We start from the raw sequence: 754,471 nt of genomic DNA, 5'->3' as shown, positions 1-754,471 counted from the left end.
CAGCGCGGCGGCGGCCAGCGATTCGGCCTGCACCCAGAAGTATTTGTCGTCGTCGCAGATGCTGCCGTCTGGCGCGAAGCCGTAGCCGATGCCGCCGTATTCGTTGTCCCACGCGCGTGCCAGCGCGGTGTCGAACAGGTGTTGCGCGGTGGGCAGCAGCCAGTCGCGGGCGAGGCCGCGTTCGCCCAGCATCGGCTCCATGATCAGCAGCAGCTTGGCCCATTCGGTCTGGTGGCCGGGCTGGAAGCCCCAGGGGCGAAACAGGTGTTTCGGGTCGTCGCGATGGTATTCGCGGTCGATGTTCCAGTCGCGGTCGTAGTGCTCCCACACCAGACCGCCGGCCTGGGCGGCCTGGCGGCGCGTCATGTGGTCGGCGAGCGTGTAGGCGCGTTCCAGGTAGCGCGGGTCGTCGCTGGCCTGGTAGGCGGCCAGCATCGCCTCGCACATGTGCATGTTCGCGTTCTGGCCGCGGTAGTCGCTGAAGTGCCAGTCGGCGTCGGCCTCGTCGCGGTACAGGCCGGCGTCGGCATCCCAGAAGTGCTGCTCCAGCAGGGCCCAGGTTTCGTCCATCCACGCGGCGGCCTCGGCGATGCCGGCCTTGCGCGCGCTGGCGTAGGCGAGCAGCACGAAGGCGACGCCGTAGGCGTGGTTGGTGCGGTCCTCGGGTTGCTCGTCGCGGATCGTCCAGGCGTAGCCGCCGGTGTACGGATCGCGATGCACTTCGCGCAGGTAGCGCAGGCCGTGGCGCGCGGCGTCGAGGTATTCGCCGTGGAGAGCAGCCTGGTGGCCGAACTCGATCGCGGCCAGCGCATAGTTGACGACAAAACGCGTGCTGCTGACCAGGTGCCGGTGGCTTCGATCGTAGATCGTGCCGTCGTCCTTGAAGTAGTGGAAGAAGCCGCCGTCCGGATCGATCGCATGCGGGTGGTAGAACGCCATCGTCTGCGCGATGTGCGCGCGCAGGAAATCGGCGCAATGGAAATCCGGCATGGTGCTCATGGCTGGTTCTCCATGAAGGCCAGCACTTCGTCGCCGTGCGGCATCGCGCTGAACGAGCCCTGGCGGGTCACGGTGAGTGCGCCACTGGCGGCGGCGAAGCGCAGCATCGCGTGCAGGCGCGGCAGCTCGGTCACCAGCTGGTCGAGCCGTTCCGGGCCGGGCGCGAGTTCGGCCAGGCAACACAGCAGGCCGCCGACGAAGGCGTCGCCGGCGGCGGTGGAATCGACCACCTGCACCCGATAGCACGGCAGCTCGCCCTCGGCGTCGGGGTGGAACCAGCGCAGCGGTTTCGCGCCGTCGGTCACCACCACCAGCCGGGTGCGTCCCCGCCACAGCCGGTCGAGCGCGGCCTGTTCGCCGTCGACCGCGAGCCAGGCGCATTCTTCCGCCGACAGTTTCACCACGTCGGCCAGATGCAGCGCAGGCCACAGCAGCGGGAGCGGATCGGTGTCGGTCGGCCACAGCGCCGGGCGCAGGTTGAGATCGAAGCTGACCAGCGCGCCGACGCCATGCGCACGCTGCATGCCTTCGCGGGTGGTGTCGGCCAGGGCCGGGTCGGTCATGCTGTTCGAGCAGACGTGGAACACGGCGACATCGCGGAACGTATCGGGGCGAAAGTCGGCCGGTCGGAACTTGAGGTCGGCCGAGCCGTCGCGATAGAAGCTGAAGCTGCGTTCGCCGTGGGCGTCCAGCGTGACGAAGGCCAGCGCGCTGTTCGCCGCATCGGTGCGCACGACATCGTCGGTGCCGACGCCGGCCTGCTGCAGGCTGTCGAGCAGGAAATCGCCGAAGCGGTCGCGCGAAAGCATGCCGGCGAAGCGCGCGCTGCCGCCGAGCCGCGCCGCGGCCACCGCGACATTCGCCGGCGCGCCGCCGGCGAACGGCACGAAGCCGGTGGCGAAGCCGCGGTCGTCGATGCCGTCGGCATGCAGGTCGATCAGGGCTTCGCCGAAACACAGGATGGGCCGTGCGGTCATGCGCGTTCGCTCGCGCTGTCGCCTGTCGACGGGGTGCTGCGGATCTTCGAGCCGCTGAGGCCGTAGAACACGATGTACAGGTAGCACAGCAGCGGCAGGAAGAATGCGTGCTGCAGGCCGATGTTGTCGGCCAGCATGCCTTGCAGCCGCGGGATCACGGCACCGCCCACGATGGCCATGATCAGCAGGCTGGATGCCTTGCTGGTCATCGGCCCGAGCCGCTCGATGCCGAGCGCGAAGATGGTCGGAAACATGATCGAGTTGAACAGGCCGATCGCGATGATGCTGTACATCGCCACGCTGCCATGGCTGAGCATGGTGGTCAGCACCAGCAGCGCGTTGACGGTGGCGAAGCTGGCCAGCAGCCGGCGCGGCGAGAACTTCGCCATCAGTGCCGAGCCGACGAAGCGGCCGACCATCGCGCCGCCCCAGTACCAGGACACGTACTTTGCCGCCTCCTGCTCGCTCATGTGGCCGATGTCCGGCATCGACAGGTAATTGACCATGAAGCTGCCGATCGACACCTCGGCACCGACGTAGAAGAAAATGCCGAGCACGCCGAACAGCACGTGCGGATGGCGCAACACCTCGATGAAACCGTGCTTCCCGTGGTCGTCCTTGTCGGTCGCGTCGTTCAGTGCCGGCAGGCGGAACAGCCACACGAAGATCGCCAGCAGGAACAACACCACCGCCAGCCCGATGTACGGAAACTGCACTGCCTGTGCCTGCTGGGTGTCGTAGATGAGGCGTTGCGCCGGCGCCAGGACGGCCAGCTCGGTCGGACTCTTCACCACGTTGGACAGGATCAGCATGCCGCCGAACAGCGGTGCCAGCGTGGTGCCCAGCGAGTTCAGCGCCTGCGCCAGGGTCAGTCGGCTCGAGCTGGTGCGCTCCGGGCCGAGCAGGGCGACATAGGGATTGGCCGCGACCTGCAGCACGGTGATGCCGGTGGCCAGCACGAACAGTGCGGCGAGAAAGGCCGGGTAGGAGTGCAGCCCGGCGGCGGGCCAGAAGCCGAGCGAACCGATGCCGGCGATCGCCAGTCCCAGCACGATGCCCCTCTTGTAGCCCAGCGCGGCGACCAGCCGGCCGGCCGGCATGCCCATCAGGAAGTACGCACCGAAGAAAGTGAACTGCACCAGCATCGCTTGCGCGTAGTTGAGCTGGAAGATCGACTTCAGGTGCGGGATCAGGATGTCGTTGAGGCAGGTCAGGAAGCCCCACATGAAAAAGATGGTGGTGAGCACGCCCATCGCCATCGGATAGTCGGTGTAGCGCTCGCCGCGTACCGGCGTGCCTGGCGTGGGTGACGGAGTGTGGGCAAAGGCCATGTGGATTCCCCGAGTGGATCAGATGTGTGGCGGATCAGGCGACGATGGGTGGGCAACTGCTTTCGCGCACCACCAGTTGTACCGGTGCGATGGTCTTGCGGCTGTCGGCTTGCGGCTGTTGCAGGCGCTGCAGGATCAATTTCGCTGCCTGCTGGCCGCGCTCACGCGGTGCGGTGGACAGTGTTGTCAACGGTGGCATGCACAGTTCGGCTTCGGCAATGTCGTCGAAACCTGTTAGAGCGAAGTCCTGGCCCGGACGCAATCCGCGCTGTTGCAGGCCAAGAATCAGTCCAAGCGCCACCGCATCGTTGTAGCAGACGGCTGCGGTAGGTGCGGCAGGAGAAGTGGTGAACAGTGCGCTGGTACGATGGGCAGCATCGAGACGTGTCGGGGCGCATTCGACGCGCCAAAGCGGCTCGACCGGCAATCCGGCCGCCTGCATCGCTTGTATATATCCGGCATGGCGCTGCCGGCACGAGCTGGAATCATGATGGCCGCCGAAGAACGCGATGCGTTGATGACCACGAACAATCAGGTGTTCTGTGGCCAGAAATGCACCGCGCTGATTGTCCAGCATCAGTTGGTCCCAATGCGCGAACTCCGGCAAGCTGCCGCCGAGTTCACGGTTGAACAGCAGCAGCGGCGTGCGCGGTCCGATCGTGGCCAGCACGTCATGCGCATTGCTGTGCTCCGCTGGCGACAGGATGATGCCGCCAGGCCCGTGCTCCAGCAGCGAGCCGAGCACGGCTTGCTCGCGTGCAGCTGATTCACTGGTACAACCGAGCAAGGTGACGAAGCCAGCTGAACCCAGCGCTTCATCTACCCCGGCGGCGAACTCGGCGAAAAAGGGATTGGTCAACTCGTTCAATACCAAAGCGACGCTGGACGAGGTGCGGCGACGCAGATTGGCAGCGGCGCGATTGTAGACGTATCCTTGCCGACGCAACTCTTGCTCGACCCGGATACGGGTGAGCTTGTTCACCAGCGGACTGTCTCGAAGTACCAGTGATACGGTGGCACGCGATACTCCGCAGCCACTGGCTATGTCGTTCAAGGTCACCTTGCGGCCAATGGGGGGGGTGTTCGACATGCAATTTCGCCTTTTTGGAACGATCTAAAGATAACCTATTGGCTCTCTTGCGTACGCCGCAGCGCAGCATTTCGTTACCACTGGACTGTGGTTCAGGTGGCAAAGATCGATCTAATTTTTGGGTTGAGTGCGATCGCCCATTCCGTCGACGTGGATGGCTCGGCCAAGCGTCAACGGCTGGTAAGCGGGCCGATACATCAATGATATCGGTCCGCAACACGTCTTTCCGGGTGCTCGATCTGCACGGCGACAACACGCTGCCTAGCGCGGTCTGGAACACTGGTGAAAAGGGCCTCGGCCATTTCTCGCTGATCGGCGAGGGAAACCTGCTCAGCCCTCTCTCGGTTCAACCGAATGCCGCGCCGGCGTATGACAAGGCGAGCTATACGCCATGAACCCGACATCGAAAGACTTCCTCGCGACGAATGATGCGCTCTCCCTTGTCAGTGCGAAGACCGGCGATCTGCCGACCCGGGCGCAACGAATCCGCGTCCTGCCGCGTGCGCTGCTCTTGGGAGCATGGCTGATCGGCAGCACGTCAGCTTCGGCCATGGAATCACGCACGCTCGACCAAGGCTGGCAGGTACGGCTCGCGGCGAATGCCACGGAGGCTGTGAAAAAACATCCGGAAGCCTCACGATGGATCGATGCTGGCGTGCCGGGCAGCGTACAGATGGACCTGCTGCATGCCGGTTTGATCCCCGACCCGTATCGGCACGACAACGAAGCGGCCCTGCAATGGATCGGCCTGGCAGACTGGGACTACCGGCTCGACTTCGACATTGATGCGGCCACGCTGGCGCACGACCACGTCGACGTGGTTTTCGACGGACTGGATACCTTCGCCGATGTCCGTCTCAACGGCCAAAAGCTGCTCGCCGCGGACAACATGTTCCGTCGCTGGCGGATTCCGTTGAAGAACGCGTTGCATGTCGGCAGAAATACGCTCGCCGTCTCGCTGCACTCGCCGATCACCACCGTGCAGCCGTGGCTGCTGAAACAGTCGGAGGCCCTGCCCGGCGAATTCGACTCGGCCTTCGGCGATGAGCCACCGGGCAAGCAGACATCCAATTACGTGCGCAAGGCGAATTACCAGTATGGCTGGGACTGGGGCCCCCGCTTCATCACCGAGGGCATCTGGCAGCCAGTGAAGCTGGAGAGCTGGGATACCTTGCGGCTGACTGACCTGCATATCGCCCAGCAACACATCGACGCCGACAACGCGAAGCTGCAGGCACGGTTTGCCATCGAGGCCGACCATGCCGGCAAGGCCACGCTGCGGCTGCGCTGGCGTGCGCCGGACGGGCACGCCGGGCAGGCCACGTCGGACGTCCAGCTGGCGCCGGGCGGCAACACGCTGTCCGTACCGCTGACGATCAGCCAGCCGCAACGCTGGTGGCCGGTCGGTTACGGCAAACCGAACCTCTATGCCTTCCATGCCGAGGTAGTGATGGATGGCAAGGTGCTGGCCGAGGCCGATCGAACGACCGGCCTGCGCAGCGTCGAGTTGCGGCGCGACAAGGACCGCTGGGGTCGCAGCTTCGCCTTCGTGGTCAACGGCGTGCCGATCTTCGCCAAGGGCGCCAACCTGATCCCGTTCGACAGCTTCCCTTCGCGCGTCACCGACGCGCAGATGCGCCAGGTGCTCGGCTCGGCGCGCGACGCCCACATGAACATGCTGCGCGTATGGGGTGGCGGCTATTACCTGGACGACGCCTTCTACGCCATGGCCGACCGCATGGGCCTGATGCTGTGGCAAGACTTCATGTTCGGGGGCGCCATTCCGCCGTATGACAAGGCCTTTCGCGACAACGTGAAGCAGGAGGCAATCGAGCAAGTCACGCGCCTGCGCGACCATCCGTCGATCGTGCTCTGGTGCGGCAACAACGAAGTACAGACCGGCTGGGAGTCCTGGCCGGATCGCGCCGCGTTCCGCAAGCAGGCCGGTCCGGCCGAGACGGCACGCGTCGAGAAGGGCATGCGCGAGCTGTTCGATCACACCCTGCGTGAGGTGGTGAAGCGCGAACAGCCGGACCTTCCGTACTGGGCCACCTCGCCCGGCACCGACATGCAGGGCCCGGCGAACATCCCCGATGACGGCGACATGCACTACTGGGACGTCTGGTCGGGCGAGGCCAGGCCCGCCTCGGCCTACCTCGACGTCACGCCGCGCTTCCAGTCCGAATACGGTCTGCAGTCGATGCCGGTGATGAAGACCATCCGCGCGTTTGCGGATCCGAGCGATCTTTCTGCGGATTCGAAGGTGATGCGCGCGCACCAGAAGTATGACAAGGGCAATGGCAACGATCGCCTGCTCAAGTACATCCGTCGTGGCTACGGTGAGCCGAAGGACTTCGCCCGTTTCGTCTACCTGAGCCAGCTGATGCAGGCCGACGGCATCGAACTGGCCGTGGACCACCTGCGCAGCCAGCGTCCGCGCACGATGGGCTCGCTTTACTGGCAACTCAACGACGTATGGCCTGGCGCCTCGTGGTCGAGCGTCGATTGGTACGGACGCTGGAAGGCGCTGCAGTTCCATGCGCGGCGCTTCTACGCAGCGGTCCGGGTAGCACCGATCCGCCAACACGGGCGCACGAAGGTATATCTGATCTCCGACCGCATCCAGCCGATCGGTGCACAGCTGCGCGTGCGGGTGATGTCGATGGACGGCACCGTTCGCTACGACCACACCACCGCAGCGACGTTGGCTCCGCTGGCCAGCACCCGCGTGATGGATCTGGCTGATGCCGCGCTGCTGCACGGCGGCAGCACCGCTGACACCATCGCCGTATTCGAACTGCTGCAGGACGGCCAACTGCTGTCGCGGCACCTGCTGTACTTCGCGTCCGCGCGCGACCTGCAGTTGCCCGATCCCGCGCTCAGCGGGAGTCTGGTCGCCCACGGCGATGGCTACCAGCTCACCGTGAGGGCGGCACGATTTGCGCGGGGCGTCTGGGTCGACTTCGGCGACCTGGATGCCACGCTCTCGGACAACGCCTTCGACCTGCTGCCGGGCCAGTCGATGACGCTGGAGGTGGGCAGCGATGCTTCCATCGATGCGCTGCGCACGTCCCTGCACCTCCACTCGCTGGCGGACGCGACGTTGAGCCCCGGCGGCAAGACACGGACAGCCGACCATCCGCACTAGGCGGCTTCGTCACGGATCGCGGCCCGGCTGGAGAATGATCAGTGGTGCAGCGCACGAAGCAGCCGGATTGCGCTAGATTTAGATCGATTCAAATTTGTCGCCCGAAAATGCCGCAGCGCAACGACACGCGCCACGGAAATGCTTTAGGTTCAACGCATTGTCTCGAAGGACAGAGGGTGAATAGGAACCCGCATCGATTGAAATACCGCGCTGCACCGGGCCTGCATCGGTCGATGCGAGCTCCGGCGTTTTCCAGGACCTGTCGCCAACCCGCCTTTTTGCCACGACCGTACAAATACCTCTCCGAACCTACACGAGCGCCGCAGATGCCCACCAATCCCAGTCGACGCGACCTGTTGAAGATGTTTGCCCTCGCTTCGGGCAGCGCGATGATCGGTGCATTGCCCGCGATGGCTGGCGCCTCGTCTGCCTCGCCCGGGCGATTCGTGAGCCGGCGGCCGCCACCCGCCCAGCGCAAGTTCACCAGCGCCGCGGTGGAAGCTCAGATCACCCGTACCAAGGCGGCCATCGGTGATCCCGAGCTCGCCTGGTTGTTCGAGAACTGCTACCCGAACACGCTCGACACCACAGTGAACACCGGCACGCTCGACGGCAAGCCGGATACCTTCATCGTCACCGGCGACATCGACGCGATGTGGATGCGTGATTCGTCCGCGCAGGTGTGGCCGTATCTGCCGCTGGTGCCGAAGGACACCGCCTTGCAGAAGCTCTTCGTCGGGTTGATCCATCGTCACGCGCGTTGCATCGCGATCGATCCCTACGCCAACGCCTTCATGCCCGACCCGACCGCACACACGACTCTGGACTGGGCGCAAAGTGACCTCACCGACATGCGCCCCGGCGTGGCGGAGCGCAAATGGGAGATCGACTCGCTGTGCTATCCGATCCGCCTGGCGCACGGCTACTGGAAGACCACCGGCGACACGACGCCGTTCGACGACGACTGGCGCGCAGCCATGCACACGGTACTGAAGACCTTCCGTGTGCAACAGCGCAAGGACGGCCCCGGCCCGTACCATTTTCAGCGCAACTCACCCAGGGCCAGCGAGAATCCGCCACTGGACGGCTACGGGAATCCCGCCAAGCCGGTGGGGCTGATCTTCTCGATGTTCCGTCCATCGGACGATGCCTGCCTGTATCCGCTGTTTGTGCCGGCGAACTGGTTCGCAGTGACCTCACTGCGCCAGCTGGCCGAGATGTCGCAGGCGGTCCACCACGACAACGCCTTCGCCGGCGAGTGCCGTGCGCTGGCCAATGAGGTGGAAGCGGCGCTGAAGCAGTACGCCCTGATGCACGACGAACGCGGCGGCGAGATCTGGGCGTATGAGGTCGATGGTTTCGGCAACCAGCTTTTCATGGACGACGCCAATGCGCCCAGCCTGTCGAGCATGGCTTATCTCGGTGCGATGCCGATGGACAACCCCACCTACTGCCGCACCCGCGCGCTGGCATGGAGCCATCGAAATCCTTATTTCTTCAGCGGAAGCGCCGCCGAAGGCATCGGCGGCCCGCACGAGGGGCTGCGCATGATCTGGCCGATGTCGATCACCATGCGCGCACTCACTACGCACGACGCCGGCGAGATCCGCCAGTGCCTGCAATGGCTCAAGACCACCCACGCCGGCACCGGGTTCATGCACGAGGCGTTCGATCAGGACGATCCGAAACACTTCACCCGCGCCTGGTTCGCCTGGGCCAACACCCTGTTCGGCGAACTGATCGTCGAGCTGGCCCAACGTCATCCCGAGCTGCTGCGCGCCTGAGCGCCGACGGCTTCACCGCTTTCACGCACTGACAGGAACATTCCCGCATGGTCACCCGCCGACGTTTTCTCCAGGGCTCCGCCGCCGCACTGACCCTGCTGGGCGCACGCTTCGCCACCCCCTCGGCATTCGCTGCCGGTCGCGCCGGCAGCAGCCAGTCCGGCGCCCTCGGCATGCCGGGCAGCGCCGGACTCACCCACCACGTCGATGTGTTCATCGGTACCGGTGGCCACGGCCACACCTTTCCCGGCGCCACGCTGCCGTTCGGCATGGTCCAGCTCAGCCCGGATACCAACGACAGTGGTTGGGATGCGTGTTCCGGCTACCACATCGGCGACGGCTCGATCATGGGCTTCTCGCACACTCACCTCAGCGGCACCGGCGCCGCGGACCTGCTCGACGTGCTGGTAATGCCGGTCCAGGGCGCCGTGCAGTTGCAGCCCGGCACCCGCGGCCGGCCCGACATCAACTATCACTCGCGGTACGACATGAAGCCCGCTGCGGGCGTTGCGCAACAGCTACCAGTGGATGCCGTGATCACGCCCGGCCCGGGCTACCGCTCGCGTTTCGACCGCAGCAGCGAAAGCGCGCGGCCCGGCTATTACCGCGTTACGCTGAAAGACCACGACATCCTCGCCGAGCTCACCTGCACCGAGCGTACCGGCCTGCATCGCTATACGTTCAACCAATCCGGCGACGGCCACCTGCTGGTCGACTTCGCCCACGGCTATCACGATTCTCCGGGAACGCCTTGCCGCGTCTCCGATGCCACCTTGAAGCTCATCGGCAACGACACCCTGGTCGGCTCGCGGCGCGTTCACCAGTGGGCGAACGGCCGGCACATTTACTTTGCGATGAAGCTGTCACGACCGATCACCCAAGGCGTGCTGTACAACGACGACAAGGCGCTGCCCGGCGGCTCGCTGGAGGCCAGGGGCAGCCATCTCAAGGCCGCACTGCATCTCGGCGATGCATCCAGCGAGCCACTGCTGGTCAAGGTCGGCATCTCCGGCGTCGACATCGAGGGTGCATTGCGCAATCTCGAACAAGAGTTGCCGGACTGGGATTTCGACCGCGTCAGCGCGGCTGCCGACAGCGCCTGGGAGCGGGAGCTGGGCCGGATCGCGATCGACGCGGCGAGCGACGACATGCGACGCATCTTCTACACCTCGCTCTACCACACCATGATGGCGCCGACCCTGTTCAGCGACGTCGACGGCCGGTATCGCGGCATGGATTTGGCCGTCCATCAGCTGCCGCAGGGCGCGCACAACTACAGCACCTATTCACTCTGGGATACCTACCGCGCGCTGCATCCGCTGTTCACCCTGTACCAACCTGAGCGCGTACCTGACCTGGTCAATGGCCTGATCCGCATGGCCGCCGAAAGCCCTGAAGGGCCACCCGTGTGGCCACTGCAGGGCGTGGAAACCGGCTGCATGATCGGGTGCCACTCCGCGTCGGTGATTGCCGAAGCGCAGGCCAAGGGTTTCCAGGGAATCGACATCGACAAGGCCTGGCCGCTGTATCGCAAGCGCGCCATGGACGACGATTACCGTGGCCTGTCCTACTACCGCAAGCTCGGTTACATCCCAAGCGACAAGGAAGGCGAAGCGGTCAGCAAGACGCTGGAATACTGCTACGACGATTGGGCCGTGGCGCACATGGCCGACGCGGCCGGCGCCACGGCCGACGCGAAGGCCTTGCGCGCACGCTCGCGCAACTACCGCCACGTGTTCGACAAGAACGTCTCGTTCGTGCGCCCGCGCGACAGCCTGGGTGGGTGGCTGGAAGACCCGTTCGACCCTACCGCCATCGGGTACTCCGACAAATGGCGCGATTTCACCGAGTCCAATGCGTGGCAGGCGACGTTTCTCAACCAGCACGACCTCTACGCCTACATGCAGTTGTTCGGCGGCGAGGCAGCGTTCGAGCAGAAACTCGACGGCCTGTTCAACGCGCCGCCAAGCCTTCCGGACAACGCCCCGCCGGACATTGCCGGTCTGGTCGGCCAGTACGCTCACGGTAACGAGCCCAGCCACCACATCGCCTATCTGTATGCCTACACCGGCGCACATTACAAGACCCAGGCCCGCGTCCGTTCACTACTCGACACCATGTACCGCGCATCGCCCGATGGGTTGGCCGGCAACGAAGACTGCGGCCAGATGAGTGCCTGGTATGTCATGGGCGCACTGGGTCTGTACGCGGTCGATCCGGTCAGTGCAACCTATGTATTCGGAAGTCCATTGCTGAACCGTGCAGAGATAACCCTCGCGAACCAGCGCAAGCTTGTGGTGGAGACAATGGGCAACGGTCCGGACAAACCCTACATTCAGTCCGTCAGTTGGAACGGCAAGCCATGGACGCGTAGCTGGATCAGTCATGCCGAGCTGACCGCTGGTGGCGTACTGACATTCCACATGGGCATCATTCCCAACAAGAAATTCGGCAACCTCGCCAAGGACAGACCGCCATCATTCGGGAGTCGGGCATCGTAAGCATCGAGCCTGCTCGGCGATCGCTGAGTGGGTAGTTCGGCTCGACGGACGCCTCGCGAAGGTACTTGCGCACCGTGTTGCGGGACAGACCGGCCTGTCATGTCGACAAACCATCGCGCAGATGCCGCTGCCGGATCTCGCCTGGAACATTCACCATGATCGCTCCAGCTCACTTCGTCGTGGCAGCCAACGGAGCAGCGTAAAGGGCGGGTCAAAATTGGATGCACTCACCCCTCCAGATGGTCATTTTTGGGTGCACGTTTACAAGCGTTGCCTTTTTTGCGCCGCAGCGTGACATATCACGTCTTCAGGGTTACTAATTGGGGCAGGGGATTTAGATCGATCTAAATAAGTGGCTCGTGTCATGGCTTCCGGAAGACCGGATGGCTCGATGCCAAGGCTCGTTGGATACGAAAATTTAGATCGATTCAATTCAAAAACGCACGGCATATGGGGAGTAAGAAAATATGATTTACCTACCACACGTCTTTGCCCGCAAGCCGCTGTATGCCGCACTTGCCATGGCGACCATGTCGTTTGGAGCTTGTCTCGGAATACCCGGGGTTGCCCTTGCCGCGCAGGCATCCCCACAGACTGCATCCGCGACCACCGCATCACCACCAGAACAAGCATCTGACAGCACACAGGCAAAGAAGGCGGACAAGGAGAAAAAGCCAGGCCCAGCCAAGGCAACCAACCTGCAAGCGGTCGTCGTCACGTTTCGTCAGTCGATCGACCAGAACGTGCAAGAAAAGCGCTATGCCAATTCCATCGTCGAGGTGATCAACGCGCAGAATATCGCGCAGTTCCCCGCCAAGAACATCGCCGACGCGCTTGCGCACGTGCCTGGCGTGGTCATCAGCCGCGAATCCGGCGAAGGCAAGACGGTCAGCATCCGTGGTCTTTCCCCCGAGCTGACGCTGACCGAATTGAACGGCAATTATGTCGCCTCGGCCGATACGTCGGCCGGACTGACGCGCTCGTTCAACTACACGCTGATGCCGGCCAACATGTTCTCCGAGATCAAGCTCTACAAGAGCCTGGAAGCACGCCTGGACGAAGGTGGTATCGGCGGCAACGTGGACCTGCACACGCGCCGCCCCTTGGGGATGAAGGCGAATGACGGCTTCGTGTCCATCAATGGGGCGGGCTCCGACACCAGCAGCAAGATCACGCCCCAGGTGTCGGCCCTGTGGTCCTGGAAGAACAAGGACGAGACCCTGGGCTTCCTGGTCGCTGGCTCGTACCAGAAGCGCCGCGATGTCGATTACACAGCCAATGCCAACAGCTGGCACTGGTGGAGCAACAACTGTACCGACTCGGCAACATGCACCGCGCCGCCGACGGATGTGCATGGCAACCCGTACGGTGCCGACGTGGCGCCCAACATTGCCCTGTGGGGCGGTGGCGGCGTGGTCGACCAGGCCGGCAACCAATATTCGGGATACTGGATGCCACAGCAGTTTTCGACCAGCCGGAACCAGCTGGACCTGAAGACCAAGGGCGTCCAGGCAACCATGCAGTTCAAGCCCAGCGACCATATGCTGCTGACGGGCAACTACTTCCGCTTCCAGCGTCAGCAAACCCAGATCACCAATACCCTGGAGGTCCCGGAGTGGGGCCTGCCCGGCAACCACAATTATGCGGACCAGCAGGGCCGACTGCTCGCGCCCAATGGCCTGACCTTCGACCCCTCGGGAACGGTTGTCACCGGTGCGAACTACGTGCTTCCGGCCGCTGGCCAGGGCTGCAACTCGACGATCAACCCCAGCACGGGCGCGCAACGCCAGGCAGTAGACGTCTGCTCCACGGAGATTCCGTGGCTGAACGGCAACTACTCCGTCGAAAAGGCCACCTCGCAGACCCTCAACATTGAGGGCGAATGGGACAACGGCGGCAACCTCGACGGATCGTTCAACGTCGGTCGCACCTGGGCAACGGGCGGTCCCTCGGTGGAGCTGGGCATGGCTGCCAAGCCGCGGAACTTCGTCAACGGCCAGTGGGTGGACGGCAGCAACGGTGCGGCATGGTCGTACAGCGGCAAGCCGGGCATCACCGCCTCGCCGGATGTGCTGCAGAACATGCTGGCTGGCGCGGGGCAGGTGGACCTTGGCTCCACCGGCTCCAACATGGTCAATACCAGCGACTCGCAGAATTTCGCCCAGGCGGATTTCACCTGGGCCTTTGATTCGGGCTGGGTGCAATCGCTGCAGTTCGGCGTGAAATATCGCGATAGCCACGCCGAACAGCAGAACAACGAGGTTCGCTGGTACTGCAAGGGCACCACCTCGAAGTTCCAGACCTGCGACCCGAACGCCGGCCAGCTGCCCGCGGGTTTCCTCCAGCCCAACGTGCTCGATGGCAGCAACGAAGCCTATAACGACAACACCTTCCCGGCGATCAATTTTCCGGCCTATTACAACTACCTCAACGCGACCTACGACCGCGTGCTGTACGCCCACCCGGAGGACAAATCCTCGATCCAGGAGAAGATCGCCGCGGCCTATGTTCAGGCAAATTTCGACACGGGCACGCTGCGCGGCAACGTGGGTCTGCGCTTCGTCAGCACCAAGCAGGACCTCACTGTGGCCGATCAGATCACGACCAACAACGCGGTGTATTACCACGATGCGGGCGGCAACATCCTGATCTGTCCAGCTTCGGGCGTGAATGCCGCCGGCGGTGCCTGCGCACCGGGTGACTTCCAGTACCGTCCGAACGAAGAGGCGGTCGTCCAGAACTACTCCAACGCATCCACGTCCAAGCGATACAACAAGGTGTTGCCGAGCTTCAATATCGCGTGGAACCTGACGGACGACTTCCTGATACGCGCCGCGGGTTCGCAGGCGCTGGCCCGTGCGAACTACACCGACCTGGCGCAGCTGGGCAGCCTGACCTACTACACCCAGGACTACTACAACGACCGCAAGCAGTTCGGCTCCCCCGTGCCTGGCTGGTACGGCAGCGGTGCCAATGCTGACCTGAAGCCGTTCACGGCGACTCAGTTCGACTTGGCCGGCGAGTGGTACTACGAGCCCCATTCGGTCGTGGGCATCGATCTGTTCCAGAAGAAAGTGAAGAACTTTGTCGTGCCGGTCACCGTCAACAACATCATGGTGAACGTCGGGGGCACGCAAGAGAACTTCATGCAGTACAGCACCAACGCCAACGGTCGCTCGGGCACGTCCAAGGGTATCGAGCTGTACGCGCAGCACACCTGGGACATGGGCTTTGGCTACATCGCCAACTACACGCTCAACAAGACCAACGAAACCCCCGTCTCCCTGGGCGATACGCAGGTGGGCAAATCGGAGCTGATCGGCAGTGCCAAGTACGCGGCCAACGTGTCGCTGTTCTATGAAAAGCATGGACTGCTGCTTCGCGTCAGCGACAACTGGACCGGCCGGACCATGCAAGGCCTGGCGTCGGGGCTTTCGGTCTATTCGGAGCCCTATCGCGAGATCGACTTGAACGGTGACTATGAGTTCAACAAGCACTTCATGGTGACCGCATCGATCATCAACCTGACCAAGTCCACGCCGCGCTCCTATCTCGGCTCGGACACCCGGGCCCGGTTGAACTCCTACGAGTACGCCGGCCGCCAGTACTACGTGGGCATCACGTACAAGTTCGGAGATGGCGGCTGAGAAAGCGCAGACGGGGTCGGGCCGATCGCCTGACCCCGCCACCGCCCCCGCGGATACACCCCACTCCGCAGCAGGAAGACATCATGAAGTTCGCACCCGCACGCTCGCCCCGGCGTATATTTCCGATACACGACCGGCACCGCGTCCTCATCGTGGCCCTGGCGATCCTCGCACTTGGAACCATCGACGCGGGGCATGCGAAAGACGTCAGGCCCGCTTCCGCCGCCACCTCGGCCGTCGATGAAGCCAACCCGCTGGTCGGCACCGCGCCGCTGGACCGGCAGGAGCTGATCGGCAATGCGCCGCCGCCGGGCGAGCCGCTGTATTCGGGCATGACTTCGCCGGGCGCGAGCTTGCCGCAAAGCTCGACGGATGCGGCGCCGGTCAACATCAATGCTGATCTCAGCTTTGCCACGGGCGTCCCGGTGTCCTATGCCTATGGGCGGCCGGCCATGATCGGTTTCACCGGCGGTGGTTCGACGTACGGTGCGCGCGCTGCGCCGATGATCATGCCGGTGGTCGGCGACTGGACCGTGCCGCCGGACTACGCCTCGTCGTATTACGACAAGGCGACCGAGAAGGCGTCACCGGGTTACTACGCCGTCGACCTCGCCACGTTCCACACCCGTGCCGAACTGACGGTGACGCAGTGGACCAGCCTGATGCGCTTCACCTTTCCGGCGAGTCACCGCTCGAATGTGGTGGTCAACCTTCGTCGCTCGGGCGGCGATATAGAGGTCGTAGGCGACCGCATGATCCGCGGCGTCGCTACGGGCGAGCGCCGGAACCTCGACGCGGACGGTCCCTATTTCGTGGCGGAATTTTCGCGTCCGTTCGCGGCCTTCGGCACCTTCCACGCCGACGTCAACGACAAGGGCGAAGGCCTCGGCAACGAAGACGTGCAGACCGGCCAGCGCACGGTATCGGGCAGCTATGCGGGTGCCTATGTCACCTTCGACACGAAGGCCGGCGATCAGGTGCTGGTGAGGATCGCCCACGGCCACAGCGCCGACGAAGCCGCACAGCGGCTGCACGCGGCGGATGGCGCTTTCGACAGTGCGCACGCCAAGGCGCGTGCGGCATGGGCGCAACTGTTCGATCGCGTCGAAGTTTCCGGCGGCACGCCGAAACAGCGCGCGTTGTTTTACTCGACGCTTTATCACTCCTTTGCCAGCCCGCGCGTTGTCGCGCGCAAGGGTGAGCACTACATCGACGCCAAAGGTCAGCTTCAGGTCGCCGCGTACGATCTCTACAGCCCCGTGCCGTACTGGGACACCGGCCGCAATCAGATCACGTTGCTCATGCTGCTCGAGCCGAAGGTCGTGCAGGACATCATGCGGTCCGAGCTGGAACGGGCACACGAGCGCGGCTACATGAACACCTCGTTCCACGGTGATCACGCCGTGTTCCTCTACGACGGCGCAATGCAGCGCGGGATCCCGTTCGACTACGCCAGCGCCTACGAGGTGCTGCGAAAGAACGCGACCGATCCGAAGGGTCCACGCGGTTACCTGGCCGAATACGTCAAGAACGGCTGGATCTCCGACATTGTTCCGTCGGGCAATCCGAGTCCGCCGTATGCCGGAGGCAAGGCCGGTGTGGCGACGACGATGGAGTACGCCTGGGACGATCATGCGCTCGCCGATCTCGCCCGACGGGTCGGCAAGAAGGACGACGCAGCGATGTTCCTGCGTCGCGCCGGCAACTACCGCAACGTGTTCGATCCGTCGGTGGGCTTCATGCGCGGCCGCACCGCGGACGGCAAGTGGATTTCGCCGTTCGACCCGGCCGAGCCGTACTACAACTTCATGTCGAAGGAAGGCTCGGGCTGGTCCACGCTGTGGCTGGTGCCGCATGACGTGCAGGGTTTGATGAACCTGCTCGGCGGACGCGATGCGTTCAATGCCAAGCTCGACACTTTCTTCTCCACGCCTTACGCGCCCAGGGGCATCTGTCGCGACTGCACCGGTGTGATCGGGCAGTACGTGCAGGGCAACCAGCCGGACCAGCAAGCGGCGTATCTCTACGCATGGAGCGGCCAGCCCTGGAAGACGCAGGCGCTGACGCGCCGCATCCTCGCCGAACTGTATGGCAGCGATGCCACCGGCTACGGCTACCCCGGCATGGACGACCAGGGTTCGACGTCGTCCTGGTATGTGCTCAGCGCGATGGGTTTCTACCCGGTCGATCCCTCTACCCCCGATTACATCATCGGCAGTCCGATCTTCGATCGTATCCGCCTGCGTCTGGGCAACGGCAAGGTCTTCGAGATCGTCGCGCGCAACAACTCCGAGCGGAACAAGTACATCCAGTCCGCCACGCTGAACGGAAAACCGTGGACCAAACCCTGGTTCAGCCACGCGGACATCGAGAACGGCGCGACGCTGGTGCTCACGATGGGTTCGCAGCCGAACAAGGCCTGGGGTGCCGATCCGGGCGATGCGCCGCCGTCGATGTCGGCGCGAGAACCCTGATTGGCGGGATCACGATTTCGTTTTTCTTCTTGAGAGGACGGCCCGATCATGAATCCGAAGACGCATGCCACGCTCATCCTGTTTCGGTCGGGCAACGTCCCGAAAAAGGTCGGTTCAGGCGCTGTCGCTATACGGATACGCCTTCCGATAACGCTGGTTGCGACCGGTCTGATGGCGCTGGTTGTCGCGCTCGCCCCGGTCGCCTCCGCTCGGGCCGATCAATCAAGGCCGCGAACCGACGGGTCGACAGCCGTCGCCCGGAGCCGGGTGGCGGCAGACGTGCTGATGAGTTCTTACGATTCGGACAAAGCCTGGTTCCCCTCCAGTTGGTGGAATTCGGCGGTCGCCCTGCAAACCATTGGCGACTACATGCAACGTACCGGCGATCGCCGCTATCTTGTTCAACTGGACAACACCTTCGAGAAGGACAAAGGGGCGTTTCCGGGTGGGGTGCTGTCCGGCGATCCCTTGCTCGGCAATTTCACCAGCCGTGCCATCGACGACTCCGAGTGGTGGGGCCTGACCTGGCTGCAGGCCTATGACCTCACCGGCAACCGGAAGTATCTGGACATGGCGGTCACGATTGCCAACTACGTGCACGGCTACTGGGACACCAGCACTTGCGGCGGTGGCGTATGGTGGAACGCCGAACGCACCTACAAGAATGCCGTCACCAACGGACTGTGGATCCGGCTCACCGCCGAACTGCACAACCGAATCGATGGCGATCGGGTGTGGCTCGAGCGGTCACGCGAGGCTTGGAGCTGGTTCGCGGGCAGCGGCATGATCAACGCCAGCGGCCTGGTCAACGACGGCCTCACCGACACCTGCAGCAACAACGGGCAGAACGTGTGGAGCTACAACGAGGGCCTGGCGATCGGTGCCGGACTGGAACTCTGGCGCGCGACCCGCGACCCGCACATCCTGGCCACCGTTCGTCAATTGGCGGATGCCGCGATCGGTGCGGATGGCCTGGTTGTCGACGGCGTCCTGACCGAAAGATGTGATGCCCTCGACCAGACCTGCGACGACAACGCCAAGCAGTTCAAGGGCATCTTCATGCGCTACTGGACCGACCTCGCCGACACCACCCACGATCCACGCTACGCCGCCTTCCTCGACCAGCAAGCCGAGGCCATCTGGGCCAAAGACCGAGATGCCGCCGGCCGACTGGGCACGCGCTGGTCCGGCGCCAGCAGCGACGATCATCCCAACGTGTTCGATTGGCGCACCCAGGCCAGCGCGCTCAGCGCCCTGATCGGCGACGTACCTGCCTGGATGCCGCGGGAGTCGCTGGCCGCGACCATGTCGCCGGCACAGCCAGTAATCATGCCGGCCGCATCGGGCGCGTCATCCATCGCGATCGACCTCGGCGTCTCGGCCACCGGGTTCTTCCCACTGCATGCGCTCGCTTCGATCGATGTACCCGCGGGTTGGGATGTCACGCCGCGCGCAACCCAACTGCGCCTGCAGCCACACGGCAACGCGTTCCCGGTCAGCGGCACGATCCCGTTGAAAGTCACGGTGCCGAGCCTGGCAACGGACGGGCATCACAGGGTGACGGCCAGCGTGATGGCGGCGGGCCTGCACTTCAGCACGCAGGCCGATGTGCTGGTCGCGCACACGATCGACTTCGACACCGGTACCGTCGACGAGAGCCCGTGGCTGTGGGATGCCGACCATTCGCAGAGCAACGGCGTGCAGAACCGCTTCGCCGACGGCAGTGCCCACTTCACCTATCGCTTTCCTTTCCCGTCGGATACCACGTCGGCACACCTCACCCTGACCATTGACGCCGAATACCTGGTGCAGGCCAGTTCAGACGGGCAGCACTGGACGACCGTGTTGCAGGAATGTCAGCCGGTTACCGATGGCTCGAACAAGGCGGACCAGACCATCGACCTGACGCCTTACCTCGGCACGGGCGCCGACGGATCGAAGCCGGTCTATCTCAAGGTGTCCGATGCATTTCCCGATGATGGTTGGGGCGGGCGCGTATACCACGTGAGGGCGAACATCATCGAGTAGCCGGACCGACCAAGGGCTTCGGCCTCCCCCTTTTTACCTCTCTCAACGAGTTGCCCCATGCGCCTGCTGCCATGCTTTCTTTTGATTTCCGGATGCTTGATTTCCGGATTGGCGCTCGCCAACGGCATGGGCAACGCCGCCTCGCTGCCCGGCGCCAACACGCACGACCTTCGCGTCATGACTTTCAATGTGCGTTACAGCGAGGCAGACGACGGCATCAATGCGTGGCTCAGGCGCCGCGATCTGATGGTGCAGGTCATCCGCAATGAACACCCCGATATCCTCGGTACGCAGGAATTGCTCTTGCCACAGGCTGACTACTTGCAACAGCACCTGCCCGATTACACCTGGCTCGGCATGGGCCGCAACGGCAACGAGATCAACCGGAACGACAACGAACACATGGGTGTCTTCTACGACAAGGAGCGCCTGAAAGTACTCAAGTCCGGCAACTTCTGGTTCTCCGATACGCCGGACAAGCCAGGCAGCAAGAGCTTCGGCCAACCTCTGCCGCGCATGGTTACCTGGGCGCAATTCCAGGATCTGCGCGGTGGAAAGCAGTTCTACTACTACGACACCCACTTTCCCTACCAGGATGGCAAAAAAGCCGAGGCGATCCGTGAGCGGTGTGCCGAGGAAATTCTGCGACGTCTGGCCCAGTTGCCCGCGTCGGTGCCGTTCATCCTGACCGGTGACTTCAACACTGCCCCCGAAAGCGTGACCCATGCCGCCCTGACCAAAGTCCTGCACGATGCACGCACGTCGGCTCCGCGGCATGAGGGCCCGGTCTCTACCTTTCACGACTTCACCGGCCATGCGACCAAGCGCATCGACTGGATTCTTTATCGCGGCTTGACGGCCGACAGCGTGCGCACGATCACGACGCACGAGGGCAAAGTCTATCCGTCCGACCACTTTCCCGTAGCCGCCGATTTGAGCTGGTAGACGAAGCGCTCCGACCGCGCGGTAGCGAATCGAAGTGCAGCGTTTCGGCAAGGAAGGTCGGTACGACGCGACAGGTTCACAGGCACCCGGCCGCGCATCGACCGCCCTGCATCGAGTCGCTCCCGGGTGGATGGACTTGACCCCTTTTTGCATTGAGGAATACCAAATGACATGCAGCACGAAGACAAGGCGCTCGATCGCCTGGATGGGCATGACCGTGGCGATGGGACTGATCCCGATGGCGATGGCGGCACCGGCACGAAGCGCCGTCTGGAACGGCAAGGTGGCGCCATTGGCCACGCCGTGGACGGCCGAGGTATCGCCAAATAACGCTTTGCCCGAATATCCGCGACCGCAGCTGGCGAGGCCGTCGCTGGAGCATCCTCAGTGGATGAGCCTCAACGGGCTGTGGCAGTACGCGGCAAGCGACGTGCATGGCGCGCTGCCGTTCGGCCAGACGCTGAAGGACCGGGTGCTGGTGCCTTACCCAATCGAATCGGTGCTCTCGGGCGTGCAGAAGCATTCGGACTTCATGTTCTACCGCCGGCTGGTGGACGTCCCTGCGTCATTCACCGCGCATGGCCAACACGTGCGGCTGAACTTCGGCGCGGTGGCCCAGGACGCCATCGTTTACGTCAACGGCAAGCAGGTGGCGCGCCATGTGGGCGGCTATACGTCCTTCGGCGCGGACATCACGCAGGTACTGCGCCAGGGCCCGCAGGAAATCGTGGTGGCCGTGCATGCGCCCGTGGACGGCGCCAACGTGATGGTGGGCAAGCAGCGGCTGAAACCCGAAGGCATCTTCTACACCGCGGCCTCGGGTATCTGGCAGTCGGTGTGGCTGGAGCCGGTGCCGGCCACCAACCTGGCGCAACTGACCTTCACCCCGGCGCGAAGCCTGGACGCCTTCACGGTGACGTCGAAGCTCCACGGCAACAACGAAAATGCCACGCTGCATGTCACTGCCTATGCGGGTGGCAAGCCGGTCGGCGAGGCGAGCGGGGCGGCCGGCAAACCGCTGCAATTGGCTATCGCACATCCGCGCCTGTGGAGCCCGCAGAATCCGTTCCTGTACACCTTCAAAGCCACCCTCGTGCAGGGCGACCAGCGCGACAACGTGACCAGCTATGCCGGCCTGCGCACCATCGGCGTCAAGAAAGTGGACGGACTCAACCGCATCGTGCTGAACGGCAAGACGACCTTCCTGCTGGCCACGCTGGACCAGGGCTACTGGCCCGACGGCATCTACACCGCGCCCACCGACGCGGCGCTGAAGTTCGACATTCAGAAGACGAAGGACCTCGGCTTCAACACCATCCGCAAGCACATCAAGGTGGAACCGGCGCGCTGGTACTACTGGGCCGACCGCATCGGCCTGATGGTGTGGCAGGACATGCCGGCGCTGCCGACCGGGAGCAACGACAAACTCAGCGACGCCGACAAGGCTCGATTCCGCGCGGACGTCACGGCCATCGTCGAGCAACTGAAGGGCGAAACCTCGATCATCGGCTGGATCCCGTTCAACGAGGGCTGGGGCCAGTGGAGCATTCCGGCCGCCGCCGAACTGGCGACGCAGATCAAGCAACTCGATCCCTCGCGCCTGGTCGATGCGCGCAGCGGCGCCAACTGCTGCGACACCAAGGGTGATCCGCACGCCGGCGACGTCTACGACATCCATGATTACCAGGGCCCCGGCCTGCCGAGCCCGGACGCCACGCGCGCCTCCATGGACGGTGAGCACGGCGGTCTGACCCTTGGCATTCCCGGCCATATGTGGCCCAACACACCGATCAACCCGTACGGCGACGTGAAAGACAACGCCGCGCTCAACAAGGGCTACGTCGCCAACACCGCCGTGCTGCGCGACAAGGGCCCCGCCATTGGTGTGTCCGGCAGCGTCTATACCCAGATCACCGATGTCGAGGGCGAGCATAACGGGCTGTTCACCTACGACCGCAAGATCGAAAAGGTTGACGAAGCCAAGGTACGCGCGATCAACGAGGCGACGATACGCGCAGGCGGGCAGCGCTGAGGCCTCCGCGAAAGGGGACAGATTCGAATGGCACATGCTTAAGGCAGCGCTGAATAAGCCATCGCAATCAACCAACCTTCGTGTCTAGTCATCCCGTGCGTGCCTAGCGCGAAAAAGCGACCAGGGCTGTTCGTCAGGAAGCCGAAGAACCAGGCGGGACTAAACGTCCAGGATAGTTGGGTGATTCAGTAAGCGCAGCAGCTCGTGGCAGGCACCCATGGTGTGGTAGTCGCACTTGCCGGCGGGGCTTTTCTCGTCGCTGTACTTGCGGTTGTCGCGGGTGAGGATGCGGTACCAGGCGCCGTGGCGGTGATCGACGAAATGCTGCCACGCATACGCCCACAGCTTCCCGTACCAATCGTCATACACGGCCAGCCCGGTGCGCGCGTGGAGCAGCGCGGCGGCGGCCAGCGATTCGGCCTGCACCCAGAAGTATTTGTCGTCGTCGCAGATGCTGCCGTCTGGCGCGAAGCCGTAGCCGATGCCGCCGTATTCGTTGTCCCACGCGCGTGCCAGCGCGGTGTCGAACAGGTGTTGCGCGGTGGGCAGCAGCCAGTCGCGGGCGAGGCCGCGTTCGCCCAGCATCGGCTCCATGATCAGCAGCAGCTTGGCCCATTCGGTCTGGTGGCCGGGCTGGAAGCCCCAGGGGCGAAACAGGTGTTTCGGGTCGTCGCGATGGTATTCGCGATCGATGTTCCAGTCGCGGTCGTAGTGCTCCCACACCAGACCGCCGGCCTGGGCGGCCTGGCGGCGCGTCATGTGGTCGGCGAGCGTGTAGGCGCGTTCCAGGTAGCGCGGGTCGTCGCTGGCCTGGTAGGCGGCCAGCATCGCCTCGCACATGTGCATGTTCGCGTTCTGGCCGCGGTAGTCGCTGAAGTGCCAGTCGGCATCGGCCTCGTCGCGGTACAGGCCGGCGTCGGCATCCCAGAAGTGCTGCTCCAGCAGGGCCCAGGTTTCGTCCATCCACGCGGCGGCCTCGGCGATGCCGGCCTTGCGCGCGCTGGCGTAGGCGAGCAGCACGAAGGCGACGCCGTAGGCGTGGTTGGTGCGGTCCTCGGGTTGCTCGTCGCGGATCGTCCAGGCGTAGCCGCCGGTGTACGGATCGCGATGCACTTCGCGCAGGTAGCGCAGGCCGTGGCGCGCGGCGTCGAGGTATTCGCCGTGGAGAGCAGCCTGGTGGCCGAACTCGATCGCGGCCAGCGCATAGTTGACGACAAAACGCGTGCTGCTGACCAGGTGCCGGTGGCTTCGATCGTAGATCGTGCCGTCGTCCTTGAAGTAGTGGAAGAAGCCGCCGTCCGGATCGATCGCATGCGGGTGGTAGAACGCCATCGTCTGCGCGATGTGCGCGCGCAGGAAATCGGCGCAATGGAAATCCGGCATGGTGCTCATGGCTGGTTCTCCATGAAGGCCAGCACTTCGTCGCCGTGCGGCATCGCGCTGAACGAGCCCTGGCGGGTCACGGTGAGTGCGCCACTGGCGGCGGCGAAGCGCAGCATCGCGTGCAGGCGCGGCAGCTCGGTCACCAGCTGGTCGAGCCGTTCCGGGCCGGGCGCGAGTTCGGCCAGGCAACACAGCAGGCCGCCGACGAAGGCGTCGCCGGCGGCGGTGGAATCGACCACCTGCACCCGATAGCACGGCAGCTCGCCCTCGGCGTCGGGGTGGAACCAGCGCAGCGGTTTCGCGCCGTCGGTCACCACCACCAGCCGGGTGCGTCCCCGCCACAGCCGGTCGAGCGCGGCCTGTTCGCCGTCGACCGCGAGCCAGGCGAATTCTTCCGCCGACAGTTTCACCACGTCGGCCAGATGCAGCGCAGGCCACAGCAGCGGGAGCGGATCGGTGTCGGTCGGCCACAGCGCCGGGCGCAGGTTGAGATCGAAGCTGACCAGCGCGCCGACGCCATGCGCACGCTGCATGCCTTCGCGGGTGGTGTCGGCCAGGGCCGGGTCGGTCATGCTGTTCGAGCAGACGTGGAACACGGCGACATCGCGGAACGTATCGGGGCGAAAGTCGGCCGGTCGGAACTTGAGGTCGGCCGAGCCGTCGCGATAGAAGCTGAAGCTGCGTTCGCCGTGGGCGTCCAGCGTGACGAAGGCCAGCGCGCTGTTCGCCGCATCGGTGCGCACGACATCGTCGGTGCCGACGCCGGCCTGCTGCAGGCTGTCGAGCAGGAAATCGCCGAAGCGGTCGCGCGAAAGCATGCCGGCGAAGCGCGCGCTGCCGCCGAGCCGCGCCGCGGCCACCGCGACATTCGCCGGCGCGCCGCCGGCGAACGGCACGAAGCCGGTGGCGAAGCCGCGGTCGTCGACGCCGTCGGCATGCAGGTCGATCAGGGCCTCGCCGAAACACAGGATGGGCCGTGCGGTCATGCGCGTTCGCTCGCGCTGTCGCCTGTCGACGGGGTGCTGCGGATCTTCGAGCCGCTGAGGCCGTAGAACACGATGTACAGGTAGCACAGCAGCGGCAGGAAGAACGCGTGCTGCAGGCCGATGTTGTCGGCCAGCATGCCTTGCAGCCGCGGGATCACGGCACCGCCCGCGATCAGCATGAAGAAGATGGTGGTGAGCACGCCCATCGCCATCGGGTAGTCGGTGTGGCGCTCGCCGCGTGCCGGCGTGCCTGGCGTGGGTGATGGAGTGTGGGCGAAGGCCATGTGGATTCCCCGAGCGGATCAGATGTGTGGCGGATCAGGCGGCGATGGGCGGGCAACTGTTTTCGCGCACCATCAGTTGCACTGATGCGATGGTCTTGCGGCTGTCGGCCTGCGGCTGTTGCAGGCGCTGCAATAACAGTTGTGCGGCCTGTTGGCCGCGTTCGCGAGGGGCCGTGGTCAAGGTGGTCAGCGATGGCATGCCCGGCGCGGCCTCGGCGATGTCGTCGAAGCCGGTCAGGGCGAATTCGGCGAAGAACGGGTTGGCCACGTCGTTCAGGATCAGCGCGATGCTGGAAGACGTGGGTTGGCGCAGGTTGGCGGCGGCACGGTTGTACACATAACCTTGACGACGCAGTTCCTCCTCGACCCGTGCGCGGGTGTTCTTGTTCACCATCGGGCTGCCGCGCAGCACGAGTGAGACCGTGGCGCGCGACACGCGCAGCCGGCGGCAACGTCGTTCAAGGTTACTTTGCGGCCGGTCGGTGTATGGCTGGGCATGCGATTTTTGCCGGATTGGAACGATCCAAATGTAACTTATCGACGCTGTTTCACACGTCGCAGCGCAACATGCGTTGCCTCGCCGCGAATGTTAGCGTGCCACCTGGATCGTTCCAAATGCGAGATTGCGATGATTGTACGGTTACCTTTCGTCCTCCCCTGCGTACTTGCCGCCGCTCTCGGCCTGGCCGGTTCGACGCCGGCTGTGCATGCCACGGGTCTTGCCGCTGGCCACGCGGCGAGTGTCGATCCGCGCATCGGCAGCGGCGGCGACGGCCACACCTTCCCCGGTGCCACGGTGCCGTTCGGCATGATCCAGTTGTCGCCGGATACGGCGATGCCGGATTTCAAGCATGCCTACAAGTGGGCGGCCGGCTACCAGTACGGCGACAGCAGCATCATGGGTTTCTCGCACACGCATTTTTCCGGTTCCGGCCATTCGGACCTGGGCGACGTGCTGGTGATGCCGATTGCCGGTGACGTGAAGCTCGATCCGGGCGACCCGGCCAAACCGGGCAGCGGCTACCGCTCGCGCTTTTCGCACGACAGCGAAGTGGTGCAGGCTGGCTATTACGCGGTGACCCTCAGCGATTACCGCGTGCGCGCCGAACTCACCGCGGGTCGCCGGATCGGCTGGCATCGCTACACCTTCCCGGCCAATCGGCCGGCCCATGTGCTGCTGGATCTGCGCCCGAGCATCTACGACTACCCCGGCAAGGTGCTGTGGGCCAGCCTGCGCGTGCATCCCGACGGAACCGTCACCGGCTGCCGCACCACCCGCGGCTGGGCCCCGGGCCGCGAATTGTGTTTCGCCATGCGCTTCTCGCAGCCGATGACGTCGCGCGAGCTGTACGACCGCGAGGCAGACATCCTCTACAAGGGCTTCAAGGGCCCGGGCAACCAGCCCGAGGATGACGATGCCGAAAACGGCCGCGCGCTGGTCGGCGTGTTCGACTTCGGCAAGCTGAAACAGCCGCTGGAAGTGAAGGTGGCGATCTCGCCGGTGAGCGAGGCGAACGCCATCGCGAATCTCGACCACGACGGCGCGGGCTGGGATTTCGATGCCCGCCGCGCCGAGGCGAAAGCCGCCTGGGACAAGGCGCTTGCAGTGATCGATGTCGAGGCGCCGAAGACTGCCACGACGCTGTTCTACACCGCGCTGTATCACGCGATGTTGTCGCCCACGCTGAGCATGGATGTCAACGGCGATTACCGCGGGCCGGATCATGCCGTGCATCGCGCGGACGGTTTCGAGTTCTATTCGACCTGGTCGCTATGGGACGTCTACCGCGCTCAGCAGCCGTTGATGGTGTTGCTCAATCCGCAACGCAGCACCGACTTCATCCGGTCGCTGATTGCCGCACGCGAGGCCAGTCCGTTCGGCATCCTGCCCGTTTGGGCGTACCAGGGGCTGGAGACCTGGTGCATGATCGGTTACCACGCGGTGCCGGTGATCGCCGACGCATACATCAAGGGCGTGCGCGGCTTCGATGCGGGCAAGGCGCTCGCGGCGATGGTGGCCAGCGCCACCTATGCGCCATACGGCGATCTGGCCGACTACATGAAGCTCGGCTACGTGCCGATCGACAAGGAACCCGAAGGCGCCTCGAAGACGCTGGAGTACGCCTACGACGACTGGTCGCTGGCGCAGATGGCGAAGGCGATGGGCAAGACCGGGGTGGCCGGCACGTTCACGAAGCGTGCCGCCAACTGGCGCCAGGCATGGGACCCGAAAACCGGCTTCATGCGCGCGCGGCTGAGCGACGGCAAGTTCCGTGAACCGTTCGACCCGACGGCCGCCGGCTACGGCAGCGATTTCACCGAGGGCAACGCCTGGCAGTACTCGTGGTACGTGCCGCAGGACGTGGCCGGGCTGATCGGCGCGATGGGCGGGGATACGAAATTCGTGGACAAGCTCGACGCCTTGTTCGATGCGAAAGTCGATCCGTCCCACTTCAAGCACGTCGAGGACATCACCGGCCTTATCGGCTGGTACGCGCATGGCAACGAGCCGAGTCACCACATCGCTTACCTCTACGACTACGCCGGCGCGCCGTGGAAGACGCAAGGCCGCCTGAAGCAGATCATGGACAGCCAGTACGCGGCGCGCCCCGACGGTCTGGCCGGCAACGACGACCTCGGCCAGATGTCGGCCTGGTACGTGTTTACCGCGCTGGGCTTCTACCCGGTGACGCCGGCCAGCGACGAGTACGCGATCGGGCGGCCATTCGTGGCGAAGGCGACGATCCACGTGGGCAACGGTCGCACGTTCACCATCAGCGCCTCGCCGCTGGACGACGCGCATCCCTACGTTGGAGCGGTGACCCTCGATGGCAAGCCGCTGGATCGCACGTACCTGCGCCATGGCGAGATCGTTGCCGGTGGCGAGCTGCATTTCACGATGCAGGCCGAGCCGAACCGGCATTGGGGAAATGCCGTTGGCGCGCGACCGGCGTCGATGAGTCGTTACGGCCCGTGAACGGAGTGCGCAAGCCTCTCGACGCCCCGCCGAAACATGCCAGAATGCCAAGGACGCTTGTCGTGGCGGGTTTGTCGATGATCCGGGTCGCATGAAAACCAGAGGAGTCCTGCGCTGGCATACCGCCGGCCTGCTGCTGGCAGTGCTGGTCATCGTGGCCTTGCCGTATGCCGTCACGCGTTTCAGTTCCCAAAGCATGCGTGAGGCGGCCGCACTGTTGACCCACTCGAACGTCGTCAAGGCGACGACTTACCGGCTCGCCTACCTGACCCGCGACAGCGAAAGCGCCATCTATCGTCTGCTGGCCGGCGACAGCAACGACCTGACCCAGCAGCGCAAGGAGCTCGCCGGACGCGAGGTGCCGGCCCTGCTCCGGCAGCTGCGGGCAATGACGCGAGACAACCCGGACCAGCAAGTCCGCATCGGTGCGCTGGAAAACGCCATCACCGGACGGATTACCTTGATGAACCAGGCTTCCGCGCGATTGCAGCAAGGCGATCCGGCAGGCGCCCGGCAATCGTTGCGCGATGCCGGCGACCTGTTCGTCATCAACGATGACATCGCCGGTATCGTGCAAGCGGAAGACAACCTGCTGGAGAGTCGCCAGGTCGCAGCGCACAGGCAGGCATTCAACAACAGCGTCGTACTCGGCGTCACGGCGCTCGCGCAGCTGCTGCTGCTGGGGATCATCGTCGTCATGTCCGAACGGCAGATCGGCCAACGCCAGCTGGCGGAGACCCGCGAGGGGCGCGCAGTGAGGCGTTCGCGGCTGATCTTCCAGGCCGTGCGCGAGCCGATCGCGCTGTTCGACGAAAAGCTGAACAGCCTGTTGGTGAACAATGCCTTTGCCGAGCTGTACGGGATGGATTCACAGCATGGCTCGGTGCAACTGGAGCAGATCGGCGACGGTGCGTGGAGCGACACCGTATTGCTGCAACGCCTGAACGACGTGCTGCTGCTCGATCGCGAATTGTGGGACCACGACATGATCCAGCGCACTGCCGACGGCACCGACCGGCATGTGGTGATCAATGCACGGCGCCTGCAGCCGCACGACACCGAGACGCCTGCATTGCTGTTGACGGTGAGCGATATCACCACGCGCGCGCTGGCCGAGCAGAAAGTGAACGAACTCAACCGCCAGCTGGAGGGCAAGATCACCCAGCTTTCCGATGTCAATCGCGAGCTGGAGGCGTTCAGCTACTCGGTGTCGCACGACCTGCGCGCGCCGCTGCGCCACATTTCCGGATTCGCGCGCAAGCTGGAGCAACACCTGGGCGATCGCACGGACGACAAGACCACCCACTACATCGATGTGATCAGCAGCTCGGCGCAGCGGATGGCCTTGCTGATCGATGACCTGCTGGTCTTTTCGCGACTCGGCCGCGGCGCGCTGCGACTGCAGGCGGTGGACATGCAATCGCTGGTCGAGGAGGCGCGCGCTCTATCCGAATCGGCGGTGCCGGAGCGGCGCATCGCATGGTCCATCGAGCCATTGCCGATGGTGATCGCCGATGAGAACATGCTGCGCACGGTTTGGCAGAACCTGCTTGGCAATGCGGTCAAGTACACCGGCCATTGCGATGTGGCCCGGATCGAGGTGAGCGTGAAGCAGGATCGTCGCGGCGACTACGAATTCACCGTGGCAGACAACGGCGCCGGCTTCGACATGCAGTTCGCCGACAAGCTGTTCGGCGTATTCCAGCGCCTTCACCGCAATTCGGAATTTCCCGGCAACGGGATCGGGCTTGCCAACGTGCGGCGGATCATCGCGCGTCACGGTGGCCGCGTCTGGGCCGAGGCGGAACCGGGGCAGGGAGCCCGTTTTCATTTTTCGCTGCCGGCCACCGACACGGCCGGAGCACATACCTGAGATCGATAGATGAACAAGAAAGACCTGCGCACCATCCTGCTCGTGGAAGACAGCCTGGCCGACGCCGAGATGGCGATGGACGCCCTGGCGGAAGCGCATCTGGCCAACCCGGTGGTACACGTGGAAGATGGTGTGGAGTGCATGGATTACCTGTATGCACGCGGTGCCTGGGAATCGCGTGAAGCGGGTGATCCGGCGGTGATCCTGCTGGACATCAAGATGCCGCGCATGAGCGGTCTGGACGTGCTCACCAGGATGCGCGAAGACGAACGCATGCGCCGGATTCCGGTAGTGATCCTGTCGTCCTCTCGCGAGGAAAGCGACCTGGCCCGGAGTTGGGACCTGGGTGCCAACGCCTATGTGATCAAGCCGGTCGACGTAGACCAGTTTTTCGACGCGGTGCGCACCCTGGGACAGTTCTGGGCGGTACTCAATCAGGCGCCAGAACAGGACTAGCCGGACAACGGCAGAGGGGTCGCGGCTGCGTGCTGCAGTTTGCGAGAGGCGCGCAAGCGCAGAGGAGCCAGGGAATCGTCGCAGGAGCCACCATGACAAACCGACCGCATCGGACATTGCCGACCATTCGCGTGCTGCAGGTCGAGGACAGCCAGCTCGATGCCGAGCTGGTGCTGTCGGAACTCGATGCCGACGGCATCGAGTACGAGGTTCGACTGGTCGACGACGAAGCCCGCTTCATCGAGGCCCTGGCCGAGTTCAAGCCGCAGATCGTGCTGTCGGATCTGAGCATGCCCGGATTTTCCGGCCAGCATGCGCTGGAGCTGCTGCGCCAGCGCGACGAGCATATTCCCTTTATCTTCGTCTCCGCCACGCTCGGCGAAGAGGCGGCGATCGAGGCGCTGCGCAACGGCGCCACCGATTACATTCTCAAGCAGAACCCGGCCCGGCTGGCCAGCGCAGTGCGCCGCGCGCTGGGTGATGCCGAGGCGCGCCGGGCCAGCCGGCGCGCCGAGGCGGAACTGATCCGCGCGCAGCGTTTCGAGAGCCTGGCGATGCTCGCCGGTGGCCTCAGCCATGATTTGCGCAACCTGTTGCAGCCGCTGCTGCTGGCCGGCGACAGCCTGCAGGACTACCAGGACGATCCGCGTCTGGCACGGCTGGGCAAGTTGGTGCGCGATTGCGGCAAGCGTGGGCTGGACATGGTGCATTCGATGCTGTCCTTCGCCAGTGGGGCACGTCGTGCGGAACAAGTGCAACTGGGCGGGTTGTTCAGCGCGTTCGACCTGCTGATGCAGGGCAGCGTGCCGCGCACGGTGGCGATGGAGCTGGTGATCGACGATCCGGACTTGTCGTTCGAAGGCAACCACACCGAACTGCAGCAGTGCCTGCTCAACCTTTGCCTCAACGCGATCCAGGCGATGCCCGATGGCGGCAATCTGCGCATCGAGACCTCCCAAGCCAAGCTCTGCGAGGACTTCTTCCTGCCCGAAGAGCAGCCGCGGCTTGGCCGCTATCTGTGCATCAGCGTGATCGACAGCGGCCCGGGGATGCCCCCGGCGGTGCTCGAACACCTGTTCGAGCCGTTTTTCACTACCAAGGAAGCCGGCACCGGGCTTGGCCTGCTGTCATGCAAACGGATCGTCGGCAGCCATGGCGGCGTGATGCGGGTGGACAGCGAGCCTGGTCGCGGCACCCGCTTCGACCTGTATATCCCGCTGGAGGAACTGGCTCTCGAACATGACCAGGCGGACGACCAGGGCAATCTGGAAGGCGCCGCCGAGCGTGTACTGGTGGTGGTGGAGGAGGCCGGCCAACTGTCCCTGCTCGCCGACACGCTGGATGCTTACGGCTACCAGGCCCACGCCAGCCAGAGCGGTACCGCCGCACTGCAATGGATCGAGGCCGGCGGCCTGCCCGACCTGGTGGTGCTCGATGCGGACATGAACCTGTTCACCGGCGTGCGCACGCTGGCAGCGCTGGTCGATCAGGGCTACAGCGCCGGCGTGATCCTGCTGGCTCGCCCCGGCGCCACACCCGATCTGCACGAATTGCCGCCGCTGGAACATCTGTACGTGGTCGACAAGCCGGTCACCACCCATGTGCTGCTGCGCACGCTGCGCAAAGCGCTCGGGGCTGTTGGTGGCGGCGGGTAGATCGGTCACCACCGACCTCAAGGCATGTACGGTTACTACCTCGACCTGGCCCTGCGCAGTTGCCGGCGCAGCAAGGCGCTGACGGCGCTCGTGGTGCTGCTGATGGGCTGTGGCGTCGCCACTTGCATGGTTTCCTGGGCGGTATTTCGCGCAACCTCCGCGGATCCGATCCCGTGGAAATCGGACCGGCTGTTCGTGCCGCAGATCGACAATTTCGGTCCGGCGCACCACTGGAAGGGCGAGCCGCCGATCCTGCTCAGCTACACGGATGCCGAGGCGCTCCTGCACGCGCGGCAAGCGCGACGGCAGACGCTGATCTACGGGAGCAAGTGGGCCGTGCTGCCGGACGACGCGCAGCGGCAGCCGTTCTCGCAGGAAGGCGACGCGGTCAGCAGTGATTTCTTCGCGATGTTCGATGTGCCGTTCCGTTACGGCGGTGGTTGGTCGGTCAGCGATGATGATCGACGCGCGGCCGTGGCGGTGATCAGCAGCGCGCTCAATCAAAAGCTATTTGGCGGTGCCAACAGCGTGGGCCACGATATCAACCTGGACGCGCATGCCTACCGCATCGTCGGCGTGTTGGACGACTGGAACCCCAGTCCGCGCTTCTTCGATGTGAGCAGCACGCAGTTTCCTTTCAATCACCCCCGGGAACTCTATATCCCGTTCAGTCGCGCCATCGACATGAAGAAAGGCACCACCGGCAACTTCTATTGCAGCGCGGACGCCGCCAATCCCGACCTGCCGAACTGGGACAGCGTGTTGCACAGCGAATGCGCGTGGATCGCAGGATGGGTGGAACTGTCCAGCCCCGCCGACGTGGAGCATTACCGCGAATACCTGCGCAACTATGCGGCCGAGCAGCAACGCCTCGGTCGTTTTGCGTGGGCGCCCAACATACGCTTGTCCAATGTCAGGCAGTGGCTGAGCCTGCCCCTCAACCATGTAGTGCCGAAGGCATCGGCGCTGTCGATGATCGTCGCGGTCAGCTTCCTGCTGATCTGCCTCGTCAATGTGGTGGGTCTCATGCTTGCGCGTTTCATGTGGCGTGCGCCGGAGATTGGCGTGCGTCGGGCGCTGGGCGCGTCGCGTGGTGCAATCTATCGCCAGTTTCTCACCGAGGCGGCCGCGATCGGTTTAGCTGGGGGCGTGCTGGGACTGCTGCTGACGGCGCTGGGCATGGGGGGCATCGATCGGATGTTTGAGCCAGCGATTGCCCGGCTGGCGCGGCTGGATGCGTCGTTGGTGTTACTGACCGTGCTTGTCGCGGTTGCTACCACATTGATTGCCGCGCTCTATCCCACCTGGCGCGCCGCCCAAGTGCAGCCGGCCTGGCAGCTGAAATCGAACGGATGAACACGACGATGCAGATGCGCCCGATCCTCGCTGCGCTGAGACGGCACAAGATGGCCACGCTGCTCATCGTGCTGCAGATCGCGCTGACCCTGGCGGTGGTCAGCAATGCGTTGTTCATCGTCAAGACGCGGATCGTGCATCTGTCGCGTCCGACCGGCACGGACGAGGCGCACCTGTTCCTGATCAGGAACGAGTGGATCGGACAACCGGATACACCGCATATCGATGCGCAGATGCGCGCCGACCTGACGACGTTACGCAACCTTTCGGGAGTGCGCGACGCGTTTGCCAGTCAGGCCTACCCATTCGGTGGCTGGGGTGGATTGGCCCTTATCAAGCGTCAGCTCGAGCAGACGGCGAAGCCGCAACTGGCCATTTCCTACTTTGCCGATCAGCACGCACTCGATACGTTCGGCATTTCACTGGTGGCGGGTCGCAACTTCCGAGCCGACGAGATCGTCAGCCTCGGCCTGTACGACACGTCGAGGCCGTCGGTAATCATCATCACGCGCGATTTGGCCCACAAGCTTTTTCCGGACGGCACGGCCGTGGGCAGGCACGTTTATCTGACTGACGACGGCCCGAGCACGATCGTCGGCGTCGTCGATCGGCTGGAGGGCGCCTACGTTGGCAGCACCACGCGTTCGATCGACGAAGACACGATCCTGGTGCCTGCGCGCTACGCGAGCCCCGATGGTGTGGTCTATCTGGTGCGGGCGCAACCGGGCCAGTTGGCTGCGTTACTGCGTGCGGCGCCGGCCGCACTGGTCGCGCAAAATCGCATGCGATTGATCAGCCCGGAGGACGGAGTGATCACGCTGGCGCAGGCGCGCGCACGGGGTTACGCCACCGATCGCGGCGTAGCGATCATGATGGCGGCGGTCTGCGTGTTGCTGCTGTTGGCGACGGCCGGCGGAATCGTTGGGTTGAGCAGCTTCTGGGTTGGCCAGCGGCGTCGATCGATTGGCGTGCGGCGCGCGCTGGGCGCGACGCGTGGCGACATCCTGTGTTATTTCCAGACCGAGAACGCGTTGATTGTCGGCATTGGTGTGGTATTGGGCGTGCTACTCAGTGTAGCCGCGAACCTGTCATTGATGACGCGCTACGAATTACCGCGGATGCCGCTGTGGGTGCTTGCCGTCGGAGCGGTGTTGCTGTGGCTGCTTGGTCAGCTGGCCGTGCTCGGTCCGGCGCGACGCGCCGCCGCCGTGCCGCCGGTGGAGGCAACGCGCTCGGGGTGAGCGGTTGATGTGACCGGTGAGAAGTGCCGTTCGTGCTGAGCGCAGCTTGCGTAAGCAAGCGGAATCGAAGCGCCAACCACCGATTCCCTTCGACTTCGGTGCTGCGCGTCTACGCTCAGAGCTTGCCCCGGACTTGATCCGGGGGTGAACGGCTCGAAAAACAGTCGAGGTTCGACACTCGCCAGCTCAGTCGATGCCGAGCTTCTTCAGCTTGTAGCGCAGCGCGCGGAAGGTGATGCCGAGTTTGCGGGCCGCGGCGGTCTTGTTGTAGCGCGATTCCTCCAGCGCCTTGACGATGGCGGTGCGCTCGAGGTTGCTGATGTAGTCGTCGAGGCCGCCATCGACGCCGGTTGCCGCCGGCATGGCCGGCTCATGGCCCGGCAGTGGCGGCATGTCCTGGCTGGGGCGGTTGCCGCGCTGGGGCAGCATCAGATCGGTCGCGTCGATGCTGGTGCCGTCACACATGGCCATCGCACGCTCGAGGATGTTTTCCAGTTCACGCACGTTGCCGGGGAAGTCGTAGGCTTCCAGCGCCTGCAGGGCTGTTGCCGAAAGATGTCCCACGCCGTCGCCGCTCTTGCCGGCCAGGGCCTGCAGGATGAACGCGGCCAGTTGCGCCACGTCGCCGCGGCGTTCGCGCAGCGGTGGCACGCGCAGTTCGATCACGTTGATGCGGTAGAACAGGTCCTGGCGGAACTGCCCCTGCTCGACCAGTTGGCCGAGGTTCTTGTGGGTGGCGGACAGGATGCGCACGTCGACCGGGATCTCGTCGCGACCGCCGATCGGTCGCACGGCCTTTTCCTGGATCGCGCGCAGCAGCTTCACCTGCATGTGCAGCGGCAACTCGGCCACTTCGTCGAGAAACAGGGTGCCGCCCTGGGCGACCTGGAACAGGCCTTCCTTGTCGGCGCCGGCGCCGGTGAAGCTGCCTTTGCGGTGACCGAAGAACTCGCTTTCCATCAGCTCGGACGGAATCGCGCCGCAGTTGACCGGCACGAACGGTCCGCTGGCGCGCGGGCCCTGCTCGTGGATCAATCGCGCGACCAGCTCCTTGCCCACGCCCGATTCGCCGGCGATGTACACCGGCGCCTGGTTGCGCGCCAGCTTGCCGATGGTGGCGCGCACTTGCTGCATCGCTGCCGAGTCGCCGATCAGGCGTTCGCTGGAGTCGCCGCTTTTCGCCGCGGCGCCGCCATTGCGTCGCTCTTCGGCCAGGCGCAGGGCGGTACGTACCAGTCCGCGCAGCATCTGGATGTCGACCGGTTTGGAGACGAAGTCGAACGCACCGGCCTTCAGCGCGTTCACCGCGGCGTCGACGTTGCCGTAGGCGGTGATCATCGCGACCGGCGTATCCGGCGAGTTCTCGGCGATCAGCTCGATGATTTCCTGGCCGTTGCCGTCGGGCAGGCGCATGTCGGTGAAGCACAGGTCGTAACTGCGTTCGCCCAACGCCCGGCGCGCTTCGGCCACGGTACCCACGGCATCGACTTGGAGGTCCATCCGCCCCAGGGTGATGGTTAGCAGTTCGCGGATGTCGCGTTCGTCGTCAATGACCAGGACGGTCTGTGGGTTCATGGTTCGGCGCGTGGCTATCGATACGACAGAGAATACCCGGCCCCGCGTTGCGGGGCAAAGACCGCCAGCACTTGCTAGCGCGCCAGGTGGCGGTCGAAGAAGCCCACCATCACCGCATAGGCCTCGCGGGATTCGGGCATGTCCGGGTCGGAGAAGAACGAATGCCACATGCCGTCCCAGACGTGAAGCTCGGCGTCCACCCCGGCAGTGGTCAGCAGGGACTGGCTGTGCAGCACCGAACTCATGGTGAAGTCGCGCGTGCCGGTGATCAGCAGGGTCGGCGGGAATTTCGCCAGCAGCGCCGGTGAGTTGGCCGGGAACACCAGCGGATCGCGGGCGCTGGCGCCCTTGAAGTACGGCAGGTCGGCCAGCTTGAGCGGACCGGTTGGCGACGGCTCGCCGTTGAGTATGGGCGCGGTGTAGCTGGAGTCGCCGCCCAGTTGGCTGATCGAGCCGCAGAAGGTGCCGATCGCGCCAGGCACCGGCAGTTTTTTCGAGATGATCCGCGCCACCGCCTCGCCGGTAAGCACGCCGCCGGCGGAACAGCCGTAGATGCCGATGTTCTTCGCCGGGTACTGCTTGAGCAGGGCACGGTAGACCGCCTCGACGTCCTCGCTGGCGGCCGGAAACACGTGTTCCGGTCCCTGCCGGTAGTCCACGCTGACGACCTTGATGCGGCCGAGGCTGGCGATCGGTATCGATTCGACCAGGGCGCCGCTGTGCGCGCCCCACAGGAAGGCGCCGCCGTGCAGGTTGATCAGCACGCGGTGGCGGTTTTTTGCGGCGATGCCCTGCGCCGGCAACACCACGTCGGTGCCGACGCCGGCGATCGTTTCGCGATGGATGGTCACCGGGTAGAGCTTTTCCATGCGCGCGGCGCGTGCGCTGTTGAGGCGGTCGTAGAAGTCGCGGCTTTGCGCGACCGGCGCGCTCAGCGGTGGTGCCTTGCTCCCCGCGGCGATCATCCGCGGGAAGAAGGCGCGCGCCTGCGGCGAGGCATACGACGAGAACGGGATGGTCGCCACGGAGGTGGTCACGCTGCCGTCCGCCTTCACGTTGGGTGGTGCGTGCTGCGCAAATGCGCTGGTGGAAAGCACGGCCATGCCGAGCAGCACGATGGGGAAGCGGAGCATTCCGGCGGGCAGGGCGTGCCGTGCTGCGTGCATGGTTTTCTCCTCAGCGGGCGGCTCGATCAAGGCGCCGCGGGAGTGGCCCTGTAGGAGCGACTTCAGTCGCGATGCTTTCGAGTTCTGCAGGCGCTCTGGTGGCTTGCGCAAAAGCATCGCGACTGAAGTCGCTCCTACAGGGCGCGGGGCCATCGCGACGCGTGACGCGTGAGTGCGAAATCAACCAGGTTTCACCTTGCCTCCGCGGCGGCAGGCGCGACCTTGGTTTTCGCGTGGTGCAGGATTTCCTGCAGCTTCAGGTACACGCCATTGGTCCAGCCGAAGCCGATCACGTTCTGGCTGTAGCCGGCGCTGACCTTCACGTCTGCATTGCCGAGCGCCATGTTGTATTTCTCGCGGATGGTACCGTCGTCGGCGAAGCCGCGGTCGACCGTGGCGGTGAACTTGCCGGCGATGCGCCGCGCGTCGTCGTGGAAGCCGTAGGCATCCAGTCCGGACACGGCCAGCCAGTTGGTCGGTGCCCAGCCGAACGGGTCGCCCCATTGCACGCCGGCGGGACGGTTGTCCATGCTCAGGCCGCCCTTGCGCTCGAAGACGGCCAGCTTGCCGCGCACCGCGGCGGCCTGCTGCGCGGAGGCGGCGCCGGCCCACAGCGGATAGAACGTGGTGATGTACGGCCAGGGCGAGGACTTGCCGGCGACGAAGTCGTAGTCGCGGTACATGCCGTCCTGCGCACGCCACAGGTATTTGTCCATCGCCGCCTTGCGGGCATCGGCCGCCTTGGCCCAGCGTTCGGCTTCGCCGGCCTTGCCCAGTTGCAGGGCGAAGTCGTGCAGGTCGCGTTCGTAGCGGTAGAGCAGGCTGTTCAGGCCTACGCCGGCGTAGTGGTGGGTCGAACCGCCGAAAGGCCCGAAATGCGCGTTGGTGTCGAAGCCCGATTCACGCATGGCGCGGTCGCCGTGGTAGTAGTCGGCGGTGAGGCGGTAGCCGTCGTACCACGCACCGGCGCAGACCTTCGATGCGCGCACGTCGCAGCTTTCCTGCTTCAGGCGTGCGGCTTCGGCATCGTCCGGGTGTTGCGTTGCCTTGAGGAGATAACCGGGATCGTCGGCAGGATGCGCGCGCAGCCACTTGATGACGCCGCGGTAGTAATCGCTGTCATGCGCCTCCAGCACGGGGCCGCTGCCCAGGTCGTCGTAGCGCGCCAGTCCGGTGTCGCCGGCGCGGTGCTCGGGCATGGTCCAGATGTCGTGGTTGCGCACGGCCAGTGGATACGCGCGAGCCAGCCAGGCGCGCCTCGCCTCGGCGTCGGCAAAGCTCGCCGGATCGTCGAGCACAGAGACCATCATGGCGCTGAGAAATGGTGGCTGCGAGCGGCTGAGGTAATAGGTGCGGTTGGCGTTGAGCACGCCGCCGTAGTGCTCCACCTCGAACAGCGCGTTGTCGACCATGTCCTTCGCCAGCTCGGTGCGCTGGTCGGCAACCAGGCCGAGCACGATGAAGTAGCTGTCCCAGCCGTACATCTCGTTGAAGAAGCCACCGGGCACGACGTACGGGTGCGGCAGGTAAAGCAGGCCCTGCGCCGGCAACTTCCTGGCGTCGATGTCGCCAAGCCGCTCGATCGCGCGTGGCAGTTTCTCCACGTCGACGCCGCAGCGCTTGCCGATGTCGGCCAGCCGCGTCGGCACCGGCAGGTTCGCCGGGAAATAGAGCACCGGATGGCCGGCCACCTTGGTGTCGGCCAGCGCGGCGCAGTCGTCCATCGAGCGCGTCAGGGTGTTCCACGCCTTGTCGATATACGCGCGCGTCTTCGCCGGATTCGGCGTGGCCGCCATGGTCGTCGCTGCGGTTGCGGAAAACAGCAGAAAGCCGGCCAGCGTCTTCATCAAGCGCGGATGCCGCGGGGCGGTGGCGGGGGCTTTTTTGCGAGCGGGGCTGGATGTGTCGATCATGTCTGCTACTCCCGGTTCATGGGGTGGTGCGCAAGGTGCGGGTCAAGCCAACCTTGCCGTTGGCATCGCGGGTGATCGCGACGTCGTAGAACTTGCCGCGGAACGCGATGTGTCTGAGCGTCAGCGATTTCCATTGCGGCGGCAGCATCGGCGGATACGCCTCGACCAGTCCGTCCTGTTCGATGCGCAATCCGGAAAAACCGTAGACGATGTTCTGCAACAGCCCGGCCGCGGCGGTGAGGAAGTAGCCGGTGTTGTTGCCCGCGGTCTCGGTGCGTACGTTGAACGGCGGCTTCAGCACGTTCGCCGTGATGTTGCGCTGGAACCATTCGCTGGCCGCGGTGGTGTCGCCGAGCGTGGCGGCGGCGATCGAGGTTGGCGCCAGCCCCATGCTGTTCGGGTCGCGGTGCGACTGCGTGATCGGCGCCAGCGCGTAATCGAAATCGCGCCGGCGCACGGCGGCATCCATCGGCAGGTCGAGCGAGGGATACGCCAGCATCGGCAGGGCACTGCCGCCCCAGGAGTCGATGTCGTGCGGCACGCTGGCGTCGAAGTCCAAGTGATGGCCTTGCTGCGCGGAAAACGGCACGAGCATGCGCGCGGCGATGTCCGCCCAGCGTGAATCGGGTATAGCGCCCACTACCTTCGCCGCTGCCGTGGCGATGCGCAGCGCCTTGGCCGCGGAAACGTTGGTGAAGGTGTCGTTCGGCACGTCGTTGTAATCCTCGTCGACCGAGGTGACGTGCAGGATTTCGTAGCGCTGTTGCTGTGCGTTGTACGTCACCCGGCTGGCCCAGAACTGCGCGACCGCGCGGATCACTGGCCAGCCATGCTGCTCCAGCCATGCCTTGTCGCCGCTGGCCAGGTAGTACTGCCATTGCGCGATCGCGATGTCGGCGTTGACGTGGATCTCGCGTTCGCCCAGCACGTAGGCGAAGTGCGGGGTCTGTTCGCTGCCGTTCTGCGGATCGGCCTCCCACGGATACATCGCGCCGCGCAGGCCGCGTTCGCGCGCGCGTTGTTCGGCAGCCGGCAGGGTGCGGCTGCGGAACATCACCAGCGACTTCGCGCGTTGAGGATGCAGCAGCAACAGCGCCGGGAATACCCACGAGTCGCTGTCCCAGAACGCGTGCCCGGCGTAGCCGGTGGTCAGGCCGCAGGCACCGATCGGCCATGCCGTGTCGTGGGTCGAGTTGGAGAGGAGGTAGTACAGGTCCGAATGCACGATCCGCTGCGCCTGCGGATCGCCGTCGATGCGGATGTCGGTCTGCCACAGCTGGTGCCATGCCGCCTGGTGCGCAGCCAGCAACGCGACGAAGCCTTCGCGGCGTGCCGCCTTCGCCAGCGCGAGATCGGCATCGGCATCGCCGCCCCAGCCTGCGCGCGACGCGGCGACGTACTTGGTGAAGGTGTAGGTGGTGCCTTTGCGCACCGGCACGCGCAGGTTCAGGGCCAGGCGGTAGTCGCTGCGGTAGAAACGCGCTTCGCTGGGCTTCACCCCGTCCGGCAACCGGATCGCCGCGGCCTCGGCCATGGCCAGGCCCTGTTCGGCACGGCCGTCCAAACGAAGCGTGAGGTCGTGCGCATCGCCGCTGCTGTCGAGCACATGCGTATCGCCGTGATACCACAGCGCCGCGCGGTCCGGTGTGGCGGGCGCAATCGCCTGCAGCTTCAGGTTGCGCGAGGCGACCTGCTCCTGCATCTGCTCGCCGCTCAACTTGCCCAGTGCAAAGCGCGGCTGGTGCGGCGCCCAGGTATTGAGTGCGAACGAAAGCTCGACCTCGCCGTCGAAATCCGGCGTGAGCGAGAGTCGCGTGGCGGCCAGGTGCGGCGAGGCCTGGCTGACGAAGGTCGTCACTTCGACTGCCGTGGACTTGCCGTGATCGAGGTAGCGGTAGCGTGTGGTCAGGGTGGCGTCGTGGAGATTCAGCGTCTGCCGGTAATCCTGGAATACGGCGGGCGAAAGCTCGACCTGGTTCATCCAGAAATGGCCGGCGGCGGACTGGCCGGTGCTGTAGTCGATCTCGGTCCAGCCGGGGATGGCCGCGGGTCGCGCGATGTCGTCCTTCGCGTAATCCATGAAGGCGACCATGTAGGCGAGGTTGCCTTCGGTGCCGCGCGGTGCGGTGAAGGTGGACAGGTAGCCGTTGGCGAGCTGGCCCGGGAAATAGCTGGCGAAATCCTTCGCGGTGGCGGTCAGCAGGAAGCCGGGGTCGGTGACGGCGAAGGCCGGGGCGGTGGCCAGTGCCAGCCACGCCAGCATGAGCGCGGACGATTTCATGCGTGTTCCCTGCGCGTGTCGGGCAGCACGTCGAACGCGACCGTGAGGCGCGCCTGCTCACTGGTGAACGGCACGGTGCCGTGCCAGAAATACGACGGAAACAGCACCAGCATGCCCGGCTCGGGGTGGACCACATGCCGGGCAGGCAAAGCAGGCAGCGTCGCGATGCCGGGCTCGCCGAACGCCAGGCAGCCGTCGTGGTTCGACGCGGCCAGGTTGTCGGGCAGGTCGACATAGAAGGCCGAGGAAATCCAGCCGCGCGGATGCACGTGGTTGTCGTGATAGCCCCTCGTGCGCAGCCGGACCGACCAACTGCCGTTGAAGCGATAGCTGCCCTCGTTGCGGCGGCGCAGAGGATCGCTGCCGTGACCGATGTGCGCGAGGTAGCTGCGGATCGGCGTGTCGAAGGCCAGGAACAGCGCCTGGATCACCGGGTCGGCGTTGCGGGTCAGGTCTTCGGTCGTCTCGGTGCCATGGCGCAGCGACTGGAACAGCAGCGGGTGGCCGTGCGGGTCGTGCAGGCGCTCGAGGCTGCGTTTCAGGTCGGCCAGGAAGCTGGCCAGGTCGGGCCATGGCGCGGGTGCCTGCAACTGCTGTGGCAGCACCAGCTGGGGGTAGTCGCAAAATGCCAGATGGCGGTCATCGCCCAGCAGCTGCCAGGCGGTGGTCTGCAGGGCGATCAGGTATTGATCGTCGGGCGCGCCGGCCAGCAGGGTTTCGCACTCGTCCAGCGCGCCGCGTGCATCGCCGATGCCGAGCAGGGCGGCAGCCAGCAGACTGCGTGCGGCGCTGGACGGTGACGCGCGCAGTGCGCGTTCGGCCAGTGCTCGTGCGGTCGCTGGATCGAAGTCCAGTGCGGCCAGGCCCGCGCGCACCAGCAATGCCGGCGGGGCCTGCGCCTGCGCGGCCTGCGTCGCCAGGCATGCATAGGCGCTTTTTGCGTCGCCGGCACCTTGCAGGATCGCGGCCTTGGCGGCCCACAACGCGTCGTCCCGGGGAAAGGCCTGCAAGGCCTGATCGAGCGTGGCCGTGGTTTGCGCGCTGTCGCCGCTGCGCATCCATACCAGCCGGGCGAGATGGCTGTGCGCGTCGGCCAGGCGCGGCTCCAGCCGCAGGCAATCGCGCAAGGCGGCTTCGGCGCGATCGAACTCGCCGAGCGCGATCAGGCTGCGTGCGTGGGTGAAGTGGATGGCTGCGGTCCGGTGCCCGCGCGCCAGCACGTGGCTGGCGGCGCGCCTGGCCTCGGCGGGGCGACCTGCCGCGTCGAGGGCGATCGCCATCGCATGCGTTGCGGCCAGATTGTCAGGCGACGCTTCCGCGAGGCGGCGATAAAACGCTACGGCTTCGTCCTGGCGGCCCAGCGCAGCGAGGGCAGCGACATGCTGGGTCACCCATTCGGCATCGGCTTGTCCGCTGGCGCACAGTGGTGCAACCAGCGCGAGCGCTTCGGCCGGCCGCTGCTGGTCGTTGCAGTGGCGTGCAAGCACCAGGGCGGCACGCGGCAGGCGCTGTGCCGCGCGCCGCAGCATCGGTTCGGCTTCGCTGCTGCGGCCGCTGCCGAGCAGCAGTTCGCCGAGCGTGGCGAGGGTGGGCGTCCAGTTCGGGTCGAGCGCCAGCGCCTTGCGCAGGAGAGCCTCCGCACCCTCGATGTCGCCACGGGCCTGCCGGGTACCGGCGAGCAGGCGCAGCGCCTCGACACACTCGGGGTTCTCCTCGACGATCGTGGCGAGCTGTTCGTGCGCAAGGCGCAGGTCGCCGGCCTGCAGCAGCGCGTTGACGTCGCGCATGGCATCGAGCAGGGTGGGCGGAAACGTGGACATCGGCTCGGCGACCCTTCGTTCAACGCGCGGTGCGCGTCAGCTTCGCCTTTCCATCGGCTCCGCGATCGATGCGGATGTCGTAATGTCGGCCGCGGAAGCTGATGTTCTGCAGCGTCAGCGATTTCCAGCCCGGTGGCAGCACCGGCGCATAGGCCTCGGCCAGGCCGTCGTCCTCGATGCGCAGGCCGCTGAGGCCGTAGACGAAGCTCTGCACGAAACCGGCCGAGGTCGCGAGGATGTAGCCCGCGTTGTTGGCGACGGTTTCCGTGCGCACGTTGAACGGCGGCTTCAGGAAGCCGACCAGGTTGCGCTGGATCCATTCGCCGGCGGCCTTGTCGTCGCCCAGCTCGGCGGCGCCGACGGCGAGCATCACCATCATCATCTCGTTCGGATCATCGCCGTGCACCTTGAGCTCGTGCAGCTGGAACGCGAAGTCGTTGCGGCGCACCTGCGGCGACATCGGCAGGTCGAGGTTCGGGTACATCAGCCAGGCCAGCGACGAGCCCATCCAGGTGATCTTGTCGTGCGGCACCGAGGCGTCGAAGTCGAGATGGTGCTGGTTCTTCTGGTCGAACGGGATGTACATCTTCGCGGCAATCGTGGCCCATTGCGGATCGGGCGCGGCGCCGACGAGCTTCGCCGCCTTGATCGCGATCTGCAGCGACTTGCGCGCGGCGGCGTTGGTGAACGAGTCGTTCGGCACGTCGTCGTAGGCTTCGTCGGGCGAGGTGACGTGGTGGATCTCGTAGCGGTCCTGCGCCTTGTCGTAGGTGACCCGGCTGACCCAGAACTGCGCGATCTCGCGGATCACCGGCCAGCCGTGCTGCTTCAGCCAGGCGTCGTCGCCCGTGGCGAGGTAGTACTGCCACTGCGCGATCGCGATGTCGGCGTTGACGTGGATCTCGCGGAACACGCCGTAGGCGAAGTGCGGCGTGTAGTCGACGCCGGTCTCGGGATCGGCTTCCCACGGATACATCGTGCCTTTCACGCCGTACTGTTTCGCGCGATCGCGTGCCGGCTGCATCGTGCGGTCGCGGAACATCACGATCGGCTTGGCGCGTTCCGGATGCAGCAGGAGCAGGGCGGGGAATACCCACGAATCGCTGTCCCAGAACGCGTGGCCGGCGTAGCCCGGGGTCAGCGCGCAGGCACCCATCGGCCAGGCCGTGCCCACGGTGGAGTTGGACAGCAGGTAGTACAGGTCCGAATGCACGGCGCGCTGCACGTCCGGATCACCGTCGACCACGATGTCGGACTTCCACAACTCGTGCCAAGCGGCCTGGTGTTCGGCGAGCAGCGCGGCGAAGCCCTTCTGGCGCGCGGCCTTGGCCAGCGCCACATCGTCGCGGGCGTCGCCGCCCCAGTCCTGCCGCGACGCGGCGATGTACTTGGTGAAGGCGTAGGTCTTGCCCTTCTGCACTTTGGCGGTGAGGTTGAGCGACAGCTTGTACGGGCCTTTTTCCAGCTTCACGCTTTCGATCGCGAGGCCCGGTGGCAGGCCGATCGCCGCGGCTTCGGCCATCGTCAGGCCGTGTTCGGCGCGGCCATCCAGCCATAGCGTCAGTTCCTTCGTGTCGCCGTCGCTGGCCAGCACGCGGGTGTAGCCGGGGTACCACACGGCGGCGCGGTCGGGCGTCGGCACCGGCTTGTTGTCCAGCGTCTGGCCGCTGGCGATCACCGCGGCGATCATCTCGTCGCCGGTCATCGTCGCGATCGGGAAACGGGGCTCGTGCTCCGACCACAGCCGGATCGGAAAGGTCAGCTGCACGCTGCCGTCGAACTGCGGCGTGATGGAAAGCTGCGTCGCCGCCAGGTGGTTCGAGGCCTGGCTGACGAACGTGGTGACCTTGATGTCGGTCGACTTGTTCGCGTACGCGAAACGGTAGCTGGTCGACAGCGTGCCGTCGTGCATGTCCAGCGTCTGCGCATAGTCGACGAAGATCTTCTTGTCGACCCGGGTCGAATTGAGCCAGCCGCCGCCGGGGTTGTAGTCGATCTCGCTCCAGCCGGGGATCGCGGCGGGGCGCGCGATGTCGCCCGGCTTGTAATCCATGAACGCGACCATGTACGCACGGTTGCCCTCGGTGCCGCGCACCGAGGTCATCGTGGAGAAATAGCCGTTGGCCAGGTAGCTGGGGAAATACGTGCCGAAATTGTCCGCCGTGCCGGTGAGCAGGAAGCTGGGGTCGGTGGCGGCACGGGAGCCGGTGCTGGCCAGCAGCAGGCCGAGCGCGATGACGGGAAGCAGCTGGTGGCGTAGCGAAATCATCTCTGCATGGCTCCTCGGGTCAGGGCGCAGGGCGGTAGTGGGCATGCAGGTCGACCAACGCTCGCGGCGAACCTTGCGGCAAGCAACTCCTGGCGGCCGGGACTCATGGCAGCGCTTCCCCCGGCGAGACGACAACGACGGCAGCGCGGTCGGTTTCGCGCTTGAAGAAGAACAGCGTGATCAGGATCAGCGTCATCGGCAGCAGCGAGAAATAGAACGCGTGGATGCCGTCGAAGCTGGCGAACACGCGCGCCGTGATGTACGAGCCCATGGTGCCGCCCAAGGCGGAGAACACCACGATCAGGCCGGTCATCGCTGCATGCATCGGCTTGGGCAACGAACTGAGCGCGACCGAATTGATCACCGGGTAGATCGGTGCCATCAGCAGGCCGATCAGCGGGATCAGGTAAGCCGCCATCGGCGCGTTCAACCAGCTCACATGCGGTTGCGCCACGACACCGCGCGCCAGCGGCAGCACGAGCACCACCAGCACGCCCATCCCCACCACGCAAATATTGAGCAGCGTGTGCCAGCGCACGCGCTTGAGCACGATGCCGGCGCCGAGGCGGCCCAGTGCGGTCATGCCGGCGAGGATGCTGGCGAACTGGATGCTCATCGCGTTCGGCAGCTTCAGGATCTCGTTGTTGAAGGTGGGCAGCCAGGTGCCGAAACTCTGTTCGATCAGGACGTACAGGAAGGCCGAGGCGAGGAAGACATAAACCAGCGGTCGCACGAACAGCCGCAGCATTTCCATCAGCGAATCGGCGAACGAATTGTTGTGTCCGTGCGCGTGTGCCTGGCTTTCGTCGAGCCGGCTGCCGGCCAGCAGCACGATCACCAGCGCACACGCGCCGGCCAGCAGCCAGTACACGTGGATCCAGTCCGGGTTGCCCGGGTTGGCCGAATCGACGAAGGCACTGAACAACCAGTTGCCGCCGAGCACGCCGACCATGAACAGGCCTTCGATGGTGTTCGTCAGCCGCGAGTGGGCGACGCGGTTCGTGGTGAGCAGGCCGATCGACGAATACACGCAGACCTTGGCCATCGCAAAACCGAGGCCGACGCAGGCGAACAGCAGCCGCGTGGTCACGAAACTGGGGTAGAGCGGCATCAGCACGCAGGCCCCGCCGACGATGGCCAGCGCCAGCATCATCGAGCGCCGGTAGCCGAACATCGGCAGGAACGAGGCGACCAGGAACGAGGCGAACGCGATCGTCAAGTCCTTGTAGCGCTCCAGCGCGCTGGCCTCGGGCTTGTCGATGCCGAAGGTGGCGATCGACTGCAGGATCACCGTACCGACGCTGTTGAGCAGGGTTGCGAAGATCATGTAGATCAGCGCCAGCGCGATGATCATGCGGATTCGATTCACGGCCACCTCGACGAAGCACCACTGATTTCGAATGACGTGATCCGGGCCGTCTGAGGGGGAGCGGCCCGGATCACGTCCCTTGCCACAACCTTACGAGCCGAACAGGTACTTCACCTGGAAGTTGACCTCGCGGCCCTCCAGCGGCCGGGCCAGGATCACGCCACCGCTGACTGCCGTGCCGAAGATGCGCGAGTTGCTCTCGGTCAGGCCCAGTTCGTTGGTGATGTTGGTGCCCTGCAGGCGCAGCTGCCAGCTCTGCTGGATGTTCGCGATCACGCCGAAATCATAGGTGTGATACGTACCCAATTGCTGCAGGCCGGACTGGTCCTGGGTATGCGCACCGACGTGCGTGTAGGTCACGAAGGCCGTCACGTCACCCCACGCGAACGGGATGCGGTAGCTCGGCGTGAACATGTAGCGGACCTTCGGCTGGCGCTGCAACTGTTCGCCGTTGATGAACTGGCAGCCGCTGACGCCGGTCACCACGTTGGTGAACTTGAAGCAGGAGTTGTTGTGCGAGTAGTGGCCGTCGAGATAATTGGCCACCAGCATGAACTTCAGGTTCTCGACCGGGGTGATCGCGCCGGCCAGGTTGATGCCCTTGGAATCGGAGCCGTAGAGCGCCGGCGCCCCCACCGGCGTGCCGGCGCCATCCGTGGGTTGGAACGACAGGCCATTGAACTGCTTGTGGTAGACGCTGATGTCGGCGTAGATCAGATCCGACTGGTATTTGAAGCCGCCCTCGAAGTTCTGGATCTTCTGCAGCGGTGCGGTGTTGCCGGTGGTGGCGCCGCGGATGCCGTTGTCGAAGTCGGCGAAATGCACGCCCTTGTTGGCACGCACGTACACGCTCATGTTGTCGGCCAGCTCATAGTTGGCGCCGACCGTCCATGAGGTGTGGGTCTTGTCGTAGTTGGTGCGTGCAAAGCTGCCGTTACATACCGGTACCGAGTTGTTGTAGAGCGTGTTCGGATCATTGTCCAGCGGGACATTGGTCAGGTTGCACACGTTGTTGGTGGCATCCTGGTTTTCCAGCCGGGCCGACGCGTCGAACAGCCATTTGCCGACGCGCCACGAGTCGGACAGGTAGAACGCCTTGTTCGTGGCCGTGCCGTGCTGGGCGATGTTGAAGCCGCCGTAGTCGAGGAAACCCTGGTTGTCGGTCAGCTGCTTGATGGTGCCGGCGTCGTTGTAGCTCACCATGATGGGACGCGCGTTGGGCGTGTTCGTCATCAGCATCTGATTGCCGAGCGCCCACTTGTCGTCCATGGTGTAGTGCGCCAGGTAGACGCCCGCGGTCAGCGTGTTGCCTTCGAAGATCTCCTTGCTGAGGCGGAAGTCGTTGTTGACGTTTTTCAGGTGCTTGTGGATGTACCACCAGCCCTGGTGGATCACGCTCTGGTTCGGGTCGACCGCGCCGCCGCCACCCGGGCCGGTGTAGGTCGCCGTGGCCGAACCGGCGGGCAATTCAAAGCCGCCCTGGCCGGTCGGGGTGTTGTAGAGCTCGTCGTTCAGCGAGGCCGGGTTGGAGCCGGAGAACAGCGCGTTGGTGTCGACGTCGCCGGCGTCGAAGAGGAACTTGTCGCTGAGCGTAAAGCCGTCGCCGAGGTCGTAGTCGAAGTTGCCGCCGAAGAAGTTCATCTTCGCGCCGCGGCCGTTGGCGAGGTCGGCGTTGGTGCCGCCGCCCGGATAGCCGGCCAGGAACACGTGCTGGATGTACTTGCTGTTGTAGGTGTCCTTGAGCGGATCGAAGCCCGGGTAGGCGCTGAAATTGTCGGTGCCGTTCTGGATCAGCGGGATCGGCGTGATGAACTGGTTCTTGTCGTTCAGCGCTCGCGCGTAGAACATCATCGTGCCGCGATCCGAATCGTGGGTCAGCGTGGCGGTGAGCTGGCCACCCTTGTCGGCGGGGAACTGCGGATCGCGCACGCCGTCGGAGTCGCGATAGAAACCGCCGATGCTGCCGTACCAATTGGGTGCGATCTGGAAACCGTAGAAGCCGTCGACGCGCTTCAGGTTCTCCGAGCCGTAGGTGACGCCGATGCTGCCCGTGGGCGTCTCGGTGCCCTGCTTGAGGATGAAGTTCTCGGTGGCGCCGATCTGGCCGTCCGCGAACACCACCGACGGGCCGCCCTGCAGGATCTCGACGCGCTCGATGGTGTCGTCGAGGCGGAAGATCGAGGTCTGCTCGAAGAACGACAGGCTCGGCATGCCGTACAGCGGCGAGCCCATCATCTGTACCGTGTTGAACGGCGCATCGCCGCCGCCCGGGAAGCCGGCGATCTCGATGTTGGCACCGGTCTGCCCGCCGGTCGATTCGGGCCACAGGCCGGGCGCGATCTTCAGCAGGTCGGCCGTGCTCTTGGGATTGGCCAGCTTGATCTGCTCGGCGCTGGCGGTGGTCAGCATGTAGCTGGCATCGATCTTCTTCACGCCGGTGGCCGAACCGGTCACCACGACCTGTTGCAGGTTCGTGGTGGCCTTGGCATTGGCTTGCCGCGCCGGATTTTTCCCGGCGGTCGTCGGGGTCGCGGTCGCCGAGGTGTCCTGCGTGCTGTCCTGCGCCATGGCCGTCGCTGACATCAGGATGCCTGCGATGGCCGCCGACAAGATCAATCGGGTCATTTGCTTGTTGTTGCTCATTTCACGTCCTCCCCACCAGTTTGATTTTGGGACGCGGCTCGTCTGTCGCGAGGCCCACGCCAGTTCGTCGTTGTTGTGAAAGTGTCGATGTCGAATGCCGCCATGCTCGGTAACACCAGGTCTGCCTCGGCCAGTGCCTGGGCATGACCGATCCCCACCGCCGCCATCCCCGCGGCGTGAATGCTGGCGATGCCAGCCGCGGCGTCTTCGACGCCCATGCACTCATGCGGCGTCATGCCCAAGGCGCTTGCCGCTGCGAGAAAGATCTCCGGGTCGGGCTTGGATCGACTGATCCGGTTGGCGTCGACCACGACATCGAACAAATCGGCGATGCCCAGGCGCTCCAGCAGCAGGCCGGCATTGCGGCTGGCCGAGGCCAGAGCCACCTTGAGTCCGGCCTGGCGCACCTGTTCGATGGCCGTACGCGCGCCGGGCAGCAGGTCCCGCGGTCCGAAATGCTCGATCTGTTCGCGGTAATAGTCGTTCTTGCGTGTAGCCAGCGTGTGCTTTTCGGCCTCCGTGTACGCGCGTGTGGCGGCTTCCAGCAGGATGTCCAGCGAGCCGCGCCGGTCGACGCCCTTCATGCGCTCGCCGGTGGCGTCGTCGAACGGTATGCCGAGCTCGCCGGCCAGCCGTTTCCAGGCCGCGTGATGCACCACGGCGGTATCGGCGATCACGCCATCGAGGTCGAAGATCACGGCCTTCAGCGGCGATGATCGTCCGGCGTCGACGAGGCCCGCACGCGGCAGGCGCAGCGGTCGACCTGCGTGCAGGCGTTGCGGCAGGCCTTCGTGCAGGAAGGTGAGCGCGTCGCCTTCGGTAAGGGTGTACTGCACGCCGTCGCGATCGACCTCCACGCGCAGATGGGCATCGCGCCAGCGCAGGCCGAAGCGGTAGCCGTTCCAGGCTGCCGGCAATTGCGGCGTCAACGCGGGCAGGCCATCGTGCACGCGCAGGCCGCCAAAGCCCCAACTCAGGGCGAGCCAGCTGCCGGCCATCGCAGCCATGTGCAGGCCATGCGCCGCGTTGCCGTGCAAGTCGTCCAGGTCGACCCGCAAGGTATCCAGGAAATAGCGGTAAGCCTTGTCGGCATGACCCACCTCGGCCGCCACCACCGCGAAGGTCGATGCCGACAAGGTGGAGTCGTGGACCGTGATGTTCTCGTAGTAGTCGAAATTGCGGCGCTTGGCCGCGATGTCGACCTGTTCGCCGGCCAGCATCAGGGCGAGCAGGGTGTCGGCCTGCTTGCACACCTGGTGGCGGTAGATGCTCAGCGGATGCATGCGCAAGAGCAGCGGTTGCTTGCCCGGCGCGCCGACCAGCCCGGGCGGCAGTCGCGGCTTGTCGAGGAAGCCGTCGTCCTGCGGGAAGATGTCGAGCGCGGCGTCGATCGGCAGGTACATCGCCTGCGCCGCGCGCCGCCACCGCGCGGGCTCGTCGTCATGCAGGCCGATGCGGGCGGCCAGCTCGGCGTGATCCTGCGGGTGGCTCAACGCCATCCAGTCGGCGACCGCTGCCGCGTCGCGCAGGTGCCGCTGCGCCATCCGGTTGGTGTAGTGGTTGTTGTCGACCAGGGCAGAGTATTCGTCCGGGCCGGTCACTTCGTGGATGCAGAACGCGCCGTCGTGGCGCGCGCTGAAATGGCCGACATCGAGCCAGACGCGCGCGGTCTCGAACAGCATCTCGGCGCCATGCGCCAGCATGAACGCGTCGTCGCCGCTGGCATCGACGTACAGCCTTATCGCCCACGCCACCGCCGCATTGATGTGGTATTGCGCGGAGCCGCTGGGGAAATACGACGAGCATTCGTCGCCGCTGATCGTGCGCCACGCGTACAGCGCGCCGTGTCTGTGGTTGAGCTCGCGCGCATGCAGGCGCGCGTTGTCCAGCGTGCGGTAGCGCCAGGTCAGCATCGCGCGCACGATGTCCGGTGCGACGGTGACCAGCACGGGCGCCATGAACACTTCGGCATCCCAGAAGTAGTGGCCCTCGTAACCCTCGCCGGTGAGGCCCTTGGCCGCGGTGGTGCCGTGGCTGTCGCGGCTGCTCGACTGGAACACGTGGAACAGGTTGAAGCGCAGTGCCTGCTCGGTCGCCGGATCGCCATCGATGGCAAGGTCCGCCTGCGCCCAGAGCGTGGCCAGCGTGCGGGTCTGCTGCGCCAGCAGCATCGGATAGCCCTGTTCGATTGCCGTTGCCAGCGAGGCGGCCGCCTGCGCGGGCAGATGGTCCACGTGGCTGGCGTCGAACGGTGCGGAGAAGGCGTAGGCGACGTATTTGTGCAGGGTCACCGCCCGACCCGGCGCAAGCAGGCCCTCGTAGACCTGGGTGACGCCGTGCGGCGCCAGGTTCGCGTAGCGCAGCGTCAGTTCATCGGCGTGCTGGTGGCGCTGCGCGCAGACCAGCCGGATGCCGCTGTGGGTGGTGCGCTGGCCGACCCAGGCGACGGTTTCCTCCGCCTCGGCGGCATAGGTGCCAAGGCCGCCGTCGATGCGGCTGCCAATGCGCGGATCGAAGCCCTGTGCCGCCGCCTCGCGGGCCGTGCTGATCGAGGATTCCAGCGTGATTGGGCCATCGTAGTCGATCGACCGTACGCGGTAACGGATCGCCAGCAGCCCGGCGTCGGCGAAGCTGACGATGCGCTCTGCCTCGATCTGCAGCGTCGCGCCCTCGGGCGAGCGCCAGCGCAGGCTCCGCCGGTAACAGCCGCTGCGCAGGTCGAGCGAGCGCTCGAACTGCAGCCATTCGCCCTGGTCGAGCCGGACAGGGGTGTCGCCCAGGCGCAGGTGGATGCGCGCGGCATCGGCCACCGGGATGCGCGTATCGGTGTGGCTGGCAAAGCCGGGGAAGCGTTCGTGGTAATCGATCGGGGTGCGTTCCCACACCGCCGAGAGCAAGGTGGCCTGGCTGGCGCTGTCGCTTTCCTCCAGGTTGCCGCGCACGCCGAGCGTGCCGTTGGCGAGGGCGAACAGGCTTTCGTCCTGCGCGAAGCCCGCCGGGTCGATGCCATGGCGCGTCAGCAGCCATGGATCGACGGCTGCCCGCACGGCGACTGCCGGTGTGTCTGGATTGACCGCGACCGCTGAATCCACGATATGCCCTCGATTTCCCCCTGCGCCGGTCCATCCGTTCGGACCCCCGAGATCGCAGCTGGCGGCGAGCTTGGCATTAAATGTTATCGGTATCAAGATACCGATAACATTTTGTTGCACGTCCATTCCCGGGCGGCTCTGCCGGGTTGGAAAGACGGCCATGTCCTGGTGCGCGGGGGGTTCGGCATGAGTTCGAACGGGCCTGCAACTGCGCCATTTGGCGCGGTTGCGTCGGGAGGGCGAAAGCCGACACACTGCAGGCGCCGATCCTGGCCAGTGCGGTTATCCGGCGGCGTCGCGACAATGAATCGACAGGACCAACTTAGGATCAGATCTTGAGCAAGACAGGTCCGCGCCCGAACGCGTCAGGCAACCTGACCATGGCCGACCTGGCGCGGGTGGCCGGAGTATCCAAGATCACGGTGTCGCGGGCGCTGGGCGACAGTCCGCTGGTCAATCCGCAGACCCGCGAGCGGATCCAGGCGCTGGCGCGCGAGCACGGCTACAAGCTCAACATCAGCGCGCGCAACCTGCGCCTGCGCCGCAGCCACACGGTGGCGGTGATCGTGGAAATGAAGCCGTCCACCGATCGCACGATGTTCGACCCGTATCCGCTGGTGCTGCTGGGTGGCATCTCGCAGGAATTGACCGCGGCCGGCTACAGCGTGCTGTTGACCACCCGCCACGGCGCCAGCGCGGCGGCGGTGCAGGCCGCCGACGGCCTGATCCTGCTCGGCCAGGGCGTGCACCAGGATGCGGTGCGCCGGTTCGACAAGCTGTGCCTGCCGATGGTGGTGTGGGGCGCCCGTTCGGAAACCGATGCGCACGTGGTGGTGGGCAGTGACAATCGGCTCGGTGGTACCGCGGTGGCGCGTCATTTCATGGCGCTGGGCCGCCGCCGGCCCGTGTTCATCGGCAACCCCAGCCACCCGGAAATCTTCGAGCGTTTGAGCGGCTTCGTCGACGCGCTGGCGGTGCACGGGATCAAGCCGCTGTTGCTGCGGCGCGACGAATTCACGCTGGACTCGGGCATGGATGCGGTGCATTCCCTGCACAAGCGCAAGGTCGGTTTCGACGCGATCTTCGCCTGCAACGACCTGCTCGCGATGGGCGCGATCCGCGCCACGCTGGACCTGGGCCGCTCGGTGCCGGCCGATGTTTCGGTGGTCGGCTACGACGACATGCCGCTCGGCGCCAGCTTCCTGCCGCCGCTGAGCTCGGTACGGCAGGATTGGCAGGAAGGCGGCATGCTGCTGGCGCGCAAGGTGCTGGCGTTGATCGAGGGCGAGCCGGCCAAGTCGGAAAGCCTGCCGGTCAGCCTGATCGTGCGCTCGACCTGAGCGCGCACGGCGTTCAGCGCGTGGCGGTGCTCTGGGTGGTTTCGGCGGGTTCGGCCGGGCTGCGCGCCGGCGGCGTCAGCACCAGACGGAAGCAGCTGCCGCCGCCGGCGACACGCACGTATTCGAGTGCGGCCTGGTTGGCGTCGCTCATTTGCCGGGCCAGATAGAGGCCGAGCCCGGTGCCGTATTCGTGGGTGGTGTAGAACGGCTCGAAAATCTGCGCGGCGACTTTCGGCGCGATGCCGGGGCCGCGGTCGATCACTTCCAGGATCGGCACGCCGTGCTCGCCCTGGCGGGTCACCACCATCACCCGTGCCGGCTCGCCGGGCAGACGGCCGTAGCGCAAGGCGTTCTGCACCAGGTTCCAGACCACTTGCTGCAGTTGTTGCGGGTCGGCTACCGCCGCCACCGGCGCGCCGCTGCTGGCGATCGCCCGCAGCGAGTCGGCGCCGAGGTCGTTGCCCTGGCTGTATTCCTCGACGAAAGCCTGTGCCCAGTGGCCCAGGTCCAGGGTTTCCGGGCGCGAGCGTTCGCGCCGCGACAGCTGCAGGATGTTCTCGATGATCTCGTTGAGCCGGATGCAGTGGTTGTTGATGATCTCGACCATGCGCTGGTCGGTGCTGTCCATGCTTTTCGATTCGGCCAGCAATTGCGCCGAGTAGCGGATCGCCGCCAGCGGGTTGCGGATCTCGTGCGCGATCGAGGCGGACAGCCGGCCCAGCGAGGTGAGCGTGAGTTCCTCTGCGCGACGCGACAGCAGCGAGGTGTCGTCGAGGAAGATCAGCACGTGCGAGTCGTCGTTCGGTGCCAGCCGGGTGAAGCGCGGCACCACTTCGGGCACGCCGTCGGCGAGCTGGGTGGCGGTTTCGTCGAGCTTGCCGGAGGTCATCCAGTGGTACAGCCGGCGCGACAGTTCCGGCGCCAGCTGGCCGAGGTCGCGCTGGTCGGCGCCAGGGTTGCCCATCAGCATCCATGCCGATTCGTTGATCTGGTGGATGCGGTTGGCGTCGTCGACCAGCAGCACGCCGGTCTTCATGCGGCGGATGATCAGCTCGTTGACCTGCGACAGGTTGGCCAGGTCGCTGCTGCGTTGTTCGGCCAGCGCCTCGGTGGCGCGCAGTTGCCGGCCCAGTACGTGGCACAGCGTGGTGCTGGCGAAATAGGCCAGGCCGAACAATGCCGCTTCCAGCAGGTCGCGCTCGCCCGTCGTGCCGTTGTCCGCGGTGAGCAAGGTGCGCCCGAGAATGCCCAGCGTCGCCAGCGCGGCAAAGAAACTGGACAATCGCAGCGGCAGGATCAGCGCGCCGACGCTCAAGTTCACGGCCAGCATCATCGCGATGCCGATGCGCGCGTCGTGCATCGCGGCGATCGCCAGCACCGCGGCGACGATGTCGACCACCAGCGCGGCCGCCACCGCCATCCGGGCGTACGGCATGCTGCGTCGGTTCAGCAGCATCGACACCAGCGCGAACAACAGGTACAGCGACGCCACGCTGCGGGCGAAATCCGGCACGCCCGGCTGGAGCCCGCCCAACCCGCCATTGCTGAAAGCCAGGCCCACGTAGACCAGCGCCTGCACCAGTCGGAACGCGTTGAGAAACGACAGTTCGTGGCGAATGGTCGCTATGCCTTCGCGCGGCGCAGGTGGAAAGGGCGTGCTGGACATGTTGCGTGGCACTCCGTGGCGATACCGCTCAAGTATAAGCGGCTGTTCGATGGTGACATGCCGGCTTGGCGGCGATCTGTTTCCCATGGATTCGATCCCGCCACGGGGCGGGGCTCGCCGCATCCTGCCGCCCTGACTGGCCTCGAATTTCAGGGTGCGCGGGGCCGGCCCGATGCCCCCTGAGGCCGGCTGCTGCGCGTGGCCCTTTCCATCGGAGCCCCCTTCCGCGAAAATAGCGGGCCGAATCGTGCGGATTTCGCCAGTTTGCCTGGCAAGTCGTCAGTCCCGCCTTCCGACCCTCATGACCCACGCAGCGTGCTCGCGTGCGGCCGCCATGTTTCTCCGTTCGCTCGAGGTATCGAATGAATTTCCACGAATACCAGGCCAAAGAACTGTTCGCCCAGTACGGCATCGCCGTGCCGCCGGGCAAGGTCGCCAACTCCCCCGACGCTGCTGTCGACGCCGCCAAGGCGCTCGGTGGTTCCCAATGGATGGTCAAGGCACAGATCCACGCCGGTGGCCGCGGCAAGTCCGGCGGCGTCAAGTTCTGCCGCAGCTTCGACGACGTGCGCGCCGCCGCCAAGGGCATGCTCGGCACCAACATGGAAACCTACCAGTCGGCCGGCCGCGCGCTGCCGGTCAACCTGGTGCTGGTCACCGACGCCACCGACATCGCTCGCGAGCTGTACCTGTCGATCCTGGTGGATCGTGATTCCAAGGCCATCTCGTTCATCGCCTCCAAGCATGGCGGCGTGGACATCGAGCAGGTCGCCAAGGAAACGCCGGAAGACATCCACACCATCGTGATCGACTTCGTCGAAGGGCTGCAGCCTTACCAGTGCCGCCAACTCGGCTTCGCGATGGATCTGAATGCGAAGCAGGTTAACCAGCTGACCAAGATCATGCTGGGCCTGTACAAGCTGTTCAACGAGCAGGATCTGGCGCTGGTCGAGCTCAATCCGCTCGCGGTGCTGGAAGACGGCAACCTCGCCGCGCTCGACGGCAAGGTCAACTCCGACGACAACGCCGAGTTCCGTCATCCGAACCTGGCCGCGATGCGCGACCTGACCCAGGAAGACGCCGCCGAAGCGGCCGCCGTGCAGTACAACCTCAACTACGTGACCATGGACGGCTCGATCGGCTGCATGGTCAACGGCGCCGGCCTGGCGATGGCCACCATGGACGTGATCAAGCTGGCGGGTGGCGAGCCGGCCAACTTCCTCGACGTCGGCGGCGGCGCCACCAAGGAGCGCGTGACCGAGGCGTTCAAGCTGATCACCTCGTCCGACAAGGTGAAGACCATCCTGGTCAACATCTTCGGCGGCATCGTGCGTTGCGACATGATTGCCGAAGGCATCATCGCCGCGGTCAAGGAAGTGGGCCTGACCATCCCCGTGGTGGTGCGCCTGCAAGGCACCAATGTCGATCAGGGCCGCGAACTGCTGGCCAATTCCGGCCTGGCGATCACGCCGGCGGACGATCTCAACGACGCGGCGCAGAAAGCCGTGGCTGCGGCCAAGGCCTGAGGAGCAATCGAAACATGAGCGTACTCGTCAACAAGAACACCAAGGTGCTGGTGCAGGGCTTCACCGGCCAGCAGGGCACCTTCCACGCGCAGCAGTGCATCGATTACGGCACCAAGATCGTCGGCGGCGTCACCCCGGGCAAGGGCGGCTCCGAGCATATCGGCCTGCCCGTGTTCAACTCGGTCGATGAAGCCGTCCTCGAAACCGGTGCCGACGCATCGGTCATCTTCGTGCCGCCGCCGTTCGCGGCCGACTCGATCCTCGAAGCGATCGATGCCGGCATCAAGGTCATCGTGGCGATCACCGAAGGCATCCCGGTACTCGACATGCTGCGCGTCAAGAACGTGCTTCAGCAGCATCCGGAAATCGTGCTGATCGGGCCGAACTGCCCCGGTATCATCACGCCCGGCGAATGCAAGATCGGCATCATGCCTGGGCACATCCACAGCAAGGGCAGGGTCGGCGTGGTCTCGCGCTCCGGCACGCTCACGTATGAGGCCGTGTTCCAGACCACCAACGAAGGTCTCGGCCAGAGCACGGTGATCGGCATCGGCGGCGACCCGATCAACGGCCTCAACTTCATCGACTGCCTCAAGCTCTTTCAGGACGACCCGCAGACCGAAGGCATCATCATGGTCGGCGAAATCGGCGGCAGCGCCGAAGAAGATGCCGCCGAGTTCATCGGCGAATACGTCAAGAAGCCGGTGGTCTCCTTCATCGCCGGTGCGTCTGCTCCCCCGGGCAAGCGCATGGGCCACGCCGGTGCGATCATCTCCGGCGGCAAGGGCACCGCCGCGGCGAAGTTCGCCGCGCTGGAAAAGGCCGGCGTCACCACGGTGAAATCGCCGGCCGATCTGGGCAAGGCGCTGGCGAAGTTGATGAAGTAAGCGTCATTTGTCTGCTGAAAAAGGCCGCGCATTGCGCGGCCTTTTTTTGTTCTGAGGGACGCCCCACTTCTTGAATTACCATTGTCCGGATAACCCCAAGGAATGCACGCCGTCATGGCAAAGCTGCGTCTGGCTCTGGCCCAACACGATTTTTCCGTCGGCGCGGTGGCGGCGAATGCCGCCAGGGTCGGTGACTTGATCGCGCAGGCGCGCACCGGCGGTGCCGCGCTGGTGGCCTTTCCCGAGCTCACCTTGAGCGGCTACCCGCCCGAAGACCTGCTGCTGCGGCCGAGTTTCCTAGCCGCCTGCGACAGCCAGCTTGCCGCGCTGGCCGCGGCGACCCATGGCATCGCCGCGCTGGTCGGCCATCCGCACAGCGAGGGCGAGGTGTTCAACGCTGCCAGCCTGTTGCGTGACGGCCGGGTGGAGTGCACGGCCCACAAGCAGGCCCTGCCCAACTACGGCGTGTTCGACGACAAGCGCTATTTCCGCCCCGGCCACGAGTCGGTCACCACGGTGATCGACGGCGTCACCGTGGGCCTGCTGATCTGCGAGGACGTGTGGCAGCCGGAGCCGATGGCACAGGCTGCCGCCGCCGGTGCGGAGCTGGTAGTGGTGGTCAACGCCTCGCCGTGGGACGAGGCGAAGCAGGCCGAGCGCGCGGCAGTGCTGCAGGCGCGTGCGCGCGAGACCGGTTGTGCGATCGCCTATCTCAACCTGGTCGGTGGTCAGGACGAGGTGGTCTATGACGGCGCCTCGATGCTGGTGAACGGCGACGGCTCGATCGCGGCGCGCGCGCCGGCCTTCGTCGATGCGCTGCTGTGGGCCGAATTCGATCCGGCCACGCGTACGCTGTCGGCCGAAAACTGGCCGCTTGCCGCCGACAGCTCGATCGAGGCAACGCTGTACGCGGCGCTGGTGCGCGGTACTCGCGACTACATCGACAAGAACGGTTTCGACGGCGTGTTGCTGGGTCTGTCCGGCGGCATCGATTCCGCCTTGACGCTGGCGCTGGCGGTCGACGCGCTGGGCGCGCAACGCGTCACCGCGGTCATGATGCCTACGCGCTACACCTCGCAGTTATCTCTGGACGGTGCGCGCGCGCAGGCCGAGCAACTGGGCGTGGACTATCACGTGATCTCGATCGAGGCGACCTATGAGTCGTTCGTGGATGCGCTGACGCCCGCGTTCGCCGGCAAGGGTGCCGACACAACCGAGGAAAACCTGCAGTCGCGCATCCGCGGTGTGATGCTGATGGCGCTGTCCAACAAGCATCGCCGGCTGCTGCTGGCGACCGGCAACAAGAGCGAGATGGCGGTTGGCTACGCCACGCTGTACGGTGACATGTGCGGTGCTTACGCGCCGCTGAAGGATGTCTACAAGACGGTGGTGTATCGGCTGGCGCGTTGGCGCAATACGGCCGGGATGACCAGCCCTTCGGCTGTCGAAAGCCGGGAAGAGCCGCAATTTCGCGACACCGCGCTTCTGCGAATCCCGAAATCCCGTTCCCCCATCCCGGAAGAAGTCATCGACCGTCCGCCCTCGGCCGAATTGCGCGACAACCAGACCGACCAGGATTCGCTGCCGCCGTACGACGAGCTCGATGCGATCCTGGCGCGTTTCATCGAAGGCGAACAGTCGCAGGCGGATATCGTCGCTCAGGGTTTCGATGCGGACACGGTGCGCCGTGTGGTTCGGCTGGTACTGCTGAACGAGTTCAAGCGTCGGCAGTCGGCGCCAGGGCCGCGGGTGACCACGCGCGCATTCGGCCGTGAACGTCGCTACCCGATCACTTCAGGCTGGAGGTGACGGCTTTGTGGGAGCGACTTCAGTCGCGATTCCCTTGCCGAGGACAACCAAAGGGCATCGCGACTGAAGTCGCTCCCACCGTCATGCGCGGCAAATGAAAGCACAAAAAAAGCCGGCGTTGCTCGCCGGCTTTTTCTTTCGTCCCCTCGGGAGTGCTCAGTGGTGACCCGAGAACGGCACCATCTTGCGCAGCGTGGATGGCGGATGCGGCCATTTGGCGTCGCTCAGGTAAGGATGGTTCGGGTAGTTCAGTGCCAATACCTGGCGGACCTGGTCGGCCTGCGGCTTTTGCTGCAGGGCCAGATAGCTGCGGCTGAGGATCGCCAGCGCGTCACCGGTTTGCGGCGCCTGCTGATAGTGCTCGATCACATATTGCGCGCGATCGGCCGCGGCCACGTAGGCCTTGTTGCGCAGGTAGAACTCGGCCACGTTGATTTCGTACTGCGCCAGCACGTTGCGCAGGTAGATCATGCGCTGGCGCGCGTCGGCGGTATAGGCGCTGTCGGGAAAGCGCCGCGACAATTCGGAGAAGTCGTCGAACGACTGCAGGTTGTAACCTTGGTCGCGACGGCTCTGCGCACCGGTGCGATTGATGTAGCGTTCGACCACGCCGCTGGTGCGGTCGAAATTGATCAGGCCGCGCAGGTAATAGGCATAATCGACGTGCGGGTTGGCCGGATATGTCTTGATGAAGCGGTTGATGGTGGAAAGCGCGTCGTCCGGCTGGTTGTCCTTGTATTGCGAATAGGCCAAGTCGAGCTGGGCCTGCTCGTTGTACACGCCAGAAGGAAAGCGCGCGATCAGGCGCTGGTAGGCCCTCGTCGCGGCGGCGTAACTGGAGTTTTCCAGCCAGCCGTGGGCCTTGTTGTACAGCGCATCCACCGGCATCGTGTCGATGGTTTCGCGCTTGTGGCCGAACATGGAGCAGGCGCTCATCGTGATGGCGAGCGCCACGACGGCGAGCATTTTCAGCGCAGGCGATTTGAACATCGGCAACTTGATTACACGCATGGGAAAGAATTCAGATGTTTGAGCGAAAAGGCATGATAGCCGAAACCGGCCGCCGCCCGTGGAGGGCGGCATGACTACCATCCGGCACGAAGGGGAGGTGCCGCTGAGCGCCGCGGGTCGGAGGTTCGACCAGGCTTTGGCCGAGATGTTCCCGGATTATTCACGTTCGCGGCTCAGTGGCTGGATCAAATCCGGCGCCGTGACGCTGGACGGCGTATCGGCGCCGCCACGCCAGCTGCTGCGCGGTGGCGAACAGGTGCGGCTGCGGGTGGAGCTGGAAAACGAGGTTGCCAGCGCGCCAGAGGACATCGCGCTGACGATCGTGCACGAGGATGACCACCTGCTGGTGCTGAACAAGCCTGCCGGACTGGTGGTCCACCCCGGCGCCGGCAATCCGGCCGGTACTTTGTTGAACGCATTGCTGCACCACGACCCGAAGCTGGCCGAACTGCCGCGTGCCGGCATCGTGCATCGGCTGGACAAGGACACCTCCGGCCTGATGGTGGTGGCCAGGACATTGCCGACGTACACCGCGCTGGTCGATCTGCTGTCGCGTCACGAGGTGGAGCGCCAGTACGAGGCGGTGGTGCTGGGTACGCTGGTGGCCGGCGGCACGGTGGATGCGCCGATCGGTCGCAGCATGGGCGATCGGTTGCGCCAGGCCGTGCGCGACGAGGAGGACGGCAAGCGCGCGGTGACCCATTACCGGCTGCGCGAGCGCTTCCGCGCGCACAGCCTGCTGCAATGTCAGCTGGAAACCGGCCGCACCCACCAGATCCGCGTGCACCTGGCGCATGCCGGCCATTCGCTGGTCGGCGATCCGCTGTACGGCGGCGGCCTGAAACTGCCCAAGGGCGCCTCGCCGGAACTGATCGCCACGCTGCGGGGTTTCCGTCGGCAGGCGCTGCATGCCGAAAAACTGTCGTTCATCCATCCGGCCACCGGCGAAGCGCTGTCGTTCGAGGCCGAGCGGCCGGCCGATCAACGAGCACTGATCGAGGCGCTGCGGACGGATCTGGCCGAGCACGGCACGGATCATTATTGAGCGAACGCGCGCTGGGGAATGGCCACGCCGGGTGTGCGATGCTTTGCATTCTCCGCGCCCCATTCCCCGGAAACCATGACCGATACCTGGATCTTCCCCGATTGGCCCGCTCCGCCGCAGGTGCACGCGGCAATCACCACCCGCCACGGACCGGGCGTCTCGACATCACCCTACGAGCGCTTCAACCTCGGCCTGCGCAGCGGCGATTCGGTCGACGCGGTGCAGGCCAATCGCAGCGCGCTGCAGCAGGCGCTGGGGTTGCCCGCCGTACCGCGCTGGCTGCACCAGGTCCACGGCGTCAGCGTGGCCGAACTGGGGCCGTTGCCCAGTGCGGACGAGCCGCAGGCGGACGCGGCGGTGTCGCACATCCCCGGTACGGTGCTGTCGATCCTCACCGCCGATTGCCTGCCGGTGTTGTTCTGTGCCGATGACGGCAGCGAGATCGGCGCGGCGCATGCGGGCTGGCGCGGGCTGGCCAATGGCGTGCTGGAAGCGACGCTGACCCAGCTGCAGGCGCCATGCGCGCGATTGCTGGCGTGGCTGGGACCGTGCATCGGGGCGGCCTCCTACGAAGTGGGGGCGGACGTGCGTGCCGCGTTCATTGCACACGACCCGGCAGCGGCCGGCTGCTTCGTGCCGACGCGGCCCGATCACTGGCTTTGCGATTTGGCGGCCCTGGCCCGGCAACGGCTCGCGGCGGCGGGCGTGACGCGGATCTACGGTGGTGGCTTCGATACGCTGGCCGACCAGCGTTTTTATTCCTACCGCCGGGATGGTGCCGCGAGTGGCCGCTTCGCCAGTCTGGTCTGGCTCCAGCCTTAGCGGGAGATCAAAACAGCAGGTAGGTCGAGATGATGTACTTGTCGCTTGAGCGTGGCGGCAAGCCGGCATGCTGGTACATCCAGTAAGGCGGGAACATCAGCAGGCGTCCGGCGCGTGCGTCGACACGCAGGTCCAGATCGCAGAACTCGGTTTGGCCGCCTTCGGCCACGTCGTTGAGATACCAGAGAAACACCATGTAGCGGTTGCAGGTGTAGTCGAGCGCGTCGAAATGTGGCTGGAACTGGTCGTCCCGATCCGCCAGATAACGCTTGATTCTCAGGTTCTCCAGCCGGTTGCGCGGTGGTATCGGCAAGGTCAGTCGAACCCGCTCGTTGTAGCGATCCAGGTACTGCAGCGTCTGCTGCCGAAACAGCGCCTCGAAAGACGCATCGGCAAGTTTGCTCACATTGAGTTCGGTCCATGCGCTCGATGGCAGTGCGTTGATGGCGCCGCGGTCGTTGCGCATCTGGAAGCGCTCGAGTTCGTCGAACGACTCGATCAGGCGGCGGCAGAAATCGGCGTCCAGCGCGTGGTCGAACCACTGCACATAACGTGCAAGGTCGCGGGTGGCGGAAACCTGCGCAGTCGCGGTGTTCATCTCAGGCCAGTTCCTGCAGGCGTATATCGAAATCGACGATGGCGGCGATCAGCGCACCCAGCGCCTGTTGCTCAACGGGAGCCAGACCCGGGTGCCAGATGTCGAAGACCAGCACGCGTGCTTCCGACTCGCCGTCATTGCCATACCCGATGCCGTAACTGGCATCGAACACCATGCCGGCACCCGCCGGCAGGCGATGCGTCTCGCCGCCGGCGATGACATCGACACCACTGCTGTCAGGCAGGTTGACGACGACGCTGCAGCGCGAATTGCTGCAGCCGTGCCGGGTCGGCGTGCGCACGCCTGCCGGCAGCACGACGATCGCTGCATCGGGGGCATGCCGCGGAATGCGCAGCAGCGGGGTATCGGCGATGGCTGCAATCAGCTGTGGCGCGAGGCGGCGAATTGACTCGCGCAAGGTGCCGCAGCGATATATGTCGATCTGGCGTTCGCGCGGCGGCGCGATGCCGTCGTGTGCGATCGGTCCGCCGGCATCGGAACTTCGGTCGGGTGTCATGTCGCCGACCCGGTCGGACGGCGAGGGCAGGGCGACGCAGCTTTCGACCTCCGTCGTCGCCGTGTCCACGCGCGCGAGCAGGTCAGGCAGCCATGCAAGATCGCGACAATCGACCCGGGGGGACGCACCGAGGCCTGGAACATAAAGCAGGCCTGCTCGCTGGCGCGGATCGGCGGGTGTCTCGCTGCAATCGCGAAGGTAGCAGGCAAGCGCCCGATCGATGCGGGTCAGCGGTGTATCGGCGTTTTGCCGCCAGGGTTGCAGCACACCTTCGAACAGCGCCCGCCGGCCTTCGGCCACCTGGTGCATCGCGTGCCGGACCAGGGGGCGCAGCCCGGGCTCGGTGGTCTCGTCGCTTAACCAGCTGGCTGCATGCTGCGCATCCAGGATCGCCCGGAAATAGTGCGGCAGGGCCAGTTCCGGGCGTTGGTCCAACTCAAGCACGTTGGCCAGCAGCAGTCGCACGGTAGTGTTTCGACCCTCGCTCAGTTCCAGTGCCCGTTCGAGTACGTAGCGCGAGGCGTCCATGCGCTCGGCAACCCGATAAGCCATGCCAAGTTCCATCAGGGTGCCGATGTCGGTGCGATCGACATTGGCGGCGCGATTGAGCAGGTCGACGGCGTCACCGGCGGCACCACGCCTCAACGCTGCGCCTGCCAGGAAACGCAGCGCTTCGACGTGTTCCGGCTGGCTCGCGAGCACATGGTGGAAAGCTTGTTCCGCTTCAGCCGAACGGCCGGCGCGCTGGAGTTGCCTCGCGGTTTCGAGATCGAGGTTCGGAGACGCGAGGGTCGAGCCAGGATCGGGCGACATGGGTGCCGGTCGAAAGCCGTCAGGCGATGCCGGACGTTATCATGTCGATAACCCGAAATTAACTGCTTAGGATACGGTCTGCAGCGTTTCAGCCAACAGTGCCGAAAGTCAGTGCGGGACACCTTCCGGGCCACCCCCGGCGCGAACGTTTCGCGCGTCGGTCAGAGCCTGCAGGAAGGCGTTGCGCCAGACGGTGATGTCATTTTGCAGCAGCACGCCCATCATCGCCCTCCAGCGATCGCGGCGCTCGGTCAGCGGCATCTTGAGTGCGCGTTGCAGGGCATCGGCGACCTCCTCGGTGTCGGCGGGATTCACCAGCAAGGCGTCGGTCAGTTCCTGCGCGGCGCCGGCGAAGCGCGACAGGATCAGCACGCCGGGGTCGGCCGGGTTCTGGCAGGCCACGTATTCCTTGGCCACCAGGTTCATGCCGTCGCGCAGTGGCGTCACCAGGCCCACCCGCGCGGTGCGGTAGTAGCCGCTCAGCAGGCGGTGCGGAAACGATTTGTTGATGTAGCGGATCGGTGCCCAGTCGGGTGCGGCATACTTGCCGTTGATGTGGCCGGCACTGCGCTCGAGCTCGCGCCGGATCTGCCGGTATTCCAGTACCGAACCGCGCGATGGCGGCGCGATCTGCAGGAAGGTGACATGCCGGTGCAGTTCGGGAGCGCCTTCGAGCAGGCGCGCGTAAGCCTGGAAGCGTTCCGGAAGTCCCTTGGAATAATCCAGCCGATCGACTCCGATGATCAGTGAGCGACCGATCAGGCTGTCGCGCAATTGGCCTATCTCCTTGTTCGATTCGGCTTTGCCGGCGGCTTCGGCGATTCCCCTGGTATCGATGCTGATAGGGAAGACGGCGGCACGGAACAGGCGACCGCTGGCCGAGCGCATGCGGCCACCGAGCCGCATGGTGGCGCCGGCTTCGTGCAGGAAATAGTCCTCCAGCGCGCGCAGGTCGCGCGCCGTATGCACGCCGATGAGGTCGTAGCTGGCCAGTGTTTCCAGCAACTCGAGGTGGTTGGGCAGCGCGATCAGCAGGCCGGCCGCCGGCAATGGCGTGTGCAGGAAAAAGCCGATGCGGTTGCGTACGCCGCGCTTGCGCAGCATCGCCGCCAGCGGGATCAGGTGATAGTCGTGTACCCAGATGACGTCGTCGGGCCGGATCAGCTGGCGCAGCTTGTCGGCGAAAATCTCGTTCACCCGCAGATAGCCGTCCAGATGGCTATGCTGGTAGTCGACCAGGTCCGGCCGGTAGTGCAGCATCGGCCACAGCGTGCCGTTGGCAAAGCCGGTATAGAAGTCGTCGTGGTCGGCGCGCGAGAGGTCGACGGTGGCGTAGTCGACCTTTGCGTCATGCAGCCGATGTACTTCGGCCGCGGTCTCCGCGGCGAGCTTTCCGCTCCATCCGAACCACAGACCGCCGCTTTCGCGCAGCGCCGCCTGCAACGCCGAGGCGAGTCCGCCCGGCGCGCTCTGGCGTGGCAGGGCAACCCGGTTGGAGACAACCACCAGGCGGCCGCCCGCACCTTTCGCGGCCGCCATCACAGCGCGTCCTCCCAGCGCCGCGACAGCCGCATCGCGGCCTGGATCAGGCCGACCAGCGAATAGGTCTGCGGGTAGTTGCCCCAGTGCTCGCCGCTGCCCGGCGCGATGTCCTCGGACAGCAGGCCCAGCGCGTTGCGCTGCTTCAGCATGTGCTCGAACATCGCCCGCGCCCGTTCCTTGCGGCCGGTGGCGGCGAGCGCCTCGATGTACCAGAACGTGCAGATGTTGAAGCTGGTTTCCGGCGCGCCGAAGTCGTCCGGAGCGATGTAGCGGAACAGGTAGTCACCTCGGCCCAGCGCCGTGCCGATCGCGTCGACAGTGGCGACGAAGCGCGGGTCGGTGGCTTCGAGAAAGCCGATGTCGGCAAGCAGCAGCAGGCTGGCGTCCAGGTGTTCGCCGTCGTAGGCATCGACGAAATGGCCGAGCTGCTCGTTCCATGCGCGGGCCTCGATCCGGGCATGCAGCTGCACGGCTTCCTCGTGCCAGTAGCGCGCGCGCTCGTCCAGCCCCAGTTCGGTGGCGATATGCGCCAGGCGGTCGCAGGCGGCCCAGCACATCGCGGCGGAATAGGTATGCACGGCGACGCGGCCGCGATATTCCCACAACCCCGCGTCGGTCTGCTCGGCCATGCGAAGTGCCATCGTGCCCATCCGTTCGAGCCGGCGAAAGGTCACCTCGTCGCCGCGATGTTCGAGCCGGCAGTCGAAGAACAGTTGGGCCGAGGCGAGCACTACCGAGCCGTAGACGTCGTTCTGGCGCTGCCGCCAGGCGTCGTTGCCGACCCGCACCGGACCCATCCCGCGATAGCCTTTGAGCGTGCCCACCTGGCGCTCGGGAAGTTCGTCCTCGAAGGTGATGCCGAACACCGGGCCGAGTTCGGTGGTGTCCTTGTTGGCGACCAGGTTGAAGGTGTAGCGGATGTATTCCTCCATCGTGCGTGTGGCGCCGAGCCGATTGAGTGCGCGCACGGTGAAGGCGGCATCGCGCAGCCAGCAATAGCGATAATCCCAGTTGCGCGCAGTGCCGGCCGATTCCGGGATCGAGGTGGTCAGCGCGGCAACGATCGCGCCGGTGGCCTCGTACTGGCACAACTTCAGCGTGATCGCCGCACGGATCACCGCGGCCTGCCACTCGTAGGGAATCGACAGGTAGCGCACCCATTCGCGCCAGTAGTCCAGCGTGCGCTCCAGCGCCAGATGGACGAAATCGCCCACGTTGACGTTGAGGGTCTCATCCGGGCCGAACACGAAATGCGCGGGCCGGTCGAGTCCGAAGGCCAACCCGCGTTCGATCAGCGGCGTGGCCACGTCACAGGTCAAGCGCTGCACCACGTCGCTGAGCAGGTAGCGGATGTGGTTGCTGCCCGAGGTGGTCTTCGCAGTGTGCGCGCCGTAGTCGCACAGAGGGCGCATCCGAATGCGGATGCGTGGCGATCCGCTGATCGGGGCAACCCGGCGCGTCAGCATCTCGGGGTGATACAGACGTCCATTCGATCGGTGCCGTGGTGCGAAATCGGTGATCTCGACGGCGCCGCCCTGACGGTCGAACAGGCGCGTCACCAGCACCGCCGTGTTGGCCAGGTAGAATTGTTCGGCACGCTCGACATCCTCCAGTTCGATTGCCCAGTCGCCGCCTTCGATGGTCGGCGAAAGCAGGGCGCAGAAGCTGGCGTCGGCATCGAATCGCGGCAGGCAGCACCAGACGATGCGCGCCTGCTTGTCGATCAGGGCGGCGACACTGCCGTTGCCGATCACGCCAAGTTCAAGGCTGGCCGGTGGGGTCTCCTTGAGGGAGTCGGGCATGGGTGGGAGCTCCGTGCGTCAGCGCGTCCAGGACGCGGATCAGCCAAGCCTCCGCCGCGGCGGGGCCAGGCAACGTGAATTCGGCCAGGCTGGGCTCGCGCATGCCTACGCGTACGCTGAGTCCGCGCCGGCTATTGACGCTGGCGAACGCGTGTTCATCGGTGAGGTCGTCGCCGAGATAGACCGGTCGGCGGTCAGCAAAAGGCGCGTGCTGCAGCAGCTCCATGACGGCCCGGCCCTTGTCCATACCGGTCGGTTTGAACTCCAGCACCAGGTTGCCCGGTTGCAGCTCGTAGCCGGGCAACTGCGCCATCACGGCGGTTGCGGCCTGTTGCAGGGCCGGCAGCTGCGCCGGGGCGCGACGGCAATGCAGGGCCACCGCGGCATGCTTGTCTTCCACCTGCACGCCATCGAAGCGGGCGGCCAGCGTGCGCGCCACGGCGTGCAGGTGCGCATGCTGCGCGGGAGCGACCGCGAAGTCGCGACAGCTGCCATCGGCGTGCCGCAATTGCAGTCCGTGCAGTCCCGCGGCGGCCCAGTGCGAGGCGGCGAACAGGCGATCGAGGTCGGCAAGTTCGCGGCCGCTGACCAGGGCCAGCGCGCCGTCGAGTACCCGATACAGCGCATGCAGCAGTGTCAGCAGCGACGCGCCGGGCTGTACGTCCAGGGGGTCGTCGGCGAAATCGAGCAGGGTGCCGTCGACGTCGAGAAAGATCGCCCAGCGCGCGCTGACGTCGGGCAGCGGGGGGGGCGGCAGCGTAGCGGAGGTCGCGGAAGCGTTGGCGGGGATAGCCGTTGACATCGCCGTCACCCTAACAAATCGAATGTGAAAATCACCTTGAGCTTCATGCAGGCCGTCAATGCGGCGAGCTTGATTCGCCAGGCAGCGCCCGCATTCTTGCAGCCAGTGACGGGGCTGCCGTCAAATTCTCGGACGCAATCACCAGGCGGGAACATCGACATGCGGATGGACAAACTCACCTCGCGTTTCCAGCAGGCGCTGGCCGACGCGCAGTCGCTGGCCGTGGGTCGCGACAACAACATGCTGGAGCCGGTGCACGTGATGGCGGCGCTGCTCAACCAGCAGGGCGGCTCGACCGCGCCGATGCTGACCCAGGCCCAGGTCAACGTGCCGGCGCTGCAGCAGCGCGTCAACGACATGCTGGAACGGTTGCCGAAGGTAAGCGGGCAGGAGGGCAACATCAACCTGGGCAACGACCTCAACCGCCTGCTCAACCTCACCGACAAGCTGGCGCAGCAGCGCGGCGACCAGTTCATCGCCAGCGAACTGTTCGTGCTGGCGGCGCTGGACGACAAGGGCGAGCTGGGCGCCGCGCTGAAAGCGGCAGGTGCGACCAAGCCGAATCTCGAAGCGGCGATCGAGAAACTGCGCGGCGGCGAGAAGGTACAGAGCGAAAACGCCGAGGAGCAGCGCCAGGCGCTGGAAAAATACTGCATCGACCTGACCGAGCGCGCCGAGCACAACAAGCTCGATCCGGTGATCGGCCGCGACGAGGAAATCCGTCGCACCATCCAGGTGCTGCAGCGGCGCACCAAGAACAACCCCGTTCTCATCGGCGAGCCCGGCGTGGGCAAGACCGCCATCGTCGAGGGTCTGGCCCAGCGCATCATCAAGGGCGAAGTGCCCGAAGGCCTGCGCGATCGCCGCGTGCTGGCGCTGGACATGGGCGCGCTGATCGCCGGTGCGAAATTCCGCGGCGAGTTCGAAGAACGGCTCAAGGCCGTGCTCAGCGACCTGTCCAAGCAGGAGGGCCGGGTGATCCTGTTCATCGACGAGCTGCACACCATGGTCGGCGCCGGCAAGGGCGAGGGCTCGATGGACGCCGGCAACATGCTCAAGCCCGCGCTGGCGCGCGGCGAGCTGCACTGCATCGGTGCCACAACGCTGGACGAATACCGCAAGTACATCGAGAAGGACGCCGCGCTGGAGCGGCGCTTCCAGAAAGTCTTCGTGGGCGAGCCGAGTGTCGAGGACACCATCGCGATCCTGCGCGGGTTGAAGGAACGCTACGCGGTGCACCACGGCGTCGAGATCACCGACCCGGCGATCGTCGCCGCGGCCACGCTGTCGCACCGCTACATCGCCGACCGCCAGCTGCCGGACAAGGCGATCGACCTGATGGACGAGGCCGCCTCGCGCATCCGCATGGAAATCGACTCCAAGCCGGAGGAACTCGATCGGCTGGAGCGCCGGCTGATCCAGCTGAAGATCCAGCGCGAGATGCTGAAGAAGGAGAAGGACAGCGAATCGAAGCAGCGCCTGGCCGATCTGGAAACCGACATCGGCAAGCTGGAGCGCGAGTTCTCCGACTTGAACGAGATATGGAAGTCCGAGAAGGCCGCGCTGCAGGGCACGACCCGGGTGAAGGAGCAGATCGAGCAGGCGCGGCAGGATCTGGACACCGCGCAGCGCGCGCAGGACTACGCGAAGATGAGCGAGATCCAGTACGGCAAGCTGCCGGAACTGGAGAAGCAGCTCGCCGCGGCGCAGGCCGCCGAGACGCAGGATTTCAAGCTGGTGCAGACCCGCGTCACCGCCGAGGAGATCGCCGAGGTGGTCAGCCGCTGGACCGGCATCCCGGTCAGCAAGATGCTCGAGGGCGAGCGCGAAAAGCTGCTGCACATGGAGGATGAGCTGCACAAGCGCGTGGTCGGCCAGGACGAGGCGGTGCATGCGGTGTCCGATGCGATCCGCCGCTCGCGCGCCGGCCTGTCCGATCCGAACCGGCCGAATGGCTCGTTCCTGTTCCTCGGCCCCACCGGCGTGGGCAAGACCGAGCTGTGCAAGGCGCTGGCCGAGTTCATGTTCGACACCACCGATGCGATGGTGCGCATCGACATGAGCGAGTTCATGGAGAAGCACGCGGTGAGCCGGCTGGTCGGCGCGCCTCCGGGCTATGTGGGCTACGAGGAGGGCGGCTATCTCACCGAGGCGGTGCGGCGCCGGCCGTACAGCGTGATCCTGCTGGACGAGGTGGAGAAGGCGCACCCGGACGTGTTCAACATCCTGCTGCAGGTGCTCGACGACGGTCGCCTCACCGACGGCCAGGGCCGTACCGTGGACTTCCGCAACACCGTCATCGTGATGACCTCGAACCTCGGCTCGCAGATGATCCAGGATGCGGCCGAGAACAGCGAAGGCGGCGACGCGGAGGAGCAGTACACCCAGATGAAGGCGTCGGTGATGGGCGTGGTGCAGGCGCACTTCCGCCCCGAGTTCATCAACCGGCTGGACGAGCTGGTGGTGTTCCGCCCGCTGGACAAGACGCAGATCCGTGCGATCGCCCGGATCCAGCTGGCTTATCTGGAGAAGCGCCTGGCCGAGCGCCAGCTGAAGATGGAGGTCGGCGACGATGCGCTGGCCCTGCTCGGGAATGCGGGGTTCGACCCGGTGTACGGTGCCAGGCCGCTGAAGCGCGCAATCCAGCAGCAATTGGAGAATCCGCTGGCGCGGCAGATCCTGGAAGGGCACTTCCAGCCCGGTGATACGGTCAATGTCGCCGCCGAGGCTGGACAGCTGGTGTTCCACAAAAATTGAGCAGGCTCGTGCTGCCCTCGATGGCAAGGCCCCTCGTCAACGTGTGTTGACGAGGGGCTGGTGTCGTACCTACCCGCGATGCCGGCGCGAGCTCAGCCGTCGAGGTCGAGCACCTGCTTGTCGCTGTTGCGCCGACGCTGTTCCTTCTGCTGGTAGCGTGCCTCGCAACCGTCGCGCTTGACCATCGCGCAGTCGAGGTAGTCGGTGGCCTCGATCAGCGCGGCGCGCACCGCCTTGCTGGCCGGCGTTTTCTTCGAATGCACGAAGTCGCCGCCGACGCCGTGGGTGTAACCGCTCAGATTGATGCCGCCACCGGAACTGCGGCCCTCGACGGTGCGCGAGTACACCACCTCGGACGTCTCCGCATCGATCACCCGCAGGTCGATCGCCACGTAGGCCTGCGACTTGCCGCCGCCGACCCGGAAGCCGGCGATATTGAGGCCGCCGCCGGTGTTGGAGGTGTCCTCGCTATACGCACTGACGCTGCCGGTGACCAAATACTGGGCGCCGGTGATGTTGCCGGTGTGCGGGCTGCTGCCCGGGCGCATTCGGTAGGAGGCGGCCAGATCCTGCTCGGCCAGCACCGCGTCGATCTTCTGCCGCTCGATCACCTTGAAATCACCGGTCGCGCTCAACTCGTTGCCGAGCACGTCGGCGAGCTGGTTGCCGACGTCGCTGTTCCACCAGCCGGCGGAACTGGCCTGGTTGGTGAAGTCGATCACCGCGACGGTCATGGTCGGGGCCTCGCGGGCCACCAATGCACCGCTTGCGCCAAGCGCCAAGGCCAGTGCTGTGCTGATGATGGTTGCACGGTACGCAGGTTTCATGAGTTCCCCTCCCGGTTGATGATGCGACGCTGTCCCCAATCCCCCATCGTGGCCGCGCGCCGCGACGCAAAGGCGTTCGCGGGGGCCGGGGCAGATTCTGGACGCGTCAATCGGGGTTTGTCACGTCACCAATCATGAGGAAGCGTTACGCGTCCGTACGACGCGGGATGACCCACGGAGGCCGCCTGTAGGCGGGGACGCAGGAACCGGTCGGCGAATGCCGCGGGGTGCGACCGTGCCGGCCAGGCGGCACGGTCGCGGGCTGGCTTACCAGTGATAGCCGACCTTGCCGTACACGTAGGCGCCATTGAAGCCGAACGGCGAGAACACCGAGTACGGGAAAGTACCGTTGTTGTCGTTGTTGAGCGCGGCTGAAGCCTTGTCGGGGTAGGTGTTGAACACGTTGTCCGCGCCGAGGCTGAAGCTCCAGCGGTCGAGGTTGTAGTTCAGCGCCAGATCGAGCAACCACTTGCTGCCGTAGGTCTGGTCGAAGGTGGGGTTGGATGAGTTGTACGCGGTGAACTTGTCATACCGGGTCAACGTGCCGTTGAGGCTCCAGTTGCCGACGCTGTACAACCCGTTGAGGATCAGCTTGCTGCGTGGCGTGGTGTCGGCCAGCAGGCCGTACTGGTCGCGGCGGTCGATGCGCTTGAGGTTCAGTCCCAGCGAATCCAGGATCGCGGGATTCGGCTTGACCCGGGTGACCTTGTTCTTGTTGTAGTTGTAGCTCAGCGTGGTCTGCAACGTGCCGGCGTTGCCGAAATCGAACAGGTAGCTGCCGACGAAATCGATGCCGCGCGTGCGCGTGTCCACCGCGTTGGTGAAGTAGGCGATGCTGCTGTAGTTGGTGTTGGTGATGCCGTTCGCTGCCAGGTAGGCCTGCACCGCGGGTTCGGTGATCGCGAGGTTGCTGGACAGCGTGACGCGGTCGCTGATCGTGATCTGGTAGAGGTCGACGCTGAGGTTCAATGCATCGAGCGGGTTCCACACCAGGCCAGCCGTATAGTTGTGCGACTTCTCCGGCTTCAGCGGCTGCCCGCCAAGCAACAGCGCGATCGGGCTGGTGGCGCCGACCAGGCCGGTGTTGTAGATGCCGGGAGCCAGGCCGGGCGGCGCATTGCCCGGACCGTAGTACAACGATTGCGTGTACGCGTAGAACTGCTGCGCCAGTGAGGGTGCGCGGAAACCGGTGGAGGCGCTGGCGCGCAGGGCGAAGCGGTCGGTGAAGTCGAAGCGGCCGGCCAGCGAACCGGAGGTGGTGGTGCCGAAGTCCGAGTAGTCCTCGTGCCGTACCGCCAGCGAGGTACCCAGGCGATCGGTGAGATTCGTTTCCAGGCTCAGGTATTCGGCCACGTTGTGGCGCGCGTGCGAGCCGGCGTTGGCAGGCTGGTAACCGCCGAAGCCCTGCGCGCCGCCCGAGATACCGGAAGTGCCGACGTAGTAGGAGGCCGGATCGCCGGCGGCGATGCGGTAGCCCTGGCGCAGGTATTCGGTGCCGAACGCCAGTGTGACCGCGTTGGGCAGCCAGCCTACCGACAGTTCCTTGGCGATGTCGATGTCGAACGATTGCTGGGTGGCCTTCAGGATGCCATCGTGGAAGCGGGTGGGGCTGAAGCCGAAGTCATTCAGGAAAGCACGATTCACGCTGTTTTTCGTGGCGTACGAAACCCGGTTGGCACCGTAGTTGCCGCTGATGTCCCAACGCCATCCGCCCGCCGTCTTGCCGCGGATGCCGACCACGAGGGACTGGTCGGTCGAGTCGGCGTTTTCCAGCGGCAGGTAGCCGTCGGGATAAATGGTCGGCGCCGCATTGGAATTGGTCGCGCTGCGGAAGAATGCGGTCGATGTGCTGGCGCGATTGCCGTAGTGGCCGAACGCGTACAGCTGGACGCCGGGCGCCAGGTCGTACTGGCTGTTGAGGAACAGGTTGTGGTCGCGCACGGCCGGGTCGCCGAAGCGTTGGCGCACGCCGTCCTGCGGGCGCCGGCGGTCCACCCCGGCGCGGTTGGTGATGTCCTGGTGGCCGTCCTGCAGGCTGAAGCGCAGCCAGCCCTTGTCGGCATTCAGCGGTATGCCGAAATTCGCCGATCCCTGCCAGATGCGGCCGTCGCCGGCCGAGTACTGGCCGCCGGTGAGTTCCACGTCGCCGCCGGCGGCGCCCTTCTTGAGGATCACGTTGATCACGCCGGCGATGGCGTCGGAACCGTATTGGGCCGAGGCGCCGTCGCGCAACACTTCTATATGGTCGATCGCGCTCATCGGGATGGTGTTGAGATCCACCGCTTGCGAGCCGCGTCCGAGCACGCCGTTGGTCAGGATGATCGCCCCCGGGTGCCAGCGTTTGCCGTCGACTAGCACCAATACCTGATCCGGCGACAAGCCACGCAATTGCGCCGGCCGCTGCGAGTCGGCGGTGTCCGCGGCCGAGGGGCGCGGGAAGGTCAATGACGGGATGATGCGCGCCAGTGCCGTGGAAAGCTCATTGGTGCCGGTCTGCCGCAGCACCTTGGCCGAAACCACGTCGATCGGAGTCAGCGAGCTGCTTTCGGTGCGGCTGTCGGAGCGCGTGCCGGTGACGATCACCGCACCAAGCTCTTTGGCCTTGGCCGGAGTCGGCGTGCCGACATCCTGTGCGGCGGCATTGCCGGCCAGGGCCAGCAACACGGCGGCAGGCAGCCATGCCCGAGCGATCAGGTTGGAACGTATGCGCATGAGGAACTCTCCGGATTCATGGTTGTTGCGACGCAGCAACTGCAGACTAGTCAGCTGTCGAGCCTCCGTCAATGGACGTCTATACGTCCATCAGTCCAAATCCATGGTGCGAAAGCCTGCTGGAGCGGTCATGCAGGCCCCTGGTCAGCAGGCTACTGCCTCGGTGCGGTTGGGAGCCATGGCCCCGGTGGTACGTTGAAATCCGACCGAAGACGCCGATAATGGCCAGTTGCCCACCCAACCCTGGTTGGACTGTCTGGAGTTTCCATGCCCATCTATGAATTCGAATGCAGCGGCTGCGGCCACCGGTTCGACCGCCTGCAGAAGTTGTCCGATCCCGACCCCAGCATCTGCCCCGCCTGCGCTGCGCCGCAATTGCAGCGAAAAGTGAGCGCGCCGTCGTTCCGGCTGGCTGGCAGCGGCTGGTACGAAACCGATTTCAAGAAGGATGGCGACAAGAAGCGCAACCTGGTCGATGGCGGCACTGGCGCCCAGGCCAAACCTGCCGCCGGCACCGAAACGACGCCCGCGTCGACTGCTGCCGCGCCGGCGCCCGCGGCGCCGGCCAAGGCCGCCGGCAACGACTGAACGCCGGCTGGCTGGAGAGGCCGACAGACGAGCGCGGCAGAGGCGGCTTCGGGTACGGTTTGAGCCGGCCGCGATGGCATGGCGGCAACTCCAGGGAGAGACGCTCATGCGTATGTATTCGGACAAGATTCTGCCTGGCGCGCTGACAGGCCTGTTGGGCGCATTTCTGCTGACTGCCGCGCCGGCCGCCCAGGCGCAAGCCGGGCGGTCGATTCGTTGCGAGAGCAAGGGCGGCCAATTCAATCGTTGCGCGGTGCCATGGCGCGATGCCGAGCTGGTTCGGCAGGAATCGAAAGGTGCATGCACCCGCGGCCTGAGCTGGGGCATGGATCGCGAGGGCTTGTGGGTGGATCACGGTTGTCGCGGGCAGTTCGCCGAGGTCCGTGGCCGTTATGGCCCGCATGACCGCAATGATTACCTTGACCGCCATGGCGACGACGATCGCGGTGACCGCGATGATCGCTGGCGACCGGGTGCGGGCTGGAATCGCGAGATACGGATGGGCTGCGACAGCAACGGCAAGCGCTATACCTTTTGCCAGGTCGATGTCGGTGCGAATGGCCGCGTACGGCTCTTGCAGCAGCAATCCGACAGCCGCTGCACGCTGGATTACAGCTGGGGCTGGAACCGTGCCGGGATCTGGACGGACCACGGCTGTCGTGGCGAATTTTCGGTGGATCGGCGCTGGTAACGACCTCCCGTGCGGGCGCGCCAGCAGGCCGGCATGAAGCCCGCCAGGCGTCGCGGTGGTAACATTCCGGGCCTTTTCCACCTGTTTCAGCCGCCACGCGGCCCGGAGTTTCAAGCGCATGCGCACGCATTACTGCGGCCTCATCGATGAGTCGCTGATCGACCAGACCGTCACCCTGTGCGGCTGGGTCAATACCCTGCGCCTGCAGAGCCATGTGGCCTTCGTCGACTTGCGCGATCACGAGGGCCTGGCCCAGGTGGTGATCGAGCGCGACAACGCCGCGGCATTTGCCGTCGCCAGCGACATCGGCAACGAGTACTGCCTGCGTGTCACCGGCACCATCCGCCGGCGCGTGTCGGTCAACGACAAGCTGAAGACGGGCACGGTCGAATTGCTGGCCGATACGGTGGAGATCCTCAACGCCGCGAAGGACCTGCCGTTCGCGCTGCACGAGAATCCGAACGAGGACATGCGGATGACCTACCGCTACCTCGACCTGCGTCGTCCGGAGATGCAGGCGATGATGCGCAAGCGCATCCGTCTGGTGCAGGAGCTGCGCCGTTACCTGGACGAGCGCGGCTTCCAGGATGTGGAGACGCCGATCCTGACCAAGGCCACCCCCGAAGGCGCACGCGATTACCTGGTGCCCAGTCGCGTGCATCCGGGTCAGTTCTACGCATTGCCGCAATCGCCGCAGCTGTTCAAGCAGATCCTGATGGTGGCCGGCTTCGACCGCTACTACCAGATCGCGCGCTGCTTCCGCGACGAGGACCTGCGCGCCGACCGCCAGCCGGAGTTCACCCAGCTCGACCTGGAGTTCGCCTTCGTCGAGGAAAAGGACGTGCAGGACTTCGTGGAGGAATTGATCCGCCACGTGTTCAAGGAAGTGCAGGGCGTCGAGCTTGATGCCACGTTCCCGCGCATGACCTGGGCCGAGGCGATGCGTCGCTTCGGTTCGGACAAGCCGGACCTGCGCATCGCGCTGGAGCTGGTCGACATCGCCGCCGCGGTGAAGCACGTCGAGTTCAAGGTCTTTGCCGAGCCGGCCAATGACGTGGATGGCCGTGTCGCTGCACTGCGCGTGCCGGGCGGCAGCGCGCTGTCGCGCAAGGACATCGACGGCTTGACCGAATACGCATCGCGCTACGGCGCGAAGGGTCTGGCCTGGCTGAAGGTCGAGGATCTGGCCAGGGGCCGCGAGGGCATCAATTCGCCGGTGGCGAAGTTCCTCGACGACGCGGCGCTGGAGGGCGTGCTCAAGGCCACCGCCGCGCAGAGCGGCGACATCGTGTTCTTCGGTGCCGGCGCGTGGAAGACCGTCACCGACTTCATGGGCGCGCTGCGGCTCAAGCTCGGCAAGGATCGCGGCCTGGTCGAGAACAGCTGGAAGCCGCTGTGGGTCACCGACTTCCCGATGTTCGAATACGACGACGAGGCACAGCGCTTCGTCGCCCTGCATCACCCGTTCACCGCGCCGAAGGTGGATGACGCGGCGCAGCTGCGCGCCGATCCGCACAATGCGGTGAGCCGCGGTTACGACATGGTGCTGAACGGCAACGAGATCGGCGGCGGTTCGATCCGTATCCATCGGCCGGAGATGCAGAGCACGGTGTTCGAATTGCTCGGCATCGGCGCGGAAGAGGCCGAGATGAAGTTCGGTTTCCTGCTGAAGGCGCTCAAGTTCGGCGCACCCCCGCACGGTGGCCTGGCGTTCGGCATCGACCGCATCGCCGCACTGATGGCCGGCACCGAGTCGATCCGCGACGTGATCGCCTTCCCCAAGACCACCAGCGCGCAGGACCTGATGACCGACGCGCCGTCGATGGTGAGCGACGCCCAGCTGAAAGAGCTGCATGTGCGCGTGGCGGCTGACAAGGAGGCTGTCGGCTGATCCGCCGGCAGTTCCCCGTGCAACCTTTCGGCGACGCGCCATGAGCGAGCACGTGATCCTGCTGCATGGCCTGTGGATGCGCGGCTTTGCGCTGTCCATGCTGCACCGTCGGCTGATCGAGGCGGGCTTTCGCGTGCATCGCTTCGACTACCTCAGCGTGGCGGCCACCCAGCAACGCATCCTGGATCAGTTGCACGCCCGCATCGCCGGGCTGGCGACCGAGGCCGATGCGGTGCATCTGGTCGGGCACAGTCTGGGCGGCCTGCTGGCCTTGCGCGCCTGTCTCCACGACGACCTGCCGCCGGGCCGCATCGTCTGCCTGGGCTCGCCGCTGAAGGGCAGCGCCGCAGCGCGTGGTTTTGCCGCCTGGGGTCGCGGCGGCGAAGTCTTGCTGGGGCACAACCGCGCACTCCTGGAACAGGGCTTCGAACACTGGGACGGGCCGCGCGAAGTCGGCATGATCGCGGGCTGCATGCCGCTGGGCCTGGGCGCCATGCTTGGCCATTTCGCCGGCGAGCACGATGGCACCGTTGCGGTCGAGGAAACCCGGCTGGCGGGGCTGACCGACCATTGCGTGGTCGAGGCGAACCACACCGGCCTGCTGTTTTCCGCCGACGTGGCCCAGCGCGTGGCGCGGTTCCTGCGCCAGGGCCACTTCGAGGCCGGTTGAGCGGTTACTCCGCGGTCGGCCGGCACAGGGGCGGAAATCAGGTAAAATTCCCGGTTCGTTCATTTGATCCGAGTGCAGGCATTGTCATGGGTAGAGGCCCGTCCATCGAAGGTCGCAAGAATGCCGAGGACGCCAAGCGCGCCAAGGTATTCACCAAGCTGATCCGCGAAATCACCGTGGCCACGCGTGCCGGAGTCGCCGACCCGGCGGGCAACCCGCGCCTGCGTGCGGCGATCGACAAGGCGCTGTCGGCGAACATGACCAAGGACACCATCGAGCGCGCGATCAAGCGCGGCTCCGGTACCGACGGCGGCGCCGACATGCAGGAGTTGCGCTACGAGGGCTACGGCCCGGCCGGCATCGCGCTGATCATCGAGAGCTTCACCGACAACCCGACGCGCACCGTGGCCGATGTGCGCCATGCGCTGACCAAGCACGGCGGCAACCTCGGCACCAGCGGTTCGGTGGCGTTCCAGTTCAGCCGTTGCGGCGAGCTGGTGTTCGCCACCGCGGGCGACGAGGCAGCGGAGGAGAAGGTACTGGAAGCGGCACTGGAGGCCGGTGCCGACGATGTCGTCAACGAGCACGGCGAAAGCACCGTGCTGTGCGCGCCGGAGCAATTCGAGGCGGTGCAGCAGGCACTTGTCGATGCCGGGCTGAACGCGGTGCATGCCGGCGTGGTGATGCGCCCGAACAATCGCGTCGAGGTGCCCGAGGAGGCGCTGGAGGCGCTACAGGATTTGCTCGAAAAGCTGGACGCGCTGGACGACGTGAGCGAGGTGTCGCACAACGCCCTGCTGCCGACCGAGGCTGCCGAATAAGCCGGAGGCCTGCGGCCTTCGCTTCGCATCCGCCATGACCCGCATCATCGGCATCGACCCGGGCAGTCAGCGCACCGGCGTGGGCATTATCGACGTCGACGATGCGGGCAAGCTCACGCACGTCTTTCATGGCGCGCTGATGGTGGCTGGCGAGGCCACGTTCCCGCTGCGCCTGAAACGCATCTTTGACGAACTGTGTGACATCATCGCCGCGCATCAGCCCGCCGAGTGCGGGATCGAACGCGTTTTCATGGCGCGCAACCCGGATTCGGCACTGAAACTGGGACAGGCGCGCGGCGCCGCGATTTGCGCGGTGGTCAGTCGGGGGATCGTGGTGCACGAATACGCAGCAACCGAAGTGAAGCAGTCGGTGGTCGGCAGCGGCCGCAGCGACAAGACCCAGGTGCAACACATGATCGGCGTATTGCTCGGCCTCAAGGGGGCGCTGCAGGCAGACGCCGCCGACGCACTGGCCATCGCGGTCACCCACGCGCATACCCGTGCCAGCCTGATGCGCGTCGGCATTCCGCGCACGGCCTGGAGGCGGCGCCGATGAAAAACGACATACGGGCGACGTCGATGAAGGCGCCGCTGACGAATACGGATGGGAGGCGCCGCCGATGATCGGACGTCTGCGCGGCATCCTGGTCTCCAGGCAACCGCCTTCGCTGCTGGTCGAGATCGGCGGCGTCGGTTACGAAGTCGAAGCACCGATGTCGACGATCTACGACCTGCCGGGCATCGGCAAGGAAGTGATCCTGCTGATCCATCATGCGGTGAAGGAAGACAGCGACACGCTGTACGGCTTCCTGCACGAGAGCGAGCGCGCGCTGTTCCGCAACCTGCTGAAGGTCAGCGGAATCGGCGCGAAGATCGCGCTGGCGGTGTTGTCCGGCGTGTCCACCGACCACTTCGCGCGGCTGGTGCAAAGCGGCGACGTGGTGGCGCTGACCAAGATTCCCGGCATCGGCAAAAAGACCGCCGAGCGCATCGTGGTGGAGTTGCGCGACCGGCTGGACGGCCTTTCCGGCGTGCCGGGTGCGTCGACGCATCTGGCGGGTGCACCGATGGATGCGGCCGGCGAAGCCACCGTGGCGCTGCAGCAACTCGGCTACAAGCCGGTCGAGGTCACCCGGCTGGTGCAGAAGGTCGCCGCCGAAGGCGACAGCGCCGAAGCCATCATCCGCAAGGCGCTGCGCGCTGCGCTCGGAGGTTGATCGTGAGCCATGAAATCAACCAGGGCGAACTGTCGCCCGAGACCCGTCGCCGATTGACCGCGCTGGCACTGGGCGCGATCGGCGTGGTGTTCGGCGACATCGGCACCAGCCCGCTGTACACCATGAAGGAAACCCTCGGCACGCACGGCATGACGCCGACGCCATCTGCGGTGCTGGGCGTGCTGTCGCTGGTGTTCTGGTCGCTGATCATGGTGGTGTCGTTGAAATACGTCACCTTCGTGATGCGCGCGGACAACAAGGGCGAGGGCGGCATCATGGCATTGATGGCGCTGGCGCAGCGCTCGATGAGCGGTTCGGCACGTGCGCGCTGGGTACTGGCGGGCATCGGCATCTTCGGTGCATCGCTGTTCTATGGCGACGGCGTGATCACGCCGGCCATCTCGGTACTCGGTGCGGTGGAGGGTCTCGAGGTCGCCGCGCCCGGACTGGGCAAGTACGTGGTGTGGATCGCGCTGGCGATCCTGCTGGGCATGTTCGCCGTGCAGCGACACGGCACGCACAAGGTCGGCAAGGCGTTTGCGCCGGTGATGACGCTCTGGTTCGTGGTGCTGGCGGTACTGGGCGTGCGCCAGATCATCGCCAATCCGCAGGTGCTCTATGCAGTCAATCCGCTGCATGCCGTGCGCTTTTTCCTCAACCACGGCGACACTTCGTTCATTGCGCTCGGCGGCGTGGTGCTGGCGCTGACCGGTGCCGAGGCGTTGTACGCGGACATGGGCCACTTCGGCAAGAAGCCCATCCGGATGGCCTGGTTCGGTTTCGTGCTGCCGTCGCTGCTGCTCAATTACTTCGGCCAGGGCGCGTTGCTGCTGGGCAATCCGCGTGCGATCGAAAGCCCGTTCTACCTGATGGTGCCTCCGGCGCTGCTGTATCCGATGATCGTGCTGTCGGCCTGTGCTGCGGTGATCGCGTCGCAGGCGGTGATTTCCGGCGCGTTCTCGATGACCCGCGAGGCGATGTCGCTGGGCTATTCGCCGCGGCTGGCGGTGGTGCATACCTCGCGCGAGATGTCCGGGCAGATTTTCGTGCCGTGGGTCAACCGCATGCTGATGGTGCTGGTGATCCTGGCCGTATTGCTGTTCCGCAGTTCGGACAATCTGGGTGCCGCCTACGGCATCGCGGTGACCGGCACCATGACCATGACCACCTTGCTGGCACTGGTGGTGGCGCGCAAACGCTGGCACTGGAGCTGGCCGACCGTGGTGCTGGTCGGCGTGCTGTTCCTCATCATCGACCTCTCGTTCTTCGGTGCCAATCTGCTCAAGGTTGCCCACGGTGGCTGGTTCCCGCTGGTGCTGGGCGTGGTGATCTTCAGCGTGATGACGACCTGGCGCCGCGGCCGCGAGCTGGTGGTGCGCGAGATCAAGCAGGGCGGTCTGGCGCTGGCGCCATTCATCGAGAACATCGCCGAACATCCGCCGCTGCGCGTGCCGGGCACAGCGGTGTTCCTCACTGCCAACCAGCACGCCGTGCCGCATGCGTTGCTGCACAACCTCAAGCACAACAAGGTGCTGCACGAGCGCAACGTGCTGCTGACCGTCGAGACGCTGGAAACCCCGGTGGCCGACGCCGACGAGCGCATCGAGATCACGGCGCTGGAGGGCGACTTCTTCGGGCTGGAGCTGCGCTTCGGGTTTGCCGAAGATCCGAACATTCCTCTGGCGTTGTCGCAATGCACGCGCGAGGGCCTCGGCTTCGACATGATGGACACCACCTTCTTCCTGTCGCGCGAGAACATCGTTGCCGACGCGCGTCGCCCCGGCATGGCGCTGTGGCGCGACAAGCTGTTCGCGTTCCTGTCGCGCAACGCGATGCCCGCCACGGCGTTCTTCCAGATTCCGGGCAACCGGCTGATCGAGCTGGGCGCGCAGGTGGAGATCTAGGAGTGAGTGGAGAGGAGTGAGAAACGAGTAAAGCCGTTTCCCACTCACTTCTCACTCCTCCCCACTCGTTTCTGCCTTCATAATGCCGGCATGACCGAAGCCCGCATCATCACCGCCACCGCCCAGCTCGACGACGAGGCGCTGGAAGCCACCATCCGGCCGAAGCGGCTTGCCGAATACCTCGGCCAGCAGGCGGTGCGCGAGCAGCTGTCGATCTATATCGAGGCCGCCAGGAAACGGGGTGGGGCGCTCGACCACGTGCTGATCTTCGGACCACCCGGCCTGGGCAAGACCACGTTGAGCCACGTCATCGCGAACGAGCTGGGGGTCAACCTGCGTTCCACTTCCGGCCCGGTGCTGGAGCGTGCGGGCGACCTCGCCGCGCTGCTGACCAACCTGGAAGCGAACGACGTGCTGTTCGTCGACGAGATCCATCGCCTGTCGCCGGTGGTCGAGGAAGTGCTGTACCCGGCGATGGAAGATTTTCAGATCGACATCATGATCGGCGAAGGCCCGGCCGCGCGCTCGATCAAGCTGGATCTGCCGCCGTTCACCCTGATCGGTGCGACCACCCGCGCCGGCATGCTTACCGCGCCGTTGCGCGACCGTTTCGGCATCGTGCAGCGGCTGGAGTTCTATACCGCCGACGAGCTCACCGCGATTGTGCGCCGCGCGGCGAAGATCCTCGGCATTTCCTGCGCCCTGGAAGGCGCGCAGGAAATCGCCCGCCGTTCGCGTGGCACGCCGCGCATCGCCAACCGCCTGCTGCGCCGGGTGCGCGATTACGCCGAGGTGCGCGCTGGCGGCGAGATCACCCTGCCGGTGGCGCAGGCGGCGCTGGACATGCTGAAGATCGACCCGGAAGGTTTCGACGAACTCGATCGGCGGCTGCTCAGCCTGATCGTCGAGAACTTCGACGGTGGCCCGGTCGGGGTGGAATCGCTCGCCGCCGCGCTGAGCGAGGACCGCGGCACCCTGGAGGACGTGGTCGAGCCGTACCTTATCCAGCAGGGTTACCTGGTCCGCACCGCGCGCGGGCGGATGATCAGCGCCCGGGGCTGGCGACACCTCGGGCTGGTCCCGCCGCCACGTGCGGCGGGACCAGCCGACCTGTTCGGTGCCGGTGCCAGCGATGTCTGAGTCTCTGCCGTCGCCTTTCAGCTGGCCGGTGCGGGTGTACTGGGAAGACACCGATGCCGGCGGCGTGGTCTACCACGCCGGCTACCTGCGTTTCATGGAACGAGCCCGCAGCGAGTGGATGCGTTCGCTCGGCGTCGACCAGATGGCGTTCAAACAGGCCACCGGACTGGCCTTCATGGTGCGCGACATGCAGATCGATTTCCTCAAGCCAGCCCTGCTGGATGATGAACTGTCGGTAACGGTCGAAGTCAAAGAACGGCGCGCAGCCAGTATCCTGTTCATCCAGACGATCACGAAGACCGACGGAAGCTGCCTGATCGGCGCGCAAGTGCGGGTAGCTTGCGTCGATATTCAGCGCATGCGTGCCGCACCGATTCCGGCTGATCTGATTCCCGAATCTGCATTTTGAAGACAACCCAAGCCGACTGGCGGAGAACCTGCAAGCAATGAACGGTGGATTGAACATTTTCACGCTGATCGGGGATTCGAGCCTGCCGGTACAGCTGGTACTGCTGGTACTGCTGGTTTTCTCGTTCCTGTCCTGGGTGATCATCATCCGCAAATACACCCAGACCAAGGCGGCGATGGAAGACGCCGAGGCGTTCGAGGAGCGCTTCTGGTCCGGCGGCGACCTGGCCCAGTTGTTCCGCGAGGTCAGCAACGGCGGTGCCAATAACGGTGGCATCGAAAACATCTTCGAGTCGGGTTTTCGTGAATTCGCCCGCCAGCGCCAGCGCAAGACACACGACACGCGCAGCGTGATCGAAGGCTCCGAGCGCGCCATGCAGGTGGCCGGCACCCGTGAGATCGGCTTGCTCGAGCGCAACCTGGAGTTCCTCGCCAACGTCGGTTCGATCAGCCCGTACGTGGGCCTGTTCGGCACGGTGTGGGGCATCATGGGTGCGTTCCAGGGCCTGGGCGAGATGAAGGACGTCACCATCGCGGTGGTTGCGCCACACATCTCCGAGGCATTGATCGCCACCGCGATGGGCCTGTTTGCGGCGATCCCGGCGCAGTGGGCGTACAACCGCTACGCCACCAAGGTCGAACGCATCGCGTCGCGCTACGACGTGTTCCAGGAGGAGTTCTCCTCCGTGTTGCAGCGGCAGATCCAGACCGACGACGTCGCCTGAGCGGAGCAGCAGCCATGCGAAAGACCGGCCGCCAGCGGCGCTACAAGCTCAAATCCGAAATCAACGTGGTGCCGTACATCGACGTGATGCTGGTGCTGTTGATCATCTTCATGGTCACCACGCCGATGATGAACTCCAGCGTCGACGTGCAGTTGCCGCAGGCCAACGCCAAATCGCTGCAGCAAAAGAAGGATCCGGTGCTGGTCTCGGTGCTGCAGGACGGCCAGCTCTACCTGACCCTGAGCGGGGCGAAGAAGGAGCTGGTCGACGAAGACACGCTCAAGCTCAAGGTCGGCGCGTTCGTGCGCGAGAATCCCGAAGTCAGCGTGCTGGTCGGCGGCGACGAGCGCGGCAGCTACGGCGGCGTGTTCAAGGTGCTGGCCGACTTGCAGCAGGCCGGCGTCGCCAAGGTGGGCCTGATGGGCCAGCCTGAGCAGGGCAAGAGCGCGTCCAATGGACGAAAGTAAGGCGACGCCGAAGGCGGTCGTACTTTCCGCCATCCTGCATATCGGCATCGTGGGGTTCCTGTTCCTCGCGATCCTGCCGTGCTCGAGCTACGAGAACGTGGTCAATGCACTGGGCCTGCCGGCCTGGATGAATCCGATCACCTGTTCGAAGCCGCTGGAGCTGCAGGGTCCGATCATCGAAGCGACCCTGATCGGCCCCACCGGCAGCCCGCCACCGAAGGCGGTGAAGGTCAAGCCGGTACCCGACTCCACCCCGCCGCCGCCGACCGTGCCGCCGCCGAAACCCGCGGTGGAAGCGCCCAAGGTGAAGACGCTGCCGCCGCCGCCGGAGCACGTCGACGTGGTGGATCAGGAGCGCGTGGTTGCGGATGCGGCGCTGAAGGCCGAGGAAGCAAAGAAACTGCAGGAAGAAAAGCAGCGCCAGCGCCAGTCCGAACTGGACGCCCAGGCCGCCAAGCAGAAAGAGGAAAAACAGAAGCAGCTGGACGCCCTGTTTGCCAAAATGGACGCCGCCTCGGCGCAGACCAAGCGGCTGGACAACAAGGCGAAGCAGGCCAGGCAGCAGATGGAAGACCTGAAAAACGCCCAGGACGACGGCCAGCCCGACCTGCCAGCGGCCACTCAGCGGCAGACCGGCAACAACAGCCCGAACAGCAATCTGGCGGACGAATACGCAGCAGCCATTCAGAATGCGGTCACGCCCAACTGGCTGCGGCCAGATAACATACCGGCGGTGCCGTGTAAGGTGGATATCGTGCAGTCACCTGGCGGTGACGTGTTGAGCGCCACTGTCGATTCCAGTTGTCCATACGATGATGCCGGCCGCCGTTCGGTAGAAAATGCAGTGCTGCGGACCAAAACCTTGCCCTACAAGGGCTTCGAAAGCGTGTTCCAGCGCAAACTCACCTTCACCTTCAGGCCGCAATGATCAAGCCCATGCGCAAATTCAGCTCAAGCTTCGCCGTCGTCCTGCTGGCCGTGGCGGCGCTGTTCGTTGGCCCGGTGGCCGCGCAGTCGTTGAACGTCGACATCGTCGGCGGCGTCAAGACTGCCACTCCGATCGTGGTGGTGCCGTTCGCGCAGGATGGCGGCGCGCCGTTGTCGACCGACGTCGCCGACGTGATCCGCAACGATTTCAACCGTTCCGGCAAGTTCCGCTCGCTGGCCAAGAGCGACATCGTGGAATTCCCGGCCCGCGGCGCGGACATCAAGTTTCCGACCTGGCGCCTGCTCAAGCAGGATTACATCACCGTGGGCCGCATCAGCGACGCCGGCGGCGGTTCGCTGCGGATCGAGTACGAGCTGTGGGACGTCAACAAGCAGCAGAGCCTGCTGGCCCAGGCCTTCACCGTGCCGGCCGGCGACCTGCGCGGCGTGGCGCACCAGATCGCCGACCAGATCTACCAGAAGATCACCGGCGTGCGCGGTGCGTTCTGGACACGCATCGCCTATATCACCTCTGTCGGCCTCGGCAACAACACCACCTATTCGCTGATCGTGGCCGATTCGGACGGCTACAACCCGCAGGTGGTGGCTCGTTCCAAGGAGTCGCTGCTGTCGCCTTCATGGTCGCCGGACGGCAAGAAGATCGCCTACGTTTCGTTCGAGAGCGGCAATTCGCACATCTACGTGCAGGACATCACCACGGGCTCGCGCCAGCTGGTGGAGGCGCACGCCCGGGGCATCAACGGCGCGCCGGCCTGGTCGCCGGACGGCACCAAGCTGGCGGTGGCGCTGTCGTATGTCGGCAACCTCGAGCTGTTCGTGCTCGACCTGGCCACCCACCAGGAGACCCGGCTGACCCACAGCCTGTCGATCGACACCGAACCGGTCTGGGCGCCGGACGGCCAGAGCATCTACTTCACCTCCGACCGCTCCGGCCGACCGCAGATCTATCAGATCCCGGCCAGCGGCGGCTCGCCCCAGCGGATCAGCTTCCAGGGCCAGAACAACGCGGACGCGTCGGTAAGCTACGACGGCAAGCAAATCGCGATGGTGCAGGGCAATGGGAACGTGTATCGTATTGTCATCATGGATCGCAGCCTGGGTGACCAGGTGCGGCCCCTCTCGCCGGGTCCGATTGACGAGTCCCCGAGTTTTGCTCCGAATGCCAGCATGCTGCTGTACGCCGCAACCGAAGGACGTCGCGGCGTGTTGTATGCCGTATCGGCTGATGGTCTGGTTCGCCAGCGCCTTGTGCTCTCTGATGGCGATGTGCGCGAACCGTCCTGGGGTCCATACCGGCAACGTTGATTTTTTGATGCTGCTGCACGCAAGTGCGGCAGCATGATGCCCAAGGATCGGGCCCGAACGTGCTCGTGCCCGTCTCGGTTTCCGGCGGTGACGCTTTGACGCGTCATTGCCAGTCAGGTCGATCGTGCAGTCTCACGCACCTTCGATCTTTCAAATGTGAAAATAACAGCCGGTCTACCGGCGTCAGCTTCAGCTGTCCCGTAATTCCAATCTTCATCGTTTGTCGGAACTCAACTCGTAAGGAACGTCACCATGAATAAGACCGTTCGCGTCGCCCTGGTTGCCCTGCTCTGCGTAGGCGCGGCCGCTTGCTCCAAGAAGCAGGAAGTGAAGCCGCAGGCTCCCGCTCCCGAGCAGACCACCCAGACCCAGGCTCCTGTGTCTGATGGCAAGTACACCCCCGCCGATCTCGATACCGATGCCTGCCTGCGTCAGCGCGTCGTGTATTTCGATTTCGACAAGACCGAGATCAAGCCGGAGTTCCAGCAGATCATGGCGTGCCACGCCAAGTACCTGCAGGATCGTCCGACCTCGCATATCCGTCTCGAAGGCAACACCGACGAGCGCGGCACCCGCGAGTACAACCTCGGCCTCGGCGAGCGTCGTGGCAATGCTGTTTCCAGCGCGCTGCAGGCAGCCGGCGGTTCGGCCAGCCAGCTCGAAGTGATCAGCTACGGCAAAGAGAAGCCGGTGTGCCGTGAGCACAACGAGGACTGCTGGGGCAAGAATCGTCGTGTCGAGATCGTCTACACGGCGCAGTAATGATGAAGCGACTGGCTAACAGCTTTGCAGCCAGGCTCGGCATGGCGGGCGCGATCGCGTCCGCCATGCTGTTCGCGTTTCCGGCATCCGCGCAGGACTCGCGACTGAGTCTCGCCGACCGTGTCACGCGCCTGGAACAGCAGGCACAGAACAAGGACCAATCCGGTATCGGCATGGTCAATCAGGTGCAGCAACTGCAGGCGCAGGTGCAGCAGCTACAAGGTCAGATCGAGGAGTTGCAGCACCAGCTGCAGATGCTCGATGACAAGAACAAAGCCCAATACGCCGACCTCGACGCCCGTCTCGGACGCCTTGAGGGTGGCAATGCGGGAGCGGCACCCGCGTCGTCGGCGACGGCTGCGAACGTCCCCCCGGCAGCGACGGCAAGCGCTGCAGGCACTGGCGCCGCTGGCGCGCCGACAGCTGCCGGTGCCGCAGGTGCGACCGATGCCGCCGCTGGCCAGGCCGCGTATGACGTGGCATTCAAGGAGCTTCGCGCTGGCGACTATGCGCAGGCTTCGCGCGACTTCCGCAGTTTCACCCAGAAGTATCCGGATCATCCGCTCGCGCCGAATGCGTGGTATTGGCTGGGCGAATCGTATTACGTCACCACCAATTACCCGGTGGCGCTGGAGTCGTTCCAGAAACTGCTCCACCTGTTCCCGCAGAGCGACAAGGCGCCGGACGCCCTGCTCAAGGTCGGTTACAGCCAGCTCGAGCTCAAGCAGACTGACGCGGCCAAGTCCACGTTGATGGAAGTAACCACCAAATACCCGGGTTCCAAGGCGGCCAGCCTGGCCCAGGAGCGCCTGCAACGCCTGCAACAGCAGTCGGGCAACTGAGGTCACCGTGGTGAGCGGCAAAGACGCAGGCGTGGCGTCCACCACGCCCGTTGCGGCCGACGCCGAGCGGTTGCGCATCACCGAGATCTTCCACTCGATACAGGGCGAGGCCGACGCGATCGGTTGGCGCACCGTGTTCGTGCGCCTCACAGGCTGCCCGCTGCGCTGCGTCTGGTGCGATACCGAATATTCGTTCTACGGCGGCAACTGGCACGCGATCGACGACATCCTCGCCGAGGTTGCCTCGCATGGCGCCAGGCATGTCTGCGTGACTGGTGGCGAGCCGCTGGCGCAAAAGCGCTGCCTGATCCTGCTGCGGAAGCTGTGCGATGCCGGATACGAGGTGTCGCTGGAAACCTCCGGCGCGTTGGACGTTTCCGCGGTCGATCCGCGCGTGCGCAAGGTGATGGACCTGAAGGCGCCCGACTCGGGTGAAAGCAGGCGCAACCTGTGGTCGAACCTCGACCACCTGCTGCCGCACGACCAGGTCAAGATCGTCATCGCCAGTCGCGCCGACTACGAGTGGGCCCGCGCGATGCTGGCCGAACATGCGCTGGCGGCGCGCTGCATGGTGCTGTTCTCGCCGGTGCACGGCGCGGTCGAGCCGCGTGAGCTGGCCGAATGGATCATTGCCGACAAGCTCGATGTGCGATTCCAGATGCAATTGCACAAGCTGCTCTGGAACGACGCGGCGGGGCATTGAGCGAGAAACGAGTGAGGAGGAGTGAAAAACGACTAGGTGCGGAGAAGCCGACGCGTTTCTCACTCCTCCTCACTCACTCCTGTTTCATGCGCGCCGGCCTGTGTTGCCGGTGGCGCCTTCCGGCCGGTGACCGGTCGTACCTGAGTGGATGTTGCACATGTCTGACAATTCCCCCCGCAAGGCCGTCGTACTCGTTTCCGGCGGCATGGATTCGGCCGTCACCATCGCGCTTGCGCGCGAACAGGGCTATCAGGTGCATGCGCTGAGCGTGGCCTACGGCCAGCGTCACAATTCGGAGCTGGCCGCCTCCGATCGCGTTTCGCGGATGCTCGGCGCGGTCGAACACAAGACTGTCGGCATCGACCTGCGCAGCATCGGCGGTTCGGCGCTGACCGCCGACATCGACGTGCCGCTCGACACGGTCGACAGCGGCGATATCCCGGTGACCTACGTGCCGGCGCGCAACACCATCATGCTGTCGATCGCGCTGGGCTGGGCCGAGGTGCTCGGTTCCAGCGACATCTGGTGCGGCGTCAACGCCGTCGACTACTCCGGCTACCCGGATTGCCGGCCGGCCTTCATCGAGGCGTTCGAGAAACTGGCGAACGTGGCGACCAAGGCCGGCGTCGAAGGCGCCGGCATCCGCATCCACGCGCCGCTGATGCGCATGAGCAAGGCCGACATCGCGCGCGAAGGCCAGCGCCTCGACGTGGATTTTTCCGCGACGGTCAGCTGCTACCAGGCCGATGACGACGGCCGCGCCTGCGGCCATTGCGACGCCTGCCGGCTGCGCGCGCAGGGCTTCCGCGAAGCCGGGCTGGCCGATCCCACGCGATACGCCTGATCGCGTGCTTGCTTGTGCCACTGCCGCCCAGCCCGTAAAATGGCCGGCTTGAGTTTGCAACAAGTTTCAGTGATGGGTCGTTAGCTCAGTTGGTAGAGCACTGGACTTTTAATCCATTGGTCCCGGGTTCGAATCCCGGACGACCCACCAGTTTTCAGAGCGCCCGCCGGGCGCTTTTTTTTGTGGCGGCCGATTGCTCAGTCGATCCGTCCGGGGGCCTGGCGCCGCCGCCGGGTAAGGCGTTCGACCAGCAGCGGCACCAGCGCGAGCAGGGCGATCGCGCCCAGTGGCAGCAGCACTTCGCGATGCATGAACAGGCCGATGCCGAAGCTGTCGGTCTGGCTCATCGCGTCGCCGAGGCCGGCACCGATCGAGGTCTCGAAGATCAGCGAGACAGTGCCGCCGAGCCAGCTGGCGCCGAGGAACAGCCACATCGGGCAACGCAGCCAGGCCAGTGCCACCGTCACCGCGCCGAACGGCACCACCGGCACGAAGCGCAGGAACAGGGTGTAGCTCACCGGGTGTCGTTCAAAGCCGTGGTGCAGTCGCGCCACGATCGCCGGTGGTCGGCGACTGCCGGGACCGAACGCATAACGGCTGGCCAGGAACAGGATCAGCGATCCCAGGATCAGCGCCAGTGACGAGCACAGCGTGGCATCGACCACCCCGAACGCGAAGCCGCCGGCCAGGATCACCACGATGGTGCCGGGCAGGCCGGTAGCCACGGTCAGGGTCAGCAGTCCGATATAGGCCAGGTGGCTCAGCCATGGGTGCGCGGCGATTTGTGCGTGAAGTTCGTTCTGGTGCGCCACCAGTTGCTGCGGAGTCAGCTGGTCGAGCGAGCCTGAGGCAAACAGCACGATGCCTGCCAGCACGAGCAGGACCAGCGGCAGCGCGGCGCGCCAGCGACTCAATACGGTGTGCCGCAGGTGCCGTAGCTGGCCAGCACGCCACGCGCCTGTTCACGCAGGATGTCGCGGCGTACGCGGATGCCGCGGCGTTCCAGCTCGCCGATCCAGTCGGCGGGCAGCGGACCCTCGTCGAATTCGGTCAGGTCCTCGACGTCTTCGGAGCGCGCGCCGATCAGCAGTTCGTCGATGCCGGCCCACACCGTGGCGCCATAGCACTGGCAGCACGGCTGCGAACTGGTGGCGAGCACGTAATGCCCGCCGTCCTCGTTCAACCGATGCCGGCTCGTGCGCTGCTGCGCGATCATGATCACCATCATTTCCGCATGGGCTACCGAGCAGCTCTGCGGCAGCACCCGGTTCACGCCGACCGCGACTAGCCGGCCGCTGTGGCTGTTGAAAACGGCGGCGCCGAACGGCCCGCCGCCACCGCGCTCCACATTCTGCCGCGACAGTTCGATGGCCAGGCCCACGCGATCTTCGTCGCTTTCGTAACGCCGGTTGACATCGGCGACGTCACCTATCCACGGCGGCAGGGTCAGATGGATTTGCAGCGGCAGCATGCTCTCTCCTCGTGCTGGCCGGAAAGCCTACTTGGCCCAGCCGTCGCGCAGCGTGACGGTGCGGTTGAACACCGGGGCCTGCGCACGATGATCGGCCCGATCGGCGACAAAATAGCCCAGTCGCTCGAACTGGAAACGCTGCTCCGGATCGACCGCTGCCGCGGCCGGTTCCAGCCACCCCTGCACCACCCGCTTGGCTTGCGGGTTGACGTGCTCGAGCCAGCTCTTGCCGTCCTCCTCGCTGTCCGGCGCGGGCACGCTGAACAGCCGATCGTAGATACGCACCTCGGCGGCGACCGCATGCGGCGCGCTGACCCAGTGGATGGTGCCCTTCACCTTGCGGTCCGCGCCGGGCATGCCGTGGCGGGTTTCCGGATCGAGCGTGCAGTGCAGCTCGACGAGGTTGCCGGCGGCGTCCTTGATCAACTGCTCGCACTTGATGATGCCGACGCCGCGCAGGCGCACCTCGCCGTCAGGCTTCAGCCGATGGAAGCCCTTCGGCGGCACCTCGGCGAAATCGTCGCGTTCGATCCACAGCTCTCGCGCGAACGGCACTTCACGCGTGCCGAAGCTTTCATCCTTCGGGTGGTTGGCGAAGCTCAGCGTCTCCTCATGACCCTCGGGCAGGTTGGTCAGCACCAGCTTCAGCGGATCAAGCACGGCCATTCGGCGTGCCGCGGTGGCGTCCAGATCCTCGCGGATGCAGCCTTCCAGCACCGCATAGTCGATCACGCTGTTCTGCTTGCTCACGCCGACACGGTCGATCAGCAGGCGCAGCCCGGCCGGCGTGAAGCCGCGTCGGCGCAGTCCGCGCAGCGTGTTCATGCGCGGGTCGTCCCAGCCGTCGACAACGTGTTCGCTGACCAGTTGCGCCAGCTTGCGCTTGCTGGTGATGCAGTAGCTGAGGTTGAGCCGCGAGAACTCGATCTGGCGTGGCTTGGCCGGCACCGTCGGCAGGCCGGCGTCAAGCAGCGGCTGCCACAGCTCTGGATGGTGCGGCAGGTCGACCTTGTCGACGAACCAGTCGTACAGCGGCCGGTGATCCTCGAACTCCAGCGTGCACAGCGAATGGGTGATGCCTTCCAGCGCATCGGACAGGCAGTGCGCGTAGTCGTACATCGGGTAAATCGGCCAGGCGTCGCCGGTGTTCTGGTGGGTGACCTTGCGGATGCGGTAGATCGCAGGGTCGCGCAGGTTGATGTTGCCCGAGGCCATGTCGATCTTCGCGCGAAGCGTCTTGCTGCCGTCGGCGAATTCGCCGGCGCGCATGCGGCGGAACAGGTCGAGGTTCTCCTCCACGCTGCGCCCGCGGTGCGGCGAGTTGCGCCCGGCCTGGGTCAGCGTGCCGCGGTACTCGCGCATTTCCTCGGCGTTGAGATCGTCGACATAAGCCGCGCCGTCTTCGATCAGCTTGATCGCGGAGCGGTAGAACACCTCGAAGTAATCCGAGGCGTGGCGCAGTTCATGCCATTCGAAGCCGAGCCAGCGCACGTCGTCCTTGATGCCTTCGACGAATTCGGGGTCTTCCTTGCCCGGGTTGGTGTCGTCCAGGCGCAGGTTGCACCAGCCGCTGAATTCCTTCGCGATGCCGAAGCTCAGGCAGATCGCCTTGGCGTGGCCGATGTGCAGGTAGCCGTTCGGCTCCGGAGGAAAACGCGTGTGGATCGCCGCGTGCTTGCCCGACGCCAGGTCGTCGCGCACGATCTGCCGCACGAAATCCTGATGGAGAGCGGCCTGGTGTGGAGTGGCCTGATCTGACGCCACGTGCTCCACGCTGGCCGACGGATTGGCGGGTGCGGCGGCGGGGTGGTCGGTCGACATCGGGCAACGGCTCGCAAGATGGTGGAAACGTCCAAGTTTACCCTGTCGCCGCCATCCGGGCGCGCCGGAACCCGCCTTGCTCCGCGGCTCCGCGCGGGTTAGCGTGCAGCCATGCACATCGTCTATCGCGCTGAAAACCTGTTCGACGCGCACCTGGTCAAGGATGCGCTGGAAGCCGAGGGTATCCCGGCGTTCATCGCCGGCGAATACCTGACCGGCGCGGTCGGCCAGCTGCCGGCGATGGATTACATCGCGGTGATGGTGCCCGAATCGAGCCTGGCCACGGCGCAGGGCATCGTGCATGGCGTCGAGATGCAGCTGGCCGAGGCGCGGATGGCGATCGAAGAGGATGACGGCCTGCCGGACGGTTCGCTGCCCGCGCCTTGCTGAGCCGCCCGCATCATCCAGGGAAACCCCCCATGCACGACCTGGCCAGACTGATTCGCGCCATCCCGGATTTCCCCAGCCCCGGCGTGCTGTTCCGCGACGTCACGCCCTTGCTCGCCGATGCCGATGGCTTTGCCCGCTGCATCGACGCGCTGGCCGAGCCGTGGCAGGGCAGTAGAGTGCAGGCGGTCTGCGGCATCGAGGCGCGCGGCTTCATCTTCGGTGCCGCGTTGGCGCAGAAACTGGGCGCCGGTTTCGTCCCCCTGCGCAAGCCGAACAAGCTGCCGCCACCGGTGCTGACGGTGGACTATCAACTGGAGTACGGCAGCGATCGGCTGCAGGCGCAAAGCGATGCGCTCAAGCCCGGCGAGCGCGTGCTGATCGTCGACGATGTGCTCGCCACCGGCGGCACCTTGGCGGCCGCGTCCGCCCTGGTCGGGCTGTTCGGGGCCGAGCTGGTCGGTGCGAGCATCGTCATCGAATTGTTGGCGCTGCAGGGGCGTGGTCGCTGGTCGGGCGACGGGCCACTGCACAGCTTGCTGCAGTTCTGAGATCGCGCGGGCCGCCGCCGGTCAACGCGAGTTACGGAGCGGCCACGTTCACCTGCTCCACATAGATCAGCTCGCACGCTCCCGCACCGGTATCGTCGCGCGTCATCGAGGTTTTCCAGTGCCAGCCATCCGCACGGCTGGCGTCGACCAGGAAGCCTTCGATGTGGACGACCTGGCCCTCGCGCACCTGTTCGAGCTGGCGCTTCACGCCGGCGTCGGCCGGGATCATGTGCATGTTCGCGCTGGAACGTTCGATTTCGCGACGCGGGATCGGAAATTCCCTGACGTGCCAATAGTAGAAACGGCCGGACTGGCTGATGTCGATTTTCGCCAGCACGTCGCTGTCGGACATGCGGCCCCAGCCGAGCGCAAGGTCCAGCGGTATCAGCTCGGCGTCGGCGCCCCACGAATAGTCCTTGCGCGACAGCACGCGGGCTGTGATGTCGAAGTGCGCGTGGGTGGCCAGGGTGACGTCGCCGTGCTGCAGTCTCGCGCCGTCGTCGAGGTTCACCTGTACCGGTGCATCCGGTGCAAGCACGCCGGGTGCCGGATGCACGTTGCGATGGTTCCAGTGCGAGAACGCACCCAGCAGCACCAGCAACGCGATGCCGGCAACGAGAAGCTTGCGCATGTTCATGGGCTACCGGCGCGCCTTGCGCTTCGCTGGCGCAGGCGCGACCGGCGTGACCGCGGTGTGCGGATCGAGCAGCCCGGCGGGAAGCTGCCGGAGCACATCCGCCAGGCGCTTGAGGAATCCGTCCATTGCCGAACTCTTGCGCCATACCATGGCGATGCGCCGGCTTGGCGGATGCCCCTTGAACTCGATCAGGTGCAGGTTGTCCAGCGGCGCCACCGGCGGCTTCACTGCAATGACCGGCAGCAGGGTGATGCCGACGTTCGCGGCGACCATCTGCCGCAGCGTTTCCAGGCTGGTGGCGCGAAAACCGCTGTGCTCGCCGGCACCGGCCATGTGGCATACCTCCAGCGCCTGGTCGCGCAGGCAGTGGCCGTCCTCCAGCAGCAACAGGTTCTGCTTCGAAAGATCGGCCAGCTTCAGCTGGCCGTGCATGTGCGCCAGCGGATGCTCTCCGGAGACGGCGAGCAGAAATGGTTCTTCGAACAGAAACTCGCCATGCAGGCTGTCCTCATGCAGAGGCAGCGCGAGGATGCCCGCATCCAGCCGGCCCTCGCGCAACAGGCGCAGCACCGTCTCGGTTTTTTCCTCGACCAGCAGCAATTCCAGCCGAGGGAACGCTGAGCGCACCAGCGGCAGCACATGTGGCAGCAGGTAAGGACCCAGCGTGGGGAAAATGCCCAGCCGCACCGTGCCCGATTCCGGGTCGAGCGTGCGCCGCGCCACGCCACGGATCTGTTCGACCCCGTTGAGTACCTCGCGTGCGCGCGTGGCGATGTCGCGTCCGACCTCGGTCAGCAGCACCTTGCGCGGTGTGCGCTCGACCAGCGACACGCCCAGCTCGTCCTCCAGTTTCCTGATCTGGGTGGAGAGGGTGGGCTGGCTGACGAAACAGGCCTCGGCGGCGCGGCCGAAGTGCCGATGTTCGGCGAGGGATACCAGGTACTGGAGATCGCGAAGGTTCATGGTGACCTGCTCGGCAATAGGCATTCGCTATGGTATGGATGGTAACAATCAATTGGAGCAATACAAGCGCGACCGTTATCCTCTTGGCTTGAAACACCCCACGCGTCGGAGTCCCTCCCTCTCCCCCGCAGGCGCGTGGGCTTTCCCGCCGATGGCGAAGTGACCCTCGCCATCGGTTTTTTTTGTCGGCACAACGTGCCTTATGGCACTGGGTCGGTAGTCATGGCCAACCTAGCGTGGGCGTTCTCCCCCACCCAGGAAAACCGCATGCGCCGTCTCGTTCGCCCCCTTCTGCTCACCGCGCTTGCCACCTGTTACGCCGCCGCGTTTGCCGCCACTGCGCAGCAGGCCCCGAAGGGCCGGCTGCCTGGTTGGGCCGTGCCGCAGTCGTACCAGCTGGCGTTCAAGGTCGATCCGGCGCTGCAGGATTTTTCCGGCCACGCCACGATCAAGGTCAAGCTGACCCGGGCCTCCGACCACCTGTGGCTGGACGGTGCCGAACTGAAGGTGTCGAAGGTGACGATCACCGATGCCGCCGGCAAGCGGCACACGGGCAAGTACGTCAGCGTGGAGCCGAAGGCCGGCGTGGCGCGGGTGGACTTCGGCAGCACGCTCGAGCCGCAGCTGATCACCCTGGCATTCGAGTACACCGCGCCGCTCAACGAGCAATTGCAGGGCCTGTACAAGGTCACTGCGAAAGGCCAGCCGTACGCGATGACGCAGATGGAGCCGATCAGCGCACGCTTCGCGTTTCCCGGTTTCGACGAACCCGGCTTCAAGACCCCGTTCGACATCAGCATCACCGTGCCGGACAGCGAGAACGTGGTCGCGAACACGAAGCAGGTGAAGGAGGTGCCGGCCGGCAACGGCTGGAAGACGGTGACGTTCGCGCAGACCCTGCCGCTGCCGACCTACCTGGTCGCGTTCGCGGTCGGTCCCTGGGACATCGTGGACGGGCCGGCGATTTCGCCCGACGCGTATCGCGCAAAGCCACTGCAACTGCGTGGCGTCGCTGCCCATGGCGAGGGCCATCGCTTGCAGCACGTGCTGGGCGAGACGCCGAGCATCATCCATGCGCTGGAGAACTACTACGGCTTCGGCTACCCGTTCGACAAGCTGGACCTGCTCGCCGCGCCTGACTTTTCCGCCGGCGCGATGGAGAACCCGGGCCTGGTCACCTTCCGCGACTGGCTGCTGCTGATCGACAAGGACTCACCGGCGCGCAACGTGCGCGGTTCGTTCAACGTCACCGCCCACGAGCTGGCGCACATGTGGACCGGCGACACGGTGACCACCGCGTGGTGGAACGACATCTGGCTCAACGAGGCGTTCGCCACCTGGATGCAGCAGAAGGTCACCATGCAGGTGCACCCCGAATACCGCGCCGATCTCGATCGCGTGCGTGGCGCGCAGGGCGCGATGAGCAACGACAGCCTGGTCAGCGCGCGCCGGATCCGCCAGCCGATCACCGGCAATGGCGATATCGAAACCGCGTTCGACAGCATCACCTATCGAAAGGGTGCCAGCGTGCTGGGCATGTTCGAGAACTACGTGGGCGAGAAGACCTTCCAGAAGGGCATGCGCTCGTACATCCAGCAGCACAAGTACGGCAATGCCAGCGCCGACGACCTGGTCGCCTCGATCGCCGCGGCGGCCGACAAGGGCGCGGCGTTCAAGCATGCCTTCAAGAGCTTCCTCGACCAGTCCGGCGTGCCGTACGTGGCAACCCGGCTGGAACAGAAGGACGGCAAGACCACCCTGCAGCTGAGCCAGAGCCGCTACCTGCCGGTCGGCAGCAGCGGTGATGCGCAGCGCATCTGGGGCGTGCCGGTATGCGTGCGCTACGGCACCTCCGCCAACGGCAAAGATAAAGCGCAATCCAGCAAGGTCAGCTGCGAGATGCTCGATCAGGCCAGCGGTTCGATGTCGTTGCCCGGCGCCAGCACGCCGACCTGGGTGATGCCGAACGCGAACGCCAACGGCTACTACCGCTTCAGCCTCGACAAGGACGAGTTGGGCCGTCTGGTCAAACAGGTCGGCCAGTTGAGCGACGCCGAACAGTTAGCCTATGCCGATGCGATCGACGCCAACTTCCGCCACGGCGACCTCGATGCCGGCGACGTGCTGACCGCGCTGCAGCCGCTGACCGTCTCGAAGATCCGCGAAGTGGCCACCGCGCCGCTGGACCAGCTCGACTGGATCAATCGCCACGTTGCCACCACCGACGCCCAGCATGCACGGCTGGCGGCATGGGTGAAGGCAGCCTACCTGCCGCGCCTGCAGCAGCTCGGTTATCAGCGCAAGGCGGGTGAGTCCGAAAACGACGCGCTGCTGCGCAGCACACTGGCCAGCGCGCTGGCGTTCGACTTCAAGCTGCCCGAAGTGCGTGCGGCGCTGCTCAAGCAGGGCGAGGCCGCACTCAAGCCGAACGCCGATGGCCGTCTGAACCTGGCCGCCGCCGATCCCGACCTGCTCGGCGACGCGCTGGGCGTGGCGGTGCAGCAGCACGGCAGGAGTGCGGTCGATGCCTTGATCGCGGAATTGCCGAAAACCAGCGACCCGGCCCTGCGCAATGGCATCCTCGGCGGGCTGGCCAGCGTGGAAGATCCGGCATTGACCGAACAGGTGCGCAACTTCGCGCTGACCAAACCGGTCAAGGTCGGCGAGATGGCGATGCTGCTGAGTGCGGGCCGAGACACGCTGGCGCAGCGTGATGCGATGTGGACGTGGTTCACCGCGCACTACCGGCAGATCCTGGATCGCACCGGCAGCTTCGCCGGCGGGCGCTTGCCTTCACTGGCTGCCGGTGGCGGCTGCTCGGCCGCTGAAGATGCGCGTCTGCAGGCATTCTTCAAGCCGCGTCTGCAGGATGCCGCCGGCATCGACCGCGGCCTGGCGCAGACCGGCGAATCGATCCAGCTGTGCAGCGCGCTGAAGGCGAAGCAGGATCCGGCCGCGATCCTGCGCTGAAGAGACAGGCGGGCTGAAACAGCCGGCGCGCACAGCGTGCCGGCTGTTTCGTTTGCATGGGTCGAAGAGCCCTTCGGCCAGCCATTGTCAGGTCGCGGCGACGACGTCCTTCGGCACGTTGGCCTCGATCCAGCCGGTGACGAACGCCTCCAGCGTCACCCGTGGCGGCACCTCGATCCCGGCCTCCCGCACGAACGCGGCGGCCGCCTCGATGAATGATTGCCTCGACTGATTCGATGACTGTCGCGCGGCAGCCTGCTGCTGCCGCAGCCGGACGATGTGCGGCGATGGCTGGCCCGGCCGCGCGAACTTCTGGTACCGCCGCAATTCATCGGCAACCACTTCGGTGTCGAACGATGCCTGCAGCACGGCCTTGCGCGCCTTCAGCAACTGGATCAGATGGGTAGCGGCTGGCGTCGGTTGGCCGGAGTTCTCCGTGACAAGCGGGACGCGGGCGAGTGATGGCGGCGGCGTGGTCGCGGGCGCGGATGCGTTGATGTGCTCCAGCTGGCTCAGGAAGCCGGCGTGGGGGAAGGGCTTCGGGGTTGCCATGGGGAGCCTGATGCTGGAGAGGTTGGACGATACGTCCTTCATCGGCGGGATGCCACGGCGGCGGTCGAAAGCTGCCAGGTAACGTCAAAGCGACCGTGCAGCACGGCGGCGTCTGGCATTCCTTCTTGTTGGCCCTAGAATCTCCACGTATCGCGGACGTCTTCCGCTGCAGTGCATGGCCTGCGCACGGCGACGTCGTTCCACGCAACGTGTCCACCGGTATCGCCTGCAGGGGGCTTGATGATCGAGCTGGAAATCCAGGGCCTTTCGGAACACCGCGAGAGCCTGCTGATCGAAGTCGGCCGGCTCGTCATCGCCAGCGGATTCACCTTGCAGCGGCAGCGTCTGGTCCAGGATCACCATGGCATCCTGCTGACGATGGTCGTGCGTGGACCCTTCCTCAAGAAGTGGGCGCTGGCAGCGGCGCTGGATGGCTGTGAACGCTTCATCAGCGTCAAGGTCGCGCGGTTCGTTGAAGGCGAGCCCAAGCCGCATTTCGCGGCGTCGCCCAAGCGGGTGGCGCCAGCCATTCCTCCACCTACGCCTGTCGCGGCAGTTGTATCGCCGGCGCGGGATGACCACGGCACGCTCGCCGAACCCGTTGCGACATCCGCGATGACGGCTGCGCCGGAGTCGCCACGAGAGCCGCCGGCGGAACCGGAGTTCGAGTTCATCCAGCCCACACCGCGGGCCTCCGCACCTGCAGCTTCTATACCCGTGAGCGCACCGTTCGTCGAGCCGGCCCCTCTGAAAGCGGACGAGGTCGTCGTCGACAAGATGGTGCGCGAGCTGGAATACGACTACCCGCAGATCGTGCCGAAGTTGCTGGCGCTGCAGCATTCGGTGGCCGAGGCCGCCCGCGAGTCCTCGCTCGCGCTGGCGGGACGACGCACGGGCGCCTGGGTTTTCGGTCGCGAGTACGCACTGGATGCCGGGCTGGATTTGCGCGAGGCGATTGAGCGCATCGGCGTGCCGGCGCTGCGCGCACTGGTCGAGGTCGATCAGCAGGGCACCCAGTTGCATATCCACGAGAGCCTGCTGTGCACGGAAGATGGCCATTCCGGTTGCCACTTCTTCAGCGGTTTTCTCGAGGGATTGCTCGAGCCTGCCATCGCGCCGGGCAGCCTGTCGATCTTTGCAGTCTGCTGTCGTAGTTACGGGGCGGACGAGTGTGTGTTGGCGATTTCGGATTGAGGTTGGTGCAGTGGAGCTTGCGGGCTTCCCGTAGGAGCCCGCTTGCGGGCGATGCCGTTGCGGCTTGTGCGTTCAGAACGTAGAGATCCAGGGCAAGAGCTTCAGAGCAAGAGCAAGCAAGAGCTTCAGGGCAAGAGCTTTCGCCCTCCGTAGGAGGACGAAAGCTCTTGCTTCAGCGGCACTCGCAGATAAGCCAGAACGATATCTGGGAACGGCTGCTTTCGGCGCCAGAAGCGGACGTTTCGCTGTGGCTATGGACCGCCCCTATCCTCTTTGAGGAATGTGCCAGTACGCGAGAAGTAGAAAAAATGATCGTAGTCTGGAGCGCAGCAGTGATAGCTCCCATCGTCACCCCGCAATTTAGGAGAGGCGATGACAATCCATTCACCTTTCACGAGCACTGCGCTCAGTTCGCAGCCGCCTTTAGATAGATCTTCTGGGTGACAGAACGTCCATGACTGTCGCGTTGCCAAGCCAAGTATTTCCCTTTTGGTAGGCGAATTCTGCGTCGCGCCGGCTCCGAATGGATTGAGCAGTGCAAACGTCCCAGCAGCTAGAAGCCAGCGAACAAACATATTCGAACTCCCAGATCAAATGTCCGCTTTGGGTCGAAGCGGACATTACGAAATAACCGCACCTCACGCCTGCGCATTCACCCGCAAAACCAACTTCCCCCGATGACTTCCATCGAACAATCGATTGAGCACCTCCGGCGCGTTCTCCAACCCCTCCGCTACCGTCTCCTCCGCCTTCAACTTCCCCTCGCGAATCCACCCGCCAAGCGCCTGCACCGCCTCACGCGTCTTCGTGTAATCGAGCACCAGAAACCCGCGCATGCTCAACCGCTTCATCACGAACGGGCTGAAGTCGTCGCTGGGCCGTTCGCCGCTGTTGTAGCTGGAGATCAGGCCGCATAGTGCGACGCGGCCGCCGATGACCATGCGCGAAAGCACCGCGCGCATGACTTCGCCGCCCACGTTTTCGAAGTTGACGTGCACGCCGTCGGGAGTGACCGCCTTGAGTTGCTGCTTGAAGTCGCCGGCCTTGTAGTCGACGGCGGCGTCGAAGGCGAGTTGGTCGGTGAGGTAGCGGCATTTGTCGGCGCCGCCGGCGATGCCGACGACGCGGGCACCCATGATCTTGCCGATCTGTCCGGCGACGGAACCGACCGAGCCGGCGGCGGCGGAGACCACCAGGGTTTCGCCGGGTTGCACCGGCGTGATGTCGGTAAGTCCGTAGTAGGCGGTGACGCCGCTCATGCCACAGGCGCCGAGCAGGGTCGGCAGCGGGATGCCGGGATCGGCGGGCAGGCGTACATAGCCCTTGGCGTCTTCGTGCAAAACGAAGTAGTCCTGCCAGCCGGTGACGCCCTGCACCAGGTCGCCTTCGTGGTATTGCGCCGAGCGCGATTGCACCACGCGGCCCAGGCCGAGCGCGCGCATCACCTCGCCGATCGCCACCGGCGGCAGGTATTGCGGGATGTCGCGCATCCACACGCGGTTGGTCGGGTCCATCGAGATGTACAGCACGCGCACCAGCACCTCGCCGTCTTTCAGCTCAGGCACGGGTTGTTCGACCAGGTCGAAATCCTCGCGCCGGACCAGGCCTTCGGGGCGGGTCTTGAGGCGCAGTTGGCGATTGAGCTTGGGCATGGGTTAACCGTGGCGGGGAGATGCAGCCACTATACGGCGCCGCTGTGAAGGCATCGATTCGTGGTGGGCGCTTCGAGTGGAACGGGTCCACTTCCCCTGTTTTGTGTTCTCGCCGTTTGGCTGGGGAACAAGCCATGCCTGCGACAGGACGGCGAGCCATTTCAAAATTCGGCGGCCCGCGCGTCTTACAGGTCAACTCGGCATGACGAGGTGGACCGATGCGCGTCGCACGAACGAATATGGCAGGCATGTTGTGGATGGATGCCTTGCACCGCCGCTGGTTGCTGCGGCGGACTGCCGGCGAGAGCCGATGGCAGTTGGTCAAGCACATGGCAAGCTGGGTGCGGCTGTTCATTCGGCAGACGCGATGGCTGCGCGCACTCAATGCACGGGAAACCCTGCGACGGGCGGCGCACGCCGACCCCCGGCTCTATGAGCGCTGGCACCGACCTTATATCTCGACGCATTTCGACCTCGATACCCGACGCCGTATCGTCAGTTCGCACTACGCGTTCGTGATGCGGCGTTTTCCTGCGTGGCTGTGCGAGCGCATCGTGTCTGGTGGCAGCGCGCTTCTGGCCACGCTTCGGCTGGATGGCGTACCCGGGGCGTACCTGAGTCTGCGCAAACCTTCGCGTGGCGAGGCGGGTGAGTTGAGCTTGTTGCTGCTCACCCTGGAAAAGGAAGTGCTGGCTTCGTGCATCCTGACATTCGATCGCTGCGACAGCGTCATCATCGGTGCCGTGCGAGGTGCCGGCCCCCACACCCCGTTCGAGGCAACCCGCGAATTCATCCAGGGCAGCCATGGCCTGCATCCGACCGACCTGCTCGTATCGCTGGTGCGCGAACTGGCCGCACTGCATGGCCTGAAGCGTATCCGTGCGGTCGCTTCATCGGCGCGCGTTGCCGGCTCGTCGCACGGGGTTGGCGCGGACGGCGATGATGCTTTCTGGCGAGAGCAGGGTGGTGTTCCGGCGGAGTCGGGTTGTCACGAATTGCCGCTGTCGCTGGTGCAGGCGCCGTGTGACGTTGGCCCTCGCAGCCGCCGCGAAAAGCGGCAACTGCGAGAGGCGTTTCGCGAGAAGGCCTGCGAGGCGTTTGCCGCTGCATTTCGCACGACGGACGGGCGTCATCCTGTTGGCGCGACGGTATCGGTTTCACGGGATGCCGCCGCCATCCGCAACCTGTCGTCGGGCGGCCAAAGGCCTGCGTCGGAACATGGCGGCATGCTGGTGGCCGGCCTGTGAGGCGTGTGCGGCCAGGTTTAGAAGTCGTAGGTGCCGCTGAGCAAGATCATCCGGCCCTCGCGTACCGGCACGAACGACGACTCCGCGTTGACGGCATACAGGGTGCGCGCAAACAGGTTTTTCACGCCGAGCGTCGCCGACCACGCGTCGGCGTAATAGGTGAGGTTGGCCTCCGCGCTGAGCTGGCCGGGGATGGCGAAATGCCCACCGCTCACGACACGGCCTATGCTGCGACTGCGCGCGAACACGCCACCGGCGACGCCCCAGGATTGCAACGCGCTGCGCTGGAAGTGGTAGCTGGCCCAGGCGTTCCACTGATGCCGGGGCGCTCCATACGGAAGACTGCCGTCGTGGTTGCGGATGCGCGCGCCGGTATAGCTGGCCGAGACATCCAGGCCGGGCATGACCTGGCCCTCGAACTCGACCTCCACGCCGCTGTTGGTCTGGCCCGGGCCGGGCACGGCGAAGTGAGGCGGCTCGGGCGATATCCGGTTGATGCTGTGATCCAGGCGGATGCGGTACCACGCCGCGCTCAGCCTGGCGCGCTGGTCGAACATGTCGAGCTTGGTTCCCACTTCGATCTGGCGCGATACCGAGGGCGGCAGCGGACGGCCATCCTCCCCCAGCAGCGCATCGACCTGGAAACCAGTGTTGCTGGAGGCGTACAGCGACACGCCAGGAGCAGGCTTGTAGACCACGCCCAGTCGCGGCACCCATTTCGACCGGCGCAGTGTGGGCATCGCACCGCCGGCCAGTTCGTACGTGGCATGGCGCACGGTCGCCAGCACGTTCCATGACTCGCCGATCGAGATCTGGTCCTGCACGAATACCCCGGTATGGGTCGACCAGGATCCGCCCAGCGGCTGCGTCCGTGCGAGGCTCGCGTCCTGCGAAGTGGCCGACGGCAGCAGGTTGTCCGGTTGCAACTCGACCGCTTTTCCCATGGTGATGACATTGGACTCGGCGCTGTTGCCGGTGTGGGTGCGGGCGTAGTCGATCCCCAGCAGCACGTCGTGCACCAGCATGCCCTGGTCGAAGCTTGCCGCCAGTTCGTTCTGCAGTGTGTAGAACGCGTCGGAGTAGCGGTAGGTGCTGGCCATCGCCTCGGTCAGGCCGAAACGCTGCGTGTCGGAAAATGCCCAGGCCTGCCCGCTGCTGTGCTGGCTCACGTACTGCCCGCGGCTGCGCAGGCTCCAGTCACCACCGAGCGCCTGCTTGGCCATGTAGAAAGCGCGCCGGGTGCGATACCTCGCATGGTCGTCCGGGTTGCCGAGCAACACATCGAATGACGACGACTCGGCCAGCGACGGGCCAAGCAGCGCGGTGTGATCCGGCACCGGTACGCGGTTGTCGACGTACTCGAGGCCGAACAGCAGTTGCGTGGTGTCGCCCTGCCAGGCGATGGATGGCGCGAGGTACCCGCTGCGTTGACCGTGGTAACCCTGCGCCGTGCGATCGGCGCGATTGCCGGCGGCAATCCATCGATAGGTCAGTCGCCCCTGCTCGTCGAGCGGTCCGGCCAGGTCGACACCCAGTCGCGTGCCGTCGTGCCGCCCGGTGGAGAACACCAGCTGCCGCACCGGCTTGGCCTGTGGCCGTTTCATCACGATGTTGACCGAGCCACCGAAATTGTTGTCCACCGACGACTCGCCGAGGATCGTCTCCGGCCCCTTCAGCACCTCGACTCTCTCGATGCCGATCAGCGGCGGCAGATCCTCGATGCGCGCCACGCCGTTGGGCATGCCGTCGGTCAGGCCGTTGCCGGTGCTGAATCCACGGATGCGGAACAGCGGCGGGCCGCCGAAGCCGTCCACGTAGTCCACGCCCGCCACGTGACGCACCACGTCGGCCACTTCGAAGGCCTGTCTGGAGTCCATCAGGTCGCGCGTGACGATACTCACCGACTGGGGAAGGTCGGCCAGGTTCGAATCCGTGCGTGTGGCGCCGCGCGTGGTATCGGCCATGAACCCCATGTCACCCAGCACGAGGCCGGACACCCGCACGGTATCCAGCTCCGAGACGATCGGCACGCTCGGCTTGGTGCCGCTGAGCCGGCTTTCGTAGGAAGCCGCCGGCGTGAAGTCGCGCTGGCGCACTACCACCGTGCGCCTGCCGATCACCTCGTAGTCCAGCCCGGTGCCTTCGAGCAGGCGGGCAAGCGCCACTTCCACCTTCAAGTTGCCGGAGGTGCCCGTAGTGTGTCGTCCCGCAATCGTGTTGCTGGAGGCGAGTATCTGCACGTCGGCCTGGCGACCCAGGGCCATCAGTGCGCTGGACAGCGGTTGCGGCGGAATCGAGAAACGGGTCGGTCCGTCCATCAGCACGAATGCGCCCGACGCGGCATCGGCGGTACCCGGGCAACCCGCCGAGAGGCCCCATGTCACGCACACGATCAACGCGCGCCGCAGCCATCCTGCAGGCCGACGCGACGTCATCCGCAGCATCCCGGCGCATCCCGTACGGGAACGGCGCCTCGGTGACGCACGGTCGGCGTGCACCCATTGCAGCGGTGCCGTTTACGTCCCGCCATCGTGCCTGTCCTGCATGCAAATCGTGGTCCGGTTAGGGTTGTCCGGCACTCGAAAGCACCACGTGGTCGGCAAACGTGCTTACCTGCACGGGGAAAACATGCGGCAAGGCGCCAACCCAGCTGTCAATGGTAGTGGTGTTGACCGTGCCGGTGAACATCAGATCGCCCAAGCGTGGATCGGCAAGCTGTACCGGCTGGTGGCTGTAGCGGTTGACGTTGGCCAGGACGGTCGACAGCGGCTCGTTGACGAACTCCAGCCGATGATGGCGCCAGGCCGCCGCATGCTCGATCGCCACTTCGGAAACGCTGATTGCTCCCGTAGCCGGGTCGTACTCGGCACGCTGCCCGGCCACCAGGTCCAGCCGCCCTGACGTCAGGTTCGCAGCAGACGATGCGCCGTCGGCGGGGGACAGGCGTACGCGCCCCTCGGTCACGGTTACGCTGACTCGCTGCCCGGTGCGCCGCACGTTGAACGCGGTGCCAAGATCCTCGATGTGCAACGGGCCGGCGGTGACCACGAAGGGACGGCTGTTGTCGTGGGTGACGGTGAAGAATGCTTCGCCGGTACCCAGATCGACATCGCGCCGGTCGCTCGCATAACGCGTCGTCAGCGTCGATGCCGCACCGAGCTGGATGGCGGTGCCATCGGGCAATTCGATGTCGCGATTCTCGGCCACCGCGCTGGCGTATTGCCGTGGCTGACCGGCAGGATCGAGCCCGCCACGCAGCGTCCACCAGCCGCCAAGCAGCGCCACGCCGATCACGGCCGCAGCGGCAGCCGCCAGCAGCGGGCGGCGCTGCCGCACACGGCGGGGGGCAAATTCGTCGATCAACTGCTGGCGTTGGTTCGTCGAGGCATTGGCGGCCAACTCACCCAGCGCATTGAGCTGCGCGAATGCCTGCGCGTTGCCGGGATCGGCTGCGATCCATGCATTCCAGCGCTCAAGCAGGTCCACGGACGGCTCGGGATCACGCAGTTGGGTCCACCAGATCGCAGCCACGCGCATGGTTTCTTCCTCGAATCCAGTGTCGATGGCCATTACGGCGCCTCCGGTGCAAAACAGCGTTCCCGACAGTGGGCCATGGCATGGCTGACGTGATAGCGAATCATGCGCTCGCTGAGTTTCATGTCGCCGGCAATCACGGAAAAAGCGCGGCCTTCGACGACGTGCATCACGAAGGCCTGGCTGGACTTGGCGGGAAGCTCGCGCAGGGCGGCCTGTACCTTCTTCCACTGCTGGCTGGCCCACAGATGTTGCTCGGGTAATGGCGTGGCATGCATATCCTCACCGGCCGGATCGGGCGGTACGTTGGCTCGCACGACGCGCTTGCGCAGGTAATCCATCGACTGGTTGATCGCCATGCGGAACAGGAACGCGCGTGGCGATTCCAGGTGGGACAGGTCATTCATTGTCAGCAACTTCACATAGACCTCCTGGGCGATCTCCTGCGCGTCGGTGCGGGAGCTGAGACGGCATTGCAGCAATGCCACCAGGGCATCGTGATGCTCGCGATACAGCGCAGCCACCTGCTCGGCATGGCCGGGGGAGCGGCCTGGACGCGCGGCTTCGTCGCGGTGGGGTGGTTCCATGCTGTACGGACTATCCATCAGTAGTGATTCATGGCGCTCGTCGGCTGGGGTGCGAGGATCTTCCGCGATCTCGGCCTTTCCCATCTCCCCTCCAAGACGTGCAAGCAGGGGAAATTTGAAATGGCGGCATATTTCCCGTTTGCCAGCAGCAGGGCTTTTCCTTCCCCTGCGAAGCCGGGGAAAGTACCCGAAGGGTGGATGGGGCGCTCTTGATCCTGCTTTCGCGTGGGGGAGGCCGCTCCCTGTGGCCTCGGACCTGATCCCGGGGCCAGCGCGCGTCAAGCAAGCGCCATTCTGCATCGACCCCGAAACGTCGCCGGTTGCGTTGAAGTTGAAGGGGCGGGACCGTGTTTCGCCCCGATGCGGGTGGGACGCTACACCCGTCGTGTTCCACTTACACTGTGCCGGCCGCACGGCACACAGGGAGAACTGCATGCTCGCTCGAATGCTCGGACTGCTGGGTCTGTGGTTGCTTTTGGCGTCGCCGTTGCCGGCGCAGGATATACCGCCGCCGTTGCGCGACTGGCAGGGCTGGGTGCTGCACGACGTGCCGCAGCATGCCTGTCCGTTCCTTGCCACCCAGACGCCGAACGCCGGCAGCCATCAATGTGTGTGGCCCGGGCGGCTGAGCCTCGATGCGGGCAAGGACGGCGGTCGCTTCAGCCTGGACGTGCGCGTGGATGCGCCGAGCTGGGTGGCGCTGCCCGGTGATGCGAGGAACTGGCCGCAACAAGTCAGTGCGAACAACCAGCCGGCCACCGTGCTGCAGCGTGCAGGCCAACCGATGCTCTGGCTGACGCCGGGCGATTACCAGTTGCGCGGCACGCTGCCGTGGACGGCGCGTCCGCCGCGCCTGCACGTACCGGCGGCGATCGGCCTGGTGGCGCTGAGCGTCGACGGGGCGGCGGTGGCGCGCATCGAGCGCAACGGCGAACAACTCACCCTGGGCGAGGCCGCGGCCTCGCAACGCGCCGCCGATGCGCTGTCGCTGCGCGTCTATCGCCGGCTGGAGGACGGACTGCCGGCCACGCTGGAAACGCAATTGCAGTTCAACGTCACCGGCAGCGCGCGCGAGCAATCGCTCGGCCCCGTGCTGCCGGAAGGTTTCGTGGCCACCGCCTTGTCCGGCGATTTGCCGGCGCGGCTGGACAACGACGGTCGGTTGCGCGTGCAGCTGCGGCCGGGCCAGTGGACGATCACGCTCGTCGCCTGCAGCATGGCGCCGCTGGCCACGGTGACGGTGAAACTGCCGAAGGCGCCGTGGCCGCAGCAGGAAATCTGGAGTTATGCCGACGACCCGGCTCTGCGCAGCACCAGGGTGGAAGGCAACGCCACGGACGCGGCGCAGGCCGGCGTGCCGAGCGAGTGGCGCGATCTGCCGGCGTTCGTGCTGGGCGACGACGCGGGCCTGGCGATCGAACAGGGCACGCGTGGCGACGAGGGCGGCAAGGGCGATCAGCTGCATCTGCAGCGCCAGCTGTGGCTGGATTTCGATGGCGGCGGGTTCACCGTTGCGGATCGGCTTAGCGGCGAGCTGCGTCATCACCAACGGCTCGACGTGATCGCGCCGTGGCAATTGCAGCGTGCCAGCCAAGGCGATGAGCCACTGCTGATCAGCAAGGGCGCGGATGGCCGCAGCGGCGTCGAACTGCGCGAACGACAGCTCGACCTCGACGCCGGGCTGCGCCTGCCCACGCATCGCGGCGCGATCCCCAGCGCGGGCTGGCAGCTGCCGCTGGAAAGCATCGATGTCACCTTGCACCTGCCCTACGGCTATCGTCTGCTCGGCGCGACCGGTGTGGACCGTTCGCCCGATTCGTGGGTGGCGCGATGGAGCCTTCTCGACCTGTTCGTGGTGGCCTTGATGGCGCTGCTGGCCGGGCGCCTGCTCGGCTGGCCGTGGGCATTGCTGACGGCCGGTTACCTGGCGTTGGCGCAACACGAACACGGTGCGCCGCTGTGGACGCTGACCTTGACGCTGGTACTGGCACTGCTGCTGCGCGCGCTGCCGGAAGGACGATTGCGCTCCGTGGCGCGCGGCAGTGCCATCGGCATGTTCGTGCTGACCGTGCTGTGGACCCTGCCGTTCTTCGCAACGCAGCTGCAGTACGCGCTGCACCCGCAACTGGAGGGCGGGCAGCGGGGCCAGGTTGTCTCCGCGGGTTACGCCGCGCAGGAAGAGGCCCAGGCGAACGTGCAGGCAAAGAGCAACCAGCGAGTGGCGCCGTCGAAAGTCATCGAGCAGATGGCGCCTCCCCCTGCGTCTCCCGCACCGGCAGCGCCCATGGTTGACGAGATGAGTTCGTACGCGCCGCCGACTTCCGGCAGGACGTCACGCGATGCATCGGGCGCGGCGTTGTCTGCCGTCACCGTTTCTGCTGCAAGCATCCGGAATCGGGGCAATGGGTACGCTGGAGTCCGCGCTGACGTCGACAGCCGCAGCGTGACCCAGGCCGGCGCCGGCACACCGCACTGGGACCAGGGCAACGACTACCGGCTCGGCTGGTCCGGCCCGGTGACGGTGCAGCAGAGCACGCGGCTGGTGATCGCGCCGGCGTGGTTGGTGCGGTTGCTGCGGGTGCTCATGGTGGGATTGCTGGCGCTGCTGCTGGCGAAGCTGGTGCCCTTGCTGCTGGCGCCACTGCGTGGCCGTTGGCATGACTGGCGGCGTGGCGGCGGCGTGGCGAGCGCGGCCTTGCTCGCCATTGCACTGCTCCCCGCGGGCCTGCACGCGCAGAGCCTGCCCGACCAGGCGTTGCTGAATCAGCTGCGCAACCGGTTGACCGAGGCACCGACATGCGCGCCGGCCTGCGCCACCGTGGCACAGGCGCAACTGCAGGCAAGTGGCGACACGCTCGGCGTGGAACTGGAGGCGCATGTCGGCGCCGCGGTCGCCTTGCCGCTGCCGCAGGTCGACGACACATTGCAGCTCCTCGATGTCGGCGTGGACGGCAAGGCGGAAGCACCGCTTGGCCGTCGCGGCGATCAGCTGTTGTTGCGGCTGGATCGTGGCGTACACCGGATCAGCCTGCATTACCGCATCGGTGCGACCGACAACGCCAGCCTGCGTTTCGCGCTGCGTCCGCAACGCATCGCGTTCGACGGCCAGGGATGGTCGCTGGCCGGCGTCGATCAGGGCCGTCCGCTGGGCGACAGCGTGGCCTTGCAGCGCATGCACGCCGACGTCGATGGCAACGGTTTGCCGCCCGCGCAGAGCTTCCCGCCGTATGTGCGTCTGACCCGCAGCCTGCAACTGGGCATCGACTGGACCGTCGACAACACGGTCGAGCGGATCGCCCCGCAGGACGGCGGTTTCAGCGTCACGTTGCCGCTGCTGCCGGGCGAACATCCGCTGGGCGACGACGTACTGGTAAAGGATGGCCGCATCAGCATCACCTTCAATGCGAACAGCCGAGTGGTGAGCTGGAGCAGCCGTCTCGACCACGCGACGACGCTGTCGCTCAAGGCGCCGAAGCTGGGCGAACGTGCCGAGGTATGGCAGGTCCATGCCGCGCCCATGTGGCATGTGGACGCGAAGGGGGTGCCGACCAGCGCCGCCGACGATGGGCTGCTGTATCAGCCGCTGCCTGGAGAGAACCTGCAGCTGGCCTTCAGCAAGCCGGTGGCGATCGCCGGCGACAGCCTGGCGTTCGATGGCGTGCGGGTTACCAGTCGTGCCGGCGAACGTGCCAGCGAAACCACGCTGGAGCTGCATGCGCGCAGCACCCGCGGCGGCGAGCACGCGATCGATTTTCCGGTCGGTGCCGAGCTGCTCGATGCGAACCGTGACGGCGAGTCGATCAACCTTGCGGTACGCGACGGCAAGCTCAGCCTGCCGCTGCTGCCGGGCGAGCACGACTACACGCTGCGCCTGCGCGAGCCGCACGGCGTTGCCGCGCGCACGCGCACGCCATCGTTTGCGCTGCATGCGCCGGTGGCGAACATCGACCTCGCGCTCCAGTTGCCGCAGGATCGCTGGGTGCTGTGGACGTGGGGGCCGACCACCGGCCCGGCGGTGTTGTACTGGTCGCAGCTGTTGGTGCTGCTGTTGGCCGCCTGGCTGCTTGCCCGTTATGCGCCGACGCCGCTGCGTTTTCGTCACTGGTTGCTGCTCGGGCTGGGCTTCTCGGCTTTCGCCTGGAGTGCGTATGCGCTGGTGGTTGCGTGGCTGATCCTGCTCGGCCTGCGCGCGCGCGGCACGCCGTCGGAGCAACTGGGCAGCACGAAGTTCAACCTGTTGCAGCTCGGTCTCGCACTGCTCACCCTGCTGGCGCTGGTGGTGCTGATCGCCGCGGTGCCGAAAGGCCTGCTCGGCCTGCCGGACATGCACGTGGCCGGCAACGCTTCCGACGCATGGAACCTCCGCTGGTTCGCCGACCAAAGCGCGAATGTGCTGCCTGGTGCCGGCGTGCTCAGCGTCTCGCTGTGGGTCTACAAGCTGGCCATGCTGGCGTGGGCATTGTGGCTGGCGAATGCACTGATCGGCTGGCTGCGCTGGGCGTTCGATGCGTGGACGCGCGGCGGCTACTGGCGCAAGAGCGCGCCGAGGCCTGGCGTGACGCCGCCGCAGCTGCCGCCTTCCGCGACGGAGCCGCCGCATGCCTGATGTTCGCAGCGTGCTGGCCGACGCCGTCATGCGCCTGGGCGAGCGGGCGGACGCCGAACTGCTGCTGCTGCACGTGCTGCAGCAGCAGCGAGGCTGGCTGTTCACCCACGCCGACGACGTGCTGGATATGGACGTCCAGACGGCCTTCGCAGCGCTGGTCGCGCGTCGCGAAAAAGGCGAGCCGGTGGCCTACCTCACTGGCCGGCGCGGCTTCTGGACACTTGATCTGGAGGTGAGCCCGGCCACGCTGATCCCGCGCCCGGAAACCGAATTGCTGGTCGAACTCGCGCTGCAGCGCCTGCCGCCCGTCACCGTCTGCAGCGTGGCCGACCTCGGCACCGGCAGCGGCGCGATCGCACTGGCGATCGCGCGCGAGCGGCCGCGTGCGCAGGTGATCGCCACCGACGCCAGCGCCGCCGCACTCGCTGTCGCCCAGCGCAATGCGCAACGCCACGCCATCGGCAATGTCGCGTTCGTGCACGGCGACTGGCTGGCGCCGCTCGCCGGTCAGTACTTCGACCTGATCGTCTCCAACCCCCCGTACATCGAAGCCGCCGACCCGCATCTGACGCAGGGCGACCTGCGCCACGAACCCGCCAACGCGCTGGCCTCCGGCCCCGACGGCCTCGACGACATCCGCCGCATCGTGCGCGACGCCCGCACCCATCTGCACCCCGGCGGCTGGCTGCTGTTCGAACACGGCTGGAACCAGGGAGCCGCCGCCCGCGCGCTGCTCGCCGAGTCCGGCTACACCGAAGTATTCACGGCGAAGGATCTGGAGTCGCGCGATCGGGTGAGTGGCGCCAGCTATTTCGCGCGCTTGAATTCATAGTCAGCCTTCATCAGCGCATTGGCGAACTCGGGGTCCATGGCTTCGAGTTACTTTGCCGCCATGAGGCATATATCCACCCACTCGCGTTCGGGTGTGGTTGGCACGGAGGGGTGGCCAAGTTCCATCAGCATGCGAAATAAGCTGCTTGTTGGCGTGGATATAGACCCCATGGCCTGGTTTTCCGGGCATGCGCGCAAGGAGTGGTGTCGGTGCCTTTCTGACTGAACGTAGCGCTTCGTCGTGATCAGTCATGAACTGGCTTCTGTGACGTTGGAATGCCCTGGCATTAAAAGCATCGTGATCGTTACCATGCTGCCAGCTCCGGTTCTGCGTATGCCGACAGATTTATAAACCAAGTTCATTCATCAGTAGCTGTTCTCTGGATTGATATTCGGCGCGGAATGGGCCGTTTTCGATGAGCATTTTCTGGCTGAATTCGGAAATGAAGTTGAATATTTGTCTGATTGCGACCTTGGCGTAGATATAAATGCCGATGGTTCTTGCGTGTTCATCCCCGCCTCGGGCGTCCAGTTGATACTCTTCCTTGATTTCCTCGAGTTCTTTGATGTCGGCCTTGAATTTTTGGTTGGCAAGTATTCTTTCAGAAAGCCCTACCTCGAACTCATGGTTGGTGGTATCCCTGAAACAGGCCAGTACGGATGGCTGGTAATTTTTTTCGGTTGCGATGGTCAGGGAGTAATAACTATTTGTGAGGGTTATTTTGTAATCCGTATCCTGCTCAATTACCAGTTCGAGTTCCCGGAATTCGTGAAGCATGGATTTGATGATCGTTCCGTAGGGCTCTATCATTTGATTCTCCTCATGGTTTTGTCATCAATCCGGTGGATGGATTGTATCTGTAACCATTGCTTGTCAGATATTTTATTTCCCGACCGAATCCGGTGAGACTCCCGTCGGCTTTCAGCAAGGCAGCGGCGCTGGGTTTCGTTGCAATGTAGATGGGATCGCCTCGTTGCATCGCGGAGTCAAGGAATGGGACGTTAACTTCATTCCAGAACTGGTCGGGCGTGCGGCTGGTAAACAGCGTGTCAGGGACATTGAGTACATTGTAACCGCCCGGTTTGGCACCGAAGTCCGTGGTTTTCGGATACGCCAGCTTCCCGTTGATGATGTTGTCCATGTCCGACGAGAAGCTTCCAAGTACGGTAGTGGTCTTGCCATCCGTGGGTTTGATAACGATGCCGCTCGAGGTGGTGATCTCTTTCGGTACATTTCCAAACTGGGTGCTTCTGGAAAGGGCTTTCTCTCCCTCCGAAATGTTGGACTGCACCTCCCTCGGCGGATTGACCTTGGCGCGCAGCTGGACCCGGGCTGGGGGTCTTGCACTCTCCCGCGTAGCTGCGGTGATTGTCGTCGGAGCGAACTCCGGAGCCCGCAGCCGCGGCTCCGCCTTCAGTTTCCCCTCGTTCCTGACCATCCACTCCGCGAACTTCGGGCCGACCTTGCTGCTGCGCACGCTCTCGGCGAGTTCGCCCATGCTGCCGCGGCCTTTGGCGAGATAGGCGACGATGCCCATCAGCAGGAGGACGAAGACGGCGACGTGGGCACGGGCGATTTTTTCGGCGGCGTGGCAGACGGCGAGCCGGTCGACGCGGATCGGTTGTTGCGGCAGCGGTGGCGGGGTGGCGGCCAGCCAGGCCTGGCGGATGCCGGCCCAGTAGTCGCGGGCGATGCCGGGCATGTCCTTGACGACGTACTCGGCCAGCGCCTTCAGGCCCATGGCGATGAGGATCCATTCACCGACCTGCGCGCCGGCGCCGGCGCCGACGACGACCCCCGGAATCGCCCCGACCCCGGCACCGCCGACACCTCCGGCGATGCAGCCGATCAGTGCGCCGCCGCCGGTGGTGGCGAGCATGACGACGAGGCACTGGCGCAGCACGTCGACGATGTCGTTCACGACACGCTGGAGATCCAGTTCGCGGAAATCGCGAAGGATCCGGTAGACCGCCAGTCCCTCGGAAAGCCTGATCGCCTGTTGCAGGCTGTCGGCACGCGCCGATATCAGCTTCGCTTCGCCACGGATGCTGGAGGTGTGCCGGCTTGCCCAGCGTTCCAGTTGTTGCCACGAGTCGAGCATCCCGCCCATCGACACTCCCTGTGTACACGATTCATGTGCCTGGGCCGCAAGGTAGCCCAACGACCTCGGCCAATATCCCGTACCTGATCACAGAAATGCTGCAGGCCGATGGTGCTCCCTGCACCATGCTTCCGCCGCCGGCATGTGGGCGGGACCTCTCGGTAGGCACGCGATGGGTGCATCGGCATGCATGAGGACACGGGAGGCTTCTCGCCATCAGTATCCTCAAGGTGAGGATGGCGGCTGCCGGGAGGGCCGGTTCAGGCGTTGGCCTGGCTCAGCAGGCCCGCCTGCGGGAAGCGCGCGCGGACCGCGTTGCGGATGCCAGGCAGGTCGAGGCCTGCCATGGTCAGCACTTCTTCGCGGCTGCCGTGTTCGAGATAGACGTCTGGAAGGCCGAGGTGCAGGATCGGAAGAGTGATGCCGTGCGCGGCCAGGCATTCGGCCACGGCGGAGCCGGCACCGCCGGCGATGGCGTTGTCTTCCAGGGTGACGAAGGCATCGTGGGTCTTTGCCAGCTCCACCAGCATCGCCTCGTCCAGTGGCTTGACGAAGCGCATGTTGACGAGCGTGGCGTCGAGTTCGGCGGCGACCGTGCCGGCAGTTGCCAGCATTGCGCCGAAGCTGAGCAGGGCCAGGCCATGTCCGCGTCGGCGCAGTTCGGCCTTGCCGATCGGCAGCGTATCGAGTTGCTGGTGGATCGCCGCGCCGGGACCGGTCCCTCGCGGGTAGCGCACGGCGGCGGGGCCGTGGTGCTGAAAGCCGGTGCTGAGCATCATGCGGCACTCGTTCTCGTCGGCCGGCGCCATGATCAGCATGTTCGGCAGGCAGCGCAGGAAGGTCAGGTCGAAGCTGCCCGAATGCGTTGCGCCGTCCGGGCCGACCACGCCGGCGCGATCGATCGCGAAGGTGACGTCGAGGTTCTGCAGCGCCACGTCGTGGATCGCCTGGTCGTAGGCGCGCTGCAGGAACGTGGAATAGATCGCCACCACCGGCTTGGCCCCTTCGCAGGCCATGCCGGCGGCCAGCGTCACGGCGTGTTGCTCGGCGATCGCCACGTCGAAATAGCGCTCGGGGTATTCCTTTGAATAACGCACCAGGCCGGAGCCCTCGCGCATCGCTGGCGTGATCGCCAGCAGGCGCGGGTCGGCGGCGGCCTGGTCGCACAACCAGTCGCCGAAGATGTCGGTGTAGGTGGGCCTGGCCGGCGCATTCTTCTTCACCAGGCCGGCCTGCGGGTCGAACGGTCCGACGGCGTGGTATTCGATCTGCGCCTGTTCGGCCGGGGCGTAGCCCTTGCCCTTGGTGGTGATCACGTGCAGCAGTTGCGGGCCGGGCAGGTTTTTCACCGTGCGCAGCGCTTGCAGCAGCTGCGGGATGTTGTGACCGTCGATCGGGCCGGTGTAGTGGAAGCCGAGTTCCTCGAACAGCGTGCTCGGGACGAACATGCCCTTGGCGTGTTCTTCCCAGCGCTTGAACCAGCGACCTGCGAAGGACTGTTTGGGCATCGCCCGCTTGGCCCGTTCGCGCAACTGGTTGAGCCGACGGCTGGCCATCGCGCGGGCCATCATCTTGGTCAGCGCGCCGACGTTTTCGCTGATCGACATGCCGTTGTCGTTGAACACCACCAGCATGTCCGGCTCGACGTCGCCACCGTGGTTGAGCGCTTCGAACGCCATGCCGGCGGTCATCGCGCCGTCGCCGATCACGGCCACGACCTTGCGATGGTCGCCTTTGCGCTGCGCGGCGATCGCCATGCCCAGCGCGGCCGAGATCGAGGTGGACGAGTGGCCGACGCCGAAGGTGTCGTACTCGCTCTCCTCGCGACGCGGGAATGGTGCCAGGCCGTCCTTCTTCTTGATCGTGGTGATGCGGTCGCGACGGCCGGTGAGGATCTTGTGCGGATAGCACTGGTGACCGACGTCCCATACCAGGCGGTCGTGCGGCGTATCGAATTCGTGGTGCAACGCGACGGTCAGTTCCACCACACCCAGGCCCGCGCCGAAGTGGCCGCCCGAACTGGCCACGGACTCGATCAGGTACTGGCGCAGCTCGTCGGCAACGGCCGGCAGTTCGTCGTCCGACACGCGGCGCAGGTCGGCTGGCGTCTCGATCGGCGCCAGGTGAGGGTAGTGGGAGAGGTCGTTCATCTGCGTATTGTTGGCCCAGCGGCGGGACGGGGCAAGGGCGCGACCGTGAAGATGTGGGCGTTTTCGCGTGCACATTCAGCATACGGGCGGGGCCGCATGCTGTACCCGACCAACCGGGAAGGCAGCCATGGCCACACTTTCACAGCACTTTCGCCATTTCGCAGAAACGACGGCACGCAATACCGGCCGGCCGACCGCCTTTCTGCTGGCGGTGCTGGTGGTGCTGGTGTGGGCCGCGACCGGTCCGCTGTTCCACTTTGGCGACACCTGGCAACTGGTCATCAATACCGGTACCACCATCATCACGTTCCTGATGGTGTTCCTGATCCAGAACAGCCAGAACCGCGACAGCGCCGCGTTGCAGATCAAGCTGGACGAACTGATCCGCTCGACCGCGGCACACAACAGCCTGCTCGACCTCGAAGACGTGGACGAGGAGACGCTGGAACGCATTCGTGAAAACTACCGCAAGCTGGCCAGCCGCAAGCGGGACGCACAGGCTGCGTCGGGTGAAAAGGCCGGCGAGGAAGGGGACGCCGAAGACGCCTGCGCGGAGGTCGAGCAGATTGATCGCGAGCTGGAGAAGAACCGCAGGGACCAGGCCGCCACGAACGGCAAAAACACCGCCGATTAGGCGACGCTGGCCTGCTCAAGCCGCTCGCCGCGGCGCTGCCGCGGCAAACGGCTGACGAGGAATTCCATCTGGTCGGCCAGGATGTTGCGATTGGACAGGATCAGGTGTTCGACCCAGCTGGGCCGATACGGCACCGCCAGCAGCGGCATGTTGGCCTGCTGCGGCGTGCGGTTGCTCTTTTTCAGGTTGCAGGCGAGGCAGGCGCTGACCACGTTTTCCCATTCGTCCTTGCCGTGCCGGGAAATCGGCAGCACATGGTCGCGGGTCAGCTCGGCGCGGCTGAAATGTTCGCCGCAGTAAAGGCAGATGTGGCGATCGCGCGCGAACAGCGCGGTATTGGTCAACGCCGGCGCCGGGTCGATCGCGTGCTCGCGGCAGTGGCCGGTGCTGGCGATGATCGGATGCAGTTGCAGCAGGCTCTGCGCGCCCTGCAGCCGGTTGTAGCCGCCATGCACGGTGAGGCAGGGGTCGCCGAGCGTCCAGGCGACCGCTTCGCGGACATACAGGCAAACCGCGTCCTGCCAGCTGATCCAGTCGAGGATGCGGCCGGCGGCGTCCAGCGACAACACGCGGGTCGCGTTGAGATCGGCCCGACTTGGCACTTCCATCAGCATGTAACCATCCTTCAGCCAGGGCTTGGAAAGGGCGTTCAGCAATGCGGAATGCTTGTCTGCAGCCAGCATAGAACAATTTCGTTGCAATTCGCAGGCAGGTATGACGGGAAGGCCGGGGGGCATGAGTCGCCGCCACGCAATCGCGCTGATATAGTTGTCAATCACACAGACCCGACGCCGGGTTTGGGAGGGGGCGCTTCGGTGGCGACCCCGGCACGGCGGGGCAGAGGTAGTCAACGTGGCTGAAGTTCTTTTCTACGAGCGCCCGGTGCCGCTCAATCGCGACGAACACAAGAGTCTGCGGCTGAAGGCCGTACCGAACCTGAAGTTCGCCATGAATACCCATTCGGTGCCGCTGACCGGCGCGGAATTCGGGGTCGCCGCGCGTGACCTGTTGATCGTGTTTGCCGGCGACACTGCGGCCACGGCAGGCCCGATCGCCTTGCTCGGCCTGCGCCAGAACGAAAACCTGTACGTCGACGCCGACGGCCAGTGGGCGCCGAATGTCTACGTACCGGCGTTCGTGCGTCGTTATCCGTTCGTGCTCGCGGAAAAGCCGGCCGGCACGTCGGCGGAGGATGGTTTCACCGTGTTCCTCGACGAGCGCTATGAGGGTTTCAATACCGTCGAAGGCGAGCGCCTGTTCAAGGACGACGGCACCGACACTGAACTGCTGACCAATGCGGTGGGCTTCCTCGGGGAGTTCCAGCAGAACGTGTCGCGTACGCGCTGGTTCATGGAGCAATTGAACAAGCACGACCTGCTGGAACCGCGCAACGTGCGCCTGCAGAAGGAAGCGCGGGATGGCCAGGAGGCCAAGTCGATCAACCTCAACGGCCTGTTCGTGATCAACGAGGAGCGGCTGAAGAGCCTCGACGAGAAGACCGCTCACGAATTCGCGCGCGAAGGGGTGTTCGGCTGGATCTATGCGCACCTGCTGTCGCTGCTCAACATCGATCGCCTGGCACATCGGCTGGAAGTTCGCGAGCAGGCCGAAGCGGCCGCCGGCACGACCAGAAACTGATTCGTCCGTTCCCGGGTTGATGGAATGAACAAGCCGCCTCCGGGCGGCTTGTTCATTTGCGGTCTTCAGCGCACCGGTTTGGCCAGCCGCAACAGGTCCGGCGCGTAGCCGGTCGACTCGTACAGCGCGCGAGCGCGCTCGTTGCCGGGAAATACCGCCAGCGTCACCAGTTGGCAGTGGTGCTCGCGAGCCCATGCTTCGGCATGCGCCAGCAGCGCCTTGCCGATGCCTCTGCCTTCGTGTCCTGGCGCCACGGCCAGGTCGGAGACATGGCAATTGCTGCGCCCGGTGAAAAAGTCCTCGGTGCGCTGCAGGTGGATGAAGCCGACACGCTCCCCATCGGCTTCGGCCACGAACAGGTAGCTGTTCGCCGGTTGGTCCTCCAGATGCCGCAGCAGGTCGTCGCGAATGCCTTCGATGCATTCATGGCGACGCCGCCATGGTGGCAGCGGAAAGTCCACGAAGCGCGGCACCAGCGCAAGGATGAATTCGTCGTCGTCTTCGGCCAGGCGGATCAGCAGCGGTGTGTCGGTCATGGGGAGTTGTCGATGGCAGAGGATCCCGTTGGAGTTTCTACACCCAGCGCGACGTCTGCGGTAGCCCCGGCCTCGGCGTGTATATTCGTAGAGTTGTGCCACACGGGCGGCCCGCTGCCGGATCGCCGACCGACGTCATGCCAGGAAGACCATCGTGCCGACCACGCGCCGCATCCGCATCCAGCCCGCCGACCCCGTACTCGCCCAGGGCATGCACAACATCCAGGATGAATTGAAACTGCCATCGGCGTTTCCGCCGGAGGTCGAGGCGGCGGCCGCAGCGGCGGCCGCGAATCCGCGCCTGCCCGAACTGGATCGCAGCGACATTCCGCTGGTAACGATCGACCCGCCGGATGCGATGGATCTGGATCAGGCGATGTTCGTCGAGCGCAGTGATGGCGGCTACCGGGTGTATTACGCCATCGCCGACGTCGCCGCGTTCGTCGCGCCGGGCGATCCGGTCGACCTGGAGGCGCACCGGCGCGGCGAGACCCTGTACGGCGCGGACGCGAAGATTCCGCTGCACCCGAAGGTCTTGTCCGAAGCGGCCGCCTCGCTGCTGCCGGGGCAGTTGCGCCCGGCGCTGCTGTGGACGATCGATCTGGACAAGACCGGCGAAGGCGTCGCCGTGGACGTGCGGCGCGCGCTCGTGAAGAGTCGCGCCAAGCTCGACTATGCCGGCGTGCAGCAACTCGTCGACGCCGGCACGGCCGATCCGATGTGGGCGGTATTGCGCGAGGTCGGCGAGCTGCGCCAGCGTCGCGAACTGGCCCGCGGCGGCGTCAGCCTGCCGTTGCCGGAGCAGGAAATCAGCGTGGTCGACGGTCGCTGGATACTGGCGTTCCGCGCGCGCCTGGCGATCGAGGACTGGAACGAACAGATTTCGCTGCTGACCGGCATGGCCGCCGCGCACCTGATGGTGCAGGCGAAGGTCGGCCTGCTGCGCACCTTGCCCGAACCGGACCCGCACGCGATCCAGCGCCTGCGCATCACCGCCCGCGCGCTTGGCATTGCCTGGCCGGAGGCGCTGGACTATCCCGGCTTCATCCGCTCGCTGGACCCGTCCAACGACACCCACGTGGCGATGCTGACCGCCTGCACCACCGTCCTGCGCGGTGCCGGCTACGCAGCGTTCGACGGCGCGCTGCCGGAGCAGCCGATGCATTCGGCGCTGGCCGGCGAATACACCCACGCGACCGCGCCGCTGCGTCGACTGGTCGATCGCTACACCGGTGAAGTGTGCCTGGCATTGTGTGCGAAACAGCCGGTGCCGGGCTGGGCATTGGCCGCCTTGCCGGACCTGCCGGCCACGATGCAGGCCTCCGGTCATCGCGCGCGGCAGTATGAGAAAGCCATCCTCGATCTGGCCGAAGCCTCCGTGCTGGCGCCGCGCCTGGGCGAGATTTTCGCCGGCGCGATCGTCGAGGTCGCCGACAAGGATCCCACCTGCGGCGTGGTGATGGTGCGCGATCCGGCGATCGAGGCCCGCGTATCGGCAGTCGCTGCGCTGCCGCTGGGTGCCGACGTCAAGGTGACTCTGGTCGAGGCCGATCCGGCCAAGCGGGTAACCCGCTTCGCGCTGGCTGGCTGACGACGGCCGGCGCAGGCGTTGGCAAGACTGTTGCATTACCTCGGGCATGAGCGAACATGCCTACGACATCACCTACCTCCTCGAGTCCGAGCCCGCCGCCGTCAAGGCTCCGGAACTGCGCGCCGTCCCGGCACGGCCGGCGGCCCCGCCCCGACCCAGCCTTGCCGAGGTGCAGGAGGCCATCGCCCGCGATCTGATGCAGGCGGCGGAGGCTCACGAAGAGCTGATCCGGCAATACCTGTGCGTCATGGGCGACGCCACGCAGACCGCAGCGATGTAACAGCTGCCGGCTGACCGGGATGCCGCACTTGCACCATACGTGACAAACCTGGACACATCGCACTGACCTTCGGCGCCACGCCGACCGACCGGCGGGCAACGAAAAGCCCGGGTTTCCCCGGGCTTCGTGCCGATGCTGCGCGAGGTCTTCAGTCGATCGCCGGCAACGTATCCACCCCAGCCTCGATCGCGGCCTTGTGGGCCAGGCAGCGCGGCAGGATGCGCGCGAAGTAGAACGCGGCCGTATCGCGCTTGGCCTGCTTGAACGCGGCGGATTGCGTGCCGGCTTCGGCGGCGGCCACGCTGCGCGCCCACAGGTAGGCGAGGGTGACGTAGCCGGAGTAGTACAGGTAGTCGGTGGCGGCGGCGCCGAGTTCCTCCGGGTTGGCCTGCACGCGCTGGGCCAGGCTCACGGTGAGGTCGCTCCATTCCTTGGTGGCGACGGCCAGCGGCCCGATCAGGCTGCGCAGTGCCGCGTCGGCGCTGTGCTGCTGGCAGAACGCGCTGATCTCCTGCAGGAAGTGCTTCGCGCCAATGCCCTGCAGCTGGAGGATCTTGCGGCCCAGCAGGTCGGCCGCCTGGATCCCGGTGGTGCCTTCGTACAAGGTGATGATGCGCGCGTCGCGCACGAACTGCTCCATGCCGTTCTCGGCGATGTAGCCGTGGCCGCCGTAGATCTGCAACGCTTCCTTGGTGCACTCCTGCGCCAGTTCGGTGGTCATGCCCTTGGCGATCGGGATCAGGAACGCGACCAGCTCGCCGGCCTTCTGCCGGGCTGCCTCGTCCGTCGCGCGGTGTTCGATGTCGGTCTGCAGCGCGGTGTACAGCACCAGCGCGCGCGAACCTTCGACGAACGCGCGCTGGGTCAGCAGCATGCGCCGCACGTCCGGCTGTACCAGCAGGTTGTCGGCCGGCTTGTCCGGGAATTTCGGGCCGGACAGCGAGCGCGACTGCAGCCGCTCGCGCGCGTAGTTGAGGCTGTTCTGCAGCGCGCGCTCGGCCAGCGCCAGGCCCTGCACGCCGACCGACAGGCGCGCCGCATTCATCATGGTGAACATCGCGGCGAGGCCCTTGTGTGGCTTGCCGATCAGGTAGCCTTCGGCGCCGTCGAAATTCATCACGCAGGTGGAGCAGGCGTGGATGCCCATCTTGTGCTCGATGGCGCCGGCGGCGACGCTGTTGCGCTCGCCCGGCGTACCGTCCGCATCGAGCTTGAACTTGGGCACGATGAACATCGAGATGCCGCGGCTGCCTTCCGGCGCGTCGGGCAGGCGCGCCAGCACCAGGTGCACGATGTTCTCGGTGAGATCGTGCTCGCCGGCGCTGATGAAGATCTTGGTGCCGCTGAGCTTGTAGACCGGATGGCCGTCCGCGTCCGCCGCTGCCGGTTCGGCGCGGGTCTTCAGCAGGCCGAGGTCGGAGCCGGCCTGCGGTTCGGTCAGGCACATCGTGCCGGTCCAGCGGCCTTCGATGATCGGCTTCATGAAGCGTTCGCGCTGCCACTCTTCGCCGTGGATTTGCATGGCGTGGGTGGCGCCTTCGGACAGCAGCGGGTACAGGCTCCAGGCCAGGTTGCCGGACTGGAAGATTTCGGTGGTAGCGGTACCGAGTACGCCGGGCAGTGCCTGGCCGCCGTAGCTCTCGGGGTTGGTCAGGCCGGTCCAGCCGCCGTCCGCAAATTGCTTGAACGCTTCCTTGAAACCCTTCGGCGTGGTCACCGTCTGCGCGGCCTTGTCGAAGTGGCAACCTTCGGCGTCGGCGGGCGCGTTGGTCGGCGCCAGCAACTGCTCGCTGAGGCGGCCGGCTTCCTCGAGCACCGCATCGAGCAGGTCGCGGCTGTGCGCTTCGCCGCCCTGCAGCGAGGTCAGCGTCGGTTCGGCATCGAGCACGTCGAACAAGGCGAAGCGCAGATCGTCAAGGGGGGCCTTGTAAGCAGTCATGGTGGTTCCTTCGGTCGAAGTTGTTCAGCGGTAGGTATTGGGAATGCCCGGCACCGGCGAGATCCAGTCGTTGCCGTTGAAGTCGAAGTTGCGTGGCTTGTCTTCCTGCTCGGGCTTGGCGCTCGCGCTGCCAGTGACGCGGTAGGCCAGCGCACCGGAACTGCCCTTGCCGGCGGTGGCCTTGAGCGCCGCGTCCATCGCCGCCGTGGGCAGCACGTCGAGCTGTATCACGTCGCCGGCAAGTGCCGGGATATCGCGCTCGAACGTGGCGTGCAGCCGGACAGGCACCAACTTGGCGATCTGCAACTGGCCGTCCAGCGACTGGAAATCCATCTCGCCGTAGCTGTTGTTCTGGATGCGCACGGTCAGCCGCCACTGGCCGCTGGGCAACACCGTCAGCTGCTGGATGCTCAAGGTGGGCGGATAGACACTTTTCTTCGCCGGGCCGCAGCCGAACACGGCAGCCGTCAGCAGGACCAGCAGAAAGCCTTGCAGCAGTCGTTTCATGGGTTCACCTCAAACGATTGTTTGAATCTTAGCAAAGTCGACGGAAATTCCCATGATGCCCCGCAACGGGCATCATCACGGGTTACTTCCCCAGAGCCAGCAGATCGTCCATGACTTCAGCACGTCCCACGCCCGCCCGTCGAATTGTTGCCCGCCGCTCGCCGATCCACGGCAACGGCGTGTTCGCCGTCAGTGCCATCGCCAAAGGCGAGGAAATCATCGAGTACAAGGGCAAGCTGCTGACCCATGCCGAGGCCGACGAGTTGTACGGCGACGGCGGCGAGACCGGACACACGTTCCTGTTCACGCTCAACGACGACTACATCATCGACGCCAACCAGAACGGCAACAGCGCGCGCTGGATCAACCACAGTTGCGCGCCGAACTGCCGCGCACTGGTGGAGGAAAGCGCCAGCGGCGACCCGCGCAAGGACAAGGTGGTGATCGAGACGATCCGCGCGATCAAGCCCGGCGAGGAACTGACCTACGATTACGGCATCGTGCTGGAGGTGCCGCACACCGCGCGCCTGAAGAAGCTGTGGAAGTGCCTGTGCGGGTCGCCGAAATGCACGGGGACGCTGCTCAAGCCGAAGCGCTGAGGGCAGGAGTGGGTGGAGAGGAGTGGGAAACGAGAGAAGCCCCCGTTCATTCTTTCCCACTCGCTCCCCGCTTCATCAGCTATTCCTCCTCCACGTGCGGCTTCCACGCCTCGCTGAGCTGCTTCTGCACGTTCGGTGGAACCGCCTCGTAGTGGCTCAGGTCGAGGCTGTAGCGGCCGCGGCCGCCGGTCATGGATTTCAGTTCGGTGGGGTAGTCGACCAGTTCGGCCAGTGGCGCCTGCGCCTTGATCACCAGCTCGCCGCCGCGCTGGGTGTCGGTGCCGAGGATGCGCGCGCGCTTGCCGGCGAGGCCGCCGGTGACGTCGCCGACATCGTGTTCGGGTATCGCCACCTCGACGTTGACGATCGGCTCCAGCACGATCGGCCGCGCCTTGCCGACGGCGTCGATGAACGCCTTCTTGCCGGCACTGACGAAGGCGACCTCCTTCGAGTCGACCGGGTGGTATTTGCCGTCGTAGACGGTGACGCGCAGGTCCTGCAGCGGATAGCCGGCGATCGCGCCGTGTTCCATCGCCTGGCGCACGCCTTTTTCGATCGCCGGCAGGAACTGGCCCGGGATCACGCCGCCTTTCACCGCATCGACGAATTCGAAACCGGCACCGCGATCGAGCGGCTCGATGCGCAGGAACACCTCGCCGAACTGGCCGGCGCCGCCGGTCTGCTTCTTGTGCTTGTGATGGCCCTCGGCATTGCCCGCGATGGTTTCGCGATAGGCGATGCGCGGCGTGTGGGTGTCCACCTCGACGCCGTAGCGTTCGCGCATGCGCTCCAGCATCACCTTCAGATGCAGGTCGGACAGCCCGCGCACCACGGTCTCGTTGAGCTCCTTGTGATGTTCGACGCGAAAGCACGGATCCTCCTCGGCCAGCCGCGCCAACGCGTTGGACAGCTTCTGCTCCTGGCCCTTGTGCCGCGGCTCCAGCGCCAGGCCGTACATCGGCGACGGAAACGCGGGCGGTACCAGCGTGATCAGGTCGTCCTCGTGCGAGTCGTGCAGCACGGCATCGAAATGGATCTCCTCGATTTTCGCCACCGCCGCGAGATCGCCGGGGACGGCTTCGTCGATCTCCACGTGCGTCTTGCCCTGCAGGCGGAACAGATGGCCGACCTTGAACGGCTTGCGGCCATCGTCGACCAGCAACTGGCTGTCGCGGCGGATCGTGCCCTGCCAAACGCGGAACACGCCGAGCTTGCCGACGAACGGATCGTTGACGATCTTGAACACGTCGGCGATCACGTGCGCGGCCGGGTCGGCGCTGATGGTCAGTGGCGTGCCGTCGCCACGCATGAAGGGTGGCGGATTGCCCTCGGCGGGATTCGGCAACAGCCGCGCGGCCACGTCCAGCAGTTCAGGCAAGCCCGCGGCAGTGCGTGCACTGACGAAACAGATCGGTACCAGGTGGCCCTCGCGCAGGCACTGCTCGAAGGCGTCGTGCAGTTGCGCCGGCGTGAGCGCGGCTTCGCCCGCGTCGAGATACCGGTCCATCACCGTTTCGTCGACCTCGACCACCTGATCGAGGATGCGCTGGTGCGCTTCGGCCAGCGAGGAAAAATCGGTGGTGCCTTCGGCATGGAAAAAGCAGTCCAGCACGCGGGTGCCGCGGCCGGCCGGCAGGTTCACCGGCAGGCATTCGTTGCCGAACTCGTCGCGCAGCGCGTCCACCAGCGCGGCCAGGTTGGCCCCATCGAAATCGATCTTGTTGATGACCAGCACGCGCGCGAGCCCGCGTTCGCGCGCGTGCATCATCATCCGGCGCGTGCCGTGCTCGATGCCGTTGATCGCATTGACCACGATCGCCACCGTCTCCACCGCAGCCAGCGCGGCCAGCGTGGCACCGCGGAAATCGGCATAGCCGGCGGTGTCGATCAGGTTGAGATGGCAGTCGCCATGGTCGAGATGCGCGATGCAGGTGTCGATCGAATGCGCGCGCGCCTTCTCCTGGCTGTCGGTATCGGACACCGTGTTGCCGCGCTCGACCGTTCCCGGCGTCTGGATCGCGCCGCCGGCCAGCAGCAGCGCTTCGAACAGCGTGGTCTTGCCCACGCCGGCGTGTCCGGCGAGCGCGATGTTGCGGATGCTTTCCGTGGAATGCGTCACGAGGCGACCCTCCCATGCAGGCGCGGCGTCGTGGCATGAACGGCGCCGCATGAGGCCGCGCGGTTGGCGGCTGACGATGGCGGGCCGTCATGGTCGTCCTTCGTGCACAGGGCGGTCATGGCGGAGAGGCGGCGCGTGGCGCCGCCCGCCTAGCCTTGAGCGAACCGCCGACGCGGTCAAGTTGCAGTGCGGGGAACCGGCGCCGTGCTGCGATGGTCTGCCCTAGGCATGATGTTCCGGGCAATTGCCCTCGGACGGTGCGGCGGGGTTCAAGCGTCATCCCGCATCCTTCCCGCATCCATCCGTACCACGAGGCCTCGTCATCAATCGCCTGCCACCGCCAGCATCCCATCGCCAGCCATCGCCGGTCGGACATCGACCGGCGCGCGGATCGACGCCGACGGGAAGCGAGCGTTGGCAACATCGCCTGGCGATCATGCTGGCCGCGTTGCTGCATGGCGTGTTCGTCGTGGCGATCTGGTATGCGATGCGTCCGCCGGGCGCGCCCGCAACGCAGCCGCAAGCGGAAGAGATGTTGCAGGTACGCTTCCTCACGCGTGCGCCGGCGGCTGCCGCACCACCACCGTTGCAGGTGCCACCGCCACCGAAAAAGCCGCTGCCGCGCCGGCCGGTCGAGCCGCCGGCGAAAGACGCGATGAGCGTGCAACCGCCACCGCCCGAAGCCGCCGACGTGCCGCGCCTGTATGACCTGCACGGCCAGCCGCGGCTGCCGGCCCCGGCCGTCAGCACGTCCGAACCGGGCTACGTGGCGAACCTGCCGCAAGGCGACCCGCGCGTGATGCGGCACGATGATCCGGTCAAGTACAAGGCGACGCGCTTCGAGCAGTACTTCCCGCCGCCGGGCGAAACCGCCGGTGGCGCGGCCGTGCGGCATGTGGTCGACACGGTGGTGAAGACGACGGATGTGCGCCTGCCGGGCGGTGTGCACCTGAAATGCAAGACGGTGTTGGGTATCCCGACTCCCGATTGCATCAATCCGCCGCCGCCACCTTCGGCCAAGGATGGCGACGAGCGACTGAGCATGGCGCCGGCAAGCTCGCTCGACGGCCACGCGCACGCGGAGAAGCCGCCGAGCGTCGAGGCGTGCATCGCCATGTATCGTGCCGGCAAGCCGCTCGAATGGGGCTGCCCGATCGATACCCCGAATCGCTCGGTCGACGCGGAACGACGGGCCACCAAGGTGGCCGTCGACCGCCACTGAGTGTCACGCGCAGCCACTGCGACGCCCGTTACACTGGCTGCATGCCGCTGCCGCCCCGGGACCCCACCGTAGTTCGCTCCACTCGCAACCCCGCGCGGGTGATGCTGGACTCGCCGCTGGCGGCTGCCAGCAGGGCGCGGGTCCATCATCAGCGCACGCGTCAGCGTCCGCGTGAACGCGGCCTGCGTGCGGTGGCCGCGTTCGGCGCCTTGCTGGTGCATCTGGTGTTTCTGTTCGGCTTCGTGCTGGGTCCTGCCTATCAGGTCAAGCCGCCGCCGGAGTCGAAGGAATCGTTCCTGCAAGTGCGCCTGATCGAGCCGCCCCCGCCACCACCGCCACCGCCGGTGCGCGGCACCCCGCCGAAAGAACGCGGCCCGCGACACCAGGGCCACGTTCGCACGCCCGTGTCGAGCAACACGCGAAGCGAAGCGACCCGCGCCACCGCGGTGGCGACACCCGCGCCTGCCGCCGCGACGCCGGTAGTGGCGCCAGCGACGAAGCCACATGCACCGGTGCCGAAGCCGATCGCCGCGCCGCCACCCGCGGCGCGCCTGCCGCAACCTGCACCGACGCCCGAATTGCAGCCGGTTCCGCTGGCCGGCGAACCGCCTGCGCTGAGCGTGCCGACGCCGACATTGCAACCACCAGTGCCGCCGGCGTTCCAGCCCGAGTCGGTGCGACGACCCCGGATCGAAGGCACTCGTCCGATGCCGCCGCCAGCCTCGCTGGCATTGCCGGAGCTGCCGATGCAGGCGCCGCCGCCGATCGTCGTGACGAACATTGCCCTGCACACCGAGCCGGCGAAGTCTGCTGCACCGGCCAGCGTGAATCCCGTGCGTGCCGATATTGCGGCCGCGCCGCCGGTACCCGAATTGCAGCCGATACCGTTGCCGGCGCAACCCTCGCCCAGCGTGGATCTGCAAACGACACTGAGCCCGCCGGCACCCACCGTTGCGCGCGAGCAACCCCGGGTTCAGGCGCCGGCCATCGACGCAGTCGAAGCTGTGCTGGAGTCGGTGCCCCTGGCGCCGGTGACACCGGCGCAAGTGCACGCGCCGGCGCCGGCCGTGAAGATTGCGGTCGACGCCAGTGCACTGAAGCCAGCCGTCCAGACGTCCATCGAGCGGCCGCAAGCCAGCGTGCCACCGATTGTCGTGCAAGCTCCGTCGCCCATCGCAAAGCCCGCCAGCGCAAGCAAGCCGACGCCTGCAACGGCCGAACAGCCGGCACCCAACCCGGCGTCGGTGACCCCCGCTGAAATCGTCGACAAGAGTGATGTCAGCCGCGCACCCGACGCGACCCCGCAGGGCAGCGACAGCGCCACGCCGGGCCAGCCCGATGGCGTAGTCGCCGCACCACAAGACAGCGGCAAGCAAACCGCCGCCGCACAACCGGCAGCGAAGCAGGGTGGTGACAAGGGCGACCACGCCAACCCGGTGGCCACCGGCCAGATCGGCGGCAACCAACCCGGCGCCGCGCAAGGCGCGAAGCAGGGCGAACTCGGCAGCTATGTGCAGCTCCGGCCGCACGGCGATACGCAGGTCATGAGCCACGGCACGCCGAACATCGGCTACCAGCCCACCCGATTCGATCAGGACTGGGCCCCGCAAGGTGAAAGCTCGATCGACACCGCGCTGCGCCATGCCGTCGAAAAAACCACCGTGAAGCACACCTTCCACCTCCCGCGCGGCGTGCGCATCGAATGCGGGGTGATGCCCTTGCTGCCCATGGCCCTGCTCGGTTGCCGCAATCCCGATCCGCCGCCGAAGCCGGTCGATCCGAAGGTCTACGACCGATTGCATCTCGCGCCCGCCAACCCGCTGGCACCCCCGGCACCTGCAGCCAGCGGCGCCGCTCCGGCACAGGCACCGATGATCAAGATCGACAACAGCGCGGAATGCGCCGCCGCCCGCGTCGCCGGCGGCCCGCCGCCGCCCGGTTGCGAAGACAGCGTGCTGCCGCTAAAGCCGGCCCACCGGCCCGCATCCTCATCCAGTTCGTCGTGGGTGCCGGCCAGCGATCAGTTCCATTGACGCCGGGCATCGCGCATCCCAGGATCAGCCGCGGTCCAGCGGACTCAGCACGCCATGGCCACCGCGATTGAGCACGTGCGTATATATCTGCGTGGTGGCCACATCCTTGTGGCCAAGCAGTTCCTGCACCGTGCGGATGTCGTATCCGGCCTCCAGCAAATGCGTGGCGAACGAGTGGCGCAGCGTATGCGCACTTACCGGCTTGACGACCTCGGCGGCGCGACATGCCTTTTTCAATGCACGCGAGAGGGTCGGGCTGTCGACGTGATGTCGGCGTTCGATGCCCTCGCGCGGGTCACGGGAACGTTGCGTCGCGGGAAACACGTACTGCCAGCCGATTTCGCGCGGAGCATCCGGGTATTTGCGTGCCAGCGCATGCGGCAGCCAAACTGCACCGAACCCCGCCAGCAGATCGGCTTCGTGCAGCAGGCGGGCGCGTTCGATCTCGCGACGCAACGGCTCGACCAGTGACCGCGGCAGCATGGTGCGCCGATCCTTGCCGCCCTTGCCGTCGCGGATGGTGATTTCATTGCGCCCGAAATCCACATCCTTGATCCGCAACCGCAGCGCTTCCATCAGGCGCATGCCGGTGCCGTACAACAGGCTGGCCAGCAACCACGCGCGCCCGTCCATTCTTGCCAGCACGCGCGTGATCTCGTCACGCGAGAGCACCGTCGGCACACGCTGCGACCGCTTGGCCCTTACCACGCCCTCCATCCACGGCAGCTCTATACCCAGCACCTGCTTGTACAGAAACAGCAGTGCCGCCAACGCCTGGTTCTGCGTGGCCGCGGCCACCTTGCCCTGAACAGCCAGCTGCGACAAAAACCCCTCGACCTCGGCTTCGCCCATTTCGCGAGGATGCCGTTTGCCATTGGCCAGGATGAAGCGACGAATCCAGGCGACATAGACCATCTCGGTACGCTTGCTGTAATGCTTCAACCGCAAGACACGCCGCACCTCGTCCATCAATCGCGGCGCAGGCGAGCCACCGACCGTACGGTTTATTCCTGCGTTTTCGGAGTCATAAGACATAGCGCTTCGATCCGTGAAATATGCAAAGGCCATCCTCACCCGTTTGCATCGCCTCAACCATCCGGCAAGTTCCTGTCTCCCCGTAGGATTTGCGCGCTTGACGGATGCCGGGCGAAAGCTGAACATCCGTTGCATATGCCCCGATGTGGGGTCTAATAAGCGTTAGACCAGGGGGGCTTCGTGAACGAAGATATTCCGCACCTTCACGAACGAGTGACCGCCAGTCGCCTCCTGTCGACAACCGCTGCGGAGATTAGCGGCAAGCTGGACGCGTTCTGCAATTGGCTGCTGCTCGGTGTTGGTGCTGCCTATACGCTCGTTTTTTCTCACTGGGCAGAGCTCCGAAGTCTGATCGCACCATGCACGCTTCAGATCAGCTTGGCGCTACTTCTCGCCGCAATCGTGGTCGGTATCTTTCAACGCTGGCTTGCTGCCATGGTTGCCTCCAGCTTCGCCACATCGGAAAAATCTAGCCAAGTTGGCGCAGAGCTTGCTGCGCGAGGTATAGAGGTCGACTTCGCGGTAGTCTTCAGTGAGATGGAGCGGGGTCTCTTCTACCCGGCGAAGTGGATAGCACGCAGTAGCTTCAAAAAGGCAGTTGCTGGCGACCTTGCCGCAGGCGGGCGCCTTGCGGCCTATATTTCACAGATCCAAAGTTGGTTGGCCTTCGCGCTTGTTGGCCTAGTAGTAGCGGCAGTAGCCGTAACGGTCTCTGGCGTAAAGGTCTAACTGTTCGTTCAAGGCGGACGGCTTCGCCGCCGCTTAACTCAAGCGTTAGGCGGCAAAGAAATGTCGAGTGAGCTCGAAGTTTTCAATCAGCACCAAGCAGATGTAAGGAACCGGCTGAACTTCTTGGTGCAGTGTGTTCTGCTGCTCGCAGGTGGCGCACTGACAGCATCGGTAACGGTGTTCACTGGTTCCCGAACAATCCATCTAATTGGGTGGCAGCCTGCAATCCTAGCCTTCTCTTGGTGGGCGCTAGTTGCATCAATGTGCCTTGCAGTTGTTGTGGTCGCAATAGTTTTGCTGCGTGACTACGCATTGGGCGAGCGTTGGCGAAGATCTTTTAGTGACCCATCTGTTGATGCTACTGGTTCTCCGGGGTGGGTAGAAACCTTGATAATTACGCTAGGGCTTCTATCAATAGCTGCGTTCTTAGCGGGTTTCATTGGTATCGGTTACGTGGCAACGTCGGTGGTTGTCGCCTAACATCTCGTTCAAGGCGGACGGCTTCGCCGCCGCTTAACTCCAGCGTTATACCGCGCAAGCACAGGGAAGAATCATGCAAAAGCTAGCCTATTCCCTGCTATTCCTGCTTGCCGCAGTTGCGGCTGTGCAGAGCTCTCCGGCGAGCGCCAAGGAGATGACAGCCGGCGATCTTCAACAGATCTGTAGCAGTGCAAACCGGGACGTCGATGCGCCATGTAGGTTCTACATTATGGGCATTGTTCAGGGCATCAACATCGGGCTGGGCATGGCCGATGGCAAAGTCGCGTCGGGGAGGCCGTGCATTCCCGACGATGTGCAAGATTCAAAGTTTGAAGTGCTCGTAAAGGCAAAGCTGGGCGCAGACTTAATGGTCAACCCCGGAGATAAAGAGCTGCCTGCTTCTAGCCTCGTAGGCGCCGTCATTGCCACGGCTTTCCCGTGCAACAAAGCTCGGCAATAGGGTGGGCGCGGTATAACATTTCGTTCAAGGCGGACGGCTTCGCCGCCGCTTAACTCAAGCGTTAGCCGTCATACTGAGACACCTGCTCTTTGAGGTTCCTGACATGGCCTATGACGAGTCAAAGATCGAGGACACTGTGCTTGCACTGCTCGCTGCTTTCAGTTTCGAAGGCGGCAGAGCTTGGAAGGGTTTCGACTTCGACGTAATGGATCGCCTTCATGCTCAGGACTTCATCGACAATCCCGCTAGCAAAAACAAGTCGGTCTGGCTCACGCCGCAGGGCTTGGAGCGCGGTCGCAGAATTGCCGAGCGGCTTTTTTCGGCTAATTCGGGCAATGCCGGCTAACATTTCGTTCAAGGCGGACGGCTTCGCCGCCGCTTAACTCAAGCGTTATGTCGCATGAAAATTACCTCGCTACTGATAGCTTTTTTTCTTGCATTCGGTGCAGCTTCCTGCGCGGTTGCAGCTGCCGCACCGGGCAACCCGCTCTCTTGTAATATCGGCCCAGTAACAAAGTCATACGGCGGCGGGCAATGGCTCGTTTATGGTTGCAGCGACGGCAAGAACGTTGTCCTGGTCACACCGCAAGGAAATCCGGGCTTTCCGTTTGTTTTCTCTTTCCTCTACAGCGGCAACAGCATGACGCTTCATGGCGAGGGCACCGGCAACAAGCACGTCACGGACGCCGCCTTCAAGGAGCTCCACGCACTTAGTCAAGCCGACATTGCCGCCCTGTTCCAACAAGCAAAGGCACATGCAGCTGCCGGCACTGGGCCGCATGCAACATAACCAGTCCGTAAGAGACTTCCCGTCAATGCCACTCGTTCAAGGCGGACGACTACGCCGCCGCTCAACTCTAGCGTTAGCCATCACAAGGAGCTTCTTGGTGGGTACTACATTCTGGATCAAGCGCTTCCTTACCGTTCTCGTTGGTGCTTTTGCCATCATCGGCACGGTACAAATGCTTAAAGGCCATGATTTGCCTTACTCCGTGACCCAGGCGGCCCTATGGGGGGTCATCACAGCAACCGTGTTCACGGTAGGCAGGCTCTATCACTCTCGTAGAGGTCGGCACTGCGCGATCTGCAGAGACACACCAGAAATGCAGCAGGTTGATCGTGGCGGCGATGCCTGACATTTCGTTCAAGGCGGACGGCTTCGCCACCGCTCGATTCCAGCGTTAGGGCTTCCCCGTGGAAATTACGTTCACCAAAGGCTCTGGCAAGTACGACGAGATGCGACTCACTCGAAACGGTGTGTCCGAAACCATCGCTTGTCCGAAACAACGCATCATCCCTCACGACATGGTGCACTACGCAGTCGAGCACACGCTACAAAAGCGAGGATTCCTGGTTCGCGTCCGTGAGGGCGCATTGGTTGGCTTTCAAATGGTTCCGGAGCCGGAAAGTGATGGTGTTGAGCGCTTGGTGGAAGTTTTTCAAGGCGACGCATGGTCAGGTGGTGACGCCTCACCACAAGACATGCTTGATCTCTATCAAGTCACTTGCACAGCACGAGAGTGTCCGGCGTTACCTGTTGGACCGGAAGACATCATTGCAATCCGCCGCAATATTCAAGGGCTCGATGCTCAGTGGCAAGCCCTCGCCACGGGGCAGTCCATGAGCCTGGTCATTTGACGGGGCGGTTGCAGTGAGCCCTGGCGATTTCGGAAGAGGCTTTCCGCCAATCCCGGGTGCATGATGTTTTTGCCCAGCCGCTGCCGGTCATCGTGTTGTCCTGTGCTGCGTCGTGCGTATCAGTGCTTTGCGTGCTGCAACGATGGTCAGACTGCTTTTCCGTGATCGGTCCTGTTGAGTTGATAACCATCGGCGCGGATGTCTTTTACTCGTTCAAGGTGGATGCGCGTGCCGCACGCCATTCAACTCCAGCGTTGGGTTTTTGTGAAAAATAGAGGCAATGATGAAAGATCAGTTCCGCTACAAGGCTTGGGCTAATTCGGAGATACTCGATGCTCTTGCCAAGGTCGATGAGGCGCTATACCCGGAGCAGTGGAAGCTGGCCGTCCGTTTGATGAATCACACTTATGTTGTGGATCGTATCTTTGCTGCTCATCTGAGCGGGATGGAACACCAATTTCAAGATACAAACACACCAGAAACACCCACAGTAGATCAACTCGAAGAAGACATTTCCAAGTCTGACGCGTGGTATCTGCACCATGTTGGGCAACTGGATCATGGGAAGCTGAAGGAATCCATTTCCTTCACGTTCACCGATGGCGATAAAGGCACCATGACGCGTGAGGACATGCTCTTCCATATCCTTGCTCACGGCGCCTATCATCGCGGCAACGTTGGCATGGTGTTGTCTTCATGCGGAATTGACCGTCCCAAAGACACTTTTACTCGCTTTCTGCACCTCACGGACGCTAGCCGTCGCGCGCAAACCTGACAAATCCGTAGGAACTCTCGGCGCCGCAATGAGTCTTCCATCGCCTGGTGAAAATCCATGAGACACAGCGAAAGGCATCGAACACATCGAACAGGCTGGCTTCGCGCCGCCGTGCTTGGGGCAAATGACGGGATCGTTTCCACTGCGAGCCTTGTGCTGGGCGTGGCAGCCGCGGGCGCGAATACAGGAGCCACTCTGGTTGCAGGGGTTGCCGGCCTTGTCGCAGGCGCCATGTCGATGGCCGCTGGCGAGTATGTCTCGGTCAGTTCGCAGGCCGATACGGAGCGGGCAGATCTGGCTCGCGAGAGCAAGGAGTTGGCCGCAAATCCCGATCAGGAGCATGAGGAACTGGTGTCGATCTATGTCAAGCGTGGATTGGACAGGTCATTGGCATCAAGTGTTGCTACCCAGCTCATGACCCACGATGCGCTTGGTGCACACGGCAGAGACGAGCTTGGCATATCGGATACGTTGGCCGCCAAACCCGTCCAGGCGGCATTCGCTTCGGCCGGAACTTTCGCTACGGGTGCCGCGCTTCCACTGCTGATGGTCCTGATTCTTCCACGTGCCACACTGATGTGGGGTCTCGGAGGCAGCTCGCTCTTCTTCCTTGCACTGCTGGGCCTGGTAGCTGCGCGTGCAGGCGGCGCCCCGGCACTCGCTTCCGTATGGCGCGTTTCGTTCTGGGGTGCGCTGGCAATGGGCTTGACCGCGGCAGTTGGGGCGCTCTTCGGGGTGTCGGCATAAGAGACGAACCGGCCAGCGGGTCACGCAGGGCGCGCAGCTTCAGCACTCGACGACGTTCAGCGCCACCATCGGGTCGCAGGCGTGGCTCCGGTGGTGTTTCATGCCGGACTCGGCAACGTTCCCACCCCGACGCGTTCCGGCTTCCGGCAGCGGCCGCGGGTGGGCATGGGTGCCGGCTGCCCTTTCGATCGCCGCGCGATCACAGGTCGAGCGAGACCACGCAGTCGATCCCCGTCCTGGCCATCTTCGCGTAGGGGCAGATGCGCTCGGTATTGCGCACCAGCTCTTCGGCGATCGCTCGGTCGACGCCGGGCAGGCGGATGCGGATATCCGCGGTGAGCGTGAACAGGCCATCGACCGGGTCGCGGCCGAAGGTGACCGAGGCGACGACCTCGGCGTCCGGGATCGTCACGTCCGCGCGCGTCGCAAGCAGGCTCAACGCGCCGTGGAAGCAGGCGGCGTAGCCGGCGGCGAACAGCTGCTCCGGATTGGTGCCGCCACCCGGGCCGCCCAGCTGCTCGGGCATCCGCAGCTGCAGGTCGAGGATTCCATCGTCGGAACGGGCCACGCCGGACGCGCGGCCATGCCGCGATTCACCGCCGCTGACGCGCACGGTCGCGGTGTAGAGCGGGAGGAAATCCGTCCCGAGATGCTTGTCGAGCAGGGAGACGGGCGGTGGCTTCAGTTCGGTCATGGTCGGGCTCGGCGTGCTTCGATCGTGGATGACCGGTCGGCCTCAGGCGAGGACGCCTTCTTCGGCAAGGATGGCCGCCTGCACGTCCGGATCGGCCTCCAAGCGGCGGGCGAAGCGCATCAGGTGGCTCAGGCCGTACAGGCCGATGTCATGGTTGACGGCCCAGCGCAGGATCACCAGCAGATAAGGGTCGGCGACGGAGCGCGTCCCGGTCAGCCAGTCGCGACCGGCAAGCTGCGCGTCGAGCCGTTCGAGCAGCGTGCGTATGTGCAAACTGGCGTTGCGGGCGAGCTCGCCGGCCATGGCTTCTTCTCGAAGAAAAAGCGATGCATTGAAGATCGGCAGGAACGCCTTGTGCACGTCGGAGTTGAGAAACCCCACCCAGCGCATCACTTCGGCGCGGCCGCGCGGTGTGCCGTCGCCGAGCAGGCCCGCTTCGGGATGGAGGTCGGCAAGGTAGCCGAGGATCGCGACGTTCTCGGCAAGCGTGAAGTCACCGTGTTCCAGCAGCGGCACGGTGCCCCCGGCATGGCGGGCTCGATATTCCGGTGAGCGGACGCTGTCGTGGCTCATCCTCACCGTTTCGTACGGCGCACCGATCCATTCGAGCACGATGTGCCCGGCGAGTGGACAGGCGCCGGGCAGGTAGTAGAGCTTCACGCTGCCGTTCCGCGGCTGGCGAACATCGAGCGGGCGAACCATGTCTGGAAGTCCTGTGCGCCCAGCCGCGCGCCGTCGCCCGGCAGCAGCGTGTCCGGCTCCAGCACGGCGCCGAAGTAGGGCGCCTTCGGATCCGCGACGACCTTGCGCGAATCCCCGATGGCGGCGAGGAAGCGCTGCACCCAGGCCGCCAACGGCGCCTTTTCGGGGCCGCCGATTTCCACCATGCCGTTGACCGCGGCGCCGAGTGCGTAGTCGGTGACCGCATCGGCGACGTCGTCCGAGGCGATCGGCTGCATCAGCCCGCTCGAAAGATGGATCTCCTGTCCCCTGGAGCCGTCACCGGCAATGCCGTTGAGGAACTCGAAGAACTGGGTGGAATGGACGATGGTGTACGGGATGCCGGCGGCGCGGATCAGGTCTTCCTGGGCCATCTTGGCGCGGATGTACCCGCTGGTCGCAAACGCAGGACGACCGGTGCCCACCACCGACAGCGCCAGATGATGCTTCACGCCGGCTTTCTTCTCCGCGGCGGCGAGGTTGCGTCCCGACGTCTGGAAGAAGTCCAGTACGGCCTTGTCCTCGAACGAGGGGGAGTTGGCCAGGTCCACCACCACGTCGGTCCCCGTCATCGCCGCATCCAGGCCTTCGCCGGTGAGGGTGTTGACGCCCGAGGATGGCGCGGCGGGAACCGCCTCGTGGCCGCGCTTGCGCAGGCGCTCGACGACTTTGCTGCCGATGAGTCCGGTACCGCCGATCACGAGAATCTTCATGGGAGAAACCTCCGCGTTGCGTTGGCGCCTGGGGCGCGTAGTGAGGTCATGCTAGGCGCGGCCAACGGCAGCCGGTAGGAGCGCCGGCGGACTCGCGGTGTTGCCTGCGACACACCAATCGCCGCGTCGCGGGCGAAGCGGCCGGATCAGGAAGTACCCGTCGCCAATGCTCGCCGCACCTCGCGCGGGACCGCCGACGGCAGCGGGGTCAACCCGATCGAGCACCCCAGATCCAGGGCGCGCACCGCGGTGGTCATGTAGTCGATGAACACCCGGATCCGCCCCGGCAGTTGCTGCCGGCTCGGATAACAGAGGTAGTGCCCGCGATCGTCGGGCGCGTATTGCGCCAGGCATGCCACCAGCCGGCCGGCACGCAGGTGCCCGCTGACCTGGTAGCCCGCCATCTGTGCGATGCCCTGGCCGTCGAGCACGGCCTGCAGCACCAGTTCGTCGTCGTTGAACGTGCAGCTGGACGAGGGCAGGAATTTCTGGATCCGGCCGCCGACCTTGAACTCCCATTCGAAGATCCTGCCTGACGCCGTGCGGAAATTGATGCAGCTGTGCCCGGCCAGCTCTTCCACCTGTCGCGGCAGCCCATGGTCGCGCCGGTAGGCGGGCGACGCGCAGACCAGCATCGGCATCGGAATCAGCTGCTTGGCAATCACCTGACTGTCGTCCAGGCGCCCGTCGCGAAAGGCCACGTCGATCCGATCCGCAGTGAAGTCCGTGGTGCGGTCGTCGAGCAGCAGGTCGACGGCGATCTCCGGATAGCGGGCGCGAAAGCCGTTGAGCAGCGGCGCCACGATGCGGCGCCCGAATCCCGTCGTGGCGCTGATCCGCAGCTGCCCGCGTGGTGGCCCTTCGCGCAGATCGCGCATGTCTTCCAGTGCCTGCACGATCCGCTCCACGCCCGGGTGGCAGTTGCGATAGAACAATTCGCCCTCGCGGGTCAGCGTGGTGAGCCGGGTGGTACGCAGGAACAGCCGTGTGCCCAACTGGGCCTCGAGCTTCTGCACGCTGCGGCTGACCGCCGAGCGGCCGATGCCTAGGCGGTCGCCCGCGCGGGCGAAATTGCCTTCGGTCGCCACGGCGATGAAGGCGAGCACGCCGGCGTAACTTGCCGAGAAGCTCGACGCGAGGGCGTCGCTGTTGGTGCAGTGGGGGTGATCTTGCGAATCAAAGGTCATCGTTCGGGTCCGAAAGGCTCGGGCGCTTCGCGCTGACTCCCGCGAAGCGCATCCAGCACCGGCATCGGCCGGCTCATACCTGACAGACGTTTCGGCGTCGGCGCCTGTGACACCGTCGACGGATTGGTTCCTGACGGGCAACACCGCGAGCCCGCCGACGGGCCTACCGCGCGCATCGGCCCGAACCTAGGCTGGGCACCGTCACGCATCGAGCGCGAGCGGGTACCTCAGCCGATCTGAGGAATGGCCACATGCCCAGCGAGAATCCCCATGACCCAGCGTATCGACTATCAGCAGCAAGCCCCCGAACTCTTCAAGAAACTCGTCGCCATCAGCATGCAGGCAGCTCAGGGCGGCGTCGAGGCGACCATCGGCCACCTCGTCGAGATCCGTGCCTCGCAGATCAACGGCTGCGCCTTCTGCGTGGACATGCATGTCAAGCAGGCGATGATTCACGGCGAGCGTCCGCTGCGCATCCATCACCTGCCGGTCTGGCGCGAGTCCCCGCTGTTCTCCGAGCGCGAACGTGCGGCGCTGGCCTGGACCGAGGTGCTGACCCAGCTGCCTCCCCACGGCGTGCCGGACGACATCTACGCGCTCGTCCGCGAGCAGTTCTCCGAGAAGGATCTCACCGACCTCACCTACGCGGTGATGGCGATCAACGCCTGGAACCGCATCAACGTCGCCTTCACCAGCGTCCCCGGCAGCGCCGACAAGGCGTACGGGCTCGACAAGGCCGGCCTGGCCTGAACCCGACCGATTCGGCGCCGCCGCGCTGGCCGCTTCCTGGGCGCCCCGGCCCCCGGTCGCGCCTACCATCAATGAGGAAACACCCATGCACATGCTGAAGACTTTCGGACTGGCGTTGCTGCTCGCCTCCGGCGCGGCAGCCGCCCACCAGAGCGAGCACGCCGCCCCCGCCGCGGGCGCGCCGATGGCCAAGGTCGCGGACCTGATGACCAAGGCCCTCAAGGACTATCCCGGCAAGGAAGGCAAGATGATCCTGGTCACCTACCCGCCCGGCTCGGTCGATCCGGTCCATCGCCACCACGCGCATGCCTTCGTCTATGTGCTCGAAGGCTCGATCGTGATGGGCCTGAATGGCGACAAGCCGGTGACGCTGGGGCCGGGGCAGACCTTCTACGAAGGGCCGGACGACATCCACACGGTCGGCCGCAACGCCAGCAAGACCAAGCCGGCCAAATTCCTGGTGCTGCTGCTGAAGGACCAGAACACGCCGGTACTGATCCCGGAGCACTGAGCTTTTCGCCGGATCGCTTCGGCCCGCCGCCATGCATATGGTGAATGCCTGTTCGTCGAGGCGGCGGGGCGCAGGCATGCCATGCATGGCCGGCGGGCGAAATCACCATCGGGGGCCGATCGGCGTAGGCTGTCACGACCACACCGGCACAAACGTCTTCCCCCATGGACGCAGCCACCGCCACTTTCCACAATCTGCGCGCGAGGCTGCAGGGTATTGCCTACCGCATGCTCGGCTCCATGTCGGAGTCCGAGGACATCGTGCAGGACGTCTGGCTGCGCTGGCACACCGCCGACAAGGACAGCGTCAACAACGCCGAAGCGTGGCTGGTGGCGACCACCACCCGCATCTCGATCGACCGCCTGCGCTCGGCCAAGCTGCGGCGGGAGCAGTACGTCGGCATCTGGCTGCCGGAGCCGGTGCTCACCGAATGGCCCGCCACGCCCGAGGACATCGCGGAGCTTTCCAACGAGGTCTCCGTCGCCTTCCTCACTGTACTCGAACGCCTGACCCCCGAGGCCCGCGCCGCCTTCCTGCTGCGCGAAGTGTTCGACATGGATTACGGCGAGGTGGCCGAGACGCTCGGCAAGAGCGAGGCGGCCTGTCGCCAGATCGTGCATCGGGCCAAGGCACAGCTGCGCCAGGAGCGGCCGCAGCGCGCGATGCCCAGCGGGGTTCACCAGACGCTGATGCGACGCTTCGCCGATGTCCTGGCGCAAGGCGACTTCGCCGGCATGAAGTCGATGCTGGCCGACAGCGCGGTGCTGATGGGCGACGGTGGCGGCTATGTCACCAGCTTCCCCAGACCGATGGTCGGCGGGCCGCGCATCGCCCAGCTCCTGTTTGCCCCCACCCTGCGCTACAAGCATGCGTTGCGCATCGAACTGGCGATGATCAACGGCCAGTACGCCGTGCTGCGCTACATCGACGACGAACTGGAGTCCGCGCAGTCTTACGAAAGCGACGGCGAACGCATCACCTCCGTCCATGTGCAGCGCAATCCCGAAAAACTGGCCCGACTGGTGGCCGCGCTCGCACAACGGCCCGCCCGCCGGCAGCTTGAGGCATCGGCGCCGCACGAAAGCCCGTGAGCGAGATCAGCGAAGGCGGAGGGGCGTGATTGCTGTCAGCACTCGATGACGTTGACCGCGAGTCCGCCGCGCGATGTTTCCTTGTACTTGTCCTTCATGTCGCGGCCGGTGTCGCGCATGGTCTTGATGACCTTGTCGAGGCTGACGCGGTGCTTGCCGTCGCTTTTCAGCGCCATGCGGCTGGCGTTGATGGCTTTCACCGAGCCCATCGCGTTGCGTTCGATGCAGGGGATCTGCACGAGGCCGCCGATCGGGTCGCAGGTGAGGCCGAGGTTGTGTTCCATGCCGATCTCGGCGGCGTTCTCGACCTGCAGCACGTTGCCGCCGAGCGCGGCGGTGAGGCCGCCGGCGGCCATCGAGCAGGCCACGCCGACCTCGCCCTGGCAGCCGACTTCGGCGCCGGAGATCGAGGCGTTTTCCTTGTACAGGATGCCGATCGCGGCGGCGGTGAGCAGGTACTCGACGATGCCGTCGTCGTCCGCCTTCGGGCAGAAGCGCAGGTAGTAGTGGCCGACTGCCGGCACGATGCCGGCGGCGCCGTTGGTGGGTGCGGTGACGACGCGGCCGCCGGCGGCGTTTTCCTCGTTGACGGCCAGCGCGTAGAGGTTGACCCAGTCGAGAATGGTCAGCGGGTCTTTCAGCGCGGCCTCGGGCTGGTTGCGCAATTCTTCCAGCATTGCCGGCGCGCGGCGGGTGACTTTCAGGCCGCCGGGCAATACGCCGGGCGAACGCAAGCCGCGGCTGACGCAGTCGGCCATCGCCTTCCAGATGGTCAGCAGGCCGGCGCGGGTTTCCGCCTCGGGGCGCCACACGCTTTCGTTGGCCATCATCAGCTGCGCGATGGTCAGGTTGTGCTGCTTGCACAGGGCCAGCATCTGATCGCCGGTGGAGAAGGCGTAAGGCTGCTCGGTGGTGTCGGCGACGATGCGATCTTCCGCCGCCTCGTCGGTGTTGACCACGAAGCCGCCGCCGACCGAGTAGTAGTCGCGCGTGGCCAGTTCGTTGCCGTCGGCGTCGTACGCGCTGAAACGCATGCCGTTGGTGTGGAACGGCAGTTTCTGGCGCTTGTTGAAGACCAGGTCGGCCTTTTCGTCGAAGGTGATCTCGCGCTTGCCCAGCAAGCAGATGCGGCCTGTGCCGCGGATGCGTTCGAGCGTGGCGGGAATCTGGTCCGGATCGACAGTGTCGGGGTGTTGCCCTTCCAGGCCCAGCAGCACGGCCTTGTCGGTGCCGTGGCCGCGGCCGGTCATCGCCAGCGAGCCGTACAGTTCGGCGCGCACGCGGGCGACGCGGTCGAGCACGCCTTTCTCTTCCAGCCAGCGTTCGGCGAAGCGCGCGGCTGCGCGCATCGGCCCCACCGTGTGCGAGGAGGACGGCCCGATGCCGATCTTGAACAGGTCGAATACGCTGACGGCCATGGGCGTGCTGCCGGGGAAGGAGGGGGAAGCGGTTATTCTACGCGGCGTCCCCGCCTTTGGCAGTCCATTCGCAAACGCATGTCCGACCTGACCCTGTACCAGCGTGATTACTGCCACCTGTGCGACCTCGCACTCGCCGTGATGGCCGAGGCGGGTGCGCCGGATTTCGACAGCGTGTGGGTGGATGATGCGGATGAGCTTGAACAACGCTACGGCACGCGCGTGCCGGTGCTGCGCGATGCGCGCGACGGGCGTGAACTGGATTGGCCGTTCGATGCCGCGGCGGTGCGGACATTTCTCACGCGCCTCTCGTAGGAGCCCGCTGGCGGGCGATGCTCTTCGATCCGATCCGATCCGATCCGATCCGAATCTCGAATCTCGAATCCCGAATCCCGAATCCCGAATCCCGAATCCCGAATCCCGATTCCCGATTCCCGATTCCCGATTCCCGTACAAGAGCATCGCCCGTGAACGGGCTCCTACGGGGTGTGGTGGGGCTCAGGCGCGGCGCGCCTTCAACCGCTTGAGGATTTCCTCGCGTGCTTCGCGCAGGATCGAGTCGCGGTCGAGGCTGGCGACAATGTCGGCGACGGCGCGTTTGGCACCGGCTTCGCCCCACGATTTGCCTCCGACCAGATAGCGTTCGGCGGCGCGATTGATCAGCACGGTGGCGTACCAGCCCAGCGCGCCTTGCGCTGCGGCGGTGACCACGACGGACAGGCCGGCGCTCATGCCCTTCAACGCCGAGGCGACCAGCTGCATGCCCCAGATCGCACCCATCAGCGCGGCCAGTTGCGCCGAGATCACCGCGACCAGCCGGCCGGATTCGGCGCGGGTCAGCGGCAGGCCGTAGACGCGCGACAGCTGCACCACCATCGCCGCGTCCAGCCCGGCGGCGGCGAGCAGGTCGGCGACCGGGATCGGGTTCAGCGCCACCGCCACGCCCTTGGCCAGGCAGTAATGGCGGATCAGTTTCGCCGCGACGGTTTGCCGTGTCTGCGCGATGCGCGCGCTGACCTGGTCGGTGAGGCGACCGGCGTACAGGCCGGCATTGATCGCCGACAACGTCTTGCCTTCGCGTGCAGCGATCGCCAGCAGGCGTTCGCGCAGCGCGGCGACATCGGGCGCTGGCGATTGCCGATGGTTCTGTTCGTGCCCGCGCGCATCGACCTCGACCACGCGCTGTGCTGCCGGCCGTGCGGCCACCGCCAGCACGTCTTCTGCACGCACCAGGCCGGCCACGCGCAGGCGCAGGTGCTGCAGCAGGCTGTCCAGCTCGTCGCGGCCATAGCGGTCGGACTTGTTCAAGGCCAGCAGCAACGGACGCTGGGTGGCAGCGAGTGTCTTCAACGCGTCGAGTTCCTCGCGGGTGAGGTCGCCGTCGCAGACGAAGATCACCAGGTCGCTGACCTCAGCCACGTCGAACGCCAGTTTTTCGCGTGCCTCGCCATCGAGTTCGTTGATGCCGGGCGTGTCGATCAGCACCAGGCCGTCGTGCTGCGCCTCGTCGAGCATGGCGTGTTCGGCATCGGTGGTGGTGCCGTGCAGGACGCCCACGGTGAACGCCTCGCGCCCGAGCAGGGCATTGCCCAGCGCCGACTTGCCGGCGGAGACGCGGCCGAACACGGCGACGTGCAGCTCGCCGCGCTCGAGCTTGTCCAGCATGCTTTCGATACGGGCGAAATCGCTGGCCAGTTCGCTGCGCACCGAGGCCGGGATGGTCGGATCATCGAGCAGGCTGCGCAGGCTGTCGGCGACCCGAGTGGGACCAGTGGCGTTGCGATGCGGCGCAGGCGTGACGATGGCGGGAGCCGTAGCGATCCAGCCGCGCAGGCGTTGCCACAGGGTGTTGCGCGCCATCGTTCGGGCCGCTTATCTCGCGGCCAGTTGCAGGTGCGCGTCGATTTTCACGTCCGCGCCGATCACCGAGGTGTCGGCATATTCGCCGCCGCCCACGCCGAAGTCGAGCCGCCTTACCGTGCCGCTCACGTCCAGCGTGGCGCCGCTGCCTTGCGGCTTGAACGTCACGGCCAGGCTCACCGGTCTGGTCACGCCGCGCAGGATGAGGTTGCCGTCGGCGATCACCTGTGTGCCGGTGCGGCGAAAGCCGGTGGTGACGAAATGGGCCTTGGGGAATTTTGCCGTATCGAAGAAATCCGTCCCCGGCAGCGCGCCGTCGCGGTCGCTGTCGCCGGTCTTCGCGCTGGCCAGGGTCACCTCGACATCGAACTTCGAGCTGGCGAGGTTGGCGGCGTCGTAGCTGATGGCGGCGGTCCACTGGCCGAACCGGCCGTCGAACGATTCTCCCTGGAACGTGCCGCTGAAGCCGAGCGTGCTGGCCGTCGGCTGCACGGTGTAGTCGGTGGCCGCGGCCGCGCAGGGCAGGGCGAGTGCCAGCAGCAGGATGGCGAGACGTTTCATTGGTGGTCTCCTTCGGAAGGCCGTGTCTGGCGCGGGCGAGCGAACGGCAGCATCCGGCGCAGCACGTTGTCGTTGTCGAACACATGATGTTTCAGCGCGGCGCCGACATGCGCCACCAGCACCAGCACGAGGAACCAGAACAGGTATTCGTGCACGGCATGCGCGAAGTGGCGGATGTCGTCGTTCTTCGCTGCAAGTGCCGGCAGGTTGAACAGCTTGAACCACTGCAGCGGCTTGCCGGTGACCGAGTTGAACCACCAGCCGCTGAGCGGCAGCGCCACGATCAGCACGTACAGCACGCCGTGCACCGCATGCGCCGACCACTGCTGCCAGCGCGGCGCCGGTTCGTCGAGCGGACGACCGTCGCGCCAGCGCCACGCGATGCGCAGCAGCACCAGGGCGAGCACGGTCAGGCCGATCGACTTGTGCAGGGCGAGCCAGCTGATCTTCTGCATCGGCGAACGGGCGAGATCCATCAGCAACCCGAACGTGCCATTGCCGAGGATCGCCAGCGCGATGATCCAGTGGAAGAACTTCGCGACCGAACCCCACTGGCGGTCGTTGCTGCGCAGACTCATGGTTGCTCCTTGGATGGGGGTGCCCGATCGTCGCTGCGGATCGCTTCCAGTTCCAGCCAGATGTTCACCTGCTGGCCGATCGAGCCGGGAAATGCGGTGAGGCCGAAGCTGCGGCGGTCCAGCGTGGCGGTGGCGGAGAAACCGGCCACCGAGTGCAGTCCGTAGAGGGTCTTCGCGGCGCGGTTGAAGGTGAACGGAAGATCCAGCGGGCGGGTGATGCCGCGCAGGGTCAGTTTGCCATGCAGCACGCCGTGGCGGTCATCCTTGCGTTCCACGCCGGTGCTGACGAAGTGGGCGTAGCGATGGGCCGCGCAATCGAGCAGGGCCGGCTTGCACACCGCGGCGTTCCAGTCGGCGTCGCCCATGTCCACGCCGGCCAGGTTGATGTCCAGTTCGGTGGCGGCGTTGCTCCAGTCGTCCGGATCGAACCGCAGCCACCCGCGGGCGATGTGCAGCCGTCCAAACGGCCGCGAGTACCCGTCGTGGCTGATGCTGAAAAGCACCTGGCTGTGCACCGTGTCGTAGCGATAGCTGGCGCTGGCCGCATGCGCCGTTGCCAGCGGGAACAATGCCAGCCACAGCAGACAGCCGATGAGGCGTGAAGGAGTCATGCGCAGGAGTCTGGCCGATTCCACCGGGTAGCACCAGCGGGCCGCGGCAGAACATATTGTTTCGCTGATGCGTGTGAACGACATGGCGTATTCACGGCCCGGTCGGTGGATCGTTGCGCTCGCGCACGGCGTCGATCGTCAGCGTGGCGAGCTGGCGCAGGCGGCTGCTGCCGGCGTCGGCAAGCAGCTCTTTCAGGCGCGCGCCGGCGTCGTCCTGGTCGAGCGCCTGGCGTTCGGCGAGCGACGCGGCCAGCGCGCGGCCCATCGAATCGAAGATCAGCGCATAGGCAAACGCATGCAACACGCCGCCACCCAGCGTGCCCAGGCCGGGGAATGCCTTCAGCGCGTTGCCGGCGACGGCCAGCACGATCGAACTGCCGGTGCGCAGGGTGAGCCGCGCCTGCTGCACGAAATCGTCAATTTGCACGTCGCTGACTTTCACGCCGTAGAGCTCGGCCAGCGCGCGGGTGAGGCCGGTGGCGAGCACGCCCTGGATCACCAGGTCGCTGCCCGGTGCCACCGCAGCCATTGCACCGACGATGGCGCGACGGGCGTATTTGCGCACGATACGTTCGGCCTCGGCGGCGCGGGTCTGCGCCTCCAGCGAGCCGGTGCGTTGATGCAGGCCGGCCAGTACGGCGTTCTCGCGCAGGCCTTCGAGCCCTTCGGCGCCGACCGCAGTGACCCGGTCGAGTGCCTGCAGCAGCGTGCCGATCGCCGGTTGGCGTCGGCGTTCGACCGACTCGGTGCTGCCGTCGGCGAGATGACGCTGGTAGCGCTCGCTGCCGCCGGCGCTGATCGCCAGCACGGTGCTGGCGATGCCGCGGGAATGCTGGCGCAGGCGATTCAGCAGCGACTCCAGTTCGATGCTGCTCCATTGGTCGGCCTTGTTCAGCACCAGTAGCAGCGGCTTGCCGAAATCGGCGAGCCAGCGCAGTTCGTCGACCTGGCCGCGGCTGAGGTCGCCGGCGCAAAGATAGACGACGGCGTGCGCGCGCAGGGCTTCCTCGCGCGCCAGGGTTTCGCGCGCCTCGCCGCCGCTCTCGCGACTGCCGGGCACGTCGGCCAGTACCACCGGGCGTCCATCGGGCAGGGTGCCGTCGTAATGGGCCACGTCACGGGTGGTGCCGCCACGCACGTCGCTGGCGAGCTGGGCGTGGGGCACCAGCGCGCGGATCAGGCTGGACTTGCCGGTGGAAATTTCGCCGAACAGCGCGACATAGATGCGCGCGCTGGCGCGACGACGATCGAGTTCGCCCAGTTCCATGGCAAGCGCGCCGGTATCCGCGCCGCGTTCGCGCAACTGGCCGATGCGCTGCTCCAGGCTGCCGCGATCCGGTGCCGTTACCGGACGCCGCCGGCGGCGCGGACGCAGCAACCACCACAGCACCGTCAGCGCAGCGGCCGCAAACACCGCCAGTACGCCGCCGAGCGTCCATTGCAGCCACGCCGGCAGGGCCAGAAACCGTTGCGCCAGTGCCAGCGCACGCTCGGCGGCGGCGAACAACAACCACAGCAACGCGGCCAGGGCCAGTGCGGTGAACAACAATCGCAGGCGTCGGGACATGCACGCATCCTGGTATGGCCAGTCATCGGATATGGCTGGCAGGGCAAGCGCCGACAGCCTGCGCGTCGGTGGCGCGCGAGTGGATCGCCGCGTCGTTCGGGATTTTGGCATGACCGGGAAGAGTGGGGGGAATTGCGCAGATTCGCAGCGACCGTGCCGACGGCGGGCGTTCGCTCGACGATGGCGACAGGCGGACGGCGCCGCGCTCGCGCTGCGCAAAAGGTTTTGGCATGATCGACCGCTACGGGCCACCAGCCGGTTCGGCACCTCGTTGCCGCTCAAGCGCGTCAGCGGCGACGCGGGGACGCGGGAAGGCAGCCCAAGGGGAAGCACAACCTGATGTTTTCAGCCGTTTTGCTATGCATGGCTCTGGGCCTGGCGGCGCCCGCGTCGCAGGCGTCCGCGGCGCCGGCGGTGCCCACCGCGGACTCCCGCCTGTTGCCGACACCCCAGTTTCGCCGCTACGGCACGGCTGCCGGCCTGCCCAGCAGCAGCGCTTACGCCGTGGCGCAGGACCGCGATGGGGCGATGTGGTTCAGCACCAAGGGCGGCATCGCGCGCTACGACGGCGTGAACTTCAAGGTGTTCCGACATTCTGCGGGCGATCCCGGCTCGCTGCACGAGAACGGCATCGCCTCGCTGCTGATCGACAGCCATGGCCGGCTCTGGGCGGGCGGGCTGGAAGCCGGGTTGAACCGCTACGATGCGGATACCGGCAGCTTCACCCATTGGGGGCACGATCCGCACGATCCTTCCAGCCTGTCCAGCGACAAGGTCTGGACGATCGCGCAGGATGTCGATGGCAGCATCCTGGTGGGTACCGTCCGCGGGCTGGATCGCATGCGACCCGACGGTCGTGGCTTCGATCACGTGACCAACGCATTGCTCGGCAGCGATCCGGCCGCATTTGGCCTGGTTGCCGCCTTGTACGTCGACCGTCAGCAGTTGTGGATCGGCAGCGCCGCCGGCGTGTTTCGCCGCGACAGCGCCGGACGGATGCATCGCGTGACGGAGCCGGGCTCGTCGGGGTCGATCGACGCATGGAGCATTGGGGGCGACGGCGACGAGGTACGCATCGCTTCCGCCACTGGCCTGTGGCTGGTCGGCAAGGATGACGTGGCACGCCCGCTCGCCGGCGCCGGGGCACCGACGGGCAATGTGCTCAGCAGCGTGCGCGACGGTTCCGGACGCTTGTGGATAGGCACGCAACACGGCCTTTTCCTGCAGGAGCGGCCCGGCGGCCCGGTGCTGGCGGTAACCAACCAGCCGGTGCTGCACGGCAACCTGCCCGGTACGTGGGTGTGGTCGATGCTGGTCGATCACGAGGGCGGATTGTGGGTGACCCTGCTGGACGGGGGCGTGGCCTACCTGGCGCCGGGCTGGAACGACACCAGTCGTTTTACCCATGTGCCGGACGATCCTTCGAGCTTGCGCGATTCGGTGGTCACGGCGATGGCGCGGGGTCACGACGGCCGGGTCTGGGTCGGCGAGCGCGCCGGGCGCGTCGACAAGCTCGATCCGCATACCGGCAAGGTCGAACATGTGCTGTCGGGCCTGGGCGGGGACGTGCTGGGCATGACCCAGGATGCGCAGGAACGATTGTGGATCGCCGTGCGCGGCGGGCTATACCGCTACACCAAGGGCCTGCCGCCGCAACGGGTCGATCCGAACAGCCAATGGCTGAAGAATCCGCTGGAAGTGGAGCTTGGCCCTGACGGCAGGCTGTATGCGCGCAGCTTTGGCGAAGGCCTGTTCCGCATCGACCAGAACACCCTGGCGGTCACCCACGTACCCATGCAGCAACCGAACCAGCGGGTGTTGTGGGGCAGCCAGCTCACCTTGCATGACGGCATCTTCTGGTATGCCAGCGACGGTGGCATGTTGCGCATGGACGCCGCGCACGATCGGTTCGAGGTGATTCCCGGGCTCTCCAACGATCGCGCGGTGAATGCGTTCGATTTCACCGCCGATGGCATCTGGATGGCGCGCCCCGAGGGGCTGGAACACTACCGTTATCAGGGAGACGGCCTGGTGCTCGACCGCACGGTCGATGCGGCGCACGGCTGGCCGTCCATCAGCGTGACCGACCTGCGCGTGGACGCGCTGCAGCGCGTGTGGATAACGGGACGCGACGGCTTATGGCGTTTCGATCCCGAGCGTGGACAGTTCCGTTCGTTCGGACTGCAGAACGGCCTGGCCAACGGCGAATTCTCGCGTGGTTATGCCTTGATGCCCGACGGCAACCTGTATGCCCCCACGTTGGGCGGCGTGGTCGGTTTCGATCCGGATCGGCTGCGCGACCGCACCACCGAGTCGCCGCTGGCGATCACCCGGGTCAGCGTGCGCCGCGGCGGCGAATTGCGGACCATGGCCTATGCGCAGAACCGGATCCGGCTGAGCTGGCGGGACCGTGGCTTCAATGTCGAGGCGCGGCTGTTTTCCTATATCGACCCCGGTGCCAACCGCTATCGCTTTCGGCTGCGCGGCTTCGATCCGGCGTGGGTGGATACCGGCAACCATGGCGAACGCGAATTCACTGGCCTGGCTGCCGGCGACTACGCGCTGGAGATCCAGGCCGCCGGCGCGAATGGCTGCTGGGTGCACCTGTCGGTGCCGCTCGCCATCGAGGTGGAGGCGCCGCCGTGGATGCGCTGGTGGGCATGGCTGGGTTACCTCGTGCTGGCATTGGCCGTCGGCTGGCTGGTCCTGCTGACCTGGCGCCGCCGGCTGGCGCGGCGCCATCACGTGGAACTGGTCGAACAGCAGCGGCTGATGGCCGAGGCGGCGAGCGAGGCGAAGACGCAGTTCCTGGCCACGCTGAGCCACGAAATACGCACTCCGATGACCGGCGTGATGGGCATGGCCGAACTCCTGCTGAGCACGCCATTGAGTCCGCTGCAGCACGACTACACCCAGGCCATGCAGCGCTCCGGCGGGATGTTGCTGAAGCTGCTCAACGACGCACTCGATCTCGCGCGAATCGAGGCCGGCAAGCTGGAGCTGGACCCGGTTCCGTTCGCGCCGCGCCAACTGTTCGAGGATGTGGCGCAACTCGAGCAGGGGCTGGCGCACGCCAGGGGTATCCGCTTCGTGCTTGACCTGGCCGACGACCTGCCGGCGCAACTGCTGGGCGATCCCCTGCGGATCAAGCAGGTGCTGCTGAACCTGGCCAACAATGCATTGAAGTTCACCGAGCACGGCAAGGTCACGCTGCACGCCCGGCGCATCGCCGACGGCTTGCTGTTCAGCGTCAGCGATACCGGGCCGGGCATTCCCGAGGCCAGCCAGGCGCGATTGTTCCAGCGTTTCGAGCAGGAGGAAGGGCCGCAACGTCGTGCCGGCAGCGGCCTGGGGCTGGCGATCTGCCGCGAACTGGTCGACATGATGGGCGGCAGCATCGAGCTCGAATCCCGGCTCGGCCACGGCAGCACGTTCTACGTGCGCCTGCCCTTGTCCGAGCCGCCGGCGAGCCCGCCGTTGCCGGCGCTGGACATGACCGATCAACGCATCTATCGACTGCTGCTGGTGGAAGACGACAGCATCGTGGCGGCGGTGATCCGCGGCCTGCTGGAGCGTCAGGGCCACGTGATCTGCCATGTCGCCAATGGCCTGGCCGCGCTGGCCGAACTGGCGCATGCGCAGTTCGACGCGGTGCTGCTGGATCTGGACCTGCCGGGCGTGGATGGCTTCCAGATCGCGCGGCTGATCCGCCAGGGCGAGCCCGCCGACGAACACCTGCCGATCGTGGCGGTGACGGCGCGCTCAGGCAGCGAGGACGAGCTGAAGGCGCGCGCGGCCGGCATGGACGGCTTCCTGCGCAAGCCGATCACCGGCGAACAACTGGCCGGCGCGCTGGCCCGCATCGTGCCCGGCATCGCCGCCGCGGCGAACACCGAGCCGGCCTAGGGCAACGCTGATCAAGTATCACCGCCGTCACCCACCCTCTCTGTTCGCAGACCACAGGGCCGTCGGCGAAGGCAGACTGGCCGTCTGTCGAGGCGGCGGACCGAAGGTATGCGGACAGAGAGGGTGGGCCGCAACGTGTTGAATCTGAAATGATGAGGTGATGGCTGGAAGGCCCGCAGGCGATGCCGCGCGGCTTGGCAAGACGGCCAGTCTTGCCAGCGCCACGCAACACCACCTGCGGGCCTTCCAGTCATCATGACGGCGGTGATACTTGATCAGCGTTGCCCCAGGAGCCCGGGCTCCTGGCTACATGTCGTTCTTGTGCAATTCGAAGCCGAGCCGCTGGTACTCGCGCCAGCGCGCGCGCGAACCGTCGCGTTCGGCCGGATCGGCGGCCACCACTTCCAGCACGCGCTGGTAACGGCCGACGGCGCAGGTTTCGCGCAGGTTGATCAGCAACGGCCGATCGGCCGTCTCGATGCCCGGCGGCACGATCAGCACCGCGGTGTCCGCATCGTCGTCGTCGCCGGCCAGTTGATGCGGGATCATCACGTCGTCATCGAACGCCCACAGCAGCTCGTCGATGGCTTCGGCCTGGGCGTAGTCGCGGGTCAGGATCAGCGTCGGCTGCTGCGCCGCAAACGCCTTCTTCGCCAGCTCGCAGACCAGCAGCAACGGCTGCTCGCGAAAGCGCGGCTTGTCGATCAGGTAGAAGTCGGCGCGTGGCATGGCAGGTCGGCTCCTTGGTGCGCTCAGCCAGCGCGATCCAGCAGCCACTGCGCCAGCAGCGCGACTGGCCGACCGGTGGCCAGGCCCTTGCGGCCGTCTTCCCACGCGGTGCCTGCGATGTCCAGGTGCGCCCAGCGCTGGCCGTCGGTGAAGCGCGAAAGGAAGCAGGCAGCGGTGATCGCGCCGGCGCTCTTGCCGCCGATGTTGGCGACGTCGGCGAAGCCCGAATCGAGCTGGGTCTGGTAGTCGTCCCAAAGCGGCAGCCGCCAGGCGCGGTCGAGCGTTTCTTCGCCGGCGGCGAGCAGTTCGGCGGCGAGGTCGTCGTGCTTGCTCATCAGGCCAGTGGCGTGCTTGCCCAGCGCGACCACGCAGGCGCCGGTGAGCGTGGCGGCGTCGACCATGGCCTGCGGCTGGAACGTCTGCGCCGTGTACGTCAGCGCGTCGCACAGGATCAACCGACCTTCGGCGTCGGTGTTCAACACCTCGATGGTCAGCCCGGACAGGCTGGTCAGCACGTCGCTGGGACGATAGCTGTCGCCGTCGGGCATGTTTTCCACGCTCGGCACCACGCACACCAGGTTGAGCTTGAGGCCCATCTTCACCGCGGCGACGAAGGCGCCGAGCACACCGGCTGCGCCGCCCATGTCGAACTTCATCTCCTCCATGCCGGCGCCGGGCTTCAGGCTGATGCCGCCGGAGTCGAAGGTGACACCCTTGCCGACGAAGGCGTACGGCTTGTCGCCGTCGTTGCCGCCCTTGTATTCGAGCACGATCAGCCGTGGCTTGTTGACCGAACCGCGGCCCACCGCCAGCAGCGAGCCGAAGCCGAGTTGCTCCATCTCGACCTGGTCGAGCACCTTGCAGCTGACGTTGTCCTGCCCTCGCGCGAAGGCCTGCGCCTGCTCGCCGATATATGCCGGGGTGCAGATGTTCGGCGGCAGGTTGGCCAGCTCGCGCGCGAAGCGCACGCCTTCGGCGATGGCGACGGCCTGGTCCAGCCCGATCTGCGCGTCGGCACCGGCGGCGAAGGTGATGGATTTCAGTTGCGCCTGTCGAGGCTTCTCGCGCGGCTTGAACGTGGCCTCATAGCGATAGGTCGCGTGATCGCTGGCCAGTGCGGCGATACGCACGCGCCAGGCACTGTCGCGACCGGGCACATCCACCTCGGTCAGGAAGGACACCATCTCGGCGATCGGCAGCTTGCCCGCGGCCCGCGCCGCTTCGATATTCACCTTCTGGTAGCGCGCGGCATCGAAGGACTTCTGCGCGCCCAGGCCTACCACCAGCACGCGCCCGGCGGCGACTCCCGCCGGTGCGAACAGCAAGGTGCTGCTGCCTGCCTTGCCGCTGATGTCGCCGCTGTCCATCTGGCGCTTGATCAGGCCGCCGATGGCGCTGTCGACCTGCGCGGCGGCACTGGTCAGCACGCCTTGCTCGTATACGCCGACCGCCACGCACGCGCACGCAACGGTTTCGGGAGCGGCGTTGCCGAGACTGAACTGGAGTGTCATCTGGATGTTTCCTGTATCGGCCCGGCAGAGGCCGGACAGGCTAGAATTGCGGCTTTCCGGCCCGATCGGGCCGCGGTGGGTAAGCGGACAAGTTTATCGCATGCTGAGCATTCTCGACCGCTATTTCCTGCGCGAGCTGGCGCAGACCGTGGCCGCCACCGTCGCGGTGCTGCTGGTGATCGTCGCCGGCAGTGCCTTTGCCAAGGTGCTGCAGCAGGTCGCCAGCGGCGGTTTTCCGGCCAGCGTGATGTTCCAGGTGCTGGGCCTGCGCACGCTCGACGGACTGACCAACATGCTGCCGCTGGCCAGCTTCATCGGCGTACTCATGGGCCTTGGCCGGATGTATCGCGAGAGCGAGATGCACGTACTGGCTTCTTCCGGCATGGGTCCGCGTGGCCTCCTGCGACCGGTGCTGATACTCGGCGTGGTGCTGGTGTCGATCACTGCGCTGGTGGCGTTGTGGCTGGGTCCGTGGGCGGTGCGTACCAGCGACGCCATGGTCGCGGCGGCGAACCGTTCGGTGATCGCCGCCGGGCTGGACGCCGGCCGCTTCACCAACCTGCCGGGCAAGGGCGGCATCATCTTCGTCGACAGCCTCAGTCGCGACGGCAGCAAGCTCGGGCGTACGTTCGTCGCCACCCAGAGCGACAGCAAGCAAGGCCCGCCGCACTTGAAGGTCGTCAACGCGGCCAGCGGCGAGCTGTATCAGGAGAGCAACGGCGACGGCCGCTTCATCGCGTTCAAGGATGGCTGGCAATACGACATTCCGCTCGGCGCCGATAACTGGCGGCAGATGCGGTACGCGCGCAACGACACCGCGCTCTCCAACGTGCAGGCCGATGACGACGACGACCCGGCGCACTCGAAGGACAGCTGGGCGCTGGCCCGATCCGACGACCCGTCCGATCGCGCCGAGTTCGCCTGGCGCGCGAACGCGCCGCCGTTGACGCTGGTGCTGTTGCTGCTGGCATTGCCGCTGTCGCGGCAAAGCCCGCGCGAACCGAAGTACGGCCGGCTGCTGCTGGCGATCGTCACGTTCTACCTCTACTACTTGCTGCTGGCACTGGGTCGCGCGCAGATCGGCAAGAACCACTGGCACAACGAGGGGCCATTGTGGGCGCTGCACGCGCTGGTGCTGGCGCTGGCGCTGTGGATGCTCTGGAAACAGTATTCGCCGCGCAAGCCGCGCCTGTCGCCACCGCGCCAGCCAACCACGGGGGCGCCGACATGAGCTTTTCCCTCGCCGGTGCGTTCACCATCAAGCGGGTCGACCGGCTGGTGGCGATGAGCGTGCTCGGATCGCTGCTGATGGTGTGGCTGGTGCTGACCGGTTTCGACGCGATGAGCACCCTGCTGCGTCAACTTGGCGGCAAGCACGGCGAGAGCATCGGCAGCGCGGCGCTGTACGTGCTGGTGACGTTTCCGCGCCGGGCCTACGAGTTCTTCGGTTACGCCGCATTGATCGGTGGCCTGCTCGGCCTCGGCGGCCTGGCCGGCACCGGCGAACTGACGGCGCTGCGCGCGGCCGGCATGTCGCGTTTGCGCATTGCCGGGTCCGCGGTCGGCGTGGTCGCGGTGCTGATCGTCGGTGTGGTGATTCTCGGCGAGACGCTGGCGCCATGGGGCGACCAGCAGGCGCAGACGATGCAGCTGCGGATGAAATCCAGCACGCTCGGCATGGACACCGACAGCGGCCTGTGGGCGCGCGATGGCGACCACATCATCAACGCGCGCGGCACGGTGCTCACGTCGAAAAACGGCGTCAGCGCGGTGCAGCTGAGCGACGTGCGGATATTCACCTTTGCCGCCGACGGGCAGCTCGATCGCCTGCAATGGGCCCGCACGGCCGAACACGACGGTCACCAGTGGATCCTGCACGACGTGCGCAGCACCACGCTGGATGCAACGGGCACGCATTCGCGCATCATGGCCAGCGAACCCTGGCAGTCGAGCCTGAACCCGCAGGTGCTGGCGCAGTCGGTGATCCAGCCGCAATACCTGTCCATGCGCGACCTGCGCCGCAACATCAATTACCTGGAAAGCAACGGGCAAAGCCCCGGCACTTACGCCGTCGCGTTCTGGGGCCGCGCGCTGTACCCGCTCAACGTGCTGGTGCTGGTGCTGTGCGTGATGCCGTTCGCGTTCGGCGCGCTGCGCTCCGGTGGGCTGGGCAAGCGCATGTTCATGGGCATCCTGCTGGCGCTCGGCTGGTACTTCCTGCAACAGGCGATGGTGAACTTCGGCACCGTCTACGGCATGCCGCCGCTGCTGGCCAACCTCTTGCCGGCGACGATCCTGACCTTGGCTGCGTGGCTGTACTTCCGCCGACGCGTGTGACGGCAAGGGGAGTTCTCGGGGCGGTGGTGGGAGCGACTTCAGTCGCGATGCTTCTGGAGTTCTGCGGCGGCTTGCGTATAGAGCATCGCGACTGAAGTCGCTCCTACATGCGGGAAAGTCCAGCGCAACTCGCCGCGCTTGCTGAGTGCGCACCCTGGAAAAGCGGTGCGCCTTCGCGGCACGAAAAGTGGAAGTTTTGCGCTCAAGCAAGCGCCATTAGTTACCGGCACTCGTCCCGGCCTGGTGTTCATGCAGGCTTGAACGAAGCCGCCGATGCAGCCAAGCTCCCTTTCTTTGCCAATGTCTGGGGTGCATCGTGGAATGGGTTGATCTGCGCAGCGATACCGTGACTCGTCCCACCGCCACGATGCGCGCGGCGATGCTGGCGGCCGAGGTCGGCGACGACGTCTACGGCGAAGACCCCACGGTCAACGCGCTGCAGCAGCGGCTGGCCGGCGAGCTCGGTTTCGACGCCGGCCTGTTCGTGCCCAGCGGTACACAGTCCAACCTGCTGGCGTTGCTGGCGCACTGCGAGCGCGGCGACGAATACCTGGTCGGCATGGACGCGCACACCTACAAGTTCGAGGGCGGCGGCGCGGCGGTGCTCGGATCGATCCAGCCGCAGCCGATCGTGCAGGCGGACGACGGCACGTTGCCGCTGGACCGCATCGAGGCGGCGATCAAGCCGGTCGATCCGCATTTCGCGCGCACGCGTGTGCTGGCGCTGGAAAACACCTGGCACGGTCGCACGCTGCCACTGGGCTACCTGGCCGCTGCGCACGACGTGGCGCGCGCGCATGGGCTCGGCCTGCATCTGGATGGCGCGCGCCTGTTCAACGCGGCCGTCGCCTGCGACGTGCCGGCGCGCGAGATCGCGCGGCATTTCGATACGGTGTCGATCTGCCTTTCGAAGGGACTCGGCGCGCCGGTCGGCTCGGTGCTGGTCGGTTCGCAGGCGCTGATCGACAAGGCGCGCCGCTGGCGCAAGGTCACCGGCGGCGGTTGGCGGCAAGCCGGCATCCTCGCCGCGGCGGGGATGCATGCCCTGGATCATCACGTGGCACGGTTGGCCGACGATCATCATCGCGCGGAATATCTGGCTGGACGCTTGCGCGAGATTGCCGGCATCGACCTGCTTGGCCAGCACACCAACATGGTATTCATCGACGTGCCCGCCGAGCGACTGGGGGATCTGGACGTCCATTTGCGTGCCGCCGGCATCCGCATCAGCATCGGTTACCTGCCTACGCTGCGCCTGGTCACGCATCTGGATATCGACGATGACGGCATCGAGCGCACGGTCGCCGCGTTCCGCGAGTTTTTCGCGCGACACTGACTGCTCCATCTACTCGCCGGAGAGAGGGGCGGGGTGAGGGCGCTCTTGCGCCTCGTTCTGCGCGATCTCAAGAGCAAAAGCTTTCGTCCTCCTGCGGAGGGCGAAAGCTCTTCGCTCTAAAACAATAGAACGCGCCGCTGCATCAGATTCCGTGCAGACGACTACTTCGCCGCCTGGTCGAACTTGCGGATGAAGTCGCGTACCTGCGGATACACCGTCTCGCGCCAGCGGCGGCCGCTGAAGATGCCGTAGTGGCCGGCACCTTCGATCACCCTGTGCGCACGACGCTTCGCCGGGATGCTGCTGCACAGATCGTGCGCCGCCTGGGTCTGGCCGAGGCCGGAGATGTCGTCCAGTTCGCCCTCGATGGTCAGCAGCGCGCTGCGCCTGATTGCGGACGGGTCGACCCGTTCGCCGGCGACATCCCACAGCCCGCGTGGCAGCAGGAATTGCTGGAATACCTTCTCGATGGTGTCGAGGTAGAACTCGGCCGGCATGTCGAGCACGGCGTTGTACTCGTCGTAGAACTTGCGATGCGACTCGGCATCGTCGAGGTCGCCGCGCAGCAGGTCCTGGTAGAAATCCCAGTGCGAGTTCAAGTGGCGGCTGGGGTTCATCGCGATGAAGCCGGCGTGCTGCAGGAAGCCGGGATAGACCTCCCTGCCTCGGCCGGGGTAGTTCGACGGCACGGTGTGGATCACGTTGCCGCGGAACCACGACAGCGGCTGGTGGGTGGCCAGGTTGTCGACGCTGGTGGGGCTGCGGCGAGGGTCGATCGGGCCGCCCATCATGGTCAGGCTGCGCGGCGTATCCTCGCCGCGCGCGGCCATCAGCGATACCGCCGCCAGTACCGGCACGGTCGGCTGGCACACCGAGATCACGTGCAGCTCGCGTGCGCCGATGTGACGGATGAACTCCTCGATGTACGCGACGTAATCGTCCAGCGAGAAGGTGCCGGCCGAGGTCGGCACCATGCGTGCATCGACCCAGTCCGTGATGTAGACCTTGTGCTCGCGCAGCAGCGTGCGCACGGTATCGCGCAGCAAGGTGGAGTGATGGCCGGACAACGGAGCGACGACCAGCACGACCGGGTCGTTCTTCATCTTCGCGATGGTGGCCGGGTTGTCGCTGAAGCGCTTGAAGCGCTTCAGCTGACAGAACGGTTTGGCCAGCGCGATCCGCTCGATCACCGCGATCTCATGATCGTGCGCGGTGGTGCCGTGGATGCCGAACTCGGGTTTCTCGTAGTCCTTGCCGAGGCGATGGATCAGCTCGTATCCGGCTGCCATCCGCTGGGCGCCGGGCATCTGCGCGAACGGGTTGCCGTGGTCGTTGAGCATGCGCGCATTGGCTTGCGCGAAATAGCTCAGCGGGCCGAGGAACGAGCGCTGCCATTCGTGGATCTGATAGAGCATCGGAGTGGGTTTGCCGCAGGCGAAAGGCGCCATCTTAGCGCCGTTTTCCGTTCGCGTGTTGCGACGCCGCAATGATCGCGCCGAGGGCAATCAGTGACTTGGCGCCGGGGCCGGTTGGTATCTGCAGCGCAGCAGCAGTTCGTCGACGCCGCTCGTGTCGCCCAGACCGTCGCGCCATTGCAGCGGCTTCTGGAAGTACAGGCCGAGCGGCATGAACACGCGGTTGTACCACCACATCGCATGCTCGCGCCGGTGGATGAGGCACCACTGGCCGAGGTCGAGCAGGCGCGAGGATTTCGGCTGCATGCCATAGATCGCGCTGCGCTCGATGGTGAAGCCGCGTGCGGCAAGCCGGGCCACGATCTGTGCCGGTTCGTAGCGCCGGCAATGGCCGACGAATTCGTCGAACGCGGTCCACGCCTCCGGATGCAGCGGCACCGACAGCAGCACGCTGGCGCCGGGTGCGGCGACGCGTGCAAGTTCGGCCAGTGCGCTGTCGTCGTCGGCGACGTGTTCGAGGATGTCCAGCGCGCAGATCAGGTCGAAGCTGGCGTCGGCGCAGGGCAGGGCGCCGATCATGCCGTGCACGGCCGTAGCGCCGCTGGCGTGCAGCTGACGCAGCGCGGCATGGCTGAGGTCGACGAAGCAGGTGTCTTGCAACGGCAGTCGCGGGCGCAGGCCCGGGGCCACTTCCAGCCGGCGCGGCGCGGCGCCGGCCAGTTCCCGCAGCAACGGCCAGGTGTTGAAGCGTTCGGGCCCGATCAACTTTGCCTGCGACCACAGCGATTCATAGAAGCCGCGATTGGTGCGGATCAGTTCGGCATCGCTGCGGCTTTCCGCCGGAGGTGGAGTTGGCATCGTCGGGTTGAATCCTGAAGCATGGACTGAAGTGTGGCGAGGTCGGGCGAGCAGCGAGCGCTCTCCTCGACTATTCGAGCAGGCGAATCTCGGTGCCCGCCGCAAGATCGTGCAGGGCGCGCCGACGCGAATCGAACAAGGCCACGGCGAACCAGCCGATCCACGCGATCAGCAACATCCACAGCGTAGTCCGCAGCCCCATCGGCGCAGCCAGTGCCAGCAGCAGCATCGGTGCCGCCGCCACCAGTACGCGAATGATCGCTTGTCGCATCGTTGGCGTGCGGCCATCGCTGCGGGTGACCCGGATGCGCCACGGCCGCATCCCCACCGTCTGTCCGCCGCGCCGCCAGGAGCTGATGAAATACGCCGCCACCACCATGCCCTGCAGTGCCTGGTACCAGAGCGGTACGGTGACCTTCGCGCCGGTGCCGATCAGATGGCCACCGGTGGCCATCTGGCACAGCAGGCCGACCACCATCACGATGGCCGCCACGATCAGCAAATCATAGACGAGCGCCAACAGGCGGCGCCACAGCGGGCAAGGCAGGTTGGTGGTGGTGAGCGGAGTCGGCATCGGTCGTTGATCGCTTGCGTAGTGCGCGCGCAATGGCCAGCATCGTGCGCATGAAAAAGGAAGAAAGCCGCGCCAGTATCGCCGATGCCGACCAGCTGAGCATTGCCGCGTTCATCGAACGGGTGTGGTCCGAGGACGGCCTGGCCGATCGCACGCTGGAAGCCTATCGACGCGACCTGGAAGCCCTGGCCCGTTGGCTCGGCGCGCGCGGGCGGCATTTGCGCACCGCCCGGCGCGAGGATATTTCCGCGTATCACGGCGCGCAGTCGGGGGCGGTGCGCTCGATCGCGCGGAGGCAGTCGGCGTTCCGTCGTTATTACGCTTTCCTTGCCCGCACCGATGCGGATTTCGTGGATCCGACCCTGTTGATCGAACGGCCGAAGATGCCGCGCAGCCTGCCCAAGGCGCTGGCCGAGCGCGAGATCGAAGGACTGCTCGACGCACCCGATGCGACGACCCCGCTGGGCCTGCGCGATCGCGCGATGCTGGAGTTGATGTACGCCTCGGGCCTGCGCGTGTCCGAGCTGGTCGAGCTGCCGCTGGCCGCGTTGAACACGCGCCAGGGCGTGCTGCGGATCACCGGCAAGGGCGGCAAGGACCGACTGGTGCCGGTTGGCGAGGTGGCGCTGGAACACGTCGGCGCCTACCTGGCCGGAGCGCGTCCGGCGCTGGCGAAAGGCCGCCAACCGGTGGCGCTGTTCCTGAGCAATCGCGGCGAGGGCATGACCCGGCAGATGTTCTGGACGCTGGTGAAGCGCCATGCGCTGAAGGTCGGCATCCATCCGAAGCGGATCTCGCCGCACGTACTGCGGCACTCGTTCGCCACCCACCTGCTGAACCATGGCGCCGACCTTCGCGCGTTGCAGATGCTGCTCGGCCACAGCTCGCTCAGCACCACCCAGATCTATACGCTGGTGGCGAAGGAGGGCCTGAAACGGCTGCATGCGCAGCATCATCCGCGCGGGTGATGAAGGTTCAGGCGCCTGTGCGAGAATGGATCGTTTCCGCCGGCACTGTGCACGCGGATCGGCCCTGGTGAGGTTTGCGATGTTTAAGAAATTGGTGCTGGCGTTGTGTGTCGGTGGCTTCATCGCTGGCGCCTGGGCCGCCGAGCCGGCTGCGGGCGCCGTCACGCCGGCTGCCCGGCAGATCGTGCAGAAGGCCATCAAGACGCTGGCCGCCGGGGTCGAGATCGATTCGATCGAGCCGGCGCCGATGCCGGGCTTCTACCAGGTGATTGCCTCGGGCCAGATGCTTTATGTCAGCGCCGATGGCCGGTACCTGATCAATGGCGACCTGCTCGACCTGGGCAAGCATCAGAATGTCAGCGACGCCGCCTGGGCACGCTTCCGCAAGGCCGAGCTGGCCAAGGTGCCGGTATCGCAGCGCATCGTGTTTGCGCCGAAGCATCCGAAGTACACGGTCACCGTTTTCACCGACGTCAATTGCGGCTTTTGCCGCGCGCTGCATGGGCACATGGCCGCCTTCAACAAGGCCGGCATCGCGGTGGAGTACCTGGCCTGGCCGCGCGAGGGTGTGACCACCACGGCCGGTCGGCCCACGCCCACTTACACCGAAATGGTGTCGGTGTGGTGCGCCAGCGATCGCAAGGCGGCGTTCACCGCCGCCAAGGAAGGTCATGCGCCGAAGCCGGCCACCTGCGTCAATCCGGTCAAGGATCAGTTCGACCTGGGTGTCAAGCTGGGTGTCACCGGCACCCCGATGATCATTGGCGCCGATGGCCGCACCCTGGGCGGTTACGTCACCCCGGAGCAACTGCTGGCGGCGTTGCAGCAGGGCGGCTGAACCCGCCCGCGGTCCAGCCGCGGCAAAACGGGGCTGGACGACCACCTTCGAGCCAGCCTCCCGTTGCTTGCGGGCATGAGCCGGGTCGATGCCGTATTGCAGCATGGGTTAGAATAGGCGTTTCCTTCGCATAGCGCCGTTCCCCGCATGATCGCACTCGACGGGCAGAGCGCCCTCTCGCAGTTTCGCCTCGAACGTCTCAATGCCCGCCTGGATGCACTGCATCGTGGCGTGCGCGTGCAGGCGTCGTGGTTCGTCTACTTCATCGACGCCGACGTGGCGCCCACCGGGGCCTTGCGCCAGCGGCTGCTGGCCGTGCTGGAGGCGAAGGACGCCGCGCCCGAGCCGGCAACCCTGTGGGTGGTGCCGCGGCTGGGCACGATCTCGCCGTGGTCGAGCAAGGCCACCGACATCCTGCATGGCGCCGGTTTCGACGTCCGTCGCGTGGAGCGCGGACTGGCCTGGCTGGCCGTCGGTCTGCCGCCGGCCGGGGCGCCGGATCATGACGCGGTCATGGCGGTGCTGCATGACGCGATGACGCAATCGGTGCTGAACCGCATCGAGGACGCGCAGGGTCTGTTCCTGGCCGGCTCGCCCGGCGACCTGGTGCACGTTGCGCTCGGCGACGATCCACGCGCCGCGCTGGCCGGGGCGAACGCACGCCTCGGACTGGCATTGGCCGACGACGAGATCGAGTATCTGGTCGATCGATACGCCGAACTCGGCCGCGATCCCACCGATGCCGAACTTTTCATGTTCGCCCAGGCGAACTCCGAGCACTGCCGGCACAAGGTGTTCAATGCCAGCTGGACGGTGGATGGCGCGGAGCAGGACAAGACCCTGTTCGGCATGATCAAGCACACCCATCAGCAGTCGCCCGCGCATACCTTGTCCGCGTATTCGGACAACGCGGCGGTGATCGAGGGCAGCACCGGCAAACGGTTCTTCGCCGACCCGGCCGATGGCGTGTGGCGCGGTCACGAGGAGCGCATCGACTTCGCGATCAAGGTGGAGACGCACAACCATCCCACCGCGATCGCGCCATGGCCGGGTGCCGCCACCGGTGCCGGCGGCGAGATCCGCGACGAGGGTGCGACCGGCCGCGGCGGCAAGCCGAAGGCCGGGCTCACCGGCTTCTCGGTGTCCGACCTGCGCATTCCCGGCCATCCGCAACCGTGGGAGGTGGATCGCCCGCTGCCGCCGCGCATGGCCAGCGCGTTCGAGATCATGCGCGACGGCCCGCTCGGCGCGGCTGCGTTCAACAACGAATTCGGTCGCCCGTGCCTGGGTGGTTATTTCCGCAGCTACGAGCACGAGACCGGCGAAGCCGGCCTGCGCCGCGGCTACGACAAGCCGATCATGCTGGCCGGCGGCCTGGCCAACCTGCGCCCCGGCGACGTGCTGAAGCGCGCGGTGCAGCCGGGCAACAAGGTGATCGTGCTGGGTGGTCCGGCGATGCTGATCGGGCTCGGCGGCGGCGCGGCGTCGTCGCTCGCCGGCGGCGCGTCGAGCGCGGAACTCGACTTCGCCTCGGTGCAGCGCGACAACGCCGAGATGGAACGGCGCTGCCAGGAGGTGATCGACGCGTGCTGGCGCCTGGGCGAAGACAATCCGATCGTCAGCGTGCACGACGTGGGCGCCGGCGGCCTGTCCAACGCGATCCCCGAGCTGCTCAACGACGCCGGGGTCGGCGGCGTGATCGACCTGTCGAAGATCCCGTGCGACGACCCGTCGCTGTCGCCGATGCAGGTGTGGAGCAACGAGTCGCAGGAACGCTACGTGCTGGCGATAGGCCCGGAGAACCTGCCCGAATTCGAGGCAATGTGCGTACGCGAGCGCTGCCCGTATGCCGTGGTCGGCGACGCCACGGTGGAACGTCAACTGGTGCTGACCGATCCGCGTCGCGAGCTGACCGTCATCGATCTGCCCATGGATGTGCTGTTCGGCAAGCCGCCGCGGATGCATCGCGACGCGAAGCGGGTCAAGCCGCGCATCGATCTGGTGCCGGATCTCACCGGCATCGGCATGGACGAGGCGCTGCTGCGCGTGCTGCGCCTGCCCACCGTGGGCAGCAAGAGCTTTCTGATCACCATCGGCGACCGCACTGTCGGCGGACTGAACCACCGCGACCCGATGGTCGGTCCGTGGCAGGTGCCGGTGGCCGATTGCGCGGTGACCATCGCCGATTTCGACGGCTATGCCGGCGAGGCGATGGCGATGGCCGAGCGCGCGCCGGTGGCGTTGCTGAACAGTGCGGACGCAGCGCGGCTGGCGGTGGGCGAAGCGATCACCAATCTCGCCGCCGCGCCGATCGCCAATCTCGGCGAAATCCGGCTCTCTGCGAACTGGATGGCTGCAGTCAACCACCCGGGCGAAGATGCCGCGCTGTTCGACGCCGTCAAGGCGATCGGCATGGAACTGTGCCCGCAGCTGGACATCTCGATTCCGGTCGGCAAGGACTCGCTGTCCATGCAGACCGAGTGGCACGACGGCAGCACGCCGCAGCGTACGGTGTCGCCGGTGTCGCTGGTGATCACCGGTTTCGCGCGCGTCAGCGACGTGCGCCGCACGCTCACGCCGCAGCTCAGGCTCGATCGCGGCAACTCGATGCTGTGGCTGATCGACCTGGGTGCCGGTCGCGATCGCCTGGGCGGCTCCGCGCTGACCCAGGTGTTCAACCGATCCGGCGGCGTGCCGCCGGATCTGGATGACGCAAAGCGATTGCGCGCGTTGTTCGAGCTGATCCAGGAGGCGAACGCGGGCGGCCTGCTGCTGGCATATCACGATCGCTCCGACGGCGGCGTCATCACCACCTTGCTGGAGATGGCTTTCGCTGGCCATTGCGGCCTGGAAATCCATCTGGACGGCTGGGCCGAGGCGACCCTGCGCGCGCTGTTCAACGAGGAACTCGGCGCGGTGGTGCAGGTGGCCGAGGCGAATCGCGAGGCGTTCGAGGCGTTGCTGGTCAAGCATGGCCTGGCCGGCATCAGCCACCGCATCGGCCGGCCGAAGGAAAAGCTCGGCATCAAGCTGTTCCTCGGCGACGACACCCTGTTCAAGTGGAACTGGAGCACCCTGTTCAAGGCGTGGAACGAGACCAGCCACGCGATGCAGCGTCTGCGTGACAACCCGCTGAGCGCCGATGCCGAGTCGCAATGGCGACTCGACGATACCGACCCGGGCATCACGCCGAAACTCACGTTCGATCCGGCGCAGGACGTCGCTGCACCGTTCATCGGCAAGGGCGGGCGTCCGCGCATTGCGGTGTTGCGCGAGCAGGGCGTCAACGGCCAGGTCGAGATGTCCGCCGCGTTCACCCGCGCCGGTTTCGATGCGGTCGACGTGCACATGTCCGATCTGGCCAGCGGCCGCATCAGGCTGGCCGACTTCCGCGGTTTCGCGGCGTGCGGCGGGTTCTCCTATGGCGATGTGCTCGGCGCCGGCCGCGGCTGGGCCACCTCGATCCTGTACAACGACATGCTGCGCGAGCAGTTTGCGGCGTTCTTCGCCGACGAAGCGAAGTTCGCGCTGGGCGTGTGCAACGGCTGCCAGATGATGGCGCAGCTGAAGGAGATCATCCCTGGCGCGCAGCACTGGCCGAAGTTCCTGCGCAATGCGTCGGAGCAATACGAGTCGCGGCTGGTCACGCTGGAAGTACTCGACTCGCCGAGCATCTTCTTCAAGGGCATGGCCGGCTCGCGCATTCCGGTGGCGGTGGCGCATGGCGAAGGCCGCGTGAGCTTCCCGCATGCGTGCAGTCCGTCGAAGTCCAACGGGGCGGTGCGCTTCGTCGACAACCGCGGCAAGCCGACCGAGAACTTCCCGCTCAATACCAACGGTTCGCCCGGTGGCCTGGCCGGCTTCACCGCCGCCGATGGCCGCGTGACGATCATGATGCCGCACCCCGAGCGCGTGTTCCGCAGCGTGCAGATGAGCTGGCATCCGGAGCAATGGGGCGAGGATTCGCCATGGATGCGCATGTTTCGCAACGCCCGCGTGTGGTGCGGCTGACCACCCGCCACCCGTCGCGGCGCTGAGCGATGGCCGGGCAGCGCCGGCCGGGATGGAACGTCGTGCCAGCGGCGGCGTGGCTGCTGTCGATGGCGCTGTTGCCATGCTGGCTCGGCCTGCCGCTGCTGCTTGGGCTGGCGGCCACCGTGGTTCTGCTGCAGCAGCGGCTGGCCACTGCGCACGTCACGTCGATTCGCCGCGGATTGCGCTGGGGGCTGCCTGGCGTGTTGTTTGCCCTGCAGCGGGCGCTGGGTGGCGGTGCCTTTGCGTGGGGCGCGGCCTTGCTCGGTGCACTGGCCGGATACACCTTGCTCGCCGGGCTGGAAGCCTGGCTGGACCGGGGGTCGTCTCGCACACGGCCCGCGCCGACAGAGGTGCACGACTCGTGGCCCGAGCTGGCGATCGCGCCGATCGGACCGGCGGGGCGCATCATCGAATTGCAGCCGCCGATCTGGCAACAGGTGGCCGGGCATTTCATCGACCCCCGCCTGGGCAGCGCCGACTATCATGATGGCCGCTATCGATTCGCCGACGGCAACGAGATCGGCAAGGTCGGCCCGCACGCCACGTTCAGCCCGACCGGTCGCTGGTTCGTCGCGCGCCTCGGCCGCGATCGTGGCCTGCTGTTGTGGGATCGCGAGCGCGACCAGCGGATCGTGCTGCGTGGCTGGCAGCTGTGCGGCTGGCATTCGGAGCAGCCTTGGCTCAACCGGCGTGAAGACGACATCCCGCTGACGCTGCAGTCGGTGCTGGGCGAAGACGACCCCGATTGAGTCGGCGATCAGGTCGCATGCGCGATTTTTTTGCCCGGCCGGTTTTCCGGTCGCGTCCGCACGCGCATACTTGCGCCGTGGATACTTCCCCCTCCCCTCGCTCGCCGTTTTCGCTGGCGCTCAGTGTCATCGTGGTGGCCGCCGACAGCGGCCCGTCGTTGCGCGAGTGCGTGCGCCGGCTGCTGGCCAGCAGCGTGGCGCTGGAGCTGATCCTGGTCGACAACGATTCCAGCGACGGCGTGGTGCCGGCGATCGAACGCGCGCATGCCGCCGACGTGCGACTGAAGGTGATCTACAACCATCGCAACGTCGGCTTCGGTCCGGCGGTGAACCAGGGGGCGAGGGACGCCCGCGGCCAGGCCTTGCTGGTGCTCAATCCCGATTGCATGGTGGAGGACAACGACCTGCATCGGTTGCTGGCGATCCTCGCCGAGCGGCCCAAGGCTGGCGTCATCGGCGCGGTGGTATGCGATGCCGACGGCCAGCCGGACCCTGCATCCTGGCGGCGCGACCCCACCTTGCGGCGTGCGCTCAACAGCCTGCTCGGGCGAGCCGGCGAGCGCGTCAACATGGATCGGGACATACCGGCCGAAGTGATCGAGGCAGAAGCCGTGTCGGGTGCGGCGATGCTGTTGCCGCGTGCGATGTTCCAGCGCCTGGCCGGATTCGACGAAGCCTACTTCCTGCATTGCGAGGATCTGGACCTGTGCCGCCGGGTGCGCGATCACGGCTACCAGGTGCTGCTGGCCGGCGACGTGCGCGTGCTGCACGACAAGGGCAGCTCCAGCCGGCATCGCCCGGTATTCGTCAGCCGATACAAGCACCGCGGCATGTGGCGCTGGTTCCGCTTGCACGATCCGGCCGCGCGCAATCCGCTGCTGGCGGGCGTGGTCTGGTTGGGTATCTGGAGCCACTTCCTGCTGAAGGTTCCAGGCCAGTGGTGGCGTAGGGCGAGGAGTGAGTGAAGAGAAGTGAGAAAATGGAGGAGGCAAAACCGTCCCGTCGGGTTGCCGCTTTTCTCTCACTCCTCACTCCTCACTCCTCACTCCTCACTCCTCTCCACTCACTCCTGACTTCATGATCGCGCGCACCCTCACCACCCTTGCCACCCTGGGCCTGCTTGCGATGACCGCGGTATGGGGCTCGACCTTCGTGCTGATCAAGGACGTGGTCGGGCGCATGCCGGTGGCGGATTTCCTGGCCGTGCGCTTCGTGATCGCCGCGCTGACGATGCTGGCGCTGTTCGCGCGACCGGTGTGGCGACTCGGTCGACGACAAGTCTTTCGCGGCCTGTTGCTGGGTGTGATCTACGGCATCGGCCAGTTGCTGCAGACCTGGGGGCTGTCGTTGATCGCGCCCAGCGTCAGCGGTTTCGCCACCGGCATGTATGTGGTGTTCACGCCGATCCTGGCAATGCTGTTGTTGCGTCAGCACATGGCCGCGGTGACGTGGCTGGCGGTGCTGCTGTCCACCGTGGGGCTGGCGCTGCTGTCGCTCAACGGAGTTTCGGTCGACCTGGGCGTGTGGCTGACGCTGGCGTCGGCCGCACTGTACGCGTTGCACATCGTGTTGCTCGGCCAGTGGTCGCGCCAGGGCGATGCGTTCGGCCTGTCGGCGGTGCAGATGGTGGCGATCGCCCTGGTGTGCCTGCTCGCCACCGCGCCGCATGGACCGACCCTGCCGCCCGATCGCGGCGCGTGGTTCGCGGTGCTTTACATGGCACTGGTCGCCGGTGCCGGCGCGATGCTGATGCAGACCTGGGCGCAGTCGCACTTGCCGGCCGCGCGTGCGGCGATCGTGATGACCACCGAGCCGGTGTTCGCCGCCGCCTTCGCCGTGGCGCTGGGCAGCGACGTGCTCAGCTGGCGGATGCTGCTTGGGGGTGGTCTGATCCTGGCGGCGATGTACCTGGTCGAGTTGATGCCGCGCCGCGGTACGTTACCTGCCGAAGCGGTGCATCACGAGGTGTGATGCTTCAACGCATGTCGTGCCGCTCTCGTCTGCAGCGCGACGCGTACCAGATACACCACGATCGCCAGGTTGCCGATCACGGTCGCCAGCTTGAGCCAGCCGAAGCCGTGCAGCGTTTCGTACAGTTCCAGCGGGATCAGCGAGCCGGTGGCGATCACCGTGAACCACTCCGCCCAGTACTTGCCTAGCCACAGGCCGATGCCTTCGATGCCGAACAGCACCGCGTAGCCGAGCGCGACTGCGCCGACGGCGACGAAGCGGCTCGGTCCGAAATCCTGCAGCAGACCGACCAGTTTCCAGCGCAGGCCGTTGCTGTCGGCCAGCGAGAGATGTTCCAGCCAGTGCACCAGCTGTTCGAAATTCTGCTGGCGATCGAGATGGAATGCCGCCACTGCCACCAGGACCAGGCACACGGTCTTGACGATCTCGTAGATCGCGATGACGCGCAGGCCGGCGTGGTGCGCTGCCGGCGAGGCGATGGGGGAGGCGTTCTTGATCGGGGACATGACGGAAAACTGGACAGGCAATCCGCCCATTGTCCGCGCCTGCGCGGGAATGGCCAGTGCGCATTGGCATGGCACGCCGTTGCATCGTCTTGTGTGGGAGCGGCTTCAGCCGCGATGCTCTTGCTTTTGACCCCATGGCAAAGGCATCGCGGCTGAAGCCGCTCCCACGAAAACAACCTCAGCAGCAGCGCCCGCCGGTGCCCTTGTAGCGGGCCTCCTGCCGTTCGCGGAAGAACTCCTTGTAGCTGGGTACTCTGCGCTCGGGATGATGCTCGCGCAGATGCTTCACGTACACGTCGTAGTCGGGCACGCCGCAGCACAGGCGGGCGGTCTGCACCGCCCACTTGCGCACGGACTGGAAGCTGGCGTTCATCATGTTCTTCCTCAGCCGGCGACGCTGCTCAGTGCCACGTACGGTTCCTCGTGCGCGGTCGGGTGATTGGTTTTCCATGCCTTGACCAGGGCGCTCAGGCAGAACAGCACCATCGCCACGATCAGCAGCATGAACAGGCCGGTCAGCGCCATGTCGACGTAGTTGTTGGTGACGATGCGTTGCATCTCGGCCGCGCTCTTGGCCGGCGCCAGCAACTGGCCCTGCTGCATCGCGGCCGAGTACTTGTTCGCGGCGGCGGTGAAGCTGATCGGGCCGGTGAGCTTCTGGTAGCCCGCGGTCAGCGTGCAGATGATCAGCCACAGCGCCGGGATGCCCGGCACCAGCACGAAGCGCTCGCGTTTGAGCTTCACCACGACCACGGTGCACAGCATCAACGCGATCGCGGCCAGCATCTGGTTGGCAATGCCGAACAGCGGCCACAGCGTGTTGATGCCGCCGAGCGGATCGACCGCGCCCTGGTACAGAAAGTAGCCCCAGATGAAGACGCAGATCGCGGTGGCCAGCAGGTTGCCGGTCCACGATTCGGTCTCCTGCAACGGCTTGTGGATCAGCCCCGCGATCTCCTGGATCATGAAGCGGCCTACGCGGGTGCCGGCGTCGACGGTGGTAAGGATGAACAGCGCCTCGAACAGGATCGCGTAGTGGTACCAGAACGCCATCATGCCGCCGCCGGGGATGATGTTGTGCAGCAGCTGCGCCATGCCCACGGCCAGCGTCGGTGCACCACCGGCGCGGCTGAGGATGCTGTTCTCGCCGATATTTTTGGCCGTCTGAATCAATTCATCCGGTGTCACCACGAAGCCCCACTGGCTGATCGTGGTGGCGGCGTCCTGCACGGTGGTGCCGATGATCGCGCTGGGCGCATTCATCGCGAAGTAGACGCCCGGATGCAGCGAGGCGGCGGCGACCAGCGCCATGATCGCCACGAAAGCCTCCATCAGCATGCCGCCGTAACCGACCAGGCGTGCCTGCCCTTCGTTGGCGAGCAGCTTGGGCGTGGTGCCGGAGGCGATGATCGAATGCCAGCCCGAGACCGCGCCGCAGGCGATGGTGATGAACAGGAACGGGAACAGGTTGCCGGCGAATACCGGGCCGCTGCCGTCGATGAACCGGGTCACGGCCGGCATCTGCAACATCGGCGCGGACAGGAAGATCGCCAGCGCCAGCAGCGCGATGGTGCCGATCTTGAGGAAGGTGGACAGGTAGTCGCGCGGCGCCAGCAGCAGCCAAACCGGCAGTACCGACGCGCAAAAACCATAGGCGATCAGCAGCCAGGCCAGGGCCTTGGCGTCGAAGTCGAACAGCGGCGCCAGCGTGGCCGACTCGGCCACGTAGCGACCCAGCCAGATCGAGACCAGCAGCAGCACCAGGCCGATGATCGACACTTCGAGAATCCGGCCCGGCCGGAACCAGCGGAGATAGCCGCCCATCAGCAGCGCGATCGGAATCGTGGCGGCCACCGTGAAGGTGCCCCAGGGACTGTGCGTGAGCGCTTTCACCACCACCAGCGCGAGCACCGCCAGCACGATCATCATCAGCACCAGCACGCCGATCATCGCCACGATGCCGGGCAGCGGCCCCAGCTCTTCGCGCAGCATGTGGCCGAGCGAGCGGGCGTCGCGGCGCAGCGAGAGTCCCAGGATCATGAAGTCCTGTACCGCGCCGGCGAACACCACGCCGAACAGGATCCAGATCGTGCCGGGCAGGTAACCCATCTGCGCGGCCAGCACCGGGCCGACCAGCGGGCCGGCGCCGGCGATGGCGGCGAAATGGTGGCCAAACACCACCCACTTGTCGGTGGGCACGTAGTCGAGCCCGTCGTTGCGCAATACCGAGGGCGGCGCACGGGTGGGATCGAGCTGCAGCACCGAATGCTCGATGAACTTGCCGTAGAAGCGGTAGCCGATCACGAAGATCGCGATCGACGCGGCGACCAGCCAGATCGCGTTGATCGGCTCGCCCCGGCGCAGTGCGACCACGCCCAGGCAGAATGCGCCGACGATGGCGATGGCGACCCACATGATCTTGCTGGCCGGACTTGGCTTCGGGATGACGGCTTGCATGGGCGTTCTCCTCGGCAATGCCGCAAGAGTCGTACCGACGGTGGCGGTGGTCAATCCCGAAACCGGGCACCCGGCATTAGCCATTGGTCGAATAGCCATCCGCGCCGGCCACCGGTGGCGGGGTTACACTGGGTTTTCGCCGACTGCAAAGGAGTTCGTCATGCGTATTTCGGTTCGCTACGGTCTGCTGGGCCTCGTCTTCACGGCGGCCACGCTGCCGGTCGCCGCTGCCGGTTCCGGCCAGTTCAAGGATCTGTTGAACAAGGTCAAACAGTCGACGCACACATCGAATTCATCGCAACTGGGCAGCAACCTGCCAACCAGCGACATCGCCGCCGGCCTGAAGGAAGCGCTGGCCAAGAGCACCACCAACGCGATCAACAAACTCGGCCGCGACGGCGGCTTCTGGAACAACAGCAAGGTGCGCATCCCGCTGCCGGGCAAGCTGGAGCAGGCCGGCAAGTTGGCGCGCCAGCTCGGGCAGGGCGCCAAGGTCGATGCGTTCGAGCTGAGCATGAACCGTGCGGCCGAGAAGGCGGTGCCGCAAGTGGCGGAGATCTTCGGCGACGCGATCCGCAAGATGACCTTGAGCGACGCGCGCGGCATCCTCGCAGGTGGCGATCACGCGGCCACCGATTTCTTCCGCCGCGTCGCCGGCGACGCGCTGACCGCGCGCATCCATCCGATCGTGGCCAAGGCCACTGACAGCGTCGGCGTCACCCAGAAATACAAGGCGTTCACCTCCGGCAGCAGCGGTGGCGCGCTCGGCGGCGTGCTGGGCGCGCTTGGCGGCGGCAAGTCGGCCAAGGGCGGCAGCCCGCTGGACCTGGACGACTACGTGACCGCGAAGACGCTGGATGGTTTGTTCACCGAGATCGGTGCACAGGAACAGTCGATCCGGCACAACCCTGGCGCGCGCACCACCGACCTGTTGAAGAAGGTATTCGGCGGCAAGTGAATCGTGCGAGGTGTGCCATGCCCTTGCGGGAGGGGCTTCAGCCGCGGTGCTCTTGCGCTGGAGAGCCAGGAGCATCGCGGCTGAAGCCGCTCCCACATCCCTCCGTACCGCCGCACCGGCGCGTGAGCACGCCGGCATGACGCCGTTGCAGCTACATTCGGCAGTCCGATGAGCAACGAGGCTGCCATGATCCGCAACATCCTGAAAATGGGCGATCCGCGCCTGCTGCGCATCGCGCCGCCGGTACCCGATGCGATGTTCGGCAGCGCCGAACTCGACGCGCTGATCGCCGACATGTTCGACACCATGCAGGCCGCCGACGGCGTCGGCCTGGCCGCGCCGCAGATCGGCGTGGACCTGCAGCTGGTGATTTTCGGCTTCGACCATTCGGAGCGCTATCCCGATGCGCCCGAAGTGCCGCGCACGATCCTGCTCAACCCGGTGATCACGCCGCTGTCGCAGGACATGGAGGAGGGCTGGGAAGGCTGCCTGTCCGTGCCCGGCCTGCGCGGTGCGGTGAGCCGCTGGTCGCTGATCCGCTACGAAGGCGTCGACCCCAAGGGCGCACGCATTCAGCGCACCGCCGAAGGCTTCCATGCCCGCGTGGTACAGCACGAATGTGACCACCTGGTCGGCCGGCTGTATCCCTCGCGCATCACCGACTTCGGCAAATTCGGCTATGCCGAGGTGCTATTTCCGGGGCAGTCGCCGCTGGATGGCTGAACATCCCGGCCCGGCGGGCTCAAGTATGGTGCCTTCCTGCCGTTACCGTGGTCATGACGCCACGCCTGCATAGATCGCATGACGGTACGGGCCGACCGGGAGGCGCCGCGTCTCCGGTCGGCATGCCCGTTCGTGACGTCGGACGCGGCGCGATGGCGAGCGGCGCAAACGAGGGGGCCCGGACATGAATCATCACCCCAAGCTGCGGTCGGGCAACAACGTCGACTGGAACGATCCCCACCTGCAGTCGCTGCTCGACAAGACCGAAGGATGGAGCCTGGACAATCGCGGCGTGTTTTCGCCTGTGCCCTGCGAACTGCATGTCGGCTGGGGTGCGGGTGCCGCCCGTTCGGTGACCCTGGTGTACGAGCGCACGGGCATGATGGTGATCGAGGCGTGCTTCATCATCCATGCCGGCGAACAGGTTCGTGTCGACCGCATGCTGGGGGGCACGTTGAGTTCGAGTTGGGGCATCGTGGCGGAGGGGCGCGCGGGGAACCGCGCCGAGGATCTTGCTCATGGCATTCACGTGTATTGGGTGCACACGCGCTGATGTCCGATGTCACAGGACAAAGCGCGCGCGGTACGCTCCCGGGCTGATCCCGAGCTTGCGGCGGAAGTGATGGCGCAGTGTGATTGCGCTGCCGAAGCCGCACTCGTCTGCGATGGCATCGATGGACAGCGCGGAGCTTTCCAGCAGTTCGCGCGCGCGATCGACCCGTGCCGAGATCAGCCAGTCCGCCGGGCTCATGCCGGTGGCCTGCTTGAAATGGCGCATGAAGCTGCGTTCGCTCATTGCCGCCATCGCGGCCAGCTCGGCGATCGGCTGATGGCTGGCCTGCCGCCGGTGCATGGCATCGATCACTTTCGACAACGTGCTCGTCTCGCGCCGAGGCACCGGCCGCTCGACGAACTGGGCCTGGCCGCCATCGCGGTGCGGCGGGATCACCAGCCGCCGTGCGACCTGGTTGGCGATATCCGGGCCGTGGTCGCGGCGCACCAGGTGCAGGCACAGGTCCAGGCCCGCGGCGCTGCCGGCGGAGGTGAGCAACTGGCCTTCGTCCACGTACAACACCGCCGGGTCGACCGCGATGCGCGAGAAACCCAAGCGCCGCTTGTTCCTGCAGCTCGACGGCTGAAGCGGGTCATCTGCAGGTCGCTATCGGAGCGTCATGCCGGGATGCCATCCGCTCTTGGCCAGGAACGCCTTCGCGTCGCTCATTTCCAGGATGTCGCGCAGCGCGCGGCGCTTGTCCGTCGCATGCCGGTAATACGATTTGGCGATGCGATAACCGACCCAGTAGCCGAGGTCGCCCGGCTTGGTCAGGGTGCCGTTGTACAGCCATTTCGAAAGGTCGGTCTTGTCCTCGTCGGCGACGAAGGCGGTCTCGATTTCCGCCTCGCGTCCCCGGGTCATCGCCTCGAGATCGACGTTTCCGATGCTTCCGGAAATGAGCTCGGCGGTGAACTCGGCAGCTCCTTCTATCAGGGACTCCTCGAGCACGGTGGGTTTCGGGTCGTCGTAGAACGTCGGTGACTGCAGTGCCTGCTGGACGTGGGCATATTCATGCGCGAGCACATGCACGAAACGGTCTTCGACGTTCGGGTCGAGGTAGTTGACCGCGCACAGCGCCTCGAGCCCGATCATGACGCCGGACGCATCGGTGACGCCCACCGGCTTGCCCCGGCCGACGACGACCGTGACCGGTGCGAGCCGCATCTGCGGATAGCGGCGCGCCAGTTCGCCCAACGCCGTCTTCAGGCGCAGGCGCGCGGCAGGCAGAACGACCATGCAGCGTTTGGCGTCCGCGTAGATTTCCGGATGCGCTGCGATCGCCTTGGCCATCGATGCGCCGGTGACGTTGCGCAGTTCGGCGAGGCGATGAAGCCCGGCCGAGCCCGGGTCGAGATAGTCGTGCTGGAGCTGGCTGGCGGTGGGATGCCCATGCGCCGCGTCATAGATTTCGTAGAAGCGCCGGACATCCTCGATGTGGATCGCCGGCGCCGCCGCGGAGGCGTGCGGCGCGGGCTCGGCAGCCCGGGATGTCTGCGCTGTCGACACGCATGTCACCGCGCCGATGGCCAGCGCCATACTCAGCCATTTCATCATCGTCCGGTTCACCCGCAGCAAATAAAGATGGTTCAGGAATGCATCGCGCTTGTTTGTTCAAGCGCCGGGTGCAGATCACAAAGTGACGTTTCGCGCCTGCTTGAGCAAGATCCATTGGTCATGGCCTTCGCCTCGACGACGCATGTCATCCGCAATGCGTGCCGCAAGCGTGTCCGATATCCGGCAGTCGACGCGGATCATTCGCAGCTTTGCAGGGCCGGACCGGACGCGCCTTCTCCGAGCGGTTGCCGGTCGAGTGCCAGCGCAACCAACGCACCGGTCGCGCCGACCGCGCATACGCCGATCCAGCCGGCATGTGCCCATGCCAGGCCGGCCACGGCCGAACCGATCGCGCCCCCGATGAAGAACACGCCGGTGAACAACCCGTTGATGCGGCCGCGGGCCTCCGCTTGCAGCAGGTTGACCGCGCGGCGACCCAGCGCCTGATCGGCGATGGTGCCGGCGTCGAGCAGGACGGCCGCCAAACCCATCATCGCGATCAATGCGTCGCGTGGCAGCGAAGTGGTCGCCCAGGAGCTGCCGGCGACGCCGGCCAACAGCGTCGCCACGATGAGGGTCACGTGGGCGACGCGCATGGCGATCCCGGCCTTGCCGGCGTCGCCAAGCCGGCCGGCGATCGGCGCGCTGATCGCGCCGCTGACGCTGGCCAGCGCGAACACCGCGATGCCGACCGCACCGAACCCGAACGGCGGCGCGGCCAGCGGCAGTGCGATCAGGCTCCAGAACGCGTTGAACGCGGCGAAGCTCGCTGCGGCCGACAGCGCACGGCGACGCAGTATCGGCTCCTCGCGCCACAGGGTGGCCAGGGAGCCGACAAGAACGCGATAGCGTGTCGTTTTCGGCGGCTGCCGGTGCGGCAGGCGGAAAGCCAGCATGCCGCCGAGCAACACGATGGCGGCGGCGAGCAAGGCATAGGCGGCGCGCCAGCCGAAACGCTCGGCGACCAGGCTGGCCAGCGGCCGCGACAGCATCGCACCCAGCAGCAGTCCACTCATGATGTTGCCGATCACGCGACCGCGCTGCGCTTCGACCGTCATCGCCGCAGCCAGCGGCACCAGCATCTGGATCGAACAGGTGCTCAGGCCGACCACGAAGCTGATGGCCAGAAAGCCCGCCGGCGCGATCGGGCACGCCGCGATGGCGAGCGCCGCGGCATTGGTCGCCAGTGTGGCGAGAATCAGCCGGCGGTTCTCGACCAGGTCGCACAGCGGCACCAGCAGGAACAGGCCTGCCGCGTAGCCGGCCAGGATCAGCGTGCTGACCAGCCCGGCCGCCGCCGGCGACAGCGCCAGCGAGGTACCGATCAATCCCACCAGCGGCTGCGGCAGGTACAGGCTGACCACGATCACGCCGGTCGCCAGCGCGAACAACCGCACCGGCGCCGGGGCGGTCGTCACCCCGACTTCGGCCAGCCGGTTCACTGGACGGCCTCGCGGTAGGCGGTGAGCAGCCCCGGGTCGTCGAACGAGCCGTGATGGTGCACCTGTCGCCACGCGCCATCGATGCGGCGGTACAGGCGGCTGGTGCGGATGGCGAGCTCCAGCCGCGTGTCGCCGTTCACCAGCGTGCCACGCTCGCGGCCGACCGCGTGGAAGAAGTCGCCGGCCTCGTGCAGGGTGAAGTCGTGGAACGCCACCTGCACCCGAGCGTGGCCGGCGAAGATCCGTTCGTACACCGCGCGGATCGCCGGCCAGCCGCGCGCGATGCCACCCAGCGGATTGCTCATCGACGCCGCAGCGTCATTGGCCCAGTTGCGCGCCATCGCGTCGAGGTCGCGATGGTTGAACGCACGGTAGAACGCAGACAGCGCTGCCAGCGGTTGTGCAGGATCGAGATTGGTTTCATGGCCGTCGATGGCCGAAGGAAGCAAGAGCGACATGACGCATCTCCGAAATCCAGGCCGGCGCGGCCTGCCGTGCCGATTTTCGATGGTGGATCATGGCGGGAGAATACGAACTAGAATGGATGGATAATCTCGTCAAACGGGATAATTCGACATGGCCACTCTGGACGACTACCGGGTCTTCATCGCCGTGGTGGAGCAGGGCAACCTCAGCGCCGCCGCACGCCACCTGCATCGCTCGCTGCAGGCCGTGAGCCGCGCGCTGGCCGCGCTGGAGAACGAGCTGGGCGTGGAGCTGATCCAGCGCACCACGCGACGGGCGCAGCCCAGCGCGGCGGGGCTGGCTTTCCATGCGCGATTGAAAACCGCCCTGGCGGACATCGACCTGGCCCGCTCGGAACTCGCCGAGCACGGTGCCCGCATCGACGGCACACTGCGCATCGGTGGTTCCACCCAGTTCAGCGCGCCGCACCTGGTGCCGGTGGTGGCGGCCTTCATGGAGCGCTATCCGGATGTCGACGTCGAGCTGGTGGTGGCCGACCATCGCGCCGACCTGCAGCGCGACAAGCTGGATGCCGCAGTGCGGCTGGGCGAGTTGCCCGACAGCCGCCTGCACGCGCGCCAGCTCGGCATGCTGCGCGTGGTGACGGTGGGCGCGCCGGGCTACTTCGCCCGGCACGGCCGTCCGCAGACGCCGACGGATCTGCGTCGCCATCAATGCATCGTGCGCCGCTCGGCCGAGGATGCGCGGCGCTGGAACTACCGACGCGGCAACCGGCGGCAATCGGTCGACGTGCATGGCCGCTTCAGCGCCGACAATGCGGCGGCCTGCAACGCGGCGGTATTGGCCGGGCTCGGCATCGGCCTGGCCGCGTTGTGGCAGGTGCGCGGCCTGCTCGACCAGGGCCGGCTGGAAACCGTGCTGGACGACTGGCAGCTGCCGGCGCAGCCGGTCCACATCGTATGGCCGCCGGGGCGGCAGTTACCGGCGCGCACGCGCGCGTTCATCGACTTCGTGGCGGCACGCTGGACGGCAGAGCCGCCGGGCTGACGCTGTTTTCGCGCGATTTTGAGCTGCCTCCTGTCAGGTCGGGCATCGGGCGCTGAGCATGTATGCCGACGGTGTTTGCCGCAAACCTGCCCGAAAAAATCCGCGAAAGCGGCCGCAGCACGCCCGACGTGGCGTGCAAAATCGAGGGAAGGGGTTCCAGCTGATTTCCCGTCTTCATCGTACGACTGTGGCCGACCACAACGGAGGAGTGTCATGAAGCTGTGGGCTATTGCCCTGTGCCTGCTGGCTGCATGCGGAAGCGTGTGTGCGAAGACGATGGTTTGGCAGCCCACCGTCGGGCGCGCGCAAATTCCGCTATGGCCGGGAGCGGTACCCGATGCGCAGCCAGTCCCGGGGCCGGAAACCGAAGCGTTGAGGACGGAACACCTGATTGCCGGCCGGCCCTGGATGGCGGTGACGAATGTGAGCCGACCCACGATGACGGTCTATGCCCCGAAGGGGCGGAACACGGGGGCTGCGGTCGTGGTGTTTCCGGGAGGTGGCTTCCAGGTACTGGCGATCGACCTCGAAGGCACCGAGGTCTGCGACTGGCTGACATCCAGGGGCATCACCTGTGTCTTGCTGAAGTATCGCGTCCCGGGTGTGCCCTATGAGTGGCAATGCGACTGTCGCCCGCACGATTTCGCGTTGTCGGTGCCGGCATTGCAGGACGCCCAGCGAACGGTGCGACTGGTGCGCTTCCATGCCGCGCAATGGCATGTCGACCCGCACAAGGTGGGCGTGATCGGATTCTCGGCAGGCGGCTATCTGGTGGCCGAGGCCAGTACGAACTTCGAGCGCCGCTTGTACACGCCGGTAGACGCGGTCGACCAGGAAAGCAGCCGTCCGGATTTTGCGATGGCTATCTATCCCGGGCATCTCGCGACCGATGATGACAAATTGAATCCCAACGTTCCGGTCTCGCGTGATATGCCGCCCACGTTTTTGGTGCAGGCAGAGGACGATTACGAGGACGGCGTGAACCAGTCATTGGTCTACTACGCGGCGCTTGCGAAGGCTCACGTGCCGGCGGAGATGCATCTGTATGCGCATGGTGGGCATGCATTCGGCTTGCGGCGCACGAAGTCTCCGATTACAGCATGGCCGAAACTGGCCGAGGCATGGCTGCGGACGATCGGCATCGTCCAGGACTAGCAACGATGACGGCCTGCGGGAAACGGAGCCCCAATCACGACAGACACGAAGCAAGATGCAGAGGAGTGTCGATGTCGCTGTGTCTGTGATGGCATCCGGATGCCTGCCGCGCAGGACCACTCGCGACTGTCGCAACAACCCGTGAACCCCCGGTAGCGTAAGCTGCAGGAGGGTGGCTATCCGCCCGGGAGAAGTTCGGTGAAGAAAGAAGACGAAACACACATGCAGATTGTTTCCGCTGACATCAGTTCGGAGTCGCTGACCGGCATGGTGATCTTTCGGCCGCACTGCGTGTCGCGCGCGGGGCGCAACGTGGCCGACGTGGGCAAGAGCGGCAACTGGTATGCCTTGCGGCCAGCCGAAGTGCGCAGTTTTGCGCGCGCCCTGCTCGATGCGGCCGACGCGCTCGATCTGAAAACGAAGATGCAGCACGCGGCGAAGTCCGTCGCGGTGTGAGCGATGCGCCAGCGATGTGCCGGCGCATGGTCTTTCAAGTGTAAGGATGACGATTGATCGCGTCGCGCGTTTCGTTGGCGGCAGCGGCGAAATTCTCGTCGGGGGCCGCCTGCGGAATCGCGAGTGACAAACAGGCTCTCATGACGCGGACGGCGCAGAGGCCGATGGTTTCGCCGCGTTGTTTCCACCGGTGGGAGCGGACCCATCGTGGCTGGACAGACGCGAAACGCAGCTTGGATAGGGGGCTTCTTCCCCCGGGATCCTCGCGCACAGGAAAACCGGCATCAGCTGCTTGAGCCGGCCCAGCCAGTGTTGCTCGTCGAAAACGATGGGGGTCGACTGTGCGGGGCCGCGCTCGGCCCACTGGATCGTGTAATAGTCCTGCGTACCCTTGATTGCCACGACCAGCGCCGCTTCGCTGTGGGATCGGCCTCCGTCACTTGTGGTGCCGCACGCCACGAAAGCGAATGCGGCGGGATATCCGTCGATGGGTGGATTTCCCAAGTCGCCGACGCTGACCGTGTCGGGACAGACCCTCTTGAAACCGCCCGCAATCGTATTGAGCAATACCACGGGCGGCACCCCCGGATTGGCGGCGACATTCTTGTAGCCGGTGACGGTGATCATCCGGGACCACTGCTCGGCAGTTTCTCCCGTTGGCACGGCTTCCCGGATGTAGGCGTGAGCGCTGGTTTGTTCATTGACCACGTGGAAGTCGACCGGCATCTGGAAAGCCACCAACTGGCTGAAGATCGGCGAGATGGCCAACAGGCTGGTCGCGTTCTCCTTGTGGGAAGTTGTACGCGGAACCTCTGCAGAAGCTGCCTGAAAGCTGGTGCTGGCGAGGAGCGCCAGGAGTGCGGAACGTATGATCATCGCTATTCCCTGCGTGCGTGGGTGCCGTCCTTGGCGGCTTGCGGCGCGAGCCGGCGAGCACGCCGATGCGCTGCGCAAAAGCATAGCCGGCCAGCACGGCGATACCGTAGGGAAAGGCCTCTGATTGTCGTCGGTTCTTTCTTTTCTTGACGCAGCGGGAGACGAAGCTCAGCGGCAGCGATTGATCGCATCGCGCAGATCGATGGCGGCGGCGCGCGCGCGGTTGGCGAAGTCCTCGCCGTGGCCGGCGTAGATGATGCCGCGCGAGGAATTGATCATCAGGCCGCTGCCCTGCGCGGTACAGCCTGCGCGCATCACCGCCTCGATGTCGCCGCCTTGCGCGCCGATGCCCGGCACCAGCAAGGGCATGTTGCCGACCAACGCACGTACCTGACGGATTTCCTCGGGCCAGGTGGCGCCGGTTACCAGGGCGCAGTTGCCGTTGGCGTTCCACTCGCGTGCGACCGTCTCGGCCACGCGCAGGTACAGCGGCTGGCCGCCGCAATCCAGTGCCTGGAAATCCGCGCCGCCGGGGTTGGAGGTGCGGCAGAGCAGGATCACGCCCTTGTCGGCATGATCGAGGAACGGCTGGATCGAGTCGCGGCCGAGGTACGGGTTCAGCGTCACCGCATCGGCCCGGTAGCGCTCGAACGCCTCGGTCGCGTAATGCTGCGCGGTACTGCCGATGTCGCCGCGCTTGGCGTCGAGGATCACCGGCACGCCGGGATGCTGCGCATGAATGTGCGCGATCAGCCGTTCCAGCGTGTCTTCGGCGCGCAGCGCGGCGAAGTGCGCGATCTGCGGCTTGAACGCGCAGACCAGGTCGGCGGTGGCGTCGACGATGGCGCGGCAGAAATCGAACACCGCGTCGGGCGTGTCGCGCAGATGTGCGGGGAATTTCGCCGGTTCCGGATCGAGGCCGACGCAGACCAGCGAGTCGTTGCGGGTCCATGCCTGTTGCAGGGATTGCATGAAGTGCATGAAGTGCATCGGGGTCTCCGTTCGAGAAACGAGTGAAGAAGAGTGAGAAACGAGAGAAGGCGGGTTCGTCGACGCTTTATCTCTCTTTTCTCACTCCTCTCCACTCACTCCTGCTCTCAGGCCAGCTTCTTGTATTTCACGCGGTGCGGCCGCGCGCCTTCCTCGCCGAGGCGGCGCTTCTTGTCGGCCTCGTACTCGTTGTAGTTGCCGGGGAAGAACTCGACGTGCGAGTCGCCCTCGAACGCGATGATGTGGGTGGCGATGCGGTCGAGGAACCAGCGGTCATGCGAGATCACGATCGCCGAGCCGGGGAATTCGAGCAGGGCATCTTCCAGCGCGCGCAGGGTCTCCACGTCCAGGTCGTTGGACGGCTCGTCGAGCAGCAGCACGTTGCCGCCCTGCAGCAGGGTCTTGGCCATGTGCAGGCGGCCGCGCTCGCCGCCGGACAGGCTGCCGACGATCTTCTGCTGGTCGGTGCCCTTGAAGTTGAAGCGGCCGATGTAGGCGCGCGACTGGATCTCGAAGTTGCCGATGGTGATGATGTCCGAACCGCCGGAGACTTCCTGCCACACGTTGTTCTTCGGATCGAGCGCATCGCGCGACTGGTCGACATACGCCAGCTTGGTGGTGAGGCCGAGCTTCACCTCGCCCGAGTCCGGCGTTTCCTTGCCCATGATCATCTTCATCATGGTGGATTTGCCGGCGCCGTTCGGGCCGATCACGCCGATGATGGCACCCGGCGGCACCTTGAACGACAGGTCCTCGATCAGCACGCGGTCGCCGAACGACTTGGTCACGTTCTTGAACTCGATCACTTCCTGGCCCAGGCGCTCGCCCGGCGGAATGAAGATCTCGTTGGTCTCGTTGCGGCGCTGGTAGTCGACCGAGTTCAGTTCCTCGAAGCGGGCCAGGCGGGCCTTGCCCTTGGACTGGCGGCCCTTGGCGGCCGAACGTACCCACTCCAGCTCCTTCGCGATCGCCTTCTGGCGCGACTTCTCCTGGTTCGCTTCCTGCTTCAGGCGGGCGTCCTTCTGCTCCAGCCATTCGGTGTAGTTGCCCTTCCACGGAATGCCGCGGCCGCGGTCGAGTTCGAGGATCCACTCGGCGGCGTTGTCGAGGAAGTAGCGGTCATGGGTGACTGCCACCACGGTGCCGGGATAGTCGTGCAGGAATTTTTCCAGCCAGTCCACCGACTCGGCGTCCAGATGGTTGGTCGGCTCGTCCAGCAGCAGCATGTCCGGCTTGGACAGCAGCAGGCGGCACAGCGCCACGCGGCGCTTCTCGCCGCCGGAAAGCGGGCCGATCACCGCGTCCCATGCCGGCAGGCGCAGCGCGTCGGCGGCTACTTCGAGTTGGCGCTCCAGCGCGTGCGCATCGTTGGCGGCCAGCAGGTTTTCCAGTTTCTCCTGCTCCTTCGCCAGCTTGTCGAAATCGGCACCTTCCTCGGCGTAGGCGGTGTAGACCTCTTCCAGCCGCTTCTGCGCATCGAGGATTTCCGCCACGCCTTCCTCGACCACTTCGCGTACGGTCTTGTCCGGGTTCAGGTCCGGCTCCTGCGCCAGGTAGCCGATCTTGGTGCCCGGCTGCGCGCGTGCCTCGCCCTGGAAGTCGGTATCCACGCCGGCCATGATCCTCAGCACGGTGGACTTGCCCGCGCCGTTGACGCCGAGCAGGCCGATCTTGGCGCCGGGGAAGAAGCTGAGCGAGATGTCCTTGATGATTTGGCGCTTCGGCGGGACAGTCTTGCTGACCCCGTTCATGGTGAAGATGTACTGCGAGCTCATGCAACCTCCGAAGGCGTGCGCCGCGCCGGTGGATCGGCACGGAAAGGGGAATTCGTGAAACCGCACATTATAGCGGCTTGTGGTGCTGCGCCGATGCAGCCACCCGAAACTGCCCGCCGGTGGCTGCAAACGCCCGGCGGCGCTACACTTTCCGGCTAAACCCGCTCCCCACCTGCCGAGGCCAGAATGTTCCCGAAGAACTGCACGATTGCCGGTTATGACGACGAACTGGCCAGGGCCATCGCCGATGAGGGCCAGCGACAGGAAGACCACGTCGAACTGATCGCCTCGGAAAACTACGCCAGCCCGCGGGTGATGGAAGCGCAGGGCTCCAAGCTCACCAACAAGTACGCCGAGGGTTACCCGGGCAAGCGCTACTACGGCGGCTGCGAGTACGTTGACGTCGCCGAGAAGCTGGCGATCGAGCGGCTCAAGCAGCTGTTCGACTGCGACTACGCCAACGTGCAGCCGCACTCCGGCTCGCAGGCGAACCAGGCGGTGTATCTGGCGCTGCTGCAGCCGGGCGACACCATCTTGGGCATGAGCCTCGCGCATGGCGGCCACCTCACCCACGGCGCCAAGGTCAACATCTCCGGCAAGCTGTTCAACGCGGTGCAGTACGGCGTCGACGAGAACGGCCTGATCGACTACGACGAAGTGCAGCGCCTGGCCACCGAGCACCAGCCGAAGATGCTGGTCGGCGGTTTCAGCGCCTATTCGCAGGTGGTCGACTGGGCGCGCATGCGCCGGATCGCCGACTCGGTCGGCGCGCTGTTCTTCGTCGACATGGCCCACGTTGCCGGCCTCGTCGCCGCCGGCGTGTATCCGAGCCCGCTGCCGCACGCGCACGTGGTCACCTCGACCACCCACAAGACCCTGCGCGGCCCGCGCGGCGGCATCATCGTGAGCAGGGGCGCGGGCGAGGAGATCGAGAAGAAGCTGCAGTCGATCGTCTTCCCAGGCATCCAGGGCGGTCCGCTGATGCACGTGATCGCAGCCAAGGCGGTGGCGTTCAAGGAAGCGTTGGAACCGGCGTTCAAGGAGTACCAGACGCAAGTGGTGAAGAACGCCAAGGCGATGGCGAAGACCTTCATCGCGCGCGGCTACAAGATCGTCTCCGGCGGCACCGAAAACCATTTGATGCTGGTCGACATGATCGGCAAGGAAGTCACCGGCAAGGCGGCCGAGGAAGCGCTGGGCAACGCCCACATCACCGTCAACAAGAACGCCGTACCGAACGACCCGCGCAAGCCCTTCGTCACCTCCGGCCTGCGCGTCGGCACGCCAGCCGTCACCACGCGTGGCTACAAGGAAGCGGACTGCACCGAACTGGCCGGCTGGATCTGCGACGTGCTGGATGCGCCCGCGGACGAGGCCGTGATCGCCAAGGTGCGCGGGAACGTCACGGCGCAGTGCAAGAAATTCCCGGTGTATGGATGAAACGAGAAACGAGTGTGGAGGAGTGAGAAATGAGTAGAAGCAAAACCGCTCTTCATTCACTCCTCTCCGCTCACTCCTGACCCATGCATTGCCCCTTCTGCCAGCACGAAGACACCCGCGTGATCGACTCGCGTCTGACCGATGACGGTTCGAGTGTGCGTCGTCGGCGCGAATGCCCGCAGTGCGGCGAGCGCTTCAATACCTACGAAACGGCCGAGCTGAAGTTGCCGATGGTGGTGAAGAGCGGCGAGCGGCGCGAGGTGTTCGACGAGCGCAAGCTCAGGGTGAGTTTCGAGCGCGCGCTGCAGAAGCGGCCGGTCGCCACCCACGACGTCGACAGCTCGGTGCGCGCGATCGTCAACGACCTGCGCCGCAGCGGCGAGCGCGAAGTGCCGTCGCGCCAGGTCGGCGAGCTGGTGATGCGCGAGCTGAAGAACCTCGACCAGGTGGCCTACGTGCGCTTTGCCTCGGTCTATCGCAAATTCGAGGACGTGCACGCGTTCCGCGAGGAGATCGAGAAGCTGGAGCGCGACCTCCCCGGGTTGTCCGAACTGCAGCTGCCGCTGCTCGGCGGCGGCAAGCGCGGCAAGTGAGTGCGGGCCGGTCAGTTGCTGCGATGCATGGCGTCGGGTGACGCCGAAGAAAATGCATGGCGAGCTGGACGCCGGACCCCGAGGGTGCTTTCCCGTGGGCTAAGGAGTGAACATGTTCGTGGCGATCTACCGCTGGCGTCTGCACCCGGAGCGCGAAAGCGATTTCGTCGCCAACTGGCAGCGCATCACCCTGGATGGGCTCGCCGGTGGCTCGGGTGGATCGAGCCTGTTCCGGAACGCGCAGGGCACTTGGGTCGCCATCGCGCGATGGCCATCGCGGGAGGCGCGCGACCGGTTTTTCGGGAAACTGGACGGCAGCAGCGACGAATCGGAGATGAGCAAGCGCGCACGTCTTGCGGTGATCGAGCGTCTGCCGGATGAAGAGCTGGACAGCGTGCTGGATTGCTGGGCCCCTTTTCGCGAAATCAGCGGATCATCCATGCCATGACGGAATTCGGCGCGATCGACCATGCCCATATGGCGCAGGCACTGCGTCTGGCCGAACGTGGCCTGTACACCACGCAACCTAACCCGCGCGTGGGCTGCGTCGTCGCACGTGGCGAAGAAGTGCTGGGAGCAGGCTGGCATCAGCGCGCCGGCGAGCCGCATGCCGAGGTGTACGCGCTGCGCGAGGCCGGTGAGCGTGCACGCGGCGCCACTGCCTACGTGACGCTGGAGCCGTGCGCGCACCAGGGACGCACCCCGCCGTGTGCCGACGCGTTGATCGCCGCCGGAGTGAAGCGGGTGGTGATTGCAGCGGAGGACCCGTTTCCGCAGGTCGACGGCCGCGGCATCGGCAAGTTGCGCGCCGTCGGGATCGGCGTCGACACTGGCCTGATGCGTGAGGCTGCGCGTGAACTCAATATCGGTTTCTTCAGCCGGATCGAGCGTGGTCGTCCGTTCGTGCGGGTGAAACTGGCGATGAGCCTGGACGGCCGCACCGCGCTGGCGAGTGGCGAATCGAAGTGGATCACCGGCGAAGCGGCGCGCGCCGACGCGCAGCGCTGGCGCGCGCGCAGTTCGGCCATCCTCAGCGGCAGCGGCACTGTACTCGCCGACGATCCGCGGCTCACCGTGCGGCTGTCGCCGGGCGATGAGTTCACGCCGCCGCTGCGCGTGATCCTCGATCGCCAGTTGCGCACGCCGGCGGGAAGCCACGTGCTGGATGGCTCGATGCCAACCCTGCTGCTGCATGGCGCGGCAGCATCGTGTGCGGACGATCGCTTTGCGCGGGTCGAGCGGATCGTGCTGGCCATGCAAGACGATGCCCTGGATTTGCATGCGGTGCTGGCCCTGATGGCGGACCGCGGTTGCAACGAAGTCCATGTCGAAGCCGGCCCGACCCTCTGCGGTGCCTTGTTCGCCGCTGGCCTGGTCGATGAATTGCTGCTCTACATCGCGCCATTGCTGCTGGGCGACAGCGCCCGCCCGCTGCTGCATTTGCCCACGCTCGACGACATGGCCCGGCGCTGGCAGTTGCGGGTGGTCGACCAGCGCATGCTGGGTCAGGACATCCGGCTGCGCCTGCGGCCGGGCTGATCTTCAATGCAGGCAAGCGGGAAAGTGCGGCAGCGCGGCGATGTCGCGCGGATCATGCTGGATCACCACCCGTGCGTGCGTCCGCGCTGCGATCGTTTCGAACCGGTCCATCGACGCCAGCGTGGCGGCGCGGTCGGTATTGACCCTGGGCACGCGCCGCAGCCGGCGGGCTTCACGGCTGTGATAAAGGTCGCCGCTGAGCAGCACCACGCCAGCGTGCGGCAAGCGCAGTTGCAGTCCCTGGTGGCCGGGCGTGTGGCCGGGCAACAACAGCAGCCCAAGGGCTGGTGGCGTAGTAGCGTTGCGGCCGTGATCGTGCGCACGGGGAAACGCTGCTTCCCCGCGGCGCCGCCGGCTTCGCATGGCGATGGTGCTAGACTTCCGCCGCCGGCCATCCGGCATTGCACGACGTCTTCAGGGCGGGGCGAAATTCCCCACCGGCGGTAGGCCTTTCGAGGCGAGCCCGCGAGCGCTTCCGGTCATGCCGGAAGGTCAGCAGATCCGGTCCGATGCCGGAGCCGACGGTTGGAAGCGGGCGACTGCTTCCTCACAGTCCGGATAAAGAGAAGACGGCACGGCGGGCGCTTCACGGCGCGCGCCTGGCCTCATGCCTTGAGGCGTACTCGCCCACACCATGCGGAGTACGTTTCATGAAAGCCATTCATTCGCTGCGTCGCATCGCCCTCCGCCTGGAGGTGCGCTGATGTTCACCGGCATCATCCAGACCGTGGGCCGCATCGCGCGGCTCGAACCGCGCGGCGGCGACGTGCGCCTGCACGTCGATACCGCCGACCTCGACCTGACCGACGTGCAACTGGGCGACTCGATCGCCGTCTCCGGCGTATGCCTCACCGCGATCACGCTGGAACCTCGCGGCTTCAGCGCCGATGTTTCCAACGAGACGCTGTCGCTGACCTCGCTGGGCAAGCTGAAGGCGGGCGACCCGGTGAACCTTGAAAAGGCGCTGCGCCTGTCCGACCGGCTCGGTGGACACCTGGTCTCCGGTCATGTCGATGGCCTCGGCAAGGTGGTCTCGATCACCCCCGACGGCCGCTCGCAGCGTTGGACGTTCGACGTGCCTGCAGCAATCTCGCGCTACATCGCCGCGAAAGGCTCGGTCTGCATCGATGGCACCAGTCTCACCGTCAACGAAGTCGCCGGGTCGCGATTTGGCGTGAACCTGATTCCGCACACGGTCGAGCACACCGCGTTTCACGCGCGCCGCGTTGGTGATGCGGTGAACATCGAGGTGGACGTGGTGGCGCGCTACATCGAGCGGCTGCTGTCCAGCGGCGAAACGCCACGGCTGGACGAGGCGTTCCTCAAACAGCACGGCTTCGCCTGAAGGCGAGAAATGAGTGGAGAGGAGTGAGAAAAGAGGGCCGGTCACCATTCGTTCTTTTTATATTCCCACGACTCTTCACGCATTCCTCCCGCTTTCTCTCGTTTCTCACTTCTCTTCGCTCACTTCTGGCTCCATGACATGCCCTTCAACACCATTCCCGAAATCCTCGAAGACATCCGCGCCGGCCGCATGGTCGTGATCCTCGACGACGAGGACCGCGAGAACGAGGGCGACCTGATCATGGCTGCCGAGAAAGTGCGCGCGGAAGACATCAACTTCATGGTGCGCGAGGCGCGCGGCCTGGTCTGCGTCACCCTGACCGAGCAACGCACGCGCCAGCTCGGCCTGCGCCCGATGGTCAGCGACAACACTTCGGCCTACCACACCAACTTCACCGTCTCGATCGAGGCGGCCGAGGGCGTCACCACAGGCATTTCGGCGCATGACCGTGCGCGCACGATCCAGGTGGCGGTGAAATCCGATGCGAAGCCGCAGGATCTGTCGCAGCCGGGGCACATCTTCCCGCTCACCGCACAGCCCGGTGGCGTGCTGACCCGCGCCGGCCATACCGAAGCCGGTTGCGACCTGGCCGCGCTGGCCGGGCTGGAGCCGTCGGCGGTGCTGATCGAGGTGCTGCATGAGGACGGTTCGATGGCGCGCCGTCCCGAGCTGGAGGTCTTTGCGGCCAAACATGGTTTGAAGATCGGCTCGATCGCCGACCTGATCCGCTATCGCCTCGAAACCGAAAAGACCGTGCAGCGCGTGCACGAGGAAGAAGTGCAGACCGAGTTCGGCATGTTCCGGCTGGTGGCGTACCGCGACGTGATCCGTCGCGGCCTGCATTTCGCGCTGGTGCGCGGTGCGATCGACGACGGCAAGCCGGTGCTCGTCCGCGTGCATGTGCGCAACACCTTGTCCGACGTCTTGCACCTGCAGCGCGACGACCTCGGCCTCACCGTGACCTCGGCACTGCGCCGCATCGCCGACGAGGATCGCGGCGTGCTGCTGGTGTTGTCCGGTGAAGACACCCCCGAAGCACTGCTGGCCCGTTTGCAGCGCCAGCCGAGTACCCAGGAGCCGGAGGATGCGCAGCAGCAGGAGTGGCGCCAGCTCGGTCTCGGTGCGCAGATGCTGGCCGATCTCGGCGTGCACCAACTGCGCGTGCTCGGCACTCCGCGCAAGATGGTCGGCTTGGGCGGCTTCGGGCTCGAAGTCGTCGAATACGTGTGACCGCCTCGCCCCATGCGATGAACCGCATGCATCCGTAGGAGCCCGCTCGCGGGCGATGCTCTTCGCCCTTGTTTCAGCAAGAACATCGCCCGCGAGCGGGCTCCCACGGCAGGTGGCGATAGCGGATTCGACAGTTCCCGGCCATGATTCCGCCATGCGGTGGCTGTGTCATCGCCGTAATCGAGCTTTCTTCCACCGACCAAGCCCATGCCCGAAACACGTATCCACCTGATTGCCCCTTCCGGCTATCCGCACGATCGCATGGCGATGACGCGTGGCGTCGAGCGCCTGCAGGAGGCGGGTTGCCGCGTGAGCGGGCTGGCCGTGCTCGACCGCAGCGAGCAGCGCTACGCCGGCAGCGATGCCGAGCGCGCCGCCGATATCAATGCGCTGGCCACGCTGGATCAATTGCCGGACATCGCCCTGGCGATCCGCGGCGGCTACGGCACCACGCGCCTGCTGTCGCAACTTCACTACGACGCGCTGCGTGAACGACTGGGCGACAGCCACACCCTGCTGGTCGGCCACAGCGACTTCACCGCGTTGCAACTCGCGCTGCATGCGATGAGCGGCCTGTGCACGTTCAGCGGGCCGATGCTGGGTGCCGACTTCGGTGCGCAGACCCTCAGCGAGTTCACCTGGCGGCATTTCTGGGACACCGTGCGTTCCCCCTCGACTCAAGTCGAGTGGAACACTGCCCCCGGCGCCGAACTCGACGTCGAGGGGCCGCTATGGGGCGGCAATCTGGCGGTGCTGTGCAGCTTGGTCGGCACGCCGTATTTTCCGGCGATCGACGGCGGCATCCTGTTCGTCGAGGACGTTGGCGAGCCGCCGTTCCGGATCGAGCGGATGCTGTACCAACTGCAGCTTTCCGGCGTGCTGGGGCGGCAACGCGCGCTGCTGCTGGGCGACTTCAGCAAGTGCCGACCCAGCAGTTACGACAACGGTTATGGCCTCGCCGACAGCTTCGAACAGATCCGCCGGGCCAGCGGGATACCGGTGATCGACGGCTTGCCGATCGGCCACGAACCGGACAAGTTCACCTTGCCGTTTGGCGTGCCGGCGAGGTTGCGGGTCGATGGCGGCAAAGCATGGTTGGGTTTCAGCGGATACCCGCATTTGTCGCCGTAGCCTGATGCTCCGGCTCCTCGCCTGCGAGCAGGGAGGGAGTCCAGGCAAGCAGGCGGCCGGCCAAACCCGTAAAATGCCCGATCTGCATGGGCCACGCGTCCAACCTCAGGAAATCCGCTAATGAAGATCATCGAAGGCGACTTCGCCACGCCCAAAGGCCGTTTTGCCATCGTCGCGGGCCGTTTCAACGGCTTTGTCGTGGAACCGCTGGTTGCCGGGGCGCGCGACGCGCTGGTGCGCCATGGCGTGAAGGACGATGCGATCGAACTGGTTCGCGTGCCGGGTGCGTGGGAGATCGCGCTGGCCGCGCACAAGCTGGCCAACTCCGGCAAGTACGTCGCGGTGATCGCGCTGGGCGCGGTGATTCGCGGTTCCACGCCGCACTTCGACTACGTCGCCGGCGAATGCGCCAAGGGCCTGGCCCAGGCCGCGTACAGCTCCGGCGTGCCGGTGGCATTCGGCGTACTGACCACCGACAGCATCGAGCAGGCGATCGAGCGCTCGGGCACCAAGGCCGGCAACAAGGGTGCCGATGCCGCGATCGCCGCGCTGGAAATGGTCAACCTCTACGGCAAGCTGGCATGAGCCAGCACGCGCAGGGTATCGACATGCAGGCGCGTTCGCGCGCCCGCCGCCGCGCGCTGCAGGCGCTGTACGCGTGGCAGCTTTCCGGCAGCCACATGAATGCGGTGATCGAGCAGTTCCGCCACGAGCAGGACATGGAAGTGGCCGACCTCGAATACTTCGAGGACCTGCTGCACGGCGTCGAGAAGCACGTCGGGGCACTCGATGAAGCCTTGCGTCCGCATATCGACCGCGAAGTCGCGCAGATCGATCCGATCGAACGCGCCGCCTTGCGGCTGGCCGCGTACGAGCTGAAATTCCGCCCCGACGTACCGTACCGCGTGGTGATCAACGAGGCGATCGAGGTGACCAAGCGCTTTGGTGCCGACCACGGCCATAGCTACGTCAACGGGGTGCTCGACAAACTGGCCGGCGAATTGCGCGCGGTCGAGAAGCGCGGCTGATGGCAGCGGTCGTCGACACATCGGCGCAGGTCCCGACGATCGAGACCGACCGGCTGCGGCTGCGTGCGCATCGGGCGGATGACCACGCGACCTGCCTGGCGATCTGGTCCGATCCTGCCGTCGTCCGCTTCATCGGTGGCCGTGCATTCACCGCCGAGGAGGTGTGGAAGCGCCTGCTGCAGTACCGAGGCATGTGGGGCCTGGTGGGCTATGGCTACTGGGCGGTCGAGGAAAAGGACAGCGGCAGCTACATCGGCGACATCGGCTTCGCCGACCTGCACCGCGACATGCAGCCCTCGCTGCGGGGCATGCTGGAATGCGGCTGGGTGCTGGCACCGCAAGCGCACGGCCACGGCTATGCGAGCGAAGCGGTGGCGGCGATCAGCGACTGGGGCCAGAAACATTTCCCCGACAGGCGCATGGTCTGCATCATCTCGCCCGAGAACCTGCCGTCGATCCGCGTGGCCGAAAAGGCCGGTTACCGGCTGTGGCAAGAGGCCGTCTACCACGACAGCCCGACGCTGGTCTTCACTCGCTAGCAGACTCCCCAACCGGTGATCGGCTGATGGAATTCGACCTGATTGAACTGATCCGCCGGCACACCGCGCAGCCGCGCGACGACATGCGCCTGGGCATCGGCGACGATGCCGCGCTGCTGGCCGTGCCGGCCGGACAGGAACTGGCCGTCGCCATCGATACCCTGGTCGAAGGTGTGCATTTCCCGCGCGGTACGGAGGCAGCGGACATCGGCTGGAAAGCGCTGGCGGTGAACCTGTCCGATCTCGCCGCGATGGGCGCGAGCCCGGCCTGGGCGCTGCTGGCGTTGACCCTGCCGGAGGCCGACAGCGCCTTCGTCGAAGGCTTCATCGAAGGTTTCGCGAAGCTGGCGCAGCCACATCGCCTCGCGCTGGTCGGCGGCGACACCACCCGCGGACCACTGTGCATCAGCGTTGCCGTGCACGGTTTCGTGCCGCCGGGCAGGGCGCTCACCCGCGCCGGCGCGCGTATCGGCGATGCGGTGCTGGTCACCGGCACATTGGGCGACGCTGCCGCAGGACTGCAAGCGTTGCAGCAGCCGGCGCGCGTCGACGACCAACGCGCCGGCTTGCGCGAATTCCTGATCGAGCGATTGAACCGGCCGACCCCGCGACTCGCCGCCGGCACCGCGCTGCGCGGGCAGGCCAGCGCCTGCATCGACATCTCCGACGGGCTGCTCGCCGACCTTGCGCATATATGCACGGCCAGCGGGGTCGGCGCGGAGATCGAAGCGGCGTTGCTGCCGCGCTCGTCGGCGTTGCTGCACCTGCATGACGAAACCACCGCGCTGCACTTTGCGCTGAGCGGAGGCGACGACTACGAATTGTGCTTCACCGTGCCAGCCAACCGGCTGGCCGAGGTGCAGGCGGATCTTGGCCGGCTCGGCTGCGGCGTGACGAAGATCGGTCGCATCGTGGAAGGCCATGGCGTGCGCGTGCGCGGCAGCGATGGCGCGTGGCTGACGACGGACCGATCCGGCTGGGAGCATTTCGCGTGAGCGCAAAGAAGACCTTGAGCGCGGAACAGCGCCGCGCACTGCTGGCCACGCCGGCCGGCTGGCTGGCCTGCGGTTTCGGTTCCGGACTCGCGCCGGTCGCGCAAGGCACGTTCGGCTCGCTGGCCGCGCTGCTGCCGTGGCTGTTGCTGCGCGAGCTGTCGTTGCCGCTGTACGTGGTCGTGCTGCTGGTCGGGTTCGGCGTGGGCGTGTGGGCATGCAACCTGGCCGGCCGCGCACTCGGCGTGGACGATCACCGCACCCTGGTGTGGGACGAATTCATCGGCCAGTGGATCGCGCTGCTTCCGTTGCTGGTGCTGCCCGTGTCGTGGTGGGCGATCGCTGTCGGCTTCGTGCTGTTCCGCTTGTTCGACGTGTGGAAGCCATGGCCGATCCGCTGGCTGGACCGCCGCGTCAAGGGTGGCTTCGGCGTGATGATCGACGACGTGATCGCCGGCATCTTCGCCGCGGTCGTGCTGGCGCTTGGGCTGCACTTTTTTTCGTAGCCCTCGCGAGCGGTGCGTGTGGCTTCGACTCCGCGCCTGCGGCGCTACGCTCAGCCCGAACGGTGCGGGGCACGTATCGATCTCCCTGGGCGTAGCCGCAGTGGCGGAATCGAAGCGGCGTCCGCCGGGATGTCCATCGATTGACGGGGCAGCCACGCGTCAAGGCGTAAACTTTGCGGTCTCTCTCAAACCAGGAGCGCCTCCATGCTTTACCGTCGCCTCGGCACCTCAGGCCTGCAACTTTCCGCGCTGTCGTTCGGCGCCTGGGTCACCTTCGGCAAGCAGGTCGGGCGCGCGCAGGCGCGCGAACTGCTGGCGCTGGCGCACGATCGCGGGGTGAACTTCTTCGACAACGCCGAGACCTACAACAACGGCGTGGCCGAGCAGGTGATGGGCGACGTGCTGGCCGACCTGCGCTTTCCGCGCGACAGCTACTGTGTGTCCAGCAAGGTGTTCTTCGGCGCCTACGACAAGCCGCTGCCGACCCAGCGCGGGCTGTCGCGCAAGCACGTGATGGAAGCCTGCCACCAGGCGCTGCAGCGCCTGCGCGTGGATTACCTGGACCTGTACTTCTGCCATCGCCCCGATCCGGCTACGCCGATCGCCGAAACCGTGGCGGCGATGGATACGCTGATCCGCCAGGGCAAGGTGCTGTACTGGGGTACCAGCGAATGGCCGGCCGAGGCGATCCACGAGGCGCATACGATCGCCCGCGAGAATCACCTGTATGCGCCGGTGATGGAGCAGCCGGAGTACAACCTGCTGCACCGCGAGCGTGTGGAGGTGGAGTACGCGCCGCTGTACGAGGCCTACGGCATGGGCACCACGATCTGGTCGCCGCTGGCGTCCGGCCTGCTCAGCGGCAAGTACAACGACGGCGTGCCGGCCGACTCGCGGCTGGCCCAGCCCGGTTACGAGTGGCTGCGCGAGAGCGTGCTGGGCCACGGCGACGAACGCCTCGGCAAGGTGCGCGCGCTGCAGCCGATCGCCGCCGAGCTGGATACCAGCCTGGCGCAGCTGGCGATCGCCTGGTGCCTGCTCAATCCGCATGTTTCCACGGTGATGCTCGGCGCCAGCAAGCGCGAGCAGCTGGCGCAGAACCTGGACGCGCTGGACTTGTTGCCGCGGCTGGATGCATCCGTCGTGCAGCGGATCCGTCAGGTTGTCGAAGCGGGTTGAATGCGCTTTGCGGAAGGTTCTACGCCGGCGTCCCGCGCAAGAGGTCGTCGGCGTGCGCGGTATGGAAGTGCCGCTTGAACGCGACCTCGCCGGAGGCGGGTTCCTCCAGTTCGCGGGCGTAGCGATGGCCGGCATAGACCGCGTGCGCGATCAGCCCCGGCGCCTCGGCGTCGCCGATGCAGCGCAACGACTGCACGCCGGCGGCGGACCATTCCGCTTCGCGCCGCAGCAGCTCCTGGTACAGCGCATCGTCGGGCACGCGGGCGGTCACCGTGACCACCGCGTCGCAAGCCAGCTCACGGCGCTGGTGGGTCCAGACATCCTCGACGGTCAGCGTGGTGCCTTCGTAGCCGATGATGTCGTGCGACACCATCGCCTCGATGCCGAGCTTGGCCATCCGCTTGCGGATATGCCGGTAGTCGAGCGTGTGCTGGCTCCACGGCGCGATGCTGTCGTCCGGGGTGAGGTGGATCACCTCGCAGCCGCGCAGGCGCAGCAGCTCGGCGGCCACGCTGCCGTAGTAGAAGCCGTCGTCGTCGAACACGACCACGCGGCCCCCATGCTGTTGAACATCGGGCAGGCGACCGTCCATCAGGTCGTCGGGCGTGAACACGCGGAGGTTGTTGGCGAAGCCGGGAATGGCGAAGCCGTTGCTGCGGCCGTAGCCGTCGCGGCGCCAGTGGCAGCCGGTGGCGAGCACCACATGTTCGGCGCCAAAGTCGAGCACGTCCTGCGCGGTCAAGGCCGAATCGGGATAGACGGCTATATTCGCGAGCTTGTTGATCTGGCCCACGCGCCAGTCGCGCACGCGCGCCCATTCGGCCAGGCCCGGCAGGCGCGCCTCGCGGGTGACGCGGCCGCCGAGCTCCTTGCGTCCCTCGGCCAGGCTTACTTCGTAGCCGCGTTGGCCCAGCGCACGCGCAGCCTCCAGCCCGGCCGGACCTGCACCGATCACCAGCACGCGGCTGGCCGAACGCTTCGGCGCGATGCGTTCCGGGTGCCAGTCCTTGCGCCACTCCTCACCCATGGTCGGGTTCTGCGTGCAGCGGATCGGCGAGATGGTCATGTCGCCGGAGACGCAGATGTTGCAACCGATGCATTCGCGGATGTCGTCGCTGCGGCCTTCCTCGATCTTGCGCGGCAGGAACGGATCGGCGATCGACGGACGCGCGCAACCGATCATGTCGAGCACGCCGCGCTTGAGCTGCGACACCATCGTGTCCGGCGAGGTGAAACGGCCCACGCCGACCACCGGCTTGCTGGTGGTTTTTTTCACGAAGTCGATGAACGGTTCCTGCGCGCCTTCGGCGGCGAAGCGCGAGGGCACCGAGTCGTTGTACCAGGCGGCCACGTTCACGTCCCACAGGTCGGGCAGCTCGGCCAGCATGCCGACGATCTCCTTCGCCTCGGCCAGCTCCACGCCGCCGGGTCCGAGCAGTTCCTCGGTGGCGAAGCGCAGCGCCACGGCGCAGCGGTCGCCCACCGCGTCCTTGGTGTCCTCGATCACCTCGCGCAGCAGGCGCACGCGGTTCTCCAGCGAGCCACCGTACTCGTCGCTGCGCTGGTTGCGGCGGCGCTGCAGGAAATGCATCGCCAGCGACAGGTCGTGCGCCGCGTAGACGTAGATGATGTCCATGCCCGCGCGCTGGCCGCGGATCGCCGCCTCGCGATGCCAGCGGCGGTACTCGCGGATGTCGTGCAGGGTCATCGCGCGCGCCTGCGACGGGTAACCGTACTTGGACGGCTGGTGCGAGGGCGCCAACAGCACTTCGCGCGAATACAGGTTCGACGCGGTGGGGCCGTTGTGCGACAGCTCCAGCGCGGCCAGCGCGCCGTGCGCGTGCACCTTGTCGCACATCAGCGCGAGCGCAGGGATGTCGCGGTCGTCCCACAGCCGCGCCTCCACGTACGGGGTGAGGTCGCCGCTGGGATGGATCTCGCATTCTTCGGTCGACACCACCGCCCAGCCACCCGCGGCCTTCATCTCGCGCATCGCCGCATGCGCCAGCGGCATCGCATGACCCATGCCGTTGCAATGCGGCACCTGGAAGAAACGGTTCTTTGCGGTGACCGGGCCGATCTTCAGCGGGGTGAACAGGATGTCGTAGCGGGGATCGCGCATCGGGTCAGACCTTGGCGGAGGCGGCATGGCGGCGGCGCAGCCGCATGAAGGCGTACAGCGGCAGGCCGGCGGCGATCAGGCCCAGGCCGAGCACCAGCGGCTCGTGGCCGATGCCGATGAAGGCGAACACCACGAACAGCACGCCGAGCACGGCGGCCGGCAATACCGCGCCGCGCACCGTGCCGCGGCGCCAGAGCACGATCAGCGCCAGCGAGCAGCACAGGTACAGCGGCAGGTTGGCGGCGGTGACCACGCGGGTGATGAAGGTGAAGGCCGACACCAGCGACTTGCTGTAGCTCATCCACACCATCACCGAGGCCAGCGCGCCGGTGACCACCAGCGCCACCGCGGGTGCGCCGCGGCGGTTGTCGCGCACGAACACCCTGGGCAGCACGCCGTTAGCGGCCATGGTGCGGGTGAGCTCGCCCACCAGCAGTGTCCAGCCGTTGAGCGCGCCCAGCCCGCTGACCACCACGAACAGCGACAGCCAGCGGCCGAAGCCGGCGCCGCCGAAGCGGTCCATCAGCAGCGCGAACGGCGCGCCAGCGTTGCCCAGCTCCTGCTGCGGGATCAGCAGCAGCGGCACGGTGGAGACGATGATGTAGATCACCGCGGTGAGCACCGTGCCCACCATGGTGGCGCGCGGGATGGTGCGGCCGGGGTCGTTCACCCGCGCTGCCGGCACGCTGGCCGACTCGATGCCGAGCATGGCGAACAGCGCGATGGTGCCGGCGGCCATGGTGTCCTTCAGGCTGATCGGCGTGCTTGGCAGGTGCGCGGTGTAGCTCGCCGGCGAGTGCAGCAACACCCACGCGCCGAGTACGGCGATGGCGATCATCGGCAGCAGCTTGAGCGCGGTGGTGACGATCTGCACGCTGCCGCCGGCGCGCACGCCGAGCAGGTTGATCGCCACGAACAGCCACAGCAGGCCGAGCGCGAACACCGCCGGGTGGATCGCCTGCAGCACCGGGAACACCACCGTGATGTAACCCACCGCACCGGTGGCCAGCGCCGCGTTGGTGAGCCACAGCGAGACCCAGTACGCCCATAGCGCCATGTACGCGGGCAGCTCGCCGAGGGTGCGGCGGATGTAGCCGTAGGGCCCGTCGGCGCCGGGCAGGGCATGCGCCAGGTAGGAGAACACCCGCGCCAGCGCGAGACAGCCGAGCAGGGTGACGGTCCAGCCGATCAGCGCGTTGAAGCCGTACGGCGCCAGCGAAGCGGGCAGCAGGAAGATGCCCATGCCGATCACGTTGCCTACCACCAGTGCGGTGCAGGTCCAGAAGCCGATCTTGCGTTGGTTGCTCACGGGCGTGGTCATGCTCATCGGTCGAGGGAAACCGGCGTGCCGGCCTTGATCACGCCGCGGATCTGCCGCAGGCAGTCCACGTCATGCAATGGATCGCAGCCCACCGCGACCAGGTCGGCGGCCTTGCCGGGCGCGATCGAGCCGAGCTCCTTCTGCTTGCCGAGCAGGCGGGCGGCGTCGATGGTGGCCGAACGGATCGCCTGCAGCGGGGTCATGCCCCAGCGCACCATGTAGGCGAACTGGCGGGCGTTCTGGCCGTGTGGGTAGACGCCGGCGTCGGTGCCGAAGGCGAGGTGCACACCGGCTTTCACCGCCTTGCGGAAGCCTTCGCGCTGGGCCAGCGTGGTGTCCTCGTTCTTGCGCAGGATCTCAGGCGACCAGTGGTCGCGGGTGCCGACTTCCTCGATGTAGTCGCCGTCGTAGATGTCGGCCACCAGCCAGGTGCCGTGCTGCTTGAGCAGCGCGATGCCCTCGTCGTCGATCAGCGAGCCGTGTTCGATCGAGCGCACGCCGGCACGGATCGCCCGCTTGATGCCCTCGGCGCCATGCGCATGGGCGGCGACGAACTTGCCGCGTTTGGCCGCCTCCACCACGGCGGCGTGGATCTCCGCCTCGGTGAATTCCGGCTTGCCCGGCTCGGTGCCGTTGGCCAGCACGGCGCCGGTGGCGATCACCTTGATCTGGTCGGCACCGTGGTCGAGGATCAGATCCACGTGCCTGCGCACGTCGTCCACGCCCTGCGACACGCCCTGGCGGAATGCCGGCGGCACCACGGTGCCGGCGGGCAGGCCGGTGATCTCGCCGCCGCCGCCGGGCGCGGTGATGTAGGCGCCGGCGACGAACATGCGCGGGCCGGGAATCTCGCCGGCGTTGATCGCGTCGCGCAGCGCGATGTCGGCAAAGCCGCGGTACACGCCCACGTCGCGCACGGTGGTGAAGCCGGCCTGCAGCGTCCGGCGCGCGTTCATCGCGCCGATGAAGGCCTGCTGCGCCGGGCTGATCTTCAGCGGGGCGGCGATGTCGGCGGTTTCGGCCGGCTCCGAGATGTGCGTGTGCATGTCCATCAGGCCGGGCACCACGGTCCAGGCGGTCCAGTCGAGCACGCGCGCGCCCTTGGCCGCGTCGGCGGACCATGGCTGCACCGCAATGATCTTGCCGCCCTCGATCGATACCGCCTGGTCGGCCAGCATGCGGCCGCTGTCGACGTCGAGCAGATGGCCGGCATGCACCACGCTTCGCTCGGCGGCATGGACAGGCGCAGCGAGTGCGGACGCCAGCGCGAACAGCAGGACGGGCAGGGGCTTGCTCATGCGTGGTCTCCGTGGGCTTGGACTGGCGCGTCGGCGTAGGCCGCGCGCAGCAGGTTGTGGAAATGCCACACGCCACTCTCGCGCTTCGGGCACAGCCGGCCGGCGTCGTAGGTGCCGGAGGTGAGGCCGCGCTGCACCGCCTCGCAGATCGCGATGTCCTCGTGCTGCACCTCGTCGCTGAAGTCCTGGTCGGCGGCGATGCGCGCCTGCGCGGCGGCGTCCTGCGCGTAGTAGTAGTCGAACTCCACGCGGCAGCGGCCGGGCCCCAGCGGCACGATGCGGTTGGTCTGCATCCGCCCCGGCATGATGTTGAGCATCACGTTGGGGTAGACGAAGTAGTAGAACGCCTCGCCGTCGCCGTAGATGGCCGCGCTGTTGCGCAGCGGCGAGGACTGCAGTGAATGCCACGCAAACAGCTCGGTGTCGTACGCCCGATAGTCCAGCACCTTCGACAGCCCCGGGTGTACGTGCGGCAGGTGGTAGCCCTCGAGGAAGTTGTCGATGTAGACCTTCCAGTTGCAGGCGATCTCGTAGCTGTCGCGGCGCAGGTAGCGCATGGCCGAAAGATCGATCGGCGCGATGCGTTCGGCGATGCCGGCGTAGACCTGCTCGAACGGCGGTACGGATTCATCCAGCGCCACATACACCAGCCCCTGCCACTCGTGCACGCGCACCGGCGGCAGGCGGATCTCCTCGACGTTGAAGTCGGCGGCGCCCTGCATTTCCGGCGCGCTGCGCAGCTGGCCTTCCAGCGTGTAGGTCCAGCCGTGGTACTTGCAGTGCAGCGCTTTGGCGCCCTTGCCGTTGCACAACGCCAGCGGCCCCGCGCGATGGCGGCACACGTTGACGAAGCCGCGCAGCACGCCGTCCTGCCCGCGCACCACGATCACCGGCACCTGGCCGATCTGCTCCACCACGTGGTCGCCCGCTTCGGCCAGCTGGCCCTGGTGCGCCACCAGCTGCCAGCTGCGGCCGAACACTGCGTGCTGCTCCATCGCCAGCATCGCCTCGCCCACGTAGTGGCGCGCAGGCAGCGCGCGGGCGTGGACAAGATCATTCGTCATCGGCTCAGCTTGCATGGGTGGCTCCGTTCTCGGGATAGACTTGCGCGACGCACGGTCGCCCTCCGGAGTATCCATGCCCCGCTTCCAACTCGCACTGCTCCTGTGTGTACTGTCGGGTCTGGCGCATGCCGCCGAGCCGCGCGCGCGCGACCTCGGCGTGCCGTTCGACGGCACGCCCGGGCCGCTCAACGCGATCACCGACGTGGCCGGCGTCACCGTGGGCCAGGTCACCCTGATCCGCGACCTGCCCAACGGCCACAAGGTGCGCACCGGCGTCACCGCGATCCTGCCACGCGGGCACGACACCTACGACATCCCGGTGTTCGGCGCCTGGTTCGCGCAGAACGGCAACGGCGAGATGACCGGCACCACCTGGCTGGAGGAGTCCGGCCAGCTGGAAGGCCCGGTGATGCTGACCAATACCCACAGCGTGGGCGTGGTGCGCGACGCGGTGATCGCCGAGCGCGTGCACGCCGGTGGCGCGGACGCGTCGGGCTACTGGTGGTCGCTGCCGGTCGTGGCCGAAACCTGGGACGGCGAGCTCAACGACATCAACGGCTTCCACGTGCATCCCGGGGATGCCGCGCGGGCGCTGCACGAGGCGAAGGGCGGGCCGGTCGCCGAGGGCAACGTCGGCGGCGGCACCGGCATGATCTGCCACGAGTTCAAGTGCGGCATCGGCACCGCCTCGCGGCGCCTGCGCGTCGGCGGGCACGACTACACCCTGGGCGTGCTGGTGCAGGCCAACTACGGCCTGCGCGACAGCCTGCGCATCGCCGGCGTGCCGGTCGGCCAGTACCTGCGCAACGACCGCATCTACAGCGCCCCCAACCCGCATGCGTCGGACACCGGCTCGATCATCATCGTGGTCGCCACCGACGCGCCGCTGCGACCGGACCAGCTCAAGCGCATCGCGAAGCGCGCCGGCATGGGGCTGGCGCGGATGGGCAGCTATGCCGGCAACGGTTCGGGCGACATCTTCGTGGCGTTCTCCACCGCCAACGCCCAGGCATTGCACGACCAGCCCGTGCAGCAGATGAGCTTCATCGGCAACGACCACATCGATCCGTTGTTCGAGGCCACCGCGCAGGCGGCCGAGGAATCGATCGTCAACGCGATGATCGCCGCGCGCGACATGCAGGGCGATGGCGGGCATTACGCCAAGGCAATCTCGCAGCCGGCGCTGGTGGCGCTGCTGAAGCGCTTCAACCGCTACCGCCCGCCGCACTGACGCCAGCCGTTTCACGGAGGCCCGCCGGCGGGTTTGAGGAAGCGCTCGTACCAGGCCAGGTTGCGCTGCATCCGGTCGCGCAGATAGCTCGGCACGCTGATCTCGTGGTGCTGGCCGGGGTAGACCACCAGCTGCGTCGGCACGCCGCGCGAACGCAGCGCCTGGTACATCTGCTCGGCGCCGATGCACGGCACGTTGAAGTCGATCTGGTCGCACTGGAACAGCGTGGGCGTGGCGATGCGGTCGGCGTGCAGGAACGGGTAGCTGGCGCGGTCGTAAGCGGCGCGGTTGGCCCACGGCGTGCCGAGCTCGAGCTCGTACTCGCGCGCGTACTCGTCGTCGCCGTACATGCCGTAGGTGTTGCCGGTGCCGGCGCCGCTGATCGCCGCCTTGAAGCGGGTGGTGCGGGCGATCACCTGGTCGGTGAGGATGGCGCCGTAGCTCCAGCCGCCGATGCCCAGGCGCTCCGGATCGGCGACGCCGAGCTGCACCGCGTGGTCGACGCCGGCGAGCAGGTCCTGGGTGTCCTTGTTGCCCCAGTCCGCGTAGATCGCGCGGGCGAAGTTGAAGCCGCGGCCGGAGCTGCCGCGCGGGTTCACCGCCAGCACGGCGAAACCGTTGGCGGCGTAGACCTGCCAGTCCTCCATGAACTCATGGCTGAACTGGTACACCGGGCCGCCGTGCACGCGCAGGATGGTGGGGTAGCGCCGGCCCTGCACGTAGCCGATCGGCTTAACCAGCAGCGCGTCGAGCGCCGTGCCGTCGGCGCCGGTGAAGTGCAGGGTCTCGGTGCTCGCCAGCTGCTTGCCGGCCAGCCACTCGTTGTGGTCGGCGAGCGGGCGCAGGTGCTCGCCGTCGAGCGCGGCGAGGTTGTACGGATGCAGGTCGTCGCCGCCGAGCACGGCGATGCGGCCGTTGCGCGCCACCGACAGGTCGACATCGAAACGATCGCCGTGGGTCAGCTCGGTCACCTTGCCGCTGGCCACGTCGATGCGCGCCAGGTGGGTGACCTCGGCCTGCTCGATCAGCGCGTAGACGCTGCGCCCGTCCGGTGACCAGTGCGGATGGGTGAAGCAGCGGTCGATCGGCGCGGGGATCGTCGCCTTGCCGCTGGCCACGTCGATCACCGCCAGCTGCCAGGGCGCGTAGTAGATCCACTTGTCCTCGCCGCTTTGCAGGTAGGCGATGCGCTTGCCGTCCGGCGACCAGGCCGGGCGCGAGGCCCAGTAGGGGTCGAGGTCGGAGCCGGGGAAGGTGGTGAGCTGGCGCTCCTGCGCACCGGCGCGGGCGTCGATGACGTAGATGTCGAAGTTGAGGGTGCGGTCCGGGTCGGCGCCGCGCCGGGTGACGTAGGCGATCCGGCGGCTGTCCGGCGACCACGCGGGCAGCTGCTCGTCGTGCGTGCCCGGGGTGAGTTCGGTGGCGGCGCCGCTGGCGAGGTCGACCACGTACAGGTGCTTGTGGCGCGCGCCCAGCCAGCCCGAGTCGTCGTCCTTGAACTGGAAGCGGTCGGTGACGATCGGCGGCGGGTTCTTCGGCTTCGACGTGCCGGCGGGACGCTCGGGATCGAACGCGATCACCGCCAGCTGCATGCCGTCGGGCGACAGCGCGAACTCTTCCACCCCGGCGGGAAGATGCGTCACCTGCCGCGCCTCGCCGCCGTCGGCGGGCATCGTCCACACCTGCGTGCCGTTGTCGTCGTCGTCCTTGCCGTCAGCGGGCTTGCGGTCGGAGAGGAAGGCGATGAAGCGGCCGTCGCCGGACCACTGCGCCTGCGATTCGTCGGCGTCGGGCGTGTGGGTGAGCTGCGTGTGCACGCGGCCGTCGAAGCCGACCCGCCACAGGTCCGACTGCGGCTGGTCGCGTTCGGCATGGGTGGTGGTGACGGTGTAGACCAGCCAGTGGCCGTCGGGCGACAGCGCCGGGTCGGCGAGCACGGCGAGGCGATTGAGGTCGGCCGGGGTGAACGGGGTCTTGTCGGTGGCGAAGGTGGCCAGCGGCAACAGCGCCAGCGCGAGCAGGGCCAGATGGCGCAGGCGGAGCGTCATCGGCCGGCCTCCGCCGGCGACGACGACTTGCCGGCGGCCAGTGCGCGATAGGCCTCGCGGGCCTTGCCCAGGTAGTCCAGCGTCATGCGCTTCTCTGCCGCGGTGTTGTAGTCGTCGCGCGCGGCGGCGGCCTCGATGGTGCGGTCCATCCACTGGGCGAACCACGCGGCATCGTCGCGCGCGCTGGCGGCGAGCACGTGATCGCCCAGCCACACCGGGTTGGTGGTGGCGTAGGGGTAGAGGTCGAGCACTTGCGGGTCGGCACCGTCGTTCCACGCGCGCAGCAGCACCCAGCCGCCGGCGAGGTCGAGATCGCCCTCGGCGTCGAGATGGCGGCGGTCGCCGCCGAGCGTGAAGGTCTTCACCACCTGGCCGTTGTGCACCAGTTCCAGGTGATCCACGGCGACGGGCGAGCGCAGCGCCACGCGGTAGTGGTGGCGCCCCGGGGCGAGCTGTGTGCCGGGCCGGGCGCCGTCGAGCAGCAAGCCGAGCAGCGGACCGTTGCTGGCGAAGCCGTGGCCGGCCTTCAGCGCGTCGAGCGCGCTGGCCGCGTCGCGCTGGCCGCCGGTGTCGAGGAACACGCGGTTCATGCCGACCGGGCCGCGCAGCGAGGCGTAGTTCGCCATCGCGTCGGTGCCCGCGCCGGTGGGCAGGCGCAGGCCGAGGTTGAGCAGGCGGTACCACACGGTCGCCGTCGCCTTGTGGTCGGAGAAGCCCATCACCTCGATGTAGTCGACCTTGCCTTCGATGACGTCGGCGGGCAGCTCGTTGCTGAGCACCGGGTCGTGCTCCGGGTCGGGCAGCACGTCGAACGGATGCACGTAGCCGACCAGCCCGCCCTGTGCGTGGGCGAGGTCGGCCACGGCGGCATTGGTCGGCCACGGGCTGGCCATCGCGGTGTGGCGGTAGGCCGAATAGCCCTGGGTGATGTAGTGGTCGTCGAGGTGCAGCAGGCCGAGGTGGCCCCAGAAACTGGTGTGGTACTCCTGCCCGTGCAGCACCAGGGTCTGCGCAGTGCTGGCCGGGTCGGCGTCGGTGCGGAAGCTGGCGATGTCGGGCACGCGCTCTTCCTTGTTCACCACCAGGTCCCAGGCAATGTCGAGATCCTCGGCGCGCGCCTGCAGCGCGAGGTGCGCGGGCGTGTTGCGGTAGTGGCCGCCGTAGTTCATGTGGATGTGCAGGTCGGCGCTGACGAAGTGGCCGTAGGCGGCCGGCAGGGCGTCCGGCGCCAGCGTGGCGGTGAGCTGCGTGGCGTGGCCGTTCGACAGGTCGACCGTGCGGCGCCACGGCGCATAGGCAAAGCCGTGCTGCACCCAGATCGCGGTCTTGCCGGCCGGCAGGTCCAGCGTGCACGGCGGCGCGCAGTGGAAGTAGTGCGTCTCGCTGCGCTGCAGGGCGCGGTCGAAGCCGTCGTCGGCGGAGACCCAGGCGTGCGGCGGTGCATAGGCGCGGCCGTCGCCGGCCACGATCGCCACCCGCGCCGGCGTGCGCTGTCCGTGCTCGTCGACGATGTCGAGGGTGAGTTTCGCCTGCGGCGACCGGTAGTGGCGTTGCGTCGCCACCACGTCCTGGCTGGCGCCGCCCAGCGTCTCGATCACGCGCAGCGCGGTGTCGCCGTCGCGGTTGTCGATGACGGCGATGCGCGAGCCGTCCGGCGACCAGCGCGCGTTGCGGCGGTCGAACGCGCCGAAGCTCAGCGGCAGCGGCGCGGCGCCGTCGGCGGTGGTCAGCCACAGCTGCTGGTGCTGGCGGCCGTGGTAGCTGGCATAGAGCAGGCGCTTGCCGTCCGGCGCCAGCTCGGGTCGCGCGCTCCAGCTGGTTTCCTCGCTCAGCACGCGGCGACGCTGCGCGGGGTGGTCGACATCCACGGCGAAGATGTCGCCGGTGCCCCAGCCGATCTCCGGGTTGCTGACGTAGTAGATCGTCTTGCCGTCCGGCGACCAGGATGGATTGATGGCGTGGTCGAAGGCCGAGTAGTAGTAGCGGTCCAGCGTGCTCTTGCGCTCGCCGAGCAGCAGGTGCGGGTGATGCAGGCCGGCGGCGTCGATGTCCGCGAGGAACAGGTTGAAGTGGCCGGTGCCCTCGGTGGAGACCCAGGCGAGCCGCTTGCCGTCGGGCGACAGCCGCGGCTCCACGTTCACCGCGCCCTGGTCGGTGAGGCGCTGCTCGCGGCCGCTGCCAAGCTCCAGCCGCCACAGCTCCAGCGCGTTGCCGTCGTAGCGGGTGAACACCACGCTGCGCCCGTCGTGCGACGCATCGGGCTGGTAGTCGTAGGCGGCCTCGGGATGGGTCAGTTCGGTGGCGCTGGCGTCGCCGATGCGCTGGCGCCACAGCGAGCCGCCCATGCTGTAGATGAGCGTGTCGCCGTCGGGCAGGAAGCTGGCTGAGGACGGGCCGCTGGTGAGCTGCGGCAGGTACAGCTCGCGCCAGTAGTAGCTGTGCGGCAGGTCGACCTGCTTGAGCACGGGTTCGCGCGCGGCCTGCGCGGACGGCGCACCCAACATCATGACCAGCGCGGTGACGAGTAAGGGTGCGACGTTCGCGAGTCGTTTCATGCTCAGGCTCCGGCGAGTGCCTGGTCGAGGCTGGTGCGCAGCAGCGCGATGGCCTCGTCCACTTCGGCGGTGGTCACGCTCAGCGGCGGCATGAAGCGCACCGTGCTGGTGCCGCAGGAAAGCAGCAGCAGGCCGTTGTGATAGGCGCGGGTGACCACGGCGTCGCACAGCGCGGTGGCGGGGGTCTTCTTGCCGTCGTTCTCCACCAGCTCCATGCCGATCCACAGGCCCTTGCCGCGCACTTCGCCGATGCACGGGTAGTCGCGCTGCAGTTCGCGCAGGCGGGCGATGAAGTGGTCGCCGACGCTGGCAGCGTTGTCCATCAGGCCGCCGCGCACCAGGTCGAGCGTGGCGTTGGCGGCGGCGCAGGTGACCGGGTTGCCGCCGTAGGTGTTGCCGTGCGCGCCACGCTTCCACTGCGACATGATGGATTTCTTCGCGATCACCGCACCGATCGGCAGGCCCGAGCCCAGCCCCTTGGCCGAGGTGAGGATGTCCGGCGCCACGCCCCAGTGCTCGCAGGCGAACATCCTGCCGGTGCGGCCGATGCCCGACTGCACCTCGTCGAAGATCAGCAGGATGCCGTGCTCGTCGCACAGCGCGCGCAGGCCGGCGAGGAAGCCGTCCGGCGGGGTGAGATAGCCGCCCTCGCCCTGCATCGGCTCGATCAGGATCGCCGCCACTTCGCTCGGCGGCACGCTGCGCTGGAACAGCATGCGGATGTAGTCGAGCACCGCCGCGCCCTGGTCGTCGCCGGCAAACAGCGGGCGGTACGGGTTCGGATACGGCACGTGGGTGACGCCGGCCAGCGTGGGCGAGAAGCCCTTCTGCTGGGTGTACTTGCTGGAGGTGAACGACAGCGAGCCGAAGGTGCGGCCGTGGAAGCCGCCGAGGAAGCCGATGAAGCGCGGCCGGCCGGTGACGTAGCGCGCCAGCTTCAACGCGCCTTCCACCGCCTCGGTGCCGGACTGGCAGATGAAGCTCATCGCCGGCTCGCCCGCGATCGTCTGCATCGGTGCGACGGCGGCCAGCCGCTCGCCCAGTCCAACCATCTCCTCGTGCCAGTAGTCGCTGGAGATGTGCAGGAATTTCGCGGCGGCGTCCTGCACCGCCTTGACCACCTGCGGATGCGCGTGGCCGGTGGCGCACACCGCGATGCCGGCCATGAAGTCGAGGAAGCGGTTGCCGTCCACGTCCCACACCTCGGTGCCGCGGCCGTGCGACATCACGAACGGGTAGTCGCGCGGGTACGAAGGCGAGATCACCTCGGCGTCGCGGGCAATCATCGCCAGCGCCTTCGGGCCGGGCAGGGCGGTCTTGATGTGGTTCGGGTTCGGCGTGGCGTTCATCGGGATCATCCGTTCGGAAGGGGGATGCGCACGGGGCGCGCATGCGCCTCGCGCGTGCGGGCATGCAGTGCGCGCAGGGTGTCGAGTTCGTGCGCGCTCGGCGGCGCGATGGTGTCGATGCGATCGGCCAGCTGCAGCGGCCAGCCGATCGCGGCGCGGGCCTCCTCGACGGTGGCGCCCTCGAACAGCGCCACCAGCTGCAGCTCCTCGCTTTCCGGATGCGGCGCCAGCATGCCGAAGTCGGTGATCACCGCGCGCGGGCCGCCGCCGGCGGCGCCGCTGCGTGCGCGGGCGCCGTGGCCGTCGAGGTAGCCGGCGCTGCTGCGGAAGGCGAGCCGCTCGACGAAGCTGCGTCTGGACGCCCGCAGCATCACGAACACCTGCCTGGCGTGCTGGGCGATCTCCGGCGCGCCGCCGGCGCCGGGCAGGCGTGTGGACGGCATCTCGTAGGGCCCGATCACGGTGCTGTTGAGGTTGCCGTGGCGGTCGATCTGCGCGGCGCCGAGAAAGCCGATGTCGACGCGGCCGGCCTGCAGGTAATAGCTGAAGATTTCCGGCAACGGCACCACGCAGGCGGCGGTCTGCGCCAGCTCGCCGTCGCCGATCGACAGCGGCATCACGTCAGGGCGCGTGCCGATGGTGCCCGACTCGTAGATCAGCACGATCTGCGGCGCGTGGGTGAACCGGGCCAGGTTGCAGGCGGCGCTGGGCAGGCCGATGCCGACGAAGCAGACGTCGCGGTTCTTCAGCAGACGCGCCGCGGCGACGGTCATCCACTCGTCGCGGGTGCAGGCGCTCATGCGGCCTCCTGCTGAAGGCTGGCGAGAAAGGCGCGATGGTCGCCGGTGGCGAGCACGTGCCGCTGCATCCAGGCGAGAAAGCGCGGACGGTCGCGCGCAATCTCGTCCCACTGCTTGTAGAAGGCGTTGTCGCGGGCGTAGTGGCCCTGCGCGTACGAAGGGTAGGCGCCGCCGGGGCAGTGCGCCACCGCGGTGACCACCCAGTGCGGCAGCACGATGCCGTTCATCGCCGGCGGCAGCGTATCGACGATCTCCTCGACCGTGACGATCAACGTCGTGGCCGCCAGCGCCGCCTCGCGTGTCGCGCCGAGGATGCCCTCGATCGCCACGTTGCCGGCGCGGTCGGCACGCTGCGCGTGCAGGATGGTGACGTCCGGATTCAGCGCAGGCACCGCCGCCAGCACTTCGCCGGTGAACGGGCAGGCCACGCGGCGGATGTTCGGGTTGTGCGCAGGCAGGTCGGTGTCCAGATAACCGCGCAGCACGCCGAACGGCAAGCGCGCCGCGCCGGCGCAGAACGCGGCGGCCATGCCGGCGTGGCTGTGCTCGTCCAGCTCGAGGGCACGCGGCCACTGGTTTTCCACCGCGTCACGCAGGCGGTGCAGCGAGCCGACGCCGGGATTGCCGCCCCAGGAGAAGGTGAGCTTGCGCGCGCAGCCCATGCCGATCAGCTGGTCGTAGATCAGGTCGGGCGTCATCCGGATCAGGTGCAGCTCGCGGCGGCGCTGGCGGATGAGCTCGTGCCCGGCGGCGAACGGGATCAGGTGGGTGAAGCCTTCGAGCGCGACGCTCGCGCCGTCGCTGACGAAGCGCTCGATGGCATCGGCGAGTGACATGATCACGCTGCTCACTCCACCACCGTGCGCGACTGCTCGCGCAGGTATTGCGCGAGGTAGTGGAACGACGCGATCGCCTTGCCGCTGGAGCCCGAACCCTTCCAGCCGCCGAACGGCTGGTAGCCGGGCCAGGCGCCGGTGGTGGCGCCCTGCGGACGGTTGGCGTAGGTCACGCCGGCCTCGATGTGCTCGTGGAACCACGGCACCTCGTCGGCGCCGCCGTAGAAGCCCGCGGTGAGTCCCATCGGCGAATCGTTGGCCAGCCGCATCGCCTCGTCGCGGTCGCCGTAGCGGTGCACGGTGAGGATCGGCAGGAACATCTCGTGCTGCCACAGCGGATGCTGCAGCGGCACCTCGGCCAGCATCGGCTCGACGTAGTAGCCCCGTGCCAGCGCGGCGCGACCGACGCTGCCCAGCCCGATCCGCGCGCCGCCGCAGAGCACGTTGGCGCCAGCGTCGCGCAAGGCATCCGCGTGGTGCTGGTAGTTCTCGTAGGCGGTGGCGTTGACCACCGGCCCCAGCCAGTTCTCGCGCCGGCGCGGATCGCCGATGCGGATGGCGGTGGTCTGCGCATGCAGGCGCCCGCTCAATGCGTCCGCCACGCTTTCATGCACGTACAGGCGCGACAGCGCCGAACATTTCTGCCCGCCCATGCCGTAGGCTGAACGCACGATGCCGGCCGCGGCGCGGTCGAGGTCGGCGCGCTCGGTGACGATGCACGGATTCTTGCCGCCCATCTCGGCGATGCACGGCCGCGGATACGCGCCGCCGGCCATCTGCCGCATCAGCTGCCGGCCCACCGCCACCGAACCGGTGAAGGTGATGCCGGCGGTGAGCGGGTGCTGCGCCAGCGCCTCGCCGATCTCGCGCCCGGCGCCGGAGAGGTAATTGAACACGCCCGGCGGCAGGCCCGCGTCGCGGATGCAGTCGGCCAGCAGCCGGCCCGCCCACGGCGTGTCGCTGGCGCCCTTGAGCACCACCGTGTTGCCGGTGACCAGCGCTGCCGCCACCGGGCCACCGGCCAGCGCCAGCGGGAAGTTGAACGGCGCGATCACCACCCACACGCCGTACGGCCGCATCACGCTGGCATTGTGCGAGGCGAAGCCCGCCACCGGATCGTCCGGCAGCACGTGGTTGTAGCCGGCATGGCTTTCGAAATCGTCCGCATAGTGGTGGAAGAAATCCACCGTCTCCTGCGCTTCGCCGAGCGCCTCCATGCGGTTCTTGCCGACCTCCAGCACCATCGCGGCGGCGATGTCGTAAACGCGCTCCTCCAGCAGCTCGCCCACCCGGTGCAACAGGCGCGCGCGCTCGGCCACCGCCATGGCGCGCCACGCGGGGCCGGCCGCCTGCGCCGCGGACATCGCGGTCTGCACGTCGTTGTCGTCGGCCAGGCCGAACTCGCCCAGCCGCAGCTCGCGGTCGAAGGGACTGTGGCGCAGGGCATACCGTGGCGCATCGCGGTCGAGGCCGTCGATGAACAGCCGATGCTGTGCGCCGAGCCCGGCTTCCACCCGTGCCAGTGCCGCCTCGAAGCGCTCGTGCATGGCTTCCGGCGGGTTGTACATGGTGGCGTAAGTAAGGCGGAAACTCATCGACGATTCCTCAGGCAACGGCAGGGAAGAAGTGCGCCAGCAGGCGGTCGAGCAAGCTCAGCGCATCGGCCAGGGCGTGGTTTTCGATCACCAGCGGCGGAGCCAGCAGCAGCAGGTTGCCGCGACTGGCGAACGACACGCCCTGGGCCATCGCCGCATCCACCAGCGCGCTCAGGGCCGGCGGTGTCTGCGGCCAGGGCGCCAACGGCGCCCGGGTGTCGCGGTTCTCGACCAGCTCGACCACCGCGAACAGTCCGTGGCCGCCGCGCACGTCGCCGATCACCGGGTGTCGCGCCTGCAGCGCGCGCAGCTCGGCCAGCATCCATCCGCCCAGGATGCGCGAGCGCGCGATCAGGTCTTCGTCTTCATAGGCACGCAACGCGGCCAGGCCGGCGGCGCACGACAGCGGGTGGCCGCAATAGGTCAGGCCGGTGTACAGCATCTCGTGCTGCAGGCGTGCGGCGACCGGCGCCGACAACACCACCGCGCCGAGCGGCAGGTGCGCGCCGGTCAGTCCCTTGGCGAGGGTCATCAGGTCGGGCTTGCCCGCATCGCCATGGCGCTGCCAGGCGAACCATTCGCCGCAGCGGCCGAAGCCGCTCATCACTTCGTCCGCGATCAGGTACACCCCGCGCTCGCGGGTCAGCTTGCGCAGGCCGGGCCAGTAGTTGTCGGGCGCCACGATGCCGTTGGTGCCGGCATTGGGTTCCATCAGTACCGCGGCGACCGACGACGCGCCGTGGTGGTCGATCGCCTGCGCCACGGCCGCCACCGCGTGCTCGCCGCAGGCCTGGACATCCTCACTGCCAAACGGGCAGCGGTAGGTGTCCGGCGGCGGCACGTGCAGCACGCCGAATGCTTCCGGATCGACCTGCGTGCGCGTGCGTGCATCGCCGGACAGCGCCATGCAGGCGTAGCTGGCGCCGTGGTAGGAGCGATCGCGGGTGACGATGTGGCCGCGCGGCTTGCCGCCGGCCTGGCGCGCGAACTTCACCGCGTTCTCGTTGGCATCGGCGCCGGCGAGCGTGAAGAACACGCGGCCGCCGTCGAAGCCGGCCTTCTCCAGCAGCGCCTCGGCCAGCTCCACACGCGGCTGCGCACCCCATGCCGAGGTGACGAAGCACAACTGCTGCGCCTGCTCCCGGATCGCCGCGACCACCGCCGGATGCTGGTGGCCGAGGTTGCTGCATTCGGCCAGGCTGCTCATGTCCAGGATGCGCCTGCCGTCCTCGAGCTCGAGGTACGCGCCGCGCCCGCCGACCACGGTCGGCGCCTGCCATGCCGCCTGCACACACCAGCTGTGCAGGACGCTGTCGCGTTCGTTTGCCACGCGGCTATCCCCGGTCCGGTTGTTCGGTAATCGCACAATAATTCGTATTGCGAACTCATTTGAAAGCTTCTACGCTCGGCCTGTCAATGGAAATCGTGGCGTATGGCATCGACACCCTTCGAGGAAAGCGCGGACTACGTGCAATCGCTGGCGCGCGGACTGCGCGTGCTGCGCGCGTTCGACCGTGAGCTGGCCAGTCCCAGCCTGTCCGAATTGGCCGAGCGCACGGAGCTGTCGCGCGCGGTGGTGCGCCGCTCGCTGCTGACCCTGCAGCACCTGGGCTATGTCGGCAGCCGCGGCCGGAGTTTCTTCCTGACCCCGCGCGTGCTCGAGCTGGGCTACAGCTATCTCAGTTCGCTGGATCTGACCGAGCTGGCGCAGCAGAGCCTGGAGCAGCTGTCGCAACGGGTGGGCGAGTCGTGCTCGATGGCGGTGCTGGACGGCAGCGACATCGTCTACGTGTTGCGCGTGCCGGTGCGCCGGGTGATGAGCGTGGCGCTGGGCGTGGGTGCGCGGCTGCCCGCGTTCGCCGCCTCGATGGGGCGGGTGATCCTGGCCGACCTGTCCGAGGCCGAGCTGGCTGCGTGGCTGCACGGCCAGAAATTCCGCGCCTACACGCCGCATACGATCCGCACCGCCAGCGCGCTGAAGGCGGAGCTGCAGCGGGTGCGCGAGCAGGGCTATGCGGTGACCTCGCGCGAGCTGGAGCCGGGGCTGTGCTCGATCGCCGTGCCGATCCGCAGCGGCGAGGGCCGCGTGGTGGCCGCGTTGAACATCGGCATGCCATACAGCGACGAAGCGCCTGCGCGCGCGGTCAAGCAGATGTTGCCGGCGCTGCACGAGGCGCAGCACGCGATCGAGCAGGCGATCCGGCGCGGTGGCTGGCTGCCGCACATGGCGATGAGGAGCGCTTATGACTAGCGCCTGGCTGGTCGATGCGACGCGTACGCCGTTCGGCCGCCTCGGCGGCGCGCTGGCCGGCGTGCGCGCCGACGACCTGGCCGCGCTGCCGATCGCGGCGCTGATGGCGCGTCATCCCACCTTGGACTGGGCTGCGCTGGACGAGGTGATCCTCGGCTGCGCCAACCAGGCCGGCGAGGACAACCGCAACGTGGCGCGCATGGCGGTGCTGCTGGCCGGCCTGCCCGAAAGCGTGCCGGCGGTCACCGTGAACCGGCTGTGCGCGTCGGGGCTGGAGGCGATCGGCCAGGCCGCCCGCGCGATCGCCTGCGGCGAAGCCGACCTGGTCGTGGCCGGCGGCGTCGAGAGCATGACCCGCGCGCCCTACGTGATGGCCAAGGCCGGCAGCGCCCATGCGCGCGACCAGCGGCTGGAGGACACCACGCTGGGCTGGCGCATGGTCAATCCGCGCATGCAGGCCGGCCATGGCATCGACTCGATGACGCAGACCGCCGAGAACCTCGCGCGCGAGCACGGCATCGACCGCGGCAGCCAGGACGCCTATGCCCTGCGCAGCCAGCAGCGCGCCGCCGATGCGCAGCAACGCGGCTGGCTGCGGGAGGAGATCACCGCGGTCGACGCGCCGCAGGGCCGGGATCGCGTCGTGGTCGATGCCGACGAACACCTGCGCCCGCACACCACGGTGGCGCAGCTGGCGGCGCTGAACCCCCTGCTCGGCGCGGGCACCAGCATCACCGCGGGCAATGCCTCGGGCCTCAACGATGGTGCCGGCGCGGTCCTGCTGGCATCCGAATCGGCGCTGCGGCGGCACGGCCTCACGCCGCTGGCACGCATCGTCGGGATGGCTTCCGCCGGCGTGGCGCCACGGGTGATGGGGATCGGACCGGTGCCGGCGATCACCCGGCTGCTCGCACGCACCGGCCTCACCCTGGACGACTTCGACCGCATCGAGATCAACGAAGCGTTCGCGGCGCAGGTGCTTGCCTGCACGCGCGCGCTCGGCCTGCCGGACGATGCCGCGCACGTCAACGCCAACGGCGGCGCGATCGCGCTCGGCCATCCGCTGGGTGCCAGCGGTGCGCGGCTGGCGATGACCGCCGCGTTCGCGCTGCGCCGCCATCGACAACGTCGCGCCCTGGTCAGCCTGTGCGTGGGCGTGGGCCAGGGGCTGGCGCTCGCACTGGAGCAAGCATGAATCGGACATCGATCACCCTGCGTCTCGTCGCCGCCCTGGCGCTGCTGCTGCTGCTGCTGCCGCTGGGCGCGCATGCCGCCGACGCCGGAGCGCATGCGCAGAACGCGCAGAACGTGCAGGGCCGCGAGCTGCTGAGCCAGCTGATCGCGATCGACACCACCTCCGAGCACGGCAGCACCACGCCGGCCGCGGAAATGCTGGCGCGGCGCTTCGTGGCCGCGGGCTTCGCGCCGGCGGACGTGCAGGTGGTCGGCGACGATCCGAAGCGGCGCAATCTGGTGGTGCGCCTGCGCGGCCGCGGCGAGCGCAAGCCGATCCTTCTTCTGGCGCATCTGGACGTGGTCGAGGCGCTGCGCACGGACTGGCACGTCGATCCGTTCAAGCTGACCGAGCAGGGCGGCTATTTCTACGGCCGCGGCACGATGGACATCAAGGGTGCCGGCGCCGGGCTGGTGATCGCGCTGCTGCGCCTGCACCGCGAGGGCTTCACGCCGAAGGGCGACTACATCCTCGCGCTCACCGCGGGCGAGGAGGACGGCGTCGCCAACGGCGTGCAGTGGCTGCTGGCGCACCGGCCCAAGCTGATCGACGCGGCCTACTCGATCAACGTGGACGGTGGCGGCCCGGAGATCCGCCGCGGCAAGCCGGCGGTGCTGTCGATCGAGACCGCGGAGAAGGTCTACCTGAGTTACACGCTCACCGTGCGCAACCCGGGCGGGCACAGCTCGCTGCCGACCCCGGACAACGCGATCTACCAGCTCGCCCGCGGGCTGGACCGGTTGTCGTCGCTGAAATTTCCCTTGCGCGCCAATGCCACTACGCGCGGCTACTACGCGCAGCTGGCCACGCTGTACAGCGGCACGGCCGCAGCCGACATGCGCGCGGTGGCGCACGATCCGTCCGATCCGGCCGCGCTGGCGCGGCTGGCGGCCTCCTCGCCGTACAACAACGCGCTTCTGCGCACCACCTGCGTGCCCACCCTGCTGGCCGGCGGCGATGCGGAGAACGCGTTGCCGCAGATGGCCCGCGCCACCATCAACTGCCGCCTGTTGCCGGACGAGGATCCCGATCACGTCGACGCGATGCTGAAGCAGGCGCTGGCCGATCCGGCCATCGCGATCGCCCGCGTGGCGCCGGCGCAGCCGAGCCCGCCCAGCCCGGTCGACCCGGTGCTGTTCGCGCAGATCGCGGCAGTGGCCAGCAGCCTGTGGGGGCCGATTCCGCTGTCGCCGTACATGTCCGCCGGTGCCTCGGACAGCATCTTCCTGCGCGCGGCCGGGATGCCATCCTATGTGTTCAACGGCATCGCCTACGATGTCGACGACGACCGCTCGCACGGGCAGGATGAACGCATCCTGGTGAGCTCCTACTACCAGTCACTCGAATTCAACTACCGATTGCTCAAAGACCTGTAAGGAGCTGCCGCCGTCCATGTCCCGCGCCCTGCCTCTGTCGCTGCGCCCTTCACCCGCCCCGTACCGGCCCGTTGCGCCGTCGTGGAGGTACGCGCCGTGACCGAAGCGAACGCGGTGGGCACGCTGGAACAGGCGCTGGCGCATGCCGAACAACTGCTGCACACCGATCCGGTGCAGGCCGGCGAGCAGGCCGGCGAGATCCTGCGGGTGGTCGAAGGCCATCCGCTGGCGTTGCGCCTGCTGGCGGCGGCGCGCACGGCGCAAGGTGACACGGCCGGTGCACTGGAGATCCTGCGGCCGCTGGCCCGGGCGCAGCCGAACTGGGCGATCCTCCAGCTCGAGCTGGGGCTGGCGCTGGGCCAGGCCGGACGTGGCGAGGAGGCGATCGATGCGCTGCGCCAGGCGCTGGCGCTGAAGCCGGACCTGCCGCAGGCCTGGCGTGCGCTGGGCGACCACCTGATGGCCGCCGGCGACCAGGACGCCGCCGATGCCGCGTACGCCAACCACGTGCGCCACTCCACCAGCGATCCGCGCCTGCTCGCCGCCGCCACCGCGCTGGTCGAAAACCACATCCCGGTGGCCGAGGCGCTGCTGCGCGAACACCTGAAGGAGGCGCCCACCGACGTCGCCGCGATCCGCATGTTTGCCGAGGTGGCCATGCGCCTGGGCCGCAACGAGGATGCCCAGAACCTGCTGCTGCGCTGCCTGGAACTGGCGCCAAGCTTCGACGCCGCGCGCCAGAACTACGCCCTGGTGCTGCATCGAAGCAACCAGCCCGAGCAGGCGCTGGCGCAGATCGAACTCCTGCTGGCAACCGACCCGTCCCACCCGGGCTATCGCAACCTCAAGGCGGTGGTGCTGTGCCGGATCGGCGAGTACGAGCCGGCGATCGGCCTCTATGCCGAGCTGTTGGAACAGTATCCGCTCAACGCCAAGGTGTGGATGAGCTACGGGCACGCGCTGAAGACATCCGGCCATGCCGATCGCGCCATCGCCGCCTATCGGCGCAGCCTCGAACTGGAGCCGTCCTTCGGCGAGGTGTGGTGGAGCCTGGCCAACCTGAAGACGTTCCGCTTCAGCGCCGACGATCTGTCCACGATGCGCCGGCAGCTGGCACACGAGGGCCTGGGCGACGACGATCGGCTGCACCTGGAGTTCGCGATCGGCAAGGCACTGGAGGACGAGGGCGACTACGAGCCCTCGTTCCACCACTACGCCCAGGGCAATGCGCTGCGTCGCACGCAGCTGTGCTACGACGCCGACGACACCAGTGCCCGCGTGCAGCACATCCGCGCCAGCTATACCGCGGATTTCTTCGCCGCGCGTGCGGGCAGCGGCAGCCCGGCGCGCGACCCGATCTTCATCGTCGGCCTGCCACGCGCGGGCTCCACCCTGATCGAGCAGATCCTGTCCAGCCACAGCCAGGTCGAGGGCACGATGGAGCTGCCCGAGGTCACCTCGATCACCCGCATGCTGCGCGCGCAGGGCGAGGCCGACAGCGCCATGCCTTACCACGCGGCGCTTGCCGCGCTCGATGCCGACGGGCTGCGCGAGCTGGGCGAGCACTATCTCGCGCATACGCGCATCCATCGCAAGACCGCGGCGCCGTTGTTCATCGACAAGATGCCGAACAACTTCATGCACATCGGGCTGATCCACCTGATGCTGCCGAACGCCACCATCATCGATGCGCGCCGGCATCCGCTGGCCTGCTGCTTTTCCGGCTTCAAGCAGCATTTCGCACGCGGCCAGAGTTTCAGCTACAGCCTCGACGACCTGGGTCGCTATTACCGCGACTACGTCGCGTTGATGGCGCACTTCGATCAGGTGCTGCCCGGTCGCGTCCATCGCGTGATCTACGAGCGCATGGTCGAGGATACCGAGGGTGAGGTTCGACGCCTGCTCGACCATTGCGGCCTGCCGTTCGAGGAATCGTGCCTGCGGTTCTTCCAGAACGAACGGCCGGTACGCACCGCCAGTTCGGAACAGGTGCGCCGGCCGATCTACCGCGAAGGCGTGGATCACTGGAAGCACTTCGCGCCATGGCTGGCGCCACTGGAGCAGGCGTTGGGGGCGGTGCTCGGGCCATATCCCGACGTACCGGAATCTGGATCGCTGTAGCACGTTCGATTGATTGTTTTCACCTGGGAGGGGAAACCGATGTATAGGCAGATGTCCACACAGAGAAACGGGCAAAGGACGAAATTGCACCGATTGCCGCTGGCCGCGGCGATTTGTTTCGCCATGAGCATGCCGGCGTTCGCGCAGGATGCCGCTCAAACCCCACCGCCGGCCAAGACGCAAGGCAAGCTGAAGGTCGCGACGCTGGGCGCGGTGACCGTCACCGCCCAGAAACGTACCGAAAACCTGCAGAAGGTGCCGATCAGCATCCAGGTGCTGGGCACGGAAAAAATCGAGCAGCTCCACATAGCCAACTTCGACGACTATGTGAAATACCTGCCCAGCGTGTCCTACCAGAGTGCCGGCCCGGGCTTCTCCGAGATCTACATGCGCGGCGTGGCCAGCGGCGGCGACGGCAACCATTCCGGTTCGCGGCCGAGCGTCGGCGTGTACCTCGACGAGCAGCCGGTCACCACGGTCACTGGCCCGCTCGACATCCACATGTACGACATCGCCCGCGTCGAGGTGCTGGCCGGGCCGCAGGGCACCCTGTACGGCGCCAGCGCGCAGGCCGGCGCGTTGCGCATCATCACCAACAAGCCCGATGCCAGCGGCTTCGCCGCCAGTTACAGTGCCGGCATCGACTCAGTCGCCCATGGCGGCATCGGGCGTGTGGTGGAGGGGATGGTCAACATCCCGATCTCGAAAAGTGCGGCGATCCGCCTTGTCGGCTGGCATGAACACGACGCCGGCTATATCGACAACAAGGAAGGCACGCGTACCTTCCCGAGCTCCGGCATCACCGTCAGCAACGCCAGGAACTGCACGGCGTCGAGCCTGCTGGTCTGCATGCCCGCAGCCAAGAAGAACTACAACGGCAACGACATCGACGGTGCACGCGCGGCGCTGAAAGTCGATCTCAACGACGACTGGTCAATCAACGGGACGTTGATGGGTCAAAACACGGTGGCCCACGGCAACATGGCCACCGATCCGGCGATCGGCGATCTCGCCGTGACCCACTTCTATCCGGAGCGCACTTCCGACCGCTGGTGGCAGGCGGCGCTGACGCTGCAGGGCAAGATCGGCAACTTCGACCTGACCTATGCGTACGCGCACCTCAAGCGGAACCAGGTGGAGCACAACGACTACAGCGACTACTCGTTCTGGTACGACCAGCTGCCCTATTCGTACGGCACCTACATCTACGACAACAGCGGCGCGCTGATCAATCCGTCCCAGTACATCATCGGCAAAGACCGCTATGCCATGGACAGCCACGAATTGCGCCTGGCTTCGCCGAAGGAGGATCGCCTGCGCGTGGTCGGCGGCCTGTTCTGGGAAAGGTCGGTGCACGACATCGAACAGCGCTACATGATCAACGGGTTGGCGGACTCGCTCACCGTGACGGGCTGGCCGAACACCCTCTGGCTGACCGAGCAGGTGCGCACCGATCGCGACGAGGCCGTATTCGGCGAACTGTCCTACGACTTCATCCCCGACACGCTCACCGGCACCATCGGCGGACGCTACTTCCGCGCCAACAACAGCCTGGGCGGCTTCTACGGCTTCAGCGCGGGCTATTCGCCCAGTTCCAGCTATGGCGAGGCGGGCTGCATTTCACCACAGCCGTACCGTGGCGCACCGTGCCTGGACTTCGACAAGAACGTGAAGGAAACCGGCTCGCTCGGCAAGGTCAATCTGACCTGGAACATCACGCCGACCAAGCTGATCTATCTCACGCGATCCGAGGGCTATCGCCCCGGCGGCCTGAATCGTCGCGGCTCGCTGCCGCCGTACAAGTCGGATTACCTGACCAACTACGAGTTCGGCTGGAAGACCACCTGGTTCGACAACCGGCTGTCGTTCAACGGGTCGGTGTTCCAGCAGGACTGGAAGGATTTCCAGTTCAGCATCCTCGGCGCCAACGGCCTGACCGAGATCAAGAACGCCAACCAGGCACGCATCAGGGGCCTGGAGACCGAGTTGAACTGGGCTGCCACCTACAACCTGCAACTCAGCGCCGGTGCCGCCTTCTACGACGCCAAGCTGGCCGCGACGTATTGCGGATTCACCGACGCCAACGGCACGCCGGTCACCGATTGTCCCGGTGCGGAGGTGGCACCGAAGGGTACCCAGTTGCCGGTGACGCCCAGGTTCAAGGGCAACCTGGTGGCCCGCTACACCTTCGACGTGGGTGAAAACGAGGCGTTCCTGCAAGGGGCGGTGGTGCATGTGGGCGAGCGAAAGTCGGATCTGCGGCTGCTCGAAAACAGCCTGACCGGCAATCTGGCCGCCTACACGACCATGGATGTCTCCGCCGGCTTCCACAAGGGCGGCTGGACGGTGGACATGTACATCAACAACCTGTTCGACAAGCGCGCGCAACTCTACAAGTACGCCGAGTGCGCCGAGTCGGTCTGCGCCGCCCACGGCGTGGTGGCGCAATACCCCAACGGACAGGTCTACACCGTCACCAACCAGCCGCGCACCATCGGCTTGCGCTTCACGCAGGAATTCTAGGCAGGCGAGCTGCCCGTCCGCACGGAATGGATATCCTCGAAAGGCCCCGGTGCGAACCGGGGCCTTTCGTTTTGTGCGAAGTGGCGGCCGCGGCTGCCCGAAGCATGGTCGTCCGGCTGTCCGTGCGGTGTCCGCGGACACTCTGGCGTCGACGCTCGCTTTCTACAAGCTTTTGAAACATATGGAGTTGTCGCGCCATTGCCGAGTGGCACGTGGATTGCAACGACCGCTGTGCAACCGCGCTGTCCGCGGTCAGGAACGGTACTGATGATTCGCGACACTTCCGCACAAGACCGACTGGTCGAGGTCAAACCCAACCGCAAGCGCCGGCTGATCCTGCTTGGCGCCGGCGTACTCGTGCTGGCCCTGCTGGCCTGGCTGGCGCCGGGCATCGGCCGGCTGTTCTCGGCGTCCGCATCGGTCAGCAGCTCGCGGCTGGCCTTCGCCACCGTCGAACGCGGCCCGTTCGTGCGCGACATCGCCGCCGAGGGCAAGGTGGTGGCGGCGGTCAGTCCGACCCTGTACGCCACCTCCGGCGGTGCGGTGACACTGAAGGTGCATGCCGGCGACACCGTGAAAGTCGGCCAGGTGCTGGCCACCATCGTCAGCCCCGAACTGACCAACAAGCTGGCGCAGGAACAGAGCAACGCCGACGCGATGGAAGTGGACTACCGGCGCGCGCAGATCGACGCGCGCAAGCAGCGTTCCGCATTGCAGGAAACCTACGACAACGCCGTCATCGACCAGACCACGGCCGAGCGCAACCTGGATCGCTACCAGAAGGCGTTCGCCAAGGGTGCGGTGTCCAACATGGACGTGGACAAGGCCAAGGATGCGCTGGACAAGGCGAAAATCGCCACCACGCATGCCAAGGCCAACCTCGGCCTCGACAACGACAGCCTCAACTTCGACATCCAGTCGAAGAAGCTCGCGCACGAGCGGCAGCTGCTGCTGGTGAAGGACCTGCAGCGCCAGGTCGACGACCTCAACGTGAAATCGCCGGTGGACGGCCAGGTCGGCCAGCTGTTCATCGCCGAGCGCGCCACCGTGGCCAAGGACGCGCAGTTGCTCAGCGTGATCGACCTGTCCGCGCTGCAGGTGGAGATGCAGGTGCCGGAAAGCTTCGCCCGCGACCTCGGCATCGGCATGGCCGGCGAGATCAGCGGCAACGGACACGTGTGGAAGGGTCTGGTCAGCGCAATCTCGCCCGAAGTGGTCAACGGCCAGGTCGCCGCGCGGCTGCGCTTCGAAGGCGAAACGCCGAAGCAGCTGCGCCAGAACCAGCGCCTGTCGGTGCGCGTGCTGCTGGACAAGCGAGACAACGTGCTGACCGTGCAGCGCGGCTCGTTCGTCGACGAATCCGGCGGCAGCTACGCCTACGTGGTGCGCGACGGCATCGCCAAGAAAACCCCGATCCGCGTCGGCGCCTCCAGCATCGACAAGGTGGAGATCCTCGAAGGCCTCAAGGAAGGCGACCGCATCGTGATCTCTGGCACCGACAGCTTCAAGGGCGCGGCCACGGTCGCGATCAGCAATTGACGAATTTCCTTCTCTCTCCGGGAGAAGGTGCGCGAAGGGCGGATGAGGGTACGGGGCTTGCGCAGACTTTCTCGCGATAACCGAACCCTCTCCCCAACCCCTCTCCCGATGGGAGAGGGGGTCAAGATCACCACCACCGAGGAACAACCATGCTGAAGATGACCCACCTGTCCAAGGTCTACCGCACCGAAGTGGTGGAGACCTACGCGCTGCGCGATTTCAACATCGACGTGAAAGAAGGCGAGTTCGTCGCCGTCACCGGCCCGTCCGGTTCCGGCAAGACCACCTTCCTGACCATCGCCGGGCTGCTGGAAACCTTCAGCGGCGGCGAATACCACCTGGACGGCATCGAGGTGAGCAACCTCAACGACAACGCCCGCTCGAAGATCCGCAACGAGAAGATCGGCTTCATCTTCCAGGCGTTCAACCTGATCCCCGACCTCAACGTGTTCGACAACATCGAGGTGCCGCTGCGCTACCGCGGCATGAAGGCGGCCGAGCGCAAGCAACGCATCATGGATTCGCTGGAGCGCGTCGGCCTGGCCTCGCGCGCCAAGCACTACCCGGCCGAACTGTCCGGCGGTCAGCAGCAGCGCGTGGCGATCGCCCGCGCGCTGGCCGGCTCGCCGCGCCTGCTGCTGGCGGACGAACCGACCGGCAACCTGGATACCCAGATGGCGCGCGGCGTGATGGAGCTGCTGGAAGACATCCATCGCGAAGGCGCCACCATCGTGATGGTCACGCATGACCCGGAACTGGCCGCGCGTGCCCAGCGCAACGTGCACATCATCGACGGCCAGGTGGTCGAGCTGTCCGAAGACCCGCGCTTCCACACCGTGCATGCCGCCGCAGGCGACGCCCACGCCTGAGCGGTTGTGACTGTTCAACCTCCCAGGCCGGCCAGGGATGGCAGGTCGCGGATCGGACACGCAAGTGCCCGAATCGCGTGAACGAGTCCGGACATGCGCCGTACTCGCGATAGAGGAAAACCACAGAGAGTGGCTTTCTTCACAGATTCCCAGCGCTCGCTCGCCTTGTCATTGCTGCACCCACGATTCCGGAGCCACAGATGTTTTCCTACTACCTCGAACTGGCCCTGCGCAGCCTCAGGCGCAGCCCCGGGCTGACCTTGTTGATGGTGCTGACGATCGGTTTCGGCGTGGCCGCGTCGATGACGTCGTGGTCGGTGTTCCGCGCCGTGTCGGGCGACCCGATCCCGTGGAAGTCGTCGAAGCTGTTCGTGCCGCAGATCGACAACTGGGGGCCGAAGGGCCGCAGCAGCGACGGCGAGCCGCCGAACGCGATGGATTACGCCGATGCGATCGCACTGATGCGCGACCATCGCGCGAAACGGCAGTCGGCGATGTATCAGATCTCGCCGTCGATAGTGCCGGCGCAGGCCGACAAGCATCCGTTCAACGTGAGCGGCCATGTGGTCTACGGCGAGTTCTTCCCGATGCTGGACGTGCCGTTCAAGTACGGCAGCGGCTGGAGCGCGGACGACGACACCAACCGCGCGATGGTGGCGGTGATCAGCAGCAAGCTCAACCAGAAGCTGTTCGGCGGCGTCAGCAGCGTGGGCAAGACCGTCAATATCGAGGGCAAGGACTATCGCGTCGTCGGCGTGCTCGACGACTGGAATCCGCAGCCGCGCTTCTACGACGTGGTCAACACGGGCGGCTTCTCCACCACCGGCGACGATGTGTTCCTGCCGTTCCTTACCGCCATCCAGGAGGCCATGTCGAACGACGGCAACACCAATTGCAACGAGGTGCCCAAGGAGTCGGGCTTCGTCGGATTGCAGCATTCCGAGTGCGTGTGGGTCGCCTACATGGCCGAGCTCGACGATGTGGCCGCGGCGACTGCCTATCGCAATTATCTCAACGACTATGCCCGTGCGCAGCAGCAGGCCGGCCGCTTCGGCTGGGCACCGAACAGCCGCCTGCGCGACCTGCCGGCTTGGCTGGACAGCCAGCACGTGGTGCCCAGCGATACCCGGGTGTCGCTGCTGGTGGCATTGGGCCTGCTGCTGGTGTGCCTGGTGAACACGGTGGGCCTGCTGCTGGCCAAGTTCCTGCGTCGCAGCGGCGAGATCGGCGTACGCCGCGCACTGGGCGCGCCCCGCGCCGCGATCTACTCGCAGTTCCTCACCGAGGCGGGCATCGTCGGTGCGGCCGGTGGTGTCCTGGGCCTGTTGCTCACCGTCGCGGGCGTGGCCAGCGTGGGCTGGGTGCTGCCCAAGGACATCGCAGCGCTGGCGCGGCTGGATGTGTCGCTGCTGCTGCTCACCATGCTGGTGGCCGTGGTCGCCACGATGCTGGCCGGCCTTTATCCGACCTTCCGTGCCTCGCGCGTGCAGCCGGCGTGGCAGTTGAAGAGCAATTGAGGATCATGAACATGAAACTGCATCCCATTCTTGCCGCATTGCGCAAGCACAAGGCCGGCACCGTGCTGATCGCACTGCAGATCGCGCTGACCCTGGCGATCGTGTGCAACGCCGTGTTCATCATCGGCCAGCGTGTCGAGCGGGTGAACCGGCCCACCGGGCTGGACGAGAGCAACCTGTTCCTGGTCAGCCAGCAATGGGTGGGCGCGCCCAGCGCCGACAATGCCGACGGCGTGGAAAAACTCGACGCCATGCAGCGCGAGGATCTCGCCGCGCTGCGCCAGCTGCCGGGCGTGGCTGCGGTGGCGCCGACCAACTCGCTGCCGCTGCTCAACTCCTCCTGGACCGGTTCGGTGTCGCACAAGCCGGGCGCCGATCTGGGCGGCAAGGGCGATATCCGCACCGCGTACTACTTCACCGACGAGCAGGCGCTGTCGACGCTGGGCTTGCGCCTGGTGGCCGGTCGCAACTTCAACGCCGGCGATGTGCAGCATCAGGGTTTCCGCGACCAGCGCGATCGTCCGGTAGCGATCATCAGCAAGGCGCTGGCCGACAAGCTGTTCCCCGACGGCAATGCCGTCGGCAAGGTGATGTACAGCGACGGCAGCAATGCACCCACTACCATCATCGGCGTGGTCGCACGCCTGCAGATCCCTTCCATCGGCAGTTGGGGCAGCAGCTTTGCGTGGTACTCGACGTTGATACCGACGCGGCTGGACGGCGGTTTTGCCCGCTATGCCGTGCGCACCAAACCCGGCCAGCTGGACGCGGTGATGCGCGCGGTGGCGCCTGCCCTGTACAAGGTGACGCCGATGCGCGTGCTCGACGACGACAGCGTCAAGCCGTTCTCCGAGATCCGCGCCAAGGCCTATCGGGCCGACATCGGCATGGCGGTCCTGATGGGCGTGATCTGCCTGATCCTGCTCTGCGTCACTGCCGCCGGCATCGTCGGGCTGACCAGCTTCTGGGTCGGCCAGCGCCATCGGCAGATCGGCGTGCGCCGTGCGCTGGGGGCTCGCAAGATCGACATCCTGCACTACTTCCAGATCGAGAACCTGCTGATTGCCGGTGTCGGCGTGGTGCTCGGCGTGGTGCTGGCGGTGGGGCTCAACATGTGGCTGATGACCCACTACGAGATGACGCGCATCCCGCTGCTGTATGTGGTCACCGGCGTATTGGCGATGCTGGCGATCGGCCAGGGCGCGGTCTTCGTGCCGGCCCGGCGCGCGTCCAACGTGCCGCCGGTGGAGGCGACGCGGGCAGCGTGAGGAAAGCCGGGGATTCGGGATGGGGGATTCGGAGAAGCGCAAGCTCGCGTCGCCACCGCTTTTCCGGATCCCGAATCTCGAATCCCCAATCCCGTCTCCAAAGGAGATAGTGATGTTTGCCTACTACCTCGATCTGGCCTTGCGCAGCCTGAAACGCAACAAGGCGCTCACCGCGCTGATGGTGCTGGCGATCGCGCTGGGCATCGGGGCCAGCATGACCACGCTGACCGTGCTGCATGTGTTGTCGGGCGACCCGCTGCCGGGAAAGAGCGCGCAGCTGTATTACCCGCAGATCGACCCGCAGGATCTCAAGGGCATGATGCCGGGCAAGGAGCCGCCGGAACAGCTCACCCTGGTCGACGGCCTGAACCTGCTGCATGCGGCGCGGGCCGATCGGCAGGCGCTGATGGCGGGCGGTTCGGCACCGATCGATCCCGGGAAGGCCGACATGGATCCGTTCTATGTGGAAACGCGCTACACCACGACGGGTTTCTTCCCCATGTTCGACGCGCCGTTCCTGTTCGGCCATGCATGGACGGCGGCGGACGACGAGGCGAAGGCGCGCGACGTGGTGATCGCGCGATCGCTCAACGACAAGCTGTTCGGCGGTGCCGACAGCGTCGGGCGCACGCTGCGCATGGCCGGTGTCGACTGGCGCATCGTCGGCGTGCTCGACCAGTGGCGGCCGAATCCGCACTTCTACGACCTCACCACCGGTTCGTATGCCTACGCGGAGCAGGTATTCCTGCCGTTGCAGACGATGGTCGAGTTGCGGCTCGATCGCAACGGCTCGTCCGATTGCTGGGGCAACGGCGGTGGCGGCGTCGGCAACATCCTGCCCAACGATGACTGCGTGTGGCTGCAGTTCTGGGTGCAACTGGATACGCCGGCCAAGGCCGCGGCGTACCGGGATTTCCTGGTGCACTACTCGCAGGAGCAGAAGGCACTGGGACGTTTCCAGCGCGCGCCCAATGTGCGCCTGCGCAACGTGATGCAGTGGCTCGACTACAAGATGGTGGTGCCCGACGACGTGCGCCTGCAGGCCGGCCTGGCGTTCGGCTTCCTGCTGGTATGCCTGGTGAATACGGTGGGCCTGATGCTGGCCAAGTTCATGCGCCGCGCGGCCGAACTCGGCGTGCGCCGCGCGCTGGGTGCATCGCGCCGCGCGCTGTTTGCACAACTGCTGATCGAGTCCGGCGTGGTCGGTCTGGTCGGAGGGCTGGGCGGCTTGCTGCTGGCGATGCTCGGCCTTTGGCTGGTGCGCCAGCGGCCATCGGACTATGCCGCACTGGCACAACTGGATACGAGCATGTTGTTCACCACCTTCGCACTGGCGGTGTGCGCCACGCTGCTGGCTGGCCTGCTGCCGGCGTGGCGTGCCTGCCAGATCGCCCCTGCGCTGCAACTGAAGAGCAACTGAGGCGGCCATGGACATTCTCCCGATTCTCTCCACGCTGCGCCGGCACAAGCTCACCGCCTGGCTGCTCATCCTCGAGATCGCGCTGACCTGCGCGATCGTGTGCAATGCGGTATTCCTGATCGGCCAGCGCCTCGAACGCATGGATATGCCCAGCGGCGTGGCCGAGCACGAGTTGCTGCAGATCCAGGTGGCCGACATGGTGGCACCCGCCAACCCTTATGCCCGCGTGGCCGAGGACATGGCCGTGCTGCGCCAGGTGCCCGGCGTGATCTCGGTGGCGTCGTCCAACCAGGTGCCATTCGGCAGTTCATCCTCCAACAGCAACATCCGGCTCGATCCGGCGCAGGTGCGATGGACACTCAGTGCCACCACCTATTTCGGCGAGAACCTGCCGAAGACGCTGGGCACGCGGCTGGTTTCCGGGCGAGACCTGGAGTCCAGCGATTTCGTCGATGTGGACGTGGCGATGAAGGCGCTCGGCACCGGCGATGCGAAGCACCTGCCATCAGTCATCCTGATCACGCAAACGCTGGCCGAGCGTCTGTGGCCGGGCCAGAACCCGCTGGGTCACATCATCTATCTCGCGCCTACGGTCGGACTGCGCGTGGTCGGCGTGCTGGACAGCCTGGTACGGCCCAATGCCTACGATATAAGCAAGGCGCAATACACGACGATCGTGCCGCTGCGCATGGGAGCGAACAAGGATCAGAGCTACCTGATCCGTTGCCGCCCCGAGGACCGTGCCCATGTCCTGGATGCAGCGCTGGCCGCGTTGAAGAAGGTCGATCCGCAGCGCGTGGTCACCACCAGGCGCAGCTTCGATGAAGTGCGCCGGAAGTTCTTCCAGGATGACCGCGCGATGGCCGGCATGCTGGTCGGCGTGATCGCGGCGCTGCTGATCGTCACCGCGCTCGGCATCGTGGGACTGGCCAGTTTCTGGGTGGCGCAGCGGCGCCGCACGATCGGCGTGCGGCGCGCGCTGGGCGCAACCCGCCGCAACATCCTCAACTACTTCCAGACCGAGAACTTCCTGCTCGCCACGATCGGCATCGCGCTCGGCATGGCGCTGGCCTACGCGATCAACCTGTTCCTGATGCTGCATTACGAGTTGCCGCGACTTCCGGCCATCTATTTCCCCGTCGGCGCGATCGCGCTGTGGCTGATCGGCCAGCTTGCCGTACTCGGTCCCGCGTTGCGCGCGGCGGCGGTGCCGCCGGTGGTGGCGACGAGGTCTGTATGACGGGGTTTGATTCCTGTGGGAGCGACTTCAGTCGCGATGGCTTCAGTGGCACCAAGCGCATCGCGATTGAAGTCGCTCCCACAGGAATGGCGCGCTTTTGGTGCACCTGGATGACGACGGAGTGACGAACATGTTTGCCTACTACCTCGATCTGGCCCTGCGCAGCCTGAAGCGCAACAAGGTGCTCACCGCGTTGATGGTGCTGGCCATCGCCGTCGGCATCGGTGCCAGCATGACCACGCTGACGGTGATGCACCTGCTGTCGGGCGATCCGCTGCCGGGTCGCAGCCAGCACATTTTCTATCCGCAGGTGGACGCCTCACCGGCTGGCTACGCCAAAGGCGGGCCGCTGGACATGCTCGACTACCGCTCGGCGGTGGATCTGTGGAGCGCGCATCGGGCCGATCGCCAGGCGTTGCTTGCAGGCAGCGATGTCAAGGTGCGCGCGCCGGACGCCAGGGTGCCGCCCCTGATGGTGCCGATGCTGGCCACGACCTCCGACTTCTTTGCGATGTTCAAGGTGCCATTCCGGTACGGCAGCGCCTGGACGGCTGCCGACGCCGCCAGTCGTGCGCGCGTGGCGGTGATTTCCTCCAACCTCAACGACAGGCTGTTCGGCGGTGCCGACAGCGTGGGCAAGACCTTGCGCCTGAAAGACAGCGACGTACGGATCGTCGGCGTGATGGACGCGTGGCGGCCCTCGCCGCTCTTCTACGATGTGCGCGCCGGGCGTTTCGCCGAAGGCCAGACCTCGTCGTTCTACGACAAGCCCGAAGATGTGTTCATGCCCTTTTTCAGCGGGCTGGAGGTCAACGACGGCAATTTCTGGCAGTTCACCTGCTGGGGCAACGTCGCCACGCCGGGGCATCTGCAGGATGCGCCGTGTGTCTGGGTCGGCCTGTGGGTGCAACTGGACAGCGCGGCCAAGGTGGCGGACTACCGCGCCTTCATCGCGCATTACGCGCAGCAACAAAAGGCGCTGGGGCGCTTCGCCACTACCCAGACCCGCATGCCGAGCCTGATGCAGTGGCTGGTGTTCAACCATGTGGTGCCCAGTGACGTGAAGCTGCAGACGTGGCTGGCGTTTGCGTTCCTTGCCATCTGCCTGTTCAACATGATCGGCCTGCTGTTGGCCAAATTCCTGCGTCGCAGCAGCGAAATCGGCGTGCGTCGCGCACTGGGTGCCAGTCGTGGCGCGATATTCGCGCAATGCCTGGTCGAGGCCGGAATGGTCGGCGTGGTCGGCGGCATCGGTGGCTGGTTGCTGACCCTGCTGGGTCTGTGGCTGGTGCGGCGGCAACCCGTCGAATACGCCGATCTCGCGCACCTGGACATCGGCATGCTCGGGTTGACCTTCGCGCTCGCCGTTGTGGCCAGTCTGATGGCCGGTTTCCTGCCCGCATTGCGGGCCAGCCGGGTGGCACCGGCGCTGCAGTTGAAAACGTTGTGAGGACCGGAGCCATGCAGATCAAGCCCATTCTTTCCGCACTGCGCAAGCATCGCCTGTCCACGATCCTGATTGCGCTGGAAATCGCGCTGGCCTGCGCGGTGCTGTGCAATGCCTGTTTCATGATTTCCCAGCGCGTCTCGGCAACGCATATCGACAGCGGAGTGGATGAAACGTCCCTCGCGACGGTACAACTGACCGGCTACGACTCCACCCAAGCGCCCGATGTGGATGCGCGGGCGCTCGCCGCGTTGCGCGCCGTTCCCGGTGTGCAGTCGGTGTCGCTGCTCAATTCCATACCGTTCGGTAGCCGCCGCGGTACCGCTGGAATCACTACCGATGCGGCCGGCGAGCATTTTGGCGGCGTGATCGAATTCTACGTGGGCGGTCCGGGCAGCCTGCAGACACTCGGTGCCAAGCTCGTTGCCGGGCGTGCGCCGCAAATGGATGACTTTCACGCGTTCACCGGCTTCATGCCCGACGAGGGCAGCGTCCAGATCACGCAGGCCCTGGCCGAACATCTGTGGCCGGGTGCCGATCCGCTCGGCAAGGAGTTCTGGGTGCTGAAGTCGCACTACCGCGTGGTTGGCGTGTTGAAAAGCCTGGTCCGGCCCGATCCGACCGGGTGGACGCCAGAACAACGCCAGTGGTCCGTATTCCTGCCGGCGCAGCCGGGCCCGTATCTGACGGGCAGCTACCTGTTGCGCGCCAGTCCCGGGGATCTGCCGCGCGTGCTGCGCGATGCGCTCGCGGCCCTCGCCAAGGCGGTGCCGGAAGTGGTGATTGATCGCGAGAATAGCCATACCCTGGGCGAACTGCGCCACGACGTGTTCAAGAACGATCGCGCCATGGCCGGCATGCTCGTCGGTGTGATTGCCGCGCTGCTGCTGGTCACGTCGCTGGGCATCGTCGGCCTGGCCAGTTTCTGGGTGCAGCAGCGCCGCCGGCAGATCGGCATCCGCCGCGCGATCGGTGCCACTCGCAGCGACATCCTGCACTACTTCCAGACCGAGAATTTCCTGATCGTGACCGGCGGCATCGTGCTTGGCATGGTGCTGGCGTTCGCGATCAACCTGCTGCTCATGCAGCGCTACGAACTGCCGCGCCTGCCGCTGTACTACCTCCCGATCGGCGCGCTGGTGCTGTGGGCGCTCGGCCAGTTGGCGGTGCTCGGTCCGGCGTTGCGCGCTGCGGCGGTGCCGCCGGTGGTGGCGACGCGGTCGGTGTGATCGGACTCGCCCCTGCGGCGATACGTGGTTTCGATGGTCGATGGGGGTACACGGAATGTTCGGCTACTACCTGGATCTCGCCCTGCGCAGCCTGAAGCGCAGCCCGGGTCTCACTGCACTGATGATGCTGGCGATCGGGTTCGGCGTGGCCGCATCGATGACCACATGGTCGGTGTTCCGCGGCGTGTCGGGTGATCCGATTCCGTGGAAGTCGGCGCAGCTGTTCGTGCCGCAGATCGACAGCTGGGGTCCGTCGCAGAAATCCGGGGCCGGCCTCCACGAGCCGCCGGATGCATTGGCTTATGCCGATGCGATCGCACTGATGCACGATCGCCGCGCCGCCTTGCAGTCGGCGATCTACGCGGTCGCACCGACGGTGTTGCCGGCGGGGGAGGGACGCAGCCCGATCCCGGTATTCGGTTTCGGCGTCTACGGCGAATTCTTTCCGATGCTGGATGTGCCCTTTCGGTACGGCAGCGGCTGGCAGGCTGGCGACGACGGTGACGGCGCACCCGTCATCGTGATCAGCGATGCACTCAACCGGCAGGTATTTGGCGGTGGCAACAGCGTCGGTCGCAACATCGATCTGGATGGCAGGGACTACCGCGTGACCGGTGTGCTGAAGCCGTGGAATCCGCAGCCGATGTTTTTCGACGTGGTCGATACCGGCGGGTTCGGCGGCAATGGCCCGGATGTTTTCGTGCCGCTGCAGCGTGCCATCGCCAGCGGCATGGAAAACGCCGGCGCGGTGAATTGCCCGAAGGGCGTGCAGCCCGGCGCGGGCTACGCCGGGCTGCAGAAGTCGAACTGCGTGTGGCTCGCTTACATGGTCGAGTTGGACGATGAATCTGCAGTGCAGAACTACCGGCAGTACCTGGACAACTATGCGAGCGTTCAGCAGAAGCTCGGCCGCTTCGATTGGCCGCCGAACAATCGCCTGCGCGACATGCGCGCGTTTCTGGATCATGAGCACGTGGTGCCCGACGACACCCGTGTATCGCTGCTGGTGGCGCTGGGCCTGCTGCTGGTATGCCTGGTCAACACCGCGGGGCTGATGCTGGCCAAGTTCCTGCGTCGCAGCGGCGAGATCGGCGTGCGCCGGGCGCTGGGCGCATCGCGCCGAGCCATCCATGCGCAGTTCCTCACCGAGGCGGCAGTCATCGGCGTCGGCGGCAGCGCGCTGGGCCTGCTGCTGACCGCCATCGGGGTATTCGCCGTCAACCGGATGTTGCCGCCACGCCTGGCCGAGCTGGCCCGTATCGAGCCGGCCTTGCTCCTGCTCACCGTGGTGGTGGCGATCGCCGCCAGCGTGCTGGCTGGCTTGTATCCCACCTTTCGTGCCGCGCGGGTGCAGCCTGCCTGGCAATTGAAGACGAATTGAGGATGCGCCAATGAGACTGCATCCGACCCTTTCTGCGCTGCGACAGCACAAGGCTGGCGTGTTGCTGATCGTGCTGCAGATCGCGCTGACCCTCGCGATCGTGTGCAATGCCATCTTCGTGATCGGGCAGCGCATCGAGCGGATGAATCGCCCCACCGGAACGGTCGAGGATGGCCTGATCCGCATATCGCAAAGCTGGTTCGGCGCGCCTGCCGGCGATGATGCCGCGTCCGTCGAAAAACTCGACGCGCTGCAGCGGACGGATCTGGCCACGTTGCGCAACCTGCCCGACGTGCAGGACGTGGCTGCTTCGACCAGCATGCCGCTGCAAGGCATGATCTACAGCGGCACGCTCAGCTTGAATGCGCAACAAACCGGCGTGGCGGTGAGCGCCGCCTACTACTACGGCGACGAGCATCTGCGCCCGACGCTCGGCGTGCGCCTGATCGCAGGTCGCGATTTCAGGGCCGACGAGATCCTGCACCGCACGCTCACCGGCGAGGCCGCGCCGTCGGTGATCATCGTCAGCAAGCCGGTGGCCGGGAAGCTGTTTCCTGACGGCGACGCGTTGGGCAAGACGGTGTACCAGGACGGCAAGCCGGCGACCATCGTCGGCATCGTCGAGCGCCTGCAGACGCCGACCACGGCGAAGTGGGGCAGTGCCTGGGACTACAACTCGGTATTGGAACCGATACGCGTGGACGGCGCTTCGGCCAGCTACGCGGTGCGCGCACGGCCCGGTCGCGAGCAGGCGGCGATGCGCGAGGCACGCAAAGCCTTGCTGGCAGTCGACCCGTTGCGCGTGATGCCGGACAGCTGGGGCATCCAGTCGCTCTCGCAGATACGCGACAAGATCTACCGCGCCGATCGCGGCATGGCGCTGATGATGGCTGCGGTGTGCCTGATCCTGGTCGTGGTGACGGCTGCCGGCATCGCCGGGCTGACCAGTTTCTGGGTCGGCCAGCGGCGCAAGCAGATCGGCGTACGGCGTGCGCTGGGTGCGCGACGCATCGACATCCTGCGCCACTTCCAGGTCGAGAACCTGCTGATCGCCGGTGGCGGCGTGCTGCTCGGCGTAGTGCTGGCATTGGCGCTGAACCTGTGGCTGATGACGCACTACGAGATGGCGCGCTTGCCATTGCCGTACGTGGGGATCGGCGTGCTGGCGATGCTGGTGATTGGGCAGGCGGCGGTGTTCATGCCGGCGCGACGTGCGTCCCATGTACCGCCGGTGGTGGCGACGCGGGCGGCGTGAAGGCGGCGATCGGCTACATCAGCGAAAACTATGGAGTGGTCTTTTCATGAAAATCATCAATGCACGAATCAATCGGTTCACGGCTTTCGGCGTGTTGGCGTCGGTATGTCTTGCCGCATCGGCAGGTGCGCCCCGGCCAGCGTGGACCGGTCGCGATCAGGCGGACGCGGTACATCTGGTCGCTGCGGTTCGGCAGCAGGATGCCGACGCTGTCCGACACATGGCAAAAGACGGTGTGGACGTGAACGCGAGTGTGCGTGGCGACGGCACGCCGCTCATCATCGCGGCGAAACGCGGTGACCTCGCCATGGTGAACGTCCTGCTCGGACTCGGCGCGAGCGTGAACCTGGCCGTGCATGGCGATGGCAATCCACTGGTGGCTGCGTCGGCTGCCGGAAGGCTCGACGTCATGGCGCGCTTGCTGGCGGCGGGTGCCAGCATCAACCTCGTCGTGCCAGATGACGAGACTGCCCTGATCAGCGCCGTCAGGAATGATCACCTGGATGCCGTCGAACTCCTCGTCGAGCACGGTGCCGACGTGAATCTGGGCGTCGTCGCCAACGGCAGCCAATGGCGTTCACCGCTGAACCAGGTCCACAGCGAATCGATCCGAAAATATCTGTCGCGCCACGGCGCCGTGGTCGGCCATCCCGGCTGAATACGTCTGCAACAGGGAGATGTGCAATGTTCGGCTATTACCTTGACCTGGCGCTGCGCAGCCTGAAACGCAACAAGGTGCTGACCACGCTGATGGTGCTGTCGCTGGCGCTGGGGATCGGCGCGAGCATCACCACGCTGACCGTGTTCCGTTTGCTGTCGGGTGATCCGCTGCCGCAAAAAAGTGCGCAGCTGTTCTATCCGCAGCTCGATCCGTATCCGAAAGACCAGCCGTTTTCGCGCAGCGACAAGATGCCGTGGCTGATGACGTATGCCGATGCGATGAACCTGATGCATGCGCGCAAGGCCACGCGGCAGGCAGCGATGGCGATGACCCAGGCCAAGGTGACGCCGTCAACCGCCGGGCAGAAGCCCTTCTTCAGCGACGGGGTGATGACCACGGCGGATTTCTTCGCGATGTTCGACGCGCCGTTCCGCTATGGCGGCGGCTGGAGCGCGGCGGACGATGACAACCGCATGCCGGTGGCGGTGATCGCCGGGTTCCTCAACGACAAGCTGTTCGGCGGCACCGACAGCGTGGGACGCAGCATCCGCATCAACGAGCACGACTTTCGCATCGTCGGCGTGCTCGATCATTGGGCACCGCAGCCGCGCTTCTACGGCTTGCGCCTGGGTGGCCACGACTACGGCACGGGCGATGCGGTATTCATGCCGCTGCAGACCGCGCGCGCCGACGGCATGACGCCGCAGGTCACTCTCTCATTCGGCTCATCGGACAGCACGAAACTGGAAACCGCACCCAGCATCTGGCTGGGCGTGTGGGTGCAATTGTCGGGCGCGGCCGATGCGGCGGCGTATCGAACCTTCCTGGGCAACTACGCGGCGCAGCAGGTCACGCTGGGGCGGTTCCAGCGCCCGCGGGTGTCCCTGTCCGGCTTGATGCAGTGGCTGGCGGATCAACGGGTGGTGCCCGACGACGTGCGCCTGCAGACGGGGCTGGCGTTCGGCTTCCTGCTGATCTGCGTGGTCAATACGGTCGGCCTGCTGCTGGCCAAGTGCCTGCGCCGATCGCGCGAGATCGGCGTGCGCCGCGCGCTGGGTGCGTCGCGGGGTGCGATCTTCGCTCAGTTCATGGTCGAGGCTGCCATCGTGGGTTTGGCCGGTGGCGTGCTGGGGCTGGGCTTCGCCGAGCTGGGGTTGCTCGGCATCCGTCATCAGCCGGCCGAGTACGCCAGCCTGGCGCACCTGGATATCGGGATGTTCCTGTTCACCTTTGTCGTGGCCGTGCTGGCCAGCCTGATCGCCGGCCTGCTGCCGGCCTGGCGGGCCAGCCTGCTGGCACCGGCCCCGCAACTGAAAGCCGCCTGAGGTGCCCATGGAAATCCGACCGATCCTCGCCAGCCTGCGCAAGCACCGCATCCCCGCCGTGTTGATCGTGCTGGAGATCGCGCTGGCCTGCGCGGTGTTGTGCAACGCCGTGTTCATGATCGGCCAGCGCGTGGCCGACATCCACATGCGCAACGCCATCGACGAGCGCGGCATTTCGGTGCTCACCTTGAACGGCGCTGATCCGGCGCGCGCCGCCGCCGACATCCCGCGCAATCTGGCGGCGCTGCACGGCATCGCGGGCGTCAAGGCGGTGGCGACGACCACCGGCATGCCGCTGGACACGGATGCGGCGGTGACCGGTTTCACCATCACGCCGGAAGGGAAAAGCAGCGTGAACACCGCGGAGTATTTCATCGGCAGCGACGGTGAACAGGCGCTGGGATTGCGACTGCTGCAGGGGCGTTATTTCAATGCCGACGAATACGCAGACAGCGGTCTGGACGGCTTCAAATCCACCGCCCACGTCATGCTGGTTACCGAAAGCGACGCGCGACGGTTGTGGCCAGGGCAGAGTGCGCTGGGCAAGCGGTTGTACAGCGACAACGCCAGCTGGACCGTGATCGGCGTGGTCGCCGACGTACTGGCGCAGGAGCCGGCGTTCAGCGGCGGCGGTGGCCGCTATTCCAGCGTGTTCTTTCCGCTGCGCCCGCAGGTCGAGCTGAGCAATTATGTCTTGCGCAGCGCGCCGCAGGATCGCGAGCGCATCGTGCGCGAAGCCGTGCAGGTGCTGGGCAAGCTGGAGCCTGCCGCGGTGGTGGAAGGCAAGACCTACGAGGCGATGCGCGCGGAATATTTTGCCGATACCAGCAGCATGGCCTGGATGCTGGTGCTGGTGTGCGTGGTGATGCTGGCGGTGACCGCCTTCGGCATCGTCGGCCTGACCAGCTTCTGGGTGCAGCAGCGCCAGCGCCAGATCGGCATCCGCCGCGCCATCGGCGCCACCCGCGGCCACATCCTCGGCTATTTCCGCACCGAGAACTTCCTGCTCAGTACCGCTGGTGTGCTGGTCGGGATGGGCTTGGCCTTCGGCATCAATCTCTACTTGATGATGCACTACGAAGTGAGCCGCATGCCCTGGTACTACCTCCCCGGCGGAGCCATCGCGCTATGGCTGCTCGGCCAGTTTGCCGTGCTTGGCCCGGCACTGCGCGCGGCGGCGGTGCCGCCGGTGGTGGCGACGCGATCAGGGTGAATACCATGCAATCTGGCACGGGAGGAGGCTTCCCGTGGCGATCACAATAAGGGTTCGTACCCCCTCGACACGACCCATGGAGATGCGCTTGATGAAGACCTTGCCGTTGTTGATCTGTGCGAGCCTGCTGGGCTCGGTGACTCTCGCTTCATCGGTGCAGGCGGCGCCGGCCGCGCAGATCGCGAAAGGCGATGTGGCGAGCCGCGTGCAGGCGCTCAATGCGCTGCTGGCCGAGCAGTGGCAGCACACGCTGCAGAACTCGCCCGAGTTCGCCACGATTCTCGGCGACCTGCGTTACAACGATCGTTGGAGCGATCTCTCGCTGGCGCATGCGGCGGCCGAGCGCAAGACGACGGCGGATTTCCTCAAGCGCTTCGAGGCGATCGACACCAGCGGCTTCTCCGACACCGACAAGCTCAACCAGCAGCTGATGGTGCGCCAGCTGAAGGACAGCCTTAAAAGCTATGACCTGAAGTTGAACGAGATGCCGCTGGACCAGATGAGCGGCGTGCACATCGCGCTGGCCGGTTTCGTCAGCTCGATCCCGTTCAACAACACCAAGGAATACGACGATTACCTGACGCGCCTGCGTGCGGTTCCGAAGGCGTTCGACCAGGTCATCGGCGTGGCGAAGCAGGGCATGGCCGACAAGATGATGCCGCCGAAGTACCTGCTGGAAAAAGTCGTCACGCAGATCGCCAGCATCGAGAAGCCGGCCGGCATGGACAGCGTGTTCGCCGAGCCGCTGAAGCATTTCCCGAAGTCGGTGTCGGCGGCCGACCAGAAGCGCCTGCATGACGCGATCCTTGCCGCGATCGACGACGACGTGCGGCCGGCGTACCAGAAACTGGGCGAGTTCGTGGCGAAGGACTATGCGCCGCACGGACGCAGCCAGCCGGGCATCTGGGACCTGCCCAACGGCGACGCGATCTACCGCTTCGACGTCGAGCAGATGACCACCACCGACAAGACGCCGGCGCAGATCCACGCGCTGGGTTTGTCCGAGGTCAAGCGCATCGAGGGCGAAATGACCAGGATCGCCAAGTCGCAGGGCTTCGCCGACCTGGCCAGTTTCCGCGCCTCGCTGAAGAGCAATCCGGCGACGCACGCGACCTCGCGCGAGGACATCCTCAATCGCTACCGCGGTTTCCTGGCGCAGATGCAGCCGGAATTGCCGAAGCTGTTCGGCATCCTGCCCAAGACCAAGGTGGTGGTGATGCCGGTCGAGGCGTTCCGCGAGAAATCCGCGGCTGCCGCCGAATACCACCAGGGCACGCCGGACGGTTCGCGGCCCGGGCAGATCTTCGTCAATACCGGTGACTTCGCCAACCGCAGCGTGCTGACGATCGAGTCGACCGCGTACCACGAGGGCATCCCCGGCCATCACCTGCAAATCTCAATTGCACAGACCCTGCCGAAGCTGCCGCCGTTCCGCCAGCAGGCCGGCTACACCGCGTACATCGAGGGCTGGGCGCTGTATGCCGAGCAACTGGGCAAGGACGTGGGCTTCTACAAGAATCCGCTGTCCGACTACGGCCGGTTGTCCGACGAACTGCTGCGCGCCGACCGCCTGGTGCTCGACACCGGCGTGCATTACAAGCACTGGACGCGCCAGCAGATGGTCGACTTCTTCCACGCGCATTCCAGCGAGGACGAGCCGGACGTGCAGGCCGAGACCGATCGCTACATCACCTGGCCGGGCCAGGCGCTGGCGTACAAGATGGGCGAGCTGAAGATCCTCGAATTGCGCACGCGGGCGAAGCAGGAGCTGGGCGACAAGTTCGACATCCGTGCGTTCCACGACGAGATCCTCGGTGGCGGTGCACTGCCGCTGGACGTGCTGGAGACGCGCACCAATGCGTGGATCGCTGCGGTGAAGGCGGGCAAGGCATCGGCGCACCCGAAGGCCGAATAAGCGGATATCGAGCGACCGTCGGCAATCTGGCTGGCGGTTGCTTCCGCTTCGTGAAGCCGCGAAAGAAAGGTTGAATAGTTCGATAGTCATGGCAACCTTTACGGCGGGAGCGGCATCCATGTCCGCATGTGCAGAAGAAAGATGCGAACCGTACTGATCATCGATGACAACCCCGCCGTGGGCGAAGCCTTGTCACTGGCGTTGTCGCTGAACGAAATTCGCACGCTCAGCGCGCTGACCCCGGAGCAGGGGCTGGCGCTGCTGGAGCGCGAAGCGATCGACGTGGTGATCCAGGACATGAACTTCACCGCCGACACCACCTCGGGCGAGGAAGGCGTGGCGCTGTTCCGTGCGATTCGCGAACGGCACCCCGATCTCCCGGTGATCCTGCTCACGGCGTGGACGCATCTGGAGACCGCGGTGGAGCTGGTCAAGGCCGGCGCGGCCGATTACCTGGGCAAGCCGTGGAACGACAGCAAGCTGCTGACCACGGTGGAGAACCTGCTGGAGCTGTCCGAGTCTACCCGCGAGGTCAGCCGCAGCCGGCGCGAGCGTCGCCAGCGGCGCGAGTTGCTGCAGAGCAAATACGATCTGGACGGACTGGTGTTCGCCTCCGAGGCAATGGGGCGCACGCTCAACCTCGCCTGCCAGATCGCCCGTTCCGACGTGCCGGTGCTGATCACCGGGCCGAACGGCACCGGCAAGGAACGCATCGCCTCGATCGTGCACGCCAATTCGGCGGTGAAGCGCGGGCCGTTCGTGGCGGTGAATTGCGGCGCGTTGCCGGGCGAGCTGATCGAGGCCGAGCTGTTCGGTGCCGAGGCCGGCGCGTATACCGGCGCGAACAAGGCGCGCGAGGGCCGCTTCGAACTGGCCGACGGCGGCACGCTGTTCCTCGATGAGATCGGCAACCTGCCGCTGCCCGGCCAGATGAAGCTGCTGCGCGTGCTGGAAACCGGCCAGTTCGAGCGGCTCGGTTCCGGCAAGACGCGGCAGGCGAAGGTGCGCGTGCTGTCGGCGACCAACGCCGACCTCAAGGCGATGATCCAGGCCGGCACGTTCCGCGAGGATCTGTACTACCGGCTCAACGTGATCGAGGTGAACCTGCCGCCGCTGAGCGAGCGCATCGACGACATCCTGCCGCTGGCCGAATTTTTCCTGGACGGACGCGCCGAACTCGGCGATGCCGCCCGCGAGGCGCTGCTGGGCTACCCGTGGCCTGGCAATGTCCGCGAGTTGAAAAACGCGATCGAACGCGCCGCGCTGCTGGTCGGCGACGGTGCGATCACGCCCGAGCTGCTCAATCTTCCGCAGCATGCGGCCGTCAGCACGCGCAATCTCGAAGAACCCAGCCGCGAGACGGTCGAGGCGGCGCTGCACAGGGCCGATGGCGTGGTCAGCCGGGCCGCACAGAACCTGGGTTTGTCGCGACAGGCGCTGTATCGGCGGATGGAGCGGTACGGCCTGATCGGTGCCAGCTGAATTTCCACGGGATCGAGTAGCCGGTGATGAAACTTGCCCTTGCGCGGAAGGCGTAGAAAGATGGCCGGACTCAGGTGTCAGGATGCCTGCCATGCGATATCCGCGACTCGTGTTCGTTTCCGCAGCGGTGATGGGTACCGGGCGCGCCTGGTTCGATGGGCGTCCGCCGCTCGATTGCGCGCAGACGCCGTTGCATGCCAAGTGCCAGTGAGAAGCCGTGAATCGGGCAACTTCTCGGTCCGGCCACGGCGAGGGCATGGGATGACTGAGTTGAGCCGACGCCCAGCCATCTCGAGGTGGACGCCATGTGGCGCCGTCTGATATCGCTGCAGGGGCGCTTGACCCTCCTCCTGGCGCTGTCGGGGCTGGCCGGCGCGATGATCTATGCCGGCATCACCCAATGGCCGCTGCCGCAGCTGTTGCTGTGGCTGCGCACCGATCTCACCGTGACGATCCGCGAGCCGATGCAACTGGGCATCTATGGTGGATTGCTGGCCAGCCTGATCGTGCTGCTGCCGCTGGCGTTCTGGCTGGCCGGGCGGGTGATGGCGCCGGTGAGCCGGCTGTTGCGTGCGCTGGAGGGCGCGGTGGCCAGCTATCGCGACGGCGATTTCAGCTTCTCCATCGCGGTCAACCGGCGTGACGAACTGGGCGAACTGATCCGCATGCACAACGCGCTGGGGCAGACCCTGCGCGAGCAGCGTCAGCACCTGGTGCAGCGTGAACTGCTGCTCGACACCGTGGTGCAGAACACGCCGGTCGCGCTGGTGCTGACCGACGCGATCGGTCGTGTGGTCTACGCCAACATTGCCTCGCGGCACCTGTTCAACCAGGGCCGCAACCTGGTCGGCATGGATTTCGCGGCGTTGCTGGCCGACGCGCCCGAGACCCTGCGCAAGGCGGTGGAAAGCGGCGAGGATGCGCTGCTCAGCGTGGAGATGGATGGCAGCGAGGAAACTTTCCACCTGTCGCAGCGCGCATTCCGTCTACAGGGCCGGCCGCACCGCCTGCAGCTGTTCCGGCGCATGACGCGCGAGCTGTCGCGGCAGGAAGTGGCGACCTGGAAGCGGGTGATCCGGGTGATCAGCCACGAACTCAACAACTCGCTGGCACCGATCACCTCGCTGGCGCATTCCGGTGCCGAGCTGGCCCGGCGCGGCCAGCTCGATCGGTTGCCCGGCGTGTTCGCCACCATCGGCGAGCGCGCGCTGCACCTGCATCACTTCATCGCCGGCTATGCCAGCTTTGCCAAGTTGCCCACGCCGCAGCTGGTGGACATCGAGTGGCAACCGTTCCTCGACGGACTCGCGCTGCATTGCCAGTACCGGCTGGCGACGCCGGTGCCGACCGGTCGCCCTGGCCGGTTCGACGCGGTGCAGATCGAGCAGGTGTTGATCAACCTGATCAAGAACGCGCACGAATCGGGCAGCGATGCCAATGAGGTCACGCTGTCGATCCTGGAAGCGGGCAGCGAGCTGCGCATCGAGGTGGCCGACCGCGGCCCCGGCATGAGCGAGACGGTGCTGGCGCAGGCATTGTTGCCGTTCTATTCGACCAAGCGTTCCGGCACCGGCCTGGGCCTGGCGCTGGCGCGCGAAATCACCGAGGCGCACGGCGGTCGCGTACTGCTGGCCAATCGCGAGGGCGGTGGCCTGCGGGTGAGCCTGCGGCTGCCGCTGACGGCTGGCCGGTAGCGGCCGAAGCGCAGCGGCCTCGCCTATACTCAAGCCTTCTTCATGGACATGGGGTGGGCAATGGGACAGCTTCTTGCGTTGGTTATCGTGGCCGTCGTCATCATCGGCGTGGCCAAGCTGGTGCGCATCGTGCCGCAGGGCTTCGAATGGACGGTGGAAACGTTCGGCAAGTACACCCGCACGCTGAGCCCGGGGCTGCATTTCCTGGTCCCGATCTACCAGGCGGTCGGGCGCAAGATCAACATGATGGAACAGGTGCTGGACGTGCCCAGCCAGGACGTGATCACCAAGGACAACGCGGTGGTGCGTGTCGACGGCGTGGTGTTCTACCAGGTGCTGGACGCGTCCAAGGCGGCTTATGAGGTGTCCAACCTCGAGCAGGCGTCGCTGGCCCTGATCATGACCAACATCCGCACCGTGCTCGGCTCGATGGATCTGGACGAGTCGCTGAGCCAGCGCGATGCGATCAACGCCAAGCTGCTCAAGGTGGTCGACGAGGCGACCCATCCGTGGGGCGTCAAGGTCAACCGCATCGAGATCAAGGACATCGCGCCGCCGCGCGACCTGGTCGACGCGATGGCGCGGCAGATGAAGGCCGAGCGCGAGAAGCGCGCGAACATCCTCGACGCCGAAGGCTTCCGCCAGGCGGCGATCCTCAAGGCCGAGGGCGAGAAGCAGTCGGTGATCCTGGCCGCCGAGGGCGAGAAGGAAGCAGCTTTCCGTGCCGCCGAGGCGCGCGAGCGTTCGGCCGAGGCCGAGGCGAAGGCCACGACGATGGTGTCCGACGCGATTTCCAGCGGCAACGTCAATGCACTGAACTATTTCGTCGCCAACAACTACGTCGACGCGCTGAAGGAAATGGCGAAGTCGCCGAACCAGAAGATGCTGTTGCTGCCGATCGAGGCCACCGGCATCCTCGGTTCGCTGGCCGGCATCGCCGAGCTGGCCAAGGAGTCGCTCGGCCAGCAGCAGAAGTCGATCGCCCAGCCGCCGCTGCGTTGAGGCCATGACCATGTGGGAGCTTTCGACGCATTACCTGTGGTGGATCCTGGCGCTGCTGCTGATCGCCGGCGAGCTGTTGCTGCCGGGCTATTTCCTGTTGTGGATCGGCTTGGCGGCTGCCGCGATGGGCGTGGTGCTGTGGGTTGATCCGGCGCTGGGCATGCTGGTGCAGGCCATCCTTTTCGGCTTGCTCGCGTTTGCCTCCTGTGTCGGTTACGCCCGCTGGCTGCGGCCGCGGCTTGAACGGCGCGCGCCCGGCGGCGAGCGGCTGAACCGTCGCGCCGAGCAGCTGATCGGCCAGCGCTACGAGCTGATCGAGCCGATCGTCAACGGCCGTGGCAAGGCCCGCGTGGGCGACGGCCAATGGCTGGTCAGCGGGCCGGACCTGCCGCTGGGCAGCACGGTGGAAGTGGTCGCCGTCGATGGCACCACGCTGCAGGTGCGCGCCGCGACATGAGCCCTGGCGACACCATCGGCCAGCAGCAGTTCGCCACCACGGCGCTGAATACGCGCATCGCGTTCCTGCTGGAGCTGGCGCGGCGGCTGCATCAGTACGGCACCTCCGCGCCCCGCCTCGAAACCGCGGTGGCCGGTGCCGCGCAGCGGCTCGGCCTTTCCGCCGACGTGTGGTCCAGTCCCACCGCGATCATCATTTCCTTTTCCGACCTGGCGCAGGGCGAGGAGGGCGTGGCGCAAACCACGCAGGTAATGCGGCTGGCCCCGGGCGAGGTGAACCTGCAGCGCCTGTGCGAGGCCGACGACATCGCCGACCGCGTCATCGCCGGCGAGCTGGGCCTGCGCGAAGGCTTTCGGTTGCTGCGCGTGCTGGGCCGACCCGATACGCGGCGCGAGAAGCTGGGTTCGATCGCCAGCTATGGCCTGTCCGCGGCAAGCATCGCGGCCTTGTTCCTGCACAGCTCATGGGTGGACCTGCTGGTCGCCGGGGTGGTCGGGGCCATCATCGGCTGCATAACCCTGCTGGCGGCCAGCAGGCCGCGGCTGGCGGTGGCCAGCGATGCGATCAGCGCCCTGGTGGCGACCACGGTGGCGATCGTGGTGAGCGCCTTCGTGGTGCCGTTGGCGATCAAGTCGGTGGTGCTGGCCAGCCTGATCATCCTGGTGCCGGGCATGTCGCTGACCACCGCGGTACGCGAGATATCCAGCCAGCATCTGGTTTCCGGCATGGCGCGCATGGGCGGCGCGATGTCGACGCTGCTCAAGCTCACTTTCGGCACGATCGCGGCGACCCAGTTGTGCGCCGCGTTCGGCATCAGGGCGCGCGAATTCGCCTTGCCGCCGCTGCCCGGCTGGACCGATTACCCGGCGTTGCTGATCGCGGCGGTCGCCTTTGCGATCCTGTTCCGTGCGGCCCGGCGCGACTGGCCCGTGGTGATCGTGGCAGTGGTCGTGGGCTTTCTGGCGACGCGCTGGGGTGGCGAGATCTCCGAGTCGCTGCCGAGCGCACCGGTCGGTGTATTCGTCGGCGGATTGTTGCTGGGCGCGATGGCGAATGTTTACGCGCGATTCGCGCATCGGCCGGGCGCCGTCATACGAGAGCCGGGTATCTTGTTGCTGGTGCCAGGCAGCGTCGGTTTTCGCAGCGTGTCGTTTCTGCTCGAACGGGATACCTCGCTGAGCATGGATACGGGACTGTTGCTGGTCACGCTGCTGGTTTCACTGGTGGGGGGATTGATGTTCGGTGACCTGCTGGTTTCGCCCCGCCGCTCCCTGTAACCCGGGAATGGCCGAAGACGCGACGATGTCGTTTGTTGTCCGTCAAGACAGCGGGACCGCACGGCACCTTTGCCTCCTGCCCCGCAAAGCGGGGAGGGTTGAGGAGGCTCTTGAACCCAGGCAAAAACAGAAAGCCACCCCGCCTGACCTGATCCTTGTTTTGCAGGACGGGAAATCAAGCGTGTGTCTGCCCGCTCAAGCGAATGCAGTATTGCCTTGAAGCCGACAAGAAAACGCCGGCACGAGGCCGGCGTTTTTCATTGAAACAACACGGTGGTCGAGCGATCAGATCGCCAGATCCTTTTCCTTCTTGCCGGCCTTCAACGCATCGTTGAACCAGTGCGGACGCTTGCCGCGGCCGGACCAGGTCTGCGCCGGGTTGGCCGGGTTGCGGTATTTCGGGGCGACCGTGCCGGTGGTGCGCTTGGCCTTGCCGCGGGTGCTGCCGAAAATGTCCTCGAAGGCATAACCTTCGGCCTTGATCATCGCGTGTACCTTTTCGCGCAATTTGGCGACTTTTTCCTTGCGCAGTTCGTTCTGGCGAACCTGTGCCTTGCTGATCAGGTCATTGAGCTGGTTGTGGTTTAGGTTCTTGATATCGACGGCCATGATGGGCTCCCGGGGGTGAGGCGTGAATTTATTCGGTATGGCTATTATGGAATGCAGCCTTCCGCAATGCATTGTCGCAGGCCTTATTCTCGCTTATTCGCCGAATCGTTGTAAAGCGCCGGCCCTGTGAGCTGGGTTTCACAATTAGACGTGGTTAATGGTTTTGACAGTGATTTTCGATTAGTGCCGGTACTCGGTCAGCGAAGGAAATGCCTGCATTTCCCCAAATGCAAAAGGCGAGGCGAAGTCGAAAGACTGCCTCGCCGAGGCTCTTGGTTCCGCGCGCCGACACGCGCCACTTTGAAGCTCGCGAAGTTTGTCATGCGCTGCCGGCTTGGTGCGGGCGAACGAAATGAGCGGCTTGATTGTCGGACGATCAGGCGGCGATTGAATAATGGGTGCCGCGGATTCGATGCATTGAATAGCGAAGCGGCCGCCCAGGGCGGCCGCTTCGATTAATGCGTGATGCGGTCTCAGTGCAGCAGGCTGAACAGCTCTTCCTGGCTGAGCGCGCGGCTTTCGCTGTCTTCGCGCGCACGGTATTCCAGTGTGCCGGCAGCCAGCCCCCGCTCGCTGACCACGACGCGGTGCGGAATGCCGATCAGCTCGATATCGGCAAACATTCCGCCCGCACGCAGGCCGCGATCGTCCAGTACCGTTTCGATGCCGCGTTGGCTCAATGCCTGGTACAGCGCCTCGCCTGCCGCGGCGACGGCCGGGACGTTCTTCGGATTGATCACGCATACGGCCACCCGCCATGGCGCCATTGCCTCGGGCCAGATGATGCCGGCATCGTCGTGGCGCTGCTCGATGGCGGCAGCCACGATGCGGCTGACGCCGATGCCATAGCAACCCATGGTCATGACCTGCGGCTTGCCGGTCTCGTCAACGACGGTGGCATCGAGTGCCTCGGCGTATTTCCGGCCGAGCTGGAACACATGGCCCACTTCGATGCCGCGGGCGATATGCAGTACGCCGTTGCCATCCGGCGAGAGGTCGCCGTCGACCACGCTGCGCAAGTCGGCGATGCGGCTGACGCGTGCATCGCGATCCCAGTTCGCACCGGTGCAATGGATTCCGTCGACGTTGGCACCGCAGACGAAGTCTGCGAGTACGGCGGCATCGCGGTCGACGATCACGGGGATCGAATCGGGCAGGCCGACCGGGCCGATGAAGCCGGGGCGGGCGCCGGTGGCGGCGAGGATTTCTTCCTCGCTGGCCAGCACCGATTCGTCCGGCAACTCGGCCAGCTTGCCGGCCTTGACCGCGTTGATCTCGTGGTCGCCGCGCAGACACAGCGCAACCAGGCCATCGCGGCCGCGCACCAGCAGGGTCTTCACGCATTGCTGCGGCGATACCTTGAGGAAAGCGGAGACCTCGGCGATGGTCTTCTGGGCGGGTGTGTCGACACGCTGCAGGGCGATGGCGGGCGCCGGACGCTGACTGGTCGGCGCCAGCGCCTCGGCCTTTTCCAGATTGGCCGCGTAATCGGAGCCGTCGGAGAAGGCGATGGCATCCTCGCCGGCATCGGCGATCACCTGGAATTCGTGGCTGGCATTGCCGCCAATGGCGCCGGTATCGGCCTGGACCGCGCGGAAGGTCAATCCCAGGCGGGTGAAAATGCGCACATAGGCCTGGTACATCGCTGCATAGGTTTCGGCCAGCGACTCCTGGCTCAGGTGAAACGAATAGGCATCCTTCATCAGGAATTCGCGCGCGCGCATTACCCCGAAACGCGGACGAAACTCGTCGCGGAACTTGGTCTGGATCTGGTAGAACACGATCGGCAGTTGCCTGTAGCTTTTCAGCTCGTTGCGGGCAAAATCGGTGATCACTTCCTCGTGGGTCGGGCCGTAGCAGAATTCCTGCTGCTTGCGATCGGTGATCTTGAGCAACTGATCGCCGAATTTCTGCCAGCGGCCGGTTTCTTCCCACAGTTCCTTTGGCTGGATCGACGGCATCAGCATTTCCAGCGCGCCGGCGCGATCCATTTCCTCGCGCACGATCTGCTCCACCTTGCGCATCACGCGCAGGCCCAATGGGCTCCACGTGTACAGGCCGGAGGCGAGCCGGCGGATCATGCCGGCCCGCAACATCAACCGATGGCTGGTGATCTCGGCGTCGGCGGGCACTTCCTTGACGGTGGCCAGGTGGAATTGGCTGAGGCGCATGCGGTACGTCCGGCGTGATAAAGATGCCGATTGTAGCGGGCCACCGCCGGGCTGCGCATGCACGCCTGCGCAATGAGAGGTTGACTGTTCAACCTGGAAGCCCGGCCATGGCGAGGGCATCCCCGTGTTGAGGCAACGCAGGAGCGGTTGCCCGATACCCGGTCGCGGATCGGGCACGCAAGTGGCTGATTGACGTAAGCTGGTCCGGACAAATCCGCTGGGAGCGGAATTGAACGACAGCCGCAGGCTGGCCCGCAGGGTGCATGCCAGCGATGGCATGCATGTGCCGGACTCGCGATGGAAGAAAAGCCGCAGCCCTGACGCCGGCAACGCCCGTCAAGGCTTCATCTGGCCTGGCAATACTGGTTGTACTGGGCGGTGTCGGCGGCGATCTGTTGCTTGCGTTGGCTGTCGTCGAGCGCGGTGGATTTGCCGCCCTTTTGCATGACCACCGGTGCGCTGCCATTGAGCGCGGCAAGGTTGGCCTGGAGCGATTTGCACAGATTGCTGCGATTTTCAGGGGTATCGGCGACAGGCTGGGCCGTCGTCTCGGGAGAAGACTCGGCGGTGGGGATCGTCGCCGGTGCCGGAGCGGGTGCATCCACAGTGCCGTTGGTCTTCACCTGGCTGTATTTCGTGCCTTGGGCCGGGGGCGCCTGCGAGTAATGCACGGTGCCGCTGGCGTCTGTCCATTTGTAGACCTGGGCGGTGGCCAGCGGGGCCAGCAACAGCAGCGCCACGGCGATCAGGGAACGGTGCATGGTGTTCTCCATTTCACGTTGAATTCTGGTTCACCTTGTTATCACTGTGCTCACCCGGACTCAAGCAGCCGATGGTTTACACTGCGCGCATCCTGTCACGGATTGATTCATGAGCGAGCCAATGCCAGTCCGCCCACCGCGGCATCGGGGTATTTACCTGTTGCCCAACCTGTTCACTACCGGCGCGATGTTTGCGGGTTTCTACGCGATTATCGCCAGCATCGGCGGTCGTTACGGCGAGGCCGCGATAGCAGTGTTTTTCGCGGCCGTGCTGGACGGCATGGACGGCCGGGTCGCGCGAATGACCGGCACCCAGACCGAGTTCGGCGTGCAGTACGACTCGTTGTCCGATCTGGTCAGTTTCGGACTGGCACCGTCGCTGGTGATGTATACGTGGTCGCTGTCTGCGCTGAAGGACTACGGCCCGCTGTGGGGCAAGCTGGGCTGGGCCGCCGCGTTCATCTACGCCGCTTGCGCCGCGTTGCGGCTGGCGCGCTTCAATACCCAGGTCGGCGTGGCCGACAAGCGTTATTTCCAGGGCCTGGCCAGCCCGGCCGCGGCGGCGGTGTGCATGTCGTTCGTGTGGAGCGTGGACAAGTTCGGCCTGGCCGGCAGCGACTTCTGCTTCATCACTCCGGTGATCGCCATCGTGACGGGCTTGTTGATGGTCAGCAGGTTTCGCTATTTCAGTTTCAAGTCGTTGCCCCTGGGTGAGCGCCAGCGCGTACCCTTCGCATGGATGGTCGGCGCCGTATTGCTGCTGGCGCTGCTGATCCTGGATACGCCCCGGGTGTTGTTCGTGGGGTTCACGATCTACCTGCTGTCCGGTCCCGTGTTGACGGTATGGGGCCTGACCACGCACCGCCGCCGTGCACGGCGCAATCCGGCATGAACGCGAATCTGCGCCAGTCGGCGACACCCGGCCATCGCGACCGCGTATTGCGCGCGCTGGGCATGACGCCGTGGGTGCGGCGCGGCACGCCCGAGCCGCAGGTTCAGATGCCGCAGGTGGTTGCCGAGCGCGACCAGTTCATGCCGGCGATGGGAACGGGCTGTGTGGTGGTGCTTCCGGAAGGCTGCAGCACGCGCGAACTCGATTTGCTGGGGCGTGCCCTGAATGCCGGCGGGCCCCTGCTTGCGCGTTCGGCGCGGGTCACGGTCGACGCTGGCCAGCTTGCCGCGGGGGTGCCATCGGCGCAGGCCTATCTGGTGTTCGGCGAGGCGCAGGCGCACGCGCTGGGACGCACCTTGCCGGCGGCCCGGATGCACCAGGCCGTGATCGTGCTGGCCGACGAGCCGTCCCTGGTATTGACCAGTGCCGGTGCCAAGCGCCGGTTGTGGAGTGCGTTGCGCAGCGTGCGCCGTGCACTGGCCGCGACAGGCGGTTGAGCGCGATGGCCGCGGTGGTCAAACCGGTGATCCAGGTGCGCGGGATGCGCAGCGAGGACCTGGCGACAGTCAGCGCGCTGGAAAATATCTCCTACGAGTTCCCCTGGTCGGCAGGCATCTTCAGCGACTGCGTGAAGGCCGGCCACCCCTGCTGGGTGTTGTGCGTGCGCGAGGCGATCGCCGGTTACGGCATCCTGTCGATGGGGGCCGGCGAGGCCCACGTGCTCAATATCTGCATCGCGCCGGATTACCGTGGCCGCGGACTGGGCCGGCATCTGCTCGGCCGCCTGCTGGACATCGCACGCTGGAATGGGGCCGAACGGGTGTTTCTCGAAGTGCGGCCGTCCAATCCGCTGGCCAAGGCTCTGTACGAGTCGGTGGGCTTCACCGAAATCGGCCGGCGGCCGCGTTATTACCCCGCGCGCGACGGGCGCGAGGATGCGATCGTGATGGCGCTCAATATGCTCGATATGGCCGCAGGCCATATCGAGTAGAGGCAAAGGTTCTTTGCTCGACGCATGAGGGCGAGCAAGCGCGCCCTCTCCCGCAGGCGCGAGAGGGGAGCAACGGCTCACCCTTGCAACTTCGCCGCCTGCTCGCGCAGCGCACCCAGCGTGGTATTCCAGTCGGCGATGCGCTGACGCTCCTGGGTAACGACTTCGGCTGGCGCGTTGGCAACAAAGTTCGCGTTGCCGAGCTTGCCTTCGCACTTCTTGATCTCGACCTCGATGCGACTGATTTCCTTGGCCAGGCGCGTTTTCTCGGCGCCCAGGTCGATCAGCCCGGCGAGCGGGATCAGCACGCGCAGTGTGCCGACCACGGCCGCGGCGGCGGCGGGTTCTTCCGCGCCGGCTTCGATCCACTGCGGCGTTTCGGTTCGGGCGAGGAAGGCGATCTGTGCGGAGAACTTCGCCACGCGGGCGCGATCGCTGGCGTCGCCGTCGGCGAGCAGCAGCGGGATTGTCCTGGCCGGCGAGATGTTCATCTCCGAGCGGATCCTGCGAATGCCGCTCAGCACATTCTTGAACCACTCGATCTCGGCTGTCGCCGTGTCGTCCGCCACGAAATCCGCGGCGAGGGGGTACGTGCAGTCGAGAATGAGCCGCTCTCTCGAAGAGTCCGGCATGGATGGCGGTTTGTTCTTCGCGCTCATGGAGGAGCGCAAAAACAACTCTGCCACCGATTGCCAGATTTCCTCGGTGATGAACGGGATCACCGGATGCAGCGCGCGCAGCACGCTTTCCAGGACCACCAGCAAGGTGTGGCGGGTGGATGCAGCTGCCGCTGCGTCGTCGCCGTTCAAGGCAGGTTTGGCCAATTCGAGGAACCAGTCGCACAACTCGTTCCAGGTGAACTCGTAAAGCGCCTGTGCGAGATGATCGAAGCGATAGCTGGCGAAATGCTGTTCGACTTCGCCCAGCGTCTGTTTGAGGCGGGTGAGGATCCACCGCTCGGCTTCGGTCACCGGCGCACCGGCCGGCGCGGCGATCGCGCCTTCCGGCAGGTTCATCAGCACGAACCGCGCCGCGTTCCACAACTTGTTGCAGAACGCCTTGTAGCCCTCGGCGCGCTTGATGTCGAAGTTGATCGTGCGGCTGTAGCTGGCCAGCGCGGCGAAGGTGAAGCGCAGCGCGTCGGTGCCGATCGCGGGGATGCCGTCGGGGTAATCCTTGCGGATGCGCTTCTCGACCTTGGCGCGTACCTGCGGGATCAGCAGCGACCTGGTGGATTTCTCCACCAGCGGTTCCAGCGTGATGCCATCGATCAGGTCCAGCGGGTCCAGCGTGTTGCCCTTGGACTTGGACATCTTCTGGCCTTCGGCATCGCGCACGATGGCGTTGATGTAGACCTCGCGGAACGGGATGCGGCCGGTGAAGTACTTGGTTGCCATCACCATCCGCGCGACCCAGAAGAAGATGATGTCGAAGCCGGTGACCAGGACGGCGCTGGGCAGGAAGATCTTGTCCTGCTCCCAGTTCGCGACGATCTCGCCGCGCTCGTTCTTCACCGGGCCGTTCGCCGGCCAGCCCAGCGTGGAGAACGGCCACAGCGCGGAGCTGAACCAGGTGTCCAGCACGTCGTCGTCCTGGCGCAGCGCACCGACCGGCGCGGTGCCGGCGCTGGCGCGCGCGTCCGCCTCGTCCTCGCCGACGAAGATGTTGCCCGCCTCGTCGTACCACGCCGGGATGCGGTGGCCCCACCACAGCTGGCGGCTGATGCACCAGTCCTGGATGTTGTCCAGCCATTGCGTGTAGGTGGTGCTCCAGTTTTCCGGCACAAACTTGATTTCGCCCGAACGCACGGCGTCCAGCGCCGGTTCGGTGATCGCCTTGCGGCCGCCGGGACGTCCATCCTTCTGGACGTCCGAAGTCAGGTCGACGAACCACTGGTCGGTCAGCATCGGCTCGATCACCGCGTCGGAGCGCTGGCTCACCGGCACCTGCAGCTTGTGTGCCTTCGTTTCCACCAGCAGGCCGAGCGCTTCGAGATCGGCCAGCACGGCCTTGCGCGCGTCGTAGCGGTCGAGGCCGCGGTATTTCTGCGGCGCGTTGTCGTTGACCTTCGCATCCAGCGTGAAGATGGTGATCGGCGGCAGCTGGTGGCGCTGGCCGATCGCGTAGTCGTTGAAGTCGTGCGCCGGGGTGATCTTCACGCAGCCGGTGCCGAAGTCCTTGTCGACGTAGTCGTCGGCGATCACCGGAATCTCGCGATCGGTCAGCGGCAGCTTCAGCGTCTTGCCGACCAGGTGCGCGTAGCGCTCGTCCTCCGGGTGCACGGCCACGGCGACGTCGCCCAGCATGGTTTCCGGGCGCGTGGTGGCAACCACCAGCGATTCGTCACTGCCCACCACCGGATAGCGAATCGACCACATGTGGCCGTCGCGCTCGACGTTGTTCACCTCGAGGTCGGAAACCGCCGTGCCCAGCACCGGATCCCAGTTCACCAGCCGGTTGCCGCGGTAGATCAGGCCCGCGCGATACCAGTCGACGAACACCTTGCGCACCGCGGCCGACAGCCCCTCGTCCATGGTGAAGCGCTCGCGCGACCAGTCCGCGGCGGCGCCGATGCGGCGCATCTGGTTGGTGATGGTGGAGCCGGACTCCTCCTTCCACTGCCACACCCGCTCGACGAATGCGTCGCGGCCGAGGTCATGCCGGGTCTTGTCTTCGACCGCCAGCTGGTTCTCCACGATCTTCTGCGTGGCAATGCCGGCGTGGTCAGTGCCGACCTGCCACAACGTGTTGAAACCGCGCATGCGGTGGTAGCGCACCAGCATGTCCATCACCGTCTGCTGGAACGCATGTCCCATATGCAGCGTGCCGGTGACGTTCGGCGGCGGCAGCAGGATGCAATACGGCTCGCCCTGGCCCGATGGCTGGAACGCGCCGCTGGCTTCCCAGCGCTCGTACCACTTCGACTCGATCTGGGCGGGTTCGAAACTCTTTTCCATCGGGACAGGGCTCAGTGGCGCGCGCGGGGCGCGCTTTGCATGGGGTAAAGCGGTGATTGTACGGGGCGGGGGCTGGGCTGCCAAAAGGGGTGGCGCCCCGAGCAGCCGAGGCAAGGGCGACAGAGTGTGAGGAAGTCACTACAGCAGCTCGATCCCGAACCGCCGCACCAGCTGTGCGAACAGCCAGAAGCACACCACGGTGATCGCCACGCAGGCGAGCAGCGTCGGCCAGAAGCCCAGGCGCGGCAGCAGCAGCGGAAAGGCCAGGAACATTGGCAGCGTCGGCACGACGTACCAGAACGTGTACCAGGCGTGGTTGGCGATCTTCGTCTGCGGCTGGTGCTCGACGTACAGCCAGATCAGTGCCAGAACAGTGACCAGCGGCAGCGCGCCAAACAGGCCGCCGAGGCGGTCGCTGCGCTTGGCGACTTCGGAGACGAGCACGACGACGGCCGCGGTGATCAGGTACTTGGTGACGAGCCATGCCATCAGTCGACTCCCTGGAGGTGTTGCTCAGTTACCGCGAAGGATGCGCCCGTAAGCGTGCACTTCGTCCACCAGCACCTTCACGTGCTCCGGATCGACTTCCGGCGTAATGCCGTGGCCGAGGTTGAACACGTGGCCGGGATGGTTGCCGTAGCTGTCCAGCACGGCGCGGGCCTCGCGGCGGATCACCTCCGGGCTGGCGCGCATCACGGCCGGATCGAGGTTGCCTTGCAGGGCGACCTTGCCGGCGACGGCGCCGCGCGCATCGGCGAGGTTCATGGTCCAGTCGACGCCGAGGGCGGCGCAGCCGGTATCGGCCATGTCCGCCAGATGCTGGCCGGCGCCTTTGGAGAACAGGATCACCGGCAGTTCGCGCGCATGAGCGTCGGCTTTCAGCGCAGCGACGATCTGCCCCATGTAGCGCAGCGAAAATTCGCGGAACGGGGCAGGGCCGAGCAGGCCGCCCCAGGTGTCGAAGATCATCAGCGCCTGCGCGCCGGCGGCGGCCTGGGCGATCAGGTAGTGCGCGACGGACTGCGCCAGTATGTCGAGCATTCGATGGGCAAGCCTGGGTTCGTTCCAGCACATCGCCTTGAGCGTGGCGAAATCCTTCGAACCGTGACCTTCGACCATGTAGCAGGCCAGCGTCCATGGGCTGCCGGAAAAGCCGATCAACGGCACCCGGCCGTGCAGCTCCCGGCGGATCAGGCGCAGCGCGTCCATCACGTAGCGCAGCTCGCCGTCCATGTCGGGTACGGCAAGCTTTGCGACGTCGGCGGCGCTGCGCACCGGGCGCGCGAACTGCGGGCCTTCGCCGTGGGCGAACGACAGCCCCAGCCCCATCGCGTCGGGGATGGTGAGGATGTCGGAGAACAGGATCGCGGCGTCGAGATCGAAGCGCTCCAGCGGCTGCAGGGTCACCTCGCAGGCATACTCGGGGTTCTGCGCCAGGCCCATGAAGCTGCCGGCGCGTTCGCGGGTGGCGCGGTATTCGGGCAGGTAGCGGCCGGCCTGGCGCATCACCCAGATCGGCGTGGTGTCGGTGGGTTCGCGGCGCAACGCGCGCAGGAAGCGGTCGTTCTTCAACACGTCAGTCATTTCAGTCAACGTCCGTACGGGCCTTCAAGCCCTTGGGCAAACATCAGGCGGAAGCCGCGCTTGAGCTGGGCGTCGCGGGCTTTCTCGAAGGCGGCAACCGCCTCGTCGCGCTCCAGGAACTGCTCGCGCTTCATCGTGGCACGGCCGCCCTGGGTGCCCGATTCGCGATACAGCGTCCAGCCGCCGAGCAGGTCCTGCTCCAGCGTGATCTGGACGTAGCGTGGTGCCTCGGTGCTGCCGGGCACGGTTTGCAGGTAGAGGCGCATGGGTTCCAGGGATGGAGCGCGGCGGACGGCACAGTTTATAGGATTTGCGCGCGCGAGCCCCGGCCCCGAATGCCGCAGGCGCAGCCGAGCGGTTTGTCTGTGCAGGAGCCCGCTCGCGAGCGATGCTCTTGCGAATTCCGAGAAAAAAGCAGCGCCCGCGAGCGGGCTCCTACAGGACGGTGAGTACGTCGGCTTCGTTTACGCCGGCGACGATTTCGGCGCGGCCGATGCCGCGCCACAGGATCAGTCGCAGGGCGCCGGCGGTGTTCTTCTTGTCCAGTCGCATCAGTGCCAGCAATTGCTGCGCATCCATGCCTGGTGGAATCGCCGTGGGCAGGCCAAGGGTTTCCAGCAGGCGCTGCAGGCGGCCGGTGTCGGTCGGTTCGCTCATGCCGAGGCGCTCGGACAACCTTGCGGCCAGCAGCATGCCGATCGCCACGCCTTCGCCGTGCAGCAAGACGGTGTAGTGGCCGGCGGTCTCCAGCGCGTGGCCGAAAGTGTGGCCGAGGTTGAGCAGGGCGCGTTCGCCCTGTTCGGTTTCGTCGCGGGCGACTACGCCGGCCTTGTAGCGGACCTTGCGCGCGATCGCTTCGAGCACGGTGGCGGGGTCACGTGCGACGAGTGCCTCGGCGTGCTGTTCCAGCCAGGTAAAAAACGCTTCGTCGCCGATTGCCGCGCCCTTGATCACCTCGGCCAGACCGGCGCGGTATTCGCGGTCGGGCAGGGTCGCCAGGGTGTCGATGTCGGCGATCACCGCACGCGGCTGGTGAAATGCGCCGGCGAGGTTCTTGCCGACTGGCAGGTTGACCCCGGTCTTGCCTCCGACCGAGGAGTCGACCATCGCCAGCAGGGTGGTCGGCATCTGGATGAAGTCGATGCCGCGCATCCAGCACGCCGCGCTGAAGCCGGCCAGGTCGCCGACCACGCCGCCGCCCAGCGCGATCACGCAGGCGTCACGGGTGGCGCCGAGTTGTCCGAGCGCCTCCAGTGCGCGGCCGACGTTGGCAAATGTTTTGTGCGCCTCGCCGTCGTCGAGCAGGAAGGGTGACCAGTGCATGCCTTCGAGTCCCGCTTCGACGCGCGACAGGTACAGCGGTGCCACCGTGGTGTTGCTGAGTACCAATGCATGGCGGCCACGCAGCATCGCGCGCCAGCGCGCGTGGTCGGCGAGCAGGCCGCTGCCGATCCATACCGGATAGCTGCGCCGACCGAGGGCGACGGTGATGGTCTGGATGGCGGGGCGGTTCATGCGGTTTGCCGAGGCTCGGAGGAGGGGGGGTGTCGCCAATGCCGGTCGATCAGCGCGATGCAGCGCTCGCTGGCGGCGGCGACGCTGCCGTGTTCGCCGGGCACGGCGAGGTCGGCGAGTTCGCGGTAGATCGGTTCGCGGATGCGTGCCATCGCGTGCAGCTGTTGGTTCCGATCAGCGACGGCCAGCAGCGGGCGGTGATGGTCGCGCTCCAGTCGTTCAAGCTGCTGTTCGATGGTCGTCTGCAGCCACACCACGTAACCGCGCCCGCACAAATGCCGGCGATTGGCTTCGGCCAGCACGGCGCCGGCGCCGGTGGCCAGCAGCACGCCGGATTGGCGGCTGCACTCGTCCAGCAGGGCGCTTTCGCGCTGGCGAAAACCGGCCTCGCCTTCGATATCGAACACCGTGCGCACATTCACGCCACAATGGCGTTCGATCTCCTGGTCGAGGTCGACGAACGGCAGGCCATAATGCGCGGCAAGCCGGCGCCCGATCGATGTCTTGCCGGCGCCGGTCGGACCGATGATGAAGAGGTTGTGCGACGGGTTCATGGGCAAATGCTAACAGGGCATATGCGATGTCCGGGGGCGAAGCGGTGACGAAAGAACGGGTATTGCTGGCAGGTTGCGGTGACCTTGGCCTGCGGGTGGCACAGCGCTTGCTCGCGCGTGGCGACGAGGTGTGGGCGCTGCGACGTCATCCACCGATGCTGGACCATGGCAGCATTCACTGGCTGTCTGCGGACCTGACCCAACCGGAAAGCTTGCGCAACCTCCCGCGCGGGATCACCCGGCTGGTGTATCTGCCGACGCCGGATCGGCGCGAGCCGGCGGCGTATCGCGCGACCTTCGTGGATGGCCTGCAGCATCTGCTCGGTGCGCTCGGACACCAGTCCTTGCAGCGTGTCTTGCTGGTTTCCTCCAGCGCGGTCTACGGCGAGCAGGGCGGCCATTGGGTGGACGAGCACACGCCGGCCGTGCCGCGCGGATTCAATGGCGCGGTGTTGCTCGAGGCCGAACAACTGCTGGCCGCGCAACCGGTGACCTCGATCGTGTTGCGGCTGGCCGGACTGTACGGACCGGGGCGATTGCAACTGCTCGAACGCCTGCGCGCCGGACGGGCGGCGGTGCCGCGCACCCTGCCGCACTGGGCCAATCGCATTCATGTCGACGATGCCGCGGCGGCGATCGTGCATTTGCTCGCGCTGCCCCAGCCGCAGTCGCTGTACCTGGGCGTGGACAACACACCGTTGCGGCTCGATGTGTTGTACGACCATCTCACTGGTTTGCTCGGCATCCCGCCGGTTGCCGAAGGTTCGGCGCCAGCCGGGGTCGGCAGCAAGCGCCTCAGCCACGCGCGGTTGTGTGCCAGCGGTTTCGTGCCGCAATGGCCGGATGCGCGTGCGGGCTATGCGGCGCTGCTCGATGCCGAATCACCCACCCCTTCAACCACGGTTCGGGAGAACTGAAATGGCCAACTCCGTTTCGCACCACCAGGTCAGCACCACCAACGAGATTGCGGGCTGCCGGATCGTGCGCTCGCTGGGGATCGTGCGCGGCATCACGGTGCGTTCGCGCAGCGTGGTCGGCAACATTGGCGCTGCGTTGCAGACCCTGGTCGGCGGCAATATCTCGATCTATACCGAGCTGTGCGAAAGGTCGCGCGAAGAAGCGTTCGAGCTCATGCTGCAACACGCGGCCGCGATGGGCGCGAATGCCGTGGTGGCGATGCGCTACGACGCCAACGAGGTGGCGCAGGGAGTCACCGAGGTGCTCGCCTACGGCACGGCCGTGCAGGTCGAATCGTCAACGTGACGTGATTTTGCAGTGCGGCTTGTCCTTGTGCGCCGCGGCGGGGCAGACTCGGGCTTCGGAACGGGGAGGCGCAGCGTGCCGCTCGCACGACTTGAAGGAGATTGACGCCATGTCGGTAGCCAAGGTCATCGAAATCAACGCCTCGTCCGCCAAGAGTATGGAGGACGCCGTGCAACACGGCCTGCGCAAGGCCGCAGAGTCGGTGAAGAACATCAAGGGCGCCTGGGTCAACGAGATAAAGGTGGTCACGTCGGACGACGGCACGGTGACGGAATGGCGGGTCAACATGAAGGTCAGCTTCGTCGTCGATTGACCATAGGAACGGGGAACAAAAGCTGGAGACCCCGAGGACCGGGCTGTGCGACGCTCTTGCCGTTCCCCGTTCCCCGTTCCCCGTTCCCCGTTCCCCGATCAACCGTGACTGAGCCCAGTCACATGACGATCGTCGTCGTACTCCACGCAGGTGTCGGCCAATGCCGGCAGCGTCGCCAAGGCATGTCGACTGAGGCGTTCGAAATGGGCCAGGAAACGCTCCATGGCCGTCGCGTCCATGGCCAACGGCGCATGCCGCGCCAGCAGGTCCTGCTCCTGTTCGCCACGCCAGCGGCGCACGATGGCCCAGTTCGGCGCCTGCAGCACGATCAGCGCATCGAACTTGCGCCATAAAGGCTGGTAGCCGCGCAATTGCTTGTTGACCCAGTGACGCCAGCTGCCATCGGGGTCCTCGCGGGCTTCCAGTTCGTTGATCGGCGTGGCCAGCGCGGCCTGCAGTTGCGGCCGCACGCCAAGGGCCCAACCCTCGACGATGACCAGCTTCGGCGGCCGCGTGACGCGCGGCCAGCGCGACGGCGAAAAGCGGGTATCGCGGCCCTTGTTGAAGCGTGGGTGTGTCACCGGCAATTTGTCCGAGGCATTCGGCAGGGCGGCCAGCACCGACATCAGCAGTTCGATCTCGTGTGTACCCGGGACGCCGCGGGTGCGCAGCAGCGGATGGACATCGCGGGCCAGTGCCTCGCGGTCGCTGCGGGCGTAATAGAAGTCATCCAGCGAGAGCACCTCGGTAGCCCAGCCGCGTGCCTCGGCCTGGGCCTTCATCACCCGCGCCAGGGTGCTCTTGCCGCTGCCTTGCAGGCCGGACAGGCCCAGGATGTAAGGGCGTCGCGAGCGGGCGATGCGCCCGGCGTACTGGTCGAGAAGATGACCTGCGAGCGCTTCGTTCTGCATGTCGGCGTGGGACATCATCCTAAGGCCACCGTCGATCCGGGAGGGATTTTGGCCAATGGCCGGCCGGGTCGGGCGGATGCGCTTGCGGAGCCGTCGTGGGCGTCTTCACATCCGGCGACCGAGAATGCCATCGCCAGGCTTGCTGAAGTGCTACGGGATGAATGGGGCATTGCACTATCATCGGTCAGGTTCATCCGCGCCATGATGGCGCGAGTCGGCCACGATGCAAAAGGAAAGTTTCAAACACCATGCTCAACTCCGAGATTCTGGACACCTTCCTGCACCTGCTGGATGAAGCCAAGGCCAGCGGCGACCGCGAGCCGACAGCCATGAACCTGGCCACCGTCGATGCTTCCGGCCGGGTTGCCTCGCGCATCGTGCTGCTCAAGGGCGCTGACGAGCGCGGCTTCCGTTTCCACACCAATTACCAGAGCGACAAGGGCAGCCAGCTCGAAGCCCATCCGCAGGTGGCGCTGTGCTTCCACTGGAAGCAGTTGCGCGATGGCGTGCAGGTACGGGTGGAAGGGGCCGCGCGCAAATTGCAGGACGAGGAATCGGATGCCTATTTCGCCAGCCGTGCGCGGCAGAGCCAGATCGGTGCATGGGCTTCGCTGCAGTCGCAGACCTTGCCCGATCGCGACACGTTCGAGCAGCGGGTGGCGCGCTATGAAGCGGAATTCGACGGTCGTGAAGTGACCCGACCGCCGCATTGGGGCGGCTACGTGGTGGAGCCGGACATGCTGGAATTCTGGTACGGCGCCGAGTTCCGCCTGCATGAGCGGGTACGCTGGAGCCGCCACGGCCAGACCTGGACCAGTCGGATGTTGTATCCATGACCCGTCCGCTGCCCGCCGAGCATGTGGCGCAGGGCGGCTTCGTCGTGCACACGCGCGGCCGCGGCTTCAGCGACATCACCGCGCAGGTGGCCGATGCCGCGGCCAGCAGCCATGTGCAGGTTGGCCTGGCTCATATTTTCACCGCGCATACCAGTTGCTCGTTGCTGCTTGGCGAAAATGCCGATCCCGGCGTGCGCGACGATCTGGAGCGCTGGTTCGCCCGCGTGGTGCCTGATGGCGACCCGCTGTTCGAACACGATGCGGAAGGCCCCGATGACATGCCTGCGCACATCCGCTCGATCCTCACCGGCGTAAGCCTCACCGTACCGGTGCATGGCGGCAAATTGTTGCTGGGTACCTGGCAAGGCATTTATCTCTGGGAGCATCGCCTGGATCCGCATCAGCGCAAGGTCACGGTAACCGTGCTGGGCCACTGAGCGCATGAACGACCAAGCGGCGCGGGGACCCCGCTCGACCGACCACTTTCCTCGACGCATCGTCTGCCTCACCGAGGAGCCGACCGAGGTGCTGTACGCGCTCGGCGAGGAGGCGCGCATCGTCGGCATTTCCGGTTTCACCGTGCGCCCGCCGCGGGCACGCAAGGAAAAGCCGAAGGTCTCCGCCTTCACCAGCGCCAAGATCGGCGAGATCCTCAAGCTCGAGCCCGATCTGGCGATCGGCTTTTCCGACATCCAGGCCGATATCGCGCGCGAGCTGATCAAGGCAGGCGTCGAGGTGTGGATCAGCAATCATCGCAGCGTCGACGGCATCCTCGCTTATATCCGCCGGCTCGGTGCGATGGTGGGCGCGCATGAAAAGGCCGAGGTTTACGCGCAGCGCGCCGAGCAGCACATCGCCGACATTCGCGTTGCCGTTGCGCAATTGCCGCGGCGGCCGAAGGTGTATTTCGAGGAGTGGGACGAGCCGATCATCACCGGCATTCGCTGGGTTGCCGAGGTCATCGGCATCGCCGGCGGCGACGACTGCTTCCCCGAACTGGCCCGCGAGCCACTGGCGAAGCAGCGCATCCTGCCGAATGGCGATGAGGTGGTGCGGCGCGCGCCGGACATCATCCTCGGCTCATGGTGCGGCAAGCGCTTCCGGCCGGAGAAGGTGGCGGCACGGCCGGGGTGGGACACCATTCCCGCGGTGCTCCAGGGCGAATTGCACGAGATCAAGTCGCCGATCATTTTGCAGCCTGGACCGGCGGCGTTGTTCGACGGGCTGGATGAAATCCATCGAATCATCACCGAGTGGGCGCTGCGCTGAGCTTTTGGTTTTCGGGGTCTCTTGTGAGAGATTCTTTTTTTGAAGCAAGAGCTTTCGTCCTCCTACGGAGGGCGAGTTACTTCTCTTTTGCTTGTCCAAAAGAGAAGCAACCAAGAGAAAACGACACCCCGCTTGGCGCTTGCCGGGCAGGAGGCCCGGCAAGCGCCAAGCGGGGTGTCGTTTTCTCTTTGGTTATCTTTCTCTTTACTCCGGGCATCCTGCCCTCCGCCCTTCGGGCCAGCTTCGCTGTTCGTGCACGCATCCTGCGTGCACGTGGCCACGCAAAGAGAAAGTAGCTCGGCCTCCGCAGGAGGACGAAAGCTCTTTGCCCTGAAACAACAGAGGCGTGGAATTGCAGCCACCGCCCCCACAAAGAAGCTCAGCCGCCCATTGCCAACCGTGCCCCCAGGTCAATCAACGGCGCGGCAATCAACAGGCGGGCGAGCAGCAGCACGATCATCACCGCCATCGGCGCGAAGTCGATCTGGCCGGCGATCAGCTTGCCGTGCAGTGGGCGCATCAGCGGCGCGACCAGTGCGCTGGTCAGGCGCAGCAGCGGATGGCGCTGGTCGGCGGCGAACATGCTCAGCAGCGACCAGCCGAAGATCAGCACCAGATAGAACAGCAGCGCGAAGTCGAGAAGTTCGGCCAGTGACAACACCAGCAGGCCGGGCAGTTGCGCCATCACGCCGAGCAGGGCGAACAGCAGCAGGCGCTTCAAGAGCATCGCCAGCCATGCCAGCAACAGGGCGGCCAGGTTGATCCGTCGCCAGTTCGGCAACACCCGACGGATCGGTGCCAGCACCGGGTTGGTGTAACGGTAGACGAACTGGCTCAGCGGGTTGTGGAAATCCGCGCGGCAGGCTTCGGCCGCCGTGCGCAGCAGCAGCAGCACGATGATGGCGTCGAACGCCAATCCGATCAGCATGGACAGTGCATTCAGCAGATAGCTCACGACAGTTTGTCCAGTTCGGCGGCGAGTTCGACGCCGCGTCGGGTGGCTGCATCCACGGCGTTGGCCACGATGCGCGGGAGTCGGTCGGTACTGAAGCTTTCCAATGCGGCCTGGGTGGTGCCATGCGGCGAGGTGACGCGCTGGCGCAGCACGGCAGGGTCTTCGCCGCCTTCGGTGAGCATGCGGCCGGCACCGAGGCAGGTCTGCGCGGCCAGCGCGCGGGCGGTGTCGCGTGGCAGGCCCTGGGCGACGGCGGCGGCTTCCAGTGCCTCGACCAGGGCGAAGAAGTACGCCGGACCGGAGCCGGACAGTGCGGTGACCGTGTCCATCAGCGCCTCGTCTTCGATCCAGCGGGTGATCCCGGCGGCGTCCAGGATGTGTTGCGCCTGGGCCTTCTGGGACGGGCTGACCCGGTTGTTCGCGCAAAGGCCGGTAGCACCGGCACCGATCAGCGCGGGGGTGTTCGGCATGCAGCGCACGATCGGCAGGCCGCTGCCGAACCAGCGTTCCAGCTGGTTCAGCCGTACGCCGGCGGCGATCGATATCAACAGCGGGCGATTGCGTTGCAGGGTGTCGCGCAGTTCGGCGTGGATCGCCGGCATGATCTGCGGTTTGACCGCCAGCAGGATCACTTCGGCATCTGCCACGGCGAGCCGGTTCTCGGCATAGCAGGCCACGCCGAATTCGCGACCGAGCGTCTGGCGCGCTTCGGCCATGGGTTCGGCCACGCTGATCGTGGCCGGGGCGACGCCGGTTTTCAGCAAGCCACCGATGAGGCTGCGCGCCATGTTGCCGCCGCCAATGAAGGCAAGTCGTGTCATGCAGGGTTCCTTCTGGTCCGGGACGCTACCTTACCGGAGTCGGCGCTTTCACGAGAAAGTCTGTTGCCGGGAGAGCCCGCGAACGCAACCGCCGGCGCGAGTATGCAAACCGGGTCGACAGTTTGCGCTTCGCCCACGGAAAAGACTGGTAGCACAGCCGGTTGCGCGAGTAGTATCGACGCGGCTACAGGGGGAGTCGGATGGTCAGTTCGGGTGGTTTCGTGGTGTGTGCGCCCAGCGTCGCACCGCGCCTGCAAGGCTCGCCGGTCCTTCGTTGTGGCATCAATCCATGCATCCGGACGATCGGTTGAGGGGAACGATAGATGGACATTGCCGAACTGCTCGCCTTCTCGGTGAAAAACAAGGCCTCGGACTTGCATTTGTCCGCCGGGCTGCCGCCCATGATCCGCGTCGACGGCGACGTGCGCCGCATCAATATTCCCGCGCTTGAACACAAGCAGGTGCATTCGCTGATCTACGACATCATGTCGGACAAGCAGCGGCGCGATTACGAAGAGTTCTACGAAACCGATTTCTCGTTCGAGATTCCCGGGCTGGCGCGTTTCCGCGTCAATGCCTTCACCCAGAATCGCGGCGCCGGCGCCGTATTCCGCACGATTCCCTCCGAGGTGCTGACGCTGGAGGACCTCGGTTGTCCGCGCATCTTCAAGGAGCTGATCGAGCAGCCGCAGGGCCTGATCCTGGTGACCGGGCCGACCGGCTCGGGCAAGTCGACCACGCTGGCGGCGATGGTCGACCACATCAACAAGAACGAATACGGCCACTTCCTCACCATCGAGGATCCGATCGAATTCGTGCATACCTCGCAGAAGTGCCTGGTCAACCAGCGAGAGATCCATCGCGACACCCTCGGCTTCAACGAGGCGCTGCGTTCGGCATTGCGCGAGGATCCGGACTACATCCTTGTCGGCGAGTTGCGCGACCTGGAAACCATCCGCCTCGCGCTGACCGCGGCGGAGACCGGCCATCTGGTGTTCGCCACCGTGCACACGAGTTCGGCGGCCAAGACGATCGACCGCATCATCGACGTGTTCCCCGCCGGCGAAAAACCGATGGTGCGCTCGATGCTGTCCGAGTCGCTGCGCGCGGTGATTTCGCAGTCGCTGCTGAAGAAGGTCGGCGGCGGGCGCATCGCGGCGCACGAGATCATGGTCGGCATCCCGGCGATCCGCAACCTGATCCGCGAGGACAAGGTGGCGCAGATGTATTCGTCGATCCAGACCGGCCAGCAGTTCGGCATGCAGACGTTGGACCAGTGCCTGCAGGATCTGGTCAAGCGCGGTGTCGTCAGCCGCCAGCAGGCATCCAGCTACGCGAAGAACAAGGACACCTTCAAGTGAAGCCGGGAATCGGGAATGGGCAATGGGCAATGCCTGAAAAGCGTGGGACGGAGCGTTGCTCCGGCTTGAACACCCATCTCCCCAGCGACCGATTTGCAAGATGCGCCGATTCCCGATTCCCCATTCTCGATTCCCGGGACTAGAGCCATGAGCGACTTCGATTTCACCTCGTTCCTGAAACTGATGGTGCACAAGAAGGCGTCCGACCTGTTCATCACGGCGGGCGTCGCCCCTTCGATGAAGGTGCAGGGCAGGATCGTGCCGATCACGCAGAGTCCGCTCAGCGTGCAGCAGTCGCGCGACATGGTGCTCAACGTGATGACGCCGGGCCAGCGCGAGGAATTCGAGAAGACCCACGAGTGCCAGTTCGCGATCTCCGCGCAGGGCGTGGGGCGTTTTCGCGTCTCGTGTTTCTACCAGCGCAATTGCGTGGGCATGGTGCTGCGCCGGATCGAGTCGAAGATCCCGACCATCGAGGAACTGACCCTGCCGCCGGTGATCAAGCAGCTGGCGATGACCAAGCGCGGCATCATCGTCTTCGTCGGCGGCACCGGCACCGGCAAATCCACCTCGCTGGCGTCGATGGTGGGTTACCGCAACCAGAATTCGACCGGCCACATCATCACGATCGAGGATCCGATCGAGTACGTGCACAAGCACGAGGGCTGCATCATCACCCAGCGCGAGCTGGGCATCGACACGGACAGCTGGGACAACGCGCTGAAGAATACCCTGCGCCAGGCGCCGGACGTGATCATGATCGGCGAGGTGCGCACGCGCGAGACGATGGAGCATGCGATCAACTTCTCCGAAACCGGCCACCTGTGCCTGTGCACGCTGCATGCGAACAACGCCAACCAGGCGATGGACCGCATCCTGCATTTCTTCCCGGAGGATCGCCGCCAGCAGTTGCTGATGGACCTGTCGTTGAACCTGAAGGGCATCGTGGCGCAGATGTTGATTCCCACCCCCGACGGCAAGGCGCGCCGGGTCGCAGTGGAGGTGCTGCTGGGCACGCCGCTGGTGCAGGACTACATCCGCCAGGGCGAGATCCACAAGCTCAAGGAAGTGATGAAGGAGTCGACACTGCTCGGCATGAAGACCTTCGACCAGAGCCTGGTCGAGCTCTATCACGCCGGGGAGATCAGCTACGAAGACGCACTGCGCCACGCCGACAGCTCCAACGAGGTGCGCCTGCGCATCAAGCTGGCGCAGGGCGGCGACGCGCACACGCTGTCGCAGGGGCTGGACGGCGTGGAACTGGAGGAAACGCAGAACACGCAGAATTTCGGCGGCGGTTCCAATCTGCTCAATCGCTGAGGCGGGTCTGGCATTGCAAACGAAGAAGGAGCCCGGCGGGCTCCTTCTTCGTTTGCAATGGGCAGTTTGCCGATCAGTGGGACATGCCCGCACCCACGACCAATCTGCTCGCGTCGACGCTCTTGACGCCCTTGACCTTCATGGCCACCCTTACGGCCCGTTTCTTTTCGGCTGCGGTGGCGACGTTGCCGGTCAGGGTGACTACGCCATCGCTGGTCGACACCGAGATGTCGGTCGCTTCGACGCCCTTGGTGGTGCCGAACTCGGATTTGACCTTGGTGGTGATCCAGGCATCGGCTGCCTTGTCCGGCACGGTCTGGTTGTCGGACGATTTCTCCATCTGGGCGCTGGCTTCCTGGGCGAAGGTCTGGCTGAAGGGAACTGCCGCAAAGGCGACCATCAGGCCGGTGGCGAACAGGCTGGTGCGGATCATCGAGTGGGTGCGCATTGGCGATCTCCTTGCTGAGTGAAAGTCTGTCGTCACGGACAGGCGGATACCGTTTTGCCGGTTTCCGTGGCGCCATGGCATCAGCCGGGCCGTGAAAAGCGTGTCGGCAGGCTGCGTACCGGTTCAGCGAGCGATTACCTATGCGAAGAGCAAGTTACAACCGTGTTCGGTTGGCGTTGGCCGGCGTGAATCCGGCGCAAGAAAAAGGCCGGGACGCCGCAGCGCCCCGGCCTTTCTTGCCGGACTTATTTCAGAACAGTCTCGCTGGTGATCACCATGCCGTCCTTGTCGACGTGCATCTCGGCATCGATGCTGTCCACGCGTTCGGCCTGGGATTTCATCGCGGCCAGTTGCGCCTTGGAGCGCGCCGCATTCGCGGCGGCCAGCGTCGCGCTGTCGTCGCTGTCGACGCCATCGATCGACGGTTCGTCGCTCTTGCTGATCGCGGCGGTGGCGGCAGCCAGACTGTCGACCTTCTGCTCCATAAGCTGCAGCCACTGCAGGTACATGGCGCCGCTGAGGTGCATGCGCGTCATGCGTCCGGCATCGCCGGTGGCGGACTTCAGCGTTTCGACCAGCTTGGCGTCCTCGCCGGGGCCGACCCCGAGCGCGAGTGCCTTGTCGCTCAAGGCGAGCCATGCCGGCTGTCCGATCATGTTGACCATGTCCTTCGGCAGCGGCAGTGGCGCGCCGTTGTCGACGGGCTTCAGCTTGGCCAGCGCGGGGACCATCATTTGACCCATGGCGAGCAGGCCGACGGGGTTGTTGGAACCCAACACGATGCGTCCGCTGAACGAAGGCAGGCTGGACTGCCCGGGCGCCAGCGTGTCAAGCGCGATACGCAGGCCTAGCATGTCGCCGAATGGCGGGATGGCGGCTTTCTGCATCGCCGGGCCAAGCTTGGCGAAGCCGTCGTTGAGGTCGGTCAGCGCCGGGCAGGTGAACGGCTTGGCTACAACGGCATCGGCCTGCGCCATCCAGAACGTGCGCAACTGCGCGACCGGCAGTGCAATGCTCAGGTCGAACGGCGCGGTGCCGGGGCTGCCCAGTCCCGGCAGCTCCACCTTGAGGTCGGCGAATGCCTTGCTGATGTCATCGGCCAGGGACACGTCGAAACGCGCGTTCTGATGTTTGGCGTCGAGTCGCGTATAGCCGAAGCTCATCGACGGGACGCGTGCGGCAATACGGCCGGCTTCGCTCACGCAGCTGGGCGAGGTTTGCAACTGGTTGGCCACCGGCTCGCCGGTCTTGGCCGACTCGGCTTCGGCGTGCGCCTTGAGGATCGCGCTGAACAACGGATCCTTGCCGCCCAGGGCCAATGGCAGGGCGCGGGTCAGGTCAAGGTCGCCGACCAGCCACTTCTGATAATCCTTGGCCTTGGCCAAGGCCACGAGGCGACCGTCGTCCTGCAGGCTCTTCTGCGGGCGATCCAGGCCCAGCGCCTGACGCAGCAGGGCGGGTGAAACGTTGGCCGGCAGCAGCGCAGCCACGGCCTGCTTGCCGACCGTCGCCAGGATCAGCTCGGTGCCCGAGGCGGCGAACGCATATTTGCGATAGCTCTGCTTGTCCACGTTGGCGACGTCGAGCTTCTTGCCGTAGGCGGTTTCCAGCCGGCCGATGAAACCCTCGAACGCGCCCGGATCGCTCAGTTCGACGCGCATGACCGGTGCCAGGCCCAGGCCGTAGAGCGCGGAATGGCCTTTGAGGTCGAGTCCCGCACTCTGCGCGAAAGCTTCGACGGTCTTTCCGCTGAACTCTGCCGCCAGCGCGTGCATGAGGCGTGCGCCATCGGGATCCTTCGCCGCCATGCGGTCGGCGGCGGCGTTGAGCTGCGCCACCTGCGACGGCAACTGCGCATCAGCCTGCGCAAGCAGGGCTGCGCGGGTGCTGTCGTCCAGCACGTCCAGGTTGGCCACGACGTACGGTGTGTCCGCAGGTACGAAAGCCAGCGGTGCATCCTTGTCCTTGTGTCCGCAGGCCGCCAGCAAGATGCCGGCCAGGCCGAGCGCGACAAATCGCGTCGTCGATCGCATGTTGATCCCCAGAAGTGGTGAATGGTGCGTGGCTGATTATGCCCGCTTGCGCAGTGCGGCGCTGCGACGACGGCTGCTCGCCAACCCGCTGTCCGGGCGGGCAGGGCGGGCGACATGCTCAGCGGGCGAGTACTTCGTCGAGCACGGCCATGCGCACGAACACGCCATTGCCAACCTGTTCGAGAATGCGCGACTGCGCGCCATCGGCAACGTCCGACGCAATTTCGATGCCGCGGTTGAGCGGGCCCGGATGCATCACCAGGCAGCCGTGGCCGGCCAGTGCAAGGCGTCGGCGGTCCAGGCCATAGCGATTGAAATAGGCAGCCTCGTCCGGCAGGTCGGTGGACTCCATGCGCTCCTTTTGCAGCCGCAGCATGATGATCGCGTCCACGCCGCCGATGGCCTTGTCGAAATCGTCGAAGTGGCGCGCTTGCGGAAATTCGTCCGTCGCCGGCATCAGCGCGGCCGGGCCGCACAGCCTGATTTCCTTCACGCCCAGCGTGCTGAGCGCATGAATGTCCGATCGCGCGACCCGCGAATGCTTGATGTCGCCGCAGATCGCCACCGTGAGCTTCTCGAAGTCCGGTCGGTGCTGGCGGATCGTCAGGGCGTCCAGCAACCCCTGGGTGGGATGGGCGCGATTGCCGTCGCCGGCGTTGATCACCGACACGCCGCTCATCGCATGGCGCACCAGTTCGTCCGGCGTGCCCGACTGCTTGTGGCGCACGATGATCGCGTCGAGGTGCATCGCCTCCAGCGTATGCAAGGTGTCATACAACTCCTCGCCCTTGCTGGTGGAGGAGAAGCCGATGTCGAAGTTGACTACGTCGGCGCCAAGCCGCCGTGCTGCCAGTTCGAACGAGGTGCGGGTGCGGGTGGATGGCTCGAAAAACAGGTTCAGTACGGTGCGGCCGGCCAGTACGTTGATCTTGCGGGTGCCGTGGGCGCAGGCGTCGCGCAGCGATTCGGCGCGATCGAGCAGGCGCTCGAGGGTTTCGCGTGGGAGATGTTCCAGGGTGGTGAAGTGGCGCAGGCGAGGGCTCATGACGGCAGCTCTGAAGTTGGCTGAGGGATGCGGTGGATTCAGTAGTCGACGGTGTCGGGCCTAGGCCCCGCTCAACCAGTGTTCGAGGATCACTGCGGCCGCTTCGGCATCGATGCTTGCGGCATCGTGGCGGCGCTTGAGTCCGGCTGCGCGGGCGGCGGCAAATCGTCGGGCGGCTTCCTGCGAACTGTGTCGCTCATCGACCAGCACGACAGGAAGTTCGTAGCGTTGCTGCAATTGGGCGGCAAAGTGGCGGGCTCGCCGGCTGGCCGGCTGTTCGGCGCCATCCAGGGTCAGTGGCAGGCCCACAACCAGGGTGTTCGGCAGCCATTCCTGACGTACCGCGTCCAGGCGGGTCCAGTCCGGCTCGCCGTCGTGTACCGCGATCGTGGTCAGTGCCCGCGCGCTGGCGGTGAAGGTATTGCCGATGGCCAGGCCGGTCAGCCGGGAACCGACGTCGAAGCCGAACACGCAGCTCATGCGTGACCTGCATAACCGGACAATTGGCGCGGGTCGATCCCGACCAGTCCGGCGGCGGCGCTCCAGCGCTCCTCCAGTGGGGTGTCGAACACCACGCGACCGCAGGCCTCGGCGGTGAGCCATGCGTTTGCCATCAGTTCCTGTTCCAGCTGGCCGGCATCCCAGCCGGCGTAACCGAGGGCCATGATCGCCTGGCGTGGCCCTTCGCCGCCTGCCATCGCGACCAGGATGTCGCGCGAGGTGGTGACCGACCAGTCATTGTTGATGCGATAGCTGGATTCCCAGTCGCCGGCTTCGCGATGCAGCACGAAGCCGCGTTCCTGTTGCACCGGGCCGCCGATCAACACCGGCGCGTCGCCGAGTTCGCTGTCCATGCAGTCGAGCTTCATCTGCGCCAGCACGTCGCCGAACCGGTACTCGGACAACTGGTTCACCAGCAGGCCGACCGCACCATCCTCGTCGTGCTGGCACAGCAGCGCCACGCTGCGCGCGAACGGCGGCGCGGCCAGGTTCGGCATGGCGATCAGAAAATGCCCGGTGAGAATGTTCGGCGTCGTCGTGCTCATGGGCCACATTGTAAGCCCGGCAGGTGCCGCTCCGTGCGAACGCCGGATGACGACGCTTATCTGTTGCGCAGGATATCACCCGGCAGGAATTGCCAGGTGCGGGTGATGTACAGCTCGTCGACGTTGGCGTCCTTCGGCAACGGCGGAAACGGCGCCGCCAGCCGCACGATGCGTTCGGCGGCGGCGTCGAGCAGCGGTTGGCCGGAGCTCTTGATCACCGTGACCACCTTGATGCTGCCGTCGCGGTTGAGGCCGACGGTAAGCAGCACGTCGCCATACAGCTTCTGCCGGCGTGCCTGCTCCGGGTAATTGAGGTTGCCGATCCGTTGCACCCGGTCCGACCAGCCACGCATGTAGCTGGCGTACACGTATTCCCGGGTATTCGCCGAGATGAACTTTTTCTTCGGCCGCTTGGCCAGCGCTTCGGTCTGGTTGCGCAGTTCGGCCGCCAGCTGGGCGATCGCCTGCTGGCGCTTCAGCTCGTCCGCAGTCGGTGTCTGTTCCTGCGGGTCGATTTCGCTCTGCGCGGTGTCGCTGGCGACGCTGAAACGGCTCGCGCCGGTCGTCGTGACCATACGGGTCGGAGTGGCCTCGCGCGGTTTGGGCGTGGTTGCTTCGACCGGCCTGGCGGCAATGCCGGGATCGGGCTTGGGCAGCGCACCGGAGAACATCTGCGACGGCCGTGCGGCATGCTCGCTCCGGCCGCCGCCGCTGTTGTTGGCCTGCGCCAGGAAATCCGCCTTGTCCGGCGCCTCCCGGTTGGCCACGTTGACCAGGGTCACGTCGAGGGTGGGCAGGCTGGGGCCGGTCGTGGCGAAATGAAACGTGATGCCCAGCAACAGCACGCCGTGCAGCAACAGCGAGAACAGCAAAGTGGCGCCGATCGGCTCCGGACGGGTGGCGGCGATGGCGGTGGTACTCACGCGTTGCGATTTCCAGTGGCGCGCCGCTCGATGACATCGAACAGCTGACCGGCAATGTTAAGCCCGAACTGGGCATCCAGTTCGCGCACGCAGGTCGGGGATGTGACGTTGATCTCGGTCAGGTAGTCACCGATCACGTCCAGCCCGGTGAAAAGCAGGCCACGTCGGCGCAGCTCCGGCGCCACCTGGGCCACGATCCAGCGGTCCCGCTCGGACAGCGGCACGCCTTCGCCGCGCCCGCCGGCGGCGAGGTTGCCGCGGAACTCGTCGCCCTGCGGGATGCGTGCCAGCGCGTATGGCACGGGTTCGCCGTCGACCACCAGAATGCGCTTGTCGCCAGCGCGGATTTCCGGGATGTATTTCTGTGCGATCGCCATTTGCCGTCCCGCACCGTGGGCGTCGCCGCCGAGCAGGGTTTCCAGCATCGAGTTGAGGTTGCTGTCGCCGGCCCTGACCCGGAAAATGCCGCGCCCGCCCATGCCGTCCAGCGGCTTCAACACCACCTCGCCGTGTTCGGCGGTGAACCGGCGCAGCTCGCCGGCATCGCGGGAAACCAGGGTGGGCGCAATGCAGGACGGGAAGGCCAGCGCGAACAGCTTCTCGTTGCAGTCGCGCAAGGCCTGCGGATTGTTGATCACGGTGACCCCGCCACGCTGGGCTGCTTCCAGCACCATCGTGTCATAGATGAACTGCGCATCGACGGGCGGGTCCTTGCGCATCAGCACGACGTCGAGCTCACGCAGGTCGCGCCATTGCTTCTGGCCCAGCGTGTACCAGTCGCGTGGATCCTCGCGCACTTCCAGCGTGGCCATCCGCGCCCACGGCACGCCATCGCGCAGGGCCAGGTCGCCCTGTTCGAAATAATGCAGCGCATGTCCGCGGCGCCGGGCTTCCAGCAGCATCGCGAAGCTGGTGTCCTTGGCTATCTTGATCGCGCCGATGGGATCCATCAGCACGCCGACCGACAGGGTCATCGTGGTTCTCCGTGGTTTGGCCTGCCGGTGTCACGCCGGGCAGGCATGCGGAAGGGGATGGTCGCCGAGTCGATTGACGACGACAAGGCCGGCATGAGACGCAATGGTCGCAAAAGGCCACATGATGCCACTGCACGGCACCCGTCACGCAGCGAGCGGCAATCGGGCTATTATCGCTTGACAGTCTTGGCGGGCAGGCAGTAAACAACAAGGCTTGGGGCGCCAGTCGTAGAGCGGGCGCCGTCTGGCGGGTCTTCGCAATTTTTTACATGTGCATCCGGGGCATGGTTAGTGCATGTCCGTATGCCTATCCTGAGCTCGGGCGAGCCGCAGGGGGAGCAAGTGAATTTGAACGTGAGCTCTAACGACTTGGCTGGTCTCAAGGTCATGGTGATCGATGACTCGAAGACCATCCGCCGCACGGCGGAAACCCTGCTGAAGAAAGAGGGCTGCGAGGTATTGACGGCGGTGGACGGATTCGAGGCGCTGGCCAAGATCTCCGATCAGAAGCCGGCGATCATCTTCGTCGACATCATGATGCCGCGGCTGGATGGTTATCAGACCTGCGCGCTGATCAAGAACAATCCCCTGTTCCGGGCCACACCGGTCATCATGCTGAGTTCGAAAGACGGCCTTTTCGACAAGGCCCGCGGCCGCATCGTGGGTGCCGAGCAGTATCTGACCAAGCCGTTCACGCGGGACGAGCTGCTCGGTGCCATCCATCGCCACGTCAGTCTGGTATCGAACCACTGACTGCAGATTCTGAGGGGGACCTGTGGCCACTATTCTCATCATCGACGACTCGCCTACCGACGTGCGCGTGTTCACCACGCTGCTCGAACGGGCGGGTTATCAAGTCATCGCCGTCAGCAGTGCGGAAGAGGGCATCGAGCGCGTTCGCGCCGATCTGCCCGATCTGGTGATCATGGACGTGATCATGCCCGGCATGAACGGGTTCCAGGCGACCCGCACGCTGACGCGTGATCCCGTCACCAAGGCGGTCCCGATCGTCATGATCACCACCAAGTCCATGGAGACGGACCGCGTATGGGGGCTGCGCCAGGGCGCCCGCGCTTTCATCACCAAGCCGGTGAACGAAAAAGAGCTGCTTTCCTGCATCACCGATCTGTTGCCGAGCGCGACATGAACCAATCCGTCAACCGCACCCCCTTCGAGATCCTGGCCCGGTACGAGCGCCTGTCGCTGGCGCACGCCTCGGATACCCAGGACAAGCTTGAAGCGCCCGGCCTGTGGCGCGGCATCGGTTTTCGTGTCGGTTCGCGCCTGCTGGTCAGCGGCATCGATGAAATCAACGAGCTGCTGGCCGTGCCGGCACTTACCTCGGTGCCTGGAACCCAGCCATGGCTGCTCGGTGTGGCCAATGTGCGCGGCAATCTGGTGCCGGTAGTCGACTTTGCCCGTTTCCTGTTCGGCGAGCGCACACAGCACTCCGACCGTACCCGCCTGCTGGTGGTGCGGCAGGGTGGCGGCAACGTGGCGTTGCTCGTGGACGAAGTGTTCGGTCAGCGGACGGTGGATGAGGAGCAGCGGCGTGAAGCCGAGCGCGAGGAAGACCCACGGCTGGCCCGGTTCGTTGACCACCGGGTGGGCGAGCAACAGCTGGCGATGTTCAGCATGAGCCGACTGGTACGCGCACCGGATTTCCGCCAGGCCGCGGCCTGATACGACAAAGATCACAGCTATTGAAGGGCCGGCGCCCATGGTGGCCGGAAACTTGGGGCAATCATTCCCTGGCCGGTACCGCTCCACGATGCGGGCCCGGCAACGCAACAGACGGACGAGGTGAACATGAGCACTACAGGGGGCGTCAGCCGGGAACGGGGTTACACCGTACTCATTGTCCTGCTGCTGATCGCGATTGGTTTTGCGGCGCTGGATTTCTTCCTGCTCAACCAGAAGAACGGCGAGGATCGCCAGGCGATCGCGCTGACCACGCAGATCCAGGTGCTGTCACAGCAGACGGCAAAGTCCGCGCTGGAATCGGCTGATGGCAATGCCGATTCCTTCAAGGAGCTGGAATCGAATCGCAACTCGATCGACTCGGCCGTGCGGCGACTGGAGAAGGGCGACCCGCAGAGTGGCATGCAGCCGTATGCCGACAACAACCTCACGCCTGCAGGCCGTGCCGTCACCGCGCTGACCAATTCGTGGAAACAGCTGGACGGCGACATCAGCAAGATCCTCTCCAACAAGGCGGTCGTGCTTGATTCGGGACGGCGCGCCGACACCTTGTCGCAGCAGATTCCGTTGCTCAACTCGAGCATGGAGCAGGTGGTCAACATCCTGCAGCAGCGCAACGGCAGCTCCGAGCAGATGCTGGGAACCTCCCGTCAAATGCTGTCCGCTGACCGCATCATCCGCCGCGTGCAGGAAGTGCTGCAGGGCGGCGATACCGCGCAGTCGGCGGCTGACGGCCTGTCGCGTGACGCGCAGTTGTACGGCAGCGTGCTGCAAGGCCTGATCGAGGGCAACCCCGACAGCGGCGTGAAGCCGATCAACGACGCCAACGCGCGCAAGATACTCACCGACATGGACGCCAGCTGGACCAAGCTGGCCGATCCGGTCGCCAAGCTCGTCGCTGCCGCCGGCAACATCGCCGACGTGAAGCGCGCCGGCAACCAGGCCTCGCTCGATTCGCAAACCGTGCTGCTGCGCGCCAACGACCTGTCCGAGCAGATCGGCAAACTGCCATTGCGGCGACTGTTTCCGAACGTGTGGTGGGGCCTGTTCGGCGCCATCGGCGCGGTGGCGTTCGCCCTGCTGCTGGTGATCACCCTGGTCGGCGACCAGCGTCGCCGGTTTGCCAGCAGTGCCGAGCTGAACCAGCGCAACCAGGAGGCGATCATGCGCCTGCTGGACGAAATGGGTTCGCTCGCCGAAGGTGACCTGACCGTCAAGACCACCGTGTCCGAGGACATCACCGGCGCGATCGCCGACTCGGTGAACTACGCCATCGACGAGCTGCGATCCCTGGTGACCACCATCAACGAGACCTCCGAGCAGGTGTCGTCATCGGCGCAGGAAACCCAGACCACCGCCCGCAACCTGGCCGACGCGGCTGAGCAGCAGGCACAGCAGATCAGTTCGGCGACCTCGGCGATCAACCAGATCGTGAGCTCGATGGACATCGTGTCGAAGGACTCCGCCGAGTCGGCCGACGTGGCCGAGCGCTCGGTGAAGATCGCCTCGCACGGTGCCGAAGTGGTACGCGAGACGATCTCCGGCATGGACTCCATCCGCGACCAGATCCAGGAGACATCCAAGCGCATCAAGCGGCTGGGTGAATCCTCGCAGGAGATCGGCTCGATCGTTGAACTGATCAACGACATCGCCGAGCAGACCAACATCCTCGCGCTCAATGCGGCGATCCAGGCGGCATCGGCCGGTGAGGCGGGCCGCGGTTTCGCGGTGGTGGCGGACGAAGTGCAGCGACTGGCTGAACGTTCGACCAGCGCGACCAAGCGTATCGAGACGCTGGTGCAGACGATTCAGTCCGATACCAACGAAGCGGTGAACTCGATGGAGCAGACCACCGCCGAGGTGGTCGCCGGTGCGAGGCTGGCAGAGGACGCCGGCAGTGCGCTGGGCGACATCGAGCGGGTTTCGCACGATCTGTCGGCACTGATCCAGAGCATCTCGACCGCGGCGCGGGTGCAGTCCGCGGCGGCCACGGATGTCTCGCATTCGATGAACGCGATTCAGGAAATTACCTCGCAAACCTCGCAGGGTGCGAGCCAGACGGCCGACTCGATCGGTACGCTGGCCCAACTGGCGAGTGATCTGCGTCGCTCGGTGGCGCATTTCAAGCTGCCGGGTTGACATCGGCCGGGCTGATGTCAGCCCGATTGAGACAAGCACAAGACAGGGGGCAGTCTCGCTGGTTGCTGGATGCAGGCATTGGGCAACCGTTGAGAGAGGCGCATGAGACTTCAAGACCACATCGATTTCACCACACTGCAGTGGGTCAAGCCGGAACTCGACGAGACATTGTCGAGCGCCCGCGAGGCGCTGGAGTCCTACGTAGAAAATCCGGGCAACCGCGATGTCATGCGTTCATGCGCCAATCACCTGCATCAGGTGCAAGGCACATTGCGGATGGTCGAGTTGTACGGCGCTGCGACGGTGACCGCGGAGATGGAGACGCTTTCCATCGCGCTGCTTGAGGATCATGTCAGCCATCGCGAGGAAGCCTACGCCGCGCTGATGCGGGGCCTGATGCAGTTGCCCGATTACCTCGAACGACTGTCCAGCGGGCATCGCGACGTACCGGTGGTGCTGTTGCCGTTGCTGAACGACTTGCGTGCCAGCCGCGAGCAGCCGCCGCTGCCCGAATCGGCGATGTTCCACCCCAACCTCGACGCGTTCCTGCCCGAGCAGGCACCGGCCGCGATGAGCGAAACCTATGCCGAGGCGCATCGCGCCGAGCTGGTCGACCTGCGACTGCGCTTCCAGCAGCAATTGCTGGCGTGGTTTCGTGGTCAGCAGCCGTCGCAACAACTGGTCAACATGCGCAAGACGCTGCTGGCGATCACCGCGCGCTGCTACCACGTGCACGGTCGGCGTCTGTGGTGGATCGCCGCCGGCGTCCTGGAGGGCCTGGAACAGGGCATGCTCAAGGGCTATGCCGGCGAAGTACGCCAGTTGATCGGCAGGGTCGACCGCAGCATGCGCCAGCTGATCGAGAACGGCGAAGGCAGCTTGCGCGGCAGCGATGCGGACGACGTCGCGTCGCGGCTGCTTTACATCGTGGCCCAGGCCCGGCAACGCAGTCCGCAGATGGATCTGTTGCGCACGACCTATTCACTCGACAGCCTGTTGCCGGACGCTGGTGAGCTGGAGCATGCCCGTGGTTCGATGGCCGGCCACAACCGCGCCTTGCTCGACTCGGTTTCGCGCGCGCTGAAAGACGACCTGTTGCGCGTCAAGGAAGCGCTGGATCTGTTCTTGCGTCAGCAGGATGGCGACCCGGCTCAGCTGGCCGTGCAGGGCGATGTGCTTGAGCGCGTTGGCGACACACTGGGCATGCTGGCGTTGGCCGTGCCGCGCCGCGTGGTCAGCGAACAGCGTCGGGTCCTGGACGAAATCGCCAACCGCATGCGTGCGGCTGACGAGGAAACCCTGCTCGACGTGGCCGGTGCCCTGCTGTATGTCGAGGCATCACTGGACGATCACATCGAAAGTCTCGGCGCCGGGGAAGATGCCGGTGCGGGTGCAACGTCCCGAGGGTTGCCACGCAGCGAAGCATTGGGTGTGGTGACCACCCTGATGAACGAGGCGATCCGCAACACGGCCCAAGTCAAGGAGGCGATCGTCGCTTTCGTGGAGGCCGGCTGGGAACATGCCCGCCTGGCCGGCACGCCGGCGCTGATGGCGGAAGTCGCCGGTGCCATGCGCATGCTCTCGTCCCCGCGGTCCGCAGAGCTGGCCGAAGGCGTAGGCCGTTTCGTCGGCTACGAACTGCTGGATGACCAGCGCGTGCCCAGTGGCGTTCAGATGGACCACCTGGCGGACGCCCTGGCGGCGCTGGAGTACTACCTGGAAGCCGCGCGCGAGCATCGAGGTGGTCTGGATCACATCCTGGACGTGGCCGAACACAGCCTGGGTCTGCTTGGGTACTGGCCGGTGCCGGCAGCACGTGCCGCGTCGATTCGCGATATCGAGCCCGAGTCTGCTGCAGTGGCCCATTCCCACCCCGGCATGGACTACGAAAATCACCCGGAACTGTCCGAATCGGTCAGCCTGCTGCCAGGCGACGAGGTGGAACAGCTTTTCATCGGCAACAGCGAATCGCACGCCGAAGCTGCCCACAACCTCGACGGGTTGCGCCTCGCACAGACCGAAACGACCCCTTCGGCGTCGCTGCAAGAGGGCACATCGGAATCCGGAGACGACGACTGGATCGAAGTCGAGGAAGAGGTCTTCGAGCAGGTTCCGGTACGCGATGTCCTGGCAGCCAATACCAGTTTCAATATCAACGCCGAAGGTATCGACGACGATATCCGCGACATCTTCCTGGAGGAAATGCAGGAGGAAATCGACAACCTGACCGAGGCCGAAAAAGCCTGGCTGGCGGATCCGGGCCAGACCGCGGCATTGATCAGTATCCGCCGTTCGTTCCACACGCTGAAGGGCTCCGGTCGGCTGGTCGGGGCCGGTGTGCTTGGCGAATTTGCCTGGAAAGTGGAGGACATGCTCAACCGCGTGCTCGACAACACCATCGAGCCGCACGACGGTGTGCAGGCGTTGACGCACCGTGCCATCGGAGCCTTGCCGGGCCTGCTCGCGGCCCTCAAGGGGGAAGGGGCGCCCGATGCGCCGCTCAGCGCGATCATGCGGACGGCAGAGCAATTGGCTGCGGGCCAACAGGCGAGCGTGGAAGATCATGCGTCGACTGGAACGGAAATGGTTCGCCGCGTCGTGCGCCGCCGCATACCGCGCCAGGTTGCCGCAGGCGAGGCGGTACCGGAAGCCAGTCTGACCGACGCCCTCAGTGCGGCAGCCATGCACGAGGAATCCGAACCCGTCGAATCGATAAGCCTGCCGGTGATGCCGCCGGTCGATCCGGTTCTGCTGGAGATCCTGCGCAGCGAAGTTGCGCAATACCTGCAGACCATCCGCGCCGCCATCCAGCGCAGTGGGGCCGAGCTGCCGGTTGGCGAGGATCTGTTGCGTGCCGTGCATACGCTGCATGGCGCCATCGCAATGGTCGACATTTCGCTGCTGACACAATTGCTTTCGCCGCTGGAAGGGTTGTTCAAGCGCCTGCGCGGAAGCAACCTGCCGTTATCGGCCGATGGTGTGCATCTGCTCAACCAATCCGTGAACGTGGTCGACCACGTGATGGCTCAGTTCGGCGTCGACGAACCGCAATTGCCGAACGTGGACGCACTCATCGCCCAGATCGTCGAGATGCGCGACAGTTACCCCGAGTCGCAAGTGGCTCATGTCGTATACGAGCCTTATCCGGAGGAAGCTGCGGCAGCAGTGGCCGCCGACTCGCGATCCGATATCGACGCCGTGGTTGGCGAATTGGCTCCAAGGGACGCCGGCGATGCACAAGCGACGGAAGCTGGCGACGAAGCATCGTTCGAAGCGGAATCCTTGGCGGCAGATCATTCCGATGACGCGCATCACGATGCGCTGACGGCTGAACTGGTCGCCGCACTGGATGCGTTCGAGCCGGATGCCACCCTGGCGGCGCAACCGGCAGCCGAAAAGGAGGCCGAGTACCAGCGGGCAACGGACGCCGCAGCGAGAGAGGCGGCAGCAGAGCGAGCCGCAGCAGAGCGAGCCGCGGCAGAGCAGGCCGCAGCAGAGCAGGCCGCAGCAGAGCAGGCCGCAGCAGAGCGAGCCGCAGCAGAGCAGGCCGCGGCAGAGCAGGCCGCGGCGGAGCAGGCCGCAGCAGAGCAGGCCGCAGCAGAGCAGGCCGCAGCAGAGCAGGCCGCAGCAGAGCAGGCCGCGGCAGAGCAGGCCGCGGCAGAGCAGGCCGCGGCAGAGCAGGCCGCGGCAGAGCAGGCCGCGGCAGAGCAGGCCGCGGCAGAGCAGGCCGCGGCGGAGCAGGCCGCCGCAGAGCAGGCCGCCGCAGCGCAAGCTGCAGCGGCGCAGGCCGCGGCAGAGCAAGCCGCAGCAGAACGAGCGGCCTCGGCCGTTGCTGGCATCAGCCATGCAGCCGGTATCGGCGGTGAAGTCGTTGAAGCGCTGGTCGGAAATGCACAAGACCAGGGCTATGCGCTGGCAGGGTCTGGCCAGATCGACGCCGACTTGCTGGAAGTGTTTATCGATGAAGCGCGCGAAATTCTCGATCACGCAGACGATGTGCTGGCGCAATGGCATGCCGAGCCGTCGGAATTGGGCCATGTCGCGGAGCTGCAGCGAGACCTGCATACGCTCAAGGGCGGAGCGCGAATCGCCGGGCTGATGTCGGTAGGCGATCTCTCCCACGCGATCGAGACCCTGCTTGAAAAGCCGGTTCACGACAGCACAAAGGTCGCCCCGCTGATTGCCGCGCTGGAAGCCAGTTTCGACAAGCTGCACGCGCTGGTCCAGCAAGTGTCGCAGGCTGAGGCGGTGGATTATCCGCAAGCCATGATCGACCAGTTGCTGGCAATGGCTGGCGAAAAGACCCTGGCCGACGATACCCAGCCGGCCGCTGCGGCGATGCCGGAATTGAAGCCTCTGCCTGTAGCGGAACGGCCGGTGGCGACGGTCTCGCCTGAGGCGTTCGATCTCCCGGCGCTGCTGCCCGAAGCAGAGGACGAAGTCCGCTCCTCGCAGGAGCAGATCCGTGTCCGCGCCGATCTGCTCGACAGCCTGGTCAACCACGCCGGCGAAGTGGCGATCTACCGTTCGCGACTGGAACAGCAGGTGGCGGGCTACCGCTTCAACCTGGTCGAACTCGAGCAGACCGTGGCGCGTTTGCGCAGCCAGCTGCGCATGCTGGAGATCGAGACCGAAGCGCAGATCATTGCGCGTTTCCAGCGCGAACATCGCGAAGCGGGCCTGACCGTGTTCGACCCGCTCGAACTGGATCGTTACTCGCAGTTGCAGCAGTACTCGCGCGCGTTGGCGGAGTCGGTATCCGATCTGGTGTCGATCCAGAACATGCTGGACGAATTGACCCGGCAGGCCGAGACCTTGCTGATCCAGCAGTCGCGCGTCAGTACCGAGCTGCAGGACGGCCTCCTGCGCACGCGCATGCTGCCGTTCGACACGATGGTGCCGAACCTGCGTCGTACCTTGCGCCAGGCCGCGCAGGAGCAGGGCAAGAGCGCGCAGCTGTACGTCGACGGTGCCCACGGCGAAATGGATCGCAACCTGCTCGACCGCATCAAGGCGCCGTTCGAGCACATGTTGCGCAACGCGGTTGCCCATGGCATCGAAACACCTGCCGAACGCCGCAAGGCCGGCAAGCCGGCCGAAGGGTCCGTGCATATCCAGGTCGCGCGCGAGGCTACCGAGGTGGTGATCCGCGTCAGCGACGACGGTCGCGGACTGGATCGCGAGGCAATCCGCAAGCGCGGTATCGAACGCGGGTTGCTGCGCGCCGACATCAAGCCGACCGACGACCAGTTGCTGTCGCTGATCACCCACACTGGCTTCTCCACCGCCAGCAAGATCACCCAGCTGGCTGGCCGTGGCGTCGGCATGGACGTGGTCGCCAACGAGATCAAGCAACTTGGCGGTTCGTTGTCGATCGAATCGCAACCGGGCAAAGGCAGTACCTTCGTGTTGCGCCTGCCATTCACTCTCGCGGTGACCCAGGCCATCCTGGTGCGCATCGGCGAGGCGACGTTCGCGATCCCGATGACTTCGGTGCAGGGCGTGGCCAGGGTCAACCCGGACGACCTGACTGCCTTGCTGGCCGACGACGAACCGTCATTCCGCTACGGCAACGAGGAGTACGGCATCCATGACCTGGCCGAACTGCTCGGCCTGCCGCCCGGCCTGCCGGCAGAAGACGAACAGCAACCGCTGCTGCTGACCCGCGCGGGCGACTTGCGCGCCGCCATCCGCATCGATGCCGTGCTCGGCTCCCGCGAAATCGTGGTCAAGTCGGTCGGCCCGCAGATCAGCTCGGTGCCGGGCCTGCTCGGCGCAACCATCATGGGCGATGGTTCGGTGCTGGTCATTCTGGACCTCGCGCCGCTGGTACGTCACGGCATCACCCGCCGCCAGCAGCGGCTGGCGGACGGTCTCAGTGCGGTGCAGACACCGATCATCGAGGAAGTGCAGATTCGGCCGCTGGTCATGGTGGTGGACGACTCGATCACCATGCGCAAGGTCACCAGCCGCGTGCTGGAAAGGCACGAGTACGAAGTCAGCACGGCCAAGGACGGCGTCGACGCGCTGGAAAAACTGCACGAACGCGTACCGGACATGATGCTGCTGGATATCGAGATGCCGCGCATGGACGGTTACGAACTGGCGACCCACATGAAGGCCGATCCGCGGCTGCGCGATGTGCCGATCATCATGATTACCTCGCGCAGCGGCGACAAACATCGCCAGCGCGCATTCGACATCGGCGTCGACCGTTATCTGGGCAAGCCCTATCAGGAAGCGGAGCTGCTGGTGCAGATCAGCGAAGTGCTGGAACAGCGTGCAATGGAACCAATCGATGACTGACATGGGCCCGGCGGTTGCCTTGTTGTTCGACGACACCGAACTGGGCGGCCAGTTGCGTGAAGCATTGCAGGATCGCGGCGCGCGGATCGTCCATGAAGGCGGTGTCTCCAGCCTCAGTCGGAACCTCCTGCGCGAGGTGGGCGCCGATGTGCTTGTAGTCAATCTCGACGACTCGGCCGACGATGCGCTCGACCAATTGTACGAAGTGATCGACGGCGACCAGCCACGCGTGGTGTTCAACGACGCTCAGGCCAGCCGTGCGCTGGCCGGCTGGGATCGTGCGCGCTGGGCCCGCCATCTGGCAGTCAAGGTGCTGGCGGTGGGTGACATCGATCCGCCGCGACCGCAGGACGCGCGTGGTCTCGGAACATCGTCGGCCGATCCGGCTGAAACCGCCCCCAGCACACCGGCCGAAGCCACGAATGAGGTTGTCGAAGCGGTGGCGTCCGACGAAGCCGTTTCGCCAGTGGCGACTCCGGCGGAATCTTTTGCGGAAGTTTCGGTCGCGCCGGATGACGACGACAGGCAGCGAGAGCAGAAGACCACCGCCGAATCGGAAAACCTGGCGGCGGAGCTGGAAGCTTTGCTGGCTTCGGGCGAGATGCCTGCCGACGGGGAGGACGAATCCGGTCCTGGCCTGCGCCATATCAATGACGAAGACCTGGCCCCGCTGCACGACGGCAACTTTGGCGTGCAGCCCGAGATGGATGCCATCGGCCAGCCCGCGACGGACATTGTCGACCCGGGCACGCCGGCAGATGAAGAGTTGCAGTTGCTGCACGAGGCCGATCCTTCGCTGCTGACCGTGCCGGCCACGACAGCGACACCGATCCCTGGCCCCGCGCCGGTGGCTCCGATTGCCGCTCCCGCAGGATGGGCGCTGCTGGACGACGAGGCTCCAGCGGTTGGGTCGGCATCGATAGACACCGAAAAGCCGGATCCCGCTGCATTCGGTATCGAAAAATTGAGTGCCGCCGACTTTCTCGCGCCCGACGTCGAGCAGGTGGGACTCGGGGTCGAACCAACCATGAGTCTCGAACTCGTGTCGATCGAAGAAGCCATCGCGCCGCAGGCATACGTGCATGAAAACGAAATGCTGCTGGACGATCTTGGCTCCGCATTGAGCCGACTCGTGCTGCTGGGCGCCGCCGCCAACGGCACCGAGTCGGTATGCGATTTCCTCGGCGGATTGCCGGCCGACGCCCGTTGCACGCTCCTGCTCGTCCAGCATCTGGGTACGCAATCGACAACCGACATGGCAACGCGGTTTGCCGCGCATTGCGCCGCACATTGCACCCTGCCGGTACGCGTGGCTGAACACGGCGGCAGGGCGCGCATGGGCGAGGTGCTGGTCGCGCCTGCCGGGCAGGAGGTGCGGATACGCCGCGACGGTGCCATCGAACTGGTGGCCAACGACGCGGGGGTGCAATCACCCTCCATCGACGCCAGCTTCACCGCGGCGGCCAATGTATTTGGCCGTGACGCGCTGGCGATCGTGTTTGCCGGATATTCGACCGATGGTGTTGCCGGTTCCCAGGCGATCCACGATCGCGGTGGCCAGGTCTGGGTGGAGTCGTCGTCCGACGAACATTTTTCCGACATGGTCAGCGGCATCCTTGCCGAGCGGCTGGTCAGTTTCTCCGGTACGCCGTCCCAGCTGGCGGCGCACTTGATCGAGGTGTTTCCATGAGTGATCCGCTGCCGCGTGAAATTCGCTGCGTATTGGTGCCGGTAGGCAACCTGCGTCTGCTGTTGCCCAATGCCACCGTTGCCGAGGTGATCACGCAGACACCGCCGGAACCGGTGGCCGACGCGCCCGATTGGCTGCTGGGGCGAATCGCCTGGCGTGGCTGGCGGGTGCCGCTGGTCTCGTTCGCCCATTTGGCGGCCGCCGGGGAAGGGGATGCCGAGCTGAGCGTACGCGTCGCCGTGCTGAAAGCGCTGGGTGGTAATCCCAGATTGCCGTTCATCGCCGTGTTGACCCAGGGTTTTCCGCGCCTGACCACGCTGAATGCGGAGTTGATCATTCCGACCCATGACGGCAGCCCGTTGCCGGCGGGCGTGCGCGCGCAAGTACTGGTGCGGGACGACGTCGCGATGATCCCTGACCTGGAGTGGATCGAAGCGGAGCTGCTGGATTTGCTCGACGACAGCGATCTGGCGGGATCGACATCGCCCGGCGAGCATTCCCGGTTGCCTGCAGAAGGCTGAACGAAGGCGATTGGGGCCACCGCCCGGTCGCCTGCGAATTCGGGCGGCGCAGGACAAACACTTGCAGCGTGCTCTTGCGTATTTCCTGTCTCAGCGGGTGGCATGGTCGGCAAGCGCTTCCGGCGCAGCCGTTTTTCGCCTGGAACGTTCCTACCGGAAATCGCCGTGCATCGCCTGCAGCGCCGCCAATGCGGCCAGTCCGGCCGTCTCCGTGCGCAGGATGCGCGGCCCCAGCCGCAAACCGCTGAAGCCGGCAGCAGTGAGTGCGTCGATATCCCGATCGCCGATGCCACCTTCCGGGCCGATCACCAGCAGCCCGCCGGCAGCGCCGAAGCGCAACTCGCGCGGCGAGTTGGTTGCTTCGGGCAGCAGGGCCAGGCGCAATGCACCATCGTCAGCCAGGTCGGCCAGCCATGCCGACAACGGCAAGGCGGGGAGTATCTCGGGCAGGCGCGCGCGCCCGCTCTGCTCGCAGGCGCTGGCTGCCACCGCTTGCCAGTGCGCCAGTCGTTTCCCCGCGCGGGCGGCATCCAGCTTGACCTCCGAACGTTCGGTCAATAGCGGCACGATCCGCACAACACCCAGTTCGGTCGCCTTCTGCACGATCATGTCCATCTTCTCGCCACGCGCGACGCCTTGCGCCAGGGTCAGCGACAACGGCGATTCGTTATGCAGTACCCGCCGGCCTTGCACCCGTACCACCACCTCGCGCTTGCCTACCGCGAGGATGACGGCCAGGTATTCGCAGCCGTCGCCATTGAACAGGCTCAGCGGATCGCCGGCGACCAGCCGAAGCACCCGCGTCGCGTGTTCGCCCGCCTGCGCCGGCAGTGGAATTTCAGCGCCTTCGACGAGCGGTTGGGCGACGTGGAGACGGATGTTTCGCATGCAGCGTATGACCGGCAAAGCCGTAGCATAACCGAGCCCTGCAGGGATGGCCGGGCCGTATCGGCGTCCGTGGAAGATGAATGCCAACGAGATATCCAGGCCGGGTCCATTGCCTGCCGGACCCGACCGGCGCAGCATGGAGGCACCTCCCAGAAACCCCCGAGGTTGCCATCATGTCCAAGCTATCCATCGCCATATGCGCATTGCTGACCGGTCTTGGCATCAGTGCGCTGGCTGACGCCCAGAGTGCGGCACCCGTGGCTGAAGCGCAGACCAACCACGCCGCCACCCAGTCGGCATCGACTGCGCATCCGGTTCCCAAGCCGGGCGATCGCAACTGCCTGCGTGATACCGGCAGCCTGATTCCGGCAAAGAAGGGCGAGTGCCTGCCGGTTGCCGGACGCAGCTACAGCGCCGAAGAGTTGCGTCGCACCGGCATGCAGAACAATGCTCGTGCGCTGCAGACGCTCGATCCCAGCATCAGTGTCGGGCACTGACCGGCAAGCAACGAAGGCTCAACCTGCGACGGCCAGTTCGATGCCGCTGATGGCGCTGTCGACCAGCAGGTCGATTTCCTGCGCGGTGGTCACGTAGGGCGGCATGAAATAGATCACGTCGCCAAGCGGGCGCAGCAGCACGCCCTGCTGCAGCCCGTGCAGGTAGACGCGCAGCCCACGCCGGTCCGTGGCCGGGAATGGGCGCCGGGTTGCCTTGTCCGCCACCAGTTCGATCGCCGCGATCATGCCGGTCTGGCGCACGTCGGCGACGTGCGGGTGGCTTCGCAGCGGCGCCAGCCGTCGATCCAGATGCGCGGCGAGGGCACGGTTGCGTTCCAGCACCGGTTCGTCGCGGAAGATCGCCAGCGTCTCCAGCGCCACGCGGCAGGCCAACGGATTGCCGGTGTAGCTGTGCGAATGCAGGAACGCCTTGCCGGCGCGGTGTTCGGCGTAGAACGCCGCATAGATGCCGGCAGTGGTGAGCACCGCCGAAAGCGGCAGGAAGCCGCCGGTGAGACCCTTCGACAGGCACATGAAATCCGGTGTCACATTCGCCTGCTCGCATGCGAACATCGTGCCGGTGCGCGCAAAACCCACCGCGATCTCGTCGGCGATGAAATGCACCGCGAACTCGTCGCACAGGGCACGCAGGCCGCTGAGGTAACTGGGGTGATACATGCGCATGCCGCCGGCGCATTGCACCAGCGGCTCGACGATCACCGCGCAGGTTTCGTGCGCGTGGCGTTCCAGCAATGCGCGCAGCTCAGCGAGGCGGCGCGTGGCGACCTGTTCGGCTGATTCACCCGGCTCGCCTTCGTATGCGTCCGGCGAGGGTGCCAGGAAGGGCGTCAGCAGCAGCGGCGCATAGGTCTTGCGGTACAACGCCACGTCGCTGACCGACAGCGCGCCGAGGGTTTCGCCGTGATAGCTGCCGGTGAGCGCAATGAAGCGGGTCTTCTCGCCGTGTCCCTGGTTGAGCCAGTAGTGGAAACTCATCTTCAGCGCCACTTCGATCGCTGCGGAACCGTTGTCGGCGTAGAACACGCGGTCCAGTCCGGGCGGCGTGATACGCAACAGTTCTTCCGCCAGCTCGATCGCCGGCTCATGCGTGAAGCCGGCGAAGATGACGTGTTCGAGCGAACCCGCCTGCTCGGCGAGCGCGGCGGCGATGCGCGGATTGGCGTGGCCGAACAGGTTGGTCCACCAGGAACTGATGCCATCCAGATAACGACGGCCGTCGGCATCGATCAACCAGGCGCCTTCGCCTCGCACGATCGGTACCATCGGCACGCTGGCCTGGCCGGCGATGTCGTGGTCGTGCATCTGCGTACATGGGTGCCACAGGTGTTTCAGATCGCGTGCGGCGAGCGCGGCGTTGCTGCTTGCGGGATGGTTCATCCGGCTATCATCGTTGTTGCGCGACGGGCGCTCAAGCCTGCGCAGGCATCATCCTGGAAACCGCGTCTTGAAGTATTTGCGAAAAAGCCTGTTCGGCCTTGCCGTGCTTCTGCTGGCGGCGGCCTTGTTGCTGTGGTTCCTGCCGGCGCGCTGGGTGGCGCCGTGGATCGAACCGCAACTGCACGGGCTTCAACTGCGCGAGGTGCATGGGCTGCTCTGGAATGGCCAGGCCGACCGGGTGACGGGTTCCGGCGGGCGCGTGCTCGGACACCTGCATTGGCGGTTGTCGCGGCGAGCCCTGTTTGGGCAAGTGCGATTGCAACTCGAATTCCACGGACCGCAGCTTGATTTCTCCGGCACGATGCAGACGCTGCCGGCAGGTCAGGTCGAGTGGCGCGACGTCAGCCTGCATGCCGCGTTCGATGCGCTGGGCGAGCCCGTGCAGTTGCCATGGGGTCAACCGCGCGGCGAATTGCAGCTGGCGATCACGAGCGTGCTGCTGCAAGGCGGCTGGCCGCTGCAGATGCACGCCGATGCGCAATGGCGACACGCACTCATGCATACCCGCGCGGGTGACGTGGCGCTGGGGGAGTTGCGGGCACAGTCGCAGGCACAAGATGGGGTGATTCAGGTCCGGTTGCGGGATGACGGGCATGGTCCGTTGCATGTCGATGGCCACCTGCAGCTCAGTCCGCTGGGATGGCGACTGGACGCAGTGCTGCATCCCCGACAGACTGCCGACCAGGCGTTGCGCCACTGGCTGGCCGGGTTGGGTTCGCCAGCGGCTGACGGCAGCGTGCATATCCAGCGCCATGGCGGCTTGGCCGGCGTGACGGCGCCCCCGTCAAACTGAGGACGCGAAACAGGCATGAACTCCGATACCGCCACCCTGGCCATGACCGCCGCACGCGATGCCGCCGCCGCCGCCGCGGAGGTGATCCGACATTACTGGCGACGCGGTGTCGAGGTGGAGCTGAAAGCCGACGCCACCCCGGTCACCATTGCCGATCGCGAGGCCGAACAGGCGATCCGGCGAATCCTGCAGGCGGCATTGCCGCAAGCATCCATCTATGGCGAGGAGTTCGGCCTGGAGGGCGAGCGAGGCGGGCTGTTGTGGCTGGTCGATCCGCTCGATGGCACCAAGAGCTTCGTACGGCGTACGCCGTTCTTTTCCACCCAGATCGCCTTGATGGATGGTGACGAACTGGTGCTCGGCGTGTCCAGCGCCCCGGTCTACGGCGAGACGATGTGGGCCAGCGCCGGCAACGGCGCATGGCTCGATGACGAGCGCGTACGCGTGACGGATACCGCGGTGATGGACCAGGCATCGATCTCCATCGGCAACATCAGGACGCTCACCGCGGACGCCCGGTGGCAGGCGCTGGGTGCCTTGATCCGCGACTGCAACCGCATCCGCGGTTACGGCGACTTCTGTCATTACCACTTGCTGGCGCGCGGCAGCCTCGACCTGGTGATCGAGTCGGACGTGAACATCCTCGACATCGCTGCGCTGGCGGTGATCGTCCGCGAGGCCGGTGGCGTGTTCACCGATCTCGATGGTGGGCCGCTCACGCTCGATACGCGCAGCGTGCTGGCAGGCGCCCCCGCGATCCATGCGCGGGCGCTGCACCGCCTGCGTCGCTGAAGCCCGGTGGCATGCTTCGATGCGCCTGCGGACACGTGACCCGCGTGCCGCGGTTAGAATGCATGGATGCGCAAATTACCGATCGTCCATGCCATCCGCGACGTCCGCGACAGCCGCTTCCTGCAGGTCGAACAGCTCGATCTGGAGTTTTCCAACGGCGTGCGGCGCACCTATGAACGGCTGAAGGGCAGTGGCCTGGGCGCGGTGATCATCGTGCCGATGCTGGACGACGACACCGTGCTGCTGGTACGCGAATACGGCGGAGGCGTCGGTCGTTACGAGCTTGGCTTGCCGAAAGGCCGGCTCGATCAGGACGAGACCGCCGAGCAGGGCGCCGAGCGCGAGCTGAAGGAGGAAATCGGCTACGGTGCGCGCACGCTGAAGATTCTGCACAACCTGTCGCTGTCGCCGTCGTACATGACGCACATGGCGCATGTGGTGCTGGCGCAGGATCTGTATCCCGAGAAGCTGGCCGGCGACGAGCCGGAGGAGCTCGAGGTGGTGCCGTGGAAGATGGCCGAGCTGCATAAGCTGCTCGGTCGCGACGACGTGACCGAAGGGCGTTCGATCGCCGCGTTGTTCATGGCGCGCGAGTACCTCGCCGGCCGGTTCCAGCGCTCATGAGTTCCGTCCCCGGGTTTGCGCGGGAGATCGGGGCCATCGCGCGGGCTGCCGGGGCGGCGATCCTGACGATCTACCACAGCGATTTCGCGGTGCAGACCAAGGCGGACGAATCACCGCTGACCGCTGCCGACCTGGCTGCCCAGCAAGTCATCGTGAGCGCCCTTGCGAAACTCCATCCGGCCTTGCCGGTGCTATCGGAGGAAGCGGCCACCCTGGCCTGGTCCGAGCGGCGGCACTGGTCGCGCTATTGGCTGGTCGATCCGCTCGATGGCACCCGCGAATTCGTCAAGCGCAACGGCGAATTCACCGTCAACATCGCGCTGATCGACCAGCACCGCTGCGTGCTTGGCGTGGTGCTGGCGCCCGTGACCGGTGAACTGTACGTCGCCGAATTCGGGCAAGGTGCGTGGCTGCAGGCGCAGGCCGATGGCGACTGGCAGCGAATCGGCACGCGAGCGCTCGCCAGCCCGCCGATAGCGGCCGGCAGTCGTTCGCACGGCGGCTCGCAGGATGGGTTGCTGACGTCATTGATTGGCGGCGATCACCAGCGGGTGCCGCTCGGATCTTCATTGAAATTCTGCCTGATCGCGCGCGGTGCGGCGGACGTCTATTTGCGCCTGGGGCCCACCAGCGAGTGGGACACCGCCGCCGCACAATGCGTCCTGGAGCAGGCCGGCGGTGCGGTGCTGGACCTGAACGGACGTCCATTCACCTACAACCGTGGCGAGTCGGTGATCAATCCGGAGTTCATCGCGGTCGGTGACATGACGGTCGATTGGGCTGCACGGTTGCGGGCGGCGCAAAGCTGATTTCGAGGGAGGGTGTCGCGATGGTGGCCTCTCATTCCTACCTTCTTCCCAGGGGGGAGGAGGGTTCCAATATTGATGGAATGTTCGCGACATGAACGACTCAGCCCGATACAGCCTCGACGACCTCCTCGCGATCATGGGGCGACTGCGCGATCCCGAGTGCGGTTGTCCGTGGGACGTGCAACAGGATTTTTCCTCCATCGCGTCATACACGATCGAGGAGGCCTACGAGGTGGCCGATGCGATCGATCGTCGCGACTGGCACGACCTGCGCGATGAGCTGGGTGACCTCCTGCTGCAGGTAGTGTTCCACTCGCAGATGGCGGCCGAACAAGGGCTGTTCGATTTTGCCGACGTCGCTCACGCGATCAGCGCCAAGATGCGGCGCCGCCACCCCCACGTATTCGGCGACGTTCGCTATGCCGATCTCGATGAACAGAAACGTGCGTGGGAGGACATCAAGACGGCCGAGCGCGCGGACAAGGGAGAGTTGGCCGACGACAGCGCGCTGGCAGGGATCTCGGCGGGACTGCCGGAATGGAAGCGCGCATCGAAGCTGCAGCAGCGCGCGGCCGGCGCGGGTTTCGAGTGGCCCGACCCGCAGCCGGTGCTGGCCAAGCTGGTCGAGGAGGTGGATGAGGTGCGTGCCGAATTCGCCAACGGCGCCGATCCGGCGCGGCTGGAGGACGAGATGGGCGACGTCTTGTTCGTGATGGTGAATCTGGCGCGCCATGCCGGCATCGATTTCTCGCAGGCGCTGCGGCATGCCAACGCGAAGTTCGAGCGGCGCTTCCGGCAGATGGAAAACCTGGCCACTGCGGAGGGTGGCAGGTTCGACGAGCGTACGCTGGACGAGCAGGAACAACTGTGGCGGCGTGCCAAGCGGCTTGAGCGCGAGGCCTGAACCTGCGCGATGGGCGAGGCCATCGCGCAGGTCGCGCGGCAACCTTGCGGCTTACTTGTTCGCCCCCGGCTGTGAGGCATCGGCATGGCGCTGCTGCCAGGTGGCACGCATCTGTTCCCGCTCGGCGCGCATTTTGCTCTCGTTCGCCAGGCTTTCGTCCAGTCCCTTGCGCAACGTGGCGATCGCCTGATCCACATTGGTCGGCTGCGCCTGCAGGCGTGCCAGACGCCGATAGACATAGTCGCGGACATGCGGGTTCTGCGACTTGGCCAGCACATCGTTGTACAGCGACGCCAGCTCCTTGCTGCGGCCGGCTTGCATGTACAGCTTCTCCAGTGCATGCAGGTCGCCGATCACGCCGCCTCGCTGATCTCCGAAGCCGCGCCGGTGCATGTCGTGACCGCGGTCGCCGTGGTCGTGGTGCCGTGCGGCGCGCATGTCCTTGCCCATCGTTGCATGGGTGGACGCCGGTGCTGGCGGCGGCGCGCTCTGGGCCAGCACGAACGAGGCCGATCCGGCCATCAGCACGGCCAGCGCGGAAGCAAGCAGGGTTTTGCGATGCATGGTGTGTCTCCTTGGGGTGTGGTTGCAAAAACGTGCCCGCCATCGCAACGTTGACATGGGCGTTCATGCGCCGGTCACGCTTGCAACCTTTTTGCCGGCAACGGCATCTGAAGCTTGTCGACAACCCGAGGAGAGTCACCCATGCGTCGCCTTTTCATCGCAACCCTGCTGCTTGCACCGTTCGCCGCATCCGCCGCCAGTTCGTGCAAGTACGAGGCGCCGCGCAACTTGCAGCTCGATCTGGCTGGCGTGCGCGCCGTGCAGATCGAGCTGCACAGTCACGACCTGCATCTCACCGGAGGCGTCGGCGCCAAGGGCCTCACGCTGACCGGTCGTGCCTGCGCTTCGGACCAGGCGACGCTGGATCAGCTGCAGATCACCCAGCATCGCGAGGCTGATCAATTGCTGCTCGATATCGGCGGTAGCAACCACTTCTCGTTGAACCTGTTCGGCAGCTCCTACGCGAATCTCGAAGCCACCGTGCAGTTGCCGGCGAACCTGCCGGTGAGCGTGAGCGTGGGTTCCGGCGATGCCGACATCAGCGGGGTGCAGCAGTTGCAAAGCAACGTCGGCTCGGGCGATCTGCACGTGCGTCACATAGCCGGCAAGTTCGCCACCAGCGTGGGTTCGGGCGACGTGGATGCGACCGACATCGGCAGCCTGGACCTGGGCTCGGTGGGTTCCGGCGACTTCAAGGCGGACGGCATCAAGGGTGATGCGCGGATCGGCAGCATCGGCTCGGGTGATGTCACCCTGCGCACGGTCGGCGGCAGCGTGCACGCCGATACGCTGGGTTCGGGCGACCTCACCGCGAGCGACGTCACCGGCGATTTCAGCCTCGGCGCCAAGGGCAGCGGCGACGTCAATCATTCCGGCATCAAGGGCAAGGTCAACGTGCCGCGCGACGACGACTGAAAACGGCTTTGCAGGGGCGCACCTTGAGCGCGATGTTTTCGTGACGCGACGAATACATCGCGTACAGGGCGCTCCTACCCGGTGGTCCAGCGCCAGGCCACGTACACCAGCGGCGCGCACACCAGCAGGAACGGAATCGATACCAGGTGCAGCAGCCGCAAGCCGTGCGGCTGTCTCGCCAGGCGCAGTGCGATCAGGTTCGCCAGCGAACCGATGGCCACCCCGAAGCCGCCCACATTCACTGCGACCGCCAGTGCGATCGCATCAGGCGTGCGCTCGAGCAGCAACACCGTCGCCGGCACATTGCTGATCAGCTGCGAGGCGACGATGCCGCTGACGTACAAGACCAGTGGCTGGCTGAAGTCGATGCGAGCCAGCAGGGTCTGCACCAGCGGCAGCTCGGCGAAATGTCCCAGGCCAAGGAAGATCGCCGCAAAAGTCAGCAACAGCAGCCAGTCGATCCTCGCCAAACTCGATCGTGCCAGCAACGCGAACAGCACCAGCAGCAACGCGGCACCCAGCGGTGCCTGGTGGTGTTCCATCAACAGCACCATGCCGACCAGCGCGGCAGTCGACCATGCGCCGAGCCGGTTGGACGTTGCCCGATCATTGATCTTGTCCGGGGTCAGTTCGATTCGACCGGATGCAAGCCACAGCCACGTGAACGCTGCCACCAACAAGAACATCACCGCCGCGGCAGGAAACATCGCCGCCGCGAAATGCAGGAACGGCATCGACGAGTGCTGCCACAGCAAAAGATTCTGCGGATTGCCGATCGGGCTCAGCGTGGAGCCCGCGTTCACCGCCAGCGCTTCCAGCACCACCATGCGCAACACCGGCAGGTTCGAGATGCCGCCGATCGCCACCGTCAACGGCACGATCAGGAACAGGCTCACGTCGTTGGTCAGCACCATCGACAGCAACGCCGTCGCGGTCACCAGCAACAGCCCGAGGCTGCGCAGCGAATGCGCCCGCGCCACCAGCGCCACGGCGGCGTGCTGCACCAGGCCGCTGTCGCGAATGCCCTGGATCGCGATCAGCAAACCCATCAGTCCGGCCAGCGTGGGCAGCTGCAACCAGCGCCGATAGCTTGCCGGCGGCTGCGGATCGAGCAAGGCCAGCGCGATGGCCAGCACCGCGAACAGCACCAGCAGCCATTCATCCTTGAGGCGCTGCTGGTACGGGCGACTTGCAATCATCGGGTGGGCCGGCGGGGTGATGTCCTCGTACTTTATCAGCCGGGCACTCTCAGCCTTCGCGCAACAGCCGCATCGGCGGCGTGCGAATGACCTTGCGCGTGCCGGCCAGCCCCAGCAGCATCACCACAAGGGCAGCCCCCAACGCGGCAAGCACGAGCGGCCACAGCGGCGGCACGAACCCGTCGATGTGGAACACCGCGTGACCCAGCCACAACCCGGCGCCAGCGGCGCCGAGCGCGGCGGTCAGGCCGGCGACCAGGCCCAGCAGGGCGAATTCGCAGGCGGCGGCGATGCGCAGTTGCGAGCGCCGTGCGCCCAGCGTGCGCAGCAGCGCCGCTTCGTGCCGGCGTTCCGCGGCGCTGGCGGCGAGTGCGGCGGCCAGCACCAGCGCGCCTGCGAGCAGGCTGAAACCGAGGATCCAGCGCACCGCGTTGCCGACGCGGTCGACGATCTCGCGCACGCGGTCGAGCAACGAATCGACGTCGACCAGGCTGAGGTTGCCGTAATCGCGCGACAGCCGGGCCAGTCCCGCAGCGTGCCCGCGCGACAGGTGAAAACTCGCCAGCCAGGTGTGCGGAAGATCGCCGGCATGGGCCGGATCGAGCAGCAGGAAGAAGTTGACCCGGAACGAGCTCCAGTCGACTTTGCGAATGCTGCCGACGCGGGCATCGATGCTGCGCTCACCGACATTGAAACGCAGAGTGTCACCCACCTTCAGCGCAAACATGTCGCGCCACATGGTGTCGATCGACACTTCCGCCTGCGCCGGGCGGGCGCCATGCCACTGGCCCGCAATCACCTGGTTGGACGGCGGCAACGCGCCGGCCCAAGACAGCCGCAGTTGCCGGTCGGCCCAGTCCTTCGCGCGTTCGTCGGCGAAATGCAACTGGTCGATCGGTGCGCCGTTGATCGCGGTGAGTTTGCCCACTGCCAACGGCAACATGTTGAGCTGGTCGCCGCCGATGCCGGCGAGCGCCTGCTCGAAACCCGCGCGCTGATCGTCTTGCAGGTTCAGTGCGAACCAGTTCGGCGTATCCGCCGGAAGCTCCTGTCGCCACCCCTGCAGCAGGGCTGGCGCCACGATCGCGAGCAGCAGCAGCGCGCACAGGCCGAGGCTGAGTGCGGTGGCCTGGATCAGGCTCAGCGTGCGCCGGCGCGCCAGTGCGGCAAGACCCAGGCGCAGCGCCGGGTGCGCGCCGGGCGCAACGCGCCGCGCCATCCACAACAGCACAGCGGCCAGCAGTGCGGCCACCACCGCCACGCCGAGCAGGCTGGCGGCGAGGATGCCGGCCAGTTGCAGCGAACTGCTCTGGCTCCAGATCAACCCAAGCGCAACCAGTACGGGCACCAGATACAACACATCGAAGCGGCGTACCCGACGCGTCACGCTCTGGCGAAATACCGCCACCGGCGACACCTCGGCCAGCCGCACCAGCGGCGGCAGCGCAAAACCGGCGAGCACGGCGATGCCCATCGCCGCGGCGGCGAACGAGGGTGCCAATGGCAGCACCGTCGGCACGCTGCCGAACAACTGGCTGGCGAACATCCAGGCCAGTTGCGACAGCCCCAGTGCCAACAACAGGCCGAGCGTCGCGGCGGGCAGCGCGAGAGCGCCGAGGGTGCCGAGCAGCAGGCCCAGCACGCGCCGGCGCGAGGTGCCCAGCGCGCGCAGCAGCGCGACTTCGGAGGTCTTGCGCCGGGCGTAGCGTTGCGCGGACAACGCGATCGCGATGCCGGCGAGCAGTGCCGACAGCAACGCGGTCAGGCGCAGGAAGGCACCAGCCCGATCGAACGACGAACGCATGCGCTCACGGGTCTGTTCCGGAGTGATCAACGTCGCGCCCTGCGGCAGCGAGGCGGTTTGCGCCCAGTCGCGCCATCCCTGGACCGCGGCCGGAGCCCCCGCCAGCAGCAGCTGATGACGGGCGCGGCTGCCGACCCCAAGCAGGCCGGCCTGTTCGGCATCGGCGATGTTCATCAACGCGCGCGGCGCCAACGCCAGCAGCTGGCCGCCATCGGGCTGACGCACGAGTTCGGCCGCAATCGTCAGTTCACGCCCGCCCAGCTGCAGCGGTTGGCCGACCTTGAGGTTCAACGCCACCAGTGCGCGATGATCCAGATAGACCTCGCCGGCGGCCGGCGCGTGGCCGTTGCGCGCGTGTCCCGCCGCGTCACGCAACTCCAGCGTGCCGCGCAGCGGGTAGTGCGGGCCGCTGGCCAACACGTCGAGCAACTGGGTCTGCTGATGGGCGAACGCCACGCTGGGAAAGCCAGCCGTTTGCGCGATCTTCAGGTCGAACTGACGGGCCTTGTCGATGAATGCATCCGGCGCGGTCTGCGGCGACGACAGCCCGATGTCGCCGCCGATCAATTCGGCGGCGCTGGCGAGCATGCCGCGCTCGATTCGCGTCGCCAGCGTGGCGACGACGCCCAGCGCGACCACCGCCAGCACCAGTGACGCGGCCAGCGTGCGCAACTCGGGCAAATGCCATTCGCGACGCAAGCTGCGAAGGGCCAGCAACAACATCCTCATGCCGGCACGCCGATGCCGGAACCCACCACACGGCCTTCTTCCAGTTCGATCTGGCGATCGCAGCGCGAGGCCAGGGTTGCATCGTGGGTAACCAGCACCAGGGTCGTGTGGTGGTCGCGGTTCAGTGCGAACAGCAGGTCGCAGACGTGATGACCGGTGCGCTGGTCCAGGTTGCCGGTGGGCTCGTCGGCGAACAGCACGCGGGGGCCGTGCACGAACGCGCGGGCGATCGCCACACGCTGCTGCTCGCCGCCGGAAAGCTGGGCAGGATAGTGCCGGCGTCGCGAACCCAGTCCTACGGCATCGAGCGCTTCGCGAGCGCGTTCGCGCGCCGCTCTGACGCCCTCCAGTTCCAGCGGCAGCATGACGTTTTCCTCGGCGGTGAGGGCCGGAAGCAGGTGGAACGACTGGAACACGAAACCGACCAGGCGCCGGCGCAGGTCGGCGCGCGCTTCTTCGTCCAGCAGTTCCAGGGCGTGGCCGTCCAGGGTGATGCTGCCGCTGTCCGGCGTGTCAAGGCCGGCCAGCAGGCCGAGCAGGGTCGTCTTGCCGGAACCGGAGGCGCCGACGATGGCGAAGCTGTCGCCTGGCTGGATCTGGAGGCTGACCTTGCCCAGGATTTCCAGCTTCCCCTCGGGACCGGTGACGGACTTGCTAACATCGCAGGCTTCAAGAAGAGGCCGGGAAGAATCACTCATGCGTCGATGCCTGTGGCTGTTGATATTCCTGGGTGGCATCGGCAGTGCCCAGGCGGCGCCGCCGAAAACCGTACTGGTGCTGGGTGATTCGCTGTCTGCCGCGCACAACATACCGGTGGAGTCGGGCTGGGTGAACCTGCTCGATGCACGTCTGGGCAAGATGGTGCCGAAGTGGACAGCGATCAATGCCAGCATCAGCGGGGAAACTTCGCTGAGCGGACGCAACCGACTGCCAGGACTGCTGCGGAAATACCGGCCTTCGGTACTGATACTCGAACTGGGCGCCAATGACGGCTTGCGCGGATTGCCGTTGCCGGCCCTGCGTGAAAACCTGGCCACCATGATCAAGGTGGCACAGCATGCGAAGGTGCGGGTGTTGCTGATCGGCATCGAATTGCCGGTGAACTACGGACCGCAGTATCGTGACGGTCTGCGCGCCATCTACGTGGATCTGGCGCGCACTCTGCACACGTCGCTGGTGCCATTCCTGCTCGACGGCATCGCGCTCGACCCCGCGTTGATGCAGGATGATGGCCTGCACCCCGTGGCCAGTGCGGAGGAGAAGGTGCTGAACAACGTATGGGAGCCGCTGCGTCCATTGCTGGATTGAAAGCCCGAAAAAACAATGGATTCTGAATCAAGGAACGCTTTTTCACGCCAGCCTCACTCCTCCCACGATTAGGCTTCACATATGTGAAGCCAACGAGGTGAGAACGTTATGACTCTACATGACGAACAAGCGGGCCTGATTCTGCTGGTCGAGGACAACCGCCAGATCGCCGAAATGGTCGGCGAGTTTCTGGAGCGACGCGGTTATTCGGTCGATTACGCCGCCGATGGCGTCAGTGGGCTGCACCTTGCCGTATCCAACAGTTACGACGTGATCGTGCTGGATCTGATGCTGCCCGGGTTGGACGGTCTGGAGGTGTGCCGCAAATTGCGCAAGGACGCCAAGAAGTCCACGCCGGTGCTGATGCTGACGGCACGCGACACATTGGACGACAAGCTGTTCGGGCTCGAGGCCGGGGCCGATGATTATCTGGTGAAACCGTTCGAAGTGCGCGAGCTGGAAGCGCGCCTGCGCGCGTTGATCCGCCGCGATCGTCGGCAGGTATCGACCGAGGTGCTCACGGTTGGCGACATGACGCTGGATACCGCCACGCTGCGACTGACGCGCGAAGGCGAAGAATTGACTGTTTCGCCGATCGGCCTGAAGCTGCTTGCGATCCTTATGCGCGAGTCGCCGCGGGTGGTGAGCCGGCGCGATATCGAGCGCGAGATCTGGGGCGATACATTGCCCGACTCGGACACGCTGCGATCGCATTTGTATAATCTGCGCAGGGTGATCGACAAGCCCTTCGCGCGGCCGCTGCTGCACACCATTCACTCCGCCGGTTATCGCCTGGCAGATCTCGAATCGGAAGTCGCCTCGACGAGCCAGACAGCCTGATATCGCATCCAGTTGGTATGAACATGTAATGGATAGCAGGGTCAACGAAGTCATTTTTCGTGTGGGAGCCTTCCGGCGGCGCATAGCGTGGGTGTTCGGTTTGCAACTGGCGATTGTGGCGGCCATCTGCATTCTGGGTGACCGTTTCCAGACGCCGACCACCGTGATGATCGCGTTGATCGCGCTCACCACGATGCTCGCATGGGCCGCCACCCGCCGCGAATGGCGGCCGGTGCGTGCCTTGGCCAAGCTGGTCAATCACTGGGACGGTCAGCACCCCGATCCGGACGCCCTGCAGCTGGAACAGTTGCCCACCCGCACCGACGCGGACGTCGCCTCGCTGGCGCGGGGGCTCCACGGATTTGCCACGCGCATCGCCGGTTACAACCAGCGTGAACGCAACTTCACCCGCGACGCCAGCCACGAATTGCGCAGCCCGCTCACCGTCATCAAGATGTCGATTGACATGCTGATGGAAGAGGACGGGCTGAGCGACTTTGGCGGGCGCTCGGTGCGCAGGATCAAACGCGCCACACGCGAGATGGAAGTACTGGTCGAGGCCTTGCTTTTGCTCGCGCGGGAGGCGGATGGCGCGACCGAGAACCAGGTCTTCGTCGCCAACGACGTATTGCGGCGGGAGCTGGAATCGGCGCGAGAGTTGCTGGTCGGGCGACCGATCGAGCTGTTGCTGGACGAGCCGGCGCGATTTTCGCTGGAGGGCTCGACGCAGGCTTTCTCCGTGCTGTGTTGGCAATTGATCCGCAACGCCTGCCAGCAAACCGAGCAGGGCAATGTGCTGATCAGCGTCCTGCCCGGGATGATCAGTGTGCGCAATCACGCCGATCCGCATCTGTCCGGTGAAAATCCGCAGGCATTGCGGGTGCCTGGTGCCGATCGTCATGGTTTTGAACTGGCCATTGCCCAGCGCATCAGCGATCGCTACGGCTGGCCGTTGGAGTTGCAGACCCGCCCTGGGCAGGAAAACATCGCCCGCATCCGGTTTCCGTGCCCGCTGCCGGCGGCCGTACCTGAGCCGTCTTCGTAGGGCCGGTCGTCACGGTGCGGCGTGACCGTTCCTTTCCGGGTGTCCCAGAGTCCGTGAAAAAACCGCTTCCTGCGGTTTTTCTCAATCGCGCGGATCCACGGGTCCGGACTCGCTCAGATGAATCAGGGGCTTGCTGGTCGATTCACGCCGGGACATCGGGCAACTGCTCCTGCGTTGCCCCAACGTCGGGCATCGGGCAACCGCTCCTGCGTTGCCTCAACTCGGGCATCCATGCCCTCGCCATGCCCTCGCCATTGCCCTCGCCATGCCCTCGACGTGGTCGCGTGGCCGGCTTGACAGCCTGTCGTCCCGCAGTCTTTCATTCCTGCCGCAGCGACGGGTCCACGCTGAAGGCGCAGCCAGTCTTCGCGGTCACGTCATCCACGCTGACGCCGTCGTTGAGTTCGATCAGCACCAGCCCTTCACCCTTGTTGACCTTGAACACGCACAGGTCGGTGATGATCAGGTCGACCACCTGCTTGCCGGTCAGCGGCAGGTCGCAGGCGTCCTTGATCTTCGGCGAGCCGTCCTTCGCGTTGTGCTCCATCAGCACCACCACGCGCTTGACACCGCTGACCAGGTCCATCGCGCCGCCCGGACCCTTGACCATCTTGCCCGGCACCATCCAGTTGGCCAGGTCGCCGTGCGCGGAGACCTCCAGGCCGCCCAGGATCGACAGGTCGATGTGGCCGCCTCGGATCATCGCGAACGAGTCGGCGCTGGAGAAGAAGCTGGAGCCGGGCAGGGTGGTGATGGTCTGCTTACCGGCGTTGATCAGGTCGGGGTCGAGCTGGTCCTCGGTCGGGAACGGACCGATACCGAGAAGGCCGTTCTCCGACTGCAGGGTGACGTTGACGCCGTCGGGAATGTGGTTCGCCACCATGGTCGGAATGCCGATCCCCAGGTTCACGTAGAAGCCGTCCTGCAGCTCCTGCGCGGCGCGCTTGGCCATCGCCACGCGGGTCGGGCTTTCCTTGCCGGCAGCCACGCCGGCGATGGTGCGGAACTCGATCCGCTTCTCGTACTTCGCGCCCTGCACGATGCGGTCGACGTAGATGCCCGGCACGTGGATGTTGTTCGGGTCCAGCTCGCCGACCGGCACCAGGTGTTCCACCTCGGCCACGCAGTACTTGCCGCAGGTGGCGATCATCGGATTGAAGTTGCGCGCGGTCTCGCGGAACACCAGGTTGCCGTGCGCGTCGCCCTTCCACGCCTTGACGATCGACAGGTCGGCCGTGATGGATTCCTCCAGCACGTATTCCTTGCCGCCGAACATCTTGGTCTCCTTGCCCTCGGCCAGCTTGGTGCCGAACGCGGTGCGCGTGTAGAAACCGGGGATGCCGGCGCCGCCGGCGCGCAGCTTCTCGGCCAGGGTACCCTGCGGCGTCAAATGCAGTTCCAGTTCGCCAGCCAGCGTCTGCCGCTCGAACTCCTTGTTCTCGCCCACGTACGACGCATACACGCGCTTCACCTGATGCGTCTTCAGCAGCGGACCCATGCCGAAATCGTCCACACCGGCGTTGTTGCCGACGATGGTCAGATCCTTCGTGCCTGCTTCGAGCAGCGCGCCGATCAGGTTCTCGGGGATGCCGCACAGGCCGAAGCCGCCGGCCGCGATCGTCATGCCATCGAACAACAGGCCATCTAGGGCTTTCGTGGCGCTCGGGTAAACCTTGTCCATTGCCGTGCCTTTCTCGTGGAGAGTCAGCTGACAAGGATACGACGGTTTGGCATCCGCTGGCCTTGCGCCAGGTTCGCAAGCGATGGATACCGGCCCAGAGCAGGGCCTTGACGTTATCGCTTACGCATGTAAACATCATTTCACTTACACGTGTAAACGGTGCCTCATGGCAATCAGCGAAGCCGAAGCAGTGGTCATGGACGTGCTGTGGCGCGAAGCGCCGCGCACGGCCGAGGACATCCTCGCCGAAGTCGGTCCGACGCAGAACTGGCAGGAGGGCACGGTGAAATCCCTGCTCAACCGCCTGCTCAGGAAAAAGGCGGTACATGCCGAGCGTGAAGGCCGCCGCTATCTCTATACGCCGCTGCTGAAGCGCGAGCAGTACATCCAGCAGGAAAGCAAGGGTCTGCTCGACCGCCTGTTCGGCGGTCGCGTGGCACCGCTGGTGGCGCACTTCTCCGAACAGCGCAAGCTGTCGAAGAAGGACATCGCCGAACTGCGCAAGCTGCTGCAGGAGCTCGACGATGAACAGCATTGAATGGGCCGGGATCGACTGGCTTGGCCGCGGTTGGCTGCTCATCCTCGCGTTCACCGCCGCGGTGCTGGTGGCAGCTGCGCTGCGCCGGCCGTGCCGCCGCCTGTTCGGTACCGAACGTGCGTTCCAGCTGTGGCTGCTGCCGCCGCTGGCGCTGCTGGCCAGCCAGCTGCCGCACGCGGCGATGGCGCCGGTCAGCGTGCTGCCCTCGGTGGTGTCCACGATCACCGCGGCGGCAGTCACGTTGCCGACGACCACCGCGGCGGCGACTGCTGTCGACTGGCGCGTCTTCGCCGCGCTGCTTTGGCTGGCGGGTTCGGCTGGCAGCCTGCTGCTGGCTGCGCTCGCGCAGTCGCGTTACCGCGTCCATTTGCGCGGTGCCATGCCGGTGGCGGGGGTGCGCTCGTGCCGGCCGGTGCTGCGCGCCATCAGCACGGATGTCGGCCCTGCACTGGTGGGTGCATGGCGCAGCCGCATCGTGTTGCCAGCGGATTTCGAGCGCCGCTATGACGCTGTCGAGCAGGCCTTGATCCTCGCCCATGAAGCGACCCACGCGCGTCGTGGCGATGGCTGGTGGTGTCTGCTGGGGCAATTCGTCGCCGCCATTTTCTGGTTCCATCCGCTGGGATGGTGGGCGCTGGCTGCGCTGCGCCACGACCAGGAGCTGGCCTGCGATGCCGCCGTGCTGCGCCAACACGGCGGGCAGCGGCGCAGTTATGCGAATGCGATGTTGAAGACCCAGTCGGCCGCGTTTGCCCTGCCAGTGGGCTGTCCCTGGTCACCGCGTCATCCCGTTACGGAGCGTATTGCCATGTTGAAACGGAAACAGCCCGATCTCTTTCGCCGGCGTGCCGGCGGTGTTCTCGTTGCCTTGGTTGCCGTCGGACTATCCGGCCTGGTGTATGCCGCGACGCCGTCGCCCCAGGCCGCGACGGGCACGGCCGATCACTACACGCTGAAGATCGATGCGGTCATGGGTGGCCGTCCGGGCTCGCGGCAGCTCAGCTACTGCCTGAGACCAAACGAACACGTCGATGTGAACGGGGCGGACTCCGCCACGGGCAAATTCACGTGGAAGGGCCGGTTTGCGGTATCGGCTGCAGCGAAGGGCCAGATCGAGATCCGCTCGCAGATCGACACCCGTTTCGACCGTGGTGACGGCGCGGTGCGGGAGGAGTCGGGCAAGCCGATCGTGCGCACGATGCCGGGGCAGCAGGCGACGATCGTGTTTGGGCAGATCATGGAGGGCAAACAGCATGAAAAGCTTGAAGACAACACCATCAAGCTCGCCATGACCCCGTCGATGGGTTGTTATGGGATGAAGGAATCCACCAGGGCGTCGCCTGCGGCGCCGATATTCAACCGACCCATGTCGTCCTCGACCATTACGTTCAATCACCTGGCCGGTTCGGCGCGCCAAGTCGCCAGGCTGGTGGCCGATCGCGGCGGCGTGGTGCTGGTCAATCCGGACGTGCTGGATGCCTCCAGGCCGCTGTCCGGCAATTTCTAAGACGGGGCCTGCAGCGGATACCTTGCAGTTCATTGCATTCACTTCGGGCATGAAGGCGAGTTCGACGGCATCAGGGTAACGTTCGTTCCGAAGCAGGCAGGGAGGCTGGCTATACTCGCCCCGTCACCGATCGGGAGAGTGCTGTGAAGTCGCGCCAGTTGTTCGTTGCCCTTGCCACCCTCGGAATCTCCGCCATGAGCCAGGCCGCTGTTGCACCCGTGTTGGTGATCCACGGCGGTGCCGGGGTGATCCGGCATGACATGACGCCGCCGAAGGAAAAAGCGGTGCGCGCCGCCATGACCCAGGCTTTGCAGGAGGGTTATGCCAAGCTGAAAGCAGGCAAGTCGGCGCTGGATGCGGTGGCTTCGGCGCTCACCGTGCTGGAGGACGATCCGAACTTCAACGCCGGCAAGGGTGCGGTGTTCACTCATGACGGGAAGAACGAGCTGGATGCGGCGATCATGGATGGCTACACCTTGCGTGCCGGCGCGGTGGCCGGGGTGCAGCGTGTGAAGAACCCGATCCTGCTGGCGCGTGCGGTGATGGAGCAGTCGCCGCATGTGATGTTGTCCGGGGCCGGTGCCGAGGCGTTCGCACAGAGTGTCGGCATGCCGCTGGTCGATCCATCGTATTTCCGCACCGAGGAGCGCTGGCAGCAGTTGCAGAAGGCGTTGAAGGAGGACGCCGCGAAGCAGCCGCATGCGGACGTCGAGACGGCCAAACATTTCGGCACGGTCGGTGCGGTGGCGCTGGATGCGCAAGGTCATCTGGCTGCCGGCACGTCCACCGGCGGCATGACCGACAAGCGCTGGGGCCGCATCGGCGACTCGCCGGTCATCGGCGCCGGTACCTACGCGAACTCCGGCTGTGCGGTATCCGGCACCGGCTGGGGTGAGTTCTACCTGCGCACCGTGGCCGCACACGAGATCTGCATGAAGGTCACCCAGATGCGTGTGCCGCTGAAGCGGGCCGCCGCCGAGGTGATCAATCAGGAGATCCCGTCGATGGGCGGCAACGGCGGCGCGATCGCACTGGACGCACAAGGCCATATCTCGATCCCGTTCAACACCGACGGCATGTACCGTGGCTGGATCGGTGCCGATGGCGTGCCGCACGTGGCGATCTACGGCGACGAGGACGACGGCACCGCCGAGATGCCGGCGCCGGCCGGCAGCATCGCCCAGCCTTGATGATGGGTTTCGTTGTGGGAGCGGCTTCAGCCGCGATGCTTTTCCCGCCAATGTCGATCATTCAAGAGCATCGCGGCTGAAGCCGCTCCCACAGAAGCTCGGGACGCTATGGCAGCTTGTGCAGCTGCGTCGGTGTCAGTGCGCCGCTGATGCCCAGCCGGCTGCCGTCGGCGCGGATCACCAGTATGCGCGGTGTTTCGCCGCCCCAGCTCGGGTCGAGCAGGAAGTTGAGGTGTTCGGGCGAGGCTTCGGCGTAAGCGCGTGTCGGATAGACGTCCATTTTCATCCCTCGCAGGCGCGCTTCGATCGCCGCATGCAGTTCGATGCTGTCGGTGGCCACGATGACCAGCTCGGTCGACTGCGGATGGGCGCGCTGCAGCGCCGCCAGTGCTTCGAGATTCGGTTCGCAATAGGCGCAGTCGAGCGCCCATAGCGCGATGATGCGCTCGCCATGTGCCGGCGGTCGCAACAATGCGGGCACATCGGCGGCGGTCAAGGGTTGCAGCGTGCCGGCCACGCCGAGCGCGGGCAGCAGCATCGCGAGCACGATCGGCAGCCATTTCATCGCGGAACCTCGACCAGGCGGAAGCCGCTCGCGGTGTTCCAGGCGACGAACGCACGACCCTGCTTCTGCAACAGTTGCGGCGAGGCGACCGCGCCGCTGCTGCGGGCAATCTCGCGGGCGGCATCGAACTGCCTGCCGTTGTCGGTCGAGCGGCGCAGCATCAGCGCGTAGCCGTCGGCACCGACCTGATTCCAGACAACCCACACCGTGCGATCGTGCACAGCCACATCGGCGTGGCTGGCGCCGGGGCCGGCCATCACCAACGAATGCTGCGGCGGCTGGCCGGGGTCGAGCTGGCCGTAATGGATCGTGGGTTTGTCCTTGGCTTCGTACCACACCGCATGGCGGACGCCGTCGCTGCCGATCGCCAGGCCGGGGCCGTGGTGCGGGCAGCCGGCGATCTGCCAGTCGCTGAACGTGGCGCGAGTAGCATGGCCGGGCTGGTCGTCCGTATGCAGCACGGCATAGGCGTGATCGCGGATGTTGTCGCCGTAGACGCTGCGGAAGAACGCGGCGACATCACCACCGGGCGTACGCGCCAGCGCGATACGGCAGCATTCGCAACTCTGGTCGACCAGCTTGCGCTCGGGCACGAAGCTGCGGCCGCCATTGTCCGACCAGCTGTAGTAGACCGCGGCGCCGAGGTAGGGCTTGCCGTGGGCGGTGGCGGCGATCACGTCGCGCTTGTCGATCCACGCGATCACGATGCGGCCGTGGCCGTCCACCGCGAGCGCATCGAAACGATGGGTGATTTCGGCACGGTCGTGATGCACGGTGAGCGGCTTGCTGAAGTGTTCGCCGCCGTCCAGCGAGCGGGCGAAGCGCACGAACCCGGTCCAAGGTTGCGCACGCGGCTGCGACCAGCTCACGTAGATTTCATCGTGCGGGCCGAACGCGATCTTCGGGCGATTCTCGCCTTCGGCGTAGATGCGTTCGGCCGTGGCGTTCACCTCGACCGGCGCGCTCAGGGTGCGACCGTCGTCATCGGAGTGGCGCAACCGAACATGGCCATCCGCCGCGTCCACCAGCCACAGCCGGCCGTGGCTGTCGAACGCGGCGCTGGCACCGAGTTCGGGCCCTTTGGGCATGTGCATGCCGTCATGGGCGAGCAGGGGCAGTGGAAACAGGCACAGCAGGATGATCAGCAGGCGACGCATGATTTCCTCACAGCTCCCAGCGCAGCTCGCCGAACCAGGTGCGGCCGGCGTAGGGATGGTAGACCCAGTAGTGTTCGTCGGTGAGGTTGTCGACGCCGAACGCAGCGCTCCAGCCCGGCGAAAATTTCCAGCGTAGCTTCGCATCGGCCACGGTGAAGCTGCTCACGGCGCCGTAGCTGTCCACGTAGTCGCTGTTGTCCAGCGAACCGTACTGGCGCCCCGAATGGCGGATGCCGAGCGAGGCGTCCCATTGTGGCGCGAAGCGATAGTCGGCGAACACGCTGGCGCGAATTTTCGGGATGCGCGGAAAGTATTTGTCGTTGGCGCGCGGGTATTGCCGATCATCCAGTGTCTTTGCGTCGTTGAAGGCGAGGCTGGCTTGCAGGTCGAGTCCGGACGTCCAGACGTCCGTCAGGCTGATCTCGCCTTCGATGCCGCGGCTGCGCATGCGGTCGATGTTCTGCACGCTGGTGACGGTGGGGGTGACGGTGATGTCGGTCTGCGAGTAGAGCGAGTCGGCGATGCGATCCTCGAACAGCGAAATGCGCCAGTGGCCGTGGCTCAGGCGACGGTTCAGGGTGAGGTCGGTGGCCTGGTCGATTTCGGGCTTGAGCGCGGGGTTGTTGTTGACGATCGCATTGGCGGCGATGGTGCCCTGGAACAGTTCGGCCACGGTCGGGTAGCGCACCGCCTTGCCGTGCGCCAGGCGCAGCTCCCAGCCGTCGGCGAAATCCCAGCTCAAGGCCGCTTTCGGCGAGAAGTCGGTACGCTGGCGGTCCGCGTAGCGGAGCGTGCTGCTGGCGTTGGCGAGCAGGCCGCCGTAGGCGCGCCATTGTTCCAGCCGCCCGCCCAGGGTCAGCGCCCAGGCGTCGGCGAAACTCCACACATCCTGCAGATACGCTGCGCGGGTCTGGCTGCGCCCGGCGAACGCGCTGAGGCGGCCGCCATCGGCATCGCCCAGCCAGTGGCTGGCGTTGCGCACGCGGGTGTCCAGCAGGTAACGATCGCCATGCACGCCGGCGTACAGCATGTGCCGATCGCCGAGCGGGCCGGAGCTGCGCAGGTCGAGCGTGTCCCAGCCGGAGCCGGCCTTGTCGGCGATGGTGCCGGGGCCGTTCACGGGAATGCCGGGTTCGGCCAGGCGGGCCGTGGCTGCCAGCGAGCGCAGGAAATCGTAATGACTGGCCACCGCGGTCCAGCGCCAGCCGTTGTCGAGATGGCCGTTCAATTCGATGCCGTACAGCATGTGCGTGTCGGTGGCCGAGGAAGGTGTCAGGCCGCTGGCCGGCAGGGTCCAGGTCTGTCCGGCGGCGCTGATCACGCCGCCAGCGACCGGGTTGCCAGCGGCATCGCGGATCAGGCTGCGGGTGCGGTCTTCGGCGCGGTTGTGCCACCAGCCGACGGTGAGCAGCGCCGCGACCTGGTCGGTCAAGTCGATGCCGAGCTTCAGCTTGGCCTGGTCCTGCACGGTGTGCTCGATGCTGTTGGCACCGTAGACGAGCCGTGGCGTGCCGTTCGGGTTGCGGTCCGGCGTGGCACCGCTGACCGGAACGGCGAGCGCCGGATCGCCGCCGGCCTTGGCGGTGGCGTACTGCATCGGCTGGCCGTGGTTGTCGAGTCGGCTGTATTCGAGGAGCCAGCTCCAGCGGCCCTGTTTGTTGCCCAGCGTGGCGGCCATCCGGTGGCCGTCGTAGTGGCCGCCCGCACCATAGGCGTCGCGATAGTCCTGGCTGAAGAACTGGCTGCTGGCGCTGGCGGTGAGTCGCTGCGGCAATACGGTGTGGATCAGCACCGTGCTGCCCAGCGAGTTGCCGGGGTAAAGCGCGGAGTAGGGGCCGTACAGAATGTCGACCGCGCCGATCTCGCCGGGCGCGACCATGCCCCAGCGCGGCGCGCCATCCCAGCCATTGGTCATCAGGTTGGAAAGCAGCAGGCCGTCGGCGTAGACCAGGCTGCGTGCGCTCTGCAGGGTGCCGGCGTTGCGGCCGCTGATCACCGCGTTCGGATCGCCGATATAGCGTTTGCGCACCATCATGTTCGGCGCGTACTTCAGCGCGTCGGCGCTTTCGGTGACGTTCTGCTGTTGCAGCTTCCGCCGCGTGACGCGCACCTGCACGCTGGGCGTTTCCATCACCATGGAATCGCTGGCGTGCACCGAGATCGGGGCCAGGGTGACGGTTGCGGGTTCGGCTGCCAGCGACGAACCGCCGGACACGGCAAGGATCACAGTGCAAAGGCCGAGCGATGGGGCTTTCAAGCGAGACTCTGGATGGGGATCTAGGGTTGCAAGGATAGTGCGCCACGGTGCGCACGACAGGTGACGGGTTGTCGCAGTGGTCGGCATGGGATGCACGCGCACGGCAAAAGGTGCCCGGTTGGAGCGAGGGGCGAGAAGTGAGTGGAGAGGAGTGAGAGAGAGCAGCAGCAACAGCCCACTTTGGAGTCGGTGCCGAGGCCTTCTCTCGCTTCTCACTCCTCTCCACTCACTCCTGCTTTGTCACTCGTCGCGGTCGGGGCGTTCGCGGACCGGGTGCTTGCTCAGTTTGCGCTGCAGCGTGCGGCGGTGCATGCCGAGGCGGCGGGCGGTTTCGGAGATGTTGCCGTCGCATTCGGTGAGCACGCGCTGGATGTGTTCCCACTCCAGCCGGCGCAGGGCCAGCGGTTGTTCGGGGGCATCCGGCACGTCGCTGTCGTCGGCGTCGGTATCGCCATCGAGCAGCGCGCGCACCACGGCGTCGGCGTCGACCGGCTTGGCCAGGTAGTCGTGGGCACCGCGCTTGATCGCTTCGACCGCGGTGGCGATCGAGGCGTAGCCGGTCAGCAGCAGCACGCGCAGGTCCGGTACCAGGGTATGCAGTTCGGGGATCAGGCGCAGGCCGTTCTCTTCGCCCAGCTTGAGGTCGAGCACGCAGTAGCGAGGATGATGCCGGCGGGTCAGCGCGCGGGCCTCGTCGAAGTTGCTGGCCGTGATGACCTCGAAGCCGCGTGAGCCGAGTGCGCGTGCCAGCACGCGCAGGAAGGTGGCATCGTCGTCGACCAGCAACAGTGGGCGGGCGGTGGCGGCGGGGGGCAACTCGGTCATCGCACGGTTTCCTGGAAGTGGAGCAGCCCCCATTCTTGCCGGAAGCGGCGTCACTTGCACGTCTGCCGCGGCTATTTTTCGGCGATCACCGTCAATGGCAGGCGCAGGCACATCTCCGCGCCGTGTTCGGTATTGCGTGCGACCAGCTCGCCATCGAGCCGCTCGGCGGTGGCCTCGGCCAAGGCCAGGCCGATGCCGAGTCCGCTCTGTTTTTGCGAATGGCCGAGCGGGCTCGGCTCACCGGTGGCGGCAAAGCCGGGGCCATGATCGCGGACGCTGAGCTGCAGCCATTTGGCGTCGCTCGACACTTGCAGTGCGACCATGTGCGAGTGACGGGTGGCCGAGGCATCGGCGGCGTTGTTGAGCAGGTTGAGCAACGCATGGCGCAGGCCCGGCGGCGTGCGCAACACGCTGCGCGACGTGGCCTCGTCCAGCGTGACGGCCAGCTCTGCCTCCGGCCGCAGCAACTGGAAACGTTCCACGCAGCCGTGGACGAAGTCGGCCACGCTGAGCCGTTCCGGTTCCTGCGACAGCTGTGCTTTTCCGAAGGCGACCATCTCGCGCAGGATCGTGCGGCAGCGGTCGACCTGGCCTTCCAGCAGCTCCAGATCCTCGGCCAGCGTGGTGTCGCCGGCGTGTTCGCGGCGCAATTCCGGCAGCAGCGTGCGCATCGTCGACAGCGGCGTATTGAGTTCGTGCGCGGCACCGGCGGCCTGGGTGGCGATCGCCAGGATGCCTTCGTCGCGGAGTGCCCGCTCGCGCACGCGCTGCACTTCGAGCTGCTGCAGGCGCAGCACATGCGCCAGCCGGCTGATGAAGAAACCCAGCAGCAACGCGCTGATCACGAAGTTCACGCCCATGCCGGCCACGTGCAGCGAAAAGCGGCCCGGTTCGCCGTCGTGCATCGGCATCGGCAGCGGCACATGCCAGTACAGCAGGATCACGTAGGCGAGGCCGGCCAGCCCTGCCACCGCGAGGATCGCGCGCGCCGACAGTGCCGCCGCGCTGAGTGCGATCGGCACCAGCAGCAAGGTGATGAACGGGTTGCTGGCGCCGCCGGTGAAATACAGCAGGTAGCCGAGCACCAGCGTGTCGGCGGCGATATGGCCGACCGCTTCCCACTCGCGCAGCGGCCATGGCTGGCTGAGCCGCCACGCCGCGAACACCGAGAACACCGCGAGCAGGCCGATGCCCAGCAGCAGCGGCAGCAGCGGAATCTGCAGTTGCATCCACCACGCGCAGACCAGCACCGCCACGCTTTGGCCGGCGATGGCGCAAAGCCTGAGCCAGGCCAGCGTGCGCGTGAGCGCGAACGGGCCGATGTGTTGGACGGATCGTTGCGGCATGGCGATCACCCCGGCTTGCCGTGCCCGGTGAAACCCGCCATGCGATGCACGGCGGGTTCATGGGATCACGACGGCGTGTTGAATTCCTCGCTGCGCACCGGCGGCAGCGGGGTGTTGGCAACGGAGTCGGAGTGGCTGCTGGACAGCTTCTTCATCAGCGGCAGCATCGCCAGCGCGATCACCGTGCAGGCGATGCCGGCAAAGCCGAGCTTGTTGAACAGCGCGGTGTAGACCGGCAGCGACACCAGCGGATCCTTGATGTCGGTCGGGATGCTGGCGAAGTTCGCCACCACGCTACCCAGATACTGCGAAATGCCCGAAGCGACGTAATAGGCACCCATCATGAAGCCACCCATCCGCGCCGGCACATAGCGCGCGATCATCGCCAGGCCGAGGCCGCTGACCAGCAATTCGCCCAGCGAGTACAGGCCGTAGCCCCACACCATGATCCATGAGGATACCTGGCCATTGACGGCGAAACGGGCGCCGACGCCGTAGATGAAAAAGCCGATCGCCACTGCCGCGAAGCCCCAGGCGAACTTGGCCGCCACGGACGGATTCTTGCCGACCTTGCCCATGGTGTTGTAGATGAACACCAGCACCGGGCTCAACAGCACGATCCAGATTGCGTTGAGCGACTGGAACTGTTCGGGAATCCAGTTGAACAAATGCAGGCCGAACAGGTTGAACGACAGATCGACGTTGCGCTGCGCGAACAGGTTCAGCGAGGTCGACATCTGCTGGTAGAAGATGAAAAAGAAGATCGTCTGCGCGGTCAGTACCAGTGCCGCGATCAGGCCGGCGCGCTCATGCAGCTCGCTGCTGCGGATCAGGTGCACGAAAATGCCCAGGATCACCACGCCGGCGGCGTACACGCACCACTGGGCGACCGTCTGGTTCTGCAGGATGAAGGCGGAGACGAACACCATGCCGAGCGCGGCCAGAAGCACCATGCCGAGGCGTTTGACATCCACCGACTTGTCGTCCGCCGGCGAGCCGACGTGTGCCAGCGTGCGATGCATCAGCGTGTAGTTGATCAGGCCGAGGACCAGGCCGATCGCGCAGACGCCGAACGCGGTATGCCAGCCCCAGGCGTCGCCGTACTTCGCGCCGACGTAGTCGCGGATCCACGGGGTCAGCAGCATCGAGATGGTCGAGCCGATGTTCACCGCCATGTAGTAGATGGTGAAGGCGCTGTCGATCTTGGTGTCGTCGCCCTCGTAGATCTTGCGTACCAGGTTGCCGGCGTTCGGCTTGAAGAAACCGTTGCCGACGATGATCACGCCCAGTGCGACGTACAGGAAATAGGCATTGTTGGTGGGAATCCACAACATCGCATAACCCAGTGCCAGCACCACGGCGCCGAGCAGCATGGTGCGGCGGGTGCCGATCAGCTTGTCGCCGACCCAGCCGCCGATCGCCGGCGTGGCATAGATCAGTGCGGCGGCGGCACCCCAGATCAGGTTGGACTTGCTGTCGGCGAAGCCCAGCTTTTTCACCATGTAGGTAACCATCAATACCTGCATGCCGTAGAAGCCGAAGCGCTCCCACATTTCGATCAGGAAAACGGTGCTGAATGAGCGCGTCTGCGAGACGGGTGGATTCTGGGTTGCCATATCTTTTCCGTGCGTGATTCAAACCGTGGCGGCGTGCTGGCACGCGCCTGCGAGGTGCGATCCTGAACAGATCACAACCGACGAAGCGTAACCCATCCGTCATCGCGGCGTAGCTGCAGTGCGACATGACAAAACACCGAGGTGGATGCATGCAGAGTGCGGAACAGCCGCACCTCGCACGTCTGCGGCAGCAAGGCTTGTGGCATCATGTCGCGTTCGCACTCCCTGTCTGAACGGAGTTTTGCCCCTCATGCCGATTGCTGCCCCTTCCCTGGTCGTGGCCTCCGTTCCGGCCCTGATGGTTCTTGCCGGGTCGCCGTTGCCGGCGGTCGGCTGAGCGGCGGCGTCGCCATGGCAGCCGAAGGTTTTCGCGGGCCAATGCAGCTCTGGAATGCATTCCAGTGGTCGATGAAAGGCTTTCGGGCCGCCTGGCGCCACGAGGCCTCGTTCCGGCTCGAGGCCTGTCTGGTGGTCGTACTGGTGCCGCTCGGCCTGTGGCTCGGCCACGGCGGCCTGGAGAAGTTCGCGCTGATCCTGGTGCCGCTGCTGGTGCTGTCGGCCGAGTTGCTCAATTCGGCGATCGAGGCGGTGGTCGACAAGGTCAGCCCGGAGTTCCACGAGCTGGCCGGCCGCGCCAAGGACATGGGCTCGGCGGCGGTGTTCGTGCTGCTGGTGCTGATGGCGGTGAGCTGGGGGTTGATCCTGCTGCCGCGCTGGTGCTGACCAGCGCCTGGCGCGTCGAACCGATTACCTGAGGTCCTTTTTGTTGGCCCGCGTGCCTGGTCCGCACCTGTGACAGATCGGCGCCGCGCTGGCCACCGACTCGGTGCGTAGAGTAGGGCTGTTGCGGAGGCTGCCATGCGGCCAGAGCGCAAATGAATGCAGGGTCTGTTGGCGAAGCTGCTTCATGATTGTCCTCTGGAGATTCTTGCTCCCTGGGAATCGAGTCCAGACGATCGGTCCCGGCATCAAATCGCCTGCATGCACGATCACGGATCGTTCACCCGTTCACCTGATCCACTGTGCAAACCGTCGCCTGGACGATTGCGCCACGGCGGCATGGATGCTGCAATGTTCGTACCTTCGAGCTGGAGCGATTCCATGAAAACCCTGCGCGTGCTCGTGTTGCTGCTGCTTGTCGTCATGCTTTCCGGCTGTGGCTACAACGCCATGCAAAAACAGGACGAGGCAGTCAAGGCGTCGTGGTCGGAAGTGCTCAACCAGTACCAGCGCCGCGCCGACCTGGTGCCGAACCTCGTCAATACGGTCAAGGGCTATGCCCAGCATGAGGAAAAGGTCTTCGTCGAGGTGACCAATGCCCGCGCCAAGGTCGGCAGCATCCAGGTGAACGCCGACACGATCAACGATCCGGAGAAGCTCAAGCAGTTCCAGGCGGCGCAGGGCGAACTGGGCAGCGCATTGTCGCGACTGATGGTGGTCAGCGAGAACTATCCGCAGCTGAAGGCCGATGGCCTGTTCCAGAATCTGCAGGCCCAACTGGAAGGCACGGAGAACCGGGTTACCGTGGCGCGCAACCGCTACGTGCAGGCGGTGCAGCAATACAACCAGCTGATCCGCACCTTTCCCAACAATCTGACCGCGAAGATGTTCGGCTACAAGGTCAAGCCGAACTTCAGCGTGGACAACGAAAAGGCCATCTCCACCGCGCCGACGGTGGACTTCGGCACCCCTGCGCCGGCGCCAGCTGCAACGACGCACTGATGAAGCCGTGGCACCGCCCGCGTCGCTGGCTGCTGGTGCTGGCGTTGCTGCTGCCGGCATTGCTGCATGCCGCCGATGCCGCGCCGAAGCTGGCGCGGCATGTTACCGACCTCACCGGCACGCTGACCGCGGCGCAAGTCGACCAGCTCGACGCAAAGCTGGTCGACCTGGAAAAGGCCAAGGGCGCCCAACTGGTGGTGCTGATGATCGGCAGCACCGGCGGTCAGGACATCGAAAGCTATTCGTTGGCCGTGGCCGAGGCCAACAAGATTGGTCGCAAGGGTACCGACGACGGCGTGCTGCTGCTGATCGCCAAGGACGATCGCCGTGTGCGCATCGAAGTCGGCTACGGCCTGGAAGGCGCGATCCCTGACGCGGCGGCGGCGCGGATCACCCGCGAGTACATCGCGCCGAAATTCCGCAACAACGACTATTTCGGCGGCATCAGCGACGCGGTGGGCGCACTGACCCAGTTGATCGACGGCGAACCATTGCCGCCACCGGTCGAGGGTTCTCCCTCCCGCGAGCGGGCCGGGCCCGGACTCCAGGGGGCGCTGATGATCGGCGTGTTCGTGGCACTGTTCCTGCGCAGCATGTTGGGTCGAGCCAAGGCATGGATTCGCGCCCCGATCGGTGCCGCGTTGGTTGGTGGCCTGCTGTGGCTGCTGATTTCGATGGGAGCGGGCATCATCGGCGCATTGATCGGCGGCGTGCTGATGCTGTTGCCCGGTGGTGCCGGCCGTTCGATCGGCGGCGGAGGCTGGGGCGGCTTCGGTGGTTTTGGCGGCGGCAGCGGCGGTTTTGGCGGTGGCGGTTTCAGCGGCGGTGGCGGCAGCTTCGGTGGCGGCGGTTCGTCGGGGAGTTGGTGATGACGCGCATGCGGCGATGGCTGGTCAATCTGTTCGGCAGCTGGTTCCAGTTGCGCCGACGCTTCCCGGCGGCACTGCTGGGCGAACTGGCCGCGGCGATTGCCGCCGGCGAACGCAGCCACCTGGGCGAGATCCGCTTCGCCATCGAGTCGCGTCTCGCACCCCTCGCCGTGCTGGATGGCCTCGACGCGCGGACCCGGGCGCGGCAGGTGTTCGCCCAACTGTCGGTGTGGGACACCGAGCTCAAGACCGGTGTGCTGTTCTACGTATTGATGGCCGAGCATCGCATCGAAATCATCGCCGATCGAGGCATCGCGGCGAAGGTGGCGGCCAGCGAATGGGGTGCGATCTGCACCCGCATGCGCCATTGCTACGCCAGCGGGCAATGGCGCGACGGCAGCCTGGAAGGCATCGCCGCCGCCAACACACTCCTGCAACAGCATTTCCCCGCCGACGGCACACGCAATCCCGACGAACTGTCCGACCGCCCTGTGCTCCTGTAGGGCGGGCATTGCCCGCCCTACAAAACGGATGGCGTCAGCCGCCCAGGTACTTGCCGAGGAAGTCCTGCATGTGCTGGTACAGGTCGAGGCGATCCTTTTCGCTGTAGAAGCCGTGGCCTTCCTTCGGTTTGCTCAGCCATACGTAAGGCTTGCCTGCCTTGTCCAGCGCCGAGCGCAGGGCGGTGGCGTTGCGGAACGGCACGCGCTGGTCGGCTTCGCCGTGGGCGATCAGCACGGGCACATTGAACTTGTCCAGCCGGTACAGCGGCGAGATCGCGCGGGCGGCGTCCTTGTCGCCGATCGCATCGGCAAAGTAGGTCTGGCCGGCCGAGAAATGACTGGTATCACTGCGATCCATGCCGATCGCCCAGTCCGACACGCCGGCGTAGTCGATCGCGCACTTGAACAGGCCCGGGGCGAGGATCGGCGTCATCAGCGAGGAGTAGCCGCCGAAGCTGCCGCCGTAGACGCAGATGCGCTGCTGGTCGGCATAGCCCTGGTCGATCGCCCAGTGCACGCCGTCGATCAGATCCTGCTGGATGCGGTCGCCGAAGTGCTTGTAGCCGGCATGCTGGAAGTTCATGCCGCGGCCGGCCGAGCCACGGTAGTTGACCTGCAGCACCAGATAACCGCGACTGGCCAGGAACTGCGCGTCGGTGTCGTAGGCCCAGCCGTCCGCAACGCCGATCGGGCCGCCGTGCGGCAGCAGCACCATCGGGTGGACCTTTGCGCCGTCGGTCGGTTCGGTGAGATAGCCGTCCAGCTCCATGCCATCGCTGGCCTTGAAACGGATCGGCTTGCGTTCGGCCATCTGCGCCGGCTTGATCCACGGCTCCACCTGGAACAGCGGCCGCAGGTTCATGTTGTGGCGGTCGAACAGCGCGTAGGTGCCCGGGTCGCGATCGCTGTAGGCATGGATCAGCAGGATCATGCTGTCGTCGCTGCGGCCGGCGATGTCGATCAGTTCATCCGGAAACTTGTCGCTGAGCGCCTTGTGCACCTGGGCCAGCGTGCTGTTGTCCAGATAGCTGAAGTGGGGACGGCCGGTACTCATGGCCGCCGCATAGGGTGCACCGTCGTGCGGTGCCCACAGGATGTTGCCCACGGCAGAGAAACTGTCGCTGGCGAGTACCTTGCGGTCGCTGCCATCGAGTTTGCTCACGACCAGCGCTTCAGGGCCGCCGTCGGCGCTGTAGATCGACCACAACTGGCTGCCATCGGCGCTGATGCGCTGGGGCACCAACGCCTTGCCGGTGATGCCGGCAGGCAGTTGCCGCCACGGCTGATCCTTGTTGTCGCGGGTGTAGGTGACGATGGTGCTGCCCGCATCGGGAGAGCCGTAGGCGAAACGGGCGACGCCATCGTGCATGACGAAGTTCATGTCGCCCTTGTCGATCTTGCCCATCAATTCGGCGCGGCCGCTACCCGAGTCGACGTCGTAGACCATGCTGCTGTGGCTGTCGTACATCGTGAAGCTGCCGCGTGGCATCGGCCGCAGATTGACGTAGAGGTGGCCGTTGCGAGGCTCCGGCAGGCCCGCGATCGAAGCCGCACCGCGCGGCATGTCCTGCGAATGGATGGACTTGCCACGATCGCCCAGGCTGTACAGCGTGCTCTTGTGGGTGCCGTCATAATCCAGCGCCACCAGTTCGCCGGTCATCTGCGGCACATCCAGCCACGCGGACTCGTATGCCAGTGCCACGACCAGACGGGTATTGCTGACCCATACCACCTGGCCCGGCACATTGCGTCTGGCCATGTCGAGGCGGCTGAGCGGCTTGAGGTCGGGCAAGTGCAGCACGGCCAACTGATAGTGGTTGTCGCCCTCGGCATCGGTGCTGCGCACGGCCACGGCCAACAGTTGGCCATCCGGCGAGAGACTGGGGTTGCTCAGCTCGCCCCGGCGCGCGAAATCCTGGATCGGCAGCAGCGCGGGCGGCGCGGCAAGCGCTGCGAAAGACACGAATGCGAAAGCGAGCGCCAACAAACGGCGCACAACGATGGACATAACGAACTCCCCTTTGAGTGTTGCGGCAATGAAGGCGATCGGAAATCCTCGATCGCTTCCTGACGGTGCAGGCATCCGTGGATCGCCTGACATTCGCTCGCCACCTCCCCCGAGATGGCGCCGAGCGTGCGATTCTAGCGGTCCTGCCGTGGCGACCGAAACCCCTGTTGCCTCGGATCGACCCAGTTACACTTGTGGTTTGTGATCGATCAAGCCCGTCCATGACCCAGCCTTACGTTGTCGACATCAACCCGGTGGCCTTCAGCCTCGGTCCGATCCAGGTGCACTGGTACGGCCTGATGTACCTGCTCGGCTTCTTTTTCGTCGCGGTGCTGGGCGAATATCGACGCAGACGCGGGCGACTGCCGGTCACTCGCGACGCACTTGGCGACTTGCTGTTCTACGGCATGCTGGGCGTGATCGTGGGCGGGCGGGTCTGGTACATGCTGTTCTATTACGAAGGCGGTCCGCGCTGGATCTGGACCGACCCTCTCGTGCTGTTCAAGGTCTGGGATGGCGGCATGAGTTTTCACGGCGGCCTGCTTGGCGTGCTGGCCGCGGGCTGGTGGTGGTCGCGCCGGCAGAAACTGCATTTCTTCGACACCATCGATTTCGTCGCTCCGCTGGTGCCGATCGGACTGGGTCTGGGGCGGCTCGGCAACTTCATCAATGGCGAATTGTGGGGAAAGCCGACCGACGTGGCATGGGCGATGATTTTTCCGCAGGCGCCGGACCGGCTGCCGCGTCATCCCTCGCAGCTGTACGAAATGATGCTGGAGGGCGTGGTGATGTTCGTGGTGCTGTGGCTGGTGTCGCTGAAGCCGCGCCCGCGCTATCTGATATCCGGTCTGTTCGCGCTGCTGTACGGGTGTTTCCGTTTCGCGGTGGAATTCGTGCGCGTACCCGACCCGCAGCTCGGCTATCTGTTCGGCACGCAGTGGGTGACGATGGGACAGATGCAGTCGCTGCCGTTGATCGTGATCGGGCTGGTGCTGATCGCGATGTCACGCCGCGCACCCACGCTGCCCCTCGCAGCACCCTGACTGTAGGGCGCACAGGGTGCGCCCCTGCAGGTGTCCGCCGTCAGAAGTTGCGGTCGCCGCCGATGATGTCGCCCAGGCCGCCAAGCAGCGAGCCCTCGCCGCGGCGCTGACCACCGCCCTGCGGCGCCGCCGCCAGCATGCGCCCGGCCATGCGCGAGAACGGCAGCGACTGCAGCCACACCGTGCCCGGTCCGGTCAGCGTGGCGAGGAACACGCCTTCGCCGCCGAACAGCATGCTCTTGATGCCGCCGACGGACTTGATGTCCATGCTCACCGTGTCGTGGAACGCGACCACGCACCCGGTGTCCACGTCGAGCCGCTCGCCGGCCTTCAGTTCACGCTGCACCACGGTGCCGCCGGCGTGCACGAACACCCAGCCGTCGCCTTCGAGCTTCTGCATGATGAAGCCCTCGCCGCCGAACAGGCCGGTGAGGATCTTGCGCTGGAAGAAGATGCCCAACTGCACGCCGCGTGCACCGGCCAGGAAGGCGTCCTTCTGGCAGATCAACCGGCCGCCGTGGTCGGACAGCTTCATTGCCATTACGGTGCCGGGGTAGGGCGCGGCGAACGCCACCTTGGCCTTGCCCTGGCCGGCATGCGTGAACACCGTGGTGAAAAGGCTTTCGCCGGTGATCACGCGCTTGCCGGCGGACAGCAGCTTGTCCATCAGGCCGCCGCTCTGGCCGCCGCTGGAACCGTCGCCGAATACGGTGTCCATCTGTACCGCGGATTCCTTGTACATCAGCGCGCCAGCCTCGGCGATCGCGCTTTCGCCGGGGTCCAGCTCGATCTCGACGAACTGCATGTCGGTGCCGACGATGCGGTAGTCGATCTCGTCGGCGCGGCCGCTGCCCATCGACGCCGGCATCGGTGGCGGCGCCAGCGGCGTGCCGCCGAAGTCGGCCACGCTGCGGATCGGCTTCCATTCGGCGAAACCCTCGCACCAGCAATAGCCGTCCGGCTGGCGCTGCGCCTGTGCCCGCGCCGCGGCGTCGTCGAGCGGGCCGATCCGGTCGGTGTTCTTGCCGTAACTGAAAAACCACTGCGCCATGGTCCATCTCCTGGTGGAAAGGCCCGAGTCTAGGCCGGGGAAGTGCGTTGCGGGAGTGACCGTTGTCATGCCCCACGGGCTAGAATCCGGTGATGCACGCCTATCTCGATCTGCTCCGCCACGTCCTGGACCATGGCACCGAAAAGACCGACCGCACCGGCACCGGCACGCGCAGCGTGTTCGGCTGGCAGATGCGCTTCGATCTCAACGAAGGCTTCCCGCTGGTCACCACCAAGAAACTGCACCTGAAGTCGATCGTGCACGAGCTGATATGGTTCCTGCGCGGCGACACCAACATCGCCTACCTGAAAGAACACGACGTGCGTATCTGGGACGAGTGGGCCGATGCGCACGGCGACCTCGGCCCGGTCTACGGCCAGCAGTGGCGCGCCTGGCCTACCGCCGACGGCGGCGTGGTCGACCAGATCGCCTGGGTGGTCGACGAAATCCGGCGCAACCCGGACTCGCGCCGGCTGATCGTCAGCGCCTGGAACGTGGGCGAGTTGCCGAAGATGGCGCTGATGCCCTGCCACACGATGTTCCAGTTCTACGTGGCGGACGGAAAACTCAGCTGCCAGTTGTACCAGCGCTCGGGCGACATCTTCCTCGGCGTGCCGTTCAACATCGCCAGCTATGCGCTGCTCACCCACATGGTGGCGCAGGTCTGCGGCCTGGGCGTGGGTGACTTCGTGCACACGCTGGGCGACGCCCATCTGTACAACAATCATCTGGAACAGGCGCGGCTGCAGTTGAGCCGCGAACCGTTGCCGCTGCCGCGGCTGAAGCTCGATCCAGCGGTGCGTTCGATCTTCGATTTCCGTTACGAGGACATCGCGATCGAAGGCTACCAGTCGCATCCGGCGATCAAGGCCGCCGTTGCCGTATAGCTGTCACGCAGGAACATGCGGAACCGGCGCGGCGCCACCGTGGCCTGCTAATATCCGGCGTCATCGGCGGACGCGTGCCGTCCCACTGATCATCCAGCCTTCCAAGGATTCGCCATGGCTATTTCACTGATTGCTGCGCTCGACGAAAATTTCGCCATCGGCAGCAAGGGGCAACTGCCCTGGCACCTGCCCGATGATCTGCGCTGGTTCAAGCAACTGACCACCGGCAAGAACGTGCTGATGGGCTACAACACGGCCGTGTCGATCGGCCGCGCGTTGCCGGATCGGGTCAACCTGGTGCTGTCGCGCCGGCACGAGGCGCCGTTTCCCGGCCAGATCACCGTACGCTCGATCGAAGAAGCCCAGGCGCGCACCGACAATACCGGCCTTATCGTCATTGGCGGCGGCATGGTGTTTGCCGAGGCCTTGCCGCGCGCCCGGCGGATGTACCTCACCTGGGTCGGCGCCGCCATCGATGGCGCCGATACGTTTTTCCCCGGCGTGCATTTCAGCGACTGGACCGAAGTCTCCCGCGTGCATCACAAGGCGGATGCCGAACACGCCTACGATTTCGACATGGTTGAATACCTGCGCAACAGCTGATGGCTGAGTCTGCCCCAACGCGGGTCGTCATGCATGTGATGGCCGGCGTCCTGCAGGATGGCCAGGGGCGGGTTCTGCTGGCGCAGCGACCGGCCGGCAAGCATCTGGCCGGCATGTGGGAATTTCCCGGCGGGAAACTCGAAGCCGGCGAAACGCCACTGGCGGCGCTTGCCCGTGAACTTCACGAGGAACTCGGTATCGTCGTGCAATGTGCCGTGCCGCTGACGCGGGTGCCATGTCATTACGTCGAACGCGAGTTGTTGCTGGATGCGTGGCAGGTCGACCGGTGGGAAGGCGAGCCGAAATCCCTGGAAGGGCAGGCTTTGCAGTGGTTGACGCCGGCGCTGATCGACCCGGCGATCCTGACCGTGGCCGATCGGCCGATCCTGCAGGCACTGCGGTTGCCCCGGCGCTATCCGATCACCCCGGCCGACGCGAGGCCGGATCAGCGCGGTATCTGGTTCGAGCGTATCGCTCAGGCGATTTCACGCGGTGAACAGATGGTGCAACTGCGCCTGCCACTGTGGCCACGCGAGCTGGTGCGCGAACTGGCAGCCGGCCTGCTGCCGCTGACGCGGCGGCATGGTACGCGGTTATTGCTCAACGGCGACGTCGAAGGTGCGCTGGAGCTGGGCATCGGCGTGCAACTCAAGGGCGCCCAGCTGATGGCCTTGGCCGAACGTCCGCTGCCCTGGTCGCAACCGGTCGGTGCCAGCTGCCACCACGCCACCCACCTGGGCCATGCCGCGCACATTGGCGCGGACTTCGCCACATTGTCGCCGGTAGCTGCCACGCGCAGCCATCCACAGACACCGCCGCTTGGTTGGGCCTGGTTCCAGTCCCTCGCCGAAGCTGCCGCACTGCCGGTCTTCGCCCTCGGCGGCATGGCTCCCGCGTACATCGCGCAGGCCTGCCAGAACAGCGGTCACGGCGTCTCCGGCGCTCGCGGATTTTGGCCGTAGGAGCGCACCCCGTGCGCGAAATGCCTTTGGTGGAGAACGTCAAAAACATTCGCGCACAGGGCGCGCTCCTACACATCAGTGCGGAGTTGCCAGCGCCAGATATCGCTGATGCAGCTTTGCCACCGCATCGTCGAGGGCCGATTCGTCGCCACTGTTCTCGATGACTTCGTCGGCGAGGGCGAGTCGTTCGGCGCGGGTTGCCTGATGGGCCAGCATCCGGGCGGCCAGCGTTTCGTCGACGCCGTCGCGGGCAATCAGCCGGGCGATCTGTACCGGTTCGGGGACATCGACCAGCAGTACGCGATCGATCCAGCGATAGTGTTCGATGTTCTCGGCAAGCAACGGAATAGCCAGCAGGCAATACGGCGCGCGCTCGTCCAGCGCGCGCTGGTGCAGCCACTGGCGTACCCGAGGATGGATGATCGCCTCCAACATTTTTCGCGCAGCGGGGTCGGCAAAGATGCGCTGGCGCATGGCCGGACGATCCAGCCGGCCCGCGTCGTCCAGCACGCCGGTGCCGAATGCATCGACCACGGCGGCCAACCCGGCGGTGCCTGGTGCGACCACTTCGCGTGCCGCCACATCGGCGTCATGCACCGGCACGCCGAGGGCTTCGAAACGCCGGGCGACGGCGGTCTTGCCCGCGGCAACGCCACCGGTCAGCGCGATCGCCAACGCACGCGGCGGCTTGCTCATCGCAGGCCGGTCAGTTGCATGTAGCCCTGCAGCAGGCCATGGCCCGCGACGAACCAGACCCAGCCGGCGGCGGCGATGAACGGCCCGAACGGCATGGGCACCTGGCGATCGTGTCGATGCAGGACGATCAGGCTGCCACCGACCAGTGCGCCGATCAGCGACGACAGCAGGATCATCGGCAACAACGACACCGGCCCCATCCAGGCTCCCAGCGCGGCGAGCAGTTTGAAATCGCCGTGGCCCATGCCTTCCTTGCCGGTGAGCAGCTTGAACGCCCAGTACACGCTCCACAGGCTCAGATAACCGATCGCCGCGCCGACGATCGCCGAGGGTGCGGTGACGAACATCGGCAGCAACGCCAGCATCAGGCCCAGCCACAGCAACGGCAAGGTCAGTTGATCGGGCAGCAACTGTGTGCGGAAGTCGATGCCGGACAAGGCGATCAGCACCCAGGTCAATACCAATCCCGCCAGCCCCGCCCAGGAGGGGCCGAACTTCCACACGATCACCGCGCTCAGCACGCCGCTGAGCAGCTCCACCAGCGGATACTGGACCGAGATCTTCGCCTGGCAGTATCGGCAGCGTCCACGCAGCAACAGCCAGCCGAGCAGGGGAATGTTGTCCAGCGCCGACAATGGGTGTTTGCAATGCGGGCAATGCGACGGCTCGCGCACGATGCCCGGCGGCAACGGGGTCGCATCGGCCTCGAGCTCCAGCACATCGCGCGCTTCCTGGCGCCAACCCGCGGCCATGCGTTCGGGCAGTCGCAAGATCACCACGTTGAGAAAACTGCCGACCAGCAGGCCGAGTACGCCAGCGAGGGCGATCCACAGGGCAAAGGGAAGATCGGGCATGCGGCAGCCTTGTATGTCTGGATCCCGTCGAGGGAATAGGGCGTAGGGTACGGTGCTTCGCGCAGGAGCGCACCCTGTGCGCGATGCTCGAAACAATCGGCATCAGAGCATCGCGCACAGGGTGCGCTCCTACAACAAAACGGCGGGCAATGCCCGCCGCTTTTGCGCTGTGTCCTTGGAAGCCTAGAACGTGCCGGCGAGCTTGAAGATGGGCAGGTAGAGTGCAACCACCATGCCGCCGACCAGCGTACCCAGAACCACCATGATGATAGGCTCGAGCAGGGTGGACAGGGTATCGACGGCGTTGCTGACCTCTTCCTCGTAGAACTCGGCGACCTTGAACAGCATGTGGTCCAGCGAGCCGGATTCCTCGCCGATCGCGGTCATCTGCACGACCATGTTGGGAAACAAGCCGGTCTGCTTCATGGCCAGTTGCAACTGATGGCCGACCGCGATGTCTTCACGCATCTGACGCACGGCACCGCCGTAGACCACGCTGCCGGTGGCGCCGGCGACGGCGTCCAGCGCCTCGACCAGCGGCACGCCGGCACGGAAGGTGACGCCGAGCGTGCGGGCGAAGCGGGCGATCGCGGAATTGCGCACGATGTTGCCCATCACCGGCATTTTTAATGACATTCGGTCGAGGAAGTGGGCGAACTTCACCGAGCGCTTTTTCGCGACGATCAGCGCGGTGATGCCACCAACGATGACACCGATGACGATCCACCAATAACTCTGCATGAACTCCGAGGCGTTGACCAGGATCTGCGTGGGAGCCGGCAGTTCGGCACCAGCATCCTGGAAGGTCTTTGCAAATACCGGGACCACGAACAGCAGCATGATCATGCAGACCAGGAACACCACGACCAGCACCATCATCGGGTAGAACAAGGCCTTCTTGATCTTCTTCTTGATGGCCTCCGTGCGCTCCTTGTAGGTAGCGACGGTATCGAGCACGGTGTCCAGCACGCCGGATGCTTCGCCGGCATGTACAAGGTTGCAGTAGAGCTCGTCGAACTGCACCGGATAGCGGGCAAGTGCCTCATGCAGGGCGGAGCCGCCCTCGATGTTCTGCTTCACGTCCAGCAGGATGTTCTTGAAACGTATGTTCTTCTGGCCATCGGCAATGATGTCGAAGGACTGCACCATCGGCACGCCGGAGGCCATCATGGTGGCGATCTGGCGACTGAAGATGGCGACGTCACCGGGCTTGACGGTGCTGCCCGTGGAGCCGAACAGCGGCTTGGCGCGCTCCCGCACGGTTTGCGGGTTCATGCCCTGGCGGCGAAGTTCGGCCTTCACCAGCGAGGCGTTCTTCGCCGGCATGTCGCCTTTCATGCGCTTGCCGCGTTTGTCCAGCGCGACCCACTCGTAAGTGGTCATCTTGCTGACTTCGGCACGCTGTGCGCCGAGCGCTCGCGCCTTGTTTGCGGTTGCGGTAGCCGTAGCCATGCGCATCTTCCCCCGGTTGTTCAGTGCAGATCCGCGCCAGTTGGCGGTTGACAGGTTATTTATACAGCTTAAGGCAGGCCGTCGCGCCAAACCGTGGCGTCGGACGCAAGTTCGTTGTTACAGGCGTCGCAGATCCATGGCCTCAGTCCTTCGTCACGCGGTCGATCTCGGCCAGACTGGTCAGGCCGTTTTTCACCTTGAGCAGCGCCGACGCGCGCAAGTCGTTTACCCCGGCGTTGCGTGCCGCCTCGGCGATCTGCAGCGCATTGCCGCCTTGCAGGATGATTTTCTGGATCTCTTCCAGCATCGGCATGACCTGATAGATGCCCACACGGCCCTTGTAGCCGTCGTTGCAGCCGTCGCAGCCGCCGGCCTCGTAAATGGTCAGGCCGGCATCGATGTCGGCCTGGGCAAAGCCGGCCTTGAGCAGCACTTCGGGGGGCAGGTTCTGCGGCTTCTTGCAGTCGTGCAGGCGTCGCGCCAGTCGCTGGGCAATGATCAAGGTCACCGACGAGGTGATGTTGTACGGAGCGATGCCCATGTTCATCAGGCGCGAGATGGTCTGCGCGGCGTCGTTCGTATGCAGGGTGGACAGCACCATGTGGCCGGTCTGTGCCGCCTTGATCGCGATCTCGGCGGTTTCCAGGTCGCGGATCTCGCCGACCATGATCACGTCCGGATCCTGGCGCAGGAATGAGCGCAGCGCGCTGGCGAACGTCATGCCGCGCTTGACGTTCTGCTGCACCTGGTTGATTCCCTCGACGCGGATTTCCACGGGGTCTTCCACCGTCGAGATGTTGCGCTCCGCCGTGTTGAGGATGTTCAGTCCGGTATACAGGGAGACAGTCTTGCCCGAACCTGTCGGGCCGGTAACCAGCACCATGCCGTAGGGCTTCTGGATTGCGTCGAGGTAAAGCTTCTGTTGCTCCGGCTCGTAGCCGAGCTTCTCGATGCCCACCTTCGCCGAGGAGCCGTCCAGGATGCGCAGCACGATCTTTTCGCCAAACAGCGTCGGCAACGAGCTCACGCGAAAGTCGACGGCGCGGGTCTTGGACAAGTTGAGCTTGATGCGGCCATCCTGCGGCACGCGCTTTTCGGCAATGTCCAGTTGCGCCATTACCTTGATGCGCGAGGAAATGCGATTGGCCATCTTCATCGGCGGACTGGCGACTGCACGCAGCATGCCGTCCATGCGCAGGCGCACGCGGTATTGCGTCTCGAACGGTTCGAAGTGGATATCCGAGGCGCCCCGGCGAATCGCGTCGACCAGGATCTTGTTGACGAACTTCACCACCGGCGCGTCATCGGCAGCATTGGCATCGATGCCGGTCGACTCGGCTTCGTCTTCGGCGATATCGAGCTCCATGTCGTCCAGCTCGCTGCCACCCATGTCGGGCATGGTGTCGCGCATGCTGTTGAGCAGGCCTTCGATCACGCGCTGCAATGAACCACGCTCGACCAGGATCGGCTCGACCATGCAATTGGAGTGGAACTTGATCTCGTCCAGCGCGTGCGACTGCATCGGATCGGCGATGCCGACGAACAATCGCTTGCCACGGCGGAACAGCGGCAATGCCTGGTGCTTGCTGATCAGGGCTTCGCTGATCAGGTCGAGCGGCATGGTCTTGGGGTTGATCGAGGCAACATCCATCATCGGCATGCCGAATTCGGCCGATGCGATCTGGGTCAACTGAATGCCTTCGACCAGATTGTGGTCGAGCATCCAGCCCATCAACGACGCCTTTTGCTGTGCGCTGTCGGCCATCGCCTTGCGCACCTCGGCTTCCGGCAGGACACCCTCGGAAACCAGGCGACGCGCCATGCCAGACAAACCCGCGAGCGATGGTTGCAATTGAGTTGACATGACTTGGACGTTCCCCCCGTATGGCGTTGAATCTACAGCAGTCTGGACGTCAGGTCACCCCTTCGGGCTGTTTTCTGGATCGGCGAGTGATGCAATGCACAAATCCCCCACTCGGCACTCGCCGAGGTGGCTGAAGGGCACACAAAACCAGGATGACTCCGGCAAACACGCCACGGCCTTCACGCTATGATCTCCTCTCTGCCGAGGGGACCCATCTGTTGAACCGCCTGAGCATCATCCTGCCCGCCAAGAATGAAGCGCCCGCGCTGACCGAGCTGTTGCCGTGCCTGCGTGCTGCGCATCCCGAGGCCGAAATCATCGTGGTCGACGACGGCTCAACGGACGACACCCGCGACATTTGCAGGAGCAACGGAGTCGCGTGCCTGTCCTCGCCGTATTCGATGGGTAACGGCGCAGCGATCAAGCGGGGTACCCGCGCCGCGGATGGCGAGATCCTGGTGTTCATGGACGGCGATGGCCAGCACGATTTTTCCGATATCGCCCGCTTGCTCGAACAACTCGATCAGGGCTACGACATGGTGGTCGGCGCCCGTGACTGGGGCAGCCAGGCCGGTGTCGGCCGCGGACTCGCCAATACCTTGTACAACTGGTTGGCCAGCCGCATGACCGGGCATCCCGTAGCCGACCTCACCTCAGGCTTCCGCGCCGTGCGCGCCGACAAGTTCCGCGAATTCCTGCACCTGCTGCCGAACGGCTTCAGCTACCCCACCACCAGCACCATGGCCTTCTTCCGCAGCGCCTATCCGGTCGCCTACGTCCCGATCAAGGCCGCCCAGCGCATCGGCAAAAGCCACATCAGGCCGCTGCGTGACGGCCTGCGTTTCCTGCTGATCATCTTCAAGATCGCCACGCTCTACTCGCCATTGAAGCTGTTTGTGCCCGCGAGCGTGGTGTTCTTTTTGCTTGGCTGCGCGAACTATGCATGGACTTTCATGCAGGATGGTCGGCTCACCAACATGAGTACACTGCTGTGGAGCGCGTCCGTGATCGTGTTCCTGATCGGTCTGGTGTCCGAGCAGATCACCGGCTTGATGTATCGACGCGATGCCTGACGATCCTGGTTCCAAACGGCCGACACTACTCGTGCTCGCCTCCACTTATCCACGTTGGAGTGGCGACCACGAGCCCGGATTCGTACATGAGCTGGCCAAGCGCCTGACCGATCATTTCAAGGTCATCGCCGTAGTTCCCAGCGCGCCGGGCGCCACGGCGCGGGAGACCCTGGACGGCGTGGAAGTGATTCGTTACCGATATGCGCCACGGCGCTTCGAAACGCTCGTCAACGATGGGGGCATCGTCACCAACCTGCGTCGCCACCGCTGGAAGATGCTGTTGGTGCCCACCTTCGTGTGGGCGCAGGCATGGCGAACGTGGCGCTTGTTGCGGACCAGACAGATCGACGTGATCCATGCTCACTGGCTGCTCCCCCAGGGATTGATTGCAGCCCTGCTTGGCAAGTTGTCCGGACGGGCTCCTCCCTTTCTGGTTACCGCGCATGGCGCGGACCTGTTTGCGTTGCGGGGGAAGGTTTTCAGCCAGCTCAAACGGTTTGTCGTCCAGAAGGCCTCCGCGGTTACCGTAGTCAGTGAAGCCATGCGTGATGAACTGAAGCGCATGGGTGCGGATGTTGGCAAGGTGGGTGTGCAATCCATGGGTGTGGATCTGGAGGGGCGATTCACCCCTGGCCCGACAGCGCAACGATCATCCGACGAGATCTTGTTTGTGGGTCGGCTTGTAGAGAAGAAAGGCCTGCGTTACCTGATTGATGCGATGCCGACCGTACTCACGGCACATCCATCTTCCCATCTCACTGTCGTCGGTTTCGGGCCAGAGCAAGCGGAGCGTCTGGCACAAGTTCGGCAACTCGGCCTGCAGGCCAAGATTCGCTTTGTCGGTGCATTGTCCCAGTCAGAGCTTCCAGCGCTGTATAGGCGCGCGGCAGTATTCGTTGCACCTTTTGTACAGGCATCTTCGGGTGATCAGGAGGGGCTGGGGTTGACTCCAGTTGAAGCGGCTGGCTGCGCTTGTCCGGTGGTAGTCAGCGACCTTCCTGCCGTGCGGGAAGTGTTCGACGAAGACCAGGCTGTGCTGGTGACGCCAGGCTCAGCTGCGGCGATCGGTCGCGCGGTGATCGCGTTGCTATCTGAGCCACCCTTCCCGATAGGCACCGCTCGAACACGAGCGTCCCTGTGTAGGAAATTTGATTGGCAATCGGTTGCCGAAAGCTACGCGCGAGCGTTGGGCAAGCTGGTGCGGCAAATCACACACGGGGGAAAGTAAAATGTGGCCGATGGGTTTGATGCGGAATGCGCTCAAGAAGCAGTATGCGCGCACGATGCGGGATGCCTACGCGTTCGCGCGAGCGCAGGCAACTTTGCATCCCGTTGCTCAGATACTCGATTGTGGCAGTGGGAGCGGTCACGAAAGAATGGCGACGTTCGGATCTTATGCTACGGACGATGATCAGTTTCGCTATTCCGGTCTGGAGTGGAACCGAGATGATGTTAAGCGGGGCAATGCAGCAGGACTGCATATCCGTGAGGCCGATCTCAACAAGGCTTTGCCGATTGAATCCGAAAGTCAGGATTGCGTCATCGCATACTCGGTCGTCGAGCACCTCTTGATGCCTTGCTCATTTATTGGCGAATGCCACCGCGTGCTCAAGCCGGGTGGCAAGCTCATCATTCTGACCCCCAATATCAGCACATACTTCACTGCTGCGCAGATATTGCTCGGAAGAATGCCGTCGTCGGGTCCTCATCCGGATTCCAATCGACTTATTCAGTTTGATCAGCCCCCTCAGGTTTCCGACGTCATGCGTGATGACCTGACGTTGGACACGCCCCAACACAGGCATCTGGTTGTCTTCAGCTTCAGAGCTTTAAAAAAATTCCTGCAGATGACTGGTTTTTGTGTCGAAAGAGCGAGAGGTTTTGGTTACTACCCCCTGCCGATATGGGCACAATCGTTTTTTGAGCGCGTTGATGCCAACCACTGTCACCAAATGGTTTTTGCTTGTCGCAAGGTTATTCCGAAATTTAATGGTCGCGCGTAGTCCCGTACAGGAACACCAACGCGCAAGTTGACTTGACCAGGATTTTTGCCAATGGGAAGGGCAGGCGTTTCAGCATCGGATCGATATGAGGTGCCAGCCTCAGCGCGAATGGTCCCGACATTTTCCCGATCGGACGTAACCATGGATGTAGCCGAGCATCAATGCCCGCATACCCCAGAGTGCGATAGGCGACTGGATGTCGTCTTGCGAAGGCGCGAGCGCTCGATCCACCTGCTTGCATCATTTTGCGGCTGACCTCAGGCAACGTCAGGCTGTCGAGATGGTAGACGACTGCACCTGCTGCCCATGCAATGTTGCCAACGTCGGCCAAACGCAATAGCAAGTCACGGTCCTCGAAGCCATAATGTCGAAATGCCGTATCGAACCCGCCAACCCCCTCGAAAGCGGATCCGCGCACGGCCATGTTCTGAGAGCTTCCAGCGCAGACGGCACCCTTCGCATGCTGGTACTGACGACGTTGCGATGCGTCGCGCTGGTATCGACTCCAGAAATCATCGTCGATCCCAGTGACATGTCCAGTACTTGCTACACATCCTGATTGGAGTGTTTTGTGGTGCTCGGCGAGGAAGCTGTCGTCAGCCGGAATGCAATCGCAATCCATGAATACGATCATTTCTCCGCGGGCTCGCTGTGCGCCCACGTTGCGTGCTGTTGAACGGCCTTGGTTCGAGTCGAGTTGGATGACGAGCAAGCGCTCGTCCTTGCATTGCGCGAGTATTTGAAGGGTACCGTCCCCCGAACCATCATCAACGGCAATGACTTCAATGTTGAAGCCTGGGGGCAATGACTGCTTTAACATGGCACGTGCTGCGACCAAGGCGCGTTCCCCATCTTGAAAAATGGGGATCACGACGCTGATCAGGTGCTTCGAGCGATTCATGAAGCGGGTTTACTTGCAGCCAGGCGAGGAGTTTTCTTGAGACGATCAAACAATGCGATATAGCGGTCCGCGATAATGAGGATATCAAAATTGCGTTCTACACAATCGCGGGCAGACGCACCCATCGCGGACAACCGATCGGCCGGCGTGATTAGTGCCTGCGAAATTGATTGAGCCAGCGCAACGGGGTCACCGGGAGGAACTACCCAGCCACTGTTTGCGTCGACGTACAGGTCAAGCCCTCCGCATTGCGTCAAGATCAACGGGAGTCCACGTTCCATCGCCTCGAGGCCGGCGTTCGAAAAACCTTCATACATCGAAGGCAGCAGGAAGACATCTGCGAACGCGAGCTGATCCGCTACCTGTTTCTGGGTTAGTTCGCCCAGCCATTCGACCCGGTCAGATATCTGCAGGTCGTTCGCGAGGCCTTGGAGTCGTTTCTGTTCCGGCCCGCCTCCGGCGATCCTCACTTGTCCTGGTTGCAGGCGCTCGCCAATCAGCGCGATCGCTCGCAGCAAAACGTCATATCCTTTTTGCGGCGCCAGTCTGCCGACCGCAACGAATCGCGGAATGCCCACTGGTCCGGGACGTCTTCGTACTTCACGCACCGGGACGCCGTTTGGAATGTGACTGAAAGCGCGGCCAGAGAAACCCGTCGCCAGAAGTTCATCGGCCATGTCATTTGCGATCAGGTTGATCGCGTCGCATTCGCTGTCCAGCAGGCGGATGACCTGTCTGGAAAATGGCATGGAACGCAGGAAGTCGGCATCGCCTTTTCCGTGCGTATTGGCAGGAGTGGCGATTAGCGGGGTGCGAAGCAGCCTGAATTTCTTGAGTAGCGCTGTCGTCGCAGCCGCTTCCCCGAGAAAGCGCGTATAGACGATGTCCGCCCAGTGTCGGTGGCGCAGCAAAAGCCAGGCAAGCGATAGGGAGTAGCTGGCTGCGCGACCACTCCGGCCGAGAAGGGGTGTGGTTCGGATGCGGCGTACGGGAACAGTATGCCTTCCGATATGTACCGGCCCCATGCCCATGCGGCGGCCGAAGCAGACAACCTCGTGTCCTGCATCCAACCAGGCTTCGATAAGTCGGGAGACCTGCATTTCTGCGCCACCCGTGACGAATTGCGGTAGATCGGAGATAACCAGGATACGCATGTCTACGAAGTCGCCTGGAATCGCTGGCGCCAGTCCGCGAGCATCAGGACGTTCCACAACGCGATACTTGCGTCCGTGCTTTGATCCAGATGTGAGCGCCAAAGCATGCGGACGAACCCCTCGTCTAGCATCGGCAGCTCGCGGAGTGAGGCGTGAGATAGCAGTGATTCCGCCCAATCGCGCAATGGGCCGCGCAGCCATGCTCCCATGGGAGGCGAGAAACCTTGTTTGGGACGATCGGTCAACGCGCGTGGCACATATCGCTCCAGCACGCTGCGCAACAGATACTTGCCTTGACCATGGTTGACCAGCATCTCATTTGACAAGTGCCATGAAAATTCTACGACGCGATGATCAAGCAGGGGGACACGGGCTTCCAGGCTGGAGGCCATGGAGGCGCGGTCCACCTTATGCAGAATGTCATCCGGCAAATAATCGAGTTGATCGCCGTACATAAGCCGCCGCAAGGTATCGTCCACCCCAGATGGTGCGCGGCAATGATCGAAAATTTGCAACGTTCCGTCGCGCTTGAGTCGCGACAGGCCGGTGCCACCGATGAATGACAGCCGCAGCGCATCAATATCGACGACGGCGATGCGTTCGGACAGGCGGGCAAACCGATGGGACAGGCTATTGGCTGCGGCGGAAACCCTCGCGACCGGGCGCAAGATGGCCGCCATCATCGCTAGCGCCGGCGCGATGTTGCGACGAAGCACTTTTGGCAGCGGCCCAAACATCTGCCATAGCCGGAGTATCGCGAAGTAGCGTCCGTAACCTGCGAACAGTTCATCGCCACCATCACCCGACAGCGCAACAGTCACATGCTGTCTGGCCAACCGGGATACCAACAACGTGGGTATTTGTGAGTTGTCTGCGAACGGTTCGTCGAACGTCTTGGACAAGCTGGGGACCAGTGAAAGTGCGTCGTCAGGGCTGACATATAGCTCTGTATGTTCGGTTCCGAGGTGAGTGGCCACGGCTCGTGCATGCGGAGCCTCGTCATAGCCGACCTCATCGAAGCCGATGCTGAAGGTCCGCACGGGACGTGAAGACTGCGCCTGCATCAGCGCTGTAACCAGACTGGAGTCGATCCCGCCTGAGAGAAACGCGCCGAGTGGCACATCGGCGGCCATGCGAAGCCCCACGGCATCACGCAACAGGGCTTCGAGGGTATCGACCACCGATTCATCAGGTGTCAGTGGCGCACCCAGGCCATCGATTGCTGTTGAACGCAAGGACCAGAAACGCGAGATGTGGGCTGACAGTTGTTCCCAGTCATGCACCCTGCGCATCTGGTCCAATGTCAATGTCAGCACGCAACCGGGAGGGAGCCGATAGATCCCTACAACCGCCGATCGTGGTCCCCGGATATAACCCGATCCGAGAAACGAGGCGATGGACGCCTGATGCATTCGCGCCGACCAACCCGGCACGTGTACGAGTGCCTTCAACTCGGAAGCAAAAGCGAAGGTTCCCCCCACCCAGCCAAAGTAAAGCGGCTTTTCACCCATGCGGTCGCGTGCCAGCACCAACGCACGTAGCTGTCGATCCCAAAGTGCCAGCGCGAACATGCCGTTGCACCGCTCCAGCGTGGCGTCGATACCCCAGGCTTCGAAGCCTGCCAGCAGTACTTCGGTGTCGGAATGTCCGCGCCAGTTCGGTGCTCGACCAGTGCGTTCAAGTTCTGTACGCAGCACGGCATGATTGTAGATCTCACCGTTGAAACTCAGCACAAAACGGTTGCTCGCCGACAGCATCGGTTGATGCCCCGCGGCGCTTAGGTCGATGATTGACAGACGCCGGTGGCCGAGTGCGATACCAGCATCGTCAATCCAGCTGCCTTCATCATCCGGGCCGCGATGCGCGATGCTGTCCAGCATCGCAGACAGCGTATGCGGGCAATGGTGGGATGGGTCAAGCAGACCGGCAATTCCGCACATCAGGCCGGGCCTGCTTCAAGCGACTTTTCACAGTATGCCTCGACACCGTTGCCTCCCGTGGTGACTCGGATGTTGCACGCTCCTAATTCTTTCAGCGTCTTACGTATAGCTGCAGGAGATCGCCGATGCTTGAATACATCGGTCATCGCATCATGAGTATCCAGCAGCATCCATTCGTAATACATCTGCTTGTCCCTGAGCCCGAAGTGAGGGTAGTAGCAGACGATCGGCGTGAATCGACTAAGGAGAAACTGCATCGCCTTCGATTCACGAAAGCGCCACACCCAAGGGAACCAGAAGTCGTATACCCGTCTGACGGCGTCGAATTGCCGACCTTTTGGCAGCCGCAAAAAATATCGTCGATAGAGAAGGCCAGCTACACCCAGCGGCGGCGGCAAGAAGTTCCTGAGCTTCCACCGGTAATGATCGATGACCAAGCTCCCGCCCGGCTTCACCATGCTCCAGAGTGAACGGATGCTTTGCTCTGGGTCGGGAGTATGTTGAAGCACACCAAGGCAAACTACAAAGTCATAGGTGTTTTTCGGAAAGGGAATGTGACGGATATCCGCCTGCGCTAGTGTCAGTTTGTCGGATGAGCCATTATTGGCCGCATTGGCCTCGACCGCGCAGGAATAATCGAACGAATCAAGCAGCGCCCCGTACTTGAGAAGAATTTCGGTAAAGCGGCCGGCACCTGAGCCTGCCTCAAGCACTCGCCGATCGGCAACCTCTGGAAGCCTGCCTTGCATGCATCTGGCCAGTCTCTCTTCCGAGAGAGGAATTCCGGTGTGCGAATCCAGTTGTGTTTTCGGGAACCGGTTCCATTGTTCCCCGAACGCCTGCGCATAATTCTCGGTCGATACGAAGCGCGGAATTTCACGGATAATCGGATAACTTTGGCTGTTTTGGGCAAACAGACTGTTGCCGGATTTACTCAGCGGTAAACCGTCAGCCGGATCCGCAAACCTTGAGTGGTTAGGGTTCATGGTATAAGTCAGAAAAGTCCAATTAGGATTTAAATTGCGATCGTCATGAAAGAATCCACTCAGGGCTGACGCATTTAATTACCCAACAATACGTCTAAGTAGCGGTCTGTAATCGTTGAAAGATCATATGAGCGTAAATGCTCAGTAGCGGACGGGCGCTTTCGAATTCCGTCCAGAATTTCTACCACGGATTGCGCGATCGCCAATGCATCTCCCACTGGAACTATAGTGCCTAGTCGCCCTCCATCTAAAATTTCGGCTACCGTATCCGAGCTGTTTGTGCTGACAATTTGACAGCCACTGTCTAGTGCTTCAAGCAAGACATTCGGGAAACCTTCGCATCGCGAGGTAGATACGAACACTTCCGCATGACGCATCCATTCGTGTGGATTCGAGGCGTGCCCCGCGAAGTGCACATCATCCTCAATGCCAAGACGTGCCGAAAGCAATTTAAGCGATCCTAATTGTGAACCCGAGCCCAGAATGACCAATTGTGAGGGTTTGTGAGCGCGGACGAGTGCGAAAGCCTGTAGCAACGTGGCGAAGTCCTTCTGCAACTCCAGTCTGCCACAGGCTAAGACTATCGGAACTCCGTCAAGGCGAGGTGTGCGGATTTTGCTTGTTAGAGTTTTTGTGGAGGGGAGTAGCGGGTTTGGTATCACGTGAATTCGGTTTCCTGGAACATGTGCCATATCGCCTATATGCGCCGCGAGTTCGCTCGAAAGAGCGACGACTGCGTCGGCGCGGTGATATAGCACGCGCAGCGCTACCTTATTGGCGTACGTGGTGACCGTGGACGGGGCCTTAATTTCTTCACCGGCGCGGTAGGCCTCGCGTACAATGCAGCGAGTTTTCGATGTGGATAAATGACACGCAAGTAATGCTGCAAAGTTGGCTGAAAACACGGACGAAAGTATCGCCATAGGGCGTTCTTTATTTAGATAGCGGGCAAGTTTGAGCACTGAGTGCAACGGCTTGGTGCTCTCCAGTGATACGTGGCGAACACCAGTAGGCACCGCATGTTGCCATGGCCCGCCAGATTGTGCGGTCACGAGGTCGCAGCGGTGACCGCGCGCTGCGATTTCGCCGGAGATCGCAAGCAGCACGCGCTCGGCCCCTCCGGCTGACAAATCCGGTAGAAAGAAAGTAAGTTTTTTTTTGTCCTTGACCAATGTTGGTAACCAATCTTAGAAAATACTCAATCCGGATTTGGCTTTGATGCCTTGAAGACCAGCGTTGTCTCTCGTGTGAGAACGCCGCCTAGTACCAAGAAATTACGAATGTAGGCAATGAATTTCTTTGATGGTCTTAACTGAGGTGAATTCATGAAGGCGCGCTTGTAGACAGTAATGTTTTCAAACTGATTTTCTAGCACGCTGCGCATGAATGCTAAATTGAAGGATTGAACATGGCCAACTTTATGAAACAATGTGCCGCAATGAGGACAGATGACTTCTGATGCCTTGAGATCTTCGTCGAACGGCACTGTACCAAGAAGCATGCCTCCCGGCTTTAATATGCGTCGAATTTCAATAAGGCCGTTTCCCAGAGTGTCGTTATCCAGGTGCTCTATTACTTCAGAAACCACGACCGCATCGATGCAAGAATCTGAAAAAGGCAGATTTTGTATAAGAGCAGCGACCGAATTGATGTTATTGCTACCGCGAGCCAGGTGCAGCGATAAGACATCCGGATCAAGACTGATCACGCGATGCCCCTGGTCGCTAGCTATACGCTCGAATTGTCCAGAGCCAACGCCGATATTGAGCACAAGAGACCTAAAGGGTAGCTGCCGCGAAAGGTAGTGGAGACGTGTAGCGGCGCCCGAAAATGATTCGGGATGAGCTGTCTGATAGTGGCGCCAAATTTTTCTCTGTTCCATCAACATTAATCCTGGCTATGACGCGTCATGCCGTATTGTCCTTTTTTCTCAACGAGTATAGGCCGAATAAGATTGCAATCCCATCTGCGCCGATAAGAGCGGTGATGGCACCGACGATGGAAAAAATTGGAATCAATATCAGCATCGCCGCAACGGAAACGACAACGGCTCCTGTTTCCACAACATTCCGAGCGGCCTGCATGCCGCCGGTGGTTAACAGCATCACCACGACCTGGCGCACCGAGTTGGTGACAATCACTAAGCATAGAAATCTTAACAGCTTGCTTGATTCCTGGAATTCGTTCCCTAGGGCTAAGGAGGCGTAGGGCGCGAGTAGCCATAAGAAACTTGCGGCGATTGTTGAATATAGAATTGTTGTCGCGAAAAGCCACTTCCTTTGCCGGCGATGATCCGGACCACTGGCAGCAAATTGACGTGGGGTGACCGCCATGATCAATGAATTTACGGGTAGTGTCATCGCCTGCATGATTCGGTAGGCTGCGGCGTACTGTCCAGCGAGCGCACCACCCGCGGAGCGAAGCAGGATAGTTTTGTCCAGTTCGCCGCCTGCTGTTACCGCAACCCCGCTGATAACGTAAGGTAGTCCTTCGCGTATCGTGGCGATCAGTGATGGCCTCTGTCGCATATCACCACCGCGCGGCCATGCAAAACATAGTGCGCCAGACACCACGATGGTGAGCCAGCCAAGATACAGTGGAGCAAAGGCGGCCACATCATGTACCTGTGCTACCAGTGCGTAGAGCACCGCGAGGAAGCGTGCAAACGGAGCGAGCGTCAGAATCGCTCCCGACAGGAACATGTTCTCCTCAGCTTGATGTCGGTATGCGAGTGGCAGCAGCATAGGAGCAACCACCAATTCCGCGCAGGCGAGAAAAGCGAGAGTCGTTGGGCTCAGCGTTCCGCCCAGAGTCAAGATCGAAAGCGGCCATATCAGCACGAATAGTGCCATACCGGTCGCAAGGTAGGTGCGTTGTGTTGCTGACATACGCGCGTGGAGCTCGCCTGCGCGTGCGAGATGTCGCACCAATGCGATGCCGCTGCCTAATCCCGCAAATTGCGCGAAGGTGACATAGAGAGCAACTGTGCCAGCCAGTTTGCCGTAGCCTTCGGCACCAAGAATCCTCGCCATCAGGATCAGGCTGCTTGCCTGCAGCGCTATCCGCAGAATGTTCCAGCCGCTTGCGTGTGCTGTGTTACGTGCGAGTTGTCCCGGACGCCACGATACCATCTGTTTGATTTGTGCGATTGACATCCAGATTGACCAATGGCGAGTGAGCGATAATGACATTTATGCCGGCTGTTACGGAATCGTCCGTCGTCTCAAAAACGTGGGGAACCGATGAATTTTAGACAGTTGTCCTACGGGCTGCTTAGTTTTTTGCCGGGAGTTCCAGATTCCTTGTACAAAGGGACTGGGGGTACCAGTTCGGCCGAATATTGCTATTGCATCTGGCTCAGACACCTGGTGCTTGCGCGTCAAGGAGGCATGCAGGAATTTCCGGCGGTCGTGGCAGAGCTTGGTCCAGGTGACTCCATCGGTGTTGGGCTCGCGGCGCTGCTTAGCGGTGCTCAACGGTACGTGGCGCTGGATGCTTTGGTTCACGCGGATCGAGCTAACAACCTGCGTGTGTTCGATGATTTGGTGACGTTGTTCATATGTCGCGCACCCATTCCGGGCAGGGATATTTTCCCGGAAATTGCTCTCGATCTGGAGAGCAGTGCGTTCCCAATCGAGCTGATTGGGGAACAACGTCTGCGCGATGGGCTGAACGTAGAACGTGTCGCTTGGTTGCGTCGAATAGTAAGTGGGGAATGCCCGGATCCGGGTGTGATCGACTATCGCACGCCTTGGGAGCGGGTGGGTGGGGCGGACGCCGGTTCGATCGACTTCCTATTGTCCAATGCGGTGATGGAGCACGTTTCCGACCTGGAAGCATCCTATCTGGCAACGACGAGATGGCTGCGCGCAGGTGGATATGCATCACATCAGATAGACTTCCGCTCGCACTCGCTGTTCCGGGCATGGGATGGTCATTGGGCCTGTCCGGATTGGCTATGGGCGCTGTTTGTCGGGCGACGCGGTTATCTGCTGAATCGGCAGCCGCTTCGGGCGCATCGTACTCTGGCGGCAATAGCCGGACTCATGGAGCACCGTTGTGTACGGATTGAACGGGCGCCGGAGTCACAACGCCTGGCGAAGCGCTTTCGTCATATCGAGGCCGCGGATCGTGCAACCTGCGGCGCTTATCTGCTGCTGCACAAATCGTGTGTTGGGGAGTGAGCAGGGATGCGTCATGGACCTCACCTGTCTGCTCCTTCTTTCATGCCTCGCAATCCGTGAAGTTCGGTCAGAACATTGTCCAAACGTCCACCAGTGTTCAAGGTCATAAGCTGTTCCATCACTTTTTTGGCCTCAGCTCTGCGACCTTGGGCAACCAACATGCGAACCAAGGTGATCTGGTAGGCAGGCTCACTGGGTTGAGCCCGCACAGCTTCGGCCGTCATTCGCTCGCCGAGGACGTGATCGCGGAGCACGTTCCAGGCGTAATCTCCATACGTGGCCATTACGCGGGCGCTCGGGTTGGGGTGTGATAGCGCCGTGGTGAACGCTTGTGTCATCCGGTCACGCGGCAGGTCGCAATGTCGTTCGCTTGCGCATTGGGTCAGGGCGTTCAGAGAGCTCTCGTCCTGTACGCCAGGTGGCTGCATCCGCAGTTTGGCGATCATGCTGTCCCACCATGCATCCTTGATCGGCAGCTTCATGCGGGAGTTCATGAAGATCAGTGCCTGTTGCGGCAGGATCGAAGAGTTGGGCAGTGAGGCAGCCTTTTCCAGCGGTGCATAGGCCAGTTGCGTAAACGGCGATCCGGGGTCGTAGTGTGAGTAGATGATGTAGGTACGTCCCAGTTCATACTGAGCGCGTGGCGACTGCGGCGCGCGCGAAGCGAGGTCCTCGGCAAGCCGCAGCGGATTGCCCCAGGCGTAGGCGGTGAAGGCGGTCAAGGTTGTCCAGCACGCCAGCAGTCCGCCCAGCGCCAAGTGGCGAGGCAGGGCGAACGGCTCATTACGCGGTGCTGCAAGCAGCGGCACGATCGCCAGCATCAACCCGAAGCTGGCGAAGTAGTTTCGGTGTTCGTAGATCAGCTCCAGCGGCAGGATGGTGCCGGTGAGCAATTGGCAGCCAAGAAAAAGTGCGATGCCAAGTGCGGCCAACGGTACGCGTCGGCGCAGCCAGATCATCAGCCCGAGCAATGCACCAAGGAACGCGATGCTTGCCAGCGTGGTCCACGGCGTGAGCAGCCCCGTCGATATAAGGAAATCGTCGTGATAGAACGACAGCGCATCCGGTGACGGCAACAACGTCCACACGATGTAATCAACGATGATGCGTGTCTCGCTGAGCAGGCGGGTGGTCAGGCTGAAGTCCCGGGTGACCCAAGCCTCCGGCTTGATGATGCCGGGTAGCAGCCATGCCAGCCCCGCCACCATCGGTATGGCCAGAACGAGCAGGAACAGCACGACAATGCGCCGGTCGCGGTGTTCGACCTTTGGTGTTTCGGATGTCGAAACCGGAGCGGTGTCTCCGGCGCGCGCGAATTCGAACAAGCACCATTCGATCAGGAACGCATACAGCGGGAGCATCACCGCCGTCTCCTTCGCCAGGATGCCCAAGGCCGCCGGGATAGTGACGCTGACCAGACAGAGGATGAAGCCTCGGTTGCCGGTTGAGAGGTGCGTCCAGCCGAGCTCTCCAGAGGTGGGCGGGCAAGGAGCAGTCAGCGCCAGCATCTTGTGACGCCCCACGACATAACCGATCAGGCCCAGCAGAACGAACAGATTGGCCATGCTCTCCATGCGCTGCACCACATAGAGCACGCCGGTAAGGTTGATCGGCAGCAGCATCCAGCTGGCGGCGACCAGGGCAGCAACTACGCCAGATCGCGCTTCGGTGGTCGCATGGCCCGATCGCAGCAGCACCCGGGTCAACAGGAACACCAGCAGTCCGTTCAACAGATGGAATGCCAGATTGGTGAGCTTCATCCAGTATGGGTCGAGGCCGCTGGCGAGATAGTTGGCTGCGAAGCTCAGCGAAGCCAGTGGTCGCTTGAATTCGCTGGCCGGCGAGGACAGCGCGGCGCCGACTAACGACGAAAGGCTGGCGTCGTGCACTTGAATGGCGTGGTTGTCGACGATGTTCGGGTAATCGTCGAACAGCCAGCTGCCCTGGAGGCCGGCCCAATAGATGGCGACGACCAGGACGAGCGACAGCAGAAACAGTCCCGAACCGGAAAATCGGAACCTTTGGGCATGGATCATTCGGCTCACTCGCGGGCAACAAGATGGGGCTGTTGCAGACAAGTATGTATGAATGTATGAGGTATATCCGAATGTGCCTGCGTGGAGGGCAGCCAGACTTCCCGCCCGTTCACGCCGAGCGCGGCCCGAGCAGCGGGCGGGGTCGAAGCGGTGTCCGCCGGCATGACGTCAGGAGGAGCTTTCGGGCTTGAAGGCGCGGCTACTGCGCCGTTGCTGCAGGCGCCGTCGAAACTGGCACTTTCGTCGCCGCCATTTTGCGACAGTTGGCGGGGACCGAATCGGCTTCTCCCACGAGGATGCTGCAAATCCAGATGATGGCGCTTGTCGGGCCCTGCTCTGGGGTCAGCAACAACTGGATATCCGGGGTTGCACCGGTGCCCTTGGTGACAAGGGTGATTCGCCCGCCGTCGGCAACGCTGACGCGTGCCGCGTAAGGGCTGACCGAGGCGGCGGTGTTGTACCCCAGTTCACTGGCTTTGACATGCTCCAGTCCACCGTGAACGGTGGCGGCCTCCGTCACTGCGACCTTCGCCGCATCGGTGGCGCCTAGTGCTTCACTCACGTGACCGGCAATCCGGTGATTGCGCCACAAAGGCAAGGCGATGAGGACGATCGCCACGATGAGCACGATGACGACGATCGCCGTGATATTCGTTTTGCCTTGCTGTGCATGCATGATCGGCTCCGTGGCTTGCGGATTGAAAGTCGAGCCGCTTCGCACATCAGTCGCGAAGCCCTGGTTCAGGGCCGGCGGGCTCGCATGAATTAAGCATCCACCCATCGTCGACGTATCGTGATGCTTGCCGAGCAGAGTCCGATCACTCGGTGCCGACTATGGGCTTTTCGGTTGTGGTGCGACTTCTTGCTGCTGCTTGAGAATGTTGATCGCCTGCTCATTGATGGCTCGATCATTCACCAACAATCGCCGCAGCAGCGGCAAGCGACTGTAGTTGGCGTGTTGCAGTGTGGCGATGGCTTGGTCGTAAAGCCCGGCGCTGGCGAGATATTTCGCCTGCAACCGCACGATCTCCGCGTCGGGGTCTTTTGCGTAGGCGGCGTCGAGTTGACGAATGGCTTCGCCGAGATCCCCTTCGGTCACGGCGGCCTCATGCAGTTGATAGTGCAGAAAGCCGCTGGCCACGCCGTCGAAATAGTTCGGGTTTGCCAGCAATGCGTGAACAAGCAACTGCCAGCTCTGCGCGTTCAATGGGGCGCACTGGTGCGCGTTCACCAGCAGGCGCAGCGTTTCGATGTTGGTGAATCCGCCGCGGTCGAAAGGTGCGGTGCGCAGAAGCGTCGTCAACGCCTGCATGTCGGTGTCGGCAAGATCCCCGCGCATGCATTTCAGGTAAACCAGATTTTCCGCCAGCCCCGCATTGTCGGGATGCCTGGCGAGCGCCGACTCCACCGTCGTCAGCGCCAGCGCCATCTGACCATGCAGATAGAGGCGGCCGGCCAGCATCGTCTGCGCGCGGCTCGATTCGGGCTGGTTTGCGGCCCACGCCATCGCCAGACGATCTTCCGACGCATACACCCGAGTGCTGAGAAAGGTGGTGAACGCCGATGCGGCCAGCCACAGGATGGCTACGCCCATCAATCGCTTGCGAAGGAGGGGCTCCGACCTGCCGACGAGACCCAGCGCGATGGCGATAAACGGTCCGATGATGGGTACATAATTGCGATGCTCGAAGTACAACTCCAGCATTACGCTGCTGCTTTCGAGCAGCTGGCCACCGAGATACCAAAGGATGGCGAGCGCCAGCAGTGGCCAGCGGCGTCGTGAAATGAAACCCACGATGGCCGTCCCCAGGATGCCGATGATCGCTGGCAGGGTTGTCCATGGCGCGAGTACATTGCGCGATATGGCGAAGCCGTCGTGGTATAGCCCGTAAAGACCAAAGCGCGGCAGAAAGATATTGCCCAAGTAGTCGAAGACGACACGCGGTTCGGTCAATAGCCGTTCGCCCAGCGTGAAGTCGCGAATCCCTCCATTCGAACCCAGATGGGCAAGTTGGCTCGCCAGGAAGCCCAGCACAAAAAGCACGCTGGGCCAGATCAGCGAGCGTCGCCACCATTTGAGTCCCGACGGCAGGCCCGCCACTTGCGCACGCAGCACGGTGGCATCGAGCACCAGGGCAAACAGCGGCAACAGGATGCCATTCTCCTTGCACAGAACGGCCAACACCATGCATACGCCCAGCCCCAGTGCCATCCAGGCGGCACGTCTTTTGGCGGTGGCGTTGTCGTCAAGCAATCCCCTGAGATAGGCGAGCAGCCCAAGCAGCACGAACAACGCCATCAGCAACGTCATGCGTTGCACCACCAGCAGCACGCCGGAAATCTGGATGGGGTTGAGCAGCCAGGCCGCGGTTGCCAGCAAGGCTGCGGTGAATACGCCGGTCTCGTCGATGCGGACGAATCCGGCGCGCTCGGATCGGTAATGGCGTGCCAGCAGCGTGGTCAGCCGATAGACCAGCAGGCCACACAGCAAGTGGATGCCAAGGTTGACCAGCTTGAAGGGAAATGGATGATCCGGCCAGGAAGCCTTCTGCAAAAGAAAGCTGAGCATGGACAACGGGCGACCCGGGAATCCGCGCGGCTGGGAAAGATAGATGCCGAGATCGCGCCAATTGCCGACGTGGTCGATACTGGTCAGTGCCGCGAGGTTGGGGAAATCGTCGAACAGGAACGGGCCGTGCAAGCCGGGCCAGTACAAGGCAACACAGAGCAGAAGGAGAGCACCAAGCCACATCCAGCGAAATTTCTTCAGCACCATGGAATCGATATCGTTGAGTGGCGCGCCATTGCAAGCCCAGGGCAGGTACGGATCATCGACAGGTCTGCGGAACGTAGACTGCTGCCGCATCGCTGCTGCACAACCAATGTGTGGAGTTCGTGGACGAATCGGTCATGGTGAATGTCACCTGCTTGCCACGCAAGGCGGGTGCCACGCTGGCGCTGCGCATGGTGGCGGTGATGATGCACGAGCCAGCTGCGGTGGTGACCCCCACGCTGGCGACATATTTTCCCGAATAGCTCGCCGGACTGCTGGCCAGCCCGCCACTTATGCCCTGAACCGGGCACTTGCCCGTTTGACGATAGTAATTCAGCACGTCGGCCTTCAGGCCATCGGTGACGGTGAGCGCTTCGCTGATTTGGGCCTTGGCAATGGACTGGGTGTAGGTCGTGATCGCCAGGCTGGTGAGAGTGGCAATGATGGCCACGGTAATCATCAACTCGATCAGAGTGAATCCTGATGGACGTTTCATGCTCCCCCCTGTGGCAGCATTGGTCCTGTTTTCAATACGACATTGACTTGCGTTGTCTGCCAAATGCGGAGGCCCTTCCAAGGAAGGGCCTCCGGGACAACTTCAAGTGACTGCGAGGCTTACTGGCGGCAAACCTGCGGCAGGTACTTGTTGGGAACTTCACTGGTGCAAGTCCAGGTATATGCGCCGCCTGCGTTGGCCGCCTTGAACACGGCAGTTTTTGCTGCAAGCGGGGTCGATACCGATCCAGTCCCCTTGAATGTTACGGTGATTGTGCAACCACCACCCTGGGCATCGGCGGTTCCGGCCGACTCTGCCTTCGCGACATATTTACCTTCGTAGCTGGCAGCGGGCAGGATGGCGGAGCCAGCCTCCGAGTTCGTGGGGCAAGTGCCCTTTGCGGCGACGAATTCCTGAACCGGCGTCTTCATGCCGTCGGCGATCGTCTGCGACTCGGCGAACTGCGAGCGGGTGATGTAATCCTGATAAGCCGGAATCGCGATGGCCGCCAAGATCGCGATGATCGCAACCACGATCATCAATTCGATCAAGGTGAAGCCTTTCTGCATGTTCTTCATGGTGGTTCCTCTGTTTGGTTAGCTAACCGTAGTGATGCCCCCTGAGCTCCAGTCCTGAATTCCCCTTGGGGACCGGTCTCCATACTTGTGGTCAGGAACGACCAGGAAGCTCGCGGCAGAATCAAGCAGGTTGCATGCCACGACCTGCCGCTGGTGTATTCCCGCATATCCACGGGCACCGGCATTGTGCCGCTCGTCACGAAAGTCTACAAGCGATAGTGAGCTGACTTTGCGCGGTGCGCAAAGCGTGATGAATTCGGCAGATCGTTGGATGTCGTTATGGGGCATTTAGTGACAAATATTGTCAGTTTGGTGTGGTTTCATCACCATCATTGTTCATTGCGATGGCCTTCTCAAAGCCATTGCTCGCGTGCCTCAATCATCCATCGACAAGATCGTCCCGTGACTGAAGCCGGCGCGTGGACAAGCATTGCTTCGCGATGAAAGTTGCGGTCGATTCGCTCTGAAAGGCGATTGTCGGACGAGTATCGGTGAACTGTTGGCAGGAAAGCTTGCCTGCACCCGCGCTGGCGCTTACCGTCACGGTTTGGCTCAACTGGGGAAAAGCGATGAAACCTCTGATTGCCGCGCTGCTGCTTGCGCTGGTGGCTGCACCCGCGATGGCGGGCGATGTGGTGGACACCACCTTTACCAAGGCGCAGGGAGCGCATCCTTTCAACGTGCGCGACTTGGTGATGATGGATCGGGTGAGCGATCCGCAGCTGTCGCCGGACGGGCGCTATGCCGCGTTTGGCGTGCGCAGCACCGATTACGCCGCCAACAAGGGTGTCAATGCCGTCTACGTGCTGGATCTGCGCAAGGGCGGAGATCCGGTTAAGGTGCTGGACAAGGGCAGTTCGGCACGCTGGTCGGCGGATGGGCGCAGCCTGTATTTCGTGGCGCCGGCCAAGGGCGTGGCGCAGTTGTGGCGCGTGGATCTGGGCGGCAAGGAAGGATTGAATCTGGCGAGGCACGCGGCGTCGGTGCAGGTGAGCCACGCCGTGCTGGACCTGGGCGGCTACAAGCTGTCGCCGGATGGCAAACAGGTGCTGTTGTCGTATGAGGTGTTCACCGACTGCGCCACGCTGGCATGCACGCAGCAGCGGGTTGCAGCGCGCGACAAGGACAAGGCGAGCGGCACGTTGTACACCAAGTTGTTCGTGCGGCACTGGGATACCTGGGCCAACGGCCGGCGCAATCAGTTGTTCGTCGCCAGGTTCGATGGCAAGGGCCAGTTGCCGGCCGAGCCGACGCTGCTGAGCCGCGGTATCGACGGCGACGTGCCGAGCAAGCCGTTTGGCGACGAGAGCGAGTTTGCGTTCGCGCCGGATGGCAAGAGCGTGTATTTCGACGTGCGCATTGCCGGCACGACCGAGCCATGGTCGACCAACTTCGATGTGTACAGCGTGCCGGCAGACGGTTCGGCTGCACCGAAGAACCTCACCGCGGACAACAAGGCGTGGGATGCGTTCCCGGTGGCATCGCCGGACGGCAGGACGCTGTATTACCTGGCGATGAAGACGCCGGGTTTCGAGGCCGACCGCTTCGCGATCATGGCGCTGGATCTGGCCAGTGGTACGAGGCACGAGGTGGATCCGCAGTGGGATCGCTCACCCGGCGGCCTGACGATTTCGGCGGACGGCAAGACCTTGTATGCCACTGCCGACGACAACGGCCAGCACCCGCTGTTCGCGATCGACGCGGCCAGCGGCAAGGTGCGTCAACTGGTCGGCGATGGCACCGTGGGCGGTTTTTCGCTGGCTGCGGGCAAGTTGCTGCTGACCCGCGATGACCTGAAGCGTCCGGCCGATGTCTATCTTGCGAAGGCCGACGGCCGCGATCTGAAACAGGTCACCCACTACAACGCCGCCGATCTGAAAGAGGCGAAGGTCGGCGACTTCGAATTCTTCAACTTCAAGGGCGTCGACAACGCCAATGTGCAAGGCTACGTGGTAAAGCCGGTCGGCTACCAGCCGGGCAAGACTTATCCGGTGGCGTTCATCATCCATGGCGGCCCGCAGGGGGCGATGGAAAATGGCTGGAGCTATCGCTGGAATCCGCAGACTTACGCCGGCCAGGGTTTTGCCGTGGTCACGGTGAATTTCCACGGTTCCACCGGTTACGGCCAGGCGTTCACCGACGCGATTTCCGGCGACTGGGGCGGCAAGCCGCTGGAGGATCTGAAACTCGGCTGGAAGGCTGCGCTGGACAAGTACAGCTTCCTCGATGGCGATCGCGCCTGCGCGCTCGGCGCCAGCTACGGCGGCTACATGACGTACTGGATCGCCGGTGTGTGGAACCAGCCGTGGAAATGCCTGGTCGATCATGACGGCGTGTTCGATGCGCGCGCGATGTATTACGACACCGAAGAGCTGTGGTTCGAGGAAAAGGAGAACGGCGGCACCCAGTACGAGCATCCCGAGAACTACGAGAAGTTCAACCCGATCAACCACGTCAAGGACTGGCGCGTGCCGATGATGGTGATCCACAGCGGCAAGGATTTCCGCATTCCGATCACCCAGGGCCTGGGCGCGTTCACCGCCTTGCAGCGTCGCGGCATTCCCAGCGAGTTCCTTACCTTTCCGGACGAGAACCACTGGGTGTTGAAGCCGCACAACAGCGTGCAGTGGCATGATGCGGTCAATGGCTGGCTGAAGAAGTGGACGGCCAAGGATGCGCCGAGAGCGGTGTCGAACTGACCTGCGCTTGCAATGAAAACGGCGACCTTCGGGTCGCCGTTTTTTTGTGGGAGCGACTTCAGTCGCGAGGCTTCAGCTCAAAGCCACTTCGCCCGTTTCAGCCCCAGGTAGATGCCGCCGACGACGAGGGCCATCACGGTGATCATTGCCGGATAGGCCCATGGCTTGCCTAGTTCCGGCATGTGCTGGAAGTTCATGCCGTACCAGCTGGTGAGCAGGGTGGGTGCGGCGAGCATGGCGGCCCAGCCGGCGAGTTTTTTCATCACTTCGTTCTGGCCGAAGCTGACCAGCGAAAGGTTGACGCTGATCGCCGCGGACAGCATTTCGCGCATCGCACCGATCGATTCGTTGACGCGGAATACGTGGTCGTAGACGTCGCGGAAATACGCGCGCAGTTCGTCCGGGATCAGGTTCGGGTGCAGTCGCACCAGCTGGCTGATGATGTCCTGCAGCGGCGCCACGGCGAGGCGCAGCGTCATCAGGTCGCGCTGCATGTCGTACAGCCGTCGCACGGTGCTGCGTTTGAAGGTTTCGGCGAAGATGTCCTGTTCCAGCTGCTGCAGCTCTTCGCGGAAGTCGCGCACGATCGGCAGCAGGTTGTCGACGATGAAGTCGAGCACGCCGTACAACGCGTAGCTGGGGCCATTCGCCAGCAGGTCCGGTGCGTGTTCGCAGGTACGTCGCGCCGGTGCGTAGGATTGAGAGGCGCCGTGACGCACGGTGACCAGGTAGCGCGGACCGAAGAAGATGTGCGTTTCGCCGAAGGCCAGATGGCCTTCGATCAGCTGGGCCGTCTGCACCACCAGGAACAGGGAGTCACCATATGTCTCGATCTTGGTGCGCTGGTGTGCCGCGTGTGCATCCTCGATCGCGAGGTCGTGCAGGCCGAATTCGTCCTGGATCTTGAGCAGCAACGCCTCGTCGGGTTCATACAGGCCGACCCAGACGAAGGTATCCGGCTCGGCCAGCACGTCGCTGATCGCGTCGAGGGTGACGTCGCCGATCCGGCTGCCGTCCTTCCGATAGGCGATGCAGTTGACCACCATCGGCTGGTCGGTGGCGGGTGGCGCGAGCGACGATGGCGGCGTGATCAGGTTCATGCGCGCATCATGCCCCGCGCCTGATGACGGGGCAATTGCGGGTTTTCAACGGCGCGGCTGCGTTCAACGGCGGCGGCGCAAGCTCCACGCCAGAGCCAGCCAGCATGGCAGGGCGAACAGCAGCCACGGCTGGTTTTGCTGCACGGTGCCGGGGAGCAGGTGCAACAGGGCGGCGATCAGGATGGCGAGCAACTGCAGCACGATCACGCCATCCATGAAGCGCGAAGCGGCAAAGCCGCGCCGTGAACGCCACAGCGTCGGCAGCAGCATGAACGCCAGCGGATTGAACAGCAGCAAGTTCGCGTTGGCCCACGCCGAGTGATGGGTGGTCAGTGTCCACAGCGCCAGCAGCAGCAGCCCGACAAGCCCTGCGCAGAGAAGGTAAAGCGTGCCGAGCAGGGCGTAGCCGGTGGGCCACCAGCGCCGGGTCGACACGATCAGCACGGCGAGCAGCAGTCCACTCAACGCCAGTGGCAAACGCAGGTCGGGCGCGCTTGCCGGTGGTGCTTCCAGCCGGTTTGGCGAAACCAGTTGCTCGCCCTGCAGCAGCGACCGGGTGGCACCGTGGCCGTCGTCGATGCGTATTTCGCGCAGCTGGGTTTGCAACACTTCAGGCAGGAAGCTTTCCTGCCACGCATTCAGTGGTTGGTCGGCGTACGGTCCCAGGCCAAGATCCATCACCAGCATCAGCCAGGGCTGGGCGCTCATCAGGCGGTCGGTCTGCTGGCGATAGGTCATGCCGCCGGCGCGCGCGCCGAGCTGGGTTTTCAGGATGCCGCCCAATGCCATGTCCAGGGCATCGCGCACGCGGGTGGTGCAGTTGTCGACGTAGTAGTCGTAGTTGTAGCGGGCGTTTTCCGGGCGAAGATTCCACAGCAGGAAATCGCGCAGCGCGGCGGCCTGGTCCGGAGTGACCGCGAGCTGCTGTCGGGTAACCGAACGCCCGCTTTCGACGTAGAAGCTTTCGTCGATGGCGCTTGGGGCCGCGTCCATCAGGTAATGCATGCGGCCGCGGGCGAAGTTGAGGAAGAAGTTCGACTCGTTGAAATCGAACACGCCGTAATTGAAGTTGATCGCTTGCCCCGAGGCGACGTCGCGCAACTCGATCGCGTCGTGGCCGAAGCGCTCCCAGTAGGTTTCGCCCGGGCCGTAGGTGATCAGCGAGACCTTGAGGTTGGCGCCGGGTGCATTGGCGACGCTGGCCCGGGCGGGCAGAGCGAAGGCCAGCCAGAGCATGGCGAGACAGAACGCGGAACCGATGTGTCGCATGAATCCAGCCTTGTCGTAGTGGTGCCCTGGGGGAGCGGCTTCAGGCGCGATGCTTCGCTGATCGAACACAAGAGCATCGCGACTGAAGTCGCTCCCACAAGATCGCGCGTTGCGGGTCAGCCTTTTTGCAGGGCTACGCGAAACTGTTGCACGCGGCGGTCATCGGCCTCGGTGACGTGGAACAGGTAGTCGCCGATGGCGACTTCCTCGCCGACCTCGGGCAGGTGGCCGAATTCCGAGGTGACCATGCCGCCGACCGTGTCGTATTCCTCGTCGGAGAAGTCGGCGCCGGTCTGCCCGTTGAAATCCTCGATCGGGGTCAATGCGCTGACCAGCCAGCCGCCGCCGGGTTGTTCGTGCATCAGTTCGGGATATTCCTCGTCGTCGTGCTCGTCGTCGATTTCGCCGACGATCTGCTCGAGTACGTCCTCGATGGTGATCAGGCCGGCGACGCCGCCGTATTCGTTGACCACCAGCGCCATGTGGTTGCGCGACAGGCGGAACTCCTCCAGCAACACGTTCAGTCGCATCGACTCGGGAATCAGCACCGCCGGGCGCAGGATCGCGCGGATGTCGAAATGCTCCGCCGCGCCGAAGAATTTCAGCAGATCCTTGGCCAGCAGGATGCCGAGGATTTCGTCCTTGTCGTCGCCATGTACGGGGAAGCGCGAGTGGCCGGATTCGACCACGGCAGCAAGAATGTCCGGCAGCGGCGATTCGGCCGCCAGCATCACGATCTGCGCGCGCGGCACCATGACGTCGTCCACGCTCAGTTCGGTGACCTTGATGGCACCCTCGACCATGGTGAGGGTGTCGACGGACAGCAGTCCGTTGGTTTGGGCCGAGCGCAACTCCTCCAGCAGTTCGCTGCGGTTGCGTGGTTCGCCGGAGAACATGTGGCCCAGTCGATCCCACCAGGTGCGATGGGCCGGGCCGCCGGTACTGCCAGGGTCGTCGTTCATTACTCGGTTGGATTCAGCCCATTGCGGGCGGAAGGCCGATTCTAGCGGAAAAATATGGACGGTTCAGGGCACGGGTGCTGCAAACCACGGCAGGAGCGCACCCTGTGCGCTATGCATCGCGTTGGGTATCCGGGAACATCGCGCACAGGGTGCGCTCCTACAGGTACGGATCGGCGATACCGAGGCCGGCGAGGATGCGGGTTTCCAGCGCTTCCATGGCCTCGGCTTCGGCATCCTCGATGTGGTCATGGCCGAGCAGGTGCAGCACGCCGTGGATGGTCAGATGGGCCCAGTGGTCGCGCGCCAGCTTGCCTTGCTCGGCGGCTTCGCGCAGCACCACCGGCGCGCAGATCGCCAGGTCGCCGATCAGCGGCAGGGCCACCCCGGGAGGCAGCTCGGCCGGGAATGACAACACGTTGGTGGCGTAGTCCTTGCCGCGATAGTCGCGGTTGAGCGCGCGACCCTCGTCGGTGTCGACGATGCGGATCGCCAATTCGCCCGGCTTGCGCCGCTTCGCGCCGCGCAACGCCGCTTCGACCCAGCGCTGGAAGCTGGCCGGCGCGGGCAGGCCGGCGCGCGGCACGGCGTAGCCGACGTGTACCGCGGCGCTGCCCTGTGGGAGCGACTTCAGTCGCGATGTCTTTGCCTGCGATGAAGCCGCCCCCGCAACGGCACGGGAATGACGCAAGCTCATGGAGCGTCCTCGTCCTTCTGTTCGAACGCTTCGTACGCGCGCACGATCTTCGCCACCAACGGATGGCGCACCACGTCGCGCGAAGTGAAGAAAGTGAAGCTGATGCCGCTGACGTCGCGCAGCACCTCCACCGCCTGCCGCAGGCCCGATCGCGTGTTGCGCGGCAGGTCGACCTGGGTGACGTCGCCGGTGATCACTGCCACCGTGCCGAAGCCGATGCGGGTCAGGAACATCTTCATCTGCTCGACCGTGGTGTTCTGCGCCTCGTCGAGGATCACGTATGAATCGTTGAGGGTGCGGCCGCGCATGTAAGCGAGCGGCGCGATCTCGATCACGTTGCGTTCGATCAGCTTGGCCACTTTCTCGAAGCCGAGCATTTCGTACAGCGCGTCGTACAGCGGGCGCAGGTAGGGGTCGACTTTTTGCGACAGGTCGCCGGGCAGGAAGCCCAACTTCTCGCCGGCCTCGACCGCCGGGCGCACCAGCAGCAGGCGCTGTACGCGATTCGCCTCCAGCGCCTCGACCGCACTGGCCACCGCCAGATAGGTCTTGCCGGTGCCGGCCGGTCCCACGCCGAAATTGATGTCGTGGGTGGCGATCGCGTGCAGATAGCGCGCCTGGTTCGCGCCACGGCCCTTGATCACGCCGCGCTTGACGCGGATCGCCACTTCCTGGGTGCCTTCGGTCGACGGCTCGATGATCGCGTCGATGCCGGACTCGGCCAGGTGCAGGTTGATCCGCGCGCCGGTCAGCGATTCGTCCCCGGTGGTCGCATACAGCGAGCGCAGCACTTTCTCGGCAGCCCTGGCCGGGGCGTCTTCGCCGATTACCTGAAAAATGCCGCCGCGGTGGTTGATCTCCACGCCCAGGCGCAGTTCGACCTGGCGCAGGTGCTCGTCGAACGGCCCGCACAGGTTGGCGAGGCGGGCGTTGTCTTCCGGATCGAGCGCGAAGTCGCGCTGGTTCAGTTCGCTCATAAGCCGGCTAGGTTAGCGCGCGCCCGGCGACGGAACCACTGCTGTCGTCCCTGCCGCCGCAGGGAGGCTGGCGCGGGCGTCGGCTCACACCGCTGCTTGCATGTAATTAATCATTGAATTAATTTAAGTCCATGACCACGGCCAAGCCATCCAGCAGGCACCCGCGAAGTCGCGGGGCGGGTCGCCCCAGCGGCGACGATGGCGACCTGCGCGAGCGCTTGCTCGACGTCGCCGCCGCGCAGTTCGCGCGCACCGGCATCGAAGCCACCTCGTTGCGCGCGATTGCCACGGAGGCCCGGGTGACCCCGGCAATGCTGCATTACTACTTCGGCGACAAGGCCCGCTTCACCCAGGCGCTGATCGAGGAGCGACTGCTGCCGGCGGTGGCGCCCCTGCGCGAGCACCTGGAGCAGGCGGGCGACGATCCGCGGGCGCTGGTGGAGGCGTTTGCGCGCGGGGTCGGCGAAATTGTGGCGCGCAATCCGTGGCTGCCTCCGCTGTGGGTCCGCGAGGTGTTGTGCGAGGGCGGTTCGCTGCGCGAGCTGATGTTCAGCCGGGTCGTGCCGAACCTGCCGCAGATGCTGGCGCAGCGCTTCGCTGTGGCCCAGGCCCGGGGGCTGCTGAATGCGGCGCTCGACCCCCGGCTGCTGGTCGTTTCACTGGTCGGCCTGACCCTGTTTCCTGCCGCTGGCGCGCCGATCTGGCGGCGCGCGTTCGGCGCGGAAGAGCTTGATACGGATGCATTGCTGAACCACACGCTGGCACTGCTGGATCATGGCGTCGGCGCGGCTGAATCGGGAGACTCCTCATGATCATCGCGGGAAACTCCGGCCGGGTCCTCGCCCTGGTCGTGCTGGTCACGGCGGTGGCGTCAGGTTGCAACAAGGCGCCGCCGCAGGCACTGGGCACACTGGAATACGACCGCATCACCCTGCCGGCGGTGGTGGCGGAGCGGATCGTCGCGATCGACGTGCACGAGGGCGAGCGCGTCACCGCGGGACAGACCCTGCTGCAACTGGACGAGGCGCAGACGCGGGCCGGGCTGGCCACGGCGCTGGCCCAGGCGCAACAGCAGCAGGACGTGCTGACCGAACGGGAGAACGGTCCCCGCAGCGAGGATATCGCGCAGGCCCGGGCGAGCCTGGCGGCCGCCCAGGCACAGGCGCGGGAGACCCGGGCGTACTACCAGCGCTTGCAGGCCCTGAAGAGCCGCAACTACGTCGCCGCGGCTGATCTCGATCGTGCCCGCGCCGCCGCGGGCAGTGCCGACGGCCAAGCGGCGGCAACGCGGGCGGCGCTCGACTTGCTGCTGCACGGCACCCGTCCGGAGCAGGTCGCCCAGGCACGCGCAGCGCTCGCGGCGGCACAGGCGCAGGCCGAGGCGGATCGCGTGCTGCTGGCGAAACTGCATGTGGTGGCGCCGCGCGCGGGACGGGTCGACAGCCTGCCGTACCGGCTCGGCGACCAGGCGCCGGTCGGCGCGCCGCTGGCGATCCTGCTGGTCGGCGACGCGCCGTACGCGCGCATCTACGTGCCGGTGCAGCAACGGGCGAACGTGCATGTGGGCGATGCGCTGCGGGTGTTCGTGGGCGACCGCGCCACACCCTATGCAGGCAAGGTCAGGATGGTGCGCAGCGAACCGGATTTCACTCCTTACTACGCGCTGATCGGCGATGACGCGGCCCGCCTGAGCTACCTGGCCGAGGTGTCGCTGGGCCCGGACGCGGCAAGCCTGCCTGCTGGCCTGCTGGCCTGCCGGTCAGGGTCGAGTTCGCCACGGGTGGCAAATGAAGGAGGAGGGCGCCGCCGTCGCGATCCGGGCGAGCGGGCTGACCCGCCGCTTCGGTGATCTGGTGGCGGTCGATCGTGTCGACCTGGAAGTGCCGTCGCGGAAGGTCTACGGCTTTCTCGGGCCGAATGGTTCGGGCAAGTCCACCACGATCCGCATGCTCTGCGGCCTGCTGACCCCGAGCGCGGGCGAGATCGAGGTGCTGGGTCTGCGCGTTCCCGCCGAAGCGGAGGCGCTGCGTTCCCACATTGGCTACATGACCCAGAAATTCTCGCTGTTCGAGGATCTCACGGTGCGCGAAAACCTGGAGTTCCTGGCCGCGATCCAGGGCGTGCCGCGCAAGCGCACGCGAGCCCGCATCGACGATCTGATCGAGCAATATCATTTCGGCGATCTACAGAAACAGCTCGCCGGCACCATGAGTGGCGGACAGAAGCAGCGCCTCGCGCTGGCCTGCGCGGTGATCCACGAGCCCGAGCTGCTGTTCCTGGACGAGCCGACCAGTGCGGTCGACCCCGAATCGCGCCGCGACTTCTGGGAGAAGCTGTTCGAGCTGGCCGATGCCGGCACCACCTTGCTGGTTTCCACCCACCTGATGGACGAGGCCGAACGCTGCCATCGGCTGGCGATCCTCGATCACGGCGTGCTGGTCGCCGACGGCACGCCGCGCGAATTGACCGCCCGGCTGAGCGGGCGCACGTTCATCGTCGAGGCGGCCGAACCGCGGCGCGCGCAGAAACTGATTGTCGATCTGCCGGGGGTGCTCAGCGTCGCCCAGGTCGGCACCAGCCTGCGCGTGTTGATGGCCGAGCCCGCGGCCGACGGCGAGGGAGCGGAGCATACCTGCCGGGTCATCGACGATGCCTTGACCGGAGCCGGCCAACAGGCAGCGACCGTGGCGGTGCAGGCGAACCTCGAGGACGTGTTCGTCGCGGTCACCCGCCGCGATGCAGATCAGCGGCAGCAGGCGGCATGAACTGGCGCCGGCTCTGGGCGATCGTGATCAAGGAGTTGCGGCAGCTGAGCCGCGACCGCATCACGCTGGCGATGGTCGTCGGCATCCCGGTGATCCAGCTGGTGTTGTTCGGCTACGCGATCAACTTGAATCTGCGCGGGCTCGATGCCGGCATCGTGGATCAGGCCAACAGCGCCGGTTCGCGCGCACTGGTGATGGACATGCTCGCCACCGACGTGGTCGCACCGGTGGCCCACGCGGATACTCCGCAGCAGCTGATGGCGATGATCCGTCGCGGCCAGATCAGCATCGGCATCGTGGTCCCGGCAGATTTCGAGCGTCGCCGCATCGACGGTCGTCCGGTGGCCCAGGTCCTGGTCGATGGCAGCGACAGCACGGTGCAGGTGGCGGCGGCCCAACTCGCGCAGACCCCGCTGGACAGTGCCGCGCCGGATACGCGCGCGCCGGCCACCAGCACGCCGATGCCGCCGCGGATCAGCGTGGTCGGTTTCTACAATCCGCAGCGGCAGTCGGCGATCAACATCGTGCCGGGTCTGATCGGCGTGATTCTGACCATGACGATGGTGTTGTTCACCGCCATCGCGATCGTGCGCGAACGCGAGCGCGGCAACATGGAGCTGCTGATCGCCACCCCGCTGACCAGCGCCGAGCTGATGGTCGGCAAGGTGTTGCCGTACGTGGCGATCGGGCTGGTGCAGACCACGGTCATCCTGGCGCTGGGCATCTGGCTGTTCAAGGTGCCGATTCGCGGCAGCCTGCTGGACGTCTATCTGGCCACCGGCCTGCTGATCCTGGCCAACCTCTCGCTGGGCCTGTTGATTTCAAGCCGGGCACAGTCGCAGTTCCAGGCGATGCAGATCACCTTCTTCGTGTTCCTGCCGTCGATCCTGCTGTCGGGTTTCATGTTCCCGTTCGCCGGGATGCCGAAGGTGGCGCAATGGATCGCCGAAGTGCTGCCGCTGACCCATTTCCTCCGGTTGATCCGCGGCGTGATGCTGCGCGGCGCGAGTCTGTGGGAGCTGTGGCCCGACGGGCTGGCGCTGCTCGCGTTCATCGTGTTGATGATGACCGCCGCGATCCTGCGTTTCCGCAAGCGGCTGGATTGATATTGCTGTGGAAGTGACTTCAGTCGCGATGCCTGACGTGTCGAAGAGCTGTCGCGACTGAAGTCGCTCCCACGGGGAGGTTGCGCCCAAGCCGGGCTCAGGCAGCTTCTTCAGCCGCGAGCTTCACTCGCCCGCGCAGCGAGTTGCTCATCGCCTCGGTGATTTCCACGTCGACGAACTGGCCGATCAGGCGCGGGTTGCCGGGAAAGTTGACGAAGCGCATGTTCTCGGTGCGGCCGGTGAGTTCGCTGGGGTCGCGGGTGCTGGGCTTTTCGACCAGCACGCGCTGCACGCTGCCGATCATCGCCTGGCTGATGGCCTTCGCGTTCGCATTGATCGCCGCCTGCAGCCGGCTCAGCCGTGCATGCTTTTCCGCCGCCGGCGTGTCGTCGGCAAGATTTGCCGCCGGCGTGCCGGGGCGGGAGGAGAAAATGAAGGAGAAGCTCTGGTCGAAACCGATGTCGTCGATCAGCTTCATGGTCTTCTCGAAGTCGGCCTCGGTCTCGCCAGGGAAACCCACGATGAAGTCGGACGACACGCAGATGTCCGGGCGCACCGCGCGCAGTTTGCGGATCTTCTGCTTGAATTCCAGCGCGGTGTAGCCGCGCTTCATCGCGCTGAGGATGCGGTCGGAGCCGGCCTGCACCGGCAGGTGGAGGTAGTTCGCCAGTTGCGGCACGTTCGCGTACGCCTCGATCAGCGAGTCGGAAAACTCCAGCGGATGGGAGGTGGTGAAGCGGATGCGGCCGATGCCGTCGATCTGCGCAATGGCGTGGATCAACACGGCGAGATCCGCGATGCCGCCGTCGAAGGTGGGGCCGCGGTAGGCGTTGACGTTCTGGCCGAGCAGGTTGACCTCGCGCACGCCCTGCGCGGCGAGCTGGGCGACTTCCACCAGCACGTCGTCGAACGGGCGGCTGAGTTCCTCACCGCGGGTATACGGCACCACGCAGTAGCTGCAGTATTTCGAACAGCCTTCCATGATCGACACGAACGCGGTAGGGCCTTCGGCGCGCGGCTCGGGCAGGCAGTCGAACTTCTCGATCTCGGGGAAGCTGATGTCCACCTGCGGCAAGCCGCTGGCGCGGTGCGCCTCGATCAACTGCGGCAACCGATGCAGGGTCTGGGGGCCGAACACCAGGTCGACGTAGGGTGCGCGCTTGACGATCGCCGCGCCTTCCTGCGATGCCACGCAACCGCCCACGCCGATCAGCACTGGCTTGCCGTCTTTCTTGTGCTGCTTCCAGCGGCCGAGCTGGCTGAACACTTTTTCCTGCGCCTTTTCGCGGATCGAACAGGTGTTGATCAGGATCACGTCGGCTTCGGACTCGTCCTGGGTCAGTTCCATGCCGTGCGAGGCCTTCAGTACGTCGGCCATCTTGGCCGAGTCGTACTCGTTCATCTGGCAGCCGTGGGTCTTGATGAAGAGTTTGCCGCTCATGGCATGAGTACCGTGGTTTGTGAAGCAGGACGTGCGATCCGCTGAACCGTACAGTTTACCCTGGTGCCGACGCGCCTGCCAGTAAATCGGCACGACGGATCAAGCACTTGCGTCGTCAAGCCGATGCTTCGGGCCGTCATCTCATTCGATGTATCGCCGCCCGGCCCGGCATCGGTGGCGGCTTGCCCGGGCAGGGCGATTCGAAGTTGCAGGAATGTTCGCCAACGCACGAAACCGCCACCTGCGCACTTGGCGTGGGCAGCGCGTGGCGGCACACTGGGTTCCATGTTCGACGTCGCGAAACACGGGGGAAGCGCCGATCGGCTTGCGGTGGGCTTCCCGTTGCGTACGATCCTGCCATGGGTCGCGCTGGGCTGTGCGCTGCTGTGGGGATCGACGGCTCAGGCCGGCGCGTTGTATCGATGCACGGGTTCCAGCGGTGAAACGGTATTCAGCAGCAGTCGGGCCGGTTATCACGGCTGCCACGCGATCCATGCCTACGACACCGCACCGAAAACGCCGCGTCGCGCCGCGCTGCCCCGCGCTGCGTTGAACGGCGTGACCGGTTCGGTGGTGACCAGTGCGCGCAACCTCGCGGCCGACGGGGTCGAGCCGACGTCCCTGGCGCGAGTGCTGGGTTCGGTCGCAAGCAGCGCACGCCCGATCGGTGATGCGCGGGTACAGCGCGCCTCCCTCGCCACCGTCCACGGGTCCGTCGAGACCAGCGCGGGGCTTCCGAAAGGCAATCCCGGTACGCCGGGCCAATGGCAATACCACGAGTCGAAGCGCGATACCGCGTCGTTCGCGACAGCGAGCACGGCCGCCGATCGCGTGCTGCGCGGAGCGGTCTATCGCATCGTGCAGAAAGACGGCACGGTGGAGTACACCAACTTGCGTCCAAGCGGGAGCAAGAGCCCGGCGGTCACCATGCTGTTCAGTTATATCGCGACCTGCGTCGCGTGCAACCTGCATTCGACGATTCGTTGGGGCAGCGTGCCGCTCAACCTCACCGCGTACGCCGATGCGATCCGTGCCGCCAGTATCGAGTACGGCGTCGACGAGGCGTTCTTGCGCGCGATCATCCATGCCGAGAGCGCGTTCAATCCCCGTGCGTTGTCGCTCAAGGGGGCACAGGGCCTGATGCAGTTGATGCCCGGCACCGCCAGCGACATGGGCGTGCTGGATGCATTCAACTCCGACCAGAACATTCGTGGCGGGGCGCGTTATCTGAGCGTGTTGCTGCACGATTTCAGCGGCAGCGAGCGGCTCGCGGCGGCTGCCTACAATGCCGGCCCCGGCGCCGTGCAACGTTACAAGGGTGTGCCGCCGTACGCCGAAACGCAGGTGTACGTGGAGCGCGTCGCCACCTTGCGCAAGCGCTATGGCGAGGCGATCCATCCGCCGCTGGCCTCACGCGGGCCGGGTTGATCTGCGCCGGATTCCGGCGGTGCCTGCGCGGGCTACTCAGTCATCCGACGCGTTGCCGGCACTCATCGTCGGTCGTTGCGCCAGGGTGAGTTCGACATGGAACGGGCTGCCGTTGCGCAAGCCGGAAACCTCCACCTTGCTGCCGGGCTTGAGCGCGGCCTCGCGCCGGCGCAGATCGGCCGGGTCGAGGATGTCGTCGTTGCCGATGCGCAGCAGGATGTCGCGTGGCTGGATGCCTGCCAGCGCCGCCGGGCCGCCGGGATAGACCACGGTCACCTGGGCGCCACGGGCGGCCGCCGGCAGGCCACTGTTGGCAGCCACCGGAACGAAGGCGTAATCGGCGCCGATCCAGCCGCGCACCACGTGGCCGGTGGCGATGATCTGATCGAGCACTTTTCTGGCGGTGGCGATCGGGATGGCAAAACCGATCCCTTCGGCGCCGGCCGCCTTGCCGATCAGCAGCGTGTTGATACCGACCAGCTCGCCCTCGGCATTGACCAGGGCGCCACCTGAATTGCCGAGATTGATGGCTGCGTCGGTCTGGATGAAAGCCTCGGCACTGGAGCTGCTCAGCTGCCGGCCGATCGCACTGACGATGCCCATGGTGACGGTCTGGTTGAGTCCCAGCGGGTTGCCGATCGCCAGCACCACGTCGCCGGGGCGCAAGGGCTGCCGGGTGGCCATATGGATCACCGGCAGGTTGCTGGCGTCGATCTTCAGTACCGCCAGGTCGGACTCTTCGTCCGCGCCGACGAGGGTTGCCTTGGCGATGCGCCCGTCGTACAGCAGCACCTGGATGTCGGTGGCGTGGGCGATCACGTGGTTGTTGGTCAGCACATAGCCCTGGCCCTGCGCGCTGACGATCACACCCGAGCCAAGCGTCTGCTCGCGGTGCCGGTAGGTCGTCGGCTGGCCACCGAACAGTTGCTGCAACACCGGGTTGTTGTACATCTGGATGGCTTGTTCGGTGACGATCCGGTTGGCGTAGATATTGACCACCGATGGCGCGGCGGCAGCTACCGCGTCCGCGTAGGAAACCGGGCCGTTGCCGACGTGGGGCTGGCTGATCGGCACCGCTGCCGGCTGCGTCAGCCCGAATCGTGTGCGTAGCCGTTCGCCGCTTCCAGGCCAGAATATGCCGATGACGAAAGCCATCGCCAGGCCGAGGACGGCGAAGCGGGCGATGAAGAGAAGCGTGCCAGCGGCGTGTTTCATGTCGAAAGGAGGCGTCCTGGCGATCTCGTGGCGAATGCTGCGGCGAATGGCTCGCCATGATCCGGTTTATTGTACGGGGCAGGGCCTGACGCTACACTAACGCGATTTTTGCGGGGTCCCAAACCCCACCACAGACATGACATTGCAAGTACCGGAGAGCCTGATGGCGAACGAAGTCGTCGATCACGGCCGCCGCCGTTTCCTTACAGCAACCACCGCGGTGGTTGGTGGCATCGGAATCGTGTCGGCAGCTGTGCCCTTCATCAAGTCGTGGGAACCCAGCGCGCGCGCCAAGGCCGCTGGCGCTCCGGTCACCCAATCGCTGGCCAAGATCGAGGCGGGCCAGATGCTGGCCGTGTCGTGGCGCAGCCTGCCGGTGTTCGTGGTCAACCGCACGCCGGCGCAACTGGCCACGCTGCCCGAGGTGGACTCGCGCCTGGTGGATCCCAAGTCCAACGGCGCGTCGGCCGGACAGCAGCCGAAATATGCGCAGAACGAGGCGCGTTCGATCAAGCCGGAATGGCTGGTGGTCGTGGGCATCTGCACGCATCTGGGCTGCGTGCCCAACTTCGTGCCGGAGATCAAGCCCGAGCCATTCGATCCGAACTGGAAGGGCGGTTTCTATTGCCCCTGCCACCACTCGCGCTACGACCTTGCCGGTCGTGTTTTCAGTGGCGTGCCGGCACCGAAAAACCTCGAAGTGCCGCCATATCACTTCGTTGACGACACCACCATCCAGATTGGCGTGGATCCGAAGGAGGCTGGCTGATGGCCAACGTATTCACGAATATCGGCGACTGGGTCACCGAACGCGCACCCGGCATGATGCCGATGTACCGCGCGCACATGACCGAGTACTACGCGCCGAAGAACTTCAACCTCTGGTACTACTTCGGTTCGCTGGCGCTGCTGGTGCTGGTCAACCAGATCGTCACCGGCATCTTCCTCACCATGAACTACAACCCGAGCGCGGCAGGTGCGTTCGACTCGGTGCAGTACATCATGCGCGACGTGGAGTGGGGCTGGCTGATCCGCTACATGCACTCCACCGGTGCCTCGCTGTTCTTCGTGGTTGTGTTCCTGCACATGTTCCGCGGCATCATGTACGGCTCGTACAAGCGCCCGCGCGAGCTGGTGTGGCTGCTCGGCATGCTGATCTTCCTGGTGCTGATGGCCGAGGCCTTCATGGGCTACGTGCTGCCGTGGGGCAACATGTCGTTCTGGGGCGCCAAGGTGATCGTGTCGTTGTTCGGCACCATTCCGGTCATCGGCAGCACGCTGGTGGAATGGATCATGGGCGATTTCCTGCCTGCCGACGCCACGCTCAACCGCTTCTTCGCACTGCACGTCATCGCCCTGCCGATCGTGCTGCTGCTACTGGTCGTGCTGCACATTGCCGCGTTGCACGAAGTGGGTTCGAACAACCCCGACGGCGTGGAAATCAAGAAGGGCCCGAAGGGCAACCGCTGGGATGCGCTGAAGCCAAGCGATGGCATTCCGTTCCATCCGTACTACACGGTGAAGGACCTGGTTGGCGTGGGTTTCTTCCTGCTGATCGCTGCGTTCATCATCTTCTTCGCGCCGACCTTCGGTGGCTGGTTCCTGGAGCATGACAACTCGATCATGGCCAACAACCTGGTCACTCCGGCGGAAATCAAGCCGGTGTGGTACTTCACCCCGTTCTACGCGATCGTGCGCATGATCCCGTCGTTTGCCGGGACCGCCGTGTGGGGCGTGCTGGCGATGTTCGGGGCCATCGCCGTGCTGTTCCTGCTGCCGTGGTTCGACCGCGGCAAGGTCAAGTCGATCCGCTATCGCGGCACCGGCTACAAGGTGGCGCTGGGCCTGTTCGTGCTGTCGTTCTTCGGCCTCGGTGCGGTCGGCGCGGGCATCACGGCCGAGGTGATCCCGGAGTGGTTCGGCAACGTCGACCTCACGACGTACGAAAACGCGTTCGGTCGCCTGATGACCCTGATCTATTTCGGCTTCTTCGCATTCCTTTGGGCCTACACACACTTCGGCTGGGAGAAGACCAAGCCGGTTCCGGAACGGGTGACGACGCATGACTAAGCGGCAGCTGCTAATGAAGCGATACATCTTCCCGGTGGCGTTGGCGTTCAGTCTGATCGTCGGCAGCGTGTCGGCGAATGCCGCAGAAGGCGGCGGGCTGCTCCACGCCGGCACCAACGTGCAGGACCAGGCCTCGCTGCAGCGCGGTGCCAGGCTGTTCTTCAACTACTGCGTCGGCTGCCACTCGCTGAAGTACATGCGCTATTCGCGCATTGCCCAGGACCTTGGCCTGTCCGAACAGGAGGTGATGCAGAACCTGAACTTCACCGGCGCCAGGTTCGATGACCCGGTGATCTCGCACATGCCGGCGGAGTTGGCCACCAAATGGTTCGGCAAGGCTCCTCCGGATCTGTCGCTGGAGGTGAGCGCGAAGACTGCCGACTGGGTCTACACCTACCTCAATTCGTTCTATCTCGATCCGCACAGCCCGATCGGCTGGAACAACACCGTGTTGCCGAACGCGGCGATGCCGTTTCCATTGTGGGAGTTGCAGGGCCTGCAGACGGCACAGATGAAGCCGGCCAAGGTTGGTGAGGATCCGGCGGTGGAGAAGCTGGTGTTGTCGCAGCCGGGCAAGTTGACGCCAGCCCAGTTCCAGCAGGCGACGCGCGATCTGACCAACTTCCTGGAATACGCCTCCGAGCCGGCCGCGCTCGAGCGCCATCACTATGGCATCTGGGTGCTGCTGTTCCTGGCGTTCTTTACCCTGCTTGCCGCCATGCTCAAGAAGGAATACTGGAAGGACGTCCACTGAGCCGGGTGGCGTCATCATCCGACTGCGGCGGCCACGAGCCGCCGCAGTCGTCTCACCGATGAGGAATCGCGCATGGTCCAAAGCGCTCGCTCGCGTGCCGTACTGACGCTCTACACCACGGCCGATGACATCCAGTGTCATCGCGCACGGCTGGTACTCGCCGCCAAGGGTGTCAGCTACGAACGGGTACTGGTGGATCCGGCTCATCCGCCGGAAGACCTGATCGATCTCAATCCCTATGTCAGCACGCCGACTCTGGTCGATCGCGATCTCACCGTGTTCGATGCCTCGGTGGTCTGCGAATATCTCGATGAGCGTTATCCTCACCCGCCGCTGATGCCGATCGACCCGCAGTCACGTGCACGCTTGCGGGTTGCGGCGGTGCGTATCGAGAAGGATTGGCTCACGGAGGTGGACAAGATCCGCGCCGGTGGCCGGCCGGCGGATGCGGCGCGCAAGCGTCTGCGTGAGAAACTGCTGTCCACGCTGCCGCTGTTCAAGGCGGCCAGGTTCTTTCTCAACCCGGAGATGAGCCTGGTTGATTGCCTGGTGGCGCCCGTGATCTGGCGACTGCCTTGGCTGGGCGTGGAACTGGGCCGCGAAGGCAAGGCGATCCTCGACTACGGCGAACGCCTGTTCCATAGTCAGGGTTTTGCGCGCAGCATGACCGAGCAGGAAAACGCAATGCGGCAACTCCATGAGCAAGAATGAAACCACGCCGATGAGTTCCAATCGCCCCTACCTGTTGCGGGCGATCTACGACTGGATCAGCGACAACAACCTGACGCCTTATGTGCTCGTGGATGCCGGCTTCGAAGGCGTCCGGGTGCCGCCGCAGGTGATCAAGAACGGTCAGGTCGTGCTCAACCTGGCGATGCGGGCAGTGGCGAATCTCGACCTGGGCAACGAATGGATCAGTTTCCAGGCGCGCTTTTCGGGCGCCAGCCAGGCCATTCATATACCGGTACAGGCGGTATTGGCCCTGTACGCGCAGGAAAACGGGCAGGGCATGATGTTTCCGGTCGACGAGGAGGGTGGCGACACGCCGCCGCCGTCCAGCCCGGATCCCGTGGATGAACCCACGCCACCGGGCGCCGACGAGGGTGGCGACAAGCCGAAGCGTGGCGCGCCTCATTTGCGGGTGGTCAAGTAGCCGTCGCAGCGTCGGTTTCGACCAGGCGTGCGGAACGGTGTTGTTCGGAGCCTGCGGGGTTCTCTACCGCCCAGGCCCCCAGGCCCCGGTTCAGTGCAAACGGTCGTCCCGACGCGGGTGCAGCGGCACGACATTGCTGGCCGGCGCCGGCAATGTGGCGGCAACCGCTTCGCCGGGCGGCAGATATTCGATCGTCGGCAGGCTCACGCTGGTGAGCGCGTTGCCGATCATCCACAGGCGCCCGGGTGCGCGGTCATGGCCGTCGATGCTGACCTCGAAGCCGTAGCCACGTTCGATCATGCGCAAACCGTTGACCCGACGCAGGCGCAAGCCGCGCAGGCCGACGGTTTCATCCAGTAGCTGCAAGCCATGTTGCGCGCATTGTCGCCGCGCCTCCTGCACGGCGCGCTCGCGGGCCACGCTCAGTTTCAGCCAGAGCCCGACGATGGCGCCAAGCACCAGCAGCAGCAACAGGTTGGAAAGGTCGCTCATCACCTGCAGTGTGTGGGCGTGACCGGCCAGGCGCAAGTTTGGCCGAGCTCAGTCCAGTTGCAGTCGTAGCGACAGGTCGACTGCATGCACGTGCTTGGTCAAGGCGCCGACCGAAATGAAGTCGACGCCGGTGCGGGCAACTTCTCCGATCGTATGCAGGTCGACGTTGCCGGATGCCTCCAGCGGCACGCGGCCGGCACTGCGGCGTACTGCCTCGATCATCTGTGCCGGCTCGAAGTTGTCCAGCATGATCCGGTCAGCACCGGCCCCTAGTGCCTGCGCCAGCTCGTCGAGATTCTCCACTTCGACCTCGAGCAGCAGGTCGGGCTGCTGTTGCCGTGCCGCCTGCACCGCGGCAGCAATGCTGCCGGCAGCGATGATGTGGTTTTCCTTGATCAGGATGGCGTCGTACAGCCCCATGCGCTGATTGTGACCACCGCCGCAGCGCACCGCGTACTTCTGCGCCAGACGCAGCCCGGGAATGGTCTTGCGGGTATCCAGCACGCGCACGTTGGTACCGGCGACAGCAGCGACGTAGGCAGCGGTCAGCGTGGCCGTGGCGGACAGCAACTGCAGGAAGTTCAATGCGGGGCGTTCCGCAGTGACCAGCGAACGGGCGTGACCGGACAGGCGACAGATCACCATGCCGGCCTCGGTACGGTCGCCGTCGCCGACACGCCAGTCGATCTGAACGGCGGGATCGAGCAGGCGAAAGCAGGCGTCGAACCACGCCGTGCCGGCAATCACCGCATTATCCCGGCAGGTCAGCTCGGCGTGCGCCCGGCCGTCGGCCGGCAACAGACCGGCGGTGGCATCGCCCGTGCCGAGGTCTTCGGCGATGGCGCGTTCGACATCCTGGGTGATCTGCGCGGCATCCGGCAGCGCAAACGATGGAGCCTGGGTCATTCGGCGTCGGCGCCTGTGTTCGTGGCTGTCGGCGTCGTGTCGGGCTGGCTCAGCTTGTCGACGATGGCGGTCATCGCACGATCGAACAGGGCGTTGGCAGCGAGCACGCGCGCCTGACCGTCGGCGAGCAGAATGGCCAGATCCTGCGGCGAATAATCAGCCACCTTCAGGCCACGCCGGTTGACGAACAGGTAACGCCCGCTCATGGGGCTGATCCAGGACAATTTGGCGCGAGTCAGATTGTCCTCGGTCAGGCTGAACTCCAGCCACGTGCCGGGCTGCAGCGCCTGCACCTGAAGCCATTCGGAGCTGTCCGGCGACAGTGTGACGGCATCGGGCTCCGTGCTGTCGTCAGCCTCGCTGTCGACGATCGGCTGGATGCTGTCGGGTATCGCCAGCATGGAGGCATCCTCCTCGACAACGGAGGCCTCGTTTTCGTCGAGGGTTTCGCCGAGCTGCTGCCGATAGAAGGTCCGCAACTGGCTCAGCAGTCGCTCGATGTCCTGCTCCTGGAACGCAACATTGGCCAGCCCGAGGCGCAGCGCCCGCTCGATGCCGGGACGCATGGAGTTCAGCAGCTGGCGATCTTCGGCATTGCGCACCGGACGGGTGCTGGCGATGAACTCGTCGATGAAACGCAGTGCGTTCCTGAATTCGGGCGAGGTCTCGCCCTGTCGCAGCAGGGTCAGCACCAGATGGTTCGCCCAGGCCCGTGCGAGCACGCCGTGTGCCAGCGGCGGCAATTTTTGATCACCAATGCGGTCGAGGATTTCGCGGGCGGCCCGGCGGCGCGCCTGTTCGAGCTTCTCGCGACCGCGAGTGGATTCGGCCACGCGCTGCTCGGCCAGCTCGGAGCGCCGCTTGTTGATGTCCTGGAATTGCTGCAGGTCGACCAGCAGGCGATCGAAGATGTCCAGGTCGTCGTCGAAATCGTGCAGCAGTTGATCGACGATCGACTTCACTTTCTCAAGCAGGCGGTGATCGCGATCGGATTCTTCGGACCAGCTCTTGGCCTGTTCGGCCAAGCCGTCCAGCAGCCGGCGCGCGGGGTGCTGGCGATGCGCGAACAGCTTGCGGTCGAGGATGGCCACCTTGAGGTAGGGGATCTGCAATCGCGCCAGCAATACCTGCATCTGGGCGGGCAGGTTGCGGTCTTCAAGGATGAACTCGAACAGCATGCCGACCAGGTCGATCGTGTCCTCGTCGATGGTGGCCACATGACTCGGGCGTTCGCCGCGCAGCGCGCCGATCTGGCTCAGTAGTTGTCCCTTCAGCTGCAGGACTTCGCGCCGCAGGTCGTCGGCATCGTCTGCCTGCGCAGGCAACAATGGCCCGGCACTGGAGATCTGGCTTTGCAGCACGCTGAGTGCGCCGAGCAGTTCGTTGGCCGAGGGCGACGGGCCGCGCGAACCCGCATGCAGGCCCTCGCCTGCCCGGCCGGCGCCCGCCGAGGGGCCACGGCGCGCACTGAACAAAGCGTGCAGGGTCTGCAGCAGGTCGTTCGGGATATCGCCTGCTTCAACCTGGGTCGCAGCGACAGCGACAGCGGCAGCGGCTGCCGCCTGCTCCGCGAAGTCGGTACCTTTCGCGTCCTTGCCGCGCCGTATTTCGTGCCGCAGCTGTGGCAGCACGCCGGCGCGAACCAGTTCGGTATTGATGTCCTGATAGAGTTCTTCCAGGGATGACAGCACGTAGCGATCGAACAGCTTGTAGATGATCAGCTTGACGCGCATGTCAGCGCTGAGCTCGTTCATGGCCTGCCGGAAAGCCTGCGACAGTATCGCCGGTGCGACCGGGTTGCTGGCGTCATCGATCTTGTGTCCGCCGCAGATCACCGACAACCGTTGGTTGACCGCAAACAGGTCACGCGACAGCCGTGACTCGTTCTTGCCGATCATGCTGGTGATTGCCAGGGATTCTTCCAGTTCGTTGTCGGCGACCAGCGAAAGCTCGACGCCGCCCGATGGCGATGGCGCGGTTGCCGGGACAGCCTGCTGCTGCGGGGCATGAGCCAGTTCGCCGAGGTCGCGGCTGATCGCCCCCAGGAAGTTGCGCTCCACCGTGGGGCGGCGCTTGCGCACCTCGCGCATGCCATCGAAGTAATGCATCTGGGCGGCGTTGTTCTCGGCCTTCTCGGCCAGGTCGAACAGCGCATCGTCGACGTGTTCGAACGTGTTGCCGATCCACTGCTGCAACCGCTTGCCCGCAATGCTGCGCACGGCATTCAAGAGCCCGCCGACTCGCTCGCTGGCGGGATCCAGCCGCTGACTCAAGTTGACGACCCTGGGTGAATCGCTGGTTTCGTTCATCGCCGCACCTTGCATAATGCGATGCGCGGGGGAATCCGGAATGGACCACGCAGACGGCAACGATAAGCCAAAGCGGGTATCCGTGTCATTCGTCCGTGGCCAGGGGGCGCCGCAGCGGCTTACGCCGCCGGAAAGTCGGTCAGTTGCAGGGTTCCGATGCCTTCCTCGGGGAGCATGACCGGGATGCCGTCCTCGATCCGGTAGATCAATTTGCCGTCGGTGGTGATCAGGGCTTCGTCGATCCGCTCGCTCACCGAAACCCCGGCAACCGTGTCGACCTTGCCACCGGCGATGGCCGTGTTCAGTACGTCGAGTTCGTGCTTGCCCAGTGGGCGCACCGGAGTTTTGCTGACGGGGCAGCACAGGATATCGAGTAGACGCTTGTCCATGATGGCTTTTTTTGGGTGTGCCGCGTTCGGGAAAGCCCGTACAATAGCCGTTTTTGGACGGTCCAGCCATGACAGGAACAACCAGGCCACCGCGCGTTGGCGTCGTGATGGGCTCGCGTTCGGATTGGGACACCATGCAGCACGCGGCCAGTGTATTGACCGAACTCGGGGTGCCGCACGAGGTGCAGGTGGTGTCTGCCCATCGCACACCGGACCTGCTGTTCAGCTATGCCGAGGAGGCGGTCGGACGCGGTATCCAGGTGATCATCGCCGGCGCTGGCGGCGCCGCGCATTTGCCCGGCATGCTGGCGGCCAAGACCCGCTTGCCGGTATTTGGCGTACCGGTGCAGTCGAAGGCACTGAACGGGATGGATTCGCTGCTTTCGATCGCGCAGATGCCGGCAGGCGTCCCGGTCGGCACGCTGGCGATCGGCCGCGCCGGCGCCGTCAATGCCGGTTTGCTGGCGGTCGCGGTGTTGGCCCTGCAGGATGCCGCGCTGGCGGATGCACTGGACAACTGGCGTGCGCAGCAGACCCGGTCCGTACTTGACCAACCGGATCCACGCCCGTGAGTGCGCGCCGGCAACCCGTGTTGGGCGTTCTTGGCGGTGGACAATTGGCGCGCATGCTTGCGCTGGCGGCGGTCCCCCTGGGCGTGAACACGCTGGTGGTGGACAGCTCTGCCGACGCCTGCGCAGGGCAGGTCGCCCCGCTGGTGGTGGCCGACTGGACCGACTACGCCGCGCTGGAGGCTTTCGCCGCGCGGGTCGATGTGGTGACCTTCGACTTCGAGAACGTACCGGCCGAAACGGCACACTGGCTGGCCGGGCGCGTTGCGGTATATCCGGCACCGCAGGCGCTGGCGGTGGCGCAGGACCGACTGGCCGAGAAGACCCTGTTTCGCGAATGTGGTTTGCCCACTCCGGACTTCATGACGGTGGATACGCGCGAGCAACTGGATCTGGCGCTGGCCACGGTCGGCGCGCCGGCGATCCTCAAGACGCGCCGGCTCGGCTATGACGGCAAGGGCCAGTTTCGGCTGCGTGGATTGGCGGATGCGGATGCGGCATGGGCTGCGCTTGGCGCACAGGCGTCGAAACATGGCTTGATCATGGAGGCGTTCGTGCCTTTCGAACGCGAGCTGTCGGTGATCGCCGTGCGCGGTCGCGACGGTGATTTCCGCATCTGGCCGCTGACCCGCAACTGGCACGTCGACGGCGTGCTGTCGATGAGCCTGGCGCCGGCGCCAGATATCGAGCAGCTGCAGCAGCGCGCCGCCGAACTGGCCCGCACCCTTGCCGAGCGACTGGACTACGTCGGAGTGTTCGCGCTTGAGCTGTTCGTCAAGGACGGTAAGCTGCTCGGCAACGAGATGGCTCCACGCGTGCACAATTCCGGTCACTGGACGATCGAAGGCGCGCACACCAGCCAGTTCGAGAACCACGTGCGCGCCGTGCTCGGCTTGCCCCTGGGCGATACCGGTGCGCGCGGCATGTCGGCGATGTTCAACTGGATCGGCGATCTGCCCGATGCATCTCCGGTACTGCAGGCAATCGATGCTCACTGGCATGACTACGGCAAGCAGGCACGGCCGGGTCGCAAGGTCGGCCATGCCACGGTGTGCGCATCGGATGTGGGGGAACTCGCCGCGCGATTGGCCACGGTGGGGGATGCACTCGGGCGCGAAACGCAGGTTGCGCCAGTGCTGCAGGCGCTCGGTTGAATCGGTGCCCGACCCCGCCATGAAAAACGGAGCCGCAATGGCTCCGTTTTTCCTGTTTCAACCGAGATGAATCAGGCCAGGTTGCTGGCCGCAAATTCCCAGTTCACCAGGTTCCAGAACGCTTCCACGTATTTCGGGCGGGCGTTGCGGTAATCGATGTAATAGGCATGCTCCCACACGTCGGTGGTGAACAGTGGCTTGTCGCTGCCGGTGATCGGAGTAGCTGCGTTCGAGGTGTTGACGATGCCGAGCGAGCCGTCCGGGCGCTGCACCAGCCAGGTCCAGCCGGAGCCGAAGTTGCCGGCGGCGGACTTGCTGAATTCGTCCTTGAACTTGTCGAACGAGCCGAACGCCTTGGTGATCGCATCGGCCAGCTTGCCGCTGGGTTCGCCGCCACCCTTGGGGCTCATCGAGTTCCAGTAGAACGTGTGGTTCCAGACCTGCGCGGCATTGTTGAACATGCCGCCGGAAGACTTCCGGATGATGTCCTCGAGCGGGGCATCGGCAAACTCCGTGCCTTCGATCAGCTTGTTGAGATTGGTCACGTAGGCCTGATGATGCTTGCCGTAGTGAAACTCCAGCGTTTCGGCCGAGATGTGCGGTTCCAGTGCACTCTTTTCGTACGGAAGCGGGGGAAGTTCGATCGCCATGATGAGGCTCCTTAGCGGTGGCTGGGGGAGAAAAGGTCGGTGCGGCGGATGGCAGCCGACGACGGACTGATACAATACCGGTCTGCCTGCATTGTAAAGATGAATCACCGAGCTATGGACATCAACGAGCGAATCAAGACGATTCTGGCCGAGCATCCCATCGTGCTTTTCATGAAGGGCACGCCGGAATTTCCGATGTGCGGCTTTTCCGGCCGTGCCGCCGGCGCGTTGACCGATGCCGGTGCGACGTTCCACGCCGTCAACGTTCTGGCCGATCCGCAGATACGCGCGGCGCTGCCGCACTTCGCCAACTGGCCGACGTTTCCTCAGCTGTTCATACAGGGCGAGTTGATCGGCGGTTGCGACATCGTCGAGGAGCTGAAATCCGTCGGTGAACTGTCGCGCATGGCCAGCGACGTGGCCGGGGTGGCGCCTTGACGACGTTGCCGCTTGCCCGCTTGCCCGCCGGCTGGGAACCAGCCGCCGACAGCCTGGTCGATCGCGTGGTGCTGGTGACCGGCGCCTATGGCGGGCTGGGTGGCGCGGTGGCGCGGGCGGCCTCGCGCGCAGGGGCCACGGTGGTGATCACGGGCAAGCGCAAGCGCCAGCTGGAACAGTTGTACGACGCGATGCTCGCCGAGGGTCTGTCCGCGCCGGTGATCCATCCGCTGGACATGGAAGTGGCCACGCCGCGCGAGTACACCGCGTTGGCCGAAGGACTGGAGCGGGACTTCGGCCGACTCGATGGCATCGTCCACGCGGCCGTCAGCTTTTCCGGATTGACGCCGATCACCATGCACAAGCCCGACGCGTGGCTGCGTGCCATGCACGTGAATGTGTCGGCGCCGTTCGCGTTGACCCAGGCCTGCCTGCCGCTGCTGACCCAGGCCGGCGACAGCGCGGTGGTGTTCGTGCTGGACGACCCGGCCTTGCTGCAACGTGCGCACTGGGGCGGCTACGGCGTGTCGAAGGCGGCGCTGGAGCGATTCGTGGCGATCCTGCACGAGGAGACCGACGCCAGCACGCTGCGTGTTCATGCCATGCTGCCGGCGCCGATGCGCACGGCGTTGCGGCAACTGGCTTATTTCGGCGAAGACCTCATGCAGCGTTCACCGCCGGATGCGGCCGCAGCGGCGGCGGTGTACCTGCTCAGCGCGCAGGGCTCGCCGGCACGCGGCGCCATACTGGATCTGCGGGCCGGCTGAACCGGCGCATCGGCTGGCATCGAGGCGATGATCGCCATGAAATGGAGTTGAGATGGAAACGCAGATGACCACGTTGTCGGCGGGGATCATGTTGTTTCTGATCATGGATCCGCTGGGCAACATCCCGTTCTTCCTGAGTCTGCTGAAGGACGTGCCGCCGAAGCGCCGCCGCCGCGTGATGGTGCGCGAGTTGCTGATCGCGCTGGGCGTGCTGCTGGCATTCCTGTTCGGTGGCCAGCACATCCTCAAGCTGCTTCAGCTCAAGCCCGATTCGATCAGCATCGCCGGCGGCATCGTGCTGTTCCTGATCGGCATCCGCATGGTATTTCCGCCGGCCGATGGCGGCGGCATCTTCGGCAAGTCCGGCGAGGGAGAGCCTTTCATCGTGCCGATGGCGATTCCCGGCGTGGCCGGTCCTTCGGCGATGGCCGCGCTGTTGCTGCTCACGAATACCCAACCCGGGCGCACCGCCGACTGGGTGATCGCATTGCTGCTGGCGTGGCTCGCCACTTCGTTGATCCTGCTCAGTGCGACCTACCTGTTCCGCTGGCTCGGCGAGAGCGTGTTGACGGCGCTGGAACGCGTAATGGGCATGCTGCTGATCGCGCTGTCGGTGCAGATGTTCATGGCCGGCGTGGCATCGTTCCTGCACCTGAACGTTTGACGCGCTGGCCGCATCGAACGACTACGGAGGATCATCGTGACGACCGCCCAGCTGTCATAATTCACCATCAGGATGGGGGGAATTCGAGGTCGTTGCCATGCTGAGTATCGAACGGTCCCTTGTCGAACGCCTGCCCTGGCTGGCGCAACATCCGCGTATCCGCCGCCCTATGGCGGGCGTACTCGGACGGCTGGCTGACGAGGACGGATTCAATCGCGTACTGGGGCGCGTCGGCACCGCCGGAGGCTTCGATTTCGTCGAGCGCGTGCTGGAGGTGCTCGGCACCAGCTATCACGTCAATCCGCGCGAGCGCGAGCACATCCCTGTCGATGGTCCGCTGCTGGTGGTGGCCAACCATCCGCTGGGCATGCAGGACGCGCTCGCGCTGTTGCAGCTGATCGGCTCGGTGCGCCGCGATGTGCGTTTTCTCGGCAACGACTGGCTGGCGGTGATTCCGCAACTGGACGAGTTGATGCTGCCGGTCGACGTGTTCGGCAAGGGCGCGGCCTCGCGCCTGCGTGGCATCTACCGCGCGCTGGACAACGGCGAGGCGCTGATCATGTTCCCGGCCGGCGAGGTTTCGCGCGTGCGCGCCGGCGGCGTGCGCGACGGCCAGTGGTCCGATGGTTTCGCAAGGCTGTCGTTGCGCAGCAAGGCGCCGGTGTTGCCGGTGCACGTCGCGGCGCGCAACTCGGCGATGTTCTACGGATTGTCGATGCTGGCCAAGCCGCTGAGCACCGCGATGCTGCCGCGCGAGGCGGTGGCGCCTGGAAGGCGGCAGATCGGTTTCAGCATCGGTGCGTTGGTCAGTGCCGAGGAACTGGAACAACGCAGCGGTGCATCGACGAAACAAGCCACCAAACTGATGCGTCGTCATGTCTATCGGGTCGGCCGCCATCGCGGGCTGATCTTCGGTGGACAGGCGCCGCTCGCGCTTCCGGAGCCGGTCGAGCAGGTGGCGGCGGAACTGATCCGCTCCGAGAAGCTGGCCGACCTGGCCGAGGGCAAGCAGGCCTGGCTCTTCAAGGGCGCAGCAGACAGTACGGTCATGCGCGAAATCGGGCGGTTGCGCGAGTTGACCTTCCGCAAGGTCGGCGAGGGTACGGGGGCGCGACGCGACCTTGATGCCTACGACCCGCATTACGAACATCTGGTGCTGTGGGATCCGAAGGCGCTGCGCATCGTCGGCTCGTATCGTTTCGGCCACGGTGGCCGCTTGATCGCCGAGAGCGGCATGGCAGGCTTGTACAGCGCCAGCCTGTTCGATTATTCGCCTGCGCTCGAATCCAGACTCACCCAGGGTATGGAACTGGGGCGCAGTTTCGTGGCGCCGGCGTACTGGCGTTCACGCGCACTCGATCAACTGTGGCAAGGCATCGGCCTGTACCTGCAGCGCCATCCGGAACTGCGCTATGTATTCGGTCCGGTCAGCATGTCGGTGAGCCTGCCGCGCGAAGCGCGCGAATGGATCGCCGCGGCGCACCAGCATTACTTCGGCGTTCCCGGGCTGGCCGCCGCACGGCAACCGTTCGTGGTTTCGCCTGAAGTCGTCGAGGGGGTTCGGCTGGCGCTGGGCGACCTCGACGCTGCCGCCGGCATGGGCAAGTTGAAGCATCACCTGGACGCGCTCGGCGTCAGCTTGCCGGTGCTGTATCGCCAGTATGTGGACCTGGTCGAACCCGCCGGCGTGCAGTTTCTCGACTTCGGCGAGGATCCCGGGTTTTCCGGCTGCGTGGATGGCCTGGTGATGCTGGATCTGGCGAACCTGAAGCCGGGCAAGCGTGCGCGCTACCTGGGTAAATCGGGCTGATTCCTTGCGCGCCGACCCTTGTCGCCGCCGTCGTCGCCAGAGCGTTCGGAGGCGGACGCAACTTTGCTGAATCAGTCCAGGTGCTTGATTTGAAACAGTTCTGAGCCAGGCAAGAGGGATGGATCAGGCGAGCAGATGACGTGTCAACGTTACAAAAGTGTCATACAATGCCGTTAAAATCCGTTTAACAATCAGCTGGCGGGCGGGAAGGTCCGGCTAGCTGAAGTGTTCTGAATCCACGTCGGTGCATTCGGGACAGTCAACAACCAGGGGCATCAATCGTGGATCTGCCGTTGCACCTGGCGTGCAAGGGGCAAGGTCGCGTTTGTATCCCGAAACGCAAATTTCCGTTGCGAGCCTGAGGATCGATCAAGAATGAATAGCCGAATTCGCGCCAAACTCCTGCCGTTTGCCATTGCCTCGTTGCTGGCAGCCGCGGTACCCGCCATGGCGCAGGACACCTCCTCGTCGATCAGTGGTCGCGTGCTCGATGCCAGCGGCCAACCGGTTGCCGGCGCCACCGTGCAGATCGTGCACGAGCCATCGGGCACCATCAAGATCGCCACCACCGATGCGGATGGCCGCTATTCGGCCCAGGGCTTGCGCGTGGGCGGCCCGTTCGACGTGACGGCATCCAAAGCCGGCTTGACCCAGGGCGAAAAGGACAATGTCTATCTGCAGCTGGCGCAAACGGCCGCAATCAATCTGTCCATGGGTGGCCCGAGCGTGCAGAACGCGAAGAATCTGCAGGCCGTGACCGTTTCAGCCAGCGCGCTGGCGCAGACCTTCTCGCCTGACAACAAGGGCCTGTCGACCAATGTGTCGCAGAAGGAGTTGCAGGCCACCCCGCAGGCTGATCGTTCCATTTCGGATATCGCTCGCCTCGATCCGCGCATCACCGTGACCGATCAGGGGTCGGGTGCGATCTCGGCCAACGGCCAGAACACTCGCTACAACAACATCAGCGTGGATGGTGTTTCACAGGGCGACCCGTTTGGCCTCAACGCCAACGGCCTGCCGTACCAGGGGTCGCCGATCTCTCCGGATACCATCGCCGAGTACAACATCTCCACCGCGAACTTCGACACCACCTCGGACAGCGTGGGCGCCAACATCAACGCGGTGACGAAGTCCGGTACGAACGAATTTCACGGATCGGTCTATTACGCCTATCGCAACGCCAGCCATCTGGTGGGTGATGCCGGCTATCTGGACAGTAGCAATCCCAATTATTCCTACAAGGGCTACGGCGTCGACTCCACCAAGGGCGCGACGCTTGGTGGGCCTATCCTGAAGGACAAGTTGTTCTTCTTTGTGTCGGCCGAAAAGCAGAAAACCACGGCGGTGGGCTCGTCGTCCAATGTCGCGTACGACCCGACTCTCGGCGATGGTCCGTCCACCAGCAATGCCATCTCCCCTGGAGATATCGAGCAGATCCGCGATATCGCGATCAACCAGTATGGTCTTGTCCCGGGTACCGTCGCCGGCGGCACCACCAGCCTGACCGATGATCGCTATCTGGCCAAGCTGGACTGGAATATCTCCAACAACCATCGCGCCAGCCTCACGTACCAGCGCACCAAGGAGTCGTACCCCAAGGTCAACGGAAACGGCAATTCGTCGGTCGGTCTGAGCAGCTTTTGGTACAACACCAACAGCCTGACAGAGAACACCGTGATCCATCTGTTCGATGACTGGACCGACAACTTCTCCACCGAGACCAAGGTCGGCCTGCAGCAGTTCTCCCAGGCAGCTGGCGGCAACCAGGATCAGCCAGCGATCCAGGTGCATACGACGAGCTTCAGCAGCCCGTCGGTAAATCTGGGTGAAGACCAGTATCGCCATTACAACCAGATCAACACCAAACGCTGGACGGCCTTCTTTGCCGGGACGTATTACGCTGGCGACCACACCATCAAGGGTGGCCTGGCGTTCGAGCAGGACCAAATCTACAACCTGTTTGGCCGTACCGAATTCGGCAACTACGTGTTCGACAGCATCGACGATTTCAGGAATGGCAAGGGCAATTACGACAGTTACGAGCTTTACCAGCCGGCTGCCGGACTCTCCATCGGCGACATCGCCGCCAAGTGGACGTATCGCCAGTACAGCCCGTTTCTGCAAGACACCTGGCAGGTCAACAACAACCTGTCGGTCGAGTATGGCGTTCGCGTCGACATTCCTTATGCCGATCACAAGCCTCCGTACAATGCGGCGGCGCAGACCGCATTCGGATACCCGAACAATTACTCGGTGGGTGCCAGCAATCGCGTCGTCGAGCCGCGTCTTTCGTTCAACTACAATTTCGACTCCGATCGGATGATGCAGTTGCGTGGGGGCGTGGGCCTCTTCCAGACGTCTCCGCCGACCGTGTGGATGACCAATCCGTATCAGAACAATGGCCTGACCATTGTCGACTACAAATATGGCTACGGTTCTCATTGCGATGCGACGCCGGACTTCAGTCCTGACCCGCACAATCAGAACATCGACAACTCTCCGGGTTGCGCCGTAGCAGGGCCGGTTGACACGATCTCGAAGGATTTCCGTCTTCCCACCGTGTGGAAGGCGACCCTGGCGTTTGATCGCGAGTTGCCGTGGTGGGGCATGGTTGCATCGGCCGAGTATCAACACATCCAGGTACGTGATGGCATTCTGTACAAGGCCATCAACCTGGGCACGCCATCGGGCCTCCTGCCTGACGGTCGCGAGCAGTACTGGGTCAAGCCTGGCGCGACCAAGGGACCCAACAACGGAGCCAATCCGGCCTTCTCGACCGCATCCACGCTGCTGACCAACACGAACAAGGGCAAGGCCGACAGCTTTACATTGTCGCTGAAAAAGCCGTTCTCCGAGAGCTTCTTCGGCAACGCCAGCTTTACGCTGAGCCATTCGACCGAGGTCAATTCCGGCGGCAGCTCGCAGGCATTCTCGAACTACCAGTATGTGCCGCGGGTCAATCCGAACACGAATGACGTGGCCACGTCGGCCTACAACATTCCGCGCAGCCTGAAGATCTCGCTGACCTGGCAGCATCACTTCTTCGGCAACTACAACACGCAGATCTCGGCGTTGTATGTCGGCCATGACGGGCTGCCGTACAGCTGGGTATTCAGCGGTGATGCCAACGGCGATGGCATCTCCTATTACGACCTGGCGTATATCCCGACCTTGAACGATTCGAAGGTCAGCTACGGCAAAACCTCCGCGGCGGTGGTTCAGCAGTTCCAGGATTACATCTCGCACGACAAGTACCTGAACTCCCATCGTGGCCAGATTGCGGGCCGGAATGGCAGCCATCTTCCTTGGGCGAACGAGCTCGACATGAGCTTTGTGCAGGAAGTGCCTGGTTTGTTCAAGGGCAACAAAGGCGAGCTTCGTCTGGACGTCTACAACTTCCTGAACCTGTTGAACAAGGACTGGGGCAGCGTCCCGTATGTGCAGTACCAGACGCGCAACCTCGTCGGATACAACGGTGTCGTGGATGGTCAGTACGTCTACAAATTGCCGACGGACAAGAGTGGCAATTACCAGGCGACTCCGATCGGCGTCTACGAGTCCGGTCAGAACCCGACGCGTGTTGTTTCGCGTTGGTCGGCCATGCTGACGCTTCGTTACACCTTCTGATTCCCTCGGCGGGTCAACATCCGACCGGCGTCCGCAAGGGCGCCGGTTTTTTGTGCGTGCTTGACCGTGTCCGACCGGCGCGGGAAGCTACGCGGTCTGCCTCGCTCGGAGCAGGCGCTCGATCCGCGAAGAAGCGGCAAGGAGTACTACTCAAATGAATGATACACATGACGCTGCGGCCGGAGCGGTCGCCACGACGAGTGCGCGGATCTCGCCGATCGGCGGGCTCGATGTTCTTTCCCGCAACGAGGTGGCGCGTCTGCGCGGCGCCAGCGATTCGGGCCTGCATGTGCTGTTGCGCCGCTGCGCGCTGGCGGTGTTGACCTCGGGCAGCATCAGCGACGATCCACGGGCAATCCTCGAGCAATATCCGGATTTCGACATCCAGGTGCTGCAGCAGGATCGCGGCATGAAGATCGAGCTGTCGAACGCGCCGGCGCAGGCCTTTGTCGACGGCCAGATCATCCGCGGCATCAACGAGCTGCTGGTGGCGGTAGTGCGCGATATCGTCTACGTGTCGACCCAGCTGGAACAGGTCGGATTCAATCTGGACGGTTCGGCAGGGCTGACCCAGGGCGTGTTCGAGATCCTGCGCAATGCACGCATCCTGAAACCGCATGTCGATCCCAACCTGGTCGTGTGCTGGGGTGGGCATTCGATCTCGCGCGACGAATACGAATACACCAAATTGGTCGGCTATCAGCTCGGCCTGCGCGGGCTGGACATCTGTACCGGTTGCGGCCCGGGCGCGATGAAAGGGCCGATGAAGGGCGCGACCATCGCGCATGCCAAGCAGCGGCGTCGGCACAATCGCTACATCGGCATCACCGAGCCGGGCATCATCGCCGCCGAATCGCCGAATCCGATCGTCAACCACCTGGTGATCATGCCGGACATCGAGAAGCGGCTCGAGGCGTTCGTGCGCCTTGGCCACGGCATCATCGTGTTTCCCGGCGGCGTCGGCACGGCAGAAGAAATCCTCTACCTGCTCGGCATCCTGCTGCATCCGGACAACGCCGGCACGCCGTTTCCGCTGGTCTTCACCGGTCCGCGCGAATCGGCAGCGTACTTTGAGCAAATCGACCGTTTCCTGCGGCTGAGCCTGGGCGACGAGGTGGCGCAGCACTACCAGATTGTCGTGGACGATCCCGCAGCGGTAGCGCGACTGATGATCAAGGGTCTCGACAAGGTGCGCCACAACCGGCTCGACACCAGGGACGCATTCTTCTTCAACTGGGCATTGCAGATCCCGCTGGAGTTCCAGTTGCCGTTCCGGCCCACCCATGAGGCCATGCGCGCGCTCCAGATCCGGCATGATCGCCCGCGGCATGAGCTGGCGGCGGACTTGCGTCGGGCATTTTCCGGCATCGTCGCCGGCAACGTGAAGGAGGAGGGTGTGCAGGCGATCGAGCAACACGGCCCGTTCGACATCGACGGCGACGCGGACATCATGCGTGCGCTGGACAAGCTGCTGCAGGCATTCGTCGAGCAGCATCGGATGAAACTGCCGGGTGGCGCGGCGTACGTGCCATGCTATCGGGTGCTGACCGGCTGACGTGCGCAGTCATCTGCCCGCCATGGCTTGACAGCTCGCCGCAGCGTCGACAAACTACGCAGCTCACGCCCGAATAGCTCAGCTGGTTAGAGCACTTGACTGTTAATCAGGGGGTCGCTGGTTCGAGTCCAGCTTCGGGCGCCAACACTCTTCAGGAAGCCGGCAGACTGCCGGCTTTTTGTTGTCTGGACTTTCTTCAGGCTTTGGTCGGGCAGTTTTCGGCTTGTTTCGCGCTGGCGTGGCCCCCACGGATTCGTCCAGAATTCGACACCACCACGACGAGCGCAGGCTCGGTACCGGATGCCTGGCAGAACAGCAGGGTCAGGTTGCTTCCGCTGGCGCTGCCGGTGGCGAGGAATCGCACGAAATGCCGGCCAGCGCTGCTTTGTATGGTCAATTTCCCCCGATACCCACCGCCCGTGTACAGCGAGCCCGCATCGGGCTGATTGTCGTGGTCGGCATCGCTGCCGAGCAGCCACCCGTACTCCCAGTGCGTGCCGCCAGAACAAGTGCTGCCGTCGAGGCTGGGACAGAACACGGTGTGCTGGTCGGTATTGACGGCGGCTTCGCGCGAGTGTTGCAGCGCCGCGATGAAATCCGTCTGCGCGACCTGCATCTGGTTGCGGGTCAGCAAGTGACCCAGGGACGGTGCGGCGATGCTGCCCAGCACCGCGACGATGGCGAGAACCATGATCTGTTCGATCAGGCTCGTCCCGTGCTGTCTGGAGGCAGGGGTGAAAATCCTCGAACTCGTCACGACGTCGCTTCCTGCGGTGTGCGGGACATTCATGCTAGAGCGCAGGCATGTCGTGGACAGTGGTTCGACGGCAAGCTGAATGTCGGCGTCTGCTGACGCAGACTGTCAGCAGGCCCGATTTAAACTGGGCTTCCGCGCCCACATGTGTAGCCGATGACTGACCGCTTTCAACTCGCCGCCCCCTATCAGCCTGCTGGCGATCAGCCGCTCGCGATCGAGCAACTGGCTACCGGTTTCGAAGCCGGCCTGGCCGCGCAGACCCTGTTGGGCGTGACCGGCTCGGGCAAGACCTACACCATCGCCAACGTGATCGAGCGGGTGCAGCGGCCGACCATCGTGATGGCGCCGAACAAGACGCTGGCGGCGCAGTTGTACGGCGAGTTCAGGGAATTCTTCCCGCACAACGCGGTGGAGTACTTCGTCAGCTATTACGACTATTACCAGCCGGAAGCCTACGTGGTGGCGTCGGACACCTTCATCGAGAAGGACGCTTCGATCAACGAGCACATCGAGCAGATGCGGCTGTCGGCGACCAAGGCGCTGCTGTCGCGGCGGGATTCGATCATCGTGGCCACGGTATCGGCGATCTACGGCCTGGGCAATCCCGAGGATTACCTGTCGCTGCGACTGATCCTGGCTACCGGCGAACGCATCGACCAGCGCAAGCTGATCCACCAGCTGACCGAGCTGCAGTACACCCGCAACGAGACCGAGTTGCGCCGCGGCACCTATCGCGTACGCGGCGAGATCGTCGACGTGTTCCCGGCCGAGTCGGAAACCGAGGCGCTGCGCATCGAGCTGTTCGATGGCGAAGTGGAAAAGATGGCGCTGTTCGACCCGCTCACCGGCGAAACGGTCCGCAAGGTGCAGCGCTATACGGTCTATCCCCGCACGCACTACGCCAGCACCCGCGAGAGCGTGCTCAACGCGATCGAGACGATCAAGGTCGAGCTGAAGGACCGGCTGGAATATCTGTACAAGGAAAACAAGCTGGTCGAGGCACAGCGGCTGGAGCAGCGCACCCGCTTCGACCTGGAGATGATGGCCGAGGTCGGTTACTGCCAGGGTATCGAGAACTACTCGCGCCACCTGACCCGGCGCGCGCCGGGCGAACCGCCGCCGACCCTGTTCGACTACCTGCCGGCCGATGGCATGCTGGTGGTCGACGAATCGCACGTCACCGTGCCGCAGCTCGGCGCTATGTACAAAGGCGACCGCTCGCGCAAGGAAACCCTGGTCGAGTTCGGCTTCCGGCTGCCGTCGGCGATGGACAACCGGCCGCTGCGTTTCGAGGAGTGGGAAGAGCGCGTGCCGCGCGCGATCTACGTCTCGGCCACGCCGCGCGATTACGAATTGCAGAAATCCGGTGACGCGGTGACCGAGCTGGTGGTGCGCCCGACCGGCCTGGTCGATCCGGAGGTGGAAGTGCGGCCGGTACGTACCCAGGTCGACGACCTGCTCAGCGAGGTGCACAAGCGGGTGGCGATCGGCGACCGCGTATTGGTCACCACGCTCACCAAGCGCATGGCCGAAAACCTCACCGAATACCTGTCCGAGCACGACGTGAAAGTGCGCTACCTGCACTCGGACATCGAGACGGTCGAGCGCAGCGAGATCATCCGTGACCTGCGCCTGGGCGAGTTCGACGTGCTGGTCGGCATCAACCTGCTGCGCGAGGGCCTGGACATGCCCGAGGTCTCGCTGGTGGCGATCCTGGACGCCGACAAGGAAGGCTTCCTGCGCTCCACCGGCTCGCTGATCCAGACCATCGGCCGCGCCGCCCGCAACGTGCGCGGCAAGGCGATCCTGTACGCCGACAACGTCACCCGCTCGATGCAGGCCGCAATGGACGAAACCGGCCGCCGTCGCGAAAAGCAGCTGGCGTGGAACGAACAGCAGGGCATCGTGCCGACCACCATCGTGCGACGCATCGCCGACATCATGGAAGGTGCGCGCAGCGAGGCGGGCAATCGTCGCGGCAGCAAGTCGTCGCGCAGCCGCGCGGCCGTCGCCGAACACGCTCCGGATTACGCCGGGCTGAACTCGCAGCAGGCGGCCGGGATGCTGAAGAAGCTCGAAGCGCAGATGTACAAACACGCGCAAAATCTGGAGTTCGAGGACGCTGCCCGACTCCGCGACCAGATCCATCAGTTGCGCGAGCAGGCACTGCGATGAAGATGCGACGCGCATCAAGGGATATTGTCGAGCGCCCAACGGTCCCGTATACTGCGCGGCTCGCGTAGCCAGTGAGGCGCGAGACGGGCGGTTAGCTCAGCGGTAGAGCACTACCTTGACATGGTAGGGGTCACAAGTTCGATCCTTGTACCGCCCACCACTTTGTTGCAATGGCCCGCTTCACCAGCGGATATTTTCAGCGCCATTGCACGCATCAACGAAAAAGCCGCCTTGAAGGGCGGCTTTTTCGTTGATGCTGCGCCACGCGTCGCCATTGCGACCTGCCCGCCGCAGCAACCAGGTTTCTGCCGCGTTATCAGGCAGCGTTGCAACCCGCATTGGAACCCTGTCAAGGAGTTGCGAGCAGCGAACCTGCGGGGGGCTTGGCAGCCTCGTCCGGGCAGCGAAGGTTTGCCTGTGCGCAGTCGGTTCGAAAAATTCAAATTCAGCTTGCAGACAGCCGACGACGGATGTACGTTAATGAATGAACTGACCTTGTTCAGCTGGCGAACGCGCCCGGCCTGAGCGAGTCGTTTGCAGGGCGGGGGCTCTCATGTTTTTTCGGTAGCCGTGCTGCAAGGCGGCCCTCCGATCATGATGCGTTGGGGGAGGCAAGGAGCATCTTGCCGCCACACTGATGAAACGTATCTGCCTCGGTACAGGGATAACGTGGAGCTGGGGGCGACAGAAGTGCCGGATGGATGAACGTTGTCCTCCCATCTGTCGAATACATGGAATGAAGGGGGGAGGTCACGCGTGGCGAACGCATCTGGTGACAACGGCCTTGGTCCGTTGCGAGCCCGGCTGCCGGATTGCATCGTGGCTGCCGCAAGGCGTCGCGGACGCGGTATTCAAATGCAACTGTCCAATGCGGCCATCGCGCTGCGCCATGCCAATCGCCGTGCCGGCCAGCGAAACGTGACACGGATGACGAAACATGCCGTGGCATCCGCAGTGATTGATGGCAGCCAATGCGCCATATGGGATTGGACTGTTCCATCGGTCGCCGCACGACATCCTGATTCCCCGCGGCAAGTCATTTCACTCCGCGCAGAAACTGACAGCTCCATTCACATCGGAAGAGCACTTTACCGGGAGACATCGCATGGCCAAGCAAAGTAGTCAGAAATTCATCGCGCGCAATCGTGCGCCGCGCGTGCAGATCGAATATGACGTCGAGGTGTATGGCGCTCAGAAAAAGGTTCAGGTGCCTTTCGTGATGGGCGTGATGTCGGACCTTTCCGGCGCCAATGCCGGTGAGCTGCCGTCGGTCGAGGAGCGCAAGGCGCTCGAGATCGACGTCGACAACTTCGACAGCCGCCTGCAGTCGATGAAGCCCAGGGTCACCTTCGCGGTGCCGAACACCCTGACGGGGGAAGGCAATCTCGCCGTGGACATCACGTTCGAAAGCATGGACGACTTTTCGCCGACTGCGGTCGCCAGGAAGGTGGGGGCAGTGGCCAAGCTGCTCGAGGCACGTACCCAGCTCGCCAATCTCGACACCTACATGGACGGCAAGGCCGGGGCCGAGAACCTGATCGCGCAGGCGCTGAAGGATCCGGCACTGCTGCAGTCCCTGGTATCGGCGCCCAAGCCGGCCGACAACAACAAAGACGGGGAGTAAGCGAGCATGGCAACCGAAGAACTCGCCGAACAGGGCGGTGCCGTACAAACTCTGGATGCCGGCGATTTTGCCGCATTGCTGAGCAAGGAATTCAAGCCCAAGAGCGACCGCGCGAAGGAAGAGGTGGAATCGGCGGTCCGCACGCTGGCCGAGCAGGTACTGAACAAGTCCGACATCGTTTCCGACGACGTCGCGCAGACCATCAATGCCTATATCGCGGAGATCGATCGCAAGCTCAGCGAACAGATCAACCTGATCATGCACCATGCCGACTTCCAGAAGCTGGAAAGCGCATGGCGCGGCCTGCATCACCTGGTCAACAACACCGAGACGGATCAGCAGCTGAAGATCCGCGTGATGAACATCTCCAAGAAGGAACTGGCCAAGACCCTGAAGCGCTACAAGGGCACCGCCTGGGACCAGAGCCCGATCTTCAAGAAGCTGTATGAAGAGGAATATGGCCAGTTGGGCGGCGAACCTTATGGCTGCCTGGTCGGCGATTACTACTTCGATCACAGCCCGCCCGATGTCGAGTTGCTTACGGGCATCGCGCAGGTCGCGGCTGCCGCGCATGCGCCGTTCATCTCGGCCGCAGGCTCCACCCTGATGGGCATGGACAGCTGGAACGAGCTGGCCAACCCGCGCGACCTGGCCAAGGTGTTCTCCACGCCGGACTACGCCGCCTGGCGTTCGCTGCGCGAGTCGGACGATGCCAAGTACATCGGCCTGACCATGCCGCGCACGCTGGCCCGGCTGCCTTACGGGGCAGCGACGGATCCGGTGGAGGAGTTCAATTTCGAGGAAGACACCGCCGGTGCGGATTCGTCCAAGTACACCTGGCAGAACGCCGCTTACGCAATGGCGGTGAACATCAATCGCTCGTTCAAGATGTACGGCTGGTGCTCACGGATTCGCGGCATCGAGTCCGGTGGTGCGGTGGAAGGCCTGCCGGCGCATACCTTCCCCACCGACGATGGCGGCGTGGACATGAAGTGCCCCACCGAGATCGCGATCACCGACCGGCGCTCGGCTGAGCTGGACAAGATGGGCATGATGCCGCTGGTGCACCGCAAGAATTCGGACATGGCGGCCTTCATCAGCGCACAGTCGCTGGCCAAGCCGGAGGAGTATGACGATCCCGATGCCACCGCCAACGCGGCCCTCGGTGCCCGCCTGCCGTACATGTTCGCGTGCTGCCGTTTCGCGCATTACCTGAAGTGCATCGTGCGCGACAAGATCGGTTCGTTCAAGGACCGTGATGCGATGGAGCGCTGGCTGGCGTCGTGGATCAATCAGTACGTCGACGGCGACCCGGCCAACTCAAGCGAAGAGACCAAGGCACGCAAGCCGCTGTCTGCGGCGGAAGTGGTGGTGGAAGAGGTGGAAGGGGCGCCGGGGTATTACACGTCGAAGTTTTTCCTCAAGCCGCATTATCAGCTGGAAGGTTTGACCGTTTCCTTGAGGCTCGTGTCTCGCTTGCCGTCGGCTGCCAAGAGCTGACCCGGTCTGACGGATGCTCTTGGTTTCAAAGTAGGTTGCAACACCCGTTATTGCCTGGCTGGTCCGCGAGACATGCGGGCCGTCCGGCTCAACTGATCCCAATAGACAAGGAGAATTCTCATGGCATTAGACATGCACCTGAAACTGGAAGGCGGCAGCGTCACCTTCGCTGGCGAGTCCAAGCATGAAAAGCACAAGGATCAGATCCAGCTTCTGGCTTGGTCGTGGGGGCTGTCGCAGAGCGGCTCGTTCGGCCATGGCACTGGCGGCGGCGCCGGCAAGGCGAACGTGCAGGACATCAGCTTCACCAAGTACATCGACAAGAGCTCCACGGCCTTCATCAAGGCACTCGTGACCGGTGCGCATATCACCACCGTGACCTTGTTCATTTCGAAGGCCGGCGGCAAGCAGGAAGATTACTTCACCATCAAGCTCACCAGCGCGATGGTCACCAGCTATTCCACGGGCGGCTCCGGCGGTGAAGACATGCTCACCGAGAACGTGTCGCTCAGCTTCGCGAAGTTCGACATCGAATACTTCAAGCAGGACGACAAGGGTGCCGTGGCTTCGGCGGGCACCGTTGGTTACAGCGTCGAGGAAGTCAAGGCCAGCTGATCCGGCCCCTCGCTGTATCCGACTGAGGCCTGGTTTCAGGGGATCTCTGCGCAAGTGGGTCCTGCAGCGAACATCACGCACGGGTTCGACCCGGCGTGGCGTTGCGTGTACGACTGCTTGTCCAGAGGTCACCTTGGTCCAGGTATTCCCCGTCCGGGCATGTCGACGATATGACCCATGGTTGGCCTCCGAGAGATGAAATGACACCCGAGAGCAAACTCAAAGAAGGCCGACCAGACGAGGCGCTGCAGCTGCTTGCAGCTGAAGTGCGCAGCAACCCGGCGGATGCCAAGCGTCGGGTTTTTTTATTCCAGTTGCTGGCCCTGCTTGGACAGTGGGAGCGGGCACAGAACCAGTTGAACGTCAGCGGCGAACTGGAGCCTCTAAATGCCATGTTGGTCGGTGCCTATACCGAGGCGTTGAAGGGCGAGCAGGTGCGGGCCGACGTCTTTGCGGGGAAACGCCTGCCGGTGGTCATCGGCGAGCCGGAGCAATGGTTGGCGCTGTTGCTGCAGGCGCTCAAGCTGACCGCGGAGGGGCGCCACGAGCAGGCCGCCGACCTGCGCGGGCAGGCCTTCGAGCAGGCTCCCGCCGTGAGCGGAAGCATCGACGGCACGCCATTCGAGTGGATCGCGGATGCCGACCCCAGGTTGGGTCCGTGCCTGGAAATCGTCGTCAACGGCGGCTACTCCTGGGTACCGTTTTCGCGTCTGCGGGAACTGAAATTCGAGGCGCCGACCGATCTGCGCGACAAGATCTGGGTGCCCGCGGAAGTGACGTGGACCAACGGCGGCAAGGCAATCGGATTCATTCCCGGGCGCTATCCCGGTTCCGAGCGGGCCGAAGACAACGACCTCGTACTGGCGCGCAAGACGGAATGGGTCGACGCCGGGGCGGATCTTCAGGTGGGCCTGGGTCAACGGATGCTGGCGACCGACACGGACGACTACGCGTTGCTCGATGCCAGGCTGATCACGTTCGACACCCACTGACCGGAGCGTGAGCGTGCCATGGCTGAATTGACCACCCAGGAAAGACTTCAGCCTTCGCTGCTCGATCGACTTACCGACGACGAGCCGGGCAAGATCGAGGAGAGTCGCGAGAAGCGCGTGATCTCGGCGACGCGTCTGCGCGATTGCGTCACGCGCGACATCTCGTGGCTGTTGAATTGCGTGAACCTGAGCGTGGACGCCGATCTGGGCGATTATCCGGAAGTCTCCTGCTCGGTACTCAATTTCGGCATTCCCGACCTCACCGGGGTGGCCCTGTCGGGTGTCAATTCGGACATCCTGCAGCGGCAGGTCAGGGATGCCATTCTCGCTTTTGAGCCGCGGCTTACCGCCAATACGCTGCGGGTCACGGCCATCGCGAAATCCGCGCGGATGGATCGGCAGGCGCTGATGTTCAACATCGAGTCGGAAATGTGGGCCCAGCCGATTCCGCTGAATCTCTATCTGAAGACCGAGGTCGACCTGGAGACCGGCAGCTTCAAGGTTTCGGAGGGCTTCGGCTGATCGCCCATGGACCCACGCCTGCTGCGCTACTACAACCGGGAGCTGCAACACGTCCGCGAGATGGGCGGCGAGTTTGCGCGCGAGTATCCGAAGATAGCCGGACGGCTCGGGCTGGAAGGCTTCGAGTGTGCCGATCCTTACGTGGAGAGGCTGCTGGAGGGGTTCGCCTTCCTCGCGGCCCGCGTGCAACTCAAGCTGGATGCGCAGTTCCCGGTGTTCACCCAGCACCTGCTGGAGATGATCTACCCCCATTACCTCGCGCCGGTGCCTTCGATGGCGGTGGTGCAGATGCAGCCGGACCTGAAGGAAAGCGGTCTGCTGGCCGGTCACGTCGTGGGGCGCCATACGGCATTGCGCAGCCTGATCGGCAAGGACGACCGCACGGCTTGCGAGTACCGCACGGCCCACGACGTCACGCTGTGGCCGCTGGAGCTCACCGACGCGAAGTACCTTGAAACACCTGCTGCGATAGCGGCCGCGGGTGTGACCTTGCCGGCGGGCAAACCCGTGCGTGCCGGCCTGCGGTTGAAGTTCCGGGTGACCGCCGGCGCACAGGCGAACATGCTGGCGCTGGACGACCTCCCGGTGTTCATCGCCGGCGCGGACGAGCTTCCCAAGCGCCTGTACGAGCAGCTGCTGGGCAACGCCACCGGTTTCATCGTGCGCACGCAGGGTGCCGGCGGCGAGATCAGCCGGCACTTCGACGCCTCGAGCATTCATCGCAAGGGCTTCGAGGAGAACGAGGCGCTGATTCCCTATACCGGACGTTCGTTCAGCGGCTACCGGCTGCTGCAGGAGTACTTCGCCTGCCCCGAGCGTTTCCTGTTTGCCGAATTCAGCGGCCTCAAATCCGTACTGGCGCGCTCAAAGGGCAACGAGTTCGAGATCGTGGTGCTGTTCGACCGCAGCGTGGCCAGCCTGCACAACGCAGTCGACGTGAACAACTTCCGGCTGTTCTGCACGCCGGCGATCAACCTGTTCCCGCGGCGCGCCGACCGCATCCATCTGCAGCAGGGCAAGACGGAATACCACATCCTCGCCGACCGCACCCGGCCGATGGATTTCGAGGTCCACAGCATCGGCAACGTGGAGGGCTTCGGCGACAAGCAGGAACCGGAACAGCGCTTCCTGCCGTTCTACGGCTGTGACGAGCGCACCTGGCACAGCCAGCACTCGGCCTACTACACGATTCGTCGCGAGCCGCGCCTGATCTCGTCGCGGCAGAAGCGGCAGGGCGCGCGGTCCAGCTACATCGGCAACGAGATGTTCATCTCCCTGGTCGACTCCAGCGAGGCGCCTTACTCCACCCAGCTGCGCCAGATCGGCATGATGCTGATGTGCACCAATCGCGACCTGCCGCTGCAGATGCCGGTGGGCAAGTCGAAGACCGACTTCACCCTGGAGACCGGAGCACCGGTGGAATCGATCCGCTGCGTCGCCGGTCCGACCAAGCCGCGTGCATCGGTGGCCACCGGCGAGACCGCGTGGCGGCTGCTCAGCCACCTGCAGCTGAACTACGTGTCGCTGCTGGAAAACAACGCGGGCGAAGGCGCCGCGGCGTTGCGCGAGATGCTGACGCTGTATTGCGACGAGTTCGACTCCAGCGCGTTGCGCCAGATCGAAGGCGTCAAGGCGGTCAGTTCGCAGCCCATCGTGCGGCGCGTCCCGGTACCTGGTCCGATCACCTTCGGCCGCGGCCTGGAAATCACCCTGACCTGCGACGACGGCGCATTCGAAGGCACCGGCGCCTTCCTGCTAGGCGCGGTGATGCAGCAGTTCTTCGCGCGTTACGTATCCATCAACTCTTTCACCGAAACCGTTCTGCGCACACTGGAACGCAACGAGGTTGCCCGATGGCCCGCCAGGCTGGGAACACGGCAGACGCTGTAGCGCTGGAGATCGCGCTGCGCGACCACCCCGAGGCCTTCGAGTTCTTCGAAGCGGCCCGTCGGCTGGAGTGCGCGTATTCCGAACGTCCGCGGCTGGGCCATTCGGCCAAGGCCGCGGACGATTTCGTGCGGCTGTGCCAGACGCCGTCGCTGGCGTTCGCCCCGAAAACGGTCGACCGCTACCAGCCCGGCGGCGCCGGCAAGCCGGCGCGCCTGCATGGATTGTTCTTCGGCCTGTTCGGGCCGAATGCGCCGCTGCCGCTGCACCTCACCGAATACGCGATGGATCGCGAACTGAACGCGAAGGACACCACCTTCACCGCGTTCGCGAACATCTTCCACCACCGCATGATGAGCCTGTTCTACCGGGCCTGGGCCGACTCGCAGCCCACCGTGGAGCTGGACCGCCCGGCCGAGGACCATTTCCGCCTGTACATGGGCGCGCTGGTGGGTCTGGCCACGCCAGGCCTCGACGGCCGCGATGCGCTGCCCGACCAGTTCAAGCGCTTCTTTGCCGGCCGCCTGCTGCAGCAGACCCGCAATGCCGAGGGATTGCGCGGGCTGCTCGAACGCTTCTTCCGCATTCCGGTCGGCATCGTCGAATTCGTGGCCGAGTGGATGCGGCTGCCCGCGTCCTCCCATCTCCGGCTCGGCGGATCGGGCGAGGTGGCGGCACTGGGGCTCACGGCAGTTGCCGGTGAGTACGTCTGGGGCAGCCAGCAACGTTTCCGCCTGCGGCTGGGGCCGCTGAGCCGGGCCGAATTCAACAACTTCCTGCCCGGTGGCGAAGCGCTCAAGCAGCTGATCGCCGCCGTGAAGACCTATGTAGGCGAAGAGAAAGCCTGGGACGTGCAACTGGTGCTGAAAAAGGCCGACGTACCCACGACCCGCCTGGGGCAGAACGGCCGCATGGGTCTGAGCACGTGGATGGGCCAGCCGCAGCGCGATGGCGATGCCGACGACGTGGTGCTGAAGCCGGTCGGCTAGGGACGCGGTGGAGTGGCACGCGCTTCCGACTTTGGAATGACTTTGCGACAAAAGACAGCTGGATCGACAACTACTGCATAAGGATCGAAGACCATGGCCGAGATCAGTCGCGGCGCCCTGTTCGGAAAGCTCAACAAGCTGGCTTTCCGGGGCATCGAAAGCGCTACCGTATTCTGCAAGCTGCGCGGCAATCCGTACGTGGAGCTGGTCCACTGGATCCACCAGATCCTGCAGCTGCAGGACTCCGACCTGCATCGCATCGTCAAGCAGTTCAACCTCAATCCCTCGAACCTGGCGCGCGACATCACCGACGCGCTGGATCGGCTGCCCCGTGGCTCCTCGTCGATCTCCGATCTTTCCAGCGACGTCGAGGAAGCGGTCGAGCGCGGCTGGGTGTTCGCCACCCTGATGTTCGGCGAGGCGCAAGTGCGCACCGGCTACCTGCTCGTCGGCTGCATGCGTACGCGCAACCTGCGCAACGCGCTGCTGCACATCTCGGCCGAGTTCGACAAGATCAAGCCCGAGGCGTTGCTGGAGAAATTCGCCGAGGTGGTCGCCGGTTCGCCGGAAGACGGGCAGCATGCGAACGACGGTTTCCGCATGGGCGGCGGCAGCGCGCCGGGCGAGGCCAGCGGCGCGATGTCGCCGGCGCAGATGGGCAAGCAGGAGGCGCTGGCGCAGTTCACCATCGACCTCACCGAGCAGGCGCGCAGCGGCAAGATGGACCCGATCGTCGGCCGCGACGACGAAATCCGCCAGCTGGTCGACATCCTCATGCGCCGGCGCCAGAACAACCCGATGCTGGTCGGCGAAGCCGGCGTGGGCAAGACCGCGGTGATCGAGGGCTTCGCCATGCGCATCGCCATCGGCGACGTGCCGCCGCCGCTGAAGGACGTGCAGCTGCGCGTGCTCGACGTGGGCCTGCTGCAGGCCGGCGCCAGCATGAAGGGCGAATTCGAGAACCGCCTGAAGCAGGTGATCGAGGAGGTGCAGTCGTCGACCCGGCCGATCATCCTGTTCATCGACGAGGCGCACACCCTGGTCGGCGCCGGTGGCGCGGCCGGCACCGGCGACGCGGCGAACCTGCTCAAGCCGGCGCTGGCGCGCGGCAACCTGCGCACGATCGGCGCCACCACCTGGGCCGAATACAAGAAACACATCGAGAAGGATCCGGCGCTGACCCGCCGCTTCCAGACCGTGCAGATCGACGAACCCAGCGAGGAGAAGGCGATCCTGATGATGCGCGGCGTCGCCAGCGTGATGGAGAAGCACCACAAGGTGCAGATCCTCGACGAGGCGCTGGAGGCCGCGGTCAAGCTGTCGCATCGCTACATCCCTGCGCGGCAGCTGCCGGACAAGGCGGTGAGCCTGCTCGACACCGCCTGTGCCCGCGTGGCGATCAGCCAGCACGCGGTGCCGGCGGAAGTGGACGACACCCGCAAGCGTATCCAGGCGCTGGAAACCGAACTGGGCATCATCGGCCGCGAGAAGAACGTCGGTGTCGAGGTGGCGGCGCGCGAGGAAGCCGCCAGCGAAAAGCTGGCGGCGCAGAAGGCACGGCTGGAAACGCTGGAGGCGAACTGGGTCACGGAGAAGGAGCTGGTCGAGAAAATTCTCGACATCCGCTCCAGGCTGCGCGGCACCAGCGCGCCGGTCGAAGGGACCGGCAGCTCGCTGGAGGAGTCAGCCAACAAGGAGGCGGCAGCGGAAGGCGTGGCCGCGCTCGAAGGAGCCGACCGCGCCGCGGCGCTGGAAGAGCTGAAGGGGTTGCAGGCGCAACTGGCCGAGCTGCAGGGCGAGCACCCGCTGATCCTGGCGTCGGTGGACCAGCAGGCGGTAGGTTCGGTGGTCTCGGACTGGACCGGCATCCCGGTCGGGCGCATGGTCAAGAGCGAGGTCGAGACCGTGATGAACCTGGCCGCGCTGATGGGCCAGCGCGTCATCGGCCAGGACCACGCGATGGAAATGATCGCCAAGCGCATCCAGACCTCGCGCGCCGGCCTGGTCGATCCGAACAAGCCGATCGGCGTGTTCATGCTCGCCGGCACCTCCGGCGTCGGCAAGACGGAGACCGCGCTGGCACTGGCCGAGGCGCTGTACGGCGGCGAGCAGAACATCATCACCATCAACATGAGCGAGTTCCAGGAGGCGCATACCGTATCCACCCTGAAGGGCGCGCCTCCAGGCTACATCGGCTATGGCGAAGGCGGCGTGCTCACCGAAGCGGTGCGCCGCAAGCCGTACTCCGTGGTGCTGCTGGACGAAGTGGAGAAGGCCCACCCGGACGTCCACGAGATCTTCTTCCAGGTGTTCGACAAGGGCGTGATGGAAGACGGCGAAGGCCGCTCGATTGACTTCAAGAATTGCCTGATCCTGCTCACCACCAATGCCGGCACCGACATGATCGCCGGCCTGTGCAAGGACCCGGACCTGATGCCCGATCACGAGGGCATGGCCAAGGCCTTGCGAGAGCCGCTGCTGAAGATCTTTCCGCCGGCGCTGCTGGGCCGGCTGGTGACGATCCCGTACTACCCGCTCAGCCCGGAGATGCTTGGCAAGATCGTCAAGCTGCAGCTGAACCGCATCAAGAAACGCGTCGAGGCCCGCTACAAGATCCCGTTCGAATACGACGAGAACGTGGTGAAGCTGGTGGTCGAACGCTGCACCGAGACCGAATCAGGCGGCCGCATGATCGACGCGATCCTCACCAACTCGATGCTGCCCGACATCTCGCGCGCGTTCCTGACCAGGATGATGGAGGGGGAGCAGGTGGCGAAGGTGCAGGTGGCGGTGACGAATGGAGAATTTTCGTATGCGTTTGGTTGATTCCAACGGGGCGATAAATGGATCTGCCCCTTGTTTTGGAATCATCTGCAAGTGGCTCTCATGCTGGTATTCCATGTCAGAACAATGTTCCCAAAAGAAGTTGTGAAGACCCGATACCAATGAGGCATTAACAATATCAGGTTCACTTCCTTGATCGATTGGCCCAGGGCGATATATGTGCACACCAGTTTTTACCAAGTCAAGTATCAGCCTGACATGGGTTAATAAGGTAACCGCCAGCGTGGTCACCAAGGCAAGTGTCGTTTTGCGCTCCAACAACATGAGTGGCGGTTCGGGCCCGGATAGCTCGATTAATCCGCCCGGCTGGTACGACGGCACGTGTCCTGCGCATCACAATCGGGGACACCTGGTTGGCAATGCCCTTGGTGGATCCGGCACCGACGCAGACAACCTTGTGACCCTTACCTCAGGCACGAATCATCCGTTCATGTACGAATTCGAAGAGGCCGTAAAAAAATTCGTGCTGGCTCATCCCGGGGTGGATTTTCAGTACGAGGTCGAATGCAACTATGACAAGGCGAGCTATACGGCGCTCGACGGCTATGATATTCCCGGGGCGAGCGGCAATCCCTTTTGCATCTTCCCGGCCCCCGCGTTTCTGGATCTCTCACTTAAGAAGAATCAGACCCTGCAGTCACTGGCGGCGATTGCTGCCTACTTGCCAAATCCACCGGATGACCTTGGCACGATGGCGGCATTGACTTCGCTGCGTATACCGAATGGCGGCTACAAGCTCTATAGCGGGACCTCACATTTTGCGTCGAATTGCGCCTCGGTGAACGATCTGAAGAATAACTCCGACCTGAAAAACAAAGCGAAAAGCTACGCTAAATCGTTAGGCCACATTACATGATTTAGGTTCATCACTTGGTGGTTGCATGAAGCGATTTTCCTGTCGGGTTTTCCTCGTAATGGTCGAACTTGTCATTTCGTCAGCCATGCCGGAACAGAGTTGTTTAATTGATTTAGGCGAGTGCTTTTGGGTGACTGGCTGGTTTGTCGTGTCCCAACCGGGTTCCAATAACCCCAGTGCTCATTGCGATACCAGGCGAACCGAGGAGAACCCCAGCGTGAGTACGTTCACCGTCTACTGTCACGGAACCGGTTTCAACCGGATCAAGGGCTCCTCGTCCGACGAACTGGTGGCCTGGTTTCACAACCACACCGATGGCGCCGAGGCGCAGTTGGCCGGTGCGGCGGTGACGCGCGGTGATTACATGATCAACGAGGGGCCGGGTCACAGCGGCAACGGGGTAGCGCAGCCTCAGCAGATCAACCCGATGACCGGCAATCAGAAGCAGAACCTGTCGCTGGGCAAGACGATCAAGGGTCCGTCCTTTGCCGATCATGCGGTCGGCAACACCGGCGGTCCCAAGGTGGCGGCCAAACTCCGGGGCGTGATCAGCGGGCAGGGTTGGGACGAGAATGTGCTGCGCACTGTCAACCTGATTCAGGACCTGAAGTTCGGGAAAGGGATGCCCATCGACCGGGTCAACATGGTCGGCTGGAGCCGTGGTGCGGTGACCTGCATGCGCATCGCCAACCTGATGTATGAAGTCTTCAGCGACGAGATCAGCTGCAACATTTTCGCCGTTGACCCGGTGGCGGGCGCGGACGCCGGCAAGGAGATGGCGGACACCCAGGTGCTGCACTCCAACGTGGAGCGCTACGTGGGCATTCTGGCCATGCACGAGATGCGCAGCACCTTCAACCCGCAGGACTGGAGCCGCGTTCGCGCTCCGGCGACCACGGCGATCTTCCTGCCGATGCCGGGCGTGCACAACGCGCAGGTGATGGTGAAGACGCCGGCGGACGCGGCCTACATTACGCGCAATCTCGCCTGCGGCCTGCTGCGCGACTGGGGCACGCCGATCAATGCCACGCCCTACGGCCACCTCGGCACGGCACAGGACATGTGCATTGCCTATGCGCGGCTGGTGCTGACTCTTTCCGAGCACAAGTCCTACGAAACCAAGGGCGTGATGGGGCGTTTGATGGGGGGCACCACCAGTCTGCGCAGGCGCGATTTCGCCAAGCACTCGAAGATGGATACTTACACGCGCGGAGGCAAGGAGAGTTACTGGATCAACGAACACCATCGGGCGTGCTTCGCAGCGGCTTTCCCGGATGTCTATGACTGCATCTTCGAAAGCATGGGTTCCGGCGAGATGGCGCTGACGGCACAGTCGCGCTTCTCGACCTTCTTCGGGGTGGTCTCCGCCAGCGCGCCGCTGCGTCATTCCATGGCCCTGAAGGGCTTGCTGGTGGAGGAATCGCCTGCCCGATACATGATCGGTGTGGGTGCGGGTCGCTACAGCAACCAGCTCCGGCGCTTGTGGCCCGATCAATTCCCGCTGCATGCGTGAGCAGAACGGCGGGGCAGCGGCACCAGTTTTTCGGCTCATCGCCTGGTCCGGCTGACCGGCATTTCCGAGCCGCTCCAGTTTTATCCATGTGGTAGTCAGGGCACAGACATCAGGGGAAAAGGCCATGCCATCCAAACCACTAAGCATGGGCGAGTTCAAGGCCATGGGCGAGCTGGCTCGCGCACGCCAGCAACTGGTCGTCAACATGTTCGGCGGTACCAAGCTGAAATTCGGCACCAGCAGCCAGCTGTCCACGGCCAAGCAGGTGCTGTCCACGGGCAAGAAGATCGTCTCGTCGGGCAACAAGCTTGCAAAAGGCGGCAAGACCGCAAGCACGGTGGCAAGCGTGCCGGGCATGAAGGAGGCGGTGCAGGATTTCATCGTCCAATGTGCCGACGTGGACAACATCCACGAGGTGATCGCGGCGATCACCGGCGAAGTGCTGGCGAACCTGGTGCATGAGATCACCCCGATCCTCGGGGTGGTGACCAGCGGGGTGAAGCTGGTCAAGGCTGGCAAGGCCGTGGCCGAGGACGGTTACCATCTGTACAAGAGCGACGACTACAAGGCCGGTTTCCGCCTGGGTGATCCCAGTGCGGCGGCCGAGGCGATCCAGCTCATCATCAAGCGCGATCTCGCCAAACACTCGGTGCAACTGGGGCAGCAGACGCTTGCGACCGGCGCCAAGATCGGCGGGCTTTTCGCGGATTTCGGCACCGCCACCACGGCCGGTATCGGTATCGCCAATTCACTGGCCAGTCTGGGCTTGCTGCTCTACGGACTGGGCCTGGACATCAAGGACATGCGTGCCGGCAACAAGCGGTTGTTGGCGCCCAGTACGCTGAATCTCACGGTGTTCAACGAGTGCCCGATCCTTGGCTGCTACCTGCTGACGTGTGCCGACACGTCGGCGGTGGCCAACATGTTCATCGCCGACATCGGTTTGCCAGGCTGGATGGACAAGGTCGAACTGATGAAGAAGAAACAGATGGATCCCATGCTGAAGATCGCCACCAAGAACATCAGCAGTTCGCGGCTGCAACTGGAGGGGCTGGGCAGCGACAAGGGAACGCATACGAAGAAGGGCTTCTTCGCGGGAATCAAGAGCAAGGCGATGAAGCAGATCGGACTGAGCTGACGTGCTTCCGGCGTCAGGCGGAGATGCCGCGACTGCCGCCTGGTGGCAGACCACTGAACAAACCACCGAGCCGGTGCCTCAGGCTCATCCACAGCAGGAGATCCCATATGCCTCCGGCAGCGAGAATCACCGATATGCATGTCTGCCCGATGGTGACGGGCGTGGTGCCGCACGTGGGTGGCCCGATCCTGCCGCCGGGTGCGGTTACGGTGCTGATCGGCGGCCTGCCGGCTGCGCGAGTCGGCGACATGGCGACTTGCGTGGGGCCGCCCGATGTCATCGCGATGGGCTCGTTCAAGGTGCTCATCAACAAGATGCCTGCGGCACGCATGGGCGATCTGACAGCGCATGGCGGAAGCATCGTGCTGGGTTGTCCCACGGTACTGATCAGCTGAGTGGCGGCGTGAACGCCAGATGGGGACGGCTTCGCGCGACACCGATACCGGCGGCAAGGAGGATGTCAATGAGGGCAGTTGCAAGGCCGATCATGAATGACCTGCGGATACCGGGGTGAGGCGGGTGTCGGCCAGCCGGGCGGGGCGCAAGCACCATGCGGCGGGTGTCGATCATGGCGTGGTCGCCATGCTGCGTCAGGCGGTCGAGGTGCATCGGATCGGGCAACTGGATGCAGCAGAGGGGTTCTACCGCAGGACGCTGCAGATGCAGGCCGGGCAGCCCGATGCATTGCATTTTCTCGGCGTGCTGTGCCATCAGCGCGGGCGCAGCGACGAAGGCATCCGGCTGATCCGCATGGCCCTGCGGGCCACCCCGCTGCATGCCGACGCGCACAACAATCTCGGCAACATCCACAAGGAGACTGGCAGCCTCGCCGAGGCCGAGGCCTGCTATCGCCAGGCGTTGGCGTGCAATGGGCAGCATCACGATGCGCTGAGCAACCTGGCGCTGGTGCTGGAGGCACAGCAGCGCTTCCAGGAAGCCTTCCAGGCCCATGCCGAGCTGCTTGAACGGGCGCCACGACTCAGCCTCGGCCATTACCTGATGGGCATGTACCTGCGCAGGCACGTGAACGAAATCGGGGATCTGGAGCACGCCGTGGCCTGCTTCAGGAATGCGGTCCGCTGCGATGGCAGCAATGTGCGCGCTCTCGACGCACTCGGTGTCACCCTTTACATGCTGGGCCGGCAGGACGAGGCGGTCGGGGCTTATCGTGACTGGCTCGGCCGCGAGCCGGACAACCCCGTGCCACGGCACATGCTCGCCGCTTGCGGCGGCGAAGCGCCGCCGCCGCGGGCAGACGACGCCTATGTGCGCGAGGTGTTCGACCGGTTCGCCGAAAGCTTCGACGAGCAGTTGCTGAAGAACCTGGACTACCGTGCGCCGCAAGTCCTGGTCGACGCATTGATTGGCGTGCTTGGGGTGGCCGAGGGCGCGCTTGATGTGCTCGACGCCGGTTGCGGCACCGGCCTGTGCGGTCCATTGATCAAGCCGCATGCGCGTCGGCTGGAAGGCGTGGACCTGTCCGGCGGGATGCTCGAAAAGGCCCGCCTGCGCGGCGGCTACGATGAGCTCGTGGCCGCCGAGCTGACCGCGTACCTGCAGGATCATCCGGAAACCTGGGACGTCGTGTTGTCCGCCGATACACTGGTCTACTTTGGCGACCTGGTGGAGGTGCTTGCGGCGACCCACGCGGCGCTGCGGGCTGGCGGCCGGGTGGCCTTCACGCTGGAGGCGATGGATGCCGACGAGGATCGTTGCGAACTGTCTTCCAGCGGCCGCTATCGGCATGCGCGCCGCTATGTCGAACGCGTGCTGGATACGGCCGGTTTCGTGGAAGTGAGCATTGCCGCGTCTGCACTGCGCAAGGAAGTGGGCAAGCCGGTGGCCGGCTGGGTGGTGCTGGCACGCAAGGGCCAGTCCGGGGGCGGATAGGCATGGGGCGGGGCCCGGATCGCACGGCGTGCGGAGCGCGTCGAGGCCATGGAGACAATGGGCGCCGGCATTGGGGGAGCGAGTGCTGCCGTGACAGCAGGCACCGCGCTTCGAAGGACCTCCCGCGCGAGGCGTGAGTATGATAAACAGGCGGGATTGCGAGAGCGCTTTCGCGGGCTCGCTGGGGGAGATCGAAAATGACGCATCGGATGACACTGAAGTCAGACCTCGGTGACAAATTGCTGCCTGCGAGCCTGTCGGGCAGCGAGCAGTTGGGGAAGCTTTTTTCCTACCAGTTGAAACTGCTCAGCAAAGACAGCGAAGTCAAACTGCTTCCGCTGCTCGGCAGTTCGATGACGGTGGCGTTCGAGTCGGACGGCTACAAGCGCCACTTCAACGGCATGGTCTCGGAAATTTCCCAGACCGGATTCGAAAGCTACAAGGAAGAACGCTACGCCGAGTACGCGGTGACGCTGGTGCCCAAGGCATGGCTGCTGCTGCACAAGGTGGATTGCCGCATCTACCTCAAGATGTCGGTGCCCGACATCGTCAAGACCGTGCTGTCCGAAATCGGCTATGGCGACGTCAAGCTGAGCCTCAGCGCAAACTATTCGCCGCGCGAATACTGCGTGCAGTATCGCGAGGATTACTTCAACTTCATCAGTCGCCTGATGGAGCAGGAAGGCATCTATTACTTCTTCCAGCACACCGACGGCGTGCACACCATGGTGCTGGCGGATTCGCTGGGCGCGCACGCTACCACCGGGGGGTATGAGGAACTGCCGTACCGGCCGCAGTCGGCGGACGCCCGCGCGGCGCTGGAAGTCTCGATCACCGATTTTTCGTCGGCGCGCTCGGTGCAGACGACCAAGTATTCGCTGACCGACTACGACCCGCTGAAGCCGAAGACCTCGCTGCTGGGGACTGAGGCGATCAGCAATGCCGATGACAACCATCCGGTGCCCGGCCTCGAGTCGTTTGATTTTCCCGGGGACCACGAGACCAGTGACGCCGGCAAGCACTACGCGCAGGTTCGCCTCGAGGCGATCAACGTGCCCCAGTCGCAGTGCTCGGGTTCGACCAATGCCCCGGGCGTGCTGACCGGCGCGCTGTTCAAGCTGACGAAATTCCCGCGCGCCGAACTGAACCAGGAGTACCTGGTCACCGGCTCTACCGTGCACATCGAGAATGCCGCGCTCATCTCCGGGCAGCAGGGCGGCGAGTTGTTCTTCTGCAACTTTTCGGCGATCCGGAGCCGACAGCCGTTCCGCACCATGCCGACCGCGGTGAAACCGATGATCGTGGGCCTGCAGACGGCCGTGGTGGCCGGCAGCGACACGGCCGAAGACATCGCGGTGGACAAGTACGGGCGCATCCAGGTGACGTTCCACTGGAACAAGCCGGACAAGAAGAACGCGCACATTTCCTGCCCAGTCAGGGTGGCCTCGTCATGGGCCGGCAAGAACTGGGGCGCGGTGCACATCCCCCGGGTCGGCCAGGAAGTGGTGATCAGCTTTCTCGAGGGCGACCCGGACCGGCCGCTGGTCATCGGCAGTGTCTACAACGCCGACAACATGCCGCCGTACGCGCTGCCCGACAACAAGACGCAGAGCGGCATCAAGAGCCGCAGCCACGAAGGTGGCGCCGAAGCGGATTTCAACGAAATCCGTTTCGAGGACAAGAAGGGCAGCGAGGAGCTGTTCCTGCATGCGCAGAAGGACATGCGCGAGGAAGTGGAGAACGATCACTTCGTCGCCATCGATCACGACGAGACGATAACGATCAAGAACGACCAGGTCGAGAACATCAAGCACGATCGCAAATTGACCGTGGACAACGACGATACCGAGGTGATCAAGCACGACCGCAAGGTCACCGTGAGCAACGACGACAAGCTCGATGTCTCGCAGAACGGCACCACCACGATAGGTCAGAAATTCAAGCTCAGTGCGGGCAGCGAGATCGAACTGGTCACTGGCGCGTCGAGCATCGTCATGAAGAGCTCGGGCGACATCGAGATCAAGGGCGTCAACATCAAGATCACCGGCAACGCGACGGTGGCCGTCAAGGCGAACGCGACCATGGATTTGACCTCCGGTGCACCGATGAAGGTGCACTCCGATTCGACGGCAGAATTGTCTTCCAGCGGGATGACGACCGTGAAAGGGACGATGCTGATGCTCAAGGGTGAGGCCATGGCGCAGATGTCCGCCGGCATCATCATGATCGGATAACCGGGAGGACACGCCATGTCACCAGTCATGCAGGCATCACTCCAGATGGAATTGTCCGGGCCGGCCAGCGCCTTGCTCCAGGCCGACATGACTGCACAGGTCGCGGTGCAAACCCTGATCGGTGCCGGTCACGTGCAGGACGCGCTGAAGCTGCTCGCCCGCCTTTTGCCGAAACGGTATGCGGTTGCCTGGCTGTGCCAGTGCGCGCGCGATCAGAAGCTCGATCCCGAGGACCGTGCCGGCGCGTCGCTGGCGGAGAAGTGGGTGCGCGAACCGAACGAAAGCAACCGTCGCGCGGCCTTTGAATTCGCCAATGCCGGCGGCTACAAGTCGGCCGGTGCCTGGGTGGCTGCCGCGGCCGGGTGGTCCGGTGGCAGTCTGGCGCCGGCCACGCAGGAGGCTCCGGTTCCACCGGCGGATCACCTGACCGCCTGCGCCGTGGTCGCCGCGATCAACATGCTGGCGGCGCTGGTCGTGGAGAACTTCGAAGCCCGGCGTGCCGGTTTCATCGAGCCGGCGATGAGCCTGCTCGGTGCAGGCGCCGCCGCTCCAAGCGGGGGCTGACTTGTGGCATGCCGATACGCAGCTTGCCCGATCACTGGAGGGGCGATAGGATTGCGAGCGCTGGTTCCATCGTGTCCGGGTCATCTTTTTTCAGCTTGCCGCGATGTTCTTTCGGTGCGCGGTTCGGCGGATCTGACGCTTGAACGTCATTGATCGACCGCGGCTCGGGCGCTGGGACCGATTTCGTTGCGCGAGCGCACGCGATTCATCCATCGCTGCTCTCGTTGGATTGATTCCAGGGGAAATACGAGTGAACCCATGTCGCAGACCCTGACTCTCGCGGTCGCCGGCCGTCAGGCTGCGCAATTCGGCAGCCGCAGCCGCAGGACCTTCGAGGCCACCGGCGGCAGCATCGGTCGCTCCGAGGACTGTGACTGGGTCTTGAGTGCCTCCGGCGTGTCCCGCGTCCACGCGATGATCCGCTACCTCAATGGAATCTATTTCATCGAGGATCGCAGTACCAATGGCATGCTGCTGAACGATGCACCCCTGATCAAAGGCGATCCGTCCGCGCTGAAAGACGGTGACCGGCTGCTGATCGATACCTTCGAAGTGGAAGTCCGCCTGGAGGACGCCGCCAAGGTTGCAGCAGTGGCCGCCAATCCGCCGGAGCCGATGCTCGCGTCGGCCGCTGCGCCGTCCGTAGCGGGCGACCCATTGGACTTCGGCTTGCTCGGTCCCGCACCCCTCGGCGCATCCCCGCTGCCGGCACCGGCCACCCCGATGGACGCCAGCCTTATCCCCGGCGCGATCGGCAGTGCTTCGACGAGCGCGCTTGACCCGCTCAGTTTCCTGGGGGCAGCCGATGGCTCATCCGGATTGCTGTCCGGTTCCACCACGGGCAACGCCGGTGCGGGCTGGAACCACTCGGCCAGCACCGAAGATTATTTCCATCCGCCCAAGACGAACGAGCAGCGGCAAACCCAGGCGCTCCCGGAGAACTGGGACCTGACCATGGGCGATTTCGCGCCGCCACCGGCGGCGTCGGTCGCAAAGGCCTCACCGCCGCCCGTGACTGCGGCACCGCCTTTGCGTGCTCCGCCGGCAACAGTCGCGGAGACGACCGGTTCCAGCACGCTGCCGGCGGATGTCGATCAGATATTCCGGATCGTCGTCGACGGCGTGATGGATGTTCTGCGCGCGCGCGCCGAGATCAAGAACACGTTTCGGCTGCCGGTCACGATCATCCAGCGCTCCGAAAACAATCCGCTGAAATTCGCTCCGACGCCGGATGAGGCATTGCAGAAAATCATGGCGCCCTCCAATGGCGCGTTCATGTCCGGCACGGCCGCGTTCGAAGATGCCTTCGACGATATTCGTTGCCATCAGATGGCCATGCTCGCCGGCGTGCGCGCCGCGTTCGAATCGCTGCTGGCGCATTTCAACCCCGATCGCTTCGAGCAGGAAGCGGACGGTACGGCGAAGCGGTCGGCATTCGCAGGCAAGGGCAAGTACTGGGACAAGTATCGGGAGAACTTCGAGGGGCTGTCGCGGGATCCCGACGAGTGTTTTCGTCGCCTTTTCGGTGACGAATTCGCACGCGCCTACGAAGAGCAGTTGTCACGCCTGAAATCGGCGCGGAGAATGCAGCAGTCTGCACGTCGCTAGAGGACGGTGTGCGGATCTGGGGGGCGTGAAAGAAGCGTACAGGGGTGCGTCGGCGAGCAGCAGCCGTCGATGCAGAAAAACCGGCAGCGCAGCCGGCGGGGAAATCTCACGGGGTGGGCGCGACGCATGGCGGATAACAACAAAGTCGTCTGGAGCGAAGGACTGTTCCTTCGACCCCAGCACCTGCAGCAACAGGAGCGTTACCTCGAGCGCTTCGTCGAACTGCGCGCCGGCAGCTTGCGTCCGTACACCTGGGGCTTTTCGGAACTGGAGCTGGAGGCCGATCTGCTGGCCATCGGCAAGCTCGGCATCAAACGCGCTCGCGGCGTGTTCCCGGACGGCACGCCGTTCTCGATGCCCAACGATGACCCGCTGCCGTTGGCGCTGGACGTCGACGGCGCATGGCGTGACCAGACCGTTTTCCTGACCCTGCCATTGCGGTCGCCGGCGCAACCGGACAGCGGCCGACCCGGGGCCTCCGCGGAGAAGCTGTTTCGCTTCCGGGTGCGCGAAACCGAAGTGCGCGACGCCTCCGGCAGCGTCGATGGCCTGACGCCGCTGGAAGTCGGCGGCATGGACAGTCGGCTGCTGCCGCAGTCGCAACCGATGGAAGGCCTGGCGCAGATTCCGGTGGCGCGTATCGTCGAGTGCCGCTCCGACCGGCGGGTGATCCTCGAAGATGCCTTCATGCCGACTGCGCTCAGTTGTCAGGCGGCGCCGCGGCTGACCACGTTCCTCAACGAACTGCTCGGGCTGTTGCATCAACGTGGCGAGGCGTTGGCCAGCCGCGTTGCCGTGACCGACCGTGGCGGAGCCGCCGAGATTGCCGATTTCCTGCTCTTGCAGGTGGTCAACCGCTATCAGCCACTTATCGCGCATCTGGCTGCGGCTCCCGTGCTGCACCCGGAGGACTTCTATCGCGTGCTGGCAGGGATGGCCGGCGAACTGTCGACGTTTACCGCGTCTGGCAAGCGACCACCGGCGTTCCCGCCGTATCGGCACGAGGCGTTGCGGGAAACCTTCGAGCCGTTGATCGTCGCCTTGCGCAACAGCCTCAGCGCGGTGATGGAGCAGACGGCGATCCCGATCCCGCTGCAGCAGCGCAAGTTCGGCGTCTGGGTCGCGGTGATCCCGGATCTGAGCCTGATCGATACGGCCGCCTTCGTACTCGCGGCCAAGGCCGACCTGAAGTCCGAGGATTTGCGCCGACAGCTGCCGGCGCAGTCAAAAATCGGCCCGGTCGAGAAGATCCGCGACCTGGTGAACCTGCAACTGCCCGGTATACCGGTGGCACCGATGCCGGTGGCGCCGAGGCAGATTCCGTACAACTCCGGCTATCTGTATTTCGAGTTCGACAAGAATTCGTCGATGTGGCGGGAGCTCAAGACATCGGGCGGCATCGCCTTCCATTTCGGTGGCGAGTTCGCCGGTCTTGACCTGCAACTGTGGGCGATCAGGGGTTGAGCATGAGTACGAACGGTCCAGGCGACGACGACTCGCTGCATGATGCCACCGTGGTTCGTCCGCGCACGCCGACGCCGCCGGCGGCTTCGTCTCCGCCAGTGGCGGCAACTCCCGCGCCAAGGCCGACGGCATCGCCACGAGGCGCCGCGTCGCGCGTCGATGCGGCACCGCCGGCGGCGATCAGTGATTTCCTCGGTGGCGGTTTGAATGCGTTGGTGCAAGCCGCCAGCCCCTTGCTGTTGCTCGCCGTGCAACTGCGCAACAGCGCGTCACAGCCCGATGCCGCACGCCTGCGCGAGCAGGTGATTGCGCAGGTGCGGCAATTCGAGAGCAATGCGCAGGCGGCTGGCCTGGCGACGCAGACGATCACCGCGGCGCGCTATGTACTGTGCGCGACGCTGGACGAGTCGGTGATGAACACGCCATGGGGCCAGCAGAGCGGTTGGGCTGCCAAGACCCTGCTGGTGACCTTTCATGGCGAATCCTACGGCGGCGAGAAATTCTTCATCATCCTCGATCGGCTTTGCGCGGACTTCCCGCGCCATATCGACCTGATCGAACTGATGTACATCTGCCTGACGCTGGGTTTCGGCGGCCGCTACCAGATCGAGGCGGACGGGCGGGCGAAGCTGGCCGACATCCAGGAAGACCTCTATCGACGGATCAAGGCGCAGCGTCCGCCGGCGGAAGACGAATTGGCACCGCACTGGAAAGGCATCGAGGATCGGCGCAATCCGCTGGTCCGCTACATCCCGCTTTGGGTGATCGTGGCCGCTGGCGCCTGTTTGTTGCTGGGGGCGTTCGTGTATTTCTATACCCGGTTGAACGAGCTCTCGTCGCCGATCAGCGCGCAGGTCGCGCAGATCGGGTTGAAAAGCGCCGTGCCGCCGGATGAAGCCCGGCTGCGGCAGGCGCAGCCCAAGGTCGTGCACAAGAGCCTGAAGCAGCTCCTGGCACCCCAGGAGCAGGCGGGCGCGTTGACGGTGGATGAAAAACCGGACGGATCGGCACTCGTGCGACTCAATGCGGCGGCCATGTTCGGTTCCGGCGGCACCGAGGTGGCGGCGAAGCAGATTCCGATGCTGCATCAGATCACCGCGGCGCTGAACCAGGTGCCCGGACGGGTGATCGTGGTGGGTCACACCGACGACCAGCCGGTGCACTCGCTGAAGTTCAAGGACAACTTCGCGCTGTCGGCGGAGCGCGCCCGCTCGGTGCTGCGGATATTGAGCCAGGGCCTCGACAACCCCGGACGGCTGGAATCCAGCGGAGCGGGCTCCTCGCAGCCGATCGCGCTGCCGCCGGACCTGCCGGCCAATCGCGCGCGCAACCGGCGCGTCGAAATCCTTTACAGCCCGGAGGACTGAACATCGTGGGCAAGCTTCTTGCGCTGTTCAAATCCCGCCTGTTCATCACCCTCGTCGGCCTGTTGCTGCTGTCGCTGCTGATCTGGTTCGGTGGTCCCTATCTCGGCTTCGGTGAATCGCAACCGCTGACCAGCCCGGTCGTGCGGCTGCTGGTGATCATCGTGATCGTGGTGATCTGGGCGATCTGGCTGCAGGTCGCGCAGATGCGCGTGCGGAGCAAGACCAAACAGATGGCCAGCGACCTGAGCGAGCAGGGCGCACCGGCCGGTGTCGGCGAACGCGACGAGCGCTCCGCCAACGAACGCGCGCAGTTGCAGGGGCGCTTCCAGGAAGCTGTTGAAACCCTGCGCAAGAACCGCAGCGGCGGAACCAACCTGTACGCGCTGCCGTGGTATGTCGTGATCGGCCCGCCAGGTTCCGGCAAGAGCACGCTGCTGCAGAACTCCGGCCTCAACTTCCCGTTGTCGAGCAAGTTCGGCAAGGATGCGATCCGCGGCGTCGGTGGCACCCGCAACTGCGACTGGTGGTTCACCGACGAGGCCGTGTTCCTCGACACCGCGGGCCGCTACACCACGCAGGATTCGGATCGCGGTGCCGATGCTTCGGCGTGGGAGGAATTTCTCACCCTGCTGCGCAAGTACCGCAAGCGTCGGCCGATCAATGGCGTGATCGTGGCGATGAGCCTGTCGGATCTGCTGACCCTGGACGCAAACGGGCGCCAGCAGCATATCCTCGCGATCCGCCAGCGGCTGGACGAGCTTACCCGGCATTTGCGCATCGGTGTGCCGGCCTACCTGGTGTTCACCAAATGCGACCTCGTCGCCGGCTTCACCGAATTCTTCGACGACCTCAATCCGGAGTTGCGCAGCCAGGTCTGGGGTGCGTCCTTCCCGGTCGCGAACACCATGGATGGCACCGCCGCCAAGCAGTTCATCGATGAGTTCAACCTGCTGCTGGACCGGCTAAACACGCGCATGCTCGATCGGCTGCACGGCGAGCGCGATCGTGCCCGCCGCGCAGCCATCCTGTCCTTTCCGCAACAGCTCGGTGCCTTGCGCGAAATCACCCGGCAATTCGTCGAAGGCGTATTCACCGGGCACCAGTACGATGCAGCGCTGTTGCTGCGCGGTGCCTACTTCACCTCGGGTACGCAGGAAGGCACGCCGATCGACCGCATGATGGGTGCGGTGGCGCGCACGTTCGGTCTGGATGCCTCGCGCCTGCATGTGCCGGGGGCGCAGAGCCGCACCTTCTTCGTCGAGCGCCTGCTCAAGGACGTGCTGTTCAGGGAGTCGGGGTTTGCCGGCACCAATCCGAAACTGGAGCGCCAGAAAGTCCTGCTTCAGGCGGCGTCCTACCTCGGTGTGCTGCTGGTCTGCGCACTGCTGATTTTCGGCCTGGCCAGCAGCTTTCGGCGCAACAGCAGCTACCTGGCCCAGGTGGGCGCGGCGTTGCAGAAATACCCGGCCGCGAGCGACATGTCGCTCGCACCCAACCAGCAGGCTTACTTTGCCTTGGTGCTGGAACGGCTGGAATCGCTCTCGGCTGCGGTGGATGTCGCCGACCAGCACAAGAATGACGTGCCCTTGTCGATGCGTTTCGGGCTTTACCAGGGCAACGCGGTCGGCGGCGAAGTGGGCGATGCATATTTCCGCGAGCTCAATGCGATCCTGTTGCCGGGAGTGGCTTCGCAGTTTCGTGCCGGCCTTACGGCGAACGCCGGCGACCCGCAGATGCTGTACTACTACCTCAAGGGCTACCTGATGCTGGGTGAGCCGGCGCATCTCGATCACGACGCCGTCGTGGCGCTGGCGAACATCGAGTGGCGCCGCCTGTACCCGAGCGATCCGATCCTGCAGAAGGCGCTGACCCGGCACTTCGATGCCCTGGTTTCGCACGAGGGCCGCCTGCGCGCATTGCATCTGGACGACAGTCTTGTCGAGCAGGCGCGCAACACCTTGCGCACGGCGGATCTGGCGACACTGATCTACGGCAACATCAAGCTGACCGCCGACAACGGGGCGTATCCACCGCTGCGCCTGGACAAGGAACTGGGCCTGCTCGGCAATGTGTACCGACGCAAGAGTGGCGCGGCGTTGTCCGATCCGTTGCCCGCGCTGTTCACCCAGCCGGCGTTCAAGAACGAGGTCGACAAGGGCATCGAACAGGCGGTGACGCAGTTCGCCTCGGACGACTGGGTATTTGGTGCCAACAAGATCGACTCGTTGCAGAAGGCTCGCCTGGCACAACAGGTGTTGGCGCTCTACGAGCAGGACTACATCAAGGCCTGGGACGGCATCCTGGCCGATCTGGAGTTGCAGCCGATCAGCAGCATCCAGGATGCCAGCACCATCGCGGCGAAGCTCGCCGGCCCCAACTCGCCGATGAAACTTCTGCTCAAGGTGGTGCGCGACAACACCAACGACCTGATGCGCGCGCCGCCGGCGGATGCGTCGGACAAGGCCGAAGACGTGGCCAGGAAGCTGGCGCAGAAGAAGGCCACGCAGTCGGCCCTGGCCAAGGCGCTGGCGCAGGCGGGGGCTGGCGCTCCAGCCGACGGCGCTGCCAGCGAAAAGCCCGGGCAGGTGATCAGCGATCACTTCGAGCAAATCAACAAGCTCAGCGAAGGCGCCCCGGGAACGGCGCCGATCGACCAGACCCTGACAGTACTCGACCAGCTCAGCAAGACCCTGTTGACCATGGGCGATTTCAGTTCCGCAGCGGGCCAGCCCAATCCGCAATTGCTGATGGCGCAGCAGGCGGCGACGCAACTGCCGCCACCGGCCTCCGGCTGGTTTGCCGCACTCACTGGCAAAAGCGAAGCGCTGGTGGCCAGCGGCACCAAGGGCGCGCTCGACGACCAGTTCCAGCAGGCGGTCGCCAAGGACTGCGCCGACTTCACCCGCGGTCGCTATCCGTTTTCGCCATCCAGCAACAACGATATCCCGCTGCAGAATTTCGGCGAAATGTTCGGCTACGGTGGCCGCTTCGACAACTTCTACACGCAGACCGTCGGCAAGCTGGTCGATGCCAGCGGCAGGACCTGGCGCTGGAAGACCGGTCCCGGTGCGGTCAGTGGTTCGGCCGGAATGCTGGCGCAGATGCAGGGCGCCGACCGGATCAAGCAGATGTTCTTCCGCAGCGGCAACATGCCCGAGGTCGATTTCACCCTGCTCACGCCGGTGCTGGATGCCGGCATCGGCAAGCTGGTGATCGATGTGGACGGCCAGAAGTACGAATATCAGCCGGGCGGGGCGGCGAACGTCGCCATGAAGTGGCCGGGTCCGACGCCCGGGCGCGTTTCGATCTCCGCCTACGATCCCGCCGGCACGCTGCTGACCACGTTCGACTACCGCGGCGACTGGGCGTTCTTTCGTGCGCTCCAGGCGGCGCATCTGCAAAAGGAATCCGATCTGCGTTTCGTCGCCAGCTTCAATTTCGGTGGGCACGTGGCGAAGGTGACGATCCAGGCCAACAATCTCAGAAACCCGTTCCTGAGCAACGCCTTGTCAAGCTTCCGGTGCGGGGGATAGACGCATGCCGAATCCTGCTGCGGGTTTTTTCGGAAAGCTGCCCAGCGCCGGGGATTTCGTGCAGCGACGGTTGCCCTCGGCTTTCGTCGACGTGTGGGATCGGCATTTCGAGAGTGCGGTAGCCGAAAGCAGGCAAGCGCTGGGTGGCCTCTGGCACGATGCCTATCATGCCAGCCCGGTGTGGCGCTTCCTGCTGGTCGGCGGCGTGTGCGGAGAATCCGCCTGGGCCGGCGTCATGGGGCCGGGCGCGGACCGCGTCGGCCGCTGTTTTCCGATGGTGGTGGCCGCACCCATCGCGGCGGATGAAGGAGCCGTCATGCGCGTGTTGCATGACGGCGGACGCTGGTTCGATGCAGTTGAACAGGTGCACAACGCGGCGCAGTGCGATCCCGCGATCGGGGTGGATGCCTTCGACGGGCAACTGGCGGCACTGGCCAGCCCGCTGGACGGCGCCACGTCGAACGCGCTGTTGGAGTTCCCGCACGGCGTCGACTGGCGCGTCGCCGACCATTGGCGGCTTCCGTTGCCTGCGCAGATTGCCGCGGACGCGTTCCTCGGCGGGCTGTGGGCCCAGCTGTCCGCTTCGACGGATGGCCGCTGCCTGTGGTGGACCGCCGGCGGCGAGCGTGTGCCGGCGAGTGTATTGATCACCAACGGGTTGCCGCAGCCCGAGGCTTACGCCGGATTCCTCGACGCCAGCCAAGCCGGGCCGTGGCAGTCGCTGGGCGTGTTCGAAGACATCGTCGCGCCGTCGTCAGCCGCGCTGTCATCAGGCGTGGTCGAAACCCTCCATGAGATGGTCGGCACGCCATCGGCACCGGTGTGGCTGCCGGACGACCCCGAACTGTTCGCCGAGCCGTGCGCAACGGCATCGACCCCGATCGAGCCGGCGATGACATCGGATATGCGTATCGGCGCAGTCGCCGTGGACGATGCCGATGGCGCCGTCGGCGTGCTGCAACAGGATGACGGATTGGCCGTGGTCGCTGCCGAGGTCGGGCGGCCTGACCCACGGCAGCAGGCTGTAGCCGGCGTATTGGCGGCGGCCAGGGACCAGGTCGCGACCGGGCTGCCACAAGGCATCCAGGGGTTGCGTTCGTGGATCACGGCCTTGAACCCGCGCCTGCGCGAAACCAGTGAAGACCTGATCGATCCGGTGCAGGAAGACTGCGCCGTGGTTGCCGGCCATGTCGTGGGAACCCGTGCGGATCTGTTGCGCATCGGCACGGCTGCGGCATGGCACTGGCGGCACGGTCGTCTGCAGCCCTGTTTCGCGCAAGCGACGGCCGCGGTTTCCAATGGCGGAGTCGATGACGATTTCGACGATTTGCTGTTCAGCGGCGCACCAACTGCCATGCCCGGGCTCGGCGCGACCGCGCAGCCGGGCTGCGATCAGGTCAGTTGCGTCGTCGAACATGACGATCGCTTGCTGCTGCTTGCCACGCAACGACTGCTGCAGTTGCCCCCGGAGATACTTGCCCACAGCCTTGCGATGCCCTCCCGCGACGATGCGCGACAGCACATAGCCAGCGCGGCAGGACTTGGCCTCGATCCGGCCCGATGGCCGTTGGCGATCATCGAGATTGACGCATGACGACTCGATACATTTCCGCAGGCCGAACGGTGACCGGAAAGGTTCGTGCCCACAACGAAGATGCCATCCTGGTGCGCGACGATGTCGGCCTGTGGGTTGTTGCCGACGGCCTTGGCGGACATTCGGCAGGCGACTACGCCAGCACCATGATCGTCGAGCGTCTCGGTGCCTTGCCCCGCAACGGCAGTGTTTTCGATTTCATCGAATCGATCGAGGACACTCTGGTCCAGATCAATCTCGACCTGCTGCAGACAGCTGCAACGCGTGGCGTCGACCTGATCGGGTCGACCGTCGTGATCCTCGTGCACGACAGGGATTTCACCCTGTGCGGCTGGGTCGGGGACAGTCGGGCCTATTGTTTCGAGAACGATCGGCTGCGCCAGATCACCCGGGATCACGTCCACGGTGGCGAGGACGACGTTACCCAGTTCGGTTCCAACGCGGCACCGCCGCCGGCGGCCGGTTCCGGTGTCCTCACCCGCGCGGTGGGCGCCGAAGAACAGCTGTTCGTGGACTGGGTGGTGGCCGGAAGTCGCCCCGGCATGGCGTTCGTGTTGTGTTCCGACGGCATCAACAAGGAGATGTCCGATGCCGAACTCGACGATGAATGTCGTCGCAACCAGCAACCACAGAATCTTGTAGCCGACCTGTTTGAAGTGGCCCTCAGCCGGGCCGCACGCGACAACATCTCGGCCGTCGTAGTGCGTCTCCAAGAATGATGAAAATCCCCCAGTCATGAATTCCATAGCCGAACTGGTCGCTGCCTATCAGGCCGACAAGCTCAAACTTCCGGCGCTCTTCGATGCGCTGTCGGCGCGTGGCGCGGTGTCTGCGCCCGAACATCAGGCCGACATCGACTGGCTTGAGCAGCAGCGCGTCGACGACACGCTGGATACGCTCATCATCCGCGCGTTGCTGGCCAAGCTGGCTGCCGTGCAGACGCAAGCCGGTTCGCCACCCGACGATCCCGACGTCACCATGGTCAAGCCTGCGACGCAGCGACCGACGATTCCGCCGGATGACGACGATGTGACCAAGGTGCAGCCAAGCTCCCGGCCGGCACCGCCACCGCCGGAGGACTTCGACGACGTGACCATGGTCAAGCCGGCCACCCGTCGCCCGCCACCGTCGCCCCACGACGATGAAATCACCAGGGTCAAGCCGGCCGCGGGCGCACAGCGATCGCCAGCCGACGGTCGCACGGGTGGCGCCACGGGAACCCACGGCCTGACCGGTACCAATTCCAGCATCAGCGGGCAGTCCAGCTGGAAGCGCATCTCGGATGCCGAAGGCGGCGACTTCGTGACGGTCGGCTCGCTGCTCAAGGGTCGCTTCCACCTGGAGAAGGAAATCGGTCGGGGTGGGATGGGCGTGGTATTCAAGGCCCGCGACGAACGCAAGGTCGAGGCGCGCGACCGCGACCCGTACGTGGCGATCAAGGTGTTGAACGACGAATTCCGCCGCCATCCCGACTCGCTGATCTCGCTGCAACGCGAATCGCGCCGGTCGCAGCAACTGGCACACGACAACATCGTGCGCGTATTCGACTTCGACAAGGACCGAACCATCGTTTTCATGACGATGGAATACATCGATGGTGCCGATCTCAAGAGCCTGATTCGCGAGCGGGCCTACAACGGCATGCCGCTGGCACAGGCACGACCGCTGATCGAGGGCATGGCCAACGCGCTTACCCGCGCCCACTCCGCCGGTGTGGTGCACTCCGATTTCAAACCCGCCAACGTGATGGTTACGCGCGAGGGCATACCGAAAGTGTTCGACTTCGGTATCGCCCGGGCCGGCAAGCACATGGGCGATGCCGTCGGCGAGCAGACCGTGTTCGACGCCGGCACGCTGGGTGCGCTGACACCGGCCTATGCCAGCCTGGAGATGATCCAGGGCAAGGAGCCCACCCCTCGCGACGACGTCTATGCACTGGGTTGCGTCACCTTCGAATTGCTGACCGGCAAGCATCCGTACAACAAGGCCAGTGCCGAAGTGGCGATGAAGGAGGGCCGCAAGCCGCCGCTGGTGAAGGGGCTGACCAAACTTCAATATCGTACCCTCTGCGCCAGCGTCGCCTTCACCAGCGATCAGCGCCTGAAAAGCGCCAATGAACTCGTCGAGGGGCTTCGCGAGGTGAGCCTGCGCGAGCGGATGATGCCGTACCTGACCTGGGGCGTCCCGTCGCTGCTGATCATTGCCGGCAGCGTATGGGGGTGGACCACTTACCAGCACAGTCACCACGTGGCCGAGGTGATCGCCCGATTCGCGCCGACACGTGCGGATCATTACCCCAGCGAAATGCAGGCCGTGCAGGCGCTCGACACGCTCAGCGACGATGAGCGCAAGCGGATCATCGTCGACCAGAGCGACCTCATCCAGAACTTCCTGATCAGTCGCATCGACAGCTACTGGAATCCGGGCGAGGGGCGCTACAACTACGCCGGAACGCAGCGCGTGTTGAAGCTGCGCGACGATCTGAAACTGTATTCGCCGGCACTGGACCTCAAGCGCGATGCCGTGGAAAAGCAGAGAAACGAACTGCTCAACACGCTCGATACCCAGCTGACGGCGCAAATCGACGCCGGCGCGATCTTCGAGAACCAGCCGGACAATGTGGTCGCCACCCTGACCCGCATCCGCGCGGTCGATCCGGACAGCGCACTGCTGAAGAACACCGAGCTCGAACTCAAGTACGACAGCGCCATCGGCCAGTCGGTCGACGCCGGTCGCATCGACGAGGCCGCTCGGCGACTCAAGCTGGCCACCAGTTTGTTCCCCGATTCCGCGCGATTGAAGCAACGCAGTGCGCAGGTCGATGACTTGAGCAAGGCGATGGCTGCACAGCAACTGGCGCAGCAACAGGCGGAACAACTGCAAAAGCAGCGCGAACAGAGCCTGCTGACATTGAGTGGACTGCTTGACCAGCCGGCCAGCACCGATGGCTGGCGCAGTCAGGCGGCAACGGCCTACCGCGATGCGGTCAAGCTGCTTGCGGACGACCCGCGCATCGAAGCGCAGCGGGTGCGCCTGAAGCAGGTGCTGGCCGCGCAGGCTGCAGCCAGCCAGGCCGGTGGTGACCTCGCCGACGCGATCAGCATCGCCGGTTTCGGCATTGACCTGTTTCCCGGCGACGCGGCGCTTGGCGCAACACGCCAGGCCTTGCTGGAGCAACAGAATCAGTTGGCGCAGAAGGCAGCCACCGAGGCGCAGCGCAACGACCTGGCAAAGAGCCGCGTCACCGACCTGCTGGCCAAGCCGCTCGGCACCGTGGTCTGGCTGCAGGACGTGAAGAGCGCATTGAACAACGCGCGTACCCAGATCGGTGCGGACGCGCCGGCCTACGTTGAATTGAAGCGCAATGTGGACGCCAGCCTGATCAAGCTCGCGCGTGATCGGATCGCCGCTGGCGATCTCGATGCCGCCGGGCGTGTCAGCTTGGCAGGCCAGCAGCTCGATCCGGTCGATCCTGATTTCGCGAAAGTCCTGGCCGAAGAAAACGCTGCGCGAAGCGCGATGCAGAAAAAGGCGCTGCAACAGCAGGCGCAGAAACTGGCCGATGCGCGAACCGCGCTTGCCCAACTGAGTGCCGATCCGCGACTGACGGCCGACTGGCAGCGTTCGGTCGCGACGGCGATGGATACGTTGCGCACCGATACGTCACCGCAAACGGTTCGATCGGTCGATGCATTGGGTGCCGCGATCGCCAGCGAGGCCGCTCGCCTTGCCGATCCGCAACACCTGCCGCAGGCCACGCTGGCCGTGAAGTTCGGGCTCAAATACGCACCGAAATCGGCGCAGTTGCTCGCGCAAAGTGCCAAGCTCGATGCCATCGAGAAAGACCTGCAGGCAAAAGCCGCACAGGAAAGCGCCGATGCCGAGGTGAAATCGCGCATCGAATCGCTGAAAAGCGCAGCCGCGGCTGACGACGTGGCCAAGGCAAGCCAGTCGCTGGCACGGATCCGCACACTCCAGCCGGACAACCCGTTCCTCGAGACCGAGGGTCCGAAACTGCTGGCCGATGCGTACCTGGGCCTGGCCAGCGAAACGTTCCACAAGAGCCACTACCAGAAAGCTGCGGATGTTCTTGCGCAAGGCATCAAGACACTCGGCAGCAACTCCCGCCTGCAGGGGGAGAAGGCGCGCTATGAACTGGTTGCCGCGATCATGGCAGCGGGCAGCCAGCCACTGGCAAGCTCGGATTTTGTCCGGCTGAAGAAACAGTACGACGATGTTCGCAGGGCCGATCCGTCGGCGCTGAGCGAGCTCGAATCGGACATGAAGATGCGTGGCCAGTTGTCGGCCAAATCGCTTGCCGCACAGCTCGATCGACTGCAGTCCGCCGTCAGCGCGACGGCAAGCCCGCGGGCCACGTCGACGCAGGCCGTTCCCACCCCGGGAGAGGTCATCCAGCCAGCTGCTGCGGGGCAATCCGCGATCAACGGCAAGCGGGGCGCGACGACAACCCGGCCCGCCACGACGCCCAACGCAGCTACGGCCACCGGGTCCGGTGGTGCGGATTCCTGCAGCAAGCCCGGTCTGGTCGGCAAGGGCAAGTTCTGCTTCGACAACATCGACGGAGCGCGTGGGCCGCTGCTGGTGGTGGTGCCGGGCGTCGGTGGCGGCAAGGCCTATGCGATGTCCCGTGCGGAAATCTCCATCACCGAGTTCAACCGCTTCTGTCGCGCCACCGGAAAGTGCGCCGCCACGACCGTCGATGATCAGGATCTGGGCAACGCCCCGGTCACCCGCATCAGCCTCGACCAGGCCAGGGCCTACGCAAGATGGCTCAGCGACCTCAGTGGCGGCTTCACCTATCGTCTGCCGACCGATGCGGAATGGCTGAATGCCGCCAAGGCTGGCGGCAACTGGAAGCAGGCCGAGGACAGCAATTGCGTATTGCCTTCGGCCGGCGGCGACGATAACGGCGGTGCAGTGGTATCGGCGCGCGGGCGCTCCAGGAATCCATGGGGCCTGGTCAACACGACCGGCAATGTCTGGGAATGGGTGGTCAGCGGCGGAAACGTGATGGCGCGCGGCGGCAGCTTCACCAGTTACTGGTCGGACTGCAATGTGGATACTCATCGTGCCGACAATGGCTCGCCTCAGAAAGACGTTGGTTTCCGGATACTCAGGGAGCTGAAATGACCGAGCGGGAACGGGCAATCAATCGCGATCTGCATGCCTTGGATGAGGCGCATCGGCTTGGCCGGATCACGCGCGCCGACTATCGCTCACGGCGCCGTCGCGTGCTCCAGTCGCTGCAAGACGGCAGCGGCGTGGTCACCGCACGCAAGACACTGGTGCCCGGCGGCACAACGACATCGCCTCGCCCGCGCCATGCGCATTCGGCGTCGGTCGGCGACACCTCGGCGGAATCCGGACGGGCAATGACCACGCTGTTGACGATGCGACCGGGGATCGCCTGGAAGCCGCTGCTGGCCATCGTGAGCGGCGCCGTGCTCCTGCTTCTGCTGGTTTTCTGGCTGCTGCGCGACACATGACGTGATCCACGCTGTCGCATCTTGCGATGGCGATGCGTTTCTTCGGCAAGGTGACGCTTTGCCGAGCTGAAGGGTGATGCCTTGCGTGCTTTTCATCGGCACGAGTGAACATGGACCGGTATGACATGAAACGGCGCCGGAACGCATATCGCGCAGCCTTCCATGCCTATTCCCCGGAACGTTCGAGGGTGTATTCTGCGAGAAGTGACTTGTATCGGCACGGGCAGCAACTGCCTTGCCTTAGGGATGGGACGTTGGAGACTGCGTGAGCCTGGATATCCCGGGCGTGCGGTCTATGGAAGATGAAGCGGGCCAGGGGGATGTATCGTGCGAATTGTTTGCTTCGCGGCAGCGTTGGCATTGGCGTTGACGGGCGGAATTGCCTGCGCGCGAGACACCGGCATCGCCTTGCCGGGTCAGGCGTCCGGCAAACCGGACACCCCGGCAGAGTCTGCTGCAGTGCCGAGGTCGGCGACCGCAACGCCGGATGCCGCATCACCGCCCCAGGCGCCTGCCAGCGTAGTTCCCCCGGTGAGAGACCGCGACGCCGCGGCCACACAGACGATCGCAGTGCAGGGTTTTCGCGTTTCCGGCGTGGCCGATCACGCCGATCTCGGAGTGACCCCGGCGAGCATCCAGGCGCTTGCCGACGCGCAGTATCGCCAATTGGCAAGCAAGACAACGGCGCCGGTGCGATTGACCTTCGCCCAGATGCAGGGTGTGGCTGACAAGATCGTCGAGCGTTACCGGACGGCCGGCTTCATCGTCTCCAATGCGTTCCTGCCGGCGCAGACCGTGGGCGCCGACCAGATCGTCCAGATCCAGGTGCTCGAGGGCAAGATCGGCAAGATCCTCGTCAAGGGCACGCATCGTTACCGACCGGGCGTCATTTCCGCACCGGCGGAAAAACTCAGAGGCAAGCCGCTGCTGAAAAGCGACGTGGACACGGCGTTGCTGTACGCGCGCGATCTGCCGGGAGTGACGGTGTCCTCGACGTTCCAGCCCGGCGAACATACCGGCGATACCGATCTGGTAATGGTCGCCCATGAAGCCAAACGACCGTACAAGATCATGCTGGGCGCCAACAACTACGGTACCGATCTGACCGGCAAATACCGGGCCCAGGCCGGAATCGAATGGGACAACCCGCTGCGCATCGGCGATACGTTCAACGTGAGCGTGGACTACGCACTGGATCCGAGCAACAACGTCTATGGCGCATTGACCTATCGCGCACCGCTCGGCATCACGCCGGGGCTGGCTGCCGTCGTCGGCGCCTCACGCAGCGAGCTGCAGGTCAACACCGGGACCTTTTCGTCGCTCAACGTCAAGGGACCCAGTTCGCTCTACTACGCGGGCATGGACTGGAAATTCGTCAACAAGGACGATCTCAAGGCAACCGGCACGCTGCATGTCATCGAGGAGGAGTCCCAACTGGACAGCCTCGGCGTGAATCTGTCGGACGAAAAATTCAGCGTTGCCGAAATGACCTACGGTGTGGTCCACACCGATCGCCGTTTTCAGGGCGTCGACCTCGTCCAGGTCGGTGTGCGCAAGTCGATCAACGACAGCTCCGCCGAACCGGACATGGTCAGCCCGCAGCACGCGAGCAATTTCCTCGTCACCAAGCTTTCGTATACGCGACTGCAATTCCTCAGCAAATCGCAGCGGCTCAATTTCAAGTTCGTCGGCCAGTACACCCGCGACGCGCTGATTCCGCTGGAGCAGTTCGCGCTCGGCGGGCCGGACAGCACCCGCGCCTATCCGATTGCCGATGCCTTGCGCGACAAGGGTTACTACGCGTCGCTCGAATACCACGTCGACGCGCCCGGTTTCGGCGATGTGGTCTCGCCGTTCTACGGCAGGCCGTGGCGCGAGCTGCTGGAATTCGAAGTGTTCGTCGATTATGCCAAGGGGTATTCGGCCGGCGCCAACAAGCTCATCACGCCGGATACGGCCACGCTCAGCGGTGCGGGTGCGGGACTGATCTTCCGCCTGCCGCGGTTCAACCAGTTCGCGCTTCACCTCGACGGTTCAGTGCCGCTGAGCTCGCAAGATGCATCTGATGGCAAGGGCTTCCACATCTACTGCGGGTTCAGCTTCACGTATTGACGGATGATGACCATGAGCAAGAGCACCCGTACCAATCGCCGCAACCCGCGCACGCCCGCGCGCCTGCATGCGACCCCCGCACCGGTGGCTTTCTTGCCTTTGCGCAAGACCTGGCCGATCAGCCTCTGCGTCGGCCTGGTCGTCGGGTCGATCGTGTTCAGCAGCGATGCACTGGCCGGCGGTCCTGCCGGCGGCGTCGTGGTCGGCGGCTCAGGCACGATCACGCACAACGGCAACAGCACGATCATCAACCAGGCATCGAACCGGCTTGCGCTGAACTGGCAGACGTTCAACGTCGGCGCCAACGAATCGGTGCTGTTCAATCAGCCGTCGCGATCTGCGGTTGCCTTGAACCGGATCCTCGACCAGAACCCCAGCCAGATCTTCGGCCGGATCAATTCGAACGGTCAGATCTTCCTGATCAACACGCACGGCATCATCTTCGGCGCCACGGCGCAAATGAATGTCGGCGGCCTGATGGCCAGCACGCTGGATCTGACGCCGAACGACTTCCTCGCCGGGCACTACAACCTCAACGCGATCGCCCCCGCTGCCGGCGTGGTCAACCACGGCCTGATCCAGGCAGCGAGCGGTGGTTCGGTCAGCCTGGTCGGTGGCAACGTCGTCAATGACGGACTGATCCTTGCCAACTACGGCAAGATCAATCTCGACGGCGCCGATCACGCCACGCTCGACTTCGACGGCAACGGCCTGATCAATATCCAGATCACCGGGGAGCTCAAGCAACGCCTGGACGCCAAGGAGGCGGCAGTCACCAACAAGGGCACGTTGGAGGCAGATGGCGGCACCGTGGTGTTGCAGGCATCCGCGGCGAAGGATCTGTTCACCAACCTCGTCAACAATTCCGGTTTGATCGACGCCAGCAGCATCAGCAACGACGGCGGCGTGGTGCGCCTGGTGGCGAGTGGCGGCAATGCTGAAAGCTCCGGAACCATCGACGTCAGCGGCAAACATGGCGGGCGTATCCAAGCCTTGTCGGACAGGGATGTAAGGATAACCGGCGGTACGCTGGACGCCTCCGGCAGTCAGGGCGGCGGGGCGATTCGCGTCGGCGGCGGCATTCGCGGTGGTGAATCGCTCGCCATCGCCGACCGCGCCTATGTCGCCGATGGGGTCACCATCAATGCCGATGCCACCGTCGGCGGCAACGGCGGCAGCATCGCGGTGTTTTCCCAGAACAACTCCGTGGTCGCCGGCAGCCTGTTTGCGCGTGGTGGCATACAGGGCGGCAACGGCGGCTTCGTCGAAACATCGAGCCACGGCGCCCTGACAATCACCGACACCCCGCAAGTCGGGGCGCGTAACACCGGAGGGTTCGGTGGCGACTGGTTGATCGACCCGAACAACATCGACATCGTCGCCGGCGGCGGCAACACCAACATCAATGCCACCGATCCGTTTCTTTCAACAAACGACGGTGCGTCGCTTGGCGTCGACCTGATCACCCAGGCGTTGACCGGCGGAGCCAACGTCACGGTCACCACCGGCAGCGGAGGAACCAACGCCGAGGCTGGCGACATCACCCTCAATGCCGGTCTCGACTACGACGGCAAGGGCAGCAACGCGCTCACGTTCGACGCTGCGCACGACATCGTGATCAACAGCAGCATCTTCGATTCGACGCCTGGTGGCGACGTGCTGAACCTGTCGCTGATTGCCGGCAACAATATCAATCTCGCCAACAACATCTCACTCGGCGCCGGCTCGGCCACGTTGACCGCAACGGCAGGCAGCATCACGCAAACGGCAGGCAAGTTGTCTGCGGGCACGTTGAACGCGACCGCCGCCACGGGTATCAACCTGAATACGGCGGCGACGCTGCTCAATGTGGTCAACACCGGCGCCACCGGCGACATCGCGATCACCGAGGCGGACGGCGCCACGGTGCAGGCGCTGCAGCAGACCGATGTGACCAATACCGCCGGCACGGTGTCGCTGACCTCGGCCTCGGGAAACATCGGCATCGACGATGGCTCCGTACTGAGCCAGGGCGGGCTGGTCACGCTTACGGCGACGGCTGGGGCGATCACGGATGCCGATGGCGGTACGGCGACCAGTATCACCAATGCTGGCGGACAGGCCATGCTCGACGCCGCAACCGGTATTGGCGCTGTTGGCGTTGGCAACGAGATCGATACGCAACTGGGCACGCTGGCGTTCGCCAACAGCGGCACTGGCGATGTCTCCGTCACGAATACCGGTGCCCTGACGGTCAGCGGTACCTCGGGCAGCGGCAATGTCGGCATCACCAGCACGACAGGTAACCTTGCCGTAGGTACGTCGGGCATCGTCACCGCTGGCGGTGCGGTAACCCTCAAGGCTGCCGAGGCCGATGCAGGAATCACCATCGGCACGGGCAATACGTTGAGGACCACCAATGGGGTCGCCACTGGTGCGAACGTCAGCCTGATTGCCGACAACGCGGACGTCACCGGAACCATCGATGCCGGTACCGCCGGTACCGTCACCATCCTGCAATCCACGGCGGGGAGAAAGATTTCGCTGGGCAGCGAAACTTCGGGCCAACTCGGTTTGACCGGTACCGAGTTCGACCAGATCACGGCCAACACGATCGTGATCGGTGATGCCAATAGCGGCGATTTGGGCATCTTTGCGGCCATCGCGCCAGCTCATGCCGCCAACCTCTCGCTGAATACCGGAGGTGCGATTTCGCAGGCGGCGGGCGCCACCATCACGGTGGGCACCTTGACCGGCAGCTCGGTCGGCGCCACCGCGCTGGGAGAGGCCAACCAGATCGGCAAACTCGGGAGCTTCACCGCCGCAAGCTTCAGCCTGACCAATGCCGCTCCGCTCACGCTCGCCGGCGATGTGACGACCAGTGGAACGCAAACCTACAACGCGGCGCTGGCGCTGGGCAGCGATGCCACCCTGACAACGACGAACAGCGCGGTGACGTTCGCCGGCACGGTGGACAACGCCGACCCGACGGCGCGAAACCTGACCGTGAACACCGGCAGCGGCGCCGTCACGTTTGGCGGTGCGGTGGGCAGCGATGCCACCAACGGTGCACTGGGCGCGCTGACCGTGAACAGCACGGGCCTGACGAGCTTCGGCAACGTCGCAGCGACCAGCGTCGTGACGAATGCCGGCGGCAGCACCTTGCTGGGCGGCAATGTCACCACCAGCGGCACGCAGACCTACAACGATGCGGTGATCCTGGGCAGCGATGCCATCCTGACAACGACGAACAGCGCGGTGACGTTCGCCGGCACGGTGGACAACGCCGACCCGACCGCGCGAAACCTGACCGTGAACACCGGCAGCGGTGCCGTCACGTTTGGCGGTGCGGTGGGCAGCGATGCCACCAACGGTGCACTGGGCGCGCTGACCGTGAACAGCACGGGCCTGACGAGCTTCGGCAACGTCGCGGCGACCAGCGTCGTGACGAACGCCGGCGGCAGCACCTTGCTGGGCGGCAATGTCACCACCAGCGGCACGCAGACCTACAACGATGCGGTGACCCTGGGCAGCGATGCCACCCTGACAACGACGAACAGCGCGGTGAACTTTGCCGGCACGGTGGACAACGTCGACCCGACGGCGCGAAACCTGACCGTGAACACCGGCAGCGGTGCCGTCACGTTTGGCGGTGCGGTGGGCAGCAACGCCACCAACGGGGTGCTGGCTGGCTTGACGATCCAGAGCGGCAGCTTGAGCGCGAAGTCGCTGAATATCGGCAGCGGTGGATTGTCGGTGACCACCACGACAGGAGACATCACGCAGGGCGGCAAATTCGTGGTCACCGGCTTGTCCAGTTTCAACTCGGGCAACCATGCGATCTCACTGACTGACGCAGGCAACGATTTCCAGGGTGACGTCTCGGCAGTCGGAGCCGGCGTGTCGCTGGTGGATGCCAATGATCTGCAGGTCGCCGCGCTGACTGACAATGCAAACGGCAATGTGAGCCTGATCGCCGGTGGTGTGTTGTCCGTGCCGACAGCGGGCATCGCGGCCGGCAACGGTGACCTGACGCTGGAATCGAATGGCGGCGCGTTGTCGACCAGCGGCGCCTTGAGCGGCACCAATGTAAGCCTGACCGGTCGTGATGGCGTGACACTCGGCGGCGATCTGTCCGCCCTGGGAACACTGAAACTGACCAGCACGAATGCGGGGATCGCGCAGACGGGCGGCAGCATCACGACTGGCGGTGCCAGCACGGTAAACGCGGGCACCGGTGACATCACGCTGGCCGAACTCAATGGTTTCGGAGACGCAGTGAGCCTGACCGGCCACAACGTGAGCCTGACGAACAACGTGGCCACCAAGCTGGGCACCAGCACGGTGACCGGCTCGCTGGGTGTCGCCAGCAATGGCGCGCTGACCCAGACCGGTGCATTGACGGTGACGGGTGCCGCGACGTTTACGCAGAACAGCGCCGCCGCCGGGATCACGCAGGACATCGATCTTGGAACGCAGGACAACAGTTTTCAGGGTGGCGTGACCTTTGCCGGGACCATCAACAACCTCGCGCTGAAAAATATCAATGCGACGCCTGGCACATTGACCCTGCCGACCAATGTGGCGGGCAATTTCACGCTGAATTACACCAATGCCGCGCTGACATTGCCGGTGGTGGGCGTGGGTGGCGCGCTGGATGTGACGGCATCCGGCGGCATTGCAATCAATGGCGACGTGACCACAGGCGGATCACAGACTTACCACGATGCGGTGACCCTGGGCAGCGATGCCACCCTGACAACGACGAACAGCGCGGTGAACTTTGTCGGCACGGTGGACAACGCCGACCCGACCGCGCGAAACCTGACCGTGAACACCGGCAGCGGCGCCGTCACGTTTGGCGGTGCGGTGGGCAGCAACGCCACCAACGGGGCGCTGGCTGGCTTGACGATCCAGAGTGGCAGCTTGAGCGCGAAGACGCTGAATATCGGCAGCGGTGGATTGTCGGTGACCACCACGACAGGCGACATCACGCAGAGCGGCAAATTCGTGGTCACCGGCTTGTCCAGTTTCAACTCGGGCAACCATGCGATCTCACTGACTGATGCAGGCAACGATTTCCAGGGTGACGTCTCGGCGGTCGGAGCCGGCGTGTCGCTGGTGGACGTCAATGATCTGCAGGTCGCCGCGCTGACTGACAATGCAAACGGCAATGTGAGCCTGATCGCCGGTGGTGTGTTGTCCGTGCCGACAGCGGGCATCGCAGCCGGCAACGGTGACCTGACGCTGGAATCGAATGGCGGCGCGTTGTCGACCAGCGGCGCCTTGAGTGGCAACAATGTAAGCCTGACCGGTCGTGATGGCGTGACACTCGGCGGCGATCTGTCCGCCCTGGGAACACTGAAACTGACCAGCACGAATGCGGGGATCGCGCAGACGGGCGGCAACATCACGGCTGGCGGTGCCAGCACCGTAAACGCGGGCACCGGTGCGATCACGCTGACGCAGGTGAACGACTTCACCGGCGCGGTAACCCTGACCGGTGGCACGACGCAGATCACCGATGCGAACGCGCTGACGCTGGGCGCGCTGGGCACGGGTGCCTTGACGGCGATCAGTACCGGCACGTTGAACCTGGGCAGCGGTACGGTGGCCGGCCACCTGGATGCGACCAGCAACGGCGGTGCGATCATCCAGAGCGGCGCCTTGAACGTGACCGGCGGCAACACCAGCGCCATCGATGCCGGCAGCGGCACGATCACGTTGACGCAGGCGAACGACTTCACTGGCGCGGTAACCCTGACCGGTGGCACGACACAGATCACCGATGCGAACGCACTGACGCTGGGCGCGCTGGGCACGGGTGCCCTGACGGCGATCAGCGCCGGCACGTTGAACCTGGGCAGCGGCACGGTGGCCGGCCACCTGGATGCGACCAGCAACGGCGGTGCGGTCATCCAGAGCGGCGCCTTGAACGTGACCGGAGGCAACACCAGCGCCATCGATGCCGGCAGCGGCACGATCACGTTGACGCAGGCGAACGACTTCACCGGCGCGGTAACCCTGACCGGTGGCACGACGCAGATCACCGATGCGAACGCACTGACGCTGGGCGCGCTGGGCACGGGTGCCCTGACGGCGATCAGCGCCGGCACGTTGAACCTGGGCAGCGGCACGGTGGCCGGCCACCTGGATGCGACCAGCAACGGCGGTGCGGTCATCCAGAGCGGCGCCTTGAACGTGACCGGAGGCAACACCAGCGCCATCGATGCCGGCAGCGGCACGATCACGTTGACGCAGGCGAACGACTTCACCGGCGCGGTAACCCTGACCGGTGGCACGACGCAGATCACCGATGCGAACGCGCTGACGCTGGGCGCGCTGGGCACGGGTGCCCTGACGGCGATCAGCACCGGCACGTTGAACCTGGGCAGCGGTACGGTGGACGGTGCCCTGATCGCGTCCAGCAACGGCGGAGCGATCGGTCAGACAAACGCCATGACCGTAACTGGCAGCAGCGCGATCAACGCCGGCAATGGTGTACTTGCTCTGACCCAGGCCAACAACGATTTCCAGGGTGCCGTCACGGTGACGGGAGCAGGCGTGTCCCTGGTGGATGTCAATGATCTGAGCGTCACCGCGCTGACCGACAACGCGAACGGCAACGTCAGCCTGGTGTCGGGCGGTGCGCTGACATTGCCGACGAGTGCCGTCGCCGCCGGTACCGGCAACCTGACGCTGGCGTCGAACGGCGGGGCCTTGTCGACCAGCAACGCCTTGAGCGGCACCAACGTGAGCCTGACCGGTCGTGACGGTGTGGCGCTCGGCGGTAATGTGTCCGCTCTGGGTACGCTGGAGCTGGTCAGCACGAATGCGGCGATCACGCAGTTGGCCGGCAACATTGCGGTGGCCGGTCTCAGCACGGTAACGGCAGGCTCGGGCGCCATCACGCTGGGCGCAGCCGGCAACGACTTCGGCGGAGCAGTGAACCTGGCCGGCGGGGCCACCCAGATCACCGACCAGAACGCGCTGACCTTGGGCACACTGACTACCGGCGCGCTGACGGCGATCAGCACCGGCGCGTTGAACCTGGGCAGCGGCAATGTGAGCGGCAACCTGGTGGCGACCAGCAACAACGGCGCCATCAATCAGGCCGGTGCCTTGAGAGTGACCGGGACCAGCGCCATCAACGCAGGCACTGATGCCGTCACGCTCACCCAGGCAAACAATGATTTTCAGGGTAGCGTCTCCGCGACCGGGACCGGCGTGTCGATCACCGACGCCAACGATCTCGCAATTGCGGGGCTGAATGATGGTGCCAATGGCACAGTCAGCCTGATTGCCGGGGGGGTGCTGACCTTGCCGGCGGGCTCGATCAATACCGGTAGCGCAAATCTGACGTTGACCTCCAATGGTGGTTCACTCGCTACGGCCGGCGCCCTGAGCGGTGCCAACATATCGCTGACCGGACACGGTGGCGTGGCATTGAACAACAACGTGACGGCCGCCGGAACACTGGGCCTTTTCAGTGGTGCTGCCATCAGCCAGGGCGCTGGCATCATCACGGCAGGCAGTCTGATTGGCAGTTCGGTGGGCAACACGACACTCGGCCAGGCCAACAAGATCGGCACGCTGGGCCATTTCAGTGCAGCGAATTTCAGCCTGAACAATGCCTGGACGCTGTCGGTAAACGGTCCTCTGACGACCACCGGCGATACCGGCAACATCAGCCTGAAGACGACGAGCGGTGATTTGATCGTCCATGCCGATCTGGCTGGCGGCGCCGTTGCATTGACCTCGGCCGGCAACCTGGCGCTGACGAAAAACCTCAAGGGCACCACCGTTGCGCTGAGTTCAGGCGGCAACCTCGATCAGAGCGGCGGCATCATCACCGCGGGCGTGCTGAGCGGCGGTGCGGTGGGTAGCGCGACACTGAACCAGGCCAACAGGATTGCCGCGCTGGGTGCCTTCAGCACCGCCAATGGTCTCAGCCTCATCAGTAGTCAGGCATTGACGGTGAACGGTCCGGTCAGCGGCGGAGCCAGTACGGCACTGACGACAACGGCTGGCGGTTTGGTCATCAATGGCGCCGTCAGCGGCACCACCACGACGCTGAAATCGGCGGCCGCGATCACCGAAGGCGCCGGCGGCAGCATCACCGCAAGTACGCTGAGCGGCCAGTCGGCAGGCGCCACGGCACTGAACGGCAACAACCACATCGGTACCCTGGGCAAGTTCAGTGCCGCCAGCTTCGGCCTGACCAACGCGCAGACGCTGACGGTAAGCGGCCCGCTCAGCGGCGGCTCCGGCGCGGCGCTGACGACGACCGCCGGCAACCTCGTGATCAATGCGGCAATCAGCGGAACCACGACGACACTGAAGTCCGCCGGTGCCATCAGCGAAGGTGTGGGCGGCAGCATTGCCGCGAACAGGTTGGACGGCCAGTCCGTCGGTGCGACCAGTCTCGATGGCACCAATCATATCGGCACGTTGGGCCGCTTCAGCGCGGCGAGCTTCGGCTTGACCAATGCACAGGGCTTGACGGTAAGCGGACCGGTCAATGGTGGTGCCAGCACCTCGTTGACCACGACGGCCGGCGATCTGATGATCAATGGCCAGCTAAGCGGAGCCACGACGACGCTGAAATCCGCCGGTGCGATCAGCGAAGGCGCCGGCGGCAGCATCACGGCGAACTTGCTGACCGGTCATGCGGTCGGCAACACCACGCTCGATGGCAACAACCACATCGACACGCTCGGCAGCTTCAGTGCCGATTTCAGCCTGACCAATGCACAGACGCTGACGGTCGCCGGACCGCTTGACGGTGGCCCGGTCGTTGCGTTGACGACGACCGCCGGCGACCTGCTGATCAATGGTGCGATCAACGGCGCCACGACGACACTGAAGTCAGCCGGTGCGATCCGCGAAGGCGCTGGCGGCGGCATCACGGCAAGCACACTGAGCGGGCAGTCCGCGGGGGCGACCGCGCTCACCGGCGACAACCACATCGGTACGCTGGGGAGCTTCAGCGCCGCAAGCCTTGACCTGACCAGTGCGCAGGCGCTGACGGTGGGTGGCCCGATCAGCGGCGGCGCGAGCACGACCCTGACGACGACCGCGGGCGACCTGACGATCAATGGCGCGGTGAGCGGCACCAGCACGGCGTTGAACTCGGCTGGCGCGATCATTGAAGGCGTGGGCGGCAGCATCACGGCCGGTACGTTGAGTGGGCATGCCGTGGGAGGCCCAACCGAGCTCGGCAGCGCAACCCACCGCATCAACAACATGGTCGACATCCTCGGCAACTTCTCGTCGCCGGCGGGTTTCAGCATGACCAACGACAAGTCGCTCACGCTGGCCTCGGTTGGCGGCAGTGCGTTCACGGTCGATGCCGGCACGTCGGCGTTCTATCTGTCCGTGACCCACGGCGATCTGTTCCAGCTCGGCACCGCGCCGGTTTACAACAGTACGGGCGTGTGGAGTTCGACCGGGCGCATGGGCACGGGCTCCGCGCCGATCTACGTCGTGGGTACCGGCCCGCAGACCATTGCCATGGTCGGCCTGGCGCCGGCCTACTTCTACGCGATCGACAGCACCGGCAGCCTGTTGCCGCTGGGTGGCGGCCTTGCCATCAACGTGCCTACCGCGTCAGGAGCGGGCAGTGCGCAGAACGGCAATCACGGCGATTCGTATATCGACCCGGGCGTGATCACGGCGAACTACCGCTCGTACGGCATCGTGCCGTCAGGCGTGCGTCTGCCGGAGGATCAGCAGAGCGGATGCGATCCGGATCAGCCGGACCAGCTCGATTGCGAGGATGCCGACTCGGTGGGCATGGTGAACATGCGGGGAATGACGGGCGCATGGATGAGTGCCCGTCCATGACGTGCCGCAACGCCGGCGTTGGCGTCGGCATCATGTTGTGGTTGGCGCTGCCGATGTCCGCGGCGATCCTTGCCGGCCCGGTCTCCGCACAGATCGCGCCGAGGCTGACCGGAGCGGCGGTGATCGGCCAGCTCGAGTCGGCCCGGCACGAGCTGGCAGCCCGTGCCGCCAGCGCGCCGCACTCCAGCCTGGCCGCGACCAGCGAGCGTCTGGGCAAACTTGCCGATGCGCTGCGCAAGTCACTCGGCAACGATGCCGAAAAGCCGATCGACACCCTCGGCAAGGATGTCAGGGGCAGCGCCTATCGGGCATCCGCGGTGGTTCAGCGGACGCGGGCGTACCTGGATGCAACCTCCGGCTGCCTCGACGCCGACGTCGAAGCGATGGCCGAGGCGCTGTCCACCACCGTCAGGCTCGTCGCCGATGAAGATGACTCGTCGAAGATGCAGCCGGTGATCAATGGCGTGGAGACGCTCGATCACCGGCCGCTGTTCGTGCTGCATGGCGCTGGCAAGGGCCCGGCCTTTGCACTGGTGGGGGCCAACCTGTTCGATGCCCAATGCGAAAGTCCGGTGGTGACCGCCACCGACGGGCAGGGCAAGCTGCAGTCGGTGCAACCGAGCGTGACCGGGGTGCTGCCCAACCGCATCGAGTTGAAGGTGCCCGATGGTGCCGCGCTTGCGCCGGGCAGTTACGTGCTGCATGTGGTGGCCAAACACAAGGCCTTCCTGGTCGGCTGCTCGGCGCAACCGCAGACCATCGCCGCGGTGCAGGTGGCGCCTCCGGTGAAGGTGTCGTTGAGTTACGGGGTGGCCGCCACATGTCGCGCGGGGGGCGCGGACCGTACCCTGCCGCCGGTCACCGGTACCATGCCGGACCTCGCCGGCGGCATCGTGGCGCAGCAGGTGGCCATCGACGGCTGCGCCGAGCCGGTCAGCTACGCGATCACTGCCAAGGTGACATTTGGTGACGGGCACAGCGTCTCGGTCGGGCCGATCAGCCAGGTCGCTTCGGCCGGCATCACCGCCGGTCTGCCGACGGGTCTCTCGCTGAGCTGGGATCCCTCGGTGCGACAGATCTTCGTGCGACCGTCGGCGACCACCTGCAAGGGCGCGTACTGAATCGTTCGTGCAACCGGGTGGACGCGTCTCTTGGGAAAGGGCGTGTCCCTCACGGTTCCTCGGTTACTCGCTGGGAGTGCCGGAAACGACGCGCAATTCCGAGATGCCGCCCGGGGCGAGATCCTTCAGCAAGTCCATGAAATCCATGCCGACCAGGCGTTGCGCACGTCGAAGCAGCAGGGGAACCGGGCTCGAAGGCTCGCAGCGGGTGTAGTAATCGCACAGTTCGTCCAACCGGCGCATGACGTCCTGCGGGCCGGCGATCGCGCCGTTATTGGCGGCACGCACGCCGCCATCGCCCGCACCTTCCCCTGCGCCGTCCTCGCCCTCGGCAGAGCCCTCCGGCGGTATGCGCCGCGCAAGTTGCGGCTCGAGGAATTTCTTCAGCTCGTAGATGTCGCTGAGCAGGTTCTTGAAATCCGGCCCGGCGGTGCCGACACGATCATTGAAGAGGGCATCGATGGCTTTGGCGTGCTCCAGCGATTCGCCGATCGCGGCCGTCACGGCGATCAATTCGCTTTCCGCGCAGTCCATGCAGCAGGCTTCGATTTCCGTGATCGTCGCGTCCGGCGTACCTTCGGTCTGGGCGACCTTCAGCGTGCCATTGGCAATGCGCAGGTCGCGCAGGTCGAATCGACCCATTCGCGGCGATTGCACGAAAGGCGTGGTGCGGAAATAGCGCAACACACCCTGCATGTCGCCCAGCGGAACCACCGAGTTGACGCGCATGGTGGGGTCGTTGTCGTCTTCGGCATCCAGTTGTGGATGCACGGTGTCCCAGAAGTGTTCGAGCAAGCCGCGAATCAGGCCGAGGCCGGCATTCCATCCGGGCATGCCGGAGGTGCGCATCCACGCCGTGGTGAGGTGGACCGCGGCGCGCAGGTCCTTGGATCGTCCCAGCACGGCTTCGGCCAGCTCGATGACTTTGTCCCAGTCGGGGTCTTCGGCTGCCTTGACGTTGTCCCCCACGGCGCGTTCGGCCTTCGGTGCCGCCGCCCGTTCGAGCGCGAGAAACTCCGGGTCGTATTCCAGATCGTCTCCCGATGGCGCGTCATCTCCGATCGGTGCCAACAACGACTCCAGATTGAACTTTGCCATGGCTTGCACTGCCTTTCGGGAATGATTCCGGCATTATCACAAATTATTGACGCAAAACCAGTCGCCGACCGACTGTAACCCGGTCGGGACAAGACCGCGCATGCGTTATCCGGATAGCGGCCAATCAGCAATGATCGGGATATTCGAATCCTCAGGCCATAACCCGGTCGGTGCAGTGGATTGGTAGTGACCGGATGGGTGCGGAGCCATCGCGGCTGTCATGGCGATGCAGTGCCGGGAAGGTCCCGGCTGCGATGGTCGAACGCTTTCCTATTCGTCTTCCGACGAAGAGGCTGGCGATATGAAGTTCGGATCTTCCGAGTCGCGTGCGTGGCGGATCGCGTTGCGCAGACGCAGGTCCAGCTGGTCGAAATCCAGCACCACTTTGCCGGAGTGGACTGCCTTGATCGCCGAGCGCGGCACCACGAAGTCGCCGGCGTTCTCGATATAGACGAGCAGTTCGGGCAAGCCGTGGCGGACCTCGCGCACCGAGCCGATACCTTCGTCGCCATCGGAGAGGAAAACCATGAACCCTTCACTGATCTGTTCGCGCATGACGTGCCCCGTTTGTTGGCGGACGGAAGTGGCGTGGCGGACGCATGGCGATTTTCGACCACGCGTCAGCGGCACGAGCTTCAGGCAGATGATGGACACACGGGCGTCTCGGCGCGGTGAAAAGGGATGTGTTGAAGATCCCAATTTCCTCTGCCGGAACGAGGTGTGAAAGGCGTCCGGGAGTGGCTAGGCAGCTCAGTCTTTCCGACGCCCACGCGGTTCATCCGGCGAAACGCCTGACCCAGGCCACGTAATTGTCGACGAAGCCCTGCAGGAATTTCCGCGTGCTGTCGTTGCCGATCGTGCCGTCGTCGGCGATCAGCTCGTCCTTGAAATGGATGAACACTTCAGGCTGGGCCAGCATCGGTACATCCAGATAGGCAAGGACGTTGCGCAGGTGCTGTTGTGCCAGCGCCGTACCGGTCGAGCCGATCGAGGCGCCGAGCACCGCGCCCGGCCTGCCGGCGAACGAGTTGGTGCCCCAAGGGCGCGAAGCGATGTCGATCGCGTTCTTCAGCACGCCGGGAATCGAACGGTTGTATTCGGGCGTGACGAACAGCAATGCGTCGGCCGATTCGACATCCTTCTTCAGGCGAGCGGCCGTTGCCGGATAAGCCGTATCGAAATCCTGCGAGTACAGCGGCAAGTCGTCGATCTGGATATGCCGGAATGCGAGCTCGGCAGGTGCCAGTTTCTCCACCGCACGGGCAAGCCGGCGATTGAACGAACCCACGCGCAGGCTTCCGACAAAAACAGCGACCTTGATCTGACTCATGTCCGGCTCCCGGGGTGTGAAAGAATGCGCGTTCACCCAATGTCCCGTGATTCGCGTTAAAGACGGATGAACCCGGCTCAGGCATCATGCGCGCAACGCGCAGGTTCATGGTCCACGCACCAGACCCGTGCCCCCCGATCGATTACCCGACGAACAAGCCCATGCAAGCCATTGAAGCCCTGATCGACCGTGCCTTCGAGCGTCGCAACGAACTGACCCAAGCCGAGATCGAGACCGATCTGCGCCCGGCCATCGGCCAAGTGCTCGGCCTGCTCGAATCCGGCGAGCGCCGCGTTGCCGAGCCCGATGGCCACGGCGGCTGGACGGTGAACCAGTGGATCAAGAAGGCCGTGCTGCTGTACTTCCGCATCACCGACAACCGCGTGGTCGACGGCGGCCCGGCACAGGCTTTCGACAAGGTGCCATTGCGCTTCGCCCACGGCAACGACGACGAGTTGCAACAGCTCGGCGCGCGCGTGGTGCCCGGCGCGCTGGTGCGCCGCGGCGCGCACATCGCGAAGGATGCGGTGCTGATGCCGAGCTACGTCAACATCGGTGCTTACGTCGGCGCCGGCAGCATGGTCGACACCTGGGCCACGGTCGGCTCCTGCGCGCAGATCGGTGCCGGCGTGCACCTGTCCGGCGGCGTCGGCATCGGCGGCGTGCTGGAGCCGCTGCAGGCCAACCCCACCATCATCGAGGACAACTGCTTCATCGGCGCGCGCTCCGAAGTGGTCGAGGGCGTGGTGGTGGAGAAGGGCAGCGTGATCGGCATGGGCGTGTTCCTCGGCCAGTCCACCCGCATCTACAACCGCGCCACCGGCGAAGTCAGCTACGGCCGCGTGCCCGCCGGCAGCGTCGTGGTAGCCGGCAGCCTGCCGGCGAAAGACGGCAGCCACAGTCTGTACGCCGCGATCATCGTCAAGCAGGTGGACGAGAAGACGCGCGGCAAGACGAGCATCAACGAACTTTTGCGGAGCGGCGAATGAACCCCGTCTTGTATGGACTTCCAAACTGCGACACTTGCAAGAAGGCGCGCAACTGGCTCGCCCGCTTCGAAGTGGCGCACGACTTCATCGACTACCGCGCCAACCCGGTACCGGCGGCAACGCTGAAAGACTGGGCGGCGCGGCTTGGCGGCTGGGAGAAGCTGGTCAACAAGTCCTCCACCACCTGGCGCAACCTGCTGCCGCAGCGCAAGAATCCCGGCAGCGATCCGGAGTGGACGCTGCTGCTGAAGGAATACCCGGCGCTGATCCGCCGCCCGGTGGTGGTGCAGTCCGACGGCATGGTGAGCGTCGGTTTCAGCGACAACGGCTTCAAGAAACTGTTCGGGCGCTGAGATGCCGATGCGGCTTTCGAAGATCCTGCTGATGGCGACGATCGCGCTGTGGCTGGCGCTGGTCGCGTTCGGCAACATCACCGACTACGGCAGCAACCTGGTCTTCGTGCAGCACGTGCTGGCGATAGACTCGATCTTTCCCGACGCCGGCATCCACTACCGCGCGATCCATTCGCCGCTGCTGCAGCATGCGGCCTATGTGCTGATCATCGCCACCGAAACGCTGGCCGCCGTGCTGTGCGGTTTTGGCACATGGCGCCTGTGGCATGCGCGCCGCGCGTCGAGCGCGCTGTTCCATCGGGCCAAACGCCTCGTCGTGGCCGGGCTCACGCTGGGCCTGTTGCTGTGGCTGGGCGGCTTCATGGCGGTCGGCGGCGAATGGTTCGGCATGTGGATGTCCACGCAGTGGAACGGGCTGGCAAGTGCTTTCCGTTTCGTCGTGGTGCTGTTGCTTGCGCTGGTGTATCTCGGCCAGCGCGACGACGAACTCGACCATTGAACACGGTGCAGGCATGAGCGACCAACGTACGCGCCGGTTCCGCGGCAACCTGCGCATCGAGCGCGACAACGCGGCGTTGTACGCGCGACTGGCCGAACTGGCCACCGATGCGCGGCTGGGCCACGCCTACCGGCGCATCGCCGCGGGCGAGCAGGCCAATGCGCAATTCTGGGAGGCGCACCTGCGCGAACTCGGCGAACGCGTGCCGCCACCGCGGATCGGCCTGCGCGTGCGCGCGCTGAGCTGGTTCGCGCAACGCTTCGGCACCGAGTTCGTGATGCCGACCGTAGTACGGCTGGAGCACGCCGACCACGGCACCACGCCGGTCGATCGCAGCGGGCATCGCGATCATTTCCCGTTGCCGGAGGAGGTCGGCCCGCATCATCGCCACCGCTCGCAGAGCGGCAACACCTTGCGCGCCGCGGTGCTCGGTGCCAACGACGGGCTGGTCTCCAACGTCAGCCTGGTGATGGGCATGGCCGGCGCGGCGTCGGGTGACCGCGCGGTGCTGCTGGCCGGTCTGGCCGGCCTGGTCGCGGGTGCCTGTTCGATGGCACTGGGTGAGTGGCTGTCGGTAAACAGCTCGCGCGAGTTCTACCAGGCGCAGATCACCGAACGCGCCGAACGCCTGGCCGTGGCGCCGGAGGACGGCTTGCAACACATCGCCGGCATCTACCGCGAGAAGGGGCTGGAGCCGGCCGCGGCCGAACACTTGGCGGAGCACATCGCCGAAACGCCTCGCGCGGCACTCGACATGCTGGTGCGCGAGGACTTGGGCGTCGATCCTGGCGAACTCGGCGGCTCGGCATGGGGTGCGGCGATCTCGTCGTTCTGCCTGTTCGCCTGCGGCGCGCTGTTTCCGGTGGCACCGTATTTTTTCCTCGGCGGCCACGCCGCCCTGCTGGCCAGCGCGTGCTCCACTGCCGCGGGCCTGGCGCTGATCGGCATCGGTACTTCGCTTTTCACCGGGCGCAGCATGCTGTTCTCCATTGCACGCCAGTTCGGCATTACCGCCGCCGCTGCCGCTATCACCTACAGCGTGGGCCATCTGCTGGGCGTCGTGCTGAGCTAGCTTGGTATGCTGCGTCGTCTACCACCGAACCTCGCAGATACCCATGTCCGACGTCTTCGAACTTGCCTGTGACCTCATCCGCCGTCGTTCGGTGACGCCGGAAGATGCCGGCTGCCTGCCGTCGATCGGCACCCGGCTCGAACGCGCCGGCTTCCACGTCCAGCATCTGCGCTACGGCGACGTGGACAACCTCTGGGCCACTCACGGCACCGGCGGGTCGACGCTGATCTTCCTCGGTCATACCGACGTGGTACCCAGCGGACCGGAAGCGTCGTGGCAAAGTCCGCCGTTCGAACCGACCGTTCGCAATGGCCGTCTATACGGCCGCGGCGCCGCCGACATGAAAGGCTCGGTGGCGGCCATGGTTGTGGCGCTGGAGCAGTTCGTGGCCGCGCATCCCGATCACCGCGGCCGCGTCGGCCTGCTGCTGACCAGCGACGAAGAAGGTCCGACCAATCTCGACGGCGTGCGTCGCGTGGTCGAACACTTCCGCACCACCGGCGAGCGCATCGACTGGTGCGTGGTCGGCGAACCATCGGCGAAGGAGAAACTCGGCGACCTTATCCGCGTGGGCCGCCGTGGCTCGCTGTCCGGCACGCTTCACGTGCGCGGCGTGCAAGGCCACGTGGCCTACCCGGAGAAGGCGCTGAATCCGATCCACGCCTTCGCCCCCGCGCTGGCCGAACTCGCCGCCGAGCGCTGGGACGAAGGGAACGCGGATTTTCCGCCCACATCGTTCCAGGTCTCCAATCTCAACGCGGGCACCGGCGCCAACAACGTGATCCCCGGCGACCTCACCGCCCTGATCAACTTCCGCTACTGCACCGCCAGCCGCGCCGACGACCTGCGCGCCCGCACCGAAGCGGTCCTGCAACGCCACGGCCTCGACTTCACCCTGGACTGGAACCTCTCCGGCGAACCCTTCCTCACCCCACCCGACGGCCTGCTGCGCGAAACCGTGGTGGCCGTCTGCCGCGACCTGTGCGGCCTCGATCCCGAACAAAGCACCGGCGGTGGCACCTCAGACGGCCGCTTCATCGCGCCGATGGGCGCGGAAGTCGTCGAAATCGGCCCGGTCAACGAGACCATCCACAAGGTGGATGAGTGCGTGGAGGTGGCAGAGTTGCGGCGGCTGCCGGCCGTGTATCGGGCAGTGTGTGAGCGGTTACTGGTCTGAGCGTTGACACCCGACCCGACCACAACTGTCGCCAGGATTGTTCGTGTCCGCAAGGCGGCGATAACAGGCGATGAGGCCGCGTGGTGATCGGATTGAACACATGGAAATACGATGCCGCAGCCGGGCCGCAGCCGGCCACCCATTGCCAGCTCAGCGTGTTGTTGGCCGCATGCCGAACGCGAACACACCTGCAAAGCCATGGCCCGTTGGCTGGTGCGCAGCAAACAGCCCGTCATCCTCATCGATTGTTCGGATCTGAAGGAAAGCACGCGCCTGCGTGACCTCATCGATCAGCCCAAGCTCCTCAGGATCCGATCGCCTTGCGTGCGTCCCGTATCCGCCACCTTGCCCACGGCATTCGGTGCGGTGCCGATCGCGCCCTTGGCGATCACGGCACCGGTCGGCTGACCGGTCGGCGAGCCGCCGATCGGTTCGACCGAAACGGCGAGCGCGGCGGTCGGACCAAGTTGCGCCAGCAGTGCGGGATCGAGCACCAGCGTGGTGGGTTTGTCGCGCGCGATCATGCCCACCGAAATGGGTTTGCCGCCGGCCGGAATCAGCCACAGTTCGGGTGCACGATCTTGTGCGAACGCGACCGGCGTCGCCGGTACCACGACCATGCGGGCGTGCTGCAAGTCCATGGTGGCGGTCCAGCCGGTAGAGCCGTTGTCCTGTTGGATGGTCGCGGCCATGTAGCCGGCACTGACCACTGCAGGCGTGGGCGTCGGCCGCGGCAGCGATACTACGACGAGCAGTGCAACTGCCAGCGCACTGGCGCCGATGCCGAGCCAATGCCACAGCTGCAGGTTGTCCCACAAGCCCTTGCGTGGTGTCACCCTGGCAGGTGCATCCAGCTGCAGCGCGTCATGGATCCGCGCCCATACATACGGCGCTGGGGTGACGTCGCCGATCGTGTCGGCCAGCGGCATCAGGCGACGCTGCCACAAGGCCACCGCAGTCGCTGCTTCGCCTGAGACCAGGACTTCATGGGCGACTTCTGCGCGCGCGTCGGCGTCGAGCACGCCGAGCACGTACTCGGCGTAACGCAGATTGTTGTTGCCGTCTTCGATGGGCATGTTCATTGATCGAGGCACGTGCGGAGTTGCATCAGGCTGCGGCGGATCCAGCTTTTCATGGTTCCGAGCGGCACCTTGCAGCGTGTCGCCAATTCGTTATACGTCGCTCCGGTGAAAAAGGCTTCACGCACCGAACGCTGCTGTTGAGGCTCCAGTTGATCGAGGCAGTGCTGCAGGCGCCGATGTTCCTGGCTGGTCTCGGCGTCAGCCGCTGGCGTGGGCTGCTCGTCGATGGTTTCATCCAGCATCGAAGGGTCTTCCATCGGCTCCTCGCGATGCTGGCGCAGGCGGTCGATCGCCTTGTTGCGCGACAGCGTGACCAGCCAGGTGATCGCGCTGGCTTTCGCCGCATCGAAACTCGCCGCGCGACGCCACACCGTGGCGTAGATTTCCTGCAGCACTTCTTCGGCCTGGCCGCGATCGCGCAGCATGCGCAGGCATACGCCGAACAGTTTGGATGAGGTGCGCCGGTACAGCTCGGCAAACGCGTGCTGATCGTTGCGCCCGGACTGCTGCAACAGGTGGTTCAGCTCGTCACGCTCGGCGGGGCTGCTGACACTCATGGGCGAAGCATCCTTTGGTCATGAAGACGTGCTCATTGAAGGCCGCGATTCCGAGTGCGCCACGCATGACGCTGCGGAAAACAGCCTGCTCAGCATGAAGGCGACGTTGCGCGGTGGCAAGCATCGCCGGATGCCTGCATCCAGCCGGCGGGTGGCTGCGTACAAGATGGGATGAGGCAATGTGCCTGAGCCGACGGTCCCGCCATGAAAATGTTTCGACGTGTCGCCATGTTGCTCATGTTGTCCGGTACCGCCGCGGCCGGCGCCGTCCCTCAGCGCGGTGCGCAGGGCGTGCTGGTCGGCAGCGGCGGGCAAACGCTGTACACCTACGACCTTGACGGCAGTTCCGGTCACAGCCGCTGCGACGGCTCGTGTGCAGTGGTGTGGCCACCGTATCTGGCCGACAGCCAAGCCAGGCCGATCGGCGACTACAGCGTGACCACGCGCACTGATGGCAGCCGCCAATGGGCTTACCGAAAGCATCCGCTGTACCTCTTCGCGGGAGACGACAAGCCGGGTGATCGCGACGGCGATGGCGTCAACGGAAGCTGGCATGTGGTGCCTTGATCGACGCTCTTGCGCATCGTGCATCCGCCCGATGCTTCGCTTCGTACATCCAGCCACACGCGCACTTCGCGCTGTCAAAAGGGGAATTCCATGCAGAGGCATCGAAATGGCCGGACAGCTTGGCTGATCGGGTTGGTGTTGAGTGGTTGCCTGATTTCATCCATGGCCATGGCCGGCGACGCTGCCGGTAGCGACAGCGCGCCAGCGTTCAGCAACAAACTGCTGCTCACCGGCGGTGTGTCGCAGGTGGAAGGTTCGGCCGGTGGCGGACTGACGCCGTGGGCCGTGATCGGCGGCTATGGCACCAGCGACGAGATTGGCGCCAACGCGTTCATCACCCACATCAACCTGCCGGACTATCACGTCAACGAAGCCGGTGCGATGGTTGGCCTGTACAACCGGGTGGAGGTGTCGTTCGCGCAGCAGCGTTTCGATACGGAACAAGTCGGCGCCGCGCTGGGCCTGGGCCGCGGTTTCACGTTCAAGCAGAACATCATTGGGGTGAAGGTACGCCTGGCCGGTGATGCCGTGCTCGATCAGGACAGCTGGATGCCGCAGATCTCGATCGGCGTCCAGCACAAGAAGAACAATCAGGCAGCGGTGCTGGCCTTCGTGGGCGCCAAGTCCGATCAGGGCACCGATTACTACGTCAGTGCGACCAAGCTGTTTCTCAGCCAGAGCCTGCTGGTGAATGCCACGGTGCGTTTCACCAAGGCCAACCAGATCGGCATCCTGGGTTTTGGCGGCGACAAGAACAACTCATACAAGCCCGAGTTCGAAGGGTCTGTGGCGTACCTGCTCAGCCGCAACTGGGCGGTCGGCGCGGAGTACCGGCAGAAGCCGAACAATCTTGGCATCGCCAAGGAAGACGACTGGTACGACGCGTTTGTCGCGTGGGCACCGACCAAGCATGTGTCGCTGACGCTCGCGTATGCCGACCTCGGCAACATCGTCATCAAGGATCACCAGCGCGGGCTGTACGCCTCGGTGCAAGTCGGATTCTGAGCGTCACCCCTTCTCGTCATTCTGCCCACCAAGGAGCACACCCATGTTCAAGTATTCCCTGCATGCCGCCGTGATGGCCATGGCGATGCTGTTTACGCAGGCTGCCATGGCGCAAAACGCCGTACCGATGCCGGAACAGTCCGCGGCGATGGCCGCCAGCGCGCCGCGCGACCCGGCGCTGCGACCGGTGTTCGATCAGTTCGGCGGCAAGCCGGGGTTGGTCACGCTGATGGACGATTTCATGGTCAACCTGATGGCGGACGCGCGCACGCGCCCATACTTCGCCGACACTGATCGCGAACACATCAAGCTGGAGCTGGTCGACCAGTTCTGCGTGATCCTCGATGGCCCCTGCACGTATACCGGCAAGGACATGGAGAGGGTGCATCGCAACCTCGGCATCAACCGCGCTGCTTTCAACGCGCTGGTCGAGGATCTGCAGAAGGCGATGGACAAGAACAAGGTGCCTTTCCGCGCGCAGAACAAACTGCTGGCGAAACTGGCGCCGATGCATCCGGTAGTCATCACGAAATAGACGCCCAAAGGGCGGCCCGGATATCGCGGCCCGCCCTCGTTTGACGCCACCGTTTCGACAAAGCGTGGCGTGCCTTGTCCAGAAGACCTCAGGGGGTCGCATGTCCACATATCGCCTATGCATGTTGGGCGCGCTGATGCTGCTTGGTGCGTGCGCCATGACGCCTGATCGACCATCGTTGAAGCTGGAGCCTGCTGCCGCTGCGGCTTCCTCGATGCCCGCACCGGTGGCGGTGGCTTCGCCGCCACAGTCGCTGCCGGCGGCGACTGTCGCGCCGGCTCCTGTGCCGGTGCCGGTTGCCGTTGCCCCGGTTCCCGCGCCGGCCGCACGAATGGTTCGCATGGGCCCCCAACCGTCGGCGATCAAAAAGTCCGTTGCGGACGCGAAGCCCGTCGTCGCGCCAGCCGGGCTGGAGATCAGGGGTCATGTCGTTCTCCGCGGCGTGCACGGCCAGCAGGTCGCGCCGGATGAAGCGGCCGCGACCCTGGTGTATTTTGTGCCGGCCAGTGGCGGCGGTCGCGCCAAACCGGGCCACTACACCGTGTATACGCACAACCGCGATTTCAGTCCTGAGGCGATGGCGGTGCCGCAGGGCAGTACGGTGACCTTCGTCAACCTGGACGACGTGCGGCACAACGTGTTTTCGGTGACGCCCGGGTCGGCCTTCGACCTCGGTTATCAGGGTTCCGGCGAAAAGGCCGCGCATGCGTTCACTCGCGCGGGCCTCGTGCTGGTCAGCTGCAACGTGCACCACTCGATGGAGCTCGACCTGCTGGTGGTACCGACCTCGTTCACCGCCCGCGCGTCAGCCGATGGCAGCTTCAACCTGCGCGGGTTGCCGGCGGGTGCGGGCACGCTGCATTTCTGGAATCCGCGTGCGCAACCAGTCAGCCTGCCGGTCACGCTGCCGATGAAGAACGCGGTGACGCAACCACTGTTGGCGATCCGGCCGCGCCTGACCACCGAATTGAACGCGAGCGCCAGGCCATGAAGCCCGCGACGCGGTTTCTGTTGCTGGGTGTGGGTGCGGTGGTGCTGCTGACGCTGGCGGCCGCCATCGCCACGCTGCATCAGGCTGATCAGCGTGCGCGGGCCGGTTCGTTGGTGCAGTTGCAGGTGGCGGTCACGGTGGAGCGCGAGCTCGAAGCGAACCGCCTGGCCGAACTGCAGTTGCGCGCCGATACACTGGCGCAGGATCCGGCCTTCGTCGACTACGTGGCCCAGTCATTGATTCCCAACCCGCAGTTGGGCGGCGCGGTCGACAAGGCGTCCATCAGCGATCTGCTGGAGGAGCGCCGGCACGGCTACGACATTGCGATGGTGCTGGATCCGCGGGGCGTGCCGGTCGCCAGCTCCGGTATCCTGCTCAGGGATCACGGCAGCATTCAGGCCGATCCGCTGGTGGCCTCGGCGATCAGTCGGCTCAAACCTCGCCAGGGCATCTGGATCGACCATGGCCAGTTGCTCTGGGTCGCAGTCAGTCCGCTGCTGCGCGGTGGCGCCTTGCAAGGTGTGTTGCTGGTCGCCTCGCACGTTGACAATGCCTTCGCGATCACCATCGGTCGCATCGCGCGCGTCGATGTCGTGTTGCTGGCGCCGCCCGCACCGGGGGCTGCGCTGCCTCCATCGACCGGTCTGGATCACTGGACCGAGCAGGCACTTTTGGCGCGGTTGCCGGAGGTGCTGGGCGTGACGGAAAGAACCGGCAAGGCGTTGCGGCTGAGCGATGGCCAGCGCAGTGTCACCGCATGGGTTGCGCCGATGGACGTGTCGGGTGGTCAGGCCGTGCTGGCGGCTATCGGTCCGAGCGACGGTGACAGTGGCCCGGATAATTCTGCTGCGTGGTCTTTGCTGGCCGGCGTGGCCGGGTTCGGCCTGTGTGCCCTGCTGCTGGTGCTGCTGCTGTGGTGGCGCACCTGGCTGCCGTTGCAACGCATGCTTGGCGTCGTTGAGCTTGCCCGGCATGGCGACCGGCATCTGACCATCCGTGTGGAAGGCAGCGCGATCGTGCGCCATCTGCGCGAAGGCATCAATTCGTTGTTGCATCGCACGTTGTAAGCCGCGGGCGCCGCGCCGGCGGGTACTCAGGAGCCCGCGGGCATCAACGTCAGGGTGTGCTCGGTGGTATCCGGCAGCAAGGACGTCGGGCGACCCTCGACCCAATCCGCGTGACCGGCGCCGAAGTACGGCGACAGCGGGTTGTCGCTCTGGCCGCCGGGCATGTCGAGTACGCCGTCGGCTTCGTGACCGGGGGATACGTCGAGGCGTTCGGAGGCGCCGAAGCCGGGGGCGGCGACGCGTGGCATGTTGTTGTCGCCGGGCAGTGGCTGGTCGGGCATGTCGACGTAGCGGGCGAGCCAGTGCGGCAGGGCGGGTGAGAGCGGGTGCTTGATGTCGGTGCGATTGCGTTCGCCCCAGGTGCGTGCGGCGAGGCCGCCGGGTAGCTGGCCGAGTTCGCTCGCCACCTGTTTCGCCGCGGCGACAAGCAGGGCGTGCCAGTCGGAGTATTTCGGATCGAGCAGTTGCGCGGGTTGTTGCCGGATCATCGCCCACACCGCGGCTTCGGCGCTGTTCTCGCCAGGCCAGCTGAAATCCGGATAGTGCTGTTTGACGCGGGCGGCGAACGGTGCCAGCGCGGCCTCGCTGACCTGGGTGCGGAAGGCGCGCACAAGGCGGTAGTCGACGCTGTCGATGGCGGCGCGGCCACGCCATGAGGCCGTGAGTTGGCGCAGCTGTTGCAGCGATGGATCGGTGCTGTCGGCCAGCGTGCTTTGCAGCAGACGCTGCCAGCGGGTGAGGAACACGGCGCGGTTGTCGAGCTGGATGTCCAGCAGGTTGCCGGGGGTGAAGCTGGCGAGGCCGTGCAGGTCGTCGCGGATCTGCTGGGCGCGAGCGCCGAGGTCATGGCCGCCGTTGCCGAGCAGGGCCAGTGCCGCACCGTCGACGGTGCGGTTGTTGGCGGTCCACAGACGACCGTCGGCGGGATTTTCGATGCGCGGGTAGTGTGCGGGCGTGGCCCAGCCCTGCCAGCCGCTGCCGGGTTTCGACCAGTCCGACGGCAGCAGCGGGTCGATGCCCTCGCGCAGCGGGATGCTGTTGCCTGCGATGGTCCAGCCGATGTGTCCGGCGCTGTCGGCGACCAGCAGGTTTTGCGGCGGCATGCCGAGGGTCGGTGCGAGAGCCAGCGCGCCGTCCACGTCGGACGTGCGCTCCAGTTGCAACAGTTCGATGTTGTAGCCGTGCGGCCGTCCGCCGATCCACGCCAGCGCCAGCGGCGTGCCGTCGGTGTCCTTGCCCATGATCGGGCCCCAGCGCGTGTCCTCGACCTTGAGCACGGTGTCGGGCTGGCCCTTGACCTGGATGTGTTCGTCGTGGGTTTCGATGTTCGCCCAGCCGTCCGGTACCTTGTAGCGTGTCGGGTCGACCGGATCGCGCGTGACGCGTACCCAGTCCTGCCAGTCGCCGTAGCTGTTGGTGAAGCCCCAGGCGATCTGGCCGTTGGAGCCGACGATCATCGCCGGTGTGCCGGGCAGGCTGACGCCGTTGACCTCGCGCTGGCCATTCGGCGCGCTGGCGTCGGGATAGCGCAGGCGGGTGCGGAACCAGATGTTCGGCACGCGCAGGCCCAGGTGCATGTCGTTCGCCAGCATCGCCGCGCCGGTGTTGGTGAGTGCGCTGGACACGGCAAAGCTGTTGCTGCCGGGGCGTGGCGCGTCGAGTGCCGGCGCCAGCGCGGCGGCCAGCGCAACGGGTTGCGTCGACGGCGGGAACTGGCGCAGATCGAACACGCCGGCGGCCGGAATCACCGGCGAGCGCGACAGCCGTCCGCTCAGCGGAGCTTCCCAGTCGGGGTCGGGCGACAACAGGAAGTCCACCAGCGAAGCGGGCAGCGCCGCGCGCATTTCGGCGATGCGCAGCTCGCGTTCGTTGCGCCCGTCGCTGTTCAGATCCAGGTACATCGAGGCGACCACCAGCACGCTGTCTTCCGAGCGCCACGGCTGTGGCTGGCTACCCAGCAGCAGGTATTCCCACGGCCGCACGCGCAGGTCAGCGAGGCCGGCGTTGACGCCGTCGCGATAGCGGTCGAGCGCATGTTTCTGTGCCGGCGGCAATTGGGCATAGGCGGCTTCGGCGACGGCGCGCAGGCGATGGCGGCGATGGTTGAGATCGACTTTCAAGGCTGCCGGCCCGACCAGCGCGGACAATTCGCCGGCGGGCATGCGGCGCATCAGGTCCATCTCGAAGAAGCGCTCCTGCGCATGCACGTAGCCGAGCGCATAGCTGATGTCGGCACGGCTCCTGCCGTCGAAGGTGACGGTGCCGAGCGCGTCGCGGCCGATGCTGACCGGAGCCGACAATCCCGCCGCTGCGCGTGTGCCGTCGAGGCGGGCACGGCTGCCGGCGAGCAGATACCAGCCGGTGCAAAACGCGATCAGCAGCAATGCCAGCGCGGCGATCAGCAGGGCGCGCAGGATGCGCCAGCGACGCGCCATCATGGCTTGCTGAAGACGGCGAAGATGCCGGCGTAGGGTTTGACCATGAAGGCTGGCGCACCGGCGTAGCCCTCGCCGTCGACGTAGAGCTGCGAGATGCTGCCATCCAGGTACAGCGCGTCGCGGCAGCCGAGCTTGTCGCGGAATAGCCGTCCAAACGTATGGAAATTCACCGGTCCCTCGCTTACCGCGAAAACCACCTCGGTCGGCGTTTTCGCGCAGACGCCGCTGCGCCATTTCAGGCTGGACGAATCATCGACGAACTGCTCGTTGAGCTTGCCGTCGATCAACAGCATCGGGCCGGACTGGGTCGCCCACTGCGCGCTCTTGCCGTCCGCCTTGAACGCGGCACTGGTGCGCACCGCCGCGTGGCCGTCCGGATACACCACGAAGACGCCGTTCGGCAGCAGCGAGAAATTTCCCGAGGCGGGGTTGCCGTGCGCCAAGTTCAGCGGCACCACGGTCTTGCCGTTTTCCACGTACAGGCCGAGCGGCGCGAACTTGTGATCGTAGATGCCGGCATTGGCCGCAAACAGCAGCCGTCGGCCGCGCGTCTCGCCCCACTGGCGCAGGTTTTCGATACTGCCAAACGGCTGGCCGCTGTGCGGATCGCGCCAGTGAAGGGTCAGCTGCTCGCGCATGAGGTTGATGTGCACCACACGGTAATTCTGTCCCTCGAAGGCGAGCTCGCCACTGTCCAGCGCCCGCGCCGTAGGCGTGCAGCCAGGCATGGAAAGCAGCACCAGCAACGGCAGCAGCCAGCACGACAAATGGCCACCGGGCCGGAGGAATGGTCGGTTCGATACGTGGGAATGCATGGGTCGATGGTCGCCGCACGGCGCTCATGGCGCAAGTCCGGCGGCATCATTGCAGAGAGGGACCGAACGCATTGCGGCATTCCATCGCGATATCGGCGAGGGCCGAGCGCGATGCTTTCGCGGTAGCGCTCATTGGCGCGATAACGGGCGCGGACGGATGTCGCTAAACTTGGGATTTTCGCCACAGGTTCCACCGATGCCTTACACCCCGATCGTGGCCACGCTCGGCTATGTGTTGTCGCCGGACCGCAGCGAGGTGCTGATGATCCATCGCAATGCGCGACCGGACGATCAGCACCTGGGCAAGTACAACGGACTCGGCGGCAAGATGGAGCCGGGCGAGGACATTGCCACCTGCATGCAGCGCGAGATTCTGGAAGAGGCCGGGATCACCTGCGAGTCGATGCAGTTGCGTGGCACGCTGAACTGGCCTGGCTTCGGCAAGCACGGTGAAGACTGGCTCGGTTTCATCTTCGTGATCGAGCGTTATGCCGGCATGCCGTTCATGAGCAATGCCGAGGGCACGCTGGAATGGGTGGCGCTGGAGCGGTTGTTGACCTTGCCGATGTGGGAAGGCGACCGGCACTTCCTGCCGCTGGTGTTCGACGCCGATCCGCGACCGTTTCACGGTGTAATGCCGTACAAGGACGGGCGCGTGCAGTCGTGGTCGTACAGCCGGTTGTGATGCGGTGCAGGAGCGCACCCTGTGCGCGATGTTTTTTCGTGACGTGACAAGCGCATCGCGCACAAGGTGCGCTCCTGCATTTCCCGTCGCTCAGGGTACGTCGGCGAGCCACGCCGCGCTGGAAAACTTGCCCAGCGCCAGTTCCTGCGCTCGCGCCTGTTCATCTGGTCGCACGACATCGTCGCTGAGCCCGTGCAGCCGCCGGAAGGTGGCGATCATCCGCTCGATCACGGCTTCGCGCGGCAGACCGGTCTGGCTGCGTAGCGGGTCGACGCGCTTGGCGGCGCTGGCGGTACCCTTGTCGGAAAGTTTTTCGCGGCCGATGCGCAGCACGTCCAGCATCTTCGCCGCGTCGATGTCATACGCCATCGTCACGTGATGCAGCACCGCGCCGCCGCGGTGCACCTGGGCGGCGCCGGCGATCTTGCCGCCTGTGGAGGTGATGTCGTTGAGCGGCTGGTACCACGCCTCAATGCCTAGCTCGGCCAGTGCTTCCAGCACCCAAGCGTCGAGAAATGCATACGCCTCCTGGAACGACAGCCCCTTGACCAGCGACTGCGGCGCATAGATCGAATAGGTGATCGTGTTGCCCGGCTCGATGAACATCGCGCCGCCGCCGGAGACCCGCCGCACCACTTCGATGCCGTGGCGTTGCGCGGCATCGGCGTCGACCTCGTTGCGGACTGACTGGAAGCGGCCGATCACCACCGCCGGTGCTGCCCATTCCCAGAGGCGCAGGGTCGGTTTGCGGCGACCGGCGCCGACCTCGTGGGTCAGCACGTCGTCCAGCGCCATGTGCAGGGTGGGCGATTGCGGCACGGTGTGGAGCAGTTGCCAGTCGTGGTCGCGCCAATCGGTGCGCATCATGCGTCAGGTTCCTCGTGCAAGGCGCGGCGCACGGCCACCGCGATCGCTTCCGGCGAAAGACCATACATCATCACGTCGGCAGCGAGAGCATCGTGAACGGCGGCAGCGAGCACGGTTTCGGTGGCGTGTTCGGGTTGGCCCTCCAGCGCATGGTTGATCGTACCCAGCGCGCTGTCCGGTTCGAGGAAGAAATCGCCGCTCAACTGCACGCCGGCCAGGTGGCCGTCGCGCACGTCGAGGTCGACCACCACCAGCTTGCCGCCTGGCATCTTGTATTCGCCGTGCATGTACGCGTTCCCGAATGTCCTCGAATCCGCGTAAGTGTGCCTCGTGGCGCCCGCCATGCCAAAGGTGGCGACATCAATGGCCTGGCGATCGACCACGCCTCCATTCATCGGCCACGTCCCCCTGTTGCACGCGTCAGCGCGCCGTCATGCCGCCGTCGACGCGGTAGTTCGCGCCGGTCAGGAACTTGCCGCGATCGGACACGAGCAACGCGACGACCTCGGCGATGTCCTCGGTGGCGCCGATGCGGCCCAGCGGCAGATGCTGAAGCCAGGCCTCGGTGGAGAATCCCGGGGTCGTCCTGGCGAACTCGTCGGAGCCCGGCGTGGCGATGACGCCGGGCGACACGACGTTCACGCGGATTGCCGGCGCGACTTCCAGTGCGAGCGTGCGCGAGTAGTACTCGAGCGCCGCCTTGGCAGCGCCGTAGTGCGCAAAGGGGCCGAACGGCATCGTCGCCGCTGCCGACGAGATGTTCACGACGGCTGCAACTTTCGAGGCCCGGAGCGCGGGGAGGACGGCGTTGGTGAGGCGGATCGCGGCGAAAAGGTTGAGCTCGAAGCTGTCGTGCCATGCCTCGTCGGGAATCGTCGACGACCCTTCCAGAAACGCGCGCGCACCGCCCGCGTTGTTCACGAGGATGTCGAGGCCGCCGAGCGCCGCGATCGCCTGTGTCGCGATCGCCTCCACGCCTTCGCTCGTGGCGACGTCGCCGGATATGAACGTTGCCCCGGCGGGCATGTCGTCGTCAGGCTTGCGTGCAGCGACCACGACGTTGGCGCCGGCATCGAGCAGGCGCTGCGCGACAGCCGCGCCGATGCCGCGCGTGCCTCCGGTGACCAGGGCACGGCGGCCGGCAAGTTCATTAGTGAAATCGGATGGGTTGGACATGGGATGTTCCTGGGTAGAGGGTCGATGTTCATGGCGCTGTGATCCGGCCTGCATGGCGATCGCGATCGTGTCGTGATCGCCATGCATCGCTCACGGCTTCTTCTTTAATTTGAAATAGGTCGTGGAAGATCAGTGGGGCGGATGGCTCGCCGTCAGCACTTCACGAACCGATAGGCGAAGCGATCGGTCTCGCCCTTGATCGACGGGTCGAACACCTTGATGGAATGCGGATCGTCCCTGTTCGCCAGCGCGCTGCTTTCGGCGTCCAGCACGAAGCCCGCCGCTTCCACCTCCTCGCGAACGACGGCGGGTTCGATCCTATGCAGCGACCCGGCGTTGCTTGCGCCCGTCCCGGCGGCGGCGACGTGGTCGACGATGACGTAGAACCCGCCAGGCTTGAGCCGCTCATAAACGGCTCGATTGAAGTCGGCCGGGGTTGCGCCCCGGGTCTGGAGAAGCGCGGCATGGAGGTCGTGATAGAACAGGTGCAACCACACGACATCCGCCGGCGGCGAACTCTTCGGCAGCGCCACGAGGTCCGCCGAGATCGCCCGCACATTCTCTCGCCCCGGTTCCCCGGCCAGCGCCCGGATGCGGCCGACCGGATCGTTGCCGAGATGAGCGACCTCGGTCGGCACGAAGCTGTAGATCCGCCCCTCGGGCCCGACGATGTCGGAAAAGAGGCCGCTCCAGTATCCGTCGCCTGGAAACACGTCGATCACGGTAGAGCCCGCATCGACACGTGCGAACCTCAACAACCCGGATTGTTTGGAGTGCTGGTACATGGTGGCCTCCGAAGTGGCATGACTTCTGAAAAGCTCGTGGTGGATACCGGCCGGGCCTGGCGCGTCAGATTTGCGCCAGGCCGCCGTCGACGGCGACTTCGCTGGCGGTCATGAAGCTGCTGTCCGACGACGCGAGAAAGGCGGCGACCGCCCCGATCTCCGACGGATCCCCCATGCGCTGGAGTGGATTCATCGAGGCGAAGGCCTTCAGGCCCTCCTCACCCACCGCGGCCTTCGCCAGTTCGGTCGCCGTCGGACCGGGCGACAGCACGTTGACCCGGATGCCGGTGCCCTTCAGGTCCTCTGCCCAGGTCTTGGCGAGGTTGCGCACGGCTGCCTTGCTCGCGCTGTAGGCGCCGAATGCCGGGGCACCGGTGGTGCCGGCGCTCGATCCGGTCAGGATGATCGAACCGCCCGTGCCCATCAGCGGCAGTGCTTTCTGCACCGTGAAAATCGTGCCCTTCACGTTGGTGTCGAAGGTTTCGTCGATGTGCTCGGCGGTGATCTTGCCGAGCGCAAGCAGGCTTCCCGTCCCGGCATTGGCGAAGACGATGTCGAGGGTGCCGCGCTCGGCCTTCACCGCCGCGTAGAGCCGGTCCAGGTCTCCCTCGTCGGAGACCGAGCCCTGCACCGCGCGGGCGTTGGGCCCGAGCTCAGCCACGGCAGCGTCGAGCGCTTCCTGGCGGCGGCCGAAGATGAAGACGAAGGCGCCTTCCTCGATGAAACGCTTTGCCGCTGCGCGGCCGATGCCGGTAGCCCCGCCGGTGATCACGGCGGTCTTTCCATTCAGTCGGGTCATGTCTTTGATCCTTGGTCGGGATGGCACAAATGGGTGATTACGATGCGGCGCCGGCGGTCGCCGGTCGCTCGGGTTCGTTCTTGAACAGGTCCTGGAAGATCAGCGGCGCCCAGCTCTTGTCGAGCACCTGTACCAGCGCGCCGCCTTCCGCAAGCTTCCCGAGATTGACGGGTGCGAAACCCAGTTGTTCGGACAGGTCCGCCACCTGCGCTGCGGCGGCCTGGTCGTCGCTCGACAGGAACACGACGCGGCGGCTGCCGTTGACGTTCGGGTCGGCGGCCAGCGTCCTCGCGGGCAGATGGTTGAAGCCCTTCACGAAGCGGGCGCCAGGGAAGGCCTTGGCGACGTCGGCCGTCGACAGGCCCTCGAAACCGTTCATCGCGTCCACCACCGTCTTGCCCTGCCAGCTCGGCAGCATCTTGGCGACCTCGCGATGCCCCTCGAAGAGAACGGCCAGGAAAATCACGTCTGCCTTGAGCGCTTCCTGCAGCGTCCGGGGAACGACCGTGGATCCGATCGCCTGCGCCTGCGGCAGCAGGACTTCGGGCGCCCGCCGGCTGGCGACGGAAACTTCGATGTTGTTGCGGGCGAACGCGCGGGCGAGGGCCTGGCCGATGGCGCCGAAACCGATAATGGCGTAGCTCATGGAGATGATCCTTTTCAGTACGGGGATGGAGTGGGCTGGCCCGTTCGGGCCGGTTGTCCCATCAATCTGGGTCGCTTGACGTATCAACACAATTGACGAAACATCGCTTAATACGATCTATTTTCTGGATAACTCGTGCTCGACAACGTCACCATCAACCAGCTGCGTGCGTTCGTTGCGGTGTGCGACCAGGGCAGCTTCTCGGGTGCGGCGCGGAAACTCGCACGCGCGCAGTCGGCGATCAGCCACGCGATCAAGGCGCTGGAGAGTGCGTTTGATGTCGAGTTGTTCGAGCGCAACACGCGCAAGGCGCAGCTCACCGCGGCGGGGCGCAGCCTGCTGCCGGATGCGCGTGCGGTGATCTCACGCACCGAGGAAATGAAGAACCGCGCCGGCGCGATCGCCAAGGTGGGGGTGCCGCAGGTGTCGGTGGCGGTGGATGCCTACTTTCCACGCACCCACCTGATCGACTGCTTGCGGACGCTGCAGCAGGAGTTTCCGACCGCCGCGATCAACCTGCGCATCACCACCATGCAGGGCGGTGAGCACCTGGTGCTCGAAAAGCTGTGCGCCCTGGCCGTCACGATCCAGAACGTGCCGGAGGTGAACCCGGACGCCATCGAACGCCACTGGTTGCGCGAGGAGGAAATGGTGACGGCATGCGCGCCTTCCCATGCGCTCGCTTCGACACCCAAACCCATCCCCGTGGACGAGTTCGGCCGACACACCCAGATCGTCGTCACCGACAACCAGCCCGGCGCAGAAAAGACCCAGCAGGGCGTCGCCGGCAAGCGCCAGTGGCTGGTCAACGATCTCGGCGCCAAACGCGACCTGCTCAAGGCCGGCCTCGGCTGGGGACACTTGCCGAGGCACCTCGTCAACGAGGATCTGGCCAGCGGAGCGCTCGTCGAACTCGAGCGTCGCGCATGGCACATGGGGCCGCTCACGTTCATGGTCTCGCAGCGTCGGGGCTACGATCTTTCACCGTGCGAGTCGCGGCTGGTCGAGCTTCTGGGCAAACCTTAGCTTCGTGCGAATCGCGGTGTCTGCGTGGCTTGTCGCACACGGGCGGACGCCCACTAAGGAATGTCTGTATGCGCTCCCCAGCTGAGGCGTCAACGGGCAGCCGCACCTCCATTCAATTGGCGGCGTCCTCTTTGGTTCCTGAAGGCCCTGGCCCATGTGTCGACCCAAACCTGGGTTTGGAACCGCGCCGTTGGGCTAGGCAGGCTACCCCTCGCCATCTCATCCACCGAGACAACAAGTCTGTGGATAGGTAGGGGCCTCGCGTTGCTTTCCACGGTCGTGCTTGACGACACTTGGCGGTGGACCGCCCAGCGCGCTGCGGAACGCATCCGCCGGCTGGCGATGCCTGAGCGCAGCGGCTGCCGTCAGTGGTCGCGGCGACCGCGATCGTGGAAGTGGCCGCTGCCGGTACCGATCGAGATGCTGATCCCGCCGCCGGGGTCGTCGCAGCTGCCGAACGCCTTGCTGACGTTTACGGTGCCGGTCTGGTAATTGCCGCTCACGTGGTTGCCGCTCATCACGCCCATGCCGACGCTGCCATGCACCTGCGCCTGGTTGTAGGTGGAGTCGTCGCAGTCGGGCCGGTTATCCGTGGCGACTTCGGTATTGCCCATGCGCCCGCTGGTGTCGCCGTAATACACGCCGGGCGCGTCACGTGCCGGTGCGGCAGCGGTGGAACTGGGGGCAGGGAGTTCGCTGGGCGGCAGTTTCAGGTTGAGCGGCTTGCCGGTGCTCTGCGCCCATGCCGGCGCGGCCAGCAGGGTGGCCAGCAGGGCGGGAAGAAACCGTTGGATGTTCATGCGCACTCCGGGTTGTCACGTATTCAACGCGCGATGGCGCGTTGGCGTGTACATCCTTGTTGGAACGGCCGGACGCCGACAAGTTCCTGCCGTTCCGCAGACTGTCTGTGGGAGCGACTTCAGTCGCGATGCCTCCATGCTTGCTCGATTCAAGAGCATCGCGACTGAAGTCGCTCCCGAGCAAATCAGCCGGTGGTTTCGATCCGTTCGACGCGGCGCAGGCCGCGCGGCAGCAGGTTGCCGCGGGTCGCACGGTTGCCGCCGTATTCGACCAGGTCGGCCCACTTCAGGGTGAGTTTGCGCGCGCCGGCGTACATCGTGACTTCGCCCTTGCCTTCGCTGACCACGGCCACGCCGGCCACGCGTTCGTCGCCGCTGGTCAGCTTGGCCTTCGGGATCTCGATCAGCTTGTTGCCCTTGCCTTTGTCCAGTTCCGGCAGTTCGGCCACCGAGAACATCAGCAGGTGGCCTTCGGTGGTGACCACCACGATGCGGTCGCGTGCCGGATCGGCGCTGACCTGCGGCGCCAGCACTTTCGCGCCGTCGCTGAGCGAGATGATCTGCTTGCCGGCCTTGTTGCGGCCGGTAAGCGCTTCGAAGCGGGTGACGAAGCCGTAGCCGAAATCGCTGGCGAGGATCAGCCGGGTGTCGTTGTCGCCGGCGATCACCGCGTCGAAGCTGGCGCCGTTGGCCGGACTGAAGCGGCCGGTCAGCGGCTCGCCGTTGCCGCGCGCCGAGGGCAGTGTGTGCGCCGGCGTGGAGTAGGCGCGACCGGTGGAGTCGATGAAGGCGACCTGCTGGGTGGTGCGCGCCTTCACCGCGGCGAGCAGGCCATCGCCTTCGCGGTAGTTCAACGCTTCGGCGTCGATGTCGTGGCCCTTGGCGGCGCGCGCCCAGCCTTTCTGCGAGAGCACCACGGTGACCGGTTCGCTGGCCACCAGCGCACTGTCGTCCAGCGCCTGTGCGGCCTCGCGCTCGATCAGCGGCGAGCGGCGGTCGTCGCCGAATTTCTCGGCATCGGCGCGCAGCTCGTCCTTGATCAGGCCCTTCAACTTGGCCGGCGATTTCAGCAGCACGTTGATGCGTGCGCGTTCCTCTTCGAGCTGGTCGCGCTCGGCGTTGATCTTCATCTCTTCCAGCCGTGCCAGCTGGCGCAGGCGGGTTTCGAGGATGTAGTCGGTCTGCTCCTCGCTGAGCCGGAAGCGCGCCATCAGTACCGGCTTGGGCTCGTCCTCGCTGCGTACGATGCGGATGACTTCGTCGAGGTTGAGGTAGGCGGTGTGCAGGCCTTCTAGCAGGTGCAGGCGGCGGTCGACCTTGGCCAGGCGGTTTTCCAGGCGCCGGGTGACCGTGCTGGTACGGAAGCTCAGCCACTCGGTGAGGATGCGTTTGAGATCCTTCACCTGCGGCCGGCCATCGAGGCCGATCATGTTGAGGTTGACGCGGAAGCTCTTTTCCAGGTCGGTGGTGGCGAACAGGTGCGGCATCAGTTCGTCGGCATCGACGCGGCTGGAACGCGGCACCAGCACCAGCCGGATCGGATTCTCGTGATCGGACTCGTCGCGCAGGTCCTCGATCATCGGCAGTTTCTTCGCGCGCATCTGCGCGGCGATCTGCTCCAGTATCTTCGACGGGCTGACCTGGTGTGGCAGCGCGGTGATCACGATGTTGCCTTCCTCGCGCTGGTACACCGCGCGGGCGCGCACCGAGCCGCCGCCACTCTGGTACATCGCCAGCAGGTCGGCACGCGAGGTGATGATCTCCGCTTCGGTCGGATAATCGGGCCCGCGCACGTGCTCGCACAGGTCGGCGACGCTGGCATCGGGTTCATCGAGCAGGCGGATGCAGGCGGTGACCAGCTCGCGCAGGTTGTGCGGCGGGATGTCGGTGGCCATGCCCACCGCGATGCCCATCGAGCCGTTCAGCAGCACGTGCGGCACGCGCGCCGGCAGCCAGCTGGGTTCCTCCAGCGTGCCGTCGAAGTTCGGTACCCAATCGACCGTGCCGTGGCCCAGTTCGCCCAGCAGTGCCTCGGCGATCGGACTCAGCTTGGACTCGGTGTAGCGCATCGCCGCGAAGCTTTTCGGATCATCCGGCGAACCGAAGTTGCCCTGGCCATTGACCAGCGGATAGCGGTACGAGAACGGCTGCGCCATCAGCACCATCGCTTCGTAGCTGGAGCTGTCGCCATGCGGATGGAACTTGCCGATCACGTCGCCGATGGTGCGTGCGGACTTCTTCGGCTTGGCGGTGGAGGCCAGGCCCAGTTCGCTCATCGCATAGATGATGCGCCGCTGCACCGGCTTCAGGCCGTCGCCGACGAAGGGCAGGGCGCGGTCCAGCACCACGTACATCGAATAATCGAGATAGGCCCGCTCGGCGTATTCCTTCAGCGGGATCTGTTCGTAATTGGCTTGCAGGTTCATGCGGCGATGTCTGATGAATGGCGCGCGACGCGCGGATAACCGGTCGATGGTGCCAGAACGCGCCGACCCGTGACAGCTTGCGGGAGCGCGGCCGTTGTGCCGCAACGGTCGCCGGGGCTCACCGGGTTTTGCCCTTGACCGCGGGCAACGGCGGTGCGCGCAGCGGCACCGGGGTCGACTGCACGATGGAGGTGGTGGTCTGGCCGTAGCGCAGGAAGCGATCGAGGATCAGGTCGAGGTTTTCCAGCGCGTCCAGGTGCACCTTGATGATGAAGCAGTCTTCGCCGGTGACGCGGTGGCACTCGACGACCTGCGGCATCTTCTGCGCGAGTTCGGCGATCTTCGGCAGTTGCCCGGGTACCGGGCGCACGCGCACGTAGGCCGTGATCGGCCAGCCCAGCGCCTTCGGGTCCAGGTCGAGCCGGCAGCCGCGGACCACGCCGGTTTCCTCCAGCCGCGCGAGTCGTTCCTTCACCGCTGGCGCCGACATGCCGATGCGGCTGGCGAGCTTGCTCACCGGCTGGCGCGGGTCTTCCTGCAGCGCCCTCAACAGCTCGATATTGCGCGGATCGGAGACGATATTGGAAATCTGAGGCATATCGTTAACAAGGCATGCGAAAGTGAAAGAATTGGCGAACGAATCTTTGGATAACGCATGGATCATGCGCCAATTATTTGGAAAATGGGAGGCCATGAACGAGCTGCCATCCACCTCTCCGATGCTCCGGTTTGCGCCGCCGCCGCAGTTGTATTTCGTGGCCAGCGCGATCTTTCATTACCTCGGCCCGGCCTTCGCCGTACTCCTGTTTGCCCGGGTCGAGCCGCTCGGCGTCGCCTGGCTGCGGATCGCCAGTGCCGCGCTGGTCTTCGCCGCATGGCGGCGGCCATGGCGTCATTTCCTGCAGACGAATGCGGCCGCGTGATGGAACGTCGTGGGGCTGGGCGTCGTGCTCGGCGGCATGAATGCCTGTTTCTACCTGGCGATCGATCGGCTGCCGCTGGCGACGGTCGGCGCGATCGAATTTCTCGGTCCGATCGCACTGGCGCTGGCCGGCTTGCGCACGCGGCGCAACACCGTGGCGCTCGCGCTGGTCGTGGCCGGCGTGTGGTTTCTGACCCACCTGCGCCTCGCCGGCGCGCCGCTCGGCTTCGTGTTCGCGTTTGCCAACTGCGCGCTGTTCACGCTGTACATCGTGCTCGGTCATCGGGTGGCGAATGATGAGGGCGGCAGCGCCCTCGATTGCCTGGCGAGCGCGATGCTGGTGGCACTGGTGGTGGTCACCATGATCGGGATTCGCCCAGCCGCGCCGGCGCTGCTCAGCCTGCCGCTGCTCGCCGCCGGCATCGGTGTGGGCGTGACTTCGTCGGTCATTCCGTACGTGTGCGACCAATTGGCGATGGCGCGATTGCCGCGGGCCACCTTCGCCATGCTGCTGGCCCTGTTGCCCGCCACGGCGTGCCTGGTCGGCGCCGTCGTGCTGCACCAGTTGCCCAGCCGCGCGGAGACGATCGGCATTGCGCTGGTCGCCGCCGGCATCGCCATCCACCGCGAGGCGCGGCGGTGAAGCAGAATCCATTTCGTGCAACCACAGCGAGGTATTCCCCATGAACTACGTACGACTCGGCAAATCCGGCCTCAAGGTCTCGCGCATCTGCCTGGGCTGCATGAGCTATTCGGTAACACCCACCGACGAGAGGCCATGGACGCTGGACGAGGAGCATGGCCGGCCGTTCATCCGGCGCGCGCTCGAGCTGGGCATCAATTATTTCGACACGGCAAACATGTATTCCAGGGGCGGCAGCGAACAGGTGCTGGGGCGCGCGCTGCACGACTTCGCCCGGCGCGAGGAGGTGGTCATCGCCACCAAGGTGTTCTATCCGATGCGCACCGACGCCAATGGCGGCGGCCTGTCGCGCAAGTCGATCATGACCGAGATCGACGCCAGCCTGCGCCGCCTCGGCACCGACTACGTCGACCTGTTCCAGATCCATCGCTGGGACGACACCACGCCGATCGAGGAAACGCTGGAGGCGCTGCACGACGTGGTGAAGGCGGGCAAGGCGCGCTACCTCGGCGCCTCGTCGATGATGGCGTGGCAATTCGCCAAGGCGCTGTACACCGCCGACCTCCACGGCTGGACGCGCTTCGTGTCGATGCAGCCGCACTACAACCTGCTCTATCGCGAAGAGGAGCGCGAGATGCTGGCGCTGTGCGCGCAGGAAGGCATCGGCGTGGTGCCCTGGAGTCCGCTGGCGCGTGGCCGGCTGGCGCGGCCATGGGAGGACGAGCCGAGCACCGTGCGTGGCGGCTCCGATCCATGGGGCGATGGTGTGTACGCCGCGAGCAAGGTGGCGGACAGGGCCGTGGTGGATCGCGTCGGCGAGGTCGCTGCGCGGCTCGGCATCCCGCGCGCGCAGGTGGCGCTGGCATGGCTGCTGCACAAGCCGGTGGTCACCGCGCCGATCATCGGCGCGACCAGGACCCATCACCTGGAAGAGGCGGTGGCGGCGCTGGCGATCAGGCTGCCGGAGGCGGAGATCGCGACGCTCGAAGCGGCGTACCTGCCGCATGCCGTTGCCGGCATCGAATGAGGCGCATGCCCGCGCTCTCGGGGCAGCCGTCTTGTTCATCCGTTTTCGCCGCGTGGAACATGTCGAGGATGTAACGCCGATGCGGCTGGCAACATGACTCCCCTCCTGCACGCGAAGGGGCCTATAGGCCAAGCAATCGCCAGGCCCAGTAGACGCCGATGCCCATTTGCACGGCGAAGGCGGCAAAACGGGCGTTCACGGCGATGACGCTGGTCGAGGCCAGGTGGATGCCGGACTGGATGATTCGCGCGCCCAGCAACCAGGGGGCGAGTGCGTCCGTGACTTCGGCCCGGTCAGTCGCCAGTGCCACGAGCAGCAGGCCGCCAAAGACAGGCAGGCTCTCGACGCAGTTCGCGTGCGCGCGGGCGAGTCGCTGCATGAACGGCGAGATGTTCGAGTTGTCTGGCTTGAACTCATTCGAGCGGACGCGACCGGTGACAACGAGGTAGCTGCGCAACACCTCCATGGCGACCAGCAAGAGCAAGGTCCAGGCGAGGAACAGTGTGAGTACCAGGGCTGAGGTGGTCATATTCGGCCTGCGCTCTGTGCGTGGCGGATGAAGCGTAGTGGAAGTCGACGCGTGTTTCGCATCGACTGGTCAGTGCAGGCGTTCGACCGGCGTGCCCCGCGATTCCAGTTGCGACTGCACGCTGTCCGGTCCGGCCAGGTGGGCGGCGCCGACGGCGATGAAGACGGTGCCGGGGCGTTGCAGCATGGCGGCGATTTTTACCGCCCAGGACCGGTTGCGCTGTACCAGCAAGCGCTGGTACAGCGCGGGTGCGTGCCGGGCCAGGTCTTCGTCTTCGATGTGGGCGATGGTGGCGACGTCGCCGCGTTTCCATGCGTCGATCAGGGTGGTGAGTTCGCCGCTGCCCTTGTCGGCGTCGCGCAGGGTGGAGCGCAGGAACTCCAGCTCGACGTCAGCGGGCAGGTCGGCGAGAAAGCGGATCTGTTGTTCGGAGGTTTCCAGTCCGTTGACCGGCTTGCCGGCCGCCTGCATCTGCGCCTTGAGCAGCTTGTCGACGCCGTGGGCCGGGTCGAGGCCGGCCTTCAGCAGCGGGGCCACCGTCAAGGTCAGCCCGGCCAGCCACGGCCGCATCATCCGCAGGGTGCTTGCGCCACCGGGCACGCCGGCGGTTTGCGCAGCGCGGGTGAGGGTGGCGTTTTCGGCGGCGCTGAGTTTGTCCGACAGCGGATGGGCGGGGTCCAGTCCGTATTGCAACACCAGCGCCTGCATGCGGGCCGGGTCGTCGTCGGTCAGTTCGATGGTCAGCGAGCCGCTGTCGGCGAGTGCTTTTTCCAATGCGGGCCAGCGCCAGTCGGTGTCGTTCGGCAACAGGTGCACGGTGCCGAAAAGATAGATCGTGGTGTCGGCATCCTTGACCATCCACAACGCAGGGTGGGCGATGGCTGCAACGGGCAGCAGCAGGGCGAGGCAGGCGAGCAGGCGCAGCGCGATGGTGGATTTCATGCCGACAGTGTCGCGACAACGCGATGGGTGTTCAATCCTGTCCTGAAAGTGCCGTTTTCAGGTCGGGGTTTCGTTGGTGAGTGCGAACGCGCTGCCGCGCGCCGGATCGACCGGACGGACTTCACAGGCCAGGCCATAGGCCAGACAGGGGTTTTCCGATGTGATGCGTGCCGCTTCCTCCAGGCTGTTCGCCAGGATGAACCAGTAACCGCCGACGACTTCCTTGCCCTCGGCAAACGGGCCGTCGGTGATCGCCTGCCGCGACACCACCTTGCCCTCCCGGGTCAGGCGTTGCCCGGCTCCGATCCGGCCTTCGCCAAGGAGCCGTTCGTACCACGCGTAGAACCGGTCGATCGCGTCCTGAATTTCTTCGCGTGGCGCACCCGCGTCCCACTGTCCGCGGGAGAGGACGAGGTACTCGGAGAGTGGGGTTTTCTGGTTCATGGGTGGCTTCCGTCGATCGGATCGGGAGGAATCTCGAGGCAAGGGCGGTGACGACTCCTGGACAGTCGCCCGAGCAGAAACAGGACCGCCGCTTCGGCGAGCACGAAACCGCAGCCCGACAACCCGGCAACGCTTTTGATCTTGCCCTGCTGCTCGTCGGTGGGAAAGAGTTCCAGCGAGCCATGGAAGAACCAGGCGACATCCATCAACAGGAGGGCCGCGAACAGAATCGTCAAAAGCGACAGAATGCCGATAAGGATTTTTCGCCCCATGCTGTGTCGCCTTTTGCCCGTCGCGATGCATCCGTCCCGTGGTCGGAGAGATGGTATGCACTCCGCATCGATGGATGCCGGCTCCTGCATCCTCCCTCCACTCGCACCCCCTGGAATGCACGAAGCAGATGCCTGCCATGAGTGTGGATGTTGATCACAAACATGCCGGCGTTTTGCGCGATGGCGGTGGCGGTGAGCGATCAGCGCGGCACGCGATAGCCGCCGGGCACGCCATTCGGACTAAGGGTGAGCTGCCACAGCTGGTCGCGACGGCTGCGGAATACCGCAGCGGAGACGGCGAGGTAATAGCGCCACATGCGGCGGAAGCGCTCGTCATAGCTCGCCGGCAGGGTCGACCATGCCGCCTCGATGTTGGCGCGCCAGGCGGTCAGGGTGCGGTCGTAGTCGGCGCCGAAGTTGTGCCAGTCCTCGACCACGAACAGGTCTTCCAGCGCGCTCGCGACCTGGCTGGCGGCCGGGATCATCGAGTTTGGAAAGATGTACTTCTCGATCCACGGATCGGTCTGGCCCGGCGCGCTGTTGCTGCCGATGCAATGCAGCAGCGAGAGACCATCGTCGTTCAGGCAGCGGCGCACGGTCTCGAAGTATGCGCGGTAGTTCTTGGCGCCGACATGCTCGAACATGCCCACCGAGTACACCGCGTCGAAACGCTCGTCGACGTCGTGATAATCCTGCAGGCGGATCTCGATCGGCAGTCCCGCGCACAGTTCGCGCGCGTACTCGGCCTGCTCCCGCGACACGGTGATGCCGACGCCCTCGATGCCGTAGTGCTCGGCCGCGTATTTCAACGCCTCGCCCCAGCCGCAGCCGATGTCGAGCACGCGCTGGCCGGTTTTCAGCTGCAGCTTGCGGCAGACCAGATCGAGCTTGGCCGCCTGTGCGTCGTCGAGGTTGTCGGCCTTGGCCCAGTAGCCGCAGGAGTACACCATGCGCTTGCCCAGCATGGCGTGGAACAGGTCGTTGCCGAGGTCGTAGTGTGCCTTGCCGATCTCGAACGCGCGCTCGCCGCGCTGCAGGTTGATGAAACGCGCCTTGAGGTGGGCGAGCAGGGCGTCGAGGGTTTTCAATTCCTGGTCGAGCCCGGCGGTGAGCAGGCGGGTACACAGGCCGGGAAGATCGTCGGCATCCCACCATCCGTCCATGTAGGCTTCGCCCAGACCGAGCGATCCATGCGCGAACACGCGCGGATAGAGGCGATCGTCGTGCACACGCAGGTCAATCGGGGCATCGCCGTCGATATGGATGCCGGCGTGTTCGAGCAGTGCGCTGGCGCGGTCTTTCAGGTCGTCCTGGCTCATGCGTTGTCTCTTCGTGGGAATCGTGCGCGGTCAGTGGCTGCCGAGCACGGCAAAGCTTGCCGGCGAACGTGCATACGTCACGTCGACACCGGCCGCGCGCACCAGTTGCAGCAGCGGCTCGACCTGCTCCTCGTGCAACAGGAATTCGATCTTCACCGGCAGGTCGTCGGCGAGTTCGAAGAATTGTTCCTCGTGCAGCACGCCATGCCGACCGAAACCGGCGATCGCGCGGAACACCGAGCCGCCGCCGAGGCCATGCCGCTTCGCCTGTTCCAGCAACCACTCGGACAGCAGCATGCCGTCGTGCTTTGCGCGCGAGTGGCAGTAGAAATACAGGTGCACGCCGTGCTGCAGGTTTTCCTGGTTCATGCCGATCACCGGGTCAATGACGCAGCAGGCTGCGGGTGAGGAAGATGCCGAGCACGGTCATCGCCAGTGAGCCGGCCACGTGCACCGCGACGTGGCCGCTGAACCACAGGTATTGCTGGCGCAGCAGCAGGGTGGCGGACTCGGCCGAGAACGTGGAAAACGTGGTCAGGCCGCCGAGAAAGCCGGTGAACACGAACAGCCGCAGTTCCGGCGACAGGGTCTGGAAATGATCGAACAAGCCCATCACGCAACCCATCAGCAGACCACCGACGAGGTTGGCGGTCAGCGTGCCCAGCGGCAGGGTGGGAAACAATGGATTGAGCAGGACGCCCAAGCCCCAGCGCAGCCAGCAGCCCAAGGCGCCGCCGATGCCGATCGCCACAAATCCGGTCAAACCCACAAGCGCGTCTCCTGACAATGAAGGTGTCCGGTTGCCGCGGTGGCAGGCACGCCTGCGCCGCCGGAAGCCGGTGGTGCAGGCATCATCAACTTCAACGCGGGGTCACGAGAAGCGGTTTGTCCCGGGACGCCGAAGCCGCCCGGAACGGGAGGCATGCCATCTCCCGAGCGGACATCCTAGTCGATCGGACCATGCGCTCGTCAAGCGCGGTTCTATACTGCCCGGCCCGCCGATACCGTCGTCCGCCATGAACTCAACCCCGCACACCGTGCGCCGCAGCCTGCCATGGCTGCTGGCGGCCCTGTCGATGATCGGGCCGTTCTCGATCGATGCGGTGTTCCCGGCGTTTCCGCTGGTCGGTGCGCGGTTCCATGTGGACAACGCAGCGCTGCAGCAGATCATCAGCATGTACCTGATCACCTACGCCGCGATGAGCCTGTTCCACGGCGCGATCTCCGACGCGATCGGACGCAGGCCGGTGATTGTCGCCGGCATGCTGGTATACGCGCTGGCGTCGGTGGGTGCGGCGCTGTCCACCTCGTTCGCGATGCTGCTGGCGTGCCGTGGGTTGCAGGGCATGTGCGCCGGTGCCGGGCTGGTGGTGGGGCGCGCGGTGATCCGCGACAGCCTCGAAGGTGCTGCCGCACAACGGCTGATGTCGCAGGTGATGATGATTTTCGGGGTGGCCCCGGTGATCGCGCCGATGGTCGGTGCGCTGCTGCTGCCGCTGGGTGGCTGGCACGGCATCTTCTGGTGGCTGGCCGGGTTCACCGCACTGCTGGCGCTGGCCTTGCTGCTGTTGCTCGACGAGACGCATCCGGCGGAAAGCCGCACCCGCTTTGCGCCGGGGCCGCTGCTGGCCGGCTATGTTTCGTTCGGGCGCGACCGGCTGTTCTGGCCGCTGCTGATTTCCAGTTCGGTCAATTTCGCGGGCCTGTTCCTGTATATCGCTTCGGCGCCGCGCATCGTGCGCGAGTTGCTGCATTTGTCGGCGCAGGGCTTTCCGTGGTTGTTCCTGCCGGTAGTGGCTGGCCTGATCGGAGGCGCGTGGTTGTCCGGGCGGATGGCCGAGCGGTGCAGCGCCGGGTTCACGGTGAACCTCGGCTATGCGGTGATGCTGTTGGCGTGCGTGCTTCATTTGTTGCTGGCACTGCTGTTCCCCGCGCCACGGCTGCCGTGGTCGATGCTGCCGCTGATCCTCCACGGCATCGGCGTGCAGCTGGCATTTCCGACGCTGACGCTGTTGCTGCTGGATCGTTTCCGGCATCGGCGCGGCGGGATTTCCTCGGTGCAGGCGTTCGCCAGCCTGCTGCTCTGCAGTGTCGTGGCCGGCGTGCTGTCGCCATGGTTGTCCGGCAGCATGTTGCAGCTCGCGCTGGGTGCTTCGGCGTTGACCGCCAGCGGTGTGTTCGCATGGTGGTGGTATCGCCGCCTCACGCATCGCGGGCTGGACCAGGCGATGACCGGCACCGTTCCGGCCACGACGCTGCAGGCGGAAATTGCCGAGCTGGGCTGATGACTACGCCGGCGAACCCGGCGGCTTGTTCGCGTTCTGCACCACGGCCTCCATCGACATCAGCACGGTGGCATCGGCCAGTGCCTTCACCAGCGACGGCGAACGATAGGCGGCATCGGCGACCCAGCGAAGCCAGACCGAATCGTCGACCTTTTCGTTGACGCCGTTGCCCAGCCGGCGATCGAACGGCGGCTTGAATTCCTTGTAGATGCCGCTCATGAACTCCGCATACGAATTGCGCGGCACGCCGGTGTCGGCGTCGGGTTCAGGCATGAATCGCTCGTTGCAGGCCAGGCCGGCATGGATCGCCTTGCGCTGCAGCCAAGCAAACGGCAGTTCCGGCAGCGGGTCGGGCTTGCGTCCGGCGCCGTCGCGGTTGTTGCCGCCGCCGACGTCGGAGTGCGAGCCGATGAACCAGCGCTGCTCGATTTCGATCTGCTCGAGCTTCTTCGAGGTGAGCGTTTCGCCGGGTTTGACGTTGTACGGGTTGCGTGTCCACTTCGTGGGAGCGAAGTCGGCTCGATGTTCGTCCAGTGCGAGCGCCTGGTAGGCGTACTTGACGATCTTGCTGAGCTCGGTGTCGTGGAACTGGTAGCGCGAACGGGCGTAGGGAAACCAGGACGCGGTGACCGGGATGCCGAGCGAGCCGACCGTATCCCACACGCCGATGAAGCGGATCTCGATCTCAAGCGAGTGGCTGGCGCGAAACGCTATCCCGGCCGGATCGTCAGGTTTGCACTTGGTGTCGCGGTAGAAATCGTAGGCGGCCGAAACCCCGGTCTTGGCCACTCTGCCATCGGCGCCGCGCCGGAGCAGGCCGCACTTGCGGATCATCCCGCCAAGACTGCGCGCGGTATAAGCGCCGCGGCTGAAGCCGAACAGATAGAGCTGGTCGCCAGGCTGCCAGGTCTCGCACAGCCAGCGGTAGCCATCGAGCACGTTGCCGGACAGGCCGTAACCGAACGCACCGCCGAGCAGATGGGTAATGCCGGGCTTCACGCCGACACCGGGGATGTAGTTGACGAGCTGCTCGACGCCGGCCGCGTCACGCGGCGCGATGAGCAGCCGCAGCCGCTCCACGTTGGTATGGGATTCGGGCTTGTTCCAGGTGCCGTCGAACAGCAGCGCAAGCCTGCGGATGGCCATGGTGCCTCCAGCGCGACGCGGGATGATTGCCTGCGGCGCCACTTTAGGAGCCTGCGGCGCGCGCGGCCAGTGTCGCGCGGCCGTGGCCCGGCGGGCGGTCGTGCCGCTACAGCGTCGGCGAGTCGTCGTGCAGCATCGCTTTGCGCACGATGCTGATCGGCGCGAAACCCTGCTGCATGAAGTCGTCGTGGAATTTCATCAGGTCGAAGTCTCGACCCTGCTTCGCCTCGACGTCGGCGCGCAACTTGAGGATCTGCAATTTGCCCAGCGTGTAATACAGGTAGGTGGGATCGGCTGTGCCGCGCTTGGTTTCGACCTCGCCGACCGCGCGCGATTGGTAGCCTTCGTCGACGAAGAAGTCGATCGCCTGCTCCATCGTCATCTGGCCGGTGTGCAGCTTGATGCCGACGATGAAGCGTGCATTGCGCAGCAGCGCTTCCTGCAACTGGCCCAGCCGCAGCAGGCGCTGCTGGCGCAGATCGTGCGGGTATTCGAACGCAGCCAGCCCTTCGTCCAGCATCATCTGCTCGCAGTAGTGCGCCCAGCCCTCGGCATTGGTGTTCGAGCCAAGCAGCTTGCGCACACGGTCGTCGAGCCGATGCATCCACAGGAACTGCACGTAGTGGCCGGGGTAGGCCTCGTGAACGGCGATGCTGCTGATCACCGGGTAGTTGAATTGCGCCATGAACTCTTTCGTGCGCTTTTTGCTCCAGCCAGCTTCGGGCAGGGTGACGTTGAAGTACGCCTCGCGGGCGACGGTTTCGTACGGTCCGGGTGTGTCCATCGAGGCGAAGGTGATCGCGCGCATGAAGGGCGGTGTTTCCTCCAGGGTCGGCCGCACCTGCGAGGGGATCGTGATGATGTGTTTCTGCCGGATGAACGCGGTGAGGTGATCGAAGGTGGCGCGGAAGGTATCCAGGATCTTGTCCGGCGGCGGATAGTCCAAGGCCAGTTCGGCCAGTACCTCGCGCGGCGTCTTGTGCGGGTCGAGCTGCTTGGCTACTTCGGCGAACTGGCGCTGGTTCTGGCGCAGGTTGGCCATGTCGATGGCGACAAGCCGGTCAAGCGGCAGGGTGACCATCTCGTCGTACTTCAGCTTGTCGCGGAACGCGGTGGCACCGATGCGGAAGTCGCCGTGCGAGCGCGGCAGCAGGTCGTCCTTCAGCCAGGCCTGGTAGTCCTGCAGCGCCTTGATCACGGCGGCGTTGCTGTTGGCGAATTGCTGCTTCAGGTCGGCGTCGGCGACCGCGGTGAAAGCCGACGGCACGTCGTGCTGGAAGAAGTGCACCAGCCCGGGCAACTGTTCCAGCGCGATTTGCGTGTAGATTTTCGGCGGGTTGTCGAGATTCTTGCGCGCTGCGGCGAGGGCGGCCGGCATCAGCCGTTCGCGGGCAATCAGGGCGCGCAGGCGCGTTTCCGGCGAGGCGAACTTGCGCGACATCAGGGTGAATGTGCTGCTGGTGATGCCGCTGGAGTAGATGTCCGGATTCTTCTGCCACGGGCGTATCGTCTCGAGCGTCAGCAGGGTGCTGCGGATGTTGTTCAGGACCAGCTCGCGGTCGCCCTGCACGCGCTCGCCAAGCGTTGCCGGGTCCACCGCCGCCACGCGGTGCTCCCATTGCTTGAGCGCCTTGACGTTCGCATCGACGCCGGCGCGCGAATAGTCCTCCAGCCTGGCGTCATAGGCGTGTATGCCGTCGACGGTGGCGAGGGAGGGGTTGGTCGGGAAGTAGTAGCTGTCGAAGTACGTATCGGCCAGTTGCATGAACGCCTGGTCTGCCGTCTTCGTCGCCGGTACGGCCGCTGCCTGCACGACCGTGGTGGCGCCGCCCATGGCCAGCGCGGCGGCCGTACCGAACAGGATCCGCATGACTTTCATCATCGTCAGTTCTCCCTCGGGGCGTGCCGTCGACAAGGCGGCGCTGGAAACCCGGAACGGTCATTCTTCGGCGGTTTCCGTGCAAAGTGCAAGCGGCGTACTCTGCGGCTTTCCTTATCGACAACGGGTAACGACACGACGATGGACAGGCAGAGCCAGATCGACAGGGCGCACGCGTTTCGCGACATGCATGATCGCAACTCGATCCTGCTGTTGCCGAATGCGTGGGATGCAGGCAGCGCACGGCTGTTCGCGCAGCGCGGGTTCGCCGCGGTCGCCACCACCAGTGGCGGCGTGGCCTGGTCGCTTGGTTGCGCCGATGGCGAGCAGGCCCCGGTGGCCGAAGTGGTGGCCGCCATCGCGCGCATTACCCGCGTGGTGGACGTGCCGGTGACGGCCGATATCGAGGCCGGCTACGGCGACACGCCGGCGGCGGTGGGCGAGACGGTGCGCGCGGTGATCGAGGCGGGCGCCGTGGGCGTTAACCTCGAAGACGGACGGCACGATGGGTTGCGCGATTGCGCGGAGGCTGCCGAACGGATTGCCGGCGCGCGTGCCGCAGCGACAGCTGCTGGTGTGCCGATCGTGATCAATGCGCGGGTGGATTGCTGGATCACCCCGGCTGCCGACGAAACCGTGCGTTTCGCCGATGCCGTGCGTCGTGCGCGCGCCTATCTGGCGGCGGGCGCGGACTGCATCTATCCGATCGGCCTGGGCGACCCTGCCGTGCTGGCGGCGCTGGTCAAGACGATCGATGCGCCGGTGAACGTGGGTGCACGACCGGGCATGCCGGGCCTGGCCGAACTGGCGCGGATCGGCGTGGCCCGGGTGAGCACGGCCACGCGCTTCGCCGCGATCGCGCTGGGCGCCGTTGATCAGGCTGCGCAAGCCATGCGGGCAAGCGGCGGCTTCGACAGTCTTGCTCCCAGCCTGAGCCATGCGGACGTACAGAAGCTGTTCGTGCATGGCTGAGCGACGCGTCACACTCGACCGCGCGTTCTACCGGCGTGATCCGCGCGAGGTCGCGCCCGCTTTGCTCAACAAGATCCTGCTCAACGCCGATGGCCGCAGCGGGCGCATCGTGGAAACCGAGGCGTATGTCGGCGCGGTCGATCCGGCAGCACATTCCTGGCGTGGCCGGACCGCACGCAACGCGACGATGTTCGGTGGGCCTGGCCTGCTTTATGTGTACTTCACCTACGGCATGCATTGGTGTTGCAACCCGGTTTGCGGCGAGGCGGGAGAGGGCGTCGCGGTGTTGCTGCGTGCCTTGGCACCACTCACTGGGCTTGCGGCGATGCGTGCGGCGCGACCTGCCTGCCGCAACGACCGCGATCTCTGCCGCGGGCCGGCGCGATTGTGCCAGGCACTCGGGATCGATCGCACTCAGGACGGCGTCGATCTGGTCACTGGTGTCGGTGGCTTTCGCATCGTCGACGACGGCACGCCGCCACCCGCCGCGCCCGTGGCGACGCCGCGCGTGGGCATCACCCGCGCGGTCGACGAGCCCTGGCGCTGGTACGTGGCGGGCGACCCGCATGTCTCGCGTCGCTGAATGGCCGGTGACGTTTCCGGTTGCGGCAACATGTCATTGACGGTGGCTTGATCGCGTGGGGTACACCGTGACCCGCATGTCCATTGCGGAGTCCCGCCATGCCGTACCAATCGATCAGCGAATTGCCTGACAGCGTGCGCGACCATGTGCCGAAGCACGCGCAGGAAATCTACATGGAGGCGTTCAACAGCGCCTGGGACGAGTATCGCGACGAGGGCGAACGGCGCGGCGACGAATCACGCGAGGAAGTGGCTCACAAGGTGGCCTGGTCGGCGGTGAAAAAGAAGTACAGCAGGGGCGAGGATGGCGATTGGCACGCCAAATAGCCGGGAATCGGGAGTCGGGAATCGTCAGGGCGTGGCGTGGGGCAGGCCGCGTGCCTCAAGGAAGTTCCGGGCCTCGCCGGCGTCCTGTTCGAACCATGCGCGGGTCGAGCCCAGTCGAAACGAATAGCCCCAGGCATCCATGTCGGCCATCAGCCGTTCGCGTCCCACGCCAGGCAACTGGTCGGCCAGCACGATCTGCAGATAGCAGGTGGCGTCTTCTTCCTCGATCGAGTCGGTGGCGTCGGTATGGACGTCCGGACGTCTGTCCGCCGGCAACACGATCAGGTGGCCGGCTTCATGCAGGAGCGAATGCACGGGCGTGTCGTCGCGTGCGTATACGGTGCTGCCGATGATGCCGGCCTCTTCGTCGCCCCAGAAGCTGCCGGGGATCGGCGTACCGGATGCAACGCGCTGCAGTTGCAGGCCGAAGCGGGCGAGCAGGGCCGCGGGCAGGTCGAAGCCGATCTCGCCCACGCGCATGACGCTGCTGGCCGGATCGGCGGATTCGTGACGGGCGAGAGTGTCGGGATGCATGTGCGTGCGCGATGGACGCAACCGATGAGGCGGTAACGACGCCGGGCGAGGTTTCGTCGCCCGGCGGACAAGCCGGCAGCCAGTGCCGTCGCAGGAAAATTCAACCGGTTTTGGCTTCGCTCCCGGATTCGTTCCTTGCGGTCTGCTTGCCTTCCGGCAAGGTGACCGAGAGCTCCAGGATCTCGTGGCCGCTGTCGCGCTCGAAATTGATGTTGATCGCATCGAGGTCGACGTGAATGTACTTCTTGATCACTTCGAGCAACTCGTTGCGCATCATCGGCAGGTAGTCCGGCGCGCCGCGGGTGGAGCGCTCCTGCGCCACGATGATGCGCAGTCGCTCGCGCGCCACGGTGGCGGTGGCCTCCGGCTTGCGCTTCAGGAAATCAAGAATACCCATCGTGATCAACCTCCGAACACGCGCTGGAGAAAGCCCTTCCTGGGCACGTCGATGAAGCGCAGCGGGCGTTCTTCACCGAGAATGCGGGCCACCGTGTCGCTATAGGCCTGACCGGCATGTGAATCGGCATCGACGATCACCGGGATGCCGTTGTTGGACGCGGTCAGCACGTTCTCCGATTCGGGGATCACGCCGACCACTTCGATGCCGAGGATTTCCTCGACGTCCTTGACGCTGAGCATTTCGCCGATGGCCACGCGGGCCGGGTTGTAGCGGGTCAGCAGCAGATGCTGGGTGACCGGGCCTTCGCCGCGTTCGGCGCGCCGGGTCTTGCTGGCGAGCAGGCCGAGGATGCGGTCCGAATCGCGCACCGAGGAGACTTCCGGGTTGACCACCACGACCGCGTGGTCGGCGAAGTACATCGCCAGATGCGCGCCTTTCTCGATGCCGGCCGGCGAGTCGCACACGACGTAGTCGAAGCCGTCCTCGGACAGGCCTTCGAGCACCTTCTCGACGCCTTCCTGGGTCAGCGCGTCCTTGTCGCGGGTCTGGCTGGCGGCCAGTACGTACAGGTTGTCGTGGCGCTTGTCCTTGATCAGCGACTGCTTCAGCGTGGCTTCGCCGTGCACGACGTTGACGAAGTCGTACACCACGCGGCGCTCGCAGCCCATGATCAGGTCGAGGTTGCGCAGGCCGACGTCGAAGTCGATCACGGCGGTTTTCTTGCCGGCCATGGCCAGGCCGGTGGCGAGCGAGGCGCTGGTCGTCGTCTTGCCGACGCCGCCTTTGCCGGAGGTGACAACGATAATCTCAGCAGTCAAGGGCCCATCTCCGCATGTTTTTGTAATAATTATGGTTTGTAGAGGATCACAACCTGGCGATCAACAGCTTTTCGCCTTCCAGCCAGCATTGCACGGACTGGCCTTCGAGGTCGTCAGGAATTTGTTCGAAGACGCGATAGTGGCCGGCAATCGCCACCAGCTCGGCGCGGAAGTCGGAGACGAAGATGCGCGATTTCTCGTCGCCCTGCGCGCCGGCCATGGCGCGGCCGCGCAGCCCACCGTAGATGTGGATGTTGCCGTCGGCGATCACCTCGGCGCCGTTGGCCACCGCGCCGGTGACGATCAGGTCGCGCTCGCGCGCGTAGACCTGCTGCCCCGAGCGCACCGAGCCGGTCTGGTGCTGGGCGCCCTGGATGCTGCCGGGCGCCGGCGCGGACAGGATCGGCTCGCGTTGCACCGGTGCGGCCGCTTCGGCGCGCACGGCGGGCTCGGTGGCCGGGCTGTTGTTGGCCGGTTCGTAGGCGGCGCGGAATTTCGCGATCAACGGCAGGCCCATGCGTTTGGCCAGTGCCTCGGTCTCGCTGGTGCCGTAGGCCAGGCCGACCGGCAGCATGCCGGCGCTGCGCACCGCTTCGAGCAGCGCGTCGACGGCGCCATCGTCGGGCAGGTCGAGCAGATGGCTCAGGTCCAGCACCACCGCGGCGCGGGCAAACATCTGCGGGGCGGCACGCACGCGGCGTTCGAGTTCGTCGCACAGCGCGGCGGCGTCGACCCGGCGCACGCGCACGCAGGCAATGCCGACCTGGCCGAAGCGCAGGTCGCAGGCGTCGGTTTCATCGATTTTTGCATTCATGAATGCCGTTCTCCGGCAAGGCGGCGTGATTCGGGCGGTTGCGGGCGCTCGCGCTCGGCCAGCCACGGTACGTCCGGCAGGCCGCCGTGGTCGAGCCAGGTTTCGCGGACATAGCCGTAACTCGGCAAGTCCCTGGCCAGCAGGCTCACTTGCGGACCGTCTTCGCCCATGCGTTGCTGGCCGACTTCCTGGAAGCCGTAGGTGCCGTGAAACAGCACCACCACGTCGTCGCGCGGTTCCAGGAACACTTCGCACGCGAGCAGCGGCACGCGCACCTCCGCGTAGCTGTGCACGTCGCAGTAGAAGATGCGGCCCAGTCCGTGGCGACGATAGTTGTTCGCAACCACGATGCGATCGATGTAGACGAACTGCGGGTAGTGCTCGGCAAACCAGCGGTAGTTCGGGCTGTCGTATTCGCCGCCTTCGCGCAGCGCGATCAGGAAGCCGGCCAGGTGACCGTCGATTTCGGCCACGCGGAAATATTCGGCGTGCTCGTGAAAGTAGCGCAACTGTGCGGCGTCGAGGGCGAGGATGGAGCGGCCGGCGGCGTTGTTGAGCGCCAGTACGGCATCCAGGTCGTGCTCGCGCACGTCGCGGATGGCAAGGGCCATTCGTTGCTCCGCAATGGTGGGTACAGGGACAAGGCCCACAGGGCGGCCTTGCACAATGGCCCATTATGGCATGCGCCCGCGGCCGGTACATCCGGGCATTGCGCCGCGCGTGCGGTTTCCGTTGCCTGTGGGCGCCACGCATGGATGGGACGTCCGGGCGGAGGAATACGGGCATGACTTCTCGCGCATTGCGCGAAATCGCCGCGCAGCGAATGATGCGGACATGCGCTGGCCATTCTTCAACCATATCCGTCTGCTCCGCTATGCGGGGTTCTTCACCTATTTGTCGGCCGGCACGCCGCTGGTCACCAATTGGGCTACCGAACGCCTGGATCAGCTGCATCGGCCGAATTTTTCGCTTCTGCTGTGGACGCTGTGCTACCTGATCTTCGGCCTGATGTACTGGTTGTTGACCAGCAACCTCGGTTCGCGTCGGCATCCGGTGCTGAAGCTGCTGGGACTGACCCTGATGACGGGAGCGGCAGTGGCGGTGGGCTGGTACAGCCACAGCGGCCTGTCGGCGATGCTGATGGTGGTCGCCTCGCTGGTGCTGCCATGGCTGCTGCCGTTCTGGCTGGCGACATTCTGGCTGGTGCTGCAGCACCTGAGCCTGGTCGTGGTTTTCGCCGGCTGGCCCGAATACGACCACAGCATTGCGGTGGGTTTCATCCAGGCCAGCATCTACCTCGGCATCTCGGTGCTGGTGTTCATCACCTCGACGGTGGCCAGCCAGCAGGCCGAACAGCGCGAGGCGCAGCGCCGGCTCAACTCCGAACTGCGCGCCACCCGTGCGCTGTTGGCCGAATCCAGCCGGATCGCCGAACGCATGCGCATCGCGCGCGACCTGCACGACCTGATCGGCCATCACCTGACGGCGTTGAGCCTGAACCTGGAAGTGGCCAGTCATCTCACCAACGAGGCGGCCGGAGCGCACGTGCACAAGGCCCAGAGCACGGCAAAGTTGCTGCTGGCGGACGTGCGCGAGGTGGTCAGCGAGTTGCGCCAGGACGATGCGATCGACCTGACACAGGCGCTGCGCAGCCTCACCGAGGGCGTGCCCGGCCTGAGTGTGCATGTGGTCATGCCGCCGCGTTTCAGCGTGGAGGATCCGCGCCGCGCCCAGGTGCTGTTGCGGTGCGCGCAGGAGATCATCACCAATACCGCCAAGCATGCCGGCGCCCGCAACCTGTGGCTCAATTTCGCCTATGCCGGCGAAAGCCTGCTCGGCCTGCACGCGCGCGACGACGGTCGCGGCGCCGAGAAGGTCGAGCCGGGCAATGGTTTGTCCGGCATGCGCGAGCGCCTGGCCGAATTCGGCGGAAGCGTGACGCTGGATACCGGGCTGAGCCAGGGCTTTGCGCTGACGGTCCGGCTGCCGCTGGGCGAGCACACGGCGCTGGCGCATGCGCCGACCCGGTTTGAGCCACCGGCGCTGAATGTGTCGTAATCTTGGTGGTTCGCGCTGGCGTGTAAAAATGCGTTGGCGTTGGCAGTGGCGCGATCGGCCAACTGCCAGCATCACTTCTTCAAATGCATGTATGCCCGAGGATACGCGATGATCTCCGTTTGTCTCGTCGACGACCAGAATCTGGTGCGCCAGGGCGTTCGCTCGCTGCTGGACCTGGCCGAGGATATCCGCGTGGTGGCGGAGTGCGCCGACGGCGCCCAAGCCGTGCTGGACATCCCGCGGATCAAGCCCGACGTGGTGCTGCTGGACCTGCGCATGCCGAACATGAGCGGCCTGGAAGTGCTGCAGGCCCTGTCCGCCCGCAACGAGCTGCCGCCGACCATCATCCTGACCACCTTCGACGACGACCAGTTGGTGCTGCAAGGCCTCAAGGCCGGCGCGCGCGGCTACCTGTTGAAGGACGTGTCGCTGGAGCAACTGGTCGAGGCCGTGCGTACGGTCGCCGGCGGCGGTTCGCTGGTGGCGCCGATGGTCACCCAGCGCCTGATGGCCGGGGTGGCGCGGATGCAGAACCATTTCACCAGCCTGGAGCAGCCCGATCCGCTGACCGAGCGTGAAACCGAGATACTGCGGTTGCTGTCCGGCGGCTACAGCAACAAGGAAATCGCCAATTCGCTGAAAGTCGCCGAAGGCACGGTGAAAAACCACGTTTCCAACATCCTGTCCAAGCTCGGCGTGCGCGACCGCACGCGTGCCGTGCTGAAAGCGCTGGAAATGGGCATCGTCTGAATCCGTCAGGCCCGCTCGGGCTGCCCTAAGGCGTGCCGCCGCCTGCCGCGCCGCAACGAATTTTCGCGGGCGGCCGCAGGTCGCGCAATCAGCCGCAGCGCGCCCTTTTTGGCCTTCCAGAAGCATCGGCATCAGTGGATAGCGTTCCAGCGCGTGAGCAAGTAACATCCGTAGCTTCGGCGTTTGCCGACCCCCTGCCATGACCCTCGGATCAGCCCCTGAGGCAGGCCCGCACGGCGGCCGGGGCGACATCCTTAGGTATGGCGTAGAGACGCTCGGAGAACTCTGGAATGATGCGTGTCCTTGAATTTCTTGTTGCCCTGATCATCGTCGCGGTGATTGGTGTCGTGGCGGCTGTGGTCATGCCAGGCAGCGGCCATGTGGAACGTTCGCTGGTCATTGGCAAGGACATGCGCCAGGTCTATGACGTAGTCGACAATTTCCGTCGCCTGCCGGACTACTCGGTGCTGCGCTCGTATGACAGCAACGTGAAGTTCAATTTTTCCGGCAGCTCCTACGGCCCGGGCGCCGAGGTCAGCTGGACCAGCACCGCGCCGCGGGTCGGCAACGGCTCGCTGACCATCGCCAGCGCAACCCCCGATTTCAGCAAGATCGATGACAACACCAAGAGCGCCAGCGTCGTCTGGAATCTGGACAACAGCTGGCGCGGCCAGGACAAGCATTTCACGCTGGACCTGAAGCGCCAGGGCAGCCGTGGACAGTTGACCGAGGTGACCTGGTCGTACGACGTGGCTTATGGCTGGAATCTGGTGAACCGTTTCGCCAACCTGTACATCCATGGCGATCCCGACGCGTTCATCCAGTTCAGCCTGAACAACCTGCAAAACGTGCTGGCTGCCGTGCCGAACATCGACTACAGCCAGTTGATCCCGTACATCGAGCAGACCCAGCCGACGCCGGTCCTGCTGGTGTCGACCTCGATCGAACGCAAGGAAGGGCTGGACGGGCTGGACGAGGCCGTCAACAAGGCGATTGCCGAGATTCAGGCCGCCGCCAAGAAGCTGGGCGTGAACGTGACCGGGCCGCGGATCCTGTTCACCACCAACTATGGCGACCAGACCTATACCTTCGACGTGGCGTTGCCCATCGATTCGAGCACACTCACGGTCAATGGTCAGAGCGAACAGCTGACTGCACCGACGCCGCTCTCGCTGGATGCGGCGACTGCCGCCGCTGCTGCCACCACTGCGGCACCGGCTGAAGCCGGCAGCACGGCCCAGGCGGCCGAGACCGTAGCCGTAGGCAGCCGCGACCGGTACGGTCGGCTGGTGGTCGACGGCAACGTGCGGGCTACCCTGGCATTTGGCGGCGCCGCCCTGAAGGGCGTGTGGAACGGCACTTTCGCCGGCGTGCCGCAGACCCGCGACATGCTCAAGGCCTATGCGCAAACCCACGGCTACAAGTTCGATGACGTGGTCAATCGTTCGTACGACATTCAGACCAAGGTCGGCGACAACATCAACACCTACAGCCAGTACGACATCTACCTGCCGATCACGGACGCTCCGGCGCAGACGCCCGAGCAGGCTGCCGGCATGCAGCCGCCGTCCCTGGAGGAAGCCCCCGAGGCTGCTCCGGCGGCCACCGGTTCGGCTCCTGCGCCGGCCAATAGCAGTGCTGCGCCGGCCAATAGCAGTGCGGCTCCGGCCGAAGCGGCCAGCGCCAACCAGTAAGTTCGCGAACCCGGTTCAGCGCCGATCGTGAAACCGAAGGCCCTTCCGGTGAGGAAGGGCCTTTTGTTTGGGAACCGAGGGAAGGCTCGCCCGCCTCCGTCCCGAGGAGCGGGCGTCGCCTTGCCGGGAGCATCGACAGGACGAACCGTTCGAGGATCTTGCGGTACATTGCGAGGAGTCACCGACGCGACGAACCGCCCTTCGGCCACCGACCGCGCACCCCGCTCCAACCTTTTCCGGACATGATCGAAACCGACCAGCTCACCCGATGCTATGGCAACCTGACGGCAGTGGATGCGCTCAGCATCCGCGTCGAGCCCGGCCAGGTGCTCGGCCTGCTGGGTCCCAATGGCGCCGGCAAGTCCACCGCGATGCGCATGATCGCGGGGTTCCTGGTGCCCACTTCCGGCACCGCGCGAGTGTGCGGCCACGACGTCAGCCGGGAACCGCTGAAGGCGAAGCGCGCGCTCGGCTACCTGCCCGAAGGCGCGCCGAGCTATGGCGAGATGACGGTGCGCGAATTCCTGCAGTTCATCGTGCGCATGCGTGGCCTCAAGGCCGAAGCCGGCTATCGGCGCTTCGAGGCGGTGGCGCAGCAATTGCAACTGGAGGAAGTGCTGGGACTGTGCATCGACACGCTGTCGAAGGGCTTGCGCCGGCGCGTCGGCCTGGCCCAGGCGATCCTGCACGATCCGCCGGTGCTGATGCTGGACGAGCCCACCGACGGCCTCGATCCGAATCAGAAGCACGCGGTGCGCCAGCTGATCGACGTGATGGCGCGCGAGCGCACGATCCTCATCTCCACCCATCTGCTGGAAGAGGTGCACGCGCTGTGCAACCGGGTGGTGATCATCGCGCGCGGCAAGCTGTTGGCCGACGCCACGCCGGCCGAGCTGGAGGCGCGCTCGCGCTATCACGGCGCGGTGTCGTTCAGCGCGCCCGGCAGCGGCATGTCGCAGGAGATGCTGGGGCGGTTGCCGCAGGTGGCTTCGATCGAGATCGATCCGCTGGATGGCCGCATCACCGTGTTCCCCAAGCCCGGCGAACGCATCCTCGATCCGGTCGAGAGGTTGCTGCGCGAGCAGGGCCTGGAAGTTTCGGAGATCCAGCTCGAGCGTGGCCGATTGGACGAGGTGTTCCGCCAGATCACCACGTCCGGCGACGGTGCGGACGGCTTCATCGGGGGCGCCGCATGAGCCCGGTCAGCGCCGTGTTGCGGCGCGAATTGCGCAGCTACTTCGTGACTCCGGTGGCGTATGTTTTCCTGGTGATCTTCCTGGTTCTGGCCGGCATCCTCACTTTCTACGCCGGCGATTTCTACGAGCGCGGGCAGGCCGACCTGCAACCGTTCTTCGTGATGCACCCGTGGCTGTACCTGATCCTGGTGCCGGCGATCACCATGCGCATGTGGGCGGAGGAGGCCAAGGGCGGCACGCTGGAGCTGCTGCTGACGCTGCCGCTGACGCTGTGGCAGGCGATGCTCGGCAAGTTCTTCGCCGCGTGGCTGTTCATCGGGCTCGCGCTGGTGCTGACGTTTCCGATCTGGATCACCGTCAATTACCTGGGGTCGCCGGACAACGGCGTGATCCTGGCCGGCTATCTCGGCAGCTGGCTGATGGCCGGCACCTTCATCGCGATCGGCGCCTGCCTGTCGGCGTTGACCCGCAGCCAGGTGGTAGCCTTCATCCTGACCGCGCTGGTGTGCGTGCTGCTGATCCTGGTCGGGCAGCCGCAGGTGCTCGACTTCTTCTCCGGTACCGTGCCACGAAAATTGATCAATGCGGTGGCGCACCTGTCCATGCTGCGGCATTTCGAGGCGATCGCGCGCGGCGTGCTGGACATGCGCGACCTGGTGTACTTCCTGCTCAGCATGGTCGGCTGGCTGGTCGCCGGCGTGCTGCTGCTCGACCTGAAACGGACGCGCTGACGCATGCGCCGCCTGCGCCTTCCCTCCCGCATGAGCGAACCGCTGCGCTTCAGCCGGCGCACCCTGCTTTATGGCGGGCTGGTGTTGCTGGTGCTGGTCTTCGTGCCCCTCATCGTGGCCAGCAGCCGCTGGCTGCATGCTTCGCGGATCGATCTGACCACCGATCAGCTGTACACCCTGACGCCAGGGACCGTGCACATCGTCGATACGCTGCAACGACCGCTGCGACTGACCCTCTATTTCTCCGATCATGCCACCCGCGACCTGCCGCAGTTGCGCAGCTACGAGCAGCGCGTACGCGAAATGCTGCAGGAGATGGTGGCGCGCTCGCACGGCACGATCCGCCTGCAGATCGTCGACCCGGTGCCGTACTCCGACGACGAGGCCAGTGCCGAAGGCAGCGGGCTGACCGCGGCGAACGGCGGCAGCAACGGCGAACGGGTGTTTTTCGGCCTCGCCGGCAGTGCCATGTCAGGCGGCCTCGAAGCGGAGGGGGCGGAAGAGCGCGTGCCGGAGAGAAGCCTGGCGATCCCGTTCTTCGATCCGTCGCGCGAGGCATTCCTCGAGTACGACATCGCCAAGCTGCTGTACGAACTGAACCAGACCAGCAAGCCGCCGATCGGGGTGATCAGTTCGCTGCCGGTCGATGGCAATCCGGTGCTCGGACAACAGCCATGGACGGTGATGCAGCAGATCGGCCAGCTGTTCGACGTGAAGATGCTCGACGCGGCCAGCCTGCAGCATGTCGACGACAGCATAAAGGTACTGCTGCTGATCCAGCCCCGGCAGCTGCCGGTCGACGCGCAATACGCGATCGACCAGTACGTTCTGCGTGGCGGACATCTGGTGGTTTTCGTCGATCCCGACGCGGAGCTGGACGGCACGCCCTACGGCGCCGACAGCACGACTTTCCCCGATCACAGCTCGGACCTGCCGCGCTTGTTCGCCGCGTGGGGCGTGCTCTACGACCCGCGCAAAATCGTGCTGGACCGTGCCCGCGCGCTGCAGATCGAACTGGGCGGCAGCAGCCTCAATCACCCGGCGATGCTCGACCTCGGCGCGCAGGAGCTCAACCGCAACGATGCCGTCACCGCCAGCCTGCAGCGGATCAACGTGTCCACCGTCGGCTATTTCGACCTGGCGCAGGATGCGCGCACGCGCCTGATCCCGCTGCTGCAGAGCAGCCGCGAAGCGGAGGTGGTGCCGACCCAGCGCGTGCTCGATGCGAGCAACGATCCGACCACGTTGCTGCAGGGTTACCAACCGGACAACAGCAACTACGTACTGGCGGCGCGCCTGCGCGGCACGTTCGACAGCGCCTTTCCCGAGCGCGCCAATCAGCCGGGATATCGCGCCCGTTCGGCGCCGAATGCCGAAGTGATCCTGGTCGCCGATACCGACCTGCTCAGCGACCGGCTCTGGGTCGAGCCGCAGAACCTGCTGGGCCAGACGATGATGCAGGTGTTTGCCAACAACGGCGACTTCGTCACCAACCTGGTCGACAACCTCAGCGGCTCGTCCGCCTTGCTGTCGATCCGCGGTCGCTCCACCTCGCAACGGCCGTTCACGCGCGTGCAGGCACTGCGCAACGTGGCCGACCAGAAATTCCTGCAGAAGGAGCAGGAGCTGGAGCAGGAGCTGGCCGATACCCGGCGCCGGCTGGACGAACTGCAGCCTGCCAAGGGCAGCCGCGGAGGCACCGTCACCGCCGAACAGCGCCGCGAGATCGAGCAGTTCCGCCAGCGTCAGCTGGCGATCAACAAGGAACTGCGCGAAGTGCAACACCAGCTCAACGCCGAGATCGACGCGCTCGGCCTGCGCGTGAAGGTCATCAACATCGTGCTGGTGCCGGCGCTGCTGGTGCTGATCGGCCTGCTGTACGGCTGGCGCCGCACGCGCCACAGCCGCGCGCGGCGGTGACGGCGGCAATCTGTCGCAACCTCGCGCCGCGGCGGCGGCAGACTCAGGGCGTGCGCGGCATTATGCTGGGCAGTCGCCGGCGCCTGCCGGCGTGGATCGAGCGGCTGGTAGCGTCATCGTGATCGCAACGTTGTTGAAATGGATCGTGCCGTGGGAGTTTTCGTGGGTATTCCTCGCGAGCTTCGTGCTGACCTGCGTGCTGTATCTGCGCGGCAGCCGCCGGCTGCCGGTGAGCTTCAGCCGCAAGCTGGCATTCTGGACCGGCATGGCGATCATCTACCTGTCGCTGCACACCTACCTGGATTACTACGCCGAGCATGAGTTCTTCATGCACAGGATCCAGCAACTGCTGCTGCATCACCTGGCGCCGCTGCTGATCGTCACCGCGTTCCCCGGCACGGTGCTGCGCGCCGGCCTGCCGTTGGCCTGGCGGGTACGTCTGCTGCAACCGCTGCGCCGTTCCTGGCCGTGGCGGATCGTCAGCGGCGTGCTGCTGAATCCGACCGTGGCGACGTTGTTGTTCATTGCCTTCATCCTGATCTGGCTGATCCCGTCCATGCAGACGCTCGCCATGCTGGACTGGCGCATCTACCGCTTCATGAACTGGAGCATGTTGGTCAGCGGTTTCGCGTACTGGTCGCTGGTGCTCGACCACCGGCCGCATCCGCCGGGGCGGATGACCGCCGGGCTGCGCGTGCTGTCGCCGGCGATCACCATGACGCCGCAGATATTGGCTGGTGCGATCATCACGTTCTCCAAGACCGACCTGTACCCGATCTTCGAGATCTGCGGCCGCGCGTTCACCTTCAACGTGCTCACCGGGCAGTTGATCGGCGGCGTGATCATCTGGGTGCCGTCGGCGCTGCTGGAATCGATCGGTGGGCTGATGGCGCTGCGCCAGTGGCTGCGACTATCGCGCAACGGCCGCCTGCCGCGCCGGCCGCCGCGCAAGTCCGGCACGCGGCGCACATCCACGGTGGTCGACACGGGAGTGCCGGATTGAACTTCGCGCCGGGTCAGTGACCGCTGTCGTGCGGCATGGCGCCATGTTCCATGGGTGGCATGGCGTGGTTCTCGCCGGCATCCATGGCGTTGGCCGGACGAGCGATGAAATCGGTGGGCAGGGTGCTGCCGTCGGTGAAAGTGAGCGTCAGCTTTACCGTGTCGCCCGGTTTTACCGGTGCGCTGGCCTGCATCAGCATCAGGTGATAGCCGGCCGGCGCCAGCACCGCCTTGCCATGCGCCGGCACGGTCAGCGCATCGACCATCGTCATGCGGCTCATGCCGCCCGCGGTCGAGCTGTGATGCAGCATCACGTCGGCATATACCGTGCTGCTGGCGCCGCTCAACGCGACCGGTTGATCGCCATCGTTTTCCAGCGTGACGTACGCGCCGGCCGGCAGTGTGCCGGGCAACACGCGGATCCATGCGTGACTGGCATGCACATGTTCGGCGGCGGTGGCGTGGACGCCGCCGGCCAGCAGCAGGCTGCCGAGCAGAAACGAAAGAGCGGACGGCTTCATTGGCTGGCTCCGGTGGCAAGCAACAGGTGCAGGTCGTGCACGAGATCGTCCCGCGAAGCGGAAGGCGTGGCCAGCAGCCGTGCCTTGCCGTCGCGATCGAACACGTAGATCGCCGAACTGTGGCTGACCTCGTAGGCGCCATCAGCCGAGCTGGGTTCGCGGGTGAACGCTGATCGGTAACGCTTGCTCAACGCCTCGACCTTGCGCGCGTCGCCGACCAGGCCCACGGCGCGTGGGTCGAACGCCTTGACGTAGGCGTGCATCACCGCAGGCGTGTCGCGCGCCGGATCGACGCTGACGAACAGGATCCGCGCGCCATCGGCCAGCGGACCCAGCCGCTGCATCACCACGTGCAACTGCGCCAGGGTCAGGGGGCAGACGTCGGGGCAATGGGTGTAGCCGAAGTACAACAGCACCACCTTGCCGCGGTAATCGGCGCCGGTGACGGCCTTGCCGTTGTCGTCGGTGAGATGGAAATCGAGGTCGGGCATGTGGCCGCTGATATTGGTCAGCCGGAACGGCAGCGGCGCATCATGCTGGCAGCCGCCGAGCAGCAGACCGGTGACGAGCAGCAACAGCAGCAGGGTGGCGCGCAGCCGGTGACGGGGCTTCATGCGAGAATCCGGAATCTTCATCCGTTCAAGCATACGACACCGACCGCGCCCCCGGGTTCGTCGGCCAGGGGATTCGAGCACGATGCGACAAACTGTCAGCACACGCATGGGTCTCCTGATCGGTCTGGCCGGCGCCAGCGCCGTGCTGCTGGGCGCATTCGGCGCACACGCCCTGCGCGGCGTGCTGGATGCGCAGAGTCGAGAGCTGTGGCAAACGGCGGTGAACTACCACGTCTGGCACGCGCTGGCATTGGTTCTGGCTGCAGGGTTCGGACGTGGCCGCAGCGGGCGTTTCGCAATCGCGGCGTTCGCGCTCGGCATCGTGTTGTTCAGCGGCAGCCTGTATGCGCTGGCGCTGGGTGCACCACGCTGGTGCGGCGTGATCACGCCGTTCGGCGGACTGGCTTTCGTCGCGGGCTGGCTGGCGCTTGGGTGGACGTTGCGCACGCGTAACGTTTAGGTCTTGCGGGCGTCATCGAACGTCATGCCGGACTGCGATGGTCCCGGCATGAACGTGCAGATCGCCCTTCGTCATCGGTTCCGTGTCGCGTGGCCGCCTGGTGGTTTCTTTGGTGGCCTGCGCACCGCGGGCGTCATTCTGTTCGTGCTGTCGTCGCTCGGCCTGTGGTGGTCGTGGTCGCCGGCAACCGATGTCGCGACAGGAGTGGTGCCAGCCAGCCAGTTGGTGCGCTGGCAGGACGCCAGTCATGACTGGTTGCTGGTGGTCGATCCATCGACGCGGGAGCTGGTTGTCTACGACGCGCGCGATGGCCGTCCGCTGGACCGGTTCGGCACGGATGACGGAATGCCGCGAGTGAAGTCGATCGCATTGCGCGGGCCGTGGCTGTACGTGACCGGCCAGTCGCATGCGAGGACCCGTTTGCTCCGACTGCCCGAACTGCAGGCGATGGCCGCGACCGCCGATTGACGGCTTGCAAAGCCGGCCGTCGCCGCCGATCTGGTGACCTCGCCCGACGCGTTTACAATGGGGTTTTGCCGGAATCCCCAGATGAAGCCTTTTGGCACCCCTGATTCCCCTCATGCATTGCGCGTCCTGCTGCTCGGTGCGGGCGAGCTGGGCAAGGAGGTGGCGATCGAGCTGCAGCGCTACGCGGTCGAGGTGATCGCCGTGGATCGCTACGCGAACGCGCCGGCGATGCAGGTCGCCCATCGCAGTCACGTCGTCGACATGCTCGATGGCAAGGCGCTGCGCGCGGTCATCGAGCGGGAAAAGCCCGACCTGGTGGTGCCGGAGATCGAGGCGATCCACACGGCGACCCTGATCGAGCTGGAGAAGGAAGGGCAGCGGGTGATTCCCACGGCTCGCGCGGCGTGGCTGACGATGGACCGCGAAGGCATCCGCAAGCTGGCCGCCGAGGAACTGCAGCTGCCGACCTCGCCTTATCGCTTCTGCGACGACGAAACGCAGTATCGCGAAGCGGCCGCCGCGATCGGCTATCCGTTCGTGATCAAGCCGGTGATGAGCTCATCCGGCAAGGGCCAGAGCGTGGTGCGCAGCGCCGACGAGCTGCAGCATGCATGGGACTACGCGCAATCCGGCGGACGCGCCGGCAGGGGCCGGGTGATCGTCGAGGGCTTCGTCGATTTCGACTACGAGATCACCATGCTCACCGTGCGGCACACCGACGGCGTGAGCTTCTGCGCGCCGATCGGTCATCGCCAGGAGGACGGCGACTACCGCGAATCGTGGCAGCCGCAACCGATGAGCGATGCCGCACTGGCCGAGGCACAGCGGCAGGCCGCGGCGGTCACCGGCGCGCTGGGCGGCTGGGGCGTGTTCGGCGTGGAATTTTTCGTGAAGGGCGACGCGGTGATCTTCTCCGAGGTCAGTCCGCGGCCGCACGACACCGGCCTGGTCACCTTGATCTCGCAGGAGTTCTCCGAGTTCGCGCTGCATGCACGGGCGATCCTCGGCCTGCCGATTCCGGTGATTCATCAGTACGGGCCGTCGGCGTCGTGCGCCGTGCTGGTGGAGGGCGACGGTGCCGGGCCACGCTATCACGGCGTGGCCGACGCGCTGGCCGAGCCCGATACCCAGCTGCGCATTTTCGGCAAGCCGGAAGTGAAGGGACGCCGGCGCATGGCCGTGACGCTGGCCCGCGCCGATTCGCTGGAAGCGGCCGTGGGCAAGGCGGTGCGCGCGGCGGGGAAATTGCGCATCGAGTTGTGAGGCTCCTGTGGGAGCGGCTTCAGCCGCGATGCTTGTCCGACAAAAGCATCGCGGCTGAAGCCGCTCCCACAGGGCTTTGCGATAGGCTTTACGGGCCGAGCCGTACACCGATCCACACATGAAAGCGTTTTGACGAGGGGAAACACGATGGAATCGACGGGTTTTGCGCACTGGCTGGTCGTGCTGGTGGAAACATTTGCGGTGCTGTTCGTGTTGTTGCTGGTACTGTTCGTGGTGGTGGTGCTGGCGACCTGGGTAGTCGACCGCAACCAGACCGGCAACGCGGTGCTGCGCAACTTCCCGATCATCGGCCATTTCCGCTACTGGTTCCTGCATCTGGGCGAATTCTTCCGCCAGTACCTGTATTCCAGCGATCGCGAGGAAATGCCGTTCAACCGCGCGCAGCGCACCTGGGTGTATCGCGCCGCCAAGGACGTCGACAACACCAGCGCGTTCGGCTCCAGTCGCGACCTGCGCGCCGAGGGCGTGCCGTTCTTCGTCAATGCAGCCTTTCCCGACCTCGGCACGGATCACCTCGCGCCGGTGCCGGTGACGATCGGGCCGTATGCGCGCGAGCCGTACAGCCACGCCGCATTCTTCAATATTTCCGCGATGAGTTTCGGCGCGCTGTCGGCTCCGGCGGTGCGCGCGCTGTCGCGCGGCGCGGCCAAGGCAGGCATCTGGATGGATACCGGCGAGGGCGGGTTGGCGCCGTATCACCTCGAAGGCGGCTGCGACATCATCTTCGAGATCGGCACCGCCAAGTACGGCGTGCGCACGCCCGAGGGCAAACTCGACGACGCCAAGCTGTTGGCAATCTGCGCGCACAAGCAGGTGAAGATGGTCAGCATCAAGCTGGGCCAGGGCGCCAAGCCCGGCATGGGCGGCCTTCTGCCCGGTGCCAAGGTCACCGCCGAGATTGCCGCGATCCGCGGCATTCCGGTCGGCGAGGATTCGCAGAGCCCGAACCGGCACCTGGACATCGGCAACGTGTCGCAGCTGATGGACAGCATCGGGCACATCCGCGAGCTCACCGGCAAGCCGGTCGGCTTCAAGGCGGTGCTCGGCGGGGTGGAGTGGATCGGCGAGCTCTGTGATGAAGTGCACAAGCGCGGCATCGCCAGCGCGCCGGATTTCATCATCGTCGACGGCTCCGAGGGCGGCACCGGCGCGGCGCCGCAAACCCTGATGGAAGGCGTCGGCCTGCCGCTGCACGAGGCGCTGCCGGCACTGCTCGACATGCTGATCGTCAAGGGTCTGCGCGAGCGCATCAAGGTGGTCTGCTCGGGCAAGTGCATCACCGCCTACGACGTGGCATGGGCGCTGTCGATCGGCGCGGACTTCGTCAACTCCGCGCGCGGCTTCATGCTGGCGCTGGGCTGCATCCAGTCATTGCAGTGCAACCGCAATACCTGTCCCACCGGCATCACCACGCAGAACCCGAAACTGCAGCGCGGCCTGGTGGTGACCGACAAGAGCGAGCGGGTATTCCACTACGCGAAGAACGTGATGAAGGAAGTCGGCATCATCGCGCAGCTGCGGTGTCAGCGAATCGCGTCAGCTCAACCGCGGACATTGCCGCGTGGTCGGCGACGACGGGCTGTCGATTCCGCTGGAGAAATTGTTTCCGTATCCGCAGGCAACGGTGCAGGCTGCCGTCGAATGACCACATGCGCGAGGCAGAAGCCTCGTTCTAGGTCATCACCGCCCAACCCTCGGCAGTGCGTACCTGCAGCGGCTTGAAGCGGCGCTTGTAATCCATCTTCGGATGGCCGTCGATCCAGAAACCCAGATACAGCCACGGGATGCCGCGGCGACGTGCCAGCTGGATCTGTTGCAGGATCGCGCAGGTGCCGAGGCTGCGGGTAGTCTCGGCAGGGTCGAAGAACGTATAGACGGCCGACATGCCGTTCAGGCACACATCGGTCACTGCCACCGCAAGCAGGCGCTCGGCCAGGCGCAGTTCGAGGAACACGGTCGGGCTCCACGGCGCAGTGAGGAAACGCCGGAAGTCGCTGGCTTCCGCATCGTCCATGCCGCCGCCGGCATGCCGGCTCTGCAGGTAGCGTTCGTACAGTGCATGGCGCTCGCGGTTGTAGCCGGGGATCGATTCGCTGACGACAAGGTCGACGTTTCGCCTCAGGCAACGCCGCTGTGCGCGGTTCGGCTGGAAGTTCGCCACGTCGATGCGGCACGGCGTGCAGGCATGGCATTGCGGGCAATGCGGAAAATACAGATGGCCGCCAGCGCGGCGGAAGCCGCGTTCCAGCGCCGGGCCGTACAGTTGATCGAGCTGCGGTGCGGCCGGATCCAGCACCAGGTTCTGCGCGACGCGATCGGCATAATAGCCGCACGCGTGGGGCAGCGTCTGGAACAGGCGGACTTGGTCGGAGCGGCTCATCCGCTGATTCTATGCCCGAGCGGCGGGGCCCTGCACCATCGGCTGTCAGATCACGTGGAGATAACGCAGCGCCACCATCGCGAAGGCGGCCAGCACCAGCAGCAGCACGACGCGCCGCACGCGATCGACCGTGTGTTGCCGCCGCATGGCCGGCGTGGGGTTGCGCGCGGCAGCCAGTTCCTCGCCATGGCGGATCACCGGCTCGATCCCTATTTCGCGCAACAGCGTCCGCGCCCGGGTGTAGTCGTCGGCATGGGTGACCCACACCTGTGCCCAACTGCCGCGGTCGTCCTGCCGCTGCGAGTAGCTGAAACGCTGCCACGTCGAACGGTTGTAGTTGGAACGATTGGCCACGCTGGCCTCGATGCCGTGTTCGGCCATCAGGGCGACCACGCGGTCGACGTTTTCCTGGCGGGGGGAGGTATAGATCTGGCGCATGGGCGAAGTTTACGCGATCGGCTCAGTCGCCGCGGATGCGGATCAGGCCTTCCTGCGCGGTGGACGCCACCAGCCTGCCATCGCGGCTGAAGATCTGTCCGCGCGCGAGGCCGCGGCCACCCTGTGCGGTAGGGCTGTCGAACGAGTACAGCAGCCATTCGTCGACGCGGAACGCGCGGTGGAACCACAGCGCATGATCGAGGCTGGCCACCTGCACGTTGTGGGTGAGGTAGGAAATCCCGTGCGGCAGCATGGCGGTGCCGATCAGGTGGAAGTCCGATGCGTACGCCAGCAGCGCGCGATGCAGGATCGCCGCATCGCTGATCGGCGAGGTCAGCTTGAACCAGATGTGCTGGATCGGGGGCCGCTTGGCCGGGTGGCGTTCGTCGCGCGGCCACACCTGGCGGAACTCGAACGGGCCGTCGATGCCGAGCCAGCGCTGCAGTTTCACCGGCAGCCGCGCCAGCTCATCCGGCGGCAGCGGGTGCAATGGCTCGATGTCTTCCGGTGCGGGCACTTCGGGCATCGATGTCTGGTGTTCGACGCCGGCTTCCGGCACCTGGAACGAGATCGAACCGTTCAGGATCGGCTGGCCGTGCTGGATCGCCAGCACCCGTCGCGACGAGAACGTGCCGCCATCGCGGGCGCGCTCCACGCTGTACACGATCGGCGCCTCGATATCGCCGGCCCGCAGGAAATAGGCGTGCAGCGAGTGCGCCTCGCGCTCCGGGTCGACCGTCTGTTGCGCTGCCGCCAACGCCTGTCCCAGCACCTGTCCGCCGAACACGAAGCGGGTGCCGATGTCGCGGCTCTGGCCGCGGAACAGGTTGTCCTCCAGTCGTTCGAGTTGCAGCAACTCGACCAGTTCGGTGACGTGGTCTTCGCTCATGGCGTGTCCTTGCGAGGGTTCGCCAGTATAGCGGCGGCATGAGCGCGGGTCCGTACTCAGCCCGCTTTCGCCGGTTTTGCGTTGGCTTCGAACGTGACCGTGAACGCCGCGTCCGCGAGCGCGTCCAGGAAGTCGCGCGCGTCGAACGCCTGGCCTGCGGTGAGCGAACCGTTGCCATGGACGCGGCCATCGAGGATGCGTTGCAGCGCTTCGACCAGCAATGGTGCGGTGACGGCGTAGATGTCGCGTCCGCTGGCGACGGCGCGATCAACGCGGTCGCCGCGGCGCACGCGCACATCGACGACGAAGCGCTGCGCGGAACGGCCGCTGTCGTCGGCGGCGGTCGGCGTTGGCGTGGCCGGATCGCGCAGGTCGCGCAGCGGCGCCAGGTTCATCCACGAGTGCAGGTTGCGGCAGGCGACGTGGTGCGACAGCACGACCGTCTCGGACAACGGCAACAGTACGGTCTCCTGCGTCCCGAAGGGCGCCGGGAAATCGGTTTCGCGCACCGGCGCGGGGTCGGGCACGGTGCAGGTGCGGCCGTGTTCGATGTATGTGCGCGGGTAGTGGTTGCGGTCGCCGGTGAGGCGGGTGCCACGCGTGGGATGCCAGCCGTCGAGCGCGACGGCGATGTCCACCGCGTCCGCGTCGGTGGCGCCGTCGAGCGCGGCGCTGGCCAGCAGATCGGCAAGGCCGCCATAGAAGGCCATTGCCGGCAGCACCGTCACGCCTGCGGCTTTCGCCTCGCCATCGCGCGCCAGGGTGTCGGTCACGGCACGCTGTTCCGCCGCCACGTCGAGATAGTCGATGCGTGCGCGCAGCGCCGCATCCAGCACCGGTGCGGCGGTGTCGAGAAAGGGCCCGGCGCAATGCAGGACGGCGGCGGTGCCTGCGAAGGCGGCATCCAGCGCGGCGGCATCATCGGTGGCGGCCACGCGGACCTCGACGCCGGTTTCCGCGGCCAGTTCATGCAGCCTGGCCGCGTCGCGGCCGCAGGCCACCGGCACGAAACCGCGGCGGCGCAGTTCGGCCAATACGAAGCGGCCGGTATGGCCGTAGGCGCCGTATACCGCGATGCGGCGGGAAGGATGTGTCGTCATGCCTGTTCTCCTTGCATGGTGCCGGCGTGCAACCACCGGCCACGGCCGGCGAAGCTGCCCGTGGCCGGGGTGAGAAAGCGGCGCCGGGTCATGCCCGGCGCCGCCAGTCGCGTGGCGAATAATGAAGTTGCCCCGCTCAAGCTTTCGCTTCCGCCTCGCGCAGCTTCTGTGCGCACTCCTCGCAACAGACCTCGACGGTGCGGCCGCCGATGGTGACCTTGATGGCGTTGCCGTCGAGCGGATAGTCGCAGGCGGCGCAGGTGTTCTCGTTCATGGCGTGTCTCCGGTAGGGCCCGCGATCGGGCAGGCGCAGGAGACCACCAACCGGCGACGGCGGCTGTCAGGATCTTTAGCGATTCACGATGACCTGAGAGGTTGAGACTCCAACCTCTCAGGCCGGCCATGGCGAGGGCATGGATGCCCGAGTTGAGGCAACGCAGGAGCAGTTGCCCGATGGCCGGCCGCGGATCGGGCACGCCAGTGCCTGATTCGCGTGAGCGAGTCAGGGCATGTACCGGACTCGCGATAGAAGAAAGCCACAGGATGTGGTTTTCTTTACAGCTTCTGTGCCAGTGCGGCCTGGCGGAATGCCGTGGGCGTGTGGCCGTAGGCCTGGCGGAATGCGGCGCTGAAATGGCTGTGGCTGGAGAAGCCCAGGTCCTGCGCCAGCGCGGCGACGTCCTCGCAGTCGGCCACCAGGTCCAGCGCGCGCGCCAGGCGCAGGCGCAGGTGGTAGCGGTACAACGGCATGCCTTCGACCTGCTGGAAGGCCTGGGTGAGGTAGACCGGCGAGCCGCCGACTTCCGCCGCGATGTCTGCCAGCGCCCAGCGCCGGGTGAGGTCACTGGCGAGCAGCAGCTTGGCCCGGTCCACTAGCCGCTGGCGCGCGCGCGACGCGCCGGGTGCATGGGTGGTGCGCGGGCCGAGGCTGCGGCACACCAGGGTCAGTGCCAGGCTCTCGGCCTCCAGCGACTCGATGCCGCCGTTGCGCAGGCTGTGGCGCAGCAGGGCCACCAGCACCTGCGCGCGCTCGTCGATGCGCAATGCCTGATGGTGGAACACCGGCTGGTCGCGCCGCTGCAGCATTGCCGCCGGCGCCAGTTCGCGCAGCAGCGGCTGCGATACCGACAGCGACAGGCAGGCATCGCCGCCGGTCGCCGGGTGGCTGACCTGATAGCCCTCGCCGGCGTTGAAGAACAGCACGTGGTTGGCGTCGGCCACCGATTGCGTGTTGCCGACGTGGCGCAAATACAACCCGCGATACGGGAACACCAATTGAGTCGAAGTTGCGCATTCCTCGGCACTGCGGTGGCGGCACTCGCCGCGGCAGCATACGTCGTGCACCGCGACGGTGGTCGATTGCAGCAGCGGCTGGACGTCGAACTCCGGCATGGGTGCAACTCGAAAGGGGCGATGCAGTCTAGCGCAGTCGCTGCAGGCCGCAGGCCGGGACGATGGCGGCCCAGGGGAAGCGCGGGCCGGGATCGAGCTTGCGGCGGATCTGCAGCGCGGAATCGTCGCTAGCCGGCATCAGCGCGGTGTCCAGGTCCTCATGGCCGGCGATCTGGCGAAGGTTCGGGAATGCCGCGCGCAACTGCACCAGCAGGGCACCCAGTGCGGTGATCTGCGCATCGGTGTACGGCTCATCCATCTGCTGGTGGCGCGAATCCCACCAGTGCGGATAGCGTCCCCGGTTGACCAGCTCGATGCCGATCGAGTTCGGGTTGTGGCCGCGCACGTGGTTCGCCACGCGGGTGCCGGGCACGTAGCGGTACACCGCGCCGTCGCGGTCGACGTAGTAATGGCCGCTGTTGCCGGCGCCGCTGGCGTGCAGCACTTTCTCGCCGTACTCGCGTGCCATGGCCAGGTCCGGCAGTTCGGTGCAGTGGATCACCACCAGCTCGACCGTCTCGGCGGGACGCTCGGGCAGGAGGTCGACATAGGGCAGCGGCTGGTCGTGGATGCTCAGGTTCATGCGGGTCAGTTTCGCATGTGCCGGAGCTGCGGCGGAAACGCTGCCTGTTACCATGCCAGCCTTGCTTTCGGCACTTTTCATGGAGACCGCCATGCGCGGCCAGATCATTCTTTCGCACGGTTCGGATTCCAGTCCCGATGCGACCAAGGTCAGCGCGCTGGCCGCACTGGCCGAATCGCTGGATTGGCGCACGCAGCGGCCGGATTACCGCGCCGACGACGCGTGCGGCCACGCCGGATCGGTGGCGCCGCGGATCGCCCGCCTGCGCGCCGCCATCGAGGCGCTGGATGCGCCGCCGCTGCTGGTCGGTTCCAGCATGGGTGCATTCGTCTCCGGCCTGGTCTCGCTGGACGTGCCGGTGGGCGGTTTGCTGCTGCTGGCCACGCCGAGCGGGATCCCCGGCTACGCGCGCAAATTCGACCTGCGCCCGGATGTGCCCACGCTGCTGATCCACGGCTGGCGCGACGAGGTCTGCCCGCTGGCAGGCGTGCAGGCGTTCGCCGCCCGGCGCCGCTTGCCGCTGCTGGTGCTGGACGACGACCATCGGCTGGGTTCCAGCATGGAGACGATCGGCGCGCAGTTCCGGCTGATGCTGGACCAGCTGGCGAGCGCCGCATGAGCCATTACTTCGCCACCTGCCCGAAAGGCATGGAATACCTGCTGCGCGACGAACTGGTCGCGCTCGGCGCCAGCGACGTGCGCGAGGCGCTTGCCGGCGCGCATTTCTCCGGCACGCTGGAAACCGCCTACAAGGCCTGCCTGTGGTCGCGCCTGGCCAGCCGCATCCTGCTGCCTCTGGCCGAGTTCGATGCCGCCGACGACGACGCGCTGTACCGTGGCGTGCAGGCGATCGACTGGAGCCAGCACCTGGCCGCGCACGCCACCTTCGCGGTGGACGCTGGCACCGCGATGAGCAAGCTGACCCACAGCCAGTTCATCGGCCTGCGCACCAAGGACGCGGTGGTCGACCAGTTCCGCCAGCGCGACGGTTCGCGCCCCGGCATCGACACCGACGAACCCGATATCCGCATCAACGTCCGCGTGCGCCGCGACCGCGCCACGCTGTCGCTGGACCTGGCCGGCTCGCCGCTGCACCGGCGCGGCTGGCGCGAGGAGCAGGGCGAGGCGCCGCTGAAGGAAAACCTCGCTGCCGTGATGCTGCTGCGCGCGCGCTGGCCGGAGGTGTACGCGGCGGGCGGTGCGTTGATGGATCCGATGTGCGGCTCGGGCACGCTGCTGATCGAAGGCGCGTTGATGGCGGCCGACGTGGCGCCCGGCCTGCGCCGCGAGTACTTCGGTTTCCTCGGCTGGCAGCAGCACGACATCGCGCTGTGGCGCGGCCTGCTGGACGAGGCGAAGCAGCGCGCCGAGACCGGCCTGCGCGCCCTGCGCAGCGTGTTCTTCGGCAGCGACGCCGACCCGCGCATGGTGCAGACGGCCAAACGCAACGCGCAGGCTGCGGGCGTGGCCGGCTTCTTCACCCTGGACAGGCAGGACGTGACCCATGTCGCGCCGCCGCCGGGCGTCGGCTACGGCCTGGTCATCACCAACCCGCCGTACGGCGAGCGGCTCGGCGATCGCGCCGAGATGCCGAAGCTGTACCGCGCGCTGGGCGACGCCTTGCGCGACCGCTTCAGCGGCTGGCGTGCCGCGGTGCTGGCCGGCGACGTGGAGCTGGGCCGGGCGATGCAGCTGCACGCGGACAAGCGCTACGTGCTGTACAACGGCGCGCTGGAAACCGTGCTGCTGACGTTCGACCTGAAGCAGCGCGACGAGAAACCGCGCGAGCCGAAGCCGCTGTCGGCCGGTGCGCAGATGCTGAAGAACCGCCTGGAAAAGAACGTCAGGCACCTGCGCAAGCGGCTGCTGCGCGAGGATATCCACTGCTGGCGCGCCTACGACCAGGACCTGCCCGAATACGCCGCGGCGATCGACGTCTACGGCGACACGAACGGCGACGACCACCTGCACATCCAGGAATATCGCGCACCGGCCGACGTGCCGCCCGACGTGGCCCGGCTGCGCCTGCGCGAGATCGCGCGCGTCGCCGGCGAGGTGCTTGGCGTGCCGCGCGAACGCATTGCGCTGAAGACCCGCGAGCGCGGCAAGGGCGGTTCCAAGTACGGCCAGCTCGACCAGCGCAACGAGTTCATCGAGGTGGAGGAGGGCGGCCTGAAGTTCCTGGTCAACCTCACCGATTACCTGGACACCGGCCTGTTCCTCGACCACCGGCTGGTGCGCGCGAAAGTGCGCGAGCTGGCCGAGGGGCGCTGCTTCCTCAACCTGTTCGCCTACACCGCCACCGCCAGCGTGCACGCGGCGGCCGGCGGCGCGCTGGAAACCACCAGCGTGGATCTTTCCGCCACCTACCTGGAATGGGCCTCGCGCAATCTGGCACAGAACGGTTTCAGCGGTGCCAGCCATCGCTTGATGCAGTTCGACGCGCTGGAATTCCTGCAGCGCGACCGCGGCCATTACGGCCTGATCTTCGTCGACCCGCCCACGTTCTCCAACTCCAAGCGCGCCGAGGACTTCGACGTGCAGCGCGACCACGTGAAGCTGCTCGAGGCCTGCAACGAGCGGCTGACCCGCCACGGCGTGATCGTTTTCTCGAACAATTTCCGCCGCTTCAAGCTCGATCGCGAGGCGCTGGAACAGCACTTCGAGATCGAGGACTGGACCACGCCCAGCATCCCGTTCGACTTCGCCCGCCGCGCCGACATCCACGGCTGCTGGCTGCTGCGCCGGCGCAAGGCTGACCCGGGGATCAACCCGTGGGATACGGCACGCATCAAAAGGTGAACTCTTCAGTGCACATTAAGCGTGATCAGCCGAGCATCGCGCCGTACATCGGAGAGAAATCATGACCAAACGATTCAGCGGGGCGGGCAAGCTGGCGGTCATCGGCCTGGCGGTCGCGGCGGCGGTGGCGATGCCTCTGAGCGCATCGGCGCGTGGCTGGGGTGGCGGCCATGGTCATTACGGCGGCTATCACGGTTCTTACGGTGGCTATCATGGCGGCTACCGTCATGGCGGCGGACACTGGAGTGGCGGTCGCTGGATCGCCGGCGCGATCGTCACGGGCGCCGTGATCGGCCTGGTCAGCGATGCCCTGCAGCCGGCGCCGGTGTATTACGACCCACCGGTGGTGTACGGGCCGCCGCGGACGGTGATCTACGAAGACGGTCCGCCGGTGGTGCGTCGTCGCGTGGTCGAAACCCGTACCGTGGTGTACGACGACCCGTACCAGACACGCTACATCCGCGACGATGGTTACGATCGCGACGACGGTTACGACGACCACTGACGTCCCTTGGTGGCGACGGGAAAAAGCCCGGCTCAGGCCGGGCTTTTTTTGTTTCCGGATGAGGATCATGCGCCAGCTCGATCCGCTTGCCTTCAAAATGCCACCGCGTTATCACAGGATTTGAACGATATGCACGGCATGCTGAAGGGCATGATTTTGCCCGATTCCCTCTTCATTACCCTGCCGGTGGCCTTGCCCCGGATCGTCGCACCGGAGCAACTGCAATGATCGATCGATCACTGTTGCAGTCGTCGATGGCGGCGCGATTCCGGCAGGTGCGCCAGCAGACGTTGGCACTCTGCGCCGGTTTGAGCGCCGAAGACCTGATGTTGCAGTCGATGCCCGATGCCAGCCCCGGCAAATGGCATCTGGCGCATACCAGCTGGTTCTTCGAACAGTTCGTACTCGGTCGCGATCCGGCGTACCGGCCGCGCGATCCGGCCTGGTTTTACCTGTTCAACTCCTACTACGAGTCGGTCGGGCCGATGCATGCGCGGCCTCAACGCGGGCTACTGTCGCGGCCGTCGCTGGATGAGGTGCACGGCTATCGGGCATACGTGGACGATGCAGTGAGTGAATTGCTCGAGCACTCTGACGATGCGGAGCTGGCCGCACTGGTCGAGCTGGGCCTGCAGCACGAGCAACAGCACCAGGAGCTTTTGCTCACTGACATCAAGCACGCGTTCTGGTGCAACCCGCTGCGGCCGGCGTATCGCGAGCTCCTGGCGATTTCAACGGCCGCGAAGGCGGCGGCGCCGCTGCGCTTCGTCGCTGGCCGTGAGGGGATCGTCGAGATCGGCCATCGTGGCGAGGGCTTCGCATTCGACAACGAAACCCCGCGGCACCGTGCGTTGCTGCAGCCGCACGCATTGGCCAACCGGCTGGTGACCAATGCCGAATACCTGGCGTTCGTGCGGGAAGGCGGTTATCGCGAACCCGGTTTGTGGTTGTCCGATGGCTGGGCCACGGTGCAGCGCGAAGGTTGGCAACGTCCGATCTACTGGCAGGACGGCTTGTCCAGCGAGTTCACCCTTGCCGGTATACGGGCGCTGGACCCGAACGAGCCGGTGTGCCATCTCTCCTATTACGAGGCCGAGGCGTTTGCGCGCTGGGCCGGCGCGCGGTTGCCGACCGAGTTCGAATGGGAGGCTGCCGCACAAGGCGTCAGGGTCGAAGGCAACCTGCAGGACGAGCGCCGCTTCCACCCGCGCGCGGCGGCCGGTGACTCGGCGCTGCTGCAGCTGTACGGCGATGCGTGGGAATGGACCGCCTCGCCTTACGTCAACTATCCGGGCTTTCGCCCGCTGCCCGGTTCGCTGGGCGAATACAACGGCAAATTCATGTGCGGTCAATGGGTGCTGCGTGGCGGTTCGTGTGTCACTCCGCGCGATCATCTGCGTACCAGTTACCGCAATTTCTTTCCACCCCAGGCCCGCTGGCAATTCGCCGGGCTACGACTGGGACAGGACCGATGAGCAGTGTGCAACCTTTTGGCATCAGCGACGACGATCGTCGCCCGCCGGTAAGCGATTTGCTGGAAGTTGCCCAGCGCGGCCTCGGCGCCAAACCCAAGCGGCTGCCGTCGTGGCTGTTCTATGACGAGCTCGGCTCGGCCCTGTTCGAGCGGATCTGCGAACAGCCGGAGTACTACCTCACGCGATGCGAAACCGCGTTGATGGAGGAGCACGCGGCCAGCATCGCCGACACGCTCGGCAGCGACGTGCGGCTGGTCGAATACGGCAGCGGCAACGCGCGCAAGACCCGCCTGCTGCTGCAGCACCTGCATGCGCCGGTTGCCTATATTCCTGTGGAGATATCGCCGGAACCGCTCAGGCAAAGTGTCGAGCGGTTGGCGATGGAATTTCCGAGGTTGCCGTTGCAGCCGTTATGCGCGGATTTCAGCAAGCCGTTGCGTCTGCCGATTCCGCCACGCGCGCCGCGACGCACGGTGGTCTACTTTCCCGGTTCGACCATCGGCAATTTCGAGAATCGCGAAGCAGCGGTGTTGCTGCGCAAGATGCGCAACGAGATGGGCGACGGCGGCGGCATCCTGATCGGGGTGGACCTGAAAAAGGACCAGGCCGTGATCGAGGCGGCCTACAACGATCGCGCCGGGGTCACCGCAGATTTCACCCTGAACATGCTGGCCCGGTTGAACCGGGAGATCGGCAGCAACTTCGAGCTGTCGGCCTTTGGTCACCGGGCGCACTACAACCCGATGGCCGGACGCATCGAAACGCACATCGTCAGTCGTCGCGATCAGCAGGTGAAAATCGGTCGCGCGAGCGTGCCCTTCCGTGCGGACGAGGCGATCCAGGTCGAATACAGCTGCAAGTATTCGCTGGAGGATTTCGCCGCCTTGGCCGCCAAGGCCGGCCTGGCGGTGTTGCGCGTGTGGACTGATCCGCAGCAGATGTTCAGCGTGCAGTATCTGGTGCGGGCCAGCACGTTGACGCGATGAGCCGCCATGGAACTCTCCACCGGGACGTGTGATGCGCGTCCCGGTGGAGTGGCTTTCAGCTTGCGTTGCTTCGCGCCGTCACCTCAGGCCTGTCACTTCAGGCCTGTCACTTCACTCCATACAGCGTCCGCACATCGCTGGTCAGTGCCGCCTGGCTGTCCTCGCGTGCGTAGAACATGTGGCCGCCGGGGTATTCCTTGACCTGCACGCGGGTCGGGTCGCCCATCGCCGGCATCTGGTCGACGATCAGCACCGAAGCCATGAACGGGCAGGACAGGTCGTTCCAGCCATGCGCGATCAGCACGCGCAGGCCGGGATCGTTCGCCACCGATTCGCGCAGCTGCGACACCGAGCCCTTGTTGGCGTCGTCGTCCTCGTGCCACAGCTTGTTCACCTCGTAGCTGAGCGCGTTGTAACGCGCGTCGATCTTCCAGCCGACGGTCTGGGTGACGAAGTTGACCATGGCGCTGGTGGTCGGCGCGATGATGCCGTTGAGGATCGGATCGCCGGTGCGCTGGTGCGGCGCATACGGGAACGGGTCCCACGCGGTGACGTTGGAATCGTAGCGGCTGCCCAGTTTGCCTTCGGCGCGGAACACCTCGCGCAGGTAGGCCTGGGTTTCCAGCCGACCGCCGGAGCGCTTCACGAACAGCGGATCGAGCCCGGTCAGCTCGGTGACTTTCTTGATCACGCGATCGGTCGCCTGCGGGTCGGAACGGCCGCGCATCAGGTCGCTGGCGTACTCGCCGCGCGTGTATTCGATGATCGGCGCCATCGCCTGCGGCGTGAGCTTGTGCTCGCGCTCCAGGTGCGAGGCGGCGATCGAGGGCAGGGTGAGCATCCATGGCAGCGGGGACACGTTCTCGTCGTCGGAGGCGGCCGGGTCGAGATACGGCGACAGCAGCACCATGCCGTTCATCGCCACGCCGAGCTGGGTCTGCAGGTAATCGGTGATGCGCGGGCCGCGGAAGCCGCCGTAACTTTCGCCGACCAGGTATTTCTTCGATGTCATGCGGCCGTTCTTGATCAGCCAGTCGTAGACGATGCGCGAGAGATACTTGATGTCGTTGTCGGTGCTGTAGAACTGCTTGGTCGCTTCCTTGTCGTCCACCAGCGCACGGCTGAAGCCGGTGCCGATGGGGTCGATGAAGACCAGGTCGGTGAAGCCCAGCCAGGTGCCGGGGTTGTCGTGCAGGATGGCCGGGTCGGACGGGTTGTCGCCCTCGACGCCGAAGTTCACCTTTTTCGGACCGATCGCGCCGAGATTCAGATACACCGACGACGCGCCCGGGCCACCGTTGAACGCGAACGTCACCGGGCGGTCCTTGCCGGGCATGGTGTACGCGGTGAACACCACCTCGCCGGTGACGTTGCCCTTCTCGTCGCGCACTGGCAGCGAGCCTACCGTGACCGTGTACTTGAGTGTCTTGCCGTCGACCACGGTGGATTGCGTCACATGGGCATCGGCCGGGAACGGCGGCAGATGGAAGCCGTTGCTGCTGCTGGCGTTCTCGGTCGCTGCCGGCTTGTGGGCGTCGGCGGCGAGCGCGGTGGTGTTGAGTCCGGCAACTATCAAGGCGGCCAGCAAGGCGGTTTGCAGGGGCTTGCGCACGGAGCGCTCCTCGTCGGGTGGGGGAAGCTTGCAAGCCTAACCTCCAACGGCCAGGGCCGGAGTGTGCATAAAGACATGGGTCCCCGGGCGACGGGGCTCACTGCGCCATCGCCTGATCCAGTGCGCCGGCCGTCGGCGCCAGGCGTTCGATCCATTGCCCGAACGCCAGCACGAAGCGCTGCAGCGATTGCGCGGTGGCCGCGTCGGTCAGCCGTCCATCGGCGTCGAAGCGCGCGGCGGCGTTTGCCACGAACACGCTGGGGGCAGGCATCACCAGCGTGCCGCAGGTGTGCAGCACCTGCCGCAGCGAGGCCTGTGCCAGACGCGTACCCCACGACCCGGCGCTGGCGCCGAGTATGCCCAGCGGCTTTTCCTGCAGCACTTCGCCGGCAGGACGCTCGCGCGAGAGCCAGTCGAGCGCGTTCTTCAGCACCCCGGGCATGGCGTGGTTGTACTCGGGCGTGGCGATGATCACGCCGTCCGCCGCAGCGACCGCCGCACGCAGCGCCTGCACGCCGGCGGGCCCCGCCGCTTCGCGCTGTTCGAGATCCTCGTCGAACAGAGGCACGTCGGACAGGTTCTCGTAAACGTGCAACTGCAGGGTCGCCGGTGCCAGGGCGGCGGCCGCGTGCAGCAGGTGGCGGTTCCATGAGTCGCGTCGCAGGCTGCCGGCGAGGCACAACACCTGGTGGACGCGGGCGGGATGAGTGGCGGTGGCGAGGTGGGTCATTGGATCAGCTCCGGAAAGAAATCAGTTTTCGACCAGCAACAGGCCGGCGCAGCCGACCAGCAACGTGCCCATCACCACGTCGACGCCGCGACGGATCGAAGGGCGGGCCAGCCATCGCGACAGCGCAGCGCCAAGGACGCTCCACAGCAGCAGACACGGCGTGGGAATCAACACGAACATGGCGGTCAATGTCGCGCAGCTGTGCAAATCGTCGGCCGGCAGCGTGGCCAGTGCGGTCAGCACCATCACCCAGCTCTTCGGGTTGAGGAACTGGAAGCCGACGAGGCCCGCCACGCCGGCGGGCAGGGGCGGGCCGGCAGTCGTGGTCACCACATGCGGTGCGGCGAGGCCCGCGCGAAACAGCGCCATGCCGAGCCAGGCCAGGTAGATCGCTCCCACAGCACCGACGCCGCGTCGCCACCCGGGTTGCTCCATGAACACCGTGCCGGTGCCAAGCGCCGCCAAGGCGAGCAGCAGCAGGCCTCCGAGCACGATGCCGGCGATCGCCGGCAGAGCGGCGCGAAAGCCTCCCCGGCTGGACGCGCGCAGTACGACCAGATTGTTCGGGCCAGGCGTGATCGCGGCCACGCAGAGCAAACCGCACACGGCGAACAGGCGATACATGACGAAGGTTCTTCTGCAATGGTCGAATGAGCTGCATGGTCCGACCGTCTGCTGGTCCATGCCGTCGGATCTATGGTCTAGAATTCCGACCATGAACGAGCTCCCGCTGAACGCCCTCCGCGCTTTTGCCATGGTCTATGCCCATGGCGGCGTGCGTGCGGCCGCGCGCGAACTGGGCATGGCGCATTCTTCGGTGAGTCGTCACCTCGGCGAGCTGGATCGCTGGCTGGGCGTGCCGTTGTTGCGCGCATCGGCCGGGCGCGGCGCTCTCACGTTCACGCCGCAGGGCGATGCACTGGGTCGGGCCACGCTGGCGGGCCTGCGCGAGATCGAGCAGGCCGTGGCGGCGTTGCGCGAGACGCGTCCCGCGCATGCAGTGACGCTGTCCGCCACGCCCTCATTCGCGATCCGCTGGCTGCTGCCGCGGTTGCCCGCGCTGGAGAAGGCGCATCCGAAGATCGAGCTGTCGGTGCAGGTGGAGCAGCGGCTGGACGCGCTGGACGACGGTCGCGTCGATCTGGCGATCCGCATGGGCCGCGGGCCATGGCCGGAGTTGCATGTCGAACCGCTGATGGACGATGCGCTGTATCCGGTGATGAGTCCGGCGCTGTGGCGGGCGTCCGGACGTCCGTCGAAACCCGCGCAACTGGCCGGCCTGCGCCTGCTGCACGATCGCGACCCGCAGGCCGCGTGGGAACTGTGGCGACAGCAGCATGGGCCGGCGAAACTCGCATTGCAGGGTGGCGCGCGTTACACCTCGTCCGACCTGGTGCTGCGTGCGGCGATGCAGGGGCAAGGCGTCGCGCTGGCGCGCCACCGGTTGGCAGCGGACGACGTGGCGAATGGCAGCTTGATGCGTCCATTCGGCGAGCTCGGCGCGCCGCTGGGGCCGTCGTACTGGATCGTGCGGCCGCCGGCGAAGCCGCGCATGGCGGTAGCTGCGGTCATCGACTGGCTGCAATGGCAGGCAGCGGGATTGGCCCAGGCCAACAAGCCCGCGGCGCGCCCGGACTGAGCTCGGATCAGGCGCGCGCCAGCGCCGCTTCGACGAACTGCTGCAGCTGCGCGGCATTCAGTGCGCCCGACTGGCGCGCGATCTCGCGACCCTGCTTCAGCATGATCAGCGTGGGAATGCTGCGGATGCCGAAGCGCTGCGCGAGTTTCGGCTGCGCCTCGGTATCGAGCTTGGCCAGGCGCAGACGCGGCTCTAACTTGCTCGCTGCCTGGGCGAACACCGGCGCGAAGCCGACGCACGGCCCGCACCACGGAGCCCAGAAATCCACCAGCACGGGCAGGTCGCCACGGCAGGCGACCGCGTCGAAGTTCGCTTCGGTCAAGGCCAGCGGATGTCCGTCGAACAAGGCCTTCGCGCAGCGGCCGCAGTTCGGATGCTCGCCGGCGCGCTCGGCCGGTACGCGGTTGAGTGCGCCGCAATGCGGGCAGGGGATGGTCAGTGAACTCATGGCAGACTCCGGCGGGATCATGGCGCCAGGCGCCATCGGCCACAACATGGCGACGGGCAATCACGAATCAAGGCGACCGAACATGCCGCGAGACACCCATTCATTCCGCCAGAGCGGGCTGTCGCGCGGTGCGATCGTGCTCGGCATGGCGTGGACTTTGCCGAACAGCATTGCAGGATTGTCGGTGGGCGTGATCGGACTTGCCTTCGGCGCGCGCATGCGCTGGCAGCCGGACGTGCTGGCGCTGGTCGTGCGGTGCTGGCCGTGGGGTGCGGGCGGCGCGCTGACCCTGGGCAATGTGATCGTGCACACCGGCGAGCGGCTGGACCGACCATGCCTCACCTACGCGCATCGTGCCGGCCGCGCGATCGAGCCGCCGGTGTCATTGGCCGATCACGAGCGTGCACATGTCTATCAGTACATGCTGCTGGGTCCGCTGTTCCTGCCAATCTATCTTTTGTGTGGCGGAATCAGTGTACGCAACCCGTTCGAACGTGCCGCCGACCGCTACGCGCGCCACGGTTACGGCTGGTGGCCATGGGGTTCTAGTGCACGCTGACCAGGTCGACGTCGAACACCAGCGATGCGTTGGGTGGCACGAGTTTGCCGACGCGTCGACCGCGGTAGCCCAGCCGGGGCGGGATCAGCAGGGTGCGCTTGCCGCCCACGTGCATGCCCTTGATGCCCTTGTCCCAGCCGGCGATGACCTTGCCTTCGCCGAGGGTGAAGGTAATGGTCTGGCCATGATCGTAGGAGCTGTCGATTCTTGCGCCGTGGTGGTCCGGGGCGCTGGCGTCATAGAGCCAGCCGGTGTAGTTCAGCTCGACCTGCATGCCGTCACGGGCGAGCGCACCGGTACCGACCTTCAGGTCGACCACGGTCAACGCGGTGAGGCCATCGGCGGCCAGCGCGACCGGTGCCGCCGCAGCGGCGACCAGCATCAGGGCAACACACCGCAGCAAGCTTCGACGCATCGTTCCATCCCGACCGGGTAGAGGCCATCAGTCTAAACGGAGGGCTTCGCCGGGGTCGATCAGTGACCGTCATCGTGGTCGTGTCGGTTTTTCTTGTCCCCGGCAGCGGGAGGCTTTCTCCCGTTGGCGTCATGTTTCGCCGGTGGCGGATGGCCCGTGCCCTGTGACCGGTTGTCATGGGTCGGATGCACCTGCTGGACCGGAGCCGCATGGCGCGCGGGCGCGGCTGGGCGCGCCTGCTGTCGGACAGCGGGCGCGGGGTGCGGCGTCGGCGCTGCCTGCGCTGCCTGCGCTGGCCGCGAAGGGGCGGTGCGTTGCTGCAGCTGCGGAGCGGAACGCTGCTGTTGCGGCGGCCGGTGACCTTGATCGATGCGACGCGGTCCCATCGGGTCGGGATGGGTCGGACGGGTGGGCCGCGCATTGCCATGCACCGGCCTGCGATACGGGTGGCGAATCGGTGGCGGAGCGGGGCGGCGCTCGATGCGACGGTGATACCAGTGGTCGCGATCGCGGTAGAACGGGCGGCCGCGATAGTAGTTGTCCCAGTAGGATCCGATCGTGAAGCTGATGATCGGAATGCCGATTTGCGCACCGTATCGCGGCAGCAATACCGGCTGGTCCTGATATTCGTATTCGATGTAGTTGCCGGCCACCCAGCCGCGATTTCCGTAGACGATCACATCGCACCATTCCCAGCCATCGGTGCAGCCCTGCACATCGACTTCGGTGCCGGCGGGAATCCGGTCGATCAGCGGGTAGCTCGGATCGGGACCGGCGCGCAGGTTGACGTTGCCGGTGACGTAGGCATCCGCGGCATGCGCCAGCGCAGGCACGCCCAGGGAAAGCGACACCAGCGAGACGAAGGCAAGAACGAACCGGGTCACGTGTTTCATGCAGGCGATCTCCAGCGGACGCCGTGGCGACTGCCTCCAGCTTATGCACCCGGCGATGTGAGGAAGTCGTGGCGATCGCCGCCCCGTGCATGCGCGGTTCAGCCTGCGGTTCGCGCCACAAACCGAAGGGCTACCGAGTTCATGCAGTAGCGCAGTCCGGTCGGCCGAGGGCCGTCGTTGAAGACGTGGCCGAGGTGGCTGTCGCAACCGGCGCAGCTGATCGCGGTGCGTTCCATGCCGAACAGGTGGTCGCGGCGTTCGGTCACGTTGCGTGCGGCGATGGGTTGCCAGAAGCTGGGCCAGCCGGTGCCGGAGTCGAACTCGGTCGCTGCGTCGTACAACGCGTTGGCGCAGGCCATGCAGCGGAACAGGCCGGCGACGGCGGGCTTTTCGTGATTACCGCTGAAGGCAAGTTCGGTGCCGTTGCGGCGCATGATCTCGTACGACGCCGGCGGCAATCGTTGCCGCCATTGCGCTTCGCTCAGCACCAGCTTCGGCACCTGGCGCGGGCCGAGGTCGCGGCCGTCGTCCGCGAAGATTTCCAGCAGTACATTGCCGGGCTTGCCGACCGGCGTGTTCGCGGCTGCGTAAAGGCGCGGCGCCAGGAGGCCGCCGCCGACGGCCAGCAGCGCGCCGCCGCCGAGCGCGGTGCGCAGGAAACCGCGGCGATCCATCGCGAGTGTTTCATCAAGACGTGACATGGCAACCTCCGCATGTGGGAGCGACTTCAGTCGCGATCGCTATTTGGTGTGGGAGCGTCGCGACTGAAGTCGCTCCCACAGCAGAGTGGCCGCAGATCAGCCGAACGTGAACGCGTAGGCCTGCACACCCGGGTCGAGGAAGGTGATCTCGAACAACCGCTCGCCGCTGCCATTGGCCTGGCGCACCAGCTGGTACAAGCGCTGGCCGGTGATGGTGCCGTTGCCGTCGGCGTCGGTATCCATGCCGTGATCGGCACCGGGCGACTTGCCGTCGAGGGTCACGCGAAAGCGGATCGGCTTGCCGTCGCTGGCGGGGCCGAGCACCAGATGCAGGTCGCGGCCGCGGAAACGGTAGACGATGCCGCCACCGGCCTTGTCCAGTTGCGCGTTCTCGTCGTGCACGGTCCAGCGCCCGTCGAACGACCACTGATCCGCGGCCAGCGTGCCGGGAGCCTGGTAGTCATGCGCATCGTCATGCACGACCCGGCCGCCGACGAAGTTCCGGGCGCGCGCATAGCCGACATAGGTCTCCGGCGACCGGGTGGGATCGTTCGACGCGGCGGCTTCGACACCGCGATGGGCGTCGCTCACGTAGCCGCCCGGCAGGTTCTTCTGGCCGGCCGCAGTCAGCAGCTGGCGGATCACGTCCTCGCTCTGACGATATTCGCCTTCACCGAAGTGGTGATGGCGGATCTGTCCCTGCGCGTCGATGAAGTAGTGCGCCGGCCAGTACTCGTTGTTGAAGCCCCTCCAGATCGCATAGTCGTTGTCCAGCGCGACCGGGTAATCGACGCCAAGGTCCTTCACCGCCTTGGCGACGTTCGCCGGATCCTTCTCGAACGCGAACTCCGGCGCGTGCACGCCGATCACCACCAGGCCGTGGTCCTTGTACTTGTCGGCCCAGCCGCGCACGTACGGCAGCGAGCGGATGCAGTTGATGCACGAGTACGTCCAGAAATCGACCAGCACCACTTTGCCGCGCAGCGATCCGGTGGTCAGCGGCGGGCTGTTCAGCCATTTTGTGGCACCGGCCAGCGACGGGAACGTGCCTTCCACCGGCAGCGGCTCGCCGGCCTTCAGCTCCGGCTGCGGCGCTGGCGCCGGACGCACGGTGTCGATCAGCTTCTGTTCGATGCCGCCGGTGCTGGCCAGCGAGACGCGGGTGAGCAGGCCGGTATCCAGGCCCAGCGCGATCGCCGCCACGCCGCACAGCACCAGCGCGCCAAGCGCACGGCGCACCCATTCGCCGGCGCCGAGCGAGCGCTTCATCAGGGCGAACACCTTGCCGCCGATCAGCAGCGCCAGGCCGAGCGAAGTGGCTGCACCGGCGGCATAGGTGAGCAGCAGCAAGGTGGTCTGCACGCTGGCGCCGTTCAGCGCCGCACCGGTCAGCAGCAGGCCCAGGATCGGTCCCGCGCACGGCGCCCACAACAGGCCGGTGGCGACGCCGAGGCCGGCCGCGCCCCAGATCGAATCGCCGTCGCCGGTGGAGGATCGTTGCGACAGGCGATTGCCCAAGGCCACGAACGGGCGCGTGATCCATTCGGCCAGATGGGTCGACAGCAAGGTCAGGCCAAGAAACGCCAGCACCACCAGCGCGACGATGCGGCCGTACTGGTTCGCGTGTACCGCCCAGCCGCCGCCCAGCGCGGCCAGCGTGGCCACCGCGGAAAACGTGATCGCCATGCCCAGCAGCATCGGGAAACCGTTGCGCATGAACGGTTTGTCCGAGCGGGCAAACACGAACGGCAGCACCGGCAGGATGCAGGGGCTGAGGATGGTCAGTACACCGCCGAGGTAGGCGAGGATCAACACGAGCATGGGAGCGGCATCCGTGGGAGGTCGTGGGGTTATTCGCCGGGGCGCCGGCGGTGGTTACATGCATGTACGACGTAACGTCGGCAGGGGATGCAGCGAAGACATGCTGAAGGGCCTCACCGTGGAGCGCGCATGTCGCAAGTCTTGACCGCCACCGGCCTGATGGGTCTAGATAGTGGACTTTCCCTGTGGGCGAGTCTCGACCAGACCGTGCCAGCCGATCTCACCGCGGCAAACGACAGCGAATCGCCCGGCCAGCGCCGGGCGGCGTGGATGGCGGCTGCGCAGGGCGGCGATCGGCGTGCCTACGAGAAGCTGCTGGGCGATTCGGTCGCGCTGATCCGCGCGGCCGCGCGGCGACAAGGCGTGGCGCCGGATCATCTGGACGACGTGGTGCAGGAGACCCTGATCACCGTGCATCGCGTTCGCCATACCTATGATCCGGCCCGCTCGTACGACGCATGGCTTACTGCGATCGCCAACCGCCGCGCGATCGATGCGTTGCGCAGTCGCGGTCGTCGCGACAGTCGCGAACTGCAAGACGATTTCGCGCTCGATCGTCATCCGGACGCGGACGATGCCAGCGCCGCCACCGAAAGCGAGCAGCGTGCACGGCGCCTGCACGAGGCGATCGCTGAGCTCCCGCCTGGCCAGCGCGAAGCGGTCGAGCAACTGGGCCTGAAGGAGCGTTCGCTGGACGAGGCGGCCGAACTGACCGGCCGCAACACCGGCGCGCTGAAAGTGAACCTGCATCGCGCGCTGAAGACGCTGCGCGAACGTTTCCATGGAGAACCATGACGTGATGTCCGACCCGCGCTCCGTCGAGGCGTTGATCGACCGGCTCGGTACCGGGCTGGTGCCGGTGCGGCGTCTGTTGCCGGCATGGTTGCGCACCGCTGGCTGGCTGCTGCTGGTGGCGGCATTCGCGGTGGTGCTGCTCATGCATTACGGCGCGCAGCCGATGCTGCGGCGCTGGGCCGCCACGCCGGATCTGGCCTGGGCCGGCATCGGTGCGGTGATCACTGCCGTGAGTGCGGCGTGGGCGGCGTTTGCGCTGGGTGTGCCGGGGCGAAACGCGGCCTGGGCGTGGCTGCCGCTGCCGGGCGCGCTGCTGTGGATCGGTGCCAGCGGTCTCGGTTGCCTGCGCACGTGGATCGCTCCGGGCACCGCGATCGCTGGCGCGCATCAGTCCGCCGATTGCCTGCTCTTCATCATCGGCTTTTCGATCCCGTTGTCAGCGCTGCTTGTCGTGCTGCTGCGCCGAGCCTGTCCGTTGCGACCGGTGCTCACCGCGGTGCTGATCGGCCTGGCCAGCGCGGCGGCCTCGGCCAGCCTGCTGGAGATCTGCCACGCGTTCGACTCTGCGGCCACCGATCTGCTGACGCATGCGCTGGCCGTGGCGGCGGTGGTGGCGCTCAACGCCGCGATGGGCGGGCGGCTGCTGTCGAAAGCCTGACCGGGCGCGGTTCTCGTGGGAGCGGCTTCAGCCGCGATGCTCTTGATCTGGCTCCATCAACCTCAAGAGGTCGCGGCTGAAGTCGCTCCCACGGATAGCGTTGTCAGTCGCGGAAATTGTCGAACTGCAGCGGCAGTTCGACGTCGGACTTGCGCAGCACGGCCATCGCCGCCTGCAAGTCGTCGCGCTTCTTGCCGGTGACGCGCAGCTTGTCGCCGTTGATCTGCGCCTCGATCTTGAGCTTGGCCGCCTTCAGTTCGGCCACCAGCTTCTTCGCGACCGGCTGCTCGATGCCCTGCTTGACGGTGACCTTCTGGCGCGAGCCGCCCAGGTTGGTTTCCGGATCGGCCACGTCCAGCGCGCGGATGTCGATCTTGCGCGCCACCAGCCGGGCACGCAGGATGTCCAGCATCTGCTGCAGCTGGAATTCGCTGGGCGCGGTCTGGGTGATCACGAAATCGTCCATGACGTATTTCGCGTCCACGCCCTTGAAGTCGAAACGAGTAGTCAGTTCACGATTGGCCTGGTCGACCGCGTTGGTCAATTCATGCTTGTCGACTTCGGAAATCACGTCAAAGGAAGGCATGGCGATGGCTCGTTGGAGACGGCAGTCCAGTGTAAGCGATGCGGCTGGGCGATAATGCGCGACCTGTGCGGCGCGAGGACGCGGATTCGTGAAAGTGGACGTATTGATCATCGGCGCCGGCGCGGCCGGGCTGATGTGCGCGATCGCCGCGGGCCAGCGCGGCCGCCGCGTGCTGGTGGTCGATCACGCCAACAAGGTCGGCAAGAAAATCCTGATGTCCGGCGGTGGGCGCTGCAATTTCACCAACACGGGCGCGACGCCCGCCAACTACCTGTCGGCCAATCCGCACTTCGCCAAGTCCGCGTTGGCGCGCTACACGCCGTGGGATTTCATCGCGCTGGTCGAGAAGCACCGCATCGCATACCACGAAAAAGAGCTTGGCCAGTTGTTCTGCGACGACTCCTCGAAACAGATCGTGCGCATGCTGCTGGACGAATGCGCTGAGGCCGGCGTCGTGGTGGAGGCGGGCTGCGGCGTGCAGCGCGTGCGCAGGACGCCGGAGGGTTTCAGCGTGCACACGACACGTGGCGAGGTGCATGCGCAGTCGCTGGTGGTCGCCAGCGGCGGCCTGTCGATTCCGAGCATGGGCGCCAGCGGTTTCGGTTACGAACTGGCGCGCCAGTTCGGCCACAACGTGTTGCCTACCCGCGCCGGGCTGGTGCCGTTGACGCTGAGTGGCAGGCACCAGGAGCATTACCAGGATCTCGCCGGCGTGGCCCTGCCCACGGTGGAATCGCAGGTGGGCAAGCAGTCGTTCCGTGCCGGGTTGCTGTTCACCCACCGCGGCATCAGCGGCCCGGCGATCCTGCAGATTTCGTCGTACTGGCAACCCGGTGACGACTTGCGCATCGATCTGCTGCCCGATCGGGACGTGGGCGAATGGTTGGCCGAACAGCGCGGCGCGCGACCGCAGGCCGAGCTGAAAACCGTGCTCGGCGATGTTCTGCCAAAGCGGCTGGCGCAACGGTTGTGCGAGCAATGGTTTGAAAGCCGACCGATGCGCCAGTATCGCGATGCCGAGCTGAGGGAAGTGGGCGCCGCGCTCAACACGTGGCCGATCACGGCCAGCGGCACCGAGGGCTATCGCACGGCCGAAGTCACCCTGGGCGGCGTCGACACCGACGGACTGTCCTCCAGTACGATGCAATCGAAACTCGTGCCGGGCCTGCACTTCATCGGCGAGGTTGTCGACGTCACCGGCTGGCTGGGCGGCTACAACTTCCAGTGGGCGTGGGCATCGGGGCAGGCGGCGGGCGCGGTGGCTTAGGTTTCGGTTGCGACGCACAGAGCGAGCGGCTGTTGGGCATGCTGATCTCGGGAGCGGTGCCATGAAATGCCTGATGCGTCCGGGAGCCGGACTGCTGCTGACTTTGCTGCTGATCGCGTGCGTGCCCGTTCGCGATGCCGGCGGCATGGAGGTCCTCTCCATGTCCAGGCACATCGATTCCCGACAGCCGGACCACGACATCTGCAGTTCGCTCGTCCTGACCAGGGCCAACGTGATCACCTACTTCACGCTGGCCGGGAAAATGGACCCGGCCACATTCCACGATGAGGCGATGATTCTCCCGTGCAGCTATGAAGGATCCATCGACATCTCGGGCCATCGCTATCAATGGCAGATATTTGCCGGCGGAGCCGCATACCTTTACGACGGCGCTGGAGTGAACGCGCGCTATCTGTGCAGGGGAAAATGTCTGGATGCATTGCCTGACCTGCGCTAGCGAGGCTTCGCGATTCCTGAACGCCCCGCGTGTTTGACTGCACGCCGGATCATCACGAGGTACTCGCATGAAAGTCGGATTCATCGGTCTCGGCGCGATGGGCAGTGCGATGGCCAGCAACCTGCTTGCGGCCGGCCATGCCTTGACGGTATGGAACCGCTCCACGGCGGCGACCGAGCCATTGGCCTCACTGGGCGCCAAGGTGGCGCGCACAGCCGATCGTGCCGCGCAGGGCGAAGTGCTGTGCAGCATGCTGGCGAACGACCAGGCCGTGCGCGAGGTCATTCTCGACAGCGGATTGCTGGATGCGATGGATCGCGGCACCGTGCACGTCAATCACGCCACGATTTCGGTGGCGCTGGCGAAAGAACTGGCCGACGAACATGCGAAGCGCGAGCTGGAGTACGTGGCCGCGCCGGTGTTTGGACGGCCGGATATCGCGGCCGCGGGGAAGTTGAACATCCTCGCGGCCGGCAAACCAGCAGCGATCGAGAAAGTGCGGCCGCTGCTGGAGGCGATGGGCAGCAAGGTGTGGCCGCTGGGGGACGCACCGGAACGCGCGAACGTGGCGAAGATCGCCGGCAATTTCATGCTGGCCAGCGCGATCGAAAGCATGGCCGAGGCCACGGCTTTGACCCGTGCTTATGGCGTCAGCGCGGCGGACTTCCTCGAGGTGATGACGAACACATTGTTCGCGGCGCCGGCGTATCAGGGCTACGGCCGGCTGATTGCCGAGCAGCGCTTCAAGCCGGCTGGCTTTCCGTTGCCGCTGGGCTTCAAGGATGTCGGGCTGGCCCAGGCGGCGGCCGAATCGGCGCGGGTGCCGCTGCCGTTTGCCGGGGTGCTGCGCGACAGCCTGCTGGAGGCGCTGGCCGCCGGCGACGAAGAGCTGGACTGGTCGGCGCTGGCACTGGTGGCAGCGCGCCGGGCGCACCTGGACGAACGCGGATGATCGCCACCTGATCGTGCAGGTCCGCTCTGCCGGCTGTTAAGGCGTCCACTCCAGCGTGCCGTCGATCACGGTGTGACTGCGCCCGCCGACCCAGATGGCGCTGCCGTCGATATGCACGACCAGCCGTGCGTCATGCCCGATCTCGCGCCCCTGGCTGACCTGGTAGCCGCGCGCCAAGGCGCCGTGCGGTTCGGCGTGGGCGATATAGGCAGCGATCAGGCCGTTGGCTGCACCGGAGGCGGGGTCTTCGACGATGCCGACACCGGCCGGAAAAGCCCGCACCACGAGCTGGAAATCGCTATGGCTGCTGCGCGCGAACGCACAAAGGCCCATGCTTTCGCTGGCGTGCGCCAGCGCGCCGATCACGGCGTGATCGGGCTGCCATGCGCGCAGGCTGGCCTCGTCGGCGACTTCGGCCAGCCACCAGCGGCGGCCGCCGTCGACCAGCGCCGGTGGCAACGCGCCGAGCCCGATGCCGGCCAGCGAGGGCGCGAGCAAGCGGTGAGCAGCAAGGCCGGTGTCCAGCACGCGCTCCCCGGGTGATTGCAGCAACAGCTCGCGATTGGCGTCGCCGTGCTCGACCCGGATCGGCAACACGCCGGCGCCGCATTGCTGCCACAGCAGGCCATCATGTGGCTCGGCCAAGCCGCATTCGAGAGCCGCGTGCGCGCTGCCGATGCTCGGATGGCCGGCGAACGGGATTTCGTTGTGCGGGGTGAAAATGCGCACGCGGTAGCTTGCCTTGGGATCCGTCGGCGGCAGCAGGAACGTGGTTTCGACCAGCGCCGTCCAGCGCGCGAAGCGCTGCATCGCCTCTGCATTCCAGTCATCCGCACCGATCACCACGCCCAGGTGGTTGCCGCCGCCGAGAGTGGCGGCAAAGACGTCCAGATGCAGGTAGCGAAGCGAGGCCATGATGTCCGTCGGGCGGCGAATGACCGCGCAAAGCACCGAATGATAGCCCTGGGGCGATGTTCTGGGCATCCCCGGTCGACAAGAGGGTGTCGGATCGCCAAGATGACAGACTTTGCCGCTGCGGAATCGCCATGCCGATCACCCTGATCATCGTCGCCATCACGTGTCTGGTATCCGTCATCGCGTTCAAGAACAGCCGGCTGATGAACGACCTGATCCTGTGGCCGCCGGCGATCGCGCGGCAGCGCGAATACCATCGACTGGTGACCTACGGCCTGGTCCATGCGGACTTTTCCCATCTGCTGGTGAACATGCTCACCCTGTTCTTTTTCGGGCGGGCGATGGAAAGCTTCTTCACGGGAACGCTGGGCACGTTCGGCTTCGCGCTGTTCTATCTCGGCGGGCTGGTGATCTCGATACTTCCGACTTACCTGAAGAATCGCGGCAACCCGAACTATCGAAGCCTCGGCGCCTCCGGTGCGGTGTCGGCAGTGCTGTTCGCGTTCATCCTGCTGGCACCGTGGACGAAGATCTATGTCTTCTTTGCCTTGCCCGTCCCGGCGATCATCTATGCGCTGTTGTACACCGGCTATTCGATCTACATGGATCGGCGCGGTCAGGGCAATGTCAACCACAGCGCACATCTGTGGGGCGCGGCCTATGGCGTGATCTTCACCGTGCTGGTGGACCCCCGGGTGCTGCCGCACTTTCTCGACGCGCTGCTGCAGCCGGGTTTTCGATGAGCCATCGGCGGGTCGTCGCGGCATCCGTTTTGAGGTGCGGATGATGAACGGTTCTTGTGCGTGGCGTGTCTGTTCGCGTCCAAGGCGTGCATACTGACAACGGTTCCATCGACCACCGCAGGAGAACGAACGCATGGCTATGACCCGCAAGTCGGCTGCGAAGAAGTCCGCGGCAAAGAAAGCGACCGCCAAAAAGGCAGCCCCGAAGAAGACGTCTGCAAAGAAGGCATCGGCGCGCAGTGCCGCCAAGGCCGCGCCACGCAAGACGGCCGCAAAGAAAGTCGCCGCCCGAAAGTCGGCGACGAAGAAACCCGCCGCGCGCAAGGCCGCGGTCAAGAAGGCTGCAGCGAAAAAGCCCGCCGTGAAAAAGACTGCGGCGAAGAAAGTGGCCGCGAAGAAGAGTGCCAGGAAGGCCCCGGTTGCGAAGAAGGCCGCTCCGAAAAAGGTCGTGGCGAAGAAGGTTGCCGTGAAAAAGGCGGCGGCAAAGAAGGTGGCGAAGCCGATCGCAGCCACGCGACGTCCGGCTGCCGGGCAGGCGGCCAGCAAGCCGTCGATGAAGGTTGCCGCGAAACCCCGCTCGCCGTCGAAACCCGCTTCGGCTGCCGGCAAGCCGGCCACCCGCAAGCGCGCGACCGTGGAAGCGCCGATTCACCACATCAGCCAGGAAGACGCCGTCGCGAAGATCCAGGCGCTGCTCGAAGCCAAGCAAGAGCGCGTGCGGCAAGGCCCCAGCTGGCCGGACGCCAATCCCGCACAGCCCGGTACCCATGCTGCCGAATTGCATCCGCCGATGGCGGCCGAGACGGGTGGCGAAGGTGGCGATGGCCGCGTGCTGGCGCCCCAGCGTGGCGAACAGAGCAAGCGCAGGGCCTGATCGCGGACACATGGCTGGCGGGTAAACGTCGGCGTGGCAAGCGCCGACAGCTCAGTACGCGTTCAAACACCGCGCTTTACCGTGGTGCCGTCATTTCCTGTGGAGACGGATCATGAAACGCCTGCTGGCCAGTCTCGCCCTGATCGTCGCCGCAACGACGCTTTCGGGCTGTTATTACGATCCGGGCTACAGCTATGTGCGCGGCTCCGGTTACAGCGGCGACGCCTATTACGGGCGTGGCGGCAGCGACTACGTCGTCGAGCCCGGCTACTACGATGGTTATTACGGCAGCGGCTATGACGGCGGCTACGGTTATGCGCCCGGCGTGAGCGTGTGGTACAGCGACTCGCACTATCGCCGCGACGGTGATCGAGGCTACCGCGGTCATCGGGACTATCGCGGCCATGAAGGCCATTGGCGCGGTCGTGGCGATGCCGGCGGACACCGCCAGGAGCAGGGCGGCGACTACCGAGGCCATCAGGAACGCGGCAATGGCCGGCCCTCGTCGGACGATCGTGGTCACGACAGGACGCACGGCGGCGATCGCCGTGGACGTGGTGGCGATCGCGATCATCGTCGCGATCAGGATTAGCTGACGCTTCAGGCACAATCGCGGCATGTCCCGAGGTCAGTCCAGGCCGTTCCGCATCGCGTTCCCACGGCTCATCGCCATCATGGCGATGGGCCTTTTGCTGGGTGCCTGCAGCAGCCTGCGTTACTACGCGCAGGCGGCGCACGGTCAAGGCCGCCTGATCGTTCATCAACGCAAGATAAGCAGGCTGGTACGCGATCCGGCCACCGATCCACAACTTGCCGCGCGCCTGCAACTGGCGCAGCAGGCACGCCGGTTTGCCTCGCAGCGGCTGGGTTTGCCGGACAACCGCAGCTACACGGGTTACGTCGCGCTGGATCGCCCGTACGTGGTGTGGAACGTGTTCGCCACACCGCGATTCTCGGTGCACGCCGTGCCGCAGTGTTTTCCGATCGCCGGTTGCGTCGCCTATCGCGGCTGGTTCAAGAAAGCCGATGCGAAGGCGGATGCGGCGCGGCTGCAGGCACGCGGCGACGATGTATGGGTCGGCGGCGTGCCGGCGTATTCCACGCTCGGCTGGTTTGCCGATCCGATCCTGTCGAGCATGCTGCGCTGGGATGACGACGAACTGGACAGCACCATCTTCCACGAACTGGCGCATCAGCTGATCTACGTGAAGGGCGACACCGCATTCAACGAATCCTTCGCCACCTTCGTGCAGACCGAGGGGTTGCGCGAGTGGCGCCAGTTGCGCAACCTGCCACCGCATGAGCCCACACGCGCGATGGATGACGGGTTCACCAGGCTGGTGCTGGACCTGCGCGCGCGCCTGAAAGCGCTGTATGCCAGTGCGGTCGACGAGGCGGCGATGGCCGCCGGCAAGCAGCGCGAGATCGCGGCGTTCCGTCGGCGCTACGCACAGTGGCGCGGGCGCGACTGGCCCGGCAATCACCGCTATGACAGCTGGGTGGCGCAGCCCATCAACAATGCGCGACTGTTGCCGTTCGGCCTGTACGACCAGTGGACGTCGGCATTCGCCGTGCTGTTCCGGCGCGCCGAGAGCCACTGGCCGGCGTTCTACGCCAGCGTGCGGACACTGGCTGGCATGCCCAAGTCGCAACGCGAGCAGGCGCTGCAGGCACTGCGTTCATCCGGGTCGTGAACGCGTTCGCCGGGCTTGCCACGGCTATTCACGGCCCGGCTTTTCGTCCTGCCATGTGCCGCAGATAGGCCAACATGGCGTCGAGGTCGGCGTCGGACAGGGCTTGCCGGTCGAATCCAGGCATCTTTGCCTGCGGCCAGCGGTGCAGCGATTGCGGGTTGCGGATGAAGGCGCGCAGCAGGTCGGCGGGCAGATATTCGGTGGGATTGTGCGGGATGTTCAGGTCGGGGCCGAGCTTCGCGTTGCCCTGGCCGTTGAGCGTGTGACAAGCCAGGCAGGTGCGCTGGAATACCGCAAAGCCCCGCCGCACTTCGCTGTCCGGCGGAAGTGACGGATCGGGCCGGGTCGCCGGGAAACGGTCGGTCACGCTGTCGAGCTTGCTGATGGTTGCCAGTTGGTATGGCCATTGTTCGGGGTTGACGCCGGCGGCCTGCGGTTGGGTCCAGACGACATAGAACGGGCCGGCGCTGCCATGGTTCTCCGGCAACGCGGGCCAGGGCCGGGCCGGATCCTCGATCGCCAGCCACGCTTCGCTGCCACGCCCGTTCAGGATCAACGCACCCGGGATTTCGGCCGAAAAACCGTCATTGCCCACGAACTGCAGGTGGTCCGCGGGTCCGGTCTCCCTCAACAATGCTGCCAGCGGGATAGCGCGGTAATGCATGGCACGATGGAAGGCGACGTCGGCAGGTACGCTGATCGTACGCACGTCGTCGCGCTCCAGCAGGGCGTCGGTGCGGTAGGTGAAGACACCGTGGCCCTGATCGATTTTCAGCTCGGCGGCGTGCGCCAGCCACGGAAGGCAGAGCAGCGACATGCACAAGCGGCGCAGCAGATTCACGATGCAACTCCGGTCAAGGTGAGAATGGAAAGGGCTCAATAACCTTCGCGAATGGCGTCGCAGCCTGTCGGCAGGCTGAACGCGGGTCGCAGTACACGTTGAACTCACAACGATACGTCCACACTAACCACTTGCATCGCCGTGATGGCGACCAGAGGTGGCGTCGTTTTTTCATGCCACCGAGGGGCCGGTCTTTCCTCCCCTGGAGGCCGCCTGACAAACCCCATCAGTCCTCCCCTGGCTGGTGGGGTTTATTTTGCCTGAAGCCGGGACGGGCCTTTCGGGATGGCCGCGCGGATAATGCACCGCTCGTACAAGCCCTCCCACATGAGCCACCCATGATCATCGACTCGCTGCTCGATACCGACCTGTACAAATTCTCGATGATGCAGGTGGTCTTGCACCAGTATCCGGCGGCGCAGGTCGAATATCGCTTCAAGTGCCGCAATCCGGGCATCGACCTGGTGCCATATATCGATGAGATCCGCGCCGAGTTGAAGGCGCTCTGCCAGTTGCGCTTCACGCCCGATGAACTCGACTACCTGCGCACGTGGCGCTTCATCAAGAGCGACTTCGTCGATTTCCTGGCGCTGTTTCAGCTCAACGAGAAGTATGTGGCGATTTCGCCATCGGTGGCCGCCAATGGCGAGATCGATATCCGCATCCGCGGCCCGTGGCTGCACACGATCCTGTTCGAAGTGCCGTTGCTCGCGATCGTCAACGAAGTGTATTTCCGGCACGTCGGCGCCGGGCTCGATTTCGCCGAAGGCCGCCGGCGGCTGCTGGCGAAAATCGCGCTGCTGCGCGACACGGCCGATTACGGCGGTTGCAGGATCGCCGACTACGGGACGCGCCGACGCTATTCGCGGGTGTGGCAGGAAGAAGTGGTGACCACGTTGCGCGACGGGCTCGGCGCGCAACTGGCTGGCACCAGCAACGTGTGGCTGGCCCGAAAGCTCAACCTCACCCCGTTGGGTACGCTGGCGCACGAATACCTGCAGGCACACCAGGCGCTGGGCCCGAGGTTGCGCGACTCGCAGGTGGCGGCGCTGGAAGCCTGGGCGAAGGAGTACCGCGGCGACCTGGGCATTGCGTTGTCGGATGTCTACGGGCTCAACGCGTTTCTGCGCGATTTCGACATGTACTTCTGCAAGCTGTTCGACGGCACCCGTCACGACTCCGGCGATCCGTTCGAGTGGGGCGAGAAGGTGCTGGCGCACTACTGCGCGAACCGCGTCGACCCGCTCAACAAGGTACTGGTGTTCAGCGACGGCCTCGACATCCCCAAGGTGATGCAGCTGTATGCGCATTTCCGTGGTCGCTGCCAGATCGCGTTCGGCGTCGGCACCAACCTCACCAACGACGTGGGGCCGACGCCGCTCAACATCGTGATCAAGATGATTCGCTGCAACGGCCAGCCGGTGGCCAAGCTGAGCGACTCGCCGGGCAAGAACATGTGCGAGGACGAGGCGTACGTGGCCTATCTGCGCCAGGTGTTCGAGATTCCCGCGTCGCAGGGGTGAAAGCCCCCTGCGCGCATGCGGAATGGCTTGTCAGAATGCCGGCAGCACGGCGCCGTGGTACTTCTTTTCGATGAACGCCCGGATCTCCGGGCTGGTCAGCGCCTTGGCCAGTTTCTGCACGCGCGGGTCGTGCTGGTTGTCGGGGCGGCCGACCAGGTAGTTCACGTAAGGCGAATCCTTGTCCTCGATCAGCAGCGCGTCCCGGGTCGGGTTGAGGCCCGCGGCCAGCGCGTAGTTGGTGTTGATCAGGGACAGGTCCACTTCGTCCAGCGTACGCGGCAGCATGGCCGCTTCCAGCTCGCGGAATTTCAGGTGCTTCGGGTTCGCGGTGATGTCCTTCAGCGTGGACGTCTGGTCGTTCGGATCCTTCAGCGTGATCAGGCCATGCCTGGCCAGCAACAGCAGCGCGCGGCTGTTGTTGCTGGGGTCGTTCGGGATCGTGACGCTGGCGCCGTCCGGCAACTGGTCGATGCTCTTGTACTTTCTCGAATATGCCCCGAACGGCTCGATGTGCACGCCGGTGATGATGGTCAGGTGCGTGCCGCGCTGGCGATTGAACGCATCCAGGTAGGGCTTGGTCTGGAAGTAGTTCAGATCGATGTTCTTCTCGGCCACTTGGGTATTCGGCTGCACGTAGTCGGCGAATACCTTGACCTGCAAGTCCACGCCTTCCTTCGCCAGCAGTGGCTTCACCTGCTTGAGGATCTCGGCGTGGGGTACCGCGGTGGCGGCCACGGTGAGGACGTTGTCGTCCTGCTTGCCGGAACCACCGGAGCAGCCGGCGAGCATCGGCAGGGTCAGGGCGACGGCAAGGACGGCAAGGACGGCAAGGACGGCAAGCAGCTTTCTCATGGCAGATTCACTTGTGCGGCGCACAATAATAAGCCGTCTATACTGCCAAACGCAAACGTGGATCAGCATGGCAACGCATCAGGACTTCGGCGACGCATAGCCGGCCAGCAGGAGTAGGGCCAGGATGGCGGCGACGGTGGCGAGCAGCAATCTCATGGCGGCGATTCTCATGGGCGGTCAACGAAACTAGACCGCCCATGCCGCCAGACCCAAATAACCAGATCAGCGTTGCTTATAACGCGTCACGATGTGGTCGCCGATCATCTGCAGCAACTGCACCAGCACGATCAACAGCACCACGGTGACCAGCATGTAGTCGGACTTGTAGCTGAGATAACCGTAGCGGTAGGCCAGGTCGCCGAGGCCGCCTGAGCCGATCGCGCCGCCCATCGCGGTATAGCCGACCAGGGCGATCGCGGTGACCGTGATGCCGGCGAACAGGCCGCCACGCGCTTCGGGCAGCAAGACGTGGCGCACGATCTGCCACAGGCTGGCACCCATCGCCTGGCTGGCCTCGATCACGCCCTGCTGCACCTCGCGCAGCGCGGTCTCCACCAACCGTGCGAAGAACGGCGCCGCACCGATCACCAGCGGCGGGATCGCGCCGCGGATGCCCAGCTTGGTGCCCACCAGGGCATAGGTGACCGGCATCAGCACGATCATCAGGATGATGAACGGCACCGAGCGCAGGATGTTCACCAGCAGCGAGGCGATCGCATAGAGCTTCGGCATCGGCCGCAGCTGACCCTTGCCGGTGAGGTACAGCAGCACGCCCAGCGGCAGGCCGATCAGCACGGTGAGCGCCAGCGAGCCGCCCAGCATCAGCAGGGTGTCGATGCAGGCGCGGCCGATCTCGCTCCAGTCGTCGATGTTCGGAAAGAGTTTCTGCAGCGGGTTCATCGGCGCAACTCCTCGATTTCGATGCCGGCCTCGCGCAGCGCGGCGAGTGCGGCGTCCACCCGTTCGCCCTGCATCGCCAGGGTGAGCTGGCCATAGGGCAGGTCCTTGATGCGGTCGATGCGGCCGGCGAGGATGTTGAACTCGACTCCGGTCTCGCGCGCCACGCGGCCGAGTGCCGGCGTCAGCGTGGTGTCGCCGCGGAAGCTCAGGCGCAGGATGCGTCCGGGCACCCGCACGAATGGCGCCAGCTCGCTGGCTGCTTCTTCCGGCAGCGCCTCGTTGACGAAGCGCTTGGTGGTGGGATGCTGCGGATGCAGGAATACGTCGGCGACCGCGCCGCGCTCCACGATCGCGCCGGCGTCGAGCACCGCCACGCGATCGCACACGCGGCGCACCACGTCCATCTCGTGGGTGATCAGCACGATGGTGAGTTTCAGCTCGCGGTTGATCTCGGCCAGCAGCTCCAGCACCGAGGCGGTGGTCTGCGGGTCGAGCGCACTGGTGGCCTCGTCGCACAGCAGGATCGACGGCCGGTTGGCCAGCGCGCGGGCGATGCCGACGCGCTGCTTCTGCCCGCCGGAAAGCTGCGACGGGTACTTGTCGGCGTGCGCGGTCAGACCCACTCGCGCCAGCAGCTCGTCGACGCGTGCGCGCAATGCATGGGCATCGCGTTCGCCGGCCAGTCGCAGCGGGAATGCCACATTGTCCGCCACCGTCTGCGAGGCGAGCAGGTTGAAGTGCTGGAAGATCATGCCGATCTGGCGCCGTTGCGCGCGCAACGCCGGTTCGGCCAGCGCGGTCATCTCGGTGTCGCCGACGAAGATGTGCCCGCCGCTGGGTCGTTCGAGCAGGTTGATCAGCCGTATAAGCGTCGATTTGCCGGCTCCGGACAGGCCGATGATGCCGAACACCTCGCCATCGGCGATGTCGAGACTGAACGGCTGCAGCGCGGGAATGTCCTTGCCGTCGACGCGGTAGGACTTGTGGACATCGACGAAGCGGATCACGACGGAGCCTGGCTTGCGGGTGGTGGGCCATTCTATGTCACGGACATCACGGTCGATGGCGTATGCTGCCGGATTGACCCATCAGACGGAGCCCGTCCATGTCCAGCGTCTACGATTTCACCGTCCGCGATATCGACGGCAACCCGCGTTCGCTTTCCGAATGGCGTGGCAAGACGCTGTTGATCGTCAATGTCGCCTCCAAATGCGGCTTCACCCCGCAATATCGGGGGCTGGAAACGCTGTGGCAGGACCAGCGCGACCGGGGTCTGGTGGTGCTGGGTTTCCCATGCGACCAGTTCGGCCATCAGGAACCCGGCGACGAGGCCGAGATCAAGACGTTCTGCAGTACCCAGTACGACGTGACTTTTCCCATGTTCGCCAAGGTCGAGGTGAATGGCGAGCACGCCGACCCGCTCTACAAATGGCTGAAGAGCGAGGGCAAGGGCATCCTCGGCAGTGAATCGATCAAGTGGAATTTCACCAAGTTCCTGGTCGATGCGGACGGCCAGGTGGTGAAACGCTATGCCTCCACCGACACGCCGGAGAAGATCGGCAAGGACACGCAGGCCCGGCTCGCGAGCTGAGCGTACGGACGCTCAATCGCGGCCGCGATAGTTCGCCAGCAGCACCGCGATCGCGTCCACGTCGCTGCTGGCAAGGGGCGCGCCGTCCGGCCGATCGTAGTTGTTGAGCATGATCGCGAACGCAAGCCGTTCGCCCGCCGCGCTGGTGACATAACCGGCCAGGCAGTGCACGTACGTCATGCTGCCGCTCTTCGCATGCACATTGTTCTCCGCCGCGGTGTGGCGCATGTGGCCGCTCAGGGTGCCGTCGACACCGGCGATCGGCAGGGCCTGGCGCAGCCGCTGCGCGTAGGGCTGCGCGGCGAGGTAGGCGAGCAGGCGCACCATTGCGTTGGGCGTGACCAGGTCGCGCCGCGACAGCCCGGCGCCTTCGCTGATCAGGCTGGCCGAGCTCTGGACGCCTATCTTCGCCATGAGCTGGTCCAGTGCATGGATGCCGCGGGTTTCGGTGCTGGTGAAGCCGGGCGGGGCGTCATTCACCGCGAGAGCCTGCGTGTACGCGCCGACGCTCAGCAGCAGGTTCTGCAGGTAGAGGTTCTGCGAGCGCTTCAGGCCACGCTGCAGGATCTGCCATAGCGGCGGCGACAGTACTTCCGCCAGCAGGTCGGCATGGGCCAGCAGCACACTGTCATCCTGCGGCCAGTGCAGCACGCGCAACTTGCCGCTGATCCGGATGCCGTGGCGTGCCAGCGCCTGCCGCAATTGCCTGCCGGCGATCAGGGCCGGGTCGGTCAGCGCGAGCTTGAATCGTTGCGGCGGCGTGTTGGCCGCGATGGTGCCGAACGCATACAACGTGGCCTCTCCGGGCGCGCGATACAGATTGATGTCGCCCGGTGCGCGTGGCGGGGTGGTGGTCAACTGGCCGAGTACCTCGGGCCTGGCTTCGGCAGGAGCGAAGTCGAGCACCGCCGGAAGACCGACGGCGCTGCCGGGGCGCACCGTGACGCGGACGACGTTTTCCTGCACGCTGAGCGCGGACGAAGGCACCGCAAACCAGCTTTGCAGGTCGCCGGCCTCCCAGCCGGTGCCGAACGAGGGCCCGCTGAAATAGCTGTCGTCGGCGATCAGGTCGCCATGTATGCGCTTCACGCCGCGCGCGGCCAACTGGCTGGCCAGTTGATCGGCCCAGTCGGTGCTGCCGGCGGTGCCCAGGGTCGGATCGCCCATGCCGCGCAGGATCAGCGCGCCATCCAGACGGCCATCCCGAATCGTGCCGTCGGCCAGCAGGCGGGTGGGAATCCGGTAGTCGGGACCAAGGGTGGACAGGCTCACGGCGGCGGTGAACAGCTTGGCGGTCGACGCAGGCTGCATCAGACGATCGGCGCGATGCTTGTACAAGGTGCGCCCGTCGTCGAGCGAGGTCACGGCGATGCCCCACGTGGCCTTTGCGAATCGCGGCTGGGCGACGATGGCTTCGATTTGTGCGGTCAGCCCGGCGCGCGTGGTGGCCGGCGGTGACGCCGCCGCGGCGGTGGTCATGGAGGCGGCGACCGCGCATGAAATGTGAAGCAGGACGGAAACGCAACGTGTACGGCATGACGACGTATTCATGTCCACAGTATCGCCAATCCTCGCAGCGGCCGCAGAGTCGTTTATCGGGGTTCTGGTAAACTTGACGATTCGTATCGGCGTGTAGCCGGTGGACTCGAACCTATCCGTGAGACTTGCATGCAGATTTCCCCGAACTCCGTTGCCTCCTTCCATTACACGCTGACCGATGACCAGGGCCAGGTCATCGACAGTTCCGAAGGCCGTGAGCCGTTGACCTACCTGCACGGTGGCGGACATATCGTGCCGGGCCTCGAGAAGCAGATGGCCGGTCGCGTGGTCGGCGACAAGTTCAACGCCGACGTGACACCGGAAGAGGGCTACGGCGTGCATCATGCCGAACTGATGCAGGAAGTGCCGCGCGAGGCGTTCCAGGGTGTCGAGGACATCCAGCCGGGCATGCAGTTCCAGGGACGTGGCCCGCAGGGCGAGATCAACGTCACCGTCACCAGGGTCGAGAACGACAAGGTGTTCATTGACGGCAACCATCCGTTGGCCGGCAAGACCCTGCATTTCGCGATCGAAGTGACCGGCGTGCGCGATGCCTCTGCCGAGGAGCTGGAGCACGGTCACGTGCATGGCGCCGGTGGTCATCACCACTGATCGCCTCGCGGCCTGGCCGCGATCCGGCAAGCATGAAGGCCCGGTGATGGCGAATCACCGGGCCTTCGTTTTTCTGCGCGGATTCGGAGCCTGTGAAGAAAAACACCTCCTGTGGTTTTCCTCTGTCGCGAGTCAGGCACTGGCGTGCCCGATCCGCGACCGGCCGTCGGGCAATTGCTATTGCGTTGCCCAACCTGGGCATCGGGCAATTGCTACTGCGTTGCCTCAACCCGGCCATCGGGCAATTGCTACAGCGTTGCCTCAACCCGGGCATCGGGCAACTGCTCCTGCGTTGCCTCAACTCGGGCATCCATGCCCTCGCCATGCCCTCGCCATGGCCTTGTCCAGGCCGGGCTTCGAGGTTGAACAGTCACGACCTCTCAGTACCAGTCGAGCAACGAAATGCCCAAGCCGACATAAGTGGCGTTGTGGTTGTAGTCGATCAAGCTCTCGCCGTAGCCCTTGAACACTTCGGCATAGCCGCGCAGGTTGCCGGCCATCGGGAAGCTCCAGCTGAAGCGGGCCGCGCCGTGGCTGCGGCTGCCGCCGCGCATGGAATGGCGCAGCAGCATGCCGAATTCCTGACCGTGCCATTCATGCACGATCGCCACCTCGCCCCGGCCCATGTAGTCGCTGATGTCGGGGTTGTTGTCGTCGCTGGCCGCCTCGGGAATGCGCCACCACGGACGCACCATCACGGTCCAGCCATCGCGCTCGAAGCCGACGTTCGCGACGATCCGGTTCCAACTGCGCGACAAGGGATTGCTGCGGCCATTGGACTGGTGGTCGACGCCGATGCCGAGCAGGCGGCCGTCCCACCCGAGCACGTGGTAGTGGGTATCGAACACCAGCATCGCTTCGGGTTCGTAGTCGGTTTCCCGGAACGGGCGCGACAGGCGCGTGTTGTAGACCTGCCAGCGCGATGACTGGGTATAGCCGATCCACACGTCGCCGACATCGCCGAACACGCCTTGCCAGACCTTGGTTTTCAGGCTGAGCTGGAACTTGGCCTCGACGTTGTCCAACTGTTCGCTGCCGACCACCGTATTGTCGGGATTCGGGCTGTGCGGCTGATTGTTCTGATTGCTGGTGGCGAACGCTGGCAGCACATAGACCGGCTTGTAACCGCGGATGTTGAAGGTGCCGAGCTTGTTTTCCGCAGACAGTTCCCAACGGCTGTCGAGCAACGACATCGGCGTCGCCACTTCGGCATTGAGCTCCGCCTCGGTCGTGCCGGCACTGCGGCGATCGCGGCTGAAGATGCTTGGTGTGCCGGTTTCCGGGTTGCCCCGCTTCTGCGCAACCGGCAGGTTCACCCGGCCTGTGGCGTGGTCATAGCAGGCCAGCCGCTGCGAATCGCTTTCGATCGCGGTGCAGGCGCGGATGTCGGTCGGGTCCGGGTTTTGTGCATGGACAGGAACGGCAATGGAGCCTGCGGACAACGCCACGAAGACGGTGGCGGTCAATCGCTTCATGAAGGGGAAGTCCTGGCAAGAGGGTCGGTCAGTCTAGCCGAGCCGCCAGCCACTGCCGTGACGAACATGAACACGCCGGCTGCGCGGGCAGCCGGCGTGTCGGCGTCAGCGTCATTTCTATTTTTGTGCAACCCACTTTTCGTATTCGCTCTTGCTGATCTTGCCGTTGCGATTGTGGTCGGCGTAAAGGAAATCGTTGGCCAGCGGCGGATAAGCCACGGCTTGTTCTTCGCTGATGAATTTCGCGCCGCCGGACAGCTGCTCGAAGCTCGGGGCCGGACCGGCCGGCGGCGGTTCGGGCATGCTCGAATGCACTTCGATTTGTCCGGCCGGCGCGGCAGATGCGGGCGGCGCCGTCGTGTCGCCTGCGGGCGGAGGCGTTGCCATGGTGTCGGCTGGTGCGGGTGGCGGCGGTGGCGTCGCCGGCATGTCTGCCGGTGGTGGCGGTGCCGCGGGCATGTCAGCGGAGGTCGGCGGCGCAGGCGACTCCGGGGCGGCGGGTGGCGTCGGCGGGACCGGTGGCGACATGTTGTCCGTCGGCGGCGGTGGCGGCACCGGCGCATCCTGGGCGATCACGCTGCCGGCGAACAGCAGCGCGCCGGCGGCGAGGGTGGTCAACAACGGTTTGTGGAATTTCATCTTCGGTACTCCATGCCAGAATGGTGCGGAGGGATCGTGTGGAGGTGCTGTCTGTCGACGCGAATGGCATCCGCCGGCACCCAACGCGAATTCACGCTAACAGGGGTTTTGTATATGCCGGCTCAATATCCTGGTCATGAAACCGTGAAGGCGCCGTGTCGTTGAACCCCGCTTCAGCTGCACCGCGGGTGCTCAGCCTGACCCACGCGCGCCTGCTGCAGCTGTACGCGCAGGGCCTGCTCCAGCCGCTGCGTCGAAACCCGCGGCGCGCCGACCTGGTGGCGGCGATCGAGCGCATGTGCCTGTTGCAGATCGACACCATCCACGTCGTGGCGCGCAGCCCGTACCTGGTGCTGCACTCGCGGCTCGGCTATTACCCGATGACGTGGCTGGACGAGGCGCTGGCCAATGGCCAACTGGCCGAATGCTGGGCGCACGAGGCGTGTTTCGTCAGCGCCGCGGACATCGCCCGGCATCGCGGCGGACACGATCGACGCACACACCACTGGGCCCAACGCAACGCGGCAAGGATGCATCGCGAGCAACGCGCCGACATGGAAAAGATGCTGGCCGACATTCGTGCCTCCGGCCCGGTGCGCGCGGCGGATTTTGCGCGCAGCCGGGCTGCCGACAAGCCCGGTTGGTGGGCGTGGAAGCCGGAAAAACGCTGGCTGGAGGCCTGGTTTGCGCTGGGCGAACTGATGGTGGCGCGGCGCGAGAATTTCCAGCGCGTGTATGACCTCGCCGAGAACGTGCTGGCGCGACTCGATCCCCCGTTCGATGCCGCGGCCGAGGCACTTTCCGCCGAGGTGCAGCGCCAGCGCGCCATCGTCGACACCGTGCGTGCGCTGGGCGTGACGCCGGCCGCATGGATCGCGGATTACTTTCGACTGAAGCCAAAGGTGACCGATCGCGAATTGACACCGCTGCTGGCCAGTGGCGAGTTGCTTGCCGTGCCGGTGCAAGGCTGGGCCAGCCCCGGCTACGTGCACCGCGACCACGCCGAAGCGCTGGACAAGGCCCGACGAGGCCGCTTGCGCGCCACGCATACCGCCTTGCTTTCGCCGTTCGATCCGCTGGTATGGGACCGCGCGCGGGTGCTGGCGATGTTCGATTTCGAGTACACCATCGAGTGCTACACGCCGGCGGCGAAGCGGCGCTATGGCTATTTCGTGCTGCCGATCCTGCATCGCGGCCGGCTGATAGGCCGGCTTGATGCCAAGGCGCATCGCGGCGACGGCATTTTCGAGGTCAAGGCGTTGTTCCTGCAGCCCGACGCGGAAATCACGCCGCAACTGTCGCGCGACCTGGCCGGCGCGATCGCGGCGACCGCATGCTGGCACGGTACTGCGCAGATCGTGCTGGGCAAAACCGTGCCGGCAGCGCTGGCGCGGGAGTTGCGCGCCAGCTGGAAGGCTGCTCACTGAGCCCGTGGGCCCGGCGGATCACGGCGAGCTGCTGCTCGAAGCGGGCGCGTTCGCGCACGACTTGCCATGCAGCGCCTGGCGCAATTCACTGGCCAGCGAGTTGCAGCGTGCTGCCAGCTGAGGGCGGATTGCCGGATCCTTCGAGTCACGCAGCAGGCTGGTGCGCATCGCTTCGTAGTGAAACTGCAATTGGTCCGGAGCATAAATCGCCGCGGCACGATGGCAGGCGATATAGCTGCTCAGGTAATCGTCGCAGGCCGCGATGCCGGTCTGGTCCGGCAGCCCGGCGCTGGTTGTCGCCTCGTTGTCATTTCCGGCGCTGCCGCGGCTGGGCGAGACAGGCGACGGATGGCGAGTGCTTGCCGCTGCCGGCGGTGCAGTCCTGGCTTTGGTCTGGCGGGCCGCGGGCTGATGAGCGCAGCCCGCAAGCAACAGGCCGGCAACCGCGGCAGCCAGGGTCAGGCGAGGCAGGATGGACATGGTCGACACTCCTCAACGGGTGGGCGTGTACGCGGGCCGGAATGGTCCACGACGCACGCTTGGACGATGCATCCACAATAGACAGGTTGAAAGGTAAAGAAAATCTGAAATTCATTCGCCGGCCCGAGAAGGGTCGGTGGTTCCCCACTTGGCCGTTGGCGATACTCACCGGGGCGTCCTCGCCGCTCGTCATCCGGACACCGGAAACTCCGGCGGGAATGCACGATTTCACCCGTGCGGATAACCGGCATGTCGGCCTGCTTGACAATCCGAAAATCCGTTATGCTTGGAATGCTGTGTCTGCTTGGCCACGTGCGTGTCCGGTGGGGTTGTCCTGAATCCGGCCGTTGCACCCACCCCGTGCATGCTCAGTAAACCGTCGGCCCGCTGGGCCGGTTTGTCTCGGTATCTGGAATGGATCGGAGTGTGAGTCATGTCGGATCGTGAAGTAGGTACTGTCAAGTGGTTCAACGACGCCAAGGGTTTCGGTTTCATCAGCCGTGAAAATGGCCCTGACGTGTTTGTGCATTTTCGCGCCATTACCGGTTCGGGTTTCAAAAGCCTGCAGGAAGGGCAGAAGGTGAGCTTCAACGTCGTCGATGGCCAGAAAGGTTTGCAGGCCGAAGATGTCACACCTGTTTGATTCCCGTCTGGGGTCAGGAAGAGGCCGGCGAATGCCGGCCTTTTTTTGTGCTGGACGTGCCGATTCGTTAGCCTGCATGGATGTCCGATGATCCTGCCGAACACCGCTCCGACCTGCCGCCGCCCGGCATGATCGGGCCGACGATCATTCCGGTTTCGAGCGGCGACGGCTGCCGCTTCGAATTGCTGGTTGTCGCACTCCCACGCGCCTGCCAGCAGTTGCTGTATTGGGTACCGGCGATGGGCATTCCGGCCAGGCACTACCTGCCGCTGGCCGAGGCGCTCGCCGCGCGTGGCATCGCGGTGGCGGTGCACGAATGGCGTGGCATCGGTTCCAGCAACCGGCGAGCCCGACGCGGCTGCAACTGGGGCTATCGCGAGTTGTTGCGGGATGACTTGCCCGCCGGCATGGCGGCGTTGCGCGAACGCTGGCCGCAGGCGCATTGCTGGCTGGGTGGACACAGCCTGGGCGGGCAGCTGGCGGCGCTGTATGCCGGCCTGCATCCGGGCGCGTTTTCGGGCTTGCTGCTGGTGGCCAGCGGGGCGCCGTACTGGCGCTGCTTCCGGCATGCCTGGCTGGTCGGCGCCGCCTATTTGATGGCGCCGCTGCTGGCCAACCTGCTGGGCTACCTGCCTGGACGGCGGATCGGCTTTGGCGGCAACGAGGCCCGCGGCGTGATTGCCGACTGGGCCCGCACCGGGCGCACGGGACGCTACGCGGCGGACGGCATGGCACAGGAGTTCGAGCAACTGCTGGGCGCCCTGCACGTGCCGTTGCTGGCCCTGCGCCTGCAGGACGACTGGCTCGGGCCGCCGGCCTCGCTGGACTGGCTGCTGCGCAAACTGGGGCCGGCCGAGCGTACGGTGGAGGTCATCACGCCAGAGGATCTCGGGGGCCTGCCGGCCGATCACTTTGGCTGGATGAAAACGCCGGCGTCGATTGCCGCGCGCATCGCGGCCTGGATCGCAGCGCAGGACACAGCGTTCGCGGTCCGTGCCGATACGTTCGCTTGATTCCCGGCGACCAAGCCTGCATCTCTGCTGTCCCTTCTTGCTGGATTTCCCGATGAAGCTGTTCGAACCGTTTGCCCAACGCAGCCTGACCCTGCGCAATCGCATCGTGGTATCGCCGATGTGCGAATACTCGGCCACCGACGGCGTGCCCAATGACTGGCACATGGTGCACCTGGGCAGCCGTGCGGTAGGTGGCGCCGGGGTGGTGATCGCCGAGGCCACCGCCGTATCGGCGCAGGGTCGCATCTCGCCGCAGGACACCGGGTTGTGGAATCAGGCCCAGTTGGAGGCATGGCGACCGATCACCCGCTTCATCAAGGCGCACGGCGCGATACCCGGCGTGCAACTGGCCCACGCTGGGCGCAAGGCGAGCACGTTGCGGCCGTGGGACGGACACGGCCCGGTGCCGGCCGGGCAGGGCGACTGGCTGACCGTGGCGCCGTCGGCGTTGCCGTTCGATGCCGGCTGGAACCTGCCGCAGGCACTGGACGAAGCCGGCATCCAGGCGGTGATCGCGGACTTCCGCGCCGCGGCGCAGCGGGCGCTGGCGGCCGGCTTCGAGCTGGTCGAGCTGCACGCGGCGCATGGCTATCTGCTGCACCAGTTCCTGTCGCCGCTTAGCAATCAGCGCAGCGATCGCTACGGTGGCAGTTTCGAGAATCGCAGCCGGCTCGTGCGCGAGGTGGTCATCGCCGTGCGGGAAGTGTGGCCGGCCGAACTGCCGTTGTGGCTGCGCATCTCGGCCACCGACTGGGCCGACCAGGGTGGCTGGGACATCGAGCAGAGCATCGAGCTGGCGCGTCAGGTGACATCGCTGGGAGTTGACCTGATCGACGTTTCCAGTGGCGGCCTGCTGCCGCACGCGAAGATTCCGCTGGCGCCCGGCTATCAGGTTCCGTTCGCGGCGCGCATCCGCCACGAAGCCGGCGTTGCCACCGGCGCGGTCGGCCTGATCACCGGCGCCGAACAGGCGGCGCAGATCGTCGCCACGGGTGACGCCGATGTCGTGCTGATCGCACGCGAAAGCCTGCGCGACCCGTACTTCCCGCGCCGCGCAGCGCAACAGCTGGGTGCGAAGATCGACGCTCCGGCGCAATATCAGCGGGCCTGGTGAGGAGAGCCGCATGGAAACCACCCCGACGCTGATTGCCGAAGCTCGCGTGCACGATCTTGGCGATGGCTTCATGGTGCGACGCATGTTGCCGGTGCTGCAGACGCGTCATGTCGGTCCGTTCGTGTTCTTTGATCACATCGGACCGGCGACGTTTGCCGCCGGCAAGGGCATGGACGTGCGGCCGCACCCGCATATCGGCCTGGCCACGGTGACGTGGCTGTTCGATGGCGTGATCCGCCATCGCGACAGCCTCGGCAGCCTGGCCGACATCCGCCCCGGCGAAGTGAACTGGATGACCTCCGGCCACGGTATCGCCCACTCCGAACGCACGCCGCCGGAAGCGCGCCAGGATGGCCAGAAGCTGCACGGCATCCAGGTCTGGGTTGCGCTGCCGCAGGCCGATGCCGAAGTGGCGCCGGAATTCCACCATCATGATCGTGCCGCGTTGCCGCAGCTCCGCCGACCGGGCATGACCGCGACCCTGATCGCCGGTACGGCCTATGGCGAGCGTTCGCCGGTGAAGGTATTCGCACCGATGTTTTTTCTGGAGGTGCAACTGGAAGCTGGCGCCGAACTGGCGCTGCCGCCGGAGCACACCGAACGCGGCGTGCACGTGGTCGACGGTGCGGTCAGCTGGGGCGAGCTGGAGATCGGTGCCAACGAAATGGCGGTGCAGGCCGGTGCGTCCGCGCCATCGCTGCGTGCGCACGAGCGCAGCCGGTTGATGCTGTTCGGCGGTGCGCCGCTGGATGGCGAGCGGCACCTGTGGTGGAACTTTGTCGCCAGCACGCGCGAGCGCATCGAGCAGGCCAAGGCCGACTGGCGCGAAGGGCGCTTCCCGAAGGTGGCCGGCGACGAGGACGAATTCATCCCGCTGCCCGCCTGACCGATGTGGGAGCGGCTTCAGCCGCGATGCTCCTGGCGACAATCTCGCCTCGCCATCAGAGCATCGCGGCTGAAGCCGCTCCCACAGGAAGGCGGAAGGCAGGCGTGACAGAATGGGGCGGCCATTCGTGGAGCAGAACATGTCCGGCTTCAACAGCTTTGCCGAGTTCTACCCGTTCTATCTGAGCGAGCACGGCAATCGCACCTGCCGCCGCCTGCATTTCGCCGGCAGCACCCTGGTGCTTGCGGTGATTGCGCTGGCGTTGATCAGCGGCCAGCTGCGCTGGCTATGGCTGGTGCCGGTGGTGGGTTACGGCTTTGCCTGGATCGGTCATTTTGTCTTCGAGAAGAACCGGCCGGCCACGTTCAAGCACCCGCTGTACAGCCTGCTTGGCGACTGGGTGATGTACGGGCAGATGTGGCGCGGCAAGATCCGCTTCTGAGAGTGTTCAGCGATATTGCTGATGGCAGCTCTTGCAGGTATCGCCGATCGGCTTGATCACCGTGGCCAGCGCCGCGCAGTTCGCCGGCGCGGTCTGCAAGGCCTGCAGCACGTGAGTCTGCAACTCGCCTGCCTTGTCGGTGAACGAGTGCTCGTTGATGCCGAACACCGGCACGATGTCGGTCGCCGTGGACTGCATGCGTTCCAGATGATGCTGGGTTTGTGCGGCATCGCACTTGCCGGCTTTCAACGCGTGGCTCAGCTCGCCCATGTGATAACCCATCGTCACCATCACCGCCTTCGGCATCGGATTGCGCGCACTCAGCGCATTCATGACGTTGACCGTGCCGATCACGCCGATCACCAGTCCGAGCAGAATCAAGAGTGCGACGCGCATGGATATGTTTCCGTAGTCGATGGGCAAGACCGACAGAATAACCCGCGTCGATGCCGCGCGCGATAAAATGACCGGCATACCGCACAAGGCAGCCCAGTGAAAATCCCAAGCACGCGCACCGACGGCAACACGCCGACATGAAAGAGATGGAACTGACCGCCGAGCGCTTTGCCGGCGTCGAACGCCTGTACGGCACCGGCAGCGTCGCTGCGCTGGCGCGTGCCCACGTCTGCGTGATCGGGATTGGCGGGGTCGGCTCATGGGCGGCCGAGGCGCTGGCGCGCAGCGGCGTCGGCCGACTGACCCTGATCGACGCGGACGAGGTGTGCATTTCCAACACCAATCGCCAACTCCATGCGCTGGATGGCGAATACGGAAAGCCCAAGGTCGGCGTGATCGCCGCACGCGCCCACGCCATCAATCCGACCATCCGGCTGGAAGCGATCGAGCGCTTTCTCACCCCGTCCACGCTCGACGAGTTGCTCGATCGCGGCTATGACGTGGTACTCGATGCCTGCGATGCATTCCGGGTGAAGCTCGAAACCATCGCCTGGTGCCGTCGGCGCAAGCTGCCGATCGTCAGCGTGGGCTCTGCTGGCGGGCGCACCGACGCCACCCAGATCCGCGTGCGCGACCTCTCGCGCACCGAACACGACGCGATGTTCAGCCTGATCCGCAAGAAGCTCCGCACGGATTTCAACTTTCCGCGCAATCCGGATCGCTACTTCGGTGTTTCAGCCGTCTATTCGCTGCAGAACGTGCAATACCCGCAGCCGGACGGCACGGTGTGCGGCACCCGTCCGCCCGGCGGCGACGCGATGAACCTGGCTTGCGGTGGCGGCCTCGGCGCGGCCACCCATGTCACCGGCACGTTCGCGTTCGCGGCCGTGGGCAAGGTGCTGGAGAAGCTGCTCGGGAAAAGCGAGAAGTAAGGGAAGAAGAGTGAGAAGCGGGAGAGAAGCCTGCTTTCTCTCTTTTCCCACACCTCTTCACTCACTCCTGCTCCTTCACCAACCCATGTAATGCCCGCCGTTGATCGCCAGGTTCGCGCCGGTGATCCAGGCAGCCTGGTCACCGGTGAAGAACGCCACGGCGTGGGCGATTTCCTCGGGCTTGCCGAGGCGGCCCACCGGGATCTGCGCCACGATCTTCTCGCGCACCTCCTCCGGCACCGCCATCACCATGTCGGTGCCGACGTAGCCGGGCGAGACGGTATTGACGGTGATGCCGAACTTCGCGTTCTCCTGCGCCAGCGAAATCGTGAAACCGTGCATGCCGGCCTTCGCCGCGGCGTAGTTGGCCTGGCCGTACTGGCCTTTCTGGCCGTTGATCGAGCTGATCTGCACGATGCGGCCCCACTTGCGCGCGCGCATGCCCTCGATCACCGGGCGGGTGACGTTGAAGCAGGCGTTGAGGTTGGTGTTGATCACGTCCGTCCACTGCTGGTAGGTCATCTTGTGGAAGGTGGTGTCGCGGGTGATGCCGGCGTTGTTGACCAGGATGTCGACCGGGCCGCACTTTTCCTCGAGCGCGCGAACCATCGCCTCGCACGCCACCGGATCGCTGACGTCGCCCTGCACCATGAAGGCCTCGATGCCGTCCCGCGCCATCGCCTGACGCCATGCCTCGGCCTTGGCTTCGTCGCGGTAATTGGTGGCGACCCGATGCCCCTGGCTGGCGAGGTAGCGGATGATGGCGCTGCCGATGCCGCCGGTACCGCCTGTGACAAATGCCGTGCGCTGGGTCATGTCCTTGGATCTCCTGAGCAGATAATGCGAAAGGTCGTCGCCGAGCATGGCAGGGCAATGTTTCAGCCGCTGCCGTCGTGATCGACGCGTTCCGTATTTATAGCGGTTCAGGCCGGAGAGTGACCGCTGCAATGCGGCAAATTCGCCGGGTCGAAATCCGTCCGTGCCTGCGCCAGCAATTCATGCACGCTGGCAGCCGTGGCCGGCCGGCGCAGGAAAGCCAGCGCGCGCCGCAACGCAGGCACCGGTTCGGCCGGATCGACCGGGAAAGCCCGCTCGGACTTCGACAGCTTGCGCCCATCCGCATCCAGCACCAGCGGCAGGTGGCGCCAGGCAGGCGTCGGCAGGCCCAGGCAGCGTTGCAGCCAGATCTGGCGCGCGGTGGAGTCGAGCAGGTCCTGCCCGCGCACCACTTCGGTAATGCCTTGGTACGCGTCGTCGACCACGCAGGCCAATTGGTACGAATAGAACCCCTCGACCCGGCGGATCACGAAATCGCCCACCTCGTCGCGCAGGTTCTGCCGCTGCGGGCCCTGCAGCGCGTCGTCGAATTCGATGGCGACATCCGGTACGCGCAGCCGCCACGCCGGCGCCTGCTGCGGATCGGGCGCCGCAACGCAGCGGCCGTCGCGATGGATGCCGCCGATCCCGGCCAGTTCGCTGCGGCTGCACCAGCACGGGAACACTTGGCCCGCGGCGCGCAATTGCTCGAACGCGGCATCATGGGCGGCGATGCGCTGCGACTGGTACAGCACCGGTGCATCCGCGATCAGGCCGAACGCCGATAGCGCTTCGAGGATGCTTGTCGCCGAGCCGGGAACCTCGCGCGGCGGGTCGATGTCTTCCATGCGCAGCAGCCACTGGCCGCCGGCATGCCGCGCGCACAGCCAGCTGCCCACGGCAGCGACCAGCGAGCCGAAATGCAGGTGTCCGGTGGGCGAGGGGGCGAAGCGGCCGCGATAGGTCATCGGCGCATCTTAGATGCCGTGCCGGACCCTTGAAAGCGGTGGCCGTCGCCCCGAAATTTTCAACCAGCAACCAGTCCTTTCATGACTGCCACGAGAGAGACAGCCATGCGACGCGTCGCGTTATTCATCGGTACCAACCTCGCCGTCCTGCTCCTGCTCAGCATCGTCTGCCGCCTGTTCGGCATCGACCAGATGGCTGCGGCCCGCGGCTACGGCGGCATGGGCGGCCTGCTGGCCTACGCCGCGGTGTTCGGCATGGGCGGTGCATTCATTTCGCTGGCGATGTCCAAGACGATCGCCAAGTGGTCCACCGGCGCGCGGGTGATCGAGCAGCCGCAGAGCGAGACCGAGCGCTGGCTGGTCGACACCGTGCGCCGCCACGCGCAGAGCGCCGGCATCGGCATGCCGGAGGTGGCGATCTACGAAGCGCCGGAGATGAACGCCTTCGCCACCGGCATGACGAAAAACAGCTCCTTGGTGGCGGTCAGTTCCGGCCTGTTGCAGCAGATGGATCGCGAGCAGGTCACCGCCGTGCTCGGCCATGAGATCGGCCACGTGGCGAACGGCGACATGGTCACCCTGGCCCTGATCCAGGGCGTACTGAACACGCTGGTGATCCTGGCCGCGCGCATCGTCGGTCGGCTGGTCGACAGCTGGATGTCCGGCGGTCGCGACGACAACCGCGGCGGCACCGGCATCGGCTATTTCGTGACGGTGATGGTGCTGCAGCTGGTGTTCGGCCTGTTCGCCTCGATCATCGTGGCCGCGTTCTCGCGCTGGCGCGAGTTTCGCGCCGACACCGCTGGCGCGCAGTTTGCGGGCCGTGGTGCGATGATCTCCGCGTTGCAGCGGCTGCAGGGCAACCACGGCGAGAGCACGCTGCCGCAGACGATGGCCGCGTTCGGCATCTCCGGTCCGCTGGCTGACGGCTTCAGGAAGCTGTTCATGAGCCACCCACCGCTGGAGGAGCGCATCGCTGCGCTGCAGAACGGAACATAGTCACGTCGAGCATAAAATTTCATGACCGTCACTCCGGCCTTCGCCGGAATGACGATCCAGGACATCAACGCAAATCTGGAACATCCACGCATGAACGCACCCGCCGAAACCCGCAAATTCGAAGCCGAAGTCGCTCAGGTCCTGCACCTGGTCACGCACTCGCTGTACTCGCACAAGGAAATCTTCCTGCGCGAGCTGATCTCCAACGCCTCCGACGCCTGCGACAAGCTGCGCTTCGAGTCGATCGCCAACCCCAGCCTGACGGCTGGCGACAACGAGCTGCACATCGACGTGAGCTGGGATCCGGACGCACGCACCGTCACCATCCGCGACAACGGCATCGGCATGACCCGCGACGAAGTGGTGGCCAACATCGGCACCATCGCCAGCTCCGGCACCAGGCGTTTCCTCGAAGCCATGTCCGGCGAGCAGAAGGCCGACGCACGCCTGATCGGCCAGTTCGGCGTGGGCTTCTATTCCGCCTTCGTGGTCGCGGACAAGGTCACCGTGATCACCCGCCGCGCCGATGCTCCGGCGGACGAAGGCGTGAAGTGGGAGAGCGATGGCAAGGGCGAGTATTCGCTGGAGCAGGTCGAGCAGGCGCAGCGCGGCACCTCGGTGATCCTGCACTTGAAGGCCGACGAGGACGAGTTCCTCAAGGGCTGGCAGCTCAAGTCGCTGATCCGCAAATACTCCGACCACGTCGCCTTCCCGATCCGCATGCCGGTGGAAAAGGACGGCAAGCCCACCGACGAGTTCGAAAGCACCAACGCCGCCTCGGCGCTGTGGACCAAGCCCAAGAGCGAGATCTCCGACGACGACTACCAGGGCTTTTACAAGTCGCTCGGCCACGACTTCAACGACGCGCTGGCGTGGACGCACAACCGCGTCGAAGGCAGCCAGAGCTTCACCACCCTGCTGTACATCCCCTCGCAGCCACCGTTCGACCTGATGATGGGCGGCCGCGACGAGCGCAAGGGGCTGAAGCTGTACATCAAGCGCGTCTTCATCATGGACGCCGCCGAGGAACTGCTGCCGAACTACCTGCGCTTCGTGCGCGGCGTGGTCGACGCCGACGACCTGCCGCTCAACGTCAGCCGCGAGATCCTGCAGCACAACCGCCAGCTCGAGCGCATCAAGGCCGCCTGCGTCAAGCGCGTGCTCGACCTGATCGAGAAGCTGGCCAAGGACGAGCCGGAGAAATTCGCCACGTTCTACAAGGCGTTCGGCAACACGCTCAAGGAAGGCATCAGCGAGGATGCCAACAATCGTGAGCGCATCGCCAAGCTGCTGCGCTTCGCCTCGACCAAGGGTGACGGCACCAACCAGACCACCTCGCTGGACGACTACATCGGCCGCATGGCCATCGGCCAGGACGCGATCTGGTACATCACCGCCGACAGCTACGCCGCGGCCTTCGGCAGCCCGCAACTGGAAGCGTTCAAGGCCAAGGACATCGAAGTACTGCTGATGTCTGACCGCATCGACGAGTGGATGATCGGCTCGCTCAGCGAGTACGACGGCAAGAAGCTCAAGAGCGTCGCCAAGGGTGACGTGCCGCTGGACGAAGCCGACAAGAAGAAGCAGGAAGAGGCGACCAGGGAAGCCGAGCCACTGCTGAAGAAACTCAAGGACCTGCTGGGCGATCGCGTTGGCGACGTCAAAGTCTCCGCCCGCCTCACCGACTCGCCGTCGTGCCTCGCGTTGAGCGATTACGAGATGGCTCCGCATCTTGCGCGATTGCTGCGCGAAGCAGGACAGGAGATGCCCGAGAGCAAGCCGACGCTGGAGATAAACCCGCAGCATGCATTGCTGAAGCGCGTCGAGGCGGAAGCCGACGAGGCGAAGGCGAGGGATCTGGCCACGCTGCTGCTGGAGCAGGCGGAGATCGCGGCCGGTGCACAGCTGCCGGATCCGTCGGCGTTCGTGCAGAGGTTGAATCGCGTGTTGCTGGGGTGAGGCGCGACGCGCTTCTCTGATATGAGAAAGCCCGCCATCCGGCGGGCTTTTTCTTTGCTCCCTCTCCCCGTGCGCGGGACGGGCGGGTGCCCGCCACACTCTTCCCTTCGCGTCATTCCTGCGAAGCCAGGAGGAGTTTTTCAACAGCGAAGCTGGTCATCGCTCCTGCACTCTTCCCTTCTCGTCATTACCTGCGAAGGCAGGAATCGCATCTGCATCTCTTCACCTCGGCATCAGAAGGCTTTTCGACAGCACATCCCTGTGCTGACGAAAAGGAATCGGCCTCCTGCCGATTCCCGCTACGCGGCCTGTCGTCCCCAGCTCACCGCCGCACAGGGGCCCCGGGTAGAGCGGCGGGCCATCCTGGCCCGCACTCGGTACGCCCGCTGCGAGACGTCGGCTCGGGCACAATCGTCACTTTTCTGGATCACCCCACGCCGCATGCTCTGCACCGACTGCCAATCCGGCTACCACGCGCCTTACGATCGCTTCGAGCGTCTGGCGGCGAATCCCGAGGCTCCGAGTTACCTCATGCGCTGCAAGCAGTGCGGAGCGTTATGGAACGAGAGCTCCGGTGTGCCGGAGCTGCTGACTCGGACGCACGCGCGGTGGTTGTATTCGGGGGCACGGATTTAGGGCGGCTGGAGCCCGGCATGGATCATTGATGCGCTTGCGGCTAAAGGGCGCGTCACCAGCAAAGGCTTTTTGAGCTGTAGCGCGGCCCGAGTCACTTCTCTTTATTCTTGTCCAAAAGAGAAGTGACCAGTAGAAAACGACGTCCCGCTAGGTGCTTGCCGGGCAAGTCCGTAAGGTGATGTCGGCTTTTTTTCGCCAGCGCATCCCTGTGCTGGCGAAAAGGAATCGGCCTCCTGCCGATTCCTGCTACGAGGCCTGTTTACCCCGACTCAGCAAAGCCGGCTGGTGCTGGCGACCGCTCGCGGCTAACTGGTTAGGCGGGCTAGATAAGACACCGGATCCAGCTGGCAATGTGCGGTGATGGAGCCCTGCAGGTCGAACAGGCGAGGGCGCTCGCGGAAGTCGAAAAGGCGGTACAGCCGATAGGATTCGGCGTCGACCTCCGAACGCGCCAGTTCGTTGCGGCTGACGAAGAAGGGTGTCAGTTCGCCGAAGGCGGTGGTCTTTACTTCGATCAAGCGCTCGCGACCGTTTTCCTCAAAAGACAGCACGTCGTAGCCGAGGCCATCCCCCTGCGTGGCGGAGGCATGTTCGACGCGTTCACTCAGCAGCTTCTTGCCAGCTGCATGCAAACGACGGGCTTCAAGTTCCATCACGAATTGCTCGCCGGCGAGGCCCAGCGAACGGTTGCGTGCCTCCTGGGCCAGATAGTCGCGTTTGGCTGGTGAAAATCGGGCCGCGTAGCCGGCGGACGATTCCGCTACCCGGCCTGCTGCCTTGGGTGTTGGAACCCAGATGTCTGCTGGATTTTCAATGGATACCACCGTCGCTGGGCGTTCGACGGCAGCCTGCACAGCGTCCTGCAGGGTCGTATTGCTCTGAAGCTGGGATTCCACCACTTCCATCAGAAGCCATTGATAATTTGGCAAGCTTTTGTAGCCCGTCACCGCGGGCCAGCCAAGTTCCTCCATGACGGCGCTGACGTTGCGAAACTTGTATTCAACGGATGACTTGCTTCTGCCATCCAGACGCTGCATCAACCCGTGGATATGTTTGGTCTTGTTGAATTGCTGTCCATTGAGTTCAAGCGCGAGCATGTGCAGATAGTCGGCCACACAACTCTCCACCTCCAATCGCGACCAGTCTTCACCCGTTGCCATGCCGCGGCTCCCGCCATCCCATGTGATGTGCCAGGTTAGGGCAAAACAGAGGAAGAGTGCGCTGTCAGCATAAGGGTTCCATGGCCGCGGCATGGTGACGTGGGGATCTCGGCTCAGCGACAAATGGAGCAGACCCTCCGCACCTTTGTGATCAGCCAACCTACCGCGTAGAGCAATACGAACGTAGGTCCGACCGGATACAGATACGCTTCACTTGCTCATGGGTTCTCGGGTTTGAGTGGAGTGATGCACTCAGCCTTCCCGGATGAAGTCCACGAACGCCCGCAGCGGCGACGGCAGATGCCGGCGTCCCGAGTAGTACAGGAACGGACCGCTGAAGCTTTGCCACCACGGTTCGAGGACGGGCACCAGATTGCCGTTGTCGAAGTGTGGGCGTAGCCAATCCTCGAACAAGTGAATGATGCCGAGCCCGTCGATGGCGGCTTGCACGGCGAGGTCGAAGGCGGCACCCGTGCGGACCTGCAGTGGTCCCGGCGGGTCGATGCGCACGATCTCACCGTCGCGCTCGAACTCCCAGACGGGTATCGCGCCACCGGAAAACTGGCCGCGCATGCAGGCATGGTGCAGCAGGTCGCGCGGGTGTTCGGGGCGGCCATGCGCTTCGAGGTAGGCGGGTGCGGCGGCGGTCACCAGTCGTTGCGTGCGCGGGCCGATCGGTACGGCGATCATGTCCTGCGCGAGGCGCTCGTCATAGCGAATGCCGGCGTCGCAACCGGTGGCCAGCAGATCGACCAGGCTGTCTTCGACGATCACTTCCAGGCGGATCTCGGGGTAGCGCTTGAGGAACGGGGTGACGATCGGCGGCAGCACGGTGCGTGCGACGTTGGCCGGCACGTTGATTCGCAGCGTGCCGGCGGGGCGGTCGCGGAAGTGATTGACCACGTCGAGCGAGGCCTGCACTTCGGCCAGCGCCGGCGTCAGTCGTTCAGCCAGGCGTTGCCCCGCTTCGGTGGCCGACACGCTGCGCGTGGTGCGATGGAGCAGGCGCACGCCCAGTCGTGTTTCCAGGCGTTTGACCGCATCGCTCAGTTGGGAGGCCGAGCCGTTGCCAGTACGTGCGGCCTCGCGAAATCCGCCTGCCTGCAGCACGGCCAGAAAGGCCAGGAGATCCTGCATGTCTGCCGCCATTGTCCGGTTCTCCGTACAACCCGTGCTGAGTGTGATGGATTATCGCGCAGCAGGGGCGGCCCTATAGTTTGCTCATCCCCTCGATCGACAGCCCCCAGGAGAAAGACATGAGCCACCTCAAGCAAGCTGGTACGTTTCCGCTCGGCGATCGCACCGTCAACCGCATGGGCTACGGCGCCATGCAACTTGCCGGCTCCGGTGTTTTCGGCCCACCCCGGGATCACGCTGCCGCACTGGCGGTGTTGCGCGCGGCGCTGGAAGCGGGGGTGAACCACATCGACACCAGCGACTTCTACGGCCCGCACGTCACCAACCGGATCATTCGCGAAGCGCTGCACCCGTATGCGGACGATCTGGTGATCGTCACCAAGGTCGGCGCGCTGCGCGGTGAAGATGCCTCGTGGAAGCCGGCGCAGAGCCCGGCGGAACTGGAGCAGGCCGTGCACGACAACCTGCGCAATCTCGGACTCGACGTGCTGGACGTGGTCAACCTGCGTGTCATGGGCGACGTGCATGCGCCGTCCGAAGGCTCGATCGAGCCACAGTTCAGCGCGTTGGCCCGGCTGCAGCAGCAAGGTTTGATCCGCCATCTCGGCATGAGCAATGCCACCGCCGCGCAAGTGGCGGAGGCCCAACGCATCGCACCCGTGGTCTGCGTGCAGAACCAGTTCAATCTGGCCCATCGCGAAGACGATGCCTTTGTCGATGCACTCGCTGCGCAAGGGATTGCCTACGTGCCGTTCTTTCCGCTCGGTGGCTTCAGCCCGCTGCAATCGCGGACGCTCTCCGACGTGGCAGCGCGTCTCGGCGTGACCCCGATGCAGGTTGCGCTGGCATGGCTGCTCGGCCGCGCCCCCAACATCCTGCTGATTCCCGGCACGTCGTCACTGAGCCATCTGCGCGAGAACCTGGCGGCGGCGGAGCTGCGACTTGGCAAGGACGTGATGGTCGAGCTGGATGGCATTGGCAGGGATTGATGGCTTGGGTGCCACAGAACGGAGGACCGGCAATCCGGCCTTCGGATCTCCCGATTTACCGGCAGGTCGCAAGCGCGTCGGGTAGATGCAGCGGCTCAGCGCGAGCCCAGCAGCTCGGCGGCCAGCGTCGCAATGCATTTCGCTTCGATGCCGATTTCGCGAAATTGCCGGGTCGGCGAGGCGATGGGGCCGTCTGCCACGAGCAGGGGCGCGATCAAAAAGCTTGATGCGGGTTTGCGTAGCGACGTCCGATGAATCCATGGCTGGCGATCAGGCCCGGTGACATGGAAATGGACTGCGACAGGTTTTCACCGCCGATGGGGACGATTCTCTTCGCTATTGATGTCGAGCGGGTGGTCGCCGGGTCTCGTGTCGGCGGATTGCGCCGGCGTTTTCGAGGTCGGCCCGGGGCGGTCGGCCAGCGATGGCGCGTGTCCGCCATGGCGACCATCGCCGGACGCGAAGATGGGCGGAACGGAATGCAGGGTGTTCTTGGTGGCGGCGGTTCGCAGGTTCATCACGGCGTTCTCCATCGGTCGTCGGCGAACCATGCCGGGGCGCCGGTAAACGCCGAGTGACGCGGTTGTTGAAAGCGTGTCGATGCGGCCTGCAACCCGATCGCGGGTCAGCGTCCGGCGATCGTCAGCACTGCACGCGGCCACCGGCGAGTTGCTTGCACGGATGGAAAACCGGCTCCTTCGAGGGCGGCCGCCAGCGCGGATCATGGGCACGGTCATGGTGGTCGCGGCGACGATCGTCGTAGGACGGCACCGTGTCCCAATAGGCGGGCGGCGCGTTGTAGACCGGCTGGGTGAGCTGGTCCTGGTATTCCGCGTTCTGCTGGCGCAGCGCCTCGTTCTCGGCCTGCAACCGTTCGCGGTTGGCCGCTTCGTCGTCCATTGCCTGCTGGCGTGCCTGCTCGTCGCGCTGCTGCGCGGCATAAGCGTCGTCCGCCTCGCGCTGGGCCTTTTCCTGGGCAGCCTGCTGCTGGGCGAGCAGGCGTTGCTGGTAGAGCGCGTCGAGATGATGTGAGTCCGCATAGCGCTTGGCCAGGTCGACCTGGCCCAGGCGCAGGTACTGGTCGATGATGTCGGCGTCGTCGGCCTTGTGGATCACCTCGCCGGTGCCGTCGGCGCAGGGGCGGTCGGTGTAGGTGACTTGCCCGCCCCGGGTGCACTTGTAGATGCTCTGGGCGTCGACGGCACCCGCCGTGATCAGCAGCAGTGTGGCGACCCACGACAGGCGGCTTTTTGTCATCGGGCTTTTCATGGTGACGATCATTCTGCACCGGCGCTGCGTAATGAAAGTGTTGTCTTGAGGCGGGTTCCGGTCAAGCCGCATGACCGCCTCGGCGCCGGGGGCGATCCGGTGCCGTGACCGTGGCCGGGACACTGTCCATCGGTGCGGCAGGAGTGTTCTTTATGCCGCTGCCGGCGTTTCGCCACGAGCGCCATCCGATCACCGCCAGCGCGACGAATCCGGCATACAGCACCGAGGTGATCAGCAGGTGCTTGTAGACGTACTCGCCCACGTAGATCACGTCCACCACGATCCACAGCCACCACGCGGCGATGTGTCGGCGCGCCTGCCACCATTGCGCGACGAGGCTGAACGCGGTCAGCGCCGCATCCAGCCAGGGCAGGGCCGCATCGGTCCAGCTGTACATGGCCGCGCCCAGTGCCAGCGCGCCGAAGACGCCGATCAGGACATGCGTGGCCGCCTGTCGCGGCGGCAGCGCGGCCACTTCGACGCGACCGTCGGTGCCCATATGCTGCAGCCAGCGGTACCAGCCGTAGACGATCAGCACCGCGAAGGCGAGTTGCAGCAGGGCGTCGGAGTAGAGCTTCGCGTCGACGAACACCCATGTGTAGGCCAGTACCGAGATCAATCCCACCGGCCAGCACCACGGCCGACGTCGGGCGGTGAGCCAGACGCCCCAGGCGCTGACCAGCGCGGCGAACAGTTCGAACACGGTCATGGGCAGGCTCTTAGAAGGCGACCGTCAACGACAGCCGCGCCAGCCGCGGCGCGCCCGGGAACAGGTAACTGTCGCCGCCGGAGCTGCCGGTGTCGCGCCAGTAGAAGTGGTTGAACACGTTGTCGACATTCAGCCGCCAGGTCAGTGCGTGGTGGTTCCATGAACTGACGTAGCGCACGCCGGCGTCGAACACATGGTAGGCCGGCACGCGCGTCATGCCGTCCGGCGTGGCGACGTTGCTGCTGGCGTAGCGCCAGCCGCCGAGCAGGCTGAGGCCGGGTGCAAACGGCAGGCGGTAATCCAGATAGACGGCCGAACGCAGGCGCGGCACGTTGAGGACCTGATGGCCTTCATAGCTTGGCGTGCCGGTGCCTTGTGCGCGTGCCTGGATCAGGTTGACGCTGGCGGTGAGGCGCAGGTTGTCGGTCACGCGGCCGGCGGCGTTGAGCTCCAGGCCGGTGTGCCTTTCGTCGCCGAGCTGGACGAAGGTGAAGCCTTCGGCGGTCTGGTCCGGCTTGGCGAACTGGTACGGCTGGCGGATGCGATAAAGCGCAGCCTGCATGCTCAATGCATCGCTTGCGGCGTACTTCACGCCGAGCTCGGTCTGGCGCGACAACAGCGGCGCCAGCGTGGTGCCGCCATTGGACGTCCAGTACGGCGCCTCGTTGCCCAGCGACAGGCTTTCGCTGTAGCTGGCATACGCGGTCAGTCGCGCGTTCGGTTGCCACAATACGGCGGCCTGCGGCAGCGCCTTGCTGAGGCGGGTGTCGCGCTCCGGTGTGCCGACGTCGTCGTAGCTGCGCTCGTGCAGGCGCACGAAGCGGCCGCCGGCGAGCACTTGCCACTGTTCGCCGAGATGCACGCGGTCGAGCGCGAACACCGAATGCTGCCAACTGGTCAACCGGCGCACCGAGAGGCCTGGCTGGTTGGGCGACGGTGCGAAGTAAGGCGGATCCACCTGATCGATGTTGCCGGTACCGACGTAGTCGTAGACGTAGGGGCGACGATCGATCGTGCGGCGGAATGCGCTCGTGCCGACGCTGACTTCATGGCCGAGCGCGCCGGTGTCGAACGAGCCCTTCAGTACGGCGCGCGCCTCGTCGTTGGCGCGGGCTTCGCCGGGGCTGCGGTAGTCGTAGATGTCGTAGTCGCCGTTCGGTGCGAAGAAGTTGCCGGGTGTGGCGCCGCTGGCGCAATCCGGCGAGTAGAAGCAGCCGTAGGCGAAGGCGACGTTGTCGTCGATGACGGCGCGACTGTGGCCGGCCGACAACTGTGCGCTCCAGTGATCGCCCAGACGATAGTCGAAACGCGCCGTGCTGTTGCTGGCGTCGATGCCGACCGGCTGCTGCCACGGCTCGAAGCCGAGCATGCGGGTGCGGCTGGGGTGGGCGGGAATCACGGTGCCGCCGAGCAGCTGATAGCCGGAAACCGAACGCTGCGAGCTGGCCTGGTAGTTGCTGTCCAGCTGCAGGGTGGCGTTCGGGCTGATCTTCCAGTCCGCGGCCAGCGACAGAAAGTTGCGCCGGCCATCGGCATGGTCGACGTACGAGTGAATGCCGTCGTGCGCCGCGTTCACGCGCACGCCGAAGGTCGGGCTGAGCCAGGCGCCCACGTCCACGGCGACATAGCGCGAGCCGTGCGAGTCGGTGCCGACGGTGGCGCTGCGCACGTTGGCGGGGCGCTTGCTGACGTAGTTGACCAGCCCGCCGGGTGCGACCACGCCGGCCTCCAGGCCGCCGAGTCCCTTGAGGATTTCCACGCGCTGCTTGTCTTCCAGGGCGATCGGTTGCTCGCCGACCAGGCTCATCTCGTTGAGCCGGTAGCCGGTGGCCAGATCCAGCGCATAGCCGCGGATGGCGATGTCCTGGTAGTAACCGACCGGCGCGTAGCTGTCGCCGAGCGCAGCATCGCTGCGCGCCAGTTCGCTCAGTGTGCGTGGTTGACGGTCGTCGATCTGGTCGCGGGTGATCACCGTGATCGCGGCGGGCGTGTCCTGCAGCGGGGCATTGCCGAAGCTGCCGAAGGTATCCATCTGCGAGGTGTCGGCATGATAGCCGTCCAGACTCTCGCCCTCGACGTGGACCGGCGCCAGCGACGTGGTCTGCGGGGCGCTGGCGGTGTCGCTGGCATGGGCGAGCGCCATGACCGACATCAGTGCAAGGATGAGGGGAGTGCGGGCAAGGAAGATACGGGTTTTGGCCATCGTCGTCATCGTCTATGGGGCTACGGACGAAGCGACGGCGACCCGGACGTCCAAACGGACGCGCCGGATCTGCAAGCTCCCTACGCCGGTGCTAACCGGGTCAGGTTCCAAGGGACTCTCTCAGCCCGGCAAACGCCGGGCACCCCCGCTTCAAGAACGCGTATTGAACCACGGATCGGTGCCGCGTGCAGATCATTCCTGAACGGTGTTGCTCACGCGCAGTCGCGGATGGCCTGCAGCAGCGCGCGCCCCGGCGGGGTACCGAACCACGCCGCGTGACCGCGCAGAAAGGTGTCATAGGCCACATTCGCACTGGTGCGCGAGTGCGTGATGGCGTTGAAGTACTCGACCTCGGACAGCGCGAAATCCACGTGTACCAGCGGCAGCAGATCCGCCAGCAGATGGATGTCCGCGGCGTCCAGCGGGCGCTGCCGGCGATAGCCTTCGATGAGTGCGCGGGCGATGTCCGGATGAGCGGCGTCGGTGCCGCTGTCCAGCGCCAGCCAGGCAATCGCGTTGCGCTCGATCGCGGTGGCGAGGTCGAACAGCGCGAAGTTGGCAGCGGCAAGGCCGAAGTCGAGCACGGCGGTGATGCGGGCGTTTGCGCCGTCGTCGCTCCAGCACAGGTTGGAGACGTGCCAGTCGCCGTGCGTCCACAGCCGCGGCTGCCGCGCCAGTCGCGGTTGCGCGGCGGCGTGCCACGACGCAAGCGCTTCGGCAAGTTCGCTCGTCCAGTCGCGGTCCTGCAGGTAGTCGGCCAGCCCCGGGCGCGCATGCAGTTGGCTTCGCAGGGCGGCGATCGGATCGGGTGAACAGATCAGTTCGCTGCGAGCAACCAGGATATGGGTGTCGCGCTGATCGGCGTCGTAGCCCTCGGACGCGTCGTGCAGCATGGCCAGCAACCGGCCGGTGCTGTGCGCGTGATCGACATTCGGCAACGGCGACCATGAGATCGCCTCGCGGTACAGGTCGATGCCGGCGGCGCGCTCGTGCACTTCGTAGGTCCAGTCGCCGAGCGCCACCGCGGTTTGACCCCGCGAGTCATTCAACACGGCCGGGATCGGCATGCCGTTGCCGCGCAGGTGCGCGATGAAGCGATGCTCTTCGCCGAGCGTGGCGGTCGAACGCACGCTGCGGTGATGGCGTTTGACGAAAACGATATCGGTGGTCGTCTCGACCAGGCAGGCCGCCGACAGCGGACGCGGGCTGTGCCATTCGATGCGAACCGGTGCGCCGAGCGCCGGATAGTTGCGCAGCAGCGTGTCGACTTCGCCGGCGGTCAGCGGCGGCCAGTCCGCGGGGATCTCGTCGCCGGCCAATCCGTGTGTGAGGTGGGGCGAATCGGTCATGGTGCGCGAAGTATCGGCGGCGGGAGCAGGTTCCGGATTATCGCTGAAAGGTCATCGCGAGACCTTTCCGCAACAAGCCTCCCACCGTTCGCCCCCGGATCAAGTCCGGGGCAGGCTCTGAGCGTAGTTGCGCAGCGACGGAGTCGAAGGACCCGGCCTGCGGTGGACTTCGACTCCGCGCCTGCGGCGCTACGCTCAGTCCGAACGGCGCGGAGCGACAGTGTGTTCGAACCTATAATGCCCAGCCTTTCCCGCGAAACGGCCGTCCGATGAGCGCCATGTTGCTGCTGTTCGTCTGCCTGATCCTCGGCATGCTGGTGGCGCGTTTCGCGAAGCCGCCGGCCGGGATCGTGCCGAGCATCAACTGGTGGGTGCTCAATGTCGCGCTGCCGGTGCTGGCGCTGGAACTGATCCCCAAGGTGCAGTTCGATCCACAGCTGTGGTTTCCGGTGGCCGCGATAGGCCTCACGTTCGGTGGTGCGTGGCTGTCGTTCGGCCTGCTCGGGCCGCGGCTGGGCTGGTCCAGGGAGCGTACCGGCGCGCTGATCCTGGTCTGTGGCCTGGGCAATACCGCGTACATGGGTTATCCGCTGATGCAGGCACTGCACGGCAAGGCAGGTCTGGCGCTGGCGGTGGTGGCCGATCAGATCGGCACGTTCCCGGTGCTGGCCTCGGCCGGCATCGTGGTGGCCTCGATCTATTCGGGGCGAACACCTTCGCCGCGCCTGATCGTCCGGCGCATCGTGACTTTCCCGGCCTTCATCGCGCTGGTGATCGGCCTCATCGCAGGTCGGTTCGGTGGCTGGCCGGAGTGGCTGGACGGAGTGTTTGGGCCGATCGGCGCCACCTTGACGCCGCTTGCCCTGTTCTCGGTCGGATTGCAGTTCAGGTTTCATCCGGGCGGGCGGCAACTCGCCGCGGCCGGTTGGGGCCTGGGCTGGAAATTGCTGCTGGCGCCGCTGTTGTGCTGGGTGATGGGTACGGCGGCAGGTATCGGCGGGCTGGTGCTCGTCGTCGGCGTGCTGCAGGCGGCGATGGCGCCGATGGTCTCGGCGGCGATTCTCGCCGACGAGTACGGGCTGGAACCGGCGCTGGCGAACACGGTGCTGGGGGCGGGCATCGTGTTGTCGCTGGTGACCATACCGCTGGGCAATCTTCTGCTGGGTGGGTGACCCGGCTTGCGTCGTGCGTCGCCTGCCGCGAAACTGGATGGATCGTCAGGGGGCGGGGGCTCATGTCATGGCCGGTTTCGGGCTGATCAAGCGTATCTTCGGCAATCCCGTCACGGGGGAACGTCGCCAGGTGCCGCGAAGTGGCGTTCCCAAGGGAGCACTGGTACTGGTGGTGGACGACTCCGCCACCATTCGCGCCGTGCTCGGCAAGATGCTCACCCAGGATGGCCATGCAGTGCTCAAGGCGCCCGATGGGGAGACCGCGATCCAGCTGGCCAACCGGCATGCACCGGATCTGATTTTCCTCGACATCGTGTTGCCGGGCATGAACGGCTTCGCCGTGCTGCGCGCGCTGCGCCGCGACCCGGTGACCCACGACATCCCGATCGTGATGATCAGCGGCAACCTGCAGGCCACCGAGCAGTTCTACGTGCAGCGTTTCGGTGCCGACGATTTCATGAAAAAACCGTTCGGCCGAAGCGAGGTGTTTGCCCGCATCCAGCATCTGACGGGGAGTGGACGGCTGGTGGTGCGTGATCGCTCGGAGCAGGGCGAGGTGACGCAAGCGCCCGAATTGACCGAGGCGGAACATGAGGCCATACCCGACATCGCCATGCCCGATCCGCACGATCTGCTGCCTGGCGGGCATTCCTGATCGGCCTTGCTCCGACGTGCAGCGATGACGGGACAAGCCGCCAACCCGGATCAGGTCGTACGTGCCGACGTATGGTTGTGGGCGGCGCGGTTTTTCAAGACGCGCAGCCTGGCGAAGCAGGCGATCGACGGCGGCAAGATCGAGGTCAACGGCGCCGGCTGCAAGCCCGCCAGGGCCCTGCATGTGGGCGACACGTTGAGGATCAGCCGCGGCGAGGAGCGGCTGGAAGTCGGCGTGCTCGCGCTGTCCGACAAGCGTGGCCCGGCCAGTGTGGCGGTGACCTTGTATGAAGAGACCCAAGCCAGCCGTACGGCGCGCGAGGCTGCGCGCGAGCAGCACAAGCTGCTCGGCGCGAATGCCCCGCCGAAACGTCCCGACAAGCAGGCACGACGCGACTTGCGACGACTGAAGGACAAGCTCTGAGCATTGCATCGCAGATTGCCCGGCCAATCTGCGGGACCATTCCTGCAAATCCACGGGAGTCGCGCCGGCGCGCAACTCCCCAAAAGCAGGGGGCTTGGCATGGATGGACACGCACTGAAGAATGGCATCGGCTTTTTCAAGCGCCTGCTTGGCAACCATCCGAACGGTGAGCGCCAGCCGCAGGCGCACCTGCGAACGACGCTTGGCGCGAGCGTGCTGGTGGTCGACGATTCGGCCACGATCTGTGCCGTACTCGGCAACATGCTGCGGCAGGACGGTTACTCCGTGCTGCAGGCGGCCGATGGCGAGCGTGCGATCGAGGTGGCGCGCCATGAACAGCCTGCGTTGATCTTCCTCGACATCGTGATGCCGGGCATGAACGGCTTTGCGGTGCTGCGCGCACTGCGCCTGGATCTACTGACCCAGCACATTCCCATCGTGATGATCAGCGGCAATCCACAGGCGACCGAGCAGTTCTACGTGCAGCGTTTCGGTGCCGACGATTTCATGAAGAAGCCGTTCGGGCGCGACGATGTCTATCAGTGCATCGGTAAGCTGGTGGCGTCCGCGCGATTGCCGCCGCGGGTGTCGGAGGCCAGTGACGTGGCGTCGCCGGTTGCCTGTGGCGCAACCACCGTCATCGACGGCCTGGCCGATATTCCGGACATCGCGATGCCCGATGAGAACGTGCCGGTGCAAGCGGTTGCGCCACCGTTGTCGAAACAGGCCGTTGTGCCGGCGAGCTACGTGATCGCCTGAGCGGAAAGTTTTGCGATTCGTTGACGCGTCTTTCTCTCAGACCAGCGACTTGAGTCGGTAAAGCGCATCCAGCGCCTCGCGCGGCGTCAGCGCATCCGGGTCCAGTTCGTCCAGCGCGCGCTCTGCGGCGGAAGCCTGCGTCGGCGGGAACAGGCCCAGCTGCGGCGATGCTCCGGCCGCCGGCGCGGGCGCGCCGGCCTGCTGGTGCATGCCGTGCTCGAGCTCCGCCAGAGTACGCCGCGCATCGGCGATCACCGACTTCGGCAGGCCGGCCAGCGCGGCCACCTGCAATCCGAAACTGCGGTTGGCCGGGCCATCCTTTACCGCGTGCATGAACACCAGCTGCTCGCCCCCCTTCTGGTCGTGAAACTCCACAGCATCAAGGTGCACGTTGGCGATCGCGGGAAATTCCCCGGCAAGTTCGGTCAGCTCGAAGTAGTGCGTCGCGAACAGTGTGTAGGCGCGGCTGTTGCGCGCCAGGTGCACGGCGGCGGCGCGCGCCAGCGACAGGCCGTCGTAAGTGCTGGTGCCGCGGCCGACCTCATCCATCAGCACCAGGCTGTCGGCGGTGGCGTTGTGCAGGATGTTGGCCGTCTCGCTCATTTCCACCATGAAGGTGGACTGCCCGCGCGAGAGGTCGTCGCCGGCTCCGATGCGGGTAAAGATGCGGTCGATGGGGCCGATCACCGCACGGCTCGCCGGCACGTAACTGCCGATGTGCGCCAGCAGCACGATCAGCGCGTTCTGCCGCATGTAAGTGGATTTGCCGCCCATGTTCGGGCCGGTGATCACCAGCATGCGGCGGTGGTCGTCGAGCTTCAGGTCGTTCGGCTCGAACGGTTCGTCGCGGACTTTCTCGACCACCGGATGACGGCCGCGTTCGATCGCGATGCCGGGTTCGTCGGTGAGTCGCGGCGCGCTCCAGTCCAGCGCTTCGGCGCGTTCGGCGAGGGTCGCCAGCACGTCCAGTTCGGCCACCGCGGCGGCGGCGGTCTTCAACGGTTCGAGCATTCCGGTGAGCGTGTCGAGCAGCGCCTCGTAGAGGGCGCGCTCGCGCATCAGCGAGCGTTCCTTCGCCGACAGCACCTTGTCCTCGAAGGTTTTCAGTTCCTCGGTGATGTAGCGCTCGGCGTTCTTGGTGGTCTGCCGGCGCGTGTAATGCGCGGGTGCCTTGTCCGACTGCGCGCGGCTGATCTCGATGTAATAGCCGTGCACGCGGTTGTAGCCGACCTTGAGCGTGGTGATGCCGCTGGCGGCTTTTTCGCGTTCCTCCAGTTCGACCAGGTATTGGTCGGCGTGGGTGGACAACCGGCGCAGCTCGTCGAGTTCGGCGTCGTAGCCGTCGGCGATCACGCCGCCGTCGCGCTGCAGTACCGGTGGCTGCTCGACGACGGCACGGGCAAGCAGGGCGACGGTTTCGGCGTGATCGCCGATGCGTTCGACCAGGTCGGCCAGCAGCGGGCTGAGTTCCATTTGGGAAGTACGGCCATGGATGCCCGCTTCCTGATTCTCGCAATCAAGGAAGATCGCACGGGTGACGCCCGGTGCGGCGGCGAGTCCGTCGCGCAGGGTCGACAGGTCGCGCGGGCGCGCCGAGCGCAGTGCGACGCGGGCAAGGATGCGCTCGAGGTCGCCGATGCCGCGCAAGTGTTCGCGCAGGCTTTCGTAGCGACGGCTGTCGATCAGCGTGCCGATCGCCTGGTGGCGCCTGCGCAACAGATCGCGCGAACGCAGTGGCCGGGTCAGCCAGCGGCGCAGCGCGCGCGCGCCCATCGGCGTCACGGTTTCGTCGAGCACGCCGAGCAGGGTGTGCTCGGTGCGGCCGCTGGGGTGGGTGTCCAGTTCCAGGTTGCGCCGGGTGGCGGCGTCCAGCGCGATCGTCTCGCTGGCGCTTTCCACGGCCATGCCGGTGAGGTGCGGCAGTGCGCTTTTCTGGGTCTCTTCGACGTAGCCGAGCAGGCAGCCGGCGGCGGCTATGCCCAGGTTCATGCCGTCGACGCCGAAACCGCCGAGGTCGCGGGTGCCGAAGAAACGGTTGAGTTCGCGCTTCGCCGCGTCACCGTCGTAATGCCACGGCGGACGCTTGCGCAGGCCGGGCAGGCTGCTGACCAGCTTCGGCCACGCGACGTTTTCGTCGATCAGCGTTTCGGCTGGCTGCAGGCGCGCCAGCTCGGCCGCCAGCGCCTCGGCGTTCGGCACTTCGCTGAGCAGGAAGCGACCGCTCGACAGGTCGACCCAGGCCAGGCCGTAAGCGCCGTTTGCGCCAGCGGCAATCGCCAGCAGCAGGTTGTCGCGGCGTTCTTCCAGCAGCGCGGCATCGGTCACGGTGCCGGGCGTGACGATGCGCACCACCTTGCGTTCGACGATGCCCTTGGCCAGCGCGGGATCGCCGATCTGCTCGCAGATCGCCACCGATTCGCCAAGACGTACCAGCCGGGCCAGGTAGTTCTCGACCGCGTGGTACGGCACGCCAGCCATCGGGATCGGTGCGCCCGCCGACTGCCCGCGCTGGGTCAGCGTGATGTCGAGCAGGCGCGCTGCCTTGCGCGCGTCGTCGTAGAACAGTTCGTAGAAATCGCCCATGCGGAAAAACAGCAGCACTTCCGGATGCTCGGCCTTGGCGGCGAGGTACTGGCGCATGCCTGGAGAATGGGAAGCCAGCCAGGCGGCGTGCTCGGCCTTGTCGTTTTTTTCAATCATTTCAAGGTTTTGACTTTTTGCGTTTGTGCTGTTGAATCGGTGCGCTGTCGAGCGCTGGAATCTGGCGAACATGAATTGGCGTCAAGGAAGCGTCCAGGTTCCCGTTTCTTCATCTCCCGCGAGCCCGGGTTCTGCTTCATGAGAAAACCGCGAGCTCTTGCAGGAGGCGCCGGAGCTGGGCTCATTGAACCACGGAAAGGCTGGGCAACAAGGGATGGTGACCACGTAACGCCATCGCAACTGACCGCATCCGGCAGCCGGGTTGAATAGCGTCGCCAGGCCGTCGACCGTCCGCCGGAAGATCCCCTTTCGACCCGCTGGATGCTCTGGATCGCGCTGCTCCAGGGTCGATCGGCTCTATATCAACCGCCTCGGTAGCGACGGCTGCGATGGCGTCAACGGCAGCTCGTCGGTCGCGGATGGCAATCGACTCACCAAACATGGCGGCAAGATCATCGATATCGCGCCAACGAAGACGAAATTTCCGAGGGCGCTGGTTTCGCGCTCGCGAGAGGCTGTCTTCGTGGAGGTCGAAGCGGACAACCTCCAGCAGGTGGTCGACCTTGCGGCAGCACGCAAGTCGGTGGTCGCCGTGGCACGAAGCATTTCGCTCGCCGGGGCCCCCGCGCTGATGACCAGTCTCGGACAGGGAAAACGCCTGAACGGCAAAGCCATCATCGTGTTCGCGTTGCAGGTTCTTGAGGTGTGAGGCCGAACTGCAAAGATGCGTGTGATCAGGATTGGCTGGCTCGCCAGCGCAATGCCCTGATGCCACTCACGCACGCAGGTTTTGCAGCCCTGCCAACCCGCGCGTCATCGAAAACGGTTTTCTTGCAGCAACCGGTCAATCCGTCGTCTGCCTCAAGAGGCTCAGAAACTCGCGGCGCAGCGAGGGATCGCTCAGGAACGCACCACGCATCACGCTGTTGGTCATGCGCGATCCATCGTCTTTCACACCCCGCCAATGCATGCAGAAGTGATCGGCTTCCATCACCACGGCGATGCCATTGGGCTGAAGGCGCTGTTCGAGCAGGGATGCAATCTGACTGACTGCCTCCTCCTGAATCTGTGGTCGGCTCATCACCCAATCGATCAGGCGCGCGTATTTGGACAGACCGATCAGGTTGGAGCTTGCGTCCGGCAGAACCCCCACCCAGATGCGTCCCATGATCGGACACAGGTGATGGGAGCACGCGCTGCGCACACGCAGCGGTCCCACCAGGATCAGTTCGTTGAGTTGTTCGACATTGGGGAATTCGGTCACCGCAGGTGCCGGCTGGTATCGACCGGCGAACACTTCGCGCACGAACATCTTGGCCAGGCGGCGTGCGGTGTCATGCGTGTTGTGGTCGTGCTCCACGTCGATGACCAGAGACCGCAGCAGGGCGCTGGCCTTGCCGGCAACCTCTCGCTCAAGTTCCTCGATCTCACCCGGCCGCAGATACGCGACAATGTTGTCGTTGGCGTGGAAACGAACGCCGGCATCGCGCAAACGGTCGGCGACCCGTTGCGAGACGGAGCTCCGGACAGGGCGTTCCGGAGCGGGCGACTCTCCCAGCGGTGGTGACATGGCATATCCCCAAACGGAGTCAGGCGTCGCATGAAATGAAAAGAGTTCCCTGCGCTGCCAGCCTTGGCGCGACGAACCCTTTTCCTACGGGACTCGGCTGCTTTTGGATGCCGTCCGGATCACCACGATCAGAGGTTCGCCAGGTTCTTTCGAATGTCCCGTGCCTGATCACGCAGCATCGAACGCTCTGTGACGGGCATGCGCTGCAGCAGCTTGTATGGCATGGCAAGCCGCGGATTGCTGCCGAGCCGATCTTGCTCCCGTGCGAGGAAGTCCCAGTACAGCGCATTGAATGGGCAGGCCAGCTCGCCGCTGCGTTGATCGCGGCGGTAGCGGCAGCCGCTGCAGTAATCGCCCATCCGGTGAATGTAGGACGCCGCCGAAATGTACGGTTTGGTGGCCAGCAGACCGCCGTCGGCAAACTGGCTCATGCCAAGCGTGTTGGGCATTTCCACCCACTCGAAGGCATCGATGTAGATGCCCAGATACCACTGGTGCACCTGCCGCGGGTCGAGCCCGGCCAGCAGGGCAAAGTTGCCGATCAGCATCAGGCGCTGGATGTGATGCGCATGGGCGTGTTCGAGCGATTGACTGATCGCGTGATGCAGGCAGTTCATCGAGGTGGCGCCGGTCCAGAACCAGTCGGGTAGATCCTCTTGATGCCCGAAGTAGTTGCTGTTGGCGTAGCCGGGCATGCGCGCCCAGTAAACGCCACGCACATATTCGCGCCAGCCGAGGATCTGCCGAATGAAGCCCTCGACCGCGGCCAGGGGCGCTTGCCCCGCGCGCCAACAGGTCTGTGCACGGTCGATCACTTCGCGGGGTGAAAGCAGCTTCAGGTTGAGGGCAAAGGAAAGCAGCGAGTGGAACAGGCGCGACGCGTGTTCGCTCATGGCGTCCTGGAAGTCGCCGAAATGCGGCAGGGCATGCTGCGCGAACGCATCGAGTTGCTGCAGCGCTTCTTCGCGGTTCAGTGGCCAGCGAAAGTCCCCGGCATGCGGGTTGCCGAAGCTGCGCACACCCGCGGCGATGATGCAGGCCCACAGCTCGCGGTGATCATGGCCCTGGCGCAGCTCCGGCGGCTCGACGGGATTGCCGCGCCAACGTTTGCGGTTCTCGGCATCAAAGTTCCAGCGTCCACCGACAGGCTTCCCGTCAGGCTCCATCAATACGTCGTGCAACCTGCGCAAGCGGCGGTAGAACGGTTCCATCGTCCACTGCGGGCGCGTCGCATGGAATCTTGCGGCTTCGTCACGCCCGGTGAGGAAGTGCTCGCTGTCCACCATGCGCGCAGGTTTGGCGAGATTTTGCGCGTAGTCGGCCAGTTGCCGGTCGAGTCGCCACTCATCCGGTGCCTGGTATTCGAACGTGTCGATCCGATGCTGTTCGATCAGTCGGTCGAGGTTGGCGGGCAGGGATTGTCGATTTTCCGGATCGTCGATTGCCAGGTAGTGCACCCGATGTCCGCGCTCGACCAGTTGCCGCGCAAAATCGCGCATCGCCGCGAAAATCCCCAGAATTTTCTGAGCGTGGTGCAGCACATAATCGGTTTCCTGGCGCACTTCCATCAGCACATGGATCACCTGCGTATCGACGCACTCAAACCACGAATGGTTGATGTTCAGCTGGTCTCCCAACACGAGCCGCATTCTGTTCATGGCGAGCGTCTCAGGAACCGGTGCGTTTGGTCGGCGCCAGTGGTCGCAACAGGTGCCACAGCGACAGGAGCGCTACGGCTGCGGCGAGCGCCATCGCGACCGCGGCCGCAGTGGCTGCGCCATCGAGGCCCGATGCATGTTGTTTGACGAAGACGCCGACAAGACCCCAAAGCACCGCCAGGGTGTACCAGGGGTTGCCCCGCAGGCGCACGATCACGGTGAGGACAAGCAGCGCGGCGAGCGCGAACAGCAGCAGCGTCCACGGAAGCATGTTGCTGACCGGCAGCAGGTGGAACGCCACGATTACCTGCGCCACATTGAGAAACGCCGCCAGCGAAATCCAGCCCGCGTGCAGTGACAGCGGCAACCATTGCCACCACGGCCCGCGGGCATGTTGCGCCGTATGCGAGACCTGCCAAGCGGCACCAAGCATGCACGCCAGACTCAGCCAGATGATCGCCAACGCCAGCCAGAACCATTGCAGCGAGAACACGATCATCCACGACGAGGTGAGCGCGAAAGCCGCAGCCGTCGGTGGTCGTATCCGTTGCAGCGCGGCGTCGTTGCTGCGATCCAGGCATTGCCGGGTGCCGTACACGACATCGAGTACGAAGATCGGCCCCCAGATCGCGAACGCATAGCCGGCGGCCACGATCAGCGTCGGATACCGATTGGAAATGGCACCGTTGGTTGGACCGAATACACCCGTGTTGGAAAGCCATGCGACCACCGGCATGGCCCAGGCGAGCAATGCGAGCAGGTATTTCATGAAATTGCTCCTTTCCTGGATGCCGTCGTGCTGGGGCTTGTGCCGCGCCTGCCATTTGCCGAAGTGGCTTGCAGCAACGTCGTGGCAACGCCACCCTCGCAATGACCGCGAACGACAATATCTGTTGATCGCTACGCAAACGGGCGGCCTATGGATGCACTTCCGCATCTTCGGTGAATCCGTTGCCCGTGTTTTCGCGTAACAAAGGTCTCTGGATGACACGGGACGCATACGCATGGCCGGCAAGGTGCTGATCTATGGCGCAACGGGTGGGGTCGGCACCTGCTTGTCACGTCAGCTTTCGGCGGCGGGATTTGCGTTGCATCTGGTGGCGCGTGAAGCCGGTCGCTTGCAAGTCCTGGCGACGGAGCTTGACGCCGGTTGGACGGCTGCCGACGTACTCGATCCGGACTCGTTTGCGCGGGTTGCGGACGAAGCCGGACCGACGTTGAGCGGCCTGGTGTATGCCGTGGGCAGCATCAATCTCAAGCCATTGGCGCGAATCACCCCGGCTGACCTGGAGCGGGATTTCCGGTTGAATGCCGCCGGAGCCGCACTGGCTGTGCAGGCCGCCATGCCAGCGCTGCGGGCTAGCGCGGAGCCTGCATCGATCGTGCTGTTTTCCTCGGTGGCCGCTTCACTCGGTTTTGCCCTGCACACCTCCATCAGCATGGCCAAGGCTGCGGTGGGGGGTCTCACGCGTGCACTGGCTGCCGAGTTGGCGCCGGCAATCCGGGTCAACGCCATTGCCCTGTCCCTGACCGATACGCCACTGGCGCAAAGCATTACCGGCAATCCGCGTCTACGCGAATCGGTGGCGGCAATGCATCCGCTGGGGCGGCTCGGCAAGCCGGAGGACGCCGCCAGGTTGTCGGGTTTCCTGTTGTCGGCAGATGCCGACTGGATTACCGGGCAAGTGTTCGCTGCGGACGGTGGACGCAGCACGCTGGCCTCCAGGTAGGGTTGCGCCCATGGCACGCATGCGCAAGAAGGCCGACCTGCCGCAGAAGCTCTGCACACGATGCGGGCGCGCGTTCAATTGGCGGCGAAAATGGACTGCCATCTGGGACGACGTTCGTTATTGCTCGGACGCCTGCCGCACCCGCAAAGGAGCCTCTTCGTGATGGGCAAGCGCATCTTGCTGGTCGGTGCCAGCGGGCTGGTTGGTCAAGGTGTATTGAACGTCTTGTGCAGCGCGCCCGAAGTGACGCAGGTGGTCGCGCTGGTGCGTCACCCGCTGGCCGTTGCCGATCGCAAGACACGCGTGCTTCAGGTGGCCGATTTTTCGCAGGCATCGCTCGCCCAGATCGACCTGGGTGGCCTTGATGCCTGCCTCTATTGCGCGGGTCCGCTGCCGTTGGGCATGTCCGAGGCGACCTACCGTGAAGCGACGGTCGGCGTGCTGGAGCGGGTGGTTCACGCCTATGCCAGGGCCAACCCGGCGGGGTGCGTCGTCTACGTGTCCGGCGCAGGGGCAAATCCATCCAGCCGGCTGATGCCGCTGCGCGTCAAGGGCGAGGCTGAGGCAATGTTGCGTCATGCCGGCATCGCTCACACCAGCCTGCGCCCGGGCGTGGTGCGCCCGGTACTGGGCGAGCAATCGCCGCATGGCTTGCGTCGCAGGGTTTATACGCTTGGCGCGCCACTGCTGGCGTTGGGCACCAAGGCAATGCCCTCGGTCTTCACCACCACCCGGGATATCGGTGACTGCATGTTGCGATGGGTGCTGACAGGCGCAGCCCGACCCGAGGTGATTGAAAACGCCGGCATCCAATTCGCTGGCACGGCTTCATGGTGGGACGCGGGGCAATGATCGTGGCGCTGCCTTCGCGGGACGTCTGGCCTCGATGCTGAATCAACCGTGCCGGCCTTGGCTCATCCTGCGCCAGTGCCGATACCGGCCTGCTCCATCGTGCCGGGCATCGATGTTTCGCACCACGGCCGCAGCACGCAATTCAAAAGCTCCAGATCGTTGGACACCGCTAGTGGATCACGCTGCAGCGCTGCCTTGAGCGTGGTTTTCAACCAGAGGCTCATGTCCGGGTGTTGAAGTACCCAGTCGATCTGCTGGTTGGCTTTTGTCAGGTCAAGGTCGCGGTCGTTCATCGTGGGCTCCGTTTGACGTTGTCGATGGATGGGCTGTTGTGCGGGCCTCGGACGCGCTGTTCGCCGTTCAAGGATTGCAGCGCGAACAGCGGCCGGGATCGGCGAACTCCAGGCCGTCTGGGCGCGGGCGATGCTCGCGGTGGTCACAGGCCACGCAACCGAAAATCTCGTGCCGCACCAAATCGCTGGGACAGCCGCACCAGGCGCAGGGCAGGCCGGTTTCAATGTCTGTCTGGCCATAGCCGGGGGCGGCACAATGTGGGCAGGCTGTCGCTATTCGCGCGCACAGTCGCGCTGCAAGGCGCGCGATCGAAGCCATGCGGGTGGGATTCATGTGGGCGCGCATGTCGGTCTGCACAAAGGCCAGCTGATCGATGGAACATGCGGCGCAGCGGATCACCGCGTCGGCCACTGCGCTGGCGGAACGCAGGCCCTTGAAGACGGGCAAGGTCGCTCGATCGGTGCGGTTCGGTTTCACGATGACGGCGTGCTGCGGGAAGCCGGTCTGCTCGAAGAACGTGGCGAGCTGCACCTGGTTCGACACGGGGGCATGCGCGTACACGGGAGCATCCACCACGAGATGCTCGGTGATGACGATGCCGCGGGTGTCATCGACCAGCACCATCAGTTCCAGGCCGCCGCAGACGAACGGAATGGAAGGGTGCGGCCCGTAACTGCCTTCGCTGGCCAGGCCAATGGGTAGCCCGGTGCGGGTCATGCCCAGCCGTGCCTTGGCGATGGCGGTCTCGCGGATGCTGCCGGGGCGGGGGATTTCGCCGGTGAATGTCCCCAGTGCGTCGGTGTTGATTGCTTCAGCCGTTTCAACCTGCAAGCCCAGTGTGTCGTGCATGACGGGTGCGATGGCCGCCTGCTTGCCGTGCATGGTGGCGAGCACGGCGCGCGCACCGGCATAGGTGCTGCTCGCGCGGGTGGCGTCGCTTTCGGGTTGCGATGTGGTCGCCATCAAAAGTAGCCCTCCCGTTTCTGTCGTTCGAGCGAGCCTTCGTCACTGATCCGGCCGATGCGCTCGGACGTGCGCGCCGACAGTGTTTCGGCGGCGACTTCGGCCATGGTTCGTGCATCGGAAAGTTGCGCGGCAGTCACTGGCCAGCAGCCGAGGGTGCGGAAGCGCACTCTTTCCACGCTGGCGTGTTCTCCTGGCCGCCAGTGCATGCGTTGCGGGTCATCGACGACGATGCGCTGACCGTCGCGCACGACCACCGAACGCTCACGTGCCAGGTATAGCGGCGCCAGTTCAATGCGGCGCAGGAGGATCCAGGTCCACAAATCGTGCTCGGTCCAGTTGGAGAGAGGAAATGCGCGGATCGTCTCCCCCCGGGCCCGTCGCCAGTTGAGGCACCGCCACAGTTCAGGACGTTGCGACCGTGGCTCCCAGCCCTGGCTCGGGTTGCGCACGGAGACCATGCGTTCCTTGGCACGACTGGCCTCTTCATCGCGACGAGCGCCGCCGAAGATGACGTCGTAGCCGCCGTCACGCAGCGCCTGTTTCAGCGGTTCGGTTCGCATCAGGGTGGTGTAGACATCACCGTTCTCGAACGGATTGATGGATTGCGCACGGCCCTGCTCGTTGGCATGCACCAGCAAGCGGAAACCGTATGCCGCAGCAAAGGCATCGCGGAACGCCAGTACCTCGGCAAATTCCCAGGTCGAGTCGATGTGCAGCAGTGGCAACGGCGGGGGCGCCGGGTAGAAGGCGCGCCGGGCCAGATGGGCCAGTACGGTGGAGTCCTTGCCGCCGGAAAACAGCAGTACCGGGTGGCGCGCCTCGGCCACGCCCTCGCGCAGGATGTGGATGGCCTCGGTTTCCAGCGCGGCCAGGTGTGCCGGCAGTGCCTTCATGCCAGCGCAGGCTCCGACCTCGATGGCGTGACGGTTTGTGCCGGCATCGTCTGCCAGCCCCGTTCGCCCTCGTGACGCCATGCCATTCGGCCATGTTCGTCCAACGCGAACAGATGCATCCAATGGTGCTGGAACAAGCGGCATAGATCGGGATGACGCTGCAGGATCGCGCTGATCGCCTCGCGCGGGGCATCCACCAGCACCGACATCCGCAGTGGCTGATGCACCAGCCGCTCGCCATCGTGTACCGATTGCCAGGGCAGGCCCGCGCGCAGCAGGCCGCCGTTGCCTTCGACCACCCCGATACCGCCGGTGACGTTGTGCAGCAGCTTGTTGCCCGCGCCGAACAGGTCCGGTGCCACGCTGGAACCGTAGTACTGCAGGCTGATCCAGCTGGCGACCACCACCGGGGCGGTGAGGATCACCTCGAGCAGCGCGAAGCCTTCGTCGTTGCGCCAGTCGTAATCGTGCAGGAAGGCGCGGCCACCGAGGTCGCGCGTGGCGGTGCGATGGCGTGGCGCGACGATGAACGACTGACATCCGGCCAGTGCCCATTCGGGACGTACCTCGGCCCAGTTGCGGGCGCGCTGGAAAACGTCGGCCGCTCGCACGGCACCGGGCAGCCGCCATACGCGCTCGGCGCGCGCCAGCGCACCGGCAGTGGCAAACCAGCGTACGGCCCGGGCCACATCGTCCGCATGCGTGTCCGGCAGCTGTTCCAGGTCGAACAAGGTCAGCGTGTCGGTTGTGGTGAGGTGCAGGCCGGCGGCAAACACGGTATCGGCAGGAATGGCGATGCCGCGCTGCACGAGCCCGGCACGAACGGCCTTGTCGTTGAGCAGTTGCACCATCAGGCGGGCGTTGGCCTCGCCCGAGTTGCCGCCGCAGGCACCGCAGTGGAGTCCACTGGCGTGAGGATTGTTGACGACCTTCGCGCCGTGGCCTGCGAGCACCACGAGCCGCGCGAAGTGGCCCGTCAGCGACATGGATCGCAGTGCACCTTCGGCCAGCGCGATGCGGTCGTCCAGTGCGGGCTGCGGATCCATTTGCGGAGCGGGATCGCCGGCTTTCGATGCGCGGCGCAGCGCCAGGGCGTCACGGATCAGCTTGGCGATGTAGACCGGTCCGGTGGCCTCGACGAATGCAAACGACGAGATTGCCGCCAGCTTGAATCGGCCCCATGCCCGCGTGGCGCGTCGCTGGATGCGGACGCTGCGGTCGCGCTGCACACTGGCGGCGTCGTGGCCGCCTGCCCGGGCATGCCACTGCGGGTGGAGCAGTACCGGCAGGCGCGGCTCCACTACATCCGATGCGTGGCGACGGTAGGCCACCCCGATGCCGAAGAAGCCGGCAAGGCCGATGGTCCGGATCGACGGATCCACGCTCTCCAGCGCGCGACGGAAGACTTCCGAGCGCACATCGATGCAGAACGCCACTTGCAGCGCGGCCTGCCCGGGGCGTTGCGCCGCCACCTCGACGGCCATGGCCTCGGCGAGTCGGCGTTGCTCGCCACGCTCGAAAGCCTCCTGAAAAACGGCGTCGAGCAGCTCGTCGCGGGTCGGCTGCAGAGGTTCCCCGAAGAACGCCTGGGCACGCCTCCATGGCATCTCGATCGCGCTGGCGTACTGCTTGTGCAAAGCCACTTCCCAGACCAGGGCAATCGCCAGCAGCTCGATGAGCGTGTTGTCGTGCTTCCCCGCCAGTTCGGCCTGCCACTGACGATAGCGGGCCATTTGCGACCAGCCACCCATGCCGACCAGCAAGCGGTGGAAATAGGCAGGCATGGCCTGCGCCGTGATACCGAGCTGGCGTGAACATGCGGTCAGCGCATCGGCGGCGACATCAGGCAAGCGCGCCACGTCCGAGGCAAAGTGCTTGAGCCCGGCAATTTCCGGCGTCAAATCCAGGCTGGCGACGCTGCGCCAAGCCGCATAGGCATGCGGTTGCTTCGTGCCAGCCCACAGCGCCTGGCCCTGATCGAAGTAATCGGCGGCCCAGTGACTGATGCGCTCGGTCACGATGCCGGACCAGTCGATCCCGCTGCAGTCGGCAACCAGATCGGCCACGCGGGGCAGCGCGCGCGGGGCGGGCGCGTCGATCGCCATGAGCGCCTTGAGCTGCGCGACGCTGGGCAGGTTCGCTGTCGTCCACACCGCGTCGAGTGCGGCGGCCAGATCGTCGTCGCTGATCCTGCCCTCATGCAGGTGTCGCGCATACCAATCTCGGGACATCGTGCTGCGAACGCCGGCGGCGCGACGCAGGCGAGCGGCGGCGAATGCCAGCGGTTCGTCGGTATGGCCGAGATAGGGGTTGACCGCGACGCTGGAAGCCAGCGGCCACAGTGGCGGGATCAGCGCCGCCGCCTGGCGGGCTGCCGCCAGCGCGGATTCGGCATGGGATATGGCGCCTTCTTCGGTGCACGTGGACATGCAGGTATTCCTGTCGAAAGTGGTCATGGGGTTTTGCGCACCGACCAGCCGCCGAGCATTCGCTCAAGCACGGCGTTCACGTAGAGGCCGTTTGACAGATGCACGCGCACTCCGCGTGCGGCCGGGTGATCGGCCCACAGTGGCAACAGTGCCTGTGCCACGGCGACCGTACCGAAGCTCAGCACGGCCAGCGTCATCAGCGTCCAGGTGAGTCGGTCCGGTGCCGGCGTGGCCGGCAGGGTGCCCCAGGTTGCCCAGCTGGCGGCGATCTGCAGCGTGAAGTAACCGATCGCTGCGGCAGCGGAATAAAGCACTGTCTTGCGCGTCAGTGCGCGCGGTGCGGCATCCGCCAGCCCCTGTGCCAGCAGATAGGCCACGCCGAAGATCAGGATGGCACCCAGCGCCAGCGCCTGGACCGATTCATGCTGCAGCCCGAACAGCAGGCCGAAGCCGGTGCCGATGACCGCATAGATGACGAGCGCAAGCGTGAACGCGCGGCCGACGGCAGCGCCATCCGGCACCGCGACCGGGCCCGGTCGCCGGGTAGCCGTGACCTGCTCGACCGCACCGCCTGAAGCGAGGAACGAGTGCGCCTTGTACAGCGAGTGCGCGATGATGTGCAGCAGCGCCAGCGGGAACAACCCCAGGCCGCACTGCAAGGTCATGAATCCCATCTGTGCCACCGTCGAGTAGGCAAGCGATGTTTTCACGGCCGGCTGGGTCAGCATGACCAGGGCACCGAAGATCGCGGTGAAACCGCCAAGCATTGCCAGTGCCGCCAGCACGCCAGGGGCCAGCAGCATCACATCGGCGAAACGGATCAGCAGAAAGCCGCCGGCGTTGATCACGCCGGCATGCAGCAGGGCGGAGACCGGCGTCGGTGCCTCCATCACTTCGGTCAGCCAGCCATGCGTGGGAAATTGTGCGGACTTCAGCAATGCGGCCATCGCCAGCGCCATGGCGGCCGGAAGCACCAGGCCGGGAGCATTTCCGGCCCGGGCCGCCGCATTGATCGCGCCGATATCCGTGGTGCCGTAACCCCAGGCAAGCACGGCCGCAGCAAGGATCAGGGCCGCCGCGCCCAGCGTCGCAAAGACCAGTTTCTTGCGTGCGGCACGCTGCGCCGTCCGGCGCTCGGGATAGAACAGCAGCAAGCGGCGCAGGGTGAGGCTGATGGCGATCCAGGCCACCGTCAACTGCACCAGGTTGCCTGCAGATACCAGCAGCAAAACCGCCGCCAGCAAGGCGCAAAGCCATGCGGTGAAGGCACCCTGGCGGCGTTCGCCATCCATGTAGGTGCGGCTGTAGCGAACCACGATCCAGCCGACGAAGCTGACCAGCAGCAGCATGCTGGCGCTCACCGCATCCAGTCGTGCCGACAACCCGATGCCGGCGCTGCCCAGCAAGGTACTGTCACCTGCGCCTTGCCGGATCAGAACCAACAGCGCACCGAGCGCAGTCAGCAATGACAGCAGGGTGCAGATTTCGGCGAACCGGACCATTCGGCGGGGACGCTGCCCTGGGCCCAACGCACAAGCGACGGCAGCGACCAGCATAGGCAACGGTGCCGCAAGTGGAACCAGATAGGCTGACAAGGCGTGTCTCCTTCGACGGGATGATTCGATGGGCGAACACGGTAGTGATCAGTCAATCAAGATAAAAATGCATTGTTCTATTCAATTCGTTTCATGAAAACGAATCATCGTGCGGTGGCACGTCGCACGTCGCACGTCGACCGTTGTTGCGCGAAGATCGCTGGGCTCGTTCCTGGCCGGGCTGGTCGGCGCACGCAGACCTGGGTCAGGGTGGGCGTCGCAGCGCGGGCACCGCACAACACGGCGCGGTGCGCAAACCTCAAGTGCCCATCAACTCCAGCGCTGCAGCGACAAAAGTCCGGCGGCAGGATGTCGCGTGCACATGTCGGTGACAGCGTCGATGCACGTGTGCAGTCCAAGCGGTTCGCTTTGACGCAATCGGCAGTGGCGAGCAATCAGTCTCGGGAAGGCCGACGGGACGCATCGGCAACAAACAGGCGCCCGTCGCCGAGGCCTGCTGCGCGGCGCAGACGATCGCGCAGCGCAAGCCCCAGTCCTGCATCCGGCGGTGGCACGGCAACCAGAATGTCCAGGCCCAGTTCATCGGCTTGGCGCAGGCGGGCATACAGTTGCCGCGCCTGTTGTTCCGTCGCCGAGCCCAGCGACAGCCAAGGCACGTCAGCGGCCAGGTCGTCGGGGCGGTGCGCACAGAGCACGCCAACGCGCGCACCGCGGGCCGACCATCCAGCCAGTTCGGGCAACACGCAGTCGGCGTCCACCAGCACCACTTTGGCTCGGGGTGCGTAATGCGAGGTCATCGCCCCTGGAGCGCGTACGTCCGCACCGGTGCGGATCGACGGGGTGATTCCGGTGACGCGTTGCAGATCGTCCGCCGTAATGGCACCGGGCCGGAGCACGCGCAGACCGCCATCAACGAATTCCACGATGGTCGATTCGATCCCGACACGACAGGGGCCGCCGTCCAGCAACAGGTCGACTGCATCGCCCAGTTCCGACCAGACATGCTGCGCGGTGGTCGGACTGACGCGGCCGTGGCGATTGGCCGAGGGCGCGGCCAGTCCGCCATCGAACCGGGCCAGCAGCTGCCGCGCCAGCGGGTGGGCAGGCACCCGCAGTGCCACGGTGGGCAGGCCGCCGGTGACGCCGTCGGCTACCTCCGGCCGGCGCGGCAACACCAGGGTCAAGGGGCCCGGCCAGAAGGCTTCAGCCAACTGCCGGGCGGCGGAAGGTATCTGCAACGTCCAGTCCGGGATTTGCTCCGGCCGATGGATGTGCACGATCAGCGGATGATCGGCCGGGCGCTGCTTGCAGGTGAAGATGCGTGCCACCGCAGCCGGCTGCCGTGCGTCGGCAGCAAGGCCATAGACCGTTTCGGTGGGGATGGCGACCAGACCGCCGTCGCGCAAGACCTGCACGGCACGCTCGACATCCGTGGTCAGTCGAGATCCCGGATCGTTCATCGTGCCAGCTTCCTTCCGCAACACCGCTCCAGCGCGCGATGACGGTGACTTGCGCTGGCAGCTGATGCCGCGGGGAAGGGCGGTTGGTGCGGTCGCAAGGGAGTCTCCACGGTTGAACCAGCACTCGAGCGTAACAACGGCTTATGGCAAAGAAAAATTCATTGTCTACTTGATGAAGTTCGCTAAAATCGAACGTCATGGTGACGCTCAATTACAACCACCTGCGCTATTTCTGGGCCGTGGCGCACGATGGCAACCTGACTCGTACCGCTGCGCGCCTGAACCTGACTCAATCGGCGCTGTCCGTGCAGATCCGCAAACTGGAGGATCGCCTGGGCCATGCGCTGTTCGAGCGGCAGGGGCGGAAACTGCATCTGACCGAGGTGGGCCGCATCACCCTTGATCACGCGGACGCCATTTTCGCCACCGGCGACGAGCTGCTCGGCACCCTGCAGAATGCACGAACCAGTCGGCAAGTCTTGCGCGTGGGCGTGCAGGCCACCTTGTCGCGCAACTTCCAGCTGGAATTCCTGCAGCCGGTGCTTGGACGCGAAGACATCCAGGTCGTCGTTCGCTCGGGTAGTCCGACCGATCTGCTGACGGCACTGCAGTCGTTGAGCCTGGACATCGTGTTGGTGACCCAGTCGCCGACCCAGGATACGTTGAACCCCTTTGTTTTCCACAGGCTGTCCGAACGGGCGGTCAGCCTGATCGGAACGCCCAGACGCCTGCGCAGGCGCCTGTCCCTTGCCGAACGGCTGAAAAAACATCCGGTGATCGTGCCCAGCAAGGACACCAGCATTCGCACCGGCTTCGACGCCATGATGGATCGCATGGGAATACATCCGCAGATCGCGGCCGAAGTGGATGACATGGCCATGTTGCGCCTGCTCGCGCGCGCCGACATCGGATTGGCCGTGTTGCCCGCCATCGTCGTCACCGACGAGATCACCGCGGGCGTGTTGATCGAAGGCCATCCGCTGGATGGCATCATCGAGATGTTCTACGCGGTGACGCTCGATCGGCGTTTCCCCAATCCACTCGTCCGCGAACTGATCCGGCACGAACGCGTGCTCTCGCACGTGGAAGAGTAGCGTCGGATGTAACTGTGGAAACGCCGTGCGGTTTCGGCTTGAGTGCCTGGTACCTGGCACGAGCGAGAAAAGCTGCAGCGCTGTCAGTCCGACCTGGCCATGCCGTGTCGTGTGGTCACCTTCGAACGCTACCCGCCCGTCATTGAACCCGTCGAGCATTTCGGGGGACGCCGCGATGGAGCTGTCGGAATGGCCGGCCGCACGAAAGTTGCCGGCCCAGGTCTGCCGCGGTAACGCCACTGCCTCGAAGCTCGGCCCCGCGCCGACCTGCAAGGAGAGCCCCGTGCGACCACGGAGACATGCATGTTTGGCCCAACCTTTCCGCAGGCGGCGGTGCGAAAAAGCGTCAGCGCGCCGGCTCTGCCGGCGACTTCAGCCAGAGCGGCAGTGTCACCACGAATTCGGAGCCGAGATTCTTGCCGGCGCTGTGGACGGTGACGCGGCCGCCATGTGCCTCGACCAGGTTGCGCACCACGGCCAGTCCGATGCCCAGCCCGCCCAGCGATGACGCCTTGGCGTTCGGATCCTGCACGAAGAGGTCGAAGATGGTGGGCAGCATTTCGGCCGCGATGCCGGTGCCGTTGTCGGCGACGGTGATCTTCACCGTACGTTCCGATTCTTCCAGCGCAAGCGTGATCTCGCCACCGGCAGGCGTGTACTTGGAGGCGTTGTCGAGCAGGTTGCAGAAAATTTGCGTCAGCCGCACCGGGTCGCCGAAAAAATTCAGCGGGCCGGTCGGCAGCTGCACATTCAGCTGCTGCGTTCGGATGTCCATCGCCGGCTGACATGTTTTCACCGCCAGCGAAAGAATGCCGATCAGGTCGACCATGCCGCGTTCGAGCCGAAGCTTGCCGATGCTGGCACGCGAGCCTTCCAGCAGGTCGTCGATGAGTCTCGACATGTGGGCCACTTGCTGCTCGATGATGACTTGCAGCCGTTCGAACGACATTTCCCCTGCCGCACTGCGCCGTGTCAGCAAGCCTGCGGCGATCCGGATCGGAGTCAGCGGGCTGCGCAGTTCATGCGCCACCATTGCCATGAACTCGATCTGGCAACGCTGCGCTTGCCTCGCGTCGGTCTCCGATTGCTGTGCGGTCAGTGCGTTTATGACCAGTTGCTTGTTGGCCATTTGCAGATCCTGCAGACCGGATTCGGGAGCGGTCGGCACGAATTCGTAGCGGGTAACCGGCAACTCCGACACGTCGATGGCGTAGGGTTCGCGCGGATGCTCGCTCGGCACGTCTTCGCGATGGAACTCGAAATCGCCGCCGCCGGCGCGTTTGACGCGGTACATCGCCGCATCCGCGCGATTGATCAGGGTCACCGGATCCTCGCCGTCCTCCGGAAAGACGGTGATGCCCACGCTCGCGGACACGCGAAGCGTGTGGCCGCCGATGCTGCTCGGGGTGGCCAGCGCCGCCAGCATCTTGCCGACGATCAGGGCCACGTCGGAAGGTTGCGATGCGTCGGTCAGGAGGACCAGGAATTCGTCGCCGCCGTAGCGGCTGATCGTGTCCGATTCGCGCACGACCGATTGCAGGCGTTGTGCCACCAGTTGCAGCACCTCGTCGCCGCCGGCATGGCCGAGCAGGTCGTTGATCGGTTTGAAATGATCGAGGTCGATGAAAACCACCGCGATGCGCGTGCCGCGACGGCGGGCCACGGCAATGGCGTTTTCCAGCCGGTCGAGGATCAGCGCACGGTTGGGCATGCCGGTCACCGCATCGCGCTGGCTGATCCGCGTCAGCTGATTCAGGTTGGTCATGGCGGATTCGGCGATCGTGTTCGCGTGCAGTGCGGCGAGCACGAGTTCCTCATTGGCCTCCCTGAGCTGGGCGGCCTGGTTCTCGCTGAAATCCCGCCGTATCTCGCGCAGGCTCTGCCGCAATGTGGTCAGGTGGGCGCGCAGTTCCTCGGCCTGTTCATTGAGCAGCTGCAGCGTCTCCTTCGCCGCGGCCACTTCGGAATCGTCTTGCCGGTCGCTCGGCGAAGGGTGTTGGCATAGTGGCTTATTCATCGAGAGTGCCATCGGCTGTTTAGTCGCGCCTGCCGGACACGTTGTCCGGTTCCGCCGCATTCGCCTGCAGGCGATGAATGGCGACGTCGATCATGGCGCCGGCTCCCGCGCGGCATGGCCGTTTTCGATGGAGGGAAGGTTCCATGCCGATCGAAGCAGGCGCTCGGCAAGCGAGTCGCCGATCAGGTTGGCGAGAAGTTCGTGGAACGTCCGCAGCAGGGCATCGCTGGCCGCTGCCGCATCCAAAGCGGTTTCTTGTGACAATGCCGCACGCAGTCCGGGATGGTCGCCAGGTCGCAACGTACTTTCGGACAGCGCGTGCAGGCGGGGGTAATTGACGCCGGTCAGGCGCAGGCTGCGCTTGAACAGGGCTGCGACTCCGGACTGGCCGATGATCGGGGACAGCGCCGCATCGATATTGCTCCATTGCGCGACGGCGGCTTCGGCGATCCGCGAGGCATCCGCGTCCCTTGCCGCAAGCTGCACAAACGTCGTGATGTTTGGGGCTTCAGGCTGCATCCGTGATCCGATGACTTCCCGCAGATGCGGAGTCTTCAATGTTGCTCGTCGGCATGCTTCCGTTTGGTGAAAATGGGTATCGCATGGACGCCGGCCCGTTATTGCGGCGAACCGACCGTGAATCTGGCGTGAGCCGGACTCTTGCCACCGTCGACTGTCGCCAGAAGGCCTTGGCGTAAGGATGCGGAGCAGGTAGAACGGTGGCCTTGCGCGTGGCGCAACGTTCAGAGCTTGTGAAGAAATCCACTTCCTGTGGTTTTCTTGTATCGCGAGTCCGGCACATGTCCGGCCTCGTTCGGCCGTCCCTGGCCGGCGTGAGAGGTTGAAACTCACAACCTCTCGGTGTTCATTCGAGTCCGGGAGTACCGCAATGGAGTCATTTTTCCCCACTGATGCCGAGTTGCTGGCACTGGCCGACGAGGTGGCCAGCGAAGTCATGCAGCGCAGGCTGATGCTGGTCACTGCCGAGTCATGCAGCGGCGGCTGGGTGGCCAAGACGCTGACCGATCTGCCGGGCAGTTCGGCCTGGTTCCATGCCGGCGTGGTGGCTTACAGCTACGAGGCCAAAGAAGCCCTGTTGGGAGTCAACCCTGGCACGCTGGAACATTCCGGGGCGGTCAGCGAGGAAACCGTGCTGGAGATGGTGTCTGGCGCACTGGCGCGTTTCGGTGCGGGGGTGGCGGTAGCGGTGACCGGGATCGCCGGGCCATCGGGCGGCATGCCGGACAAGCCGGTCGGCACGGTGTGGATCGGCTGGAAGCGCCGCGGCGGCTACGGGCACGCGCAACTGTTCCATTTTCCGGGCGGTCGCGAGGCGGTGCGCCGGCAGACCGTGGCGGCGGCGCTCATCGGCTTGCGCAAAACGCTGACGGAATGATGCGCCGGCGGCCGCCAGTTCGACTTGACCGGTGTGGGATACTGGCCGGGTTGCCGTTGATCGCTCCCGTTCGGACCATCCTGATCGCAACCGGTGAGATTCGATCCGCGCATCATGCAACCTATTCACAGCCCAACCGGAATACATACGATGGATGACAACAAGCGCAAGGCGCTCACCTCCGCCCTCGGCCAGATCGAAAAGCAGTTCGGCAAGGGCGCCATCATGCGCATGGGCGATCGCGTCAACGAAGCCATCGAGACGGTTTCCACCGGATCACTGGGGCTGGACATCGCCCTCGGTGTCGGAGGTCTGCCGCGTGGCCGCGTCGTCGAGATCTACGGGCCGGAGTCGTCCGGCAAGACCACCATGACCCTGCAGGCGATCGCCAGTTGCCAGCGTGCCGGCGGCACCGCGGCCTTCATCGACGCCGAGCATGCGCTCGATCCGACCTATGCCGAGAAGCTCGGCGTCAAGGTCGACGACCTGCTGGTGTCGCAGCCGGACACCGGCGAGCAGGCGCTGGAAATCGCCGACATGCTGGTGCGCTCGGGCGCGGTCGACATGGTCGTGGTCGACTCGGTCGCCGCGCTGACGCCGAAGGCGGAAATCGAGGGCGAGATGGGCGACTCCCACGTCGGCCTGCATGCGCGCCTGATGAGCCAGGCGCTGCGCAAGCTCACCGCCAACATCAAGAAGTCCGGCACCCTGGTGATCTTCATCAACCAGATCCGCATGAAGATCGGCGTGATGTTCGGCAGCCCGGAAACCACCACCGGGGGCAATGCGCTGAAGTTCTACGCCTCGGTGCGCCTGGATATCCGCCGCATCGGCGCCGTCAAGCGCGGCGACGAGATCATCGGCTCGGAAACCCGCGTCAAGGTGGTCAAGAACAAGGTGGCGCCGCCGTTCCGCCAGTGCGAGTTCGAGATCCTCTACGGCGAGGGCACTTCGCGCGAAGGCGAGATCATCGAGCTGGGCGTGGCGCAGAACCTGATCGACAAGTCCGGCGCCTGGTACAGCTACAACGGCGACCGCATCGGCCAGGGCAAGGAGAACGTGCGCCAGTTTCTGCGCGAACACCCGGAGATCACCAACGAGATCGACAGGCAGCTGCGCGAGCGTCTGCTGGTGCCGGTCGGCAAGCCGGCCGCCGCCGCTGCGGAAGAGGCGCTCGAGGAAGCGTGATTGGTGGCCGCTGACGGCTCCCCGTGGAAAACATGGCCCGGCTTGCCCGGGCCATGTACGTTTGCATGGTCATGAAGCGCCGCCCCGGCCCGGGTGACACGGCCAAGCCGAAGCGCAGTGCCTATGACAAGGCACTGGGCCTGCTGGCACGACGCGAGCATTCCCGCAAGGAGCTGAAGACCAAGCTGCGCCAGGGTGGCTACGAAGGTGAGGAAACCACAGCCGCCATCGATCGCCTGGGCGATCAGCACTACCAGGACGACGACCGTTTCGCCGAGGTGCTGCTGCGCAGCCGGATCGCCCAGGGCTACGGCCCGGTGCGCCTGCGCGTGGAGCTGAAAAGCCACGGCCTGGCCGACGCGCGCATCCGTGAATTGTTGGACGAGACCGAGGTCGACTGGGACGCTTCGGCCGCCACGCAGTTGCGCCGCCGCTATGGCAGCGCAGGCACGAGTGATCCTGCCGAACGCGCCCGCCGAGCGCAATTCCTCTTGCGCCGCGGCTTTGCCGCCGCCACAGTACGGAGTGTTACCCACGCCGATGTGGACGAAGCTGCCGACGACATTCCCTGAAATCCCGCATCCGGGACAAGGGGGCGATCCGTCGTGTGGCTGGGCCGCGGTGTGGCCTCTTGCCGCCAGCCACTCTTGATCCGCATGAAAACCTCCGAAATCCGTTCCGCCTTTCTCGATTACTTCCGCTCCAAGGATCACACCATCGTGCCGTCGAGCTCGCTGGTGCCGTCCAGCGATCCGACCCTGCTGTTCACCAACTCCGGCATGGTGCAATTCAAGAACGTATTCCTGGGCAGCGAGAAGCCGGGCTACGTGCGCGCGGCTGATGTGCAGCGTTGCCTGCGCGCCGGCGGCAAGCACAACGACCTCGATGCGGTGGGTTACACGGCACGCCACCACACCTTCTTCGAGATGCTGGGCAACTGGTCGTTCGGCGACTACTTCAAGCGCGACGCGATCGCCTACGCATGGGAGCTGCTGACCGAAGTCTTCAAACTGCCGGCGGACAAGCTGTGGGTCACCGTCTACCACACCGACGACGAAGCCTTCGACATCTGGCACAAGCAGATCGGCGTGCCGGCCGCACGCATCGTGCGCATCGGCGACAACAAGGGCGCGCCGTATGCGTCCGACAATTTCTGGCAGATGGCCGACACCGGCCCGTGCGGTCCGTGCACCGAGATCTTCTACGACCATGGCGCGGAGATCGCCGGCGGCCCGCCAGGTTCGCCGGACGAGGACGGCGACCGCTATATCGAGATCTGGAACCTGGTGTTCATGCAGTTCGACCGCGCGCCCGACGGCACGCTGAGCCCGTTGCCGGCGCCGTGCGTGGACACCGGCATGGGCCTGGAGCGCCTTGCCGCGGTGCTGCAGCACAAGCATTCGAACTACGAGATCGACCTGTTCGCACACCTGATCCGTGTCGCCGGCGAGCTGACCGGCACGAAGGATCTGGGCAACAAGTCGCTGCGCGTGATCGCCGACCACATCCGCGCTTGTTCCTTCCTGATCGTCGACGGCGTGCTGCCATCCAACGAAGGCCGCGGCTACGTGCTGCGCCGGATCATCCGCCGCGCCCTGCGCCACGGCTGGATGCTCGGCGTGCGCGGCGACTTCTTCTGGAAGATGGTGCAGCCGCTGGTCGAGGAAATGGGCGAGGCCTATCTTGAGTTGCCGGCGAAGCAGGCGTTCGTCGAGGACGCGCTGCGTACCGAAGAGCATCGTTTCGGCGAGACGCTGGAACACGGCATGCGCCTGTTCGACGACATCGCCAATAAAAGCCGGGCGGCGAAGTCGGGGAAAACCATTCCCGGCGTCGACGCGTTCCGCCTCTACGACACCTACGGTTTCCCGGTCGACCTCACCGCCGATATCGCGCGCGAGCGCGGGCTGGAGGTCGACATGGCCGGCTTCGAGCAGGCCATGAACGAACAGCGCGAGCGCGCCCGCGCCGCCGGCCGTTTCGAGGCCAGGGGACAGATGCCGGCCGAGCTGGCCAGCCAGCTCAAGCCCACGGTGTTCCTTGGCTACGAGGCACTGCAAAGCACCGGCAGCAAGGTGCTGGGCATCGTGCGCGGCGGCAACCAGATCGAGCAGCTGGGCGAGGGAGAGGAGGGCCTGCTGATCCTCGATCGCACACCGTTTTACGCCGAGTCGGGCGGCCAGGTCGGCGACACCGGCACGCTGTCCAGTGAGGCTGGCCGTTTCGAAGTCAGCGACACGCTGAAGATGGGCGGCGTGTTCTTCGGGCACGCCGGCCGCTGGCATGGCGCACAGCCGTTGCGCAGCGGCGACACGGTCGATGTCCAGGTCGACGCCTCGCGCCGCCAGGCGATCGTGCTCAACCATTCGGCCACCCATCTGTTGCACGCGGCGTTGCGCAAGGTGCTCGGTGACCATGTCGCCCAGAAGGGTTCGCTCGTCGCGCCGGAGCGGCTGCGCTTCGACTTCTCGCACTTCAAGCCGATGAGCCACGACGAACTGGTTCGGGTCGAGTCCATGGTTAATGCCGAAGTTCGTCGCAACGCGACCGCCGAGGTACGCAACATGGCCTATGACGAAGCCATCGACTTCGGTGCGATGGCATTGTTCGGCGAAAAATACGGCGACGAAGTGCGTGTGCTCAAGATGGGCGACTTCTCCACCGAACTGTGCGGCGGTACGCACGTCGGCCGTACCGGCGACATCGGCCTGTTCAAGATCGTCAGCGAGGCCGGCGTTGCCTCCGGCGTGCGCCGTATCGAAGCAGTCACCGGCGACGGTGCACTGATGTATGTGGCCGACGAGGAGCGACGCCTCGGGGAGCTGTCCCAATTGTTGTCCAGCAGTGGCGACGATGCGGTGGAAAAGCTGCGCCAGCTGTTCGACCGCCAGAAAAAACTCGAGCGCGAACTGGAATCCTTGCGCAGCAAGGCCGCCGGTTCCGCTACCGCCGAGCTGGCGTCTTCGGCCACCGATGTCGGCGGCATCCGGATTGTTGCCGCACGCCTGGAAGGACTCGATGCCAAGTCGCTGCGCGACAGCGTGGATCAACTCAAGCAGCAGCTCGGTGACTGCGTGGTCCTGCTCGCCGGCGCATCCGATGGCCGGGTCGCACTGATCGCAGGCGTGCATGGCGCAGCGTTGGGGCGCATCAAGGCCGGCAGCGTGGTGGCGCACGTCGCGGCACAGATCGGAGGCAAGGGGGGCGGTCGCCCGGACATGGCCCAGGGCGGTGGGGCTGACTCGCCCGAGTTGCCTGCGATTCTGGCGGCTTTGCCGGATTGGGTGTCCACCCAGTGACGTTGTCCGTATACAACCTGAACCCTCCATTTGTCACGATTCAGGTACGTTGCGTAGGTCAATCGGGCTCAGTTACTATCGACCTCGTGTCGGCACCAGCGGAAACGCTGGGGTCGCCAGTCAGGACGCTCAGGAGTGTTTTGGCTGTGAGCCGGGAAGGCGGTAGGGCCTTCGGCGGATCAATCGTCGAACTGTGGAAGGACGGACTCAGGGGTGAGGCTCCGCCAATCTGCAGGCCTGTGACCAACAGCATTTTATGGAGTAGCAAATCATGTTGATTCTGACCCGCAGGGTCGGCGAAACCCTGATGATCGGCGACGAGGTGACCGTTACCGTTCTTGGTGTGAAGGGCAATCAGGTGCGCATCGGCATCAACGCACCCAAGACTGTGGCCGTCCACCGCGAAGAAATCTACCAGCGAATCAAAGGCGAAGGTGAAGCCGGCAGCGTCCCCGACGAATCCGCAGAACACTGATCCCGAATTATTTCTTTACCTCGACCCCGCCGGTTAGTATCCTTGCCCGCTCCGCAGAAATGCGGAAAAAACCCGGAGAGATGCCCGAGTGGCCGAAGGGGCTCCCCTGCTAAGGGAGTATCGGGCTAAACACCTGATCGAGGGTTCGAATCCCTCTCTCTCCGCCAGATACGCAAAGCGCCCCGCAAGGGGCGTTTTGCGTATCTGGCGGAGAGAGGTGGTGGACGAACCAACCGTTCGACAAATTCGTCTGGAACGAATTTGGACAGCCGCAGGCTGGCCCTGGAGCGCGCAGCGCGGAAGGGTTCGGCCCAAGGATGGGCCGAACAATCCCTCGCGGACTTCACGCCACTTCGCACCTCATCGAAGCGGCGTTTTGCGTATCTGGCGGACAGAAGTGGTGGACGTCTGCTCTAGCTCCTGAGCATTTAAGTGAACCTGACCCCGCTCCCCAGACCCCGTTCCCCAGCGATAGCACTGCAAAAGCTTACAACGCTTGCCGCGACGGCACTGACGCTATCACCCATCGCCCCCCCGGTCATGCCTCAGCTTGGACCTGCTGACATCCTCGGCCTGACTGTCGAGGATGTGATTCCGCCCATCTGATATCGGCGCAAAACGTGATCCGCACGTTTGTTGGGCTGTCTCTCAGCGTGAGACCGGGAAGTCTGAGACTGCAGCCGTCACCTGTCATCTGAACCAATATGTCTTACGTCACGAAGATGTGTCTGCGCATGATGGGCTGGTGCCTGTTGCCGATCCTTTTTGCGGCCTTGGTGGCTTGGCCCATGTCCGCAGTGCTTGAACTCCAAGATGGGTGGCCAGCCAGTTCTTCCAGATTTGCCCGCAACTTTATAGGTGTAATCTACAACGCCGCTGAAAGAATGACGATTTTTCTCGGAGACGCCCGATCTAGCAAGTAGTAAAAGCTTTCATCCCTTAAGAAGAGTCATACATGGAACCTTATCTCTACCGTTTCAGGTCAATACAAAGCCTCCTCGGTGAGTATCAGGAGCTGAAGAACCAAAGCATTTATTTTGCCTCGCGGTCTGAATTGAATGATCCCATGGAAGGGTACAAAGACATCTACTGGGACGGCGATGAGGTGGTGTGGAGGAACTTTTTTCGACATTACATTCAGTGTCTGGCTCATGCCACTTTTCAATTTTGCGTTGCGCTCGAAACTACCCTTATTACATGGGATTCCATACCATTGCATGACCCACGACATGATGGTGTGAATGAAAAAATTAGGGCATTGCTCGACGAAATTTTAGCGGAAACATTTTCTCATGAAGATCTCTTTCGCTACATTAAATGCATCGCGGAAAGAGGGCTTTCGGTGCGCCGCAACGAGGTTGAATTTCATATAAGAAATGTTCATGCCATGGCCGTGCCGTGTATCAACAGAGTTCTACACAAACACAAGCTGGCGTCTGCATTCACGGATGTCGAGGTCGCGATAGGGCACGCTATTCAGAGGCTCGTCGAGGCATCAGATGCTGTGCGGTTGTTGGAGACCAGCAAAGCTAAAAATGGCCTCCGGGATAAGGAGCACACGAACGAACAAATTTATGCAGTCATAAACAGCTCTATCATGCAGATGACATTAATTGATCAACACAATGGTCAGATGGATAGGGCACAAAAGAATCGGAATTTTGTACTTATTGATTTTCCTGCTGGATATGTGCAGAAAATTGAATGTCTTGTCTATCCGCTATGGTACGCAGCGTGCTTTACAAAAAACTGCAAGAATTCTGCTGTCTGGGGTACTTATGGTGATAGTCATCGAGGCGTTTGTCTGAAGTTCAAAGCCAACGTCGAGCAGGGACAATCGATTTTGAGGTTGAGCCGTGTCTGCGGTTGGAGTTCATCAGAAGGTCCAGTGCGCCAAAGGGTGTCGGACCGATTTACTGCTGTGGAGTATCGCTCGAATTTTGTCTCGATAGATTTTTTCAGATCTCTTGGACGACTACCTATTGCGATCATCAACCGTAACTGGCACACATCGGAGGACGGTGCCCGGAGTGTTTGCGCGCTGACTGGCGACTTCACAGCAGAACAGCACGCGAAGTTTTGGCAACAATTCGAGCAGAGTGCGACCACCAAACTCTCAGACTGGGCCTATGAAGAGGAATATCGGCTCATCGTGCATGGTCTCTTGGGCGATTATGAGGAGCCAGCTCTGCGGGTGGCTAACTATGACTTCTCCGATTTGGAGGGAATCATTTTTGGCATGAATACCAAGGAAGACGACAAGTTGAGCATCATGCGTATCATCGAGGAAAAGTGCCGTGAGCATCAGCGCAATGATTTCAAGTTTTACCAAGCATATTACGCCGCGGAAAAAGCATGTATCGAGGTAGCTGAGCTTGGCCTTTTGAAGGTCTCACTTGATCAAGAGCATCCTGCAGATGTGAACTAGGCATGCTTGACGTGGCTCCAAAGGGACGATCAAGTTCAGTCCACACATCACACCACGGTATGTGGGCTGTCAGGCGAGGCGAAGACTTGTGGACGAACCAACCGTTCGACAAATTCGTCTGGAGTGAATTTGGACAGCCGCAGGCTAGCCCGGAGCGCGAACCGCTTAGGGCTTCAGCCCAAGGCTGGGCCGAACAATCCCTCGCGAACTTCACGCCACTTCGCACCTCATCAAAGCGACGTTTTGCGTATCCGGCAGAGAGCTGCAATCCGCGCACGGCTTCGACTCCGCGCCTTTGGCGCTACGCTCAGCCCGAACGACTTTTTGACGAACGGCTTTTGAAGAGACGACTTCCGAAAAGGTGGTTCCGACGCGCCGATGGCGACCGCCAAAAGCACCAAATTTCAGCCAGTCGCCAGCCCGCGCAATTCGACCCCATCCCCATCCACCCGCAACACCGACCCGTGCTCGTACCAGTCCCCCAGCACGATCCGTTTGGCCGGCTGGCCGTCCAATTCGAATGTGTGCACCGCCGGTCGATGCGTATGCCCATGGATCAGGCGCGTCACCCCGGCCTTTCGCATGGTCTCCGCCACGGCATCGGCGTTGACATCCATGATGCTTTCCATCGTGCTGCCGGTATGCGCCTTGCTGTCCTCGCGGGCTTTGGCGGCCAATACCCGGCGCGCCTCCAGCGGCATCGCCAGGATCTGAGCCTGCCATTCGGCATTGCGCACCTGCCGGCGCACGGCCTGGTAGGCGACGTCATCGGTGCACAGCACGTCGCCGTGCATGAGCAGGGTGGGGCGGCCCTGGACGTCGTGCACGGTGCTGTCTTCGAGCAGGGTCATGCCGGCGCGTCCGGCGTAGGCCTGGCCGAGCAGGAAGTCGCGGTTGCCGACCATGAAGTACACCGGCACGCCGGCATCGCGCACCGCGCGGGTCGCGGCAGCGATGCGCTGGGGAAGCTCGGCGTCGTCATCGTCGCCGATCCATGCCTCGACCAGGTCGCCGAGGATGTACAGCGCATCGGCATGGCGGACTTCGTCGCTGGCCAGCCAGCTTTCGAACAGCGCAGTGATCTGTGGGCGGCCGGGATCGAGGTGCAGGTCGGAAATGAACAGGGTCGCCATGATGCCGATCAATCCTTGCCCGTCGGCTTGGAGGCCTTTTTGCCCTTTCCGGTGGCGGGTTTGGCGGTGGCGGTCGTGGCGGCGTTGGCCGGGTTGGCGACACGGGAGGCAGCTGCCGGGGTTTCCTCGCCGATGACGCGGGCGCTTTCGATCAGCACCAGCGGATTGGGTACGTCGCCGGCGAATGGGCCAAGGGCGCGGGTGGGCAGGGCGGCGATCTTGTCGACCACGTCCATACCCTTGATCACCTTGCCGAACACGGCATAGCCCCAGGTCAACCCGCTCTGGTTGCCGACGAAATCGAGGCGCCGGTCGTCGACCAAGTTGAAGAAGAATTGCGCGGTGCCGGAATTCGGATCCGCGCCGCGGGCGACGGCCACCGTGCCGCGCAGGTTCGACAAGCCGTTGTCCGCTTCGCTGGCCACGGCGGGGCGCGTGCGTTTCGGCTGCAGATCGCGCGTATACAGACCGCCCTGCACCAGATAGCCGGCAATGGCCCGGTGCAGCAAGGTACCGTCGTAAAAACCGTCGCGCACGTATTGCAGGAAATTGGCCACGCTCTTCGGTGCCTTGTCCGGATACAGCTCCAGCGTGATGTCGCCCTGCGAGGTGTGCAGCAGGACCTGCGGCGGAGGCGCAGCGGGTGTGGCGGTGCTGGCGGCGGGCGCGGGTTTGGCCGTCTGTGCCGCCAATGTCAGCGGCAAGATCAGGAGCAGTGTGGCGAGCAGGGATTTCAACATGGGCATCAGGACTGTCTTGGCGTCCGCACATGATACGCGGACGCGACGGGAGCTGGCTTGCTGCCGTCCGATCAACTGCTGGAGACTTCCAGCTTCACGCCGAGTTCGGCCATCGGCGATTGCTCCTGCTGCAGGTCGGTTTCGCTGAGCGGGTGCTGTTCGCACCAGGCCGCCGGCAGTGCCAGTCGCAGGCACTTGCTGCTGGCGCTCAAGCGCATCTGCGGCAGCGACTCGGCACGCCGGGCGCGTCGGAACAGCACGGCCAGGCGCAACAGTGCCGTGGTATGGCGCGCCAGCTGGCGATAGCGCTGCGGCAATCCGGTGATCACCGACTTGTCCGGCTTGCGTCGGTGCATCTCGACCACCGCCGCCAGCAGTTGCTGCTCCTGGCTGGAGAAGCCGGCCAGATCGGCATGACGCAGGATGTAGGCGCCGTGGTGGTGGTGCTGGCTGTGCGCGATGGCGAGGCCGATCTCGTGCACACGCGAGGCCCACGACAGCCACTCGCGCGCATCGCCGTCCAGTTTCCAGCTCCGCGCCACCTGGTCGAACAGCATCAGCGCGGTCGACTCGACCCGGCGTGCCTGGGCACGATCCACGCCGTAGCGGGTGGCCAGCGCATCGATGCTGGCAGTGCGCGGATCGCTGCCGCCGGCGCGGCCGAGCAGATCCCACAGCAGGCCTTCGCGCATCGAGCTTTCGCATACGCGCAGCCGTTCGATGCCGAGCGCGGCGAATGCCGCCTCGAAGATCACCACGCCACCGGCGAGCACCGGCGCGCGATCCTCGACCAGGCCGGGCAGCTTGAGCGTGCCGATCTGGCCGTGTTCGATCAGCACGTCGCGCAACGATGCGAGCGACGCCGGGGTGATGCCGTCGTCGGAAAACTTCATCGCCTGCACCACCGCACCGATCGACTTGGCGGTGCCGGACGAACCGAACGCATCCTGCCAGCCGGACTCGCGATAGTCCTCGGCGAATTGCTGCAGCAGTACGCCAATGTCACTGTGCGCGCGCTGCCAGCGCTTGCGGGTGAGTTTGCCGCCGGGGAAGAAGCGCAGCGTCGAGGCGATGCAACCGGCCTGCACGCTCTCGGTGTGCAATGGCGCGAGGCCGCGACCAATGATGAATTCGGTGCTGCCGCCGCCGACATCGATCACCAGCCGCGGTTCGCGCGAAGCAGGCAGGTCGTGCGCGGCGCCCAGGAAGATCAAGCGCCCTTCCTCGCGCCCCGAAACCACTTCGATAGGGTGGCCGAGTGCGGCTTCGGCGGCAGTCAGGAAGGTTTGCGGCGACGCCAGCCGGCGCACGGTGTTGGTCGCCACCGCGCGCACCCGCATCGACGGCAGGCCGGCGATGCGCTGGCCAAACCGGGCCAGGCAGGCCATCGCGCGGGCGCGCCGTTCGGCGTCCAGGCCGCCGTCTGCGCGCAAGCCGGCGGCCAGTCGCACGGTGTCGCGCAGGCGGTCGATCACCCGCGGCTCGCCGTGCTCCACGCGCGCCACGACCATGTGGAAGCTGTTCGAGCCCATGTCCACGGCAGCGATCAATTCGCCGTCGCGGATCGGTGTCTGTTCGGTTGGACTCACGCCCGGGCTCCGGCGACGGCAAAACGCGGATTCTCGCACGTGGACGTGAAGCGGATGAGATGTGTGCGGCTCATTGGCAGAACCTTTCGAGCAGGCCTTGCTGCGCGCTGTACGGTGCATGTTCGCCGGGTTCGGCGCGCGTGTAGCGGCCGTCGCTGTCGAGCAACCATGCCTGGGTGTTGTCGGCCAGGCCGTTGGCGAGGGTTTCCTCGAACACGCGCGCGGCCAGCTCGGGGTCAAGGATCGGGAACGCCACCTCGATCCGCCGCATCAGGTTGCGCTCCATCCAGTCGGCGCTGGCGCAGTAGATTTCGGGGTTGCCGTCGTTGCCGAACCAGTACACCCGGCTGTGCTCCAGGAAGCGCCCCACGATCGAGCGCACGCGGATGCGCTCGGAGATGCCGGGCAGGCCGGGCCGCAGGGTACAGGCGCCGCGCACGATCAGGTCGATCTCCACGCCGGCCTGCGATGCGCGGTACAGCGCCTCGATGACATGTGCCTCGTTCAGTGCGTTGAGCTTGGCGACGATGCGCGCGGGACATCCGGCTTGCGCGTGCGCGATCTCGCGCTCGATCTTCGCCAGCACGCTGGGGTACAGCGTGAACGGCGAATGCAGCAGCCGCTTCAGCTCGATCATCGGGCCCAGGCCGGACAGCTGCTGGAACACCTTGTGCAGGTCCTCTCCGATCTCGGGGTTCGCCGTCATCAGGCCGATGTCGGTGTACATGCGGCTGTTGGCCTGATGATAGTTGCCGGTCGACAGGTGCACGTATCGCCGCAGCGCCTCGCCTTCGCGCCGCACGATCAGCATCATCTTGGCGTGGGTCTTGTAGCCGACCACGCCGTAGACCACCTGCACGCCTGCCTCCTGCAGCCGCGTGGCGAGGCGGATGTTGGCCTCCTCGTCGAAGCGCGCGCGCAGCTCGATCACCACGGTGACGTCCTTGCCGTGGCGGGCTGCCTCCACCAGCAGGTCGACCAGTGGGGTGTCCTCGCCGGCGCGGTACAGGGTCTGCTTGATCGCCAGTACCTGCGGGTCGGCGGTGGCCTGGCGCAGCAGGTCGATCACCGCGGCGAAGCTCTGGTAAGGGTGATGCAACAGCACGTCGCGCTGGCCGATCAGGTCGAACTTGCTGCGGCCGCTCTCCAGTGCCGACGGCAGTTGCGGGTTGAAGCGCGGGAACTTCAGTGCCGGCCGGTCCAGCCAGTCGTAGATCAGGCCCGCACGGATTATGTTGACCGGCCCGTCGCAGCGGTAGACGTCGGTTTCTTCCAGTTGGAAGTTTTCGATCAGCATCGCGGTGATCGCCTTCGGGCAATCGTTGGCGATCTCCAGCCGCACCGGGCGCGCGTAACCGCGCCCGATCAGCTCCTCGCTGAGCGCAAGCGCAAGGTTTTCCACCTCCGCTTCCTCGACGATGAGCTCGCTGTTGCGGGTGACCCGGAACTGATACGAGCCGACCACCTTGAGGCCGGGAAACATCAGGTCGACGAAGGCCTGCAGCAGTTCGGCCAGGAACACGAAATGCTCGCCCGGTCCGCAGACTTCGGCCGGCACGCGGATGATTCGCGGCAGCGAACGCGGCGCACGCACCAGCGCCATGTGGCCCTCGTGGCCGAACGCATCGCGGCCTTTCAGAACCACCGCGATGTTCAGTGTCTTGTTGAGGATGCGCGGGAACGGATGCGCCGGGTCCAGCCCCAATGGCGACAGTACCGGCAGCACTTCGTGTTCGAAATAACCCTGCAGCCAGCGCCGCTGGCGAGGGCTCCAGTGCTTTCGGGTGAGGATGCGGATTCGCGCTGCGTCGAGTTGCGGGCTGATCTGCTCCTGCCACGCCGCATATTGCTCGGCAACCAGGTCGAGCACGCGGCTGCGGATCCGCGCGAGCAATTCGCCGGACGAGATACCGTCCGGGCCGGGCGCCGCCGAGCCATACGCGTGGTGATGCTTGAGCATCGCCACGCGTACCTCGAAGAACTCGTCGAGATTGTTGGCGACGATGCTCAGGTAGCGCAATCGCTCCAGCAGCGGCACGGCGGCGTCGCGGGCCATTGCCAGCACGCGGAAATTGAATTCCAGCGCGGCCAGTTCACGGCTGAGGTACAGACTGGGAGCCGTCAGATTGGCGCTGCCGGGCAGGGCGGAAGTTTGATCGGGCATGCTGCATTCTGGCTCATGGCATGGGCCAAAGGCACGTGCGGCGTTGCTTCAACGATCTTCGTCCTTGTCGCCGGGAGCCAGCAGGCGCGCCTGGCCGAATTGGCAGGCGAAAGTGGAGCCGACGCCTGGCGTGCTTTCGATGCGCAACTGCGCCTGGTGCAGGTTCAGCACGTGCTTGACGATCGACAGGCCCAGGCCGGTGCCGCCACTGTCGCGCGAGCGGCTGGACGAGACGCGATAGAAGCGTTCGGTGAGCCGGGACAGGTGCGTGGCCGAAATGCCGAAGCCGGTGTCGTTGACCGAGTACACCGCGCCATCGGGCGTGCGCTCCCAGCGGATCGTAATGCTGCCGCCGGCCGGCGTATAACGCACCGCGTTGCTGGCCAGGTTCGACAGCGCGCTGTGCAGATCCTTCGGCGAGCCAAGCAGGTCTGCCTCGGCGGTGGATTGAAGCGTGATCCGGTGACGGCCGTGGCTGAGCGCCTCGGCTTCCTTGCGCACGGTGGCCAGCAGCGCGGCCATCGGCACGCGTTCATCGCTGATGTGATGCTGGGTTTCCAGTCGCGACAGGGTCAGCAGATCCTCGACGATCTGGCCCATCCGTTTCGACTGCACGCGCATCTCGTCGAGTACCGATGCCAATTCGGGAACGTCCTCCGGATCGATCAGTTCGAGGTAGCCGTGGATCACCGTCAGCGGCGTGCGCAATTCGTGCGAGACATTCGCCACGAAGTCGCGCCGGACCTGTTCGAGCCGGTTCAGGTGGCTGATGTCCCGCGCAAGCAGCAGTTGCTCCTGATCGCCGAATGGCAGCAGGCTGACGTTGATCTGGCTGTCCGCCTGGCCGGGCGCAACCGCGTCGTTGAGCGGCTCGTGCGCGCCACCGCGCAACCAGTCGGCCAGTTTCGAGCCGGCCAGCCGTTGCTGCAGCGCCGCGCCGCGATCCTGTGGCCGACGCAGCCCCAGCAGATTTTCCGCGGCATGGTTGAACCAGCGGATGCGTTGTTGCCGATCGAGCAACACCACCGCGTCCGGCAACTGGCTGGCGGCGTTGCGCAAGTCGCGCAGGTTGGCGGCAAGGCGGCGGGAACGCATCATGAAACGGTCATGCTGGAGAGGGTTGGGTGCGGCCGGAGTCGTCATCATGGGCCGTGCCTGATGACGGATCCGGGTCAGCAGCAAGACGACTTCGGCCAGCGCGACCAGCGCAACGCCGGTGGCAACGTGCCCGCCGGCAAGCCCGCCGACCGCGGCGCCGGCGAACAAGGCGGCGGCGAGCGCGGCGGGCAACTTCCAGGAAGGCGTGGCTGGCGGGGTCATTCAGGGATGGCGCGGCAGCGCTTGAGGGTGGTGCCCAGCATCGGCAAAAGCCGCAGATGCTGCAAGCCAGGCGCTCAAACGCTGGTCGAGAAACGGTAGCCGGTGCCGCGCACCGTCTGCACCAGGTCGTCCAGCTTCCACGGTTCCAGCGTCTTGCGCAGCCGGCGGATGTGCACGTCGACCGTGCGCTCCTCCACGTAGACGCTGCCGCCCCAGACGTGATCGAGCAACTGCGTACGTGAATAGACGCGCTCGGCATGAGTCATGAAGAAGTACAGCAGGCGATATTCGGTCGGCCCGATCGGTACCGGTTCGTCGCGGGCGAATACCCGGTGCGCGGCGCCATCGATGCGCAGGCCGCCCACTTCCACCATGCCGGAGCCGTCGTCGCCCTGGCTGCGCCGCAGCACCGCCTTGATCCGTGCGACCAGTTCGCGGGTAGAGAAGGGTTTGACCACGTAGTCGTCGACGCCGGCCTCGAGTCCGTTGACCCGATCCATCTCCTCGCCGCGTGCGGTGAGCATGATGATCGGGATCTCGCGGCTGAGCTCCTCCTTGCGCAGGCGCCGCGCCAGTTCGAGTCCGCTCATGCCGGGCAGCATCCAGTCGAGCAGGATCAGGTCGGGTACCTGTTCGGCGACCGCCAACTGCGCGGCGCGGGCGTCGGCTGCCTGCATCGCATCCATGCCGGCCTTGCGCAGGGCGAAGGCGATCATCTCGCGAATCGAGGTTTCGTCTTCAACGATCAGGATGCGTTTGTGCACGCCGTGGTCTGCCGGTGGCTTGTGACGAAGATATTGCAACGCATGATTGTTACGTGTCGATGACAGGTGTTGCCCTTGCATCTACAACCGGGAGCCGTCCTCCGGACTGTCGGCGGTCTTGATGTTGCGTTTGTGCAGCTCCAGCACCAGCGGGGTCAGTTCGGCGATGCGTGCCTGGATGCGCACCCGTGCGTAGTAATCGAGGTCGTCACGCTTGAGCAGCCGCTTCAGCTGTTCCATCGCGTCATAGGGGCGGCCGGAGTAATAGCTGGCATCGGCGAAAGCCTCGCCGGCCCGCACGCTGTCCCCGGCCTTGCCGCTGGCGCGGCCGTAAGCGCTGTAGATTTCCGGCTCACTGGCATTGTCCAGCAACGGTCGCAACAGGTCGGCGGCAAGACCGGCCTGCTCCTTGTCGCCGCCTGCGGTGAGGGCATTGGCGTACGCGAGCGCCACCGCGCGATTGCGCGGCGATTGCGTGTTGAGGTCGTGGTAGAGCGCCAGCGCTGCGCCTCGTTGGCCTGACTGCAATCGGGCATCGGCAAGCGCCAGCCGCAGGATCAGGTTGTCCGGATGGGTTTTCAGCAGCGGCTGCAGCTGGGTGATCGCCAATGCGCCACGACCACTGCGGGTGAGTGCCAGCGCGTAGCCGTAGTGGTTCGCCGGCGTGTCGAAACCGGCGGTTTTCTGCAGGCCGGAGGCGTAGTAGGTGGACAGTCTTGGCGCATCGCCGGCCAGCACACGCACGCGTTCGCGCATCAGGGCATAGGTGATGCCGCCCGTGGTCGGCGCCAGTACCAGCGTGGCAGGATCCTTCACGAAAGCGATCGGCGCGGTGCTTTGCTCCCACTGGCGCTTGTCCATCGCTGCAAGAGATGGTCGCCGTTTCTGCGCGGCGATCAGGCCGCCGGCGCGTGCTTTGGCGTCACTGATCCGCATGGTCGTGACCGGATGGGTTTGCAGCAAAGCCGGCACGTCGCCGCCCGCGCCGGCGCTCATGGCGTCCTCCATGCGCTGGAAAAAGCCGGCCATCGCGTTCGGGTCGAAGCCTGCTTTGGCCAGCGTCTGGATACCGACGCGATCGGCTTCGACCTCGTCCTTGCGGGTGAAGTTGATCGACTTTTGCGCGAGCAGGCCCTGGCCGCCGGCGAGCACCGCCATCGGCGCGTCGCCGCTGTGGCTGCTGGCGCCGGCGACAATCGCGCCGAGCAGTACCAGCGCCATCAACGGCGCGTCCTTCTTGGAGTCTTCGAACGCGCGCTGCAGATGGTTCTGGGTGATGTGGCCGATCTCGTGGGCGAGCACGCCGGCCAGCTCGCTTTCGTCCCGGGTGATCGTGATCAACCCCGAGTTCACCGCGATGTAGCCGCCGGGTGCGGCGAACGCGTTGATCTCCGGATCCTTCACGACGAAGAACGCGTAATGGTCTTTCGGCTTGTCGCAGTTGGCGACCAGCCGAAAGCCGAGGTCGTTGATGTAATCGTCCAGCAGCGGATCGTCCACCACCATGTCCAGCGCGCGCATCTGGCGCAGCATCGAAGCGCCATAATCCTGCGCTTCCTGCGGCGAAATCAGGGCGTTGGCCGAGCTGCCCAGGTCGGGCAGGCGCACGTTATCCTGGGCGCCTGCAGCGCAGGCGAGCCCGGCGGTGATCAGCGCCGTCAGCAGGCGTGGGGCGAGTCGTCGTGGTGCCATGGTCATAGGTTGGGCGACAATAACACTGTGACCGTGCTCCGCCGCATCGGTTCACCAAGCCTGGACTGCTTGAGCCGACGGTGCGGCGGCCCCATTTGATGTTGGTCTTTTCCAAATTGCGGAGTGTTGTGATGTCCAAGATCGAGGTCTATTCCACAGCGGTATGCCCATACTGCGTGGCGGCCAAGAACCTGCTCAAGTCCAAGGGGCTGGAGTGGACCGAAGTGCGCGTCGACACCGACGCGGCACAACGCGACGCGATGCTGGCGCGCAGCGGCGGCCGCCGCACGGTGCCGCAGATCTTCATCAACGACCGGCACGTGGGCGGCTACGACGATCTGGTCGCCGCCGACCGCAGCGGCAAGCTGGCCGAGCTGCTGGAGCAGGCGGCATGAGCGACAAGCTTGCCGAGTTCACCGCGTTCCGCCAGCGCATGAACGAGCGCATCCTGGCCGAGGACAACCAGGTCGTGCGGCGCTTCTTCGCGCTGGACACGCAGACCTACAAGGCCGGCGCGCTCGACGTGAAGACCAAGGAGATGCTGGGCCTGGTCGCCTCCATGGTGCTGCGCTGCGACGACTGCATCAGCTACCACGTGGCCCAGTGCAAGGAAGCGGGCGTGCAGCGCGACGAGTTCTTCGAGGTGTTCAGTGTGGGCTTGGTGGTGGGCGGCTCGATCGTGATCCCGCACCTGCGCCGCGCGGTGGATTTCCTGGACAAGCTGGAAGCCGGCGAATCCGCCACCCCGGAATGCGCCGACCACGCGTAGGAGCCCGCTAGCGGGCGATGCTTTCCGGGGGGAACGGGGAACGGGGAACGGGGAACGCAGGGGCTCGCCGCCAGCGAGCTCCTACGAGGATTCGCAACGCTCCGTGCGAGGATTTGCAACGGTTCAGGCGGGGCGCCAGCTGTCCGGCAAGGCGCGCATGGGCGATAATGGGCGGTCTTGACGTGCGCCGTTCCGTGCGCGCACGCACCCAGCCCCCAAGGAGTACCCCCATGAGCAAAACCATCGCCGTGATCCCGGGCGACGGCATCGGCCCGGAGATCATGACTGCCACGCTGCGCGTGCTCGACGCGCTGGACTGCGGCCTGAGCTATGACTTCGTCGATGCCGGCATGGTCGCGCTGGAGAAGCACGGCGACCTGCTGCCCAAGGCCACGCTGGACAAGATCGCCGAGCACAAGGTGGCATTGAAAGGCCCGCTGACCACGCCGATCGGCGACGGTTTCACCTCGGTCAACGTGACCTTGCGCCGCCACTTCGACCTCTACGCGAACGTGCGCCCGGCGCTGAGCTTCCCGGGCACCAAGTCGCGCTACGAGAATATCGACATCATCACGGTGCGCGAGAACACCGAGGGCGCCTACCGCTCCGAGGGCCAGACCCTGTCCGCCGATGGCGAGATCGCCGAGTCGGTGGCGCGCAACACCCGCAAGGGCAGCAGCCGGATCGTGCGCTACGCGTTCGAACTGGCGGTGAAGAAGGGCCGCAAGAAAGTCACCGCGGTGCACAAGGCGAACATTCTGAAGACCAGCTCGGGCCTGTTCCTCAACGTGGCGCGCGAGATTGCGAAGGAATACCCGCAGATCGAGTTCAACGAGATGATCGTGGACAACACCTGCATGCAGCTGGTGATGAAGCCCGAGCAGTTCGACGTGATCGTCACCACCAACCTGTTCGGCGACATCCTGTCCGACCTGTGCGCCGGCCTGGTCGGCGGCCTCGGGTTGGCGCCGGGCGACAACATCGGCGAGCACGCGGCGATCTTCGAGGCGGTGCACGGCTCGGCGCCGGACATCGCAGGCCGCGGCATCGCCAACCCGTGCGCGCTGCTGCTCGCCGCGGCCGACATGCTCGACTACCTGGACATGGTGGCCAAGGGCGACCGGTTGCGCCAGGCGATCCGCGACACCATGACCAACGACCGCGACAGCGTGACGCCGGACCTGGGCGGCAAGGGCAGCACCAGCAGCTTCGCCGACGCGATCGTGAAGCGCCTCGCGGCCTGATTCCCGTCATCGTTGTGAAAAAAGCCGCGGGCATCCCGCGGCTTTTTCATTGGCCCCGCGCGGTCCAGGCGACCAGGATTTTCGACCGGAGCCACGGCCCGTAGAATGTCCGGATGCCATCGCCTGCCATCGTCAACGACGCCTACGCATTCTGGGTATTCGTCTACATCGCCGCCGCCGTACAGGCGGCGTTGCTGGCGCTTGCGTTGTGGCGGCGACCGGTCAATGCCGGGGCCAACCGGGTGTTGGCGGTGTGGATCGCGCTGACCGGTGCGGATCTGCTGGTCAAGGCGGTGTACTGGAACTCGCTGTCGCCGGAGTGGTTCCGGGCGTACCGGTTCGTGGCGCTGTTTCCGTTCCTGTACGGCAGCCTGTTCTATGTCTACGTGCGGGAGCTGGTCGAAGCTCGCGGTTTGCGCCTGCGCGACGGCGTGCATCTGCTCGGCTTCGCCGTGATGCTTGCGCTCAATACGCACGTGCTGTTGATGAGCGACCAGCAGATGCAAGCGCTGTCCTCCCGCTGGGTGGCGGGCGAGAAAACCATCGGTTCGTGGTTCGACGTGCCGCTGTTCGTCTACAGCTTGTCCTACGTGGCGGCGGCGCTGGTGCGCGTGCATCGCTATCGTCGCCATCTGCGCGAGCGGCGTTCCGATGCCGACCGCATGTCGCTGCGCTGGATCGACGTGATGGCGGGTTGCCAGGTCGTGGTCTGGATCATCGCCACGACGCAATGGCTGGCGACGGTCCCGGGGATCGACTACCGCCTGCTGTTCGGTGCGGTCGCCGCGTGGGTTTGCGTGGTGGGCTGGCTCAGCCTGAACCAGTCGCCGGTGGCGAGCGAGCCGGGCGGCGAGGAAGCGGATGACGCACCGCGAAGCCCTGTCGAGGCCGGCGATGCGCGCTTCCCCGCGGTCGAGGCGCGCTTGGCGCAACTGATGGGCGATGGCGACGCGCTTTACCGCGAGCCGGCGCTCACCATCGCCCAGGTGGCCAAGCGCAGCGGCTATCCCGAATACCTGGTGTCGGCGGTGATCAACCGACGCTTCGGCGGTACGTTCTGGGATTACATCAACCGCCTGCGGGTCGAGGCGGTGCGCATCCACCTGGCCGATGCTGCGGATACCCGCACCATCCTCGACGTCGCCTACGACTGCGGTTTCACCTCCAAGTCCACCTTCAATGCCGCGTTCAAGCGGCAGGTGGGCGAGACGCCGAGCCACTACCGCAAGCGCCACGGTCAAGGTGGTGCTGTCACGGCGACGGCTGGCGATGCAGGGCGGCGATGATCGCGGCGACCATGTCTTCCGTGCCGGTGCCGTAGTCGATCGAGATACCCATGCGCACGACCACCAGATGCTCCGACGGCACGATCACCAGGTATTGCCCAAGCGCGCCGCGCCCGTAGTACATGTCCTTCGGCAATTTCGGCATGCCCCACGGGGCGTCCCAGACCGGCACGCTGCCGTCGTTCACCAGGTTGGTCCAGAAACCGGCGCCGTAGCCGGTTTTCAGGGTTTGCGAATGGCTGTAGGCAACCCAGCCTTCGGGCAGGATGCGACGCCCGTCCACCACGCCGCCGTCGAGGTAGAGCTGGCCGAAGCGGGCGAAGTCGCGGGCCGAGGCGTAGACGTTGCTCGATCCGACCGGTGTGCCGGTGGCGTCGGTCTCGATCACCGCGTTGCGCATGCCCAGTGGCGCGAACAGTTCATGGCGCGCGAAGCGCTCGGCATCGACAGCACTGCCGCCGGCCGCATCGCGGACGATCCGCGAGAGCAGGACATAGCCGAGGTTGCTGTAGCCCCAGACCGTGCCGGGCGCGTGGGCGAGCGGCATCCGCGATGCGTAGCCGGCCATGTCGGGTTCGAGGAACAGCATGCGCGTCATCGGGCTGAGCGCGCCGTCGGTTTCGTCGAACGGCAGGCCGCTGTCCATGCGCAGCAACTGGTCGATGGTGATCGCACGGTGCGGGTCGGCCGGTGAACGCCAGGCGGCGATCGGCGCGGGCTGGTCCGGTTGCAGCTTGCCTTCACGCACCAGGATGCCGATCAGCGCGCTGACCACCGATTTCGTCAGCGAATGGGCGTAGATCGGCGTGTCCGGGCCGTAGCCAGGGGCGTAGTGTTCTGCGATCAGCTTGCCGTCGTGCAGTACCACCACGGCCTTGGTCAGGCGCGGGTGGAGCGGGTCGGGTTCGGCGAAAGCCTGGTCGAGTGCTCGGGCGATCGCCGGATCGGTCGGCCTGACCACGGTCGTCGGCCAGGCGTTGACGATAGGGGGCGCAGCGAAGCCGGCCGCCTCGGGCACGGCTCCGTCGCCATGCATGAGCAGGCAGCCAAGGCCTTCGCGATACACCGCCCGCGCGGTGAAGTCGCCGAATACCGAGGTGCGCACTTCGCGCCTGGCGCCGTCAACCTCGTAGTGGATCGCCCAGCCGATGCTGCGCATCAGTGGCAGCTGTTCCTCGGCGAAGGTTCGCTGCGGATCGACGTGCGAAACGAACGCGGCGGCGCACAGCGAGCGGCTGACCGAGCCGGTGGCGGTGCGGAACAGATCCTTGCCGGCGGTGCCGATCCAGACGGTGGCGGCAAGCAGGAAGACGAGCAGGGTGACGAGGGTGACTTTCAGGAGACGCAAGGCCATGGTGGTCCGCCGGATCGGTTGTCGGGGCGGCCAGCATGGGGAACGCGGGGGTGGCGATCGTCCGATCCGGCGGAATCGTACGGCACCGAGTACCGTGCGGGTGCGATCCAGCCGGTCCGGACGTCAGTCCAGCGAACAACTGCCATCGGCCCAGCCGTTGAACTCGCGTTCGACGCGACGGCGCACTGCGGGAATCCGCAGCAACGGCAACAGTAGCCAGTAGGCCGGAATCTGCCGGCATAGCAGGGTGAATCCAGCCGCGCCGCGCAGTGTCGTGTCGTGGTGCAGATCCTGCACCACGACTTCGCCCGGGCGCAGCGGACCCACGGGCGAGACGCCCGTGGCATCCTCGAATCGGCCCAGCCAGTCGAGCCGGCGATGCCACCGCGCGTAACGTGCGCATTTCGCGCAGTCCGGATGGCGGAACAGCCTGATCGCGGCCATGGCGGCGGCCCTTCAGTGCTTGCCGGGCATGTAGTGGCCGGGCTCCGCGCGCGAAGGGATGGCGATGCGGTTCCAGCCGTTGATCACGATCACCACCATGTTGAGGTCGATCAGCTCTTCCTCGCTGAACTGGGCGCGGGCCTCCTCGTAGACCTCGTCCGGCACGCCGTGGACCGGATCGAGCCGGGTCACCGCCTCGCACCAGGCCAGCGCGGCGCGTTCGCGCGCACTGTAGAACGGTGCCTCGCGCCAGGCCTGCAGCACGTACAGGCGCTGCTCGGTCTCGCCGGCGGCGCGGGCATCCTTGCTGTGCATGTCGAGGCAATAGGCGCAGCCGTTGAGCTGCGAGGCGCGCATCTGCACCAGTTCGATCAGGCTTTGCTCGATGCCGGAGTTTTTGATGTAGTCGCCCAGGGCGAGCAGCGGCTTGAGGGCTTCGGGGCGTTTGTAGACGTTGAAACGGGGCATGGGGTAACTCCTGGCGATATGCGGCCGGGATGGCCGTTCAGTGCAAGGACGTGGATGGCGCCGATTTCGTGACAGCCGCCAGCCGGGCCAGCTTGCCGGGGTGGCGCAGGGCGTGCACCGCGGTGATGCGCTCACCGTCGTCGTCGATCCAGCTGGCCGACACCAGTGTGTCGCCCTGCCAGCCGAACAGGGCCGGTGCGCCATTGAGCTCGCGGATCTCGTGGCGCACGCCGCCGTATCGCTGCTGCTGCAGCGCGATCTGCATGTAGAGCCGGGCCAGCCGCTCGGCGCCGTGCAGCGGACGCAGGGTGGCCCGTGCCAGGCCGCCGCCGTCGGAAACACTCATGGCGTCTTCGGCAAACAGGGCGCGCAGGGTGGGCATGTCGGGCTGCTGCAGCGCCTGCATGAAACGTTCGAGCAGGCGCCGCTGGGTGTCGATGTTCGGCATCGCCTGGCGTGGACGATCCTCGCGAAGTCGCTGCTTCGCACGATGCACGCGCTGGCGGCAGGCGTCTTCGCTGATGTCGAGCATCGCTGCCGTTTCGGCGTGGCTGTAGTCGAATACTTCGCGCAGCAGGAAGGCTGCGCGCTCGTCGGCGCTGAGGCGTTCCAGCAGCAATAAAAAGGTGAGAGTCAGGCTTTCGGCCCGCTCCAGTTGCACTTCGGGTTGTTCGGATTCGGCGACCAGCGGTTCCGGCAGCCAGGGCCCCGGATAGTGCGCGCGTTCGGTCTTGGCGCGGCGCAGGCGATCCAGCGCGATGCGCGTGGTTACGGTAACCAGCCACGCCTCCGGGTCGTCCAGTGCGTCGATGTCCTGCGCGTGCCAACGCAGCCAGGCATCATGCAACACGTCCTCGGCGTCGTTCGGCGTGCCAAGCATGCGGTAGGCAAGCCCGAAGAGGCGCGAGCGATGTTGCTGGAACAGGGTGGTTTGTGGATCCATGGCGTTCTCCGGCGAGGTACGCATCAAGGACGCACGCGGATCACGCGATGTGACCGCTTAGCGGAAGAACGGCCAGGGGGCCAGGAAGATCAGCCAGATCAGCAGCACGATGCCGACGTACTTGAGCGCTTTGTACAGCTTCTTGTAGCGACGCTTGAACGCCGCCTTGAAACGATGACTCGCTCCCTTGCGACCCTGGCTGAGCGCGAACAGGCGGTTCACGAAACCGGTTTTCTCGGCTTCGCCCTCGGTATTGGGCGAGGCGGTGATCTTGCCCATGAAAGCACCCACCCGGTGGTTGATTGCATTCATCCAGTGCGTGCGCAACGGCCGTTCGACGTCGGCAAACAGGATGACCCGGGTCTGCCCGCTGGTGTTCTCGGCCCAGTGCACGTAGGTCTCGTCGAACACCACGTCCTTGCCGTCGCCCCAGGCGTGTTCTTCCCCGTCGACGAAGATGCGGCAACTGCGCGAATTCGGCGTGATCAGGCCGAGGTGGTAGCGCAACGAACCGGCAAATGGGTCGCGGTGCGGGTTGAGTTTGCTGCCTGGCGGCAGCAGCGCGAACATCGCAGCCTTCACGCTGGGGATCGACTTCAGCAGGGCCACCGTCTGCGGGCACAACGCTTCGGCCGAGGCCAGCGGCTCGCCGTACCACTTCAGGTAGAAGCGCTTCCAGCCCTGCTTGAAGAAGCTGTTGAAGCTGGCGTCGTTGTTCTTCGCGGCGGCGCGGATGTAGCCCTCGTCGAACAGGTGCGTCGCCTCGTCGCGGATCGCCTGCCAGTTCGCCTGCAGCAGATCCAGCTGCGGAAAGCCGCGGCGGTCGAGAATGGGCTTTGCCGGCACCGCCGAGAACGCATACATCAGCAGGTTGTACGGCGCGAATACCGCCGAATGGTCGACCAGTTGGCGATCGAAACGCAGTCGCACGCGCCCGCGCAGATGCACCAGCAGCACGCACAGCACGAAGAAGGCGAGCAGGGCGAGCAGGATCAGGCGAGGAGTGAGAATCATGTCGGTGGGTGCGGCCGTGGCGGAGCGGTCAGGGGCTTCATTCTACTCGTTTGCCTGACCGACTCCGACGGACCGTCAATGGTCGCCAGGCAGGAAGCGGCATCGGGAAGACCTCGTTCCCGCGCACGCGGGAATCCAGCCTGCCGTTTTTCGGCTTCTGGAGGGCGGAAGCCAAGATGGCTCCCGCCTTCGCGGAGTGACGACGTGGAGCTTCAGGCTTTTCCCGATTCACGATTCCCGATTCCCGATTCCGGCCCTACATCGCTTCGGCCGCGAAATCCGCGAGCCGCGAACGTTCGCCGCGACGCAGCGTGATGTGCGCCGAATGTTCCCAGTTCTTGAAACGGTCGACCGCGTAGGTGAGCCCGGAGGTGGTTTCGGTGAGGTAGGGCGTGTCGATCTGCTCGACGTTGCCGAGGCAGACGATCTTGGTGCCGGGGCCGGCGCGCGTGATCAGGGTTTTCATCTGCTTCGGCGTGAGGTTCTGCGCTTCGTCGATGATCAGATAGCGGCTCAGGAAGGTGCGTCCGCGCATGAAGTTGAGCGAACGGATCTTGATGCGCGAGGCGAGCAGGTCGTTGGTGGCCTGGCGGCCCCAACTGCCGCCGTCCTCGGGGTTGGCGAGCACTTCGAGGTTGTCGGTCAGCGCGCCCATCCACGGCGTCATTTTCTCTTCCTCGGTGCCGGGCAGGAAGCCGATGTCCTCACCGACGGAAACGGTAGCGCGGGTCATGATGATCTCGCGGTAGCGCTGCTGGTCCATCACCTGGGCCAGGCCGGCGGCCAGCGCCAGCAGGGTCTTGCCGGTGCCGGCATTGCCGAGCAGGGTGACGAAGTCGATGTCAGGGTCCATCAATGCATTGAGCGCGAAATTCTGCTCGCGGTTGCGCGCGCCGATACCCCAGACGTGATGATTGGCGTGCGAGTGGTCGTCCAGCAGCACCAGCGTGGCATCGGTCTCGTCCAGATGCAGCACGCGCAGCTCGACGGCGTTTTCGCCGGGCAGGTACAAACACTGGTTGGGATGCCAGTCCTCCTCCTCGCGCCGGTTCACTTCATAGAACGTGCGACCGCGCTCGGTCCACGAGCGCACCTCCGGATGCCGATCCCAGAAGTCTTCGGGCAGTTCGGCGGAGCCGGTGTAGAGCAGCGAGAAATCGTCCAGCGCACGATCGTTTTCGTAATCCTCGGCGACGATGCCGTTGATGCTCGCCTTGATCCGGAGGTTGATGTCCTTGGTAACCAGAATGACGTTGCGGCCCGGATTCTGGTCGCGCAGTTCGATCACGGCCGACAGGATCTGGTTGTCCGCCTTGGCATGGCCGTTGCTACTGGTTCGATGCTGGAAATACAGCCGCCCTACCGAGGCGCCACGCTTGAGCTTGATGCCCTGCGGGTTGCTCAATTCCAGTCCTTCGCTCAGGTCGTGCTGCTTGCCCTGTTCGACCAGTTCGTTGAGGAAGCGGCTGACCTGGCGGCCGTTGCGCGAGACTTCCGATGCACCCTTTTTCTTTTCGTCCAGTTCCTCCAGTACGGTCATCGGGATGAAGACGTCGTGTTCCTCGAAGCGGAACAGCGAGGTCGGGTCATGCAGCAGGACGTTGGTGTCGAGAGCGTAGATGCGCTTGCTTCCGGTCATGCGGAAGTGTCCTCGCTGGTGGGTGGAAGGGAGCTGCGGATGGGAGGCATGGATGGCGCGATGATTACCGGGCGGGAATGGCGTCGAGTACCGCCTGGGCGTGGCCCGGCACTTTTACCCCGCGCCATTCGCGCGCCAGCTTGCCGTCGGGATCGATCAGGAAGGTGCTGCGCACGATGCCCAGATGGCGCTTGCCGTACAGCACCTTTTCGTGGATCACGTCGAACGCGTTGCACCAGTTTTCTTCGGGGTCGGACACCAGCGGAAACGGCAGTTCCTGCTTCGCGGCGAAGTTCGCATGCGACTTCACCGAATCACGCGACACGCCGACGATTTGCGCATGGCGCTTGAGGAAGGCGGGGTGGAGGTCGCGAAAATCCTTCGCCTCATTGGTGCAGCCCGGGGTACTGTCCTTCGGGTAGAAATACACCACGACCCATTGGCCCTTGAGGCTGGAAAGTTTCAGTTCACTGCCATCGCCGGTGGAACCTTTCAACGGGGGCAGTTTCTTGCCGATATCGGGCATGGGGAGTCCTGCGCGGGCATATTGCACCGCGGTCGTGAGAGGGAAGGGGGACGCGACGGGATGACGTGGGCGGGGCCAGCAGGGCGCCCGGGGCGATCGGCATGAATCGACACGCTGGTTGCAATGCGACGTCCCTCCGGCAGTCCACGGACACAGACTAGCGCGGTCGAGGCGGCGGATGACAGTCCTTGTCAGCAGGGCACGATCGCGCGATGCTCGGAGGACTGCCGCGCCTTTGAACAGGCTCTCAAAATTTGACCGGATCCATGATCGCGTCGAGATTCAGTCCGTCGCACAGTTCCAGGAAATCGTCGCGCAGCGCGGCAATGTGGATCTCGGCCGGGATGCCGATGGTGAACTGGGCCTGGAACATCTCCGCGCCGGTCTGCATCGCCTGGTAACGCGTCGAATTCAGCTGCTCCACGCTGATGCCGTGCTGGCTGAAGAACTCGACGATGCGCACGACGATCCCTGGCCGATCGGCAGCCACCACTTCCACCAGATACGGCAGCAGGTGCGAACTGTTCTCGCGCGGGCCGGTGCGGTAATGCACCAGCCGCAGGCTCTCGTCGCGCGCCAGCTTGGTCAGCGCGGTTTCGAGCTTGGCCAGCGCATCCCACGCGCCGCTGGCCAGCAGCATCAGCGATATTTCCGTGCCGATCGTCGACACGCGCGACTCAGACAGATTGCATCCGGCATCGGCGATGCGCTTGGCGAGCGCCAGCAGCGGCGACTTGATCGCCGGCGTGAGCGCCTGGATCAGCAACTGATTGTCGTTGCCCGCACGGGCGGCCGTGGGAGAAGAGCCGGAAGAGGGTTTCAAAAGGACCTGCCTGTGGCGTTGTCCCGCGCGCTGCGGAAACCGTGAGATTACTCCGATCGAGCTTACTTGCCCGCCGCGCGAGCCGGCAAGTAACATGTACGGCTTGATTTGCAGCGGAATCGGCCCTTGAACATTGGTGGAAGCATCTGCGCTCTGGCGACACCGTTTGCGGCCGATGGCGCGCTCGATCTCGCGGCCTTCGGTCGACTGCTCGACCACCAGTTGTCCGGCGGCACGCAGGCGCTGGTGGTGGCCGGTTCCACCGGTGAAGCGCACATGCTGGAGCACGAGGAATTCGATCGGCTGCTGGCGTTTGCGATCGAGCATGTCGCTGGCCGGATACCGGTGATTGCCGGTACGGGTGAAGCAGGCACCGCAAAAACCGTCGCCATGACCCGTCGCGCGCAGGCGCTGGGCGCCGATGCCGCGCTGGTGGTGGTGCCGTACTACGTGCGTCCGACCCAGGAAGGCCTGTACCGGCATTATCTCGAAGTGGCCGAACACGGCGGCCTGCCGCTGCTGCTCTACAACGTGCCGACCCGCACCGGCTGCGACCTGCTGCCGCAGACGGTTGCCCGTTTGCGCGAGCATCCGGCGATCATCGGCATCAAGGAAGCGCGCAACGATCGCGAACGGATTTCGGCGCTGGCGGAACTTGTGCGCGCGGATTTCGTCTATCTGTCCGGCGACGACGGCAGTGCCGGCGAAGCCATGCTGGCGGGTGCTGCCGGTACCATCTCGGTGGTGGCCAACCTGGTGCCGCAGGCATTTCGGGCCTTGTGCGACGCAGCCACGGCGGGCGATCGGGTTGCCGCCGAGCGGTGCCATGCGGCACTCGAACCGTTGGTGCAGGCGTTGAATTGCGCGCCCAATCCGATCGCGGTCAAGGCCGGCCTGCCGGTTCTGGGACTGGGCCTGGCCATGCCGAGGTTGCCGCTGGTGGAACTGAACGACGGTCCGGATCGCGCCCGATTGCACCAAGCGTTGTCCAGTCTGGCATCCTTGGCGACTGCGACCGCTTGAGCGGTGGCCTGCCTTACTCACGGAATTTGACCTACATGAAGAAAACCTCTCTCCTTGTGACCCTGCCAGCCGTGCTTCTCGGCGGCCTGCTGCTCTCCGGTTGCGGCATCTTCCGCCCGCACAAGGCGTGGGCGGGTGCGCAGCAGGAATCACCGCTGGAGATTCCGCCGAGCCTCGACCGTCCCTCGACCAGTGACGCACTGGTGATTCCGCCGCCGGGCGCGAACCAGCCGACCGCCGATGGCGTGACCGCCAGCGTCGGCCCGGGCGGCGCGCAGATTGCCGATGGTTTCGTACTGGCCGACAGTGTCGACAACGCCTATCGCCGCGTCGGGCAGGTGCTGGAAGGCGGCAACCTCGGCGAACTCGTGGCCCATGACGATGCTGCCCATAGCTACACGTTGAGCGTGTCCGGTGCTACCACCCAGAAGAAAAAAGGCTTTTTCGGACGCCTGTTCGGGCACAAGGATGACGCTGCTGGCGCACCAGACGCCGGCTCGCACCAAGTGCAGGTCAGCATCGGCAGCAGTGGCACGACAGCCAGTGAAATCCGCGCCGAAGGCAATGCTGCGGCAGTGGCCAAGGTGATCGATACGTTGAAATCGCGTCTTGGCGGCTGATTGTTGCGGATGTTTTGGAATGAAAAACGCCGCCTCGAGGGCGGCGTTTTTCATTCCTGCGATGAGGCTCAGCGCTGCAGCAGGGAGAGCTTGTCCGGTTTGCCTTCCCAGTCCTTGGCGTCGGCCGGGCTGTCCTTGCGCTCGGTGATCACGGGCCAGCCCTTGGCCAGTTCAGCGTTCAGGGCCACGAAGGCTTCCTGGCCGGCCGGCACGTCGTCTTCGGGATAGATCGCGTTGATCGGGCATTCCGGCTCGCACAGCGTGCAGTCGATGCACTCGTCCGGATCGATCACCAGAAAGTTGGGGCCTTCGTGGAACGCATCGACCGGGCAGACCTCGACGCAATCGGTATATTTGCACTTGATGCAGTTGTCGATGACGACGAAAGTCATGGAGGCTTTGGCCTGCTTGTGAGAAGTGTGCCAGGCGGCCCGGCAAGCCAGCGCGTCGGCTCTTGTGAAAAGCGCGGCCGTGGATGGCCGCTTTTGATCCAGCCAGCGGTGCCGAGCTGCACGTTGGCGCTGACCGACCCGACTGTAGCAATCACGGAAGATTGCATAAACAAATGGTGCTCCCTACGAGACTCGAACTCGTGTTCCCGCCTTGAGAGGGCAGTGTCCTGGGCCACTAGACGAAGGGAGCGTTATCCTGCGAGGCGCGCTAGTATAACGGAATTGTTTCGCACGGCAACGCTTGGCAGGTATCGTCGCGGGCCGCGCGAAACATCCCCGCCGGAGTCTGCCTTTCACGCTCCGCCGGATGGTTCGCGGCGCCGTGCGCCGCGATATATTGCAACCGAAGGGGGCAGCTTCGCCCCGCAAGGATTCCGACCGCTTGAATCTCCAATCAAGGACCGACATCACGCCAACGCTGCGGATCATTCCGCGCGATCAGCACATCATTTCTCGCAAGAACATCAGCAAGGCCGCGCTGCGGGTGCTGTATCGGCTGAATGAAGCCGGTTACGCGGCGTACCTGGTCGGCGGCGCGGTCCGCGACCTCCTGCTGGGCTTGCAGCCGAAGGATTTCGACGTTGCCACCAGCGCGACGCCGGACGAGGTGAAGAAGCTGTTCCGCAACTGCCGCCTGATCGGCCGACGATTCCGGCTGGCGCACGTGGTGTTTGGTCCGGAAATCATCGAGGTGGCCACGTTCCGCGGCCTCGGCGAGGCAGGCGGCGAAGGCGATCGCCACATCATCGACGGTCGCATCGTGCGCGACAACATCTGGGGCACGATCGAGGAAGACGCGGTGCGCCGCGATTTCCGCGTCAATGCCATGTACTACGACATCAGCGACTTCTCCGTGCGCGACTATGTCGGCGGCATGCAGGATCTGGAGGACCGCATGCTGCGGCTGATCGGCGATCCGGATATCCGCTATCACGAGGATCCCGTGCGCATGCTGCGCGCAGCACGGCTGGCGGCCAAGCTCGGCATGCGTATCGACGCGGCGGCGATGGCGCCGTTCGAGACGCTCGGGCCGCTGCTGGCCGATGCGGCCCCGGCGCGATTGTTCGACGAGTCGCTGAAGATGTTTCTCAGCGGCAACGGTCTGCGGAGTTTCCGCATGCTGGAGCAGAGCGGCCTGTTGAAATTCCTGTTTCCGGCGACCGCTCGCGCGCTCAAGCGCGGCGACGAGGCGCTGCGTTCGCTGGTCGAGCACGGATTGGCGAACACCGATGCGCGCATCGCCGAAGGCAAGTCGGTGACTCCGGCGTTCCTGTTTGCAGTGTTGCTGTGGGGCGAGGTACGCGACGTGGCACATGGCGCGATCGCGCGCGGCCAGGACAGCACCGAGGCATGGGCGCGCGCCGCGGCGCAGGTGGTCGGCGAGCAGTGCCAGCGGGTGGCCATCCCGCGCCGGTTCACCTTCACCATGGAAGAGATCTGGTCGTTGCAGCCGCGTTTCGAGCAGATCCAGCGCAAACGCGTGTTTCGGCTGATGACGCATCCGCGTTTTCGTGCCGCATTCGACTTCCTGCTGCTGCGCGCGGACGAATCGCCGGCGATGCGCGAACTGGGGCAATGGTGGGCGCATGCCCAGCAATTGCCGCAGGACGTGTTGGCCGCCGCGTTGCCGGCCGGTGGCGGCAACGATCCCGTCGTGGCATCCGCGCCGGCCAAGCCGCCGCGTCCGCGTCGCCGTCGCCGTCGACCGGGCGACAAATCGGGTTCCGTGTGACGCTCGCCTACGTCGCCCTGGGCAGCAACCTCGGCAACCCGCAGCAACAGCTGGTCGAAGCGATGGATGCCTTGGCCAACCTGCCCGATACCCGTCTGCTGCAGCGTTCGCAACTGTACCGCACGCCGCCGTGGGGGGTGCTGCAGCAGCCATCCTTCGTCAACGCAGCGGTGGAGCTGGATACCGGCCTGTCGCCGCACGCCCTGCTGGATGCGTTGCTGACGATCGAACAGCGGGCCGGTCGCGTGCGCGCCGAACGCAATGGACCGCGTACCCTGGACCTCGATTTGCTGCACGTCGATGGTGTGCGGCTCGATGACGCGAGGTTGACCTTGCCGCATCCGCGCATGGCCGAACGGGCATTCGTGCTGTTGCCGCTGCACGACATCGCGCCCATGCTGTCGCTGCCCGGACAGGTCACGGTGGCAGAGCAATTGGCGCGCCTCGATCTTGCCGGTTGTGAAAGACTGGCGGCGCCCTGATCCAGCCCGCGTCGGTGCCGAAGTGACAGCCAACCAACTTGAGCCATTCTCGCGCCGCGTCGGATAATCGGCGGTCACCCATCACTTCAGGAATTGCCGTGTACGTGCAGAACGCCAGTTTCCCCGACCGCAAGCCGGTGACCGTACCCGGCCTGCGTGCCATGAAGGCGCAAAAGCAGCGCATCGTCATGCTGACCGCCTACGACGCCAGTTTCGCCTGGCAACTGGAGGCGGCCGGGGTCGATGTCGCGCTGGTCGGCGACTCGCTGGGCATGGTGGTGCAGGGACATCGCAGCACGCTGCCGGTGACGCTCGACCACATGGTCTACCACACTGCTGCGGTGGCACGCGGACTGTCGGCAACGCTGCTGGTCGCCGACCTGCCGTTCATGGTCGACCGTGACGTGGCGCATGCGCTGGAAGCCGGCGCGCGGCTGGTCGGCGAAGCTGGTGCGGCAATGGTGAAGATCGAAGGTGCCGCACCGCACATCCTCGAGGCGATCGCCGCGCTGACCGTGCGGTCCATCCCGGTTTGCGCGCACCTCGGCCTCACCCCGCAGTCGGTGCACCGGTTCGGCGGCTTCCGCATCCAGGGGCGCGAGCAGGAGGCCGCCGATCGCTTGCTGGCCGAGGCGCAGGCGGTGCAGGCGGCCGGTGCCGATCTGCTGGTGATGGAAGGCGTGCCGGTGGAACTGGGCCAACGGGTGACCGCGGCGCTGACGATACCGGTGATCGGCATCGGCGCGGGGCCGCATTGCGACGGCCAGGTGCTGGTGATACACGACATGCTCGGCATTACCCCGGGCAAGCGGCCGAAGTTCAGCAAGGATTTCCTGGTCGGGCGCGATTCTGTCGCCGCGGCGATCGCCGCCTACGTCGAGGACGTGCGCAGCGGCGCTTTCCCGGCTCCCGAGCATTGTTTCAACTGACCCAGCGAGTCGACGCCACATGCAGACCGTACAAGACGTCCCCGCGCTGCGTGCCGCGATCCGCGGCTGGCGCACGCAGGGCCAGACGGTGGGCTTCGTGCCGACCATGGGCAACCTGCACGCCGGTCACCAGTCGCTGATCAGGCTGGCACGGGCGCGCACCGAGCGGGTGGTCGCCAGCGTGTTCGTCAACCCCACGCAGTTCGGGCCGAACGAGGATTACGACCGCTATCCGCGCACCCTGGTGCAGGACCAGGCGGCGCTGGCCGAACAGGATTGCGACCTGCTGTTCGCGCCCGACGTGGGCACGATGTATCCGTTCGGCCCCGCACACAGCGTCAGCGTGCGCGTGCCGCAGATCACCGACACCCTGGAGGGCGCCCATCGTCCCGGCCATTTCGACGGCATGGCCACCGTGGTATGCAAGCTGTTCAACCTGGTGCAGCCCGACGTGGCCGTATTCGGCCAGAAGGATTTCCAGCAGCTCAAGGTGGTCGAGCGGATGGTGCGCGACCTGGGGTTGCCGGTGAAAGTGGTGGCGGCGCCGATTCTGCGGGCCGACGACGGGTTGGCACTGAGTTCGCGCAACCAGTACCTGAGCGCCCAGGAGCGCGCGCGCGCGCCGCTGATCCACGATACCCTGCAGAAGATGCGCGAACTCCTTGCACAAGGTCATCCCTGGCAGGCGATCGAACAGACCGCCGTCGCGCGGCTGGAACGCGCGGGTTTCGTTCCCGATTACGTGGCGATCCGTCGCGCCGACGACCTGGCCGAGCCGGCGGACGGCGAGCGCGAGGGACTGGTGGCGCTCGCCGCCGCCCGCCTGGGCAGCACCCGCCTGATCGACAACTTGCTGTTCGATTGAGCCGGCCGCATATCGGGGGCGGCATCGCTGATGTTGCGGTGCAGCGTCATCGGTTCGATAATTGCCGACTTTGCAGGATGTCCCTGCCGGAAAGAATGTCATGCACCTGAACATGCTCAAGGCCAAGATCCACCGCGCTACGGTGACCCATGCCGAGCTGCACTACGAAGGCTCGATCGCGATCGACGGTCTGCTGCTGGATGCTTCGGGCATCCGCGAGTACGAGCAGATCCACGCCTGGAACGTCAACAGCGGCCAGCGCTTCGTCACCTACGCGCTGCGCGCCGAGGAAGGCTCGGGCATCATCTCGGTCAACGGCAGCGCCGCGCGTAGCGCCCAGGCCGGCGACATCATCATCATCGCTGCGTTCGTGCAATTGAGCGAAGCCGAGCTGGAGCAGTACCAGCCGACCTGCGTCTACATCGCGGCGGGCCCGGGCAACCGCATCAGCCACACCAACCGCTCGATCCCGAAGCAGATGGCCGCGGCCTGAGAGTCACGCGGCGCGTCGCCCCGAATCCACGAGCATCGCCGTAGGAGCCCGCTGGCGGGCGATGCTCTTGCGATGCCCGATTCCCGGCCTCAACAGCATCGCCCGCCAGCGGGCTCCTGCGAGAATGAAGGCGGGCGGCAGCAGTTCGCGTCAGTCCTGCTGTTTCGCCAGCGCCCATGCCACATGCTCGCGCACAATCGCCGACGGGTGATCGGCCCGTGCGCTGAGTGCTTCGCATGCCTCGGCCGACTTTGGCGCATTGCCCAGTGCCACCGCGATGTTGCGCAGCCATCCTTCGTAGCCGGTACGGCGGATCGCCATGCCTTCGGTGCGTTTGAGGAATTCGTCCTCGCTCCATGCAAACAGCTCGACCAGCTTCGCGCCGTCGAGGCGGTGCCGCGGCGCGAAATCCGGTTCGGCCGTCTCTTGCGCGAACTTGTTCCAGGGGCATACCAGTTGGCAGTCGTCGCAGCCGAAGATGCGGTTGCCGATCGGCGCGCGAAGCTCTTCTGGGATGCTGCCTTTCAGCTCGATCGTGAGATACGAGATGCAGCGCTTCGCGTCCAGCCGGTATGGTCCGAGGATCGCCTGGGTCGGGCACACCTCGATGCAACGCGTACAACTGCCGCAGTGCGCAGTGGCCGGTTCGTCCAGCGGCAGCGGCAGGTCGGTGTACAGCTCACCGAGGAAGAAATACGAGCCGGCGCGACGGTTGATCAGCACCGTGTGCTTGCCGATCCAGCCCAGCCCCGCATTGCGCGCCAGCGCCTTCTCCAGCACCGGCGCGGAATCCACGTAGGCGCGATAGCCGAAATCGCCGACCACGTCATGGATGCGCGCGGCCAGTTTCTGCAGGCGGCCGCGCATCAGCTTGTGATAGTCGCGACCCAGCGCGTAACGCGACACGTAGCCGGCCTCGGCATCACCTAGCACGCCCCAGGCATTGGCGGTGCCGGGCGGGATGTAATCCATGCGCACCGAAATCACCCGTTGCGTGCCCGGCTCCAGTTCGGCGGGGCGAGTCCGCTTGCTGCCGTGCCGGGCCATGTATTCCATCTCGCCGTGGTGGCCGTGATCGAGCCAGCGTTCGAGATGCCGTTCGTCCTCGCCAAGGTCGGTGCCGCTGATGCCGGCCTCGGCGAAACCCAGCTCGATCGCCCAGCGCTTGATGTCACGGGCGAGGGCGACGTAATCGGGTGGGGGCTGGATGTCGGTGCTGGACATTCGCCTATTGTAGATGCCGCCCATGCCTATAATTCGCGCATGCCCGCCCACCCGTACAGCCGCAACCTGCATACCGTCGAACAGTTGCGCGCGATGGAGCGGGCGGCGCTGTCGGCGCTGGGCATTTCCGGTCCCGAGTTGATGCGTCGCGCGGCCAATGCCGCGCTGAACACCTTGCGCCGGCATTGGCCGCAAGTGCAGCAAATCTGCATCCACTGCGGCCCAGGCAACAATGGCGGCGACGGTTTCCTGCTTGGCGTGCTGGCACGCGAGGCAGGCCTGCAAGTCGAATTGGTGGCCCTGACGGCGATCTCGCACGGCGACGCTGCGGCGGCGCGCGCGGCGTGGGAGGCTGGTGGCGGCCGCATCCGCTTGTGGGATGCGCACGGCGCGTTGCCCGAAGCGGAACTGCATGTGGATGCGCTGTACGGCATCGGCCTCAATCGCGCGCCCGAACCGATGCCGGCGCGGCTGATCGGGGCGATCAACCGCAGCGGTCGTCCGGTGCTGGCGCTGGACGTACCCAGCGGTCTGGATACCGACACCGGCCACTGCCCCGGCGCGGTGGTCCGTGCGGACGTCACGGTCACCTTCATCGCCGGCAAGCGCGGGTTGCATACCGGGCGCGCGACCGACCAGGTCGGCGTGATCGAGCTGGCCCCCCTGGGCGTGCCGGACAGCGTCTACACCGACACGCTGCCCGATGCGCAACTGCTGGCCGCCGAGGCTTTGCCGCCGCGAGCCCGTTACGCCAACAAGGGCAATTACGGCCACGTGCTGGTGATCGGCGGCGAACACGGCATGGCCGGCGCGGCGCGGCTGGCCGGCGAGTCGGCGCTGCGCGCCGGTGCCGGGCTGGTCAGCGTGGCGACGCGCGCCGGGCATGTGTTCGCATTGAACACCGCGCGACCGGAACTGATGGTGCACGGGGTCGACGGACCGCAGGCACTGGCGCCGATGCTCGAACGTGCCAGTGTGCTGGCCGTCGGTCCCGGCCTGGGACAGGCAGCCTGGGGGCATGCGTTGTGGCTCACCGCGCTGGATGCAGGCAAACCGCTGGTGCTGGATGCCGACGGCCTGAACCTGCTCGCGCGCGAGCCGCGTCGATTCGACACGCCGACCGTACTGACGCCGCACCCTGGCGAAGCGGCCCGGCTGCTCGGCGTGGCCGCCGCTGCCGTCGAGCAGGATCGTTTTGCGGCGGTGCGCGAACTGGCGCGGCGCCATCGCGCGGTTGTCGTGCTGAAAGGCGCCGGCAGCCTGGTCGCCGATCCGGATGGACGTCTGGACGTCTGTCCGTGGGGCAATCCCGGGATGGCCTCGGGCGGCATGGGCGACCTGCTCACCGGCATCGTGGCGGCCTTGCTGGCACAGGGTTGCCACCCGTGGGAAGCGGCCTGCCTCGGCGTGGGCCTGCATGCGCGGGCCGGCGACTGCGCTGCGCGGCAAGGCGAGCGTGGATTGCTGGCCAGTGACCTGCTGGCGCCACTGCGGATGTTGGGCAACGGCATGGCGGGATACGAACACGAGCATGATTGAGCAAGCCAACGACGCACTCCGATGGATGTTGCCTGACGAAGCCGCCACCGGCATGCTGGCGGCGCGCTTCGCCACGGCTCTGGACGAGGGCCTGGTGTTGTACCTGCATGGTCCGCTGGGTGCCGGCAAGACCAGCTTTGCGCGCGCCCTGCTGACCGCGCTGGGCGTGGGTGAGCGGGTCAAGAGCCCGACCTACAGTCTGATCGAGGGCTACACGGCAAGGGACCGATCGGCCTGGCACCTGGACCTGTACCGGATCGCCGATCCCGGCGAACTGGAGTGGCTGGGCCTGGATGCGCTGGCCGATCCGGCGGCGCTGGTGCTGGTGGAGTGGCCCGAGCGTGGCGCTGGCGCCCTGCCGGCGGCGGACATCGAACTGCGCCTGGGTTATGCCGGGCAGGGCCGTGAAGGGCGATTGCTCGCGCTTACCCCTCGTGGTGGGCGTCTACTGGCGCGGCTACGCTGAAAGCCTGCCAAGTGCCGGTTTCCGCTTGAAAAATGGCGGCTCGGCAATCCTGGCAAGGATATGTTCGGAATGCGCCACTTGCGGTCGATAACTTGATATGACCTGACGAATGGTTCGCAGGCTATGGATATCCAAGGAAAAACTTTCTTGCAATCCCGGCGGCGCTGCGTTTCAATGCGGCTCATGCGGGCTTACCTGAACAAGATCGGTGGATTTTTGGTTGCCGTCATGGTGGCCTTCGCGCCGCTGTGCGCAACCAGGGCGGCCGACCTGAAAGACGCGCGCGTATGGGCCGGGCCCGAATACACCCGGGTCGTCTTCGATGCTTCCGGGCCGGTGAACTACAAGATCAGCCAGGACGGGGATCAGGCAGTGGTGGATCTTGGCGACAGCCGGACCACCGACGGTTTCGTGATGCCATCCGCGCAAGGCCTCTATCGGGGCATGAGCCAGAGTCGTCGAAACGATCGGTTGCAATTGACGGCCAGGATCGATCCGGGCAGCCGTCTGAAAAGCTTCGTGTTGAAGCCGGACCATGGTACGGATTACCGGCTGGTGCTGGACATCTACCCCGCCGATGCTGCTGCGACCGCGAAAGCGAAAGCGAAATCATCCTCGGCGCCCTCGGTCGTTGCGCAGCATCGCCCCTCGCGCAGCAGCCGGGTTGCCACCGAGCAGGCGGCGGCGATGCTCGGCGGCCAGCGCCAGGTGGTGGTGGCCGTCGACGCCGGACACGGCGGCAAGGATCAGGGTGCGCACGGACCCCGCGGCACGCTGGAGAAGGACGTCACGCTCGCGGTGGCGCGCGATCTCGCGGCCCAGATCAATCGCCAGCCAGGCATGAAGGCCGTGCTGACCCGCGACAGCGATTTCTACATTCCGCTCAAGCAACGTTATCGGATCGCTCGCGAGAACAACGCCGACCTGTTCGTGTCGATCCACGCCGATTCGTTCACCAGCGACGACGCCAGGGGATCGTCGGTATGGGTGCTGTCGCCGCGCGGCAAGACCAGCGAGGCTGCCCGCTGGCTCGCCGATCGCGAAAACCGTGCCGACCTGATCGGCGGCACCACGCTGGACGACAAGGACGACAGCCTGGCCAAGGTGCTGCTCGACCTGCAGCAGGGTTGGGCGATGCAGGCCAGCGACGTCGTCGCCGGCAACGTGCTCAAGGCGCTGGCCAAGCTGGGCCCGACCCACCGCGGCTATGTCGAGCGCGCGAACTTCGTGGTGTTGCGTTCACCCGACGTGCCGTCGATCCTGGTCGAAACCGCGTTCATCAGCAATCCGACCGAGGAGCGCAAGCTGCGCGACCCGGCGCACCAGAAAGAGCTCGCCGAAGCAGTGATGGGCGGCGTGAAGAATTACTTCGAATCCACGCCGCCGCCTGGGACCTGGTTTGCAGCGCAGGCTGCCGCCCGCAACGACACCCGCCTGGCATCCGCGCCAGGGCAAGACAGCAAGTTGGTGGCGTCGTCCACCGCGGCTGCGCACGACGTACACAAGGTCGGTCGTGGCGAAAGCCTGAGCAGCATCGCGCGGCAATACGGCGTCAGCGTGGACGCACTGAAGAGTGCGAACCAGATGAGCAGCAGCACGGTCCGCGCCGGTACGACACTGACCATCCCTGCAGGCTGATCGTCGGCGGCATGGCCGGCGTTCGCTGCTAAAGTTCGCGGATGACCGTCATCCGCCTGCTTCCCCCCGAACTCATCAACCAGATCGCCGCCGGCGAAGTCATCGAACGGCCATCCTCGGTGGTCAAGGAACTGGTCGAGAACAGCCTCGATGCAGGTGCCGCGCGCATTGAAGTGGATATCGAAGCCGGCGGCGCGCGACTGATCCGCGTGCGCGACGACGGCGGTGGCATCCACGTCGACGAACTGCCACTGGCGGTGGCTTCGCACGCTACCAGCAAGATCGGCAGTTTCGACGATCTGGAGCACGTCGCCAGCATGGGTTTCCGTGGCGAGGCGCTGGCCTCGGTCTCGTCGGTGGCGCGCTTCGCGCTGACCTCGCGTGCGCGTGACCAGAACGCCGCGTTCCGCATCGAGGTCGACGGTGGCAAGCTGCAGGCGGCGCGCCCGGCGCAGCATCCGCAGGGCACCAGCGTCGAAGTGCGCGACTTGTTCTACAACGTGCCGGCGCGGCGGAAATTCATGCGCGCCGAGCGCACCGAGTTCGCGCATATCGATGACCTGCTGAAGTCGTTGGCGCTGGCGCGCGGGTCGGTGGAATTCCGGCTCAGCCACAACGGCAAGCCGGTACGCATCTGGAAGGCCGCGCGCGATCAGCAGGCGCAGCTGCAGCGTGTGGCCGAAGTGCTCGGCGAGGAGTTTCCCGCGCAGAGCCTGCGCGTCGATCACGCCGCGGCCGGCCTGCACCTGTCCGGCTGGGTCGGCCTGCCGACCGCGTCGCGGGCACAGGCCGATTCGCAGTACTTCTACGTCAACGGCCGGCTGGTGCGCGATCGCATCGTCGCCCACGCGGTGCGCCAGGCCTACGCCGACGTGCTGTTCCACGGCCGCCATGCCGCATTCGTGCTGTACCTGGAACTCGACCCGGCCGGGGTCGATGTGAACGTGCATCCGGCCAAGCATGAAGTGCGTTTCCGCGAGCAGCGGCTGGTCCACGATTTCCTGTTCCGCACACTGCATGAAGCGCTGGCGCAGACGCGCGCCGGGCTGGGCACGCTGCCGGCGGCGGAAATCGGCCCGCAGGCGAGTCACTCGTATGCGCCATCCGCCTCGTCCGCACCGGCGAACTGGCCCGGTCAGTTCAGCCAGAGCCGGTTGAGTCTTGGCACGCGCGAAAGTCCCATGGCCGACTACGCCGCCTTGCTCGGTACGTCGCCGTCTGTCGCGGGCGTTCCCGCGCCGATGCCGGCTACGGAGGAGGGCGAGGCGCCGCCCTTGGGATATGCGATCGCCCAGCTGAAGAGCATTTTCGTGCTGGCCGAGAATGCGCATGGCATGGTGCTGGTGGACATGCATGCGGCGCATGAGCGGATCACCTACGAGAAGCTGAAATCCGGCCGCGTCACCAGCAACCTGCGTTCGCAGGTATTGCTGGTGCCGCTGAGCATCGCGGTCAGCGCGAAGGAGGCCGCCGCCGCCGAGGAGCACTCCGAGGCACTGGCCGAGTGGGGCCTGGAGCTGTCGCGCAGTGGCCCGTCGACGATCGTCGTACGGCGCATTCCCGCCTTGCTGGAAGGCGCCGATGTGGGGCAGCTCAGTCGCGACGTGTTGTCCGAGCTGGCCCAGCACGGCAGCTCGCGCCGGCTGCAGGAGCTGGAGAACGAACTGCTCTCCACCATGGCCTGCCACGGTTCGGTGCGTGCCGGGCGCCGGTTGACGATTCCGGAAATGAATGCCTTGCTGCGCGAGATGGAGGCGACCGAGCGCTCCGGACAATGCAATCATGGGCGTCCGACCTGGGTCCAGCTGAGCCTGGCCGAGCTCGACAAATTGTTCATGCGTGGTCGTTGACGCGCGTTTCAGGGATTCGTTTCGCTGGAGATACCGACCCGATGTTACGCACCAGCCTGTTTGTTGCCGCCGCCATTCTGGGAGTCACTACCGTGTATGCCACCGATCTCGACAGTTACACGCACAGCATCGAGCAATGGCGATCCGAAAGGGTCGAGCGGCTCACTGCGCCGCATGGCTGGCTGAGCCTGATCGGACTGGAGTGGCTGCAGCCTGGCGACAACAGCGTCGGCAGTGCCGGCGACAACGCCATCGTGCTGAAGGCCGGCCCTGCTCATCTGGGCGTGGTGACGTTGGCGCCTGACGGTGCCGTACGCATCGTGCTGGCGACGGACAGCGGCGCCACCGTCGACGGCAAGGCCGTCACGCAGGCGGTTCTGGTCGACGACATGCACGCCGCTGCCACTGCCGCGCCGACGACGGTCAGCTTCGGCACGGCGAGCTTCTACGTGATCGACCGCGAAGGGCGAAAGGGATTGCGGGTGAAGGACAGCGCAACGCCGGCGCGCAAGCACTTCGCGGGTATCGACTATTACCCGATCGACCCGAGCTGGCGCATCGTCGCGGACTGGGTGCCGTTCGATCCGCCGCACAAGCTGGAAATAGGTTCGGTGATCGGCACCATCGAGAGCGTGGACGTACCGGGCAAGGCGGTGTTCCGCCGCGACGGCCACACCTATGAGTTGTTGCCGTACCAGGAGGAGCCGGGTGGCGAGTTGTTCTTCGTGATGGCCGATCGCACGTCCGGCAAGGAAACCTACGGCGCGGCGCGTTTTTTCTACGCCGCGTTGCCGAAGGACGGCAAGGTCGTGCTGGATTTCAACAAGGCCTACAACCCGCCGTGCGCGTTCACCCCGTTTGCCACCTGCCCGCTGGCGCCGCCGGAAAACCGGCTGGACTTGCGCGTGACCGCGGGCGAGAAAAAGTATGTCGGCGAGCACCACTGATGGATGCCCTGTGGGAGCGGCTTCAGCCGCGATGCTTCTGACCTGGGAACCGGAACATCGCGGCTGAAGTCGCTTCCGCGGCAAGCGCGGCTATCGACCCTTGAACTCCGCTTTGCGCTTCTCCAGAAACGCCGACGTGCCTTCGCGCATGTCCTCGGTGGAAAACGCCAGTGCGAAGCCCTGCGTCTCGAATTCCAGGCCCTGGTCGATCGCGGTCTCGCCACCTTGCAGTACGGCGTCGAGGATGCCGGCGGCAGCCAGCGGCGCGGCGCCGGCGAGTTGGTCCGCCAGCGCGTTCACCACCTCGTCCAATGCTTCGGGCGCGACCACGCGGGTGACGATGCCCAGCTCGTACGCACGTTGCGCGGGGATCACAGCGCCGGTCAGGCACAGTTCCAGCGCCGCACCGCGACCGGCCAGGCGCAGCAGGCGCTGGGTGCCGCCGAAACCGGGGATCAGGCCGAGGTTGATTTCCGGCTGGCCGAATTTCGCCTTCTCGCTGGCCACGCGCAGGTGGCAGGCCATCGCCAGTTCCATGCCGCCGCCAAGCGCGAAGCCCTGGATGCGTGCGATCACCGGTTTGCCGAGCCGCTCGATCGACGTCATCAGGCGCTGGCCGGTACGCGAAAAGCCCTGTGCCTGCACCGGCGTATAGCCGTGCATCTCGGCGATGTCGGCGCCGGCAACGAACGCTTTTTCGCCGGCACCGGTCAGCACCACCGCACGCACGGCGTCGTCCTGCGCGGCCTGGGCAAACACGATGGTCAGCTCGTTGAGGGTGTCGCGGTTCAGCGCGTTGAGTTTGTCCGGTCGGTTGACGATGATCGTGCGCACCGCGCCACGATTGTTTATTTCCAGATTGCGATAGGCCACGAGCGACTCCCGATGAATGCACGGCAGCGATGGTAGCAGCGGGAACCTTTGCCGCTGTCGGGGTTCTCAAGCCACGAGCGCAATACCTGAAGAAATTCGGCGCACCGCTCAGGATGATCTGTCAGGATCGACTGTCGAAACAGGAAGAGCCGGTGGAGAAAGGCATGACATATCTGCGTTGCGGGTTGTTCGGCATGTTGTTGCTGGGCGGCGTGGTGCACGCGCAGGGCCGGCTGCCGTCGGGCAGCGCGCTGGTGAAGCCGGACAAGATCAAATTGTCGTACGCGATCGGCTACCAGATCGGCAGCCAGTTCGCGGATGGCAAGCCTGAAGTGGATATCCCCACCTTGCAGCGGGCGATTCAGGACGCCTACGCCAAGCGCCATCCGAGCGTGTCGCAGCAGGAGATGCGCCTGCAGATGCAGCGGCTCGACCAGCAGATGCATGCCCAGGCGCTGACCGAGTTCAAGCACATCGCCGCGGCCAACGCGCGCAAGAGCGCGGCGTTCATGGCGAGCAACCGGCAACGGGCCGGGGTCGTGCAATTGCCTTCGGGTATCCAGTACGCGGTGTTGAGCCGGGGCACCGGCAAGGTGAGTCCGACGGTGAACAGCATGGTCACGGTGAATTACCGCGGCATGCTGATCGACGGCACCGAATTCGACAGCACCTGGGCACACGGGGCGCCGGTCAGCTTCGTCGTCAACAAGGTGCTTCCGGGCTGGCAGGACGTGATCCCGCGGATGCATGTGGGCGACCGCTGGAAAGTGGTGATCCCGCCGCGGCTGGCGTACGGGGAAAACGGCGAACTTCCACGCATTGGTCCGAACGAGGCGTTGATATTCGAGATCGAACTGCTCGACATCAAGCCCGGTACCGACAAGCCCTGAGAGGTTGTGACCATTCCACCTCTCAGGCCGGCCATGGCGAGGGCATGGATGCCCGAGTTGAGGCAACGCAGGAGCGGTTGTCCGATGGCCGGTCGCGGATCGGGCACGCCAGTGCCTGATTTGCATCTTCGCAGGCCCTGAGCCGCGCGGTGGTAACATGCTCCGTCATGCCGAACATCGCCGAACCCGCCGAAAACCTTCCATTGACCCCCTGCACCGGCATCTGCCGGCTGGACGATCGCGGCTATTGCGTCGGTTGCCGGCGCACCGGCGAGGAGATTGGTCGTTGGCGCGCAATGGGCGACGCCGAACGGCTGCACATCATGCGGGTGGTCCTGCCGGGTCGCAAGTCGTCGTGATGGAGGCGTTGATCACCGCGGTGCGCCCGTTGTCGGCGCCGCCTGTGGGGCCGGGCTGGAATCACGCGGAGATGACCGAGCTGCTTGGCAACCGCGCGCGCCAGGCCGCCGCGGTACTGGTGGGTTTTCGCGAAGGCGTCCAACCGCGGCTGGTGCTCACCGTGCGTAACGATCAACTGCACGCCCATGCCGGCCAGGTGGCATTTCCCGGCGGCCGCCGCGATCCCGCCGACAGCGACGCACTGGACACGGCCTTGCGCGAGAGTGAGGAGGAGATCGGGCTTGAGCGCGCCATGGTCACGCCGCTGGGTTACCTGGACTGCTTCGAGACCATCAGCGGCTTCTGCATCACCCCGGTCGTCGCGAAGATCGCGGCCGAGGCGCAGCTTTACCCGGCACCCGGTGAAGTGGCGGAGGTGTTCGAAGTACCGCTGGCATTCCTGCTGGAGCCGGCCAACCTGCGCCGCTATACGATGGAGTTCCGCGGCCACCAGCGGCCGATGGTGGAATTCGTCCACGGCGGTCATCGCATCTGGGGCGCCACCGCCGCAATGCTGTTCAACCTGCTGCAGAGGATGGGACGGACATGAGCCTGAAGACCACCTTGATCGACGCGGCCGAACTGGCTGCCTTGCCGCCGCAGGAAACGTTGATTGTCGATTGCCGTTTCGAACTGGGCGATCCGGACAAGGGCACACGCGACTATCTGGATGGCCATATCCCCGGGGCCGTATACGCCAGCCTTGACCACGATCTGTCTGACCTGTCGCGCGAGGCCGAGGGCCTGGGGCGGCATCCGTTGCCACTGGAGTCGGCGTTCAACGCGTTGCTGTCGCGCTGGGGCTGGCAGCCGGGCATGCAAGTGGTGAGCTATGACGCCGGCAGCGGCGCGCTCGCTGCGGCACGGTTGTGGTGGTTGCTGCGCCTGGTCGGCGTGCGGCAGGTCGCGGTGCTGGATGGCGGTTTCGCGGCCTGGCTGGCGGCGGGCCGGCCGGTTGAAACCGGCGAAGCGCACGTGCGTGCGGCTTCACGGGTTTCTCTGCGCTATGACGCGAGCCAGGTGCTGGTCGAGCATGCGGCGCTGTTGGGTGGGGCGACGGGGCAGTTGCTGGATGCCCGCGCCGCGCCCCGTTACCGCGGTGACGTCGAGCCGCTGGATCGAGTCGGGGGCCATGTGCCCGGTGCACTGAACCGGCCGTTCGCCGAGAACCTCGGCGGCGACGGCCGTTTCAAGCCTGCCGCGCAACTGCGCGACGAGTTCATGGCTGTGCTTGGTGCGACCGAGCCATCGCGGGTCGTGCACATGTGCGGTTCCGGCGTCACCGCCTGCCACAACCTGCTGGCAATGGAACACGCCGGCCTGCATGGTTCGCGATTGTATGCGCCGTCATGGAGCGGCTGGGTCAGCGACCCGGCCCGGCCTGTCGCGAAAGGCGAAGAGTGAGTGAAGAGGAGTGAGAAACGAGAGATGCGTTGCCGCATCGCACTTGTAGGGCGGGCACTGCCCGCCGGCTTCTCATCGCAAGGTTGATGACAGGAAAGAAGTGAGTACGTGGAAAGTGGGAGACGAGCGGAGGCACTCACTCGTTTCCCACTCCTCTCTACTCATTTCTTGTTCTTGAGTCGCGCTACCAATTGCTGCAGCACTTCCTGCGTCTGCGGATGGAAGAACGCATCGGTGAAGTCTTCCAGCGGCAGGGCATCCAGATCGGCATAGGCGGCGGCGAGATCGGCGCGGGCCAGCGTGCGGGTGGCGAGCATCGCGTGTGCGGGCAGGGCGAGCAGTTCGCCCAGCCAGTGCAACGCGCGCGTCGTGACCTGGTCGACGCCGGTGAGTTCGTCGACGAAGCCGCAAGCCAGTGCATCGGCCGCGTCGAGCATGGCGCCGGAGACCAGCAGCCGCTCGGCGCGGTAGGTGCCGACCACGCGGCGCAACGCCAGCTGGATCGCCTCGGGCACGATCAGCCCGACCTGGACCTCGTTGAGGCCGATCCGGTAGGGACCTTCGGCCATCACCCGGTAGTCGCAGAACAGCGCCAGCACCGCGCCGCCGGCCGGGCTGTGGCCGGTGATCGCCGCCACCAGCGGGATCGGCGCGCGGGCAAGGGTGCCGCACAGCGAGAAGAGTTCGCGCCAGTACTCGCGTACGCCAGCGCGGTCGCGTGCGAGCAGCGCCGGTACGTCGACGCCGGCGGAGAACAGGCCCTTGGCGCCGGACAGCACGATGCCGCGCATGCCATCGCGCACGCTGTCGTCGATGGCGGCACGCAGTGCGCGCAGCAGTTCCAGGTTCAGCGCGTTGACCGGTGGTCGGGCAAGCTGGATCTCGCGGATGCCATTGTCGTGGCTGGTGATGTCGAGCATGGGAGACTCCGGTCGGGTTACTGCGGCTGTTCGTCGGCGGTCCAGCTGTAGCGGACGGCATAGTCCAGCACGGCCTTGCCGTTGGCTGGCACGTCGACGCGGAACTCCAGCGTGTCCGGCGTCTGCCGGCTGGGTTTGCTGCTGGACGAGGCCAGCGTCCACTGCCTCCAGCGGCCGGGATGTTCGCGTACGGTTACCGTGCGGACACTGTCGCCGGCGTTGCTGAGGCTGATGCGGAACGCCTCGTCCATGGTGCGACCGGCCTTGTCCACGCTGAAGGCGGTGCGTTCGCGCTCGGCGCGCAGGTCGAAGGCGGTGCCCAGGGTGATCGTGGCATCGCTGCCTTTCGGGGTGTCGTCGATGCGGCCTTCGCCGATGAATTGCGGCGTGCCGTTCCTGTCGGCGGTGAGCACGCGCAGGTAGCCGGCCGGCAGGCTGTCGAACGCCTTCAATTTCAGCGTGCTGACGATCGCGCTGCCACCGCCCTGGTTGAAGTCACGGTTCAAGATCGGCTGCGGTGGCAGGTAGCTGCCGCCGTTCTCGTACAGCGCGGTGCGCGTGCAATCCATCGTGCGACCGGCGTACAGCGGGACCTGGCTGACGCTGCCATCGGGCAGCTCGACGGTGCCGGGCAGGGCGTAGCTGCGGTAGTCGCCGATGCTGTCCTGTTGTGGCATGGCGTCGGCCTTGGCGCTGTAGCCACGCGCCATCGTCATCATCGGACGCGGTGCCGAGGCCTTGGCCATGTTCGGCTCGCCGGCGATCAGGGTGACCTGCGCATCGTGCCAGTCGCGTCCGCTGCGGTTGGCGATGCTGGCGCGCGATTCGAACTGCATGCGGCAGCCCGCGCCCGGTTGCAGCGTCGCCACATAGGCGGCGCGCCAGCCAAGACCGGAAGCAGGGTAGCTGAGCACGGCCCTGGTCGAGCCGGCACGCGCGGCATCGACGCGCAGGCTCAGGCTGGAACCGAGCGGAAAATCCCCCTCGGAACTGCGCACGGCGGAGTAGTTGCGCACGAGCGTGGTGCCCGTGACGCCATGTATCAGCAGCCCATCGCTTGCACGCAACAGGGTGCCGCTGGCCAGCGATTCGCCGTTGCTGCCGAGTACATCCACGCTGCGGCCGACCAGGCCAGTCAGCGCCGCGTTCGCACCCTGCGCCAGCAGCAGGCGCTGCGATATCACTTTGGCGCGACCATCGGGAAAGCCCAGCGCCAGCGCTTCGGCATCCAGCGCGTTCGGCAGGTCGCCGATCACCACGTCGTGCGTGCCGGCGGCGAGGGTCAGCATGCGCTGCTCGCGCACGACGGCATAGCCGTCATCGACGCTGCCGTCGACGGTGCTGGCGTACAGCGCGGCGCTGTCGCTGCGATACAGGGTGAGCGCGGTGGTGTCGGCGGCATGCGCCATCGACGTGCCGGTGAGCGCAGTGAGGCAGGCGAGGGTGAGGGCGGTGCGATGTGCTGTCGTCATGGGGCGCGTTCCATCGTTGGGGGCCGAATCGTCATCTTAGCGACGACGCGTGCATGGCGTGCGTCGATTGCATCACTGCACGTCGACCGCCACAGGGCAATGTCAGTCGCCTTGGTGGCGAGTGGCGGCCACGCGGATCGTCGCGGGTAACGGCATTGCCTTGCCGTTGGCGGGGTTCATCCACACCATCACCACGTGACCGTCGCAGTACAGGCGGCTGGCGTCGTCGGCGTCGACGATGCGGTGGCTGATCGTCATCGAGCTGGTGCCCAGGCGGGTGCAGCGCAGTTCGATGTGCAGCGAGGCCGGCCATTCGATTGGTCGGCGGTACTGCAGCTCGCTGGCGGCCAGTACCGGCATGGCGTCCTCGCTGAACCAGTCGCGCACGTGCTGCAGCCACTGCAGCCGGGCTTCTTCCAGGTAGGTGAGGAAGTTTGAATTGTTGACGTGGTTGAACGCGTCGAGGTCGCGCCAGCGCACGCCGAGCGAGGCGACGAACAGCGGTGCGTCGGCCTCCGGTGAGGCTTCGACAGCCGGGCTGGTTTTGCGCGGGCTCATGGGCGCTTCTTCTTGCTGCCGCGCATCGGCTTGTATTTGTCGGCCGAGGCGATGTGCTTGGTGGCAGCCTTGACGCGCTTGGCGGCGCCGGGCTTCTTCGGCCTGGCCGGCTTCAGGTGCGGTGCGAGGAAGTGGCCGGTGTGCGATTCGGGCGTGGCCGCCACGGTTTCCGGCGTGCCGGAGACCAGGATACGGCCGCCGCCGGCGCCGCCCTCGGGGCCGAGGTCGACGATCCAGTCGGCGGTCTTGATCACGTCGAGGTTGTGCTCGATCACCACCACGGTATTTCCCTGGTCGACCAGCTGGTGCAGTACGTCGAGCAGTTGCTCGATGTCGTGGAAGTGCAATCCGGTGGTGGGCTCGTCGAGGATGTAAAGCGTGCGGCCGGTATCGCGCTTGCTCAGCTCTTTGGACAGCTTCACCCGCTGCGCCTCGCCGCCGGACAGGGTGGTCGCGCTCTGGCCGAGCTTGATGTAGTCGAGGCCGACCGCGCGCAACGTGTCGAGCTTGCGCGCGATGGTCGGCACGTTCTCGAACAGCTTCAGCGCGTCCTCCACCGTCATGTCGAGCACGTCGGCAATCGTGTGGCCCTTGTACAAAACCTCCAGCGTTTCGCGGTTGTAGCGCTTGCCGTGGCAGACGTCGCAGGGCACGTAGACATCGGGCAGGAAGTGCATCTCCACCTTGATCATGCCGTCGCCCTCGCACGCCTCGCAGCGGCCGCCGCGCACGTTGAAGCTGAAGCGGCCCGGCGTGTAGCCGCGCGAACGTGCTTCCGGCACTTGCGAAAACATGTCGCGCAACGGGGTAAACAGGCCGGTGTAGGTGGCCGGATTGGAGCGTGGCGTGCGGCCGATCGGCGACTGGTCGATGTCGACCACCTTGTCGAACAGGTCCATGCCTTGCACCGACTTGTGCGGTGCCGACTGCGTGCCGGCGCCGTTGAGCTCGGCCGCGGCAAGGCGGAACAGGGTGTCGTTGACCAGGGTCGACTTGCCCGAGCCGGAGACGCCGGTGACGCAGGTGAACAGGCCAGCCGGGATGGCCAGGTCGACGTTCTTCAGGTTGTTGCCGCTGGCACCTTTCAGGTGCAGCCAGGAATCGTCATCGATCGGCTGGCGGCGTTCCTTCGGCACCTCGATCGCACGCTCGCCGGAGAGGAACTGGCCGGTGACCGAGCGCGGCGAATCGAGCATGTCCTGCACCGTGCCTTGCGCCACGATCTCGCCGCCGTGCACGCCGGCACCGGGGCCGATGTCGAGCACGTGGTCGGCCATGCGGATCGCGTCCTCGTCGTGCTCGACCACGATCACCGTGTTGCCGAGGTCGCGCAGGCGGGTGAGCGTGCCGAGCAGGCGCTCGTTGTCGCGCTGGTGCAGGCCGATCGACGGCTCGTCCAGCACGTACATCACGCCGACCAGGCCGGCACCGATCTGCGAGGCGAGACGGATGCGCTGCGCTTCGCCGCCGGACAGGGAGTCGGCCTGGCGGTCGAGCGTGAGGTAATTGAGGCCGACGTCGTTGAGGAAGGTCAGCCGCTCACGGATTTCCTTGACGATCTTCACTGCGATCTCGCCGCGCCAGCCGGTGAGCTTGAGGTTCTCGAAAAAAGCCAGTGCGTCGTCGATCGAACGATGGGTCAGCGATGGCAGCGCGTGGTCGGCGACGAACACATTACGCGCCGAGCGATTCAGCCGCTGGCCTTCGCAGGCGGGGCAAGGCTGGTCGCTGATGTACTTGGCCAGCTCCTCGCGCACGGCGGAGGATTCGGTTTCCTTGTAGCGCCGTTCCAGGTTCGGCAGGATGCCTTCGAACGCATGCTCACGGGTGACCTTGCCGCCGCGTTCGGTGATGTAGCGGAACGCGATTTTCTCCTTGCCGCTTCCGTGCAGGATGGCCTTCTGGACGTCCGCGGGAAGTTTCTGCCACGGCGCATCCACGTCGAAGCCGTAGTGGGCCGCCAGCGAAAGGATCAGCTGGAAATAGTGCGCATTGCGTCGGTCCCAGCCGCGCACCGCGCCGCCGGACAACGGCAGCTCGGGATGGCCGACCACACGCGATGCGTCGAACACCTGGGTCACCCCGAGGCCGTCGCAGGACGGGCAGGCGCCGACCGGGGAGTTGAACGAGAACAGCCGTGGTTCCAGCTCCGGCAGCGAATAGTCGCAGACCGGACAGGAATAGCGCGAGGACAGCAGTTGTTCTGGTGCCTTCCCGTCATCCATGTTGACCACGATCACCAGCCCGTCGCCGAGTCGCAGCGCGGTCTCGAACGATTCGGCCAGCCGCTGCTTGATGTCATCGCGCGGGCGGAAACGGTCGATCACCACTTCGATCGTGTGCTTCTGGCGCAGGGTCAGCGGCGGCACGGCGTCGAGATCGAACACCGCGCCGTCGACGCGGGCGCGCACGAAGCCCTGCGCGCGCAGCTGCTCGAACACCTGCACGTGCTCGCCCTTGCGTTCGCGGACCACCGGCGCCAGCAGCATGTAGCGCTGCTCCGGGTCCAGCGCCAGGGTGGCGTCGACCATCTGGCTCACCGTCTGTGCCTCCAGCGGGATGCCGTGGTCGGGACAGCGCGGCGTGCCGACGCGTGCGTACAGCAGGCGCAGGTAGTCGTACACCTCGGTGATCGTGCCGACGGTGGAGCGCGGGTTGTGCGAGGTGGATTTCTGCTCGATCGAGATAGCCGGCGACAGGCCCTCGATGTGGTCGACGTCGGGCTTCTCCATCATCGACAGGAATTGCCGCGCATAGGCCGACAGCGACTCGACGTAGCGTCGCTGGCCTTCGGCGTAGATGGTGTCGAACGCCAGCGAGGATTTGCCGGAACCGGACAGGCCGGTGATCACGATCAATTTGTCGCGTGGCAGGTCGAGGTCGATGTTCTTGAGGTTGTGCGTGCGTGCGCCGCGGATTCGAATGGTGTCCATGGACGCCGGATATGGGGGGGAACCTTTACTATACCAAGGAGTTTCGATAGTTCACCGGACGATCGGTCAGCAGCCGGGCTTTTACTGTCGTCAAGGTCCGGCGCTGGGGGTCGATCGGACAAGTGGTCAGTATTTGACCAGCGCTCAGGCGGGTCGCTATAATCCGTAGTTCGCCAGACCTGAAGGGGTCATGGCGATACCCAAGAGAATAACGACAGAAGGGCATTCCCATGAGTTACGCAGTCATCAAGACCGGTGGCAAGCAGTACCGTGTGCAGCAGGGCGACGTGCTGCGCGTGGAGCTGTTGACCGCCGAAGAAGGCGCCACCGTGAGCTTTGACCAGGTGTTGCTGGTCGGTTCCGGCGAGTCGGTCACCGTTGGTGCGCCGGTCGTCGAGGGCGCCAGCGTCAGCGCCACTGTGCGCAAGCACGGCCGTGCCGACAAGATTCGCATCATCAAGTTCCGCCGCCGCAAGCACTACAAGCGTCAGCAGGGCCATCGGCAGCATTTCACCGAAATCGAGATCACGGGCATCAACGCCTGAGCAACTGGAGCATTGAGTCATGGCACATAAAAAAGGCGTAGGTTCCAGCCGCAACGGTCGCGATTCGAACCCGAAATACCTCGGCGTCAAGATCTACGGCGGCCAGGCCATCGAAGCCGGCAACATCATCGTGCGTCAGCGCGGTACCCAGTTCCATCCGGGCACGGGTGTGGGTCTGGGTCGCGACCACACGTTGTTCGCGCTGGTCGACGGCACCGTCAAGTTCGCCGTCCGCGGCGACAAGAACCGCCGTTTCGTCGACGTCGTCCAGGCGTAAGCCTTCCGCGACGCGACAGCGAAGGCCCCGCTTCGGCGGGGCTTTTCGTTTGTAGCAGGGATTGGGGATTCGTAAAAGCGCGAATCGCCCCACGTCCCGTACCATGTTCACGATTACCCGCTTTTCCAAATCCCCAATCCCGGCTCCCCCATGAAATTCGTCGACGAAGCAAACATCAAAGTCCAGGCCGGTGACGGCGGCAATGGCTGCATCAGCTTCCGCCGCGAGAAGTTCATCCCGTTCGGCGGCCCCGACGGCGGCGACGGCGGTTTCGGCGGCTCGGTCTGGCTGGTGGCCGACGAGGGCCTGAATACCCTGGTCGACTTCCGTCACCAGCGCAGCTTCAAGGCCAAGCGCGGCGAGAACGGCATGGGCAGCCAGATGTACGGCAAGGGCGGCGAGGACACCACGATCCGCGTACCGGTAGGCACCATGATCACCAACGTCGACACCGACGAGGTGATCGGCGACCTCACCGCCCATGGCCAGCGCATGCTGGTGGCGCAGGGCGGCAAGGGTGGTCTGGGCAACATCCACTTCAAGACGTCGGTGAACCGGGCGCCGCGCAAGGCCACGCCGGGCACGCCGGGCGAGGCGCGCGAACTGAAGCTGGAGCTGCGCCTGCTGGCCGACGTCGGCCTGCTCGGTTTCCCGAACGCCGGCAAGTCCACCTTCATCCGCGCCGTGTCCGCGGCGACGCCGCGGGTGGCGGATTACCCGTTCACCACGCTGCACCCGAACCTGGGCGTGGTCAGCCTGGGCACCGACCAGAGCTTCGTGATCGCCGACATTCCCGGTCTGATCGAGGGCGCCTCCGAGGGCGCCGGCCTGGGCATCCAGTTCCTGCGCCACGTGGCGCGCACCAGCCTGCTGCTGCACATCGTAGACATCGCGCCGGTCGACGGCTCCGACGTGGCCGCCCAGGTACGGGCGATCGAGCAGGAGCTGCAGAAGTTCAATCCGGAATTACTGGAGCGTCCGCGCTGGCTGGTGCTGAACAAGGCCGACATGCTGGCCGAAGACGAACGCCAGGCCGTGGCGGAGAAGATCGTCGCCGAGCTGAACTGGACCCAGCCCTGGTTCCTGGTCTCGGCGATCGCCCGCGAGGGCACCATGGCCGTGTGCCAGCAAGTGCAGCGCTTCTTCGAGTCGCAACGCGAGGCCAGCGTGGAGCGCACCGACATGCTGCCGAACGACGTGCGCCTGCGCGGGGAAGATCCGCAAGGCTGAGCCGTCGCCGCGCTCACGACGCAGCGCCCATAAGCGGACGGAGCACTGATCCAGATCATGGGAACGGCGGCCGGCTGCTGCAAGAATGCAGCGCGGCTTGCCGCCATGACCGCTTGCCGCCATGACCGAACGAACCCAGCGACAAGCTGCGCAATGGGGTATGATGAGGTCATTAAATGAGAATGACTATCAGTCAATTTCGCCTGATGCAGGAACCCCCGCCATGAAACGCCTGTTGCCGCTTGTACTAGCCATTTTGCTTCCGCTGCTTGCCAGCGCGGCCGACGCTCCCAGCTATACGCTGACCCTGAAGGATCACCGCTACCAGCCCAACGAGCTGCGTATTCCCGCGAATGTCCGGATCAAGCTGGAGCTGATCAACCAGGATCCCTCGCCGGAGGAGTTCGAGAGCAACGACTTTCCGGCCGAGAAGATCGTGATGCCGAACAGCCGCATCAGCCTGTTCATCGGTCCGTTCAAACCGGGGCGCTACCGCTTCTATGGCGATTTCCACCAGCCCACCGCGCAGGGCATGCTGGTGGTGGAGTAGACCTATGTGGGCCGTGGCCTTGCTGGTGTTTCGGGAAGTGCTGGAAGCGGCGCTGATCGTCAGCGTGGTGGCGGCAGCCACGCGCGGCGTGCTGCGTCGCGGCTGGTTCGTCGGCGGCGGCATCGCGCTGGGAATCTTCGGCGCGGTACTGGTGGCGTTGTCGGCCGACCTGCTGGCTGCGGCATTCAGCGGCGTCGGGCAGGAGCTGTTCAACGCCGGCGTACTGCTGGCAGCAGTGCTGATGATCGGCTGGCACGTGCTGTGGATGTCCAGCCACGGCCGCGAGCTGAGCCGGCAGATGCAGGTGCTGGGCAACGCGGTGCACAGCGGTGCCAGTTCGCTGGGACTGTTGCTGGCGGTGGTGGCGCTGGCGGTGCTGCGCGAGGGCTCGGAGGTGGTGCTGTTCCTGTACGGCATGCGTGCCGGTGGGGCGGAACACCTATGGGCCGGACTGTCGATCGGCGTGGTGGCCGGCGCGGCACTCGGCTTCGCGCTGTATGCGGGCCTGCTGCGTATTCCCTTGCGGCACTTCTTCGGCGCCACCAATGCCATGCTGGTGCTGCTGGCCGCGGGACTGGCTTCGACGGCCGCGCGCTACCTGATCCAGGCCGACCTGCTGCCGGCCTGGGGCCATCAGCTGTGGGACAGTTCGTGGCTGCTCGGCAACGGCTCGCTGCTGGGCCAGACCGCGCACATCCTGGTCGGTTACGACGCGCAGCCGGCCGGCATGCAACTGGTGTTCTACGCAGTCACGCTGGGGGCGTTGGGAGTCGGCGCGCGATGGATCCAGCGCAAGCGGCGACCCGCTCCGATCGTGGCGGTCTCCGATGCGACCAGTTTGTCGTAGAGATCGGACCCGCTCCGTGGCGACGTTACCCCGGCCCGGCCCCGATAGTCGGGAGCGGGCCGGGCAAGCCGTGTCTTTTGCTCAGGGGTGCGGCTGATCTGTCGCGTCATTGCCCTTGGTCTTGGGGCTGTCGGGGTTCTGCTTCGTCTTGACCGGAGCCAGTGGACCGACCACGGCGGTACCTTTCTGTTCCACAAAATTGTGATCGTATGGATTGTTGCTGGCGGTCAGCTGCTGGTATGCGACCGACCCATCGATGTCCGCGCCTCCGGTGAGTTCTCCAGGCGACATGCTGACCGGCTTTGACATAACCCCATTGCTCGTCGCCATGCTCCCGGAAGAACCCACGTGATTGGCTCCCACCGACAACGGTGCGGACACGCTTCCAACGCGCGAGCCGGTCATGGATGAGCGTACCTGCGCCCAGCGGGACTTGGCGCGACGCAGGGCAACCTTGTCGCCATATCGCGGGATCAGTTCCTGCAGGATCACGTTTGCCTGCACCAGCTGTGCCGGGGTCAACTGCGCACGAACCAGCTCCCGCGCGTGGACATAGGTCGGGTCGTTGCGTTCCGCGGCCAGTGTCATCCAGGCCATCGCGCGCGGGAGGTCCACCGGGATGCCCTGCCCGAGGCCGTACATCACGCCAAGATTGTATTCAGCCGGTTTGTAGGCCCACGACGCCGCCACTTGATACATGTTCACGGCGAACGAATACTCGTGCTTCGTAAACGCCTGTGCACCAACGCCAAAGTAATATTGGCCCGGACGGCCATCGCTCTCAGGTGTCCCAGCGACATAGGCCGGAAGGCTGGCTTGCTTGGCTGCTGAATCGTATACCGGTGCATGGTCTGCGGTTTGTGCGGCGAGTGGCATGAAGGAAGCCATCGACAGGCAGAACAGGCACAGCGCGGCGTTTCTTTGCGGGTTCATGGCGGTCCGTCCTTGCGGGGAAATCGCTCATGACATTACACCTCTGCAAATTGGCCATGCAAGAAGCCGGCTGCATGGAAAGCTGCCGGCAGCCTTTGCCGCGATTACATGCGGAATACGCCGTAGCGCTGCGCTTCGATGGGCGCATTGAGCGAGGCGGAGATGGCCAATCCGAGCACGCGGCGCGTGTCGACCGGGTCGATGATGCCGTCGTCCCACAACCGCGCGCTGGCGTAGTAGGGGTGGCCCTGGTGCTCGTACTGCTCGCGGATCGGCGCCTTGAAGGCCTCTTCCTCGTCCGCCGACCACTCGCCGCCGCGCGCCTCGATGCCGTCGCGCTTGACCGTGGCCAGCACGCTCGCGGCCTGCTCGCCACCCATCACGCTGATACGCGCATTCGGCCACATCCACAGGAAACGCGCGCCGTAAGCGCGGCCGCACATCGCGTAGTTGCCGGCACCGAAGCTGCCGCCGATCACCACGGTGAACTTGGGCACGTGCGAGCAGGCGACCGCGGTGACCATCTTTGCTCCATCCTTGGCGATGCCGGCCTGCTCGTACTTCTTGCCGACCATGAAGCCGGTGATGTTCTGCAGGAACACCAGCGGCACGTTGCGCTGGTTGCACAGCTCGATGAAGTGCGCGCCCTTCAGCGCGCTCTCGGCGAACAGGATGCCGTTGTTCGCGACGATGCCCACCGGGTAGCCATGGATGTGCGCGAAGCCGCAGACCAGGGTCTTGCCGTAGCGTGCCTTGAATTCATGGAACTCGGAGCCGTCGACGACGCGCGCGATCACCTCGCGGATGTCGAACGGGCGGCGGGTGTCCTGCGGGATCACGCCGTACAGCTCCTCGGCCGGGTACTTCGGCTCAACCGGTGCGCGCAGTGCCAGCGGCATGTCCTTCTTCCGGTTGAGATGGGCCACGATGTCGCGTGCGATCGACAGCGCGTGCGCGTCGTTCTCGGCGTAGTGGTCGGCCACGCCGGAGATGGCCGTGTGCACGTCCGCGCCGCCCAGCGTCTCGGCATCCACCACCTCGCCGGTGGCCGCCTTCACCAGCGGCGGGCCGCCGAGGAAGATCGTGCCTTGTTCGCGCACGATGATCGTCTCGTCGCTCATCGCCGGCACGTAAGCGCCGCCGGCGGTGCACGAGCCCATCACCACCGCGATCTGCGGGATGTTGAGCGAGGACATCCGCGCCTGGTTGTAGAAGATCCGCCCGAAATGCTCCTTGTCCGGGAACACCTCGTCTTGCAGCGGCAGGAACGCGCCGCCGGAATCGACCAGGTAGACGCAGGGCAGGCGGTTTTCCAACGCCACTTCCTGCGCGCGCAGATGCTTTTTCACGGTGATCGGGAAATAGGTGCCACCTTTGACCGTGGCATCGTTGGCGACCACCACCACCTCGATCCCGTTGACCCGGCCGATGCCGGTGATCAGGCCGGCGGCCGGCGCGGCATCGTCGTACATGCCGTGCGCGGCCAGCGGCGACAGTTCCAGGAACGGCGAGCCCGGGTCGAGCAGGGCGCGGATGCGTTCGCGCGGCAGCAGCTTGCCGCGGGCGACGTGTTTCTCGCGCGCTCTTGCGCCGCCGCCTTCGGCGCTGCGCAGCAGTTCGCGCTGCAGGTCATCCACCAGGGCGCGCAACTGCGTGCTGGCTGCCTGAAATTCCGGGGAACGCAGGTCGATCTGTGAGGCGATCGTGCTCATGGGTACTAACTCATCGGGTCGGGTGTGGCGGACTCACTTGTCCGGTGACACGGCCCGAGGCTGGCGTCCGTGCACAAATGCTGGATGATAACCGGCACCGACTTCTGACCAAAATCCAGAATGCAGGGACGAAAAAAAACGGTCGCACGAGGCGACCGTTTTTTCATTGAACCGGAACCGGATCAATGACCGCTGGAGGCGGCCTTTGCTGCGTCCTTTGCAGCGTCCTTTGCATTGCCGGCAGCGTCTTTCGCAGCGTCGGCAGCCTTGTCGGCCTGATTGGCGGCATTGCTGGCGGCATCCTTGGCCGAATCGCTCATGGCGTTGTTGGCCGAGGAAGCTGCGGTGGCGGCCTGCTGGGCCTGGTCGGCGGCCTGGCCGGCTGCATTGGCAGCGGTCTTGGCCTGGTCGGCAGCTTGCACTGCTTCCGTGGTCGGAGCCTGGGCAGCAGCCTGCTGCGCCGTATCAGCAGCCTGCTGAGCGGTGTCAGCGGACTTCTGGGCGTCCTGCGCGGAATCCTGCGCGCCGTTGCTGCATGCCGCCAACAGCGCGACGAGCGCGGCGGCGAGTAGGGTACGCGTAAACTTCATGGTGGATCTCCTTTGCCGTGGAATGCCGTTTGGCCGTGTATTAATAACGCTTTCGCAGAAGTTGCGCCACATTTTTTATAGCGGTGCTTCAGCGCGCATTACGATCCAGTTTAGCTGGCTGTCACGTGAAGATAACCTGATGGCAGCAAAAGGCGGATTCAGCTCACGCATTCCACTGCAATCGCGGTCGCTTCGCCGCCACCAATGCACAGGGCCGCCACGCCGCGCGTGACTCCCCGCGTTTTCAGCGCATTCAAAAGCGTCACCACCAGACGCGCGCCGCTGGCGCCGATGGGGTGGCCCAGCGCGCAGGCGCCGCCATTGACGTTGAGCTTTTCATGCGGGATGCCCAGCTCCTTCATCGGCGTCATGGCAACCACCGCGAAGGCCTCGTTGATTTCGAACAGGTCGACGTCCTCGACTTTCCAGCCGGCCTTGTCCAGCACTTTCTGGATGGCGCCGACCGGCGCCGTGGTGAACCATTCCGGCTCCTGCGAATGGGTGGCGTGCGCCACGATGCGCGCCAGCGGTTTCAGTCCGCGCTTGTTGGCGTCATCGGCGGAGAGCAGGACCAGTGCGGCAGCGCCATCGGAAATGCTGGACGAGCTGGCTGCGGTGATGGTGCCGTTTTCCTTGCGGAACGCCGGGCGCAGGGTCGGGATCTTGGCGATGTCTGAGCGGCCCGGCTGCTCGTCGGTGTCGACCACCACGTCGCCCTTGCGGCCGCTGACGGTGACCGGCACGATCTCGCCCGCGAACGCGCCGTTTTGCTGCGCCGCCTGCGCCCGCTTGACCGACTCGATCGAGAACGCGTCCTGCGCTTCGCGGGTGAAGTGATACTTGTCGGCGCACAGTTCGCCGAACACGCCCATCGCCTTGCCGTCGTACGGGTTGGTCAGGCCGTCCCAGGCCATGTGGTCGACCAGCTGGCCGTCGCCGTAGCGGATGCCCGTGCGCGCCTGCACCATGTGCGGCGCGTTGGTCATCGACTCCATGCCGCCGGCCACCACCACGGTCGCCGAGCCGGCCTTGATCAGGTCGTTCCCCAGCATGATCGCCTTCATGCCCGAGCCGCACACCTTGTTGATGGTGGTGCAGCCGGTGCCGGCGGGCAGGTCGGCGCCAAGCGAAGCCTGGCGTGCCGGTGCCTGGCCGAGATTGGCGGGCAGCACGCAGCCCATGATCACTTCGCTGACGTCGGCCGGCGCAATGCCCGACTGATCCAGCGCGGCGCGGATGGCGGTGGCGCCGAGTTTCGGCGTGGGTACGCCGGTGAACTGGCCGAGGAAGGAGCCGATGGCCGTGCGCTTGGCGCCGACGATGACTACGCTGACATCCGACATGGGTAACTCCGCTTGAGACTGAAGGGGCGCGAACGCCCGATGGACAACCTGCGAATTATCGCAGCCCGCCATAAATCACGGCAAATCGGGTCTGGCCGCTCCAGATATGCCTTGCGCGTCGTTTCATTGGATTTTTGTTGTGTCAAGATGCGCGCAGGGGAGGGCATCGTGGCATGTTCCGCGCGCTGCGATGCCGGGTTTCGATTGGTCCGGGGATGACACGATGAAAACGTTCGATGCGGGTTTGCGCCGTCGCGAAATGACCTTGTTGACAGCCATGGCGCTTGGCCTGGCTGGATGCGGCGGTGGTGGGTTCAACAACGTCAAAACGCCGCCGGCACCAGTCACCCCGCCCCCACCGCCAACCACCCCGAGCGATCAGCCGCCGTCGGATGCGCAGCTTGTGCTGACGCATGCGGATGTGGCCCACCAGCAAGGCTACACCGGGGCGGGCGTGGTCATCGGCGTGGTCGACAGCGGCATCATGCGTTCGCATCCGACGCTGACCGGCCGCGTGACCCAGGAGCTGATCTATGTTGATTCGAGCAGCAACAACACCGCGATCGATGACGTGGTCGGCCACGGCACCTGGGTATCGGAAATCGCTGCAGGCACGGCGTTCGATCAGTTTCCCGGCGGTATCGCGCCGGGCGCCAGCCTGGTGTCGGCGCGAATCATCAGCGACAAGGAGCCCGTCGATGACGGTTCCGGCCAGGGCAACGCGGTCACCGCCGCCGACGCCGCATTCTTCGCACAAACCCTCAACCCGGCGCTGATCAATGCCGGCGTGCAGGTGATGAACAATTCCTGGGGCGGCATCTACTGGGACACCACCGACGCCTCGATCAACAAGGCCTTCGCCGACGCGTACAAGCCGTACGTGCTGCAGCACGGGGGGCTGGTGGTGTTCGCGGCCGGCAATGATTCCCGCAGCGACCCCAGTGACATCGCCGCACTGCCGAGCCTGTCGCCCGATCTGGAGCCGGGCTGGCTGGTCGCTGTGGCGGTCGACAGCAACCATCCCGCCCAGTTGGCGAGCTACTCCAATGCCTGCGGCAAGGCGATGAACTATTGCCTGGCCGCTCCCGGCGACGTGATCGTCAGCGGCAAGGACGACACCGTCGGCAACGCATCCTATTGGGTGGTCAGCGGCACGTCGTTCGCGGCGCCGGAGGTCTCGGGCGCGGCCGCACTGGTATGGCAGGCCTACCCGTATTTCACCAACGATCTCGTGCGCCAGACGCTGCTCGGCACGGCCGACGATCTCGGTGCGCCCGGGCCGGACAAGGTGTTCGGCTATGGCGAACTGGACGTTGGCAAGGCGGTGAACGGGCCGGCGAAGTTCGACTGGGGCGATGTCACGGTCAACTTCGAAGGCAGCTCGAACTGGAACAATGCGATCTCCGGCGCCGGTGGTCTGATCAAGCAAGGTGGCGGCACCCTAATGTTGAACGAGGATGCCACCTATACCGGCCTGACCCAGGTCGAGGCAGGCTCCCTGACTGCCAAATCGCTGGCATCCAGCGTCGACATTGGGGCGCAAGGTACCCTGACGAATACGCCGGTGATCGGTGGCGACGTCACCAATGCCGGCGTGCTTGGCGTCGTCAACCAGGACGTGTCTGTGGCCGGCAACTACACGCAGCAGGGCAATGGCCGGCTGGCGGTATCGCTGGGTTCGGCGTTGCGCGTCACCGGCACGGCCACTCTCGGTGGTGGCGATCTGTATGTAACGGGTACCAGCCCGGGTTACGTCCTCAATTCGCACACCGATGTGCTCACTGCCAGCGGCGGATTGAGTGGGACCTTTTCGGCGGTGAACACCGCATCCAACGTCATGCTCGTCGCGACGCCCGGTTACGACGCCAACAGCGCCTGGCTCGATGTCAGCCAGGTACAGGTCACGGCGCTGGGTATGAGCTATACCGCATCTTCCTTCGGCGCCGCACGGCGCGTGCAGGGTGCGTTCGATCAGATCAACAGTCAGCTCGGTCCGGCCGCGCCATCCGGCATCACGCCGGCTTCGGCGAATTTCATTGCCGGTGCCGCGAGCCTGCAGCACAGTGCCTCGCTGGACACGGTGCAACATTCGTTGCAGAGCCTTTCCGGCCAGTTGCATGCCGCCAGTACGGCGATGACGTTCGAGGCTATCGACGCTGGCACGCGTGCACTGTCCGCACGCTTTGACAGCCTGCTCGACGCGCCGAAGGCCGGTGGCTGGGTACAGGACCTCGGCTACCACGGTGCCATGTCGCGCAGCGGGTACAGCGGCGTGGGCTACGACCTCAGCGGCATGATGGTCGGTGCCGACCAGCGCATCGGCAGCGCCGGGTTCGCCGGTTACGCGCTCAGTCGCAGCCAGGGCCTGGGCCGCCTTGCCGAGAGCGCCGATCAGGGTCGCAGCCACGCCATGGAAGGAATGCTGTACGGCGGCGTGATCCGCGGTTCGTGGTACACGATGGGTCGCTTCGGGGTCGGCAGCTACCGGGAAAACATGCGTCGGCAACTCCAGCTCGGCGATCGGTACGCCGGCGTCGCCAGCGACAGCAACGGCCGTTACGGCGTGGCGTATGGCGAAAGCGGTTATCGCCTGTCGCTCGGTCGCACGCAGATCACGCCGTACGTCAACCTGCAATATGCGCAGATCCGGCGTGGCGGCTTCAATGAAATGGGCGCGGACGGCTTCGGCCTGAAATCGGACGCACAGACCGTCGCCCGTTGGCAGGGTGGCGCGGGGCTGCGTGCCGCGCGTGGCTGGACGCTGGCCCACGGCGGAAGCCTGAGCCTGCAAACGCACCTGGCGTGGCAGCAATCGTTCGGCCTGCGTGGTGAAGTGTTCGATGCCAGCTTCAGCGGGATCAACCAGTACGCGCCGATCGGCGGCATCGGCCTGTCGCGTTATGGTGGCGTGGCCGGTACCTCGCTGGACTGGAACATGACGTCGCGCGCCAGCCTGCAGCTTGGCTACGACCAGTACTTCGGTCAGCGCCAGCAGGCGAGGATGGCCACGGCGAATTTCAGCTGGTCGTTCTGAGTCGAAATCGCCGTGTTTCCGCAGGAGCGCATTCTGTGCGCGATGCCCCGTGTGAAAGAGCATCGCGCACAGGGTGCGCTCCTGCGGTCAAGCGTCAGGCCTTGCCGTGGAACAGCTCGCGGCCGATCAGCATGCGGCGGATTTCATTCGTGCCGGCGCCGATCTCGTACAGCTTGGCGTCGCGCAGCAGGCGGCCGGCGGGGAACTCGTTGATGTAGCCGTTGCCGCCGAGTGACTGGATCGCCTCCAGCGCCACCTGTACCGCGTTGACCGACGCATTGAGCAAACACGCCGCCGGGTCGATGCGCGACTTCACGCCGTTGTCGAATTGCTGCGCCACCATGTAGGCAAAGCCGCGCGAGCTCTGCAGCGCGGTGTACATGTCCGCGACCTTGGCCTGCATGATCTCGAACGTGCCGATCGGTGCGTTGAACTGCTTGCGCTCGCGCACGTACGGCAGGGTGATGTCGATCGCCGCCTGCATCAGTCCGATCGGGCCGCCGGACAGCACCAGGCGCTCGGTGTCCAGCCCGTTCATCAACACGCGCACGCCTTCGTTGACCTCGCCGACGATGTTCTCGGCCGGGATCTCGCAATTGTCGAACACCAGCTCGCAGGTGTTGGAACCGCGCATGCCGAGCTTGTCCAGCTTCTGCGCCGTGCTGAAACCCTTCATGCCTTTTTCGACGATGAAGGCAGTCATGCAGCGGCTGCCGGCGGTGCGCGGCGCGGTGCGCATGTAGACCAGCAGCACGTCGGCATCCGGTCCGTTGGTGATCCACATCTTGTTGCCGTTGGCCACCCATACGTCGCCGCGCAGCTCGGCCTTGCAGCTCATCGAGCCCACCACGTCGGAACCGGCGCCGGGCTCGCTCATCGCCAGCGCACCGACATGCTCGCCGCTGCACAGCTTGGGCAGGTATTTCTGCCGCTGCGCCTCGTTGCCGTTGTGGTAGATGTTGTTGAGGCACAGGTTGGAGTGCGCGCCGTAGGACAGGCCGACCGATCCGGACGCGCGCGAGATTTCCTCCATCGCGACCATGTGCGCGAGGAAGCCCAGGCCGCTGCCGCCATAGGTCTCCGGCACGGTGACGCCCAGCAGACCCATCTCCCCGAACTTGCGCCACAGATCGGCGGGAAAAAGATTGTCGCGATCGATGCGGTCGGCGCGCGGGGCGATTTCCTTTTCCGCAAAGGCGTGCACGGACTCGCGCAGCAGATCGATGTCTTCGCCGAGAGGGAAGGGGCGCATCGGAGTTCCTTGAAAGACTTGTCGATGAATCATAACGCAGCGCCGCACCCTCCCGGATGCGGCGCGTGCAAGGTGTCGCTGCGATTGGTTCAGGGTTTGATCTTGGCGAACTTGGCCTTCAGGGCGACGCCGGACATCAGGAAACCGCGGTGGCATTCGTAATCGTGGGCGTCGCGGTATTCGGTGTTGTTGTAGTTGCTGACGATGTCGATCACCGCATTGGCACCGACGCGCTTGGCGTCGCCCTGCAGCGAAATCAGGATGCCCTGCAGCACCCAGTCGCAGCTTTCCTGGTCTTTCTTGCCGAAGGCGTTGGTCTTGCGGCTGATGGTGACGTTGTCATTCACCACCTTGGCGCCGGCAGGCCGGTGGCCGTCCAGGAAGAACTTCACGCTGCCGTCGAGCTTTCCGCTTTGTGTCGCGGCGGCCACGGCGCTGTCAAACGGCAGGTGAACCACTTTTTCCGATGCCAGGCTCAGGCCGGGTACGGCGGCGAGCAGCAAGATGGTCAGGCCGAGAGTTTTCGCTTTCATGCAGTTGATCTCCTTTACTGGTGGAATGCGGCCGGAGGGCCACGAAAATCGTGAATGACCTCAATCAGCACAGCCCGCCATTGACCGCCAGCACCTGGCGGGTGATGTAGCCGGCGTCCGCGCCGAGCAGGAACTCCACGGCGGCGGCGACTTCGTCGGGCGTACCGGTGCGCTGGGCGGGGATCATGCCGAGGATCTCTTCGACGGGCACCTCGGGGTCCAGCATGTCGGTATCGATCAGGCCTGGCGCCACGCAGTTGACGGTGATCTTGCGCTTGGCCAGTTCCACCGCCAGCGCCTTGGCCGCGCCGATCACGCCGGCCTTCGATGCGCTGTAGTTGACTTGCCCACGGTTGCCGATGATCCCCGACACCGAGGTGATGCAGACGATGCGGCCGGCAGCGCGGCGACGGATCATCGGCATGATCAGCGGGTGCAACACGTTGTAGAAGCCGTCCAGGTTGGTGCGCAGCACGCTGTCCCAGTCGTCGCCGGTCAGTGCGGGAAAGGCGCCGTCGCGGGTGAGGCCGGCGTTGCAGACCACGCCGTAGTACGCCGCGTGGTCGGTGACGTCGGCGGTCAGCGCCTCGGCGCAGGCGGCGCGGTCGGCGATGTCGAATTGCAGGATGCGCGCCTCACGTCCCAGCGCCTGCACCTGCATGCGTACGGCCTCGGCCTCGTCGCGACGGGAGCGGCAATGCAGCACCAGGTCGTAGCCGCCGCGGGCCAGCCGCAGGGCGATGGCGCGGCCGATGCCGCGGCTGGAACCGGTGACGAGGATGGTTTCAGTCATGCGTCTTGACCCTGTACGGTGGAAGCGAGAAAGGCATCGGGATCGGGCGGGCTGAACACGGTCAGGCGTGCTTCGGCATGTGCCCCCGGTGCGTCGATGCGGCAGGCGAACATTGCCATGCCCTCGTCGTCGTGAAAACAGCGCACGGCCTCGATGACGAGTTCGCTGCCGGCGGCGAACGCATCGACGTCGCACTGATAGCGGCGCGTGCCGAGCAGGAAGCCCAGCCGCACCGGGCGCTGCTCGCGCTTCGCCTGCCAGCCGGACCAGGCGGCCACGCATTGCGCCATCAGCTCGACGCCGCACCACGCGGGCAGGTTGCCGTCGGCATCCTCGAACAGGCCGCCGGGACGTACCGTGCGGCGGCAGGCGACGCGTTCTCCCTCGGCCTCGATCACCGCGTCCAGCAGGATCATCCCGCCAGTGTGCGGCAGCAGTGATTCGATCGGCCAGGTCACGCTGCGCCCTCCGTCGTCGCGACGTGGCCCAGGATCAGGCTGGCGTTGTTGCCGCCGAACGCGAACGAGTTGCTCATCAGCCGGTGCGGACGGTTGGCCGGCAGGCGGTCGCCGATTCGGGTGAAGGACAGCGGCGCCAGCTCGGGATCGGCCACGCCATCCCAGACGTGCGGCGGCAACCGGTGTGCACCGACATCATCGGTCAGGCTCAGCCAGCAGAACGCCGCTTCCAGCGCACCGGCTGCGGCCAACGTGTGGCCGGTCAGCGATTTGCTGGACGAGCAGGGCACGCCTTGCGGAAAAACGGCAGCGACCGCACGGCTTTCCATGCGGTCGTTGTGCTCGGTGGCGGTGCCGTGCAGGTTGAGATAAGCGATCTCGCCGACATCCAGTCCGGCATCGGCCAGCGCCGCGCGCATCGCCTGCTGTGCGCCGGCGCCGGCGGGGTCCGGCGACGACATATGATACGCGTCCGAACTGGCACCGCCGCCGAGCAGGGCGACCGGGCCGGCTTCGCGAGTCATCAGGAACAGCGCGGCGGCTTCGCCGATGTTGATGCCGCGGCGGTTGCGCGAGAACGGTTCGCAGCGCGCGGCATCGAGTGCTTCGAGCGAGAGGAAGCCATTGATCGGCAGCCGTGCCAGCGTGTCGACGCCGCCGCACAGCACGGCGTCGCACAGGTCCATCTGCAGCAGTCGCCGCGCGCTGATCAGCGCACGGGCGCCCGAGGTGCAGGCGGTGGAAATGCCGTAGCAAGGGCCGGACAGGTCCAGCCATTCGGCGAGGAATTCGGCAGGCGCGCCCAGCTCCTGGTCCGAGTAGCGGTAATCCGCGGGCCAGGCGCCGTCCTGGCGCAGGCGCCCGATGCCGCCGGTGGCCCGCTCGACGCCGGTGGTGCTGGTGCCGAGCACCACGCCGATGCGCGTGCTGCCAAAGCGCGCGATGGCGGCGCGGATATCGCCTTCGATTTCCAGCGCGGCGGCCAGCAGCAGGCGGTTCGCGCGGTTGTCGCGGGTGGACGCCAATGCTTCCGGCACGGCCGGCAGCGGCGTGCGCACCGCGCCCAGCGGCAGTGCGCGCGCGGGTACCCAGCCGCACTCGTCGCGCAGGCCGCCGTCGTCACCGGCAAACAGCGACTCGGCCACGACCGGTTTGCCCGCGCCGAGGGTGCAGATCACGCCGAGCGCGTTGAGGTACGCCATCATGCGATGCCGGGCTTGCGCGCGGCGACGTTGACCAGGGTTTCCTCGCGCTGGCCCGGCGGCGGCGGCTTGCGCACGCCCCAGCGTTCGAGCAGGCCGAAATCGCGCGCGCGACTCCACCAAAGGTAGGGCAGCGACACATGACGATCTTCAAAGCGGAAGCCCTGCCGGCGCAGCATGTCCAGGTAGCCATCGGCGCTTTTCTGCACGTGCATCGGATGGCGGAAGAACCAGCGGATGACCCAGCTGTCGATGTAGGCCTTGGTGGATTCGGCGAACAGCAGGTAACCGCCCGGTTTCAGTACGCGCCAGAACTCGGCCAGCGCGCGCTCCTGTTCGACCAGGTGATGGAAGGTCTGGTGGCAGAACACGATGTCGACGCTGGCGTCGGGCAGGTGGATGCTGGCGCAGTCGCCGGCGATCAGTTCGGCCGCGATGCGCTCTTTCTCCGCCTCGCTGCGCGACAGCTCCAGGCTGCGCGGATCGGCATCCAGCCCGATCAGTCGCTGCGGCTGGAACGCCTCCTGCAGCAACCGGAACGACCGGCCCTGGCCGCAACCGACATCCAGCAGCGTGCCGCCTTGCGGCAGCGGTTGGCCGACCAGGCGCTTCAGGTCGTTGATGGCGACACGCAGCACGTGGTGCTGCCACACGAAGCTGCTCAGGAAACGAAACCCGATGCGGGTTTCCTCGACGTAAGTGGGGCTGGCGTAGTTCACGGCGTGATCGTCATGGGTTGAACGAAAAGGGGCGGCATGCCTGTTTCACGGGAGATGGCGCTCGACGGCATCGATCATCACCTGCGGCGATACCAGCTGCATCGTGCCGTCGGCGAGGCTCACCGCCACCTGCACGGTACTGGCGCGGGTCATCCGTTCGCCGCTCCGGGCGTCGCTGATCAGGTAGTGGATCTTCAACCGGTTGCGCCATTCGACAAGGTCTGCGCGCACGCGCAGCTGCTGGCCGAAACGCGCCGCCTGCACATAGCGCAGCTGCACGTCGATCACCGGCCAGACGTAGCCGGAATCCTGCATCTGCGCATAGGTGTGGCCGACGCGGTCGAGCAGGGCGCAGCGGGCGATCTCCAGATATTTCACGTAGTGGCCATGCCATACGACGTTCATCGAATCGACGTCGAAAAACGGCACGGTCACCTCGATCTCATGGTGCAGCGGGCCGCGCGCGCGCATCGGATTCTCCAGGCAAAGGGGATGGTTCGGGTGGTTGCCAGTAGGCGTGGAAGTTGAACCACTGACGCGGCGCGAGCAGGCACAGCTGCGCCAGCCGGTCGGCGTAGCGCTGCGTCCAGTCCTTGATGATCGCCTCGCGCCGGCCGCGTTCCCACGACGGGGCGTCGATGAACGGCTCGAGCTTGATCCGGTAGCGGCCCTCGATCTTCAGGCAGCACATCAGGTTGACCGGGCAGCGCAGCAGCCCGGCCAGCAACCAGGGGCCTTGCGGGAAGGCGGCGGGATGGCCGAGAAAATCCACCACCACGCGGCGCCCTTCGTGCAGCGGCACGCGATCACCGGCGATCGCGAGCCACTCGCCGCGATCCAGCCGTTGCGACAGTTCGAGCATCAGTGCGGCATCCATCTCGCTGACCTGCAGCAGCCGCAACTGATGATCGCCCGCCTCGTGCTGCAGACGGTTGAAGTGCGCGACCTTGTTGGTGTGCACCAGCACGTTCAACGGCACCTGTTCCCCGAGCTCGGCCAGTGCGCGGCAGACATCGAGGTTGCCCAGGTGCGTGCCGACCAGGATTTCGCCGCGACCGCCCTGGCGGCTTTTCAGCAGGCGCGTGCGCATGCCGCTGGGATCGTCTAACTGCACTTCGTCCAGCGGCAGCTTGCCGCGCCACACGTCGAGGCGATCGAGCAGGCTGTCGCCGAACGCCATGAACTGGCCGAACACGCTGCCCCACCGCGGGCGCAAGTCGGCGCGGCCGCTCCACGCGGCCAGGTAGTCCTGATATTGGCGCACATGCCGACGCGCGCGCCGCCCGGATACGAAAAAGTACAGCACGATCAGGTACAGCACCGGCGTCATCGGTCGGCGCCCGAGCCGGCGCAGGGCCAGTGCGGTGAGCTTCATCAGCCAGAAGCTGCCGCGCTCCTTCTGCGCCGCCCAATGCTGCGCATGCGCCTCGACATCAGCCATGGGCACGCTCCACCCGCAGGCGGCCGGACGAGCAATGCGCGCCATCGAAGTGATACGCGAAATGCAGCTTGCCCCGTTGGGCATCGTCGGCATCGGGCTCGAAACGCAAACCGAGTTCCAGGCGGTCACCGGGCCGCAGGAGGCGCTGGAATTTCAGCGCCTCCATCTCGCGGCAATGCATCGACGTACCCAGCCGCGGCGCGGAAAGTGCCAGCGCCCAGCCCGCCTGCAGCACGCCGGGCAACACCGGCGCGCGCTGGAAATGGTCGTCGAAGTGGACCAGTTCCAGCGGCAGCTGAAGAGTCAGCATCCAGTGCCCGTCGTGCTCATGTTCGGCCAGCACGATCGCCATGTCGGGCCGCGCGAGATCCAGCCAGCGATCGACGGTCGGCAGGCTGAGTTCACCGGGCGTCGCATCCAGCAGACGCAGCTTGTACGCCGGGTCGCAGGCCCGCTTGCCAAGGTGGTCTTGCAGGTCGGCCAGCAACGCGCCCCGTCCGTGACGGCGCAGCGCGGCGTGGCCGGACGGGTTGAGCAGCAACAGTGCACCGGAACTCCCCGCGTGCGCCTCGGCCAGCCACGGGTGGCTGGCAAGATGGGCAGACACGCGGGCCGGATTCACGCGAAGCTCCGGCGCAAGCGCTTGCGCAACAGCCATTCGCCGGCAAACAGCACGCCCATGATGAAGTACGCGATCAGGCCGTTGTAAAGCGTCCACCACGCCAGCGGCGCCCACAGCGTCAGTGCGGCAGACATGCTGCCGTTGAACGCAAAGAACATGATCCACATCCAGGTGACGGCGCGCGTGTAGCGCACCGCCGCCGGCGGGAGGTTCGGCTCGCGCATGCGCGCAATGCGTTCGATGAACGGCGGGCCGTAGATCAGGCTGAGCCCGAACGCCACCAGCAGCAACGCGCTGATCAACGCCGGATACCAGCGCAGCAGCATCGCCTCGCCGGTGAACGCGAGCAGTGCGCAGTAGGCGATCGCGGCGCCGACCATCCAGCGGCCGCCGGGCTGGCGCAGCAGGCTGGGTGCGCGGATCAGCCAGATCGCGCCGAGCACCAGTGCGAAGATCGGTGGCGGCACCTTTTCCATGCCGTAGTACACGACAAACGGATACAGCAGCCCGGCCAGCGGCAGCAGGATGGGGATCAATCGGCGCATGCGGCCCGCTGCGATTCGACGAAGGCGGCAAGGGTGGCGATCGTGGCGAAATGCCGGCGCGCATCCTTGACGTCCGATTCGATGCGGATGCCGTACTGCTTCTGCAGTGCCAGCGCCAGTTCCAGCGCGTCCACCGAATCCAGACCCAGCCCGTCGCCGAACAGCGGCTGCTCCGCCGGGATGTCGGTCGGGGTGAGGTGTTCGAGATTCAGCGTATCGATGATCAGCCGGGCAATCTCGTGCTCCAGCGCTTCGCGTCCCACGGCGGTATCCGGTGTGTTCACGACGGGTCGAGCTCCTCGAGGAAAAGTTGGTGCAGATGCCGGTTCAGCCGACGCGATGCGATCGGCAGCGGCGCATCGCCAAATGACGAAGGGTCGATGTCATCGCCGATCCGCAGCGCCACGACGACGCGCCGATCCGGGATGCGATACCACGGCTCGGCCTTGGTCAGCGTGGTGGGCGTGACTGAGATGAATACCGGCGTGATCAGGCGCGCGCCGCGCAACGCGATCGCCGCCGCACCCCGGTGGAATCGTGGCGGCTGCCCCGGCGTGGTGCGGGTGCCTTCGGGAAACACCACCAGCGACTGCCCTTCGCGCAGTACTTCGGCCGCCTGTTCGAGCATTTCCGGGCTGCCGTTGTTGCTGATGTATTGCGCCGCGCTCACGGCGCCGCGCATGCACGGGTTGTTCCACAGGCTGGCCTTGACCACGCAATTGGTGTCGCGGATCTGCGCGATCAGGAAGATCACGTCGATCAGCGAAGGATGGTTGGCGATGATGAGCTGCCCGGGGCGGCCGAGCCGGTCGGCGCCGTCGATGCGGAAATCCAGCACGCGCGTGCGATACATGAACTGCATGTGCAGGTAGAACGCACGGCTGATCGCCGCGCGCGCACGACGCCTGCGCGCCACCGCGCCGCCGGGCAAAATTGCCAGCAGGGGCAGCACCAGCACGCACAGAACCAGGCCCCCGATGCCGAAGAACACGAAGCTGGCGCCGGTGGCAAACAGCCGCCACAGCCACGCGTCGCGACGCCGGGTCAGCGGGTGCGCTGCCAGTTCCATCGGCGTGTCTTCCATACATGTTCCAGGGAATGCGCCCGCGTATGCAGCGCGCGCAGAAAGTCGAGCGCATGCGGCCACGGGCATCGTTCGTCGCCACCGTCGTGCCGGTTCAGGCGCAACTGCCAGTCCGATGACTCATCCGCGAAAGCATCGACGTTCCCCACGCGCAGGGCCAGAGCATACGAGAACGGTACATCGTCGATCCACGGCGTGTAAGCCGGCGGCGGCATTTCCTCGGCGACCACCGCCAGCACGCTCGACGCGCCAGCCGCCAGCATGGCGGCGGCTTCCAGCATCGCGTGTTCGAACGTGTCCGCTTCGCCGGCGATGGCCACCGACTCGCCGCGCTGGCCGCGCAGGATCGACCATTGCCCGGCGATCGAGTTGTGCACTGACAAGCCGAACTGGGTCGGCGACAACGGCTGCTCGTCCGCGACTTCGCCGAGCAGGGAAAACGTGCGCGTCGTTTCGCCATGACGCGAGGCGAACACGAACGGCAGTTGTTCGTCGTCGGCGCATAGCGGCGAGGCGACTTCCATCGTCATCCGCGCCAACCGGCTCAATCGGCGCCGCTGCATCGCCGGAAGGGACGCGCATTCCGGTTGCTCCTGCCGATCGGGCACGATGGCTGGTGCCTGCGCCCAGGCTTGCCACGCCTGCGGGCTGTCCAGACCCGGTGCCCATGCACGCCACTGCTCGATGCGCAGCGCGGTCACGCCGCGTTCTCCGCATGACGCCGGAACAGCAGTGCGGCGCAACTGCCGCCGAAGCCGAAATTGCTGGACAGCACGCTGTCGAGCTGCCGCGCATGCGTCCGGGTGACCAGTGGCGCCTCGGCGAAGTCCGGGTCGGATGCGAGCACCGGGCTGCCGGCCGCGATGAAGCCATGCTCCATCATCAGCAGGCAGGCGATCGCATCCAGTGCGCCGGCTGCGCCCGGTGCGTGGCCACTGAGGCCCTTGATCGACGACAGCGGCGGCACCGGTGCGTGGCGTTCGGCGAACACCGCGGCGATCGCCTTCCATTCCTCCGCATCGCCCAGCGGCGTGGAACAGGCGTGCGTGTTGATGTAGTCGGGCAGCGCGTCGGCCGGGTGGCTGCCCGCCCGCGTCGTGTCGATCGGCGGCAGCGCCTGGCGCAGCGCGCGTGCAATGCCGTCGGCACCGGGGCCGACGATGCTGGCCGGATCGGTGCTGGCGCCGTAGCCGGTCAGCTCGGCGAGCACGGTCGCGCCACGTGCCTGCGCGTGCGCCAGCGACTCCAGCACCAGCATGCCGGCCCCGGCGGCCAGCACGAAACCGTCGCGGTTGCGGTCGTACGGGCGTGAGGCCAGCTGGGGTTGTGCGGCGCTGGCGGTGGACAGCGCACCCATGGCGTCGAACCAGGTCGCGGTGCCTTCGAACAGTTCTTCGCTGCCGCCGGTCAGCACGAGCTGCTGCCGGCCCAGCTGGATCAATTCCATCGCGTGACCGATCGCCAGCGATGCGCTGGTACACGCCGAACTTACCGTCATCGCGACGCCACGGATGCCGAACGCGTTGGCGAGCGTGGCCGACAACGCGCTGCTCATGCCGCGCGGCACGAAGAACGGCGACAGGCGGCCGATGCCTTTTTCGCGATAGGCGTTCAGGCCCGCCTCGTATTCGTTCAACGATGCGCCGCCGCCGAGCACGAGGCCGCAGCCATCCCCCTGCAGGGCGGCGCTCGACAAGCCGGCCTGTTCGATCGCCTCGCTCATCGCGTGCCACGCGTACAACGCCGGCTCGGCGAGGAAACGGCGCAATTTGCGCGGCGGTTCGGGCAGCTCGGAAATATCCACCGGGCCGCCGACCCGGGCGTTCAGCCCGCGCCGCGCGAAACTGTCCATCGCGCGCAACCCGCTGCGGCCGTTGCGCAGCGCATCGAGCATGGCCGCGCGGCCGTTGCCGAGGCAGCTGACCACGCCCATGCCGGTCACCACCACGCGTGGCAGGCCGCGCGCGTCGAGCAGGCGTGCCGGCATCAGTCGCACGCCCTGAAAATCAGCGAGGTGTTGATGCCGCCGAAAGCGAAGTTGTTGCTCATCACGCAGTCGGTGTCGATGTCGCGGCCGTCGCCGGTGATGTGGTCGAGTTCGGCACATTCCGGGTCGACGTCGCGCAGGTTGATCGTCGGTGCAAACCAGCCGGCCCGCATCATGCGGATCGCCCACCACGCTTCCAGTGCGCCGCAGGCGCCGAGCGTGTGGCCGACGTAACTCTTCATCGAACTGATCGGCACGCGCGCGCCGAGTACCGACGCCGTGGCGTGGCTCTCGGCCACGTCGCCGCGATCGGTCGCGGTGCCGTGGGCGCTGACGTAGCCGATCGCACTGGCCGGCAATGTGGCGTCGTCCAGCGCCTGCTGCATCGCCACTGCCATCGTTTCGCGCGTCGGCTGGGTGATGTGGCTGCCATCGGAATTGCAGCCGAAGCCGACGATCTCGGCGTGGATCGTCGCGCCGCGCGCCCTGGCGTGTTCGTACTCCTCCAGCACCAGCGTGGTGGCGCCTTCGCCGACCACCAGGCCGTCGCGCGTGCGGTCGAACGGGCGCGGCGTCAGCGTCGGTTCGTCGTTGCGCGTGCTGGTGGCGAACAGCGTGTCGAACACCGCCGCGCCGGGGCCGGACAATTCCTCCGCACCGCCGCACAGCATCATCGCCTGCCTGCCGTAGCGGATCGCCTCGTAGCCGTAGCCGATCGCCTGGCTGCCGGAGGTGCACGCGCTGGAGGTGGGGATGACACGCCCCTTGAGGCCGAAGAACACGCCCACGTTCACCGCCGTGGTGTGCGCCATCATCTGGATGTAGCTGGTCGCGGTGACGCCCTGCATCGAACCGGTATCGAGCATCCTGCCGACCACGCGCACCGGCTCGATGCTGCCGCCGGACGAACCGTAGGCCACGCCCATCCGGCCGTCGCGAATGATCTCGTCGTCGAGCAGGCCCGCATCGCGCAGCGCATGTTCGCTGGCGGCCACTGCCAGTTGCGCCACGCGGCCCATCGAGCGGGTCAGCCGGCGCGGCCAGTGGCCGGGCACGCGGAAATCGTCCACCGGGCAGCCGAGCCGGCCGTTCAGCGCGTCGAAGTAGTCCCACTCATGCATGCGCCGAACCACGTTGCGGCCTTCGCGCAGGCGCGCCTCGATCCGTGCCCAGTCGTGGCCGAGCGCGGTGATGCCGCCCATGCCGGTGATCACCACGCGCTTCATCGCTGGGGTTTCCTGAAAGTGGTGGGGACGATGAGCCCGGGCGACGGCGCGGCGCGCGACGGCCGGGTCGGGGCGGGGATCAGGTGGCGCATGCGGGTTCCCGTCGGTGCCGTCGCCGCAGCAAGGCGGGCGCGCGCGGCAGCATGCCGAGCAGCAGCCGCGTGTGCATCGCGGTGATGCGCAGGTTGTCGCGCAGCATGCGGAAGTGGGACAGGCCGTTTTCCGGGTAGATCACACGGGTCGGCAGGTTGCGCACCGGCACGCCGCGCCAGCACAGCCGCACCGCGATCTCGGTGTCGAAATCCATCCGTGCCGGCAGCGGTGCCCGGGCGATCTCGGCACAGGTTTCCGCTAGCGGATACAGGCGATAGCCGCACATCGAATCGTCGATCGCCAGCGACAGCGTTTCCATCCACACGCAGACGTGGGTGAGGTAGCGGCCGTACAGGCGCGCACGCGGCACGCTGTCGTCGTAGACGGCGCGGCCGCAGATCATGGCTTGCGGGTGTGCCTGTGCTTCGGCAATGAATCGGGGCGCGTCGTCGGTGTCGTGCTGGCCGTCGGCGTCGATCTGCAGCGCGTGGGTGTAGCCACGGTCGCGCGCGGCCAGCAAGCCGGCGGTGAGGGCGCGACCCTTGCCCTGGTTGTGCGGCAGACGCAGCAGCTGGATGTCGCCGGCTTCGCCGACCAGCGCATCGAGCACCTCGCGAGTGGCCGCGTTGCTCCCGTCGTCCACGATCACCACGGGCAGGCCTTGCGCGCGCAGTGCCTGCGCGGTGCGGGCGATCGTGTCCTTGTGGTTGTAGATCGGTATCAGTGCGCAGGGGGCGAAGCGTTCGGCCGTCGCTGACATGGGGTGCAGCCGGGCAACGTCAGCGGGCGAGCAGGGTGTGCACGGTGGCGACCACGTCGCCCACGGTGCGCACACTCTTGAAATCCTCGGGTTTGATGCGCATGCCGGTCATTTCCTGCACCTGGATCGCCAGATCCACCGCATCGATGCTGTCCAGTTCCAGTTCCGTGAACAAGTGCGCCGAAGGGGTGACGCGCGCCGGATCGATCTCGAAGGTGTCCCGAAGTACTTCCCTGAGCCTGTCAAGGATGTTCTCGTCGCTGATCCCTGCTGCCATCATCGTGCTCATAACTCGTCCGCCTGCCCAATCCATGCGTGTGCTTGGGGGGCGCCTGCACCGGGCTCGATGGCACCGAAACCGACATCCCCTGTGTTTTTCGAAACCGTGGGTTTCGAGCTCGACGATCGGCCTGAGCCGATCTTCCCGCGAAGCGGGCCCCTGGTGACCTTGCCCTTTCAAGGCAATGGCTTATACACGAATAATCGTGTGGAAGTGTAGCAGAACCGATGCCGGCGTCCGCCATGCGACGCCGTTTCGGCAGCCCAAACAAAAGAGCCGCCAGAGACCTTCCTGGCGGCTCCGTGTGTCCATCGTGCAGCTTACTGACCGCGCATGCGGCCCTGGAAGCGGGTGCCGTTGTTGCCCATGTGGGCCAGCTTGATCTTGCCGATCGCGCTGATGCGCTCTTCGGCGAGACGATCGGCGGCCTTGTAGGTCGGGATGTTCTCGGTCTTGCTGATCTCGAAGATGCGGCCGAGGTTGTAATAGATCGTGCGCATCATGCGCATCGCGCGCTCGCGGTTGTAGCCGTCGATTTCCAGCGACACGTTCATCACGCCACCGGCGTTGACCGCGTAATCCGGCGCATACAGCACGCCGCGGCGCTGCAGCTCGTCGCCGATCTCGTCGGTGGCCAGCTGGTTGTTGGCCGGGCCGCAGATGATCTTGGCCTTGATCCGGTCGATGGTCTGCTCGTTGACGGTGCCGCCCAGCGCGCACGGCGAGTACACGTCGGCGTCGACGTCGTAGATCTCGTCCAGGCCGACCGCTTCGCAGCCCAGCTCGTCGACGCAACGCTGCACCGCTTCCTTGTTGATGTCGGTGACGAACACCTTGGCGCCCTGTTCGCGCAGCAGCTTGATGTACTCGCCGCCGACATGGCCGCAGCCCTGCACCGCGTAGCTGTACTTGCCCACGTCCTCGTTGCCGTGCTTGAACTGCAGCGCGGCCATCAGGCCCTGCAGGGTGCCGTAGGCGGTGAACGGCGACGGGTCGCCCGAGCCGCCATGCACCTGGTGCACGCCGGTCACGTACTCGGTCTCGCGGAACACGTATTCCATGTCGTTGACGTCGATGCCGACGTCCTCGGCGGTGATGTAGCGGCCGTTCAACGAGTTGACGAAGCGGCCGAACGCGCGGAACAGCGCCTCGGACTTGTCCTTGCTCGGATCGCCGATGATCACCGCCTTGCCGCCGCCCAGGTTCAGGCCGGCCACGGCGTTCTTGAAGGTCATGCCGCGCGACAGGCGCAGCACGTCGTTCACTGCCTCCTGCTCGGTCTTGTACGGCCACATGCGCAGGCCGCCGAGCGCGGGGCCCAGCACCGTGTTGTGGATCGCGATGATGGCCTTCAGGCCGGCGTCCTTGTTGTGGCAAAAGACGACTTCTTCGTGACCCGTGTTGGCGATGGTTTCAAAGATCATTGGAACGGTGACTCCATGATTACGGTGCCGGTGGGCATCTGCAGAGGGGCGGCGGGGAGCGAGCCCAGCCAAGGTATGAAAACGCCGGAAACTCATCGCCCCGACCGAGGCCGGGGCGAGAATCAAAGCGCGAAGTTTAATACTTCATCCCATGACATGGTGATGCGGCGCAGCAAACCGCTTGTGGACGGGCTCGGCGTCAGCGACGCCAATGACCCTCACGAAACCGCCAACCGTGGCGCCCATGCACCCAGTGTGCCGGCGCATAGCGGTAGCCCGGCCGGACATGCACCCAGTGTCCTGTGGCCCAGATGTGACGATGCCCGTCCCAGCGCCAGTAGCCCGGCGCCCAGACATAACCGCGGCGCGGCGGCGGCACACGCTCGAAACGCGGTGGTGGCGGCCCGACACTGACGCCAATGCCCACCGAAACCCGGGCCGCTGCAGGCGGCGCATAGGTCGCGCCGACGAACGTCAGGCCGATTCCGGCGAGCAAAGCCAGCTTGAGGGGCAACGTGTTTTTCATGTGGGTCTCCGTCAGCGCCGCACCATGCGGCAGGCATGACCGGAAACGACGGAACACGCCGGCAGTTGACCTGCCGGGCCGGCTCGTTCAGCCACGGGCCGGAGATTACATATGGCAATTCGGCGCATGGCCGCTGCTGCGCGCCTTCTCGTACACCGGCAGCAATTGCTGCGCCTGCTGGTTCAACGCCTGCGCGCGGTTGCCGGAAGACGGATGGGTGGACAGGAACGCCGGCGGCTTGCTGCCGCCTTGCGCGCCCATCTTCTGCCACAGCGTCACCGCCGCGCGCGGGTCGAAACCGGCCTGCGCCATGTAGCGCTGGCCGAGCGTGTCGGCTTCGCTTTCCTGGGTGCGCGAGAACGGCAGCAGGATGCCCACCTCGGCGCCGAGGCCGAGCGCCGCCGCGACGTAACCGGCATTGGTGCCGCGCGAGCCGGCGTAGATGGTGCCGGCCGCCACCGCGGCCTGGGTGGCCATGTTGTCGGAGACGCGCTCGGCACCGTGCCTGGCGACCACGTGCGACAGCTCATGCCCCAGCACCACGGCCAGCTGATCCTGATTGCTGGCGAGCTTGAACATGCCCTTGTTCACGCCGATCCGGCCGCCGGGCAGGGCGAACGCGTTGGCGGTGTCGTCGCCCACGATCTGGACCTCCCACTGCTGCGTGTTCCACGGCGGTGGCAGCACCGCGATCAGCGCGCGCGACACGCAGGTCGCGTAGGCGCGTTCGCGCGGCGCATCGACGAATTTGCCCTGCTTGCGCATGTCGTTGAACGCGGTCAGCCCCATCTGGCTCATCTGGCTGTCCGACACCACCATCAGCTGGGACCGACCGGTCGGCGAAGTGACGCAGCCGGCCAGCAACGCGGCGGCCAGTGATGCGAGCAGATGGCGATATTTCATGCGTGATTCCCTGATGACGGTGGTGGTTCGAGCATACCCGCAGGAAATCACGATCGGGATCAACACGATGTTGATGAAATGCACGAACGATCGTGCTATTTTCACCGCATGACAACCGCAACCCATCCCGGCAAGCGCGCTTCCACCCGTGAAACCATCCTCGACCACGCCTACGCGCTGGCCCGTCGCGACGGGCTGGAAGGCCTGTCGATCGGCAATCTGGCCGGCGACGTGGGCATGTCCAAGAGCGGCGTGTTCGCCCACTTCGGCTCGCGCGAAGACCTGCAACTGGCCGTGCTCGACACCGGCAGGAACCGCTTCGTGACCCAGGTGCTGCTACCGGCGCTGCAGCAGCCGCGCGGCCTGCCGCGGCTGCGCGCGATCGTGGCGAACTGGTTCGAATGGAGCCGCGAGCACCAGAGCGGCTGCGTGCTGCTGTCCGCCGTCAGCGAGTACGACGGCCGCGACGGCGCGCTGCACGACGGCGTGGTGCGGCAACAGGCCGGCTGGCGCGACGAACTGCAGAAGGCGATCGCGCAGGCGGTCAAACTGGGTCACCTGCGCGATGACACCGACGTCGCACTGCTGGCCTTCCAGATCTATGCCCTGATGCTCGGCCTGCACCACGACGCCGGGCTGTTCGGATTCGACGAAGCCGGCCAGCGCACCCGCGCGGCCTTCGAGCGCCTGTGGCGCAGCTGGCAAACCTGAGGCGAGATCCATGTCCACCGTCATCGACAGACTCAAGCTCACCACCGTGCGCACCGGCTTCGTGCTGGGCGGCCGGATCGCACCGAAGCGCACGGTGAACCGCGCCGCGCGCCTGTTCGCCACCCCGTTCGCCAGCAGCCGCAGCCGCGCACAGGCGGCGCAGGGCGATGCGGACATGCAGCGCGGCGAGTTGCACGTCAACGGCGAATCCATCGCCACCTACGTCTGGGGCGAGCCGTCGAGCCAGCCCTACGCGCTGCTGGCGCACGGCTGGTCCAGCTTCGGCCTGCGCTTCCTGCCGTGGGTGGCGCGGCTGCGCGCGCAAGGCCTGGCCGTGGTCACCTTCGACCAGCCCGGCCACGGCCACAGCACCGGCAAGCTGTGCACGCTGCCGGAATTCATCGCCACGATCCGCGCGATCGGCGCGCACTATGGCAACGCCGCGCTTGCGGTCGGCCACTCGCTCGGCGGAGCCGCGGTCACCCTCGCGCAGGACGAAGCCTGGCATGCCGAGCAACTGATCTTGGTGGCGCCGGCCGCCGACATGAAGGCGGCGGCGCGGCGCTTCTTCCGCTTCGTGCACCTGGCCGGCTACCTGCGCGAGCCCTTCTACGCCTGGCTGCACCGGCGCACCGGCGTGCACATCGACGAGCTGCAACTGGAACGCAAACTGCCCATGCTGGGCCAGCCCGCGCTGATCGTGCACGACCTCGACGACACCGACGTGCCGTGGGGCGAGGGCGAGCGTTACGCCCAGCACTGGGCCGGCGCGCGGCTGTACACCACCGAAGGACTGGGCCACCGCCGCGTGCTCGACGCACCCGAGGTGATCGAGGCGGCGCTGGCCTTCGTGCGTGGCGAAGAGGTCGGTACACGCGTGGTCGGCAGCCCGAACCTCTCGCTTTGCGTGTGACTTTCCTTCTCCCTCTGGGAGAAGGTGCCCGGAGGGCGAATGAGGGTGCGTGCGAAGCGAAGTGGTGAATCCCGCAGATCTTAAATCTCTTCGCACCCCGAATCCTCACCCCGGCCCTCGCCCAAAGGAAGAGGGGGGCAATTCCGCGTGCTTACCGTCGATCCACTAGAATCGACAGGATCAAGCACAGATGTCGGAGTTGCCATGAGTTCCCCCGCCAAGCACGTCCCCGCCGCCACCGCGCCCGCCGAAACCACCCCGCTGCGTTTCGTCACCGCGGCCAGCCTGTTCGATGGCCACGACGCGGCGATCAACATCATGCGGCGGATCATCCAGTCGCAGGGCGCGGAGGTGATCCACCTCGGCCACAACCGCTCGGTCGAGGACGTGGTGCGCGCCGCGTTGCAGGAAGACGCCGACGCGATCGCGCTGTCGTCCTACCAGGGCGGCCACGTCGAGTACTTCAAGTACATGGTCGACATGTTGCGCGAGCGCGGCGCCGGCCACGTGCGCGTGTTCGGCGGCGGCGGCGGCACCATCACGCCGGAAGAAATCCGCGAGCTGCAGGCCTACGGCGTCGAGCGCATCTACCACCCCAACGACGGCATGAAGCTCGGCCTGGTCGAGATGATCGAGGACGTGATGCAGCGCGCCGGCAGCGCCGCCGCGAAGCGCGCCGAATCCGAATCGCACGCGCTGCCCAAGGTCGACATCGACGACGAGATCTCGATCGGCCACATGCTCTCGGCCATCGAGGAAGGCAAGCTCGCCGGGACCGAACTCGAGCACCAGCGCAAGCAGTGGAAACTCGCCGGCAAGCACACGCCCGTGCTCGGCCTCACCGGCACCGGCGGCGCCGGCAAGTCGTCGGTGGTGGACGAACTGCTGCTGCGCTTCCTGCACGCGTTCCCCGAGATGCGCATCGCCGTGCTCGCGGTCGATCCCACCCGCCGCCGCTCCGGCGGTGCGCTGCTGGGCGACCGCATCCGCATGAACTCGTTGCGCTCCAAGCGCGTGTACATGCGCTCGATGGCCACCCGCCGCCAGCACGCCGCCACCAGCATCGTGCTGCACGACTGCATCGACTTCCTGAAGAGCCAGCCGTACGACCTGGTGATCGTCGAGACCGCCGGCATCGGCCAGAGCGATTCGGAGATCGTCGACCTGGTCGATTTCCCGGTCTACGTGATGACCAGCGACTACGGCGCCGCCAGCCAGCTGGAGAAGATCGACATGATCGACTTCGCCGACCTGGTGGTGCTGAACAAGTTCGACAAGCGCGGCGCCGAAGACGCGCTGCGCGACGTGCGCAAGCAGTGGAAGCGCAACCACACCGCGTTCGGCGTGAAGGACGAGGACGTGCCGGTCTATCCGACCATCGCCAGCCAGTTCAACGACCCGGGCGTGACCTGGATGTTCACCAACCTGTGCCGGCTGATGCGCGACAAGCTCGCGCTGCCGGCGGAGAAATGGTCGCCCCAGCTCGACACCACGCTGAAGGAGCCGCGCGCCACCGTGCTGATCCCCGGCTCGCGTGTCCGCTACCTCGCCGAGATCGCCGAGCAGGGCCGCGCCATCAACGGCGCCATCGCCCACCAGGCCGAATTCGCCAGCAAGGCGCAGCACTACTACGAGGCGCTGAAGGAGCTCGGCGACCCGCAACTGCCGCGTCCGCTCGACCTCTACAGCAGCGCCGACCTGCACGCATCTGTGGGAGCGACTTCAGTCGCGATCGGCCAGAGCGTCGCGGCTGAAGCCGCTCCCACGACCGAAGGAAGTCCCTTGTGGACAGGTAGTGTGGATCGCTCTGTTCTCCTGCTCCGCCAGCGCTACAACGCCGCCCTCAAGGAACTCAGCCACGAAGCCATCCACCAGCTGCGCGAATGGCCGGCGCTGTACGCCTCGGTCACCGCCGACGTCAACGAATACAAGGTGCGCGACAAGGTCATCCGCGTCGACAACTACCGCGAATCGCTGAGCCACCAGAAAGTGCCCAAGGTGGCGCCGCCGAAGTCGAAGGACTGGGGCGAACTGGTCAGCTTCCTCGGCCGCGAGAACCTGCCCGGCCACTACCCGTACACCGGCGGCGTCTACCCGTACCGCCGCAGCGGCGAAGATCCCACCCGCATGTTCGCCGGCGAAGGCACGCCCGAGCGCACCAACCGCCGCTTCCACTACCTCAGCCAGGGCGGCGCCGCCACGCGCCTGTCCACCGCGTTCGACTCGGTCACCCTGTACGGTGAAGACCCGGCGCCACGCCCGGACATCTACGGCAAGATCGGCAACTCCGGCGTCAACATCGCCACCCTCGACGACATGAAGAAGCTGTACTCCGGCTTCGACCTCAGCGCGCCCAGCACCTCGGTGTCCATGACCATCAACGGCCCCGCGCCGATGATCCTGGCGATGTTCATGAACACCGCCATCGACCAGAACGTCGAGAAGTACCTGAAGGAAGACGACAAGCGCTGGGCCACCGCGCAGCAGACCATCGACAAGCTGTACAAGAACGTGGCGCGCCCGCAGTACCACGGCGACCTGCCCAAGGGTAACGACGGCCTGGGCCTGGGCCTGCTCGGTGTCTGCGGCGACGAACTGGTCGATGCGGAAACCTACGCCCGCATCAAGGCCGACACGCTCACCAAGGTGCGCGGCACCGTGCAGGCCGACATCCTGAAGGAAGACCAGGCGCAGAACACCTGCATCTTCTCCACCGAATTTGCGCTGCGCATGATGGGCGACATCCAGCAGTACTTCGTCGACCACAAGGTGCGCAACTTCTATTCGGTCAGCATCAGCGGGTATCACATCGCCGAAGCCGGGGCCAACCCGATCAGCCAGCTCGCCTTCACCCTGAGCAACGGCTTCACCATCGTCGAGTACTACCTCGCCCGCGGCATGAGCGTGGACGACTTCGCGCCCAACTTGAGCTTCTTCTTCTCCAACGGCATGGACCCGGAGTACACCGTGATCGGCCGCGTCGCCCGCCGCATCTGGGCCCGCGCCATGCGCGAGCGCTACGGTGCCAGCGCGCGCAGCCAGATGATGAAGTACCACATCCAGACCTCAGGCCGCTCGCTGCACGCGCAGGAGATCCAGTTCAACGACATCCGCACCACGCTGCAGGCGATGTACGCGCTGTTCGACAACTGCAATTCGCTGCATACCAATGCTTACGACGAGGCGATCACCACGCCGACCGAGGAAAGCGTGCGGCGGGCGGTGGCGATTCAGATGATCATCAACAAGGAGCTGGGGCTGAACTTCAACGAGAATCCGTGGCAGGGGAGTTACGTGGTCGACACGCTGACTGACCTGGTCGAGGAGGCGGTGTACAAGGAGTTCGAGGCGATCAGCGAGCGGGGTGGGGTGCTTGGGGCGATGGACACGATGTACCAGCGCGGCAAGATCCAGGATGAGTCGATGTATTACGAGCACAAGAAGCATGATGGGTCGTTGCCGTTGATCGGCGTCAACACGTTCCTGCCGAAGGATCATGGTGGGGAGATCGCTACCGAGATCGAGTTGATTCGGTCGACGGAGGAAGAGAAGGGGCAGCAGATCGCCAACGTGAAGCGGTATGGGGAGGCGCGGAATGCGCTGGCCTCGGATAGCCTCAAGGTGCTGCAGGTGACGGCTCGGGATCGGCGCAATGTATTCGAGCAGTTGATCGAGGCGGTTAAGTACAACTCGCTGGGGCAGATCTCGCATGCGCTGTATGACGTGGGTGGGGAGTATCGGCGGAATATGTAGTGTCAGCGTTTCACGGGCGATAACGCCATAGAGTTCTCTGCAGAACGAGGTGAAGAATGCGGTCGTTCAGTATCGACAAAGACATGGTGATTGGCGGCTATGTGGTGACGGCATCTGCCACATACGAAGAAGCCCTGAAAAACTTCCTTCCATTGATTGGGCGATTGGATATTCAGCGGGACACGTTGAAAGCAAAGTTCTATGCTCGTCTTGAAGATGACATCGTTAAGGGCTGTGTGATGCCTCCGATAACGATTTCGCTAGTCGATACTCTTGAAGACAACCTTACGTTAGTTCAGGCCGAGGAATTCATCTCAGACCGAATTCATGACGCTTTCGTTCTCGACGGAATCCAGCGATTGAATACGCTTTCGCGTGCTGCAAATCGTGAAGGCTTCGATGCCGCCCGACCCATATACGTAAATTTCGTCCTGGCTCCATCACGTGATCGTCTGCTATATCGAATGATCACACTCAACAATGGCCAAAAGGCAATGTCTGCGCGGCATCAGATTGATGCGCTGGCCGATGCGTTCTTCGATTTTGATGGCGTTGAAATGAACCTGGTTCCCGAGAAGGGACGTGGGCGAGTCCGTGCTCCCGATACATTCCGGAAGGCGGATTTCGTCAAGGGCTATGTTGCGTACCTGAGTGATTCGGTCAATATCGATAATCAAAAAATTATCGAAGAAAAAATGGACGAGCTTATAGCAGCTCGAATCATCGATTCCGATATTGTGACGCGCCAACGAGAATTTATCGATGTTGTGTCGGTGATCAACCGTATGAGCCAGAACGAATATCTTCGAGCTTGGATTAGGGTGCAGAATAACTTCATAGGATTCTGCGTTGGCGCCAAAGGATCAATTGATTATTTGCTGGTCGTTGGGATGGCTGAGCTTGAAGCCGGTGTCCGCACTTTCGAAGGTGCTTTTTCATCTGTTGATGTAAGCAAGGTGAATCTGGGTAGGGTGCGAAGAGAGGTGATTTCCAGGTATATATCAGACATTGATAATTACATGGCGCTTGATGGCTACGATTTGCTCGACAAGATATCTGAATGGATTTGATTTAAGATGATTTCTGTCGATGGCATTGAATACTCTTTCTCTCGTAAGCTACCTGCCGGTGCCGACAAGTGTACGCAGCTCTTTCTGCTTCGCCTTTTATTGGGGAATGCGGCGATTCGAAAAGGTGCGTTGACAGTTAGGCAACGAACGAATTACTCAGTTTTTCCGAGCGCTGCCCAATCGCTTACTTGGACTGCTGCGCTGGCTGAGTTAAACGGGAATTATCGAACTCGCATCTCGGGCCCGGTATTCGTCCGGCGGGCGATGTCTGACAATAGGGTGTTTTTTCGTGACATTCTGAATGAATTTTCGCATTATTTTTTGCACTCCTACCGGGGCAGTCATATCGCAGCGTTCGTATCTTTATACAGGGTTCTTGAGAGGTTTTCATATAGCGTGCCGCTCTTGTACTGCTCGACACAGCGTGATTTTGCCAAAACGTTTGAAGACCTCAAGAAGATGTTCTCTACACAGAGCATTGGAGAGCTTGGGTTATTCAACAAATTTCTTCGCGCGGGGGGCTTGATCGATAAGATCGTACTGGAATCGTTGTGCGAAATAAGCTTCACATCTGCGAGTGGTAACGAGGCTAGATATTTTGATGCCGCTGCTAAGTGCTATGAAAAATATGAGGCCAAAGATGCCAGTCGGGCAACCTTGGGGTTAAGATTTGGTGATGTGCCTAAGCTGATCGTCGCCATACGGAATAGATTCTTCCATCTCCTTTCTGGTGGCTGGCAGGAAAATATCTCTATGACTGAAATCTGGGACGCAGACGAGTTTTTCGAGGGTATGAACGGGGTTTTCTGCAACTTTCTGTCTGTGGTGATCGTGTCGGTGTTAGTTCATAAATATTCAGAATAAGAAATGCTGACGGTAAAAAAAGAGGCTGAATTCAATTACAGCCATTTGAAATCATGTAAGCGTGCGATTCTTGGTCGCGTTGTCATTTTCTGCGTATCAAAACACAGACGTTCAAATTCATTAATTTGAGGATGTATCCGATGGAAGCTGTAGGAGAGTCGCAAGAGTTCACGTTCGTTACCGACAATGATCAATTCTATCAAGGCGCTCTGACCATGGTGACGAGGACCAATTCTGCGCCGGGTCTTTCGTCAGAACCGAAATCGTCGCGTGAGAACGCGGCTTCGCTCTACCGTTGGTTGCCGGCGAACAGCGAGGGAGGGCATCCCGCACAGCTTGCTGAGCTCATCGACGCAGTGGAGGCGCGTGGAGCTGAAGTGGTCGAAATTTACATTCACCAGGGGAAAACGGGACGGAGGAAGTTAAATACCATCGAACGTCGTTTCCGCGCACGTCGGCCGTCCGGGCGTTGCAAGCTTACGGCATCACCCGGTTAACTTCCTCCGTCCCGTTTTTGCCCGTTTTTGCCTCGGCCCAGTTTCGAGGAGGCCCGCGCGTGGAGCGCAGATGGCCTTGGGCTGACGTGCAGCGAACCTGCGACGATCTCCCCGACCACGTTCTTGGGCAGCGCCCCGAGGTCGGTGTAGGTCGCCGGTCGATCTGGCCGATCGATCTTCATCGCCGAAGATTTCATCCCGACCTCCTCGAAGCGCAACCGGCAGGGTCGTTCGCCCGCCCGCCTACCAGTCGTCCATGCCGTCGACGCTGTTGAGCGGATCGCCGCTCTGCTTCTTCTTCGACTGACCCGAGCCGCGCGAGTGATCGTCGTCGCTCCAGGTGTCCATTCCGTTCTCATGATCGAGCGGGTCGGAGCTGCGCGAGGCCTTCGCACGTCGGCCGTTGCCCGCGGCGTTCACCAGCTCGTGGACGACGTGGCCGACCTCTTCCTTGAGCTGACCGAGCTCATTGCCCTGGAAGACGACCTTGCGGAACGCGAGCCGCTTGCCGTCCTTGATCTCGAACAGCCCGACGAGCAGCTCGGTCTGGTCGACGCCGCGCAGGGTGCGCAGCGTCCCGATGATCGCCCGGTCCACTCCCAGCGTCTTGCCCAGGGAAGAGATGGTGGTGTCGTCCTCTTCGCGCGGGACCTCGGCGGCGACCTGGTCCAGGAGCTTGTCGTAGGTCTGCCACGCCGGCGTCGGCTCGAGGTCCGCGTCCAGCTCCTGCGGCTCGGGGCGGATGTCCACGATCTGTCCCCAGCGGGTGAAGCCCGGGTGCTCGACGCGGACCAAGTGCTGGCCGACCTCGACCTGCGGCAGGGTCATCGGGGTGTAGCCCTCGAACTTTCCGTCCAGGAAGACGCGCGCCCCGGCGGGGTGGCTCTTCACCATCGCGTTCTCGCGCAGGGCGGCGTTGACGCTCGTCGCCACCGTCGCCTTCAGGGTAATGAAGTCCTTGGCGAAGATCTTCGGCGAGAGCTCGTAGGTCGGATCGAGCGAGAGCAGGCTGAGCAGGTTCAGTCGTGACTCGTCCACCTCGCCGCGCCGGTGCAGCACCGCCGCGTACATCGCGATCGCGTCGCAATAATGGCCGCAGTCGGTCATCGCCGCGGCGGCCTTCGCGTACTCCTTCAGGGTCGCGTGCAGCTTGCGCTCGGCGTCGTCGTAGTCGCCATCATCGAAGGCGGCCTTGCTCTCGGCATACCCGATATCCGAATGCTTGAGCGCCTCGGCGGCGGTGGCGTCGACCGGCAGCCCGAAGAGTTCCTCGGGCTTCTTCACCGTGAGGAGCGGGTCGCTCGCGAGCGTCTCGTCCATGTCGAGCTCGAGCTTGAGGCTGGGGGCCTCGGCCGAGCGGTCCATCGGGATGAGCAGGGTGGTGTAGCGGCTCGGCGTGGGCGCCGTGGAGCCGAACGCGAGCGCCGGAAGGAGCAGGAGCGAGAGCGGGTTCATGAAGGTCCGTCGCAAGGAGGCTTCGCCGATTCTAACTGCCGGAAAAGGGGACGGAGAAAGTTAAATGCCATCGAGCTTTTCTTCCGTCCGCGAAGGTCTCCCGGGCCGCCGCACGCTCACTGGGCGGCCCAAGGTCTTTTCCGCCATGGCCTGAAAGCGTTTGCTTCCAAAGGCGCGTTCCTGCTGCAGGTGCTGGCGAATGGCGATCAGCTCGTCATCGCTGACGCCTTGCTTGAGCCACGCCCGATAGGCTTGGGCGCGCACCTGTGGCGTAGCCCCCATCTCAATGAAGCAGGCATGGGGTGTCACCAATGAGTCTTCGCAAAGTGCCAGGTTGGCATGCACGCTGGACCAGTGGTGATGTTCGGGCCTCTCGACCATCGCGGCGCGAACCGGGTTGAGCTCGATATACCGATACGCGGTGAGCAGGTAGCGGTCCGAGTCGACCAGACAGGATTTGAAGCGTCCTTCCCACAGCGTTCCAGTGCGTCCATGGCGACGGTTGAAAGCGGTGACATAAGCCTGACCCAGTTGGCGCATGCCCAGCGATACCTGGCCGGACCCGTCGGAACTGACGAACAGGTGCACGTGATTGCCCATCAAAACGTAGGCGTGGATGCGCAGGCCGTGGCTCGCGGCGCTCTCGCCCAGCAGACGGAGATAGTGGCGCCGGTCTTCGTCATCCAGAAAGATGGCACATCGATTGACCCCACGTTGGGTGATGTGGAGCGGTACCCCGGGAATTTCCAGGCGAGCTTGGCGAGGCATGCGAGGGGCCGTGGATGACGCGCCAGTGTCCGCGTGCACAGCTGTGGATGGCATCGGCGAGACGAGATGGCGTGGGTGAGTGTAAGCCGGGTCTGAAGGTCGTTTAATTTCCTCCGTCCCGGTTTCGTCCATCGTCCCGGTTTCGTCGTCCATGACGCCTTGCGTCATATGACGGCTGGCGTTATGGTGACCCGTGATCAGGAACTTTGCCGACAAGGAAGCGGAAAAGATCTGGGGCGGAACGCCATCCCGGCGCCTGCCTGCCGATATCCAATCCGTGGCACGTCGCAAGCTGCGTATGCTCGGGAACGCCTCCGTGCTGGATGATCTGCGTGTTCCACCGGCCAATCGACTCGAAGCCCTCAAGGGCAATTGCAAAGGCCAGTACAGCATCCGGATCAACGATCAATGGCGCATCTGTTTTCGATGGATCGAGGGTGACGCCCACGACGTGGAAATCGTCGATTACCACTGAATACCAACGAGTCGATCATGAAGAGCCTGCCCAACATCCATCCCGGCGAAGTGCTGCTTGAGGAGTTTCTGACGCCCATGGGCATCAGCCAGAACGCCTTGGCGCGCGCTGCCGGCGTGCCGCCGCGCCGTATCAACGAGATCGTGCTTGGCAAGCGTGGTGTTACCGCGGATACCGCGGTGCGTCTGGCTGTGGCGCTGGGGACCAGTGAGCGCTTCTGGCTGGGACTCCAGGCAGACTACGATCTGGAAGAGGCTCACCGTGCGCTTGGCAAGGCTGTCGACCAGATTGAGCGGATTGCAGCATGACTTTCCTGTCGAGGGACCACGGCGGCGAGATCGCCACCGAGATCGAACTGATCCGCTCGACCGAGGAAGAGAAGGGGCAGCAGATCGCCAACGTGAAGCGGTATGGGGAGGCGCGCAATGCGCTGGCGTCAGACAGCCTCAAGGTTCTGCAGGTGACGGCGCGCGATCGGCGCAATGTGTTCGAGCAGCTGATCGAGGCGGTGAAGTACAACTCGCTGGGGCAGATCAGCCATGCGCTGTATGACGTCGGCGGCGAATACCGTCGCAATATGTAACCCAGGTCCCGCCTGGTCGAGCAGAGACATCCGCGCGCTGTTGCGCGCGCAGCGTGGCCGGCTCAACATGCAGGAAGTGCAGGGGTACTTCGCGTTGTTCGATCGCCAGGAGATGCTGGATGAACTGCTCGCCGAAATCGCCAACGACAAAGCATGACGGTGTCCGCGAGCCGTTGGTCGGTAGCGACGTGCTGGATGTCGTGCAGGCGGGCAGGGGAGATCTTTCGGATTGGGTGGAGTTGGTGGAGTTGGTGGAGGCGGTGGAGGCGTTGTGCCCGGTGTGGCCGAAAGTGGGTGTGACGAGGGCGGGGACTTATAGGCTTTGATGGTTTGACACAGTCGGAAGTGAACCTGATCCCCGTTTCCGGCTTTCGCCGATGCGGCTTCCGGTGGAGCGGCGTCTATGGCGGCCGAAATTCGGCATCACAGTTGCTCGCAGCGCAGCCGATCAAGAAATAATCGCTACTTCTTTGCATTGGGGGTCGAATGGAAGCGTTCGTTGGGTCGGCTTTTTTGATCAAGCTTTCCGAGAAAGTTGGTGCCTCGGTTGTGTTGCGACTTTTGTCGAAAATTGACCCTAGACTTCTCTTGGCGCGTGCGCAATACAAGAAAAGGCTGACCGGGAAGCTTAAAGAGATGCCCTTCCTATTCAAGGATATGAATCTTAGTGCACGCGACGATTACGTCGCCTTGGATGTTCTAACTATCTCCAGTGGTAATGCAGGGCGCAGTGTTTCGGCGCTACCAGACTTCTCTGGTCCGCTACCCAAGTTTAAAGCACATCCGCGCGCCCTAATATTTGGCGATGGCGGTTACGGAAAGACCACGCTCTTCAGAAATTTGGCGCTTCGGGCCTTAGAAAGGAAGCCATGGGAGAAGTTGTTTGGAAAGCGTGGCGTATTACCATTATACCTCCCGTTAAAAGTGGTAAAAACATCTTCTGATTTCCCAATCATTGACGCGATTCAAGCGCTTGATCCATATTTCGCCAGCGCGCGGGGCCTTCGACGGCTGATGAAGTTGGGAAATTCCGGGAGATTAGTTCTGTTTCTTGATGGTTACGATGAAATGCCATACACGGGCGGCTTCGATCACGCTAAACGCGAGATCGAGTTTATATTTGGCAACAGATTTTCCCACCGGAATCGAAATCAGTCGGTTGGCGAAAATGCATTTAATACATCACAATTTGCGCCAGCGTATTACGCGCTTAGACAGGCAAGAGTTTATCTCGCTTCGCGTTTTGAATTTTATGAATACAGTCCCATTGTAGCCAGTCCCGATGTGCAAAAATGGGTTGTCAAGGGATTGGAGGATAGGCGCATTCAGTTGGTGGAAAAAATATTCTCCAGGTATCGTCTCAAAAGCCCATCTTCTTCGGGAAATGATCTAAATGCGGAACTTTTTCTGCAAGAATTGACGCGAACCGGAGATAAGAGCGTTAATGACCTAAGTCGGAGTCCGCTTTTCCTGACGGTGATGTGCTATGTGTACGCAAAGAACGTCGGCTCTAGTGGATCTAAGGTTTTTTCACTGGGGGCAAGTGATCTCAGCAAAACTTGCGTTCGGTTACTATTGGAAGATCTCGATAAATATAAATCCCGCGATGCCTCACAGTCCGACCGGCAGGCAATTCTAAATCGGCGGGCTGCCTATCCCGAGGAGAAATATTCGTTTCTCTCCTACTTTGCTGTAAAGCTTTATGAGTGCGAAAAATCGTTTTTTGATGAGGAATTTGTAACTGAGCGTGCCAAGACATTTTTCTCATCAGAGTTTGAAGGTTCGTCTGCGGACGAAATTATCCGAGGACTTGATTCTGATGAAGCTGCCTCCAACATTGTGAAGCAAATAATTTTTTCGGGTATTTTCGTTCTCGTTGATAAGCGAGACGGAGTCCGCTATCTGGATTTTCCGCATCGCAAGTTCAGGGAGGCTTTGGCTGTCGATTATTTTTCTCACACTAGTCGTATTGATCGCCTCGTCGCATCTATTTCAAAAAAACCATATGCCGAGCTAGTCTTGGCTTTTATCGAACAGTCGATGCAGCGCCAGCCTGTGATTGATAAGTTGGTCAAACTCGTCGCGGAGGCGGCGGCACCACATGTGGCTGTATTGTTCGTTGATGTGCTAAAGCGCCTGTCCTCAGACGAGGCGGAGCAGGCGGTGATGAAGCTGCTAGATGCTTCAGACGGCAAGTCGACATTGCAATTACCAGCTGGCGTGCTTTCCTATCTTCCAAGTGGGCCTTCGCACTGGCGGTATTTCAGGGAGAAGTTAACCAATTCCATCGCTGGGCGCGACGGACTGCTTGTACATCGTTGGGCGGTGGTGTCAGCTAAGGTGGATATTTCTCTGGCGACGGATGTTGCGGAGAATCTAGCGACATCTGATTGTGGTTTCGTGACCTTGCGATATCTTGTTCATTCGCCGCTAGTTGTTGAGGCTTCGTCGCCGATTGTTGGTTGCTATGTGGTATCCGGCTTCCAAGAGGGAAACGGGAGCTTGGTACTGGCAGATTTGATTAAGATTTTCTACGCGGGAAAGTCTTTGGAGGCTAAGGGACAGTTCAAGGCTTGGTTACGCTTTGTCGTGGGTGAGCGTAATGAGCTTGGTGCCGATAGCATGCGTAAGTTCTGCCGCGCCCGAGACGATGAGGATGTTGAGCGGCTTTTGGAGGCTACCCGTGAACTTAGGCCGGCGTTCGTTGCGCACGCATAGTAAAAATGATAGTGGGTCCGATAACGGGGTTAAGTTCACTTATCGTAGATTTGTATGTGAGCCTGCCCCTGTTTTTTGCGGAAGCCGGGACGGAGGCTGAGTTTTCCCCACGTTTTCATGCTGCCACAGCCATCTGATCGAGCAGTGCCGGAGATGGCTTTCGTATCTGCTCCATGAGCTCTTCGAGCCTGGCGTTTGACCATCGTCGCAGCAGCGCCTCACGGCCCAGCCGCATGATCGAGTACAGCCGTCGCTTGGATCGAAACGGCGCCAGCCATTGATCTATCCCTGCGGTTTCGCAAGCCATGCCGACCAGCCAGCTGGCGAAGGCTGCCATCGTGTGGAGCAACAGCAACACTTCGATGCGCTTGTCCTTGCGGGTCAGGCTGTCTTCAAAGGCATGACCGTAGCGGGGGTTCTACCCCGTTTTCGCGGACAGTTGAGTCAAGGCCGTAAAGGCCCGATCCCGAACTTCGATCCTGCGTTGCATCCCGGGATCCGGTGCGATCGTCGCCGATGACTCTTCCGGGCGTTTGGCCACTTAAACGGCTCATTAACGCGGCGCTTGAAACCGTTTCTGGCGACCCTACTTGGGATTCGCCAGCCCGTATGGCTGGCACGCCGGGCCACTTGGCCGGCGGAACGTCCCATGTTGCTTGAAAGAGGATATGGCCATGCGTAACAGCCTTTTTGATCTTGCCCCGCTGCATCGGTCGAGCGTCGGTTTCGACCGGATCTTCGATTTGCTGGAGAACGCCACCCGCGCGCAGTCGGTCGACAGTTGGCCGCCGTACGACACGGTAAAGCTCAGCGATGACCGTTACCGCATCACCATGGCGGTCGCCGGCTTCAATCGTGAGGAGCTGGATATCGCCGTGCAGCCGAACCTGCTGGTGGTGTCCGGCGAGCGCAAGAGCGCCGAGCAGGAAGGCGAGTTCCTGTATCGCGGTATAGCGAGCCGCGCCTTCACGCGTCGCTTCGAGCTTGCCGACCACGTCAAGGTGACGAGCGCCAATCTTGTCGATGGCCTGCTGACCATCGAGTTGCAGCGGGAGGTGCCCGAATCGCTGCGGCCGCGCCGGATCGCGATCACCTCGACTCCGACCGGCGCCACGCTGGAGCAGAGCCCGCAGCGCCAGATCGAGAGCCATGCTGCGTAAAGCCGGGTTCCGGCCTGATGCCGGAGCTTGACGACTGCGGTTGTGTCTTGCGGCCCGCCACTTGGCGGGCCGTCTTTTTCAGCCGGGCGAAATGGTGACACCTTTTACCGTTATTGCTTTTACCTATTCGGCCACCGTCTGCCCCGAGCCTCCCAGTTCGGCCGGGAAGTCGCGCATCTTCGGCAAGCCATCCTTCAGCGGCAATACGGTCTCGGCGTAATTGACGTGCACGGCGGGTACGAAACGGAGATCCGGAAGCATCGACGCAAACACATCGACCAGCCCCCATTGCGGGTGCGCCGTCATCAAGTGGCCACCGCAGACGGTGCAGAACTGGCGGTCGCTGTTGGCCGACTTGCGCACATGACCGATCGAGTCGGCGCCTTTCGTGACGCGGACGTTTTCCGGCTTCCATAGCGTAAAGGCGTTCACCGGCGAAGCCGACCAGGCGCGGCACGACCCGCAGTGGCAGTAGCCCATTGCCTCGGGCTCCCCTTGGGCTTCGAGCTCGACAATGCCGCAGAAACAGGTGCCACGATGCGCTTCGGTCATGACCCTTCTCCCAACCCGTGTGGCCGCAGCCTGCGCCTTGGCTGGTAAAGAACCCGTCGCGAAGACGTTTTGATCGGCAAGAGCAAAAAGGTGTCAGGGACAATTACTGACAGCCGACGGGTCGCAAGGATGAGGGTGGGCGCGGCGCGTCCCGATCGTCGCGGGGGGGGCGAAATGGTGGCCCGCCCCTTACCCCCTGCACAGGAATCGGCGCATTAAGCCGCCGCACGTTTCCACAGGTTTTCCCAACCCAGCCCGCGAAAGCACGGACCCATGGTCGCTTCGGAGAATTTGATGTCGTTGTATCGGGCGTTCCACTCCATGATCTTGGTCTGGCTGTCCTGATCGATGCAGACATCCCAGCCGACGCAAAGCATGTGCGGACAGCTGGCGTGCAAGGATCTGCACAGCTCCGCGGCAACGCTGAAATGGGGAATGGCATGCCCTGCGAAATGAAATAGTGTGTCCGGGTGTTTGTCGGTCCTGCGCCAATTGTGCAGGTACGCGATGTCATTGAGCGTGCCCGTCCTGGTGTCGACGGCAACCCTCACATGGCTGCGGCAGCGCACGATCTCGTCGACCTCCCGCCCCACCCTGAGATAGGCCGCCTTTACCGCCACGGTGCCATCGAGTTCCCTCGCCGTGGTTATGCGCACGGTGGCGGTGGATCCAGTGCTGATGGCCGCGAAGAATTCATGCTGTTTTATCGGCGCCTGAAAGACGCCGTCGACAAGCCGGTCATGGCCAACCCGGGGGAAATCCTCGCGGGTCATGATCACCACGCCCCGCCCCTGGAAGGAGTTGTCGCTCTTGAAGAAAACACGCCCGTCATGTTCGAACAAGAGCTCGATCAGATCCGTTTCGCGAATCGGCTTGAAGTCTCTATCGTAGTAGACGCCGTCGATAACGTAGGCGAGATCTGGCAAGGCTTCGGTATGGAGAATCCTGTTGGTGAATGATTTCAGGTTCACCACCTTGGCCGCTTCGCCGGATTTCAGGGGTTCGACGACCAGTCCGTAGTAGTTATCCGGGATCCAGCCCTCCTTGAACCCGCCGCTGATGGCGGCGTAGACGTGCATCCATGGCGCGTACTTGACGCTGCCCAACACTTCTCGCGAGTACTCGTTGGCTAGCCTGATCAATTTCCTGTCGGTTGGCCCCTGCTGACTTTCTATCGACCGCAGCACCGAGTGTGCCTGGTAATTGGAGCGCAGTTGGCGCAGCTCGCTGTAAACCTGCGCTGCCGCGGCGGCGCCGACGTTCCTCAGAGATTCTGCTGACATGACCATGGCGGCGCTCCGTAGGTTGAATGGCGGTACTTCCCGGTTGCCGCAGCACTTGTGCTGCATGCGGTGCCCTGCGTCTTGCATCTCAGTGGTGGGGAACATGTGCCCTTGTTGCGGGCACCGATTCCAGGCTCCATCGCAACCTTGGAGCAACGGCGTTCGTCAGTCCGCGATTTGCTCACGCGCTCATCCTGGCGAGGGAGCGGCGGCTCCTCTCCCAAAGTGGAGTGGAGTGGGCATAAGGAATCACCTGGCCCCAACGACATCTTGATACACCCTTCGGCAGCAGCGCAGAGCTTCGCCTATCCGGCCTCTGGCTACACCGGTATCAATCAACGACTCGTGAAGGCATCGAGCACGGCCGGAGCGGCCGAGTCGGGGATTCTCACCCGCGGCATCGTGCCTCCAGTCGCCGCATCGACACCGACGAAGGCCCGCGTCCCTGCGCCAAGCAGGGGTTCAAAACATGGGGCAGGTTGGTCAGGTTCGACTTTCAAAACAGGATCAGGTTCGACTTTGAGGTGAGCTGCAGGTTTTTCGGGGTCGCCCGATCTTGAACGGTGCGGTCGGCCGAGTCAGTTGGGCCTCGATAGCGCCGCAGAAGCGGTCGGGTCCAACGCATGCTGACGTTGAAGGTCTAGTCGTATCGCCAGCGCCGTTTCGCACCGCAGCCACTCAGTGCTCAACCTCCACCATCACCTCGTTGCGCCGCATGAACCACAAGGTCCACGGCGGGTTGTACTGCGCCAGCGATACCGGGCCGATGGCGTGAAGGCCATGCGAGGTGACCTGTGCCAGCAATTCGCGGGTATTCGATTGGACGTCCTCGGGCCTGGCCAGGCCTGAGAAGCGCAGGACGGCCAAACGGCTGGGTTCGGTGGCGCGCAGCGTGACCTTCGGGTCGTTGGGTATGGGCAGGGTTTGCAGGGTCCATGCGCCTGGCATGGTGAAGCGGACTACCCACGTGCCGGAAGCACCTTGCATCTGCTCCACCGGCGCGGTCATGGCGATCTTCTCGCTGGCGGCCTGCTGCGCCACTGGCGCTGTCATGGCAATGCTCCGACGCCTTTTGTTGGCGCCGAAGATGTAGCCCGCAAGCAGGCGGAAGCCCTTGCTGGCGGCTTCCTTCTGGTCGCCCTCTACGGTCACCTCGGCTACCGCGAGTGCGGGGTAGTCACGCAGTTCGAAGTTGCCGTCGCGAAGCACCGCTTTGTAGGGGGGCGTTTCAACGGCCATCGCGGTCGTTCCCAGCGTTGCGACCACCAGCAGGCCTGCGAGCGTCCATCGTTTCATGGCGATCGGGTACTCCGACTGTCTTCATGGTTTGGTCCGCGACGGTTCCGGGCATGGCTGCCGTGCCCGCGTCCCGAGATGAGGTACGCCCTCGTGCATCAGCGATGTGTGAGGACGCGGTTGATTCGCAGTACTTTCGGCACGTTTCACGGGATGTGGGCGGGTCTAGCGTTACCGCGCATCGATCATCCGATCCGCTCAAAGGGGGCGACATGCCAACCATGGACCGCCGCGCGTTCCTGAAATTGTCCGCCGCGCTGGGCGCGGCGCTCGCCGTTGGCTGCGTGCCGGTTCGCCCTTCGTCGAGCGGCTGGCGGGAGCGTCGTGATCTGTATCCGCAGGGTGTCGCGTCGGGCGATCCCGATGACCAAAGCGTCCTGCTGTGGACGCGACGCCCGTATGCGGACGGGCGCGCGAGCGGAACCTTGCTGGTCGAAGTGGCGGACGATGCGGCATTCACGCGCGTGATCGCGACGACGACGGTGCGGGTACTGGCCGAGTCCGACTGGACCTGCCGCGTGCTGGTCGCCGAACTGCAACCGGCACGCGAATACTGGTATCGCTTCACGGACGAGGACGGCAACGGCAGCCGGGTCGGTCGGACGCTGACGGCGCCCGTACCCGACGATCCGCGGCCGGCGCGCTTTGCCTTCGTCAGTTGCCAGGATGTCTGCGAGGGCGCGCTGAACGCCTATCGGCGGATGATCTGGGAGGACGAGCGCGCCGCGCCGGAGGACAGGCTCGGCTTCGTGCTGCACCTGGGCGACTTCGTCTACGAGGTTGTGCAGTACCCGGACCAGGTCAAGAACGGCCACCGCTACGATCGGCTCATCACGTTCCCGGTGCACTTCCCGCACGGCAAGATCGTTGCCAACAATCGCTTCTGGGTCCCCGCCTCGCTGGAGGACTACCGCGCGCTCTACCACGCCTACCTGCAGGATCCCGACCTGCAGGATGCGCGCGCACGATGGCCCTTTGTCGCGATGTGGGACAACCACGAATTCTCCTGGCAGGGCTGGCAGTCGATCCAGGAATTCGGTGAGGGCTTCGTGCCCGCGCAGACGCTCAAGGTCGCAGCCAACCAGGCATGGTTCGAATACCAACCGGCGCGCGTGTCGCCTCCGGGCCGCAGCCTGGAGGCCTTCGATGCGCCGCACGTGGTCGATACGCCGGTGGTCGACTTCGACGACGATGGCCTCGGACGCGAAGCCAACAACATCGCCGCGATCGACAGCCTTATCGCCTATCGCGCCCTGCGCTGGGGCCGGCACATCGACCTGATCATCACCGACCAGCACAGCTTCCGTTCGCGCGATCCCGGTAACCACGACGAAATCAAACCGCTGTTCGAAGGCGACTCGCTGGGCTGGGTCCCCGAGGAATTGGCGATGCAGCTCGACGCCGGCCGCGACTACGCCGACGGCCATCCGCCGGCGAAGTTGTCCTTCGGCGACAAGAGCGTGGCCAATTACCGCGCTGGCGAAGCCGCGCAGACGATGCTGGGGGCGAAGCAGAAGGCCTGGTTCCTCGAACGCCTGCGCGGCGCAAAGGCGACCTGGAAGATCTGGGGCAATTCGCTGGGAACCCCCGACTGGCGTGTCGATCCGCAGCATCTCCCGGCCGCGCTGGCCACATGGCCCGGTGCCGGCTTTGCCGTCATGGGCACCAGCGACTGGGGTGGCGCGTACCACGAACGCGGCGAGATCTTCGATGCCGTGCGCGATGCCGGCATCACCGGTTTCGCGATCGTCTCCGGCGATCGCCACAGTTTCTGGGCAGGCTATGCGGCCAAGGCCTTGCCGCCCGCCGCGTTCGAGCCCGTCGGCGTCACCTTCGTGGGCGGCTCGATCTCTTCCCCTGGCCTGTTCGAGGCTTACGAGCACAACCTGAAGAAGGACAATCCGTTGCGACCGTTGTACGTCGCCAATCCGGGTGGTGGACCGCCGCAGCCCACCGTCAATTTGCTATTGCACCATGGCGTGCGTTCGGCGCTGGAATACGCCAGCAGTGGCGACCTGCAGAAGGCGCACGCGTCGAGCAATCCGGACATGGCGCCGCACCTGTGCTTCGTCGACATGGGCGGACACGGTTACGCCACCGTCCGCGTGGATGCCGACGCGATGCAGACCGAGTTCGTGTGCATCCCGCGTCCGATCGAGCGAAGTCCACGCGAAGACGGCGGGCCGCTGCGCTATCGCGTGCGGCATGAGGTACCGCTGTGGCGCGCCGGCGAACGGCCACGCATGCGTCAGACGATCGTGGAAGGCGATCCGGGACTGGCGGTGTGAGGTGGAAGCCGTGGCCGTCCACGCGGGCGGCATGTGGCAGGCGTCCCAGGGTGGTTTCCACCATGCGCTGGCAGCGCTCGTCGTCGAGCGCAGGTTCCTGGCTTGCATGCGGGCGGCGGAGTTGCCGTCTTGATTCCATCGTCCCCTTGTGCCGGATCAGGCGAGCGCAATCAATTCAATTAGCCACGTCCCCGTTATTGTCCTTCCCTGCCTCGCCTCAGGGCAGCGGACGCTGCCTGTGGCCAATGAAGGTCGTCCACGAGCCCAGCCCGCAGCGACGAGCCAGATTGCGGTAATAAACTGCCGTGCCCAACCCCAGGAACAAGGCGCATCCCACCATCATCGCCTCGATCCATGACCAAGGCGGCATGTGGAACGTGTGGCCCGCGTTGAGCAGGAAGAAGATCACCCCCAAAACGAGCGGAAAGAGCGCGCCAACAGGGATAAAAACCAAGGCCAGCACGACCGGATTGATAAACGGGGGCGGGGGAACTTCGATCCCCTGACTCCACAGGAATTTCCACATGGGCGGCACCGAAGTATTCGGATCGACACCCCTGGCGGCCATGTACTCCCGGTACAACTCCACACGCTCTTGCTGGTTCATGCGCACCCACGCCAAGACGGCAGTCCCGCCTTCCAGCGCGGCAGTTTAGCGCAATGATTCGCAGCCAAGAATCCGCGCCGTCACATCAAACCCGCCTACCTGATCCATCCGGATGGCCTCGGGTTGCCACGGTCGCGGGTGTAGTGGACCGGGCTGTCGGAATATCGAATTGCGCTATCTTGTGCGACACGCCGGATGGTCATCGCAAGTGAAAGCCACGCATTCAAGGAGAAAACGTGATGATCCTGATCGTCATGGTCGCTGGAATCATCGCGTACACCACTTGGTGGTTCTATCGAACCCGCACCATGGTCAACCGCTGGGCCGAGCACAACGGACTGAAGGTGCTCGATTACAGCATCATGCCCTTTCCGCCCTATCCGCCCATCATGGTCACGTTGACCACCAGCAGAAACCAGTTGATCGTGCGCATGCGCGTCTATGACGACAGCATCCATCGCATCCGCAGTGGCTGGCTGCGACTGGGCACCTTCTGGTGGGGGCTGATGAATATCGATGCCGTCGAAGTGTTCTGGGCAGGCCACGATGGGCTATCGGACGAACATGGTTTCTGACTGCACAAAGGGGACGGAGGCCGAGGTTTCCGTCCGGTCTCCGGCGGCGAAGGGAAGGGCGATACGGCTCTGACTGCTGCGGCATCGCCGGGGAGAGGGCCGGGTGAGGGGCGCCATTCGCGTCACCTACCACCAGGAAGATCTTGCTCCCTTGCGGCAACGGCAGGGCTCTACGGCGAGCGTTGCACCACCGGCTGATCCATCTGCGGGTTTTGCATCTGTTGCACGGGCGGCGTGGCCTGGGTCGGGTTCACCTGTCGACTATCGTGTTGCCACTGAACGCTGCTTTGCACGAGCGGCGTGCCGATCGCCTGGGCCACGTCGACGTCGGTGTAACGCTTGAACAGGGAGTCGATGTCGCCCTGCACGGCGTACGCGCGGCTGGAGTCATCGCTCAGCACGACATGGTCGACCCGGCTCAGGCCGTTGCCGTGGGCGGCAATGGCGAGTGCTGCGGCGAGGTTGTCGCTGCGCTGGTCCGGCGCGCGTCCCCGTTGGGCATCCAGGCGATGCACGGCGTCGAGCGCCTGCAGGTACATTCCGTTGCCGGGATGCGTGGCGTCGGCGAGATTCGGTTGCGACGGGTGCACGACCATCCGCAAGGCGTTCAACGTCTTCGGGCCGGCGATCCCGTCGGGCGTCATGTGATGCGCACGCTGGAATTTCTCGACCGCTGCCTCCGTACCTGGGCCGAAATCGCCGTCCGGATGCAATGCGTGGCCGTGCGCGTCGGTGAAGCCCAGCGTGGCGAGATCGGTCTGCAAACCAATGACCTTGTCGCCGTGCGAGCCAAGACGCAATGAACCATGCCCGCCCGTTGTGTGGGAGCGTCCACCTTGCCCGATCGCTTTCAGGGCCTCCTTGATGTCCGGGTCGCTTGCCGACCTCGAGGGATCGAAGTTCGCATCGCCTACCTTGGCATGCGCGCGGTCGAGAGCGGCTGCATTCTCTGGGTTCTTGTAGGCGTCCTTGTACCGTTTTGCGAGCGCGGCGGCCTTCGGGCCGTCGTAGTAGTCATATGCGCTGCTGATTTCGTTGGCCTTCGCAAGCACATCGTCGTAGTTGCCACCGCTTTTCAGGACCGTTTTGAACTCAGCCATCTGGGATGGCATCTGATTAGCAGTTTTTGCGAGGATGGCAACCGTCTCGAGACGATGACCTTCCGGGATGTTCTTCCCGTATTTATCCAGCATGGACATGGCTGTTTGGGTCGCATGCCGGATCTGTGGATAGTCAACATTTTTATGTATCCACTTCTGCCCGTCTTCCGAGGAGGCCCATGCGTTGATGCTGTCTCGGGTGTCCTTGTCGATGAAAGTGAGGGTGCTTCGCCCTTGTTTGCCGTTGCCGTGGGACAGCAGGTTCGCGTTGAGCTGTGAGTGGTCCTGTGTGAATGCGAGGCCATGATCCTGGGCGTACTTGGACGCCTGCTCGATGATTCCGTCCACGTAGGTGGTCTCGCCTTGCTTCAGCGCCGCACCATCAGTCGCTCCGAGAGCCCACGTGCCACGCTGGCCAAGATCGACCTGGATCGTACCCAGCGAGTAGCCGCTGTTTGCCTTTATCTTGTCCGCGTTACCCCAGTTCGGATCGGAATGACCCGAGGTCACTCCGGCGATGCTCAGATGATAGGAAGATGGTCCACCCTCCGTTCCGCGGCCCACCACGAAATAGGTGGCGCCCGTAAGTGAATCGAGGTCGTGCGTTTCGAGATCAGCCATGGTCTTCGTCCTTGAATAAGAGTGTGGTTACTGCATGTCGGCGACGATCAGATACGTGCCCAATGCGTTGGCCCGCTCGCATATGCGGAACATTTCATTTTGCGTCAACTGGAGATTGGCGACGGTTTCATTACCGTAGATGGAATTTTCGAACTCACCGTTCGCCTCCTGAAATTTCAGCCACTCACGTTCGGCACGGATGAGGGCATCCTTCGCTTTGGGAGTCAGTTTGCCGAGGAGGGCCTTGTAGGTGACGTTCAGTCGATTGTCTTGTCTGGTCTGCTCAGCGGAAAGGCAGGCGGCAATGGCGATAGTGTCGGATTCCGCTATGTCGACGCATGTGTAAAACGCGGCCGTGATGCCTTTCGGCGCATGGCTTTTGATGGTTTGGCTTCTGCTGTCGGCCGCGACAGCGGAAGCGCCGTAAGCGAATATGGCGAGGGTGATTGCTAGCGTCCTTACCGTCTTCATGATGTTGCTCCTGGTCGTAATTCTTTGCCTTGGAATCAATACAGCCTGCAAGCTAGATGGGACATGCAGATGCCATCGAAAGATGGACCCTGACGTCCTTTGCCGGAAAAGCCTAGCATCGGTACCTCGCGGCAGAATGTGAGCGTGCTCGGGAAATGCTGTGGGGGAATGGCGCGGTGGCGATCCGGATGATCAAGAGCAAGGAGGCCCGGCCTCACATCAACGAAAACCCATGGCAGGGCAGCCACTTCGTCGAGGTACTCACCGACTTGGTCGAGGAAGCCGTGCACAAGGAGTTCGAGGCGATCAGCGAGCGCGGCGGCGTGCTCGGCGCGATGGACACGATGTACCAGCGCGGCAAGATCCAGGAAGAGTCGATGTATTACGAGCACAAGAAGCACGGTGGTTCGCTGCCGCTGATCGTCGCCAACACTTTCCTGCCGAAGGATCATGGCGGAGGGTTGCTACCGGGATCGAGTTGATCCGATCGCCCCTGAGGAGAAGGGGGCGCGGATCGCCAATGGGAAGCGGTATGGCGAGGCGCGGAGTGCGTTCGCGCTTCTTGATTCTCTCGGCCTTTGCGGCGTGGCCGGCCGGGGATTGGCCTGTTGCGGCCGTTTACACGTAGCCGGGCACATGCGGGTCCACGGCGGTCGCGGCACGCGGCAGGCTGAAACTGACTCGCGCGCCGCCCAACGCGGAACGGCCGAAGGCCAGCTCGCCGTGATGCAGGTGCGCGATCGCCTGAGCGATCGACAGGCCCAGCCCGCTGCCCTCGCCCACGCTGCCTTCGGGGCGATGGAAGCGTTCGCCCAGCCGTGCCGTATCGTCCGCCGCAAAACCGGCACCGTTGTCATTCACCTCCAGGGTCACCCGCTCGTCGTGACCACCGACGCGCACGTTCACCTCGCCATGGTCGGGCGCGTGGCGCAAGGCGTTGTCCAGCAGGTTCTGCACCAGGATGCCGAGCAGGCTGCGGCTGCCCAGCACGAAGTCGTTGCCGTCGTGATCCAGCGACAACTCGATGGAACGCCCCGCCGCGCGCTCGCTGGCGTCGCGCAGGGCAGCTTCGGCCACGCTCGCCAGACGCAAGGGGCCGGCATCGTCCAGTTCGGCCAGTTTCTCGACGCGCGCCAGCAGCAGCAACTGGGCCACCAGTCGCTGCATGCGGTCGAGCGCCTCCTGCGATCGCTGCAGGTGCAGCGCGCGGACGGCCGCATCGTCGCCGCGCCCGGCAAGGTCCAGCTCCAGCCGCAGCGCCGCCAGCGGATGGCGCAACTCGTGGGCAGCGTCGGCGGTGAAGCGGCGCTCGTGTTCCAGGCTGAGCCTGAGGCGGTCGACCAGCCGATCGATCGCCTCGGTGAACGGTGCCAGCTCGACCGGCACGCGTTCGTCGGTGAGCGAGGCGGCCATCGGGCTGGCACCGGCGGACAGGCTGCGGGTCAGCCGGCGCAACGGCTTCAAACCGCTGCGCAAGCCGGCGAACACCGTCGGCGGCACCAGCACCAGCAGGGCCAGCAGCGCCAGCAGCGCCGGCGCGAGCAGTTTGCGCATCAACTCGTCGCGCTCGTCCAGCGGCGCGCCGACCTGGATCCAGTACTGGTGCCGCGCGTCCCAGCGCTGGAAGACCCGCCAGCGCCGCCCGTCGTGGCTGATCGAATGGAAGTGCGCGTCGCCCGGATCGAAACGCAGCACCGGCAGCTCGGCGCTTTCGACCAGGCGTTCGCCGCGGGCATCGCGCAGCACGATGGCCGGTCGCTGGGCGGTGGCGTCCGAGCCGACCAGCTTCTTGTCCGGCAGGCGCACCGCACCGACGCCCGCCGCCGTGTCCGGCATCACCGCGAACACGCTGGCGGCGGTGCGCACCAGCATCTGGTCGAAGATCTCGTCGACCTCGTGCAGGCTGCGCCAGGCCAGCCAGCCGCCGGCAGCGCACCACACCAGCACGATGCCGGCCACCAGCCGCAGCACGAGCCGCCGGTTGAGCGAGGGGCGGATCATGCGGCCGGCCCGCCGGGCCGGTTGATCGCGTAGCCGATGCAGCGCAAGGTGCGGATCCAGCCCGGCCCGAGCTTGTGGCGCAAGTGATGGATGTGCACTTCCACCGCGTTGCTGGCCACTTCCTGATCCCAGCCGTACAGGGCTTCTTCCAGCTGGTCGCGTGAATGGGCACGGCCGGGGTGGCGCACCAGGGTTTCCAGCAGCTGGTATTCGCGCGCGGTCAGTTCCAGTGCCGCGCCCTCCAGCGTGGCAACGCGCGCGGCCGGGGTGACTTCGAGCCCACCCACGCGGATCGCCGGCTCGATCTGGCCGTCGGCCCGACGCAGCAGCGCGCGCAGGCGGGCGGCGAGTTCGTCCAGGTGCACCGGCTTGACCACGTAGTCGTCGGCGCCGGCATCCAGCCCGGCGACGCGGTCGGCGAGCTCGTCGCGGGCGGTCAGCAGCAGCACCGGGGTGGCATCGCGGCGCCGGCGCATGCCGGCGATGATGGCCGGGCCGCTGCTGCGCGGCAGGTTCCAATCCAGCACCGCCGCGGCGTAGCTGGTGTCGGCCAGCGCGGCGGCGGCCTGGCTGCCGTCGGTGATCCAATCCACCGCATAGCCGAGCTGGCGCAGGCCGTCGGCCAACGCCTGTCCCAGTGCCCGGTCGTCCTCGGCTAGCAGGATGCGCATGACCGGATTCTAGTCAGTGGAATGCACGCGAATTTGACCTGAGGCAATTCATCGCAGGTTTCCGTCACCGGCATCGTAGTGCTCCAGCGCGCGTTTGCGGCCGTGGATCATCGAGGCGATCAGGTTCTCGCCGTAGTGGACACTCTCGCCCACCGCCGCCAGCACGTGCACGCCGACCAGGGCCAGCACGCCATAGGCCAGCGCCTCGTGCAGGTCCTCCAGCCAGCCGGTGCCGAAGAAGGCATCCGTCGTCTGCAGCCAGCCGGTGACGCCCACCAGCAGCACGCCGGCGAGCAGGGCCAGGATCATCACCGCCGCGCCCGGGTTGTGCCCCAGCTGCCGCCGCGAACGGCCGGCCAGGCGATCGCGCAGATAATCGCGCACGCGGCGCGGGCCAGGCACCCAGTCGCCGAAGCGTGCGTGCCGCGTGCCGATCCAGCCCCACACGAAACGCACGGCGAGCAGGGCCAGCACGGCGTAGCCGATCCCGCGATGGACCAGCTCGCCATCCTCGGTGAAGAAATTGGCGAGGAACAAGCCCGCCAGCGACCAGTGAAACACGCGTACCAGCGGGTCCCACACCTTGACCATGGCATTCATGGACTTGTCCTCGCGTCAGTGGTTGATCAGCCGCCCTTCTTCTTGACGATGCGGCCGTCGGTGGGGTCGAAGTAGATCTCCACCTTGTTGCCGGCCTTGTCCTTGCCGTAGATCTCGTAGCAGTTGCCGGTGACCTGGAACACCTTGATGGTGTAGCCCTGGTCGAGGACTTTCTGCTTCATCGCCGCTTCGGTCAGCCACTGCGCACGCGGTGCGCTGGTGCATTGCGGTGCGGCGAAGGCGGATGCCGACAGCGCGGCGGCGGCAAGGAACAAGGGTGCAATGACAAAACGTTTCATGGGCTTCTCCGGTCTCGGCATGATTGCCTTGGATGCATTGCAACCGGCGCGGCTTACGTGGGTCTTAAGGACGCCGACGGTGCCGTGCGGCGGGCAGGGGAAAAGCGGTTGGCTCGAACGAGCCCCAAAACAGGGGGAGCTCAAGATCGGGGACAGCTTGCGCTGGCCCGACTTCCGGTTTTGCCCATGTCTTTTGCCAGTGGCGTATCGTCCGGCCATGCCGGAAGGTAAGCACGATCCGCTGCCTGGTCCGCCGGCCGCACTCCATCCATTGCCGAGAGAGCCCATGAACCATCGCGAAGACGCCATGCACCCCGGCCGGCGCCGTTTCCTGCAAACCACGGCGCTCGGCGCGGCAGCGTTGCCGGTGGCCATGCTTGGTCGCACCGCGACGGCGACGGAGGCCGGCACCCATGCCATCAAGTTGCCGGCATCGATCCTCGCGCTGCAGCCGGTGGCTTCGCAGGAGGTGCCGATCGCGGACGACGAACGCCGTGCACGGCTGGCGAAGGCGCAGGAGCTGATGGGCCGGTTCGGAATGGATGCCATCTATCTCGATGGCGGCACCACGCTGGATTACTACACCGGCATGCACTGGTGGACCAGCGAGCGCCTGATGGGCATGTTGCTGCCGAAGTCGGGCGAACCGGTCTACATCACGCCCGCGTTCGAACGCAGCCGCGCGCTGGAGCAGATCCGCTTCGGCCACGACGTGCGCACCTGGCAGGAGAACGAAAGCCCCTACGCGTTGATCGCGCAGGTGATGCGCCAGTGGCATGCCGGTACCGGCGTGCTGGGCATCGAGGAGAAGGTGCCGTTCTTCCGTTCCACCGGCATCGCCGCAGCCATGCCGCAGGCGAAACTGGTGCCGGCGACACCGGTCACCGCCGGCTGCCGCGCGATCAAGAGCCCGGCGGAACTCGCGCTGATGCAGCTGGCCTGCGATGCCACGTTGGCCTTGTACAAGGCGATCTGGCAGGGCCTGGAACCCGGCATGACCCAGCAGCACATCGCGACGTGGGTGGATGCCGGCTACACGCGCATGGGTTTGCGCGGCGATGCCAGCATCAACGTGGGTGCCTACACCGCGCTGCCGCACGGCTCGCGCGAGCCGCAAGTGATCCGCGAAGGCACGCCGGTGATGCTGGACGACGGCTGCTACGTGGACGGCTACATGAGCGACCTCACCCGCACCTTCACGCTGGGCAAGGCCAGCGACAAGATGAAGCGGGTGTTCGACATCGTGCGCAAGGCGCAGCAGGCCGCGCTGGCGGCCGCGCATCCGGGGGCGACGATGGAGTCGGTGGATGCCGCCGCGCGCAAGGTGATCGCGGATGCCGGCTACGGTCCCGGCTACACGTATTTCTCGCACCGCCTCGGTCACGGCATCGGCATGGACATGCATGAGTGGTATTACCTCGTGCAGGGCAACACGCGCCGCATCGAAACCGGCATGACCTTCAGCGACGAACCCGGCATCTACATCCCGGGCGAGTTCGGCGTGCGGCTGGAAGACGACATGCATGTCGGCGTCGACGGCGCGCGATTGTTCACGCCGCAAAGCCCGTCGATCGAGCGGCCGTTCGGTTGAAGCCGTCGCCCGGGGTCTCGACAACCGGCCCGCTTGTCGTCGCGGCAGCGGAGTCGTCCGGCGAGCCATGAACGGCATGTTCCACTCGCTCGGAAATTACAACTACCGGCTGTGGGCCGGTGGCGCGCTGGTGTCCAACGTGGGCACCTGGATGCAACGCATCGGCCAGGACTGGCTGGTGCTTACCGTGCTCACCCATCACAACGCGACGGCGGTGGGTACGGTGATGGCGCTGCAGTTCGGGCCACCGCTGCTGCTGTTGCCGCTGTCCGGCTTTGCCGCCGACCACCTGGACCGTCGCAAGCTGCTGATCTTCACCCAGAGCATCGCCGGGCTGCTGGCGCTCGGGCTTGGCCTGGTCACCATCACCGGCGTGGTGCAGCTGTGGCAGGTGTACGGCTTTGCCCTGCTGCTGGGTTGCGTCACCGCGTTTGACGCGCCGGTGCGGCAGGCGTTTGTGTCCGACCTGGTCAGCGACGACATCCTGGCCAACGCGGTGGCGCTGAATTCCGCCTCCTTCAACGCCGCGCGCATGATCGGACCGGCCGTGGCGGGCGTATTGATTGCCGCGGTCGGCGAGGGCTGGCTGTTCCTGATCAACGCGGGTTCCTATGCGGCCGTGCTGGCATCGCTATGGTTTCTTCGGGTGCACGAGCTGTTGACCGAAGGGCGACCAAGGCGCACGCCGGGCAGTCTGATGGCCGGTTTCCACTACGTGTGGCAGCGGCCCGACCTGATGGCGGTGCTGGTGATGCTGTTCCTGCTCGGTACCTTCGGCTTCAACTTCGCCATCTTCATCTCGACCATGTCGGTCACGGTGTTCCACGGCAATGCCAGCCAGTACGGCCTGCTGACCTCGGCGATGGCGGCGGGCACCATGTGCGGGGCCCTGTTTTCGGCGCGTCGCCCGTTCCCCGGCATGGTGTTGATAGGCATTGCCGCAGCGGGCTTCGGTGTCGCCCTGGCGGTGGCCGCGGTGATGCCAAACCCCTATCTGTTTGCTGCCGTGCTGTTCTTCGTCGGCCTGGCCGCGCTCACCTTCATGACCGCCAGCAACTCCATGATGCAGCTCACCACCGAGCGCGCCATGCGCGGCCGGGTGCTGGCGCTGCGGATTGCCGTGGTCATGGGCGGCACCCCGATCGGCGCACCGCTGGTCGGTTGGGTGGTCGATCATGTCGGCGCGCGTTGGGCGCTGGGCGTGGGCGCGTTGGCGGGCGTTGCGGCAGCCGCGGTGGCGGTGGCCTACCTGGTCAGGTATCGCCGCTTGCGTTTGTACCTCGATGCCGGGCGTCTGCGCCTGGCCATCCACCCCGTGCAGATGGATGTGGTGGCCGTCCGCGTGGCGGCGGGGGAGCGCGTCACCTGAGGGCGACTGCGCGAAAGCGGCTCAGAACGGATGCTGCCGATAAAATTGCTCGAGCTGCCGGTAGACCTCCGGCAAATGCTGGCGCAAGGTTGCCGGGTCCTCGAAAAATTGCTCGCTGGCTACCGCGAAAAACTCGGCCGGGCTTTCCAGGGCGTAGGGGTCGATCGGCAAGTCGGCCCCGTTGCGTTGCTCACTCTTCAGGCTATCCCACGCGCTCGAGAAGACCCGCGACCACACGCGGCGATCCATGCGCCGATGCAATGGCGGGAAGCCGTTGGCATCGCCGTTGAGCATGTCGAGCTTGTGGGCCATTTCGTGGATGACCACGTTGTGCCCCGGCTTCTTCCCGGTATTCAGCACGTCCGCCCAGGACAGGATCACCGGCCCACGTCCCCATGCCTCACCGGCCATCATGCTGTTGGTCTGGTGTACCACGCCCGCTTCATCCGTTTTTGTGCGACGTGGAATGAACGCGTCCGGGTAGACGATGACGCTGTGCCAACCGTCGTACCAATCAAGGCCCAGTTTCAGGATGGGTACGCAGGCATGCGCCGCGAGCAAGACGCGGCCGGCGTCGTCCAGATGCAACCCTTTGGTCGGCTCCAGCGACTTCCTCTCCAGGAACTGCGTCGCCAGCACGCGCAGCGTGGCCTGGTCGGAAGCGCCCAGCCGACGCGCTGCGGTACATCGCTGCAGCGCGTCTCGCCAGAGCGATTCGGCAATCGGGTGCCGAGCGACGATGCGCCGCAAACGCCAGTTTCTGATGTTGTCGAACATGGCTACATGCTGGAGGGAGTCACAGGGTCAAGAGCATCGGGGCGAAGTGCGCTTTCTCAAGAAGCGCACGAGAGAGCGAAGGCCCTTGCGCGAGTTGAGCTCGGCGGGATCGATGGTTCGGCTCTAATCCGCCGGCCAAGTCGCCCTGCCAGATGCAAGGCTCCAGGGCGGGCATGAACAGCGGGATTCACTATCCATCGACCAAGGCGAAACAGCATCGCCGAAAGTGGCTCTGAACAACTTCGATTGCGCTCCCATCGCCCGGGCGACCAATGCGGCTGACTCCCGCAATCACGCGGGCGCGGCTCATCAATGCCGTGTGCGCTGCCTGCCGCCCGCGCTGGCGGGGTTCATCTCGACGCTCAGGGTGAAGGTGCGTTGTTCGTCCGGCCGCATGGCGCCGACGCCTACCAGCTTGCGCGCGATCTCCTCGCCGCGTTCGTCGCGGATGGTCAGCACCATCGAGTATTCCCACGCGCCGCTGTCGACGGGGTTGCGAAAGCTGCCTTCCACGCGCAACGGTACGGACGCCGGCGTCGTGGTTGCATCGGTGGGGTCACTGAAGCGCAACTTGTGGCGGCAGGCGGGGCAAACGCCCGCGCTTTCCAGGATGGTTTCCCGGCAGTGCGGGCAGGTGCGCGTCGCCCCGGCCGTGCCCGAGGTCGGGTTGCTCACGAAGCAGTGCCACCTTGTCCGTGGTTCTTGTGCGCGCTGTTGCCGTCCTTCCCATCGTCCCAGCCGAACTCGGCCTGGCCGCGCATGCGCGAACCGGCGGCCACGCTGAGCGAGCCTGCTTTCAAATCGCCGGTCAGCGCGCCGCTTTGCTGCAATTCCACATGCGCTGCGGATTCGATGTTGCCGATCAGTTCGCCGGCGATGGTGACCTTCTCGGCGCGCACGCTGCCGGTGACCCGGGCGCCGGGCTCGATGGTGAGATCGCCGCGCACGTTGACGTCGCCCTTGAAGTTGCCGGCGATGCGCACGTGTCCCTCGCCTTCGATCTTGCCCTCGATGGTGATATCGGGCGCGATCAGCGATTCGGTCTTGGGCTTGCTTGGCGTGGCCGTGGTCGTGGGACGAGGCGCAGGCTGAGCCGGCGTTTCCACTTTGGGCCTGGTTTCCGGAATGTCGAGGCGTGCCATGTCCATGGCTTCGGGCGTTTCGGCGGGGGAGGTCTTGCCGGATTCTTTCCACAGGGCCATGGGGGACTCCAGTTCAGTCGGACGAGGGGGAGGGCCAGCCTACCCCCCAAACGGCCTGCAAAAGCGGGGTCAGGTTCACTTGCCCGTGCAATTGGGGCGGGCGGTTCAGTTTCCATTGGCGTTTGTGATCGGCTTGGGCGCCCCTCGCCGCGTGGATCGCTGGACCCCCGGGGCGCTTTCCTCCGACGTGCACATGTCGGCCGGCAAGCTGAATCAGTGATCCTTCCGCCGGACGATTCGGTTCATCGTCGACCGATTATCGTGGGCGTGTGCAACCGGAGACGATGGGGCAGTGGAATGACAACGACGTCTGAAACCGGTTGGCCCGCGCTGCCTTACGACGCATGGAAGGACACCTGCGCGACACTGCATATGTGGCTGCAGGTGATCGGCAAGATCGCGCTGGCGCAGGCACCGCCGCTCAATCATTGCTGGTCGGTGGCATTGCGCGTCACGCCGCGGGGACTGGCAACGCGCTCGCTGCCTCACGGCACCCGATCGTTCACCATCGAGCTCGACTTCATCGACCATCAACTGGCCGTCCGCGCTTCGGACGGCGAAATCCGGACGTTGCCACTGGCGCCACGCAGCGTCGCCGATTTCTACCGTGAGTTGATGGCGACGCTCGACGCGATGCACCTGCCGGTGAAGATTTGGCCCGGGGCCGTCGAGGTTCCCGAGCCGATCCGGCTCGACCGGGATACGCAGCACCACACCTACGACCCCGCGTACGCCAACCGCCTGTGGCGCATCCTCGTGCAGGTCGATCGCGTGTTCACCGCTTCGCAATGCGCGTTCGTCGGCAAGAGCAGTCCCGTCAATTTCTTCTGGGGCAGTTTCGACATGGCGGTGACGCGCTTCTCCGGTCGTCGCGCGCCGCCGCGCGAAGGGCCGGAGTTCGAGCGCGACGCGTATTCGCACGAAGTGATCAGTCACGGCTTCTGGCCTGGCAGCGGAGTGTTGCCGGAGCCCGCTTTCTACGCGTATGCCGCACCGGAACCGCCGGGACTGAAGGATGCGCACGTGCAACCGCCGGCCGCCTATTACCATCGCGAGCTCGGCGAGTTCATCCTGCCCTACGATGCGGTCCGGCAAGCCGATGCGCCGGATGAAATGATCCACGCCTTCATCGACAGCACCTACGCGCGCGCCGCCGACCTGGCCAGGTGGGATCGCGACGCGCTCGATCGCCACGGCGTGGGGTAGAAAGCACGGGCGGTATTGGAGGCTCTGACCTTGGGGTTCCCCCATTTCCTCGCTCAATCAACCCGTCGCGCTCAGATTGAGGGAGCAGTGCGTGCATGATGCGGTCATTTCCTCACAGGTTACGAAGCCAGAGGAGACCACACCATGCGCGCGGTCAAAGTCTTGCAAAAGCGCGCCGGGCTCTGCGGAAGTTCAGAGCTGGCCTACCTGATTGTAGTAAGCGTTCACCACGTTGCCGTTGTCGTCCGTTTCGACCGTCAGCAAGTTGTGCTGAGATTTGAAACCCTTGGTCTCGGTGAACACATATTCCCTCAAGCGCTTGGGAAAAATAGCTTCCCCGCTGGGCTTCCCCAGCAAGCTCTCTACTTCGCTGACGGTCATGCCAGGCTTGACGGTCTTTGCCTTGGTCACGTCGAAGTAGGTGCTGTCGGCGGCAAACGAGCTGGAATAAGCCTTTTCCACCAGCACTCCGTTGCGAAAGACGAGCGCTAGCGAACGTGCCGGTGTTACACCCGGCAGCGCAGCGGTACCGCCGACCTTCGCATACGCATAAGTGTCTGTGTTCAAGGACTCGCCGTTGACCACTTTGGCGCCCTTGATGTTTGGCTTGCCAAGTGTGGTGATGACATCGCTTTCCGTTGTCTTGCCAACCACGAGCTGGCCGTCATCCGGTTTTGTGAAATTCACACCAGCGGCGCAGCCGGCCAGCAGCAGACACGAGACGACCCCGTACTTCCAGATACGCATGTTTTCTTCCCCTGATTCGTGGATGAGCGGCGTTGGACCCCCCCAGCGCCGCAGGCCGCAACGCAATCGAGGCCGCTGCGCCCGCGGCCAGTATAGATTCAAAACTGAGCGACCATTTCGTCGCTCAGTCAATAAGTACGCGCTGGTTCTCCCCGGCGTCAGCAGATGGGGCAGGTTCATTGGCTTCTGACGGTCAAAGGGTTTTCGTTGGTCCTTGCTGGGCAGTTCAGTTGTTGCCGATCGCCCCTGCCCCCCTGCCACCACCGGCATCAGCACCGCACTACGCCCATCGCCTCCATGCTCGATCGTCACCGTCGCCTTGCGGTAGGCGGCGGGCTTGGCGAACAGGATGTTGGGCACCCAGGTTTGCGGGTTGCGGTCGTAGAGCGGGAACAGCCTGGACTGGATATGCACCATGATCCGGTGGCCGGGCTTGAACTCGTAGTTCACGGTCGGCAGGCGGAACTTGTGCGACCGCAACCTGCCATGGCTGCGCGAAACCGGGGCGCCTTTTCGCGCGCCTCGGTTTCCCGAACTCATCTGCTGCCCAGCGTCATCATCGAGGCAGCTTGCTGTTCCACCTGGCTCGGCTGCAGGGACGCATTCCGGATCTGTTGCTGTGTCTGTGCATGCGCCTGGTGCTGATCTGCCTTTTGCCATTCCATGGAGCTCTGCTCCAGCGGCGTGTTTACCGCCTGCATCGTCTCCACCTGCGCGTTCATGGTGAGCGCTGCCGGAACGACGTGCTGCAACACGAAAGCTCGCGAGCCGTCGTCACTCAATGCCACGGCATCGACACGGCTCAATCCGCCGGCTTTGGCCGCGGCGGTCAGCGCACCGGCCAGATTCTCGCTCTGCTGGTCCGGAGGACGTCCCATCTGAGCGTCGAGCCTGTGCACGCCGTCGCGGATCTGGTGAAACATCGCGTATCCGGGATGCGCAGGATCATCGAGGCGCGGTGACGCGGCGGATTGGTCCCGGGCCGAAGGCGCTTGCGCGTGTTGCAACCTTTCGCGGGCGAGTTGCTCGACATGCTCGATGCGGCTGTCCATGCTGGGCAATACCGTCGCACGCATCAGGTGCCGTTCAACGGCTTCCGCGCCAGCCTCCGTGCCCTGTGCGAGTGAGACGGCGGCTCCATACAGGCGCGGATAATTGCCCGGATTCAGCTCCATGGCGACAGCGGCGTCGGCTCCCAGCCACGCCCCTGCCGCAGCACCGACGGTCGGCGCGTGCCGTGACGTGCCCTCGACAAACTGGCCGGATGCATCCAGTCCGGTGCCGGCCAGATGCCCGGCGCTGGCGATGGCATCGTGCTGAAAATTGCCTATCTGCGTGACGGCATGGCCTGTCCCCGATTGCATCGCATGGGTTGCCGCACGAATGGCGGCAGCGTCGACATGCCCTTCGCGGCGTGCCTCGGCAGCCTGAGCCTGGCCAAGGCGGCTGGCTTCGTCGCCCATGTGTTCCAGCTGCGCGGCTTTTGCATCCATCCGGGTCCGTGCACCTTCAGGCAACACGTGGCCAACGCCGTGCAACAAGCCAGCCTCCAGCGATGCTCCCAGTTTCCGCGCCCGTCCCACGCTCTGGTCAACCCGCGCCTGCACCTCGGCAGCAGCTTCACGAGCATGCGCGACGGCAGCACCGACGTGGTGCTCGGCTGCCTGCACCACGGCACCCTCGAACTGCGTCACCGCGCGCGATGCCTGCCCGCCCATCTCCGTCAAGCCACGTACGCCATCACCGGCGGCATGCAGTACCTGCTGCGTTGCATGACCGCCCGCAGCCACGACTTCACCTCCGCGTTCGCCAACGTGCGCGCCCATCGCAACCATGCTCATGGTTTCCAGTACCGGTGCTGCCAGGCAGGTCACTTCCGGCAGGGAGAGCACGTGATTGCGGGCCAGCAGCGGGCTGGCGGGATCATTCGGATTCAGGCGGGTCATGGGTGCCAGCAACGGCTGCACTTCGCCTGCTGCCAAAGGCAACTCGCGCAGCATCTTGTCCGTGTTGCCCGTGGCCAGTTTGTCGACGAAGGCATGCACCGACGCCTGCGCTTGCGGCGGTACGCCGCCGTCCAGCTGATGCTTGAGAATGCTCCGACCTTGAGGCAATGCATTCAGCAACTGGCTGGTCTCCTTCAGCACGCCACCCAACTCGGCGCGCTGGATGACATCCATGCGATGGACGTTGTCCTGCACACCATTGCTGAGCAGCTCGCCCTGCACTTGGTACGACGTGACGAGTGGTTTCAGTTGCTCCAGGTCGTATACGGGGATGCCGTTCTGTTCGCCGAAGCGCCTGGCCGTTTCGGGATGCAAGCCGGCGGCGTTCAATGTGGTGGCGTGGTTGCCGGTGACCGCTGCAGCGGCGGAAACCATGCCGCCGGCCAGGCTGTGACCGGAAAGCTCGAAGTCGAGGCCTTTGGCCTTTAGATCCTTCGCCAAGGTCATTGCCCGATCGTAATAGTCAGTTTCCAATCCAACAGATTGTGGAAAGTTGTTGGCGAGGAAGTCTTCCTTGGTTGTGTCGCGCAAACCCTGCGAGGTCATTACCTCGCCGGACGAGCCCTTGAGCGCTACCACCGGTTTGTAACCAGGGCCTAGCACTTTTGGATCGGGTAGATAGATTTCTGCGCGGAACCCTGATTTCTCAGGATGCAACTCGTCGAGCAATTGCTTGTTGCTCATATGGAACTGCGGCGCGTATTGGCGCAACAACTCAGGATGCTCGCTGGCGCGTATCCAACCTGGTGGTGCGTGGCCCACGCCCCTGGCTGCGTCGTAGACATCGGCCGCCAAGAGGGCCATCTGGCGGTCGTGGTAGAGCTTCTCCAACTTCGCAGCGTCTATGGAATCGCCACTATCTCGCAACTGTTGCAACAGGGCTTCTTCTTGCTGGTGGGTATCGGGACCGGACATGTCATCACTCCTTGATGATGCGGTTTACAGCAGTGGAATGTCTTTCTCGTCGTAGGGGAATCCGAGATTCCTGCGCATGTCGACGTAGTTTGGCGGCATGGGTGGGCGCGAGTATCCGTGTTGGAGGAGCCAGTGCTGGCAAAGGCGTTGCCAGGATGGATCATTCGGATTGCCCGGATGCCAATAGATGGCCTCGATGATCGGGTATGCATTGGGCTCGGGTTCTGAAGGTGGCTTGCCGCGTCCGTCAGTAGGGTCGGCACCTCGCTGCAATAGCCAGTAGGTCTGCTTGAACGCACCGCTCACAGCGTATTGGAAGAGTATGGACATTCCCGCGCTTTCAGCATTCACATCCGCGCCGTGTTCCACCAGCAGCTGCACGTTGTTCCACTGGTTGTGCCAGATGAATGCCTGGAAAAGCAGGGTCTCGTCGTTGCCATTGCGGGTGTTCGGATCGCCGCCGTGATCCAGCAGGAGTTTCAGATAGATTGGGTCTTCCTGTTTGGCCGCCCAGACCATCGCATTGTCGTAGTCGAAATAGGTGCCGCCACTGCCGTCCTCGTAGGATTTAGTGTGCTGCCCGGGCTTGCGCGCATTCGGGTTGGCCCCGTTGTCCAGCATGGCCTTAAGCCCCGCGGGGTTGAGCGTGAACACGGGCCACGCCACCAGTGGCATGCCGCTGTCGTCGTCGCTGAAAATCACGTCGGGATCGACGTGCTCCTGTTTCATCAGCCGCTGCACTTCCGCGGCGTTGCCTTGCTCGGCGGCCAGCGCCAGCGCCTGGGCCTTGGGATCCTTGAAGATCTTGTCGAGCGAATACTTCGATTGCTGCGACGGCGTGGCAGGCGATGACGAAAATTCGCAGCCGGACAGTGCCAGGGTCAGCAACAGGAAGAGTGTGGACAGAAGCCTTGCTGGCATGCGCGATCCTTCGGCAATGGGGCGGTATGAGAAACGATTTCCGTAGCGCCCAGATACTGTCCTGCGGTGTGCGTGTCAGTCTGCCGGGCGTTGCCGGGAAGCCTAGCATCGGCACTTCGGGCCGAAATGTGCGCATGCTCGGAAAATGGTGTGAGGGAGTACCCCGGGAGCGTGGGTGGCGGAAATCTTCCGGGCTGCAAAAGCGTCTGCGCGGCTCTGCGGCTTCGCGGTCTGCTCCCCATCAATCGCTATCCGAACTTGCCCTGTCCATCGGGCAACCACTCCTGCGTTGCCTCAACTCGGCAACCATGCCCTCGCCATGGCCGGGCTCCGAGGTTGAATAGTCGCAACCTCTCTGAGCGAATCATTGCCTTCGCGAACCAACAGCGAGGCTCAGCGCTCATGCGAGCGCCATTCACTGCCGTTCCCTTTTGATGACGGTGATCTTGCCGCTGCGTCCTCCGCCGCAGAAGAACCGCTCGTCGCCATCGGAATCGAGCCCCGAGACGCCGACACCGGGCGGCATCCGCAGACTCTCGAGAACGTCGCCGGTGGCGGGATCGATGTGCCGTACATCGCTTTCGTCGCCTTCCCAGGTGCCATGCCAAAGTTCGCCGTCGACCCAGGTGACGCCGGTGACGAAACGGTCGCAGGCAATGGTGCGAAGAATCGCGCCGGTTTCGGGGTCGACCTGGTGGATCTTGCGCTCGCGGTACTGCCCGACCCAGAGCGAGCCCTCGGCCCAGGCGAGGCCGGAGTCGCTACCGGCACCCGGCGCCGGGATGGTGGCGAGCACGCGGCCGGTCGCCGGATCGATCTTCTGGATGCGGCTCTCGGCGATCTGGAAAAGGTGCTGTCCGTCGAACGCCGTACCCGCGTGCGCGGCGACGTCGATCGTGCGCGATGCTTCCCCGCTGGCCGGGTCGAACGCGGCCAGCGTGTCGCCGGTGGCAAACCAGACACGCTCGCCGTCATAGCTGACGCCATGGACGCAATCGACACCCGGGAAGGGACCGTACTCGCCGATGATTTCCGCGTTTGATCGTTTCATGCACCCATCCTAGTCGCCGGGGAAGGGCGCCGGGAGCAACAAGCTTGTCGGGAATCCGGGCACGGGTGGGGTCATCCAGCGGCGCGCCCGGCCGCGACCGAACGAGTCCACCTTGTCTGCAGCCGCCAGCGCGTCGAGTGCCCGCTGCACGCTGCGCTGGCTGGTGCCGAGCGCCAGCGCCAGGGCCGAGCTCGACCACGCTTCCCCGTCGGCGAGCAGGGCGAGCACCGCCGCGTGCGCATCGTCGACGGGCCGGGCCAGCACGACGACTTCGCTCGCGTGGTGCGGGGCCAGCGCGAAGCCGTGCTTCGTCGCACTGATGTCGGCCATCGGCCGCAGCAGCGTGCGCAGGCGACCGATTTCCACCCGCAGCCGCGCGCGATGCGACTCATCGGCGTGTCGGGTGCGGAAGGCGCGCGCGATCAGCGTGGCTCTCGGCACGTCGCCGGGCCACGCTTCGCCCAGGATGCGTGCGAGCGCGAACAATACCGGGCGCCGCTCCAGCGAGACGGCCGCACGCGCATCGCGCACGACGTAGCGGCATGCGTCCACGACGAAGGCCGTGGAGGCCAGCAAGGTCTCGACCTCGTCCAGCCGAAGAAGTCGTTCATGGCCGCGTGCGATCAGCCGCGCGGCGGGCAGCTCCAGCACGCGGGCGGCGTTGCGGACTTCCGCCGTCAGCGCCGGAATGCCCGCCTGGCGCGCGGCATGCCCGGCCCGAACCAGTGCGGCGCGCGCCGTGGCCGTGCGCAGGCGACGTATCGCGATGCCCGCGGTGACCAGCTCGCAGGATGCCCGCGACGCCGGCGGCAATGTGGCCGGGTCGAGTTCGGCAAGTGTGCGATCGGCATCGTCGAGGCGTCCGATCAGCAGCAGGCGGCGGGCCTGGAGGTAGCGCGCGTGCGCGGCGTTCACCGCGTCGCCGTGTGCGACCAGCGTGGCGTGTGCGGTGTCGAGTGCCTTGGCGGGTTCGCCGAGGTCGCGCGAGACGAGCGCAATCTCGGCCTCGGCGAGGGCGCAGCGTGCGCGCGCCATCGTTTCGTGCGGGCCGAAAGCACGTGCGGCGCGGCGCAGCAGTGCCTTCGCCCGCGCGAAATCGCCGAGCTGGGCCATCGCGATGCCGCGAAGCGCGAGTGCCGGCGCGTCCTCGCGCAAAGCGACCCGCTTCAATGCACCGAGCGGATCGCCCGCCGCCAGCGCACGCGCCGCAGCCGTGATCAGGGAGTCCATGTCATTCGCGCCACAGTTGTCACTCCCACCCACGGATGGCCCGGCCGCAGTCTATCCCACGAACAACAACCGACCTGTCGCAGACAAGCGGCACCGACAAGACGCGAATGCGAGGAGAGACGACATGAAAGATATCGCCGTGTGGGGCTTCAGCTGGGTGCCGCCTTTTGCCCAGGGGCTGGTACGCGATCTGCGCGTGCGCTGGGCGCTGGAAGAGGCGGGGCTTGCCTATCAAAGCCGGTGGGTTGGCATCGAGGAGCGAAACTCCGACGCCTACCGGCGCAAGCATCCTTTCGGCATGGTGCCGGTTCTCGAATCCGCCGACGGCGCCTTGACCGAATCCGGTGCCATCGTCTGCGCCATCGCCGAACAGTGCGAAGCGCTGATGCCCGCCGGGCAACGTCTCGAAACGCTCAGCTGGATGTTCGCCGCACTCAATACCGTCGAGCCGCCGTTGTGGAATCTGCTGGTGATGGATCAGCAGCACCAGGGCGAAGCATGGGTGGCGTTGCGACGTCCCTCGGCGGTCGACGAAGTGAAGGCCCGACTGGCCGCGCTTTCCGAATGCCTCGACGGTCGCGACCATCTGCTGGGTGGCTTCACGGCAGCCGACATCCTGATGACCACCGTGCTGAGGTTCATCCGGCATACGGATCTGGTGGCCGAGTTCCCGCGGCTCGACGCCTACGTCAAGCGCTGCGAGGCGCGGCCGGCCTTCCGGTCTGCCTTGCGCGACCAGATGGCCGACTACGTGCGCAACGAGCCGGTCGCAGCCTGAATTCGGGGAGAGAGACGATGACCGATCACAAGACGGGAACACGCGAAGAGTGGCTGGCGGCGCGGCTGGAGTTGCTGGAGGCGGAGAAAGACCTGACCCGGCGCAGCGACGAGCTCGCGCGGCGACGGCAGGCGCTGCCGTGGGTCCGGGTCGACAAGGCGTACCGGTTTGAGACCGACGCGGGCAGCGCGTCGCTGGCGGATCTTTTCCGCGGGCGCTCGCAGTTGCTCGTCTACCACTTCATGTTCGGGGCCGACTACACGGCCGGTTGTCCTTCGTGCTCGGCCATCGCGGACGGGTTCAACGGCACCGTCGTCCACCTGGAAAACCACGATGTGGCCTTCACCGCGGTGTCGCGGGCGCCGCTCGCGAAGCTGCAGGCGTTCAAGCAGCGGATGGGTTGGACATTCCCCTGGGCGTCGACCCTCGACGGGGCGTTCAACTTCGACTTCAACGTGGCGTTCACCGAGAAGCAACTGCGTCATGGCCCGGTGAATTACAACTACCAGCCGATGGACATGAGGCCGGCGGTGAGTGCCGGTGAGGACGGTTTCGTCGGCCGGATGGCGGCCATGACGGAAACGGATGTGGCCACCTACATGCGCGAAATGCCGGGCATGAGTGCGTTCGTGCTGGAGGACGGCGTCGTCCATCACGCTTATTCCACCTACGCACGCGGACTGGACGGCCTGTGGGGCATGTACCAGTGGCTTGATCGCGCACCCAGGGGGCGCAACGAGAACGGCGTCTGGTGGCGCCACCACGACAAGTACGACCCAGGCTCATGAACAAGGCGCGTGCCGGCGCAGATGGCTGCGCCACCATCGAGCATCAGGGCATGAAAGCGGAATCGCTGCGCGCAGGCGACTGGCTGGGCCTGGCGGCGACCCCGACGTTCGCCGGCATGGCGTTGCTGACCGGTATCGCTGGAGACGATCCGATGGCCATGCTTTGCTCGGCGGCGCACGGAGCTTCGCCGCTGGGCGGCATGGCCGCGATGTATGCACTGATGGGTCTCTTCCATTCGGGACCATGGTTGAAACTGATCGCCCGGCGACGCTCCGCTGGCCGCCGGCAATGATCCGGGTTCGACGCGCTTGAGCACCCCGGAGCCGCGTGGGACGATCCGCGAATGAACAGCCGATCCACCGCAGCACGGCACCTGCGCGACCTCGCGAGGCTGCGCCGCGTGCGCGACCGGATCGATCGGGAGTATGCGCAGCCGCTGGACGTCGAGGCGCTTGCCCGCGGGGTGCACATGTCGGGCGGGCATCTCAGCCGCCAGTTCAAGCTGGCATTTGGCGAGTCGCCCTACAGCTATCTGATGACCCGGCGCATCGAGCGCGCAATGGCGATGCTGCGCCGTGGCGACCTCAGCGTCACCGAGGTCTGCTTCGCGGTGGGCTGCTCGTCGCTGGGCACGTTCAGCACGCGCTTCACCGAGCTGGCCGGGATGTCTCCCGGCGCGTACCGACGCGACGCTGCGCAGGCGACGGCGGGCATGCCGTCCTGCGTCGCGCGGCAGGTGACCCGACCGGTCAGGACACAACCGGTCAGGAATGAAGAAGCGCCAGCCCCGGAGTCGGACTTAGCATGACGACTCCTTCCACACCGAGCAGACGGCCATGGACATCAACATCCACGCGAGCTTTCTCCCGCAAACCGACCCTGACGCTTCGCTGGCGTTCTATCGCGACACCCTCGGCTTCGAGGTGCGCAACGACGTCGGATACAACGGCATGCGCTGGATCACGGTCGGCCCGCCCGACCAGCCCGGCACGTCGATCGTGCTGTATCCGCCGGCGGCCAGCCCCGGCGTCACCGATGAAGAGAAGCACACCATCGCCGAGATGATGGCCAAAGGCACCTACGCCATCCTGTTGCTGGCCACGAAGGATCTCGACGCTGCCTTCGAGCGGATACAGGCCAGCGGTGCCGAAGTCGTCGAAGAGCCGACCGATCAGCCCTACGGCGTTCGCGACTGCGCCGTCCGCGATCCCGCAGGCAATCTGCTGCGCGTGCAGGAGCGACGCTGAGCTGCCCGGCGACGAGCTTGATGGGAGAGACTTCAGTCGCGACGCTTTTCGAAGTTCTGCGGTGCTTGCGAAGGGGTATCGCGACTGAAGTCGCTCCTGCAGTTAGAGGGGAGCTTCATTCGTTTCGTTGTGTTCCGCGCGCCAGCTTCTCTTCCAGGCTTCAACCCTTCCAAACCCCGAGACGGCCTCGGGCAACGACGACATGTCGCCGCTGTTCATGGTGGCCATCCAGGCGACCGAAAAGACCATCACCAAATCGCTGTTCCAGGCGAAGACCATGACCGGCTGGATCATCACGAGGTGACCGCGCTGCCGGTTGACAAGGTTCTACGGTTCACGGAGCAGCGTGGTTGCCGGATCTCGTATTGGTGTGGTTCTTGCGTTCCCTGCAGCGGTAACCTAACCAGCCGTCCGGAACCGCGCGTATTCCGGCTTTTGATCATGGAGCATCGTGGCGATGAATCATCTCGATCGGCCGGTCTGGGCCAGTCTCGTCACCGTGCATGCGGGCCTGTCACTCGGCGATGAACTGGCGCGACGTTACGAACCTGGCGTCAATCGCTTCGCCTCCGCGCGCGACGACAGTGACGCCGCTCTGGAAGCCCTGGCCCGCCTCGTGCCGCCGTCGGACCAGGTGTTCATCCTGCAGGTGCCGGCGATCCGCATTCCCGCCGGACTGGTCGCCATCAAGGTCGCCACGGGCGTGCAGATGGTCGCCCATTCGCCCGTGACGCCACCCGACGAAGGGCACGCCGGCATCGTCAGGCTGGGTGAGCCGGACGCGGCCGAAATGCTGGCACTGGCCACCTTGACCGAACCTGGCCCTTTCCTGCGGCATACGCATCGCATGGGCAGCTTCTTCGGCATTCGCGTCGACGGTCGACTTGCGGCGATGGCCGGCGAACGGTTTCGTTTTCCGGGTTGCACCGAAGTCAGTGGCGTATGCACGCATCCCGATTTCCGTGGTCATGGGCTTGCCAGGCGCCTGTCCAGGCATGTCGCCGCGGCCATCGCTGCACGCGGCGAAACCGCTTTCCTGCATGCATGGAAGAGCAATGTCGCGGCGATTTCGCTCTACGAGACGTTGGGTTTTCAATGGCGATGCGACGTGAACGTTGCGGTGGTCGGACGCGGGTCGGATGGAAAGGGCGCGGGTCCGGCATCGTCGGCTTGACGCAGCGATTCATCTGACTATAGTCAGATAAATGGATACCCGACAATTACAGCAGGTCCGTCGCTTCAACCGCGTGGTCACCGGGCGGATCGGCGTGCTGAGCGACAACTACCTGGGCAGCGGTCGTCCGCTGGGCGAGGCACGGCTGCTTTTCGAGATTGGTCGCGATGGAGCGATGATCCGTGACCTGCGTGCACGCCTGTCGCTGGATTCGGGTTATCTCAGCCGGCTGCTGCGCTCGCTGGAGCGGCAAGGCCTTGCGGTGTCGCAGCGCGACACCGGCGACGCCAGGGTGCGGCGGGTCGCGCTGACGGCAAAGGGGCGAAAGGAGTGGAGCACACTCGATCGCCGCTCGCGGGATCTTGCCGTTTCGTTGCTGGCTCCGCTTGGCGAGCGCCAGCGCGAGCGCCTGCTCGCGGCGATGGAGGAGGTCGAGCGGCTCATGCGCGCATCCTCGGTGACGATCGAGCTCGCCGACCCCGCCAGCGCCGACGCGCGCTTGTGCATCGAAGCGTATTTCCGCGAACTGGGGCAGCGCTTCGAGGCAGGGTTCGATCCGGCGCTCAGCGTCTCGGCCGATCCCGCCGAACTCGTGCCGCCGGCCGGGTGGTTTCTCGTGGCGCGCCTGGATGGCCAGCCCGTGGGCTGCGGCGCACTGAAGATCACCGGACGCCGGCTGGGCGAGATCAAGCGCATGTGGGTGGCGCCCGCGGTACGCGGGCTGGGCATTGCGCAACGGCTGCTCGACACGCTCGAACAACACGCCGCCGCAGCCGGCGTGAACGTGTTGCAGCTGGATACCAACCGGACGCTCGGCGAGGCCCGGGCGCTGTACGCCCGCAATGGCTACGTGGAGATCCCCGCTTACAACAGCAATCCGTACGCCCACCACTGGTACGAGAAGCGCGGATTGCGGCGAAGGAAATGACGCTGGCGAGTCGGGATTCTTCGCTATTGCCCACGGCCGTCCGGAATATTTTGGGGCGTGCACTTCACACGCCAGGCGTTGCATGGGTTTGCCCCGCTGTGGGAGCGACTTCAGTCGCGATGTTTTCGGAGTTCTCCAGCGCTTGCTCAAAAAGCATCGCGACTGGAGTCGCTCCCACCACCGCCCGGAGAGCTCCCCTGCTGTCATTCCGGCGCAGGCCGGAATCGCACTTTGGTGGTGCGCCGGGGGTATTGTCTTGTGAAAGTGAGCGTTGAGTGACTTCTCCGGCCTGCGCCGGAATGAAGCCGCCGCGGTTGCCGTTCCGCGCGCCGCCGCGGTCATCGGGATATGCGATAGTTCGCGCATCGGCCTTCCGGGCCGACGGCTGACGATCGCCTGCGAGGCACGGCGCCGGGTTGTTGCCGAATCGCGGGGGAGCGGTTGGATTGCGCATGAATCGTCATCGGGGGAGATGGTTTTCGCTTGGCTTGGCGGTGTCGGGCATGCTGGCGTTTGCGCCGGTACGCGCGCTCGATCCCGATCGCACGATCGGGCAGCTGACCCACGTCTGGTACGAGAACCAGCTACCGCAAAGCACGGTGCTGTCCATTGCGCAACGCAAGGATGGCTCGATCTGGCTGGCGACGTACGGCGGGCTGGTCCACTACAGCGGGGCGGAGTTCGACAATATCGATCCGCGCGTGGCACCGGTGCTGAAGAGCACGGCGATCACCGCGGTGCACGTCGATCGCGCTGGCACGCTGTGGGTCGGCACGCTGAACGGTGGGCTCTACCGCAGCCGCGGGCGCGAGCTGGAGCAGGTGGCGCTGCCCGCCAACATCAAGAGCGTGTTCGGCATCGTGCAGGATCGGGGTGGCGCGCTCTGGCTGACCACCAATGCAGGCGTCGCGCGGATGGGCGCGGAGGGCATCCGCCTGCTCGACGAGGCCAGCGGATTTCCGCCGCGCGGGTTCTATCGCGGGATCGTGGCCGACGCGGCGGGCGGTATCTGGATCGCGGCCGATGGCGTGGGCGTCGTGCACTGGCACGACGGCCAGGTCGAGACATTCGACATCCGGCGTGGCCTGCCGAGCAACGCCGTCTACAGCCTTGCGATCGACCATGGCGGCGCCGTGTGGGCTGGCACCCAGGCCGGGCCGGTGCGCTACCACAATGGGCGTTTCGAACACGATCCGCGCGCAGCCGCACTGGACGGCAAGCGCATCTATTCGCTGTTCGGCGACCGCGACGGCAGCATGTGGTTTGCACCGCTCGGCATGGGCATCTGCCGCCTGACCACCGCCCGCTTCGAGTGCGACGACACGCTCAGTGGCATGGCCGGCGAAACGGTGCGGTCGATGTTCGAGGATCGCGAGGGCAGCTTGTGGATGGGGACGACATCGAGCGGCGTGCATCGTTTCAGCGATTCGAAACTCGTCACCGTCACCGGACAGATGGATTCCAACGCGGTACGCGCCGTGTATCAGGATCGAGCCGGTACGCTCTGGGTCGGCACCGACGGTTCGGGGCTCGCACGTTACGAGCATCAGGTGCTGGTGCCGGCGACGGCGATCAACGCGAAACTGCCGAGCCTGCTGTTGCGCGCCATCCAGTCCGACGCCGCCGGCAATCTCTGGGTGGCATCGACCGAAGGCGTCAGCCGGATCGCGCCCGATGGCACGGTACGCAACTTCGGCATCGGCGATGGCCTGCCCGGCACGATCGTGTTCGCTTTTGCGCCCAGCCGTGACGGCAGCATGTGGGTCGGAACGCTGCAGGGCGTGGCGAAAATCCGTGGCGACAAGGTCAGCGTAGTCAAGGGCACGCACGGCGACGACACCCGCGCGCTTTACGAGGACCCCGCCGGGCGCCTGTGGATCGGCGAGCGCAGCGGCCTGCGTTGCCTGCAGGACGGGGTGGTGGACCGTTGCGGCACGGACGGGCTGCCGGGCATGAGCGTGTTCGCCTTTCACCCCGAGACGAATGGCGATTTGTGGCTCGGCACCAGCATGGGCCTCATGCGCATTCGCGGCCATTCGGTGCAGCCGTTCACCCAGCGGGCGGATTTCTATGGCGATGCGGTATTCGCCATGCTCGACGACGGCGACGGCCACTTCTGGGTGAGTTCGAACCGTGGCATCGCGCGATTCGCGTGGGCCGACATCGATGCGCTGGACCGCGGCATGGTGAAGCGGATCGAACCCCACTGGTATGGCAAGAACGACGGCATGCTGTCGCAACAGGCCAACGGCGCTTCGCAGACGCCGGCGTGGCGCACCCGCGACGGGCGGATGTGGTTCGGCACGGCCAACGGCGTGGTCATCGTCGACCCGAAGCATCAACGCGTGAACCGTATGGTTCCGCCAGTGGCGATCGAGCGCGTGCTGGTGGACGGCAGGGAAGTCGATCCGGATCGCATCGGCCGGATCGGTCCGGGGGTGGAACGCATCGAACTGCACTATGCCGCGATGAGCTACGTGGCGCCTGCCGCGGTGAAATACCGCTATCGCATCGACGGCTTCGACCGCGGCTGGATCGATGCCGGCAACAGCCGTACCGCTTATTACACCAACCTGCAGCCCGGCGATTACGTGTTCCGCGCGATCGCCAGCAACAACGACGGCGTGTGGAACACCAAGGGTGCGAGCGTGGCCTTCACCATCGTGCCGAGCTGGTACGAAACCTGGTGGTTCCGCGTCCTCGTCGCAGTGATCATCATCGGCCTGCTCGCCGCGGTCTACCGGTTGCGCGTATGGCGTCTGCACGAGCGCGAACGCGAGCTGACACAAGAGGTTACGCAACATACCGAGGCGTTGCGCAGTGCGAACGCCGAACTGCAGCGCATGGCCGGACTGGATGGCCTCACTCATATTGCCAATCGCGGCGCGTTCGACCGCCGGCTGCGCGAGGCGCTGGACGAGCACGTCGCGAGCGGCGAATCGCTGGCTGTCCTGATGTGCGACGTCGATGCCTTCAAGGCCTACAACGATACCTACGGCCATCTCGCCGGCGATGTCGCGCTGACCGCCGTTGCGGGCGCGCTGACGAAAGTGCTGCGCTCGAAGGTTGCGGACCTCGCTGCACGCTACGGCGGCGAGGAGTTCGCCGTGCTGCTCACCCAGTGCGACACCACCGAGGCTGTCGCAGTCGCGCAGCGCATGCTTGAGGCCGTACGCGCGCTGGCGATCGAACATCGCTGTTCGAGCGCAGCGCCGCACGTGACCATCAGCATCGGCATCAGCGCCGTCGTGCCCACCGCCACGGACTCGCCGGAACAATTGCTTCGATGCGCGGACGAGGCGTTGTATCGTGCCAAGGCCGAGGGGCGCGATCGCGTCGGCGGCGGTGGGGTCGGGACGTGAGCGTTCCGAGCAGGGGGTAGTTTTCCCCTTCCAGGCGCGAGTGCATCCGGCTCCGCGCGATGCGACGACCAGGCGAGCGGCACCCATGCCTCAGCGCGCTGCATCCCACGACGCGGCGGTCTCCCGCACAAACTCCCGGTACGAGCGCGGTGCGTGGCCGAGCAGGCCGGTCATGATGTCGAGACTGCCGGGCGCGGGCCGCATGCCGTCGCTCTGGAAGCGCGCCAGCATCAGGCGGATGTCGTAGGCGGACCAGGACGGTGCGCGGCTGGCCATGTTCCGTTCGAAGGCGTCCAGATCGTTGCCGCCGTAGGCGACCGGTTTGGCGAGTACGTCGGACCAGATGGCGGCAGCAGCATTTCCGGTGATCGTGTCCGGGCCCACCAGCTCGATCACTTCGCGTGGCAGCGGCGCGGCGCTCTGTTTGCGACGCAGCAGCGCGGCCACCGCGATCTCGGCGATGTCGCGCGTATCGACCATCGGCACGCCCAGGTCGCCGAGCGGCATGGGATATACGCCGTGCTGCAGCGCGTCCTTCATCATCGCGTCGTTCTGCATGAAGTACGACGGTCGCAGCACGGTGGCCGGCAGGTTGAGTTGTTCGATCGCACGTTCCACCGCGTACTTGCCGGTGAAGTGCGGCACGTCGGTGAACGCGTCGCTGTTCTGCACGGAGAAGTAGACGATGCGCTGGATACCGGCTTCGCGCGCCAGGGTCAGCGTGATCAGGGCCTGGGTCACTTCGTCGGCAGCCACCGCGTTGAGCAGGAACAGAGTGTCGACGCCTTTCAACGCGGCTCGCATCGAGGCCACGTCGGTCATCTCGCCGGCGACGGCACGAACGCCCTCGGGGAAACTGGCCTTGTCGGGGTTGCGGGTGAGGGCGTGCACGCTGGCGTGGCGTGCCACCAGGCCGTTGACGACCTGGCGGCCGACGGTGCCGGTACTTCCTGTGACGAGAATGCTCATGTCGGGATTCCTTGAGTGGCTTAGGGGGATGGGTGGGAGCAGGTACGGGACTTATCTTGGCGTTTCGGCATGGAAACGAAAGAGGCATTATCGAGACGTTGCGTCTTGATAATGGAACGGACATGGATCTCGAAGCCCTGATCGATTTCAACACCGTGGCCAGCCACGGCGGTTTCAGTCGCGCCAGCCGGACGACGGGACGGCCCAAGGCGACCTTGTCCCGGCGGGTGAGGCAGCTGGAGGATTCGCTGGGCGTGCGCCTGATCGAACGCGGTGCGCGCACGCTGCGGCTCACCGAAGAAGGCGTCGCATTGCACGAGCAGACTTCGGTGCTGCTCGACCGGATCGACGAGATCCAGCAAACGCTGAAAGGCGAAGCTGGCCTGCCGCACGGCCGCTTGCGCATCAGCGCGCCGGTGCTGTTCGCGCAGCGCGGGCTGGGTCGCATCGCCGCCCGGTATGCTGCGGCCTACCCGGACGTGCAACTGGAGATCAGCGCCGACGATCGCTTCGTCGATCCGCTGGCCGATGGCTACGATTTGGTGCTTCGCGCCAACCCCGCGCCGACCACCGACCTGGCCGGGCGCTGTTTCCTGCGCGACGAACTGGTCGTGGTCGCGCATCCGTCCATTCCGCGACCCGATGCCGCGGATGAAGTCGCGCCGGTGCCTGCGGTGATGCTGTCCGGAACGGCCGAAGAAGCGTTGTGGAACATCGTGCATGAGCAAGGCGTGCAACGGCTCCGCACACGCACGAGCCTGCGCCTGTCATCCATGGCCATGGTGCATGACGCCGTGCTCGACGGTGCCGGCGTGGCGATGATGCCGCGTTCCCTGGTGCAGCCCGATGTGGATACGGGCGGTCTGCGCCAGTGGGGCCGCGTGGAAGGCCGCGGCAGCGAAGTATGGGCATTGTATGCGCCGCACCGTCACGTGAGCCGCAAGGTGTCCGCCTTCATCCGCATGCTCACCGAGCAATTTGTCGACGGTTCGGCCGACGGCTTCGCCTCATTGCGGCGCCCGGCGGCCTGAGCGGTGATATACGAAGCGACGGACACGCACTCCGACAACCGATGTCCCGATGACAACAGGTGCCAATCCGCTTTTCAGTGGCCTGCGGCGTGGCGGGACGACCGCAGCGGTCCAGGTAATCGGGACTGGTGCAAACCAGCCTCTTCCTGCCGGGCTATGTTGACGGCCTCTTGACGCTTCCCTCGCAATGCTGTGGTGCTATTCAGTCGTCGCGATGGCGATCGGTCATGAATGATGAGGATCAGGTCGAGGCCACCGTGCATGCGGATGCCTCCGACATGGGTGGATCATCGGCCAAGCTGGCGCCGGTGAGCGTCGTGGTTCCGTGCTTTCGCTGCGCAGCGACCATCGACGATGCGGTCGCCTCGATCGCGGCGCAGACATTGCGCCCCGCCGAAGTCCTGCTGGTGGACGATGGCAGCGGCGACGATACCGTGGCAGCCCTGCATCGCGTTGCCGCGGTCCACGGAACCGACTGGATCAAGGTGATTGTTCTGCCCGCCAATGGGGGGCCGTCGCGGGCCCGCAACTCGGCCTGGCAGCAGGCGCAGCAACCTTACATCGCCTTCCTCGATGCCGACGACAGCTGGGGGCCACGCAAGCTGGAGTTGCAGATGGCGGCTCTGCAGGCAGACCCGGCCATCGCGCTGATCGCGCATCGCATGCTGGTGCGTCCACGCGGCACGGCGGTCCCCGCACTGCGGCCGCCAGTGGACGTCCAGATCATCGGCCGGCGCACGCTGCTGTTGCGCAATCCCTTTCCGACGACCTCGGTGATACTGCGTCGCGACCTGCCGTTCCGTTTCGACGAGGACTTCTGGCGTTCCGAGGATTACCTGCTGTGGTCGCGGATCGTCTTTTCCGGCTATCGCTGCGCCCGGATCGACCAGGTTCTGGGCATCTGGAATGAGCGCGAAAGAGGCGCCACCGGACTGAGCGACGACTTCGCCGCGGTCCATCGCGCCCGCGGCGAGCAGCGCCGCAAACTGATGCGGGAGGGTTTGCTCAGCCGGGGCGAGTATGCGTTCTCCAGCGCCTTTGGCCTGGTGGCCAGAATGCGCCGAAAGCTCGTGTTGCGCCTGCGCCGACAGGGGCCGTATCGGCCACGAGCATGACGCGGCGGCAGGCTCCCGCCGCCGCATCCCGGCCCGCTGCTACAGTGTCTTTCCTTGAAGCCACTGCAAAGCGAGCGACGTAATGACGACATCTGCACACTACCCGATCGGCACGCCCGGACGTCCCTGGGGTGAGGCTGAAGTAGCGGTCTGGCTGGCGCGCCAGACGCGCAAGCGCAGCTACGCGGCGGATGTGTTGGGCAGGATCGAGACGCTGCGCTCGCACTACGATGTGATGCAGTACGGCCAGTTGGACTATCAGCCCGACTCCTACCCGTTGCTCGCGATCAAGAGCCGCGGCTGGCGCGATGAGCTGCCTTGTGTGTTTGTGACCGGCGGCGTGCATGGCTATGAAACCAGCGGCGTGCATGGGGCCTTGCGCTTTGTCGACGAGCACGCGGCAAGCTACGCAGGCCGGGTCAACCTGCTGGTCGCGCCATGCGTCAGCCCGTGGGCCTACGAAAGGATTCATCGCTGGAACCCGCACGCGCTCGACCCGAATCGTTCGTTTCGCGACGACAGCCCGGCGCAGGAGTCGGCGGCGCTGATGAACCTGGTTGCGCCGTTCCGCGATCGCATGCTCGTGCACATCGACCTGCACGAAACCACCGATACCGACGAGTCCGAATTTCGCCCGGCGCTGGCCGCTCGGGACGGCGTGGCCTACGTTCCGGGTGAAATCCCCGACGGCTTCTATCTGGTCGACGACAGCGAGCACCCGCAACCCGAATTCCAGCAGGCGGTGATCGCGGCGGTGGCGAAAGTCACCCATATTGCCCCGGCCGATCGCCACGGCGAGATCATCGGCTCGCCCATGGTGGCGCCGGGCGTCATCAACTACGCGCTCAGGCAGCTCGGCCTGTGTGCAGGCATCACCAACGCGACTTACAAAACGACTACCGAGGTCTACCCCGACAGCCCGCGCGCCACCGCCGAGCAATGCAACGCCGCACAGGTGGCCGCGGTTTGCGCGGCGATTGATTTCGCGTTGCGGTAAACGGGCCGGCCCGCGAGAGGCCGGTGCAAGTGTCCACCGTTGCCGTCGGTTGACTCGACGGCCGACTATTTTTCGAGCGCCTTCACCGCATTGAGCGTCTCTTGGACGTGCTTCTTGGGGCTGAGATCCGAATAGACATGGGTGATTTTCCCCGATGGGGCGATCACGTACGAGGTGCGGTTCGACCAGCCGGGCCTCAACATCAGCAGCGCGTCATATTCCTTGGCGATCTTCGCGCCCTTGTCGGCGGCGACCGGGAACTTGCCGCCGCAATGCTCGGTTTCCTTCGAGAAAGCTGCCAACTGGTCGAGGTTGCCGGCGGTGACGCCGATCACGGTGGCATGTTCGGCCTTGAATTGGTCGATGGCCTGCGAGAACAGGTGCGCCTCGACGTTGCAGCCGGAGGTGTGCGGGGCGGGAAAGAAATAGACCACCACCGGACCATGCTTCAGGGCGTCGGCGAGCTTGAAGGTGAAGGGCTGGCCGGCGAGATAGGCCGGTGCGGAGAAATCGGGCGCCTGCGTGCCTTCCTTGAGGGCGGCGAAAGCCGGCGACGCCAGGGTGGCGCCAGCGAGCAGAGCGAGGGCGGCGAATTTCAGCGAGGACTTCATGGGCGTGATTCCTGGACGATGGGGGAGCTTGGGGATTTATACGCCGAAATCGCCGGAGCGGATGCTGTGGACAATGCTTCGGATGCTCGCGCGGCGCGAAAGTCGTCCCGACCCGGAGCGCGTGGCCCACAACACGGCACGCCGGCTCGTCGCGCGGTTCAGCGTCGGGCTGCCAGCACGCCGTCCAGCGCGAGCTGCGCCTTGAACCCGGCTTTCTCCAACCGTTTCTCCACCTCGCGCGGCACATCGCGGCCGCTGGTGAGCTTGTTCGGGCTGCCGGTGTAGTGGAACAGGCGCCCGCCGCGGCGGAGCACGCGCGCCAGTTGATCGTAGAACGCCTGTGAGTAGAGTTCGCCGGCGATGCCGAAGCGTGGCGGGTCGTGCAGCAGCGCGTCGATCGACGCATCGGCAATCTGCATGATCGCCTGCGCCACGTCGGCATGGATGAGTTGCAGGCGGCCGCCATGGGCGGGCGCGTCGGGATCCGGCGACCACGGGTTGAGCGTGCGCAGCCACAGCACGTCGGAGTTCTTCTCGAACGAATGCACGCGCGCCACGCCCGCTTCCAGGCAACAGGCGGCGAAGTAGCCGAGGCCACCGCAGGTATCGAGCAGCACCTTGCCATGCGGCTCGACCAGCGCCACCTTGCGCCGCGCATCCTCGAACGGCGATTCCTTCGACGTGGGCAGCATCTTGATGCCGTCGATCTCGAAGGTGGGCGCACCCCATTCGGTGGGCACCAGCTTGATCAGCGAGCCGGCATAGCGCGACGCCGGCGCGAACTCGTCGCCGTCCCAGTAATGGATGGTGCGGTCCTTCAGCTTCGCCGGATACGGATACTGTCGATCCCGCCACTTCCAGGCGTCCGCCTGCAGCGTGACGTGTTCGTTCGAGCGGCCCAGGTCGAGCGAGCCTGTCCATGCGCCGGTGCCCGCATCGCGCGCAGCCAACAGCGCATCGGCGACGGCGCGTGTCAGCAAGGGTCCGGAATAGTGCGACACGATGGGCAATCTCTTGGGAACGACGGAACCCGGCCGTCACGCGGCGGAGGGATCGGCATCGTAACCCACGGATGGATCTCGGGTCCGGCTGATGCATTGCAAAGGGGCGCCGCACCGCATCCGCAGGGCTAGGTCTACGCCGTGCTGGCATGCAGGCGGCCCGATGTGTCAGCCGTATTCGTGGTCGGGAGTAAAGTATGCCGTCCGGGCGGATGTGTCGTCGTGGTGGTGCGATACCGACGGCGCCATGGAGATCGCGCGGCACATCCATGCGGGAGAGACGACATGACCCTTTATCCGTTCGCGTTGTTGATCGGCACCCTGGGCGGACGTGCCGTACGCGCGAAGCTGACGGCAGCGTTCGGGCGTGATCGCCCGGCTGCGCTGATTGAAGACATGGCGGCGATCGGCGGTGCGCTGCTGATCGTGATGGCTGTGTCATGAGCCGCGTATTCGACGCGATCATCGTCGGCGCCGGCCAGGCCGGCCCGTCGCTGGCGAACCGGCTGACCGGGGCTGGCCAGTCGGTGGCGCTGATCGAGCGCAAGCTGTTCGGCGGCACCTGCGTCAACACCGGCTGCATGCCGACCAAGACCCTGGTAGCCAGCGCGCGCGCCGCGCATGTCGCCCGTCGCGCGGCGGATTTCGGGGTGGTGCTGGCGGGCGAGGTAGGCATCGACATGATGAAGGTGAAGTCGCGGGCCGACACCGTCATCGCGAACGCGCGCCATGGTGTGCGCGCGTGGCTGGATGGCATGGACGGCTGCACGGTGATCGAGGGCCATGCGCGTTTCGAAGATGCGCGGACCTTGCGCGTCGGCGACGAACGGCTCACCGCACCGCGGATCTTCCTGAATGTCGGCGGCCGCGCGGCCGTACCGGACATGCCCGGACTGCACGACGTCCCCTACCTGACCAACACCTCGATCCTCGACCTGGAGCAGGTGCCGGAGCATTTGCTGATCGTCGGCGGCAGCTATATCGGGCTGGAGTACGCGCAGATGTATCGGCGTTTCGGCGCCCGCGTGACCGTGGTGGAAAAAGGCCGGCACCTGATCGGGCGCGAGGACGAAGATGTCTCGGTCGCCGTGCGCGACATCCTGGAAGGCGAGGGCATCGACATCCGTACCGGTATCGACAACCTCGCCTTCGCACGCGAGGGCAAGACCATCGTGGCGGTGCTCGATGGTGCGCGGGTCGCCTGCAGCCACGTGCTTATAGCGGTGGGGCGCGTGCCGAACACCGGAGACCTCGGCCTGGACAAGGCCGGCGTGGCGACCGACGCACGCGGCTACATTGCCGTCGACGACGAACTGAGCAGCAACGTGCCCGGCATCTGGGCGCTGGGCGACTGCAACGGCCGTGGCGCATTCACCCACACCGCGTACAACGACTTCGAGATCGTCGCCGCGAACCTGCTCGACGGCGAGCACCGCCGCCTGAGCGAGCGCGTCAGCGGCTACGCGCTGTACATTGACCCGCCGCTGGGCCGCGTCGGCATCGGCGAAGCCGAGGCGCGCAAACGCGGTCGTCCCTGGCTCGTCGGCAAGCGACCGATGACGAAAGTCGGGCGGGCGGTGGAAAAGGGCGAGACGCAGGGATTCATGAAAGTGATCGTCGACGCCGAGACGAAGGCGATCCTCGGCGCCGCGATCCTGGGCCTCGAAGGCGACGAGGCCATCCACGGCATCATCGACATGATGAGCGTGGGCGCCACCGCCACCCGGCTGCAACACACCGTGCCGATCCACCCGACGGTATCGGAACTCATCCCCACGCTGTTGTCGGAAGCACGTGCGCCGAACGATCCGTCGCCTTGACCGGGTTTCGATCTCCGACTCCCGCCATGCCTCTGCTTCCTGTTGCCGATCGTACCGGCGTACGGCGCTGCAACCCAGGCGTGGCTGCAGATGTCGGGGGCAACGCCAGCATCACCGAAACCCTCATCGAACCGGAGGGTCGTTTCAAGGTCATTGCCGTCGGCGATGTCGGTCATCTGCCGCCGAGCATGCTGGCCGGGGCAACCGGCGACAACGAGCGCAGCCTGGCGATTCCGCGGTTGCCGGTTGACTGATCGACCCGACCGGAATCCATATCGAGTCGCCGCGCCCGTCTCCCTACATCTTGCTGTGCTCGACCTGCCGCTCGCGTTGCATCAGCGTCCATTCGGCGTGTTCGGTCAAGGCGGCATCGCCCAGCGAGAGCAGGATCTCGCGCTGCTGGACGGGATCCTGCGTACGGTCCAGTGCGGCACGTGCGCCGGCGAAGATGCGTTGCATGAAGCGGTATTGGCGGATCAGTTCCTTGTCGGCCTTGCGATAGGCGTAGGCCTCGCGCACGGCGGCGACGATGGACAGCACGGCCATGATCATCACCAGGGTGACCTTGGTATCCGGCGACAGCACCAGCGCGAAGGCGGCGAGAAACACGCTGATCGTCACGCCGCCCCACAGGCTGATCGATCCGATCGTTTCGGTGATGCGGTGCACGCCGGTGCGCTCGACGGTCTTGCATTCGTAGTAGTGCAGTTGCCCGGATTTCCCGGATTCCCCCACCCATTCGGCGATGACGTCCGCCAGCGCGGCGGGTGTGGCCTGCTCCGGGCGAATCGAGGGATTCACGCTGGCGGCGCGCATCACGTTGCGGATCCAGCCCAGTTCGATGTTCTGCTTCTGCAGGAAGTTGTCGTGGGCGAATTCGTGGTCGGCATTGGCCTGAACGCCCGCCCGCCGCCAGCATGACTGGATGCGCAGGCCCTCCGCCAGCGCGCGGTAGTCGAGGTACTTGCGGTGCCAGCCGCGCCGGCGCGCGAGTACGGCAACGAAACCGCCGCTGGCGAACAACAGCAGGAACAGGTAGATCAGGTAGTCCTGTGCCGGCAGGTGGGCATAGAAGGTGAAGGCGATGCCCATCAGCGCGGCCAGGATGTAGGTCGTGCGCATCGCCAGCAGTACGCGTTTCTGAAAATGCATCGCCAGCCAGTCCGCCGCCTGGAAGATCTGATCGATGGTGGCGGTGGCGTTCGACGGAACGTGATGCGGCGGTTTCGGGGTGGCTTCGATCTGGTCGGCGTATTTGCTGCAGTCGGCATTGAACTCGGCCATGTGCGCGAATACCAACTGGAACTCCGCCGGCAATTCGGCCTGGCAGGTCGGGGTGTCGGGGCCGCGCCAGCCTGCCTGCAGCGGCAGCAACCCCGCCGCCGGTGCGCCATCGGGCTGATCGCGTGAGCAGACGATGTGATACAGCAGACTTTCGTCGCCGCCGCCGAGTACATGGCGCGTATTGCGACGGCGGTCGATCAGGCCGGGCAGGGCGCTGGTCAGGTGGTAGTTCACGATTTGCGCGGTTCCGCCCAGTTGGCCCGAGGTCTTGCCATCCCAGATCGCCAGCAGGATGTGGCAGTGGCTGGCGATGTATACGCCGGTCTTGGCGTACTGGCGGTTGCGCTCCGGGCCTTCCGATCCGATCGCGTGGCGCGGTTGCTCCAGCGGCCGGGGCAGCAGCACGACTTCGGCCCGGCTGCACAACGCGTCGAAGCTGGCCCGCACTGCCGGATCGGAGAAGTCGTCGACATACAGCTCCCGCGGCAACGGCAGCGGCGACACGAGGCGCGCGCCGATGGCCAGCGCTTCCTGTGCGACCAGTTGATCGCCGCCTTCGGCCAGCGCCGACAGCACCATCAGCGGCAGGTCGGGGAAATCGCGCTGGAGTTGCGCAAAAAAATCCCGCACGCGCTGCCGGATCGGTTCGATCTCGCGCGCGGGAATATTGCGGTGGCTGGTGACACCGACAATCAGGGGCGTCATGGCGGCGTCCGGACGATGGTTGATGGAACGATGGTCGATGCACGGCCGCGCGACCGCATCGCCGGCCACCGACGTTGCCTTCTGCCGTTCGACGCCGCCGGCCTGGCCTTCTGCCCTGCCGTTGTTGATGACGCGGTCCTGCCTCAAGTGGGCTTGATCCGCGGTACCGTGGTGGTACTGGGTGCAGGGGCGTTCCTCTCGACGTCCGGCTCTGGTTGAAGCGCGGGGTCGTTGTTGTTTTCTTCTTCCGTGGTCTCCGGGACGTCCTGATCTTTGTTTCCGGTCTTTGGCATGGTGTTCTCCGGTCGTGGTGATGGTTGAAGTTGGCCGTGCCGGGATATGTGCGGACTCCGGTACGCGGTGTGTGCCTGACTCCGTGGCCCTGCTTGCATGCAACGCTTTCCGGCTTTTCCTTGGCCGGGTTCGCGATCGACGGTGGTCGCAACGTCAGGGGTACGGCTATTTCCCCGGCTTGCCTCCGGATGCCGCCAGCAACTCCTGCCGGAACGCGGGATTGACCGGGTAGTCGATCCGTTCGCGCTGCAGCACCTGCATCAATGCCGCATCGCGGTAGCCGCTTCGCCACAGCTGCCGGACCAGCGGCGTTGCTTCGGTCCTCCTGTCGAGCGCGAGCAGGGCTTCGACCTGCAGCGCCAGAAGGCGGGGGTCGTCGCGTCCGCTTTTCACGGTCTGGAGCGTGTGCAAGGTGGCTTCCCGCAGTGGCCGGGCAGCCTGCGTGTCTTCGACCCCGGCCAGCAGCAGCCGAGCGCCGGCCGTGGCCAGCAAGGTGGCACGATCGCCGGGTTGTCGGGCAAGCAGCGGATCGAGCGCGTGCAACGCCGCGCTTGCCTGCGTGCGCGACGCGTCGACGCGGCCCACGGCAAGCGATTGCGCCGCCTGTTCGAGCCGCGCCTCGGCAAACTCGCGTTGCCAGCCGGTGTTGGCGGGCGCCTGCGCGGTCAGCGCGGCAAAAGTCGCCAGCGATTGTGCGGTGAGCGCGTTCGCCGTGCGCAGGTCGCCGCTCAGGCGTCGCAACCGGGCCAGCTGGGTGGCGTACAGGGCCGCGTGTTCCTTGAAATCGGTATTGCCCGGATCGATCGCCTTCAGCTGCGTGGCGATGTCGATGGCCTGTTGCAGCCGCTCCATGCCGCTCTCGAGATCGCCGGCAAGTGCCTGAGTGCGTCCCAGGATCGCGCGAACGGTCAACGTGCTGTCGCGCTGGCTGGCGTCGTTGGGGTCGCGCGCGGTCAGGGCAGACTCGATGGCGTCGTCGGTTGCGTAGTGCGCCACGGCGATGGCCAGTTCGCCACGCATCAGCGCCAGCCTGCCGATGTTGTTGTAGGCCGAGCCGAGGGAGGATGTCCATTCCGCATCGGTCGACTGCGCCGGGACCAGTTGCTGCATCAACTGCAGCATGCTGCGGTACTGGACCAGCGCCTCGTCCAGTTGGCCACGCGCCTCCAGCACATGGCCGATGTTGTTGTCGATCGTGGCCAGCTGGAACCGCAGTTGCGGGTCGTCGGGGGTCAGCCGGCGTGCGCGGTGCAGAAGCGTCTGCGCCGCCACGAAACTCTGCTGCGCGGCATCCAGATCGCCCTGGCGCCATTGCGTCATGCCGATGAACGCCCATATCTCCGCACCGGCCAGCTGCCGCGAGGTGTTTGCCGGCGCGGCGGCGGCCAACGGCAAAGCCAGTTTCAACGCGGCCCGGTAGGACGCCATGGCCGCGGCCAGTTGGCCCTGGTCCAGTCGCACGCTGCCGATTCTTTCCAGCGCCCTGGCGCGTTGCGCCAGTGTTTCCTGGGTGACGTCGCCGGTGGGCATTGACTGAAAATAGTTCATGGCCCGGTCGTCGACTGCTTCCATGATGTCCAGCCGCGACACCTGCGCCAGCTTGTCGTTGAGGTCGCCGAGCATGAAGTCGACCAGGTCCTCGGCCTGCTTCTGCCTACGCTCGGCAGCGTGGCTGGCGGCGACCGCCGCATTGCGTGCCATCACCGCGGCGATCGCCAGTACGGTGGTTACCGTCATCACGCTCAATGCGACGATGGCCAGCGCTGCCATCCGACGCGTGCGTCGTTGCAGCTCGCGTCGTTTCAATGCGTCGAAACCGACATCCAGCATGCCGGCGATCAGCTTCAGCTTGGCATTCGTCTTGCCGTCCTTGCCGGGTCGCACATCGGCGGCGATCGGTTCGGTGCGCTCGCGGCTCAACCTGCCGTCTGGCCCGAGCCGATGACGCAGCGCCGGTGCGAAACATTCCTGGGCCTCGCGGCCGGGAAGGTCTCCGGCGCCGGGTTCGCCCGCGACGATCAGGCAGAAGATGCGATCGCTGTGGCCGAGCCGCTTGAACGCCAGCACCTCCTCGTTGACCCAGCGCGAGTTGGCCGATTGCGGCGAGCAGATCACCACCAGGCACGCCGATTGCGCCAGCGCTTCGTTGACCTTGCGCCCGAGATCGGTGGCGCTGGCCAGTTCCTCGCGGTCACGAAAAACCGGTACCAGCCGTCTTGGCACCGTGCCGAAGGCCGTGCTCTGGCCGACCAGTCGTTTCGGGATCACGTAGGCCTCCAGCGCCTTGTGCAGCCAGCCCGCCCAGGACTTGTCCCGGTGGCTGTAGCTGATGAAGGCGCGATACCGGAAAACCGGCGTCGCCGAGGCTGGTGTCATGGCGCATCGCACCTCTGCAGGAGGATGTGGCGGCCAGCGCCCGGCACGTGCTCGTCGCCATTCATGTCATGGCTGTCGGTGTGCCCGTCCAAGGCTGGCGGATGAGCCGTTCGGGTGCACGAACCGGTGCAATCGATTGCCATGGTGCGGTCAACCGACGCGCTCGACATGCGCGCTGATGGAGCGGTCGAACGTGGTCAGCGCGTCTTCGCATGCGGCTGCGACGGCGAGAGAATCGAGCACTGCCAAGAGACCGGAACGCACAAGCTCCATGCGCTTCATGCTATTCCCCGCGAAGCGAAATCAAGATCCCCCGGCGCACGTGATTCTGGACTTCGCCGTGTGAGTTCCATGCGAAAAAAACACGGTGCCTCGACGCTTGCAGACATCGCTCGCGGTATGGACGGGTTCCGGCAATCTGAAAGCGGAAGGCATTTCTAGACGCCGAATCCATGCCGGCCTAGTATCCAAACGCAGTTACGCGCCGTCATCGACCGTGCGGGAGCAGTGCGCATGAAACGCTTGCCGATCGTGATTTCCGTCGTCGTGCTGGCGCTGATCGTTGTCGGCGCCGGTGCATTGATGCTGGTGGACGCGAACCATTTCCGCCCGCAGATCCAGAACACGCTCAGCCAGGCGCTCGGGCGCGAGGTGACGCTGGGCAAGCTGCATGTGTCACTGTGGTCGGGTGCGCTGGACGCCGACGACATCCGCATCGGGGACGATCCGGCGTTCGGCGCGCAGCCGTTCGTCACGGCGCAATCGCTGGAACTTGGCGTGCGGCTGTGGCCGCTGCTGGTGCACCGCGAACTGCGCATCACCTCGCTGACGCTGGACCATCCTGGCGTGCGGCTGGCGCAGAACGGCAAGGGCGACTGGAATTTCGCCACGCTTGGCGGCAGCGGCGCAACGGCCCCGGCGCCGGCCTCGTCCAGCCAGCCGCTGGCCTTCAGCGTAGACCAACTGCGCATCAAGGACGGCCGCATCGATCTCACCCGTGCCGTCGGCGGGACGCGCAGTTACCAGCAGGTGCAGCTGAGTGCCGATCACGTCGGCATGGGCGCCGCCTTTCCGTTTTCGACAAGCGCAGCCATCGCCGGCGGCGGCACGCTGCAGCTCGACGGCACGCTGGGTCCGTGGAACCCGGCCAACGCGTTGCTGACACCGGTCGACGCCCACCTGGTCATGCATCGCCTGGACCTGGTGCGAGCAGGGTTGATGAGCGCGGGCGCCGGCGTCGGCGGTGTGCTCGACATCGACACGCACATCCACGCAGACAAGGGAGTGCTGCAATCGAAAGGTCGCATCGATGCCAGCGGGCTCAAGCTGATGGCCGCCGGCGCGCCGTCGCCACGCCTGTTGCGCATCGACTACCAAGCCAGTTACGACCTGCGCAGCGGTCGCGGCCAGATCAAGCCGGCCGCGATCGGCATGGGCACGACGCACGTGGCCGTCGGCGGCAGCTTCGACAACCGGCCGAAGGTCATGCAACTGGATCTGCGCATCAATGGCAATCGCCTGCCGGTCGATGACATGGAGTCGTTGCTGCCGGTCTTCGGCGTGGTGTTGCCGGAAAATTCCCGCCTCAGCGGCGGCAGCATGAGCATGGACCTGCACGCGCACGGCCCGCTCGATGCGTTGCTGATCAACGGTCCGGTGAGCGTGGACGATTCGCGCCTGGTGGGTTTCAGCCTCGGCGCGAAGCTCGGCGGTGCATTGGCGCTGGCTGGCATCAAGACCCCGAAGGACACGGTGATCCGGCACGCTCAGGCGACGCTGGATATCACACCGTCCGGCATCCGCGCCGATGCGCTGCGCGCCGACGTTGCCGAGCTCGGCAACGTCGCCGGCCAGGTCAGCATGGCGACGGATGGACGGCTGGACGGCCGCATGCTGGTCAAGCTCGACCAGGGCATCACCGCTGGCGTCCAGAGCGGGCAGGCCCTCGGTAGCCTGCTGAGCAACTCCGGAGCGGGGCGCCTGCTCGGCAGCGTGATCGGCGGCACGACGGCGCAGGGCATCGGCGTGCGCATTTCCGGTACCGCCAGCGCCCCGGCGTTCAAGCTCGACCCGACGGCGGTGACCGGTCTGCTCAAGGCTGGTGTGGCGGGTGCCAAAAAAACCGACTCGAAGACGCCGGCGCCTGATTCGTCGAAGCGCAAGCAGGACGTGCTCAACGACCTGCTGCGCAATGCGCTGGGGCCGAAGAAAAAACACTGAGCCGAATGGCGGATGCTTCAATCATCGTGATTCCCGCGTTGTAGGAGCGACTTCAGTCGCGATTCCCTTTTTGCGCAAGCCGCCGCAGAACGCCGAGAGCATCGCGACTGAAGTCGCTCCCACAGTGCGGAATGCGCGCCTCAGGATATTGCCGGACAGCGGTGCGCCCTATCGATCGTCAGGCGACGGCTTTTTTGCCGGGTCTGTCGTCGCCTGGGCGGCTTCACGTGCCTCACGCTTGCGCGCGTCTTTCTCTTCTTGCTGTTTTTTCTTGGCAATCTCGCGTTGCCGTTTTTCGTAGGAATAGTTGGGCTTGGCCAAGTGCGTATCTCCGTAAGGGCAAGTCAGTGTAGTGCCACGCCCCGGAAAGCCCGGGAACGGGAATGGTCCATGGGTTCACAACGGCGCGAACAACTCGGCCAGATCGGTCTCGTCGAAGCGCAGCTGGGTCGTGGCGCCGCCGCCTTCCAGCACGGCGCGGGCGAGTTCGGCCTTGCGTGACTGCATGGCCTGGATCTTTTGCTCGACCGTGCCGGCGCAGATCAGCCGGTAGACGAACACCGGCTTGTCCTGGCCGATGCGGTGCGCGCGATCGGTGGCCTGCGCTTCGGCGGCGGGATTCCACCACGGGTCGTAGTGGATCACGGTGTCGGCGGCGGTGAGGTTGAGGCCGACCCCGCCGGCCTTCAGGCTGATCAGGAAGATCGGCACGTCGCCTTGCTGGAAGCGCCTGATCAGCGCGCTGCGGGCGGCCGCCGGGGTCTGCCCGGTGAGCAGCTGATGGGCGATGCCGCGTTGGATCAGCGCCGCCTCGATCAGGGCCAGCATGCCGGTGAATTGCGAGAACAGCAGTATGCGGCGGCCTTCGTCGAGCAGGCCGTCGAGCAGTTCGAGCAGGGCGTCGAGTTTCGCGCTGGTGGTGATCTTCTTCGCACTGGCCAGCTTGACCAGGCGCGGGTCGCAGCAAGCCTGGCGCAGCTTGAGCAGCGCATCCAGCACGATGATGCCGGATTGCGCCATGCCGCGCTCGCGCACTGCCTGCCGCACGCGTTCGTGCTGGGCCAGGCGCAGGGTTTCGTACAACGCGCGCTGGTCGCCTTCCAGTTCCAGCGTTCGCACGATCTCGGTCTTGGCGGGCAGGTCGGTGAGCACGTCATCCTTGCGCCGGCGCAGCAGCAACGGACCGATGCGGCGATTCAAGCGCTGCTGGCGATCGACGTCGGCGTGCTTCTCGATCGGCGTGCGGTACAGCTTGACGAACTGGCGCTGGCTGCCGAGCAGGCCCGGTTCCACCGCATCGAACTGCGCCCACAATTCGCCAAGATGGTTCTCCAGCGGCGTGCCGGTCATCGCGAGCCGGCGCGTGGCGGGGATCTCGCGCACCACGCGGGCGGCCTGGCTGTTGGCGTTCTTGATCGCCTGCGCCTCGTCCAGCACGAGCAGGGCGAAGCGTTGTTCGAGCAGTTGTTCGCGATCGCGCGGCAGCAGCGGATAGGTGGTGATGACCAGGTCGTGGCTGGCGATCTCGTCGTAGCGGTCGGCGCGCGCGGCACCGTGGATCACCAGCACCTTCAGGGCGGGCGCGAAGCGCGCGGCTTCGGCCTGCCAGTTGCCGACCAGGCTCGTCGGCGCGACCACCAGCGCCGGTTGTTGCAATCGGCCGCGCTGTTTCTCGCCCAGGATATGCGCCAGCACCTGCACCGTCTTGCCCAGGCCCATGTCGTCGGCGAGGATGCCGCCCAGACCGGCGGCGCCGAGAAAGTCCAGCCACGCCAGGCCGTCACGCTGGTACGGGCGCAGCGTGGCCTTGAAGCCTTTGGGTGCGCTGGCGCTGCGCTCGAGGTTTTGCAACGCATCCAGATGGACGCGCAACAGGTCGCCGCCGCGCCAGTGCAGGTGTTCGTCGAGCGCGGCGAGCAGCGGCGCCTGGCTGCGATGCAGGCGCAGTTCGCCGTCGCCTTCGAGCCATTCCAGCAGCGGTTCGATCAATGCGCGCAGGCGACTCAGGGGCAGGTTCGCGCTGCGCCGCTCGTCCAGCAACACGCGCCAGCTGGCGTTCTTCTTTTCGCCCTTGAGTGGATGCCGCGGAAAGCCCGGATCGGCCAGCAGGCGGCGCAGCACCGGCAGCAGGTCGATCCGCTCGCCTGCGACGTCCACACCCAGCGACACGTCGAACCACTGGTTGCCGCTGGCTTGCAGGTCGGCGTGCCAGTCGTCGACATCAACCAGTTCGTCGCGCGGGAAGCCGGCATCGAAGGTGAGCCGGAAGCCGGCGTCGGTCAGCGTCTCCAGTACGGTTTTCCAGCCGTCGGCCGCAAGCGGTGGCTTGCGCTCGTCCGGCTGCAGCACGAAGTCGTTCTCGTCCAGCGGCAACCGGCACAGACCTTGTTCGTAGGCATAAAGGCCGACCTCGACCATGCCCAGTCGGTCGAGCTGTTCCTGGGCGGCGTTCTCCGCGCCTCCGTCGCGCACGATCTCCAGCACCTGTGCGCCATGCATGATTCGGGTGGGGGCGTCATCGACGTCCGGACCAGGCGCCAGTACGTGGCCGCCGTAATCGAACGCCAGACGCGCGCAACCCAGCGGCACCGGCGTTCGCTGGCCGTTGCGCTGCTGCGAAATCGACAGCTCGACCACGCGAAGATGCAGCACGGGTTGCGGCCTCACTTGCACGGTCTGCACGGGCGGACGCAGCTCGGGCAGCGGAATCGGCGTCGCGCCCGGATGCTGCAACAGTTCCTGGCGCAGCGCTTCGACCTGTTCGGGCAACACGACCGGCGCCTGGGCGACGCTGTCGAGCAGTGCGGGAGCGCCCTCGATGCGGCCGTAAATCCGCGTACCCGGCAGCACGTACCACAAGCCCGATCCGCGCAGCAGCAAGGCCGCTTCGGTGCTGTCGATGTCGGTGACCAGCTTCTGGCTGCCATCGGGCTGGCCAAGCCAGCGTACTTGCAAGGGCAGCGTGGGTCCGCGCTGCAACGGCGCGGAGCCTTTTTCGAAATACACCGGATAGTGCGTGAGCAGAGTTTCCAGCGCCTGCTCCTGATGAACCGCGTGAATCGCGGTCCAGCAGCGACCGGCAATACGTGTGTATTGATGATGCAGGAGGAGTGCGAGCGCACTGGCGACCGTTTCCGGCCAGCCGCCCGGCGGTGTCGGCAACGGCCCGGCGCGTTCATGCAAATGCAGCGGCTGCGGGTCGACCATGGCCGGGCCGCGGCCCTTGCCGGGACGCAGCCATGCGGGATTGACCAGCAACTGGCCATGCGGTTCGCCACGCAACAGCACGCCGAACTGGCGCGCCGGCTCGATCGCTGCAAGGTCAGTCTCGGCCTGCGTCTTCAGGCGTTGCAGCCAGGCCGGCCATCTGGACAGGTCGGGCTGGCGGCTCGCCGCTGCGGCGGGGCGCCGCGTCACCGGGGGTATCTGCGTTGTGCCAGGCCATGCCTGCGGCGGCAGGTTTGCCGCCAGCAAGATCATGGCGGCGGCATGCTTGCAATCCACGCCGACCGGACAAGAGCAGGTGGTGTCGAACACCAGCCAGTTCTCCCTGGCCTGGATGTCGACCCTGCAACGGTAAGGCTGCCGTTCGCTGCCGCGGATGACGCCATCGAGGGAACAGCCGGAATCCTTGTCGCCCGCATTGAAATCGAGCGTGATCACCCGCTGGCGACGTACGTAATCGGCGCCGCGCTGGAGGGTTCTCTCATCGAAAGTGGATGTCCACTCGGTATGCTGGAGTATCGAATGCAGGTCGCTGGCGATCATTGGGGGAAACGGGCGGGGTGCGAGTGAGCGAACTGCGTAGTGTCTCATGCCAGCCTGCACGACATGCGCGACGCGCTCCAACCGGTAGCGTCATGGGTGGGTGCCACGTTCGATGACGTCGCATTGCAAAGTCAGCGTTGCATCCCCGGATGCAACGCCGGCACCGGGCGCAAACGGGATCAGATGCTGCCCCTGCTTCGATTCATGCCTGATCCCCAAGGGCCGCATCCGATCAAGCCTGCCTCTCGCGCAACTGCCATGCAGCAATCAGCCACCCAGCCGACGATGCACTTTGCGTGAAATTTTCAAGGGTGAGACCCAACGCCAGGTAGAGCCCGAAAATGTGGTGTTCATTACTTGGTCGACCGCAAGCATTCTGGTAGTACATTTTGGGGCGTCAGCCGGGCGATGTTCCCGGCCCAATCGTCCAAGCAGGCGCGCGAAAAGCCGCGCGCTGCTCAACTCCCGCTTTAGGCCTTTAACCTGTCCATGGACGTGTGAAATGACTCTTCCAACTGTGCTTAAACGGCCGAGCGCGTTTCTTCCGTTGGCCATGTCAGTCGCAGCATTGGTCTTGGTGCTTGGTCACGTCGCTGTGGCTGGTGCTGCCCGGCAAGCCGATGAGGGTGCTGCCGCGCACATCTTTCAGCTTCTCATCGCCGGGCAAGTTCCGCTCGTGGCGTTCTTCGCAATCAAGTGGCTTCCGCGCGCTCCGCGCTTTTCGCTGCCGGTCCTGGCACTTCAAGCAATAGCGGTCATTGCAGCGCTCGCGCCCGTGTACTTCTTCAACCTGTAGCGTCGGGCTAACATCTCCGTAAGAGACTTCCCGTCAACCCCGGCCGCATGAAAGCTTTATCGAATTTCACGCCATTCTTTAAGTCGCTCATCCCTTTGGCTCGAGTATGCCTGCTCATGGCGGTGGCCGACGTTGCAGTCGCCGTCTATAGCTGGCTACCGCTACGGTCACATTCCCAGGTCGTTCTTATGCCCATGGCATTGATCACCATGGCCATTCTTTTTGCTGGCTTCATTCTCGTCGCTTACCACCACTGGGTGGTCTGGAGCGTCAAAGATTTTCCGCCAGTCCGTGTGTCGCTACCGCGCGCCTATTGGTTGGCCTGTGTTGTCTCGCTGCTCTACTTTTTGGCGGTGTTCGTTGGTGGCGCGTTCTACTACCCTTCTGGTGTAGATTTGGGCCCCGCGGTAGGTCTGCGTATTTTTTCCTCTGGGTCGCTCTTCTTGTGTCTTATGAGCCTTGGGTTTGTTCAGTGGCTAGGCCTGCGGCTCCGGGCTTATAGGGCTGCGGCCTAGCAGTTCATCCAAGCGGACGCGCGGACGCGCGTACCGCGTAGCGCTGTCCGGTGCCCGGGGATCAGCCGGCACACAGGCCCACGCCTCACCCCGGGTAGTCGAGCTTCGGGTACCAGTCGCTGCCGCGGCCTTCGGGGGTCATGTCGAGGATGGTCCATAGCGGCATCAGGTCGGGTGCGCCGCGTGGGTCCTGGCCGGGGTCGGCGGTCTCGAAGCCCATCTCGCCGCTCCAGAAGTGGCGGATCGTGCCGTCGCGGCGGGTGAACACGTGGATGGCGGCCTGGTCGCCGTCGCCGCCATCGGCGTCGACGGCGAAGTAGTCGCGGCTGTAGTTGCCGTTGATGTCCGAATACAGTTTCAGGTCACGCCAGCCGCGTTCGCGCTTGAACGCGAGCAGGCGTTCGATCGGCGAGCGCGCGACCACGGCCAGCGCCACGCGCTGCTCGACGTCGCGCGCCTCGCCGTTCCATGCGCTCAGCAACGAGGTGCACATCGGGCAGGGGCGCTGGCGCTGCGGGCCGAACATGTAGCTGTAGACGACCAGGGTCGGCTTGTCGCCGAACAGGCCGGCGAAATCGAGCGGGCCGTGTTCGCCTTCGAAGCGGTAATCGCCAGTCACCGCGCCGCCGGGCGGCAGTGCGCGGCGCTGCTCGGCGACGCGCTCGATGTGCCGGCGCAATTCGATTTCCTCGACCAGCAGCGCTTCGCGTGCACGACGGTAGTCGTCGCTTTCGTTCGGGATGCGCATGCCGTTGCGCCTGGCCAGTTCGGCGGCGGGGACGAGGTCGGGGGTGTGGCTCATGGTAGGTCTCCGTTGGGAAGGTTCAGTCGCGGTCGGGCGCGCCGAGCGGGAACAGCGGGCGGTACGGGCGCGCCTCGTCAACCGCTCGCGCGAATGAAGGGCGTGCCAGCAAGCGCTGTCGATAGGCGATCACATTCGCGAACGACGGGTCGATCCGGTGCGTCCAGTCGGCGTAGAAAAGGAACGGCGCGGCCGCGCAATCGGCGAGGCTGAAGGTTTCGCCAGCAGCCCATTCGCGGCCGGACATGGCCTGGTCCAGCCAGCCGTAGGCGGTGTCGAGCATGGCGCGGGCATCGGCGACGCCGCGGGCATCGCGCTCCGCCTCCGGACGCAGGCTGTCGAACACGATCTTCTGCTGCGGCGTGGAGATGTAGTTGTCGAAGAAGCGATCCATGCTGCGCACTTCGAGCGCGGAGCGGGCGTCAGTCGGCAACAGCGACACCGATCCGGGATGGTGCAGGCCGAGATGCTCGATGATGATGGTCGATTCGACCACCGTGCGGCCGGCGTCGACCAGCACCGGCATGCGCTGCAATGGCCATAGCCTGGCCCAGTCCTGCAGCGCCTGCGGGTGATGCGGCGAAAGCAGGCACCACTCGAATGGCGTGTCGTTTTCGTACAGAGCGACCAGCACCTTTTGGCAATAGGAGGAGAAGGGGTGGGCATAGAGCTTGAGGCTCATCGGAGGGCACCTCGGCCAGTGAAGAAGGGGAATGTTTCCCTGGCGACGAATGGCATCGGCGGAAATCGACATCCCTGCTGACACGATGCTGGCAGCAGCCCTGGGCCAGGCTGTGCGTACCTCCCGCCCGCGAGACCGCCATGTCGTCATCGAGCCTTACCCTGTACGCCACCCGCGCCGGTTTCGGCATGCCCGATACCAGCCCGTTCGTGATCAAGACCGAAGTGCAGCTGAAGATGGCCGGTCTGTCTTACGAGCGGGTTTCCGCGATTCCGCCGCAGGCACCGAACGGCAAGCTGCCTTACATCGACGACCATGGTGAAGCGGTCAGCGATTCCACCTTCATCCGCGCGCATGTCGAGCGGAAATATGCGGTGGACCTGGACGCGGGCCTGGACTCGCGGCAGCGCGCGCAAGCCTGGGCGATCGAGCGCCTGCTCGAAGATCACCTGTATTTCGCGATGGTCTGGTTCCGCTGGATCGATCCGGACAATTTCGCCAGGGGGCCGGCACACTTCGCCGACAGCGCGCCCGAAGCCGATCGGGCGCAACTGCGCCATGACATGCAGGCGCGCAAGGCCAGCGATCTGCATGCGCAGGGAATCGGCAGACATGCGCCCGAACGGATCGCGGAGCTGGGCGAACGCTCGATCGACGCGCTGGCGCAACTGCTCGGCGACAAGCCGTACCTGATGGGCGAATCACCCAGCGGTGTCGACGCCACCGCCTTCGGCGTACTTGCCAGCGTGCTCGCCCCGCTGTTCGACACGCCGCTGCGCGGGGCCGTCGAGGCCCGTCCGAACCTGGTCGCCTACGTCGCGCGCATGATGCAGCGCTATTACCCGGATCACGCGTGGCAGCCGTCGTAGGGATTTTCGAGAAATCCCGTCGGATCATCTGTAGGAGCGCACCCTGTGCGCAATGCTTTCCGTGGCGTGACGAAACAGCATCGCGCACAGGGTGCGCTCTTACAAAATGCCGGGTTATTCGAGGCTCCCCGTGGCGATGCATCGTGGGTGCGAGCACGCACAGCGGGTGCGTTGCCGCTATTTCTGGGGCGCTTCGAGATTGAAGTGTTCGATCCGGCCGACCCTGGCCAGCGCCTTGCGTACTTTCGGCTGTGCCAGGACGGTGTGCCAGCGCTTCAGGCGGCGAGCCTCGATCGGGGTCATCCGCACCTCGGCGTAATCCTGCATGTCGGTGAGCGCGACGCTGCGCCAGCGTTCGTTCTGCAGGCGCTCTACCAGCAGGTCGCCGGCGGCTTCCAGGTCGTTCGTTGCCAGCAGGGCGTTTTCCCACGTGGCGATGTCGTCTGCGCGGTGCGCGCGCATTGAGGCCAGGAGCTTGGCGACGGCGGCCTTGTCATCCTGCTGGAGCGCCGCCAGCAACCTCACCATCATGATCTGCATGCTGCCGACGGAGCTCGGGTCGTCCAGCTCCGCAACCATTTCCCGTGCCTGCCTGGCCTTGCCGATCTCGGCGTAGAACTCGGCAAGGTTCACGGTCTGGCTGGTGTTCATTTCGCCGTATTCGGGGCGGCGGGTTGCCCGCGCCCATTGCTCGATGGCCTCGTCCCAGCGCCCCAGCCGTACCAGTGCCCGCGCCCGCTGGTCGAGGATCCAGATGTATTTCTCGTTGAAGTCCTTGTAGCTCGCTGCGCCCTGGCCGGCCTCGGCCTTCGCCACCACGGCGTCGCTGACCGCCAGTACCTGCTCGAATTGCCGGCTGTCGAGCAACAGACCCTCCAGGGCAGACAGCAACACGAGCTGGTCCGGCGCGGCCTTGACCCTGGCCTTGTACAGCGCGATTTCATCGGCGGCCACGCGATCGATGTCGAACGCGCGCGGATCCTTCCGCACGAGGCGGTCGTAGCGTTTGTCGATGCGCATGGTCAGCGCAACCTCGGCCGAGTCGATGCGTGCCGCCACGACGGAGGCCGCATGCAACTTGTGTTCGGCCAGCAGCATGGCGGTCAGGTCGCGCCACAGGTTGCAGGGTTCCCCTTCGGGGGTAGACCACTTCGCGTCGAACAGGGATTGCAGCATGTCCTGCTGCGAGTGCACCAGGCTCTTGTCGCCTTCGAGCTTGCGGTCGAGGCTGTAAATCGCCGCATAGTTGATCTTGCCCAGCGTTTCCGGCCAGCGCCGGGCGATGGTTGCCACGCTGTGGGCGCTGTCGACATAGTCCTTTGTGCGATAGGCCGTCTCCAGCCGGCGTTGCCAGAGGTCGCTGTCGGCCTCGCCGTATTCGCTCGCCCGCAGCAGCAACGCATGCGCCACGTCATACCGCTCGCTGTCCTGGGCAATCGTGCCGGCCAGCACCAGCGTACCGAATTGCTGCTGTCGGGTGAGCCTTGTGAATCCATCCGAATAAATCGCCTTTTCGAGCGCTATCGACGCGGCGGTCGGGTCCTTGTTTCGCCACGCTTCATAGCCAGCGGCTATCTCGTCGCGCGTTGCATCCAGTTGACCCGCCATCGTGGGCGGCGTTGGCGATGGCGGCGTGATCGATGCCTGTACCCAAAACGATGCCATCAGCAGTGCAGCAGCCAGCAATATATTCCGCATGTCGTGTTTCCCCCCGGGGCGGCGATCAGTGTGGCGGACAATTCGCACTCTCCACAAATCGTGACGTTACTGCATGGCACGCTGGCAAGGAGGGAGCCGTCGGGTTCAGTCGACGATGAACAGCTTGACGCCGGTTGGGGTCGATGAGCGATGCGCCGCGTCGCCGAAGTCGGAGACCTGGTAGCCGATGCCTTGCGTCAGCACGAAGCGGCGGCCGTCCTGCAGTTCGGTATGCAGTTCGCCTTCCAGCACGTAGAGCACATGACCGCGATCGCACCAGTGGTCGGCCAGGTAACCAGGACTGTATTCGACTACGCGTACGCGCAGGTCACCGACATGGAATGAGCGCCACGACGCCTCCCCGGAGGTGCCGGGATGCCGGGTAGGCGACATGTCGTTCCAGTTGGTGAGGGTGAACGGAAGGGTAGGGATTTTCATGGACGGGTTTTCGCGGGTGGGGCGATCAGTCTGGTACCTGCGGTGCGCCCGGATATGCGCAGGAAGTCATGTGCCACGCGCATGGGCAATTTTCATATGGCTCTTGCAGACGGGTTTTCGATCGGACCGCGGCATGACATGCGCAACCCGCAAATTCGATGCACCGATCAGGTTGTTGGCAAATCTGCGTGCCGTCAGCATCCGCGGACGTTGTACAGGCGATGACCCGGCATCGCCGGGTTCAAAAAGGGAATGTTGATGGAACAGCAGGACGCGCACGGTCGCGACGATATCGATGCGGTCGCGGCGCCAACAGCAGCTACGGACTACAGCGCATTCTGCTCCGCTACCTGGATGTCAGGCGCAAGCAGTTCGACCTGCTCGGCCAGGCGGTGCTCGCCGACGACGAAGCGATCCAGGCCCTTTCGGAAAAGGAGCGGATGAAGGCCGAGCAGGCATTGGCCGATCTGAAGGCCTTGCGCGGCAACGGGAAATAACCTGCCGCCGGGTGCGTCGACCCGGCCGCACCTGCCTCAACCGCCGAGGCTGAAGTTCACCGGTACCCTGATCGAGCGGCCGACGGCAGCATCGAAGTGCCATTTGCGCACGGCTTCCAGCGCTGCCTGGTCCAGTTCGCGGAAGCCGCTGGACTGGTAGACGCTGTCGCTCGTCACCGCGCCGTCAGCGGCAAGTTCCACCAGCACGATCACCACGCCTTGATGGCGTGCACGCATGGCTTGCATGGGGTATCTGGGTTGCAAGGCAGCCGCGGACGCCGGTTGTTCCACCAGCGGCGGGACGCAGATGGTTCGTTCGTTGTTGCGCAACGATTTCAGGTTCGCGGCGGCCGAGGGGCTGTTGTCCTTGCTGTCGAGCTGCCTCTGGATCTGTTCACGGGTCTGCTCGCATCGGAATTGAGCCTGCTGCTCCGGTGTCATTTTCGAGATGTCGCCGACCGCTATCCCCGTTGCCGAAGCTGCACTTCCGTCGGGGCTCTGTCCATTCGCCGATCCATGGCCAAAACACGTCGTGGAAATCACGAGCAGTATCAGTATCGTCAAGTGTCGCGTCATCGTTTTCCCCTGTAGCTTGTTCGATCGTTCGGCAGGACAGCGCACGGCCGCCGGCCACGGCCACCTTAACCACGTGCCCTGATCGTTGCAATTGAATGGCCGTCCATTGCGGACACGCGCAAGCCATGCGCCATGTCCTGCATCGGCAGGATGGCGCCGGACATGAGCCCACCTTGCCTTGCAGCCGTGGCGGGGTGAACGGGCGACCGGGTTTCGTGCGTGACGCAGGCAATCCGGGCCGATTCTTGCGGTTTCGATCGACAGGGCCTGCACCCGGCTCCCGGTTTTCTGTATGTTGGCGCATTCCGAACGTCAAAGGCGCGCACCATGACTGCATCGCTGGAGCATCCCGATCACCTCAGGCGCAGCCTGTCCAATCGCCACCTGCAACTGATCGCCATCGGCGGTGCCATCGGCACCGGCCTGTTCATGGGTTCGGGCAAGACGATCAGCCTGGCCGGTCCATCGATCGTGCTGGTCTACCTGATCATCGGCGTGATGCTGTTCTTCGTGATGCGGGCGATGGGCGAACTGTTGCTGTCCAACCTCGAGTACAAGTCCTTCATCGACTTCTCCACCGATCTGCTCGGTCCGTGGGCCGGCTTTTTCTGCGGATGGACCTACTGGTTCTGCTGGATCATCACCGCGATTGCCGACGTGATCGCGATCGCGGCCTATGCGCAGTACTGGTTTCCCGGGCTGGCGCCGTGGATACCCGCGGTGCTGTGCGTACTTCTGCTGCTGACGCTGAACCTGGCCACGGTGCGGCTGTTCGGCGAGATGGAGTTCTGGTTCGCGCTGATCAAGATCATCGCGATCTGCGCGCTGATCGTGACCGGCTTCGCCCTCGTCCTCTGGGGCTTTCGCTCGCCGAGCGGGCATCTGGCGTCGTTGTCCAACCTGTGGAACGACGGCGGCGTGTTCCCGAAGGGAGTGGGTGGATTTTTCGCGGGGTTCCAGATCGCAGTGTTCGCCTTCGTCGGCATCGAGCTGGTCGGCACCACGGCCGCGGAGACGGCCGATCCGAGGCGCAACCTGCCCAAGGCGATCAACTCGATCCCGGTGCGCATCATCATCTTCTATGTGCTGGCCCTGCTGGCGATCATGGTGGTGACGCCGTGGCGCATGGTCGAGCCGGGCAAGAGCCCGTTCGTGGAACTGTTCGTGCTGGCCGGCATCCCGGCCGCCGCCAGCCTGATCAATTTCGTCGTGCTTACCTCGGCGACCTCGTCTGCCAACAGCGGCATCTTCTCGACCAGCCGCATGCTGTACGGCCTGGCCGAGGAGGACCACGCGCCGAAGATGTTCGCCCGGTTGTCCCGGGCGGCGGTGCCGTCGCTGGGCCTGCTGTTTTCCTGCTTCTGCCTGCTGCTCGGCGCGGCCCTGATCTACCTGATCCCCGACCTGATCACGGCGTTCACCCTGGTCACCACGTTGTCCGCGGTGCTCTTCATGTTCGTCTGGTCGCTGATCCTGTTCGCCTACATGGCTTATCGGCGCAAGCGCCCGCAATTGCACGAGGCATCCATCTACAAGATGCCCGGCGGCGTGTTCATGTGCTGGGCCTGTTTGGCGTTTTTCGTGTTCGTGCTGGTGCTGCTCACCCTGCAGTCCGATACGCGCGCGGCCCTGCTGGCCAGTCCGGTCTGGTTCGTGCTGCTGGCGGTGGCGTACGCATGGAAGGGGCGGCGGGCGCAGCAGTTGTCGCGTTGACGGCAGCGGGCAGCGTTGAAAAGCACTCGTGCCGCCGCCAGATAATGGCGGCAGCACCGACTGTCTCACTCAGTCGGAAAGCGATCCGCGCAGCGCACCGTGGCGGCAATTCGGCTTTGCCGCGTTGCCGGATGTTTCGCCAGCGTCGGGATCGGCCCCGTTTCGAAACCGGAGGACAGACTGATGACCGCTACCAACGAGCGCGCCGTACTCGCCGGAGGCTGTTTCTGGGGCGTGCAGGATTTGCTGCGCCGATATCCGGGCGTGCTGTCTACCCGCGTGGGCTATACCGGCAGCGACGTCCCGCAGGCGACCTATCGCCACCATGGCAGCCACGCCGAAGGGATCGAGATTATTTTCGACCCGTCGATGCTGAGCTACCGGGATCTGCTGGAGTTCTTCTTCCAGATCCATGATCCGTCCACGCCGAATCGCCAGGGCAACGATCGTGGCGCCTCCTATCGTTCGGCGATCTACTACACCTCGCCGGAGCAGAAGCGGATCGCCGAGGACACTATTGCGGACGTGGATGCGTCGGGCCTGTGGCCGGGCAAGGTGGTGACCGAAGTGGCGCCCGTCGGTGACTTCTGGGAAGCCGAGCCGGAACATCAGGACTATCTGGAGCGTTATCCGGACGGTTATACCTGTCACTTCGTACGGCCGGGCTGGAAGCTGCCGCATCGCCGTGCCACCGGCTGAACGATTGGGGCACGAAGATTTCATGCCCGCCACATTATGCTTTTCCATGACGTTCCAGACGAGTTGATTCTCGGGAGGTTGCCATGGCGACCGGTTGGGCAGGCGACGGCGCAGTGCAGGACCAGATCGACGCCACCGTCGACGACGCGGTGCAGCGCGCCCGCCAGCAATTGCGCAAGGGTCCGGGCCTGACCCGATGCGAGGAGTGCGATGCACCGATTCCACCCGCGCGGCGCAAGGCCGTGCCGGGCGTGCGCCTGTGCGTGACCTGCCAGGAAGCGCAAGACGAGGAACACCGCGGTGCCGGCCTGTACAACCGCCGCGGCAGCAAGGACAGCCAGCTGCGCTGATCGGAGCGCGCCGTTACGGATTGGCTTGCAGCGTCGTGGCGATGCGTACCTCGCCGGTGAGCACCTTGTGGATCGGACATGCGTTTGCGATCTGCAGCAGGCGTTCGCGCTGCTCGTCGGTCAGGTCCCCTTGCAAGGCAATCGCCCGCGCAATGTCGTTGCCGTTGGCTGGCGTGCCTGCGGAATTGAAGCGCAGTTCGACTGCGATCGCGCTCAGCGGCCACTGCTTGCGCGCTGCATACATCTGAAGGGTGATCGCGGTGCACGCGCCCAGCGCCGAAAGCAGCAGATGATGTGGCGACGGACCGATGTCGGCGCCCCCGGCTTCGACGGGCTCATCGGCCAGCCAGGTGTGGCCGGAATCATCGCGCAGGGTCACCGTATAGGGCACGGTGCCGCTGCTGGCGTGGACGATGGAAATGTTCATGGTTTGCTCCTCGGGAATGGCCCATCATCGTCCATTCGCATGTACCCACCAAGGCAACAGCCGCAGAATGTTGGCATGCGGCGGCGCTGTGGCATGCTCGGCGCTCACGCACCAAGGGAAGCGAAGACCCGATGCAAATGCCTGCCGTAAAACTGACGAAACGCCTCCTGTGGCTGGGACTGGCGCTATGGGCGTCGCCGCTGCTGGCCGCTGCGCCCTCGCTGCTGTTGACCCATGCGACCGTGATCGACGGTACCGGCGCGCCGCCGCGCAGCGGCATGAGCATCGCCATACGCGACGGCCGCATCGAGGCGGTTTATCCGGACGACAGCCAGCCGACGCCGAAGGGCGCGAAGGTGGACGACTTGCGTGGGCGCTACGTGATCCCGGGCCTGATCGACGCGCACGTGCACCTCACCGGTGCCGAAACCGACCTGGCGCACTATCGGCCGCTGCTGCGCGCGCTGTTGCTCGGCGGCGTCACCTCCATCCGCGACATGGCCGGCGACGATCGGCTGCTAGGCTATCTCGCGTGGCAGGCGAATTCGGACACGATGGCGTCGCCGGACATCTTCTACGTGGCGTTGATGGCGGGGCCGACCTTCTTCGCCCAGGACATGCGCGCGCAGGAAGCCGCCGCCGGCATGCCGCATGGCCACGCGCCATGGATGCAGGCGATCACCGCGGACACCGACATTCCGCTCGCCGTCGCCGAAGCGAAGGGCACCGGCGCGACCGGCCTCAAGCTGTACGCGAACCTGCCGGCGAAGCTGGTCGCCGCGATCACGGCCGAGGCGCATCGACAGGGCCTGCGGGTGTGGACCCACGCCACGATTTTCCCGGCCCGGCCCAGCGATGCGGTGAACGCCGGCGTCGATACCATTTCGCACAGCCCCTACCTGGTCTGGGAGGCGGCAGCGCAGGTGCCCGACGATTACCGCGTGCGCGCCAAGGGCGACTTCACGCACGTCGCCCCGGATGCACCGTCGATCCTTGCGTTGTTCAAGGCGATGAAGCAGCACGACACGATACTCGACGCCACCCTGCTGGCTTTCGAGGAAGAGGCGCAGCACCATCCGGAGAAGGTCGGCGCGGGCATCATGCGCTGGAGTTACGCGGTCACCCGGCTGGCGCATCAGCAGGGCGTGCGTATCGATGTCGGCACGGATTCGGCCGGCCTGCCGTCGAACGCGAAAGGTCCGGACCTGTCCGCGTTGCCTGGGGTGCATGAGGAAATGGCGCTGCTGGTCGAGCATGCCGGCTTCAGCCCGATCGAGGCGATCCACGCCGCCACCCAGGTCGGCGCTGCGGCGCTGGGGCAGGGCGATCAGCGTGGCACGATCAGCGCCGGGAAGCGCGCCGACCTGGTCGTGCTCACTGCCGATCCTGCGCGTGACATCCACAACACCACGAAGATCGCGTTCGTGATCAAGAACGGGGTTGTCTACCGGAAGAAGTAGCACGCGGGGCTTTCCCGGCGTCTGCGCCGGGACGGTTGTCGCGTTCGCGCAATTGCCGTGCGAAAGGCGTGTCGCGACAGGCCTGCTCCATCCGCCAGAGGGCGGCGAACAGGCCCGGCGCCGCATCGTCCATCAGTTGCCCCGAAGCCTCGCCCATCAGCTTCAGTGCCTTGCGCAGGCGCGCGACCTCGTCGATGCCCTTGGCGCTGAGTGCGATCACCGTGCGCCGGCCGTCACGCGCATCGGCACGCGACTTGATGAAGCCATCGGCCTTCAACTGCCGGATCCAGCTGATCACCAGCGGGTGCGATTGCCGCAGCAATGCGGCGATCTCGGTCACCCCGAGCGGGCCGTGCTCGGCCAAGGCCAGCAAGGTGGAAGTGGTGCGCGGCGGTGCGGTCACCCCGACCTCGGGATACCACTCGCTGGCGCCACGAACGAGTTCGTCGGAGAGCCGCCTGAGCAGGTGCGCGAGGAAGGCCGGACCCTGTTGCCGGATGAAATCGTCCATGGGAGATATCGCCTTTCGAGTGAGGTGACCGTCGGTCGTGGCCAACATCGTTTGATTTTACGTAAACAGTTACGTATTGTCGACACCCGAGCGCTATTGCGCCTCTGGAGAGCCCCCAATGAACAACATGGTGCCGAAGTCCCCCATCGATACCTTGCGTGCCGCTGCCTTCGCGGCGCTGGGTATGCTGTGGCTTGTCCATGCCGGTCCCGCCGCCGCGCAGGCGCCCGATCGTCGCGGCGACTGCCACATCGGCATCTATCAATTGCGCGGCGGTGGCGATGTCGATATCGGGTTGACCGATGGCGATCACCTGCGTTGGCGCCGCAAGGACGGCACCACCGGCGCGCTCAGCCAGACCGCCGACGGAAGCTGGACCAGCACGCTGGGCTGGACCGGCCGGCCCGACGGCAAGCGCGTGTCGTTCTCCGATTGCAGGGCGGGGCAGATCACCTTCGACGGCGTGCCCGGCCGACGTATCGCGCTCGACGTGACAGAAACCACGTTCCAGGGGGCGGGCGTGCGTCTGGCCGGTCGCCTGGTGTTGCCCAAGGGCGATTCACGGGTGCCGATCGTCGTGCTGGTGCATGGCTCGGAACATTTTTCGGCGCGTGAGTTCTACACGCTGCAAAGACAGCTGCCCACCGAGGGCATCGGTGTTTTTGTCTACGACAAGCGCGGCACGGGCGCGTCCGGCGGCTTGTATTCGCAGAGTTACCTGCTGCTTGCCGACGACGCGATCGCCGCGATGCGCGAGGCGAAACGGCTGGCCGGCGATCGCGCCGGCAGGATCGGCTACCAGGCTGGCAGCCAGGGCGGCTGGGTCGCGCCGCTCGCCGCGAAGATCGAGCCGGTGGATTTCGTCATCGTCGGCTTCGGGCTGGCGGTCTCGCCGCTGGACGAGGATCGCGAGGCGATCGCGCTGGACATGACGCGCCGTGGCTACGGCCCCGACGTGATGGCCAAGGCAATGCAGGTCGCCGATGCCACGGCGGCGGTCATGCGCAGCGGTTTTCGCGAAGGTTACGACCAACTCGCCGCGGTGCGCAAGAAATACGCCGGCGAAGCGTGGTTCAAGCACGTGCACGGCGACTTCAGCTTCTTCCTGCTCGGCACGCCCACGGCCACGCTGCGCGAGAAGGGCCCGGCCCTGCTGGCTGGCGTGCCGGCGGATTACGACCCCATGCCGGTGTTGCGCAATCTCGATACCCCGCAGTTGTGGATACTCGGCGAGGACGACACCGACGCACCCAGTGCCGAGACCGCACGGCGTCTGCGCGGGCTCATCGCGCAAGGCAAGCCGATCACGCTGGCGATGTTTCCGCATGCCGATCATGGCATTTACGAGTACGAGACGAAGGCCGATGGCGAGCGCGTGTCCACCCGCAATCCGGATGGCTATTTCGCGATGATGCGCGATTTCATCCGCAACGAACGACTTGAAAAGCACTACGGCAGCAGCACGATCGTCGGGCCGGCCGGTCACTAGCTCGTGTCCGGTTCGATGTGTCCGGCAAGTGGGGGCGCCATCGGGGATCCGGCGGTGGCGCTGACCGCGCGCTTGGCAGGCGGGGAAGGTACTATCTCCCCCATGACGAGGAGTCGCCGCCACAGCGATCGCCACCGGAGGCCAGACCATTCCGACCCTGCCGACCCACCGCAAGCTCACCGAAGGCATCAACTATTTTTTTGCCGCGTTGCCGGATGACGAGGCGCGGGCAGGCATCGCCAGAGTCGGCGAACGGTTTCGCAAGGCCCATCGGATCAGCGGCTCGCCGATAGGGCCCGAACGCTTTCATCTGACGCTGGCCCCGATGGGCAAGCCGGAGCGGCTGCAGCAGCCCGTGGAAGCGGCATTGCTGGCTGCTGCCGCCGAAGTTCGCGCCGAAGCTTTCGAGGCATCGCTGGATTCGGCGATGCGCTTCAGTGCCACGGACGGCCGGTTTCCGTTCGTGCTGTGCGGCGACGCTGCCACCACCGACGCGGCAATGAAGTTGCGCAGGGCGATTGCCGTCGAGCAGCTCCGTTTCGGGTTGTACGTGCCGGGCGTATCCAGCTTCCTGCCGCATGTCACCGTGCTGTACGGCCATACGGTCGGCGCGATCCAGGAGTCCATCCCGCCGGTGCGCTGGCCGGTCAGCGAATTCGTGCTGATCCGCAGCTTCTTCGGCCAGTCCACCCACGAAGTCATCGGCCGCTGGCCGTTGCAGATGCCGGCCCGGCCGGAAGTGCCCGACTACTTCACGGAGATGGAAGAATGGCAACGGGAATCGGATGCGCCGACCGACGGGTAGTCGCCCGCGCGTGCGACTTCAACCGGCAACCGACTCGACGAAGGTCACCATGTTGCCGTCCGGGTCGCTCACCGGGGCGAAGCGAACGAAGTGGGTCGCGGCTTGCGGGGTGGCGTCGATCTGGCGGCCGTGCAGGCCGAGCAACACTTCGTCGAGATTGTCCACGATGATGCCGACCGATGCGGAGTCTGCGTGCGCCGTGGTCGCTGCCGCGGCATTTCTCGGCAACACCTGGATCTTCGTGCGCTTGGCGATCTGCCATTCCGCGCAGCACGCATTCGGGCGGTAGTCGGGCGCGCGTCCGAACAGACGGGCGTACCAGGCGCTGGAAGCGGCGAAATCGTTCACCGCAACGGTGGCGAGAACCTGGTGGGCATTCATGAACAGTCTCCGCAAGGGTGCTGGACATTTAGCACCATGCTGATGTCGGCCGCGTGAAGACATGCGGGGAAAACCTTGCGCGATGTCCTGCCGGGCCGATGAAACACGGCTGGATGCGGCCCATATTCCCCTCAGGGCGACCGCGCAGGTTGCGCCGCTCAGGAAGCGAGGGTGTCGTCGTGCAGCTCCTGCAGGACGGTTGGCATCACCTTGTTGCCGCCTTGTCGCTTGGCCGCGTACATCGCGTCGTCGGCATGCCGCATCAGTTGCCGAGCCTCTTCGCCATGCTCGGGATGGATCGCGATGCCGATGCTCGAGGAGACATTCAGCTGACGACCGGCCAGGTCGAACGGTTGCTCGAGTGACTGGCGGATCTTTTCGGCTACCGCCGACGCATGTTCCGGCAAATCGATGCTGTTGAGCAGAACCACGAATTCGTCGCCGCCGATGCGGGCCACCGTATCCGATTCGCGCACGCACTCGTTGATGCGACGAGCGACTTCGCAAAGCAGCCGGTCGCCCGTGTCGTGGCCGAAGCTGTCGTTGACCTCCTTGAATTTGTCCAGGTCGATGTACAGCACGGCCAGCCGCGCCTGCTCCCGCCGCGCCCTGGCCATCGAGGTGCGCAAGCGGTCATGGAACAGTTCGCGGTTGGGCAGGTCGGTCAGCTGGTCGTGACGGGCGACGTACTGCAGCCAGGTTTCAGTCTGCTTGCGCTCGATCGCCGCGGCGACCTGGATGGAGACGAACTCCAGCAAGACCTTGTCCTTTTCGGTATAGCGCACACCGCTGGAATAGCTCTGCACCACCAGCGCACCGATGGTCCCCCTGGGCGAGCCGAGCGGTACGCCGAGCCAGTCCAGCGAGTCCATGCCGATGATCGGACCGGCCCCTGCGGGCGGCGATTCGTCGCTGGCGCGCGTCAGCAGCAGTGCTTCGCCGCTGCGGATGACCTCGCCACTGAGCGTGCCCGAGTCCAGCTTTTGGGGCATGGGCGTCTGGTCATACTCATCGACGAAATAGGGAAAGCTCAACTCGTCCTTCTTGCTGTCGTACAGGGCGACGAAAAAATTGCGTGCCGGCAGCAGCTCGCCCACGATCTGGTGGATGCGTCGAAACAAGGCGAGCAGGTCTTCAGCCAGGTGCGCCGCTTCAGAAATGGCATGCAGGGCGGCGCGCATCGACTCGGCTCGCTTGAGTTCGGTGATGTCGCGCCCGACCGCGACCCGTAAACGATCGGTCTCGGACCAGCGCGCCGACCACATGATGTGAATGACTTGACCGTCCTTGCGCACATAACGGTTCTGGAAGTGCGGCTTGGGTTGCCCGCCCATGATCTGGTCGGCGGCCTGCAGTGTCCTTGCCCGGTCGTCGGGGTGGACCAGTTCGATCATCGGGCGACCGATGACTTCCGCCGGCGCGTAGCCGAAGATGCGTTCGAACGCGGCACTGACGTAAACGTAACGCCCTTCAACGTCAACCATGCAGATCGCGTCGAGCAAAAGATCCATGACGTTGGCGAGAGTGTTGTTGTTGAATTCCATCACGTGCTGGCTTGCGGGAGCAGGGGGCGGTAAGGCGCGATCGTGCCGGCGATGATCGCGCTTGGGTAAATGCAACATAGCCCAAAGCTCCGATCCGCGCGTGGCCGGGGCCGGCATGGGCGGGAATTGATGAGATTGCTTATCATTGGCGTTTTAGTGTCGCTCCGGTAGAGTCCGCGATTCTTTCCTTGCGCAGCGTTCTTCATGTCCCTGGGCCATCGCTTTCTGAAACTCAGCCGCACGATCCATCTCTATCTTGGTGTATTCACCGCACCGGCCTTGCTGTTCTTCGCCATTACCGGCGGGCTGCAGACCTTCAGCCTCCACGAGACCACCCGCGGCAGCAGCTACGTGCCGCCGGCATGGCTGGCCAGCGCCGCGCAATTGCACAAGAAGCAGACCACGCTGAAGCCGGTGCGCCGGTCGCGGCCCGCCGAAGTGGCGGCATCGACGGTGCAGACGAACCCGGTGGTCGACGCAACGCCGGTCCGCCCGGCCGCCCAGCCGTCGGACAAGCTCATGCCGCCAGGGAAAAACCTGCTGCCGATGAAGGTGTTCTTCGCCTTGGTGGCGTTGGGCCTGGCGATCTCGACGTTGAGCGGCTTGTACATGGCCTGGCGCTACAGCCGCCGGCCCCGATTGTTCGGCATGGTGCTGGCTGGCGGTTTCGTCGTGCCGTTGTTGCTGCTTTTGTTCTGACGTCGGGATTGGCGAATGTGCGCCTGCCCGCGCCGGCTTTGACCAGGCCGGTTTTGACAAGGAGAGTTGATCGGGTTACCTGTTGCTCTTCCTGCGCCGGCGAGGCGATCGCATCGCACGGGCCGGTCCCTATGAGGTGGAACAGACATGCGAGTGGCTTTCATTGCCTGCGGCGGCACGATCGCCGGCCACGCCGATGCGACGGGCCGGTTCAGTCCGTCCGGTGGTGCGGCTGAGTTGCTGCAGCGGGCGACGCTGACGCCAGAGGTCGAGGTGGTCGCGATCGACGCGCTTTCGATGCCGAGCCGGGCGATGTCGCCGGCCGATGTGCTGGGGCTGGTGGTGATGGTCGAGTCGCTGGCGGCGACGGCGCCAGGTATCGACGGCGTGGTGATTGCGCAGGGTACCGACAGCCTGGAAGAGACGGCCTACCTGTTCGCCTTGACGTGCGCGGCAACGGTACCGGTGGTGCTCACCGGGGCCATGCGCCCGAACGTCGTGCCAGGGTCGGACGGCCCGGCAAATATCGCGGCGGCGATCGCGGTGGCAACCTGTGCCGAAGCCGCCGCGCTGGGGCCCTTGGTGGTGATGGGCGACGAGATCCACGCGGCCCGCTGGGTCGGCAAAGTGCATTCGACCCGACCGGCGGCGTTTGCCAGCCCGGGCTTCGGCCCGGTCGGCATCGTCAGCGAAGGGCGGGTGCGATTGTGGGGGCCGTCGTGGGGCGGACCGTTGGGGCGACCGTCCGCGCTGCCGCACCGGGTCGAATTGCTGGTCATGGGCAGCGGCGACGATGGCCGGCTCGCCGAGGCGGCCGGCAGTTACGCCGATGGACTGGTGATCGCCGGCATGGGCGGTGGCCACGTGCCGCCTGCCGCAGCGACGGTGCTGGTCGAACTGGCGCGGCGCATGCCGGTGGTGCTGGCCAGCCGGTGCACGGCCGGGCCGGTGCTGACATCGACCTACCGCGGCATTGGCGCCGAGAGCGACCTGATCGCCGCGGGCCTGCTTCCGGTGGGCAACCTGCAGCCGCTGAAGGCGCGTCTGCGGTTGATGGTCGGCCTGGGCCTCGGGCTGGCGCCTGGCGAGATTTTTCCGGTGGATTGAGGCGACCGGTTGGTGGCTCGCGCCAGCGGCACCGTCAGCGGTCCTGTCGTTCAAACGAAAAAAGTTTCGCCAGCGGGTGCCGGCGTCGTTCGATCAGTGCGCGCAGCAGGCCGGCCCCCAACATGCTGTAGGTGATGCCGTTGCCGCCATAGGCCATGGCGAACTGCACGCGCGGGCCGTATTGCGGATGTGGGCCGAAGAACGGCAGGCCATCGTCGGTCTCGGCAAACGTGCCGGCCCAGGCGAAGGCGGGTTCAAGCGCCAAGCCCGGGATGGCCCGGGCGACCTTGCGGACCAGTCGGCGTGCCTTGCTGTCCACTCGTGCGTCGCGCCGCGACGGAATGTCGATGGCATCGTCCTCGCCGCCGACCAGCAGGCGGCCGTCGCCGGTGCTGCGCAGGTAGAGATATGGTCGCGCCGATTCCCACGCCATCGTATCGGTCAGCCCGCGCAGGCGGGCCGGATCGAGCGGATCGGTGATGAAGGCGTAGCTGCTGCGGTTGCTGGCCACGCGTTGCTCCAGCCAATGCTGGCTGGCGTAGCCGGCGGCGAATACCGCGTGTCCCGCGCGCAAACGCACACCGTCACCGGTGTGCAGGGTGACCCCGCGCGTCCCCGCGGTGATGCGCTCGATGCAGGTGCGGTCGAATACGCCGCTGCCGCGCTTTTCCAGTCGCTCGAACAGGCGCCATGCCATGCGGTAGGGATCGATGCGGGCGGCGAGCTGGCTGAGGATCGCGCCGGGCGCGTCGATGCCGTAGTCCGCGTGCAGGCCTGCGGCCCCGACCCAGCTGACGTCGAGGCCGTGCTTCCGGCGCAGCGCAAACTCGGCCCGCAGCACCTCGACATCGCGGCGCCGGCTGGCGTAGTACAGGCTGCGCATGCACGCGAAATCGACGTCGCGCACCTCGCCGGCGAGCGCCTGCAGCAGTCCTATGGCATCGGCGCAGGCGCGGTACGCCAGCACCGCATCGGCCTCGCCGAAGCGCGCGGCCAGCTCGGTCATGTGGGTATCGATCTCGTACTGCAGCAACGCGGTACTGGCGGCGGAACTGCCCCAGCCGATGTCGCGCTGCTCGACCACGACGACATCGTGGCCGTGTTCGGCCAGTTCGTTGGCGATCAGCGCGCCGCTGATGCCGCCACCGATCACCGCCACGTCGCAGTGCCGATCCTGTCGCAGTTGCGGAAAGACATACATCAGGCCGTTCTTGATTGCCCAGAACGGATAACCGCTTTTCAGGTCCATGCCGGTTCCACGGGTTTCGATCGCGCAGTGGCGCGTCGTCAGACTCGGGTGTCGCACGTCGCGGTGACGTGAGCGGCGTGCCCGGCGTGGCGGCCCCGGTTCGAATGGGCGACGGCGGCCTGGTCGGCGCGGCCACGCGACGCGGTCAATCCAGCGGCGCCATGATCATCAGGTCTTCCACCGCGTAGCCGCGTCGACGGGCGCGGTCCTTGATATTTTCGAACAGCGCACGCCGCATGTCGGGGCGGCGCGCCAGTATCCACAGGTACTTGCGGCTGGGGCTGCCGACTACGGCCCATTGGTAATCGGGGCCCACTTCGATCACCCAGTAGGGAGCCCATGCCCGCGGCAACCAGCCGAGCCAGGCGGGTGCGAAACGCACCTTGAACACAGCAGGTTGGCCATCCATGATTTTTGCGACACCGTCGACGGTCTGCCTGCCATCACGGGTCTGGCAGGCATTGCGGACATGGATGGTTCCGTCCGGCATGGGCGTATAGCGGGCGGTGACGGCCTGCAGGCATTTGCGCTCGAAGAACATGGGCAGGTGCGCGATCTCGTGCCACTGGCCGGCATAGCTGGCGAGATCGAGCTCAGGCACGGGCTCGTTGGGCAGCGTCGGCAGTCCGATGGGCGTGGAGACAGCCATCACGAGGGTCATGAGCATGGCGTGGAGCATGCGCGTTTCCTTGGCGGGAGAATCACGGAAGCGATCGACGCGAGCAGTATGGCAGTGCCGTGTCGGTGGGCGATGAACGAGCGCGTCGTGACGGCGCTGTCGCGCTTGATGAACGATGCCGATCAGTCAACGTCCTTCCAACATCACGGTCACGCACAGCCTACTTGCACATCCCTATAAGGGTTCCTGTCTGCAATGTTGCAGGCGCATAGCGGAGATGGTGCGTGGACAAGAATCGCGTAGAAGGTACCAAACACGAGGTCAAGGGTGCACTGAAGGAAGGTGCCGGCAAGGTCACCGGGAACCATGCCAAGGAGGCAGCCGGCAATCTGGAGAAAAATGCCGGCAAGGTGCAGAAGGAAGTCGGCAAGGCCGCTGACGACCTCCGCAAGAACAAACATTGATCGGCGCATCGGAACAGGAGTTGCCTGCGCAGTGATCGCCGACCGCCCCGGCAGCGACACGATCGTGGTCGGGGCGAATGCGGCCATCGGCATGCCGGTTCAGTCAATCCTCCGGGAAGGCGCGAGTCCGGTCACGGGGATCCCCATCCGCTTGCTGCACACCAGGATGGTCGCCTTGCCATAAAACCGTTGAATCGTGGTCATGCGCCAGCCGCCGAGAAACGGCACGACGGCGGTGACAAACAGCAGACAACTATCCTCGGCCCAGCCGCTCCCGGCACGTCCGAGTTGAATATCTCCGGCGCGCACTGCGCCCGAACGATCCCTCCCAGCGGCGATGGCCGCATACCAGCGACTTGGGCGTCGGATAGCCACGGCCCACCGGGACCGGCCACATGCGAGTGCCGCTTCGAGCGGACGACCAGCAAGTACCGGTCGCGACGGGGTGGTCGCGAAGCTGGTCCGGGCATACCATCGCGGTTCCCCGGATCACCCCCAGCGAAGGAGATCGCGTGCAGCCGATCATTTCCGTCCGACAACTCGGCAAGACCTACGCCTCCGGATTCCAGGCGCTGAAGCGGATTGACCTGGACATCCGCCACGGCGAAATCTTCGCCTTGCTCGGCCCCAACGGGGCGGGCAAGACCACCCTGATCAGCATCATCTGCGGCATCGTCAATCCCAGCGAAGGCAGCGTGATCGCCGATGGCCACGACGTGGTTCGCGACTACCGCGCCGCGCGCGCCAAGATCGGCCTGGTGCCGCAGGAGCTGACCACCGACGCCTTCGAGACGGTGTGGAACACGGTCAGCTTCAGCCGCGGCCTGTTCGGCAGGAGCGCCAACCCGGCGCATATCGAGAAGGTGCTGAAGGACCTCTCGCTGTGGGGCAAGAAGGACAGCAAGCTGATGACCCTGTCCGGCGGCATGAAGCGGCGCGTGATGATCGCCAAGGCGCTCTCGCACGAACCGCAGATCCTGTTCCTGGACGAGCCCACCGCCGGCGTCGACGTCGAGCTTCGCCGCGACATGTGGGCGATGGTGCGCGCGCTGCGCGCCACCGGCGTCACCATCATCCTGACCACCCACTACATCGACGAGGCCGAAGAGATGGCCGATCGCATCGGGGTGATCAACAAGGGCGAACTGATCCTGGTCGAGGAAAAGGCCGAGCTGATGAACAAGCTCGGCCGCAAAAAGTTGACGCTGCAGTTGCAGGGGCCGCTGGAAAGCATTCCTGCAGCGCTGTCCGGCTATCCGCTGGAACTGTCGGCCGATGGCAACCAACTGGTCTACACGTTCGACGCGCAAGGCGAGCACACCGGCATCGACGTGCTGTTGCGACGACTCGGCGAGGCCGGCATCGACTTCAAGGATCTCAAGACCAGCCAGAGTTCGCTGGAGGATATCTTCGTCAACCTGGTGAGGGAGCGCGCATGAACATCTATGCCATCCGTGCGATCTACCTGTTCGAAATGGCGCGCACCTGGCGCACGTTGCTGCAGAGCATCGTCTCGCCGGTGATCTCCACTTCGCTGTACTTCGTGGTGTTCGGCGCGGCGATCGGTTCGCACATGAACGGGATCGACGGCGTCAGCTACGGCGCGTTCATCGTGCCGGGGCTGATCATGCTGTCGTTGCTGACGCAGAGCATCTCGAACGCCTCGTTCGGCATCTACTTCCCGAAGTTCGTGGGCACGATCTACGAGATCCTGTCGGCGCCGGTGTCCGCGTTGGAGATCGTGGCCGGCTATGTGGGCGCCGCCGCGAGCAAGTCGATCATCCTGGGCCTGATCATCCTGGTCACCGCGCGGCTGTTCGTGTCGTTCCAGATCGAGCATCCGCTGTGGATGCTGGCGTTCCTGATACTCACGGCGATCACCTTCAGCCTGTTCGGTTTCATCATCGGCATCTGGGCCGACAACTTCGAGAAGCTGCAACTGGTGCCGCTGCTGGTGGTGACGCCGCTGACCTTCCTCGGCGGCAGTTTCTATTCGATCCACATGCTGCCGCCGTTCTGGCAGAAGGTCACCCTGTTCAATCCGGTGGTGTACCTGATCAGCGGATTCCGCTGGAGCTTTTACGGCGTCTCCGATGTCGGCGTGGGCGTCAGCCTGGGGATGACCCTGGTGTTCCTGGTGGCTTGCCTGGTGGCGGTGTGGTGGATCTTCCGCAGCGGCTATCGCCTGAAGGCGTGATCGGCGGTAACGGGCAGGATGGGCGGTGGTGAACAAATGACGCGCATGCCAGTCCAAGGTTGCTGGTGAAGCGAAAAAAGGGAGCCTTGATGAGAAAGCAATCGTCGGTGGGAAGCTGGATCGCGGGACTGGTGGTGCTGTTGGGCATCGTCGTGGCGGGGCTGTATTTCCTGGGCAAGGGCAGGCAGGCGCCCGTGTTGTCCGCGCCACCGCCGCCGGCCGTCGCGAGCACCGCGCCGGCCCCCATCCAGCATCCGATCACCCAGGCCAACAGCGGGCCGGCGCCCGCCTCGACCGCTCCGTTGCCGGAGCTCGACGCCAGTGACGCCAGTGTGGCGGCAGCGCTGGCCGCCTTGGCCGGCGACAGCGACTTGTCGTCGCTGCTGCGCCAGCAGGTCATTGCGCGCATCGTGGCGACCATCGACGCATTGCCGCGTAGAAGCCTGGGCACCATGATGCTGCCGGTGCACACGCCGAAAGGCGCGTTCGTCACCGACGAGGTGGACGGAAGCACGGTGATCGGTGCCGGCAACGCGAGACGCTATGCGCCCTACATGCGGATCGTTGAGGCCACCGATCCGAAGGCGCTGGTCGCCTGGTACGTGCACGCTTATCCGCTGTTCCAGAAGGCGTACGAGCAACTGGGTTATCCGAAGGGTTATTTCAACGATCGCCTGGTCGTGGCGATCGACAACCTGCTGGCCGCGCCGGAGCCGACCAGCCCGCCGGCGGTGGTGCACCCGCAGGCGTTCTATGTCTACGCCGATCCCGCGCTGGAATCGTTGTCGGCGGGGCAGAGGCTGCTGTTGCGTGTCGGCCCTGCCAACGAGGCGAAGATCAAGGCGAAGCTGCGCGCGATCCGTGCCGAGCTGACCGGCCAGATGCCGCCGGCAGGGGCGCACAGCGCGGGTTGATCCGGCACATCAAAACACCAGCCGCGCACCCAGCTGTGCCTGCAGGTCGAACGACGATTCGGCCAGGCCGAGGTGGCGGCGCTCGGTGCGCGAGCTGTCCAGGGCGATCAGCTCGCCGGTGACGCGCAGCCAGCTGCGTGGCTGCCAGTTGAGCGCGGCGGTCAGTGCGCGGCCGTGCTCGTTGGCGCGCTCGGCCAGCGAGTCGGGACGTTGGCGGGTACCGAACATTTCCAGGCGCAGCGCCGGCCGCCAGCGGCCCTGCTCGCGGGCGACCATTGCGAACGCCGACCAGAAGCCGGTCTCGGTATGGAAGAACGGGCTGGGCACGATCGCGGTGCTGCCGCGGATCGCCTGGCCGATCAGCACCCAATCGCCCATTCGCGTGCGTTCGCCCAGGCTCCAGAAACGCGTGTGCCAGGAAAAGATCCGTTGGCCTTCGAACATCGTCGATGTGGTCGGGTCGGCGCGGTTGTCGTAGTGCAGCAGGGTCAGTCGCGAGACATCGTCGGCGCGCACGGTGAGCTCGCCTTGCCAGCCGATCCGGTGATCGGTCTCGACGAACGCGTCGTAGCGTCGCGGCGGCGGCCCGTCGCGCGCAGCCAGGTCGGGTTCGCGCATGCTGCTGCCCAAACCGTAGACCAGGTCGCTCAGCGACCATCCGCGCGCGGCCAGTTGCTCGCCGGCCGGATCGTTGCCGACGAAGGCAGTCACCGCGGCCTCCACCGACATCGAGCGACCACGCCGTTCCAGCCGGAATTCCGCGCCGGTGGAGCGCAGCTCCTCGCCGACCCAACTGTTGATCGCCGATGGCGTGAGCGTGTACGGGCTGGTCCAGCCGATGCCGTCGTTCTCCAGCGACACTGCGGGGAAAAACAAGCCGCCGCGCAGCGACCAGCGCCACGGTGTGGTCGACACGGGGCGATAGCGCAGCCACGCTTCGGTGAGATCGATGCCGCGGCGATCGCTGGTCTGGAACTGCGCGCTGGCCACGCCGAGCAACTCCGGGCTCAGTTGCGCCGTGGCCAGCAGCGCCGCACCGCCGAAGCGCGCGGAAACACCGTGGCCGTCCCAACGCAGCTTGCCCAGCCCGCCGTCGGTCCAGTTCGGTGCGCTGGACCCGGCCACCAGGCGGTAGTCGAGGTAACCGTGCCACTGCAGGTTCTGCGCCTTGGCGCACGCCGGCGCGGCGGCGAGCAGCAGGAGGATGCTGGTCAGGCGCATGACGGTCACGGCGGGTCCAGAAAGTCACGCAGCGCCGCGGCTTCCAGTGGCCGGGCGATGAAGAAACCCTGGGCGAAATCGCAACCCATGTCGCGCAGGCAGTCCAGCGCGGTCGAGTTTTCCACGCCTTCGGCGACCACGCGAAAGCCGAGCCGGTGACCGAGGTCGACGATCGCGCGCACGATCGCCTGATCCTCCCTGTCCTCGCCAAGCCGGGCGACGAAGGATTTGTCGATCTTCAGCTCGCGCACCGGCAGTCGCCGCAGGTAGGCCAGCGAGGACTGGCCGACACCGAAATCGTCGATGGCGATGTCGATGTCCTGGGCGGCCAGCCGTTGCAAGACTTTCAGCGCGGCGTCCGGCTCGGCCATCACCGCGCTTTCGGTCACCTCCAGCACCAGGCGCCGTGCCGGCACGCCGTGTGCGCCCAGCAGCGCGGCCACCCGCCGTGGCAGGTCGGCGTCATCGAGATCGCGCGCCGACAGGTTGAGCGCCAGCCGCAGCTCGCGGCCCTCGTCCATCCATTGGCGCAGCTGCGCGATGCCGCTGGCCAGCACCCAGCGGGTGAGATGGCGGATGTTGCCGGTCTTCTCCGCCAGCGGCACGAACTCGTCCGGACCCATCGGCCCGTGCAGCGGATGGTTCCAGCGCACCAGCCCTTCGACCCCTTCGATCCGGTCCATCGCGATGTCCAGCCGCGGCTGGTAGGCAATGCTCAGCTGGTCGCCGTCCAGCGCCTGGCGCAGTTCGCCCATCAAGGCCAGCCGTGCCGGGCGGTGCGGATCGGTGGCCGGTTCGTAGAATGACACCGGATCCTCATGGCCGAGCGCCGCGAACAGCGCCACTTCGGCGTGCTGCAGCAACGCGCTGGCGTCCGCGCCGTGTTGCGGGTGCAGCGCGATGCCGATCGCCGGTGCAGCGTCGATCGACAGCTCGGCCTCGCGCCACGGCCGGCCCAGCGCATCGCGCACGCGAAACGCCAGCGTGATCGCTTCGCTGCGGCCTGCGCCGGGCAGCCACAGCAGCAGCTGGCTGTCGGTCGCGCAGGCGACCAGCTGGCCAGGCGCCAGCGTTTGCAGCTGCACGCTGGCGTCGTGCATCAGGTGGTCGCTGATCGTGTGTCCCATGGTCTTGACGATGTCGGGCAATCGGGCCAGTCCGATCATCAGCAGCGCGCCGGAATGGCGCGCCGTCGTCGCCAGGTCGCGCTGCACGATCGCTTCGGCGGCGACCCGGTTCGGCGTACCGGTGATGGCGTCGTGTTCGGCCTGGAAGCGGATGCGTTCCTCGCGCTCGCGGATCGCGCCGAGCATGCGCGTGAAGGCATCGGCCAGGCGCGCCAGCTCATCGTGGCGGCGACGCGGCGGCGGCGGCGTGTAGTCGCCGCTGGCGATGCGTGCCGCAGTGTCCGCCAGCTCCTCCAGCGGCCGCGCCACGCCGCGCGCGATCAGCCACGCACCCACCGCGCCGACGGCCAGACCGAGCAGCACCAGCAGCAGCCAGGTCGCGGTGACCGAGCGGAACGGCCCCAGCGCCTCGTCCAGCGAATAGCCGATCACCACTGCCATGGCCACGTTGCCCGGCGAGCGTCCGAACGGGCGCGCCAGCGCCACGTATTCGCGGCCGCCCACTTTCACCAGCACCGGCGCTGCGGGCAGCGCCTTGCCGTCGCGCAACAACGGCGCGCTGAGCGGCACGTGGCGGTCGCCCCGAGCCACCACTTTCCATGGCCCGCGATCGGTCGAGGCGATCAGCTCGATGTTCTTCGGCAGCGTGGACAGCCGCTGCATGTTCGCCAGCAGATGGTCGTCGATCGGAATGCCGGCAGCGATCAGCGCCAGTGGCTGCGGCGCATTCACCGTGACCACCACCATCCAGTACGCATGACCGTCCATCGCCACCACGGCGGCGACCGGATGCTCCAGCACGCCGTTGAGCAATTCCGGAAACGGAAACAAGGCATGGTTGCCGGTGGGCCTGCCGTCCGGATCGGCGCTGCCGGTGTCGGCGCTGATGTGGCCGTCGAGATCCATCAGCAGCATGCGCGCCGCGCCGACCCGGCGGCCGTGGTTGCGCAGCGCCGACAGCACCGTGGCGCGGTCATGCTCGGCGATCGACTCGCGCAGCGCGTAATCCAGCGCCAGCACCTGCACGCTGTTGGCGATGCGCAACGAGATGTCGTCCAGCTGGTTGACGAAAACCTCGGCGGCCGACGCAAGCTGGCGCTCGCCTACCTTGATCGACTCGTGCCGGGTGACTTCGAACACGAGCAGCCAGGTCAGCCCCTGCACGATCACCAGGATGGCGACCAGGAAAGCGACGAGTCGAACGCGAAAACCCATGCGTGGCTCCAGCGGATCAGTACTGCATGCGGTTGTGATCCATCGGCATGCGCGGGTCCGGCAGCAGCGAGAGTGTCACCGGCAGTTTCATGTCGGCGCGGTCGGCGGGGACGTCGAGCTGACGCTCGACCGGCGGCTGCCGCGGGCTCAGCTGCGGATGCCACACCGTCACGGTGTACTTGCCGACGGGCATGGCGTCGAAGCGAACCTGGCCGGCGGCGTCGGTGATCGCCAGCCACGGTGCGCTGGAGACGAACAGCCAGTTGCGCATGTGGTCGTGGATATTGCAGCCGACCGCGACGATGCCGGCGCGGTCGAGCAGCAGGGGCGCGGTACTTCGGCCGGGCCGCACCACCATCTCGAAACTGCGCGTCGGCGAGAACGAATACACGTGGTGGCGGGTAGTGTCGCTGTTGCGGAACACCACGCGATCGCCGGGGCGGAAGATTTCGACATAGGGCAGGAACGTCTCCCGACGCTGATCGATGATCTTCGTCTGCGCGACCGGCAAGGCAGGGGGATCGCCAGCTGTCGCCGCACTCGCGACCATGCTGACCACTGCATCGCCGATCGGTTTGCCGTGATCGTCAAGTACCTGCACATTCAGCACCGCGGCCATGGCCGGCAGCCAGAAGGCCAAGCCGAACCCGGCGAGCACAAGGCGATACAGGCGCATCTCCAACCTCTTGGGGTGAACACATTCGGGTCAGTCTAGCGCCAATGACGACGGCGAAAACGCGCCCATCCGGCGCGGCGCCAGCACCGGCGTTGGCGCTAAAGTTTTGGCCGGATCGGCCGATCAGTCATGTGCAGGATCGCCAGCCTGCCGGGTCGCTGCGCGGGGACGCAGCGCGGAAGGGGTCACATCATGAAGCAGCAACCAACACGCTGGCTGGCGCAGCTTCGTGCACCCGCCGGCCGGGGCTGACGTGACCAGACGCAGCATCCATCCGTCCGAACTCAAGCTGGGCCAGCCGCTGCCCTGCGACGCCTATGACGGCAAGGGCAAGCTGTTGCTGCGGGAAGGCCATGTCATCGCCACCGCCACGCAACTTGAGCGGCTGACGCAAAACGCGCTGGAAGCGAAGGGGCCGCCCGCTGCGGATACAACGGACGAACCCGCGAAACTGTCGCCGCTGGGGCTGGTGCTGGCGGCACGCCAGCACCTGACCACGTTGCACACGAACCGATCGCCGGCCGACTTTTCCGCTGACGTGCTGCGCATCGTCGGCATGCTGCAGCGCGCGTGCAAGGCCAACCCGGACCTGGCGCTGGCCACCGTACTGATGCGCCGTGACGGGAGCTACACGATTCGCCACGCGGTCAACGCCGCCATCGTGTGCAACATCATCGGCATCGCGATGAAGCTGACGACCACCGAGCTGGCCGCCATGGTGGCGGCTGCGCTGACCATGAACATCGGCATGTACGAGCTGCAGAAAAAGCTGCACTCCCTCGACGGACTGCTGGACGAGCAGCAGCGCCAGGCGGTGCGCGGCCACTGCGAACAAGGCGTCGCGATCCTGCGCGAATACGGCGTAAGCGATCAGCTGTGGCTGGAGATCGTGCTGGATCATCACGAGCGTCCCGACGGCAGCGGCTATCCGGCCGGCAAGACGGTCGAGGCGCTGAGCTTGCCGACCCAGCTGCTGGTACTGGCCGACGTCTATTGCGCGCGCGTATCCCATCGCCATTACCGCCCGGCCATGACCCCGAACGTCGCGCTGCGCTGGCTGTTCCTCAACGAGGGCATGGCGGTGGCGCGGGACATCACCGCGCTGTTCATCAAGACGCTCGGCGTCTATCCGCCCGGCACCGGCGTGCGCCTGCGCAACGGCAGCATCGCCGTGGTTACCCACCGCGGCGCGAACGGCCACACGCCGAAGGTCGCCTCGATCACCACCCACGACGGCCTGCGCATCAACATCCCCATCCGCCGCCGTGGCGACGATCTGGCCCACTCGGTGGCCGAAGTCGTCGACCTCGACGAGTTCGAGCTGTCGGTAAGCATGGAGGCGCTGTGGGGGTCCGATGCGATTGGTTGAGGACGGGCCGTTACAAAACGACCCGGCGCGGCCAGCGCCTGTCGCGGAGCCCGCCAGCTCTGCCGTCTGTCGTCGCCAACGTCGATTGCTGCCGATGGCCCGTCTGCAGGGGCTCGCGCCTATCGATGGCAAGCTGGCCTTCCCGAGGATGCGGCGCGCGCATGATGCATAACCCACCGCAAGTTGCGCCGCCTGTAACCCAGCGGCTTACGGCGCAAATACTGCGGCCGGGCGGGATGCACGGCAGGGGAGGCGGCCTGGATCGCGGCACGGCATGGCCGGCACTTCGCGCGCTGGGCGGCTGCAAGAGTTCGGGCCAGTCGATCGACTTGCCGGTGGATCACGAAATGGGGATGAGGCTGGATGCGCCGGACAGAGCTGTGTCGGATGCTGTTCGCGATGTCGGCTAATGCGTCTGAGTGGGGAGTTGGGGTCAGCCCGGCACAGGCCTTCAAGGCAAGGTGCTGCCCGCCTCCGTTTGGGCCCTCAAGAAGCAAGAGCCAGTGTGGGAGTTTGTGAGAGAATCGCGCGAAGGTAACGGTCCGACAGGAATATCGACATTATCGACGGTCAGGAGATGAGCGATGCTCGACGTGATCGATTTTCTTGAAGGTCTCGGCCAGGACGCGCAGTGGCGTCATGCTGATCCGGAGGCGCTGACGCGCCGAAGACAAGAGCAGGGATGGTGATTGAAGAACAGGCATCACGACTTTCGTTTCCGCGCCCTCAACCACTGGCTATCTAATGCAGCGGGCGAACAGATGCAGGTCAGTGTTCCCAGGCGGCGCGCTTCTGCTTTTATTCATTGCGGGCGCGGTGGCTTCTACTGCGCCCGTATCCAACGATCCTGCGCAGTTGCTGAGACAAGCTGAAAGCGTCAAACCGATCGATCACGACGAGCTCAACGAGCTCATGCGTCGGCTCGACGAGGTTGCGATGAAGCTTTCACCGCAACAGAAACTGCATCGACGTTACCTTATGGCCCGGCAGGTCGCCTTTGCGGGCAACTTCGCCGCCGCCCTGCCGGCGTTGAAAGAGATCGCCGGTCAAACGGCGGATCCTGTCCTGGCGTTTCGCGCCAGCGCCAACGTGATCGATATTTTGGTGGGCGAATCCCGCTATGAAGAAGCTTTTGCCAGGTTGAATCCGTTGCTGGCCCAACTGCCGCAAATGAAGGGGCACGACGTTCGCATCCAGGGGCTCGGTGTCGCGGCACAGTTGTACACGGAGGCTGGCCAATACGATACGGCCGTTCGTTATGCCGATCAGATGATCAAGGAAAGCACTGACGCCCCAAGTGCATGCAGGGGCTGGCTCTACAAGTCCAATGCGCTGTTTGAAAGCGGCAGTGCGCAGCTTCCCGTCGATCAGTTCCGCGATGGCACGGAAGCATGCAAAAAGGCAGGCGACACGCTGTTTTCTCTCGGCTTTCAGCACTTGCTGGCGAGTTTCGACATGCGACAGGGCCACCTTGAGTCGGCCATCCGTGTGCTGCAAGCGAGTTACCCCAAGGTTCTGGAAGCAGGCTATCCGCCCCTGATTTCCGAGTTCGAGGCCACGCTCGCCATGGCTTACTGGAAGCGCAATGACCTTGCGTCCGCAGCGAAATTTGCCAACCGCGCCGTGGCCAACAATGCCAACAGGCCGTACGCGGAGTCGACGGCCAACGCCTATCAAGTGCTTTACGAAGTCGACAAGAAAGCAGGCGACCGCCATGGTGCGTTGGCCAATCTCGAAAAATATGTCGCTGCCCACGATGGCTACATGAGTCGACTCAGCGCCAAGGCGCTCGCCTATCAGATAGCCAGGCAGCAGGTGCTGGCGAAAAAGCAGCAGATAGACACGCTGAACAAGCAGAACCAGATCCTCACGTTGCAGCAAGAGCTCAACGAGAAAGCTGTGGAAACCAGCCGGCTGCATATCGTCCTGCTGATGCTGGTGCTGGCGTCGATTGCCTTCTGGACCTACAAGATCAAGCGTTCGCAACTGCGCTTCATGAAGCTGGCCCGACGCGATGGCCTCACCGGCATTTTCAACCGGCAGCATTTCGTCAAGGAGGCCGAGTTGCTGCTGCAGCACTGCCGGAGATCATCGCACGGTGCCTGCCTGGTGCTGATCGACCTGGACCATTTCAAGATCGTCAACGACACCCACGGCCACGCCGTGGGTGATCGCGTGTTGCGACGCGCGGTCGAGGCGTGCCAGGAGCATCTGCGCTCGACCGATATCTTCGGTCGCCTCGGGGGCGAGGAGTTCGGCATCCTGTTGCCCGAGTGCACGCTGGAGCAGGCCGTCGCGCGCGCCGAGCAGATCCGCGAGGCGATCACTACCGCTGCGACCGGCGAGGACGCTCCGGGCATTCCGATTTCCGCCAGCTTCGGTGTGACCGTCACCACTCGTTCCGGCTATGAGCTGCGCCAACTGCTGATCCACGCCGACGAGGCGCTGTACCAGGCCAAGCGCGAAGGCCGCAACCGGGTCAGGGTGGCGAATCGTCCGGAATCTGCCTGACGGGTTGAACCAGCGGTGGCAATGGCGCACTGCGGCATCCGGGTCCTGCGGTCGGTTTTCATACCTCTGAACCTAGCCCGCGCCAGCCGGCGAAATCGAAGTGCATGGCCAGTGCAGCCACGCTTGCACAACCCCGCCGCATGCGTGTTACATGAAGCTCATGGCCATCCGACAAACCCTCCCCGAAAGCCGCCAGCTCGACCTGCTCGGCGGCGGCATCGCTTCCACCGAAGTGCATCGGTTGTTTTTCGCGCTGATGCCCGACGAGGCTACGCGAGCGGAGCTGACCGCCGTGGCCGAGGGACTGAGAGTCTCGCGCCCCCGCCTGCGCGCCCGCTGGATCCATCCGTCGCGCTACCACGCCACGCTGAAGTTTCTCGGTGACCACGCTGCGCTGCGGCCAGACATGGTGGACGGGGCCATCGCTGCCGCCGCGCAGGTACGCGCCGCCCCATTCGACTGGAGCCTGGACCGCGTTGACAGCTTCCGCGGCCGCGAGCCGCCATGCGTGCTGCGCAGCGACGAGGTTCCGGTACCGATGCAACAGCTGTGGCACGCGCTTGGCCAAGCGCTGGTGCTGGCCGGGCAGGGTGCGCCGCGCGAACGCAGCTTCACTCCGCACGTCACCCTGGCCTACAGCCATGGCACGATGCTGCAGCCGTTGGCGATTGAACCGCTGGCATGGAGGGTCGCTGAATTCGTGCTGGTGCACAGCGTGGTCGGCCAGGGTGGCTACCAGATCCTCGGGCGATGGTCGCTGGCAGATTGACCGGCAGGTACCCGCGGCGCTTGCCATGACGAGGCCAAGCCCGCTAACTTGCACAAGTCGTGGCGGGGCAAAGACCGGGGCCACGGTATAAGGCGGGGTTTCAGCACCATGTAATGCGCGCGTCCGGACACTGTTCGGGCGACGACGCACGCTGCGACAAGCTCCGCTCACTAACCAACCAAGATCATCGGGCAGATACATGGACGCAACCCAATCCAACGGCAGCCTGGTCTGCGTAGGCATCGGCATGACCCTGGGCTCGCACATCGGGCCGCTGGCGCGCAGTTATATCGAGCAGGCAGACGTGGTGTTCGCGGGCGTTTCCGACGGCGTCGTCGAGCTGTGGCTGAAACAGATGAACGCCGACGTGCGCAGCCTGCAGCCGTACTACCGCGAAGGCAAGTCGCGCATGCAGACCTACCATCAGATGGTCGATGCCATGCTGACTGAAGTACGCGCGGGCAGGCAGGTTTGCGCTGCGCTCTACGGGCATCCTGGCGTATTCGCCTGGGCACCGCACAAGGCCATCGCGGTCGCCCGCAGCGAGGGTTACCGCGCGCACATGGAACCGGGCATCTCTGCCGAGGACTGCCTCTACGCGGACCTTGGCATCGATCCGGGCACCTATGGCTGCCTGCATTTCGAGGCTAGCCAGCTGATGCTGTACCAGCGCCGTATCGATCCCACCGCCTACCTGGTGCTGTGGCAGGTAGGCCTGGCCGGCGACCAGTCGCTGGCGCGCTTCAGCACCGGTGCGGCATACCGGCAGGTACTGGTCGACGTACTGGCGCGCGACTACCCGCTGGACCACGAAGCCATCATCTATCGCACCACCACGCTGCCGATCCAGCAACCGCGGATCGAGCGGATGACCCTGCGCGAACTGCCGCACGCCGACATCGGCATGGCCGACACCGTGGTGCTCCCGCCCGCGCGCGCAATGCAACCCGATCCTGAAATCCACGCGAGGCTGGCCGCGCTGGACCGTGCAGTGGCAGCCAAGGCTGTCGCCGAGTGAATGTGTTCGATCCGTCGCTGCTCGCGCTGGAGACCGAAAGGTTGCGCCTGCGGCCTTTGAACGCCGACGACGAAGCGCTGTATCACGACCTCTATACCGACCCGGAAACCATGCGTTTCATCGCGCCGCCGTTTTCGACGGAAAAGGCTGCTAACAGTTTCAGGAAAGTCGTGGCTCTGCAGCACGAACCGACGCTGGCGTCGCGCTTCATGGTGATCGAGGAAAAGGCGGAGAAGAAGGGCTTGGGCATCTGCGGTACGTCGACATTTGATGCCGATACGCGGCGAGTGGAAGTGGGCATAGTATTGAAGAGCGAAGCGCGTTCGCGGGGGATTGGGAGTGAGGCGCTCCCAGCATTGATGAACAGGATTTTTGCCGTGTCGTCCGTCCAAGAGATATATTTGCGGTTTCCCGCGCAGCATTCCGTGATGCTGCGACTGAATACCCGCGTGGGCTTCATGCCTTGCGCGGATGGAGCGCAAGAAAAAGGAGTACTTTCCAAACGTGTCGGGTCGGTGCATCGATCGTCGTGGTACGTGAATCAAACCACCAACTGAAACCAATTGTCGGGAAAATACGGATGTCGAATGTGATCGCGTTTATTGAAAGGATGGGCCGGGACGCACAACTTCGCCATTTCGCAGGGCGAAGTGCAGCTAGCGCTTGTGAACACTCAGATTGATCCTGAGGTGCAAGCTGCGATCATCGCAAAAGATCAAGAGAAGTTGGAAGCTCTGCTGGGTGGGAGCACTGTTAGTTGCGTGTTTTTTTGTGACGACAACGATGAGCGTGAAAGCGAAACTGATCTTAAGCAGTGTGCCTGAAACCCGGCTGACGTCAGCGCAAGAATTAATTTTCTTGCACTGACGTTTTAGGGAAGGGTTTTGTAGTTAAGGATTGGTCGACTGCCAATAAACATTAAAGCAGTTATCAGGAGGATTTCATGCACGGTTAGCTGCATTTTTATGTGACGACAGCGATGAGCGTGAAAGCGAGGCCCATCTTGAGCAGTGTGCCTGAGATCTGACCAGCGTCAGCGCAAGAAACTGCTTCCTGCGCTGACGTTTCATGAGGAGGATTTTGCGTCAGGCATGGGGCAACGTCCATTGACCGTTACTAAACATCAAGGCAATTAGCAGGGGAATTCCATGTCGAATGTGATCAATTTTCTTGAAAGGATCGGTCAGGACGCGCGTTTGCGCGACACATCGGATAGTGAGTTGGAACTTGCGCTGTTGGGTGAGCAGGTGAACTCGGAACTTCGGGAGGCGATTTTTTCCGAGGATCAATCGCAGCTGCAAGTATTGCTTGGTCAGGCATCATTCTGCTGTGCAATGTTTCCGGTCAAAGAAGGAGAAGAGGAAAGCGAAGAGAGCCCGGCCCAGGGCGACGAGGAAATTTCCATGCATGATGCGTCACTCGCTATCGCCCGTGCCGGCTATTAGATTTTCAGCTTGAACGCACTGCGTTACATGCTTTTTGCTGGTCTCATGTCTCTTCTGGTGGGCGCGGGCTTTGCTGTCGTGCCCATTTCATCTTCAGATGACCCATCGCGACTGCTGAGGATGGCCGACAGCATAAAGACCTCCAATCATGCTAAGTTCGCCGCGCTGATTAAGCGGCTAAACGATGGAACAATGAAGCTGTCTCAGGAGCAGCAGTTTTATCTGCGTTACCTCAGCGCTTACCAGCTAGGCTATACGGGTGAGTATGAAGCGGCTATTCCGCTTTTGGATGAAGTAATCAGCCAATCAAGTGAGCCCACGTTGCGATTCCGTGCTAACGTTACCGCCGTAAACATTCTGGTCTTCGGTCGGCATTATGAGGAAGCTTTCAAACGACTGAGTCAATTACTTGATCAGTTGCCGTCGATTACTGATAAAGACGCTCGGGCGCAGAGCCTTGGCGTTGCTTCTTTTTTATATTCTGAGGCTGGGCAATATGATCTTGCTGTGGATTATGCCAACAGGTTCCTGGAAGAGAGTCATGGCATCGCAGGTGACTGCAAAGGTAAATATCTTAAGATTGAAGCAAGCTACCGTAGTTCTAAGCTCCAGGCCGATGACGAATCTTATCAGGATGGCATTAATGCGTGCGTGAAGGCGAATGAGCCTGTATTCAGCAATTTAATTCGTTTTTATGCTGCGAATGTGGACGTACGGCATGATCGGCAGGTAGCTGCCATCAAGTTGTTAAAAGAAAATTATGAGGACGCTCAACGCACCAGGTATCCACTGCTTATTTCGGAATTTGATGCATTGTTGGCGCAAGCGTACTGGCAACAGGGTGACATCGCGCGTACGCATAAATTCGCTCTCGCCGCCATCGATAGCAGCGTCAAGAATGAATACACTGAGCCATTAAGCACCGCGTTTCATTTGCTCTATTTGGTCGCACAGAAACAAGGCGATATGGAAGCTGCTCTGGCGTACCACGAAAGATATATGGCGGCGGACAAGGGTTATCTGAACGATATCAGCGCGAAGGCGCTCGCCTATCAGACCGTCAAGCAGCAAGTGCTGGCGAAGAAGCTGCAGATCGAAACGCTGAGCAAGCAGAACCAGATACTCACCTTACAGCAGGATCTGGGTAAAAAGGCCGAGGAAACGAGCCGCCTATACATCGTCGTCCTGCTGATGGTGCTGGCCTTCATCGCCTTCTGGGCCTACCGCATCAAGCGCTCGCAACTGCGCTTCATGAAACTGGCGCGGCGTGACGGCCTCACCGGTATCTTCAACCGGCAGCATTTCGTCAGCGAGGCGGAGTTGCAACTGCAGTACTGCAGGAAATCGTCACGCGACGCCTGCCTGGTGCTGGTCGACCTGGACCATTTCAAGATCGTCAACGACACCCATGGCCATGCCGTGGGCGATCGCGTGCTGCGGCGCGCGGTCGAGGCGTGTCAGGCGCATCTGCGTTCGACCGACATCTTCGGTCGCCTCGGTGGTGAGGAGTTCGGCATCCTGTTGCCGGAATGCACGCTGGCGCAGGTGGTTGCCCGCACCGAGCAGATCCGCATTGCGATCGCGACCGCCGCCACCGGCGAGGACGCTCCCGGGATCCCGATCTCCGCCAGTTTCGGCGTATCGATGACCGGCCAGTCCGGCTACGACCTGCGTCAGTTGCTGATCCACGCCGACGACGCGTTGTACCGCGCCAAGCGCGAGGGTCGCAATCGGGTCAGCGTGTGGGACATCAGCCAGCCCACGCTGCGTACGGTCTAGGTGTACCTGCAGGCTCTCACGGATACGGCGTGCCGTCCTTGTGCGTGTAGCCATCGGCGTCGCGTTGCAGATGCAGGTCGATGTCGGCGTAGTGACAGGTGTCGTCGGCGTGGCGGCTGCCTATGTCCAGGTAGATGGCCACTGCCGTGCCACGGTTGATCAGGTGGTGGGCATCGGGGGTGTTCTTCGGAAACGCGGCGCAGTCGCCGGCTTTCAGCAGTTGTTCGCCGTTGTCGGTGACCAGGCTCAGCTCGCCGTCCAGCACGTAGACGAATTCGTCCTCGCGCGTGTGCCAGTGGCGCTGGCTCGACCATGCGCCCGGCGGCAGATGCATCAGGTTGACGCCGAAGTCGGTGAGGCCGCCAGCATTGCCCAGCGCCTGCCGGACGCGCGCGCTGACTGGTTGCGAGAATGGGGCGGGATAGCCGGAACCTTGCTGTTCGGGAACGCGGGAGATGTCGATCTTTGGCATGGGCATGCTCGGGCTGGAGCTGTCCAATTTACTGCAATGGCGCGGTGCGCGGGACCAACGATTCCGGCCTGATCGAGCAGGTTTGATCGTCCGTTGCATGGACAGCCAGGGATGGTCGCGTTAAAAAGGTCGCTTATACCGCAGACCAGGAACTCTCCGATGCGCACAGCGACATCCGTTCTACTGATCGCCATGGGCATGGCCATGTCTCCGCTGCACGCGGCCACACCGGCCGCTCCGGCTGATCCGCCGGCATCGACCGTCGCCCTCGCGCCGCAGATCAATACCGCCGATTTCGCGCAGTTCGACAAGACCCTCAGCTCCGACGCCTTCGGCGGCCGCCAGCCCGGCACGGTGGGTGCGCAGCGCACCACCGACTGGCTGGTCGAACAGTTCAAGCGGATGGGACTGCAACCGGGCAATCACGGTTCGTGGTTCCAGGCCGTTCCGGCGGATTCGGCCGAGTTGCTGAACACCGGGGTGACGCTGGATATTTCGACGCACGGCAAAC

General features: G+C 65.2%; 676 protein-coding genes, 5 tRNA genes, 8 pseudogenes and 3 riboswitches (1 of these 692 cut by a window edge). Of the genes and pseudogenes, 370 read left to right on the top strand and 319 right to left on the bottom strand.

The features are described from left to right. The 4 genes from CIW53_RS08000 to CIW53_RS07985 all read right to left on the bottom strand — a co-directional run. Window positions 1-999: AGE family epimerase/isomerase (locus tag CIW53_RS08000; protein ID WP_149364133.1), on the bottom strand; the 999-nt coding region annotated here is incomplete at its 3' end. Beyond that, a complete protein-coding gene (locus CIW53_RS07995) occupies window positions 996-1,976 on the bottom strand; it encodes a carbohydrate kinase (RefSeq protein WP_149364132.1) in 981 nt (326 codons plus the stop codon). The genes CIW53_RS08000 and CIW53_RS07995, both read right to left, overlap by 4 nt. Then, window positions 1,973-3,307, bottom strand: a complete 1,335-nt coding sequence (fucP, locus tag CIW53_RS07990) for an L-fucose:H+ symporter permease (RefSeq protein ID WP_149364131.1) — start codon at window positions 3,305-3,307, stop codon at window positions 1,973-1,975. The genes CIW53_RS07995 and fucP overlap by 4 nt, the downstream gene beginning before the upstream one ends. 34 nt (window positions 3,308-3,341) lie before the next feature. Then, window positions 3,342-4,397 carry a LacI family DNA-binding transcriptional regulator gene (locus CIW53_RS07985; protein ID WP_149364130.1) on the bottom strand — a complete coding sequence of 352 codons (1,056 nt, stop codon included), beginning with the start codon at window positions 4,395-4,397 and terminating at the stop codon, window positions 3,342-3,344. Window positions 4,398-4,597: 200 nt separating this feature from the next. Here CIW53_RS07985 and CIW53_RS07980 point away from each other — a divergent pair, with 200 nt between their 5' ends. From CIW53_RS07980 to CIW53_RS07940, 9 genes are all read left to right on the top strand, one after another. Further along, window positions 4,598-4,792, top strand: coding sequence for a hypothetical protein (locus CIW53_RS07980; RefSeq protein ID WP_149364129.1), 195 nt, complete (start codon window positions 4,598-4,600; stop codon window positions 4,790-4,792). Beyond that, window positions 4,789-7,545 (top strand): glycoside hydrolase family 2 protein, encoded by a 2,757-nt coding sequence (locus tag CIW53_RS07975; protein ID WP_343192201.1) that lies wholly within the window; start codon window positions 4,789-4,791, stop codon window positions 7,543-7,545. Before CIW53_RS07980 ends, CIW53_RS07975 begins: the two co-directional genes overlap by 4 nt. A gap of 326 nt (window positions 7,546-7,871) precedes the next feature. Beyond that, entirely contained in the window at window positions 7,872-9,329 is a 1,458-nt protein-coding gene (locus CIW53_RS07970; RefSeq protein WP_149364128.1) for a glycoside hydrolase family 125 protein, read from the top strand. 47 nt (window positions 9,330-9,376) lie between these two features. After that, window positions 9,377-11,830, top strand: coding sequence for a GH92 family glycosyl hydrolase (locus tag CIW53_RS07965; protein ID WP_149364127.1), 2,454 nt, complete (start codon window positions 9,377-9,379; stop codon window positions 11,828-11,830). A gap of 467 nt (window positions 11,831-12,297) precedes the next feature. Further along, the gene (locus CIW53_RS07960) at window positions 12,298-15,477 is read left to right on the top strand and encodes a TonB-dependent receptor (protein ID WP_149364126.1); all 3,180 of its coding nucleotides are present in this window, start codon (window positions 12,298-12,300) and stop codon (window positions 15,475-15,477) included. Between the two features lie 83 nt (window positions 15,478-15,560). Then, on the top strand, window positions 15,561-17,951 hold the full coding sequence (locus CIW53_RS07955; RefSeq protein ID WP_149364125.1) for a GH92 family glycosyl hydrolase: 2,391 nt from the start codon (window positions 15,561-15,563) through the stop codon (window positions 17,949-17,951). A gap of 285 nt (window positions 17,952-18,236) precedes the next feature. Then, window positions 18,237-19,979 (top strand): glycoside hydrolase family 76 protein, encoded by a 1,743-nt coding sequence (locus tag CIW53_RS07950; RefSeq protein ID WP_242451817.1) that lies wholly within the window; start codon window positions 18,237-18,239, stop codon window positions 19,977-19,979. 57 nt (window positions 19,980-20,036) lie between these two features. Continuing rightward, the gene (locus CIW53_RS07945) at window positions 20,037-20,924 is read left to right on the top strand and encodes an endonuclease/exonuclease/phosphatase family protein (RefSeq protein ID WP_172969612.1); all 888 of its coding nucleotides are present in this window, start codon (window positions 20,037-20,039) and stop codon (window positions 20,922-20,924) included. A gap of 166 nt (window positions 20,925-21,090) precedes the next feature. Then, on the top strand, window positions 21,091-22,956 hold the full coding sequence (locus tag CIW53_RS07940; protein WP_197736631.1) for a sugar-binding domain-containing protein: 1,866 nt from the start codon (window positions 21,091-21,093) through the stop codon (window positions 22,954-22,956). A 159-nt stretch (window positions 22,957-23,115) separates the two neighbouring features. On the opposite strand, the gene CIW53_RS07935 is transcribed toward CIW53_RS07940, so the two are convergent. The 5 genes and pseudogenes from CIW53_RS07935 to CIW53_RS17905 form a co-directional block, all read right to left on the bottom strand. Continuing rightward, window positions 23,116-24,348 (bottom strand): AGE family epimerase/isomerase, encoded by a 1,233-nt coding sequence (locus CIW53_RS07935; RefSeq protein ID WP_149364123.1) that lies wholly within the window; start codon window positions 24,346-24,348, stop codon window positions 23,116-23,118. Beyond that, the gene (locus CIW53_RS07930; protein WP_149364122.1) at window positions 24,345-25,325 is read right to left on the bottom strand and encodes a carbohydrate kinase; all 981 of its coding nucleotides are present in this window, start codon (window positions 25,323-25,325) and stop codon (window positions 24,345-24,347) included. The genes CIW53_RS07935 and CIW53_RS07930 overlap by 4 nt, the downstream gene beginning before the upstream one ends. After that, window positions 25,322-25,519 (bottom strand): annotated as a pseudogene (locus CIW53_RS07925) (glucose/galactose MFS transporter); the annotation flags it as partial. The gene CIW53_RS07930 and the pseudogene CIW53_RS07925, both read right to left, overlap by 4 nt. 124 nt (window positions 25,520-25,643) lie before the next feature. After that, window positions 25,644-25,796: pseudogene (locus CIW53_RS17910) on the bottom strand (transcriptional regulator); the annotation flags it as partial. 51 nt (window positions 25,797-25,847) lie between these two features. Next, window positions 25,848-26,107 (bottom strand): annotated as a pseudogene (locus tag CIW53_RS17905) (LacI family DNA-binding transcriptional regulator); the annotation flags it as partial. Between the two features lie 130 nt (window positions 26,108-26,237). Here CIW53_RS17905 and CIW53_RS07915 point away from each other — a divergent pair. The 6 genes from CIW53_RS07915 (at window position 26,238) to CIW53_RS07890 (ending at window position 35,167) form a co-directional block, all read left to right on the top strand. After that, on the top strand, window positions 26,238-28,586 hold the full coding sequence (locus tag CIW53_RS07915; protein WP_149364121.1) for a GH92 family glycosyl hydrolase: 2,349 nt from the start codon (window positions 26,238-26,240) through the stop codon (window positions 28,584-28,586). A gap of 91 nt (window positions 28,587-28,677) precedes the next feature. Then, window positions 28,678-30,459 (top strand): ATP-binding protein, encoded by a 1,782-nt coding sequence (locus CIW53_RS07910; protein ID WP_149364120.1) that lies wholly within the window; start codon window positions 28,678-28,680, stop codon window positions 30,457-30,459. A 9-nt stretch (window positions 30,460-30,468) separates the two neighbouring features. Next, entirely contained in the window at window positions 30,469-30,915 is a 447-nt protein-coding gene (locus CIW53_RS07905; protein ID WP_149364119.1) for a response regulator, read from the top strand. Window positions 30,916-31,007: 92 nt separating this feature from the next. Next, entirely contained in the window at window positions 31,008-32,570 is a 1,563-nt protein-coding gene (locus CIW53_RS07900) for a response regulator (protein ID WP_172969611.1), read from the top strand. 24 nt (window positions 32,571-32,594) lie between these two features. Then, window positions 32,595-33,926 (top strand): FtsX-like permease family protein, encoded by a 1,332-nt coding sequence (locus CIW53_RS07895; RefSeq protein ID WP_149364118.1) that lies wholly within the window; start codon window positions 32,595-32,597, stop codon window positions 33,924-33,926. Beyond that, window positions 33,923-35,167, top strand: a complete 1,245-nt coding sequence (locus tag CIW53_RS07890) for an FtsX-like permease family protein (protein ID WP_149364117.1) — start codon at window positions 33,923-33,925, stop codon at window positions 35,165-35,167. The genes CIW53_RS07895 and CIW53_RS07890 overlap by 4 nt, the downstream gene beginning before the upstream one ends. Before the next feature lie 186 nt (window positions 35,168-35,353). Here the strand turns inward: CIW53_RS07890 and CIW53_RS07885 are convergent, their stop codons facing one another. The 9 genes from CIW53_RS07885 to pgmB all read right to left on the bottom strand — a co-directional run bounded on the left by CIW53_RS07885 (window position 35,354) and on the right by pgmB (window position 53,295). Then, entirely contained in the window at window positions 35,354-36,742 is a 1,389-nt protein-coding gene (locus tag CIW53_RS07885) for a sigma-54 dependent transcriptional regulator (RefSeq protein WP_149364116.1), read from the bottom strand. Window positions 36,743-36,816: 74 nt separating this feature from the next. Beyond that, complete coding sequence (locus CIW53_RS07880; protein WP_242451816.1) at window positions 36,817-37,908, bottom strand: alpha/beta hydrolase fold domain-containing protein; 1,092 nt, start codon at window positions 37,906-37,908, stop codon at window positions 36,817-36,819. A 191-nt stretch (window positions 37,909-38,099) separates the two neighbouring features. Further along, the gene (locus CIW53_RS07875) at window positions 38,100-39,821 is read right to left on the bottom strand and encodes an alpha,alpha-trehalase (protein WP_242451815.1); all 1,722 of its coding nucleotides are present in this window, start codon (window positions 39,819-39,821) and stop codon (window positions 38,100-38,102) included. Window positions 39,822-39,837: 16 nt separating this feature from the next. Continuing rightward, window positions 39,838-42,102 (bottom strand): glycoside hydrolase family 65 protein, encoded by a 2,265-nt coding sequence (locus CIW53_RS07870; RefSeq protein ID WP_149364115.1) that lies wholly within the window; start codon window positions 42,100-42,102, stop codon window positions 39,838-39,840. Continuing rightward, entirely contained in the window at window positions 42,099-43,922 is a 1,824-nt protein-coding gene (locus CIW53_RS07865; RefSeq protein ID WP_149364114.1) for a tetratricopeptide repeat protein, read from the bottom strand. The genes CIW53_RS07870 and CIW53_RS07865 overlap by 4 nt, the downstream gene beginning before the upstream one ends. A 19-nt stretch (window positions 43,923-43,941) precedes the next feature. After that, window positions 43,942-46,191 (bottom strand): glycosyl hydrolase family 65 protein, encoded by a 2,250-nt coding sequence (locus CIW53_RS07860; protein ID WP_242451814.1) that lies wholly within the window; start codon window positions 46,189-46,191, stop codon window positions 43,942-43,944. A 103-nt stretch (window positions 46,192-46,294) separates the two neighbouring features. Further along, entirely contained in the window at window positions 46,295-47,545 is a 1,251-nt protein-coding gene (locus CIW53_RS07855; RefSeq protein WP_149364201.1) for an MFS transporter, read from the bottom strand. 105 nt (window positions 47,546-47,650) lie between these two features. Next, window positions 47,651-50,203 (bottom strand): TonB-dependent receptor, encoded by a 2,553-nt coding sequence (locus CIW53_RS07850; protein WP_149364113.1) that lies wholly within the window; start codon window positions 50,201-50,203, stop codon window positions 47,651-47,653. Beyond that, the gene (gene pgmB / locus CIW53_RS07845; RefSeq protein WP_242451813.1) at window positions 50,200-53,295 is read right to left on the bottom strand and encodes a beta-phosphoglucomutase; all 3,096 of its coding nucleotides are present in this window, start codon (window positions 53,293-53,295) and stop codon (window positions 50,200-50,202) included. The genes CIW53_RS07850 and pgmB overlap by 4 nt, the downstream gene beginning before the upstream one ends. 335 nt (window positions 53,296-53,630) lie before the next feature. Between pgmB and CIW53_RS07840 the strand changes: the two genes are divergently transcribed. Continuing rightward, window positions 53,631-54,635 carry a LacI family DNA-binding transcriptional regulator gene (locus CIW53_RS07840; protein ID WP_149364111.1) on the top strand — a complete coding sequence of 335 codons (1,005 nt, stop codon included), beginning with the start codon at window positions 53,631-53,633 and terminating at the stop codon, window positions 54,633-54,635. Between the two features lie 13 nt (window positions 54,636-54,648). Here the strand turns inward: CIW53_RS07840 and CIW53_RS07835 are convergent, their stop codons facing one another. Next, the gene (locus CIW53_RS07835; protein ID WP_149364110.1) at window positions 54,649-56,301 is read right to left on the bottom strand and encodes a HAMP domain-containing sensor histidine kinase; all 1,653 of its coding nucleotides are present in this window, start codon (window positions 56,299-56,301) and stop codon (window positions 54,649-54,651) included. Window positions 56,302-56,624: 323 nt separating this feature from the next. Here CIW53_RS07835 and sucC point away from each other — a divergent pair, with 323 nt between their 5' ends. From sucC to CIW53_RS07820, 3 genes are all read left to right on the top strand, one after another. Next, entirely contained in the window at window positions 56,625-57,827 is a 1,203-nt protein-coding gene (sucC, locus tag CIW53_RS07830) for an ADP-forming succinate--CoA ligase subunit beta (protein WP_277949625.1), read from the top strand. A 14-nt stretch (window positions 57,828-57,841) separates the two neighbouring features. Beyond that, window positions 57,842-58,714 carry a succinate--CoA ligase subunit alpha gene (gene sucD, locus CIW53_RS07825; protein WP_149364108.1) on the top strand — a complete coding sequence of 291 codons (873 nt, stop codon included), beginning with the start codon at window positions 57,842-57,844 and terminating at the stop codon, window positions 58,712-58,714. Between the two features lie 114 nt (window positions 58,715-58,828). Next, window positions 58,829-60,523, top strand: a complete 1,695-nt coding sequence (locus tag CIW53_RS07820; protein WP_149364107.1) for an NAD+ synthase — start codon at window positions 58,829-58,831, stop codon at window positions 60,521-60,523. 156 nt (window positions 60,524-60,679) lie between these two features. Here the strand turns inward: CIW53_RS07820 and CIW53_RS07815 are convergent, their stop codons facing one another. Then, window positions 60,680-61,534 carry an outer membrane protein assembly factor BamD gene (locus CIW53_RS07815; RefSeq protein WP_149364106.1) on the bottom strand — a complete coding sequence of 285 codons (855 nt, stop codon included), beginning with the start codon at window positions 61,532-61,534 and terminating at the stop codon, window positions 60,680-60,682. Window positions 61,535-61,604: 70 nt separating this feature from the next. Between CIW53_RS07815 and rluD the strand changes: the two genes are divergently transcribed. Beyond that, window positions 61,605-62,579 (top strand): 23S rRNA pseudouridine(1911/1915/1917) synthase RluD, encoded by a 975-nt coding sequence (rluD, locus tag CIW53_RS07810; protein ID WP_149364105.1) that lies wholly within the window; start codon window positions 61,605-61,607, stop codon window positions 62,577-62,579. 75 nt (window positions 62,580-62,654) lie between these two features. Continuing rightward, complete coding sequence (gene pgeF / locus CIW53_RS07805; protein ID WP_149364104.1) at window positions 62,655-63,401, top strand: peptidoglycan editing factor PgeF; 747 nt, start codon at window positions 62,655-62,657, stop codon at window positions 63,399-63,401. A 7-nt stretch (window positions 63,402-63,408) separates the two neighbouring features. Here the strand turns inward: pgeF and CIW53_RS07800 are convergent, their stop codons facing one another. From CIW53_RS07800 to CIW53_RS17650, 6 genes are all read right to left on the bottom strand, one after another. Beyond that, window positions 63,409-63,999, bottom strand: coding sequence for a 2OG-Fe(II) oxygenase (locus CIW53_RS07800; RefSeq protein ID WP_149364103.1), 591 nt, complete (start codon window positions 63,997-63,999; stop codon window positions 63,409-63,411). A gap of 1 nt (window position 64,000) precedes the next feature. Then, the gene (locus CIW53_RS07795) at window positions 64,001-65,329 is read right to left on the bottom strand and encodes a tetratricopeptide repeat protein (protein WP_149364102.1); all 1,329 of its coding nucleotides are present in this window, start codon (window positions 65,327-65,329) and stop codon (window positions 64,001-64,003) included. Window positions 65,330-65,437: 108 nt separating this feature from the next. Beyond that, window positions 65,438-66,868, bottom strand: a complete 1,431-nt coding sequence (otsA, locus tag CIW53_RS07790; protein WP_149364101.1) for an alpha,alpha-trehalose-phosphate synthase (UDP-forming) — start codon at window positions 66,866-66,868, stop codon at window positions 65,438-65,440. Further along, window positions 66,868-68,673, bottom strand: coding sequence for a glycoside hydrolase family 15 protein (locus tag CIW53_RS07785; protein ID WP_149364100.1), 1,806 nt, complete (start codon window positions 68,671-68,673; stop codon window positions 66,868-66,870). The genes otsA and CIW53_RS07785 overlap by 1 nt, the downstream gene beginning before the upstream one ends. Further along, the gene (gene otsB, locus CIW53_RS07780) at window positions 68,633-69,475 is read right to left on the bottom strand and encodes a trehalose-phosphatase (RefSeq protein ID WP_149364099.1); all 843 of its coding nucleotides are present in this window, start codon (window positions 69,473-69,475) and stop codon (window positions 68,633-68,635) included. Before otsB ends, CIW53_RS07785 begins: the two co-directional genes overlap by 41 nt. A 5-nt stretch (window positions 69,476-69,480) precedes the next feature. After that, on the bottom strand, window positions 69,481-69,654 hold the full coding sequence (locus tag CIW53_RS17650) for a hypothetical protein (protein ID WP_172969610.1): 174 nt from the start codon (window positions 69,652-69,654) through the stop codon (window positions 69,481-69,483). Here CIW53_RS17650 and clpB point away from each other — a divergent pair. Then, window positions 69,635-72,232 carry an ATP-dependent chaperone ClpB gene (gene clpB / locus CIW53_RS07775; RefSeq protein WP_149364098.1) on the top strand — a complete coding sequence of 866 codons (2,598 nt, stop codon included), beginning with the start codon at window positions 69,635-69,637 and terminating at the stop codon, window positions 72,230-72,232. The genes CIW53_RS17650 and clpB overlap by 20 nt on opposite strands. Before the next feature lie 92 nt (window positions 72,233-72,324). Here the strand turns inward: clpB and CIW53_RS07770 are convergent, their stop codons facing one another. Together CIW53_RS07770 and CIW53_RS07765 are read right to left on the bottom strand one after the other, a co-directional pair. Further along, window positions 72,325-73,059: a CsgG/HfaB family protein gene (locus tag CIW53_RS07770; protein ID WP_149364097.1), complete on the bottom strand. Its 735-nt coding sequence runs from the start codon at window positions 73,057-73,059 to the stop codon at window positions 72,325-72,327. Between the two features lie 267 nt (window positions 73,060-73,326). After that, window positions 73,327-75,771, bottom strand: coding sequence for a TonB-dependent receptor (locus CIW53_RS07765; RefSeq protein ID WP_149364096.1), 2,445 nt, complete (start codon window positions 75,769-75,771; stop codon window positions 73,327-73,329). Window positions 75,772-76,038: 267 nt separating this feature from the next. On the opposite strand from CIW53_RS07765, the gene CIW53_RS07760 reads away from it, so the two are divergent. The 19 genes from CIW53_RS07760 to CIW53_RS07670 all read left to right on the top strand — a co-directional run bounded on the left by CIW53_RS07760 (window position 76,039) and on the right by CIW53_RS07670 (window position 91,847). Next, on the top strand, window positions 76,039-76,359 hold the full coding sequence (locus CIW53_RS07760; RefSeq protein ID WP_149364095.1) for a zinc ribbon domain-containing protein: 321 nt from the start codon (window positions 76,039-76,041) through the stop codon (window positions 76,357-76,359). A gap of 106 nt (window positions 76,360-76,465) precedes the next feature. Beyond that, window positions 76,466-77,050, top strand: coding sequence for a DUF3011 domain-containing protein (locus CIW53_RS07755; protein WP_242451812.1), 585 nt, complete (start codon window positions 76,466-76,468; stop codon window positions 77,048-77,050). Window positions 77,051-77,168: 118 nt separating this feature from the next. Then, the gene (aspS, locus tag CIW53_RS07750) at window positions 77,169-78,941 is read left to right on the top strand and encodes an aspartate--tRNA ligase (RefSeq protein WP_149364094.1); all 1,773 of its coding nucleotides are present in this window, start codon (window positions 77,169-77,171) and stop codon (window positions 78,939-78,941) included. A gap of 40 nt (window positions 78,942-78,981) precedes the next feature. Beyond that, the gene (locus CIW53_RS07745; protein ID WP_149364093.1) at window positions 78,982-79,611 is read left to right on the top strand and encodes an alpha/beta fold hydrolase; all 630 of its coding nucleotides are present in this window, start codon (window positions 78,982-78,984) and stop codon (window positions 79,609-79,611) included. A gap of 86 nt (window positions 79,612-79,697) precedes the next feature. Further along, window positions 79,698-80,432 (top strand): YebC/PmpR family DNA-binding transcriptional regulator, encoded by a 735-nt coding sequence (locus tag CIW53_RS07740; protein ID WP_149364092.1) that lies wholly within the window; start codon window positions 79,698-79,700, stop codon window positions 80,430-80,432. A gap of 34 nt (window positions 80,433-80,466) precedes the next feature. Continuing rightward, complete coding sequence (ruvC, locus tag CIW53_RS07735; protein WP_149364091.1) at window positions 80,467-80,988, top strand: crossover junction endodeoxyribonuclease RuvC; 522 nt, start codon at window positions 80,467-80,469, stop codon at window positions 80,986-80,988. A gap of 64 nt (window positions 80,989-81,052) precedes the next feature. Next, the gene (gene ruvA / locus CIW53_RS07730) at window positions 81,053-81,649 is read left to right on the top strand and encodes a Holliday junction branch migration protein RuvA (protein ID WP_149364090.1); all 597 of its coding nucleotides are present in this window, start codon (window positions 81,053-81,055) and stop codon (window positions 81,647-81,649) included. 2 nt (window positions 81,650-81,651) lie between these two features. Beyond that, window positions 81,652-83,553, top strand: coding sequence for a potassium transporter Kup (locus CIW53_RS07725; protein WP_149364089.1), 1,902 nt, complete (start codon window positions 81,652-81,654; stop codon window positions 83,551-83,553). Window positions 83,554-83,643: 90 nt separating this feature from the next. Further along, window positions 83,644-84,693 carry a Holliday junction branch migration DNA helicase RuvB gene (gene ruvB, locus CIW53_RS07720; RefSeq protein WP_149364088.1) on the top strand — a complete coding sequence of 350 codons (1,050 nt, stop codon included), beginning with the start codon at window positions 83,644-83,646 and terminating at the stop codon, window positions 84,691-84,693. Beyond that, window positions 84,686-85,102, top strand: a complete 417-nt coding sequence (gene ybgC, locus CIW53_RS07715) for a tol-pal system-associated acyl-CoA thioesterase (protein ID WP_149364199.1) — start codon at window positions 84,686-84,688, stop codon at window positions 85,100-85,102. The genes ruvB and ybgC overlap by 8 nt, the downstream gene beginning before the upstream one ends. A 37-nt stretch (window positions 85,103-85,139) precedes the next feature. After that, on the top strand, window positions 85,140-85,826 hold the full coding sequence (gene tolQ / locus CIW53_RS07710; RefSeq protein WP_149364087.1) for a protein TolQ: 687 nt from the start codon (window positions 85,140-85,142) through the stop codon (window positions 85,824-85,826). A gap of 14 nt (window positions 85,827-85,840) precedes the next feature. Next, window positions 85,841-86,293 carry a protein TolR gene (gene tolR / locus CIW53_RS07705; RefSeq protein WP_149364086.1) on the top strand — a complete coding sequence of 151 codons (453 nt, stop codon included), beginning with the start codon at window positions 85,841-85,843 and terminating at the stop codon, window positions 86,291-86,293. After that, on the top strand, window positions 86,280-87,221 hold the full coding sequence (locus tag CIW53_RS07700) for a cell envelope integrity protein TolA (protein ID WP_149364085.1): 942 nt from the start codon (window positions 86,280-86,282) through the stop codon (window positions 87,219-87,221). The genes tolR and CIW53_RS07700 overlap by 14 nt, the downstream gene beginning before the upstream one ends. Then, the gene (gene tolB, locus CIW53_RS07695; RefSeq protein WP_172969609.1) at window positions 87,218-88,546 is read left to right on the top strand and encodes a Tol-Pal system beta propeller repeat protein TolB; all 1,329 of its coding nucleotides are present in this window, start codon (window positions 87,218-87,220) and stop codon (window positions 88,544-88,546) included. Before CIW53_RS07700 ends, tolB begins: the two co-directional genes overlap by 4 nt. A gap of 252 nt (window positions 88,547-88,798) precedes the next feature. Then, window positions 88,799-89,308 (top strand): peptidoglycan-associated lipoprotein Pal, encoded by a 510-nt coding sequence (pal, locus tag CIW53_RS07690; RefSeq protein ID WP_149364083.1) that lies wholly within the window; start codon window positions 88,799-88,801, stop codon window positions 89,306-89,308. After that, a complete protein-coding gene (gene ybgF, locus CIW53_RS07685; RefSeq protein WP_172969608.1) occupies window positions 89,308-90,150 on the top strand; it encodes a tol-pal system protein YbgF in 843 nt (280 codons plus the stop codon). The genes pal and ybgF overlap by 1 nt, the downstream gene beginning before the upstream one ends. A 10-nt stretch (window positions 90,151-90,160) precedes the next feature. After that, window positions 90,161-90,853, top strand: a complete 693-nt coding sequence (queE, locus tag CIW53_RS07680) for a 7-carboxy-7-deazaguanine synthase QueE (RefSeq protein WP_149364082.1) — start codon at window positions 90,161-90,163, stop codon at window positions 90,851-90,853. 157 nt (window positions 90,854-91,010) lie between these two features. After that, a complete protein-coding gene (queC, locus tag CIW53_RS07675; RefSeq protein WP_149364081.1) occupies window positions 91,011-91,697 on the top strand; it encodes a 7-cyano-7-deazaguanine synthase QueC in 687 nt (228 codons plus the stop codon). Window positions 91,698-91,771: 74 nt separating this feature from the next. Then, window positions 91,772-91,847 (top strand) — tRNA-Lys (locus CIW53_RS07670). Between the two features lie 47 nt (window positions 91,848-91,894). Here CIW53_RS07670 and CIW53_RS07665 read toward each other — a convergent pair. The 3 genes from CIW53_RS07665 to CIW53_RS07655 are packed head-to-tail and all read right to left on the bottom strand — an operon-like array spanning window position 91,895 to window position 94,989. Then, on the bottom strand, window positions 91,895-92,611 hold the full coding sequence (locus CIW53_RS07665; RefSeq protein WP_149364080.1) for a VTT domain-containing protein: 717 nt from the start codon (window positions 92,609-92,611) through the stop codon (window positions 91,895-91,897). Continuing rightward, window positions 92,608-93,168: a nucleoside deaminase gene (locus tag CIW53_RS07660; protein WP_149364079.1), complete on the bottom strand. Its 561-nt coding sequence runs from the start codon at window positions 93,166-93,168 to the stop codon at window positions 92,608-92,610. The genes CIW53_RS07665 and CIW53_RS07660 overlap by 4 nt, the downstream gene beginning before the upstream one ends. A gap of 27 nt (window positions 93,169-93,195) precedes the next feature. Next, a complete protein-coding gene (locus tag CIW53_RS07655; RefSeq protein WP_149364078.1) occupies window positions 93,196-94,989 on the bottom strand; it encodes a glutamine--tRNA ligase/YqeY domain fusion protein in 1,794 nt (597 codons plus the stop codon). Window positions 94,990-95,100: 111 nt separating this feature from the next. Here CIW53_RS07655 and CIW53_RS07650 point away from each other — a divergent pair, with 111 nt between their 5' ends. Beyond that, window positions 95,101-95,379, top strand: a complete 279-nt coding sequence (locus tag CIW53_RS07650) for a DUF2007 domain-containing protein (RefSeq protein WP_149364077.1) — start codon at window positions 95,101-95,103, stop codon at window positions 95,377-95,379. A gap of 29 nt (window positions 95,380-95,408) precedes the next feature. Next, the gene (locus CIW53_RS07645; RefSeq protein ID WP_149364076.1) at window positions 95,409-95,927 is read left to right on the top strand and encodes an adenine phosphoribosyltransferase; all 519 of its coding nucleotides are present in this window, start codon (window positions 95,409-95,411) and stop codon (window positions 95,925-95,927) included. 31 nt (window positions 95,928-95,958) lie between these two features. Here CIW53_RS07645 and CIW53_RS07640 read toward each other — a convergent pair whose 3' ends face one another. Then, window positions 95,959-96,558, bottom strand: a complete 600-nt coding sequence (locus CIW53_RS07640) for a hypothetical protein (protein WP_149364075.1) — start codon at window positions 96,556-96,558, stop codon at window positions 95,959-95,961. A 9-nt stretch (window positions 96,559-96,567) separates the two neighbouring features. Continuing rightward, a complete protein-coding gene (locus CIW53_RS07635; protein WP_149364074.1) occupies window positions 96,568-97,527 on the bottom strand; it encodes a LysR substrate-binding domain-containing protein in 960 nt (319 codons plus the stop codon). Between the two features lie 267 nt (window positions 97,528-97,794). On the opposite strand from CIW53_RS07635, the gene CIW53_RS07630 reads away from it, so the two are divergent. Then, a complete protein-coding gene (locus tag CIW53_RS07630; RefSeq protein WP_149364073.1) occupies window positions 97,795-100,497 on the top strand; it encodes a M1 family metallopeptidase in 2,703 nt (900 codons plus the stop codon). Window positions 100,498-100,584: 87 nt separating this feature from the next. On the opposite strand, the gene CIW53_RS07625 is transcribed toward CIW53_RS07630, so the two are convergent. After that, window positions 100,585-101,049 carry a hypothetical protein gene (locus CIW53_RS07625; RefSeq protein WP_149364072.1) on the bottom strand — a complete coding sequence of 155 codons (465 nt, stop codon included), beginning with the start codon at window positions 101,047-101,049 and terminating at the stop codon, window positions 100,585-100,587. 240 nt (window positions 101,050-101,289) lie between these two features. On the opposite strand from CIW53_RS07625, the gene CIW53_RS07620 reads away from it, so the two are divergent. Further along, window positions 101,290-102,243, top strand: a complete 954-nt coding sequence (locus CIW53_RS07620; protein WP_149364071.1) for a hypothetical protein — start codon at window positions 101,290-101,292, stop codon at window positions 102,241-102,243. Window positions 102,244-102,881: 638 nt separating this feature from the next. On the opposite strand, the gene CIW53_RS07615 is transcribed toward CIW53_RS07620, so the two are convergent. Then, window positions 102,882-103,895, bottom strand: a complete 1,014-nt coding sequence (locus CIW53_RS07615) for an NADP-dependent oxidoreductase (RefSeq protein ID WP_149364070.1) — start codon at window positions 103,893-103,895, stop codon at window positions 102,882-102,884. 239 nt (window positions 103,896-104,134) lie between these two features. Here CIW53_RS07615 and CIW53_RS07610 point away from each other — a divergent pair, with 239 nt between their 5' ends. Next, on the top strand, window positions 104,135-105,142 hold the full coding sequence (locus CIW53_RS07610; protein WP_242451811.1) for a DUF535 family protein: 1,008 nt from the start codon (window positions 104,135-104,137) through the stop codon (window positions 105,140-105,142). Between the two features lie 17 nt (window positions 105,143-105,159). On the opposite strand, the gene CIW53_RS07605 is transcribed toward CIW53_RS07610, so the two are convergent. From CIW53_RS07605 to CIW53_RS07595, 3 genes are all read right to left on the bottom strand, one after another. Further along, window positions 105,160-107,577, bottom strand: coding sequence for a TonB-dependent receptor (locus tag CIW53_RS07605; RefSeq protein ID WP_149364068.1), 2,418 nt, complete (start codon window positions 107,575-107,577; stop codon window positions 105,160-105,162). 127 nt (window positions 107,578-107,704) lie between these two features. Next, entirely contained in the window at window positions 107,705-108,712 is a 1,008-nt protein-coding gene (locus CIW53_RS07600) for a FecR domain-containing protein (RefSeq protein WP_242451810.1), read from the bottom strand. Then, on the bottom strand, window positions 108,712-109,263 hold the full coding sequence (locus tag CIW53_RS07595; protein ID WP_242451809.1) for a sigma-70 family RNA polymerase sigma factor: 552 nt from the start codon (window positions 109,261-109,263) through the stop codon (window positions 108,712-108,714). Before CIW53_RS07595 ends, CIW53_RS07600 begins: the two co-directional genes overlap by 1 nt. Before the next feature lie 433 nt (window positions 109,264-109,696). Here CIW53_RS07595 and CIW53_RS07590 point away from each other — a divergent pair, with 433 nt between their 5' ends. After that, window positions 109,697-113,869 carry a hypothetical protein gene (locus tag CIW53_RS07590; protein WP_149364066.1) on the top strand — a complete coding sequence of 1,391 codons (4,173 nt, stop codon included), beginning with the start codon at window positions 109,697-109,699 and terminating at the stop codon, window positions 113,867-113,869. After that, window positions 113,862-114,701, top strand: coding sequence for a peptide chain release factor N(5)-glutamine methyltransferase (gene prmC / locus CIW53_RS07585; protein ID WP_149364065.1), 840 nt, complete (start codon window positions 113,862-113,864; stop codon window positions 114,699-114,701). Before CIW53_RS07590 ends, prmC begins: the two co-directional genes overlap by 8 nt. A gap of 345 nt (window positions 114,702-115,046) precedes the next feature. On the opposite strand, the gene CIW53_RS07580 is transcribed toward prmC, so the two are convergent. The 3 genes from CIW53_RS07580 to dxs all read right to left on the bottom strand — a co-directional run bounded on the left by CIW53_RS07580 (window position 115,047) and on the right by dxs (window position 118,952). Then, window positions 115,047-115,511 (bottom strand): hypothetical protein, encoded by a 465-nt coding sequence (locus tag CIW53_RS07580; protein WP_149364064.1) that lies wholly within the window; start codon window positions 115,509-115,511, stop codon window positions 115,047-115,049. A 10-nt stretch (window positions 115,512-115,521) separates the two neighbouring features. After that, window positions 115,522-116,811 carry a DUF6861 domain-containing protein gene (locus CIW53_RS17780; protein ID WP_197736630.1) on the bottom strand — a complete coding sequence of 430 codons (1,290 nt, stop codon included), beginning with the start codon at window positions 116,809-116,811 and terminating at the stop codon, window positions 115,522-115,524. A gap of 251 nt (window positions 116,812-117,062) precedes the next feature. Further along, window positions 117,063-118,952: a 1-deoxy-D-xylulose-5-phosphate synthase gene (dxs, locus tag CIW53_RS07565; protein ID WP_149364062.1), complete on the bottom strand. Its 1,890-nt coding sequence runs from the start codon at window positions 118,950-118,952 to the stop codon at window positions 117,063-117,065. 127 nt (window positions 118,953-119,079) lie between these two features. Between dxs and CIW53_RS07560 the strand changes: the two genes are divergently transcribed. Beyond that, window positions 119,080-119,586 (top strand): low affinity iron permease family protein, encoded by a 507-nt coding sequence (locus CIW53_RS07560; RefSeq protein ID WP_149364061.1) that lies wholly within the window; start codon window positions 119,080-119,082, stop codon window positions 119,584-119,586. Here the strand turns inward: CIW53_RS07560 and CIW53_RS07555 are convergent. Continuing rightward, complete coding sequence (locus CIW53_RS07555; protein WP_149364195.1) at window positions 119,583-120,200, bottom strand: HNH endonuclease; 618 nt, start codon at window positions 120,198-120,200, stop codon at window positions 119,583-119,585. The two genes, CIW53_RS07560 and CIW53_RS07555, sit on opposite strands and share 4 nt — an antisense overlap. A 238-nt stretch (window positions 120,201-120,438) precedes the next feature. Here CIW53_RS07555 and CIW53_RS07550 point away from each other — a divergent pair, with 238 nt between their 5' ends. After that, window positions 120,439-121,224, top strand: coding sequence for a SapC family protein (locus CIW53_RS07550; protein ID WP_149364060.1), 786 nt, complete (start codon window positions 120,439-120,441; stop codon window positions 121,222-121,224). Between the two features lie 65 nt (window positions 121,225-121,289). Here CIW53_RS07550 and CIW53_RS07545 read toward each other — a convergent pair whose 3' ends face one another. Further along, on the bottom strand, window positions 121,290-121,760 hold the full coding sequence (locus tag CIW53_RS07545; RefSeq protein WP_149364059.1) for a GNAT family N-acetyltransferase: 471 nt from the start codon (window positions 121,758-121,760) through the stop codon (window positions 121,290-121,292). A gap of 154 nt (window positions 121,761-121,914) precedes the next feature. On the opposite strand from CIW53_RS07545, the gene CIW53_RS07540 reads away from it, so the two are divergent. Both CIW53_RS07540 and CIW53_RS07535 read left to right on the top strand, forming a co-directional pair. Beyond that, a complete protein-coding gene (locus CIW53_RS07540) occupies window positions 121,915-123,351 on the top strand; it encodes an RNB domain-containing ribonuclease (RefSeq protein ID WP_149364058.1) in 1,437 nt (478 codons plus the stop codon). Window positions 123,352-123,397: 46 nt separating this feature from the next. Continuing rightward, on the top strand, window positions 123,398-123,631 hold the full coding sequence (locus tag CIW53_RS07535; RefSeq protein WP_149364057.1) for a hypothetical protein: 234 nt from the start codon (window positions 123,398-123,400) through the stop codon (window positions 123,629-123,631). Window positions 123,632-123,779: 148 nt separating this feature from the next. On the opposite strand, the gene CIW53_RS07530 is transcribed toward CIW53_RS07535, so the two are convergent. Both CIW53_RS07530 and CIW53_RS07525 read right to left on the bottom strand, forming a co-directional pair. After that, entirely contained in the window at window positions 123,780-125,570 is a 1,791-nt protein-coding gene (locus CIW53_RS07530; RefSeq protein ID WP_149364056.1) for an acyl-CoA dehydrogenase C-terminal domain-containing protein, read from the bottom strand. Between the two features lie 24 nt (window positions 125,571-125,594). After that, window positions 125,595-126,077, bottom strand: a complete 483-nt coding sequence (locus tag CIW53_RS07525) for a hypothetical protein (protein ID WP_149364055.1) — start codon at window positions 126,075-126,077, stop codon at window positions 125,595-125,597. A 110-nt stretch (window positions 126,078-126,187) separates the two neighbouring features. Here CIW53_RS07525 and CIW53_RS07520 point away from each other — a divergent pair, with 110 nt between their 5' ends. After that, window positions 126,188-126,676 carry an SET domain-containing protein-lysine N-methyltransferase gene (locus CIW53_RS07520; RefSeq protein ID WP_149364054.1) on the top strand — a complete coding sequence of 163 codons (489 nt, stop codon included), beginning with the start codon at window positions 126,188-126,190 and terminating at the stop codon, window positions 126,674-126,676. Between the two features lie 79 nt (window positions 126,677-126,755). Here CIW53_RS07520 and fusA read toward each other — a convergent pair whose 3' ends face one another. Then, entirely contained in the window at window positions 126,756-128,795 is a 2,040-nt protein-coding gene (gene fusA, locus CIW53_RS07515; protein ID WP_149364053.1) for an elongation factor G, read from the bottom strand. 436 nt (window positions 128,796-129,231) lie between these two features. Here fusA and CIW53_RS07510 point away from each other — a divergent pair, with 436 nt between their 5' ends. Continuing rightward, a complete protein-coding gene (locus CIW53_RS07510) occupies window positions 129,232-130,017 on the top strand; it encodes a hypothetical protein (RefSeq protein ID WP_149364052.1) in 786 nt (261 codons plus the stop codon). A 41-nt stretch (window positions 130,018-130,058) separates the two neighbouring features. Continuing rightward, a complete protein-coding gene (locus tag CIW53_RS07505; RefSeq protein ID WP_242451808.1) occupies window positions 130,059-132,050 on the top strand; it encodes a hypothetical protein in 1,992 nt (663 codons plus the stop codon). 24 nt (window positions 132,051-132,074) lie between these two features. On the opposite strand, the gene CIW53_RS07500 is transcribed toward CIW53_RS07505, so the two are convergent. Beyond that, a complete protein-coding gene (locus CIW53_RS07500; RefSeq protein WP_149364051.1) occupies window positions 132,075-133,085 on the bottom strand; it encodes an integron integrase in 1,011 nt (336 codons plus the stop codon). A gap of 180 nt (window positions 133,086-133,265) precedes the next feature. On the opposite strand from CIW53_RS07500, the gene CIW53_RS07495 reads away from it, so the two are divergent. The 8 genes from CIW53_RS07495 to CIW53_RS07460 all read left to right on the top strand — a co-directional run bounded on the left by CIW53_RS07495 (window position 133,266) and on the right by CIW53_RS07460 (window position 137,914). Beyond that, window positions 133,266-133,814 carry a hypothetical protein gene (locus CIW53_RS07495; RefSeq protein ID WP_149364050.1) on the top strand — a complete coding sequence of 183 codons (549 nt, stop codon included), beginning with the start codon at window positions 133,266-133,268 and terminating at the stop codon, window positions 133,812-133,814. A 553-nt stretch (window positions 133,815-134,367) separates the two neighbouring features. Next, complete coding sequence (locus CIW53_RS07490) at window positions 134,368-134,754, top strand: Rap1a/Tai family immunity protein (RefSeq protein WP_149364049.1); 387 nt, start codon at window positions 134,368-134,370, stop codon at window positions 134,752-134,754. Between the two features lie 103 nt (window positions 134,755-134,857). Then, entirely contained in the window at window positions 134,858-135,100 is a 243-nt protein-coding gene (locus CIW53_RS07485) for a DUF6429 family protein (protein WP_149364048.1), read from the top strand. A 54-nt stretch (window positions 135,101-135,154) separates the two neighbouring features. Continuing rightward, entirely contained in the window at window positions 135,155-135,544 is a 390-nt protein-coding gene (locus tag CIW53_RS07480) for a hypothetical protein (RefSeq protein WP_149364047.1), read from the top strand. 97 nt (window positions 135,545-135,641) lie between these two features. After that, entirely contained in the window at window positions 135,642-135,890 is a 249-nt protein-coding gene (locus CIW53_RS07475) for a hypothetical protein (RefSeq protein ID WP_149364046.1), read from the top strand. A 58-nt stretch (window positions 135,891-135,948) separates the two neighbouring features. After that, window positions 135,949-136,392, top strand: a complete 444-nt coding sequence (locus tag CIW53_RS07470) for a hypothetical protein (RefSeq protein ID WP_149364045.1) — start codon at window positions 135,949-135,951, stop codon at window positions 136,390-136,392. Window positions 136,393-136,675: 283 nt separating this feature from the next. Then, on the top strand, window positions 136,676-137,167 hold the full coding sequence (locus CIW53_RS07465; RefSeq protein ID WP_242451807.1) for a DinB family protein: 492 nt from the start codon (window positions 136,676-136,678) through the stop codon (window positions 137,165-137,167). A gap of 57 nt (window positions 137,168-137,224) precedes the next feature. Then, entirely contained in the window at window positions 137,225-137,914 is a 690-nt protein-coding gene (locus CIW53_RS07460) for a VIT family protein (RefSeq protein WP_149364043.1), read from the top strand. Window positions 137,915-138,113: 199 nt separating this feature from the next. On the opposite strand, the gene CIW53_RS07455 is transcribed toward CIW53_RS07460, so the two are convergent. From CIW53_RS07455 to CIW53_RS07440, 4 genes are all read right to left on the bottom strand, one after another. After that, the gene (locus tag CIW53_RS07455) at window positions 138,114-138,608 is read right to left on the bottom strand and encodes an Ohr family peroxiredoxin (protein ID WP_149364042.1); all 495 of its coding nucleotides are present in this window, start codon (window positions 138,606-138,608) and stop codon (window positions 138,114-138,116) included. 42 nt (window positions 138,609-138,650) lie between these two features. Further along, entirely contained in the window at window positions 138,651-139,220 is a 570-nt protein-coding gene (locus CIW53_RS07450) for a glutathione S-transferase family protein (protein ID WP_242451806.1), read from the bottom strand. 44 nt (window positions 139,221-139,264) lie between these two features. Next, the gene (locus tag CIW53_RS07445; protein WP_149364040.1) at window positions 139,265-140,041 is read right to left on the bottom strand and encodes an SDR family oxidoreductase; all 777 of its coding nucleotides are present in this window, start codon (window positions 140,039-140,041) and stop codon (window positions 139,265-139,267) included. 146 nt (window positions 140,042-140,187) lie between these two features. Next, a complete protein-coding gene (locus CIW53_RS07440) occupies window positions 140,188-141,228 on the bottom strand; it encodes a LysR family transcriptional regulator (RefSeq protein ID WP_149364039.1) in 1,041 nt (346 codons plus the stop codon). A gap of 270 nt (window positions 141,229-141,498) precedes the next feature. On the opposite strand from CIW53_RS07440, the gene CIW53_RS07435 reads away from it, so the two are divergent. The 3 genes from CIW53_RS07435 to CIW53_RS07425 all read left to right on the top strand — a co-directional run bounded on the left by CIW53_RS07435 (window position 141,499) and on the right by CIW53_RS07425 (window position 143,580). Then, the gene (locus CIW53_RS07435; RefSeq protein WP_149364038.1) at window positions 141,499-141,978 is read left to right on the top strand and encodes a carboxymuconolactone decarboxylase family protein; all 480 of its coding nucleotides are present in this window, start codon (window positions 141,499-141,501) and stop codon (window positions 141,976-141,978) included. An 85-nt stretch (window positions 141,979-142,063) separates the two neighbouring features. Further along, window positions 142,064-142,489: a cupin domain-containing protein gene (locus CIW53_RS07430; RefSeq protein WP_149364037.1), complete on the top strand. Its 426-nt coding sequence runs from the start codon at window positions 142,064-142,066 to the stop codon at window positions 142,487-142,489. Between the two features lie 164 nt (window positions 142,490-142,653). Further along, a complete protein-coding gene (locus CIW53_RS07425; protein ID WP_149364036.1) occupies window positions 142,654-143,580 on the top strand; it encodes an RNA polymerase sigma-70 factor in 927 nt (308 codons plus the stop codon). Between the two features lie 35 nt (window positions 143,581-143,615). Here CIW53_RS07425 and CIW53_RS07420 read toward each other — a convergent pair whose 3' ends face one another. Beyond that, on the bottom strand, window positions 143,616-144,998 hold the full coding sequence (locus CIW53_RS07420) for an L-serine ammonia-lyase (RefSeq protein ID WP_149364193.1): 1,383 nt from the start codon (window positions 144,996-144,998) through the stop codon (window positions 143,616-143,618). 78 nt (window positions 144,999-145,076) lie between these two features. Between CIW53_RS07420 and CIW53_RS07415 the strand changes: the two genes are divergently transcribed. Beyond that, on the top strand, window positions 145,077-145,313 hold the full coding sequence (locus CIW53_RS07415; RefSeq protein WP_149364192.1) for a glutaredoxin family protein: 237 nt from the start codon (window positions 145,077-145,079) through the stop codon (window positions 145,311-145,313). 183 nt (window positions 145,314-145,496) lie between these two features. Here the strand turns inward: CIW53_RS07415 and CIW53_RS07410 are convergent, their stop codons facing one another. The 5 genes from CIW53_RS07410 to CIW53_RS07390 form a co-directional block, all read right to left on the bottom strand. Then, window positions 145,497-146,858 (bottom strand): GTP-binding protein, encoded by a 1,362-nt coding sequence (locus tag CIW53_RS07410; RefSeq protein ID WP_149364035.1) that lies wholly within the window; start codon window positions 146,856-146,858, stop codon window positions 145,497-145,499. Window positions 146,859-146,870: 12 nt separating this feature from the next. Beyond that, the gene (locus tag CIW53_RS07405) at window positions 146,871-147,419 is read right to left on the bottom strand and encodes a YceI family protein (protein WP_149364034.1); all 549 of its coding nucleotides are present in this window, start codon (window positions 147,417-147,419) and stop codon (window positions 146,871-146,873) included. After that, window positions 147,416-147,997, bottom strand: a complete 582-nt coding sequence (locus CIW53_RS07400; RefSeq protein ID WP_149364033.1) for a cytochrome b — start codon at window positions 147,995-147,997, stop codon at window positions 147,416-147,418. The genes CIW53_RS07405 and CIW53_RS07400 overlap by 4 nt, the downstream gene beginning before the upstream one ends. Then, complete coding sequence (locus CIW53_RS07395) at window positions 147,994-148,608, bottom strand: YceI family protein (protein WP_149364032.1); 615 nt, start codon at window positions 148,606-148,608, stop codon at window positions 147,994-147,996. The genes CIW53_RS07400 and CIW53_RS07395 overlap by 4 nt, the downstream gene beginning before the upstream one ends. A 91-nt stretch (window positions 148,609-148,699) precedes the next feature. Beyond that, on the bottom strand, window positions 148,700-150,175 hold the full coding sequence (locus CIW53_RS07390; protein ID WP_149364031.1) for a GTPase: 1,476 nt from the start codon (window positions 150,173-150,175) through the stop codon (window positions 148,700-148,702). Between the two features lie 339 nt (window positions 150,176-150,514). Here CIW53_RS07390 and CIW53_RS07385 point away from each other — a divergent pair, with 339 nt between their 5' ends. Next, entirely contained in the window at window positions 150,515-154,081 is a 3,567-nt protein-coding gene (locus tag CIW53_RS07385) for a hybrid sensor histidine kinase/response regulator (protein ID WP_149364030.1), read from the top strand. Window positions 154,082-154,387: 306 nt separating this feature from the next. On the opposite strand, the gene CIW53_RS07380 is transcribed toward CIW53_RS07385, so the two are convergent. Both CIW53_RS07380 and CIW53_RS07375 read right to left on the bottom strand, forming a co-directional pair. Continuing rightward, complete coding sequence (locus CIW53_RS07380; protein WP_149364029.1) at window positions 154,388-154,810, bottom strand: DNA polymerase III subunit chi; 423 nt, start codon at window positions 154,808-154,810, stop codon at window positions 154,388-154,390. 23 nt (window positions 154,811-154,833) lie between these two features. After that, window positions 154,834-156,321, bottom strand: coding sequence for a leucyl aminopeptidase (locus CIW53_RS07375; RefSeq protein ID WP_149364028.1), 1,488 nt, complete (start codon window positions 156,319-156,321; stop codon window positions 154,834-154,836). Window positions 156,322-156,421: 100 nt separating this feature from the next. Between CIW53_RS07375 and lptF the strand changes: the two genes are divergently transcribed. The 3 genes from lptF (at window position 156,422) to ltaE (ending at window position 159,994) form a co-directional block, all read left to right on the top strand. Next, window positions 156,422-157,552 (top strand): LPS export ABC transporter permease LptF, encoded by a 1,131-nt coding sequence (gene lptF, locus CIW53_RS07370; protein ID WP_149364027.1) that lies wholly within the window; start codon window positions 156,422-156,424, stop codon window positions 157,550-157,552. Continuing rightward, on the top strand, window positions 157,549-158,658 hold the full coding sequence (gene lptG / locus CIW53_RS07365) for an LPS export ABC transporter permease LptG (RefSeq protein ID WP_149364026.1): 1,110 nt from the start codon (window positions 157,549-157,551) through the stop codon (window positions 158,656-158,658). Before lptF ends, lptG begins: the two co-directional genes overlap by 4 nt. Window positions 158,659-158,974: 316 nt before the next feature. Next, the gene (gene ltaE, locus CIW53_RS07360) at window positions 158,975-159,994 is read left to right on the top strand and encodes a low-specificity L-threonine aldolase (protein WP_149364025.1); all 1,020 of its coding nucleotides are present in this window, start codon (window positions 158,975-158,977) and stop codon (window positions 159,992-159,994) included. 161 nt (window positions 159,995-160,155) lie between these two features. Here the strand turns inward: ltaE and phaZ are convergent, their stop codons facing one another. From phaZ to CIW53_RS07345, 3 genes are all read right to left on the bottom strand, one after another. After that, window positions 160,156-161,409 carry a polyhydroxyalkanoate depolymerase gene (gene phaZ, locus CIW53_RS07355; RefSeq protein WP_149364024.1) on the bottom strand — a complete coding sequence of 418 codons (1,254 nt, stop codon included), beginning with the start codon at window positions 161,407-161,409 and terminating at the stop codon, window positions 160,156-160,158. 90 nt (window positions 161,410-161,499) lie between these two features. Continuing rightward, complete coding sequence (locus CIW53_RS07350; RefSeq protein WP_149364023.1) at window positions 161,500-162,267, bottom strand: methyltransferase domain-containing protein; 768 nt, start codon at window positions 162,265-162,267, stop codon at window positions 161,500-161,502. A gap of 70 nt (window positions 162,268-162,337) precedes the next feature. Further along, window positions 162,338-162,841 carry an RDD family protein gene (locus CIW53_RS07345; RefSeq protein ID WP_149364022.1) on the bottom strand — a complete coding sequence of 168 codons (504 nt, stop codon included), beginning with the start codon at window positions 162,839-162,841 and terminating at the stop codon, window positions 162,338-162,340. A gap of 50 nt (window positions 162,842-162,891) precedes the next feature. Here CIW53_RS07345 and xerD point away from each other — a divergent pair, with 50 nt between their 5' ends. The 6 genes from xerD (at window position 162,892) to CIW53_RS07315 (ending at window position 171,402) form a co-directional block, all read left to right on the top strand. Further along, window positions 162,892-163,809, top strand: a complete 918-nt coding sequence (xerD, locus tag CIW53_RS07340; RefSeq protein WP_149364021.1) for a site-specific tyrosine recombinase XerD — start codon at window positions 162,892-162,894, stop codon at window positions 163,807-163,809. Window positions 163,810-163,888: 79 nt separating this feature from the next. Then, on the top strand, window positions 163,889-164,647 hold the full coding sequence (locus tag CIW53_RS07335) for a DsbC family protein (protein ID WP_149364020.1): 759 nt from the start codon (window positions 163,889-163,891) through the stop codon (window positions 164,645-164,647). Between the two features lie 147 nt (window positions 164,648-164,794). Then, window positions 164,795-168,658, top strand: a complete 3,864-nt coding sequence (purL, locus tag CIW53_RS07330; protein ID WP_149364019.1) for a phosphoribosylformylglycinamidine synthase — start codon at window positions 164,795-164,797, stop codon at window positions 168,656-168,658. A gap of 29 nt (window positions 168,659-168,687) precedes the next feature. Then, the gene (locus CIW53_RS07325; RefSeq protein WP_149364018.1) at window positions 168,688-169,431 is read left to right on the top strand and encodes a hypothetical protein; all 744 of its coding nucleotides are present in this window, start codon (window positions 168,688-168,690) and stop codon (window positions 169,429-169,431) included. A gap of 77 nt (window positions 169,432-169,508) precedes the next feature. Next, on the top strand, window positions 169,509-170,396 hold the full coding sequence (locus tag CIW53_RS07320) for a glycosyltransferase family 2 protein (protein WP_242451805.1): 888 nt from the start codon (window positions 169,509-169,511) through the stop codon (window positions 170,394-170,396). Between the two features lie 112 nt (window positions 170,397-170,508). Beyond that, window positions 170,509-171,402 carry a DMT family transporter gene (locus CIW53_RS07315; RefSeq protein ID WP_149364016.1) on the top strand — a complete coding sequence of 298 codons (894 nt, stop codon included), beginning with the start codon at window positions 170,509-170,511 and terminating at the stop codon, window positions 171,400-171,402. On the opposite strand, the gene CIW53_RS07310 is transcribed toward CIW53_RS07315, so the two are convergent. From CIW53_RS07310 to CIW53_RS07300, 3 genes are all read right to left on the bottom strand, one after another. After that, entirely contained in the window at window positions 171,390-171,908 is a 519-nt protein-coding gene (locus CIW53_RS07310) for a DUF2127 domain-containing protein (protein ID WP_149364015.1), read from the bottom strand. The two genes, CIW53_RS07315 and CIW53_RS07310, sit on opposite strands and share 13 nt — an antisense overlap. Window positions 171,909-172,086: 178 nt before the next feature. Further along, entirely contained in the window at window positions 172,087-172,281 is a 195-nt protein-coding gene (locus tag CIW53_RS07305) for a YbdD/YjiX family protein (RefSeq protein ID WP_149364014.1), read from the bottom strand. An 11-nt stretch (window positions 172,282-172,292) separates the two neighbouring features. Next, entirely contained in the window at window positions 172,293-174,365 is a 2,073-nt protein-coding gene (locus tag CIW53_RS07300; protein WP_149364013.1) for a carbon starvation CstA family protein, read from the bottom strand. A 160-nt stretch (window positions 174,366-174,525) separates the two neighbouring features. On the opposite strand from CIW53_RS07300, the gene CIW53_RS07295 reads away from it, so the two are divergent. The 3 genes from CIW53_RS07295 (at window position 174,526) to CIW53_RS07285 (ending at window position 176,599) form a co-directional block, all read left to right on the top strand. Then, the gene (locus CIW53_RS07295; protein ID WP_149364012.1) at window positions 174,526-175,323 is read left to right on the top strand and encodes a DUF4197 domain-containing protein; all 798 of its coding nucleotides are present in this window, start codon (window positions 174,526-174,528) and stop codon (window positions 175,321-175,323) included. A 186-nt stretch (window positions 175,324-175,509) separates the two neighbouring features. Then, a complete protein-coding gene (def, locus tag CIW53_RS07290; protein WP_149364011.1) occupies window positions 175,510-176,046 on the top strand; it encodes a peptide deformylase in 537 nt (178 codons plus the stop codon). Between the two features lie 184 nt (window positions 176,047-176,230). Next, on the top strand, window positions 176,231-176,599 hold the full coding sequence (locus CIW53_RS07285; RefSeq protein WP_149364010.1) for a hypothetical protein: 369 nt from the start codon (window positions 176,231-176,233) through the stop codon (window positions 176,597-176,599). Between the two features lie 9 nt (window positions 176,600-176,608). On the opposite strand, the gene CIW53_RS07280 is transcribed toward CIW53_RS07285, so the two are convergent. The 4 genes from CIW53_RS07280 to CIW53_RS07265 form a co-directional block, all read right to left on the bottom strand. Beyond that, window positions 176,609-177,154, bottom strand: a complete 546-nt coding sequence (locus tag CIW53_RS07280) for a helix-turn-helix domain-containing protein (protein ID WP_242451804.1) — start codon at window positions 177,152-177,154, stop codon at window positions 176,609-176,611. A gap of 51 nt (window positions 177,155-177,205) precedes the next feature. Continuing rightward, entirely contained in the window at window positions 177,206-178,138 is a 933-nt protein-coding gene (locus CIW53_RS07275; protein WP_172969607.1) for a DUF2268 domain-containing putative Zn-dependent protease, read from the bottom strand. Window positions 178,139-178,353: 215 nt separating this feature from the next. Continuing rightward, entirely contained in the window at window positions 178,354-179,574 is a 1,221-nt protein-coding gene (locus CIW53_RS07270; RefSeq protein ID WP_172969606.1) for an MFS transporter, read from the bottom strand. A gap of 20 nt (window positions 179,575-179,594) precedes the next feature. Then, on the bottom strand, window positions 179,595-180,056 hold the full coding sequence (locus CIW53_RS07265; protein ID WP_149364007.1) for a nuclear transport factor 2 family protein: 462 nt from the start codon (window positions 180,054-180,056) through the stop codon (window positions 179,595-179,597). A 118-nt stretch (window positions 180,057-180,174) separates the two neighbouring features. On the opposite strand from CIW53_RS07265, the gene CIW53_RS07260 reads away from it, so the two are divergent. From CIW53_RS07260 to CIW53_RS07250, 3 genes are all read left to right on the top strand, one after another. Further along, complete coding sequence (locus tag CIW53_RS07260; protein WP_149364006.1) at window positions 180,175-181,071, top strand: LysR family transcriptional regulator; 897 nt, start codon at window positions 180,175-180,177, stop codon at window positions 181,069-181,071. Between the two features lie 213 nt (window positions 181,072-181,284). Further along, window positions 181,285-182,226 carry an alpha/beta hydrolase gene (locus CIW53_RS07255; protein ID WP_149364005.1) on the top strand — a complete coding sequence of 314 codons (942 nt, stop codon included), beginning with the start codon at window positions 181,285-181,287 and terminating at the stop codon, window positions 182,224-182,226. A gap of 222 nt (window positions 182,227-182,448) precedes the next feature. After that, window positions 182,449-182,682: a hypothetical protein gene (locus tag CIW53_RS07250; RefSeq protein ID WP_149364004.1), complete on the top strand. Its 234-nt coding sequence runs from the start codon at window positions 182,449-182,451 to the stop codon at window positions 182,680-182,682. Between the two features lie 138 nt (window positions 182,683-182,820). On the opposite strand, the gene CIW53_RS07245 is transcribed toward CIW53_RS07250, so the two are convergent. From CIW53_RS07245 to ettA, 3 genes are all read right to left on the bottom strand, one after another. Then, a complete protein-coding gene (locus CIW53_RS07245) occupies window positions 182,821-183,558 on the bottom strand; it encodes a hypothetical protein (protein WP_149364003.1) in 738 nt (245 codons plus the stop codon). Window positions 183,559-183,726: 168 nt separating this feature from the next. Beyond that, the gene (gene pyrF, locus CIW53_RS07240; protein ID WP_149364191.1) at window positions 183,727-184,539 is read right to left on the bottom strand and encodes an orotidine-5'-phosphate decarboxylase; all 813 of its coding nucleotides are present in this window, start codon (window positions 184,537-184,539) and stop codon (window positions 183,727-183,729) included. A 116-nt stretch (window positions 184,540-184,655) separates the two neighbouring features. Then, on the bottom strand, window positions 184,656-186,323 hold the full coding sequence (gene ettA, locus CIW53_RS07235) for an energy-dependent translational throttle protein EttA (protein WP_149364002.1): 1,668 nt from the start codon (window positions 186,321-186,323) through the stop codon (window positions 184,656-184,658). Window positions 186,324-186,509: 186 nt separating this feature from the next. Here ettA and glyA point away from each other — a divergent pair, with 186 nt between their 5' ends. The 4 genes from glyA to ribD all read left to right on the top strand — a co-directional run bounded on the left by glyA (window position 186,510) and on the right by ribD (window position 189,895). Next, the gene (gene glyA / locus CIW53_RS07230; RefSeq protein WP_149364001.1) at window positions 186,510-187,763 is read left to right on the top strand and encodes a serine hydroxymethyltransferase; all 1,254 of its coding nucleotides are present in this window, start codon (window positions 186,510-186,512) and stop codon (window positions 187,761-187,763) included. A gap of 83 nt (window positions 187,764-187,846) precedes the next feature. Beyond that, the gene (gene nrdR / locus CIW53_RS07225; protein ID WP_149364000.1) at window positions 187,847-188,356 is read left to right on the top strand and encodes a transcriptional regulator NrdR; all 510 of its coding nucleotides are present in this window, start codon (window positions 187,847-187,849) and stop codon (window positions 188,354-188,356) included. 112 nt (window positions 188,357-188,468) lie between these two features. Further along, a complete protein-coding gene (locus CIW53_RS07220) occupies window positions 188,469-188,804 on the top strand; it encodes an antibiotic biosynthesis monooxygenase (protein WP_149363999.1) in 336 nt (111 codons plus the stop codon). After that, window positions 188,801-189,895, top strand: a complete 1,095-nt coding sequence (ribD, locus tag CIW53_RS07215; protein ID WP_242451803.1) for a bifunctional diaminohydroxyphosphoribosylaminopyrimidine deaminase/5-amino-6-(5-phosphoribosylamino)uracil reductase RibD — start codon at window positions 188,801-188,803, stop codon at window positions 189,893-189,895. Before CIW53_RS07220 ends, ribD begins: the two co-directional genes overlap by 4 nt. A 3-nt stretch (window positions 189,896-189,898) precedes the next feature. Here the strand turns inward: ribD and CIW53_RS07210 are convergent, their stop codons facing one another. Then, window positions 189,899-190,258, bottom strand: a complete 360-nt coding sequence (locus tag CIW53_RS07210) for an MBL fold metallo-hydrolase (protein WP_172969605.1) — start codon at window positions 190,256-190,258, stop codon at window positions 189,899-189,901. A gap of 43 nt (window positions 190,259-190,301) precedes the next feature. Continuing rightward, window positions 190,302-190,470, top strand: a riboswitch (FMN riboswitch). A gap of 128 nt (window positions 190,471-190,598) precedes the next feature. On the opposite strand from CIW53_RS07210, the gene CIW53_RS07205 reads away from it, so the two are divergent. The 9 genes from CIW53_RS07205 (at window position 190,599) to CIW53_RS07165 (ending at window position 197,845) form a co-directional block, all read left to right on the top strand. Continuing rightward, entirely contained in the window at window positions 190,599-191,240 is a 642-nt protein-coding gene (locus tag CIW53_RS07205) for a riboflavin synthase (protein WP_149363997.1), read from the top strand. Between the two features lie 138 nt (window positions 191,241-191,378). Further along, on the top strand, window positions 191,379-192,470 hold the full coding sequence (gene ribBA, locus CIW53_RS07200; RefSeq protein WP_149363996.1) for a bifunctional 3,4-dihydroxy-2-butanone-4-phosphate synthase/GTP cyclohydrolase II: 1,092 nt from the start codon (window positions 191,379-191,381) through the stop codon (window positions 192,468-192,470). A gap of 207 nt (window positions 192,471-192,677) precedes the next feature. Further along, window positions 192,678-193,601, top strand: coding sequence for a muramoyltetrapeptide carboxypeptidase (gene ldcA / locus CIW53_RS07195; protein WP_149363995.1), 924 nt, complete (start codon window positions 192,678-192,680; stop codon window positions 193,599-193,601). A gap of 120 nt (window positions 193,602-193,721) precedes the next feature. After that, on the top strand, window positions 193,722-194,186 hold the full coding sequence (gene ribE, locus CIW53_RS07190; protein WP_149363994.1) for a 6,7-dimethyl-8-ribityllumazine synthase: 465 nt from the start codon (window positions 193,722-193,724) through the stop codon (window positions 194,184-194,186). Further along, complete coding sequence (nusB, locus tag CIW53_RS07185) at window positions 194,183-194,629, top strand: transcription antitermination factor NusB (RefSeq protein WP_149363993.1); 447 nt, start codon at window positions 194,183-194,185, stop codon at window positions 194,627-194,629. The genes ribE and nusB overlap by 4 nt, the downstream gene beginning before the upstream one ends. Further along, window positions 194,629-195,168, top strand: a complete 540-nt coding sequence (locus tag CIW53_RS07180; RefSeq protein ID WP_149363992.1) for a GNAT family N-acetyltransferase — start codon at window positions 194,629-194,631, stop codon at window positions 195,166-195,168. Before nusB ends, CIW53_RS07180 begins: the two co-directional genes overlap by 1 nt. A 26-nt stretch (window positions 195,169-195,194) precedes the next feature. Further along, window positions 195,195-196,163 carry a thiamine-phosphate kinase gene (gene thiL / locus CIW53_RS07175; protein ID WP_149363991.1) on the top strand — a complete coding sequence of 323 codons (969 nt, stop codon included), beginning with the start codon at window positions 195,195-195,197 and terminating at the stop codon, window positions 196,161-196,163. Then, window positions 196,160-196,666 (top strand): phosphatidylglycerophosphatase A, encoded by a 507-nt coding sequence (locus CIW53_RS07170; RefSeq protein WP_149363990.1) that lies wholly within the window; start codon window positions 196,160-196,162, stop codon window positions 196,664-196,666. The genes thiL and CIW53_RS07170 overlap by 4 nt, the downstream gene beginning before the upstream one ends. Window positions 196,667-196,870: 204 nt before the next feature. Then, window positions 196,871-197,845, top strand: coding sequence for an aldo/keto reductase (locus tag CIW53_RS07165; protein ID WP_149363989.1), 975 nt, complete (start codon window positions 196,871-196,873; stop codon window positions 197,843-197,845). Window positions 197,846-197,864: 19 nt separating this feature from the next. Here CIW53_RS07165 and CIW53_RS07160 read toward each other — a convergent pair whose 3' ends face one another. Genes CIW53_RS07160 through CIW53_RS07145 form a run of 4 tightly spaced genes read right to left on the bottom strand, consistent with a single transcriptional unit; the run spans window position 197,865 to window position 203,665 of the window. Beyond that, window positions 197,865-199,967, bottom strand: a complete 2,103-nt coding sequence (locus tag CIW53_RS07160; protein WP_149363988.1) for an FAD-dependent oxidoreductase — start codon at window positions 199,965-199,967, stop codon at window positions 197,865-197,867. 4 nt (window positions 199,968-199,971) lie between these two features. Next, window positions 199,972-201,288: an amino acid permease gene (locus tag CIW53_RS07155; protein ID WP_242451802.1), complete on the bottom strand. Its 1,317-nt coding sequence runs from the start codon at window positions 201,286-201,288 to the stop codon at window positions 199,972-199,974. A gap of 2 nt (window positions 201,289-201,290) precedes the next feature. Continuing rightward, window positions 201,291-202,586: an amidohydrolase family protein gene (locus tag CIW53_RS07150; protein WP_149363987.1), complete on the bottom strand. Its 1,296-nt coding sequence runs from the start codon at window positions 202,584-202,586 to the stop codon at window positions 201,291-201,293. Next, window positions 202,583-203,665, bottom strand: coding sequence for an aromatic ring-hydroxylating dioxygenase subunit alpha (locus CIW53_RS07145; protein ID WP_149363986.1), 1,083 nt, complete (start codon window positions 203,663-203,665; stop codon window positions 202,583-202,585). Before CIW53_RS07145 ends, CIW53_RS07150 begins: the two co-directional genes overlap by 4 nt. Before the next feature lie 58 nt (window positions 203,666-203,723). Here CIW53_RS07145 and CIW53_RS07140 point away from each other — a divergent pair, with 58 nt between their 5' ends. Then, window positions 203,724-204,881 carry a P1 family peptidase gene (locus tag CIW53_RS07140; protein ID WP_149363985.1) on the top strand — a complete coding sequence of 386 codons (1,158 nt, stop codon included), beginning with the start codon at window positions 203,724-203,726 and terminating at the stop codon, window positions 204,879-204,881. 11 nt (window positions 204,882-204,892) lie between these two features. Here the strand turns inward: CIW53_RS07140 and CIW53_RS07135 are convergent, their stop codons facing one another. From CIW53_RS07135 to CIW53_RS07105, 7 genes are read right to left on the bottom strand one after another with little or no spacing between them, the layout of a single operon-like run. Beyond that, the gene (locus tag CIW53_RS07135; protein ID WP_149363984.1) at window positions 204,893-206,929 is read right to left on the bottom strand and encodes a S9 family peptidase; all 2,037 of its coding nucleotides are present in this window, start codon (window positions 206,927-206,929) and stop codon (window positions 204,893-204,895) included. Continuing rightward, window positions 206,926-209,484, bottom strand: a complete 2,559-nt coding sequence (locus CIW53_RS07130) for a CehA/McbA family metallohydrolase (RefSeq protein ID WP_149363983.1) — start codon at window positions 209,482-209,484, stop codon at window positions 206,926-206,928. The genes CIW53_RS07135 and CIW53_RS07130 overlap by 4 nt, the downstream gene beginning before the upstream one ends. Window positions 209,485-209,486: 2 nt before the next feature. Beyond that, window positions 209,487-210,833 (bottom strand): acetyl ornithine aminotransferase family protein, encoded by a 1,347-nt coding sequence (locus CIW53_RS07125; protein ID WP_149363982.1) that lies wholly within the window; start codon window positions 210,831-210,833, stop codon window positions 209,487-209,489. Between the two features lie 5 nt (window positions 210,834-210,838). After that, window positions 210,839-211,633 (bottom strand): CoA-transferase, encoded by a 795-nt coding sequence (locus tag CIW53_RS07120; protein ID WP_149363981.1) that lies wholly within the window; start codon window positions 211,631-211,633, stop codon window positions 210,839-210,841. Next, window positions 211,630-212,469, bottom strand: a complete 840-nt coding sequence (locus CIW53_RS07115) for a CoA-transferase (RefSeq protein WP_149364188.1) — start codon at window positions 212,467-212,469, stop codon at window positions 211,630-211,632. Before CIW53_RS07115 ends, CIW53_RS07120 begins: the two co-directional genes overlap by 4 nt. Window positions 212,470-212,480: 11 nt before the next feature. Continuing rightward, window positions 212,481-214,064, bottom strand: a complete 1,584-nt coding sequence (locus CIW53_RS07110) for an aldehyde dehydrogenase family protein (RefSeq protein ID WP_149363980.1) — start codon at window positions 214,062-214,064, stop codon at window positions 212,481-212,483. Between the two features lie 10 nt (window positions 214,065-214,074). Continuing rightward, a complete protein-coding gene (locus CIW53_RS07105; RefSeq protein WP_149363979.1) occupies window positions 214,075-215,394 on the bottom strand; it encodes an aminotransferase class III-fold pyridoxal phosphate-dependent enzyme in 1,320 nt (439 codons plus the stop codon). Window positions 215,395-215,496: 102 nt separating this feature from the next. Between CIW53_RS07105 and CIW53_RS07100 the strand changes: the two genes are divergently transcribed. The 24 genes from CIW53_RS07100 (at window position 215,497) to CIW53_RS06985 (ending at window position 247,760) form a co-directional block, all read left to right on the top strand. Continuing rightward, window positions 215,497-216,315 (top strand): IclR family transcriptional regulator C-terminal domain-containing protein, encoded by an 819-nt coding sequence (locus CIW53_RS07100; protein ID WP_149363978.1) that lies wholly within the window; start codon window positions 215,497-215,499, stop codon window positions 216,313-216,315. Next, a complete protein-coding gene (gene pcaF, locus CIW53_RS07095) occupies window positions 216,308-217,510 on the top strand; it encodes a 3-oxoadipyl-CoA thiolase (RefSeq protein ID WP_149363977.1) in 1,203 nt (400 codons plus the stop codon). Before CIW53_RS07100 ends, pcaF begins: the two co-directional genes overlap by 8 nt. Further along, entirely contained in the window at window positions 217,507-218,925 is a 1,419-nt protein-coding gene (locus CIW53_RS07090) for a M20/M25/M40 family metallo-hydrolase (RefSeq protein ID WP_149363976.1), read from the top strand. The genes pcaF and CIW53_RS07090 overlap by 4 nt, the downstream gene beginning before the upstream one ends. A 96-nt stretch (window positions 218,926-219,021) precedes the next feature. Next, window positions 219,022-221,046 (top strand): tetratricopeptide repeat-containing sulfotransferase family protein, encoded by a 2,025-nt coding sequence (locus tag CIW53_RS07085; RefSeq protein WP_149363975.1) that lies wholly within the window; start codon window positions 219,022-219,024, stop codon window positions 221,044-221,046. Between the two features lie 123 nt (window positions 221,047-221,169). Next, on the top strand, window positions 221,170-223,569 hold the full coding sequence (locus CIW53_RS07080) for a TonB-dependent receptor (protein WP_242451801.1): 2,400 nt from the start codon (window positions 221,170-221,172) through the stop codon (window positions 223,567-223,569). A gap of 267 nt (window positions 223,570-223,836) precedes the next feature. Further along, the gene (locus CIW53_RS07075; RefSeq protein WP_149363974.1) at window positions 223,837-225,108 is read left to right on the top strand and encodes an efflux RND transporter periplasmic adaptor subunit; all 1,272 of its coding nucleotides are present in this window, start codon (window positions 223,837-223,839) and stop codon (window positions 225,106-225,108) included. Window positions 225,109-225,257: 149 nt separating this feature from the next. Continuing rightward, entirely contained in the window at window positions 225,258-225,977 is a 720-nt protein-coding gene (locus CIW53_RS07070; protein WP_149363973.1) for an ABC transporter ATP-binding protein, read from the top strand. 200 nt (window positions 225,978-226,177) lie between these two features. Next, the gene (locus CIW53_RS07065; protein ID WP_149363972.1) at window positions 226,178-227,494 is read left to right on the top strand and encodes an ABC transporter permease; all 1,317 of its coding nucleotides are present in this window, start codon (window positions 226,178-226,180) and stop codon (window positions 227,492-227,494) included. A gap of 11 nt (window positions 227,495-227,505) precedes the next feature. Continuing rightward, entirely contained in the window at window positions 227,506-228,762 is a 1,257-nt protein-coding gene (locus tag CIW53_RS07060) for an ABC transporter permease (RefSeq protein ID WP_149363971.1), read from the top strand. 112 nt (window positions 228,763-228,874) lie between these two features. Continuing rightward, window positions 228,875-230,182 (top strand): ABC transporter permease, encoded by a 1,308-nt coding sequence (locus CIW53_RS07055; protein ID WP_149363970.1) that lies wholly within the window; start codon window positions 228,875-228,877, stop codon window positions 230,180-230,182. Window positions 230,183-230,189: 7 nt separating this feature from the next. Then, the gene (locus CIW53_RS07050) at window positions 230,190-231,422 is read left to right on the top strand and encodes an FtsX-like permease family protein (protein ID WP_149363969.1); all 1,233 of its coding nucleotides are present in this window, start codon (window positions 230,190-230,192) and stop codon (window positions 231,420-231,422) included. A 130-nt stretch (window positions 231,423-231,552) separates the two neighbouring features. Next, window positions 231,553-232,872 carry an ABC transporter permease gene (locus tag CIW53_RS07045; protein WP_149363968.1) on the top strand — a complete coding sequence of 440 codons (1,320 nt, stop codon included), beginning with the start codon at window positions 231,553-231,555 and terminating at the stop codon, window positions 232,870-232,872. Between the two features lie 11 nt (window positions 232,873-232,883). Further along, entirely contained in the window at window positions 232,884-234,098 is a 1,215-nt protein-coding gene (locus CIW53_RS07040) for an FtsX-like permease family protein (protein ID WP_149363967.1), read from the top strand. Window positions 234,099-234,153: 55 nt separating this feature from the next. After that, window positions 234,154-235,479 carry an ABC transporter permease gene (locus CIW53_RS07035; protein WP_149363966.1) on the top strand — a complete coding sequence of 442 codons (1,326 nt, stop codon included), beginning with the start codon at window positions 234,154-234,156 and terminating at the stop codon, window positions 235,477-235,479. A gap of 10 nt (window positions 235,480-235,489) precedes the next feature. Continuing rightward, window positions 235,490-236,734, top strand: a complete 1,245-nt coding sequence (locus CIW53_RS07030) for an FtsX-like permease family protein (RefSeq protein WP_149363965.1) — start codon at window positions 235,490-235,492, stop codon at window positions 236,732-236,734. A gap of 46 nt (window positions 236,735-236,780) precedes the next feature. After that, entirely contained in the window at window positions 236,781-237,392 is a 612-nt protein-coding gene (locus CIW53_RS07025) for an ankyrin repeat domain-containing protein (protein WP_172969604.1), read from the top strand. A gap of 26 nt (window positions 237,393-237,418) precedes the next feature. Then, window positions 237,419-238,720 (top strand): ABC transporter permease, encoded by a 1,302-nt coding sequence (locus tag CIW53_RS07020; protein WP_149363963.1) that lies wholly within the window; start codon window positions 237,419-237,421, stop codon window positions 238,718-238,720. Window positions 238,721-238,727: 7 nt separating this feature from the next. Next, window positions 238,728-239,933 (top strand): FtsX-like permease family protein, encoded by a 1,206-nt coding sequence (locus CIW53_RS07015; protein ID WP_149363962.1) that lies wholly within the window; start codon window positions 238,728-238,730, stop codon window positions 239,931-239,933. Window positions 239,934-240,024: 91 nt separating this feature from the next. After that, entirely contained in the window at window positions 240,025-241,848 is a 1,824-nt protein-coding gene (locus CIW53_RS07010; protein WP_149363961.1) for a DUF885 domain-containing protein, read from the top strand. Between the two features lie 141 nt (window positions 241,849-241,989). Beyond that, window positions 241,990-243,330 carry a sigma-54 dependent transcriptional regulator gene (locus CIW53_RS07005; protein ID WP_149363960.1) on the top strand — a complete coding sequence of 447 codons (1,341 nt, stop codon included), beginning with the start codon at window positions 241,990-241,992 and terminating at the stop codon, window positions 243,328-243,330. Window positions 243,331-243,635: 305 nt separating this feature from the next. Beyond that, entirely contained in the window at window positions 243,636-245,024 is a 1,389-nt protein-coding gene (locus CIW53_RS07000) for an ATP-binding protein (RefSeq protein WP_149363959.1), read from the top strand. Between the two features lie 60 nt (window positions 245,025-245,084). Next, on the top strand, window positions 245,085-246,026 hold the full coding sequence (locus CIW53_RS06995) for an SPFH domain-containing protein (protein ID WP_149363958.1): 942 nt from the start codon (window positions 245,085-245,087) through the stop codon (window positions 246,024-246,026). 10 nt (window positions 246,027-246,036) lie between these two features. After that, entirely contained in the window at window positions 246,037-246,483 is a 447-nt protein-coding gene (locus tag CIW53_RS06990; RefSeq protein ID WP_149363957.1) for an NfeD family protein, read from the top strand. Continuing rightward, window positions 246,480-247,760, top strand: coding sequence for a threonine/serine exporter family protein (locus tag CIW53_RS06985; protein ID WP_149363956.1), 1,281 nt, complete (start codon window positions 246,480-246,482; stop codon window positions 247,758-247,760). Before CIW53_RS06990 ends, CIW53_RS06985 begins: the two co-directional genes overlap by 4 nt. Window positions 247,761-248,045: 285 nt before the next feature. On the opposite strand, the gene CIW53_RS06980 is transcribed toward CIW53_RS06985, so the two are convergent. The 3 genes from CIW53_RS06980 to CIW53_RS06970 form a co-directional block, all read right to left on the bottom strand. Continuing rightward, window positions 248,046-248,369, bottom strand: coding sequence for an H-NS histone family protein (locus CIW53_RS06980; RefSeq protein WP_149363955.1), 324 nt, complete (start codon window positions 248,367-248,369; stop codon window positions 248,046-248,048). 473 nt (window positions 248,370-248,842) lie between these two features. Continuing rightward, complete coding sequence (locus tag CIW53_RS06975) at window positions 248,843-250,540, bottom strand: proline--tRNA ligase (RefSeq protein ID WP_149363954.1); 1,698 nt, start codon at window positions 250,538-250,540, stop codon at window positions 248,843-248,845. A gap of 344 nt (window positions 250,541-250,884) precedes the next feature. Next, window positions 250,885-251,301 carry a DUF4124 domain-containing protein gene (locus CIW53_RS06970; RefSeq protein WP_242451800.1) on the bottom strand — a complete coding sequence of 139 codons (417 nt, stop codon included), beginning with the start codon at window positions 251,299-251,301 and terminating at the stop codon, window positions 250,885-250,887. Between the two features lie 109 nt (window positions 251,302-251,410). Between CIW53_RS06970 and CIW53_RS06965 the strand changes: the two genes are divergently transcribed. Genes CIW53_RS06965 through rimI form a run of 3 tightly spaced genes read left to right on the top strand, consistent with a single transcriptional unit; the run spans window position 251,411 to window position 253,184 of the window. After that, complete coding sequence (locus CIW53_RS06965) at window positions 251,411-252,193, top strand: phosphatidylcholine/phosphatidylserine synthase (RefSeq protein ID WP_149363952.1); 783 nt, start codon at window positions 251,411-251,413, stop codon at window positions 252,191-252,193. Beyond that, window positions 252,190-252,690, top strand: coding sequence for a hypothetical protein (locus CIW53_RS06960; RefSeq protein WP_149363951.1), 501 nt, complete (start codon window positions 252,190-252,192; stop codon window positions 252,688-252,690). Before CIW53_RS06965 ends, CIW53_RS06960 begins: the two co-directional genes overlap by 4 nt. 5 nt (window positions 252,691-252,695) lie before the next feature. Beyond that, on the top strand, window positions 252,696-253,184 hold the full coding sequence (gene rimI, locus CIW53_RS06955) for a ribosomal protein S18-alanine N-acetyltransferase (RefSeq protein ID WP_149364186.1): 489 nt from the start codon (window positions 252,696-252,698) through the stop codon (window positions 253,182-253,184). Between the two features lie 77 nt (window positions 253,185-253,261). Here the strand turns inward: rimI and CIW53_RS06950 are convergent, their stop codons facing one another. The 6 genes from CIW53_RS06950 to CIW53_RS06925 all read right to left on the bottom strand — a co-directional run bounded on the left by CIW53_RS06950 (window position 253,262) and on the right by CIW53_RS06925 (window position 259,794). Beyond that, window positions 253,262-256,141, bottom strand: a complete 2,880-nt coding sequence (locus CIW53_RS06950) for a valine--tRNA ligase (protein WP_149363950.1) — start codon at window positions 256,139-256,141, stop codon at window positions 253,262-253,264. A gap of 138 nt (window positions 256,142-256,279) precedes the next feature. Next, window positions 256,280-256,630 carry a DUF3147 family protein gene (locus CIW53_RS06945; RefSeq protein ID WP_149363949.1) on the bottom strand — a complete coding sequence of 117 codons (351 nt, stop codon included), beginning with the start codon at window positions 256,628-256,630 and terminating at the stop codon, window positions 256,280-256,282. A gap of 24 nt (window positions 256,631-256,654) precedes the next feature. Further along, complete coding sequence (gene hemE / locus CIW53_RS06940; RefSeq protein ID WP_149363948.1) at window positions 256,655-257,725, bottom strand: uroporphyrinogen decarboxylase; 1,071 nt, start codon at window positions 257,723-257,725, stop codon at window positions 256,655-256,657. A gap of 5 nt (window positions 257,726-257,730) precedes the next feature. After that, window positions 257,731-257,991: a WGR domain-containing protein gene (locus CIW53_RS06935; protein ID WP_149363947.1), complete on the bottom strand. Its 261-nt coding sequence runs from the start codon at window positions 257,989-257,991 to the stop codon at window positions 257,731-257,733. 169 nt (window positions 257,992-258,160) lie between these two features. After that, window positions 258,161-259,240 carry a 3-dehydroquinate synthase gene (aroB, locus tag CIW53_RS06930; protein ID WP_149363946.1) on the bottom strand — a complete coding sequence of 360 codons (1,080 nt, stop codon included), beginning with the start codon at window positions 259,238-259,240 and terminating at the stop codon, window positions 258,161-258,163. Beyond that, window positions 259,237-259,794: a shikimate kinase gene (locus CIW53_RS06925; protein WP_149363945.1), complete on the bottom strand. Its 558-nt coding sequence runs from the start codon at window positions 259,792-259,794 to the stop codon at window positions 259,237-259,239. The genes aroB and CIW53_RS06925 overlap by 4 nt, the downstream gene beginning before the upstream one ends. 26 nt (window positions 259,795-259,820) lie before the next feature. Between CIW53_RS06925 and CIW53_RS06920 the strand changes: the two genes are divergently transcribed. From CIW53_RS06920 to CIW53_RS06910, 3 genes are all read left to right on the top strand, one after another. Further along, complete coding sequence (locus tag CIW53_RS06920; RefSeq protein ID WP_149363944.1) at window positions 259,821-260,711, top strand: NAD-dependent epimerase/dehydratase family protein; 891 nt, start codon at window positions 259,821-259,823, stop codon at window positions 260,709-260,711. 1 nt (window position 260,712) lies between these two features. Then, window positions 260,713-261,057 carry a YbjQ family protein gene (locus tag CIW53_RS06915; protein ID WP_149363943.1) on the top strand — a complete coding sequence of 115 codons (345 nt, stop codon included), beginning with the start codon at window positions 260,713-260,715 and terminating at the stop codon, window positions 261,055-261,057. Window positions 261,058-261,166: 109 nt separating this feature from the next. After that, on the top strand, window positions 261,167-261,370 hold the full coding sequence (locus tag CIW53_RS06910) for a dodecin family protein (RefSeq protein WP_149363942.1): 204 nt from the start codon (window positions 261,167-261,169) through the stop codon (window positions 261,368-261,370). Window positions 261,371-261,468: 98 nt separating this feature from the next. On the opposite strand, the gene CIW53_RS06905 is transcribed toward CIW53_RS06910, so the two are convergent. Continuing rightward, window positions 261,469-262,299 carry a kinase gene (locus CIW53_RS06905; RefSeq protein WP_149363941.1) on the bottom strand — a complete coding sequence of 277 codons (831 nt, stop codon included), beginning with the start codon at window positions 262,297-262,299 and terminating at the stop codon, window positions 261,469-261,471. 230 nt (window positions 262,300-262,529) lie between these two features. Between CIW53_RS06905 and pdxH the strand changes: the two genes are divergently transcribed. From pdxH to CIW53_RS06890, 3 genes are read left to right on the top strand one after another with little or no spacing between them, the layout of a single operon-like run. Next, window positions 262,530-263,117: a pyridoxamine 5'-phosphate oxidase gene (gene pdxH / locus CIW53_RS06900; RefSeq protein WP_242451799.1), complete on the top strand. Its 588-nt coding sequence runs from the start codon at window positions 262,530-262,532 to the stop codon at window positions 263,115-263,117. Beyond that, window positions 263,114-263,554: a secondary thiamine-phosphate synthase enzyme YjbQ gene (locus tag CIW53_RS06895; protein WP_149363939.1), complete on the top strand. Its 441-nt coding sequence runs from the start codon at window positions 263,114-263,116 to the stop codon at window positions 263,552-263,554. The genes pdxH and CIW53_RS06895 overlap by 4 nt, the downstream gene beginning before the upstream one ends. 4 nt (window positions 263,555-263,558) lie before the next feature. Continuing rightward, window positions 263,559-264,386 (top strand): cobalamin-binding protein, encoded by an 828-nt coding sequence (locus CIW53_RS06890; protein ID WP_149363938.1) that lies wholly within the window; start codon window positions 263,559-263,561, stop codon window positions 264,384-264,386. Between the two features lie 379 nt (window positions 264,387-264,765). Here the strand turns inward: CIW53_RS06890 and CIW53_RS06885 are convergent, their stop codons facing one another. Both CIW53_RS06885 and proC read right to left on the bottom strand, forming a co-directional pair. After that, window positions 264,766-265,341, bottom strand: coding sequence for a YggT family protein (locus CIW53_RS06885; RefSeq protein WP_149363937.1), 576 nt, complete (start codon window positions 265,339-265,341; stop codon window positions 264,766-264,768). Continuing rightward, the gene (gene proC / locus CIW53_RS06880; protein WP_149363936.1) at window positions 265,338-266,162 is read right to left on the bottom strand and encodes a pyrroline-5-carboxylate reductase; all 825 of its coding nucleotides are present in this window, start codon (window positions 266,160-266,162) and stop codon (window positions 265,338-265,340) included. Before proC ends, CIW53_RS06885 begins: the two co-directional genes overlap by 4 nt. A gap of 323 nt (window positions 266,163-266,485) precedes the next feature. On the opposite strand from proC, the gene CIW53_RS06875 reads away from it, so the two are divergent. Beyond that, window positions 266,486-267,523, top strand: a complete 1,038-nt coding sequence (locus CIW53_RS06875; RefSeq protein WP_149363935.1) for a type IV pilus twitching motility protein PilT — start codon at window positions 266,486-266,488, stop codon at window positions 267,521-267,523. Window positions 267,524-267,670: 147 nt separating this feature from the next. After that, window positions 267,671-268,843, top strand: coding sequence for a PilT/PilU family type 4a pilus ATPase (locus CIW53_RS06870; protein ID WP_149363934.1), 1,173 nt, complete (start codon window positions 267,671-267,673; stop codon window positions 268,841-268,843). 73 nt (window positions 268,844-268,916) lie between these two features. Here CIW53_RS06870 and CIW53_RS06865 read toward each other — a convergent pair whose 3' ends face one another. The 7 genes from CIW53_RS06865 to gshB form a co-directional block, all read right to left on the bottom strand. Next, a complete protein-coding gene (locus tag CIW53_RS06865) occupies window positions 268,917-269,291 on the bottom strand; it encodes a BON domain-containing protein (RefSeq protein WP_149363933.1) in 375 nt (124 codons plus the stop codon). Between the two features lie 245 nt (window positions 269,292-269,536). Beyond that, a complete protein-coding gene (locus CIW53_RS06860) occupies window positions 269,537-271,324 on the bottom strand; it encodes a hypothetical protein (protein WP_149363932.1) in 1,788 nt (595 codons plus the stop codon). 118 nt (window positions 271,325-271,442) lie between these two features. Next, window positions 271,443-272,369, bottom strand: coding sequence for an aspartate carbamoyltransferase catalytic subunit (locus CIW53_RS06855; RefSeq protein ID WP_149363931.1), 927 nt, complete (start codon window positions 272,367-272,369; stop codon window positions 271,443-271,445). Between the two features lie 60 nt (window positions 272,370-272,429). Beyond that, window positions 272,430-272,849, bottom strand: coding sequence for a Holliday junction resolvase RuvX (gene ruvX / locus CIW53_RS06850; protein ID WP_149363930.1), 420 nt, complete (start codon window positions 272,847-272,849; stop codon window positions 272,430-272,432). Then, entirely contained in the window at window positions 272,846-273,415 is a 570-nt protein-coding gene (locus tag CIW53_RS06845; protein WP_149363929.1) for a YqgE/AlgH family protein, read from the bottom strand. Before CIW53_RS06845 ends, ruvX begins: the two co-directional genes overlap by 4 nt. A 56-nt stretch (window positions 273,416-273,471) precedes the next feature. After that, on the bottom strand, window positions 273,472-274,338 hold the full coding sequence (locus CIW53_RS06840; protein WP_149363928.1) for an energy transducer TonB: 867 nt from the start codon (window positions 274,336-274,338) through the stop codon (window positions 273,472-273,474). Next, complete coding sequence (gshB, locus tag CIW53_RS06835) at window positions 274,335-275,312, bottom strand: glutathione synthase (protein ID WP_149363927.1); 978 nt, start codon at window positions 275,310-275,312, stop codon at window positions 274,335-274,337. Before gshB ends, CIW53_RS06840 begins: the two co-directional genes overlap by 4 nt. A 342-nt stretch (window positions 275,313-275,654) precedes the next feature. Between gshB and pilG the strand changes: the two genes are divergently transcribed. From pilG to CIW53_RS06800, 7 genes are all read left to right on the top strand, one after another. Beyond that, entirely contained in the window at window positions 275,655-276,065 is a 411-nt protein-coding gene (gene pilG, locus CIW53_RS06830; protein ID WP_277949627.1) for a twitching motility response regulator PilG, read from the top strand. 22 nt (window positions 276,066-276,087) lie between these two features. Next, complete coding sequence (locus tag CIW53_RS06825; protein WP_149363925.1) at window positions 276,088-276,459, top strand: response regulator; 372 nt, start codon at window positions 276,088-276,090, stop codon at window positions 276,457-276,459. Next, complete coding sequence (locus CIW53_RS06820; RefSeq protein WP_149363924.1) at window positions 276,456-276,995, top strand: chemotaxis protein CheW; 540 nt, start codon at window positions 276,456-276,458, stop codon at window positions 276,993-276,995. The genes CIW53_RS06825 and CIW53_RS06820 overlap by 4 nt, the downstream gene beginning before the upstream one ends. Before the next feature lie 126 nt (window positions 276,996-277,121). Then, window positions 277,122-279,152: a methyl-accepting chemotaxis protein gene (locus CIW53_RS06815; RefSeq protein ID WP_149363923.1), complete on the top strand. Its 2,031-nt coding sequence runs from the start codon at window positions 277,122-277,124 to the stop codon at window positions 279,150-279,152. A 102-nt stretch (window positions 279,153-279,254) separates the two neighbouring features. Then, window positions 279,255-285,458 carry an Hpt domain-containing protein gene (locus CIW53_RS06810; protein ID WP_149363922.1) on the top strand — a complete coding sequence of 2,068 codons (6,204 nt, stop codon included), beginning with the start codon at window positions 279,255-279,257 and terminating at the stop codon, window positions 285,456-285,458. Beyond that, the gene (locus tag CIW53_RS06805) at window positions 285,451-287,148 is read left to right on the top strand and encodes a chemotaxis protein CheB (protein WP_149363921.1); all 1,698 of its coding nucleotides are present in this window, start codon (window positions 285,451-285,453) and stop codon (window positions 287,146-287,148) included. The genes CIW53_RS06810 and CIW53_RS06805 overlap by 8 nt, the downstream gene beginning before the upstream one ends. Further along, window positions 287,145-287,669, top strand: coding sequence for a chemotaxis protein CheW (locus CIW53_RS06800; RefSeq protein ID WP_149363920.1), 525 nt, complete (start codon window positions 287,145-287,147; stop codon window positions 287,667-287,669). The genes CIW53_RS06805 and CIW53_RS06800 overlap by 4 nt, the downstream gene beginning before the upstream one ends. Window positions 287,670-287,819: 150 nt before the next feature. Here the strand turns inward: CIW53_RS06800 and CIW53_RS06795 are convergent, their stop codons facing one another. Next, the gene (locus tag CIW53_RS06795; protein ID WP_149363919.1) at window positions 287,820-288,557 is read right to left on the bottom strand and encodes a 16S rRNA (uracil(1498)-N(3))-methyltransferase; all 738 of its coding nucleotides are present in this window, start codon (window positions 288,555-288,557) and stop codon (window positions 287,820-287,822) included. Window positions 288,558-288,730: 173 nt separating this feature from the next. Here CIW53_RS06795 and CIW53_RS06790 point away from each other — a divergent pair, with 173 nt between their 5' ends. Further along, window positions 288,731-289,054 (top strand): hypothetical protein, encoded by a 324-nt coding sequence (locus CIW53_RS06790; RefSeq protein WP_149363918.1) that lies wholly within the window; start codon window positions 288,731-288,733, stop codon window positions 289,052-289,054. Window positions 289,055-289,072: 18 nt separating this feature from the next. Here CIW53_RS06790 and CIW53_RS06785 read toward each other — a convergent pair whose 3' ends face one another. Continuing rightward, window positions 289,073-290,452 carry an adenosylmethionine--8-amino-7-oxononanoate transaminase gene (locus tag CIW53_RS06785; RefSeq protein ID WP_149363917.1) on the bottom strand — a complete coding sequence of 460 codons (1,380 nt, stop codon included), beginning with the start codon at window positions 290,450-290,452 and terminating at the stop codon, window positions 289,073-289,075. 67 nt (window positions 290,453-290,519) lie between these two features. On the opposite strand from CIW53_RS06785, the gene CIW53_RS06780 reads away from it, so the two are divergent. The 5 genes from CIW53_RS06780 (at window position 290,520) to mazG (ending at window position 294,434) form a co-directional block, all read left to right on the top strand. Continuing rightward, on the top strand, window positions 290,520-291,305 hold the full coding sequence (locus CIW53_RS06780; protein WP_149363916.1) for a type II secretion system protein N: 786 nt from the start codon (window positions 290,520-290,522) through the stop codon (window positions 291,303-291,305). A 15-nt stretch (window positions 291,306-291,320) separates the two neighbouring features. Then, complete coding sequence (locus CIW53_RS06775) at window positions 291,321-292,097, top strand: inositol monophosphatase family protein (RefSeq protein ID WP_149363915.1); 777 nt, start codon at window positions 291,321-291,323, stop codon at window positions 292,095-292,097. Between the two features lie 66 nt (window positions 292,098-292,163). Beyond that, on the top strand, window positions 292,164-292,721 hold the full coding sequence (gene nudE, locus CIW53_RS06770) for an ADP compounds hydrolase NudE (RefSeq protein ID WP_149363914.1): 558 nt from the start codon (window positions 292,164-292,166) through the stop codon (window positions 292,719-292,721). Then, window positions 292,718-293,530 (top strand): 3'(2'),5'-bisphosphate nucleotidase CysQ, encoded by an 813-nt coding sequence (cysQ, locus tag CIW53_RS06765; RefSeq protein ID WP_149363913.1) that lies wholly within the window; start codon window positions 292,718-292,720, stop codon window positions 293,528-293,530. The genes nudE and cysQ overlap by 4 nt, the downstream gene beginning before the upstream one ends. 91 nt (window positions 293,531-293,621) lie before the next feature. Next, window positions 293,622-294,434 carry a nucleoside triphosphate pyrophosphohydrolase gene (gene mazG / locus CIW53_RS06760; RefSeq protein WP_149363912.1) on the top strand — a complete coding sequence of 271 codons (813 nt, stop codon included), beginning with the start codon at window positions 293,622-293,624 and terminating at the stop codon, window positions 294,432-294,434. Between the two features lie 51 nt (window positions 294,435-294,485). Here the strand turns inward: mazG and CIW53_RS06755 are convergent, their stop codons facing one another. Beyond that, a complete protein-coding gene (locus CIW53_RS06755; protein ID WP_149363911.1) occupies window positions 294,486-294,998 on the bottom strand; it encodes a hypothetical protein in 513 nt (170 codons plus the stop codon). A 141-nt stretch (window positions 294,999-295,139) separates the two neighbouring features. Between CIW53_RS06755 and CIW53_RS06750 the strand changes: the two genes are divergently transcribed. After that, on the top strand, window positions 295,140-295,913 hold the full coding sequence (locus CIW53_RS06750) for a DUF4097 family beta strand repeat-containing protein (RefSeq protein ID WP_149363910.1): 774 nt from the start codon (window positions 295,140-295,142) through the stop codon (window positions 295,911-295,913). Between the two features lie 74 nt (window positions 295,914-295,987). Here the strand turns inward: CIW53_RS06750 and CIW53_RS06745 are convergent, their stop codons facing one another. The 3 genes from CIW53_RS06745 to CIW53_RS06735 are packed head-to-tail and all read right to left on the bottom strand — an operon-like array spanning window position 295,988 to window position 300,343. After that, a complete protein-coding gene (locus CIW53_RS06745; protein ID WP_149363909.1) occupies window positions 295,988-297,112 on the bottom strand; it encodes an SLC13 family permease in 1,125 nt (374 codons plus the stop codon). 49 nt (window positions 297,113-297,161) lie between these two features. Next, window positions 297,162-299,645 (bottom strand): FtsX-like permease family protein, encoded by a 2,484-nt coding sequence (locus CIW53_RS06740; protein ID WP_149363908.1) that lies wholly within the window; start codon window positions 299,643-299,645, stop codon window positions 297,162-297,164. After that, complete coding sequence (locus CIW53_RS06735; RefSeq protein ID WP_149363907.1) at window positions 299,642-300,343, bottom strand: ATP-binding cassette domain-containing protein; 702 nt, start codon at window positions 300,341-300,343, stop codon at window positions 299,642-299,644. The genes CIW53_RS06740 and CIW53_RS06735 overlap by 4 nt, the downstream gene beginning before the upstream one ends. On the opposite strand from CIW53_RS06735, the gene CIW53_RS06730 reads away from it, so the two are divergent. From CIW53_RS06730 to CIW53_RS06720, 3 genes are all read left to right on the top strand, one after another. After that, window positions 300,342-300,953 carry an arylesterase gene (locus CIW53_RS06730; protein ID WP_149363906.1) on the top strand — a complete coding sequence of 204 codons (612 nt, stop codon included), beginning with the start codon at window positions 300,342-300,344 and terminating at the stop codon, window positions 300,951-300,953. The genes CIW53_RS06735 and CIW53_RS06730 overlap by 2 nt on opposite strands. 108 nt (window positions 300,954-301,061) lie before the next feature. Next, window positions 301,062-301,793 (top strand): response regulator transcription factor, encoded by a 732-nt coding sequence (locus tag CIW53_RS06725; protein ID WP_149363905.1) that lies wholly within the window; start codon window positions 301,062-301,064, stop codon window positions 301,791-301,793. 28 nt (window positions 301,794-301,821) lie between these two features. Beyond that, window positions 301,822-302,838 carry a HAMP domain-containing sensor histidine kinase gene (locus CIW53_RS06720; RefSeq protein ID WP_149363904.1) on the top strand — a complete coding sequence of 339 codons (1,017 nt, stop codon included), beginning with the start codon at window positions 301,822-301,824 and terminating at the stop codon, window positions 302,836-302,838. Between the two features lie 319 nt (window positions 302,839-303,157). Here CIW53_RS06720 and CIW53_RS18050 read toward each other — a convergent pair whose 3' ends face one another. Beyond that, window positions 303,158-304,519 (bottom strand): 3-oxoacid CoA-transferase, encoded by a 1,362-nt coding sequence (locus CIW53_RS18050; protein WP_149363903.1) that lies wholly within the window; start codon window positions 304,517-304,519, stop codon window positions 303,158-303,160. Window positions 304,520-304,685: 166 nt separating this feature from the next. Between CIW53_RS18050 and CIW53_RS06710 the strand changes: the two genes are divergently transcribed. The 3 genes from CIW53_RS06710 (at window position 304,686) to CIW53_RS06700 (ending at window position 307,754) form a co-directional block, all read left to right on the top strand. Continuing rightward, window positions 304,686-305,057, top strand: a complete 372-nt coding sequence (locus tag CIW53_RS06710) for a BlaI/MecI/CopY family transcriptional regulator (RefSeq protein WP_149363902.1) — start codon at window positions 304,686-304,688, stop codon at window positions 305,055-305,057. After that, complete coding sequence (locus CIW53_RS06705; RefSeq protein ID WP_149363901.1) at window positions 305,044-306,564, top strand: M56 family metallopeptidase; 1,521 nt, start codon at window positions 305,044-305,046, stop codon at window positions 306,562-306,564. Before CIW53_RS06710 ends, CIW53_RS06705 begins: the two co-directional genes overlap by 14 nt. A gap of 194 nt (window positions 306,565-306,758) precedes the next feature. Beyond that, the gene (locus CIW53_RS06700; RefSeq protein ID WP_149363900.1) at window positions 306,759-307,754 is read left to right on the top strand and encodes an isoaspartyl peptidase/L-asparaginase; all 996 of its coding nucleotides are present in this window, start codon (window positions 306,759-306,761) and stop codon (window positions 307,752-307,754) included. Window positions 307,755-307,860: 106 nt separating this feature from the next. Here the strand turns inward: CIW53_RS06700 and CIW53_RS06695 are convergent, their stop codons facing one another. From CIW53_RS06695 to CIW53_RS06670, 6 genes are all read right to left on the bottom strand, one after another. Further along, complete coding sequence (locus CIW53_RS06695) at window positions 307,861-308,319, bottom strand: hypothetical protein (RefSeq protein WP_149363899.1); 459 nt, start codon at window positions 308,317-308,319, stop codon at window positions 307,861-307,863. Further along, entirely contained in the window at window positions 308,316-309,476 is a 1,161-nt protein-coding gene (locus CIW53_RS06690) for a sialidase family protein (RefSeq protein WP_149363898.1), read from the bottom strand. The genes CIW53_RS06695 and CIW53_RS06690 overlap by 4 nt, the downstream gene beginning before the upstream one ends. Before the next feature lie 7 nt (window positions 309,477-309,483). Then, window positions 309,484-311,733, bottom strand: coding sequence for a TonB-dependent receptor (locus CIW53_RS06685; protein WP_242451798.1), 2,250 nt, complete (start codon window positions 311,731-311,733; stop codon window positions 309,484-309,486). A gap of 240 nt (window positions 311,734-311,973) precedes the next feature. Beyond that, on the bottom strand, window positions 311,974-312,558 hold the full coding sequence (locus CIW53_RS06680) for a response regulator transcription factor (protein WP_149363896.1): 585 nt from the start codon (window positions 312,556-312,558) through the stop codon (window positions 311,974-311,976). Between the two features lie 71 nt (window positions 312,559-312,629). Next, a complete protein-coding gene (locus tag CIW53_RS06675; RefSeq protein WP_149363895.1) occupies window positions 312,630-313,904 on the bottom strand; it encodes an ATP-binding protein in 1,275 nt (424 codons plus the stop codon). A 65-nt stretch (window positions 313,905-313,969) separates the two neighbouring features. Further along, window positions 313,970-315,520, bottom strand: a complete 1,551-nt coding sequence (locus CIW53_RS06670; protein WP_149363894.1) for an oligopeptide:H+ symporter — start codon at window positions 315,518-315,520, stop codon at window positions 313,970-313,972. A 351-nt stretch (window positions 315,521-315,871) separates the two neighbouring features. Between CIW53_RS06670 and CIW53_RS06665 the strand changes: the two genes are divergently transcribed. The 4 genes from CIW53_RS06665 to CIW53_RS06650 all read left to right on the top strand — a co-directional run bounded on the left by CIW53_RS06665 (window position 315,872) and on the right by CIW53_RS06650 (window position 318,614). After that, window positions 315,872-316,243 carry a diacylglycerol kinase gene (locus tag CIW53_RS06665; RefSeq protein ID WP_149363893.1) on the top strand — a complete coding sequence of 124 codons (372 nt, stop codon included), beginning with the start codon at window positions 315,872-315,874 and terminating at the stop codon, window positions 316,241-316,243. Between the two features lie 378 nt (window positions 316,244-316,621). Next, window positions 316,622-317,242, top strand: a complete 621-nt coding sequence (locus CIW53_RS06660; protein WP_149363892.1) for a LemA family protein — start codon at window positions 316,622-316,624, stop codon at window positions 317,240-317,242. Then, window positions 317,242-318,111, top strand: coding sequence for a TPM domain-containing protein (locus CIW53_RS06655; RefSeq protein ID WP_149363891.1), 870 nt, complete (start codon window positions 317,242-317,244; stop codon window positions 318,109-318,111). The genes CIW53_RS06660 and CIW53_RS06655 overlap by 1 nt, the downstream gene beginning before the upstream one ends. Next, complete coding sequence (locus CIW53_RS06650) at window positions 318,111-318,614, top strand: TPM domain-containing protein (protein WP_149363890.1); 504 nt, start codon at window positions 318,111-318,113, stop codon at window positions 318,612-318,614. Before CIW53_RS06655 ends, CIW53_RS06650 begins: the two co-directional genes overlap by 1 nt. A gap of 34 nt (window positions 318,615-318,648) precedes the next feature. On the opposite strand, the gene CIW53_RS06645 is transcribed toward CIW53_RS06650, so the two are convergent. Beyond that, window positions 318,649-320,622 carry a prolyl oligopeptidase family serine peptidase gene (locus CIW53_RS06645; protein ID WP_242451797.1) on the bottom strand — a complete coding sequence of 658 codons (1,974 nt, stop codon included), beginning with the start codon at window positions 320,620-320,622 and terminating at the stop codon, window positions 318,649-318,651. Window positions 320,623-320,843: 221 nt separating this feature from the next. Between CIW53_RS06645 and lgt the strand changes: the two genes are divergently transcribed. Then, a complete protein-coding gene (gene lgt, locus CIW53_RS06640; RefSeq protein WP_149363889.1) occupies window positions 320,844-321,665 on the top strand; it encodes a prolipoprotein diacylglyceryl transferase in 822 nt (273 codons plus the stop codon). Window positions 321,666-321,705: 40 nt separating this feature from the next. On the opposite strand, the gene CIW53_RS06635 is transcribed toward lgt, so the two are convergent. Continuing rightward, window positions 321,706-322,716, bottom strand: coding sequence for a TIGR00266 family protein (locus CIW53_RS06635; protein WP_149363888.1), 1,011 nt, complete (start codon window positions 322,714-322,716; stop codon window positions 321,706-321,708). A 92-nt stretch (window positions 322,717-322,808) separates the two neighbouring features. Between CIW53_RS06635 and CIW53_RS06630 the strand changes: the two genes are divergently transcribed. From CIW53_RS06630 to CIW53_RS06620, 3 genes are all read left to right on the top strand, one after another. Continuing rightward, a complete protein-coding gene (locus CIW53_RS06630; RefSeq protein ID WP_149363887.1) occupies window positions 322,809-323,603 on the top strand; it encodes a thymidylate synthase in 795 nt (264 codons plus the stop codon). A 114-nt stretch (window positions 323,604-323,717) separates the two neighbouring features. Next, the gene (locus tag CIW53_RS06625) at window positions 323,718-324,206 is read left to right on the top strand and encodes a dihydrofolate reductase (protein WP_149363886.1); all 489 of its coding nucleotides are present in this window, start codon (window positions 323,718-323,720) and stop codon (window positions 324,204-324,206) included. Then, a complete protein-coding gene (locus tag CIW53_RS06620; RefSeq protein WP_242451796.1) occupies window positions 324,206-325,168 on the top strand; it encodes a Nudix family hydrolase in 963 nt (320 codons plus the stop codon). The genes CIW53_RS06625 and CIW53_RS06620 overlap by 1 nt, the downstream gene beginning before the upstream one ends. Window positions 325,169-325,243: 75 nt before the next feature. Here CIW53_RS06620 and coaE read toward each other — a convergent pair whose 3' ends face one another. From coaE to pilB, 4 genes are all read right to left on the bottom strand, one after another. Continuing rightward, window positions 325,244-325,864 carry a dephospho-CoA kinase gene (gene coaE, locus CIW53_RS06615; protein ID WP_149363885.1) on the bottom strand — a complete coding sequence of 207 codons (621 nt, stop codon included), beginning with the start codon at window positions 325,862-325,864 and terminating at the stop codon, window positions 325,244-325,246. Beyond that, window positions 325,861-326,718 (bottom strand): A24 family peptidase, encoded by an 858-nt coding sequence (locus CIW53_RS06610; protein WP_149363884.1) that lies wholly within the window; start codon window positions 326,716-326,718, stop codon window positions 325,861-325,863. The genes coaE and CIW53_RS06610 overlap by 4 nt, the downstream gene beginning before the upstream one ends. A gap of 183 nt (window positions 326,719-326,901) precedes the next feature. Beyond that, window positions 326,902-328,170 carry a type II secretion system F family protein gene (locus tag CIW53_RS06605; RefSeq protein WP_149363883.1) on the bottom strand — a complete coding sequence of 423 codons (1,269 nt, stop codon included), beginning with the start codon at window positions 328,168-328,170 and terminating at the stop codon, window positions 326,902-326,904. Between the two features lie 142 nt (window positions 328,171-328,312). Then, on the bottom strand, window positions 328,313-330,034 hold the full coding sequence (gene pilB, locus CIW53_RS06600) for a type IV-A pilus assembly ATPase PilB (protein WP_149363882.1): 1,722 nt from the start codon (window positions 330,032-330,034) through the stop codon (window positions 328,313-328,315). A gap of 218 nt (window positions 330,035-330,252) precedes the next feature. On the opposite strand from pilB, the gene CIW53_RS06595 reads away from it, so the two are divergent. Genes CIW53_RS06595 through CIW53_RS06585 form a run of 3 tightly spaced genes read left to right on the top strand, consistent with a single transcriptional unit; the run spans window position 330,253 to window position 333,110 of the window. Then, on the top strand, window positions 330,253-331,107 hold the full coding sequence (locus CIW53_RS06595) for a glycosyltransferase family 2 protein (protein WP_149363881.1): 855 nt from the start codon (window positions 330,253-330,255) through the stop codon (window positions 331,105-331,107). Window positions 331,108-331,138: 31 nt separating this feature from the next. After that, a complete protein-coding gene (locus CIW53_RS06590) occupies window positions 331,139-332,335 on the top strand; it encodes a glycosyltransferase (protein WP_242451795.1) in 1,197 nt (398 codons plus the stop codon). A 1-nt stretch (window position 332,336) separates the two neighbouring features. Further along, complete coding sequence (locus CIW53_RS06585; protein WP_149363879.1) at window positions 332,337-333,110, top strand: class I SAM-dependent methyltransferase; 774 nt, start codon at window positions 332,337-332,339, stop codon at window positions 333,108-333,110. Here the strand turns inward: CIW53_RS06585 and CIW53_RS06580 are convergent. The 7 genes from CIW53_RS06580 to CIW53_RS06550 all read right to left on the bottom strand — a co-directional run bounded on the left by CIW53_RS06580 (window position 333,094) and on the right by CIW53_RS06550 (window position 341,246). Continuing rightward, window positions 333,094-334,011 carry a glycosyltransferase family A protein gene (locus tag CIW53_RS06580; protein ID WP_149363878.1) on the bottom strand — a complete coding sequence of 306 codons (918 nt, stop codon included), beginning with the start codon at window positions 334,009-334,011 and terminating at the stop codon, window positions 333,094-333,096. The genes CIW53_RS06585 and CIW53_RS06580 overlap by 17 nt on opposite strands. Then, the gene (locus CIW53_RS06575; RefSeq protein WP_149363877.1) at window positions 334,008-335,165 is read right to left on the bottom strand and encodes a glycosyltransferase family 4 protein; all 1,158 of its coding nucleotides are present in this window, start codon (window positions 335,163-335,165) and stop codon (window positions 334,008-334,010) included. The genes CIW53_RS06580 and CIW53_RS06575 overlap by 4 nt, the downstream gene beginning before the upstream one ends. Before the next feature lie 2 nt (window positions 335,166-335,167). Beyond that, the gene (gene asnB / locus CIW53_RS06570) at window positions 335,168-337,105 is read right to left on the bottom strand and encodes an asparagine synthase (glutamine-hydrolyzing) (protein ID WP_149363876.1); all 1,938 of its coding nucleotides are present in this window, start codon (window positions 337,103-337,105) and stop codon (window positions 335,168-335,170) included. Continuing rightward, the gene (locus tag CIW53_RS06565) at window positions 337,105-338,091 is read right to left on the bottom strand and encodes a class I SAM-dependent methyltransferase (RefSeq protein WP_149363875.1); all 987 of its coding nucleotides are present in this window, start codon (window positions 338,089-338,091) and stop codon (window positions 337,105-337,107) included. Before CIW53_RS06565 ends, asnB begins: the two co-directional genes overlap by 1 nt. Window positions 338,092-338,165: 74 nt before the next feature. Continuing rightward, window positions 338,166-339,263 carry a glycosyltransferase gene (locus CIW53_RS06560; protein WP_149363874.1) on the bottom strand — a complete coding sequence of 366 codons (1,098 nt, stop codon included), beginning with the start codon at window positions 339,261-339,263 and terminating at the stop codon, window positions 338,166-338,168. Between the two features lie 26 nt (window positions 339,264-339,289). Then, a complete protein-coding gene (locus CIW53_RS06555; RefSeq protein WP_172969603.1) occupies window positions 339,290-339,973 on the bottom strand; it encodes a class I SAM-dependent methyltransferase in 684 nt (227 codons plus the stop codon). Window positions 339,974-339,998: 25 nt separating this feature from the next. Continuing rightward, on the bottom strand, window positions 339,999-341,246 hold the full coding sequence (locus CIW53_RS06550) for an oligosaccharide flippase family protein (protein ID WP_172969602.1): 1,248 nt from the start codon (window positions 341,244-341,246) through the stop codon (window positions 339,999-340,001). A gap of 234 nt (window positions 341,247-341,480) precedes the next feature. Here CIW53_RS06550 and CIW53_RS06545 point away from each other — a divergent pair, with 234 nt between their 5' ends. Next, window positions 341,481-342,275, top strand: coding sequence for a hypothetical protein (locus CIW53_RS06545; RefSeq protein ID WP_149363871.1), 795 nt, complete (start codon window positions 341,481-341,483; stop codon window positions 342,273-342,275). Window positions 342,276-342,295: 20 nt separating this feature from the next. Here CIW53_RS06545 and CIW53_RS06540 read toward each other — a convergent pair whose 3' ends face one another. The 5 genes from CIW53_RS06540 to CIW53_RS06520 all read right to left on the bottom strand — a co-directional run bounded on the left by CIW53_RS06540 (window position 342,296) and on the right by CIW53_RS06520 (window position 348,158). Next, window positions 342,296-344,311, bottom strand: a complete 2,016-nt coding sequence (locus tag CIW53_RS06540; protein WP_149363870.1) for a hypothetical protein — start codon at window positions 344,309-344,311, stop codon at window positions 342,296-342,298. 199 nt (window positions 344,312-344,510) lie between these two features. Continuing rightward, the gene (locus CIW53_RS06535; protein ID WP_172969601.1) at window positions 344,511-344,987 is read right to left on the bottom strand and encodes a pilin; all 477 of its coding nucleotides are present in this window, start codon (window positions 344,985-344,987) and stop codon (window positions 344,511-344,513) included. Between the two features lie 156 nt (window positions 344,988-345,143). Then, the gene (locus CIW53_RS06530; RefSeq protein WP_149363868.1) at window positions 345,144-347,087 is read right to left on the bottom strand and encodes a hypothetical protein; all 1,944 of its coding nucleotides are present in this window, start codon (window positions 347,085-347,087) and stop codon (window positions 345,144-345,146) included. Window positions 347,088-347,139: 52 nt separating this feature from the next. Beyond that, window positions 347,140-347,580: a pilin gene (locus CIW53_RS06525; protein WP_149364183.1), complete on the bottom strand. Its 441-nt coding sequence runs from the start codon at window positions 347,578-347,580 to the stop codon at window positions 347,140-347,142. Window positions 347,581-347,699: 119 nt separating this feature from the next. Beyond that, entirely contained in the window at window positions 347,700-348,158 is a 459-nt protein-coding gene (locus tag CIW53_RS06520) for a pilin (RefSeq protein WP_149363867.1), read from the bottom strand. A 569-nt stretch (window positions 348,159-348,727) separates the two neighbouring features. Between CIW53_RS06520 and CIW53_RS06515 the strand changes: the two genes are divergently transcribed. Continuing rightward, window positions 348,728-350,857 carry a S9 family peptidase gene (locus CIW53_RS06515; RefSeq protein WP_149363866.1) on the top strand — a complete coding sequence of 710 codons (2,130 nt, stop codon included), beginning with the start codon at window positions 348,728-348,730 and terminating at the stop codon, window positions 350,855-350,857. A gap of 77 nt (window positions 350,858-350,934) precedes the next feature. On the opposite strand, the gene corA is transcribed toward CIW53_RS06515, so the two are convergent. The 5 genes from corA to CIW53_RS06490 all read right to left on the bottom strand — a co-directional run bounded on the left by corA (window position 350,935) and on the right by CIW53_RS06490 (window position 355,859). Further along, window positions 350,935-351,957 carry a magnesium/cobalt transporter CorA gene (gene corA / locus CIW53_RS06510; protein WP_149363865.1) on the bottom strand — a complete coding sequence of 341 codons (1,023 nt, stop codon included), beginning with the start codon at window positions 351,955-351,957 and terminating at the stop codon, window positions 350,935-350,937. Between the two features lie 63 nt (window positions 351,958-352,020). Further along, window positions 352,021-353,226, bottom strand: coding sequence for a DUF4105 domain-containing protein (locus CIW53_RS06505; RefSeq protein ID WP_149363864.1), 1,206 nt, complete (start codon window positions 353,224-353,226; stop codon window positions 352,021-352,023). Between the two features lie 116 nt (window positions 353,227-353,342). After that, window positions 353,343-354,188 (bottom strand): transporter associated domain-containing protein, encoded by an 846-nt coding sequence (locus CIW53_RS06500; RefSeq protein WP_149363863.1) that lies wholly within the window; start codon window positions 354,186-354,188, stop codon window positions 353,343-353,345. Between the two features lie 157 nt (window positions 354,189-354,345). Continuing rightward, window positions 354,346-354,882, bottom strand: a complete 537-nt coding sequence (ybeY, locus tag CIW53_RS06495; protein ID WP_242451793.1) for an rRNA maturation RNase YbeY — start codon at window positions 354,880-354,882, stop codon at window positions 354,346-354,348. Then, window positions 354,879-355,859, bottom strand: a complete 981-nt coding sequence (locus tag CIW53_RS06490; protein WP_149363862.1) for a PhoH family protein — start codon at window positions 355,857-355,859, stop codon at window positions 354,879-354,881. Before CIW53_RS06490 ends, ybeY begins: the two co-directional genes overlap by 4 nt. Before the next feature lie 131 nt (window positions 355,860-355,990). Between CIW53_RS06490 and CIW53_RS06485 the strand changes: the two genes are divergently transcribed. The 4 genes from CIW53_RS06485 to CIW53_RS06470 are packed head-to-tail and all read left to right on the top strand — an operon-like array spanning window position 355,991 to window position 359,730. Then, window positions 355,991-356,671: a TetR/AcrR family transcriptional regulator gene (locus CIW53_RS06485; RefSeq protein ID WP_149363861.1), complete on the top strand. Its 681-nt coding sequence runs from the start codon at window positions 355,991-355,993 to the stop codon at window positions 356,669-356,671. Beyond that, entirely contained in the window at window positions 356,668-357,708 is a 1,041-nt protein-coding gene (locus CIW53_RS06480) for an HlyD family efflux transporter periplasmic adaptor subunit (protein WP_149363860.1), read from the top strand. Before CIW53_RS06485 ends, CIW53_RS06480 begins: the two co-directional genes overlap by 4 nt. Continuing rightward, window positions 357,674-358,624: an ABC transporter ATP-binding protein gene (locus CIW53_RS06475; protein ID WP_149364181.1), complete on the top strand. Its 951-nt coding sequence runs from the start codon at window positions 357,674-357,676 to the stop codon at window positions 358,622-358,624. Before CIW53_RS06480 ends, CIW53_RS06475 begins: the two co-directional genes overlap by 35 nt. Continuing rightward, the gene (locus CIW53_RS06470) at window positions 358,621-359,730 is read left to right on the top strand and encodes an ABC transporter permease (protein ID WP_149363859.1); all 1,110 of its coding nucleotides are present in this window, start codon (window positions 358,621-358,623) and stop codon (window positions 359,728-359,730) included. Before CIW53_RS06475 ends, CIW53_RS06470 begins: the two co-directional genes overlap by 4 nt. 97 nt (window positions 359,731-359,827) lie before the next feature. On the opposite strand, the gene miaB is transcribed toward CIW53_RS06470, so the two are convergent. Continuing rightward, on the bottom strand, window positions 359,828-361,171 hold the full coding sequence (gene miaB, locus CIW53_RS06465; protein ID WP_149363858.1) for a tRNA (N6-isopentenyl adenosine(37)-C2)-methylthiotransferase MiaB: 1,344 nt from the start codon (window positions 361,169-361,171) through the stop codon (window positions 359,828-359,830). Window positions 361,172-361,513: 342 nt separating this feature from the next. On the opposite strand from miaB, the gene CIW53_RS06460 reads away from it, so the two are divergent. Next, window positions 361,514-362,599, top strand: coding sequence for a lytic transglycosylase domain-containing protein (locus CIW53_RS06460; protein WP_343192173.1), 1,086 nt, complete (start codon window positions 361,514-361,516; stop codon window positions 362,597-362,599). A gap of 36 nt (window positions 362,600-362,635) precedes the next feature. Here CIW53_RS06460 and CIW53_RS06455 read toward each other — a convergent pair whose 3' ends face one another. Beyond that, window positions 362,636-363,814 (bottom strand): trypsin-like peptidase domain-containing protein, encoded by a 1,179-nt coding sequence (locus CIW53_RS06455; RefSeq protein WP_149363856.1) that lies wholly within the window; start codon window positions 363,812-363,814, stop codon window positions 362,636-362,638. A gap of 163 nt (window positions 363,815-363,977) precedes the next feature. Here CIW53_RS06455 and petA point away from each other — a divergent pair, with 163 nt between their 5' ends. The 5 genes from petA (at window position 363,978) to CIW53_RS06430 (ending at window position 367,791) form a co-directional block, all read left to right on the top strand. Next, window positions 363,978-364,583 carry a ubiquinol-cytochrome c reductase iron-sulfur subunit gene (gene petA, locus CIW53_RS06450; RefSeq protein WP_149363855.1) on the top strand — a complete coding sequence of 202 codons (606 nt, stop codon included), beginning with the start codon at window positions 363,978-363,980 and terminating at the stop codon, window positions 364,581-364,583. Further along, window positions 364,583-365,884 (top strand): cytochrome bc complex cytochrome b subunit, encoded by a 1,302-nt coding sequence (locus tag CIW53_RS06445; RefSeq protein ID WP_149363854.1) that lies wholly within the window; start codon window positions 364,583-364,585, stop codon window positions 365,882-365,884. Before petA ends, CIW53_RS06445 begins: the two co-directional genes overlap by 1 nt. Before the next feature lie 13 nt (window positions 365,885-365,897). Further along, entirely contained in the window at window positions 365,898-366,638 is a 741-nt protein-coding gene (locus CIW53_RS06440; protein WP_149364180.1) for a cytochrome c1, read from the top strand. A gap of 72 nt (window positions 366,639-366,710) precedes the next feature. Then, window positions 366,711-367,349 carry a glutathione S-transferase N-terminal domain-containing protein gene (locus tag CIW53_RS06435; protein ID WP_149363853.1) on the top strand — a complete coding sequence of 213 codons (639 nt, stop codon included), beginning with the start codon at window positions 366,711-366,713 and terminating at the stop codon, window positions 367,347-367,349. Continuing rightward, window positions 367,336-367,791 carry a ClpXP protease specificity-enhancing factor gene (locus CIW53_RS06430; protein WP_149363852.1) on the top strand — a complete coding sequence of 152 codons (456 nt, stop codon included), beginning with the start codon at window positions 367,336-367,338 and terminating at the stop codon, window positions 367,789-367,791. Before CIW53_RS06435 ends, CIW53_RS06430 begins: the two co-directional genes overlap by 14 nt. Window positions 367,792-367,881: 90 nt before the next feature. Here the strand turns inward: CIW53_RS06430 and CIW53_RS06425 are convergent, their stop codons facing one another. The 4 genes from CIW53_RS06425 to CIW53_RS06410 all read right to left on the bottom strand — a co-directional run bounded on the left by CIW53_RS06425 (window position 367,882) and on the right by CIW53_RS06410 (window position 371,887). Beyond that, window positions 367,882-368,283, bottom strand: coding sequence for a DUF3301 domain-containing protein (locus tag CIW53_RS06425; protein WP_149363851.1), 402 nt, complete (start codon window positions 368,281-368,283; stop codon window positions 367,882-367,884). 48 nt (window positions 368,284-368,331) lie between these two features. Next, entirely contained in the window at window positions 368,332-369,189 is an 858-nt protein-coding gene (gene nadC / locus CIW53_RS06420; protein ID WP_149363850.1) for a carboxylating nicotinate-nucleotide diphosphorylase, read from the bottom strand. Beyond that, window positions 369,186-371,498 carry a DUF1631 domain-containing protein gene (locus tag CIW53_RS06415; protein WP_149363849.1) on the bottom strand — a complete coding sequence of 771 codons (2,313 nt, stop codon included), beginning with the start codon at window positions 371,496-371,498 and terminating at the stop codon, window positions 369,186-369,188. The genes nadC and CIW53_RS06415 overlap by 4 nt, the downstream gene beginning before the upstream one ends. Before the next feature lie 119 nt (window positions 371,499-371,617). Continuing rightward, complete coding sequence (locus CIW53_RS06410) at window positions 371,618-371,887, bottom strand: Trm112 family protein (protein WP_149363848.1); 270 nt, start codon at window positions 371,885-371,887, stop codon at window positions 371,618-371,620. Window positions 371,888-371,955: 68 nt separating this feature from the next. Here CIW53_RS06410 and purE point away from each other — a divergent pair, with 68 nt between their 5' ends. Beyond that, window positions 371,956-372,459 carry a 5-(carboxyamino)imidazole ribonucleotide mutase gene (gene purE, locus CIW53_RS06405; protein ID WP_149363847.1) on the top strand — a complete coding sequence of 168 codons (504 nt, stop codon included), beginning with the start codon at window positions 371,956-371,958 and terminating at the stop codon, window positions 372,457-372,459. Beyond that, window positions 372,456-373,610, top strand: coding sequence for a 5-(carboxyamino)imidazole ribonucleotide synthase (locus tag CIW53_RS06400; RefSeq protein ID WP_149363846.1), 1,155 nt, complete (start codon window positions 372,456-372,458; stop codon window positions 373,608-373,610). The genes purE and CIW53_RS06400 overlap by 4 nt, the downstream gene beginning before the upstream one ends. Before the next feature lie 71 nt (window positions 373,611-373,681). On the opposite strand, the gene CIW53_RS06395 is transcribed toward CIW53_RS06400, so the two are convergent. Next, a complete protein-coding gene (locus CIW53_RS06395; protein ID WP_149363845.1) occupies window positions 373,682-374,260 on the bottom strand; it encodes a Fe-Mn family superoxide dismutase in 579 nt (192 codons plus the stop codon). Between the two features lie 114 nt (window positions 374,261-374,374). Between CIW53_RS06395 and grxD the strand changes: the two genes are divergently transcribed. From grxD to CIW53_RS06360, 7 genes are all read left to right on the top strand, one after another. Then, entirely contained in the window at window positions 374,375-374,698 is a 324-nt protein-coding gene (grxD, locus tag CIW53_RS06390; RefSeq protein ID WP_149364179.1) for a Grx4 family monothiol glutaredoxin, read from the top strand. Further along, window positions 374,695-375,465: an SDR family NAD(P)-dependent oxidoreductase gene (locus CIW53_RS06385; RefSeq protein ID WP_149363844.1), complete on the top strand. Its 771-nt coding sequence runs from the start codon at window positions 374,695-374,697 to the stop codon at window positions 375,463-375,465. The genes grxD and CIW53_RS06385 overlap by 4 nt, the downstream gene beginning before the upstream one ends. A 64-nt stretch (window positions 375,466-375,529) precedes the next feature. Further along, complete coding sequence (locus tag CIW53_RS06380) at window positions 375,530-376,129, top strand: YhgN family NAAT transporter (protein ID WP_149364178.1); 600 nt, start codon at window positions 375,530-375,532, stop codon at window positions 376,127-376,129. 97 nt (window positions 376,130-376,226) lie between these two features. After that, a complete protein-coding gene (locus CIW53_RS06375) occupies window positions 376,227-377,939 on the top strand; it encodes a lysophospholipid acyltransferase family protein (protein ID WP_149363843.1) in 1,713 nt (570 codons plus the stop codon). Window positions 377,940-378,314: 375 nt separating this feature from the next. After that, window positions 378,315-381,566, top strand: coding sequence for a TonB-dependent receptor (locus CIW53_RS06370; protein ID WP_149363842.1), 3,252 nt, complete (start codon window positions 378,315-378,317; stop codon window positions 381,564-381,566). Window positions 381,567-381,720: 154 nt separating this feature from the next. Beyond that, complete coding sequence (ppnN, locus tag CIW53_RS06365; RefSeq protein WP_149363841.1) at window positions 381,721-383,121, top strand: nucleotide 5'-monophosphate nucleosidase PpnN; 1,401 nt, start codon at window positions 381,721-381,723, stop codon at window positions 383,119-383,121. Window positions 383,122-383,188: 67 nt separating this feature from the next. Then, window positions 383,189-383,265: transfer RNA gene (locus CIW53_RS06360), tRNA-Asn, on the top strand. Window positions 383,266-383,317: 52 nt separating this feature from the next. On the opposite strand, the gene CIW53_RS06355 is transcribed toward CIW53_RS06360, so the two are convergent. Further along, on the bottom strand, window positions 383,318-383,812 hold the full coding sequence (locus CIW53_RS06355; RefSeq protein WP_149363840.1) for a GspH/FimT family pseudopilin: 495 nt from the start codon (window positions 383,810-383,812) through the stop codon (window positions 383,318-383,320). A gap of 219 nt (window positions 383,813-384,031) precedes the next feature. Between CIW53_RS06355 and uvrB the strand changes: the two genes are divergently transcribed. The 29 genes from uvrB to CIW53_RS06210 all read left to right on the top strand — a co-directional run bounded on the left by uvrB (window position 384,032) and on the right by CIW53_RS06210 (window position 433,352). After that, complete coding sequence (uvrB, locus tag CIW53_RS06350; RefSeq protein WP_149363839.1) at window positions 384,032-386,053, top strand: excinuclease ABC subunit UvrB; 2,022 nt, start codon at window positions 384,032-384,034, stop codon at window positions 386,051-386,053. 85 nt (window positions 386,054-386,138) lie between these two features. Continuing rightward, a tRNA-Val gene (locus CIW53_RS06345) sits at window positions 386,139-386,213 on the top strand. A 2-nt stretch (window positions 386,214-386,215) separates the two neighbouring features. Then, window positions 386,216-386,578: a hypothetical protein gene (locus tag CIW53_RS06340; protein ID WP_149363838.1), complete on the top strand. Its 363-nt coding sequence runs from the start codon at window positions 386,216-386,218 to the stop codon at window positions 386,576-386,578. A 580-nt stretch (window positions 386,579-387,158) separates the two neighbouring features. After that, window positions 387,159-387,677, top strand: coding sequence for a type VI secretion system contractile sheath small subunit (tssB, locus tag CIW53_RS06335; protein ID WP_149364177.1), 519 nt, complete (start codon window positions 387,159-387,161; stop codon window positions 387,675-387,677). A 6-nt stretch (window positions 387,678-387,683) separates the two neighbouring features. Further along, window positions 387,684-389,177, top strand: coding sequence for a type VI secretion system contractile sheath large subunit (gene tssC / locus CIW53_RS06330; protein WP_149363837.1), 1,494 nt, complete (start codon window positions 387,684-387,686; stop codon window positions 389,175-389,177). 120 nt (window positions 389,178-389,297) lie between these two features. Then, window positions 389,298-389,792, top strand: a complete 495-nt coding sequence (locus CIW53_RS06325; RefSeq protein ID WP_149363836.1) for a type VI secretion system tube protein Hcp — start codon at window positions 389,298-389,300, stop codon at window positions 389,790-389,792. A gap of 170 nt (window positions 389,793-389,962) precedes the next feature. Further along, window positions 389,963-390,784: a type VI secretion system accessory protein TagJ gene (locus tag CIW53_RS06320; RefSeq protein ID WP_242451792.1), complete on the top strand. Its 822-nt coding sequence runs from the start codon at window positions 389,963-389,965 to the stop codon at window positions 390,782-390,784. A gap of 18 nt (window positions 390,785-390,802) precedes the next feature. Further along, window positions 390,803-391,306: a type VI secretion system baseplate subunit TssE gene (gene tssE / locus CIW53_RS06315; RefSeq protein WP_149363835.1), complete on the top strand. Its 504-nt coding sequence runs from the start codon at window positions 390,803-390,805 to the stop codon at window positions 391,304-391,306. 6 nt (window positions 391,307-391,312) lie between these two features. Further along, window positions 391,313-393,196, top strand: a complete 1,884-nt coding sequence (tssF, locus tag CIW53_RS06310) for a type VI secretion system baseplate subunit TssF (protein WP_149363834.1) — start codon at window positions 391,313-391,315, stop codon at window positions 393,194-393,196. After that, a complete protein-coding gene (gene tssG, locus CIW53_RS06305) occupies window positions 393,160-394,182 on the top strand; it encodes a type VI secretion system baseplate subunit TssG (protein WP_149363833.1) in 1,023 nt (340 codons plus the stop codon). Before tssF ends, tssG begins: the two co-directional genes overlap by 37 nt. A 93-nt stretch (window positions 394,183-394,275) precedes the next feature. Then, window positions 394,276-397,008, top strand: coding sequence for a type VI secretion system ATPase TssH (tssH, locus tag CIW53_RS06300; protein WP_149363832.1), 2,733 nt, complete (start codon window positions 394,276-394,278; stop codon window positions 397,006-397,008). A 241-nt stretch (window positions 397,009-397,249) separates the two neighbouring features. Then, window positions 397,250-397,882: a DNA/RNA non-specific endonuclease gene (locus CIW53_RS06295; protein WP_197736629.1), complete on the top strand. Its 633-nt coding sequence runs from the start codon at window positions 397,250-397,252 to the stop codon at window positions 397,880-397,882. Between the two features lie 25 nt (window positions 397,883-397,907). Next, window positions 397,908-399,395, top strand: coding sequence for a hypothetical protein (locus CIW53_RS06290; protein WP_149363830.1), 1,488 nt, complete (start codon window positions 397,908-397,910; stop codon window positions 399,393-399,395). 124 nt (window positions 399,396-399,519) lie between these two features. Then, complete coding sequence (locus CIW53_RS06285; protein WP_149363829.1) at window positions 399,520-400,533, top strand: hypothetical protein; 1,014 nt, start codon at window positions 399,520-399,522, stop codon at window positions 400,531-400,533. 107 nt (window positions 400,534-400,640) lie between these two features. Next, window positions 400,641-400,928 carry a PAAR domain-containing protein gene (locus tag CIW53_RS06280; protein WP_149363828.1) on the top strand — a complete coding sequence of 96 codons (288 nt, stop codon included), beginning with the start codon at window positions 400,641-400,643 and terminating at the stop codon, window positions 400,926-400,928. A gap of 124 nt (window positions 400,929-401,052) precedes the next feature. Then, window positions 401,053-402,423 carry a tetratricopeptide repeat protein gene (locus CIW53_RS06275; protein WP_343192168.1) on the top strand — a complete coding sequence of 457 codons (1,371 nt, stop codon included), beginning with the start codon at window positions 401,053-401,055 and terminating at the stop codon, window positions 402,421-402,423. Between the two features lie 197 nt (window positions 402,424-402,620). Next, a complete protein-coding gene (gene tssI, locus CIW53_RS06270) occupies window positions 402,621-404,657 on the top strand; it encodes a type VI secretion system tip protein TssI/VgrG (protein WP_149363827.1) in 2,037 nt (678 codons plus the stop codon). Between the two features lie 15 nt (window positions 404,658-404,672). Then, complete coding sequence (locus CIW53_RS06265; RefSeq protein ID WP_149363826.1) at window positions 404,673-405,221, top strand: hypothetical protein; 549 nt, start codon at window positions 404,673-404,675, stop codon at window positions 405,219-405,221. Between the two features lie 258 nt (window positions 405,222-405,479). Beyond that, on the top strand, window positions 405,480-406,829 hold the full coding sequence (tagH, locus tag CIW53_RS06260; protein ID WP_149363825.1) for a type VI secretion system-associated FHA domain protein TagH: 1,350 nt from the start codon (window positions 405,480-405,482) through the stop codon (window positions 406,827-406,829). Between the two features lie 126 nt (window positions 406,830-406,955). Further along, complete coding sequence (tssK, locus tag CIW53_RS06255; RefSeq protein WP_149363824.1) at window positions 406,956-408,293, top strand: type VI secretion system baseplate subunit TssK; 1,338 nt, start codon at window positions 406,956-406,958, stop codon at window positions 408,291-408,293. Window positions 408,294-408,295: 2 nt separating this feature from the next. After that, a complete protein-coding gene (icmH, locus tag CIW53_RS06250; protein ID WP_149363823.1) occupies window positions 408,296-409,660 on the top strand; it encodes a type IVB secretion system protein IcmH/DotU in 1,365 nt (454 codons plus the stop codon). Window positions 409,661-409,665: 5 nt separating this feature from the next. Continuing rightward, window positions 409,666-413,193, top strand: a complete 3,528-nt coding sequence (gene tssM, locus CIW53_RS06245; protein WP_149363822.1) for a type VI secretion system membrane subunit TssM — start codon at window positions 409,666-409,668, stop codon at window positions 413,191-413,193. Window positions 413,194-413,197: 4 nt separating this feature from the next. Next, a complete protein-coding gene (tagF, locus tag CIW53_RS06240) occupies window positions 413,198-414,787 on the top strand; it encodes a type VI secretion system-associated protein TagF (RefSeq protein ID WP_149363821.1) in 1,590 nt (529 codons plus the stop codon). After that, window positions 414,784-415,506: a PP2C family serine/threonine-protein phosphatase gene (locus tag CIW53_RS06235; protein ID WP_149363820.1), complete on the top strand. Its 723-nt coding sequence runs from the start codon at window positions 414,784-414,786 to the stop codon at window positions 415,504-415,506. Before tagF ends, CIW53_RS06235 begins: the two co-directional genes overlap by 4 nt. 16 nt (window positions 415,507-415,522) lie before the next feature. Continuing rightward, window positions 415,523-419,938 carry a bifunctional serine/threonine-protein kinase/formylglycine-generating enzyme family protein gene (locus CIW53_RS06230; protein ID WP_149363819.1) on the top strand — a complete coding sequence of 1,472 codons (4,416 nt, stop codon included), beginning with the start codon at window positions 415,523-415,525 and terminating at the stop codon, window positions 419,936-419,938. Next, complete coding sequence (locus CIW53_RS06225; RefSeq protein WP_149363818.1) at window positions 419,935-420,294, top strand: hypothetical protein; 360 nt, start codon at window positions 419,935-419,937, stop codon at window positions 420,292-420,294. The genes CIW53_RS06230 and CIW53_RS06225 overlap by 4 nt, the downstream gene beginning before the upstream one ends. Window positions 420,295-420,825: 531 nt before the next feature. After that, a complete protein-coding gene (locus CIW53_RS06220; protein WP_149363817.1) occupies window positions 420,826-422,406 on the top strand; it encodes a ShlB/FhaC/HecB family hemolysin secretion/activation protein in 1,581 nt (526 codons plus the stop codon). Window positions 422,407-422,418: 12 nt separating this feature from the next. Further along, a complete protein-coding gene (locus CIW53_RS06215) occupies window positions 422,419-432,231 on the top strand; it encodes a filamentous hemagglutinin N-terminal domain-containing protein (RefSeq protein WP_172969599.1) in 9,813 nt (3,270 codons plus the stop codon). Further along, entirely contained in the window at window positions 432,228-433,352 is a 1,125-nt protein-coding gene (locus CIW53_RS06210) for a hypothetical protein (RefSeq protein WP_149363815.1), read from the top strand. Before CIW53_RS06215 ends, CIW53_RS06210 begins: the two co-directional genes overlap by 4 nt. A gap of 63 nt (window positions 433,353-433,415) precedes the next feature. Here CIW53_RS06210 and tssA read toward each other — a convergent pair whose 3' ends face one another. From tssA to CIW53_RS06195, 3 genes are all read right to left on the bottom strand, one after another. After that, entirely contained in the window at window positions 433,416-434,450 is a 1,035-nt protein-coding gene (tssA, locus tag CIW53_RS06205) for a type VI secretion system protein TssA (RefSeq protein ID WP_149363814.1), read from the bottom strand. A gap of 270 nt (window positions 434,451-434,720) precedes the next feature. Further along, a complete protein-coding gene (locus CIW53_RS06200) occupies window positions 434,721-435,005 on the bottom strand; it encodes a hypothetical protein (RefSeq protein ID WP_149364174.1) in 285 nt (94 codons plus the stop codon). Between the two features lie 220 nt (window positions 435,006-435,225). Beyond that, the gene (locus tag CIW53_RS06195; RefSeq protein ID WP_149363813.1) at window positions 435,226-435,780 is read right to left on the bottom strand and encodes an NAD(P)H-dependent oxidoreductase; all 555 of its coding nucleotides are present in this window, start codon (window positions 435,778-435,780) and stop codon (window positions 435,226-435,228) included. Window positions 435,781-435,941: 161 nt separating this feature from the next. Here CIW53_RS06195 and dapD point away from each other — a divergent pair, with 161 nt between their 5' ends. Genes dapD through dapE form a run of 5 tightly spaced genes read left to right on the top strand, consistent with a single transcriptional unit; the run spans window position 435,942 to window position 439,870 of the window. After that, the gene (dapD, locus tag CIW53_RS06190; RefSeq protein WP_149363812.1) at window positions 435,942-436,769 is read left to right on the top strand and encodes a 2,3,4,5-tetrahydropyridine-2,6-dicarboxylate N-succinyltransferase; all 828 of its coding nucleotides are present in this window, start codon (window positions 435,942-435,944) and stop codon (window positions 436,767-436,769) included. Then, the gene (locus tag CIW53_RS06185) at window positions 436,766-437,122 is read left to right on the top strand and encodes a Spx/MgsR family RNA polymerase-binding regulatory protein (RefSeq protein ID WP_149363811.1); all 357 of its coding nucleotides are present in this window, start codon (window positions 436,766-436,768) and stop codon (window positions 437,120-437,122) included. The genes dapD and CIW53_RS06185 overlap by 4 nt, the downstream gene beginning before the upstream one ends. Window positions 437,123-437,129: 7 nt before the next feature. Further along, complete coding sequence (locus CIW53_RS06180) at window positions 437,130-437,621, top strand: DUF2165 domain-containing protein (protein ID WP_242451790.1); 492 nt, start codon at window positions 437,130-437,132, stop codon at window positions 437,619-437,621. Between the two features lie 13 nt (window positions 437,622-437,634). Further along, window positions 437,635-438,693 (top strand): VIT1/CCC1 transporter family protein, encoded by a 1,059-nt coding sequence (locus CIW53_RS06175; RefSeq protein ID WP_149363809.1) that lies wholly within the window; start codon window positions 437,635-437,637, stop codon window positions 438,691-438,693. Window positions 438,694-438,736: 43 nt separating this feature from the next. After that, window positions 438,737-439,870, top strand: coding sequence for a succinyl-diaminopimelate desuccinylase (dapE, locus tag CIW53_RS06170; RefSeq protein ID WP_149363808.1), 1,134 nt, complete (start codon window positions 438,737-438,739; stop codon window positions 439,868-439,870). An 82-nt stretch (window positions 439,871-439,952) separates the two neighbouring features. On the opposite strand, the pseudogene CIW53_RS17890 reads toward dapE, so the two are convergent. From CIW53_RS17890 to CIW53_RS06155, 3 genes and pseudogenes are all read right to left on the bottom strand, one after another. Next, a pseudogene (locus CIW53_RS17890) lies at window positions 439,953-440,036 on the bottom strand (FAD-binding domain-containing protein); the annotation flags it as partial. A 124-nt stretch (window positions 440,037-440,160) separates the two neighbouring features. Further along, window positions 440,161-440,946 (bottom strand): anti-sigma factor, encoded by a 786-nt coding sequence (locus CIW53_RS06160; RefSeq protein WP_242451789.1) that lies wholly within the window; start codon window positions 440,944-440,946, stop codon window positions 440,161-440,163. Window positions 440,947-440,948: 2 nt separating this feature from the next. Next, window positions 440,949-441,509, bottom strand: a complete 561-nt coding sequence (locus CIW53_RS06155; protein WP_149363806.1) for a sigma-70 family RNA polymerase sigma factor — start codon at window positions 441,507-441,509, stop codon at window positions 440,949-440,951. Between CIW53_RS06155 and CIW53_RS17645 the strand changes: the two genes are divergently transcribed. The 6 genes from CIW53_RS17645 (at window position 441,508) to CIW53_RS06130 (ending at window position 445,674) form a co-directional block, all read left to right on the top strand. Then, entirely contained in the window at window positions 441,508-441,684 is a 177-nt protein-coding gene (locus tag CIW53_RS17645) for a hypothetical protein (protein WP_172969598.1), read from the top strand. The genes CIW53_RS06155 and CIW53_RS17645 overlap by 2 nt on opposite strands. A 29-nt stretch (window positions 441,685-441,713) precedes the next feature. Beyond that, window positions 441,714-442,076 carry a hypothetical protein gene (locus CIW53_RS06150; RefSeq protein WP_197736628.1) on the top strand — a complete coding sequence of 121 codons (363 nt, stop codon included), beginning with the start codon at window positions 441,714-441,716 and terminating at the stop codon, window positions 442,074-442,076. A 162-nt stretch (window positions 442,077-442,238) separates the two neighbouring features. Then, window positions 442,239-443,081: a DUF3034 family protein gene (locus tag CIW53_RS06145; protein ID WP_242451788.1), complete on the top strand. Its 843-nt coding sequence runs from the start codon at window positions 442,239-442,241 to the stop codon at window positions 443,079-443,081. 43 nt (window positions 443,082-443,124) lie between these two features. Further along, entirely contained in the window at window positions 443,125-443,616 is a 492-nt protein-coding gene (locus CIW53_RS06140; protein WP_149363804.1) for a group 1 truncated hemoglobin, read from the top strand. Window positions 443,617-443,956: 340 nt separating this feature from the next. Beyond that, window positions 443,957-444,607, top strand: coding sequence for a hypothetical protein (locus CIW53_RS06135; RefSeq protein ID WP_149363803.1), 651 nt, complete (start codon window positions 443,957-443,959; stop codon window positions 444,605-444,607). Further along, complete coding sequence (locus CIW53_RS06130) at window positions 444,604-445,674, top strand: hypothetical protein (protein ID WP_149363802.1); 1,071 nt, start codon at window positions 444,604-444,606, stop codon at window positions 445,672-445,674. The genes CIW53_RS06135 and CIW53_RS06130 overlap by 4 nt, the downstream gene beginning before the upstream one ends. Before the next feature lie 26 nt (window positions 445,675-445,700). Here CIW53_RS06130 and CIW53_RS06125 read toward each other — a convergent pair whose 3' ends face one another. Beyond that, the gene (locus tag CIW53_RS06125) at window positions 445,701-448,112 is read right to left on the bottom strand and encodes a penicillin acylase family protein (protein WP_149363801.1); all 2,412 of its coding nucleotides are present in this window, start codon (window positions 448,110-448,112) and stop codon (window positions 445,701-445,703) included. After that, a complete protein-coding gene (locus CIW53_RS06120; protein WP_149363800.1) occupies window positions 448,109-448,879 on the bottom strand; it encodes a phosphodiester glycosidase family protein in 771 nt (256 codons plus the stop codon). The genes CIW53_RS06125 and CIW53_RS06120 overlap by 4 nt, the downstream gene beginning before the upstream one ends. Window positions 448,880-449,123: 244 nt before the next feature. On the opposite strand from CIW53_RS06120, the gene CIW53_RS06115 reads away from it, so the two are divergent. Then, a complete protein-coding gene (locus tag CIW53_RS06115; RefSeq protein WP_149363799.1) occupies window positions 449,124-449,612 on the top strand; it encodes an 8-oxo-dGTP diphosphatase in 489 nt (162 codons plus the stop codon). A gap of 90 nt (window positions 449,613-449,702) precedes the next feature. On the opposite strand, the gene CIW53_RS06110 is transcribed toward CIW53_RS06115, so the two are convergent. The 6 genes from CIW53_RS06110 to CIW53_RS06085 all read right to left on the bottom strand — a co-directional run bounded on the left by CIW53_RS06110 (window position 449,703) and on the right by CIW53_RS06085 (window position 453,885). Continuing rightward, entirely contained in the window at window positions 449,703-450,479 is a 777-nt protein-coding gene (locus CIW53_RS06110) for a biotin/lipoate A/B protein ligase family protein (RefSeq protein ID WP_149363798.1), read from the bottom strand. Then, window positions 450,476-450,766: a biotin--protein ligase gene (locus CIW53_RS06105; RefSeq protein ID WP_149363797.1), complete on the bottom strand. Its 291-nt coding sequence runs from the start codon at window positions 450,764-450,766 to the stop codon at window positions 450,476-450,478. The genes CIW53_RS06110 and CIW53_RS06105 overlap by 4 nt, the downstream gene beginning before the upstream one ends. Before the next feature lie 133 nt (window positions 450,767-450,899). Then, complete coding sequence (locus CIW53_RS06100) at window positions 450,900-451,655, bottom strand: oxidoreductase (RefSeq protein ID WP_149363796.1); 756 nt, start codon at window positions 451,653-451,655, stop codon at window positions 450,900-450,902. A 152-nt stretch (window positions 451,656-451,807) separates the two neighbouring features. Further along, window positions 451,808-452,440, bottom strand: a complete 633-nt coding sequence (locus tag CIW53_RS06095; protein WP_149363795.1) for a class I SAM-dependent methyltransferase — start codon at window positions 452,438-452,440, stop codon at window positions 451,808-451,810. A gap of 64 nt (window positions 452,441-452,504) precedes the next feature. Continuing rightward, entirely contained in the window at window positions 452,505-453,239 is a 735-nt protein-coding gene (locus tag CIW53_RS06090; RefSeq protein ID WP_149363794.1) for an SDR family oxidoreductase, read from the bottom strand. Window positions 453,240-453,276: 37 nt separating this feature from the next. Continuing rightward, window positions 453,277-453,885, bottom strand: a complete 609-nt coding sequence (locus CIW53_RS06085) for an NAD(P)-binding domain-containing protein (protein WP_149363793.1) — start codon at window positions 453,883-453,885, stop codon at window positions 453,277-453,279. A 135-nt stretch (window positions 453,886-454,020) separates the two neighbouring features. On the opposite strand from CIW53_RS06085, the gene CIW53_RS06080 reads away from it, so the two are divergent. Further along, window positions 454,021-454,911 (top strand): LysR family transcriptional regulator, encoded by an 891-nt coding sequence (locus CIW53_RS06080; RefSeq protein ID WP_149363792.1) that lies wholly within the window; start codon window positions 454,021-454,023, stop codon window positions 454,909-454,911. Between the two features lie 365 nt (window positions 454,912-455,276). Here the strand turns inward: CIW53_RS06080 and CIW53_RS06075 are convergent, their stop codons facing one another. The 3 genes from CIW53_RS06075 to CIW53_RS06065 form a co-directional block, all read right to left on the bottom strand. Continuing rightward, window positions 455,277-455,711 carry a hypothetical protein gene (locus CIW53_RS06075; protein ID WP_149363791.1) on the bottom strand — a complete coding sequence of 145 codons (435 nt, stop codon included), beginning with the start codon at window positions 455,709-455,711 and terminating at the stop codon, window positions 455,277-455,279. Window positions 455,712-455,896: 185 nt separating this feature from the next. Then, complete coding sequence (parC, locus tag CIW53_RS06070; RefSeq protein WP_149363790.1) at window positions 455,897-458,137, bottom strand: DNA topoisomerase IV subunit A; 2,241 nt, start codon at window positions 458,135-458,137, stop codon at window positions 455,897-455,899. A 118-nt stretch (window positions 458,138-458,255) separates the two neighbouring features. Beyond that, entirely contained in the window at window positions 458,256-458,735 is a 480-nt protein-coding gene (locus CIW53_RS06065; protein ID WP_149363789.1) for an Lrp/AsnC family transcriptional regulator, read from the bottom strand. 94 nt (window positions 458,736-458,829) lie between these two features. Between CIW53_RS06065 and CIW53_RS17885 the strand changes: the two genes are divergently transcribed. Genes CIW53_RS17885 through CIW53_RS06055 form a run of 3 tightly spaced genes read left to right on the top strand, consistent with a single transcriptional unit; the run spans window position 458,830 to window position 460,729 of the window. Continuing rightward, on the top strand, window positions 458,830-459,060 hold the full coding sequence (locus tag CIW53_RS17885; protein WP_242451787.1) for a hypothetical protein: 231 nt from the start codon (window positions 458,830-458,832) through the stop codon (window positions 459,058-459,060). Window positions 459,061-459,069: 9 nt separating this feature from the next. Next, a complete protein-coding gene (locus CIW53_RS06060; RefSeq protein WP_242451786.1) occupies window positions 459,070-459,702 on the top strand; it encodes an EamA family transporter in 633 nt (210 codons plus the stop codon). Between the two features lie 40 nt (window positions 459,703-459,742). Next, on the top strand, window positions 459,743-460,729 hold the full coding sequence (locus tag CIW53_RS06055; protein WP_149363788.1) for an aldo/keto reductase: 987 nt from the start codon (window positions 459,743-459,745) through the stop codon (window positions 460,727-460,729). A 121-nt stretch (window positions 460,730-460,850) separates the two neighbouring features. Here the strand turns inward: CIW53_RS06055 and CIW53_RS06050 are convergent, their stop codons facing one another. From CIW53_RS06050 to crcB, 7 genes are all read right to left on the bottom strand, one after another. Next, window positions 460,851-461,258, bottom strand: a complete 408-nt coding sequence (locus CIW53_RS06050) for an MAPEG family protein (protein ID WP_149363787.1) — start codon at window positions 461,256-461,258, stop codon at window positions 460,851-460,853. A gap of 69 nt (window positions 461,259-461,327) precedes the next feature. Beyond that, window positions 461,328-462,200, bottom strand: a complete 873-nt coding sequence (locus CIW53_RS06045; RefSeq protein WP_149363786.1) for a TraB/GumN family protein — start codon at window positions 462,198-462,200, stop codon at window positions 461,328-461,330. A gap of 57 nt (window positions 462,201-462,257) precedes the next feature. After that, window positions 462,258-462,644: a YciI family protein gene (locus tag CIW53_RS06040; protein ID WP_149363785.1), complete on the bottom strand. Its 387-nt coding sequence runs from the start codon at window positions 462,642-462,644 to the stop codon at window positions 462,258-462,260. Then, a complete protein-coding gene (locus CIW53_RS06035; protein ID WP_149363784.1) occupies window positions 462,641-462,916 on the bottom strand; it encodes a hypothetical protein in 276 nt (91 codons plus the stop codon). The genes CIW53_RS06040 and CIW53_RS06035 overlap by 4 nt, the downstream gene beginning before the upstream one ends. Before the next feature lie 200 nt (window positions 462,917-463,116). Next, the gene (gene cfa / locus CIW53_RS06030; RefSeq protein ID WP_149363783.1) at window positions 463,117-464,235 is read right to left on the bottom strand and encodes a cyclopropane fatty acyl phospholipid synthase; all 1,119 of its coding nucleotides are present in this window, start codon (window positions 464,233-464,235) and stop codon (window positions 463,117-463,119) included. 30 nt (window positions 464,236-464,265) lie between these two features. Next, window positions 464,266-464,604, bottom strand: coding sequence for a DUF190 domain-containing protein (locus CIW53_RS06025; protein WP_149363782.1), 339 nt, complete (start codon window positions 464,602-464,604; stop codon window positions 464,266-464,268). 13 nt (window positions 464,605-464,617) lie between these two features. Next, entirely contained in the window at window positions 464,618-465,004 is a 387-nt protein-coding gene (gene crcB / locus CIW53_RS06020) for a fluoride efflux transporter CrcB (protein ID WP_149363781.1), read from the bottom strand. Window positions 465,005-465,073: 69 nt separating this feature from the next. After that, window positions 465,074-465,177: riboswitch (Fluoride riboswitch) on the bottom strand. 74 nt (window positions 465,178-465,251) lie between these two features. Between crcB and CIW53_RS06015 the strand changes: the two genes are divergently transcribed. Next, window positions 465,252-466,520, top strand: a complete 1,269-nt coding sequence (locus tag CIW53_RS06015) for a multidrug effflux MFS transporter (RefSeq protein WP_149363780.1) — start codon at window positions 465,252-465,254, stop codon at window positions 466,518-466,520. Between the two features lie 3 nt (window positions 466,521-466,523). Here CIW53_RS06015 and CIW53_RS06010 read toward each other — a convergent pair whose 3' ends face one another. Together CIW53_RS06010 and CIW53_RS06005 are read right to left on the bottom strand one after the other, a co-directional pair. Further along, a complete protein-coding gene (locus tag CIW53_RS06010) occupies window positions 466,524-467,666 on the bottom strand; it encodes a DUF2235 domain-containing protein (protein WP_149363779.1) in 1,143 nt (380 codons plus the stop codon). 106 nt (window positions 467,667-467,772) lie between these two features. After that, complete coding sequence (locus CIW53_RS06005; RefSeq protein WP_149363778.1) at window positions 467,773-469,548, bottom strand: DUF885 domain-containing protein; 1,776 nt, start codon at window positions 469,546-469,548, stop codon at window positions 467,773-467,775. Between the two features lie 138 nt (window positions 469,549-469,686). On the opposite strand from CIW53_RS06005, the gene CIW53_RS06000 reads away from it, so the two are divergent. The 3 genes from CIW53_RS06000 (at window position 469,687) to chaB (ending at window position 471,426) form a co-directional block, all read left to right on the top strand. After that, complete coding sequence (locus CIW53_RS06000) at window positions 469,687-470,517, top strand: isocitrate lyase/phosphoenolpyruvate mutase family protein (protein WP_149363777.1); 831 nt, start codon at window positions 469,687-469,689, stop codon at window positions 470,515-470,517. Continuing rightward, entirely contained in the window at window positions 470,510-471,100 is a 591-nt protein-coding gene (locus CIW53_RS05995) for a DNA-3-methyladenine glycosylase (protein WP_149363776.1), read from the top strand. Before CIW53_RS06000 ends, CIW53_RS05995 begins: the two co-directional genes overlap by 8 nt. A 98-nt stretch (window positions 471,101-471,198) precedes the next feature. Then, window positions 471,199-471,426: a putative cation transport regulator ChaB gene (gene chaB / locus CIW53_RS05990; protein WP_149363775.1), complete on the top strand. Its 228-nt coding sequence runs from the start codon at window positions 471,199-471,201 to the stop codon at window positions 471,424-471,426. A 24-nt stretch (window positions 471,427-471,450) separates the two neighbouring features. Here the strand turns inward: chaB and CIW53_RS05985 are convergent, their stop codons facing one another. The 5 genes from CIW53_RS05985 to CIW53_RS05965 form a co-directional block, all read right to left on the bottom strand. Further along, window positions 471,451-471,960 carry a hypothetical protein gene (locus tag CIW53_RS05985; protein WP_149363774.1) on the bottom strand — a complete coding sequence of 170 codons (510 nt, stop codon included), beginning with the start codon at window positions 471,958-471,960 and terminating at the stop codon, window positions 471,451-471,453. Between the two features lie 100 nt (window positions 471,961-472,060). Beyond that, on the bottom strand, window positions 472,061-472,357 hold the full coding sequence (gene minE, locus CIW53_RS05980) for a cell division topological specificity factor MinE (RefSeq protein ID WP_149363773.1): 297 nt from the start codon (window positions 472,355-472,357) through the stop codon (window positions 472,061-472,063). A gap of 5 nt (window positions 472,358-472,362) precedes the next feature. Further along, window positions 472,363-473,178, bottom strand: a complete 816-nt coding sequence (minD, locus tag CIW53_RS05975; protein ID WP_149363772.1) for a septum site-determining protein MinD — start codon at window positions 473,176-473,178, stop codon at window positions 472,363-472,365. Between the two features lie 46 nt (window positions 473,179-473,224). After that, window positions 473,225-473,992, bottom strand: a complete 768-nt coding sequence (minC, locus tag CIW53_RS05970) for a septum site-determining protein MinC (protein ID WP_149363771.1) — start codon at window positions 473,990-473,992, stop codon at window positions 473,225-473,227. Next, window positions 473,989-474,603 (bottom strand): GNAT family N-acetyltransferase, encoded by a 615-nt coding sequence (locus tag CIW53_RS05965; RefSeq protein WP_149363770.1) that lies wholly within the window; start codon window positions 474,601-474,603, stop codon window positions 473,989-473,991. The genes minC and CIW53_RS05965 overlap by 4 nt, the downstream gene beginning before the upstream one ends. Window positions 474,604-474,826: 223 nt before the next feature. Between CIW53_RS05965 and CIW53_RS05960 the strand changes: the two genes are divergently transcribed. From CIW53_RS05960 to CIW53_RS05930, 7 genes are all read left to right on the top strand, one after another. Further along, a complete protein-coding gene (locus CIW53_RS05960; protein ID WP_149363769.1) occupies window positions 474,827-476,050 on the top strand; it encodes a sensor histidine kinase in 1,224 nt (407 codons plus the stop codon). 108 nt (window positions 476,051-476,158) lie between these two features. Further along, window positions 476,159-476,800, top strand: coding sequence for a response regulator transcription factor (locus tag CIW53_RS05955; RefSeq protein ID WP_149363768.1), 642 nt, complete (start codon window positions 476,159-476,161; stop codon window positions 476,798-476,800). A gap of 290 nt (window positions 476,801-477,090) precedes the next feature. Beyond that, complete coding sequence (locus CIW53_RS05950; protein ID WP_149363767.1) at window positions 477,091-478,494, top strand: polyketide cyclase; 1,404 nt, start codon at window positions 477,091-477,093, stop codon at window positions 478,492-478,494. A 242-nt stretch (window positions 478,495-478,736) separates the two neighbouring features. Next, window positions 478,737-479,690: an ABC transporter ATP-binding protein gene (locus tag CIW53_RS05945; RefSeq protein WP_149363766.1), complete on the top strand. Its 954-nt coding sequence runs from the start codon at window positions 478,737-478,739 to the stop codon at window positions 479,688-479,690. Beyond that, window positions 479,687-480,421: an ABC transporter permease subunit gene (locus tag CIW53_RS05940; RefSeq protein ID WP_149363765.1), complete on the top strand. Its 735-nt coding sequence runs from the start codon at window positions 479,687-479,689 to the stop codon at window positions 480,419-480,421. Before CIW53_RS05945 ends, CIW53_RS05940 begins: the two co-directional genes overlap by 4 nt. A gap of 3 nt (window positions 480,422-480,424) precedes the next feature. Next, the gene (locus tag CIW53_RS05935) at window positions 480,425-482,341 is read left to right on the top strand and encodes a Gldg family protein (protein WP_149363764.1); all 1,917 of its coding nucleotides are present in this window, start codon (window positions 480,425-480,427) and stop codon (window positions 482,339-482,341) included. A gap of 118 nt (window positions 482,342-482,459) precedes the next feature. Continuing rightward, on the top strand, window positions 482,460-483,344 hold the full coding sequence (locus CIW53_RS05930; RefSeq protein WP_149363763.1) for a cytochrome c oxidase assembly protein: 885 nt from the start codon (window positions 482,460-482,462) through the stop codon (window positions 483,342-483,344). Between the two features lie 13 nt (window positions 483,345-483,357). Here CIW53_RS05930 and CIW53_RS05925 read toward each other — a convergent pair whose 3' ends face one another. Both CIW53_RS05925 and CIW53_RS05920 read right to left on the bottom strand, forming a co-directional pair. Beyond that, window positions 483,358-483,864 carry a copper chaperone PCu(A)C gene (locus CIW53_RS05925; protein WP_149363762.1) on the bottom strand — a complete coding sequence of 169 codons (507 nt, stop codon included), beginning with the start codon at window positions 483,862-483,864 and terminating at the stop codon, window positions 483,358-483,360. After that, a complete protein-coding gene (locus CIW53_RS05920) occupies window positions 483,861-484,478 on the bottom strand; it encodes an SCO family protein (protein ID WP_149363761.1) in 618 nt (205 codons plus the stop codon). Before CIW53_RS05920 ends, CIW53_RS05925 begins: the two co-directional genes overlap by 4 nt. An 82-nt stretch (window positions 484,479-484,560) precedes the next feature. On the opposite strand from CIW53_RS05920, the gene CIW53_RS05915 reads away from it, so the two are divergent. The 4 genes and pseudogenes from CIW53_RS05915 to CIW53_RS05900 all read left to right on the top strand — a co-directional run bounded on the left by CIW53_RS05915 (window position 484,561) and on the right by CIW53_RS05900 (window position 488,335). Beyond that, on the top strand, window positions 484,561-484,938 hold the full coding sequence (locus CIW53_RS05915) for a DUF423 domain-containing protein (protein WP_149363760.1): 378 nt from the start codon (window positions 484,561-484,563) through the stop codon (window positions 484,936-484,938). A 48-nt stretch (window positions 484,939-484,986) separates the two neighbouring features. Further along, the gene (locus tag CIW53_RS05910) at window positions 484,987-485,406 is read left to right on the top strand and encodes a hypothetical protein (protein ID WP_172969597.1); all 420 of its coding nucleotides are present in this window, start codon (window positions 484,987-484,989) and stop codon (window positions 485,404-485,406) included. Window positions 485,407-485,487: 81 nt separating this feature from the next. After that, window positions 485,488-486,669: a formate-dependent phosphoribosylglycinamide formyltransferase gene (gene purT, locus CIW53_RS05905; protein WP_149363759.1), complete on the top strand. Its 1,182-nt coding sequence runs from the start codon at window positions 485,488-485,490 to the stop codon at window positions 486,667-486,669. Window positions 486,670-486,816: 147 nt separating this feature from the next. Further along, window positions 486,817-488,335: pseudogene (locus CIW53_RS05900) on the top strand (FMN-binding glutamate synthase family protein). 27 nt (window positions 488,336-488,362) lie between these two features. On the opposite strand, the gene CIW53_RS05895 reads toward CIW53_RS05900, so the two are convergent. The 7 genes from CIW53_RS05895 to CIW53_RS05870 all read right to left on the bottom strand — a co-directional run bounded on the left by CIW53_RS05895 (window position 488,363) and on the right by CIW53_RS05870 (window position 493,472). Then, window positions 488,363-489,070: an arginyltransferase gene (locus tag CIW53_RS05895; RefSeq protein WP_149363758.1), complete on the bottom strand. Its 708-nt coding sequence runs from the start codon at window positions 489,068-489,070 to the stop codon at window positions 488,363-488,365. A 45-nt stretch (window positions 489,071-489,115) separates the two neighbouring features. Continuing rightward, on the bottom strand, window positions 489,116-489,508 hold the full coding sequence (locus CIW53_RS05890; protein ID WP_149363757.1) for a DUF2007 domain-containing protein: 393 nt from the start codon (window positions 489,506-489,508) through the stop codon (window positions 489,116-489,118). A gap of 22 nt (window positions 489,509-489,530) precedes the next feature. Further along, a complete protein-coding gene (locus CIW53_RS05885; protein ID WP_149363756.1) occupies window positions 489,531-490,397 on the bottom strand; it encodes an acyl-CoA thioesterase II in 867 nt (288 codons plus the stop codon). Window positions 490,398-490,453: 56 nt separating this feature from the next. Beyond that, window positions 490,454-491,497: a saccharopine dehydrogenase NADP-binding domain-containing protein gene (locus CIW53_RS05880; protein WP_149363755.1), complete on the bottom strand. Its 1,044-nt coding sequence runs from the start codon at window positions 491,495-491,497 to the stop codon at window positions 490,454-490,456. A gap of 136 nt (window positions 491,498-491,633) precedes the next feature. Next, window positions 491,634-491,771, bottom strand: coding sequence for a hypothetical protein (locus tag CIW53_RS17640; RefSeq protein ID WP_172969596.1), 138 nt, complete (start codon window positions 491,769-491,771; stop codon window positions 491,634-491,636). A gap of 281 nt (window positions 491,772-492,052) precedes the next feature. Continuing rightward, on the bottom strand, window positions 492,053-492,889 hold the full coding sequence (locus CIW53_RS05875) for an AraC family transcriptional regulator (protein WP_149363754.1): 837 nt from the start codon (window positions 492,887-492,889) through the stop codon (window positions 492,053-492,055). A 28-nt stretch (window positions 492,890-492,917) separates the two neighbouring features. Next, on the bottom strand, window positions 492,918-493,472 hold the full coding sequence (locus CIW53_RS05870; protein WP_149364171.1) for an N-acetylmuramoyl-L-alanine amidase: 555 nt from the start codon (window positions 493,470-493,472) through the stop codon (window positions 492,918-492,920). A gap of 91 nt (window positions 493,473-493,563) precedes the next feature. Between CIW53_RS05870 and CIW53_RS05865 the strand changes: the two genes are divergently transcribed. The 5 genes from CIW53_RS05865 to egtD all read left to right on the top strand — a co-directional run bounded on the left by CIW53_RS05865 (window position 493,564) and on the right by egtD (window position 499,240). Continuing rightward, window positions 493,564-494,091: an alpha/beta hydrolase gene (locus CIW53_RS05865; RefSeq protein ID WP_149363753.1), complete on the top strand. Its 528-nt coding sequence runs from the start codon at window positions 493,564-493,566 to the stop codon at window positions 494,089-494,091. Then, window positions 494,088-496,274: a bifunctional 23S rRNA (guanine(2069)-N(7))-methyltransferase RlmK/23S rRNA (guanine(2445)-N(2))-methyltransferase RlmL gene (rlmKL, locus tag CIW53_RS05860; RefSeq protein WP_149363752.1), complete on the top strand. Its 2,187-nt coding sequence runs from the start codon at window positions 494,088-494,090 to the stop codon at window positions 496,272-496,274. Before CIW53_RS05865 ends, rlmKL begins: the two co-directional genes overlap by 4 nt. 61 nt (window positions 496,275-496,335) lie before the next feature. Continuing rightward, the gene (locus CIW53_RS05855) at window positions 496,336-496,779 is read left to right on the top strand and encodes a hypothetical protein (RefSeq protein ID WP_149363751.1); all 444 of its coding nucleotides are present in this window, start codon (window positions 496,336-496,338) and stop codon (window positions 496,777-496,779) included. A gap of 224 nt (window positions 496,780-497,003) precedes the next feature. Next, window positions 497,004-498,254 (top strand): ergothioneine biosynthesis protein EgtB, encoded by a 1,251-nt coding sequence (egtB, locus tag CIW53_RS05850; protein ID WP_149363750.1) that lies wholly within the window; start codon window positions 497,004-497,006, stop codon window positions 498,252-498,254. Next, window positions 498,251-499,240, top strand: a complete 990-nt coding sequence (egtD, locus tag CIW53_RS05845; protein ID WP_149363749.1) for an L-histidine N(alpha)-methyltransferase — start codon at window positions 498,251-498,253, stop codon at window positions 499,238-499,240. Before egtB ends, egtD begins: the two co-directional genes overlap by 4 nt. A 106-nt stretch (window positions 499,241-499,346) precedes the next feature. On the opposite strand, the gene CIW53_RS05840 is transcribed toward egtD, so the two are convergent. The 3 genes from CIW53_RS05840 to CIW53_RS05830 form a co-directional block, all read right to left on the bottom strand. Then, entirely contained in the window at window positions 499,347-500,852 is a 1,506-nt protein-coding gene (locus tag CIW53_RS05840) for a peptidase S10 (RefSeq protein ID WP_149363748.1), read from the bottom strand. A 97-nt stretch (window positions 500,853-500,949) separates the two neighbouring features. Further along, window positions 500,950-501,582: an NADPH-dependent FMN reductase gene (locus tag CIW53_RS05835; RefSeq protein WP_149363747.1), complete on the bottom strand. Its 633-nt coding sequence runs from the start codon at window positions 501,580-501,582 to the stop codon at window positions 500,950-500,952. Window positions 501,583-501,603: 21 nt separating this feature from the next. Next, entirely contained in the window at window positions 501,604-502,206 is a 603-nt protein-coding gene (locus CIW53_RS05830) for a LysE family translocator (protein WP_149363746.1), read from the bottom strand. A gap of 91 nt (window positions 502,207-502,297) precedes the next feature. Between CIW53_RS05830 and CIW53_RS05825 the strand changes: the two genes are divergently transcribed. Continuing rightward, complete coding sequence (locus CIW53_RS05825) at window positions 502,298-503,221, top strand: LysR substrate-binding domain-containing protein (protein WP_149363745.1); 924 nt, start codon at window positions 502,298-502,300, stop codon at window positions 503,219-503,221. Window positions 503,222-503,228: 7 nt separating this feature from the next. Here the strand turns inward: CIW53_RS05825 and trxC are convergent, their stop codons facing one another. Further along, window positions 503,229-503,669: a thioredoxin TrxC gene (trxC, locus tag CIW53_RS05820; RefSeq protein WP_149363744.1), complete on the bottom strand. Its 441-nt coding sequence runs from the start codon at window positions 503,667-503,669 to the stop codon at window positions 503,229-503,231. 82 nt (window positions 503,670-503,751) lie between these two features. Between trxC and CIW53_RS05815 the strand changes: the two genes are divergently transcribed. Continuing rightward, window positions 503,752-504,228 (top strand): hypothetical protein, encoded by a 477-nt coding sequence (locus tag CIW53_RS05815; protein ID WP_149363743.1) that lies wholly within the window; start codon window positions 503,752-503,754, stop codon window positions 504,226-504,228. Here CIW53_RS05815 and CIW53_RS05810 read toward each other — a convergent pair. From CIW53_RS05810 to CIW53_RS05795, 4 genes are all read right to left on the bottom strand, one after another. Next, window positions 504,215-504,643, bottom strand: coding sequence for an FKBP-type peptidyl-prolyl cis-trans isomerase (locus CIW53_RS05810; protein ID WP_149363742.1), 429 nt, complete (start codon window positions 504,641-504,643; stop codon window positions 504,215-504,217). The genes CIW53_RS05815 and CIW53_RS05810 overlap by 14 nt on opposite strands. A 59-nt stretch (window positions 504,644-504,702) precedes the next feature. Further along, a complete protein-coding gene (locus tag CIW53_RS05805) occupies window positions 504,703-505,536 on the bottom strand; it encodes an SH3 domain-containing protein (RefSeq protein ID WP_149363741.1) in 834 nt (277 codons plus the stop codon). Window positions 505,537-505,634: 98 nt separating this feature from the next. After that, window positions 505,635-506,237 (bottom strand): peptide-methionine (R)-S-oxide reductase MsrB, encoded by a 603-nt coding sequence (gene msrB, locus CIW53_RS05800; RefSeq protein WP_149363740.1) that lies wholly within the window; start codon window positions 506,235-506,237, stop codon window positions 505,635-505,637. Window positions 506,238-506,333: 96 nt separating this feature from the next. Further along, a complete protein-coding gene (locus CIW53_RS05795) occupies window positions 506,334-508,058 on the bottom strand; it encodes a cytochrome c biogenesis protein DipZ (RefSeq protein ID WP_149363739.1) in 1,725 nt (574 codons plus the stop codon). Window positions 508,059-508,265: 207 nt separating this feature from the next. Here CIW53_RS05795 and CIW53_RS05790 point away from each other — a divergent pair, with 207 nt between their 5' ends. Both CIW53_RS05790 and CIW53_RS05785 read left to right on the top strand, forming a co-directional pair. Beyond that, a complete protein-coding gene (locus CIW53_RS05790; protein WP_242451823.1) occupies window positions 508,266-508,853 on the top strand; it encodes a sigma-70 family RNA polymerase sigma factor in 588 nt (195 codons plus the stop codon). 4 nt (window positions 508,854-508,857) lie between these two features. Continuing rightward, window positions 508,858-509,511, top strand: a complete 654-nt coding sequence (locus tag CIW53_RS05785; RefSeq protein ID WP_149364170.1) for an NrsF family protein — start codon at window positions 508,858-508,860, stop codon at window positions 509,509-509,511. Between the two features lie 103 nt (window positions 509,512-509,614). On the opposite strand, the gene CIW53_RS05780 is transcribed toward CIW53_RS05785, so the two are convergent. Next, window positions 509,615-510,097, bottom strand: coding sequence for a YajQ family cyclic di-GMP-binding protein (locus tag CIW53_RS05780; RefSeq protein ID WP_149363737.1), 483 nt, complete (start codon window positions 510,095-510,097; stop codon window positions 509,615-509,617). A gap of 88 nt (window positions 510,098-510,185) precedes the next feature. Here CIW53_RS05780 and CIW53_RS05775 point away from each other — a divergent pair, with 88 nt between their 5' ends. The 3 genes from CIW53_RS05775 (at window position 510,186) to CIW53_RS05765 (ending at window position 512,773) form a co-directional block, all read left to right on the top strand. Continuing rightward, on the top strand, window positions 510,186-511,364 hold the full coding sequence (locus CIW53_RS05775) for an NAD(P)/FAD-dependent oxidoreductase (protein WP_149363736.1): 1,179 nt from the start codon (window positions 510,186-510,188) through the stop codon (window positions 511,362-511,364). Window positions 511,365-511,425: 61 nt separating this feature from the next. Continuing rightward, window positions 511,426-511,821, top strand: a complete 396-nt coding sequence (locus tag CIW53_RS05770; protein WP_149363735.1) for a hypothetical protein — start codon at window positions 511,426-511,428, stop codon at window positions 511,819-511,821. 67 nt (window positions 511,822-511,888) lie between these two features. Beyond that, on the top strand, window positions 511,889-512,773 hold the full coding sequence (locus CIW53_RS05765; protein ID WP_149363734.1) for an NAD(P)-dependent oxidoreductase: 885 nt from the start codon (window positions 511,889-511,891) through the stop codon (window positions 512,771-512,773). Between the two features lie 36 nt (window positions 512,774-512,809). Here CIW53_RS05765 and CIW53_RS05760 read toward each other — a convergent pair whose 3' ends face one another. Next, on the bottom strand, window positions 512,810-513,688 hold the full coding sequence (locus CIW53_RS05760) for a PhzF family phenazine biosynthesis protein (protein ID WP_149363733.1): 879 nt from the start codon (window positions 513,686-513,688) through the stop codon (window positions 512,810-512,812). 131 nt (window positions 513,689-513,819) lie between these two features. On the opposite strand from CIW53_RS05760, the gene CIW53_RS05755 reads away from it, so the two are divergent. From CIW53_RS05755 to CIW53_RS05740, 4 genes are all read left to right on the top strand, one after another. Next, entirely contained in the window at window positions 513,820-514,431 is a 612-nt protein-coding gene (locus CIW53_RS05755) for a rhomboid family intramembrane serine protease (RefSeq protein WP_149363732.1), read from the top strand. Window positions 514,432-514,564: 133 nt separating this feature from the next. Further along, entirely contained in the window at window positions 514,565-515,305 is a 741-nt protein-coding gene (locus CIW53_RS05750) for a histone H1-like repetitive region-containing protein (RefSeq protein WP_149363731.1), read from the top strand. 112 nt (window positions 515,306-515,417) lie between these two features. Continuing rightward, window positions 515,418-515,897 (top strand): hypothetical protein, encoded by a 480-nt coding sequence (locus tag CIW53_RS05745; protein WP_242451785.1) that lies wholly within the window; start codon window positions 515,418-515,420, stop codon window positions 515,895-515,897. Window positions 515,898-515,985: 88 nt separating this feature from the next. Then, entirely contained in the window at window positions 515,986-516,999 is a 1,014-nt protein-coding gene (locus tag CIW53_RS05740; protein WP_149364169.1) for an aminopeptidase, read from the top strand. Between the two features lie 28 nt (window positions 517,000-517,027). Here CIW53_RS05740 and CIW53_RS05735 read toward each other — a convergent pair whose 3' ends face one another. Continuing rightward, complete coding sequence (locus CIW53_RS05735) at window positions 517,028-517,840, bottom strand: cytochrome c (protein WP_242451784.1); 813 nt, start codon at window positions 517,838-517,840, stop codon at window positions 517,028-517,030. 338 nt (window positions 517,841-518,178) lie between these two features. Here CIW53_RS05735 and pncB point away from each other — a divergent pair, with 338 nt between their 5' ends. Continuing rightward, entirely contained in the window at window positions 518,179-519,363 is a 1,185-nt protein-coding gene (gene pncB / locus CIW53_RS05730) for a nicotinate phosphoribosyltransferase (protein ID WP_149363730.1), read from the top strand. A gap of 30 nt (window positions 519,364-519,393) precedes the next feature. On the opposite strand, the gene CIW53_RS05725 is transcribed toward pncB, so the two are convergent. From CIW53_RS05725 to CIW53_RS05715, 3 genes are all read right to left on the bottom strand, one after another. Further along, a complete protein-coding gene (locus CIW53_RS05725; RefSeq protein WP_149363729.1) occupies window positions 519,394-520,215 on the bottom strand; it encodes a MetQ/NlpA family ABC transporter substrate-binding protein in 822 nt (273 codons plus the stop codon). A 222-nt stretch (window positions 520,216-520,437) separates the two neighbouring features. Beyond that, window positions 520,438-521,115: a methionine ABC transporter permease gene (locus CIW53_RS05720; protein WP_149363728.1), complete on the bottom strand. Its 678-nt coding sequence runs from the start codon at window positions 521,113-521,115 to the stop codon at window positions 520,438-520,440. Then, window positions 521,112-522,122, bottom strand: a complete 1,011-nt coding sequence (locus tag CIW53_RS05715; protein ID WP_149363727.1) for a methionine ABC transporter ATP-binding protein — start codon at window positions 522,120-522,122, stop codon at window positions 521,112-521,114. Before CIW53_RS05715 ends, CIW53_RS05720 begins: the two co-directional genes overlap by 4 nt. 98 nt (window positions 522,123-522,220) lie before the next feature. On the opposite strand from CIW53_RS05715, the gene CIW53_RS05710 reads away from it, so the two are divergent. Further along, window positions 522,221-522,706, top strand: a complete 486-nt coding sequence (locus tag CIW53_RS05710) for a glutathione peroxidase (protein WP_149363726.1) — start codon at window positions 522,221-522,223, stop codon at window positions 522,704-522,706. A gap of 12 nt (window positions 522,707-522,718) precedes the next feature. On the opposite strand, the gene dacB is transcribed toward CIW53_RS05710, so the two are convergent. Further along, on the bottom strand, window positions 522,719-524,185 hold the full coding sequence (gene dacB / locus CIW53_RS05705; RefSeq protein WP_242451783.1) for a D-alanyl-D-alanine carboxypeptidase/D-alanyl-D-alanine-endopeptidase: 1,467 nt from the start codon (window positions 524,183-524,185) through the stop codon (window positions 522,719-522,721). A 189-nt stretch (window positions 524,186-524,374) separates the two neighbouring features. On the opposite strand from dacB, the gene CIW53_RS05700 reads away from it, so the two are divergent. Next, window positions 524,375-524,857 carry a peptidylprolyl isomerase gene (locus CIW53_RS05700; RefSeq protein WP_149363724.1) on the top strand — a complete coding sequence of 161 codons (483 nt, stop codon included), beginning with the start codon at window positions 524,375-524,377 and terminating at the stop codon, window positions 524,855-524,857. A 380-nt stretch (window positions 524,858-525,237) separates the two neighbouring features. On the opposite strand, the gene CIW53_RS05695 is transcribed toward CIW53_RS05700, so the two are convergent. Then, on the bottom strand, window positions 525,238-526,332 hold the full coding sequence (locus CIW53_RS05695) for a phospholipase A (protein WP_149363723.1): 1,095 nt from the start codon (window positions 526,330-526,332) through the stop codon (window positions 525,238-525,240). Window positions 526,333-526,449: 117 nt separating this feature from the next. Beyond that, window positions 526,450-526,971 (bottom strand): hypothetical protein, encoded by a 522-nt coding sequence (locus CIW53_RS05690; protein WP_149363722.1) that lies wholly within the window; start codon window positions 526,969-526,971, stop codon window positions 526,450-526,452. Window positions 526,972-527,159: 188 nt separating this feature from the next. Here CIW53_RS05690 and CIW53_RS05685 point away from each other — a divergent pair, with 188 nt between their 5' ends. Further along, window positions 527,160-528,398: a crosslink repair DNA glycosylase YcaQ family protein gene (locus CIW53_RS05685; RefSeq protein WP_149364167.1), complete on the top strand. Its 1,239-nt coding sequence runs from the start codon at window positions 527,160-527,162 to the stop codon at window positions 528,396-528,398. Window positions 528,399-528,416: 18 nt separating this feature from the next. Here the strand turns inward: CIW53_RS05685 and CIW53_RS05680 are convergent, their stop codons facing one another. Then, complete coding sequence (locus CIW53_RS05680) at window positions 528,417-528,878, bottom strand: hypothetical protein (RefSeq protein WP_149363721.1); 462 nt, start codon at window positions 528,876-528,878, stop codon at window positions 528,417-528,419. Window positions 528,879-529,311: 433 nt separating this feature from the next. On the opposite strand from CIW53_RS05680, the gene CIW53_RS05675 reads away from it, so the two are divergent. The 5 genes from CIW53_RS05675 to CIW53_RS05655 all read left to right on the top strand — a co-directional run bounded on the left by CIW53_RS05675 (window position 529,312) and on the right by CIW53_RS05655 (window position 532,976). After that, window positions 529,312-529,521 (top strand): cold-shock protein, encoded by a 210-nt coding sequence (locus CIW53_RS05675; RefSeq protein WP_099651687.1) that lies wholly within the window; start codon window positions 529,312-529,314, stop codon window positions 529,519-529,521. Window positions 529,522-529,649: 128 nt separating this feature from the next. Beyond that, window positions 529,650-530,534 carry an alpha/beta fold hydrolase gene (locus CIW53_RS05670; RefSeq protein WP_149364166.1) on the top strand — a complete coding sequence of 295 codons (885 nt, stop codon included), beginning with the start codon at window positions 529,650-529,652 and terminating at the stop codon, window positions 530,532-530,534. A 52-nt stretch (window positions 530,535-530,586) separates the two neighbouring features. Continuing rightward, window positions 530,587-531,648, top strand: coding sequence for an NADH:flavin oxidoreductase/NADH oxidase (locus tag CIW53_RS05665; RefSeq protein ID WP_149363720.1), 1,062 nt, complete (start codon window positions 530,587-530,589; stop codon window positions 531,646-531,648). 10 nt (window positions 531,649-531,658) lie between these two features. Beyond that, window positions 531,659-532,534 (top strand): pirin family protein, encoded by an 876-nt coding sequence (locus CIW53_RS05660; protein ID WP_149363719.1) that lies wholly within the window; start codon window positions 531,659-531,661, stop codon window positions 532,532-532,534. A 139-nt stretch (window positions 532,535-532,673) separates the two neighbouring features. Further along, the gene (locus CIW53_RS05655) at window positions 532,674-532,976 is read left to right on the top strand and encodes a DUF962 domain-containing protein (protein ID WP_149363718.1); all 303 of its coding nucleotides are present in this window, start codon (window positions 532,674-532,676) and stop codon (window positions 532,974-532,976) included. A 6-nt stretch (window positions 532,977-532,982) separates the two neighbouring features. On the opposite strand, the gene CIW53_RS05650 is transcribed toward CIW53_RS05655, so the two are convergent. Then, on the bottom strand, window positions 532,983-533,372 hold the full coding sequence (locus CIW53_RS05650) for a cytochrome c (protein WP_149363717.1): 390 nt from the start codon (window positions 533,370-533,372) through the stop codon (window positions 532,983-532,985). 137 nt (window positions 533,373-533,509) lie between these two features. On the opposite strand from CIW53_RS05650, the gene CIW53_RS05645 reads away from it, so the two are divergent. Beyond that, window positions 533,510-534,304 carry a tRNA threonylcarbamoyladenosine dehydratase gene (locus tag CIW53_RS05645; protein ID WP_242451782.1) on the top strand — a complete coding sequence of 265 codons (795 nt, stop codon included), beginning with the start codon at window positions 533,510-533,512 and terminating at the stop codon, window positions 534,302-534,304. Window positions 534,305-534,379: 75 nt separating this feature from the next. On the opposite strand, the gene phbB is transcribed toward CIW53_RS05645, so the two are convergent. Together phbB and gluQRS are read right to left on the bottom strand one after the other, a co-directional pair. Beyond that, window positions 534,380-535,120 (bottom strand): acetoacetyl-CoA reductase, encoded by a 741-nt coding sequence (phbB, locus tag CIW53_RS05640; RefSeq protein ID WP_149363716.1) that lies wholly within the window; start codon window positions 535,118-535,120, stop codon window positions 534,380-534,382. 107 nt (window positions 535,121-535,227) lie between these two features. After that, a complete protein-coding gene (gene gluQRS / locus CIW53_RS05635; RefSeq protein ID WP_149363715.1) occupies window positions 535,228-536,088 on the bottom strand; it encodes a tRNA glutamyl-Q(34) synthetase GluQRS in 861 nt (286 codons plus the stop codon). Between the two features lie 105 nt (window positions 536,089-536,193). Here gluQRS and htpX point away from each other — a divergent pair, with 105 nt between their 5' ends. Then, window positions 536,194-537,087 carry a protease HtpX gene (gene htpX, locus CIW53_RS05630; RefSeq protein ID WP_149363714.1) on the top strand — a complete coding sequence of 298 codons (894 nt, stop codon included), beginning with the start codon at window positions 536,194-536,196 and terminating at the stop codon, window positions 537,085-537,087. Window positions 537,088-537,177: 90 nt separating this feature from the next. Beyond that, window positions 537,178-539,046, top strand: a complete 1,869-nt coding sequence (htpG, locus tag CIW53_RS05625; RefSeq protein ID WP_149363713.1) for a molecular chaperone HtpG — start codon at window positions 537,178-537,180, stop codon at window positions 539,044-539,046. Window positions 539,047-539,987: 941 nt separating this feature from the next. Here the strand turns inward: htpG and CIW53_RS05620 are convergent. Next, the gene (locus CIW53_RS05620) at window positions 539,988-540,842 is read right to left on the bottom strand and encodes a DUF3883 domain-containing protein (protein ID WP_172969595.1); all 855 of its coding nucleotides are present in this window, start codon (window positions 540,840-540,842) and stop codon (window positions 539,988-539,990) included. Window positions 540,843-541,094: 252 nt separating this feature from the next. Then, on the bottom strand, window positions 541,095-541,991 hold the full coding sequence (locus CIW53_RS05615; protein ID WP_149363712.1) for a LysR family transcriptional regulator: 897 nt from the start codon (window positions 541,989-541,991) through the stop codon (window positions 541,095-541,097). Between the two features lie 107 nt (window positions 541,992-542,098). Here CIW53_RS05615 and CIW53_RS05610 point away from each other — a divergent pair, with 107 nt between their 5' ends. Beyond that, entirely contained in the window at window positions 542,099-542,968 is an 870-nt protein-coding gene (locus tag CIW53_RS05610) for an aldo/keto reductase family oxidoreductase (RefSeq protein WP_149363711.1), read from the top strand. A gap of 95 nt (window positions 542,969-543,063) precedes the next feature. Here the strand turns inward: CIW53_RS05610 and CIW53_RS18045 are convergent, their stop codons facing one another. From CIW53_RS18045 to CIW53_RS05585, 6 genes are all read right to left on the bottom strand, one after another. Further along, complete coding sequence (locus CIW53_RS18045) at window positions 543,064-543,186, bottom strand: hypothetical protein (protein ID WP_277949623.1); 123 nt, start codon at window positions 543,184-543,186, stop codon at window positions 543,064-543,066. Window positions 543,187-543,276: 90 nt separating this feature from the next. Further along, on the bottom strand, window positions 543,277-543,486 hold the full coding sequence (locus CIW53_RS05605) for a hypothetical protein (RefSeq protein WP_149363710.1): 210 nt from the start codon (window positions 543,484-543,486) through the stop codon (window positions 543,277-543,279). Between the two features lie 124 nt (window positions 543,487-543,610). Beyond that, window positions 543,611-544,225 (bottom strand): DUF4124 domain-containing protein, encoded by a 615-nt coding sequence (locus tag CIW53_RS05600; protein ID WP_149363709.1) that lies wholly within the window; start codon window positions 544,223-544,225, stop codon window positions 543,611-543,613. Between the two features lie 73 nt (window positions 544,226-544,298). Then, window positions 544,299-544,946: a nicotinamide riboside transporter PnuC gene (gene pnuC, locus CIW53_RS05595; RefSeq protein WP_149363708.1), complete on the bottom strand. Its 648-nt coding sequence runs from the start codon at window positions 544,944-544,946 to the stop codon at window positions 544,299-544,301. Between the two features lie 10 nt (window positions 544,947-544,956). Then, window positions 544,957-547,149: a TonB-dependent siderophore receptor gene (locus CIW53_RS05590; protein WP_149363707.1), complete on the bottom strand. Its 2,193-nt coding sequence runs from the start codon at window positions 547,147-547,149 to the stop codon at window positions 544,957-544,959. A gap of 60 nt (window positions 547,150-547,209) precedes the next feature. Continuing rightward, window positions 547,210-547,306, bottom strand: a riboswitch (TPP riboswitch). A gap of 55 nt (window positions 547,307-547,361) precedes the next feature. After that, on the bottom strand, window positions 547,362-548,498 hold the full coding sequence (locus CIW53_RS05585) for a phosphotransferase (RefSeq protein WP_149363706.1): 1,137 nt from the start codon (window positions 548,496-548,498) through the stop codon (window positions 547,362-547,364). A gap of 278 nt (window positions 548,499-548,776) precedes the next feature. On the opposite strand from CIW53_RS05585, the gene CIW53_RS05580 reads away from it, so the two are divergent. The 4 genes from CIW53_RS05580 (at window position 548,777) to CIW53_RS05565 (ending at window position 551,507) form a co-directional block, all read left to right on the top strand. Beyond that, entirely contained in the window at window positions 548,777-549,670 is an 894-nt protein-coding gene (locus CIW53_RS05580) for an AEC family transporter (protein WP_149364163.1), read from the top strand. 67 nt (window positions 549,671-549,737) lie between these two features. Beyond that, window positions 549,738-550,325: a response regulator gene (locus CIW53_RS05575; protein WP_149364162.1), complete on the top strand. Its 588-nt coding sequence runs from the start codon at window positions 549,738-549,740 to the stop codon at window positions 550,323-550,325. Window positions 550,326-550,349: 24 nt separating this feature from the next. Beyond that, a complete protein-coding gene (locus tag CIW53_RS05570) occupies window positions 550,350-550,748 on the top strand; it encodes a S4 domain-containing protein (RefSeq protein WP_149363705.1) in 399 nt (132 codons plus the stop codon). Window positions 550,749-550,847: 99 nt separating this feature from the next. Further along, window positions 550,848-551,507, top strand: coding sequence for a response regulator (locus CIW53_RS05565; protein WP_149363704.1), 660 nt, complete (start codon window positions 550,848-550,850; stop codon window positions 551,505-551,507). Window positions 551,508-551,543: 36 nt separating this feature from the next. On the opposite strand, the gene mutS is transcribed toward CIW53_RS05565, so the two are convergent. Then, window positions 551,544-554,207, bottom strand: a complete 2,664-nt coding sequence (gene mutS / locus CIW53_RS05560; RefSeq protein WP_149363703.1) for a DNA mismatch repair protein MutS — start codon at window positions 554,205-554,207, stop codon at window positions 551,544-551,546. Window positions 554,208-554,469: 262 nt separating this feature from the next. On the opposite strand from mutS, the gene CIW53_RS05555 reads away from it, so the two are divergent. Next, the gene (locus CIW53_RS05555) at window positions 554,470-554,916 is read left to right on the top strand and encodes a hypothetical protein (RefSeq protein WP_149363702.1); all 447 of its coding nucleotides are present in this window, start codon (window positions 554,470-554,472) and stop codon (window positions 554,914-554,916) included. A 135-nt stretch (window positions 554,917-555,051) separates the two neighbouring features. Here CIW53_RS05555 and folE read toward each other — a convergent pair whose 3' ends face one another. The 3 genes from folE to CIW53_RS05540 form a co-directional block, all read right to left on the bottom strand. Then, entirely contained in the window at window positions 555,052-555,777 is a 726-nt protein-coding gene (gene folE / locus CIW53_RS05550) for a GTP cyclohydrolase I (RefSeq protein WP_149363701.1), read from the bottom strand. 128 nt (window positions 555,778-555,905) lie between these two features. Then, window positions 555,906-557,435 (bottom strand): cryptochrome/photolyase family protein, encoded by a 1,530-nt coding sequence (locus CIW53_RS05545; protein ID WP_149363700.1) that lies wholly within the window; start codon window positions 557,433-557,435, stop codon window positions 555,906-555,908. 10 nt (window positions 557,436-557,445) lie between these two features. Beyond that, complete coding sequence (locus tag CIW53_RS05540) at window positions 557,446-558,204, bottom strand: hypothetical protein (RefSeq protein ID WP_149363699.1); 759 nt, start codon at window positions 558,202-558,204, stop codon at window positions 557,446-557,448. Window positions 558,205-558,439: 235 nt separating this feature from the next. Here CIW53_RS05540 and CIW53_RS05535 point away from each other — a divergent pair, with 235 nt between their 5' ends. From CIW53_RS05535 to CIW53_RS05525, 3 genes are read left to right on the top strand one after another with little or no spacing between them, the layout of a single operon-like run. Further along, the gene (locus CIW53_RS05535; RefSeq protein WP_149363698.1) at window positions 558,440-559,165 is read left to right on the top strand and encodes an SDR family oxidoreductase; all 726 of its coding nucleotides are present in this window, start codon (window positions 558,440-558,442) and stop codon (window positions 559,163-559,165) included. A 19-nt stretch (window positions 559,166-559,184) separates the two neighbouring features. Continuing rightward, the gene (locus tag CIW53_RS05530) at window positions 559,185-559,328 is read left to right on the top strand and encodes a DUF2256 domain-containing protein (protein WP_197736635.1); all 144 of its coding nucleotides are present in this window, start codon (window positions 559,185-559,187) and stop codon (window positions 559,326-559,328) included. Further along, on the top strand, window positions 559,328-560,017 hold the full coding sequence (locus tag CIW53_RS05525) for an NAD(P)H-binding protein (RefSeq protein ID WP_172969594.1): 690 nt from the start codon (window positions 559,328-559,330) through the stop codon (window positions 560,015-560,017). The genes CIW53_RS05530 and CIW53_RS05525 overlap by 1 nt, the downstream gene beginning before the upstream one ends. Window positions 560,018-560,079: 62 nt before the next feature. Here the strand turns inward: CIW53_RS05525 and CIW53_RS05520 are convergent, their stop codons facing one another. The 6 genes from CIW53_RS05520 to CIW53_RS05495 form a co-directional block, all read right to left on the bottom strand. Then, the gene (locus CIW53_RS05520; protein ID WP_149363695.1) at window positions 560,080-560,310 is read right to left on the bottom strand and encodes a hypothetical protein; all 231 of its coding nucleotides are present in this window, start codon (window positions 560,308-560,310) and stop codon (window positions 560,080-560,082) included. Between the two features lie 67 nt (window positions 560,311-560,377). Next, entirely contained in the window at window positions 560,378-561,205 is an 828-nt protein-coding gene (locus CIW53_RS05515) for a DUF6671 family protein (protein ID WP_197736627.1), read from the bottom strand. A 68-nt stretch (window positions 561,206-561,273) separates the two neighbouring features. Beyond that, complete coding sequence (gene cysD, locus CIW53_RS05510; protein ID WP_149363693.1) at window positions 561,274-562,170, bottom strand: sulfate adenylyltransferase subunit CysD; 897 nt, start codon at window positions 562,168-562,170, stop codon at window positions 561,274-561,276. After that, complete coding sequence (locus tag CIW53_RS05505) at window positions 562,167-564,599, bottom strand: DUF2309 domain-containing protein (protein ID WP_149363692.1); 2,433 nt, start codon at window positions 564,597-564,599, stop codon at window positions 562,167-562,169. Before CIW53_RS05505 ends, cysD begins: the two co-directional genes overlap by 4 nt. A 23-nt stretch (window positions 564,600-564,622) precedes the next feature. Continuing rightward, window positions 564,623-566,194 (bottom strand): proton-conducting transporter membrane subunit, encoded by a 1,572-nt coding sequence (locus CIW53_RS05500; protein ID WP_149363691.1) that lies wholly within the window; start codon window positions 566,192-566,194, stop codon window positions 564,623-564,625. Between the two features lie 395 nt (window positions 566,195-566,589). After that, the gene (locus CIW53_RS05495) at window positions 566,590-567,615 is read right to left on the bottom strand and encodes an L-threonylcarbamoyladenylate synthase (protein ID WP_149363690.1); all 1,026 of its coding nucleotides are present in this window, start codon (window positions 567,613-567,615) and stop codon (window positions 566,590-566,592) included. Window positions 567,616-567,812: 197 nt separating this feature from the next. On the opposite strand from CIW53_RS05495, the gene CIW53_RS05490 reads away from it, so the two are divergent. Beyond that, window positions 567,813-568,709, top strand: a complete 897-nt coding sequence (locus CIW53_RS05490; protein ID WP_149363689.1) for a LysR family transcriptional regulator — start codon at window positions 567,813-567,815, stop codon at window positions 568,707-568,709. A gap of 346 nt (window positions 568,710-569,055) precedes the next feature. On the opposite strand, the gene CIW53_RS05485 is transcribed toward CIW53_RS05490, so the two are convergent. Further along, window positions 569,056-570,726: a diguanylate cyclase gene (locus tag CIW53_RS05485; protein ID WP_172969593.1), complete on the bottom strand. Its 1,671-nt coding sequence runs from the start codon at window positions 570,724-570,726 to the stop codon at window positions 569,056-569,058. A 90-nt stretch (window positions 570,727-570,816) separates the two neighbouring features. After that, window positions 570,817-571,284 carry a hypothetical protein gene (locus CIW53_RS05480; RefSeq protein WP_149363687.1) on the bottom strand — a complete coding sequence of 156 codons (468 nt, stop codon included), beginning with the start codon at window positions 571,282-571,284 and terminating at the stop codon, window positions 570,817-570,819. Between the two features lie 331 nt (window positions 571,285-571,615). Between CIW53_RS05480 and CIW53_RS05475 the strand changes: the two genes are divergently transcribed. The 7 genes from CIW53_RS05475 (at window position 571,616) to CIW53_RS05445 (ending at window position 579,512) form a co-directional block, all read left to right on the top strand. Further along, on the top strand, window positions 571,616-572,122 hold the full coding sequence (locus CIW53_RS05475; RefSeq protein ID WP_149363686.1) for a CinA family protein: 507 nt from the start codon (window positions 571,616-571,618) through the stop codon (window positions 572,120-572,122). Window positions 572,123-572,272: 150 nt separating this feature from the next. After that, the gene (gene recA / locus CIW53_RS05470) at window positions 572,273-573,310 is read left to right on the top strand and encodes a recombinase RecA (protein WP_149363685.1); all 1,038 of its coding nucleotides are present in this window, start codon (window positions 572,273-572,275) and stop codon (window positions 573,308-573,310) included. A gap of 65 nt (window positions 573,311-573,375) precedes the next feature. Continuing rightward, window positions 573,376-573,882 carry a regulatory protein RecX gene (locus tag CIW53_RS05465; RefSeq protein ID WP_242451781.1) on the top strand — a complete coding sequence of 169 codons (507 nt, stop codon included), beginning with the start codon at window positions 573,376-573,378 and terminating at the stop codon, window positions 573,880-573,882. 84 nt (window positions 573,883-573,966) lie between these two features. Beyond that, on the top strand, window positions 573,967-576,609 hold the full coding sequence (gene alaS / locus CIW53_RS05460) for an alanine--tRNA ligase (protein ID WP_149363683.1): 2,643 nt from the start codon (window positions 573,967-573,969) through the stop codon (window positions 576,607-576,609). 271 nt (window positions 576,610-576,880) lie between these two features. Beyond that, a complete protein-coding gene (gene csrA / locus CIW53_RS05455) occupies window positions 576,881-577,084 on the top strand; it encodes a carbon storage regulator CsrA (RefSeq protein WP_149363682.1) in 204 nt (67 codons plus the stop codon). 74 nt (window positions 577,085-577,158) lie between these two features. Further along, a tRNA-Ser gene (locus CIW53_RS05450) sits at window positions 577,159-577,251 on the top strand. A 788-nt stretch (window positions 577,252-578,039) separates the two neighbouring features. Beyond that, window positions 578,040-579,512: a DUF2971 domain-containing protein gene (locus CIW53_RS05445; protein ID WP_149363681.1), complete on the top strand. Its 1,473-nt coding sequence runs from the start codon at window positions 578,040-578,042 to the stop codon at window positions 579,510-579,512. A gap of 404 nt (window positions 579,513-579,916) precedes the next feature. Here the strand turns inward: CIW53_RS05445 and CIW53_RS05440 are convergent, their stop codons facing one another. The 7 genes from CIW53_RS05440 to CIW53_RS05410 all read right to left on the bottom strand — a co-directional run bounded on the left by CIW53_RS05440 (window position 579,917) and on the right by CIW53_RS05410 (window position 588,920). After that, window positions 579,917-580,645, bottom strand: a complete 729-nt coding sequence (locus CIW53_RS05440; RefSeq protein WP_149363680.1) for a UDP-2,3-diacylglucosamine diphosphatase — start codon at window positions 580,643-580,645, stop codon at window positions 579,917-579,919. 8 nt (window positions 580,646-580,653) lie between these two features. Next, on the bottom strand, window positions 580,654-581,385 hold the full coding sequence (locus CIW53_RS05435) for a peptidylprolyl isomerase (RefSeq protein ID WP_149364161.1): 732 nt from the start codon (window positions 581,383-581,385) through the stop codon (window positions 580,654-580,656). A 71-nt stretch (window positions 581,386-581,456) separates the two neighbouring features. Continuing rightward, window positions 581,457-582,974, bottom strand: coding sequence for a Ppx/GppA phosphatase family protein (locus CIW53_RS05430; protein ID WP_149363679.1), 1,518 nt, complete (start codon window positions 582,972-582,974; stop codon window positions 581,457-581,459). Between the two features lie 70 nt (window positions 582,975-583,044). Beyond that, entirely contained in the window at window positions 583,045-585,138 is a 2,094-nt protein-coding gene (ppk1, locus tag CIW53_RS05425; RefSeq protein WP_149363678.1) for a polyphosphate kinase 1, read from the bottom strand. 48 nt (window positions 585,139-585,186) lie between these two features. Then, window positions 585,187-586,284, bottom strand: coding sequence for a phosphate regulon sensor histidine kinase PhoR (gene phoR, locus CIW53_RS05420; RefSeq protein ID WP_242451821.1), 1,098 nt, complete (start codon window positions 586,282-586,284; stop codon window positions 585,187-585,189). 248 nt (window positions 586,285-586,532) lie between these two features. Continuing rightward, window positions 586,533-587,222, bottom strand: a complete 690-nt coding sequence (phoB, locus tag CIW53_RS05415; RefSeq protein ID WP_149363676.1) for a phosphate regulon transcriptional regulator PhoB — start codon at window positions 587,220-587,222, stop codon at window positions 586,533-586,535. Window positions 587,223-587,303: 81 nt separating this feature from the next. Continuing rightward, a complete protein-coding gene (locus tag CIW53_RS05410) occupies window positions 587,304-588,920 on the bottom strand; it encodes a M48 family metalloprotease (RefSeq protein WP_149363675.1) in 1,617 nt (538 codons plus the stop codon). A gap of 125 nt (window positions 588,921-589,045) precedes the next feature. Between CIW53_RS05410 and grxC the strand changes: the two genes are divergently transcribed. The 4 genes from grxC to CIW53_RS05390 all read left to right on the top strand — a co-directional run bounded on the left by grxC (window position 589,046) and on the right by CIW53_RS05390 (window position 592,213). Continuing rightward, window positions 589,046-589,309 (top strand): glutaredoxin 3, encoded by a 264-nt coding sequence (gene grxC / locus CIW53_RS05405; RefSeq protein WP_149363674.1) that lies wholly within the window; start codon window positions 589,046-589,048, stop codon window positions 589,307-589,309. Further along, window positions 589,306-589,683 (top strand): carboxymuconolactone decarboxylase family protein, encoded by a 378-nt coding sequence (locus CIW53_RS05400; protein WP_149363673.1) that lies wholly within the window; start codon window positions 589,306-589,308, stop codon window positions 589,681-589,683. Before grxC ends, CIW53_RS05400 begins: the two co-directional genes overlap by 4 nt. Before the next feature lie 230 nt (window positions 589,684-589,913). Further along, window positions 589,914-590,927 carry an isocitrate dehydrogenase gene (locus CIW53_RS05395; RefSeq protein ID WP_149363672.1) on the top strand — a complete coding sequence of 338 codons (1,014 nt, stop codon included), beginning with the start codon at window positions 589,914-589,916 and terminating at the stop codon, window positions 590,925-590,927. A 113-nt stretch (window positions 590,928-591,040) separates the two neighbouring features. After that, window positions 591,041-592,213, top strand: a complete 1,173-nt coding sequence (locus CIW53_RS05390) for an AraC family transcriptional regulator (RefSeq protein WP_149363671.1) — start codon at window positions 591,041-591,043, stop codon at window positions 592,211-592,213. Here CIW53_RS05390 and CIW53_RS05385 read toward each other — a convergent pair. The 8 genes from CIW53_RS05385 to CIW53_RS05350 all read right to left on the bottom strand — a co-directional run bounded on the left by CIW53_RS05385 (window position 592,179) and on the right by CIW53_RS05350 (window position 599,424). Beyond that, a complete protein-coding gene (locus tag CIW53_RS05385; protein WP_149363670.1) occupies window positions 592,179-593,567 on the bottom strand; it encodes a serine hydrolase in 1,389 nt (462 codons plus the stop codon). The two genes, CIW53_RS05390 and CIW53_RS05385, sit on opposite strands and share 35 nt — an antisense overlap. A gap of 123 nt (window positions 593,568-593,690) precedes the next feature. After that, the gene (locus CIW53_RS05380; protein ID WP_149363669.1) at window positions 593,691-594,011 is read right to left on the bottom strand and encodes a hypothetical protein; all 321 of its coding nucleotides are present in this window, start codon (window positions 594,009-594,011) and stop codon (window positions 593,691-593,693) included. Between the two features lie 12 nt (window positions 594,012-594,023). Further along, the gene (locus CIW53_RS05375; protein ID WP_149363668.1) at window positions 594,024-594,479 is read right to left on the bottom strand and encodes a carboxymuconolactone decarboxylase family protein; all 456 of its coding nucleotides are present in this window, start codon (window positions 594,477-594,479) and stop codon (window positions 594,024-594,026) included. A gap of 37 nt (window positions 594,480-594,516) precedes the next feature. Next, complete coding sequence (sigJ, locus tag CIW53_RS05370) at window positions 594,517-595,422, bottom strand: RNA polymerase sigma factor SigJ (RefSeq protein ID WP_149363667.1); 906 nt, start codon at window positions 595,420-595,422, stop codon at window positions 594,517-594,519. A gap of 57 nt (window positions 595,423-595,479) precedes the next feature. Then, window positions 595,480-596,436 carry an aspartyl/asparaginyl beta-hydroxylase domain-containing protein gene (locus tag CIW53_RS05365; RefSeq protein ID WP_149363666.1) on the bottom strand — a complete coding sequence of 319 codons (957 nt, stop codon included), beginning with the start codon at window positions 596,434-596,436 and terminating at the stop codon, window positions 595,480-595,482. 256 nt (window positions 596,437-596,692) lie between these two features. Continuing rightward, complete coding sequence (locus tag CIW53_RS05360; RefSeq protein WP_149363665.1) at window positions 596,693-598,075, bottom strand: PhoH family protein; 1,383 nt, start codon at window positions 598,073-598,075, stop codon at window positions 596,693-596,695. Window positions 598,076-598,139: 64 nt separating this feature from the next. Next, complete coding sequence (locus CIW53_RS05355; protein WP_149363664.1) at window positions 598,140-598,601, bottom strand: peroxiredoxin; 462 nt, start codon at window positions 598,599-598,601, stop codon at window positions 598,140-598,142. Window positions 598,602-598,848: 247 nt separating this feature from the next. Beyond that, window positions 598,849-599,424, bottom strand: coding sequence for a glycine cleavage system protein R (locus tag CIW53_RS05350; protein WP_172969592.1), 576 nt, complete (start codon window positions 599,422-599,424; stop codon window positions 598,849-598,851). A 126-nt stretch (window positions 599,425-599,550) separates the two neighbouring features. Between CIW53_RS05350 and dapA the strand changes: the two genes are divergently transcribed. Both dapA and CIW53_RS05340 read left to right on the top strand, forming a co-directional pair. Then, window positions 599,551-600,447: a 4-hydroxy-tetrahydrodipicolinate synthase gene (gene dapA / locus CIW53_RS05345; protein WP_149363663.1), complete on the top strand. Its 897-nt coding sequence runs from the start codon at window positions 599,551-599,553 to the stop codon at window positions 600,445-600,447. A gap of 35 nt (window positions 600,448-600,482) precedes the next feature. After that, window positions 600,483-601,067 (top strand): hypothetical protein, encoded by a 585-nt coding sequence (locus CIW53_RS05340; protein WP_149363662.1) that lies wholly within the window; start codon window positions 600,483-600,485, stop codon window positions 601,065-601,067. Window positions 601,068-601,135: 68 nt separating this feature from the next. Here the strand turns inward: CIW53_RS05340 and fdxA are convergent, their stop codons facing one another. Together fdxA and CIW53_RS05330 are read right to left on the bottom strand one after the other, a co-directional pair. Next, entirely contained in the window at window positions 601,136-601,459 is a 324-nt protein-coding gene (fdxA, locus tag CIW53_RS05335; RefSeq protein ID WP_149363661.1) for a ferredoxin FdxA, read from the bottom strand. 174 nt (window positions 601,460-601,633) lie between these two features. Beyond that, a tRNA-Glu gene (locus CIW53_RS05330) sits at window positions 601,634-601,709 on the bottom strand. A 192-nt stretch (window positions 601,710-601,901) separates the two neighbouring features. Between CIW53_RS05330 and pcnB the strand changes: the two genes are divergently transcribed. The 5 genes from pcnB to panD all read left to right on the top strand — a co-directional run bounded on the left by pcnB (window position 601,902) and on the right by panD (window position 606,020). Next, window positions 601,902-603,251 carry a polynucleotide adenylyltransferase PcnB gene (pcnB, locus tag CIW53_RS05325; protein WP_149363660.1) on the top strand — a complete coding sequence of 450 codons (1,350 nt, stop codon included), beginning with the start codon at window positions 601,902-601,904 and terminating at the stop codon, window positions 603,249-603,251. Further along, on the top strand, window positions 603,248-603,733 hold the full coding sequence (folK, locus tag CIW53_RS05320) for a 2-amino-4-hydroxy-6-hydroxymethyldihydropteridine diphosphokinase (RefSeq protein ID WP_149363659.1): 486 nt from the start codon (window positions 603,248-603,250) through the stop codon (window positions 603,731-603,733). The genes pcnB and folK overlap by 4 nt, the downstream gene beginning before the upstream one ends. A 98-nt stretch (window positions 603,734-603,831) precedes the next feature. Continuing rightward, window positions 603,832-604,662: a 3-methyl-2-oxobutanoate hydroxymethyltransferase gene (gene panB, locus CIW53_RS05315; protein WP_149363658.1), complete on the top strand. Its 831-nt coding sequence runs from the start codon at window positions 603,832-603,834 to the stop codon at window positions 604,660-604,662. Window positions 604,663-604,681: 19 nt separating this feature from the next. Next, on the top strand, window positions 604,682-605,527 hold the full coding sequence (gene panC, locus CIW53_RS05310; RefSeq protein WP_149363657.1) for a pantoate--beta-alanine ligase: 846 nt from the start codon (window positions 604,682-604,684) through the stop codon (window positions 605,525-605,527). Window positions 605,528-605,627: 100 nt separating this feature from the next. Then, entirely contained in the window at window positions 605,628-606,020 is a 393-nt protein-coding gene (panD, locus tag CIW53_RS05305; protein WP_113725499.1) for an aspartate 1-decarboxylase, read from the top strand. A 150-nt stretch (window positions 606,021-606,170) separates the two neighbouring features. On the opposite strand, the gene queG is transcribed toward panD, so the two are convergent. Then, window positions 606,171-607,268, bottom strand: coding sequence for a tRNA epoxyqueuosine(34) reductase QueG (gene queG / locus CIW53_RS05295; protein ID WP_149363655.1), 1,098 nt, complete (start codon window positions 607,266-607,268; stop codon window positions 606,171-606,173). A 15-nt stretch (window positions 607,269-607,283) separates the two neighbouring features. Between queG and CIW53_RS05290 the strand changes: the two genes are divergently transcribed. The 5 genes from CIW53_RS05290 (at window position 607,284) to CIW53_RS05270 (ending at window position 613,684) form a co-directional block, all read left to right on the top strand. Beyond that, the gene (locus CIW53_RS05290) at window positions 607,284-608,783 is read left to right on the top strand and encodes an NAD(P)H-hydrate dehydratase (RefSeq protein ID WP_149363654.1); all 1,500 of its coding nucleotides are present in this window, start codon (window positions 607,284-607,286) and stop codon (window positions 608,781-608,783) included. Next, window positions 608,776-609,249 carry a tRNA (adenosine(37)-N6)-threonylcarbamoyltransferase complex ATPase subunit type 1 TsaE gene (tsaE, locus tag CIW53_RS05285; protein ID WP_149363653.1) on the top strand — a complete coding sequence of 158 codons (474 nt, stop codon included), beginning with the start codon at window positions 608,776-608,778 and terminating at the stop codon, window positions 609,247-609,249. Before CIW53_RS05290 ends, tsaE begins: the two co-directional genes overlap by 8 nt. 183 nt (window positions 609,250-609,432) lie before the next feature. After that, the gene (locus CIW53_RS05280; protein WP_149363652.1) at window positions 609,433-610,887 is read left to right on the top strand and encodes an N-acetylmuramoyl-L-alanine amidase; all 1,455 of its coding nucleotides are present in this window, start codon (window positions 609,433-609,435) and stop codon (window positions 610,885-610,887) included. A 41-nt stretch (window positions 610,888-610,928) separates the two neighbouring features. Continuing rightward, the gene (gene mutL, locus CIW53_RS05275) at window positions 610,929-612,737 is read left to right on the top strand and encodes a DNA mismatch repair endonuclease MutL (protein WP_149363651.1); all 1,809 of its coding nucleotides are present in this window, start codon (window positions 610,929-610,931) and stop codon (window positions 612,735-612,737) included. A gap of 41 nt (window positions 612,738-612,778) precedes the next feature. Further along, window positions 612,779-613,684 carry a DUF1684 domain-containing protein gene (locus CIW53_RS05270; protein ID WP_149363650.1) on the top strand — a complete coding sequence of 302 codons (906 nt, stop codon included), beginning with the start codon at window positions 612,779-612,781 and terminating at the stop codon, window positions 613,682-613,684. A 90-nt stretch (window positions 613,685-613,774) separates the two neighbouring features. On the opposite strand, the gene CIW53_RS05265 is transcribed toward CIW53_RS05270, so the two are convergent. Further along, a complete protein-coding gene (locus tag CIW53_RS05265) occupies window positions 613,775-614,557 on the bottom strand; it encodes an enoyl-CoA hydratase-related protein (protein ID WP_149363649.1) in 783 nt (260 codons plus the stop codon). Between the two features lie 164 nt (window positions 614,558-614,721). On the opposite strand from CIW53_RS05265, the gene CIW53_RS05260 reads away from it, so the two are divergent. The 3 genes and pseudogenes from CIW53_RS05260 (at window position 614,722) to CIW53_RS05245 (ending at window position 617,250) form a co-directional block, all read left to right on the top strand. Beyond that, window positions 614,722-615,447, top strand: a complete 726-nt coding sequence (locus CIW53_RS05260) for an FKBP-type peptidyl-prolyl cis-trans isomerase (protein WP_149363648.1) — start codon at window positions 614,722-614,724, stop codon at window positions 615,445-615,447. Window positions 615,448-615,614: 167 nt separating this feature from the next. Continuing rightward, window positions 615,615-616,396: pseudogene (locus CIW53_RS05250) on the top strand (DUF1289 domain-containing protein). Beyond that, window positions 616,393-617,250 carry a sulfurtransferase gene (locus CIW53_RS05245; RefSeq protein WP_149363645.1) on the top strand — a complete coding sequence of 286 codons (858 nt, stop codon included), beginning with the start codon at window positions 616,393-616,395 and terminating at the stop codon, window positions 617,248-617,250. Before CIW53_RS05250 ends, CIW53_RS05245 begins: the two are co-directional and overlap by 4 nt. A gap of 161 nt (window positions 617,251-617,411) precedes the next feature. On the opposite strand, the gene CIW53_RS05240 is transcribed toward CIW53_RS05245, so the two are convergent. From CIW53_RS05240 to uvrA, 4 genes are all read right to left on the bottom strand, one after another. After that, a complete protein-coding gene (locus CIW53_RS05240) occupies window positions 617,412-618,170 on the bottom strand; it encodes an enoyl-CoA hydratase/isomerase family protein (protein ID WP_149363644.1) in 759 nt (252 codons plus the stop codon). A 17-nt stretch (window positions 618,171-618,187) separates the two neighbouring features. Continuing rightward, window positions 618,188-619,642, bottom strand: coding sequence for a DUF4139 domain-containing protein (locus CIW53_RS05235; protein WP_149363643.1), 1,455 nt, complete (start codon window positions 619,640-619,642; stop codon window positions 618,188-618,190). 102 nt (window positions 619,643-619,744) lie between these two features. Beyond that, window positions 619,745-620,200, bottom strand: coding sequence for a thioesterase family protein (locus CIW53_RS05230; protein ID WP_149363642.1), 456 nt, complete (start codon window positions 620,198-620,200; stop codon window positions 619,745-619,747). Next, entirely contained in the window at window positions 620,197-623,133 is a 2,937-nt protein-coding gene (gene uvrA, locus CIW53_RS05225; RefSeq protein WP_149363641.1) for an excinuclease ABC subunit UvrA, read from the bottom strand. Before uvrA ends, CIW53_RS05230 begins: the two co-directional genes overlap by 4 nt. A gap of 230 nt (window positions 623,134-623,363) precedes the next feature. Between uvrA and rplU the strand changes: the two genes are divergently transcribed. The 5 genes from rplU to CIW53_RS05200 all read left to right on the top strand — a co-directional run bounded on the left by rplU (window position 623,364) and on the right by CIW53_RS05200 (window position 626,582). Beyond that, window positions 623,364-623,678 carry a 50S ribosomal protein L21 gene (gene rplU / locus CIW53_RS05220; RefSeq protein WP_149363640.1) on the top strand — a complete coding sequence of 105 codons (315 nt, stop codon included), beginning with the start codon at window positions 623,364-623,366 and terminating at the stop codon, window positions 623,676-623,678. 19 nt (window positions 623,679-623,697) lie between these two features. After that, on the top strand, window positions 623,698-623,955 hold the full coding sequence (gene rpmA / locus CIW53_RS05215) for a 50S ribosomal protein L27 (protein WP_149363639.1): 258 nt from the start codon (window positions 623,698-623,700) through the stop codon (window positions 623,953-623,955). A gap of 150 nt (window positions 623,956-624,105) precedes the next feature. After that, entirely contained in the window at window positions 624,106-625,185 is a 1,080-nt protein-coding gene (gene cgtA / locus CIW53_RS05210) for an Obg family GTPase CgtA (protein WP_149363638.1), read from the top strand. Window positions 625,186-625,408: 223 nt separating this feature from the next. Next, entirely contained in the window at window positions 625,409-625,735 is a 327-nt protein-coding gene (locus tag CIW53_RS05205) for a cupredoxin domain-containing protein (RefSeq protein WP_149363637.1), read from the top strand. 4 nt (window positions 625,736-625,739) lie between these two features. Next, on the top strand, window positions 625,740-626,582 hold the full coding sequence (locus tag CIW53_RS05200; protein ID WP_149363636.1) for an FTR1 family protein: 843 nt from the start codon (window positions 625,740-625,742) through the stop codon (window positions 626,580-626,582). Window positions 626,583-626,663: 81 nt separating this feature from the next. On the opposite strand, the gene CIW53_RS05195 is transcribed toward CIW53_RS05200, so the two are convergent. From CIW53_RS05195 to CIW53_RS05180, 4 genes are all read right to left on the bottom strand, one after another. Further along, a complete protein-coding gene (locus CIW53_RS05195; protein WP_149363635.1) occupies window positions 626,664-627,515 on the bottom strand; it encodes an SEL1-like repeat protein in 852 nt (283 codons plus the stop codon). 104 nt (window positions 627,516-627,619) lie between these two features. Further along, window positions 627,620-629,227, bottom strand: a complete 1,608-nt coding sequence (locus tag CIW53_RS05190; RefSeq protein WP_149363634.1) for a carboxyl transferase domain-containing protein — start codon at window positions 629,225-629,227, stop codon at window positions 627,620-627,622. A gap of 182 nt (window positions 629,228-629,409) precedes the next feature. After that, window positions 629,410-629,817 carry a hypothetical protein gene (locus CIW53_RS05185; protein ID WP_149364159.1) on the bottom strand — a complete coding sequence of 136 codons (408 nt, stop codon included), beginning with the start codon at window positions 629,815-629,817 and terminating at the stop codon, window positions 629,410-629,412. 158 nt (window positions 629,818-629,975) lie between these two features. Continuing rightward, window positions 629,976-631,160, bottom strand: coding sequence for an acetyl-CoA C-acyltransferase (locus CIW53_RS05180; RefSeq protein ID WP_149363633.1), 1,185 nt, complete (start codon window positions 631,158-631,160; stop codon window positions 629,976-629,978). Window positions 631,161-631,383: 223 nt separating this feature from the next. Here CIW53_RS05180 and CIW53_RS05175 point away from each other — a divergent pair, with 223 nt between their 5' ends. Next, window positions 631,384-634,194 carry an autotransporter serine protease gene (locus tag CIW53_RS05175; RefSeq protein ID WP_149363632.1) on the top strand — a complete coding sequence of 937 codons (2,811 nt, stop codon included), beginning with the start codon at window positions 631,384-631,386 and terminating at the stop codon, window positions 634,192-634,194. 94 nt (window positions 634,195-634,288) lie between these two features. Here CIW53_RS05175 and CIW53_RS05170 read toward each other — a convergent pair whose 3' ends face one another. The 20 genes from CIW53_RS05170 to CIW53_RS05075 form a co-directional block, all read right to left on the bottom strand. Continuing rightward, the gene (locus CIW53_RS05170) at window positions 634,289-635,446 is read right to left on the bottom strand and encodes an isovaleryl-CoA dehydrogenase (RefSeq protein ID WP_149363631.1); all 1,158 of its coding nucleotides are present in this window, start codon (window positions 635,444-635,446) and stop codon (window positions 634,289-634,291) included. 89 nt (window positions 635,447-635,535) lie between these two features. Then, complete coding sequence (locus tag CIW53_RS05165) at window positions 635,536-635,979, bottom strand: excinuclease (RefSeq protein ID WP_149363630.1); 444 nt, start codon at window positions 635,977-635,979, stop codon at window positions 635,536-635,538. A 64-nt stretch (window positions 635,980-636,043) separates the two neighbouring features. Next, window positions 636,044-636,772 (bottom strand): 3-oxoacyl-ACP reductase FabG, encoded by a 729-nt coding sequence (gene fabG / locus CIW53_RS05160; RefSeq protein ID WP_149363629.1) that lies wholly within the window; start codon window positions 636,770-636,772, stop codon window positions 636,044-636,046. Continuing rightward, window positions 636,769-637,230, bottom strand: coding sequence for a hotdog family protein (locus CIW53_RS05155; protein ID WP_242451780.1), 462 nt, complete (start codon window positions 637,228-637,230; stop codon window positions 636,769-636,771). Before CIW53_RS05155 ends, fabG begins: the two co-directional genes overlap by 4 nt. Further along, window positions 637,227-638,432, bottom strand: a complete 1,206-nt coding sequence (locus CIW53_RS05150; RefSeq protein ID WP_242451779.1) for a beta-ketoacyl-ACP synthase — start codon at window positions 638,430-638,432, stop codon at window positions 637,227-637,229. Before CIW53_RS05150 ends, CIW53_RS05155 begins: the two co-directional genes overlap by 4 nt. Continuing rightward, on the bottom strand, window positions 638,432-639,151 hold the full coding sequence (locus CIW53_RS05145; protein WP_149363627.1) for a class I SAM-dependent methyltransferase: 720 nt from the start codon (window positions 639,149-639,151) through the stop codon (window positions 638,432-638,434). Before CIW53_RS05145 ends, CIW53_RS05150 begins: the two co-directional genes overlap by 1 nt. A gap of 45 nt (window positions 639,152-639,196) precedes the next feature. Beyond that, a complete protein-coding gene (locus CIW53_RS05140) occupies window positions 639,197-639,622 on the bottom strand; it encodes an acyl-CoA thioesterase (protein WP_149363626.1) in 426 nt (141 codons plus the stop codon). After that, window positions 639,594-640,592, bottom strand: coding sequence for a glycosyl transferase (locus tag CIW53_RS05135; protein WP_149363625.1), 999 nt, complete (start codon window positions 640,590-640,592; stop codon window positions 639,594-639,596). Before CIW53_RS05135 ends, CIW53_RS05140 begins: the two co-directional genes overlap by 29 nt. Beyond that, window positions 640,585-641,214 carry a hypothetical protein gene (locus tag CIW53_RS17880; protein ID WP_242451778.1) on the bottom strand — a complete coding sequence of 210 codons (630 nt, stop codon included), beginning with the start codon at window positions 641,212-641,214 and terminating at the stop codon, window positions 640,585-640,587. The genes CIW53_RS05135 and CIW53_RS17880 overlap by 8 nt, the downstream gene beginning before the upstream one ends. After that, complete coding sequence (locus CIW53_RS05125) at window positions 641,211-641,759, bottom strand: hypothetical protein (RefSeq protein ID WP_149363624.1); 549 nt, start codon at window positions 641,757-641,759, stop codon at window positions 641,211-641,213. Before CIW53_RS05125 ends, CIW53_RS17880 begins: the two co-directional genes overlap by 4 nt. Then, the gene (locus CIW53_RS05120; RefSeq protein ID WP_242451777.1) at window positions 641,747-642,043 is read right to left on the bottom strand and encodes a phosphopantetheine-binding protein; all 297 of its coding nucleotides are present in this window, start codon (window positions 642,041-642,043) and stop codon (window positions 641,747-641,749) included. Before CIW53_RS05120 ends, CIW53_RS05125 begins: the two co-directional genes overlap by 13 nt. Continuing rightward, a complete protein-coding gene (locus tag CIW53_RS05115; RefSeq protein WP_242451776.1) occupies window positions 642,040-642,843 on the bottom strand; it encodes a lysophospholipid acyltransferase family protein in 804 nt (267 codons plus the stop codon). The genes CIW53_RS05120 and CIW53_RS05115 overlap by 4 nt, the downstream gene beginning before the upstream one ends. Further along, window positions 642,804-643,544: a beta-ketoacyl synthase chain length factor gene (locus CIW53_RS05110; protein WP_149363623.1), complete on the bottom strand. Its 741-nt coding sequence runs from the start codon at window positions 643,542-643,544 to the stop codon at window positions 642,804-642,806. The genes CIW53_RS05115 and CIW53_RS05110 overlap by 40 nt, the downstream gene beginning before the upstream one ends. Beyond that, a complete protein-coding gene (locus tag CIW53_RS05105; RefSeq protein ID WP_149363622.1) occupies window positions 643,541-644,830 on the bottom strand; it encodes a beta-ketoacyl synthase N-terminal-like domain-containing protein in 1,290 nt (429 codons plus the stop codon). Before CIW53_RS05105 ends, CIW53_RS05110 begins: the two co-directional genes overlap by 4 nt. Then, window positions 644,830-646,056 carry a beta-ketoacyl-ACP synthase gene (locus CIW53_RS05100; protein WP_149363621.1) on the bottom strand — a complete coding sequence of 409 codons (1,227 nt, stop codon included), beginning with the start codon at window positions 646,054-646,056 and terminating at the stop codon, window positions 644,830-644,832. Before CIW53_RS05100 ends, CIW53_RS05105 begins: the two co-directional genes overlap by 1 nt. A 79-nt stretch (window positions 646,057-646,135) precedes the next feature. Next, the gene (locus CIW53_RS05095) at window positions 646,136-646,909 is read right to left on the bottom strand and encodes a glycosyltransferase family 2 protein (protein WP_149363620.1); all 774 of its coding nucleotides are present in this window, start codon (window positions 646,907-646,909) and stop codon (window positions 646,136-646,138) included. Window positions 646,910-646,928: 19 nt separating this feature from the next. Continuing rightward, entirely contained in the window at window positions 646,929-647,198 is a 270-nt protein-coding gene (locus CIW53_RS05090; RefSeq protein ID WP_197736626.1) for an acyl carrier protein, read from the bottom strand. Between the two features lie 311 nt (window positions 647,199-647,509). Next, on the bottom strand, window positions 647,510-648,613 hold the full coding sequence (locus CIW53_RS05085) for a Glu/Leu/Phe/Val dehydrogenase dimerization domain-containing protein (RefSeq protein ID WP_149363619.1): 1,104 nt from the start codon (window positions 648,611-648,613) through the stop codon (window positions 647,510-647,512). A gap of 199 nt (window positions 648,614-648,812) precedes the next feature. Beyond that, window positions 648,813-649,139 carry a YXWGXW repeat-containing protein gene (locus CIW53_RS05080; protein WP_149363618.1) on the bottom strand — a complete coding sequence of 109 codons (327 nt, stop codon included), beginning with the start codon at window positions 649,137-649,139 and terminating at the stop codon, window positions 648,813-648,815. Between the two features lie 105 nt (window positions 649,140-649,244). Then, window positions 649,245-650,042, bottom strand: a complete 798-nt coding sequence (locus CIW53_RS05075; RefSeq protein WP_149363617.1) for a M48 family metallopeptidase — start codon at window positions 650,040-650,042, stop codon at window positions 649,245-649,247. A 108-nt stretch (window positions 650,043-650,150) separates the two neighbouring features. Between CIW53_RS05075 and CIW53_RS05070 the strand changes: the two genes are divergently transcribed. From CIW53_RS05070 to CIW53_RS05050, 5 genes are all read left to right on the top strand, one after another. Then, window positions 650,151-650,753 (top strand): TetR/AcrR family transcriptional regulator, encoded by a 603-nt coding sequence (locus tag CIW53_RS05070; RefSeq protein WP_149363616.1) that lies wholly within the window; start codon window positions 650,151-650,153, stop codon window positions 650,751-650,753. A 10-nt stretch (window positions 650,754-650,763) separates the two neighbouring features. After that, the gene (locus CIW53_RS05065; protein ID WP_149363615.1) at window positions 650,764-651,666 is read left to right on the top strand and encodes an alpha/beta hydrolase; all 903 of its coding nucleotides are present in this window, start codon (window positions 650,764-650,766) and stop codon (window positions 651,664-651,666) included. Window positions 651,667-651,870: 204 nt separating this feature from the next. Then, a complete protein-coding gene (locus tag CIW53_RS05060; protein ID WP_149363614.1) occupies window positions 651,871-655,419 on the top strand; it encodes a methylmalonyl-CoA mutase family protein in 3,549 nt (1,182 codons plus the stop codon). Window positions 655,420-655,475: 56 nt separating this feature from the next. Then, window positions 655,476-656,489 carry a hypothetical protein gene (locus tag CIW53_RS05055; RefSeq protein ID WP_149363613.1) on the top strand — a complete coding sequence of 338 codons (1,014 nt, stop codon included), beginning with the start codon at window positions 655,476-655,478 and terminating at the stop codon, window positions 656,487-656,489. A 6-nt stretch (window positions 656,490-656,495) separates the two neighbouring features. Further along, window positions 656,496-657,353 carry a hypothetical protein gene (locus tag CIW53_RS05050; protein WP_149363612.1) on the top strand — a complete coding sequence of 286 codons (858 nt, stop codon included), beginning with the start codon at window positions 656,496-656,498 and terminating at the stop codon, window positions 657,351-657,353. A 740-nt stretch (window positions 657,354-658,093) separates the two neighbouring features. On the opposite strand, the gene CIW53_RS05045 is transcribed toward CIW53_RS05050, so the two are convergent. Both CIW53_RS05045 and CIW53_RS05040 read right to left on the bottom strand, forming a co-directional pair. Then, window positions 658,094-659,305, bottom strand: a complete 1,212-nt coding sequence (locus tag CIW53_RS05045; protein ID WP_149363611.1) for a PEGA domain-containing protein — start codon at window positions 659,303-659,305, stop codon at window positions 658,094-658,096. Window positions 659,306-659,365: 60 nt separating this feature from the next. Next, a complete protein-coding gene (locus tag CIW53_RS05040; RefSeq protein WP_343192144.1) occupies window positions 659,366-660,226 on the bottom strand; it encodes a transposase in 861 nt (286 codons plus the stop codon). Window positions 660,227-660,266: 40 nt separating this feature from the next. Here CIW53_RS05040 and CIW53_RS05035 point away from each other — a divergent pair, with 40 nt between their 5' ends. The 5 genes from CIW53_RS05035 (at window position 660,267) to CIW53_RS05015 (ending at window position 663,849) form a co-directional block, all read left to right on the top strand. Then, window positions 660,267-660,548, top strand: a complete 282-nt coding sequence (locus CIW53_RS05035) for a type II toxin-antitoxin system RelE/ParE family toxin (protein ID WP_149363610.1) — start codon at window positions 660,267-660,269, stop codon at window positions 660,546-660,548. 17 nt (window positions 660,549-660,565) lie between these two features. Continuing rightward, window positions 660,566-660,856, top strand: coding sequence for a HigA family addiction module antitoxin (locus tag CIW53_RS05030; protein ID WP_149363609.1), 291 nt, complete (start codon window positions 660,566-660,568; stop codon window positions 660,854-660,856). Then, window positions 660,853-661,131 (top strand): methylmalonyl-CoA mutase, encoded by a 279-nt coding sequence (locus CIW53_RS05025; RefSeq protein WP_197736625.1) that lies wholly within the window; start codon window positions 660,853-660,855, stop codon window positions 661,129-661,131. Before CIW53_RS05030 ends, CIW53_RS05025 begins: the two co-directional genes overlap by 4 nt. Then, window positions 661,097-661,288, top strand: coding sequence for a hypothetical protein (locus CIW53_RS17635; RefSeq protein WP_172969581.1), 192 nt, complete (start codon window positions 661,097-661,099; stop codon window positions 661,286-661,288). Before CIW53_RS05025 ends, CIW53_RS17635 begins: the two co-directional genes overlap by 35 nt. A gap of 329 nt (window positions 661,289-661,617) precedes the next feature. After that, window positions 661,618-663,849, top strand: coding sequence for a hypothetical protein (locus tag CIW53_RS05015; RefSeq protein ID WP_149363607.1), 2,232 nt, complete (start codon window positions 661,618-661,620; stop codon window positions 663,847-663,849). Between the two features lie 115 nt (window positions 663,850-663,964). On the opposite strand, the pseudogene CIW53_RS05010 reads toward CIW53_RS05015, so the two are convergent. Continuing rightward, window positions 663,965-664,267: pseudogene (locus CIW53_RS05010) on the bottom strand (IS4 family transposase); the annotation flags it as partial. A gap of 256 nt (window positions 664,268-664,523) precedes the next feature. Between CIW53_RS05010 and CIW53_RS05005 the strand changes: the two are divergent. Further along, the gene (locus CIW53_RS05005; protein ID WP_149363606.1) at window positions 664,524-665,009 is read left to right on the top strand and encodes an Hsp20 family protein; all 486 of its coding nucleotides are present in this window, start codon (window positions 664,524-664,526) and stop codon (window positions 665,007-665,009) included. 123 nt (window positions 665,010-665,132) lie between these two features. On the opposite strand, the gene CIW53_RS05000 is transcribed toward CIW53_RS05005, so the two are convergent. The 3 genes from CIW53_RS05000 to CIW53_RS04990 form a co-directional block, all read right to left on the bottom strand. After that, on the bottom strand, window positions 665,133-665,561 hold the full coding sequence (locus CIW53_RS05000; RefSeq protein ID WP_149363605.1) for a GFA family protein: 429 nt from the start codon (window positions 665,559-665,561) through the stop codon (window positions 665,133-665,135). Window positions 665,562-665,776: 215 nt separating this feature from the next. Next, window positions 665,777-666,949, bottom strand: coding sequence for a sugar-transfer associated ATP-grasp domain-containing protein (locus tag CIW53_RS04995; protein WP_149363604.1), 1,173 nt, complete (start codon window positions 666,947-666,949; stop codon window positions 665,777-665,779). 573 nt (window positions 666,950-667,522) lie between these two features. Next, entirely contained in the window at window positions 667,523-668,140 is a 618-nt protein-coding gene (locus CIW53_RS04990; protein WP_197736624.1) for a heme-binding protein, read from the bottom strand. Between the two features lie 212 nt (window positions 668,141-668,352). Here CIW53_RS04990 and CIW53_RS04985 point away from each other — a divergent pair, with 212 nt between their 5' ends. Next, complete coding sequence (locus CIW53_RS04985) at window positions 668,353-670,428, top strand: alkaline phosphatase D family protein (protein WP_149363603.1); 2,076 nt, start codon at window positions 668,353-668,355, stop codon at window positions 670,426-670,428. Between the two features lie 217 nt (window positions 670,429-670,645). On the opposite strand, the gene CIW53_RS04980 is transcribed toward CIW53_RS04985, so the two are convergent. Further along, the gene (locus CIW53_RS04980) at window positions 670,646-671,035 is read right to left on the bottom strand and encodes a DUF6404 family protein (RefSeq protein ID WP_149363602.1); all 390 of its coding nucleotides are present in this window, start codon (window positions 671,033-671,035) and stop codon (window positions 670,646-670,648) included. Between the two features lie 239 nt (window positions 671,036-671,274). Here CIW53_RS04980 and CIW53_RS04975 point away from each other — a divergent pair, with 239 nt between their 5' ends. Further along, window positions 671,275-671,610 carry a hypothetical protein gene (locus CIW53_RS04975; protein ID WP_149363601.1) on the top strand — a complete coding sequence of 112 codons (336 nt, stop codon included), beginning with the start codon at window positions 671,275-671,277 and terminating at the stop codon, window positions 671,608-671,610. A gap of 170 nt (window positions 671,611-671,780) precedes the next feature. Here CIW53_RS04975 and CIW53_RS04970 read toward each other — a convergent pair whose 3' ends face one another. Both CIW53_RS04970 and CIW53_RS04965 read right to left on the bottom strand, forming a co-directional pair. After that, window positions 671,781-673,331, bottom strand: a complete 1,551-nt coding sequence (locus CIW53_RS04970) for an XVIPCD domain-containing protein (protein WP_172969591.1) — start codon at window positions 673,329-673,331, stop codon at window positions 671,781-671,783. 27 nt (window positions 673,332-673,358) lie between these two features. Further along, window positions 673,359-673,802: a lysozyme inhibitor LprI family protein gene (locus CIW53_RS04965; protein WP_149363600.1), complete on the bottom strand. Its 444-nt coding sequence runs from the start codon at window positions 673,800-673,802 to the stop codon at window positions 673,359-673,361. Window positions 673,803-673,990: 188 nt separating this feature from the next. On the opposite strand from CIW53_RS04965, the gene CIW53_RS04960 reads away from it, so the two are divergent. Continuing rightward, the gene (locus CIW53_RS04960) at window positions 673,991-674,284 is read left to right on the top strand and encodes a methylmalonyl-CoA mutase family protein (RefSeq protein WP_242451775.1); all 294 of its coding nucleotides are present in this window, start codon (window positions 673,991-673,993) and stop codon (window positions 674,282-674,284) included. Window positions 674,285-674,420: 136 nt separating this feature from the next. Here the strand turns inward: CIW53_RS04960 and CIW53_RS04955 are convergent, their stop codons facing one another. Genes CIW53_RS04955 through CIW53_RS04940 form a run of 4 tightly spaced genes read right to left on the bottom strand, consistent with a single transcriptional unit; the run spans window position 674,421 to window position 677,373 of the window. Continuing rightward, window positions 674,421-675,803 carry an ATP-binding protein gene (locus CIW53_RS04955; protein WP_149363599.1) on the bottom strand — a complete coding sequence of 461 codons (1,383 nt, stop codon included), beginning with the start codon at window positions 675,801-675,803 and terminating at the stop codon, window positions 674,421-674,423. Continuing rightward, window positions 675,800-676,474 carry a response regulator transcription factor gene (locus tag CIW53_RS04950; protein WP_149363598.1) on the bottom strand — a complete coding sequence of 225 codons (675 nt, stop codon included), beginning with the start codon at window positions 676,472-676,474 and terminating at the stop codon, window positions 675,800-675,802. Before CIW53_RS04950 ends, CIW53_RS04955 begins: the two co-directional genes overlap by 4 nt. 48 nt (window positions 676,475-676,522) lie before the next feature. After that, the gene (locus CIW53_RS04945; RefSeq protein ID WP_149363597.1) at window positions 676,523-677,074 is read right to left on the bottom strand and encodes a cytochrome b/b6 domain-containing protein; all 552 of its coding nucleotides are present in this window, start codon (window positions 677,072-677,074) and stop codon (window positions 676,523-676,525) included. A gap of 26 nt (window positions 677,075-677,100) precedes the next feature. Further along, the gene (locus tag CIW53_RS04940; protein ID WP_149363596.1) at window positions 677,101-677,373 is read right to left on the bottom strand and encodes a PepSY domain-containing protein; all 273 of its coding nucleotides are present in this window, start codon (window positions 677,371-677,373) and stop codon (window positions 677,101-677,103) included. A 286-nt stretch (window positions 677,374-677,659) separates the two neighbouring features. Between CIW53_RS04940 and CIW53_RS04935 the strand changes: the two genes are divergently transcribed. Both CIW53_RS04935 and CIW53_RS04930 read left to right on the top strand, forming a co-directional pair. After that, window positions 677,660-678,964, top strand: coding sequence for a Xaa-Pro peptidase family protein (locus CIW53_RS04935; protein ID WP_197736623.1), 1,305 nt, complete (start codon window positions 677,660-677,662; stop codon window positions 678,962-678,964). Window positions 678,965-679,031: 67 nt separating this feature from the next. After that, a complete protein-coding gene (locus tag CIW53_RS04930) occupies window positions 679,032-680,333 on the top strand; it encodes an MFS transporter (protein ID WP_149363595.1) in 1,302 nt (433 codons plus the stop codon). Between the two features lie 21 nt (window positions 680,334-680,354). Here the strand turns inward: CIW53_RS04930 and CIW53_RS04925 are convergent, their stop codons facing one another. The 3 genes and pseudogenes from CIW53_RS04925 to CIW53_RS04915 form a co-directional block, all read right to left on the bottom strand. Next, window positions 680,355-681,110: a M90 family metallopeptidase gene (locus CIW53_RS04925; protein ID WP_149363594.1), complete on the bottom strand. Its 756-nt coding sequence runs from the start codon at window positions 681,108-681,110 to the stop codon at window positions 680,355-680,357. Window positions 681,111-681,419: 309 nt separating this feature from the next. Further along, complete coding sequence (locus CIW53_RS04920; RefSeq protein WP_149363593.1) at window positions 681,420-681,785, bottom strand: hypothetical protein; 366 nt, start codon at window positions 681,783-681,785, stop codon at window positions 681,420-681,422. Continuing rightward, window positions 681,782-682,150, bottom strand: a pseudogene (locus CIW53_RS04915) (polymer-forming cytoskeletal protein); the annotation flags it as partial. The gene CIW53_RS04920 and the pseudogene CIW53_RS04915, both read right to left, overlap by 4 nt. 459 nt (window positions 682,151-682,609) lie before the next feature. Here CIW53_RS04915 and CIW53_RS04910 point away from each other — a divergent pair. Beyond that, a complete protein-coding gene (locus CIW53_RS04910; protein ID WP_149363591.1) occupies window positions 682,610-683,518 on the top strand; it encodes a DUF5996 family protein in 909 nt (302 codons plus the stop codon). 192 nt (window positions 683,519-683,710) lie between these two features. Here CIW53_RS04910 and bamE read toward each other — a convergent pair whose 3' ends face one another. The 5 genes from bamE to CIW53_RS04885 form a co-directional block, all read right to left on the bottom strand. Then, a complete protein-coding gene (gene bamE, locus CIW53_RS18115) occupies window positions 683,711-684,715 on the bottom strand; it encodes an outer membrane protein assembly factor BamE (RefSeq protein ID WP_343192138.1) in 1,005 nt (334 codons plus the stop codon). 86 nt (window positions 684,716-684,801) lie between these two features. Then, window positions 684,802-687,186, bottom strand: coding sequence for an XVIPCD domain-containing protein (locus CIW53_RS04900; protein WP_149363590.1), 2,385 nt, complete (start codon window positions 687,184-687,186; stop codon window positions 684,802-684,804). Window positions 687,187-687,210: 24 nt separating this feature from the next. Further along, on the bottom strand, window positions 687,211-688,107 hold the full coding sequence (locus CIW53_RS04895) for an ankyrin repeat domain-containing protein (RefSeq protein ID WP_149363589.1): 897 nt from the start codon (window positions 688,105-688,107) through the stop codon (window positions 687,211-687,213). Between the two features lie 415 nt (window positions 688,108-688,522). Next, on the bottom strand, window positions 688,523-689,158 hold the full coding sequence (locus tag CIW53_RS04890; protein WP_149363588.1) for a PQQ-binding-like beta-propeller repeat protein: 636 nt from the start codon (window positions 689,156-689,158) through the stop codon (window positions 688,523-688,525). A gap of 9 nt (window positions 689,159-689,167) precedes the next feature. Then, entirely contained in the window at window positions 689,168-690,388 is a 1,221-nt protein-coding gene (locus CIW53_RS04885; protein WP_149363587.1) for a helix-turn-helix domain-containing protein, read from the bottom strand. 124 nt (window positions 690,389-690,512) lie between these two features. On the opposite strand from CIW53_RS04885, the gene CIW53_RS04880 reads away from it, so the two are divergent. The 8 genes from CIW53_RS04880 (at window position 690,513) to CIW53_RS04840 (ending at window position 698,666) form a co-directional block, all read left to right on the top strand. After that, entirely contained in the window at window positions 690,513-691,166 is a 654-nt protein-coding gene (locus CIW53_RS04880) for a glutathione S-transferase family protein (protein WP_149363586.1), read from the top strand. 17 nt (window positions 691,167-691,183) lie between these two features. Next, complete coding sequence (locus CIW53_RS04875) at window positions 691,184-691,954, top strand: DUF899 domain-containing protein (protein ID WP_149363585.1); 771 nt, start codon at window positions 691,184-691,186, stop codon at window positions 691,952-691,954. Beyond that, window positions 691,951-692,247, top strand: coding sequence for a hypothetical protein (locus CIW53_RS04870; RefSeq protein WP_197736622.1), 297 nt, complete (start codon window positions 691,951-691,953; stop codon window positions 692,245-692,247). Before CIW53_RS04875 ends, CIW53_RS04870 begins: the two co-directional genes overlap by 4 nt. A 51-nt stretch (window positions 692,248-692,298) precedes the next feature. Further along, window positions 692,299-692,763, top strand: coding sequence for a helix-turn-helix transcriptional regulator (locus CIW53_RS04865; protein WP_149363584.1), 465 nt, complete (start codon window positions 692,299-692,301; stop codon window positions 692,761-692,763). Window positions 692,764-692,791: 28 nt separating this feature from the next. Then, a complete protein-coding gene (locus tag CIW53_RS04860) occupies window positions 692,792-693,202 on the top strand; it encodes a VOC family protein (RefSeq protein WP_149363583.1) in 411 nt (136 codons plus the stop codon). A 457-nt stretch (window positions 693,203-693,659) separates the two neighbouring features. Continuing rightward, window positions 693,660-694,376 carry a GNAT family N-acetyltransferase gene (locus CIW53_RS04850; RefSeq protein WP_149363581.1) on the top strand — a complete coding sequence of 239 codons (717 nt, stop codon included), beginning with the start codon at window positions 693,660-693,662 and terminating at the stop codon, window positions 694,374-694,376. A 31-nt stretch (window positions 694,377-694,407) separates the two neighbouring features. Then, window positions 694,408-695,304: a helix-turn-helix domain-containing GNAT family N-acetyltransferase gene (locus CIW53_RS04845; RefSeq protein WP_149363580.1), complete on the top strand. Its 897-nt coding sequence runs from the start codon at window positions 694,408-694,410 to the stop codon at window positions 695,302-695,304. Window positions 695,305-695,756: 452 nt separating this feature from the next. Next, window positions 695,757-698,666, top strand: a complete 2,910-nt coding sequence (locus tag CIW53_RS04840) for a two-component regulator propeller domain-containing protein (RefSeq protein ID WP_149363579.1) — start codon at window positions 695,757-695,759, stop codon at window positions 698,664-698,666. Window positions 698,667-698,756: 90 nt separating this feature from the next. Here CIW53_RS04840 and CIW53_RS04835 read toward each other — a convergent pair whose 3' ends face one another. Beyond that, window positions 698,757-699,635 carry an NmrA/HSCARG family protein gene (locus CIW53_RS04835; protein ID WP_149363578.1) on the bottom strand — a complete coding sequence of 293 codons (879 nt, stop codon included), beginning with the start codon at window positions 699,633-699,635 and terminating at the stop codon, window positions 698,757-698,759. Between the two features lie 122 nt (window positions 699,636-699,757). Here CIW53_RS04835 and CIW53_RS04830 point away from each other — a divergent pair, with 122 nt between their 5' ends. The 3 genes from CIW53_RS04830 to CIW53_RS04820 all read left to right on the top strand — a co-directional run bounded on the left by CIW53_RS04830 (window position 699,758) and on the right by CIW53_RS04820 (window position 702,778). Then, on the top strand, window positions 699,758-700,666 hold the full coding sequence (locus tag CIW53_RS04830; RefSeq protein WP_149363577.1) for a LysR family transcriptional regulator: 909 nt from the start codon (window positions 699,758-699,760) through the stop codon (window positions 700,664-700,666). Window positions 700,667-700,893: 227 nt separating this feature from the next. Then, window positions 700,894-701,781 (top strand): glycosyltransferase family 2 protein, encoded by an 888-nt coding sequence (locus CIW53_RS04825; protein ID WP_149363576.1) that lies wholly within the window; start codon window positions 700,894-700,896, stop codon window positions 701,779-701,781. An 82-nt stretch (window positions 701,782-701,863) separates the two neighbouring features. Continuing rightward, complete coding sequence (locus tag CIW53_RS04820) at window positions 701,864-702,778, top strand: M14 family metallocarboxypeptidase (RefSeq protein ID WP_149363575.1); 915 nt, start codon at window positions 701,864-701,866, stop codon at window positions 702,776-702,778. A gap of 65 nt (window positions 702,779-702,843) precedes the next feature. On the opposite strand, the gene CIW53_RS04815 is transcribed toward CIW53_RS04820, so the two are convergent. Together CIW53_RS04815 and CIW53_RS04810 are read right to left on the bottom strand one after the other, a co-directional pair. Further along, the gene (locus CIW53_RS04815) at window positions 702,844-703,389 is read right to left on the bottom strand and encodes a peroxiredoxin (RefSeq protein WP_149363574.1); all 546 of its coding nucleotides are present in this window, start codon (window positions 703,387-703,389) and stop codon (window positions 702,844-702,846) included. 158 nt (window positions 703,390-703,547) lie between these two features. Continuing rightward, a complete protein-coding gene (locus CIW53_RS04810; RefSeq protein ID WP_149363573.1) occupies window positions 703,548-704,390 on the bottom strand; it encodes an MnmC family methyltransferase in 843 nt (280 codons plus the stop codon). A gap of 285 nt (window positions 704,391-704,675) precedes the next feature. Here CIW53_RS04810 and CIW53_RS04805 point away from each other — a divergent pair, with 285 nt between their 5' ends. The 3 genes from CIW53_RS04805 (at window position 704,676) to CIW53_RS17625 (ending at window position 706,464) form a co-directional block, all read left to right on the top strand. Beyond that, entirely contained in the window at window positions 704,676-704,834 is a 159-nt protein-coding gene (locus CIW53_RS04805; RefSeq protein ID WP_197736621.1) for a hypothetical protein, read from the top strand. Next, a complete protein-coding gene (locus CIW53_RS04800; protein WP_149363572.1) occupies window positions 704,831-706,210 on the top strand; it encodes an FAD-containing oxidoreductase in 1,380 nt (459 codons plus the stop codon). The genes CIW53_RS04805 and CIW53_RS04800 overlap by 4 nt, the downstream gene beginning before the upstream one ends. An 80-nt stretch (window positions 706,211-706,290) precedes the next feature. After that, window positions 706,291-706,464 carry a hypothetical protein gene (locus CIW53_RS17625; RefSeq protein WP_172969589.1) on the top strand — a complete coding sequence of 58 codons (174 nt, stop codon included), beginning with the start codon at window positions 706,291-706,293 and terminating at the stop codon, window positions 706,462-706,464. A gap of 43 nt (window positions 706,465-706,507) precedes the next feature. Here CIW53_RS17625 and CIW53_RS04795 read toward each other — a convergent pair whose 3' ends face one another. The 3 genes from CIW53_RS04795 to CIW53_RS18035 all read right to left on the bottom strand — a co-directional run bounded on the left by CIW53_RS04795 (window position 706,508) and on the right by CIW53_RS18035 (window position 711,151). Further along, on the bottom strand, window positions 706,508-708,346 hold the full coding sequence (locus CIW53_RS04795; RefSeq protein WP_242451774.1) for a hypothetical protein: 1,839 nt from the start codon (window positions 708,344-708,346) through the stop codon (window positions 706,508-706,510). Between the two features lie 312 nt (window positions 708,347-708,658). Further along, complete coding sequence (locus CIW53_RS04790) at window positions 708,659-710,869, bottom strand: toll/interleukin-1 receptor domain-containing protein (RefSeq protein WP_149363571.1); 2,211 nt, start codon at window positions 710,867-710,869, stop codon at window positions 708,659-708,661. 150 nt (window positions 710,870-711,019) lie between these two features. Further along, the gene (locus CIW53_RS18035) at window positions 711,020-711,151 is read right to left on the bottom strand and encodes a hypothetical protein (RefSeq protein ID WP_277949622.1); all 132 of its coding nucleotides are present in this window, start codon (window positions 711,149-711,151) and stop codon (window positions 711,020-711,022) included. A 231-nt stretch (window positions 711,152-711,382) separates the two neighbouring features. Here CIW53_RS18035 and CIW53_RS04785 point away from each other — a divergent pair, with 231 nt between their 5' ends. Next, a complete protein-coding gene (locus CIW53_RS04785; protein WP_149363570.1) occupies window positions 711,383-713,089 on the top strand; it encodes an AsmA family protein in 1,707 nt (568 codons plus the stop codon). 168 nt (window positions 713,090-713,257) lie between these two features. Here the strand turns inward: CIW53_RS04785 and CIW53_RS17620 are convergent, their stop codons facing one another. Together CIW53_RS17620 and CIW53_RS04780 are read right to left on the bottom strand one after the other, a co-directional pair. Next, window positions 713,258-713,410: a hypothetical protein gene (locus tag CIW53_RS17620; RefSeq protein ID WP_172969588.1), complete on the bottom strand. Its 153-nt coding sequence runs from the start codon at window positions 713,408-713,410 to the stop codon at window positions 713,258-713,260. Between the two features lie 75 nt (window positions 713,411-713,485). Continuing rightward, on the bottom strand, window positions 713,486-716,857 hold the full coding sequence (locus tag CIW53_RS04780; RefSeq protein ID WP_172969587.1) for a DEAD/DEAH box helicase: 3,372 nt from the start codon (window positions 716,855-716,857) through the stop codon (window positions 713,486-713,488). A 502-nt stretch (window positions 716,858-717,359) separates the two neighbouring features. Here CIW53_RS04780 and CIW53_RS04775 point away from each other — a divergent pair. After that, window positions 717,360-717,653 carry a hypothetical protein gene (locus CIW53_RS04775; RefSeq protein ID WP_149363569.1) on the top strand — a complete coding sequence of 98 codons (294 nt, stop codon included), beginning with the start codon at window positions 717,360-717,362 and terminating at the stop codon, window positions 717,651-717,653. Window positions 717,654-717,847: 194 nt separating this feature from the next. Further along, entirely contained in the window at window positions 717,848-718,168 is a 321-nt protein-coding gene (locus CIW53_RS04770) for a hypothetical protein (RefSeq protein ID WP_149363568.1), read from the top strand. An 85-nt stretch (window positions 718,169-718,253) separates the two neighbouring features. On the opposite strand, the gene CIW53_RS04765 is transcribed toward CIW53_RS04770, so the two are convergent. Next, a complete protein-coding gene (locus tag CIW53_RS04765; protein ID WP_149363567.1) occupies window positions 718,254-718,970 on the bottom strand; it encodes a DUF899 family protein in 717 nt (238 codons plus the stop codon). 22 nt (window positions 718,971-718,992) lie between these two features. Beyond that, a complete protein-coding gene (locus CIW53_RS04760; RefSeq protein WP_149363566.1) occupies window positions 718,993-719,652 on the bottom strand; it encodes a glutathione S-transferase family protein in 660 nt (219 codons plus the stop codon). A gap of 140 nt (window positions 719,653-719,792) precedes the next feature. Between CIW53_RS04760 and CIW53_RS04755 the strand changes: the two genes are divergently transcribed. After that, complete coding sequence (locus CIW53_RS04755) at window positions 719,793-720,521, top strand: glutathione S-transferase family protein (RefSeq protein WP_149363565.1); 729 nt, start codon at window positions 719,793-719,795, stop codon at window positions 720,519-720,521. A 177-nt stretch (window positions 720,522-720,698) separates the two neighbouring features. Here CIW53_RS04755 and CIW53_RS04750 read toward each other — a convergent pair whose 3' ends face one another. Further along, window positions 720,699-722,219, bottom strand: a complete 1,521-nt coding sequence (locus CIW53_RS04750; protein WP_149363564.1) for a hypothetical protein — start codon at window positions 722,217-722,219, stop codon at window positions 720,699-720,701. Between the two features lie 105 nt (window positions 722,220-722,324). Then, window positions 722,325-722,657 carry a DHCW motif cupin fold protein gene (locus CIW53_RS04745; RefSeq protein ID WP_149363563.1) on the bottom strand — a complete coding sequence of 111 codons (333 nt, stop codon included), beginning with the start codon at window positions 722,655-722,657 and terminating at the stop codon, window positions 722,325-722,327. A gap of 221 nt (window positions 722,658-722,878) precedes the next feature. Here CIW53_RS04745 and CIW53_RS04740 point away from each other — a divergent pair, with 221 nt between their 5' ends. Next, window positions 722,879-723,154: a hypothetical protein gene (locus CIW53_RS04740; protein WP_149363562.1), complete on the top strand. Its 276-nt coding sequence runs from the start codon at window positions 722,879-722,881 to the stop codon at window positions 723,152-723,154. Window positions 723,155-723,190: 36 nt separating this feature from the next. Here the strand turns inward: CIW53_RS04740 and CIW53_RS17815 are convergent, their stop codons facing one another. Continuing rightward, on the bottom strand, window positions 723,191-724,003 hold the full coding sequence (locus CIW53_RS17815) for an energy transducer TonB (protein ID WP_207105462.1): 813 nt from the start codon (window positions 724,001-724,003) through the stop codon (window positions 723,191-723,193). Between the two features lie 54 nt (window positions 724,004-724,057). Here CIW53_RS17815 and cycA point away from each other — a divergent pair, with 54 nt between their 5' ends. The 3 genes from cycA (at window position 724,058) to CIW53_RS04720 (ending at window position 726,492) form a co-directional block, all read left to right on the top strand. Then, window positions 724,058-725,443 (top strand): D-serine/D-alanine/glycine transporter, encoded by a 1,386-nt coding sequence (gene cycA, locus CIW53_RS04730; protein WP_149363560.1) that lies wholly within the window; start codon window positions 724,058-724,060, stop codon window positions 725,441-725,443. 183 nt (window positions 725,444-725,626) lie between these two features. Further along, window positions 725,627-726,142 (top strand): peptide-methionine (S)-S-oxide reductase MsrA, encoded by a 516-nt coding sequence (gene msrA / locus CIW53_RS04725; protein ID WP_149363559.1) that lies wholly within the window; start codon window positions 725,627-725,629, stop codon window positions 726,140-726,142. Window positions 726,143-726,225: 83 nt separating this feature from the next. Continuing rightward, window positions 726,226-726,492, top strand: coding sequence for a DksA/TraR family C4-type zinc finger protein (locus CIW53_RS04720; RefSeq protein ID WP_149363558.1), 267 nt, complete (start codon window positions 726,226-726,228; stop codon window positions 726,490-726,492). 13 nt (window positions 726,493-726,505) lie between these two features. Here CIW53_RS04720 and CIW53_RS04715 read toward each other — a convergent pair whose 3' ends face one another. Further along, window positions 726,506-726,919 carry an OsmC family protein gene (locus CIW53_RS04715; protein ID WP_149363557.1) on the bottom strand — a complete coding sequence of 138 codons (414 nt, stop codon included), beginning with the start codon at window positions 726,917-726,919 and terminating at the stop codon, window positions 726,506-726,508. Between the two features lie 137 nt (window positions 726,920-727,056). On the opposite strand from CIW53_RS04715, the gene CIW53_RS04710 reads away from it, so the two are divergent. Continuing rightward, window positions 727,057-728,379 carry an amidohydrolase family protein gene (locus tag CIW53_RS04710; RefSeq protein WP_172969585.1) on the top strand — a complete coding sequence of 441 codons (1,323 nt, stop codon included), beginning with the start codon at window positions 727,057-727,059 and terminating at the stop codon, window positions 728,377-728,379. Here the strand turns inward: CIW53_RS04710 and CIW53_RS04705 are convergent. Next, the gene (locus CIW53_RS04705) at window positions 728,348-728,890 is read right to left on the bottom strand and encodes a MarR family winged helix-turn-helix transcriptional regulator (RefSeq protein WP_172969584.1); all 543 of its coding nucleotides are present in this window, start codon (window positions 728,888-728,890) and stop codon (window positions 728,348-728,350) included. The genes CIW53_RS04710 and CIW53_RS04705 overlap by 32 nt on opposite strands. A gap of 118 nt (window positions 728,891-729,008) precedes the next feature. Here CIW53_RS04705 and CIW53_RS04700 point away from each other — a divergent pair, with 118 nt between their 5' ends. Further along, complete coding sequence (locus CIW53_RS04700; protein WP_197736620.1) at window positions 729,009-730,379, top strand: alpha/beta hydrolase; 1,371 nt, start codon at window positions 729,009-729,011, stop codon at window positions 730,377-730,379. A gap of 208 nt (window positions 730,380-730,587) precedes the next feature. Further along, window positions 730,588-731,184, top strand: a complete 597-nt coding sequence (locus tag CIW53_RS04695) for a 2'-5' RNA ligase family protein (RefSeq protein ID WP_277949621.1) — start codon at window positions 730,588-730,590, stop codon at window positions 731,182-731,184. Window positions 731,185-731,202: 18 nt separating this feature from the next. Here CIW53_RS04695 and CIW53_RS04690 read toward each other — a convergent pair whose 3' ends face one another. Together CIW53_RS04690 and CIW53_RS04685 are read right to left on the bottom strand one after the other, a co-directional pair. Further along, the gene (locus CIW53_RS04690; protein WP_149363554.1) at window positions 731,203-731,565 is read right to left on the bottom strand and encodes a VOC family protein; all 363 of its coding nucleotides are present in this window, start codon (window positions 731,563-731,565) and stop codon (window positions 731,203-731,205) included. Between the two features lie 158 nt (window positions 731,566-731,723). Continuing rightward, entirely contained in the window at window positions 731,724-733,109 is a 1,386-nt protein-coding gene (locus CIW53_RS04685; RefSeq protein WP_149363553.1) for a GGDEF domain-containing protein, read from the bottom strand. A gap of 204 nt (window positions 733,110-733,313) precedes the next feature. Here CIW53_RS04685 and CIW53_RS04680 point away from each other — a divergent pair, with 204 nt between their 5' ends. Both CIW53_RS04680 and CIW53_RS04675 read left to right on the top strand, forming a co-directional pair. Then, a complete protein-coding gene (locus tag CIW53_RS04680) occupies window positions 733,314-733,808 on the top strand; it encodes a PepSY domain-containing protein (RefSeq protein ID WP_149363552.1) in 495 nt (164 codons plus the stop codon). Window positions 733,809-733,955: 147 nt separating this feature from the next. Next, the gene (locus tag CIW53_RS04675) at window positions 733,956-734,915 is read left to right on the top strand and encodes an asparaginase (RefSeq protein WP_149363551.1); all 960 of its coding nucleotides are present in this window, start codon (window positions 733,956-733,958) and stop codon (window positions 734,913-734,915) included. 34 nt (window positions 734,916-734,949) lie between these two features. Here the strand turns inward: CIW53_RS04675 and CIW53_RS04670 are convergent, their stop codons facing one another. Continuing rightward, the gene (locus CIW53_RS04670; RefSeq protein WP_149363550.1) at window positions 734,950-736,164 is read right to left on the bottom strand and encodes an FAD-binding oxidoreductase; all 1,215 of its coding nucleotides are present in this window, start codon (window positions 736,162-736,164) and stop codon (window positions 734,950-734,952) included. 145 nt (window positions 736,165-736,309) lie between these two features. Further along, on the bottom strand, window positions 736,310-736,843 hold the full coding sequence (locus tag CIW53_RS04665; RefSeq protein ID WP_149363549.1) for a lipocalin family protein: 534 nt from the start codon (window positions 736,841-736,843) through the stop codon (window positions 736,310-736,312). Window positions 736,844-737,067: 224 nt separating this feature from the next. On the opposite strand from CIW53_RS04665, the gene CIW53_RS04660 reads away from it, so the two are divergent. The 4 genes from CIW53_RS04660 to CIW53_RS04645 all read left to right on the top strand — a co-directional run bounded on the left by CIW53_RS04660 (window position 737,068) and on the right by CIW53_RS04645 (window position 740,358). Further along, window positions 737,068-737,247, top strand: a complete 180-nt coding sequence (locus CIW53_RS04660; RefSeq protein WP_149363548.1) for a CsbD family protein — start codon at window positions 737,068-737,070, stop codon at window positions 737,245-737,247. A 512-nt stretch (window positions 737,248-737,759) separates the two neighbouring features. Then, the gene (locus CIW53_RS04655; protein WP_149363547.1) at window positions 737,760-738,686 is read left to right on the top strand and encodes an ABC transporter ATP-binding protein; all 927 of its coding nucleotides are present in this window, start codon (window positions 737,760-737,762) and stop codon (window positions 738,684-738,686) included. Next, window positions 738,683-739,444, top strand: coding sequence for an ABC transporter permease (locus CIW53_RS04650; protein ID WP_149363546.1), 762 nt, complete (start codon window positions 738,683-738,685; stop codon window positions 739,442-739,444). The genes CIW53_RS04655 and CIW53_RS04650 overlap by 4 nt, the downstream gene beginning before the upstream one ends. Window positions 739,445-739,533: 89 nt before the next feature. Further along, a complete protein-coding gene (locus CIW53_RS04645; protein WP_149363545.1) occupies window positions 739,534-740,358 on the top strand; it encodes a DUF3014 domain-containing protein in 825 nt (274 codons plus the stop codon). 9 nt (window positions 740,359-740,367) lie between these two features. Here the strand turns inward: CIW53_RS04645 and CIW53_RS04640 are convergent, their stop codons facing one another. From CIW53_RS04640 to CIW53_RS04630, 3 genes are read right to left on the bottom strand one after another with little or no spacing between them, the layout of a single operon-like run. After that, window positions 740,368-741,588, bottom strand: a complete 1,221-nt coding sequence (locus CIW53_RS04640; protein WP_149363544.1) for a hypothetical protein — start codon at window positions 741,586-741,588, stop codon at window positions 740,368-740,370. Next, window positions 741,585-743,921 carry an EAL domain-containing protein gene (locus CIW53_RS04635; RefSeq protein ID WP_149363543.1) on the bottom strand — a complete coding sequence of 779 codons (2,337 nt, stop codon included), beginning with the start codon at window positions 743,919-743,921 and terminating at the stop codon, window positions 741,585-741,587. The genes CIW53_RS04640 and CIW53_RS04635 overlap by 4 nt, the downstream gene beginning before the upstream one ends. Before the next feature lie 16 nt (window positions 743,922-743,937). Further along, entirely contained in the window at window positions 743,938-744,597 is a 660-nt protein-coding gene (locus CIW53_RS04630; RefSeq protein WP_149363542.1) for a carboxypeptidase regulatory-like domain-containing protein, read from the bottom strand. A gap of 253 nt (window positions 744,598-744,850) precedes the next feature. Here CIW53_RS04630 and CIW53_RS04625 point away from each other — a divergent pair, with 253 nt between their 5' ends. The 7 genes from CIW53_RS04625 to CIW53_RS04595 all read left to right on the top strand — a co-directional run bounded on the left by CIW53_RS04625 (window position 744,851) and on the right by CIW53_RS04595 (window position 753,488). After that, window positions 744,851-745,966: an HD domain-containing phosphohydrolase gene (locus CIW53_RS04625; RefSeq protein ID WP_149363541.1), complete on the top strand. Its 1,116-nt coding sequence runs from the start codon at window positions 744,851-744,853 to the stop codon at window positions 745,964-745,966. Window positions 745,967-746,737: 771 nt separating this feature from the next. Continuing rightward, a complete protein-coding gene (locus CIW53_RS04620; protein WP_242451772.1) occupies window positions 746,738-748,477 on the top strand; it encodes a GGDEF domain-containing protein in 1,740 nt (579 codons plus the stop codon). Between the two features lie 160 nt (window positions 748,478-748,637). Further along, window positions 748,638-749,246: an RNA 2',3'-cyclic phosphodiesterase gene (thpR, locus tag CIW53_RS04615; RefSeq protein WP_149363539.1), complete on the top strand. Its 609-nt coding sequence runs from the start codon at window positions 748,638-748,640 to the stop codon at window positions 749,244-749,246. 199 nt (window positions 749,247-749,445) lie between these two features. Beyond that, window positions 749,446-750,264, top strand: coding sequence for an SAM-dependent methyltransferase (locus CIW53_RS04610; protein ID WP_149363538.1), 819 nt, complete (start codon window positions 749,446-749,448; stop codon window positions 750,262-750,264). Further along, window positions 750,261-750,821 carry a GNAT family N-acetyltransferase gene (locus tag CIW53_RS04605; RefSeq protein WP_149363537.1) on the top strand — a complete coding sequence of 187 codons (561 nt, stop codon included), beginning with the start codon at window positions 750,261-750,263 and terminating at the stop codon, window positions 750,819-750,821. Before CIW53_RS04610 ends, CIW53_RS04605 begins: the two co-directional genes overlap by 4 nt. Before the next feature lie 591 nt (window positions 750,822-751,412). Then, on the top strand, window positions 751,413-751,709 hold the full coding sequence (locus tag CIW53_RS04600; protein ID WP_149363536.1) for a hypothetical protein: 297 nt from the start codon (window positions 751,413-751,415) through the stop codon (window positions 751,707-751,709). 9 nt (window positions 751,710-751,718) lie between these two features. After that, the gene (locus tag CIW53_RS04595) at window positions 751,719-753,488 is read left to right on the top strand and encodes a GGDEF domain-containing protein (RefSeq protein WP_343192132.1); all 1,770 of its coding nucleotides are present in this window, start codon (window positions 751,719-751,721) and stop codon (window positions 753,486-753,488) included. Window positions 753,489-753,504: 16 nt separating this feature from the next. On the opposite strand, the gene CIW53_RS04590 is transcribed toward CIW53_RS04595, so the two are convergent. Further along, entirely contained in the window at window positions 753,505-753,960 is a 456-nt protein-coding gene (locus CIW53_RS04590; protein ID WP_149363535.1) for a cupin domain-containing protein, read from the bottom strand. 198 nt (window positions 753,961-754,158) lie between these two features. Between CIW53_RS04590 and CIW53_RS04585 the strand changes: the two genes are divergently transcribed. Further along, a protein-coding gene (locus CIW53_RS04585) for a M28 family metallopeptidase (protein WP_242451771.1) crosses the window boundary here: on the top strand, window positions 754,159-754,471 show its 5' portion. Its footprint extends 1,349 nt past the window's final position; the window shows 313 of its 1,662 coding nt (coding positions 1-313); it begins with the start codon at window positions 754,159-754,161; its stop codon lies beyond the right edge, outside the window.

It is taken from the genome of Rhodanobacter sp. T12-5 (assembly GCF_008329435.1).
In the GTDB taxonomy this organism is placed as follows: domain Bacteria; phylum Pseudomonadota; class Gammaproteobacteria; order Xanthomonadales; family Rhodanobacteraceae; genus Rhodanobacter.
This window is presented reverse-complemented; position numbering and strand designations above follow the sequence as displayed.

Excerpts from the sequence above, each read along its gene's own strand:
- CIW53_RS07995 (WP_149364132.1), bottom strand. The coding sequence starts at position 1,976 with ATGACCGCACGGCCCATCCTGTGTTTCGGCGAAGCCCTGATCGACCTG.
- fucP (WP_149364131.1), bottom strand. The coding sequence starts at position 3,307 with ATGGCCTTTGCCCACACTCCGTCACCCACGCCAGGCACGCCGGTACGC.
- CIW53_RS07985 (WP_149364130.1), bottom strand. The coding sequence starts at position 4,397 with ATGTCGAACACCCCCCCCATTGGCCGCAAGGTGACCTTGAACGACATA.
- CIW53_RS07980 (WP_149364129.1), top strand. The coding sequence starts at position 4,598 with ATGATATCGGTCCGCAACACGTCTTTCCGGGTGCTCGATCTGCACGGC.
- CIW53_RS07975 (WP_343192201.1), top strand. The coding sequence starts at position 4,789 with ATGAACCCGACATCGAAAGACTTCCTCGCGACGAATGATGCGCTCTCC.
- CIW53_RS07970 (WP_149364128.1), top strand. The coding sequence starts at position 7,872 with ATGCCCACCAATCCCAGTCGACGCGACCTGTTGAAGATGTTTGCCCTC.
- CIW53_RS07965 (WP_149364127.1), top strand. The coding sequence starts at position 9,377 with ATGGTCACCCGCCGACGTTTTCTCCAGGGCTCCGCCGCCGCACTGACC.
- CIW53_RS07960 (WP_149364126.1), top strand. The coding sequence starts at position 12,298 with ATGATTTACCTACCACACGTCTTTGCCCGCAAGCCGCTGTATGCCGCA.
- CIW53_RS07955 (WP_149364125.1), top strand. The coding sequence starts at position 15,561 with ATGAAGTTCGCACCCGCACGCTCGCCCCGGCGTATATTTCCGATACAC.
- CIW53_RS07950 (WP_242451817.1), top strand. The coding sequence starts at position 18,237 with ATGAGTTCTTACGATTCGGACAAAGCCTGGTTCCCCTCCAGTTGGTGG.
- CIW53_RS07945 (WP_172969612.1), top strand. The coding sequence starts at position 20,037 with ATGCGCCTGCTGCCATGCTTTCTTTTGATTTCCGGATGCTTGATTTCC.
- CIW53_RS07940 (WP_197736631.1), top strand. The coding sequence starts at position 21,091 with ATGACATGCAGCACGAAGACAAGGCGCTCGATCGCCTGGATGGGCATG.
- CIW53_RS07935 (WP_149364123.1), bottom strand. The coding sequence starts at position 24,348 with ATGAGCACCATGCCGGATTTCCATTGCGCCGATTTCCTGCGCGCGCAC.
- CIW53_RS07930 (WP_149364122.1), bottom strand. The coding sequence starts at position 25,325 with ATGACCGCACGGCCCATCCTGTGTTTCGGCGAGGCCCTGATCGACCTG.
- CIW53_RS07915 (WP_149364121.1), top strand. The coding sequence starts at position 26,238 with ATGATTGTACGGTTACCTTTCGTCCTCCCCTGCGTACTTGCCGCCGCT.
- CIW53_RS07910 (WP_149364120.1), top strand. The coding sequence starts at position 28,678 with ATGAAAACCAGAGGAGTCCTGCGCTGGCATACCGCCGGCCTGCTGCTG.
- CIW53_RS07905 (WP_149364119.1), top strand. The coding sequence starts at position 30,469 with ATGAACAAGAAAGACCTGCGCACCATCCTGCTCGTGGAAGACAGCCTG.
- CIW53_RS07900 (WP_172969611.1), top strand. The coding sequence starts at position 31,008 with ATGACAAACCGACCGCATCGGACATTGCCGACCATTCGCGTGCTGCAG.
- CIW53_RS07895 (WP_149364118.1), top strand. The coding sequence starts at position 32,595 with ATGTACGGTTACTACCTCGACCTGGCCCTGCGCAGTTGCCGGCGCAGC.
- CIW53_RS07890 (WP_149364117.1), top strand. The coding sequence starts at position 33,923 with ATGAACACGACGATGCAGATGCGCCCGATCCTCGCTGCGCTGAGACGG.
- CIW53_RS07885 (WP_149364116.1), bottom strand. The coding sequence starts at position 36,742 with ATGAACCCACAGACCGTCCTGGTCATTGACGACGAACGCGACATCCGC.
- CIW53_RS07880 (WP_242451816.1), bottom strand. The coding sequence starts at position 37,908 with ATGCACGCAGCACGGCACGCCCTGCCCGCCGGAATGCTCCGCTTCCCC.
- CIW53_RS07875 (WP_242451815.1), bottom strand. The coding sequence starts at position 39,821 with ATGATCGACACATCCAGCCCCGCTCGCAAAAAAGCCCCCGCCACCGCC.
- CIW53_RS07870 (WP_149364115.1), bottom strand. The coding sequence starts at position 42,102 with ATGAAATCGTCCGCGCTCATGCTGGCGTGGCTGGCACTGGCCACCGCC.
- CIW53_RS07865 (WP_149364114.1), bottom strand. The coding sequence starts at position 43,922 with ATGTCCACGTTTCCGCCCACCCTGCTCGATGCCATGCGCGACGTCAAC.
- CIW53_RS07860 (WP_242451814.1), bottom strand. The coding sequence starts at position 46,191 with ATGATTTCGCTACGCCACCAGCTGCTTCCCGTCATCGCGCTCGGCCTG.
- CIW53_RS07855 (WP_149364201.1), bottom strand. The coding sequence starts at position 47,545 with ATGATCATCGCGCTGGCGCTGATCTACATGATCTTCGCAACCCTGCTC.
- CIW53_RS07850 (WP_149364113.1), bottom strand. The coding sequence starts at position 50,203 with ATGAGCAACAACAAGCAAATGACCCGATTGATCTTGTCGGCGGCCATC.
- CIW53_RS07835 (WP_149364110.1), bottom strand. The coding sequence starts at position 56,301 with ATGTCCAGCACGCCCTTTCCACCTGCGCCGCGCGAAGGCATAGCGACC.
- sucD (WP_149364108.1), top strand. The coding sequence starts at position 57,842 with ATGAGCGTACTCGTCAACAAGAACACCAAGGTGCTGGTGCAGGGCTTC.
- CIW53_RS07820 (WP_149364107.1), top strand. The coding sequence starts at position 58,829 with ATGGCAAAGCTGCGTCTGGCTCTGGCCCAACACGATTTTTCCGTCGGC.
- CIW53_RS07815 (WP_149364106.1), bottom strand. The coding sequence starts at position 61,534 with ATGCGTGTAATCAAGTTGCCGATGTTCAAATCGCCTGCGCTGAAAATG.
- rluD (WP_149364105.1), top strand. The coding sequence starts at position 61,605 with ATGACTACCATCCGGCACGAAGGGGAGGTGCCGCTGAGCGCCGCGGGT.
- pgeF (WP_149364104.1), top strand. The coding sequence starts at position 62,655 with ATGACCGATACCTGGATCTTCCCCGATTGGCCCGCTCCGCCGCAGGTG.
- CIW53_RS07800 (WP_149364103.1), bottom strand. The coding sequence starts at position 63,999 with ATGAACACCGCGACTGCGCAGGTTTCCGCCACCCGCGACCTTGCACGT.
- CIW53_RS07795 (WP_149364102.1), bottom strand. The coding sequence starts at position 65,329 with ATGTCGCCCGATCCTGGCTCGACCCTCGCGTCTCCGAACCTCGATCTC.
- otsA (WP_149364101.1), bottom strand. The coding sequence starts at position 66,868 with ATGGCGGCCGCGAAAGGTGCGGGCGGCCGCCTGGTGGTTGTCTCCAAC.
- CIW53_RS07785 (WP_149364100.1), bottom strand. The coding sequence starts at position 68,673 with ATGCCCGACTCCCTCAAGGAGACCCCACCGGCCAGCCTTGAACTTGGC.
- otsB (WP_149364099.1), bottom strand. The coding sequence starts at position 69,475 with ATGTCAACGGCTATCCCCGCCAACGCTTCCGCGACCTCCGCTACGCTG.
- clpB (WP_149364098.1), top strand. The coding sequence starts at position 69,635 with ATGCGGATGGACAAACTCACCTCGCGTTTCCAGCAGGCGCTGGCCGAC.
- CIW53_RS07770 (WP_149364097.1), bottom strand. The coding sequence starts at position 73,059 with ATGAAACCTGCGTACCGTGCAACCATCATCAGCACAGCACTGGCCTTG.
- CIW53_RS07765 (WP_149364096.1), bottom strand. The coding sequence starts at position 75,771 with ATGCGCATACGTTCCAACCTGATCGCTCGGGCATGGCTGCCTGCCGCC.
- CIW53_RS07760 (WP_149364095.1), top strand. The coding sequence starts at position 76,039 with ATGCCCATCTATGAATTCGAATGCAGCGGCTGCGGCCACCGGTTCGAC.
- CIW53_RS07755 (WP_242451812.1), top strand. The coding sequence starts at position 76,466 with ATGCGTATGTATTCGGACAAGATTCTGCCTGGCGCGCTGACAGGCCTG.
- aspS (WP_149364094.1), top strand. The coding sequence starts at position 77,169 with ATGCGCACGCATTACTGCGGCCTCATCGATGAGTCGCTGATCGACCAG.
- CIW53_RS07745 (WP_149364093.1), top strand. The coding sequence starts at position 78,982 with ATGAGCGAGCACGTGATCCTGCTGCATGGCCTGTGGATGCGCGGCTTT.
- CIW53_RS07740 (WP_149364092.1), top strand. The coding sequence starts at position 79,698 with ATGGGTAGAGGCCCGTCCATCGAAGGTCGCAAGAATGCCGAGGACGCC.
- ruvC (WP_149364091.1), top strand. The coding sequence starts at position 80,467 with ATGACCCGCATCATCGGCATCGACCCGGGCAGTCAGCGCACCGGCGTG.
- ruvA (WP_149364090.1), top strand. The coding sequence starts at position 81,053 with ATGATCGGACGTCTGCGCGGCATCCTGGTCTCCAGGCAACCGCCTTCG.
- ruvB (WP_149364088.1), top strand. The coding sequence starts at position 83,644 with ATGACCGAAGCCCGCATCATCACCGCCACCGCCCAGCTCGACGACGAG.
- ybgC (WP_149364199.1), top strand. The coding sequence starts at position 84,686 with ATGTCTGAGTCTCTGCCGTCGCCTTTCAGCTGGCCGGTGCGGGTGTAC.
- tolQ (WP_149364087.1), top strand. The coding sequence starts at position 85,140 with ATGAACGGTGGATTGAACATTTTCACGCTGATCGGGGATTCGAGCCTG.
- tolR (WP_149364086.1), top strand. The coding sequence starts at position 85,841 with ATGCGAAAGACCGGCCGCCAGCGGCGCTACAAGCTCAAATCCGAAATC.
- CIW53_RS07700 (WP_149364085.1), top strand. The coding sequence starts at position 86,280 with ATGGACGAAAGTAAGGCGACGCCGAAGGCGGTCGTACTTTCCGCCATC.
- tolB (WP_172969609.1), top strand. The coding sequence starts at position 87,218 with ATGATCAAGCCCATGCGCAAATTCAGCTCAAGCTTCGCCGTCGTCCTG.
- pal (WP_149364083.1), top strand. The coding sequence starts at position 88,799 with ATGAATAAGACCGTTCGCGTCGCCCTGGTTGCCCTGCTCTGCGTAGGC.
- ybgF (WP_172969608.1), top strand. The coding sequence starts at position 89,308 with ATGATGAAGCGACTGGCTAACAGCTTTGCAGCCAGGCTCGGCATGGCG.
- queC (WP_149364081.1), top strand. The coding sequence starts at position 91,011 with ATGTCTGACAATTCCCCCCGCAAGGCCGTCGTACTCGTTTCCGGCGGC.
- CIW53_RS07660 (WP_149364079.1), bottom strand. The coding sequence starts at position 93,168 with ATGCTGCCGCTGCAAATCCATCTGACCCTGCCGCCGTGGATAGGTGAC.
- CIW53_RS07655 (WP_149364078.1), bottom strand. The coding sequence starts at position 94,989 with ATGTCGACCGACCACCCCGCCGCCGCACCCGCCAATCCGTCGGCCAGC.
- CIW53_RS07650 (WP_149364077.1), top strand. The coding sequence starts at position 95,101 with ATGCACATCGTCTATCGCGCTGAAAACCTGTTCGACGCGCACCTGGTC.
- CIW53_RS07645 (WP_149364076.1), top strand. The coding sequence starts at position 95,409 with ATGCACGACCTGGCCAGACTGATTCGCGCCATCCCGGATTTCCCCAGC.
- CIW53_RS07640 (WP_149364075.1), bottom strand. The coding sequence starts at position 96,558 with ATGCGCAAGCTTCTCGTTGCCGGCATCGCGTTGCTGGTGCTGCTGGGT.
- CIW53_RS07635 (WP_149364074.1), bottom strand. The coding sequence starts at position 97,527 with ATGAACCTTCGCGATCTCCAGTACCTGGTATCCCTCGCCGAACATCGG.
- CIW53_RS07630 (WP_149364073.1), top strand. The coding sequence starts at position 97,795 with ATGCGCCGTCTCGTTCGCCCCCTTCTGCTCACCGCGCTTGCCACCTGT.
- CIW53_RS07625 (WP_149364072.1), bottom strand. The coding sequence starts at position 101,049 with ATGGCAACCCCGAAGCCCTTCCCCCACGCCGGCTTCCTGAGCCAGCTG.
- CIW53_RS07620 (WP_149364071.1), top strand. The coding sequence starts at position 101,290 with ATGATCGAGCTGGAAATCCAGGGCCTTTCGGAACACCGCGAGAGCCTG.
- CIW53_RS07615 (WP_149364070.1), bottom strand. The coding sequence starts at position 103,895 with ATGCCCAAGCTCAATCGCCAACTGCGCCTCAAGACCCGCCCCGAAGGC.
- CIW53_RS07610 (WP_242451811.1), top strand. The coding sequence starts at position 104,135 with ATGGCAGGCATGTTGTGGATGGATGCCTTGCACCGCCGCTGGTTGCTG.
- CIW53_RS07605 (WP_149364068.1), bottom strand. The coding sequence starts at position 107,577 with ATGACGTCGCGTCGGCCTGCAGGATGGCTGCGGCGCGCGTTGATCGTG.
- CIW53_RS07600 (WP_242451810.1), bottom strand. The coding sequence starts at position 108,712 with ATGGCCATCGACACTGGATTCGAGGAAGAAACCATGCGCGTGGCTGCG.
- CIW53_RS07595 (WP_242451809.1), bottom strand. The coding sequence starts at position 109,263 with ATGGAACCACCCCACCGCGACGAAGCCGCGCGTCCAGGCCGCTCCCCC.
- CIW53_RS07590 (WP_149364066.1), top strand. The coding sequence starts at position 109,697 with ATGCTCGCTCGAATGCTCGGACTGCTGGGTCTGTGGTTGCTTTTGGCG.
- prmC (WP_149364065.1), top strand. The coding sequence starts at position 113,862 with ATGCCTGATGTTCGCAGCGTGCTGGCCGACGCCGTCATGCGCCTGGGC.
- CIW53_RS07580 (WP_149364064.1), bottom strand. The coding sequence starts at position 115,511 with ATGATAGAGCCCTACGGAACGATCATCAAATCCATGCTTCACGAATTC.
- CIW53_RS17780 (WP_197736630.1), bottom strand. The coding sequence starts at position 116,811 with ATGGGCGGGATGCTCGACTCGTGGCAACAACTGGAACGCTGGGCAAGC.
- dxs (WP_149364062.1), bottom strand. The coding sequence starts at position 118,952 with ATGAACGACCTCTCCCACTACCCTCACCTGGCGCCGATCGAGACGCCA.
- CIW53_RS07560 (WP_149364061.1), top strand. The coding sequence starts at position 119,080 with ATGGCCACACTTTCACAGCACTTTCGCCATTTCGCAGAAACGACGGCA.
- CIW53_RS07555 (WP_149364195.1), bottom strand. The coding sequence starts at position 120,200 with ATGCTGATGGAAGTGCCAAGTCGGGCCGATCTCAACGCGACCCGCGTG.
- CIW53_RS07545 (WP_149364059.1), bottom strand. The coding sequence starts at position 121,760 with ATGACCGACACACCGCTGCTGATCCGCCTGGCCGAAGACGACGACGAA.
- CIW53_RS07535 (WP_149364057.1), top strand. The coding sequence starts at position 123,398 with ATGAGCGAACATGCCTACGACATCACCTACCTCCTCGAGTCCGAGCCC.
- CIW53_RS07530 (WP_149364056.1), bottom strand. The coding sequence starts at position 125,570 with ATGACTGCTTACAAGGCCCCCCTTGACGATCTGCGCTTCGCCTTGTTC.
- CIW53_RS07525 (WP_149364055.1), bottom strand. The coding sequence starts at position 126,077 with ATGAAACGACTGCTGCAAGGCTTTCTGCTGGTCCTGCTGACGGCTGCC.
- CIW53_RS07520 (WP_149364054.1), top strand. The coding sequence starts at position 126,188 with ATGACTTCAGCACGTCCCACGCCCGCCCGTCGAATTGTTGCCCGCCGC.
- CIW53_RS07510 (WP_149364052.1), top strand. The coding sequence starts at position 129,232 with ATGCTGGCCGCGTTGCTGCATGGCGTGTTCGTCGTGGCGATCTGGTAT.
- CIW53_RS07505 (WP_242451808.1), top strand. The coding sequence starts at position 130,059 with ATGCCGCTGCCGCCCCGGGACCCCACCGTAGTTCGCTCCACTCGCAAC.
- CIW53_RS07500 (WP_149364051.1), bottom strand. The coding sequence starts at position 133,085 with ATGTCTTATGACTCCGAAAACGCAGGAATAAACCGTACGGTCGGTGGC.
- CIW53_RS07490 (WP_149364049.1), top strand. The coding sequence starts at position 134,368 with ATGCAAAAGCTAGCCTATTCCCTGCTATTCCTGCTTGCCGCAGTTGCG.
- CIW53_RS07485 (WP_149364048.1), top strand. The coding sequence starts at position 134,858 with ATGGCCTATGACGAGTCAAAGATCGAGGACACTGTGCTTGCACTGCTC.
- CIW53_RS07480 (WP_149364047.1), top strand. The coding sequence starts at position 135,155 with ATGAAAATTACCTCGCTACTGATAGCTTTTTTTCTTGCATTCGGTGCA.
- CIW53_RS07465 (WP_242451807.1), top strand. The coding sequence starts at position 136,676 with ATGAAAGATCAGTTCCGCTACAAGGCTTGGGCTAATTCGGAGATACTC.
- CIW53_RS07460 (WP_149364043.1), top strand. The coding sequence starts at position 137,225 with ATGAGACACAGCGAAAGGCATCGAACACATCGAACAGGCTGGCTTCGC.
- CIW53_RS07455 (WP_149364042.1), bottom strand. The coding sequence starts at position 138,608 with ATGACCGAACTGAAGCCACCGCCCGTCTCCCTGCTCGACAAGCATCTC.
- CIW53_RS07445 (WP_149364040.1), bottom strand. The coding sequence starts at position 140,041 with ATGAAGATTCTCGTGATCGGCGGTACCGGACTCATCGGCAGCAAAGTC.
- CIW53_RS07440 (WP_149364039.1), bottom strand. The coding sequence starts at position 141,228 with ATGACCTTTGATTCGCAAGATCACCCCCACTGCACCAACAGCGACGCC.
- CIW53_RS07435 (WP_149364038.1), top strand. The coding sequence starts at position 141,499 with ATGACCCAGCGTATCGACTATCAGCAGCAAGCCCCCGAACTCTTCAAG.
- CIW53_RS07430 (WP_149364037.1), top strand. The coding sequence starts at position 142,064 with ATGCACATGCTGAAGACTTTCGGACTGGCGTTGCTGCTCGCCTCCGGC.
- CIW53_RS07425 (WP_149364036.1), top strand. The coding sequence starts at position 142,654 with ATGGACGCAGCCACCGCCACTTTCCACAATCTGCGCGCGAGGCTGCAG.
- CIW53_RS07420 (WP_149364193.1), bottom strand. The coding sequence starts at position 144,998 with ATGGCCGTCAGCGTATTCGACCTGTTCAAGATCGGCATCGGGCCGTCC.
- CIW53_RS07415 (WP_149364192.1), top strand. The coding sequence starts at position 145,077 with ATGTCCGACCTGACCCTGTACCAGCGTGATTACTGCCACCTGTGCGAC.
- CIW53_RS07410 (WP_149364035.1), bottom strand. The coding sequence starts at position 146,858 with ATGGCGCGCAACACCCTGTGGCAACGCCTGCGCGGCTGGATCGCTACG.
- CIW53_RS07405 (WP_149364034.1), bottom strand. The coding sequence starts at position 147,419 with ATGAAACGTCTCGCCATCCTGCTGCTGGCACTCGCCCTGCCCTGCGCG.
- CIW53_RS07400 (WP_149364033.1), bottom strand. The coding sequence starts at position 147,997 with ATGAGTCTGCGCAGCAACGACCGCCAGTGGGGTTCGGTCGCGAAGTTC.
- CIW53_RS07395 (WP_149364032.1), bottom strand. The coding sequence starts at position 148,608 with ATGACTCCTTCACGCCTCATCGGCTGTCTGCTGTGGCTGGCATTGTTC.
- CIW53_RS07390 (WP_149364031.1), bottom strand. The coding sequence starts at position 150,175 with ATGTCCCGACGCCTGCGATTGTTGTTCACCGCACTGGCCCTGGCCGCG.
- CIW53_RS07385 (WP_149364030.1), top strand. The coding sequence starts at position 150,515 with ATGTTTTCAGCCGTTTTGCTATGCATGGCTCTGGGCCTGGCGGCGCCC.
- CIW53_RS07380 (WP_149364029.1), bottom strand. The coding sequence starts at position 154,810 with ATGCCACGCGCCGACTTCTACCTGATCGACAAGCCGCGCTTTCGCGAG.
- CIW53_RS07375 (WP_149364028.1), bottom strand. The coding sequence starts at position 156,321 with ATGACACTCCAGTTCAGTCTCGGCAACGCCGCTCCCGAAACCGTTGCG.
- lptF (WP_149364027.1), top strand. The coding sequence starts at position 156,422 with ATGCTGAGCATTCTCGACCGCTATTTCCTGCGCGAGCTGGCGCAGACC.
- lptG (WP_149364026.1), top strand. The coding sequence starts at position 157,549 with ATGAGCTTTTCCCTCGCCGGTGCGTTCACCATCAAGCGGGTCGACCGG.
- phaZ (WP_149364024.1), bottom strand. The coding sequence starts at position 161,409 with ATGCTCTATCAGATCCACGAATGGCAGCGCTCGTTCCTCGGCCCGCTG.
- CIW53_RS07350 (WP_149364023.1), bottom strand. The coding sequence starts at position 162,267 with ATGCCAACTCCACCTCCGGCGGAAAGCCGCAGCGATGCCGAACTGATC.
- CIW53_RS07345 (WP_149364022.1), bottom strand. The coding sequence starts at position 162,841 with ATGCCGACTCCGCTCACCACCACCAACCTGCCTTGCCCGCTGTGGCGC.
- xerD (WP_149364021.1), top strand. The coding sequence starts at position 162,892 with ATGAAAAAGGAAGAAAGCCGCGCCAGTATCGCCGATGCCGACCAGCTG.
- CIW53_RS07335 (WP_149364020.1), top strand. The coding sequence starts at position 163,889 with ATGTTTAAGAAATTGGTGCTGGCGTTGTGTGTCGGTGGCTTCATCGCT.
- purL (WP_149364019.1), top strand. The coding sequence starts at position 164,795 with ATGATCGCACTCGACGGGCAGAGCGCCCTCTCGCAGTTTCGCCTCGAA.
- CIW53_RS07325 (WP_149364018.1), top strand. The coding sequence starts at position 168,688 with ATGGCCGGGCAGCGCCGGCCGGGATGGAACGTCGTGCCAGCGGCGGCG.
- CIW53_RS07315 (WP_149364016.1), top strand. The coding sequence starts at position 170,509 with ATGATCGCGCGCACCCTCACCACCCTTGCCACCCTGGGCCTGCTTGCG.
- CIW53_RS07310 (WP_149364015.1), bottom strand. The coding sequence starts at position 171,908 with ATGTCCCCGATCAAGAACGCCTCCCCCATCGCCTCGCCGGCAGCGCAC.
- CIW53_RS07305 (WP_149364014.1), bottom strand. The coding sequence starts at position 172,281 with ATGAACGCCAGCTTCCAGTCCGTGCGCAAGTGGGCGGTGCAGACCGCC.
- CIW53_RS07300 (WP_149364013.1), bottom strand. The coding sequence starts at position 174,365 with ATGCAAGCCGTCATCCCGAAGCCAAGTCCGGCCAGCAAGATCATGTGG.
- CIW53_RS07295 (WP_149364012.1), top strand. The coding sequence starts at position 174,526 with ATGCGTATTTCGGTTCGCTACGGTCTGCTGGGCCTCGTCTTCACGGCG.
- def (WP_149364011.1), top strand. The coding sequence starts at position 175,510 with ATGATCCGCAACATCCTGAAAATGGGCGATCCGCGCCTGCTGCGCATC.
- CIW53_RS07285 (WP_149364010.1), top strand. The coding sequence starts at position 176,231 with ATGAATCATCACCCCAAGCTGCGGTCGGGCAACAACGTCGACTGGAAC.
- CIW53_RS07275 (WP_172969607.1), bottom strand. The coding sequence starts at position 178,138 with ATGGCGCTGGCCATCGGCGCGGTGACATGCGTGTCGACAGCGCAGACA.
- CIW53_RS07265 (WP_149364007.1), bottom strand. The coding sequence starts at position 180,056 with ATGTCGCTCTTGCTTCCTTCGGCCATCGACGGCCATGAAACCAATCTC.
- CIW53_RS07260 (WP_149364006.1), top strand. The coding sequence starts at position 180,175 with ATGGCCACTCTGGACGACTACCGGGTCTTCATCGCCGTGGTGGAGCAG.
- CIW53_RS07255 (WP_149364005.1), top strand. The coding sequence starts at position 181,285 with ATGAAGCTGTGGGCTATTGCCCTGTGCCTGCTGGCTGCATGCGGAAGC.
- CIW53_RS07250 (WP_149364004.1), top strand. The coding sequence starts at position 182,449 with ATGCAGATTGTTTCCGCTGACATCAGTTCGGAGTCGCTGACCGGCATG.
- CIW53_RS07245 (WP_149364003.1), bottom strand. The coding sequence starts at position 183,558 with ATGATCATACGTTCCGCACTCCTGGCGCTCCTCGCCAGCACCAGCTTT.
- pyrF (WP_149364191.1), bottom strand. The coding sequence starts at position 184,539 with ATGCACTTCATGCAATCCCTGCAACAGGCATGGACCCGCAACGACTCG.
- ettA (WP_149364002.1), bottom strand. The coding sequence starts at position 186,323 with ATGAGCTCGCAGTACATCTTCACCATGAACGGGGTCAGCAAGACTGTC.
- glyA (WP_149364001.1), top strand. The coding sequence starts at position 186,510 with ATGTTCCCGAAGAACTGCACGATTGCCGGTTATGACGACGAACTGGCC.
- nrdR (WP_149364000.1), top strand. The coding sequence starts at position 187,847 with ATGCATTGCCCCTTCTGCCAGCACGAAGACACCCGCGTGATCGACTCG.
- CIW53_RS07220 (WP_149363999.1), top strand. The coding sequence starts at position 188,469 with ATGTTCGTGGCGATCTACCGCTGGCGTCTGCACCCGGAGCGCGAAAGC.
- ribD (WP_242451803.1), top strand. The coding sequence starts at position 188,801 with ATGACGGAATTCGGCGCGATCGACCATGCCCATATGGCGCAGGCACTG.
- CIW53_RS07210 (WP_172969605.1), bottom strand. The coding sequence starts at position 190,258 with ATGCGAAGCCGGCGGCGCCGCGGGGAAGCAGCGTTTCCCCGTGCGCAC.
- CIW53_RS07205 (WP_149363997.1), top strand. The coding sequence starts at position 190,599 with ATGTTCACCGGCATCATCCAGACCGTGGGCCGCATCGCGCGGCTCGAA.
- ribBA (WP_149363996.1), top strand. The coding sequence starts at position 191,379 with ATGCCCTTCAACACCATTCCCGAAATCCTCGAAGACATCCGCGCCGGC.
- ldcA (WP_149363995.1), top strand. The coding sequence starts at position 192,678 with ATGCCCGAAACACGTATCCACCTGATTGCCCCTTCCGGCTATCCGCAC.
- ribE (WP_149363994.1), top strand. The coding sequence starts at position 193,722 with ATGAAGATCATCGAAGGCGACTTCGCCACGCCCAAAGGCCGTTTTGCC.
- nusB (WP_149363993.1), top strand. The coding sequence starts at position 194,183 with ATGAGCCAGCACGCGCAGGGTATCGACATGCAGGCGCGTTCGCGCGCC.
- CIW53_RS07180 (WP_149363992.1), top strand. The coding sequence starts at position 194,629 with ATGGCAGCGGTCGTCGACACATCGGCGCAGGTCCCGACGATCGAGACC.
- thiL (WP_149363991.1), top strand. The coding sequence starts at position 195,195 with ATGGAATTCGACCTGATTGAACTGATCCGCCGGCACACCGCGCAGCCG.
- CIW53_RS07165 (WP_149363989.1), top strand. The coding sequence starts at position 196,871 with ATGCTTTACCGTCGCCTCGGCACCTCAGGCCTGCAACTTTCCGCGCTG.
- CIW53_RS07160 (WP_149363988.1), bottom strand. The coding sequence starts at position 199,967 with ATGCGCGATCCCCGCTACGACATCCTGTTCACCCCGCTGAAGATCGGC.
- CIW53_RS07155 (WP_242451802.1), bottom strand. The coding sequence starts at position 201,288 with ATGACCACGCCCGTGAGCAACCAACGCAAGATCGGCTTCTGGACCTGC.
- CIW53_RS07150 (WP_149363987.1), bottom strand. The coding sequence starts at position 202,586 with ATGAGCAAGCCCCTGCCCGTCCTGCTGTTCGCGCTGGCGTCCGCACTC.
- CIW53_RS07145 (WP_149363986.1), bottom strand. The coding sequence starts at position 203,665 with ATGCAAGCTGAGCCGATGACGAATGATCTTGTCCACGCCCGCGCGCTG.
- CIW53_RS07140 (WP_149363985.1), top strand. The coding sequence starts at position 203,724 with ATGCCCCGCTTCCAACTCGCACTGCTCCTGTGTGTACTGTCGGGTCTG.
- CIW53_RS07135 (WP_149363984.1), bottom strand. The coding sequence starts at position 206,929 with ATGACGCTCCGCCTGCGCCATCTGGCCCTGCTCGCGCTGGCGCTGTTG.
- CIW53_RS07130 (WP_149363983.1), bottom strand. The coding sequence starts at position 209,484 with ATGAAACGACTCGCGAACGTCGCACCCTTACTCGTCACCGCGCTGGTC.
- CIW53_RS07125 (WP_149363982.1), bottom strand. The coding sequence starts at position 210,833 with ATGAACGCCACGCCGAACCCGAACCACATCAAGACCGCCCTGCCCGGC.
- CIW53_RS07120 (WP_149363981.1), bottom strand. The coding sequence starts at position 211,633 with ATGAGCGCCTGCACCCGCGACGAGTGGATGACCGTCGCCGCGGCGCGT.
- CIW53_RS07115 (WP_149364188.1), bottom strand. The coding sequence starts at position 212,469 with ATGTCACTCGCCGATGCCATCGAGCGCTTCGTCAGCGACGGCGCGAGC.
- CIW53_RS07110 (WP_149363980.1), bottom strand. The coding sequence starts at position 214,064 with ATGAGTTTCCGCCTTACTTACGCCACCATGTACAACCCGCCGGAAGCC.
- CIW53_RS07100 (WP_149363978.1), top strand. The coding sequence starts at position 215,497 with ATGGCATCGACACCCTTCGAGGAAAGCGCGGACTACGTGCAATCGCTG.
- pcaF (WP_149363977.1), top strand. The coding sequence starts at position 216,308 with ATGACTAGCGCCTGGCTGGTCGATGCGACGCGTACGCCGTTCGGCCGC.
- CIW53_RS07090 (WP_149363976.1), top strand. The coding sequence starts at position 217,507 with ATGAATCGGACATCGATCACCCTGCGTCTCGTCGCCGCCCTGGCGCTG.
- CIW53_RS07080 (WP_242451801.1), top strand. The coding sequence starts at position 221,170 with ATGAGCATGCCGGCGTTCGCGCAGGATGCCGCTCAAACCCCACCGCCG.
- CIW53_RS07075 (WP_149363974.1), top strand. The coding sequence starts at position 223,837 with ATGATTCGCGACACTTCCGCACAAGACCGACTGGTCGAGGTCAAACCC.
- CIW53_RS07070 (WP_149363973.1), top strand. The coding sequence starts at position 225,258 with ATGCTGAAGATGACCCACCTGTCCAAGGTCTACCGCACCGAAGTGGTG.
- CIW53_RS07065 (WP_149363972.1), top strand. The coding sequence starts at position 226,178 with ATGTTTTCCTACTACCTCGAACTGGCCCTGCGCAGCCTCAGGCGCAGC.
- CIW53_RS07060 (WP_149363971.1), top strand. The coding sequence starts at position 227,506 with ATGAAACTGCATCCCATTCTTGCCGCATTGCGCAAGCACAAGGCCGGC.
- CIW53_RS07055 (WP_149363970.1), top strand. The coding sequence starts at position 228,875 with ATGTTTGCCTACTACCTCGATCTGGCCTTGCGCAGCCTGAAACGCAAC.
- CIW53_RS07050 (WP_149363969.1), top strand. The coding sequence starts at position 230,190 with ATGGACATTCTCCCGATTCTCTCCACGCTGCGCCGGCACAAGCTCACC.
- CIW53_RS07045 (WP_149363968.1), top strand. The coding sequence starts at position 231,553 with ATGTTTGCCTACTACCTCGATCTGGCCCTGCGCAGCCTGAAGCGCAAC.
- CIW53_RS07040 (WP_149363967.1), top strand. The coding sequence starts at position 232,884 with ATGCAGATCAAGCCCATTCTTTCCGCACTGCGCAAGCATCGCCTGTCC.
- CIW53_RS07035 (WP_149363966.1), top strand. The coding sequence starts at position 234,154 with ATGTTCGGCTACTACCTGGATCTCGCCCTGCGCAGCCTGAAGCGCAGC.
- CIW53_RS07030 (WP_149363965.1), top strand. The coding sequence starts at position 235,490 with ATGAGACTGCATCCGACCCTTTCTGCGCTGCGACAGCACAAGGCTGGC.
- CIW53_RS07025 (WP_172969604.1), top strand. The coding sequence starts at position 236,781 with ATGAAAATCATCAATGCACGAATCAATCGGTTCACGGCTTTCGGCGTG.
- CIW53_RS07020 (WP_149363963.1), top strand. The coding sequence starts at position 237,419 with ATGTTCGGCTATTACCTTGACCTGGCGCTGCGCAGCCTGAAACGCAAC.
- CIW53_RS07015 (WP_149363962.1), top strand. The coding sequence starts at position 238,728 with ATGGAAATCCGACCGATCCTCGCCAGCCTGCGCAAGCACCGCATCCCC.
- CIW53_RS07010 (WP_149363961.1), top strand. The coding sequence starts at position 240,025 with ATGAAGACCTTGCCGTTGTTGATCTGTGCGAGCCTGCTGGGCTCGGTG.
- CIW53_RS07005 (WP_149363960.1), top strand. The coding sequence starts at position 241,990 with ATGCGAACCGTACTGATCATCGATGACAACCCCGCCGTGGGCGAAGCC.
- CIW53_RS07000 (WP_149363959.1), top strand. The coding sequence starts at position 243,636 with ATGTGGCGCCGTCTGATATCGCTGCAGGGGCGCTTGACCCTCCTCCTG.
- CIW53_RS06995 (WP_149363958.1), top strand. The coding sequence starts at position 245,085 with ATGGGACAGCTTCTTGCGTTGGTTATCGTGGCCGTCGTCATCATCGGC.
- CIW53_RS06990 (WP_149363957.1), top strand. The coding sequence starts at position 246,037 with ATGTGGGAGCTTTCGACGCATTACCTGTGGTGGATCCTGGCGCTGCTG.
- CIW53_RS06985 (WP_149363956.1), top strand. The coding sequence starts at position 246,480 with ATGAGCCCTGGCGACACCATCGGCCAGCAGCAGTTCGCCACCACGGCG.
- CIW53_RS06980 (WP_149363955.1), bottom strand. The coding sequence starts at position 248,369 with ATGGCCGTCGATATCAAGAACCTAAACCACAACCAGCTCAATGACCTG.
- CIW53_RS06975 (WP_149363954.1), bottom strand. The coding sequence starts at position 250,540 with ATGCGCCTCAGCCAATTCCACCTGGCCACCGTCAAGGAAGTGCCCGCC.
- CIW53_RS06970 (WP_242451800.1), bottom strand. The coding sequence starts at position 251,301 with ATGCACCGTTCCCTGATCGCCGTGGCGCTGCTGTTGCTGGCCCCGCTG.
- CIW53_RS06965 (WP_149363952.1), top strand. The coding sequence starts at position 251,411 with ATGAGCGAGCCAATGCCAGTCCGCCCACCGCGGCATCGGGGTATTTAC.
- CIW53_RS06960 (WP_149363951.1), top strand. The coding sequence starts at position 252,190 with ATGAACGCGAATCTGCGCCAGTCGGCGACACCCGGCCATCGCGACCGC.
- rimI (WP_149364186.1), top strand. The coding sequence starts at position 252,696 with ATGGCCGCGGTGGTCAAACCGGTGATCCAGGTGCGCGGGATGCGCAGC.
- CIW53_RS06950 (WP_149363950.1), bottom strand. The coding sequence starts at position 256,141 with ATGGAAAAGAGTTTCGAACCCGCCCAGATCGAGTCGAAGTGGTACGAG.
- CIW53_RS06945 (WP_149363949.1), bottom strand. The coding sequence starts at position 256,630 with ATGGCATGGCTCGTCACCAAGTACCTGATCACCGCGGCCGTCGTCGTG.
- hemE (WP_149363948.1), bottom strand. The coding sequence starts at position 257,725 with ATGACTGACGTGTTGAAGAACGACCGCTTCCTGCGCGCGTTGCGCCGC.
- CIW53_RS06935 (WP_149363947.1), bottom strand. The coding sequence starts at position 257,991 with ATGCGCCTCTACCTGCAAACCGTGCCCGGCAGCACCGAGGCACCACGC.
- aroB (WP_149363946.1), bottom strand. The coding sequence starts at position 259,240 with ATGAACCGCCCCGCCATCCAGACCATCACCGTCGCCCTCGGTCGGCGC.
- CIW53_RS06925 (WP_149363945.1), bottom strand. The coding sequence starts at position 259,794 with ATGAACCCGTCGCACAACCTCTTCATCATCGGTCCGACCGGCGCCGGC.
- CIW53_RS06920 (WP_149363944.1), top strand. The coding sequence starts at position 259,821 with ATGTCCGGGGGCGAAGCGGTGACGAAAGAACGGGTATTGCTGGCAGGT.
- CIW53_RS06915 (WP_149363943.1), top strand. The coding sequence starts at position 260,713 with ATGGCCAACTCCGTTTCGCACCACCAGGTCAGCACCACCAACGAGATT.
- CIW53_RS06910 (WP_149363942.1), top strand. The coding sequence starts at position 261,167 with ATGTCGGTAGCCAAGGTCATCGAAATCAACGCCTCGTCCGCCAAGAGT.
- CIW53_RS06905 (WP_149363941.1), bottom strand. The coding sequence starts at position 262,299 with ATGATGTCCCACGCCGACATGCAGAACGAAGCGCTCGCAGGTCATCTT.
- pdxH (WP_242451799.1), top strand. The coding sequence starts at position 262,530 with ATGCTCAACTCCGAGATTCTGGACACCTTCCTGCACCTGCTGGATGAA.
- CIW53_RS06895 (WP_149363939.1), top strand. The coding sequence starts at position 263,114 with ATGACCCGTCCGCTGCCCGCCGAGCATGTGGCGCAGGGCGGCTTCGTC.
- CIW53_RS06890 (WP_149363938.1), top strand. The coding sequence starts at position 263,559 with ATGAACGACCAAGCGGCGCGGGGACCCCGCTCGACCGACCACTTTCCT.
- proC (WP_149363936.1), bottom strand. The coding sequence starts at position 266,162 with ATGACACGACTTGCCTTCATTGGCGGCGGCAACATGGCGCGCAGCCTC.
- CIW53_RS06875 (WP_149363935.1), top strand. The coding sequence starts at position 266,486 with ATGGACATTGCCGAACTGCTCGCCTTCTCGGTGAAAAACAAGGCCTCG.
- CIW53_RS06870 (WP_149363934.1), top strand. The coding sequence starts at position 267,671 with ATGAGCGACTTCGATTTCACCTCGTTCCTGAAACTGATGGTGCACAAG.
- CIW53_RS06865 (WP_149363933.1), bottom strand. The coding sequence starts at position 269,291 with ATGCGCACCCACTCGATGATCCGCACCAGCCTGTTCGCCACCGGCCTG.
- CIW53_RS06860 (WP_149363932.1), bottom strand. The coding sequence starts at position 271,324 with ATGCGATCGACGACGCGATTTGTCGCGCTCGGCCTGGCCGGCATCTTG.
- CIW53_RS06855 (WP_149363931.1), bottom strand. The coding sequence starts at position 272,369 with ATGAGCCCTCGCCTGCGCCACTTCACCACCCTGGAACATCTCCCACGC.
- ruvX (WP_149363930.1), bottom strand. The coding sequence starts at position 272,849 with ATGAGCTGCGTGTTCGGCTTCGACGTCGGTTCCCGGCTGACCGGCCTG.
- CIW53_RS06845 (WP_149363929.1), bottom strand. The coding sequence starts at position 273,415 with ATGAGCACGACGACGCCGAACATTCTCACCGGGCATTTTCTGATCGCC.
- gshB (WP_149363927.1), bottom strand. The coding sequence starts at position 275,312 with ATGACCCTGTCGGTCGGCGTGCTGATGGATCCCATCGGCGCGATCAAG.
- CIW53_RS06820 (WP_149363924.1), top strand. The coding sequence starts at position 276,456 with ATGAACCAATCCGTCAACCGCACCCCCTTCGAGATCCTGGCCCGGTAC.
- CIW53_RS06815 (WP_149363923.1), top strand. The coding sequence starts at position 277,122 with ATGAGCACTACAGGGGGCGTCAGCCGGGAACGGGGTTACACCGTACTC.
- CIW53_RS06810 (WP_149363922.1), top strand. The coding sequence starts at position 279,255 with ATGAGACTTCAAGACCACATCGATTTCACCACACTGCAGTGGGTCAAG.
- CIW53_RS06805 (WP_149363921.1), top strand. The coding sequence starts at position 285,451 with ATGACTGACATGGGCCCGGCGGTTGCCTTGTTGTTCGACGACACCGAA.
- CIW53_RS06800 (WP_149363920.1), top strand. The coding sequence starts at position 287,145 with ATGAGTGATCCGCTGCCGCGTGAAATTCGCTGCGTATTGGTGCCGGTA.
- CIW53_RS06795 (WP_149363919.1), bottom strand. The coding sequence starts at position 288,557 with ATGCGAAACATCCGTCTCCACGTCGCCCAACCGCTCGTCGAAGGCGCT.
- CIW53_RS06790 (WP_149363918.1), top strand. The coding sequence starts at position 288,731 with ATGTCCAAGCTATCCATCGCCATATGCGCATTGCTGACCGGTCTTGGC.
- CIW53_RS06785 (WP_149363917.1), bottom strand. The coding sequence starts at position 290,452 with ATGAACCATCCCGCAAGCAGCAACGCCGCGCTCGCCGCACGCGATCTG.
- CIW53_RS06775 (WP_149363915.1), top strand. The coding sequence starts at position 291,321 with ATGAACTCCGATACCGCCACCCTGGCCATGACCGCCGCACGCGATGCC.
- nudE (WP_149363914.1), top strand. The coding sequence starts at position 292,164 with ATGCGCAAATTACCGATCGTCCATGCCATCCGCGACGTCCGCGACAGC.
- cysQ (WP_149363913.1), top strand. The coding sequence starts at position 292,718 with ATGAGTTCCGTCCCCGGGTTTGCGCGGGAGATCGGGGCCATCGCGCGG.
- mazG (WP_149363912.1), top strand. The coding sequence starts at position 293,622 with ATGAACGACTCAGCCCGATACAGCCTCGACGACCTCCTCGCGATCATG.
- CIW53_RS06755 (WP_149363911.1), bottom strand. The coding sequence starts at position 294,998 with ATGCATCGCAAAACCCTGCTTGCTTCCGCGCTGGCCGTGCTGATGGCC.
- CIW53_RS06750 (WP_149363910.1), top strand. The coding sequence starts at position 295,140 with ATGCGTCGCCTTTTCATCGCAACCCTGCTGCTTGCACCGTTCGCCGCA.
- CIW53_RS06745 (WP_149363909.1), bottom strand. The coding sequence starts at position 297,112 with ATGATTGCAAGTCGCCCGTACCAGCAGCGCCTCAAGGATGAATGGCTG.
- CIW53_RS06740 (WP_149363908.1), bottom strand. The coding sequence starts at position 299,645 with ATGAGGATGTTGTTGCTGGCCCTTCGCAGCTTGCGTCGCGAATGGCAT.
- CIW53_RS06730 (WP_149363906.1), top strand. The coding sequence starts at position 300,342 with ATGCGTCGATGCCTGTGGCTGTTGATATTCCTGGGTGGCATCGGCAGT.
- CIW53_RS06735 (WP_149363907.1), bottom strand. The coding sequence starts at position 300,343 with ATGAGTGATTCTTCCCGGCCTCTTCTTGAAGCCTGCGATGTTAGCAAG.
- CIW53_RS06725 (WP_149363905.1), top strand. The coding sequence starts at position 301,062 with ATGACTCTACATGACGAACAAGCGGGCCTGATTCTGCTGGTCGAGGAC.
- CIW53_RS06720 (WP_149363904.1), top strand. The coding sequence starts at position 301,822 with ATGGATAGCAGGGTCAACGAAGTCATTTTTCGTGTGGGAGCCTTCCGG.
- CIW53_RS18050 (WP_149363903.1), bottom strand. The coding sequence starts at position 304,519 with ATGGACAAGGTTTACCCGAGCGCCACGAAAGCCCTAGATGGCCTGTTG.
- CIW53_RS06710 (WP_149363902.1), top strand. The coding sequence starts at position 304,686 with ATGGCAATCAGCGAAGCCGAAGCAGTGGTCATGGACGTGCTGTGGCGC.
- CIW53_RS06705 (WP_149363901.1), top strand. The coding sequence starts at position 305,044 with ATGAACAGCATTGAATGGGCCGGGATCGACTGGCTTGGCCGCGGTTGG.
- CIW53_RS06700 (WP_149363900.1), top strand. The coding sequence starts at position 306,759 with ATGAGCCAGGCCGCTGTTGCACCCGTGTTGGTGATCCACGGCGGTGCC.
- CIW53_RS06695 (WP_149363899.1), bottom strand. The coding sequence starts at position 308,319 with ATGAAATGGCTGCCGATCGTGCTCGCGATGCTGCTGCCCGCGCTCGGC.
- CIW53_RS06690 (WP_149363898.1), bottom strand. The coding sequence starts at position 309,476 with ATGCGTCGCCTGCTGATCATCCTGCTGTGCCTGTTTCCACTGCCCCTG.
- CIW53_RS06680 (WP_149363896.1), bottom strand. The coding sequence starts at position 312,558 with ATGACCGAGTTGCCCCCCGCCGCCACCGCCCGCCCACTGTTGCTGGTC.
- CIW53_RS06675 (WP_149363895.1), bottom strand. The coding sequence starts at position 313,904 with ATGCCGCAACGATCCGTCCAACACATCGGCCCGTTCGCGCTCACGCGC.
- CIW53_RS06670 (WP_149363894.1), bottom strand. The coding sequence starts at position 315,520 with ATGGCAACCCAGAATCCACCCGTCTCGCAGACGCGCTCATTCAGCACC.
- CIW53_RS06665 (WP_149363893.1), top strand. The coding sequence starts at position 315,872 with ATGGCAGCCGAAGGTTTTCGCGGGCCAATGCAGCTCTGGAATGCATTC.
- CIW53_RS06660 (WP_149363892.1), top strand. The coding sequence starts at position 316,622 with ATGAAAACCCTGCGCGTGCTCGTGTTGCTGCTGCTTGTCGTCATGCTT.
- CIW53_RS06655 (WP_149363891.1), top strand. The coding sequence starts at position 317,242 with ATGAAGCCGTGGCACCGCCCGCGTCGCTGGCTGCTGGTGCTGGCGTTG.
- CIW53_RS06650 (WP_149363890.1), top strand. The coding sequence starts at position 318,111 with ATGACGCGCATGCGGCGATGGCTGGTCAATCTGTTCGGCAGCTGGTTC.
- CIW53_RS06645 (WP_242451797.1), bottom strand. The coding sequence starts at position 320,622 with ATGTCCATCGTTGTGCGCCGTTTGTTGGCGCTCGCTTTCGCATTCGTG.
- lgt (WP_149363889.1), top strand. The coding sequence starts at position 320,844 with ATGACCCAGCCTTACGTTGTCGACATCAACCCGGTGGCCTTCAGCCTC.
- CIW53_RS06635 (WP_149363888.1), bottom strand. The coding sequence starts at position 322,716 with ATGGCGCAGTGGTTTTTCAGTTACGGCAAGAACACCGACCGGATCGGC.
- CIW53_RS06630 (WP_149363887.1), top strand. The coding sequence starts at position 322,809 with ATGCACGCCTATCTCGATCTGCTCCGCCACGTCCTGGACCATGGCACC.
- CIW53_RS06625 (WP_149363886.1), top strand. The coding sequence starts at position 323,718 with ATGGCTATTTCACTGATTGCTGCGCTCGACGAAAATTTCGCCATCGGC.
- CIW53_RS06620 (WP_242451796.1), top strand. The coding sequence starts at position 324,206 with ATGGCTGAGTCTGCCCCAACGCGGGTCGTCATGCATGTGATGGCCGGC.
- coaE (WP_149363885.1), bottom strand. The coding sequence starts at position 325,864 with ATGAGCAAGCCGCCGCGTGCGTTGGCGATCGCGCTGACCGGTGGCGTT.
- CIW53_RS06610 (WP_149363884.1), bottom strand. The coding sequence starts at position 326,718 with ATGCCCGATCTTCCCTTTGCCCTGTGGATCGCCCTCGCTGGCGTACTC.
- CIW53_RS06605 (WP_149363883.1), bottom strand. The coding sequence starts at position 328,170 with ATGGCTACGGCTACCGCAACCGCAAACAAGGCGCGAGCGCTCGGCGCA.
- pilB (WP_149363882.1), bottom strand. The coding sequence starts at position 330,034 with ATGTCAACTCAATTGCAACCATCGCTCGCGGGTTTGTCTGGCATGGCG.
- CIW53_RS06585 (WP_149363879.1), top strand. The coding sequence starts at position 332,337 with ATGTGGCCGATGGGTTTGATGCGGAATGCGCTCAAGAAGCAGTATGCG.
- CIW53_RS06580 (WP_149363878.1), bottom strand. The coding sequence starts at position 334,011 with ATGAATCGCTCGAAGCACCTGATCAGCGTCGTGATCCCCATTTTTCAA.
- CIW53_RS06575 (WP_149363877.1), bottom strand. The coding sequence starts at position 335,165 with ATGCGTATCCTGGTTATCTCCGATCTACCGCAATTCGTCACGGGTGGC.
- asnB (WP_149363876.1), bottom strand. The coding sequence starts at position 337,105 with ATGTGCGGAATTGCCGGTCTGCTTGACCCATCCCACCATTGCCCGCAT.
- CIW53_RS06565 (WP_149363875.1), bottom strand. The coding sequence starts at position 338,091 with ATGAACCCTAACCACTCAAGGTTTGCGGATCCGGCTGACGGTTTACCG.
- CIW53_RS06555 (WP_172969603.1), bottom strand. The coding sequence starts at position 339,973 with ATGGAACAGAGAAAAATTTGGCGCCACTATCAGACAGCTCATCCCGAA.
- CIW53_RS06550 (WP_172969602.1), bottom strand. The coding sequence starts at position 341,246 with ATGTCAATCGCACAAATCAAACAGATGGTATCGTGGCGTCCGGGACAA.
- CIW53_RS06545 (WP_149363871.1), top strand. The coding sequence starts at position 341,481 with ATGCAGGAATTTCCGGCGGTCGTGGCAGAGCTTGGTCCAGGTGACTCC.
- CIW53_RS06540 (WP_149363870.1), bottom strand. The coding sequence starts at position 344,311 with ATGATCCATGCCCAAAGGTTCCGATTTTCCGGTTCGGGACTGTTTCTG.
- CIW53_RS06535 (WP_172969601.1), bottom strand. The coding sequence starts at position 344,987 with ATGCATGCACAGCAAGGCAAAACGAATATCACGGCGATCGTCGTCATC.
- CIW53_RS06530 (WP_149363868.1), bottom strand. The coding sequence starts at position 347,087 with ATGGTGCTGAAGAAATTTCGCTGGATGTGGCTTGGTGCTCTCCTTCTG.
- CIW53_RS06525 (WP_149364183.1), bottom strand. The coding sequence starts at position 347,580 with ATGAAACGTCCATCAGGATTCACTCTGATCGAGTTGATGATTACCGTG.
- CIW53_RS06520 (WP_149363867.1), bottom strand. The coding sequence starts at position 348,158 with ATGAAGAACATGCAGAAAGGCTTCACCTTGATCGAATTGATGATCGTG.
- CIW53_RS06515 (WP_149363866.1), top strand. The coding sequence starts at position 348,728 with ATGAAACCTCTGATTGCCGCGCTGCTGCTTGCGCTGGTGGCTGCACCC.
- corA (WP_149363865.1), bottom strand. The coding sequence starts at position 351,957 with ATGAACCTGATCACGCCGCCATCGTCGCTCGCGCCACCCGCCACCGAC.
- CIW53_RS06505 (WP_149363864.1), bottom strand. The coding sequence starts at position 353,226 with ATGCGACACATCGGTTCCGCGTTCTGTCTCGCCATGCTCTGGCTGGCC.
- CIW53_RS06500 (WP_149363863.1), bottom strand. The coding sequence starts at position 354,188 with ATGAACGACGACCCTGGCAGTACCGGCGGCCCGGCCCATCGCACCTGG.
- ybeY (WP_242451793.1), bottom strand. The coding sequence starts at position 354,882 with ATGAGCTTGCGTCATTCCCGTGCCGTTGCGGGGGCGGCTTCATCGCAG.
- CIW53_RS06490 (WP_149363862.1), bottom strand. The coding sequence starts at position 355,859 with ATGAGCGAACTGAACCAGCGCGACTTCGCGCTCGATCCGGAAGACAAC.
- CIW53_RS06485 (WP_149363861.1), top strand. The coding sequence starts at position 355,991 with ATGACCACGGCCAAGCCATCCAGCAGGCACCCGCGAAGTCGCGGGGCG.
- CIW53_RS06480 (WP_149363860.1), top strand. The coding sequence starts at position 356,668 with ATGATCATCGCGGGAAACTCCGGCCGGGTCCTCGCCCTGGTCGTGCTG.
- CIW53_RS06470 (WP_149363859.1), top strand. The coding sequence starts at position 358,621 with ATGAACTGGCGCCGGCTCTGGGCGATCGTGATCAAGGAGTTGCGGCAG.
- miaB (WP_149363858.1), bottom strand. The coding sequence starts at position 361,171 with ATGAGCGGCAAACTCTTCATCAAGACCCACGGCTGCCAGATGAACGAG.
- CIW53_RS06455 (WP_149363856.1), bottom strand. The coding sequence starts at position 363,814 with ATGAAACACGCCGCTGGCACGCTTCTCTTCATCGCCCGCTTCGCCGTC.
- petA (WP_149363855.1), top strand. The coding sequence starts at position 363,978 with ATGGCGAACGAAGTCGTCGATCACGGCCGCCGCCGTTTCCTTACAGCA.
- CIW53_RS06445 (WP_149363854.1), top strand. The coding sequence starts at position 364,583 with ATGGCCAACGTATTCACGAATATCGGCGACTGGGTCACCGAACGCGCA.
- CIW53_RS06440 (WP_149364180.1), top strand. The coding sequence starts at position 365,898 with ATGAAGCGATACATCTTCCCGGTGGCGTTGGCGTTCAGTCTGATCGTC.
- CIW53_RS06435 (WP_149363853.1), top strand. The coding sequence starts at position 366,711 with ATGGTCCAAAGCGCTCGCTCGCGTGCCGTACTGACGCTCTACACCACG.
- CIW53_RS06430 (WP_149363852.1), top strand. The coding sequence starts at position 367,336 with ATGAGCAAGAATGAAACCACGCCGATGAGTTCCAATCGCCCCTACCTG.
- CIW53_RS06425 (WP_149363851.1), bottom strand. The coding sequence starts at position 368,283 with ATGAGCGACCTTTCCAACCTGTTGCTGCTGCTGGTGCTTGGCGCCATC.
- nadC (WP_149363850.1), bottom strand. The coding sequence starts at position 369,189 with ATGACCCAGGCTCCATCGTTTGCGCTGCCGGATGCCGCGCAGATCACC.
- CIW53_RS06415 (WP_149363849.1), bottom strand. The coding sequence starts at position 371,498 with ATGAACGAAACCAGCGATTCACCCAGGGTCGTCAACTTGAGTCAGCGG.
- CIW53_RS06410 (WP_149363848.1), bottom strand. The coding sequence starts at position 371,887 with ATGGACAAGCGTCTACTCGATATCCTGTGCTGCCCCGTCAGCAAAACT.
- purE (WP_149363847.1), top strand. The coding sequence starts at position 371,956 with ATGACAGGAACAACCAGGCCACCGCGCGTTGGCGTCGTGATGGGCTCG.
- CIW53_RS06395 (WP_149363845.1), bottom strand. The coding sequence starts at position 374,260 with ATGGCGATCGAACTTCCCCCGCTTCCGTACGAAAAGAGTGCACTGGAA.
- grxD (WP_149364179.1), top strand. The coding sequence starts at position 374,375 with ATGGACATCAACGAGCGAATCAAGACGATTCTGGCCGAGCATCCCATC.
- CIW53_RS06380 (WP_149364178.1), top strand. The coding sequence starts at position 375,530 with ATGACCACGTTGTCGGCGGGGATCATGTTGTTTCTGATCATGGATCCG.
- CIW53_RS06375 (WP_149363843.1), top strand. The coding sequence starts at position 376,227 with ATGCTGAGTATCGAACGGTCCCTTGTCGAACGCCTGCCCTGGCTGGCG.
- CIW53_RS06370 (WP_149363842.1), top strand. The coding sequence starts at position 378,315 with ATGAATAGCCGAATTCGCGCCAAACTCCTGCCGTTTGCCATTGCCTCG.
- ppnN (WP_149363841.1), top strand. The coding sequence starts at position 381,721 with ATGAATGATACACATGACGCTGCGGCCGGAGCGGTCGCCACGACGAGT.
- CIW53_RS06355 (WP_149363840.1), bottom strand. The coding sequence starts at position 383,812 with ATGGTTCTCGCCATCGTCGCGGTGCTGGGCAGCATCGCCGCACCGTCC.
- uvrB (WP_149363839.1), top strand. The coding sequence starts at position 384,032 with ATGACTGACCGCTTTCAACTCGCCGCCCCCTATCAGCCTGCTGGCGAT.
- tssB (WP_149364177.1), top strand. The coding sequence starts at position 387,159 with ATGGCCAAGCAAAGTAGTCAGAAATTCATCGCGCGCAATCGTGCGCCG.
- tssC (WP_149363837.1), top strand. The coding sequence starts at position 387,684 with ATGGCAACCGAAGAACTCGCCGAACAGGGCGGTGCCGTACAAACTCTG.
- CIW53_RS06325 (WP_149363836.1), top strand. The coding sequence starts at position 389,298 with ATGGCATTAGACATGCACCTGAAACTGGAAGGCGGCAGCGTCACCTTC.
- CIW53_RS06320 (WP_242451792.1), top strand. The coding sequence starts at position 389,963 with ATGACCCATGGTTGGCCTCCGAGAGATGAAATGACACCCGAGAGCAAA.
- tssE (WP_149363835.1), top strand. The coding sequence starts at position 390,803 with ATGGCTGAATTGACCACCCAGGAAAGACTTCAGCCTTCGCTGCTCGAT.
- tssF (WP_149363834.1), top strand. The coding sequence starts at position 391,313 with ATGGACCCACGCCTGCTGCGCTACTACAACCGGGAGCTGCAACACGTC.
- tssG (WP_149363833.1), top strand. The coding sequence starts at position 393,160 with ATGGCCCGCCAGGCTGGGAACACGGCAGACGCTGTAGCGCTGGAGATC.
- tssH (WP_149363832.1), top strand. The coding sequence starts at position 394,276 with ATGGCCGAGATCAGTCGCGGCGCCCTGTTCGGAAAGCTCAACAAGCTG.
- CIW53_RS06290 (WP_149363830.1), top strand. The coding sequence starts at position 397,908 with ATGAAGCGATTTTCCTGTCGGGTTTTCCTCGTAATGGTCGAACTTGTC.
- CIW53_RS06285 (WP_149363829.1), top strand. The coding sequence starts at position 399,520 with ATGCCATCCAAACCACTAAGCATGGGCGAGTTCAAGGCCATGGGCGAG.
- CIW53_RS06280 (WP_149363828.1), top strand. The coding sequence starts at position 400,641 with ATGCCTCCGGCAGCGAGAATCACCGATATGCATGTCTGCCCGATGGTG.
- tssI (WP_149363827.1), top strand. The coding sequence starts at position 402,621 with ATGACGCATCGGATGACACTGAAGTCAGACCTCGGTGACAAATTGCTG.
- CIW53_RS06265 (WP_149363826.1), top strand. The coding sequence starts at position 404,673 with ATGTCACCAGTCATGCAGGCATCACTCCAGATGGAATTGTCCGGGCCG.
- tagH (WP_149363825.1), top strand. The coding sequence starts at position 405,480 with ATGTCGCAGACCCTGACTCTCGCGGTCGCCGGCCGTCAGGCTGCGCAA.
- tssK (WP_149363824.1), top strand. The coding sequence starts at position 406,956 with ATGGCGGATAACAACAAAGTCGTCTGGAGCGAAGGACTGTTCCTTCGA.
- icmH (WP_149363823.1), top strand. The coding sequence starts at position 408,296 with ATGAGTACGAACGGTCCAGGCGACGACGACTCGCTGCATGATGCCACC.
- tagF (WP_149363821.1), top strand. The coding sequence starts at position 413,198 with ATGCCGAATCCTGCTGCGGGTTTTTTCGGAAAGCTGCCCAGCGCCGGG.
- CIW53_RS06235 (WP_149363820.1), top strand. The coding sequence starts at position 414,784 with ATGACGACTCGATACATTTCCGCAGGCCGAACGGTGACCGGAAAGGTT.
- CIW53_RS06230 (WP_149363819.1), top strand. The coding sequence starts at position 415,523 with ATGAATTCCATAGCCGAACTGGTCGCTGCCTATCAGGCCGACAAGCTC.
- CIW53_RS06225 (WP_149363818.1), top strand. The coding sequence starts at position 419,935 with ATGACCGAGCGGGAACGGGCAATCAATCGCGATCTGCATGCCTTGGAT.
- CIW53_RS06215 (WP_172969599.1), top strand. The coding sequence starts at position 422,419 with ATGAGCAAGAGCACCCGTACCAATCGCCGCAACCCGCGCACGCCCGCG.
- CIW53_RS06210 (WP_149363815.1), top strand. The coding sequence starts at position 432,228 with ATGACGTGCCGCAACGCCGGCGTTGGCGTCGGCATCATGTTGTGGTTG.
- tssA (WP_149363814.1), bottom strand. The coding sequence starts at position 434,450 with ATGGCAAAGTTCAATCTGGAGTCGTTGTTGGCACCGATCGGAGATGAC.
- CIW53_RS06200 (WP_149364174.1), bottom strand. The coding sequence starts at position 435,005 with ATGCGCGAACAGATCAGTGAAGGGTTCATGGTTTTCCTCTCCGATGGC.
- CIW53_RS06195 (WP_149363813.1), bottom strand. The coding sequence starts at position 435,780 with ATGAGTCAGATCAAGGTCGCTGTTTTTGTCGGAAGCCTGCGCGTGGGT.
- dapD (WP_149363812.1), top strand. The coding sequence starts at position 435,942 with ATGCAAGCCATTGAAGCCCTGATCGACCGTGCCTTCGAGCGTCGCAAC.
- CIW53_RS06185 (WP_149363811.1), top strand. The coding sequence starts at position 436,766 with ATGAACCCCGTCTTGTATGGACTTCCAAACTGCGACACTTGCAAGAAG.
- CIW53_RS06180 (WP_242451790.1), top strand. The coding sequence starts at position 437,130 with ATGCGGCTTTCGAAGATCCTGCTGATGGCGACGATCGCGCTGTGGCTG.
- CIW53_RS06175 (WP_149363809.1), top strand. The coding sequence starts at position 437,635 with ATGAGCGACCAACGTACGCGCCGGTTCCGCGGCAACCTGCGCATCGAG.
- dapE (WP_149363808.1), top strand. The coding sequence starts at position 438,737 with ATGTCCGACGTCTTCGAACTTGCCTGTGACCTCATCCGCCGTCGTTCG.
- CIW53_RS06160 (WP_242451789.1), bottom strand. The coding sequence starts at position 440,946 with ATGCCCATCGAAGACGGCAACAACAATCTGCGTTACGCCGAGTACGTG.
- CIW53_RS17645 (WP_172969598.1), top strand. The coding sequence starts at position 441,508 with ATGGGCGAAGCATCCTTTGGTCATGAAGACGTGCTCATTGAAGGCCGC.
- CIW53_RS06155 (WP_149363806.1), bottom strand. The coding sequence starts at position 441,509 with ATGAGTGTCAGCAGCCCCGCCGAGCGTGACGAGCTGAACCACCTGTTG.
- CIW53_RS06150 (WP_197736628.1), top strand. The coding sequence starts at position 441,714 with ATGAAAATGTTTCGACGTGTCGCCATGTTGCTCATGTTGTCCGGTACC.
- CIW53_RS06145 (WP_242451788.1), top strand. The coding sequence starts at position 442,239 with ATGGCCATGGCCGGCGACGCTGCCGGTAGCGACAGCGCGCCAGCGTTC.
- CIW53_RS06140 (WP_149363804.1), top strand. The coding sequence starts at position 443,125 with ATGTTCAAGTATTCCCTGCATGCCGCCGTGATGGCCATGGCGATGCTG.
- CIW53_RS06135 (WP_149363803.1), top strand. The coding sequence starts at position 443,957 with ATGGGCCCCCAACCGTCGGCGATCAAAAAGTCCGTTGCGGACGCGAAG.
- CIW53_RS06130 (WP_149363802.1), top strand. The coding sequence starts at position 444,604 with ATGAAGCCCGCGACGCGGTTTCTGTTGCTGGGTGTGGGTGCGGTGGTG.
- CIW53_RS06125 (WP_149363801.1), bottom strand. The coding sequence starts at position 448,112 with ATGATGGCGCGTCGCTGGCGCATCCTGCGCGCCCTGCTGATCGCCGCG.
- CIW53_RS06115 (WP_149363799.1), top strand. The coding sequence starts at position 449,124 with ATGCCTTACACCCCGATCGTGGCCACGCTCGGCTATGTGTTGTCGCCG.
- CIW53_RS06110 (WP_149363798.1), bottom strand. The coding sequence starts at position 450,479 with ATGATGCGCACCGATTGGCGCGACCACGACTGGCAACTGCTCCACACC.
- CIW53_RS06105 (WP_149363797.1), bottom strand. The coding sequence starts at position 450,766 with ATGCACGGCGAATACAAGATGCCAGGCGGCAAGCTGGTGGTGGTCGAC.
- CIW53_RS06100 (WP_149363796.1), bottom strand. The coding sequence starts at position 451,655 with ATGTCCAACCCATCCGATTTCACTAATGAACTTGCCGGCCGCCGTGCC.
- CIW53_RS06095 (WP_149363795.1), bottom strand. The coding sequence starts at position 452,440 with ATGTACCAGCACTCCAAACAATCCGGGTTGTTGAGGTTCGCACGTGTC.
- CIW53_RS06090 (WP_149363794.1), bottom strand. The coding sequence starts at position 453,239 with ATGACCCGACTGAATGGAAAGACCGCCGTGATCACCGGCGGGGCTACC.
- CIW53_RS06085 (WP_149363793.1), bottom strand. The coding sequence starts at position 453,885 with ATGAGCTACGCCATTATCGGTTTCGGCGCCATCGGCCAGGCCCTCGCC.
- CIW53_RS06075 (WP_149363791.1), bottom strand. The coding sequence starts at position 455,711 with ATGAACATCCAACGGTTTCTTCCCGCCCTGCTGGCCACCCTGCTGGCC.
- parC (WP_149363790.1), bottom strand. The coding sequence starts at position 458,137 with ATGAACCTGCAAGCCAATTACGAACAGATCCCGCTGAAGGAATACGCC.
- CIW53_RS06065 (WP_149363789.1), bottom strand. The coding sequence starts at position 458,735 with ATGCCTCAGATTTCCAATATCGTCTCCGATCCGCGCAATATCGAGCTG.
- CIW53_RS17885 (WP_242451787.1), top strand. The coding sequence starts at position 458,830 with ATGAACGAGCTGCCATCCACCTCTCCGATGCTCCGGTTTGCGCCGCCG.
- CIW53_RS06055 (WP_149363788.1), top strand. The coding sequence starts at position 459,743 with ATGAACTACGTACGACTCGGCAAATCCGGCCTCAAGGTCTCGCGCATC.
- CIW53_RS06050 (WP_149363787.1), bottom strand. The coding sequence starts at position 461,258 with ATGACCACCTCAGCCCTGGTACTCACACTGTTCCTCGCCTGGACCTTG.
- CIW53_RS06045 (WP_149363786.1), bottom strand. The coding sequence starts at position 462,200 with ATGAAATCCACCATCGCGCTGCGCCTGCTCGCCTGCCTCGCCCTGCTG.
- CIW53_RS06040 (WP_149363785.1), bottom strand. The coding sequence starts at position 462,644 with ATGAACCAGAAAACCCCACTCTCCGAGTACCTCGTCCTCTCCCGCGGA.
- CIW53_RS06035 (WP_149363784.1), bottom strand. The coding sequence starts at position 462,916 with ATGGGGCGAAAAATCCTTATCGGCATTCTGTCGCTTTTGACGATTCTG.
- cfa (WP_149363783.1), bottom strand. The coding sequence starts at position 464,235 with ATGAGCCAGGACGACCTGAAAGACCGCGCCAGCGCACTGCTCGAACAC.
- CIW53_RS06025 (WP_149363782.1), bottom strand. The coding sequence starts at position 464,604 with ATGAACCAGGAAAACCTGCAGCACGGCGTGCACCTGTATTTCTACTGC.
- CIW53_RS06015 (WP_149363780.1), top strand. The coding sequence starts at position 465,252 with ATGAACTCAACCCCGCACACCGTGCGCCGCAGCCTGCCATGGCTGCTG.
- CIW53_RS06010 (WP_149363779.1), bottom strand. The coding sequence starts at position 467,666 with ATGGCCATCCGCAGGCTTGCGCTGCTGTTCGACGGCACCTGGAACAAG.
- CIW53_RS06005 (WP_149363778.1), bottom strand. The coding sequence starts at position 469,548 with ATGATGAAAGTCATGCGGATCCTGTTCGGTACGGCCGCCGCGCTGGCC.
- CIW53_RS06000 (WP_149363777.1), top strand. The coding sequence starts at position 469,687 with ATGGACAGGCAGAGCCAGATCGACAGGGCGCACGCGTTTCGCGACATG.
- CIW53_RS05995 (WP_149363776.1), top strand. The coding sequence starts at position 470,510 with ATGGCTGAGCGACGCGTCACACTCGACCGCGCGTTCTACCGGCGTGAT.
- chaB (WP_149363775.1), top strand. The coding sequence starts at position 471,199 with ATGCCGTACCAATCGATCAGCGAATTGCCTGACAGCGTGCGCGACCAT.
- CIW53_RS05985 (WP_149363774.1), bottom strand. The coding sequence starts at position 471,960 with ATGCATCCCGACACTCTCGCCCGTCACGAATCCGCCGATCCGGCCAGC.
- minE (WP_149363773.1), bottom strand. The coding sequence starts at position 472,357 with ATGGGTATTCTTGATTTCCTGAAGCGCAAGCCGGAGGCCACCGCCACC.
- minC (WP_149363771.1), bottom strand. The coding sequence starts at position 473,992 with ATGAATGCAAAAATCGATGAAACCGACGCCTGCGACCTGCGCTTCGGC.
- CIW53_RS05965 (WP_149363770.1), bottom strand. The coding sequence starts at position 474,603 with ATGGCCCTTGCCATCCGCGACGTGCGCGAGCACGACCTGGATGCCGTA.
- CIW53_RS05960 (WP_149363769.1), top strand. The coding sequence starts at position 474,827 with ATGCGCTGGCCATTCTTCAACCATATCCGTCTGCTCCGCTATGCGGGG.
- CIW53_RS05955 (WP_149363768.1), top strand. The coding sequence starts at position 476,159 with ATGATCTCCGTTTGTCTCGTCGACGACCAGAATCTGGTGCGCCAGGGC.
- CIW53_RS05950 (WP_149363767.1), top strand. The coding sequence starts at position 477,091 with ATGATGCGTGTCCTTGAATTTCTTGTTGCCCTGATCATCGTCGCGGTG.
- CIW53_RS05945 (WP_149363766.1), top strand. The coding sequence starts at position 478,737 with ATGATCGAAACCGACCAGCTCACCCGATGCTATGGCAACCTGACGGCA.
- CIW53_RS05940 (WP_149363765.1), top strand. The coding sequence starts at position 479,687 with ATGAGCCCGGTCAGCGCCGTGTTGCGGCGCGAATTGCGCAGCTACTTC.
- CIW53_RS05935 (WP_149363764.1), top strand. The coding sequence starts at position 480,425 with ATGCGCCGCCTGCGCCTTCCCTCCCGCATGAGCGAACCGCTGCGCTTC.
- CIW53_RS05925 (WP_149363762.1), bottom strand. The coding sequence starts at position 483,864 with ATGAAGCCGTCCGCTCTTTCGTTTCTGCTCGGCAGCCTGCTGCTGGCC.
- CIW53_RS05920 (WP_149363761.1), bottom strand. The coding sequence starts at position 484,478 with ATGAAGCCCCGTCACCGGCTGCGCGCCACCCTGCTGCTGTTGCTGCTC.
- CIW53_RS05915 (WP_149363760.1), top strand. The coding sequence starts at position 484,561 with ATGCGACAAACTGTCAGCACACGCATGGGTCTCCTGATCGGTCTGGCC.
- CIW53_RS05910 (WP_172969597.1), top strand. The coding sequence starts at position 484,987 with ATGAACGTGCAGATCGCCCTTCGTCATCGGTTCCGTGTCGCGTGGCCG.
- purT (WP_149363759.1), top strand. The coding sequence starts at position 485,488 with ATGAAGCCTTTTGGCACCCCTGATTCCCCTCATGCATTGCGCGTCCTG.
- CIW53_RS05895 (WP_149363758.1), bottom strand. The coding sequence starts at position 489,070 with ATGAGCCGCTCCGACCAAGTCCGCCTGTTCCAGACGCTGCCCCACGCG.
- CIW53_RS05890 (WP_149363757.1), bottom strand. The coding sequence starts at position 489,508 with ATGCGCCAGATCTATACCTCCCCCCGCCAGGAAAACGTCGACCGCGTG.
- CIW53_RS05885 (WP_149363756.1), bottom strand. The coding sequence starts at position 490,397 with ATGAGCGAAGACCACGTCACCGAACTGGTCGAGTTGCTGCAACTCGAA.
- CIW53_RS05880 (WP_149363755.1), bottom strand. The coding sequence starts at position 491,497 with ATGACGACACATCCTTCCCGCCGCATCGCGGTATACGGCGCCTACGGC.
- CIW53_RS17640 (WP_172969596.1), bottom strand. The coding sequence starts at position 491,771 with ATGAACGAGAACACCTGCGCCGCCTGCGACTATCCGCTCGACGGCAAC.
- CIW53_RS05875 (WP_149363754.1), bottom strand. The coding sequence starts at position 492,889 with ATGCCGGAGTTCGACGTCCAGCCGCTGCTGCAATCGACCACCGTCGCG.
- CIW53_RS05870 (WP_149364171.1), bottom strand. The coding sequence starts at position 493,472 with ATGAACCTGAGCATCCACGACCAGCCGCTGCCCTATGTCGACCTCCTG.
- CIW53_RS05865 (WP_149363753.1), top strand. The coding sequence starts at position 493,564 with ATGCGCGGCCAGATCATTCTTTCGCACGGTTCGGATTCCAGTCCCGAT.
- rlmKL (WP_149363752.1), top strand. The coding sequence starts at position 494,088 with ATGAGCCATTACTTCGCCACCTGCCCGAAAGGCATGGAATACCTGCTG.
- CIW53_RS05855 (WP_149363751.1), top strand. The coding sequence starts at position 496,336 with ATGACCAAACGATTCAGCGGGGCGGGCAAGCTGGCGGTCATCGGCCTG.
- egtB (WP_149363750.1), top strand. The coding sequence starts at position 497,004 with ATGATCGATCGATCACTGTTGCAGTCGTCGATGGCGGCGCGATTCCGG.
- egtD (WP_149363749.1), top strand. The coding sequence starts at position 498,251 with ATGAGCAGTGTGCAACCTTTTGGCATCAGCGACGACGATCGTCGCCCG.
- CIW53_RS05835 (WP_149363747.1), bottom strand. The coding sequence starts at position 501,582 with ATGACCCACCTCGCCACCGCCACTCATCCCGCCCGCGTCCACCAGGTG.
- CIW53_RS05830 (WP_149363746.1), bottom strand. The coding sequence starts at position 502,206 with ATGTATCGCCTGTTCGCCGTGTGCGGTTTGCTCTGCGTGGCCGCGATC.
- CIW53_RS05825 (WP_149363745.1), top strand. The coding sequence starts at position 502,298 with ATGAACGAGCTCCCGCTGAACGCCCTCCGCGCTTTTGCCATGGTCTAT.
- trxC (WP_149363744.1), bottom strand. The coding sequence starts at position 503,669 with ATGAGTTCACTGACCATCCCCTGCCCGCATTGCGGCGCACTCAACCGC.
- CIW53_RS05815 (WP_149363743.1), top strand. The coding sequence starts at position 503,752 with ATGCCGCGAGACACCCATTCATTCCGCCAGAGCGGGCTGTCGCGCGGT.
- CIW53_RS05810 (WP_149363742.1), bottom strand. The coding sequence starts at position 504,643 with ATGCGTCGAAGCTTGCTGCGGTGTGTTGCCCTGATGCTGGTCGCCGCT.
- CIW53_RS05805 (WP_149363741.1), bottom strand. The coding sequence starts at position 505,536 with ATGAAACACGTGACCCGGTTCGTTCTTGCCTTCGTCTCGCTGGTGTCG.
- msrB (WP_149363740.1), bottom strand. The coding sequence starts at position 506,237 with ATGTCACGTCTTGATGAAACACTCGCGATGGATCGCCGCGGTTTCCTG.
- CIW53_RS05795 (WP_149363739.1), bottom strand. The coding sequence starts at position 508,058 with ATGCTCGTGTTGATCCTCGCCTACCTCGGCGGTGTACTGACCATCCTC.
- CIW53_RS05785 (WP_149364170.1), top strand. The coding sequence starts at position 508,858 with ATGTCCGACCCGCGCTCCGTCGAGGCGTTGATCGACCGGCTCGGTACC.
- CIW53_RS05780 (WP_149363737.1), bottom strand. The coding sequence starts at position 510,097 with ATGCCTTCCTTTGACGTGATTTCCGAAGTCGACAAGCATGAATTGACC.
- CIW53_RS05770 (WP_149363735.1), top strand. The coding sequence starts at position 511,426 with ATGAAATGCCTGATGCGTCCGGGAGCCGGACTGCTGCTGACTTTGCTG.
- CIW53_RS05765 (WP_149363734.1), top strand. The coding sequence starts at position 511,889 with ATGAAAGTCGGATTCATCGGTCTCGGCGCGATGGGCAGTGCGATGGCC.
- CIW53_RS05760 (WP_149363733.1), bottom strand. The coding sequence starts at position 513,688 with ATGGCCTCGCTTCGCTACCTGCATCTGGACGTCTTTGCCGCCACTCTC.
- CIW53_RS05755 (WP_149363732.1), top strand. The coding sequence starts at position 513,820 with ATGCCGATCACCCTGATCATCGTCGCCATCACGTGTCTGGTATCCGTC.
- CIW53_RS05750 (WP_149363731.1), top strand. The coding sequence starts at position 514,565 with ATGGCTATGACCCGCAAGTCGGCTGCGAAGAAGTCCGCGGCAAAGAAA.
- CIW53_RS05745 (WP_242451785.1), top strand. The coding sequence starts at position 515,418 with ATGAAACGCCTGCTGGCCAGTCTCGCCCTGATCGTCGCCGCAACGACG.
- CIW53_RS05740 (WP_149364169.1), top strand. The coding sequence starts at position 515,986 with ATGGGCCTTTTGCTGGGTGCCTGCAGCAGCCTGCGTTACTACGCGCAG.
- pncB (WP_149363730.1), top strand. The coding sequence starts at position 518,179 with ATGATCATCGACTCGCTGCTCGATACCGACCTGTACAAATTCTCGATG.
- CIW53_RS05725 (WP_149363729.1), bottom strand. The coding sequence starts at position 520,215 with ATGAGAAAGCTGCTTGCCGTCCTTGCCGTCCTTGCCGTCCTTGCCGTC.
- CIW53_RS05720 (WP_149363728.1), bottom strand. The coding sequence starts at position 521,115 with ATGAACCCGCTGCAGAAACTCTTTCCGAACATCGACGACTGGAGCGAG.
- CIW53_RS05710 (WP_149363726.1), top strand. The coding sequence starts at position 522,221 with ATGTCCAGCGTCTACGATTTCACCGTCCGCGATATCGACGGCAACCCG.
- dacB (WP_242451783.1), bottom strand. The coding sequence starts at position 524,185 with ATGACCACCGCCGCGGCGGCGTCACCGCCGGCCACCACGCGCGCCGGG.
- CIW53_RS05700 (WP_149363724.1), top strand. The coding sequence starts at position 524,375 with ATGCAGATTTCCCCGAACTCCGTTGCCTCCTTCCATTACACGCTGACC.
- CIW53_RS05695 (WP_149363723.1), bottom strand. The coding sequence starts at position 526,332 with ATGAAGCGATTGACCGCCACCGTCTTCGTGGCGTTGTCCGCAGGCTCC.
- CIW53_RS05690 (WP_149363722.1), bottom strand. The coding sequence starts at position 526,971 with ATGAAATTCCACAAACCGTTGTTGACCACCCTCGCCGCCGGCGCGCTG.
- CIW53_RS05680 (WP_149363721.1), bottom strand. The coding sequence starts at position 528,878 with ATGTCCATCCTGCCTCGCCTGACCCTGGCTGCCGCGGTTGCCGGCCTG.
- CIW53_RS05675 (WP_099651687.1), top strand. The coding sequence starts at position 529,312 with ATGTCGGATCGTGAAGTAGGTACTGTCAAGTGGTTCAACGACGCCAAG.
- CIW53_RS05670 (WP_149364166.1), top strand. The coding sequence starts at position 529,650 with ATGATCGGGCCGACGATCATTCCGGTTTCGAGCGGCGACGGCTGCCGC.
- CIW53_RS05665 (WP_149363720.1), top strand. The coding sequence starts at position 530,587 with ATGAAGCTGTTCGAACCGTTTGCCCAACGCAGCCTGACCCTGCGCAAT.
- CIW53_RS05660 (WP_149363719.1), top strand. The coding sequence starts at position 531,659 with ATGGAAACCACCCCGACGCTGATTGCCGAAGCTCGCGTGCACGATCTT.
- CIW53_RS05655 (WP_149363718.1), top strand. The coding sequence starts at position 532,674 with ATGTCCGGCTTCAACAGCTTTGCCGAGTTCTACCCGTTCTATCTGAGC.
- CIW53_RS05650 (WP_149363717.1), bottom strand. The coding sequence starts at position 533,372 with ATGCGCGTCGCACTCTTGATTCTGCTCGGACTGGTGATCGGCGTGATC.
- CIW53_RS05645 (WP_242451782.1), top strand. The coding sequence starts at position 533,510 with ATGAAAGAGATGGAACTGACCGCCGAGCGCTTTGCCGGCGTCGAACGC.
- phbB (WP_149363716.1), bottom strand. The coding sequence starts at position 535,120 with ATGACCCAGCGCACGGCATTTGTCACAGGCGGTACCGGCGGCATCGGC.
- gluQRS (WP_149363715.1), bottom strand. The coding sequence starts at position 536,088 with ATGACCTATCGCGGCCGCTTCGCCCCCTCGCCCACCGGACACCTGCAT.
- htpX (WP_149363714.1), top strand. The coding sequence starts at position 536,194 with ATGCGACGCGTCGCGTTATTCATCGGTACCAACCTCGCCGTCCTGCTC.
- htpG (WP_149363713.1), top strand. The coding sequence starts at position 537,178 with ATGAACGCACCCGCCGAAACCCGCAAATTCGAAGCCGAAGTCGCTCAG.
- CIW53_RS05620 (WP_172969595.1), bottom strand. The coding sequence starts at position 540,842 with ATGGCAACGGGTGAAGACTGGTCGCGATTGGAGGTGGAGAGTTGTGTG.
- CIW53_RS05615 (WP_149363712.1), bottom strand. The coding sequence starts at position 541,991 with ATGGCGGCAGACATGCAGGATCTCCTGGCCTTTCTGGCCGTGCTGCAG.
- CIW53_RS05610 (WP_149363711.1), top strand. The coding sequence starts at position 542,099 with ATGAGCCACCTCAAGCAAGCTGGTACGTTTCCGCTCGGCGATCGCACC.
- CIW53_RS05605 (WP_149363710.1), bottom strand. The coding sequence starts at position 543,486 with ATGAACCTGCGAACCGCCGCCACCAAGAACACCCTGCATTCCGTTCCG.
- CIW53_RS05600 (WP_149363709.1), bottom strand. The coding sequence starts at position 544,225 with ATGACAAAAAGCCGCCTGTCGTGGGTCGCCACACTGCTGCTGATCACG.
- pnuC (WP_149363708.1), bottom strand. The coding sequence starts at position 544,946 with ATGACCGTGTTCGAACTGTTCGCCGCGCTGGTCAGCGCCTGGGGCGTC.
- CIW53_RS05590 (WP_149363707.1), bottom strand. The coding sequence starts at position 547,149 with ATGGCCAAAACCCGTATCTTCCTTGCCCGCACTCCCCTCATCCTTGCA.
- CIW53_RS05585 (WP_149363706.1), bottom strand. The coding sequence starts at position 548,498 with ATGACCGATTCGCCCCACCTCACACACGGATTGGCCGGCGACGAGATC.
- CIW53_RS05580 (WP_149364163.1), top strand. The coding sequence starts at position 548,777 with ATGTTGCTGCTGTTCGTCTGCCTGATCCTCGGCATGCTGGTGGCGCGT.
- CIW53_RS05575 (WP_149364162.1), top strand. The coding sequence starts at position 549,738 with ATGGCCGGTTTCGGGCTGATCAAGCGTATCTTCGGCAATCCCGTCACG.
- CIW53_RS05570 (WP_149363705.1), top strand. The coding sequence starts at position 550,350 with ATGACGGGACAAGCCGCCAACCCGGATCAGGTCGTACGTGCCGACGTA.
- CIW53_RS05565 (WP_149363704.1), top strand. The coding sequence starts at position 550,848 with ATGGATGGACACGCACTGAAGAATGGCATCGGCTTTTTCAAGCGCCTG.
- mutS (WP_149363703.1), bottom strand. The coding sequence starts at position 554,207 with ATGATTGAAAAAAACGACAAGGCCGAGCACGCCGCCTGGCTGGCTTCC.
- folE (WP_149363701.1), bottom strand. The coding sequence starts at position 555,777 with ATGTCACCACCGCTGGGAGAGTCGCCCGCTCCGGAACGCCCTGTCCGG.
- CIW53_RS05545 (WP_149363700.1), bottom strand. The coding sequence starts at position 557,435 with ATGAACAGAATGCGGCTCGTGTTGGGAGACCAGCTGAACATCAACCAT.
- CIW53_RS05540 (WP_149363699.1), bottom strand. The coding sequence starts at position 558,204 with ATGAAATACCTGCTCGCATTGCTCGCCTGGGCCATGCCGGTGGTCGCA.
- CIW53_RS05535 (WP_149363698.1), top strand. The coding sequence starts at position 558,440 with ATGGCCGGCAAGGTGCTGATCTATGGCGCAACGGGTGGGGTCGGCACC.
- CIW53_RS05530 (WP_197736635.1), top strand. The coding sequence starts at position 559,185 with ATGCGCAAGAAGGCCGACCTGCCGCAGAAGCTCTGCACACGATGCGGG.
- CIW53_RS05525 (WP_172969594.1), top strand. The coding sequence starts at position 559,328 with ATGGGCAAGCGCATCTTGCTGGTCGGTGCCAGCGGGCTGGTTGGTCAA.
- CIW53_RS05520 (WP_149363695.1), bottom strand. The coding sequence starts at position 560,310 with ATGAACGACCGCGACCTTGACCTGACAAAAGCCAACCAGCAGATCGAC.
- cysD (WP_149363693.1), bottom strand. The coding sequence starts at position 562,170 with ATGAAGGCACTGCCGGCACACCTGGCCGCGCTGGAAACCGAGGCCATC.
- CIW53_RS05505 (WP_149363692.1), bottom strand. The coding sequence starts at position 564,599 with ATGTCCACGTGCACCGAAGAAGGCGCCATATCCCATGCCGAATCCGCG.
- CIW53_RS05495 (WP_149363690.1), bottom strand. The coding sequence starts at position 567,615 with ATGAACGATCCGGGATCTCGACTGACCACGGATGTCGAGCGTGCCGTG.
- CIW53_RS05490 (WP_149363689.1), top strand. The coding sequence starts at position 567,813 with ATGGTGACGCTCAATTACAACCACCTGCGCTATTTCTGGGCCGTGGCG.
- CIW53_RS05485 (WP_172969593.1), bottom strand. The coding sequence starts at position 570,726 with ATGAATAAGCCACTATGCCAACACCCTTCGCCGAGCGACCGGCAAGAC.
- CIW53_RS05475 (WP_149363686.1), top strand. The coding sequence starts at position 571,616 with ATGGAGTCATTTTTCCCCACTGATGCCGAGTTGCTGGCACTGGCCGAC.
- recA (WP_149363685.1), top strand. The coding sequence starts at position 572,273 with ATGGATGACAACAAGCGCAAGGCGCTCACCTCCGCCCTCGGCCAGATC.
- CIW53_RS05465 (WP_242451781.1), top strand. The coding sequence starts at position 573,376 with ATGGTCATGAAGCGCCGCCCCGGCCCGGGTGACACGGCCAAGCCGAAG.
- alaS (WP_149363683.1), top strand. The coding sequence starts at position 573,967 with ATGAAAACCTCCGAAATCCGTTCCGCCTTTCTCGATTACTTCCGCTCC.
- csrA (WP_149363682.1), top strand. The coding sequence starts at position 576,881 with ATGTTGATTCTGACCCGCAGGGTCGGCGAAACCCTGATGATCGGCGAC.
- CIW53_RS05445 (WP_149363681.1), top strand. The coding sequence starts at position 578,040 with ATGGAACCTTATCTCTACCGTTTCAGGTCAATACAAAGCCTCCTCGGT.
- CIW53_RS05440 (WP_149363680.1), bottom strand. The coding sequence starts at position 580,645 with ATGGCGACCCTGTTCATTTCCGACCTGCACCTCGATCCCGGCCGCCCA.
- CIW53_RS05435 (WP_149364161.1), bottom strand. The coding sequence starts at position 581,385 with ATGTTGAAATCCCTGCTCGCCACACTGCTCCTGATCTTGCCGCTGACA.
- ppk1 (WP_149363678.1), bottom strand. The coding sequence starts at position 585,138 with ATGCCCGATCAAACTTCCGCCCTGCCCGGCAGCGCCAATCTGACGGCT.
- phoR (WP_242451821.1), bottom strand. The coding sequence starts at position 586,284 with ATGATGACGACTCCGGCCGCACCCAACCCTCTCCAGCATGACCGTTTC.
- CIW53_RS05410 (WP_149363675.1), bottom strand. The coding sequence starts at position 588,920 with ATGACCATGGCACCACGACGACTCGCCCCACGCCTGCTGACGGCGCTG.
- grxC (WP_149363674.1), top strand. The coding sequence starts at position 589,046 with ATGTCCAAGATCGAGGTCTATTCCACAGCGGTATGCCCATACTGCGTG.
- CIW53_RS05400 (WP_149363673.1), top strand. The coding sequence starts at position 589,306 with ATGAGCGACAAGCTTGCCGAGTTCACCGCGTTCCGCCAGCGCATGAAC.
- CIW53_RS05395 (WP_149363672.1), top strand. The coding sequence starts at position 589,914 with ATGAGCAAAACCATCGCCGTGATCCCGGGCGACGGCATCGGCCCGGAG.
- CIW53_RS05390 (WP_149363671.1), top strand. The coding sequence starts at position 591,041 with ATGCCATCGCCTGCCATCGTCAACGACGCCTACGCATTCTGGGTATTC.
- CIW53_RS05385 (WP_149363670.1), bottom strand. The coding sequence starts at position 593,567 with ATGGCCTTGCGTCTCCTGAAAGTCACCCTCGTCACCCTGCTCGTCTTC.
- CIW53_RS05380 (WP_149363669.1), bottom strand. The coding sequence starts at position 594,011 with ATGGCCGCGATCAGGCTGTTCCGCCATCCGGACTGCGCGAAATGCGCA.
- CIW53_RS05375 (WP_149363668.1), bottom strand. The coding sequence starts at position 594,479 with ATGCCCCGTTTCAACGTCTACAAACGCCCCGAAGCCCTCAAGCCGCTG.
- sigJ (WP_149363667.1), bottom strand. The coding sequence starts at position 595,422 with ATGGATCCACAAACCACCCTGTTCCAGCAACATCGCTCGCGCCTCTTC.
- CIW53_RS05365 (WP_149363666.1), bottom strand. The coding sequence starts at position 596,436 with ATGATTCTCACTCCTCGCCTGATCCTGCTCGCCCTGCTCGCCTTCTTC.
- CIW53_RS05360 (WP_149363665.1), bottom strand. The coding sequence starts at position 598,075 with ATGACCGGAAGCAAGCGCATCTACGCTCTCGACACCAACGTCCTGCTG.
- CIW53_RS05355 (WP_149363664.1), bottom strand. The coding sequence starts at position 598,601 with ATGCCCGATATCGGCAAGAAACTGCCCCCGTTGAAAGGTTCCACCGGC.
- CIW53_RS05340 (WP_149363662.1), top strand. The coding sequence starts at position 600,483 with ATGAAGAAAACCTCTCTCCTTGTGACCCTGCCAGCCGTGCTTCTCGGC.
- fdxA (WP_149363661.1), bottom strand. The coding sequence starts at position 601,459 with ATGACTTTCGTCGTCATCGACAACTGCATCAAGTGCAAATATACCGAT.
- panC (WP_149363657.1), top strand. The coding sequence starts at position 604,682 with ATGCAGACCGTACAAGACGTCCCCGCGCTGCGTGCCGCGATCCGCGGC.
- panD (WP_113725499.1), top strand. The coding sequence starts at position 605,628 with ATGCACCTGAACATGCTCAAGGCCAAGATCCACCGCGCTACGGTGACC.
- queG (WP_149363655.1), bottom strand. The coding sequence starts at position 607,268 with ATGGGCGGCATCTACAATAGGCGAATGTCCAGCACCGACATCCAGCCC.
- CIW53_RS05290 (WP_149363654.1), top strand. The coding sequence starts at position 607,284 with ATGCCCGCCCACCCGTACAGCCGCAACCTGCATACCGTCGAACAGTTG.
- tsaE (WP_149363653.1), top strand. The coding sequence starts at position 608,776 with ATGATTGAGCAAGCCAACGACGCACTCCGATGGATGTTGCCTGACGAA.
- CIW53_RS05280 (WP_149363652.1), top strand. The coding sequence starts at position 609,433 with ATGCGGGCTTACCTGAACAAGATCGGTGGATTTTTGGTTGCCGTCATG.
- mutL (WP_149363651.1), top strand. The coding sequence starts at position 610,929 with ATGACCGTCATCCGCCTGCTTCCCCCCGAACTCATCAACCAGATCGCC.
- CIW53_RS05270 (WP_149363650.1), top strand. The coding sequence starts at position 612,779 with ATGTTACGCACCAGCCTGTTTGTTGCCGCCGCCATTCTGGGAGTCACT.
- CIW53_RS05260 (WP_149363648.1), top strand. The coding sequence starts at position 614,722 with ATGACATATCTGCGTTGCGGGTTGTTCGGCATGTTGTTGCTGGGCGGC.
- CIW53_RS05245 (WP_149363645.1), top strand. The coding sequence starts at position 616,393 with ATGAGCCTGAAGACCACCTTGATCGACGCGGCCGAACTGGCTGCCTTG.
- CIW53_RS05240 (WP_149363644.1), bottom strand. The coding sequence starts at position 618,170 with ATGCTCGACATCACCAGCCACGACAATGGCATCCGCGAGATCCAGCTT.
- CIW53_RS05235 (WP_149363643.1), bottom strand. The coding sequence starts at position 619,642 with ATGACGACAGCACATCGCACCGCCCTCACCCTCGCCTGCCTCACTGCG.
- CIW53_RS05230 (WP_149363642.1), bottom strand. The coding sequence starts at position 620,200 with ATGAGCCCGCGCAAAACCAGCCCGGCTGTCGAAGCCTCACCGGAGGCC.
- uvrA (WP_149363641.1), bottom strand. The coding sequence starts at position 623,133 with ATGGACACCATTCGAATCCGCGGCGCACGCACGCACAACCTCAAGAAC.
- rplU (WP_149363640.1), top strand. The coding sequence starts at position 623,364 with ATGAGTTACGCAGTCATCAAGACCGGTGGCAAGCAGTACCGTGTGCAG.
- rpmA (WP_149363639.1), top strand. The coding sequence starts at position 623,698 with ATGGCACATAAAAAAGGCGTAGGTTCCAGCCGCAACGGTCGCGATTCG.
- cgtA (WP_149363638.1), top strand. The coding sequence starts at position 624,106 with ATGAAATTCGTCGACGAAGCAAACATCAAAGTCCAGGCCGGTGACGGC.
- CIW53_RS05205 (WP_149363637.1), top strand. The coding sequence starts at position 625,409 with ATGAAACGCCTGTTGCCGCTTGTACTAGCCATTTTGCTTCCGCTGCTT.
- CIW53_RS05200 (WP_149363636.1), top strand. The coding sequence starts at position 625,740 with ATGTGGGCCGTGGCCTTGCTGGTGTTTCGGGAAGTGCTGGAAGCGGCG.
- CIW53_RS05195 (WP_149363635.1), bottom strand. The coding sequence starts at position 627,515 with ATGAACCCGCAAAGAAACGCCGCGCTGTGCCTGTTCTGCCTGTCGATG.
- CIW53_RS05190 (WP_149363634.1), bottom strand. The coding sequence starts at position 629,227 with ATGAGCACGATCGCCTCACAGATCGACCTGCGTTCCCCGGAATTTCAG.
- CIW53_RS05185 (WP_149364159.1), bottom strand. The coding sequence starts at position 629,817 with ATGAAGTTTACGCGTACCCTACTCGCCGCCGCGCTCGTCGCGCTGTTG.
- CIW53_RS05180 (WP_149363633.1), bottom strand. The coding sequence starts at position 631,160 with ATGTCGGATGTCAGCGTAGTCATCGTCGGCGCCAAGCGCACGGCCATC.
- CIW53_RS05175 (WP_149363632.1), top strand. The coding sequence starts at position 631,384 with ATGAAAACGTTCGATGCGGGTTTGCGCCGTCGCGAAATGACCTTGTTG.
- CIW53_RS05170 (WP_149363631.1), bottom strand. The coding sequence starts at position 635,446 with ATGCGCCCCTTCCCTCTCGGCGAAGACATCGATCTGCTGCGCGAGTCC.
- CIW53_RS05165 (WP_149363630.1), bottom strand. The coding sequence starts at position 635,979 with ATGAAAGCGAAAACTCTCGGCCTGACCATCTTGCTGCTCGCCGCCGTA.
- fabG (WP_149363629.1), bottom strand. The coding sequence starts at position 636,772 with ATGACTGAAACCATCCTCGTCACCGGTTCCAGCCGCGGCATCGGCCGC.
- CIW53_RS05150 (WP_242451779.1), bottom strand. The coding sequence starts at position 638,432 with ATGGCGTACCTCAACGCGCTCGGCGTGATCTGCACCCTCGGCGCGGGC.
- CIW53_RS05140 (WP_149363626.1), bottom strand. The coding sequence starts at position 639,622 with ATGCGCGCGCGCGGCCCGCTGCACCATGAGATCGAGGTGACCGTGCCG.
- CIW53_RS05135 (WP_149363625.1), bottom strand. The coding sequence starts at position 640,592 with ATGGCTGATGTCGAGGCGCATGCGCAGCATTGGGCGGCGCAGAAGGAG.
- CIW53_RS05125 (WP_149363624.1), bottom strand. The coding sequence starts at position 641,759 with ATGCGCCGATTGATCCCCATCCTGCTGCCGCTGGCCGGGCTGCTGTAT.
- CIW53_RS05115 (WP_242451776.1), bottom strand. The coding sequence starts at position 642,843 with ATGGAAGACACGCCGATGGAACTGGCAGCGCACCCGCTGACCCGGCGT.
- CIW53_RS05105 (WP_149363622.1), bottom strand. The coding sequence starts at position 644,830 with ATGCCGGCACGCCTGCTCGACGCGCGCGGCCTGCCACGCGTGGTGGTG.
- CIW53_RS05100 (WP_149363621.1), bottom strand. The coding sequence starts at position 646,056 with ATGAAGCGCGTGGTGATCACCGGCATGGGCGGCATCACCGCGCTCGGC.
- CIW53_RS05095 (WP_149363620.1), bottom strand. The coding sequence starts at position 646,909 with ATGTCAGCGACGGCCGAACGCTTCGCCCCCTGCGCACTGATACCGATC.
- CIW53_RS05090 (WP_197736626.1), bottom strand. The coding sequence starts at position 647,198 with ATGAGCACGATGATGGCAGCAGGGATCAGCGACGAGAACATCCTTGAC.
- CIW53_RS05085 (WP_149363619.1), bottom strand. The coding sequence starts at position 648,613 with ATGATCTTTGAAACCATCGCCAACACGGGTCACGAAGAAGTCGTCTTT.
- CIW53_RS05080 (WP_149363618.1), bottom strand. The coding sequence starts at position 649,139 with ATGAAAAACACGTTGCCCCTCAAGCTGGCTTTGCTCGCCGGAATCGGC.
- CIW53_RS05075 (WP_149363617.1), bottom strand. The coding sequence starts at position 650,042 with ATGAAATATCGCCATCTGCTCGCATCACTGGCCGCCGCGTTGCTGGCC.
- CIW53_RS05070 (WP_149363616.1), top strand. The coding sequence starts at position 650,151 with ATGACAACCGCAACCCATCCCGGCAAGCGCGCTTCCACCCGTGAAACC.
- CIW53_RS05065 (WP_149363615.1), top strand. The coding sequence starts at position 650,764 with ATGTCCACCGTCATCGACAGACTCAAGCTCACCACCGTGCGCACCGGC.
- CIW53_RS05060 (WP_149363614.1), top strand. The coding sequence starts at position 651,871 with ATGAGTTCCCCCGCCAAGCACGTCCCCGCCGCCACCGCGCCCGCCGAA.
- CIW53_RS05055 (WP_149363613.1), top strand. The coding sequence starts at position 655,476 with ATGCGGTCGTTCAGTATCGACAAAGACATGGTGATTGGCGGCTATGTG.
- CIW53_RS05050 (WP_149363612.1), top strand. The coding sequence starts at position 656,496 with ATGATTTCTGTCGATGGCATTGAATACTCTTTCTCTCGTAAGCTACCT.
- CIW53_RS05045 (WP_149363611.1), bottom strand. The coding sequence starts at position 659,305 with ATGAACCCGCTCTCGCTCCTGCTCCTTCCGGCGCTCGCGTTCGGCTCC.
- CIW53_RS05040 (WP_343192144.1), bottom strand. The coding sequence starts at position 660,226 with ATGGACGACGAAACCGGGACGATGGACGAAACCGGGACGGAGGAAATT.
- CIW53_RS05030 (WP_149363609.1), top strand. The coding sequence starts at position 660,566 with ATGAAGAGCCTGCCCAACATCCATCCCGGCGAAGTGCTGCTTGAGGAG.
- CIW53_RS05025 (WP_197736625.1), top strand. The coding sequence starts at position 660,853 with ATGACTTTCCTGTCGAGGGACCACGGCGGCGAGATCGCCACCGAGATC.
- CIW53_RS17635 (WP_172969581.1), top strand. The coding sequence starts at position 661,097 with ATGACGTCGGCGGCGAATACCGTCGCAATATGTAACCCAGGTCCCGCC.
- CIW53_RS05015 (WP_149363607.1), top strand. The coding sequence starts at position 661,618 with ATGGAAGCGTTCGTTGGGTCGGCTTTTTTGATCAAGCTTTCCGAGAAA.
- CIW53_RS05005 (WP_149363606.1), top strand. The coding sequence starts at position 664,524 with ATGCGTAACAGCCTTTTTGATCTTGCCCCGCTGCATCGGTCGAGCGTC.
- CIW53_RS05000 (WP_149363605.1), bottom strand. The coding sequence starts at position 665,561 with ATGACCGAAGCGCATCGTGGCACCTGTTTCTGCGGCATTGTCGAGCTC.
- CIW53_RS04995 (WP_149363604.1), bottom strand. The coding sequence starts at position 666,949 with ATGTTCCCCACCACTGAGATGCAAGACGCAGGGCACCGCATGCAGCAC.
- CIW53_RS04990 (WP_197736624.1), bottom strand. The coding sequence starts at position 668,140 with ATGAAACGATGGACGCTCGCAGGCCTGCTGGTGGTCGCAACGCTGGGA.
- CIW53_RS04985 (WP_149363603.1), top strand. The coding sequence starts at position 668,353 with ATGCCAACCATGGACCGCCGCGCGTTCCTGAAATTGTCCGCCGCGCTG.
- CIW53_RS04980 (WP_149363602.1), bottom strand. The coding sequence starts at position 671,035 with ATGAACCAGCAAGAGCGTGTGGAGTTGTACCGGGAGTACATGGCCGCC.
- CIW53_RS04975 (WP_149363601.1), top strand. The coding sequence starts at position 671,275 with ATGATCCTGATCGTCATGGTCGCTGGAATCATCGCGTACACCACTTGG.
- CIW53_RS04970 (WP_172969591.1), bottom strand. The coding sequence starts at position 673,331 with ATGGCTGATCTCGAAACGCACGACCTCGATTCACTTACGGGCGCCACC.
- CIW53_RS04965 (WP_149363600.1), bottom strand. The coding sequence starts at position 673,802 with ATGAAGACGGTAAGGACGCTAGCAATCACCCTCGCCATATTCGCTTAC.
- CIW53_RS04960 (WP_242451775.1), top strand. The coding sequence starts at position 673,991 with ATGATCAAGAGCAAGGAGGCCCGGCCTCACATCAACGAAAACCCATGG.
- CIW53_RS04955 (WP_149363599.1), bottom strand. The coding sequence starts at position 675,803 with ATGATCCGCCCCTCGCTCAACCGGCGGCTCGTGCTGCGGCTGGTGGCC.
- CIW53_RS04950 (WP_149363598.1), bottom strand. The coding sequence starts at position 676,474 with ATGCGCATCCTGCTAGCCGAGGACGACCGGGCACTGGGACAGGCGTTG.
- CIW53_RS04945 (WP_149363597.1), bottom strand. The coding sequence starts at position 677,074 with ATGAATGCCATGGTCAAGGTGTGGGACCCGCTGGTACGCGTGTTTCAC.
- CIW53_RS04940 (WP_149363596.1), bottom strand. The coding sequence starts at position 677,373 with ATGAAACGTTTTGTCATTGCACCCTTGTTCCTTGCCGCCGCCGCGCTG.
- CIW53_RS04935 (WP_197736623.1), top strand. The coding sequence starts at position 677,660 with ATGAACCATCGCGAAGACGCCATGCACCCCGGCCGGCGCCGTTTCCTG.
- CIW53_RS04930 (WP_149363595.1), top strand. The coding sequence starts at position 679,032 with ATGAACGGCATGTTCCACTCGCTCGGAAATTACAACTACCGGCTGTGG.
- CIW53_RS04925 (WP_149363594.1), bottom strand. The coding sequence starts at position 681,110 with ATGTTCGACAACATCAGAAACTGGCGTTTGCGGCGCATCGTCGCTCGG.
- CIW53_RS04910 (WP_149363591.1), top strand. The coding sequence starts at position 682,610 with ATGACAACGACGTCTGAAACCGGTTGGCCCGCGCTGCCTTACGACGCA.
- CIW53_RS04900 (WP_149363590.1), bottom strand. The coding sequence starts at position 687,186 with ATGTCCGGTCCCGATACCCACCAGCAAGAAGAAGCCCTGTTGCAACAG.
- CIW53_RS04895 (WP_149363589.1), bottom strand. The coding sequence starts at position 688,107 with ATGCCAGCAAGGCTTCTGTCCACACTCTTCCTGTTGCTGACCCTGGCA.
- CIW53_RS04890 (WP_149363588.1), bottom strand. The coding sequence starts at position 689,158 with ATGAAACGATCAAACGCGGAAATCATCGGCGAGTACGGTCCCTTCCCG.
- CIW53_RS04885 (WP_149363587.1), bottom strand. The coding sequence starts at position 690,388 with ATGGACTCCCTGATCACGGCTGCGGCGCGTGCGCTGGCGGCGGGCGAT.
- CIW53_RS04880 (WP_149363586.1), top strand. The coding sequence starts at position 690,513 with ATGAAAGATATCGCCGTGTGGGGCTTCAGCTGGGTGCCGCCTTTTGCC.
- CIW53_RS04875 (WP_149363585.1), top strand. The coding sequence starts at position 691,184 with ATGACCGATCACAAGACGGGAACACGCGAAGAGTGGCTGGCGGCGCGG.
- CIW53_RS04870 (WP_197736622.1), top strand. The coding sequence starts at position 691,951 with ATGAACAAGGCGCGTGCCGGCGCAGATGGCTGCGCCACCATCGAGCAT.
- CIW53_RS04865 (WP_149363584.1), top strand. The coding sequence starts at position 692,299 with ATGAACAGCCGATCCACCGCAGCACGGCACCTGCGCGACCTCGCGAGG.
- CIW53_RS04860 (WP_149363583.1), top strand. The coding sequence starts at position 692,792 with ATGGACATCAACATCCACGCGAGCTTTCTCCCGCAAACCGACCCTGAC.
- CIW53_RS04850 (WP_149363581.1), top strand. The coding sequence starts at position 693,660 with ATGAATCATCTCGATCGGCCGGTCTGGGCCAGTCTCGTCACCGTGCAT.
- CIW53_RS04845 (WP_149363580.1), top strand. The coding sequence starts at position 694,408 with ATGGATACCCGACAATTACAGCAGGTCCGTCGCTTCAACCGCGTGGTC.
- CIW53_RS04840 (WP_149363579.1), top strand. The coding sequence starts at position 695,757 with ATGAATCGTCATCGGGGGAGATGGTTTTCGCTTGGCTTGGCGGTGTCG.
- CIW53_RS04835 (WP_149363578.1), bottom strand. The coding sequence starts at position 699,635 with ATGAGCATTCTCGTCACAGGAAGTACCGGCACCGTCGGCCGCCAGGTC.
- CIW53_RS04830 (WP_149363577.1), top strand. The coding sequence starts at position 699,758 with ATGGATCTCGAAGCCCTGATCGATTTCAACACCGTGGCCAGCCACGGC.
- CIW53_RS04825 (WP_149363576.1), top strand. The coding sequence starts at position 700,894 with ATGAATGATGAGGATCAGGTCGAGGCCACCGTGCATGCGGATGCCTCC.
- CIW53_RS04820 (WP_149363575.1), top strand. The coding sequence starts at position 701,864 with ATGACGACATCTGCACACTACCCGATCGGCACGCCCGGACGTCCCTGG.
- CIW53_RS04815 (WP_149363574.1), bottom strand. The coding sequence starts at position 703,389 with ATGAAGTCCTCGCTGAAATTCGCCGCCCTCGCTCTGCTCGCTGGCGCC.
- CIW53_RS04805 (WP_197736621.1), top strand. The coding sequence starts at position 704,676 with ATGACCCTTTATCCGTTCGCGTTGTTGATCGGCACCCTGGGCGGACGT.
- CIW53_RS04800 (WP_149363572.1), top strand. The coding sequence starts at position 704,831 with ATGAGCCGCGTATTCGACGCGATCATCGTCGGCGCCGGCCAGGCCGGC.
- CIW53_RS04790 (WP_149363571.1), bottom strand. The coding sequence starts at position 710,869 with ATGACACCAGCCTCGGCGACGCCGGTTTTCCGGTATCGCGCCTTCATC.
- CIW53_RS18035 (WP_277949622.1), bottom strand. The coding sequence starts at position 711,151 with ATGAAGCGCATGGAGCTTGTGCGTTCCGGTCTCTTGGCAGTGCTCGAT.
- CIW53_RS04785 (WP_149363570.1), top strand. The coding sequence starts at position 711,383 with ATGAAACGCTTGCCGATCGTGATTTCCGTCGTCGTGCTGGCGCTGATC.
- CIW53_RS04780 (WP_172969587.1), bottom strand. The coding sequence starts at position 716,857 with ATGATCGCCAGCGACCTGCATTCGATACTCCAGCATACCGAGTGGACA.
- CIW53_RS04775 (WP_149363569.1), top strand. The coding sequence starts at position 717,360 with ATGACTCTTCCAACTGTGCTTAAACGGCCGAGCGCGTTTCTTCCGTTG.
- CIW53_RS04770 (WP_149363568.1), top strand. The coding sequence starts at position 717,848 with ATGGCATTGATCACCATGGCCATTCTTTTTGCTGGCTTCATTCTCGTC.
- CIW53_RS04765 (WP_149363567.1), bottom strand. The coding sequence starts at position 718,970 with ATGAGCCACACCCCCGACCTCGTCCCCGCCGCCGAACTGGCCAGGCGC.
- CIW53_RS04760 (WP_149363566.1), bottom strand. The coding sequence starts at position 719,652 with ATGAGCCTCAAGCTCTATGCCCACCCCTTCTCCTCCTATTGCCAAAAG.
- CIW53_RS04755 (WP_149363565.1), top strand. The coding sequence starts at position 719,793 with ATGTCGTCATCGAGCCTTACCCTGTACGCCACCCGCGCCGGTTTCGGC.
- CIW53_RS04750 (WP_149363564.1), bottom strand. The coding sequence starts at position 722,219 with ATGCGGAATATATTGCTGGCTGCTGCACTGCTGATGGCATCGTTTTGG.
- CIW53_RS04745 (WP_149363563.1), bottom strand. The coding sequence starts at position 722,657 with ATGAAAATCCCTACCCTTCCGTTCACCCTCACCAACTGGAACGACATG.
- CIW53_RS04740 (WP_149363562.1), top strand. The coding sequence starts at position 722,879 with ATGACCCGGCATCGCCGGGTTCAAAAAGGGAATGTTGATGGAACAGCA.
- cycA (WP_149363560.1), top strand. The coding sequence starts at position 724,058 with ATGACTGCATCGCTGGAGCATCCCGATCACCTCAGGCGCAGCCTGTCC.
- msrA (WP_149363559.1), top strand. The coding sequence starts at position 725,627 with ATGACCGCTACCAACGAGCGCGCCGTACTCGCCGGAGGCTGTTTCTGG.
- CIW53_RS04720 (WP_149363558.1), top strand. The coding sequence starts at position 726,226 with ATGGCGACCGGTTGGGCAGGCGACGGCGCAGTGCAGGACCAGATCGAC.
- CIW53_RS04715 (WP_149363557.1), bottom strand. The coding sequence starts at position 726,919 with ATGAACATTTCCATCGTCCACGCCAGCAGCGGCACCGTGCCCTATACG.
- CIW53_RS04710 (WP_172969585.1), top strand. The coding sequence starts at position 727,057 with ATGCCTGCCGTAAAACTGACGAAACGCCTCCTGTGGCTGGGACTGGCG.
- CIW53_RS04705 (WP_172969584.1), bottom strand. The coding sequence starts at position 728,890 with ATGGACGATTTCATCCGGCAACAGGGTCCGGCCTTCCTCGCGCACCTG.
- CIW53_RS04700 (WP_197736620.1), top strand. The coding sequence starts at position 729,009 with ATGAACAACATGGTGCCGAAGTCCCCCATCGATACCTTGCGTGCCGCT.
- CIW53_RS04690 (WP_149363554.1), bottom strand. The coding sequence starts at position 731,565 with ATGAATGCCCACCAGGTTCTCGCCACCGTTGCGGTGAACGATTTCGCC.
- CIW53_RS04685 (WP_149363553.1), bottom strand. The coding sequence starts at position 733,109 with ATGGAATTCAACAACAACACTCTCGCCAACGTCATGGATCTTTTGCTC.
- CIW53_RS04680 (WP_149363552.1), top strand. The coding sequence starts at position 733,314 with ATGTCCCTGGGCCATCGCTTTCTGAAACTCAGCCGCACGATCCATCTC.
- CIW53_RS04675 (WP_149363551.1), top strand. The coding sequence starts at position 733,956 with ATGCGAGTGGCTTTCATTGCCTGCGGCGGCACGATCGCCGGCCACGCC.
- CIW53_RS04670 (WP_149363550.1), bottom strand. The coding sequence starts at position 736,164 with ATGGACCTGAAAAGCGGTTATCCGTTCTGGGCAATCAAGAACGGCCTG.
- CIW53_RS04665 (WP_149363549.1), bottom strand. The coding sequence starts at position 736,843 with ATGCTCCACGCCATGCTCATGACCCTCGTGATGGCTGTCTCCACGCCC.
- CIW53_RS04650 (WP_149363546.1), top strand. The coding sequence starts at position 738,683 with ATGAACATCTATGCCATCCGTGCGATCTACCTGTTCGAAATGGCGCGC.
- CIW53_RS04645 (WP_149363545.1), top strand. The coding sequence starts at position 739,534 with ATGAGAAAGCAATCGTCGGTGGGAAGCTGGATCGCGGGACTGGTGGTG.
- CIW53_RS04635 (WP_149363543.1), bottom strand. The coding sequence starts at position 743,921 with ATGGGTTTTCGCGTTCGACTCGTCGCTTTCCTGGTCGCCATCCTGGTG.
- CIW53_RS04630 (WP_149363542.1), bottom strand. The coding sequence starts at position 744,597 with ATGCGCCTGTATCGCCTTGTGCTCGCCGGGTTCGGCTTGGCCTTCTGG.
- thpR (WP_149363539.1), top strand. The coding sequence starts at position 748,638 with ATGGCCATCCGACAAACCCTCCCCGAAAGCCGCCAGCTCGACCTGCTC.
- CIW53_RS04610 (WP_149363538.1), top strand. The coding sequence starts at position 749,446 with ATGGACGCAACCCAATCCAACGGCAGCCTGGTCTGCGTAGGCATCGGC.
- CIW53_RS04600 (WP_149363536.1), top strand. The coding sequence starts at position 751,413 with ATGTCGAATGTGATCAATTTTCTTGAAAGGATCGGTCAGGACGCGCGT.
- CIW53_RS04590 (WP_149363535.1), bottom strand. The coding sequence starts at position 753,960 with ATGCCAAAGATCGACATCTCCCGCGTTCCCGAACAGCAAGGTTCCGGC.